The organism is Streptomyces sp. NBC_00659 (assembly GCF_036226925.1).
Lineage (GTDB): Bacteria > Actinomycetota > Actinomycetes > Streptomycetales > Streptomycetaceae > Streptomyces.
The window spans coordinates 7,461,907-8,384,652 of sequence record NZ_CP109031.1; the positions used below are offsets into that span (position 1 = coordinate 7,461,907).

The following is a 922,746-nucleotide window of genomic DNA, read 5'->3' on the forward strand; positions in this document are numbered from 1 at the left end:
GCCACGATGCCGAACTCGTCGTGGCCTCGCTGCACATGGCCGCTGCCACCCGCGGCGGCGACGTCAAGAGCGTGATCTTTCACAGCGACAGGGGCAGCGAGTACGTCTCCCGCCGGTTCAAGCGGGCCTGCCGCCGCCTCGGCGTGACCCAGTCCATGGGACGCGTCGGCTCGTCTTTCGACAATGCCGTCAGCGAGGCGTTCAACAGCGTCCTCAAGGTCGAATACGTTCACCGGCACACCTCGCCACCCGCACAGAGGCCCGGCTGAAGATCGCCACGTGGATCACCGGTTTCTACAACACCCGTCGGCTGCACAGCGTGTGCGGGCACCGCAGCCCGATCGACTACGAACACGACCACCGGGCCAGCTCCACCCTGGAGCCGGCCGCTTAGAAGATCTTCACACATGGAGGGGATTGACAACGGCGGCCTCACCGAGACCGGACCGGCCCTCACCTCGGACCACCCGAAGCCAATCCGAAAAGGTCAGTAGGAGGTGAAGACCTTCCCCGGGTTGAAGATCCCGGCCGGGTCGAACACCTTCTTGATCCCGCGGTGCAGGTCGAGCACGGCGGGGCTCAGCTCCTGGGCCAGACCTCGCATCTTGAGTAGCCCCACCCCGTGCTCTCCGGTGACGGTGCCGCCCAGCACGATCGCCTGGTCGACGATCTCCTCGAACACCCCGCGCCCCCGGGCCAAGGCTGCCGCGTCCCCCCGGGAAACGACCATCATCGGGTGCAGGTTGCCATCCCCCGCGTGGGCCAGGCTCGCGATGTGCACGTCGTGCGCCAGGGCGATCCGCTCCAGGTGGGCAAGCATCTCCGGTACGAGCATGCGCGGCACACAGATGTCCTCGCTGAGCACCAGGCCCAGCCGCTCCAGCGCCGGATAGACCAGTCGGCGCGCGGCGAAAAGGGCATCCGCCTCGGCGGCATCGGTCGAGCGGGCGCTCCAGGTCGCGCCCGCGCTCTCGAAGCAGCTCAAGACGGTGTCGGCCTCTTGGTCTCCGGCGGCTCCGGGAGCGTCACAGCGGGCCAGCAGCAACACGTTCCCGACCTCGGTGAGGCCCATGTTCGTCCAGTCGTCCACGGCGCGCAGGCAGTAGCCGTCGACGAGTTCGAGGGCGCTCGGCACCACTCCGGAAGCCACCACGCGGGCGACCGCGCGTCCCGCGCTGGGCAGGTCGTCGAAGTAGCCGACCACGGTCCGCTCCTGCGCCCGGGCGCCCCGCAGCCGCAGGGTGACCTCGGTGACCAGGCCCAGCGTGCCCTCCGAGCCCACCATCAGCCCGGCCAGCTCGTAGCCCGCGGTGCCCTTGGCGGTCTGCCGCCCCAGTCGGACGGTCTCGCCACGCCCGGTGACGGCCTCCAGCCCGAGGACATAGTCCCGGGTCACCCCGTACTTCACGCAGCACAGCCCGCCTGCGTTGGTGGCCACGTTCCCCCCGATCGTGGACCACGGGGCGCTGGCCGGGTCGGGCGGGTACCAGAGGCCCTTCTCGGCGCAGGCCGCGCGCAGATGGTCGTTGACCACCCCGGGCTGCACGACGGCAAGCCGCTCGTCGGGGTCGATGCGCACGATCGCGTCCATCGCGGTGAACGAGACGACCACGCAGCCCTCGATGGCGTTGGCTCCGCCGGACAGCCCGGTGCCCGCGCCGCGCGCGACCAGCGGGACACCCCGCTCGGCGCAGTACGCGACCACTGCGGCGACCTCGGCGGTGTCGTGGGGGCGTACGACGGCGACGGGCATGCCGAAGGGGGCGCCCGCTGCCTCGTCGTGCGCGAAGGAGGCCCGGGTGTCCCGGTCGACGATCACCCGCCCTGCGGGGAGGAGCCGTACCAGCTCGGAAGAAGTCGTGGTGGCCGAAGGAGTCGTGGTGCCCATTTTCGCGACGCTTTCACTGGCCCCGATAAGGGTCAATTGGCCTTTGGTACAGCCAGATCCGTACGTGTACGAAAGGCCAATTGCCGCGCCTCGGAAGATTGCGCGAGGGTAGTTGGACGCCAGGTCAGACAGTGGATGGCGGTCATCAGGGGGGAAATTCACATGGCGGTGGTGCTTTCGGGTATCGGGGGTTTTCTCCCTCCCAGGGTGGTTACGAACGACGACCTTTCCGCCACACTCGACACGAACGACGAGTGGATCAGGACGCGGACCGGAATCAGTGAACGCAGGGTCGTCTCGGACGGCCTGTCGACCGGCACCCTGGCCGTGGAGGCCGGTGCCCGGGCGCTGCGGTCCGCCGGAGTGAGCGGGGTGGACACGGTGGTCGTGGCGACCACCTCCCCCGACCGGCTCTGCCCGGCGGTGGCGCCGGAGGTCGCGTCCCGGCTCGGCATGGGCCCGGTGGCGGCCTTCGACCTCACCTCGGCGTGCAGCGGGTTCCTCTACGGACTCGCCACCTCCGCCGGGCTGATCGCCTCGGGGACCGCCGACAGCGTGCTGTTCATCGGCTCGGAGGCTTTCACCACGCTGGTCAACCAGCGGGACCGCGGGACGGCGCCGATCTTCGGCGACGGAGCGGGCGCGGTGGTACTGCGCCGCGGCGAGGACTACGAGCCCGGCGCGCTGGGCCCCTTCGACCTCGGCAGTGACGGCTCGCTCGCCGATCTGCTGGCCATCCCGGCCGGCGGTTCGCGCCAGCGGTCTGCGGACGCGGGCCTCGGCCACGACTCGGTGCCCACCAAGGACTGGTACCTGCGGATGGAGGGCCGCCCCCTTTACACGCAGGCAGTCGAGCGCATGACGCAGTCGGCGCAGGCGGTGCTCAAACGCACCGCCTGGTCCGTGGCGGACGTCGACTGGTTCGTCGGCCACCAGGCCAACGTCCGGATCGTGCGGGCGGTGGCGGAGGAACTCGAAGTCCCCATGGAACGCGTCGCGGTCAACATCGACCGGGTCGGGAACACTCTGTCGGCCTCGGTCCCCCTGCTGCTGAACGACATCGCCGCCAGTGGCGACCTCAAGCCCGGCGACCGGGTGCTGCTGTCGGCGTTCGGAGCCGGTCTCTCGTGGGGCTCGACGGCCCTGGTCTGGCCCGACATCCGTGCCGAGCACGTGATCTGACACATCATCAACAACTCATTCGAACCAGGAGACACACCATGAGCACCGTTCAGGAATCCGTCGTCGAGGTCTTCGTCTCCCGCTTCGGTCTCGACGCCGAAAGCGTTGTCCCGGAAGCGACCTTCGACGACCTCGGTCTCGACTCACTGTCCCAGATCGAGCTGGCGACCGCGCTGAAGAAGCGCCTCGGCGTCGTCATCACCGACGACGAGCTGACCGAGATCGCCGCCGTCTCGGACATCATCGCCCTCATCGAGCAGAAGGCCGCCGCCGTCTGATGAGCGGCTTCGCGGCTTCCATCACCGGCATCGGACTGATCACCCCCGCGGGCATCGGGGTCAAGGAGAACTGGGAACGCGTGGTCGACGGACGGTCGACCGCCGCCCACCACGACGACCTGGCCGGCCTGCCGGTGACCATGGCCTGCCGGGTGCCCGACTTCTCGCCCCAGCAGCTCGGGCTGCGCGGCGCCTGGCAGTGGGACCGCTACTCCCAGTTCGCCATCGCCGCGACGCGCGAGGCCCTCGCCCAGGCAGGTCTCGTGGCCGGGGAGTGGGCGGACAGCGCACGAGTGGCCGTCATCATCGGTTCGGGTGCCGGTGGCACCGCGACGCTGGAGGAGCAGCACCGGATCCTGATCGAGGAAGGACCCGGTGAGGTCTCCCCGATGACCCTGCCGATGGGGCTGCTGAACATGGCGGCCGGGCAGGTGGCCATCGACATCGGGGCCAACGGCCCCTGCCTGGCGCCGTGCACCGCGTGCGCCGCCGGGGCCAGCGCGATCGGCCTCGGCCGGGAGCTGATCCGGTCCGGACTGGCCGACATCGTGATCGCGGGCGGCGCCGAGGCGCCGATCACCCCGCTGTACGTGTCCTCCTTCGCCCGGATGCGGGCACTCTCCCGGCGTCTGGACGACCCGGCGACGGCCTCCCGCCCCTTCGACGCGACCCGCGACGGGTTCGTACTCGGCGAGGGCGCGGGGATCGTGGTCCTGGAGTCCGATGAGCACGCCCGGGCCCGCGGCGCCCAGACCCTGGCCCGCGTGATCGGGTACGGCGCTTCAGCCGACGCCCACCACGTGACCTCCCCGCATCCGGAGGGCAAGGGCGCAGAGCTGGCGGTCCGGGCGGCGCTCGCCGACGCGGGCCTGACCGGCCGCGACGTGGGCTACGTCAACGCCCACGGCACCTCCACCCCCCTCAACGACGTGATCGAGGCCGGGGTGATCCGCCGGGTGATCGGCTCGGATGCCAAGGTCAGCTCCACCAAGGGGGTCACCGGGCACCCGCTCGGCGCGGCCGGTTCCATCGAAGCGGCGTACGCGGCGCTCGCGGTGCACCACGGCGTGATCCCTCCGACGGCTTCGCTCACCGAGGTCGACCCGCGGGTGGACGTCGACGTCGTGCACGGCGCGCCACGGCTCGGCCCGGTGCACATCGCCCTGAGCAACTCCTTCGGGTTCGGAGGCCAGAACGCCGCCCTGCTGATCTCCTCCTGAACCGCACCACCAGAACCGTGAAAGGACCCCTCAGATGAACCCGGTCGCCACCGCCGACCTGGCCAGGCTGCTCTTCGACGGCAGGTACGAGCAGGCGCACAAGGACATCGGCGAGCTGTTGCTGGACCCGATCTTCGATCCCCGTGAGGGCCTCACGATGAACGAGGCCGGGAAGCTCGCCTACGAACGGTCCCGGGTGGTGCACGCCGGACTGGAGCGCCCCGTGGAGATCCTGCGGGACCCGTGGCGGCTGTTCGCCCTGGCCGAGTGGCCGTCGCTGGTCGACGTGTCCACGTTCTCGCTGCTGATGGTCCACTACAACCTCAGCTTCGGCACGGTCGTCGAGCACGGTGACCGGCCCGAACTCAAGGACCTCGTCGACGAGTTGGACCGGTTGGACTCGTTCAGCCCGTACATGGCCACCGAGCTGGGCTACGGCAACAACGTGGCCGCTATGCGCACCGAGGCCGTCTACGACGCCGCTTCCGAGACCTTCGTCCTGAACACCCCGGACGCACTGGCCCAGAAGCACATGTCCTACAGCGGGTTCCAGGACGTCCCGAAGCTCGCCGTCGTCATGGCGCGGCTGAAGGCGGACGGCAAGGACCACGGTGTCTACCCTTTCCTCGTCCCGATCAGCGACGGCACCCGACTGCATGAGGGAGTCCACGCGGCCCCTTGCCCGGAGAAGCCGGTGCAGGGCCTGGACAACGGCGTCACCTGGTTCGACCACGTCCGCGTCCCGCGCCGCAACCTGCTTCACGGAGACATGGGCGGCTTCGACGAGAACGGCACCTTCCGCCCCTCCTCCGGCAACCAGCGCAAGCGGTTCCTGCGCGCCATGAGCCGGATCCTGCCCGGGCGCCTGTGTGTCTCCAGCTCGGCGGTCGGCGCGGGCCGGGCCAGTGTGTACATCGCGCTGCGCTTCGCGGCGCAGCGGCTCACGAACGCCCCCGGCCGCAACGACCTTCCGGTCATCGAATACCGCAGCCACCAGCTGGCCCTGTTCACCGCACTGTCCAAGGTCTACGCGATGACCCTGCTGCTCAACCACGCCAAGCGGGAGTTCGTGGCGGCCCCGGACGCCGTACCGGCCGAACTGAACCACCTGATCTCGATCACCAAGGCTCTCTCCACCTGGGAGATGACCGAGGTCATCGCGACCTGCCGGGAGCGCTGCGGGGCCCAAGGCATCTTCAGCGTCAACCGGATCGCGGACTACGGCTCGCTGCTCCAGGGCCTGGTGACCGCGGAGGGCGACAACCAGGTGCTGCTCGCCACTACGGCCGGCCAGATCATCGCCCAGGGCCAGGCCGAGGGAGAGGCACCGTCCGAGGCCCCCGACCCCACCGGCCGCGACCTGCGCGACACCGCGTTCCTGCTGGCGGCCCTGCGCCACCGGGAGCAGGAGCTGCTCCGGGCCGCCCGCGCCTCCATGGCGGACGAGACCCGTGAGCGGACCTACCTCGATGCCTGGAACGACACGATGAACACCGGGCTGGCCATGGCCCGGGTGCGGGGCGTGCGTACAGCCCTGGAGTGCTTCACCGAAGCGGCCGAGGAGGCCGAGACCGAGCCGGCGCGGACCGCGCTCGGCCTGCTCGCCTCGCTGTACGCGCTCACCGAGGTGCAGCGGGACGCGGGCTGGTACCTGGCCCGCGGGGTGTTCACGGCCGACCAGGTCGAGGAGCTGCCGCAGGCCCTGGACGCCCTGTGCGTCCTGATCCAGCCGCACGCCGAAATCCTGATCAGCGGTTTCAACCTGTCGCCGGAGCTGCTGCGCGCCCCGATCGCCGCGGACGACTACGTGGCCGCCTTCCAGCGGCGGACCGGAGCGTTCGGTCCCGCAGGTGCCCAGATCACCACCGAAAGCTGACTACCATGCCACGGCACACCTATCCCTGCCCGATCCGCTGGTCGGACATGGACATCTACGGGATCGTCAACAACGTCTCCTTCGTGCGCTACCTGGAGGAGGCCCGGGTCGACTTCATCTTCCGGATGGCCCCGACCGAGGGCGACGCGTTCTTCCGGGACGGCTCGGTGGTCGTCTCCCACCAGATCCGCTACCGGCGCCAGCTCGTCCACCGCCATGAGCCGGTCGACATCGAAATGTGGGTCTCGGACCTCCAGTCGGCGACGGTGACCGTCGACTACGAGGTCCGGGACGGCGACCTCGTCTACGCCACCGCCTCGACCACGATGGCCCCGTTCGACTACCGGGCGGGCCGCCCTCGTCGGCTCACGGACGCGGAGACCGGCTTCTTCGAGAAGTACCTCGACGAGACCGCGTCGGCCCGCTGACATGCGCCTGCTTCGGATCGGCCCGCAGAGCGGGGAACGGCCGTGCGCGGTCGGCCCCGATGGAGTCGTCCGCGACCTGTCGTCCTGGGTCGCGGACTGGACGGGCGAGAGCCTGGACCCGGACGTACTGCGCGAGCTGGCCGCCCGGCTGGCCCGGGAAGCCGGCACGCTGCCGGTGGCCGACCCGACCGCCGAGCGGGTCGGCCCGCCCGTCCGGCCGGGCGGGCACCTGCTGTCGATCGGCCTCAACTACCGTGCGCACGCGGCTGAGGCCGGTCTCACGCTGCCGGACGAGCCGATCGTCTCCAGCAAGGCCCCGATGACACTGGTCGGTCCCCACGACGATCTGCTGCTGCCCCCGGGCGGCGAGAAGACCGACTGGGAGGTCGAACTGGCGGTCGTCATCGGACGGCGTGCCCAGTACCTGCCCGACCGGGCGGCCGCCCCGGCCCATGTCGCGGGCTTCGCCACGGGCAACGACGTTTCCGAGCGGCGCTGGCTGCTGGAGCGCGGCGGCCAGTGGGTCAAGGGCAAGTCCTTCGAGTCCTTCAGCCCGCTGGGCCCCTTCCTGGTCACACCCGACGAGGTGCCCGACCCGCAGGACCTGCGGTTGAGCTGCACGGTCAACGGGCGGGTCATGCAGAAAGCCTCCACCGCCGACATGGTCTTCGACGTGAGCCATCTGGTTTGGTACCTCAGCCAGTTCATGGTGCTGCACCCCGGGGACGTGATCCTCACCGGAACCCCGGGCGGGGTCGCGCTCGGCCGCCCCGACCAGCCCTACCTGCGCCCCGGCGACCTGGTCGAAGCCGAGGTCGCGGGTCTGGGCGCGCACCGCCAGCGCTGTCGCCCGGCTGTGCGACCCGGTGCCTCTGCCGACCGCCCCCGGGAGGGGGTGTGATCCAGGAACTCGTCCCCGGCCGGGTCGCGGGCTGGGACTCCTTCGAGGACCAGCCGCGGTTCACCCCACACCCGGCCGAGGCGGCGTCGCTGCGCAGCACGGCCCCGGCCCGGCGCCAGGAGTTCGCCAACGGCCGGTACTGCGCCCATCGGGCGCTGCGCCGCCTGGGCACCCCCGCCGTCGCGATCCCGGCCGGTGACCGGGGCGCGCCGCAGTGGCCGGACCAGGTGGTCGGCAGCATCACGCACTGCCCCGGCTACACCGCCGCCGTGGTCGCCCGCCGTACGCGGATCAGCGCGCTCGGCATCGACGCCGAACCTCATCTGCCGCTGCCCGAAGACGTGCTGGAGTTCGTGGCCCGCCCCGAGGAGCACGCCCGGGTCCGGCGGCTCCTCGCGGAGCGGCCCGGCATGCGCTGGGACCGGCTGCTCTTCAGCGCGAAGGAGAGCGTCTACAAGACCTGGTTCCCGGTGACCGGCCGCTTCCTGGGCTTCCACGAGGCCGGGATCCGCATCGACCCGGAGGCGGGCACCTTCAGTGCGCGGATCCCGGACCCCGGCGGGACCGGGCCGGGGCTCCCCGAGGAGCTGACCGGCCGCTGGCGGGTCAGTGGCGATCTGGTCGTCACCGCAATTGCCGTACCGGCTCCGGAAGGGGAGCGATAAAAGATGTCCGCCCCAGAGAAGACCGCCCCGCCGAAGGCCCCGACCCTCGACTCCCACGGGCGGGTGGCCGAGCTGTACGCCACCAAGGAGCTGGCCCGCCGCGGGCCCAGCGAGCGGGCCACCGCGGCCCAGCGCGCCAAGGGCAAGCTGACCGCACGGGAACGGATCGATCTGCTCCTGGACCCCGACTCGTTCAACGAGGTCGAGCAGCTGCGCCGGCACCGGTCGGTCGGCTTCGGCATGGAGGACCGCAGGCCGCACACGGACGGGGTGATCACCGGCTGGGGCATGGTCGAGGGCCGCACCGTCTTCGTCTACGCGCACGACTTCCGGATCTTCGGCGGGGCGCTCGGCGAGGCCCACGCCAGCAAGATCCACAAGATAATGGACATGGCCATCGCGGCCGGTGCCCCGCTGGTCTCTCTGAACGACGGCGCGGGCGCCCGTATCCAGGAAGGCGTCTCGGCGCTGGCCGGATACGGCGGGATCTTCCAGCGCAACGTACGGGCCTCAGGCGTCATCCCGCAGATCTCTGTGATGCTCGGCCCGTGCGCGGGCGGCGCCGCCTACTCGCCCGCCCTGACCGACTTCGTGTTCATGGTCCGGGGCACCTCCCAGATGTTCATCACAGGCCCGGACGTGGTCAGGGCGGTCACCGGCGAAGAGGTCAGCCAGGACGGTCTCGGCGGCGCGGACGTCCACGCGGAACTGTCCGGCGTGGCCCACTTCGTCTACGACGACGAGCCGAGCTGCCTGGCCGAGGTCCGCTACCTGATCTCGTTGCTCCCTTCCAACAACAACGAACTGCCGCCCGCCGCCCCGGAGTCCGACCCGACGGACCGGCGCAGCGAAGCCCTGCTGACGCTCGTACCGGCCGAGGGCAAGCTCCCGTACGACATGCGTCACGTGATCGAGGAACTCGTCGACCACGGGGATTTCCTGGAGGTCCACGAGCGCTGGGCGCCCAACATCCAGTGCGGGCTGGCCCGGCTCGGAGGGCAGGTAGTGGGCATCGTCGCCAACCAGCCGATCGCCCTGGCCGGTGTCCTGGACATCCACGCGAGCGAGAAGGCCGCCCGCTTCGTCCGGATGTGCGACGCCTTCAACATCTCGCTGCTGACACTGGTCGACGTACCCGGCTTCCTGCCCGGCGTGGGCCAGGAGCACGGCGGGGTCATCCGGCACGGCGCCAAACTGCTGTACGCCTACTGCGAGGCCACGGTCCCCCGGGTCCAAGTGATCCTGCGCAAGGCCTACGGGGGCGCGTACATCGTCATGGACTCCCGCTCCATCGGCTGCGATCTCTCCTACGCCTGGCCCACCAACGAGATCGCCGTGATGGGCGCCGAAGGCGCCGCCAACGTCATCTTCCGGCGGCAGATCGCCGAGGCCGACGATCCGCAGGCCACGCGCGCCGCGATGGTCAAGGACTACAAGGCCGAGCTGATGCACCCCTACTACGCGGCCGAACGCGGCCTCGTCGACGACGTGATCGACCCCGCCAGAACCCGGGCGACGCTCATCCGCGCCTTCCGGATGCTGCGGACCAAGAATTCCGAGCAGCCGTCCCGCAAGCACGCCAACACACCCCTGTGACCGGCCACTTCCACAGTCCCGGAGCGTTCTGATGCCCATCACCTTCACTACCGAACCGGCCGAGCGGCTCTCTATCGCGGAGCGCGCCCGAGTGCTTGAGGCACCCGCGTTCGGCGACGTGTTCAGCGACCATATGATCAGCGTCGACTGGGACCGGGAGCGCGGCTGGTACGACGCCCGGATCACGCCGTACGGACCGCTCGTCCTCGACCCCTCCACCCAGGTGTTCCACTACGGCCAGGAGGTCTTCGAGGGCCTCAAGGCCTATCGCCGCCCCGACGGATCGGTGGTCACCTTCCGTCCGTACGCCAACGCCGCCCGCCTCAACCGCTCCTGCGAGCGCATGGCCATGCCACCACTGCCCGAGGCGACCTTCGTCGAGGCCCTGGAACTCCTGGTCACCACCGACCGGGACTGGGTGCCGGAGCAGCCGGGCCACAGCCTCTACCTACGCCCCTTCATGATCGCCACGCAGCGCACGATCGGCTTCTACGGCCCGTCCAGCGCCTACCGGTTCATGGTGATCGCCTCCCCGGCCGCTGCGTACTTCAAGGCCGGGGCCAAGCCGTTGACGGTCTGGCTCTCCGAGGACTACACCCGCGCCGCCCCCGGCGGCACCGGCGAGGCCAAGTGCGGCGGCAACTACGCCGGCACCCTGGTGGCCCAGGCGCAGGCCCAGGAGATGGGCTGTGACCAGGTGGTCTGGCTGGACTCCGCCGAGCGTCGCTGGGTCGACGAGATGGGCACCAGCAACATGTTCTTCGTCTACGGCGACCGGCTGGTCACCCCGGAGCTGTCCGGCTCCCTGCTGTCCGGCATCACCCGGGACTCCGTCCTCACCCTGGCCGCCGAACTGGGCTACACGGCCGAGGAGGGGCGGATCGGCGTGGCGGACTGGCGGGCCGACGCCGAGTCGGGCCGCCTCACCGAGGTGTTCTCCTGCGGCACCTCCTCCATGATCACCTCGGTCGGCGAGGTCAAGAGCAAGGACGGCGGCTGGACGATCGGCGGCGGCAAGCCCGGCCCGGTCACCGCCCGGCTGCGTGCGGAACTGTCCGGGATCCAGTCCGGCGAGCGGCCCGACCCGTTCGGCTGGGTCCACAAGATTGCCTGATCCACGGTCCCCCAGACACATCAGAGATGATCCGAGCAAAGGTGCGCTGAACCGATGAGCCGTTCCGTCCTGGTCACCGGAGGAAACCGGGGCATTGGCCTCGCCGTTGCCCTCGCCTTCGCCGAAGCCGGCGACAAGGTCGCGCTGACCTACCGCTCCGGCGAGCCGCCGGAGGCCGCGCTCCGGCTCGGCTGCCTCGCCGTGCGGTGCGACGTCACCGACTCCGCGCAGGTCGAGAAGGCCTACCACGAGGTCGAGGAAGCGCACGGCCCGGTCGAGGTGCTCGTGGCCAACGCGGGTATCACGCGGGACCAGCTGGTCCTGCGTATGGCCGAGGAGGACTTCGCCGCGGTCCTGGACACCAACGTGATGGGGGCGTTCCGGATCGTCAAGCACGCCGCCACCGGCATGGTGGAGGCCCGTCGGGGCCGGATCGTCCTGATCTCCTCCGTGGTGGGCCTGCTCGGTGCGGCGGGGCAGGCCAACTACGCGGCCTCCAAGGCCGGTCTGGTCGGCTTCGCCCGCTCGGTCGCCCGCGAACTGGGCTCGCGCGGGATCACCTGCAATCTGGTGGCGCCCGGTTTCGTCGAGACCGACATGACGAGGGCACTGAGCGAAAAGCAGCGCGCCGCGTTCCTGGGCAAAGTGCCGCTGGCGCGCAGCGCGGAGCCGGAGGAGATCGCCGCCGCCGTGCGCTTCCTCGCCTCCGAGGAAGCCGGGTACATCACCGGAGCCGTCATCCCTGTGGACGGCGGCCTCGGCATGGGGCACTGAGCCCGTCGTGTGTCCCCGGCCCGAGGGCCGAAGTCAGAGGTGCTCGGAGACCAGCACCGCAGTGGTGCCGGTCTCCAGCGCCTGGAAGACGTGCGGGACGTCGGCCGGGTAGCCGATGTAGTCGCCCGGCAGAAGTTCCACCGGTTCCTGCGCGGTCCCGACCAGCGCCCGGCCCGTACCGATCACCACGTGTTCCACCACGCCCGGCATGTGCGGGGCGGACGAACGCTGCGGACCGGGTTCGGCGGCGATGCTGTAGACGTCTCGCCGGGCCCCGGGCGGGGACGCGGCCAGCAGGGTGGCCCGGTAGTCGGCCTCGGCCGAGACCACGGCCGGCCCCTGGCCCGCCCGGATCACCTGGACCGCGGGTCGGGAGGCGGCCAGCAGCCGGGAGAACGGGATCTCCAGGACCACGCAGAGCGCCCAGAGGGTCTCCAGGCTGGGGTTCCCGGCACCCGATTCGAGCTGGGAGAGCGTGGACTTGGCCAGTCCGGCGCGGCGGGCCACCTCGGTGAGGGAGAGCCCGGCCCGGACACGCTCCGCGCGCAGGGAGGCGGCGATCGCTTCGAGCGGCGGCTTGAGCGGGAGGTCGGCTTCGGACACGAGATGTTCGCTCCAATGGTCAATCGTTCGCCTTGACGAACACTTCCTTACCGTTCACTATAAACGCCATGCGTTCGTTATGGAAAACTCTCAGTCGTGCCCAATGGCGTGACATCGCGCTCGTCTGCCTCGCGGTGGGCGTCATCGGCCTGTCGTACGGCGCCATCGCGGTCACCTCGGGCTTCGCCTGGTGGTTCCCGGTCCTCATGGGCGCGCTCGTCCTCGCCGCCTCCTCCGAGTTCCTGTTCGTCGGGATCATCGCCGCCGGAGGCAGTCCGATTGCCGCCCTGCTGGCCGGACTCCTGGTCAACGCCCGGCACGTGCCGTTCGGCCTGGCCGTCCCCGACGTCCTCGGCCGCGGCTGGAAGGGCCTGCTCGGCACACACCTGATGAACGACGAGACCGTCGTCTTCGCCATCGCCCAGGACGGACTCCCGCGCAAGCGGGCCGCATACTGGGCCTGCGGGCTCGGCATCCTGATCTGCTGGCCGACCGGGGCCGCGCTGGGCGCCCTGCTGGGCAGCGTCGTCCACGACACCGACGCCCTCGGCCTGGACGCCATGTTCCCCGCAGTGATCCTGGCGCTGATCCTGCCCGCCCTGAAACAGCGCGAGTTGCGGCGGACCTCCCTGGCCGGAGTGGTCCTGGCGCTGGCCTCCACCGCCTTCCTCCCCGCCGGACTCCCGGTGCTGGTCGCCCTGGTCGCCCTGGCCGCCCTGCCGCTCTTCACCGTCGCCGCGGCGACGGGGGAAGCCGACCAAGGAGCCGGCCGATGAAGAACGCCGTCCCGACGCTCATCGCGATGCTGGCCCTCGCGGGGGGCACCTTCCTGCTCCGGCTCGCCGGACCGGCCCTGCGGGCCCGGATCACCTTCCCGGAGCGGGCGGAGGAACTGCTGGAGGCCTCCGCCGTCGTCCTGCTCGCGGCCCTGACGGCCACGGCCGCGCTCGCCGAAGGACACGGGTTCGCGGGCCTGGCCCGCCCGATCGGCGTGGCGGTGGGCGGCGTACTCGCCTGGCGCAAGGCCCCGTTCCTCCTCGTCGTACTCGCCGCCGCCGGTGCGGCCGCCCTGCTCCGGCTCGCCGGAGTGCGCTGACCGGCGGCCGTCCAGGCGGAATATTCCGCACCGAACCCATAACGCGGAAAACGATTTTCCGCAGATCTTTACAGCGAATTCAAGCCACTCTCATCTCACATGGTGGATTACGGGTTGTCCGCCAATATCGGCCGTCAGTACGCTGCGGACGAACCATGATCCAAACCGTGAGCCACGCTCATCACCGCAGGTGAATCGGTTCAGGCGGGCTGCATCGCGGCCATGACCCCTGTCGGGATCACCTCGTGCACGGTTCCGGTAAACATACCCCACGTTTCGCTTTGCCGACGCTTAGGCAGTCGGCTGAATTTCGGCCGTCGGCAGACAAAAGAAGTCCTGCCGGTTTCCATGGGTAACCTGAAATACTTTTCTCCGGATTTCGCCAAGCCTCGACTGGCCGACCGCTGCGGTCTCATTCCACCCCCGTACTTAAAGCAGGAGTACCCGAACACGATGAGCATTACCGACACCCTCGGCTCACCCGTCCGGAAGACCCATGTCCCTCCGGACCGCCCAGTCCTCACCCGCGACCACGCCTGGGACACGGTGATGCGCCGGGTCCCGCTGCTCTCCGAGCGTGAACTGGACGTGTTCCACCTGCTGGCGAAGGGGGCGTCGAACCGGACCATCTCGACACGGCTCGCCATCACCGAACGCACCGCCAAGGCCCATGTTGCGCAGATCCTGGCCAAGCTCGACGTGGAGTCCCGGTTACAGGCGGGGATCGTCGCCTTCGCCTGGGAGACCTTCAGCCGGGGCGGCGGAACCTCGGCCTGCCTCTCCCCGTACCTGCTGCTTCCCGCCTGACCGGCCGCGTGCGGGTCCGGAGGTCCGCACGCGGGGCCGGGGGCCAGCCCTCCTCCCGCTCCACCGGAAGCCACAGCTCGGCGCCGACCTCGCCCTCCGGCCTTGCCCGCCGCCGGACGGACGCTGAGGATCTCGGGCCCTGCCCGGCTGCGGTACGGGTTGGACGGGAACCACTGGGTGAACACGTCCCGCCACAGGTGCTGGATGGTTTCCGGCGCCGGACCGGAGGTGGCGAAGAACGCCCAGGTGTCGGCCGGGACGGGCAAGGTCGTCACAGCGGACGGCTGGTGGGCGAAGTGGCAGGCCGGTGGGCGTGAGGCGCTGACCGCGCGTCCGCGGGGGCGGCGCGTGGGTGAACATCAGGTGCTGCCCGGGGTCGAGCAGACGGCGGTGCGGCAGGCGACCCGGCGGGGGCGGTTTTGGTGTTGGAGGCGCCGCTGCCGGATGGGAACGCTTCCTGGGATCCGACCATGCAGAGGTACAGAACGCCCGCCTATGGATTGCTCATTGACGCCCGGTTCGTGGAGATCTGCCGACTCGGCGATTGGCGGAGGGTTCATCCTCCACACCGAGCGCCCGAAGCCGCAGCCCGCCCGATGTCTCCAGCTCACCCTGGAAGAAGGAGACCGAGCCGGATAGGCTACGAAAACAACGTTTGGCCTGCGAACAGGGCCATAGAGGCTCTGCCCCGACATCCGGGGCGGAGTCTTTGCGCGTTGGAAGGGGAATCCGCTGCGCGCGAGTTCGAGACCCCTTTCTACGCTGGCGAGATCGCCCCCATGTCTTCGATCTGCTGCCTTGTGGCCTTGTTGAGGACGCGTTGGGGACGCAAGGATAGGAACAGGCTGACAAGAGCCGAGAAGCACCAACACAGATGATGGCGTCTGACCTGCTGAAACGTCATGGATGAGCGTTGATCGGCAAGGGTCGCCAAGATCCTCAAAGGACACCGAACTCGCCGGGCGCGGGGTTCGGGACCAGCCCGGCTCACCGTGGTCGTCGATGTCAGCGGAACAGCTTTGGCACCGGGCAGACCTGGAGCGGCTCGTCCGGCCGGCCCCCGGACATGCCGTCCGGCACATTTCCCCAGTGACCGGCAGGTCCGGCGGCTTCGTTCTCCCGCTCGGAGAGGACGAAGCCGCCGGACGTCATGAGCCGGCAATCCTTGCCCGGGGCGGCGTCAGTTCTTGCTGTTGTCCACGATCACCGGAGTGCCGTTCGAGTCCGTGCCACACGGCACCGCGTACACCGGGTTGGCCTTCGCGGCTTCCTTGTATGCCTCGAGGCACTGGTTGTACAGCACCTTGTCGCTCAGCGACCGCTCGATGATCTTGTTGGCACTGGCGATGCCCTCCGCCTCGATCCGCTTGCGCTCCGCCTCCGCTTTGGCCGTACGCGCCGCCTCGGTGGCCCGCTCGGTGGCCTGCTCCTGCTGGATCTTCTTGTCGATCTGGTCCTGCAGCTTCTCCGACGGCCTCACATTGCGCAGGTTGACGGAAGTGACGTCGATGCCGCGCGGTGCCAGTCGCTCGTTGACGAGGTCGGCGATCTCCGTGCTGATCTGCTCGCGGGCGGATGCGTAACCTTCCTCGCTGGTGTGCTTCGCGAAGACGTTGCGGATGATCTCGCGGCTGTCCGGCAGCACCAGCCGCTCCTCGACGGCTTCCTCGCTGCCCGCCAGCTGGTACAGCGCGACCGCCTTGGCCGGCACCACGGCCCACTTGATGGTGACGTCCGCGTAGAGCACGCCGCCCTGCGAGGAGCGGACCTCCACCACGTCCTTGTCCTTGAGGTCGAGGTCCACCGGGCGGGTCGAGAAGGACGTGACGTCGGTGAACGGTGACTTGAAGTGCATGCCCGAGGTCAGCGGTGTGCCGAGCTTGCCGAAGGTGACCGGCACGCCGACCTCGTAGGCACTCACGACATGGATGCAGGCGAAGGCGCCTGCCAGCACACCCGCAAGGGCGCTGAGCGCCGCCCCGAGCTTCCAGTGGCCCGCGGGAGTGCGGCCGCGGCCGACGAGAAGAAGTACTACCGCAACTATGAGCAGCAGGATGGACAGCACGAACACAGGTATCCCCCTCCGGAAACGTGACTGCGCCTCCTGGGGCGCGGCACCGGCGCATCGTAGCGATCTCGGGTGTCGGGCAAGCACAGGGCCCGAGCCAGGCAAGAACCGCCGGCTCCGGTGCCGATCTCCTCTATGGAGTCAGGGGCAACGACAAGCGGTGGCGAGGATCGGAGCAACGAGAAATCAGGACCGGCCGGGGCGGGAGTGAGCGCACACGCCGGCACCTCACCCGGACGACCGGAACTCTTTGCTCCGCTTCCCGCGTTCTCACGGCGTGACTCTTCAGCAAGAAATCGTCGGCAACGCCATGCAGATGGCGGTCGTCAACCTGCGCCTCGGCCAGACCGTGTACTGCGAAGCGGGAAAGTTCCTGTTCAAGACCACCAACGTGACCATGGAGACGCGGCTCTCCGGACCGTCGGGCGGCGGCGGTGGGGGCGGGCAGCAGGGCGGCAGGGGCGGCATGCTGCGCCAGGCCGTGGGCACGGCCATGCAGGCAGGTCAGCGCGCGCTCGCGGGTGAGTCGCTGGCGTTCCAGTACTTCACGTCCACGGGCGGCGAGGGGACCGTCGGTTTCGCGGGCGTGCTGCCCGGCGAGATGCGCGCCCTGGAGCTCGACGGCACGCGCGCGTGGTTCGCCGAGAAGGACGCCTTCGTGGCGGCGGAGTCGACCGTGCAGTTCGGCATCGCCTTCCAGGGCGGGCGGACCGGGCGCAGCGGCGGCGAGGGATTCGTTCTGGAGAAGTTCACCGGCCACGGCACGGTGATCATCGCGGGCGCCGGCAACTTCATCGACCTGAACCCGGCCGACTTCGGCGGCCGCGTCGAGGTCGACACGGGCTGCGTGGTCGCCTTCGAGGAGGGCATCCAGTACGGCGTCCAGCGGATCGGCGGGCTCAACCGACAGGGTCTGATGAACGCGGTCTTCGGAGGCGAGGGCCTGTCGCTGGCCACGCTGGAGGGCAACGGACGGGTGATCCTTCAGTCCCTCACCATCGAGAGCCTCGCCAACGCCCTGAGAAAGGCCCAGGGCGGCGACAAGCAGGGTCCGACGGGCGGACTGTTCTCGACCGGCGCGGGGTGAGCCCCGGCCCGCACGGGGTACGCCGTCGACCGGAACCGGGTGCGAGCCCCGTGCGGGGCACGGGACCGGTGGAAGGACGCGGGGCGTTTTCGTCGCGGACCGATGAGTTGCGGGCGCCGGTGGGGTCTGTCCTGATGGCAGCAGACCCCACCGCAAGGAAGCAGGCACCGTCATGGGCAAGCTCACCCTCACCGCGTTCGTCAGTATCGACGGAGTCCACCAGGCGCCGGGCGGTCCCGAGGAGGACTCCAGCGGCGGCTTCGGCCAGGGCGGCTGGAGCGTTCCCTTCGGCGACGACGACTTCGGGCGCTTCGTCGTCGACAACTTCTCCCACGTCGACGCGTTCCTGCTGGGCAGGCGTACGTACGAGATCTTCGCGGGCTACTGGCCGAAGATGACCGACCCGGCCGACCCGATCGCCTCCAAGCTGAACGCGCTGCCCAAGTACGTCGTCTCCTCGACGATCACCGAGCCCGCCTGGGAGGGCACGACCGTGATCACCGGCGACCTCGGCAAAGAGGTCACCGCCCTCAAGGAGCGCACCGAGGGCGAGCTCCAGATCCACGGCAGCGCGGTCCTCGCCCAGTCCCTCCTCGCGCTCGGTCTGATCGACACCCTGCACCTGATGACCTTCCCCGTGCTGCTCGGCGAGGGCCGCCGCCTCTTCGCCGAGGGTGCCGCCCCCACCGCGTTCCGCCGCACCGGCGGGACGATCACCGGTTCCGGCGTCGCGATCAACACGTACGAGCGCGAAGGCCGGCCGACGTACGGCAGCTACTAGGAGTGCGGGCGGCTCGCTGTCGCCCTTCGTCGGACGGGGGGCGACAGTCGGCCGCCGAGGGCCGGCAGTCGGCTGTCCTCCGACGAAGGTCGACAGTCGACCCCTGTGCGACACATCAACTCCCAGAAAATTCCCCGGAGTTCACCAAAGAAATCAACGCGCTTGACATTGACATGTCATCTACGCGCATCATCCTGGGTTCATGAGATTCCCCCCACGAACCACCCGTATCGGCGCCCTCGTGGCCCTCATGTCCGCTCTGCTCATCGGCGGCACCGCCGTGGCTCCGGCCGACGCGGCGGCGGCCTCCGTCGGCAGTATCTGTTACAGCGCGCTGCCGTCCCAGGCGTACGACACGCTGGACCTGATCGACTCGGGCGGCCCCTTCCCGTACTCGCAGGACGGGGCCGTCTTCCAGAACAGGGAGGGCGTGCTGCCCGCCCAGTCCACCGGCTACTACCACGAGTACACGGTCAAGACGCCCGGCTCCTCGACACGGGGCGCCCGTCGCATCGTGACCGGCAAGAAGACCCTGGAGGACTACTACACCGCGGACCACTACGTCACGTTCAAGCTGATCAACTTCGGTTGCTGATCCAGGCTGCCGGACACCTGATCGCTGTTCACCCGGGCTCGAGTCCCGACCCTGCAGCCGACCGGTGACCTCCTGGACCAGACCGAGGACGCCCTGAACGAGGGCGACGAGACCGCATCTCCAGCACCTGTTTCATGGGACGACCCTCGCCCCGCGGACCCCCCATGCGCATCGGCCGCGGGGCGAGGCATGTCCGGCCGAAGCCGCAGGGCGCCGTTCCCCCGTCGGACGAAGGTCTGAAGCGTGCCGATTCCGGCCGCCGGAGAGGCTCGCGGAGAGGTGGCCGCGAGTTCGGCTGCGTAGATTTGTCGACCGTGAGTGGTGACAGTCCGACACCCGAGCCGCGTGACGTTCCAGCGCCGGTCCTGGCCGCCCGGCGCTGGCTGCTGCCGTCGGCCGTGGCCGCGGACCTCGACCCCGACGCCCGGCACGCCGGACCCTCCGGACGGCCCCGGCGCACCGTGCGCGACTGGGTCGTCGACTTCGGCTGCTTCCTGCTGGCCGTCGCCATCGGCCTCGCGGCCGCGAACACCCTCACCGACGACCCGAACGTCCCGCACGCGCTCGCCGTCGCCGACCAGCTCATCGGCGCGCTCGCCTGCGCGGCGGTCTGGCTGCGCCGGCGCTGGCCGCTGGGCCTGGCCGTCGCCATGATCCCCGTCGGCCTGGTCTCGAACACGGCGGGCGGCGCGGGACTCGTGGCCCTCTTCACCCTCGCCGTGCACCGGCCCTTCCGGTACGTGGCCTGGGTCGCGGGCGTCCAGCTCGTGCTGCTCCCGGCGTTCTTCTGGCTGCGGCCCGACCCCGAGTTGCCGTACCTCGCCGCCCTCGCCGTCACCGCGCTGCTCACCTCCGCCGTGGTCGGCTGGGGCATGGTCGTACGGTCCAAGCGCCAGCTCATGCTGAGTCTGCGGGACCGCGCGCGGCGGGCCGAGACCGAGGCGGCGCTGCGGGCCGAGCAGGCGCAGCGGCTCGCGCGCGAGGCGATCGCGCGCGAGATGCACGACGTGCTCGCGCACCGGCTCACGCTGCTGAGCGTGCACGCGGGAGCACTGGAATTCCGGCCCGACGCGCCGCGGGAGGAGGTCGCCCGGGCCGCGGGGGTGATCCGGGAGAGCGCGCACGAGGCTCTTCAGGACCTGCGCGAGATCATCGGGGTGCTGCGGGCCGGTGACTCCGACGAGGCGGGGCGGCCGCAGCCGACGCTGGCGGCGCTCGACGCGCTGGTCGCCGAGTCGCGCTCCGCCGGCGCGAAGATCGTCCTCGACAACCGGGTCGTCGACCCCGCCGCCGTGCCCGCGTCCGTGGGCCGCACCGCGTACCGCATCGCCCAGGAGGGACTGACGAACGCACGCAAGCACGCGCCGGGTGCGGAGGTCACGGTGACGGTACGGGGGTCCGCCGGTGCCGGGCTGACCGTGACCGTCGCCAACCCCGCGCCGCCGGGTCCGGTACCGAAGGTCCCGGGGTCCGGGCAGGGGCTGATCGGGCTGACGGAGCGGGCGACGCTGGCGGGAGGGCGGCTTGAGCACGGGGTACCGGGGGGTGGGGGGTTCCGGGTTCGGGCGTGGTTGCCGTGGGGGGTGTAGGTGGCTTGGGCCGGCGTTTGCCGTGCGGGTTCGCTGCGCTGGCGTCTGCGGTGTGGGTTGGGTGTGCTGCCCCTTGCGGTGCGGCTCCGGTGGGGGGTCGGGGCCGTGCCGGTACATCCGCCCGTCGCCGTTGGATCAGACGTGAGTTTTCCGGGGAGCCGCTGCTCGATCCGGGCGTAAGCGACGGGCATCCGATGTACCGGCACGGCCCCTCACGCCGGATCCCGGCTGCGGGTGTGCGGTGGCCTGGGCGCAGCCCCTCACGGGCGTGATTTTCAGCCCCTCCGGCGTTTGAGGAGCGGGGTCCGGGGCGGAGCCCCAGGTTTGGGTCGGGTAGGGGCGGAGGGGGCGAAGAGCCGGTTGCAGAGCCCGCTGGACCGGGGGTGGGGCGAGATCCGGCCGATCCGGCGTTCGAGGAGCGGGGGCGGGCACTGGCGAGGGCGCTCGTGCGTTGGGCGGGTCAACGGGAGGGAGAGTCGTGATCGATCTGGGGGAGTACGGAGCGCGGTTCACCGAGGATCCGCATCCGGTCTACGCCGAGTTACGCGCGCTCGGTCCTGTGCACCGGGTGCGGCTGCCGTCGCCGGACGCGACCCATGAGACGTGGCTCGTCGTGGGGTACGAGGAGGCGCGGGCCGCGCTCGCCGACCCGCGACTGGCCAAGAACCCGGACACGACGGGGTTCTTTTTCGCCGGAGAGGAACTGATCGGCCGGCACATGCTGTTCGCCGACCCGCCGCAGCACACCCGGCTCCGGACACTGATCGCGGGCGAGTTCACCGGCCGGCGGGTCGCGGCACTGCGCCCGCGGATCCAGGAGATCACCGACGAGCTGCTCGACGCGATGCTTCCCCGCGGGCGGGCCGACCTCGTCGAGTCCTTCGCCTATCCGCTCCCGCTGACGGTCATCTGCGAGCTGCTCGGGGTGCCGGAGCCGGACCGGGCGGCGTTCCGCGCGCTGTCCACGGAGACGGTGGCTCCCACCAGCGCCGAGAGCGAGCAGAAGGCTTTCGTCCAACTCGCGGACTATCTGGGCGATCTCATCGAGGACAAGCGGCGCGCGGGTCCCACCGACGACCTGCTCAGCGGTCTCATCCGCACCACCGCCGAGGACGGTGACCGGCTCTCCGCGCAGGAGTTGCGCGGTATGGCGTTCCTGCTCCTCGTGGCCGGACACGAGACGACGGTCAACCTGATCTCCGGCACCGTCCGGGCGCTGCTCGGCCATCCCGGTCAACTCGCCGCCCTGCGGGCCGACATGACGCTCCTCGACGGCACCATCGAAGAGACCCTGCGCCACGACGGACCGGTGGAGAACGCGACCTTCCGCTATGCCGCCGAGCCGCTCGACATCGGCGGCACGGCGATCGCGGCAGGGGAAGAGGTGATGATAGGCCTCACCGCGGCCGACCGTGACGCAGCGCGCTATCCGGCGCCCGACCGCTTCGACCTCCGGCGCGAGCCCCGCGGACATCTCGCCTTCGGTCACGGCATCCATTACTGTCTGGGCGCGCCGCTGGCCCGGCTCGAAGCCCATGTGGCTCTTCGCTCGCTGCTGGAGCGGTGCCCGGACCTGGCGCTCGACGGACCGCCGAGCGGCTGGCTGCCCGGCATGCTGATGCGAGGGGTGCGCCGTATGCCGGTGCGCTGGTGAGCGGCCCGGTGCCGTGGGAGGAGCGTTGCCCGTGCTGCGTACGGCGGAGATCACCGCGGAGCTGACCGGCCTTGAGAACACCCGCCATCAGCTCTACTGGCGTTCCCGGCTGGAGTTCACCCTCGACTGCTTCATCTGCGAGCGGACCGGGCGGACGACGGTGTTCGAGCGCGGCGCCGAGCAGGCCCAGTGCTCCGGCAGCCGCAGTGGATTCCAGAGCCACCGCACCGCGGGCAGGATCGCCGGGTTCGACACGACGAGCGGCGGGGACCGGCTCGCGGTCCGTGCCCTGGTCGACTTCTGGTGGGCGCCCTTCACCGACACCCGGGACGACCGGAAGGCCGCCGCGCCCACCAGTCACCCCTGGGTTCGGCTGCACCTCGCCTATCACTGCCCGGAGGCGAACGAGTCGGGGACCGGCAGCATCCAGACCAACCTGGTGCGGCCGTACCACCTGAGGTGCAAGCACTGCGACGGGCTGCTCGCGGTCGACCGCGAGACCCCGGCGGTCCGGCTCCTCGACGGCCAGCGATGACGCACTCACTCCCCGTTCTTGCCCGCCCCTCGCGGCGGAGGGAGAGAGCCGGGGGAAAGGGGTCCAGTGGGGGCGCGGTGTGCGCCCCGGCTCAGAGCCTGCCGCCCGGGATCTCCGCCGGGGAGACCGCGCGTCGCTCGCGCCGCGACAGTTCGCAGGCCTCGGCGATGCGCAGCGCCTCCAGTGCCTCGCGGCCGTCGCAGGGGTTGGCGCGCTCGCCGCGGACCACCTCCACGAACGCGGCGAGCTCCGCCTCGTACGCGGGGCCGAAGCGTTCCAGGAAGCCCGTCCACGGTTTGTCCGCGGGCGGCGGTCCGGCAGGTTCGGTCGAGGCGATCGGCGTACGGTCGTCCAGGCCGACGGCGATCTGGTCCAGCTCGCCGGAGAGCTCCATGCGGACGTCGTAGCCCGCGCCGTTCATGCGGGTGGCCGTCGCCGTCGCGAGCATGCCGTCGTCGAAGGTGAGGACGGCCGCCCCGGTGTCGATGTCGTTCGCCTCGCGGAACATCGAGGGCCCGGCGTCGGAGCCGGTCGCGTACACCTGGACGACCTCACGGCCGCTGACCCAGCGCAGCATGTCGAAGTCGTGGATCAGACAGTCGCGGTAGAGCCCTCCGGAGAGCGGGAGGTAGTCGGCCGGGGGCGGCGACTGGTCCGACGTCATCGCGCGTACGGTGTGTAGCCGGCCGAGCCGGCCCGAGCGCACCGCCTCGCGGGCGGCCGTGTAGCCCACGTCGAAGCGGCGCTGGAATCCCATCTGCAGAACCGTTCCGGCGGCATCCACCTCGGCGAGCGCGGACAGTGTCCCCGCCAGATCGAGGGCTATGGGCTTCTCGCAGAAGACCGGGAGCCCGGAGCGCGCCGCCCGGCCGATCAGTTCGGCGTGGGCCGAGGTGGCGGCCGTGATGACCACCGCGTCCACGCCCCAGGTGAAGATCTCGTTCACGGTGGGCGCCGCCGTCGCGCCCAGCCGGTCCGCCAGCCGCTGAGCCCGTGCGGGATCCGCGTCCGTGACGATGAGAGAGCCGCCGACCTCACGGTGGCGGCTGAGAGTGGCCGCATGAAATGTACCGATACGGCCCGCTCCGATGAGTCCGATGCGCATGGGAACAAACTGAGGGGCGACCCGTCACGCTGTCAATGGTTTGTCCGGACAATCGAACTTCACAACTTCCCGTCAACATCTCCCGGAGCTACGCTCGATCCGTGGCCAAACCAGTTGTGGATCCGACCGTGTCGCTCCAGCTCAGCGTCGACCGCACCAGTCCGGTCCCGCTGTACTTCCAGCTGTCGCAGCAGCTCGAGGCCGCCATCGAACACGGAGTCCTGACCCCGGGAAGCCTGCTCGGCAACGAGATCGAGCTCGCCGCGCGGCTCGGGCTGTCCCGCCCCACGGTCCGCCAGGCCATCCAGTCCCTCGTCGACAAGGGGCTCCTCGTGCGGCGCCGAGGCGTCGGCACCCAGGTCGTGCACAGCCAGGTCAAGCGCCCCCTGGAACTCAGCAGCCTCTACGACGACCTGGAGTCGGCCGGCCAGTGCCCCGCGACCCAGGTGGTCGTCAACACCGTCGAACCGGCGTCCACCGAGGTCGCGGCCGCCCTCGGGGTGACCGAGGGCAGCGAGGTCCACCGTGTCGAACGACTGCGTCTCGCGCACGGTGAGCCGATGGCGTACCTGTGCAACTTCCTGCCCCCCGAGCTGCTGGAACTCGACAACGAGCGCATGGAGGCCACCGGCCTGTACCGGCTGATGCGCGGCGCCGGCATCACCCTCCACAGCGCCCGCCAGTCCGTCGGCGCCCGCGCGGCCAGCGCGGACGAGGGCGAGCGGCTCGGCGAGCCGGCCGGGGCCCCCGTCCTCACCATGCAGCGCACCACCTTCGACGACACCGGCCGCGCCGTCGAGTTCGGCTCCCACATCTACCGCGCCTCGCGCTACTCCTTCGAGTTCCAGCTCCTCGTACGCCCCTGACCCGACGGTCCGTCTTCCGCGCGGCCGTCGAGCGTCGTCGAGGCCTGTCCTGCCGCGCGCGGGAGCCGTGATTTGGGCGGATGATCCCGATGATCGATACTTGGCCGTTTGGGCCGGTACGAAACCGGCCCTCAAGGGCCCGCGGGAGGGCCCCCGGGCCGGTCCTCACGGCCCGGCACACCAAGAGCACGGCAAGAAGGGCACGGCCTCGTGGCACGGACACGGACCTGGGTGGGCATCGCGCTGGCGGGGGCGCTGACAGCGTCCCTCGCGGGGTGCAGCAGCACCGGGGGGAAGCGAGCCGAGGATGCCCGCAAGGCGGCGGCGGCCCAGGGCAGGGCCGCGGTGAACACGCCCCGGTGGACCTTCGCGATGATCACCCACTCGGGAGACGGCGACACCTTCTGGGACATCGTCCAGAACGGCGCCAAGCAGGCCGCCGTCAAGGACAACATCAACTTCCTGTACTCGCACGACGACGAGGCCCAGCAGCAGGCGCAGCTCGTGGACGCCGCCGTCGACAAGAAGGTCGACGGCATCATCGTCACGCTGGCCAAGCCCGACGCCATGAAGGCCGCCGTCGCGCGCGCCCGCAAGGCCGGCATCCCGGTGATCACGGTGAACTCCGGCTCCGCGGAGTCCAAGGCCTTCGGCGCGCTCACCCACATCGGCCAGGACGAGACGATCGCCGGTGAGGCCGTCGGTGACGAGCTGAACAAGCGGGGCCGCAAGAAGGCCCTGTGCGTCCTGCACGAGCAGGGCAACGTCGGGCACGAGCAGCGCTGCGCGGGCATGAAGAAGACGTTCGACGGGACCGTGGAGAACCTCTACGTCACCGGCACCAACATGCCCGACGTCCAGTCCTCCATCGGCGCCAAGCTCCAGGCCGACACGTCGATCGACGCGGTCGTCACGCTCGGCGCGCCCTTCGCGGACACCGCGGTCAAGGCCAGGCAGGACGCGGGCAGCAAGGCCGAGGTCGACACCTTCGACCTGAACGCCAAGGTCGCCGCCGAGCTCAAGGACGGCACCCTCGGTTTCGCCGTCGACCAGCAGCCCTGGCTCCAGGGCTACGAGGCCGTGGACCTGCTCTGGCTCCACAGGTACAACGCCGACGTCCTCGGAGGCGGCAAGCCCGTCCTGACCGGACCGCAGATCATCACCAAGGACCAGGCCGCCGAGCTGCAGCGGTACGCGGACCGGGGGACCCGATGACCGCCACGGCACCCGCGCCGGCGCCCGGCCCCGAGACCGACGAGCGCCTCCTGAAGACCTCGCCGCTGCGCAAGCTGCTGAGCCGCCCCGAGCTGGGCTCCGTGGTCGGCGCCGTCGCGGTCTTCCTCTTCTTCGCGGTCTTCGCGGACAGCTTCGTACGGGCCGCGAGCCTCAGCACCGTCCTGTACTCGGCCTCGACCATCGGCATCATGGCCGTCCCGGTCGCGCTGCTGATGATCGGCGGCGAGTTCGACCTCTCCGCGGGCGTCATGGTGACCAGCTCCGCGCTGATCTCGTCGATGTTCAGCTACCAGATGACGGCGAACGTCTGGGTCGGTGTGGTCGTCTCGCTGTTCGCCACCCTCGCGATCGGCGTCTTCAACGGCGTCATGCTGACCCGTACCGACCCGCCGAGCTTCATCATCACGCTCGGCACCTTCCTGATGCTGACCGGCATGAACCTCGGCTTCACCAAGCTGATCAGCGGCACGGTCTCCACCAAGTCGATCTCCGACATGGAGGGCTTCTCCTCCGCCAAGGACGTCTTCGCCTCGACGATCACCATCGGCGGTGTCGACTTCAAGATCACCATCCTGTGGTGGCTGGTCCTGGTCGCCGTGGCCACCTGGATCCTGCTGCGCACCCGCGTCGGCAACTGGATCTACGCCGTCGGCGGCGGCGAGGAGGCGGCCCGCGCGGTCGGCGTCCCGGTAGGCAAGACCAAGATCGGCCTCTACATGGGCGTCGCCTTCGGCGCCTGGATCTCCGGCCAGCATCTGCTGTTCTCGTTCGACGTCGTGCAGTCCGGCGAGGGCGTCGGCAACGAACTGATCTACATCATCGCGGCCGTCATCGGCGGCTGTCTGATCACCGGCGGCTACGGCTCCGCGATCGGCGCCGCCGTGGGCGCGCTGATCTTCGGAATGGTCAGCAAGGGCATCGTCTTCGCCGAATGGAACCCGGACTGGTTCACGTTCTTCCTGGGCGTGATGCTGCTCCTCGCGACCCTGCTCAACCACTGGGTCCGCAAGCGCGCGGAGGCGACGAAGTGACGACGGAGAGCGACATGACCGGGGAACTCGCCGCCGTGGAGCGTCCGGCGCTCGTCGAGCTCGATGACGTCAGCAAGTACTACGGCAACATCCGCGCCCTCGAAGGTGTCTCGCTGGAGGTCCACGCGGGCGACATCACCTGTGTGCTCGGCGACAACGGCGCGGGCAAGTCCACCCTCATCAAGATCATCGCGGGTCGTCATCAGCACGACGGGGGCATCCTGCGCGTCGAGGGCGAGGAGACCCGGCTGTCGTCCCCGCGTCAGGCCCTGGACCGCGGTATCGCCACCGTCTACCAGGACCTCGCCGTCGTCCCGTTGATGCCGGTCTGGCGGAACTTCTTCCTCGGCTCCGAGCCCCGGAAGGGCTTCGGCCCGTTCAAGCACCTCGACGTCGACCACATGCGGCGCACGACCCACGCGGAACTCCTGCGGATGGGCATCGACCTGCGCGACGTCGACCAGCCGATCGGCACCCTCTCCGGAGGTGAGCGCCAGTGTGTGGCCATCGCCCGCGCCGTCCATTTCGGCGCCAAGGTCCTCGTGCTCGACGAGCCCACCGCCGCCCTTGGTGTGAAGCAGTCCGGTGTGGTCCTCAAATATGTGGCCGCCGCACGAGACGCCGGACTGGGTGTTGTGTTCATCACCCACAATCCGCATCACGCTTATCTCGTGGGTGATCGTTTCGTCCTGCTGAAGCGCGGCACCATGTCGGGCAGCTACGCCCGGGACGGGATCACGCTGGACGAGCTGACGCGCCAGATGGCGGGCGGAAGCGAGCTGGACGACCTGCGGCACGAGCTGGAGAACCGGGCCCTGTGACGGGCGCGGGACCGTGACCCGGCCGGCCGCGCGGGTCGGCCGGGACACGTCACAGACGACCCACACGTCACATGTGTCACCGCGCTTCCACGGTGCGGCCCCGGTGCGGCGTAAGGCAGAATCGGCGCGATGAGCACCTACCGCGACCTCGCGCTGCCCCGAGCTCTCGGCTCCGCTCGCGCGGGGGGCACCCCCATCGGCTCCGCGCGGGCCACCGTCCTGCGGACCGTGGGCACACGCGAGCGCCGTTCCCATCTGACGGCACCCCGCGTCCCCACCGTCGGCATCGACATCGGTGGCACGAAGGTGATGGCGGGTGTGGTGGACGCCGACGGCAACATCCTGGAGAAGGTCCGCGCCGAGACGCCGGACAAGTCCAAGAGCCCCAAGGTCGTCGAGGACACCATCGTCGAGCTGGTGCTGGACCTCTCCGACCGGCACGACGTGCACGCCGTCGGCATCGGCGCGGCCGGCTGGGTCGACGCCGAGCGCAGCCGCATCCTGTTCGCCCCCCACCTGTCCTGGCGCAACGAACCGCTGCGCGATCGCCTCGCCGGGCGGCTCGCGGTGCCGGTCCTGGTCGACAACGACGCCAACGCCGCCGCCTGGGCCGAGTGGCGCTTCGGCGCCGGACGCGGCGAGGACCACCTCGTGATGATCACGCTCGGCACCGGCATCGGGGGCGCGATCCTGGAGGACGGCCAGGTCAAGCGTGGCAAGTTCGGGGTCGCCGGAGAGTTCGGCCACATGCAGGTCGTGCCTGGCGGCCACCGCTGCCCGTGCGGCAACCGCGGCTGCTGGGAGCAGTACAGCTCCGGCAACGCACTCGTCCGCGAGGCCCGTGAACTCGCCGCGGCCGACTCCCCGGTGGCCTTCGGGATCATCGAGCACGTCAAGGGCAACATCGGGGACATCACCGGCCCGATGATCACCGAGCTGGCACGCGAGGGCGACGCCATGTGCGTCGAACTCCTCCAGGACATCGGTCAGTGGCTCGGCGTCGGCATCGCCAACCTGGCCGCCGCCCTGGACCCCTCCTGCTTCGTCATCGGCGGCGGCGTGAGCGCGGCCGACGACCTGCTGATCGGCCCCGCCCGCGACGCCTTCCGCAGGCACCTCACGGGCCGCGGCTACCGCCCCGAGGCACGGATCGCGCGCGCCCAGCTCGGCCCCGAGGCCGGCATGGTCGGGGCCGCCGACCTCGCGCGGCTCGTCGCCCGCCGGTTCCGGCGCGCCAAGCGGCGCCGAGTGGAGCGCTACGAACGGTACGAGCGCTACGCCGAGACCCGCCGCACGACGCAGCAGGAGTCCCGGTGACCGCCTCGCTCCCTCGTCAGGCGACATCCCCGGACGAGCCCCGGCGGCCGCCCGAGGACCCGCGCCACAAGTTCCGCCGCCGCGCGCTGACCCTGCTGATCATCGTGCTGCTCATCGGCGTCCCGGCCGGCTACCTGGTGATCTCCGCCGACCAGAGCCGCAACAGCGGCAAGGACAAGGAGGAGAAGTACTCGGCGACCGGCCTCACCTCGGGCTGGCCCTCGCGCGTCCAGCGCCGTCTCTACCAGGTGCCCATCCCCGGCAAATCGACCGACGTCGCGTACTACGAGACGAACAACTGGAAGACCAGCCGGCTGTACGTCCAGTTCGGCACCACCCAGGCGGGTCTCGACGCCTTCCTCAAGGGCGTCGGCACGAGCCGTTCCGCCCTGAAGAAGGACCACATCACCATCAGCGACCGCAATCAGAAGGTCGTCGGGTGGGACTTCACGGGCCCCGGCCCCTGGTGGGGACTCGTGCACAAGCAGAAGGACCCCGCACCCACCCAGGACATCGTCGTGAACGGTTCCCGGACGGACCATCCCATGGTGTACATCGTCTCGCGCACGATTCCGTAGCCCGTCCCGCTCACGATCCCGTACTTCGGTTCTGGCGCGGCCCGGTCCGGCCTGCCCGGACGGGTCCGACGCCGCCCGCCGCGGTCGTGGGAGCCGGTTGTCAGACCCCGCCCGTAGAGTCGAAGACAACTGATTCGACCGACGGGCGGGAGGTGACCGGGCGTATGCGGGACAGGGCGGAAGTGGTGACCGCGCGGGTGCCTTCCGCGGGCGCGCCTTCGGCATGGGCATCCTCCGTGTCCACGGCGGATCCCGGGCCGCGGGACCTCACGCGGCCGCCCGCCGACCAGCCGCCCCCCGCGCGGCTCGCCGCCGTCTTCCTGCCCGCGCCGCTGCCCCGCGAAGGACGCGTCGCGTTCTGGGACCCGCGGGGCGAACCCCTGCCCGCCGAGGACGACGGGGACGGCCCGCGGCCGGGGGAACACCCCGACGGAGCGACGTCGCCCGGCACGCGAACGTCCGCGCGCGAGCACACCGAACTGCGCGAGCACACCGAACTGACGGTCGTACGGCCGCACGGCACAGGCATCCGCAGGAGCACCGTCCCCGCCCTGATCCTCTCCCTCGGCGAAGCCCTGCCCGTGCTCGCGGGGGCGCGGCACGACCCCGGAGCCCATCCCGCCACCGTGTGCTGGGGCGCCGCCGCGCTGCACGCGCTGCGCCTCGTCGCCCGCGGCCGCCTGCTGCCCGGGCTCACCCCCGACGGCTTCGACGCCTGGCGCGCGGGTCCCCTGAACCCGGACGACATCGCCCACCTGCGGTCCGTCGCCGCGGCCCTCCCGTACGAGGGACACGCCGTCCCCCTGCCCGGCAGGGGACCGGTCCGGCTGCCCGAACCGGAAGCCCTGGTGCGGTCCTTCCTGGACGCGGTCGCCGACACCCTGCCCCGCACCCCCGCCGCGCCCTACACCTGCGGCAAACCCTTCGCGGCCCGCGAGCCGCAGCGGCTCACCGGCGCCCACGACTGGGCCGCCGAGGTCGCCGCCGGCATGGACGCGGGCGTACGGATCTCGCTGCGCCTGGACCTCTCCGCCCACCAGCTCTTCGACGACGGCGAGGGAGCGCGGCGCGCGGGCGCCGCCGTCGTCCAGGTGCACAGCCTCGCCGACCCCACCCTCGTCGTCGACGCGGCCGCCCTGTGGGCCGGGGACGCGGACACGGTGTTCGGACCCCGCGCCCGCGTCGACGCCGCCCTCGCCGTCCGTCGCGCCGCCCGGGTCTGGCCACCCCTCGACCGACTGTCCGAACAGGACGTGCCCGATGTGCTCGCCCTCTCCGAGGACGAGCTGTCGGACCTGCTCGGGGTCGTGGCGACCCGGCTCGGCGCCGCCGGTGTCGCCGTGCACTGGCCCCGGGACCTGGCGTACGACCTGAGCGCCGCCGCGGTGGTGCGTCCCGCGCCCGGTTCGGCGACCGACGGGACCGGATTCTTCGAGAGCGAGGAACTCCTCGAGTTCCGCTGGCAGTTGGCCCTCGGCGGAGATCCGCTCAGCGAGGCGGAGATGGACGCGCTGGCCGAGGCCCACCGGCCGGTCGTGCGACTGCGTGACCAGTGGGTCCTGGTCGACCCCGCCCTCGTCCGCAAGGCCCGCAAGCGTGAACTGGGCCTGCTCGACCCGGTGGACGCCCTGTCCGTCGCGCTCACCGGAACCGCGGAGGTCGACGGGGAGACCGTCGAGGCGGTCCCGGTCGGGGCCCTCGCCACCCTGCGCGACCGCCTCACGGCGGGCGTGACCCCCGTCGAGCCCCCGCCCGGCCTGGACGCCCGCCTGCGGGACTACCAACTCCGCGGGCTCGCCTGGCTGGACCTCATGACCTCCCTCGGCCTCGGCGGCTGCCTCGCCGACGACATGGGCCTCGGCAAGACCGTCACACTTATCGCGCTCCACCTGAAGCGGGCCCGCAGCGAACCGACGCTGGTGGTCTGCCCCGCGTCGCTCCTCGGCAACTGGCAGCGGGAGATCACCCGTTTCGCGCCCGGCGTCCCCGTGCGCCGGTTCCACGGCCCCGACCGCACCCTCGACGGTCTCGACGGCGGCTTCGTCCTCACCACGTACGGCACGATGCGTTCGGCCGCCACCCACCTCGCCGAACAGCGCTGGGGCATGGTCGTCGCGGACGAGGCGCAGCACGTCAAGAACCCGTACTCGGCGACGGCGAAGGCCCTGCGCACGATCCCGTCCCCCGCGCGCGTCGCGCTCACCGGCACACCCGTGGAGAACAACCTCTCCGAACTGTGGGCTCTGCTGGACTGGACGACCCCGGGTCTGCTCGGCCCCCTCAAGTCCTTCCGCGCCCGGCACGCGCGCGCCGTGGAGAACGGCGAGGACGAGGAGGCCGTGGCCCGGCTCGCCCGGCTGATCCGCCCGTTCCTGCTCCGCCGCAAGAAGTCCGACCCCGGCATCGTCCCCGAACTCCCGCCGAAGACGGAGACGGACCACCCCGTCCCGCTCACCCGCGAACAGGCCTCCCTGTACGAGGCGGTGGTCCGCGAGTCCCTGCTGGCGATCGAGACCACCGACGGCATCGCCCGCCGGGGACTGGTCCTCAAGCTGCTGACCTCCCTCAAACAGATCTGCGACCACCCGGCCCTGTTCCTGAAGGAGGACGCGCGGGCGGCCGCACAGGGGACCCCCTCCCGTTCGGGCAAACTGGCCCTGCTCGACGAGCTGTTGGACACCCTGCTCGCCGAGGACGGCTCGGCGATCGTCTTCACCCAGTACGTCGGCATGGCCCGCCTCATCACGGCCCATCTGACCGCCCGCGCCGTCCCGGTCGAACTCCTGCACGGCGGTACGCCGGTCGCCGACCGCGAACACATGGTGGACCGCTTCCAGAGCGGGGAGACCCCCGTCCTGGTGCTGTCGCTCAAGGCCGCCGGCACCGGTCTGAACCTCACCCGCGCCGGTCATGTCGTCCACTTCGACCGCTGGTGGAACCCCGCCGTCGAGGAGCAGGCCACCGACCGCGCCTACCGCATCGGCCAGACCCAGCCCGTCCAGGTGCACCGGCTCATCACCGAGGGCACGGTCGAGGACCGGATCGCCGAGATGCTCGAAGCGAAGCGGGCCCTCGCCGAAGCGATCCTCGGCTCCGGCGAGGCGTCCCTGACGGAGCTCACCGACCGCGAACTGTCGGACCTCGTCTCGCTCCGGAGGCCGTCATGAGCGGGACCGAGGCGGAGGAGCCCGGCGTGCCCGGGACCGAGGCCGGCGAACAGGCCGAGGGCGCCGGACCGGGACTGCCCCGTCCCGTCACCGGAGACCGCCCCGCCGACGAGGCCCGTCGGGCATTGCGCGCCGCACGGCTGGCCGCGGCGGCCGACGATCATGCGGGTGCGGGTGCGGGTGCGGGTGCGGGTGCGGGTGCGGGTGCGGGTGCGGGTGCGGGTGCGGGCCTGGGCACGGGTGCTGGTGCCGGTGCCGGTGCCGGTGTTGATCGTGAGGCAGCGGCTGGCACGGGGTCCGTGTCGTCCACGCCCTCCGATCTGCCGATGCCGTCTGCGCCATCTGTGCCGTCTGGGCCACCCGTGACGTCCACGGTGGTCCCTGCGGCCCAGGCGTCCGGGGTGCTCCCGAGGGCGTCCGCTCCGGGGGCGAGGCCGGGCGACGTGGCGCGCGAGGCTCTGCGAAGGGCGGCGGCCAACGACGCGGCGCTTCCGGCGTACGAGGATGCCGCCGAGGCCGGCCCGGGGAAGAGCTCCGACGGGACGCCGACAGGGCATCCGGCGTCCGGGGAGCCCGCCACGACCGGTCGTTCCGGTGCGCGGCCCCAGGGAGGCGCCCGCCCCGGCGACATCGCGCGTGAGGCGCTGCGTGCCGCACGGGACGAGGCGAGGCGGCTTCGGTCCGAGGGGACGGACGGCAGCGGGGAGGGAACCACCGACGGCAAGGGAGCCGGCCCGAGGCGTCGGCCGGACAGGACATCCGGCGCCGGTGCACGGGGGCGACACGATCCCGTGCGCTCCGTCTCCAGGGAACGGGCGTCCCAGGAGCGTGACCTTCGCGATCTGCTCGCGAACGCCTTCCGGCTGCCCCCGGACGTCACCGCCGACACCGGCGAGCAGCCGTCGGACCCCGCCCGGCCCGGACAGCCGTCCCACCCCGCCGACGGCACCGGCGAGGCGACGCGCGACCGGAACCCCGGCCGGTTCGCGCACCCCGTACACCCGGGCGACGCCGTGCGTCCCGAGCACCTCGCGGACGCCGTGCACGCCGCGAACCCCGCGCCCGAGAACGAGGCGCGGGCGGCCACCGAGCCCGTCACCGCAGGGTCTCCCGGCCGTGAGCCCTTCACCTCCGAGGTCCCCACCCCCGAGCTCTTCCCCGAGTCCTTCACCGAGCCCTTCGCGTCGTCGAACACCGGGGCGCGAGACCCGGAGCCGGCCGTCCCCGCCGAGCGGCGTCCTCGTTCCATGGCATCCCCGGGCCGTGACGGTGACATGCGCCGGACCTTCCCCGCCTTCGCCGCGCGGGCCCGGGAGGAGGGCGGCCGGTTCGCGGAGACATGGTGGGGCAACGAGTGGGTCACGGCGTTGGAGGAAGGGGCGCTCGACGCGGCACGGCTGGCGCGCGGGCGGACGTACGCCGGGCACGGCCACGTCGACGCCGTCACCGTCACACCGGGTCTGGTGCTCGCCTATGTGCACGGGAGCCGGCCGCGGCCGTACCGCGTCCAGGTCAGGGTGCGGACACTGACCGACGGCGACTGGGACCGTTTCCTCGACGCCGCCGCCGAGAGGCCCGGACACATCGCGGCGCTGCTCGACAAGGAGATGCCCAAGTCGCTCGCGGACTGCGGTGTCGAACTGCTTCCCGGCCCCGGCGAGCTCGAACCGCACTGCAGCTGCCCGGACTTCGGCCACCCCTGCAAGCACGCGGCCGCACTCTGCTACCAGACGGCGCGGCTGCTGGACCAGGACCCGTTCGTCCTGTTCCTGTTGCGCGGCCGCGGCGAGCGCGAGCTGCTCGACGCGCTGTCCCGGCGCAACGCCACCCGTGCGGCCCGCGCGGCCCAGGACCGGGAACCGGCACAGCCGGCCGGCGTACGCGCCCGTGACGCCCTCGCACGACGCGTGCTGCCGCCCCTGCCCGCTCCGCTGCCGCCGCCCGCGCATCCCGAGCAGCCGCCGGCCTACCCGGGCGTGCCGGGCGGCCCGGACGCCTTCGCGCTGGACCAGTTGGCCACGGACGCCGCCGCTCGCGCGTACGCGCTGCTGACCTCGGGCCGCGATCCGGTCGCGGAACTGACGCTCTGGCAGGACGCGGTGCGCATCGCGGCGGCCCGCCCCGGCTCGGGGCTCACGGCCGCCACCCGCGCCCTCTACTCATCACTAGCCTCCGCGACCGGCCGTACTTCGGTCGATCTGGCACGGGCGGTCGCCGCCTGGCGCCAGGGCGGATTCGAGGCGCTCGCCGTGCTCGAGGACCCCTGGGACCCCCCGGCGGGCCGGTTCGACCGGGCCCGGCCGCTGCTGATGGCCGCCGACTTCCCGGCCTTCCGCCCCTGGCGCAACCACCTCACCCACCCGCGCGGCCACGCCCAGCTCCGCCTCGGCCGCAACGGGCTGTGGTACGCCTACGAGTCCGAGCCGGGCCATGACGACTGGTGGCCCCGCGGCACCCCGGACCTCGACCCGGTCGGCGCCCTGACGGGCCTCGGCGCACCGGACGAGCTCTGACCCACACGAGACACCCCGGACCGGCGCGTCGGCCCCGACACCGGCCCGCACCGGCACTGGCATGGCCACCGGTCCCGGCACGACCACCGGACACCGGCCCCGGACACCGGCACCGGTCCCGTCCACCTGGACGGGCACCGGCCGCTCCGAGTCGTTCCTGTGCGTGCCGAGCGGTTTCTGGACGGTCCGTTCCCAGTCGTTGTCAGCCGTTTGCCAGCAGTCCCTGGCTGTTCCTTTCCGAAGTCGATTCGTTCATTCATGATCCGGTTCGGTCGGGTCCAGCCCCTTTCCGGCTTCTTTCCGGTCCAGTGGGCCCATCGACGGAGGTCCTGCCATGGTGTGTACACATGTGGCGGCCTGGTGGGGGCACCGTGGACGAACGGCCCCCATTTCCGTCCGAACGGGCCCGGAAGCTAGCGTGGGGCGGTGAGTGAGACGAAGACCCCTGCCCTCCAGTACCGCCTCGACGGCCCGGAAGATGCTCCGGTCCTCATACTCGGACCCTCGCTCGGCACCACCTGGCACATGTGGGACAGGCAGGTCCCGGAGCTCGCGAAGAGTTGGCGGATCTTCCGGTTCGATCTGCCGGGACACGGCGGAGCGCCCGCGTATCCGGCCGGATCGGTGGCCGAGCTCGCCGGGCGGCTGCTGGCCACCCTCGACCGGCTCGGCATCCAGCATTTCGGGTACGCGGGCTGCGCGTTCGGCGGGGCCATCGGGCTCGAACTGGCGCTGCGCCGCCCCGAGCGCGTGGCCTCCCTCGCGCTGATCGCGGCCTCGCCCCGTTTCGGTACGGCCGACGAGTTCCGTCAGCGTGGGGTGGTCGTGAGGTCGAACGGCCTGGACCCGATCGCCCGCACCGCGCCCGAACGCTGGTTCACGAGCGGTTTCGCGGCGGCCCAGCCCGCGATCACCGAGTGGGCCGTGCAGATGGTGCGCACCACCGACCCCGGCTGCTACATCGCGGCCTGTGAGGCGCTCGCCGCCTTCGACGTGCGGGGCGAACTGGGCATGGTGGGTGTTCCCACCCTCGTCCTGGCCGGCTCCGACGACCAGGTCACCGGGCCGGCGGAGGCGCGCACGCTGGTCGCCGGAATACCGGATGCCCGCCTCGCGGTCGTCCCCGGTGCCTCGCACCTGGTTCCCGTGGAGCAGCCCGCCGCCGTCACGGATCTGCTCGTACGGCACTTCTCCAGCGCCTGGCTGCCCGCCTTCGACTCGTCCACCGGACAGATGGCGGTCCCGGCCGCGCCGGCATACCCCGTGCAGGCGGCCCCGCCACCCGTCGGGCCCTTCGCCGAGATCGCCCCGGCCCCCGTCGAGCCCGAGCCCATGGGGTGGCAGGATCCCTACGACGTCGGGATCAAGGTGCGCCGCGAGGTGCTGGGGGACGCGCACGTGGACGGGGCGCTGGCCTCGGCGGACGAGTTCTCCGGGGACTTCCAGGAGTTCGTCACCCGGTACGCGTGGGGCGAGATCTGGGACCGGCCCGGACTCGACCGGCGTTCGCGCAGCTGTGTGACGCTGACCGCCCTGGTCGCGGGCGGCCATCTCGACGAGCTGGCCGTCCATACCCGCGCCGCCCTGCGCAACGGTCTCACCCCGGTGGAGATCAAGGAGGTGCTGCTCCAGACGGCTGTCTACTGCGGTGTGCCGGCGGCGAACAGCGCCTTCAAGGTGGCGCAGCAGGTCATCCGGGAGGAGACCACACCTCAGGAGTGATCTTGAGCCTGGTAGTGGGAGCACCCTTCTCGGCAGCCCTCCCCGGTGCCGAGAAGGGGGAGGATGGACCCATGAAGCTCACGAAGAAGTCGCATGCCTGCATTCGACTCGAGAAGGACGGGCGTGTGCTCGTCATCGACCCGGGGACCTTCACGGAGGAGGACGCGGCCGTCGGAGCGGACGCGATCCTGGTCACGCACGAGCACCTCGACCACTTCAACGAGGACCGCCTCCGGGCCGGCATGGAGGCCAACCCGGCGGCGGAGATCTGGACGCTCCGGTCGGTGGCGGAGCAGGTCTCCGCCGCCTTCCCCGGCCGGGTGCACACCGTCGGCCACGGCGACACGTTCACCGCCGCCGGGTTCGACGTCCAGGTGCACGGCGAACTGCACGCCGTGATCCACCCGGACATCCCGCGCATCACCAACGTCGGCTATCTCGTCGACGGCGGCCGCGTCTTCCACCCCGGGGACGCCCTGACCGTCCCCGACCAGCCGGTCGAGACGCTGATGCTCCCCGTGATGGCTCCATGGAACAAGATCTCCGAGGTCATCGAGTACGTCCGCGAGGTCAAGCCGCAACGCGCGTACGACATCCACGACGCCCTGCTCACGGACCTCGCCCGGCCGATCTACGACCACCAGATCGGCGCTCTCGGCGGCTCCGAGCATCTGCGGCTCACGCCGGGAGCGTCGGCGGAGATCTGAGCCGGCCGTGCGTGAACCCGTGCTGCTCCCGCCCCGCCCCGGCTGCGAAGGGGCGGGCGGAGTGTCGCGGAGTGTCTTCGGCGGACCCGTTGTCGTACCCGCCCGGTAGGTTGTGAGGCATGCGCATCGCCACCTGGAACGTGAACTCGATCACCGCCCGTCTCCCGAGGCTGCTGGCCTGGCTGGAGAGCAGCGGCACGGACGTGCTGTGCCTCCAGGAGGCCAAGGTCGCCGCCGAGCAGTTCCCGGTCGAACAACTGCGTGAGCTGGGATACGAGGCGGCCGTGCACGCCACGGGACGGTGGAACGGCGTGGCGGTGATCTCCCGAGTCGGCCTGGAGGACGTGGTCAGGGGCCTGCCCGGCGGTCCCGTGTACGAGGGCGTGGAGGAACCCCGGGCCGTCTCCGCGACCTGCGGCCCGGTCCGCGTCTGGTCGGTGTACGTGCCGAACGGCCGCGAGGTGGACCACGCTCACTACGCGTACAAACTCCAGTGGTTCGAGGCCCTGGGAGCGGCGGTGGCGGGCGACGCGGCGGGCGGCCGCCCCTTCGCGGTGCTGGGCGACTACAACGTGGCGCCCACGGACGACGACGTCTACGACGTGGCCGCGTTCGAGGGCCTGACCCATGTCACCCCGGCCGAGCGTGCCGCACTGGCCGCCCTGCGCGAGGAGGGCCTGACGGACGTGGTCCCGCGCCCGCTCAAGTACGAGCACCCGTACACGTACTGGGACTACCGCCAGCTCTGCTTCCCGAAGAACCGCGGCATGCGCATCGACCTCGTCTACGGCAACGAGGCGTTCTCGACGGCGGTCAAGGACGCCTACGTCGACCGCGAGGAGCGCAAGGGCAAGGGCGCCTCGGACCACGCGCCGGTCGTGGTGGACCTGGACGTCTAGGGCCTGTCGTTTGGATCATGCGGCGGGACGCGGGGCAGGGCACGCACTCCCCCAAGCTCTGCGAGCAGGGGGGACCCCCAGCGGCGTTGTCGTCGGTTGCCGACGCTCCGCGTCGTCGCCCTCCTCCGCCTTGCAGCTGCACGCACCCTGCCCCGCTCGGCCCAGCCGACAAGGCACCGCTCCTCGACGCCACCTGATCCAAACGACAGACCCTAGGCGGGCGCGTCCCGGCGGGTGACGGCCGAGCGGCCGGCACAGGCATTCGGCCTTGCGATTGCGGGCATCCTTCTCCATGGACGACTCGGGAAACCGGTGGAGACCCGAGGCGTGTTCCTCAGGGCGTCATGATTTGCCTGATTCCGTGATGAAATGCCGCGAGCTACATTTTGTTCACATACCGGGAACACGGAGCTTCGACGATCGCACCCCACGGAGAGGCCGGTCATGAACATCCCCTTCTTGGACAAGCTGCTCAAACGGCAGCCGGTGCGGCGGGACCGTCCCCTCGCCAGGGCTTTCGAGGACGACCCGGTGGGTGTGGCCGAGCTGTTCTCGGAGTGCGAACTGCTCCGCTCCCAGGCCGCGGCCGTCGGTCTCGAACTGGACGACACGCCGGACTCGTTGGTGGCCCTGGACCAGCTTCTGCCGCTGTGGCGCGACGACCCCGAGTCGCTGCCCTGGCTCGGGAACGACGCCGGTCTCTATCTCGGCACCGTCGTGGTGCGCACGGTGCCGGGCGCCTCCTGGCACGTCTGGCCCGGCGGCAGTCCGGCCGTCCGGCTCCCCTCGGGCCGTGAGATCCCGGTCGTCGAGGCCGGCCTCGACTGGGCCGTACAGGGCGTTCCCGAGCTGTCCCAGATGTACGCCGAGGCCACGGAAGCCTGACCCGAGGGCCCGGCGGAGCGTTCCGGTGGCAGCCCGCGGTGTCGTGATCCGTTCAGCGTCCGGCCTCGCATTGCCCGTCGGACGGATCCTCAACTGCCGCGTGACACGAAGGAATCCGTACCCGTACCCGTACCCGAACCCGCCAGCCTGTCGGTGGGTGCGCGAGCCCGTGCGCCTCGCCGCCGGAGGCAAGGCGGCCCGGCCGTACGGCGATCACGTGCAGTCCGGGGGAGACGCGCCGGGCGCCACCGTGCGCGAGTTGCCGCCGATGCCCGCACCGGCGGCGATCCCGCCGGCGACGGGCACGCGGCAGAGGACCGCGCTCCGCGCCCGCGAGGACTTCCTCGGGCCCGGGAGGCTGATCGCGGCGATCCTCGACTACGATTTGCCGTTCATCCCCGTGGTGACGGCGAGCCCGCCGATCCGCATCGGGATGTGTGCGCCGCTCTCCTGGTCCGCCCCACGGGCGTACGGGCGGGAGTGGCGCAGTCCCGAGACCGAGGCCGTGGACGTGGCTCCGGCCGAACCAGGGACGCTGCTGCCGGGTGGGGTACCCCCCCACAGCCCCGACATGGTAGGGGGAGCAGCAGCTCACAGGGCCAGGCCCGGCCGGCGCCAGCCGGAGATCACTGCTCGCGCAGGGGTACCGACACGAAGGACGGGTCGTGCTCCGGCGAGGAGAAGGTCAGCTGCGCGCCGGACGGGTTGTGCTCGATGTACAGCGGGTCGACCGTGTCGACGACCACGGCGAGACGATGTCCGGCCGGGACGTCGTAGGCCGTGGAGAACAGGTCCAGGTCCACGCCGAACGGCTCGCCGGGCGTCCGCCCGTGGAAGGTGTACGGCGCGTTGCTGACCAGCTTGCCGATGCCGAGCGGGCCCACGTCGTAGAGATAGGCGATGAACGTGCCGCTCTCCTTGGTGCCGGTGACCGTGGTGTGGAGTTTGACGGTGCCTCGTACGCGCTGGACGCCCGTGGACTTCTCCGACTGCCACACCGCGGTCCAGTAACGGGGCAGCAGCGGGATCGAGGCCATCGGCGGGATCCGGGTGAGCTGGTCGAGGATGCTGGACAGGAAGATGACCCCGCCGTCCGCGCCCGAGTCGACGTTCGCGCGGATCCTGGTGGAGCCCTCCAGGGCGATCTTCCGCGAGGCCGCGCCGACCGACTTCCAGTCCGGGTAGCCCTCGTAGCCGCCCGTGGAACGGGACTTGAGCTGCACCGGCTGTTCGCCGTCGATGCCGTTGTCCTTGCCCGCCAGATAGTGGTCGAACCAGCGGCCGGTGTCGGTCCACACGTCGTTGGGGAGCCCGAACAGGCCGGTGATCTCGGCGGTGGCGTGGTCGCCGGGGCGGAACTCCAGCCGCTTGGGCCCGGTCAGTTTCTCGTAGAACTTGGCGTACTGGTTCGCCGAGAAGATCGTGTCGCCCCAGGTGTTGGCCATGAAGACGGCGGGGCCGTTCTTGTCGAGCTGGTCGACGTATGTCTCGGGGGAACGTTTCTTCCCCCAGTCGATCAGGTCCTGCTCCTTCGACAGATTCGAGCCGAAGAAGTCCTTGAACACCTGCTGGGTCTCGGCGCTGGGGTGGCCCGTGATGTGCCCGACGCCGTCCAGCAGCGCGGCCGCCTGGACGTGTTCGGTGCGGCCGGAGTAGATCGACGTGGTCAGATCGGCCCAGCCGCTCAGGGCGGCGACCGCCTTGATGCGCTTGTCGTGCGCGGCGGCCAGCAGACTGATCCCGGCGCCGTACGAGACGCCCGCCACGCCCACCTTCCTCGCGTCGGCCGGAGTGTTGGCGAGAGCCCAGTCGATCACCTTGGACACGTCGGCGGTGTCACGGGGACCGGCGACGTCGATCTCGCCGCCCGACTGCCAGAAGCCGCGGACGTTGTAACTGACGACCACATAGCCGGAGTTCGCCAGCTTCTGGGCCTGTGCGAGGTACTCGACCTGGGGCAGGCCCCAGCTCGTGGGCAGCACGATGAGCGGATAGGCGCGGGTGCCGTCCGCTCCCGCGGGGGTGACGACGTTGGCCTTGAGGGTGGTGCCGCCGTCGCCGGAGATGTCGACGAAGCGGACACCGCCCGAGCTGTCGGCGGCCTGGGCGGCGGGTGCCAGGCCCAGGCCCGCGGCGGCGATCAGCGTCGCCGAGACGGCGCCGACGGCGGAAGTGCGCAGGGGGTTGCGACCGTTTCCCAACGGGTCACTCCTCACTTGGTCAGTGCAAGGTGACCCGACGGTAACCGCGGCTGCTTACTCGAAGTAACCCGTCGGTAAGTTACGTGCGAGTAACGATTGTTGAAGTGTTCATTTCCATCCGTTCAAACCTCGCCGGAGTGGGTCGCAGGGAACGGCCGGAAAGCGCCCACGTCTCGGTCGTGGCGGCGAACCGGGCGTCACGTGCGCCGGCGTGCCCGAGGCGTGGTCGGCTTCGGCGAGGCCTCCCCGTCCTGGCCGGAGTCGGACGCCGGGTCCGGCGCCGGGTCCAGGGCCGGCGGCGTCGGCAGCGGGGCCTGGGCGGCACGGGTGACGTCGGCGACGACCTCGACGACATCGGGGCCGTACGCCTGGGAGTTCACGACCTTCAGGAGCAGGACGAAGCTGTTGCCGCCGTGCTTGCGGGCGAGGCGTGCGTGGTTGCGGGCGAGATAGCGGCTCGCGGCCTGGTTGGTGATCGCGCGCTGGCCGCAGAAGAGGAAGACCGGTCTCGCGTCCCGGCTCTGGCCCGCGGTGAGCCGGGCGAGGATCACGTACTCGGCCTGGCCCGACTCCAGGCGGTAGCGCTCGCTGCCGATCTGGAAGGCGCCCCGGTCGGGTCCCCGTCCGGAGTCCACGTTGACCTGTACGCCGGGCAGCAGGGACTGCAGATGCGCGGCCATGCGCCGGTTCGACGCCGGTCCGCCCACGCAGAACTCCGTGCGTTCGCCGAAGCCCTGCTGGGTCGCGTCGTGCGCGATCACCTGGGCGTGCGCGCCGCAGTCCTTGATCAGGGCGGACAGTTCGAGAAGCGCGAACACGTCGTGACGCATCACCGTGAGCTCGGTACCGCCCGCCTCACGGTTCACCACGAGCAGCGACTCGGAGTTGTCGGGCAGCCCGAAGAACGCCTGCTTGCGACGGAGCTTGCGCTTCCACAGGTAGGTGCGGGCGAGCCAGCCGAGCGAGGCACTGATGCCTGCGGCCAGGAGGCCGAGGACGATGTTGCGCACGTCGTCATTCATGTGCGCGCATGCTAGCGGGCCCACGGAATCGTGTTCGAGGGGGCCTGACGTGGTCACCGTGGTGAAGTTACGCTGCGCAGACGGCTGTTGACTGGAGGTATTGATGCGACGCCCTCTTGCACGGAATCTGACGGTCCTGGCTGTTTCGGCCGCGACGGCATTGGTGGGTGCGGCGGCTCCGCCCGGGGCTCCGGCGGCGGGCACGGCCGCGCCCGCCGCGAAGGTGCCCGTCGCGGTCGGGTACGGAGGTGCCGTGGCGAGTGTGGACGCCGACGCCTCCGCCGCGGGCATCGAGGTGCTGAAGAAGGGCGGCAACGCCGTCGACGCGGCCGTCGCCACGGCGGCGGCCCTCGGCGTCACCGAGCCCTACTCGTCCGGCATCGGCGGGGGCGGCTACTTCGTCTACTACGACGCCAAGTCCCGTACGGTGCATACGATCGACGGGCGCGAGACGGCACCCCTGACCGCCGACTCCGGGCTGTTCCTGGAGAACGGCAAGCCGCTCGCCTTCGCGGACGCCGTCACCAGCGGGCTGAGCGTGGGCACACCGGGCACGCCCGCCACCTGGCAGACGGCTCTGGACTCATGGGGCAGCAGACGTCTGGGCAGCGTCCTGGAGCCGGCCGAGCGCATCGCCCGCTCCGGGTTCACGGTCGATTCGACCTTCCGCGCACAGACGGAGTCGAACCAGGCCCGCTTCGCGAACTTCCCCGACACGGCGAAGCTCTTCCTGCCCGGCGGCTCGCTGCCGGTCGTCGGATCGACCTTCAAGAACCCCGATCTGGCCCGCACGTACGAGGAGTTGGGCAGGAAGGGCACACGTGAGCTCTACACCGGCGATCTCGGCCGGGAGATCGTCGGCACCGTGAACAAGCCGCCCGTGGACCCGGCGTCCGGCTACGACGCCCGGCCCGGCAAGCTGTCCCTGAGGGACCTCGCGGCCTACGGGGCGAAGCGCCAGGCGCCCACCAGGACTTCGTACCGCGGTCTGGACGTCTACTCGATCGCTCCCTCCTCCTCCGGCGGCACCACCGTCGGCGAGGCGCTCAACATCCTGGAGGGGACGGACCTTTCGAAGGCGAGCGAGACGCAGTACCTGCACCACTACATCGAGGCGAGCAGGATCGCCTTCGCCGACCGGGGCCGCTGGGTGGGCGACCCGGCGTTCGAGGACGTACCGGCAAAGGGGCTTCTCTCGCAGAAGTACGCGGACGGCCGGGCCTGCCTCATCAAGGACGACGCGGTGCTGTCGAGCCCGCTCGCGCCGGGCGACCCGAGCAGTCCCGCCGCCTGCGGCAGTGCCGGCACGGCCGCCCCGACGACGTACGAGGGCGAGAACACGACCCATCTGACGGTGGCCGACAAGTGGGGCAACGTCGTCGCCTACACCCTGACCATCGAACAGACCGGCGGCAGCGGGATCACCGTCCCGGGACGCGGCTTCCTCCTCAACAACGAGCTGACGGACTTCTCCTTCGCGCCGGCCAACCCGGCCGTGCACGACCCCAATCTGCCCGGTCCCGGCAAGCGGCCGCGCTCGTCGATCTCGCCGACCATCGTCCTCGACCGGCACAACAGGCCTGTTGTGGCGCTCGGTTCACCCGGGGGCGCGAGCATCATCACGACCGTGCTCCAGACACTGACCGAGTTCGTCGACCGCGGACTCCCGCTGGCCGACGCGATCGCCGCGCCGCGCGCCAGCCAGCGCAACGCCGCCCAGACCGAGCTCGAACCGGGCCTGTACGACAGTCCGTCGAGGGCCGGGCTCGAAGCCATCGGCCACTCCTTCAAGGTCAACCCGGAGATCGGCGCGGCCACGGGCGTCCAGCGACTCGCGAACGGCACGTGGCTGGCCGCGGCGGAGAAGGTCCGGCGGGGCGGAGGCTCGGCCATGGTCGTGCGGCCCGCGTCCTAGGGGCCGTGTGGCCAGGGTCCGCGTGGCCCGCGTGGCCCGCGCGGCCCGCGTGGCGCGCGTCCCGGAGTCCGATGGCCAGGCCTCGGCGGTCCTGAACCTGGGACCGGCGTCGGTACGCGGCACTCGTGCCGCGGGGCAGGAATCGTCTCCTGCCCCGCGGCCGACGGGGACCCGAGCGGTCAGCGCGCCGTCAGGATGCGCGGACCCGAGTCCGTGATGGCCACCGTGTGCTCCGCGTGCGCCGCACGGGAGCCGTCGTTCGTGCGCAGCGTCCAGCCGTCGGGGGCCGCGTGGTAACCGTCCGTGCCGCCGCCGATGAGCATCGGCTCGATGGCGAGGACCATGCCGCGCCGCAGCGGCAGCCCGCGTCCCGGGCGGCCCTCGTTCGGGACGCCCGGGTCCTCGTGCATCCGGCGCCCGATGCCGTGGCCGCCGAACCCGTCCGGGATCCCGTACCCGGCCGTCCGGCACACCGTGCCGATGGCGTGCGCGATGTCCCCGATGCGGTTGCCCACGACGGCAGCCTCGATCCCCGCGGCCAGGGCACGCTCCGCGGTCTCCACGAGCCGCGCGTCGGCGGCGCGCGGCTTGCCCACGATGAAGCTGATCGCCGAGTCGCCCACCCAGCCGCCCAGTTCGGCGCCGAAGTCGATGGAGACCAGGTCTCCGTCGCGCAGCCGGTAGCCCGTCGGGATGCCGTGCACGATCGCCTCGTTCACGGAGGCGCAGACGACCGCGGGGAAGGGCGTGGGCGCGAAGGAGGGGTGATAGCCGAGGAAGGGCGACGTCGCGCCCGCGTCGCGCAGGACCTGATGCGCCACCTCGTCCAGCTCCAGCAGGGAGACGCCCACGTCGGCGGCCTCGCGCACCGCGGTGAGTGCCCTGCCCACGACCTGGCCGGCCGCGTACATCTCGTCGATCGATGTGTCGGTCTTCAGTTCCACCATGCCAATTACTATACCGGTATTAGAATGGTGTCATGGTGCGAACCCCACTGACCCCCGAAGAGCACGAACGCGGCGAGCGGCTCGGGCGGCTGCTGCGCGAAGCCCGCGCCGGCCGCAGCATGGCGGACATCGCGGGGGTGGCGGGAATCTCCGCGGAGACCCTGCGAAAGATCGAGACCGGACGCGCGCCCACCCCGGCCTTCTTCACGGTCGCCGCCCTGGCGCGGGCCCTCGGGCTCTCGATGGACGAGATCGTCGTGCGGTGCGCGCTGGTGCCGGCGGCCTGAGAAGCCCGCGGGACCGGTTCTCCCGCAATGTGCTTCACGGCATCCCCGAAGAGTTTCCCCACTGCACTCCGTCTGTTGGCCGTGGCTGGCTATCTTCGCCTCGCCTGGTTCCGGCAGCAGGAGAGGTAGTGTCCATGAGCACCCCGGTCCACCGCACCCCGACACGGCAGTCCGCAGCCGTCCCGACGTCGGCCCGGCAGCGTCGGGGAGGGAGTCCGTCCGGAAACTCGGGGGAGCACGCCTTCCTCCAGATGCAGTCCAGCGCCGGCAACCGGGCCACGACCGCGGCGGTGCAGCGTGCCAGGGGCGCGGACAAGGGGAAGGGGAAGGCGCCGGAGTCCGGCGGCGCGTCCGCCGGAGCGAAGAAGAACTATCGTGACCAGATCGCCGGGCTCCTGGACAGGTTCAAGAAGAACCTCGAGCCCATCGACACCTTCATCAAGGGTGTCCAGACCCCCACCAACGCGGGCTTCACCCAGCAGGCCGCCGCCACGGCCAACGAGGGTCTCAAGCACTCCGCCGCCGCCTCGGGGACCTCCGCCGCGTCGGGGAATCTCCTCACGGAGGTCGCCGGCACCGTGGTCAATGGCATGGACGCGTACAAGAACATGCAGGACGCCAAGAAGCACGAGACCGGGGCCGGCCACCACACGGCGAAGAAGAAGGCCAAGACCAAGGGGACCGACGCGGTCATCGGAGCCGCCGGTTCGGCAAGCTACAGCGCCGGAATCGCCAAGGAGGTGACCAAGCTCCAGAAGGCGGCGGACGCCGCGGTGGCGTCCGAGGCGAGCGGTATCGCCAGCGCCTCCGTCGGCGCGATCAAGGGAATACGGGCAGCCTTCCGCGTCGGGGGAGCGGCCCGCAAGTACCAGAAGGTGAAGGCGCTCGGAGATCCCCGTCTCGTCCAAGCGGGGTCACTGGCCCGGCTGAACGAGTCACGGGAGCAGGCCGACTGGGCCGCGGCGGAGGCGTACGTCGCGCTGGATGCCTACTGGGACCACGAGGGTGAGGGACGGCTGGAGCTCGTTTCCGAGGCCATCGACGCCGCCTGGGAGGCGATGGGTGAAGCCCGTGACGCCGCCGAGAGCCTCCAGCGCGCAGAGAGAGACGTGGAAAAGCTGAGCGCGGTGCAGGAATACGCGAAGAAGAAGCAACTCACCAAGATCGGCAAGGAGACGGTCGGCGGCGCGCTGGGCGAATCCACCAAGGCCGCGGCCGGCGTCGTGACGGCGGTCGCGGCGGGAACAGCCGGGCTGGCGAGCAACCCGGTCGGATGGGGCCTCGCCGGAGCCGGGGCCGGCCTCGTCCTCGGCGTCACCCTGTACAAGGCGCTCCGCGCCGCCACGAAGCGCTACGAAGAGGTCCGCCACCCTGAGCACTGGGCGCCGGAGGGCGAGACCCCGGCGGAGGCCGCATCCCGCAATGATTCGCTGAAGCATGCCCTGAAGTTCTGGCAGAAGGTGTCGAAGGGCGAACGCCAGGCCATGGCGCGCGAGATCTACGCCTTGGCGGCGGGTCCCGACATCCGAGGCAGCGGCAGCACGACGGCCGAGATGAGGGAATCCGCAAGGGCCCTCCTCATCGCCCTCAAATCAGGCCCCACCAACCACAAGCTGGAACCGGACGCGTGGGCGGACACCCTCAATGACCCGGCGAAGACCGCCGGTTGGATCAAGGAGATAGCGGAACAGCTGGCGTCGGGCTGACCGTAGTCGTGGGTGCGGCGCTCGGGCATGCCCGGCATCTTCGGCAGCACGGGTGCCGCCCGAGAGCCGGTCGCACCAGCCTTTTGCCTGAGCTGTACTGAGGTCTGAGGTCTGAGCCTGAAGTCCGAGCCTTCTGTGCGCGGCCGGGCTTGCCGCCGCTGTCGAGAACGCCCACGAGGACATCCTGCGCGCCGCCGACATCGTGCTGCCCAGCAACGACGACGAAGGCGTCGCCGCCCTCGTCCGGCTCGTGCTGCCCCGTGCGGCGGCGGTGGAGGCGTGTCGCATCTGAGAGCGGGCCGGGGTCCGCTGTTTCGGCCTGGGGCCGGGCGGGCGGTCGGGGGGCGGGCCCGGTAGGCCGTGCGGGGACCGTCGTCCGGAGTGTTCCGGAGTGTTCCGGAGCGCCGGTGGCGGTCCTCGGGCGCGTTCCGGAGTGCGGGTGGACGGTTTTTGGGCGTGCTCCGGGGCGCGGATGGATCGTCCTCGGGCGTGCTTCGGAACGCGTGGCGCATCCTCCTCCGGCGCGTACCGGGCCGCTCTGTGCGTACGAGCCCGGGCGGGACGGGGGAGAGGCGCGGGCGGTCTCGGTCTTCGGTTCGCGCGGATGCTCGTCCGGTTGCCCGTTGATCTGCTCCTCGATCTGCCCGTCCATCTGCCCGTCCGGGGCGCGCCCGTGCGCACGTCGGGCGCGCCCGTGCGCCCCTCGCGGAAGGCTCTGCGTTCCCGCCGAAAACTCCCCGTAGTCGATCCGTAACACGACTGGTGTTCGCTGTCGGGTCGAAGTGCTCACGTCGGGCGGGGAGTTGAGTGATGACTGTAGGACAACTCCCGGAACAGGTACTGGAGTTCGCGCGGTATCTCAACGGGCTTGTGGAGCGGCTCGACCGGAGCGGCGGCTGGTGCGGAGTCTTCTGGCAACGCGACCCCGAGGGCATGCGAGCGTGCCTCGAAGGCCAGGAGGTGCCGCCCTGGGATGTCGTCGCGGCACTGCTCCAGGACGTCCTCGCACAGTACGGCGAGCGTGCCGCCGCCCAGGAGACGGCGCGGGCTCACCCGCTGTACGAGGCCTCGCTGGCCGCGTACGACGTCCGTCCGGGCGCCCGGGAGGCTCTCGGCGACCGCCTGGACGTCATGCTCCGCGAACAGCGCTACGCCGCCGAACGCCAGGCCGAACTGAGCGGACGGCTCCCCTCGGTCGTTTCCCGGGGGGAGGCCGAGGCGATCCGCCTGGACCTCGCCTGGGCTCAGGACGATCATGAACGGGCCACCGCCCGCTGCGCCGAACTGCGCCACCGCATGGACAACGTCGACCGCCACGCCCTGCGGGCCCGTGCGCGGAGCGCGCCGGGTTTCCCGGCTCCGGCCGCCGGGGGCGGCGTGTGGACGCCGCAGCCGGAGAACCGGGCGGACCCGTCGGAGGGGCACCTGCCCGAACGGCATCCGTCGGGAGGCAACCGGTTCGACGGGGACCTGCCCGCGGGGGATCCGTACGGAGCGGGAGGTGTCCGGCCCGGCCGGGAGACGGGCGCGCCGGGCGGCGAGGCGGAACCCAGGTCCCCGCTGACGAACCGCGTGTCGAACCACGCACCGGGCCACGACGCACAGCCCCGGTTCCGGCCCGCGGCGCACATGCCGGGCCACGACGCGCGGCCCCTGTCCCCGCCGACGGACTACTCGCCGGGCCGCGACGCCCAGCCTCGGCCCCCGGCTGCGGACCACTCGCCGGGCTACGACGCCGAGCCCGAGCCCCGGCCCACCGGCCACGTGCCGGGTCACCACGCGCAGCCCCTGTCCCCGGCTGCGGACCACTCGCCCGGATATGACGCGCAGCCCGGGTCCCCAGCGGCAGAGCCCCCCTCGAGCGGTCAGCGGGCCCACGACCGGGGGGCCGTGTCCGCTCCGACGCATGACAGGACCCCGCCCGGCGCCGACGAGTATCCGGTGAAGCGCTCCAAGCGCCGCCGCAGAGGGGGCGCGCGCTTCGCCGGGATGGCGGAGCCGGACGTGCAGGCGGTGGTGCCGGAGTCGGGTCCCGTGCTGCCCGCCCCGCCCGCGCAGAGCCGGCGTACGCCCCGCGGCGCGCGTTTCGCGGGAGCCGCCGAGGAGTCCGCGCCCCCGCGCGCGGGGGCGGGCACCGAGACGGTGGCCGGGGCGGAGCCGCGGGACGAGGACGCGCGGCGGCTCACCGCCGAGGCCGTCGCGACGCTCACGCGGCTGCGGAGCGAAGGCCGCAGCGGCGAGGCGCACGCCGTGCTCGTCGAAGCCGCGTACTGGCCTCCCGCACGCTTCCCCCTGCTCGCCGCCGAACTGCACCGCGCCGGCCTCGACGCGGACTGGGCCACCCTGCTCTGGGAGGCGGCCTCGCTGCCCGCCGACCGGCTGGTCGCCGCCGCCGACGCGCTCGCCGCCGCCGACCGCACCGCCGACGGCAGGCAGATGCTGCGCCAGGGCGTCACCCGGCCCGCGCCGGAGATCGGGGCCGCCGTCCTCGGCCTCGCCGACGAGGGCCGCGGCCGCGAGATCAGTGCTCTCCTCGACGCGTACGTCCGCGTACGGACCCCGGAGGAGGCCGCCCGCAGCGCCGAGACGGACCCGCAGCGCCTCGTACCGCTTCTCCTGCGGGCGGCCCGGGGCGTGTCCGACGAATGCCAGTGGGACCTGGTCCACGCCCTGCGCGTGGCCGGCTTCACGGCGTGACGGCCGCCGCCCCGGAGCGTCGGCCGTCACACCCGTCCGGGGCGGAGGCCCGTCACGCCCGTCACACGGGCGCGCCAGGGGCGCACCATTCGGCCGACTGGCTCGCTCCACATGGCGTTCCGCCTGGCTTTCCGCCCGGTCCTCTGCCCGGTCCTCCGATCGGCCGTACCTCCCGCTCCACCGGCCACGTCACTCACCCGTGAGGGTCAGAAACGTGATCGACTCAGCGGGTTAACGACGATGGTCTTGGCAAGGCTGTCCGGGGGGCTTACTTTCGAGCCTCTACAGCCTTTGTCTACGGGCGTAGAGGCTCTCTGACGTCCCGTCGAAGGAGCAGCTCATGGGCAACGTCGTACGTGCCGCCCTGGTCCAGGCCACCTGGACCGGCGACACCGAATCCATGGTCGCCAAACATGTGGAGCACGCCCACGAGGCGGCCCGGCAGGGTGCCAAGGTCATCGGGTTCCAGGAAGTCTTCAACGCCCCCTACTTCTGCCAGGTCCAGGAGCCGGAGCACTACGGCTGGGCGGAGCCGGTTCCCGACGGGCCCACCGTCACCCGTATGCGGGAGCTCGCGCGCGAGACCGGCATGGTGATCGTCGTGCCCGTGTTCGAGGTCGAGCAGTCCGGGTTCTACTACAACACCGCGGCCGTGATCGACTCCGACGGCACCTACCTCGGCAAGTACCGCAAGCACCACATCCCGCAGGTGAAGGGGTTCTGGGAGAAGTACTACTTCAAGCCCGGCAACCTCGGCTGGCCCGTCTTCGACACGGCCGTCGGCAGGATCGGCGTCTACATCTGCTACGACCGGCACTTCCCCGAAGGCTGGCGGCAGCTCGGTCTGAACGGCGCCCAGCTCGTGTACAACCCCTCCGCCACCTCCCGCGGCCTCTCCGCCCATCTCTGGCAGCTGGAACAGCCCGCGGCGGCCGTCGCCAACGAGTACTTCATCGCCGCGATCAACCGGGTCGGGCAGGAGGAGTACGGCGACAACGACTTCTACGGAACCTCGTACTTCGTCGACCCGCGCGGACAGTTCGTCGGCGAGAGGGCGAGCGACAAGGCCGAGGAACTCATCGTCCGCGACCTGGACTTCGGCCTCATCGAGGAAGTACGCCAACAGTGGGCGTTCTACCGCGACCGGCGCCCCGACGCCTACGAAGGGCTGGTGCAGCCATGACCGACCTGTACACCCGCCACCAGGCCGTCCTGCCCGAGTGGCTCGCCCTGTACTACGAGGACCCGATCGAGATCACCCACGGCGAGGGCCGCCACGTCTGGGACGCCGACGGCAACAGGTACCTCGACTTCTTCGGCGGCATCCTCACCACGATGACCGCGCACGCCCTGCCCGAGGTGACGAAGGCCGTCAGCGAGCAGGCCGGCCGGATCATCCACTCCTCGACGCTCTACCTCAACCGGCCGATGGTCGAACTCGCCGAGCGCGTCGCCCAGTTGTCCGGGATCCCGGACGCCCGTGTCTTCTTCACCACCTCCGGCACCGAGGCGAACGACACGGCCCTGCTGCTCGCCACCGCCTACCGGCAGAGCAACCAGATCCTCGCCATGCGCAACAGCTACCACGGCCGGTCGTTCAGCGCGGTCGGGATCACCGGCAACAAGGGCTGGTCACCCACCTCCCTGTCGCCGCTCCAGACGCTGTACGTGCACGGCGGCGTCCGCACCCGCGGCCCCTACGCCGACCTCGACGACGCCGCGTTCATCGACGCCTGCGTCGAGGACCTCAAGGACCTGCTCGGCCATGTCCGCCCGCCCGCCGCCCTGATCGCCGAACCGATCCAGGGCGTCGGCGGCTTCACCGCTCCGCCCGACGGCCTGTACGCAGCCTTCCGCGACGTGCTCCAGGAGCACGGCATCCTCTGGATCGCCGACGAGGTGCAGACGGGCTGGGGCCGCACCGGCGAGCACTTCTGGGGCTGGCAGGCCCACGCCGCCTCCGGCCCGCCCGACATGCTCACCTTCGCCAAGGGCATCGGCAACGGCATGTCCGTCGGCGGGGTCGTCGCCCGCGCCGAGATCATGAACTGCCTGGACTCCAACTCCATCTCGACCTTCGGCGGTTCACCGGTCACGATGGCGGCGGGGCTCGCGAATCTCACCTACCTCCTCGAACACGACCTCCAGGGCAACGCCCGGCGCGTCGGCGGCCTGCTGATCGAACGGCTCCGCGCGGTCGCCGCGCAGTTCGGCGGTGTCCGCGAGGTGCGCGGGCGCGGACTGATGATCGGCATCGAACTGGTGCGGCCCGGTACCGACCGCGCGAACCCCGAAGGGGCCGCGGCGGTACTCGAAGCGGCCCGCGAGGATGGCCTGTTGATCGGCAAGGGCGGCGGTCACGACACCAGCGTGCTGCGCATCGCCCCGCCGCTCTCCCTCACCGTCGCGGAGGCGGAGGAGGGCGCGTCGATCCTGGAACGCGCCCTGAGGCGGGCCCAGTAACGGATCGTGAGCAAGGGCGGGTGAGCCGAAGGGGCGGGCGGTGTCGAAGACCCCGGCGCGCGAAGACCCGAAGGACCGGGTGCGCGTCGGGTCCTCGACACCGGCCGCAGCGCTCCGGAGGCGAACCGAGCCAAAGACAAAGGGGAACGCCGCCATGACCACCGCCCTGGAACCCGCCCTGTCGGTACGCCAGGTCCTCGCCCTGGACCGGGTGCTCGCCGGAGAGCCCGAGGTGGTGGCCGGTGCCGGCCACCTGGACCGGTCCGTCCGTTGGGTGCACGTCGCCGAGGCCGCCGATGTGGGCGTCATGCTCAGCGGCGGCGAAATGGTGCTCACGACCGGGGTGCTGCTCGCGGGTGACCCCGACGCCCAGGCCGAGTACATCCGTTCGCTGCACCGGGCCGAGGCCGCGGCCGTCGTCCTCGGTCTCGGCCGGGCCTTCCCGGCGCCCCCGGACGTGATGCGCCGGGCCGCCGAACGCTGCGGGCTGCCGATGGTGGTACTCCACCGCCCGTTCCCCTTCGCCGAGTTGACGGAGGAGGTCCAGTCCCGGCTGGTACGGCACAAGTTCGCGGCCGTGAGCCTCTCCGAGTCCGTACGCACCGCGCTGACCGGGCTGATCACCACAGGCGCCCCGCTCCAGCGCATGCTCGACGAGATCGCCGTGCACGCCGCCTGCCCCGTCGTCGTCACCAACCTCGCCCACCGGGTCCTCGCCACCGCCGGTGAACGCTCCGCCGTCGACGACGTCCTGCGCGACTGGGACCGTATCGCCCGGCAGGCGGGCGGCATCGAGGTCGACGGATGGATCCGCGCCGAACTGGGCGGACGGGGGGAGAGATGGGGCCGCCTGGTGCTGTGCGGCCACCGGGGCGACGCGGCGACCGGGCGGCTCCTCGCCGACCGTGCCGCCGAGGCCCTGGTCCTGCACCGCATGCTCGGCGGCCCCGCCCACTCCTGGGAGGAGGAGTCCGCGCAGGGGCTGCTGACCGACCTGGTGAGCGGTGTCGTACCGGCCCGCCAGCTCCTGCCGCGCGCGCGGGCCGCCGGACTGCCCGTGAACCGCCGCACCTTCGTGCCGCTGGTCGTACGCGACGGCGACCCGGCCCAACTCGGCCGTGTGCTCAGGCTGCTGGGACTGCCGGGGCTCGTCGCCGAACTGTCCGACGGAGCCACCGCCGTGCTGCTCAGCCTCCCGCGCGACCAGGACGCGGAGGCACTGGCCGAGCACTTCGCCGTACGGCTGCGGGACGAGACCGGGGTCCCCGCGGTCGTGTCCGCCGCCGGAGCTCGTACCGTCTGGGACGACGTGCCCGTCGGACTGCGGGAAGCCCTGCACGTCGCCGAGGCCGCCGCCGGCACACCCGCCGACCAGGACCGGCCCGCGCTGGTCCGGCTGCGTGACGTGCATCTGCGCGGTCTCGTCCGGCTGCTCCGGGACGATCCGCACGTCCAGTCCTTCGCGGAACGCGAACTCGACGGGCTGCTGTGCGGACCGCGGGCGGATCCCCGGCTGCTGCCCGTCCTGCGGACCTACCTCGCCACCGGGCGCAACAAGTCGCGCACGGCGCAGCTCCACCACGTCAGCCGGCCCGCGCTCTACCGCCGCCTCGAGGCCATACAGGCCCGCCTCGGCGTCGACCTCGACGACTTCGAACAGGCCGCGTCCGTCCACATCGCCCTGCTCGCGCACGACGCACAGCAGCGGTGAGGGCCCGAGCGGCGGCGACAGCCCTGAGAACCCGAACCCGACGCGAACCCGAACGCGAACCCGAACCCGAACGCGACCGTGACAGCGGTGAGGACCCGGCGGGCAACAGCGGTGAAACACAGAACCACTCGGCTGAAACACGGGAGAACGCGGAGGTGACACCGTGGAACGGCACAGCACTTCGGACGTGACACGGTGCAACTCAAAGAAGGGGCCGGGGCTTTCTAGTCTCCTCGCACACCGAGCGACCGGAGGTCCCGATGAGCAGAGTGATCCGCGCCGCCGTCTTCCAGACCGCATGGACCGGCGACAAGGAATCGATGATCCAGGTCCACGAGCAGGCGGCCCGCGACGCGGCCGCGCAGGGCGCACAGGTCCTGTGCTTCCAGGAGCTGTTCTACGGACCGTACTTCTGCCAGGTCCAGGACAAGGAGTTCTACGCGTACGCCGAGCAGATCCCCGAGGGCCCGATCATCCGGCGCTTCCAGGCGCTGGCGAAGGAACTGGGCCTCGTCCTCGTGCTGCCGATGTACGAGGAGGAGCAGCCCGGCGTCCTGTACAACACGGCGGCCGTGATCGACGCCGACGGCTCCTACCTGGGCAAGTACCGCAAGACGCACATTCCCCAAGTTCCCGGATTCTGGGAGAAGTTCTACTTCCGGCCCGGGAACTCCGGCTGGCCCGTCTTCGACACGGCCGTGGGCCGGATCGGCGTCTACATCTGCTACGACCGGCACTTCCCGGAAGGCTGGCGGGCTCTCGGACTCGCGGGTGCCGAGATCGTCTTCAACCCCTCGGCCACCTCACGCGGTCTGTCCGGCTACCTCTGGCAGCTGGAGCAGCCGGCCGCGGCCGTGGCCAACGAGTACTTCGTGGGCGCGATCAACCGGGTCGGGCAGGAGGAGTACGGCGACAACGACTTCTACGGGACCTCGTACTTCGTGGACCCCGAGGCCCAGTTCGTCGGCGAGGTGGCGAGCGACAAGGAGAGCGAACTCGTCGTCCGCGACCTGGACATGGCCAAGCTCCGCGAGGTCCGCGACCGGTGGCAGTTCTACCGCGACCGCGCCCCGGGGGCCTACGGGCCGCTGACCGCGCCCTAGTGCCGCGACAGGCAACGTTCGCCCCGTCGCGACTCCCGGCACGCTCCCCCAAGCTCTTCGAGCAGGGGGCACCCCCACTCGCCGCACCGGCCGAAAGCCCAAGTACATCCAGTACGAGGACTTCCGGCCGGCACACCGAGAGCACGCACCGGGCGCCGCTCCTTGACGGGCAAACATTGCCTGCCGCGGCACTAGTGACGCCCCGTGCCGCGGGTCCGGGCATCGGGCCGCCGGACCCGCGGCGCGGTGGTCCGCACGGGTCGTCCCGCGAACCGCCCCACGAGCTTCCTCGCGAGGAAACAGTGCCGACCTCAGTCCCTGACAGCCTCACAACCCCCTCAGCGCACGCCCGACCGGAAGGAGAGGGAGCATGAGCCGTACCGTCATCCGGGGTGGTCTCGTCATCACCGCGTCCGACGAGATCCACGCCGACGTCCTGATCGAGGACGGCCGGATCGCCGCCCTCGCCGCGTCGGGCACGCCCGCGGCCGAGTCGTGGACGGCCGAGCGCGCCATAGACGCCACCGGCAAGTACGTGATCCCGGGCGGCGTCGACGCCCACACCCACATGGAACTGCCCTTCGGCGGCACCTTCGCCTCCGACACGTTCGAGACCGGCACCCGGGCCGCCGCCTGGGGCGGTACCACCACCATCATCGACTTCGCCGTCCAGAGCGTCGGCCGCTCCCTGCGCGAGGGCCTCGACGCGTGGAACGCCAAGGCGGACGGCAACTGCGCCATCGACTACGGCTTCCACATGATCGTCTCCGACGTGAACCAGGAGACGCTCAAGGAGATGGACCTGCTGGTCGAGGAGGGCGTCACCTCCTTCAAGCAGTTCATGGCCTATCCGGGCGTCTTCTACAGCGACGACGGCCAGATCCTGCGCGCCATGCAGCGCTCCGCCGAGAACGGCGGCCTGATCATGATGCACGCCGAGAACGGCATCGCGATCGACGTGCTCGTCGAACAGGCGCTGGCCCGCGGCGAGACCGACCCGCGCTTCCACGGGGAGGTGCGCAAGGCACTGCTGGAGGCCGAGGCCACCCACCGCGCCATCAAGCTCGCCCAGGTCGCGGGCGCCCCGCTCTACGTCGTGCACGTCTCGGCGACCGAGGCCGTCGCCGAACTGGCCCGCGCGCGCGACGAGGGTCTGAACGTCTTCGGCGAGACCTGCCCCCAGTACCTGTTCCTGTCGACCGACAACCTCGCGGAACCGGACTTCGAGGGTGCGAAGTACGTGTGCAGTACGCCGCTCCGCCCCAAGGAGCACCAGGCGGCCCTGTGGCGGGGCCTGCGCACCAACGACCTCCAGGTCGTGTCGACGGACCACTGCCCGTTCTGCTTCGTCGGCCAGAAGGAACTCGGCCGCGGCGACTTCTCGAAGATCCCCAACGGCCTCCCCGGCGTCGAGAACCGCATGGACCTGCTCCACCAGGCCGTCGTCGACGGGCACATCTCCCGCCGCCGCTGGATCGAGATCGCCTGTGCCACACCGGCCCGGATGTTCGGCCTGTACCCGAAGAAGGGCACCATCGCCCCGGGCGCCGACGCCGACGTCGTCATCTACGACCCGCACGCCGAACAGATCATGTCGGTCGAGACCCACCACATGAACGTCGACTACTCGGCGTACGAAGGAAAGCGCGTCACCGGACGGGTCGAGACCGTGCTGTCGCGCGGCGAAATGGTCATCACCGACCGGGAGTTCACCGGGCGCGCGGGCCACGGCGTCTACACCCCCCGTTCCACCTGTCAGTACCTTCTCTGAGCGACCAGGAGTGGCGCCAATGGACTTCGGACTCGTCCTACAGACAGACCCTCCGGCCTCCCGTGTCATCGAGCTGATGAAGCGGGCCGAGGCCAACGGCTTCACGTACGGCTGGACCTTCGACTCGGCCGTGCTGTGGCAGGAACCCTTCGTGATCTACAGTCAGATCCTCGCCAACACCGAGAAGCTGACGGTCGGCCCGATGGTCACCAACCCGGGCACCCGCACCTGGGAGGTCACCGCCTCCACGTTCGCAACGCTCAACGACATGTACGGCAACCGCACGGTGTGCGGCATCGGGCGCGGCGACTCGGCGATGCGCGTCGCCGGACGCAAGCCCAACACGCTCGCCCGCATAAGCGGTGCGATGAAGGTCATCCGCGCCCTCGGCCGGGGCGACGAGGCCGACCTCGGCGGCACCGTCATCAGGTTCCCGTGGGTCAGGCCGGGTGCCGAACTGCCGGTCTGGATGGCCGCGTACGGCCCGAAGGCGCTGAAGATGACCGGCGAGGAGGCCGACGGCTTCATCCTCCAGCTCGCCGACCTCTACCTCACCGAGTACATGGTCAAGGCCGTGAAGGACGCGGCGGCCGAGGCCGGGCGTGACCCCGCCGAGGTGAAGATCTGCGTGGCGGCGCCCGCGTACATCACCGAGGACGACTCGCCCGAGGCGCTCGCCCACGCACGCGAGCAGTGCCGCTGGTTCGGCGGCATGGTGGGCAACCACGTGGCCGACCTGGTCTCCAAGTACGGCGAGCACTCGGCCGCGGTTCCCGACGAACTCACCGAGTACATCAAGGCCCGCGAGGGCTACGACTACTCGCACCACGGACGGGCCGACAACCCCGACACCGCGTTCGTGCCCGACGAGATCGTCGACCGGTTCTGTCTGATCGGGACGGCCGAGCGGCACATCGAGAAGCTGAACGCGCTGCGCGAGCTGGGCGTCGACCAGTTCGCCGTGTACGACATGCACGACGCCCAGGAGGCCACGATCGACGCGTACGGAACGCGGGTCATCCCCGGCGTCAACGGGCAGTAACCGAAGGCCGACCCCCTCATTCTCCCCTTCCCGCCGTCCCGGGAAGGGGATCAGGGCGCCCCCCGCGCACCCCCCGAGTTCGTCCCCGCACGGCCTTTCCCGTCACTCCTCTTTGATTGGCCTGCTCATGACAGAAATCGTCTCCCCAGGCGGCCCGCCTGCCGGACAAGTCACGCTCCCCGACGGCCGGGTGGAGATCGCCCCCGACGCTCCCGCGCCCACCGGCCCCTACGCCAACGACGACCTGCTGCCGGTTCCGGTCGAGAAGCGCACCTGGACCACGTACAACTTTTCGGCCCTGTGGGTCGGCATGGCCCACAACACCGCTTCCTGGACGCTGGCTTCGGGTCTCATAGCCGTCGGCATGGACTGGAAGCAGGCCGTCCTCACCATCGCGCTCGCCAACCTGATCGTACTGGTCCCGATGCTGCTCACCGGGCACGCGGGTCCGAAGTACGGCATCCCCTTCCCCGTCTTCGCCCGTGCCTCCTTCGGGATTCGCGGGGCCAACCTCCCCGCTGTCGTACGGGCGTTGGTGGCTTGCGGCTGGTTCGGTATCCAGACCTGGATCGGCGGCGAGGCGATCTACTTCCTCGCGGGCAAGCTCTTCGGCGACGGCTGGGCCAACGCCTCCGAGATCGGCGGTCATGCCTGGACCATGTGGCTGTCGTTCGCGATCTTCTGGGCGCTCCAAGTCGCCATCATCTACCGGGGAATGGAGACGATCCGCCGGTTCGAGAACTGGGCCGCGCCGTTCGTGCTCGTCGGTGCCGGCGTGATGCTGTGGTGGATGAGCGACAAGGCGGGCGGCTTCGGCCCCCTGCTCGACCAGCCGTCGAAGCTCGGCTGGGGCGGTGACTTCTGGAAGCTGTTCTGGCCCTCGCTGATGGGCATGATCGGCTTCTGGTCCACCCTGTCGCTGAACATCCCGGACTTCACCCGGTACGGCAGGAGCCAGAAGGCGCAGACCTGGGGGCAGGCGCTCGGGCTTCCCACCACCATGACGCTCTTCGCGTTCCTGTCCGTCATGGTCACCTCGGGTTCGCAGGCCGTCTACGGCAAGGCGATCTGGGACCCGGTCCAGCTGGCCGCCAAGACGGACAACGTCGTCGGCATCCTCTTCGCGCTGGTCACCGTGCTGGTCGCGACGCTGTCCGTGAACATCGCGGCCAACCTGGTCTCCCCGGCCTTCGACTTCTCCAACATCGCACCCCGGAAGATCAATTTCCGTGCCGGCGCGCTCGCCACCTGTGTCCTGGGTGTGCTGATCTTCCCGTGGAAGCTGTACTCGGACCCCCAGGGCTACATCTTCACCTGGCTCGGGCTGGTCGGCGGTCTGCTGGGGACGGTCGCCGGCATCCTCATCGCCGACTACTGGATCCTGCGCCGCACCAAGCTCGACCTCGCCGACCTGTATCGCACGGGCGGCCGCTACTGGTACGACGGCGGCTGGAACTGGCGGGCCGTGGCCGCCTTCGTCACCGGCGGCGTCCTGGCCGTCGGCGGCGCGGACTTCCACCCGTTGATCGACGGGCGGCCCGTCCCGGTACTGGAACCGCTCGCCGACTACGGATGGGCGGTCGGCCTCGGCACGTCGATGGCGCTGTACGTGGTTCTGATGCTGCTGCGCGGAAAGGACAGAACCACGGTCTGACGGCGGCGACCGGAGGACGGTCAGTTCTTCTGGCCGTCCTTCAGCTCTTCTGGGCGCCCTTCAGGGCCGCCGTCGCCTCCTTGGCCGCCTTGATGGCACCCTTGTTGATCTCGTCGGTGGCGGGCGCCTTCTTGGTCTCGAAGTCGCTGCCGTTGTAGGTGACGACCACCAGGGCGTTGGACGCCCGGACGATCACCACGCCCTCACGGGTCTCCTGCTTGTCCTCGGTGCTGAGATTGACCACGGAGTAGGCGGAGTCGCCAACACCCGGCACCGCCCCGCCTCCGCTCTTGTCGGCGACGCGGTCCTTGTAGGCCTTCTCCGCCGCGGCGTCCGAGTCCTTGATCTCGTACGAGACGTCGAGCCAGCGGTAGTCGAAGCCCTTCAAGGCGTTCCACGAGCAGGTGCGACGCACCGCCTTGTCGGTCGACGCGATCTCCTGGCCGGCCGTCTTGGCGCCGGGGACCAGGGACTTGATCGTGGCGACCTGGATGCCGCCGCAAGGGGCGGGGGAGGCGGCGAACGTCTTGACGGCAGCCGACGCCGAAGGAGCCGACGAAGCGTCGGATGTCTGTTTCTGCGTCGATTTGTCCTCGGCGTTGGGGGTCGCTGCGGACGGGCCCGCGGCCAGGGCCCAGCCCGCGGAGGCGAGCAGAGCGACCGGCAACAGGCGCGCGGCGAGCGCGAGCGGCAGAGGAAGAGAACCCAAAGCGCACTTCTCGTGGGGGATGGTGCGGAGGAGTCCGCACTGCGGACGGGACGCCAGTGTCACACGAGACGCTGTGGTGCGGAAGGGCCGACAGGCGTCATGCCCGTGTGATGACAGCGACTCACCTTGGCGGCGATTGACTGATGCTGTAGCAAGATGTCTGCTTTATTCGCCTCGATGATCGCTGAGCATTCCGTCATTCCGCCACATCGCGGTCACGGCTACCGCTTCGAGGCACGGACCGGGAGAGCCTGCTCCACGCGGTCGACGGCCGCGAACGCGCCGTAGGCCACGAGACGCACCAGGTGGCGATCGGAATGACCGGGTTCGCGCCAGGCTGTCACGTCCTCGTCCGTGATGCGGTACGGGGCGAGGGCGGCCAGCAGCGCCAGCCGCGCGCCGGGACGCGAACGGTCCGGGAGTTCCTCCCACGCGAGCGACGGATGCGCGCCGTCCCATCCCCGGAGCGTCTCCCGTACGAGGGCACGGTCCGCCTCGTCGAGCAGTCCTCCGCCCGCGCCGGCGGCGTCGCGCAGGGCGGCGTACGCGGGGCCGACGGTGGTGCCCCGCGCCCAGTCGGGACCCGGACCCGGGGCGTCGAGCAGCGTGAGACCCGCACCGGGTACGGGCCGGCGGCGCACGGTCCTGGCCAGCGATCGCCCACCCAGACTCCGTACCGCCCGGAACCGCTGCGCGTTGCCCGGAAGCAGGTTCTCGGTCAGCAGCGCCGACGCGATCCGGTTGATGAAGTGGAAGGTGAGCATGGTGCCGATGTACGCCGGAGCGTGCGCGGCGGCGAACGGATACGGCGTCAACTCCGGTGCTCCCGGCCTCCGGCTCGCCCGGCCCCAGGCCAGCACACGTGCGTGCTCCCCGTCCGAAGGTGTCTCCCCGCGCGCGATCGCCTCGGCGAGGGAATGGTCCCCGGTGGCGTGCAGCAGCATCGTGTGCGCGTCCACGCAGAAGGGGCACCGGTTGGCCAACGACACCCCGAGCGCGGCGAGTTCCTTCCCGGTCCTGTCGCCTTCGCCCGCGATCAGCGACTCCCGCATCAACGCCCATGTGGCGGTGAGCAGTTCGGGCTCGGAGGAGAGGACGACGAAGGTGGCCGGACGCTCCATGCCGAAGTCCGAGGCGAGCTGGGCGTAGACGTCGGCGGTCGCGCCGGTGGCGGACTTCCGTGGCGGCGGGGTGGTGTAACGGAAGGGAGTGGAGAGGGACATGGCCATGGGTGCCTCCTGAGTGGACCGGGCGGTCGCCGGGTGACCGGCGACCACGGTCGACGATGGCCGGGAGGAGGTGCCGCGGGCGTCGTACGGCCGAGGGTGATCCCGGCTGCCGCCGTGGGCGCGGTGCCCCGTGCCGGCTACTCCGACGGGAGTAGCCGGAGATCCGTCCCCAGGGCTGACGCGGTGGCCGGTACGCCCGCATAGAGTGCCGGACATGCAGTTCGACCAGGTCGTCCGCACACGTCCGGCCGACGTGACCCTCGCGGCCGTGGTCGGCGCCCTCGTGGTGACCGCGGCCGCGTCCGGCGACGGCACCACCCCCCTCGACTACACCCTGATCGGCGTCGGTTCGCTGACGCTGGCGGCCTACCGCGATGCCCCGCGCGCCGTACTGGCGATCACCACCGCCACCACCACGGGGTACGTCGTGCACGCCCACCCCGGCACCCTGTCCGCCCTTCCCGTCCTGAGCGCGGTGCACACGGCCGCCAGAGCCGGCCACCGGGGCGTCGCGGCGCTCGCGGGCGCCGTGTTCCTGGCCGGATTCGTGGCGACGGGGCCGGGGACGAGGGAAGCGGTGGAGCGGACGCTGCTGCTCGCCGGCTGGTTCCTGTGCGCCCTGGTCACAGGCCTCGCCGACCGCAACTGGCGGGCCTACCTGCGCCAGACCGAACAGCGCGCCCTGGAGGCCGAACGGACTCGCGAGGAAGCGGCATTGCGTCGTGCCGGCGAGGAACGACTGCGCATTGCAAGGGAGTTGCACGACTCGCTGACCCACAGCATCTCGATCGTCAAACTCCAGGCGGGAGTCGCCGTCCATCTGGCGCGCAAGCGGGGCGAGGAGGTGCCGCCCGCACTGCTCGCCATCCAGGAGGCCGGCGGTGAGGCGATGCGTGAACTGCGCGCCACACTGGAGGTGTTGCGTACCGATGAGCCGACCGGCACACCGGCGCTGCTGGTCGAGCGGGCCCGTGCCGCGGGGCTCGCCGTCGATCTGCGGGTGACCGGAGAGGAGCGCCCCCTCGCGGCGACCGTGGACCGGGCCGCGTACCGCATCGTCCAGGAGGCCCTGACGAACGCCGCCCGGCACGCGGGCCCCGCCAAAGTGACGGTCGAAATGGCCTATTCCTCAAGTGAGTTGACGATCGGTGTGCACGACGACGGGACGGCCCGGCTGTCCAGGCCGCCCACCCCGGGCATCGGCCTCACGGGCATGCGTGAACGCGTCACCGCCCTCGGCGGCACCCTGCGGGCCGCCCCGCGCGCGGAGGGCGGCTTCTCGGTCCGGGCCGAACTGCCCCTGGAGACACCGGAGGAAGCGCGATGAGCGACCCGGACGCGCCGATCGGGACGGACCGCCTGATCAGGGTCGCCCTGGTCGACGACCAGGCCCTGATGCGTGCCGGTTTCCGCGCTCTGCTGGACGCGGAGGAGGGGATCGAGGTGGTCGGCGAGGCGGCCGACGGGGCACAGGGGCTCGCCCTGGTCCGCGCCGAGCTGCCGGATGTCGCCCTGGTCGACGTGCAGATGCCCGTGATGACGGGCATCGAGGCCACCCGTCGTATCGCCGCCGACCCGGCGCTCGCCGGGGTACGCGTCGTCATCCTCACCAACTACGGCCTGGACGAGTACGTCTTCGAGGCGCTGCGGGCCGGGGCGAGCGGATTTCTGCTCAAGGACACCGAGCCCGCCGATCTGCTCCAGGCCATCGAAGTCGTCGCACACGGCGAGGCGTTGCTGTCGCCCTCGGTGACCCGCACCCTCATCGGGGAGTTCGTGGCCAGGCCTCCCGACCGGGCCACGGCGCCGGGCCTCGAAGGCCTCACCCGCCGCGAACGCGAGGTCACGGCGCTCGCCGCGCGTGGTCTGAGCAACGAGGAGATCGCCGCACACATGGTCATCAGCCCCCTGACGGCCAAGACCCACATCAGCCGCGCGATGACGAAGCTGGCCGCCCGCGACCGGGCCCAACTCGTCGTATTCGCCTACGAGTCGGGCCTGGTGACGGCGCGAGGGCGGGTGCGGTGACGCCCTCCGCCGGGCTTCCGTGCCATGATCGGCCCGTGATCGCGACAAGCCCGAAACGGGTCGGCGCGGCAGCCGCCGCCGAGCGTCCGAGGCGCGCCGGTGCCTCCACCGTCGCCGTACCCCCGCGCGGTGACCGTTCCCGCGCCGTCGGCATCCGGGCGAAGTGGGTCCGTCCGGTCGTCCTCGCCTGTCTGGTCGCGACAGCCACCAGTGGGTGTGGCCTGTCCGCCGAGCTCGACCGCGAGCGCGACCCCGGGCGGACACACGTCCCCGACCGGGCCTCCAGTCCGGACCCCCTCGTCATCGAAGTGCCCGAGCCCTCGAAGTCGGTACCGGTGCAACAGGGCCGCGGCTGTCCGCCGTCGGGCCTGCGCCTCGACACCGGACCCGTCGACGCGGCCATGGGCCTGCGCGGTACGACCCTGACCCTCGTCAACTGCGGCAAGCGGCCGTACAAGGTGAACGGCTACCCGGCCATCGCCCAGGTCCTCGACGAGGAGGGCGCCCCGATCACCGGAGTGCGCAGCGTGGCGGGAACGGACAAGGTGCCCATGGCGCCCGCCGACCCCGGCCCTGAGCCCTTCACGCTGAACCCGGGCGACAACGCGCATGCGGCCCTCTACTGGCGGATGGCGGTCCAGCACGGCGTGTATCTGCGCGTCGCACCGCAGAAGGGCCAGGACGCCGTCACCCTGCGGCTGGCGGACTACCTCGACATCGGCCCGGAGAACACGCTGGGGACCACGGCCTGGGTGCCCGCGCCCTGAACACCGGTCGGTTCGGCCCGCTCCGAGCCCAGGCCACCGCGTGCGGTGGCCTGGACCCCCGGGGATCACTTCCCTCAGCGGTCGGCGCGCATCGCCTCGAGCATGCTTCGCGCCGCCGTCACGACGGCCGGCCACCGCTGCGACGCCAGATAGACCTCGTCGCCCACGTCGCCGAGTTCGTCGATGAGCCTCCCCAGTACCTCGGCCAGTTCCCGGGCGGCGCGCACCTCGCGCGCGGACGCCAGTACCTCCCCGACCGGCGGCTCCGGGTCGTCCAGGACCCGTGAGTCGTCGAAGAGCACATGCACGACCAGGTCGAGGTTGTCCACCCCGTCGTCCGCCCTGGGCATACGGTCCCGCCAGACCCGCTGTTGGTGGCCCTGGTCGGCAAGGGACTCCAACGCCGCCACTACGTTGATCCGTACGTCCGGGAACTCCACGTCGCTCGTCATCCAGTAGGGTCTCCTCGCGTTCGGTCAGGACCTGGAAGAGGAGTTCGGCGCAGTGGCGGCCGAGTTCCCCACCTGGTGCATACGAGGACGTGGGCGTGGCCTGCTTGACCGGCCGGGCCACCCCCTGCAGGGTCGGGATGCGGCGTCACGAGTGCGCTGCCTGACTCTGCCGACCGCCCGCCCGTCCACAGGCGGTAGACGGTCCTGATCTCCAGGAGCGGCTGATCCGATGGTCCTCGACCTGCTCGTGATCGGTACGGCCATCACCCTGGGGCCTTTGCACAACAGCGCCTTCATCCTGCTGCTCTCCTCGCGGCGCGGCGTTCGCCAGGGCCTGGCGTTCCTGCTGTCGTGGCTGGCCAACCTGATCGCGGTGATCGCCTGTGTGGTGCTGCTGACGGGCGGTCAGCCTCCGGCCCGTCACAGCGTGCCCTCGACCGCGACGATCGCCGCGAAACTCGCCATCGGCCTCGTGCTGGTGCTGTACGCCGCGCACCGGCACCGCCGGCCGCCCCACCCGCACGGCCCTCCACGCTGGACCACCCGGATCGACAACGCCTCCCCGACCACGGCAGCCGGCCTGGCATGGCTGCTGCAGCCCTGGGCCATGGTCGGCGCCGGAGCCGCGACCGCCGTCGACGCAGACCTCTCCACCCTCACCGACTGGCTCGCGCTGACCGGCTACTGCCTGCTGGCCACGCTCAGCCTCATCATCATGGAGATGTACACGGTCTGGGCGCCCACGGCCGCCAACGCCCGGTTGGACGCCCTGCGTAGCCGGCTGGAGCAGCACCAGGAGCAGTTGATCGTCACGCTCTCACTGCTCCTCGGTCTGTACCTGATGGCCCGGAGCATCTACCAACTGGTCGCCTGATGGCAACCGGGTGATTGTGCCGCTCGGCGCGTACCGCTGACATCGGATCACCATGGCCCGGCCGTCCGGATGACGCCCGAAGACGTCAGCACCTACTCGACCACGGAAGGCAGGGGACGGAAGCCGCCGGGCCGGATCACGATGTGGCGCCTGGCGGCCGGGAGCGTTCCATGCCCCGTGCCCGGCGTCACGCTCGGGGCCCGATGAAGTGCCTGAGCGTGTCCAGGGCCAGCTTGTCCGTCACGGCACTTCGACCGGACAGACGGTGAACAAGAACCCAGCCCTGCGGTGAGGCTCCCGCGAAAACCGACGCGCCGCCTGTCGCGCCGTTGTGCCACAGAAGGCTCCCCGCCTTCTGCCAGGCCGGTGCCGGTTCACCCAGCCTGCGGTCGACAAGCAGGTCGGTGAGGAGGCGGGCGGCGGCCCGGGGAGTGGCCCACAGCCCGCCGGCGGGAAGAATCGCGCCGTCCATGGTCCATTCCTGCCGAGACCGGCCGAACAGCCCCCTGCGGCACAGTCGTCTGCCGGACGGCGGATCGGTGGCGACGTCGGCGATACCCAGGGGATCGAGGAGGTGACGGTGCAACAACTCCTCGTACGGGGTTCGGGTGGCCGATACCAGTGCGGCGCCCAGGAGCGCGTATCCGAGGTTGGAGTATTCCTCGGCCGTCCCCGCGGGAGCCGTGACCAGGGTGTCGAGGTGCCGTACGACCGAGTCCAGGGCGTCGGCGTCGAAAGCCACGTAGGGATCGCGCCCGCTGATGCCGGGAGGCAGTCGAGGAAGACCCGAGGTGTGCTCGGCAAGCCGGCGCAGGGTGATTCCCGTGCCGCTGGGCACCGGCAGGAACAGCTCCAGCGGGTCGTCGAGGCTCAGGACTCCGTCGTCGGCCAAGGCGGTCAGGACGGTCGCGGTGAGCGGCTTGGTCAGCGAACCGATCTGCACGAACAGGTCGGGGTTGTGGCCGTGTGAGATCTGGGGTGCCCGAAAGCTGCTGAGTATGCAGGTGGGAACTCGACTCATGATGACCTCCTGTCCTGTGTTCGGGGCACCGCGCTTGCTGCCTCAAAGACGTCACCAGGTGTGACGGTTGACGGTGCGGGAGGGGTCTGGACCCGACGGATGCGGGGCGGCGGCCTGCGTGGCATCACGCTTGCCGCCGCTCGGCGAGCGGACACGCGGGGCGCCCGCTCAGGCCGACGCGAGCCAGAGTTCGAGGAGGGCCTCCCGCTCCCGTGACCGGAGGATTCTGGCCGGCCGGGTCTGTTCCCACCACTCGGTCATGACGGTCGGAGTGGCGGTGCCCCGTGTGAAGCGGCTGATCAACTGGCGGGAGAGATCGACCTCGTGCCCGGAGTAGGCGACGGCGGCGCTGGAGTAGACAGGCGTCAGGACTGTGCCGTCGGGTGAGGTGATGGATACGGTCATCTCGGTGGGACTGCTCGGCACCCAGGCGTCCAGGGCCGCCGCGGCGAAGCTCGCGGCGTGGGTCGCCCAGCGCTGCAGAGTGGAGCGGACCGGGACTTCGGTGACGTCGAGGCCCTCTACGTCGGACCACGCCCAGTCACGTTCGTGTGGACCGGTGACGCGGGGCCCTGAGGTCTTGAGCACCACGCAAGGAGCCGGTGCCGTCGTCGGGGCGCCCACGTATACGCCGTCCGCTGAGACCCAGAACAGTCCCACCGTGGTGCCGTCGTCGTGGGATCGGAGGGGCGGGGTTGCTTCCATTGCCTGACTGTCTCTCCTTGGTGGACTGCTGCGACCGCGAGCCTGCACGGCGCCCGGTATCGAAGTGCGCCCTTCCGGTCGAAGGCGCCGGGAAGGCTACACCGACTCCTCCGCGAGCGTGACTTCGACTGCGCGGGCGCCTGGCTCCTTCTCGTTCCGGGCTCTCCGGATCGGCCGGACGGCCAGATTCGCCACGGTGGATGCGGCCTTGCCGAGTGCCTTGTCGAGAAAGACGAGGTCACAGGCGATCATCGTCAAAGCGAAACCGGTCAGGCCCATGCACAGGCCAATGGCAACGTGGAAGCTGATCGACATGGCGGCGGCCCAGGGCCGGAGTGCGGGGACCAGAACTCCGAGGGGGAAGTAGACGAGGAAGAGGACGGTCATGTACGTCCCGGCCACAACCAGGAAATCGTTGTGATAGATGAGGTCCGAGACGCCGGGGAACGCGAACTCCGGAACTCGGAGCACATAGAACAGGGCGGTTCCGTCCTGCCACATCTGTCCCTGCACCTTGTACAGACCGCTGACGACATACACCAGGCACATCTGCGACGCGATCGCCACAACGCCGAGATTGTGCAGAGGCGTTGCCAACGAACGCACATGCGTCGGCAGGCGTCGGCCGAGCCTTTTCGCGCGGCCTGTGGAAAAGGAGAACCGGTCGTAGCAGCGGGTGGCCAGGAGCATCGGGAGCACCAGGTAGGCGAGGTTGTCGCCACCGTCGAGCAGGACCGGCTGACGTTCGTAGAGGGACCACAGGAACACCCAGTGGCAGGCGAGTCCGGCCCTGCCGCCGATGCCCAGGGTGACCATCAGAGCGGTGATCAGGCCCAGATGGAAGACCAGTTGGAACCATGCCTGCGACGAACTCCACGCATACAGGCTGAAGGAGCCGTTGCTGTGGACCTGCGCAACGAATTCCCGCCATGGAAGAACGGCGTCAGGACCGAAGAGGTAGTCCCGGTCGGCGTACTGGCTGACATAGAACATCAGGCCGACGAACCCCAGGAGGGCACGAGTTCCGGAGACGCCGACGACACCGAAGGGTACCGAACTCCACCTGTCGACCGTGGAGATGAACTTCCTCATCCGAGGTCCTCCGTATTCCGCCAGTTCAGATCCTCGAACCGGGTCGTGCCCCTGGCGGAGGAATCCTTGCGCCGCGACCACGAAGGCAGCTCGTGTACGTACATGCGCACCTGCACGGCGGAAGGCGAGCCGTCACACACCTTCGGCAGCTGGGACAGCGAGTAGCGCGCCAGGAAGGTCTCCGCCTCCTTCCGTGAAGTCTTCTCGTAAGGAAGGAGAGGAACCGGTCTCTTCTTCTTCTCCACTTCCTTGTTTCGAAGCCGCGCCAGAACCGGATCGGGACTGTCCATCTGCGTGATGGTCCCGCTGACGAGCCGGTTGATGCGAGGCGGAAAGAAGCGGTCATGCTGAACTGTGGCCACGTAAGGGCGGGAGACGTCATAGAAACCGGTGGCCCTGCCGTTCGCGCACTTGGCCCGCGCGAGAATGCCACGGTCGTCCGACAGGGGGTCCGGGGCGAAAAGCATCCAGTTCTGCGACAGATAGGGTTCCGTCAGCGCGTTGATCTCGTCGTAGTAGCGCAGCTTGACGGGATTCAGGGGCGTCTGGGTCAACGCGGCGACGGACAGGTAGGCGCCCAGGAGGGCGGCCCCGGCAATGAGGACCGCCCTCCTGAGGACAACGTGCTCGGTCACTTGTCGAAGACCGTGTCGACCGCCTCGACCCCGTCGACACCCTTGGCAGGCGCCACATGAGTCCCGAAGAAGTCGTTGGCCACCTGACCGGCCGCCTTCGCCACATGCGGGCAGGCCGCACGACCGTGGACCACGGCCTTGCCCGCGACCTTGCCCAGAAGACTGCCCAAGCCCGCGGGCGCCCTCTCGACGCCCGGCCGGACAACCGCCGGAGCGGAATCCGCCTGCGGCGCGGCGGCTTGCGCGGTCCCCTGCATGCTGAGCACAGCCGCGACGCCACCCATGGTGATGCCGGCCACGGCGAACAGCTTCTTCTTCATCTTCTCTCCTTGCGCCTGTCGAATTCCGATCAGGCTTTCCCGATGCTCGGCGCATGCCGAGCCATAGAAGAAGGAAGGAATGTTGACAGCACAGAACAGTGCCGCCGATGCCGGTGCTTCGCACACATCAAAAGCACCCGGCTCCCCCTACTGGCACGGGGTCGCTGCGGCATGTGGTCAGCATGCCGCAGTGCCGGTACCGGATATCCGGTACCCCAGCGCCGTCCCCGTTGGCTCGAATACTGGCACAACTCGAATTTATGTTTCTCGCCGGTAACACCCCGGGGTGACTGAAAACGATCAATGAAACCGGCCGATGGCGCCCGAAATGATCCAAAATTCAATATTTACTTCTACTCAAAACTGGACATGCCCGAAGCTCTTCTGTTGATCATGGACCGGCGCCCCTCCGATCCCTGCCGGGAACGGCTTGGCCGAAAGTGCACCCTCCCGCTGGAGCCCGTACGCCCTGATGCCCCCTCAAGGTCCGGTGCCGGCGTCCGGGCCGTGTACTCAGGGCCGGAGGATGGAAATACGGCCCCACGGCCACTTTGATGTCCGATGGGCCGACCGGCGCACACGAACACCGAGGTTGCAGATGCTCTTCACGACTCGTCCGACCCTCCAGGGCACCTTCGGCATGGTGTCCTCCACACACTGGCTCGCCTCGCAGTCCGCGATGGCCGTTCTGGAGGACGGCGGCAACGCCTACGACGCCGCCGTCGCGGCCGGTTTCGTCCTGCACGTCGTGGAACCCCATCTCAACGGGCCCGCGGGCGAGGTCCCGATCATCCTGGCCCCCGCGGACGGCCCCGTGCGGGTGCTCTGCGGGCAGGGCGTCGCGCCCGCCGGAGCGACCGTCGCCCACTACAGGAGCCTCGGCCTGGAGCTCGTACCCGGTACGGGCCCGCTCGCCGCCGCCGTGCCGGGCGCGTTCGACGCCTGGATGCTGCTGCTGCGCGACCACGGCACCAAACCGCTCGCCGACGTCCTGAAGTACGCCATCGGATACGCCGAGGACGGGCACACGCCGGTGGAGCGCGTCGGCGAGACGGTGGAGGCGGTACGCGCGCTGTTCGAGGCGGAGTGGATCTCGTCGGCCGAGGTGTATCTGCCGGGCGGCAGGTCGCCGCGCCCCGGTGAGCTGTTCCGCAATCCGGCCCTCGCCGCGACCTGGCGGAGGCTGCTCGACGAGGTCTCCGGCGCCGGGGACCGGGTCGCCGAGATCGACGCGGCACGGGAGGTGTGGCGCTGCGGCTTCATCGCCGAGGCCCTGGTCCGGCAGGCCCGGCGGCCCACCATGGACACCAGCGGCGAGCGCCACACCGGCACCCTGACAGCCGCCGACCTGGCCGGCTGGTCCGCGGCCTACGAGGCCCCGGCGACGTACGACTGGCGGGGCTGGACCCTGTGCAAGGCGGGCCCCTGGAGCCAGGGCCCTGTCCTCCTCCAGCAACTGGCGCTGCTTCCGCCCGAACTGCCCCGCTACGGTTCGGCCGAGTACGTCCATCTGCTCGTCGAGGGCTGCAAGCTCGCCATGGCCGACCGGGAGGCCTGGTACGGCGACGCGGCCGAGGTACCGCTCGGCGACCTGCTGTCGGAGCCCTACAACGCCGCCCGGCGGTCACTCGTCGGCGACAAGGCGTCGTACGAACTGCGCCCCGGCAGTCCCGGCGGCCGGGAGCCGCAGCTGAGCGGGCACGCGCGCGTGGTGGCCGCCGAGGAGTCCGGCTTCGACGCGCTCGCGGTGCCCGGCGCCGGTGAGCCCACCATGGGCCGCGCGGCCGCGGACCCCGTGGTGGCGCCCGACGGAGGCACCCGGGGCGACACCTGCCACCTGGATGTCGTCGACCGCTGGGGCAACATGGTCGCCGCCACGCCCAGCGGCGGCTGGCTCCAGTCCAACCCGGTCGTCCCCGAACTGGGTTTCCCGCTCGGCACGCGGCTCCAGATGGCCTGGCTGGAGGAGGGGCTGCCCAACTCCCTGACCCCGGGCCGCCGGCCCCGCACCACGCTGACGCCCTCCGTGGCGCTGCGCGACGGCGTGCCCGTCATGGCGTTCGGTACCCCCGGCGGCGATCAGCAGGACCAGTGGCAGACGCACTTCTTCCTGTCCGTGGCGCTGCGCCCGCAGGTGCGCGGCGGACTCGACCTCCAGGGCGCGATCGACGCCCCGAACTGGCACAACGACAGCTTTCCGGGCTCCTTCTATCCGCGCGGTATGCGTCCGGGCAGCCTCACCGTCGAGTCCCGCACGGACGAGGGGGTCGTCGAGGAACTGCGCCGCCGGGGCCACGACGTCACGGTCGTCGAAGGCTGGTCCGAGGGGCGGCTGTGCGCGGTGGCCCGCGATCCCGGGACCGGCATCCTGTCGGCGGGGGCCAACGCGCGCGGGATGCAGGGGTACGCGGTCGGCCGCTGAGGCCCGTCGGGGCACCGGCGCCTGTTCCGCCACCGATGGCCGTCTCGTCACCGACGGCTGTCCCGCCACCCGCGCCCGTAACGGGCATCCCCCGCACCCGTGCCGGGCATCCCCCGACGCCGGGATCCCGGGTCGGTGCCAGTGATCGTCTGGCCCCGGGAATTCATGGTGATTCCACCCGGAGTACCCCGGAGGGGTGAGGATTGTCAGTGACACGTGCTGTCATGGAGCCATGATCGAAGACATCATCGAAACCATCGACGAGTTTCTCGCCCACCGCGCGTCCGACGTGGAACACGCCGTCCGCCAGGCCGCCGCCGCCGAGATCATGCCCCGGTTCCGGCAGCTCTCCGCGGACGAGATCGACCAGAAGTCCGGCCCGCACGACCTCGTGACGGACGCCGACCGCCTGGCCGAGAAGTACCTCACCGAGGCCCTCACCGCGCTGCTGCCCGGTTCGGTCGTCGTCGGCGAGGAGGCGGTGCACGCCGACCCGGCGACCTACGAGGCGATCCAGGGCACGGCCCCCGTCTGGATCGTCGACCCCGTCGACGGCACCAGGCAGTTCGTGCACGGCGACTCCGGGTTCTGCACGCTGGTCGCGCTCGTGCTGGACGGCGTGGTGCTGGCCTCGTGGACGTACGCGCCCGCGCGCGACGAATTCGCCACCGCGATACGGGGGCGCGGGGCCGTGCTCGACGGCGTGCCGCTGCGCTGCGGTTCGCCGGAGCCCGGCCGTGACCTCGACATCGCGACCTCCCACCCGGACTACACCACGGACGAGCAGAAGCGAGCACTCCTCGGACTGCGCGTCGAGGGCGTCGTCCCGCGGCCGTGCGGTTCGGCCGGCCTGGAGTATCTGGCCATAGCCCGCGGCGAGTTGGACGCCACCGCGTTCAGCTGGGAGGCGGCCTGGGATCACGCGGCGGGACTCCTGCTCGTCGAGGAGGCGGGCGGCGCCCACCTGACGCTCGGCGGCGAGCCGTTCCGTGTCACCGGGGGCAACGCCCTGCCGTTCACGGCGGCCCGGGACGAGGCCACGGCCCGCCGGGTGACCGCCCTGCTGGCGGCACCGTCCGAGCAGGTGGCTGTCGGCGCCTGAGCGGGAGATCCCCGGCCCCGCGCGGGCCGGGGATCCGGTGCGGCGGCCGTCGCACGGTACGGGGCGATTCCCTCCAACGCCCCGTACCGTCAAGGCTGTCAGTCCTCCGGCATATCCTGATGCTCAGTGGCCGTCGGCTGACAAAGGAGTCCGAAGGTGCCGTCGATGCTCGATGCGGTCGTGGTGGGTGCGGGGCCGAACGGACTGACGGCTGCCGTGGAGCTGGCCCGCCGGGGCTTCTCCGTGGCCGTGTTCGAGGCCCGCGACACGGTGGGCGGGGGATCGCGCACCGAAGAGCTGACCCTGCCCGGTTTCCGGCACGATCCGTGCGCGGCGGCGCATCCGCTCGGCGTCAACTCGCCCGCCTTCCGGGCGATGCCCCTGGAGCGCTACGGCCTGGAGTGGCTGCACGCCGAGCTCCCCATGGCCCACCCGTTCCCGGACGGTTCGGCGGCGGTGCTCGCGCGGTCGGTGGCCGAGACGGCGGCCTCCTTCGGGCCGCGCGACGCGGGCGCGTACCGCAGGCTCGTCGCGCCGTTCCTGAGCAAGTGGGACACCCTGGCGCACGACTTCATGTCACTGCCGCTGACCGCGCTGCCCCGGGACCCCGTCACCCTCGCCCGCTTCGGTCTGGCCGGGCTGCCGCCGTCGACCTGGCTGATGCGCCGCTTCCGCGACGAGCGGGCCAGAGCCCTGTTCGCCGGTCTGGTGGCGCACGTCATGGCCCCACTGGAAGGAATCGCCACGGGCGCCGTCGGCCTGGTCTTCGCGCTGGCCGCGCACGCCCGGGGGTGGCCCGTCGCACGCGGCGGCTCCCAGTCCATCTCGGACGCGCTGACCGCGTATCTCCAGGACCTCGGCGGCACCGTCCACACCGACTACGAGGTCAAGCGCCTGGACGATCTGCCCCCCGCGCGGGCCTACGTCTTCGACACCTCGCCCAAGGCGCTGGCCCGTATCGCGGGTTTCGGGCGGTACTACGAGGGCTATCGGTACGGGGCGGGCGCCTTCAAGATCGACTACGCGCTGGACGGGCCCGTGCCCTGGACCGCCGAGCAGGCCCGTGTCGCCGGGACCGTCCAGGTCGGGGCGAGCCGGGCGGAGATCGGCACCGCGCTGCGCGCGGCCTCGCGCGAGGGCCGGGCACCCGACGCGCCGTTCCTGATCACGGTGCAGCCGAGCGTCGTGGACCCGTCGCGTGCCCCCGAGGGCAAACAGGTCTTCTGGGCCTACGGCCATGTCCCGAACGGCTGGACCGGAGACCTCACGGACGCGATCGAGCGCCAGCTGGAGCGGTTCGCGCCGGGCTTCCGCGACCGGGTCCTGGCCCGCGCGACCGCCGGACCGCCCCTGCTCGCGGCCCGCAACGCCAACTACGTGGGCGGCGACATCGCCTGCGGCGCAGCCTCCGGACTCCAGCTCATGCTCCGCCCCAGACTGTCCCTGTCCCCGTACAGCACCCCGCACCCCGCCGTCTTCCTGTGCTCCTCGGCCACCCCGCCCGGTCCCGGAGTGCACGGGATGTCGGGGCACAACGCGGCGAAGGCCGTCTGGAGGAGGCTGAGAGAGTCATGACCACGATCACGCTGGTGCAGGGCGACATCACCCGGCAGAGCGTCGACGCCGTAGTCAACGCGGCGAACTCCTCGCTGCTCGGCGGCGGGGGTGTGGACGGAGCCATTCACCGCCGCGGCGGCCCGGCCGTTCTCGCCGCGTGCCGCGAACTACGGGCCGGTCACTACGGCAAGGGCCTGGCGACCGGCCGGGCCGTCGCCACGACCGCGGGCGACCTCGACGCCCGCTGGGTGATCCACACCGTGGGTCCCCGCTACGCCCGGGAGGACGACCGGTCGGAGCTGCTGGCCTCCTGCTACCGGGAGTCGCTGCGGGTCGCCGACGAGCTCGGAGCCCGTACGGTCGCCTTCCCCGCCGTCTCCGCGGGCATCTACGGCTGGCCGATGGACGACGCGGCGCGCATCGCGGTGGAGACCGTCCGGGCCGCCGAGACCGACGTCGAGGAGATCCGCTTCGTACTCTTCGACGAACGCGCGTACGACGCGTTCGCCGGGCAGCTGTGACGAGCAGCCGGACACCCGGCGCCGCGTTCTGAGCGAACCGGGGTGCGCGGCCCGGGCCGCCGAGTCCGGCTCGGGGGTGCTGGGTCCTGCGGCGGTCGGGCGTCCCGCCCCTCGCTCGTGCGGCCCGGTCACTCCCGCGGGCCGTAGAGGCGCGCGGATTGCTGATGCCCGCGGAGTGGCGGTGGCGTGCGGAGGGGGTTGGGGCCTGCGGATCGCCGAGGCGCGTGCCTGGCCGGTCAAAGGGGCAGTTCGACCACCAGAGGCCGGTGGTCCGAGACGGGGGTGCTCGGCGCGTGCGCGCCGACGGCCGCGCCCGCCTCGATGCCCGTGGCCAGCACATGGTCGAGCTGGACGAGGGGGCGGTGCGAGGGGTAGGTGGGCGTACGGGCCAGATCCCGCCAGCCGCGCGACACCGGCGGGGTGCCGGCGGACCGGGTCCGGCCGCCGCCGATCGTCCCGGCCGGACCGAGGACCGTCCTCGGAAGCGCGCCGGGCAGGTTGAAGTCGCCGAGAAGCACGCGGGGCCCGGGCAGGTCGGCGATCCAGGCGCGGACGGCGAGCAACTGACGGACGTTCCAGCCGGGCACGAACGACAGGTGCAGAGCCACCACGGTGAACGGGCCGCGGCTTCCCTCCAGGACGGCGGCCAGCGCGGCCCGCGGATGGTCCCTGGACAACGTGAGTCCACGGCGTCCGGGTGTCCGCAGCGGCATGGGAACCGGTGCCGGGGCCAGCCGAAGGGCTCTCCAGTGCCGGACGGGCAGCCGGGACAGCAGCGCGATGCCGTGCGAGGGGACACCGTCACCCGCCTCGGCCTCGCGCGGCCCGTACACCCGCAGACCGGGTTCGGACGGTTCCGGGACCCAGCCGCCGCCCGCCTTCGCCATGCCGTGGAACGCGGACGCGTAACGCCAGTGCGGCGCGCCGGACCCCTCGGCCGCGGCGGACGCCTGGTCGACTCCGCCGGAGCGTTCCTGCAGCCGGTCCACCTCCTGTAGCGCCACCACATCGGCGTCCAGCGACGCGACGGCCCGCACGAGCGGCACCTCGGGGCCGCCCGCGGCCCGGACGGACACGGGTCTGCCGTCCACCAGCGTCCGGCCGTGCAGCACGTTGAACGTCGCGAACCGCACCCGCCCGGAGCGCGAGGAGCCGGGACGAGCCGTCTCGGAAGGTGTCATGGCCGCGACCGTACCCGGCGCGACGGACAAGCGGGGGCCGGTCTTCCGTGGTGGCCGGCTTCCGGCAGGCAGGGAGGTGCCGGAGCCCGGTGGGGTCACCGGCGGGGCGGTGTTGCCGGGTGGGCGAGGTCACCGAAGGGCGGTGTCATGCGCCGGACCGGTTCGCCCGGCGTGGCGGTGCCGTACACGGGGGAGGGGGCGAGGATCGGCGCCGGTGCGAGCGGAACGTGGACATCGATCCTCACGGCCCGTTCCCTCCCAGGAGGTCGCGCAGGGCTTCCTCCTCCTGGCGGCTGAGCCCGGTCACGAACTGCCGGAGGGCCGCGATCGGGTCGGGCCCGCGGTCGAGTGCCTCGTGCATGGCCTCGGCGGTCAGCTGGGCCGCGTCCTTGGCGGGGCGGTACGCGCCGCGTCGGCCGTCAACGTCCCGGAGCACAAGACCCTTGTCGTACAGACGTTTGAGGATGGTGTGCACCGTGTTGTAGGCGAGTCCGCCGCCGATCTCGGCCTGGATCTCGGCGGGTGTCATCGCGTCGTCCGTGGCCCACAGGGCGGCGAGGACCGTGCTCTCCAGTTCGCCCGCGCTGCGCCGTTCCGCCCTTCCGTGGGGACCTGTGCCAGCCATGCCCGTCACCTTACAGTGCGTAGCCAAGCCGGTAACGGGGCCGGTCCGGGGTGTGTGCCCGGGGGTGCGCGGGGGCGCAGGCCGCCTCGGGTGCCTCCCCGCATGCCTGTCCCGTACGGCGCCTTCTTCCGGTGAACGGTAGTTTGTCCATGATTCCCCGGCTCTCGGCCTCACCCTACGTCTTGTAGGGTGAGGAAACCCTACAGTGTGTAGGGTTGAAGGGTGGACGATGGCCAAGACCCTGAACGTCCCGCTCATCGGCGACCGGCGGTCCGGACCGCCGGTCGGGACGGCCCGGGCGTCCCGGCGCCCCGGTGAGTCCGGCGCGCTCGCTCTGGTCGCTGTCGCCTTCGTCCTGGCCCAGTTGATCCTCGTGCACCCCGGGACGGGACTCGGCTGGGACGAGACCGTGTACGTCAGCCAGGTCTCCCCGCACGCCCCGGCGGCGTTCTTCAGCGCACCGCGGGCCCGCGGGGTCTCCCTGCTCGTCGCGCCGGTGGCCTCCTGGTCGTCCTCCACCGCCTTGCTGCGGATCTACCTCGCCCTGCTCTCCGGACTCGGCCTGTTCGTGGCCCTGCGCGTGTGGCGCGGACTGTTCCCGGTGCGGGTCCTCGCCCTGGCGGGCGCCCTGTTCGCGACGCTGTGGGTGACCCTCTTCTACGGCCCGCAGGCCATGCCCAACTACTGGGTCGCGATCGGCGCCCTGGTCTGCGTCGGCTGCTTTCTGCGGGCCCGGGCCGGCGGCCGCGACCGGGCGGTGCTGTGGGGGACCGGGCTGAGCGCGGCGCTCATGGCGTGGATGCGGCCCCCCGACGCGGTCTGGGTGACGCTGCCGCTCCTGGTCCTCACCGTCGCGGCCCCTCGGTGGCGGCGGGTTCGGCCGCTGCTCGCGCTCGTCGCGGGCCTGTCGGCCGGAGCGGCCGAGTGGATCATCGAGGCGTACGTGAGCTACGGCGGCCCGGGGCAACGGCTCGCCGACGGTTCGCGCATCCAGGGCGGCCTCGGCTGGAACATCGCGGTCGGCGACCAGCTGCGCAGCCTCGGCGGACGCGTGCTGTGCCGGCCCTGCACCGGCGGGATGCCGGACCCCGCGGTGATGGCGTGGTGGTTCGTCCTGCCGCTGACCGCCGCCCTCGGCCTGGTGACCGCCGTCAGGTCCCGTCGCCCGGCACCCACCCTGCTGCTCCTGGCCTGTGCCACGACAGCGGGGTTCCCGTACCTCTTCATGATCGGATACGCGGCCCCGCGCTTCCTGCTGCCCCTCTACGCCCTCGTCGCGATCCCCGTCGCCGACGCACTCGTCCACCTGGTCACCGCCGGGGGCCGGTGGCGGCCGGTGACCGTGACACTGGTGGCCCTCGGTCTCGCCGGACACCTGGCCGTGCAGTTCGCGGTGCTTCAGGCCACGGTGCGGCGCACCGCCGACAGCCACCACGGCTGGGCGGTGACGGCGGCGGAACTGCACAGGCTCGGGGTGCGGCCGCCCTGTGTGCTGACCGGCCGTCAGTCCGTGCCCATCGCGTTCTACGCCGGCTGTTCCTCCGCGGCGACCGGCGGACACAACGCCAACACCACCGCGGCGGCTATCGAGCGTTCCGTCCGGCACATGCCGGTCGCCGTCGTCACGACACCGGGAGGCGCGCCGCCCGGCTACGCCCGCGCCTGGTCACCCCACCGCGCGGGTGACGTCGACGTCTACGTCTCTCCGGGCGCGGGGAGCCGTACGCCGTGACCCCTCCGCCGAAGACGCCTTCACCGGCGGACAGGGCGCGGGCGGCCGGCGGTGGCGGCGCCGCCGGCGCGGGCCGGCTTTCCCGCGGCGAACCGGTGGGCGCCCCGCCGCCGGGCCCGGCCGGGAGCGGACCGCCCGGCGCTGCACCCGTGTCCCTCGCCGGGCCCGGGCCGAAGGCCGACGGCCCGGGGACCTCTCCGCCCGAGCCGGTGTGCGGCCCGAACGGACCGTCCTTCCCCTCGCCGGCCGACGGCGGGCGGACGGCCGCCGTCGGCCGGCGGCGCCTGTCCGCGCGGGACGGGCGGATGGGCCGGCACGCCGTGCTCTCGCTGCTCGTGCTGGTGGCCGCCGGGTTTCTCGCCCACCACCACTGGCCCGTGATCGAGTCGGGAGCGGGCATGCTCGCGCACGCCGACCGGGGCTGGCTGCTGGTGGCGGCCGTCGCCACCCTGGCGACCTGGGTGTGCTCCGCCCTCGCCCAGCAGGGCGCGGTGGCGGAGCCATTGCCCGCCGGGCGACTGGTGGCGGTGCAGTTCGCGGCCGCGTCCGCCAACCACGTACTGCCCTCGGGCCTCGGCGCGGGCGCCGTCAATCTGCGCTTCCTGACCCGGTGCGGACTGCCCTTCGCCCGTTCCGCGACCGCCCTCGTGGTCAAGGCGTGCGCCGGAACCGTCGTACGCGGCTGTCTGATCGGCGGACTGGCCCTGGCCTGTCCCGGCGCGCTGCGCCTTCCCCGGCTGACGGCGAGTGCCTGGACCGTGGCCGCCTGGACGGCCGGCGTCGTCGTGGCCGCCGTCGCCGCGGCGCTCTTCGCCGGACCGCTGCGGCGCGCGCTGCGCCGTGTGCTCCTGGACGTCCGCGCCGTGCACGAAGTCCCCGCGCGGGCCGCCGCGCTGTGGGGCGGCTCGCTCGCCTTCGCGGCGCTGCACGCCACCGTGGTCATCGCCGTCGCCCAGGCCATCGGCCTGTCCCTGTCCCCGGCCCGGGTGGCCCTCGTCTACTTCGCCGCGAGCAGCGCCGCCGTCCTGCTGCCCACCCCGGGCGGCCTCGGCTCCCTGGACGCCGCCCTCGCGCTGGCCCTCACGTTCGCGGGGGCGTCCGGCGAGGCGGCGGCCTCCACGGTGCTCGGCTACCGGCTGCTCACCGTGTGGCTTCCCCTGCTCCCGGGGCTGGTGGCGCTGGGCGTGCTGATCCGGCGCCGGGTGCTGTGAACGAGGGGCGGGCCCGGGGCCGTACGGCGGTCAGGATCTGTTCAGACTTCCGCTGACACTCTCGGGCCTCATGACCTACGAGACAACAGAGACGTCCGGGACTTCCGAGGCGTACGGCCGCCCCGGAGCACCGGACCCCGCCGGGCACCGCCCGCGCTGGAACAAGGTGCCCGAAGTCACCGCGTACTTCTGGATCATCAAGGTGCTGTGCACGACCGTCGGCGAGACCGCCGCCGACCTCCTGAACGAGAAGCTGGGGCTCGGCCTGACCGGTGTCTCGCTGCTGATGAGCGGGCTGCTGGCGGCCGTCCTGGTGGTCCAGTTCCGTACGAAGAGGTACCGGGCGGGCGTGTACTGGCTCGCGGTGGCGCTGATCAGCGTCGTGGGGACGCTGATCAGCGACAACCTCACCGACAGCCTGGGCGTGCCGCTGGAGACCAGTACCGCCGTGTTCGCCGTCGCCCTCGCCGTGACGTTCCTCGTCTGGTACCGCCAGGATCATTCCTGGGCCTCCCCGCCCGCCGCGCCCTGCCGGCGCGAGCGGTACAGCTCGGCGGCGAGCGGGGCCAGGGACACGAGGACGATGACCGCGATGACCGGGAGCAGATAGCGGTCGACGTTCGGGATGGAGGAACCCAGCGCGTACCCGCCGAGGGTGAGGCCGATGCTCCAGACGAGGCCGCCGGCCACCTGCCACACGGTGAAGGTCCGCAGCGGCACGCCCAGGGCGCCCGCCATCGGGTTCAGCACCGTACGCACGACGGGCACGAAGCGGGCCAGCACGATCGCCTTGGCGTGGCCGTACCGCTCCAGGAGCTCCTCGGCGCGGTGCGCGCCCGATTTCAGGCGGGGGGAGGAATCGCGGGCGAGCAGGGCACCGCCCGCCTTCCGTCCGATCAGATAGCCGGTCTGGGCGCCGACGAGCGCGCCCACGGCCGCGGCGATCAGCAGCGGGGCGAGCGACAGCTTCACGCCGTCGTGCCCCGATCCCGTGCAGAGCAGTCCCGCTGTGAACAGCAGTGAGTCACCGGGCAGGAAGAAGCCGATCAGCAGACCGGTCTCCGCGAACATCACCACGCCCACCCCCAGCACGCCGAAGGCGGCGAGCAGGGACTGCGCGCTGAGAATATTCACGGCGAGGTCGGACGCTGTGAACATCGGTGCGGTCGTCATCGCGGACCCTCTCATACTGGAAGGGGCGGGCGCGGTCGAAACCCGCGCCCGGCTGACTACAATTCTGTAGACGGTCTACTGAACTGTAGACGATGGTGGGGTGAGGATCGTTCCGATGAGCAGTGACAAGGACGAACGCCGGCCGGCGGGCGAGCTGGAGGCCAGCGTGATGGCGGCTCTCTGGGCCGCGGGGGTGCCGCTCACGCCCGGACGCGTGCAGACCGAGCTGGGCTCCGGTCTGGCCCGCACGACAGTGACGACGATCCTGTCCCGGCTGCACGAGAAGGGCATCGTCGGCCGCGAGCGGCTGGGCCGGGGCTACGCGTACTTCCCCGTCCAGGACCCGCACGGCCTCACCGCGCGCCGTATGCACACCGAGCTCGACCGCGACGACGACAGGGAGACCGCGCTGGCCCGCTTCGTCGCCCAGCTCAGCCCCGACGACGAGCGGCTCCTGCGGGATCTCCTGGAACCGGATCTCGGCACGCGCCCGGAACCGGGCGACGAATGATCCTTCTCCTGATGGTCCCCCTGCTCGTCCCCTTCGCGCTGGGACCGCTGGCCCGCCGCTGCCTGGACCGGCTCACCCCGGTCGCCGCGCTGTGGTCGGTGACCCTCGCGCTCGTCGTGCTGGCCGGGGCCTCCGTGGCCTCGCTCGGCGCGCTCGTCCTGACGGGCCTGCTCAAGATGCCCCTGTTCGCGGGCCTCGGCGACCTCGTCCACCCGCTGCGCACGGCCTCGGACCTCGTCGTCCTGCCCGCGGCGGCCGCCGCGACGGGGCTGCTCACCGTCGGCGCCTGGACCGTCGTCCGCTCGGCCCTGCGCCAGCTGCGTGCCTTCCGCACCGCGCGCAGCCAGGCCGACCGCCGTCCCGCCGCCGGCGACCTGTGCGTCATCGAGTCGCCGCACCCCGACGCCTACGCGCTCCCCGGCCGGCCGCACCGCATCGTCGTCACCACCGCCATGCTCCGCAGCCTCGGCGCCGACGAGCGCGAGGCCCTCTTCGCCCACGAGCGGGCCCACAACGCGGGCGGCCACCACCGCTTCCTCGTCGTGGCCGAACTCGCGGCCCACTGCCACCCGGGCCTGCGCACGGTCCGCGCCACCGTCGCGCTCGCGGCGGAGCGCGCCGCGGACGAGGCCGCGGCCGTCACCGTGGGGGACCGGAGGCTGATCGCCCGGGCCATCGCCCGCGCCGCCCTGGCCGTCGGCGAGGCCCGCACCGGGCGCCCCGACTTCGCCCCCGCGGCCACCACGGGGCCCGTCCCCCAGCGGGTCGCCGCCCTGCTCTCCGTCCCCCGGCGCCGCCCTCGCGCCGCCGCCTGGATCGCCGTCCTCCTCGCCGCCTGCGCCGCCGTCTCGGCCGGCGCGTCGGGGGCCGGTGTCATCGCCTTCCACCACGAGGTCGAGGTCGCGCAGGGCGAGGAGACTCGCTGACGCGATTCCGGCCGGGAGCAGGCGAGGGGCCGGCCGAGGGTCACCGGCCGGGCGAGGTCGATGTCGGATTCTCGCCAGCCTCGGCCTCCGGGGTGCCCGATGCTTGAGGCATGCAGAACGGGATGCACACGGACACGGAGCGCTGCGTGCGTGCCGTCCAGTCGAAGGACGCGCGTTTCGACGGATGGTTCTTCACCGCGGTGACGACGACGAGGATCTACTGCCGGCCGAGTTGCCCGGTCGTGCCGCCGAAGCCCCGGAACATGACCTTCTACCCGAGCGCCGCCGCCTGCCAGCAGGCCGGATTCCGGGCCTGCAAACGCTGCCGCCCGGACACCAGCCCCGGCTCTCCCGAATGGAACCACCGTGCCGACCTGGTCGCCCGGGCGATGCGGCTGATCGGCGACGGGGTCGTCGACCGCGACGGGGTACCGGGCCTGGCCGCCCGGCTCGGTTACAGCACCCGCCAGATCGAACGGCAGCTCCTGGCCGAGCTGGGCGCGGGACCCCTCGCGCTCGCCCGCGCCCAGCGCGCCCAGACGGCCCGGCTGCTCATCGAGACGACACTGCTCCCCATGGCCGAGATCGCCTTCGCCGCCGGCTTCTCCTCCATCCGCACCTTCAACGACACGGTCCGTGAGGTCTTCGCGCTGTCCCCGAGCGAGCTGCGCGCCCGCCTGCCCAGGAACCGGGCCGGAGCCGTGGCCGGGACCCCGAGCGTGCCGGGCGTGCTGAATCTCCGGCTCCCTTTCCGCGCCCCGCTCAACCCCGACAACCTCTTCGGACACCTCGCGGCGACCGCCGTACCGGGGGTGGAGGAGTGGCGCGACGGCGCGTACCGGCGGACGCTGCGGCTGCCGTACGGGCACGGTGTCGCCGGTCTGACGCCGATGCCGGACCACATCGCGTGCCGGCTGGCCCTGAGCGACCTGCGCGACCTGTCCGTCGCGATCAGCCGCTGCCGCCGCATGCTGGACCTGGACGCCGATCCGGTGGCGGTCGACGACCAGCTGCGCACGGATCCGCTGCTGGCGCCACTGGTCGACAAGGCCCCCGGCCGCCGGGTGCCGCGTACGGTGGACGAGGCCGAGTTCGCCGTACGGGCGGTGCTGGGGCAGCAGGTCTCCACGGCCGCCGCGCGGACCCACGCAGCCCGCCTGGTCACCGCGTACGGAGATCCGGTCGACGACCCCGGAGGCGGTCTCACCCACCTCTTCCCTACGCCGGAGGCGCTCGCAGCGCTGGACCCCGAGTCGCTCGCGATGCCCCGCACCCGGCGCACCACGTTCGCCACGCTGGTGGGTCAACTCGCCGAAGGAACCCTGCACTTGGGCGTGGAGAGCGACTGGGAGCAGGCACGGGCCAGGCTTCTGGCGCTTCCCGGCTTCGGCCCCTGGACCGCCGACGTGATCGCGATGCGTGCCCTCGGCGACCCGGACGCCTTCCTCCCCACCGACCTCGGAATCCGGCGAGCCGCACAGGAGCTGGGGCTCCCCTCCACCCCTGCCGCCCTGACGGCCCGTGCCGCGGCCTGGCGCCCCTGGCGGGCCTACGCGGTCCAGTACCTGTGGGCGACGGACAGCCACCCGATCAACTTCCTGCCGGAGCAGGCACGCACCTCACGCACCAAGGACGCCCAGTGAAACGGCACACGGTCATCGACAGTCCCTACGACCCCCTCACGCTCGTCGCCGACGACGACGGCGTCCTGTGCGGTCTCCACATGGTCGGTCAGCGCCACCGTCCGCCGGAGGAGAGCTTCGGCGACCGCGACGACACCCTCTTCGATGAGGTGACAGAGCAACTGAACACCTACTTCGATGGCGAGTTGAAGGAGTTCACCGTCGAACTGCGCATGAACGGGACGCCGTTCCAGCGCAGTGTGTGGGACCAGCTCCGGCGGATCCCCTACGGCGAGACCCGGTCGTACGGCGAACTCGCCGAAGCACTGGGCAACATGGGCGCCTCCCGCGCGGTCGGCCTCGCCAACGGCAAGAACCCGATCGGGATCATCGTGCCCTGCCATCGCGTGATCGGCGCGAGCGGCGGCCTCACCGGCTACGGCGGCGGCCTGGACCGCAAGCGGCAACTTCTGGACTTCGAGAGTGGATCGGCGCTCTTCTGATCAGAACGGGTTGATAACAGACGACAACCGTTCCGGAGTCGGCGCTGTCTGACCCCCTATGAAGATCTCCTTTCTGCTCCACAACGCCTACGGGATCGGGGGCACGATCAGCACCACCTTCAATCTGGCCCGCGCGCTTGCCGCGCGGAACGAGGTGGAGATCGTCTCCGTGCTGCGGCACCGCGAGCGGCCGACTCTGTCCCTGGATCCCGGAGTCTCGTTACGGTCGCTGGTGGATCTGCGGCAGGAGAAGGACCACCCGTCGCATCTGAGACCGGCGCGGGTGTTTCCCCGCGCCGAGTACCGGTACCGGCAGTACAGCGAGTTGACCGACCGACGGATCGGCGAGTGCCTCGCGGCGACCGACGCCGACGTGGTGATAGGGACCAGGCCCGGGCTCAACGTGCATCTGGCGCTCCAGGCTCCGCAGCACGTCGCGCGCGTCGGACAGGAACACCTCACCCTGGACGGCCATTCACCCCGGCTGCGTTCCGCCCTGCGCCGGGCCTATCGCCGGCTCGACACGCTCACCACGGTGACCGAGGCGGACGCCACCGCCTACCGGCGCAAGATGCGGATGCCCGGAGTCCGGGTGGCGGCACTGCCGAACAGCGTGCCGGAAGCCGTGCTGCCGCCTGCCGACGGCACCGCCAAGGTGATCATCGCCGCCGGCCGTCTCGTTCCCGTCAAACGGTACGACCTGCTCATCGAGGCCTTCGCGCCGGTCGCCGCCGAACACCCCGACTGGCGCTTGCGCATCTACGGCAAGGGCGAGGAGCACGAGAGGCTGCGGCGGCTCATCGCGGACCTCGGCCTGTACGACAGCGTCCTCCTGATGGGTGCGGCGACCCCCATGGAGGCGGAGTGGGTCAAGGGCTCGATCGCGGTGGCGTCCTCCGACTACGAGGCGTTCGGCATGACCATCATCGAGGCGATGAGCTGCGGTCTGCCGGTGGTGAGCACCGACTGTCCCCACGGACCGGGCGAAATCATCGAGGACGGCGTCGACGGCCGACTCGTGCCGGTCGGAGACCGCGACGCGCTGGGCGAGGCGCTGCGGGGACTGGTCCGCGACGACGAGTGGCGCCTGCGCGCGGGCCGTGCGGCCCGGAAGAACGCGCGGAGATTCGCTCCGGGCCCCGTCGTCACACAGGCGGAACGCCTGTTCGCCGAGGCCGTGTCGGCGAGAAGAGCGGGCCGGCCGGTTCAGCGCGAACGCTCCGGCGCGCAGCGCGTCCTGGTCAGCCAGGGCTTCGCCCTGCGCGACACCGCCCACGGCACGGCCGACGGTGTGCTGCGCACCCTGAGGAGGAAGCGATGAGCACGGACACGGACACGGAGACGCAGGTACACGTCGGCTGTGTGACCGGTGACGACGGCCGGATCACCTTCGACCTGCCGCCCGGGTCGCCCGAAGGGCAGCAACTGCTGCTGCGACTGCGCCCGAAGAAGGGACAGCCCGAAAAGACGGTCCACGTCCTCGGCTTCGAGTCCGCCGGCGAACGCCAGTGCGCCGTCCTGAACGCGCGGCCCGTTCTCACGGAGGGCCGCTGGGACGTCTACCTGCTCCAGGAACCTGGATCCGAGCGGCAGCGTCCGCGCGCCGGTCTGCGCGATCTCCGCGCACTCGTCGACGGACACCGTCGCCCTCGGCCGTCCCCGCTCGCCGTCCGGATCCCGTACGTCACCGTGGACGGCCACCTCGCGGTGCGCGCCTGGCTGCGCGACGCCCACGCGGAGGCCGAGGGCATCGACGCCGGCGCCCGCTCGATGACGGTCAGGGCACGCCTGCACGGCGCCTCGCTCCAGGAGGGATCCGTCGTGAGCCTGCGTCTGCGGGGTGCCGGCGCCACCGCTGTCACCGTGGAGCCGCGTGCCGGGGACGACGGACGGAGCCTCTCCTTCACCGTCGACTACGCGGAGCTGGCTGCCGGGGCACCGCCGGGGGGAGGCGTCTGGGACGTCTTCGTCCGTCCCGCGGCTCAGGCGCCCTCGATGCGCGTCGGCCGTCTTCTCGACGACCTGGCGGACCGCAGGAAGATCGTCGTCTACCCGGCGGCCGACGTCGGTGGTACCGGCCTGCGCCCCTACTACACCGTCGACAACGACCTCTCCGTGGAGGTGACGGGGAAGCCATGACCTGTATGGCGCACCGCGGTCTTCCTGTCGGGTGACCCCGGTGGCGTGAGCCGCCCGATCACTGGTGTCTGTACGAAGGGAGAGCAGCCAGAGAGCGGGAGACCATGGAGCGGAAGTACAAGAGCCTCGCGACAGCCCGGGCCGCAGGGGTGGCCGGGGTGGCGTTCGCGATCCTGATGGCCGCGGCGATCGTGCTGGTGCGGATCGCCCTGCCCGACAGCGGGGACGAGACGACCCTCGACTCCGGACAGCGCGGTGGCGTTCGGACGGCGCTGGAGCTGGTGCCGTTCGCCGGGATCGCGTTCCTGTGGTTCATGGGCGCTCTGCGCGAGCAGGCCGGCCGGGCCGAGGACCGGTTCGTCGCCACCGTGTTCCTCGGCAGCGGCGTGGTCTTCGTCGCCACCCTGTTCGCCGCCGCCGCGGCGGCCGGGACCGTGCTCGGCGAAAGCCCGCAGAGCCCTTCCTTCGGCAGCCACTTCGCCTACGCCCTGCTGACCACGTACGCCATGCGCATGGCCGCGGTGTTCATCATCGCGACCTCGACCATCGGCCGTCGGCTCGGCGCCCTCCCGCGCCCGCTCGTCGTCGTCGGCTATCTGGCGGGCCTGACGCTGCTCGTGGCGGGAAGCAGCGTGCCCTGGTCCGAGCTGGTCTTCCCGGCCTGGGCGCTGCTCCTGAGCCTGAACATCCTGCGAGGCCGCCCTCCCGCCGCGGCCCGGCCCGCCGCCCCGGCCTGACCGGGCCGCCCCGCCCCGCTCACCCGAACGGTCCACCCCTCGTCGCAGGCTCCCGCCCGGCCACCGAGAGTGGTGCGCAGGAGGGTCGAACGGGCCAGTGGAGAGGACCGATCCCGTGGTAAGGATTGCCGTCGATCTGAACCGCTGTCAGGGGTACGCGCAGTGCGCGTTCCTCGCGCCCGAGATCTTCGCCATGCACGGCGAGGAGGCACTGCTGTACGACCCGGACGCCGACGCGGCACAGCGCGAGAAGCTGGCCCAGGCCGCCGCGGCCTGCCCGGTCCAGGCGATCCTCGTCGACGCCGTGGAATCCGACGCCGTGGACGTATCGGCCGAGGCGGTGTCCGGTGGACGGTGACGGATCCCTGGAACGGCTCAAGCGTGACGGCCGTATCGTCGTCGTCGGTGCCTCGCTGGCCGGCCTGCGGGCAGCCGAAACCCTGCGGGACAAGGGCTTCGCCGGGTCACTGACCCTGATCGGCGACGAGGCCTGCGAACCGTACGACCGGCCCCCGCTGTCCAAGCAGGTGCTGCTGGGCAGGGCGAGCGCCGAACGTACCGCCCTGCCCAGGCTCAGGGCCCTCGACGCGACCTGGCGGCTCGGCAGAGCGGCCACCGGCCTGGACATGGCCGCCCGGCGGGTGCGGCTGGCCGACGGCGACGAGGTGCCGTACGACCGGCTGCTCATCGCCACCGGCGTCCGGGCGCGACCGTGGCCGAACGAGGCCGAGGCGGACCTCGACGGCGTCTTCGTGCTGCGGACCCGGGACGACAGCGCCGCCCTCGCGCGGCGGCTCGACGCGGGCCCCGAGCGGGTCCTGGTCATCGGCGCCGGATTCACCGGCTCGGAGATCGCCTCCGCCTGCCGCGAACGCGGCCTGCCCGTCACCGTCGCCGAACGCGGCGCCGCGCCCCTGGTCGGCGCGCTCGGCGGGGTCGTCGGCGCGGTCGCCGCCGAGATGCATCGCGAGCACGGTGTCGACCTGCGGTGCGGGGTCATGGTGACCGCGCTGGAGGGCGACGCCTCGGGAAGGGTGCGTGCCGCGCAGCTGTCCGACGGCTCCACCGTGGAGACCGACGTGGTGATCGTCTCGCTCGGCGCCCTCCGCAACACCGAATGGCTCGCCGGGTCCGGACTCGGCGCGGGTCCCCGGGGCATCGCCTGTGACGCAGGCTGCCGCGCCTTCGACATCCGCGGCATCGTCACCGACGACATCTACGCCGCCGGCGACGTCGCCCGCAGCCCGCACGCCCTGTTCGGCTACCAGTTCCTGTCCCTGGAGCACTGGGGCAACGCCGTGTCGCAAGCCAGGATCGCGGCGCACAACATGCTCAGCGAGAGCACCGACCGCCTGCCCCACATGGAGGTTCCGGCGTTCTGGTCCTCGCAGTTCGGGGTCAACATCAAGTCCGTCGGGATCCCCTCGATGGGGACGGAGATCCTCGTCTCCCAGGGCTCACTGGCGGATCACCGGTTCCTCGGCGTGTACGGGTACCAGGGGCGCGTCATCGGCGCCGTCGCCTTCGACCACGGCCGGTGGCTGCCGTTCTACCAGGAGCTGATCGAGACCACCGCGCCGTTCCCGCCGCCGTTCGCGACGGTCGACCGGCGCCCGGAGGGACAGCGGCCGCTCGACGCGGACTTCCCCGACCCCTCAATCCCCACCCACGGCCCCACCGTGACCCTCAGCGGATACTCGCCGGCCGACCGCCGGATGACGTTCACCCCGGCGCACTGACCGCACGGCCCGCACGGCCACGAGGACGCTAGGACTCGCCATGACGCAATCCCTGCTGCACCAGATCCTGGACTACGCCAACCGGGCCGACCCGTACCCGATCTACGAGGAGCTGCGGAAGTCGCCGGTCCACCACGAGGCCGACGGGCCGTACGTGATCAGCACGTACTACGAGATCCGCAGCCTTCTGCACGATCCCCGGATCAGTTCCGACGCCCGTAACCTGGCCTCGAACGCGGCCGAACCGCCGGCCGGGGCGCCCTCGGAGGAGAGCACCCTGCCGCCGGGCTTCCTGAAGCTCGACCCGCCGGAGCACGACCGGCTGCGCCGCATGACGAACCGCCCTTTCGGGCCGCCGCACTCCCCGCACCGGGTCGACGGGATGCGCGGAGAGCTCCACGACATCGTCACCGGCCTCATCGACGGCATCGGGGACCCGGACCGGATCGACCTGGTGGAACAGTTCTCGTACCCCTTCCCGGTGACGGTGATCTGCCGGCTGCTCGGGGTGCCGCGCGAGGACGAGACACGCTTCCACGTCTGGGCGGACACCCTCGCCGCGAACCTGGACCCCGACCCGGACGCCGATCCCGCCGAGCGGGACAAGGGCGCACAGGACGCCCGGATGCAGCTGGGCATGTACCTGGCCGGCCTGATCGAGGAGCGCCGCAAGAACCCCGGCGAGGACATGCTCTCCCAGCTGGCGACCGCCAAGGGCGACGACGGTCCGATGACCACGATGGAACTGCTCAGCACGGCCGCGCTGTTGCTGATCGCCGGGCACGAGACCACGGTCAACCTGATCACCAACGGCATGCTCACCCTGCTGCGCAATCCCGACGTCCTCCAGCGGCTGCGTGCCGATCCGCGGCTGGCCGTGCCCATCGTCGAGGAGCTGCTGCGGTTCGAGCCGCCGGTGCAACTGGTGCCGCAGCGCACCACCCTCGCCGACATCGAGGTCCGCGGGGTCACCATCCCCAAGGGCGCCTCCGTGTGGCTGGTCCTGGCGTCGGGCAACCGCGACCCCCGGCGCTTCGAGGACCCGGACCGCTTCGACCCGGACCGCCCCGACATCCAGCACCTCGGCCTGGGCAGCGGCATCCACAGCTGCTTCGGCGCACCGCTCGCCCGGCTGGAGACGCAGTTCGCCCTGGCGGAACTGGCCAGGAGGCTGGAGAACCCACGTCTGCTGGAGGACCCGCCCCCGTACCGGCAGAACGCCGTACTGCGCGGCCCGCGGCGCCTGCACCTCACCTGCGACGGAATCCGCCCCTAGGACCTGTCCGGCGGTCGGAGCCGTCTCCCTGCCGGTCGCGCGGACAAGCGCCTCAGGTCGGTCAGCGCACTTGCCCGCTGTCCTCCGTACGGAGCCGGCGCAGCAGCTCCGGCAACGCGGTGCCGATGGGCTCGCGTACGACGTCGTCGGCGAGTTCGTCGTACGGGGTCGGCTCCGCGTTGACGATGACGAGCCGGGCCCCGTGGTCGGCGGCCACGCCCGCGAGGCCCGCCGCCGGCTGGACCTGGAGGCTGCTGCCGACGGCGATGAACACCTGGCAGGCCTTGGCGATGGCGGCGGCCTGGCCGAGGACGACGGGGTCGAGTCGTTCACCGAACATGACGGTCGCCGGTTTGAGGATCCCGCCGCACTCGAGACAGGCCGGATCGTCCTCACCGGCGTCGACCCGGGCGAGGGCGTCGTCCATGGGCCCGCGTGCGTGGCATTTGGTGCACACGAAACTCCGTGCGGTGCCGTGCAGTTCGAGGACCTTGCGGGCGGGCATCCCGGCGAGTTGGTGCAGTCCGTCGACGTTCTGCGTGATGACCCGCACGGGCACGCCGGAACGCTCCAGCTCGGCCACCGCCCGGTGCGCGGTGTTGGGCTCGGCCCGCAGCGCACCGCTCTCCCGCCGCATCAGCCACGCCCGGCGCCTGATCTCGGGATCGCCCATGTAGTACTCGTACGTGACGAGCTTCTCGGCTTCGGGATCCTTCCGCCAGAGCCCGTTGGGACCGCGGTAGTCCGGGATCCCGGAGTCGGTGGAGATGCCTGCCCCGCTGAGGACGGCGACGAGTGGCCTGTTCACGGACATGAAGGTACGGGGCTCGCCTGCTCGGAGCGACCGGATATTGGGCGCGGCTGGTTCCGCCGCTTCGCTCGGATCCACATCCGCTGTCCGCCGCTTGCGAAGCGGAGCAAGCTCACCTCGGAGCCCTGCCGGCGCACGCATATGGTCCCGGCCCCGGGCTTGAGGCCCGGGGCCGGGACCATCTATCGGCCGGTGACTCCGCGTCGGCCGGGACTTCAGAAGGCGCTGTTGTTGCAGCCCGCGCTGGAGCCGATGTCGGTGACCTGGGCACCGGGGTTGCCCTCGCCGCCCAGCAGGTTGCCGCCCAGGCCGTTGAGCAGGCCGACCTGGCCGAGGACGTCCACGTTCAGGTCGTGCGACTTGCAGGAGGAGTGCTGCTTGACGGTGAACCCGTCGCCGTGGTCACCGGCGTGGGCCGTGCCGCCCACGAGTCCGATGCTGCCGATCGCGGCGATCAGGACGGCAACGTTGCGAAGCTTGCGCATGTCATCTCCGATGGAGTGAGTGGGTGCGATCTGGGGAAGATCGACTTTTACAATTCCGGGAGATTAGTTCGGAATATGCCGAAACGGGCGTGGGCGCGCCGGGTCTCATGATCGCGCAGCAAGAGCACCCGAAAGCCGTAGCGCATGCGAACGGGCCCGTCCGTGGCCACCGGTCCGGCAGGCGGTGGCGGCCGCACCGACCCGCCCTGTGAGGCCCCCCGCGGACGCCGCCCTCGACGCGGACACGCGGACGACCCGCTACGTGTCTGCCGGCCTGGTCGGCGACCGCGCGGCCACCCGATGAACACCACCGGCGTCATGCGGTCGATTGATAGGCTCGGCGAATGACCAGTCGCAGCCGCGACCGCGTCGCGGACGTCCGCAGCGTCGTGGCCACGCACGTGCCCGACTACCGGATCGAGTCCGTCGTGCCGCTCGGCGGGGGCCTGGACAACCTGGCGTACGAGGTCAACGGTGAGCTGGTCGTGCGCTTCAGCAAAGAGCCCGACCTGGCGCGGCGGGCCGCCCTGGTGTGCCACGAGGCCCGCGTGCTTGCCGCCGTCGCCGACATCTCGCCGCTGCCCGTCCCCGAACCGGCGTTCACTGTCGCGGAGCAGGGATGTCTGGCTTACCGCAAGCTCCCCGGCATGCCACTGCTGGATGTGCCGCGGCACCGGCGATCGGCCCACGGCACGTCGATCGCCGCCACGCTCGGCGAGCTGCTCACTGCGCTGCATGCCGTTCCGGTCGATCGGCTGGCCGGTCTGGTGGACACGGACCATCAGCCGCCGGCCGAGTGGCGACATGAGGCCGCGGAGAACTACGCGACGGTGGCCGGGCAGGTACCGGCGGTGCACCGCCGGTCCGTCGAGGCGTTCTTGGATGCCGCACCACCGAACGATGGATGCACCCCGACGTTCTCCCACAACGATCTGGGGATCGAACACGTTCTCATCGACCCGGACACATGGACGGTGACCGGCATCATCGACTGGAGCGATGCGGCCGTCGTCGACCCGGCCTGCGACTTCGGGCTGCTCCACCGCGATCTCGGCCCCGCCGCTACCCGCGCCGCCATCCGCAGCTATCGAACCGACGCCCACGACCTCGCGGCCCTCGGTGAGCGTGCCGTGTTCTATGCCAGGTGCAGTGTCTTCGAGGACCTCGCACACGGCATCGGGACCGGACAGGACAAGTACGTCGACAAGAGCCTTGCCGCGATGGAATGGCTGTTTTGACCGCGATGGAATGGCTGTTCCGGCCTGGGGCATCAAGCCGCGTTCACAGTCTCTTCCGTTCTGCGGGCGGCCACCGTTCGGATCACCCGAGGGGGCTCTTCAGGTGATTGCCGGACGCCTCATGAGCCAGGCAGGCCGGCGCAGGGGTAAGACGTCTCAGGAGAAGGCGAACCCAGAACGCCGTGAGGAGCTTGGCGATGTACGCAGCAGTCCGGCGGTATGAAGGGGTGACCGATTCGGCCGAGGCGGCACGTCTCGTGAACGAGGGGTTCGTGGCGCTCATGCGCCAGGTCTCCGGCTTCGTCGCCTACTACTGGATCGATGCCGGGGACGGAGTGATGGTCTCGACCAGCGTCTTCCAGGACCAGGCCGGTGCCGAGGAATCGATCGCGAGGGCTGCGGACTTCGTACGGGACAACCTTGCGTCACTGCTCCCCAACCCTCCCCAGGTCATGGCCGGCGAGGTGGTGGCTTCCGCGTGAGACGGCCTCCCGCGTCCGCACGTACCACCCGGACCGTCTCGTCGGTCGCCGACCGTCAGCAGCAGCTTGCCGATGAGGCGGTCGACTCGTCCGGCGTGTCCTGGCTCGGGGCTGTGCAGCAGGTGCTGCCCTGCTGCTTGGCCAGGGAGTCGGCGTCGGCCTTCACGACGTAGACCTCCCAGGGTTCCTGTCCCGGGCCGTGGACCCAGACCTTGTCCTGGAGGGCGTAGCAACAGGTGGTGTCGTTCTCCTCGGCGGTGGCCAGCCCGGCCTCGGCCAGCCGGGCAGTGGCCGTGTGTACGGCCTCGGCCGTCTCGACCTCGACGCCGAGGTGGTCCATGCGCGTTGCCTCACCTGCGACGCCTTCGATCAGGACGAGTTTGAGCGGGGGCTCGGTGATGGCGAAGTTGGCGTAGCCGTCGCGGAGTTTGGCGGGCTCGGTGCCGAAGAGCCTGGTGTAGAAGGCGATGGACGCGGCGAGGTCGGGGACCCGGAGGGCGAGCTGTACGCGGGACATGGCGAGCCTCCTGCTGGGTGATTGGGTGGGGTGGCGGTTCTGGAGCCGTGGGTCAGCAGCCGCCGGACGGGGCCGGGGCGCCGACGCCGATCTGGAGGGTGGCCGGGGTCGCGCAGCAGCCTCCGCCGGCGCTGTCCTGGGCCGCGTTGGGGTCGTCGAAGAGGCCGGCGCCGCCGCAGACCCCGGTCTCCGGCAGGGTCAGCTCGACCCGCTCGGCGGCCTCCTGGTCGCCCGCGAGGGCGGCGGCGATGGAGCGGACCTGCTCGTAGCCGGTCATGGCCAGGAAGGTGGGGGCGCGGCCGTAGGACTTCATGCCGACGAGGTAGACGTCCTTCTCCGGGTGGGACAGCTCGTTGACGCCGTGCGGGTAGACGGTGCCGCAGGAGTGCTGGTTGGGGTCGATGAGCGGGGCCAGTTCGGTGGGTGCCTGGAGGCGCTCGTCGAGGCCGAGGCGGAGCTCGGACAGGAAGGACAGGTCGGGGCGGAAGCCGGTGAGGACGATGACCTCGTCGACCGGGTCGAGGCGGCGGCCGTCCTCGCCGACGAGGACCAGACGGCCGTCGGTGGCGCGCTCGATGGCGTCGGTGCGGAAGCCGGTGACCGCGTCGGCGTGAGCCTCGTCGACGGCGGCCTTGGCGGCGAGACCGAGGGCTCCTCGGGCGGGGAGCTGGTCGGCTTCGCCGCCGCCGAAGGTGGAGCCGGAGATGCCCCGGCGCAGGATCCAGACGCCCTTGGTGCCGGTGCCGTCGTCGGACCTGGCGAGGTCGGCGAGGTGGGCGAGGGCGGTGAAGGCGGAGGCGCCGGAGCCGATGACCGCGGTGCGCCTGCCCGCGTACCGGGCGCGGACGGCCGGGTCCTTGAGGTCGGGCACGCGGTAGGTGATCCGGTCGGACGCGGCCTTTTCGCCGAGGGCGGGCAGGCCGCTGCCGCCGGCCGGGCCGGGGGCGGTCCAGGTGCCCGACGCGTCGATCACCGCGCGGGCGAACAGCCGCTCCTCGCGGCCGTCGGCGTGGGTGACATGGACGACGAACGGCTGGGCCTCGCGGTCGGCGTCCACGATCCGGTCCCGGCCCGAACGGGACACGCCGGTGACGGTGGCGCCGAAGCGCACCCGCTCACCGAGGACGTCGGCGAGCGGCTGGAGGTACTGCTCGGCCCAGTCTCCGCCCGACGGATAGGTCGTCGCGTCCGGCTTCACCCATCCCGTCGGGGCCAGCAGCTTCTCGGCGGCCGGATCGGTGACCTCGCCCCAGGTGGAGAACAGCCGGACGTGCGCCCACTCACGCACCGCCGTACCGGCTACCGGCCCGGCTTCCAGTACCAGCGGCGTGAGACCACGGTCGACCAGGTGGGCGGCGGCGGCGAGTCCGGCGGGGCCGGCTCCGATCACGACGACGGGCAGATCGGTGGTGACAGGCGCGTTCACGGTCGACTCCTCGGTATTTCGACATCCGTCGATGGCTTGCGAGATCAGCGTGGCACTTGATTCGACGAGTGTCAACATAGACAGTTATCTAATTCAGGAGCTCGCCGAGGAGTGGTCGGATGATCGGTTCAGCCCTGGCCAGGCTGGTTCGACGTATGTCAACATAGATGTATGTCGAATACGAAGCTGCTGCCGTTGCTGGAGCCCGCCGGCCAGGCCGTGGAGCCGTGCTGCCCGCCGCTCACCGAACGCCCGTTCACCGCCGAGGAGGCGGAGACGGCCGCGCGGATGTTCAAGGCCCTCGGTGACCCGGTGCGGCTTCGGCTCTTCTCCGCCGTGGCCTCGCACGAGGGCGGCGAGGCCTGCGTGTGCGACATCTCCGACGTCGGTGTCTCCCAGCCGACCGTCTCCCACCACCTGAAGAAGCTCAAGGAGGCCGGCCTGCTCACCTCGGAGCGGCGCGGTACATGGGTCTACTACCGGGTCGAGCCGTCCGTGCTCGCCTCGATGGGCCGGCTGCTGGTCATCTCCCCGGCCGCGGCCTGACCGTGGCCGGAGAGACGAGGAACGCCACCGCGCCCGGCCTGGCCGTCGAGTCGAGTGCGACCGTCATCCGGCGGGCTGCTCGGCCTTTTTCCGGCCGGGCGTGAAGACGAGCGCCACCAGCGCCAGCCCCGCCACGGCGCCGATCAGCTGCATGCCGATGAACCCCGGAACCGAGCCGGGCGCGATGCCCGCGAAGGTGTCGGTGAAGGCGCGGCCGATCGTCACCGCAGGGTTGGCGAAGGACGTCGACGACGTGAACCAGTAAGCCGCGCCGATGTACGAGGCGACCGCGACGGGGGCGAAGCGCAGCCGGTCGGTGCGGGCCAGCCCGAAGATCAGCAGGATCAGTCCGGTCGTCGCGACGATCTCGCCCAGCAGCAGATGCCCCGCCGAGCGATCGTGCGTGGACCACTTGACCAGCGGCTCGCCGAACATGGCGTCGGCCAGGACGGCGCCCGCGATCGCACCGACGATCTGAGCGGGGATGTAGGCGGCCGCGTCACGCAGGGGGACTCCGGCGCCGCCGCGGCGGGCGGTCCACCACTCGGCCAGGGTGACGGCCGGGTTGAAGTGCGCGCCGGACACCGGGCCCAGCAGAAGGATCAGGACCCCGAGGCCGAAGACGGTGGCGGTGGAGTTGGCGAGCAGTTGCAGGCCGACGTCCCTGGTCAGTCCGGTGGCCTGGATACCGGAGCCGACCACGATCGCGACCAGGGCCGCGGTGCCGACCAGCTCGGCCGCCGCCTTGGCGATCAGCGGGGGCGCCTGGGCTGGAGTGGCACCCGGGGCGGGCTCCGGGGCGACGGCGGAAGGGGTGGCGACAGTGGAGGGGGTTGTGGCGGATGCCGTGGCGCCGTCGCGCTCGGTGGCCTCGGTGGCGGTCAACAGGACTCCTCGTTGCATGCGGGTCCCCGCGTGGGCGGGGATCAGGGGCAGGACCGCTTGACGTTGTTCTCGACGGTGGCGCGCGCGGTCTCCGCCAGGCCGGCGAACTGGCCCGCGAGGGAGGCGATGACATCGGGCCTGAGCCGGTAGTAGGTGAACCGGCCGCACGGCTCCGTGTCGACGACACCGGCCTCGCGCAGCACCTTCAGATGGTTGGAGAGGTTGGTCTGCCTGGCTCCCGTCTCCTCGATCAGGTGCGTGCTGCAGAGCGTTTCCCCGGCGAGCAGGGTGACGATCCGGAGCCGGAGCGGGTCGGCCAGAACCCGCATCAGATCAATGTCGACCGACGTCATCATGGGCTGATAGTTTCACATCACTCCAGCCTGATACCAGTGTGGAGTGATTCCTGGGTCCTGTATCCCCGCACAGGCGGGGACCCGCGCCTTCTTGTGAGGGAAGAACCGATGTCCTCCAGCCCGCTCGCCTCCGTGCTCTTCGTCTGTGTCCACAACGCCGGGCGCTCGCAGATGGCCGCCGGATTCCTGAACCACCTAGCCGGCGACCGGGTCGAGGTCCGCTCCGCCGGATCGATCCCGGGCGACCGCGTCAACCCGGCCGCGGTCGAGGCCATGAAGGAAGTCGGCGTCGACATCGCCGACGCCGAGCCGAAGATCCTCACCACCGAGGCCGTCCAGGCGTCCGACTACGTCATCACCATGGGCTGCGGTGACGCCTGCCCGGTCTTCCCCGGCAAGAAGTATCTCGACTGGGCCCTCGAAGACCCGGCCGGCAAGGGCGTCGAGTCCGTCCGCCCCATCCGCGACGAGATCAGGACCCGTATCGAGGCACTGATCGCCGAGATCGACGGGAAGCGGCGGGCGTGACGTCCGTGGCCCGCGTCCGGCCACGAGGGTGCGGATCGCGCGTCCACCCGGAGGGATTTCGGGGCCAGGTGCGCGGGCCGCGCGGGATCGGCGGATCCCGTGGGTACGCTCGCGCCCCGACGGCAGCGTCACACGGCCGCTCCAGGGCGGTGTTCCTCCGAGCGGACGTAGGAGAAGACCCATCACCGAGCCGAAGTCCGAGGAGAGCGGGCCCGCTCCCGGTGAGCGGTCCGCAGGGGCCGAGGCCCCGCCGGGCAAGCAGCCCACGGAGGCCGAGCAGCTGAGAAACATGCTGGCCCAGCCCGCCTACCGGCGGGTGCTGGTGTTCTGCGCCCTGATCGGTGTCCCGGTCTCGCTGGCCGCGTTCTGGTTCCTGGTGCTCCTCCACGAGCTGGAACATCTGATGTGGGAACAGTGGCCGCACGATCTCGGGTGGTCGCAACCGCCGTGGTGGTGGCCGCTTCCCCCGATGCTCCTGGCCGGGGTGCTGGTGGGCCTGATCGTGGCGTGGCTTCCGGGCCGGGGCGGACACATCCCCGCCTCGGGCCTGCACGCCGGCGGGGTGGCGGCCTCCGCTCTGCCGGGCGTCGCGCTCGCCGCCCTGGCCGGCCTTCCGCTGGGAGCCGTGCTCGGCCCGGAGTCGCCGCTGATCGCCCTCGGCGGAGGTCTGGCCCTGCTCTTCCGGGATCTCGTACGGGTCCCCGCGACCCCGGCGAGCACGGCGCTGCTCGGTGCCGCGGGCGCCGCCGCGGCCATCTCGGCGATCTTCGGCAGCCCCTTGGTCGCCGCCGTGCTGCTGATGGAGGTCGCCGGCGTGGGCGGGCCGCAGCTGTTCGCGGTGATGCTGCCCGCGCTGCTCTCCAGCGGAGTCGGAGCCATCGTCTTCACCGGTTTCGGCGACTGGACCGGCCTGCAGACCGGCAGCCTGAAGATCGGACTGCCCGCGCCCTCGACCCTCGACATCGGGGACGTGGTCTGGTCGGTGCTCATGGCGCTGGTCATCGGGGTCGGCGTCCACTGGATCATCGTGGGCGGCCGGTACGCGGCCCGTTCGGTGTCCGCGCACACGCTGCGGACCACGGTGCTGTGCGCGCTCGGCGCGGGCGGCTGCGCGGCCCTCTACGCGGCCGTCACCGGGCGCTCGCCGGCCGAGGTGGCCCTGTCCGGCCAGACCGCCCTCGCCCAGCTCGCCGCCCACCCGCACGCGTGGTCGGCCGGCAGCCTGGTGGCCGTGGTCCTGCTCAAGTCCGTCGCGTACGCACTGTGCCTGGGCAGCCTGAGGGGCGGCCCGGTGTTCCCCTCGCTGTTCCTCGGCGGTGCGACGGGCGCCCTGCTGGCACCGCTCCCGGGGTTCGGTGTCGTGCCGGCCATGGCGGCGGGCATGGCCGCCGCTTCCGCCGCCGCGCTCAGGCTGCCGGTCAGCTCCGTGGTTCTGGTCGTGCTTCTCGTGGGCAACTCGGGAACGGTCCCGGTGGTCGTGCTCGCCGCCGTGGTGTCCTTCGTGACCGTGGAACTGCTTCCGCAGGGCCCGGACATCCCGCCGTTCAGGGCCGCAGCCGGTCGAGCGCCTCGTCCAGCGTCGTCGCGGCCATGATGAGGGACAGATGGGTGAAGGCCTGCGGGAAGTTGCCCAGTTGCTCCCCGCTGGGGCCGATCTCCTCGGCGAACAGACCGACATGGTTGGCGTACGTCTGCATCTTCTCGAAGGTGTAGCGGGCCTGGGGAAGCCGTCCCGCCCGGGCGAGCGCGTCGACGTACAGGAACGTGCAGAGGCTGAACGTCCCTTCGGAGCCGCGCAGCCCGTCCGGGGAGGCCCCCGGGTCGTAGCGGTAGACGAGACTGTCGGAGACGAGTACGCGCTCCATGGCGTCCAGCGTGGTCAGCCAGCCGGGACTGCGCGGGGAGACGAAGCCGACACGGGGGGCCAGCAGCAGGGAGGCGTCCAGGACGTCGCCGTCGTAGTGCTGGACGATCGCCTGCTGCTTCTCGCTCCAGCCGCGCGCCATGACCTGTTCGAGAATCTCGTCCCGCGCCTTCGTCCAGCGGACGGTGTCGGCCGGTCTGCTGAACTCCGCGGCCAGCTTCAGACCCCGGTCGAAGGCGGCCCAGCACATGACGCGGCTGTAGGTGAAGTCCTTGCGCCCGCCCCGGGTCTCCCAGATGCCCTCGTCCGGGCGGTCCCAGGAGTCCGCGAGCCAGTCGAGGATGCCGCTCAGCGCCTTCCAGCCGTGGTAGCCGCCCTGTTCGCCCACCGCGCGGCCCTCGGTCAGCGCGTAGAGGGCCTCGCCGTAGATGTCGAGCTGCAACTGGCCGGCGGCTCCGTTGCCGGCCCGTACCGGGTACGAGCCCCGGTAGCCCTCGAAGTGCTCCAGGATCTCCTCCGTCAGATGCGGGTCGCCGTCGACCCGGTACATGATCTGGAGGGGCTCGTCGTCCGGCCCTTCGCGCTCCTGCAGCCGGTCGCCCAGCCAGCGGGTGAAGTGGGTCGCCTCCTCCACGAAACCGAGGTCGAGCAGCGCCCGCACCGAGAGCGAGCCGTCCCGCACCCACGTGTACCGGTAGTCCCAGTTGCGCTCACCGCCGATCTGCTCGGGCAGCCCCATGGTGGCGGCGGCGACCGGTGCTCCGGTCGGGGCGTAGGTCAGGAGCTTGAGAGTGATCGCGGAGCGGTGCACCATCTCCGTCCAGCGGCCCCGGTAGTTCGAGGTGCGGACCCACTTCTGCCAGAAGTCGACGTTGCTCCACAGGTCCTCGGTGAGCCGGTCGACCGTGAGGGGCGGCGGGGCTTCGCCGTCCGGACCGCACACCGTGAACACGACCGCGGCCGACTCGCCGTTCTCCAGGGTGATGCCGCCCCGGACGTCCTGGCCGTCGCGTTCGAGCGGGATGCTGCCCTGGAGATGGGCGGTCGCCACCGGGGACCTGAACGTCGCCGTACGGGACGTGAGTTCGAGTTCGTGGCTCGCCCGCGCGTAGTCGAACCGCGGCCGGCACTCCAGGGCGAAGTGCACGGTGCCGCGCACCGAACGGACGATGCGCACCAGGCTGTGCCGGTCGGTCGGTGTCGGACCGGTGAGGACCGGCATGTGGTCGATGACCTCGCCCACGCCGTCCGGGGACATGAACCGGGTCACGACGACGGCCGTGTCCGGGTAGTACAGCTGCCGCCAGGTTCCCTCGGGGTGATCGGGCGCGAGGCGGAGGTAGCCGCCGCCGTCGTGGTCCAGCAGCGCGGCGAAGACACTGGGGGAGTCGAAGCGCGGTGCCGCGAACCAGTCGACGACGCCCCGGGACGACACCAGGGCCGCGGTCTGAAGGTCCCCGACGAGACCGTGGTCGGCGATGGGCGGATAGCGGTCCATGCTGGCCTCCATGTCAGGCGGCTTCGGCCTTGACGCGTCCCGAGCGGACGGCGTCGACGAGCGCCCGGTGGTCCTTCTCGTTCTGGTCCGCGTACGCCTCGGCGAACGGCACGAGCGCCCGGTCGAAGACGTCGCCCCCGCCCAGATAGGAGGCGATGGCGATCCGGTCGCCCGACCTCGCGTGCGCGCGGGCCAGCGTGGCACCGCACAGCTCGCCGAAGGCGCGCATACCGGACGGCACCATGAGCTCGGGTTCGGCGATCCCCTTCCAGTCCCTCAACTGCCGTACGTAGAAGTCCCGTCGGCGGCCGTCGATGCCGTCGGCCCGCTCCCAGCCCAGGAAGATGTCACTGGTGGCCTGCATGAGCCGCTGGCCCGCGACCACCCGCTCGCCCTGGGTCCGGTACTCGCTCGCGCCGGCGTAGGGCGCCAGCACCGACTCGTCCGCCTCCTTGGCCTGGAGCAGCAGCGGATCCGAGCCGTCCCGGCCGAGCAGGAGGATGATCCAGCACCGGGTGCCCACGCTGCCGACCCCGACCACCTTGCGGGCCACGTCGGCGAACCGGTACTGATCCAGCAGGAACCGCCGGTCCGAGTTCAGACTCCGGCCGTAGCGCCCGATCAGCCCGCGGAGTTGCTTCTCCAGGGCGCCGCGCTCCATGTCGGGAAGCAGATCCTGCAGCGGTACGACGAGCGGCGGGTCCGCGGCGATCAGGGCCTGGCCGTCGACCATGTGCGTGAGCTTGTTGAACGCCTGGAGGCTGTCCCGGCTGCGCGCCTTGTCGGTCGTCCTCTTCCAGCGGTCGCGGCTCCGCGCGCTCAGATCCCCGGCGATATGGGTGCGTACCCAGTCCTCGTCGAAATGCGTGTACCACACGGGGAGATTGCCGAGCCCGGCGAAGCGTCTCATCCACTCGCGGTACGACCGCACCGTCGTACGGACGATGTCGGCGCGCTCCTTGCCGCTGAAGCCGTTCGCCCGGCCCGCGATGACGAAGCTGGCGGACAGCCGCTTGACGTCCCACTCCCAGGGGCCGGGCAGCGTCTCGTCGAAGTCGTTGATGTCGAACATCATGCGCCGCTCCGGGGAGGCCAGCAGCCCGAAGTTCAACAGATGCGCGTCACCGCACAGTTGTGCCCTGATCCCGGACCGGGGTGTGCCGGCGAGGTCCGCGGCCATGACGGCGGCGGCCCCGCGGTAGAAACGGAACGGCGACTCGGTCATCCTGCCGTAGCGGATCGGCACGAGCTCGGGCACCCGGGTCGCGGACTGCGCCTCCACGATGTCCACCGGGCCGGGCCGCTTCGGCGCCGGGGCGAAGTCGGAGTGACTGGAGCGCGGCACGGCGGACCGGGCGGCCTTGCCGAGCGCGGCGCGCTCCGCCGGGGTGTGGTGCGGGGGATGGCTGCCGGCCGGGTGCTTGGGGGTCATCGCAGACGCTCCGCGAGGTGGTACACCGAAGCGCGCGGCGCCGGTGCGGGCGGTGGCGGTTCGGCGGGGGATGCACCGCGCCGATACCCGGGAGGAAGGCTCTGGTCGAGGAAGTGCGGAGGGCGGGCGACGCGCGGCTCGCCGACCACAGGCTTCGGCGGCGTACGGGCGGTCGCCGGCATGCGGGTCGTGGTGGGAGGGGCCCGGTCCGGTCACCAAGGTAGCTCCGGGCCATGTGTCCGGCGAGTTGGGCCGATCGGGCGAGCGCGGGCCGGGAGGCCGCGACGGGATGCCGTGCGGGCCGGGCACAGAGCCAGCGCCGCCCCGCTGCACGGGGAGGGCGCCGTCGGGCCGTACGGGGAGGGTGCCGGAGTTCGCCGTGGCGGGCGTGACACCGGATTTGTGGACGTGCGCGGGGGAGGTGACCATGAGGGCATGCGCGCTACCGCGGCTCCGGGCCACGCGAGACCACGCGGGGTCGGCCATGGTCCTTGACCTGCTGCTCATCGGTCTGGCGATCGCCCTGGACCCGCTGCCGGTCACGGGATTCGTGCTGGTGCTGTCGTCGCGCAAGGGGATCTGGAAAGGCCTCGCCTTCATCCTGACCTGGCTGGCCTCCTTCGTCGCCATCATCGCCGCCGTGCTGGCCATGACCGGCGGCGAGCCGCCGCCCCCGAGATCCGCGCCGTCCACGGCGGCGCTGGCCGCCAAGCTGGCCATCGGTGTCGGACTCGTCCTCTACGCGGAACGCACCCGGCGCAACATCGGCAAGCGGCCGAAGTCCTCCGGTTTCATGGCGCGGACCGAACAGATCTCCTCCTGGACGGCGGCCGGGCTCGCGCTGCTGCTCCAGCCGTGGGGGATGGTCGCGGCCGGCGCCGCCACCGTCGTGGACGCCCAGCTCGGTCACGCCGCGTCGTACGCGGCCCTGATGGGCTACGTCCTGCTGGCCACTTCCAGCCTTCTGACGATGGAGCTCTACGCGACGTTCGCCCCCCGAACCGCCCATGTGCGGCTCGGGAAGCTGCGCGCCTGGATGGAGCGGCACCAGGACAAGGCGCTGGTGTCGCTGTTCCTCTTCCTGGGGCTGTGGCTGGTCGGCAAGAGCATCTACCAGCTGACCGCGTGAACCACCCGAACGGCCCGAACTGCACCGTTCCCGGCGGCCGGAGAAGGCGTCGTACCGAAATGCGGCGGCTTCCGTCCGGTGCTGCAATGGCATTGACCGGGGGCAGGGGAAAACCATGACCGTACAGGGGTGAAGCCGTGAGCGAAGATGAATTCGTCGAGATGGGACCGATCGACTATATCGTCGTGGAGTTTCCCGGTAACCGAATGACGGGTGAGGGACTTCCGATCCTGGTCGATCTGGTGGATCGCGGCCTCATTCGGATTCTCGACCTTTTGTTCGTGAGAAAGGATGCCGACGGATCCGTGGCCGGCATGGAGGTCGCCGACTTCGACGGCGACGGAGCCCTCGACCTCGCCGTGTTCGAGGGCGTGTCCTCCGGTCTGCTGGGCGAGGACGACATCGAAGAGGCCGGGAAGGCGCTGGAGCCCGGCAACTCCGCCGGAATCCTGGTCTACGAGAACGTGTGGGCGGCGCCCTTCGCCACCGCGCTGCGGCGCGGCGGCGCCCAGATGGTCGCCTCCGGGCGCATCCCGGTGCCGGCCGTGCTGGCCGCGCTGGAGGAGACGGACGCCGGATAGACACGCCGGACAGACAGCCGGCACACGCACGAGACCGGCAGCGGCCCCGCACCTCGCTCGGTGCGGGGCCGCTGCCGGCCGGAGACTCCGGGGAGATCGCGGGCGGCTACGCGGTACGGGCGTCCCGGTCCGATCCGACGCACAGCGCCCAGATGACGAAGGCGTCGATGGCGATCAGGACGCTGGCCCACACCGGGGAGTGCGGCAGCCACATGAAGTTGGCGACCATGGACAGCCCCGCCAGGGTGATGCCGACGATCCGGGCCCACAGCATGCCGCGGAACACGGCGACGCCGGCGAGGACGACCAGGACGCCGAGGGTGAGATGGATCCATCCCCAGCTCGTGAGGTTGAAGGTGTAGACGTAGTTGCGGGTGGTGACGAACACGTCGTCCTGGGCGATGGCGGCGATGCCCTGGAATATCGCCATCGCCCCTCCGAAGATCATCATGACTCCGGCGAAGGCCGTCCAGCCGGACACCCACGCCCCCGAACTGCCGGCGGTTCCCTGCCGGTGCATACCCGTCGTAGCCATTGCGAGCTCCTCCCGCTTAGATCTCACCACTGACCGGGCGACGGCCGGTGGCCCACATTTCAGCTTGCCATGGGAATGACAGACCGGCAGATCGTCGGAAATCGCGACCGATGGGGGAGCGATCGAGGTGCGGGGGAATCCGTTCGGTGCTCCAATGGTTCTGCCCGATGCGCCGGGACGAATTCGGCGCACCTAGGGGATCGAATCCCTGTCGGACTCGTTCCGTATGTCTCGTGCCGGAAAGGAAACCACCGTGCCAGGTCTCCTCCGCGGGGTCGCCCGCACCGCCGTGGTGGCCGGTACGGCCACCGCCGTCTCGGGCCGTGTGTCCCGTCGTCAGCAGGGACGATGGGCACAGCAGGAAGCCCAGCAGCAGTACCAGGAGCAGCCGCCCCCGCCTCCGCCCCCCGCTCCGGCCGACGAGATGACCAGCAAGATCGATCAGCTCAAGCAGCTCGGGGACCTCAAGGCCCAGGGCGTGCTCACCGAAGCCGAGTTCGAGACACAGAAGGCCCGCATCCTCGGCTGACTCGCGTCCTTCGCCGGACGGTGGGCGGACTCCCTGTCAGCCCACCCGGTGGCCGTTCTCCAGTTCCGCCGTGCCCGACCCCTCCGCCAGGACGTCGAGCGCGGCGAGGACGCGACGGCCCGAGGCGCCCGACAGATGAGCGGGCACTTCCTCGCGCGGCACCAGCCGCCAGGACAGCAGCTCCTCCTCCTGGAGCCGGATCGCCTTGAGTTCCCGCTCGCCGAGCACCCCGCCGTCGTACAGATAGGCCACGATCGGTGGGCGCTCCGGCCCCAGGACCCAGTCGACCGCCAGCAGCCGCCCGAGCTCCACGTCGAGGCCGATCTCCTCGGCCGTCTCGCGGCGCGCACCCCGTCGAGGGCTCTCGCCGGCGTCCGATTCCACCGTTCCGCCCGGCAGGGTCCAGCCCTCGCGGTAGTTCGGTTCGACGATCAGTACCCGCCCTTCGGCGTCGCGGAGGAGGGCGGCGGCCCCGACGAGGACACGGGGCAGGCCGGCGATATATACGGCGAAGTCCGAAGTGGTCACCCCACGAAGGGTAGCGAGAAGACCCGTACGCTCGCGGCCAGCGGCCAGCGGCCAGCGGCCAGCGGGCAGCGGGCAGCGGGCAGCGGCCCGGGGCTCAGGCTTCGGCCAGCGCGACCGTGCGTGACGCGAGCTCGCTGATCCGTACCCCGTCGAAGCCGAACACCGCGCTGCGGACCGTGTCCTCCAGCGGGTCCTTCCACTGCGGGGGGATCGCCTCCGCACCGCACAGGACGCCCGCGACGGAGCCCGCGGTCGCGCCGTTCGAGTCGGTGTCCAGGCCGCCGCGGACCGTCAGCGTGATGGTGCGGGTGAAGTCCCCGTCGCCGTACAGCAGCCCGGCGGTCAGCACCGCCGCGTTCGGGACCGCGTGGATCCAGCCCATCCCCGCCGTCTCCTCGGACACGGCGGTGAGCGTGTCCTCCCAGGTCATCCGGGTCTCGTGGAGCGCGAGCACCCGGCGCACGGTGCGGGACAGGCGACTGCTCGCGGGGATCACGGTGAGCGCCGTGTCCAGCGCGTCCCGGACGGAGGGGGCGGTGAAGGCCGCGGAGATCAGCGCCGCCGCCCACATCGCGCCGTACACGCCGTTGCCCGTGTGGGACAGGACGGCGTCACGGCGGGCCAGGGAGGCCGCGCGCTGCGGCTGCCCCGGAGACGTCCAGCCGTAGACGTCCGCGCGGATCAGCGCCCCGATCCATTCCTGGTACGGGTTCTCGTACGTCGCCGTCACCGGCGGTTTCAGACCCTTGGCGAGGTTGCGGTAGGCGGCGCGCTCCGCCGTGAACGTCTGGAGATACGGAAGCCGCGTCAGCCACAGGTCACCGACCTGCTCGGTGCTGAACGAGAAGCCGTGCGTCTCCAGCAGGTCGAGCCCGAGGATCGCGTAGTCCACGTCGTCGTCACGGCAACTGCCGTGGATGCGGCCGCGCACACAGTCGCGCCACTCGGGCCGCAGCTCGAACTCGCCCGCGTCGTCGTCGGCGGGCCCGGGGAGATAGTCGGTCAGGGGCAGGGCGGCGGCCTGCCGCAGGTAGCGGTCGATCCGGTCCCGCGTCCAGTGGTCGCCCTGCTCGACCGGCTTGCCGAGCATGTTGCCCGCGATCCGGCCGAGCCAGCCCCCGAGGACGCGGTCGGCGAAGTCGGTTCCCACAGGGGTCATGGCTCCGGTCTACCCAATTCCGGGCGGGCGTGCTCGCCGGGGAGGCAGGGAATCGGGTGTTCCGGGAGCCGCCGGGCCCGCAGACGTCCACGCCGGACGGATCGACGGCCGCCGGTCCCGGGCCGGCCCAGGGCCGGTCCCGCAGGCTGGGCAGGGGCATGACGGCGGGCGTCCGCTCCGGCTATGGTCGCAGCGGCGCGACTGCCTTGACATGTGCAAGGCCCGGAAGCAAGGGGAATGCAAGGTGGCGGACGCAGCTGTGGATCGGACCCCGCGTGTGCTCATCGCGGCGGACAAGTTCAAGGGATCTCTGACGGCCGTACAGGTCGCGGAGCGGGTGACCGCGGGACTGCGCCGGGTCGCGCCGCACGCCGAGATCGAGTCGCTGCCCGTGGCCGACGGCGGCGACGGCACCGTCGACGCGGCGGTCGCGGCCGGATTCGAGCGCCGCGAGGTGCGCGTCGCCGGACCGCTGGGCCACGAGGTGACGGCCGCGTTCGCGCTGCGCGGGCGGACGGCGGTCGTGGAGATGGCCGAGGCGAGCGGGCTCCAGCGGCTGCCCAGGGGCGTCTTCGCGCCGCTCTCGTCCTCGACGTACGGCACCGGGGAACTGTTGCGCGCCGCGCTGGACGCCGGTGTCGACACCGTCGTCTTCGGCGTGGGTGGCAGCGCGACGACGGACGGCGGGGCGGGCATGCTCTCCGCGCTCGGCGCGCGTTTCCTCGACGCGGAGGGTGAGCCGGTGGCTCCCGGAGGCGCCGCGCTGGGCGATGTGGAGAGCGCCGATCTGTCCGGCCTCGACGACCGGTTCGCGGCGGTCGACCTCGTCCTCGCCAGCGACGTGGACAACCCGTTGACCGGACCGACGGGCGCGCCCGCCGTCTACGGCCCCCAGAAGGGCGCCGGTCCCGACGACGTGGCGGTGCTGGACAGCGCACTCGCCCATTTCGCCGGTGTCCTGGAGAAGGAGATTGGACCGAAGGCCGCCGGGTACGCCTCCGCGCCCGGCGCCGGTGCCGCGGGCGGAGTCGGATACGGGGCCCTGGTCCTGGGCGCACGCTTCCGGCCCGGTATCGAGGTGATGCTCGACGTGCTCGGCTTCGCGCCCGCGCTGGAGCGCGCCACGCTGGTGATCACCGGTGAGGGGTCGCTGGACGAGCAGACCCTGCACGGCAAGGCGCCCGCCGGGGTCGCGGCGGCCGCCCGGGCAGGGGGCAAGGAGGTCGTCGCGGTCTGCGGCCGCCTCGCGCTCCGGCCCGAGGCGCTCGGCAGGGCCGGCATCCGGCGGGCCTACCCCCTCACCGAGGCCGAGCCCGACATCGCGCGGTGCATCGCCGACGCCGGCCCGATCCTGGAGCGGGTGGCGGAGAACATCGGGCGGGACTTCCTGGTCTGAGGGCCGATCGGCCTGGCCTGAGGCCCGATCCGCCCGCGCGGACCCGCCACCCGAGGCGTTCGCCGTTCTCGGACCGGCCGCCCGAGGCGTTCGCCGTTCTCGGACCGCGGTCCGGGGAGTTCACCCTCCTCGGACCGCGGCCCGAGGACGGTCCGTCGTCGTCCTCGCCGTCCTCGGCGTCGTGGGCCGTGCCGCGGACCGGCCACTCCCCGGTTCACCGTCCCGGCCCAGGCCCCGGCCCCGGCCCCGGTCCCGCCCCCGGTCCCGCCCCCGGTCCCGCCCCCGTGACCGGCGCGGCGCCCGCCAGCCGGTAGGCGTCCAGGGCCAGGGTCATCTCGATCAGGTCGCGGGGGCGGGCCAGTGAGCGGGAGGTGAGCTGTTCCAGCCGGCGCAGGCGGTTGAACACGGTGTTCCGGTGGCAGTACAGACGTCCGGCCGCGCGTCCCGCGGAACCCTCGCAGGCCAGCCACATGTCCAGCGTCTCGATCAGCACGGCCCGGTCCCCGGGTTCGAGCTCGAGCAGCGTGCCGAACACGTCGGACACCAGCCGGGCCGCCAGCTCCGGCTGGCTCACGACGAGCGCCGTCGGCATCCGCTGATCCAGGCGTACGACACCCGTCGCGTCCGGCGGACAGGTGCGCAGCGCCAGTTCGGCCCACCGCCGGGCCCGCCCCAGCTCGCCCAGACCCGAGACGACGGGACTGATGCCGCCCGGACCCGAGCGCCGTCCGTCCAGCAGCCGGGCCACCCCGTCCAGGCCCTGTCCGGCGTCCAGCGCCACCACCGCGATCTCGCAGTCGGCCCGCATCCGCCAGATGAACCGCAGCCCCGCGCCCACCATCGGCCGGACGCAGACGTCCCGTCCGTCGTGACGTTCCGTCCGCAGCACGACGACGGCATACGGTCCGTGTTCGGGCAGATCGAGTCCGGCCGCCGCCCGCGCCGCGAGCCCCGGCGCCTCCTGGCCCTCAAGGAGCGCGTCGAGCAGGGCCTGCAACTGCTCGTCCGTGCGCCGCCGCAGCTCCCGTTCCGTGGCGAGGTAGGACTCCGACGCGGTCGTGGCCTGCGCGTCCACGGCCGACCACACCATCGTGGCGCAGCGCATGAGCACCGCGAGCCGTTCGGGCTCCCGGCTCGCCGCGCTCTCCATCAGCGCGTCCCACACCAGATAGCCCGCGGCACGGTAGGCGTGCACCAGGAGTTCGAGCGGCAGCCCCTGGTGGGCCCGCCGCCGACCCGCCTCCTCGGCGTGCTCCAGATCGCGGCGCGGTGAGTCCCGCGGCGCGGAGATCGCCTTGATGCCGATGCGCATCGCGGTCTCCGCCTCCCGCCACTGCTGGTCGTACGGCAGCACCTGTCCGTAGACGGGGGAGTACTCGGTGAGCTGCCTGACGTGCTCGTCGACGAGCTCGGGCAGCCGTTCCAGCAGAGCCGTACACGACTCCGCGAGCAGCTTCCAGTCATGACCGGTCCGCGGTCTGCGCCCTCCCATGGCCGGAGGATGCCACCGGAACACGGGGTCGCACAGGCCCCTGACACGCGGTGTTGTGCGCGTGCACAACGGGCGGGCGCCACCGGTGGGCTCCCGCCGCGTTTCGGCCGCAGCCCGTGGACGGGGGTCTCCGCCGGTGCTGAGGTGAGCGCCACACCGAGCGAGGACAAGGGAGATGCCATGGGCGGTTCCGCTCTGCTCGTGCGGGAACTGTCGGTCGGATACGGCCCCGTACGCGCACTGCGTCATGTGTCGTTGGAGGTGCCCGAGGCATCCGTGGTGACGGTCCTCGGCGGCAACGGCGCGGGCAAGACGACGCTGCTGCGGGCGGTGTGCCGGACCCTCTCCTTCCACGGGGGAGCGGTCACCGGTGGCACGGTCACTCTCGGCGGACGCCCGCTGGACCGGCTGCCGCCGGACCGGGTGGTGGCCGCCGGGGTGTCCCAGGTCCCGGAAGGGCGGCGGGTGTTCAGCCGGATGACGGTCGCGGACAATCTGCGCGCCGGCGCCCTCGGCGGCACCGGCGGCCGCGTCGGCAGGGCGCGCGCCCTGCGGCGGGTGCACGAGCTGTTCCCCGTCCTCGCCGACCGTGCCGACCAGCGGGCGGGGCTGCTGTCCGGCGGGGAACAGCAGATGCTCGCGGTCGGCCGGGCGCTCATGGGCGCTCCCAGGGTGCTGCTGCTCGACGAGCCCTCCCTCGGGCTCGCTCCGCTGATGGCCGCGCGGATCGCCGACACCGTGCGGGAGATCAACGAACAGGGCACCTCCGTCCTGCTCGTCGAACAGAACGCCGCCCTGGCCCTGCGCCTCGCGTCCCGTGCCTACGTCCTGGAGGTCGGCGAGGTCACGCTGTCCGGTCCCGCGGACGAACTCGCCGCCTCCGACGAGGTGCGCCGCCGCTATCTCGGCGTGGTCGACGAGGACGCCGCGGCCGACGGGGCGGCCACGCCCGACGGCCTTCCGTCCCTGACCCGCTGGAAGGGGTGAACCCACCATGGAAGAACGCGACAACGCGCCAACCCGCCCGGCCGTTCCGGCAACCGCGCCAACCCGCCCGGCCGTTCCGGCAACCGCGTCGGCCCGCCCGGCCGCTCCGCAGGCCGCGAAGGCCCGACCGGAGGCTCCGGAGTCAGTGCCCTCCGGCATCCCGCCGCTCGACGTCCGGGACGTGACCGTCCGCTTCGCCGGGCTGACGGCGCTCGACGCGGTGAGCTTCACCGTGCGGCCGGGCACCGTGCACGCCCTCATCGGCCCGAACGGGGCCGGGAAGTCCACCTGCTTCAACGTGCTGTCCGGTGTGTGCCGGCCCGCCGCCGGAAGCGTCCGCCTCGGGGAGCAGGAGCTCACCGGCCTGCCGCCCCACCAGATCGCCGGGCTCGGCGTGGCCCGGATCTTCCAGAACCTCGCCCTGCCCGCGCACGCCACGGTCGAGGACTGCCTGATGCTCGGCCGGCACCGGCTGACCCGCGCCGGATTCCTCGCCGCAGGTCTGCGGCTGCCCTCGGCGGTCCGCGAGGACCGGCGCCACCGCGAACGCGTCCGCGAGATCGCCGCGTTCGTGGGCCTTCAGCGACAGCTCGGCCGGCCCGCCGGTTCGCTCCCGTACGGGCAGCAGAAGCTCGCCGAGCTCGCCCGGGCCCTGTGCATGGAACCCCGGGTCCTGCTCCTGGACGAACCCGTCGCCGGCATGACCGCCGACGAACGGCGCCGGACCGCCGCGGTCGTGGCGGGGGTCCGCGACAGCCTCGGCATCTCGATCGTGCTCGTGGAACACGACATGGGGGTGGTGATGCGGCTCGCGGACGCGGTGACCGTACTCGACTTCGGGCGCCGGATCGCCGACGGCGCCCCCGCAGACGTACAGAACGATCCGGCGGTGGTGCGTGCCTATCTGGGCGAGCGCGCCGAGCCAGAGGAGACCGCGTCATGAGCACCTTCGTCGAACTCCTGCTCAACGGCCTGTCCATGGGCTCCGTCTACGCCCTCATCGCCCTGGGCTTCGTCGTCATCTTCCGGGCCACCGAGGTCGTCAACTTCGCGCACGCCTCCCTGCTGCTCGCGGGCGGCTATGTCACCGCGACCCTCCACGACGACATCGGCTTCTGGCCCGCCCTGCTCGCCGGGGTCGCGGGCGCCGCGCTGGTGGGGGCCGCCGTGGAGTTCCTGGTGATGCGCCGCTACCGGGGCTCCGACCAGAGCGTCCTCGCCATCGTCACCATCGGCGTCGACATCCTGCTCACCACCGAACTGACCCGGCGGATCGGCACGGACGTGCTGGCGCTGGGCGACCCCTGGGGCAACGCCGTCCTCACCGTCGGCCCTGTCTCCATCGCCCACACCCGGATCGCGGCGTTCGTCGCGGCGGCCCTGCTCATCACGGCCTTCCTGCTGGCCTTCCGCTACACGTCCTGGGGCGTGGCGATGCGCGCCGCCGCGGAGAGCCCGGAGACCGCCGCCCTGATGGGGGTCCGGCTCGGCCGGGTGTCGCTGGGGGCCTGGGCGGTGGCCGGCGGCCTCGCGGCCGTCGCCGCGCTGTTCCTGACCGTCTTCCCGACACCCGGGCTGGAACGTGCCACCTCGCTGGCCGCGCTCAAGGCGTTCCCCGCGGCGATCCTCGGCGGCCTCGACTCGACCACCGGCGCGCTGGTCGGCGGACTCCTCGTCGGCGTCACCGAGTCCCTGGCCACCGGCTACCAGAGCGACCTCACCTTCCTCGGGCGCGGCCTCGGCGACCTCGCGCCCTACGTGGTCATGGTCGCGATCCTGCTCATCCGGCCCGCCGGGCTGTTCGGCACGAAGGAGCTCGCCCGTGTCTGAGGTCCTCACCCACGACGAGGCGGGCAGCGCCTCCCGCCCCGCCCGCCGGCGCACGATCCGGCTCCCCGCGGCCCGGACCGCCGCCGGGACGGCCGGCGCCGTCCTGCTGCTCGCGCTGCCCTTCTACGTCGACCGCTTCTGGCTGCAGGCCGGACTGTTCGCGATGGCCGCCGCGATCGGCGCCATCGGCCTGAACCTCCTGACCGGCGCGACCGGACAGCTCTCCATGGGGCACGCCTTCTTCCTCGCGGTCGGCGCCTACGGGTACTGCGTGTTCGCCGCCGACGGGGGCGACGGGCTGACCGGGCTCGGACTGCCCGCCTGGCTCGCGGCCGTGCTCGCCGTGGCCGTCTCCGGGATCGCCGGGGGCCTGTTCAGCCCGATCGCGGGACGGCTGCGCGGCGCCTACCTCGGCATCGCCACGCTCGCCCTGATCTTCATCGGCCAGCACGTCCTGTTCAACGCCCGGGATCTGACGGGCGGCTTCAACGGCCGCGACGTACCGCCGCTCAGCCTCTTCGGGCTCACCTTCGACGACCGCGAGCTGGTCGTCGCGAACGTGCCCTTCGGCTCGGCCGAGAAGCTCTGGTACGTGGGTCTGCTGCTGCTCCTCGGCTGCGGGCTCTTCGCCCGAGGGGTGCTGCGCGGCCGGCCCGGCCGGGCGATGAACGCGATCCGCGACCACCGGATCGCGGCCGGGGTGATCGGCGTGCCCGTCGCCCGGTACCGCGCCGGTGTCTTCGTCCTGTCCTCGATGTACGCGGGCCTGGCCGGGGTGCTGCTCGCCCTGGTCTTCCAGCGCACGGTGCCCGACTACTTCGGGATCACTCTCTCGCTCGACTATCTCGCCATGATCGTCATCGGCGGGCTCGGCTCGGTGGCCGGGGCGGTCGCCGGGGCCGTGTTCGTCTCGCTGCTGCCCCAGCTGCTGACCCGCTACAGCGACACCCTTCCCCTGGTCTCCGACCCGGGCATGGGCGGGATCGCGCCGGGTGAGGCGGCCCGGTACCTGTACGGCGCCGCCGTCGTGGCGGTGGTGCTCTTTCTTCCGGGCGGCCTGGTCAGGGTGGCCGCCCGGCTTCGCGTCAAGCCCCGTCCCGGGGCCACTCCAGGGGAGGAACGATGAGAACGACACACACCGCGCGGCTGGCCGCCGGGGCGCTGGCCGCCCTGCTCGTGCTGGCCGGATGCAGCTCCAAGGCCAAGGACGACGGCGGCGACAAGCAGTCGGCCGGCGGCGTGAAGACCGGTGAGGGGATCTCCGGGAAGACGATCAGCCTCGGAGTGCTCACCGACATGAGCGGTGTCTACGCGACGCTCGGCAAGAGCGTCACCCAGGCCCAGCAGCTCTATGTGAAGCAGACCAACGCCGCCGGCGGCGTCTGCGGCTACAAGCTGGCGCTCACGGTCCGCGACCACGGCTACGACCCGCAGAAGGCCGTCTCCGGCTACACGGAGCTGGCACCGAAGGTGCTGGGCTTCACCCAGTTCATCGGCTCGCCGTTCGTCGCGGCCGTCAAGCAGCGCATCGACGGCCAGGACAAGGCCCTGGTCCTGCCGCAGGCCTGGTCGGCCACCCTGCTGGGCAGCCCGTACATCCGGCCCATCGGCTCCACGTACGACATCGAGACGATCAACGCGATCGACTTCCTGATGAAGGAGAAGGGCCTGAAGAAGGGCGACAGCATCGGCCATGTGTACTTCGAGGGCGACTACGGAGAGAACGCTCTGACGGGCTCCCGGTACATGGCGAAGCAGTCGGGGCTCAAGGTCGTCGAGCAGAAGATCAAACCCACGGACAACGACATGACCGGTCAGGTCGTCGCGCTGAAGAAGGCCGGGGTGAAGGCCGTCGTGATCAGCGCGGGACCGCGGCAGGCGGCCTCGCTCGTCGGGGTCGCGGCGGCCGGCAAGTTCAATGTGCCGATCATCGGCAACAACTCGGCGTTCGCCCCGCAGCTCCTGGCCACCGCGGCGGCCCCGGCGCTGGAGGCGAACTACTACGTCGCGAACCCCTCGCTGCCGATCGGAGCGGACACCCCGAAGGCGAAGAAGCTGGTCGCGGACTACAAGGCCGCCTATCCGAAGGACTCCCTGGACAACGGCGTGGTGGCCGGCTGGACGGCCGCGACGGCGTTCGGCGAGGCGCTGAAGAAGGCCTGCGCGGCCAAGGACCTCACCCGTGAGGGCGTCGACAAGGCCCTGCTGACCATCGACGCCCTCGACACGGGGTTCGGCATCCCGCAGGACTTCACCGACCCGAAGTCGGCGTCGTCGAAGGAGAGCGTCATCCTCCAGCCCGACAAGAACGCCGTGGGCGGGATGAAGGTCGTCCGTGAGGCGGAGGCCTCGTCCGTCGCCCAGGGGTACACACCCGGCGCCTGACTCCGGCGCACGCCCGGCGCATGACCCACTGCGCTCCCGCGCGGGAGCGCAGTGGGTCCGCACAGCGGAAGGGCCCCGAACCGTGTGGTTCGGGGCCCTTCGGCGTCGTACGGGGTGTTACGGGAGCTGTGCGGCTCGCGCCTCACGTCGGTTGCCCCGGAAGTTGTTCACCCGGCGGGCCGTGGCGAACAGCGGGATCACCGCGCCCATGACCAGCTGGAGCGCGCAACCGGTCTGGAGGAGCAGCTGGCCGCCGGGGGCGTCGAACGCCCAGGCCGCCAGGAGCGCCATCGAGAGCACGATCCAGGAGAGCATCGCCACCGCGAGGCGGCCACGCGGCTTGGGGTACTCGACCCGGCTCACCATCAGCCACGCGGTGCCCATGATCGCCATGAGCGTGGCGACGAAGGGGAGCTCCAGCAGGATGATCGAGACCACCGTCAGCGCGCCGAACGGGCTCGGCATGCCCTGGAACGTGCCGTCCTTCACCGTGACGCAGGAGAATCTCGCGAGCCTCAGCACCACGGCCAGGAGCACCACGATCGCTCCGACCGCCGCCACCTTCTGGTAGGCGTCGTCCGCGACCATGCCGTAGACCAGCACGAAGTACGCCGGTGCGAGACCGAAGCTGATCAGGTCGGACAGGTTGTCCAGCTCGGCGCCCATGGGGGAGGAGCGCAGCTTGCGGGCCACCAGGCCGTCGAACAGGTCGAAGATCGCGGCGCAGAGCATGAGGATCACGGCCGTCGCGGCGGAGTGACGGGCCATGCCCGACTCGTCGCTGCCCGTGAGGTGCGGGATCAGGATGCCGGTGGTGGTGTAGTACACCGCCATGAAGCCGCAGGTCGCGTTGCCCAGCGTGAGCGTGTCCGCTATCGAGAGGCGGAGCGAGAGAGGCATCTCCTCGTCGTCGTCCACCTCATCGGCCTCCGGAACCCAGCCGGCCTGTGTCTCGGGATCAATCACGGTCAATTCGAGTCACCCCAGCCACGGTCTTCTGACCGACCTCCACGTCGACCTCGACACCCTCGGGGAGGTAGATGTCCACGCGAGAGCCGAAGCGGATCAGGCCGATCCGCTCACCCTGCTCGACCTTCGTCCCCTGCGGGATGTAGGGCACGATGCGACGGGCGACGGCGCCGGCGATCTGGATCATCTCGATGTCACCGAGCTCGGTGTCGAAGTGCCAGACGACGCGCTCGTTGTTCTCGCTCTCCTTGTTGAACGCCGGGACGAACCCACCGGGGATGTGCTCGACCGACGTCACCGTGCCGGAGAGTGGCGCGCGGTTGACGTGGACGTTGAGCGGGCTCATGAAGATCGCGACGCGGGTGCGCCCGTCCTTCCACGGCATGATGCTCTGCACCACTCCGTCGGCGGGCGAGATGACCCGGCCCTGCGTGATCTCACGCTCGGGGTCGCGGAAGAACCACAGCATCCCGGCCGCGAGCGCGGTGGCGGGTACGGCCACGGCCTTGGCCGCGCCGGAACGGCGCGAACGGGCCAGGCTGAGTGCTGCGGTGGCAACGGTCGGGAGAAGCCACGGCGATGCTCCGCGCGCGAGGCGGACCCGGCCGCGAGGTGCAGAGGTTTGGCTGTGGGGCATGGATGACCTTCGTAGCGGATGATGCCGCGCTCGAACGGGGGACGGCGGCTTTCACGCGATCGTACCGGTCGCAGACCGCAACTGGGCAAGCCAAGATGCGGAGTCGACGGCTGAAGAGAGCTGACGGGGTGTGATCTTTTTCGCGAAGAAAACACCCCGAACCCGGACATCTAGCCCTGGAGTCGATACTCTTCGAGCAGTCGGCGCCCGATGATCATTTTCTGGATCTCGGCGGTACCCTCGCCGATCAGCAGCATCGGCGCCTCACGGTAGAGGCGTTCGATCTCGTACTCCTTGGAGAAGCCGTAGCCGCCATGGATCCGGAAAGCATCTTCCACGACCTCTTTGCAGTACTCGGAGGCGAGGTACTTCGCCATCCCTGCTTCGAGGTCGTTTCGTTCCCCGGAGTCCTTTTTGCGAGCCGCGTTCACCATCATTGCATGGGCGGCCTCGACCTTGGTAGCCATCTCGGCCAACTTGAACTGGATCGCCTGGTGCTGAGCGATGGCCTTGCCGAAAGTGTGACGTTGCTGGGCGTATGAGACGCCGAGCTCAAATGCACGCTGTGCGACGCCGCAGCCACGAGCCGCGACATTGACGCGGCCGACCTCGACTCCGTCCATCATTTGGTAAAACCCTCGGCCGGTGGTGCCGCCGAGGACCCGATTGGCCGGAATGCGCAGTCCGTCCATGATGAGTTCGGTCGTGTCGACGCCCTTGTAACCCATCTTGTCGATCTTCCCGGGGATGGTGAGGCCGGGGCGGACCTCTCCGAAGCCGGGCTCCTTCTCCACGAGGAAGGTCGTCATCGACTTGTGGGGCGCCGTGCCCTCGGGGTGTCCTTCGTCACTCCGGACGAGAACGGCCACCAGATTCGATGATCCACCGTTCGTCAGCCACATCTTCTGGCCGTTCAGGACGTACTCGTCGCCGTCCTTGACCGCCTTGGATGTGATCGCCGACACATCCGAGCCGAGCGCCGGCTCCGACATCGAGAAGGCGCCGCGCGTCTCACCGAGCGCCATGCGGGGCAGGAAGTAGTCCTTCTGCTCCTGCGTCCCGTGCTGCTTGAGCATGTACGCCACGATGAAGTGGGTGTTGATGATGCCGGAGACCGACATCCAGCCGCGGGCGATCTCCTCGACGCACAGCGCGTACGTGAGGAGGGACTCGCCGAGACCGCCGTACTCCTCGGGGATCATCAGCCCGAAGAGGCCCAGCTCCTTGAGGCCGTCGACGATCGCTTGCGGGTACTCGTCGCGGTGCTCCAGCTCGTTCGCGACCGGGATGATCTCCTTGTCCACGAAATCGCGGACGGTGGAGAGGATCTCCTGCTGGACGTCGGTCAGACCGGCGGTCTGGGCGAGTCGCGCCATGACTACTTCTCCGTCTTCTTTTCCGCGGGTGCGGTGAGTTCGGGCCGGCCGGGCTGCTCGCCGCCGCGCTCCTTGATGTACGTCTCGGTGGGGACCATGACCTTGCGGCGGAACACGCAGACCAGCGTGCCGTCCTGCTTGTAGCCCTTGGTCTCCACGTAGACGATCCCGCGGTCCGACTTGGACCGGGAGGGCGTCTTGTCGAGGACCGTGGTCTCGCCGTAGATCGTGTCGCCGTGGAAGGTCGGCGCCACGTGCTTCAGTGACTCGACCTCCAGGTTGGCGATCGCCTTGCCCGAGACGTCCGGCACGGACATGCCGAGGAGCAGCGAGTAGATGTAGTTGCCCACGACGACGTTCTTGCCGAAATCGGTCGTCTTCTCCGCATAGTTGCTGTCCATGTGGAGGGGGTGGTGGTTCATGGTCAGCAGACAGAAGAGGTGGTCGTCGTACTCCGTGACCGTCTTCCCGGGCCAGTGCTTGTAGACCGCCCCGACCTCGAACTCTTCGTAGGTGCGTCCGAACTGCATGGTGCTCAGGCCTCCGGGGCTTCGAACGAGGTGGTGCGCTGCATGCCGGCGGCCCGGCCCTTGCCCGAGATGACGAGCGCCATCTTGCGGCTGGCCTCGTCGATCATCTCGTCACCGAGCATCGCGGAGCCCTTCTTGCCGCCCGCCTCGGACGTGTAGTAGTCGTACGCGTCCAGGATCAGCTCGGCGTGGTCGAAGTCCTCCTGCGAGGGGGAGAAGATCTCGTTCGAGGCCTCCACCTGACCCGGGTGCAGCACCCACTTGCCGTCGAAGCCGAGGGCGGCGGCGCGCTGGGCGACCGCGCGGTAGCCGTCGATGTTGCGGATCTGGAGGTAGGGACCGTCGATCGCCTGGAGGTTGTTGGCGCGCGCGGCCATCAGGATCTTCATCAGGATGTAGTGGTAGGCGTCCGCCGGGTAGCCGGGCGGCTGCTCACCCACGACGAGCGACTTCATGTTGATCGACGCCATGAAGTCGGCCGGGCCGAAGATGATCGTCTCCACGCGCTGCGAGGCCGTGGCGATCTCGTTGACGTTGTTCAGGCCCTGGGCGTTCTCGATCTGCGCCTCGATGCCGATCTTGCCGACCTCGAAGCCCATCGTCTTCTCGATCTGCGTCAGCAGCAGATCCAGCGCCACGACCTGCTGGGCCGTCTGGACCTTCGGCAGCATGATGCAGTCGAGGTTCTGGCCGGCGCCCTCGACGACCGTGACGACATCGCGGTACGTCCACTCGGTGGTCCAGTCGTTGACGCGCACGACCCGCGTCTTGCCGGTCCAGTCACCCTCGTTGAGGAACTTGACGATGGTGTGCCGGGCGTCGGGCTTGGCCAGCGGCGCGCACGCGTCCTCCAGGTCCAGGAAGACCTGGTCCGCGGGGAGCCCCTGGGCCTTCTCCAGGAAGCGGGGGTTGCTGCCCGGCACCGCCAGGCAGGAACGTCGCGGACGCAGACGGTTGACGGGCGTGGTCATGCGGGGACCTCCAGGGGGTCGAGCTTGTTCGCTTTCCGGATCTCGTCGACGATACGGCCGATGATTCCGGTGATGTCGAAGTCCTTCGGTGTGAAGACCGCGGCCACTCCTGCGGCCCGCAGCTGTTCGGCGTCGGCGTTCGGGATGATCCCGCCCGCGATCACCGGAATGTCGCCCGCGCCGGCCGCGCGCATCTTCTCCAGGACGTCCGGCACCAGCTGGGCGTGCGAGCCGGACAGGATGGACAGGCCGACAGCGTGCACGTCCTCGGCCACGGCCGCGTCCACGATCTGCTCCGGGGTGAGCCGGATGCCCTGGTAGACCACCTCGAACCCGGCGTCGCGGGCCCGCACGGCGATCTGCTCGGCGCCGTTGGAGTGCCCGTCCAGGCCCGGCTTGCCCACCAGGAACCGGAGGTTGCCGACGTTCATGTCCTTGGCGGTCAGCTCCACCTTGCGGCGCACCAGGGCGAGCGCGGTGCCCTCCTCGGCGGTGACCGCGACGGGCGCCGACGAGACACCGGTCGGGGCACGGAACTCGCCGAACACCTCGCGCAGGGCCCCGGCCCACTCGCCGGTGGTGACACCGGCGCGGGCGCACTCCAGGGTGGCCTCCATGAGGTTGGCGGTGCCCTTCGCGGCCTCCTTCAGCCGCTCCAGCGCCTTGCACGGGCGCGGGTGGTTGAAGGGCGGCTGGTAGCGCGTGTCGCGCCAGGTCCCCAGCGCGGAGATCACCCGGGCCTCGACCGCCGGGTCGACCGTCATGATCGCCGCGTCCAGGTCGGCGGTGAGCGGGTTCGGCTCGGTCGACTGGAAGATGTTGACGCCGACGATCTTGTCGGTGCCGCCCTCGATACGGCCCCGGCGCTCGGCGTGCGAGGAGACGAGCTGCGACTTGAGGTAGCCGGACTCGACGGCGGCCATCGCGCCGCCCATCGCCTCGATCCGGTCGATCTCGGCCAGCGACTCCTCGACGAGGGCCGTCACCTTGGCCTCGATGACGTGCGAGCCCTCGAAGATGTCCTCGTACTCCAGCAGGTCGCTCTCGTGCGCCAGCACCTGCTGGATGCGCAGCGACCACTGCTGGTCCCACGGGCGGGGCAGGCCCAGCGCCTCGTTCCAGGCGGGCAGTTGGACGGCACGCGCGCGGGCGTCCTTGGACAGGGTGACGGCCAGCATCTCCAGCACGATCCGCTGGACGTTGTTCTCCGGCTGCGCCTCGGTCAGGCCGAGGGAGTTGACCTGGACGCCGTACCGGAAGCGCCGCTGCTTGGGGTCCTCGATGCCGTACCGCTCGCGCGTGATCTTGTCCCAGATCCGCCCGAACGCCCGCATCTTGCACATCTCCTCGATGAAGCGGACACCCGCGTTCACGAAGAAGGAGATACGGGCCACGACCTCGCCCTTGCGGTCCTCGGCGATCTGCCCGGACGCGAACACCGCGTCCAGGACGGCGATCGCGGTGGACATCGCGTACGCGATCTCCTGGACCGGCGTGGCGCCCGCCTCCTGCAGGTGGTAGCTGCAGATGTTGATCGGGTTCCACTTGGGGATGTGGTTGACCGTGTACGTGATCATGTCCGTCGTGAGACGGAGGGAGGGCACCGGCGGGAAGACGTGCGTCCCCCGCGAGAGGTACTCCTTCACGATGTCGTTCTGGGTCGTCCCCTGGAGCTTGGTGATGTCGGCGCCCTGCTCCTCGGCGACGACCTGATAGAGCGCCAGCAGCCACATGGCGGTGGCGTTGATCGTCATCGAGGTGTTCATCTGCTCCAGGGGGATGTCCTGGAACAGCCGGCGCATGTCACCGAGGTGGGAGACCGGCACGCCGACCCGGCCGACCTCGCCGCGGGCGAGGATGTGGTCGGGGTCGTAGCCGGTCTGCGTCGGCAGGTCGAAGGCCACGGAGAGCCCTGTCTGCCCCTTGGCGAGGTTGCGCCGGTACAACTCGTTGGACGCCTCGGCCGTGGAGTGGCCGGCGTACGTCCGCATGAGCCACGGCCGGTCCTTGACCTTCTGCCCGTCGGCTGTCTGACGCTCTGTCATGGATGGACCTCAGACGTTCCGGAAGCGGTTGATGGCGTCGATGTGCTGGGCGCGCTTCTCCTGGTCGCGCACGCCCAGGCCCTCCTCGGGCGCCAGCGCGAGCACGCCGACCTTGCCCTGGTGGAGGTTGCGGTGCACGTCGTAGGCGGCCTGCCCGGTGTCCTCCAGGGAGTAGACCTTGGAGAGCGTCGGGTGGATCTTGCCCTTGGCGACGAGCCGGTTGGCCTCCCAGGCCTCGCGGTAGTTCGCGAAGTGCGAGCCGATGATCCGCTTCAGCGACATCCACAGGTAGCGGTTGTCGTACTCGTGCATGTAGCCCGAGGTCGAGGCGCAGGTGGTGATGGTGCCGCCCTTGCGGGTGACGTAGACCGAGGCGCCGAAGGTCTCACGGCCCGGGTGCTCGAAGACGATGTCGATGTCCTCGCCGCCGGTGAACTCGCGGATGCGCTTGCCGAAGCGCTTCCACTCCTTCGGGTCCTGGGTGTGCTCGTCCTTCCAGAACTTGTAGCCCTCGGCGTTGCGGTCGATGATCGCCTCGGCGCCCATCGAGCGGCAGATGTCCGCCTTCTGCTCGCTGGAGACGACGCAGATCGGGTTGGCACCGCCGGCGAGCGCGAACTGCGTGGCGTACGAGCCGAGTCCGCCGCTCGCGCCCCAGATCAGGACGTTGTCGCCCTGCTTCATGCCGGCGCCGTTGCGGGAGACGAGCTGCCGGTAGGCGGTGGAGTTCACCAGCCCGGGGGCGGCGGCCTCCTCCCAGCTCAGGTGGTCCGGCTTGGGCATCAGCTGGTTGGACTTGACGAGCGCGATCTCGGCGAGGCCGCCGAAGTTGGTCTCGAAGCCCCAGATGCGCTGCTCGGGGTCGAGCATCGTGTCGTTGTGGCCGTCGGAGGACTCCAGCTCGACGGACAGACAGTGCGCGACGACCTCGTCGCCGGGCTTCCAGGAGTTGACTCCCGGGCCGGTGCGCAGGACGACGCCCGCGAGGTCCGAACCGATGATGTGGTACGGCAGGTCGTGGCGCTTGCTGAGGTCGCTGAGCCGCCCGTAGCGCTCCAGGAAGTTGAAGGTCGACACCGGCTCGAAGATCGACGTCCAGACCGAGTTGTAGTTCACGGAGGAGGCCATCACCGCGACCAGGGCCTCGCCCGGGCCGAGTTCCGGCACCGGAACGTCGTCCAGGTGGATCGACTTGCGGGGGTCCTTGTCGCGGCTGCTGAGCCCGGCGAACATCTCCGTCTCGTCCTTGTGCACGGTGATCGCGCGGTAGGACTCGGGGAGCGGAATTGCGGCGAAGTCGGCGGCCGTGGCCGTCTGCGACTGAATCGCGTCCAGGATTTCCTTCACGGTGTTGCCTCCGGCGATGCGCGTTCTGAGGGGGAACGCTGAGGGTTACGTCGGTGCTGCTGAGGGGTGTGCCGTCGGTTCGGCGGAGGTGGTGCTGTGGCGGCGCTGTGGTTGGCGCGGGAGGTTGCCTGTGACGCAGGCGTCCGGGCGCGCAGGCCCATGGGGCTTGCGGGGACAGCCGGCGTACGTATGGTCTCTGCACGCCGGCCGCCCGGACTCCTTCAACGTATGGCACGCCGTGTCACCTGACAAGGCACGGAGTGCCAGAAGTTGCGCTCAGGTGAAATCTTTACGTAACAAGTGAGCGATGATCGATCGGATCGGGGTGCAAAGCACTCAAAGCGGGGCACAAAAAACGCCGGACGCGCTCGAAGTGAGCGTGTCCGGCGCGCGGTCGGAGAAGTGGGCCGTCGATGTGCGGCGGGTCGCTACGACCGTTCCTTGAGAGCCTGCTCGATGGTGCGCATCACCTGGTCCAGCGGTGCGTCGACTCGGGCGACGGTCACCAGGACGTCCCCTTCGGTGAAGGACGACGCCGGCGCCTGTCGCGGCGCGGTCTCCCGTCCCGCGCCGATCCCGGTGCCGAAGGTCTTGCGGACGATCGCGAAGGCGTGGTCCAGCTGGGACTCCACGTCGCCCTGGCCGCCGGCCCGAAGCCACCGCCGCAGGACGTGGTTGTGGGCCGTGACCACGGCCGACGCGGCGACCTCGGCGAGCAGCGGATCGTCGTTGGCGTCGTCGTCGTGCGCGTGCTCGTCGAAATGGCCCAGCAGATAGCGCGTGAAGAGCCGCTCGTAGCGGGCCACCGAGGCGATCTCGGCCTCGCGCAGCGTCGGCACCTCGCGCGTCAGCTTGTAGCGGGAGACGGAGATCTCCGGCTGGGCCGCGTACATCTTCATGACTTCCTTGATGCCGCGGCACACGGTGTCGAGCGGATGCTCGTGCGGGGGCGCCGCGTTCAGCACCGCCTCGGCCCGGATCAGGGTGTCGTCGTGATCGGGGAAGATCGCCTCTTCCTTGGAGCGGAAGTGGCGGAAGAACGTCCGGCGGGCCACTCCGGCCTGGGCCGCGATCTCGTCGACGGTGGTCGCCTCGTACCCCTTGGCGGCGAACAGCTCCATGGCCGCGGCCGCCAGTTCCCGGCGCATCTTGAGGCGTTGGGCCGCCGCGCGACTGCCCGCGGCGCTCTCCGGCGCGTCGGGCGTGGCTGGTGTACGTGAGGACTTGGCGGGCTGGGGCATGCCCCGAACGTACTGCATGTGCGCAGGGGAGCGCGCATGTCCGGGGATCCCCCCGCCCTGGAAGGGCGGGGGGTGTCCGGCGGGGCCCAGCAGTCCGCCCCAGTCGGCGTCGTCCGCGAACCAGTCGCCCGGACGCTCAGCGGCGGGCATATTCGCGGAAGCCGCGGCCCGTCTTGCGGCCGAGGCAGCCCGCGGCCACCAGGTGCTCCAGAAGCGGAGCGGGGGCGAGTCCCGGGTCCCGGAACTCGCGGTGCAGGACCTTCTCGATGGCCAGCGAGACATCGAGCCCGACCACGTCGAGCAGTTCGAAGGGCCCCATCGGGTAGCCGCCGCCCAGCTTCATCGCCGCGTCGATGTCGTCCAGCGAGGCGTAGTGCTCCTGCACCATCTTGATCGCGTTGTTCAGGTACGGGAACAGCAGCGCGTTCACGATGAAGCCGGCCCGGTCACCGCAGTCCACCGGGTGCTTGCGGATCTTCGCGCAGACCTCGCGCACCGTGGCGTGCACGTCGTCCGCGGTCAGCACGGTCCGCACGACCTCGACGAGCTTCATCGCCGGGGCCGGGTTGAAGAAGTGCATGCCGATGACGTCCTGCGGGCGCGAGGTGGCGCGGGCGCAGGCGACGACGGGCAGCGAGGAGGTGGTGGTGGCGAGGATCGCGCCGGGCTTGCAGACCTTGTCGAACGTGCCGAACAGCTGCTGCTTGACCTCCAGGTCCTCGGCGACCGCCTCCAGCGCCAGGTCCACGTCGGCGAAGTCGTCGTAGCTGCCGGTCGGCGTGATCAGCTCCAGGGTCCGCGCCGCCGCCTCGGCCGTCATCCGGCCCTTGTCGACAGAGCGGTTGAGTGACTTGCCGATACGGGCCTTCGCGGTCTGCGCCTTCTCCTCCGTACGGGCGGCGAGGACGACCTCGTACCCGGCCTTGGCGAAGACCTCGGCGATCCCGGAGGCCATCGTGCCGGAGCCGGCCACACCCACCGAGCGGACCGTGCGCCCCTCCGCCAGGACGGCACCCTCCAGCGGCGTCAGCGCGTCCCGCACGACGGCGTCGCTGCCGGGGGCCTCGTACGAGTAGAAGCCGCGGCCGGACTTGCGCCCGGTCAGGCCCGCCTCGCTGAGCTGCTTGAGGATGGGCGCGGGGGCGTGCAGCCGGTCGTGCGACTCGGAGTACATCGCTTCCAGGACGGTCCGCGCGGTGTCCACGCCGATCAGGTCGAGCAGCGCGAGCGGGCCCATGGGCAGTCCGCAGCCGAGCTTCATCGCCGCGTCGATGTCCTCGCGGGAGGCGTACTTCGCCTCGTACATCGCGGCCGCCTGGTTGAGGTAGCCGAAGAGCAGCCCGTCGGCGACGAAACCGGGGCGGTCGCCCACCGCGACGGGCTCCTTCCCGAGCTCCAGCGCCAGGTCGGTGACCGCGGCCACGGCCGTCGGCGCGGTCAGCACCGAGGAGACGACCTCGACGAGCTTCATCGCGGGCGCCGGGTTGAAGAAGTGCAGGCCGAGCACGCGCTCGGGGTGCGCCGAGTCGGCGGCCAGACGCGTCACGGACAGCGCGTTGGTGCCCGTCGCGAGGATCGCCTCGCGGCGCACGATGCCGTCGAGCGCCCGGAAGACCTGCTGCTTGATCTCGTACGACTCCGGGGTCACCTCGATGACGAGGTCGGCGTCGGCGGCGGCCGCGAGGTCGGTGAAGGTACGGAAGCGGGCGAGGGCGTCGGTGCGCTCCGCGTCGCTCATGTGCTCGCGTCGCACGGCGCGGGCGGTGGAGGCTTCGAGGGTTGCCACGGCCTGGGCGGCCGCGGCCTCGCTGATGTCGATGCCGATCACGTCACGGCCGGCCCGGGCCAGGACTTCGGCGATGCCGGTGCCCATGGTGCCGAGGCCGACGACGGCGACGGTCTTCAGCGGGGACAGAGGGGTGTCGGACAGGGGAGTGGCCATCGCGGGACTCCAGAAAGTGGTGACGACTGAGGAGCGCACGCGGGTACGCCGACAGGCGCACACCGTGCGGAGGTTGCGGGTGTTTCCGGGCTGACGAGCGCACACGCCCGGTGCCGTCCCGAAGCGCCGAGGAACGGGCGCCCATGGGCGGTGAAAGCCGACCGGCCCTGTCCCGGAGCCATGTCGTACTGAGGTACCTGAAGTACCGAACCGACTGCTCTCACGGTGGCTGCGTCACCAGGCCACCGAGAGGTGAGACACGAGTGGGTAACTCGCTCGTCTGAGCTTAACCCGTCGGTAACGAGCGCGCCAGTCCCCGACTTTGTGATGTACGTCCCCGCACCTCATGGGCTTGCCTAAGCTCGGCCCATGGACGAAGCGTTGCGATCACTCACGGAGCGTCTACGCGCCGAGGCCGGGGCCTCGGCCTCGGCGGCCTACGAACGTCTGGCGCGGACGGCGGACCCCGACGTGCTGGCCGCGGCGCTGACCGAGCCCGGACAGCCGCTCTGGGCGAGGGAGTTGGTCGCCTTCCGGCTCGGTACGGCAGGGGACCGGCGGGCCTTCGAAGCGCTCGTCCTGCTGCTCAACCACCGTGATCCGCAACGCTGCGCGTCCGCCGCCCACGCCCTGGCCCGGCTCGGTGACCCGCGCACGGCCCGTGCCGCCGCGGCGCTCGCCACCAACGAGCTGCGGGTCGCGTACGCGCTCCAGCCCGTACGGCTCCTGGTCGAACTGCGCGCGCCCGAGGCCGTACCCGCGCTGATCACCACCCTGGAGCGCAGACTGCGCCCGCACGACCCCTACCGCAAGGTCGCCCTCGCGTGCGCGGAAGGTCTGGGCGTCCTGGGCGACGCCCGCGCCAGAAGGGTCCTGAACGAGGCGCTGGCCCACCCGGCGCTCGCGGAGGCGGCTGTACGCGCGCTGACCCGGCTGCCCGAGGATCAGGTCTAGGGTTCGCGCCTGTGCCTGTTGCCTGCGCGTGCGCCTGTGCCTGCGCGTGCGCCTGTGCGTGGGTTCGGGTGGGCCGGCGCGGGTGCCTGCGTCGCTGCCGGCGCACGCGGTCCGGCCCGCCTGCGTCAGTCCCGGCCGGCGCCGGTCAGTGTGCGGGTGTAGCGCACCTCGGGCACCGCGACCCCGGCCGCCTCGAAGGGCTCCTCGGTGCCGTCGGGGCCGAAGCCGGCTCTCTCGTAGAAACGGCGGGCCGCGGTGTTCTCCTTGAGGACCCACAGCAGCATGCGTTCGTGCCCGGCCGCCGCGCAGCGGTCCGTGGACTCCCGCAGCAGGGCGTGGCCGACCCCCTGGCCCAGCACATCGGGGTGTACGTAGATGGCGTACAACTCGGCTTCCCCGGGGCCCGCTTCGCTGTCCCGGTGCGGTCCGTGGCAGGCCCAGCCGACCACGGATCCGCCGCGCTCCGCGACCAGGTTCACGACGCTGCCGTCGCCCTGTCCGAGGTGGCGGCGCCGACGCGCCGCGTCCTCGGCCACACTGAGCCCGTCCAGGTACGACTGCGGTATAAGGCCCTTGTACGCGACCTGCCAGCCGCGCACCCGGATCTCCGCCACGCGCGGACAGTCGTCGAGGGTCATCTCACGGACCCGCAGCCCGCCGGGGGTGGAGACGAGAGTCGGATCGTCCATGGGGCCATGATGGACCATGGGTCCGACAACGCCCCCGACGGGCGTCCGCGCGGGCGAGGTTCAGCCTCGGCGGCCGAGGAGTCCGTGCAGCGTCGCGCCCCGTGACGAGGAGGACGCGGCCTTCGCGGTCAGCGGCTTCGGGTCGGGCAGCGTCTCGCACACCGCGTCGGCCTCGCCGCTGCCGTGCGGCACCTTGCCGTCGGCCAGATAGGCCGACAGGTACTTGTCCAGGCAGGCGTTGCCGCTCAGCGTGATGCCGTGGTTGCCTCCGCCCTGCTCGACCACCAGGCTGGAACCGCGCAGCTGGTGATGGACGGTCACCCCTCCCTCGTAGGGAGTGGCCGCGTCGTCGGTCGCCTGGAAGAGCAGCGTCGGCGGCAGACGGCGGTTGGAGATGTCCACCGGCCGGAGCGAGTCCGTGGGCCAGAACGCGCACGGCGCGTTGTACCAGGCGTTGTTCCAGGCCATGAACGGCGCCTTGTCGTACACCGCCCAGTTGTCCCGGCGCCACTGACGCCAGTCGCGCGGCCAGGACGCGTCACGGCACTGGACCGCCGTGTAGACGCTGTAGCCGTTGTCGCCCGCGGCGTCCACGGCCCCGAAGTTCTCGTACGCCTCCACGAGCGCGTCCGAGTCCTTGCTGTTCACATAGGACGCGAACGCCTCGGCGAGGTAGGGCCAGTAGCCGTTGTAGTAGCCGCCCGGGATGAAGGTGTCCTCCAGTTCGGAGGCGCCCACCTTCTTCTGCGCGGGGTCCTTGGCGAGCGCCGCGCGCATCGCGTACCACTTGGCCTCGACCGCGGCCGGGTCGGTGCCGAGCTTGTAGGCCGCGTCGTTCTTGGCGACCCACGCCAGGAACGCCAGGTGGCGGTCGTTGAAGGCGTAGTCCTGGCTGAGGTTGTCGTCGTACCAGACCCCGGTGGGGTCGACGATGGAGTCGAGGACCAGCCGGCGGACCCGCTGCGGATACAGCTTGGCGTACACGGCTCCCAGGTAGGTGCCGTACGAGTAGCCGAAGTAGTTGATCTTCTTGGCGCCCAGGGCCGCGCGGATCGCGTCCATGTCGCGGACCGCGCTCACCGTGTCGAGGTACGGCACCAGCTTCGCGTACTTCGTGCCGCACGCCTCGGCGAAGGTCCTGGCGCGGGCGAGGTTGGCCTTCTCGAGGGCCCTGGTGCTCGGCACGGTGTCGGGGCGGACGGGCTTGAAGTGCCCCGGCTCGCAGTCGATCGCGGGCTTGCTCCTGCCGACGCCGCGCGGGTCGAAGCCGATGACGTCGTACTGCGCCGCCACGGCCTTGGGCAGCGCGGAGGCGACGAACCCTGCCAGCGTCAGTCCGCTGCCGCCGGGACCGCCCGGGTTCACCAGCAGTGGTCCCTGGTACGTCTTCGCGGTGTGCGGGACGCGGGACAGAGCGAGGGTGATCCGCTCGCTGTAGGGGTTCGTATGGTCCAGCGGTACCTTCACGGACGCGCACTGGAGCGTCGGATAGTCGCTGGTGCCGCACTTCTTCCAGACGGGTTTCGCGGTCCGGGCGGTGCGCGGTGCGGCGGCGGAGCCGGTGCTCGCCTCGGCGGGGATCGACGTGATCATCCCGGCCAGCACGACGGCCGCCCCGCACAGAGCGGCTGCGCGTTTTTTCACAAGGCCTCCCAGGACGGAGGATTCTGAGCCGTGCACGCCACGGCCTTCGCCGTATCGTGCCGGACAGGGGTCCTGGAAGAACGTGTTCCGGTGAGACTCGACCCGATTGGATCGCGGGATGCGCTCGGATGCCGCCACGAACCGCATCCCGGGCCCTCGGCGAGGCGGTCTCGCGGAAGCGCGGGACGAGCCGTTGTGACGGGTCGTCATCGGCCTTCAGAGCAGCGTCAGCTGCGTCGGTCCCGGCGCGGTGGGTGCCGAGCCGGTGGGTGCCGGGGCGGCCGCGGGCTCGGGAAGGGCGATCCGGCGCGGCATGCCCGCGCGCGCGGGGCCGATGCCGTACTCCTGTGCCAGCTCGTGCACCTGACGGGTGATCCGGCGCTGATACCACTTCGGGGCGTAGGCGCCCTCCGCGTACAGCCGCTCGTAGCGCCGTACGAGGTACGGGTGGTGGTGTTCCAGCCAGGCCATGAACCACTCCCGGGCGCCGGGCCGCAGATGCAGCACCAGAGGGGTCACCGAGGTGGCCCCGGACGCCGCGACGGCCTGGACGGTGGCGCGCAGCTGGGCGGGGTGGTCGCCGAGGAAGGGGATCACGGGGGCCATGAGGACGCCGCAGCCGATGCCGTGGTCCGTCAGGGTGCGGACGACGTCCAGACGGCGCTCGGGGGCCGGTGTGCCCGGCTCCACGGTGCGCCACAGCTCGGTGTCGGTGAAACCCACGGAGACCGAGATCCCGACGTCGGTGACCTCCGAGGCCTGCTTCAGCAGGTCGAGGTCGCGCAGGATGAGCGTGCCCTTCGTCAGGATCGAGAAGGGGTTCGCGTGATCGCGCAGGGCCGCGATGATGCCCGGCATGAGCCGGTAGCGGCCCTCCGCGCGCTGATAGCAGTCGACGTTGGTGCCCATGGCGATGTGTTCGCCGTGCCAGCGGCGCGAGGCGAGGTGTCGGCGCAGCAGCTCCGGCGCGTTGACCTTCACCACGATCTGGGAGTCGAACCCGAGTCCGGTGTCGAGGTCCAGATAGCTGTGCGTCTTGCGGGCGAAACAGTAGACACAGGCGTGTGAGCAGCCGCGATAGGGGTTGACCGTCCACTCGAACGGCATGCGGGAGGCTCCCGGCACCCGGTTCACGATCGAGCGCGCCCGGACCTCGTGGAACGTGATCCCTCTGAACTCGGGCGTGTCGAACGTCCTTGTCGTGACCGCGTCCGCGCCGAACAGAGCGGCGTCCAGGGCGGGGCCCCCGGTGGGGTCCGCTGTCAGGTTCTCCCAGCGCATGGCGCCTCCTAGGTAGCACTGGACAGAGAATAGAACACATGTTCCCTTGATCGTGCGACCTGATTCCCGTGTCGCCCCTTCGGCGCCGCCCGCGTCCACGGGCACCCCGATTTGGGGGGCCGGGGCGCCGGGTGGTTGGCTGGCCGCACACCCCGAGGAACCAAGTGCTGGAGGAAGTGCCATGGCGCAGGTCGAGGCGACGACGGAGCGGGTCATCGCGGCGGACGCGGAGGCGGTGTTCGACGCCCTGGCCGACTACAACGGCGCGCGGCCCAAGCTGCTGCCCGAGCACTTCAGCGAGTACGAGGTGCGCGAGGGCGGCGACGGCGAGGGCACCCTCGTCCACTGGAAGCTCCAGGCCACCAGCAAGCGCGTCCGTGACTGCCTGCTCGAGGTGAGCGAGCCCACCGACGGCGAGCTCGTCGAGAAGGACCGCAACTCCTCCATGGTCACCACCTGGCGGGTCACCCCGGCCGGTGAGGGGAAGTCGCGCGTGGTGGTCACCAGCGTCTGGAACGGCGCGGGCGGCATCGGCGGCTTCTTCGAGCGGACCTTCGCGCCCAAGGGCCTCGGCCGCATCTACGACGCCGTGCTCGCCAACCTGGCGACGCAGACCGAGAAGTGACCCCGCCCTCCGGGACGCGCACGGCTCCCGGAGGCCCAGGTACGGCCGCCGGTCGGTGACTTGACGGCCGCTGCCGTCAAGAGGCCGTCCCCGAAAGCGTGTTGTGCCCTCACCGTTTCGGGTGGAAGTCCCTCCCGCTCGGCGATATGCCGTAACTCGTCATGCTTGCCGGAAGTTGTCGCGATTGGCGGCAATTGTGCGGCGGGTGTGACGAGGGGAGCGGATACGTGGGCGGGATCACTCAGGTGCGGGACGAACCGGCCGTCGCACCCGCGCGAAACCCCGTTCCGAAGGCCGCCGAACCCGTCGGGCCGACCCCGCGACAGGTGCGGCTGATCTTCTGCGGACTGATCCCCGCCCTGCTCCTCGCCGCTCTCGAGCAGATGATCGTGGCCACCGCGCTCCCGAGGATCGTCGGAGAACTGCACGGCCTCGACCGGATGTCCTGGGCGATCACCGCCTACCTGCTCACCTCCACCGTCGGACTCCCCGTCTACGGCAAGCTCGGCGACCTCTACGGCCGCAAGGGCGTCTTCCAGTTCGCCATCGCCGTCTTCGTCATCGGCTCCGCGCTCGCCGGACGGGCGGGGACCATGGACCAGCTGATCGCCTTCCGCGCGGTCCAGGGCGTCGGCGCCGGAGGCCTCATGATCGGCGTGCAGGCGATCATCGCGGACATCGTGCCGCCCCGCCGACGCGGCCGGTTCATGGGGCTGATCGGCGCCGCGTTCGGTCTCGCCTCGGTCGCGGGTCCCCTGCTGGGCGGCTACTTCACCGACCATCTGTCCTGGCGGTGGTGCTTCTACGTCAACGTGCCCTTCGGACTGCTCACCCTGGCCGTCGTCACCGTCGTCCTGAAGCTGCCGAAGCCCGCCGTCCGGGGATGCGTCGACGTCCTCGGGGTGCTGCTCCTCGCCACCGCCTCGACCTGCCTGGTCCTGCTGACCAGTTGGGGCGGCACCGAGTACGCCTGGAGCTCACGGGTCGTCCTCGCCCTCGCGGCGGGCGCGGTCGTCACGACGGCGCTCTTCCTCGTCGTCGAGCGCTTCGCGGTCGACCCCCTCATCCCGCTGCGGCTGTTCAGGGATCCCGTCTTCAACGTCACCGCGCTCGTCGGTCTGGTCGTCGGGGCCGCGCTCTTCGGGGCCGCCGGCTACCTCCCCACCTTCCTGCAGATGGCGGCCGGCGCCGGCGCCACGGAGTCCGGACTCCTGATGCTCCCGATGATGGGCGGCATCGTCGTCGCCTCCGTCGTCTCCGGGCAGCTCGTCAGCCGTACCGGCCGCTACAAGGTCTTCCCGGTCCTCGGCTGCGCCCTGTCCGCAGCAGGCATGTGGCTGCTCTCCCGCCTCGACGCCGGAACCCCCCGGCTGCACTACAGCGTCTGGATGGCGGTCCTCGGCGCCGGTATCGGCATGGTGATGCCGGTGCTGGTGGTCGCCGTGCAGAACTCCGTACGCCCCGCCGACCTCGGCGCCGCGACCAGCGCCGGCACCTTCTTCCGCCAGATCGGCGGCAGCGTCGGCGCCGCCGTCTTCGGCACCCTCTTCGCCGGCCGGCTCGCCGACGCGCTCGCCGACCGCCTTCCCGCGCGCGCGGGCGAGGAGGCCCCGGACCCCGAGTCCATCACCCCGCAGCTCGTCCACGCGATGCCCGCGGCCCTGCGCGACCGGTACATCGGCGCCTACGCGGACGCCATGCCGCGGATCTTCCTCTACCTCGTGCCGGTACTCGTCCTCGGCCTGCTCATCGCCTTCTTCCTCAAGGAGAAACCGCTGGTGACCCACAACGCATCCACCGCCGACCCGGAATCCGCGCGGACGAACGACCGTATTCCGCGGGCCCGTTCGGGGTACGCCGCCGGGATCCCCGTCTGCGGCACGGTGCAGCACCCCGACGGCACCGCCGTGGCGCGCGCCGCGCTCACCCTCATCGACATCGGCGGACAGCAGATCGGGCGGGGCGCCAGCGGGGACGACGGCCGCTACGCGCTGTCCACGCCCGGGGAGGGCTCGTACGTACTGATCGCCGCCGCCGGGGGCCACCAGCCGCAGGCCGTCTCGGTGACGGTCGGCGAACGGCCGGTGGAACTCGATGTCGTGCTGGGCGGCGCGGGACGGCTCACCGGCAGCGTGCTGACCGCCGACGGCACCCCCGTGCGGGAGGCCGCCGTCACCCTCACCAACGCGCACGGCGAGGTGGTCGCCACCACGCGCAGCGGACGCGAGGGCGGCTACGTCATCACGGAACTGGTGGCCGGCGAGTACACCCTCGCCGCCGGCGCGCCCGCGTTCCGCCCCGCCGCGCTCCCGGTGACCGTCCAGGCGGCCCGGGAGACCCGCCAGGACGTCGAACTCGCCGGTGGCGCCGTGCTGCGCGGCACCGTCCGGGCGGGCGGCGGACGGCCCGTGGAGGACGCGCGCGTGACGCTGCTGGACGCGGCGGGCAACGTGGTCGACACCCTCACCACCGGCCCCGACGGGACGTTCCGGTTCATCGATCTGTCGTCCGGCGAGTACACCGTCATCGCGGCGGGCTATCCGCCCGTGGCCACCGTGCTCCAGGTCTCCGGAGGCGGCCGCACGGAACGCGACCTGCAGGTGGGCCACGAAGACTGACGCGCACGCCCGCGCGGACCGGGCCCGACGGGCGCCCCGGGAGGCGCGCTGCGCGCCGGAGCCGCCCCGGCCGGGGTCAATTCCCGCATTGCCACACATCGCGACAGACCGCCGCCGTACGGTAGTGGAGGCGGCACAGATCTTGCGGAGCCGTGGGGAGAGAGGGTCTGGGCCATGGACCATGGCACCGAAGCCGGCACAGCTCCGAGCCCTGGGACCGGGGGCGGCGCGACGGGCCACGGGGAAGCCGGTCGCATCCCGCTGGCCGTGGTGGTCGTGGACCGCGACGGGCTGGTCTCGCACTGGAGCAGCGGCGCACGGCGCATGTTCGGCGTCCCCAAGGAAGAAGCTCTGGGCCGCCACGCGGTGGACCTGCTCCCGGTCTCCGGCGCGCTCCCCGAGGACGCGGGCGCGCCCCCCTTCGGCAGCCGTGCCACGTACGACGGACTCGGGCCCGGCCTGGAGTCCTCCCTGGACGGGCATCTCTCCTATCCCGCCGCCGGACGCGCCCGGCTCACCGCTGCCGGTCCCGAGCGGATCGACGTCCTGTGGTGGGCCTACCCGCTGGTGGGCCCCGGCCCGGAGCGGCTGCTCGTGCTCGCCGCCGACGCGGCCGCGACGCGGCACGAGGACGACGACGTCTCCTTCGAGCGCATCGCGCCCGGCTTCGCGCTGCACACCGACTTCCCCGGCGCCGAGGAACTGGCCCGCCGGCTTCCCGACATCCTGCCCAGCATGAGCGTCGGCGACAGCGCCCGCATCGTCTCGCAGGTTCTGGAACTGGGATATCCCGTCCTGGAGTTCAGCCAGAACGACCGGGTGCCCGTCACCCCCGACTGGGGCGTGCCCAGGCGCGCGGAACGCACGGCACGCCGTGAGCGGGCGGCCCGGGCCGAGGCCCGCGGAGCGCTCCTGCCGGGGGACCTCACGGACGACGAGGGAGAGGACCTCGAGTACGTCGCCGTCCGGGAGCGCCTGGAATTCCTGAACGAGGTCAGCGGGCGCATCGGAACCTCCCTCGACCTGTCGCGCACCATCGTGGAGGTCAGCCGGGCCGTCGTGCCGCGCTTCACGGACGTGGCGGGCACCTATCTGCGTGAGCAGGTCGTCGCCGGTGAGGGCTTCCCCGACGGTGTGCCCGACACGACCACCCTGTGGCACCGGGTCGCCCTGGAGCACACGGACGAGCCGGGCCGCTGGGACGACGTCGTGCCGGTCGGCGAGGCCATGCCCTTCCCGGCGCACACCCCGTTCTTCCAGTGCATGACCACCGGTGAGCCGGTCCTCGTGCCGCGTATCAGCGAGCAGATGGGGCACATGATCGCCGCGCAGTTCGACAAGCGCGACATCAGGCCGCTCATCACCAACCGCTCCATGCTGGTCGTGCCCCTCAAGGCCCGTAACGTGGTGCTCGGGTTCATGATCCTGCTGCGTCATCCGGAGCGCGTCGAGTTCAACGACATGGACCGGGTCACCGGCGCCGAACTGGCCGCCCGGGCCGGTCTGGTGCTGGACAACGCGCGCATGTACACGTACCAGGAGAGCGTCGCCGAGATGCTCCAGGACAGCATGCTGCCGACCATCGCGCCCCGCATGGCCGGCTGCGACATCGCCACCCGCTATCTGCCGGGAACGCTCCTCGGACGCGTCGGCGGCGACTGGTTCGACTCGGTGAAGCTGCCCGGCTCGCGCACCGCCCTGGTCGTCGGGGACGTCATGGGCCACGGTCTCAACTCCGCCGCGATGATGGGCCAGTTGCGCACCGCCGTACAGACCATGGCCGCCCTCGACCTGCCGCCCGCCCAGCTCCTGCGCAACCTGGACGACCTCGCCCAGCGCCTCGGCGACACCTATCTCGCGACCTGCCTGTACGCCGTCTACGACCCGATCGCCGGCCTGCTGCACCTCGCCAACGCCGGCCATATCCCGCCGGTCCTGGTCCGCGCCGCGGACGGCCGCAGCGAGCTGCTCGACCTGCCGACCGGAGCGCCCATCGGGGTCGGCGGAGTGCCCTTCGAGGCGGTCCGCGTGCGGGTGCGGCCCGGCGACCGGCTCGTGATGTGCACCGACGGGCTGGTCGAGGTCCGCGGCGAGGACATCGGCGTCGGCCTGGCCACCCTCTGCGAGTCCGCCGCCCACCCGGCCGCCTCCATGGACCACGCCTGCGACACCATCATCCGCGCGCTCAACACCCGCGGCGGGCGCAAGGACGACGTCGCCCTGCTGATGGCCCGGCTCAACGGGATCGCGCCCGAGGACATCGCCGAATGGCGCCTGGCGCTCGACCCGGTGGAGGTCGCCAGAGCGCGCGCCGTGGTCCGCGAACAGCTTCACGCGTGGGGCCTGGCGGGCCTCGCCGACAACGCCGAGCTGATGGTCGGCGAGCTCGTCACCAACGCCGTACGGCATGCGCAGAGCCGCCGGATCGAGCTGCGGCTCGTTCGCGGCGACACCCTGCTCTGCGAGGTGGACGACGACGACCACACGCTCCCGGCCCTGCTCAGCGCGGGGCCCGCGGACGAGTTCGGACGCGGCCTCAGGCTCGTCAGCGCGCTGTCCCGCGAGTGGGGCGCCAGCCGCACCGGCGCCGGCAAGACCGCGTGGTTCGAACTGACGCTTCCCCGCGGCTGATCCGTCCGTGCGGCGCCCCGCACGCCCGGGCGGCTCCCGGCGCGCGAGGGCGTACGGGGGCGTATGGGGCGTACGGGGTTCGAATGAGAGGTGAAGGAATGCGCCGGCGGCTTGTCGCCGCAGGCCGGGCGCGATAGACCGATCAGGCCCGCCGGGTCCCGGCGGGCGCGGTCGCGACCCCGGGAGCGGGCATGAGCGTGAGCAGTCGGTACCGAGGGGCCTGGGAGGGCTTCTGGAGCGAGGCCCCCGGCGGACAGGGCGGGGTCCTGTGGGACGCCGAGCCCGCGCTCACGGCCGCGGTCCACCTCGCCCACTTCGAGCCGTACCTGACGGCACCCGACCTGCCCCTGGTGGACCTCGGTTGCGGCAACGGCACCCAGACCCGCTTCCTGTCCGACCGGTTCCCGCAGGTCGTCGGCACCGACCTCGTGTCCGCGGCGCTCGACCACGCCCGTGCCGCCGATCCGGCGGGCCGGGCCCGGTACCGCCTGCTCGACGCGGCGGACAAGGCCGAGACCGAGGCGCTGCACGCGGAGCTCGGCGACGCCAACGTCTACATGCGCGGTGTGCTCCACCAGTCCGAGCCGGACGACCGGCAGCCCCTCGCGGACGGCCTGGCCACCCTCGCGGGCGACCGGGGCCGGGTCTTCCTGGTCGAGCTCGCCCAGGCCGCCGGTCCGATCCTGCGCGCCCTGGCGCAGAGCCCGGACGGCCCTCCGGCCAAGCTGGCCCCGGTGTTCCGGCACGGCATAGCCCCGGGCGAGGTCGCGGACGCCGCGGTCCCCGAGTACCTGCGCCAGGCCGGCCTCACCGTCCTCGCGAGCGGTGAACTCCCGCTCTTCACGACCGAGCACACGTCCGACGGCGTCCTCATCGACCTTCCGTCGCGGTGGGTGGTGGCCGGACGTCCCGGGTGACACCGGTGGCCCGGACCGGGGAGAGTTGTCCACAGGCTCTGCCGGGTCCGGGCCGAAGCGCGTACGGTTTCGGCATGAAGATCCTCATCAGCGCCGACATGGAAGGCGCCACGGGCGTGACCTGGCCGGCCGACGTGTTGCCGGGGACTCCCCAGTGGGAGCGGTGCCGCGCGCTGTTCACCTCGGACGTGAACGCCGCGGTGCTGGGTTTCCTCGACGGCGGTGCCGACGAGGTGCTGATCAACGAAGCCCACTGGACCATGCGGAACCTGCTGCTCGAGCGGCTCGACGAGAGAGCGGAGATGCTCACCGGACGACACAAGTCGCTGTCCATGGTCGAGGGCGTGCAGCACGGGGACGTGGACGGCATCGCGTTCGTCGGTTACCACGCGGGAGCGGGCATGGAGGGCGTCCTCGCCCACACCTATCTGGCGAACTCCATCACCGGCGTCTGGATCGACGACGTACGGGCCAGCGAGGGGCTGCTCAACGCGCGCGTCGTCGCCGAGTACGGCGTGCCGGTCGTGCTGGTCACCGGGGACGACGTGGCCTGCGAGGACGCACTCGGGTACGCGCCCGAGGCGCTGAAGGTCGCCGTGAAGGACCATGTCTCGCGGTACGCGGCCGTGTGCCGCACACCGGCCAGGACCGCCGCGGACATCCGGGCCGCGGCCAAGGAGGCGGCCGCGCTGGCGGTGCGGTACGAGCCGGTCGCCGGCGGGCCGTTCACCATCGCCGTGGAGTTCGACGCCGAGCACCTGGCCATGGCCGCCACCGTCGTACCGGGCGTCGGCCGCGTCGGCGAGCGGAAGATCGCGTACACCAGCGACACGATGTACGAGGGGATCCGGACTTTCAAGGCGGTCACCACGATCGCCTCGGCCGCGGTGGAGGAGCAGTATGGCTGACGAACTGGCACTCGACGAGGTCGTCCGGTTCACCTCCGACCTCATCCGGATCGACACGACCAACCGGGGCGGCGGGGACTGCCAGGAACGCCCGGCCGCCGAGTACGCCGCCGCGCGGCTGGCGGAAGCGGGCCTGGAGCCCACACTCCTGGAGCGCACCAAGGGGCGGACGAACGTCGTGGCCCGGCTGGAGGGCACCGACCCGTCCGCGGACGCGCTGCTCGTCCACGGTCATCTGGACGTGGTGCCCGCCGAGGCCGAGGACTGGAGCGTCCACCCGTTCTCCGGCGAGATCCGGGACGGTGTCGTCTGGGGACGCGGCGCGGTCGACATGAAGAACATGGACGCGATGATCCTCTCGGTCGTCCGGTCCTGGGCGCGCGAAGGGGTACGGCCCCGCCGTGACCTGGTCATCGCCTTCACCGCCGACGAGGAGGCGAGCGCCGAGGACGGCTCGGGCTTCCTGGCCGACGAGTACCCCGGACTCTTCGAGGGCTGCACCGAGGGCGTCAGCGAGTCGGGGGCGTTCACCTTCCACGACGGCAGCGGACGGCAGCTGTATCCGATCGCCGCGGGGGAGCGCGGCACCGCCTGGCTCAAACTCACCGCGCGAGGACGGGCGGGACACGGCTCCAAGGTGAACCGGAGCAACGCGGTGACCCGCCTCGCCGCCGCGGTCACCCGCATCGGCGCCCACGAGTGGCCGCTGCGCATCACCCCGACCGTGCGGGCCGCCCTGACCGAACTCGCGGTCCTGTACGGCCTGGACGAAGGCCTGGACGACGTGGACGCCCTCCTCGGCAAACTCGGTCCGGCCGCCGCGCTCGTCGAGGCGACCGTCCGGGGCAGCGCCAACCCGACGATGCTGAGCGCCGGTTACAAGATCAACGTGATTCCGGGGGAGGCCGTCGCCTACGTGGACGGCCGCTATCTGCCCGGCGGCGAGGACGAGTTCCGCACGACCATGGACCGGCTCACCGGACCGGACGTCGAGTGGGAGTTCCACCACCACGAGGTGGCCCTCCAGGCGCCGCTGGACTCGCCGACATACGCGAGGATGCGCGCGGCCGTCGAGGAGTTCGCACCCGAGGGCCATGTCGTGCCGTACTGCATGTCGGGCGGCACGGACGCCAAGCAGTTCTCCCGTCTCGGCATCACCGGCTACGGCTTCGCGCCGCTCAAGCTCCCGGAGGGCTTCGACTACCAGGCGCTGTTCCACGGCGTCGACGAGCGCGTCCCGGTCGAGGCGCTCCACTTCGGCGTCCGCGTTCTCGACCGCTTTCTGCGTACGGCCTAGGGGGACGAGATGCAGACCACGCCATACGGTTCATGGCCCTCGCCGATCGACGCGGGGCTGGCAGCCGCGCACGACGGTCATCCCGAGTTCGTCGGTTTCGTCGGCGACGAGGCCTGGTGGACCGAGCCCCGGCCGGCCGAGGGCGGGCGGCGCACGCTGGTGCGGCGGAAGGCGGACGGCACCGAGGAGACGGTCCTTCCGGCCCCCTGGAACGTGCGCAGCCGCGTCATCGAGTACGGCGGCAGCCCCTGGACCGGGATCACGCGCCCCGAAGGCCCGCTTGTCGTGTTCGTCGACTTCGCCGACCAGCGCCTCTACCGCTGCGAACCCGGAAGCGAACCGAGCCCGTTGACCCCCCTCTCGCCGGTGGGAGGCGGACTGCGCTGGGTGGATCCGCAGTTGCGGCCGGAGCGCGGCGAGGTCTGGTGCGTCATGGAGGAGTTCACCGGCGACGGACCCACCGACGTGCGCCGGGCCGTCGTCGCGGTGCCGCTGGACGGATCGGCGGCGCAGGACCGCGCCGCCGTGCGCGAGCTGTCCGACGGGCGGCACCGGTTCGTCACCGGGCCCCGGCTCTCGCCGGACGGCCGGGAGGCGGTCTGGCTGGCCTGGGACCACCCGCGGATGCCGTGGGACGGCACCGAGGTGATCCTCGCGGACGTGTCCGCGGACGGCACGCTGTCCGCCCCGCGGTCCGTCGCGGGGGGCCCGGAGGAGTCCGTCGTCCAGGCCGACTGGGCGGTCGACGGCACGCTCCTGTACGTCAGTGACCGCAGCGGCTGGTGGAACCTCCACCGCCTCGGCGCGGACGGTGAGGCGATCGCCCTCTGCCCGCGCGAGGAGGAGTTCGGCGGCCCTCTGTGGAAGGTCGGACTCCGGTGGTTCGCGCCGCTGGACAGCGGCCTGGTCGCCGTCGTGCACGGACGGGGTGCCACCGGGCTCGGGATACTGGACCCCGAGACCGGAGAACTCGTCGACACGGCCGGCCCCTGGACCGAGTTCGCGTCGACGCTCGCGGTGCACGGCAGCAGGGTCCTCGCCGTCGGGGCCAGCCCCCGCAGCGCCCACGAGGTCGTCGAACTGGACGCCCGCACCGGGCGGACCCGGGTGATCGGCGCCGCCCACGACGACCCGGTCGACCCCGCGTACTACCCGGAACCCCAGATCCGCACCTTCGCCGGCCCCGCCGGACGTGAGGTCCACGCGCACATCTACCCGCCTCACCACCCCGGCCACGTGGGCCGCACCGACGAACTCCCGCCGTATGTCGTATGGGTCCACGGCGGCCCCACCGGCAGGTCGGCCCTCGTGCTGGACCTGGAGATCGCCTACTTCACCTCCCGGGGAATCGGAGTGGCCGAGGTCAACTACGGCGGATCGACCGGCCACGGCCGGGAGTACCGCAACCTGCTGCGGGAGCAGTGGGGTGTCGTCGACGTCGAGGACTGCGCGGCCGTCGCGCTCGCGCTCGCCGACGAGGGCACCGCCGACCGGCGGCGGCTCGCGATCCGCGGCGGCAGCGCGGGAGGCTGGACCACGGCCGCCTCGCTGGCCACCACCGACGTCTACGCCTGCGGCACGATCATCTATCCCGTGATCGACCTCACCGAATGGGCCTCTGGCGAGACCCACGACTTCGAGTCGCAGTACCTGGAATCGCTGGTCGGTCCGCTCGCCGAGGTGCCGGCCCGGTACACGGAGCGGTCGCCGTCCACGCACGCCGACAGGATCACCGCGCCCTTCCTGCTGCTCCAGGGGCTCGACGACGCCATCTGCCCGCCCGTGCAGTGCGAACGCTTCCTGGCCCGCGTCGAGGAGCAGGGCCGCCGGGTCCCGCACGCCTACATCGCCTTCGAGGGAGAGGGACACGGTTTCCGGCGCGCCGAGACGATGGTGCGCGCCCTGGAGTCCGAACTCTCCCTGTACGCGCAGGTCCTCGGACTGAACCCGCCCGGCATCCCCACCCTGGAGCTGTCCAAGTGAGGCGGCGGGCAGTCATCGGCACATGAACCGGCAGCACCCGAACACCGGCAGACGACCGTCGGCACGTGAACGCCCAGCACATGAGCACCAGCACGTGAACGCCCAGCACTTGAACCCTCAGCAACCGGAGCATCACGAATGACCCGAGCGACCGCACCGATCGCCGAACCGACCAGGCCCGCACGGCTCGCCGCCGGGGCCAGGGTCGCGGTGGTCGCGCCCAGCGGGCCCGTCCCCGAGGAGCGGATCGAAGCCGGCCTCGACATCCTGCGCGGCTGGGGCCTGGACCCTGTGGTGGCACCCCATGTCCTGGACCGGCACACCGAGTTCGCCTATCTGGCGGGGACGGACGCGGACCGGGCCGCCGACTTCCAGGCGGCCTGGTGCGACCCGGACGTGGCCGCGGTCCTGTGCGCCCGCGGTGGCTACGGCGCTCAGCGGATGATCGACCTGCTCGACTGGGACGCCATCCGGGAGGCGGGACCCAAGGTCTTCGTCGGCTTCAGCGACATCACCGCACTGCACGAGGCGTTCGCCACGCGGGTGGGGCTCGCGACCCTGCACGGGCCGATGGTGGCGGCCGTCGACTTCCTGAAGAACACGCGGTCGCAGGAACACCTGCGGACGACTCTCTTCGAACCCGAGTCGGTGCGCACCATCGCCTCCGGCGAGGCCGCCGCGCTCGTGCCCGGGAAGGCCCGCGGGGTCACGCTCGGCGGCTGCGTCAGTCTGCTGGCGGCGGAACTCGGCACACCGCACGCCCGTGCCGGTGCCCGGGGCGGGCTGCTCCTGATCGAGGACATCGGCGAGGAGGCCTACCGGCTGGACCGGATCCTGACGCAACTGCTGCGCAGCGGCTGGCTCGACGGAGTGGCCGGGGTCGCGCTCGGCTCCTGGGTGGACTGCGGACCCTACGAACGAGTCCGCGCGGTGTTCGCCGACCGGCTCGGCGCACTCGGCGTTCCGGTCGTCGAGCACTTCGGGTTCGGGCACGCGGAGGGGACGCTGACGATGCCGTTCGGCGTCCGCGCCGAGCTCGACGCGGACGCCGGGACACTGACACTGGAGGAGCCCGCGCTGTGCTGACCTCTGTGTGAAGCTGCCGCCGAACCGGGGCTCGCGTAGGGTGACCTGATGCCTGAGAACGCCGGCTGTCTCGCCGAGGGCCCCCGTGTGGGCATCCGTCACTTCACCCTGGAGGACGGCGCGGAGTTCACCGCACGGGCCAGGGAGAGCAGGAGCCTGCACCGCCCCTGGCTCTTCCCGCCCGCCGACACCGACGCCTATGCCGCCTACGCGGGGCGGCTCATCGAGGATCCGACCAAGGCCGGGTTCCTCGTCTGCGAGCGGGACGGCGGGGGGATCGCCGGGTTCATCAACATCAACAACATCGTCCGGGGCGGCTTCCTGTGTGGTGCCCTCGGCTACGGCGCCTTCGCGCACGCGGCGGGGCGTGGGCTGATGACCGAGGCACTCGGCCTCGTCGTGCGGTACGCGTTCGGGCAGATGGGCCTGCACCGGCTGGAGATCAACGCGCAGCCCGGCAACGCGGGGTCGATCGCGCTCGCCCGGACCTGCGGCTTCCGGCTCGAAGGCTTCTCGCCGGCCTTCATCCACATCGACGGTGCCTGGCGGGACCACGAACGGTGGGCGATCACCGCGGAGATGGTCAAGCCCGGCTGACGCCTTTGCGGAATCCTGACCAGATTCTGATGAGCGGACACCCTGGTCAGCAGGCCGATGACCATGTTCCATGGTCATCGTGACGACGATCCGACGTGACGTACTGGCCCTCCCGGCCGCGGAACTGGGCCCGAGCAACCCGCTGCCGCCGCTGCGGACCCTCGACGAGATGCACCGTATCGACGACCGCGACCGTGTCGGCCTGCCGGGCGACATGGCCCGGCAGATCGGGTACGAGCCGCTGCGCAGCGTGCTGCCGGAACGCATACGGGACGGGTACGAGCGAGAACGGGCGGCGCGCGAACTCGACACGATAGTGATCGAGAACGACCGGCTGCGTGCCACCGTGCTGCCCGGCTACGGGGGCCGTATCGTCTCGCTCTTCCACAAGCCCACCGCGACGGAACTGCTCTACACCAACCCGGTGCTCCAGCCGGCCTGCTTCGCCCTCAACGGCGCCTGGTTCTCCGGCGGCATCGAGTGGAACATCGGAGCCACCGGGCACACCACCCTGTCGTGCTCACCCGTCCACGCGGCCCGCGTCCCCGCCCCGGGCGGCGGCGAGATGCTGCGCCTGTGGGAGTGGGAACGCCTGCGTGACCTCCCCTTCCAGGTCGATCTGTGGCTGCCGGACGGCTCGGACTTCCTGTATGTCGGCGTCCGCGTCCGCAACCCGCACGAGAAGCCCGCCCCGCTGTACTGGTGGTCCAACATCGCGGTCCCCGAGGAGCGCAGGGTCCTCGCCCCGGCCGAGGAGGCCTATCACTTCGGGTACGAGCGACGGCTGCGCCGGGTGCCCGTGCCGGCGTACGACGGGACCGACCGGACGTACCCGCTCAACAGCACCTTCCCCGCCGACTACTTCTACGAGGTGCCCGACGGGCGGCGCCGCTGGATCGCCGCGGTCGACGAGGCGGGCGAGGGGCTGGTCCAGACGTCCACCGATGTCCTGCGGGGCCGCAAGCTCTTCGTCTGGGGATCGGGGCCCGGCGGGCGGCGTTGGCAGGAGTGGCTCACCGAGCCGGGGACCGGCGGGTACTGCGAGATCCAGGCCGGACTCGCCCGCACCCAGCTCGAACACGTCAGGCTGGAGGCCGAGAGCGATGTCTCCTGGCTGGAGGCGTACGGGCCGCTGTCCGTGAGCCCCGAGCCGGCGCACGGGGCCGACTGGGAGGCCGCGCGGGCGGAGGCCGAGGGCCGTCTGGAGAGCGCCCTGCCCCGGGACACGGTCGAGGCCGCGTACGCCGCCTGGCTGCCGCACGCCGACACCGCGCCCGGCGAGGTCCTCGCCGTCGGCTCCGGCTGGGGCGCGCTCGAAGTGCTGCGCGCCGAGCACAAGTTGCCCGGGACGCCCTTCGAGGAGAGCACGCTCGGCGAGAACCAGGAGCCGTGGCGGGAACTGCTGGGCTCCGGCGCGTTCCCCGAGCTCCGGCGGGTCGGACCGCCCGGCGAGACACTGGTGGCCTCGCACTGGCGCGACCTGCTGGAGACGGCACCCGCCACCCCGGCCGCCGAGTACCACCTCGGAGTCGCCCAGTGGCATGCCGGAGATGTGGCGCAGGCCGTGCGGAGCTGGGAGCGGGCGCTCGAACTCGCCCCGTCGCAGTGGCCGTTGTTGCGCTGCCTCGCCGTCGCGGACCAGGAGGCGGGCAACGACGAGCGTGCCGCGGACCGTTATGCCGAGGCCTTCGACGACCTGTGCCGGGAGCGGCGCGACGACGGAGAGCGGTGGACCGCGGCGACCGCCGCGCTCGGACGCGAGGCCATCGAGGCGCTGCTGAAGGCCCGCCGTCCCGCGCAGGCACGTGCCGTTTGGGCGCGGCTGCACCCCGGAACCCGCGACCGTGGCCGGTTCCGCCTCGTCGAGGCGGAACTGCTGCTCGCTGAGGGCCGCCGCGAGGACGCTCTGGCGGTCTTCGACGCGGGCTTCGAGGTCGCCGACCTGCGCGAGGGGGCGGAGACCGTCGACCGGCTGTGGTCCCGGCTGAGCGACGAGCCCCTGCCGGCGCGCTACGACTTCCGCATGCGCCCGCCGTCCACGCCCTGAACCTGTCGCGGTCATCGCTTCCGGGAGCAGGGCCCCGTGATCACGCCGCGGGTGCTCCCCCGCCGGGTGGAGCACCCGCGTCGTGCCTCGTCGCGTCGTGGGGACCGCAGTCTCCAGGTCGTCGACGCAGACGCGCAGCGTGGCTCCCGGAATCTCCATGAGGGCGAGCCTGGTTGGGCGCGCGCGGCGGGGGAGATCGATTCGGACGATCGCCCTCGGCGCCCGGGCGCGCACGTTATGTGCCCGGCCGTCCGCGCCCCGGCCGGCCACCGGGGACCTGGACGCGCTCACCCCGCCCGGCCGGGTCATCGGCGCCCCCGCGCCCGCCGCCCCGCCCGGCGGCCTGGCGCGACAGAAACCGCCCGGGCTGCCGGCGGCGTGAAACACCGGGCGTGCCCGCGTTTGGGCCCCCGTCTCAGGGGGACGCGTAAAGCCCGTATGGCGGGCGGAAACCGGCCCCGCACAGCGCTCACGACCGGGGCCGGGGCACCGAGCTGTCCGGAAGCCGCTGTCCAGAGGCCACCGGCCCCGGGGGAGACGTAGGAAGGAGCATCATGAACACACGCCGGCTCATCGACCTGGCCCAGCAACTGCGCGTCGACAGCGTCCGGGCCGCCGACGCCGCGGGCTCGGGACACCCGACGTCGTCCATGTCCGCCGCCGACCTGATGGCGGTCCTGCTGGCCGAGCACACGCGCTACGACTTCGAACGCCCCCAGCATCCCGGCAACGACCGCTTCGTCCTCTCCAAGGGACACGCCTCACCCCTCCTGTACTCCGCGTACAAGGCCGCGGGCGCCCTGAACGAGGCCGAACTGCTCACCTTCCGCAAGGCGGGCAGTCGGCTCGAAGGGCATCCCACACCCCGGCGGCTCCCGTGGGTCGAGACCGCCACCGGATCGCTCGGCCAGGGGCTGCCCGTCGGAGTCGGCATCGCGCTCGCCGGAAAGCGGCTCGACCGCACCGGATACCGCGTCCGGGTGCTGTGCGGTGACAGCGAACTCGCCGAGGGCTCCGTGTGGGAGGCCGCCGAGCACGCGGGGTACGAGCACCTCGACAACCTCACTGTGATCGTCGACGTCAACCGCCTGGGCCAGCGCGGGCCGACCCGGCACGGACACGACCTCGACGCGTACGCGCGCCGTTTCGGGGCCTTCGGCTGGCACACCGTCCAGATCGACGGACACGACGTGGAGGAGATCGACCGGGCCTTCACGGAGGCGGACTCCACGACCGGACAGCCGACCGTCATCCTCGCCCGCACCCTCAAGGGCAAGGGCGTGGCATCGGTCCAGGACCGCGAGGGACTGCACGGCAAACCGCTGCCGGACGCCGACGGGGCGATCGCCGAACTCGGCGGAGTGCACGACCGCCGGGTGGTCGTGCAGCAGCCGCCCGCCGCCCGGATGCTGCACGCCGTACGGTCCGGACACCTCGACCTGCCGCGGTACGAGACGGGTGACGAGGTCGCCACCCGCGACGCCTTCGGGAAGGCACTCGCCGCGCTCGGCGACGCCCGTGACGATGTCGTCGCCCTGGACGGCGAGGTCGGCGATTCGACCCGTGCCGAGTTCTTCGCCAAGGACCACCCCGAGCGCTACTTCGAGTGCTACATCGCCGAGCAGCAACTGGTCGCCACCGCCGTGGGCATGGCCACGCGCGGCTGGGTGCCGTACGCCTCGACGTTCGCGGCCTTCCTCACCCGGGCCCACGACTTCGTCCGCATGGCCTCCATCAGCGGTGCCGGCATCAACCTCGTCGGCTCCCACGCGGGCGTCTCCATCGGCCAGGACGGGCCTTCGCAGATGGGCCTCGAGGACCTGGCGATGTTCCGGTCCGTGTACGGCTCGACCGTGCTGTACCCGTGCGACGCCAACCAGACGGGGAAGCTCGTCGCCACGATGGCGGGCCTGGAGGGCGTCCGCTATCTGCGCACCTCACGCGGTGACAGCCCCGTCATCTACAGCGCCACCGAGGAGTTCCCGGTCGGCGGCAGCAAGGTGCTCCGTGCCTCCGCCGACGACCGGCTCACGCTCGTCGCCGCGGGTGTCACCGTCCACGAGGCGCTGGCCGCCGCGGAAGCACTCGACCGCGAGGGCATCCAGGCCCGTGTGATCGACCTCTACTCGGTCAAGCCCGTGGACCGCGCGACCCTGCGCGAGGCCGCCGAGGAGACCGGCTGCCTGGTCACGGTGGAGGACCACCGTGAGGAGGGCGGCCTCGGGGACGCGGTCCTCGACGCCTTCACCGACGGCCGGCCCGTGCCCCGTCTGGTGCGCCTCGCCGTCCGTACGATGCCGGGCTCCGCGAGTCCCGGGGAGCAGCTCCACGCCGCGGGCATCGACGCCGAGTCGATCGCGGCGGCGGGCCGTCTCCTGGTCGAGACGGCCATGGTGCGCTGACCGGTCCTGAGCCCGGGACCGGGACGAGCCCGGGACCGGGAGAAACGCCATGGTGCGCCTACCGGCCCGGGGCCCGGGCCGGGATAAGCGCCGTGGTGCGCCGACCGCGGCGGCGGGTCGCCGTGGTGCGCCGACCGGACTCCGGAGGGCACCATGGTCAGTACGCCGCGGGGGTGCGAGGGGAAGCGCGGGAGGAGACTCATGAGCGCTCTGCGCTATGTCTACGCGATCTGCCGCCCCTTCCCGGCGGCGTTGTCGGTCGAGCTGGCCGGGGTCGGGGGCGTCCCGCCCAGACTGCTGCGCCACGACGGCCTGATCGCCGTGGTCGGCTCGGTCCCGGAGCGGGATTTCGACGCGGAGCCGCTGCGCCGCCGGCTGGAGGACGTCCACTGGCTGGAGGCGACGGCCCGCGCCCACCAGGGCGTCATCGACGCGCTCACCGCCGTCACCAGCCCGCTGCCGCTCCGGCTCGCCACCGTTCTCCGGGACGACAGCGGCGTACGCGTGATGATGGACGAACGCCGGGAGGATTTCGAGAGGACGCTCGACCGGCTCGACGGACGCGTGGAATGGGACGTGAAGGTGTATGCCGAAACGGCCGATGTCTCCGGGGAGTCCGGAGAATTCACGCGCCGGCTGCACGGCACCCTTTCCGAGTGCGCCGAGGAGAGCAGGCTGCTGACCCCGCGGAATCCGGAAGACGGTTCTCAAATCCTTGACGCGGCCTATCTGGTGCCGCGCGCGGACTCGGGAGAATTCCTGGAACGGGTGAACGGAAGCGCGGGCGGCGAGCCGGGGATGCGGGTGGAGCTGACGGGACCGTGGGCGGCGTACTCCTTCACGGGATCCACGGCGGGCCTCACCGGGTTCGCCGGCCTCACGGACTGTACGGGCTGTACGGGCTGAGTGGCGCGGAGCTGCGGCCCGGGGTCCAGGACCGTCCTGGACCCCGGGCCGAGGCTCCGCGCCAAGCTGTTTCTCCCCGAGCTCTTCCCGAAGAGGGAAGAGCTACCACCTGTACCAGCGGCCCCGGCTTCCGGAAGCGCTCGTGCCGCGCACCAGGAATCCGAGCAGCCACAGGACAATGACCACCAGCGCTATCCACCACAGAATCTTCAGTGCGAATCCGGCACCGAAGAGAATCAGCGCGAGCAACAGAACGAGCAGGATGGGAACCATAGTGTGAGACCTCCTGCTTTCCGGATTTCCGGATATCGCGGAATCAGGCTTCCTTTCGGCAGAGAATTTCTCCGTGCAGGACGGAGAACCAGCCGTCCTCCTGCCGTCCCCACTGCCGCCAGGCGTCCGACACCGCCCGCAGTCCGCCCGTGTCCGCGTGGCCCCCTTCCGTCGCCCGCTCCGCGTACGCCGAGGCGAGCGTGCGGTCGGCCCACAGCCCGCTCCACCACTCCCGCTCGTCCTCGGTGGCGAAGGTCCAGGTGCTCGACGTGGCCGTGATGTCCCGGATCCCGGCTGACAGCGCCCAGGACTTGAGACGGCGGCCGGCGTCGGGCTCGCCCCCGTTGGCGCGGGCGACGCGCAGGTACAGGTCCAGCCACGCGTCCATGCCCGGGGTGGACGGGTACCAGGTCATGGACGAGAAGTCCGCGTCGCGGACCGCGATGAGCCCGCCGGGCTTGGTGACCCGGTGCATCTCGCGCAGCGCCTGCACCGGATCACCCACGTGCTGGAGCACCTGGTGGGCGTGGACCACGCAGAACGTGTCGTCCGGGTACTCCAGCGCGTGGACGTCGGCGACGGCGAACTCGACGTTGTCCAGGCCGCGTTCGGCCGTCGTCCGGCGTGCCTGGTCGAGGATGCCGGGAGCGTGGTCGACGCCGGTGACGTGGCCGTCCGGCACCCGTTCGGCCAGGTCCGCGGTGATGGTGCCCGGTCCGCAGCCGATGTCGAGGATCTTCATGTGCGGCTTCAGCGAGTCGAGCAGGTAGGCCGCCGAGTTGGCGGCTGTACGCCAGGTGTGGGAGCGCAGCACCGACTCGTGATGGCCGTGGGTGTAGACGGCGGTCTCCTGCGGTTTCGACTGCGACTGCGACTGCGACATGACCGATCCCCTTCTCGTACGGGCCTCGTGGAGGTGTACGCACTCCCTGAGGCGATGTCATCACCGTACGCGGTCATGCCGAATAATGAGACCCGTATCTTGCGATGTGGACACTGTGTGGGCGGCGGCAGCCGGCGCGGGTGAGCGCGGACGGTTGCGAGGGGACGACGTACGGGCCCGGCCGGCGGGGGGCGACGCGCGGGAACGGGTCAGTGCGCGGGAAACGGGCGGTAGACGGTCAGCGCCTCGCGGCTCTTGCTCAGGGTCACCTCGCCGCTCACCTCGGTGACTTCACCGTCGTAGGCCAGCAGCGTGCCGGGAGCCACGCCCTCGATGCGCAGGCGGCCCACCCGTACGGCCGCGTGCGCGGGCGAGCGGGTGAGGGGACCCGCGAAGGCCGCGGCCAGCAGCCGCACCGCGGGGTGACGGCCGCCGTGCACGACCCTTACGTCGAGGCGGCCGTCCGCGAGGTCGAAGCGGCGGGCGGGTGCCAGGCCCATCCTGTGGTACGTGCCGTTGCCGGCGAACAGCAGCCACAACGGGTGCGTACGGCCGCCGAGTTCGGCCCGCAGCGGGTGATGGTCGGCGCGCAGCACACGCAGGGCGCCCAGCACTCCCGCCGGCCAGCTGCCGATCACCCTGGACCAGTTCTCCCGCTCGCGCACCAGCTCCGGATAGATGCCCAGGCTGCACGTGTTGAGGAAGATGCCGGTCGTGCCGCCCGAGGCGAACCGGCCCACGTCCACCTGGACCGCCTCGCCCTCCTGGAGCGCGCGGACCAGATCGCGTTCGCCCTCCACGCCGAGATCGTGGGCGAAGTGGTTGAGCGTGCCGCCCGGCAGCACGGCGAGGGGGATCCCGTGGCGCACGGCGACCTCGGCCGCGGTGTTCACCGTGCCGTCGCCGCCGCACACGCCCAGCACCCGGGCGCGGGCCGCCGCCTTCTCCAGCTCCTCCCGCAGGTCGCAGGGCTCGCACTCCACGATCTCGGCCCCCGGCAGCGCGCCGGCCAGCGCGCCGACCCGCTCCGAGGTGCCCGAGCCCGTGTTGGCCACCATGACCAGGCCCTCGCCCTCACCGTCGGCCAGCGCGGGCGCGTCGGCGCGCGGACGGCCGGGTGGGGTCAGCCGGCCGCGGGTGGGCACCAGCGCCCGCACGGCGTACGCGGCGCCGACACCGAGGGCCGCACCGGCCAGGACATCGCTCGGGAAGTGGACGCCGGTGTAGACGCGGGACAGTGCCACCGCCGCGGCCAGCGGTGCGACGGCCGCGCCCCAGCCGCGGGACTCCAGTGCCATCCCCGTGGCGAAGGCGGCGGCGGAGGCGGCGTGCCCCGACGGGAACGATGTGGTGATCGGCTGCCGCTTGAGCTGCCGGACGGCGGGGACCGGGCCGAGACCGGGGCGGGTGCGGCGCACCGAGCGCTTGCCGAGGGTGTTGATCGCGGCGGAGGCCAGGGCGAGCGAGGCGACACCGCGTGCGGCGGCCCGGCGGGCCCGCGGGGTGCGGCTCGCCGCCACGGCGGCGGCCGTCGCGAACCACAGGACACCGTGGTTCGCGCTCCGGCTCAGCCGCGGCAGCACGGGGTCGCCGCCCGGCCAGTGCCGCGCCGCGACCGCCTCGAAGAGCCGGCAGTCCAGGCCGAGCAGGCGGTCCCGAAGGGCGTGGCGGCCCGGTACGAGGGCGGTCAGGTCGACATCCGGGATCGTGGTCATGCGGGTCCGTCTACCCCGGATCAGGCGGTTCCCGCCTCCGCCCCCGGCCCTTCGTCGCATACGCGTTTGCCCCGCACCCCCGCTCCCCGGAGAATGCCTGCCCATGGGACATCTCGAAGCCGCGCACCTTGAGTACTACCTTCCCGACGGGAGGGCGCTGCTCGGCGATGTGTCGTTCCGGGTCGGGGAAGGCGCCGTCGTGGCTCTGGTGGGGCCCAACGGTGCCGGGAAGACGACGCTGCTGCGGCTGATCTCGGGGGAGCTGAAGTCCCATGGAGGAACCGTCAACGTGGGCGGCGGGCTCGGGGTGATGCGCCAGTTCGTGGGGTCCGTACGCGACGAGACGACCGTGCGCGAGCTGCTCGTCTCCGTGGCCCCGCCCCGTATCCGTCAGGCCGCCGAGGCTGTGGACGCCGCCGAGCACGCCATGATGACCGTGGACGACGAGGCGGCACAGCTCCGCTACGCGCAGGCGCTCTCCGACTGGGCCGAGGTCCGCGGATACGAGTCCGAGACCGTGTGGGACATGTGCACGATGGCCGCCCTCGGTGTCCCCTACGAGAAGGCGCAGTGGCGGCAGGTGAGGACCCTGTCCGGAGGCGAGCAGAAGCGCCTGGTGCTCGAGGCGCTGCTGCGCGGCACCGACGAGGTGCTGCTCCTGGACGAGCCGGACAACTATCTCGACGTGCCCGGCAAGCGCTGGCTGGAGGAGCGGCTCAAGGAGACCCGCAAGACCGTCCTGTTCGTCTCCCACGACCGCGAACTCCTCGCCCGCGCCGCCCAGAAGATCATCAGCGTCGAGCCCGGCCCGGCCGGCGCGGACGCCTGGGTGCACGGTGCCGGATTCGCGACCTACCACGAGGCCAGGCGGGAGCGGTTCGCGCGCTTCGAGGAGCTGCGCAGGCGCTGGGACGAGAAGCACGCGCAGCTCAAGAAGCTGGTCCTGAACCTCCGTCAGGCGGCCGCCGTCAGCCATGAGATGGCGTCCCGCTACGCGGCGGCGCAGACCCGGCTGCGCAAGTTCGAGGAGGCCGGACCGCCTCCGGAGCCGCCGCGCGAGCAGGACATCAAGATGCGGCTGCACGGCGGACGGACCGGGGTGAGGGCCGTGACCTGCAAGGGACTCGAGCTCACCGGTCTGATGAAACCGTTCGACCTGGAGATCTACTACGGCGAACGCGTCGCCGTCCTCGGCTCCAACGGCTCGGGAAAGTCGCACTTCCTGCGGCTGCTCGCGGGCGGCGACGTCGCGCACACCGGAGAGTGGAAGCTCGGCGCCCGCGTGGTCGCCGGCCACTTCGCGCAGACGCACGCCCACCCGGAACTGGAGGGCCGCACGCTCCTGGACATCCTGTGGACCGAGCACTCGCAGGACCGCGGAGCGGCGATGTCCCGGCTGCGCCGCTACGAGCTGACCGCGCAGGCCGAGCAGCGCTTCGAGAAGCTGTCGGGCGGCCAGCAGGCACGTTTCCAGATCCTTCTCCTGGAGCTGGAGGGCTCGACGGCCCTGCTGCTGGACGAGCCGACCGACAACCTCGACCTGGAGTCCGCGGAGGCACTTCAGGAGGGCCTGGAGGCGTACGAGGGGACGGTCCTGTCGGTCACCCACGACCGCTGGTTCGCCCGCTCCTTCGACCGCTACCTGGTCTTCGGCTCGGACGGCCGGGTACGGGAGACACGGGAGCCCGTGTGGGACGAGCGCCGCGTGGAGCGCGAGCGGTAGGACCTGTCCGGTCGGTCACGGTGGGGACGCCGGACGCCGGGCCCGTCCCGGGGAGGCCCGGCACCCCGGATGTTCGTAGAGTGGAGGGAGTGGGTCTCGACCCACGGCTCCCTCCCGGAGGCCGCTCGGGGCAGTGTCTGCCCGGGGTGGACGTCCGGACCGCACCGACGGCCACGACGAGCGGGGTAGCACCATGACCGGAGTCGACCCGGACCGGCTGGACGATCAGCAGCTCATGAAAGAGCTGGAGGCCATCCACCGCACCCGCCACGACACGCTGTTGCACGGCTCGAACGACGCGCTGCACACCCATAACGTGCGTATGGCCCAGCTCGAGGGCGAGTACCTGCGCCGCCACCCGCGGCGGCCCGTCACGGCGGGCCGCACGCGCGACGGTGCCCGGGAACGCGGAGCGGCGGGGGTGCCGCCGGAATGAGCGAGCCGCATTCGGTCCTGGTCCGGCAGGCGGAGGCCCTGGAGCTCTTCGGCCGCCGGGTCCACGCGATCCACGACGACCAGTGGGAGGCCCCCACGCCCTGCACCGCCTGGACCGTGCGCGATCTCGTGGGTCACCTCGTCTCCGAGCAGGCCTGGGTGCCCGCGCTGGTCCGTGACGGCGCCACCGTCGACGCGGTCGGCGACAGCCTGGCCGGCGACCTGCTCGGTCCCGACCCGGTCGCCGCCTGGGAGGCCGTGGCCGATGCCTCCCGCGCGGTGTTCGCCGAGCCGGGCGCGCTCGACCGCACGGTCCACCTCTCCTTCGGGGACCTGCCGGCGGACGACTACTGCGCGCAGCTCGTCACCGACCTGACGGTCCACACCTGGGACCTGTCCCGCGCCATCGGCGCCGACGAACAACTTCCCGAGGATCTCTTGTCCTTCGCGGTCCGGGAGGTCACCCCGCACGCGGCGGAGCTGGAGAAGAGCGGACTCTTCGCGGCCCCGGAGGAGCCACCGCCCGGCGCCGACGTCCAGACGAAACTGCTCTGCCTGGTCGGGCGCCGGCCCTGACCCTGCCCTGACCCCGGGTGCCACCACCACGGGGAAGCCGGAGAGGGGCCCCGGGGAGGACGGGCGGGCAGGCGTCAGGGAGAATCGGAGGGTGTTTGCTCCGCATGGCGCGGGGCAGACGCAGTTGCAGTGCTTCGGACAGGAGGCACGTCCGTGGGAGCGGCTATCCGCGCCATGGGTGTACTCGTCCGGCGCACGGGTGCGTTCCCACGATGACTGTCCATCACATGGCACCATCAAGGGAGTTGCGACGCACCATGCGAACTCAAGCGAGCGCGACGCACCATCCGCACCACGACGCCCCCGACACCGGGGAGGCATTCCGCAGGCTCGCGGCCCTCCCCCCGGGACAGCGGCGCGACGCACTCCGTGCCGAGATCGTCGAGTCCTGGCTGCCGATGGCCGAACGGCTCGCGGGCCGCTTCCGCAACCGCGGCGAGAGTGCCGAGGACCTGCGCCAGGTCGCGGCGCTCGGACTGGTCAAGGCCGTCGACCGCTACGACCCCGAGCTCGGCAACGCCTTCGAGAGTTACGCGGTGCCGACGATCACCGGCGAGATCAAGCGCCACTTCCGTGACCACATGTGGACTCTGCACGTGCCGCGCCGGGTCCAGGACCTGCGCAACCGGGTCCGGTTCGCCGCCCAGGACCTGTCGCAGACCATCCCGGGCCGCCGGCCGACGGTCGCCGAGCTGGCCGAGCACGCCCGCATGAGTGAGGAGGACGTCCTCACGGGTCTGGAGGCCCTGGAGAGCTTCACCGCGCTCTCCCTGGACGCCGAACTGCCGGGCAGCGAGGACGGCTACTCCCTCAGCGACGCCCTCGGCTCGCCGGATCCGGCACTCGACACCGTCATCGACCGCGAGGCCGTCAAACCCCGGCTCCAGGCCCTGCCCGAACGGGAACGGGCCATCCTCTACATGCGGTTCTTCAGCGACATGACCCAGAGCCGCATCGCCGACGAACTGGGCATCTCCCAGATGCATGTCTCCCGCCTCATCAGCCGCTGCTGCACGCGAATGCGCGACCAGATCATGCGCGACGCGGCCTAGCGACGTAGCAGGCAACGTTCGCCCTGTCGTGATGTGACGCGCCGCCCGGTGCCGTGCCGGGCGGCGCGTGGCCGTCACCCTGCACGGACGCGTTCGGGCCGCTCGACCTGGTGCCCCACCCGGGCCGGCAGGGGGCCGAGCGCGCCGGAAAGCACAAGGACCCCGACCGCGAACCACGCCGCGGGCGGCGGGTCGGCTACAACAGGGCAGCATGATCCTTCGCTACCTCGTCCGGCGAAACCGCCACGCCGACGACCGGCGCCCACGCGCCGTCGCCGACAGGGCCAACGTCGCCCGACCGTGCAAGAAGGCAGGGAAGATGACCACACAGACCGATCATGTCGACCACGAACTGATCCGGGCAGCGGCGCACGTCGCGGCCACACGCTGCCGGGGCGACAACCACACCATGGCGGCCGCGGCCCGCGCCCGCGACGGCAGGATCGTCACCGCGGTGAACGCCTATCACTTCACCGGAGGCCCCTGCGCGGAGCTGGTCCTGATCGGCACCGCTGCCGCCCAGGGCGCCTATGACCTGGACACCATCGTCGCCGTGGGTGACCGTGACCGAGGCGTCGTGCCCCCGTGCGGCCGCTGCCGCCAGGTCCTTCTCGACTACTTCCCGGCCCTCGAGGTCATCGTCGGGACGAACGACAGCCTCCGGACGGTGCCCGTCACCGACCTGCTTCCCGAGAGCTACGTCTGGGCGGACCATCAGCTCGACGCCGAGGAGAGCGCACCACTCGGTACGAGCTGACGCCCCAGGCGGATACAGGGCGAACGTTGCCCGCTACGGCACCACCTGCCGCCCGCGTCGATCCGGTCGGGGCTCCGGCCATGGGTGCGGTGGGGGCTCCGGCCGTGGGTGTCGTGCGGGCTCCGGGTGGGGCGGGTTTCCGGGGGCGGGCGGCATCGCACGGTGGGTACGGGGGACCGGTCGCGGCCCGGCCGCGATGTCACCCGCTCGGGCCCCCGCTTTCCCGCGAATGGTGCCCGGCCGTTCGCGCCCGGCGGTGCGACGGGCTCTGATGGGCCCGAGGGACACGACGGCCGTGGCTCTCGGACCGCAGCCCGCCGAAGGAGCCCCGCTCATGCGCCGTACCGCCCGTGTCCTGTACGCCACCGCCCTGGCCGGCGCCGCTCTCGGCGCCGCCGCGTCGGGCGCGGCCGCGGATCCGGCCGCGGAGGTCAGTCCGGGCTCAGTCGAACCCGGTGGCACCGTCACCGTCACGGTCAGCTGCGACGCGATCGGGGGGACCCTGCCCGACTCCATCGACGCCAGCTCCCAGGGCTTCCAGGAGGGCAAGGTCCAGCTTCACCGCGTCGAGGGCGCCGGCCCGGGCGCCGCGGGCGCCGCCTCCTACAGCGGCACCGCCCACATCGGGTCCGGCGAACCCGATCCGGCCGCAGGTTCCGCCACGGAGGAGTCCGGGCGCGGCTTCGACGAGGTGAGCCCCGGTACGAACGGTTCCGGCGCGGCGGCGAACTCCGACGCGAAGAACTCCGCCGACGTGCCCGCGGGCGCGCGAGCTGGAGCGGTGAGTTCCGCTCCCGAGGGCTGGGCCACCGTCGTGCCCGATGCCCAGGTCCCCGCTCCCGGCGCCGGTGACCCCGTGGTCCCCGACTTGCTGATCCCCGACACCGACAGCCCGGACACGGTGGGCCCGGATTCGGTGGCCCCGGAGACGGTCGGTCCGGATTCGGTGGCCCCCGACGACCTGGGCCCGGACACGGTGGGGCCCGACACGGTTCCCGAACCGCTGAGCCCGGACGCCGTGGGTTCCGGCACCGCCGCTCCCGGCACGGTGGAACCGGACATCGCGGGCCCCGACATCGCGGGCCCCGACACCGGGGGCGCCGACGGACGGTGGAACGTCGGCGGGGTCTGTCCCGCGCCCCCGGGTGGTCACGGGAAGCAGTGGACCGCCTCGTACGCCGTGGCCCGCGGCGCCACGGCGACCCATGGTCCCGACAGCGGGACCGGCTCCGACACCGGCGTGGGTGAACGTCCGCCCACGATCCAGCGAGGTGTACACGCCGGCGAGGGCGGGGTGTTCACCGACTCCGTGCCGGCCCTGGTCGCCGGCGGACTGCTGATCGCCGGGGCCCTGGGCGCGGCCGCGCAACGGGTGCACAGACTGCGCCGACGGCGGAGGTGACAGGCGGAGGCCACGGTGGCGGTGGACGGCACGGCGGCTGACGATGTGACAGACACACGCGAGAGGACACACGGGACGGCATGCCTCCGGGCGCTGAGCGGTTCACCCCGCAGGCCGGCGAGCGGCGCCCGGTGAGCCGTACGAGAGGACGAAGGCACCCGGAACCGTACGGCGGGCGGGCTCCGGAACAGGGAACGGCGGCATCCACGGTGCGGAGGCAGGTATGCGGCGGACGGACCCTGAAGGCCACGGACCGCTCCGGTACGGTCCGCCCCTGCCCGACCAGGGCCTGCCCGTGCTCCCGGAACTCCGCTCCGTTCTGGCCGCCGCCGCGAACCGCTCCGCCGCCGAACCCTGCGGCGGCGGCCCCGTGCTCCTCGACGCCGCCAGCGGCTACTGGACCCGGCGCGGACTGCGTGCCGCACCCGACCGGGTGGCGGCCGCCCCCGGAGCCCCCGCGCTGCTGCTGGCCCTGACCGGCGCGCTCGGCGGCGACATCCTCATGCCCCGCCCGTGCGCCGCCTGGTGGGCGCCGCAGGCACGCCTGCTGGGCAGATCCGTGTTCCACGTGGCGACGCCCGCGGAGTGCGGCGGCGTCCCCGATCCCTACGCCCTCCTGGAGACCGTCCGCAGGGTCCGCGCGGAGGGCGGCGACCCGCGGCTGCTCCTGCTGTCCGTCGCCGACGACCCGACCGCCACCGTCGCACCGCCCGAGGTGGTGCACGAGGCCGTGGAGGCCGCGGCGGGCGAGGGACTGCACATCGTCAGCGACGAGACCTGGCGCGACACCCTGCACGAGCCGCGGGACACCGTGCTGCTCAGCCCCGCCGAGATGCTCCCCGACGACGTCTCCGTGATCGCCGACCTCGCGGGTGCCTTCCTGCCGCAGGGCTGGCCCGCCGCCGTCGCCCGCTTCCCCGACAACGCGGCGGGCGCGTCCCTGCGTTCCCGCGTCCTCGACGTGCTCACCGTGCTCGGCGCGCGCGTCGCCGAACCGGTCGCCGCCGCGGCCGCGTACGCGCTCGGCGAGCCCGCCGCGGTCACCGAACGGCTCACCGCCGCCGTACGCCTGCACGCCTGCGTGGCCGACGCCGTCCACCGCGCGGTGGGTGCCGCCGGAGCCGTCGCGCGCCCCCCGCAGGCCGGCCGGCACCTGTACGTCGACCTCGGCGCGTTCCGGTCCGCCCTCGGCGCGCGCGGCGTCGGTGACGCGCAGGACCTGGAGGACCACCTCTCCGCCCGGCTCGGCATGCCCGCGCCGGGCGGACACCGCTTCGGCGACGACCTCGCCGCCCTCCGGGTCCGCCTCGGCACCGGACCACTGCTCGGCTCCACGGACGAGGAGCGGGAGGAAGCGCTCGTCTCCCCCGCACCGCTGGAACTGCCGCATGTGCAGCGCGCGTTGACCATCGTGGGGTCGGCCTTCGGCGATCTCCGCGACGACGCCGAGCGACGGGAGTCTCCTCGATGACGCAGCAGTCCGAGTCGACCACGAGCACGACGGCCCAGGCCACCGGCGATCCCGCGCCCCCGGCCGCCCCGGCGCCCGGACGCCCCGTCGTCCTCCCTCCCGCGCCCCTCGCCGAGCCCCGCCCGCTCGGCGAGCGGCGCCTGTGGCCCCGGTCCTTCGCGAACCGGCTGACCGCCCCGCTGCCCGGCCTGCGGGCCTTCGCGCGGCTCGTCCGTGAGGGCGCGCTCCGGCCGCGTGCCGAAGGGCTCGCCGAGATCCCGCTGCTGCCCTTCGAGCCGGAACCGCTGCCCGCCGTGAACGCCCGGACGGTCGCCGTCTCCTGGGCGGGGCACGCGAGCTGGGTGATCCGGATCGGCGGGCTCACCGTGCTCACCGACCCGGTCTGGTCCCGCCGCATCGTGGGAACCCCGGCCCGGATCACCCCGGTCGGCGTGGCTTGGAGCACACTGCCGCGCGTCGACGCGGTCGTCGTCAGCCACAACCACTACGACCATCTGGACGCACCGACCCTGCGCCGACTCCCGCGCGACACACCGGTGTTCGTACCGGCCGGCCTCGGACGTTGGTTCAGGCGGCGCCGGTTCACCCGGATCACCGAGCTCGACTGGTGGGAAGCGGCCCGACTCGACGGCGTCCGCTTCGATTTCGTCCCCGCCCACCACTGGTCCAAGCGCACCCTCACCGACACCTGCCGTTCCCTGTGGGGCGGCTGGGTGCTCACGGCACCCGAGGGCCGACGCGTCTACTTCGCGGGCGACACCGGATACGGCCACTGGTTCACCCGCATCGGGCAGCGCCACCCGGGGATCGACCTCGCCCTCCTGCCCATCGGCGCGTACGACCCCCGCTGGTGGCTGAGCGACGTGCACTGCGACCCGGAAGAGGCCGTGCAGGCAGCCGTCGACCTGAGCGCGCGGAGGATGGCCCCGATGCACTGGGGCACCTTCGTGCTCTCGGCCGAACCGGTGCTGGAACCGCTGCGGCGGGTACGGGCGGCGTGGGAGCGGGCGGGCCTGGCCCGGGAGAACCTGTGGGATCTGGCGGTGGGAGGTTCCCGGGTGCTGGAGTGACGGTGCTTCGCCGCCCTACGAGGGTTTCGTGCCGCGGAACCTGCGCCACACACCCGGCGTCAGGCTGATCGCCACGGTCAGCGCCACCGCCGCCACCACGCCCTGCCACGGCTCGGGGAAGAGCGAGCCGCCGAGGATGCCGATGATCTGGTAGGTGGCCGCCCAGGCGAGACAGGCAGGGATGTCCCCGCGGGCGAAGACGCGCAGCGGCATCTTCGCGATCAGGCAGGCCAGCATCACCGGAATCCGGCCCGCAGGTACGAGGCGGGACAGGACGAGGACGGCGATGCCGTGGTCGGCGAGCTTCTGCTGCGCCCGGGCGAGCCGGTCCTCGGGGGCGCGTTCCCGGATCGCCTCCAGCCAGCGCGATCCGTTCCTCGAACCCATGCCGCGCCGGCCGAGCCAGTAGAGCGACATGTCACCGAGGAACGCGGCGACCGAGGAGACCAGGAACACCATGAGCAGCGCGAAGGGTGACGTCTGGTGGAAGGCCACGACCGCCGCCGAACTCACCAGCGCCCCCGTCGGCACCACCGGCACCAGAGCGCCGATCAGCACCAGCAGGAACAGCGACGGATAGCCGATCGCCTGCTGAGTGGACTCCGGCGGGACGGTAGGAGCCGGGGCGGACAGGAGCATCAGCGGTGCGGTGCCCTTGAGTGACACGAGGGTCGTGCCCTTGAGCGACAGAAGAGCCCCGCTCTTGACCGACTGAAGGGCCGGGGGAGCCATCGCCCCGGCGGACCAGGACATCACCGAGCGGCTTCCGGACGCACGCTCTCGCCCTGCCTCAGCAGATGAACCGCCACCTGGGGCGTGCGCTCGGCGGCCAGGCGCACGAACTCCTCACCCGGCGCGTGGAATTCATGGGGGCGCACGGCATCCATCCCGATGGGCCAGAACGTGCCGTAGTGCACCGGCACAGCGCTGCGCGGACGCAACGCGACGAGCGCCTCGGCGGCACGCCCCGCGTCGAGATGCCCCTCCCCGAGATACGGGCCCCAGCCGCCCACCGGCAGCAGGGCCACGTCGACCGGTCCGACCTCCTCGGCCATCGACGCGAACAGCCCCGTGTCCCCGGCGAAGTACGTCCGCGCCTCGCCCTCGATCACGTACCCCACGGCGGGGGAGCGGTGTGGTCCGATCGGCAGCCGGCGTCCGTCGTGCCGTGCCGGAACCGTACGGACGGCCAGGTCACCGACGCGGGTGCGGTCACCGGGCGCGACCTCCGTGAGCCGCAGATGGTCCAGCTTGCGCAGTCCGGGCACCGAACGCGGCGCACCGCGCGGCACGAGCAGCCGGGTACCCGGGGCCAGTCGCGCCAGCGAGGGAAGATGCAGATGGTCGGCGTGCAGGTGGGAGACCAGCGCGACGTCGGCGACCGCAGCCGGGGGAGGGGGCGGCGCCCCGCGCCTGCGCCGCAGGTGTGCGAGCCGGCGCGCGAAGAGGGGATCGGTGAGCACGCGTGTCCCGGAGTCCTCCAGCGTGCAGGTGGCGTGCCCCCACCAGGTGATCTCCACCGGCACCTCTTTGCCTCCTTCGCACGACTCCCCCCGAGCCTACGGGCAGGAGTAGGGTCTGCGGCGAAACCATGAGGTGAGGGGGACACCATGGGAGACGCACGCGGTGCCTCCGGCACGCACGCCCTCAAACGCTCGCACGAGCGCGGCGGCCCCGTACCGCGCTCCCCGTCGCTTCGCGTCACGGCGATCGCGAGCCTGACACCTCTGGAAGAGCTCGACGAGGACCCCTTTCTCGTCGACTCCCGCAGCCAGCACGCGATGTGCGCCCGCTGGGCCGCCGAGCACGGCTACGTCGTCACCCGGGAACTTCTCGTACGCGGGCTGCGCCCGGACCACCGCAGCCTGTGGGCGGATGTCGAGGCCGGTCTCGTGGACCTGTTCGTCGCGCCCAGCCGCCGGGTGCTGGAGCGCGCGCTCGCCTCGGTGGAGGAGTTCACCGCCGAGTGCGCGCGCCGCGGTGTCCGCGTCGAGACCGTGGGCACCGCCGAACCGTCGTACGACGCCCAGATGAAGGCCAGGGTCCACCGCCGTCTGTCGATGCCGACGGCGGGCTACGACGGCCGTTGATCTCCCACCCGCGGTGAGTCCCGGCAAAGGGGCATCCGGGGAAGCCTCCTGAGGGACTTCGCGCGGCTTGTGGGGACTTCTGGGGATCTCCGGCCGTTGTGACAGGGTGGGAGCGGGCCGCGCGGACCGGGCGGGCCGGGACGTGAGGTGGACTGGGCGTGGACAAAGGACGTTGGCGGCGCCTCGCCAGCGCGGCGGGGCGCAGCATCACGGTGTGGGCCGTGTCCACGCTCACCATGCTCGTCCTCGCCGGTGCGCTGCCCGACTTCCGGCTCCAGTCGGAGAGCGGGGACAGCGCGACACGGATCGCCGTCACCGCGGCGGCCGGCGCGGGCGTCTTCGGTCTTCTGTCGGCGCTGGTGTGGCCCCTGCTCGTGCGCGCCCTGCTGCTCGTCCCCGCCCTGGTGCTGGGCCTGCTCGTCTTCTTCCTGAACGGCTCGCTGCTGCTGATCGCCCTGCGGCTCAACCCCTCCGGGCACGGCGAGGCGGCCCCCGAGACCGCCGTGGTCGTCGCCGCCGTCATGTCGGCCGTCGCCTCGGCCACCGGTGCCGCCCTCGCCGTACGGGACGACGACGCGTACCGGCGCCGCCTCTACCGGCTCGCCGACCGGCGCCGCAGACGCGCCACCGGACGCCCCGGCCCCTCGACTCACGGCGTGGTCTTCCTCCAGCTCGACGGCGTCGGACACGACGTGCTGCGCGAGGCGATCGGCAAGGGTCTGATGCCCACCGCCGCCCGATGGCTCGACGGGAAGCGCCCCACCCACCGGCTCACCCCGTGGAGAACCGACTGGTCCAGCCAGACCGGCGCCAGCCAGCTCGGCATCCTGCACGGCAGCAACCACGACGTCCCCGCCTTCCGCTGGTACGAGAAAGACACCCAGGAGGTCATGGTCTGCAACCGGCCGACCAGCGCCGCCGAGCTCCAGCGGCGGGCCGTCGCGCACACCGGCGACGGCGGCCTGCTCACCGCCGGCGGCGCGAGCCGGGGCAACCTCTTCAGCGGTGGCGCCGACGAGCTGGCCCTCGTGCTGTCCGTCGCCGCGCGCAGGGGACGGGACAACCGCTCGCGGGCCGGCTACTTCGCCTACTTCTCCGACCCGGCCAATGCCGTCCGTACGGCGATGTCGTTCGTGGCCGAGGTCTTCAGGGAGACGGGCCAGTCCACCCGGGCCCGCCTCCAGCGGCGACGCCCCCGCGTCAAACGCGGCGGGCTGTACCCGTTCGTCCGCGCCTTCGCGACCGTCGTCGAGCGGGACGTCGTGGTCGCCGCGGTGATCGGCGACATGCTCGCCGGGCGCAACGCGGTCTACGCGGACCTGGTGGCCTACGACGAGGTGGCGCACCACTCCGGGCCGCGCAGCCGGGACACGGAGAGGATCCTGGAGCGGCTCGACCGGTCGCTCGCGCTCATCGAGAAGGTCGCCGAGCACGCCCCGCGGCCGTACCGGATCGTCGTGCTCTCCGACCACGGCCAGAGCCCCGGCGAGACCTTCCTGACCAGGTACGGCCTCAGCCTCGGCAATCTGGTCCGGGCCGGCTGCGGGCTGCCCGTGCCCCGCAGGGCCCGCGGGACCCACAGCGGTGCCGAGGCCCGCACCGCCGTCCGGGCCGCGCTGCGCAGACCGGTCGAGGAGCGCGAGGAGCGGCGCGGACCGGCGAGGCGCCGCTCCGAGCCGCTGGTCCTGGCCTCGGGCAACCTCGGCCTCGTCTCCTTCCCCGACGTCACGCACCGGATGAGCCGGGAGGAGATCGACCGGCGCCACCCCGCGCTGCTGTCCACGCTCGCCAACCACCCGGGCATCGGCTTCCTCCTGGTGCGCAGCGAGGAGCACGGCGGCCTCGTGCTCGGGGCGCACGGCGCCGAGGTGCCGGTGGGCCGGCTCGACGACGAACACCCGGGCCCACTGGCCGACTTCGGTCCCGGCGCCGCCGACGCGGTGCGGCGCACGCACACGTTCCCGCACACCGCCGACATCATGGTCAACTCCTGGTACGACCCCGTCGAGGGCGAAGTCCTCGCCTTCGAGGAGCAGATCGGCTCGCACGGCGGGCTCGGCGGCGCCCAGGGGCACCCGTTCCTGCTCTCTCCGCTCACCCTGTCCGCACCGGCCAGCGCGGACAGGGACCCCGCCCGCCCGGACACCGGACTCGTCGGCGCGGCCACGGGACCCACCGGCCCGGACACCGGACTCGTCGGCGCGGAGCGGGTGCACGACGTGCTGCGGCGCTGGCTGCGCGAGTGCGACGGCGCCCAAGTACCGCTGCCGTCCCACCCGGACGAGCAGGCCGCCTGAGCGGCGGCTCCGCCGCGGGGCGGAGAACAGCCGGCCCGTTCACCGGCCGACCCGGTCGCCGGCACCGGAAAAAATGGGAGGCGGCGGACATCGTGCGGCGCCCACACTGTGGGCATCGCACGCCGCGCTTTCGCGCGCGTCCCTCACACATCGCTCGTCTCTCACCCCTCTCTCAACACCCTTCAAGGAGCTCGCCTGTGCAGGCAGCCGTCACCGTCACGCCCTCCCGTGTCCCGGAGCTGCTTCTCGGTCTCGCCACCGTGCGGCCGGTCTTCCTCTGGGGTGCCCCCGGCATCGGAAAGTCCTCCCTGGTCAGGGAGTTCGCCGAATCGCTCGGGCTGGAGTGCGTGAGCCTGCTGGGTACGCAGCTCGCGCCCGAGGACCTGATCGGCGTGCCGCAGATCCGTGACGGGCGTTCCGTCTTCTGCCCGCCGCAGGCCATCGCCCGCGACGAGCCGTACTGCCTGTTCCTGGACGAGCTGAACGCGGCGACGCCCGATGTGCAGAAGGCCTTCTACTCGCTGATCCTGGACCGCCGCATCGGTGACTACGAGCTGCCGAAGGGCTCCATCGTGATCGGCGCGGGCAACCGGGCGACGGACAACGCGCTCGCCCGCCCGATCGCCTCGGCGCTGATCAACCGGCTCACCCACGTCCATCTGGAGGCCTCTCCGAAGGACTGGCTCGTCTGGGCCGCCAAGAACGACATCCATCCCTGGGTGCTCGACCACCTCACCGACCGCCCCGACCACCTGTGGTCCAAGCCGCCGAAGACCGAGGAGCCCTTCTCCACCCCGCGCTCCTGGCACATGCTCTCCGACGCGCTGGGCTCCTTCGGCGACGCGCTCGACGAGGAGACCCTGAAGGTGATCGCCCACGGCACGCTGACGCCCGCGCACGCCGTCGCGTTCTGCGGCTACGTCAAGATCGTGCGCAGTCGCTTCGGCATCGAGGCCATCCTCAAGGGTGACGCCCGCTGGCCCTCCCGTACCGAGGACCGCGATCTCCTCTACTACCTCGCGGAGTCCTTCCGCGGCCGCCTCGTCAAGGAACTCCCGGCCGGCCGGGACCACATCTCGGCGAACGCCCGGCAGACCGCGTACCGGGCGAAGTCCCTGCTCATCCAGCTCGCCGAGATATCCGTCGAGGTCGCCCAGAGCGTCATCGCCTCGGACGCCGACGGCAATCCGGTTCTGCCCGCGTGGTTCCTGGTGGAGGCGGCCCGGGACATGCCGCGCCTGGTGGAGGCGCGCCGGTGAGCCGTTCCCGCAAGGCCGGGGCGAAGGCCAAGGCCAAGCCCGATCCCGCCGCCGAGGCGTTCGCCGAGGGGCTGCGGCTGGTCCGGGCCAATCCGGCGCTGGGCGCGGTCGGCTTCCGCGTCTGCCGGGAGGACACGTGCGCCCGGGCTCCCCGGGACGGGCTGGTGGTCGTCGACTCCAACGGGACCGTGCACGTCAACCCGACCCGTCGCGCCGAACCCGTCGCCTGGGCCTGGGCCCTGGCGCACGCCGTCATCCATCTGGGCTTCGGCCATGTCCCGGCCGCGGCCGGGACGCGCGAGCAGCCGGACCGTTTCGACCTCGCCGCCCGCTGCGTGGTGGTGAACCGCTTCCTGCTCGGCTTCTCGGTGGGGCTGACGCCCGAGGACCTTCCGGACTCCTACCCCGAAGGTGACGAGGAACGGCTCGCCGCGATCTGGCGCCGCGACGGCATCCCGCCCCGGTACGAGCACTGCGGCACGGCGGGCGGTGACCCGGACCAGGCCCTCGTGTCCTGGAACGCCTGGCACGGCAGCACTCCGGCCGACTGGCAGGTGTCCTTCGCGCACGCGCTGATCGGCACCATGTCCGCCGCGATGGACGTGGCGGGCGGGAGACGCGCCTCCATGAGCGAAGGACCCACTCCGCTCCGGCCCTGGGAGCGGGCGCTGAGCTGGTTCGTCTCCTCCTACCCGCTGCTCGGCGGCCTCGCGGCGGGCATCACCCTCGTCGCCGACGCCGAACTCGCCCGCGCCCACGACATCTCCGTCGCCGCCGTGGACACCCAGGCGGCCGAGATCTACATCAACCCGCTGTGCGCGTTCAGCGACGAGGAATGGCGGTTCGTCCTCGCCCACGAGATGCTGCACGCCGCCCTGCGCCACGGCGACCGCTGCGGCACCCGGGACCCGTACCTCTTCAACGTGGCCGCCGACTATGTGATCAACGGGTGGCTGTGCGAGATGCAGATCGGCACGATGCCCGAGGGGCTGCTGCACGACCCGGATCTGAAGGACCTGTCGGCCGAGGAGGTGTACGACCGGATCGCCGGCGATCTGCGCCGGATGCGCCGCCTCGCCACGCTGCGCGGCAGGGGAACGGGCGACATCCTGGGCGGACCGCTCGGCTCGGCGCGCGACTACGTCGACCTCGACGAGTTCTACCGCCGCGGCCTGGCCCGGGGCCTCGATCTGCACCAGCAGCAGGAGCGCGGTTTCCTGCCCGGTGGTCTGGTCGAGGAGATCCGCGCGCTCAGCCATCCGCCGCTGCCCTGGGACGCCCGGCTCGCCCGCTGGTTCGACGAGTTCGTGCCCCGGCCCGAGCCGCTGCGGTCGTACGCGCGTCCCTCCCGCCGGCAGGCGGCCACCCCGGACATCCCCCGTGCGGGCCGCTGGTTCCCGCCCGAGGAGATCGCCCGCTGCACCTTCGGCGTCGTGCTCGACACCTCCGCCTCCATGGACCGCACCCTGCTCGGCAAGGCGCTGGGCGCCATCGCCTCGTACGCCGGGTCCCGCGACGTACCGGCCGCCCGCGTCGTGTTCTGCGACGCCGCCCCGCACGACGCGGGCTATCTGCCCGTCACGGAGATCGCCGGACGCGTACGGGTGCACGGGCGCGGCGGCACCGTGCTGCAGCCGGGCGTCGATCTGCTGCACCGCGCCGACGACTTCCCGCCGGGCGCTCCCGTCCTGGTGATCACGGACGGATACTGCGACGTGCTGCGGGTGCGGCGCGAGCACGCCTATCTGGTGCCGCACGCCGCACGGCTCCCCTTCACCGCGCGCGGGCCGGTCTTCCGGGTGACCTGAGCCCCCGCTGCCCCCGTCCGGCGAAATCCCGGACACGCACCGGCAGGTCGCCGCCCGAACCGCGGGGTGCGCCGGGCCCAGGTGTGATCGGATGGGAGACACGGACCCCGGCAACGGGACCACACCCGAAAGGAATCATCGTGGCAACCACGCGCACCGCACACACCGTGTGGGAAGGCAACCTGCTCGAGGGCAACGGCGTCGTCACCTTCGACTCCTCCGGCATCGGCCAGCAGCCGGTGACGTGGGCGTCGCGGGCCCAGGACGCGAACGGCAAGACCAGCCCCGAGGAGCTGATCGCGGCCGCCCACTCCAGCTGCTTCTCCATGGCGCTGTCGCACGCCCTCGCGGGTGCAGGGACGCCGCCCACCAAGCTCCTCACCAACGCCGACGTCACCTTCCAGCCCGGCGAGGGCATCACCGGCATCCACCTCACGGTCGAGGGCACGGTGCCGGGCCTGGACAACGACGGCTTCGTCGCGGCGGCCGAGGACGCCAAGAAGAACTGCCCGGTCAGCCAGGCCCTGACCGGTACGACGATCACGCTGTCGGCGAAGCTCGCCTGACGCTCGTACGCCGATGCCGCGTCCTCCCCGCGAGGGCGCGGCATCGGCGTGTCCGCCCGCGTACGCCGTCCGCGCCATTGACAAGCGAGAACACAGGCTATGCGCTTGGGGGCGGGCAGAGCCGTGGCGGAAGGGGACGGACATGGCACGTGCGGTCGGGATCGATCTGGGGACGACGAACTCGGTGGTGGCCGTCCTGGAGGGCGGTGAGGCGACGGTCGTCGCCAACGCCGAGGGAGCACGCACCACACCCTCGGTGGTGGCCTTCGCCAAGAACGGCGAGGTGCTGGTCGGCGAGGTCGCCAAACGGCAGGCCGTGACGAACGTGGAGCGCACCGCGCGGTCCGTGAAGCGGTACATGGGCGACGTGAACTGGCGGTTTCCCGGGAAGGGCAGCATCGACGGCACCCGCTACCGCGCCCAGGAGCTGTCCGCGCGGGTGCTGCAGAAGCTGAAGCGGGACGCCGAGGCCTATCTGGGCCAGGACGTCACGGACGCCGTCATCACCGTACCCGCCTACTTCGACGACGCGCAGCGCCAGGCCACCAAGGAGGCGGGCGAGATCGCGGGGCTGAAGGTCCTACGGATCATCAACGAGCCGACCGCCGCGGCCCTGGCGTACGGGCTCGACCGCGGGGAGGAGCAGACCGTCCTCGTCTTCGACCTGGGCGGCGGCACCTTCGACGTCTCGCTCCTGGAGATCGGTGACGGGGTCATCGAGGTCAAGGCGACCAACGGTGACACCCGGCTGGGCGGTGACGACTGGGACCAGCGGATCGTCGAGCACCTCGCCCAGCGCTTCAAGGCCGCGCACGGCATCGATCTCGGACACGACAAGATGGCTCTGCAACGGCTGCGCGAGGGCGCGGAGAAGGCCAAGATCGAGCTGTCCTCGTCCACCGAGACCACCGTCAACCTGCCCTACATCACCGCCACCGCCCAAGGCCCCCTGCACCTCGACGAGAAACTGACGCGTGCTCAGTTCCAGGAGCTGACGGCCGACTTGCTCGACCGTTGCAAGACCCCCTTCCACCAGGCCGTCAAGGACGCCGGTGTGAAACTGTCCGCCGTCGACCACGTCATCCTGGTCGGCGGATCCACCCGGATGCCCGCCGTCACCGACCTGGTGAAGGAACTCACCGGCAGGGACCCGCACAAGGGCGTCAACCCGGACGAGGTCGTGGCTCTCGGCGCCGGACTCCAGGCCGGTGTGATCCGCGGAGACGTGAAGGACGTCCTGCTCCTCGACGTCACCCCGCTGTCCCTCGGCATCGAGACCAAGGGCGGCATCATGACCACGCTCATCGAGCGCAACACCACGATTCCCACGCGGCGTTCGGAGATCTTCACGACGGCCGCCGACAACCAGCCCTCGGTCGGCATCCAGGTCTACCAGGGCGAGCGCGAGATCGCCGCCTACAACAAGAAGCTCGGCGTCTTCGACCTCACCGGGCTGCCGCCCGCGCCGCGCGGTGTCCCGCAGATCGAGGTGGCCTTCGACATCGACGCCAACGGGATCACCCACGTCTCCGCGAAGGACCTGGCCACCGGGCGCGAGCAGAAGATGACCGTGACCGGCGGCTCCGCGCTGCCCAAGGACGACATCGACCGCCTGGTGCGCGAGGCCGAGCAGTACGCCGAGGAGGACCGGCGCAACCGGGAGGCGGCCGAGACCCGTAACCACGGCGAGCAACTCGTGTACCAGACCGAGAAGTTCGTCCGCGAGAACGACGAACGCATCCCCGCCGACACCAAGGACGCGGTCGCCTCGTCGGCCGCCGAACTGAAAGAGCTTCTGGAGGACTCCTCCACCGACACCGCCGCTCTGCGCGGCGCCATCGAGAAACTGGCCACCGTCAGCCAGCAGATGGGCCAGGCCATGTACGCCCAGGCCCAGCAGAGGCCGGCCCCGCAGGACCAGCCGCCCACCGAGCAGGTGCCGACCGAGCAGGCGCAGGACGACGAGGACGTGGTGGACGCGGAGATCGTGGACGAGGACCGCGCAAGGGACACAGAGGCCGCAGGGGACGGAGGGGGCGGCCGGGACAGGTCCCCCGGGCCGGGGCCCGCTCAGTAGCGCTCGCGGAACTCCCGGAGGATCTCCTTGGTGCGTTCGGCGGAGGCGGAGTGGGCCGACATGTGGTCCAGCACCTCCAGATGCAGGGCCACCTCCTCGCGCGCGTCGAGATAGAGAGCGCCGGTCACGTACTCGCTGTAGACGATGTCCGGCAGCTCTCGCTCGGCGAAGCGGAACAGCGCGAAGGACGTGTACGTCCCCGGGTGCGGGCCGGCCGCGAACTCCGCGACCTGAAGCGTGACGTGATCGAGCTCGACCCATTCGAGGAGCCGGTCCATCTGGTCGCGCATGACCTCACCCCGGATGCTCACCGGACGCAGCAACGCCGTCTCGTCCATGATCACCCAGAGGTGGGGAGGGTTCTCGCGGGTGAGCAGCGCCTGCCGTTTCATGCGCAGCGCCACATGCCGGTCGATGGCCTCGGTACCCGTCTGCCCGACGGTCCCGGCCTCCAGCACGGCCCGCGCGTACTCCTCGGTCTGCAGCAGCCCTGGCACGAAGTGCGGTTCGTAACTGCGGATCAGCCGGGCCGCGCCCTCCAGGCTGACGTGCATGCTGAACCAGTCAGGCAGCACGTCGTGGTAGCGCTGCCACCAGCCCGGTTCGTTCGCCTCCTCGGCCAGTGCCACGAAGGTGTCCGTCTCGTCCTCGGAGACACCGTACGTCGTCAGCAGAACCTGCACGTAAGGGATCTTGAGGGCGACCTCGGCCATCTCCATCCGCCGCACGGTCGCCGGCGCGACCCTCAGGACACGCGCGGCTTCCTCCCGTTTCAGGCCGGCGGCCTCGCGCAGCTCCTGGAGCCGTCGCCCCAGAACCACCTGCCCCACCGTGGGTGCCGGCCGCCGCTCACTCACGCCACGCCTCCCCACGCGCCGAAGTATGCGTGCAGTGTGCCATGTCCGTGCGGAACCATCATCGATTGGCCTCAACATGCTTACAGCCAGCGCGATCTGACGCACCGTAGGCATCATGCCGCTCATGCCTCACCACCGTCACCGGCGCCCTCTCCGCCGTTGTTGACAGAAGATCACGCGTGCAGCGAGTGAAGGTACTTGCCCGTTGCGGGGTCCGCCGGGAGGAACGTCTCGATGGCCAGCTCGGCGACCGTCACGTCCATCGGGGTGTTGAACGTCGAGATGGACGAGATGAACGACAGCACCCGCCCCTCGTGCTCGATCCGCATCGGGAGCGCGAAGTGGGGCGCGGGACCGAGCGGCTCGTCGTCGTCCACCTCCGCGTCCCGGTCCGGGACCGGATACGCCGCCACCTCCTCGTACAGCGCGCGCAGCGGCTCCGAACGGCGCAACGCGATCTGCCGGTCCATCTGGGCGAGCAGATGATCCCGCCACGTGCGCAGATTGCGGATGCGCGGCGCCAGGCCCTCCGGATGCAGGGTCAGCCGCATCGCGTTCAGTGGCGGCACGAGGAGCCGGTCCGTGACACCGTCCAGCAGCAGGGCGACCCCGCGGTTCGCGGCCAGGACGTCGTACCTCGCGTCGAGCACCAGCGCCGGATACGGCTCGTAGCCCTGGATCAGCCGTTCCATGCCCTCGCGCAGCGCGTCCATCGACGGGTCGTCGATCGGGGTCTCCGCGTAGCGCGGCGCGTAACCCGCCGCGAGCAGCAGCGCGTTGCGCTCGCGGACCGGCACATCGAGGTGCTCGGCGAGCCGCAGCACCATTTCCTCGCTGGGGCGGGAACGGCCCGTCTCGATGAAACTGATGTGCCGGGCCGAGGACTCCGCCCGCAGGGCGAGCTCCAGTTGGCTCACCCGGCGCTGCTCCCGCCAGGCGCGCAGCAGCGGCCCGACACCGCCGTCGGTGGAGATACGCGGGACGGCGGCGGAACCGGACGGGACAGGGCTCATAGGAGGACGGTAGCCGAGGAGCGGCGCGTGAACGTTCGCCCGGGGCGGTGACCGGCGGGCACCCGTCCGGCCGCCGTGGGGAGCCGCCGCGCCCCGGGTGCCCTGCCGAGGGGGGACGGCTGTGGCACGCTGGGCGAAGGGCCCGCTCCGCTGCCTCTCGGGGCCGGTCCGCCCCCTGAGCCACCTCGGACTCACCGCCCCGCACGCCTCACCCGCCGTACGAAGGGATCACGTCCATGGCCGTCGAACCGCTGGAGCCCAAGGAGATCGAGGAGCGGCTGGCGGAGCTGCCCGGCTGGTCGCTGGACGGCGACCGGCTCGCCCGTACCTACCGGCTCGGCACACACTTCGCGGCGACCGCGATGGTCGTGCACATCGCCCAGGTGCAGGAGGAGCTCGACCACCACTCCGACCTCACCCTCGGCTACAACACGATCGCCCTCACCGTGAACACGCACAGCGTCGGCGGCGCCGTCACCGTGCTCGACTTCGATCTCGCCCGCAGGGTGGAGGAACTCGCGCCGGGACACGGGGCGAGCTGACCTCCGTGCTGGACCACGACAAGGAAGCGGACCGCTACGACGCGACGCGCGGCGGCGAACCACGTGCCGCCGCCGCGGCCGCCGTGCTCGCCCTGGTCCCCGACGATGCGCGGGGCCCTTCGCAGGAACTGAACTCGTGCGAACCGAACCGAACCGGACCGGGCCAGGGCCCGGGGTCAGAGGGGCTTCCTCCGGGTGAAGTCCATGGTCCAGTTCGTCAGCCAGGTGTTCTCCCCGTCCACGGAGAAGGCCTGTTCCCAGCGAGCCGTCGTCTCCGAGATCCCCGACCACACGAACCGCACCCGCACGTCCTTCCCGTCATGGGTGTCGTCGCCGTGGAACTCCCCGCGTCCGTCCGGTCCGAACCGCCCGAGCACCGGCGGGAACAGCCGGCCGCTGCGGCTGGACGACCAGTTCAGCGACCACCGCCCGGTCTCCACGTCGAAGAGCCGCAGCGTCAGGCCCGTCCATCCCTGGCTCGGCACGTCGATCTCGTCGATGTTCGCGGCGCCGCGGAACAGGTCCCAGCAGCGGCTGACCGCGGAGAACTCCTCCCAGTCGCTCTCCGGGTCGAGAAAGTCCGTACGACGGCGGTTGACGACGTCCCAGTCGCCGTGGAGGAAGTCGAAGTCGTTCAGGGCCGGCACGTTGTCCCGGACGTCGTTCATGCGCGGTCTCCTGTGGTTCCTTCAGGCAGGGAGTCGGTCAAGTAGGCGGCCAGGTCGGGTACTTCGGAGGCGAGCAGATGCCGTACCCAGGCGTCCCGCTCGTGCAGGACCGGCGGCAGCTCCCAGACGCAGCCGATCCAGGGGAGGTCCGTGATGACGAAGTGCGCCGGGTCGCGGTCGGGGCAGCCCAGCACCTGCTGGCCCGCGGCGGCCCCCCGGAAGTGCAGGACGTTGTCCCACACCCAGCTGTACGCGTTGAGATAGGCGCCGTCGTCTGCGCCCCGGTGCAGGACGACGAACGTGGCCGGCGGGGTGCCGTCCGGCTCGGGAAGCAGCCGCGGCAGGATCGCGTAGGCCGCCCTTTCGACCTCCGGCTCGATACCGGCGGGGTCCGCGGTCACGTGATACCGCTTGATCCGCCGCCCCGCCATCTCGATGGGCGGCGGCACGGTCAGGAACTTCTCCCTGAAGGGCGCACGGGCGGGGGACGCGTCCGAGGCTGTGGAAGCCCCGGAGCCGCCGGAACCGTCGGAAGCCCCGGAAGCCCCGGAAGCCCCGGACGTATCGGATGCCCCGGAGGGCGCTGAGGCCGACACCACCGCCGGAGCGGTGGACGGCGTGGAGGTAGCTGAAGCCATGGCAGGGACGCTAGGCCCGCTTCACTGACACCATGTGTCAGTGAAGTCCAGCCGTCTCATCTCGATCCTGCTGCTGCTCCAGACCCGGGGCAGACTCACCGCCGCCCAGCTCGCCGCGGAACTGGAGGTGTCGGTACGGACGGTGTACCGGGACGTCGAGGCACTGAGCGCGGCGGGCGTCCCGCTCTACGGCGACGCGGGGCACGAAGGCGGCTACCGCCTCCTCGACGGCTACCGCACCCGCCTCACCGGCCTCACCACCGAGGAAGCCGAGGCCCTGTTCCTCGCCGGGATACCCGGGCCCGCCGCCGAACTCGGACTCGGCGCGGTGCTCGCCGCGGCCCAGCTCAAGGTGCGTGCCGCCCTGCCGCACGAACTGCGCGAGCACGCGGACCGGGTGAGCGGCCGCTTCCACCTGGACGCGCCGGGCTGGTACGCGGACGCCGACAAGACCCCGTACCTCACCGCGGTCGCCGACGCCGTCTGGAACGGCCGGGTCCTCGACGTCCGCTACCGCCGCTGGCGCGAACCCACCGACGTGGACCGCCGCCTGGAACCGTACGGTCTCGTCCTGAAGGCGGGGCGCTGGTACGTCGTCGCGGGTCCGGGTCCGCGCACCTACCGGGTGGACCAGATTCTCGAACTGCGCACCTCGGAAGCGGAGTTCACCCGGCCCGAGGGATTCGATCTGGCGGAGTACTGGACCGCCTACCAACGGGACTTCCACGAGCGGCTGCACCGGGCGGAGGCGGTCGTGCGGATCGCGCCCGGAACCGTCCTGAGCGGTCTCGCCGGCCGGGCGGTGGCGGTCGACGGGCGTACGGACAAGCAGGGTTGGACGTGCGCCACCGTCCCCGTCGAGTCCCTGGAGCAGGCCCACGACGACTTCCTGCGGCTCGGCACGGCCGTCGAGGTCCTGGAGCCGCCCGAGCTGCGCGCCCGCATCGCCGAGACGGTCGCCGAGCTGGCCCGCAGATACGCGTAGAGAGCGCTTGCTGCGAGGCGGCAACTCCCCTGCGCGCAGCGGCGACTGGGAAGGCAGAAGCAGTCTGTCCTCCCAGGAGGTATCACCGTGCAGCACCCGCAACGGCAGCACCGCAGACGTGCGATCGGCTCGGCCCTGGCGGCCGCGGCGCTCATCACCGCCGGACTCACCGGTCTCGGCGCCGCTCCGGCCCGGGCGGCCACGGCGCGACAGGTCGAAGCCCTCGACCGAGGCGTCGTCAGCGTCCACACCGACAGCGGCAACCTGGTCACCTGGCGCTGGCTCGGCACCGATCCGAACGACGTGTCGTTCAACGTCTACCGCGCCGGGACCCTGGTCAACTCCACCCCGGTCAGCGGATCCACGAACTACTTCCACTCGGGCGCGCCCGCGCAGGCCGACTACACGGTCCGCGCGATCGTGAACGGCGTGGAGCAGGCGGACTCCGTCCACGCCGTCCAGTTCAGGGCGGGCTACAAGGACGTTCCCATCACCCCGCCCGCGGGCGGCACCGCCCCCGACGGTGTCGCGTACACCTACGAGGCCAACGACGTCTCCGTCGGCGACCTCGACGGCGACGGCGCGCTCGACTTCGTCCTCAAGTGGCAGCCGACCAACGCCAAGGACAACTCCCAGTCCGGTTACACCGGCAACACGATCGTCGACGGCGTCAAGCTTGATGGCACCCGCCTGTGGCGCGTCGACCTCGGCCGGAACATCCGCTCCGGCGCCCACTACACACAGTTCCAGGTGTACGACTACGACGGTGACGGCAAGGCCGAGGTCGCCATGAAGACCGCGGACGGCACGACGGACGGCCGGGGCACGGTGATCGGCAGTTCCTCCGCCGACTACCGCAACTCCAGCGGATACGTCCTCTCCGGGCCCGAGTACCTGACCATGTTCAACGGTCAGACCGGGGCGGCCATGGGCACCGTCGACTATGTCCCGGCGCGCGGCACGGTCTCCTCCTGGGGTGACTCCTACGGCAACCGCGTCGACCGATTCCTGGCGGGTACCGCCTACTTGGACGGTTCCCGGCCCTCCCTGATCATGGCGCGCGGCTACTACACGCGTACGGTCGTCGCGGCCTGGGACTGGCGGGGCGGCGCGTTCACCCGGCGGTGGACCTTCGACACCAACTCCTCGACCAACAGCGGCAAGGGGTACGACGGGCAGGGCAACCACCAGCTGTCCGTGGCCGATGTCGACGGCGACGGCAAGGACGAGATCGTGTACGGCTCGATGGCCGTCGACGACAACGGCGCCGGACTGTGGACCACCGGGAACGGCCACGGCGACGCCCTGCACGTCGGTGATCTCGACCCGTCCCGGGCCGGCCTGGAGGAGTTCAAGGTGGACGAGGACTCCACCAAGCCGTCCTCGTGGATGGCGGACGCCAGGACCGGCGCGATCCTCTGGTCGACGGCCGCCAACGGCGACAACGGCCGGGGTGTGTCCGGGGATGTCTGGGCGGGCAGCGCGGGGGCCGAGTCCTGGTCCTCGCGCGCCGACGGGGTCCGGGGTCCGCAGGGCACGGTGGTGGCCACCCGCAAGCCGGGCAGCATCAACTTCCTGTCCTGGTGGGACGGGGACACCGTCCGCGAACTCCTCGACGACACCCACATCGACAAGTACGGCACATCCGCCGACACCCGCCTGCTGACCGGCTCGGGTGTCCATTCCGACAACGGCACCAAGGCGACTCCGTCCCTGTCCGGCGACATTCTCGGCGACTGGCGCGAGGAAGTCGTCTGGCCCACGACGGACAACACGGCCCTGAGGATCTACTCCACCCCCTACGAGACCACCACGAAGATCACCACCCTGCTCCACGACACCCAGTACCGCACAGCCCTGGCCTGGCAGAACACCGCGTACAACCAGCCCCCGCACCCGAGCTTCTTCCTCGGCAACGGCATGGCGACGGCTCCGCGACCGTCGGTGTACACGCCGTGAGCCGCTGAGTCCCTGTGGCCGAGCACAGGTCGCGGCGGCCCTCCGAACCCGTCGGAGAGCCGCCGCGACCTGTATCTGTCGGGGGGTCCGTGCCTTCCGGGTCCAGGCGGCCGGTGCGGGCCCGTCCTCGGCGGCGGCGCCTTGTAGGCTCGTAGGTGCCGGAGCCCGGCCCGACTGTGACGCGGGCCGGTCTCCGGTATCGCGCCCCGTACCCCCGTACCCCCGTACGCCGGCGCTCGGCCCGGTGTCCGGCTTCGCGACCAGGCTTGGGCCCTGCCTTCGGCCCGCCTTGAGCCGGGCCGCGTGTCCGGTCGCCGTCGATGGCCCTCGTGCTCGCGGCGGGTCGGCAGCAACTTCCGGCCATGGTCTATCCGGGTGGCCGATTGTGGTGCATCGTTGGGCGTGCGGGTTCCACAGCTCCCGGGCGTCGGCCTCCGCACGGGTCCTGCCTGAACCGCGGTTCCGACCGGCCCGCCGCTCCTCCCGGCTCCCCACGGGAGGTTTCGCGGCTGCCCTCGACCAGCCCGGGCCGTCCGTCGCGCCGTCTCGCGCACGACGGGAGCCGGCCTGACGGCCGCCAGGGCGGGCCCTGGTGCCGGGTGTCTATTGATCGGCGAGGCGGTACGTGGCGCTGTCCGGGTCGGTCTTCACGAGGAGGCCGGCCGTAGCGAGGTCGCGGAGTGCCTGCCGGGCCCGCTTCTCCTGCTGGATCCGGTCCCCGTCGCCGACCCCGGCGTCCCGGAGCGCGGTGACCGCCCGCTGGGTGTCCCAGGTGCCCCCGAGTGTGCGAACGGACTGCGCGAGAACCTGCTGATGCGTCATGGGGCTCCATTGCCTCTACTGTTCGGAGGGGTACGTGCGCTGGTGGACGGCGATGCCGGCAGGCGGGCCGGGCTGTTGTCGGTGCCGCCGGTTACGGTAGTCGCACAGGCATCCGTTCCGAGCAAGTCGGGGATGCTGCTGAGGCCCCGCCCGGAGTGATGCCCGGTGCGGGGCCTGCTGCTGTCCCGGGCCGCCGGTGCTTCGCGCGGTCCGGTCGGGCGGCTGTCAGCTATAGGTCCAGCGCCACGCGTTGGAGCGGTACGAGCAGGTGATCCTCGTGCCGCTCGCGGTGGTCGTGCCGGCGCCGTGGTCGCTGTTGCGGCAGTACTGGCCCGCCGAATAGCAGTTGCCGGCGTTCGACTTGATCGAGCAGGTGCTGACGCCGGTTCCGCCGCCGCTGCTTCCGCTGCCGCCGGAGCCGCTGCCCGAGGCGGCGCGCGCGGTGACGGTGACCTTCACCTTGACCGTCTTCGTCTCGGTCACGGTCGGAGCCGGTTCCGGCTCCGCGGTCACCGTCGCCGTGACAGTGACGGTGGGCTGCACCTTGGCGGCCGCGACCTTCGTGGTGCCGCTCTTGTCCTCGCCACTGCCACTGCCGCAGGCGCCGACGCCGAGGAGGAGTGCGACGGCGATCACCGGCAGCAGGTGGCGCTTTCGTGCCCTGCGGGCTCTCGCGGGCTCCGGCGCGGATCCGAGCGCTACGGGCGGCCGCTCGTACTCGTGCGGCGGCTTGCTGTGCGACATGGTCCCCCCAGGGATGGTTCGTGGTGGGGTGACGATATCGGGGGATGTGAAGAACATGTGATGCATACGTGAAGGAGGTGACGTAGTTGTGATCATCGCGGGAGTCCGGGCCGCTCGGGGGCACCTGTCCGACCGGGTGGGTCCGGTGGACAGGTACCCCCGACGGAGGCAGGCCGAGGACTCAACTCACCGCACAGGCCTGATCCCCCAGCTTGAACGCCGCCGGTTTCGTGTTCGCCCCCGTCCAGCTCCCCGTGAAGCCGAAGGCGACGCTCGAACCCGGTGCCACGTTCGCGTTCCAGCCGACGTTCTTCGCCGTCACCGTCACGCCCGACTGGGTGTAGTCGGCGTTCCACAGCTGCGTGATCTTCTGGCCGTCGGAGAAGGACCAGCCCAGGTTCCAGCCGCTCCATGCGGTGGAGCCGGTGTTGGTGAGGGACACGTCGGCCTGGAAGCCGCCCTGCCACTGGTTCGTGATCTTGTACGTCACCGTGCAGGCCCCCGTCGACGGTGGTGTCGGGTCCGTACCGCCGCCCCCGTCACCACCCCCGGCGTCCGAGGTGTCGCCGTAGACGATCCCGCGCCCGTTCGTCGCGACGTACACGCGTCCGTAGACCCGTGGGTCCCCGGTGACGGCCGCGCCGGTCCAACCCCACTGGTGGGCGTCGTCGTTGATGCGCGTCCAGCTCGCGCCCTTGTCCGTGGAGCGGAAGATCCCGCGTACGCCCCCGATCTTCGCGCTGGTGTAGAGCGTCTGGTACGAGGCTCCCGTCGCCGCCTTGCCGAAACCGATCGTGTCGGCCTGCTCGACGCCTGACAGTCTGGTGAAGGCCGCGCCGCCGTCCGTCGAGTGCCACAGCCCGTACGCCCCGTCGCTCGCGCCGCCCGCCAGCCATACATCGCCCTTGGCGCCGGGCAGCGCCTTGAAGCGCACACTGTCACCGCTGGGCAGACTGGCGGCCGAAGACGCCGTGAAGGTCGCGCCGCCGTCCGAACTGACGTAGAACTTGCCGGACTTGAAGCCGTAGAACGTCTTCGGGTCGACCCGGTCCGACTCGACGACCGCGCCCGCGGGGATACCGCTCGACGCGGACCACGACGTACCGAACCCGGTGGTGTACTGCACCCCGGTGCCCGCCGGACTCCACACGAAGCGGCTGCCGTCCGAGGCCGCGGCGACCGTTCCGCCGCCGGTGACGCCCGAAGGGTCGCTGCCCGCGAACCAGTTGGCGCCGTTGTCCGTCGAAAAGCCGATGTGCGGCCCGGAGTCGAGGTTGCCGACGCGCACCACCGTGTTCGGGTTCGTCTCGGCGTAGTCGAGGCTGGTCGTGCTGGTGAGGTTCGGCGAGGTGTACATCATCGAGGGGACCTTGGTGAGATCCGTGTGCCGGAAGCCGCCGATGTCACCGAGCGCGCTGAGCAGCGGAGCGCCCGACGGGGGAGAGGCGAGGTCGTTGACGGCCGTCTCCTCCAGTCCCTGGACCATGGGTTTGACGGTGAACTGGCTTCCGGTGTCCCAGTTGGTGAGGTTCTCGGTGCCGTAGATCGTGGCGCCGGTTCCGTACATCATCCGGGCGGAGTCGAACGGGTCGATCTCCAGCCCCTCGGTCATCCAGCCGAGTTTGGGCGTCTGTTCGGGCGGCGAGGGATTCGCGCCGAAGGTGAGCCAGGGCACGGACGAGACGTCCATCGTGTAGCGGTTGGAGCGGTTCGGGTACGACGTGTAGTCCCACGCCTTGGTCCACGTCCCGCCGCTGTCGGTGGACCGGAAGATCTGGGTGTCCGGCCACCAGGAGCTGTACGCCGTCGCCATCACGGTGCCCGGGTGCTGCCGGTCGACACTCAGCCCGCCGAAGCCGTAGTAGGTGTCGGCCTCCGCCACCGGGCTGATGTTCGTCCACGTTCCGGTCTTGGTCGCGTACCGCCACAACTGGCCCTTGCCGCCGTCGTACGGGCCGCCCTTGTCGCTGTAGGCGAGATAGAGATAGCCGTTCGCCGCGTCGAGGACACCCTTGTGGGCGAGGTAGCCGGTCGGCTGGCCGGCGAGCCTGGACCAGGTCGCACCGCCGTCCGTCGAGCGGTAGACCGCGTTGTCCTTGTCGGCGACCCCCACGTAGATCGTCTGCGTGGCGCTGCCCGCGGTGCCGGTCGACTCGTCGAAGGTGACCCAGACGACGCCCTGGTTGTCGGAGGCGTAGCCGCTGGTGTCCGTCGCGTCCTGGACGTAGTTGCCGGGGTTGGGGAAGCTGGTGACCTGCGACCAGGTCACTCCGGAGTCCGTGGACCGCCACAGCCCCTTGCCGCTGGGCGCGCCGAGATACAGCACGCTGTTCTTGCGGGGGTCGACGGCCAGCCGCTCGCCCATGCCACGTCCGGGCATGTTCCCGCCCAGCTTGAAGGGCAGGTCGGTCTTCTGCCAGCTCGCGCCCCGGTCCGCGGAACGCAGTACGGCCCCGTCGGTCGGGTCCCAGCCGTTGGTGTACGTGCCGACCGCCGCGTACACCTTGTCCGGGGCGACGGAGTCGGAGGCGAGGCTGACGACTCCCGAGTGGCCCCACTCGTTCCAGCCGACCGAGTCGAGCAGCGGCGTCCAGCTCTTCGTCGCCTGCACCCACCGGTAGGCGCCGCCGATGTCCGTACGGGCGTAGGCGAGGTTCTTCTCGGAGCGGTTGAAGACGATGCCGGGCACGAAACCGCCGCCGTCGACACGGGCGTTCTTCCAGGTGTACGTGTCGGCCGCGACCGTCGTCGTGGGGGTGCTCGCGGCCAGTGCGGGCGGGGTGCCGGCCAAGAGCCCGGCGGCGAGGGCGAGTACGGCCGTGAGGATGCGTGTTCTTCGCACGGGGGAGTCCTCTCCGGTGCGCAGGAGGAGTCGGGAAGGGGCAGATGGATGGCCGGGCGGCCCTCAGTGCGGTGAGGGACCGCCCGGCCGGTGGCCCTGCCGTCAGGGACAGGACCGCGTACCCGGAGCCACAGCGGGGACTATTCGAGAAGCTCCGCGTACGAACCCATGGCGAGGGCGATGTCCGCCTGCGCCCAGAACCGGTGGTAGGTGAAGGAGGGCGCGGCGCCGCCCGCCAGATAGCTCTGGATCTTCGACCAGGCCGGGTCGTTCTTGTAGAAGGACCGCAGCGAGGCGAAGGTCGAGGCGGAGTTGACCGCGTCGCCGTTCGGCATCGTGCCGGTGAAGGTGCTCGGCACGTACACGCTGTCGTCGAAGCGGTTGTAGTCGGCGCGGGTCTCCGGGACGGCGATGCCCAGTCCGTCCTGATAGTTGTTCCACATGCCGTCCAGGAGCGCCTTGGCCGTCGTCTTCGCCTGGGTGTTGCCGGACTTGGCGGCGTAGTACGACAGGGTCTTGGCGTACGCGGCGGCCACGCCTACGTCGTTCGTGTAGTCGGCGACGGTGACGTGAAGTCCGCTGTTGGCGCCGGGACTCGACGCGTTCCAGGTGTCCGGTGCGCCGGACCACTGGAGGGTGGAGGGGATCTGGTAGGTGCCGTCCGGGTTGATCGTGGTCTTGGACAGCGCCCAGGTGACCCACTTGTCGAGGACCGCCTTGGCGCTCGCGTTCCCCGTCTGCTGGTAGTACTCGGCGACCCGCTCCATGGACCACGCCTGGAAGCCGAACCACTGGTTGGACGGCGGGTCGTGGTACACCGGCTGCTGGTCGTAGTACATGCCGTAGAAGGTCGGCGTCCCCGTGGGAGGCGTCGCGTAGCGGCCGGCCCAGCTGTTGGTCGCGCCGCCCGCGATGGCGCCCTCGCTCGACTGGAGCCAGCGGTAGAACTCCAGTTGCCGGGTCAGCGAGGTGGCCCAGTCCGAGGCGCCGGTCGCCGACTTGGGCTTCAGGTCGACGTTGCTGCTGAGCGCGTAGGCGGCCAGCGGGTTCTGGTAGCCGCCGTGGGTGTGGCTGGAGCCGATGCGCCAGGCCCAGCCCGCCGAGGTGTCGTTCGCGCCGCCCCAGGCGTAGTACCAGGAGAGCAGGTAGTGCGAGGCGTCCTTGCCGGTACCCGCGGCGCAGGCCGTCGGGCCGACGCAGTTGCCTATTTTCTTGAAGTACTTGTCGTACATGGCGTAGCGCAGATAGTCGCCCATCTTCGCGGCCTTGCCGACGGTCGCCGACACATCGGCGCTCTTGCCCTGGGCCTTGGCCCACACGTCGGCCCAGTACGCGGCCTGCACCGCACGCGCGTCGGCGTCCGGAGCGTCCGTGTACTTCCACTGCTTCGCGTACGAGGAGTCCCCGGTGAAGAGGTCCAAATAGCCGTTCGTTCCGCCGTACTTGAAGGCGTCACAGGTCGGCTGCGGCACCGTCTCCCACACCGACTCCTGCGCGCCGCGCTGGAAGGTGTTGATGTACGACGGACCCGTGGCGGTCGGACCGGCCTCGCACTTGCCGGGCTCGTTGCCGTAGCCGTAGGTGTTGTCCACGTCCTGCAGCCAGTGCATGCCGTACACGTCGTCCGTGCCGTACGCGCTCTTCAGCTCGCCGGCGATCGGGTCGGAGCCGACCGAGACACCGGTGTCGAGCTTGGCCGGGTACTCGTTCGGGGTGTCCAGCTCGGGCGCGTAGGTGGCCGGCTTGGAGGCGTTGTAGAAGGAGTTCGTCGGCTGGTCGGCATGCGTGGGGATCATGTACGTCTCCATGGTCGTCCACGCGGCGTTGAACTTCGACCAGTCGCCGGTGACCTTCCCGTACATCGCCTGGAGCCAGATCAGATAGCTGTACGCCTCCGACGTCGTCTCGTGTCCCTGGTCCGGGGCCTCGACGATCAGCGTCTCCACCGAGTGGTACGGGACGCCCTCGGGGGAGAAGTAGCCGTTCGCCGGGTTGGTGATCTTGCCGTAGAGGTCCAGGAAGCGCGCGTCGTACGCCTTCGACGCGGCCAGTTCCGTCACGGTGACCGTGGCCTTGGCCTGACCGGTCGCCGAGGCCGTGAAGGTCGCGGCTCCGGTGCCCGAGGCGTCGGCGGTGATCGTCACCGTCTGGGCGGTGCTCCAGTTGGACGGGGTGAACGTCAGACTCGAACCGCCGGTGACGGACAGTCCGGTGTTCCCGTCCGTGCGGGCCACCGCCACCGTCACGTTGGCGCTCGGCTGGGTGGAGAGCTTGACCGTGAACGTCCCCGACTTGCCCTGCTGGACGCCGAGTTGGGTCGGTGAGGCGACGATCGCCGGACCCGCGGCGACCGTGATGCCGGCCGGTACGGAATCCGCCGAGGCGCCCAGACTGTCGTACGCCTTCGCGAGGACGGAATGACTTCCCACGGCCAGTCCGGACGCCGACAGCGTGTACGGCGAGCTGGTGTCGGTGCCGAGCAGGGTCGTGTCGTCGTAGAACTCGACCTTGGAGATGGTCGCTCCGTCGGCCGCCGCCGCGGTCGCGGCCATCGGGACGGCGTCGCCCTGGGTGTAGACGGCGCCCGCCGCGGGGCTGGTCAGCACGGTGATCGGCGGTTGGTGCGCGCCGGTGCACGTGGTGCCGTTGACGGCGTAGGACGCGGGGGCGGTGTTGGTGCCGCTGTAGGTGAACTGAGCGCCGGTGGTCACGGCGGTCCCGGCGCCGATCGTCCCGTTCCAGGAGGCGTTCTTCACGGTGACCGTCTTGCCGGACTGGGACCAGGTGCCGTTCCAGCCGTTGGTGAGGGTCTGGTTGCCCGTGTAGGCGTAGGTCAGGGTCCAGCCGTTGATGGCGTCGGTGCCCCGGTTGGTGATCGTCAGATCAGCGGTGAAGCCGGAACCCCAGTCGTTGGTCTTGTAGTCGACACTGCACTGAACCGTGGCCGCGTGTGCGGGAGTCGTACCGGTCGCCAGCGTCGTGAGCGGGAGGGCGAGTGCCGCCACTACGGCGGTCCAAAGCCGTCGTGACCTGCGACGACGTCTCCATCGAGGGCTCGGATCCATGGTGCTGGTTCCTCCTTGCGGCTCGGAGAATGGGGGGAGGAGCAACAAGCCTTGAACCAGTGGGAGCGCTCCCATACTGGAGAGAGCGGTGTGAGGGGTCAAGGTGCTTGAAGAGTCGAAATGATTCGACAGATCAACTGCGCAACCCCTCTGGGCAACGCGGGCACTTGGCGCTAGCTTCATCCGCACCAGTGGGAGCGGTTCCATCAGTCGACGCGTCCGTAACGGCGCGCCAGAGCTGCAAGGAGTCGCTTCATGCGTCACCCCCCGCGTTTGTCTCTCTTAGTGATCGGCGCCGCCGTCGCCCTCGTGGGCACGGCTGTCGCGCCGGTCGTCACGGCCTCGGGAGCAACTCCCGCGTGCACGGTGGAGTACTCGGTCACCGGCCAGTGGGACACCGGCTTCCAGGGCGCCGTGAAAATCACCAACAACATGGCCGCGCTGAGCAGTTGGAGCCTCGGCTTCGACTTCCCCGCCGGTCAGAAGGTCACCCAGGGCTGGAACGCCAAGTGGTCCCAGTCCGCTGCGACGGTGACCGCGTCCAACGAGAGCTGGAACGGCTCGCTGGCCACCGGCGCGAGCGTCAGCGCCGGGTTCCTCGCCTCCTGGTCGGGAAGCAACGCGGTGCCGACGGCCTTCAAGCTCAACGGCACCACCTGCAACGTGGACGCCCAGCCGACGCCCACGCCCACACCGACCCCGACCGACCCGCCGCCGGCCGGCGGTGAGGCACCGAAGCTGCACGTCTCGGGCAACAAACTGGTCGACTCCGCGGGAGCCACCCGCAGGATGCTCGGTGTCAACCGCTCCGGCGGCGAGTTCATGTGCGTGCAGGGCTACGGCTTCTTCGACGGTCCCGTCGACGACGCCGCGGTCAAGGCGATCGCCGACTGGAAGGTCAACACGGTCCGCATCCCCCTCAACGAGGAGTGCTGGCTGGGCCTGTCCAACATCAAACCGGAGTACGCCGGCGCCAACTACATCGCCGCGGTCAAGGACCTGGTGGCCAAGGTCGAGGCGCACGGCATGACCCCGCTCGTCGAACTGCACTGGACGTACGGCCAGTACACCGGTAACTCGGCGGGCTGCTCCGACGTGCACGCCACCTGCCAGAAGCCGATGCCCGACGCGCAGTACACCCCGTCCTTCTGGGCCTCGGTGGCGAACACCTTCAAGGACGACCCGGCCGTCGCGTTCGACCTGTTCAACGAGCCCTACCCGGACCGCGCGACCTCCACGACCACCCAGGCGTGGACCTGCTGGCGCGACGGCGGCACCTGCCCCGGCATCTCCTACGAGGTCGCCGGAATGCAGGACCTGGTCGACGCCGTTCGCGGCACCGGAGCCAAGAACCTGATCCTGGCCGGCGGGCTCGCGTACTCCAACGACCTGAGCCAGTGGCTGACGTACAAGCCCAGCGATCCGACAGACAATCTCGTCGCCGCGTACCACGTCTACAACTTCAACACCTGCGCGAGTGAGACCTGCTGGAACTCGACCCTCGCCCCGGTCGCCGCCCAAGTACCCCTGGTGGCGGGCGAGATCGGGGAGAACACCTGCTCCCACTCCTTCGTCGACACCGTCATGAAGTGGTTCGACGACCGGGGGCTCTCCTACCTCGGCTGGACCTGGAACACCTGGGACTGTTCCTCGGGTCCGTCGCTGATCTCGAACTACGACGGAACTCCGACCTCCTACGGCATCGGGCTGCGCGACCACCTGCGCGCCCTCAACGGATAAGGAACCCGCACATGAGCCGTGCAAGAACAGCCGTTCTCGGGGCACTCGCCCTGATCGCCGCGGGGTCGGGCGGAGCCGCCGCGGCCGTCCCCGCCGACGTCGGCACCAACGCCGTCGCCGCCATCCCCTGCACCGTCGACTACAAGGTGCAGAACCAGTGGGACACCGGCTTCACCGCCGCCGTCACCGTCACCAACAACGGCGCCGCCAAGTCCTCCTGGGCGGTCAAGTGGTCGTACGCCGGGAACCAGAAGGTCACCTCCGGCTGGAACGCGAAGATCACCCAGAGCGGGACGGCCGTCACCGCGGCCAATGAGACGTACAACGGGACACTGGCGACCGGGAGTTCGGTGAGCTTCGGCTTCAACGGCTCCTACAGCGGCACCAACGCCCTGCCCACCGCCTTCACGCTCGACGGCGTCACCTGCAACGTCGATGACGGAGGCGGCGGCGGAGGCGGCGGGGGAGGCGGCGGCACCGGAACCCGCGTCGACAACCCGTACTCCGGCGCCAAGGTGTACGTGAACCCGGAATGGTCGACGAAGGCCGCCGCCGAGACCGGCGGCAGCCGGATCTCCAACCAGCCCACCGGCGTCTGGCTCGACCGCATCGCCGCGATCAACGGCTCGTCCACCAGCATGGGCCTGCGCGCCCACCTCGACGCGGCACTCGCCCAGAAGGGCACCGGCGAAGAGGTCGTCCAGCTCGTCGTCTACGACCTGCCCGGACGTGACTGCGCCGCCCTCGCCTCCAACGGCGAAATCGGCGCCACGGAGATCGACAAGTACAAGACACAGTTCATCGACCCGATCGCGGCGATCCTCGCCGACAGCAAGTACGCCTCGCTGCGCATCGTCACGACCATCGAGATCGACTCGCTGCCGAACCTCGTCACCAACACCGGCAGCCGCGCCACCGCCACGCCCGCGTGCGACACGATGCTCGCCAACGGCAACTACGTGAAGGGCGTCGGCTACGCGCTCGCCAAGCTCGGCGCGATCCCGAACGTCTACAACTACCTCGACGCCGGCCACCACGGATGGCTCGGCTGGGACGACAACTTCGCCCCCGCCGCCACCATCTTCAAGCAGGCGGCGACGGCCGAGGGCGCGACGGTCGACGACGTGGCGGGCTTCATCACCAACACGGCGAACTACAGCGCCCTCAAGGAGAACAACTTCACCATCAACGACACGGTGAACGGCACCTCGGTGCGCCAGTCCAAGTGGGTGGACTGGAACCGCTATGTCGACGAGCTGTCCTTCGCGCAGGCCTTCCGCACCCAGCTCGTCTCGGTCGGCTTCAACTCCGGCATCGGCATGCTGATCGACACCTCCAGGAACGGCTGGGGCGGAACCGGGCGCCCCAGCGGCCCCGGCGCGACGACCAGCGTCGACACGTACGTCGACGGAGGGCGCTACGACCGCCGTATCCACATCGGCAACTGGTGCAACCAGTCGGGCGCGGGCCTCGGCGAGCGGCCGCAGGCGGCACCGGCGACCGGCATCGACGCCTACGTGTGGATGAAGCCTCCGGGCGAGTCCGACGGCTCCAGCTCGGCGATCGCGAACGACGAGGGCAAGGGCTTCGACCGGATGTGCGACCCGACGTACACGGGCAACGCCCGCAACGGGAACAGCCTCTCCGGCGCGCTGCCGAACGCCCCGCTCTCCGGGCACTGGTTCTCCGCGCAGTTCCAGGAGCTCATGAAGAACGCGTACCCGGCACTGTGACCGGCTGACCGCGTGCGGTCCGCCAGGGGCAGTTCCCCTTCCCCGGCCCCTGGCGGACCGCGAACCCCGCGCTCGCCCCCTCTCTTTTGCTGTTAGAGCAACACGACTGGCCGTTTCCGGGAGTGGCGGAGCAGGCTGTCCCCATCCCGAGAGAGAGGCTTGTCCCATGGCGCAGGACCACGACCACGACCACGGCAGCGGGCACGGCCCCGCGCACCACCAGGGCGGGGCGCACGATCACGGCCCGCACCACGGCTCCGCGCAGAGCCACGGGCACGGCGGCTCCCACGACCACACCCACATGGACTTCGGCCAGATGCTGCCCATGCTGGTGCAGGAGGCGGAGCTGTTCACCCCGGCCTACCTCCAGGCGGCCGAGTGGCTGCGGGAGCAGCGGCCCGATCCCGGGCTGATCGTGGACGCGGGCAGCGGCCCCGGGGTCATCTCCGGCCTGCTCGCCGAGAAGTTCCCCGGTGCGCGGGTCGTCGCCGTGGACGGTGCCGAGCCCCTGCTGGCGGAGGCCCGCGCCCGCGCGGAGCGGCTGGGCTTCGCCGACCGGTTCAGCACGATCGAGGCCGAACTCTCCGAGGGCGTCGGTGACCTGGAGTACCCCGCGGACCTGTTGTGGGCCAGCAGGTCGCTGCACCATGTCGGCGACCAGCGGGCCGCCCTCACCGGCTTCGTCCGGAGCCTGGCCCCCGGCGGCACCCTCGCCCTGCTGGAGGGCGGTCTGCCGACGCGTTTCCTCCCGCGCGACACCGGCATCGGCCGACCCGGCCTGGAGGCCCGCATCGACGCGGTGCACGACGAGTGGTTCACCCGCATGCGGGCCGAGCTGCCCGGATCGGTGGCGGAGACGGAGGACTGGCCCGCCCTGCTCAACGCCGTCGGGCTGCGCCACACGGCGACCCGCACCTTCCTGCTCGATCTTCCCGCCCCGGTCTCGGACGAGGCCCGCGCCTTCGTCGTCACCGCTCTCACCCGCAGGCGGGAGGGTCTCGCCGAGGCGCTCGGCGCCGAGGACCTCGCGGCGCTCGACCGGCTCCTCGACCCGGACGACAAGGCGAGCGTGCACCACCGCTCGGACGTGTTCATCCTGACGGCGATGACGGTGTACGTGGGGGTCAAGCCGGAGTAGTCCTCGGCGGTGTCCGTCGGGGCGGGCCGACGCGGTCCCGGCGACCGTCGGCCGCCGTGAGGGCGGTCGGCGGACCTTGACATCGAGCGCGCTCCAAGTGATGAACTCCCGGAGTCCGACGCACAGTCGGCCCGCGCAGGGCCGGACACTCCTGGGGGTACACCATGACCGATTCGCCTGTCGCGCTCATCACCGGAGGCGGAAGCGGCATCGGAGCCGCGGTCGCCCGCCGGCTGCTCGACGCCGGGCACCGGGTGGCCGTCACCGGTCGCGGAGAGGAGCGGCTGAACGCCTTCGCCGAGGAACTCGACCGCCCCGAAGGGCTGTTGACGCTCGTCGGGCACGCGGCGGAGTACGACCAGGTGAGGGCCGCGGTCGAGGCGACGCTCAAGGAGTTCGGGCGGATCGACACCGTCGTCGCCAACGCCGGTTTCGCCACCCACGACACGGTCGCGGACGGCGACCCCGCCGGCTGGTCCGAGATGGTGCTGACCAATGTGCTGGGGCCCGCGCTGCTCATCAGGGCGTCCATCGACGCGCTGAAGGAGTCCCGTGGTCGCATCGTCCTGATCGGCAGTGTCGCCGGGCACGTGAACACGCCCGGCAACATCTACGGCGCGACCAAGTGGGCGGTGACCGGGCTCGCCGAGAACACCAGGCGCCAGGTCACCGAGTACGGCGTGGGCGTGACCCTGGTCTCGCCCGGCCGCGTGGAGACCCCGTTCTGGGACAGCTACGGCAGCCTCCCGCCGGGGCAGCTCCTGACGGCGGACCAGCTCGCCGAGTCGATCGTCTGGGCGGTCGGGCAGCCGGCGGGCGTCGACGTGAACACGGTCGTCGTCCGCCCGATCGGCCAGCCCGTCTGAGCCGTGCCCGGCGGGGGGCGCCGCGCTCCCCCCCGCCGGGCAGGTCCTCAGTTGTTCTGCAGGAACTGCCTGGCCAGCGAGTCCCCGAGCGACACGGCCGCGCTGTGGCTCTCGATGGGGGACACCTGCGAGTTCTTGAACAGGATGTACGTCACGCCCGAGTCGGTCCCGCCCGTCTCCGGGTCGGGGTCGATACCGAGCGCGCTCGCGGTGGCGTACGACGCCTCACCGATGATCTGCGTCGGACCGGTGTCGCCGACCACCGCGTACTCGACCTTGCCGTTGTAGATCACGGCGACCACGCCGCCACCCTTGATGCCCGAACTCGTGTACTTCCAGATGCTGCTGGTGCTCGGCACGACGACGTAGGGCAGCGAGTCGGCGCGCAGAGCCTGGCCGTTGGACTGGTGGAACGCGGTGTCGTCCTGGAACCAGGGGTCGGTGGAGCCGTTGCACTTGGCGGTGACCTGGCCGTCGCAGTCGATGTCCATGTCGGCCTTCCAGAACACGGCGCCGTTCTTGCCGCAGACGGGGACGGTGGCCGAAGTCTCCTCGTCGGTCCTGTACTTGCCGCTCGATATCTGCGAGCAGGACGTCACCTTGGCGAGGAGAGCGGCCGCGCTGACCGAACCCTCCTGCGCCGAGCGAGGGTTGGTGGTACCGGACGCGCCGGCTGCCGGGAGCGCGGCGGTGGCGAGCAGCGCCGCGCAGGCGGCCGCGGACAGGGTCAGTGTTCGAGTGCGCACTGTGGGGGACCCTTCTGTTAGGAAACTTTCCTTACCGGGTTGCCGTACAAAGTGGCCCCGCTTGCATGACCGCGTCAAGACCTGTTCCCGGATTGGTCCGGTCCAAGGGCACGAAAAAGCCGCCGGCCCGGATGCGGTGAGCATCCGGGCCGACGGCGTGCTGCGGGTCGGACCGGTCGGTCGGGCCGGTCGGCCGGCTCCGAAGCGGGCGGGCCGGTCAGCCGATGTCGAACGTGGCCGGGTCGGGACCCAGCCGGCGGTCCTCGTTCAGTGCCGAGATCGCCGCGATGTCCTCGGTGTCCAGGGAGAAGTCGAAGACGGCGATGTTCTCCTTGATCCGGGTCGGTGTCACGGACTTCGGAATCACGACGTTGCCGAGCTGGAGGTGCCAGCGCAGGACGATCTGGGCCGGGGTGCGGCCGTGCTTCTGGGCGATGGCGACGATCGCCGGGACCTCCAGGAGGCCCTTGCCCTGGCCGAGCGGCGACCAGGCCTCGGTCGCGATGCCCTGCTCGGCGTGGAACTCGCGGGCCGCGCGCTGCTGGAGGTGCGGGTGCAGCTCGATCTGGTTGACGGCCGGGATGACGGACGTCTCCTCGATCAGCTTCGCCAGGTGCTCCGGCAGGAAGTTCGAGGTGCCGATGGCCTTGGCGCGACCGTCGGCGTAGATCTTCTCGAAGGCCTTGAACGTGTCGACGTACGTGCCCTTGGACGGCGTCGGCCAGTGGATCAGATACAGGTCGACGTAGTCCAGGCCGAGCTTGTCCAGCGAGGTGTCGAAGGCGCGCAGGGTGGAGTCGTAACCCTGGTCGCTGTTCCAGAGCTTGGTGGTGACGAAGAGCTCCTCGCGGGCGATGCCGGAGGTGTTGACGGCCTTGCCGGTGCCCTCTTCGTTGCCGTAGATCGCCGCAGTGTCGATGCTGCGGTACCCGGACTCCAGTGCGGTGGCGACCGCCCGCTCCGCCTCGTCGTCCGGCACCTGCCAGACGCCGAAGCCCAGCTGCGGCATCTCGACGCCGTTGTTCAGGATGATCGGGGGGACCTTGCTCACGAGCTCTCGATCCTTCAGTCGTCGGGTGGTGTTCGTATGGTCAACGATCACGGGCCGTGATGCATTCCTGACCGGGCTCCGGGCACGGAGAATCGAAGATTGGCTGAAATAGTCCGATCAATCATGCCGACGCTTGCGCCGGAGACCGATGCGGGTCTCCGCGCGCCCGCCCCGCGGTCCACCCGGGGTCACGTCCGGTAGAGCGCCTCGACCTCGGCCGAGTACGCCTTCTCGATCGCCTTGCGCTTCAGCTTCAGGGACGGCGTCAGCAGGCCGTGTTCCTCGGTGAACTGGTTGGCCAGTATCCGGAACGTGCGGATCGACTCGGCCTGTGAGACCAGCGTGTTCGCGGCGACCACGGCGCGCCGCACCTCGGTCTCCAGATCCGGGTCGCGCACCAGATCGCCGGCGGACAGCGGAGGCTTGCCGCGCATGTGGAGCCAGTGCTCGACGGCCTCGGAGTCGAGGGTGACGAGCGCGGCGATGTAGGGCCGGTCGTTGCCGACCACTATGCATTGCGCGACCAGCGGATGGTCCCGCACCCGCTCCTCCAGCACGCCCGGCGAGACGCTCTTGCCGCCGGAGGTCACCAGGATCTCCTTCTTGCGACCGGTGATCGTGAGGTAGCCGTCCTCGTCCAGGGACCCGAGATCCCCGGTGGCCAGCCAGCCGTCGTGCAGGGTGGCGTCGGTGGCCTTGTCGTTGTTCAGGTAGCCCTGGAACACGTTGCCGCCGCTCAGCCAGATCTCGCCGTCGTCCGCGATGTGCACGGTGGTGCCGGGGATCGCCTGCCCGACGGTGCCGAACCGGGTGAGCTCGGGCGGGTTGGCGGTGGCGGCGGCCGTGGACTCGGTGAGCCCGTACCCCTCGTAGATGGTGACACCGGCGCCCGCGAAGAACAGCCCGAGCCGCCGGTCCATCGCCGAACCGCCCGACATCGCGTGCCTGACCCGGCCGCCCATCGCGGCCCGCACCTTGGCGTAGACGAGCTTGTCGAAGACCTGGTGCTGCATGCGCAGGCCCGCCGAGGGGCCCGGACCGGTGCCCCACGCCTTGGACTCGACGGCGTCCGCGTAGCGCACGGCAATGTCCACGGCCTTCTCGAAGGGGGCGGACCTGCCCTCCTTCTCGGCCTTGCGGCGCGCGGCGTTGAAGACCTTCTCGAAGATGTACGGCACGGCCAGGAAGAAGGTGGGCCGGAAGGCGGCGAGGTCCGGCAGCAGCGCGGACGCGTTGAGCTGGGGCTGGTGCCCGAACTTGACCCGCCCGCGGAACGCGGCGATCTGCACCATCCGTCCGAAGACGTGCGCGAGCGGCAGGAACAGCAGGGTGGTCGCCTCGTCGCCGCGCTTGGAGTGGAACACGGGTTCCCAGCGCTCGATGACGGTGTCCGCCTCGAACATGAAGTTCGCGTGCGAGATGACGCAGCCCTTGGGGCGTCCTGTCGTGCCGGAGGTGTAGATGATCGTCGCGATGGATTCGGGGGTGACCGCGCGGCGGTGCCGGTGGACGACCTCGTCGTCTATGTGCGCACCCGCCTCGTACAGCTCGTGCACCGCGCCCACGTCGAGCTGCCACAGCTTGTGCAGCTGGGGCAGCCGGTCGACGACCGTGGCGACGGTCATCGCGTGGTCCTCGTGCTCCACCATGACCGCCGACACCTGCGCGTCGTGCAGCATCCAGAAGACCTGCTCGGCCGAGGAGGTGGGGTAGATGGGCACGACCTGGGCGCCGATCGTCCACAGGGCGAAGTCGAAGAGGGTCCACTCGTAGCGGGTGGGGCACATGATGGCGACCCGGTCGCCGAAGCGGATGCCCTGGGACAGCATGCCCTTGGCCAGCGCCAGGACCTCGTCCCGGAACTCGGCCGAGGTGACGTCGCGCCACTGTCCCTGCTCGTCCTTGCGGCCGAGGGCGACGTGGAGCGGGTCCACCTGGGCATACTCGAACACGACGTCGGCCAGGCCGCCCACCGGCGGCGCCGACGCCAACGGGGGGTTGGTGAACTCGCGCAATACCGCTCCTCGTGGCCTCCGCACAGCGCCGTGAAAGCTACCCCACCACGCGAGCGGACGGGAGGGGCCTCGAACCGCCGACGGGTGCGGCGTCCGCACAGGTCAGCCACGGAAATGCCGCACAAGGGGAAGGGTCGGACAGAATCCCTTACGGTTCCGTAGGTTTCGAGTCCGTAATCTCCACGGAATCGCTACGTCCGGGAACAGGGATCCGGCGTCACGGAGCATCGATTCGGAATGTCTGATTCCGGGCTGTCGGGCCGCCTGGATCGGGTGATCGGGGCTGCCCGGACCGGGCGATCCGGGCCGTCGGAACGGGGTGATCCGACCTCCGGGACCGGGCGATCCGCCCGGCTACGCGGGACCGGGCGACCGGTGCTCCTGGGGCCTGTGTCGAATGTGCTGGTCACGGCCACTCGTCGATGGCCCTGAAGAGGACGTTGCCTCGTAGCGGGATCGCAAGCCTGTGCAGATGGCCGGTTCCCGAGGGCACGGTCAGGACTGGTCCGCCACGGCGGCGGTGAAACGCGCCACGACCGCCGCGACCGCGGCACGCAGTTCCTCCCCGCCTTCGACGCGGAAGGCGAACGGCACCCTCGCCAGCCATTCCTGCGCGTACATGTCCGGGTTGCGGGTGCTGCCAACCAGCACGCATCCGTCCCCCAAGGGCTCGAGCCGCCCCATGGGCGGCAGGATCCACGGGGCCACCTCGGTCAGGGGAGCGTCGAACACCACGCGGGTGGCGAACTCCCATCCGATGCCCAGGTTCTCCTCGAGCACCGCGACCGGGTCGAGGCCCTTGGGCGGCTCGAAACCGTGCTCGGTCGGCCGGACCGCGTGGACCCGGTCGACCCGGTAGGTGCGGATCGCGTCCACACGATGGGAATGGCACAGCAAGTACCAGCGCCCGTAGCGGACGACGATGGACCAGGGATCCACCTCCGCCTCCCACTCGTTGCCGGCCTCGCTGCGGTACGTGACCGACACGCGGCGCCGAGTCGCGACGGCGTCGACGAGTTCGCTGGTGATGGCCGGATCGGGGCGGGCCGAGTACGGGTCCGCTGCGGCCGACGCGTACTCCCGCAGCATTGCCGCCTGTTGGCCGACATTCTCCGGAAGCGCCTTGACGACCTTGCCCAGGGCGGTGCCGACCAGGTCGTCGGTGTCGGCCGCGGTCGGCTGGCCGCTGAGTACCGCCATCACCAGGCCGAGGGCCTCGGACTGCGTGAAGTGCACAGGGGGCAGCCTCGTCCCGCGCCCCAGCCGGTACCCGCCATGCGGCCCCCGGGCCGACTCCACGGGGATGCCGGCCTCTCGGAGGATCCCGATGTACCGGCGCGCGGCTCGCTCCGTGACACCCAGCCGCACGGCGAGTTCGCCGGCTGTCGTACCGGGGCGGGTCTGGAGGATCTCCAGGGCGCGCAGCGCACGCGCGGTGGGGCTGAGATCGTTCGACACGGGAGCAGGCTAATCCGCTCCGCCGAGCTCCACGGCCAAAAGGAGTCCGAGGCTTCGCCCGTGACCCGTGGGGCGAGGGCGACCGGGTCTGGTTTCCCTACGTGGACCGCCACCGGACTTCGCCCAGGACGCTCGGGTGATCGCCGGATAAACCGGCAGCAGATTGTCCGGATCTCCTCCTACGGTGACATCCATGAAGCTGGAGAAGGGGAACTGACCATGGACATCCTGCTCATCGGCGGCCTGTGGCTGAACGGATCCGTGTGGGACCGCGTCGCGTCCGCGCTGGAGCCGCTCGGCCATCGCCCCGTGCCGCTCACCCTCCCGGGCCAGGGGGACGGCTCCGTATCCGCCACGCTCGACGACCAGGTGGAGGCGGTGCTCGCCGCTGTGGACGCGGCGTCCGGCAAGCCCATGGTGGTGGGGCATTCCGCCGCCTGCACGCTGGCCTGGCTGGCCGCCGATCTGCGGCCGGAGCGGCTGGCCAAGGTCGCCCTCATCGGCGGTTTCCCGACCGCCGACGGCCAGCCGTACGCCGACTTTTTCGAGGTGCGAGACGACGTCATGCCCTTCCCTGGCTGGGGCCCGTTCGAGGGGCCCGACGCCGCCGACCTCGACGAGGGGGCCAGGCGAGAGTTGGCGGCTGCCGCGATCCCCGTGCCCGCAGGCGTGGCCAAAGGAGTGGTACGGCTGACAGACGAACGGAGGTTCGACATCCCGGTCGTGGTCGTATGTCCGGAGTTCACGCCCGCGCAAGCGCAGGAGTCGATCAATGCCGGCGACGTCCCGGAGCTCGCCCGGGCCAAGCACGTCGACTTCGCCGACATCGACTCCGGCCACTGGCCCATGATCACCCAGCCTGCCGAGCTGGCCCGGATTCTGGCTGCGGCAGCCAACGCGGCCTGACGGGGGAATTACCGGGCACGAGCAAGACCCTGGGTGTGCTGGTCACAGCCACTCGTTGACGGCCGCCACCGGAACCGTCGCCTCGTAGCGCACCGCGAGCTTGCCGCATCTGGTGGCCACGGCGCGGTGACGCTTGAGGCGATTGATACCGCATTCGACGGCGTGGCGCTCGCGGCAGTCGGCCTTGTCGAACGTCGGTGGCCGACCGCCGCGGGAGCCGAGCCTGCGGCGGTCGGCCAGTTGGTCGACCTTGTTCGCAATGGTGCAGCGGATCCCGCGTCTGTGCAGGTAGGCGCGGTTCTTCCGGGACGAGTACGCCCTGTCGGCGCGGACGCGGCAAAGCCCTAGGGCTGCTGTCCCCGATGCAGCCGGTCCCCGCCCGCGAGGATCGCCGTGGCGAGCGCGTCCGCGGCGTCCTGCGCGGACGGCCGCCGTCGGCCGTGCACCAGTACGAAGTCGACCTCGCCGAGCTCCGGGAGTCCCGCCCGCTCCGGCACCCGGACCAGGCCGGGCGGCACCAGCCCCCGCGAGTGGGCCATCACGCCGAGGCCCGCGCGGGCCGCCGCGATCAGGCCGTTCAGGCTGCCGCTGGTGCAGGCGACGCGCCACGGCCGGCCCTGGCGCTCCAGCGCCTCGAGGGCGAGCGCCCGGGTGATGCCCGGGGGCGGGTAGACGATCAGCGGGACCGGGCGGTCCGGGTCGAGCCGGAGCCGCTGGGCGCCGATCCACACGAGACGGTCGTGCCAGACGAGCTCGCCGCGCGGGTCCTCGGGCCGCCGCTTCGCCAGCACCAGATCGAGATGCCCGGCGGCGAGCTGTTCGTGGAGGGTGCCGGACAGCTCGACCGTCAGCTCCAGGTCCACCTCGGGGTGGTCGGTCCTGAACCCCTCCAGAATCTCCGGCAGCCGGGTCAGCACGAAGTCCTCGGACGCGCCGAAGCGCAGCCGGCCCCGCAGCCGGGTCCCGGCGAAGAACGCCGTCGCCTGTTCCTGCACCTCCAGGATCCGCCGCGCGAACCCGAGCATCGCCTCACCGTCCTCCGTGAGCTCGACGGAGTGGGTGTCGCGGGAGAAGAACTGCCGTCCGGCGGCGTCCTCCAGCCGGCGCACGTGCTGGCTGACCGTGGACTGGCGCACCCCCAGCCGCCTGGCGGCCTGGGTGAAGCTCAGCGTCTGGGCCACCGCCAGGAACGTACGCAGCTGGGAAGGGTCGTACACGCCCCCACGTTATCGCGATACGTGATGACAGTCAGAGCGGTATGACGGATTCCCGATCACGCCCCGGAAGGGGACGATGGAGAGGGCACGATCCGCCGATGACGATCACCCGCACCGAACCGAGCAACCGAGCAGTGGAGCACCGTGAAACGCCTGAAGTGGCCGAGCTGGATACCGGTCGACCCCTACATCCTGCTGCTGCTCGGGACCGTCGGTCTCGCCGCCCTGTTCCCGGCGAGCGGCGGGGCGGCGGATGTCGCCTCGGGCGCGTCCACGGCGGCCATCGCCTTCCTCTTCTTCCTGTACGGCGCACGCCTGTCCACCCGTGAGGCGATGGACGGCCTCAAACACTGGCGGCTGCACGGTACGGTCCTGATCTGCACCTTCGTGGTGTTCCCACTGCTCGGGCTCGCCGCCCGCGGCCTGGAGCCGGTGTTCCTGACCCACGACCTCTACACCGGCCTCCTCTTCCTCACGCTCGTCCCCTCGACCATCCAGTCCTCCATCGCCTTCACCTCGATCGCCCGTGGCAACGTGCCCGCCGCCATCTGCGCGGGGTCCTTCTCGTCGCTCGCGGGCATCGTCATCACCCCGCTGCTCGCCGCCCTCCTCCTCGGCAACAGCGGCGGCGGCTTCTCCACGGACTCGGTCGTCAGGATCGTGCTGCAACTGCTGGTGCCGTTCCTGGCCGGACAACTGCTGCGCCCCTGGGTCGGCCCCTTCATCACCCGCCACAAGAAGGTCCTCGGCTATGTCGACCGCGGTTCGATCCTGCTCGTCGTCTACACCGCGTTCAGCGAGGGCATGGTGCAGGGCATCTGGAGCCAGGTCAGCGTCGCCCGGCTGGCGGGGCTCCTCGTCGTGGAGGCGCTGCTGCTCGGCGTGATGCTCCTGCTGACCTGGTACGGCGCGAAGGCCCTGCGCTTCAACCGGGAGGACCGGATCGCCATCCAGTTCGCCGGGTCCAAGAAGTCGCTGGCCTCGGGGCTGCCCATGGCCGGGGTCCTGTTCGGCGCCCACGCCTCCCTCGCCGTGCTCCCGTTGATGCTCTTCCACCAGATGCAGCTCATGGTGTGCGCGGTGATCGCCAAACGCCGGGCCCGTGATCCCGAGGTGAGCGGCCGGCCCGGCCCGGACGAGCCGTCCGGTACCGGGGGCGCGACGGGTACCGGAGGCACGGCCGGAGGAGCGGGCCGAGCCCCCGGCCCGGCCCGCTCCTCCGGGTCCCTGCTCTCCCCGGTCGCGACGACGGGACGTTAGTGCCCCGGCAGCGGGTGGGCGGGGGCCGGGTGGGCAGAGGGCCTAGTGGTCCCCGCTCACCCGGTCCAGGGGGAGCCACAGGACGGTGTCCCGGGTCACCTTCCGCGAGGGCGGCGCCGACAGTTCCTCATCGCTCAACGCGCGGTCGTAGACCCGCACCTCGTCGATCGCCCCGGTGAAGTAGGCCCGGCTGTCCATCCGTTGGCCGATGTGCACGCCGAACGGCGAGTTCCGGCTCACCGATCCGGGCACGTCCGCCGTACCGACGGTCGTCCCGTCGATGAACAGGCTGAGCTGTCCCCCGCCGCGGCGCAGCGCCAGATGGTGCCACCCGCCGTCGTTGAAGGCGCCCGCGGTGCGGACGAACGCCGTGGCCGGGGGCGACGCGCCGTTCCTGGTCGTGATGAGTCCGGTGATCCGGCCGGACGCGGGCTCCCCGCGCAGCCAGACCTGGGGCTGGCTCGTACCGATCCCGCCCATCCACAGCAGGGGCTGTTCACCGCTGGTGGCCGTGTACCGGAACCACAGGGACGCGGTGAAGTCCTTCGTCCCCAGCGGCAGCCGGTCCTGATACGGCAGTCGTACGGCGTCGTCGGTGCCGTCGAACTCCAGCCCGCCCCCGAGCACGCCCGCGGTCTCGCTCGCGCCGCCGAGGACCGCCGCCCGCCGGGTGAGCGGAGCGAGGTCGGCCGTCGTCGGGTCGGGGCCCCGGCGCGGCCGGAGCCAGTCCTCGGTGAAGCGGGCGAAGCGGATCTCGTCGCGCGCGTCGACCGCGCCGCCCTCGTACATCAGGCCCACGGTGTCGCCGTCGATACCCACCAGGTCGGAGTAGCCGGACCAGTCGGTGGTGACGACCGTTCCGCGGTCCACGCTGTCCCAGGTCCGTCCGCCGTCGTAGGAGGAGCGGATCGCCATGGTGCGGCGGCGGTCCGGGTCGGCGGGGCAGGAGAGCAGGATCCGGTCACCGAAGCGCAGTGTCGAGCCCTGCACCTGGGGCGCGTAGAGGTCCGGGACGTCACGGAAGGGGGACACGAAGCTGTCGCCGCCGTCCCGGCTGACCGCCTGGGTACGGTGGCCGAGGTCGGTCCCGTCCTGCTCGCGGCCGCTGATCAGGAGCGATCCGTCGGTGCGCTCGGTGAGGGTCATCTCGGACGGCTTCTGCCGGAAGGTGCCGTCGGCCGCGATCGGCCAGGTGTCGCTCGCCCCGATGTCCCAGTGGCCGCCGCCGTCGTCGCTGGTGATGAGGGCGGCGTTGTTGGCGGTGACCCGTCCGCCCTCCCAGGTCTCGGTGTTGACGGCGAACACGAGCCGTCCCGCGTGCCGGCCGCGGGTGAGCTGGACGCCGTGCACCGGACCGGTGGCGTACCAGGAGTTCCAGTTCGCGGGCAGGATCTCGGAGCTGAGATCGCGCGGCTGCGACCAGCTCAGACCGTCGTCGTCGCTGTACTGGAGATGCGGGGTGCGGTCGCAGGGCACCGAGCAGCCCGCGCTGTCCGTGCGGCCCGTGTTGTAGGTCTCCGCCAGCACGATCCGGCCGGTTTCGTGGTCCACGATCGGTGTGGGGTTGCCGTGGGTGTCCCCGTTCCCTTCGTTGACGACCTGGAGCGGGCTCCAGGTACGGCCGCCGTCGGTGGAGCGCTTCACGACGATGTCGATGTCGGCCGCGTCACCGCAGTTCAGGACGCGTCCCTCGGCGAAGGCCAGCAGCGTTCCCGCGGTCGTCCGGACGACCGCGGGGATACGGAAGCAGGCGTAGCCCGGATCCTGGGAGGCCTTGAACAGCACCTGCTGCTCGAACTCGCCCCCTGCCGCGGCTGGTTCGGCCCGCGCCGTGCCCGGGAGCATGACCAGGGCGGCGATGCTGAAGGCGGAGGTCAGGGCGGCTGTGAGGCGGGCCCGGGAACGGGGTCCGCCCCCGGCGCTCAAGGAGGGTCCGGTGCGGGTGCGGGTGCGGGTGCGGGTGCGGTTACGCGGGCCGGGGCCCGGCCGGGCGGAGGGGGCGGGGCGTGGACGCGTACGGGAGCGGCGTCCGGGGAGGGCTGCGAGGACGGATCTCAGACGGGTGGCGAGGCGTGACGGCATGGTGCGACCTGCCCTTCGTACGGCGGCTGGGCAATCCGGATTCTCCGGACATCCCACGTCCAACGTTCGCGCCGCAGAGGCTACTTGGGCCCTCACGCACCCCACAAGGAGCAGGTACCGGTCGTGTTCACGCCAGAATTTGCGTGCCTGTGCGTCAGCTCGGCGAGGAGTAGTTCACGGGCTTGTCGACCCGGATTTCCGGTACGGACGGCTGATGCGGGCTAACGTTCCGTCATGACCGTACCCGAAACCGAACCCCGCCTCGCCCTCGACCCGGCGCGCACCGCACTCGTGCTCGTCGATCTGATGGAGCGCATCGTGGCGTTGCCCCTGGAGCCGCACAAGGGGACCGAAGTTCTCGCCACCGCCGAGGAGTTGGCGGAAACCTCCCGGAAGGCGGGAGCGCTCGTCGTGCTCATCCGGGTCGAGCGGTCCGGAGTCGCGGAGCAGCCGCCCGGGAGCGGACTGGTCGCCGGACTCGTCGCGGAGGGTGACCTGGAGATCGTGAAGCGGACCATCGGCGGGTTCCAGGGCACCGGCCTCGACGAGCGTCTGCGCGAACACGGCGTCTCCACACTGGTGTTCGGCGGAATCGCCACCAACCTCGGGGTCGAGTCGACCGCTCGCGCCGCCGGAGATCTCGGCTACGACCTCGTCTTCGTCGAGGACGCGATGGCCGCGTTCACCGCCGCCGAGCACGACGCCTCCGTCCGTCTGGACTTCCCGCGCCTCGGCACGGTCGTGACCGCCGGTGAGGTGCGCTTCTCGGTCCGGTGAACCCCGGGCGCGGGTGAAACCCGTCGCGTACGGCGGCGGTGGTGGTCCGGGCCGAGGCGGGGCCCCTCCGGCGCAGGGGGCGCTCCCCGCCGTTCGGGGCCCCGCCGCCGTGCCGCGGGGAGCCGGGGGTCAGCCCTGGTCGGCCGTGGCCCGCAGGGCGACGCGGTGCTCGCCCGCGTACACGTTCATGTTGGCGCCGCGCAGGAAGCCGATCAGCGTCAGGCCGGTCTCCGCCGCCAGGTCGACGGCCAGGGACGACGGAGCGGAGACGGCCGCCAACACCGGGATACCCGCCATCACCGCCTTCTGCGCCAGCTCGAAGGACGCCCGGCCGGAGACCAGCAGGACCGTCCGGGCGAGCGGGAGCGTGCCGTTCTGCAGGGCGCGGCCGACCAGCTTGTCGACCGCGTTGTGCCGGCCCACGTCCTCGCGGATGTCGACCAGCTCGCCGTCCTCGGTGAACAGCGCCGCCGCGTGCAGGCCCCCGGTCCGGTCGAAGACCCGCTGGGCCGCGCGCAGCCGGTCGGGGAGGCTCGCGAGCAGCTCGGGCTCCAGCCGCACCGGGGGAGTCGTGCCGCCCGCCGTGTCGTCGATGGTCCAGCGGGCTGTCGTACGGACCGCGTCCAGGCTCGCCTTGCCGCACAGGCCGCACGACGACGTCGTGTACACATTGCGTTCGAGGGTGATGTCGGGGACGACGACACCGGGTGCCGTCCGCACGTCGACGATGTTGTACGTGTTGGAGCCGTCCTCCGTGGCTCCCGCGCAGTACACGATGTTCTGGAGCTCGTCGGCCCGGCCGAGCACCCCTTCGCTCACCAGGAAGCCCGCTGCCAGCGCGAAGTCGTCGCCCGGAGTGCGCATGGTGATCGCCAGAGGCTTTCCGTTGAGCCGGATCTCCAGCGGCTCCTCCGCGACGAGCGTGTCCGGGCGGGAGCTCACGGCTCCGTTCCGGACGCGGATCACCTTGCGTCGTTCCGTGACTCGTCCCATGTCCTGATCAGTCCCGCTTCCGTACGTGCGGCCGGCCGGATCGGCTGTTGCGATCGCCGGGTGGCGTTCGGGTCGTCCGGGGGCGTGCCGTGAGGGCGACCTTCACGTTCTCATTGTCCTGCACCCGCGGAGCGGGCCGCGGGGTGCCTTGCCGGGCGGGTGGCCCGCTCCGCGCTCATGCCGCGGTCCGCAGCGCGAGCAGGTCCGAGATGGCGTGCACGGTGCGCAGGGTCGGGACCGGCACCCCGGTGATCTCCGCCAGTTCCACGACGGCCGCGAGCAGCACGTCGAGTTCCAGCGGCTTTCCGCGCTCCAGGTCCTGGAGTGTGGAGGTGCGGTGGTCGCCGACCCGCTCGGCACCCGCGAGGCGCCGCTCGATGGACACCCCCACCTCGCAGCCGAGCGCCCGGGCGACGGTCAGCGTCTCGGTCATCATGATCTCGATGACCCTGCGTGTCCCGCCGTGCAGGCACATCTGCCGCATCGTGGCGCGGGCCAGCGCGCTGATCGGGTTGAAGGAGATATTGCCGAGCAGTTTGAGCCAGATGTCGTTGCGCAGGTCCGGTTCGACCGGGCATTTCAGCCCGCCCTCGCGCATGGCGTCGCTGAACGACCGGCAGCGCGCCGAGACGGACCGGTCCGGTTCCCCGAGGGAGAACCGGGTGCCTTCGAGGTGGCGGACGACGCCCGGTCCCTCCAGTTCGGTCGCGGCGTACACGACGCACCCGACAGCCCGTTCCGGGGCCAGCACCGCGCTGACCGCGCCGCCCGGGTCCACGCTCTCCACCCGGTGACCGTCGTAGGGTCCGCCGTGCCGGTGGAAGTACCACCAGGGAATGCCGTTCTGGGCGGCGACGACCGCCGTGGTGTCGTGCAGCAGGGGCTCGATCAGCGGCCCGCACGCCGCGTACGAGTTGGCCTTCAGGCCGAGGAAGACGTAGTCGACCGGACCGATCTCGGCCGGGTCGTCGGTGGCGTGGGCGTGCGCGGTGAAGTCACCGCGTGGACTGAGGACTTGGACGCCGTGCTGCCTCATGGCCGCGAGATGCGGTCCACGGGCGACGAGATGCACGTCGGCGCCCGCGCGGTGCAGAGCGGCGCCGACGTAGGCGCCGATCGCACCGGCGCCGAGAACTGCGACTCTCACTGTGTGGCGCTCCGTTCGGTCGAGGGTACCGAGGAACTGCCGAACTCTGTCGACGAAATATTGTCTACAGGATGGAATGAGGGGCGACAAGGGTCCGCACAGCACCGGACCGGTCCCCGTGGCCGCCGCCGCGGCGGGCGGAACGGCGGGGCCGAGCGAGCGGGCAGCCGGGGCGCGGGCGGTCCGGCAGGGCGGCGCGGGCGGAACGCCGGGCGATGCGGGCCGGGCGCGCGAGGCGGTACGGGCGGCCGACCGGTGGGGCGGTACGGGCGGACCGACGGGGTGGCCGCTGCCGGACGGGACGGGCCGGAGTGGCAGCCGGCGCCCGGTCGAGTGACCGTTCGTCGTGTCAGGGATACCGCTCATCGCATACGGTCGACGGGTTTTGGTCAGGCCGCTTCACAGCCGGGCGACCGCTTTCTATCGTCCCGGATCATGAGCCCTCCTGTCGCACCCCCGGGTTGGAGCCGCTGGCTCGTCCCGCCGGCCGCCCTGTCGGTCCATCTCTCCATAGGCCAGGCCTACGCCTGGAGCGTCTTCAAGCCGCCGCTCGAATCCGCGCTCGGTCTCAGCGGAACCCAGAGCGCCCTGCCCTTCCAGCTCGCCATCGTGATGCTCGGCCTGTCGGCCGCGTTCGGCGGCACCCTCGTCGAGCGCAACGGTCCGCGCTGGGCCATGACCGTCGCCCTCGTCTGCTTCTCCTCCGGCTTCCTCATCTCCGCGCTCGGCGCGGCCACCGAGCAGTACTGGCTGATCGTCCTCGGCTACGGCTTCGTCGGCGGCACCGGCCTCGGCATCGGCTACATCTCACCCGTCTCCACCCTGATCAAGTGGTTCCCGGACCGGCCCGGAATGGCCACCGGCATCGCGATCATGGGCTTCGGCGGCGGCGCGCTGATCGCCTCGCCCTGGTCCGCCCAGATGCTGAAGTCGTTCGGCTCCGACTCCTCCGGGATCGCGGTCGCCTTCCTCGTCCACGGGCTGACGTATGCCGTGTTCATGACCCTCGGTGTGCTGCTGGTGCGCGTGCCGCGCGGCGAGAAGCCGTCCGAGTCCGGTCCGAGCGCGCTCGACGGAGTCCAGGTCTCAGCCCGCAACGCCGTCCGCACCCCGCAGTTCTGGTGCCTGTGGGTCGTCCTGTGCATGAACGTCACCGCCGGCATCGGCATCCTGGAGAAGGCCGCCCCGATGATCACGGACTTCTTCGCGGACACCTCCACCCCGGTCACCGTCTCCGCCGCCGCCGGGTTCGTCGCCCTGCTCTCCGCCGCCAACATGGCCGGCCGGATCGGCTGGTCCTCGACCTCCGACCTGATCGGACGCAAGAACATCTACCGGGTCTACCTCGGGGTCGGCGCCCTGATGTACGCGCTCATCGCCTGGTTCGGAGACTCCTCGAAACCGCTGTTCATCCTGAGCGCGCTGGTGATCCTCTCCTTCTACGGCGGAGGCTTCGCCACGGTCCCCGCGTATCTGAAGGACCTGTTCGGCACCTACCAGGTCGGCGCCATCCACGGCAGGCTGCTCACCGCCTGGTCCACCGCCGGGGTCCTCGGACCGCTGATCGTGAACCGGATCGCCGACCACCAGGAGGCGGCGGGCAGGCACGGATCGTCCCTGTACGGAATGTCGTTCCTGATCATGATCGGGCTGCTCGCCGTCGGCTTCGTCGCCAACGAGCTCGTACGCCCCGTGGACGCCCGCCATCACATCCCCGCACCGAGGGAGGCCGCCGATGTCGCACGACAGCAGCCCGAGTCCGCCTGACCGGCGGGCCCTGACCGCCTTCGCCTGGCTGTGGGTGGGCGCGCCCCTGTGCTACGGCGTCTACGAGCTCGTACAGAAGGCCACCCAACTGTTCTCGGGGTAGGTGTTCGGACGTCCCAAGGTCTGACAGAAGCCGACAAGCCTGGCGCCGCAATCCTGTGGCTTCACCTGCCGTCGTACTCGTGAGTCATTGATCAGACTGGTGGATCCCGCTACACGAAGCACGAGGGGGACCACTCATGAACGGCTCACGGATCGCCGCCGTCGGTCATTATCAGCCCGCCAAGGTACTCACCAACGAGGATCTGGCGGGCATGGTCGACACCAGTGACGAGTGGATCCGGAGCCGTGTCGGCATCCGGACCCGCCATGTCGCCGGGCCCGAGGAACCGGTCGACGAGCTGGCCGCGCACGCCGCCGCCAAGGCGCTCGCCTCCGCCGGTCTGACGCCCGGCGACATCGACCTCGTCCTCGTCGCCACCTCCACGGCCGTCGACCGCTCCCCGAACATGGCCGCGCGCGTCGCCGCCCGCCTCGGTATCCCCTCGCCGGCCGCGATGGACGTCAACGTGGTCTGCGCCGGGTTCACCCACGCCCTCGCCACCGCCGACCACGCCGTGCGCGCCGGTGCCGCGACCCGGGCGCTCGTCATCGGCGCCGACAAGATGACCGACGTGGCGGACTGGACCGACCGCACCACGTGCGTCCTCGTCGGGGACGGCGCGGGGGCCGCCGTGGTCGAGGCCTGTCCCGCGGGCGAGGAGCCCGGCATCGGGCCGGTGCTCTGGGGTTCGGTGCCCGAGATGGGGCACGCGGTGCGCATCGAGGGCACTCCCTCGCGGTTCGCGCAGGAGGGGCAGAGCGTCTACCGCTGGGCCACCACACAGCTCCCGCCGCTCGCCCGCAAGGCCTGCGAGCGCGCCGGCCTCGTGCCCGAGGATCTCGCCGGGGTCGTCCTGCACCAGGCCAACCTGCGCATCATCGAGCCGCTCGCCCTGAAGATCGGCGCGGTCAACGCCGTCGTCGCGCGCGATGTCGTCGACTCCGGGAACACCTCCGCCGCGAGCATCCCGCTCGCCTTCTCCAAGCTCGTCGAGCGCGGAGAGATCTCCACCGGCGCCCCGGTCCTGCTGTTCGGCTTCGGCGGCAACCTCTCCTACGCGGGGCAGGTCGTCCGCTGCCCGTGAGGCGGCCCGAGCTGTCCGTGAGGCGGCCCGAGTCGTCCGTGAGGTGGCCCGAGCTGTCCGTCCGGCCCCCGCTTCCCCGGGTGTGACAAGCCCAACTCCCGTGCCTGTGACGGGTTTGTGCGCCGTAGACTGTAGGCGAAAGACAATTGATAATCGACTTTCCTATCGCGGCGACGACGCTGCCCAGGGAGGGACCGTGATGTTGTCGACAGGCCTGCCTCAGGGAGCGGTACCCAGGCTCGAGCGGCCCGGCCCGCTCCGTGACCGCGTCTACGAGGCGCTGCTCGAACTCATCACCACCCGCGCCCTCCAGCCGGGCCAGCACCTGGTCGAGAGCGAACTCGCCGGTCATCTCGGAGTCTCCCGGCAGCCGGTGCGGGAGGCTCTGCAGCGGCTGAGCACCGAGGGCTGGGTCGATCTGCGGCCCGCCCAGGGCGCGTTCGTGCACGAGCCGACCGAGGCGGAGGCCGACCAGCTCCTCACGGTCCGTACGCTCCTGGAGGCCGAGGCGGCCCGTCTCGCCGCCGCCAACGCGGATCCCGCCGCCATCAGCGCGCTCGAAGACCTGTGCACCGAGGGCGAACGGGCGGTCGCCGAGGACGACGTCGACGCCGCGGTCGCGACGAACGCGCGGCTGCACGCCAAGGTCATGGAACTCGCCGGCAACACCGTCCTCGCCGAGCTCGCCGCGCAGGTCGACCGCAGGGTCCGCTGGTACTACACACCCGTGGCCCGCCAGCGCGGGCGGCAGTCCTGGATCGAGCACCGCGAACTGATCGCCGCGATGGCGGAGCGCGACGGACAGCGGGCCACCGCGGTCATGCGGGCGCACACGGAGCACACGCGGCAGATGTACCACGACCGCGAGAAGTAGCAGGCCGGCGGCCGCCGCCGGCTCCGCCGGTCGGTCGGTGGATGCCGTCTCCCACCGTCAGGCGGCGGGCGCCGTCACCGTGCGGGGGCCGGTGCCCGAGGGCGACCAGCGGGCCTCCGCGCCGAGCATCACCACCAGCACCCCCACCAGCGCCAGCAGTTCGACGACCGCCGAGAACCGGATGCCGAGCAGCGCCGTGGCCGCCGCGACGGGTACCGCGACCGCGCGGAACGTCACCGGCCACAGCCGCAGCACCGAACGGAACGCCACGTCCCCGGCGAGGAACAGCGCGACCCCGCCCGCGAGCGTCAGCGCGGGCCCGGTGGCGGACTGTTCGGTGAGATGGCCGAGCGTCTTCTTCACACCGGCCGCGCAGTAGGCGATGCCGAGCAGCATGGGAAGGAAGGCGTAGTAGTACGCGTTCATCGCCAGGCGCCAGCGACGGTCCGGCGGTGTCGCCGTGAACACGGCCTCCGCCGCGTGTTCGTCGCGTACGAAGTACGTCCACCACAGGGCACCGGCCAGCGCGAGCGCGAGGAAGGCACCGACGAACAGATCCACGGTGAGCGGCCGGCTCCCGATCCCGATGCCGATCGCGATGACGGACTCGCCGAACGCGACGATGAGCAGCAGCCCGTGCCGCTCGACGAAGTGGGCCGGGTCGAGCGCCCCCAACTGCGTGCGCAGCACCACGGCGTCACGCCCGCCCCGGCGCCTGGCCCCGTGTTCGGCGAGGAACGGTGTGACGAACTGCAGGACCAGAGCCAGCAGCCACAGACCGTCGGCGCGCGGGCCGTCGAACAGCCCCGCCGCCGTGACGGCCAGCGCGGCGAGCGCGTTCGGCACCGCGTACCAGACGACATCACGGCCGTGGCTGCGGGTGTAGAGCGCGCTGTGCACGAGGACGACGGCCAGGAAGCCCAGGCCGAAGACCACACCGCCGTCGTCGAAGGCGCGCGGGATGGCCAGCGCGCACACCAGGAACGTACCCATGCCCAGCATCAGCAGGATCCGCCGTGAAGGCCGGTCGGGCGGAACCTGGTTGGTGAGATACGCGTACGCGCCGTACATCCAGAACAGCACCACGAAGATCAGCGCGACGCGGGCCGCCGTCGCGAACGACAGATCGGCGGCGAGCAGCACGGTGAGCTGGGTGAGGGTGAAGACGAAGACGAGGTCGAAGAAGAGCTCCAGCGTACTGACGCGCCGCCCCGCCTCGTCGCCCGCCGACTGGGCGGTCCCGCCCGCCGACCGCGTGGTTCCCTGTGCCGCCGAACGCTCCGCCTCGGCCACCGGTGTGTGCCCCGGACCGTCCCCTGCCCTGTTCATGTGTCCCCCCGCGACAGATGGTCTGCGGAGATCGTATGCGGCTGTCTCGCCGCGAGGCGGGGTCCTTCGCCCTCCGATCTCTCTTTGTCCTGCGAGTGGAGAAAGTCTGCTGCAATCCCTGCACTACTTCTTCCCACTCCCGGCAGCCACTGCTACGTTCCCCTCGAAAGCGCGACCGGTGACGGTGGCCGGAACCTGTCGACGCAGGTGCCGGCCGAGGCGGGGAGGGGTTCGTGAGACGTATGACGGCGCGACCCGCGAACGCCCATCAGGCCCGGCTGCTGAGGCTGTTGCGTGACGGCGGCCCCAACTCCCGTGCCCAGCTGGGCGATCACATCGACCTCTCCCGGTCGAAGCTGGCCGTCGAGGTGGACCGGCTGCTGGAGACCGGCCTCGTGGTGGCCGACGGACTCGCCGCCTCGCGGGGCGGCCGCCGCTCCCACAACATCCGGCTCGCACCGGCGCTGCGGTTCCTGGGCGTCGACATCGGCGCCACCTCGGTCGACGTGGCCGTCACCAACGCCGAGCTGGAGATCCTCGGACACATCAACCAGCCCATGGACGTACGCGAGGGCCCGGTCGCGGTGTCGGAGCAAGTGCTGTCCATGGCGGCCAAGTTGAGGGCTTCGGGGATCGCGGAGGGATTCGACGGGGCGGGGATCGGCGTTCCCGGTCCCGTCCGCTTCCCCGAGGGTGTCCCGGTCGCCCCGCCGATCATGCCGGGCTGGGACGGCTTCCCGGTCCGCGAGGCGCTCAGCCAGGAACTCGGCTGTCCGGTCATGGTCGACAACGACGTGAACCTGATGGCCATGGGGGAGCAGCACGCGGGCGTCGCCCGCTCCGTGGGCGACTTCCTCTGCGTCAAGATCGGCACCGGCATCGGCTGCGGCATCGTCGTCGGCGGAGAGGTCCACCGTGGTGCGACGGGCAGCGCCGGCGACATCGGGCACATCCAGGCCGTGCCCGACGGGCGTCCGTGTGCCTGCGGCAACCGGGGCTGCCTGGAGGCCCACTTCAGCGGTGCCGCGCTCGCGCGCGACGCCGTCGAGGCGGCCCAGCAGGGCCGCTCGGCCGAACTCGCCACGCGACTGGCGGCGAACGGCGCGCTGAGCGCCGTCGACGTGGCCGCGGCCGCTGCGGCGGGCGACGCCACCGCGCTCGATCTGATCCGCGAGGGCGGCAACCGCACCGGCCAGGTCATCGCGGCGCTCGTCAGCTTCTTCAATCCCGCCCTGGTGGTGATCGGCGGCGGGGTGACCGGGCTCGGCCACACCCTGCTCGCCGCGATCCGCACCCAGGTCTACCGCCAGTCGCTCCCGCTCGCGACCGGCAACCTGCCCATCGTCCTCGGGGAACTGGGCCCGACCGCCGGAGTCATCGGCGGGGCCCGGCTGATCAGCGACCACCTGTTCTCGACCGCGTAGACCACCTCCAGGAATCGGACCACCGGCGCCGGGTCGCGCTCCGCCGTACCCGAAATCCCCTGCTCCGCACCCGAAATCCCCGCTCCGTACCCGAAACACCCCGCCCGTACGCGCACCACCCGGCAACCGGCCCGCACGCCTGTCCGAGGGAACCGTCATGGCACCAGAACCACCGCTGCTCACCATGTCCGGCATCACCAAGTCGTTCCCCGGAGTCCGGGCCCTCGACGGCGTCGACCTCGGCGTCCAGGCCGGCGAGGTGCACTGTCTGCTCGGCCAGAACGGCGCCGGGAAGTCCACGCTCATCAAGGTCCTCTCCGGCGCCCACCAGCCCGACACCGGCACCATCGCCTGGCGCGGCGAGCCCGTCACCCTCAGGTCCCCGATCGCCGCCATGCGCCTGGGCATCGCCACCATCTACCAGGAACTCGACCTGGTGGAGGGGCTGTCGGTCGCCGAGAACGTCCACCTCGGACACGAACCCACCACCGTGGGGTTCGTCGTCAGGGGCAAAGCCGCCAGGACGGCGACCGCCCTGCTGCTCAAGCGGCTCGGACACCCCGAGATCGACCCGGCCCGCCTTGTCGGTGAACTCTCCGCCGCCCAGCGGCAGATCGTCTCCATGGCGCGGGCGCTCTCGCACGACGTACGGCTCATCGTCATGGACGAGCCGTCCGCCGCACTCGACCCCGACGAGGTCGGCAATCTCTTCCGGATCGTCGGCGATCTCACCGCGGAAGGCGTTGCCGTCGTCTACATCTCGCACCGCCTGGAGGAGATCCGCCGCATCGGCGACCGCGTCACCGTGCTGAAGGACGGGCGCGCGGTGGCGGGCGGACTGCCCGCCAGGTCGACCCCGACGCGTGACGTGGTGGCGCTCATGACGGGGCGCAGCGTCGAGTACGTCTTCCCGGACCGGCCCCGCGCACGGCCATCGGGCGCACCGGTGCTCTCGGTCCAAGGACTGTCCCGCCAGGGGGAGTTCGCCCCGCTCGACCTCGACGTGCACCCGGGTGAAATCGTCGGCCTGGCCGGACTGGTGGGCTCCGGCCGTTCCGAGATCCTGGAGACGATCTACGGGGCCCGGGGACCGACCACCGGCCGGGTCAGCGTGAACGGGAAGCTGCTGCGCACCGGCAGCGTACGCGCCGCGGTGCGCGCCGGACTCGGACTGGCCCCCGAGGAGCGCAAGGCGCAGGCGCTGCTGATGCTGGAGTCGGTCACGCGCAACGTCTCCCTCTCCTCCATGTCCCGCTACGCGCACGGGGGCTGGATCGACCGGCGGGCCGAACGCGGGGCGGCCCGGGCGGCCACCCGCGAACTCTCCCTGCGCCCCGACGATCCGGACCGCCCGGTCAGGACCCTGTCCGGCGGCAACCAGCAGAAGGCCGTGCTGGCGCGCTGGCTGCTGCGCGGCTGCCGTGTCCTGCTCCTCGACGAACCGACGCGCGGTGTCGACGTCGGGGCGCGCGCCGAGTTGTACGCGGTGATCCGCCGGCTCGCCGACGAGGGTCTGGCCGTCCTGCTGGTCTCCAGCGAGGTCCCCGAGGTGCTCGGGCTCGCCGACCGTGTCCTGGTGCTCCGCGAAGGGCGGGTCGTGCACACGGCGTCCGCCCACGACCTCGACGAACACCGCGTCCTCGACCTCGTGCTGGAAGGAGGCCCCGTGGCCAGTGAAGGGAGTCCGGCGTCATGACGCAGCACGTGTCCCCGCCCCGGGACGGCACCGGCAAGGTGCCCGTCACGGGTGAACTCCCCGCGTGGCGAGCCGTGGTGGCCCGCGCCGACGTCCGCACGCTCTCGCTCCTCGGCGTCCTGGCCGTCCTCGTCGTCATCGGCGGCGTCACCCGGCCCGACGAATTCCTCGACACCCGCAACCTCCAACTCGTCCTCACCCAGGCCTCGGTGATCGGCGTCGTGACCGTCGGCATGACGTTCGTCATCACCTCAGGAGGAATCGATCTGTCGGTGGGCGCGATCGTCGCCCTCTCCTCGGTCTGGGCGACCACGGTCGCGACCCAGGAGTACGGCTTCACCGGCATCCTCGTCACCGCGGTGCTCGTCGGTCTCGGCTGTGGCCTGGTCAACGGACTGCTCGTCGCGTACGGCGGGCTGGTCCCCTTCATCGCGACGCTCGCCATGCTCGCCTCGGCCCGCGGCCTGGCCCTCCAGATCACCGACGGCCGGACCCAGATCGTCACCGTGGACGGCATCCTGAGGCTCGGCGAACGCGACTCCTACGTCCTCGGCGTCCCCCCGCTCGTCCTGGTCCTCGCCGTCGTGACCCTCATCGGCTGGCTGGTGCTGAACCGCACCACCTTCGGCCGGCGCACGGTCGCCGTCGGAGGCAACGCGGAAGCGGCCCGGCTCGCCGGCATCGACGTACGGCGTCAGCGGCTCTACCTCTATCTGCTCTCCGGACTGTGCTGCGGCATCGCCGCGTTCCTGCTGGTCATCCTGTCCGGCTCCGGCCAGAACACCAACGGCAACCTCTACGAACTCGACGCCATCGCGGCGGCGATCATCGGCGGCACCCTGCTCAGCGGGGGCCGCGGCACCATCACCGGCTCGGTGCTCGGCGTACTGATCTTCACGACGATCACCGACATCTTCGCGCTGAACAACCTCCAGAGCGACGTCCAGCAGATCGCCAAGGGCGCGATCATCGTCGCCGCGGTCCTGGTCCAGCGGCGCACAGCCAGTACGACCTGACACGGGAAGGGTCCACCGCCATGCCAGAACCCATGAGCCTGACCAGTCGCAGAGGACTGCTCCTCGGGACCGCCGCCGTCTCGGCCGGCGCCCTCCTCACCGGCTGCACCAGCAACGACACCAAGGACGCGAACCCCGCCGCGAACTCCGGGCCGGCCGCCGACGGCAAGCCCGGCAAGCACGTCACGATCGGCTTCGCCGGCCCCCAGGCCGACCACGGCTGGCTCAACGCCATCAACGACAACGCCAAGAGCCGGGCCGGGACGTACAAGGACGTCACCCTGGAGATCACCGAGGGCTCCAACGACACGGCCGCGCAGATCGGCCAGATCGAGACCCTGATCAACAAGAAGGTCGACGTCCTGGTCGTGCTGCCGGCCGACGGCAAGGCACTGACCCAGGTCGGTCTCAAGGCGATGCGCGCGGGCATCCCCGTCATCAACCTCGACCGCGTCTTCAACTCGCCCCAGGCGTACCGGTGCTGGATCGGCGGCGACAACTACGGCATGGGCCTCAGCGCCGGTCACTACATCGGCGAGAAACTCAAGGGCAGGAAGAACGCCAAGGTCATCGAGCTCGCGGGGCTCGACAACCTGGAACTCACCAAACAGCGCACCCAGGGCTTCGACGCCGCTCTGAAGAACTACCCGAACATCACGAAGGTCGCCCGCCAGGCGGCCGAGTTCACCGTCGAGACCGGCCAGGCCAAGATGTCCCAGCTGCTCCAGGCCCAGCCGAGGTTCGACGCGCTGTGGAACCACGACGACGACCAGGGCGTAGGAGCGCTGCGGGCCATCGAGCAGGCCGGCCGCGACGACTTCCTCATGGTCGGCGGGGCCGGAGCGCTCTCCGCCTTCCAGGCCATCGACGCCGACGACAGCGTCCTGAAAGCCACCGTCCTGTATCCGCCGACCATGGCCGCGTCCGCGATCGACCTCGCCCGCACCCTCGGCCAGGGCAAGGGAATCAGCGGGCTCGCCGAGTTCGAGATCCCCGCGTCGCTCACCCTCTACTCGGCCGTCGTCGACAAGGACAACGTCCAGCAGTACATGGCCACCGGCTTCAAGTGATGCGCGCCGCCGACACCGGGGCCCGGTCCGGCGGGACCGGGCCCCACCCCCACCGCGCCACGACGACGAGGAGGACCCCCGTATGGGACAGCCGGACCAGGGCGACGAGGCCGCGAAACCGCCCTTGGGCGTGGGCATGGTCGGTTACGCGTTCATGGGCGCCGCCCACTCACAGGGCTGGCGCACCGTGGGCCGTGTCTTCGACCTGCCGCGCCGCCCGGTCCTCGCCGCCGTGTGCGGCCGCGACGAACCGGCCCTGCGCGCGATGGCCGGCCGGCACGGCTGGGAAGCCGCCGAGACCGACTGGCGCGCGCTGATCGCCCGGGACGACGTCGATGTCGTCGACATCTGCACCCCCGGCGACAGCCACGCCGAGATCGCCGTCGCCGCGCTGGCCGCGGGCAAGCACGTGCTGTGCGAGAAGCCGCTCGCGAACACCGTCGAGGAGGCCGAGGCGATGGCGGAGGCCGCGTCCGAAGCCGCCGCACGCGGCCAGATCTCCATGGTGGGCTTCAACTACCGCCGCCTCCCCGCCGCGGCGCTCGCCCGCTCGATGGTGGCCGAGGGCCGCCTCGGAACCCTGCGGCACGTGCGGGTGACGTACCTTCAGGACTGGCTGACCGACCCGGAGTTCCCGCTCACCTGGAGACTCCGCAAGGAGAAGGCGGGCTCCGGCGCCCTCGGCGATCTCGGGGCCCACATCGTCGACCTCGCGCAGCACCTGGCGGGCGAGCCGCTCGACGGGGTCTCCGCGCTCACCGAGACGTTCGTCCGCCGACGGCCCCTGCCCGCGCGGGCGTCCGGCGGGCTGTCCGCCTCCGGGCCCGGACCGGGCTCCCCTTCGGGCGCCGTCACCGTCGACGACGCCGCCCTGTTCACCGCCCGCTTCGCCTCCGGAGCCCTCGCCTCCTTCGAGGCCTCCCGCTTCGCCGCCGGGCGCAAGAATTCCCTGCGCATCGAACTCAACGGCGAGCGCGGCTCGTTGGCCTTCGACCTGGAGCGGCTCAACGAACTCGCGTACCACGACCACACCGAGCCGGCCGCCCACGCGGGTTTCCGGCGCATCCTCGTCACCGAACCCGACCACCCCTATCTCGACGCCTGGTGGCCGCCGGGACACGGTCTCGGCTACGAGCACACCTTCGTGCACCAGGCCCGCGACCTCGTCCAGGCCATCGCCGAAGGGCGGCCTCCCGCCCCGTCCTTCGCCGACGGACTCCAGATCCAGCGCGTCCTCGCTGCGGTCGAGGAGAGCGCCGGGAAGAACTCCACGTACACCCCCGTAGCGGTCTGAGGAGGCCCGGAAATGCCGCGCGAATTCACTCTCTTCACCGGCCAGTGGGCCGACCTGCCGCTCGAAGAGGTCTGCCGACTCGCCCGCGACTTCGGCTACGACGGCCTCGAACTCGCCTGCTGGGGCGACCACTTCGAGGTCGACAAGGTGCTCGGGGACCCCGCCTACGTGGAGTCCCGGCGCGCGCTGCTCGACAAGTACGGGCTCAAGTGCCGGGCCGTCTCCAACCATCTGGTCGGCCAGGCCGTCTGCGACGCCATCATCGACGAACGCCACAAGGCGATCCTGCCAGCCCGCATCTGGGGCGACGGCGAGGCGGAGGGCGTGCGGAGGCGGGCCGCCACCGAGATGGCCGACACCGCCCGCGCGGCGGCCGCCCTCGGAGTCGACACCGTCGTCGGCTTCACCGGCTCGGCGATCTGGCACCTCGTCGCCATGTTCCCGCCCGTCCCCGAAGCGATGATCGAGCGCGGCTACGAGGACTTCGCCACCCGCTGGAACCCGGTCCTCGACGTCTTCGACGCCGAGGGCGTCAGGTTCGCGCACGAGGTCCATCCGAGCGAGATCGCCTACGACTACTGGACAACGCACAAGGCCCTGGAGGCAGTCGGCCACCGGCCCGCCTTCGGCCTCAACTTCGACCCCTCCCACTTCGTCTGGCAGGACCTCGACCCCGTCGGATTCCTCTACGACTTCCGCGACCGCATCTACCACGTCGACTGCAAGGAGGCCCGCAAACGCCTCGACGGACGCAACGGCCGGCTCGGCTCCCACCTGCCCTGGGGAGACCCGCGCCGCGGCTGGGACTTCGTCTCCGCGGGCCACGGCGATGTCCCCTGGGAGGACGTCTTCCGCATGCTGCGCTCCATCGGCTACGCCGGGCCCGTCTCGGTCGAGTGGGAGGACGCCGGAATGGACCGGCTCCAGGGCGCGCCCGAGGCCCTGACCCGCCTCAAGGCCTACGACTTCGAGCCGCCGTCCGCGTCGTTCGACGCGGCGTTCTCGGGCAACGGGTAGCCGGGGTCGGGGGACGGCGGACGGGGGCGGGGCCCGGGACGGGGGGCCGGGCCCCGTACACGGAAGCGGCCCTCCTCGCCGTGCCGCGAGGAGGGCCGCTTCCACCGGTGCCCGCGGGCGCTCAGCCGACGGGCTGTGGCCGGGGCGCCGAGCTGTCCGCGGTGCCGCGCCCCGGCTGCCGCAGCAGCAGGGCGACCGCGGCCGCCACCATGGAGATGCCGCCGGCCGTCGCGTACGCGCCGTCGTAGCCCCAGGCGGCGACCACCATCGAGCCGAGCCCGCCGCCGAACAGACCGCTGATCAGCTTTCCGCCGTACGCGCGCCCCCGGGCGCCGGGATCGTCCGGCGAGTCCCGCGCCGCGACGGGTTCCGCCGTCATGACGCCATCTCCTCTCCGAGCGGCTGCGGATTGGGGACGACACGGGACTTGGGCCGGTCCGGTGACTTGAGGAACAGGGCCAGCACGGCGGACGCCAGACCGATGGACCCAGCGAGCACGAAGGCGCCTTGGTAGTCCCACGCGCCGACGACGACCGCGCCCATGCCGGATCCCACGAGGCCCGAGATCAGCTTCGAGCTGTACACCATCCCGTAGTTGGAGGCGTTGTTGTTCTCGCCGAAGTAGTCCGCCGTCATGGCCGCGAACAGCGGGAAGATCGCGCCGCCGCCGAAGCCGGAGACCATGGAACAGAAGAGGAAGAACGGCATGCTGCCCATCTGGCCGGAGACCAGCACACCGAACTGGGCGGAACCCAGCACCAGACACACGATGATCAGCGTGTGGCGCCGTCCGACGCGGTCGGAGATCCAGCCGATGATCCCGCGCCCGGTGCCGTTGACGATGGCCTTCAGCGACATCGCCGTGGCCACGATCCCGCCCGCGAAGCCCATGTCCTTGCCGAACGGGACCTGGAAGGCGATGCCGAAGATGTTGATCCCGGCCGTGCACAGCAGACAGAACCACATCATCCACAGAACAGGGGTACGCGCGGCCTCCCTCGGGGTGTACTGCTTCACGGCCGGCGGGTTCTTCTCCAGCGCCCGCCGGATCTTCGGGTCGTCCGAGACCTTCAGCGGGTCCACGTCCGGCGGCCACCAGCCCTTCGGCGGGTCCTTGAAGAACCAGCCGGCCGCCGCGACCACCGCGCAGCAGAGCAGACCGACACCCACCAGGACACCCCGGTAGTTGCCCAGATCCATGTACGAGGTGAACAGGAAGACGAAGGGCACGGACCCGTAGGCGAAACCGCCGTTGACGAAGCCCGTCTTGCCGCCCTTGCGCTCCGGGTACCACTTGCCGACCATGTTCACGCAGGTCGCGTAGACGAGACCCGCTCCGATGCCGCTGCACATGCCGAAGCCGAGATAGGCGACCACCACATGCGGCGCGAAGGCCAGGGCCACGTAGCCGAGCAGGGTGCCCAGCGCGCCCAGCAGCATCGCCGTACGGGCGGGGAGCCTGCCGCTCTCGCGCAGTTGCCCGGCTGGGAAGGCCACGGCCGCCTGGAAGAAGATCCAGACGCCCATCAGCCAGAAGATGTGTCCGCTGCTCCACAGATGAGCCTCGTGCAGTGTGTCCTCCGCCGACGTGAACGCGTACTCGGCGGAGCTGATGCCCATCATGCCCGCCCAGGGCAGGAAGACCATCCAGGCGCGTTTTCGGCCCATGATGTCGATGTCGGTCTCACCGACGCGGTACACGCGTCCGTTCCGGTCCCTCACCTCTTGATGTGGCACCGATGTCGAATAGCCGGTGGTTGTCATGTCGATCGAGATCCCCTTGCGTCGAAAGATCTGGTCAGCGCCCCCTGCCACATGCCTTTCGTGCGCTCACGGGTCCCGGGGGCGGCCGACGCGCACCGTCGGCCGGCCCCCTGCGTCCTCATGTCATGAACGACCCCCCAACAGGCCCGCCGCGCGCGCCCAGCGGTACTTCGCGCCGAGGACGGCCACCGGCATCTCGGTCGTGTACGGGTAGGCCACGACCCCTCGCTCGTACAGGTACCGGCACGCCTCCTCGACCTCGACGTCACCCGCGAGCGACGCCACCACGGGCTTCTCGATGCCGCGTTCGCGGAACTCGGCCACCACGCGCGCGGTGAGCTCGGCGAAGACCATGGGAGGGGTCACGACGGTGTGCCAGTAGCCGAGGACGAGCGCGTGGACGCGCGGGTCCTCCAGTCCGAGCCGGATCGTCGCCTCGTACGTCGACGGCGGTTCGCCGCCCGTGATGTCCACCGGGTTGCCCGCGGCCCCGAAGGGCGGGATGAACTCCCGGAAGGAGGCGTCCAGGTCCGGCGGGATCTCCATCAGGGACAGCCCGTTGTCGGTGACCGCGTCCGACAGCAGGACGCCGCTGCCGCCCGCGCCGGTGATGATCACGACGTTGTCGCCCCGGGGAGCGGGCAGCACCGGCAGGGCCCGCGCGTACTCCAGCATGTCGATCAGCCCGGGAGCCCGGATGACACCGGCCTGCCTGAGGATGTCGTCGTACACGGCGTCGTCGCCCGCGAGGGCCCCGGTGTGCGAGCCCGCGGCCCGCGCGCCGGCGGCGGTCCGCCCGGCCTTGAGGACGACGACGGGCTTCTTCGGGACGGTGGCGCGGGCCGCCTCCACGAAGGCGCGCCCGTCCTTGAGGTCCTCCAGATGCATCGCCACGCACCGGGTGTTCGGGTCCTCGCCGAACCAGGTGAGCAGGTCGTCCTCGTCCAGGTCCGCCTTGTTGCCGAGCCCCACGATCGCCGAGACCCCTGTCTTCGTGGTCCGGGCGAACCCCAGCACGGCCATGCCGATCCCACCGGACTGCGAGGAGAGCGCGACCCCGCCCTTCACGTCGTACGGCGTGCAGAACGTGGCGCACACGTCCTGCCAGGTCGAGTAGTAGCCGTAGATGTTCGGGCCGAGCAGCCGGATGCCGTACCGCTCGCCGATGGCCGTGATCTCGTCCTGGAGCGCCTGTTCGCCGGTCTCCGCGAAGCCGGAGGGGATCAGGACCGCGTTGGGGATGTTCTTGCGTCCGGCCTCCTCCAGGACCCGGGCCACCGCCCGCGCCGGGACGGCGAAGACCGCGACGTCCACCTCGCCGGGAATGTCCGCGACACTCGCGTAGGCCTTGCGTCCCTGGATGTCGTCGGCCCGGGGGTTCACCGGATGGATCTCGCCCGCGAAGCCCCCGTCGACGAGGTTCTTCAGCACCGCGTGGCCGATCTTGCCCGGGACGTCCGAGGCGCCGATCACGGCGATCGACCGCGGCCGCATCAGCCGGTCCATGGAGGCGAGGATCTCGTCCCGGGTGTACCGGCGCCGGCCGGCCGGAGGGCCCGCGCCGAGAATCACGCGGATGTCCGCCGCGATCGCCCCCCGCGGGCCGGCGATCACCGGGTTGAGGTCCACCTCGGCGATCTCGGGGAAGTCCGTGACGAGTTCGGAGACGCGGCGGATCTGCTCGGCGAGGGCCGTCCGGTCCACCGCGGGCCCGCCGCGCACCCCGTGCAGGACCTGCGCGCAGCGGATCGATTCGAGCATCGACAGCGCCTCGTCGGCGTCCACCGGCGCCAGCCGGAAGGTGACGTCCCCCAGCACCTCGACCAGCACCCCGCCGAGACCGAAGGCGACGACCTTCCCGAACGTCGGGTCGGTCACCGCGCCGACGATGACCTCCTGTCCGGGCGGGATCAGCTCCTGCACCTGGACGCCGTCGATCCGGGCGCGGGCGTCGTACGCGCGGGCGTTCTCGACGATCGCCCGGAAGGCAGCCCGTACCTCGGCTTCTCCCTCGACACCGACCAGCACCCCGCCCGCGTCGGTCTTGTGCAGGATGTCGGGGGAGACGATCTTCATCACCACGGGGCCGCCGAGGCGTTCCGCGTGCGTGACCGCCTCGTCCTCGTCGCGGGCCAGTTCCTCGCCGGGCACGGTGATCCCGTAGGCGTCGGCGATCTGCTTGCCCTCCGGTGCCGTCAGCGCGGTACGTCCCTGGCGCCGCACGCCGTCGAGGAGCGCCCGCACCCGGGCCACCCGGTCCTGATCCGCCATCTCAGATCACCCCGCCCGACTTGAGAAGCCGCAATTCCTCGTCGCCGAGGCCGAGTTCGCCGATGTAGATCTCCTCGTTGTGCTCACCGAGCAGCGGAGAGGCGGTGATGTCGACGGGGGAGTCGGAGAGCTTGAGCGGGCTGCCGACGGTGACGTAGGAGCCGCGCTCGGGGTGCTCGACCTCGACGACCATGTCGTTGGCGGCGAGCGAGGAGTCCTCGATGATCTCCTTGGTCGACAGGATCGGCCCGCAGGGGATGCTCTCGGCGTTGAGTTTCTCCAGCACCTGCCATTTGGGCAATGTCGTGGTCCATTCCTCGATGAGCTGGAACATCTTGGCGAGCTTCGGCAGCCGGGCCCCCGGGGTGGCCCAGCCGGGGTCCTCGGCCAGCTCGGGCCGGCCGATCAGCCGGGTGATGGGTTTCCAGCCGGCGGGCTGGACGATGACGTAGACGTAGTCGTTGGGGCCGCCGGGCGCGCACTTGACGGCCCAGCCGGGCTGGCCGCCCCCGGAGGCGTTGCCCGAGCGGGGGACCTCGTCGCCGAAGTCCTCGTTGGGGTACTCGGCGAGCGGCCCGTGGGCCAGGCGCTGCTGGTCGCGCAGCTTGACCCGGCAGAGGTTGAGGACGGCGTGCTGCATGGCCACGTTGACGCGCTGCCCGCGTCCGGTGCGGGTGCGCTGGAGGAGGGCAGCGAGGACGGCGGCGACGGCGTGGACGCCGGTGCCCGAATCGCCGATCTGGGCGCCGGTGGCCATCGGCGGGCCGTCCTCGAATCCGGTGGTGGCCATGGAACCGCCCATGGCCTGCGCGACCACCTCGTACGCCTTGAAGTCGGTGTACGGGCCGTCCCCGAAGCCCTTGATGGAGGCGTAGACGATCCGCGGGTTGATCTCGCGGATGCGGTCCCAGGTGAAGCCCATGCGGTCGATCGCGCCGGGGCCGAAGTTCTCCACCATGACATCGGAGCGGCGGATCAGCTCGGTCAGAAGCTGTTTGCCGCGCTCGGTCTTGGTGTTGAGGGTGATGCTGCGCTTGTTGCTGTTGAGCATGGTGAAGTAGAGGGAGTCGGCGTCCGGGATGTCCCGCAGCTGGGCGCGGGTGATGTCACCGGTCGGCGCCTCGAGTTTGACCACGTCGGCGCCGAGCCATGCCATCAACTGGGTCGCCGAGGGACCGGACTGAACGTGCGTCATGTCCAGGACCCGGATGCCTTCGAGAGCCTTGGTCGTCACAGGTCACCTCACTTGTCCGTTGCCTTGAGCCGCCCCGGTGCGGCGGCGGTGGGCCAGGTTCGGCACATTGCATACAGTCGACGAATACTGTATGAAGATTGTTATCCCGCATCCGATGGGTGATGTCCAGGGGTCGTGCACCACTTTCAGGACGGAGCCGAAACGTGGACCTGTACGAGCATCAGGCGCGGCAACTCTTCGAAGAACACGGCATCTTGGTGCCGCGCGCCGAGGTCACCGACTCGCCCGGCCGGGCCCGCGACATCGCCCGACGGCTCGGCGGCCGGGTCGTGGTCAAGGCCCAGGTGAGGACGGGCGGGCGCGGCAAGGCGGGGGGAGTGCGGCTCGCCGAGGACCCGGAAGCCGCCGAACGCACGGCGCGCGAGATCCTCGGCATGAACATCAAGGGCCACCAGGTCCGCACGGTGATGCTGGCCCAACCCGTCGACATCGAGAGCGAGTTCTACGTCTCGTACGTCCTCGACCGCGCCGCCGGACGCTTCCTCGCGATCGCCTCCGCCGAGGGCGGCACCGAGATCGAGGAGGTGGCCGCGCTCCGGCCGGAGGCGGTGGCGCGTGTCCCCGTGGACCCCGCGGAGGGCGTCACCCCTCAGAAGGCCGCCGAGATCGTCCGGGCGGCCGGACTGCCACCGCGCTCCGCCGACGTCCTCGTCCGGCTCTGGCAGGTGCTCATCCGTGAGGACGCCCTCCTCGTCGAGGTGAACCCCCTCGTCCGCACCGCCCAGGGCCGGCTCATGGCCCTGGACGGCAAGGTCACGCTCGACGGCAACGCCCGCTACCGCCAGGCGCGTTGGGACGGACAGGAGACCTCGCACGACGACCCGCTGGAGGCCGCGGCCGCCGCCAAGGGACTCAACTACGTGAAGCTGGAAGGAGAGGTCGGTGTCATCGGCAACGGCGCGGGCCTCGTGATGTCGACGCTCGACGTCGTCGCCGGCAGTGGCGCCCGCCCCGCCAACTTCCTCGACATCGGCGGCGGGGCCTCCGCGCGGATCATGTCCGACGGACTGTCCGTCGTCCTGTCCGACCCCGCCGTCAGGTCCGTCCTCGTCAACGTCTTCGGCGGCATCACCGCGTGCGACGCCGTCGCCGACGGCATTGTCCGGGCGCTGGACGCCGTACGGCCGACCAAACCGCTCGTGGTCCGGCTCGACGGCAACAACGCGGCCCGGGGCCGCGCCGTTCTCGCGGAGCGGGCGCACCCCCTGGTGCACCAGGCCGCCACCATGGACGACGCCGCCCGCCTCGCCGCCCGACTGGCCCACATCAGCTGAAGGAGCGGGACATGGCCGTCTTTCTCACCGAGGAGTCCAGGATCCTCGTCCAGGGCATGACCGGCGCCGAGGGCATACGGCACACCCGGCGCATGCTCGCCGCCGGCACGAACGTCGTCGGCGGCGTCAATCCGCGCAAGGCCGGCCTCGCCGTGGCGTTCGACATCCCTGGCACCGAGGGCCGGGGCAGTACCCCGCGGACCGTCCCCGTCTTCGGGTCGGTGCGTGAGGGGATCGAGGCGACGGGAGCCGATGTGAGCGTGGTGTTCGTGCCGCCGGCCTTCGCCCGTGCGGCCGTGCTGGAGGCCGCCGACGCCGGGATCGGGCTCGCCGTCGTCATCACCGAGGGCATCCCCGTCCACGACTCCGTCGCCTTCTGCGCGCACGCCGCCGACCGGGGCACCCGTGTCATCGGCCCGAACTGCCCCGGCCTCATCTCCCCCGGACGGTCGAACGCGGGCATCGTCCCCGCCGACATCACCGGGCCCGGGAGCATCGGCCTGGTCTCCAAGTCCGGCACCCTCACCTACCAACTCATGCACGAACTGAGGGACATCGGCTTCTCGACCTGCGTGGGCATCGGCGGGGACCCCGTCGTCGGCACCTCGCACATCGACTGCCTCGCGGCCTTCGAGAAGGACCCCGACACCGAGCTGATCGTGCTCATCGGGGAGATCGGCGGCGACGCCGAGGAGCGGGCGGCAGCGTACGTACGCGATCACGTCACCAAGCCCGTCGTCGGCTACATCGCCGGATTCACCGCCCCCGAGGGCCGGACCATGGGACACGCCGGGGCCATCGTCTCCGGCTCCTCGGGTACCGCCCAGGCCAAGAAGAAGGCCCTGGAGGCGGCCGGCGTGCAGGTCGGCGACACCCCGACCGACACGGCACGGCTGGTCCTGGCGCGGCTGGCGGAGCGAGCGACCCCGAGTGACGTCACTCATAGTTGACGTGAGGTGACTGCCGGAAACCGTCGGACCTCAATACCTTCCCTGACGTACGCGACGACTGTTCGCGCCGGCCCGCGCGGCCTTCCGTTCCGGCCGGACCCGGGCCCCCGCCCCCGACTGTGCACCGAGAGCGGAGACACCCATGACAACCCACGACCCCACACCTCCCACCCCCACGCCGCCCACCTCCACGCCGAGCCATCGCAGCCCCCTCGCTCCCGCCCGCCTCGTCCTCAAGTCCGGCACGTCCTGGACCGACGCCTGGCGGCGGTCCCTCGCCATGGCCCCCGAGGCGTTCCGCGACGACCGGGTGCTCAACCTCTGGAACTCCGGCTGGCAGGCGGACGGCCGTGCGCTGCCCGCCACCAGCCCCGTCGACGGCGGCCCCATCGCGGGACCGCCACGGCTCGACGGCGCCACCGCCCACGCGGCCGTCCGCGCCTCGCTCGACCAGCACCGCGCCTGGCGCCATGTGCCCCTCGCCGAACGCCGGGCCCGCGTGGCGGCGACCCTCGACGCCCTCACCGAACACCGTGAACTGCTCGCCCTCCTGCTGGTCTGGGAGATCGGCAAGCCCTGGCGGCTGGCCCAGGCCGACGTGGACCGCGCGATCGACGGCGTGCGCTGGTACGTCGACGGCATCGAGCCCATGGTGGAGGGCCGGGCCCCGCTCGACGGGCCCGTCTCCAACATCGCGAGCTGGAACTACCCGATGAGCGTTCTCGTCCACGCGATGCTGGTGCAGGCACTGGCGGGCAACGCGGTCATCGCCAAGGCCCCGACCGACGGCGGTGTCGCGTGCCTGACGCTGGCCTGCGCGCTCGCCGTGCGCGAAGGCATCCCCCTCACCCTGGTCAGCGGCAGCGGGCGTGAGCTGTCGGAGGCGCTCGTGCGCGCGCCCGAGATCGGCTGCGTCTCCTTCGTCGGCGGCCGGGACACCGGCGCGGCGGTGGCCACCGCCGTCGCCGACCTCGGCAAGCGCCATGTCCTCGAACAGGAGGGGCTCAACACCTGGGGCGTCTGGAACTTCAGCGACTGGGACGCGCTGACGGCGGTCGTCCCCAAGCTCTTCGACTACGGCAAGCAGCGCTGCACCGCCTACCCGCGCTTCGTCGTCCAGCGCGCGCTGTTCGACGACTTCCTCGCGGCGTACCTCCCGGCCGTCCACACCCTGCGCACCGGCCACCCGCTCGCCGTCGAGCACCCCGACGACCCCCACCCCTCGCTGGACTTCGGCCCGCTCATCAACGCGGCCAAGGCCAAGGAACTGAACGACCAGGTCACCGAGGCCATCGACCGGGGTGCCGTCCCGCTCCACCGCGGCAAGCCGTCCGACGCCCGCTTCCTGCCCGGCCAGGACACGGCGGCGTACGTCCAGCCCGTCACGCTCCTCAACCCGCCGCCCTCCTCACCGCTGCATCACGCGGAACCCTTCGGACCGGTCGACACCATCGTCCTGGTCGACACCGAGGCCGAACTGCTCGCGGCGATGAACGCGTCGAACGGCGCGCTGGTCGCCACGCTGTCCACGGACGACGAGGCGACGTACACCCGGCTGGCCCCCCAGGTCCGCGCGTTCAAGGTCGGTCACGGCAGGCCCCGCTCCCGTGGCGACCGCGACGAACTCTTCGGCGGCTTCGGCGCCTCGTGGCGCGGCGCGTTCGTGGGCGGGGAACTCCTGGTGCGAGCGGTGACCCGGGGCCCGGCGGGGGAGCGGCTGCCGGGGAACTTCCCGGAGTACCACTTGATGCCGTGAGCTCGGCCGGGTGGCCGGGTGACCGGGGAGTCAGGTGACCGGGTGACCGGGTGACGCGGTGACCTGGCGTGAGTCCCGTAAGCCGGGCGTGGTCCTGGGGTGAGCGGGGCGGCGTCCGCACCGGGGTGCCGCCCCCGCGCGGTTCGGTGCGCCGGGGCGGCTACCCGATGCCCTGCCGGTCCGGGCGCAGCGCGAAGGCGCGGTCCGAGGGCTCGGCGACCGAGCGCTCCACGGCCTCGACGAGCAGGGCGCGGTGCCGGAGCAGGGGCTCACGGCGGTCCGCGGGAGCGATCGCGGCGAGATCGTCGAGTCCGGCGACGATGCGCCGGGTGACCTGGGGAGAGCCCACCGCACAGCCGCGGATCTCCGTGAACCCCAGATCGACCAGCTCCGTCCAGCCCGGCACGGACTGCACCAGCCGTACGTTCCCGTGCCGGTCCCGGTGGAGCGCCGCGTCGAGGGGCCGGCCGGCGACCGCGGCCAGGAACTGGACGATGCGGTCGATCGCCTGGACGGCCGTGGTCGGGTCGTTCACCGCGGCCGACAGTGCCCGCAGCCCGATGTCGGCCAGCTGACGCATCCCGAACGCGAAGTCCTGATGGAAGGTGCGCTCCACCCCGACCGACACGGTGTGGCTCAGGGGCCGCCGGCCCGCGGGGGCGGGACCTCCGTGCACGGCGAACAGCGGGGTGCCCGGTACGACGAAGTCCCCGATCCGGGGGATCAGCCTCAGGACGACACCTTCCCGCCGGGCCGCCCGCACCAGCCGGGCGATGTTCACGTCCCGAATGACGCCGGCCCGCCCGTGGTGGGCTACCTGGGCGGTCTCGGGCCCGAGCGCGTCCTCTTCGCCGGTCGAGCGGGCGACGGGCATGTGCGCGACGACCTTGAACGCCTCGTGGGTGATGCGGTCGATGACATGGCTGATGCGCATGAGCCGCAGGGTCTGGTTCACGTACAGCACGAAGAGAAGCAGGCTCAGCCCCAGCATCGCCAGCGTCAGAACCGACTGGATCAGCGGGATCGAGGTCACGTACCGCGCGTCGGCCTGCCCCTCGTACGAGGTCAGCACGAGGAGCGACAGCAGGAACGTGGCCAGGAACACGGCGAAGGTGGCCTTGGTGATCCGGCTCCGTACGAAGATCCGCACCACGCGCGGACTGAACTGCCCGCTCGCCATCTGCACGGCGACCAGCGAGATGCTGAAGACCACACCGATGAACGTCATCATCGCCGAGCTGACCACGGTCACCACGGCCTTCGCGTCGTCGGCCAGACGCAGCAGGTCGTCGAGGGTGTCGTAGTCGCGCGCGTCGTGCAGCGAGCCGACGATCGCGGTGTCGGCCGCGGTCGCCGCCGCCCACACCACGAAGACCAGCAGCATGGCCGCGGTGGGCGCGAACCAGAACGTGTCCCGCAGGTGTTCCCGCAACGGCGACAGCGTTCTCGGCCGCCGCCCTTCCCGCAGACCCCCGGTAGTCATCCAGTCACCCATGGTGCGACTGTAGGCGCACCCTCACCTGGCTCCGTGGACCCGCTCCGGGGCCCGGATATGCAGGTGAAAGGCGCTCCGAAAGCTTGGTATTGTTATCCATGTCGCCGCGGGGAACACCCCCGCCCAGGCGGCAGACACCTTGTCCGGGTGGCGGAATGGCAGACGCGCTAGCTTGAGGTGCTAGTGCCCTTTATCGGGCGTGGGGGTTCAAGTCCCCCCTCGGACACTCTTTGTGGCGATACACGAATGAGGACCTCGACCTGACGGTCGTGGTCCTCGTTGCGTTTTCCCGGCTCGAGGACTCCCCGGGGTACCCGGGGTGAGGGCCGTCCGGGTGTCCTCGGCACCGCGGGCGGCGGCCGTGATGTGCCGGCCGCCGCCTGGCGGAAGGATTCAGGTTCGCGTGCGTGAGTGACGCGGCGTCAGTTCGACGCGCTGCCCGAGACCCACTCGCTCCACGGCATGTTCCAGTCGCTGAGGCCGTTGTCCGGGGACACTGTGGCCTTGTCCGCGGAGTTCTTGACGATCACGACGTCACCGGTCAACGAGTTGTCGAAGAACCACGCGGCGGGCTGCTTGCCGTCGCCGGCGTTCCTGACGTCCTTCAGGCCGACGCAGCCGTGGCTGGTGTTGACCTTGCCGAAGACCGAGTCGCCGCCCCAGTAGTTGCCGTGGATGAACGTGCCCGAGGCGGTCAGGCGCATGGCGTGCGGTACGGCCTTGATGTCGTACGAGGGCTTGCCGTTCTTCTCCGTGAGGCCGACGGTCGCACCGTTCATGTGGATCTGCCGGTACTTCTCGGAGATGACCATCCGGCCGTTGTACGTCGGGTGCTCGGCGCTGCCGGACGAGATCGGGATGGTCTTGATCGTCTTGCCGTCCCGTACGACGGACATCTGCTTCGTCTTGGCGTCGACGGTGCTGATCTGGCTCCGGCCGATCTTGAACGTGACCGTCTCCTGGACGCCGTCGAGGCTCATCTTGACGGTGACGGTGGAGCCGGGCTTCCAGTAGTGCTCGGGGCGGAAGTCCAGTCGGCTGCTGTTGAGCCAGTGACCGACGACCTGCTCGCCGCTGCTGGAGCCGACCTGGATCTTCGACTCCACGGCGGCCTTGTCGCCGATCGCCTTGTCGAAGGTGAAGCTCACCGGCATGCCCACACCGACGGTCGAGCCGTTCTCGGGGGAGAGGTGTCCGAGGAAGTCGTTGGCCGGGGAGACCGTGGAGATCGCGGCGTTCTCGGTGGCGGAGCGGCCCTTCGCGTCCTCGGCCTCCGCGGCGACCTGATAGCGGGTGGCCTGCTTCAGCGGGCCGTCCGGCTTCCAGGACGTGCCGTCCGCGGACAGAGTGCCCGGAACCTCGGTGCCGGTCGCGACGGCGGTCATGGTCACCTTGGTGAGGGTGCCGTCGCTGACGGTGACGTTCACGGGGTCGTTGATCCCGACGCCGTGGGCTTGCCCGGGCGTGATCTTTATTCGGGCGTCGGAGGCGTCCTGGGTGTCCGCCTGATTCGCCTGTGCCTGCGTTTCCGGCTGAGCGCCGGAGTCGTTGGTGGCGGCGTAGCTGGTACCGCCCAGCGCCGTGAGTGCGAGTGCGCCGGCCGTAGCCATCAGCCCGATGCGTCGCTTGCGTGCGGTGATCAAACCGTTCTCCCATGCCGCTGGTCGTTGAATCCGGGGCTGACTGTCAGGTGGGCCATCCGCCCCAAAGAAGCATTTTTGCTCATTAGTCCGTTTTGATGGGTGGATTGTGGCGGGTTTCACGCGTTGCGCGTGCGTCGCTGAGGTTCCGCTCGACGGCGTGACGGCCGGACGGCGCGTGATCGATCCGCTCTCGCCGATCGGCGCGGGCTCTACGGCGGCAGGGAGGCGAGGGGTCCGGTGTGACCGGCGCCCGGCCCCGGTCCGGCGTGACCGGCGCCCGGCCCGCCGTCAGGCCGCCGGTCTCGTCCTCGGGCCGCCCGGCCGTGGCCTCACCTGTCGGAGATCTCGGAGAGCCATGCCGTGTCCTCCGGGCCAGGCGCTTCGAGGTCGGGTGCGGGCAGCCGGCGGACCTCGCCCGTGCGCAGGGCGATCGTGGCCCGTGGCTGCATCGGCCCGTGCCCCCTGCGCGAGAGCAGGACGAGTTCCCAGACTGTCGCCGCCATGGCGTCGAGCCGGGTGGCGCAGTCGGCGCCGACTCGCCGCGGATCCCGGGTCCGGCCCAGGGACAGATGCGGAGTGAAGTTCTTGGCGGGCCCGTGGCAGAGCGGGAATCGCTGCCGCAGTGCGTGGTACAGGTCCGCCCACGGTGCCTTGCCCGCCGCTGCCGGATCGAGCCACACGGTGGAGTACGCCCTGTGCCGGAAGGTCCGTACCCCGTCCAGCCGGGCGGTGAAGACCGGCGCCTCGGCCGTCGCCGCGGCGAGCAGCGAGACGGCCCGGTCGAAGTCGGACTCGGGCACGAAGGGGAAAAGCACATTGACGTGCGGCGGCCAGCGGTGGATCTGCGGATCGTATTCCCGGCGGATGTCCTGGATCGGCCGCCACAGCTCCGCCGGCGGGATCCAGGCCACCGCCGAGTGACGCATTTCGTCGCTGGTTCGCATCACGCGTCCACTCCCGCCGTCACACTTCCTCCTCCAGGGTGCCGCGCATCCGGTCCGCCCGTCCTCGGCGCCACCGGCCGACCTCCCCGGGGGTGAGCCGGCCCGGCTCACCCCCGGACCTCCGCCGTCGAACGGCGGGCCGGACCCGGTCGGCCGCTTCGCCCGGGAACCCGGGATCGGCCTGTCCTGAGCCGCGCCCTCCGGGCAGGTCACTGATACTGAGAAAATGGGCAAACTTGGGCGAAACGTCCCAGCGAGCCGACGGGGCGACCGTGTTCCGCCGAAGGCCGGGGCGCCGGAAGCCGGCTCGGAAGCCCGTCGCCATTCGGGCGGCCGACGTCTGCTGCCGTTTCGGAAGCCGCGCAGCGTCGCCGGTCAGGTCTTCCTGCTGCAACTGGTGGTCGTCCTGCTGCTCATCGCCACGGCCGTGGTGGTGCTCGTCATCCAGGACCGCAACCGCGCGATCCAGGAAGCCGGCGACCGGTCACTGGTGGCGGCCGAGTCGTTCGCGAACGCCCCGGGCACCGCGGACGCGATGAAGAGCGACGACCCGACGGCGGAACTCCAGCCTCATGCCGAGGTGGTGCGCAAGAAGACCGGCGTCGACTACGTCGTGTGCCTGAGCCCCTACGGCTTCCGGTGGACCCACCCGGACCCGGACCAGATCGGGAAGCACGTCTCCACCTCCTACGGCCAGGCGCTCGGAGGCGAGCCCCACCAGACCACGTTCGACAGCAGTCTGGGCAAGGCGGTCGACTCGACGGTGGCTGTCTTCGACGAGAAGGGGAACGCGGTCGGCCTCGTCACCGTGGGGGTCACGGTGGACAAGGTGACCAGTGTGGTGCAGCGCCAACTGCCGGTGATCTTCGTCTCCGGGGGTGTCGCGCTGCTGCTGGCCGCGGGTGGGTCGGCACTGGTCAGCGGGCGTCTGCGGCGCCAGACCCGGGGCCTGGGACCGGTGGAGATGACCCGCATGTACGAGCACCACGACGCGGTGCTGCACGCGGTCCGTGAAGGCGTGATCATTCTGGACGGTGACGGAAGGCTGCTGCTGGTCAACGACGAGGCGCGCCGGCTGCTCGCCCTGCCGCCGGAGGCCGAGGGCAAGCCGGTCACCGGACTCGGGCTGAGCCCGGCCCTGGCCGCACTGCTGGGATCGGGCCGGGCGGCCACGGACAAGGTCTTCCTGGCCGGGGACACCCTGCTCGCGGTCAACGTGCGGCTGGTGGGCGCGAAGGGGGGCAGTGTGGCCACCCTGCGGGACACCACGGAGCTGCGCGCCCTCGCGGGCCGGGCGGACGTGGCGGGCGGACGCCTGCAACTGCTCTACGAGGCCAGCACGCGGATCGGTACCACCCTCGACATCAAGCGCACCACCGAGGAGCTGACCGAGGTGGCGGTCCCGCGCTTCGCCGACTTCGCCACCGTCGAGCTGTTGGAGCCCGTTCTGCAAGGTGGTGAGCCGACGGGTGCGGACATGGGAATACGCCGCATCGCGTTCGCGGGCATCCGGGAGGACGCGCCCCTTCACTCTGTCGGGACGTTGATGCGCTATGTGCCCGGCAACCCCGTGGCCATCGGCATGACCACCGGCCGGCCGGTCCTGGTGGAGCACCTCGCCCTGGCCGACGGATGGCGGGCCCAGGACCCGGAGCGGGCCCAGAAGGTCATCGAATTCGGTATCCACTCCATGATCTCGGTACCGCTCCGGGCCCGGGGCCAGTTGCTCGGGGTCGTGGAGTTCTGGCGTTCGGAGCAGGAGCCCTTCGAGGCGGACGACCTGTCCCCCGCCGAGGAACTCGCCGCCCGGGCGGCCGTGTGCATCGACAACGCGCGCCGCTACACCCGCGAGCACACCACGGCCGTCACCCTCCAGCGCAGCCTGCTGCCCGGCATACTCCCCGAGCTGTCCGCCCTGGAGGTCGGGCACCGTTACCTGCCCGCCCAGGCGGGGGTGGGCGGCGACTGGTACGACGTCATCCCGCTGCCGGGCGCCCGGGTGGCCCTGGTGGTCGGCGACGTCGTCGGACATGGTCTGCACGCCGCGGCGACGATGGGCCGCCTGAGGACCGCGGTGCACAACTTCGCCGCCCTGGACCTGCCGCCGGACGAGCTTCTCGCGCACCTGGACGACCTGATCACCCGGATCGACCAGGACGCGGCGGCAGAGGGCAACACCGAGGCCGTCACCGGTGCCACCTGCCTGTACGCGGTCTACGATCCGGTGACCGGGCGGTGTGTTCTCGCCCGCGCCGGTCACCCCGGTCCGGCGCTGGTCTCGCCCGACGGCTCCGTGACCTTCCCCGACATCCCCGTCGCCCCGCCACTCGGCGTGGGAGGCGGCCTGCCGGTCGAGACGGCCGTACTCCGGCTGGCCGCCGACAGCCAGCTCGTCCTTTACACCGACGGCCTGGTCGAGGCCCGCGGCCGCGACATCGACGTCGGGCTCGGCATGCTGAGGGAGGCGCTCGCGCAGACGGACGGCGACAGCCCGGACGAAACCTGCCGGGCGGTGCTCGACGCGATGCTGCGTACCAGGGCGAGCGACGATGTCGCCCTGCTCGTCGCGCGCACACGGCTGCTCGACCCGGAGCAGATCGCGGAGTGGGAGGTGCCCGACGACCCCGCGGCCGTCCCCCGGATCCGCGCCGAGGCCACCCGCAGGCTGGAATCCTGGGGGCTCGGCGAGGCCGTCTTCACGACCGAGCTGATCCTCAGCGAACTGGTGACGAACGCCATCCGGTACGGAGGGAGCCCCATCAGTCTGCGGCTGCTGCGCGACCGCGACAGCCTGATCTGTGAGGTCGCCGACGGCACCAGTACCTCCCCGCACCTGCGCCGCGCGGCCTTCACCGACGAGGGGGGCCGTGGTCTGTTCCTCGTCGCGCAGATGTCCCGCCGCTGGGGGACCCGGTACACCGACCGAGGCAAGATCATCTGGGCAGAGCAGGCGCTCGACGCCGGAGGTGTAGGGGACCTGAGCGGTCTCCTGATGGCGGACCTGTGAGGCGGGACGGAGGGACGGGAACCGGACCGCCGCCCCGGGACATGCGCACGCCCGGAGCGTTCAGGAGCCGTCGTTGACCGTGAAGTACGGGATCTTGGCCGGGTCCTGTCCGAAAGCGGCCCCGAGATAGACGGCCGACAGTTTGGTGAGCGTCCCGTCGTCGATCAGCTGCTTGATGATCCGGTCCAGCTCGTCCTTGTTGGCCGACCCCTTCGGATACAGGGCGCCGTAACCCTGGTCGGTCCTGTACTGGCCCACGAGGCGCACCTTGCCCTCCCGTTTCTGGGGATACGCCAGCAGGATCGTCGTGTCGTGGACGACCGCGTCGATCCGTCCCTCCTCCAGCGCCGTGACCATGTCCGGGTCGTTGGGGAAGGAGGTGACGGGCTTGGTCGGCTTGAGGCGCTTCTTGACGAACTCCTCGCCCGTGGTGCCTTCGGCCACTCCGATGCGGACGTCGCGGACGTTGTCCTCGTTGATCTTCTCGCCGTCCCTGATCAGCACTCCCAGGGTCGAGGAGAGGTAGGGCGGGGAGAACTCGGCGACCTTGCTCCGTTCCGGGGTGATCGTGATCTGCGCCAGGGCCAGGTCGAAGTCCTTGGTCTTTCCGGACACGACCTCCGGGAAGGGAGCGTTCTTCACCTTCACCCGGTCGAGTCCGGACCGGTACGCGATGTTGGCGGCCATGCAGTACTCGTAGCCGCTCTTGATGGAGTCCGGCGTGTCGCCGTTCCACCAGCCGGGTGCGGGCAGGGTCGTTTTGACCGTGAGGGCGCCCGCCGTCATGGGTGACAGGTGAAACTCCCCGTAACGTCCCGAGATCTCGCAGTCGCCGTAGTGGGTCTTCGGTGACTCCGACCCGCCCTGGTCACAAGCCGATGTCGCGACGATGAGCGCCACGCTGACAGCCAGAGAGACGGTCGCTGCCGCGGCGCGCATCATTGCACCTCCGGTAGGGGCATACTCCTTGATTCACCATAAATCACCCCGAACCATACGACTGCCGGAGCCACGTGGGAGGACTCCGGGGCGCGGGTCGGGTTCCCCTCTTCCGGCGGTGTCGTCGCGGCCGGCCGCAGGAGCGAGCCGTCGCCCTGCCGGGCCGGCCGCTTCCCGGTTGTGCCGCCCCGGTGTGATCGGCCGGGCCGCTTCCCGTGCCTCTCTGCCGTGAAACGTGACGTTAACCCTGGAAACAGTTTTGACATGAACACTTCCTTCGGGTGGTTGCCTGTTGTACCAAATGAGGGCCAGCTTTCCCGCTCTGGGAGGTCTCGTGAGACGCGTCAAACTGCTGTCTGCCCTTGCCACGTTCGGCCTCGCGATGATGTTCAGCCTGGCGCTGACCGGTCCGGCACATGCTGCCGGGCCGGCCTATGTCGCGCTGGGTGACTCGTACTCGGCAGGCAACGGCGCAGGAAACTACGACAGTTCGAGTGGAGACTGCCACCGCAGTCTCAGCGCCTACCCCTATCTGTGGAAAAACGCCCACGCACCGTCCTCGTTCGCCGACACATCCTGCTCCGGCGCGGTCACCACGGACGTGACGAACAGCCAGCTCGGCCCGCTGAGCTCCGCCACCGGGCTCGTCTCCCTCACCATCGGTGGGAACGACGCCGGCTTCTCGGACGTCATGACCACCTGCGTGACCGGCTCCGACGCCACCTGCGTCAACCGGGTGAGTCAGGCCGAGACGTACGCCCGGAACACGCTCCCCGCCCGCCTCGACGCCACCTACGACGCCATCCGTGCCAAGGCACCGAACGCCAAGGTGGTCGTTCTCGGCTACCCGCGCATGTATACGCTCGACGTCTTCTGCGTCGGCCTCAGCAGCACCAAGCACAGCAAGATCGACGAGGCCGCGGACGTCCTCGACAGTGTCATCGCCGCCCGTGCCGCCGCCCACGGCTTCGTCTTCGGTGACGTCCGCACCACCTTCGGCGGCCATGAACTGTGCTCCAGCGACGACTGGCTGCACTCCCTGGTGATCTCCCCGGGCTGGGAGTCGTACCACCCCACCGCCACCGGCCACGCCAACGGCTACTACCCCGTCCTCAACGCCAACAGCTGACCTCCCCCGCGGACGCGCCGCCCTGCCCTGACCCCAGGGCAGGGCGGCGCGTCCGTTTCACCGGTGAGCGGTAGTGCGACTCGGCACGGTGGGATCCGATCCTGGGCGAGTAGGCGTTGTCCCGCGTAACAGGAAACTCTATTTGCGTGATAAGAGCAGCCTGTCAAATACATAAGCAAATTCCGTGAATTCGCGCCGTTCTGTGTGTGGCTCAAGAATCTCCCGTCAATCTGATGGCGCGTTGAGATTTCGGTGAGATCGTCGATATTGTTGTCAACAATCGCGCAGGGGTGAACGAATGCCTCTTGCGCGTCCCGCTCCTGCCCCCAGCCGCCGCCAAGCGGCCTACAGGTGTGGGCAGTTGTCCGGTACTTCGTGCAGATGCAGTGATCTCGAAGTCGGCCGATGGGCGCTGCCCGTGCGGCCGGGACGTCATTCCAGGTTCAAAGGAGTGGTTCGTGAGCAGAGAAAGAACCCGGCGAGTTCGCACGCAGCGGACTTGGCGAGGTATAGGCGGCGCCGTTGCTGCAATTGTGCTGGTCGGCGGCGGTTTTGCCGTGGCAAATGCCTCGACGGATGTGCGGGCCGGTAATTCGGCCGCAGGTGTCAAGCGCCCGGTCGACCAGCATGCCACCGGTGCGAAAGCCGTGGTCAGCGCCGCCAACGCGTTCCTGAACACGCTGGACGCCGACCAGCAGTCGGAGGTGCTGCTGGACTTCTCCGAGGCGAACGCGACGGCTTGGTCGAACCTTCCGTGCGGCTCGTCCTGCCGGCCCGGCATCCGGCTCGGTTCGCTGACGGACACTCAACTGGCCGCGGCCATGAAGGTGTTGAAGGTGGCCACGGGCAGCGGCAAGGGCACCGGGTACGACCAGATCACGCAGGTCGTCAAGGCCGACGACGTACTCGAAGCGGCGCAGAACTCCGGCTCCGCCTCCGCGCCTACGAGCAGCGCGTCCAGTACGGCCTCGGCGGACCCGTCCGCCTCGGCGGACCCGAGCTCGTCGCCCACCGACGCTCCGTCGGCCACGGACGCGCCGACAGGCACCCCGCCGTCCGGTGGTCCCGGCGGTCCTGGCGGTGGAGCCGGCGCGTTCGGGTACGGCAGCGGTGTCTATTTCATGGCGTTCCTCGGCACGCCCTCGGCGGACGGCGCCTGGCAGTTGCACTTCGGCGGCCACCACCTCGCGGTGAACCTCACCTACCGGGACGGCAAGCCGGTGAGCGGCAGCCCGTTCTTCATCGGGGTCGAGCCGAGCACATGGACCGCGGACGACGGCACCACGTACACGCCGCTGGCGAAGCAGCGCAACGGCCTGCTCGCCCTGACCGGCAGCCTGAACACGGAACAGTCGATGAAGGCGAAACTGTCCGAGTCGTTCAGCGATGTGCTCCTCGGTCCGGGCAAGGACGGGAAGTTCCCTGAGGCCAAGGAAGGCATCCCGGTCAGCTCGCTCACACCCAAGCAGAAGCAACTCGTCCTGAAGGCGATCCACCCCTGGGTCGCCAACGTGGACGACGCCACCGCGAAGCGGCTCATGAAGACGTACGAGCACGAGCTGAACCAGACCTACGTCGGCTACTCCGGCGGCACGGGCCTGGACGCCCAGGGCGACTACGTGCGGATCGACGGCCCCGGCGTCTGGATCGAGTTCGTCTGCCAGGGCGGCGTCGTCTTCCGGGACCAGATCCACTACCACACGGTGTACCGGGACCACACCCGAGACTACGGAAGCGAGTTCACCTTCTCATGACCCGATCGCGGAACTGGCTGACCACAGCACTACGCCTGGTGGCCGGGATCGCGATCGCGGTACCGGCGGCGCTCCTGCTCGGGGCGCCGCCGGCCGCCGCGCACCCGATGCCGCACTCGGTGGTCCGGCTCGACGTGTACAAGGCATCGGTCACCGCGCGCCTGGAACTGCCCGTCGACGACTTCTCCCGGGCGAGCGGGATCGATCTGACCAGTATCGAACCGGCCGCCCTGCCCGCCAGGGCGACGGCCGTCCGCGCCTACCTCGCCCGGCACGTCCGCCCGACCACCCTCCAGGGAAAGGCGTGGCAGGTCGGTATCGGCGCGCTGAGTCTCAGCCGCACCGAGCAGACCTCCACCGGCCCCTACCGCGAGCTGGTCGCCGAAGCGGTGCTCACCCCTCCGAACGGCGGGGACGTGCGGCACTTCACCCTGGACTACGACGTGATCGTCCATCAGGTCGTCACCCACGTAACGCTGGTGACGGTACGACAGGACTGGGCCGCCGGCCGGATCGACGGCGGAGGAGCCACCCAGGTCGGCACGGTCGGTCTCGACATCCGGCACATGAAGGTCCCGCCCCTGACTGTCGACCTCGGGAACGGCAGTACCTGGCGCGGCTTTCTCGCCATGACCGAACTCGGCGGCGAGCACATTCTCACCGGTACCGACCACCTGTTGTTCCTGCTCATCCTGCTCCTGCCCGCACCGCTGCGGGCCACCGGGCGACGCTGGCGCGGCCTGGTCGGCGCCCGTGCCGCGCTCGGACGCGTCGGCCGCATCACGATCGCCTTCACCGCCGGTCATTCCGTCGCCCTGGCCGCCACCGCCCTCGGGCGCCTGGAGATCCCCGGCCGACCGGTCGAGGCCTTCATCGCCGCAAGCATCCTCGTCGGTGCCGTCCACGCGATCCGGCCACTGTTCCCGGGCCGGGAAGCGGTGGTGGCGGGCGTCTTCGGCCTCGGCCACGGCATGGCGTTCTCCTTCGTGCTCGCCGAGATGCATCTGTCCACCGGACAGCTGGTGTTCAGCCTCTTCGGCTTCAACCTGGGCATCGAACTGGTCCAGCTCCTGCTGGTCTGCCTGGCCCTGCCCGCGCTGCTGGTCGTCGCGCGGCTGCGGGTACAGCCCGCACTCCGGGTGGGCGGCGCGCTGCTGACCGCCACGGCGGCGGTCGGCTGGCTGCTCGACCGGCTCGGCGTGCCCAACCCGGTCGCCCGGACGGCCGACAGCGCCGGATCGCACACCACGCTGATGCCGGCCGCCCTCGCGCTGACCGCGGTCGCCGCCGTCGGCTGGGCGCTGTCCACGCGCCGGCGCGCCTCGGCCGGTCCGGGCGGTGACCTTCGCCCCGGACCACTGTCACGGCCTCGGTCACGACTGCGGTCACGGTCGGACGCGGTCGGTGCCGAGACTCTGGACAGGTAGCGACCCCGGTCCGAGAATATCGAACACTCCATACCGTATGGACTATGCACTCGGGTGCCCCTCCGTGGTTCGCTCCGGCCTCGCCGCCTTGATCCGCGGCACGTGCCTGATGGGGCGGCGTCTGGGAATGCTCATTGACGCGGCCGGGTCCACGGCGTTCTCCCGTGGTCGCGAACGTGCGTCCGTGAGCATGTGGTCGGGGGTCGGTGTCCGGGTGCTTGTTCTCGGGCGTCCTCGGCAGTCCTCGGGCGTTCCTGTCCGTGTTCACGGCTGATGAGTGGTCTTTTCGATACCGACCGGAGTGAGGTAGCCCGCCATGTCGACTCCAGCACCCCGATCCGCCCGGTCCGCCGACCGCCTTCCGGGTGGCGGGACGGTCATAGACCGGCTCGTGACGGCCAACCGTGCGTACGCGGCCGAGTTCGTGGATACCGGCAGGGACGCCCGCCCTGTCCAACGCGTCGCCGTCGTGGCCTGTATGGACGCCCGGATCGACCTCCATGCCGCGCTCGGACTCCAGTTGGGCGACTGTCACACCGTGCGCAACGCGGGCGGTGTCGTCACCGACGACGCCATCCGTTCCCTGACGATCAGTCAGCGTGCTCTCGGGACCCGCAGCGTCATACTCATCCATCACACGGGCTGCGGGCTGCAGAGCATCACCGAGGAGTTCCGGCACGAGCTGGAGATGGAGGTCGGGCAGCGGCCGGCCTGGGCGGTCGAGGCGTTCCGTGATGTCGACCAGGACGTACGGCAGTCGATGCAGCGGGTCCGTACGTCGCCGTTCCTTCCCCATACCGACGACGTCCGCGGCTTCGTCTTCGACGTCGCGACCGGGCTGCTGAGGGAGATCGACCCGCGCGTCTGAGCCGCGTTCTTCTCTTGTTGCCGGTTGCCGGTTGCCGTGCGCTCGTCGCCGGGTGTCCGGTCGTCGTCCGGCGGCGAGAGTGCGGTCCTTCAGGATCCGTCCCCGCATCTCCCTGGTGCGCTTCGATGACTGGCTGCATACTGTATGCAGTCTCATGGGGGCTGTTCGCGAAGAGGGGGCTTCCCTTGTCCTATCGCACTTCTCTCTCGGTCGTCCTGGCCGAAGTCGTCGCGCCCGGAGCCGAACTGGCTGCCAGGGAAGGCAGGTTCCCCCGGGATGCCGTGGCGGCGTTGGGCCGTGCCGGGCTCCTCGGTCTCACCGTCGCCCCGGAGTCCGGAGGCGGTGGGCTCGGGCTGTCCGAGGCCGTCGACGTGGTCGCGCGGACCGCCCGTGTCTGCCCGGCGACCGCTGCCGTGCTCACGTCCCATTTCGCCGCGGTCGCCGCCGTCGAGTCCTGTGGTGGTTCCTGGGTGCGGGAGGAGATCGCCGCCGGACGGCACCTCGTCGGACTCGCCCTGTCCGAGGGCGGATCCGGCGAGCAGGAGGAGGACGAGCCGTACGGGACGGAGTTCGGGGGGTCCCGCTCGGGCGCCGCCCGTTTCGCGGACGTGGTCGCCCTGCGGGGACGTAAGCGGCAGGTGGTCGCGGCGGGTGAGGCCGACAGCTACCTCTGGTCCTCGCGACCGCTCGCGGGGCGGGACGGTCTGACGCTGTGGGTCGTTCCGGCGCAGGCCGCGGATCTGTTCGTCCCGGCCAGGCTCGCCGGGGCGGGGCCCAACGGCAGTGGCACCTCCACCCTGTACGCGGATCCCGTGCTCGTTCCCGCCGACGTGATGCTCGGACGGGACGGTGGGGGGCTCGATGTCCTGATGGGCAGCGTGCGGCCGTGGCTGCTGGAACTGAAGGCCGCCGCCGAAGGCGCACTGCCCGGACCTGGCCACGGCGCCGACACCTTCCGGCCGGGCGTCGAGGCTCCGCTGCCGGGCGCCGTTGCTCTCCGGTCCGGCGGCGGCGACCTCCGGTCCGGCGTCGACACGCTCCGGCCCGGGGGCGAAGGCCTCCGGCCGGCGCCCGCGGCGTGACCCGGCGGGAGGCGTGGGTGATGCGTCCCGTGCGAGGGACCCTTCGGTCAGTCCTGGTTCGCCCCGGCGGCGAGCTGCTTGCGATAGAAGCCGGTGGTGCGCTCGGTGTGCTTGCGCATGACCTCGCCGGCGCGGTCGGAGTCGCCCTTGGCGATGGCCCTGATCAGCTGGGCGTGTTCGTTCCAGGCCTCCTTGCCGCGGGGCCGCGCGATCGGCGTGTAGTACCAGCGCACCTTCTGGCTCACGCCCGCGATCAGTTCGGCCAGGACGGCGTTGTCGGCGATCGAGGTGATGAAGGTGTGCAGCGCGGTGTTGGCCGCGACCAGCCGCTCGATGTCGCTCGCGGTGAGCGCGTCGACACCCTCCTGGTGCAACGCCCAGAGTCGCTCGACGTCCTCGGGTTTCGCGTGCTGGGCGGCGAGTTGTGCCGAGTAGGTCTCCAGAACCGTGCGGACACCGAGGAGTTGGGCGGCCTCTTCTTCGGTGGGGGAGTGGACGAAGGCTCCCTGGGCGGGGCGCAGGTCGACCCAGCCGTCGGTCTGGAGCCGCTGGAGCGCCTCCCGCACGGGCTGGCGGCTGACCCCGAGGTGCTCGGCGAGCTCAGCCTCGACGAGATGCTGGCCGGGCTTGAGGGAGCCACTGACGATCAGCTCGGTCAGGGCGTCGTACACCGCTTGCCGGAGCGGTGCCGGGCGGGTGACGCGCCGGGCCGCGGCGGCCGTGAGTGCCTCGCGCATGGGAGCCCCGTTCCGCCACCGGCCCCCGCGGGGCCGACGGCTCTGCCAAGAGGTGGCCGCCGAGAGGGTCGCCGACGGCTGCGTCAGCATACAGGTTTTCGTATGCAGGATGGGGGTTGCCGGGAGGCGATCCCAGGTCGGCCGGGGTGTCACCTGGGGCCGGGGAGCCCTCGGGCGACGTGGCGTCGGCATGCGGGGCGCCCGCCGGTGGGTGTCGTCCGCCGCCCGCGGCGTCCGTCGCCGTCACCCCGCGCGGTCAATTGCGGCTCGGAGTAAGAGGGTTGATTCGGATTGAGTTCTGTATACAGAAGCCTGTATGGGGTAGTGTTCAAGTCTCCCGCACGCATCGCCGGGGACCCGCACGACGGAAGGCGGAGCGATCATGACGGCAAGCGTGAGTGACGTGACGGTCGAGAGCGTGGTCCGGACGGCGGCGGCCGTTCACCGGGATCAGCGCGGCGCGCTCCTGCCCGTACTGCATTCCGTACAGGCCGAGTTGGGGTGTGTGCCCAAGGAGGCGATTCCCGTGCTGGCCGACGAGTTCAACCTCTCCCGGGCTGACGTCCACGGAGTGGTGACCTTCTATCACGACTTCCGCGCGGAACCGGCCGGACGCACCGCCGTGCGCATCTGCCGGGCCGAGGCCTGCCAGGCGCTCGGCGCCGACGGCCTGGTGACCTACGTCCGTGAGGCCGGACTGGTCCTCGGGGAGACGAGCGCGGACGGCGCCGTCACCGTCGAGCAGGTCTTCTGCCTCGGCAACTGCGCCCTGGGCCCGTCGGTCGAGGTGAACGGCCGGCTGTACGGCCGCGTCGGACCTGCCCGGCTGGGCTCGATGCTGAACGGGGAGGTCTCGTCATGAGGGGCGAGGCCGGCATTCCCGTCGTGAGCGACGAGGCCGACGACACGACGCACCCCACGGCCACCGTCTACGTACCCCGCGACTCGGCGGCCCGGTCCGTCGGCGCGGACGACATCGCGGACGCCCTGCGACAGGCCGCCGTACGAGGCGACTTCGCCCTCGACGTCGTACGCAACGGATCACGTGGCATGCTCTGGCTGGAACCCCTCGTCGAGGTGGTGACCCCGCACGGACGCGTCGGATACGGACCCGTGGCCCCGGCCGACATCGAGGACCTGCTCGCCTCCGGCATGCTCGACGGCGCCGACCATCCGCTGCGGCTCGGTGTCGTGGACCGACTCCCCTGGCTGGCCCGGCAGAACCGGGTCACCTTCGCCCGGGTCGGTGTCACCGACCCGCTGTCCACGGACGACTACGTGGCGCACGGTGGCCTCGCCGGGCTGCGTGCCGCGCTGGAACGCCCGCCCTCGGACGTGGTCGCCGAGATCACCGCGTCCGGCCTGCGCGGCCGCGGAGGCGCGGGCTTCCCGGCCGGCGTCAAATGGAAGACCGTCCTCGACTGCGCGGACGAGCTGAAGTTCGTCTGCTGCAACGCCGACGAGGGCGACAGCGGCACCTTCGCCGACCGGATGGTCATGGAGGGCGACCCCTTCATGCTCATCGAAGGCATGATCATCGCCGCGTACGCGGTCGGCGCGAGCGAGGGCTACCTCTACATCCGCTCGGAATACCCGGACGCGGTGGCCACCATGCGGGCCGCGATCGGCATCGCACAGGAACACGGCTGGCTCGGCAAGGGCATTCTCGGCTCCGCGCTCGACTTCGAGCTGCACGTCCGCGTCGGCGGCGGCGCGTACATCTGCGGCGAGGAGACCTCCATGCTGGAGAGCCTGGAGGGCAAGCGCGGCATGGTCCGCGCCAAACCCCCGATCCCGGCGATCGAGGGCCTGTTCGGCAGACCGACCGTGGTGAACAACGTGCTCACCCTCGCGACCGTCCCCGTCGTGCTCGCGGACGGCGCGCGGGCCTACGAGGAACTCGGTGTCGAACGCTCGCGCGGCACCCAGGTCTTCCAGCTCGGGGGCAACATCGCGCACGGCGGCATCGTCGAGACCGCGTTCGGCGTCACCCTGCGCGAACTGGTCGATGACTACGGCGGCGGCACGTTCTCCGGGCGTCCGGTGCGCACGGTGCAGGTCGGCGGACCGCTCGGCGCCTATCTGCCGACGTCGATGTTCGATCTGCCGATGGACTACGAGGCCTTCGCGGAGGCAGGCGCGATGGTCGGCCACGGAGGTGTCGTCGTCTTCGACGACACCGTCGACCTGGCCGCCCAGGCCCGCTTCGCGATGGAGTTCTGCGCCGCGGAGTCCTGCGGCAAGTGCACACCGTGCAGGGTCGGTTCGGTACGCGGCGTGGAGGTCATCGACAAGATCGTGGCCGGCCGGCACCCGGACGAGAATCTGGCGCTCCTGGAAGACCTGTGCGACCTGATGACCGACGGCTCGCTGTGCGCGATGGGCGGGCTGACACCGATGCCCGTACGGAGCGCCCTCACCCACTTCCCTGACGACTTCCTCGCCCGCGAGGCCGGCCGGGAGGCCAACTCCCGCCCGCCGAGCGGCGCGAGGAGGGAGGCCACGTCATGACACTGCTCAAGGAACCCGACTTCGGAACCCCGGAACGGCCCGGCGAGGCCACGGTGGTGGTGGAGGTCGACGGGCTGGCGGTGACCGTCCCCGAGGGCACCTCGGTGATGCGCGCCGCCGCGCTCGCCGGGGTCGACATACCCAAACTGTGCGCCACCGACAGCCTGGAGCCGTTCGGCTCCTGCCGGCTGTGCGTGGTGGAGATCGACGGCCGGCGCGGCACCCCGGCCTCCTGCACCACTCCGGTGGCGGACGGGATGACGGTGCGGACCCAGACACCGAAGGTGGAGAAGCTCCGCCAGGGCGTCATGGAGCTGTACATCTCCGACCATCCGCTCGACTGTCTCACCTGCCCCGCCAACGGCGACTGCGAACTCCAGGACATGGCGGGCGTGGTGGGTCTGCGGCAGGTGCGGTACGGCTACGAGGGCGAGAACCACCTCGACGCCGAGAAGGACACCTCCAACCCGTACTTCGACTTCGACCCCGCCAAGTGCATCGCCTGCTCCCGCTGCGTGCGCGCCTGCGGCGAGGTCCAGGGCACCTTCGCGCTCACCATCGAGGGACGCGGCTTCGACTCCAAGGTCTCGCCCGGCGCCGCGGAGACGTTCATGGACTCTGAGTGCGTCTCCTGCGGGGCCTGCGTCCAGGCCTGCCCGACCTCCACACTCCAGGAGAAGTCGGTGGTCGAACTCGGCATGCCGACCCGGTCGGTGGTCACCACCTGCGCCTACTGCGGTGTCGGCTGCTCCTTCAAGGCCGAACTGCGCGGCGACGAACTCGTCCGCATGGTGCCGTACAAGGACGGCGGCGCCAACGAGGGCCACTCCTGCGTGAAGGGCCGCTTCGCCTTCGGCTACGCCACCCACCCCGACCGGGTGTTCAAGCCCATGGTCCGTGACAGGATCACCGACCCCTGGCGCGAGGTCGAGTGGGACGAGGCCATCGGCACGGTCGCCCGGCGGATGCGGGACATCCAGCGCCGGCACGGGTCGGGTTCGATCGGCGCGATCTCCTCGTCGCGGTGCACCAACGAGGAGGTGTACGTCGTCCAGAAGATGGTCCGCGCCGCGTTCGGCAACAACAACGTGGACACATGCGCCCGCGTCTGCCACTCCCCGACCGGATACGGACTCAAGCAGACCTTCGGCGAATCGGCCGGAACCCAGGACTTCCGCTCCGTGGCGGAGGCCGACGTCATCATGGTGATCGGGGCCAACCCCACCGACGGACACCCGGTGTTCGCCTCCCGCATGAAGCGACGCCTGCGCGAGGGCGCACAGTTGATCGTCGTCGACCCCCGTCGCATCGACCTGGTGCGCTCACCGCACATCGAGGCCGCGCACCACCTCCAGCTCAGGCCCAGCACCAATGTCGCCGTCGTCAACGCCATGGCCCATGTGGTCGTCACCGAGGGGCTGGTCGACCGGTCCTTCGTGGACGCCCGGTGCGAAGGGTTCGACGCCTGGGCGGAGTTCGTCGCCCGGCCCGAGAACAGCCCGGAGGCCACCGAGGAGATCAGTGGCATCCCCGCCGGTCAACTACGCGCCGCCGCACGCCTGTACGCGACTGCACCCAACGGCGCGATCTACTACGGGCTCGGCGTCACCGAGCACAGCCAGGGCTCGACCATGGTCATGGGAATGGCCAACCTCGCGATGGCGTGCGGCAACATCGGCCGCGACGGCGTCGGGGTCAACCCCCTGCGCGGCCAGAACAACGTCCAGGGCTCCTGTGACATGGGCTCCTTCCCGCACGAACTGCCCGGCTACCGTCATGTGTCCGACGACGCCGTCCGCGAGGTGTTCGAGAACCTGTGGGGCGGCACGCTCCTCGCCGAACCCGGGCTGCGCATCCCCAACATGTTCGACGCCGCGATCGACGGGACCTTCCGCGGCCTGTTCGTGCACGGCGAGGACATCGCGCAGTCCGACCCCAACCTCCAGCACGTCACCGCCGCCCTAGAGGCGATGGAACTCGTCGTCGTGCAGGACCTGTTCCTGAACGAGACGGCCAAATTCGCCCACGTCTTCCTGCCCGGAGCGTCCTTCCTGGAGAAGGACGGCACGTTCACCAACGCCGAGCGCCGGATCAACCGGGTGCGCGCGGTGATGAAGCCGAGGACGGGCAGGCACGAGTGGCAGATCGTGTGCGAGATCGCCACCGCCATGGGCTACCCGATGGCGTACGAGCATCCGGGCCGGATCATGGACGAGATCGCCGCGGTCACGCCGACGTTCACGGGAGTGTCCTTCGACCTGCTCGACAAACTGGGCAGCGTGCAGTGGCCGTGCAACGCCTCCGCGCCCGAGGGGACACCGGTCATGCACGTCGACGAATTCGTCCGCGGCAAGGGCCGGTTCGTCGTCACCGCCTACGTGCCGACCAACGAGCGCAGTACCCGGCGCTTCCCGCTGGTGCTCACCACCGGGCGCATCCTCAGCCAGTACAACGTCGGCGCGCAGACCCGGCGTACCGGCAACGTCGCCTGGCATCCCGAGGACATCCTGGAGCTGCACCCGCACGACGCCGAGGTCCGCGGCATCACCGACGGAGCGCTGGTGACACTGGCCAGCCGGGTCGGACGGACGACACTGCGCGCGGAGATCTCCGACCGGATGCCGGCCGGCGTCGTCTACACCACGTTCCACCACCCCGTGACCGGCGCCAACGTGGTGACCACCGAGAACTCGGACTGGGCGACCAACTGCCCCGAGTACAAGGTGACCGCGGTCCAGGTCGGGCTCGCCCATCCGCTCGGGCACGGCGACGGGACACCGCGGCGGGCTCAGGGCGAGGGTTCCGTACGCACTGGGGACGAGACGCCGCGGCCGGCCGCCGACGACGTACTCACGGTGGTGGACTGAGATGACGGCGACCGTGCCTCCCGAGCGCCGGATGGCGAACGACATCGCCGCGAACCTCGGTCACCTGCCGCAGGAGTCGGCCGCCGAGGCCATCGCGGGTCACATCGGCCGCTTCTGGGACCCACGCATACGCTCCCGGCTCCTCGCGTACGCCGACGCCGGAGCCGACGGCCTGCATCCGCTGGTGATCGCGGCGGTGCGGCTCATGCGCTGAACGAAGGCCCGCAGGAAGCAGGAGGCAGGAAGCGGAAGAGGGGGTGTGCATGCTGTTCCGGCAGTTGGAGTACTTCGTCGCGGTCGCCAGGGAGCGGCACTTCGCGCGGGCGGCGGAGACCTGTTACGTCTCGCAGCCCGCGCTGTCGGCGGCCATCGCCAAACTGGAGCGGGAGTTGAACGTCACGCTCATCAACCGCGGGCACACCTACCAGGGACTCACCCCCGAAGGGGAACGGCTCGTCGTGTGGGCCAAGCGGATCCTCGCCGAACAGGACGCGTTCAAGGCCGAGGTGGCCGCCGTGCAGTCGGGCATCACCGGGACGCTCCGCCTCGGGACGGACCCCACGGCCTCGACGACCCTGGCGATGCCCGTGGCCGCGTTCTGCGCGGCGCACCCGCTCGCCAAGGTCCAGGTCCGCTCCCGTCTGTCGACGAACGAACTCCATCGCCAGATACGGGACTTCGAGCTCGACGTGGCCATCGCCCACTTCGATCCCGGCGACCGGGAAGGCCTTCAGGTCGTCCCCCTGTACCAGGAGAGGTACATGCTCCTGGTCGCCGACGACCAGCTCATGTCCCAGACCAGCACCATGACATGGGCGGAGGCGGCCCAGCTTCCGCTGGCGCTGCTGACGCCCGACATGCGCATCCGCCGGCTCATCGACGATGTCTTCGCGGAGAAGGGATGTGTGGTGACACCACAGGTGGAGACGGACTCCATCGCCGCGCTCTACGCCCATGTCGGCGGTGGCACATGGGCCAGCATCGTTCCGCACACCTGGCTGCGCGCCATGCCGGTGATCGGCAGGACGCGCGCGCTGCCCCTGGTCGACCCGGAGGCGGGCGCCCAGGTCTCGGTGGCGATCCACGCGGGGACCCCCGGTTCGGTCGCCGCGCGTGCCTTCGTGAACGCTGCCACCGGCCTCGCGCTGGACGAGGTCTTCGGACAGCCCCTGCCGCACGAGCACCGGGTGCGCTGAGCCCCGCCGGACCCACCGACCTGCCAGTCCCGCCCCACCCACCCACCGACCTGCCATACCTGCCGAACCGGCCCGGTGTGCGGACCCGTACGCCGGATACACCGGATGCGCCGGACGCATGGCCGACAGCCCCTCCCGGCAACGGAGTCCGAGGCCCCCACCTGCCCTTGATAGACGCTGTTTATCGGCTGGTCGCCGATGGGTCTTGGACGCGGGGGAGCGGGTTGACGATGGTGGGAGGAGCAGCCGTACCGACCGGACCTGCCCAAGGAGGACCTCGGACCATGACCGCTCCCTCGACACCGGAGACCACGGCGAACGCCGACGTGCACACCGAGCTCACCGACGGGTATCACCTGGTCGTCGACGCGCTGAGGATGAACGACGTCGACACCGTCTACGGCGTCGTCGGCATCCCGATCACCGACCTGGCCCGCCTCGCACAGGCGCGGGGCATCCGCTACATCGGCTTCCGGCACGAGAGCAACGCGGGTCACGCCGCGGCGGCCGCCGGCTTTCTCACCAAGAAGCCCGGCATCTGTCTGACCGTGTCCGCGCCGGGATTCCTCAACGGTCTGGTCGCCCTGGCCAACGCCACCACCAACTGCTTCCCCATGGTGCAGATCTCCGGCTCCAGCGAACGGCACCTGGTCGACCTCAGGCAGGGCGACTACGAGGAGATGGACCAGCTCGCCGCCGCGCAGCCGTTCTGCAAGGCCGCCTACCGGGTGAGCCGTGCGGAGGACATCGGCCGGGGCATCGCCCGCGCCCTGCGCACCGCGGTCTCGGGACGTCCGGGCGGTGTGTATCTCGACATCCCCGCCGCGGTCCTCGGCTCCGTCATGGACGCGGAGGCGGGCGCGAGGACACTGAGCCGGCTCGTCGACCCCGCGCCGCGCCAGCTCCCGGGGCCCGAGGCGGTGGACCGGGCCGTCGAACTGCTGGCGGGCGCCGAACGGCCGTTGCTCGTGCTCGGCAAGGGTGCCGCTTACGCGCAGGCCGACGAACGCATCCGCGAGTTCGTGGAGTCCACCGGCATCCCGTTCATCCCGATGTCGATGGCCAAGGGCCTGCTGCCCGACGACCATCCGCAGTCGGCGGCCACCGCCCGTTCGCTGGCCCTGAAGAAGGCCGATGTCGTGATGCTCGTCGGCGCCCGCCTCAACTGGCTGCTGAACCACGGCCGGGCACCGCAGTGGAACCCCGGTGCCCGGTTCATCCATGTCGACATCGAGGCCAGGGAGATGGACAGCAACCAGCCCATCGCGGCCCCGCTCGTCGGCGACATCGATTCGGTGCTGGAAGCGATAGCCGAGCGCGCCAAGCCCGGCCGGATCGCGGCCCCCGCCGCCTGGCGCGCCGAACTGGGCGCACGGTCGGCGCAGAACGTCGCGAAGATGGCGGAGCGGCTGAAGGCGGATCCGCACCCCATGCAGTTCATGGGCGCTCTGAAGGCCGTACGCGACGTCGTGCGCGAGCGCCCGGAGACGTACATCGTCAACGAGGGCGCGAACGCGCTGGACATCGCGCGCAACGTCATCGACATGCACGTACCGCGGCACCGTCTCGACAGCGGAACCTGGGGTGTCATGGGCATCGGCATGGGCTACGCGATCGCCGCCGCCGTCGAGAGCGGCGGTGCCCCGGTCGTCGCCGTGGAGGGCGACAGCGCCTTCGGGTTCAGCGGCATGGAACTGGAGACGATCTGCCGGTACGGGCTGCCGGTCGTCACGGTCGTCATGAACAACGGCGGGGTGTACCGCGGCGACGACGTCAATCCCCTCGGCGACGCGCCCTCACCGACCACCCTGATGCCCGCGGCCCGCCACGACCGGATGATCGAGGCGTTCGGCGGCAAGGGCTACCGCGCGACCACACCGGCCGAGGTCACCGCGGCCCTCACCGAGGCACTGGCCTCCGGCGGCCCGGCGCTCATCGACTGCGTCATCGACCCCTCCGCCGGGACCGAGAGCGGCCACATCGCCCACCTGAACCCGAAGGGCATCACGGGCGGCACGATCGCGTCGGCCGCGAGGTGAGCCGCGAGCTCCCTTCCTCGCGATCGAGCCCGTCCGGTGACCGGGAGTCCGGCGCGGTCAGCCGCTCGCGCCGAAGTGGCTGCCGGTGATCTCGCCGTCGTCCGTGACCGCCGCGGCGACGCAGCGGAACACCCGTAGCCCCTCGGCCCACTGGGGGGCGGTCGGCGGGAGGACGTCCACGTTCCAGCGGGTGCCGTCCGAACGGCTCGTGGACGTCAGGGAGTCACGCATGACCTGCTGGGAGCACAGCGCCCTGACGTCGGGATGCTTGACGAGGTCCCTCGCGTTGTACGTCGTCCCGTCCTTGGGCAGCGGGGCGATGGCGAAGGTCTGCCACACGTGAGCGATGTGGCAGTCGGCGCGGCTGACGGTGATCGTTCCCGAGATGTCGGTGATGCCGCTCCAGCACTCGGGGGTCGTGACACAGCGGCCGCCCACCCCTTCGACGTCGGCGGCCGCGCAGCCGCTTCGGGTGGTCCGGGCGCCGCCGAAGGCCGCGCCGGCGTCCGGCGGGGCCTTGGCCGAGGTGCTGGGGGTGGGGGATCCGCCCGCGGAGGAGCCGGGGCCGCCCGGCGACCCGTACTCGTTGACCACCCAGGTGACGGACACACTCACCGAGACCACGGCCGCCACCACGCCGATCAGGCCGGGACGCCACCGTGAGGACCCGCGCGTCGCCGGTTCGGCCACCGTGCTCGCGTCTCCACCGGCGGCGGGCCGGCCGTGGCCGTCCTCCGTCCGGCCGCCGTCGGCCTGAGGCCCGCCGTTCCCGCCCGCCCTGCCGGGTCGGCCGTCCGGCCGCGCCGGGCCCGGAGCCCGCGGGTCGGAGGGCGGTGGGGGAAGGGTGTAGGACGTGGAGGGCGTGTCCCGATGGGCGGGACGGGTGGTGGCCGTACGGGGTACCGGCCCGAACCCACCCTGTACGGCGCTGCCGACGTCGACGGCGGCCAGGGCGTCCCGCAGTGTCGACGCGTCCGGCATCCGGGAGGCCGGATCCGTCTCCAGGGCCTGTCTGAGCACCGCGTTGAGGGCGCTCGGCACTCCCGGCAGGTCGGCGTAGGGCCAGGTGTGCCGGACGATGAGCTCCGCGAGGCTGAGCTGGGTGCCGTCGTCGGGGTGGTGCGGCGGGCGGCCCCGCAGGAGGGCGTAGAGCGTCGCGGCGAGCGAGTAGACGTCGCCCGTCGTCGTGGGTTCGGCCAGATGGAAGGCCTCGGGCGGCGCGTACGCCGGGGTCAGCGCCTCGCGCGTCACCGACAGGTCCCGGCCGGGCCTGGGCATGGCGGCCAGTCCGAAGTCGGTGAGGGCGGCGGCGCCGTACCGGTTGACCATGATGTTGCCCGGCTTGATGTCACGGTGCAGCACCCCGGCGGCGTGCGCCGCGGCCAGCGCGTCGGCGATGCCGAGCCCGATGTCCCGGGCCTCCTTGACGGCGAGCGGTCCATGGCGGTGCAGGCGCTCGCCGAGCGAGCCGCCCGGACACAACTCCATGACCATGTACGGGCGGTCGTCGCCGAGGACGCCCGCGTCGTAGACCGGGACCACGTGCGGATGCCCGGACAACCGGCCCGCGGCCGTGACCTCGCGCAGGAAGCGCTGCCGGTCGCGATCCGAGGCCAGCACCCTGCTGTCGACCTTCAGCGCGACTTCCCGGCCCACCGCCGCCTGGTGCGCCCGGTAGACCGTGGCGAAGCCGCCCCGGCCGAGGACCTCCTGGATCTCGTACCCGGAGAGTTCCACGTGCTCGTACCGCATGGTGCCGTCATCCCCCAACGCACAGCCCACCCACGGCAGAGGGTCCGGCCGGGGACCGCGCCGACTCTAGCCCAGCCGTACGGGCTCCCACGCGTCGCCCGTGATTTCGGCGAACCCGTCCAGCAGGGCCGCGGCCACGGTCACGTCGTCGGTGAGGGGACGGTCCCGCATGTCCGGGTCCAGTGCCGCTGCCGCGCGTGCGTAGGCGCGGCCCGCCGGGGTGCCGGGCGCGGGCGGGGTGCCCCGCAGCCGCAACGCCCGTACGGCGGCGACGAGTTCGCAGGCCAGGACGAGCCGGTACGCCTGCGCCGCCCGCAGCGCCTTGCGGGCGGCCTGGGGCGCGAAGGTCGCCGCCTCCTCCATGCCCTGGGACAGCACGACATGCCCGAGCGAGGCCGGGGTGGCGCACCCCTGTATCTCGGCGAGGGCCGAGGCGGCGCTGTACTCCAGGATCATCATCCCGGACCCGGCTGAGGATGAGTCGGCCAAATAGGAGCGCAGTCCCGTCAGTTCGGGGCGGCCCAGGGCGGACAGCCGGGCCACCGAGAGCCGGGCCGTGCCGAGCACGGCGAGGGCGAGCTGGTCGAGCGCGAGAGTGAGCGGCGCGGTGAAGAAGCCGCCGTGATGCCGGGCGACGGGACGGTCCGTGATGTCGTCCCAGCCGATGAGGGGGTTCTCGGCGGCGGAGTTGAGGTCGATGGACAGCACCCGGTCCAGGCCGGACCACGCCTCCATCGCGGGGCCGTGAGCCTGCGGGAAGCACCGGAAGCCGAAGGGGTCCTGGACCCGTGCCGGCATTCCGTCCGGCAGCCCCGGTGCACCCGTGTCCCTGCCGGTCGTCGCGCCCAGCAGCCACCGGACGCGTGCCGCCACCTGCGCGATCGCCGGGTGCGCGTGGGCTTCGTGGACCTCCGGCGCGTACGGTTCGAGGGAGCCGTCCACCGCGTGCAGGGCCAGTGCGGCCACGAGGTGTGCGGCACGCAGCGGGACCCCGAGGTCGTGCCAGGCGAGAGCGGACTCCCCGAGGGTGAGGGCGTTGCTGCTCAACAGGGCCAGCGCGTCCCCGCGTCGCAGCGCAAGAGGCTCGGGGACCGGATGGTCCGCCAACGGGCCCTCACGCAGCGGACTTTCGAGCGACCACGTGTCATGGCCGAAGAGCGCGAGCCCCAGCCGGGCCAGCGCGGTCAGATCACCGGTGCCCACGGACCCGTACTCGAGCACCCGGGGACGCACCCCCGCTCGCAGTGCCTGCGCGACGGCCGCGGCGATCTCGGGGCCCAGCCCCGAACCACCGACCAGGAGTTGATTCGCGCGGACCACCATCATCGCGCGGACCCTGCGGGCCGGCAGGGCTTCGCCCACACCGCCCGCGTGGCTCAGCAGCAGCCGCAGATCGTGGCCCGCGCCGTCGTGTTCCTCGACGGCGAGTCCCCGGTGCGCTCCCACGCCGGTGCTGCGCCCGTAGACGCGGGCACCCTCGGCGGCCAGCCGCTGGGCCGCCCGGCGTGTGCGTTCCATCGCCTCAAGTGCCTTCGGGCACAGGGAGAGCGGCGTCGCCCCATCGGCGATCCGGGCCACCGTGGCGGCGTCGAGACCCCGGCCGTCGAGGACGACACCCGGCGGCGTGCTCCCGGTGGCCGGGCGGTCGGCGGCCGGGGCGCCGATGGCCGTGTCGGCCGTGCGCTCGAGCATGACGGACGTTCACTCCTCAGCCGTACGCGGTCGCCGTCGGGAGGCCGGGCCGGGAGGACACCCTCCCGGCCCTGGGCACTCGTCAGGCTGCCGGTGCCGGTGCCGACGTCAGCTCAGTCCCGCCGAGGCCAGCCAGTTCTTGGCCACGTCCAGCGGATCCTTGCTGCCGTCCTGCACCTCGCTGTTGAGCTTCACCAGGGTCTCGGTGTCGAGCTTCGCCGAGACGTCGTTGAGAACCGCGACTCCGGCCGCGGGCAGAGCGCTCTTGTATGTCAGGGGAGTGACATTCTCGAACCCGAAGAGATTCTTGGGATCCTGGAGCACGACGAACTTGTTCTTGCTGATTCCGGGGTCCGTCGTGAAGATGTCCGCGGCCTGGATGCTGTTCCCCTTCAGTGCCGCCACGGTCAGCGGGCCGCCCGCGTCCAGCGCCTTGAAACTCTTGAAATCGAGACCGTATACGGACTTCAGGCCCTTCAGGCCCTGCTGCCGGGTCTGGAACTCGGGCGAGCCGCCGACGACCAGGTTCTTCGCCACGTCGGCGAGGTCGCTGATGGTCGACTTGTCCGTGAGGTTGTACTTCTTGGCCGTCGCCTCGTTCAGGGCGACCGCGTCCTTGTCCTGGGCCTGGGACGGGATCAGCAGCGAGAGCTTGGGATCGAGCTTGGCCGAGATGGCCTGGCTGGTCTCCTCGACGGACGTCGGAGCGGCCTTGGCGTCCAGATAGGCGAGCAGCGCACCGTTGTACTCCGGAAGGACCGTGATCGTACCGTTCTTGATCAGACCGTACGTGGTCTCACGGCTGCCGATGTTCAGCTTGTAACTGACCTTTATGCCCTTGGACTTGAGGGCCTCGCCGTAGATGTCGGCGAGCAGGATGCTCTCGGGGAAGTTGTTGGAACCGACAACGACCGTACCGGCCTTGGCGGCGTCGCCCTTCAACGGGTCTTTGCCGTCCGTGTCGTTGGAGGAGCCGCAGCCCGTCAGCGCGGCAGCGGCCACAACCAGCAGGGAGACAGCGGAGGTTGCGGAGGTTCGAGTGCTTCTGGCGATGGTCACTTGGTCATCCAGACTTGGCAATCGGTGGGGCGTTGGTGGCTGGTGGGCACGGGGTGACGGTCCTGACGATCCAATCGAGCCGCCTCAAGTACCGTCAAGACACGAATAGATCACTGATGGGGACCGTACAGCTTCAGCCTGTAGGCGCAACGTGACCGAAACAGGAGCGAACCAGGCGTCTTCGCGTGCCACTTTTCGGTTGATCATGGCCGTACTCTGACGGCAGCCGCTAGTGTTGGCCGCGTCGAGGGCCCCCTTCCACTTGTCGGCCCGATCGCGCTGCTCGTGACCATGTGATCCATGCAGGCGGCCTGCTACGAGGCTTCCAACGGGGAATGAAGTCAAGGAGGTTGGGTGCCCGCGCACAGAAAAGCCGCCTCGGGGCAGCCGTCCAATGCTCTGAGGGCCGGCCGGACACCGTCTCTGCTGGACCGCTGGCCCTTCCGCCGGAAACTCAATGTTCTGGTGATCGTGCCGCTCGCGGTCATCTCCGTGATGCTCGCCTATGTCGTCTCCGGCGAGATCGGCCGGGCCCGGTCCGCCGCCGACACCGCCCAACTCGTCCGCGACAGCGCACAGGTGACGAAACTCATCGACGCCGTGCAGACCGAGCACCGGCAGGCCCTCCTGGTCTCGCTGCGCTACGAGGCCGCGCCCTCGGCGAAGAGCGCGCCGGACACCGCCGCCTACCTGGCCGCGCAGACGCATGTCGGCACCCGCATCGAAGCGGTCCGGGCCGCCTACGGCGACCGGCTGCCCGACGGCGAGGCCCAGGCGCTGAAGGAGCTCGAAGGCCTGGACAGCCTCCGCAAGACCGTCGAGCAGGGGCCGATCCCCGCCGACAACATCGACCCCGCCTACGGATCGGTGATCGAGGGGCTCATCGACGGCCTCGGTCTCGGCCGGTCGGGCAGCGAGTCCTCCGCGTCCGCGGGCAATCTGCTCGACGCGCTGCTGCGCGCCGACACCGCCCACGCGTCCTTCGAGACCAGCGTCTTCGCCGCCCGCACCCGTGACTCCAACGCGCTCATCGAGTTCACCGGCGCCGTCGGCGACTACGACCAGTACACCTACCAGGCCGAGCGGTTCACGCGGTTCGCCGGTACGGAACAGGGCAGCGACCTCGCTGAGATCGAGCACAGCCCGTACCAGAGCGTCATCACCCAGCACTGGGCCGCGCTCCAGGTCGACACCGGAGCGCTGGTCGCCGAGAACGCGACACAGCTGCGGGCCGCGCTCGACGAGGCGCTGCGCGCCGGTCCCACCTATGAGCGGCAGGCCGAGAACCGGCTGAAGATCGTCCAGTCGCTGATCGGCGGCATCGCGGGGAACGCCCAGTCCGCGTCGAACTCCGCCTGGTGGCGGGTGGTCTGGCTGATCGCCGGCATCCTGGCCGCCTTCGCGGCCTGGCTGCTGTTCTCCGTGCTGACCCGGCGTTCCGTGGTGCGCACCGTACGGACCCTCACGGCGGCGGCCCAGCATGTGGCCGGTGCCGCGGGGAGCGAGCTCGCCCGCGTCGCGGACGACGACGCCGACGACGCGAGCCCGCCGCGGCTGGAGGCCGTTCCCGTGCTGGTGCGCGACGAGATCGGTGAACTGGCCGAAGCCTTCAACCAGGTTCAGGTGACGGCGAGCGCACTGCTGGAACGCCAGGTCGTCAGCCGGCGCAACATCGCCGAGATGTTCGGCAACGTCGGCCGCCGGGTCAGCAATCTGACGGCCCGCCAACTCGCCCTGATCGACTCGGTGGAGCGCGGCGAGACCGACCCCGAGGTGCTGGACCGGCTCTACCGCATCGACCACATCGCCGTCCGTCTCCAGCGCAACGCCGACAGCCTCATGCTGCTCGCGGGGATCAGCGAGACCGGTCTGAACACCGAACCGATGCGGCTCAGCAACATCGTCCGTGCCTCGCTCGGCCAGATCGAGGGCTTCCAGCGGGTGACTCCGCACGCCGAGGGCGACGTCACCGTCGTCCCCGACATCGTCGGCGATCTGACCCTCATGCTCGCCGAACTCCTGGAGAACGCCGTGATGTTCTCCCCGGCGACCAGCGGCGTCGAGGTCGTCCTGCGGCCCCGGCACCAAGGGGGCGGAGCCCTCGTCGAGATCATCGACCACGGACTCGGCATGAGCCCCGAGCGGCTGGCGCAGGAGAACGCCCGGCTGATCCGGCGCGAGCGCCTCGACCTGGCGCCGACGGAGGTGCTCGGTCTGTTCGTGGTCGGCGGTCTGTCCCGGCGCTGGGGCATCGAGGTCGCCCTGTCCCGTACCCCGGGCGGCGGTGTCACCGCCACCGTCGCGGTGCCCGCGGCCCACCTCGTTCCCGGCGACCAGGCCGCCGCCGCGGTACGGGCCCCGCGGATGCAGCCGGCCGCGCGCCGTCCCGGCCCCGGTGAGCCGCGCAAGGCGCGGCTCGAGGCGCCGGCCGGACCCGCGGGCCTGCCCCGCAGGGTGCCCTCGCGGCCCCGTGGCGCCGAGCCCCCCAACCACGCCCGCCGTTCGGAGGCGGCGGACACCGGCGCCGAGCGCGCGACGACGCACGGCGGTGCCCGGCCCGGCACCGCAGCCGACCCGGCACCCACCGGCCCGGCGCGGTCCGGCGATACCGGTCCGCTGCGCCGCAGGGTGCGCGGGGCGACCCTGTCGGCCGGCACCGCCGCGAGCCGGCTCCCCAGACCCACCGAACCACCCACCCACCGCAGGCCGCCCTCCTGGCAGCCCACGGACGCCGAGGCCGCGCGCTCCGAACTCGACGAGTTCGAGGCCGCCGTGCTGCGGGCCGAACGCGAGAGCGCGACCGAGGACCACTCGACAGCGGTGACCCGGCCGGGTGGCAGAACCGGCGGTCCCACCGGGACCGGCACCCAGAACAGAAGACCCTCTTCCCCGGAAGGCATGAGCACGTGACGATGTGGACAGGCGGGCCCGAGTCCCGGACAGCGGAACCCGCGGCGGACGTGAAGGCCGCCGCTGCCGACTTCAACTGGCTGCTCAACCGATTCGCCACCGAGACGGCCGGGGTCGTGGACGTGATCGGTGTCTCCTCCGACGGGCTGCTCATCGCGGTGTCCCAACTGCGCGGCCAGGCCGACTCCGAGCGGCTCGCGGCGATCGTCTCCGGAATCACCAGCCTCGCCATGGGGGCCTCGGGCAACTACGGCCTCGGCAGCCTCAACAAGGTCATCATCGACCTGGAGGAAGGGCATGTGCTGGTGTCCGCGCTCGGCGCCGGGGCGGTGCTCGGCGTGGTCACCTCGAAGGAGGCGAAACTCGGCAACATCGCCTACGAGATGACCCTCTTCGCCAACCGGGCCGGTGCCGTGCTGAGTCCGCAACTGGTGATGGAGCTGAAGAGAACCGTGGGCGTCGCACCGGCCGGCTGATGTCCGACGGCGCGTCACATGACCGGTGACGCGCGCACAGGTGAAGGGGGAGGACGTGATGACGTCCGGCGAGCCATTGGCCGGCGGCGGCGCCGAACGGGGAGCGGAACGCCCCGCCTCGGTCGTCCGGCCGTTCCTGTTGACCGCGGGACGGATCGCCGGCGGCGACAGTCTCGTACCGCCGATCCCGATCGAGACACAGGTGGTGGCAACGAATGTGGGACTGGCGACGCTGGACCGCTTCGTCTTCGACCAGCACCGCGACATCATCATGGTCTGCCGTGAGCCGCAGTCGCTCGCGGAGATCGCGGCGAGGCTCCGGATGCACTTGAATGTGGTCCGGGTTCTCGCCGACGACCTGCGCGCCGACGGTCAACTGGCCCTGTACGCGCCGCAGGCCCGCTCCAACCGCGATGTCACTGTTCTGCGAAGGGTGATCGATGGTCTCCGAGCTGTCCCCGACTCCCGGGGCTCGATCCGTGAGGGATGACGACGGGCGTCCCCGGCCGCCGCTGCCGGTCAAGATGGTGATCGCGGGCGGCTTCGGCGTGGGCAAGACCACGACGGTGGGGGCCATTTCGGAGATCGAGCCGCTGACCACCGAGGCGTCCATCACCTCGGTCGCCGCCGGTGTCGACGACCTCTCCCACACCCCGGAGAAGGTGACGACGACCGTCGCCATGGACTTCGGCTGCGTCACCCTCGATCCGACCCTGAAGCTCTACCTGTTCGGGACCCCCGGCCAGGAACGGTTCGGGTTCATGTGGGACGACCTCGTCGAGGGCGCGCTCGGCGGACTAGTCATCGTCGACACCCGGCGGCTCGACGACTGCTACGCGGCCGTGGACTACTTCGAGCACCGGGACATCCCCTTCGCGGTGGCCGTCAACGCCTTCGACGGTCGGGTCGAACACGATCTGAACGACGTACGGTGGGCCCTCGACGTCGCCGACCATGTGCCGCTGACCGTGTTCGACGCCCGCGACCGGGGGTCCGTACGCGACGCCCTGCTCATCGTCCTCGAACACGCCCTGGCCAGGGCCGAGAGAGCGGCGCACACTCCGGGAGAGCGTCCCTGAGCGAGGGCACGTGCCGCCCGCAGGTTCCGGCCGGGACGAGGACGGGGACGGCCCGAAGGCCGTCCCCGTTGTGGTGGTACCGCTACCGGGTGGTGTCGCTACGCGGCGCGGCGCCTGCGTACGCCGGGTGAGACCGTCACCCGGCCCACGGCCCAGAACAGCACGAGGACGAGCAGTGCGAGAACGGCCGTGAGGGCGGCTCCGCCGGCCACCTTCTCGTAGTTGTGCTGGTACAGGCCGTCCAGGATGTAGCGGCCGACCCCGCCGAGGGACACGTAGGCCGCGATCGTGGCCGTCGAGACGATCTGGACCGTCGCCGAGCGCAGCCCGCTGAGGATCAATGGCAGCGCCGCCGGGACCTCGACCTGGAAGAGGATCCGTGCCTCCGGCATGCCCATGCCGCGGGCGGCGTCGACAGGGGAGGGATCCACGGTGCGGACCGCCTCGTAGGTGGTGATGAGGACCGGCGGGATCGCCAGTACCACGAGCGGGATCATCACCGGCACGATGCCGAGGCCCAGCCAGACGAACATCAGGACCAGGAGCCCGAAGGTCGGCAGTGCGCGCGCCCCGGCGGACACGAAGGCCAGGGCGTTGCCGCCGCGCCCGGTGTGCCCGGTGACCAGGCCGATCGGCAGACCGATGGCCGAGGCGATCGCGAGGGCCGCGGCCGTGTACTGGACGTGCTCCCACAGGCGCTGCGGGATGCCGTCGTAGCCGTGCCAGTGCGAGCCGTCGCTGAAGAAGGCCTGCATGAAGTTCAGTACGTTCACGAGGCGCCCTCCGTGAGGTCGGCGCCGGCGTCCGCGGTCGTGGCCCCGGAGCGTCCGGCGGCGCCGCCGGACGGCGGCTGCCAGGGGGTGAGGACCCGCCGCAGCAGGACCAGCAGGGCGTCGATCACGACCGCGAGGACGGCGATGGTGACCACCGCGGTCACGGCGAGCCGGGGGAGACCGTACAGCTGCGCGTAGGTCAGCAGATTCCCGAACGCGCCTTGGTTGCCGATCAGCGCGCCGACGCTCACCAGGCTGATGCTCGAGGCGACGGCCACACGCAGACCCGCCATGATCGCCGGTACGGCGATGGGCAGTTGGACCTGGAAGTAGCGGCGCACGACACCGATGCCCATGGCCGAGGCGGCGGCGTTCGTCTCCTCGGGGACCGAGCGCACCCCGTCGACCACCGCCGGGACGAGCACGACGAGGCTGTACAGGCACAGCGGGATCATCACGGTCAGCAGGCTCAGCCCGGTGTAGTCGATGAGCACCACGAAGAAGGCGATGGAGGGGATCGCGTAGAGCACCGTCGAGGTCCACAGCACCGGCGCGTAGAGCCAGTCGTAGTGGACGCACAGCAGTCCGATCGGCACGGCCAGCAGCAACCCGGCCAGCACGGGGACGAGGGCCTCCTCCATATGGAGGGCGATCAGGCCGGCATAGCTGTGCTGGATGGCGCTCGGAATGTGGAAGAACCCGTTCATCGCGCGGCCTTCGCCGTCGCCGTCTCCTGCGGGGCGTCCGCCGCCCGGCGCTTCCGGGCCGCCCGGATCGCCGCGGCGACCGTCTCCTGCCCGGCGACCCCGAGGACCTTCCCGGAGCCGTCGACGCCGACGGCCTGGCCGGTCGGCGACAGCACGGCACGGTCCAGCGCGACCCGCAGCGAGTCGCGGCCCACCTCGAAGCTCGGGCCGTACGGTTCGAGGTCCGCGACGTCTCCGCCCCAGGTGCCGGGGTCGGCCCAGCCGAGCGGCCTGCCGTCGGCGTCGGTCACCAGCACGGGCGTCCCTTCCGGGTCGCGTCCGGCGATCTCCCGCCAGTCGGAGCCGACGGGGAAGACCCGGGAGCGGTCGAGTCCGAGATCGCGGGTGGAGAGGAACGACAGACCGCGGATGCCCCGGTCCGCGCCGAGGAACCGTTCGACGAACGGATCGGCCGGCGCCGAGAGGATCTCGTCGGGGGCCGCGAACTGGGCGAGCTTGCCGCCGGTGCGCAGCACGGCGATGCGGTCGCCGATGGTGATGGCCTCGTCCATGTCGTGGGTGACGAACACGATGGCCTTGCCCAGTTCGCCCTGGATGCGCAGCAACTCCTCCTGGAGTCCCCGGCGTACGACCGGGTCGACCGCGGAGAACGGCTCGTCCATGAGCAGGATGGGCGGGTCGGCCGCCAACGCGCGGGCGACGCCGACCCGTTGCTGCTGACCGCCGGAGAGCTGGTACGGATAGCGGCGGGCCAGGGCCGGGTCGAGGCCGACCCGTTCCATCAGTTCCGCGGCGCGCTCCCGGGCGCGCTGCTTGGACCAGCCGAGCAGCCGGGGCACCGTGGCGATGTTGTCGACGATGGTCCGGTGCTGGAAGAGGCCGGCGTTCTGGATGACGTAACCCATGGAGCGGCGCAGGGTGTTGACCGGGCGGGTGCGGATGTCCTCGCCGTCGACCCGGATGGTGCCGCTGCTCGGCTCGATCATGCGGTTGATCATGCGGAGCGTGGTGGTCTTGCCGCAGCCCGAAGGTCCGACGAGAACGGTGATGGAGTGATCCGGTATCTGGAGGGACAGGCGATCGACGGCCACCGTGCCGTCGGAGTATCGCTTGCTGACATCTTCGATGGCTATCAAGCGTCGAAACCCTTCGGGAACGGCCTAGCCCGCGCGTGGCGCGATCACGTGCACGAGGGTGCGTAGTCTAGTCAGACGATGTTCGTTCCCGGCCATGACAGATCGTGAATGTCGTGCGTACGTCCGCTTTTCCCGGGCGCGCCCGGCCTCCCGGCCTCGCGGGATCCCGGTCAACTCCGCCTCGGGCCCGTACCGTTCGGTGATCAGCCCTCGGAACCCACGGGAGCCGAGCCCGCGGTGACCAGTTCCCGCGGGCGCTCGTTCTCCCGGAGCTGCGGGCTCCGCTCCGCGGGCCCGCGGCCACCCTGCCGCCACAGCCACGCGATGTCGCGGCCGAACGACCACACGAGCAGCGCGAGCGCGGTCAGCACGGCGGCCATCTCCGCGTCGTACGGCAGGAGTCCGGAGCCCGCGACCAGCAGGATGACGCCCTGGAGGGCCGCCACCGTCTTGCGCGCCATGCTCGGCGGCAGCTCGCCGTTCAGCCACGGCATCACCCGGGCGGCGGCGACGAACGCGTACCGCATCGTGCCGATCAGCAGCACCCACGGACCGAGGGACATCCCGACGTACACGCTCAGCACGAGGATCAGGAACGCGTCCACCTCCATGTCGAAGCGGGCGCCCAGGGCCGAGGACGTGCCGGTCCGCCGGGCCACCTTGCCGTCGACGCCGTCGAGGATCAGCGCGACCGCCGTCAGACCGACCAGCAGGCTGACCGGCGGCGAGCTCTCGAAGGAGTCCGCGACCAGCGCGGTGACTCCGCCCACCAGGATCGCGCGGCCGAGCGTGACCCGGTTGGCGGGTCCGAAGGAACGGGGCTGTGTGCGCCGCAGCGCGCGGGTGAGCACCGCCCAGGTGGCGAACGCGAACACCAGGCCGGTCAGCCAGCCCGCGGGCCCCATCCCGATCGCCGTGCCCAGCAGGGCCAGGACCAGGAGCTGCACGCCGGCTCCCACCATGGTCTCCTGCTGGGGAAGCCTTGCGCCGTACATGTTGTTCAGGGCCACCGCAGATCCTCCGGCCGAATGACAGATTCGATCAACGCCGCGTACCGTGTGCGCGACTTGTCACTGCTCCGTACGTGAAGATCTGCGGAATCGTTCAGGGGGACGCTCATGGAACTCACAGCTCGCGCCTTCTGGCTCGCATCTCCGGGCCACGGCGAGATCCGTGACATCACCCTCAACGCGCCCGCGCAGGACGAGGTACTGGTCCGTACGCTCTACTCCGGAGTCAGCAGGGGCACCGAGACCCTCGTGTTCCGCGGGGGAGTCCCGGAGAACCAGCACGCCTCGATGCGCGCGCCGTTCCAGGACGGGGATTTCCCCGCACCCGTGAAATACGGCTATCTGAGCGTCGGCCAAGTGGAGGAAGGACCCGCGCATCTGCTCGGGCGGACGGTCTTCTGCCTCTACCCGCACCAGACGCGGTACGTCGTCCCGGTGAGCGCCGTGACCGTCGTACCCGAGTCGGTGCCCGCCTCCCGCGCCATCCTCGCCGGCACCGTCGAGACCGCGGTGAACGCCCTGTGGGACGCGGCCCCGCTCATCGGCGACCGGATCGCCGTGGTCGGCGGCGGCATGGTCGGCTGCTCGGTCGCCGCGCTGCTCGCCCGTTTCCCCGGGGTGCGCGTCCAGCTCGTCGACGCCGACCCGGCACGCGGTGCCGTCGCCCGCGCGCTCGGCGTCGATTTCGCGCTCCCCGAGGAGGCCGGGGGCGAACTCGACCTCGTCGTGCACGCCAGTGCCACCGAGGCCGGACTCAACCTCGCCCTCGGCCTGCTCGCCCACGAGGGGACCGTCATCGAACTGAGCTGGTACGGGGACCGCCGGGTCGCCCTGCCGCTTGGCGAGGCCTTCCATTCGCGTCGGCTGACCCTGCGCAGCAGCCAGGTGGGTTCCGTCTCCCCCTCCGGCCGGGCCGGAAGGACGTACGCGGACCGTCTGGCGCTCGCCCTCGAACTTCTCGCCGAACCGGCCTTCGACGCCCTGATCACCGGCGAGTGCTCCTTCGGAGAACTCCCGGACGTGATGGGGAAACTGGCCTCCGGATCGATACCCGCCCTGTGCCACCGAGTCGCCTACGAAGAGGTTTGAGCCGACGAGAACCGGCCTGACCTCTACGGACTCCGAAGAAAGGGCGACACGCGGCTGAACAAGGTGAACCGGGCAGCCGTACTACACGACGTGATCCCGGCAGGGGATCAGACGCACCGCACCTGGAGGGTCGTCCGTTGTTCAGCATCACCGTCCGCGATCACCTGATGATCGCCCACAGCTTCCGTGGCGAGGTCTTCGGACCCGCGCAGCGCCTCCACGGGGCGACGTTCCTGGTGGACGCCACCTTCCGTCGCCCCGAGCTGGACGACGACAACATCGTCGTCGACATCGGACTGGCCACGCAGGAGCTCGGCGCCGTCGTGAGCGAGTTGAACTACCGCAACCTCGACAGCGAGCCGGACTTCAAGGACACCAACACCTCGACCGAGTTCCTGGCGAAGGTCATCGCCGACCGGCTCGCCGACCGCGTGCACGCCGGAGCCCTGGGCGCGGGCGCCCACGGCCTCGCCGGCATCACCGTCACCCTCCACGAGTCGCACATCGCCTGGGCGAGTTACGAGCGTGCCCTGTGACCGACGTGACCCTCGACAAGGCGTCCGTGCCGTCCGGGCGTGCCGCCACGGTCACCGGACCCGGCGCCCTGAACTACGTGCCCGTGCAGAACGCGGCTCTCAAGAACGCCGAGATCATCCCCATGTCCCTGCGCACCGTGCACTTCGTGATGCCGGGCGGCGTCGACGACCCGGCCACGCCGAGCGGCGGCAACGCCTACGACCGCCGGCTCTGCCTCGACCTGCCCGGCTTCGGCTGGCAGGTCGAGCGGCGCATCGTCGCCGGCGAGTGGCCCCGCCCCGGTGCCGCCGCCCGTACGGAACTGACCCGGACCCTGGCGGACCTGCCCGACGGCACGGTCGTCCTGCTCGACGGGATCGTCGCCTGCGGAGTCCCCGAGATCGTCGCTCCCGAGGCGGACCGGCTGCGTCTCGTCGTCCTCGTCCACCTGCCGCTCGGCGACGAGACGGGACTCGAGCCCGCCGTGGCCGCCGAGCTGGACGCCCTGGAGCGTACGACCCTGCGGGCCGTGTCCGCCGTCGTCGCCACCAGCGAATGGGCCGTCCGCCGGCTCGTCGCCCATCACGGCCTCGCCCCCGACCGGGTCCACGCCGCGGCCCCCGGCGCCGACATCGCACCGCTCGCCTCCGGCACCGACGGTGTCTCGCGGCTGCTGTGCGTGGCCGCGGTGACCCCGCGCAAGGGCCAGCACCGGCTCATCGAGGCCCTGGCCACCGTCACCGACCTGCCCTGGAGCTGCGTCTGCGTCGGCGGTCTGGCCCAGGACCCGGCCTACGTCGACCATCTGCGCGCCCTGATCGCCCAGCACGGCCTCGGCGACCGGCTGCACCTCGCCGGACCGCAGGCCGGCGCCGAACTCGACGCCAGCTACGCCGCGGCCGACCTCATGGTCCTCACCTCGTACGCGGAGACCTACGGCATGGCCGTCACCGAGGCCCTGGCCCGCGGCATCCCCGTGCTCGCCACGGACGTCGGCGGTGTGCCCGAGGCCGTCGGACGCGCCCCCGACGGCGGGGTGCCCGGCATCCTCGTCCCCCCGGAGGACCCGGCGGCCCTGGCCGCCGAGCTGCGCGGCTGGTTCGGCGAAGCCGACGTGCGGCGCCGGCTGAAGGCCGCCGCCCGCGGACGCCGTGCCGCGCTCGACGGCTGGGCCACCACCGCGCGCAGCCTGGCCGGTGTGCTCGGCCGGCTGCCCCAGGAACCCCGGAGGGCGGCGTGAGTACCGCGACGACCCCCGCGAGCGGGCCGGACTCCGGCATCCCCGAGGAGAAGGTGAGGACGGGCGTGCCCGGTCAGCGAGTCGGGGACCCTGACGCCGAAGAGGTGCGCTACGCGCCCCAGTGGCTCCAGCTGCGCGAGCCCGCCGACGCCGCCGCGCGGGCGGTCGACCTCCTCGACCCGCTGCGCATCCGGCTGGCCAACCGGCCCGGGCGCGGCGACCTGGCCATCCACGACCTCGGCTGCGGCACCGGCTCCATGGGCCGCTGGCTGGCGCCCCGGCTCGACGGCGCCCAGCACTGGATCCTGCACGACCGCGACCCGTACCTGCTGCACTTCGCCACCGTCGGGGCACCCAAGGCGGCGGCCGACGGCAGCCACGTCGGCGTCACCACCCAGCGTGGCGACATCGGGCGGCTGACGACGGACGCCCTGGCCGGCGCCTCCCTGGTGACCGCGTCGGCGCTGCTCGACGTACTCACCGCCGAGGAGATCGACCGGCTCGCGGCCGCCTGCGCCGGCGCGGGAGTGCCCGCCCTGCTGACGCTGTCCGTCGCCGGCCGGGTCGAATTCACCCCGGCCGACCCGCTGGACGCCGAGATCACCGAGGCGTTCAACGCCCACCAGCGGCGCGGCGACCTGCTCGGCCCGGACGCCGTCACCGCCACCTGCGAGGCGTTCGCCCGCTACGACGTCACCGTGCGGGTGCATCCGAGCCCCTGGCGGCTCGGCCCCGACGAGGCCGCCCTCACCGCGGAGTGGCTGCGCGGCTGGGTCGCCGCGGCGGTGGAGGAACGCCCCGAGCTGGCCGGACCGGCGGAGACGTATCTGGAGTCGCGCCTGGCGGCGTGCGCCGCGGGCGAGCTGCGGGTCGTCGTCCACCACAGCGATGTGCTGGCGCTGCCCCACCCGGTCGGGGGTGCGGCGTGAGCGCGGGCCTGGAGACACTGGGACCGGCCGCCGCGGCGGCCGTGACCCCGGACCTCGACGGCCCGCACCTGAACATCCCCGCGGAGTCCGGCGCCTCGAGGGCGCCGGGCCCCACGGGTACGGGACCGGGGTACGTCCCGGCCGAGGGCTCCGGGAGTCCGGCGGCCGAGGAAACCCCCCGGGTCCGGCGCGTGTCCGGACGTGTGCGCAAGCACTTCGGTGCCACGGCCGGCGTCCTCATCCTCGGAGTGCTGCTCTGGCGGCTGGGTACCGGGGTGTTCGTGGACGGGCTGCGGCGCATCGACGGGACCACCCTGACGGTGGCGATGGCGATCGGGCTGCTCACCACGGTGTTCAGCGCCTGGCGGTGGTGCCTGGTCGCGCGCGAGCTGCGCATCGAACTCCCGCTGGGCGCGGCCGTCGCGGACTACTACCGCGCGCTGTTCCTGAACGCCGCGCTGCCCGGCGGGGTCCTCGGGGACGTGCACCGGGCGGTACGGCACGGACAGAGCGCCGGCGACATCGGCCGGGGCGTGCGCTCGGTGGTGCTGGAACGCACCGCGGGACAGGCCGTGCTGGTGGCCGTCGGCGCGGTGGTGCTGCTCACCCAGCCGTCACCCGTGCTCGCGCAGGCCCGCGAGGCCGCGCTGATCCTCGCGCTCGTCTCGGTGGTCGGCGCGGTGGCCTTCGGCGTCGTCCGCAGGCGTCGGACCTCTTCGGCCACCGGACGGTACGGAGCCGTCCGCGGCGCGCTCGTCGAGGCCCGGGGTGCCCTGCTGGCCCGGCGCAGTTGGCCCGGCGTGACGCTCGCGTCGGTCCTGGTGCTCGCCGGTCATCTGGCGATGTTCGTGCTCGCCGCCCGGGCCGCCGGATCCGGCGCGTCCGTCGCCCGGCTGACGCCGCTGGCCCTGCTGGCCCTGCTGGCCATGGGGCTGCCGCTGAACGTCGGCGGCTGGGGCCCCCGCGAGGGCGCCACCGCCTGGGCGTTCGGCGCCGCCGGGCTCGGCGCCGGCATGGGTCTGACCGTCGCGGTGATCTACGGCGTGCTCAGCCTCGCGGCGAGCCTGCCCGGCGCCGTGGTCCTGGTCGTCCGGTGGGGTGCCGCGCTCCGGCGCCCCCGGGAGGAGAGCGCGGGAGGGCCTGATCAGTGCAGCGTCTCGGACGTCACCAAGGAGAAGTACGCCCCGAAGGCTTCGGCCAGCCCGGCGAGGAGTTCCTTCCCCTTCTCGGCGCCGGCCATCGAGGGACGGCCGATGACCCCGGACTCGGTATAGCCCGACATGCCGAGAGTGAGCAGATGCCGACGGTCGTCGGCCACGAAATCGGAGGTCTCATAACCGTCTTTGACGCATTCCGGATGGGCGTGCAGGAGAATGGACGTCTCGATTTCTCCCGCGTGCATATCCGTGAGCAACGACGTCTGCACACCGGCTCGTTCACACGCGCCTTCCCAGTCCTCCATGGCGGGGAAAAGCGCCATGCGTGTACCGGTGCCCTCGGATTCCTGGACCACATTGCCCAGAACGTAATTCCCCCCGTGCCCGTTGACCACGACCAGGGTGTCGACGCCCGATCGCCGCAACGAAGCGGCGATGTCCCGGACGACGGCGTACAGGGTGACGGCGGAAATGCTGACGGTGCCCGGCCAGGCCGCGTGCTCGTGCGAGCACGAGATGGTCACCGGAGGAAGAAGATGCACCGGATAGGCGGCCGCGATCTCCCGCGCGATGGCGCACGCCACCAGTGTGTCGGTCGTCAGGGGCAGGTAGGCGCCGTGCTGTTCGAGGCTCCCGACGGGAAGGACGGCGACCTGGCGGGCGACACCGGCCCCCCGCTCGCGGACATCCTCCGTGGTGTCCAGTGACAGCACACCGGACTCCATCACGCGCGTTCCCGAACTACTCATCTTTCACGGCCCTTTCGACTCTGCTTAGGAACCAGATCATGACAGATAACTTTGGCGTACTCGGCGGGAATGCCCACCTCACAGGTGTCGAACGAGTCGTGATTGCCCCGCTGCCCACCGTGTACGGCGATTTCCACGCCGTCGGCTTCCTCGACCACGACCGCGGCGAGGAACAAGTCGTCCTCGTGTACGGCGACCTGGACACCCTTGGAAAGGGGGACGTACTGACCCGGCTGCATTCCGAATGCCTCACCGGCGACTCCTTCGGATCGCAGCACTGCGAGTGCGGCCCCCAGCTCACCGCCTCGCTGCAGGCCATCGCGACCGAGGGCCGCGGCGTCCTCGTCTACCTGCGCGGCCACGAGGGCCGGGGCATCGGCCTGCTCGCCAAGCTCAAGGCGATGAAGCTCCAGGCGGAGGGGCTCGACACCGTCGAGGCGAACGTCGCCCTCGGCCTGCCGGTGGACGCCCGCGACTACCGGGTGGCGGCGGAGATGCTGCACGACCTCGGCGTACGGTCCGTGCGGCTCCTGTCGAACAACCCACGCAAGCGTGAGTCGCTGCTGCGCCACGGCATCAAGGTCGCCGAGCAGGTGCCGCTCCTGATACCGCCGTGCGAGGACAACCTCACCTATCTGCTGACCAAGCGGGAACGCCTCGACCACTACCTGCCCCACCTGGACGGCGAGGAGTGGGCCAAGGCGATCTTCGCCGGGTCGGCGAAGACGGTCATCACCGAGGAATGACCGAAGACGGGCGTGCGGTCACGGGGCGGTCCGGATCAGGGCCCCGGACCGCCCCCGCCTCGGACGACTCCGCGGTGATCAGGGCCGTACCGCCTCGTGCACCAGCCGCTTGAGGTCGGGGAAGACCGAGTGTGAACCCTTCGGGCGCAGTTGGCTCAGGAACTGCACGGTCAGGTCGTGCCGCGGGTCGACCCAGAAGGTCGTGGTGGCCACCCCGCTCCAGCCGAACGCGCCCTCGGCGGCAGGCGCCCGGGTGACGGCCGGGTCCACGACGACCGAGAGGCCCAGGCCGAAGCCGAGGCCGGCGTTGCCGGGTTCCTGGTGGACCGGGCTGCCGAAGGAGCGCCGGTCGGCGTTGCCGGGCAGCTGGTTGGCCGCCATCAGGTCCACGGTCCCGGGGCGCAGCAGACGCGTTCCGTCGAGTTCGCCGCGGCGCCGGAGCATCTCCATGAAGCGGTGGTAGTCGCGGGCCGTGGCGACCATCCCCCCGCTGCCGGACAGGAAGCGGGGCCGGCCGCGCAGCGGGAGACCGGAGATCGGGGTGAGTTCTCCGTCGTCGTCCTCGCCGTACAACTCGGCCAGTCTGCCCGCCTGTTCGTCCGTGACCTGGAAGCCGGCGTCAGTCATCCCGAGCGGCCCGAGGATACGCCGGTGCAGGAAGACGTCGAGGTCCTGGCCGGACACCACCTCGATGACACGGCCGAGGACATTGGTGGCCACCGAGTAGTTCCACTGTGCGCCCGGCTCGAACTGGAGCGGCAGCCCGGCGTACACCTCACAGGTCTCGGCCAGGTCGGCGTCCGGGGCCACCGAGGACTCCACACCCGCGTCGCGGTAGAGCCCGTCGACGGGGTGCGCGTGATAGAAGCCGAAGGTCAGGCCCGCGGTGTGGGTGAGCAGGTGGCGGATCAGGATGGGCTGTCGGGCAGGCCGGGTCGTCGTGTCCGGTCCGGACCCGCCGACGTACACCCGTGGTTCGGCGAAGGCGGGAAGGAAGTCGGCCACCGGGTCGTCGAGTCCGAGGCGGCCCTCTTCGAGCAGCATGAGCGCGGCGACCGAGGTGACCGGCTTGGTCATGGAGTAGATCCGCCACAAGGTGTCGCTCTCCACCGGGAGTTCCGCCGCACGGTCGCGCCGGCCGTACGTGGTGAGGTGGGCGACCTGCCCGTGCCGGGAGACGGCGACCAGGAAGCCGGGGAGCCTGCCGTCGTCGACCAGAGCGGCGAAGTGCCGGTCGAGCCGGTCCAGCGCCTCGGGGTCGAGGCCGACGGATCCCGGCTCGACTTCCTGTCGCAGATGTCCCATGGCTCTCCCTCGGACCGTGGCTCGTGTCCCTCATCGTCCCAAACGGGCTGGTGACGCGTCGCGCGGGCTTGCCCGGACGGTCCCCACGGTGTCCTTGTGCCCCGGAAGCCTCAGGGCGAGCAGGGTTCCCGCCGCGGAGAACAGCGCGAGCGCGGTCAGCGGGGGGCCGACGGCGGCACCGGGCGTCAGAGACATCAGCGTGGCCGCCACCGCGATCCCCAGCGTGGGGCCGATGTTCATCGCCGTCTGCTGCAGTCCGCCCGCCACACCGGCCGACGCCGCGGGGGCGTACCGCACCGCGACCGCCGTCGTCGTCACCATCACCGTCACGAAACCGGCACCCAGCAGCAGGAAGCCGCAGGCGACGGGCAGGGCGGTGGACGCCGGTCCGAGCCGGCCCAGGAGCAGGACGCCGAGCGTGAGGACGAGCGTTCCGGCCACGGCGGTCAGCCGCGGGCCGATCCTGCGCATGAGGACGGCGGCGAGGGGAGCCCCGAGCACCATCATCACTCCGGCGGGCAGCGCCCGCAGGCCGGTCTCCTGCGGGTCGAGACCCAGGGTGCGCTGGAGGAAGTAGCTGGCGACGAACAGGGTGCCGAGCAGCGCGGCGGACACGGCCACCAGGGTGCCGAGCGCCGCGCCGATGGCCGCCGAGCCGAGGATCTCCGGCGGTACCAAGGGGTTCGCGGCCCGGCGCTGCCAGCGTACGAACGCGGTGCCGGCGGCGGCCACCAGGGCCGCTCCGGCCACCCTCGCCGCCGTCCAGCCGGTTTCGGGTACGGCGACCAGGGTGTGCACCAGGGCCACCAGGGCGACGGTGAGCAGACAGGCTCCCGGCACGTCGAGGCCGTCGGCCGCCGACGGGCGGACCGTTCTCCTCCCCGGGTCGGCGGGCGCCCGGACACCGAGCGCGGCCGCGCCCATCGCCAGCGCGGGCGGTACGTTGAGGAAGAAGACGGACCGCCATCCGAAGTGGCCGACCAGCGCGCCGCCGAGCAGCGGACCCGCGGCCGCGGCGATCCCGATGGCGCTCGCCCGCAGCGCTATGGGCGTCCCGAGCCGGTCGGGCGGGTACGCGGCGCGCAGCATGCCGAGCGTGGCCGGTTGCAGCAGCGCGCCGAAGACACCCTGGGCGACCCGCAGCGCGATCACCCAGCCGATCCCGGGCGCGAGACCGATTCCGGCGGACGCCGCCCCGAATCCCAGGATGCCGAGGGCGAAGATCCGCTGGTGCCCGTAGCGGTCGCCGAGGCGTCCCGCGAACACCAACAGGCCCGCCACCGCGATGAGATACCCGGTGCTGGTCCACTGGACCTGCGCGAACGAGGCGTGCAGGTCGCCCTGGAGCGCGGGCTGCGCGACGGTGAGGACCGTGCCGTCGAGGGCGACGATCACGGCGCCGACGACGCTGCTCGCGAGGGTGATCCGGCGGTGTGCCGCCCCTGGACGGGCCGGGCGCGCGGCCGCCGTGGGGGTGACGCTGTCGGAGCCGGGGGAGCCGGGGGCAGTCATCGTTCCTCCGGTCCGAGGTGCGCGTCGAGTGCCGCGTGCAGGAGGGGTACGAAGTCGTCGGCGCCCGTGGTGAGTTTCAGGCTTCCCCAGCCCCACAACTGGGCGATGCCGTGCAGGTTCGCCCACAGGGCACCCGCGAGGACGCGGGCGTCGGCCTCCGGACGCACCCGGCCGACAAGGTCGACCAGCGCCCCGAACAGCGGCAGGCTCGTCTCGCGGAGCCCCAACTCGTTGCTCTCCAGGAGATCGTGACGGAACATCAGCTCGTACATGCCACGCTGGGACAGCGCGAAGTCCAGGTAGATCTTCGCCAGGGTCGTGAGCCGGGCACGGGGGTCGCCCCCGCCGTCACCATCAGCCTCCGTCGTCCGGGCCCGGAGGTCGGCGAAGCCGCGGCGCGCGATGGCGGACAGCAGCTCCAGGTGGGTCGGGAAGTAGCGGCGCGGGGCGCCGTGCGAGACCCCCGCCCGGCGGGCGATCTCCCGCAGCGTCAGCGCCTGCGAGCCCTCCCTCGTCACGAGATCGACTCCGACGTCGATCAGACGCGTCCTCAGCCCGATGGTCTCCCGTTCACTCATAGACGCTGTCTACCAGGAACGAGTAGACACTGTCTACTCGTGTGCGCGATGAGGGACGGGCCCGGAAGGAGGTCGGCGCGGAATGACGTGCCGGATCCCGAGCGTTGAAACACGCATGACTGAGGAAGAGACCCAGGACGCACTGCTCAAGCTGCTCTCCGAGTACAAGGGCGGGGTGCTCGTCACCCTCAAGAAGGACGGCCGGCCCCAGCTGTCGAACGTCAGCCACTTCTATTACCCCGACGAGGGGGTCATCCGCGTCTCGCTCACCGACGACCGCGCCAAGACCCGCAATCTGCGCCGGGACCCGCGGGCCTCGTACCACGTGACCAGCGCGGACCGGTGGGCCTACACGGTCGTCGAGGGCACGGCCGAGCTGACGCCCGTCGCTGCGGATCCGCACGACGAGACCGTGGAGGAGCTGATCAGGGTCTACCGGGACGTCCTCGGCGAACACCCCGACTGGGACGAATACCGTGCCGCCATGGTCCGCGACGGCCGGCTCGTCCTGCGGCTGCGCGTGGAGCGGGCCTACGGGATTCCCGGACGCTGAGACGTTCCCCGGCGCCCAGGCCCTGACGCACCGAGTCGGCCCGCCGGCCGGCATGCCCGGTGCTCCGACGGCCGCGGTCGACGAGGGTTCCGCGCACCCCGGCCGTCCCTGAATCCGGCCGGGGCGCGCGGAACCACGACCCAAGGGTGCCGCAGACGTGCGGTCTTCGGGCTGGACAGGCCCCGTCCCGGGAGTGGCCTGCTGTTCGGGCAGCCGGTCGTCCGGGGCGCCCGCACCACCGGCGGGCCTCAGCCGGTCAGGGACTTCCACAGCGTGATCGAGCGGTCCTCGACCGTAACCTGGTCGTTGTGCCCGTGGCCGTCGGCGATGCAGATGATCCGGTATTTCTGCTGGTGGAACACCCAGAACAGGCTCAGCCCGTTGATGCGCTGCATGTCCGGCACGGCGAGGAACTCGTCCACGCGGGAGACGCCGGCCAGCGACTGCCACAGACCGAGCGAACGGTCGCCGCGCTCGATGACGTCGGTGTGCGCGGAGCCGTCGGCGATCGAGATCAGCCGGTAGACCTGCTGCCCCAGGGAGGAGTGGAAGAGCCAGTAGTGGCTCTTCCCGTTCTGGCGCTGCATGTCGGGCACCGGCAGGAAAGCGTCCACCTGCTCGATTCCGTTGAACGAGGCCCAGGCCGAGATCGGCCGGTCGGGCCGGTCGACGGAGCCTGCCGCCTCGGGGTCGAGTCCGGACTCCGCTCCGTCCGCGATCGAGATCAGCCGGTAGACCTGGCGGCCTTCGACGGTGTGGAACAGCCAGTACCGGCTCCGGCCGTTGAGGCGCTGCTCGTCCGGCACCGGCAGGATCGCGTCCACCTTTGACACGCCGATGTAGCACGGCCAGGTGGCCAGGGGCCGGTCGGGGCGCTCGACGACGTCCTTGTGCTCGTCGCCGTCGGCGATGGAGATGGTGCGGCAGACCGGTCCGTCGCCACCGGTCCCGTAGGCCCAGTACCAGCTCTTGCCGTTGTCCCGCTGGCGGTCGGGAATCGGGAGGAAGGCGTCGGTCGGCCGGACGGTCTCCGGGAGCTTGTCGGTGAGGCGGCCGTCGCCCAGCAGTCGCAGTGTGGTGAGCGAGGGGACGAAGGCGTAGACCGAGCCCTCGGTGGTGACGAACTGATGGAAGCTCAGCTCGGTCGTCGCGGCGGGGCTCTCGAAGCTGACCTTGCCGGTGGGGCCGACCATCGGGTCGGGGCCGGGCTTCGCAGGGCGGTTCGGCGGGAAGTCGACGTTGTCGATCCACATCTTCTGGATGAACTCGAACTGCTCGACGAGGTCGGACTGGTAGCAGACGAAGAGCAGACCGCGCGGGTGGTCGGGGCCGCCAGGGCCGTCCGAGGCCGGGTCGAAGGGCGCACCGTAGGGGGCGCCGCGGCGGATGATCCGGCGTCGGTCCATGACCGGTTTCTCGGGGAACGGGTCCGTGCCGGGCTTCTCCTGCAGGCCGTCCCGGGGGTTGGTCTTGCGCAGGTGGGAGAAGAGCGGGGTGGTGAACCCCTCCGGGTCGTTGCGGTAGCCGAAGTCGTTGTCCTGGCCCGCGAGGGCGTTGTCGGGCATGTCGGCGTGCGGGCACTTGGCGACGGGAGTGCCCGAGCGCCAACGGCCCACCATCCGGGCGGCCAGCCATTCGGCGGTCGCCTCGTCCGGCACCACTTTGGCCTTCCTCAGAACCTTCAGCTGCGCGGCGACCTGCGCCCACCAGCCCGGGACGTCCTGAGCGAGCCGGCGCACCACCTGGAAGCTGCCGTTGTCGGCCCACTCCGGCATCTCGTCGTACGGAATCCCGCCGACCCGGTCGTGCCCGACGACGAACTCACCGGGCGGGATCAGCCGGGTGCCCGGGTGGTCCTTGACATACTCCGGCCGCTCCGGGTCGGGCTCGTCGAAACCGATCACCCCCGGCTCGCTGACCCCGTCCTTGAAACCGAAGTGTTCCTTTCCGCGGCGGGTGCCCGGCAGCGTGGCGCCGTTCTGCTGGAAGACGATCACGATCTTGGCCTGCGCGGCTGCCTCGCGCTGGGCGGTCAACGCGTCCTGGAGCCCGTCGGCGGTGTCGGAGGCGACGGTGATCACGGCGTGCACGGTCTGGCCCTTGCCGTCCCCGAACAGCCAGTTCTCGGGTGAGCTGTCGCCGGTGTCGCCCAGTGAGCGCTTGTGGGACCCCTCCTTGAACGCCTCCAGAGTGCCGCCCTTCCGTACCGAGGGCAGGGGGTCCTTGCCGCCGATGAGGACCTTGAGGCCCTCGTAGGTGAAGCTGACGTTCGTCCAGGTGGCCTTCAGCGCCTTCGGGTCGTCGCCGCCGGTGGCCTGCCTGGCCATGCGGAACGCCGCGTTGAAGGTGGCCACCTGCCTGGTGGTGGAGATCTGGGATGCGAGCCGCTTCACCCAGGTACGAGCCCGCGCGGGGTCCTCGAACTTGAGGAAGAGCAGTGTCATGCGGTCCTTCTTGAAGCCCGCGATCACATCGCCCTGGATGTCGTCGCTCTCACGAAGTCTGGGCTCTTCTCTCACGTTTTCTCCTTGACTGACGCATATGCCATGAAATGATCACAGTAATCGAGACGCTACGTCATGTGATCGACGAAGGCGTGAGGGCGTCGCCGGACGGGCCCGTCGGCAGGCATGCGCCGTGACGCAAAATCCCAGCCCTGCACGGGTTCTGACTCGTTCGGCCGCCGGAAGATCACCCGCCCGCCCGGCATCGCGCGACAGCGGACGATCAAGGTGTGAACACTGTGCGTAGTCATGTGCTCGCGTCATGTGCCCGCCATCAGATCGGTGACACGGCGCGGCCGCGACGCCACCGCTGCGTGCCCTTCCCCTCTCTCGCAAGGAGTCCCATGTCCCGTAGGAACCTGACCGGGCCGTCGTCCAGAAGGACGCTGGCTGCGGCGATCTCCGCGTGTGCCGTCTCCGCGCTGACACTCGCCGTGCTGTCCTCCGGCCCGGCCGCCGCCCATGAGCACGGTGGTGACGGCACCTCGGCCGACCGGGCGCAGGCCGACCCGGACGAGGCGAAAGTCATCGGCAAGGAGCACGCCGAGGAACACGCCATGACCAGGAAGGCCATCAAGGCCGTCGGCGAGTACCCGCAGTCCACCCGCACCGAGCGGCTCAAGGCGCTCGGTGCCTCCCAGGCCAAGGTCAACGCGGACTTCGACGCGATGGACTCCGGCCGGTTCCGGGAGTACTTCCAGTCCCCGGACTTCGCCGCCCACATCGCCATGCTGCCCACCGGCAAGGTGCTGCTGTTCTCCTTCGAGCGCATCGAGAGCAACCCTCAGAAGGAACCCGCCCCGACCGACACCATCGGCAAGGAGAACGCGGGCCGCGCATACCTGTGGGACCCGGCCAAGGGCACCGGTCCGGACTCGTACACCAAAGTCACGCCCCCCGTGATCAACATGCCGGACGGGCTCAACCAGCCCCGACCCGCGCCGTTCTTCTGTGCCGGTCATTCCTTCCTGCCCAACGGAATGCTCGGCGTCTTCGGCGGCAACCTCGGCGGCAACGGCGGTTCCGGCGCCAAGCTCTCCCTCGTCTTCGACCCGTGGGAGGAGAAGTGGTACCAGAACCAGGACATGGTGGTCGGCCGGTGGTACCCGTCGGTGGTGACCGGCGCGGACGGGCGGCAGCTGATCATGTCCGGCCAGTCGGAGCTCGGCTGGGGCACGCCCACCTCGATCGTCGAGCGCTTCCCCGCCCTGAACAAGCCCGTGCCCACGGCCAAGACGGACAAGCCGGAGGGCTGGGCGCCGGAACTGTTCAAGGCCGACGCCCCGTTCAAGCGCGACTACCCGCACCTCTTCTCGCTGCGTGACGGCAAGATCTACGGCCTGGGCCGGAACCCCGACCAGCAGTGGAGGTTCGACCCCGCCGCCGAGACCCGGACCGACCTGGCACCTCGCCCGGACAACATGCCGCGCAACTACGGGTCCGCCGTGCCGCTGCCCGCCGGCTTCAAGGGCCCGGACTCGGTGCTGGTGCTCGGCGGGGACCGGGACGACCCGAACACCTATCAGCTGGTCGGCGGCCAGTGGAGCAAGGAGAAGGCGAGAGCCTTCGGCCGTACCCAGGACGACACCCTGCTCATGCCGGACGCGACCCTGATGACCGTCAACGGCGCCTTCGACATCCGCGACTACGGCAACGGCCCGTACAACCCCAACGCGGATCTGAAGTACCGCCAGATCGAACTGCGCGACGAGAACGGCAACTGGAAGCTCGGCCCGGCCCAGCGGCTGCCGCGCGGCTACCACTCCAACGCCGTGGTGCTTCCGGACGGCCGGGTGATGGTCACCGGTGACGAGCTCCAGCAGCTCGCCAACGACCCCGACGTCAGCGACGACATGAACGGCAGTATCGAGATCTACGAGCCGGCCTACCTCCAGCAGGGCAGCCGCCCCCACCTCGGCACCGTGTTCAACCCGTCCGTCGGATACAACGAGAAGATCACGGTGAGCAGCAACACCGCCGCCGACGTCACCCGCGCAGTCCTGCTGGCACCGACCACCGCGACCCACTCGGTCAACACCAGCCAGCGCCACCTCGACCTGCGGATCAAGAGCCGCAGCGGCAGCTTCCTCGAACTGCAGGCACCCCCGTCCGCCAATGCGGCCCCGCCCGGCTACTACATGCTCTTCCTCCTCAACGAGGAGGGCGTACCCAGCACCGCCGGCTGGGTCCAGGTCAAGCCGGCCTCCGGCGGCCAGACCCGGGGGTCGAGCCTCCGTCCGCAGTAACCGCCCGGCTTTGAGGACCTCCGCTCTTCGGAGGTCCTCAAAGGGCTTCGGCTCCGTCACCGCTCAGAACCCCGGCGAGGCGTGGAAGGGGATCCGATCGGCGATGGGTGCGGCTCGTTTCGAGTGAGGCCGCTGCTCAGGCGGTCACGGCCTCACGCCGAACCGCGTCGCCCGCAGCGTCCTCGCCGAGCCGCTCTGTCGGCACCTTGTGGGTCTCGCGGGCGGTGAGCGCGGCGAGTACCGGCGGCACGCACAGCGCCGCGGTGAACAGCGCGACCGAGGACCAGTCGTCGCCGTCGGGACCGGCGATCTGCGCGGCGAAGGTGACGGCGAACCCGGCCACGGCGAAGCCGATCTGGGTGCCTATCGCCGTGCCGGAGAGCCGGACGCGCGTGGAGAACATCTCTCCGTAGAAGGAGGGCCAGACACCGTTCGCGGCGCTGTAGACGACGCCGAAGGCGAGGATGCCGAAGAGCAGGACCAGGGGGTAGGAGCCGGTGGAGATGGCCCACAGGTAGGCGAACATCAAGCCCGCGCTGCCCGCGGCGCCGATCAGATACACCGGGCGGCGGCCGATGCGGTCGGAGAGCATGGCCCAGGCGGGAATCGCGCCGAGGGCGACCAGGTTGGCCAGCGCGCCGACCCACAGCATCTGTGTCCGGGAGAGGCCGACCGCGTCACTGGTGCCGTAGGCCAGCGCCCACACCGTGAAGATCGTGCTGACCGAGGCGATGAGCGCACCCGCGACCACGCGCAGCACGTCCGCCCAGTGCTCGCGGAACAGCACGGCGAGGGGCAGTCCGACGACTCCTTCGGTCTCGGCCTGCCGGGTGAAGGCCGGAGTCTCCTGGAGGGTGCGGCGGATGACATAGCCGACCCCGGCGACGGCGACGCTCGCCCAGAAGGGCACACGCCAGCCCCAGGAGAGCAGCTGGTCCTCGGGCATCGTGGCGACCGCCAGGAAGACCAGGGTCGCGATGAGCTGGCCGCCCTGGGTGCCGCTGAGGGTGAAACTGGTGAAGAAGCCGCGCCGTTCCGGCGGTGCGTGCTCCAGCGTCATCGAGTTGGCTCCGGCCTGTTCGCCGGCCGCGGAGATGCCCTGAAGGACGCGGCACAGGACGAGCAGGACCGGGGCGATGCCGCCGACCTGGGCGCGGGTCGGCAGACAGCCGATGAGGAACGTCGACAGGCCCATGAGGATCAGCGTGAAGACCATGATCTTCTTGCGGCCGAGCCGGTCGCCGAAGTGGCCGAGGAAGAGAGCGCCGACCGGGCGGGCCGCGTAGGCGACGCCGAAGGTGGCGAGCGACTGGAGTGTCGCGGTGGCCGGGTCGGACTCGTCGAAGAAGACCTTCGGGAAGATGAGGGCCGCGGCGCTGCCGTAGATGAAGAAGTCGTAGTACTCCAGGGCGCTGCCGATCCAGGCGGCCATGGCGGCCTTCCTGGGCTGGCCGGGTGGCGCGTCGAGCGGGGCTGCGGGTTCGGACACGGCTTGCTCCTTCGGGTGACTCCGGGGACGGGAGTGCGGCGGGGCGCGGGCCGGTGCCGTGACCCCGAGGGGGCGGGCCGCGGCACCACCGCCGTACCGGAGAGAGCCCGGACGGCGGTGCGACGGTGGCCGGCCCCAGGCCGGCCTCCTCGCTAATTAACCCACTGGATAGTTAGTAGCGGATGGCTACGGATGCTGCGCCCAGGTCACCCGGGTGTCAAGGGGTCGCGCCGAAGGATGTTCCCGTGCTCAGTCCGCCGCGCGGTCCGCGGTCAGGTAGGCGATGACCATGTCGCCGAGCATCGAGCGGTAGTGCTCCCGCTGGTCGGGGGCGGTCAGGTCGCGGCCGAACAGGGCACCGAACGTGTGCCGGTTGGAGACGCGGAAGAAGCAGAAGGCGCTGATCATCGCGTGCAGGTCCACGGCGTCGACGTCGGCGGTGAACAGGCCCGACTTCCTCCCGGTCGCCAGGATCCGGCGGATCACGTCGAGCGCGGGCGAGCCGATCCTGCCCAGCGCCTCGGAGTCCGCGATGTGTTCGGCCTCGTGGATGTTCTCGATGCTCACCAGGCGGATGAAGTCGGGGTGCGCCTCATGGTGGTCGAAGGTCAGCTCGGCGAGCCGGCGGATGGCCGCGACCGGGTCCAGGTGCTCGACGTCCAGCTCCTGTTCGGCCTGCCGGATCACCGAGTAGGCGCGCTCCAGGACCGCCGTGAAGAGCTGCTCCTTGCCGCCGAAGTAGTAGTAGATCATCCGCTTCGTGGTGCTGGTGCGGGCGGCGATCTCGTCGACCCGGGCGCCCGCGAAACCGGCGCGGGAGAACTCCTGGGTCGCCACGTCGAGAATCTCGGCCTTGGTGCGGGCGGCGTCGCGGATGCGCCCGCCAGGTCGTGCCGGTTCTTCGACGCTGGTCATCGGGTTCCTTCGGGCGAGACGGTCGGTGTCCGCGATTCTAGAAGCAGGGCGGGCCCGGGGGAGATCGCGAGGGCGTCCTCGCGTGCCTTCGCCGGGGCGGCTCTTCCCTTCGGAGAGGCGGCTTGATATGACTAACGAACCAGTTCGTACATTAGTGACGGCCGATCGGTCACCGCTCGCCCGCCGACCCACGCCTCCGGAGGCCCGCCGTGTCCCAGACCTCGTACCTCGTCGGCCTCATCGGCTCCGGAATCGGTCCCTCCCTCAGCCCCGCCCTGCACCAGCGGGAGGCCGACCGGCAGGGGCTGCGCTGTCTGTACCGGCTGATCGACATCGACACCCTCGGCGTTCCGCCGGAGGCCGTCGGTGATCTCGTACGGGCCGCACGCGACGTCGGCTTCGACGGGCTGAACATCACCCACCCCTGCAAACAGCTCGTCATCCCGCATCTCGACGATCTCGCTCCGCAGGCCGCCGCACTCGGCGCGGTCAACACCGTCGTCTTCGAGGACGGCCGCGCGACGGGACACAACACGGACGTCACCGGTTTCGCGGCCTCCTTCGCGCGCGGACTGCCCGACGTCCCCCTGGAACGGGTCGTCCAGCTCGGCGCGGGCGGCGCGGGGGCGGCCGTCGCCCACGCCGTGCTCACCCTGGGCGCGGGACACGTCACCGTCGTCGACGCCGTGCCCGACCGCGCCGCCTCCCTCGCCGCCGCGCTGAACGGCCACTTCGGCGAGGGCCGGGCCGCCGCGGCGGCACCGGACACACTCGCGCCCCTGCTCGCCGGCGCCGACGGCGTCGTGCACGCCACCCCCATCGGCATGGCCGCACACCCGGGCCTCCCCTTCCCCGCCGCGCTGCTGCGTCCCGGACTGTGGGTGGCCGAAGTGGTCTACCGGCCACTGGAGACCGAACTGCTGCGCACCGCCCGCGCGGTCGGGTGCGCCACGCTCGACGGCGGCGGAATGGCCGCCTTCCAGGCCGCGGCCGCCTTCCGGCTGTTCACGGGGCGCGAGCCCGACACGGCACGGATGCTCGCGGACATCACCGAGCTGGCCGGCGCCGCGGGCGCCCGGAACTGAGGGCGTCGAGCGGGGGAGGCCCTGGGGCCTGTCCGGCCGGACAGGTCCTGGACGAACAGACCGAAGGAGCACCGCCATGCGTACGTCCATCGCCACCGTGTCCCTCAGCGGCTCCCTGACCGAGAAGCTCACCGCCGCCGCCCGGGCGGGCTTCGACGGAGTGGAGATCTTCGAGAACGACCTGCTCGCCAGCCCTCTCACCCCCGAGGAGATCCGGGCGCGCACCGCCGACCTCGGCCTGCGCATCGACCTCTACCAGCCGATGCGCGACATCGAGGCCGTCGCGGAGGAGGAGTTCACCCGCTCTCTGCGCCGGGCACGCCACAAGTTCGAGCTCATGCGCCGTCTCGGTGCCGACACCGTGCTCGTGTGCTCCAGCGTCTCTCCGCACGCCGTGGACGACGACGCGCTCGCGGCGGAGCAACTGCGCCGGCTGGCCGTCCTCGCCGAGGACTTCGGCGTCAAGGTCGCGTACGAGGCGCTCGCCTGGGGCCGGCACGTGAGCACGTACGACCATGCCTGGAGCATCGTCGAGGCGGCCGGACACCCCGCTCTCGGCACCTGCCTGGACAGCTTCCACATCCTCGCCCGCGGATCGGACCCCAAGGGGATCGAGGACATCCCCGGGGACAAGATCTTCTTCCTGCAACTGGCCGACGCCCCGCTGATGGCGATGGACGTGCTCCAGTGGAGCCGTCACTACCGCTGCTTTCCCGGCCAGGGCGGCTTCGACCTCGCGGGACTGCTCGTCCACGTCCTGCGCGCCGGATACCACGGGCCCCTGTCCCTCGAGGTCTTCAACGACGTCTTCCGGCAGGCCGAGGCCGGCCCGACCGCCGTCGACGCCCGCCGTTCCCTGCTCGTCCTGCAGGAGACGGTCCGGCCTCTGCTGCGCGAGGCGGCCGGGCTCGCGGCACCGCCCGCTCCCGTCGTGCCGACCGGCGTCGCCTTCGCCGAACTCGTCACACCCGATGTCGTCCCCGTCGCCACGCTCCTCGGAGCCCTCGGTTTCGCCCGTACGTCCCGGCACCGCAGCAAGCCCGTCGACCTCTGGGAACAGGGCGAGGCCCGCATCCTCGTCAACACCGGGCCGGCCGCCCGGCACGGCGGCACCGCTCTCGCCGCGATCGGCCTGGAGTCGCCCGACCCCGCCGCCGCGGCCCGGCGCGCCGAATCCCTCCTCGCTCCCGTCCTGCCGCGCCGCCGCGCCCTGGAGGACGCGCCCCTCGACGCGGTCGCCGCGCCCGACGGCACCGAACTCTTCTTCTGCGCCTCTCCCCGGCCCTCGGCGCCACCGGAAGGCAGAGTTTCCCCCGCCCGCGGCGAACTCCCGGTCTGGACGGACGACTTCGAGCCTGGGGAACGGGTGCCCCACGACGAATCCGAGGGGGAGCCGGGCGCCTCACGCGTGACCCGGATCGACCATCTGGCACTCACCCAGCCCTGGCACCAGTTCGACGAGGCCGCCCTGTTCCACCGCGCCGTCCTCGGACTGGGTGCCCAGGAGAGCGTCGACGTCGCCGACCCCTACGGGCTGCACCGCAGCCGCGCGGTCACCAACGACGACGGAAGCGTCCGGATCGCCCTCGGCGTCGGCCCCGCGCCCACGGACGACGGCGATCGTCCCCAGCACATCGCCCTCGCCACCCATGACGTGATCCAGGCCGCCCGGCGTTTTCGCGCGGCCGGCGGCCTGTTGCTGGCGGTACCCGCCAACTACTACGACGACCTGGCCGCCCGGTACGGGCTCGGCGACGAGGAGCTGGCGGTGTACCGCGAGCTCGGCATTCTCTACGACCGCGACGGGGAAGGGGAGTTCCGGCACTGCTACACGCGGACCGTCGGCCGTGTCTTCTTCGAACTCGTCCAGCGGGACGGCGGATACCGGGGGTACGGAGCGCAGAACGCCCCGGTGCGCCTCGCCGCGCAGCGCGCGGAGGGGCGGCCGGGGCGCTGAGGCGACCGGGCCCGGAGGGCAGGGCTTCCTACAGGTCGAACTCGTGCGGCGGCAGGTCCAGCGTGAAGCACGCCTCGCGCACGACGGCCTGCTCGGTCTTGTCGAAGTCGCCGTCGGCGCCGCCGATGACGATGCCGATCTGGATGACCGCGCGCGCCTCGGCGGGCTTCTTCTTCGCCTTGGCGATCTCCTGGAGGACGCTGACCTTGCCGAAGGCGAAGTCGGCCGTCAGCTTGTTCAGGTTGTCGTCGAAACGGCGCTGCAGGTCCGTGGCGTCGAAGTTCTGAAGGACCTCGTTCGTGGCGATGAGCTGGGCCACGCGCCGGCGCTCGGACGGGTCGATCGTGCCGTCCGCCGCCGCGACCAGTGCGCACATCGCCATGCTCGCGTCGCGGAAGGCGCCGCTCTTGAGGTCGTTCTTCTTCGCCACGAGCTGGGTCTGCATCGTCGACGCGGACTCCTTGATGCGGTCCCACAGGGCCATGAGAACTCCATAGGTGGTCAAGAGCCCGGTCCGCCCGAGCGGGCGGACCGGAGGACTCTTCGGTTTCTACAGCGGCACCGTGGAAACTAGTGGACCGTGACGGGAGTTCCCGGTTGATTCCAGGCGGCGATCACGGGGTCGCCGTGCTCGGTGGAGAGCCGGCTGACGGTCCCGGTCGAGAGCTGGAACAGCCGTCCCGACTCGGGCGGCAGCCCCAGGCGTCGGGCCGTGAGCACCCGCAGGAAGTGCGCGTGCGCCACCAGCACCACGTCACCGGGGTGGTTGCAGAGCGCGGCGTCCACCCGGGAGAGCACCCGGTCGGCTCGCACGCCCACCTCGCGAGGCGATTCGCCGGGGTGGCCGTCCGGGCCGGGCGGCACCCCGTCGTTCCACAGCACCCAGCCGGGCCGGGCCCGGTGGATGGCGATGGTGGTGATCCCCTCGTAGCCGCCGTAGTCCCACTCGTGCAGATCGGGGTCGGTCCGCGCGCCGGACAGCCCCGCGAGCTCGGCTGTCCGGACCGCGCGGCCGAGGGGACTGGTGAGGACCTGGGCGAAGGACCGCCCGGCGAAGAACGGTGCGAGGGACTTGGCCTGCTCCTCGCCGTGCGGAGTGAGCGGAAGGTCGGTCCAGCTGGTGTGCTGTCCCGTCAGCGTCCACTCGGTCTCTCCGTGGCGGACCAGGATGAGATCGCCCATGGTCCGGCCTACTTCGCCGACTCGACGGCGTGGCCGCCGAACTGGTTGCGCAGCGCCGCGATCATCTTCATCTGCGGCGAGTCGTCCTGGCGGGACGCGAAGCGGGCGAAGAGGGACGCCGTGATGGCGGGCAGCGGAACGGCGTTGTCGATGGCCGCCTCGACGGTCCAGCGGCCCTCGCCCGAGTCCTCCGCGTGGCCGCGCAGCTTGTCCAGGTGCTCGTCCCCGTCCAGGGCGTTGACCGCGAGGTCGAGCAGCCAGGAACGGATGACCGTGCCCTCCTGCCAGGAGCGGAACACCTCCCGTACGTCGGTGACCGAGTCGACCTTCTCCAGGAGCTCCCAGCCCTCGGCGTACGCCTGCATCATGGCGTACTCGATGCCGTTGTGGACCATCTTGGAGAAGTGGCCCGCGCCCACCTTGCCGGCGTGCACGAAGCCGAAGTCGCCCTCCGGCTTGAGCGCGTCGAAGACCGGCCGCACCTTCTCGATGTTCTCGGCGTCGCCGCCGACCATCAGCGCGTAGCCGTTCTCCAGGCCCCACACACCGCCCGAGACGCCCGCGTCGACGAAGCCGATGCCCTTGGCCGCCAGCTCCTCGGCGTGCTTCTCGTCGTCGGTCCAGCGAGAGTTGCCGCCGTCCACGACCGTGTCGCCGGCTTCCAGCAGGCCGCCGAGTTCATCGATGACGGACTGGGTGGGAGCGCCCGCCGGCACCATCACCCAGACCACGCGGGGCCCTTCGAGCTTGCCGACGAGTTCGGCGAGGCTGTGCACGTCGGCGAGGTCCGGATTGCGGTCGTAGCCGATGACGGTGTGTCCCGCGCGGCGTATCCGCTCGCGCATGTTGCCACCCATCTTGCCGAGACCGATGAGTCCGAGCTGCATGTCAGTTCACTTCTTTCGCAGGGTGCGGTAAGCGGCCACCAGGGCGGCCGTGGAGGGGTCGAGACCGGGGACGTCGGCGCCTTCGGTGAGGGCGGGCTCGACGCGCTTGGCGAGCACCTTGCCGAGTTCGACGCCCCACTGGTCGAAGGAGTCGATGTTCCAGATCGCGCCCTGGACGAACACCTTGTGCTCGTAGAGGGCGATCAACTGGCCCAGGACCGAGGGGGTGAGTTCGGCGGCGAGGATCGTGGTGGTGGGGTGGTTGCCCTCGAACGTCTTGTGCGGCACCAGCTCCTCGGGCACACCCTCGGCGCGGACCTCGTCCGGCGTCTTGCCGAAGGCCAGCGCCTGCGTCTGCGCGAAGAAGTTCGCCATCAACAGGTCGTGCTGGGCCGCGAGTTCGTCGCTCAGTTCACCGACCGGGTTGACGAAGCCGATGAAGTCGGCGGGGATCAGCTTCGTGCCCTGGTGGATCAACTGGTAGTAGGCGTGCTGGCCGTTGGTGCCGGGCGTGCCCCACACCACCGGTCCGGTCTGCCACTCCACCGGGTTGCCGTCACGGTCCACGGACTTGCCGTTGGACTCCATGTCGAGCTGCTGGAGGTAGGCCGTGAACTTCGACAGGTAGTGCGAGTACGGCAGTACGGCGTGCGACTGCGCGTCGTGGAAGTTGCCGTACCAGATGCCCAGCAGGCCCAGCAGCAGCGGGGCGTTGGCCTCCGCCGGAGCTGTGCGGAAGTGCTCGTCGACCAGGTGGAACCCGTCGAGCATCTCGCGGAAGCGGTCCGGACCGATCGCGATCATCAGCGACAGGCCGATCGCCGAGTCGTACGAGTAACGCCCGCCGACCCAGTCCCAGAACTCGAACATGTTCGCCGTGTCGATGCCGAAGTCCGACACCTTCTCCGCGTTCGTCGACAGCGCCACGAAGTGCTTCGCCACCGCCTCCTGACCGGCCTTCAGACCGCTCAGGAGCCAGTCACGCGCCGAGGTGGCGTTGGTGATCGTCTCGATCGTGGTGAACGTCTTCGAGGCGATGACGAACAGCGTCTCGGCCGGGTCCAGGTCCCGCACGGCCTCGTGCAGGTCCGCGCCGTCCACGTTCGACACGAACCGCACGCTCAGCGAACGGTCGGTGAAGGAGCGCAGCACCTCGTAGGCCATCGCCGGACCGAGGTCGGAGCCGCCGATGCCGATGTTGACGACGTTCTTGATGCGCCTGCCGGTGTGCCCGGTCCACTCGCCCGAGCGGACCCGCCCGGCGAAGTCCGCCATCTTGTCCAGGACCGCGTGCACGGCCGGCACGACGTTCTCCCCGTCGACCTCGACCACCGCGTCCCGCGGCGCCCGCAGCGCGGTGTGCAGCACCGCCCGGTCCTCGGTCACGTTGATCTTCTCGCCCCGGAACATCGCGTCCCGCAGCCCGAACACGTCCGTGGCGGCGGCGAGTTCCTGGAGCAGGGCCAGGGTCTCGTCGGTGATCAGGTGCTTGGAGTAGTCGATGCGCAGGTCGCCGACCTGGACGACATAGCGCTCGGCGCGCGCGGGGTCGGCGGCGAACAGGTCACGCAGCCGCGGGTGGAGCAGCGCGGTCGCGCGGTGGTCCTCCAGGGCCACCCACTCAGGACGCAGGGTGGGCTTGGGGTAGTCAGACACGAGGGCTCTCCTTGGGGGCCTCGCCGCGCAGGGCGATGGCGTACATCTCGTCCGCGTCGAGGCGGCGCAGTTCCTCGGCGATCAACTGGGAGGTCGTACGCACCTTGAGCGCCAGGGTGCGGGAGGGCTGACCGGGCAGGGACAGGGTCGCGAGCGGGCCCTCGGGGCGGTCGATGACGATCTCGCCGTTCGCGGTGCCCAGCCGGACGGCGGTCACCACGGGGCCCGCGGTCTCGACACGCTCGGTCCTGACCTGGAGGCGGGCCTCCAGCCAGCGGGCGAGCAGTTCGGCGCTCGGGTTCTGCGCCTCGCTCTCGACGGTCGCCGAGATCACCTTCGTGCGGGCCTGGTCGAGGGCCGCCGCCAGCATGGAGCGCCACGGCGTGAGCCGGGTCCACGCCAGGTCGGTGTCGCCCGGCGCGTACGAGGCGGCGCGGGCGTCCAGCGCCTGGAGCGGTGTCTCGACGGCGTACATGTCGGTGATCCTGCGCTGGGCGAGGGCGCCCAGCGGGTCCTTGACCGGGATCTCGGGCGCGTCCACCGGCCACCAGACGACGACCGGGGCGTCCGGCAGCAGCAGCGGCAGGACCACCGAGTCGGCGTGGTCGGAGACGTCGCCGTACGTCCGCAGGACGACCGTCTCGCCGGTACCCGCGTCGGAGCCGACGCGCACCTCGGCGTCCAGACGGGAGTTGGTGCGGTCGCGCGGGGTGCGGGCGACGCGCTTGATGACGACCAGGGTGCGCGAGGGGTGCTCCCGGGAGGCCTCCTCGGCCGCCTTGATGGAGTCGTACGCGTTCTCCTCGTCGGTGACGATGACCATCGTCAGGACCATGCCCACGGCGGGGGTGCCGATGGCCCGGCGCCCCCGTACGAGCGCCTTGTTGATCTTGCTTGCCGTGGTGTCGGTCAGGTCGATCTTCATGGCCTGCGCCAGCTCCGTCCGTCTCGTGCGAGCATCTCGTCGGCTTCCTCCGGACCCCAGCTGCCCGAGGGGTACTGCGCGGGCGTGCCGTGGCTCTCCCAGTACCCCTCGATCGGGTCGAGGATCTTCCAGGACTCTTCCACCTCCTGGTGACGGGGGAAGAGATTGGCGTCGCCGAGCAGAACATCCAGGATCAGCCGTTCGTACGCCTCCGGGCTGGACTCGGTGAACGACTCGCCGTACGCGAAGTCCATGGTGACGTCGCGGATCTCCATGGACGTACCCGGCACCTTCGATCCGAAGCGCACGGTCATGCCCTCGTCGGGCTGGACGCGGACGACGATCGCGTTGGCGCCGAGTTCCTCGGTGGCCGTGGAGTCGAACGGTGAGTGCGGGGCGCGCTGGAAGACCACCGCGATCTCCGTGACGCGCCGGCCGAGACGCTTGCCGGTCCTGAGGTAGAACGGGACGCCCGCCCAACGGCGGTTGTCCACCTGGAGCTTGACGGCAGCGTAGGTGTCGGTCGTCGACCGGGGGTCGATGCCGTCCTCCTGGAGGTAGCCGCGCACCCTTTCGCCGCCCTGCCAGCTCGCCGCGTACTGGCCGCGCACGGTGTGCTCGCCCAGGTCCTGAGGCAGCTTCACGGCCCTGAGGACCTTGAGCTTCTCGGCGAGCAGCGACTCGGCGTCGAAGGCGGCGGGTTCCTCCATGGCGGTCAGCGCCATGAGCTGGAGCAGGTGATTCTGGATCACGTCCCGGGCGGAGCCGATGCCGTCGTAGTAGCCGGCCCGGCCGCCGATGCCGATGTCCTCGGCCATCGTGATCTGGACGTGGTCGACGTACGACCGGTTCCAGACGGGCTCGTACATCTGGTTGGCGAAGCGGAGCGCCAGGATGTTCTGGACGGTCTCCTTGCCGAGGTAGTGGTCGATCCGGAACACCTGGTCCGGGTCGAACACCTCGTGCACGATCCGGTTCAGCTCGCGGGCGCTCACCAGGTCGCGGCCGAACGGCTTCTCGATGACCGCGCGCCGCCAGGACCCCTCGGGAGCGCTCGCCAGCCCGTGCTTCTTGAGCTGCTGGACCACCTTCGGGAAGAACTTCGGCGGTACGGAGAGGTAGAACGCGTAGTTGCCGCTGGTGCCCCGGGAGGCGTCCAGCTCGTCGACGGCCGCGCGCAGCTGCTTGAACGCCGTGTCGTCGTCGAAGTCGCCGGGGATGAACCGCATGCCCTCGGCGAGCTGCTGCCAGACCTCCTCGCGGAACTCGGTCCGCGCGTGCTCGCGCACCGAGTCGTGCACCACCTGCGCGAAGTCCTGGTCCTCCCACTCACGGCGGGCGAACCCGAGGAGCGAGAAGCCCGGCGGCAGCAGACCCCGGTTGGCGAGGTCGTACACGGCCGGCATCAGCTTCTTGCGGGACAGGTCGCCGGTGACGCCGAAGATGACCAGACCGGAGGGGCCCGCGATCCGGGGGAGCCGGCGGTCGCGCGGATCGCGCAGCGGGTTGTCCCAGTCGGCCGCCGGGACGCCGAGCGCCTCGGCGAGAGCCTCGGCCGCCGGGACGGCCGGCGCGTCGGCGAGGGCCTCGGGCGTCAGGCCGCCCTGTTCCACGGCGGGCGTCAGGCCGTCCTGTTCCACGGCCGCGTCACCGGATCCCTGCGACGCGGTGGCCGCATCCTGCGGCTCGCTGTCGGAAAGTGCCTCACCCTTGGTCATTCCCCTTCAACTCCCTTGCCCCGCAGGGAGGCCGCCACGGCGTCGAGAAGGTCCTCCCAGGCCGCCTCGAACTTCGCGACACCCTCGTCCTCCAGCTGTCCGACGACCTCGTCGTAGGAGATGCCGAGCGCCTCGACCGCGGCCAGGTCGGCGCGGGCCCGGTCGTAGCCGCCGGTCACCGTGTCGCCGTGGATGTCGCCGTGGTCGGCGGTGGCGTTCAGCGTGCCTTCCGGCATGGTGTTGACCGTGCCGGGCGCCACCAGTTCGTCGACGTACAGGGTGTCCTTGTACGCGGGGTCCTTGACGCCGGTGGAGGCCCACAGCGGACGCTGCTTCTGCGCGCCGGAGGCGGCGAGCGCCGTCCAGCGGGCGCCGCCCTGCGCCGAGCCGCCGACGGAGCCGAACACCGTCTCGTACGCCTCGTAGGCCAGACGGGCGTTGGCGAGCGCCGCCCTGCCCTTGAGCGCGAGCGCCTCGTCCGTGCCGTTCTTCGCGAGCCGCTTGTCGATCTCGTTGTCGACGCGGGAGACGAAGAAGGAGGCGACGGAGTGGATTCCGGCGAGGTCGATGCCCGCGGCCTTCGCCCGCTCCAGGCCGGCGAGGTAGGCGTCCATGACCTCGCGGTAGCGCTCCAGCGAGAAGATCAGCGTGACGTTGACGCTGATGCCGAGACCGATGACCTCGGTGATCGCCGGGAGCCCGGCCTTCGTCGCCGGGATCTTGATCATCACGTTCGGGCGGTCGACCAGCCAGGAGAGCTGCCGGGCCTCGGCGACGGTCGCGGCGGTGTTGTGCGCCAGCCGGGGGTCGACCTCGATGGAGACCCGGCCGTCACGGCCCTCGGTCGCCTCGAACACAGGGCGCAGGATGTCAGCTGCGGCGCGCACGTCCGCGGTCGTCATCATGCGGACGGCCTCGTCGACCGTCACCCCGCGTACGGCGAGGTCGGCGAGCTGCTGCTCGTACCCCTCGCCGGAGCCGATGGCCGCCTGGAAGATGGACGGGTTGGTGGTCACGCCCACCACGTGCCGTGTGGCGACGAGTTCGGCCAGGTTGCCGGATTCGATGCGCTTGCGGGAGAGGTCGTCGAGCCAGATGGAGACGCCTTCGCCGGAGAGGAGCTCAAGAGGTACCGCGGTCGCGGTCGTTTCGGTCACAGTGATCATCTTCCTTCGTGCGAACGGATCAACCGCGGACTGCGGCAAGAGATTCCCGCGCGGCGGCGGCCACGTTCTCGGGGGTGAAGCCGAACTCGGCGAACAGCGTCCCGGCGTCGGCCGAGGCGCCGAAGTGCTCCAGCGAGACAATGCGTCCGGCGTCACCGACGTACCGGTACCAGGTCAGACCGATTCCGGCCTCGACCGCCACGCGGGCCTTCACGGACGGCGGAAGGACACGGGCGCGGTACTCGGGGGACTGCTCCTCGAACCACTCGACGGACGGCATCGACACCACGCGGGTGCCGACCCCCTCGGCCTCCAGCAGCTCGCGCGCCGCGACGGCGAGCCGCACCTCGGAGCCGGTCGCGACGATGACGAGGTCCGGGGTCTCGGTGGAGGAGTCCCGCAGGACGTAACCGCCGCGCGCGGCGTCGGCGTTGGCCGGGTAGGTCGGCACGCCCTGACGGGTGAGGGCCAGACCGTGCGGGGCCGGGTTCGTGGCGTGCCGCTTGAGGATCTCGGCCCAGGCGATCGCGGTCTCGTTGGCGTCGGCCGGGCGGACGATGTTCAGGCCGGGGACGGCGCGCAGCGAGGCGAGGTGCTCGACCGGCTGGTGGGTGGGACCGTCCTCGCCGAGGCCGATCGAGTCGTGCGTCCACACGTACGTCACCGGGAGCTGCATCAGCGCGGACAGCCGGACGGCGTTGCGCATGTAGTCGGAGAACACCAGGAAGGTGCCGCCGTAGATACGGGTGTTGCCGTGCAGCGCGATGCCGTTCATCTCGGCGGCCATCGAGTGCTCACGGATGCCGAAGTGGATCGTGCGGCCGTAGGGGTCCGCCTCCGGCAGCGGGTTGCCCTTCGGGAGGAAGGAGGACGTCTTGTCGATGGTGGTGTTGTTCGAGCCGGCCAGGTCGGCGGAGCCGCCCCACAGTTCGGGGAGTACGGCGCCGAGCGCCTGGAGGACCGTGCCGGAGGCTGCGCGGGTGGCGACACTCCCGCCCTCCTCGAACACCGGCAGCGCGCTCTCCCAGCCCTCGGGAAGCTGTCCGGCGACGATCCGGTCGAAGAGCTTCGCGTTCTCGGGCCGCTCGGTGCGCCACGCGCCGATCCGCTTGTCCCAGGCGGCGTGCGCCTCGGCACCCCGGTCCAGGGCCTGGCGGGCGTGGGCCAGCACGTCGGCGTCCACCTGGAAGGTCTGTTCCGGGTCGAAGCCCAGGATCCGCTTGGTGGCGGCGATCTCCTCGGCGCCCAGCGCCGAGCCGTGCGAGGCCTCGGTGTTCCGCGCGTTCGGGGCGGGCCAGGCGATGACCGTGCGCATCGCGATGATGGACGGGCGTCCTGTCTCGGCCCGCGCGTCCTTGAGCGCCGTGTACAGGGCGCGCACGTCGATGTCGCCGTCGGGGGCGGGCTCGATGCGCTGCACGTGCCAGCCGTACGACTCGTAGCGCTTCAGCACGTCCTCGGAGAAGGCGGTCGCCGTGTCGCCCTCGATGGAGATGTGGTTGTCGTCGTAGAGGAAGACGAGGTTGCCGAGCTTCTGGTGGCCGGCGAGCGAGGAGGCCTCCGCCGAGATGCCCTCCTCCAGGTCGCCGTCGGAGACGATCGCCCAGATGGTGTGGTCGAACGGGGACTCGCCCTCGGGGGCCTCCGGGTCGAACAGACCGCGCTCGTAGCGGGCGGCCATCGCCATGCCCACCGCGTTGGCGGCACCCTGGCCGAGCGGACCGGTCGTGGTCTCCACGCCCGCGGTGTGCCCGTACTCGGGGTGGCCGGGCGTCTTGGACCCGTGGGTGCGGAACGCCTTCAGATCGTCGAGGCCGAGTTCATAACCTGACAGGAAGAGCTGGGTGTAGAGGGTCAGCGAGGTGTGGCCGGGGGACAGGACGAAGCGGTCGCGGCCGGTCCACTCCGGGTCGGCCGGGTCGTGACGCATCACCTTCTGAAAGAGCGTGTACGCCGCCGGGGCCAGGCTCATCGCGGTTCCGGGGTGGCCGTTGCCGACCTTCTGCACGGCGTCGGCGGCCAGAAGGCGGGCGGTGTCGACGGCTCGGCGGTCGAGCCCGGTCCAGGTGAAGCCGTCGGAGCTCTGCGTGCTCATCTTCAAGAAGTCCTTACGACATGGGCTGCAACGCGGTCTGTGCGTTCAAACCTAAAAGTCAGACTTTTGCTGGGGAAGGTGCCCGCGTGTCAGCCTTCGGTGAAAATGGGACACGTGGAGCCGTGGCGAGCCGACGCGAGAAGGACATGAACGACAGAACCACCCAAGGCGGCACCGGCGGTGCAGCCGGCCGGGACGGCATCAGGACCTTTCCCTTTCCGGCCGATCTGAGCCTGTCCGGCGTGGGCATGCAGGTCGGCGCGATGGGGGCCGGACGCACCTGGCACGCGGACGCCCCGCTGGAACGCGTCCACCGCATCGACTTCCACGTCGTGATGCTCTTCCACGAGGGACCGGTGCGGCACATGATCGACTTCGCGGAGTACGAGGCCCGCGCGGGCGACATCCTGTGGATCAGGCCCGGCCAGGTGCACCGCTTCTCCAGCACCGACCCGTACCGCGGCACCGTCCTGACCATGCAGCCCGGATTCCTGCCCCGCGCGACCGTCGAGGCGACCGGCCTCTACCGCTACGACCTGCCCCCGCTGCTGCGCCCCGACGCCGCCCGGCTGGCCGCACTGGAACACGCGCTCACCCAGCTGGAGCGCGAGTACGTCGACACGACCACGCTGCCGCTCAGCCTGCGCACCGCGGTGCTGCGGCACTCGCTCACCGCGTTCCTGCTGCGCCTCGCCCACCTCGCGGCGAGTTCCGCCGAGGCCGCCCACGAGCACACGGACACCACGTTCACCCGCTTCCGGGACGCGGTCGAGAAGGACTTCGCCGTCAACCACAGCGTCAGCGCCTACGCCGACGCCCTCGGGTACTCACGCCGGACCCTGGTGCGCGCGGTGCGGGCCGCCACCGGCGAGACGCCCAAGGGGTTCATCGACAAGCGGGTCGTCCTGGAGGCCAAACGGCTCCTCGCCCACACGGACATGCCGATCGGGCGCATCGGGGCCGCCGTCGGCTTTCCCGACGCGGCCAACTTCTCGAAGTTCTTCCATCAGCACACCGGGGCGACCCCGGTGGCCTTCCGGACCGAACTGCGCTGAGCGGGACGGACCTGGTGGGTCCGCCCCGCTCGTCGGGCTGTTCTACGGGTGACTACCCGTCAGTTCACCTTGCCGGTCCCACCGGTCAGTGACCGAAGTCGAACCAGTTGACGTTCACGAAGTCCGCGGGCTGGCCGCTGGTGAAGGTCAGATAGACGTCATGGGTTCCGGTCACGGAGCTCATGTTCGCGGGCACGGTCCTCCAGGACTGCCAGCCCCCGGTGTTGGCCAGCGCGAAGCTGGCGACCGGTGTGCTCGTACGGCTGTCGAGGCGCACCTCGACCAGGCCGCTGACGCCGCCCGCCGCGCCGCTCGCGACCCGGCCGAAGAACTGGGTGGCCGCCGAGGAGCCGAAGTTGACACCCTTGTAGACCGCGTAGTCGCCGTTCGCGATCGTGCCGATGTCCTGGCCGCCGCCGGTGTCCGTGGTGGTCTCGCTGACGACGCCGCTCTGGCTGTCGTAGGACTCGGCCTGGATGGCGCTGTAGGCGTCACGGTTGCCGGTGGGCGGCGGAGTGGTGCCGCCACCGCCGCTGCCGGCCGCCTGGAGCACCTGGACGTAGTCGACGACGAGCGGGTGACCGGGCTCCGTGCCGCTGTCGGGGCCGCCGCCGAAGGCGTCGGGGAAGCCGCCGCCCATCGCGACGTTCAGGATGATGAAGTAGCCGTGGTTGGTGGCGTTCGCCCAGGTGGTCGCGTCGACCTGGTTCGCCTTCACCGTGTGGAAGTTGACGCCGTCGAGGTAGAAGCGGACCTCCTCGGGGCTCGTCGACCTGTCCCACTCCATCGCGTACGTGTGGAAGCCGGCCTGGCAGGTCGTCCCGGTACAGGGCGTGTTGTTGCCGATGCCGCTGGTCTCGTTGCACGGGCCGCCCGGGCTGGTGCCGCAGTGCATCGTGGCCCACTCGGTGTTGAGGCCCTGGACGTTCTCCATGATGTCCAGTTCGCCGACGCCCGGCCAGTTCTGGTAGTTGCCGCGGTAGGGCGCGCCCAGCGCCCAGAAGGCGGGCCAGTAGCCCTTGGCGGCGGCGCCGGTCACGTTCGGCATCTGCAGCCGTGACTCGACGCGCAGCTTGCCCCCGGCCGGGGGCTGGAAGTCGGTGCGCTTGGTCTCGATCCGGCCCGAGGTCCAGTTGCCCGAGGCGTCACGGCGCGGGGTGATCAGCAGGTTGCCGCTGCCGTCCAGGGCCACGTTGCTGGTGCTGGAGGTCATCGTCTCGACCTCGCCGGTACCGAAGTTGGCCGGCCCGCCGGGGTAGCTGGTGCCCGTCGTGTACTGCCAGTTGGTGGTGTTGACGCCGCTCCCGGCGGTGCCGGTGAAGTCGTCGACGAAGACCTGGGACCAGCCGGTGGGGGGTGTGGGCGCGGACGCGTTGGCGGGGAGGGTGGCCGCGGTCGCGGCGGCCGCCGCCAGGCTCAGCGTGCCGAGCACGGCGATGAGCACGCGCCGGACGGAGCCGCGTCTGGGTGTGCCGGAAGTTTCACTCATGGGTGCCTCTTCGCGTACGGAGTGTGGGGTGCGCGGGTGGGGGGGAGCGCTCCCATGGCTGCTTGAGAGCGCTCTCACAAAAGCTGCGCGGCCAATGTGCTCTCTGTCACTCCGGTCGTCAAGAGGTGAAGCCGAGAAAGTCCTTTCGCTGCAAGGGAGTTCACGCCGTGAAGGAAGCCGGAAGGCCCGATGGACGTGCCACGAAGGGCAGTTGAAGCCTGTCCATCGGGTTCGGCCCTCAAAGAGCGCTGCCGGCCTTCCAGTCGGCCCAGGACAGGTTCCAGCCGTTCAGGCCGTTCGACGCTTCGACGGTCCGCTCGCCCGAGTTCTCGACGACCACCACGTCGCCGAGCATCGAGCTCTCGTAGAACCGGTAGCCCGGCACGGAGTTGTCGTTCGCGCCCTTCGTGTCATGGAGGCCGACGCAGCCGTGGCTGGTGTTGCTGCCGCCGAATACCGAGGCCGCGGCCCAGTAGTTGCCGTGGATGAAGGTGCCCGAGGTGGTCAGGCGCTGGGCGTGCGGAACGTCCGCGATGTCGTACTCGTCGCCGAGCCCGACCGTCGAGGACTCCATCCGGGTCTCCTTGAACCGCTCGCTGATCACCATGATCCCGGACCACGTGGTGTGGTCCGCGGCGCCGCCGCTGACCGGGTAGCCGGCGAGGGTGCTCCCGTCCCGTTCGACCGTCATGGTCTTCTTCGCGAGGTCGACGGTGCTCACCTGGCGGCGGCCGATGTGGAAGGTGACGTCCTTGGACTGGACGCCGTAGACGCCGTCCGTGCCCTCTACGTCCTTGAGGCGCAGACTCAGCGTGATCTTCGTGCCCGCCGCCCAGTACCCCGCGGGACGGAAGTCGAGCCGGGTGTTCCCGAACCAGTGACCGACCACCTCGACCGCGGGCTCCGCCGTCACCGTGATGGCCTTTTCCACGGCGGCCCGGTCCTTCACCGCCTGGGTGAAGTTGATCGACACGGGCATGCCGACGCCGGACGTCGAATTCGCCTCGGGCGTGAAATAGCCGGCGAACGTCTCGCCCGGGGACTTCGTGACGAACGTCGCGGTGTGCTCCGCGGCACCCACCGCTTTCGCCGTGACCGTGTATTTGGTGCCCGAGTACGGATTCCTGGCGGAGGTCCAGCGCGTACGGTCGTCGTTGAAGGATCCGGCCAGAGTGGAACCGTCGTTGCCGGAGACCTCGACCGCCGACAGCGTGCCGTCCGTCACGGAGACCACGACCGGAGCGGTGAAGCCGGCCCTCTTCGTGCCGTCGGCGGGGGAGACGGTGACCGTCGGCGTCTTCACCTGCGTCTTCGCCTTCGCCCCGGCCCCGGTGGCACCCGTCGCCGTCGTGTCCTTCCCGTCGGCGGCGCCCGCCGTACCTCCGCACCCGCTCAGCGCGAGGGCCGGTACGGCGGCACCGAAGGCCGCGAGAATTCCACGCCGTGACCAGGCCGGACGTCCCGGACGCCGGCGCACCGGCCCCGGGTCCCGCGGTGCGGACTCGGGCCGGTTCGATATCTCAGGGACGCCCACGGAACGCCTTTCCTCGGTTCTCTCGCTCACCACCACTGCGGGTGCATCCTGCGGGACTTTCCTGGGTTGATTCTTTGAATCCGGCTGCCCCAGCCTGAGATTCCCGTGAAGACGCGCGGAGAGACGGCCTGAATCCACGGTTGCCGGGCCACCCCGCATTGTGAACAGAGTATGAAGTGCCCTACCCGATCCTGAGTTCTCCATGAGATCCCCCTTCCGGGAGTTCTTCCAGGAGTTCACTCGGGAGTCCTTCCGGGAGCCCTTTCGGGACTCCGCGGACACAGGAGTGAAGGAGAAGTCCCGCTTGCCGGACCCGCGACAACCCACGCCGGAGGCATCCGTGAACCCAGCCCGTGAGCGGCACGCCGTGGCCATCGTCGGAGTGGGCGCCGCGGGCACCCTCACCGCCGTGCAGCTGTGCGAGACGGCGACCCGCCGCCGTACCCCGCTCGACCTCTTCCTGGTCGACCCCGCCCCCGAAGCCGGGCGGGGCAGCGCCTACGCCACCACCGATCCCCGGCACCGGCTGAACGTGCCCGCGGGCGGAATGAGCTGCTATCCCGACGACCCCGGCCACTTCACCCGATGGCTGTGCCGGCACGGCGAACCCACCGTCAGGGGAACCGACTTCGCCACCCGCTACCGGTACGGCGCCTATCTCGCCGACACCCTGGCCCGGGCGATCGTGCACGCCCACGGCACGGTCGCCGTGCACCGGCTGCGGACCAGGGCCGAGGCCTGCGCCCCCGCTCCGGACGGGGGCCTGGAGCTCCGGCTCGCCGACGGGCACGGCCTGGCGGCCGACAGCGTGGTCCTCGCCACCGGACCGGCCGCCACGACGGGTGCCTGGGCCCCGCCACGGCTCCGTACCTCCGAACGGTTCATCGGCTCGCCCTGGGCGCCCGGCGCCCTCGACGGACCGCTCGCCGAACCGGCCGCCCGCGGGCGGGAGGGCGCGAGCGACGACGTCCTGCTCGTGGGCACCGGACTCACGGCGGTCGACCTCGCGCTCAGCCTCGACCGTCCCGGACGCACCGTGCACGCCCTCTCCCGCACCGGTCTGCTGCCACAGGCGCACGCGCTGAGCCCCGCACCGGCGATGGCCGCGCCCGAAGGGCTCGACGCGCCGACCCTGCGCACGCTGCGCCGGGCCGTCTACCGTCACATCGGCCGCGCCGTGCGCGCCCACGGCGACTGGCGCCCCGCGCTCGACAGCCTGCGCCCGCACACCGCGCGCCTGTGGCGCAGCCTCACACCCGAGGAACGCGCCGCCTTCCTGCGGAGCGAGGGCGCGCTCTGGAACACCCACCGGCACCGGACGGCACCGGCGACGGCCGAGTCGCTGGACCGTGCCCGCACGGCCCGGCGCCTGCGTGTGCACACCGGCGGGATCGCCGACGCCGTCCCCCGGCCGGACGGCTCCGAGCTGCTCACCCTCTCCAACGGGCGGCGCGTCACGGCGGGTTGGGTGATCGACTGCACCGGGCCGGGGCCGCGCCCCGAAGACCCCCTGTGGCGCTCGCTGTTCGACACGGGCGCCGCCGTGCCCGGCCCGCTCGGCCTGGGCGTCGCGACCCGCGACGGCCGGCTCCTCGACACCGCGGGCAGGACCCAGCTCGCGGTGTTCACCCTCGGCGCTCCGCGCCGCGGTGAACTGTGGGAGACCACCGCCGTCCCCGAGATCCGCGTCCAGGCCGCGGAGTTGGCCGAGCAGGTGCTCGCCCCACTGGCTCCCCGGCGCCGCCCCGCCCGCCGTCGGCCCCTCGACGCGCACGGGCTCCCGCTGTCCACCCACGCCGAGGCGGCCGCCGCCCACCGCACCGGCCTCGAACGGGTCCTCAAGGTCAGGGCCGGCGCCGAGGACGCCTTCGCGCGCGCCGTCGCCCTCGACCCCGGCTTCGCGCTCGGGCACGCGGCCCTCGCCCTGCTCGGCCATGAGTGCGGCGCCGACGTCGACGTACAGCGGGCACTGGCCGACGCGCGGCGCTGCGCGCGGGAACGGGCCGATGCGCGGGAACGCTCCTTCGTCGACGTGGTGACCCACCGCGTGCACGGCGACAGCCCGGACACCGCCGCGCGCGCCCTGCTGGGCCACCTGGCCGCCTACCCCGCCGACGCGCTCGCGCTCGCCGCGGCCGTGCCCACCATCGCCTTCTCCGGCATCAACGACCTCGACAGCTCATACGCGTTGAGCCTGGTCGAGCGCGCCTCGCCGGCCTACGACGGCCACTGGTTCCCCGCCTCGCTCCTCGCCTTCCTGCGCCAGGGTCAGGGCCGCTACGACGAAGCGGCCGAACTGGCCGGGCACGCGCTGGCCGCCGAGCCCGCCTCCGGACACGCCGTGCACGCCCTCGCCCACGTCCACTACGAGTCAGGGGCCCACGAGAGCGGCCGCGACTGGCTGGACGCCTGGGTGTCCGGGCACGGACGGGGCGCCGTCCACCGGGCCCACTTCTCCTGGCACATCGCCCTGCACGAACTGGCCCTGGACGATCCCGCCGCCGTCCGCAGACGCTGGTACGCCCAGCTCGCTCCGGGGCGGGTGACAGGCGTACGCGCTCTGGTCGACTCGGGGTCGCTGCTGTGGCGGGCCCGGCTCAGCGACAGCTGGCGCGGGCGGGTACCGGCGGCGGACGTCCTCGACAGTGTCGCCCGCGAGATCGTGGAACGGCCCGCGACCGCCTTCACCGCGCTGCACGCGGCTGTCGCCCTCACCGCCGCCGGTGACCTCGCGGCACTGCGCCGGCTGCGCGACCACGCCGCGGGGGCCGACCCCGTGCAGCGCGAGGTCGTCGTCCCCCTCTGCGAAGCCTTCGCCGCCCTCGTCGAGGAACGCTTCCACGAAGCCGCCCGGGGGTTGGACGCGCTGCTCCCCTTTCTCGGCCGGGTCGGCGGCAGCGCGGCCCAGCGCGAGGTCGTCGAGGAGACCCTGCTGTACGCCCTGGTCGCGGCGGGCCGCTGCGAGGCGGCCCGCCGCCTCCTGGACACCCGCCTCGACCGCAGCCATTCACCCCGGGACCGCCGTTTGCTGGCCGCGCTGCCTGATTGAGGCAGGGCACGCGTGGTCGGCCCGGCGGGGTTGCGGTCGCCCGGTCGCGGGACGGCAACGGTGCCGGGCCGGTCGAAGCGGGCCGGCACCGCCATCGGCGACGGGCGCCGGACCGCCTCGGTTTCGCTCCTGCCGCCGGGGTGGGGTGGCCAGGCGCGGGCCCGCGGCCTTGCCCGCGCCCGCGTCAGACGTGTGGCTCCGTCCGGGCCGTCGGCCGCCAGCCGAGGGCCCGGGAGATTCCGCGGGCCGCCAGCCGTACCGCCGGGATCAACACCGGTACCTGCGCGTCGGCCCGGGGCACGACGAGCGACACGGCCGCGACGACGGTGCCGTCCGTGCCGCGCACCGGCGCGGCCACCGACAGGGCGTCCTCGGTCACCTGACGTGCGCTCACCACCACACCCGTACGCCGGACTTCGGCCAGAGTGCGCCGCAGGCGGGCCGGATCGGTGATGGTGTACGCCGTGTAGGCGGCCAACGGCCCGGCGCAGTAGGCGTCCTGGACCGCGGGCTGCGCGTGCGCGAGCAGCGCGAGCCCGACACCCGTCGCGTGCAGCGGCCAGCGGGCGCCCACCTGGATGCGTACACCGACCGACGAACGCCCGGCGATCCACTCGATGTAGACGACCTCGACGCCGTCGCGGACCGCCAACTGGACGTTCTCGTGCGTCGCTTCGTACAGGTCCTCCAGGTACGGCAGGGCGATCTGCCGCAGCGCGAGCCCGCGCGGAGCGAGGGCCGCGACCTCCCAGAGGCGCAGGCCGACGTGGTAGAGCCCGTCCGTGTCCCGTTCCAGCGCGCCCCACTCGGCGAGCGCGGCCACCAGCCGGTGGGCGGTCGTGAGGCTGAGGCCGGCCCGGCGGCTGATGTCCGTCAGGGACAGCGCCGTGTGCTCGTGGTCGAAGGCGGCGAGTACGGCGAGAAGGCGGCCGGGAGCGGACAGGGTGGTCATGGGTTCGGTTCGGTGTCCGCGATCCGTCGCAGCGGCGTGTGCCGGGTCTCCGCGTGCAGGCCGCGCATGCGGGGCTCCTCGGCGTCGGTACGGACGAGGCCTCGCAGGTGTTCTGCGGCGCGCTGCTGACCTGCCATGACGGGCTCCCTGGGGCCTGGCCCCGGCCGGGGCGGTCCGGACGTACGGACCCAGCATGCCGTATGGGTCAGGACGTGCCGGGCGGAGTGCGGACCGCCGTCGAGGGCACGGTGGAGACCGACGGCGGCGGGAAGCCCGCCGCCGTCCCGCGGAGCGTGTCGCGGTTTTACGAGTGGGACTCGGGGGCCCGGCGGTGCTCCAGGCCCCTCCGCATCGGCCTCCTACCCGAGCCGGTACGCGTACACGGAGGTCGCGACGCTGCACGCACCGGGCTGGACCACCTCGGCGCGCAGCGTCCCGCTCGCCGTGTCGTAGTCGACGCCCTCCGCCTCGTACGTCCCGTCCGTGCACAGGCTGCGCTGCGGCAGGGCGAAGAGGCTGGTGACATGTCCCGTGACCGGCCGGCCGTCCACCTTCCTCTCCAGGTCGACCTGGAGCAGCGGCCGGTCCTCGGGGAAGTGCGCGCGCGAGCTGTCGTCAGAGGCGCAGAGCAGCCGGGTGTCGTCGACGAAGTCGCAGCCCTGGATGTCGGCGACGGGCCTGTCGAGGGTGATCTGCCCGGCCCCCGGCAGGGATCCGCCGGTGGGCGGGGTCGACGGGTTGAGCAGCGGGGCGGGGAAGACCTGGAGCCGGTTCTGGTCGCCCCACTCGCCGGAGACCAGCCACTGCCCGTCGGGCGACACGGTCGCGAAGGAGTTGTTCAGCTTCTCGCCCGGGTCGAGCCGGTGGACGTACTCGAACCGCTTGCCCGCGGGTGTGGTGACGGCGAACATCTTCGAGGTCGCCGTGTCGGGCCCCTGGTAGGCGTCGAACACGGAACCCCGGGCGATGTCCGGGTCGCCCACATGGTTCCAGCCCTTGATGCGCAGGACGAGCGGGATGGAGGCGAGCCCGCGGTGCAGCAGCGAGCCGTCCGCACGGCTCGCCAGGCCCTGTCCACCGCTCAGCGAGTCGACGTACGACGTGCCGGTCTCGGTCCACACGGGTTCGCCGGCCATCGCGGCCGACGTACTCATGCCGACGGTGAAAGCTCCCAACAGGCAGGCAGTGGACATTAAGTGACGCTTCATCGGCAGCCTTCCACATCGACGAACAGCGGGTTGGAATAGAACCATGTGTCGACCCACGGGTCACCGTTTCCGGGTACGTGCGGAATCGGGCCGTGCGGGTCGATCGCCGCACCGAGGTATCCGGCGCCGTTCCTGTTGCCGTCGCTGCCGCGCAGCCGGACGTAGAAGGACTCGTCCCCGGCGGTCAGCGGAACGCGCAGGGTGTACGTCCCCTTGCGGCCGCTCACGTCCACGGTCCGGACGACCTTGGTGTCGGGGGCCCGCCAGACATCGCGGTCGGCCGCCGGGCCGCGCACCGCGCCGCGGATCACGTCGACATGCGCCAACTCCGGCAGGATTCCATGGGCGTTGGGGCGTGAGGCCGTCGTCACGGCGACCGACAGGGTGAGCCGGTCGCCCTTGCGGACGCGGATCCGGCCGCCCAGGGTGACGCCCGCCCCGTGGTCGTGGTCCCGCTTCAGGCGGACGTCGAGTCCGTCCAGCAGATGGCCGTGGTCCAGCCAGACCCGGCCCGCGCGCAGGCCCGCCATCACCGCGCGGTGGCCGTAGCGGGTCACGCCGACATGGGTGCGGCTGAACTGGCCGGGCCAGAAGTCGCCGCCCGGCTGCTGGGAGTCGGTGTTCACCGGGTCGGGGACGTGCCCGGTGTTGTCGAAGTTCTGTCCGGGCGCCCAGTCGCCGTTCTTCCAGGTGTCGAAGACGACGCGGTGCACATCGGAGTTGGTGGTGATGGTGAACAGCCGGCCCTCGGCGAGCATCGCGTCCCACATGCCGCCGACCGTGGCCGTCATCCAGTCGAAGCCGCCGTACAGGACGTACGCGTCCCCCGGATAGCCGGCGAAGGAGTTCTCCGAGGGCTTGTTGACGTACTCGCCGCGCTGCTGCCCCGAGCCCACCCAGCCGGGGATGCCGCCGCCCTGGGCGCCGGGCGCGCCCTCCATGCCGATCATGATCTCGGGGGCCGCGTCGCGCCAGTTGCGCATCTCGTGCGGGGAGTCGATACCCAGGCGCAACGGGTGGTTGGCGAGGACCAGCACGTCGTCGACGTATCCGGTGCGGCGCTGCTCGGCCAGCCACTGGATGGCCTTGACCGCGTGCGCCTCGTTGCGGGCGGTGTCGGGGTTGGTCGGCGAACCCGCCGTGTAGCCCAGCAGCTTTCCGTCGTAGGCGAGTTCGAACCGGGTGAGCAGGTCCACCTCGTGCGGGCCCGGGGCGGCGAAGACGGTGGCGTGCTCGGCGGCCGGGATGTACCACTCCAGGCCCTGGAAGATCAGCTGGCGCGGGTTCGCGGCGCGCGCCTTCAGGATCTCCTGGTGCTCCAGCCGGGCGCCGTAGGAGGCGTGCCCGAAGTTGGAGTGCTCGTTGAAGACCATCCAGTCGAGACCGTACTCGGCTCCGGCGCGGGCGAGTTGAGAGAACGTGTACTTCGCGTCGTGGCTGTAGACGGAGTGGATGTGATGGTCGCCCACGAGATAGGCGAGGCGCGGGTCGCTGCCGCCGGGGCCTCTCTGGGACGCCGCCGCGGGCGCGGCGAGCGAGCCGACCGCGAAGGCCGCCCCGAACAGGCCCGCGCCGCGCAGCAGCCCGCGCCGCGATATGCCCTGCGGGTCCAGCGCGGCGGGGGAGACGGACGGATCGGCCCAGGCGGGCAGTTGCTGCTCGGTCATGGTCGTGTGGTCCCTAGGTCAGAGGGTCATGGACGACGGGACGGGGAAGGCGTGTTCGACGCGAGGGCGGCGGTGGCCGCATCCGTCGCGCGGTCGCCGTCGTACGCCCGGCGGTGGGGCCGCGCCGTGCCACCGTTGTCGTACGGTCCCGCGCCACCGTGCCCGGCCGATCTTCCGTCGTTCACGCGTTGGAGAATGGCGCGGTCCCAGGGCCCCCGGATGAAACCGTCCTGAAGCCCCGGGGTCGGCTCGATGGCGCCCAGTGGTCGGCGGGTCCACCCTCGCCGCTGCCCGTCGGGTGCGAGGGGTCGAGTCCGCGGGACGAGGACTCGACGCGGCGGTGACGCCCGAGGTCTCGACGTGGCGGTGACGGACGAGCCCGTGGACGCGGTGGCACGCTGATTCCTGGAAGACGTGGGTGAAACAGGCGGTCGTGGCGTGCTCCCTCGCCGTGCGGCCTGCGTCCCCGCACGAACTGCGAAGGTGGTACTTGCGTGAGGCTGACCATTCTGGGCGGCGGTGGATTCCGTGTCCCGCTCGTGTACGGGGCACTCCTCGGGGACCGGGCCGAGGGCCGCGTGACCCGGGTCGTGCTGCACGACCTGGACGGGGGACGGCTCTCCGCCGTGGCCCGCGTCCTCGCCGAGCAGGCGGCCGGGGACCCGGACGCACCGGAGGTGACCGTCACCACCGACCTCGACGAGGCCCTGCGCGGCGCCGACTTCGTCTTCTCCGCGATCCGCGTCGGGGGTCTGGAGGGCCGGGCCGAGGACGAGCGTGTCGCCCTCGCCCAGGGCGTCCTCGGCCAGGAGACGGTCGGCGCCGGCGGCATCGCGTACGGCCTGCGCACGGTGCCCGTCGCCGTGGACATCGCGCGGCGGGTGGCCCGGCTCGCGCCCGACGCCTGGGTCATCAACTTCACCAACCCGGCCGGACTGGTCACCGAAGCCATGTCCCGCCACCTCGGCGACCGCGTGATCGGCATCTGCGACTCCCCGGTCGGCCTCGGGCGCCGGATCGCCAGGGTCCTCGGCGCGCACCCGGGCGAGGCGTGGATCGACTACGTCGGGCTCAACCACCTCGGCTGGGTGCGCGGTCTGCGCGTCGGCGGCCGCGACGAACTCCCGCGTCTGCTCGCCGACCCCGACCTGCTCGGCTCCTTCGAGGAGGGCCGGCTCTTCGGCCCGCAGTGGCTCCAGTCCCTCGGCGCGGTCCCCAACGAATACCTGCACTACTACTACTTCAACCGGGAGACCGTCCGCGCCTATCAGCGGGCCGAGAAGACACGCGGCGCGTTCCTGCGCGACCAACAGGCCGGTTTCTACGAGGAGATGAGGCGCCCCGACGCGGCGGCCCTGACCGCCTGGGACCGCACCCGGGCGGAGCGCGAGGCGACGTACATGGCCGAGAACCGGGACGCCGCCGGTGCCGGGGAACGCGAGGACGACGACCTCTCCGGCGGCTACGAGAAGGTGGCGCTCGCGCTGATGCGGGCCATCGCCCGCGACGAACGGACGACCCTGATCCTCAACGTCCGCAACCGCGGCACGCTGGGCGTCCTCGACGCCGAGGCCGTCATCGAGGTTCCGTGTCTGGTCGACGCCAACGGCGCGCACCCCGTCACCGTCGACCCGTTGCCGGGCCACGCCACCGGACTGGTGTGCGCGGTCAAGGCGGTCGAGCGGGAGGTGCTCTCCGCGGCCGAGTCGGGTTCCCGTACGACCGCGGTGAAGGCCTTCGCCCTGCACCCGCTCGTCGACTCCGTGAACGTGGCGCACGCCCTGCTCGACGGCTACACGGCTGTACACCCCGGCCTGGCCTACCTGACGTAGGGATCGACGGAGAGGGCCGTACGGCCGTGAAGGAGAAGCGAGCGCCCGACCCGGGCGACGTCCGCGGGCGTTGCCCGGGTCCGTCTCGATGACACCCGCTTTGCGCACCGGACTTGCCGACGCCTTGACGATCCGTTCCCTGCGTGTTCAACCCGCTGTCTGTGCCCGCGTTGTGTAGCGTCCCTAAGGTCCCTGAGTGCTTCGAGTGCGTCGAGTGCTTCGAAGGAAGGGACTCAAGGGACTCATGGACAGACCCCTCGCCGTCCGGGCTCGCGGGATCACCAAGTGCTTCGGCGACGTCGTCGCACTCGACGGCGTCGATCTGGATGTGGCACGGGGCCGGATCCACGGACTGGTCGGACCGAACGGCGCAGGCAAGACGACCCTGCTCGGTCTCCTGCTGGGCCTGGCCGTCGCGGACGAAGGCCGCCTGGAGATCCTCGGCACCCCCCTGCGGCGGGCGCTCGCCGCCCCCGACGGTGTCGCCGGCTTCGTGGACGGGCCCGGCCTCTACCCCTCGCTCACCGCCCGGCAGAACCTCGCCGCCCTGGCCGCACTCCGCGGCCAGGGTGCGCGGGCGGCCGGGGTCGACGACGTGCTCGACCAGGTCGGGCTCACCGATGTCGCCGACGACCCGGCCCGCGGCTACTCCCTCGGCATGCGTCAGCGGCTCGGCCTGGCCGCCGCCCTGCTCACCGAGCCCCGGCTGCTGGTGCTCGACGAACCGTCCAACGGCCTCGACCCGGCCGGCAAACGCCATGTGCACGGTGTCCTCGACCGGCTCGCGGCGAACGGAACCGCGGTGGTTCTCTCCAGCCACCGCATGGACGACCTCCAGGCACTGTGCTCCGAAGCCACCATCCTCGCGACCGGACGGGTCGTCTTCACCGGCCCGTTGAGCAAGCTGGCCTCCGAGAACCGTGAACTCGACTACCGGGTCCTCACCTCCGACCCCGGGGCCGCCCGTCTGCTGGCCCTCGACACGGCCGGGATCCGTGTCGTCGACGACGCCACACCACGGCACGACGCCGAGGCGCTCGTCGTGCGCGCGCTGGTTCCCGCCGTCGACGAACTGGTCGTGGGGCTCGTGCGCGCGGGCATCGCGCTGCGCGAGCTCGCCCCCGTGGTGTCGCCTCTCGAAGCCGCGTTCCTCGCCCTCACCGAGCAGAAGGAGACCGGCAGATGACAGCGACCGTCGCCGAGGACGGTGACCTCGGAGCACAGAGCCCGGAGGAAGCGGTCGCCGCCTCCCCCCGTGTCCCGGTCGCGCGTGTGTACCGCTTCGAGCTGGTCAAACTCGTCTCACAGTGGCGGATCCGGCTGCTGCTCCTCGCCTGCTGGATCGTGCCGGCCCTCTTCGTCGCCGCGGTGAGCCGGCAGAGCACGCTCCCCGTCGACACCCTCTTCGGCCGCTGGATGCACGCCACCGGGTGGGCCGGAGCGCTGGTGATGCTCGGCTTCGCGGGAACCTGGGCGCTCCCCCTGCTGACCTCGGTCGTGGCCGGCGACGTGTTCGCCTCCGAGGACCGGCTCGGCACCTGGCGCCATCTGCTCGTGGCGGTCAGGTCGCCGCGCCGGATCTTCGCCGCGAAGGCACTGGCCGGTCTCACCGTCATCCTGCTGCTCGTGGCCGGACTGGTCGCCTCCAGCTCGGCCGGCGGCCTCGTCGCGGTGGGCGACCAGCCGCTGGTCGGCCTCGACGGACACCTCCTGACACCGGCGGACGCCGCCGGCAAGGTCCTGCTCGCCTGGGTCTGTGTCCTCGCCCCGACCCTGGCCCTCGCCGCGATCGGCCTGCTCGGGTCCATCACTCTGGGACGGTCCCCGATGGGGCTCCTGCTGCCCGCGCTCGTCGCGCTCGCGATGCAGCTCGCCCAGATGATGCCGCTCCCCGTCGCCGTGCGCCTCGCGTTGCCCGGTTACGCCTTCATCGCCTGGAACGGTCTGTTCACCAGCCCCGCACAGCCCGGCCCGCTCCTCATCGGCATCGTCGTCAGCCTGCTGTGGGCCGTGACCGCGACCGCGCCGGCCTACGTGCTCTTCATGCGGCGCGACTTCACCGACGTGGCGCACGACGGCTCGGGCCGCGGCGCGGTCATCACCGGAGTCCTGCCGCTCGTCGCGCTGGCCGCCGTGACGGTCGCGGTCGTCGGCGCCGCCACGGGGGCCACGGGCTCCGGGATCGAGCAGGACAAGGTGCAGCGTTCGGCCGCCACGGCGTTCGCCCACCTCTACCGGCTCCAGACCGCTCAGCTCAACCGCCCCGCCGTCACGGAGGCTCAGCTGAAGGTCACGGCCAGCTGCGACAAGGGCAGCGTCAAGGTCGCGGCCGAGGGGCCGGGCAACGACTGGCGCTGTGTCATCTCCTGGCACCTTCCCGGCGTCGACGCCGTGGGGACGGCCGTCTACCAGCTCGATGTCACCCCGGACGGGCGATACATGGCCGACGGCGACGGACCGAAGGAGGTGAACGGCTACTTCCTCGTCCGCACACCGACCGGGGACGCACCGAACCCGCTGTGGCAGTTCGACGGCAACGTCGACCTGCTCGCCACCTCGAAGGGATGACTCCATGCAGGTAACGCGCCGCCGCCGGAGTGACGAGAAGGGGCGCAAGGGCCTTCTCGGCAGACCCACCGGCAGACGGATACCTCTGGTGACGGTGGGCACCACCGTCCTCGCCCTCGTCGCCGCCGGGGCCGCGTTCGCCCAGACGCGCCAGTTCGGCACCGACCAGGTCGGCCAGGTCACCGACCGGGGCCAGGTCGTCTCCAGCGACCAGTACATCGCCCCGTACGGCGACCGGCTCGTCGTGAACAACGGGAAGATCATGTCGTCCTCGGTCAGCCCGGACGGCACGCACCTCGCGGCCTCGGTCACCGACGGCGGGAGCGCCCTGTCGATCGTCGACCTGAAGAACTGGAAGGTGCAGCAGCTTGTCAGCAGCGCCGCGTCGTCGGTGCCGCGCATCAGCGGCAACAGCGTGGGCCAGGAAGGCCCGACGTACTCTCCCGACGGTTCGCAGCTCTGGCTGGGCCAGACCGACGGCTACACCCGGTTCACCGTGAACCCGGACGGCGGCGTCACCGCCCCGGTGTTCGTCCCGGTCGCGGCGGACGGGCCCAAGCACGCGCTGGTGGGTGAGGCGGTGTTCTCGTCCGACGGCTCCACCGTGTACTCCGCGGTCAACGGACAGAACCGGGTGGTCGCGATCGACGCGGCGACCGGGACCGTCCGGCAGAGCTGGAACGTGGGCAACGCCCCGCGTGACATGGCCGAGGTGGGAACCAAGCTCTACGTGAGCAACGAGGGCGGGCGTCCGGCGCAGGCCGGCGACACCACGCTCAACTCCTACAACACCCAGGTGCCGGCCGACCCGGTCACGGCTGCCACCACCACCGGCACCGTCAGCGTCATCGACCTGGCGGACCCGGCCGCGCCCGTCGCGAGCATCCCCGTCGGTCTGCACCCGACCGCCCTGTACGCCAAGGGCAAGGCGCTGTTCGTCACCAACACCGCGACCAACGACGTGTCCGTCATCGACACCGCCAAGGACAAGGTCGTCCAGACCATCGCGACCCAGCCGTGGCCGGAGGCGTCGGTCGGCTACGAGCCCGACGCGGTGACGCTCACCGACGACGGCCATCTGCTGGTGACGCTCGGCCGTGCCAACGCCGTGGCCGTCTACCGGTACCGGTCCCCGCAGGATCCGGTCCGTTACATCGGCCTGCTCCCGACGGACTACTTCCCCGCCGAGATCGCCGCCGTCGGCAAGGACGTGGTGGTCTCCAACACCCGTGGCATCGACGCCCGTCGGCCCACCACGAGTGCCGGGCACGGCACCCACGACACGACGTCGAGCGTGCAGCGGTTCACGCTGCCGGACGACAGCGTGATCAGGGCCCGGACGGCCAAGGTCTTCCGGCAGAACGGCTGGACCCGCGGCTCCGTCATCCAGTCCAAGGGCAGGAGCCACGCGAAGCCGGTGCCCGTCCCGCTGCGGCTCGGCGACCCCTCGACGATCAAGCACGTCTTCCTGCTCGTCAAGGAGAACCGGACCTACGACCAGGTCTTCGGGGATGTCCCGGAGGGCAACGGCGACCCGTCGCTGGCGCAGTTCGGCGAGAACGTGACGCCCAACCAGCATGCCCTGGCACGGCAGTTCGGGCTGTACGACAACACGTACGACATCGGCACGAACTCTGCCGAGGGCCACAACTGGCTCATGCAGGCGGACGATCCGGAGTACACCGAGTCCTCCGCCGGTGAGTACCAGCGCAGTTACGACACCGAGGACGACGCCCTCGGCCACCAGCGGACCGGGTTCCTGTGGACCGGCACGCAGGCGACGGGGAAGTCGGCCCGGGACTTCGGCGAGTTCCAGCAGTTCCTGACCAAGCCGGCGGGCGCGAGCTGGCAGAACCTGTACTGCGACTCCAAGAACATGGCGTCGACCGGGCAGGACACCGCGTACACGCTGAACTCGTCCTCGCCGATCCCGTCGCTCAACGACGTTTCCGTGCACGGCTTCCCGAAGTTCGACACCAGCGTCCCGGACATCTACCGGGAGGAGATCTGGAAGCGTGACTTCGAGAAGAACGGGCCGGCGAACCTGAACATGTTCTGGCTCTCCAGCGACCACACCGGCGGTCCGGCGAACGCGGCCGCCCAGGTCGCGGACAACGACCTCGCGACCGGCCGGATCGTCGACGAGATCTCGCACAGCAAGTACTGGAAGGACTCGGCGATCTTCGTCGTCGAGGACGACTCCCAGGCCGGTCTCGACCACGTCGACGGCCACCGTGCCCCGGTCCAGATCATCAGCCCCTGGGCCCGGCGCGGCGTCGTCGACAGCCACTACTACACGCAGATCACGCTGATCCGGACCATCGAGCAGATCCTCGGGGTCCACCCGATGAACCAGAAGGACAGCGCCGCCACCCCGATGAGCGCGGCGTTCACCCGGCACGCGGACTACACGCCGTTCACCGCGCTGCCCAACCGGACCTCGCTGACCGACGGGCTCAAGACCCCGCCCTCCTGCGGCCTGGACACCCCCGCGCCGCAGGACCCCGCCGCGGCGCCGGTGCCGTCGGCGAAGGTTCCGGCGGACAAACGGGCCCTGGCGGCGAAGTGGGACACCTGGAAGTCGCACCAGCGGCTGACCGGGCCCAACGCCGTTCCCGACTTCGCCAACCCCGCGCAGATGAACCACTTCACCTGGTACCAGACGCACGGGTGGACCAAGCCGTACCCCGGTGAGCACCGGATCTTCGCGCCGCAGGACGTGCCGGGCGCCTACCTCCCGTCGTCGGAGTCCGACGGCTGACGGGCGACGGCTGACGGCTGACGGCTGAGACTGACGGCCGACAACTGACGTACGAGCATGACGAGATGGGCCGCCCGGATGTCCCGGGCGGCCCACCGCGCTTCCCGTGTTCCGTCGTCGTCAGCCTGTGAAGCCGGCTGTGATCGACGTGAACTGCCAGGTGCTCTGGCTGATGCCGGAGCAGTTGCTCACCACGCCGCCCCCGGGGCAGGACCGGTCGCGGTTGACCGACCAGTAGGCGAGCCGGGCGATGTGATGGGAGTTGGCCCAGTCGCGGATCGAGGTCCAGATCGCCGGGGTCGTGTTCTCCTGCTGGTCGGACAGACCGTTCATGCCGGAGATGCCGATGTGGGAGTAGGCCGTGGCGTCGTCCCAGCCGAAGGCCGACTTCAGCTTGGTCTTCAGCCCCTCGGTGGCGTTGACCGTGTTGCCGTACATGTCGGAGCCGCCGCCGAAGTCGAACGGCATGATGGTGAAGACGTCGATGTTCGCGTTCAGGGACTGAGCCTGCTCGATGAGCCGGTTGCCGTAGTAGGTCGGGCCGGTCGTCGAGGTGCCGAAGGTGATGATCGTCTTCAGGCCGGGGTTGTTGGCCTTGACGGTCTTCAGCGCGGTCAGGATCTTCGCCTGGACGGCCTCGTTCTCGAACTCGTCGGTGTTCTCGATGTCCATGTCGATGGCCTTGAGGCCGTAGGCGTCGATCACCTTCTGCAGAGCGCCGGCGAGCGCGCTCGCCGAGGAGCAGTTGGCGCCGAGCTTGCTGCCCTGCCAGCCGCCGAACGACGGGACGATGTCACCGCCCGCGGAACGGATCTGGTTGATCGCCGTCTGGTCGACACCGCCGGTCAGCGCACGGCTGCCGTCCCAGGCCGGGTTGCAGCCACCGGAGTCGAGCACGAACGCCATCGTGAACCACTTGATCCCGGTCGCGCTCATCACCGTGGTCGGGTTCGGGGGATCGCCCCAGCCCTCGTACAGATAGGGAGCGGCCTGCTTGAAGCCGGTGCCGCCACCGCCGCCCGCGTCCGTGGTGACGCTCACGGAGTTGGAGGCCGGGGAGGTGTTCCCGGCCGCGTCACGCGCCTTGACGGTGAACGAGTACGCGGTGCTCGCGGACAGTCCGCTGACCGTGGCACTCGTACCCGGGGCGCTGAGCAGCCTGTTGGAGCCGCTGTAGATGTCGTACGCCGTGACGCCGACGTTGTCGCTCGACGCGGTCCACGACAGGGACACACTGGAGGACGTCTTGCCCGTGGACTTCAGGCCGGTGGGCGTGGTCGGCGCCTGGGTGTCGCTGCCGCCACCGCCGCCGGGACCGTCGAGGCTGACGTCGTCGGCGTAGTAGGTGCCCTGCGCGTACCAGCCGTGGAGGTAGATCTTGGCGCTGGTCTGCGAGGCGCCGGTGGTGAAGGACACGGTGAGCCGGCTGTACGCCGACGGGGATGTCGTCCAGGTCGAGGCACCGCCGTCCACACCGAGGTAGACATAGCTGCCGCGCACCCAGCCGGAGAGGCTGTACGTCGTGTTCGGCTGGACCGGGACGGTCTGGGTGCACTGTGCGGTGTCGCTCGAACTCGCCGCCCCCGCGAGGGCCTTGGAGCCACCGTGCACGGGGCTGGAGACGATCGACCCCAGGTTGCCGGAGCAGGACCAGGGGGAGAGGCTGCCGGTCTCGAATCCGGGGTTGGACAGGATGTTGGCCGCCTCGGCCGTACCCGGAAGGGCGACCGCGCCGGCGAGGGCCAGCGCGGCCGTGCCCAGCAGGGCGAGGAATCGATGTCTGGAACGTCTGAGCATGGTCATGCGCACGCGATCTCCCTGGGGATATGGGGGTGTTCGGGAGTGCAGAGAGGTGCGCAACCAAGTTGGTATGGACCAATCCCGCTGTCAAGACACTGCGCGGGAATTGGTCCAGACCGGTAAAGGGGGGGAGGGGGGAAGCCAGGGGCTGTGGGTGCTGACCCTAGGCAGGCGCGATCGCGGCCGTGGCGGCCTGGGCGGGAACGGCGGAGGCGGTCGCCTCGACCGGGGCGGACTGCGCGGACGCCGGCTCCATGGCCTGCGCCGGCATCGCGGACAGGGTGGGCGCGCCCGAGTCGGGCCGCTGCGCGGGCAGCGGCACCGGACGCACCGGACGCGGCCCCGCGACCACCGTGTAGTCCGCTCCGAGGAACGGCGGGACCAGCTCGCCCGGCTCCTCGCCCAGCGCCAACTGCACAGCGGCCCAAGGGGCGTTGACCCCGCACTGGGCGGTCTGGTGCAGCCCGCCCGCCGGACGGGTGTTCACGTCCATCAGCACCGGCTCGTCGCCGTACATGCGGAACTGGATGTTGGACAGGTAGTGCAGCCCGAACGCCTCGGCGAGCAGCCGGGCGGGACCGGTCCACGCGTCGTCGAGTGTGAATCCGCGGCGCCGGCCGTTCTTCGTGCGCCCGATGGCCATACGGACCCGGCCGTCCGGCCCGGTGAGGCAGTCCACCGACACCTCCGGCTGCCCGAGGTGCGGCATCACCAGCCAGTCGACGGGCTCCTCGGCCGTGCGCAGCGCCTCCACCACCAGGTCCAGAGGCACGTACGGGCTCGGGAAGCCGTTGAGGTGCATGAGCGAGAACGGGGAACGGGTGATCACCCGGAAGCCCACCCCGCCCGCGCCCGCCGCCGGCTTGAAGCAGGCCCGCTCGCCCGCGGCCTCCAACTCCTCGACCGCCGCGACCAGTTCCTCCGCCGTACGGACCCGCCACCACGGGGGAACGGGAATACCCACGGCCTCCACGGCCTGGTACGCGACGACCTTGTCGTGGAAGACCGCGACCGCCTCCGCGGGCGGGGCCAGCAGCGCCGTACCGAGCGCCGCGAACTCGGCGCGCTGCGCCACGATCGCGTCCTGGTGCAGGACCGGCACGAACACGTCGATGGAACGGCGTGCGCACATGTCGAGGGCGTACTCGACGTAGGCGCGCGGCGACAGGCCCTCGGGCTCCGGCTCGGCGGTGTCGGCGGCGGCCAGGACGGGCGAGTCGGCGTCGCCGTGGGTGGCATGGATCTCGACCGCGCGGTGCTGCGGATTATTTCGCAGCTGGTCCATGAAGAACACGTTCTCCGCGTACGTGCGGTTGAGCCAGACGCGTACGCGAGAGCCCATGCAAGCCACCATTCAGGGTTTGCGGGCACGGCGGAGCGGGCCGGGCCCGGCCAGGGGTAGGGGAGGTACACCGAGCCGTCGCACGCCAAAGCAGATTCGAGCGGTGGTGTTGGGGCGATCATAAGGGGCGCGGGACCATGATGCTGCTACGGGCGTGTTACGGATTCGGCTGCCTGCCCGACCGGGCCTCCTTGTCCCTCGGCGGGAGCGTGTGCTGTTGTGTTGGCATTCGCTTTCTACGGGGGTGGCGCGTGCGGCCGACAGACGGCGATGCAGGAAACCTGCTGGCCATCAGCGACCTGCACATCGGCTACGCCGAGAACCGCGCCCTGGTCGAGAACATGCGTCCCGAGACGGACCGGGACTGGCTCCTGGTGGCCGGTGACATCGGGGAGATCGTCGAAGACATCCGGTGGGCCCTCCGGACGCTCGCCGACCGCTTCCGCAAGGTCGTCTGGGTGCCGGGCAACCATGAGCTGTGGACCCATCCCAAGGATCCGGTCCAGCTCCGCGGAGTGGCCCGCTACGAGCATCTGGTCGCCCTGTGCCGGGAGTTGGGCGTCATCACCCCCGAGGACCCCTACCCCGTCTGGAACGGGCCGGGCGGCCCCGCGGTCGTCGCGCCGCTCTTCCTGCTCTACGACTACTCCTTCCTGCCGCAGGGCTGTGCCACCAAGGCGGAGGGGCTCGCGTACGCCCAGGGGACCGGCATCGTGTGCACGGACGAGTACCTGCTGCACCCCGACCCGTATCCGAGCCGCGAGGAGTGGTGCCGGGCCCGGGTGGCCGAGACCGGGCGCAGACTCGCCGAGATCCCCGAGGGCCTGCCGGTCGTCCCGGTCAACCACTACCCCCTGGACCGTCACCCGATGGACGTCCTGTGGCACCCCGAGTTCGCCATGTGGTGCGGCACGGCGGCGACCGCCGACTGGCACCGCAGGTTCCGGGTCGAGACCATGGTCTACGGACATCTGCACATCCCCCGGACCACCTGGCACGAGGGTGTCCGGTTCGAAGAGGTGTCGGTGGGCTATCCGCGAGAATGGCGTAAGCGACCGGGACCGCCGGGCACGCTGCGCCGCATTCTGCCGATGGAGGTCAAAGCCGGTGATGGAGGAGCTGCTTCCGGAGTCGGTGGTGGCCGTGGAGAGCCACGGTGACGATCCGGCCGGGGACGCGAGCCTTTACCCCGAGGAACTGGCGCTCCTGACCCGGGCCGTGGGCAAGCGGCGCCGCGAGTTCGCCACCGTGCGCGTCTGTGCCCGGCGCGCCATGGAGAAGCTGGGTGTGGCCCCGGGACCCGTGCTGCCGGGCGAGCGCGGGGCCCCGCGGTGGCCGGCGGGCGTCATCGGCAGCATGACCCACTGCGAGGGCTACGGCGCGGCCGCGCTCGCCCACGCCGGCGATCTCGTCTCTCTCGGCATCGACGCCGAACCCCATCTGGCACTCCCCGAGGACGTCCTGGACGCCGTCGCCCTCCCCGGTGAGTCCGACCGTCTGATCCGGCTCGGCGCCCGGGTGCCCGCAGTCCACTGGGACCGGCTGCTGTTCAGCGCCAAGGAGTCGGTCTACAAGGCGTGGTTCCCGCTCACCGGCAAGTGGCTCGACTTCTCCGAGGCGGACATCGACATCTCCCTCGACCGGGCTCCCGTCACGGACGGCCTCTCGGGCGATCTGAGCGCCCGGCTCCTCGTCCCCGGGCCCGTGGTGGACGGCCTTGCCGTCCAGACCTTCACCGGCCGCTGGACGGTCCGGGGCGGCCTGGTCGCGACGGCGGTCACGGTCCCGCACACCGGGCCGGGCCCGGTGCCGGGGTCCGGCGCCTGACCGTACGCCGCCACCCCGGCGCGGTCCCGGCGCCGACTGCGCGCGGTCAGCCCGGTTCCGGGCACCAGGCGTGCAACAGTTCGAAGAACGCGTCCTCGTTGCCCGCGAGGCCCGCCGCCTTCAGCGCCCGTTCCGTCTCGGCGAGCACGGCGGGCGGGACCATGGGTGGCCTGCTTCCGTCCGGCGGGCCGTCGAAAGCTGCCCGCACCGTCTGGAGGAGACGGAGGTAGGCCTGCACGGCGGCGCGTTCGTGGTCGGTCAGTACGGCGGTCGGCATCGGACGGCACTCCCTGGTCGGCTTGTCGTGACACTGGTCCTGAACCCAGCTTGCCGTCCGCCACTGACAATCCGGTTTCGGTCCCTGGAGGTTCGCCCGCTTAGCGGAGGCGAAACCTCACGGAAACCCCTGGTGGAACAGGGCCCCTACGCTGGGGGGAGAGCAGGGGCCGCCCACCGGACGGCCTCGCAAGCCGCCGGCCGGCGGCTCGGGAGCCGCCTTCGCGGCGGCCTGGGAACGGGAGGTTCGCCCGTGGTCGACGTACAGCCCCGGCAGCCGCGGCGCACCGCGCGGCTGCGTTCGGTCGGTGACGGAGAACTGCGTCTGCGACACCGCCTCGTGCACGGCTACCGGCGCGCCTACCGGATGGCGGGGCAGGGCCCGGCGCTCGTCCTGATCCACGGCATAGGCGACTCCTCGGCGACCTGGGCGGAGCTGATCCCCGACCTCGCCCGCACCCACACCGTGATCGCGCCCGACCTGCTCGGCCACGGCGCGTCCGACAAACCGCGCGCCGACTACTCGGTGGCCGCCTACGCCAACGGCGTACGTGATCTGCTCGCCACGCTCGACATCGAGTCCGCCACCCTGGTCGGGCATTCGCTGGGCGGGGGAGTGGCGATGCAGTTCGCCTACCAGTTCCCCGAGCGCACCGAGCGGCTGATCCTGGTCAGCGCGGGCGGTGTCGGCGGCGAGGTCAACCCCGTCCTGCGTGCCGTGTCGCTGCCCGGAGCCCATCTGCTGCTCGCCACGCTGCGGCTGCCCGGCATGCGGCTGAACGTGGGTCTGTTCCTGCGTCTGATGCGTCTGCTCGACACCGATCTGGCCCAGGACGCCCCGTCGTTGCTGAACCTCGTGGACGCGCTGCCCGACGCGACCTCCCGCAGCGCGTTCATCCGGACCCTGCGGGCCGTCGTCGACTGGCGCGGCCAGGCGGTCACCATGCTCGACCGCTGCTATCTCACCGAGGGCATGCCCACCATGCTGCTCTGGGGAGACCGGGACAGCGTGGTACCGGTGCGGCACGCCCACGGAGCGCACGCGGCCATGCCGGGCAGCCGCCTGGAGATCTTCGAGGGAGCGGGCCACTTCCCGTTCCACAGCGATCCGGCGCGCTTCCTCGCCCTGGTCGAGGAGTTCACGGCCACCACCGGTCCGGCCGACTGGAGCCGCGAGCACTGGCGCGAGCTGCTGCGTGCCGGGCGCCCGGGTACGGCGGCGGGGCAGCCGGACACCGTCCGCAACCGCGAGGTGGAGCGGGACCTGCGCGAGGCGAGCGAACGCAGCGCGACCTGAGGGCCGGACGGGGGACCGTGGGCGCCGTCAGCCGGTTCGTTCGCGGGTGTCGTGCTCGGGCCCGGTCGCCGTCCGTCCCCGGACGGCCGCGACGACCGGCGAGTGGCGCAGCGCGTTCGACATGCGCACGAGATCGCGCCGGCCGTCGGTGTGCGCGGACGTGGATCCGGTCGCGGGCGGCGCTTCCGCCGTCTCGGCCGAGCTGATGACACGGCCTTCCGGGTCCGCGGCCCTGGCCCGCACCGCCACGGTCACCATCGCCGCGTCCGCCTCCGCGTGCGCCTCGGCGGCGGAGGAGCCCGCCGCGACCGCGGCTCCGTACGCCCGGGAGCGCACCTCGGAGTCGAAGTAGGGGTAGAGGCTGAGCATGCCGTCGTGGATGTCGGACTCCCGCTGGGTGACCTGGAGTTCGGCGGGCGACCACCAGGACATCCGCACCGCGCGGTCCTCCGGAACGGAGACCGGCTTCAGTTCGCGCCACAACGGGCCGAGCCGGCGATAGGCCGACCAGGTGTTCCAGCTGTCCTCGATACGCCGCCAGGCGAGGGGGAGGCAGAAGCCGACGGCGGTGATCTGGGCCCCGGCGGAGGCGAGCAGGGGGGCCAGATTGGTGCTGAGGCCGTCCAGGTCCGTGTCGTTCCAGCGGGCGACCACCGCGGTGAACTTGGCCGCGGAGTAAGGGATGTTGCACAGCGACCCGAAGGCGATGATCACCAGCCCGGCGCGCAGCCGGCCGCGGACCTGGATCGCCCAGCGCCAGCACATGATGTTCATCGCGACACCGGCGACCGTGAGCGACGCCAGATACAGGACGATCATCTCGCGGATGAAGGGGGTGTTGGCGTAGTACGTGTCGAGGTCGCGCAGCCGTTCGACGGAGGCATCCCCGAGGGCGAACAGGACGATCAGTGCCAGGCCGACCACGGTGTACCCGAGGGTCCAGCGCCGGGAGAGCCGCCGGGTCACCTCGGGCGGTCCGCCGCGCCAGTTGATGATCAGCACCAGGCACGAGGCGCTGTAGGCGCTCAGCAGGCAGTAGACGAGGGGGGCCGAGATGTTGGGTATCCCGGTGACGTCGTTGACCGCGGCGATGGTCGGCGGGGCCGCGAAGAGGAACACCAGCCCCGCGAGGGCGAGGAGTACGCCGACGGAACGCAGCAGCGGGTCGCGCCAGCCGCGCAGCAGTGAGGGCCCTTTGAACGCGATCGCCGCGCCCATGGCGACGGCCGGGATGTAGTAGCTCGATCCGTCCATGCTCCCGGGACCTTCAGCCTCGCGGCCCGCGACAGCCCAGGGAGGCCTCGATGCGGCCGGCCAGACCGTGCCGCTGCACGGGGCCGCGCAGTGAGGAACCGGCCAGCCAGGTACGGCACTTGCTGGCGAGCAGAAGACCGAAGCTCTCGGCCTCCTGTTCGTCGGCGAGATCGAAGCGGGTGCGCGCCGCCACTTTCAGGACGGTGGCCTGGAGGTCGGCCCCGTCGCCGAGTAAGCGCGCCGCGACGGCCGCGCCGTCGACGTGATGGCTGCAGTGTCCGGCCTTCATGTGCCACAGCTCGTGGCCGAGGATGACCAACTGGTGGTCGGGCGCCGTGCGTTCCTCGATGACGACCAGGTCCTGTTCGGCCATGTCGAGCCACAGTCCGCTGGCGGTGCCGGGCGGGAACGCGGCCGTACGGAACTGGACGGGACGGCCGCGGCGTCGGCTCATCGCGCCGCAGAGCGCTGTGTAGAGGTCGGCGGGGGCCGCCGGCGCGGGGAGCGAGAGCTCCGAGACCAGCTCGCCGCACAGGCGGCGCATTTCCCTTCCGATGCCCACTGATCTCCCCCGGCTCACGACTCTGGCCGTTTGACGCTCTCCAGAAGCATGTCCAGCCATTCCGCGACCTTGTCCCGGTGCTGGTCGGTGGGCAACTGCGCGGCCCGCCAGGCGATTCCGCGGACGCCGTGGTCCAGGAGCAGCCGTTCGAGCGGATCGTGGGCGACGGAGACCGCGGCGCGTTCGCGGTCGGCGAGCCGTTGCAGGAGCTCCTGTTCCGACCGCTGGAGGGCGCCCACGAGCGCTTCGGAGTCCTCGGCCGTGAGGAATCCGGCGTGCACCCGGAAGAAGCGCTGGATCGCGTCGCAGTGCTCCATGGTGGGGCGCCGGTCGCCGTTGATGAGGGCGCCCGCCTGCTGGCGCGACATACCGGCGCCGTCCGCTATCTCCTGCTGCGTGTAGCGGCGGCCGTTGGGCTTGAGCCGGGTGCGGCGCAGCAGGTCGAGGCGTTGCAGGAAGCGTGCCTGAAGGTCGGGTTCGCCGGCGGGGCGGCCGCTCAGCAGTGCCTTCGCCACGGGTTCGGGGACACCGGACTCGGCCGACAGTCGCCGGATGTCGAAGACTTCGGCGTGCGGCACGCCGAGCCGGTCGGCGAGTGCGGTGACCCTGGCCACGACGGCCTGCAGCAGAACCGTCGCCGTGGCGCACGGAACCTCGAAGCCATCCGTCACCGACAGATCTCCTACGTCTCTCTCAGGTGGCTCTCACGAAGTTCGGGAACCATGTGGACACGAGGGTCAGGAACCATCCCGACGGCAAAGCCGGGGACCAACCGGAGCCTAGCCGCTCGCTCGAACTCACATCCAGGTCTCGCCACAACTGTGGCGAGATTCAGCCGTCAACAAGCGCCAAATGCCACGATAGTTGACACGCCCGTCCCCGGGGCAGCAGGATCGGGGCGCCGCGTGAAGGCCGCAGAGGCAAGAGGGGTGACCTCCCGATGGCGTACCAGGCAGGAAGGCAGCGGTCCCAGCCGCGACCTGTCCCCGAGAGTCTCGAAGCGCAGGCGTACCTCCAGGACTACGCCACGCTCCTCGAGGCCGTGCCCTTCCCCTCCTTCGTCTTCGACGACCGCTGGGACGTCGTGCTGTCCAACGTCGCCTTCGAGACACTTTTCGACGGCGTCGGCGCGCATCCGACCGCCATGCCGGGCGACAACTTCCTGCGCTTCGTCCTTTTTCATCCGGACGCGGGATCGATTCTCGGTGAGCACGAGTCGAGTTGGTGTCTGCCGATGCTCGCGCACTTCGCCGCGGCGGTGGAGCGCAACGGCCAGGACCGCGGACTCCAGGCGATCCGCCGGGACATCGCGCAGGACCCGATCATGGACGCCGCCTACCGGCACGGCCTGCCGCACTGGATCGAGGCGGTCGGCCCGCGCGGGGTCGAGCACGACGGAGCCGTGCGCCCGCTGGTCCACCCCGATCCCCGCTGGGGCAGCACGGACTGCCGGATCGTCGACGAGACCCCCAAAGCCCTTCAGGGCATGGGCTATTCGCGGATCACCCTGGTGCTGCGCGAGGCGGTCCGGCCGGTCACGGGCGGACCGCGCAGAGCACGCAAGACGCGCAACGGCGCGGCGGAGCTTCGCGCGGTGTGACGCGCGTAGCCGCAGCGTATCCGCGTCGGCGCACGTGCCCGGTTGATGCACGTGCAGGGCGCGCGGGTGGCTCGGGGGCGGCGCCCGTTCAGCCGGCCGGCGTCACGAGGACGAGGGGCACGCTGTCGCAGGGCACGAGCCGCAGGTCCCCGTGGCGCGTGCTCCGGGCCGCCGCCAGCACCGCCGCGAAGTCCGGTCCCCTGGTGAGCGATCCGGCCAGATGGGCGGGGTCCGCGGACGCGGCCACCCGGCCCCGCGCGTTCACCAGGTAGGCGGCCCCGGGCAGCCGTTGCAGGAGCGGGACGACCTCGGCCTCGAAGTGCCGCAGATACACGTCGGCCGCGGCGACCCCCACGAACCGGCCCTCCACGTGGACCGGCGCGGACAGGGTCAGGCTGTACTCGTCGGAGCAGAGGTAGTCGACGTAGGGCCCGGCGACCGCGCGCCGTCCCGTGTCGCGGGGGAGGGCGAACCAGTCCCAGTGCGTGTAGTCCGAGTACGCGGAGCGCGCCGGATCGAGGTCGAGCAGCAGCGGCCTTACGCCACCGTCGGAGTCCTGCTGCCACCATTCCAGCCACGCCGGTACGTCACCGAGCAGCCCCGGTGCCGCCACGAAACCGGCACCGGACACCAACTCCTGGCGGGTGAGCCGCAGATGCAGTCCCGGGCGCAGGGCCGCCAGATGCACCGTCGCGGGGCGGCGGCCCTCGGCGGCGAGGCGGGTGAGCAGCGCGGCCGTCTGGTCCCGGGTCTCGGCGACCGCGTCGAAGACGGCCTCCAGAGTGCCGCGGACCCGAGCGGCGACGGCCGCCTCGGGAGCCTCAAGCGTCGCCGTCGCGCCGGCCCGGCCGGGGCTCCTGCTCATGGGTGCCCTCCAGGGGACGCCTGCCTGAAGCGGCACGCGGCATCGAGAGGCGCAGGGTGATGAGCCGCGCCGTCGAGTCCACCACGCACCGCTCGGCCAGTGCTCTGGCCGCATCGTGGGCCCCATCTTGCACGGCCGAGATTACGGAGCGGTGACGGTCTGCGACTTCTTCACGATATTCGTCGTCCCCGAGCACGAGGCACAGCAGCGCGCCCACTTCCGTCTGCAGCACGACCTGTTCACGGGTCAGCCGGGCGGACTGCGCCGCCGCGGCGAGCTCGACGTGGAAGCGGCCGTAGACGCGGCTGCGGGCGGCGGCGTCCTCGGCGGACGACAGGTCGTCCAGGGTGCGCCACAGCGCCTTGAGGTCGTCCGGTTCCGTGCGCTGCGCCGCGAGCCGGGCAGCCGCTCCGGACACAGCCGCCCAGTGGTCGCCCAGGTCCCGCAGTTCCTCGGTGCTCCATTCGGCGAGCCTGGCCAACAGCCTTTCCTCGCCCGGTACTTCGGGCAGCGAGACGAAGCTGCCGCCACCGCGCCCGCGCCGCGTGGTGACCAGTCCCTGCTGGCGCAGGGCCATCAGGGCCTCGCGCAGGGTGACCGTGGACACGCCGAGCTGTCCGGCCAGCTCCATCTCTCCCGGCAGCTGCTCGCCGTCGGCGAGCAGCCCGAGCTCGATGGCGTCGCCGATCCGGTGTACGACCGTCTCGACGCGCGCGCGGTTGTCCACGGGAGTGAAGACGGCTCTGCGGACGCCGTCGCCCCTGTGTTGCTTCACGGTCACCACCTTGTGCGTTGACTCAACCTTTACTCTAAAGGGGTCTTGAAGTTTGAACTATGGCTTCATATCTTTCCGGTCAGTGTTGAAACGTACCTCTGCACCAGAAAGGTTCCCCGCCCATGGAGGCAAAGGCGATCCGGCTCCAGGGCCTGCGAAAGGCGTTCGGTGACACGACCGCCGTGTCCGGAGTCGATCTGGAGATAGCCGACGGCGAGTTCTTCTCGATGCTCGGTCCGTCCGGCTCGGGCAAGACGACCGTGCTGCGGATGATCGCCGGATTCGAGAGCCCGACCGAGGGCCGGATCGAACTGGCGGGCCAGGAGGTCACGGGCCTCGCCCCCTTCGAACGGGACGTGCACACCGTCTTCCAGGACTACGCCCTGTTCCCGCACATGACCGTCGAGGAGAACGTCGCCTACGGCCTCAAGGTCCGCAAGGTGCCCAAGGCGGAGCGCCTGGTCCGGGCGCGCAAGGCGCTCGCCGACGTGCGCCTGGAAGGGTTCGGCAGGCGCCGCCCCGCCCAGCTCTCCGGGGGCCAGCGCCAGCGCGTCGCCCTCGCCAGGGCGCTGGTCGGCCGTCCCCGTGTCCTGCTGCTCGACGAACCGCTCGGCGCCCTCGACCTCAAGCTGCGCGAGCAGATGCAGGTCGAACTCAAGGCGATCCAGCGCGAGGTCGGCATCACCTTCGTGTTCGTCACCCACGACCAGGAGGAGGCCCTGACGATGAGCGACCGCGTCGCCGTCTTCAACCAGGGCCGCGTCGAACAGGTCGGCACCCCCGCCGAGATCTACGAACGCCCCGCCACCGCGTTCGTCGCGGGCTTCGTCGGCACCTCCAACCTGCTCGACGGCCAGTCGGCACAGCAGGTCGTCGGTGCCCCGGGCACGTACAGCATCCGGCCGGAGAAGATCCGGGTCCTCGAGGAGTCGGCCGAGACCGGCACGGTCGCGGAACCGGAGCACTCCACGGCCACCGGAACCGTCGCCGAGGTCGTCTATCTGGGCGACTCCACCCGCTTCCTGGTGGACCTCGACGCGGGCGGCCGCCTCACCGCGCTCCAGCAGAACCTGGAGACCTCCTCCGAGGACGTCGCCGCCCTGCGCGGCACCCGGGTCCGGCTCCAGTGGCACCGCCGCCACGCCTTCCAGGTCCCCGACCCCAGCTGACTTCCCCGCCCAGTCCCCCGTCACGTATGGAGTACGCCGTGCGCCTCACCCCAACCCTCAAGGCCGCCGCCGCTGTCGCGGTGCTCCTCGCGGCCACCGCCTGCGGATCGTCCGGTACGGGCTCCTCCGCGTCCACCGGCTTCAATCCGCCCGACCTCAAGGCACAGTCCAAGCTCGGCAAGACCGAGAGCCAGGTCAACCTGATCGCCTGGGCCGGCTATGTCGAGGACGGTTCCAACGACCCTAAGGTCGACTGGGTCGGCGACTTCGAGAAGCAGACCGGCTGCCAGGTCAACTCCAAGGTGGCCGCCAGCTCCGACGAGATGGTCAAGCTGATGAAGACCGGGCAGTACGACGCGGTCTCCGCATCCGGGGACGCCTCCCTGCGCCTCATCGCCTCGGGCGACGCGGCCCCGGTCAACACCGGCCTCGTACCGAACTACAAGGACGTCTTCAGCGGCCTGAAGAAGGGCGCCTGGAACTCCGTCGACGGCCGGATGTACGGCATCCCGCACGGCCGGGGCGCCAACCTCCTGATGTACAACACCGAGAAGGTCACACCCGCTCCCACCTCATGGTCCGCGGTCTTCGACGACGCCTCGGCGAACAAGGGCCACGTCACCGCGTACGACTCGCCCATCTACATAGCCGACGCGGCCCTGTATCTGAAGGCGACCAAGCCCGAGTTGAAGATCAAGGACCCCTACGCCCTCGACCAGAAGCAGTTCGACGCGGCCGTCGCCCTGCTGAAGAAGCAGAACGCGAACGTGGGGGAGTACTGGAGCGACTACCTCAAGGAGATCTCCGCCTTCAAGAGTGGCGACTCCGTGGTCGGCACCACCTGGCAGGTCATCGCCAACCTCGCGGCCGGCGAGGGCGCCAAGGTCAAGGCCGTCGTGCCCGAGGAGGGTTCCACGGGCTGGTCCGACACCTGGATGGTCTCCGCCAAGGCCAAGCACCCCAACTGCGCCTACAAGTGGATGGACTGGATCATCTCGCCGAAGGTGAACGCCCAGGTCGCCGAGTACTTCGGTGAGGCGCCCGCCAACGCCCGGGCGTGCGGGTACACCAGCGACAAGTCCTTCTGCGACACCTTCCACGCCACGGACGAGAGCTACTGGAAGAACATCGCGTTCTGGAACACGCCCATCGAGCAGTGCCTCGACGGACGCACCGACGTCAAGTGCGTCCCGTACGCGAAGTGGGTCCAGGCCTGGACCGAGATCAAGGGCTGACCGGACGATGACCACCACCGCGCAGGCCGCCGGACGCTCCCCCGTCCGGCGGCTCGCCGGGACCCTGCACCGGCGCCCCCGGCTGCGGCTGTCCCTGCTGCTGACCGCACCCCTGCTCTGGCTGGCGGTGCTCTATCTCGGCTCGCTGGCCGTGCTGTTCGTCTCGGCGTTCTGGACGACCAACTCCTTCACCTCCGAGGTCGTGAAGGTCTGGTCGGCCGACAACTTCCATCAGCTCTTCACCCTGCCCGTGTACCGGCAGGTGATCCTGCGCAGCATCGGCGTCGCCCTCGCGGTCACCGTCCTGTGCGCGGTGATCGCCTTCCCGGTCGCCTTCTACACCGCGCGCATCGCCAAGCCCGCCCGGCGCCCGCTGCTCGTCGTCGCCATCCTGACGCCGCTGTGGGCCAGTTACCTCGTCAAGGTGTACGCCTGGCGGCTGATCCTCTCCCAAGACGGCCTCGCCGACTGGATGGTGAAGCCCCTCGGGCTGAGCGGACCCGGGTACGGCCCGGTCGCGGCGATCATCGCGCTCACCTACCTCTGGCTGCCGTACATGATCCTGCCGATCCACACCGCGCTGGAGCAGCTCCCCGCCAACCTGCTCGACGCGTCGGCGGACCTGGGCGCCGGGGCCGCCCGCACCTTCCGGTCGGTGGTGCTGCCGATGGTCCTGCCGTCCGTGGCCGCCGGCTCGGTCTTCACCTTCTCGCTCAGTCTCGGCGACTACATCACCGTGCAGATCGTCGGCGGCAAGACCCAGCTCATCGGCAACGTCGTCTACTCCAACATCGAACTGAACCTGCCCATGGCCGCCGCGCTCGGCACGGTCCCCGTCGTCGTCATCGTGGTGTACCTCCTTGCGATGCGCCGCACGGGCGCCCTGAGCAGTCTCTGAGGAGCCCGCTGTGCAACTCTCCCGTCCCGCGCGCATCGCGCTGCGCGCCGCCGCCGGGCTCGGCTTCGCGTTCATCTACGTGCCCCTCGCGCTCGTTCTCGTCAACTCCTTCAACCGGGACCGCAGCGCGAGCTGGCCGCCGTCCGGGCTCACCTTCCACTGGTGGTCGGTCGCCTGGGAGAACGAGGGGGCCCGCTCGGCGCTGTGGGTCTCGGTCAAGGCGGGCCTCGGGGCCACGGCCATCGCGCTGGTCCTGGGCACGCTGATCGCCTTCGCGGTCGCCCGGCACCGCTTCTTCGGCCGGGACGCGATCTCCTTCGTGGTCGTCCTGCCGATCGCGCTGCCCGGCATCGTCACGGGTATCGCCCTCAACTCGGCGTTCAGCACGGTGCTCGAACCGCTCGGCGTCGGACTCGGCATGTTCACCGTGATCGTCGGTCACGCGACCTTCTGCATCGTCGTCGTCTTCAACAACGTGGTCGCGCGACTGCGCCGTACGTCCGGCTCGTACGAGGAGGCCGCGATGGACCTGGGAGCGGACACCTTCCGGGCCTTCGTGGACGTGACCTTCCCGCTGGTGCGCTCGGCGCTGCTGGCCGGCGGACTGCTCGCCTTCGCGCTGTCCTTCGACGAGATCGTCGTGACGACGTTCACGGCCGGGCCCGGCATCGAGACCCTGCCGATCTGGATCTTCAACAACATGACCCGGCCCCAGCAGGCCCCGGTCGTGAACGTCGTGGCGGCCGTGCTCGTCCTGCTCTCCGTGATCCCGATCTACGCGGCCCAGCGGCTGTCCGCGGACACGGCCACCGAGAGCCGGATCTGACCGGGCCGATGAACTGCCTTCGCCGGTCTCCTGGTTGACGCCGGTGAGGGGCGGCCGGGATCCGCCGCGCACGGATCCCGGCCGCCCCTCACCGGCCGGTCGACAAGCGGGTTCTCAGCGCTTGGTCGTGCTGTTGAACAGCGAGCGCGACCAGACGTAGCCGACCAGGCTGATGCCGACGCACCAGGCCAGCGAGATCCAGCCGTTGTCCCCGATCGCCGACCCGGAGAGCAGACCGCGCAGCGTCTCGGTCATCGGTGTGAAGGGCTGGTTCTCGGCGAACCAGCGAAGGCCCGGGGACATCGAGTCGGCCGGCACGAACGCGGAGCCGAGGAACGGCAGGAACTGGACCAGCAGCGGCTTGTTGCTCGCGGACTCGACGGTCTTGGAGATCAGGCCGAGCGCCGCCGACAGCCAGGTCACCGCGAACGCGACGGCCGCGAGGAGACCGGCGGCGGCGAGCCATTCGAGGGGGCTCGCGTCCGAACGGAAGCCGATGGCGAGGGCGAAGCCCACGACCAGGATCATGCTCACCATCGTCTGGAGGACGCTGCCGACGACATGGCCCGTCATGAACGACGAACGAGTGATGTTCATGGTGCGGAAGCGGTTGATGATGCCTTCCGTCATGTCCGAGCAGACCGCGATCGAGGTCGACATCGCCCCGGCCGCCACACCCATGATGATGATGCCGGGCGTCAGGTATTCCAGGTAGGCGTCCCGGCCGCCGCCCATTCCGGCGCCGATCGAGTCGCCGAAGGCGTACACGAACAGCAGCAGCATCAGGATCGGCATCATGGCGGCGCCGAGCGACACGCTCGGATAGCGGATCGCGTGCTTGAGGTTGCGCCGCAGCATCGTCATCGAGTCGTGCACGGCGTAGGTGAGGGTGCTCATCGCAGGGTCTCCTTGACGTGAAGCGGGGTGCCGGTGCCGGTCCTGGTGGCGCCGTCGCCGGTCAGGGCGAGGAACACGTCGTCCAGGTCGGGGGTGTGCACGGAGAGGTCGGCGGCCCTGACACCGGCGGTGTCCAGCCGGTCGAGCAGGGCGCGCAGCGCGTCGAGCCCGCCGTCGCCCGCGACGCGCAGGGCGAGGTCCTCGTCGTCGCGGGCCGCGCCGGGGAAAGCCTCGGCCGCGCGCTCGTACTCGCCGGGCCGGGTGAAGCGCAGCCGTACGTGGCTGCCGGGGATCTGCGCCTTGAGTTCGCCGGCGGTGCCCTCGGCGACGATCCGGCCGCCGTCGAGCACGGCGATCCGGTCAGCCAACTGGTCGGCCTCTTCAAGGTATTGGGTGGTGAGGAACACGGTGGTGCCGCCCGCGACCAGGGAGCGCACCGTGTCCCACATCGTGCGGCGGCTGCGCGGGTCGAGACCGGTCGTGGGCTCGTCCAGGAAGATCACCTGAGGGTCGCCGACCAGCGTCATGGCGAGGTCGAGCCGGCGCCGCATGCCGCCGGAGAAGGTCGCGGCCCGCTTGCCGGCGACGTCCGCGATGTCGAAGCGCTGGAGCAACTCCTTGGCGCGGAGCCGTCCTTCGCGCCTGCCGAGACGCAACAGGTCGGCCATGAGGAGCAGGTTCTCCTCGGCGGTGAGCAGATCGTCGAGCGCGGAGAACTGCCCGGTGACACCGATCGCGGCGCGGACACCGTCGGGTGAGGCGGCGATGTCGTGGCCCGCGACCTGGGCCTGCCCGCCGTCGGCGGCGACGAGCGTGGACAGGATCTGCACGGTGGTGGTCTTTCCGGCGCCGTTCGGTCCGAGCAGCGCGAAGACGGAACCGGCCGGGATCCGCAGATCGATGCCGTCGAGCACGGTCTTGTCGCCGTACGACTTGCGCAGACCGACGGCGGAGACGGCGGCGGGCGGCTGCGGACCGACGTCTCGCCCGGGGTCGGGAATAGGCATGGGCATGACAGAAAAAGGCATGGAGCTCTCCGTTCGGAGGCCGGGTGACATCAGGCGCTGGAAGGGGAAGAGGCCGGGGCCGAGGCAGGGGTGGGGGAGTTCAGGACTTGGCGCGCAGGATGTCGATGTTGCCCCAGTTGGTCCGCGCGCGGACCGTGACCGTGCCCTCGGTCTCCTCCGGGGCCTCGGACGAGGCGAGCATGTTGCGTACCTGGCCACGGTTGGAACTCACGTCGAGCCACGCGGCGACGCCCCGCCGGATGCCGACCTCGATGGAGCCGTTGGAGGTCTCCAACTTGATCTCACCGCCCATGACTTCGGCGACACGCAGGTGTCCGTTGGTCGTGGTGCCGGCGACGGACGCCTCGGCGCGCGCGATGTCGATGCCACCGTTGGTGCCGCTCGCCCGCAGCTCGCCGGTCACGGTGCCGACGGTCGTGGTGCCGTGCGCGTTCTTCAGGACGGCGGGTCCGACGATCGTGCCGACGCGCACGTTGCCGGTGCTGCTGGTGATCTCGGCCGTGCCCTCGACGCGGTCCACGGTGATCAGGCCGTGCGACGCCGTCAGGCTCAGCGGGCCGGTGGTGTCGAGGCGCACGTCTCCGGCCGAGGTCTTCACGCGGACCTCGCCGAACCGGCCCTCGGCGAGCACCTGGGTCCAGGAACAGGTCAGGTCGAGCTGTGAGCCCGTGGGCAGGCCGACCGTCACGGCGACGGCGCCGCTGGAGCCGATCAGATGGCGCTGCTTGGTCCTGACCGTCAGGGCGCCGCCCGCGTACACGACCTCGGTCTGCTCGGCGGCCCGTACGTCCCTGTCCTTCTTCGGGTCGAGGGGCCGCACCTCGACGACCGTGTCGGGACGGTCGGCGGCGGTGAGGCGGATGGCACCGGCGGTCACGTCGGCGGTGACCGAGATGGGTTCGGGGGTGTCGAAAGAAGGCATGGCTGTACCGTCCTCGTGGGTCCTCGAGTCGTCCCCGCAGGTGGGACGTGGTGTGTGGGTGAAGTGGTGCGGGCGCGGGCGCGGCTAGCGCACCCAGCCCGTGAAGCTCTGTCCGATGGTGCGGTTCCTGCCCGTCGCGCGCGGCCGGGTTCCGCCGTCGACCGCGGCCGACACGGCCCGCACCAGCCACGCGTTGACCGACAGGCCCTCATGGCTCGCGGCGTCCTCGGCGCGCGCCTTGAGATGGGCGGGCAGGCGCAGATTGACGCGGGCGGTGCCGCCTTCGTCGCCGTCGGCGGGCAGCGGTGCCCTGAACGGTTCGGCGGGCGCCTCCGCCGCTTCCGTGGTGTCACCGTAGGAAGGCGGCGGTGTCACCACGAAGTCGGGGTCCAGTCCTCGCAGTCGTACGTCGACCGAGCCGGGAGCGAGCTCGCGGGTGATCTCGTCCATCGCGGCGGAGAGCACGTTGAGCATGGTCAGGCGCGTCGCCGACTCCAGCGGAGCGGTGAGGCGCTCGGCCAGCTGGCGGGCTTCTTCCCCGCCGGCCTCGGCGGCCACCGCGAGTTCTCGGCGCAAGGTGTCGACATACGGAGTGAGGTCCATGACGACATCGTGGCACCACTATGGCGCCATGCGCAAGCGTGAATGGCTCCCCGTGTCGGTTCACTCTGAGAATTGCGCCTCTGAGCTGCGGAGACATGGAGATGATTGTCCGGCGCGTGGTGGTGCCACGGGTGCCTGTGTGTCAGATGGGGGTGTGTGGTGGCGCCGGGTGGCGTCATATGACGCTCGGGTGGCACCAGGTGGTGTCGAGTGACGCCAGGTGGTGCCCCGTAGAGCTGCAGCCCGGACCGCTGAAGCCCCGCTCCCCCCTCGGATCGGGCTCGCTCCTCGTGTCGGACTCCGGGCCTCGGGCGGCGATATGTGACATAGTACTGATGTGAGTCAGCCTGTTACCTGCGATGTCGTGATCGTCGGAGCCGGAATGGTGGGCGCCGCCTGTGCCTTGTACGCGGCTCGCGAGGGCCTCGACGTCGCCGTGGTGGACCGTGGCCCGGTGGCCGGCGGCACGACCGGCGCGGGTGAGGGGAATCTGCTCGTCTCCGACAAGGAACCCGGACCCGAACTCGACCTCGCCCTGCTCTCCGGGCGGCTGTGGGCCGACCTCGCCGGGGAACACGCGAAGGCGATCGAGTACGAGGCCAAGGGGGGCGTCGTCGTGGCGTCCACGCCCGAGGGCCTGGCCGCGCTGGAGACGTTCGCGGCGGGTCAGCGAACGGCCGGTGTGCTGGCCGAACCGGTCGCCGCCGGTCAACTGCACGATCTGGAGCCGTACTTGGCCCCGGGGCTCGCGGGCGCCGTGCGCTATCCCCAGGACACCCAGGTGATGCCCGCCCTCGCGGCCGCGCATCTCCTCCGGGCGTCGGGGGCGCGGCTGCTGACCGGGCGCACCGTGACCGGGGTGCTGCGCGCGAGGGACGGCTCGGTCCGCGGAGTGCGTACCGACCGGGGCGATGTGCACGCGCCCGCCGTCGTCAACGCGGCCGGCACCTGGGGCGCCGAGGTGGCCTCGCTCGCGGGCGTCACGCTCCCCGTCCTGCCCCGCAGGGGATTCGTCCTCGTCACCGAGCCCCTGCCGCGCCGGGTGCGCCACAAGGTGTACGCCGCGGACTACGTCGCCGACGTCGCCAGTGACTCGGCCGCTCTGCAGACCTCGCCGGTCGTGGAGGGGACGGCGGCCGGCCCGATCCTGATCGGGGCGAGCCGGGAACGGGTCGGCTTCGACCGGTCGTTCTCGCTGCCGGTGGTCCGGGAACTGGCCGCCGGTGCCGTTCGGCTCTTCCCGTTCCTCTCGCAGGTGCGCGCCCTGCGGACCTACCTCGGATTCCGGCCCTACCTGCCCGACCATCTGCCCGCCATCGGCCCCGACCCCCGGGCCCCCGGTCTCTTCCACGCCTGCGGTCACGAAGGGGCCGGCATCGGCCTGTCCACGGGGACCGGGCAGCTCGTCGCGCGGGTCCTGGCGGGCAAGGCACCCGGCCTCGACCTCACGCCGTTCCGGCCCGACCGCTTTCCCGAGGAGGCCGTGTGAACCCCCTTTCCCGAGGACGCCGTGTGAACCCCCTGGACCTCGTACGGGCCGAACCCGGCCCCGCCTTCACCGTCACCCTGGACGGCCGGGAGGTCGACGTGCTGCCCGGCCGGACCGTCGCCGCCGCGCTGTGGGCCGAAGGCATCACCGCGTGGCGCAGCACCCGTGACGCGGGCCGGCCCCGCGGGGTCTTCTGCGGCATCGGCGTCTGCTTCGACTGCCTCGTCACCGTCAACGACCGCCCCAACCAACGGGCTTGTCTGGTCACGTTGGCGCCCGGCGACACGATCCGCACACAGGAAGGCACCGGCCACGATGACTGACGGACCCCACCGCCTCGCGGTGATCGGCGCGGGCCCGGCCGGTCTCGCCGCCTCCCTGGCCGCGGCGGCACGCGGCATCCACGTGACGCTGATCGACGCGGCCACGGCGGTGGGCGGACAGTTCTACCGCCGGCCCGCGAGCGGCCTGGGTGCCCGGCGGCCCAGCGCGCTGCACCATCGGTGGCGCACCTGGCGGCGGCTGGAACAGGGGCTCGCCGGACACCTGGAAGCGGGCACGGTCGAATGCCTGACGGACCATCATGTATGGCTGGTCGAAAGGACCGGGGCGAGCACCGGCGCTCCGCCGGAATTCACCGTCCACGCCCTCGTCGGCCCGCTCCAGGAGCGCTCCGTCGGTGTGCGTGCCGACGCCGTGCTCCTCGCCACCGGTGGATACGAGAAGGTGCTGCCCTTCCCCGGCTGGACCCTGCCCGGAGTGGTGACCGCGGGCGGGGCCCAGGCCATGCTCAAGGGCGGTCTCGTCGTGCCGGGCGCACGAGCCGTCATCGCGGGAAGCGGGCCGCTGCTGCTGCCCGTGGCGACCGGACTGGCCGCCGCGGGGGTGGAGGTCGCCGCGCTCGTGGAGTCCCTCGATCCGAGAAGGCTGCCGCGCGGTGCCGGGGCGCTGGCGGCCGAACCGGGCAAGGTCGCGGAGGCGGTCCTGTACGCGGCCCGCCTCCTGCGCCACCGTGTCCCGTTCATCCCGCTGCACACCGTCGTGGAAGCCCATGGCGAGGCCCGGCTCGAAGCCGTCACCGTCGCCGCGCTCGGCCCCGACGGGCGCGTACGGCCCAAAACCGGGCGCCGCATCCCGTGCGACACGCTCGCCGTCGGCCACGGGATGGTCCCGCACACCGATCTCGCCGAAGCGCTCGGCTGCCGTATCGACGGGACGAAGGTCGGCGTGGACGCCGAGCAGCGCACCGACGTGCCCGGCGTCTGGGCCGCCGGCGAGACCACGGGGATCGGCGGTGCCGTGCTCTCCCTGGCCGAGGGGCATCTCGCGGGCCGGTCGGTGGCCGCCCGGCTGCGCGGCACCGGACCCGATCCGCGCTCGGCCGCCCGGGCCGTCAGGGTCCGCGCGAGGGCGCGCTCGTTCTCCGCCGCCCTCGAAACCCTGTACGCGCCGCCCGCCCACTGGACGGACCAGGTCACCGACGACACCGTCGTGTGCCGCTGCGAGGAGGTCACCGCCGGCCGCGTCCGCGAGGCCGCCGCCGACCTCGGCGCGGGTGACGTACGGACGGTCAAGCTGTTGACCCGCGCCGGAATGGGATGGTGCCAGGGCCGGATCTGCGAACCCGCCGTCGCCGGCCTCCTCGGCTGCGAACAGACGCCCGCACGAAGGCTGTTGGCCCGCCCGGTACCGCTCGGCGTACTCGCCCGAGCCGGTTCGGACGACGACGGCCGGTCACCCGCCGCGGGCTCGCCCCCGGAACCCGGCCTCACCCCACCGCGCCTCGACCGACAGTGAAATGTCACACCCCATGGAGAGGGATGAGCACCTCATGACCGACACCCCCGACAGCCGACGCCCCTGGCGTGGTGTCCTCGTCGCCACCGCGCTCCCGCTGGACGACGACCTCGGCGTGGACCACGGCCGGTACGCCGAACACTGTGTCTGGCTCGTCGAGAACGGCTGCGACGGCGTCGTGCCGAACGGTTCGCTCGGCGAGTACCAGGTGCTCACACCCGAGGAGCGCGCCAAGGTCGTCGAGACCGCCGTCGCCGCGATCGGCGGGTCCCGGGTGATGCCCGGCGTCGCCGCGTACGGCTCCGCGGAGGCGCGCCGCTGGGCCGAGCAGGCCAGGGACGCGGGCTGCGGCGCCGTGATGCTGCTGCCGCCCAACGCCTATCGCGCGGACGACCGTTCGGTCCTCGCCCACTACGAGGAGGTCTCCCGGGCGGGCATCCCGGTCGTCGCGTACAACAATCCGATCGACACCAAGGTCGACCTGGTTCCCGAACTCCTCGCGAAGCTGCACGCCGCGGGGTTCGTCCAGGCGGTCAAGGAGTTCTCCGGTGATGTGCGTCGCGCCTACCGCATCGCCGAACTCGCCCCGGAACTGGATCTGTTGATCGGCGCCGACGACGTCCTGCTGGAACTCGCCGTGGCCGGGGCCAAGGGCTGGGTGGCCGGCTACCCGAACGCGCTGCCCCGGGCGGGCGTCGAGCTCTACCGCGCGGCCGTGGCCGGTGACCTCGACACGGCGGGCAAGCTCTACCGGCAGCTCCACCCGCTGCTGCGCTGGGACTCCCAGGTCGAGTTCGTCCAGGCCATCAAGCTGTCGATGGACATCGTCGGCCGGTACGGCGGTCCGGTCCGGCCGCCCCGCGTCCCGCTGCTGCCCGAGCAGGAGGCCGCCGTGCGCCTGGCCACGGAGCGGGCCGTGGCCGCCGGTCTCGCCTGAGCCGGCAAGGGCCTGTCTGACAATTCGCGTCGTCGCCCGGCAGACGGGAATTGTCAGACAGGCCCCAGGCCCTCGCCGCCACCGTCCAGCCGCCCCGCCGTCACCACTCAGGAGTCCCATGCGCAGCAAACTCGTCCTGCACGCCGTCGACTCGCACACCGAGGGCATGCCGACCCGGGTGATCACCGGCGGGATCGGCACGGTCCCGGGCGCGACCATGAACGAGCGGCGGCTGTACTTCCGTCAGCACCGCGACGACATCAAGCAGCTTCTGATGAACGAGCCGCGCGGCCACGCGGCGATGAGCGGGGCCGTCCTCCAGCCGTCCACCCGCCCGGACTGCGACTACGGCGTGATCTACATCGAGGTGTCGGGCTATCTGCCGATGTGCGGACACGGCACGATCGGTGTGGCGACCGTGCTGGTGGAGACGGGCATGGTCGAGGTCGTCGAGCCCGTCACCACGATCCGGCTCGACACCCCCGCGGGTCTCGTCGTCGCCGAGGTCGCCGTGGAGGACGGCGCGGCCAAGGAGGTCACGCTCAGGAACGTGCCGTCGTTCGCCGTCGGTCTCGACCGCAAGGCCACGCTCGCCGACGGGCGCACGGTGACGTACGACCTGGCCTACGGCGGGAACTTCTACGCGATCCTGCCGCTGGAGCAGTTCGGCCTGCCCTTCGACCGGTCCCGCAAGGACGAGATCCTCGCGGCGGGACTGGCGCTGATGGACGCCGTCAACGCCGAGGGCGAGCCCGTGCACCCCGAGGACCCGTCCATCCGCGGCTGCCACCACGTCCACCTGTACGCCCCCGGGGCGACGGCCCGCTTCTCGCGGCACGCGATGGCCATCCACCCCGGCTGGTTCGACCGTTCGCCCTGCGGTACGGGCACCAGCGCGCGCATGGCCCAGCTGCACGCCCGTGGCGAACTCCCGCTGCACACCGAGTTCGTGAACGAGTCCTTCATCGGGACGCGGTTCACCGGCCGGCTGCTCGGCACCACCGAGGTCGCCGGAACGCCCGCCGTGCTGCCCAGCTTCACGGGCCGCGCGTGGATCACGGGGACGGCCCAGTACCTGCTCGACCCCACGGACCCGTTCCCGGCCGGGTTCGTCCTGTGAGCGACTCCGCGCCGGGGCGTAGATACTGAAGCTCCGAGTAGGACGTGACATGGCACAGGGCCGGTGCGGCAGGACGACGGCGCGCCGGCTCGTACGAGGAGACCCCGATGGCCGACCGGCGCAGCAGCGCACCCTCAGCCGCTCCCGACCTGCCCGCGCTGGGCGGCAGGCGGAGCAGCTACCGCGAGCGCGTGGCCGACGCGCTGCGCGCCGCGCTGATCGCGGGCGAGCTGCGGCCCGGCGAGGTGTACTCGGCGCCGACGCTGGCGGCCCGTTTCGGCGTCTCGGCGACGCCGGTCCGCGAGGCCATGCTGGACCTGGCCAAGGAGGGCCTGGTCGACACGGTCCCCAACAAGGGGTTCCGGGTCACCGAGGTCTCGGAGAAGCAGCTCGACGAGTACACCCACATCCGCTCGCTCATCGAGATCCCCACCGTCGTGCGGCTGGCCACCACGGCGGACCCCGTCTCGCTGGAGGCGCTGCGTCCGGCGGCCCGGGAGATCGTGACGGCCGCCGCCGAGGGCGACCTCATCGCTTACGTGGAGGCGGACATCCGCTTCCACCTGGGCCTGCTGGCCCTCGCGGGCAACTCCCATCTGGTCGAGGTGGTCGGGGACCTGCGCAAGCGCTCACGCCTGTACGGACTCGACGCCCTGGTCCGGGCGGGCCGTCTGGAGGCCTCGGCCCGCGAGCACCTGGAACTCCTCGACGCCCTCCTGGAACGCGACGAGCGCGCCGTGCACGCGGTGATGACGCGCCATCTGGGCCATGTCCGCGGACTGTGGGCGGCGCCCTGACGGGTCCGCCTCCGCGGGTGTGACGCCGCGGGTCCGTCGCCGCGGGTCCGCCACCGGGGGTGCGGAGCCGCCGTTCCCGTCCCGCTGGACAGGAACCGGTCGAACTTTTACGCAAGCAGCTTGCATTTCTTGCGCTATTCTTGCGCTCATGACGCGACGACTTGCTCAGGTGGCGAAGAAGGTCGGGGTCAGCGAGGCCACGGTCAGCCGGGTGCTCAACGGCAAGCCGGGTGTCTCCGACTCCACTCGGCAGGCGGTCCTGTCCGCCCTGGACGTCCTCGGCTACGAGCGGCCGACCCAGTTGCGCGGCGAACGCGCGCGGCTCGTCGGGCTCGTTCTGCCCGAGCTCCAGAACCCGATCTTCCCGGCCTTCGCCGAGGTGATCGGCGGGGCGCTCGCCCAGCTCGGCCTCACCCCGGTGCTGTGCACGCAGACCAAGGGCGGGGTCTCCGAGGCCGACTACGTGGAACTCCTGCTCCAGCAGCAGGTCTCCGGGGTGGTGTTCGCCGGCGGTCTGTACGCGCAGGCCGACGCGCCGCACGACCACTACCGCCAGCTCGCGGACCGCAACATTCCGGTGGTGCTGGTCAACGCGGCCATCGAGCACCTCGGCTTCCCGTGCGTCTCCTGCGACGACGCCGTCGCCGTCGAGCAGGCGTGGCGTCATCTCGACTCGCTCGGCCACGAGCGGATCGGACTCGTCCTCGGCCCCGGCGACCACATGCCCTCGGGCCGCAAGCTCGCGGCGGCGCGCGCCCTCGCGCCGGATCTGCCGGACGCGTACGTGGCACGGGCGATGTTCTCGCTGGAGGGCGGCCAGGCCGCGGCCACGAGACTGCTCGACCAGGGGGTCACCGGCATCATCTGCGCCAGCGACCCGCTCGCGCTCGGCGCGGTACGGGCGGCCCGCCGCAAGGGGCTCGGTGTCCCCGGCGAGATCTCCGTCGTCGGGTACGACGACTCGGCGTTCATGAACTGCACCGAACCCCCGCTGACCACGGTCCGCCAGCCCATCGAGGCCATGGGGCGCGCCGCGGTGGAACTGCTGAACGCGCAGATCGGCGGCAGCAGTGTGACCGCCGAGGAGCTGCTGTTCGAGCCGGAGCTGGTGGTGCGCGGGTCGACCGCGCAGGCACCGCGCCGCTGAGAGGCGCGGCCGGGTCGCCGTACCGGGGTCGGTGACTCCGGTACGCAACCACCTGCAACGGAGACCCCCAACCACTGTCAAATAATTACAGATTCTGCGCGACATCTTGCGGACTGATGTTGTCGGTGCTTGAGTGTGCGGCGCCAGAACACGGCGGCACGCCCGCCGTGGGCCTTCCTCGCTCCAGCCCGAAGGGGTCCACCAATGAGAAGTACCGGGTTCCGCCGTAGCTTCGTCATGCTCATGGCGTCCTCTGTCGCGCTCACCGCCACCGCGTGCGGTTCGAGCGGCGACGACGATGCGGCCAACGGAAAGACCCGCATCACCGTCAACTGCGAGCCGCCGAAGAGCGCCAAGGTCGACCGCTCGTTCTTCGACGCCGACACCAAGGCGTTCGAGAAGGCCAACCCGGGCATCGACGTCGCCATGCACGACGCGTTCCCGTGTCAGGACCCCAAGACCTTCGACGCCAAGCTGGCCGGAGGCCAGATGGAGGACGTGTTCTACACGTACTTCACCGACGCCAAGCACGTCGTCGACGTCAACCAGGCCGCCGACATCACGAGTTACGTCAAGGACCTCAAGAGCTACAGCACCATCCAGCAGCAACTGCGCGACATCTACACCGTGGACGGCAAGATCTACGGCATCCCCCGCACCGGCTACTCGATGGGCCTCATCTACAACAAGGCGCTCTTCGAGAAGGCCGGCCTCGACCCCGACAAGCCCCCGGCCACCTGGGAGGAGCTGCGCGCCGACGCCAAGAAGATCGCGGCGCTCGGCAAGGGCACGGTCGGTTACGCCGACTACAGCGCCCAGAACCAGGGCGGCTGGCACTTCACCGCCGAGCTCTACTCGCAGGGCGGGAACGTCGTCGCCGAGGACGGAAAGACGGCGACCGTCGACACCCCCGAGGGCAAGGCGGTCCTGCAGAACCTGAAGGACATGCGCTGGAGCGACAACTCCATGGGCAGCAAGCAGCTGCTGGTCATCAACGACGTCCAGCAGATGATGGGCTCCGGAAAGCTCGGCATGTACCTCTCCGCGCCCGACAACATCCCGATCCTCGTCAAGGAGAAGGGCGGCAACTACAACGACCTCGCCCTGGCTCCGATGCCCGGCGGCAAGGGCACGCTCATCGGCGGCGACGGCTACATGTTCAACAAGAAGGACTCCCCGGCCCAGATCAAGGCCGGCCTCAAGTGGCTGGAGCACATGTTCCTGAGCCCCGGCAAGGGCTTCCTCGGCGACTACGCCCGCGCCAAGCAGAACAAGGCGCCCGTCGGCCTGCCCGAGCCGCGCCTGTTCACCGGCGCCGCCGACGACAAGGACCAGCAGGTCAAGAAGGCCAACGCCAACGTGCCCGTGGAGAACTACCAGGCCTTCCTCGACGGCAACCAGAGCCTCCAGATGAAGATCGAGCCCCCGCAGGCCCAGCAGATCTACTCCGTCCTCGACGCCGCCGTGTCCTCGGTCCTCACCAAGAAGGACGCCGACGTCGACCAGCTCCTCAAGGACGCCTCCGGCAAGATCGACTCCATTCTGGCCCGAGGCTGACACCGTTCATGAAGACCGCATCGAAGCCCCCCGCAGCGCTCCCTCCGGCCGCCCTCGGCGTGCCGGAGGCGCCGCGGTCGGCCGGGCGCCGGACCGGGGGACCATCGCGCCGGCGCCTGGCCGACCAGTTCCGCGCCTACGCCTTCCTGGCCGGCGGCCTGCTCTGCTTCGCCCTGTTCTCCTGGTACCCGGCGATCCGCGCTGTCGTGATCGCCTTCCAGAAGTACACGCCGGGCAGCGGCGGCGAGTGGGTCGGCACCGCCAACTTCACCCGGGTCTTCCACGACCCGGAGTTCACCGCCGCCTGGCGCAACACCCTCACCTTCACCGTCCTCGCCCTGCTCATCGGCTTCGCCGTCCCCTTCGTGATGGCGCTCGTCCTCAATGAACTGCGGCACGCGAAGGCGTTCTTCAGAGTCGTGGTCTACCTGCCGGTGATGATCCCGCCGGTGGTCAGCGCACTGCTGTGGAAGTGGTTCTACGACCCCGGAGCCGGCCTCGCCAACGAGACGCTGCGCGCGCTGCACCTGCCGACCTCGAACTGGTCCAACGGCGCCGACACCGCGCTCGTCTCGCTGGTCATCGTCGCGACCTGGGCCAACCTCGGAGGCACCGTCCTCATCTACCTCGCCGCCCTCCAGAGCATCCCCGGCGAGCTGTACGAGGCGGCCGAGCTGGACGGCGCGAACCTGCTCCAGCGCATCCGGCACGTGACGATCCCTCAGACGCGCTTCATCATCCTGATGCTGATGCTGCTTCAGATCATCGCCACCATGCAGGTGTTCACCGAACCGTTCGTGATCACCGGCGGCGGTCCCGAGGACAAGACCGTCACCGTGCTCTACTTGATCTACAAGTACGCCTTCCTCTACAACGACTTCGGCGGAGCCTGCGCGCTGAGCGTCATGCTGCTCGTCCTGCTCAGCACCTTCTCCGCCCTCTACCTGCGGCTGACCCGCTCCGAAGGGGAGGACGCGTGAGCACCCGCACCCTGATCTCTCCGCTCGTCCTGGCCCGCCCACGCGGCAGAGCCGTCTACTGGACCGTCTTCGGCGGCGTCGTCCTGCTCTTCGCGCTGGCCTTCCTCTTCCCCGTCTACTGGATGGTCACCGGCGCCATGAAGTCGCCGGACGAGGTCACGCGCACCCCGCCCACCCTCGTACCGGACCGCTGGCACCTCAGCGGCTACACCGATGCGTGGGACCTGATGGACCTGCCCACCCACCTGTGGAACACCGTCGTCCAGGCGACGGGCGCCTGGCTGCTCCAGCTCGTCTTCTGCACGGCCGCCGCCTACGCCCTGTCCAAGCTGAAGCCGGCCTTCGGCAAGGTGATCCTCGGCGGCATCCTCGCCACCCTGATGGTCCCCGCACAGGCCCTGGTGGTCCCCAAGTACCTGACCGCAGCCGACCTGCCCGTCCTGCACACCAGCCTGCTCAACTCGCCGCTGGGCATCTGGCTGCCCGCCGTCGCCAACGCCTTCAACCTCTATCTCCTCAAGCGCTTCTTCGACCAGATCCCGCGCGACGTCCTGGAGGCCGCGGAAATCGACGGCGCCGGACGGCTGCGCACCCTGTGGTCGATCGTGCTGCCGATGTCCCGGCCCGTCCTCGGAGTCGTGTCGATCTTCGCCCTGGTCGCCGTCTGGCAGGACTTCCTCTGGCCGCTGATGGTCTTCTCCGACACCGACAAGCAGCCCATCAGCGTGGCGCTCGTCCAGCTGTCGCAGAACATCCAGCTCACCGTGCTCATCGCCGCGATGGTGATCGCCAGCATCCCCATGGTCGTGATGTTCCTGGTGTTCCAGCGGCACATCATCGCCGGCATCAGCGCGGGCAGCACCAAGGGCTGACGCCCCTCACCGACCACCCCGAACGAAAGGCAACGCACCGTGGGACAGCCCCGCCCTGCCCGAAATCAGTCCGCGTGGTGGCGTTCCGCCGTCATCTACCAGGTGTACGTCCGCAGCTTCGCGGACGGCGACGGCGACGGCACCGGTGACCTCGCGGGCGTCCGCGCCAGACTCCCGTACCTCGCCGAACTCGGCGTGGACGCCCTGTGGTTCAACCCCTGGTATCTCTCGCCCATGGCCGACGGCGGCTACGACGTGGCCGACTACCGCACGATCGACCCGGCCTTCGGGACCCTCGCCGAGGCCGAGAAACTCATCGCCGAGGCCCGCGAACTGGGCATCCGCACGCTCGTCGACATCGTGCCGAACCATGTCTCGGACCAGCACCCCTGGTTCCGGGCGGCGCTGGCGGGCGGTCCGGAGCGGGACCTCTTCCACTTCCGCCCCGGACGCGGCGAGCACGGTGAACTCCCGCCCAACGACTGGCCGTCCCAGTTCGCCGGCTCCACCGAACCGGTGTGGACCCGGCTGCCCGACGGCGACTGGTACCTCCACCTGTTCACCCCCGAGCAGCCCGACCTCAACTGGGCGCACCCGGCCGTCCGCCGGGAGCACGAGGAGATCCTGCGCTTCTGGTTCGAGCGGGGAGTGGCGGGCGTACGCATCGACTCGGCCGCCCTGCTGGCCAAGGACCCGGACCTGCCCGACTTCGTCGAGGGCCGCGACCCGAACCCGTACGTCGACCGCGACGAACTCCACGACATCTACCGCTCCTGGCGAGCGGTCGCCGACACCTACGACGCCGTCTTCGTCGGCGAGGTCTGGCTCCCCGACTCCGAGCGCTTCGCCCGCTATCTGCGCCCCGACGAACTGCACACCGCCTTCAACTTCTCCTTCCTGTCCTGCCCCTGGGACGCCGGACGGCTGCGCACCTCCATCGACGAGACCCTCGCCGAACACGCCCCCGTCGGAGCGCCGGCCACCTGGGTGCTGTGCAACCACGACGTGACCCGCACGGTCACCCGCTACGGCCGTACGGAGACCGGGTTCGACTTCACCACCAAGGCCTTCGGCACCCCCACCGACCTGGCTCTCGGCACCCGCCGGGCCCGCGCCGCGGCGCTGCTCTCGCTCGCCCTGCCCGGCTCCGTGTACCTCTACCAGGGCGAGGAACTCGGGCTGCCCGAGGTGGAGTTGCCGCTCGACAGCATCCAGGACCCGATGCATTCGCGCTCCGGGGGCACGGACCCGGGCCGCGACGGCTGCCGGGTCCCGCTGCCCTGGACGGCCGGGGAGCCGTACGCCGGGTTCGGCGGTGAGCCCTGGCTGCCGCAGCCCGCCGACTGGCCCGCGTACGCCGCCGACCGCCAGGCGGACGATCCCGGGTCCATGCTGAGCCTCTACCGTGCCGCGCTCCGCGTCCGCCGCGGCGAACCGGGCTTCGGCGACGGCGAGTTCGGCTGGCTGCCCGCACCGGAGGGCGTCCTCGCCTTCACCCGCGCGGACGGTCTGCTCTGCGTGGTCAATCTGACCGACGGCCCGGTCGGGCTCCCCGAGCACTCCCGGCTCCTGCTCCACAGCGACCCGTTGACGGCCGACGGGCTCCTTCCGCCGGACACGGCGGTCTGGCTGCGCGCCTGAGCGGCCCGCACCGCACAGCGCAGACCCCGAGGGCCGTTTCAGTTCGGAGGGGGTGAGTCCCTGGGCGCATCCTTCTTCATGACCGGCCCCCCGCGCTTCGCCGCCTGGATCTGCTCGTACACATGGGTCCGCAACTCGGCGAAGCGCGGGGAGACCCGTGTACGCAACTGGTCGCGGTCCTCGGGAAGATCGACCTTCAACTGCTCCTGCACGACGGTGGGGGAGGCCGAGAGGACCAGGACCCGCTCACCCAGATAGACGGCCTCGTCGATGTCGTGGGTCACGAACAGGATGGTGATCCCGCGCTGCCGCCACAGCCGGCGCACCAGATCCTCCAGATCGGCGCGGGTCTGCGCGTCGACCGCCGCGAACGGCTCGTCCATGAGCAGGACTTCGGGCTCGTACGCCAGAGCCCGCGCGATGGCGACCCGCTGCTGCATCCCCCCGGACAGCTGCCACGGATAGGCCCCCGCGGCATCGGCCAGGCCCACGGACTCCAGCGCGTCGGCGACCAGTTCCCGGCGCCGCGCCCTGCCCAGGTTCTTCTGCCGCAGCGGGAGTTCGACGTTCTCGCCGACCCTCATCCAGGGGAACAGGCTGCGCCCGTACTCCTGGAACACGAACGCCATGCCCGGCGGCGGGCCGCTCACCCGTCGGCCGCCGAGCAGCACCTCGCCCGACGTCGGGGTCAGCAGGCCGCCCATGCACTTCAGCAGGGTGGTCTTGCCGCAGCCCGACGGCCCGACCAGGCAGACGAGTTCACCCGCGTCCACCGTGAAGGTGAGATCGCGGACCGCCTCCACCCTGCGGCCCGACCCCTCGTAGACCTTCCGCAGGCCGGATACGACCAAAGACGCGTGCATGGACCGCCCTTTCGCGAGCGTCACGGGGACCGCCTGGAGGAGTCGCGCAGACCGTGGTACCAACCGAGGACCCGGCGCTCGACCAACTGGAAGACGACCGAGAGGAGAAAGCCGAGCAGGCCGAGGACGAGGATCCCGGTCCACATGTCGGGGATCGCGAAGCCGCGCTGGAACTGCACGATGGTGAAGCCGAGTCCGTTGCTCGCCGCGAACATCTCGCTGATGACCATCAGGATGATGCCGATGGACAGCGCCTGGCGCAGGCCCGCGAAGATCTGCGGGCTCGCGGAGGGCAGGACGACGGACCGTATCCGGGCCGGGCCCGTGATGCCGTACGAGCGGGCCGTCTCGGACATCACGGAGTCGACGGCGCGCACCCCCTCGATCGTGTTGAGCAGGATCGGCCACACACAGCCGCTGGCGATCACGACGATCTTCATCGTGTCCCCGATGCCCGCGAACAGCATGATGACCGGAACGAGGACGGGCGGAGGCACCGCCCGCAGGAACTCCAGCACCGGTTCGCACACCGCCCGCACCTTCCGGTACGAGCCGATGACCGTGCCGACACCGACTCCCACCACGGCCGCCGCCGTGTAGCCGGCCAGCAGCCGCAGCAGGCTGGGCACCAGGTCGGCGCGGAGCCGGTCACGCGTCCAGACGTCGGGGAACGTCTTCAGGATCGTGCGCAGCGGAGGCCAGTAGACATTGGTGCTGCCGTCCGACGCGAGCCACCAGAGGGCGAACAGCAGCGCGGGGAGCGCCACGACGAACAGCACCCGCAGCGGGAGAGCTCCCCACCGGTTCGGCCTCGTCGGAGGTTCGGGCGGGATGCCCGTCACACCGTCACCTCCCCGCGCACCGACTGGTGCCAGGCCAGCGCGTACCGCTCCACCGACCGGGCACCCACGTTGATGAGCAGCCCGAGCAGACCCGTGACCACGATCAGCGCGTACATCTCGGGCACCGCCTGCGAGGTCTGGGCGACCGCGATGCGCGCACCCAACCCCGGGGCCCCGATGACGAGTTCGGCGGTCACCGTGAGAATGAGCGCGACGGCCGCGGCGAGCCGGACCCCCGTCATGACGTACGGCAGCGCGGTCGGCCACAGCACATGACGGACCCGGGCCCAGGTTCCGAGCCCGTACGACCGCGCCGTCTCCTCCGCCACCGGGTCCACGTCCCGCACGCCGTACATGACCTGGACGAGGACCTGCCAGAAGGACGCGTAGACGACCAGCAGGAGCACCGACCTCAGCTCGGTCCCGTAGAGCAGCACGGCGAGCGGGATCAGGGCCACGGAGGGGATGGGGCGCAGGAACTCGATCGTCGACGCGGTCGTCTCGCGCAGATACGGCACGACCGAGACGACCACCCCCACCACGATCCCCGCGCCGACCGCGATCGCCAGGCCCAGCGCCCAGCCCGTGAGCGTGTCGCCGAGGTCCGTCCAGAAGGTGCCCTCGGTGAACTGGTCACCGAGGGCCCGCGCGATCCGGCTGGTCGGCGGGAAGTACCGCTCCTTGACGATGCCGAGCCGCGGCACCGCCTCGCCGAGGGCGAGGAAGGCCGCGAGCCCGGCCGCGCCCAGTCCGGCGTTCACGGCCCGTCCGGTGGAGCCGCCGCCGCGCACTCGCTTCCGTGTCACGGCAGCAGCTTGTCCAGGTCGGGCGCCGACTTGAAGAGCCCGTCCTGTTTGCCGAGCTTCTCCAGCGCCTCGATCGAGGTCCGGTTCTCCTCCGCCGGCCACTTGGGCAGGGTCACCTCGGCCAGCACGGCCGCGGGGATCTTCGTGTACGTGGTGACGATCTGCCGGACCTCGTCCGGGTGCGCGTCGGCGTACGCGAGGGACTCCGCGGTGGCCTCCTGGAACTTCTTGACCACGTCGGGGTGCTGTGCCGCGTATTGGTTCGAGGTGAAGTACATGGCGACGGTGAGGTCCTTCGCCACATCGACCAGGGCCGAGGCGATCTCGGTCGCGCCCTGGCTCTTGACGGTGGCGAGCGCGGGCTCGACCACCATCGCGGCGTCGATCTGGCCGCTGTCGAGGGCCGCGGGCATCTGGTCGAAGGCGAGCTCGACGAACTTCACCTCGGAGGGATCACCGCCCGCCTTGCGCACCGACTCGCGTACGGCCGTCTCGTTGATGTTCTTCAGCGTGTTGACGGCGACCTTCTTGCCCTCCAGATCCTTCGCCGACGCGATGGCGCTGCCCTTCTTGACCGTGATGGCGCCGAAGTCCGCGCCCGCCACGCCCGTCGAGGCGACACCGTTCGCGATGGCCTTCACGGGAACGCTGTTGGACTGGGCGATCATCAGCGAGGTCACGTTGGAGAACCCGAACTGGAACTGGCCCGAGACGACCCCCGGGACGATGGCCGCGCCGCCCTGGGCGGCCGTCATCGACAGGGTCAGTCCGTGCTTCTTGTAGAAGCCCTTCTTCTGGCCCAGATAGACGGGGGCGACATCGACGATGGGGATGATCCCCAGCTTGACGGTGGTGGTGCCGCCGGACGAAGAGTTCTTGTCCGAGGCGCCACCGCCGTCGGACGAACCGCAGGCCGACGCGGTGACCAGCAAGGCTCCGACCGCGATACCGGCGAGCAGACGACGCATGGCTCCTCCTGTGCAGACGAGAGTGTTCCGACAGGGCGTGCGCACACCGCACAATGGTGCTCAGCGCGAAGGTAGAACCCTGTCCGTGCCGGGTCAATGGCCTTGGCTGACAATATTGTTGACAGTTATCGAAGTGTGCTCCCGTTCCATGTGCTCCCGTTCGATGCGAGAGCACTCCGTGTGTCCCTCTGGAGGCGACGATGCCTGCAGCAGACCGAGCGCCCCATTTCGTCCGGTCCTTCGAACGCGGACTCGCCGTGATCCGCGTCTTCGGCGCCGACCGGCCCGAACTGACACTCAGTGAGGTCGCGCGCGGCTGCGACCTGACCCGCGCGGCGGCACGCCGCTTCCTGCTGACCCTGGTCGATCTCGGATACGTCCACACGGACGGCCGGGTCTTCCGGCTCACCCCGCGCGTGCTGGAACTCGGCTACGCCTATCTCTCCGGCTTCACGCTCCCGGAGATCGCCCAGTCCCATCTGAAGCAACTCGCCGAACAGGTGGGGGAGTCGAGCTCGCTCTGTGTCCTCGACGGCGACGACATCGTGTACGTGGCGCGGGTCCCGACCCGGCGGATCATGACGGCGACGATCACCGTCGGCACCCGCTTCCCGGCCCATGCCACCTCCGTGGGCCGGGTGATCCTCGCGCATCTCACGGACGACGAGATCGACGCCCGGCTGGAGCGGGCCGATCTGTGCGCCCTGACCGCGCGCACGACCGTCTCGCCGGACCTGCTGAGAGCCGAGCTGGCCCGGGTGCGGCGCCAGGGATACGCCATCGTCGACCAGGAGTTGGAGGAGGGACTCCGCTCGGTCGCCGCCCCGGTGCGGGACGGGGGCGGCGCCGTGGTGGCGGCCGCGAACATCCCCGTCCACGCCAGCCGCAACAGCCTCGAATCGGTCCGCCGCGACCTGCTTCCCCACCTGCTGGACACGGTCGCCCGGATCGAGCGGGATCTGGCGGTCACAGGTCCAGTACGAGCCGTCTCCCGAGGCAGCGGGACACACAGATGAGCATGGTTCCGCCCGCCTCCCGCTCCTCGTCCGTGAGCACCGAGTCCCGGTGGTCCGGGGTCCCTTCGAGCACCTCCGTCTCGCAGGTCCCGCAGGTGCCCTCGGTGCAGGAGTAGAGCACCTCGACACCGGCGGCGCGCACGGTGTCGAGGACGGAGACACCGGGAGCGACGGTGACCGTCCGGCCCGACCGCTCCAGGACGACCTCGAACTCCCCCTCCCCGTCCGTCTCCCCGCCCGTCTCCCGGTCCTTCGGCCGGAAGCGCTCGATGTGCAGGAGGCCGTCCGGACAGCGCTCCTCGATCGCGTCGAGCAGCGGCCCGGGACCGCAGCAGTAGACGAGGGTGTCCCCGGGGAGCCCGCCGAGCACGGAGGGCAGATCGAGCGGTCCCGTCTCGTCCTGGGGAGCGAGGGTGACCCGGTCCCCGTACCGCCCCAGTTCCTCGGTGAACGCCATGGAGCCGCGGGTCCGTCCGCCGTACAGCAGGGTCCACTCGGCGCCCGCCGCCTCGGCCGCGGCGAGCATCGGCAGGATCGGGGTGATGCCGATGCCGCCCGCCACGAAGCGGTAGCGCGGAGCGGGCGCGAGGGCGAAGTGATTGCGCGGGCCCCGGACACGGACCGTGTCGCCCTCGCCCAACCGCCCGTGCACATAAGCCGATCCGCCGCGCCCGTCCGGTTCGAGCAGCACCGCGATCCGCCACGTCCCGCGGTCCGCCGGGTCACCGCACAGGGAGTACTGCCGCTCGAGTTCCGGCCCGAGCCGGACATCGATATGGGCCCCGGGCTCCCAGCGCGGGAGTTCGGCGCCGAGCGGATGCCGCAGGCTCAGGGCGAGTACACCGTCGGAGACCAACTCACGCCGTACGACGACGAGTTCGACCTCGTACGAGCTGTCCCCGGCAAGGCCGGTCACCGCACCCTCTCCACCGGCTTGTCGCCCTCCTCGACCAGGCGGGCCAGGATGCGCCGGGCCGCGAGACCGCCGGTGTCGATGCCGATGCTCAGCTCCTGGTAACCGGCGGGCTCCGAGGCGAGGGTGCGCTGGAGGAGGTTGAGCGCGTCGACGTCCTGCATCACGACGGTGTGGTTCAAGTCCCGCATGAAGGTGCTGACTTCGTCGTCCGACCGGGCGAAGTCGCGCGAGACCGCCCAGAAGTCGTACACCTTGCCCGGGCCGGACGGCGTGATGGCGTACGTGATCTCGGTGTGGAAGGCGTTCGGGTCACTGCCGTCCGCCTCCGGCAGCACACCGGCCGGCGCGATCCTGCTGTGTAGCAGATAGAGGCAGGGCGCGTGGTACTCGATGTCCTGCCAGCGGGTGATGCGCCCCTCGACGCCGGTCGACCGCGCGTAGAAGGGCGGACACTCGGCGTCGGCCATGCGCCGGGAGACGCGGACGATCCCGGCCTCCTCGTCCACCTCGGTGGCGATCGGCGTCTCGGCGACCTCGGGCGTGCCGATGTAGCCGCCGTGCAGATACGTCTCGTGCGAGAGGTCGAGGAGGTTGTCGACGAGGAGTCCGTAGTCCGCGTCGATGGGCTCCATGCCGCTGACCGTCGTCCAGCCGGGCGAGTCCATGTGCGGCGCGCGCGGCACCGATCCCGGGTCGGCGAGCGCGGGGTCGCCGATCCAGACCCAGACGAACAGGTCCTGCTCGACGACCGGGTAGGAGGCGACCCGGGCGGTGCGCGGTATCCGCTTCTGCCCCGGCACGTGCACACACGCGCCGGTCGTGTCGTAGGTGAACCCGTGGTAGCCGCACACGATCCGGTCACCGTCGAGCCGGCTCTCCGAGAGCGGGAACCGCCGGTGCACACACCGGTCGGACAGCGCGACGGCGGCCCCGTCCTCCTCGGTGCGGTAGAGCACCAGCGGCTCACCGAGGACGGTCCGTCCGACGAGCTCGCGTCCGATCTCGTAGGTGTAGGCGACGACGTACCACTGGTTCCTGGCGAAGGAGGTCATGTGCGGCATGGGGGCCGGCTCCCGTCTCTGATGGTGGTGGCATCGTTCGGGCAGACATCACCGGGCCGCAATACGACTTCCGTCTCACGGAAGATGTCCAATGAAATGCCACGTCAGCGGGCTGATGTGTGAGTGCCCTCCCCGGTGGCAGTTGCGATGCTCGTCCACTGGGTCGCCGCGCCGACCTCGATCTCCCGTGGCTGTTTGAGCCACGTTTCCGCTCGTAAGTTATGCACGTATGACTGTTTTCAGGGTTCTGTGGCGAATCTGATGCCGGATCCTGGTGGTACAGGAGCAGAAATTGCATCGCCGCAGATCAAGTATGTCCGTTGGTGCGTGTACCGGCTTTGGGGGCGAATCCGGGTCGATTCTGCCTCTCTTTCGGCTCTTCAGTGTGTTGTCGCAGGTCGGGCAGGTAGCGCGAAGGGTTGGGGGTAGGAATCGCGAGCAGATTGATGGCCTGAAGGACGCGCGGAGACGGTCATCGACCAGCCGTTCGTCACGCGGTGACACACGCGGGATGCCTGCTTGGGCTTGCGTAAACGGGGCTGCTGTCGGGTGGTGACTCAGCCCAGGAGTGGCCCGGTTGGTTTCGGGCGGTGGGTACCAGCCCTATGGCTGGGACTGGGAAGTCAGCGGGGAGCGAATTCGTCGTAGCGCAGAGCAGCGGACTCATCATCCGTCGGCCGTGGGTTCGAGTCCCACCCGCCCCACTTCGGAAGGCCTCTGACCTGCGGAAACGTTCATTTCGGGTGTCGGGGCGTCAACTTTGCCTGAATGGACTGAATCCGCTGCTCGTGGGTTTGGCGCCATGCTGGTCCATGTCGGCTGATGCCCTTCTGACCCGCATGAATGCGTAGCCGCTGAGACCTGTTCTGCTCGGCTCTCCTGCGGCAGGGCCAAGGTTGAGGCCATCCTGAGGCCGGAGGTACTGGGGGAGTGCCCGGAAGGCGCTCTCCAGTGCGTCGTCTGCATATCTGGCGAGTCCGGGAAGCCAAGGAAACGGCCCCAACAGAAAACTGCCCCAAACGTGCAGCGGCCCCTGAAGGGCATCGGCTTCTGCAGCTGGGCCAGGGCCTGTCCGATCGGCGGGGAGGAACACCGGACAGGCCCTGGCGGACATGGGCGCGACTGGGCGCGCGGGAGGTGGGCCGGGGCGATGCCCGGTCTCGTTCGTTCGTCAGTACCGGTGCAGCAGGACCGTGGCGTCGGAGGGGCAGCAGCCCGTCCTTGGTCAGCGGTCCTGAGGCGATGAGGGGGCTGGTGGCGGCGGGGAGCGGGGTCGGCTGGTCGGTGAGGTTGACCGCGCACGGTAGGCCGTTGCCGCGTTCGAAGAGGAGCGTGCCGGCCGGGCTGTCGAGCCAGCGGAAGTCCTCGCCGCACAGGCCCGGGTTGGTGCGGTGCAGGCGTAGGGCGGAGCGGTAGAGCCGGAGCATGGAGGTGCGGTCGGCCTGGTTGGCCTCGGCGGTGTAGAACTTCCAGTCGTGGGGCTGGGGGAGCCAGGGCGTGGCGGAGACGGTCGTGCTGAAGCCGAAGGGCGGGGTGTCGCCGGTCCAGGGGAGGGGGACGCGGCAGCCGTCGCGGCCTCGGACGGTGTGGCCGGAGCGTTCCCAGGTGAGGTCCTGGAGCGCCGCGTCGGGGAGGCCTTCGACCTCGTACAGGCCGAGTTCCTCGCTTTGGTAGATGTACGCGCTTCCCGGCAGGGCGAGCATCAGCAGGGCCGCCGCCCGTGCTCGGCGGGTGCCCAGGGCGAGGTCGGCGGGGTGGTGACGCCGGTGTGGGCGCGGCCGTAGCGGGTGACGTGGCGGGTCTCGTCGTGGTTGGAGAGGACCCAACCTGACCACACGCTTGACGAAGAACATAGAGGCACCCCCGTGTGTTGAGGCAGGATCGGCCGGTGAGTGGCTGGGTTGGGTGTGCTTGGGGCACGGGATCATCCGATTCGGCAGGCAGAGAGCTGGCCTTTTGGTAGCTTCGTGCCCTGTGTGAGAGGGGCCGGTCATGTGCCGGTTCGGGGGCAAGGGGCACCAATGGAGAGCAAGCTGAAACCCAAGCTCGTGTTCGTACACGGCATCGGCGGGCCGCGGGATCCGGACGAACAACTGATGGAGTGGAAGCGGGCGTTGGCTGGCGGCGCGCGGGCCGCGAAGCTCGCCTCCGACATCTCCGCACTGACCATGGACTGGCTGGCGGACTGCTCCTTCGCCTACTACGGCGACCTGTTCGCCGACGATGAGCCGCAGAGCGTGGGCGGCCCGGACGACCTCGACGACGAGGAAGCGGCCATTGTCCTTGGACTCCTCGCCGAGTTCCTCGAAGAGGAGGCTGCTCGGCCGGAGAACCAGGGCGACAGGGCGCTGGCCCGCGTACGCGCCCAGTTGAGCCCCGACGGCCAGCCGCAGGGTGTCGTCGGAGCCGGGCGTCACCTCTGGGCGGTGGCGACCGCGGTGGTCGCGGTGCCGGGAGTGGCCCATGCGGCTCGTTGGGCGACGGCCAGTGACGTACTCCGCACGTGGTCCCAGCCCGCGCGCTACCTGCGACGCAAGGACAAGGACGCTCAGAAGACGACGCTCGACGAGCGGATCAGGGCCCGGGTCCTGGCGTGTCTGGACCCCGCACGGCCCACCGTCGTGGTCGGCCACTCCCTGGGCAGCGTCGTCGCCTTCGAGACGCTGGCGTCCTACGAGGGTCCTGTGCCGCTGCTGGTCACCATCGGTTCACCGATCGCGACCAGCGGACTCGTCTGGCCGCGGCTCAGGCCGCGGCCGCCTGCCACCCCCGACTGTGTCGATCGCTGGCTGGACTTCTGGGACGGCGACGACCTGATCGTGCCGCGGCGCAAACTCGCCAATCGCGTCCAGCCGAACGAACGAGGGGTCAAACCGACGCCGCGGCAATTTGAATCCCGTATGTGGTGGGCCCATGGGGCGACCACATACCTGGGGCGCGCCGAGGTCGCGGAGCCGGTGATGCGGATGCTCTCCGCCGTGTCCGCCGCTACGGACGCCTCCGCCGGGACGAACTCCCCTGCCGGTACGGACGCTTCTGCCGGAACAGCCGCCCCCGCGGCCGGTTCATGACCGCAGCCCGGCCGACGACGACGGTCCGGCACGCCCTGGTTGTCGCCACCCAGTGCCCGGCCGCGCGGCAGCATCTCAGCAACCTCGTCACCAGGGCCGAGGAGTTGCACGAACTCCTCACCGATCCGGAGATCGGTGCCTGCGTGCCCAGCGACCCCGACGGCGGCCCCGTACTGCGGTCCGGCAAGGTCTCCGGACGGCAGATCGAGGACGCGGTCCGGGCGGCGGCGCGCCGGGCGCATGAAGCGGGCGCCGAACTGGTCCTCGCCTTCCTCGGTCACGGTCAGACGCCGATGGGCGACGCGACGCTCTACTACATGGCGGACGACACCCTGGCGGGGGACGCGGCCAGTTCCGTCCAGGTCGGAAAGCTCGTCGCCGACGCCGGGGACCTGCCCGGCGTCAAAGGGGTGATCACGCTCATCGACACGTGCCACGCCGGCGCCGGCGTCCCGGACGCGAAAGCACTGGCAGGGGGCTTCGGCCTCGGGAACAACAGACACTCGCTGCTCATGGCGGCGTCGGCTCACCAGAAGGCGTACGACCTCGACTTCAGCCGCGAACTCGCGTCCCTGCTGCGCCACGGCATCCCGGACGGCGGTGAGCTGCTGCGAGCGGGCGCCCTCAAAATGGCACTGACGAACCGAATCCTGAAGCAGAACTGCGAGACGTCCGGCCGGGACGGGGACCCGGACGCAGTCGAGGAACTGTGGGTGGCGCTGAACGTACAACGGCCGAGTTGGAGACCCAGCCGCCACATCGGCGTCCTCGGCAGCCAGGACCTCGGCGAGGCACTGGCCGCATGGCCGGACCACCCGGCCCCGGCCGGGGGCTGGAACCCGCCGGCACTGCGCGGGCTCCGCGAGCAGGCGGCGGCCTCCGAAGCACCCGGAGCCCTGCGGGTACGGCAGGTGGCCGACGGGCTGCTGGACGCGGGTACCACGGTGGACATGGTCCACTCGTGGGCCGGCCGGGCTGTCACCACCCCGGCTCTGCGGAGCGTGGCCGCCGACCTGACCGCCGCCTACGACGCGGCCGATCCGTCATTCGATCCGCTGCGTCCGCCGAAGTGGATCGAGGGCACGGACCTGTTGCGGTACATACTCGAACACGCGGCGCTACGCGTATCCGTCACCGGCACTCCCGTGGTGCGCCTGGCGCAGGCAGTGGCCGCCATCGCCGACCGGTGTGACCTCGACTCCGAAGACCAACTGGTCGACGCCTGGGCGAAGCGCGTGCACGGAGTCGTCGAACTCAGTGATGCCGTGGCGCGACAGGCCGCACTGCGTCTGGACCGGACCTGGCGGCTGGTCATCAGCCTGCACACCGCGCGGATCGACTGGCCGGAATCGCTGTCGGTGTGGCTGCACGACGGGGAGCGCGGCGAGCACCATGAGGAGTTCCCTTGCGAACCCACCCGGGCCGGAGTCGAGGCCCGGCTCCCGGAGATCATCGGCTGGGCGTGGAAGAAGGTCCCGGAAGGCGCCGGGATCAAGAACATCGACGTGGTGGTCCCCGCTCCGCTCCTGCTGACCTGGGAGCCCGAGAAGGCGTCCGCCGGCCGATCCCCGCTGGGCGCCGAGCACACGGTGGTGCTGCGCTGGGCAGGACGACTCGCCGTCCCGGGCTACCTCGCCGGTATGAACGAGAGGGACCGGGACCGGCTGAAGAAGCTGGACGAACAACATCTCGGTGACGGCCACGCACCGGTCGACTGGCTGGCCGACGGCGACATCCGGGACACGGCGCTGCTGGCAGAGCGCCTGGGCTGGAGGGTCTACGACCGGGCCATCGGCCTCGACCACCGTCCGCGGCACCTTGCGGAGCTGGTGGAGACCCTGCTGGCCCACACCCCCATCCTGCTGTGGCCGCGCACGGACGCCGATGTGGACGGCCGGGGATACGACTGCCTGGACGCGTACTGGGAGCAGCTGCCCGAACAGTTCATCGAGGCGTACCGGCGTCGTTGGCGTGCCGAGGTGGGCGGACCCGCGCGTCCGGCGCGACCGGGCGACGAGCACCTCGCGGACCTGGCCGGAATCCGGGCCGCCTGGCACGACCTGGACTGGCTCGACTTCTGCCGCTGGTTCGAGCAGCACCCCCCGACCAATCAGTGGAGCGCGTGATGTCCTGGAACACGTACTACGTCGGAGACGGCGAACCTCGTGATGTCACCCTTGCCGATCCTCCCCCGTGGCGTACCTTCCCCCGCACCTCCGACCAGCGCGCGTTCCAGCCGCCGGAGGGGCTGACCGACGCTGTCAACGCCGCCCTCTACCTCCACCGGCCCCTCCTGATCACCGGATCCGCGGGTACGGGGAAGTCCACCGTCATCGAGCAGGTCGCCGAGGAACTGAAGCTCAGGCGGGTGCTGCGCTGGCCCATCACGTCGCGCAGCACGCTGACGGACGCGCTGTACCAGTACGACGCGCTCGGCCACATCCATTCCCTGCGCCTGCGCCAAACGCCCTACGAGGGGCGGAGCAAGGGACGGAACGGCGGCCGTGGCCCCGCCAGGACCGAGCGCCCCCAAGCCGTCGACGACATCGCGCCGTTCCTCAAACTCGGGCCTCTGGGCACCGCGCTGCTGCCAGGGGACCGGCCCCGGGCGTTGCTCATCGACGAGATCGACAAGAGTGATCTCGACCTGCCGAGCGATCTCCTCGATGTGCTGGAGCGCGGGGAGTTCGAGATTCCCGAACTCGTACGCCACCGCCTGCGGCAGGTGCCGGTCCGCGAGTGGGGCGAGAGGGAGCGGACCTACCTGGTGCGGGACGGCCACGTGCAGTGCACGCGCTTTCCGTTCATCGTGATGACCAGCAACGGCGAACGCGACTTCCCCGCGCCCTTCCTGCGCCGGTGCATCCGCTACACCATGCCCGCGCCGACCGCCGACATGCTCCGCGACGCGGTGGCCGCCCACCTGCGGCGTGAGCTGCCCGACTCCGGCCCGGTGCCGGATCTCATCAAGGAATTCGCCGACCGTGTCGCAAGGGGCGATTCCCTGGCGGTCGACCAACTCCTCAACGCGGTACGACTGATCAGCGACGCACAAGCGCCCAGTGGCGCGCAGCGCGACCGGATCCTCGACCTGCTCCTCCGTGACCTCTCCGGTGGCTGAGGCTCTCGCATCGCTGGTCCGCGTGCTGGCCGGGGCCATGGGTGAAGACGCGGACGCCACAGCGATCGCCGATGCCCTGTGGCTGGCCGCGGCCTCCGCCACCACCCCGGCAGCACTGGGCGCCGGCCTGCCCGAACCAGCGCCCTCCGAAGCCGCGGAGGTGTGCCCCGAGCCACCGTCGGCCCCCGAAGCCGACGCGCCTGCCCCGCCGCACCGGGCGGAGGACACGGACACGGCCGTTCTCTACGAGAGGCTGCCGTACGCCCCACCCGCGCCGGGCACCTCGATCACGGTTCCGGGGGGCCGGGATCTGCCCCGTGCCATGGAACTGCGCAGAGCGCTGCGCCCCTTCAAGCGCCGCTTCCCCCAGGGTCGACGCTCGGAACTGGACCTGGACGCGACCGTCCGCGACTACCGCCGCACCGGCGAGCTCACCCCGGTGCTGGGCCCCAGCCCCGAGCCCTGGTTCGAACTGCTGCTCGTCGTCGACGCATCGCCCACCATGGCCGTCTGGCAGAACACCAACTCGGAGTTCGCCACCCTCCTGGCCGGACTGGGCGCGTTCCGACGCGTCCGGACGTGGAGCCTGAGGCCGGGCACTGATCCAGTGGTCACCGACCACCAGGACAGGCGGGTCGCCCCCGGGCAGGCCGTTTCCGCCGACGGCAGACGCCTGGTGTTGGTGCTCTCCGACTGCGTGGCGCCCGGCTGGAGGCGACCGGAAACATGGCAGTTGCTACGCCGTTGGGGAACGAAAGGCCCCGTCGCGCTGCTCAACCCGCTCCCCGGGCGCCTGTGGCACCGCACCGGCCTCGACCTCCCCGCGATCCGCGTCGGACAGCGACGGCCCGCCCTTAGGAACGCCGACCTGACCTTTCACGTCCCCCTGCTGCTCCGTACTCTGCCCGGCGCCGAGGACGCGGACTGGCAGGCGTTGCCCACGCTCACGTTCTCGCCGCATTCCCTCGCCCGCTGGGCGGACACCTTCATGCGCGGATCGCCCCACGGGCACGACGCGGTCCTGGTCCCCAGCACCGGCATCGTGCCCAGCCCCTTTCCGACGCCGAACGCCGCGCGACACACGGGCCCCGACCCCACGGAGATGTTCCTGCGCACGGGGTCGCCCTCGGCCGTACGGCTAGCCGCCCTGTGCAGCCCGTTTCGCAGGCTGAGCCTGCCGCTCATGCACCTGGTCCGTCAGCAGCTCCTTCCCGAGGCGTGCGTCGGCGATCTGGCCGAGCTGCTGACGATCCCCGGCGTGACCGTCGAGGCGCACGAGGACGGGCCACCGGTCATCGTCTTCGACGATGCGACACGCGAGCGGCTCGCCTCCCGCCTCAGCCGCCGGGACGCCTGGCGCACGTATGACGCTCTCAGCAGGCACATCGCCGCCAGGGCACCCGGCGGCGTGGAGGACATCCAGGCGACCGCGACGTTCGAGCCGGACTCGGTCCCGCCCGCGCTGTACCCCTTCGCGCGTGCGTCCAACGAGTTGCTGACATTGCTGCGGGAAGGCGGACCGGTGCGGCCCGCACTGGTGCCGGGAATTTCGGAGTTCCCCGTGTTACAGCCCGACCCGGACCCGGGTCAGCGCCTGCCCGACCCGGCACAGAGCACCGCGCTGCTTATCGGCGTTTCCCGTTATCCGAGAGGCGACTCGTTGCCTGGCGTGAACGCCGATCTTGAGGAGATGCGGTCCTATCTCACCTCGCCGGAAGGCTGGAACCTGCCGGCCGACCGCTGCGTCTCGCTTGTCGACCCCCGCAGGGCGAGCGAGGTCCTCGAAGAGATCATGCGGGCGGGCGACACGGCCGACACCGTGCTGCTCTACTTCGGCGGGCACGGGTCGGTTGACCTCAGGGGCCAGGCCACGTGGCGTCTCTCGGGAGAAGGAGTCGATGAGTGGCATACCTCCGGGAGGCTGGAGTTCCTCGACGTCGCACGGGTCCTCGATGAGTCGAGGGCTCGTCACGCCATGCTGATCCTCGACCACGACGGGGGCGCGGAGGCTACCCGGGCCATGCGTCGTGACCTGTATGAAGGGGTCGGGCAAGTAGTCTCGAGAGCACAGGTGTTGTCCGTAGGAAGTGCACGGGGCGCCTTGAACAGGGGACCGCTGACGCAACAGCTCCTGAGGGTCACGAGCCAGGGAGTGCCAAGAGGTCCCGAGTTCCTGGACCTGTCCGCCATGGTCAGGGCCTTGAGCGGGCTCGATACATGGTCGCGCTCCCAGTTCGTTCTCTTCGGTGGGGGTCGTTCAGCCCCAGCCTTCGCGCGCAATCGGGCCTGGAAACCCCAGGTGTCCTCGACCGGGCTCCACGAAGACGAGGGCGTCGGCGCCACCGAGCCGGTCGACCCCATGTACGAGTCGGTCCAGCAACAACTTCAGGCGGCTCTTCCTCGTACCTACCAAGGCGTGTACCGGAGAGAGGCGAACCGTCTTCTGCGCGCGCTACTCGCCTTCGCGGAGAGTTTCATCGACGGAGGCCAGCAGGCCGACAGCGAGATGACACTGGTCGACGCGGCTCAGGACTTCCTCGCCGATCGGGGGATCATCACCGAACGCGAGGTGCCTCGCGACGATCAACGTGTGGATGTCGTCTGGTCTTCAGAAGCCGGCCTGTTCGAAATCCACACAACGCGGGACGGAGCCGCTCGCCATTGGAACGTCGAACCCTCGGTCAGCTTCGAACTCGTGCTGGATCGAGAGGGGCGGGCCTGGATGTCCGATCTCGTCGACTGTGTCACCGCGGATACCTCAGAGACCTTCCCCGGTAATGAGAAATCGTGTCTCGTGATCATGCACCTGCCTGTCACGCTGCACCGCGTCCACGACCCCGAGGCAGCCGTCGACGAGGCTGAGCCCGAGACGGCGGATGCGCCCTGGGGCCTGAGGTGGTTCACCCGCAACGCCCTGTCGGACGCGGTGGATTCGGCCTGTGAGCGACTCCTTGGTGAAGCCGTCGCGGACGAGTTCGCCGACGACGTCATGGACGGCGTCTGGCCGCTGAACGGGGTGGCGCTACCACCCGGTCTCACGGACGTGACGATCCAGGACGTCACTCCGGACACCCAGTCGATCGTCTGGGACACCGTGGAGGAGTACGAGGAAGGCCTGGTTCTCGGGCAGGTGACGGTGGACGTCCGACTCATTCTCGAAGGCCTCATGCACAACCGCGACTATGACCTCGCCCTGCCCGAAGTGTCGCTGCTGAACAGGGTCAACGATCATATGGTGGAGGTGCATGTGGAGCGGAGCGCACAACTGGTCTTCGACGCCCGGCGGGAATCGGAGGATGTCGAGCTGGAGTTCCGCGGCACGAACGCTCCCGAGCCCAACCCGCACGACCTCAGGTGACGTTCGAGCCCGGCCCGGACGGCCGGCATGTCGGATGACGCTTCTCACATGCCTGCCCACTGATCGGACGGCAGCTCCGCGGTTCAGTGTGCCCGGCGCGGCACTCCACACGGCGTGCTCTCCGCACGAGCAGGGGCGATCCAGCCGCTGAGCGGGGCGGCACCCTCGCGGTCCAGTGCTCTCCGCGCGAGCGGATGTCGGCGACGGGTGAACCGTCGACCGGCACTCTGGCGGCTACAACCGTCCCTGTTCGCCGCGGAGCGGAGGTGTAGCTGTACTGGGGAAACAAATTCACGGGTGGAAGGAGTGCTCACCGTTGAAAGCCTCGTCCTAATAGCGCGGGGTGCCCTTGAAGGGCGGTCAGCCGAAGGCTGGCTGTGCTCTGTGTTGACGTCTTGGCCAACGACATCGGCCATAGAGGCCCCCGGCCACCGGGGCGGAGCTTCTGCGCGTTGGAAGGGTAATCCGCCGCAGATGAGTTCGAGCCCCTTCCCGAGCTGGCGTGATCCGCCCGCAAGTCCTTCGGGTCTGGCCCTTGTGGCCCTATTGAGGCCGCGTTGAGGCCGCAAGGACGGGAACAGACTGACAAAGGCTGAAGAGTACCCGCATGGATAACCCCATCTGATCTGCGAAAACGTCACGGATGAGCATGGATCGGCAAGGACCGCCAAGATCCTCAAAGGACTCATAATCCGTCGGCCGTGGGTTCGAGTCCCACCCGCCCCACCTTAGCCGTGTCCTGACCTGCGGAAACGCCTCATCGGGCGTTCGGATTTAGGACTTTGGGCCAACGGCGTGAATCCGCTGCGCGTGAGCTCAACAGCGTTGCCGCCAATGGTAGTTCGAACTGTTCTGGCCTGCACGGATGTCTTGGCTCATAGCGGGGGAAGCCGCCGCATGTGGCCTCTGTGAGTGGCTGGGCGCCGAATTCGGGACGTTGGCAGGACGCAGGGAATCGGAAGGGGCTACCGCGGCGCCATCCTGCCCGACGCTGCTGGGGTGGGCGGCGGAGCGGCAGCAGGCGATCAGGGTGCTGCGTGACACTTGGATCACTGGGCTGCCACCAGACTGCGGTGCGGGAGAAACGGCCCGTACTGAAAACGGCCCAGGAACCTTCTCACGTCGGCGTCTGTTCCGATGGAGGTATGCCATCTACGAGGGGCACAGGGAGTGGAGGCCGGGCAGGTCGGTTGAGGCTCCCACCGTTGGTAGAGGTGTATGGCAACGAGATCATCGTGCTGCCACCGTTCTGCTTGCGCGGAGAGAACGTGCCTGGCCCGCGGACAGGAACAGCGAAGGGAGGATCACCTTCGCTCGCGTGGAGAGCACCGAGGACGGCCGTGCCGCGGCCTGTGGCGTGGCGGTGCTCTCCCGACGCGGTCAGGGGAGTGCCACCTGCGGGTTCACCCCCATACCGAAGAGCGGCAATGCCGGCCGATCTCGACAGCCTGCCTGGCCGTGCAGTTCGGCGCCAACTCCAGGTCACAGTTCCTGCAACGCAGCGACAGGGAGTTCGCCCGAGCCTCGGACGACCAGGTGGGTGGGGACGGTGATGGTGCGGGCGCGGGTGCGGTCGCCGTCGAGTCGGGTCAGCGCGGTGGTCGCGGCCGCCCTGCCGAGTTCTTCCGCGTCCTGGGCGACGACGGTCAGGGCCGGCTCGAGTGCCTCGGCGAGCGAGACGTCGTCGAAGGCGACGACGGCGACGTCCTTGCGCTTGCTGCGGGCCAGTTCGGCGACGATGCCCAGCGCCATGATGTTGTTGCCGGCGAACAGCGCTGTGGGGGGATCGGCCAGGCCGAGGAGTTGGGCGGTCGCGGCCTTGGCTCCTTGCTGGTTGTGGGCGTTGGCGAGGAGCGAGCGGTCGTCGGGGATGTCGGCTTCCTGGAGTGCCGAGCGGTAGCCGGCCAGACGTTCACGGCGGGTGTACAGCTTCACGGGCAGGTCGGCGACGAAGCCGATGCGCCGGTGTCCGTGGGCGATGAGGTGGGCGACGCCGTCGTGGGCGCCGGCCCGGTTGGAACTGACGATGCTGTCGGTGGCGAGGCCGACTCCGGGTCGGTCCAGGAAGATCACGGGCAGCCCCGCCGTACGGTGGGACTTGAGGTGGGAGTGGTCGGCGCCGACGGACGGTACGACGATCAGGATGCTGACGCGGCGGGCGAGGAACTTGTCCGTCAGGGCGCGTTCGCGCTCGGGGTCGTCCGCGGAGGAGCCCATGAGGAGGGTCAGTCCGCGTTCGCGGACGGTGTCCTCGATGGCGCGGGCCACGGCTCCGAAGAAGGGGTTGGCGAGGTCGGGAATGACCAGGCCGATGGTGGTGTCCGGGCCGCCGATGCGGATGTTGCGGGCCATGAGGTTCGGCTGGAAGCCGAGCTTGGCCACTGCGGCGAGTACCTGTTCCCTGGTCTGCGCGGAGGCGGGTCCGTCCTCGTTGAGGACTCGGGAGACCGTCTTGGCGCTGACGCCGACTTCTCGGGCGACGTCGGCCAGGGTGGGGCGGCGGTTCGCTGCCATGGAGGAAACCGTCTCCTGAGGGCTCTCGCTTCCGGCCGCGGCCTCGGCCGGAAGATGCGAGAGCTGGGTAGTGCTGTCAGGTGGCCCGGACTCCGGCGGCCTTCGCGGCCTCCGAATCCGCTACGACAGTATCTCCGGTTTCGTCGACGGTGAGGGCGCCGGTCATGATGGCGACGACCTCGGCCATGGAGTAGTCGGAGGGCTTGATCACGGCAGCGCGCCGGCCGAGGCGGTGGACGTGGATCCGGTCGGCGATCTCGAAGACGTGGGGCATGTTGTGACTGATCAGGACGACCGGCATGCCCTTGTCGCGGACCCGGCGGATGAGGTCGAGGACCTGGCCGGACTCCTTGACGCCGAGGGCTGCGGTGGGTTCGTCCATGACGACGACGGAGCGGGCCCAGGCGACGGAACGGGCGACCGCGACGGCCTGCCGCTGTCCGCCGGAGAGCGTCTCCACCGACTGCGTCAGCGAGCGCAGGCCGATCTTCAGGTCGGCCATGTGCTCGGCGGCCTCCTGGCGCATGCGCTTCTTGTCCAGCATGCGGAAGACACTGCCGAGGACGCCGGGGCGGCGCAGCTCGCGCCCGAGGAACATGTTCGAGGCGATGTCCATGGAGGCGGCCACGGCGAGGTCCTGATAGACCGTCTCGATGCCGTGGGCGCGTGCGCTCTGCGGGCCGGAGAAGGTGATGGGCTCGCCGTTGAGTCGTATCTCGCCCGCATCGGGGGTCACCGCGCCGGTGAGGGCCTTGATCAGGCTGGTCTTGCCGGCGCCGTTGTCGCCGATGACGGCGAGGACCTCACCGGGGAGCAGGTCGAAGTCGGCGCCGTCGATGGCGGTGACCTGGCCGTACCGCTTGACCAGACCACGGGCCTGCAGTACGGGCGTGGGGGAGGAGGTGACGGTCATCAGGCCTTCTTCCGGGAGAGCTGGTCGACGGTCACCGCGAGGATCACCAGGACTCCGGTGATCAGGGTCTGGTAGATGGAGGCGACGCCCATCAGCTGGAGGCCGTTGCGGAACACGCCGACGATGAGGACGCCGATGAAGGTGCCCAGGACCGAGCCGCGTCCGCCGAAGAGGCTGGTGCCGCCGAGGACCACAGCGGTGATGCTGTCGAGGTTGTCGGTCTGCCCGGCCTGCGGGTCGCCGACTCCGGTGCGGGAGATGAGCAGCAGGGCGGCGATGCCGTACAGCAGGCCGGCCACGGTGTAGATGCCGATGGTCAGGCGGGAGGTGCGGATGCCGTTGAGCCGGGCGGCCTCGGCGCTGTTGCCCAGGGCGTAGACGTGCCGCCCCCAGCCGGTGCTGCTCAGCGCGTAGGCGAGGAGCAGGAACAGGGCGATGGTGACCAGGGAGCCGTAGGTGATGTCGGTGTGGCCGAGCGGGAAGGTCTCGCCGAGGGCCGTCAGCGGGCCGGGCAGGTTGGTGACCGTCTGCTCCGCGGAGTAGATGTGGGTCAGCGCGAACGCCACGTTGAGCATGCCAAGGGTGACGATGAATGGCGGCAGCGGGATCTTCTGCACCAGCAACCCGTTGAGCAGACCGAACCCGCCGCAGACCACCAGGCCCAGGGCGACGGCGAGGAGCGGGGGCAGGGAGCCCTCGGCGGCCATCTTGGCGATCACGATGCTGCCGAACGCCATCACGGCCCCGCACGACAGGTCGATCCCCGCCGTGAGGATGATCAGGGTCTGCCCGATGGCGAGGGTGCCCACGACCATGACCTGCTGCACGATCAGCGAGAAGTTCCCGCCGGTCAGGAACTGGTCGGTCGAGAAGGAGAAGAAGGCGCAGGCCAGGAGGAGGGCGGCCAGGGGTCCGGTGGTCGGCGCCGTGAGCAGTCTGCGGGCTGTGGTCGGTGCTTTGAGCTCCGAGTAGGGCGTTGGCGTGGCTGTCATGCGAAGTCCTTGGTGGAAGACAGATGTCCTTGTGGCCGGCAGCGAGGGCGAAACCCTCGCTGCCGGGACAGGGGGCGGTCGGCCTGGGCGGGGAGTGGGGCCGACCGCCCCGCTGAGGGGAGTGGCGTGGGTGGGGCGGCTCAGCCCCAGCAGTTCTCCAGGCCGTAGCCGGTGTCCTTCGACGTGGCCCCGTCCTGCGCCTTGTCGGTGATCAGCGTGACGCCGGTGTCGGTGTAACCGGATGCCTTCTTGCCGTCCTTGGCGTACGTCACGACGGCCTTGACGCCCTCGGCGGCCATCTTCAGGGGGTACTGCTGGGACGTGGCGGCGATCTTGCCGTCCTTGACGGCCTGGGTCCCAGTGCAGCCGCCGTCGACGGACACGATCAGGACGTCCTTCTCCCGGCCCTTCGCCTTGAGCGCGGTGTAGGCGCCCAGGGCAGCCGGTTCGTTGATGGTGTAGACGACGTTGATGCCGGGTGCCTTCTGCAGGCAGTTCTCCATCGCGGTCTGTCCCTTGGCCTGGTCGCCACCGGTGTCCTGGGAACAGACAACGGCCGGGTTCTTCTCGCCGATGCCGAAGCCCGTCAGGAAGCCGTTGTGCCGCTGGACTCCGACGGAGACACCCGGCGCCAGGTCGAGGGTGGCTATCTTCGCCGTCTTGCCCTTCATGGCGGCCTTGGCGTACTCGCCGATCAGTTCGCCGGCCTTGAGGTTGTCGGTGGCGAAGAGCGCGTCGACCGCGTTTTGCGGGTCGGTCGGGGTGTCGAGGGCGATCACCAGGACGCCCTTGGCGCGGGCCTTCTGGATGGCGGGCACGATCGCCTTGGAGTCGCTCGGGGTGATCAGGATGCCCTTCACGCCGGAGGCGACCATGTTCTCGATGGCTGTGACCTGACCGGCGTTGTCCCCGTCGAACTTGCCTGCCGCGGTGGACAACTGGGCGCCGTTCTCCTTGGCGGCCTTCTCCGCACCCTCCTTCATCTTCACGAAGAACGGGTTGGTGTCGGTCTTGGTGATCAGGCCGACCTTAACGCTGCCCGAGCCGGAGCTCGTGGAGCCGGAGCCGGACCCGCAGGCCGCCAGGGTGAGGGCCGCAACGCCGGTGACCGCGGCGGCTCTGAGGAGGGAGGAAGACAGACGAGTGGTGCGAGACACGATCGACTCCAGTGGGATAGCGAGAGGCACGGGGATGGGATCAGAGCAGGCCGCCTGGGTGTCATCGTTGACTTATGTCATCGTTGACACTGCCTGGCGAGGATGATGGACTGCGGATCCCGGCAACGTCAATGCCTTCCGCTCGTCATAATTCGGCAACGTCCGCGCCTGTCGCCTCCGCGCAGTCGGTCGGCCGCCGTGCCGCCGCACGGCCCCCTTCCCGGTCTTGAACCGTTCCGAGAGAGAGCAGCAGCCCATGAGCCCGCGTCAGATCACCGTTCTGGGAGAGTGCGTCGCGGACGCCTTCGCCGAACCGGCAAACGCCTCGAACGAGCTCGCCCTGCGGGTGCTGCCTGGCGGCGGACCCGCGAATACGGCGGTGGCCCTGGCCCGGCTGGACACGCCGGCCCGCTTCCTCGCACGCCTGTCCGGCGATGTGTTCGGCCGCCTGTTCCGCGCCCACCTGGAGGCGTCCGGCGTCGACCTGTCGTACGCCGTCGCCGCCGCCGAGCCCAGCACGCTGGCCGTGGCGGAGCTGGACGCCACCGGGCAGGCCGCGTTCTCGTTCCACGCGCAGAACACGGCCGACTGGCAGTGGACTCCAGGGGAACTGGCAAGGGTGGATCTGTCCGAAACAGCCTGTGTGCACACCGGGTCGCTGGCGCTGGTCCGTGAGCCCGGCGGAGCGGCGGTGGAGGAGTTCCTGGCGGCTGCTGTTCCGCGGGCCACCATCAGCATCGATCCCAACGTCCGGCCGCTGCTGGTGCGCCCCGAGGTCTACCGCGCCCGGCTGGCGCATTGGTGCGCTCTCGCCGACATCCTGCGGCTGAGCGAGGACGACCTGGAACTCCTCCTGCCGGGCACTCCGCCTGAGCAGGCGTGCGACATCTGGCATGCGGCGGGGGTACGGCTCGTCGTGATCACGCTCGGCGCCGACGGCGCCTTGGCCTCGCTCGACGGTGAACGGCTGCGGGTGCCCGCGGTGGCCACGCGGGTCGTCGACACGGTCGGCGCGGGGGACTCCTTCACCGCCGGCCTGCTGCACCACCTCGGCGCCCGCGGACTCCTCGGTGGCCGGCTGGCCGATCTCGGTCTCGACGAGGTCGCGGAAGCCTGCCGGTTCGGCACCCGGGTCGCGGCCCTGACCTGCTCGGTCGCCGGTCCCAATCCCCCGTGGCGGAACCAGTTGGCGCAGCTTGCGGCCGCCGGCGGCGCCTGACGGGCGGGCGGGCCGCGCCGGGCAGTTCCGCCCCAACCCTTGACGCGTCTGCCGGATTCCGTACATCATCGGGCCACTTGATGTCAACGATGACACAAGTCAACGATGACACCCCCGGTTCGGCCGCCTGGACGACGACGCCGACCAGGGCGTCACGTTTCGGTCGGTCCACGCACGAGCCGCAGGCTCCGCCCAGTGGACGGCCACAGCACAGGAGACACCATGAGCTCTGGACGTGTATCCCGGCACGCTCTCGGGCACCCAGGCCCAGCTCGTCTCCCAGGAGACGTCCGTCAACTTGATCGTCGACGGCAAGGTCGTCCGCAGCGCCACCAGCTCCAACAGCGAGACCTGGACCGGGCCTCCTTCGACATGCGCTCCTACGCCGGCAAGGAGGCGCAGATCCAGATCGTCGACATGAACACCGCCGGCTGGGGCCACCTCCTCGCCGACCGGTTCACCGCCACCGACACGGCCGCGAAGTCCGTCGTGCAGCGCGCCGACTGGGCCAACTACGGCAAGGACTACTACACGGCGGTGTCCTGGGAGAACGCGCCGGGCGGCAAGCGGTACATGATCGGCTGGATGAACAACTGGGACTACAGCGGGGTCATCCCCACGTCACCTTGGCGCGGCGCGCAGAGCATCCTCGGGGAGATGGCCCTGCGTACGGTCGACGGCAGCATCCTGTTGACCAGCCGGCCCGTGAACAGGGTGTGGTCCCTGTGGCAGCCGCACGCGGTGACCGCGTCCGGCGTCACCGTCAAGAGTGCCTCCAAGACCCTGATCGGCCCCGCGGCGCAGGGCAAGGCTCTCGACATCGAGGCGACCCTCTCCCTCAAGGACGCCGAACGCTTCGGCCTGAAGGTGCGCACCGGCGCGAATGGCGAGGAGACCGTCATCGGCTACGACATCACGACTCAGGAGCTGTGTACGTCGACCGCACCCACTCCGGCGCCGTGGACTTCAGCAGCACCTTCCCCGGTGTCCGGACCGCGCTGAAGGCCGAGAACGGCTCGGTGAAGCTGGACAAGGCCGTCGTCTGGCACCTCGACTCCGCACACAAGTGACGCCCACGACTGACAAGGACACGAGACCGTGAAGAAAACCCTGCTCGCCGAGTTCACCGCCCGCGAGGGAGCACAGGACGAGGTCGCCCGTCTGATCGGCGACTACACCCTGAAGGTGCGCGAGGAAGAAGGCAACCTCGCCTTCGACGTCTACACCAAGGCAGCCGCCCCGCGCGCCTTCTGGATCTTCGAGGTGTACCGGGACGAGGACGCCTTCCAGGCGCACCTGAACGCCCCGTACGGCGGCCCTTTCAACGCCGCCCTCGTTCGGCTGATCGAAGAGGACGCCTCCGCGCTGACGTTCCTGAACCCGCTGGCCACGAATCCGTAACGAACCGTCGACAAAGGCCTCCACCGGGGCGTGGTCTCATCCCGTACTCACTTGCCGAAACGATTGGGCACCACTTGGGCAGGCGGACCCGCTGCTGCTCATGCTGAACACCGGCGGAGACCCGGAGCTGGAGCGCAAGGAGATCGAACTCCTGTTCCAGCGCCAGGTCGACGGGGTGCTGCACACGTCCATGTACCACCGGGTCGTGGAGTACCACCGGATCGTGGAGGTGCCGGAGCAGTTGCGCTCGGTCCCCACGGTGCTGCTCGATGCACGCGCGGACGACCTGTCCGTACCGTCGGTGGGACCCGACGAGGTGCAGGGTGGGGCGACGGCGGTGCGTGAACTGCTCCGCCACGGTTACCGCCGGATCGGCTTCATCAACAACGTCGACGACATCCCGGCCATCCACGGACGCCTGGAGGGATACCGGCAGGCCCTCGCGGAAGCCGGCGTCACCTTCGGTCCCCGGCTGGTGGCGGCCGAGACCGCCTCGACTGCCAGCGCGTACCGGGCGGCGCTCACGCTGCTCCGGGCGGCGGAACGACGCACTGCGTTGTTCTGCTTCGCCGACCGGATGGCGATGGGCGTCCACCACGCCGCCGCCGAACCGGGGCTGTCGATCCCTGCCGACCTGTCGTTCATCGGGTTCGACAACCAGGAACTGATTTTCGACGGCATGTTCCCCGGGCTGACCACCGTCGCCCTGCCGCACTACGAGATGGGGGCGCGGGATGTCGCACAGGTGCTCGCGCTCACGGGCACACCGGACCGGGAACCCGGTCCGGCCGCTCAGGAAATGCTGCCCTGCCCGCTGGTGGCCCGGGCATCGGTCGCTTCGCCGCCCCGACTCGTGCAGTCGCCGGTGTTGTGGGCGTGCCGCGTGATCGTTTCCTCTGGTGACGGGGTGTGCGGGCGTGTAGCGTCTGCGTCAGCTGTCGTGGTTCGGATTTCCCCTTTGCCCACGCCTTCGGCGTGGGCGTTTTGCTGTGCTGTGCCGCAGGGACCAGGGCGATCACCTCCGCTTTCCGCATGGTGTGGGAGGCGTTCATCGACTGGAAGGCATGAGACATGGCCACGGGAACTGTGAAGTGGTTCAACGCGGAGAAGGGCTTCGGATTCATCGCCCAGGACGGCGGCGGCCCGGATGTCTTCGCGCACTACTCGGCGATCAACTCCTCGGGCTTTCGTGAGCTTCAGGAGGGCCAGATCGTGACGTTCGACGTCACCCAGGGCCAGAAGGGTCCGCAGGCCGAGAACATCAACCCGGCCTGACCCTCCCCACCCTCGGCCGAGGGCTCCGTGCTTTGCGTGCAGGGCACGCCATGTAGCCCGTACGCCAACCCAGAACAGCGGATGCCTGGACTTGTCCGGCGCGTCGGCGGGATCTGTGATGCACGGGTCAGGGTCGCACAGCAGCTGCGCGGCCCTGACCTGTGTCGAGAGCGGTGTACCCGTGCCGATGGGCTGGCGTGCAGGGCAGCGCGTCCCGCCTCGACAGCAGTGGCGTGTGTGAGGGCTTCTGCGCGAGGAGTTCATCGGGCCGCCCGGCGGGGTGCCTCCGGTTGAGCTGGCCTGGCTGTGCGGTCACCGGGGTGGGTGTCCCCTTCCAGGTGGCGCCGGCGCACGGTGCTTTCTGTCTCGTGCGTCAGGCGTTCGGGAGAGGCCAGATGCTGCCACAGAGGGTCGGGGCAGGGGACGGTGGCGCCGCGGGCTGCCCATTCCTTGGCGAGCTGTGTGCACAGGGGTGTGCCCCGGTCCGGGGCTTTCTCGGGGGCTGGCGGGCGTGTGCGGGGTGCCTTCGGCGCGCTTGTCCGGGAGGAGGGCATCGGCTCTGCGTTTGCCGCTGCCCGCCTCTGCGCCGCGGCTGGAGGTCATCCAATGATCATCCGTCACATTCGTCAAAACGATTCGTCCACCCTCTGGGACACTTTTTCTCGTCTGCTGCGACGACCTCGGCCACTGTCTTCCCTCGGCGAGGTGCGACACCGCTGGGATGCCCGGCCGTAAACCGGTTGGTCTGTCTGGGGGATTGGGTGGTCTGGGAGGCACTCTCGCCCCGGGGTATTTTCCCAAGCACCCGCGGTCTGGCACCTGACCCTGCTCCGCCCGCGTCGTCGCGCCCAGCGGGATTGGGGGCGGAGGAGCAGGAGGCCAGTGCCCGCCGCACGCGGTTTTCGTAGGCGCGTCTGTGCAGGTCGGCGAAACGGATCTGGGGTTCCTCGAACAGGCAGGGCCGGGCGGGAAGGTAGGGGCCAGACTGTCCAGCAGCATGGGGAAGGCCTGGCCCTCCTGACGGTAGTACGGCTGTTCGCTGCCGGCCCCGGCCGGGCCGAGACGGAAAGCGTCGACGAAGGCCGCGACGAGCCGGGGCTCGGGAAGGAGGCCGGCACCGGGCCACCGGACGCCGGACAGGTACCGGTCCTCCTTGTCGGCGGTGTAGAGACACCAGCCGGACGTGCCCGCCCAGTGGAGCCCGCAGGCACCCCCGCCATGCTGATCCTGGAATGCCGGCGTGAACGAGATGCCGGCCTCCACATCGAGGTACTCACCGTCCGTGTCGCGTCAGGGACCGCAACTCTGAATCCCGGTCACCGGCAGACCTGCTTCCAGGAGGCGTTAGGCGACAGCAGCGGCATGGTGGGCCGCCCGCCTCGAGAGCTCAGCTGACACCTGGGGACTGGTTTCGCAAGCCACGGCTCGTCTCCGCTGTCGGTATCGGACGGTGACGCCGCCGTAGATTCCGCCGGGCCGGACAGGCGTCCGGCGCAGCGGGCGCGCGGCAGCCCGTACAGGCCTCGCGTCCACGGGGTACCGCGGCTGGTGATGGTACCGACCTGAACTCGGCGTGGCTCACACTGCTCTCCCTGTGCTGCCCCTCGGCGGAGCCCGGGGAGTGTCGTGGCGCTTAGAGCTCGATTACCTCCTCGCCGACCACACGGAAATCTATGCTGGCTGGAGTAGACATTGGGAGATCGTCTGGCTATGGTTTCTCTCGTAGCCGAGATCGGCAGGGCCCGGCAGACACGAACTGCCAGGTAGCAGTACATGTAGTTGCAGTGTGCAGGGCGGTGCGGTGGTGGAGTTTCGGAGCCAGGGTTGTTGCAGGACGGCGACGGGGCTGGCGACCGGACCGGGTGGCTCGCAGTGATCAGGGGCCGCCGTGAGCAGGACCGCAGTTGAAGTTGCAGTACCCGTTAGTGCAGTTAGCGGTATCCAGCAGTGAAGGTATGTGAGTGGTTCCTCGGTGAAGGCGTCGGCTGCGGGCGCGCGCGCCGGGAGGTTCGGCAGTGGGGTTCTAAGCCAGAGCAGACGCAGGACGGGCGACGGGGCTGGCTGCCGGAGAGTGGCGCTGTGACAGGTCACCGAGCAGGTCGCATCACCAGCAGTACGCGGTAGAGCAGTACCGGCAGTTAGTTGATCCCAGAGGGAAAGAACGGAGGGGCCGAGCGCCATCAGGATCGCCCGGGCGGAATGGCTGAGCCCGGGTACCGCAGGACATCGATAGTGAGGTGGTCTCCGGTCGAGCAACCGCGATCCCCGCGTCCCCGACAGCAATCTTGGTCGGGTCTGCGGAAACAGTAGGCCGGCGCAGTATCAGGGCCGGCAGATGGTGTAGCAGTTCCTTCGGGGCCCTGGCGCGAATAGCGCCGGGGCCCCTCCACGCGTTCCATGAGAGGTGCAAGTGACAGCAGACGACTCGTTCGGCCGGCTCGATGACGACGACTACCCCGCCTACACCATGGGCCGGGCCGCAGCGTTGCTCGGCACCACCCAGGGCTTTCTCCGCGCCCTCGGCGAAGCCCGCCTCATCACCCCGCTCCGCTCAGCGGGCGGCCATCGACGCTACTCCCGCTACCAACTGCGCATCGCCGCCCGCGCCCGCGAACTCGTCGACAACGGCACCCCCATCGAGGCCGCCTGCCGCATCATCATCCTCGAAGACCAACTCGAAGAAGCCCAGCGCATCAACGCCGAACACCGCCGGACGGCCGGACCGTCCGGTCCGCCCGTGTCCTGAGACGGTGCGTCCGGGTTCCGGCGGATCCCGCACACACATGTCAGGGTGTGACGCGCGGGTCGTTCTGTCCGGCGGCAGGGCGTTCGGACGGGCGGCAATCGCGAGCTCTACAGCGATGACGCTCTGCTTCGGCGACATCTTCCCGGTGACTCATCATGTGGAGTGTGTTGCCACCTCGGCCTCCCGAGGCGGCTGCTGACTCCCGTGCCCGACCTCGATACCCCAGGGACCGGAACCGGGGGCCGCGCTGCCGTGCTGTGGCTCAGGCGTCGATGATGATGGGGATGATGAGGGCCGCGTTTCGCCTTGACGGAAACGGAGATCGCGGCGGTGGCCGCTGCGGGCGGGTGGTGAGGTTCCTCCGGGAACCCGATCGGCCTGGGAACGGACTCCCGTCACCCGAATGGAGGACCTCCCGGCGTACATTTGGAGTAGATGAGGGCCTTTTTGCGTGTAATCGGAAAGGCAAGGCCATGACGGAGACGACGGACCGCATCACCCAATTGACGGATCGGGCGAAGCACGCACAAGAGCAGGTGCAGAGTGCCATCACCAAGAACCGGGAGCAGTTGTCAGCTGCGGTCGAACAGGCTCAACAGGAGGCGGAACAGCGGGCACAGGAACTCCGCGGTGAGGCAGCCGAACAGAAGGCCGCTGCCGCTGAGTCACTGGAAGAGGCAAGGAACAAATGGCAGGAGCATGTGGCGACGGCCAAGATCCGTTTCCAGGAGCGCAAGGCCGAGCATGACGTGAAGCGCGCCGAGCACAACGCGGAGGATGCTGAGGGCTATGCGTCGTTCGCGATCGACTACGCTGCCTCAGCGATCCTGGAGGCAGAATCCGCTTCATTGGAAGCGTTGCTGGCCCGTGCGGAGGCCGAAGCCCTGGCCAGCAGATAGGAACAACGGGGTGTGGCCTCGGGCCTCTTCCTGCTGAACGAGCCTGCTGTGCCCCTGTCTGCGCGCACCCGCAGATAGCCAGGATCCTGTGCGCACCGGCATGTACTGCGTGACCTCCGAGAGCGGCCGGGCCCCGCAGGCGGTGCGTGACCTGCAGGCTGCGGCCGACAGCGGACGGCATCCGCAACCCGGTCTCCTCACTGAGCGCCCTGATCGATGGCGTACCCACCCGTGTGGACCTCGGCTCGGTAGCCCGCAGGTCTTCGTCAATAACGTCTCATTCGGCCTGTACGCCGACGCTCTGCTGGGGTCTGGGTACCGGGAGGACAAGGCACGTACCCTCGCTGCGGTCGCACCCCCTTATTTCAAAGGAAGGCAATGCGTCGAGGCCGACGTGGACACCCCGCGGGGAGCCGTCCGACTCCTGCAAGTTGTGTTGGTCTCCAACAACCCGCACCACATCGCCACTCCGCGCTATCAGGGGCGCCGCTTCACGCTCACCTCAGGACTGCTCGGCGGCATCGTGCTCAAGCGCCCGACCGACACGCCGCCGGACCTCTTCCGGCACCTTCGCGGTGAGCGGCTGTGGCGGCAGTCCGATCCAGGTATGCCGGGTGATGCAGCCAGAACTCACACACCAGTCCCATGACCGGGGCGCCGTTGCCACGTAACCTCGACGCCCTGCGGAAGGCTGCGCGACCCGTGCGGAAGCGCCGTCGGCCCCGGCCCGCATGATCGGGGTCGGCGCTCTCGACACCCCGCTGGCCTTCTCCGCCAAGTGCCCTCGCACCTGCGTGAATGCTGTCCTGCCCGGGATGCGGGCGCTCGGCCGAGGCACGTTGCTGTTCGTCAACGGTGGCAGCGCCGTTCGCCCGCACCCTGAGTGGGTGGGGACCTCGGTCGCCTACGCGCACATGCTCCACGCCGCGCTCGCCGGGGAGAACATTCACGCAGCCCAGCTGATCATCCCGGGAGCGATCCGCCCCGGCGCCGAGCGCAGCAGCCCTGAGGTCCTGGCCCAGCGCTTGTACGCCATCCACACCGAGCGGACCGGGTTCCGGCACTACGCCGAGCCCATGCCCGACTGACCCCATGAACGCGGCCGCCCTCCGTTTCCTTGTCCGCGCCGTCCCGGCCACCGCTCTCCTGTTGACCGTAGTGGCATGCACCGACAAGCCAACCTCCCCGGCTGCGGCATCCTCCAGCCAGCAGGAGACGCCGACGGCCAAGGCACAGACCGCACCGTCCGACAGGAACACCGCCATGAACACCCAGCTCATCGACGGCCGCCCCGTCGACGCCACCTTGAACGACAGCGCGGCTGCCCGCGACTTCGCCGCCCTCCTCTCGCTCACCTCGACGTGGAGGACTTCCACCAGACGGAGCGGATCGCCTACCTGCCGCGCAAGCTGGATACCTCCGGCGCTCCGGACGCGGCCAAGCCCCGGACCGGTGACCTGCCCTACTACGCGCCCTGGGGCAACCTGGCCCTCTTCTACCGCGACGGCGACTCCCCCTCCACCGGCCTGGTCGTCCTCGGCCACGTCGACGACGGCGACAGCGACCGGCTCGCCACGGCCGACCGCATCACCATCGAGGCCGCCTCCTGACCCATCAGCCGCTTGCAAGGAGAGAAGCACACGTATGCCCTCTGCAGTCGGGTCCGCCCCCGGCAGACTGCCCTTCGTCGTCTGGGTGCTCGCCGCCGGTACGTTCCTCATGGGGACCACTGAGTTCGTCATCGCGGGCCTGTAGCGCAGGATGGCCGTGTAACCGTCCGTCACGTCACGGTCGCCGGGATCTCGGTGAAGCCCGCGTCGCCCAGGGGCGCGGCCCTCAGCAACAGCGCACCGGCCGTCATCTCGAAACCGTTCTCGGCACCCTGTCCCAAGCCTTCCCGGGCGCTGGTGGCCAGCAGCGCCCGGGAAGGCTGACCACTGGCGCGGTCGACAACAGCAGCGTTTGCACGCGTCCTTCGGCCAGCGCGTCGGACATCGCGGGAATCGATTCGATTCCCGTCTCCTGCCCACTCGCAGCGATGTACTGCTCGAAGGCGCGGACATGGGCGCACGCGTGCGCCGGGCAGTGGAACCACGCAGTGCGACCGCTACGTCGTCGGGAGGCATCGGCGTTCCCGGCAAGCGAAGAGGGTGCGGGATCTGTCAGCCTGGTCCTACGGCTTCCATCTGTCGGCCGAAGGCCGGCATCAGCGGTGAGAGTGGGTGCGGTGATGGCCGAAGCTCGGACGCGTGCCCGGGTGGTGATCGTGACGAATCCACGCTCGGGCGGCGGTAAGCCTGCTCGTTACGGTCTGGTCCAGCGGGCCGAGGACATGGGGGCTCAGGTCTGGATGACCAGCGCGGAGGAGGACGCGGCGTCGGTTGCGAGGTGCGCCGTCGAGGAGGGGGCACAGGTGCTGGGAGTCGCGGGCGGCGACGGCACTGTATCCGCGGTCGCCGCGGTGGCTGCGGACGCGGGCCGGTCGCTGATGGTGGTCCCGGCGGGCACCCGCAACCATTTCGCCCGGGACCTGGGCCTCGACGTTCGCGATCCGGCGCAGGCGCTGGGCGCCCTGGTCGACGGTGAGCCCGCACGGGTGGACCTGGGGGTGCTCGGCCCGCGCGTCTTCGTCAACAACGTCTCTTTCGGCATGTACGCCGACGCCCTGCTGGAGCCCGGGTACCGGGAGGACAAGACGCGCGCGTTCGCTGCGGTGGCACCCGATTATCTCAAGGGCAAGCAGTGGGTCGAGGCCTGCGTGGACACCCCGTGGGGGACCGTCGAGTTCCCGCAGATGGTGCTGGTCTCCAACAACCCCTACCATCTGGCCACACCGCGCTGGCTGGGGCGTCGCTTCTCGCTCACCACGGGACTGCTGGGCGGCATCGTCCTCAAGCGTCCGGCACAGACGCCCCCGGACCTCCTCCGGCACCTGCGCAGCGAACTGCGACGCTCGATGCCCGGTCCTGGCCCGGCAAGCGAGGGTGTTGTCGTCTGGTCGGCGTCCGGCGTCACGCTGCGCGGTGACGTGCGGTACCTGGATGCGGGGATCGACGGCGAAGCGGTGACGCTTCCGCTCCCCGTCATATGCGGAATTCGGCCAGGTGCCCTGCGTGTGCTGCTGCCGAGGGACCGGCCGGGAATCCCACCGGAGCCCGCTCCCGGGCGCCCGGGAGCGCTGCGAGCGGGTGGCAACGGTTGAAGGAGCGACCGGAGCCAGGACGCGGTTCTTGGTTCGGAGAACGCCGCGCGGACACGGGCGATGCACGCTTGTGCGTTCGCGGCGACCGGGCCCGGGAATCACCTCCGGTCGATGTGCTCGACGGCCGGGGCGGCCGGGCCGGTGCGGTTGAAGTCCTCGCGGCTGGTCGACCGCGTTCATTCTGAGCAGCGACACCACCCGTTTCCAGGTCAACCCTGCCGTGCTGTTCGAAGCGCGTACGGCCAGGCTGCTGTTCCGCCGGCCCGTCTGTGCCGGCGGCCCTCGCCTTCACCGGGTGAGGTCCCGGGCTTGAGGACCCGGAGGACAGGGCCCTTCGAGGGAGGCGGCCGCTGATGCGGACCGGGTGATGGCTGTCAGCTCGGCGCTGACCGGGCGCACTGGAAGCATACGAAGCGGCGGTGGTCAGAGAGAAGCTGATCGAGTTTTGTCGGCTCATCACCGGCACCGGCGGCAGCCGCTCCGTCACTCCTCCTCTCGGGCTCGTGCGGGATGGCTTTCCACGCCAGCGATCGCGGCGTCCAGCGCACAGCTGTACATCGTGTCGATCACGTCCTTCGAGGGTGCGGGCGCATCTTCCCCGTCGGGACGGGCCGGTGTCGGAGGGAGGGTGGTCCACCGTTGCAGTGCTCCGGTCAGCTCGTTGGCCAGCAGTCCCGTGAAGACCGCGCACAGGGTGGCAGCGACCCGGGGGATCTCCGAGGCGGGCAGTTTCGCGGCGGCGAGTGTGCCGGTGAGTCCTTGCCAGAACGGATCGTCCGGCTGGATGAAGTCGGCACGCCCGAAGGAGTACCCCATCAGTTCGGGGTGACGGAGGGTCAGTTGGCGGAAGTCAAGGGCGAGTTGGCGCAGGCGGTCCTGCCAGGGAGCGTCCTCCCGCTCCGGTGTGCGGAACCGCGAGCCGACGCGCTCGGTCACGCCGCGCAGCACGGCGTCCTTGTTCGGCACGTGGTGGTACAGCGACATCGGGTTCGCGTCCAGCGCGGTCGCGAGTTTGCGCATGGTCAGTGCCTCGACCCCGTCGGCGTCGATGAGCTGCAGCGCCATGGAGTAGATGCCGTCCTCGGTGAGCGGTACGTCCCTCTTCCTCGTCCCCCGGGGGGCCTTCCTTGGAGTTTCCATACGCCGTATGGTACCACTGAAGGCAGTTCCATACGGCGTATGGAAATCGGGGTCGGGGTGCCCATCTGCGGCTTCCCCTTCGTTGTACAGCGCCCTTGCCCTCGCCTCTCTCCGCACAAAGGAGCAAGTTCATGACCACGCAGCCCGTGACCGACCTGCGCCCCATCCGGTCCCCGCGCGGGATCCCCCTCCTCGGCCACACGCCGCAGATCCCCCACACCAATCCGGTCGCGTACTTCGGCGAGCTGTCCAAGCAGTTCCCCGAGGGCATCTACGGCATGGACATCGCCGGCATCGAGCAGGTCTTCGTCTACGACCCTGACCTGGTGGCCGAGATATGCGACGAGACGCGGTTCTACAAGCAGATCGAGAAGACACCGCTGAACCATGTCCGGGACTTCGCGGGTGCGGGCCTGTTCACGGCACACCAGCACGAAGAGGAATGGGGCATGGCGCACCGGATCCTCATGCCGGCCTTCAGCCAGCGGGCCATGAAGAACTACTACGGACAGATGCTGGAGATTGCCCAGAACCTGGCGGGCAAGTGGGAGCGTGAGGAGGGCCAGCCGGTCAACATCACCGACGACTACACCCGGCTGACCCTGGACACCATCGCTGTGTCGGGGTTCGGCTACCGGTTCGACTCCTTCGCCAAGGAGGAGCTGCACCCCTTCCTCCAGGCGCTGCTGGGTGCGCTCGTGGAGTCGCTGCGGCGCTCGCAGGAGCTGCCGATGATGACCAAGCTCCGCAGGGCGGACGACAAGAAGTACCGCGAGAACATCCAGGTGATGCGCGAGCTGGTCGAGCGTGTGATCAAGGAGCGCCGTCAGGGGGAGAGCAGCGGTGAGGACGACCTGCTGGGTCTGATGCTGCAGGCGACCGACCCGGAGACCGGCAAGCTGCTGGACGACGACAACGTCCGGGACCAGGTGCTGACGTTCCTGATCGCCGGTCACGAGACCACCAGTGGTCTGCTGTCGTTCGCCACGTACTCGTTGATGCGCAATCCGCACGTGCTGGCCCAGGCCTACGCCGAGGTGGACCGGCTGCTGCCCGGCGACACGGTCCCGGACTACGACACGATCATGAAGCTGGACGTGATCCCGCGGATCCTGGAAGAGACCCTGCGCTTGTGGGCTCCCATCCCGGCTTTCGGCAAGGCCCCGATCGAGGACACCGTCATCGGCGGCTGCTACGAGCTGAAGAAGGGGACGCGGGTCAACATCCTCGAGGGCCCGCTGCACACCCACCCCAAGGCGTGGGGCCGGCCGGAGGAGTTCGACATCGACCGGTGGCTGCCGGAGAACCGCGCCCAGCAGCACCCGCACGCCTACAAGCCGTTCGGCAACGGCGTGCGTGCCTGTATCGGCCGGCAGTTCGCCCTCACCGAGGCCCGGCTGGCCCTCGCTCTGGTGCTGCAGAAGTTCAAGTTCGCCGACCCGAACGACTACAGGATGGACGTGCGGGAAGCGCTCACGCGCAAGCCCGGCGACTTCGAGCTGGTCGTCCGTACCCGCCAGGAGCACGAGCGGACCGTCTTCGGTGCCTTGGACCTGCAGAGCGACGACGAGCAGCAGCAGGCCGCGGTCAGCGGCGTCGGGGTGAACCTGACCGTCGCCTACGGCTCCAGCCTGGGCTCGTGCGAGGACCTGGCGCGCACCGTCGCCGACCGCGGTGAGCGCTCCGGGTTCGGCACCACGCTGACGAGCCTGGACGAACTGGGCGACAACCTGCCCACCGAGGGCCTGCTCGTCGTCGCCGCCAGCTACAACGGCAAGGCCCCAGACAACGCCCAGCGTTTCGACGACCTGATCGCCGCCGGACTGCCCGAAGGCTCACTGTCCGACGTGCGGTTCGCGCTGCTCGGCGCCGGCAACACCCAGTGGGTCGCGACCTACCAGGCCTTCCCCAAGCGGATCGAGGAAAGCCTGCTGGCCGCCGGCGCCACCCCCGTCATCGATCGCGGCATCGCCGACGCCGCAGGTGACTTCGACGGCATGGCCACCCGCTGGACGGACACCCTGTGGGCCACCCTGGCCGAGGAGTACGCCGCCGACACCTCCGACGACGGCGCGCCGCGCTACGAGGTGCACCTGCTCACCGAGGCGGATGTACGCCCCGCGATCGTCTCCGAGCAGGCCTACCCCCTCACCGTGGTCGCCAACGAGGAACTTGTCAGCGACGCGACCGGGCTGTGGGACTTCAGCATCGAACCCCCGCGCCCGTCCGCGAAGTCCATCACCATCGAGCTGCCCGAGGGCGTCACCTACGACACCGGCAACCACCTGGCCGTCTTCGCCAAGAACGAGCCCGCGCTGGTCGACCGCGCGCTCGCGCGGCTCGGCGTCGACCGCGACCAGGTGCTCCGGCTCGACCAGCCCGCGGGCGGCCGGACCCACCTGCCGGTCGGCACGCCCGTCACCGCCGGCCTGCTGCTCACCGAGTTCCTGGAACTGCAGGACCTGGCCACCCGCTCCCAGATACAGACCCTGGCCGAGAACACCCCGTGCCCCTGGACCAGGCCTCAGCTGGAGGCGTACACGGCCGACACCGAAGAGGCCCAGCAGCTCTACCAGAAGGAGATCCTGGGCAAGCGGGTTTCGGTGCTGGGCCTTCTGGAGCGCTTCCCCGCCGTCGAACTGCCGCTGGCCGTCTTCCTGGACCTCATGGGCCCGATCCGTCCCCGCTTCTACTCCATCTCCTCCTCCCCGCTGGCCGACCCGCGCCAGGTGCGCCTGACCGTCGGCCTCCTCGAAGGACCCGCCCTGTCCGGCGACGGCCAGTACCGCGGCACCTGCTCCTCCTACATCGCACGCCTTGAGCCCGGCGATGTCGTCTACGGCTACGTGCGCGTCCCCTCCCCGACCTTCGCCCCGCCGGCCGACCCGGCCACGCCGCTGATCCTCATCGGCCCCGGCACCGGCATCGCGCCGCTGCGAGGCTTCCTGGAGGAGCGAGCCCGGCAGTACGGGAACGGCACGAAGGTGGGCCTGTCCGAGGTCTTCGTCGGCTGCCGCCACCCGGAGCACGACTACTTCTACCGCGACGAGATGGAGACGTGGGAGCTGTCCGGCATCGCCCAGGTCCACACCGCCTTCTCCGCGGTGACCAGCCACCGCGCCCGGTTCGTCCAGGACGCCCTCACCGCCGCCTCCGACAGCGTCTGGCAGGCACTCCAGGACGGCGCGTACGTCTACGTCTGCGGTGACGGCCGCCGCATGGCACCCGCGGTGCGTGAAGCCCTCGCCGCCATCCACCGCCGCCACACCGGCAGCGACGACGCGACTGCCCAGCAGTGGCTCGCCCAGCTGGAAGCCGACGAGCGCTACCAGCAGGACGTCTTCGCCTGACCCCCGCACGCCGGGGAGGCGTCCGGCACCCCTCCCCGGCCCCACGCCTCCCGGTCTCCCCATGCCCACCAGGCAACACCCGGCACCCATCGGCGCGAACCGCCGGACAGTGCCGCTCACAGAAAGCAGATCCTCATGGACACCATGCTCGCCGGACGCTTCCACCTGGACAGCAAGAAGTTCGTCGTGGAAGAGGTCCCCGTCCCCGTACCCGGCCCGGGCGAGGTCCTCGTCGAGGTCAAGGCCGCCGGCGTCTGCCTCTCGGACGTCCACCTGATCGACGGCTCTCTCGTCCCGCTGTTCGCCACCTCCGACACGGTCACCGTCGGCCACGAGGTCTCCGGTGTGATCCACACCCTTGGCCCCGACCTCAAGCGGGGCCTGACCGCCGGCACCCGCGTCACCCTGGAGGCCGGCAAGACCTGCGGCCAGTGTGCCGGCTGCGTGCGCCGCCGCCCCTGCACCCAGATGCTCACCGCCGGCATCGACTACGACGGCGGCTGGGCCCAGTACACCGTTGCCCGCGAGGACACCCTCATCCCCATCCCCGACAGCCTCCCCTTCGACCAGGCCGCGATCATCCCCGACGCGGTCTCCACCCCCTACGCCGCCGTCGTCGCCACCGCCGGCGTACGCCCCGCCCAGGCGGTCGGCGTCTGGGGCGTGGGCGGAGTGGGCGCCCACAACGTGCTCCTCGCCCGCCTGGTCGGCGCCGCGCCGGTCATCGCCGTCGACCCGTTGCCCAGCGCCCGGGAGCGCGCCCTGGCCTTCGGCGCGGACGTCGCCCTCGACCCGAGCGCCCCCGACTTCGCCGACCAGGTCCGCGCGGCCACCGGCGGACGGGGTCTGGACTTCGCCTTCGACTGCGCCGGCGTGCCCGCCGTCCGCGAGCAGGCCGCGTCCGCGCTCGGTCTGGGCGGCGCCCTGATCCTGGTGGGCATCACACCGAAGCCGCTCACCATCACCGAGGGCCTGACCTTCAACTATCTGGGCAAGCAGGTGCGCGGACACTACGGCGGCACCCCGGAGTCCGTCACCGAGCTGGTGCGGCTGGCCGCGGGCGGCCGTCTCGACCTGGCTCCCTCCATTACGGACCACATTCCGCTGGCCGACGCCGCCGACGCGGTCAACCGGCTGGAGAACAAGATCGGCGACCCGATCCGTCTCATCCTCGTCCCCTGACATCGGAACAGAACGTTCCGCCAAGCCACCTCGGGCAGGGGTGAGTGGGCGCCGGTGTTTGAGGGAGCACCGGCGCCCACGGCTTACCCGGGGTCAGGTGAGGTCGGGCAGGGGGCGCCGGGTGACCTCGTGGGCATCGTCCGCGGGGACGCCGAGCATGCGCAGGACCATCTCGGCCAGGTCGGAGGCGGCCACGTCGCCGTCGAGGTCGGGGCGGGCCAGTCGCAATGCGACAAGGGACATCAGGGTCCCGCCCACGGCGGACAGGGCGGTGGTCGCGCTGGTGCAGGTGAAGCGGCCCGAGGCGATGCCGATCTCCAGGTCGCGCAGCGCTCGTGGGGCGAGGCCCCGGTCGGAGTGAATGTGGGCCAGACCGCGATCGCGCAGGATCCGCAGGAGTTCCGGGTGGGAGTCGGCCATCCGGGCGGTCAGCCGGAAGCCCGCCGCGACGAGCTCGGCCGGGTCCTCGATCCCTCGTACCCGCTCGTCGATGACCTGCCCGAACTCCTCCAGGGCGTCCGCCACCGCGGCGTCGAACAGCTCCGTCTTCGACTCGAAGTGGTTGTAGAAGGAGCCGAAACCCACGTCCGCGCGCTCGGCGATCGCCTGGATGCTGGCACTGGTGTCCCCGGTCTCCGCGAGGACCTGCCGGGCCGCGCGGACGAGCGCCTGACGGGTCTCGGCGCGGCGCCGCTCGAAGCGGTTCCTGGGCGGGGCTGACGTCGGCATACGGCGAGTCTAGCAACCGTGACGATGAGTCCCCCATGACTGATGGATTTATCAAGTCACTGGCCTCAAGCTATTGACGCCGAGATGCGTCAAAGTTGATGATTTCCTCATTACGGCAGTGTTGCTTGGAGGAAACCATGCCCCCCACCCCCGTTGACAGGGCCGATCCCCAGACGCCCCACCAGGACCTCCACAGCGAGCAGGGCGCCCTGCGTGGCGAGCACCCCGGGCGCGCTCGCAATCCCGTGATCAAGGTGGCCGACCTGGCCTGGCTGGAGTTCGAGAAGCCTGATCTGGACCGGGCCGAGGTGTTCGCGCGTGACTTCGGGTTCGCGATCGCCGCCCGCACCGAGCGGGAGCTGTGGCTGCGCGGCACGTTCGCAGGCTCACCCTGCATGGTCATCCGGCGCGGGCACACGTCCCGTTTCATCGGGCCGGCGTTCCGCGCGGCCGAGCGGAGTGACCTGGACCGGCTGGCCCGCGCCACCGGCAGTGCCGTCCGGGACATCGGCGTACCCGGAGGCGGACAGTCCATCGCCCTGCTCGATCCCTCGGGCTTCCCGGTCCGGGTCGTCCACGGTGTCGAACAGCTGCCCGCGCTGCCCGAGCAGCAGCCCCTGCTCCTCAACTCCGGCACGGAGCACCGCCGTACGAACGCCACCCAGCGCCCGCCCCGTGAGCCCTCCCGTATCCAGCGGCTGGGCCACGTGGTGCTGGAGACACGGCTGTTCGCCCGCGCCCTGGACTGGTACCTGGACACCCTTGGGATGATCGTCAGCGACTTCCTGTTCCTGGACGGGCAGCGCGAGCGCGGGCCGACGATGGCGTTCATCCGCTGTGACCAGGACGGCCTGGCCGTGGACCACCACACGCTGGCCATGCACCTGGGGCCCGGCAACGGCTACGTCCACTCCGCCTACCAGGTCACCGACCTCGACTCGATCGCCGCCGGTGGCGAGTACCTCGCCGAGCGTGGCTACCAGCGCAGCTGGGGGATCGGCCGGCACATCCAGGGCAGCCAGCTCTTCGACTACTGGCGCGACCCCGACCGCTTCATGCTGGAGCACTTCGCCGACGGCGACCTGTTCTCCTGCGACATGGAGCCCGGCTGGGCGCCGATGTCGGCGAGCGGCCTGGCCCAGTGGGGCCCGCCGGTCACCCGTGACTTCCTGGGCACGAATCCGTCCCCCGCCAAGCTCCGCGAGGTCATGACGGCCCTGCGCGGTGACAACGAACTCGACCCCGCACGCCTGCTGGGCCTGATGAAAGCGATGAGCTCATGAGCACCAACGTTCTGCGCACCACTGGGGGCACCTCCCGCTCGAGCGGAGCCGAGAGTGGGGGAGGCTGGTGGGTCGTCCGGGACGAGCGCGCCGTCCGCATCGAGACCAAGGCGGTCACCACCGCCGAACTGCTCGCCGACCGCGACGCGGTCCGCGAGGCCGCCGCATCCGCCGAGAGCGGCACACCCGTCGCCGACCTGGTGGCCCTGCCCCCGGTCACCACCCCGTGCCGGGTGGTCGCCCAGATGGTCAACTACCGCAGCCACGCCCGCGATTCGGGATTCACCGGCGAGATCCCGCCGACCTTCTTCCGCAAGGCGTCCGGCTCGGTCAGCGGCCCGCACGAGGCGATCGTCCGCCCCGCGCACGTGAAGTTCCTCGACTACGAGGTCGAACTCGGCCTCGTCATGGGCGCAACCCTGCCCGTGGGCACCGTCGTCCAGGAGCAGGACCTGCCGCGCTACGTCGCCGGACTCGTCCTGACCAACGACGTCAGCGCCCGCGACGTCCAGCTGACCAAGACCCAGTTCTACGAGAGCAAGTCCTACCCGACCTTCACACCGACCGGACCGTATCTGGCCCTGCTGGAGCCCGAGGACTTCGCCCATCTGCTCAACCTGCGGCTGCGGCTGTCGGTCAACGGCGAACCGCGCCAGGACCGCACGCTCGCCGACATGATCGTACGGCCCGCGCAGGCGCTCACCCTGCTCGCCCGCTTCCAGACCCTGGATCCGGGCGACCTGCTGCTGACCGGCACCCCCGGCGGCACGGCCCTGAAGGCCCCGCCCAAGCCGGTCGAGAAGATCGGCGCACTGCTGCCGCCCGCACTGAAGTGGAAGGCGTTCTTCAACAGCCAGGCCAAGAACCCCCATTACCTGCGCGACGGCGACCTCATCACCGCCACGATCGCCACGCCTGACGGGCGGGTCAACCTCGGCGAGCAGCAGACTCCTGTGACGGACGCGTCATGAATGCCGCACCCCGGATACCGGTGGTCATCATCGGTGCGGGACCTGTGGGCGTCACGGCCGCCCTCCTGCTCGCCCGCCACGGAGTGCGCAGCATCGTCCTGGAACGCCACCGGGACGTCTACCCCCTGCCGCGCGCCGTCGCCATGGACGACGAAGTCCGCCGGATCCTGCAGAGTGTCGGCGTCCACGAGGAGTTCGCCGCCCTCGCGCGCCCGGCGCGCGGGCTGCGGCTACTGGATCCCCGGCACCGCTTGATCGCCGAGTTCCCGCGCTCCCCGCACGGACACCACGGCTTCCCGCAGACCAGCATGTTCGATCAGCCCGAGCTGGAACGCCTGCTCCGCGAGGCCCTGGCGCGCCGCCCGGAGTGCGAGCTGCGGGGCGGCGTGGAGGTCGTGTCCGTCACCCAGGACACCGACGGAGCACACGGCTCGACGGGTCCGGCCCGGGTCGCCTTCCGCCGCGACGGCAGCGACGAGGTGGAGCACGTGTGGGCCGACGCCGTCCTCGGCTGCGACGGCGCGGGCAGTCTCACCCGCGACGCCATCGGCGCCGTATGGGAGGACCTGCACTTCGAGGAGAGCTGGAGAGTCATCGACGTGCGCACCAGCCGCCGGGTGCGCACCTGGGAAGGCGCAGAGCAGATCTGCTGCCCCACCCGGCCGGCCACCTTCATGCGTGTCGGCGAGGACCGCTACCGCTGGGAGTTCCGGCTGGCCGACGACGAGCCCCTGGACGGCCCGGAGGGGCTGGACCGCCTGCGCGAGCTGGTCGCCCCCTGGGTGGACCTGCCGCGTGACGCCCCGCCTGGCGACGACTTCGAGGTGATCCGGCAGGCGCAGTACACCTTCCGGGCCCGCCTGGCCGACCGGTGGCGCCGGGGCCGTGTCTTCCTGCTGGGCGACGCGGCCCACCTCACCCCACCCTTCATCGGGCAGGGTCTGTGCGCGGGACTGCGCGACGCCCACAACCTCACCTGGAAACTGGCCCGCGTTCTCCAACAGGGCGCGGACGACGCACTGCTGGACACTTACGAGCGCGAACGCAAGCCGCACGCCCGCCACCTGATCCGCGTCGCGGTCGCCGTCGGCTGGGCCATGACCGGCGGACAGGACCGCGGCGCGGCGATCCGCCGGGCCGTCGTGGGCACGGCCTGCCGCATCCCCGGCGTGACAGCGGCAGTGGGCCGCGATCTCAGCCCTGCCCTGGCCGCCGGTCCACTGGTACGGCGCCGCCCCCGGCTGGTCGGCCGCGTGCTGGCCGGCACTTTGTGCCCGCAGCCGTGGGTGATCGTCGACGGCAGGCGAGTGCGCCTGGACGAGGTCCTCGGGGATTCCTTCGCCGTCCTGACCACCGTGCCGCCCACCCCGCAGGTGACGGCCGTGGCCACGGCATTCGGCGCACCCACGATCCGCGTGGACGACCTGGGCGACGACGGCACCCTCACCGCCTGGCTGGCACGCGGCCGGGCGGATGCCGTCCTGCTGCGTCCCGATCGCGTCGTGCTGGACACGGTCCCCGCCGGCACCGGCGACTTCACCGACACCGCCGCCTGGGCGCCGCTGCTGCACACGGCCCGCCGCCCCGCCGAGGGCCGGCCGGCCCCTCTGCCGAGGAGCACCACACGATGAACACCCCGCACGCCACGCCGTATCCGGAACCCTTCCTCACTCCCGACCCGCAGGCGGCCGCAGGCAGCCGCATCGCGGACTTCGCCCGATGGGCAGCCCGGCACCAAGGCGCCGAAGGCGTCCAGGACCCCACCGATTACCAGGCCCTGCACCGCTGGTCGGTCACCGACCTGGAGGGCTTCTGGGCCGCGGTATGGGAGTACTTCGCCATCGACGCGGCGACGCCGTACGAGCGGGTACTGGACGAGGAGACCATGCCGGGCGCCCGCTGGTTCCCCGGCGCCACCCTGAACTACGCCCACCACGCACTGCGCAACCTTCAGCCGGACTCTCCCGCGATCACAGCGCTGGACGAGACCGGCTCCGGCTACGAGATCACGGGCCGGCAACTGCGCGCCCAGGTCGCCTCCGTCGCCGCCACCCTGCGCGACCTGGGCGTCGGACAGGGCGACCGGGTAGTCGGCTACCTGCCCAACACCCCCCACGCCGTCATCGCCTTCCTCGCCACCGCCGGCCTTGGCGCGGTGTGGTCGGTGTGCGGCCAGGACTATGCCCCCAAGGCCGCCGCCGACCGCTTCGCCCAGCTCGAACCCACGGTCCTCATCACCGCGGACGGCTACCTCTTCAACGGCACCAGGCACGACCGCCGTGCCGCCTCGCTCGAACTGGCCGACGCGCTGCCGACGCTGAAGGCCACGATTCTCGTGGACCACCTGGGCCTCGCCCGGCCCGAGACCCGGCACCCGGGGCTGACGGTTCCTGGGAGGACGCCGCCGCCCGCAGCGAGTACCTCGCCTTCACCCCGGTGCCGTTCGACCACCCGCTGTGGGTCGTGTTCTCCTCCGGCACCACCGGCCTGCCCAAGGGCATCGTCCACGGCCACGGCGGCGTCCTGCTCGAACACCTCAAGATCCTCGGCCTGCACACCGATCTGGGCCTCGGGGACCGCCTGTTGTGGTACACCACCACCCACTGGATGATGTGGAACCTGGTCGTCTCCACCCTGCTGACCGGCGCCACCACCTGCACCTACGACGGCAGCCCGGCACCGCTTGCGCAACCGGACATCCTGTGGGAGCTGGCGGCCCGCCACAAGGTCACCGTCTTCGGCACCAGTCCCCAGTACCTGCTGGCCATGTCCAAGCTGGGCATCGAACCCTCCGCCCACGACCTGTCGGCCATCCGCGTCATCGGCTCCACCGGATCGGCTCTGCCCGCCTCCGCCTACCCCTGGGTCCGCGACCACGTGGGCGCCGACGTACAGCCGGCCTCCACCAGCGGCGGCACGGACATCGTCTCCGGCTTCGCCGGCTCCGCCCCCACGACCCCCGTCTGGGCGGGGGAGCTGTCCGCCCCCAACCTGGGCGTGGCGCTGGCCGCCTACGACGCCCACGGCACCCCGGTCCTCGACCGGGTCGGCGAGCTGGTCGTCACCCGGCCCATGCCGTCCATGCCGCTGCACTTCTGGAACGACCCCGACGGCAGTCGCTACCGCGACGCCTACTTCGGCGCCTACCCCGGCGTGTGGCGGCACGGCGACTGGATCACCCTCACCTCCCACGGCTCAGTGATCGTCCACGGCCGCTCCGACGCCACCCTCAACCGCAACGGCGTGCGCCTGGGCAGCGCTGACATCCACGAGATCGTCGAACGCTTTCCCGAGATCACCGAGGCCCTCGTCATCGGAGCGGAGGAGCCGGACGGCGGCTACTGGATGCCTCTGTTCGTCGTCCCCGCGCCCGGCGTCACCCTGGACGACGCCCTGCGCGACCGGATCCGCGACGCGATCCGCGCCGGCGCCTCACCCCGCCACGTCCCCGACGAGATCCTCTCCGTGCCGGCCATCCCGCACACGAGGACCGGCAAGAAACTCGAAGTTCCGGTCAAGCGCCTGCTCCAAGGCGTCCCTGCCGAGCAGATCCTCACCCCCGCGGCGGTCGACAACCCCGAACTCATCGACTTCTACGCCCAGCTGGGTGCGGAGCGGAGCAAGCGGGCAGCACGCCGCACATGACCGTCGGCCAGGGGCGGCCAGGCCTGGGTGACAGCACCGGGATGTGCGCCCCGCCCGGCTCCGCAAACCCCGTCCCGCCGACTGGTACCGGGCGGAGAGCCCGCCCCAACACCACACCATCCGCACACCGAAGCAAGAGAGAAACCGTGACCATAACCGACCGCGAACCGCAGGCCCTCGATGTCCTGGACGACGCCGGGCGAAAGCTGCTGTTCACAGAGGCCCGCACCGCGAACACCTTCGCCGCAACGGCCGTCACCGACGGCGAACTCGCCATGATCTGGGAACTCGCCCGCTGGTCGCCGAGCGCCGCCAACAGCCAGCCTCTGCGTGTGCTCTTCGTGCGCACCCGCGAGGGCAAGGAGCGCTTGGTCCGGCACCTGGACGAGGGCAACAGAGCCAAGACGCTCAGTGCGCCGGCCGTGGCGGTCCTGGCGTACGACACCGACTTCCACGAGCAGATGCCGACAGTCTTTCCGGCCCGCGGCGACATGCTGCGAGCGGCGTTCGCCGACCAGACCGAGAAGCGCGAGAGCATCGCTGCCTACAACTCGGCACTGCAGACCGGGGTCTTCCTGCTCGCGGTGCGCGCGGCGGGGCTCGCGGCCGGTCCCATGGCGGGCTTCGACGAGGCCGGCGTGAACAAGGAGTTCTTCGCCGGGACCAGCTGGCGTTCCCATCTGGTGGTCAACATCGGTCACCCCGGTGCCGACCCATGGTTCCCGCGGCTGCCCCGCGTGCCCGTCGAGGGCGCCGTCGCCTGGGTCTGACGGCATTGCTGGCGCATGGTCGCGCGGGACGCGGTCACCTCTTCAGATGGTCAATGGTCCCGCCGATACGGGCCACATGACAGGCGATGGCCGCGGTGATCCGGTGCCCGTGCTCGGCCGTGCCCTGGTGATCGGTGCGCAGCGCCACGGTCCGCCTGTCGGAGGCGAGCCTGCTGCAACTACCGTCGGCGTAGCGGCCGGTGAGGTTTCCGAGGAGGACGAGATCGGCTGCCGCCGAGGGCAGGTGTGAGAGGACCGATGGGCCGGACGGGTGAGAGTGCCGCTGCTGGAGGTTCGTCTGATAGGCGCTGTGTGGCACGGTGGAGTCGTCTCGCAAAGACGTGGACGCCACCCAGGCCCGCTAAAACCACGGGCCGTTCGGTGATCAAGTGGATCTTCGATTCGTACTTGCCGCGATCCCCAGGATTCGGACCCGTCAGGTTCCCCTTTTCAGGGCCCGCACGTTCACCGGGTCGATCGCGCGGCGAGACCAGTCCAGTTCCCCGCGGGAGCCAAGTTCGTCGAGGACCGGCGATCCGACCCGACGACCTTCAGGTCAAACTCACGTCCGACAGCGGGACTCTCGGCCGCTCCGGTGCCGGCATGTCCCGGACGCTGCCGAGCAGGCCGGGGAGCACTGTCGCACAGCCAGTCGGTGCGATCTCTCGATGCGAGGGCCTGCCGCCGATGCCCGCGGGGCATCGTGCAGTCGCGTTTCGCGCTCGTACGAGCAGACGGTCCCAGCGGACGGTGCTGAAGAAGCAGCATGCCTCATACGGGAGCGCGGTGTGCTGGTCCTGACAGTGAGGGGACGGTCCCGGGTCTTCAGCACAGAACGCCCGTGGCGGGCTCAAACGGATCCGGCGGTGTTCCCCACCGTGCAGGTGGGGAACACCGCCGGATCCGTTTTCTGGGATGGTCAGTTGGTGGCGAGCATGCCTGTCCGCAGCTTGGCGAGGGTGCGGTTGAGGAGGCGGGAGACGTGCATCTGGGAGACGCCGAGGTGTTCGCCGATCTGGGCCTGGGTGAGCTCGTCGACGAACCGCATGTGGATGATGCGGCGTTCACGGTCGTCGAGCTGGGAGATCAGAGGGGCGAGAGCGTTGAAGTCCTCGACGAGTTCGAGGGCGGTGTCGTCCACGCCGATGAAGTCGGCGAGGGCGGCTTCGCCGTCTTCGCTGGAGGTGATGGCGGCGTCGAGGGAGGCCGAGGTGTAGCCGTTGGAGGCCTTGCGAGCCTCGATGACCTCTTCCTCCGACAATGACATCAGCTCGGACAGTTCACGCGTGCTCGGGGTGCGGCCGAGGCGGCTGCGGAGCTCCTCGGTGGCCTTGGCGAGCGCCACGCGTGCTTCCTGCAGGCGGCGCGGGACGTGGACGGCCCACGTGGTGTCGCGGAAGAAGCGCTTGATCTCGCCGACGATGTAGGGGACGGCGAAGGAGGTGAACTCGACCTCGCGGGACAGCTCGAAGCGGTCGATGGCCTTGATGAGGCCGATGGTGCCGACCTGGACGATGTCCTCCATCTCGTCCTGGCCGCGGCTGCGGAAACGCGAGGCCGCGAACTGGACGAGGGTGATGTTCATTTCGATGAGGGTGTTGCGCGCGTACTGGTACTCGGGCGTGCCCTCTTCCAGGACGGCGAGCTGGTCGAAGAACAGCCTCGACAGCTCGCGGGCGTCCTTCGGAGCGACCTGCGACGGGTCACTGATCTCCGGCAGCACAACGGTCCGCGCCCCTGCCGTCTCGGTCACTGTCATGCTCGTCCCCTCCTGCGTGATCCATCCTCATACGCCGCCTGCTCCTGAGCGGCCAGAGACGGCGTACCCGCAGTTGAGGCATCCATGCCAGGCAATTCCGCAGTGCATCTGCTGCTCGGCCATCCGGCCTCAGGAGTCAAAGCGGAAGCGAGGTTAACCCATTCGGCATCCGGGGTTTCGGCGTAGGGCCGGCCGCCCTCGCCGAGATGCCGTCCCGGCGAGCCCCTGGTGCCGGCACGACGGGCAACGCGACGTCAGGACTTTGCCACTGCGGTCACCTTCCCCAGCAACGGCCAGGAGCGCCGCCCGACGCTTACGCCGAGTCGCTACCGCGGCAGGAGGACGCTCACGGTCTTGCTCCCCAACGGGTGGCGGGTGACCGCGGTGGCGTGGGCGAGGTGGTTGACCATGGGCCGGCCGAAGCCTCCGGTGCTGTTCAGAGCGGGGATGCGCATGGGGGGCGCCTGGGAGCAGTGGTCGTGCACGGCCACCTCGATACTGTCCGGGGTGCGACCAGGTCCAGGGTGTAGGCGCCGCCGCCGTGGCGCAGGGCGTTGGTGACGAGTTCGGAGGCGGCCAGGACCACGGTGTCGGCGGCGTCCTGCGCGATCGGGCCGAGACCCTTAAAAAAAGGGCCCGGGCGCTCTCGCGTACGTCGGCGATGGATGCCACAGAACGGTCGGGTGCGACGTCCTGCGCTCATCGTGACCATCAGTTCCCCCAAGCCCCTGTGGAGTCCAATGTCCGGTGTGTGCGCTGCGCTTGTGCCCTGTCGCGCAGCCGGCCAACCCGGCCGGGGCCTTCCACCGTCGTTGTTCGAGGCTGACTAACTCTCCGCAAGACACGCGAAAATCTATGCTGGCTGGAGTAGACATTGGGAGATCGTCTGGCTATGGTTTCTCTCGTAGCCGAGATCAGCAGGGCCCGGCAGACACGAACTGCCAGGTAGCAGTACATGTAGTTGCAGTGTGCAGGACGGTGCGGTGGTGGAGCTTCGGAGCCAGGGTTGTTGCAGGACGGCGACGGGGCTGACGACCGGACCGGGTGGCTCGCAGTGATCAGGGGCCGCCGTGAGCAGGACCGCAGTTGATGCAGTGGCAATACCGGTAAGTGCAGTTCGCAAGACTCAGCAGTGAAGGTATGTGAGTGGTTCCTCGGTGAAGGCGTCGGCTGCGGGCGCGCGCACCGGGAGGTTCGGCAGTGGGGTTCTAAGCCAGAGCAGACGCAGGACGGGCGACGGGGCTGGCTGCCGGAGAGTGGCGCTGTGACAGGTCACCGAGCAGGTCGCATCACCAGCAGTACGCGGTAGAGCAGTACCGGCAGTGAGTTGATCCCAGAGGGAAAGAACGGAGGGGCCGAGCGCCATCAGGATCGCCCGGGCGGAATGGCTGAGCCCGGGTACCGCAGGACATCGATAGTGAGGTGGTCTCCGGTCGAGCAACCGCGATCCCCGCGTCCCCGACAGCAATCTTGGTCGGGTCTGCGGAAACAGTAGGCCGGCGCAGTATCAGGGCCGGCAGATGGTGTAGCAGTTCCTTCGGGGCCCTGGCGCGAATAGCGCCGGGGCCCCTCCACGCGTTCCATGAGAGGTGCAAGTGACAGCAGACGACTCGTTCGGCCGGCTCGATGACGACGACTACCCCGCCTACACCATGGGCCGGGCCGCAGCGTTGCTCGGCACCACCCAGGGCTTCCTCCGCGCCCTCGGCGAAGCCCGCCTCATCACCCCGCTCCGCTCCGCGGGCGGCCACCGCCGCTACTCCCGCTACCAACTGCGCATCGCCGCCCGCGCCCGCGAACTCGTCGACAACGGCACCCCCATCGACGCCGCCTGCCGCATCATCATCCTCGAAGACCAGCTCGAAGAAGCCCAGCGCATCAACGCCGAACACCGCCGCGCCTCCCCGCCTGCGGATCCAACGGCCGCAGCCTGAGGAGCCTGGACCCCTGGACTTCCCGCGCCTGCCGCCCCCTTCGCATGCGCACGGGTGCTGACGTCAGATGCTGAGCTGGTTCTGGTAGTAGCTGCCGACTTGCTCGTGGTAGCCGACGTTGTCGAACTGGGGAGTCCTTGATCTCGTTTTGGGTGAGCGCGACGTAGACCTCCGCTTGTTGGTCGACTTGCTGAAGGTTCCGGCCGGCAGCAGAACGTGCTTGCCGAAGATCCACACGCCGGTGACGAGGTGGGAGGAGTCGATGTCGTCCGAGTGCTTGTCGACCTTGCCGACGTCACCGTCGGCGGCCTCGACCTTGTATCCGATCAGGTCGGTGCCCGCGGTCTAGCCGGTGGCCAGCTGGCAGCCCCAGATGTTGTCACTCATAAAGTACGGCTGCCTCATCAAAGAATGCTTTGCCACCCGCAGTTGAACTGCAGACTTGCCGAGATTGAGCGTCATTGGTGACGTTCCCTCAGAGATTCGGGTTCCCGGCTTCTTGCGCCTATTCATACGCCCTGCGGAAAGAGCGGACAGCCGGAGGCGTCGTGCTGGAGGGCCATGGTTCCTGACGTCACGGCCGCCTCCGGCCATGGCCTCCAGCTACCCCGAACCGGAAGAACTAGCCTTTTCATCCTTCGGTCACTGGGACAGGACATGGGTGGGGCCCGACGCCGAAGCGTCGGGCCCCACCCGTGATGATGCGCTGATCAGGCCGTCTACCAGCGGTACCAGCGACCGCGCTTGCCGCCGCTTGCTGTCGGGCGGATCACGAAGCCGAGGACCCACACGATCAGGACGATCACGGCGATCCACCAGAGCGCCTTCAGTGCGAAACCGGCACCGAAGAGGATCAGGGCGAGCAGTAGAACAAGAAGAATAGGAACCATAGTTATCAACCTCCGGACCGTCGTGTGCCCTGCGGATCGATCTCCATTCCTGTGGATCTTATGTATTCCTTAGACGGTCCACGGCTGCGAAAGCGTGGCGGTCATCGAGCTGGTTTGAGGATGCGATCCGGGGTGACACGGAGGGCATACGTGAGTTCCGATTGAGGCAGGGGTGAGTGGTTGTGGCTGCGGACGAGAAGGCTCAGGCCAAGGGCGAGCAGGTCGAGGGCAAGGTCAAGAAGGTCGTCGGCGGTGCGGTGGGTAACGAGTCGCTGGAGGTTGAGGGGCGCGTCGAGGAGTCCAAGGGCGACCTGCGTGCGGCCAAGGAGAAGGCCAAGGACGCCGTCCGGCCCAAGTAGGCGCTCAGCACCCCTGATCCCGGCAGCCCGTTGGCTGCCGGGATCTTTGCTGCCGGTCCCGGGCTGGGGAGTCAGGCGGCCCGGACGAGCTGGGCACGTCCGAACAGCAGGGCGTAGCCGTCGGGGAGCTGTCCGATGATCCGGGTGGTCAGGTCGTCTCCGGCGAGGCGGGCGACGACGCCCAGGACTGATCCGACGTCCCAGCGGGTCGTCGCCGGCGTACCCCCGGTTCGCTCAGCGAGGTCCTTCACGAAGCCCCAGCCCGTCAGGGCCTCACCCGCAGGGATCTGCGAAGCGAAGGTGTGGGCGGCTTCCTGGGGGAGACGAGCGGCGAGTTCCGTCCGCTCGATGTCTGTCAGCTGGCGGCCGAGGCCTTCGAGGACGCGGCGTACGACGCATTCTGTCTGGGCGCGGGTGGGGTAGGCGCCTTCGTAGCGGACCTTCTCCAGCATGTGCTCGAAGGTGACGGTTGCCGTCGGGGCAGGGGGCGCGGGGGGAGAGAGAAGAGTCATGAGGCGTGTCGACTTTCCTTGCGTGACCGTCTTCCTGCGGTGGACCGGCTGTTCCGCGTGAACCGTGTTCTTCGCGGGGCCGGTTGTCCGGCGTGGAGTGGAGAGTCAGTGCCGCCGGGGCCCAGGCGGGATTGCAGGCAGACCGCCCGGGGCCCCGGGTGGATGGGGCACGTTCACCGGATCAGCTGTCGAGTTCCTTGCGGTTGCCGGTGCTGTTGACGCTGATCTTGCGGGGCTTGGCCCGCTCCGCGATCGGGATGTGGAGCGTCAGGACGCCGGCCTCGTAGTCGGCGGAGATGCGTTCGGTGTCGAGGGTGTCGGCCAGGACGAGCTGGCGGGAGAAGGCACCAAGAGGCCGTTCGGAGAGTTCCGTCTGGGCGCTCTCGGACCGCGGCAGGGGCCGGCGTTCCGCCTTCACGGTGAGCATGTTCCGCTCGACGTCGATGTCGAGGGCGTCGGGGTCGATACCCGGCAGGTCGAAGGCGATGACGTACTGGTCGCCGTCCCGGTAGGCGTCCATCGGCATCGCGGAAGGGCGGGACCATGTTCCCGGACCCATCAGGTGCTGGGCCAGCCGGTCGAGTTCACGGAACGGGTCGGTGCGCATCAACACGGGATACACCTCCAGATGAGTTCAGCAGTTGCTGTGCGCTTCACCTGACACCGTTGTAGCATGTCATCCGAACGACGACAACTCATGAGTCATCCGAACGACGACGCATCGAGTGGTGGGCCACAACCTGCGAAGGAGAAGACGATGAGTGACGACCCCATCCCGGCACCGGCTTCCTTCGCGGCAACGGCCACCGCACTGCAGGCCATCGCCCAGGCCATGCGGACTGCGCGAACCGAGGAGAACGCCTCCACCGACGATCCTGAGCAGGCCATGGCGGCCCTGCTGCTCCTGCGCGAGGTACGTGAACAACTGGCCGGCTGGGAGCCCGGGCTGATCGAGACGGCCCGGGAAGCCGGTGCCAGTTGGGCCGACCTGGCCCACCCCCTCGGCGTCTCCAGCCGCCAGGCCGCCGAGCGGCGCTACCTGCGTGTGCGTCCCGGTGAAGCGGGTGCCACCAAGGAACAGCGTGTGCAGGCCACCCGCGGCCGGCGCGCCGCGAACCGCTCCGTAGCTGCTTGGGCTCACGACCACGCCGCCGCGCTGCGCCAGCTCGCCGGGACCATTACTGCCTTGCCGGACCTTCCCGCCACCGCAACGGACGCGATCAGGTCCCTCCACACCGCACTTGGTGACAGTGACCCCTCCCAACTCCTCGGCCCTCTCTCCGATACAGGCCCCCACCTGCGGCCTGCTCATCCCGACCTCGCGGACCGCGTCACCGACATCGACCGCCACGCCCACGAGAGACGCGAGAGCGAGCAGCGTCAGCGCTCTTCGAGCGGGCAGTAACAGCCGTCGGGTGAAATGGACGTCGCGAAAGAATCCGTCCCGGTTGACGATCCACCCGACTCGACCCCTGCGACAAGATCTTCGGCCATCGCCGGTGCCGCAAGCAGGAGGCCTCATCGGGAGGGCAGCGGGGGGGGGGAGGGGGGGAGAGGTGCCGCGCGTCCCGGTGGCAGCCCTGCCCTCGCCGCGTGCCGGTGCTGATGTCCGCCCATCGCTCCTGAGCCCATCTGTGCGCCCGCCAGCTGAGTTGAGGCCTCTCGAGGAGCTGCCTCGGGTGCCAGCCACGGCCGGCCATGCCTTCCTCGTCCGCCCTCAATCACTGCACCCCTCGTGCTGCGGGTGCGGCCACGGGGACGCGCCTGCACCGTTCGGGTGTGGTGGTTGAGGCTGCTTCCCGCAGCAGAGCGAGCCTGCGGCGTTCCATGAGCGCCGGGCCTGCCTCGACTCCCGTAGAGGCCGACAGGCCCGGTGCGTCCCTGGCGGGCAGCTTCGATACCCGGGTTTCATGCTTCCGGGTCCTGCCTGCGGGGGAGTGCTCGATGCGGACGGTACGGGGGCCACGTCACGCGAGGCACACGGCCGCCGGCCGACTGGCGCCCGTCAGGCAGACGGCGAACGAACACCAAAGTTTCAGCCCGCTGTCAGCTGCCATGTCCGGGTGAAGCCGAGCTTTGAGCGCACGGCACTTCCGGAGGGCGCAGTTTGCCCGACACGATCCACGGTGGCGTCCCCTCACCGGATCGAACGCTCGACCACTGCTCCGGACGCGGCGATCAGCGCAGGTCCGCCCATGTTGGTGGCTGCTCTTGGCCGCTGTTCAATGCGATCCTGTGGACAGCCGCACACGCCAAATGCTCCAGCTGTAGATCGTGATCTTGATTTCTACTTCAGAGCTGTTCAGCGGTAAGGGTTGACCCGGGGACGATCCTGATGGCGACGTTGCCAGTTGGACCAGCCGAGTCGGCGGGCCAGATTGTCCACGGGGCGGACGGCGAACGCCGTGAACAGTCGTCAGACGTGGTGCCGGTGGCCGGCGCGAGGGATCGACCCGTTCGAGGCGGTCTGTGTGTCACCATCGAGGCGTGAGCACCACTCCGGCCTTGACGCACGATGCCCAGCTCTCGCAGTTGCGGCGGCTACGTCTCGCCAAGGACGCCATGGACCGTGATTGGGCCGAGCCCATAGACCTGGACATGGTCGCCGCGCACGCTGGGTACTCGCGCTACCACTTCGTCCGCGTCTTCCGGGCCGCGTACGGGCAGACACCCGGGCAGTATCTGAGCCACCGCCGCATCGAGCGCGCGGAGGAGCTGCTGCGCACTGCCGACCTGTCGGTCACCGAGATCTGCACGCTGGTCGGCTTCACCAGCCTGGGAACTTTCTCCTCCAGCTTCAAGAAGCACACCGGCCTCACGCCGAGTGAGTACCGCGCCCGGCACGTCGGGCAGGGGTCGGCGCTGATCCCCGGGTGCTATGCGCTGCTCTGGCACGGGAGTTTCAAGGGACTGCTGAAGCGCAGCGCCGAAGAGCGCAATTTTAGAGAAGCCGGGTGAGGCAGCGGTAACTACGGTGGGCTGCAGGGCGTGGGCGAGCAGCGCCCCGTCGAGCACAGGGAGTCAGCCGTGATCAAGGGATTGTCCATCGCCAACGTCTGGGTCCTCGACCACGAGCGGGCCAAGGCGTTCTACACCGAGCAACTGGGGCTCGAGATTCGTACCGACATGACGATGGGCGAGGCGGGGATGCGCTGGCTCACCGTCGGCGCCAAGGACCAGCCGGATCTTGAGATCACATTGATGGTCCCAGGGCCACCTGCGCTCGATCCAGAGTCCGCCGAAGAGTTGAAGAAGCTGATCGCCAAGGGTGTGCTGGGGGCGGGTGTATTCGCCACCGACGACATCCATGCCGATTACCAGGCGATGAAGGCGCGCGGTGTGGAGTTTCTGCAGGCACCGCAGGAGCGGCCGTACGGGACTGAGGCCATCTTCCACGATGATTCCGGCAACTGGTTCTCCTTCACCCAGCGTCGTGAGCAGCTCGATCTCGACAAGGACTGGAGCTGCTGATAGCTGAGCCGTAGACCGTGATCTTCACGTCTGTGATGCGGCTTGTCGCCGGTAATGACCGGCTCGTGATCGTGACTGGTGGCGGCGTCGCCAGGTGGACCAGCTGAGCCGGTGAGCGGGGCCGTGACCGGGGCGGACAGCAACAGTGATGAACAGGCGCTGGATCTCGTTACAGGTCAGCGGGAGCAGGTCATCCGGTCCCGGACGGCGGGTGTGTTCGTCGGCACGGACAACGGCGAGAAAGGCATGGGCGAGCATGGCGAGGGTGACCCATCGGACCCAGGAGGGGTAGCGGCGGACCTGATGCTCATCGAGCCCGGCCAGCCCTTTCTCGCTTTGGAAGGTTTCCTCCACCCGCCATCTGGAACCTGCGACCTTGACCAGGGTGGCCAGGGATGTCGGCGTGGTGCAGTGGCAGTGGTAGTAGGCGAGCACGCCGGTGGTGCGGTTGCGGCGGATCAACAGCTGGTGGTGGCCCGGTGCCGCTTCGGTAAGGTCGATGACGGCCCAGTCGTAGAACCGCTGCCCCTTCGCACCGCGTCCGGCCGAGAGCTTCTGCCAGGCCCGCCTGGGCACCTTCTTCACCAGGGCATCAGCACGGAACGTGCCCGCGCCGGTCGGCACTTCAGTCGAGCAGGCCACCGCGAGGACGTAGCCGATGCCGCGTTCCTCCAGCGCCGCCCGCGGTTTCGGATTGCCGCCGTAGACCTCGTCCCCCGTGACCCAGCCGATGCGGTGTCCGGCGTTCAGGAACCGTTCGATCATCACCCGGGCCAGTTCCGGCTTGGTCGCGAAAATGGTGTCCTCGCCAAGCCCTGCTGCCCGGCAGCGATCTGGGTCGCACGTCCACGAACGCGGGATGGACAGTTCTCGGTCCACCGCCGCGTGCCCCCGGGCGCCCGCGTAAACGAGGTAGACCGCGACCTGGGAGTTCTCGATCCTCCCGGCCGTACCGGTGTACTGGCGCTGGACGCCGACAGTGTGCGTCCCCTTCTTCACGTCCCCGGTCTCGTCGACGACCAGCACCGCGGCGTCGTCGCGGAGGTGCTCGACCACGTATGCGCGCATGTCGTCACGGACGGCGTCGGCGTCCCAGGCTGCCCGGCACAGCAGGTGTTGCATGCCGTGCGGGCTGGCCTTTCCAGCCCACTCCGCGATCGTCCAGCAGTTCTTCCGCGGCAGGTCCGACAGCAGCCCGAGCACCAGCCGCCCGACCCGGCGCCGGGGTTCAACCCGCTTGAACCGGACCGCGATCCGCCCCAACAGGCCATCGAATGCCTCGCGCCAACGCGCGGGATCCATGTTGTGACCTGCGGCCACCGCCTCTTCGTAAGTCCACACAACTCACGATGATCAACGGAGGCCGCACCTGTCTCCACACCGGCCCAACCAGCAAGATCACGATCTACAGCTGGAGTAAAAGCGCCCCGACAACCCTGGTTGCGGCTGGCGACTCCGCTTTTCTGGAACGTTGCACTGCGAGTGGGTCAATATCTGTGCTCGTGAGGTGAGAGTTTGCCGGACCGTGTAGTGAGAGTTTTTGCCACAATGAGCGGAGTAGAATTACTTAACCGACGCGGGCCGTTGCGGCGTGCTACTGTCCATCTCAGTTGCAGTTGTGGTTCCCGAACTTCAAGTGCTCCCACTCGGCTTCTGCCGGGGAGAGCGCTTTTGTATTTCCGGTCATTTTCCGGCGGGGTAATCATCGCGGCGACACGGTGTTCGCACAGTGCGGATGCCGGTGTACTGCCCCAAAGGAGATATGACATGGCTGCTGGTACCGTGAAGTGGTTCAACGCGGACAAGGGTTTCGGCTTCATCGAGCAGGACGGTGGCGGCGCTGACGTGTTCGCCCACTTCTCGAACATTGCCGCCCAGGGCTTCCGTGAGCTTCAGGAAGGCCAGAAGGTGACCTTCGACATCGCGCAGGGCCAGAAGGGCCCGACGGCCGAGAACATCGTTCCGGCCTGACGCTGACGCGCACTGTGTAGCTGGGGCCCGCATCCCTCGGGGTGCGGGCCCCAGCTACACGCATTTTCCCGCAGTGGTTTCACCTGCGGGACGGCTCGGAGAAATCCGCGGTCTCACCACACGCGGCTCCTCCTCCAGGATGCAGGCGCATTCTGAAGAGTCACACTGCACCCGGCGCCCGGGACTTTACGTCCTCGCTGCGTCGCCTATTTCAGTATTTACGCCCGCCGCGGATTTCCGTCGGCCGGATTTGCTTTGACATCGGTCCATACTTGTAATTCCGTGCTGCTCACCGCTTGCGGGAATTCCTTGATATGTGCCGCATCGAGGAAGGTTCCGCATGAACCGCACACGTACGAACGACCGCTCGCCCCGCGCCCGTAATGGCAGTGCCGACGCAGGAAGGGGCGGCAGCCGCTTCGGCTCGCCGGCACCGCGCCGTTCCGGCGGTCCTGCCCGTTCCGGAAGTTACGGCCGTCGGCCCGCCCCCGTGCAGGGTGAATTCGCGCTCCCCACGACGATCACCCCCGCGCTGCCCGCCGTGGAGAGCTTCGCCGATCTCTCCATGCCCGAGCAGCTGCTGGCCGAACTCGGCAGGCAGGGTGTGAGCGCGCCGTTCCCGATCCAGGGCGCGACACTGCCGAACTCCCTGGCAGGCCGTGACGTCCTGGGCCGCGGGCGCACCGGTTCCGGCAAGACCCTCGCTTTCGGTCTCGCTCTGCTGGCCCGTACCGCGGGACAGCGTGCTGAGCCCCGCCAGCCGCTGGGGCTGATCCTCGTACCGACGCGTGAGCTGGCGCAGCAGGTGACCGACGCGCTCACTCCGTATGCCCGGTCTGTCAGGCTGCGGCTGGCCACGGTGGTGGGCGGGATGTCGATCGGCAGGCAGGCCGGCGCGCTGCGAGGCGGGGCTGAGGTCGTGGTGGCGACTCCGGGGCGGCTCAAGGACCTCATCGACCGGGGCGACTGCCGGCTGAACCAGGTGGGCATCACGGTGCTGGACGAGGCCGACCAGATGGCCGACATGGGTTTCATGCCGCAGGTCACCGCGCTGCTCGACCAGGTGCGTCCGGAGGGGCAGCGGATGCTGTTCTCCGCCACCTTGGACCGCAACGTCGACCTGCTGGTGCGCCGCTATCTGACGGACCCCGTCGTGCATTCGGTCGACCCCTCGGCCGGTGCGGTCACGACGATGGAGCACCACGTCCTGCACGTCCACGGCGCCGACAAGCACGCTGCCACGACGGAGATCGCCGCCCGCGAGGGCCGGGTGATCATGTTCCTGGACACCAAGCATGCCGTCGACCGGCTGACCCAGGACCTCCTCAACAGTGGGGTTCGGGCCGCCGCGCTGCACGGCGGCAAGTCGCAGCCGCAGCGCACTCGCACGCTGGCGCAGTTCAAGACGGGGCACGTCAGCGTGCTGGTAGCGACCAACGTCGCGGCGCGCGGCATCCACGTCGACAACCTCGACCTCGTCGTGAACGTCGATCCGCCGACCGACCACAAGGACTACCTCCACCGCGGAGGCCGTACGGCCCGAGCCGGCGAGTCCGGCAGTGTCGTCACCCTGGTCACACCGAGCCAGCGTCGCGGCATGGTGCGCCTCATGTCGGACGCCGGAATCCGGCCGCAGACCACCCAGATCCGCTCGGGCGACGAGGCCCTGCACCGGATCACCGGCGCCCAGACCCCGTCCGGCATCCCGGTCGTCATCACCGCACCGGTGACCGAACGCTCCAAGCGCAGCACCTCGCGAGGCCGGCGCCGCCCCTCTTCGACGACCCGGCGCACGCCCGTACGCCAGACCGCCTTCGGCACGGCGGCCTAGAACCTTCGTGATCAGGAAGCTACCCATCTCTGCAGGAGGCACCTTGTGACGCTGGTTCAGATGCAGCCCCGCCCGGCGAGCGCCAACCTCGGGCACAAGACGGTGGCTGAGGTCATGGACGCGGCCGGACCGCAGGTCTGTGACGACATGAGTGTCGAGGTGGCGCTGTCGGTCATGGCCGCCGCGCGCACGGGTCGGCTGGTCGTCTGTGACCAGGACGGCCAGCGCGCCGGCCTGGTCACCCGGACCGAACTCACCGCCGTCCGCGACAGCTCTGCCTACACGGACCGCGTCCGCCTGCGCGAGATCCTCGGCGACCGCGGGTCGTTCACTACATCCGTGGCCACGACGGCCGAAGCCGAGCACGCGATGCGCTCCCGCCGGCTCGGTGCCCTGCAGGTGGTCGACGGGCAAGGCAGCGCTCTGGGCGTCCTCGCCCTCTCCCGCTGAGCCGTCTCACCCTGGTCGGCCCGTTCTCCCTTTTCTCTCTGTGAGGTCACATGCGCTGTGTCATCGCCCGCTTCCCCTTCGAGCTCACCAAGAGCGGCGTGCTGGAATCGATGAAGGGCATCAAGCCCGAACTGGGTACCGGCGAATCCGTGATCATCGGCCGCCGCCACTACCCCGTCAAGCAGGTCGGCCAGGTCATCACCCGCCAGGACCGTCGTGATTTCAGCGCCGGCGAAGTCCTGCGGGCCATGACGCAGCTCGGCTTCACCTGCCGTACTCTCCCCGAGGCCGCACCCGTACGCATCCTCAGCCCGCTCCAGCACGCTTCCGCGATGCTCGGCACTCCCGTGTCCGTCTGACCGAGGGAAACAGGCACGAAGCCGACACCTGAACAGCAGTGTGGGCCCGGCCGGCATGCGCCGGCCGGGCCCACACTGCTTGCAACGGGTTCCCGTCGCAGTGGTTGCTCAGTGGTCGGAATAGCTGAAGTCGCCCACGGTCCAGGCGCCGACGTCGGCGATCGCCACGCGGTACATCCCGCCCGTCTCCGGGATCCCCACCGTGCCCTGCAGGATCCGGGCGACATGGAAGTGCAGATGCGTGGGCGGCCCGTTCTTCGCGGGGGTGTCGAAGACGGCTGAGAATTCTCCCAGGCGGGCGGAATCCGTCAGCACGTCCGACACCCTCTGCCGCCACACTGCTTCGGGAGCAAGCCGGCCGGTGATGACAGCACCACCGGTGACCACGGTCAGGGACATCTGGTTGCTCTGCCCGGACTCCACCAGGGCGGCGACGTCAACGAGCAGCTCGTCAGGCTTCGACATGTGCCGATTATATTTACTGGCCACCCTGAGGTTCCCCCGGTGTGCGGGAGGTGCTGACCGGACGGATCCGCAGCCAGATGGGCAAAGGAGCCAGGGCGGTGGCCACGGTCAGCGCCTCGCAGGCAGGCAAAGCGGCTTCGACCGTGGGAAGACTCTCACGGCTCCGACCTGGCAAAAAGGGAGCAACGGCCGCCACCACGGTCGAGTGGTCGACACTCACGGCCTGCCACTGATGGTGATGAAACCGAATTCCCTGCGATGTTCCCAGCTGGGCAACATCGAAGAACGGAGCAGATGGTGAACGAACAGACTGCGAAGTGGAGCTTCCTCACCAACCACAACCGTGTGCTGATCGTCATCGCCCGCGCCCCTGCCACCCGTCTTCGCTACATCGCCGCGGCTTGCCACGTCACCGGGCGGACCGCCCAGAACATCGTCACGATCTTGAACAGGCCGGCTACCTGCGCCGGGAGCACGCTGGACGGCGCACGCGCTACATCCTCTGCCTGGACGGCACCCTCCGCCATCCTGCAGACGCACACGTGCCCGTCCGGGCACTGCTGGAACTGTTCACCCATCACGACAGCAAGCGCTGAAGCTCAGACCCTGCTCCAGGCATCGAGGAATGCTTTGCGTCCTGTCGGATCGTCGGACCTGCGGTCTGCGTGCAGGACGCGCCAGGCGGTGAGTTCGAGGTCACGGAGCCACAGTTCTCCGATGACCTGTGTCTTGAGGTCGGGAAAATGGTCGGACTCGGCGAGGGCCTGACCGATCACCTCCCCGGCTGCGACGCGCTGGGGCGGGGTCATCTCATCGACAGCCGACAGGATCTGTCGGGCCAGCACGATTCCTTCTCCCGCCAGGGAACGCAGTACCGCAGCCTTGATGTTGGCAGGCAGCAGGTACGCGGTGCCCGAAGACCTCCACAGCTCCGACCAGAAGCGTTCTCCTGCCTTGGTGGGGGCAGGCAGCGCGGCCAGCAGCCCCAGGAGGTGACCGGTGGCCGCATACCCATCGGAGTGGGCGGCCGCGACGACGGCGATGCCGGCGACGCGCTGCACATCGAGATCGCCGGCTTCCCGTTGCGGAACCAGACCCAGTTGGTGTTCCAACTGGTCGGCGAGGGGGCCGGACAGGTGGGGGCGGACCTCAGGAAGCATCGGCGATCCTTGCGCGCAGGGAGCGGAGATACCCGCTCGGGAGCTCTGATCGTTCCCATGAGCAGCTGATCTATTCCGCTTCGAGCCCAATGGGCGGCAGCAGCAACGGGCCGGAGTTCACACGGCGGCGAAGTGACCCAGTGACCCATTTCCGGCGACGCGGCCTGGCTGTTTCGAGACCGGCCTTGCAGAAAACTGTCTGGGCGAGGTCTTTTAGCATGGCTGCATGATCACCGGTGATGCCCAGGAGTCCGAGGGAGGACGAGAAGCCGTGTCGCACGACGCCGCTGAAGCCGAATACACGTACGCCGCCGCAGCGCGTGGAGAAGACCATGAAGACGGGCTGCCCTGCGGATCACAAGGTGGGGAGAGCGGGCACTCGGTTGCCGCGCTGGTGGAGCGGGCGGCCCATCTGGCCGAACCGATCAAGCCGAGGCTGCGTGGCTGGCTGCATGCCGGGATGGTCCCCGCCGCACTGATCGCGGGCATCGTGCTCATCTGTCTGGCCCGCACCCCGCAGGCAGCCGTGGCCTGCGCCGTGTACTCGGTCACCGCCTGGCTGCTGTTCGCAACGAGCGCCATCTACCACCGCGGCACCTGGGGGCCGCGCGGCGAGGCGGTCCTGCGGCGTCTCGACCACGCCAACATCTTCCTGATCATCGCCGGCACCTGCACGCCCCTTGCGGTGCTCCTTCTCCCGCCGGGCCAGCGGTCCGTGCTGCTGTGGATCGTGTGGGCGGGCGCACTGGTCGGCATCGCCTTCCGGGTCCTGTGGGTGGGAGCTCCGCGCTGGCTGTACACCCCGTGCTACCTGGCGCTGGGGTGGGCACCGGTGCGCTACCTGCCCGACTTCCTGCACGCCGGCGGAGCGGCCGTACTCACCCTGGTCGTGGCCGGCGGTCTTCTTTACAGCGCGGGCGCGGTCGTCTACGCCCTCCAGCGCCCCGATCCCTCACCGCGCTGGTTCGGCTTCCACGAGGTGTTCCACGCTCTGACCGTGGCGGCCTTCACGGCGCACTACATCGCCATCTCCCTGGCCGTCTACTGACCGCGACAACGTTTTGGCCAGGGCCGCTGGTCACGCACGTTGCCGCGTGCCGGGCCGCGACGGGCAGGGCGGCCGTCGAGGCATCGCGCCGCGCGCGAAAGCCGTCCGCTCCTCCGCACCGCGGTCCAAGGGCCGCCCGAAGCGGGGGAGCGGAACACTCCCAAGGTCATCGCCCGGGAGTGGTCCGCCCCGTTGGCGACGGGGCGGAGGCGTCGGCGAGGTTGGCGCCGGTGTCGGCGTCCCGATGGGAGTGGCCGATGCCGTGCCAGTCGAGGCACATGACGGTCGCGTCGTCCTGCAGGTGACCGTGGTTGGCCTCGACGACCGCGGCGATGAGGGTGCGGGCGGCCTCGCGGGGATGCAGCGCGCGGGTGCGGACGATCAGGTCCGGCAGATCAAGGCTGTTGGCGTTGCGCTCCAGCATGCCGTCGGTCAGCATCACCAGCCGGTCGCCCGGCCGCAGGTCCAGCGACTGGACCCGGTAGCTGTGCGGTGCGTGGAAGCCGAACGGCATATCGATCTTCGGAGTGATCTCCCGCACCTGCCCGTCCCGCATCCTCAGTGGCCAGGGGTGCCCGGCGTTGATGAACTCGGCGGTGCCGTCGAGCAGGCTGATGCGCAGGAGCTGCCCGGTGACGTAGCCGTGGCGGCCGTGCTCGCGCACGGCCTGATCGGCCTGATCGCCCTGTTCGGCGAGGCCGGCGCCGGCCCGCCGTGCCCGGCGCAGGGCGCCCACCAGGAGAGTTGCGAGCAGAGCGGCATCGACATCGTGGCCCATGGCGTCGGTGACGGAGAGCTGGACCGTGTCCCGGTCGATCACGTAGTCGAAGGTGTCACCCCCGACGTGATCGGCCGGCTCCAGTGCCCCGGCGACCGCGAACTGGGCCGCCTCACATGCCAGTGATGCCGGGAGCAGCCTGTGCTGGATCTCGGCGGCCAGGCTCAGCGGGGCGGTGCGGCGGCCCCACTGGTACACGTCGGTGAAGGACCGGTTCGCGATGACGATGTACGCCAGGGCGTGCGCGGTCTCGCTGACCTCTTGCATCACCTCCGCGTCAGGCGCGACGGGCAAGAACAGTTCCAGGAGCCCGATGGCGTCCCCGCGGTTGGTCACCGGGGCGACGAGCCGCACCAGACCGCCCTCGCCCTTGTCCTCCACACTCGGCCGCTGGGTGCGGATCACGTCGTCGTACAGGGTGCCCCGCAACGTGATGCGCCGCGCGGGCTCGTCGGTCTCGACGCTGCCCGCCGCCCCCAGCCGTACAACCGAGCCGCCGCTGAAGTCGGTGATCAGGAACGACACCGCCGCGGCCCCGAGTCGCTCTTTGAGCATGCGCGCGACCACGTCGAGCGACTCCACGGGCGCCGCGGCCTCCGCAGCCGCCAGCGTCCCCGCCAAGGTCATAGCCCCGCCCCGGCTGCCGTCGCGGTCAGGAAGACGAGTGGTCGGCCTGCCTTCTTCGCCAGGCCCGCATACGGTCACGGTGACTCCTCGCTCTTTGCTGCCCGCCAGCGCAGTGCCCCCTGCCGAGTGGGCCGAGGGGGCGGCGCCAGGGCCCGGTGCCGGGCAGTGTCATTGCACCACAGAGCCCCTGAACGGATGCCAACGTCCGCCCCGGACTCGGCGGCCGTACGCCTTGTCCGTGCGACACACCAAGCCCGCATGCCGAGGTCCTCGCCGGCCAGCGGGTGAGCGGGCGGTTGTGGCGTTGACGCTCTTCGTTGGGGTCCCAGGGTTTTTGGATCGCGCGACGACGCTCTTCTGCCCGCTGCACATGCCCCGGACCTTTCGCCCTCTCGCCCTGGCAGTGACGGGTGCCAGTCTCCGTCGCCGTCGAGGTCGCTTACCTCCCCGCCGAACGCACAAAAATCTATGCTGGCTGGAGTAGACATTGGGAGATCGTCTGGCTATGGTTTCTCTCGTAGCCGAGATCGGCAGGGCCCGGCAGACACGAACTGCCAGGTAGCAGTACATGTAGTTGCAGTGTGCAGGGCGGTGCGGTGGTGGAGCTTCGGAGCCAGGGTTGTTGCAGGACGGCGACGGGGCTGACGACCGGACCGGGTGGCTCGCAGTGATCAGGGGCCGCCGTGAGCAGGACCGCAGTTGATGCAGTGGCAATACCGGTAAGTGCAGTTCGCAAGACTCAGCAGTGAAGGTATGTGAGTGGTTCCTCGGTGAAGGCGTCGGCTGCGGGCGCGCGCACCGGGAGGTTCGGCAGTGGGGTTCTAAGCCAGAGCAGACGCAGGACGGGCGACGGGGCTGGCTGCCGGAGAGTGGCGCTGTGACAGGTCACCGAGCAGGTCGCATCACCAGCAGTACGCGGTAGAGCAGTACCGGCAGTGAGTTGATCCCAGAGGGAAAGAACGGAGGGGCCGAGCGCCATCAGGATCGCCCGGGCGGAATGGCTGAGCCCGGGTACCGCAGGACATCGATAGTGAGGTGGTCTCCGGTCGAGCAACCGCGATCCCCGCGTCCCCGACAGCAATCTTGGTCGGGTCTGCGGAAACAGTAGGCCGGCGCAGTATCAGGGCCGGCAGATGGTGTAGCAGTTCCTTCGGGGCCCTGGCGCGAATAGCGCCGGGGCCCCTCCACGCGTTCCATGAGAGGTGCAAGTGACAGCAGACGACTCGTTCGGCCGGCTCGATGACGACGACTACCCCGCCTACACCATGGGCCGGGCCGCCGCGTTGCTCGGCACGACCCAGGGCTTCCTCCGCGCCCTCGGCGAAGCCCGCCTCATCACCCCGCTCCGCTCCGCGGGCGGACACCGCCGCTACTCCCGCTACCAACTGCGCATCGCCGCCCGCGCCCGCGAACTCGTCGACCAGGGCACCCCCATCGACGCCGCCTGCCGCATCATCATCCTCGAAGACCAACTCGAAGAAGCCCAGCGCATCAACGCCGAACACCGCCGGACGGCCGGACCGTCCGGTCCGCCCGTGTCCTGAGACGGTGCGTCCGGGTTCCGGCGGATCCCGCACACACATGTCAGGGTGTGACGCGCGGGTCGTTCTGTCCGGCGGCAGGGCGTTCGGACGGGCGGCGTCTGCGTCAGCCCTGGCTATTCACCGGAATTGACGGGCTGACGCCCCGACAGTAGAAAGGTGCCGTTGACCTGCAAGGATGCGTTTGGTAAGGGCGTATCGGGCAGAAGATCAAGGCATTTTTCTGGTGACCGAGCGTACAGGGTGGGGCCAGCGGCCGACCGTGCGGGCCGACGGCAGGGACTGGTCGGACACGCCGGGGAGGCACTGCTGCGGCGGTGTGCGGACAGGGTCGGGCTGGCCGAGGTGTTGGCGAGAGTATTGCCGGTGGGTGGGCCTGGCCAGCGGAACCGGCCCGCGCTGCTGGTGCAGCTCGCGGTGTCGATCATGCTGGGGCGACGAACCTGCTGGAGGCCGAGCGGCTCCAGCTCCGTCACCGGCCGTTGTTCGGTCCGCCCGCCTCGGACTCCACCGCCCGCCGGACCCTGGCCGCACTCGACGAGACGACGCTGGGGCAGGTGGCGAAGGCCCGCCGTCGGGTGCGCCGGCATGTGTGGTCCCGGCTGCACCTGCGGCCCGGGGACGTTCCCTGGCTGACGGTTGCCGGGCCGGCGTCTGACGGGCTGGATCGTCATCGACCTCGACGCCACGATCATCACCGCCGCCTCGAAGAAGGAGCTCGCGGCGGTCACGTTCAAGAAGACCTTCAGGTTCCATCCGTTGGTGGCCTGGTGCGCGAACACCGGAGAGTCCCTGGCCATGGAGCTGCGGCCGGGCGATGCCGGCGCGAACACGGTCGCCGATCACGTCCGCTTCCTGGTGTCCGCACTGGAACAGATACCTGACTCCTCCCACGCCGAAATCCTCGTCCGGGTCGACGGCGCGGGCGCCACCCACGGCCTGCTGAAGCACCTCGAAGCCCTCAACACCGCACGTCGGAAGGTGCGTTACGCGGTGGGCTGGAAGATGACCGATGCCGACGGGACAGCGATCGCCAGGTTCCCGGAGCGGGCATGGGAGACCTCGCTGAAGCAGAACGGCGAGACGCAGGAGGGCTACTTCGTCGCGGAGCTGACCGGCCTGAACATCCACGATGGATGGCCGCAGGGGATGCGGCTGATCGTCCGCCGGGTGCAGCCCTCAAGGCGGCAGTTCGCGAAGCTGACCGCCTCGTCGCCCTCCACGACGTCGATCACCTCGCCGCCGCCGAGCCGGACACCATGCGCTTCCGGCTCTACCACCCGCCTGCCTGACGAAACCCGCCCGCGGCCGATGGCTGCGGATCGAGTCCACCTGGCCCTGGGCCACCGCGTTCACCACCGCCCGGACCCGCCTCTCCATCTCCCGGCTGCCACCTGGCGGCGCCAAAATACCGCCCCGACGAAGACCAGGAAGAAGGACGACCAGTAGCGCCCCGGGCCCGTGGAAGCCGGCGCACCCGCAGCGTCACGCGAAGGCCCGCCTCGAAGGCCAGAGATCATTACGGGCGCACCTCGATCGGGCCGAGTTCACGCCACTCGTGAAGAATCGAGGTCAGCTGTGGACTAATAGCTACGACAGCGAGGTGAGGGTTTAACGCCCCGTGCCGAGAGTGTTTTTACCGCAGCGAGCAGAATGGAATTCTGTAGCACACACAGGCCAGTATGGCATGCTACTGTCGATCTCAGTTGCAGTCTTGGTTCCCAAATTTCAAGCGCCTCCAACGGTACTTTCAGCCGGTGGAGCGTTTTTGTATTTCCGGTCATTCCGGGAGGGTGTCATCGCGGCGACCCGGTATCCGCACATTGCGGGTCCCGGCGTACTGCCCAAAGGAGATATGACATGGCGTCTGGCACCGTGAAGTGGTTCAACGCGGCGAAGGGTTTCGGATTCATCGAACAGGACGACGGAGGCGCCGACGTGTTCGCCCACTTCTCGAACATCGCCTCCCAGGGCTTCCGTGAATTGCTCGAAGGTCAGAAGGTCACCTTCGACATCGCGCCGAGCCAGAAGGGCCCGACGGCTGAGAACATCGTTCCCGTCTGACGCCGACGCGCACTCTGCAGCGGGGGCCCGCACCTTTCGGGGTGCGCGCACCCCGCTGCGGGCATTTACCGTAGTGCCCGCGTCCTTGGATAATGCCTGCGGGCGATGGGTCCCCAAAGCTGCACCCGTCTGAAGCCCTGGATTTTGCGTCCATATGATGCCACTTTTTTCATCGCCTGCATATGTACCAGATTCACTGCAGGCCAGATTTTCTTTCGCATTCCATTCGGCCCGTTCTTGTTGTTCCCACACTGTTCTTGCGCTGCGGGAATTCCTTGATACGCGCCTATCAAGGAAGGTTCGGAATGAATCCTGCACCTACGGACGACCACTCCTCTCGCAGCCGGACCGGCGCCCCCGCTATTGGCTCCGGCGCAGGTTCGGGCCGGGGCAGTCGCTTCGGCTCGCTCGCCCCGAGTAATGGGAAACTGATGAGCATGGATATTCGTCGCAGGAACAACGTCACCGTCACCGGCCGTGCGGACGGGCCGGTGCTCCTGCTGGCGCACGGGTTCGGCTGTGACCAGAACATGTGGCGTCTGGTGGTCCCCATGCTGGCCGTGGACTTCCGGGTGGTGCTGTTCGACTACGTGGGCTCCGGCCGCTCGGACCCTTCGGCCTGGAGCGAGCGTCGCTACAGCTCGTTGGAGGGCTATGCCCTTGATGTGCTGGAGGTCTGTGAGGAGTTGGACCTGAGGGATGTGATCTTCGTGGGGCATTCGGTCAGTGCCATGGTCGGGGTGCTCGCGGCGGCGAAGGCGCCGCAGCGGTTCTCCCATCTGGTGATGGTGGCTCCCTCGCCCCGCTACATCGACGAGGACGGGTACCGGGGCGGTTTCAGCGCGGACGACATCGATGAGCTGCTGGATTCGCTGGAGTCGAACTATCTGGGTTGGTCCGCTGCGATGGCTCCAGTGATCATGGGGAACGCGGACCGGCCGGAACTCGGCCAGGAGCTGACCACCTCGTTCTGCGCGACCGACCCGGACATGGCCCGGGTCTTCGCGCGCACGACGTTCCTGTCCGACAGCCGCGCCGACCTCAAGACGGTCGCGATGCCGACGCTGGTGCTGGAATGCAGGCAGGACGTGATCGCCCCCCGCGAGGTCGGTGCCTTCGTCAACGACGCGATCCCGGGCAGCCGCCTGGTCACGCTGGAAGCGACGGGGCACTGCCCGCAGCTGAGCGCACCGCAGGCCACCGCTCAAGCGATAACCGACTTCATCGGTGCTGCCGGATGATGTGCCGCACCGGCCATGACCCGGGTGAGGAGCCGGACGTGGGTGCCACGGACGCGGCGTTCATCTCGCTGCTGGAGGACAGTGCCGAGGAGCTGTACGAGCAGGCGCCGTGCGGCTACCTGTCGACACTGATGGACGGCACCATCGCGAAGATCAACACCACGTTGCTTGACTGGCTCGGCCTGTCCGGGACCGAGGTGGTGGGCCGGATGCGGTTCGCCGATCTGCTCACAGTGGGCGGGAAGCTCTACCACGAGACGCACTTCGCCCCGTTGTTGCAGATGAAGGGCGAGGTCAGCGGTATCGCCCTGGACATCAAAGCCGCCGGAAAACAGCGGATGCCGGTGCTGGTCACATCGAAGGTGAAGACCAGCGACGACGGCGAGCCGCTGCTGATCCGCACCACCGTCTTCGACGCCCGCGACCGCCGCGCCTACGAGACCGAGCTGCTGCGCGGCCGCCAGGCGGCGGAGGAAGCACGCCGGCAGGCGGAGGCCGACCGCGAACGGCTCCAGGAAGCCCTCGCCGTCCTCCAGCAGAACCTGCTGCCCGCCGAACTGCCCAAGGTCCCGGGCCTGGAAGCCGCCTCCTACTACCACACCGCCTCCCCGGACCTGCTCGGCGGAGACTTCTACGACCTGTTCCCCCTCGACACGGACCGGTGGGCGTTCTTCCTCGGCGACGTCTGCGGCAAAGGCCCCCAGGCCGCCGCGGTCACCTCACTGACCCGCTACACACTGCGGGCCGCCGCCCTGCACGACCCCGACCCCGTCACCGTCCTGAGCACCCTGAACACCGTGCTGCACGAGCGGTACACCAGCGGCGACACCCGCTACTGCACCGCCATATTCGGCGTCCTCAACCCCGCCGACGACCACGTCAGCGTGCACCTGGCCTCCGGCGGCCACCCCTCCGCACTGATCCAGCACGCGGATGGCACCGCGGACTATCTGCCCACCCCCGGCGGCATGCTCGTCGGCGTCCTGCCCGGCGCACAGTTCGAAACCGCGCGCACCCAGCTCTTTCCCGGCGACACCCTGCTGCTCTACACCGACGGCCTGACCGAGGCCCGCACCGGGCCCGATCGCGAGCTGTACGGCGAGGACGCCCTGCGCGCCTTCACCACCGCCCAGCCCGCTGCGGGACCGCAGGCCCTGATCACCGCCCTGACCGGGCTCCTCACCGGGTTCGGTGACGGCCTCGACGACGACACCGCGCTGCTCGCCCTCGGCGTGCCCGCCCCGCTGCCCACCCCCGCGAGTGAAGACCTGAGATGAGCCCGCTGACGATCACCTCCCGAGACGCCGCCACCGGTCCCGTACTGGAGATCACCGGTGACCTCGACTACGAGAGCGCCCCAGATCTCCGCAAGACCCTCGACAGTCTCACCCTGACCGGCGGCCAACTGCTGGTCCTGGATCTGGCCGGCCTGGAATTCTGCGACTCCAGCGGAATCACCACTCTGTTGGCCGCCCGCAACCTGGCCACCGAACTGGGCGGCGGCATGGCCCTGGCCGCGGTCCCCGCCAACACCGCCCGCATCCTGTCCATCATCGGTCTCGACCGGGTCTTCACCATCCACCCAGACACATCAACAGCCACCAACCCCAGTTCCACAGCCCGTTGATCAACAGGACCGCGCCGCCAGGGACTGAATCGCGCCCGTAAAAATGGAGCAACCCCGATCACCGCCCATTGCGGAGACCTCTCCGCTCCCCTGGGCACAGGCAAAGGAGCCCCATGCGCCCCGAGGGTTCCCACCAAGACGTGAACCCTCCGAGTCCGTATTGTCATTCTCGAGACAGTCTGTGGGATGCCACGGCGCGAGGACACTTCCGAACACACCGGCTACGCCTGTCTGAGCCGCCTGTCGACTGACCGGCTGCATGACCCCCTTCCGCCGCAGCCGGAAAGTAATGACCGACCGGTGCTTCCGCGCATCTGTCGCTTCCTTCTGCCTTTGGGGTGCGGAGTTGCCGTAGACACCAGTCGAGCGGAAACCGACCCGTCGCGGACGTGACGCTCGTTTGACACTCCGGACGAATGGAAGCGGCTCCTCGGTGCCCATAAACCATGTCTGACCTGCTGGTTCTCGCAGGGTGGGCTTCGGCGATATCTTCCCGATGACCTCATCATGTGGAGTGTGTTGCCACACCGGCCTCCCGAGGCGGCTGCTGACTCCCGTGCCAGACCTCGATACCCCAGGGACCGGAACCGGGGACCGTGCTGCCGTGCTGTGGCTCAGGCGTCGATGGCACGACGCCTGACCGCGGAATCCACCCCGAGCTGGCGCGGCACCTGAACCAACCCCAACCAGGCAATCCGGGATGAAACAACAGGAGAAAGCGTCCTCTCAACTACCTTTCACCTGCCGAGTTCGAACGGCAGTACCAGCAAGAACGTGGACTTGCCCTCGCGGCATTGGGATCACCTCACCCGTCCGGGACACCGTCAGTAGGCACCGTGCCGACGCAGGGAGCGCGGTCGGCCGTCGGGATCGGCGATGACCCGGTAGAGCGGGTCGGTCAGGGCGCGCGTGATGCGGGACAGGCGCGGCGGGTGGTAGGTGCGCAGCCGTCCCGACGGTCGCGGACCGTGGCGGCCGTCGTCGTGCCACGCGTCCAGAGCGGCGGCCGAGTCGGCGTAGGCCGCAAAGGCGTGGCCCGGTTCGCAGAGTGCAGCCGCTTCCCCGTCCCCGTCGCGGTCAAGGTGTTCGAGATTCAACGACAACCGCAGCTCGCGCGCGAAGACGCGGGCGCCGTCACCCAGGCCGCCGGGGTCCATCGGTTCACGGGAGTCACGGGTCTCGTCGAGGACAGCGCAGCTGAGTTCCGAATCGTGCGTCCAGGAGCGCCGGTTGACGTTGTCGGACCCGACCGAGGCCCAGGCATCGTCGATGACACAGACCTTGGCATGGACGTACACGGGTGTCCCGGCGTGATTCTCCAGGCTGTAGACGGCCACCCGGTCGCCGCCGGCCCGTCGCAGGACTTCCAGGGCGCGGATCCGGCCCAGCAGGTTCATCGGTGTGCTGATCCGCCCCTCCTGGTCCGGCAGTGGCGGCAGGACGGCGATCATCCGCAGTCCCGGATGATCCGCGAGAGCCTGGGCGAATGGCTGGACGGCACTCTCCGACCACAAGTACTGGTCCTCTAGGTAGATCAGCCGGCGTGCCCGCCGCAGGGACTTCGTGTAGGCGCGGGCGATGCTGCGTTCACCGTCGGGAGCGAACGGATAGCCCCTGAGGCGGTTCGGGTAGGTGCGCAAGATCTGGACCGTGTGGGAACCGCGCGGGCCCGGGTCGGGTTGCTGCACCGGGAGCGGATCCGCCCGCGTGTCCTCGTCCCGGAGTGCCGCCCGCAGCCGGCTGCGCGGGCTGCGACTGAGCGGAGCCGGGTCCGTCCACCGCTCACGGAACGTGGCCTCGACATCGCCGACGGCGGGCCCGCGCACCGCCAGCTGGATGTCGTGCCAGGGCGGACGGGAACCGTAGGCGTCGGCGATGGGTTGCGCCAGCGGGTCACCCTGATGAGCGGCGTCGTCCCGACGGCTGTGGCACAGATCGATCCCGCCGACGAAGGCGACGTCCCGCTCGGGCCGACCCGGGTGGCGCAGCACCACGAACTTTTGATGGTGCGAGCCGCCCGGCCGCACCCGCATGTCGAGCAGGCACTCGCCTCCCGCCTCCTCGATCTCCTCCCCCAGGTGGTAGTTCTCCTGTTCGCTGAACTGGAACCGATCCAGGTGTGAGCGCCACACCAGCCCCTTGACGACGACACCGCGGCGTGCGGCGTCGCACAACACATCGCCGATAGCGCTCTCCGGACCGTCCAGCAGCTCGTCAGGGTCACCCCGCCAGTCCGTGAACATCAACATGTCGCCGGCCCGCTGCGCCCGCACGGCCGCGAGCAGCTCGGCGAAGTACACCGCCCCGTGCACCAGGGGGCGGACGTCGTTGCCCGTGGACCACGCCGCACCGTCGGCATGACGGCGGTCCACCCGCGACGCAGGATTCCCCCGCTGAGCCGAGGTGAGCAGCCAGTCGGCGCGTTCCACGTGACAGTCCTTCCAGTCAACGGCCCTTCCGGGATCTCCTGATAGATCCGTTACCCCATGACCGCGTGACCACGCGATTCCTGCTCCGCCGGCCCTGCGAAGACCCAGCAACCAGCGGACCCACCCGACCCAGACCCGTAACGCAACGGCATTGCCTCTAAGCGCTGAGCACTTCTGATCCCGGCAGCCCGTCGGCTGCCGGGATTTGCGCTGCCGGTGCCGGCTCCGCTTTCGCGACGGATGAACAGAGGGGCTACGTCATCAGCCCGCGGCGGCACAGCGACCAAGAGAGTGCATGTCTGGGGTTCGAAGTGCTCCCCCCTGCGGCCGAACAGTGGCAACTGCGGTCACGACGCGGCGCACCGCGGACATGTGCGCTGCGTTCTGGGTGCCGGCACCGGCACCGGGCGGTCAGGCGGCCCGGATGAGCTGGGCCCGTCCGAACAGCAGGGCGTAGCCGTCGGGGAGCTGTCCGATGATCCGGGCGGACAGGTCGTCACCGGCGATGCGACCCACGGCGCCGAGGACCGATCCGGTGTCCCAACGGGTCGTCGCCGGGGTGCTGCCGGTTCGCTCAGCGAGGTCCTTCACGAAGCCCCACCCGGTCAGCGGACTGCTCGTGGTGGGCTGCGAGGAGAAGTGGCAGGCCGCTTCCTGAGGGAGGCGAGCGGCGAGTTCCATCCGCTCGGTGCCTGTCAACTGGCGGCCGAGGGCTTCGAGTACTCGGCGTACGACGCCTTCTGCGTGGCGGCGGGTGGGGTAGGCGCCGTCGTAGCGCACCTTTTCCAGCAGCTGGTCGAAGGTGACGGTTGCTGTTGGGGGAGGGGGCATGGGGGGAGAGGGAAGAGTCATGAGGGCTTCGGCTTTCCTTGCGTAACCGCCTTCTGCGGGAGAGCGGCTGTTCCGTGTGAACCCTGTTCTTCGCGGGCGTCGGTTGTCCTGCGTGGAGTGAGGGGGCCGGTGCCGCCGGGGCCCAGGCGGGATGGTGGGTGAACCGCCTGGGCCCCGGCGGCGGACGGGCGACCGGCAGATCAGCTGTCGAGTTCCTTGCGGTCGCCGGTGCTGCGGACGCTGATCTTGCGGGGCCTGGCTCGCTCGTCGATCGGGATGCGCAGCGTCAGGACGCCTGCCTCGTAGTCCGCGGCGATGCGCTCGGTGTCCAGGGTGTCGGCCAGGACGACCTGGCGGGAGAAGACACCCAGAGGCCGTTCGGACAGTTCCGTCTGGGTGCTCTCGGACCGCGGCAGGGGGCGTCGCTCCGCCTTCACGGTGAGCATGTTCCGCTCGACGTCGATGTCGAGCGCGTCGGGGTCGATGCCCGGCAGGTCGAAAGCGATGACGTACTGGTCGCCGTCTCGGTAGGCGTCCATCGGCATGGCGGAGGGGCGGGACCACGTTCCCGGACCCATCAGATGTTGGGCCAGGCGGTCGAGTTCGCGGAACGGGTCGGTGCGCATCAACACGGTAGACACCTCCAGATGAGTTCAGGCAGTTGCTGCCAATGCGCTTCACCTGACTCCGTTGTAGCATGTCATCCAAGCGACGACAAGTGAAACGTCATCCAGGGGATGACGATGGTGAAGGGGAGGGGAGAGTGAGCGACAAACTTCCGGCGCCGGACTCGTTCGCGGTGCCGGCCACGGCGCTCGAGGCCCTCGCGCAGGCCTTGCAGACCGCACAGTCCGCAAGGACCGCCACCCCCGACGATCCCCAGGGCGCCCTCGCCGCGCTGCTCCTCCTGCGGCAGGTTCGTGAGCAGCTGGCCGGCTGGGAGCCGGGACTGATCGAAGCGGCGCGGCAGGCGGGCGCGAGCTGGGCCGATCTGGCCCATCCGCTCGGCGTCTCCAGCCGCCAGGCCGCCGAACGCCGCTACCTGCGCGTGCGCCCCGGTGAAGCGGGCACCACCAAGGAACAGCGGGTGCAGGCCACCCGCGGCCGGCGCGCCGCAGACCGTTCCGTAGCTGCCTGGGCCCACGACCACGCCGCCGCACTCCGCCAGCTCGCCGGGACCATCACCGCCCTGACAGACCTACCCGACACCGCGACGAGCGCCATCACCGCTCTCCACGCCGCCCTCGGCGACAGCGACCCGGCCCAACTCCTTGGCCCCCTCTCCGATGCAGGCCCACACCTGCGCGCCGATCACCCGGCCCTGGCCGACCGCGTCACCGACATAGGCCGCCACACACACGAAACGCGCGAGAACGAACAGCGACAACGCTCGTCCCTCGAGTCGTGACCGCGTTGGGTGTCCCTCTGGACGTCTCGCAGCGGTGGATCCGGCGCCTCGGCCGGTAGGCACAAGCTGGTCCCGGACCCGCCGCCATAAGACGGCGGGGGCGGATCCGCGCAGTCGGCTGTGATCGCAACGCCTGCCGAGCGATATGCGTATTTCCGTTCTAGTTTGTCACTGTCACTGATTTTCCTATGCAAGGAGCAGGGCATGGCTGGCAAGGGCGGCATGGACAAGGCCAAAGGCAAGATGAAGGAAACGGTCGGTAAGGCCACCGGCAACGACCGGATGAAAGCCGAGGGAAAGATGGACCAGGCGGAGGGCGAGGCGAAGGAAGCCCTGGACGACGCCAAGGACTCCATGCGCGGCAAGCACGGCAAGCGCTGAAGCACGGACCGGCTCCGGTGAAAGGGCCCGCCCTCTCGGAGGGCGGGCCCTTTCACCGGAGCCGGTCCGGCATCCGGGCGCTGCGTGGTGACACTGTCGGCCTGCGGAGTCCCCGCCCGGCCTGAGAAGTCGGAGGCCTTGGCGTGAAGACGCGCGCGTAGCGGGCGGGCAGCCCTTCGGGGCTGGAGCTCGCCGAGTCGGGTGGACCGCCGACACCCGACCGGACGGAAGGCCCGATTTGGTGCGCCTTCCGGCAGCCCGCTCCCAGCCTGGGGCGGCGTCCGGACCGTTCGCTGGTCATGGGTGTACCGGGTGGGCTTGGACGAGGTCGGTCGAACTGCCGGTTATCGAGTTGTGAGAGCGTCGCGACGAGCTCGCAGTGTGCCGACTCACGCGCAAGTGAACATTTATGACTAATGGTGTGAATAGGGCGAGGTGGTCCGGGTAGTCCGTCAAAGGACTAGTGAACGGAGCGCATCGTGATCATCAAGAAGATGCATGACATGGGTATCCGCAGCGAACATGCGTACCTGGCCGCCATGGCGTCCATAGGCCTCACCGTCGTCGCCTGGGCAGGCTCCTTGAAGATAGAACCCGGCGTCGACATCGCCCGGGCCGACCGCTGGGGAATCTACATCGGCGAATGGGCCCCCACCTTCTTCGGGCTTGGCCTGGCACTCGCCCAGTACGAGCAGCAAGAGGACGCCATCGCCAGCGAGTTGTTGGCGCATCAGAGCGTCAGCTGACTCGCGGGGCGCCCAACTGCCCGGGGTGAACGGCGTTCGGTCGAACACCCACGCAGGGAAGCGGCATGCCTGCGAGCGGACCACTTTGTGCTGATCGGGGTCGAGTTCGTCTCGAAACGGTCACCGTCCAGCTCGCCGCCGAGGGAATGCGCAGGTTGGGGGAGGTTCGGCAGGTCGCCGAGTTGCAGGAGCAGTTGCGCGGGGAAGTGCTGGAAGCGGGCCGCAAGGCTATAAGCGCCGCAGCCGACCGAGGCATGAGCGCGCTGGCCGACACCCTCAGCGACCGTAGGACACGTTCAGCAACTCCTTCCACCCCAACGTCGGGAAGTCCGCGGTCCGGGTCCTGGAGGACGCCGGATTCCACATCACCATTCCGATCCGCGCCGTGTGCTGCGGCCTCACCTGGATCTCCACCGGTCAACGCGGCACCGCTGAGAGGGTGTTGCGTCGCATGCTCGACGTCATGGGGCCATGGCTGGAGGCTGGCACACCCGTCGTCGGGCTTGAACCGTCCTGCACGGCCGTCTTTCGCGCCGATGCCCCCGAGTTGATGCCCGACGACCAGGATGTGCGGCGCCTGGACGCGCGGTTCAGGACGTTCGCCGAGCAACTACTCAACCACGCACCCGAAGGCTGGCAGCCCCCGCCCCTCACCCGGGCGGCCACGGTGCAGACCCACTGCCACCAGCACGCGGTGACGAAGGACGACGCCGACCGTGAACTGATGCGGCGCGCCGGGATCGACGCGAGCGTCCTGGACGCCGGCTGCTGCGGTCTGGCCGGCAACTTCGGCTTCGAACAGGGCCATGACGACCTGTCCATGACGGTGGCGGAGCAAGGGGTGCTGCCCGCCGTACGGGACACCGCCCCCGGCGCACTGGTCCTCGCGGACGGCTTCAGCTGCCGTACCCAGATCGAACAGGACGACACCGGCAGGCGCGCCCTACATCTGGCCGAGGCACTCGCACTTGCCATGGACGGACAACACCTGCCCGCCGACCACCCCGAGAAGCTCGCCGACCGGCCCGAGGGCTCTGCCCGTGACGGCCGCCTGCTGGCCGCGGGCGCCGCAGCCTCCGCCCTTGGAGCGGCAGCGGCCGCGACCTGCTGGTTCCGCAGCCGGCCATCAGCGCGATGAGAGGAAATCCTGTGTCCATCAAGGTGTCCGACTACGTTTTCCGGCGGCTCCGCGATTGGGACGTCGACCACGTCTTCGCCTACGCCGGCGACGGCATCAACGGCCTCCTCGCGGCCTGGGGCCGATCCGACAACAAGCCGAAGTTCGTCCAGTCGCGGCACGAGGAGATGTCCGCGCTCGAGGTCGTCGGCTACGCCAAGTTCTCTGGCAAAGTCGGTGTCTGCGCGGCGACTTCGGGCCCCGGGGCGATCCATCTCCTCAACGGTCTCTACGACGCGAAGCTCGACCACGTTCCGGTCGTCGCCATCGTCGGACAGACCAACCGCAGTGCCATGGGCGGAAGTTACCAGCAGGAGGTCGACCTGCTGAGCCTCTACAAGGACGTCGCTTCCGAGTACTGCGAGATGGTGACCGTCCCCGAGCAACTGCCCAACGCCATCGACCGGGCCATGCGCACCGCATACGCCAAGCGCACCGTGACAGCAGTGATCATCCCCGCCGACGTACAGGAGTTGCCCTACTCGGAGCCGACCCACGCCTTCAAGATGGTGCCGTCCAGCCTCGGACTGACGCACTCCGCGCCGGTCCCGGCCACGTCGGACCTCGCCCGCGCCGTAGAGGTGCTGGACGCGAGCGAGAAGGTCGCGATCCTGATCGGTCAGGGCGCGCGCAGTGCCAGGGCCGAGGTGGAGGAGATCGCCGACGTGCTCGGTGCCGGGGTGGCCAAGGCACTGCTCGGCAAGGACGCGCTGCCGGACGATCTGCCGTATGTGACCGGATCGATCGGGCTGCTCGGCACCCGTCCTTCCTACGAGTTGATGCGGGACTGCGACACCCTGCTCGTCATCGGCTCCAGCTTCCCGTACACGCAGTTCCTGCCCGAGTTCGGCCAGGCCCGTGCCGTGCAGATCGACATCGACCCGTTCATGATCGGGCTGCGCTACCCCTTCGAGGTCAACCTCGTCGGTGACGCGAAGCAGACGCTCAAGGCCCTGCTGCCGCAGCTGAAGCGGAAGCAGCACGGCAAGTGGCGCAAGAAGATCGAGAAGGACACGGCCCGCTGGTGGGAGGTCATGGAGCGGCGTGCGGCCGTGGACGCGGACCCCATCAACCCCGAGTACGTGGTGCACGCGCTCGACGCACTCCTGCCGGACGACGTGATCCTGGCCGCCGACTCCGGCTCCGCCGCCAACTGGTACGCACGGCACCTGCGGATGCGCGGCGCCATGCGTGGTTCCCTGTCCGGCACGCTCGCGACCATGGGGCCGGGGGTGCCGTACGTCATCGGCGCGAAGTTCGCCCATCCCGAGCGTCCGGCGCTGGCGATCGTGGGCGACGGAGCCATGCAGATGAACGGCATGGCCGAACTCATCACCGCCGCCAAGTACTGGCCCGAGTGGCAGGACCCGCGGCTGATCATCGCCGTCCTCAACAACCAGGACCTCAACCAGGTCACCTGGGAGATGCGCGCCATGTCCGGCGCCCCGCAGTTCCTGCCCTCGCAGTCGCTCCCGGACGTGCCGTACGCCGACTTCGCCCGCTCGATCGGCCTCGGCGGGCTACGGGTGGAGAAGCCGGGAGACGTGGAGGACGCCTGGCAGCGGGCACTCGGCGCCGACCGGCCGTTCGTCATCGACTTCCGCACCGACCCCGCCGTACCGCCGATCCCGCCGCACGCCGGCCTCGACCAGATCGAGGCCGCGGCCTCCGCCGTCATCAAGGGCGACAGCGACCGGACCGGCATGATCCGGCAGGGGCTGAAGGCGAAGGTGCAGGAAATGCTCCCCGGCGGCAAGCAGCGCCAGGACAAGCCGGAGGAATGATGACCCCGCGCGCCGCCGACCACCCCTTGGGCGCCGCTGGAGACGGTGAGTTGCTGCACACCGCCGTCGACGGCGAACCGTTCGTGGACCGGGTCGAGACCGCCGTGTACACCGTCCCCACCTACACCCCGGAGGGGGACGGCACGCTGGCCTGGGACTCGACCACGATGATCGTGGTCCAGGTCAGCGGCGGCGCCACAGGACTCGGATACACCTACGGCGCGGCGGCGGCCGCCCAGGTCGTCGAGCGGTAACTCGCCGACGTCGTGACCGGCCGGTGTGTCTGGGATGTCCCCGCCGGGGCTGCCGATGTCGAGGAAAGGGGAGGCCGTGCCCTCGCCGTGCCCACCGACATGGCCGACCCCGCCCGGGTCGCGGCCGTGACCGCCGAGGAGGCGTTCGGTCCGATCGACACGCCAGCTACATCACCGCGGAAATCGTCAACGCCACAGGTGGAACACCGCTGCCCTGAACGGCCAAGGGATCCACCGGCCCGGCCCACCGCACCACCCCGACTCCCGGCGGCCCGGCCTCGCCCACCGAGGGCCGGGCAGGCCGGCTGTGATCTTGAGCATCAGCGCAGGGTGATGGAGCACCCGCCGATGACGCGTAGAGGCCGTCGTGGTGACGAGTCGCGGTCGCTCGCAGACCAGGAGCGGCACCGGGGCGATCCACAGAACCGGGCGGCGCGGACTTGCCGATCACGGGCCCGGCCACGACGACGGCGGGTGATCGGCAAGTCCGAAGATTCCGCTGATCCGTCGGTGCGCGGCTGTTTTGCGTGGGGGCAGGCGGGGACTCGGACGGTACGCCGCCGGAGCACCGAGCCTCCGCCTGGTGGTCCGGGCGTTACCGAGCCGGTGAACGGCTTTCAGAGACCGGAGCCACGGGCCCCGTCGTATCAACCGCAGGCGTCAGGCTTCGCATCCTCTCCATCACCGCAGTGCTGCGGTCATGCCGCGGCGCCTAAGGAAGCATCATGAAAGCAGCGGTATATGAAGGTCCGCGAACGGTCACGGTGAAGGACGTACCGGACGCGAAGATCGAGCATCCTTGCGACATCATCGTCAAGATCACCACCACCAACATCTGCGGTTCGGACCTGCACATGTACGAGGGCCGCACCTCGTTCGAGGCCGGCCGCACCCTGGGACACGAGAACATGGGTCAGGTCGTGGAGGTCGGCCCGGCCGTCCGCAAGGTCCAGGTCGGCGAATATGTGGTCCTGCCCTTCAACATCGCCTGCGGCTTCTGCAAGCAGTGCGAGCAGGGTCTGACCAGCTACTGCCTGACCATGCAGCCGGAACCGGCCCTCGCCGGAGCCGCCTACGGATTCGCCGAAATGGGCCCCTACCAGGGAGGCCAGGCGGAACTGCTGCGCGTGCCCTACGGCGACTTCAACGCGCTGCGTCTGGGTGAGGACGCCGCCGAGCGGCAGACCGACTATGTGATGCTCGCCGACATCTTCCCCACCGGCTATCACGCCACTGAGATGGCCCACGTCAAACCGGGCGACCAGACGATCGTCTTCGGGGCCGGTCCCGTCGGGCTGATGGCGGCCTACTCCGCCCTCCTCAAGGGCGCCGGCCGCGTGTGGGTAGCTGACCACCAGCCCGACCGGCTGCGCAAGGCCGAGGAGATCGGGGCCATCGCGATCAACACCGCCGAGCAGAATCCGGCGGAGGTCGTCAAGGAGGCCACCCTCGGCCTGGGGGCCGACAACGGCTGTGAGTGCGTCGGCTACCAGGCACACGACCCCGAGGGACATGAGGACGCCAGCCTCACGCTCAACGCACTGATCGACTCGGTCAGGTTCACGGGCCATATCGGCGTGGTGGGCGTGTTCCTGCCCGAGGACCCCGGCGGCGCGGAGGCCCAGGGGGAGTTGGAGGCGCGGGGCAAGGTCCCGATCGACTTCGGCATGATGTGGTTCAAGGGCCAGCACATGGGCACCGGGCAGGCGCCCGTGAAGAGGTACAACCGGGCGCTGCGGGATCTGATCGCCGGTGGGAAGGCAACGCCGAGCTTCGTGGTCTCCCACGAACTCCGTCTGGACGAGGCCCCCGCCGCCTACGAGCACTTCGACGCCCGTGACGAGGGCTGGATCAAGGTCGTCCTGCACCCGAACGGACACGGGAACGGCCACAACCGATAAGGAATCCGAAGGGCCACCGTCCCGCCCCGCCTGGGGAGGCCGGCCCAGCGCCGGCCGATGTCGTGCGCGGCGCGAGCGGGGGGCTCCAGCCGCGAGCCGCGTTTCCTCGACCGTGAGCCCGGATCGGGCGATCTCCCCGAAGGCCCACGCCCGAGCATGCGAGGCCACATCGAACGGACCCCGACGGGCACCCGCACGCCCCGCAACCAGCCAGCCGCTTCTCACGACAGGCCGCACAGAAGTACCAGAAATTCGCGGAGGCGGTGATCAGCGTGGCCACGACGCGCCGTGAGACGTCCATGCAACGCAATGCCCGCGCCAGCGACAGGAAAAACGACACGAAAGTGGTGAGCGCTCTACTAAAGCGGCAAGAAAGGACCTACGCGGCGCAGGCCGGAATCCGGTTGCGTGACACCCCGGCTTCGCTCTACCGGATGCTCGTGCTGGCGAATTTGCTCAGTGCCCGTATCAAGGCGGACATCGCGGTCTCGGCAGCCAGAGCACTGTTCGAAGCCGGGATGCGCGACAGCCGGTCGATGGCGCGGGCGACCTGGCAGGAACGTGTCGACGCGCTCGGCAAAGGCGGATACCGGCGCTATGACGAGCGCACCTCCACCATGCTCGGTGAGGGAGCGGAACTGCTGCTCGACCAGTACGACGGTGATCTGCGGCGGCTGCGCGAGGAGTCCGACCCCACCAAAGCCCTGCAGCGCTTTCCGGGCATCGGTCCGACGGGGACCGACATCTTCCTCCGCGGAGTACAGGCCATCTGGCCGGAGTTCCACCCGTACGTGGATCGCAAGGCCCTGGACGGCGCCCGACGGCTCGGACTCCCCGCCGCGCCGGAGAAGCTGGCCGGCCTCGTGACCCGTCGCGAGGTGCCTTTTCCGGCGGACGGCCTGGTACACGCGGCCCTCGACAACCCCATGGCCGCCGCGGTGCTCGCCGCCGCGGACCGAGCATGACGGGTGGATGGCCGGCTCTCGCCGCGCATCGGTGCGCGATCAGAGGCCGAGACCCTTGCGCCGGGCTGCCGCCCGGGCACGAGCCCACGCCTCGGGGAGCTGCCGTTCCCGAACCCCCGCCGCGGTCCTCTCCTGACCGTGCAGCAGGCCCCAGGTGAAGCCGGGTTCCCCCGCCGCGTGCGCGGCGATCGCAAGACCGCGCAGGGTGTCACGGGCCACGACACTGTCGTGCTGGGCACCGCTCACCTGCTGTACGACCTTGACGCGCTTGCCGAGGCGTCGAACAGGCTTGCCCAGGGCGGGGCGGGCCGCCTCCGCGGCATAGCGAAGCCTCTTGGCGGCCTTGCGGGCGTGGTGGATCCGGGCATCACGTTCCGGTCCGGACGGCGTTTCGAGCGCACGGTCCATTCGCTGACCAAGTCGCCCGTACTCCTTCCCAAGCGCCTTGACCAGGACCTTCTCCGGTTTTCCAGCCGCCTTCGCGCGCAGCGGCGGCGCCTCGGCCAACCTGTTCAACTGCTCAAGCAGGTTCAGGTAGCGGGGCGCGGCGAGCGCGTCCAGGGTGCGTCGACGGCCCTCGGCCTGCCGCGCCGCGTCCCAGGCCTGCAGCCGTGCGCCAACCGGGCCCAGGACCAGTTCACCGGGAAGTTCCCGCACGCCGGAGGCCAGCCGCTCCCGGAGCACCTCATGGTCGCGCTCCACACCGAGCTCGGCGCCGAGCCACCTCAGATCCTGCCGAACGGGATCGGTGACCTCACGGTCGAGGACGGATCGGTAGGAGCGCAGGCAACTGCGCAGACGGCGGGCCGTGGTGCGCATCCGGTGCACGGCGTCGGGCAGGTCGCGACGCACAGCGGGGTCGAGGTCAGTGAGGGCGTCCACCAACCGGCGAACGTACGTGAGCACGTGATCGCCGGCCGGCCCTGGGGCGGCCCCGGCGCGCGCATCCTCCGTGCCTTCGAGGAGGGGCGTCGTCGCGGACAGGGCACGGACGACTTTCGAGGGGCCCTGCGCGCGGTCGACACCGTTCTTCCGGAGTACCTTTTCGATGGCGTCCAGGAGCGCAGGATCACCGTCGTCGGCGAGTTCGACCTCCATCTCCGTCCACTTCGTGTGCGCGTCCTCGTCCAGCAGCGAGTCGGCGCGCACCGCATCCGTACTCAGCTCGGCCAGGGCGTCGCCCCCGGCGTCGAGAAGATGGCGCAGGGATCGGGTGGAGCGGATCCGCATGACCGGCCGCAGCTCTGCGCCGCGGGTGCGCGAGAGAGCCAGGGCCCGCAGGTCCTCCGGGACCTCTTCTGATGACAGGGGGAGCCGGATCTCCTCCCGGGTGTCTCCCTCCAGGGGCAGCTTCAGGTGCCAGCCGGCGTCGGTGCCGCCCCTTCGGCGCCGCAGGGACGCCCTGGTGCGTGCCAGTCGCAGGTCCTCGGTGTCGTAGTAGACGGCATCCAGCTCCTGCGTCGCATGTTCTGCGAGCGAGGTGACCCGGTCCACTTCCGTCAGCTCGGGCAGCCATGAGATGTCGTTTCCCGGCGGCGCCGCATATTTGCGTTCTGTCTCTCGTGTCGAATGGACCATACAGATCGCGTTGACACATTCCGTGGTCTCAAACTCGACGTACGCCACTTCGCGGTTTCACCTTTGTGCGCGTGGTGGATCGGAGGCGGACGGAGATCCGTAGCGTTCCGGCAGCCAGGTGAAGGCGCTGTGGTCCAGGAGCCCCGAGGACGCGCACCGAGCCGATGCCGGCGAGGCGATTCGTACCGTGGAGATGGCCTTCGCGGGTGGGGTACCGGCGGGCCACGGCGAGATTGACGGCCCACGGTCCGCCTGGGTCTGCCGTAGAGGACTGTCGTCGTTGCGCTGCTCAGGACATTTGTGAGGCTCCTTATGTGACACCTGTACTACGGTGTTCGTGCCTCTTGACTGCACCACGCCTGTCGACCTTCGTAGGCTTGCGGCATGTTCATGCCGCTGCGCTGCAGAACAGGCTGAGCGCCCGCCAGATGATGCGTGTGGGGCAGCGCGGACGGCCGTCGACGCCTGATGTTCCTCAGCGGGGACATTTCTGCCGTGCCGTAAAAGGCCCGGTCTCGTAGAAACATCCGCCGCCTGGCGTGAGGACGGCGGGGATTTTGGCGTCGAGGGGGTACCCGGCGTCCATGGACACCGGAAAGGAGACCGTGCTGGCTGCCGCTTCCTATAGCGGCGCACTGTGGCTGATGGCGGCGGGCATCACTGTCGTCGTCATCCTGGTCGTCGCGTTTTTCATCGGTACCCGGCGTTCTGCCCGGCGCCGTTCAATCAATCCATCCCAGGCCGCACAAGCGCGTCGTGACCTCGTGGACCCCGCACGCCGCGGCGACGGCTGGAGCACTCCCGACGACGACCCGGAGCAGGGGCATCCCCACCGCTGACGGCAATTCACGCCGTGCCGCACAGTCCAGTAGTCCTCCCCCGCCCCTCTTCCGTGATGTGCGCCGAACTGGCCCGGCAGATTTCCGTACGGCCAACCCTGACGGGAGCACCCGCATCCGCCGTCACAGCGGCCGTCTTCCAGCAGCGCCCGCCTGAGGCGAGAGAAGCCCGGGCAATCCGACGCTGCCGGGATGCCGGCGTGCTGGACGAGAGCGATGAACTTCCGGACTGTGCTGGCGGATGTGGTCGAGACCCGTCCCAGGCAGTTGCTTTGACCGGCGATCGGGATCGGCTGCTGTTGAGGCTCATGAGGGTGATGGGAAACTGGCGGTATGGATATCCGTCGGAACAACGTCTCCGTCACTGGCCGTGCTGATGGACCGGTTGTGCTGTTGGCGCAGGGGTTCGGCTGCGACCAGAACATGTGGCGGCTGGTGATGCCCCTGCTACCGGTAGTTCGTTAAATCCGGCGGTAGAGGTTTGCTCAGGCCGGTTAGTCCAATGGGTGACGACGCCGGGACGGGCTGTGGCCCGGATCAGACCGCTAGGTTTCTGACCAAAAGGGGCGGCTCCGTCCTCCCGTGAATGGGAGGACGGAGCGGTTTCGCCGGGGAGCGGAGGCGGGGTCAGGCGTGGCGGCGGTTTCCGGTGATGACCCGGTACAGGGCCAGGAGGATGAGGGAGCCGACGATGGCGGCGATCCAGGTGGAGAGGTCGAAGAAGCCGTCGATGGAGTCGACGCCGAAGATGACCTTGCCGAGCCAGCCGCCGAGGAGGCCTCCCGCGATGCCGATGAGCATCGTGATGATGATGCCGCCCGGGTCCTTGCCGGGCATGAGCGCCTTGGCGATGATGCCGGCGAGCAGACCGATGAGTATCCAGGCGATGATGCCCATGATGTGTGTCTCCTAGCTGGTGGAATAAAGTCTCTGTCAGGAGAACCGTGTGTTCCGCGTCGGCGATTTCAAACCCGGCGGGCGGGTTCGCGAAACCTTGGAGACGAGGTTCCGTGAATCCGTAAGCCAACGGTGAGCACCAGGAGTTGGCAGTCGGGCGTCCGTCGCATGTCCGGTTCAAGGGCCGGATCTGCGGCACAGAGCGCAGGAGTATCCCGGCCTGCTCTTCCAGGGCCGCCGTGAGGAGTTTCGCCGTCTACTGGCCTGTACTGCTGAAGTGCGTCTTCGTGGACTTGGCTTCCGGTGTCTGTGAGGGAGGCCGGGCGGGCTGGGAGGTCGGCGACCGCCCGCAGCCGCCACGAGTTCACCGCGGACAGCAGCCGGCCGATGCCGGGCGGGACACGGCCGGCCGCTGTGTCAGCCGCCGATCTGCTTTGCGGACATCCGCTATCAGTTTCATGAGCGGCAGGTATCCCCGGGCGTCGGGTGCACACCCGGTTGCATATCGCTGGTAGGCCAGGATTTTTCAGGCCCTGCTGTTTTCGCTTGTGAAGAAGGGGCACTCAGGGCGCAGGCCGGTCAGGTGGCCTTCACCTTTAAGGGACTGGCCGACTGTAGGTTCCCTCGGTTCGGCCACGTGTGCTGGGGGAGCCGCCCTTTTTTCAGGGAGCGGACAGCGCCGGGGTGCGCGGGTCGGGGCAGAGAACAGGGCCTTGCGCATCCTGAGCCGGGTATTCGTACGGATGGACGATCCGCGGCGGCCGGAGGGCACTGGAAGCCTCATGCTGCCGCACTCGTTGGAGGACGGTGTGCTGGCCCTGAGGGCGGACACTGCTCCACGGACCGAAGGGGAAAGCACTCTGGCGGCGCTGATCGGCGACGCTCTGGGTGCGACGCTGCAGGAATACCAGCCGCAGAAGGAGGTGCGGGTTCTTCGGGACCCGTACGGCCATCCGTTCTGCCTCTTCACTCCGGGTGCCTGAATGCCAGGGCTTGCACCGGGTCAGCGACACGCAACCGAGACCTCAGCCGGCGGACTGCCGGGCACTGGTCGGTCCGGCCGCTCGCTCCGCCCGAGTACGTCCGGCACTGTCTGCCTTGCCGGACCGATATCAGGCGGCAGCAGAGCACCGCGGTGTGCTTCTCCCGCTCCCCACCCAGGGGTCAGGCGTGGGAGAGGGCGAAGGAGACGAGGAAGCCGCTGACCGTGATCAGTCCGATGGCCGGATGGGCGTCGTCAAACGCTTCGGGGACCATCGTGTCGGCGATCAGGGGAGGATCGCCCCGGCCGCCACCGCGGTCACCGCGGCGATCACGGCGGGTGAGATGCGGCGGCCGGGAGGCTGGCTGATCATGAGCTCATGCCTGGGTTTCGTGTGGTCGTCTCTCCGCCGTCCCCGACCGGGGGCCGGCGGGTCCGGGTGGATGGGGAGATCCTCGGGCTGGCGTACTCGGTGCGGGACCTGGTGGAGTTCCTGCGCCGGGTGGGGCTGGAAATGGAGCCGGCCGAGGTGATCGAGTCTCCGGTCATCGACTGGCACGGCGTCGGGCCGGACCGGTGGGGTCCCGATCCGTCGTAAGTGACGTCAGGCGGTCTTGATGTACTCGGCGAGCCGGTCCTCGAGCAGGAGGGTGGTTGCGCAACCGAAACCGACGCCGACGACGCCGCAGCCCCCGCAAGACCCGACTGCTCGTACTTGCGTACCCAGGAGTGCATCGACTGCCTCGACACCGCATACCGGGCCGCGACTTGAGTGACCGCGACCCTTGCGGCCACGCTCAACTCCACCAGCACTGCAGAGTGCCCTGTCCGCAGGCGGCGGATGTCGTCTGAGATCGCGTACAGGTGCCGAGCGTGGGTCACCGGCGGCGCAGCAGCATGACGACAGCGATGATGACGATGATGAGAACGACGGTACCCAGGCCTATGTACACGGGTTTCTCTTTCTCTCGGGTGAGCGACGCCCATTGGCGCCGTCTAGAGCGAGTGCCCCGGCCTGGGCTTTTCAGTCGGGAGCGACCAAGTCAGTGTCTCCGGGCTGTGTCCGGCCGTCGCTGTTCTGCCCGGTGCCTGCGGCTCGAAGGGCCGGGCGCCGTCCGCCAGTGCGGGGCGGCGAGGGCTGGAACTTGCGCGCTCCGATCTTCGGGAAGCCGATGGGGCAGTGTTCGGCAGCCGGGCCATGACCAGGGGGCGAAGGTGCGGGGAGCTCCTGGACAGGCTGCGTGCTTGTGGTCGATGAACGACGATGGAGGTTACAGGGGCTGGCCGGTTGCGGTATCCGCTCCTCAGGGCGCATACCGCCGTGGTGCGCCGAGGACTGCGCGCGGAGGGAGTTCGCCGTGGACTCGTCTGCCGCCCCTGGCCCGCCAGAGCATGGCAGGCACAAGCTGCACGGCCCTTCGGGCCATGTCGAACGAGCGGAGGACGAGCGGCTGCAGCGCCCTCTGGGGGTGCGAAGCCGTCGCCTGCGCCTTTGCGGAGCGTCCCTGCTCCTCCTCTTGGCTGTTCTGATGGCGCCCATCAGCGTCGTCGCCACCTGGGTAAATTCCGAGGTCACCGACATAGATCGGTATGAGCAGACGGTCTCACCCCTCGCCCGAGACCCCGCTGTCCAGGACCTGATCATCGAGCGTGCTACCGATGGTCTGGTCCACAAGATTGACGTTCGCAAGATCACCGACACCCTCGCTGACACTCTGGCCGACCAGAATGCGCCCCGTTTCCTGGTCGACGCGGCCAGGTCGCTGGATGAAGAGCTCAAGGGCGGGCTGAGGGCCGGCGTGCGCTACACAGTCGCCAAAGTGGTGACGAGCGATGCATTTGCCAAGGCGTGGAACAGCATCCACCGCGGCGCGCACACCGCCGCGACGAACGTCCTCACAGGGGAGGCAGGCGGAGCGCTCGAGGTCAAGGGCGACACCATCACGCTGAACGTCGGCGCTGTCATCGAGGAACTTCAGAAGCAGCTGATCGGCGTGACCCTTGTCGGGGCGGAAGACATTCCCGGGGCGGACAAGTCGATCGTGCTGGTGCACAACGACCATCTGAGTGAGGCCCGTGATGCTGCCCGCTGGCTCAGCGTCGTCGCCCCGTGGTTGCCCTGGGCGGTGGTTGTGCTCGCCGGGCTGGGCATCTGGGCGGCGCCCTCACACCGGCTTGCGCTGATGGCCGCAGGCATCGGTATCGGCGCCATGATGTGCGTGCTGCTCATCGCACTCGCCGTGATCCGCCAGATCTGTCTGGACGCGGTGCCTCCGGCAGCCCAGTCGCAGGACGCAGCAGCAGCCCTCTACGACACCCTGGTGAGGTTCCTCCGGCAAACCATTCTCACCGTGCTCCTCACCGCCCTGCTCACCGTGATCGCCGGGTATCTGTACGGACATGGCCGCGGTGCAGCCGCCGTGCGCACAGCCGCCGTCCGAAGCACCCGGACTGCCGGACACGCCCTCGCCCAAACGGGACTGAAGCCAGGTGCCGTCGGACAGTGGCTGCGCAGGCACAGGCCCCTGACCACGGTCGTCGTCATCGCGGCCGGCGCCCTGGCCCTCGTCCTGTGGCACTACCCCACGCCCGCCTCCGTGGCCCTTGTGCTCCTGGTCGTCGTGGTTGTCCTCGCGACCCTGGGCGTCCTGGCCGCTGCTGACGCTGCGGAGCAACGCTTATCCGGCGAGGGCGGCCCTGGCTTGCCACTGAGAGTCGCAGGGCCCCGAACCGGCCGATTGCCGCCCCTGATGAAGCACGAGCAACTTCTCTGTCAGTTAAGCGTGTTGAACGAACTTGGCCTTGGATCCCGAGCCCGCCAGGGGAACCCAGAGACGCCGTGGGCCCTCTGGCGGCCGATGTTTGCTGACGTGACGGCGGGGCATACGCGAATCAGTGCTTCGGACCGGAGGCGCACGCCGAGCAGGGGATCACCCCGCCTGCTGCGATTTCCTCCGGCCATGCAGATCCCCCACACAGCGAACCCTGGCAGCCGTTCTCGCCATGCTCGGGCGATCCGCTCAGCGCACGGCAGGAGCCCGGCTATCGGCCCAGATCAACGAGGAGGCGAGTCGGATGCGGGAGCTGTTGGCCTCCGGCCACGACCGAAAGGGTGACCCGGACTCCGAGCAGTCGACCACCACGACCATCCCGCGCACCGCAGCCACCACACAGGAGGCGGGGGCGCCGCAAGAGCGACCGAGCATGCCGCAAAACCCCGGCGCGAACACGGTAAGAGAGCAGGCAGTGGGCATTGTGATGGCACTCGGACGCCTGCCCGCCGACCAGGCGCGGACCGTACTGACGGAAGTCTCCCAGCGCACTGGCGTCACGCTGCTCCGCATCGCCGGACTCCTCACCGCCTGGGTGTCCTGCGGCGAACTCAACCTTGGTATCCGCATCGCCCTGGAGGAAGCGATCCGGGCCCAGCGCCGCACTGCCCAGCCGGCCGGTCCAGCGACCGACTGAGCACCCTGGAACACCGGACGTAGGCGCGCCGGCCGACCGCTGTCCGAACCTGTGCCCGCGCAGCGCGGTGAAGCAGGAACCCAGCTGCGGTGCGGCGCTGCGTCAGATGACCAGCAGGCGGTTGAAGAACGAAATGGAGAACTGCGGCCAGTGCCCGATCAAGTCCAGTTGCACCCGCAGCGACCGGCGGACACCAGCCTTCCTGCCGCAGCAGACCAGTCCCTGGAGGCGAACTACGCGATGCGGGGCTGGCATCGAGAGTAGTGCGTATCGGGCGGATGGAAGCGGTACTTGAATGCTCACCCTGACGGTGAATCCCAGCCCAATGTGCCCTGCTCCGCAGGAGTCCGTTTCCTCCCCGGCCTGAAGGCCGGAGTACCCACGGAGGGGTTCCGACGCGGCTTCTTGCCGTCGGCTCCCGGCGCCCTGACGGGCGCTCCGTCGGCTTCGTTGCTTCGGCGGCGCGGCGGTGTTCGTCGTTGATGCGCTGGGCTTCTTCGAGTTGGTCTTCGAGGACGACGATGCGGCAGGCGGCTTCGATCGGGGTGCCGTTGTCGACGAGTTCCCGGGCGCGGGCGGCGATGCGCAGTTGGTAGCGGGAGTAGCGGCGGTGGCCGCTCGCGGAGCGCAGCGGGGTGATCAGGCGGGCGTCGCCGAGGGCGCGGAGGAAGCCCCGGGTGGTGCCAGGAGTTCAGCGGCCCGGCCCATCGTGTATGCGGGCGGGGTAGTCGTCATCGTCGAGTCGGCCGAACGCGTCGTCTGCTGTCATTGCACCTCTTCGTGGAACGCGTCGAGGAGCCCTGGTGTTGTACGGCACCAGGGCCCCGAAGGAACTGCACACGATCTGCCGACCCGAGAACTTGGCAGAGTGAACACGACGACAAGCCTTCCGACCTTGCAGGGGTTGGCGGGTCATTCGGCCCCGAACTCGAACCCATCGACATCGCGGCCACCCCTCCGCCAGCTCGAACAAACGCCCAAACCAACGCGACGGCAACGCGGGTAACGTCCTCCGCCACCGCTGACCAGCCACGGGAGTCGCACGGCGACCCCCGGAATCAACGTCGGCCGGAGGGGTACTCGCGCGTCAAGTGAGGACGCGAGGAAGCGAGAACGCCGTGAACGATCGCCGCCCGGAAGGCCCTGGGAAAGGCGGAGGGCCGACACCGAAGCCGATACCGAGGGACCTGCCCGATCAACAGGCCGCAGCCGATGAGGCCCCTTGGGACGTAGTGGGCGGGGAGATGCAGTCGACCTTCGTCGAGCGGGCCGAGCTGGAGGGCCTGGATCCGGAGGTTCCCGCTACGGACGAGGCCGGCACCGGGCGGAGGGGTGCCCCGCAGTCCGGCAGTCCGCATCCGGAGCATCCCGTGCCCGACGAACCGTCCGCCTGACGCATCTCCGCGCGCCGCGGGGGCCGAGACACGTCACGCTGGGAGGCGCGCCCGCGGATTCCAGCTACGCGAAAAGGACAGGTGATGGGTGTGCGCACGTGGGTCGGCGAACGGCCCGTCTATGGCCGGCTGACCGGATCCGACCCACTGCTCAGCGCGTACGACCCGCTGCCGGTGCGGCCGCCCTCGGCGCCGTCACGGGGAGGCTGCCCCGCGTCGGCGCCATCGCGACAGTGGGAGCCGCGCTGCACGGACCAGCGCTGGCCTCGTATAGCGCCGTCCTCGCCGTTCCCGCCCGGCACAGTCGCCCGCCCGCGGCTAGGACCGAAGTACGCAGTCGTACCCCAGCGGAAAGGAGAGCGATCCGATGGGCACCGTGTCTCTCACTGGAGGGTCCAAGGAGGACGTCGCCACCGTGTTCGGCGTTCTGCGGACGGCGTTCCCGACCGACCGGCCCGCCGACGACATCCCTCACGAGCAGGCGGGCGACCGCCCTCCCGTGTGGAGCGCGGACTTCGACCCGACCGAGGAACGCATACCGACCGGCCCCACCCCGCTGGAGGGATCGATCAGCGCCACGTTGCAGGGCGGCTACGTCGCCCTGGACAGGCTCCTTGAGGCCCTGAGCGGCTCGTTCGCGGTCCAGGAGCAGGGGACGGCGTCGGGAGACCAGGAGAAGGAGGTCGACCTGCGACTGATGACGCAGCCGTAAGGAGAGGCGGCGGTCGCGCGGCAGACGCCCGCGCGGTACCGGCCCCACGTGGGTTCCGGTCCGTCGACCCGGCAGGAGACGACCCCTGGCCGCCCCAGCGGCGCCGGGCACGAGGAGGAGGGCGACATGGTGCGGATCGGGTACACGATGATGACGGAACAGGCCGGTCCGCGTGAACTCGTCGGCCATGTGGCTGGAGCCGAGCGCGCCGGCTTCGACTTCTCCGTCACGTCCGACCACTACTTCCCCTGGCTGGACTCCCAGGGACACGCACCGTACGCCTGGAGTGTCCTCGGCGCCGCCGCGCAGGCCACCGAGCGCATTCCCCTGATGACGTACGTGACGTGCCCGACCACCCGCTACCACCCCGCGGTCGTCGCCCAGAAGGCCGCCACCCTGCAACTGCTTTCCCAGGGACGCTTCCGCCTGGGTCTCGGCTCCGGCGAGAACCTCAACGAGCATGTGGTGGGCGGCGGATGGCCCGCCGCACACGTCCGGCTGGACATGCTCGAAGAGGCCGTGGAGATCATCCGCTCGCTCTTCGCGGGCGGGAGCGTCAACCACCACGGTGCCCACTTCGACGTCGAGAACGCCCGACTGTGGGATCTGCCCGACACGCCCCCGCCGATCGGAGTCGCCGTCTCCGGTGAGCGCTCGTGCGAAGTCGCCGGACACCTCGCCGACTTGCTGATCGCCACCGAACCCAAGGCCGACCTGATCTCCGCGTTCGACCGGCACGGCGGCGCCGGCAAGCCCAAGGTGGGCCAGCTGCCCATCTGTTACGACACGGACCGGGACGCGGCCATCGCCCGCGCCCATGACCAGTTCCGCTGGTTCGGCGGCGGATGGCCGGTCAACGCCGAACTGCCCGGCCCCGAAGGATTCGTCGGCGCGACCCAGTTCGTACGTCCCGAGGACGTGGCCGAGTCCATTCCGTGCGGAGACGACGTGGACTCCGTCGTCGACGCGGTACGGTCCTTCGTCGAAGCGGGGTTCACCGAGGTCGCGCTCATCCAGATCGGCGGTGACCACCAGGAGCCGTACCTGGAATGGGCCGAGCGGAAGCTGCTTCCCGCCCTGCGCGAACTGTGAGAGGGCGAGGACACCCGCGATGACCACGAAGCGCGCCGCCATCTTCGATGTCGACGGAACACTCGTCGACACCAACCACCTGCATGTCGTCACCTGGTGGGAGGCCTTCCGCCAGGCCGGCCACCGCGTCCCCATGCGTGACATCCACCGGGCCGTGGGCCTTGGCAGCGACGACCTGATCGAGCACCTGCTCGGCAAGGACCGCGACCCCGGGGACGACGAACAATTGGTCGCGGCCCACCACGCGCTCTACGCAACGTACTTCGACCGGTTGCCGCCACTGGACGCGGCCGGCGAACTGCTGCGCACCCTCGCCGGCCGGGGCTGGGAGATCGTCCTGGCGACCTCGGCGAGCGGCGCGGAACTCTCCGCGCTCCGCCGTGCCATCGACGCGGACGACGTCATCCTCGGGGCGGCCAGCGCTGACGACGTCGCCGAGGGCAAACCCGCCCCCGACCCTGTCGAGCAGGCCAGAAAGCTCGCCGGAGTACCGAGCGAAGGAGCGGTGTTTGTCGGCGACACGGTCTGGGACATGAAGGCCGCAGTGCGGGACGGTGTGACACCCCTGGCGGTTCTGTCCGGCGGCATCCCGCGGACGGATCTGGTGTCGGCGGGCGCCCACGCGGTGTACCAAGATCCCGCCGACCTCCTCGACCGCCTGGACACCAGCGTCTTCGCGGACCGGGAATGACGCAAGCTGCCCTGGATGGCCGGGTTCGGGTTACCTGCTCCCTCGCCAGTGACGGCGAGAGCCCCCGTCCCGGGCAGGCCATATGGCCCAGGACAGGGGCGAACGTACGTCCCATCGGCCCCGCGTTCAGATGGTCGCGCGACCGAACTCGTGCACCAGGGCCTCGCAGAACGCCTTCAGGTCGTCCGACTTGCGGCTGGTGACAAGGGTGTTGGGGCCGCCGTGGCAGACCTTGACCTGTTCGTCCACCCAATTCCAGGCCCGGTTGCGGATGTCGGTACGCAGGCTCGGCCACGGAGTGAGGTTGCGCACCGACATCCGCAACCTGGCCTGGACGAGAATCCACGAGGCGTGACAAATAGCGGCCGCTGGCTTGCCCCGCGTCGAAGAGCACCTTCACGAAGGCCACCGCCCGCTCGTCCAGGCGCAGTTGGTCGGGAATGGCGACTCCACCAGGCAGTACCGGACCGTCGAACTCGTCCACGGACGCGTCCCGCACTACCTGGTCAACAGGGAAGGTGCCTCCCTTGCCGAGAAGTCGGAAGGCTTGCACCTCTCCCGACTTCGTGGACACGAGTACGGGAGTACCGGCGCTGGGCGCCACGGTGGCCAGCGGCTCGATCAGTGCGATCTGCTCCACGCGGTCCGGCGCCACGAGGAATGATGCGCATTTGCGGGGGATCCCATCAGTGCCGATGTCGTGGGGGATGGTCGCGTTGATGCACCGCCGGCTCGGCGGCCTTCGATCCACGAAGCGGCTGCGGCCCCTTCCGCCGAGTCCCGGATCGAACCCCCAGGCTCCTTGAGGTGCCGGTACGGCCTACCGTTCGGCGCCGGGAACGGCGAGGGGCTCGCTCGGAGCCTCCTTCTTGGCCGATTCCATCTGTTCGCCCAGTTCGGTGAGCCGGTGCGGCCCATGGTCTTGCGTACGTCGGGGAACCATTCCTGCTCCTCTTCCTCGACGTGGTGGCGGACGTTCTCCATGAGGACAGTCATCTTGGCGTCGAACCGTTCGTCCGTCGCATCGAGACCCTTCAGCTCGGAGAGCATCCACAGCACTACGTGATGTTCCTCGACGCTCTCCAGGACGTGGTCCTTGGTGTCGGGGGCGGCCGCCTGACGGTGGCCGACCTCAGGTTTGTCCGTCATGGCGGACCAGCGTCCCGGGCGGCGTGCCCTGCCCGGCACCGACATCAGGCATCAGTACCTCGCTTCGACAGGCCTGCTGCGGCGTCGTCCCGGGGGGCTGTAGTGGACCCGCACAAACGTGTCCGATAAGAGCAATTAGTCCATATAGGCAGGTTTTCATGTCTTTCTGCGGGTTACGCGAAAGAGGGCCAGGGGGCAGGAGGCCAAGATGATCACCCAAGGGCGGATTGCCACTGTGTCGGACCACCCGGTGTACGACGTCGACAGAGACCAGATCGGCGACATCAAGCATGTCTTCCTCGACGATGTGACCGGCGAGCCCGAGTGGGTCAGCGTCATGATCGGGCTCTTCGGTACCAGTGAGTCTTTGGTTCCCACGCACGAGGCCACCTTGGTGGATGACCACCTCGAGGTTCCCTACGCCAAGGCCACCGTCAAAGACGCCCCCAAAGTCGACGTCGATGCCGGGGGCTTCCTCTCGGTGGACGAGGAACACCGCCTCTACGAGCACTACGGCATCGCGTGGGACGAAGATCGAGGCTGGCAGCAGGTCGTCAACCAGCCTGACCAGGGCGGAGGAGCCAGCACCGACTCCCGGACCGTCATCGATGCCACCGAAAGTGCCTTTCGCCCTACGACAACACCACCGCTTCGGGCATCGCCCGCGGCGGCAAAGAGAATTCCGACACCGAGTCTGCACGCTCCGACAGTTCCGAAGTCGGCGCCGCGATGACGCGGTCCCAGGAACAGGGGCGCGTCGGCAGGGAAAGCCCCGAAGCGGGGCGGGCACGGCTGCGTTTGTACGTGGCGCCCGAAGAGCGGCGATAGGGACACCGCCGGGTGCACGACACCACAAGATTTCGATGGGCGCCACTCAGGTGTCCCACACTGATCGAGGCGACCACCATGACAGACAACATCACCAGCGTCGGCGGAGGCAGCCGGCCTGACACAGGCGTCAGCCCGCTCAAGGGCCGCACCGGGCCCGGAGCTCCGGCCGGGACTCGAGGGAAGACCACCATCGCGGACAGCGTGGTGGCCAAGATCGCGGGCACGGCCGCCCGTGAGGTACTGGGCATCCACGGCCTGGGAGCGGGGATGGCCCGCGCCTTCGGCGCCGTGCGCGAACGCGTCCCCGGCGGGAGCGGAGGCGGAGCCACGCGCGGGGTGAAGGTCGAGGTCGGCGAACGCCAGGCCGCCGTCGACCTGGACGTCGTCGTCGAGTACGGCGCCTCCATCGTCGACGTCGCCGGCGAGGTGCGCACCAACGTAATCAGCGCCGTGGAACGGATGACGGGACTGGAGGTCGTCGAGGTGAACATCGCCGTCGACGACGTCCACCTCCCGGACGACGAGGAAGAGACCGAATCGGACGAGGGCCGCGTGAGGTGATCGACGGCCGTGACCCACGGCCATGCCTAGTGCATGGGCGGGTGATCATACGGACGATCGCGCTCGCGAGACGGGTGAGTGCATGATGAACGCAGCAACGACGGGCCTCGCGGCCGGCATGGCCCTGGGCTTCGCCGGCTACTTCGGCGGCTTCTGGGCATTCCTACTGGTTCTGGTCCTGGGTACAGCGGGGCTGATCGGCGGCCTCGCCTTGCAGGGTGACCTCGACCTCCGTACGCGGAGGCAGCGGTGACTACTACCCGAGTCGGATCCCTATCCCTCGGCGATGCGTCTGGTCCCCCGGCACAGGTCGCCGGCCTGCCGCCCCCGGCAGTGCGGGGCGCCACCGTCATCCCGGACAGGGTGGTCGCCCGTGTCGCCGCCCAGGCCGCACGCACGGCCCAGTCCCGGCGTGCCGCCATACCGCCCGACCGGAGCCGACCGGCGCCACCCAGCGTATCCGCCGCCATCCGTGCCGGATCGGTGCGCCTGCACCTGTCCATGGACCTGCCCTACCCCACCGACCTCCCCCATGTCTGCGAACGGATCCAGGTCGACGTCGCCGAGCGGGTGGCTCAGCTGACCGGCCTGGAGGTGGGAGAGGTCATCCTCACGGTCCGGCGGCTGGTGACCGCCGTCGGCGTGAACCGGGGACGGGTCCGGTGAGCCGCCATGGCCCGGGGCGCCGGGCCCGCCACGCATGAAGGAGGCCGGAATGACACCCGACCCGAGCCCTCCCGCCCGCAACGCCGCGCACCGTGCCACAGTGCCGCTGACGAAGACGTCCGAGGAACCGCGGGAGCCGGCGGAGCCCAGTCTGCCCGAACACGACGCACCCCCACCGAATCTGACGGCCGGTGAGGACGGCGGCAGGCACCGGATGCACCGCCCGTGGTCCGCGCGCCGCCTTCCAGCCGCGGTGGTCGCCTCGTTCGTTCTCGTGGCGGCGGGCGCGGTGCTGGTGGATGTGGTCGCTGTACGGGCGGGACGCCCTGCGGCAGCCTGGCGACGGCGCCTGGCCGACGAACTGGCCACCCGCCCCGTGGACGACGTGTGGATGCTCACGGGAGCCGCCGTGGCCGCCGCCGTCGGTCTCTGGTTGATCGTCCTGGCGCTCACCCCCGGCCTGCGTCACTGGCTGCCGATGCGCTCTCCCGCGCCCGGACTGCGAGCCTCTCTGGACCGCGACGGCGCTGCCGACCTGCTGCGCGACGCCGCCATGCAGGTACCCGGAGTCGGCAAGGCTCACATCCGGGTGCGCCGCCACCACGTCAAAGCCCGCGCGGACGTCCGCTTCCGTGACCTCCAGCAGGTGAAAGACGATCTCACCGCCGTCCTCGACGAGGAGCGCGACCGGCTCGCCCTCGCCAGCCCTCCCCGCATCGGCATACGGGTGCGGCGACACACCGACTGACAGAGAAACCCAGCACCGGAGCCCACACCATGACGCCGCGCCCCGCACTCAACCGCAGTCTGCTGGCCCTCGCAGGACTGATACTGCTCTGCGGCGGTCTGCTGATCCTCTTCGCCGGGCTCGACATCTACCGGCGACACGATCTGGTCCCGCCAGTCGGCTGGCCCCTGACCACCCCGAACGACGTCCTGCTCGGTGCCGCCGACCGGGCCCGCTGGAGCAGCCAGGGATGGTGGTGGTGGCCTGCGGTCATCGCCGTCCTCGCCCTCGTCGCCCTCGTCGCCCTGTGGTGGCTGCTCGCCCAACTACGCCGAGGCCGCCCAGGGACGCTGCCCGTCGGCGGTACACCCCCGCAGGAAGGCGTCGAACTGCGCGACCGGGCGCTGAGCGACGCGATCACCGCTGAAGCGGGCGCCTTGCCGGGGGTTGAGGAGGCGGCCGTACGCATCACTGGCGGCCCTGCCCAGCCCCGCGCTCGCGTCATGCTCGCTCTCACACCTCAGGGGGAACCTGGCGTCGTCCTCGATGCACTCTTCGCAGGCCCGCTCCGCACCGCCAGCCGGTCCACCGGCTCCCCTCCGCTACCCACCGAGGTACGCCTACAGGTCGCCCACCACAAACCGCACCGCGCCCAGTAAGAAGGCAACCGACCACACCCGTGTCCGCTCCCTTCCGCTCGGGGCCGGGCACCGTGGCATCGCGTTGGCGGTCTGGTCGGCGTCCGGGTATGTGACGGCGTTCATCCGTGCCGCGAATGCCGTTTGCGACGGGATCGAGGGCCGCCCGGCGTGGAAGATCCCGCCGGTATGCGTCGGCACCTCTGTGAGTGTGAGCCTCGCCCAGTGCGGTCCTGGCCCGCCGAGCCGACGCCAGCGCAGACAACCATGATGCCGGGAACGAACACCAGATTGGCCGCTCAAGATGCGTCGAACCGGATACGGCCCAGACTTGAACTCATGGCAGAAGAGCGTCGGCCGCGCCCCGGAAAGTCCTCGACGACCACCGCTCGACGCACACCCCCCGTGCGTGGAGCGGAACATGCCGCGCGTGCTGCCTGCCGGGCCCTTGAGGGTCTGATCGGTCATCCCACGGAGGGTGTATCAGCGGTGGGGCGTGAGGACGACGGCTGGTGTGTCGTCGTGGACGTCCTTGAGCTGCCGCGGATTCCGGACACGACGAGCCTTCTCGCTTCGTACGAGGTGCGGATCGACCAGGACGGCGAACTCATGGGGTACCGCAGGGTCCGCCGCTATCGGCGGGGGTCCGCCGATGAGTGACCAGTGACTCAGGTTTGCCCGACGACCGGAAGGATCCCCCATGCCCGCGACCACCTACTCCGATGAGGTAGTGGCGTGCCCGCCGCGCGCCGGCACGTTGTACGACGTGCTCGAACTCATCCTGGACCGGGGCATGGTGATCGACGTGTTCGTCCGGGTGTCCCTGGTCGGCATCGAGATCCTCAAGATAGATGCGCGCATCGTGGTGGCGAGTGTCGACACGTACCTGCGCTTCGCGGAGGCGTGCAACCGGCTGGACCTGGAGCGTGACTCCGGCAGCACCACCGTTCCTGAGCTGATCGGCGGCGGTGCCGCCAAGTCCATCGGCAAACGCAAGGTTCGCAAGGCCGCGGAAACCGTGGGGGACACCGTTCGCAAGGCGGTCGGGGGCGGCCGTGACGACGACTCCGACGAGCACGACGAGGACGAGGAAGAGCGGCAGGAACGACCGAGGAAGCGGCGTGCTCCGGCCCGGAGCGGCAGCAGTCGACGACGACCCGTGGAGGCGTGAGCCGTGACCGGCGATGGTGTGTACGTCTACGCGATCATCACGGCGGGAGGGCCGCTGCCGGTGCCCGGATACGAAGCGAGCCTGCGACTGGGGGAGGCCGTCTCGGCCGCTCTGGAGGGCAGGGCCGCCGAAGCCGGGCGGCGCATTCTGCGTGAACTGACGCCCAGGGCCCGTGCGGTGGTCTCGGGTCCCGAAGTCCAGGGATGCGTGCTCAACGCGTCGTTCCTCGTCGATCGCGGCGACAGTGACGCCTTCCGAAGCGTGGCAGAGCGCTTCGCCCACACACATCGCGACCGGGTGGAGCTGCGGCTCACGGGTCCGCTGCCCTGCTACAGCTTCGTCTCCGCCGAAGGCACTCCCGTCCGAACCGCTGGAGTCTGAGATGGGACTGATCACCGGACTGCTCACCCTCCCCATCGCGCCGGTCCGCGGCGTCGTCTGGGTGGCGGAGAAGCTCAACGACGCCGCCGAACGGGAGTTGCACGACCCAGGGGTGCTCCGTGCCCAACTGGCCCTGCTGAACCGGGAGCTTGAGGACGGAGACATCGGCCTGGAGGAGTTCGAACGAGAAGAGGAACGGCTGCTCGACCGGCTGCACGCCGCGCAGACCTGTTCCACGCCGAGCGATCGAAGGTGACGAGATCATGGATGACAAGGAAAAGGTGGCTCTCGCGGCTGCGGTAGTGGGCGGCTATGCGCTGGGCCGTACCAAGAAGGGCCGACTCGCTCTGTCCATTGCGACCTATCTGGCGGGCCGGCGCTTCGGCCTTGAGCCTCGCCAGCTTGCCGCCGAAGGGATGCGGCGACTGGGGGAGATCCCGCAGATCGCCGAGTTGCAGGAGCAGTTGCGAGGGGAAGTGCTGGAGGCGGGCCGCAAGGCGATGACCGCCGCCGCTGAGCGAGGCATGAGCACCCTTGCCGGCAGCCTCAGCGAGCGTACGGCCCGGCTCCTGGAGAAGCCGGACGAAGAGGAGGAGTACGAGGAGGAGTACCCGCCGCAGGACGAGGACGCGGAGTACGAGGAGGAGGAAGAGCCAGAGGGCGAGTACGAAGAGGATCAGACCGAGGAGGAAGAGGAGGAGGAACAGCCGGAAGCCGAATACGAGGACGAGGGCGAGGAGGAACCCGAAGAGGGACCAGAAGAGGAAGAAGAACCAGAAGAGGAAGAAGAACCAGAAGAGGAAGAGGAACCGGAAGCGAAGCCGAGGGAGGGCCGCGGTTCGCGACCCGACCGGTCCCGCAAGGCACCCGCACCTGCGGCACGCAAGAAGGCTGCTCCCTCCGGCGGAGAGAAGCCCCGGGCGGCCAAGAAGACTGCGCCGGCGAAGAAGACGGCGGCCAGCAAGAAGACCGCAGCCAGCAGGACGGCGAAGAAGTCGGCGGCGAAGAAGACAGCTCCGGCCAAGAAGTCCGCAGCGAAGAAGACCACAGCCAAGAAGACCGCTCCGGCCAAGAAGTCCGCTGCCTCGAAGACGACGTCATCGAAGCGAGCAGCGTCCAAGCGCGCCGGTCGTGGGAGGTAGGCAGCCATGGCCGAGAAGGAAACGGACGAGTCGGCAGAGGGTACGTCGGGCATGGACAAGCTCCGTGAGGAGCTGTCCAAGTTCGTGTCCGCGCAGGTGGAGAACCTTGCCGAGAAAGCCGGCGACAAACTGACGGACGTCGCCGGGCAGCTCAGCGATTCGGCCGAGAGCGGCTCGCTTCCCGCCATCGGGTCCCGCATCCTCCAGGGCGACTCACCGCTGAAGGCCTTCGTGTCGGAGAAGGCCAAGGGCGTCAAGGACAACGTCGTGGAGAAGGCCAAGAGCGCCTTCGGAGGCGGTAAAGGTAAGCGGAAGGCCAGCGGCGGCAAGGTCATGAACATCATCGAGGTTCTCGATGTCGGAGTGCCGCTCCGGGACACCTACGACTACTGGACGCAGTACGACAAGTTCAGCAGCTTCGCCAAGGGTGTTCGCGACGTCTCCAAGGACGATGAGGGCGGGAGCGACTGGAAGGTCAAAGTCGGCCCTTCGTCGCGCAGCTTCAAGGCGACCGTCCAGGAACAGATTCCTGACGACCGCATCGTGTGGACCTCGGAGGGAGCCAAGGGGAGCACTCGCGGCGCGGTCAGCTTCCACGAGCTGGCGCCCACCCTGACCCGAGTCGTCCTCGTGGTGGAGTACTACCCGTCCGGATTTTTCGAGAAGACGGGCAACCTCTGGCGTGTGCAAGGGCGCCGCCTGCGGCTGGACTTCAAGAACTTCCAGCGATACGTGACCCTCACCAATGAAGAACCCGAGGGCTGGCGCGGCGAAATCCGTGACGGAGAAGTCGTCGTGTCCCACGATGACGCCGTCGAAGAGGAAGAGGCCGAGCAGGAGCAGTCGGAGGGCGAAGAGCCCGAGGGTGAGAGCGAAGGCGATGCCGAGGAAGGCACCGACTCCGCAGGCGACGGCGAGGGAGAAGAGGGGGCGGAGGACGCGTACGCGGACGAAGACGAAGAGGACGCGTACGAGGACGAGGACGGGGCCGACGACGAGGCCGAGGACACATACGAGGACGAGGACGAGGAGGGAACGGAGGGCGAAGAGGGGGCCGAAGACGAAGACGAGGCAGAGGCCGAGGAAGAGGAAGAAGCTCCCAAGAAGAAGCGAGGACAGAGGCGACGCCGTGAGTGACTGGACGTCCGGCAGGGCTCGTACCCCGTCTCCGGCCCTCAGGCCACCAACCTCGCCGACCAAGCGCATTGCGCACCATGCCGAATAGGGTGTGGAGGTCTACGCGCTGCCCTGCCCGCTGGACGACGCGGCGCACACGCCGATCCGGCAGGTCACGCCGGCTGAGCGCTCCCGCCCAGCGGCTGGAGCCGACCTCACCTAGCTGAATCGCAAGCGGGGCGCGCAGGAGCGCCGCGAGCGGATCCAGGACGAGCCCCTGAGGACGGCGGCTGATGTTGCTCGGCCGGCGGATGGCGGAATTCTGCGAGCAGCACGGAGTGCGTCCGGAAGATCTCCATCTGGACCTCGGCCCGCTGGGAACCCTTTTGCCCAGGAGCTGAAGATGTTGATCCAGCACTGCCGGATCCGCAGCAACCCTGGGCGGCGCCGAAAGACTGCGATGCGTTCCGTCCGGTCGGGGTATCGGCCACGAATCATTGCCGTTGATGGTCAGGCGAAGGCCCGGACTAGAGCGGTCACTACCAGTAGTGCCGTCGTCCGCCGACCTCGCGTCCCATCGCTCCCAGAACCCACAGCACAATTCCGATCGCGACCAGAATGACCCCGATGGTCCAAAGGATTCCAATGCCCGCGACGAGGCCGACAACGAGCAGAATGACTCCGAGGATGATCATGGTTTCCTCCGATGACGGGACGTCGTCTGCGGGCGTCCCCATCCTTTGGCACGGGTCCCCGTCTGCCCGTGCGGCAAACGAGGCTTCGGGCGCTCCCGAGGGAACAAGTCGTCGCCGGTGGTCGTCATGGCCGTGTACGTCCGGCTGATCGCGGAGTTGGTCAAGGATGGGCGGGATCGGAGACGAGGCGTCGGCTGACACGGTCTGCCTATGCAGCGGGATTCGCCCCTACGGCCTGCCCATAAGCCACGTGGCCGCCCAGCGCACCGCTCACAGCGACGGCAGTCAAGCCGCCCAACGACCACAGCCTGCCCTTCGTCGAGTGACGGCGGAGCCGCGCGGTCGGGGATGCGGCGTAGAACGCCACCGCGGCCACGTTCGAGATCGCATGAGCCAGTCCGGCCCGGGCCTGATCGGGCGGCAGGTCCGCCCAGTCGGCCCAGCCCGCGACCGCTGCCGGGGCGACCCCGGCCAAACCGACAGTCAGCAACCGATGGGTACCTGTATCAGAAGGGGACGGACAGGGTGGCCCAGCGGACGGCCGCGCAGTTCGCGCGCCTCACCCAGTGGGAGTGAGCGGATTCCGCGTTGGAGAACTCGGATTGCCGTATCCGCGACTGTCGACCGTTCCATGCGGTCCAGGGTTGTCAGCCACCATGTCGACGCCGTGTCCAGGGGGAGGGATTCTTGATTTGCGTGGCGGTGTCGAAGACGGGGGCCGTGCCCAGGTGCGTCCGCGATCCCCAGGGACTGCTGCGCATGATGCCGGGACGGAAGGGTACTCGTCGATATCGACCTATCCGTCACTATTTCAGGGGTTTGTCGTGGCGATTCGACACCAAGTGATCGAGCAGCCCCCTGACGCCGTCTGGGCGGTTCTGGAGGATCCCGAGCTCTACGCCGACTGGGTCGTGGGGACCTCCGCGTCCTGGCCACTGGACACTCGGTGGCCGCAGGTCGACGCGGCGCTGGCGTATCGCGTGGACCTGGGGCCATGGACGCTCGAAGGGCGGACGGTGGTCCGCCGGGTGGAACCGCCCCGCTGGCTGGAGCTCGAGGTCGACAGCGGGCGCCTGGGTACCGCGCGCATCGCCATTGAGGTACGCCCCTGGGGCGGACAGGCCCTGGTCCTCGTGGATGAGCACCCGCTGCGCGGACCGGGAGGAGTTCTGCACGCAGCACCCCTCGATCTCCTGATCCAGCTGCGGCACCGGAGCATGCTGCCCCGCCTTGCCCGAACCGTGGAGCGCGTCGCCGCGGCGGCACCGGGCAGCACATCCAGGGCCATGGCGGGAGAGCCGACGACCAGTGGCCGGGCTTGAGAGGCCGAAGCCCACAACACCTCCGGCGCGGGGTCGGCCCCGGCGACAGCCAGCTCAGGGCACGCTCCTGCCACAAAACCGTCATCGACCTATGTATCTGGGGCGGAGGGAGAGAGCGCCATGAGCAGGCGCATAGCCGTGGACGACAGGTGTATCAGCGCACTTTGGGAGCTCAAGGGGAAGCGGGAAGTCAACACGGTGATCTGCCGGCTGAGTGACGCCCTGGATACCTGCGTCGTCGAACGCCAAGGCAATCTGACGCACGACGAGCTCCTGTCGGCCCTGCCCGCGCACGAGCCCAGACTCGTCGTCCACGACCTGGCCTTCGCAACGGCGGACGGAGCACGTCGGAACAGGATTCTGCTGATCTCCTGGCTGCCGCGAGGAATCACTCCCCAGCATGAGGCTGCCAACGGTGACGCCCATGCCGCTCTGCTCGAGAGGCTGGACGGAAGCCCGTTGCCCGTGCGGGCCACGGACTTGGCGGACCTGGACTACCGCAGCCTCGTTTCCCAGGCCCGCACAGGAGCGCTACGCCGGGGCGTCCCGGGAAGCGTGAGCGGATTCACCGTCTCCATGGGACAGACCAGTGCCCCGGCCGATGGTGCGCAGCCCGCGTCATCGAAGCGATCCGTGTGACCTATCGCCGACAGGAGGAGTCCCGCCCGCACCGCCCACTCTCAGGGTCGGCACGCCGGACGGGCGTGCCGACCGGCGTGCCCTACCTTCTGGAGGCCTGGCATGACCTTTTCCACCGCGTCCGATCCGCTCGCCGAACTGTCCGCCGCCGGAGTGTCGGTCTGGCTGGACGACCTGTCCCGTGAGCTGCTGGCCCGGGGTGAGCTGAAGGAGCTGATCGCGGACAAGCATGTCGTAGGAGTCACGACGAATCCCACGATCTTCGCCTCCGCGCTGTCCAGGGGGGACCGTTACAGCGAGCAACTGCGCCGGCTGGCACGTGAGGGTGTGAGCGTGGACGATGCCGTCCTCGCCCTGACCTCCGACGACGTACGGGCAGCCTGCCAGGCGCTCGGCCCGGTCTACCTGCAGACCGGCGGGAGCGACGGGCGGGTCTCCATCGAGGTCGACCCCCGGCTGGCGCGGGACACCGACGCCACGATCGACCAGACACGGAAGTTGTGGGAGACCGTCGACCGGCCGAACCTTCTCGTCAAGATCCCGGCCACCAGCGAGGGCTTGGCCGCGGTCACCCGCGTCATTGCCGAGGGCATCAGCGTCAACGTCACGCTGGTCTTCTCCCTGGAGCGCTATCGCGCGGTGATGGACGCCTACCTGACCGGACTGGAGCGGGCCAAGGCCGCCGGACGGGACCTGGCGGACATCCACTCCGTCGCCTCGTTCTTCGTCTCCCGCGTCGACACCGAGGTCGACCGGCGCCTCGACGCCCTCGATACCCCCGAGGCCCAGGCGCTCAAGGGCAAGGCCGCGATCGCCAACGCCCGGCTCGCGCACCAGGCGTACCAGCAGTTGACCGACGGGTCCCGCTGGCAGGCCCTCGTCGTGGCCGGCGCCCGCCGGCAGCGGCCTCTGTGGGCATCCACCGGGGTCAAGAACCCTGCCTACCCCGACACGATGTACGTCAGCGAACTCGTCATTGCGGGCACCGTGAACACCATGCCCGGCGCCACTCTGGCGGCGTTCGCCGACCACGGCGCTCTGCCCGCCCGCCGGCCAGCCGCCGATGTCTACGCCGGCGCGGCAGCCCATTTCGAGGCGCTGGAGCGTGTCGGCGTCGACTTCACGGATGTCACCGACACCCTCGAACGCGAAGGGCTCGCCAAGTTCGAGCACAGTTGGACCGAACTCACCATCTCGGTGGACCGAGAAATGCGCGCCGCCGCCACCAGCGACGAGTCGGGAACCTTCCGAGGGTCCCCGAAGAAATCCTCGGGCGTCGCCGACCTTCTGGCGATCTACCTCAACGACCACCTCTCCGGCGCGACCGCCGGCCTGGAACTCTTCCGGCGGGCCGCACAGACTCAGCAATACCGGGAACAGGGCACCATGTTGGCCGAATTGGCCCATGAGGTCGAGCAGGACCGTGATTCGCTGACGCAGATCATGGCCGACCTCGCGGTGCCGACCGCCTACACGAAAGTCGCCCTCGGCTGGCTGGCCGAAAAGGCGGGCCGCGCCAAGCCCAACGGCCATCTCTTTTCCCGCTCCCCCCTCAGCGACGTCCTGAAACTGGAATCCATGCTGCTGAGTGTCCAGGGCAAGGCGGCCTGCTGGCGCAGCTTGCGAGCCCTGGCGGAGACCGACGGGCGGCTCTTCCCTGAACACCTGGACGTACTGCTGGAGCGCGCCGACCGTCAGTCCGTCGTACTGGAGCGGCTGCGTCTCGCTGCTGTCGCCTCCGCCTTCCGCTGTACCCAGCCCTCCGAGTGACGGTTGCGGTCCCTCCCGGCTCCCATGTCTCCGGGACAGGAAGGAACGCCCTACCCGTGTGCCCGTTATGCATCAATTGCGCATATGGGGTACTCGGTGGGGCGCGACTCCCGGCTTTGGCCATCGCCACCCGGGCGGAGGTTCGCGCTGGATGCGGGACCGTGCTCGGTCCGAGGCGGCGCAGTGACTGAGGAGGATACGTGAAGGCGTTGGCGTGGCACGGCAAGAGGGACGTACGAGTGGACACGGTCCCCGATCCCGAGATCCAGGATCCGACCGACGTGATCATCAAGGTGACGACGAGCGGGCTGTGCGGGTCCGATCTGCACCTGTACGAAGTCCTGGGACCGTTCCTCGACGCCGGCGACATCCTGGGTCACGAACCGATGGGGATCGTCGAAGAGGCCGGCTCCGAGGTGGTGAACGTACGCGAGGGTGACCGGGTAGTGGTCCCGTTCAACATCTCCTGCGGTACGTGCTTCATGTGCAAGCAGGGCCTGCACTCGCAGTGCGAGACCACCCAGGTCCACACGCAGGGAAGCGGCGCATCCCTGTTCGGGTACACCAAGCTCTACGGCCAGGTCCCCGGTGGGCAGGCCGAGTACCTGCGCGTACCGTTCGGCAACACCCTGCCCATCGCCGTCCCTCCGGGACCTCCGGACGACCGGTTCGTGTATCTGTCCGATGTCCTGCCGACCGCGTGGCAGGCCGTCGACTACGCGGCCGTCCCTCCCGGTGGCAGCGTCGCGGTGCTGGGCCTGGGACCGATCGGGGACATGTGCACCCGCATCGCCGCCCATCGCGGAGCCGGGACGGTCATCGGGATCGACCTGGTACCCGAGCGGCTGGATCGGGTGAAGGCGCGCGGAGCGCACACCCTGAACCTTGAGGAACACGGAGACGGCATCGTGGAAGCCGTCCGTGACCTCACCGCCGGACGCGGCCCCGACGCTGTCATCGACGCCGTCGGAATGGAGGCCCATGGCGCCGCGGTCACCCAGGCCGCCCAGCAGATGACCACTCTGTTGCCCAGCAGGCTGGCTGCCAAGTTGATGCAACGCGTGGGGGTGGACCGCCTGTCCGCCTTGTACCTGGCCATCGAGCTCGTCCGCCGGGGCGGCACGATCTCCCTGTCCGGTGTCTACGGAGGGATGGCCGACCCCCTGCCTCTGCTGACCATGTTCGACAAGCAGATCCAGCTACGGATGGGCCAGGCCAACGTCTGGCGCTGGGTGGACGACCTCCTGCCCCTGCTCACCGACGCCGACTTGCTCGGTGTCGAATCCTTCGCGACCCATCGCCTGCCGCTGGAGCAGGCGCCTGACGCCTACGAGATGTTCCAGAAGAAGCAGGACGGCGCGGTGAAGATCCTCTTCAACCCCTGACAGGCTGCCCCGAGTTCATGTCCGGCAGCGGGCAACGACCGTGCGCGCGGCGGCTCACGCGTGCTGCTGTCGGCCACGGTCGCCCGGCGGCTCGCAACCAGGCGACAGTGCAGCCAGTCCCGCGACCTGGCCGGCTCAGGCGGGCGAGCCGTTCCGCAAACAACTTACGAGAAGTGGGGCCGACCGGAGACGCTCCGGTCGGCCCCACTTGTGGGCTGGTGCTGAGGTCAGAAACCTCGGTGGGTCTGGTAGTAGCCGCCGACCTGCTCGTGGTAGCCGGCGTCGCCGACGTGCTTGTCCTTGTCGAACTCGGGGGAGTCCTTGATCTGGTCCTTGGTGAGGGCGACGTAGATCTTGCGTTCGGCCTGGTCGACCGTCTTCACGGTTCCGGCCGGCAGCAGGACGTGCTTGCCGAAGATCCATACGCCGGTGTCGACGACGAGGTAGGCGGAGTTGACGTCGTCCGAGTGCTTGTCGACCTTCCCGATACTGCCGTCGGTCGCCTCGACCTTGTACCCGGTCAGGTCGGTGCCTGCGATGTGGCCGGTGGTCGCCTGGTAGCCCCAGATGTTGTCACTCATAAAGAACGGCTCCCTTGTTGAGATTCTTTGCAGCCCCGCAGTCGAACTGCGGAGTCGTACAGAGGTCATCGAATTCGGTGACGCTTTCTCAGAAAGCCGGGTGCCCTGCCTCCCGGACCCCACACATCCTCATCGGGAAGAGGAATGGATGGCTGGATTTGGCGTGCTGGAGGCATGGTTCCTGGAGGTACGGCCGTCCTCCGGGCAGTCCTCCAATGAGGTGGATACCGCGGCAGCCGGGAGCAGGCGACCGCTCCTGGGGATCGCAGGATCTGGTTCATACAGCGCCCCTGCATATATGCCTGATCCTTCACCCAGGACCCGGTCATCCGCTCCGTCAAGCCCTCGTACGGGAAGAGGGCGAGGGCTCGAGCCCGGGGCGCGCGTCGGCCCTCGGACCGCGTTCATCCGAGGAGCGAAGTCGGGGCTTTGCGCATGAAGGAACGTTCTGTAATCGTGCATCCGCCCGTGAAGCATGAAGGCCGGAAGGTGGAAGTGCACGGGGTGCTGGTGGGCAGAGCGCGCGGTCTGCGGGATGTCATTGAGGTGCTGCGGGGTGTGCGCGTTGGGAAGGGCTGGGATGAGGGCGACGTGGCCGGCTTGCCGGCGACCTTGAAGTGTGGTCAACGTGCGGCTGATCTCCGGCCCAGGGGCGCCCTGTGCAGGAGGGTCGACGGGCCGGTGAGGGTGCGCCCCGACGGGATTATGCACCGGCTTGCGGGCTGCGCGAGCTGCTGGACCAGTTCCGTGCGGATGTCGCGCACAGCGTTCCGGTGCGCGACATCCGATCCTTCTGGGCACTCTGACGGTGGCCTGCGGATGCTTGAGGGGTGGTGGTCGTTGCCGCGGCCGCACTGGACCGAAGGCCGGTGGATGGATCGCGGCGTTCTTCTCTTACGGGGGGACGGGAGTCTCCGCCCGGAAATCGCTCCGGCGCCTGGCGTCGTCCAGGGTCCAGTGGGTCTTGCCGTCAGGGAGATTGCCGATCGAGGCGAAGCGCTCCGCGTCGTCGTTGATGCGGGCCAGCAGCTGGTGGACCGTGAACGATCCGCTTTCCGGCGTCGGCCGGCCGGCCAGCGCGATGCCGTCCAACGGGCCTGCCTGACTGCTGTCACCGGTAGGCCGATGTCCTTGGCCAGCCGGGTCAGGGACTGCTCCACCGGCCGGGCGGTGTCCGCGACCGGGCCGCTGCGGGGACCTATCGGCTCGATCTCCAGGGCTCGGTCCCCGATCGTGAACTGGGCCTGCGTCAGCTGTTCGGCCGCACTCCGCAACTCGGCAACGATCTGCTCGTAGCGCGGCTGACTGACTGCTCCGACCTTCGCAAACTCCTCGGACATGGTCTCTACCCAAGCGCGGTCTGGGACAAGGCACTTCGGCCGTGAACGGAGCAGACTTTGCATCCGTCACCAAGAGTCACACCAGTAGCTCTATTGTTGCAACGAATGATTGCAAATGGCCGACATTTGCTTGGAGTTGGGATTGTGATGCTTTCAGTGAACGCTCCTTGTGACCGGTCCGCGAACGGTCTCTTCTGGCGCTTCCAGGCTGCTGGCACGTCTCATGCCTCGTTTTGCGGGGGCTGTGTGTACTGTGCGAGCTGCCGCTCCAGCTCCGTGCGGACGTCGGTGCAGAGTTTCCCGGTGCGGGCCCAGTCGATGATCAGTTCCGACACGTGACGGAGTTTGATGTTCGTCCGCTGGGAGATCTCGCGCAGGACGTCCCATCCCTGTTCTGGTGTCAGGTGTCCTATGGCGAGGACGACTCCGATGGCCTGGTCGACCACGGCGTGCGAGCGCATCGCTTCGTGAAGCTGGGCATTCTCGCCCTGCAGTTCCTCCATGAGTCCTTCGACACGTTCCTCCACGTGTTCCTCCAGCGAGTCCTGAGCAGCTGGATCCGATTCGTCGGCGGGGGCTACCGCCGCGCTTTCGCAGTTGCTCCCTGACCGGTCACCAGTTCTTGGCATTCTCTGCCCCGAACGTGCCGGAAACACCCCTGCGCAGGACCGTTCAGAGACCCAGATCACCGTGTCAGAGCAGCGGGAACGACCAGAAGGCAGCCGGCGTCAGGGCCTGGCCCGTGTCCGGGCGCGCGCGGGCGCGTGCTGAGCTGCGTGCTGCGGTGTGCCTGTCTTTTGAACGGCAGGGGTGAGAACCCGGTTCGGCTACGCGGCGGCGGTGCTGAGGAGGACGTCGGCGGTGATGCGCTTGCCGCCGGGCGTCTGCTCCACGGTGACGGTGCGGGCGAGGGCTGTGACGATCTCCAGGCCGTGCTGGCCGATGCGTTCGGGATCCGGGTCCTTGGCGGCCGGCAGGACGGGGTTGCTGTCCCAGAGTTCGACCTGCAGGACGGGGCCGGTGATCCGCAGGTGCAGAAGGGCCGGTCCGGGGGCGTACTTGCGGGCGTTCGTGACGAGTTCGCTGACGATCAGCTGGACGATCTCCACCGCGGGGCTTGCCACCGGGATGCCGTAGTCGTCGCGTACCTTCGTCAGGAAGGCGGCTGCGAGGTGGCGGGCCTGGGCAATGCGGGAGGCGTCGCTGTCCAAGGCGAACGAGGCTTCCAGCGGTGGGGCAGCGTCGGGCCGTTCACCGTCGCCGTTCCTAGGTGGTTCGTCCATTTCCGCCCGCTTCCGTCGCCCTGCCGGTTACCCCTACAGGCACTGCGTATGCCAGGTCGGCACGTTACTTGTGGCACGGCCACGTGGGTGCAGCGCCCGTAGGATGTGGTGCTTCGGGGCTTCCGTATGGAGGCGCTGGCCTGTTACCGCAGAGGATTTTGAAAAACACGTGGCAGACATGCATGAGACAGCTGAGCAGTCCGGCCGCTTGTCGATCCACCGGAGCATCACCGCGGACATCCGTGTCCTGGTCCTGAGCGGCGAGATCGACGCAGACAACGTCGGCCTCCTGGCCGAGGCCCTTCAGATAGACGGCAACGGCCCGGTCCAGCTGGTCCTCGACTTCAGTGCGGTCACCTTCATGGACTCCAGCGCCATCAGCGCCCTGGCCGCCGCACGCCGCGACGCCACGTCGGCCGGCGGCTGGATCCGGATGGCGGCCCTGACAGCGCCGGTGCAGCGAGTCGTCGAAATCGTCGGCCTCGACACGATCATCCCTTGCTACCCCACGCTCTCCCAGGCCCTCCTTCCTTGAGCTGGGGGCATCGTGCACCGACAGGACACGGAGCGACTGCTGTCCGTGCATTCCGTGCGAATGCCCCCAGGCAGGCATGACGGCGGCGCAGTACGCCCGAAAGTCGCCCCGCGTCGTGCGAGAGGGCGTTGAAGGCGTCGGGCGGAAGAGACGGCGAGCGCCTGGGCTGATGCTGGGGTGGACGCTGAACATGCCAGTCGTGCCGGTAGGTCCAGGCGCCGCTGGAACGAAGAGCTGATCGGGCCTCCAAGGGGGACGTCGTGAGCGCTGCGGGTGTTGACCAGCAGGCCCAGCGGGAATCAGCTTCCGGGGGCCGCGGGGGAGCGCCCTCGGCGGCCATCGAGCCTCCGGAGGGAGGCCTTCTCTTGGCCGCCACCATCGCCGGCGGCCTGTCAGCCGTCGGCGCCGTGGCCTGGCCCAGATGCCTCGGTGGCCTTGGCGAGATGGATCCGCGCTTCCTGCAGCCGCCTGGGGACATGGACGACCGCAGGTGCGTGTACCCAGGCTTTCCGACGCTCCGTCCGCGCCTGGCCAGCCGGCCACCGGGCTGGTCCTCTCCCCGCACTACCCTCAAGCGCAGGCGATTTCTAAGCACGGTGCCCGACCTGTGTGCGCTCGTTCGACCACGAGGGCGGCTGCATGGGTGCTGTCCGACCAGCCGCGGATCGAAACCCTTCACGGGACGGAACTCGGCCGACGGAGGGCAGGACTGTTCGCAGCCGACGCAGCAAGCCCGGCGTCGCCGCCGTTGGGCTCCCGGGTGGGGAGCCCGAGTCAGCCCGCGTACTTGCCGTGCTGGTTGACCTACCTGACCGGCGGCCGTTCGCATCCTCCCTCAGCGGCTTCCGTCTCCGGCAGGCGAATCGTCGGGGTTGACGCCGGTGTAGGCGGAGGCGTCCTTTGTGCCTGTCGGCGTACACGTGAACGTCCCCAGCCTCGTACGGATGAACGTCCCCAGCTATGTCGCGGGAAGCAGCACGGCTGAGATCTTGGTTGAGATCGTCAGGCTGGCCGGAGACACTCGCACGATGAGTCGTAGCGCATCGCCCGGATCGGTCGAACGAGGTTGGGACGGGCCGTGGTACCGGGTTCGCGCGGACGACTTCGAGGCGTCGTTCCTGCCTGGCCCGGACGAGGAGTTGGAGGCGGTGTGCAACGTCGATGTCTTCGTGGACCTCAAAGACGGCTCCCGGTGGAGCGCGACTGTCTTCACGGTCGCCGAAGTCGAACGCTTGATGGAGACCTGGGCAGGAAGCGGCGAGGCTCTCGGCGGCCGTTACTTCTGGGTCTCGGACGGCCTGATCGTCCGGGATCCCGGCATCGACAGCATGACCGATGTGATCGCCGGACTGATCGAGACCGACGAGTTCTCCACGGTCTTCCAGCGACTCGAAGACGACTGATCGTGCCCCGGCCGCCGAGTCGACGCGGCCTGTCAGGCCACGTCTGTGTCCCGTTCGATGGCCTTGAGCCGGTTTTTGAGCCGGTAGCTGGGTCCGTTGATGGAGATCACGTCGCAGTGGTGGAGGAGGCGGTCGAGGATGGCGGTGGCGAGGACTTCGTCGCCGAACACCTGTCCCCATTCGCTGAAGGTCTTGTTCGAGGTCAGGATGATCGAACCTTTTTCATACCGCTTTGAGATGACCTGGAAGACCAGGTTCGCTTCCCCGCGTTCGAGGATCTCGTAGCCCACCTCGTCGACAACGAGGACGCCCGGCCGGAGGTAGGTGCCGAGCTTGTTGGCCAGGCGCCCGGCGGCTTCGGCGGCTTTGAGGTTGCGGACCATGTCGTCGAGGCTGGTGAAGTAGACCGAGTAGCCGGCCCGGCAAGCGGCAACGGCGAGAGCGACGGCGATGTGTGTCTTGCCCACCCCCGGCGGGCCCAGGAGAGCCGCGTTGGCCTTGGCCTCGACGAACGAGAGGGTGGCAAGGTCCTTGACCTTGCGCGGGTCGAGGTCGGGCTGGAACGAGAAGTCGTACTCGTCGAGCGTCTTGTGGTGCGGCAGCCGGGAGAGCCGCAGTCCCTGGCGGAATCGACGGTCGTCACGGACGGCCAGTTCCTCGGAGAGGACCAGGTCGAGGAAGTCGAGGTAGCCCATCTTCGCTTCGTCAGCCCGGCGGGTGAACTCGTTGATGGTTTCCGCGAGGTGGGGCAGGCCGAGCTTGCCGGCCGTAGTGCGGATGCGGTTGCCGGTCAGCTCGCTCAAGACGACTCCTTCGTCGGGGAGTTGGTGGTGAAGGGCCGGGTGCCGGTCAGCTCGTCATAGACCGACAACGGTCGGCGCCCGACCTCGATCCGGGTGGCCGCGGCCCTGTTCAGCAGGGCCTGCAAGGGTCCGGTCTCCTCGCCCCGCGGCTGTTCTTGACGAGGCCGGACCGGGATGTCGCCGGTGGTGGTCCGGCGTCCCTGACCGGTGGGCAGGCCGTCCCAGTGGGACTCGTCGACGACACGGGCACCGCGGCCGATCGCCCGGGGATGAGCCGCCAGCAGCGTGCTTCCGTGGACACCGGCGAGGGTGGCATGCAGCATGACCTGGGATTTTGTTGCCCGGATCTCGACCAGCTGCCGCGGGCGGACCCTGCGGGCCGGCACCGAGTAGAGGTTGCCGTCGAAGGCGACCAGACAGTCCTTGCCGACGTGCCGCAGCTGCCGTTCGGCCACCAGATACGGAGTCGGCGGCAGCGCTTTGAGGGCCGCGTGATCCCGCGCCGCCCGTTCCGCAATGACCTCCCGGTGCGTCTTGTGGATCTGGGCCCGCCGCACGGGCACCCAGGAGGTGAACGCGGCGTCCATCTCCTCGACGGAGGAGAAGGACCGGCCGGACAGGACGTGGTCGCGGACGATCAGGACTTGTCGTTCGACCCGGCCCTTGCCCTGTGGGCGGTAGGCGGCCAGGACGTCGATGTCGAAGTCGTAGTGGCCGGCGAAGCCGACCGCTTCCGGATGCAGCGGGACCGCCTCACCGGGGGCGACGTGTCGGCGGACCACAGTCTTGGTCCGGTCGTAGACGATCGTCATCGGCGCCCCGCCGAAGTGCGCGAATGCCCGGCGGTGGCAGTCGAAGAACGTCTGCAGGTCCTGGCTGGTGGTGAAGCAGCAGAACGGATCCCGCGAGTACGAGAGCGTCATGTGGAAGGAGTAGACCTTCGCGACGCCCATGTGGGCGAGGATCTTGCCCTCATCTCCCCAGTCCACTTGCGCTTGGGCCCCTGGGATCACCTCGAACCGGCGGTGCATCCCCGCCAGTTCCTTGGGCGTGATCCCGAGTTCGTCGGCGATCCTCGGCCGGGCCGTCTGAACGTAGAGCTTGACCCGCTGATAGTTCCCGGTGAAGCCGTACTCCTGGGCCAGCCGCTCGTGGATGACCGCGGCCTTCATCAGGATCTCGGCCCGGAGCATCGAATCGATCAGCGGTCCGAACTCGTCGATCACCCTTGCCCGCGACCGCCCGCTCGGCGATCGCCGCGGAGGGGTTGCCGGCCCCGGTGCGGAGAGGTACTTGCGGACCGTCTTGCGGTCCAGACCGGTCTCCCTGGAGATCTCCGACAGGCTCATCGCCCCGGACTCCAGCAGGCCGCGAAAGCGCCGAAGCTCCAGCCATCGCTGCGGATCCAAGACCACTGCCAGCCCCCTCCGCCGCCCGTATCGACCCAGCAGCAGAGTGCCGAGCAGCAGGTCTCACCGCATCAGCAACTGTCCCTTTTCATCCGTACGAGGCTGGGGACGTTCACGTGTACGCCGACAGTGCCGCTGGGGCGGCGGGATTCTCCGCGGCGTCCGGTGCCGTGCATGCCTTCGGACTTTCCTCGGTCTTCGCCACTCGCGGTCAAGCTGTCTGAGGGTGTGCCCACTCCCGATGCCGCTTTCTCTGCCTTCGTAGGCACCTTGCGGGGCTTGTCGGGCTCCGGGGCGTACTTGTCGGGGTGGAAGCTACGGTGGGCGCTGGGGTTCGGTTGCTGTGACTCGTCGTCCACGGACGGGCCCCAGCGCAGCTGACGCTCTCCCTCGGATTTGCGCGATCCTGCTTCATCTGCAGGCTGCCTCGATGTCTTCGCCATTGCGGGACCTCTCGTCGTTGCACGTTGTGTGGTGGCTCTCCTCGCGATGCGGACTGAGCGCCGCATGCGCGGACAGCACAAGCGCCGAGTGTCCCGTCACGTGTGCGCAAAACGTGACATAGCGGTCCCGCCGGTCCTCCATGCCGTGCCGGTTTGCGGGGACGGGGCGTACTGCAGGAACAGCTGGTCCAGATCCCAGCCGATGTCGGTCGAAAGGGAGGTCATCGCCACCGGGTTCGGCAACGTGACGGGCCTCGACGTCGGTCCGCTGTCAGGCCACTCTGTTGCCGGTCCGGAAGGTGGTGTCGGTCTTGCTTGGGTTGCAGTGCTGGCGTGGGGGCCGGACTCCGCGTCCTGCCGGCCCCCACGCTGTTTGTCAGCCGGGCCAGGTTCCGGTCAGGCTGCGCGTAGTGGCGGCGCCGGCGCGGTCGACGGCGGCCTTGACCGCAGCGAAGATGGCGCCCTGGAGCGTCGCGGCCAGGAGAACCTCGCTCCACGTGCGGTCCTCGTCGGTGGCGTCGGGGGCGTCTTTGTCGTGACCGAGTACCTTCCATGCCTGTTTGAAAGCGGCCCCGGCGATCAGGCCGCTGACAGCGCCCAAGGCGAGCCCGACCGGTTTGTAGGCGATCTTCGAGGCTTTCATCTGCTCAGCCCTTCTTGCGGCGGCCGGCCAGCCACAGCACGGTGACGCCCGCGGCGGCAGCGACCAGCAGCACGGTTCGGTTGTCCCGCGCCAGCTGCGCGGACTGTGCCGCCTTCTGCCGCAGAGGTGCGGGTGCCTTCTCCTCCCACACCCGTCCGGCCCGAGCTGCCGTGGCGCGGACCTGCCCCGCCGCCTGGGCGGCCTTGTCCTTGACCGAGTCGGGCAGCATGTCCTGGACCTGGGAGGTGGCCTTCACCGCCTGGGCCTTGAGCTCATCGGCTTTGACGACGGCCTGCTCCTTCAGCTTGCCGGCCTTCTGCTGGGCGCGGGCCTTGACGTCGGTCTTGTCGGCGAGGGCCTGGACAGTCTGCCCGAGCTCGTGGCGGGTCCGCTCGACCTGCTCGCGGAGCTGTTCGGGGCTGGGGGCGCTCTGCGGGTCGGCGGGCGTGTGGGTCATCGGTGTGCGCTCCTCTTGATCTCTGCCACGTCGGCCTTGACGTTCTCGATCGTGCTCTGGGGTGTCGGTGGGGCGGCCTTGCCGATCTGCTTCTTGCCGCTGAGGGCCAGGACCGCGGCGATCACACCGAGAACGGCGGTGACGATCAGGGCCGCGGCCCACACCGGCAGCAGCAGTGCCATCGCTGCGATCACGGTGGCCACCAGTGCCTGGAGCATCAGGAAGCCGACCAGTGAGGCACCGCCGAACAGCGACCCGCTCTTGCCGTAGCGCTTGCCCTTCTCCGTCATCTCCGCCTGCGCCAGCTTCATCTCGCCGCGCACCAGCTCGGTCAGCTGCTGCGAGGCCTGCTGCACCAGCTCACCCACCGGCTCGTGTCCCACGTCGTGCGTCTCTCGGCCCGGCCCGAAGCCGCGCGGTTGTGTACTCGACACGCGATCACCTCCTGTTCTGTTTCGTTCCTGTCGGTCCGGTCACGCCACGGTGCCCCGGCTGTCCGATGAGTTGGCGAGTACCCCAAACCGTGGAGTTCAGGAGAAAAGCGATCTGCCGCGAACAGGGATGCGCTGCGGGGTTGGTGCGTGGCTGCTACAGCCAATGCCGCAGCAGCGGGGAAAATGACGGGTGAGCCAGGCGCTGGAGAGGCCGATCAGGGCGCCGGCCAGCGGCAACGTGGGGTGACGGCGGCGGTGAAGGCCACGACAGCCGGGGTGTGGCCGGAGGGGGGGGAGGAGTCGGGCCGGTCCTCGGCCTCATCGTGCTCAATCCACTTCTTGGACGGGGGCTGGTCGACCAACTGCTTGCACACACCGTTGGAGACCCACTCCGCGACGGCGAGCGCTCCCGATCCGGAGCTGCGGACCCTTGTCCGCGCCGTCCGCCGAGCGCGTCCATCAGCCGCCGCACCGCAGCGGCCGACCGAGCGCCGCTACCTGCGCTGCGCCCCGGTGAAGCGGCACCACCAAGGAACAGCGCGTGCGTACCACCCGCGACCAGCGCGCTGCGGACCGTTCCGTAACGTCCTGGGCCTACAACCGCGCCGCCACACTGCGCCAGCTCGCCGGGACCATTACCGCCCTGCCGGATCTTCCCACCACCGCGACGAACGCACTTGCGGCTCTCCACGCCGCACTCGGGCACAGCGACCCGGCCCAGCTTCATGGCCCCCTGTCCGAGGCAGGTCCTCACCCGCGTCCGGCTCATCCCGACCTCGCGGACCGCGTCACCGACATCGGCCGCCATACCCACGTGGTGCGCGAGAACGAGCACCGTCAGAGTTCCAACGGGCCGTGACAAGAGTTGCGGGAATCGACAGGTCGGGCGGCATCGCATGTTCGACTGCGTGATGCCGACTGGCACCCAGGACTGACTGGCGAGGTAGCTGCGCGGTCGCAGGTAGCGGATCACCGAGGCACTCTTGAAGCGTTCGCCATTGACGTCGAACCCGGGCGCGTCCGAGGCGAAGGAACCATCACCGGTGACGTGAGCGACACCGGCGCCACAGCGATGTGGCGCCAATCGCCGGGTACAGGGCCCGCGCAGCCAGGTCCGAGCTGTGCGCCGCAGCTGCTGAATCAGCCGTGTTGCGTGTTTTGAGGATGAGCCTGCGGATACTCAGACGCCTGCTGGCGCCCTCGACGACGATGTATGCAGGAGGTCCGTGTGACTGACCACCTCCGTACCCCGGAGCGGCGTACTGCGGACCTGTTCGCCGACTTCGTCAAGCGCGACGCCCCTGGCGTGCCGCTGCCGGGCCGGTCGACGGCGCGCCGTCTTGCTGCCCTCACCGCTCTGGGACGGCAAGACCTGTCCCTGGCACGGCTCGCCGAGGGGCACCTGGACGCTGCGGCTATCCTGCACGAACTGGACCATCCCCTGCCCGCTGCAGGGGAGCGGTGGGGAGTCTGGGCCGCACGCCCACCGGGCCCTGGCGTGCACGCGACACGCACGGACCAGGGATGGAGGGTCACCGGCGTCAAGCCCTACTGCTCCGGTGCCCGCACCTGTACCCATGCGCTGGTCACCGCAGACGCCGATGACGGCTACCGTATGTTCGCCGTCGCACTCGAGCACCCGGGCGCGGCGCCGGTGGAGGGGACGTGGCCGGCGATCGGTATGGCCGGCAGCGACAGCCTGGACATGTCGTTCACGGACGTGCCCGCGCGAGCCGTCGGTGGGGTGGAGGGCTATTTGACGCGGCCCGGTTTCCAGCACGGGGGAATCGGCGTGGCGGCATGCTGGCTCGGCGGGGCCCACGCCGTTGCTGCGCCGCTGTACGAGCGAGCTGTGGCAGGGCGGTTGAACGAGCACGCAGCAGCTCACCTCGGAGCGGTCGACCTTCTGTTGCACACGGCCGACACCGTGCTGCACCAAGCGGGCCAGGACATCGACGCCGACCCCCTCGACAAACGCGAGGAAGCACGGGTGCGCAGCCTGCGCGTGCGGGCCCTGGCCGAAAAGGTGTGCACCGAGGTCGTGGACCATGTAGGGCGTGCCACGGGTGCCGGGCCGTTGTGTCACGACGAACGGCACGCCCGCGCCGTGGCAGATCTGACGGTCTACGTGCGCCAGCACCATGCCGAGGCGAATCTGGCCGAACTTGGCCGCCTGGCGACCACGGGCCCGGCAGAGGCGGCACGATGAGCACGCCACAGACCGCTGGCACGGCGAGGCAGGCCGCCGCCGCAGCGATTGACGCGCAGGGCACCGACGAGGCCGAGTGGCAGCAGGCGCTACTGCCAGACCACCTGCCACACCTGATCCTCCCGACAGGTCCCGTCGTCGTGGTGGCTGCCCACCCCGACGACGAGGTCTTGGGATTCGGCGGCACCATCGCCGCCCTTCTCCACGCCGGTGCGGCGGTCCACACGGTGTGCTTGAGCGACGGGGAAGCCTCCCACGGTCCCGCGACGCCGTCGGCCCAGGCGCAGCTGGCTGCCCGGCGCCGCAGCGAACTGACCGCAGCGCTGGGCGAGCTCGGCGATCTGCCTGCCCCTGTGCATGCCGGTCTGCCCGATACGGCCCTCAACGAGCACGAGCACCACGCGCAAGCCGTGATCGGCGAACTTCTCGATACCGTCGGGGCCGCCGTGTGCGTGGCGCCGTGGGAGGGCGACCTGCACAGCGACCACGAGGCCGCCGGTCGAGCCGCCAAGCGCGCCGGCCGCAACCGCTCCACGCCGGTGTGGTCCTACCCGGTGTGGATGTGGCACTGGGCCCGACCCGGCGACCCCCGCGTGCCATGGCACCGGGCCTCTGTTCTCCCTCTGTCTGAAGCCGCGATCGACCGCAAGAAGGCAGCCCTGGCACGGTTCACCAGCCAACTGGAGCCACGCGGCTCCGGCACCGCGCCGGTGCTGCCGGCGCAGGAGATCGCCCACCACACCCGCACCTTCGAGACGGTGATCCGGTGAACACCCCCGCAAGCTACTTCGACAGCCAGTACGCCCACGCCGCCGACCCCTGGCACCTCGGAGAGCGGTGGTACGACCGCCGCAAGTACACCCTGACCGTCGCGGCTCTGCCCCGCCCCCGCTACCTGCAGGCCTTCGAGCCCGGCTGCTCGATAGGCGTGCTGACCGAACTCCTTGCCGCCCGATGCGACCACCTGCTCTCCACCGACCGCGTCGCCTCGGCCGTCGAAGCCACCGCTCGGCGCACCACCGGCCTGGACCACGTCACGGTGCGGCGGATGACGGTGCCCGACCAGTGGCCCGAGGACTCCTTCGACCTGGTCGTGCTGTCGGAACTCCTCTACTACTTCGACACCAGCACCCGTACACGACTGCTCCACCAGAGCATGGAGATTTTGAGGGAGGCCGGCCATATGGTCACGGTGCACTGGAACCACCCGGTGGCCGAGCACACCTGCACGGGCCGCGACGTCGCCGACCACCTCGACACCCTGACGGGCCTGATCCGAATGGCCCGCTACGACGATCCCGACTTCACCCTCACCGTCCACGAACACAGTCCAGGTCCGGGCCCGGTGCTCTCTCCTGCCCGCGCCGAGGGTCTCGCGTGACGCCCTCAGCTGTGGCCGTCGTCGTCCCCGCGCACAACGAAGAACACCGCATCGCTGCCTGTCTGCGGAGTCTGCACGCGGCCGCCGCGCAAGCGGCGCCGACGCCCGTCGTGATCGTGGTGGCAGCGGACGCCTGCACGGACGCCACAGCGACTCTGGCCACCCGCGGGGGAGCCCACGTCGTGAAGACCCGTAGCCGCAGTGTCGGAGCTGCGCGGGCTGCCGGCATCGAGTACGCGCTGGAGCTGCTGGCAGACGCCGGCCCGGAGGTGTGGCTTGCCATGACGGATGCCGACACCACCGTGCCCGCAGCATGGCTCACCCACCAGGCCACCTGGGCGCGGCGAGGCTACGACGCCGTCCTGGGCACCATCCGCCTCGCACCGACCGCGGCCAACGCCCTCCTCGTGGCCCGGCACGACGCCGGCTACTTCCGCACCCGTCGGCTCAGCGGCGCACAGAGGGAGTGGGAGCACCCGCACGTTCACGGTGCGAACCTGGGCGTGTCCGCTGCGGTCTACCTGCGGGTGGGCGGCTTCGCCGCCTTGCCCACCGGCGAAGACCGTGACCTCGCAGTCCGGCTGTCCGCGGCGGGCCATCGCATCGCCCGCACCGACCAGCACCCCGTGCAGACCGCCGCCCGCCTGCGCGGGCGGGCCCCCGGTGGCCTCGCGGACCTCCTCGCCTGCCGCACGGTGTCCGCCCGTCACAGCGGTCCCACACCACTGGACCTCGTGCGACTGGCTTGACGCCCGGCATTGGGAGACGCGCAGTTCGTGAGGCTGAGCGCGGCCAGTGTGGTTGTGTCCTCCCATCACGGGTACCAGGAGGGGGCAAACCGTATGAGATCAGGACCGTATGAGATCAGGAGAGATAGCCATGCCTTCCGAAGCTACCCCCCGCTACACCGTCCCGGGCCTCACGGTGCAGGACGCCGGCTCGCTCATCGAGGTGCTTCAGCAGCGCCTGCACGCCCTCAATGATCTCCACCTGACGCTCAAGCATGTGCACTGGAATGTGGTGGGCCCGCACTTCATCTCCGTGCACGAAATGCTCGACCCGCAGGTCGACCGTGTCCGCGACATGGCCGATGACGTCGCCGAGCGTCTCGCTGCCCTGGGGGGCGTCGCCCACGGCACTCCGGGCGTGCTGGTCGAAGAGCGCTCCTGGAAGGACTACAGCGTAGGCCGTGCCGACGCCATCGCCCATCTTGGCGCGCTCGACCTCGTGTACACCGGAGTGATCGAGGATCTGCGCGCCGCGATCAAGACAGTGGGGGACATCGACCCGGCCACCGAAGACCTCCTGATCGAGCAACTGCGTGACCTGGAGCAGTTCCAGTGGTTCGTACGGGCGCACTTGGAGACCGCGGGCGGGGCCCTCGCCACGGCCGGCGCCACCACCGAGAAGCAAGCCGCCAAGCAGGCCATTGACCGGTGACATCGACAGCAGGGGCGGTGTGGATGGGTAGCGACCGGATCAGCTCGTCACGGCCCTCACACGAGCGCCTCCCCACGCGCGATCGCGCTCCGCGGACACCCCTACAGGCGCAGGCCGGGTTCCAGGAGCGTCAGGACGCCATGAGCGATGTGGCGCGCGACAACTGAGCCACGCCACGCGGACTTCGGGACAAGGGAAAGGCGCACGATCATGTCCGACAAGCCGCTCAACGGTCACCGGGTGTTGGTACTCGTCACCAACTACGGAGTCGAGCAGGACGAGTTGCTGGTACCGGTCCGCCGACTACGGGAGGACGGCGCGGACGTCACCATCGCAGCCGTGACCCCAGACCCCATCCAGACACTGGTGGGCGACCGGGACCCCGGCGAGACGGTGGAGCCCACCACCACGCTCGAGACACTCGATCCTGGCGCACACCAGCTGCTGCTGGTCCCTGGCGGCACGATCAACGCCGACCAACTCCGCCTGCAGCCCAAGGTCCTCGAGACGATCAGGGCGTTTGCGGCGTCGGGTCGCCCGATCGCTGCGATCTGCCACGGACCCTGGGCACTGGTGGAAGCCGACGTTTTGAGCGGCAAGACGCTGACCTCCTATCCCTCAGTGCGTACCGATGCCCGCAACGCAGGTGCCAAGGCCTGGGTCGACGAAGCTGTCGTGAGCGACAGCGCGAACGGCTACACCCTGGTCACGTCGCGGACGCCGAAGGATCTCGACGATTTCCTTGGCGCCGTCAACAAGGCTCTGGTCGGTTCCTGAGGGCAGGGGCATTGAAGTGCCATTGATAGGATGGTTTATGGCGATTCGGGGTACACGGCACTCATGATCGACGAAGCGCAAACCATGTTGGCCGTTTCCTCCGCCGGTGCTCTTTGGCTAACGGCGGCGGGTGTCGCTGTGGTCGCCGTCCTCATCGCGGCGTTTGTCGTCGGAGGTCGGCGTGCTGCCCAGCGCAAGGTATCCACCCCCGGGCCGGGGGCCGAACAGGCCCGCCGAGTCTTGGCCGATCCCGCACAGCGCGGCGAAGGATGGAGCACTCCCGACGACGACCCCGAGCAGGGTCACCCCCGCCGCTGACCATCTTCTGCCCAGTACCGGCCGTGCCGTGCGCGGCCATGCCTTCCTTCGTCCACCCCATGAGGAGCTGTGGCGCCTTCTCGGAGCTGCTGAGGTCGTGGCTACGTCGGCGGTGAAGAAGCGGACGAGTGCGGCGGCCGCGGGCTTGTCCGCGTCGCAATCCCTGTACAGCTCCGGCAGGCTCGGCAGCCCGCCAGTGTCCTTCTTCAGTATTTCGCCGTGGCGAGGAGGCGGTCACCGACGCAGCGTGAGCAGAGTCGCAGCTCCTGGTCGCCCACGAAGAAGCGCGAAGGCTGGCCGGTCCAAGTGGACGGGGTCCTTGTGAGTTCGGCTTGTAGCCTACGTGCTCTGTTTCTGTTGCGTCCGTTTGATCCTTCTTCCCCGTGCCGAAGCCGTGACTGGCCTTGGAGACGGTCTCGGTGCCCTTGACGGACTGCGCCCCCTGGCGGCGATCACCCGCCAACCATCGTTGACGTGTCTCCCTGCGCCCAACCCTTCGGCCATCACGCTGTTTCCGCTGTTGCTGGCACTGCCCGACCGGGCGGGTAGCGAGCCGGCTACGGGGAACAAGGGCGCCATCACCACGGTCGGCAACGCCGCCCCGGTGGTCGTGACACTTCCGGTGGGGCCGCATACTCGTTGCTCGCCTGTCCGTGCCGTGAACCGGGACGGGTGTACCGAGGGCACGAACTGGAAGGACTGATGGGGGACATGAAGGTCGCGAACGAACCGGTCATACCGGCAGAGGTGGAAAGTCCCGCTCTACGGGCCCAGCCGACCGGACGCTTTGCGCAATGGCTGCTGCATCACCGGGTGCAACCGATCGGACCAGCGGCAGGCGAGGGACACACCGAGCACCACGCCTGGTGGAAGGTGATGTGCCTGACCGGGGTCGACTACTTCTCCAGCCTGGCCTACGTCCCGGCGATCGCCGCCCTCGCGGCAGGAGCGGTCTCGCCCTTGGCGACGCTGTTGATCGTGGCGCTGACCCTGGTGGGGATGCTGCCGATGTACCGGCGGGTGACTCGTGAGAGCCCCCACGGAGCAGGGTCGGTGGCGATGCTGGAGGATCTGCTGCCGTTCTGGCGGGGCAAACTGTTCGTCCTGGTCCTGCTCGGTTTCGTCGCCACTTCGTGGATCATCACGATCACCTTGTCAACGGCGGACGCTTCCGTGCATGTGGTGGAGAACCCCTACTTCCCGCATGCGCTGCACGGCCACGAGGTCGCTCTCACCGTGGCGCTGCTGGTGGTACTCGGCGGGGTGTTCCTGCTCGGGTTCAGCGAAGCGGTCAAGGTGGCCATCCCCCTGGTCGTGGCCTTCCTGGCGCTCAACGCGGCTGTCATCGGCGTCGGTCTGGTGGACGTCTTCACCACGCCGGGCGCGTTCTCGGCGTGGACGGACGCCCTCGGCGACGGCGGAGGCGGTCTCGGAGATCTGGCAGGGCCCGCACTCCTGGCGTTTCCCCTGCTGGTGCTGGGCCTTTCCGGTTTCGAGACGGGCGTGAGCATGATGCCTCTCATATCCGCGGAAGGCAGCGATCCCGAGCAGCAGAAGCAGTCACGGATCCGCAACACCCGGCGGCTGTTGACCACCGCCGCGCTCGTCATGAGCGTCTACCTGTTGGCCGCGAGTTTCGTGACCACTGTCCTCATCCCGCACAAGGAGTTCGAGTCCGGTGGCCAGGCGAACGGCCGGGCGCTGGCCTGGCTGGCGCACGAGAAGGTCGGCGAAGTGTTCGGCACCGCCTACGACATCAGCACCATCCTGATCCTGTGGTTCGCGGGAGCGTCCGCGATGGCAGGGCTGATCAACATCGTGCCCAGATATCTGCCCGACTACGGCATGGCCCCGGAATGGGGACGCGCGGTACGCCCTGTCGTCATCGTCTACACCGCTCTCTGCATCATTATCACCATCGCGTTCGATGCCGATGTCGACGCACAGGCCGGCGCCTACGCCACCGGCATCCTGGCCATGATGGTCTCCGGAGCGTTCGCCGTCACGGTCTCGGTCGTCCGCAGCCGTCGGCGCGTGGCCGGTACAGGATTCGCGCTCCTCACCGCCGTCCTGTCCTACGCGCTGATGGCCAACATCGTCGACAAGCCCGACGGCATCACCATCTCGGGCATGTTCATCGCCGGCATCATCGCCGTGTCGCTGATCTCCCGGGTCTCACGCACCACCGAACTGCGCGCTGACCGGCTCGTGTTCGACGACGAAGCCCGCAGGTTCATCACCGACACCCTCGCGCACGACAACGCCATCAACATCATCGCCAACCGACGACAGACCGGCGACAGCGCCGAGTACGCCCATAAAGAGCGGGAGCAGCGCGGCACCAACCCCGTACCCGGCCTTGCCGACGTGCTGTTCCTGGAAATCGACGTGGTCGATCCGTCCGACTTCAGCGAAACCCTCAGCGTCCGGGGCGTCGAGGTGGACGGTCACCGAATCCTGCGGGCCGAGGCCCCGGCCGCTCCGAACGCCATTGCGGCGATCCTGCTCGCCCTGCGCAACGCCACCGGGGTTCAGCCGCACTGCTACTTCGCGTGGGCCGAAGGAAGTCCCTTGCTGCACATGTTCCGTTACTTCCTCCTGGGCCGCGGCGACACCGCTCCCGTCACCCGCGAAATCATCCGCAGCAACGAACCCGACCCTGACCGCCGCCCAGGCATCCACGTCGGCGGCTGAACTCGCGGCCGTACTTCGTGATTCGAGCTGGCCAGACCTGTTCCCGCTCTCGCGCCGGAGAGCGTCAGCCCGCTGTTCATTGTGAGTGGGCCTGCAGATCACGGTGCCAGGAGGGCATGTGCTCGGCTACCAGGGCAGCGTGATCGAAGCCGATACAGGGGATGAGCCCACGGCGTCGCTGTCCTCGGGCGCGTGCGCGACTGGTCGGCAGTTCTTTCGGCCGTAAGGCCAACTCCAAACGGATGGAGGACCAGTTCGCGTCGCCTGCCTACTGCGCCTCCGGCGTGGGCTGCCGCCGCTGACCCACCCGCCGTCCGGCAGAGCCAGCCGACGGCCACCATCTCGATGCTGTAGAACCGGCGCTGTTCGCCAACGTGCGAGGGGTGGCGAACGCCGCCGGTTCGCTGTGGGCGGGTGTGGTTTGTTGGGGGTGAGCATGCCTTCGCGCAGTTTGGTGACGGTGTGGTTGAGCAGGCGGGAGACGCACAGTCGGGAGGCGCCGAGGTTCGCCGATCTGGGCCTGGGCAAGTTCGTCGATGAACCGCATGGGGATGATGCGCCGCTCGCGTTCGTCGAGTTCGGCGATCATGGAGCGCTCATGAGATGCGGATATCCCAGATGATGCGATACGTATCGCCCAGCATTCAACAGTCATTCTTCTCCTTCGTCGAGGCGGCGTAGGTCGTCCTCGTCCCATTTCCGGGTGTCGCGGGGCTGGGTGTAGGGCTCGGTCCCGGGCGGGAGCCCGCCGGCGATGGCTCGCTGGCGTACTGCCTCGGCATCGAATTCCAGGCCGAGGAGGATGGCCAGGTTGCTGATCCACAGCCACACCAGGAAGACGATGACGCCCGCCATGGTGCCGTAGGTCTTGTTGTACGACGCGAAGTTGGCCACGTAGAACGCGAATCCGGCGGAGGCGATCATCCAGATCACCAGGGCCAGGAAACTGCCCGGAGTGATCCACTTGAAGCCCTTCACCTTCGCGTTCGGGCTCGCCCAGTACAGGATCGCGATCATCACAGTGACCAGCACGACCAGGACCGGCCACTTGGCGATCGACCACACCGTCAGCGCGGTGTCCCCGACCCCCAGCGCCGTGCCCACCTGGCGGGCCACGCCACCGGTGAAGACCACGATCAGCGCACTGACCACAGCCAAAACCATCAGGACAACCGTCACACCGACACGCACTGGCAGGATCTTCCACACCGGACGTCCCTCCGGCATGTCGTAGATGGCGTTCGCGGCACGGATGAACGCCGCGACATAACCGGAGGCCGACCACACCGCCACCACCAGAGCGACGATCGCCACGATGCTGCCGGTGCCTGCGTTGCCCTGCAGCTGCTCCACAGCGCGGGTGATGATGTCGCGGGCCGGGCCGGGAGTGAGCTGTCTGAGATTGTTCAGCACCTTGTCCGTGGTCGACCTGCCGGTGATGCCCAGCAGGGAGACCAGGACCAGCAGGGCCGGGAACAAGGCGAGGACCCCGTAGTACGTCAACGCCGCCGCCCGGTCGGCCAACTCGTCCTTCTTGAACTCCCGCAGGCTCCCGGTGAACACCTTGCCCCACGCCCGCCGGGGCAGCTCCGTCGGCGTGTCCGGCGCCCGCTCCTCCACCTCGGGTCCAGGTCCGGCCTCCTCAGGCGTCGGCACATCGATATCTTTTTGTTCTTTCCATCCTGATTTCGCCATGTCCCGCCGAGTACCCCAGCTCATGGCGTTGAACGACGATCCGAAGCGCCAAAAGCAGAGGCCACCCCCAGGTCATCACAGTAGACACCGGGCGAAGGTGGCAGCAGGATCGGGCAGGCCAGGCCAGCCCCTCACGCGCGATGCTCGATGCCTGCTCTGGGTGACTCAGCGAGCCGTTCGGCCGCAGAACTCTGCCTGGTCGCTGTCGGCAGGCTCCCGGCCGACGCCGTCTGATGGCGTGCTCGCCTCGACTGCGGATTCTGCTGTGCGCCGAGGTTGCCCTGACGGTGACTGTGCCGATGCCGACCGGGCTTGCCTGCGTGCAGGGGTGGGCTCCTCCTGGCAGGAGGAGCCCACTTCGGGGGATGTGTGAGGGGTTATTCCGTGCGCAGGCCTTCCGGGCGCATCATCCGCAGCAGCGGCGGCAGGCTGAGCAGCGTGACCACGCCGACCACGGCCGCGCCCACGCCGGTCATGGTCAGGACGCTCGCCCAGTCCATGGCCACCGGTGTACGGGTCATCTTCAGCAGCGCCGAGCCAAGGGTGATGCCCACCGATGTGGCCAGTACGAGGCCGAGTCCGACCGGGAGGGCCGTCTGCCACAGTACCGACAGGGTCAGCGTGCGGCGCCGGGTGCCGAAGGCGACCAGCGCGGAGAGCAGCTTCCTGCGCTCGCGCAGCTGCTCCAGCTGGGAGACCAGCAGACTCGCGCCGATCAGTGCCAGCACAAAGGCGGAGCCGACGAACAGGCCGGTGCGGATGGAGGTGTACTTGACGTCCTCCTGGGTCGCCGACCAACTGTAGGTTTGTGCCAGGGGGTCGATGCGGGCGACGACGTTGCGTATGTACTCCCGTGAGTCCGGCACCGACGGGTCCAGACGCAGGTAGACACCGTCCGAGAACACCGCGGGCGCGGCCTTTTGGGGCAGGGCGGCGGGGGTGACCAGCAGACTGGTGTAGTCCTGCAGTGAGTCCTTGCGCGCGTTCACCTCCCGAATGTTTGCCGGAACGGTCCAGGGCACCTCGAGGCGGCGTTCGGCGCCGTCGTACGACGGGTCGATGTAGAGCTGCCGACCGGGCTTCACCAGGGCGATTTCGGATGCGTTGCTGGGGTCCGAGTAACCGCTCCGCGTTCGCGTGATGAACACGTCACCGTCCTTGCAGGAGGGCAATGTGGCGAGTTCACGCAGGGTGGCGCAGTTACCCACGGTCAGGCCGTTGCTGTTCTCCGGGTTGCGACGTGCGTCCCCGTACTGGGAGCGGGCCAGGGCCACCGCGGCCCGGACCCCCTTGGTGCCGGTGAATTCGCGCTCGATGCCGGGCAGCGGCTTGGGGCCGCTGAAGTCGACCTGCATCTGGACCCGGCTGGGGTCCTTGCCGGTGCTCTTGGTGTACTGGCTCTGCGTTCCCGTGAAGAGCATCTGCAGCGCGATGGCCCCGGCCACCGCCACGGCGATGCCGTTGACCATGCGGGCGGCAGTGCCGCTGCTCAACTGCAGTCGTCGCACGGCCAACTGCCAGGACAGCGGGCCCTTGCCGAGCCGGACGACGACCGCCTCCACGACCCAGGGCAGCAGGGCGGTGATGCCGATCAGCAACATCAGGACGCCGCCGATGACGAGGTACTGGTTGAAGTTTCCGTTCTTGTGGCCTTGGCCGATCATCGGGTAGAGCATCGCGAGGCCGGCCAGAGTCGGCAGCAGCCGCCACCACAGCCGACGGCGACTCTGCTTGGCAGCACGCACGACACCGAGGGGTTCGACGACCACGCCGCGCATCGCGAGCAGCGTGACCAGCACCGCGGCGACCGGCACCGCCACCGCGACCAGCGCGGCAAGCGCGGGAGTGGGGTCGAGGTAGCTGGGCCAGACGCTCACGCCCAGCAACTCGCCGGTGCCCAGCTTCTGGCGGCCGAGCAAGAAGAAGCCGGTGCCCACGGCCAGACCGAGCAGAGCTCCTGCCAGCGCCTCGCCCGCCGCGATCCGCCGGGTCATCCCCCGGTCGGAGCCGACCAGGCGCAGCGCGGCGAGGCGGCGGTCGCGGCGTTCGCCGCCGAAGCGGACGGCGGCGGCGATGAACACGGCGACCGGCGTCAGCAGCACCACGAACACGACCAAGACCATGAGCAGCAGCACCGGGTCGCTCTTCTCGGGCGTCGCGTCCGGTTTGCCGAACTTGGCCAGCCGTGTCACCAGGGAGGAGTCCGTGAGCTTCAACCCCGAGGCGCCCGCGTAGTAAGCCAGTTCGTGCGAGCCGATCAGCCCGCTCTCGCCGATCGTGCCGGTGATCTTGTACGGCAGGCGCTCCCGCAGCAGTTTCGCGTCGTCCGAGTCCAGCAGGTCCTTGAGCGCGGGGGAGACCACCATCTCGCCCTTACCCGGGAAGCGGTCGACCCCGGGGGGCAGCGGCGCCCGCCTGCCCTCGGGTTCGACGAACCGGCCCCGGACGTCGTCGTCGTGCCAGGTGGTGTCGGCATCGGCGATCAGGAAAGTGTTGTCGGCCTTGGGCAGGACCGTCTGGGAGTACGTGTTGGTGTAGCGGGCGTCCTCCACCTTGCTGCGGGAGGTGAACACGTTGGGCATCGCGGTGCACAACAGGAGCAGAGCCACGCCGAGGCCGACGCCGACCGCTGTCAGCGTCATTCGGACCCAGCCCTCGCGGCCGCCGGTGACGGCGAACCGGGCTCCCATGGCCAGGTCTCTGGACCACTGGCGCGGACTCATATGGCGCGCTCCATGTCCCGGGACTTGCCGTCGCGTACGACGATCTCGCGGTCGGAGTAGGCGGCCACCCGTGTCTCGTGGGTGACGAGGACGACGGCGGCGTTGGTGGAGCGGGCCGCGCCGGTGAGCAGTTCCATCACGCGCTCACCGTTGTAGGAGTCGAGCGCGCCGGTCGGTTCGTCGGCGAACAGCACCCGGGGGCCGGTGACCAGCGCGCGGGCCACGGCGACGCGCTGGCCCTGGCCGCCGGAGACCTCGCCGGGCCGCTTGCCCTTCAGGTCGTCGACCTCCAGGCGTTCCATCCAGCCGAGCGCCGCCCGCTCGGCTTCCTTGCGGGAGGTGCCGTTCAGCCTGAGCGGCAGGGCGACGTTTTCCACGCAGGTCAGTTCCGGCACGAGCTGCCCGAACTGGAACACGAAGCCGAACTCGGAGCGGCGTAACGCGCTGCGCTGGGCGTCGCTCATCGTCGTCACCTCGCGCCCGTTGTAGGTGATCGACCCGGAGTCGGGCGGCAGGATGGCCGCGAGGCAGTGCAGCAGCGTCGACTTGCCGGAGCCGGAGGGGCCCATGACGGCGACGACCTCGCCGGGGTGGATGGAGAACTCGGCGCCGTCGAGGGCATGGGTGTGCCCATAGGTCTTGCGCAGGTCCTGCGCGGTGAGCAGGGAACCAGGGGGAGAAGTCGTCATCGAGCTACAGCCTCACGGAGTTTGTCGAGTCGGGCGGCGGTCAGCTCCAGCCAGCGCAGGTCCGCTTCCAGGTGGAAGAGGGCGTGGTCGCAGATCAGCTGGTCCGCCAGATCGCCCTTGCGCTTGCGGTCGGTCAGGATGCGCATGCTGCGCAGGTGTTCGGAGCGTTGGGTGTCCAGGATGTCGGCGGCGTCCCGGTGGGTGAGCAGCGCGAGGACGACTTTGGTGTAGAGGGCCGACTGGAGGTATTCCTCCGGCTTCTGCGGGGTCGCGAGCCACCGCTCTACGTCGGTGATGCCAGCGTCGGTGATCGCGTAGCGCTTGCGCTCCGGGCCGCCGCCGGCCTCGATCCCGTCGACCTCGACGAGGCCGTTCTTCAGCAGCCGGGACATCGTCGAGTAGACCTGGCCGTAGTGCAGCGGTCGGTCGTGACCGAACGTCTCATCGAAGGCCCGCTTCAGGTCGTAACCGTGTCGCGGGCCGGACTCCAGGAGCCCCAAAAGGGTGTGACCGATGGACATGAGCCGCACTATACACGCCGTGTATACGCGGTGTGTATACGCAGAGTGTGTAGCTCATGGCGAGGGTGTACGACAGCGCAGGTGAGGGAGCCGGGAATTCCGATCGTCACGGTCCGGAAACGGGCAGTCAGCTGCCTCGACTGCTCATGACCCGCTTCGAACAGCTGTAGGTCGACCGGCGAGGCGCCCGGCCGGTCGGGCAGAGAGCGGCGGTCCGAGCCCTTGCACCGTCACGGCCATCTCCTCGGAGACCATGTCAAGCCCGCCGACCAGGCCGTCCGCGACTCGGCGAGGTCGTCCGGGCTGTCGAAGGTGGGGTTGGGGCCCGGCCACGCCAACCAGGTGCGCTCGTGCGGGGGAGGCGTGGGATGTGGGTTCGTAGACGGTACTGTCGCGGAGCAGCGCGAACAGCACGCTGCTCACGTTGGTCCATGTCTTCCCCGGGCCCAGGGGCGGAGGAGCCATCGGCAGGCTGTCCGCCGGACTCGTACAATGCATTCTTCCGCCGCTGGCGCGACCACGCCCTGGTCAGGGAGTTCCACGACCGGCTGCGTGCCACGGTCCGCGAGAAGCTGGGCCGCGACGCGGAGCCGAGTGCGGGTGTGATCGACTCGCAGTCCGTCAAAGCGGACGCCGTCGTCGGCTCCGACAGCCGCGGGTTCGACGGCGGGAAGCTGGTCAACGGCCGCAAGCGGCGGTGCATGGGCAGGGCGTCGATGTCTGTGTCCGTGACCTTGATGCCGGTGTCCTAGGTGCCCGAATCGAGTTCCGCGTGGACCGTCAGCCCGGTTTCCGTAGTGGTCGCCTTGATGCTGTTCACGATGACGTCGTGGCTGGTCAGAGGCCTACCGCGCCAGTTCATGGAGATGTGGGAGAACAGCCGGTGCTCGATCTTGTTCCACTTCGAGGTGCCCGGCGGCATGTGGCAGACCGTGATCTCCAGGTCCGTCTCGGCGGCCAGGGCGGCGAGTTCGGTCTTCCAGGCGCGGGTGCGGTATCCGTTGGAGCCGCCCGCGTCCGCGGCGATCAGCAGCCGGGCGGCCTGAGGGTAGTCGTGACTGCCGCGGGCTTGCCACCAGCGACGGATCGAGGCAACAGCGAACGCGGCCGTGTCATGGTCGGTGCCGACACTGACCCAGCCGATGTTCGCGGCGACGTCGTAGATCCCGTACGGGATCGCCTTGCCCGGTCCCTGCCGGTCCAGGAAATCATGGGTCTTGACCTGGGCCGGAGCTCCCTTCGGCTCCCACTCACGACCCTCATTCTTGTATGGGCCGACCAACTCCTTCTTCTTCGTGTCCACACTGATCACCGGATTACCGGCGCCCATATGGTCCTTGGCCCGGTCGTTGATGTAACGGAACTGGGCATCACGGTCGGAGTGTTGAGCGCCCTCGATGGCCTTGACATTGGCCTGGAGGCCGAACCCCTCATCGCGGAGCAGGTCGGCGACAGTGTCCGCCGAGACGCGGTGGCCTTGCCTGGTGAGCTCGCTGGCGAGTTTGCGTGTCGACTTCGTCGTCCAGCGCAGCGGCGACATGGGATCCCCACGCACATCTGGCTCGACCAGCGCCAACAGTGCAGGTCGAAGCTCCGGATCAACCTCAGCCGCCCGTTTGCGCCCGCCACCGGGACGGCGGACCCGGCCCAGCGGCTCCGCCCCGGCCTCCAGCTCGTCCACACCTTTACGGACGGTGGTCGCGCTGACCCCGGCCGCCTGGGCGACGGCTCGGATCGCACCGTGGCCCAGGATCCGAGCCTCAGCTCCCATCAGCAGACGTCGCTGCCGCTCGTCCAGATGCGGGAACAACACCTCGAACTTCACTGCAAGTTGACCGCGGACCTCGCCAGATATGCGCATACCACACCAACGAGCTGAACTGCAGGAAGCAACACTTTGATTCTCTGCGAGCCCTTACTGCTGTGAGCGCCGGTCGGCGCCCCCGCCTCTCCTGCGGGCGGGGGCGCAACGTGGCCGAGGTGGGTAGGAGCCGAAGCTCAGGCGGCTCCCACGGCGACCTTGCCCTTGCGCAGTGTCAGCGTCCGGTCGGACCGGGCGGCGAGGGTCTGGCTGTGGGTGACCACGATGACGCACTTGTTCTGCGTGTGCGCCAGCTCCTGGAAGATGCCGATGATGCCGTCGGCGGTGTCCTCGTCGAGGTTTCCGGTCGGTTCGTCGGCGAAGAGGATGTCCACGTCGCAGGCGAGGGCCCGGGCGATGGCGACGCGTTGTTGCTGCCCGCCGGAGAGTTTGAGGACGTTGCGGTCGGCCATGTCTGGGTCGAGGCCGACTTTGGCGAGCAGTTCCAGCGCATGAGCTTTGCGCCGTCCCGTGGGCGGCTTGGCGCCGGTGATCTCCATGGCGGTGATGACGTTCTGCAGCGCCGTCATATAGGTGAGCAGGTTGTACTGCTGGAAGACGGTGGCTGCGTGCTTGTTGCGGTAGCGGCCCAGGCCGAGTTCGGCCAGGTCCTGTCCGTCGAAGCGAATGATTCCCTTGGTGGGGCTGTCCAGCCCGCTGGCCAGGCTGAGGAGCGTGGTCTTGCCACTGCCCGAGGGGCCGAGGACGGTGTAGAAGGTGCCGCGTTCGAAGGCCAGGTCGATCTGCTTGAGCACGGTGGTCCGGCGTCGCTGGTTCTGGTAGATGTGGCTGACATCCGCGAACTGCAGGGCGGGCGGCGTGACGGCGGGTGCGGTCTGGTTCATTGCGGTCACTTGCCCTTGGTGAGGATGCGGCGGGGGTTGAGGCGCAGCGCGGAGGCGGCGGGAATCGCGGTGGCCAGCAGACCGATGCCCAGACCGATACCGGCGACGGTGGCGACGTCCGACGGCTGCAGCCGGACAGCGATCTTGTCTATGGGGTCGGCGCCCTTGACCGGCGCGGAGTTCGGGTCGATGCCCTGTTCCAGTCCGGTGGAGCCGGGGGGCGGCGGCTGCCAGGCGTTGATCTTCCGCTGGGCCGAGGCGGCCTGGTCGTGCAGCAACGTGTCGCCTGCCTTCTGAGTCAAGTTCTGGGAGAACACCGAGCTCAGACCGATGGCGAGGACCACGACGACCACGGTCTCGACGCACTGCTGGGCGACCAGCTTCCACTTCGTCTCGCCCAAGGACAGCAGGATGCCGAACTCCGTGCGGCGCTGCTTGACCGCGAGAGTGGCAAGCAGACCCAGGACGAGGCCCCCGGCGATGCCGATCAGCCACATGGCCGCGGTCGCGGAGGTGGCGACACTGTCCAGGGGACCGGTCATCTGCTTCAGGGCCTTGTCGTTGATGCTGAGCTTGAATCCCTTCAGCGCGTTCCCGGCCGTACGGTCGGCCTGCGCGTGGAAGGCGTCGAACGCGGCGGCGTCCTTCAGCTGGAAGGTCGCGCCCTGCAGGGGGGTCGGGCCCTGCTTGCCGCCGGAGTTGAGCCTGCCCAGTGCGCCGGCCGGGACGATCAGCTTGTCGCCCGGGGCCTGTTGGTAGTCGGGGTCGGGCTGGTCGGAGGGGTTGTGGTAGATGCCCTTGACGGTGAAGACGGCCTTGCCCTTGCCGGTGGGGTCGTTCTCGGACAGCGTCATCCTGTCGCCGGCCTCGAGGTGGTTCTTGCTCGCCAGCCGTTCCTCGATCAGGACCTCGTTGCGGTCCTGATCGGCGGCGGTGACATGCCCGCCGGACAGCAGCTTCCAGTTGCCGCTGGCGAAGTCGGGGAGCAGGGAGGAGTCCCGGACGCCGGCGGCCAGGGTGTAGGTGGCGGGCGCGTCGGGCACGAGGGGCTTGCTGCCGGTGAGTTCGAGGCCGCCGAGCAGCGTGGTTCCGTCGTTGTACGTGTAGTTGTACTTGGCCACCAGCGGGGATCCGCCGATCCTGTCGACGACGTCCGAGCCGATCTGCGGGGCCTGGCCCGGCATGCCGCCCCCCGCGCCGGTGAGATCCATCCCAAGGGTGACGGCGGCGCCGAGGCGGCGTTCGGCGCTGTCGGCGGCGCGTCCGGTGGCGGTTCCGATGAGGAACCCGGCGAACACCATGGTGCAGATGACCAGAAAGGTGCCCAGGGTGATCAGGGTTCTGGCTTTGCGTGACCACAGGCTCAGGCCGGCGCGTTTGATGAAGTTCATGAGGGGTGGGCCTATTCGGTGTCGGTGAGGATGGAGCGCGGGTGCAGTCGGAGAATCCCGATGCCGGGGACGGCGGTGGCGACCAAGGCGATGCCCAGGCCGATGGCGGCGACCTTGCCGAGGTCGCCGATGTCCATGCGGATGTCCGACACCGTGGGGTTCTGGTCGGCGGGGTTCTGGCCGGCGGTGACGCTGTGCTGCTCGCGAACCAGCAGCATGGTGCCCGCGTGGTGGGCCAGGGACTGGCCGGCCAGGGCTGCCAGAGCGAGGGCGGGCAGCAGGACGGCCGCGACCTCCACGGTGTGCTGGCCGATGAGTTTCCACTTCTTCTCGCCCAGGGCGAGCAGCATGCCCAGTTCGTCGCGGCGGTCCCTGATCGTCATGGTCACGATCAGCGTGAGGATCACCGCTCCGGACAGGGTGATCAGCCAGACCAGGGCGGTGGTGAACGTCCCGACCCGCTGCAGTGGCAGGACCTGGTCGCGGTACGCCTTGTCGTTGATGTCGAAGCGGAAGCCGTCGGTGCCGAGCAACCGGGCGGCTTCCGTGTGCAATTGCCGGGCCTGCTCAGGAGAGCGGATCTTGAAGACGGCTTCGTCGGGCCTGGTTCCGAAGCCGAGCGCGGACAGGGCGGCGGCCGGGGCGTACACCTGGTTCGCGGACAGCTCGCTGGGCGCCACCCACTGGGGCGGGTCCTGGCGGGAGTCCTCGTACACGCCGGCGACGGTGAAGGAGTCCGTGTGCCTGCCGTCGGGGGAGGCCAGGGGGACGGTGCCGCCGACCTTCAGATGATTCTTCGCGGCCAGGCGCCGGCTGACCAGAACGACCTTGCGGGCGTTGTCCTGCGAGGTGAGCCCGCGACCGGCAACGATCGTGGAACGGCCGGTGGAGAAGTCGAGGAGCATCCCCGAGTCACGGATGCCGTTCACCGCCAGTCCGTCCTGGCCCCGGTCGCTGTCTCCTTCCGGCCGGCCGGGTTTCGGCAGGTTCGAGGTCACGAGAGGCAGCCCCGGAGGCTTGCTCACTCCGCGCAGCACCGGGTTGTACCGCTGCACCACCGGGGAGGAACCAAGCGTGTCGACCGCGTGTGAGGTCAGCTTGGCGCCGCGCACCGTGACGTCCACGCCGATACGCCGCTGGGCCTCGGCCTCCTGGCGGGTGGTCGTGTCCCGGAGCAGGAAGCCGCCCAGCAGCAGTGTGCAGACCACCAGGAGAATGCCGAGCAGAAGGCTGGTCTTTCCTCTTCTGGCCCCCAGGCTGAAGGCAGCCCGCTTGACGAAGTTCATGGACGCAGGACAACAGCCGGACCCGCACAGCGGCATAAAGGCTGTTACGGCCGCATAAAGTCTCAGCACCCGGGTCAGCCCACCGGGATGGGCTGATCGGGCGCCGGGTCCGGACGGTTCGTGGGCCGAACGCACCGGACGGCGTTTATCTCGCTGTAAACGCGGGCGTGGTCTTCTGATCGCATGAGAGTTCTGGTAGCCGAGGATCACGCGATCCTGGCGCGGACCATCGCCACCGGCCTGCGCAGGCAGTCCATGGCGGTCGACATCGCCGCATCGGGCGACGAGGCCGAACGGATGTGCCTGCTTGCCGACTACGACGTGCTGGTCCTCGACCGCGATCTGCCGGTGATGACGGGTGACGCGGTCTGTCTCCGGCTCCGCGGACGGGCGGATCCGCCGATGATCCTGATGCTGACCGCGGCCGGCACACTCGAGGACCGGGTCTACGGCCTGGAGCGCCTGGGAGCCGACGACTATCTCACCAAGCCCTTCGACTTCACCGAACTGGTCGCCCGGGTACGGGCATTGAGCCGGCGTACGCCCACGGCGTCGCCGGTCGTCCACCACTACCAGGGGATCTCTCTGGACCTGTCCCGGCACGAAGTATGCGTGGACGGCCGGGCGGTCGATCTCACGCCCAAGGAGTTCGCCGTGCTCCTGATGCTGGTCGAGGCGCGCGGCGGGGCCGTCACACATCGGGAGCTGGTGCGTTCCGTCTGGGACGAGCACCTGGACCCGCGCACGAGCGCGGTCCGCGCCACCGTCAGCCGCTTGCGGGGCAAACTCGGCCTGCCGGACGTGATCGTGGCGGACGCCGGTGAGGGGTATCGGCTGTGCCGTTGACCTGGTCGGCCCGTATGCGCCGCCGCCTGCGCAAGATGCCCTTCCGGGGCAGGATCGCCGCCGCCTTCGCCGTCTTGTTCGTACTGTCGGGGGCCGTGCTGTTGGCCTTCGTGGTGGTGCTGGCTCGCTACGGGACCACCCAGCAGGTGCGGGACATCGATGTGGTCTCCGGCGTCGGCCCGGTGGGGCCGTTCAGCGTGGCGAGTCCGGCGGGCACGACCACGCCGGTGAGCCCGACGACCCCGGGTGGGACGAGCCTCCCCCTCCCGCACGGCACCGATTCCGACGGCATCGCCATCAAGCTGGTCGACCGGACGGTGGCCGCCGTACAGGGCGCGGCGCTGCAGCAGATGCTCCTGTGGTCCGGCGTCGGGTTGGTACTGATCACCCTGCTCGCTTCTGTCGTGGGGTGGTGGATCGCCGGGCGTGCGCTGCGGCCGGTGGCGGCGGTGACGGACGCGGCGCGCAGGATCAGTGAGGAGAACCTGCACGAGCGTCTCGCTCTCACCGGACCGGACGACGAGCTCCACAAACTCGCCGACACCTTCGACATCATGCTCGAACGTCTGGAGAAGGCGTTCGCCGGCCAGCGCCGCTTCGTCACCAACGCCTCGCACGAACTGCGCACCCCGCTGGCCGTGCAGCGGACAAGCCTGCAGGTCGGACTGGCCGACCCCCTGCCCGACGGACTGGCGGATGTACGAGAGGACCTGCTGGCCGTCAACCGCGAGGCGGAGAAACTGATCGACTCACTGCTCGTTCTGGCCCGCAGCGACAGCGGCCTGCAGGAGACCGAAGAGGTCGACCTCGCCGCGATGGCACGCCAGTTGACCGGCGCACTGCAGCCCGCCGCCCGGGCGAAGGACCTCTCGCTCACCCTGACGGCGGACCAGCCGCTCCGGGTCGAGGGCGATCCCACTCTGCTGCGTCACCTGCAGACGAACCTGCTCGACAACGCCCTTCAGTACAACCGGCCCGGCGGCACCGTCACCGTCCATCTCGCCGACCGTGCCCTGACCGTCGCCAACACCGGCAGCACCATCGAACCGGACCAGGTCGCCGATCTCTTCGAGCCCTTCCGCCGCCTCGGCCAGGACCGTATCGGCACCACCGGTCACGGCCTGGGCCTGTCCATCGCCAGATCCATCGCCGACGCCCACCGCGCGAACATCACCGCCCACCCCGGCCAGGACGGAGGGCTGACCGTCCGCGTCACCTTCCGCGCCACCTGACTCACGACCACTCGACACCGCCGCCACCCCAGTGACTTGTCCGCCACACGGTAGAAGCCCGCCCGTATCGCCCGCCTGGTATCGAGTCCTCCGAACGACTCGGACGCCACCGCTGGAAGATCGAGAGATGAGTTCAACTGCGTGACTGGCGGCGTCGGTTCGAACTGTTCGGACCTGCACGGGTGCCTTGTCTCGCAGCCGGGAGCATGGCTGCAGGGTGCCTCTCTGAGCGGCTGGGTGCCGAATTCGGGACGCCGGCAGGACACAGGGAATCGGAAGGGGCTGCTCCGCCGTGGTGGGTGGCGGAGTGGCGGCGGCCGATCAGAGTGCCTTGGATCGTGCGCCGACTGCGGTGCGGGAGGAACTGCCTGTACAGAAAACGGCCCGCAGCGTTCGTGCTGCCGGAGGCAGGGCGGCCAGTGAAGACCGTCGATCCGTGGACGCCGCGGTAGCTGCGGGACAGCCACCGCTCGGTGTGTGAGCCGGGGGACTGAGCATGCCTGCCGTTCCTCGTCTGTCGCTGCGGTGTTGCTGTCGCAGCGGCGGTGAGTGCGGCGGCGACGAGCGCGAGCACGGTGAACAGGTGTGGGTATCCGCCGAGCGGTGCGGCCATGACGGCACCGGCGAAGGGGGCCAGGGCTGAGGCTGCGGTTGCCGGGGCCGTGAGGAGTCCGGACAGGTGGCCGTAGTGAGTGGTGCCCCAGCGGTCGGTGACGGCAGTGGCCTGGAGCAGGGTCCGGAGGCGGCTGTTTTGCCGACGCGCATCTCACATACCGATGATCAGTCGGCTGGCCTGCTTCGGGACAGCCGCAGTGACCTGCGAGGCGCCGCCCTCGGACTCCCATGTCCTCTCCGCGTCCCGCACCTGGTTGGGGACGGGGGAAACGTCGTGCAGGGCCTGGTCGGCGGTGATGAGCTGGCTCGCGGTCAGTGGCAGGCCGCCGTATTCGGATGCCGCCGTCATCAGACGTGCAGCTGCTTCCGGGCCGGTCTCGGGCGGGATCACCAGCAGGTCCCAGCGGCCGGTGCCGTAGGACAGGAGAAGAAGCTTGTGCGGGTCGATCTCCGGAGTGAACCAGCCGACCTTCACGACATGGCCGCGGACGGGCACCTTGTGCGGGATGACCGGCCAGTGCTCGGGGTTGACGGCGACATGGGTGATGCGGCCCCACAGGGGGTCCAACGCATCGGTCAGTGCGGGCAGTTCGCGCAGCAGGTCGCGGGAGCGCGGCCACCAGGCGCCGTCCAGGAGCCCGCGGGATCGGGCGTCGGCCTTCAGTACGAGACGGGCGGGAGGCGCCGCGACGGGTGCGAGCCGCGGCAGGGTTGCTTCGAAGGTCGCGGTCATGATGAGGACCCGTCTCCGGGCCGCCCCTGGAGTTGCGGCCCGGGTTTCGCCTTTCGCCGGGAACGACCCGGCGTGGCAGCCGGTGTGCGAAATGCCCTCGGTGCCTTCACCGTACTCCTTCAGTCTTCCTGGTCTTGCCGCGACTGTCGTACCGGCAGGAGTACGGTGAAGACGTCGAGGGCACGTCGTACGCCGGTGATCGCACAGGCCTCGTCCTCGTCGCAAGAGAGATGCGGGCCGCCCAGGTCCGGGCAGGTTCCGCCCCGTGACATCCGAAGCCGCGCACTGCCCACCCCGCTCCGAGGCCACGCACGAGCGAGCAGGGCCGGGTGGAAGCCCGTATGGTCGCCGCGGACTGTGAAGCGGTTCGGCGCGTCGCGGACGCGCTCCGGTCGCCTTCCGCCGGTGACGAGCAGCATCGCGGGCCCCTCGGGAACGGGGACGCGACTGCACCTCACAGCGGACGCCTCGCACGCAGCGGGTCCGCTCCGCTTTTGGCTCGACTTCAGCGGACTGCCCGCCGATCGCACCCACCCACCCGCCGTCGAAGAGGCGCAGCCCAAGACCCCGGCCGCACTGTCGTCACCGAGGTCAAGGACCGCCCATGTCTCTTCAGTCTCTCCGTCCCCCGTCCGCCGCTCAGCCGGAAAGTGCCCCGCCGCTCCTGGAGTACGACGGGAGGGCACCCTTCCCGTGCGGCGGAACGACTTGTGAGCGCACCGGCAACGAGCGGCTGTCCCTGACGATCACGGCGTTGATCGTCTTCCTGCCGTTCCTGGCACTAGGCCTGGCCGGCTGGTTGCTGTGGGGGCGCCTGATCCATCCTGTCGATGTCCTGCTCGCCACGGTGCTCTACACGGTCACGGGCCTCGGCGTCACCGTCGGCTTCCACCGGGGCCTGACCCACGGCGGCTACCGTGCCGTACGGCCACTGCGCATCGCGCTCGCGACGGCCGGGTCGATGAGCTTCCAGGGTGACGTGATCGGCTGGGTCGCCATCCACCGCCGCCACCACGCCTTCACCGACCGGCCGGGCGATCCGCACTCTCCGTACCGCTACGGCACTTCCGTGCGCGGTCAGTTGCGGGGGCTGGCGGACGCCCACGTCGGCTGGCTGTTCCGCAACGAGCCCACATCCGCGGCGCGTTACGCTCCCGACCTCGTCGCCGACCGCGACATCCGGGCCGTGTCCCGGGCCTTCCCGGCCCTGTGTGTGCTCACCCTCGTCCTCCCCTTCGCCGCGGGCAGGCTGATCGGCGGCACCTGGGTGTCCGCTCTGACCGCCCTGCTGTGGGCGGGACTCGTCCGCATCGCCCTGCTCCACCATGTCACCTGGAGCGTGAACTCCCTCTGCCATGTGATCGGCGAGCGTCCGTTCCGCACCCGTCGCCACGACCGCTCCACCAACCTGTGGCCTCTGGCCCTGCTCTCCTTCGGAGAGAGCTGGCACAACCTCCACCACGCCGACCCCACCAGCGCCCGGCACGGCGTCGACCGCGGCCAGCTCGACCCCTCCGCCGCCGTCATCCGCCTTTTCGAACGCCTCGGCTGGGTCAGGGACGTGCGCTGGCCCACCCCGGACCGTATCGCCGCCCGTCGCGCGTGAACCCGATCGACCGTGTCCCCTCCAGGAGTTCTCATGACACTCGCTCCCCCGCCCCCGATCTCCTCGTCGTCCGCCGTCCGCCTGCGCCTGTCGGTCCAATCGGCACAGGGCCGCATGCCCCGGCGCATCGACGGCGCCTGGTGGCCCCGCTCCACCGATCTGACGTCCGAACTGCCCCGGCTGCTGGGTGGACTGCCGCCCGCCTGGGGGCACGTCAGCAGCGTCCTGGTGGACGAGGCTGTATGGGCTCCGTTCCCCGGACGGTTGCTCGTCGACGATCAGGTGGTACGCCTGCGCCGGACGACCAGCCGGCACGCCCCCTCCACCGTCTGCCTGCTGGCACCCGGCCACGGTCGGTGGGACCTGCTGGTCGTACCGCCCGCGGCCACGGAGGCGGAGGCCGGGGGGCTCATGGACAGCATGGACACCGCCGTGAAGGACAGCCTGGGGTTGGGAACCGCTGTCCGCTGACGGTGTCTGCCGGACCGACTGTGGGCCCACACCACCCAGAGGTGCTGTGGGCCCGGGGGCGTTGTCACCGCACCGGTCGAGGGCCGCCAGTGCCTTCCGTCCCCATCAGCGCACAGGAGGTCAGCTCGGCCAGTGCCGCCCCCGCGGCGATGGGCTCCGGGTTCTTGTCGGCCGGGCGGACTCCCCGGTGAGGACGCTCTCGTCGTAGGCGAACGCCGTGCACTCCAGCAGGCGCAGGTTCGCGGGCACCACCTACCCCAGCGTCAGACGTACGACATCGCCCGGCACCAGCTCGGTCACATCGACCTCGGTGGCCGCGCTGCCCCGGACCACGACGGCCGTGTGGCGCACCCGAGAGTGCAGGGCCTGTGCCGCCTTCTCCGCCTGGTACTCGTTGACGAATCCCAGTGCCACGCTCAGCACCAGGATCCCCGCGACGACGATCGCGCCGGTCCGCTCGCCGAAGAAGTACGAGACCCCGGCCGTCACCGCCAGCAGGATCAGCAGGGCGCTGCGCAACTGCCGCCCGAGAAGTGCCAGGACGGGCGTGGTGCGTGCGTACGGCGTTCGGCCCGACGACCGCGAGCCGCTCGGCCGCCTCACCCGTCTCGCCTCCCGACAGCCCCTCGGGACTGCTCGCGAGCGTGGCCAGCACGGCCTTCGCGTCCTCGGCGGCGGCGTCCTCCACCCGCATCTCCGCCACCCGGGCGGTCACTGACCCCAGGTCCATTCGGCGACCTCGGGCAGGTCCTCCCCGTGGGCGCGGATCCAGTCGTGATGGCGATAGCGGACGTCGACCATCCGCTGCCGCAGCGCCGCGGCCCGGACCGCGAGACCGGGCACCCGGTCGATGACGTCCATGACCAGCCGGTACCGGTCGAGGTCGTTGCGTACGACCATGTCGAACGGGGTCGTGGTGGTGCCCTCCTCCTTGTAGCCGCGCACGTGCAGGTGCGGGTGGTTGGCGCGCCGGTAGGCGAGCCGGTGGATCAGCCACGGATAGCCGTGGTACGCGAAAACAACCGGTTTGTCGGGGGTGAACAGCGCGTCGTACTCGCTCTCGGGCATGCCGTGCGGGTGTTCCTCCGCGGGCAGCAGCCGGGCGATGTCGACGACGTTGACCACCCGCACCGCGAGTTCGGGCAGATGGAGACGGAGCAGCGAGGCCGCGGCCAGAACTTCGAGGGTGGGTACGTCGCCCGCGCAGGCGAGCACCACGTCCGGCTCGCCGCGCTCGGACTCGGTGCCGGCCCAGGACCAGATCCCGGCGCCGCGGGCACAGTGCGCGCGGGCGGCGTCGAGGTCGAGCCAGTCGAAGCAGGGCTGCTTGCCCGCGACGACGACATTGACGTAGTCGCGGCTGCGCAGCACGTGATCCGCCACGGACAGCAGGGTGTTGGTGTCCGGCGGGTAGTAGACGCGCACGACCTCCGGCGACTTGTTCAGTACGTGGTCGACGAAACCGGGGTCCTGGTGCGAGAAGCCGTTGTTGTCCTGGCGCCACACGTGCGAGGTGAGCAGGTAGTTGAGGGAGGCGATCGGGCGGCGCCAGGGGAGCCGGCGGGCGACGCGCAGCCACTTGATGTGCTGGTTCGCCATGGAGTCGACGATGTGGACGAAGGCCTCGTAGCAGGAGAACAGGCCATGCCGTCCGGTGAGGAGATAGCCCTCCAGCCAGCCCTGGCAGGTGTGTTCGGACAGGATCTCCATCACCCGGCCGCCGCGCTCCAGATGCTCGTCCGTCGGCAGTACCTGGGCCTCCCACGCCTTGCCGCTCGCCTCGTAGACGGCCTGGAGGCGGTTGGAAGCCGTCTCGTCCGGGCCGACCAGCCGGAAGTCCCGCCGTTCGCCCGTATCGGCCATCACCCGCGCCAGCAGGTCGCCGAGGACACGGGTCGGCTCATGCGCTGTCGCACCGGGCTTGTCGACCAGGACGGCGAACTCCTCCAGGGGCGGGAGGGGCAGGGCGTGCAGTAGCAGACCGCCGTTGGTGTGCGGGTTGGCACCCAGGCGGTGTAAGCCGTCGGGGACGCAGGCCAGAACCTGCGCCCGGGGGCGTCCGTGCTCGTCGAAGAGCTCCTCCGGCCGGTAGGAGCGCAGCCATTGCTCCAACTGCCGCAGATGGTCCGGGTTTTCGCGTACGGCCGACAACGGGACCTGGTGCGCTCGCCAGGTGCCCTCCACCGGGAGACCGTCGACCTCGGCCGGTCCGGTCCAGCCCTTGGGCGTACGCAGCACGATCACCGGCCACCGCGGGCGTTCGGTGACGGCGGAACCGGCGCCTTCGGTGCGGGCGGCGTACTGGAAGGCGGCGATGCGGTCCAGGGCCTCGTCCATGGCGCGAGCCATCGCCTGGTGGACGGCATGAGGGTCGTCCCCGGTGACATGGAGGGGCTCGTGGCCGTATCCCCTGAGCAGGGAGTCGAGTTCGGGCTCCAGTATCCGGGCCAGGACCGCCGGGTTGGCGATCTTGTAGCCGTTGAGGTGCAGGATCGGCAGGACGGCACCGTCCCGTACCGGGTCGAGGAACTTGTTCGAGTGCCAGGAGGCGGCCAGCGGGCCCGTCTCGGCCTCGCCGTCGCCGATCACGCAGGCCACCAGGAGCCCCGGGTTGTCGAACGCGGCCCCGTAGGCGTGCGAGAGGGAGTAGCCCAGTTCGCCGCCTTCGTGGATCGATCCGGGGGTCTCGGGCGCGACATGACTGGGGATGCCGCCGGGGAAGGAGAACTGCCGGAAGAGGCGGGCCATGCCGGCGGCGTCCCGCGTGATGTCCGGGTATGTCTCGGTGTAGCTGCCCTCCAGCCAGGAGTTCGCGACCACGGCGGGCCCGCCGTGACCCGGCCCCCAGACACAGATCGCGTCCAAGTCCCTTGCCTTCACGACCCTGTTGAGGTGGGTGTGGACCAGGTTCAGTCCCGGTGAGGTGCCCCAGTGACCCAGCAGCCGCGGCTTGATGTGATCGAGAGCCAGGGGCTCGGTCAGCAGCGGGTTGGACATGAGGTAGATCTGCCCGACGGCCAGGTAGTTCGCCGCCCGCCAGTGGGCGTCCAGCGCGTTCAGTTCCTCCTCGTCGATGTTGTCGATGTGTACAGGGGTGTCGAGCGAGGTCTCGCGAGGGGGGTCGAGCGGCATGACGAACCCTTCTTGAAGAGGGCTGCTCAGGAACTTCGGGAGCTGAGGCCGGGGAGGAATTCGGATTCGTCGATGAAGGCGCGGGCGACGTCCGAGAGGCGGCGGTTGTGGGAGCGGGCGTAGGCCCTCAGGGTGGTGAAGGCCTGTTCCATGTCCGTGTGGCGGCGTTCGGCGAGTTTGCCCTTGGCCTGTTCGATCAGGACGCGGCTGCTGAGGGCTGTCTGCAACTGCTCGTTGAGGAGCGTGTTGCGCTCGGCGGTGCGTTGTTGCAGCAGGCTGATGGTGGCGACGTCGGCGAGGGCCTGGGCGAAGGTGGCGGAGGCGGGGCTGATGGGCGCCGGGGTGGCGTGGAAGAGGTTGAGGGCGCCGACGACCTCGTCGCGCAGGCGCATGGGCAGCGCCTGGACGGCGGTGAATCCGCTGCGCTGGGCCTGGGCGGCGAACAGGGGCCAGCGGGCGGCCTCGTCGCGCAGATCGTGGACGGAGACCGCGATTCCGGTGTGGAAGCAGTCCAGGCAGGGGCCTTCGTGGTTCTGGAGCTGGAAGAGTTCCAGGAGGCGCACCCGTTCGTCGGAGGCGGCCATGACGCGCAGCACGCCGTCACGGTCGGCGAGCAGGACGCCCGCCGCGCTCGCGTCGAGCAGGTCGACGCAGCGGTCGGTGAGCAGGCGCAGGAAGTCCATGAGGTCGAAGTCGGCGACGAGACTGTCGGCGAGCTCGACGAACGTCCGGGCCATCAACTGTTCCTTCATCGTGCACACCTCTGTGTATGGGGCGTGAGCATCAGGACTCCTCGTCGGGGGGCCGCACATCCGGCGGTTGGATGTCGGACGGAGCCGTGTCCGGGGGGAGACGGAGCCGGTGGGCGACCACGTCGGCGGCGACCACCGAGATCCGTGTCCCCCGGGCGTACGCGTGGGCGCGCAGCCGGATGAAGGCTTCCTCGAAGCCGACGTCGAGCTGGACCATGAGGATGCCGGTGGCCTGGTCGATCTCGGCGCGGTATCCGCCCAGGTCGTCGAAGGGTGAGGCGTCCGGCCGGTCGGTGCCGGCCGCGTCGGTGTCGGGCGCCTGGGTGTCGAACGGGACACCCGTCTCACTGATCCGGGCATCGAGCAGAATCGACGTGGCAGCGTCGGCGAAGGCCATCGCGTCGGCCACCTCTTCCGCGTCCAGCTCGACCGAACTGCTGGAGTACAGGTCGAGGACGCCGGGGATGACGGGCCCTGTCTGCAGAGGGAAAGCGAAGACCGCTCTGGCACCGGCTTCCAGCGCCGCGTCGGCGAACACCGTCCAATGGCGCTGGAGTTCACCGGCCAACAGGTCGGGGCAGAGGACCGTCGAGCCGAGGACGTAGGCGTCCACGCACGGTCCCTCGCCCAGGGTGAGCTGGAGTTCTTCCAGATGCTGACTGACGGAGTCGGTACTGCACAGCGGATGACTCGCCCGGTCGCGGGACATCGCGGACATCCCGGCCCCGCCGACCGGCAGTGCCGCAACTGCCGCCGTACACACGTCGAGGACGCCGACCCGGGCGCCGCGCAGGGCCGCCTGCTCGGCCACGAGAGCCTGGATCCGCGCCGACCGGCTGCCGGGGATCACGGCGACCACCGCGTCCAGGCGCGGTGATCAAGTCCCTCCGGACTCACAGCCGTTCGCACCCCCGAGGGGAGAACCGGCGTCAGGAGCACGGCGCCGTCGGCCGCCCTGCGGCCGTCTCCGACGTGCGTCCGGTCCCAGCAGCGGAGAGCGGCCAGGATCGCCTGGTCAGGCCGGTCCGCCAAGGTGACACCGAGTGGTGCCCGGTGCTCGGTGAGCGGCCGTTCCCCCAGCCGCCGGGCCTCGTCCCGGCCCCGCGCGTGCGGACGAACCAGGATCCCGGCGAAGGCGAAGGCGAAGGCGAAGGCGAAGGTCAAGGCCCGGCCGGAACTGGTGAGCCGACCCTGACTCAGGGGCGTCGTGCGTGTGGTGAACGGCTGGTGGTCCGGGCGCCCCCGCGATCGGATCGGACCGGCCAGGGCCGTCGCAGCACACCGCCCGGGAGAGCAGCAGGCGCCGGGGCGAGCCGGTGCGTGGCCCGGTGCACGGGAGAGGGCCGCCACGGCGGTCGGCTCCCGGCGAAGGCATGTGGAAGGGCGAGGATGAGGGAGTCCGAGGCGGTGACGGTGGCGAGGCGTTCCAACGCCGTTCTGGACCGGTGCAGTTGCAGGGGATCCTTCGGTCGTGGCGCTGTGCTGCAAGGCGTGGAGGAAGGCGTTGATGCCGCTGAAGTCGCAGGAGGCCACGGCGGTGACATCGACATCGATGGTGTGGATGCCGTCGTGCGGGTACCGCTCCGCCGACGGGTGCACCAAGGGCGCCGATCGCAGGTCGATCTCGCCGGTCAGGGTGACCAGCGCCCGGTTGTCCGTGTCGTGCCGGCAGACGTTCAGGATCGGTGGGATGCCCATGGGCAGGGTGCCTCGGTTCACGAGACCGTACCGGGTACGCGGTACGGTCGTACGGTCGTGCAGGCAGGTGAATGACCGATCCAGCAGCCGCTGTTCCGGAGCGTAGGACCCAGCCGGTTACCTCGGGGATGCGCGGGGCGGGCGGACGGGTGATCCGCTCTCCGCAGGCATGCGGGCCAAGCAGTGGTGGCCCGCCGGGGTCTGGGACGTCCGTACGCAGCATAGTCCCGAGGCCGGTCTCCTGGTTGGTCCGGAGAGGGGCACCACGATGTATGGACGGCGGTGATCGGGCGGCTCCCATGCCGTGCCGGGGTGCTGGTCGCAGGTGAGACACCGTCAGCCGGGCAGTCGTCCCGTTGTACCGTCCGCTCCGCCGAAGAAGCCTCACCTGCCTCCGCGCTTCAGCGGGAGAGATCTCCCGGTACTGCCTGAACGCGAGCCGTGGTTCCTCGGTCTGCGTGTTGGTGTCCGGGTCCTGCCGGGCGGTAGGTATCCACAGGATCGGTGCCGGTCCTCCGGATCGCGGGAAATTCCTGACTTCCGCGGGGTCGGGCCAAGCGGAAGGCGGAATGAGTCGTCCGGGTGATCCGGAGCGGCATGGCCTACGCCGTGCTGTCGGTCAACGCCCGACTGCCTCCCTTGTCAACGCATTCTCGACAAGCGGGAGTTCCGCGAGCTGGGCAGGGGCCGCCGGGGCGGACGGAGCCTCGGCGGGAGCGTTCACCGGCTCGGCCGATGGTGCCGGCAGGATGCGGTCCTCCCACCAGGACAGGCCCATCACGGCGGCGAGCAGGACGAAGGGGGTAGAAGCCGGAACGATCAGCGCGTACATGTGTACCGCCTGCGGTGGTATGCGTGCGACGCGGCGGACGGCACGAGGGTGCCCGCCTGGGGCGCATCGAAGCTGCGTCAGGGTCCAGTGGCGACGGCGGGTGCGGGAGCGGCCCGTTGGCGACAGGAAGGAGTCCGGCGCTGATGCGTGAGGTGCGCCCCCGAGGGAGCGCGAGAGGCGATCGACGCTGCCGGGGGCTCGGGCCGTACCACGCACGTTAGCCCTCGCCGTACTCCCCGGACAGACGTCAAGCGGCCATCCGCTTCCGACCACTTCCGACCGCTTCCGTCGGACGCCGCGGACACGGTGTGCTATCCGCAACCTCTTGGAAGGGCTACGCTGTGTGAACAGCCCTGGCCCCCGGCAGTGATGGTTTGTTCCGCTCCGGGGAGGCTCGCCGTGTTCGTTCTGTTTCTCGTGCCGATCGTCGTCCTGTTCGGCCTCGGCTTTCTCCATCCCCTCTGGTGGGTGGCCGCGGCCGCGTTGCTCTTCGGTGCCACCCGGTACGGCCGAGATCGCGGGGGAGGCTGGATCCGTGGCGACGGTTCCGACCGCAAGGGCTACCGGGACTATCAGGAGCGCCGGGACCGGCAGGACCGCTGGGACCGCCGCTACAGCCGACAGAACCGGGCGCGCTGGAGGCGCGAGGACCGTCGGGACCACGAACGTCGCGGGTGACCGGTAGACCGCCCCGTCGCACAGCCGACGGCCCGTGTCGGGGGGGGGTGCCACTCGCGGATCTCGGCTGCCCGGATCATGCGCTGTCCCTCTTGAGCGGGACGCCCATCGATGCGCGCCGCGCCCTTTGGAAGGTCGCGGCCTGGCCGGAACCGCCAGTTCGGCTGTGCCAACGACTCCGGCGCAAACACGCCGGAGTCGCCCTTCCGGGCGGCTGCACGTGAGAGTGAGCCAACCCGACATCCATGCTACTGCGGGTGGCGCGGCTCGTACTTTTCCCGGGCGTCGCATCAACCGCGCTCTCCTATGGCTTACGTGATCCATCCGGCACCGAGGACATGGCCCACGGGTGACGTCGGCTTACACCCACCGCATCCCGCCGTCCTGCAGCCGCTGACCGAGCAGTGACGGCCGCGTCCCGGCACACGGCCGGCACCTGACCCGCGGTCCGCGGCGACGCACCGGATCGCACTCTTCCGCCGATTTCAAGAATATGAGCGCATGATCGCCGAAGACGCTCAGCCGCCGGCACACGGACGACACTCCCGCCCCGCCCCGCCCCGCCCCCGGCACCGGCACCACGCCCGACGTCCTGCGCACTCCGGTGGTTGATGCGCCTGCCGGCGCAGCCGGCCGACCGACTGCCGGGCAGGCGGCGGCAGGGATGGAAGGCGGGGTGGAGTGTGCGGCGGTTGTGCTGGAGCCGAGGATGCGCGGCTGGCTGCACGCCGGGGTGTTCCCGCTCTCGCTGGCCGGCGGCATCGTCCTGATCGCCGTTTCGCGCTCGGCTGCGGCAGTGGCGGCCTGCTCGGTGTACGCGGTGTCGGCCTGCCTGCTGTTCGGTACCAGCGCGGTCTACCACTGCGGAACGTGGGGTCCACGCGGGGAGGCGGCCCTGCGTCGGCTGGACCACGCGAACATCTTCCTGATCATCGCCGGCACCTGCACCCCCCTGGCCGTGCTCCTCATCCCGTCGGACCAGCGGTCCGTGCTGCTGTGGATCGTCTGGACAGGCGCGCTGGCCGACATCGCGTTCCGGGTCCTGTGGGTCACAGCTCCGCGCTGGCTGTACACCCCGTGTTACCTGGCCCTGGGATGGGCACCGGTGCGCTACCTGCCCGGCTTCCTGCACACCGGCGGAGCGGCCGTACTCGCCCTGATCGTGGCCGGCGGGCTGCTCTACAGCGCGGGCGCGGTCGTCTACGCCCTCAAGCGCCCCGATCCTTCACCGGACTGGTTCGGCTTCCACGAGATCTTCCACGCCCTGACCGTCGCCGCCTTCACCGCGCACTACACAGCCATCGTCCTGGCAGCCGCGTGACTGCGTTCGGGGCATGTCGAAGCGCAGGATTTGAGGGACGGGCCCTGGTCGCACATGGTCCGGGAGAGGCTGGTGGGCGGGGCGGAACCCGGGTTCCGTGATGCAATATGACCTGTCCGATGCTGGATTTTACACAGGTCTTTCGCGCCTGCGGGGCGGAGTCCTGAGCGTCGTCGAGCAGTGAGGAGCCGCTGTGACCGCAAGAGTGCCGGACAGCGGGCGAGCCTCTCATCCTGCGAAGGGCGGGGGTGGCCGGGGCGGGGCGATGACCTTGGCGGGGACGCTGGAGGCGGCGGAGTCTGCGGCGCCGGTGGAGTCGCTCGACGTGGTCGCGCGGATGCTCAAGGAACATCTCGGGGCCGTGTCGGTGTCGTTCCTCATCACCGACTTCACCGGTAGCTCCGTCGTACGGCTGGGGGCGGCGGGCAGCGTCGATACCGACGAACCCGCACGGCGCATCACGCTGCGGGGCACCCTGTACGACAACGTGATCCGCACCCAGCGGCCGAGCGTGGAGGACAAGGGCGAGGGCGCGCTGGTGCGGATCGTCGCCCCGGTGACCAATCGTGGGGACGCCATCGGGCTCCTCGAACTGTTCCTGCCCGCGACTCCGGACGCGGAGGTGATGCAAGAGGTCAGCGAGACCGCGCACGCCCTGGCGTACATCGTCATCGCGAACCGCTCCTTCACCGACGTCTACCAGTGGGCCCGTCGCACCACCCCGCTGAGCCTGGCCGCCGAGATCCAGCACCGGCTGCTCCCGGCGTCGCTGGCGTGCGAGGCGGCGCAGTTCGCGGTCGCCGGGGTGCTGGAGCCCGCCGACCATGTCGGAGGTGACACCTTCGACTACGTGATCGACCGGGACACCGTCCAGCTCTCCATCACCGACGCCATGGGGCACGACGTCGACGCCGCACTCCTGGCCACCCTCGTGGTCGGGGCCCTGCGCCGGGCACGGCGGGCCGGTGCGAGCCTTGAGGAGCAGGCCCACGAAGCCGACCGTGCTGTGCGGGAACACGGCCGCGAGGGTTATGTCACCGGCCAGCTGCTGCGGATCAGTCTGCTCGACGGCGGTACCGAGTTCGTCAACGCCGGCCACCCCTGGCCGCTGCGCATGCGGGACGGCCAGGTACGGGAGATCGTTCCGAAGGTCGATAGGCCGTTCGGCTTCCACGCCCCTCACACCTACCGGGTGCAGTCGCTGGACCTGCGGCCCGGGGATCGGCTGGTGATGCTGACGGACGGCATGCTGGAGCGCAATGCCAAGACCCTGGATCTGTCGGACCTGATCGTCCGCAGCCGCGCCCTGCATCCCCGCGAAGCCGCCCGCGCCCTCATCGCCGCGATTGTCGACGCCGGCCATGGTCACCTGGAAGACGACGCGACCGTCATGTGCCTGGACTGGCACGGCACCGGCCACTCCCAGCGGGACGCCGCTACCGGCGCCGACCTCAGCGACGCCTCCGCACCGTCACGGACGGGACGGACCAGTCCCGGGCGATGACTCTGGGCGGATGGTGAGGAAGGCGGCGACGCGGTCGCTGTGCTGCGAGTTGAGCAGGCGGACGAGGGGCACCACGGGACCGGCCATCGCCAGGATCACGAACGTCTGCATGATCCTCACCTCCCCAGCGGCTGACACGGCAGCGTGGCGGTGGCGAGCGGGATTCGTGGACGTGCGGGAGGTGCGGCCGGACCGCGGACCTCATGTCCTCCTTCGGAGTCCCGGACCGCCTCCACGGCCCGGTCGCTCTCGGACACTGTCCGCAGGCGAGCCGCCTCCTCCATCAGTCGGCTCGCGGTCGACGTGCCCAGGGGGTCGCTCGCGGCGGCCATCAGCCAGGCGGCTGAGACGGGGTCCGTCCGCGGCGGGATCACCAGGAGGTTCCAGCGGCCCATGTGGTAGGAGAGCAGCAGTAGTTCATGTGGGTCCTGCTCGGCCAGGAAGCAACCCACGTTCACCACATGCCCGGCGACGGGCACCTTGCGCGGGACGACCGGCCAGTGTGTGGGATTCACCGTCACCCGGGTGATCCGCCCCCACAGCGGATCCAGTACGGCTGTCAGGGCGGGGAGTTCCGCCCCGAGAACGCGGGCGCGGGGCCACCATGCGCCGTCCAGCAGGGCCGGAGCAGGACCGATGGGAGCGAGCGAGAGACGGACAGAGGACGAGGAGGACCGGTCTTCGACTTCGGGTGTCGGCGAGAGGGAAACGGCCGCAGTCATGACGCGAACCCTGCCCCGGGCCGCTTGTTGACCGGCCCGGCATATTGAATCGCCGAAAACGACACGAGCGTGGAAGCCGGTGCGCAAGAAATCCTCGGTGATTTCACCGTACTCCTCGGACCAGCCGAACGGACCGTACGCTCGACCCGTCCCGTGTCGAAGTGTCTTGTCCACGGCGTGCATCGCAGGGCGGCGAATCGGGCGGGCCGCCGCAGGTGACCACGACCGAGGCGCTGACGGAGGAACGGATCTCCGAACCGGCCCGTCCGTCGGTCGGTGTCAGGCGTGGCGTGGTCTGTCCGTCGGCGCCGTCATGATCGATTCCGCTGCTGGTTGTGTGGACTCCGGAGGGACGACTGCCCGATCCCAGCGGCCCCTGCCAGGTGTGAGCGGGACGACCGTGTGCATACGTCCACCACACCGATCCGGGCACCATGCAGGGCTGCCGGCTCGGCGACCAGCACCTGGATGCGGGCCGACCGGCTGTGGGGCCTCACCCAGGCCACCGCGTCCAGGCATCGTGCGCAAGTCCCCCCGGCCTCAGGGAGGTTGGTTTGCCGACGGGAAGGATCAGCACCCGGAGCCGCGTGGCGCCGGTCGGCTTCCAGAACGTTCCCACGTCCAGCCATCCCCAGGAACGGAGCGTGTTGAAGGTGGGGTGATCGGCCCGGTCCACCAGGGTGGCGCCGAATGACGCCTGGTGGTCGGCCAGCAGCCGCTCCTGCAACCGGAGAGCCACGTGCGCGTCCTGCGGGTGAGGGGGGATCAGAATGTCGGTGATCACGAAGATGCCGTCGGCCGCTGCGAGTTGTTCGACGCCGCGCGGTAGGGCTCGGTCGAACCCGATCCGCCCGAAGACGTTGCTGAGCATCGGGAATCCGAAAGCACATCCCACCAGTCCGTCCGTCTCCGCGATCACCATCGCGAAGCCCGGTTGCCGGATGTCGGCTGTGAGACGGTTCAGAAACTGCCGACGGCTGGGACGGCAGTACGCATCAGGGCGCGATGATGTCTCGTGGGAGTCCACATACAGATCCGTCAGCTTCCCGCTCAGGTCCTGTGCCAGCCCGCGGTTCACCCGACGTAACCGGACCGCTTCCACAGTGGATTCGCAGCCACGGGGCTTTCGTGGCTGCCCCCGCCCCGCCCAGGCCGTCACGGCGCATCACCCGAGAGCACAGAGGCAAGCGGAACAGCCCGGCGCCGCGGGGTCTGGGCGGCTGGGGCCGGGACATCCCCGAGCGGAGGTGACAGATGCCCGAGCGGATCGTCGAGGAGCAGGAACCCGGAGCCGGTGAGGTCGAGGATCAGGCCCAGTGTCGGCGGCGGGTGGTGCAGTCGCAGGGTCCCGCCGGCCTCGGTGGTCTGCTGCGCGGCGTGGAGGAAGACGTTGAGGCCGGTGCAGTCGCAGAAGGTGACAGGGGTGAGGTCGATGTCGATGGTGCGGATGCCGTCGCTCAGACATCGCGCCAGTGCCGTGCGTACCAGCGGGGCCGATTCCAGGTCGATCTCACCGGCCAGGGTGATCAGTGCCCGCTTCCCTCGGTCACGGCGGTAGACGGCGAGCTGCGGTCGGGGCATGATGCCTCGATTCGGTGGACCATCCGGCAGCGGACGGGGTGACGCCGGGGATCCCGGCCCCCATGGCGCGCTGCCGGCAGGGCGTACGGTCGGCGGAGCAACGGCCGGTCCGACAGCACACCGGACCCGCCCGGTTCCTCCAGGGATGCGCCGGGTCACAGACGAAGAGTCCGCTCCCTGCAGCCATCTGTGTCGAGCAACGACAAGCCGCCAGGGTCTGGGACGCCCGGACAGCAGCATAGTCCTCGACCCGGTCCGGCGGACGCCCGGCAGCCGTCCGTTCCTCGTACCAGGGCGACGCCTGGACATGATGCCGCGCGAGTACATCCGTGCCCTGCGTGATCCTTGGGCAGGCAGCGCGAAACACGGTGACCACCGCGGGCCGGGGTGACGGACCGTGCACCACACAAGGAGGCGGCCAGGGGATCCACTGCCCCCGACGCTTGGCGCCGCCTGGTCGGCCACCTGCTCCGCGCCTTCGCCACCCCCGACACCGAAGCCCCGCCCCTGTCGCCAGCTCCGGCACCCACCGTCATGTACCGCGCGATGATCCGCCTCGCCCGCCCCGGAGCCGGCACCTCCTGAATCACGCGGCACCGGCCCCGGTGCTGGTCACGCGGCCTGGGGCGAGCCGTCCTGGCCGGGGTCGAGATTGGTGAAGTCGACATCCAGGTGCGGCTGGTACGACGGCACGTAGTCGCACCCCATCAGTCCTCGCTGGGTGCGGCCGGCAGCTTCGCCTGGATCAGGTCCATCACCGTGGAGTCGGTGAGTGTGGTGACGTCACCGAGTTCGCGGTTCTCGGCCACGTCGCGCAGCAGGCGGCGCATGATCTTCCCGGACCGGGTCTTGGGCAGTTCGGCCACCGGCAGGACCCGCTTGGGCTTGGCGATCGGGCCGAGGGTGGTGCCGACGTGGTTGCGCAGGTCGGCGACCAGTCCGGGGTCCTCGGCGGAGGCGGTGCCGCGCAGGATGACGAAGGCGACGATCGCCTGTCCGGTGGTCTCGTCCGCGGCGCCCACGACGGCCGCCTCGGCGACCGACGGGTGGGAGACGAGGGCGGATTCGACCTCGGTGGTGGAGATGTTGTGCCCGGACACGAGCATCACGTCGTCGACGCGGCCGAGCAGCCAGATGTCGCCGTCGTCGTCCTTCTTGGCGCCGTCCCCGGCGAAGTACTTGCCCTCGAAGCGTGACCAGTACGTGTCGAGGAACCGCTGGTCGTCACCCCAGATCGTGCGCAGCATGGAGGGCCACGGCTCGGTGAGGACGAGGTAGCCGCCACCGCCGTCGGGGACCTCGTTCGCGTCGTCGTCGACGACCGTGGCCGAGATGCCGGGCAGTGCCCGCTGTGCCGAGCCCGGTTTGGTCTCGGTGACCCCGGGCAGCGGGCTGATCATCATCGCGCCGGTCTCGGTCTGCCACCAGGTGTCGACGATCGGCGTGCGGTCCTGGCCGATGTGCTTGCGGTACCAGATCCAGGCCTCGGGGTTGATCGGCTCGCCGACCGACCCGAGCACCCGCAGCGAGGACAGGTCGAACTTCGCGGGGATGTCGTCGCCCCACTTCATGAAGGTGCGGATGGCCGTGGGCGCGGTGTAGAGGATCGTCACCCCGTACTTCTGCACGATCTCCCAGAACCGGCCCTGGTGCGGCGTGTCCGGGGTTCCCTCGTACATGACCTGGGTCGCGCCGTTGGAGAGCGGTCCGTAGGTGATGTACGAGTGCCCGGTGACCCAGCCGACGTCGGCCGTGCACCAGTACACGTCGGTCTCCGGCTTGAGGTCGAAGACGGCGTGGTGGGTGTACGAGGCCTGGGTGAGGTAGCCGCCCGAGGTGTGCAGGATGCCCTTGGGCTTACCCGTGGTCCCGGAGGTGTAGAGGATGAACAGCGGCTGCTCGGCGTCGAAGGCCTGCGGCGTGTGCTCGGCCGACTGCCGCCCGACGATGTCGTGCCACCACACGTCGCGGCCCTCGGTCCAGGCGACGTCCTCGCCGGTACGGCGCACCACCAGCACCTTGTCGACCCCGTCGACCCGGCTCACCGCGTCGTCGACGGCCGGCTTGAGCGCGGAGGGCTTGCCGCGCCGGTAGCCGCCGTCGGAGGTGATGACCAGCTTGGCGTCGGCGTCCTGGATGCGGGTGGCGATCGCGTCCGCGGAGAATCCGCCGAACACCACCGAGTGCGCGGCGCCGATACGGGCGCAGGCCAGCATCGCGACGACGGCCTCGGGGATCATCGGCAGGTAGACGGCGACCCGGTCGCCCTGTTCGATGCCCAGCTCGGTCAGGGCGTTCGCGGCCCTCGACACCTCGTCCTTGAGCTCGGCGTAGGTGATGGCCCGGCTGTCGCCCGGCTCGCCCTCGAAGTGGATGGCGACGCGGTCGCCGTTCCCGGCCTCGACATGCCGGTCCACGCAGTTGTACGCGACGTTCAGCTTTCCGTCGGCGAACCACTTCGCGAACGGCGGATTGGACCAGTCCAGTGTCTCGGTCGGCTCGGTGGCCCAGGTCAGCCGGCGGGCCTGCTCGGCCCAGAAGCCGAGCCTGTCAGCCTTGGCCTGCTCATACGCCTCCGCGGTGACATTGGCGTTCGCCGCCAGGTCGGCGGGCGGCGCGAACCTGCGCTCTTCCTTCTGGAGACCGGCGATCGAAGCGCCGCCTTCGACTGGTTCACGGTCGCGTGCTGCAGACATGTCCACTCTCTTTCTCCGGCCGTGACCCAGGGCTGACCTCCTGGGACCGGGTACCGCTCATTGTCAGGAGGTCACGAGTTCGGGGTGCGAGATGTCGGCTGTCTCGGAGCCGGTCGTGGCTTTGGACCCGGGCGCCGTGGTGCGCCTGCCCTGTCGGTCGGCGAGGAGCACGAAGGTGACCCCGATGACGACCCAGGCCGTGAGGACCATGGCGGGGAGGCCTGCGCCCGTCCCGCCGAAGAAGGCGTTGGTGCGCAGCAGGCTGCCGGAGGCGCCCGGCGGGAGCAGTTGGCCGATGGTGGCCCATCCGTCGGGGAGCCAGTGGGGGCCGGTGGTCAGGCCGGACAGGGGGTTGCCGAGCAGCATCATGAGGGCGCCGCCGAGGGCGAAGCCGGCCATGCCGAGGAAGGCCTGGAGGCCGAGCAGGGTCGTGGACATGGCTGCCATACCGAGGACGACGCCCAGGGCGGTGAGTCCGTAGTTGCCGTCGATCGAATGCGTGCCGAACTGGAGGACGGCGGCTACGGCGGCGCCCGCGACGACCGAGAACAGCAGGGCTCCCGTCAGCCGGATCCGCAGCCCGCGGTGGCCGGGGAAGACGCCGCTGAGGATCAGGGCGGGGAAGATCCCGCCGAAGATCATGGGCATGAGTGCCGCGGTCAGGCCCGCGCCCCGAGGGTCGTCGTCGGTGAACGGCACCAGGTCGTGGACGGTGGCCTGTGTCTTGTTCTGCTCGGCGACGCCGTTGCCGAGTGCCGTGAGGGCGCCGGTGGCTGAGGGGCCACCGGCGGTGGCGGTGTAGACGTCGACTCCGTGAGCGGTGACCGCGAGGCCGCCCGCGATGTCCTTGTTCTTGACGGCCGTCTTGACGGCGTCAGAGGTCTTGTAGAGGCGGACGTCCCATGCCGGTCCGTCGACGTTCTCCTGGATCGCCTCGGCTGCCTGCCGGGGCCCGGTGACGCCGATGGGCACGTGGTGCGGACCGCTGTGGAGCGAGGGCAGCGCGAAGGCGCACAGCATCGCGGCGATCAGGGCGGCCAGTCCGAGGACGACCAGGGTCAGCTTGCGTCCCGTACCGGGCGGGGTGGCGTGGTGCGACATGGTGGGAACTTTCTTTGCTGGGTACCGCCCGCCGCAGGGGTTGGCCCCTTGCCGGCTGGGGTGGTGGAGACAGTCGGCCGGGCGTCGAGAGCCGGGAGCGTTTGCGCCGGAGCTCGGATGCGAGTCGCTCTGGGGCGCCGGGCGGCCGGGGCCTGCTTCAGAGGGCGGTCCTATGGCCTCGATGAGTGCCGAGCTGCCCGACGTCCGGCCGATGACGTGGGTTCGCCGACGGCCGATGTCAGCCGGCGGCGAGCGTCACCCGCGTCTGTCAGGCCTGGGCTGCGGCCGCGGCGACGATCCAGTTCCTGAACTCCACGGCGTAGTGGCGCAGGTGGTGGTCGAGGACGTCCTGCGGGCAGGACGTGGGGAAGTAGACCGTGAGGTTCGCGGTGAACCCGTCGGCGGTGTCGCCGAACTGGATCAGCGCCCGCCCGACGACGGTGCCGTCCTCCAGGAACAGGTTCGAGGACATCTTGCGCGGATACTCCGACTCCGGAAGGAGCTCGTCCGCCTCGGCGGCCCACGCCATCGCGTCCGTCCCCCAGCCGCCCATGTAGAACGAGCAGACGTGCGGGCCGATGTTCTCCACCACGCGCGCGCCGATGGCGTCCGTGCCCATCGCGTAGTGCTCGGGGTGCGCGGCGAGCAGCGGCCGGTCGTCGTCGGCCGCGAAGGCGGCGTCCATCCATGTCAGGAACTCGGCCGAGGTCAGACCACGCGCCGAGAGCACAGTCGTACCCGCGTTGAAGGCGCCGTCGGAGGTGCGCGCGCACTCGCGCAGGAAGGCGTTCCCTTCCTCGATGTCCGCGGCCAGGAGATCGAGCAGACCCTGTCGGCCCAGTCGCGTCCTGAAGCGGTCCAGAGCGCGGCGCGCGTAGAACAGCTCGAAGTCGTCGATGCTCCCGGAGCCGGTGGGCCCCGACTCGAGCGTCACGGTCACAGCCGGGAAAGTCCGGTCGTCGGTCATGGTCGTACCTCCAGAATAATGCGAATGTGAATTCACATTCGCATCACGAGGGTACGCGGGGAGGTGCACCACTTGTCAAGAGCCGCGATGGAGACCGCCGCCGATACGATGCGGGGCATGACCGACGAGCACGACCGCCCGACGCCTTACAGGGAGCCCCGGCAGGCGCGCAGCGCGGCGACGCTGGCTCGCGTGCTGCAGGCGGCCGAGGACGTGGTCGGCTCGTCCGGCCTGGACGAGATGACGATCTCCGGCGTCGCGGAACGAGCCGGCGTCTCGGTCGGCACGATCTACCGCCGCTTCGAGGACAAAGAGCAGCTGATCAACGCGCTGACGGAGCGGATGCTGGACCGGCGCGAGGAGTACGTGGCCGAGCGGCTCCGCACGGCCGAACCGTCACTCTCCGGCGTCCTGGACGCCTACGCGCACGCCCTGCTGCAGTCCTTCGCCGACAGCACCAGTCTGTTCCCCGAGCTGCTGCGCGTACGCGGGACGAAGTCCCTGGAGCGCGGCGCCCGCACCATCACCGCGGTCCACCGTCTTCTGCTCGAAGGGGCGGCTCCCTACACGGACCAGATCCGCCGCTCCGACCCGCAGGCGGCGCTCGACACTGCCGCCCGCGCCATCCTCGGCGCCTGCTTCCACAACTCCGTACGGCCCGACCCGGCGACCGGCGAAGTGGCCCAACGCCGCTACGCGGACGAACTCAGCGACATGGCGATCGCCTACCTCCTCACACCCGGCCGCCGGGACACCACTCACGCCTGAGCCGCCCGTTTTCTGCCGAGCCAGGTCTCAAGGGGCCAGGGTGAGGTCACCATGGTTGGACTTGGCGAGCGACCGCCCGATGACCATGCGCTGAATCTGGTTCGTGCCTTCGAAGATCTGAGTCAATTTGGCCTCACGCATGTACCGTTCGACCGGGAACTCGCGCGTGTAGCCGACCCCGCCGAGGACCTGCACCGCATCAGTGGTGACACGCATCGCGTTGTCGGTCGCGACGAGCTTCGCGACCGACGCCTCACGGCTGAACGGCAGTCCCGCGTCCTTCAGCCGGGCGGCATGGAGGGTCGCAGTACGCGCTGAGAAGACCGCGGCCTCCATGTCGGCGAGCAGGAACGCGACTCCCTGGTGGTCGATGATGCGTGATCCGAACGTCTCCCGATCGCGTGCATAGGCGATCGCGTGGTCGAGAGCGCCCTGGGCGAGACCGACCGCGACGGCCGCGATACCGAGACGGCCGGAATCCAGGCTCGCGAGAGCGATGCGCAGGCCGCCGCCCTCGGCACCGATACGCCGCTCGACCGGGACACGGACGTCCCGGAGGACCATGGTCGCCGTCGTGGACCCGGTCAGGCCCATCTTCCGTTCGGGTACATCAGCGGTGAGGCCCTCGGTGCCGGCGGGGATCATGAAGCACGAGATACCCGTGCGGTCCTCCGAGGTGCGGGCCATGACCTTGTAGTAGTCCGCGTGGCCGCCGTGGGTCGTCCAGGCTTTCGCACCGTTCAGGACGTAGTGATCGCCGTCCAGACGGGCCCGGGTCCGCAGCGCTGCCGGGTCCGAGCCGGCGTGCGGCTCCGAGAGGCAGTAGGCACCCAGCAACTCGCCACCGAGCATCGCGGGCAGCCACTCCTGCTTCTGCTCCTCGGTGCCCATCGTCGCCAGACCGAAACACGACAGCACGTGCACGGAGACACCTACGCCGACCGAAGCCCACACGGACGCGATCTCTTCGACAACCTGGAGGTACACCTCGTAGGACAGGCCGCTGCCGCCGTACGCCTCGGAGTACGGCAAACCGAGCAGGCCGACGCGTCCGAGGAGCCTGAACACGTCACGAGGGAATGCCTCGTTCGCCTCATCGGCATCCGCTCGCGACGCGAGTTCATCGGCCGCCAGCTTCCGGACCAGTCTGATGAGGTCAAGGGACTCATCGTTCGGTAGCAGACGACGCGCGCTCATGGCACCTTCCAGCTGTCGGGGCGAAGGTCTTCTTTCTTGCGTGGTCAGGCAGATCAGCCCGGCCGACGAGGAGAACACCGTCCTCTTGCCGCACGTTCACCCGCTCGCCGTGACCGTGCCACGCGTCACGGTGAACAACCCGCCCGGAGTCCGCACCGTCGGCTTCGCCGCAACGGCCTTCTTCGAACGGTCTCGGATCACTTCCATCCGGCGGGGCACCACCTTCGGACCAAGCCCCTCCACCGCCTGTCGGCAGCACACCGGACCGGCGTACCAGGCCAGTACCGCAAGCAGATGTTCCAGAGCCTGGGGGTCCGGCGGATGTCCACCCCGGCGCGGGGCCGGGGACCATGGCGGTGGAGTCGGTAGGGGGTACCGGCACCGGCTCGATTCGCGGCAGTTCACCGACGACTTCGCGCGCCGTCGAGATACGGGCCGGCTCCTGCTCGCACATCACCGGCCGGACTGTGATCCGCTCAGCCTCGGCCCCGAGCCGTTCCGCTTCGCTGTGACAGGCGGCCTCCCGCTCCCGAAGCAGCCGCAGCACCTCATCACAGCTCATCCGACCCACCTCCCGCGCCAGCTGATCAACCAGCTATCGCAACGAGACGGGCATCACACCGGACACGGGCGACCTCGCTAACCTCACCCAACGGGGACACGCACCCGAGGTGAAGAACGTCCCAGGTCGGTCCGGGGTGGCCACGCAGGCTCGCTGACGCGCGCGTCGAAGGAGTCCCGGCGGTGTCGAACTCGTGGTGCGCGGCTGAGGTGGCTCGATCCACCGTGTCCGGAGACGACGTTCGCCGAGCGGGTCGAGGGGCCGACGGCCCGCAGCATCCGGTGGTACTTGATCGTCAAGGTCGTGGAGGCTCACACCGACGCCGTTCGAGTGGTTCTGTATGCCGAGCGGTGGCTCAAGGCGCGCTGCAACTGCCCGGCGGCACCTTGCGGGAGCGGGATCGGGGACTCCTCAAGGGTCCGCTGCCTCGCCGGTACCGGCAAACATGTTCGCGCGCTACGCGTTCGGTACCTGGTTGGACCGGGCGTTCCCCACCGCCCGGTTCGAGCGCTGTACCGATGACGTGGTGGCGCACTGCGCCAGTGAGCGGCAGGCCGGACAAGGGCCGGCCGCGCTGGGAGACAGGCATGATCGTCGGCCTTTGCGCCGGTCGGCGCGAGGGTGGCGGGCAGGCCGCGCAGGGTGCAGAGCAGGTGCAGGTGCAGGCCGCGGAAGTGCATAGAGTGCGGTGTGGAGGGAGTCCAGGTCAGGCGTCACAGCCGACTTTTGGACTCCCTCGTCTCATCTCATGCGGGCCGGCAGGCCCTTGGCATCATTCATCCAGTCGGACCGGGAGTTGACACGTGAAACCTCAGACCACCGACGTGCGCCAGATCGCCGAACCGCGTCGGACGGCCGACCATGGCAGAACCGGCCATCGCGCCCCCACCATGCCGGCCACCGTCCACGCATCCACCGCGTCCCTCCCCGACCGGCACGACCACCCCGCCCTGCGTGCCGCGCTCGCCGCCGCCATCGAGGACACCATCATCTACGACCTGGACGGCATCGGCCGCCAGTACGCCGCCCTGTGCGCCGAACTGCCCGGCGTCGCCGTCCGGTTCGCGATGAAGGCCTGTCCGGTGGACGAGGTGCTCGGCCACCTCGCCCGGCTCGGCTCCGGCTTCGACGCGGCGAGCCCGCAGGAGATCGCCCAGGCGCTGCGCACCGGGGTGGCCCCCCGGCTGGTCCACTACGGCAACACCGTCAAGTCCGACCGCAACATCGCCGAGGCCTACCAGCTGGGTGTACGCGACTACGCCACCGACTGCCTGGAGGACGTCGGCGCGATCGCCGAACACGCCCCTGGCTCCCGGGTGTTCTGCCGACTGGCGACCACCGGCGAGGGCGCGCTGTGGGGCCTCAGCCGCAAGTTCGGCTGCTCGCCCGAGGACGCCCTGCGGGTGCTCGGCGCCGCCCGGAGCGCCGGGCTGGTGCCCTCCGGCCTGTCGGTGCACGTCGGCTCCCAGCAGATGACCACCGAGGCCTGGGTCGCGGCGGTCGACTCGCTGGCGGCGGTCCTGGAGGCGCTCAACCGGCGCGGCATCACCCCGGACCGGATCAACCTCGGCGGCGGACTGCCCGCCCTCGGCGTCCTCGACCGGCGCGGCCGGCCGTTGGAACCGCCGCTGGACAAGATGTTCGTGGTGATCCGCGAGGGCATGGAACGGCTGCGTGCCGTCAACGCCGCCCCGCTGGACTTCCTGCTGGAGCCCGGTCGCCACCTGGTCGCCGACCACGGAGCGATCCGCGCCCACGTCGCCCGGCTCTCTTCCCGGCATCGGCTCGACGGCACCCGCGAGGACTGGCTCTACCTGAGCTGCGGCAAGTTCAACGGCCTCTACGAGATGGACCAGTTGCAGTACCGCCTGGAGTTCCCCACCCGTTCCGGCGGGCAGTTCGTCGACGCCATGGTGGCCGGCCCGACCTGCGACAGCGACGACGCGTACGCCCAGGAGGACGGCCTGGTACGGGTCCCGCGCGCGGTCACCTCCGGCGACCCGGTGTGGGTCCACTCCTGCGGCGCGTACGCCGCCGCCTACGTCACCCGGGGGTTCAACGGCTTCGCGCCGCTGCCGTACACCTGCGTCGGAGGCCCGGCTCCGGACGGAGGAGGCGCATGACCGACACCCGGATCCGGCTGTTTCGGGAGGAGGACTGGGACGAGGTGGTCGCGCTGGAGGAACGCGCCTACGCCGCGAGCGGCCTGTCCGAAGGGCGGGAGGCGCTCCGTTCCCGGCACCGAGCCTCGCCCTCGACCTGCTTCGTACTGGAGCACGCGGGTGGCTTCGGAGGCTATCTGCTCGCATTGCCGTACCCGCTGTTCCGCTGCCCGGACCTGAGCCTGGCCGAGGAAGGCGCGGCACAGGAGAGCAACGGGGGAAGCAACCTGCACACCCACGACCTGGCGATCGTCGAGCGGGCGCGCGGCCGGGGTCTGGCCCGCCGGATGCAGCGGCATCTGGAGGAGACCGGGCGGGCGGCCCGCTACCGGACCCTTTCTCTGGTCGCCGTGCGCGGCTCCGAGGCGCTGTGGTCCCGGCTGGGTTACCGTGCCCGGCCCGAGACCGGGCTGCCCGCGAGCTACGGTGCCGAGGCGGTCTACATGGCGAAGCCGCTGGAACCCGCTGTTACCGGTTCGACCCTCGGATCCTCTCCCGGAGCCGAAGTGGGCTGATGCGGACGTCCTCCGTGTCCGACGAGTTCCGCCGCTCTCAACTGGCGGTCAAGGCACTGTCCTTCGTCCTCGGGTTCCAGCACGCCACCTGGGTTTTTGGACACTTGCCGAGTCGCGAACGCGTTCATCCTGCCCGGACGGGCCGGCCGCAGCAGCACAACTGATCAAAATGCCGGGGTAATCGCCGGTCTCGGCAGCGGTACCGCCGACGCCACCGCGACCATCAAGCTCGCGCAGGTCCCCCGCGGCCTGTGCCGGCAGGTGTGGCGCTCGACGGCAACGGCGCCTGGCCCGCCCCCCTCACCTCGGACGACGTCGTGCCTGCGACCGCTTCGGCCACAGGCACGGGCGCGGTCAAGGATCCGCTCTGCGCCCCGGAGGAGCAGAGGCCGTGCTCGTCAGTAGCGCCAGCGGACGGCCTCGATGACGTCCGTATCCGTGTGCATCGCGAACAGCTCCGCCTCCGCCCGCCGGACGGCCAGCACGGCCTCGTACAACTCGGGACCGAGGGCCTGCCGCAGCAGTGCGGACTTCTCGTAGGCGTCGATCGCCTCCGGCAGGCTCGCCGGGAGGCGCTCGGCCGCGCCGAGGGAGGCGGGGTCGCTCGGGGTCTCGGGCGGGAGGGGCAGGCCGGCGTCCAGGCCGGCGAGTCCGGCGGCCAGCACGCCGCCGATCTCCAGGTACGGGTTGGCGGCGGCGTCGAAGCACTTGAACTCGGCATTGGCCTGTCCGGCGGCGGAGCCGGTGATCAGGCGCAGCGCCGCCTCACGGTTCTCCAGACCCCAGCAGCGGTAGGCCCCGGCAAAGCGGGAGGGGACCAGCCGCAGGTAGGAGGCGACGCTGGGCGCGCCGAGGGTGAGCAGGGCGGGCAGCTCGGCCAGTACGCCCGCGAAGAACTGCTCGGCGTCGGGGTGCAGCCCGTGGCGGCCGGGGCCGCCGTGCCCGAGGTTCCGGCCCTCTCGCCAGAGGCTGAGATGCAGGTGGCCGCCGTTGCCGACCGAGCCCTCGGTGAAGACGGGCGCGTACGAGACCCGCAGGCCGTGCCGGGCGGAGACGGCCCGGATGGTGTGGCGCACCAGCATCGTGGTGTCGGCCGCCTCGACCGGTCCCTCGGCGGCGACCGAGACCTCGAACTGCCCGGCGGCGTACTCGGGGTGGAGCTGGAGTACGGCCAACCCCTGGGCGGTGAGGGCGCGCAGCACCTCCCGCAGGTAGTCGGAGTGCTCGATGAAACGGGTCATCCCGTACGCGGGCCCGACCGTCGCGGGGGCCTCGGACGGGTCGGCCACCACCCACTCGACCTCGATCCCGGCTCGCACCGACAGCCCGCGCCGCTCGACGGCCTCGGTGACCTGGCGGGCGAACCGGCGCTGGCAGCCGGGGTGCGGGGTGCCGTCCTGGGTGTAGCGGTCGGCCGGGGCCCAGGCCCAGCCGGGCTGGGCGGCGAGCGGCGTGAGCCGGTCGAGGTCGGGGACGAGCCGCAGGTCGCCCACCGGGCCGGTACCGGAAGGCGCAGTGGTGATGGAGTCGTCGACCAGGGCGACGTCGAAGCAGGGTACGGCGCCGACGCCGTACTCGGCGGCGTGTTCGAGCTGGGCGAGCGGGACGGACTTCACCCGGGTCAGCCCGGCGTTGTCGACCCAGCCGAACACCACCCCGTCGATTCCGTCGGCGGCGAGCTGGGCTTCGGCCGCCCGGGCCTGGGCGGCCCGCTCAGCTCGGGGGTACGTGGTGGCCATGCCGATCATGCTGGCGTTCGCGGCAGCCGGTGCGCCAGTGGCCGGCCGGGAGTTCACTCGTCCGTGAACGGTCGGACCTGCGACGTGACTCAGGACGCGTGCGCGGGAAGTCTCTCCGGTCACTGAGCTTTTCAGGGCGGGCTCGGTGAGGTGAGTCGAGGGGCAGGGCGGTGGCGGTGAGGCAACCGCCGACAGGTGGGGCCGGAGCTGGATCCTGCGTGACGCGCGGCGGAGTGTGCGGTCGAGGCCGCCGGGTGTGTCGGAGGCGGTGTGGGTCATTGCTCTGCGCGCGAGTGACCGGACGGCGGCCTCGACCGGGTTCAGGCCGGGCGCGTACGGCGGCGGCCGGACCGCGGTGAGTGCCGGGTCCGGGACGTGCGGGCCTTCCGCGAAGCGGTGCCGGGAGGAGTCGCGCTGTCATTTCCCGCTCGGCGCCGGAGGGTGGCGCGCGAACTCGGAAGTCACCATGAAGCAGATCACCGGTAATAGGTAAATGAGAAAAGAACTTCGCTCGGTGAGTTCGCCTACTGCAATTCGTAGCGGTCGGAACAGGGATGGCACTCGCATGAGTGAAACCCGCCGAGACCGTTTGGCCTCGACAGTCATGACTGGGCTACGGTGATCGACGAGCGGACGGTTTACCTCATCGACAAGGAATTCAACCCGGCGGGGAGCCCGGCACGGGATATCGAGAATTCCGGAAATGGGTGCTTCCGCCTTCCCCACTGTGTGTGTTCCGGAGTACGCAATGCTCTGGGTCCCCTGTCATACATCTGCGTAGAGAAGTTGGAGCATCATGCCGCCCGTCGTTCCGCCGTTCCTGATCGGTCTCATCGTCGCGCCACTGGCCAAGCGTGTCCTCAAGCCACTGATGCGCGGTGTCGTCACGACGTCCGTCGGTCTTGTCATGGAGGTGAGGAAAGCGGCCCAAGAGGCCGGAGAGAACATCCACGACCTCGCGGTCGAGGTGGCTGCCGAGATGGTGGCGGCGCAGATCGCCTCCGGCGACGACCAACGGCCTGCCGAGGGTGCAGCCTCGAACGCCGAGAAGGACGAGGCCAGGACTCCGAAGATCCGCGCGACCGCCGGTGCCGCGAAGGCGTAGTGACGCCCTGATGCCCGCCCGCCGCCTGGGCGCGTCTTCCTGCCGACCTCGGAAGACGGGTCCTCGCGGCGGTCGGCCGCAGGCCTTTCGGCCGTGCTTCTTCCTCCCTCTCGGACTTTCCGCTCCGTCGCAGTGATCCGCCGTGCGCCGAATTCCGTCGCGCCCGTCGACGGATTACCCGTGACCTCCGCAAACAGGTGATTGTACGCATGTCATCGCTACTGGGTGCCGCAGCCGGATTCCGGTCCGCGGAATCGGACGTGAACCCGCGCTCGGTCACTCCGGGCCGTCAGCGTTGGGACGTCAAGCTGGTACTCGGACGGCCACGGACGGCCGAGTTCCTCGCCGCCGCGCTGCGCCGCATTCCCGGGATCACCGAGGCCCGGGCCAACCCGGTCACCGGCGGGGTGCTCGTCCGGCACGATGCACGGCTGCGCGCCGCGGACGTCGGCCGGATCGTCCGCAGAGCTGTCACCCTGGTCGCGGAGGATCCGACCGGAGCGGGACGTCCGGCACCGGCCCGACCCGTCGCCGCACCGGCCCCGCAGGTGGACCGCGGCCTGGTCGTGCGACCGGTGCTTGCCGTCGGCGGCGGGGTCGCGGCCGGGGTCGCGCTGGTCAAGGGGTCGGCGCTGAGCAGGCAACTGGTGGCAGTGGGCGGGGTGGCCGCGTTGACCACGGCCGTCCTCCGGAAGGCCTGGCGCGGAACGGTCGACGTGCCCCAGGAAGCGGCCGGGCCCGGCGTCGAACGTCATCCCCTGCTGGAGATCGTCGGACCGCACCGACGCCGTCTCTACGGGGCCGTTGCCCTGTCCGTCGCCTGCCAGGTCTCGGAGATGGCGCTCGGTACCTTTCTCGGCTGGACCGGACTGGTCCTCATCAAGGGTGAGGCGGCTCCACTGGCTCGCCTCGGCCTGACCACCGCGTCCGCTCAACTCTTCGGTCTGGCTGGGCTGATGGCCGTCGCCTGTGCCGCAGTGGCGGGCCTCTCGTACTCCTCGAACCTCCAGTGGCGCAGGCTCGGCCAGGACATCGAGCACGACTGGCGCAACCGGACGTACGCCCACGTCCAGCACCTCGAACTACGGCACCTGGAAGGCGAGCGGACCACCCGGATCGCCGGCGCGCTCACCGACGACGTCCGTCAGCTGGGCACCTTCTTCGCCACCTCGGCGGGCGACCTGCTGCACCTCGGCACCAGCCTGGCCCTCCTGGTGCCACTGTTCCTGTTGCTGGCGCCACAGATCGCCTGGATCGCGTTCCTGCCCATCCCGGTCATCGCCTGGCTGTCGTTCCACTACCAGGACAAAGTCGCGGCCGACTACGCAGTCTCCGGCGAGCACCGGGCCAAGCTGCACAGCCAGCTGGTGAACACGCTGGACGCCGGTGCCACCGTCAAGAGCTTCTGCACCGAGGACTACGAGGCCGAGCGCATCGACCGGCTGAGCGGGGAGGTCCAGGACAGCAGCCGGCGGACCGACCGGAGCACGATCCGCCACGCCGAGATCGTCCGGGTCTGCACGACCAGCTCGATGGCCGGGACCCTGCTGATCGGCGGCCGGGCGGTACTCGACGGCAGCCTGCCGTTCGAGGTGTTCAGCCCGCTCATCGGGCTGCCCCAGATGGTGTTGCTGCGGATGAACCGGCTCGGCGGCATCGTCGACCAGTACCAGCGCACGCTTGTCGCCTACGACCGGGTCCGGCGGCTGCAAGCCCTCCCCCTCGAGGCCGACGGCGACGGCGGACCGCTCGACGCCCGGAAGGTGCGCGGCGAGATCGTCCTCGACGACGTGACCTTCGCCTATCCCGACCGGCCGCCGGTGCTGGAGGGGCTCTCGCTGGCCATTCCCGCCGGGCAGGTCACCGCCCTCGTCGGTTGCACCGGCTCCGGCAAGACGACCGTCGCCAAGCTGCTGATGCGCTTCCTGGAAACGGAGTCGGGCAGCGTGCTGCTCGACGGGCGGGACGTCCGCGACCTGCCGAGGCAGGATCTGCGCCACGCGATCGGGTTCGTCGCGCAGGACCCCTTCCTCTTCGACGGCACCATCGCCGACAACATCCGCTACGGCAGCTTCGGCGCCTCGGACGAGGCCGTGGCCGAGGCGGCCAGGATGGCCGAGGCCCACACCTTCGTCGCGATGCTGCCGGACGGCTACGACACGGTGATCGGCGAACGCGGCGCAGCCCTCTCGGGCGGCCAGCGGCAGCGGATCGCGCTGGCGCGCGCGATCCTCAAGGACGCGCCGGTGGTGATCCTCGACGAAGCCACCTCCGCCGTGGACAACGAGACCGAGGCCGCCATCCAGCGCACGCTCCGTGTCTTCGCGGCCGACCGGACGATGGTGATCATCGCCCACCGGCTCTCCACGGTCCGCCACGCCGACCGGATCTACGTCATGGACACGGGCGGCGTCGTGGCCGAGCAGGGCACCCACGACGAACTCCTCGCCCTGCACGGACTCTACGCATCCCTCTGGCAGCTCCAGGCCGGAGAACTCGTCGCCTGACCCCACCAGCCGTACCACCGGCCGCCCGCCACGTGACGTCACCGCGGCCGGTGCTTCCTGGCGCGCCCTCCCCCCACCCTCCCCCCACGTCTGTCCCACTCCCGGAGGTATCCCCCCATGCCCCGTCCCGACGGCGACTCCCTTCCCCTGACAGCGGCCCAGCGCGAGATCTGGCTTGCCGAGCAGAGTTCCCGGACGCCGATCCCGGGCTACCGCGTCGGCGAGTGCCTGGAGATCCACGGGCCGGTGGACCGGGAGCTGTTCGAGACCGCGCTGCGCCGGGTGGTCGGCGAGGTCGACGCCCTGCACGTGACCTTCGTCGACGGCGGCGAGGGCCCGCGCCAGGTCCTCAGGGAGAGCTGGGACTGGGCTCCGGCCCACCTCGACCTCAGCGGGGAGCCCGACCCCCGGGCGGCGGCCGTGGAATGGATGGAGCGGGACCTGCTGCGCCCGCTGGACCTCGCCCGTGACCCGCTGTTCGGCCACGCGCTGATCAAGGCGTCGCCGACGGAGTACCTCTGGTACCTGAACTACCACCACGTGGTGCTGGACGCGATCAGCAGCTCCATGCTCCGGCAGCGGGTCGGCGAGGTGTACTCGGCACTGGCCGAGGGCGGCGCCGTGCCGCCCTGCCCGTTCGGCTCGCTGCGGGACCTGGTCGACAGCGACGCCGCCTACCGCGCCTCCACCGACTTCGCCGCCGACCGCGCCTACTGGACCGAGCGCTTCGCCGACCTGCCCGCCCCGACCCGGCTCACCGACGCCTCCGCGACCGACCCGCACCGCGCCCTCCGGCTGGCCGAGGAGCGGGAACTGCGCCGCCCGGACGCCCTGCGGGCGGCGGCCGGACGTTCCGGCGTCCGGTGGTCCCGGCTGGTGGTCGCGGCGACGGCGCTCTACGCCCACCGGCTGACCGGCAACCAGGACGTGGTGCTCGCCCTGCCCGTCACCGCCCGTCGGGGCGCCGACCGCGACCTGACGGCGGTGCCGGGCACGACGTCCAACGTGGTGCCGCTGCGGCTGACGGTGCGGCCGGACATGCCGTGGCGCGAACTCGTCGCCCAGGCGGCGCGGGAGGTCGAGACGGCCGTCGCGCACGAGCGCTACCGCAGCGAGGACCTGCTGCGGGACCTCGGCGCCCCCGGCAGCATCGGGACGGCGTTCCCGCTGATCGTCAACATCATGGCCTTCAACTCCAGGCCGAGCTTCGCCGGGCACCCGGCCTCCGTGCACCACTTCGTGTCCGGGTCGACCACCGACCTCGCCGTCTGGGTCTTCGACTACCGGGACGGCAACCCGCCGCTGCTCCGGCTGCACGGCTCGCCGGAAGCGTACGGCGACGACGACCTCGCCGCGCACCAGCAGCGGCTGCTCGCCCTGTTCGACGCCGTCGCGGACTGCGACCCGGACGAGCCGGTGGGGCGGATCGAACTGCTCACCGCCGAGGAGCGCCGCGAGCTGGCGGCGCTCGGCGCCGGGCCGGTGGCGCCGGCCCCGGCCGAGAGCCTGCCGGAGCTGTTCCGGGAGCACGTCCGGGCGACTCCGGAGCTGGTCGCGCTGGTGTGCGGTGACGCCTCGCTGACCTACGCGGAACTGGACGCGCGGGCGAACCGGCTGGCGCACGCCCTGATCGCGCGGGGTGCGGGGCCGGAGCGGCTGGTGGCGGTGGCGCTGCCGCGCTCGGCGGAGCTGGTGGTGGCGATCCTCGCGGTGCTGAAGACCGGCGCGGCGTACGTTCCGGTCGACCCCGAGTACCCGGCCGCCCGGATCGCGTACCTGCTCGACGACGCGCGGCCGACGCTGGTGGTCACCGACTCCCGCAGCGGGGACCGCCTGCCGGACAGCGGTCCTGCCGACCGGCTGGTGCTCGACGCCCCTGAGACGGCCGCCCTGGTGGCGGACTGCCCGGCGGCCGACCCGATGGTGGCCGTCGACCCGGGTCACCCGGCGTACGTCATCTACACCTCCGGTTCCACCGGCAGGCCCAAGGGCGTGCTGCCGACCCACGGCGGCCTGCTCGACCTGCTCGCCGACCTCCGGCAGGTGCACTTCGCGCCGGTGCTGAAGGCACGGCAGCGGCTGCGGGTGGCGCTGACCACCTCGGTGTCCTTCGACGCCTCCTGGAACCAGTTGCTCGCCCTGTTCGGGGGCCACGAGCTGCACGTCCTGGAGCACGCGACCTGGACCGACCCCGACGCCTTCGTCGGTTACGCGGCGCGGTGCGGACTGGACTACATCGAAGCCACCCCGTCCTATCTCCAAGTGCTCGTCTCCCACGGGCTGTTGAGCGACCCGCAGTGGCGCCCGGCACTGGTCGCGGTGGGCGGCGAGGCCGTCCCGGAGCGGCTGTGGGAGCAGCTGCGGGCGGCGGAGGGGACATCCTGCCTCAACCTCTACGGGCCGTCCGAATGCACCGTCAACTCGGTGGTCGCGAAGCTGGGTCCGAACGCACGCCCGGTGATCGGCCGGCCCGTCACCAACGCCCGGCTGTACGTGCTCGACAGTGCCCTGCGGCCGCTGCCGACCGGTGCGGCGGGTGAGCTGTACATCGCGGGCGCGGGGCTGGCCCGCGGCTACCTCGACCGGCCGGGGCTGACCGCCGGGCGGTTCGTCGCCGACCCGTCCGGGCCGAGCGGGTCGAGGATGTACCGCACCGGGGACCTGGTGCGCTGGGACGAGGCCGGGAACCTGGAGTTCCTCGGCCGCACCGACGACCAGGTCAAGATCCGCGGCTTCCGGGTCGAGCTCGGCGAGATCGAGGCCGTCCTCGCCGAGCACCCGCAGGTCGCCCGGGCCGCCGTGACGGTGCGCACCGAGGGGGAATCCCGGCTGGTCGCCTACGCGGTGCCCGAGCCCGGCGCCACCGTGACCGACACCGCCCTGCGCGACCACCTGCGGGACCGGCTGCCCCGGCAGCTGGTGCCGGCCGCGTACGTGCTGCTGGACGCGCTGCCGCTGACCCCGAACGGCAAGCTCGACCGGCGGGCCCTCCCGGCGCCCGAGCGAGCGCCCGCCGCGCCGGGCCGGGCACCGCGCACCGCGACCGAACACCTGCTCGTCGGGCTGTTCGCCGAGGTGCTCGGGGTGTCCGAGCCCGGGCTGGACGACAGCTTCTTCGACCTCGGCGGGCACTCCCTGCTGGCCACCCGACTGGTCGCCCGGGTCCGCTCGATCCTCGGCGTGGAGCTGCGGCTCGGCGACCTGTTCGACGCGCCGACGGTCGCGGAACTGGCGGCGGCGGTGGACGTCGCGGGCCGGGCGCGGCCGGCTCTGCGGCGGTGCGAGCGGCCCGAGGCGGTTCCGCTGTCCTTCGCGCAGCGCCGGCTGTGGTTCCTGCACCGCATGGAGGGCCCGAGCGCCACGTACAACATCCCGCTGGCGCTGCGGCTGTCCGGGAACCTGGACCAGCGGGCCCTGGAAGCCGCCCTGGCGGACGTGGTCGAACGGCACGAGAGCCTGCGCACCGTCTTCCCGGTGCTCGACGGCGTGCCCTGCCAGCGGGTGCTGGACCCGGGCGCGGCACGGCCGCGGCTGCGGGTGACCGAAGTGGGCGAGCGTGACCTGCCGGAGCGGCTGGCGGAGGCGGCCCGGCACGGCTTCGAGCTCTCCGAGGAGTCGCCGCTGCGCGCCGAACTGTTCCGGCTCGGCGCCGAGGAGCACGTGCTGCTGCTGGTGGTGCACCACATCGCCGGTGACGGCTGGTCGACGGGGCCGCTCCTGCGGGATCTGACGAGCGCCTACGCGGCCCGTGCCGAGGGGGCGAAGCCGGAGTGGTCGCCGCTGCCGGTCCAGTACGCCGACTACACCCTCTGGCAGCGGGAACTGCTGGGCGACGGCGCGGACCCGGGCAGTCTGCTGAACAGTCAACTCGTCTACTGGCGGGATCAGTTGGCGGATCTTCCTGAGCAGGTCGAGCTGCCGTTCGACCGGCCCCGGCCGGCGGCGATGTCCTATCGGGGCGCCCACCTGCCGGTGCGGATCGACGCCGAGCTGCACCAGGGCCTGCGCGTGCTCGCCCGGGACGGCGGGGCCAGCCTCTTCATGGTGCTCCAGGCCGGGCTGGCCGCCCTGCTGGGCAAGCTGGGCGCGGGCACCGACGTACCCGTGGGCACGCCGATCGCCGGACGCACCGACGAGGCCGCGGACGGCCTGGTCGGCTTCTTCGTCAACACCCTGGTGCTGCGCACCGACCTCTCCGGCGACCCGTCGTTCACCGAACTGCTGGGCAGGGTGCGGGCCGGCGCGCTGGCCGCGTACGCGCACCAGGATGTGCCCTTCGAGCACCTGGTGGAGGCGCTCAACCCGACCCGGACGCTGGCGCACCACCCGCTGTTCCAGACCATGCTCGCCCTGCAGAACGCGCCGCTCGGCACGTTCGACCTACCGGGATTGCGGGTGGCGACCGACCTGGTCCACACCGGGACGGCCAAGTGCGACCTGACCTTCATCCTGGCCGAACAGCCGGGTGAGGACGGCCTGTCGGGCGTGGTGGAGTACAGCACCGACCTGTTCGACGAGGCCACCGTGACCGGGATCGTCGAGCGGTGGCTGCGGCTGCTGTGCGCCGTCGTCGCCGACCCCGGCCGGCGGATCGGCCAGGTGGACGTGCTGTCCGCCGACGAGCTCCGCGCGCTGTTCCCGGCGCGTACCGACCGGAGCGAGGGGTCGTCGGAGAGCAGCCTGACCGCGCTGTTCGAGCGACAGGTACGGGCGAACCCGGCCGCCGTCGCCCTCACCGACGGCGAAGTCACCCTGACGTACGGCGAGTTGAACGCCCGCGCGAACCGGCTCGCGCACGCCCTGATCGACCGGGGGGTGGGGCCGGAGCAGCGCGTGGCACTGGCCCTGCCGCGCTCGGCGGAGCAGGTCGTGGCGGTGCTCGCCGTGCTGAAGGCGGGCGGCGCCTACCTGCCGGTGGACCCGCAGTACCCGGCCGCCCGGATCGCCTACCTGCTCCAGGACGCCCGGCCCGCGCTCCTCGTGACCACGAGCCGGACCGGCGACCTGCCGGGCGCGGACCCGGTGGACCGGCTGCTGCTGGACACCGCCGACCTGGACGGGCTGCCGGACACCGACCCGGAGGTCTCCCTCGACCCGGGCCACCCCGCCTATGTCATCTACACCTCCGGGTCCACCGGCAACCCCAAGGGCGTGGTGGTCACGCACCGGAACGTGGTGCGGCTGTTCGGCACGACCGAGAAGCTGTTCGGCTTCTCCGCCCAGGACGTCTGGACGCTCTTCCACTCCTACGCCTTCGACTTCTCGGTGTGGGAGTTGTGGGGCCCGCTGCTGTACGGCGGCCGTCTGGTGGTCGTGGACCACGAGACCAGCCGCTCGCCCGGCCGCTTCCTGGAGCTCCTCGCCCGCGAGCGGGTGACCGTGCTCAACCAGACGCCGTCCGCGTTCTACCAGCTGATGCAGGCGGACGCGGAGGCCCCGGAGACCGGCCGCCCGCTCGCGCTGCGCACGGTGGTGTTCGGCGGTGAGTCGCTGGAGCACGCCCGGCTGGCGAGCTGGTACGAGCGGCACCCGGACGACGCGCCGCTGCTGGTCAACATGTACGGCATCACCGAGACCACGGTGCACGTCACGTACGCGGCGCTCGACCGGTCCGGCGGCGCCGTCGGCGGGATCGGCACGGCCCTTCCGGACCTGCGGACGTACGTGCTGGACGCCCACCTGCGGCCGGTGGCCCCGGGTGTGCCCGGCGAGCTGTACGTCGCGGGTTCAGGGCCGGCGCGCGGTTACCTGAACCGGCCCGGCCTGACCGCCGGGCGCTTCGTGGCCGACCCGTTCGGACCGCCGGGATCGCGGATGTACCGCAGTGGCGACGTGGTGCGCCGCGCGGCGGACCACAGCCTGCACTACGTCGGCCGGGCCGACCAGCAGGTGAAGGTGCGCGGCTTCCGGATCGAGCTCGGCGAGATCGAGGCGGCGCTGGCCGAGCACCCCGGCGTCGCCCAGGTCGCCGTCCTGGCCCGGCAGGACCGGGCCGACGACACCCGGCTGGTCGCGTACCTGGTGCAGGCCGCGGGCGCCGTACCGAGTCCGGCCGACCTGCGTGGGCACCTGTGCGAGCGGTTGCCGGAACACATGGTGCCGTCGGCGTTCGTCGTGCTGGACACGCTGCCGCTGACCGCCAACGGCAAGCTGGACCAGCGGGCCCTGCCCGCCCCCGACCTCGCCCCGACGGCAACCGCCCGCGCGCCGCGCACCCCGCAGGAGCAGGTCCTCTGCGAGCTGTTCGCCGAGGTCCTGGGCGTGGTGTCGGCCGGCGTCGAGGACGGCTTCTTCGACCTGGGCGGGCACTCGCTGCTGGCCACCCGCCTGGCCGCCCGGATCCGCGCGACGCTCGGCGTGGAAATGCCGCTGCGCACCCTGTTCGAGGCGCCGACCCCGGTCGGCCTGGCCGCCGCCCTGGTGGCGGCCGGACCGGCGCAGACCGCCCTGGCACGGCGCGAACGCCCCGAGGCGATCCCGCTGTCGTTCGCGCAGCGGCGGCTGTGGTTCCTGCACCAGCTGGAGGGCGCCGGCGCGAACTACCACATCTCCCTGGCCTGGCGGCTGTCCGGGGATCTGGACCGGCGCGCCCTGGAGTCCGCCGTGGCGGATGTGGTCGAGCGGCACGAGAGCCTGCGCACCGTCTTCCCGGCGGTCGACGGAGTGCCGTACCAGCAGGTGCTGGAGGTCGAGGCATCCCGCCCGCGGCTGCTCGTCAGCCGGACCACCGAGTCCGAGCTGCCGAACGCCATGGCGGAAGCGAAGGCCCGTCGGTTCGACCTGGCGGCCGATGTGCCCCTGCGTGCCGGGCTGTTCGAGCTGGCGGCGGACGAGCACGTGTTCCAGGTGGTCCTCCACCACATCGCGGGTGACGGCTGGTCGCTGGGCTCGCTCGCGCAGGGCCTGACCACCGCCTACGCGGCGCGCCGCCGCGGCGAGGAGCCGCAGTGGGAGGAGCTGCCGGTCCAGTACGCCGACTACACCCTGTGGCAGCACGAGCTGCTCGGCGACGCGGCCGACGGGGACAGCCTGTTCGCCCGCCAGGCGGCCTACTGGACCCGGCAGCTGGCCGATCTGCCCGAGCAGCTCCGGCTGCCCGGCGACCGGCCCCGCCCGGCGGTCGCCTCGCACCGGGGCGGTTCCGTGCGTGCCGGGCTGGACGCCGAGCTGCACCGCGGGCTGCGCGAACTCGCCCGCGCCCACGGCACCAGTCTGTTCATGGTGCTCCAGGCCGGTCTTGCAGTGCTGCTGAGCAAGCTCGGCGCGGGCGACGACATCCCGGTCGGCAGCCCGGTCGCGGGCCGTACCGACCAGGCGCAGGACGAGCTGGTCGGCTACTTCGTCAACACCCTGGTGTTCCGTACCGACACCTCGGGCGATCCGACGTTCGCCGAACTGCTGGGCCGGGTCCGGGAGACCGCGCTGGCCGGGTACGCGCACCAGGACCTTCCGTTCGAGTACCTGGTCGAGGCCCTCAACCCGGTCCGGTCGCTGGCGCACCACCCGCTGTTCCAGGTCATGCTGGTGCTGCAGAACGCGCCCCGGGCCGACTTCGCGCCGTCCGGGCTGCGCGTCGGCGACATGCCGTCGACGTCGACCACCGCCAAGCTCGACCTGATCTTCACCATGTCCGAGCGGCACGCGCAGGACGGCTCCCCGGAGGGGATCGACGGGTCTGTCGAGTACACCGGCGACCTGTACGACCCGGCCACCGTCGAGACGATGATCGAGCGGTGGGAGCGGCTGCTCCGCGCCGTGGTCGCCGACCCGCAGCGGCGGCTCAGCCGGTTCGGCCTGCTCACCGCCGAGGAGCACGGTGAGTTGACGGCGCTGGGTACCGGCCCGGCGGCCCAGGCCTTCACCGAGAGCCTGCCGGAGCTCTTCCGGGCTCAGGTGCGTGCGACTCCGGACGCCGTCGCGCTGGTGGGGCCGGAAGCATCGCTGACCTACGGGGAGTTGGACGCGCGGGCGAACCGGCTGGCGCACGCCCTGATCGCGCGGGGTGCGGGGCCGGAGCGGCTGGTGGCGGTGGCGCTGCCGCGCTCGGCCCAGCTGGTGGTGACGATCCTCGCGGTGCTGAAGACCGGCGCCGCGTACGTTCCGGTCGATCCGGAGTACCCGGCCGCGCGGATCGCGTACATGCTCGACGACACCCGACCGGTCCTGGTGGTGACCGACACCCGCACCCGGGGCCGGCTGCCGGACACCGGTCCCGCCGGATGGCTGGTGGCCGACGACCCGGAGACGACCGCGCTGGTGGTGGGGTGCCCGTCGACGGACCCTGCGGTCGCCATCGACCCGGGCCATCCGGCCTACGTCATCTACACCTCCGGTTCCACCGGCAGGCCCAAGGGCGTGGTGGCGACACACGGTGGCCTGTCCAACCTGTTCGCCAACCAGTGTCCGCTGGTCTTCCGGACGGGGGAGCGGGTACGGATGGGGCTGACCACGTCGGTGTCGTTCGACGCCTCCTGCGACCAGATGTTCGCCCTGTACGCCGGCCACGAGCTGCACGTCCTGGACGAGGCGACCTGGACCGACCCGGACGCCTACCTCGAGTACGCGGCGCGGGCCGGGCTGGACACGGTCGGCGGTACCCCGTCCTACCTGCAAGTCCTCGTCGACCACGGCCTGTTGGACAACCCGCGGTGGCGTCCGTCGCTGGTCGGGCTGGGCGGGGAGACCGTTCCGGAGCAACTGTGGGAACGGTTGCGGGCGGCCGACGGGGTGTTCGCCCTGAACTACTACGGGCCGGCCGAGTGCACGGTGGACTCGACCGTCGCACCGCTGGAGTCGAGCCCGCGCCAGGTGATCGGCCGCCCGCTCGGCGGTGTCCGGTTGCACGTGCTCGACGCCGCGTTGCAGCCGGTTCCCGCAGGTGTGCCGGGTGAGCTGTACATCGCCGGTGCGGGGCTGGCGCGCGGCTACCTGAACCGGCCGGGCCTGACCGCGGGACGGTTCGTGGCGGACCCGTTCGGTCCCGGCGGTTCGCGGATGTACCGCACCGGTGACCTGGTGCGGTGGGGACCGGACGGGAACCTGGAGTTCCTCGGCCGCATCGACGACCAGGTGAAGCTCCGGGGATTCCGGATCGAGCTCGGCGAGATCGAGGCGGCACTGGCGGAACACCCGCAGGTCGCGCAGGCCGCCGTGACCGTCCGGCAGGACCGGGCGGGGGACACCCGCCTGGTCGCCTACCTGGTGCCCGCCACCGGGGCGGAGCTTCGGCCGGAAGACCTGCGGGCGCACCTGCGCGAGCGGCTGCCCGACTACATGGTGCCGGCCGCGTTCGTCGCCCTCGACGTACTGCCGCTGAACGCCAGCGGCAAGCTGGACCGGCGCGCCCTGCCCGAGCCGGAGTACGCGGCGTCGCGGGGCGGCCGGGCCCCGCACACTCCTCAGGAACACGTGCTGGCAGGGCTGTTCGCAGAGGTGCTGGGCCTGCCTCAGGTCGGTGTCGACGACGACTTCTTCGACCTCGGCGGGCACTCCCTGCTGGCCACCCGGTTGGTGGCCCGGGTCCGTGCGGCCCTGGGCGTGGAACTGGCGCTGCGCACCCTGTTCCAGACCCCGACGGTGGCCGGGCTGGCCGCCGGGTTGGGCGGCGCGGACCGGGCCCGGCTCGCCCTGGGGCGGGCGGAGCGGCCCGTGGGGGCACCCCCGGCCGAAGGCCGGGGGATGGTGCCGCTGTCGTCCGCTCAACGGAGGCTGTGGTTCCTGCGCCAGCTGGAGGGCGCCGACTCGGTCTACAACATGCCGCTCGCGTGGCGGCTCTCGGGGCCACTGGACCTGGCGGCCCTGGAGGCGGCGCTGGGCGACGTCGTCGACCGGCACGAAACCCTGCGCACGGTCTTCCCGGCCGTGGACGGAGTGCCCCACCAGCAGGTGCTGGCCACCGCGGAGGCGTGCCCGAGGCTGTCGGTCACCACGGCCGACGAGACGGTCCTGCCGGAACTGCTGGCGGGGGCCGCGGCGCGCGGATTCGACATTGCGGCCGAACCGCCGCTGCGCGCCGAGGTGTTCGAGGTTTCGGCGGACGAGCACGTGCTGCTCCTGGTGATGCACCACATCGCCGGTGACGGCTGGTCGCTGGGCCCGCTGGCCGCCGACCTGGCCACCGCGTACGCGGCACGCCGCCAGGGCGAGGAACCGGGGTGGGCACCGCTGCCGGTGCAGTACGCCGACTACACCCTGTGGCAGCAGGAGCTGCTCGGCGACCCGGCCGACCAGGACAGCCTCTTCGCCCGCCAGCAGGCCTACTGGACCGAGCAGTTGGCAAACCTGCCGGAGCAGATCCGGCTCCCCGCCGACCGCCCTCGCCCCGCGACCCCCTCCTGCTCCGGCGGCCACCTCGCAATCGAACTGGACGCCGAACTGCACGCCGGGCTGATCCGGCTGGGCCGGGAGCACGGCGCCAGCGTGTACATGGTGCTGCAGGCCGCCCTGGCATCGCTGCTGGACAAGCTCGGCGCGGGAACGGACATCCCGGTCGGCAGCCTGATCGCGGGCCGGACCGACGAGGCCCTGGACGACCTCGTCGGATTCTTCGTCAACACCCTGGTGCTCCGCACGGACACCGGTGGCGATCCGACGTTCGCCGAGCTCCTCGGCCGGGTCCGCGAGGGCGCGCTGGCCGCGTACGCGCACCAGGACCTGCCGTTCGAGCACGTCGTCGAGGCCCTCAACCCGTCCCGGTCGCTCGCCCGTCAGCCGCTGTTCCAGGTGCTGCTCGCGCTGCAGAACGTGCCCCGCACCGAGTTCGCGCTGGACGGTCTGGCCGCCGAGATCGTCCTGGTGCGGACGCCGACGGCGATGTTCGACCTCGGCTTCCACCTGCTGGAGCGCGACGGCACCGGCGGGCCGGCCGAGGGCATCGTCGGGCGGGTCGAGTACAGCACCGACCTCTTCGACCCCGCCACGGTGGAGGCATTGGTCGCCCGGTGGCTGCGTCTGCTGGCGTCGGTGGTCGCCGAGCCGGACCGGCCGCTGAGCCGGATCGACGTCCTCACCGCCGAGGAACGGCACGAGCTGCTGGTCGTACGCAACGACACCGCCTGCCCGGCTCCCGATGCCGGCCTGCCCGCTCTGTTCGAGGCGCAGGTGCGTGCGACCCCCGAGGCCCAGGCGGTGGTGTTCGAGGACACCGTGCTGACCTACCGGGAGCTGAACCGCAGGGCCAACCGCCTGGCGCACGCGCTGATCGCGCGCGGGGTGGGGCCGGAGCAGGTCGTCGCCCTGCGGCTGCCGAGGTCGACCGAGCTGGTGGTCGCCGTCCTCGCGGTCCTCAAGACGGGTGCGGCGTACCTGCCGGTCGATCCGGACTATCCGGCCGCCCGCATCGCGTACATGCTGGACGACGCCCGGCCTGCCGTGGTGCTCGACGACCTCGCGGCCGTCACACCGGACGGGGACCTGCCGGAGCACGATCCAGCAGTCGCCGTGGACCCGCGGCACCCGGCCTACGTCATCTACACCTCGGGCTCCACCGGCAGGCCCAAGGCCGTGGTGATGCCCGCCGCCGGGCTGCTGAACCTGCTGGCGTGGCACCACAGGTCCATCGGTGGCGAACTCGGCACGCGTACCGCGCAGTTCACCGCGATCAGCTTCGACGTCTCGGTGCAGGAGACGCTCTCCGCGCTGCTGTACGGCAAGACCCTCGTGGTGCCGACCGAGGAGCAGCGCCGCAGCGCCGAGCTGTTCGCCCGCTGGCTGGACCGGCACGGGGTCGAGGAGCTGTTCGCGCCCAACCTGGTGGTCGAGGCGCTGGCCGAGGCCGCCGAGGAGGCCGGGCTGGAACTGCCCGGCCTGCGGCTGGTCGCTCAGGCCGGTGAGGCGATGCGTCTGGGCAGTGCCGTGCGCCGCTTCCAGACCCGCCGGCCGGGCCGGGAGCTGCACAACCACTACGGGCCCGCCGAGACCCATGTGATCACCGCCTACCTGCTGCCGGCCGACCCCGCCGACTGCCCGCTGCCGGTGCCGATCGGCCGCCCGATCGCCAACTGCCAGGCATACGTGCTGGATTCGGCGCTGCGACCGGTCGCCCCCGGCGTGCTGGGTGAGCTGTACCTCGCCGGGGCGGGACTCGCCCGCGGCTACCTGAACCGGCCCGGGCTCACCGCCACGCGGTTCGTCGCCAGCCCGTACGGTCCGGCCGGCGCGCTGATGTACCGCACCGGTGACCTGGTCCGCTGGCGCGCCGACGGAGAGCTGGAGTTCGCGGGCCGGGTGGACCACCAGGTGAAGATCCGCGGGTTCCGGGTCGAGCCGGGCGAGATCGAGGCCGAGCTGGCCGCGCACCCGGGTGTGGCCCAGGTCGCGGTGCTCGCCAGGGAGGACCGGATCGTCGCGTACGTCGTCCCGTCGGCCGGGGCCGGGGCTACCCCGGCGACGCTGTCGCCGTATCTGCGCGAGCGGCTGCCGGACTACATGGTCCCGTCCGCGTTCGTACTGCTCGACGCGCTGCCGCTGACGCCGAACGGGAAGCTGGACCGGGCGGCGCTGCCCGCGCCCGAGCCGGGCCCGGCCGCCGGCGGCCGGGCGCCGCGCACGCCGCAGGAGCAGATCCTGTGCGAGCTGTTCGCCGAGGTGCTGGGCGTGCCGCGGGTCGGGGTCGACGACGGCTTCTTCGACCTGGGCGGGCACTCCCTGCTCGCCACCCGGCTGGTCTCGCGGGTCCGGGCGACCCTCGGGGTCGAGCTGGAACTACGCAGCCTGTTCCGGGCGCCGACGCCCGCCGGGCTCGCGGCCGGGCTGCACGACGCCGGCACCGCGCGGCAGGCCCTGGTACCCCGGCCCCGCCGCGATCCGATGCCGCTGTCGTTCGCCCAGCGACGGCTCTGGTTCCTCCAGCAGTTCGGGGCGCCGAGCGCGACCTACCACATGCCGCTCGCCCTGCGGCTGTCCGGCGACCTCGACCGGGCCGCGCTGAGCGCCGCGCTCGCGGACGTGGTGACCCGGCACGAGACCCTGCGCACGGTCTTCCCGCACACCGCCGGAGTCCCGTACCAGCGGGTGCTGGACGCCGGCGAGGCCGCCGTCCCGCTGACCGTACGCGCGGCCGGCGAGGCGGAGGTGCCCGGCCTGCTGCGCGAGGCGGCGGTACGGGCGTTCGACCTGACCTCGGAAGTACCGCTGCGGGCGGAGCTGTTCGCCATCGCGCCGCAGGAGCACGTACTGCTGCTGGTGATGCACCACATCGTCGGGGACGGCTGGTCCATGGGCCCGCTGGCCCGTGACCTGGCCACCGCCTACACCACCCGGCAGGGTGGCGGGGCTCCGGCATGGCCGCCGCTGCCGGTCACCTACGGCGACTACACCCTGTGGCAGCACGAGATCCTCGGCGACGAGCACGACACGGACAGCGTGTTCGCCCGCCAGGTCACCTACTGGACCGAGGCGCTGGCCGGGCTGCCCGAGCAGCTGCAGCTGCCTGCCGACCGACCGCGCCCGGCCACCATGTCGTACGGCGGCGACCTGCTGGAACTCCGGATCGACGCCGAACTGCACGCGGCACTGGTGGAGTTGGCCCGAAGGTCGGGTGCCACCCTGTTCATGGTGCTGCAGGCCGCGCTCGCCGCGCTGTACACGCGGCTGGGCGCGGGCACGGACATCCCGATCGGGTCTCCGATCGCGGGGCGTACCGACGAGGCGCTGGACGAGCTGGTCGGGTTCTTCATCAACACGCTGGTGCTGCGCACCGACACGAGCGGTGATCCGAGTTTCGCCGAGCTGCTGGGCCGGGTGCGGGAGACGGCGCTGTCGGCGTACGCGCACCAGGACGTGCCCTTCGAGCACCTGGTGGAGGCGCTGAACCCGTCCCGATCGCTGTCGCACCATCCGCTGTTCCAGACCGGTCTTGTCGTGCAGAACGCGCCGGGCGGCGACTTCGAGCTGCCGGGTCTCCAGGTCTCCGGGGTGACCGTGCTCACCGGGACCGCGCGGCTCGACCTGACCTTCGGGTTCGCGGAGGAGCACGGGCCCGACGGCGCGCCGACCGGGATCGGCGGTGCGGTCGAGTACAGCACCGACCTGTTCGACCGCTCGACGGTCGAGGCCCTGGTCGCCCGGTGGACCAGGCTGCTGGCCGCGGTCGCCGCCGCGCCCGACCGGCCGATCGGCGGGATCGACCTGCTGTCCGCCGAGGAGCGCCGCGAGCTGCTGCCCGCCGTCCAGGACGGGGCGGCCGGGGGGAGCCTGCCGGAGCTGTTCGCGGCGCAGGTGACGGCGACGCCGGACGCGGTCGCGCTCGTCTGCGGTGATGTCGAGATGACGTACCGTCAACTCGACGCCCGGGCGAACCGGTTCGCGCACACGCTGATCGCCCGGGGCGTCGGTCCGGAGCAGGTCGTGGCGGTGGCGTTGCCGCGGTCGGTGGAATCGGTGGTGGCGGTCCTGGGCGTGCTGAAGGCCGGGTCCGCGTACCTGCCTGTGGATCCGGCGTACCCGCAGGCGCGGATCGCGTTCATGCTGGACGACGCGCGGCCGGTCGTGGTGATCGACGATCCGGCACTGGTGACCGAGGCTTCCGGTCGGCCGGAGACCGATCCGGATGTCGTGGTGGACGCCCGGCACCCGGCCTACGTGATCTACACCTCGGGCTCGACCGGCCGCCCCAAGGGCGTCATGGTGAGCCACACCGGCGTGTCGGGCCTGGTGGCGACACAGGTCGAGAGGCTCGGCGTGGCGCCGGGCAGCCGGGTGCTCCAGTTCGCCTCACCCAGCTTCGACGCGTCGTTCTGGGACCTGTGCAGCGCCCTGCTCACCGGCGCCGCCCTCGTCCTGGCCCCGTCCGAGGCTCCGCTGGAGGCCCTGACGGACCGCCGGCTCGACGTCACCCACGTGACGCTTCCGCCCTCGGCGCTGGCCGCGCTGGAGAGCTCCGACCTCACGGCCGCCACCCTGGTGGTGGCCGGTGAGGCCTGCACGCCGGAGCTGGTGGCCCGGTGGGCGCCGGGCCGGCGGATGATCAACGCGTACGGTCCGACGGAGACGACGGTGTGCGCGACCATGAGCGACCCGCTGTCCCCGGGGCGCGGTGTACCGCCGATCGGCCGATCGGTCGCGGGCTTCCGGGCGTACGTCCTCGACGAGCGACTGCGCATCGTGCCGCCGGGGGTGGCGGGGGAGTTGTACGTCGCCGGCCCCGGTCTGGCGCGCGGGTACCTGAACCGGCCCGGGCTGACGGCCGGGCGGTTCGTCGCCTGCCCGTTCGGGGCCGGTGAACGCATGTACCGCACCGGGGACGTGGTGCGCCGCCGGACCTGGGGGTCCCCCCGGCCGGTGGGGGCACCTCCCAGCCTCCCCCAGACTTCGTCCGGGGGGACCCCCATGGCTGGGGGCGCTGGGGGAGAGCTGGAGTACGTCGGCCGTGCCGACGACCAGGTGAAGGTGCGCGGCTTCCGCATCGAGCCCGGCGAGGTCGAGGCGGCGCTGGCCGAGCACCCCGCCGTCGCCCAGGCCGCCGTCCTCGCCCAGGACGACCGGCTCATCGGCTACGTCGCGGCCCGTCCCGGCACGGTCGTACGTCCGGCGGAGCTGGCGGCGTACCTGCGTGGCAGGCTGCCCGACTACCTGGTACCGGCTGTCTTCGTCGTGCTGGACATGCTGCCGCTGACGCCGAACGGGAAGCTGGACCGGGCGGCGCTGCCCGCGCCCGAGCGGGGCCCGGCCGCCGGCGGCCGGGCGCCGCGCACGCCGCAGGAGCAGATCCTGTGCGAGCTGTTCGCCGAGGTGCTGGGCGTGCCGCGGGTCGGGGTCGACGACGGCTTCTTCGACCTGGGCGGGCACTCCCTGCTCGCCACCCGGCTGGCCGCGCGGGTGCGCTCGGTGCTCGGAGTGGAGGTGGCGCTGCGCGAGCTGTTCCAGGCGCCCACCGTGGCAGGCCTGGCCGAGGCGCTGGGCGGGGCCGGCCACGCCCGCCCGGCGCTGACCACGCACGAGCGGCCGGAGGCGGTGCCGCTGTCCTTCGCCCAGCGCCGACTCTGGTTCCTGCACCGCATGGACGGCACCGCCGCGACGTACCACATCCCGCTGGCGCTCCGGCTGACCGGGACGCTCGACCACGCGGCGCTGGACGAGGCGCTGGCCGACGTGGTGGCCCGGCACGAGAGCCTGCGGACGGTCTTCCCGGAGGTCGACGGCGTACCCTGCCAGCTCGTCCTCGACCCGGCCGAGGCCCGGCCCCGGGCGCGGCTGACCGAGGTGTCGGAGGCCGGACTGTTCGAGCGGCTCGCCGAGTTCGCACGACAGCCCTTCGACCTGGAGGCCGAAGCGCCACTGCGGGCGGAGCTGTTCGTCCTCGCGCCGGACGAGCACGTGCTGCTGCTGGTGATGCACCACATCGCCGGGGACGGCTGGTCCACCGGCCCGCTGGCCCGCGACCTGGCCGAGGCGTACGCCGCCCGGTGCGAGGGGCGCGCGCCGCAGTGGCCGGTCATGCCGGTGCAGTACGCGGACTACACGCTGTGGCAGCGCGACCTGCTCGGCGACGCCGCCGACCCTCAGAGCCGGTTCGCCGAGCAGCTCGACTACTGGAAGCGTCAGCTGTCCGACCTGCCGGAGCTGCTCCGGCTGCCCGTCGACCGGCCGAGGCCGGCCGTCGCGGGCTGGCGCGGGGACCATGTCGGCCTGGAGCTGAGCCCCGAACTGCACGCGGCACTGGTGGAGTTGGCCCGAAAGTCGGGCGCGAGCCTGTTCATGGTGCTGCAGGCGGCGTTGGCGGCGCTGTACACGCGGCTGGGTGCGGGCACGGACATCCCGATCGGGTCTCCGATCGCGGGGCGTACCGACGAGGCGCTGGACGAGCTGGTCGGGTTCTTCGTGAACACGCTGGTGCTGCGCACCGACACGAGCGGTGATCCGAGTTTCGCCGAGCTGCTGGGTCGGGTGCGGGAGACGGCGCTGTCGGCGTACGCGCACCAGGACGTGCCCTTCGAGCACCTGGTGGAGGTGCTCAACCCGTCCCGCTCGCTGTCCCATCACCCGCTGTTCCAGACCGTCCTGGCGGTGCAGAACGCTCCGATGGGCCGGTTCTCCCTGCCCGGCCTGGACGTCGCCACCTACGCGGTGGCCACCGGGACCGCCAAGTTCGACCTCGGTGTGAGCCTCGTCGAACAGTTCGGTCCGGACGGCAGTCCGGCGGGGATCGTCGGCGCGGTGGAGTACGCCACCGACCTGTTCGACCGCTCGACGGTCGCGGCGCTCGCCAGGCGCTGGACGCGTCTCCTGGAGGCGGTCACCGCCGACCCGGACCGGTCGATCGGACGGATCGAGCTCCTCGACGCCGACGAGCGGCACCGTTTGCTGGAGCAGGGCAACGCGACCGCCCGCGAGGTGGCGGCCGTCCCGGTGCCGCAGGCGTTCGCGGCACAGGTCGCGACGACACCGGACGCCCTCGCGCTGGTGTGCGGCGACACCGAGTTGACGTACCGTCAACTCAACGCCCGGGCTAACCGGTTCGCGCACGCGCTGATCGCCCGGGGCGTCGGGCCGGAGCAGACCGTGGCCGTGGCCCTGCCGCGCTCGGTGGAGTCCGTGGTGGCCGTCCTGGGTGTGCTGAAGGCCGGGGCCGCGTACCTGCCCGTGGATCCGGCGTACCCGCCGGCGCGGATCGCTTACATGCTGGACGACGCCCGGCCGGCCCTGATGGTCGACGACCCGGCGCTGGTGACCGAGGTGTCCGCCTGGCCGGACACCGATCCCGTGGTCGCGCTCGACGTCCGGCACCCGGCCTACGTGATCTACACCTCGGGCTCGACCGGCCGCCCCAAGGGCGTCGTGGTCGGCCACGGCGGAGTCGCGAGCCTGGTCGCCGCACAGATCGAGCGGTTCGCGATCGAACCCGACAGCCGGGTGCTCCAGTTCGCCTCGCCCAGCTTCGACGCCTCGGTGTCGGAGATCTGCACCGCCCTGCTGCGCGGCGCGGCCCTGGTGCTGCCCCCGACGGCGGACCCGGTGGCCGCGCTGGCCGACCGGGACCTCGCGGTCACCCACGTGACCGTGCCCCCGTCCGTCCTCGCCGCCGTGCCGGAGGGCTCGGTGCAGATGTCGACGCTGGTGGTGGCGGGTGAGGCGTGCCCGCCGGAACTGGTGGACCGCTGGGCGCCCGGGCGCCGGATGATCAACGCGTACGGTCCGACCGAGACCACGGTGTGCGCGACCATGAGTGCCCCGCTGTCCCCGGGGACGGGCGTCCCGCCGATCGGCCGTCCGATCGCCAACACCCGGGTGTACGTGCTGGACGAGCGGCTGCGGCCGGTGCCGACGGGTGTGGCGGGGGAGCTGTACGTCGCGGGTGCGGGACTGGCGCGCGGCTACCTGAACCGGCCGGACCTGACGGCCGGACGGTTCGTCGCCTGCCCGTTCGGGTCCGGTGAGCGCATGTACCGCACCGGAGACCTGGTGCGCCGGCGCAACGACGGCGAGCTGGAGTACGTCGGCCGTGCCGACGACCAGGTGAAGGTGCGCGGCTTCCGCATCGAGCCCGGCGAGGTCGAGGCGGCGCTGGCCGAGCACCCCGCCGTCGCCCGGGCCGCCGTCCTCGCCCAGGACGACCGGCTCGTCGGCTACGTCGTCCCGCACCAGGACGACGCCCGCGACAGTGGCCTGGAAGCGGACCACGTGGGCGAGTGGCAGGACATCTACGACGCCCTGCCCATCACCCCCGAGGAAGCCGGCTTCGGCCAGAACTTCGTCGGCTGGAACAGCAGTTACGACGCGAGCCCGATCCCGGTCGAGCAGATGCGGGAGTGGCGGGACGCCACCGTGGCCCGCATCCTGGCCCTGCGCCCCCGCCGGGTGCTGGAGGTCGGCGTCGGCACCGGACTGTTGCTCTCGCAGATCGCGCCGCACTGCGAGACCTACTGGGCGACGGACTTCTCCGCCACGGCGGTCGGCGCGCTGACCGCGCAGGTCGACCGGCAGGACGACCTGGCCGAGCGTGTGGTGCTGCAGACCCGCCCGGCGCACGACACCGAGGGCCTGCCGGCCGGGTGGTTCGACACCGTCGTGATCAACTCGGTGGTGCAGTACTTCCCGTCCGCCGACTACCTCGCGGACGTGATCGGGAAGCTGATGCGGCTGCTCGCCCCCGGCGGCACGCTCTTCGTCGGCGACGTCCGCAACCTGCGGCTGCTGCGCCCGCTGGCCACCGCGGTCCAGCTGCACCGCACCGGTGCCGACGGTGACCTCGCGGCGGTGCGCCGCGCGGTGGAGCAGGCCGTCAGGGTGGAGAAGGAACTCCTGGTCGACCCGGACTTCTTCACCGTCCTGCGGGAGCGCGGCACGGACATCGGCGCGGTGGCCGTGGAGGTCAAGCGCGGCCGTCACCACAACGAACTGACCCGCTACCGCTACGACGTGACGCTGCACAAGGCCCCGGTCGTTCCGGCGGCCCCGGGCCGGACGGTCGAGCTGGAGTGGGGACACCGGCTCGCGGGACCGGCCGAGCTGCGCGAACTCCTCGCCCAGGCCCCCGCCGACGTGCTGCGGATCACCGGAGTGCCGAACCGTCGGGTGCTGCGCGAGGCCGCCCTTTCCCGGGCACTGCAGAACGGCGACGGCTCGCTCGCCGAACTGCTGGAGCGGCTGCACGGGCCGGAGGAGAGCGAACTCCCGGACCCGGAGGACTTCCGGGCCATCGGGCTGGAGTTCGACCGCTGGGTGGGCGTCACCTGGTCGGCCACCGTGGCCGACGCCTTGGACGTCGTCTTCGCCGGCCCGCGGGCGCATCACGGCTCCCCGGCCGAGCCGTACCGGTCGGCCCGGACCGCCGGCACGCCGCTGTCGTCGCTGACCAACCGCCCGACCGGCAGCCGGGGCACCGGCGCCCTCATCGGCGAACTCCGCGAATGGCTGCGCGGGCGACTGCCCGACTACCTGATCCCGTCGGCGTTCGTGGCGCTGGAGACGTTGCCGCTGACAGCCAGCGGTAAGCTCGACCGCCGCGCGCTGCCCGCGCCCGACCTGGGCCCGGCCGGAGCCGGGCGGGCGCCGCGGACCCCGCAGGAACAGCTCCTGGCCGAGCTGTTCGCCGAGGTGCTCGGCCTGGCCCAGGTCGGTGTCGAGGACAGCTTCTTCGACCTGGGCGGACACTCGCTGCTGGCGACCCGCCTGGCCTCCCGCGTCCGGGCGACCCTCGGCGCGGAGCTCGAGGTCCGGACGCTGTTCGAGACGCCGACCGTGGCCGGACTGGCGGCCCGCCTCGACGGCTCCGGCACGGCGCGGCCCGCGCTGACCGCCCGGCCGCGACCCATGGGGGCACCCCCGGCCGAAGGCTGGGGGAAGGTCCCGCTGTCCTTCGCCCAACGCCGTCTGTGGTTCCTGCACCGGATGGACGGCCCGAGCGCCACCTACAACATGCCGCTCGCGCTGAGTCTGACCGGCGAGCTCGACCGCCCGGCCCTGCACGCCGCGCTCGCGGACGTGACCGCCCGGCACGAGAGCCTGCGGACGGTCTTCCGCGAGACGGACGGTGTGCCGTACCAGGTCGTGCTGAGCGCCTCACAGGCACACCCGGAGCTGCCGGTGGTCGAGCTCGACGAGAGCCGGCTGGCCGGGCGGCTGGCGCAGACGGCCCGGCGAGGCTTCGACCTGGCGGCGGAGCCGCCGGTCCGGGCGGAGCTGTACGTGCTCGCGCCCGACCGGCACGTGCTGCTGGTCGTGGTGCACCACATCGCCGCCGACGGCTGGTCGATGGGGCCGCTCTCCGGCGACCTCGCGGCCGCCTACACGGCGCGCTGCCGTGGCGAGGAGCCGCAGTGGTCCCCGCTGCCGGTGCAGTACGCCGACTACACCTGCTGGCAACGCGACCTGCTCGGCGACACCGCCGACCCGGACAGCCTGTTCGCCCGGCAACTGGCCTACTGGAAGGACGAACTGGCGGGCATTCCGCAGCAGGTGCAGCTGCCCGCCGACCGGCCCCGGCCGCCGGTGGCCTCCCAGCTGGGCGGCCGGGTCGTGGTCCGGCTGGACCCCGAACTGCACCAGGCACTGCGGGACCTGGCCGCCGAGCGCGGCGCCAGCATGTTCATGGTGCTCCAGGCCGGCCTCGCCGCGCTGCTCACCCGGCTCGGTGCCGGTACGGACATCCCCGTGGGCAGCCCGATCGCCGGTCGTACCGACCAGGCGCTGGACGACCTCGTCGGCTTCTTCGTCAACACCCTGGTGCTGCGCACCGACACGAGCGGCGATCCCGGCTTCGCCGAACTGCTCGGCCGGGTGCGGCAGAAGGCGCTCGCCGCCTACGACCACCAGGACGTGCCGTTCGAGTACCTGGTCGAGGTGGTCAACCCGGCCCGTTCGCTGTCGCACCACCCGCTGTTCCAGATCATGCTGGCCCTGCAGAACGCGCCGGTGGGCGAGTTCGCCCTGCCGGGCCTGGAGACCGGCCACCTGGAGGCGTCGACCGGGACCTCGCGGGTCGACCTGACGTTCAGCCTGGCCGAGCAGTTCCGCCCCGACGGCGGCCCCGGCGGCCTGGTCGGCGCGGTGGAGTACGCCACCGACCTGTTCGACCCGGCCACCGTGGAGCTGCTGTTCGAGCGCTGGGCGCGGCTGCTGCGCGCGGCGGTCGCCGACCCCGGCCGGCCGATCAGCCGGATCGACATCATGTCGGGCGAGGAACGCCGCCGGCTGCTGTCCCGGTCCACCGGCGCCGCGGTCGAGCTGCCCGAGGCCGCGCTGCCGGAGCTGTTCGCCCGCCAGGTGCGCGCCACCCCGGACGCGGTGGCCGTCGTGGCGGGCGCCACCGAGCTGACCTACCGGGAACTCGACCAGCGGTCCAACCGCCTCGCGCGGTCACTGATCCGCCAGGGCGTACGACCGGAGACACCGGTCGCGGTGCTGCTGGACCGCTCGGCGGACCTCGTCGTGGCGCTCCTGGCGATCATCAAGGCGGGCGGCGCCTACGCGCCCCTCGACTCGCGCTTCCCGCAGTCCCGGATCGACCTGATCCTCCAGGAGGCCGGGGCCGCCCTGGTGCTCACCGAGGACGTGCTGACCGCGTCGATCGAGGGCGAGCCCGACGCGTCTGACATCGAAGTACGCTGCGACCAGCGGCAGTTGGCGTACGTGATGTACACCTCCGGCTCGACCGGCCGGCCCAAGGGCGTGGCCGTCACCCACCGCGACGTGGTGGGCCTCGCGCTCACCCCCGAGTACCACGGCGGCGGACACGAGCGGGTGCTGATGCACTCCCCGACCGCCTTCGACCTCTCGACCTACGAGCTCTGGGTGCCGCTGCTCAACGGTGGCCGGGTCGTGGTCGCACCGCCCGAGCGGCTCGACCTCGACCTGCTCCAGCACACGATCAGCACGTACGGGGTGACCGGACTGTGGCTGACGGCCGGCCTGTTCCGGCTGGTCGCCGAGGAACGGCCGGGCCTGCTCGCAGGGGTCCGCGAGGTGTGGACCGGCGGTGACGTGGTCTCCCCGGCCGCCGTCGCCCGGGTGCTGGAGGTCTGCCCCGGCATCGAGGTGGTCAACGGCTACGGGCCCACCGAGGCCACGACCCTGGCCACCCGCCACCCGGTGCACAGCCTCCCCGAGCACGCCGCGACCGTGCCGATCGGCGGGCCGATGGCGAACATGCGCGCCTACGTGCTCGACGACCGCCTGCGGCCGGTGCCCACCGGCCTGGTCGGCGAGCTGTACCTCGCGGGGACGGGCGTGGCCCGCGGCTACCTCGGCCGACCCGGCCTGACGGCGGAGCGCTTCACCGCCGACCCGTACGGGCCGCCCGGGAGCCGGATGTACCGCACCGGCGACCTGGCGTGGTGGCCGGCCGAGGGCACACTGGAGTTCGCCGGACGGACCGACCACCAGGTCAAGCTCCGCGGCCTGCGGATCGAGCCCGGCGAGATCGAGGCGATCCTCGCGAGCTGCCCGGGCGTCGCCCAGGCGGCCGTCGTCGCCCGCGAGGACCGGTCCGGCGACAAGCGGCTCGTCGCCTACCTGGTGCCCGGCCCCGAGAGCATGCCCGAGACGGGCGAGCTCTCCGGGCGACTGCGCCGTGAACTGCCCGACTACATGGTGCCGTCGGCGTTCGTCACCCTGGACAGGCTGCCGTTGACCGCCAACGGCAAGCTGGACCGGGCCGCCCTGCCCGCCCCCGAGTACGGGGCGCAGGGCACCGGACGCGGCCCCCGGACGCCGCGGGAGCAGCTGCTGTGCGGCCTCTTCGCCGAGGTCCTCGGCCGGGAACAGGTGCACATCGACGACAACTTCTTCGATCTGGGCGGGCACTCGCTGCTGGCCGCCCGCCTGGCCTCCCGCGTCCGCGAGACCCTCGGCCTGGAGCTCGGCCTGCGCATGCTGTTCGAGGCGCCGACCGTGGCCGGTCTCACCGAGCGCCTGGTCATGGACGACCCCGCCGACGCCTTGGACGTGGTGCTGCCGCTGCGTTCGACCGGGACCGGCACGCCGCTGTTCTGCATCCACCCCGGCGGCGGCATCAGCTGGTCGTACAGCGGGCTCCTGAACCACATCGGTCCCCAGCACCCGGTCTACGCGATCCAGGCGCGCGGCCTGGGCCGGCCCGAACCCCTGCCGGCGTCCTTCGAGGAGATGGCGGCCGACTACGCCGACCAGATCCGCAAGATCCAGCCCGAGGGCCCGTACCTGCTGCTCGGCTGGTCGGCCGGCGGGCTGATCGCCCACGCGGTCGCCTGTGAGCTGCAGGCGCGCGGCGAGCGGACCGCGCTGCTGGCCATCCTCGACGCCTATCCGGTGAAGGACGTGCAGTTCGAGGAGATGCCCGTGCCCACCGAGCGGGACGTGCTCGTCGGTGTGCTCGACGTCGACCCGGACGAGCTGGGCGACCGGGAGCTGACCTACGCCGAGGTCGCCGAGGTCCTGAACCGGCGGGGCAGCGCGCTGCAGGGCCTGACGGAGCAGCAGATCGAGGTCATCGTCCACATCATGATCAACAACGCGAGGCTGGCGGTCGACTTCGTCCCCGCCGGGTTCGACGGCGACCTGCTGCTGTTCAACTCGACGATCGACCGCGACGGGGACGACGCCGGGCCCGCGACCTGGCGCCCGTACATCGCGGGCCGGATCGAATCGCACGAGATCACCACCCGGCACAACCGGATGACCGAAGCCGGCTCACTGGCCCAGATCGGACCGATCCTGGCCGCCCGCCTCGCCGAGGCCACCGGTGACACCCCGACCCACCACCAGGAGGACTGATTCCCATGACCAACCCGTTCGACGACGAGGACGGCACCTTCCTCGTGCTCACCAACGACGAGAACCAGCACTCGCTGTGGCCGCAGTTCGCGGACGTCCCCGACGGCTGGAACGTCGCCCACGGACCCGACACCCACGCCGCCTGCCTGGAGTACGTCGAGCAGGCCTGGACCGACATGCGGCCCAAGAGCCTCGCCGACGCCATGAACGCCCAGCGATAGCGCGGCTCGCAGTGAACCTGACCGAAACCACCGACGAGGCCCGCGACAGCGCGGGCCTCGCCCGGTCCGACGACCTCGCCGCGGCCCTGCTCACGCCCGAGGCTCGCCGGGACCCGTACCCGTTCTACGCCCGCATGCGCCGCGAGGACCCGGTCCACCGCAGCGCCCAGGGCATCTGGTACCTCACCCGGTACGCCGACGTCGAGGCGGCCCTGAGCGACCTGCGGCTGTCCAACGACCGGGACCGGATGACCCGCGCCTACAGTGCGCTCGGCGGCGACCTCAAGGCCTTCAGCCGGCTCACCGACCGGCTCGGCCGGGTGATGAGCAACACCGACCCGCCGGACCACGCCCGGCTGCGCAGGCTGGCCAACCGTGCCTTCACCGCCCGGCGCGTCGAAGCCCTGCGCGACGGCATCCAGCGGATCGTCGACCGGCTCATCGACGAGGCGGTCGCGGCCGGGCCGGCCATGGACCTGATCGAGGCGGTCGCCTCCCCGCTGCCGCTGTCCGTCGTCTGCGAGCTCTTCGGCATCCCGCCCGAGGACCTCCCGCAGGTCAAGACCTGGTTCCACCGCTTCGGCCGGCTGAGCGAGGACATCGACAAGTCCGAGGCGGCGATCGAGCAGTACGAGGAGTACCTCGCCCGGCTCGTCCGCCGCCGCCGGGCCGACCCCGGCGACGACCTCATCAGCGCCCTGGTCGCCACCCAGGCGCAGGACGACCGGCTCACCGACTCCGAGCTGCTGTCCACCTGCTTCGTCCTGATCACCGCCGGCGACGAGACCACCACCCACCTGGTCGGCAACGGCATGCTCGCCCTGCTGCGCCACCCCGACCAGCTGGCCCGGCTGCGCGAGGACCCGATGCTGATCCGCACGGCCGTCGAGGAACTCGCCCGCTACGACACGCCGACCCAGGCGATCGTCCGGGTCGCCGCCGAGGACATCGCGATCGGCGGGCGGACGCTGCGCGAGGGCGAGCTGGCCTACCTGTTCCTCGCCGCGACCAACCGGGACCCCGAGCGCTTCGAGGACCCCGACCGGCTCGACCTGACCCGCCCGGGCAACCGGCACCTCAGCTTCGGCAACGGCCCGCACTTCTGCCTCGGCGGCCCGCTGGCCAAGCTCCAGGCGGAGGTGGCCGTCGGCACGCTGGTCCGCCGGCTCCCGCACCTGGGGCTGGCCGACGACGCGGTACTCGACTGGCGGCCCAACCCGCTGCAACGGCGGCTCACCGCGCTTCCGCTCACCTACTGACCCATGAACGACGAAGGAGAAGTGACCATGGCCCGAGAGCTCGAGGTCCGCCGGGAACAGGACCTGCCCGCCACGCCCGAACAGGTCTGGGACGCGGTCGCCACCGGCGCCGGCAACCTCGGCTGGCTCTACCCGATGGAGGTCGAGCCGCGCGTCGGCGGAAAGGCCACGCGCGGCGACAGCACCGTCGTGGCGTGGGAGCCGCCGCACCACTTCGCGGTTCGGGCCACCCAGGACGGCGGGTTCTCCAACACGCTCACCTACCGCATCGAGCCGGCCGACGGCGGCGCGAGCCACCTGCGGATGGGAATCCACTGGGTGCACACGGGCGTCGTCGACGACACCTGGAACTGGGACACGAAGGCGGACGCGGCCGAGAAGCACGTCGACTTCTACCAGCACTCCCTCCCCGAGTACCTGAGGCACTTCGCCGGCCGCCCCGCCGTCTACGTCAGGGCCGCCCGTGGCGAGTCCACCGAAGACCCCGCCGACTTCGCCGCCCTGTGCCGACGCCTCGGCCTCGACGACGACGCGGCCGTCGGCGACCGGTTGTCGCTCGACCTCCCGGGTACGGACGGCGGTTCGACGGAGGTGGTCGTGGACTGGCTGAGCCCTGACTTCGTCGGCCTGCGAGGCCCGGACGCGCTGTACCGGTTCTTCAACGGCAGCTCCTGGAACTGGCCGATCTGGCTGGGCCACCACCTGTTCGCCGAGGACGCGGACGAAGAGCTGGCCGCCAAGGCCTGGAACGCCTGGCTCAACGGCGCCTGACCCCGCCGCACGACACGACCGAAGGACCCCTGGTGGAAACACTGCTCTACGCCGCCGAACTCGTCGAGGAAGACGGCACCTACAAACTCGTGGTGCAGGACGTGGTGCGGGACACGGTCCAGGTCACCCCGGTTCCCGAATCCGCGGTGGCCAGGCTCCCGGTACTCCTGTCGGTGCTGAGTTCCAAGCTCGGCTCGGCGTCGGCACGCGGCCGCTGGTAGACCGCTTCCGGATCAATGAGGCCGGTGCCGTCCCGCACATCGACTGCCGGACGGCACCGGCTTTGTCCGCCCGACGCGCGGTCATGGTCCTGTTGCTGACGCTGCGTCACCTCAAGCCGCACACTGGCGCCATGGTCATCAATCCAGGAGGCTCCCCGGACGACTCCATGGCGCGAGAGGTCGACCGACTCGCGACCTCGTACTGGGACTTCCTGCTCGCACGCGAGCCGTCGCTGCGCACGCGCCGCGGGCTGCCGGTCGAGTCGCTGCCGGGGGTGTCCGCCGCGGAGGCCGACGAGCGCGCCGGGTTCGCTGCCGGGGTGCTGAACCGGCTGAGTGCGCTGCGACCGGCGGAGCTGTCCGGTCCAGCCGCCGACACGGCGGGCTTTCTCCGGGCACTGGCCGAGCAGGAAGCGGAGGCGGGGCGCTCCCACTGGCTCACCCCCACCGCCACGCCGTACCAGCTCTTCCGTCTCCAGCAGTACGGTGACACCGTCTTCCGCCCGTTCCGCTTCGAGCACCGAGCCGACGCGGACCGGTACGCGACCCTCGTACGGGACCTGGCCCGTTGCGTCGCGACGATCGGCGACAAAGCCGCCGGGCAGGCGGAGCGGGGCTTTCACATCCCCGCTCCGGCCCTGACCGGTGTCCACACCACACTCACCCGCCTGCGGGAGTCGGCGGCACAGTGCGTCCGGGTGGACGCCGAGCGGCTCACCCGGCTCGACGCGGCGAGCCGGGGGCACCTGCGCGACACGGTCGAGCGGCTCGTGGCCACCGAACTGGAGCCGGCGTTCGACCGCCTCGTCGCCCTCGTGGACGACCCGTACTACCTCCGGCGGGCACCGCAGGCCGTCGGCTGGGCCCGCTACCCGGAAGGCGAGGCGGCGTACCGCGCCTTCGTCAGGACGTACACCTCCGGCGACACACCACCCGAACGCCTCCACGAACTCGGCCGGGAGCACTGCCGCGAACTCGGTGAGCGGATGCGGGAGATGCGCGACACGCTCGGCTTCGCCGGGACGGAGGCGGAGTTCAACGAACGGCTCGCCACCGAGCCGCGCCTGTACGCCGCCACCCCGGAGGAGGTCGAAGCCCGCTACCGCGGACACCTCGACCGCCTCACGCCGCTGCTGCCGCGCTGGTTCGCGGTCCTGCCCCGCGCCCCCTACGGCGTGGCCCGCCTCGATCCGGCGCTGGAGGGGTCGATGACGTTCGGCTACTACGAACCGCCGACCGCCGCGCAACCGGTGGGACGCTACCGCTACAACGCCTCGGACCTGGCACACCGGTCACTGCTCGGCGCGGCCGCGCTCATCTACCACGAGCTGTCGCCCGGACATCACTTCCACCTCGCCCGCCAGGCCGAGAACACCGCGCTGCCCGACCTGCGGCGCGAGCTGGCGGCCTTCAGCGGGTTCGAGGAGGGCTGGGCGGAGTACGCGGCGGGACTCGCCTGGGAGATGGGGCTGTACGACGACCCGTGGGACGCGTACGGACGACTGGCCCATGAACGGTTCACCGCGCAGCGCCTCGTCGTCGACACCGGCCTCAATCTCGGGACGATGACACTGGAGGAGGCGCGCACCTTCATGCGGGCCCACGCGGCAGCCGAGTCCGAACGGCAGATCACGACCGAGCTGTTGCGCTACGCGACCGATCTGCCGGGGCAGGCGCTGACGTACCGGGCGGGTCACGCGGAGTTCACGGCATTGCGGGCGGCGTGCGAACGCGGCGCCGGCGCCGCGTTCGACGTGCGCGCCTTTCACGAGACCGTGCTGGCCGGCGGCACACTGCCGTTTCCCGCCCTGCGCCGACGGGTGGAGAGAGAACTGCACGGGGCATACGGCCGAACAGGCTTCCAGGGAAAGCCGCTCTACTCGAATGAGTGAAGGCCACAGGGAATTGGTAGCCGCTTACCCGCCCTTGGATACTCTCTGTGATGGAGGGTGCGGGTCCGCTGAAGCGGAGTGCGTCCATCCAATCATCATCTCCTCGACAGAAGAGAAGGATGTTGTGCCATGCCGCCTGTAGTACCTCCTTTCCTGATCGGTCTGATCGCCGTATCCCTGGTGAAGAGGCTGGGAAAGCCCTTGGTGCGAGGGGTCGTCAAAGCGTCGGTGGGCCTGGGAATCGAGGTCAAGAGGGCCGTCCATGAAGCCGGCGAGGGAATCCATGATCTCGCTGCCGAGGCGACTGCCGAGGTGCTCGCAGCCCAGACGACACCGGGAGCCGGACACGGTGTCGGTGCCCCGGAGGACGGCACCGCGGGCGGGGCCGGAGCGGCCGCCAAGCCGGCGCGCGTAGCGGCAAAGGCCCACGAGGGACGGACCGGCCGTCAGGCCAAGCCCGCAGGCAAGGCCCGTAGCGCCGGTTCGGTCGCCGCCAAGGCGCACTGAGTCTGCCCACCGACTCTCCGTGTGATTCTGGCTCGTCCCGATGTCACGGCCACGTTTTCGTCTGCGTAACCGGTCGAGACTGCCAAGTCCCGGCCGGAGCAATCCCGTTCCTTACCGCTCAAGTCCCTCCGTGGAAAAGTTGACTTTGTTCCATGGAGTCTTCGGCGGACACAGCGGCCGTTCGTCGTCCCGGCCTCTCGCATGCGACCGCCGCGCCACCGGCGACATGGTGGGCTGCGCCGTATCGGCCATCACGACACCCTGATGGAGGCAGGTCAGATGTCTGCGACCGACGCGAAGAAGTGGTTCCGTGTTCACCGGCGTGCGGCGGACCCCAGGCTCCGACTGGTGTGTTTCCCTCACGCAGGCGGCACGGCACAGCTGTTCCACAGCTGGCCCGCGTTGCTGCCGACGGACGTCGAGGTGCTCGCCGTGCGGTACCCCGGCCGCCAGGACCGGCTTGCGGAGGCCTGCATCGAGGACATGGCCACCCTGGCCGACACGATCGAGGACGCACTGCGGCCCTGGCTCGACCGGCCGCTGGCGCTCTTCGGGCACAGCATGGGCGCCTGCGTCGCCTACGAGGTGGCCCTGCGGCTGGAGACCCGCGGCATCGTCCCCGAGCACCTGCTGGTCTCCGCACACGAAGCCCCCGGGTGGGCCGAACGCGTCGCGCTGCACGACGCCGACGACGAAACCCTGATCACCCACGTCCGGCACCTCGGAGACCTGCACTCGCAGGCCTACGACATCCCGGAGCTGCGTGACCTGCTGCTGCCCGCCCTCCGTTCGGACTACCGGCTGATCGAGGGCTACCACCCCTCGGATCCGGCTCCGGTCAAGGCGCCGATCACCGCGTACGTCGGCCAGGACGATCCGAGTTGCGCGCTCGACGGGGTCCTCGCCTGGTCCGGCCTCGCCGCCCCGGGCTCCTTCGAGCTGTGCCCGTTCCCCGGGGATCACTTCTACCTCGCAGCCCGGGAGGCCGAAGTGGTCGCCGACGTGGCAGCACGCCTCGCGCGCGCGTGAGGCGCCGGTCGGGCCCGATGGCGAATGCCCGTATCGAGAACCTGGAAGTCCACGGCGCCCACCCACAGCTCCCGGACCGTGCGAGGTCGGTTCCTGGCAGGGTCCGTACGGTGTCGGCGGCTGCCCGGCTGTGACGGAAGGCGGGGTCCCGGCACCGCGCATGGCGCCCGCGGGGTTCCCAGGGGACGATGGTCGTACCGGTCGCTGAGACGTGCGGTGTCCCCGGCAGCGGCCGCGAAGGCTGGGACGGAGAAGGGACCATGCGACCGGGAAGACGTGCCGCCGACGCGATACTCCGGCTGCTCAGCCGCGACTGGGCCGGGCTGGGCATCGCTCTGCTGCCGGCGGCCGTGGGTGCGCGGTGTGTATCCAGGGGCACCGGCCGGCGGATTCTCGGCGGTGTGCTGTGGGCCGTGGCCCTCGCACTCGGCCTCGGGTCGTTCCGCCATTTGGTGCATGTGGGCCGGATACGCGGGCGGTATCCGCCACCCGGGCGAATGGTCGACGTGGGCGGCTACCGCATGCACGTCCTGGCCGAGGGAGACGCCGGACCGAGGCCCACCGTGGTCTGGATGCCGGGCGGACATGCCGGCGGATACGCCATGTACCGACTGCACGCGCTGGCGCGGGAACAGATGCGTTCGGTCCTGGTGGACCGTCCGGGGTCCGGCTGGAGCGACCCGGGCCCGTTCCCGCGCACGACGGCGGCAGAAGCCGTCGAACTGCTCACGGCGCTGGAACGGGCCGGTGAAAAGGGGCCCTATGTCTTCGTGGGGCACTCGTTCGGGGGGCTGCTCATGGCCAACGCCGCCAGGCGCCGCCCTGACCTGGTGGCCGGTCTGGTGCTGCTCGATCCCACCCCGCCCGATGCCGTCGCCTTCGGCCCGGCGCTTCCGGCCCTGCGACGTGCCCCGAGGGACCAGACCGTCTTCGCGCTGCGTCACCTCTTCGGCCTTCACCCTCTCGCGGGCAAGCAGGAGACAGACACCTCCGACGACCCGGCGCAGGTTCTCGCCATGATCGAGCTCAGGACCAAGGCGAGCTGTGCCGCGGCATCGATCCTGCGAGAGCTGTCGCCGGACGGCATCACCAGAGACGGCTGGCAGACGGCCGTGCACGACGGCGAGCTCGGCTCGCTGCCCCTCCTCCTTGTGGCGCCACGCGATCTGACGGGCGGTGGCGAGATCTTCGACGCGGTCGACGATCCGGAGGAGAGCGCCCGGGTCCGGCACTTCTTCCTCACCGTGAGAGAACGGTTCCTCGCGGCCTCCAGCAGGGGGCGGAGGGTTTACACCCCAGAGGGGACCGGCCACGACTTCCCGGATCGCGTACCGGAATTCGTTGTGCAGGTGGTGGACTCGCTGCTGGACCAGTGCGGGCCGGGGGCGCCGAAGCCGTTCTGATCCCGTTGCGCAGCCACGGTCCGCTCCGGCGAGCTTCCGCCCGACCGGATGAACAGCGCCGGCGTCTACGGGCGCATCGGCCGAGGTCCGACTATCGTGTTTTTGGTGGGGGTGACATTCCTGCCCAGCTTTGTCGGCCGGACGGTATCGGCTCGTGCGGCGTCGGCAGTCGTGCTGTGCACACAAGAAGAGGGTTCACACATGCTCCCTGTTGTTCCTCCCTTCCTCGTCGGCGTGATTGCGGCCCCTCTGGCCAAAAGAGTGGCGAAACCGCTGGTGCGAGGCGTCATCAAGACGTCGGTCGGCCTGACCCTTGAAGTCAAGCGTGCAGTCATCGAGGCCGGGGAGGAGATCCAGGGCCTCACCGCCCTGGCTGCTGCCGAGAAGATGGCGAGTTCGGCTCGCACAGGTCGTGTGGAGTCGGCGGCGAGGTGACGGCGCACGGTGCCACGGCCGGCTGAAGTCCGTCGACCTCGGCCTCGCCGAGGAACTGCAACGCGGGCCGATCTGGTCAAGGAACGGACGCGGAAGGCCAACCGTCTGCATGCGCAGGTCTGAGCATCTTCCCAGCCTTGGAGCATGCCCTGGAACCGACAAGCATCGGACCGCTGGTGCTGCTGTCGGGCCACCAGACGTCGGCTGCGCTACGGCGATTCGGCCGCAGGCGGCTGCCGGCGTGGCTGCGCAACCGCAGGACCCGCAGCGCGGAAAACCTGGCTACCACCGCTGTCGATGCCACGGAACGACAACACACTCAACTTCCCGGCGAGTCCGCGATCGCCCGCGTGGTCCGCGACCTGGCGCTGGAGTTGCTCGCTCTCCACGAGAAGATCCACGAGCTGGACAAACTCATCGAGGCCCGATTTCGCGAGCACGAGCTCGCGCCAGTGATCTCCAGCATGCCCGCCGTCGGACCGCTGCCGGGCGCCGAGTTCCTCGCCGCCACCGGTGTCAACGGTAAAGAAATTCCCCGCTTTCGGCCGGTCCCGCGTCACGGAATTCCCCACCTTCGCGGTCACGGTTCCCCAGGGGGACGGCGGTCGCGGACCTGGGCGCCATGCAGCCGTCGGGGCGGGCAGCCGTCTCCTGCCGGCGATCGGACCGACCACACCGGCGGAGGGCACCCGAAGCACCCCTGTTGGTGTGCGGGCGGTGCTCTCACGGGTGCTGTGGCGTGGCACGCAGTCCTTCGAGGAGTGCGGCCAAGTAGCGGTGTGCGGTGTCGAGCCGGTCGGCAGGTGTGCCGCCATGGACGTTGACGGAGTAGGCGATGCCGCACATGAGCGGGACGAGGTCGGTGGCGGCCAGGTCACGTCGAACCGCCCCGGCGTCGCGCGCCCGGTCGAGGAGTGCGGTGCCGACCGACTGAAGCGCCTCTTTGAGTTCCGTGGTGCGCGGCAAGGTGTCGGTGGCTGCGGCGGCGACCGGAGCCAGGGACGCGTCCGTGACCTGCGCTTCGAGGGTGCGCAACAAGAAGGCTTCGAGCGCGCGCCGGGGATCGGTGTCGGCCAGCGCCTGCCGGCCGTGGGCGGCCAGGGCTTCCAGGCAGGGAGTCGCGACGGTCTCCAGCAGCGCCTCGGGGGTGGCGAAGTGGCGGTAGACAGTGCCGACTCCGAGTCCGGCGCGGCCGGCGACGTCGTTCAGTTGCAGGGGTGTGCCCTGGTCGACGAGGGCACGGGCGACAGCGACGATCCGGTCCCAATTGCGGGCCGCGTCCTTGCGAAGGGGCGTCGTCATGGGGACATGCTAATCGGATGACCCATCCGGATGATGCCGCCGCCGGTACCCGTGCCGCTTGGCGGGTCAGGTTGTCGTGAGAGGCGCGTGCCGTTCGCTGAGCCGGCGCACGTCCTGGGCGACGCGGGGGTCTGTGGCTGCGCGCAGAGGTTTGACCGGGTGGGTCTGGGCTCCGATGACGATCCCGGTCCGGCCCGTAAGGGTGGCGTCGGTGGCGGCGACGATCGAGGGCCGGGCAGCCAGGGACGCCGGACCCGAAGTAGAGCGTTCGAACTTGCGGCGTACCAGCGGCCACAGCAGCCGCAGGGCTGGTGAGACGATCTTCGGATCGGTCATGGTGCCGTCGGTCATGTCGGTCGCGGCGCCTCCGGGGTCGGCGGCGAAGACAGAGACGGCCGTGCCTTGGAGCCGGGTGGCAAGGTCGAGCGTGTAGGCGAGGTTGGCGAGCTTGGCGCGGCCGTACCAGTGGAAGCCGTAGTAGCCGCCGGGCGGCTCAACGGTGTCGAAGGACCGCTTCGCTAGCCCGACTGCACCCGATGTCACGTTCACGATCCTGCTGGGCGCGTCGGCCGTCAGCGTGGGCAGTAGCAGTTCCGTCAGCAGGTACGGCGAGAGGTGGTTGACGAGGAACGACGCTTCGATCCCGTCCAGGGTCCGTGGCTCCGGGAACATCGCGCCGACGTTGTTGACCAGCACGGTCAGGGGGTCGCCAGAGGTGGCATGTTCGGCGGCGATCCGGTCGGCGAGCGCGCGCACCTGGTCGAGCGAGCCGAGGTCGGCGGGCAGGAACCGCGCGGGATGGGACGGGTTCATCGCGTTGATTCGGTCGACCGCCTGGGCACCCCTGTCGGCGTTGCGTCCGACCACCGTGACGAAGAACCCGGCGTCGGCCAGCCCCAGGGCTGTCTCCAGTCCGATACCGGCTGTCCCCGCCGTGACCACAGCTGTTTTCTTCATGCGCTCCTCCACCCGGTTATGCGGATAGTTCATCCGTTTACCGGGACCGTAGCACACAATCGGATGACCTATCCGCTTACGGTTGCCGGGCCGCGGATCAGGCGCTGCCGGACGGCATGAAGCCGCTCCGATCCGAGCGCGCCGGACGACCTGGGCGCTCATCGGTCAATGTCCCCACCGGACATCTGGGGAATTGCGTGACGTTTGCCCTGGGGAATTACGTGGCTCCCGTGTCTGGGTCGTGGCGTCATCGTCGGGAAGGGCTTCGCGGGGGCGCGATACCGCTTCCGTCTCACGGAAGGACCGATGTGGAGCGCCTGTTCGGAGGGTTGAGCGAGACGCGTACTCGGAGCGCGACCGAGCTGAGAGGGCAGACTCCTCCGCCACCGCTGACGCACGGCCCTCAAGGGACCGGCCGCCTGGTGTGAGGGGTGGATCACGCCAGGTGGTGCGGTCTTGGCCAGGTCCGCTCCACGCGGTACGGTCGGGTCCGAGATTGATGACGTCAAGACGGAAGCCGGTGGAAATCCGGCACGGTCGCGCCACTGTGAACGAGACGCTCCAGCCATGCTGGGCGCCCGTGAGTCAGACCCGTAGGCGTCATCCTGTGCACCACCGAGATGGGACGCGAACTCCCGAGGAGGTCCTGCCATGGCGCAGACCGTCGCTCCGCCGACAGCCACCACCCCCGCCCTTCCCGCCAAGCTGCCGATCGGTGCGATCGCCCCCTGGGCGGCCTTCTTCGGCATCCTGATGCTGGTCCTGCTGTACTTCGTCGGCGCCGAACAGGGCGCCACCTCCGTCATCTCCGGCGAGAACGTCCACGAGTGGGTGCACGACGCCCGTCACCTGCTCGGTTTCCCCTGCCACTGACGCGAGAGACGACACACACTCATGAACTCCGCAACGGTAAGAAACCTGCTCGTGCGAGGCATGCTCGCCGGCCTCGCGGCCGGTGTACTCGCCCTGGTCGTCGCCTACTTGCTCGGTGAACCGAGCGTCGACAGCGCGATCGGCTTCGAGGAGGCGCACGCCCACGAGCACGGACACGAGGTCGAACTCGTCTCGCGCAGCCTGCAGTCCACCGCCGGTCTTGCCACCGGCGTCCTGATCTACGGCGTCGCCTTCGGCGGAATCGCCGCACTCGCCTACTGCTTCGCGCTCGGCCGCGTGGGCCGCTTCAGCGCCCGCGCGACCGCGCTTCTGCTGTCCGGGACCGCGCTGCTCGCCGTGTACGTCGTGCCGTTCCTGAAGTACCCGGCCAACCCGCCGTCGGTCGGCGACCCCGACACCATCGGCAAGCGGACCACCCTGTACTTCCTGATGATGGTTCTCAGCGTGCTCCTGGCGGTCGGTGCCACCATCCTCGGCAAGCGCCTCGCACCCAGCCTGGGCACCTGGTACGCCACCCTGGTCGCGGTGGCCGCCTTCGCTGTGGTGATCGGTCTGGCCTACGAGTTCCTGCCCGTGATCAACGAGGTGCCGGGGGAATTCCCCGCCACCCTGCTGTGGCGGTTCAGGCTGTCCGCGCTGGCCATCCAGACCGTCCTGTGGGGCGGATTCGGCCTCGTCTTCGGCGAGTTGGCCGAGCGTCTGCTCAACCCCAAGCCCGCGGCGGTCGCCTCCGGGCGGGCGGTTCCGGCCGCGAACTGAAACCTTCAGTACACAAGAGGGCCCTTCGGAACCATCCGGAGGGCCTCTCGTGTTTTTACGGACACCGACACCACCCGGGCGCGGACACGCGCCCTTCGCAGACAGCGAGGGAGAGCGCGGGCTCCTCGATGGGGAGTGTCCGACAGGTCGTAGCGAGATGCAGGGCGTTCCCTGCCCGGTCAAGTCGAGTCCGGCCTTCCTCCGGTCCGGACCGTGAGCACGAACAGCCCGCGGTCCGTCGGCTGTTGTGCCCTCCGTGCGGCCGAAGCGCACATCCTGCACAGCATCTACTGGCACAACATGACCGGCGACGGGGGTGGCGAGCCCCTCGCGGCGGACGGTGCCGGCGACCTCGCGGACGCCGTCACCGAGTCCTTCGGCTCGTTCGCCGGCTTCAAGACCCAGCTCACCAAGGCCGCCGCCACCACCCAGGGCTCCGGCTGGGGCGTCCTCGCCCACGAGCCTCTCAGCGGCCGCCTGATCGTCGAGCAGGTCTACGACCACCAGGGCAACGTCGGCCAGGGCTCGACGCCGATCCTGGTCTTCGACGCCTGGGAGCACGCCTTCTACCTTCGGTACAAGAACCAGAAGGCCGACTTCATCGAGGCCATGTGGGCGGTCGTCAACTGGCAGGACGTGGCCCGGCGTCACTCCGCCGCCAAGGGACGCGGCGACAGTCTGCTGCTCGCGCCGTGAGGCCATAGGCACCGACAGATGTCCTGCTCGTGATCGTCTTCTCAACCTTCACGTGGCAGGCTGCAAGGAGAAGGGCTCCCGCAAGGACGTGACGTGCGGGAGCCCTTTCGCCCGCGGAGGCCCCTGGACGACTCGACCGGGACCGCTCCCGTGGTTCAGCCGCCCGCCGGGGGCCGGGGCGCGCGGTGGCGCCCCGGCCGCTCGAAGGCAGGGTTCAGGAGGCGGGCAGTTCGCCGCGCACCGCGTGGGCGGCGGCGACCAGGTTCTCCAGGGAGGCTCGGGTCTCGGGCCAGCCGCGGGTCTTCAGGCCGCAGTCGGGGTTCACCCACAGCCGTTCGGCGGGGATGGCCTTCAGCCCGGCCCGCAGCAGTTCGGCTGCCTCCTGCGTGCTGGGGACGCGCGGGGAGTGGATGTCGTACACACCGGGTCCCGCCTCGCGCGGGTAGCCGTGCGAGGCGAGTTCGCGGGCCACCTGCATGTGGGAGCGTGCGGCCTCCAGGCTGATGACGTCGGCGTCCAGGTCGTCGATGGCCTGGACGATGTCCCCGAACTCGGCGTAGCACATGTGCGTGTGGATCTGCGTGTCCGGGCGCACCCCGCTGGTGCTGAGCCGGAACGCCTCCGTGGCCCATGCCAGGTAGGCCGGCCGGTCGGCAGTGCGCAGCGGCAGGGTCTCGCGCAGGGCCGGCTCGTCGACCTGGATCACCGAACTGCCCGCCGCCTCCAGGTCGTTGACCTCGTCGCGCAGGGCGAGGGCGACCTGGCGGGCGGTGTCGCCGAGAGGCTGGTCGTCGCGGACGAAGGACCAGGCGAGCATGGTGACCGGCCCGGTGAGCATGCCCTTGACCGGCCGATCGGTCAGGGACTGCGCGTACGTCGTCCAGCGCACCGTCATCGGTTCGGGCCGCGTGATGTCGCCGGCCAGGATCGGCGGGCGGACGTAGCGGGTGCCGTAGGACTGCACCCAGCCGTGCTGCGTGGCCAGGTACCCGGTGAGCTGCTCGGCGAAGTACTGCACCATGTCGTTGCGTTCGGCCTCACCGTGCACGAGGACGTCGAGACCGGTCTTCTCCTGGAAGGAGATGACCTCCTGGATCTCGGCCTTGATGCGCTCCTCGTAACCGGCCGTGTCGATGCGGCCGGTGCGCAGGTCGGCGCGGGCGGTGCGCAGTTCGGCGGTCTGCGGGAAGGAGCCGATGGTGGTGGTCGGCAGCAGGGGCAGGCCGAGGTGGGCGCGCTGGGCCGCGGCCCGCTCGGGGTAGGGCTGGGACCGGCGGGCGTCGGCGTCCGTGACGGCGGCGGCGCGGGCCCGTACCGCGGGGTCGTGCGTGATCGGCGAGTTCGCGCGGGAGGCCAGGGCGGCACGGTTGGAGGCGAGTTCGCCCGCGATCGTGCCGGTGCCCTGGGTGAGGCCCTTGGCGAGGGTGACGATCTCCGCCGTCTTCTGGCGGGCGAAGGCGAGCCAGCGCAGGATCTGCGGTTCGATGTCCCGCTCCAGGGCCGCGTCGATCGGGACGTGGAGCAGGGAGCTGGAGGCCGACACGTCGACCCGGTCGGCCAGGCCGAGCAGGGTGCCGAGGGTGGACAGCGACGTGGCCAGGTCGTTCACCCAGATGTTGCGGCCGTCGACCACACCGGCGACCAGGCGTTTGCCGGGCAGTCCGCCGACAGCGGCGAGGTCGTCGAGGTTGGCGGCGGCGGCTTCGGTGAAGTCCAGGGCGAGACCTTCGATCGGAGCCTTGGCCAGTACCGGCAGGGCGTCGCCGAGCCGGTCGAAGTACGAGGCGACCAGGAGCTTCGGCCGGTCGGTGAGCGCGCCGAGCCCGCGGTAGGTGCGCGCCGCGGCGTCCAGCTCGGCCGGGGTCCGGTCCTGGGCGAGGGCGGGCTCGTCCAGCTGGACCCACTCCGCGCCCGCCGCGCGCAGGTCGGCGAGGACCTCGGCGTACACCGGCAGCAGCCGGTCGAGGAGGGTGAGCGGGTCGAAGTCCGCCGGTACGCCAGGGGCGGGCTTGGACAGGAGGAGGTAGGTGACCGGGCCGACCAGCACCGGGCGGGCGCTCAGCCCGAGGGCGAGTGCCTCCTTCAGCTCGGTGACCTGCTGGGTGGAGTCGGCCGTGAAGACGGTGTCCGGGCCCAGTTCGGGCACCAGGTAGTGGTAGTTGGTGTCGAACCACTTCGTCATCTCGAGCGGCGCCACGTCCTGGGTGCCGCGCGCCATGGCGAAGTAGCCGTCCAGGGCGTCCGAGTCGGCCGTGGCGCGGTGGCGGGCGGGGATCGCACCGACCATGACGGTGGTGTCGAGGACGTGGTCGTAGTACGAGAAGTCACCGGTCGGCACCTCGTCGATGCCGGCGTCGGCCAGCTCGCGCCAGTTCGCGCGACGCAGTTCGGCGGCGGTGGCGCGGAGGGCGTCGGCGGTGACGCGGCCCTTCCAGTAGCCCTCGATCGCCTTCTTCAGTTCCCGGTTCGGACCCTGGCGCGGGTAGCCGTACACGGTGGCCCGTGCTGTCGCGGCTGCGTGCTTGGTGGTCACGGAGATCTCCTTCGCGAGATGAATCCCTGAGATCCCGGCAACGGGACGCGAGTGCGAAGGGGTGACGAACCGGACGGAAGCGACACGGCTCGGAACAGCGCGGTCGTCCGCCGATATGTACGCCGACCCGCCCACGAGGTCACCGGGATGTCCGCGCACGAGTGGTTCGTGCGCGGGCAACGGGCAGGTCTTCGGACTTGCGGGCACGTCTTCCTGGCGGAGGACACCTACTGGCCGTCGCTTCCCGGACCCTGTTCGTCGGGTCCAGTGCGTATGACGGCGGTCGTTCCCGCTCACCGCTGCGGGGCAGTCCCGGATTCCCACCGGGTTCCCTCTTACGACGCATCCCGACTGGCGGACGGGGCGAACCAGCTGCACCGGCCACCCTACGGGGTGACGTGCCGAAGAGGGCGGCACATCCATCACCTTCGTCCCCTACCCCGTGGCCGGATCCTCGGAATGACGGAAGCCGCCGTGGGCCGGGGCGGGACACTTCGCCTCCCGCCGCAGCCTGATGAAGCGTCAGGACACGCTGTCCACCGGGCAGTCGAAACGGTCATCGGGGCCCCAGTGGGTGGCGTCCCTCGCTCCTTGCGAGAGCATCCCGCAGGTCAGGTCCGTGAGCTTGTCTCCGGCGGGGGTGATCTCGCGAATGTGGATCTCCTTGTTCGGCGGGTAGTGGTGATCGCTGTCCAGGGTGATGACCCCGGATTCCCCCACGTAGTTGTGGATGCCGGGATCCTGCAGACGGGTGACGAGCGCCCTGGGTGAGAAGCCCGGGTCCGTCGAGATGATGGCGTTCATGGCCTCGGAGAGGATCTTGACGGCGTCGTATCCGAGCGCGGCGTCGTTCTCGGCGGACAGGTGGAAGGCCTGGCCGAACTTCTCGCCGAAGGGCCCGTCGGGCAGCGGGAGGCTGAACTGGTTGTAGAAGAGCTTCAGCGCGCCGTATTCCTTGCGCATCAGGCTCGGATGCAGGATCACGTCCGGCGCCGGGCTCTCCGCCAGCACCGGTACCGGGGCGACGCGGGCGCGGCAGGCCTGGTCGGTCTGCATGTGCTCGAAGAGATCCTCCATGACGCTGGAGCGGCCCGCGTACAGGACGAAACCGCCTGTGCTGTGGACGAGTGCGCAGACGGTGCCGGCGATGGCCCGTGTGGTGCGGCCGTTCTCCATCTCGCCGTACTTCACGAAGTGCACCGGCCCGGTCGAGCGGTAGGCGGTGTCGAACCGGTGGGCGAGGTCGGCGCTGAAGTACTCGTCCTTGGGGTCGTAGACCACGACGGCGGCCGGACCGGAGTCGCTGGGAGCGGGGTCCGTCAGAGCGTGCAGCTGAGGCGAGTGGCGGGCGAAGGACGCCATGACCTCGGCGATGCGTGCGTCGGGCGGTGAGAGCTGGAAGTACGACACGGGCGAGTCGCCGTCGACCATGCGCTGGCCCGAGACGCCGGTCCCCAGGACGGTGATGCCCTGGGCTCCCAGTTCGATCGCGGCCTGCTGGGACTCCGGACGGCTCTGGTGGAGACCCATGACGGCCGCGATGTGGTCCCGGCCCGCCCGGTCGACGATCATCTTCGCGACGTCCACAGTGCTTTTGTTGCTCTGGTTCAGGCCGCCGCGCGAGCCGTAGTGGAAGGACTCGCCGGCGTTGGCGACGAGCAGGCGTACGGGCACCTGAGCCTTGAGGCGGCGGCTGTTGACGTTCTTCTGGGCGAGCAGCGCGCCGCGCAGTGTCTGGAAGCCGATGGGCGCGGTGCGCTTGGACGTCGAGCCGACGCTCAGCGGCGCGAAGAAGACGACCGTGCGGTAGGGCCGGTCCGTGTCCACCTTCGCGTTCTGGTGGCCGAGGATCTTCTCCAGCTTTCTCAAGTCCTCGGCGTATTCGCCGTGGGCCAGGTCGCAGCCGTCGTTGCCGTCGGTCAGGCCGACGACCTCTCCGGTACCCACGTGCCGGCAGGAGGCCGCGAGACTTCCGTCGGGGAGGAGTTCCACCAGTTCCCGGGACAGGACGAGGCCGCCCGCGCCCAGCATCACCGCGGCGGTCGCGGCGGCCACCGGACGCCACCAGTCGCGGACAAGGGGAGGACGGAAGTCCACCGTGGCGGGCAGGGGCACCTCCGCCGCCGGGGCGCCGTCGTCCGGGGTTCGCGGCAGCGCCAGCACCCGCACCGTGTCGGTGGCGTGGCCGGCGACCGCGGCCGAGAACGGCGCGGTCGCGTCATGACCTGTCGGGCGTGTGCCGAGGGCACCTCTCTGCGCGGGCAGCGCCCGAAGCGGCGGACTCGCGGCGTACGGGGGGAGCTCGTCCGTGGCCGCGCCCAGCACCAGCAGCGGACTGCTCTCGAGGTCGTGGGCGACAGCGGCGTATGTGTCCAGGAACTCCCGGCAGGCGGATCCCGCGCCGCCCACGGCCGGCAGGAGCACCACGAAGGGCCATGCGCGCCGGGGGCGGAGACGGCTCCACGCGCGGGGCCGGGCCGCCTTCGCCAGGTCGCGGATCAACGCGGTGAGCAGGATCTCGCGGACCAGCTCCTCCTCGCGCGACTCCACCGCATGCGCGGGCTGCGCCGCCTCGTGGGCCAGGGCGAGCCGGTGCGTCACCCGCAGGTGCACCGCCGCCTTGAGGAAACTGCGGCCGGGCAGGTCCAGCATGCGGCTCACCCACGGGTGGCGCCTGTCGACACGCATGCCGTACCACCGGCGCCACAGCCAGCCGGCCACGACGCTCAGCAGGCGAAACGGAGCGCCCCACCATCCGTCCATGGCCTCGCCGAGCTGCGCGACGGGGAAGGCCTCGTGAAACCTCGCGGCGTACGCGTCGCACAGCAGCTTCCGCAGGGCGCGTCGCTGGCCCGCCGCGTCGACTTCCTGGACGGTGGCGCGCAGGACCGAGAGACAGGTGTCGAACTCGGGCAGCCGCAGCGCCCCGGCACCCTGCGGCACGGTCTCCCTCAGCTGCTCCGCAACGTCCTCCAGCAGGAGCAGGTGCGGCCCGTCCTCCCGCACGCGGGGCAGGTCCGGTCCTACGTCGCCGACAACCGCGTACGGGGCGAAGTGGGTGCCGTCGCGGTGGGCCCCGTCGCCAGAGGACTTGAGGCGCTCCATGTAGTCCAGCACAAGGCGGGTGAGCCCCGGATCCGGCTCCGGGGTGTCCGTGACCGCGCCACCGTCCGCCACCCGGGCCAGAAGCAGGGCCGGGAGCCCGTGCTCGCGGGACCGATGCCGGCGCGACGCGCCGGCCCGGCGGTCGATGAGGTACGGGTCGAGCACCCGGACGATCCGGTGGAGGTCGGCGGACACGGTCCGGTGTCGCTCGTCGCCGAGGGGTGGACGCGGCAAGGGGGAACCTCCAAATGGCATATGTCGAGGGAGTGTTGCGTGAGTCTATGGACGGAATGTGCGGTACGGCGGGTTTGTCGCTGGTTGACCGCTAATGAAGTACCGCGTGCGCAGTGCGCTCGCATTGCGACCATCCGCACGCCGCCTCCCTCGCCCTCGCCCTGGCCCGTGGCACCGACGGCGCCGCCACGGACGCACCCGCTCCTTGATGCCGGCTCTCGTCATGCCCGCCTCGGGCGGCGTGACATCCGTCGACTCTGCGGTGGTTCCGATGGAACGCGAGTGGCCCGGCGTCCGTCTTGACGTGCAGGGGATCCATGTGACCCGCTCTCACGGCTGAGGCGGGTGGTGGTCTCCGGGCCGGCCGGCCGAGCCCCGGGCGCGTTGTCGCGGGCCGGGTGAACCCGCCCTGGCCGGTACGGCGTTCCGGTGGAACGCCCGGCTTCCCTTGGATGCACGTCCTCTGACGTGCCCTCAGTACCCCATGCTGGAAAGGAACTTGGAATGATCTTCGTCGTCCTTGTCTTTGTCGCGCTCGTGTCCGTCATCGTGATCGCCCCGGTCGCCGCGGGCGTGATGGCGGTCAGGAAGGTCCGTCGGCGGACACGGGCGCAACGGCACGGGCTGCGCACCGAGGGCAGATGCATACGGGTCGAAACCGTGCGGCGCTCGGGCGGGGGGTACGCCACCTCGACACGGCGCTACTACCTCTTCGAGTACGTCACCCACGACGGCCGGCAGTTCCGGTTCGAGGACTCCGCCCCGAACACCACGATGCCCGGTGACCTCCTCACCGTCTCGTATCTCCCCGAGGACCCGGAAGGGGCCACGGTCGCGCTGCCCGGCGACCGGACGGCCCAGCGGGAACTCGGCTGTTTCCTGGTGTTCCTCGGCGTGGCACTGGCCATCGCGCTGACCGTCGCCGGTGTCGGGATCGGCGTGCTCTCCCTGTTCGCGGCCGATGCCTAGGGTTTGTCCGGAACCGTTCGTCTCGCGTACCGCCGACCTTCACACGGGGGACAGGGTGCCCTTTCCTGACGTTCGGTGCGCTTGGAAAGCTTCCTTCACGCACCTTCCGTCAGCCTCCGGCCCATGGGCCCGTCAGGACAAGAGGTCACCACTCATGCCTCAAGTGAATCGGCGCCGATTCTTCCAACTCGCCGGTGGTACAGCGGCGTTCACCGCGCTCTCCGGCAGTGTCCAGCGCGCGGCCGCCGTGCCGGCGCATCGACGCTCGGGCACGATCGAGGATGTCGAGCACATCGTCGTCCTGATGCAGGAAAACCGCTCGTTCGACCACTACTTCGGCTCGATGAGAGGCGTCCGCGGCTTCGGCGACCCGCGTCCGGCGAGCCCGGCCGGCACCAAGCCGGTCTGGCACCAGTCGGACGGCACCAAGGACGTGCTCCCCTTCCGCCCGGAGCTGGACGACCTCGGTCTCGCGTTCATCAAGGACCTTCCGCACGGATGGAGCGACGGGCACGCCGCGTTCAACAAGGGCAGGTACGACAAGTGGGTGCCCGCCAAGTCGGCCACGACGATGGCGTATCTGACGCGTGAGGACATCCCGTTCCACTACGCGCTGGCCGACTCGTTCACCGTCTGCGACGCCTACCACTGCTCGTTCATCGGCTCGACGGACCCCAACCGCTACTACATGTGGACCGGTTACACGGGCAACGACGGCAAGGGCGGCGGACCGGTCCTCGGCAACGACGAGGCGGGGTACCGCTGGACCACGTACCCGGAGCGGCTGGAAGCGGCCGGGATCTCCTGGAAGGTGTACCAGGACATCGGCGACGGGCTGGACGCCAACGGCTCCTGGGGCTGGATCCCCGACGCCTACCGGGGCAACTACGGCGACAACTCACTGCTGTACTTCGACCAGTACCGCAACGCCCAGCCGGGAGACCCGCTGTACGACAAGGCCCGCACCGGCACCGACGCCCGCAAGGGCGAGGGGTTCTTCGACGGGCTCAGGGCCGACGTGCAGGCTGGCAAGCTGCCGCAGATCTCCTGGATCGCCGCTCCCGAGGCGTTCACCGAGCACCCCAACTGGCCCGCCAACTACGGCGCCTGGTACATCTCCCAGGTGCTGGACGCGCTCACCTCCGACCCCGAGGTGTGGAGCAGGACGGCCCTGTTCGTCACGTACGACGAGAACGACGGCTTCTTCGACCACCTGGTGCCGCCCTTCCCGCCGCAGTCCGCGGCGCAGGGCAAGTCCACGGTCGACGTCGGCCCGGACCTGTACGCGGGCGACGCGAGCCGTGCGGCCGGACCCTACGGACTGGGGCAGCGGGTGCCGATGCTCGTCGTCTCGCCCTGGAGCAAGGGCGGCTACGTCTGCTCCGAAACCCTCGACCACACCTCGATCATCCGGTTCATGGAAGCCCGGTTCGGGGTGCGCGAGCCCAACATCTCGCCCTGGCGACGCGCTGTCTGCGGCGACCTCACGGCCGCCTTCGACTTCGCGCGGAAGGACGCCGGGCCGGTCACGCTGCCCCGCACCGACGGCTACCGGCCGCCGGACGGCGACCGCCACCCGGACTACGTGCCGACCCCTCCCGCGAACCCCGCCCTGCCCCGGCAGGAGCGCGGCTCGCGCCCGACGCGCCCGCTCAAGTACGCCCCGCTCGTGGACGGTTCGGCGGACACCGCGGCCGGCAGGTTCACGCTGACCTTCGGCTCCGGGCCCAAGGCGGGCGCGGCCTTCCTGGTCACCTCCGGCAACCGCGCCGACGGCCCCTGGACGTACACCACGGCAGCGGGCAAGACCATCTCTGACACCTGGAACTCGGCCTATTCCGGAGGCTCGTACGACCTCACGGTGCACGGTCCGAACGGCTTCCTGCGCACCTTCAAGGGCTCCAACGGGACGGCGGGACCGGAGATAACGGCCCGCCACACCGGCTGCGACGTCGAGCTCACCTTCGTGAACAAGGGCGCGTCCACGGCGACGCTCAGGCTCACGAACGGCTACGGCGGACCGTCCCAGGTCTTCCGGGTCCGGGCGGGCGCGACCGTGAAGCACACGGTGGACCTGCGGGCGAGCGAGTGCTGGTACGACCTGAGCGTCGTCGCCGACGGCCAGGCGGGCTTCCTGCGGCGATTCGCCGGACATGTCGAGAATGGCCGGCCCGGTGTGAGCGACCCTGCCCTTATTACGGTCTGATGGGTCCACAACTGACCGTTGTTTTCCGGCCAGGCCACGGTAGGGTGCCCCGGTGACCACGCAATCGAACACTCCTGCAGGTTGGTACCCGGACCCGAACGGGAAGTCCCAGACACAGCGTTACTGGGACGGCTCGCAGTGGACCGACCAGGAGGCCCCGGCCGGACAGGTGCCGCACCAGGGCACCCCGCCCCAGCAGCCCTTCCCTCAGCAGGCCACCGCCCCCGACCCGCGCGTCCAGCGCCAGGTGCAGCAGCAGGCCGGGGTGGCCCCGAGCGGTGTCGGCGGCGGCACGCTGTTCACCGAGCCGGTCCTGGTGGTGAACCAGAAGGCCAAGCTGATCGAGCTGACCAACGAGTACAAGGTCATGGACCAGCAGGGCAACCCGGTCGGCTCGGTCACCGAGGTCGGTCAGGGCGTGCTGCGGAAGATCCTGCGGCTCGTCTCCAGCCTCGACCAGTTCCTCACCCACCGGATGGAGATCCGCGACGCCCAGGGCCAGCCGCAGTTGCTGCTGACCCGGCCGGCGAAGATATTCAAGTCCCGCGTGATCGTGACGCGTCCGGACGGTTCCGCCGTCGGTGAGATCGTCCAGAAGAACATGATCGGCAAGATCAACTTCGCGATCAACGTGGACGGCCGTCAGGTCGGCGCGATCAAGGCGGAGAACTGGCGTGCCTGGAACTTCGCGATCGTCGACGAGTCGGAGAAAGAGGTGGCCCGGATCACGAAGACCTGGGAAGGCCTCGCCAAGACGATGTTCACGAGCGCGGACAACTACGTCCTGCAGATCCACTTCCAGCTCCCCGAGCCGCTGCTGAGCCTCGTCGTCGCGACGGCGCTGACCGTCGACACGGCGCTCAAGCAGGACTCCCGCGGACTGGGCTGACAGGTCACGGTAGTAAGGGAAGGGTGGCCGCGGATCTCTCCGCGGCCACCCTTCCGGCATGTCCCGCCCGTCGCACCGACCGCGGTCTCCCGCGGCGACGCCCCGCTAGAGGGACGTCAGATGGCCCGAGTCGGTCTGCCGGGGCACCAACGAGGGTTCGTACGCCGCGCCGTTCGGCCCCAGCGCCAGCACCGCGGCGACCGGATGGTCGTCGTCCGCCGGGCCGTCCAGGTGGGCGTCCCCCGTCGCGGCGGGCTCGGGCGCCGAACGCGAGAGCGTCACCACGCCCCACGCGGCGACCGATGCCCCCGCGAGCGCGAGCAGCAGGCCCGCCGCGCCGCCCTGGAGGCGCTCACCGAGCAGGGACAGTCCGATCGCCGCCGCTGCCAGCGGGTTGGCGAGCGTCACGACGGCCAGCGGGGCGCCGAGCCCGCCCTGATAGGCGGTCTGCGACAGCAGCAGCCCGCCCGCCGCGAAGGCCGCCACGAGCAGTGCCACCACGGCCACCTGCGCGCTGAGCGGCGAGTCCGAACGGTCCGTCGCGGCGACCGTCACGGTCTGGGTGAGGGCCGAGGCCACGCCCGAGGCGAACCCGGCGGCCGTCGCGTGCCGCAGCCCCGGCCGGGCACCACGTGCCAGCGCGCCGATGACCGCGGCGGTCGTTCCCGCGACGGCGAGCGCCTGCGGCAGGCTCAGTACCTCGTCCGGCGCGGCCCCGGACGCCGTGACGAGCAGCGCGGCGAGGCCGGTCAGGGTGAGCGCCGTGCCGCGCCACTCGACCGCGCTGACGCGCCGTCCGGCGACCCGCGCGCCCAGCGGCACGGCGGCCACGAGGGTGAGCGCCCCGAGCGGCTGGACCAGGGTGAGGGTTCCGTACTTGAGGGCCGCCACGTGCAGCAGTGCGGCCGAGGCGTTCAGTGTCACCGACCACCACCAGGCGCCCTCGGCCAGCAGGCGCAGCGTGCCCGAGCCGGCGGACCGGGCGGCGAGCCGCTCCTGCGCGACGGCGGCGGCGGCGTAGGCGACGGCGGAGAACAGGGACAGGACGACAGCGACGAGCGTCGGGTTCATCGCCCGGCTCCCACGAGTTCGGGCAGATCACGTACGGGGATCGCGGCGGGCTCGTGGCCGAGGTGCCGTCCCGGGGCCGTCGCCGTCCGGTGCGGCGGGTGGACCACGGCGAGGGCGACGCAGAGCAGCGCGGTCGCCACGATCGCGTCGAGCCAGTAGTGGTTCGCGGTGCCGACGATCACCAGCAGGGTGAGCAGGGGATGCAGCAGCCACAGCGCGCGCAGCCGCGACCGGGTCGCGGTGATCAGGCCGATCGCGACCATCAGCGCCCAGCCGAAGTGCAGCGACGGCATCGCCGCGAACTGGTTCGCCAGGGCGTCGGCCGCCGGGTGCGCGCCGTACACGGTGGGCCCGTACACCTGGCCGGTGTCGACGAGGCCCGTCTCGGCGAGCAGCCGCGGCGGCGCGAGCGGGAAGGCGAGGTGCCCGGCCAGGGCGGCCGCGGTGACCAGGGCGAGGATCCGGCGGGCCCACACGTAGTGCGCCGGGCGCCGCAGATACAGCCAGACCAGGAAGGCGGCGGTGGCCGGGAAGTGGACGGTCGCGTAATAGGTGTTCGCGAGGTGCACGAGGGTGTCGCTGTGCAGCAGCGCGGTCTGGACGGAGCCCTCGTCCGGCAGGCGCAGGGACCGCTCCCAGCCCCAGACGCTGTGCGCGTCGGCGAAGGCCTCGTCGGTGCGGCCGGTGGCCGTCAGACGGCCGGCCTTGTAGACGACGAAGAGCCCGACGACGAGCAGCAGCTCCCGCAGAAGCGGCGGGCGTGCCGCGGTGTCGTCGGGGCGTGTGTCCGGACGGGCGTGCGCGTGAGGGCGTCGGCGCGTGCGGGCGGCCGCGTCGTGTGACGCGGCCGATGGTGTCGCCGCGTCGGGCGGCTCCGGTTCTGACGTGGACTCGGATGCGGAATCCGCAGGCTCGGTTCGGGAATCCATCCCCCGGCCCCCTTGCTGACGGCTTGATGTCGTGAAGTGCGCGGTGAGCCCAGGGCAGGATCCACTCGGCCTTCCCTGTGCGGGAGGAGTGGGTCCTGTCCGAGGCTCATCGATACGGCAGTGTACCGATACGGCAGTGTACCGATACGAGCATGTACCGATACGCAGGTGTACCGATACGGATGCGTACCGGTACCCTTGCGTATCGATTACACTGGGCGCAAGACCGCACCGGCATCGCCCGGATCGAGCGAGGAGAAGCCTCATGACGTCGCAGGCCGCGGACGGACCGGAGACGGTCGTCGCCTCGCGCCGCTCCAAAATCACGCCCGAGCGTGAGCGGGAGTTCTACGACGCCGTGCTCGAGCAGATCAGGGAATGCGGGTACGAGGCGCTCACGATGGAGGGAGTCGCCGCCAGCACCCGGTGCAGCAAGTCGACCCTCTACCGGCAGTGGAAGTCCAAGCCCCAGTTCGTGGCCGCCGCGCTGCGCAACAACCGTTGTCCCCGGTTCACGGGGATCGACACCGGGTCGCTCGCCGGTGACCTCCGCGCCGCGGCCGGGGCCGCGGGTGATTGGTCGGCCCGGGACAATACACAGCTGTTGCAGGGCCTCGGCAATGCCGTGATGCAGGACAAGGAGCTCCAGCAGGCGCTGCGCGACGCGCTCGTAGAGCCCGAGGTCGCCGAGCTGCGGCAGATGATCAGCCGCGGCGTCGAGCGCGGCGAGGTCGACGCCGGTCACCCGGCGCTGGAGTTCATCCCGGCCCAGATGCTCGGCGTCCTGAGGGTGCGGCCCCTTCTGGACGGCCAGTACGCGGACGCGGCGTATCTCACACGGTTCGTGGAGGCCGTCGTGCTGCCGACGCTGGGTCTCACCTGAATCTCAGGCCGCTGTCCGTGGGATGACCGGACGCCGGCCTGTATCGCGCCGCACCGTGGGGACGGGGGCGGCGCGCACCCCCCGGCCGGGTGGGGTTCCCCTTGAGCGGAGGGGCGCTCCACCCGGCCGATCCATGTCCGCGGTGTCCCGGCGCCGGGACGGGCGTACCCGGTTTTGGCGGGTCTCAGATCAGACGTTCTGGCCGTCTCCGCCGGTTCCGGCCGCCACCTTGATGCCCTTGGTGATGGTGTCGATGATCGACTGCTCGGGGGCCTTGGAGCTGATGTCGACGCCGAAGCGGACGACGACCAGCGAGGCGGGGTCGGCGGGGGACGGGAACACGAGCGATTCGACGTATCCGTCGTCGCCCTTGCTCGTCACGACCTTCCAGCGCACCAGATAGCCCTTCTCGCCGGCCACCGTGACGGCCTTCGAGGCGAGCTGGGTGTGCGAGGTGATCGAGCCGTAGCCCTTGCCGTACGACTCGGTGGCGTTCTTGGAGATGTCCTCCTTGGCCGCCGCCTCCGCCGTCGTGGACTTCAGCTTCTGCGCCTTCGCCGGGGCCGAGTAGGCGCCGCCGCGCTGACAGTTCTGCGAGGTGTCGCCGGGGCATTTGTACGTGTCCTTGGTGGACACCGCGGCGGTGCCCGCGCCGCTCTGGCCGGCCCAGCCGTCCGGCACCGGGATGCTGATGCCGTTGTAGACGTCCGTGGCGTACCCGGGGTCGGTCCCCGGCTGCCCCGACTCGCCGGGCGCCGGAGTCTGCCCGTCGGAGCCGCCCGGGCCGCCGGGCGCTCCGTTCGGGCCGCCTTCCTGGCCGCCGCCCGGTCCCTGCGGTCCGCCCTGGCCGTCCGACCCGGCGGGGCCGCGGGACGCAGCGCTGCCGCCGGATCCGTCATCGCTGGTCAGCGCGTACACGCCGCCGCCGATACCGGCGAGGACGGCGACCGCCGCCGCGACGGCTATGCCCGTGCGCAGCCCGCGCCGCGGGCCGCTCGGGGCGTACGCCGGATAGGGCCCGGCCCCCGCCGGGTGTGCCGGGGGACCCCATGCGGCCGCCGAGCCGACCGGGCGGACCTGGTCCGTCCATGTCCTACCGTCCCACCAGCGTTCGGTGGCGGGAGCGTCATTTGTCTGCCCGGGGTCGGGATACCAGCCGGGTGGAGTCGCCTGCGTCATGGGTCCACCGTAAGAGCACAGGGTGAAAGGCGGATGAGAGGGTTCCCCGAAGCCCGCTGGGGAGCTGACGCGGGCATGCCGACGGGAAGGCGGCCCACCGGACGGATGAAGAACGCCAGTGCCAAGGGTGCGTGTACCTCACGTGCGTCCCGGGCCGGCCGTCGCCTCCCGGGAGGCGGGGGCGAGGACCGGGGGTGAGGGGCGTCGGCCGGACTCGAAGGGCCCGACGCGACGTCCGCGGAGCCCCCGCGCACGCCTCCGCGGGAGCGCGGGAGCGGAGGGCGTGCAGGTCACAGTCGCGCGCGGGGGCGCTCGTGCCGGTCCTTCCCGGGGAGCTCGGGGGTCCCGCCGAGCGCGGTCGGCGCCGCGAACGTAGGAGGAAAATTACCTTCATTTTTCCAGCAGTTGACTGTCCGTCACTTCCCTTCGGAACCACCCGGTGTTCGGCGGCGTCGCCTTCGTGGGATCACCGTCGCCTGTCCCGGAGACTGGTGCCGGGTCCCGCCTCCGCCGTGGCTTCCAGGAGGCTAGGCTCGTTGCAGTTACGTCGTTTGGGTGACCTGGGGAGGTAGCGGGATGACGGAGGGACGACCCGGAGCGGTCGCCTCGGCTTCCCTGTGGGAGCGCGAAGAGGAGGTCGCCACTCTCGAAGAGGCGATCACCGCACTGCGTGCGGACTCCTCGACCTCGGGCACCCTGCTGGTGCTCAGCGGAGACGCGGGTCTCGGCAAGACCGCACTCCTGGCCGAGGTACGCAGGATCGCGGAGAGCAAGGGTTGTGCCGTGTGGTCGGCGCGCGGCGGCGAGACCGTCACGTCCGTCCCCTTCAATGTCGTACGGCAGTTGCTCCAGCCGGCCCTCGTCTCGCTGCTCCCGGAAGAGGCGCGCGAGTACCTGGGGGACTGGTACGACATCGCGGGACCCGCTCTCGGTATAGCCGAACCCGGTGACCGGCAGCCCGACCCGCAGGGCGTCTGCGACGGTCTGGTCGCCGCGGTACGACGCCTCGCGAAGCGGGACTGGCCGCTCGTGCTGCTCATCGACGACGCGCACTGGGCCGACCAGGAGACCCTGCGCTGGCTCGCCGCGTTCGCCGAGCGGCTGGACGACCTGTCCGTCCTCGTCGTGGTGGCCCGCAGGCCCGGCGGGGTCAGCGGCGAGAGCGCCCGGCTGCTCGACGCCGTGGCCGCCGCGGGCCGTCCGGTCTCCACCCTGACAGCGCTGACCCCGGCCGCCACCGAGGGCCTCACCCGCGCCACCCTCGGCGAACACGCCGACGCGCCCTTCTGCCGCGAGGTGTGGGCGGTCACCGGCGGCAACCCGTACGAGACCGTCGAACTGCTCGCCAAGGTCCAGGACAGCGAACTGGAGCCGGTCGAGGGCTCGGCCGCCGAACTGCGCGACCTGAACCGCTCGGCCCGCGGCCGCGGACTCGTCGCCCGCCTCGAAGGACTCGGCATCGACGCCACCCGGTTCGCCTGGGCGGCCGCCATCCTCGGCACCGGGATCTCCCTCGACCTCGCCGCCCAACTCGCCGGAATGCCGGACGAGGAGGCCTCCCGCTGTGCCGAACTGCTGGGCGCCGCCCGCATCCTGACCACGGCCGGATCCGCGGGCGGCCAACCGCCGCACGACGAGCTGGAGTTCGTGCACCCGCTGATCGCGACAGCGGTGTACCGCTCGATCCCGGACGCCCTGCGCACGGCGATGCACGGTCAGGCGGCCTGGGCGGTCACCGAGTCCGGACGCGGTGCGGCGGCGGCCTCCCGCCATCTCCTCGAAGTGCATCCGGACGACGATCCCGAACTCGTCGAGCAGATGCGCGAAGCCGCCCGCGAGCACCTCGCCGTCGGCGCCCCGGACGCGGCCCGGCGCTGCCTGGAGCGGGCGCTCGAGGAACCACCGCTGCCCGAGGTCCACGCGCGGGTGCTCTACGAACTGGGCTGCGCCACGCTCCTGACCGCGCCCTCCACGACCATCGGTCATCTCCGGGCCGCGCTCGAACGGCCCGGACTCGAGGACACGGCACGGGTCGACGCCGTCTTCCGGCTCTCCCAGGCACTGGTCCACAACAACCAGTTGGACGAGGCCGTCCGCACGGTCGACGCCGAGGCCGAGCGGCTGGAACCGGGGCCCGCCCGGATGCGGCTCCAGGCCGTGCACTACATGTGGGAGGGCATCCACGCGGGCGAGGAGCGCGCCGGACACTCCAGCGGTCTCGCCGAACTCGTCACGACCTGCACGGGGCGCGACAACTCCGAGCGCGCCCTGCTCATACTGCGCGGCTTCGACGCGATGACCCGCGGCGAGAACGCCGAGGAGGTCGTGGAACTCTGCGACCGGGCCCTCGTCAACGGCCGCCTCGCGCCGGGACTCGCCTGGACCGACGCCGAGTGGGGTGTCGAACTCCTGCTGATGCTGGGCAGCGCGTACGCCTACACGGACCGGCTGGACCGCGCCGAGAGCCTGTTCAGCGAGGCCCTGCACGCCTATGTGAAGGCGGGCTGGAGCGGCGGTCACCTCTCCCTGGCCAACGCCTACCTCGGCCTCGCCCACCGCAGGCGGGGCCGCCTCGCCGACGCGGAGCACTACCAGCGCGAATCGCTGCGCCTCGCGGAGCGGGTCGGACGCGGGCTGCCCCTGTACTGGTCGGCGACCTGCGGGCTCATCGACACCCTGCTGGCGCGCGGGCACGTCCAGCAGGCGGCGGAGATCGCCGAGCGCTACGGCTTCACGCCCCCGTACCCCTCCACGATCGTCCTTCCCGACACCCGCTCGGTGCGCGGCCGGCTGCTGCTCGCCGTCGGCCGCACCAAGGAGGGCATCAACGAACTGGAGGCGGCGGAGAAGGCCGCCGCCGCCCGCGGCCACCACAACACGGTGCTCGCACCCTGGGCCGTCGACCTCGCGAAGGCACTCGCCAACGAGGACCCGTCACGCGCCGCCGCCCTGGCCGCCGACGCCCGACGCCAGGCCGAACGGTTCGGCACCGACACGGCGATCGGTGAAGCCCTGCGGTGCGCCGCCGCACTCGAAACCGGTCAGCGCGCGGTCCGGCTGGCAGCCCAGGCGGTCACCTACCTGGAAGCCTCTCCCTGCCAGTACGAACACGCGGCGGCCCGCATCGAGTACGGCATCGTGTCCCGCTCGGTGATGGAACTGAACAAGGGCCTGACCCTGGCGCGCACCTGCGGAGCGGACGGTCTGGCGGCGAAGGCGGAGGCGGCGCTGGCGGGTCTGTGACGAACGGCCGGCCGCCGTCGGCCGCCCGCGGCGACATGCGGTCGGCGGTCCGCCGCCCGAGCCGGGCGGCGCGGTCGGCGGTCGCCGCCTGTGGCGCACGGTCAGGGGACAGCCCACGGGTGTCCTTGGCCGGGTTCAGTCCGGGGGTGCCCCCGGGCCGGGGCCGATCCGTGGGTCCGTGGCGGGGTGGTCTGAGGGTGCCCTCCTGGCCTGGGTAGCCCGCGGGTGTCCGTGGCCGGGCCGCGGGTTCCCTGACCGCGGTCAGTTCGCAGGTGACCCCAGCGGGGTCCAGTCCGCCCTGTGACCCTGACCGGGGTCAGTCCGACGAGTCCGACGGGGAGGCGTCGGCCTCCTCCGCCAGCACCCGCTGGGCCACCGCGAACGCCGAGTTGGCGGCCGGGACACCGCAGTAGACCGCCGTCTGCAGCAGCACCGCGCCGATCTCCTCGGGGGAGAGCCCGTTGCGCCGTGCCGCGCGGACATGCATCGCCAGCTCGTCGTAGTGGCCGTGCGCCACCAGCGCGGTCAGCGTGATCATGCTGCGCTCGCGGCGCGTCAGCGTCGTGTCGGTCCAGATCTCGCCCCAGGCGTACCGCGCGATGAAGTCCTGGAACCGGGCCGTGAACGGGCTCTGGCGCGCCTGCGCGCGGTCCACGTGCTCGTCACCGAGGACCTGGCGGCGTACCTCCATGCCGCGCCGCGCGCCCCCGCCGGAGAAGTGCGCCCGCAGAGCCGTCAGCACGGCCTCGGGGCACTGTGCGGGCGCCAGGTGCGAGGCGCCCGGGATCTCCACGAGCGCCGCACCCGGCACCGCGTCCGCGATCTCCCGCAGATGCGCGGGCGGCGTCGCGGGGTCCTCGCGCCCGGCGATCAGCAGCGTCGGTACGGTGACCGACGCCAGCCGGTCGCGGATGTCGAACGCGGCCAGGGCGTCACAACAGGCGGCGTACGCCTCCGGGTCGGCGTCGCGGTGGTCCTGGACCAGCTCCGGCACGGTGAAACCGGCGGTGAACCATCGGGCGTCGGCGGTCGCCGCGACGGGAGCGAGGCCCTCGCGGCGCACCAGTTCGGCCCGTTCCTCCCACGGCTTGGACCCGTTGAAGTGGGCCGAGGAGCAGATGACCGCGAGGGACGAGAGCCGGTCGGGATGGTGGACCGCCAGGTGCAGCCCCACCGCGCCGCCCAGCGACACACCGGCGTACGCGAAACGCCCGATGCCCAGCGAGTCGGCCAACTCCAGGACGAGCGCGGCCAGATCGGCGACCGTCGCTCCCGGCCCGATCGCATCGGCGGGTGAACCGCCGTGCCCGGGAAGGTTCCAGCGCACCACCCGGTGGGCGGCGGACAGTTCGGGCGCGATCTTGTCCCACAGGGCGTACGACGTCCCGAGCGAGGGCCCGAGAAGCAGCGGGGGAGCGGTGACGGATCCCTCGGCGCGGTGGGTGAGCGGGTTCGCGGTCAAGGTCGCTCCAGAGCACGGTCGGTGAGGACTCCGGCGGAGCCCGTGTAGTGGGTCGGGTCGGTGAGCTCCGCGAGGTCGACGCCCGGGAGGTCCTTGAGGCCGGGCTCTTCGCCGAGCACGTCCGCGAGGGGCCGCCGCTCACCGACGGCGCGCTCGGCGGCTCGCGTCAGCAGCTCCTTGGCGCGCGCCCGGCCGAGCACCGGGGCGAGTTCGGCGGCCAGCCGCTCGGAGACGACCAACCCGTGGGTGAGGCCCAGGTGTTCGCGCATGGCGTCGGCGTTCACCCGGAGATCCGCGGTCAGTTCGGCCGTGTCACGGGCCGCCCCGCCGACCAGCCGCAGCAGATCGCGCAGCGGCTCCCACTCGGCGTGCCAGGCCCCGGCCGGCCGCTCGTCCTCGGCGGGCAGCGCCCCGTACAGGGTGGCCGCGAGCAGGGGGGCGCGCCGGGCGGCCGCGGCCACGAGGGTGGCCCGCACCGGGTTCGCCTTGTGCGGCATCGCGGACGAACCGCCGCCGGATCCCTCGGCCAGCTCGGAGATCTCCGTGCGGGAGAGCGTCAGCACGTCGACGGCCGTCTTGCCGAGTGCTCCGGCCGTGAACGCCAGCGCTCCGGCCAGGTCCGCGATCGGGGTGCGCAGCGTGTGCCAGGGCAACACGGGCTCGGCGAGGCCCAGTTCGCGTGCGTACGCGGCGGTCAGGGCCCGGGTGTCGTCCGCGCCGAAGGCGGTGAAGGCGGCCAAGGTGCCTGCGGCTCCGCCCAGTTGGGCGGGCAGGGAGGTCAGTACGGCGTGCAGCCGGTCCCTGGCGTCGAGCACCAGGGACCGCCATCCGGCCGCCTTCAGCCCGAAGGTCGTCGGCACCGCGTGCTGGGTGAGCGTGCGGCCGGGCATGACGGTGTCCCGGTGCTCCGCCGCGAGCCGGGCGAGGTGGTGCCCGGTCCGTTCCAGGTCGTTCAGGACGAGATCCAGGGTGCGGGCCGCGACGAGCATCGTGGCCGAGTCCAGGATGTCCTGGCTCGTCGCGCCCCGGTGGACGTACGGGCCGAACTCGGCGCCGACGGCGGCCGTCAGGTCCGCGGCCAGCGGGATCACCGGATTGCCGCCGCTCCGGGCGCGGAGCGCGATCGACGCGATGTCGAAGTCCGTGTCGCCGGCGGCGAGGGTCACCGCCGTCGCGGCCCCGGCCGGGGCCAGGCCCAGGGACGCCTGGGCCCGCGTCAGCGCGGCCTCCGCGTCGAGCAGGGCCCGCAGATACGCGGTGTCGCTCGTCGCGGTGGACGCCGGGGAGCCCGCCCGGCCGGGAGCGAGCAGCCCGGTGTCGTCCACGACGGGGTCGGCAGGTGTCACTGGAACTCCAGGAAGACCGTCTCGCCCTCGCCCTGAAGGCGGATGTCGAAACGGTACGTCCGCATCGCTCCCTCGGCCGCGATCAGCGTGGCGCGCCGCTCGTCCGGCAGTGCGTCGAGCAGCGGGTCGCTGCCGTCGGCCAGATAGGCGCGGGTGAACAGGTGGTGTGTCAGACCCCGCGCGAACACGCACACCCCGATGTACGGCAGTCCGGTGTTTCCCGGCGGCAGTGTGCGCAGCGCGTAGCGGCCGTCGGCGTCGGTGGCGACCCGGCCGAAGCCGGTGAAGTCGACGCCGTTGCGGCCGAGGAAGCCGCCCGTGGACGGGTCGCGGCGCAGCGAGCCGGGGGCGCCGGTGAGGGAGCCGTCGGGCGCGGCCTGCCAGAAGTCGAGCAGGGCGTCGGGGACCGGCGTGCCCGCCCCGTCGAACACGTGGCCGTGCAGGGTGATCGTGTCGGGGTGGCCCGGGGGCGCGATGTCGCCGCCGCCCGGGAACGGCAGCGCGTGGCCGTAGAAGGGGCCGATGGTGTGCGCGGGGGTGGGGAGCAGCCGTTCGGTCATGCTCATCGGCCTTCCTCGATCCAGGTGGCGGAGGGACCGTCGAGGACGATGTCCCACTCGTAGCCCATGGAGAACTCGGGCCGCGAGAGATCGTGGTTGTACGCGGCGATCAGCCGGTCGCGGGCCGCCGGGTCCGTCACGGACCGCAGGATCGGGTCGTAGGGGAACAGCGGGTCGCCCGGGAAGTACATCTGGGTCACCAGCCGCTGGGTGAACGCGCTGCCGAAGACGGAGAAGTGGATGTGCGCGGGCCGCCAGGCGTTGGTGTGATTGCCCCACGGGTACGGTCCCGGTCTGACCGTGGTGAACGCGTACTGTCCCTGATCGTCCGTCAGGGTCCGTCCCACGCCGGTGAAGTTGGGGTCGAGCGGGGCCGGGTGCTGCTCGCGCAGATGGGCGTACCGTCCCGCGGCGTTGGCCTGCCAGATCTCGATGAGCTGGCCGCGCACCGGACGTCCCTCGCGGTCCAGCAGCCGGCCCGAGACGGTGATCCGCTCGCCGATCGGCTCGCCCCGGTGCCGGCGGGTGAGGTCGTTGTCGATCTCGGTGATGTCGGTGACGCCGAAGACCGGGCCCGACAGCTCGACCGTCTCCGGGTCGCCGCCGCTCACGGCGACCAGCGGCTGTTCGGGGTGGCGCAGCCGCGAGCTGCGGTACGGGGCGTAGTCGCGCGCGGGGTGGTGGCGCACGGGCGCGCCGCCGGCCACCGCCTTGTCGTACGCGTCCTGGTGATCCTTGATCTCGGCGTCGATGTCCGACTGAGTGAGAGCCATGGTCGACTTCCTAGCGTTCGAGGACGAGGGCGAGGCCCTGGCCCACGCCGATGCAGAGGGTGGCAACTCCAACTCCGGTGCCCTTGCGGGCGAGTTGGTGGGCAACGGTTCCGGCGAGCCGGGCACCGGAGGCGCCGAGGGGGTGGCCGAGGGCGATGGCGCCGCCCTGCGGGTTGAGGATCGCGGGGTCGAACTCGGGCCACTCGGCGAGGCAGCCGAGTACCTGCGCGGCGAAGGCCTCGTTGAGCTCCAGGACCGACAGGTCGTCAAATCCCTTGCCCGCCTTGGCCAGAGCGCGGTTCACGGCCTCGACGGGGGCGAGTCCGAAGTACTGCGGGTCGGTCGCGGACACGCCCGTCGCGGACACCCGGGCGAGGGGTTCGCGTCCGGTGGCCCGAAGCCCCTCCGCGTCGGTCAGCAGCAGGGCGGCGGCCCCGTCGTTCAGGGGTGAGGCGTTGGCGGCGGTCACCGTGCCCCCTTCCGCGCGGAAGGACGGCTTGAGCCGGGCCATGGCGTCGAGGGACGCGTCGGCGCGGACGCATTCGTCGGCGCCGAACACGACCGGACCGCCCTTGCGGCCGGGCAGGGACAGGGGAGCGATCTCGGCGTCGAACAGGCCCTCCGTCTGGGCCCGGGCCGCCTTCCGGTGGCCGGCGAGGGCGAACTCGTCCTGCCGCTCGCGGGTGATCCCGTGCTTGTCGGCGATGAGTTCGGCGGACTCGCCGAGGGGGATGGTCCACTGCGGGTCCATGCGCGGGTTGACCATGCGCCAGCCGAGCGTGGTGGAGTACAGCTCGGCGTGCCCGGCCGGGAACGGCCGATCGCTCTTGGGCAGGACGTAGGGCGCGCGGGTCATCGACTCGACGCCACCGGCCAGGGCGATGGAGGCGTCGCCGAGGGCGATGGCGCGGGCCGCCTGGATGACGGCTTCGAGGCCGGAGGCACACAGCCGGTTGACGGTCACGCCCGGCACCGAGGTGGGCAGTCCGGCCAGGAGGGCGGCCATCCGGCCCACGTTCCGGTTCTCCTCGCCCGCGCCGTTGGCGTTGCCGAAGTACACGTCGTCGATCCGCGCCGGGTCCAGGTCCGGGGTCCGGGCGAGGAGTTCGCGGACGGTGTGGGCCGCCAGGTCGTCCGGGCGGACGGCGGCCAGCGAGCCGCCGTACCTGCCGAAGGGCGTCCGTACGGCGTCGACGATGTAGACGTCCTTCATGACCCGATCCCCTCCGCGACGACGACCTCGGCGGCGGTCTTCGCCGCGATCTCACCGGCCGTGACACCCGGAGCGGTCTCGACCAGCAGCAGCCCGGCGGGTGTGATGTCGAGGACGCCCAGGTCGGTGATGACGCGGTTGACGCACGCCTTCCCGGTGAGCGGCAGCTCGCACTCACGGAGGATCTTGGGCGAGCCGTCCTTGGCGGTGTGTGTCATCACGACGATGACCGTCCGGGCTCCGTGGACGAGGTCCATCGCCCCGCCGATGCCGGTGATCATCTTGCCGGGGACGGCCCAGTTGGCGAGGTCGCCGCCGGCCGACACCTGCATCGCGCCCAGCACCGCGACGTCGATGTGCCCGCCCCGGATCATCCCGAAGGACAGCGCGGAGTCGAAGTACGAGGCACCCGGCAGGACCGTGACGGTCTCCTTGCCCGCGTTGATGAGGTCGGGGTCGACCTGGTCCTCGGCGGGGTAGGGGCCGGTGCCCAGAATGCCGTTCTCCGACTCCAGGATCACCTCGACACCGGCGGGGAGGTGGTTGGGGATCAAGGTCGGCAGGCCGATGCCGAGGTTGACGTACTGGCCGTCCTTCAGTTCACGCGCGGCGCGGGCCGCCATCTCTTCCCTGCTCCAGGCCATCACTCGCTCACCGTCCCGTCCGCCGCGGACGCCGAGACCGTCCGCTTCTCGATCATCTTGGCGTCCGCCTGCTCGCGGGTCAGGGCCACGACGCGCTGCACGAAGATGCCGGGCAGGTGCACGGCGTCCGGATCGATCCCGCCCGGCTCCACGAGCTCCTCGACCTCGGCGATCGTCACCCGGCCGGCCATCGCGGCGAGCGGATTGAAGTTCCGGGAGGACTTGTTGAAGACGAGGTTGCCGTGCCGGTCGCCCTTCGCGGCCCGTACCAGCGCGAAGTCGGTGCGGATGCCGTGCTCCAGTACGTACGGGGTGCCGTCGAACTCGCGTACCTCCTTCGGCGGCGAGGCCTTCGTGACGCCGCCGTGGCCGTCGTACCGCCAGGGCAGTCCGCCGTCGGCGACCTGGGTGCCGACCCCGGCGGGCGTGTAGAAGGCGGGGATGCCGGCACCGCCCGCGCGCAGCCGCTCGGCCAGCGTCCCCTGCGGGATCATCTCGACCTCCAGCTCGCCGGCCAGATACTGCCGGGCGAACTCCTTGTTGCCGCCGATGTACGAGCCGGTGACCCGGGCGATGCGTCCGGCGGCGAGCAGGGTCGCGAGCCCGGAGTCCATGGCCCCGCAGTTGTTGGAGACGACCCCGAGTCCTTGGACGCCACGCTCGTGGAGGGCCTCGATCAGCACGTTCGGAACGCCGCTGAGGCCGAATCCGCCGACCGCGAGGGTCGCGCCGTCCGGTACATCGGCCACCGCCTCCAGTGCCGTGGCGACCACCTTGTCCATCCGTGAAGCCTCATCTCTCCCGAGTGTCCGGCGCCAAATTAATCAGGGCACTGAGTAATTCTGCGAGGTGTTCAACACGCTGCCATCCGGACTTCGGTCCGTCAAGACTTCGGATCGATGCAGCAAAACGAAGGGTCGACAAGGTCGACAGGGGTGGGACAGCCGCCAGGGAGGGCAGGTATCGTTCAGTGCACCAACGAATTCAGGGCATCGATGAACGCGGAGCGCCCCCGAGACGCGGGGCATCGACGCACACCACCCCGGTGCGGCGCGTTCACCGGCGCGTACCGGACCCGAGGAGCGCACATGGCCGCGGTGGACCTCTCCACCCACCCCGGGCACCTTGCCCGGCGACTCCAGCAGGCGCACTACCTGCTGTGGAACACGATGGTCTCCGAGGAGATCACCTCGCCCCAGTTCGCGGTCCTGAACGCGCTGGTCGCCGAGCCCGGCCTCGACCAGCGCACGGTGGGGGAGCGGGTGGGACTCGACCGGTCCACGATCGCCGAGGTCATCAGCCGGCTCGGGCGCCGCGCGCTGCTGGACAAGGTGCGCGACCCGCAGGACGGACGGCGCTTCCTGCTGCGCCTCACGGACGAGGGGCTGCGTGTCCACCGGAAGCTGACCGTGCGCACCGCGCGCATGAACCAGGTCTTCCTGGCTCCCCTCTCCACCGAGGAACAGGATCTCTTCTTCGACCTCATCCAACGCGTCTCGGACGCCGCCGAGGGGCTCCGCAACCCAGGGGAACCCCTCCGTGCGCAGCACTGAGGGCTGACGTCCGCCCGAGCGGGGGCCGGAGCCGGAGCGGCGGCTCGATCGGCCCGTCCGCCCCAGGGTGCCCACGCCCGGGCGCCCGGGGCTCACGCCTTGGCGAGGACCACCCACACCTGCCCCGGGGCGAAGTTCATCGGCGTACCGTCCGGACTGGTGAACCGGGTGCCGTCGGCCGCCTCGGGACGCGTCCAGTTCGCGTCGAAGGCGCGGCCGTCGCGCAGTACCCGGGCCGTGCCCGAGCCCACCGACTCCGTGAACGGAGTGTTGTTGCCGAGGAAGTCGTGGTACCTCGACGCGCGCACCTTCACGTACTGGATGACCACCGTCGCCGGAGCCACCGAGGTGCCGTCGGTCGTCACCGTCGGCGTGCCGTCCATCGCCACCAGCCAGCGCTCGCGGTCGGCGGACCAGGTGAAGGTGAAGCGGGCCGACGGGAAGCGGACCGTGCGGGAGGTCTCGGGGGTGCCGCCCTTGGGTGCCGCGCCGAAACGGAAGCCCGTGGTCAGCGCGGCGTCGCCGGGCGCGGAGTCCATCAGCCGCCGCGGGCGCAGATACAGATTGTGCGGCGCGGCCTTGCCCGTGCCCCGGTACCAGGCGTCGGGCACCTTCCCCGCCGGCTCGGGATCCAGCGGAGCGTCGTCGATCAGCGGCAGCAGCTTGTGCTGGGCCCCGGAGAAGGCGAGCGTCGGCTCGTGGAACTGTCCCAGCAGTTCGAGATCCGACTCGCGGGCACTGCGCACGGGCCCGACGCTGTCGGGCAGGGTGGTCGCGAAGACCGCCATCAGCCGGCTCAGACCGCCCTCGACCTGCTCCGCGTAGACCACGTCCGCCGCGTCGAGCCCCGTCTGGGGACGGGCGTCGGGCGCGTTGTCGATCTTCACGGCGAGTACCGGGCCGGTGTTCGCGATGCCGGTCCCGCTGTCGCTCGGGCTCTGGCTCGGGGACCGGCTCTCGTCGGCAGCTCCGCCGCCCGAGGTGCAGCCCGTCATCAGTGAGCCCGTGACCGTGACGGCCAGCAGTCCCGCCGTCCATGCGCCACGCCGCGTCCGAACCGACTCTCGTATGCCCACCGTGCCACCTGTCCCGTGCCATCGATTGTGCGTCCATCAGTTCATCGGTGGCCATACCCGATCGTTTCTGATTGCGCGCGGCGACTGAGTTGATCGGCTCAGCGGGACGATCCGTGCAGGGTCGAAAAGGGTCGAAGAGGGCCGAAGAGGGTCGCGGAGGAAGCGGCTCCGTGTGCGGTGCGTCAGCTCCGCGGCCCCAGGATCTCCGCCAGGTCGTAGCCGACCGGCTCCTCCAGCTGCCCGTACGTGCAGCTCTCGGCGGTGCGGTCGGGGCGCCATCGGCGGAAGCGGGCCGTGTGGCGGAACCGTACGCCGTTCTCCATGTGGTCGTAGGCCACCTCGGCCACCCGCTCGGGCCGGACCGGGATCCAGGACAGGTCCTTCTTCGCCGACCATCTGCTCGGCGCCCCCGGCAGCCGGGCCGTCTCGTGCGCCGACTCCTGGGCCCAGGCCGCCCACGGATGCCCGGCCGCGTCCTCCAGCCGCAAGGGCTCCAGCTCCTCCACCAGTTCCGCCCGCCGCTTCATGGTGAACGCGGCGCTCACACCCACGTGCTGGAGCGTGCCCCCCGTGTCGTACAGGCCGAGCAGCAGCGACCCGACGACCGGTCCGCTCTTGTGGAAGCGGTACCCCGCGACGACGACGTCCGCCGTCCGCTCGTGCTTGATCTTGTACATGGCACGCTCGTCCCGCAGATACGGCAGCGTGAGCGGTTTCGCCACGACCCCGTCGAGCCCCGCCCCCTCGTACTGCCCGAACCACCGCTGCGCCACCTCGCGGTCCGTGGTCGCGGGCGCCACGTGCACCGGTGCCGTCACCCCGGACAACGCCTTCACCAGCAGCGCGCGCCGCTCGCTCAGCGGCACCTCGAGCAGCGAGGCGTCGGCCAGTGCCAGCATGTCGAAGGCCACGAAGGAGGCGGGGGTCTTCTCGGCCAGCATGCGCACCCGTGAGTCCGCCGGGTGGATCCGCTCCGAGAGCGCGTCGAAGTCGAGCCGTCCGTCCCTGGCGATCAGGATCTCCCCGTCCATCACACAGCGCTCCGGCAACCGCTCCCGCAGCGCCTCGACGAGCTCCGGAAAATACCTGGTCAGCGGCTTTCCGGTGCGGCTGCCGATCTCCATCTCGTCGCCGTCGCGGAACACGATGGCCCGGAACCCGTCCCACTTCGCCTCGTAATGCATGTCCGGCGGGATCTTCGCCACCGACTTGGCGAGCATCGGCTTCACGGGGGGCATCACCGGCAGATCCATACTTCGACTCTAAGAGCCGTCCATGGTGTCCGCCTGTTGCGTCTTCGGTCCGGCAGGAGGCGGCTGTCCTGCGGTTTTGCGGCCGTTTCGCGGCCGCACCGGAGCCGGGGGTCCCGCCGGAGGCCGAGGCGTCCGGCGGGACGGACGGGGCAGACCTGTCCCGCTTCCTTGCGACGGGACGGCCGACCGGGGTCAGTCGAAGTAGTCCGGCTGGGTCTGGACGTTCAGCTCGTCCAGCCGCACCCGCTTGGCGGGGTCCGTGCGCCGGTCGCTGATCTTCAGCACGTCGAAGCCCTTGGTGATGTCGTTGGAGTAGATGTGGCCGTTGTAGTAGTACGCCGACCAGGCACCGCCGATGGTCAGTCCGGTGGTGGACAGCGGTCCGCGCTCGAAGAAGGCGATCTCCTTCGGGTTCGAGGAGTCGGTGAAGTCCCAGACCGAGACGCCGCCCTGGTACCAGGCCTGGACCATCAGGTCCTTGCCCTTGACCGGGATCAGCGAGCCGTTGTGGGCGACGCAGTTCTCGGTGGCCGCCTGGTGGCGGGGGATCTTGTAGTAGCTGCGGAAGATCAGCTTGCGCTGGTCGCCCTTGCCGACGATGTCGTAGATGCCGTCCGCGCCGCGGTTCGGGCCGATCTCGGCGTTGCAGGTGGCCGCGCCGCCGCCACCCAGCTCGTCGGTGAAGACGACCTTGTTCGCCTTCTGGTTGAAGGTCGCCGAGTGCCAGAACGCGAAGTTGACGTTGTCCTGGACCCGGTCGATGACCCTCGGGTTCGCCGGGTCCTCGATGGAGAACAGGATGCCGTCACCCATGCAGGCACCGGCGGCCAGGTCCTTCTCCGGCAGCACGGTGATGTCGTGGCAGCCGGTGGTCTTGGACACGCCCGGGTTGGTGGGCGAGCCCGGGTTGCCGCCGCCGTCCGGGCCCTCGCCCGGGAAGAGCACGGGGAAGTTCACGACCGCCGCCCGCTCGGGGGCCTTGCGCGGCACCTTGATGACGGAGATGCCGTCGTGCGGGGGCTGGCAGTCGGGGTAGGTGGCGTTCGGCGAGTACGAGGAGACGTACACGTAGACGTTCCTGCGCTCGGGTACCAGGGTGTGGGTGTGCGAGCCGCAGGCGGTCTCGACGGCGGCGACGTACTTCGGGTTCCTCTTGTCGCTGATGTCGAAGATCTTCATGCCCTCCCAGGAGGACTTCTCGGTCGCGGGCTGCGTGGTGCTGTTGCAACTGCTGTCGCTGCGCGAGGAGTCGGTGGAGAGGAAGAGCAGGTCGCCGGAGACGGAGATGTCGTTCTGCGAGCCCGGGCAGAGCACCTGCGCGACGGTCTTCGGCGCCCTGGGGTCGGTGATGTCGAAGATGCGGAAACCGTCGTAGTTGCCGGCGAAGGCGTACCGGCCCTGGAAGGCCAGGTCCGAGTTGAAGCCCGGAAGTACGTCCTTGGGGATGTTGGCGAGGTGTTCGATGTTGTCGGAGTGGACGATCTCGTCCTGTCCGGGTATCTCGCCGTCGGCGATCGCATCGGCCGCCCGGGCCCGCGCCTCCTGCGACACCTGGCGTTCCGCGGCCGGGCCGTCCCCGGGGTCGGGGGTGGCGGCCGCGGGGACGGCCGTCAGGAGTGCCGCGAGGAGTCCGGCACAGGCCGCGACGACACCCAGTCGTCTGTGCCGCGTTCGGGGATGGTTTAACAGGGTCACTGCAACCTCCATTGTCGCCGTTCACGGGGGAACGGTTCACGGTCCTCCGAAGTATCGCCTTCATCATGCACAGATCAAAGATGGGTAATGCGTTCGTCATGAATCCCGCCGGTGATCGATGCGAGGATCCATGAGTGTCAGTCAGGTTCGTCAACTCCCCCGCACCAGGAGGTCGTTGTGTTCAGAAGCCGGGCGCCCCTCGCTACCGCGCTGCTCGTGATCGCCCTCGCCGGCTGTGACGCGGACACCGGCAACAGGTCCGCTGACGGCGGCGGACCTTCGGTGATCGTCCCCGGCGCGCCGGGCGAGGAGAACCGCACGCTCTCCGCCGGCGAGGCGGCCGCTCAGCGCGCCGACGACGACACCCCCAACTCGGCCGACGTGTCGTACGCCCGGATGATGATCCAGCATCACACCCAGGCCCTGGAGATGACCGGGCTCGTCCCGGACCGCGCCCGGTCGGGGGACCTCAAACGCCTCGCCCTGCGTATCTCCGCGGCCCAAGGCCCCGAGATCGAGGCCATGCGGGGCTGGCTGAAGACACACGGCGAGACGGAGGCCGGGGATGCCGGGGGCCACCAGCACACCGGGATGCCGGGAATGGCGACCGAGGCCCGGTTGAAGGAGTTGCGGGCGGCCCGCGGCGCGGACTTCGACGCCCTCTTCCTCACCCTGATGATCACTCACCACGAGGGAGCCATCACCATGGCCACCGACGTCAAGGCGCAGGGCAACAACCTGCTGATCGAGGAGATGGCCGATGACGTGGTGGCCCAGCAGACCAGCGAGATCACCCGCATGCGCGCGATGCGATAGGGCCTGTCGTCTTTTGGATCCTGTCGTTCGGATCATGTGGCGGGACGCGGGGCAGGGCACCGATCGGCATCTTCCCCCCGAGTGTCCACCGCTCGTCGATTCCGTGCGGCGCGGGCATCCGCCCGGTGTGCGGGGCCCGCGAGCTGCGCCTACCGTGGCTCGCATGGGCGATGCGGTGGAACTCGAAGTGGCCGGCAGGAGTGTTCGTCTGTCCAGCCCGGACAAGATCTTCTTCCCGGAGCGCGGGTTCACGAAGCTGGACCTCGCCCAGTACTACCTCGCGGTCGGCGACGGCATCCTGCGTGCCCTCCGCGACCGTCCCACCACGCTGGAGCGCTACCCGGACGGGGTGACCGGCGAGTCCTTCTTCCAGAAGCGGGCGCCCAAGAACATGCCCGACTGGATCCCGACCGCCCGCATCACCTTCCCCAGCGGCCGCAGCGCCGACGAGATGTGCCCCACCGAGCCCGCCGCCGTGCTGTGGGCCGCGCAGTTCGGCACGCTCACCTTCCATCCGTGGCCGGTCCGCCGTGACGACGTCGACCGCCCCGACGAACTGCGCATCGACCTCGACCCGCAGCCCGGCACGGACTACGCGGACGCGGTACGCGCCGCCCACGAACTGCGCGAGGTCCTGCACGAGTACGGCGGTCTGCGGGGCTGGCCCAAGACCTCCGGGGGCCGCGGACTGCATGTCTTCGTGCCGATCCAGCCGCGCTGGACCTTCACCCAGGTGCGCCGGGCCGCCATCGCCGTCGGGCGCGAGCTCGAACGCCGTATGCCCGATCAGGTCACCACCGCCTGGTGGAAGGAGGAGCGAGGCGAGAAGATCTTCGTGGACTACAACCAGACCGCTCGCGACCGCACCATGGCCTCCGCCTATTCGGTACGGCCCCGCCCGCACGCCCCGGTCTCCGCGCCGCTGCGCTGGGACGAGGTGCAGGACGCCAGGCCCCGGGACTTCGACCTGGCGACCATGCCGGGCCGCTTCGCCGAACTCGGCGATGTGCACGCCGACATGGACGACCACGCCTTCTCCCTGGAGGCACTGCTGGAACTCGCCGACCGCGACGAGCACGACCACGGCCTCGGCGACCTCCCGTACCCGCCCGATTACCCGAAGATGCCGGACGAGCCCAAGCGGGTGCAGCCGAGCCGCGCGAAGCACGAGGACGCAGCGTCGCAGGACAGGTGATTCCCCGGGCGGCCCCCGTCCGGGCGGCCGCACCCGGCTGTCCGGGACCCTTTCCCGTCCGGGCCGGACGGCGCCGACTCCCGTGACGGCGGGGCGACTTCGGCCGCTGCGCACGCGAACCCGTCCGGGCGCCCGCGCCATCGGCCCGCGCGTCGGCGGCCGCGGGGCGGATTCGGCGGTAGACCGGTCGCACGGGGCCCCGACTCCCGCCCCGACTCCCGCCCCGGGTCAGGGAACGGGCCGGCACTCTCGCCGCCGAGGCGCCCTTCGGCGGGGTCGGTTCGAGCCGTTCTCGGTGATCGGGGAGCACTTCCACAGAGCGAGCGGCCACGCGGCTATCCTGATCCGCATCCGCCGAGGAGGTGCCCTGAGGTGACCGAGACAGTGTCGCGCCCCACGCTGGAGGCTGTGGCAGCGCGGGCCGGGGTCTCCCGGGCCACCGTGTCACGGGTCGTGAACGGTGGGGACGGGGTCCGTGAACCGCTCGTCGAGCGCGTGCGCCGGGCCGTCGAGGAACTCGGGTACGTTCCGAACCAGGCCGCCCGCAGCCTCGTCACCCGGCGCCACGACGCGGTCGCCGTCGTGATCGCCGAGCCGGAGACCAGGGTCTTCGCCGACCCCTTCTTCGCACTCCAGCTCCGCGGCATCAGCAAGGAACTGACAGCCAACGACTCCCAGCTCGTCCTGCTGCTCACGGAAGGTCGCGACGACCACGCCCGCGTCGCCCGCTACCTCGCCGGCGGCCACGTCGACGGCGCGCTCGTCTTCTCGCTGCACCTCGACGACCCGCTGCCGGGCCTGATCCACGGCGCGGGTGTGCCGACCGTGTTCGGCGGACGGCCCGGCTGGGGCGACGGCGTCCGCGAAGCCGTCTACGTCGACTGCGACAACCGCGGCGGAGCCCGCCAGGCCGTTCGCCACCTGATCGGACTCGGGCGGACGCGCATCGCCCACATCACCGGGGCCCTCGACCAGACGTCCGCGGTCGACCGGCTCGACGGCTTCCGGGACGTCATGGCCGACGCCGATCCGGCGTTCGTCGCGCAGGGCGACTTCACCCCCGCCGGCGGCGAACGCGCGATGCGGGAACTGCTGGAGCGCCGCCCGGACCTGGACGCGGTGTTCGTGGCGAACGACCTGTCGGCGCTCGGCGCGCTGCGCGTGCTGCGTGAGCACGGCCGACGGGTGCCCGAGGACGTGGCCGTGATCGGCTTCGACGACATGCTGCCGATCGCCGAACAGTCGGATCCGCCCCTGACGACGGTGCGTCAGGACATAGAGGAGATGGGCCGGTTGATGGCCCGGCTGCTGATCCGCGGGCTGGAGGGCAGGGCGGGGGCCGAGGACACGGCGCCCGAGGCCTCCGGAGTGGTCCTGCCGACGACGGTGGTGCGACGGGCCTCGGCCTAGGGCTTCTCGGACAATTCCCGTCCGCCCTTCGGGCGACGACGCGAATTGTCCGACAGCTCTGGGACCGAAGCCCCCTCGGCACGGGGCTGACGGGCTGCGGTCCCACGCAGGTCCGCCGGCCGGGGCGTCAGCTCTGCTGCGGTGCGCTCTTGATCACCGCGAGGCGTGCCCCGTACGGATCGGCGAGCTTGGCGATACGGCCGACGCCCTCCATGTCCGTGGCGGGCATCCGGACCGTACCGCCGAGTTCCTGGGTCTTGGCGACCACGGCGTCCGTGTCGGGGACCTCGATGTACGGCAGCCAGTACGCGCCGGTTTTCGCCTCGACCGGATCGTCGGCGAGCGGGACGAGGCCGCCGAACATGCCCTCCTCCTCGGTTCCCGCGGGGTTGACACAGGTGTACGTCCCGCCAGGGAACTCGGCCGCCGAAGTGTTCCACCCGAAGACCGAGTCGTAGAACGCGGCGGCCGCAGCGATGTCCGGGGTGCAGAGCTCGACCCAGCACAGGGAACCCGGGTCGCCGGCCAGGCCCAGGCCCTCGGTCCGGCCGGGCTGCCAGACGCCGAAGGTCACGCCCGCCTGATCGGCGAACATGGCCACGTGCCCCTCGCCCATCACGTCCATGGGCGGCATGAGCACCGTGCCCTTGGCGTGCTCGACCGCCTTGGCGGTGGCCTCGGCGTCCGTGGTCCGGAAGTAGACGTTCCAGGACGGCGGACCCTGCTCGGCGGTGATCTGCATGGCCCCGGCCACGGTCTTGCCGTCGACCTGGAGGAAGCCGTAGCCACCGGCGTCGGGCCCCGCCGACCGGAACTGCCAGCCGAAGAGGCCTCCGTAGAAGGCGATGGCACCCTCGATGTCGGCCGTGGCGACATCCAGCCAGTTCGGGGAGCCGTTGACGAAGCGGGTGGTGAGCATGATTGCCCTCCTTTGAGGGGTCCCGTTGCCTTTGGTGCCGAGTCTTCCACCGCCTACTGACAATCGCCGTGGAGAAGTGCAAACCGCCCGGATCGACGGCGCCCGTCACTTAAGGTGTCCACAGCGCTTCGTATTGTCGCAGGGTCCTCCCGCGCGCCGCCGTGCCCGAGGCCTCCCCGCGGGGCCATCATCGAGGCCGCCGGGAGCCTTGGTACGTCGCGTTGATCCTGCGTTGATCGAACGTTTTTCGCCGTCGGGCAGGCTCTTGGCCATGTACTCGGTAACCATCACTCCGTCCGACCTCGCCTGGCAGGAGCAGGCGTTGTGCGCGCAGACGGGGGCGGACTTCTTCTTTCCCGATCCGGGCAGCTCGGTGCGCGAGGCGAAGCGCATCTGCGGGATGTGCGAGATGCGTCCCGCGTGCCTCGACTACGCGCTGAGCAACGACGAACGTTTCGGCGTGTGGGGCGGACTCTCCGAGAAGGAGCGTCTCGGCCTGCGACGCGCCCTGGAGTGACACGAGCCCCCGCGCGGCGTCGGCCGCGCGGGGGCTCGGAGACCGGGTCCCGGGGCGCCCGTGGGCGCACCGGGGAGAGCGGCGCCCCGAAGGCCGGGGCGGCCGTTCTCGTGGGAGGGGCTACGCCGTGGCGCGGGCCGCCATCCGCGCCTTGCGGGCGGCGAGCTTCTCGTCGAACTTCGAGGCTTCGGAGTCGAGGCCGCCCATGAAGTAGCCGAGCTCCTCCTGCGCCTTGAGGCCCTCGGGGCCGAGGCCGCCGATCTCCAGGACCTTGAGGTGACGCAGCACCGGCTGGAGCACGTCGTCGTGGTGGATGCGCAGGTTGTAGATCTCGCCGATGGCCATCTGCGCGGCCATGCGCTCGAAGCCGGGCATGCCGTGACCGGGCATCCGGAAGTTGACGACGACGTCGCGGCAGGCCTGCATGGTCAGGTCGGGGGCGAGCTCGAACGACGCCTTCAGGAGGTTGCGGTAGAAGACCATGTGCAGGTTCTCGTCGGTCGCGATGCGCGCCAGCATGCGGTCGCAGACCGGGTCGCCCGACTGGTGACCGGTGTTGCGGTGCGAGACGCGGGTCGCCAGCTCCTGGAACGCGACGTACGCGACCGAGTGCAGCATCGAGTGGCGGTTGTCCGACTCGAAGCCCTCGCTCATGTGCTGCATCCGGAACGCTTCGAGCTTGTCCGGGTCCACCGCGCGCGAGGCGAGCAGGTAGTCGCGCATCACGATGCCGTGCCGGCCCTCCTCCGCCGTCCAGCGGTGCACCCAGGTGCCCCAGGCGCCGTCACGGCCGAAGAGGGACGCGATCTCGTGGTGGTAGCTCGGGAGGTTGTCCTCGGTGAGCAGGTTCACGACGAGCGCGATCCGGCCGATCTCGGTGACCTTGGACTGCTCCTTGTCCCAGGCCTCGCCGTCCTCGAAGAGCCCGGGGAAGTTGCGGGCGTCGCTGAAGGGCACGTACTCGTGCGGCATCCAGTCCTTGGCCACCTTCAGGTGACGGTTCAGCTCGGTCTCGACGACTTCCTCCAGCGCGTACAGCAGACGAGCGTCGGTCCAGGCTGCTGCCGGGCTGCCGAGGTCGGGGGAAGTGATCGTCACGGGTGCTCCAGGGAGGGACGGGACAACGAGCGGAAAACCAAACCTACGGCATCGTAGGCTACGTCTCCGTAGGTTACGTCTCCGTAGGTTAAGAAGCCTGTAAAGGTCTCTGATCAGCGGTGTTACAGGCGCGGGCACCCCGCTTTCCGGCGCATCCCGGAGGGGCCCGGGGGCGTCGAGGGCCCGGGGCCGTACCGATGGTTGGCTCACTCGGTCAGACGTACAGCTCCCGTAGCCGCACCGAGAGGCATGTCACACAGCCCTCGAGCTTCTCGAACTCGCCGATGTCCACCACGACCGGTTCGTGGCCCAGGCCGGCGAGCAACTCGGCGGTCTTCGGGGCGGACGACGCCATCAGCAGCTTGCCGCCGCCCAGGAGCACCACGTGCGCCCCGGACTCCTCCGGCACCGCCAGGAAGCGGGGGAAGAGCGAGGGGGTGTCCACGAGCGGCTCGTGCCCGATCACCGTCCCGTCCGGCAGCGCGGTGACCGCCGACTTCAGATGCAGCACCTTGCTGACGGGAACGGCGACGACCCGCGCCCCGAGCGGTTCGAAGACCGCGCGCAACTGCTGGACCCCGGCCGCGTTCGTCCGGCCTCCGCGGCCCACATAGATGGTGTCGCCCACCTTCAGGATGTCGCCCCCGTCGAGGGTGCCCGGATCCCAGATCCAGTTCACCGAGCAGCCGAGGCGCGCCACGGCCTCCTCCACCCCCGGGGTCTCGGCGCGGCGGGACTCGGCGCCCGGGCGGGCGATGAGGGCGACGTTGCGGAAGACGACGACGGCGTCCTCGACGAACACCGAGTCCGGACAGTCCTCGGCCGGGTCCACCTCCACGGTCTCCCAGCCATGGGTGCGCAGTGCCTCGGTGTACGCCTCCCACTGCTCGACCGCGAGACCGACATCCACCGCCGTGCGTTCCACGTGCGTCACCAGCCCCTCGGCGAGGCGGGGGCCGGGCCTGCGTACGAGCGCTTTCTGACTGGGCACGGGCGGGTCTCCGAATCGGCTGGGGGTGTCGGCGCAACATCATGCAGCGCGGGTCGCGCGCGCAAAAGCCCCCCGGCCTGACGCCGGGCACCGCCCACCCCCGACGCTAGGCCGCCCCCGCCCATCGCACTATGAGGAATACCCGACAGTTTCCGGAGCGATTTCTTTCAGTTCTCCTCCTTCCAGCAACAGTCGTCGCGTGATGCCGATCGACTCCAGGAACGGCAGGTCGTGGCTGGCGACGATCAGGGCCCCTTCGTACGACTCCAGGGCCGTGGTGAGCCGGCGGACGCTCGCCATGTCGAGGTTGTTCGTCGGCTCGTCGAGCAACAGGAGCTGCGGGGCGGGGTCGGCCAGCATCAGGGCCGCGAGCGCCGCGCGGAAGCGTTCGCCGCCGGAGAGCGTCGCCGCCTGCTGGTCGGCCTTCGCCCCCTTGAACAGGAAGCGGGCGAGGCGGGCCCGGATCCGGTTGTCGGTGGCGGCCGGCGCGTAGCGGGCCACGTTCTCGGCCACGCTCAGATCGTCGTCCAGGACGTCGAGCCGCTGCGGCAGGAAGCGCAGGGGCACATGGGCGTACGCCTCGCCGGACACGGGGTCCAGCTCCCCGGCGATCGTGCGCAGGAGTGTCGTCTTGCCCGCTCCGTTGCGCCCGACGATCGCGACGCGTTCGGGTCCGCGAAGATCGAACACGCCGTTCACCCGCGAGCCGTGCTGCAGTTCCAGCCGGTCGAGGGTGAGGACGGTGCGCCCCGGCGGCACGGCCGTGTACGGCAGGTCGATCCGGATCAGATCGTCGTCGCGTACGGCCTCCACCGCCTCGTCGAGACGCTCCTTCGCCTCGCCGAGCCTGCCCTCGTGCAGGAGCCGGTGCTTGCCCGCGGACTCCTGGGCCGACCGCTTGCGCGCGCCCATGACGATCTTCGGCTCGCGCTTCTGCTCGGCCATCTTCTGCCCGTACCGCCTGCGCCGGGCCAACTTGACCTGAGCGTCGATCAGTTCGCGTTTCTGCTTCTTCAGATCGGACTCGGCGACGCGCACCATGCGCTCCGCCGCCTCCTGTTCGGCGGCGAGCGCCTCCTCGTACGCGGAGAAGTTCCCGCCGTACCAGCTGACCTCGCCGGAGTGCAGATCGGCGATCTGGTCGGCCAGGTCGAGGAGTTCGCGGTCGTGGCTGACCACGACCATGACCCCGGACCAGGCCTCCACGGCCGCGTACAGCCGTCGTCGCGCGTACAGGTCGAGGTTGTTGGTGGGCTCGTCGAGCAGGAGCACGTCGGGCCGGCGCAGCAGGAGCGCGGCCAGCCGCAGCAGCACCGACTCGCCACCGGACACCTCACCGACCGTGCGGTCGAGGTCGATGTGTCCGAGGCCGAGTTCGCCGAGGGTCGCGCGGGCCCGCTCCTCGACGTCCCAGTCGTCGCCGACGACGTCGAAGTGCTCCTCGGACACGTCACCCGCCTCGATCGCGTGCAGGGCGGCGCGGACCGCGCGGATGCCGAGTGCCTCGTCGACCCGCAGCGCGGTGTCGAGGGTGACGTTCTGTGGCAGATGACCGACCTCGCCCGCGACCCGGACGGAGCCGTCCGCCGGGGTGAGTTCTCCGGCGATCAGCTTCAACAGGGTTGATTTACCGGATCCGTTGACGCCGACGAGTCCGGTGACGCCCGGTCCGAAGGCGACCTGGAGACCGTCGAAGACATCGGTGCCGTCGGGCCAGGCGAAGGACAGGGAGGAGCAGGTGATGGAGGTGGGGAACGTTGACATGAGGGCCTCGCGATTGCTGGATGCGGTCGGGGGTACGCGTACGGGACACCGCGAGGCGACGACGATCCAGTTCGGAGGAGAGCGAGAAGAAGGCTCCGCACCCAAGGACGGCTCGAACGCCGAGGTCGCACGCTGCGCACACACGGGTCCGACAGGACCGGACGGGTGTGACGCGGTGTCTCAGACCTCAGACGAGCAACGTCCTTCTCCATTCGACGGCAACAGAACCGCTAAACACCGTAGGGGCGGTCCTGAGGGCTGTCAAAGGATTAACGCGCCCCACCGACGAACCGAGGAGACCTCGTGCCGAACGGCCCGCTCTCGTTGCCCGCCCGGCTCTACCTCCTGGCGTGGGACACCACGAAACGGAGCATCACCGGATCCACCCACCTCCACCACCTGGTGCGCGCCGGCGCCCTCACCGAACTCGCCCAGCGCGGCCTCCTCGTCGACGACGACGGCATCGTCACCCCCGTCGACGCCGACTCCCGGACCGGGGACGTCGTACTCGACGGACTCCTGGAACTCGTGTCGGAGTCCCGGCCCCGCGGGTGGAAGCCGTGGGTCACCTCACGGGCCCGGGTCACCCTGGACGCCGTCCGCGCCCAGCTCGCCGCCGACGGATATCTGCGCGCGGAGCGCAAGCGGGTGCTCGGGATCTTCCCGTCCGTCGAGTACGAGCTGGACCGGGTGCCCGTGGTGGAGGCCCTGCGCGGGCAGGCGCGCGAGGTGCTGGAGGGACCGGTGCCCGTCGCCGACGTCGGTGACCGCGACGCGGCACTCGTCGCCCTGGCCACCGCGGCCGAGCTCCGCACCTTCGCCTCGCCCAAGGAGCGGGCGCTTCACAGGGCCCGCATCGACGAGCTCACCGAACGCGGCGGAGCGGCGGCCCCCGCCCTGAGGAAGGTCATCCAGGACGTCCGTACGGCGGTGGTCGTGGCGGCCGCGACGGCCTCCGCCAAGGCGGCCACGGCGACCACCACGGCGAACTGAGCCGACGGGGCCGAGGTATGCCCCGGGAAGCACGGGTTCCCGGGGCGTCGTGCCGCCCGGCAAGGAGTCCCCGTCGAGAGGCGGCCGGACGCCCCGCGACGGGGACCCCTTGAGGCACGTCCCCGCGACGAGGACCCGTTCGGGCGCGCCGCCCGGCAACGGGATCCGGAGGCGTTGCGCCGCCCGGCGGGAGGTCCCGGGACGGTGGCGCGCCCTCACGTACATGTCGGTTTCCTGCCAGCTCCCTCCGGGCCGGCCGTGCTTGGGTTGCCCCATGACCCGTACCGAGCGACTCCGTGACTCCGCCCTCGCCTTCCGCGCCCTGCACGTGCCCGGCCGCCCCCTCGTCCTGGCGAACGCCTGGGACGCGGTGAGCGCGCGGATCGTCGAGGAGGAAGGCGCCGCGGCGGTGGCGACGACCAGCGCGGGCCTCGCCTGGGCCCTGGGCGTGGCGGACGGCGACCGGCTGGACAGGGACGACTCGCTCGCGGCCGTCGCGCGGATCGCCGCCGTGGTCCGGGTACCGGTCAGCGCGGACATCGAGAGCGGGTACGCGTCCGACGTCCGGGGCGTGGGGGACACCGTCCGCGCGGTGCTCGCGGCGGGCGCGGTGGGCGTGAACATCGAGGACGCCCTCTACGGGGAGGGAGCCGGGCCACTGCGTCCGCGGGCGGAGCAGGCGGAGCGCATCGCGGCGGTCCGCGCGGCCGCCGACGCGGCGGAGGTGCCCCTTTTCGTCAACGCCCGCGTCGACACCTTCCTGCGCGGCGCGGGCGGGGTGGAGGAGACCCTGGAGAGGGCTGCCGCCTTCCTGGCCGCGGGCGCCGACGGCGTCTTCGTGCCGGGAACCGTCGATCCGGCGACCGTGAAGGCGCTCGTCGAGGGCATCGAAGGCCCGGTGAACATCCTGGTGGGCCCCGGGGCGCCGTCCGTGGACGAGCTGGCCGCACTCGGCGTGGCCCGGATCAGCGCGGGGTCGAGCATCGCGGCGGCCGCGCACGCCCTGGTCCGGCGCGCCGCGCGGGAGCTGCTGGGCAAGGGGACCTGCGAGACCCTGATCGGAGGGTTCGACTACGCCGGCCTCAACGCCCTGATGGGACGCGCGGATTCAACGTCCTGATGGGACGCGCGGCCTCAACGCCCTGATGGACGCGCCGGCCGACCGCACCCGCGCCGCTTCAGCAGGTGCCCCGCATGAGCTCCTCCAGATCGCGGTCCAGGTCCACCTGGAGGTGCTCCAGACCGACCGGCACCAGCTCGGTGGTCTGCTGGAGGAAGTTCCGCACCTCACCCGAGCGCACATGGATCACGGCGGTGCCCTCGGGAGCGTGGAACTCCAGCACGGTGCGGTCGAAGCCGTACGGCCGCACCCGCACGTCGCCGTGCCCCACCGGGTCCTCGAGGCCCGACACGAGCAGTTCGCGGGCGAAGGTCCAGCAGACCTCGATGCCTTCGAGCGTGGCGGGGGCCGGGAAGGTCATGCGGACGGCGAACGGGTCGGTCCGGTCGTAGTGGAGCGTGGCCGGAATGCTCGGCATCCGCGGCGCGGCGGCGACGAGGCGGGCCTCTACGGGCTGCTCGATGACGGTGGACAACGCCTTGCTCCCTTGTGACGGCTGGACGAACTCCGGGCGGATGAAGCCGGTCAATTGAAGAGACGGAAGAATGACCCGGCGCGTGCACCTCTGACCCGAGTGACCTCTGTCACCGAGGTGATGCACCGAGAGATCCACTTTCTCCGATCCAGGTGATCCTTTCCGTTTCGCACTCACCCGACACCGAAGAGGACACCCCGGCGGCCCCCGAGGTTCCCGCCGGAGGCCATCTGGACGCGATCGGGGGAGTGCACTAGCTTCCCCCGCCATGAGGGCCTTGGGGAAGACGCGACGCACGAGGCGAACGGCAGGCATGGGACCGGCGGTGGCCGCACTCGCCGCGGCGCTCGTGGTGGCGGCACCGGCGGTGGCGGCGCCGGCACCGCCGCACGACACGGCACGGACCCCGCACTGGGCGTTCAAGGACAGCGGCACGGACGCGCGCCTGCGGGGGCTGTCGGCCGTCAGCAGGGACACCGCGTGGGTGGCCGGTTCGAAGGGCACCGTGCTGCGCACCACCGACGGCGGCGCGCTCTGGCGGAACGTATCGCCGCCCGGCGCCGCGGACCTGGAGTTCCGCGACATCGAGGCGTTCGACGCGCGGCGTGCCGTGGTCCTGGCCATCGGCGAGGGCGAGGCCTCCCGCGTCTACCGGACCGAGGACGGCGGTGCCACCTGGACCGAGTCCTTCCGCAACACCGACGCCAAGGCCTTCTACGACTGCCTCACCTTCCTCGACCGGCGGCACGGCCTGGCGATGAGCGACCCGGTGGACGGCAGGTTCCGCATCCTGTCGACCGGCGACGGAGGCCGCACCTGGAAGGTGCTGCCGAGCGACGGGATGCCCGCCGCGCTGGACGGCGAGGCGGGCTTCGCCGCGAGTGGCCAGTGTCTGGTCGGTTCGGGGCCCCACGATGTGTGGCTGGCCACGGGAGGGGGCGCACGCGCGCGTGTGCTGCACTCCGCGGACCGCGGACTGACCTGGACCGCCACCGACACCCCGGTCCCCGCGGGCGACCCGGCGCGCGGCGTCTTCGCCCTCGCCTTCCGTGACCGCGTCCACGGACTCGCGGTGGGCGGCGACTACCGCGCCGACCAGGCCTCACCGAGGGCCGCGGCGCTGACCCCCGACGGCGGACGTAGCTGGACCGGCGCGGACCGGCCCCCGCCCGCCTACCGCTCCGGCGTCACCTGGCTGCCGCACAGCCGCACCGCCGCCCTCGCGGTCGGCCCCACCGGAACCGACCTGACCACCGACGGCGGCCGCACCTGGCGCACCCTCGGCACCGGCTCGTACGACACCGTGGACTGCACCCCGGACCTGGGCTGCTGGGCCTCCGGCGAGAAGGGACGGGTCGCGCGGCTGGAGCGCTGAGGCGTCCCGTGCCGTCCCGTGCGGTCTCCTGCCGTCCTGTGCCGTCTCTTGCGGTCTTCTCCCTTCCTGTGCCGTGCCGTTGGGGCATGTGCACCGCGAGCGGGCGGCGACGATCAGCCCCGGCGAGCCGTGTTCACGGCCGTTTCCCGCGAGGGGCGTTCGGCCAGGTAACCCGTGGTCGTCCGTCCTTCGACGAGAGGGCTGATCAGCCACGCCGCTGCCACCGGCGACGCTTCGGCTCGCGCGGCTGGGCACGCCGGTGCGGGTGACCTCACCGAGGACGACAGCCTGATCGCGTGCGGGCAGCTTCCCGGTACCGACGTCGTGGCCCGGCAGATAGGCCGTGACCGGGTTCGGACCGAGGCGCGCGATGTCCTCCAGCCCGGCTGCGATGCCGTCGGTGATCTCGTCGGTCGTCCAGATGTCCTAGGGTGCCGTCGGCATCGTGACGTGCCGCCTGACGAGTTCGTACGACCTCAAGCGGTCGGCCAACGCGTGGACGGGCGTCACCAGCATGAGCTCGTCCGCACCCGTCAGGTCGACCAGATCCGTCAGGTGCCGGGCGACCGTCTCGGGTGCGCCGTGTGCCTGGTGCGCACGGAAGCCCGCCAGCGCCTGCGCCTCTTCCGCGGTGAAGGAGTGAGCCGCTGCTTCCGCGGGTGTGGGGAAGGGGATGTCACCTCGGCCCTTGAGGAGTCCGGCCTTGACGACGTCCATGGGGCCGGCGAGCCAGGAAGCCTCCTTCTCCGTCTCGGCGCACACCGTCTCCACGCAGATCAGCACGCGCGGGCGCGCGCACCAGCGGGAGGGGGAGAAACACCCGCGGTAGTGGCTGAGCGCGGCCAGGGTGTTGTCCGGGCGAATGTGATGGGCGAAGGCGATCGGCAGTCCGAGTTCCCCGGCGAGCGCGGCACCGGCTGTGCTCGAAGCCAGCAGCCACGGCTCCGGGAGCGGACCGAGCGCGACCTCGTCCACCAAGTGGCGCAGCGTCGAGGAGACATCGTCGCGGTACTCGTCGTCGGTCGTCGGCCCGGCCCCACGACGCAGGGCCCGCGCCGTGGACTCGTCGAAGGTTCCCGGGCCACGGCCGATGCCCAGGTCGATCCGTCCCTCGTGCAGCGCGGACAGCGTGCCGAACTGCTCGGCCAGCATGATCGGGGCGTGGTTGGGGGCGAGGACACCCCCGGAGCCGAGCCGTATGGACGACGTCAACGCGGCTGCGTGGGCGGTCAGAACGACGGGCGGGAACGCTCCGATGGCCGGAGAGTGATGGTGTTCGGCGTACCAGAGACGCAGATATCCGAGGTCCTCGATGCGCCGGGCGAACGCGGCGGTGTCGCGCAGCGTGTCTGCGGCCCGGGTGCCTGTCTGGACCATGGCCACTTCGAGCGCGCTGAGCGGAACAGTGATCATTCGGTCAGTATAGGAATCGCCCGTCAGTATCAAATGCCTTTGCTTGCAAGGAAGTTTCGGGACCGGCCGGCTTGTCGGAGCGCGCACACCCGCAGGTGTCTTCAGGCGGCCCGTAGAGCTGCCGGGCTGGTTCAGGCCCAGCCGGAACGGCTTGAGTCGGCCCCGGACGGCTCGTCCGCATGCCCGCGGAGAAGGAGGGCCACGGACCCTGTCGCCGTGGACGTCGATCAGTCATTAGGCTCGTCCGCATCATGACGATCGTGAGGATTCCCGCGGGCTGGCCCGTCACCGAGGAACAAGCCCGCGCCGTGCAGGACGAGTTGCGCGAGCGCGTGGTGCTCGACGAGCCGGGCCCGCCGCCCGGCACCGGCCGGGTGACGGGTGTCGACGTCGCCTATGACGACGAGCGGGACGTGGTGGTCGCGGCGGCCGTCGTCCTCGACGCGGCGACCCTCGACGTCGTGGCGGAGGCCACCGCCGTGGGCCGCGTCTCCTTCCCGTACGTCCCCGGACTGCTCGCCTTCCGCGAGATCCCGACCGTCCTGGCCGCGCTGGAGGCCCTGCCCTGCCCGCCCGGCCTGGTCGTCTGCGACGGATACGGACGCGCCCACCCGCGCCGTTTCGGCCTCGCCAGTCACCTCGGCGTCCTCACCGGGCTCCCCACGATCGGGGTCGCCAAGAACCCGTTCACCTTCTCCTACGAGGAGCCGGGCGCCCGGCGCGGCAGCGCCTCACCGCTGCTCGCGGGTACCGAGGAGGTGGGTCGCGCCGTGCGCACCCAGGACGGGATCAAGCCCGTGTTCGTGTCCGTCGGCCACCGTGTGGACCTCGGCAACGCCTGCGCCCACACCCTCGCGCTCACCCCGAAGTACCGCCTGCCGGAGTCCACCCGCCGGGCGGACTCCCTGTGCCGGCGGGCACTCCGGCAGGCGACTTCCTGACTCCGCCCACCCCCCACCCGCCGGCCCACCGGCGTACCTGAGTACGGATTCTGAGTACCCGTACGGATGTACGGCCGCGCCGCGACCGGCAGGCTGATCCGCATGACGACACATCAGGACCCGAAGCCCTCCGCCGAACCCGCGCGGCCCGTCGGGCGGGCGGTGACGGCCGCGCTGGCCCTCGCCGTCCCGGCCGGCCTGGCCTGGACGGCCGGGATGATCTACACGGTGATCGTCTGGGCGTCGTGAGGATCGAGCGATCCTCACGATCACGACAAGCCCTGCGGACGTCGACGACAAGCCCTAGCGCACCGCCGCCACCCGGAAGGTGATCCCCGCCGCGACGAGCCGTTCCAGCAGCGCGTCGCCCATGGCCACCACGGGCGTGACCTGACCGGACGTCTTCGGCAGCTCGTCGAGGGCCAGGGAAAGGGCGGACTCGGCGAGCATCTTCGCGGTCTCCCCGTAGCCGGGGTCACCTCCCGACACCTCGGTGAACACACGCCGGCCGCCGCCCTCGCCCACGAACCGCACCGAGAACCAGCTCTCGGCACGGCGTGCGGCGTTCGGTCCCTCGCCGGGCTTGAGCCGGTCGGACAGCCAGCGCCGCGCCGGCGGAAGCTGGGCGGCGGCGAAGAGCGCGCTCACCCCGGCGACTCCGCCGAGAGCGATGGGCAGCCGCTCGACGGCCGCGTAGTGGCGGTAGCGGAAGTCCGGCCCGTACCGTGCCAGGGCCCGCGCCGAGCGCTGCACCACCTGGGCGTCGATCGTGGGCAGCGGCAGGGCCCACGCCCCGACCTCCGGGGCGAACCGCGGCGCTCCCAGCGGGGCCTCGACCCGCCGGCCCATCAGGCGCGGCTCGTGGTGCCTGCGCTCCCGCGCCGCGGCGAGCATGTGCCGGCCGCGAGCGAACTGGTTGAGTGCCGAGGCGAACGTGCCGCCCGAGAACATCGCCTGGGTGCGGACGAATCCCTCCACCCTCAGCGGCACGTCCTCCGGGAGCTGCCGCACGGTGAACCAGGCGCCCAGGTCGTGCGGGACCGAGTCGAAGCCGCAGGCGTGCACGAGCCGGGCGCCCGTCTCCCGCGCGCGTGCGTCGTGCCGCACGTACATCAGGTCCACGAACTCGGGCTCGCCGGTCAGGTCCAGGTAGTCGGTGCCGGCGTCCGCGCAGGCGGCCACCAGCTCCTCCCCGTAGGTGATGTACGGCCCCACGGTCGAGGCCACCACGCGCGCCTGCCGGGCGAGTTCGCCCACCGAGTCCGGGTCCGTCACATCCGCCCGCAGCACACCGGGCGCGCCGCCGAGCCGCTCCCGCAGCCGTTCCAGTTTCTCGGCACTGCGTCCGGCGATCGCCCACCGCAGTCCCTCGGGCGCGTGAGCGGCCAGATATTCCGCGGTGAGCTCCCCGACGAACCCCGTGGCTCCGAAGAGCACGATGTCGTACGCGCGGTCCGGCTTGTTCACCCTGCTCATGACACCCTCCACCCCTGTGGGCTGCGCTCGAACGTGCGGTCCGCGCCACGTCGTGCGCGAAGCGCCGTTGTCGGTGGCTGAGGCTAGCGTGAGGTACGAACAGTCGGACGACGAGGTCGCACGAACAGGCCGGAGGCAGCCGTGGCCGTGTCGAAAAACGCGCTGAAAAAGTGGCAGAAGGTGCGCGGGTTCGCGCTCGGTCTGCCCGGTGCGTCGGAGGAGTTCCCCTGGGGCGAGACGGTCGTGAAGGTCAACAAGAAGGTCTTCGTCTTCCTCGGTCTCGACGACGGCAGTTACCCGCTCGGCGTCACGGTCAAGCTCAAGGACGAGGCGGCGCACGCCCACGCGCTCACCTCGCCGGGTGCGGCGCCCGCCGGATACGGCCTGGGCAAGGCCGGCTGGGTGCGCGTGCCCCTGGAGGAGCAGGGAGCCCCGGCGGCGGAGCTGCTGTGCGACTGGGTCGAGGAGAGCTATCGCGTCATAGCACCCAAAAGGCTGATCGCAGAGCTGGACGGGAGCTGATCGCGATGCCCGGGCCGGCGGGGACGGCGACACGGGTCCCGGTCCGGTCCCGAAGCCCGAGCCGCTCCCGATCCCGGAATTTAACTAAGCGCTTGCTCGCCAAGGGCTTGCCCGGAGTGGAACACGTTCTTAACATCACTGATGTCACATCATTGGTGTCACAGTGCTGGGGGCTTGATGACAGCGGCAGGAACGCCGGGGCACGGTCCCCTCGCCGGGGTGCGCGTGGTCGAGCTGGCGGGCATCGGGCCCGGCCCGTTCGCCGCCATGCTGCTGGCCGACCTCGGAGCGGACGTCGTCCGGGTGGACCGGCCCGGCGGCCCCGGGCTCGGGGTCGACCCGGCCCACGACATCACCAACCGCAACAAGCGGTCCGTGATCATCGACCTCAAGGCCGAGGACGGCGCGTCCCGCGTCCTCGACCTGGCCGAACGGGCCGACATCCTGATCGAGGGCTACCGCCCGGGCGTGGCCGAGCGGCTCGGCGTGGGCCCCGAGGACTGCCGTGCCCGCAACCCGGCGCTCGTCTACGGCCGGATGACGGGATGGGGCCAGGAAGGCCCGCTCGCCCAGCGCGCCGGGCACGACATCGCCTACATCGCGCTCACCGGCACCCTCGGGATGATCGGCGACCCGGACAGGCCGCCGGCGGTCCCCGCGAACCTCCTCGGCGACTACGCGGGCGGCTCGCTCTACCTCGTCGTCGGCCTCCTCGCCGCCCTGCACCACGCGCGGGCGACCGGCACCGGCCAGATCGTGGACGCCGCCATCGTCGACGGCACCGCGCACCTCTCGACGATGATCCACGGCATGATCGCCGCGGGCGGCTGGCAGGACCGGCGCGCCGCCAACCTCCTCGACGGCGGCTGCCCCTACTACGGCACCTACGAGACCGCCGACGGCCGGCACATGGCCGTCGGCCCCCTGGAGCAGCGGTTCTACGACCAGTTCGTCGACCTGCTCGGCATTCCCGAACTCGGTCCCGCCCACAAGGACCCGGCGCGCTGGGAGGAACTGCGCACGGCGGTCGCCGACCGCTTCAGGACCCGTACGAGAGACGAGTGGACCGCCGTCTTCGAGGGCACCGACGCGTGTGTGGCACCGGTCCTGTCCCTGCGCGAGGCGCCCGGACATCCGCATCTCGCAGCCCGGGGCACGTTCGTGGACCACGAAGGCATCACCCAGCCCGCCCCCGCCCCGCGCTTCTCGGCCACCCCCACCTCGGTCCGCGGCGGACCGGCCCTGCCGGGCGCGGGCACGGCGGACGTGGCCCGTGACTGGGACGTACCCCGGCTGACGAAGGACGGCGGCTGATGGGATCGCGCCGGGCGCCGGCTCCCGGCCGGGGCGCTGCGCCCGCACGCGCCGGCGCGAGCCCCGGCACCGGCCTCCACGAAGGTTTCCGTACGCACTCCAGGAAGGTGCTTCCCGCATGAAGCGGCAGATCTTCACCGCCGAGCACGACGCGTTCCGCGAGACCGTGCGCACCTTCCTCGCCAAGGAGGTGCTGCCCCACTACGAGCAGTGGGAGAAGGACGGCATCGTCTCCCGCGACGCCTGGCGGGCGGCCGGGAAGCAGGGACTGCTCGGACTCGCCGTGCCCGAGGAGTACGGAGGCGGCGGGAACACCGACTTCCGCTACAGTGCCGTGCTCGCCGAGGAGTTCACGCGCGCGGGAGCGGCCGGTCTCGCCCTCGGACTGCACAACGACATTATCGGGCCGTATCTCACGGACCTCGCCACCGAGGAGCAGAAGCGGCGCTGGCTGCCCGGCTTCTGCGACGGCTCGATCGTCACGGCGATCGCCATGACCGAGCCCGGCGCCGGCTCCGACCTCCAGGGCATCACCACCCGCGCCGAGGACAAGGGCGACCACTTCCTGCTCAACGGCTCCAAGACCTTCATCTCCAACGGCATCCTCGCCGACCTGGTGATCGTGGTCGCGAAGACCACCCCCGAGGGCGGCGCGCGCGGGCTGTCGCTGCTCGTCGTCGAGCGGGGCATGGAAGGCTTCGAACGCGGCCGCAACCTCGACAAGATCGGCCAGAAGTCGCAGGACACCGCCGAGTTGTTCTTCAACGACGTACGCGTGCCCAAGGAGAACCTCCTCGGCGAGCCGAACGGCGCGTTCGTCCACCTGATGACGAACCTCGCGCAGGAGCGCATGGGCATCGCCGTCGCCGCCATCGCCGGGGCCGAACACCTGCTGGAGATCACCACCCGGTACGTGAAGGAGCGCGAGGCGTTCGGACGGCCGCTCGCGAAGCTCCAGCACATCCGCTTCGAGATAGCCGAGATGGCCACCGAGTGCGCCGTCACCCGCAGCTTCCTCGACCGCTGCATCGTCGACCACTCGGACGGCGAACTCGACGCGGTGCACGCCTCGATGGCGAAGTGGTGGGCCACCGAACTGCAGAAGCGGGTCGCCGACCGTTGCCTGCAACTGCACGGCGGATACGGCTACATGACGGAGTACCGGGTCGCACGGGCCTTCACCGACGGACGCATCCAGACCATCTACGGCGGGACGACCGAGATCATGAAGGAGATCATCGGCCGCTCCCTGCTCGGCTAACCCTCCCCGAAAGGCTTACCAGTGAGCACCGAAGCGTACGTGTACGACGCGATCCGCACCCCGCGCGGACGCGGCAAGCAGAACGGCTCCCTGCACGGAACCAAGCCCATCGACCTCGTCGTCGGGCTCATCCACGAGGTGCAGCGACGGTTCCCGGGCCTCGACCCGGCCGCCATCGACGACATCGTCCTCGGCGTCGTGGGCCCGGTCGGCGACCAGGGCTCCGACATCGCCCGTATCTCCGCGATCGCCGCCGGCCTGCCCGACACGGTGGCCGGCGTCCAGGAGAACCGCTTCTGCGCATCGGGCCTCGAAGCCGTCAACCTGGCCGCGATGAAGATCCGTTCGGGCTGGGAGGACCTGGTCCTCGCGGGCGGCGTCGAGTCGATGTCGCGCGTGCCGATGGCCTCGGACGGCGGCGCGTGGTTCGCCGACCCGATGACCAACCTGGCCACCAACTTCGTGCCGCAGGGCATCGGCGCCGACCTCATCGCCACCATCGAGGGCTTCTCCCGCCGTGACGTCGACGAGTACGCGGCCCTCTCCCAGGAGCGCGCGGCCGCGGCCGTGAAGGACGGCCGCTTCGAGAGGTCCGTCGTCCCGGTCAAGGACCGCGGCGGTCTCACCGTCCTCGACCACGACGAGTTCCTGCGCCCCGGCACCACCGCCGACTCGCTGGCGAAGCTGAAACCGTCGTTCGCGGACATCGGTGAGCTGGGCGGCTTCGACGCGGTGGCGCTGCAGAAGTACCACTGGGTCGAGAAGATCGACCACGTCCACCACGCGGGCAACTCCTCCGGCATCGTGGACGGCGCCTCACTGGTCGCCATCGGCTCCAAGGAGGTCGGCGAGCGCTACGGCCTGACCCCGCGCGCGCGGATCGTCTCCGCCGCCGTGTCCGGCTCCGAGCCGACCATCATGCTCACCGGCCCCGCTCCCGCCGCCCGCAAGGCGCTCGCCAAGGCCGGCCTGACCATCGACGACATCGACCTCGTCGAGATCAACGAGGCCTTCGCGGCCGTCGTCCTGCGCTTCGTGAAGGACATGGGCCTGTCGCTGGACAAGGTCAACGTCAACGGCGGCGCCATCGCGCTGGGCCACCCCCTCGGCGCCACCGGCGCGATGATCCTCGGCACCCTCGTCGACGAACTGGAGCGCCAGGACAAGCGGTACGGCCTCGCCACCCTGTGCGTGGGCGGCGGCATGGGCATCGCCACGATCGTCGAGCGCGTCTGACCTTCCCAACGGATCAAGGATCTACGGAGCATCCCCTGATGAGCACTGAGCCCACCACCATCCGCTGGGAACAGGACGAGACCGGCGTCGTCACCCTCGTCCTCGACGACCCCAACCAGTCCGCCAACACCATGAACGCGGCGTTCCGCGCCTCCCTCGCCGCGATCACCGACCGCCTGGAGGCCGAGAAGGACTCGATCCGGGGCGTCATCTTCACCTCCGCCAAGAAGACCTTCTTCGCGGGCGGCGACCTGCGCGACCTCATCCGGGTCACCCCCGAGACCGCCCAGGACCTCTTCGACGGCGGCCTCGCCATCAAGCGGAACCTGCGCCGCATCGAGACCCTGGGCAAGCCGGTCGTCGCCGCCATCAACGGCGCGGCCCTGGGCGGCGGCTTCGAGCTCGCCCTCGCCTGCCACCACCGCGTCGCCCTCGACACCTCCGGCACCAAGATCGGCTGCCCCGAGGTCACTCTCGGCCTGCTCCCCGGAGGCGGCGGAATCGTCCGCACCGTGCGCCTGCTGGGCATCGCCGACGCCCTGCTGAAGGTCCTCCTCCAGGGCACGCAGTACAACGCGACGCGCGCCCGGGACAACGGCCTCGTCCACGAGGTGGCCGCCACCCCCGAGGAACTCCTCGTCAAGGCCCGCGCCTTCATCGACGCCAACCCCGAGTCGCAGCAGCCCTGGGACGTCCCCGGCTACCGCATCCCCGGCGGCACCCCGGCGAACCCCAAGTTCGCGGCCAACCTGCCCGCCTTCCCCGCCAGCCTGCGCAAGCAGACCAACGGCGCCCCCTACCCGGCCCCGCGCAACATCCTCGCGGCCGCCGTCGAGGGTTCCCAGGTCGACTTCGAGACGGCCCAGGTCATCGAGGCCCGCTACTTCGTCGAGCTGGCCGCGGGCCAGACCTCGAAGAACATGATCCAGGCGTTCTTCTTCGACCTCCAGGCCGTCAACTCCGGCGCCAACCGCCCCAAGGGCATCGAGCCGCGCCCGGTCCGCAGGGTCGCCGTCCTCGGCGCCGGGATGATGGGCGCGGGCATCGCCTACTCGTGCGCGCTCGCCGGCATGGACGTCGTCCTCAAGGACGTCTCGGCCGACGCGGCGGCCAAGGGCAAGGCGTACTCCGAGAAGCTCTGCGCCAAGGCGGTCTCCCGGGGCCGTACGACCCAGGAGAAGGCCGACGCGCTGCTCGCCCGGATCACGCCCACCGCCGACCCGAACGACCTCGCGGGCTGCGACGCGGTCATCGAGGCGGTCTTCGAGGACACCTCGCTCAAGCACAAGGTGTTCCAGGAGATCCAGCACATCGTCGAGCCCGACGCCCTGCTCTGCTCCAACACCTCCACCCTGCCGATCACCGCCCTCGCCGAAGGCGTCGAGCGGCAGGAGGACTTCATCGGGCTGCACTTCTTCTCGCCCGTCGACAAGATGCCGCTGGTGGAGATCATCAAGGGCGAGCGCACCGGCGACGAGGCACTGGCCCGCGCCTTCGACCTGGTCCGCCAGATCAAGAAGACCCCGATCGTCGTCAACGACTCGCGGGGCTTCTTCACCTCCCGGGTCATCGGCCACTTCATCAACGAGGGCGTGGCGATGGTCGGCGAGGGCGTCGAGCCCGCCTCCGTAGAGCAGGCCGCCGCCCAGGCCGGCTACCCGGCCAAGGTCCTCTCCCTCATGGACGAGCTCACCCTCACCCTGCCGCGCAAGATCCGCAAGGAGTCGAAGCAGGCCGTCGAGGAGGCGGGCGGCACCTGGGAGACCCACCCAGCCGAGGCCGTCATCGACCGCATGGTGGACGAGTTCGAGCGCCCCGGACGCAGCGGGGGAGCGGGCTTCTACGAGTACGGCGAGGACGGCAGGCGCGGTCTTCTCTGGCCCGGTCTGCGCGAGCACTTCACCAAGGCGGGGTACGAGATCCCGTTCGAGGACATGAAGGAGCGCATGCTCTTCTCCGAGGCGCTGGACACCGTCCGGCTCCTCGAGGAGGGCGTCCTGACGTCCGTCGCCGACGCCAACATCGGGTCCATCCTCGGCATCGGCTTCCCCGGCTGGACCGGCGGCGTCCTGCAGTACATCAACGGCTACGAGGGCGGGACCGGTACCGGACCGGCCGCGTTCGTGGCCCGCGCGCGGGAACTCGCCGAGCGCTACGGCGACCGTTTCCTCCCGCCGGCGCTGCTCGTCGAGAAGGCGGAGAAGGGCGAGCGTTTCACCGACGCGGCCTGATCCGGGCGGCCCGGGCCGGGGTGCGGCCCGGGCTGTACCCCGGCTGAGGCCGCACCCGGGCTGAGGCCGCACCCGGGCTGACGGGACCTGGGGACACCGCGCCCCGGCCGAGGCCGCACCCGGGCCGAGGCCGCACCCGGGCCGAGGCCGCACCCCGGCACACACGGGACCCGGGGACACACCGCACCACCGCCCGTGGCACATCCCGGCACACGTCGCCCGGCACACGTCGCCTCCGGGCACCCGCCCCGAGGCGACGTGTCGCTGAGTGGTACGGGGGACTTGCTCCACGCGGGCGGGCACCGGACGCTGACCGGCGAACCGGTACCCGCCGACGCCGAGGAGCCCCCATGGGCCGCCGCCCCGCCCTCGCCCTGCTGGACATCCTGCGCGGCGAGGGCGTGGACCGTGTCTTCGGCAACCCCGGCACCACCGAACTGCCCTTCCTGGCCGCCCTCGCGGAGGCCGAGGACGCACCGGAGTACGTCCTCGGCGTCCACGAGGGCGCCGTCGTCTCCATGGCCGACGGCTACGCCCGCGCGACCCGGCGGCCCGCCTTCGTCAGCCTGCACATCGCCGCGGGACTCGCCAACGGGCTCATCGGCCTGCTCAACGCCCGCCGCTCCCGCACCCCGCTGGTGGTGATGGCGGGCCAGCAGGACCGCCGCCACCTCCAGCAGGACCCGATGCTGTCGGGCGACCTCGTCGGGCTGGCCCGCCCCGCCGTCAAGGCGGCCATCGACGTCCAGCACGCCCGCGATCTGCCGCTCGCGGTGCGCCGGGCTTTCGCTCTCGCGGTTCGGCCGCCCGCCGGACCGGTGTTCCTGTCCGTGCCGATGGACCTGCTCGCGGAGGACACCGAGGTCGAGATCCCGCGGCGCACACCCGTGCCCCGCGCCGGTCCGGCCGTCGGTCTGGACCGTGCCGCCGTTCTGCTCGCCCGAGCGGCCCGCCCCGTCGTCGTGGCCGGTGACGGCGTGGGCCGCGACGACGCCCTCGCGGCGCTCGTGCGCGTCGCCGAGACCTGCGGCGCGCCCGTTTACCACCAGCCGATGGCCGACTGCCTCGACTTCCCGACGACCCACCCGCTGTACGCGGGCATGCTGCCCCCGCGTCACGAGGCCATCAGGGAGGCGCTCGCGTCGTACGACACCGTTCTGATCGCCGGCGCGCACGCGTTCACCCCGCACCACTACACCGTGGGACCCCCGCTGCCCCCGGGCCTCACCGTCGTCCAGCTCGACACCGATCCGGACGAGATCGGCCGCAACTTCGCCGCCGACCTCGGCCTGGTCGGCGCCCTCGCCCCCTCTCTCGACCGGCTGGCCGACCGGCTGCGCGACCAGGTGCCCGCCCACACGGCCAAGGCCCGGGTGCTGCGCGCCGGCGAGCGGCACGCGGCCGAACGAAGCCGTACAGAGGCCGCCGCCCGCGCCGCGTACTCAAGGGCGCCGCTCGCACCCTGGGCCGCCGCCCACGCCGTGGCGTACGGACTGCCGCCCGGCGCCGTGGTGGTCGAAGAGGCCATCACCGTCGGCCTGTTGCTGCGCCGGCTGATCCGCCTGGACCGTCCCGGAAGCTACACCCACACCGTCGGTGGCGGACTCGGCTGGGGGACCGGGGCCGCCGTCGGCCGGGCCCTGGCCGAGCCGGGGCGGCCCGTGGTCGCCGTAGTCGGGGACGGCTGCGCCCTGTTCGGCCTGCAAGCCCTGTGGAGCGCGGAACGCTCCGCGGTACCCGTGCTGTTCGTCGTGATGAGCAACGGCGCCTACCGCACCCTTCAGGACACCTACGAGGCCATGGGCGGCCGGGGTCCCTGTCCCGGGACGGACCTCGGCGCGCTCGACTTCACCCGGGCGGCCGGGTTCTTCGGGATCGACGCCGTCCGGGCCGACAGCGCCGACCATCTGCGCGACCTCGTCGCGGGGGCGGGCGATCTGGCCCGCCCGATGCTCGTCGACGTACCGCTGAGATGACCGACGGCAGGCCCGAACATCTCCGCCGGGAAGCCGAGTTGACTGCCGCCTGCCGCCTGCCGCCTGCCGCCTGCTGAATGCGGGGGCGATCGGGGTACCGCTTGCGTCACGGTCGGCGACGCACGGTGACACGTCCCTTGTCATCCGGCGCCGCGCGCCCGACCATCGGTCCATGACCAAGGCCGCGGTCCCGAAGTCGGTGCTCGCGCGCGGTGCGGCGTTGCTACGCGCCTGCGGGGAGTCCGCGGAGGCGCTGAGCCTCGCCGAACTGGCGCAGCGCACCGGGCTGCCCAAGCCGAGCGCGCACCGGCTGAGCGGCGAACTGGTCAGACTGGGACTCCTGGAACGCACCGGCGAGGGCCGCTACCGCATCGGACTCGCCCTCTTCGTCCTCGGTCAGTCGGCGCCCTCCGCACGGGAGTTGCGCGATGTGGCCCTGCCCTACCTCGGCGATCTGCACGAGGAGACCCGCGAGAACGTGCACCTCGCCGTGCCGGACGGGTCCGACACCCTCTTCCTGGAGAAGATCACCGGCCGACGGGCCACCTCGATCGTCTCGCGCACCGGTGGCCGACTGCCCGCACACTGCACGGCGACCGGCAAGATCTTCCTCGCGCACGACCCCCGGCCGACGCACCGGACGCTGCCCCGCCTGACCCCGCGCACCCTCGTCCTGCCGGGCCAGCTCGCCCGCGACCTCGCCGCGACACGGGCCCGCGGCTACGGCGTCAACCTGGAGGAGGCCGAGATCGGTGTCTCCGCCGTCGCGGCCCCCGTCTACGAACAGGGCCCCGGGGGACCGCGTCCGATCGCCGCGCTCTCGGTCACCGGCGGCACCCGCCGCCTGGACATGGACCGGGTCGGCGCACGGGTCTGCGCCGCGGCCCGCGCCCTGACACGTGCCCTGTCCGCGTGACCGCCCCGGCGCCGCGTCCGGCGGGCGCTACCGGCCGTACGGCCCGGCGTCCCGGTCAGCCGGCCCGGCGCCGCACCGCGCGGACCGTGCTCAATGCCGCGCGGTCCGCGTCACCCCCGACTGCATCGCCACCGCCAGCGCGTGTTCCGTGAGCTGTCCGCCGTGGACCTCGCCCACGAGCCGCCCCCGGACGAACACCAGCACCCGGTCGCACAGCTCGGCCAGTTCCGCCGGGTCGGTGGAGGCCGTCAGCACGGCCGCCCCCGACGCCGCCAACTCGCCGATGATCCGGTGCATCTCGGCGCGTACGCCGATGTCCACACCCCGGGTCGGATCGTCGAGGACGACGATCCGCGGCTCGATGGCGAGCCACTTGGCGAAGACGACCTTCTGCTGGTTGCCGCCGGACAGCCGGGCCACGATGTCGTCCGGGGCGCCCCGCAGCCGCAACCGGTCGGTCAGAGCCGACGTGCTCCGGATCAGCCGGGCGCGCGAGGGCAGCATTCCACCGCGCCCCAGGCTCAGCCGGCTCACCGCGGTGACGTTCTCCCAGACCGTACGCCCGGTCATCAGCCCGTAGCGCTTACGGTCGCTGGGCACGAAGGCCACGCCCGCGCGCACCGCCGCCCGCAGGGACCGCGGCAGCCCCCGCCCGCCCACATCGACGCGCCCGGCGGAGATCCCCGTACGGCCGCACACCACCTCCAGCGCGGTCAGATGGCCCGCTCCCTGGAGCCCGGCCACCCCCACCACCTCGCCGTCCCGGACGGTGAACGTGACGTCGGTGAGCCGCCCCGGCACGCTCACCCCGGACAGCACCACCGACGGGGGCCCGTCCCCGGCCACGCGTGAACGCCGTACGGGCCCCGGCGGGGCGCCACCGAGCATGGCCGTCACCAGTTCCGGCACGTCGACGTCGGCCCGGTGGACCCCGGCCAGCGCGACCCGCCCGTCCCGCAGCACCGTGACGCGCTGCGCGAAGCGCATGACCTCCTCCAGGAAGTGGGTGACGTACAGGACGGCGATGCCCCGTGCCGTCAGCGCACGCAGGACGTGTTCCAGGCGGTCCACCGCGGCGGCGGGCAGCGCCGAGGTCGGTTCGTCGAGCACCAGCACCTGGGGGCGCCGCAGCAGTGCTCGGGCGATCTCGGTCAACTGCCGGTCGGCCAGCGTGAGTTCGGCGAGCGGTGTGCCGGGGTCGATGTCGAGGCCGAGTTCGGCGAGCACCGGCCGGGCCGCGCGGTCCATCGCGCGCCGGTCGAGCAGGCCGAACCGGCGCGGGGGAAGGTGGGGGTAGAGGTTCTCGCGGACGGTGAGGTCGGGGAAGAGGCTCAACTCCTGGGACACGACGGCGATTCCGCCCGAGCGTGTCTCGCGCGCCGCGCGTACCGTGCCCTCGTCCGGTGTCGACGTGCCGGACAGGATGCCAACCAGCGTCGACTTGCCGGCGCCGTTCTCGCCGACCAGTGCGTGCACCTCGCCGCCGCGCAGGCTGATGCCCACGCCGTCCAGGGCTCTGACCCCGCCGTAGGACTTGACCAGGCCGCACGCCGTCAGCAGTTCGCCGTCCCCCATGTCAGCGCGCGTCCTTCAGCGGTTTCAGCTGGGCCTTCTGATCGTCCAGCAGTTTGTCGATGGTCGGCTTGTACCAGTCGTAGGCGGCCTTCGCGGACTTCTGGCGCGCGATGATCTCGTCCACGTCGGACCGGTCGACCACTCCGCCGGGGGACAGGAACCAGCCCTCGGGGAGGTCGCCGTCGTGGTCGCGTACCGCTTCGATCAGCATCGACGTGGACAGATAGCCCTTGAGGAAGTGCTGGGGGTCGATGGTGACGAAGTTCGAGCCGTCCTTGACCGCTTCGAGGGTCTTCGGGTCGACGTCGAAGCCCGCGGTGAGCCAGCCGCCGTGCCCGGCCTTCTTGATCTTCGCGAGGTTGTAGCTGTCGGCGTCGCCGACACCGAGGAAGGCGAGCGCCTTCGGGTGCGCGTTGACCTGCGCCGACCAGGCGCTGTAGTTCTGCCCCGGATCGCTGTACGTCTGGAACGGGCCGAGGATCTCGACGCCGGGGGCCCGCTTCCTGAAGGTGTCCGCGATGCCCTTCGCCCGGTTGTCCAGCACCGGCGTGCCGGGGTTGGGCACGCCGATCACGATCTGGCCCGTGGGATCCTTGCCCAGCCGTTTCAGAGCCTCCGTCGCCATCAACTCGCCCAGCGCGTAGTTGTCGTTGCCCACGTAGAAGCCGATCTTGCTGCCATCGGTCGGCGAGGTGTCCAGAGCGACGATCGGGATGCCCTGGTCGACGGCCCGCGCGGCGGGGCGGGTGAAGATCGGCGGGTCCAGGTTCTCCAGGACGATGCCGTCCTTGGCCCGCGCGGTCAGGTTCTGGAAGAGCTGCACCTCGGCGGGTCCGTCCGTGTTGGGCGGCCCGACAGCCTTGAAGTTCACGCCGCCTTGGTGGCTCGCGGCGCTCTGGGCGCCGAGGACCATCTCGTGGGCGAAGTTCAGGCTGATGTTGGCCACGGCGATGCCCATGTCGAGGCGGCCGCCGCTGCCGTCGGAGCCGCTGCCGGCGCCGCATCCCGCGGCGGCGAGCAGGGCCAGCGCGGCGGGCACGGCGAGCAACGTACGCGATCGGGGGTGCATCACGGCCTCCAAGCGGATCCGGACGGGCTCTGAAGTCCGGAAGGGGAACCTCCGGACGGGTACGGGGGTACTGCGCTCGGGACCGCTCGGGACCTCAGCGTCGGCGGCGGCCGGTTCTGCGCAGCGTGCTGTCCGCCGCGACCGCGACGAGAATCACGCCGCCGGTCGCGAACGACGTCCAGTTGATGGGTACTTCGAAGAAGACGAGTCCGGAGGCCACCACGGCCAGGATCATCGCCCCGGCGACCGCGCCGACCACCGAACCGCGCCCGCCGGCCAGCGGAGTGCCGCCGATGATGCAGGCGGCGATGGCCTGCAGTTCGTAGCCCTGGCCGAGTGTCGGGTCGCCGGCCCCGTAGAACGCGAGCGCGAGTGCCGCCGCGCAGGCCGTGGTCAGTCCTGACAGGGCGAGCGCCTGCACCCGGGTGCGGACCACCGGGATCCCGCTGAACTCGGCTGCCTCGGGGTTGGATCCGATCGCCCGCACCCGGGCCCCGTAACGCGTCCGGGTCAGCACGACCGTCAGGACGACGACCACGCCGAGCAGGACCCACAGTGCGAACGGCACCCCCGCCGCGTCACCGCCCGCCAGGGTGAAGAAGGAGTCGCCGAGCGGCAGATCGGTGATCTGCTTCCCGTCGGCGAGCGCGAGTCCGACACCGCGGTAGAGCATCAGCGTGCCGAGCGTCACGATGAACGAGGGCAGCGCGAGCAGCGTGGTGACCAGCGCGTTGAAGACGCCGAGGGCGACGCCTGCGGCCAGCATCACGGGGACCGCCAGCCAGGGCGGCGTACCGTCGCGCACCAGCAGCGCTCCGACGACCAGGCACAACGCGTAGGTGCCGCCCACCGACAGATCGACCTCCCGCATGGCCAGCGCGAAGACCATCCCGCAGGCCATCAGCGAGATGTAGACGCAGTTGTGCGCGGTGGTGAGCAGGTTGTCGGCGGCGAGGAAGTCCGGGTAGGGGATGCCGATCGCCGCGACCAGCAGCGCGAGCACGACGAGCACCCCCAGCTCGTCGCGCACCAGCCGACGCGACAGCCCGGCCGACCACCTTCGCCCGCCGTCCTGTTCGCGGGCGTGCTCGGCGTCGTCCACGGCATGCTCGGTCTTGGCCATCGGGCACGGCTCCCGTACGTACGGCTGACGCTGGGCGGGTCGCCCCGCAGCGTGGGCCCGGCGAACGCCCGCGGCAACAGGGCCGTTCCGGCGAGTGGAATGTGCTCTTGCCGGGCACCGGACGGCTGGCCACACTCGGCGCATGGAGACACGTACCGCCCTGGTGACCGGAGCGGCGCAGGGCCTCGGACAGGAGTTCGCCGTCGCGCTCGCCGGGCGCGGCTACCGGGTCGCGGGCCTCGACCTGATCCCGCAGCCCGAGACGGCGAAACGCGTACTGGACTATGTGGAGTTGATCGCCGACGTCACCGACGAGGCGCAGATCGCGTCGGCGCTGGAGCGCGTCATCGACCGGTTCGGCACCCTGCACGTGCTGGTCAACAACGCCGGTGTGTACCCGGAGTCGGCCTTCGAGGACACCACCCCCGAGGAGTGGCGGCGGGTCATGCGCGTCAACCTGGAGGCGCCGTTCCTGATGGCCCGTGCCGTACTGCCGCATCTGAAGGCGGCAGGCTGGGGCCGGATCGTGAACATCACGTCCGCGGCCGTGCTCACGGCACCGCCCACGATGGTCGCGTACGTCTCCTCGAAGGCCGGACTGATCGGCCTCACCCGGACGTTGGCGTCCGCGCTCGGACCGTACGACATCACCGTCAACGCGATAGCGCCGAGCATGGTGCGGACCGCCACCGCCGAACGGACCGTGGGCGCGGACGGCGGCTTCGAGCGTGTCCTCGTCCAGCAGGCCGTCCCGCGCACCCAGCAGCCGTGCGACCTCGTCTCGACCCTCCTGTACGTGGTCGACGAGGGCAGCGGCTTCCTCACCGGCCAGACCCTCAACGTGGCAGGCGGATCGGCCTACTTGTGAGCGCCGGTACGGTCGGGCGGGCCCGGCCGGGCCCCGGCCCCACTCGGGAGAGCCGGCCCCGGATCAGGATTCCTTGAGCCATTCCCGCAACTCGTCCTTCAGGGAACGCTGGAACGCGGTCAGCAGTGCCTGCACCACCAGCGGCTGCATGTGCGCCGACAGCGACTTCACGGCCGCCACGGACTCCTGTTCGCCCACGGCGTTGCGCAGCAGGCCGGACAGCGCGTGGGCCGCCGCGCGCGAGTGCTCCAGCAGGACGGTCCGCGCGGCGAGGATCGTCTCGTCCGCGATCGGTACGTCCAGGAGCTCCAGGCCGAGCTTCAGCAGCCCGGGGTCCAGCCGGACCGGATCCCCCGTCCCCTCGACGACGCCCATCGCGGCGAGCCGCTCCAGGTCCGCGTCACGAAGCGGCCGCCCGGCCCGCCGGTCCAGTTCCTCCCGGGTGACGTCCTCCATCGCGTCGGGCGCCCAGGAGGCCACCACGGCACGGTGGATGGCGAGGTCGTGCGCGCTCAGACCGGGCGGCAACTGCGTCAGATGCCGTTCGATCGCGGCCAGTGTCATGCCCTGGTGCTGCAACTCCTCGATGAGCGCGAGCCGGGCCAGATGCTCCCGGCTGTAGTGGCCCACCCGGCGGGGGCCGATCACGGGCGGCGGCAGCAGGCCCCTGGCGCTGTAGAAGCGGACCGTGCGGACCGTCACGCCCGCCCGCGCGGCCAGTTCGTCGACCGTGAGCGCCGGCTCCTCGGTGTCCGTCGTCATGGCAGGTCCTCGCCTCTCGCGTCGTGCGGCGCGCGCCCGTGGTGACGGGTGACGGCGCGGTGCAACAGTATTGCTGTCCCACCAGTGTTGTGAAAGCGCCTGTCCAGGAGCGACGCGGGTCGCGGTCCGCGAGGTCCGTGAGGTCCGCGCGGTCCTTCGGGCCGACCGTGCCGGAAGCGGCCGTGACCACGGGTGCCAGGACGGCGCCGCCGACGGGGCGCCCACCTGGCTCACGAGCCCGCCCGCCCCGAGTGGCCGCGACCGCCGAGCCGCGTTCCCCGGTCCTTCTCGGTGGCGACGGCGGAGGCGGAGGCGAGCGTCGCTGCGGCGAGGGTGCCCCAGAGGGCGGCCGGGCCGTGGGGTGCGAGAGCGGTGATGACCGCCGGGGAGACGGCGAGGCCGAAGCCCGTGGAGAGCTGGAAGCGGGCGAGGGCGCGGCCCAGGAGCCGCGCCGGGGCGAGGCCGGTGACGAGCGCGGTGGTGCTGCCGGCGTAGATGATCTCGCCGATCGTGCAGACCACGGTTCAAGGGGGTACCGGCCGTACATACGTTCCTCCTGGCGGTGGGTGGTGCTCGTTCGTACGATCGCCGCATGCAGCTTCGGTACGCCTTCAGGCTGTACCCGGAGCCTGGCCAACGCATCGCGCTGGCCAGGGCGTTCGGGTGCGCTCGCGTCGTGTACAACGATGCCGTGCGCGCCCGCGAGGACGCCCGTGCGTCGGGCGGGCCGTTCCCGAAGGCCGCTGAACTGTCCCAGAAGTTGATCACCGAGGCCAAGCGGACACCGGGGCGGTCCTGGCTGGGTGAGGTCTCTGCGGTCGTCCTCCAGCAGTCCCTGCGCGGCGCGGAATCCGCGTACCGGAACTTCTTCGCCTCCCTCAAAGGTCAGCGCAAGGGGGCGAAGAGCGGTGCGCCCCGGTTCAAGTCCCGCAAGGACAGCCGTCAGTCGATCCGGTTCACGGCCAATGCCCGCTGGTCGATCACCGGTTCCGGGAAACTGAACCTCCCGAAGATCGGTGCGGTGAAGGTGAAGTGGTCCCGCGCCCTGCCCGCACGGCCGTCCTCGGTCACCGTGATCAAGGATGCGGCCGGACGGTACTTCGCCTCGTTCGTCATCGACACCGACCCGGCCGCGGACGCCGCCCGCATGCCCGACACCGGCCGGACGGTCGGCATCGACCTGGGCCTGACCTCCTTCGCCGTCCTCTCCGACGGTACGAAGATCGATTCGCCGCGGTTTCTGCGCCGCGCGGAGAAGAAACTAAAACGAACCCAGCGGGAGCTGTCCCGCAAGCAGAAGGGATCCAGGAACCGGGAGAAGGTCCGCCTCAAGGTCGCCCGCGCCCACGCGAAAGTGGCCGACGCCCGCCACGAGTTCCACCACCAGCTCTCCACGAGGCTGATCCGCGAGAACCAAGCGATCGGTGTGGAGGACCTGGCGGTCAAAGGACTGGCGCGCACGAGGCCGGCCAAGAGCGTGCACGACGCGGGCTGGGCACGGTTCGTGCACATGCTGGAGTACAAGGCCGCCCGGTACGGGCGCACCCTGGTCAAGATCGGCAGGTTCGAGCCGACCTCACAGACCTGCTCCACCTGCGGTGTCAAGGACGGCCTCAAACCCCTGCACATCCGGGAATGGACCTGCATCGCCTGCGGCACCCTCCACGACCGGGACCACAACGCCGCGATCAACATCAGAACGGCCGCCGGACTGGCGGTGACAGCCTGCGGAGCGCCGGTAGGACCAGGACTCGTCCCGGCACAGCGCGAAGAAACAGGAAGCCACGGAAGCCCGCCCGACACCCGTGCCGCATAGCGGCACAGAGGCCGAGCGAGCAGACCAGAATCTCCCTCCTTCAGGAGGGAGAGCAAGTCAAACCCTGAACCTGTCCGATCTGACAGCGCTGGGCACCGACCTGCTGGCGGCCGTACTGCGCTGATCACCACTGTCAGTGGCGGCCTCTACGGTGATGTCATGTCGGAGATCATGTACGTCCGGGGTGATGCCACCGTTCCGTCGGTCAAGGGCGTCAAGCTGATCGCCCACGTCTGCAACGACATAGGGGGCTGGGGGAAGGGCTTCGTGCTGGCGCTCTCCCGCCGCTGGCCGGAACCCGAGGCCGCGTACCGCGCCTGGCACCGCGACCGCGCGGGCAACGACTTCGGCCTGGGCGCGGCCCAGTTCGTCCAGGTCGAGCCGTACGTGTGGGTGGCGAACCTGGTGGGCCAGCGGGGGATACGCACCGGCAGCAAGGGCGTGCCCGTGCGCTACGAGGCCATCGACGCCTCGCTCGGACTGCTGGCCGACAAGGCGGTCGAGCTCGGGGCCTCCGTGCACATGCCGCGTATCGGGTGCGGCCTGGCCGGCGGCCGGTGGGCGCGTGTGGAACCGCTGGTCACCGAACGGCTCGTGCGTCGCGGCCTGGCGGTGACTGTGTACGACCACGGTGGCTGACCGGCGCCGGGATGCGGGCGGGCGACGGGGGACAGATCCCGGTCCCGAGCCCGGCGGGGCTCGTGAAAGCGGGTTGCGGAAGTTTCTGCAATTTCTTGCGGTGATCGTCGGGGGCCTGGTTGACTTGCTGCTCGCGTCCGAGAGGGAGAGCCATGAGCCGCGAGACCGACGTCCTCGTCCTGGGCGGTGCGGGTGTGGACACCATCGTCCACGTCCCCGAACTGCCGTTGCCCTACGCCGACAGCTACATGATCCGTCCAGGCATCGAGACCCGCGCCGGGCAGACCGGCGACTTCGTCGCACTGGGCCTGCACGCCCTCGGCCTGCGCACGCACCACCTCGACCTGCTCGGCGACGACCCCGAGGGCGACCTCGTGCGAGCACTGCACCGGGACCGGGGCATCGCGCTCACCGAGATCGCCCAGCCCGCGGGCACCAAACGCGCGGTCAATCTCGTCGGCCCCGACGGGCGCAGGCTGTCCCTGTACGACGACAGCCGGTCGAGCGAGGCGGACAGGCTGCCCGAGAAGACGGTACGGGACCTGGCCGCGGCGAGCCGGCACGCCCATGTCTCCATCACCTACCCCTGCGCCTTCGCCCTGCCGGTCCTGCGGGAAACCGGGGTGACCGTCTCGACCGACCTGCACAACTGGGACGGCGAGAACCCGTACCACGAGGCCTTCGCCTACGCCGCCGACATCGTGTTCGTCTCCACGACCGCCCTCGCCGACCCCGAGACCACCATGCGGAAGATCGTGGAGCGGGGCCGGGCCGAGGTGGTCGTCGCCACCGCCGGTGCCGAGGGCGCGTACATGCTGGTCGACGACGAGGTGACGCACATCCCCGCGATCCCGCCCCGCACACCGGTCGTCGACTCGAACGGCGCCGGGGACTCCTTCGCCGCGGGCTTCCTCTACGGCCGTCTGTCCGGCGAACCTCTCGGGCGCTGCGCCCTGTACGGCGCGCTGGCCGGCGCCTACGCCTGCACGGTGCCCGCGACCCGGGCCGACGCCATCAGCCGCGCGGAACTCCTCGACCAGGTCGCGGAGTTCGACCGCCGGGAGGCCGAACCCGAGGCCGAACCCGCGCGCCCCTGACGGACAACCCGATGCCGGCGACGGTAGGGCCGCCGATGACGTTCTCCGGCGCGGCCGCGGCCCTTGGCCGAGCGCTGTGGACGTGCGACAGGTCCGCGCCCCCGATTCGGCGGGACGCGGACCCGTGCCGCAGCCTGTGGGAGCGTGCCTCAGCCCGAGTGCACCGTGTCCGTCGCGGCGATCTTCTTCCACGACTTCGGCGGGACGACGGCGCCCTTCGCCGCGGCGGCCGAGGCCACGCCCGCGCTCCGCGCCGCGGGCGCCGCCGGCTTCGACGACTGGAACAGCCAGGTGTCGAAGAGCGCCGCGAGTGACGTGCCGGACACCTGCTCCGCGTACTTCTGGAAGTCGGCGACCGACGCGTTCCCGTACGCGTGTTCCTTCGGCCAGCCCTTCAGGATGGCGAAGAAGGCGTCGTCCCCGACCTCGTTGCGCAGCGCCTGCACCGCCAGCGCGCCCCGGTCGTAGACCGCGATGTCGAACTGGTTGTCGGGCCCCGGGTCGCCGGGAGCGACCGACCAGAAGGCGTCGTCCGCCGGATGCGAGGCGTACACGTAGTCCGCGAGCTCCTGTGTGGTGCCCTCGCCCTCGTGCTCCGACCACAGCCACTGCGCGTAGCGCGCGAAACCCTCGTTGATCCAGATGTCCTTCCAGCCCTTCAGCGACACGTCGTCGCCGTACCACTGGTGCGCCAACTCGTGCACGACCACAGAGGTGTTGGAGCCGTTCGCGAACTGCCGGGGGCTGTAGAACACGCGGGTCTGGGTCTCCAGCGCGTATCCGGTGGTGGTGTTGGGGACGTAGCCGCCGGCGCTGCTGAAGGGATACGGCCCGAAGTAGCCGCTCAGCCAGTCGACCAGCTCGCCCGTGCGCTCGACACTGGCGCGCGCGGACCCGTCGTTGTCGCCGAGATCCTTGCTGTAGGCGTTGACCACCGGGACGCCGCCCTCGGAGGTGCCGGTCGTGATGTCGAACTTCCCGACCGCGAGCGTGGTCAGATACGTGGCCTGCGGCTTGTTGGACCGCCAGTTGTAGCGGGTCCAGCCGAGCCGCGAACTCGTCGACTGGAGCGTGCCGTTGGAGATGGCCTGGGTGCCGTCCGGCACGGCCACCGACACGTCGTAGGTCGCCTTGTCGAGCGGGTGGTCGTTGCTCGGGTACCACCACCAGGCCGACTCGGGCTCGTCCGCCGCGACCGCCCCGTCCGGGGTGCGGTGCCAGGTCGAGAAGCCGTACGCGCTCTTCGTGGACGGCACTCCGCTGTAGCGGACGACGACCGTGACGGATGTGCCCTTGGCGAGCGGCTTCGCCGGGGTGATCTGCAGCTCGTGCTCACCGGAGGCCGCGAACGACGCCTTCACGCCGTTGACCCGGACCTCGCTGACATCCAGCAGAAAGTCCAGATCGAACCGGGACAGGTCCTGCGTGGTGGTCGCCAGGAGGGTGGCCGTGCCCTCCAGTTCGTCCGTCCCCGGCTGGTACGTGAGCCTCAGGTCGTAGTGCGAGACGTCGTATCCGCCGTTGCCGTAGGCCGGGTAGTAGGCGTCGCCGATGCCCGGCGTTCCCGGTGTGTAACTTGCCGCCGATGCCGGGATCGCCAGCAGCAGGGAGGCGGCGAGGGCGCCCGGGGCGATGAGTCTGCGGTGCACGTCGAGCTCCAAGTCGTGGGGGCGTGAAGTCGGTCCGGAGCCTATTCAGTCCCTGGGGCCCCGGTCATGTCCACGGCCACCCCTGTCACACGATCGCCATTCGGCCGACATGAGCCATCCGGCCCCGATGGCCTGTCACCGACCCTCTGTCGCACAGGAGTCGACCCGGGGTACGTTCCGCGCATGCCGATACCAGTGAGCCGCATGCGCTTCATGACCTGGAGAACGCTCGCGACGGCGGCCGTCGCCGCCCTGATGGCCGCCTTACTCGTCCCGGTCGCCGCACACGGCGCCCCGAGAGAGAGCGCCCCGGTCTACTCGTACGAGAACGCGATCCGTGAGTCCGTCTGGGTCGACACCGGCCTCGACGGCGACGGCGACGGACGGCACGACCGCGTCGCCGTCGACATCGTCCGGCCCCGCGAACTCGCCCGCCAGGGACGCAAGATCCCCGTCATCATGGACGCCAGCCCGTACTACTCCTGCTGCGGGCGCGGCAACGAGAGCCAGAAGAAGACGTACGACGCGAACGGTCACGTCGTGCAGATGCCACTGTTCTACGACAACTACTTCGTGCCGCGCGGCTACGCCTTCGTCGGTGTCGACCTCGCCGGCACCAACCGCTCCGACGGCTGCGTCGACGTGGGCGGCCGCTCCGACATCCTGTCCGCCAAGGCGGTCGTCGACTGGCTGAACGGCCGGGCCAAGGGCTACACCACGCGCACCGGCACCGCCACGGCCGGAGCCGGCTGGACCAACGGCAGGACCGGGATGATCGGCAAGAGCTGGGACGGCACCATCGCCAACGGCGTCGCCGCCACCGGCGTCAAGGGCCTGAAGACCATCGTGCCGATCAGCGCCATCTCCTCCTGGTACGACTACTACTTCGCCAAGGGCGCCCCGCTCTACGACTCCGGCCCGGACTGGCTGTCCGGCTACGTCGACAGTCCCGACGCCCGCGCCAAGTGCGCGGCCGTGCAGCGGAAGCTGGTCGACGAGGCGCCGCGCACCGGCGACTGGACATCGCTGTGGACCGAGCGCGACTACGTCAAGGACGCCTCGAAGGTGAGGGCCAGCGTCTTCCTCGTGCACGGTATGCAGGACCTCAACGTCCGTACCAAGAACTTCGGCCAGTGGTGGGACGCCCTCGCCAGGAACGGGGTCGAGCGCAAGATCTGGCTCTCCCAGACCGGCCATGTCGACCCCTTCGACTTCCGCCGCTCCGCCTGGGTCGACACCCTGCACCGCTGGTTCGACCATGAACTCCTCGGCTACGACAACGGCATCGACCGCGAGCCCATGGCCGACATCGAACGCCACCCCGACCAGTGGGCCACCTCCGCCGTCTGGCCGCCCCGCACCACGGGTGCCACGACCCTGCGACCGGGTACGGGCGCGCAGCCGGGTGTCGGCACCCTCGGGCTCCGCCGCGCATCCGGCACCGAGACCTTCACCGACGACCCGGGGCAGAGCGAGACCGACTGGGCCGCGCACATCGACCGGCCGACCGCCGACAAGGCCGGCTTCACCACCCGGCCGCTCACCCGGGACCTACGGCTCTCCGGCTCCTCCAAGGTGACCGTCACCGCCACACCCACCACCTCGACGGCCCACCTCTCGGCGGTCCTCGTCGACCTCGGCCCGGACACCGTCCGCGACTACACAGGCTCGGGCGAGGGCGTCAACACCCTCACCGACCGCACCTGCTGGGGCGCGAGCACGGTCGGCGACAGCTCCTGCTACAAGGTGACCGAGGCGGCCAGGACCGACGTCGAGCAGACGGTCCTCAGCCGCGGCTGGGCCGACCTCGGCAACTACGCCTCGGACCGAGGCGTTCCGCTCACCCCGGGGAAGGCGTACACCATCACGCTGGACCTGGCGGCCACGGACCACGTGGTCCCGAAGGGGCACCGGCTCGCGCTGATCGTCGCGGGCACCGACAAGGACCTCATCGACCCTCCCACCGGTACACCGACCCTCACTCTCGACCTGGCCCGCACCTCGGCCCGCGTGCCCCTGGTGGGCGGCGCGGACGCGTTCGAGCGCGCGACGGCGGGCTCCGCGGCGACACCGGCCGCGTCCGTCCTCGACGGCGTACGCGCGCCGCGCACCGCGTCCCAGGGGAGGAACACTGACCCCGTACCCCATTTACCCCTGACCCCCATTTACCCCTGACCCCCATATACCCCTGACCCCCTGACCTTCTGGTCCTCGGGCCCGCCGATCGGCCGGTCCGACGACCCTTGGGCCCGCCGACCCTCCGGCCCGCCGCGGACGGAGTTCACACGGAGGCGGTCGGACCGACGAGTCCGGCCGCCTCTCGCGCGCACCCCCACGCCACGGTGACCCCGGCGCCCCCGTGCCCGTAGTTGTGCACCAGCACCCGTCCGTCAGGCCGGACCTCGCGTTCCAGCCGGACGGTTCCGCGCACCGGCCGCAGCCCCACCCGGTGACCGAGAACACGGGCTCCGGCGACCTCGGGACGCAGTGCCGCGCACCGCTCGACGATCCGCGCCGCCACCTCCGGGTCGGGAACCCGGGACCAGTCGTCCTCGTCCGTGGTGCCGCCGAGGATCACCCGGTCCGGCTGCGGAAAGACGTACGTCGTCGTCCCGGCCGCAGGGTCCGTCGAGACGAGCCACTCACGGATCCCGGGATTCTCGACGATCACGAGCTGCCCGCGCACGGGCCGTACGGCCGGGTCGGGTACGAGTTCGCGAGCGCCGAGGCCCGCGCAGTTCACGACGACCGGCGCGTCCGGCTCCGCGAGGTCCGTCACCGTCCGTTCCTCGACCGTCCCGCCCGCCCGCAGGAACCGCTCCCGCAGATGGCGCAGATGCACGGGCATGTCGATCAACGGCAGCCGCGCCCGCAGCGCGGTGCCCGGATACTCCTCGGCCGTCGCCGCGCGCAGTCCGGGTACCCGGGCCGCCCACGACCCCAGCTCGTCCAGCCGCGTCTCGCCCATGACCCCCTCGACCAGGCGTACGCCACTCTCCTCGGGCCGCGCGGCCAACTCCTCGTACACGGAGAGGGACACGAGGGCCCACGTGCGGGCGAGCGCCTCCGGCGCGATGCGGTACGGCCACCACAGGGCCCCCGCAACAGCCGAGGTGGTCCGCTCGGCGGGCTCCCGTGCCCACACCCGGACCCGCCTGCCGGCCTCGGCCAGCACCAGGGCCGTCGTCAGGCCGACGACGCCGCCGCCGACCACGATCACATCACCGTTCCCGGGCTTCTCCATGCCGGGACGTTAGCGGAGCATGCCATGCAGTGGTCACGTCACTCTCCGCAAGGGGATACTCGCCGTATGTCCTCCGAGTACGCCACCTTCGGCCTGGCCCCGGCGATGCGTGCCGGTGGAGTCGTCACGGGCGGTGACCACCGAGTACGCCGGGACCTCGTCGATTTCATCGTCGACGGACTCCCGCTGCTGTGCCGGCTCTCCGGCCTCGACGCGGTCTCCCCGCTCGCCTCCGACGTACCGCCCGCGATCTTCACCGCGCAGGTGCGCAACCTGCTCCTGGAGGCGGGCGCCCCGCTCGACGGGGGCAGGTACGTCATCTACGGCTGTCCCGAGTGCGAGACCGTCGAATGCGGTGCCGTCACCGCGGTCATCGAGAAGGACGGCGACGACTACGTCTGGCGGGACTTCGCCTGGCAGACCGGCGCCCGGGCCGATCTGGAACGCAACGGCTACCACGGCATGGGGCCGTTCCGCTTCCACGGTCCCGGGTATCGCGCCACGCTGAACTCCCTGCTCGACGGTGGCCCGGGTTCCCGCCGCCGCGTTCTGGAGCGTGCCGGCGGAACCTGTGGCCCGTCTGCGGCCCCCGACCGGGCCGGACGGTGACCGGTGGCGCCCGGGGGAGCCGGGGGCCGTGGAGATCGACGGTGAGGGGGGCCGCGGCGGGCCGTTAAAATCGGCTCCCTGATGACTGCCACTCTCGTCGCCAAGAATCTCACCGCCGGACACGGCGACCGCGCGCTCTTCGCCGGACTCGACCTCGTCGTCGCGCCCGGCGACGTGATCGGACTCGTCGGTGCCAACGGCGCGGGCAAGTCCACGCTGCTGCGGCTGCTCGCCGGCCTCCTCACCCCGGAGCAGGGTGAGCTGCGGCTCTCCCCGCCCTCCGCGACCGTCGGGCACCTGCCCCAGGAGCCGGAGCGCCGGGAGGGTGAGACCGTACGGGACTTCCTCGCGCGCCGGACGGGTGTCGACGAGGCCCAGCGGGTGATGGACGCGGCGACACAGGCGCTCGTCGACGGGGCGCCCGGCGCGGACGACGCGTACTCGACGAGTCTGGAGCGCTGGCTCGATCTCGGCGGCGCCGACCTGGACGAACGTGCCGAGGAGGTCGCCGACTCGCTGGGGCTCGGCGTCGGTCTCGACCAGCTGATGACGTCCCTGTCCGGAGGCCAGGCGGCCCGGGCCGGACTCGCCTCCCTGCTGCTCTCCCGCTACGACGTCTTCCTCCTCGACGAGCCCACCAACGACCTCGACCTGGACGGTCTGGAGCGCCTGGAGCGCTTCGTCTCCGGCCTGCGCGCCGGGACCGTCGTCGTCAGCCACGACCGCGAGTTCCTCACCCGCACGGTCACCAAGGTCCTCGAACTCGACCTGGTTCAGCAGCAGATCACGCTGTACGGCGGTGGCTACGAGGCGTATCTCGAAGAGCGCGACACCGCCCGCCGGCACGCCCGCGACGACTTCGAGGAGTACGCCGACAAGCGCTCCGCCCTCGAAGGCCGGGCCCAGATGCAGCGCGGCTGGATGGACAAGGGCGTCAAGAACGCGCGGCGCAAGGCGAACAACGACAACGACAAGATCGGCCGCAAGTTCCGCAGCGAGGCCAGCGAGAAGCAGGCCGCGAAGGCCCGGCAGACCCAGCGCATGATCGAGCGGCTGGACGTCGTCGAGGAGCCCCGCAAGGAGTGGGAGCTGCGGATGGAGATCGCGGCGGCCCCGCGATCGGGTGCGGTGGTCGCCACCCTGCGCGACGCCGAGGTGCGGCGCGGGGACTTCACCTTCGGTCCGGCGACCCTCCAGATCGACTGGGCGGACCGGGTGGCCGTCACCGGCGCGAACGGCGCCGGCAAGTCCACCCTGCTGGGCGCGCTGCTCGGCCGGGTGCCGCTGTCCGCCGGCCACGCCACGCTCGGCTCCGGTGTGGTCGTCGGCGAGGTGGACCAGGCCCGCAAGCTCTTCCACGGTCCCGAGTCACTGATGGACGCGTTCGGCGCGGCGGTCCCCGACACGGAGCCCGCCGAAGTCCGCACCCTGCTGGCCAAGTTCGGCCTGAAGGCGGACCACGTCCTGCGCCCGGCGGCCACGCTGTCCCCGGGTGAACGCACGCGCTCGGCGCTGGCACTCCTCCAGGGCCGGGGCGTCAACCTGCTCGTCCTGGACGAGCCGACGAACCACCTCGACCTGCCGGCCATCGAGCAGCTGGAATCGGCCCTGGACTCCTACGAGGGCACGCTCCTGCTGGTCACCCACGACCGCCGCATGCTCGACGCGGTCCGTACGACCCGCCGCCTGGAGGTGGCGGACGGCAAGGTGACGGAACACTGAGCCCCCGGGCCGGAAGCGGACACTGAGCCTTCGAGCTGGAAGCTGAGCCGAGACCTCCGGCCGGAAGCGGAGCCGAGCCCTCGGGCCGCAAGGGAAGCTGAGCCCTCGGGCCGGAAAACGGAAAGGGGGGCGGCCACCGAACGGTGGCCGCCCCCTTTCCGTGTGTCAGCTCCGTCCCCGCTCGGGGCCGGTCAGGCCCGCACGCCGCAGGGCGTCGGCCATGGCGCTGTTCGCCGGCGGAGGAGCCTGCCGGGAGCCACCCCCGGCACCGCCCGCCGCACCGCCGCCGCGGCCCTGGCGCTGCTGCTGACCACGCGGCTGCTGGCCGCGCTGCTGGGGCGGCCGTCCGCCCCGCTGGGACCGGCCGCCGCCGCCCTCGGCCTCCGGAGCCGCCGCCTCGTCGTCCAGCCGGAGCGTCAGCGAGATCCGCTTGCGCGGGATGTCGATGTCCAGGACCTTCACCTTGACGATGTCGCCGGGCTTCACGACGTCCCGCGGGTCCTTCACGAACGTCTTCGACAGCGCGGAGACGTGCGCCAGGCCGTCCTGGTGGACGCCGATGTCGATGAACGCCCCGAAGGCCGCGACGTTCGTGACGACCCCCTCCAGGACCATCCCGGAGGACAGGTCGGAGATCTTCTCCACACCGTCCTTGAAGGTGGCCGTCTTGAAGGCGGGCCGCGGGTCGCGTCCCGGCTTCTCCAGCTCCTTCAGGATGTCCGTGACGGTCGGCAGACCGAACTTCTCGTCGACGAAGTCGGCCGGCTTCAGCGAGCGCAGCACACCCGTGTTGCCGACCAGGGACGCGACCTCACTGCCCACCGTCTTCACCATCCGCCGCACCACGGGGTACGCCTCGGGGTGCACGCTGGACGCGTCCAGCGGGTCGCTCCCGCCCCGGATCCGCAGGAAGCCCGCGCACTGCTCGTAGGCCTTGGGACCGAGCCTGGCCACGCCCTTGAGGGCCGTACGCGAGGTGAAGGGTCCGTTGGCGTCGCGGTGCGCCACGATGTTCTCCGCGAGGCCGGAGGTGATGCCGGAGACCCGGGCCAGCAGCGGGGCGGAAGCGGTGTTCACGTCCACGCCCACGCCGTTCACACAGTCCTCGACCACCGCGTCCAGCGAGCGGGACAGCTTCACCTCGGACAGGTCGTGCTGGTACTGCCCGACACCGATCGACTTCGGGTCGATCTTCACCAGCTCGGCCAGCGGGTCCTGGAGCCGGCGCGCGATGGAGACGGCGCCGCGCAGCGACACGTCCATGTCGGGCAGCTCCTGCGAGGCGAACGCGGACGCAGAGTACACCGACGCGCCCGCCTCGGACACCATGACCTTGGTGAGCTTCAGCTCCGGGTGCTTCGTGATCAGCTCACCGGCGAGTTTGTCGGTCTCGCGGGAGGCCGTGCCGTTGCCGATCGCGATCAGGTCGACCGCGTGCTCTTTGGAGAGCCGGGCGAGCTTGGCGATGGCCTCGTCCCACTTGTTGGCCGGGACGTGCGGGTAGATCACGTCCGTGGCGACGACCTTGCCGGTCGCGTCGACGACGGCGACCTTCACGCCCGTACGGAAACCCGGGTCCAGGCCCAGCGTCGCGCGCGTGCCCGCCGGGGCGGCGAGCAGCAGGTCCCGCAGGTTCGCCGCGAAGACGTTCACCGCCTCGTCCTCGGCGGCGGTGCGCAGCCGCAGGCGCATGTCGATGCCGAGGTGCACGAGGATGCGCGTGCGCCAGGCCCAGCGGGCGGTGTCCGTCAGCCACTTGTCGCCGGGACGGCCGCGGTCGGCGATCCCGAAGCGGTGGGCGACGATCCCCTCGTACGAGGAAGGCCCCTCGGCGGGCTCCTCCGGCTCCAGGACGAGATCGAGGACGTCCTCCTTCTCGCCGCGCAGCATGGCGAGGATCCGGTGCGAGGGCAGCGCCTTGAAGGGCTCGGCGAAGTCGAAGTAGTCGGCGAACTTGGCGCCCGCCTCCTCCTTGCCCTCGCGCACCTTGGCGGCGAGCCGTCCGCGCACCCACATGCGCTCGCGCAGCTCGCCGATCAGGTCGGCGTCCTCGGAGAACCGCTCGGTGAGGATCGACCGGGCGCCGTCCAGGGCGGCCTGCGGGTCGGCGACGCCCTTGTCGGCGTCGACGAAGGCCGCCGCCGCGGCGAACGGGTCGACCGACGGGTCGCCGAGCAGGCCCTCGGCCAGCGGTTCGAGACCCGCCTCGCGCGCGATCTGCGCCTTGGTGCGCCGCTTGGGCTTGAACGGCAGATAGATGTCCTCGAGACGCGCCTTGGTCTCGGCGGCCCTGATCTGCGCCTCCAGCTCGGTACTGAGCTTGCCCTGCTCGCGTACCGAGTCGAGGATCGCGGCCCGCCGGTCCTCCAGCTCCCGCAGATAGCGCAGCCGCTCCTCGAGGGTGCGCAGCTGCGCATCGTCGAGCATCTCGGTCGCTTCCTTGCGGTAGCGGGCGATGAAGGGCACCGTCGAACCGCCGTCGAGCAAGTCGACGGCGGCCTTGACCTGCCGCTCCCGTACGCCGAGTTCTTCGGCGATCCTGCCTTCGATGGACCCTACGAGGGGTGTCGTCACGATCCCGTACCGCCTTCTCCACTGAGGTTGCGCGGCAATTGTGGCAGGTGACACCGACATCGGGGGCTCAGGGCGGCACTCGGGGGACCGCGCGCCGCGCCAGGACCCGGTCCGGACGCGGCACACCGCTCCGGCCCGGCCCCTCAGCCCTTGCCGGTCATTCCCTCCGGGAACGCGCCGGCGGCGAAGGCGGTCATCAGCAGGCCCTTCGCGATCTCGGTGAGCCGTTCGACCCCGGCGGCGCCCAGGTGCTCGTAGGGAGCCCGGTCGAGGCGGTCCGTCCTGGCCTCGATGTCCCGGCGCAGCTCCGCACCGGCCGGCGTCAGCTCGCCGTCCGCGTCGAGCAGCCCGCGCTCGCGCAGCCGCCCGGACGCCGCCTCCCAGTCCTGCCGGGACCAGCCGCGTGTGCCCAGCACCCACCGGGGCGCCATGCCCTTGCCGGTCGCGGTGTGGCTCACCAGGGCCTCCACCGGGTCGAGCTCGGCGTCGAGCAGCGCCGCGAGGTGACCGTCGCCCCGGTGCTCGCGCAGCAGGGTGGCCGCGTGCCAGAGCGCCAGGTGCGGCGCCTCGGGCACGGGCAGGTCCGCGTGAGCGGCGTACAGCGGGCGGAAGGCGCGGGTGCAGGCCTCGGCCGCGCGCAGGGCGAGCTTCGCCGCCTCGGCCACCTCCTCGGACGCGACGACGTCCTCGCCGAGCAACCGCCTGAGCGTCGCGTCCACGGCGCGCAGACGTGCCGCGAGCACCGTCTCCGGTGAGGCGGCCCGCCACACCGCGGGCACATGTCCGGCGACGAGTTCGTGCCGGAAGTTGAAGAACGTGGCCGTCACCGTGCCCGCGCCGACCGCGCCCATCGCGGCGGCCCGCACCGCGAAGTACGCGGTCCGCTCGTTCTCGATGCCGACCGCGGCCAGCTCACGGCCCAGATCGGGCGAGAAGTAGTGCGTCGAGTGCAGCGGGTTGAGGACGTTGTGGCAGCGCCGGCCGGCGCGCTCCGGCAGTGGAGGGGTCATGCCGTGCAGATTACCGACTGGTTGGTATGTCGGGAACTCCCGGCCCCGCCATGGCAGGAAAGGTGGGATCTTCGTCATTGCGGCCATGAGCCCACCGGTCGAGAATCGAGACATGCGAACGGTCCTGATCGTCCTCTTCGACGGCGTGCAGAGCCTCGATGTCACCGGCCCCCTGGAGGTGTTCGCGGGCGCCGAGACCTACCGCGGCGGCTCGTACCGCATCCGCACGGCCTCCCTGGACGGCTCCCCGGTCCGCTCCTCCAGCGGCCTCGTCCTGGTCCCGGACCAGGCGCTCGCCGACACGGCGGCCCCGCACACCCTGCTGGTTCCCGGCGGCAGCGGAACCCGGCGTCCGGATCCCCGTCTGACCGGCTGGCTCGGCGCCCACGGCCCGCGCGCCGAGCGCCTGGTCTCGGTGTGCACGGGCGCCGCCCTGCTCGCGGCGGCGGGCCTGCTCGACGGCCGTCGCGCGACGACCCACTGGGCCTACTGCGACAGCCTCGCCCGCGACCACCCGGCGGTCACGGTCGACCCCGACCCCATCTACGTACGCGACGGGAACGTGTCCACCTCCGCGGGCGTCACCTCCGGCATCGACCTGGCCCTCGCCCTCGTGGAGGAGGACCTGGACCGTGACGCCGCCCTCACCGTCGCCCGCCATCTCGTCGTCTTCCTCCGGCGGCCGGGCAACCAGGCCCAGTTCAGCGCCCAGCTCGCCGCCCAGACGGCGCGCCGCGAACCGCTGCGCGAGGTCCAGCACTGGATCTCCGAGCATCCGGGCGACGACCTGAGCGTCGAGTCGCTCGCGGTCCGCGCCCGCCTCTCGCCCCGCCACTTCGCTCGTGCCTTCCGGACGGAGACGGGCACGACGCCCGGCCGCTACGTCGAGCGGGTACGGCTCGAACACGCCCGCCGTCTCCTGGAGGACACCACCGACGGCATCGAGGAGGTCTCCCGGGCCTGCGGCTACGGCACGCCCGAAGCCATGCGCCGCGCCTTCGTGAAGTTCCTCGGCTCGGCACCCGCCGAATACCGGCGCCGTTTCCGGCCGGCTCCCACCGGCTGACGTCCCCGCCACCCCGCGCGGGCCGACACCCTGCCCTCGGTACCTGCCCCCTTCTTCGGCCCTGCCCCGCTCCTCGCCGCGCCCCGTGTCCGGGCGGCTCCCTGACCTCGTTCGCACCCCGCAGACCCGCGGTACGCCCCTCAGCTCCCCGTGTGTGCCGGGCGGCTCCCCGATGCCGCCGGCACCCCACACACCCGCAGCACACCCCTTCACCGAAAGGCCCCCGATGCAGCTCGCCATCGTCCTCTTCGACCGCTTCACCGCCCTGGACGCCGTGGGCCCGTACGAGATGCTCGGCCGGCTGCCGGAAGCGGACACCGTGTTCGTCGCCGAGCGCCCCGGCCCGGTCCGTTCCGACACCGGCCGGCTCGCGCTGACCGCGGACAAGAGTCTCGCGGAGGTTCCGCGCCCGGACATCGTGCTCGTACCGGGAGGGCCCGGCCAGAGTGCCCAGATGGACAACCAGGTCCTGCTCGACTGGCTGCGGGCGGCCGACGCCACCAGCCTCTGGACGACCTCGGTGTGCACCGGGTCCCTGCTGCTCGCCGCGGCGGGGCTCCTGGAGGGCCGCCGGGCCACCTCCCACTGGCTGGCCCTCGACCAACTGAAGCGGTTCGGCGCCGAGCCGACGGGGGAGCGGGTCGTGTTCGACGGCAAGTACGTGACCGCGGCCGGAGTCTCCTCCGGCATCGACATGGGCCTCACCCTGCTCGGCCGTATCGCCGGGGACGAACACGCCCAGGGGGTCCAGTTGCTGACCGAGTACGACCCGCAGCCGCCCTACGACGCCGGGTCCCCGGACAAGGCGCCCGCGCACCTCGTCGAGGAGTTCCGGAGCAAGAGCCGTTTCCTCCTGACGTAGCCGCGGGGGACTCCCGCTGCCGCCCGAGGCGCTGCCCAAGGAGTCCGGCGAGCCCTCAGGGAGCCCACGTGAAGTGCGGCTGCCTGCGTTCGAGGAAGGCGGCGACCCCCTCCGCGGTGTCGCCGCCGGCCCGCGCCTGCTGTGTCCAGTGGGCGTCACGGTCCGTGCGCCCGTTCACGAACTCCTTCGCGGCCGCCTGGGTCATGAGGGAGCGCGCGGCCAGGACGCGGGTGAACTCCGCGACCCGCTTGTCGAGTTCGCCCTCGGGCAGCACCTCGTCCACGAAACCGGTGCGCAGCGCGCGCCCGGTGTCGATCAACTCGCCCGAGAAGAGCAGGTACTTGGCGGCGGAGGGCCCCACCAGGGCCGCCAGTCTCCGCGTGGAGGAAGCCGGATAGACGATGCCGAGCTTCGCCGGAGTCACCCCGAACAGCGAGCCCTCCTGGGCGAACCGCAGATCGCAGGCGGCCGCGAGCTGGGACCCGCCGCCCACGCAGTAGCCGCGGATCGCGGCGAGAGTCGGCTTCGGGAACGCGGCGAGCGCCTCCTCGGCGAGGACGGCGAGGCCCTGAGCCTCGTCCGGCGACTCCCGCAGTGTCGAGATGTCGGCCCCGGCGCAGAAGGTGCCGCCCTCGCCGGTGAGTACGAGCGCGTGTACGTCGGCGCGCGTGCTCAGCGTGTCCAGCAGCGGCGGCAGCGCTCGCCACATCGGCGTCGTCATGGCGTTCCGCTTGGCGGGGTGGTGGATGACGACGGTGGCGACCCCGTCGCCGACGTGGTGCAACAGCTGCGGCTCCATACGCCGGATGCTATCCGGAGCGGCCGGCCGCACTCCGATCATGGTCGCGGACCGCCGTGCGGGCGACGGAGCCGCGGGGAACGAATCGTGCCAGTCCCAGGACAAACCCGTACAACCCGAAGAGTTTCGAAAGGCGGCACGAAAGCGACAAGAGTTGTCATAGAACTGGCTTTGTCTTGCATTCGCGATCAAAAATCGGCGATAACTGCTGACTTCTGTTCAGTCAACCGGTACGGACCGGCGCATTACCAACACTCGACGTGTGGTGACAATCGAGCGCAAGGGTGGCGACCGGACGATGGACAACCTCGGGCGGGGGTCCGACCCTAGCCCCGAAGGCGGAGTTGCGACTCCCGACGTCAGATCGCCCGGACCGCTGCCGTACGAGGGGGTGTGGCGGTTCACCGCCGCCGCAGTCGACGCCTCGGTGCCGCAGGCGCGGCACGCCGTCCGCGACCTGCTGGCCCGCCAGGGGGTGCCGGTCTCGGACGATGTCGTTCAGGGACTGTTGTTGATCGTCTCCGAACTGGTCACGAACGCCGTCAAGCACGCGGCACTTCTGTCGCCCATGCTCGCGGTGGAGGTCGCGGTCGGCGCCGACTGGGTGCGGGTGTCCGTCGAGGACGACCACCCCTACCGTCCGACCGCTCTGGAGGCCGACCACGGCCAGACCGGAGGCCGGGGCCTGCTGCTGGTGCGCGAGGTGACCAGGGAGTACGGCGGAGGGTGCGACGTCGAGTACACCGCGGGCGGCGGCAAGGTGATCTGGGCCGCCCTGCCGCTCGCTCCGAGCGTCTGAGCGTCCGCCGGACCGGCTACCAGCCCGCGGACGGACCCGTCAGCTCCCGCATCGCCGGACGGGCCGCGTCCAGCACCGTCATGAACCACGCCGAGAAGGGGTCCTTCGCGTGCCGCTCCGCCAGCTCGACGGCGGTCACGAAGGCCGTCGAACCGACCTCCTCCGGGTCGGGCCGCGGCGCCGACTGCACCATTCCGACGAACAGATGGTTGTACTCCTGCTCCACCAGGCCCGAGTCCGGGTCCGGGTGGTTGTAGCGGACCGTGCCCGCCTCGGCCAGCAGCGTCGGTGACACCCCGAGCTCCTCGTACGTCCGCCGGGCCGCCGCCGCGAAGGGTGCCTCGCCCGGGTAGGGGTGGCCGCAGCAGGTGTTCGACCAGACGCCGGGGGAGTGGTACTTGCCGAGCGCGCGCTGCTGGAGCAGCAGCCGGCCCTGTTCGTCGAAGAGGAACACCGAGAACGCCCGGTGCAGCTGTCCCGGGGCCTGATGGGCCGCGAGCTTCTCCGCCGTACCGATCGTGTTGCCGTCCTCGTCGACCAGTTCCAGCAAGATCGCTTCAGCGGTGCCGTTCGACGAACTGTGCGTCGCGGTGGCAGGTGTGATCGGCATACCCATCCTTCGCATCGGTTTTCCAGCACCAAGTCTGCCGTACGAAACCGGCACTCCCGGCACTTCGCGACTCTCCGCATGTCCCGCCCCGGGGTCCCGTGGCGGGACACACGGCCCCGGGCGCCGAATGCCGCCGGATACCTGATCGTGCCCGGTGCCACCGGCACGGAATCGTCGAGGACGAGAGCCGTCGGATGTTCGGACGGCACCTCCTTCGGCGCCCGGCCGCGCAGGCCGTGCCCGTCGGGCGCCGCCTGCGGATGTCCCGGTGCCGCCCTGCCCCGCGAAGGGCGCCGCCGTCCGGCCGCGCGTCAGTGGCAGAGCTTCGCCTCGTGCTCGGCGTGGCCGCTCGGCTCCAGCTGGAACGTGCAGTGCTCGACATCGAAGTGGACACCCAGACAGCCCTGGAGCTCGTGCAGCATCTTCTCGTGGCCGATCGCGTTCAGGACGTCGGAGCTGACGACCACGTGCGCGGAGAGCACCGGCATGCCGGAGGTGATGGTCCAGGCGTGCAGGTCGTGGATGTCCTCGACACCGTCGAGGGCCAGGATGTGGGCACGTACGTCCGCCATGTCGACCCCCTTGGGCGCCGCCTCCAGGAGCACGTCGAGCGTCTCCTGGAGCAGCTTCCAGGTGCGCGGGACGATCATCAGGGCGATGGCGATCGAGGCGATCGGGTCCGCCGCCTGCCAGCCGGTGGTCATGATCACCACGGCGGCGACGATGACCGCCACCGAGCCCAGCGCGTCCGCCGCGACCTCCAGGAAGGCGCCCCGTACGTTCAGGCTGTCCTTCTGCCCGCGCATCAGCAGCGTCAGCGAGACCGTGTTGGCGACCAGGCCGAACACGCCGAACGCGATCGTCAGTCCGCCGTGGGTGTCCGCGGGCGTGATGAAGCGCTGGACCGCCTCGACGAGCACATAGCCGCCGACGACGAGCAGCAGCAGACAGTTGGCGAGCGCGGCGAGGATCTCGGCCCGCGCGTAGCCGAACGTGCGTTTCTCGCTCGGCGGGCGGGCCGCGAAGTGGATCGCGAGCAGGGCCATGCCGAGACCCAGCGCGTCCGTCGCCATGTGCGCAGCGTCCGCGACGAGCGCGAGCGAATCGGCGAGGATGCCGCCGAAGATCTCGACGACCATGACGGTGAGGGTGATCGCCAGCGCGACACGCAGCCTCCCGCGGTACGCGGCCGTCGCCGTACCGGACCGGGGAGCGCCGTGCGCGTGCCCGTGGTCGTGCCCAGCCCCCATGGAAGCCGCCTCCTGTTTTCCGCTCGGTCGTGACAGTCAACTACGGGCGGGGGGTATCGGGCAACGCGGCACTGAACACCGTTGTCATATGCTCTGACCTGCGGAAACGATCCGCAGGTCAGAGCATTGACGCGGTCATGCGCCGGTGATCTCCGGGTGGTGCAGCAGCCAGCCCCGCCAGGCCGACTCCACCATCTCGCGCACCTCGCGCCGCGCGCCCCAGCCCAGTTCCTCGGCGGCCAGGGCGGCCGAGGCGACCGCGCGGGGGGCGTCGCCGGGGCGGCGCGGTTCGACGAGGGGCCGCGCGGGGTTCCCGGTGACCTCGGCGACGAGCGCCACGAGCTCCCGTACGGAGACACCCTCGCCCCGGCCGATGTTCACCGTCAGATCACCACTCGCCCCGTCCGTCAGCCGCCGGACCGCCGCGAGATGCGCCTCGGCGAGGTCGGCGACATGGATGTAGTCGCGTACGCAGGTGCCGTCCGGCGTCGGGTAGTCGTCGCCGAAGATCCGCGGGGCCTCGCCGCGGGTGAGGCGGTCGAACAGCATCGGGACGATGTTGAAGATCCCGGTGTCGGCGAGCTCCGGCGCGCCCGCTCCCGCCACGTTGAAGTAGCGCAGGCACACCGTGGCGATACCGTGCGCCCGGCCCGCCGCACGGACCAGCCACTCGCCCGCGAGCTTCGTCTCGCCGTAGGGGCTCATCGGGGCACAGGGGGTGCCCTCCGTGATGAGGTCCACATCGGGGTTGCCGTAGACGGCCGCCGAGGAGGAGAACACGAACCGCTCGACGCCCGCCCCGGCCACCGCGTCCAGAAGCGTCGCGAGGCCGCCCACGTTCTCCCGGTAGTAGCGCGTCGGCTCGGCCACGGACTCGCCGACCTGCTTGCGGGCGGCGAGGTGCACGACACCCGTGATCCCGTGCTCCGCCAGGACCCGCTTGAGCAGATCACCGTCCAGCGACGACCCCTGGACGAGGGGGATGCTCTCCGGAAGCCGTTTCGGTGCCCCGGTCGACAGGTCGTCGAGGGCGACGACGCGCTCCCCGGCCTCCGCCATCGCCCGCGCCACGTGTGCCCCGATGTATCCGGCCCCGCCTGTGATCAGCCATGTCATGGACGACCACCCTATGCGGGTCCGGCGCCGTGTCCGGGGCGCCCCGGTTTCGGCGAGGCCGGGTGCCGTACGTCATGCCGGGAATGTGCCGGTCCGTGAAGCCGCGCTTGTGACCCGGGCCCGCGATCCCTGATGATGATCGCGGCGCCTGCCGGACAAAACCGGTTGATCGGGCCGTGAACAGGCGGTGAACGGCTGCTTCCGTTCATCCGATAGCCTCTGCCGACATGCCGCCGGGGCCGCCGCCATGCCGGGGGCGCCATCCCATCACGCACACGCCGGCGCCAGGTCGCGCCGGCACCCAGGGAGTGAGTTCGCTGCCGACCGCCATCCTCACCGGCCAGCCGGTCCCCGGATCGTCGCTCGAGGGCGATCTGCGGTCGCTCGGCTTCGACGTGCGTCCCGCGTCCGACGCGGGCGAGACCGAGACCCTGCTCGCCACCGTGCATGCGAACGAGCGGGTCGCCGTCGTGGACGCCCGCTTCGTCGGGCATGTGCACGCCCTGCGTCTCGGCCTGACCGACCCCCGCTTCGCGGCCTCCGCCATACCCGGCGCCGTCTCCGTGCAGCCCGAGGCCCGGCGGGCCCTGACCCGCGCCGTGACCCGGGAGAGCGTGGCCGCCGGCAACGCCGCCGTGGCCCCCGAGAACCTCGTCGAGCGCCTCGGCGAGGCACTCGAAGCGGACGGCCTCTCCGTGCACCGCCCGGAACTCGGCACCCTCGTCGCCGCGGTCCCCGCCGACCCGCAGGAGCGCAACGGCGTCCGGCAGGCCGTCCTGGCCGTCGACGACGAGGCCGTACGGCTGCGCAGTGCCGTCAAGGCCCGCGACGGGTTCTTCACCACGTACTGCATCAGCCCGTACTCGCGCTACATCGCCCGCTGGTGCGCCCGCCGCGGCCTGACCCCGAACCAGGTCACCACCGCGTCGCTGATCACCGCGCTGATCGCCGCGGGCTGCGCCGCCACCGGCACCCGCGCCGGCTTCGTCGCGGCCGGGCTGCTGCTGATGTTCTCCTTCGTCCTGGACTGCACGGACGGACAGCTCGCCCGCTACTCCCTGCAGTACTCCACGCTCGGCGCCTGGCTGGACGCGACCTTCGACCGCGCCAAGGAGTACGCCTACTACGCGGGACTCGCGCTCGGCGCGGCCCGCGGCGGCGACGACGTGTGGGCGCTCGCCCTCGGCGCGATGATCCTCCAGACCTGCCGGCACGTCGTGGACTTCTCCTTCAACGAGGCGAACCACGACGCCACGGCCAACACCAGCCCCACCGCGGCCCTCTCGGGCAAGCTCGACAGCGTCGGCTGGACGGTCTGGGTGCGCCGGATGATAGTCCTGCCCATCGGCGAACGATGGGCGATGATCGCCGTCCTCACGGCGCTGACGACCCCCCGCATCACCTTCTACGCGCTGCTCGTCGGCTGCGCCTTCGCGGCCACCTACACCACGGCGGGCCGGGTCCTGCGCTCGCTCACCCGCAAGGCGCGCCGCACGGACCGCGCCGCCCGCGCGCTGGCGGACCTCACCGACTCCGGCGCGCTCGCCGAGTACCTGACCCGCTACGCGGGCCGCCTCACGCGCGTCGCCCCGGCCGTGGTCGCCCTCGTCGCCGGGGCGGTCGTCGTGACATCCGCCGCACTCGCCCCGTACGGCAGCTGGCTGCCCGTGCTCGGTGCCCTCGTCTACGTCCTGCTGTCGCCCGCCGCCCTGCTCAGACCCCTCAAGGGCGCCCTCGACTGGCTGGTCCCGCCGTTCTTCCGCGCGGCCGAGTACCTCACCGTTCTGGCGCTGGCGGTCAACGCCGACGTGAACGGAGCGCTTCCGGCAGCTTTCGGCCTGGTGGCCGCGGTCGCCTACCATCACTACGACACGGTGTACCGCATTCGCGGAGACGCCGGAGCCCCCCCGCACTGGCTGGTGCGGGCGATCGGCGGGCACGAAGGCAGGACGCTGCTGGTCACCGTCCTGGCCGCGCTGCTCACCGCCGCACAGTTCAAGGTCGCGCTCACGGCACTCGCCGTGGCCGTGGCACTGCTGGTGCTCGTCGAGAGCATCCGCTTCTGGGTGTCCTCCGGGGCGCCCGCCGTACACGATGAAGGAGAACCCGCATGATCGGCCTCGTGCTGGCGGCCGGCGCCGGAAGGCGTCTGCGCCCCTACACCGACAGCCTCCCCAAGGCTCTCGTGCCGGTTGGCCCCGCGGGCATAGAGGACTCCATCACGGTCCTGGACCTGACCCTCGGCAACTTCGCCGAGATCGGCCTGACCGAGGTCGGCATCATCGTCGGCTACCGCAAGGAAGCCGTCTACGACCGCAAGGCCGCTCTCGAGGAGAAGTACGGCCTCAAGATCACCCTCATCGACAACGACAAGGCCGAGGAGTGGAACAACGCCTACTCCCTGTGGTGCGGACGTGACGCCCTCAAGGACGGCGTGATCCTCGCCAACGGCGACACCGTGCACCCGGTCTCCGTCGAGCGGACGCTGCTCGCCGCCCGCGGCGACGGCAAGAGGATCATCCTCGCCCTCGACACGGTGAAGAAGCTCGCCGACGAGGAGATGAAGGTCGTCGTGGACCCCGACAAGGGCGTCCAGAAGATCACCAAGCTCATGGAGCCGTCCGAGGCCACCGGCGAGTACATCGGTGTGACCCTCATCGAGGGCGTCGCCGCCGCCGAGCTGGCCGACGCCCTGAAGACGGTGTGGGAGACCGACCCGCAGCAGTTCTACGAGCACGGCTACCAGGAGCTCGTCAACCGCGGCTTCCGGATCGACGTCGCGCCGATCGGGGAGGTCAAGTGGGTCGAGATCGACAACCACGACGACCTCGCCAAGGGACGTGAGATCGCGTGCCAGTACTGACGAGGCTCATCCCCTCGCCGGTCGTCGTCGACATCCGTCCCGGTGCCCTGGACGACCTGGCGAGCGTGCTCAGCGACGAGCGCATCTCGCACTCGGGCAAGCTGGCCATCGCGGTCAGCAACGGCTCGGGCGCCCGGCTGCGCGACCGGATCGCCCCGGCCCTGCCCGGTGCCACCTGGTACGAGGTCGGCGGCGGCACGCTCGACGACGCGATCAAGCTGGCCGGCGCCATAAGGGCCGGGCACTACGACGCCGTCGTGGGCCTGGGCGGCGGCAAGATCATCGACTGTGCCAAGTTCGCCGCCGCGCGGGTCGGACTGCCGCTGGTCGCCGTGCCCACCAACCTCGCGCACGACGGCCTGTGCTCGCCGGTCGCCACCCTCGACAACGACGCGGGCCGCGGCTCCTACGGCGTGCCGAACCCGATCGCCGTGGTCATCGACCTCGACGTCATCCGTGACGCGCCGGTCCGGTTCGTCCGGGCGGGCATCGGGGACGCCGTCTCCAACATCAACGCGATCGCGGACTGGGAACTGTCCAACCGCGTCAAGGGCGAGAAGATCGACGGACTGGCCGCCGCCATGGCGCGCCAGGCGGGCGAGGCCGTGCTCAGGCACCCCGGGGGCGTCGGCGACAACGCCTTCCTCCAGGTCCTCGCCGAGGCGCTCGTCCTCACCGGCATCGCGATGTCGATCTCGGGCGACTCCCGGCCCGCCTCCGGCTCCTGCCACGAGATCAACCACGCCTTCGACCTCCTCTTCCCCAAGCGCGCCGCGAGCCACGGCGAGCAGTGCGGCCTGGGGGCGGCCTTCGCGATGTATCTGCGCGGCGCCCACGACGACGCCGTGTTCATGGCCCAGGTGCTGCGCCGGCACGGACTGCCGGTGCTGCCCGAGGAGATCGGCTTCACCGTGGACGAGTTCGTCCAGGTCGTGGAGTTCGCTCCGCAGACCCGGCCCGGCCGCTACACGATCCTCGAACATCTCGACCTGAACACCCACCAGATCAAGGACATCTACTCCGACTATGCCAAGGCCATCGGTAGCTGAACTCCGCCCCGTCGTTCATCCCCCGGGGGTGAAGGACCGGCGCAGCGGTGAGCACTGGGCGGGACGCCTGTACATGCGGGAGATCTCGCTGCGCTGCGACCGCTACCTGGTGAACACCAGGATCACGCCCAACCAGCTCACGTACCTGATGACCCTCTGCGGCGTGCTCGCGGCCCCCGCCCTGCTGGTGCCCGGGATCACGGGCGCGGTGCTGGGCGTGGTGATGGTCCAGCTCTATCTGCTGCTCGACTGCGTCGACGGCGAGATCGCGCGCTGGAAGAAGCAGTACTCGCTCGGCGGGGTCTATCTCGACCGCGTCGGCGCCTATCTCACCGACGCGGCCGTCCTCGTCGGCCTCGGCCTGCGCGCCGCGGACCTGTGGGGAGAGGGACGTATCGACTGGCTGTGGGCCTTCCTCGGCACGCTGGCCGCCCTCGGCGCGATCCTGATCAAGGCGGAGACCGACCTCGTCGGTGTCGCCCGCCACCAGGGCGGGCTGCCGCCGGTCCAGGAGTCCGCCGCCGAGCCCCGCTCCTCGGGCGTGGCGCTGGCCCGCAGGGCCGCCGCCGCGCTCAAGTTCCACCGGCTGATCCTCGGCATCGAGGCGTCCCTGCTGATCCTGCTCCTCGCGATCGTGGACCAGATCAACGGCGACCTGTTCTTCACCCGGCTCGGCACCGCCGTGCTCGCCGGTATCGCGCTCCTGCAGACCGTGCTGCACCTGGTGTCCATCCTCGCTTCGAGCAGGCTCAAGTGAGTACGGCGACGAAGGTCGGCGCGGTGATCATCACCATGGGCAACCGCCCCGACGAGCTCAGGGCCCTTCTCGACTCCGTCGCCAAGCAGGACGGCGACCGCGTCGAGGTGGTCGTGGTCGGCAACGGCTCACCCGTCCCGGACGTCCCCGCGGGGGTCCGGACCGTCGAGCTGCCCGAGAACCTCGGCATCCCCGGCGGCCGCAACGTCGGCATCGAGGCCTTCGGCCCCGGCGGCACCGACGTGGACGTCCTCCTCTTCCTGGACGACGACGGCCTGCTGGCCCACCACGACACGGCCGAACTGTGCCGCCGGGCCTTCGCCGACGACCCGGAGCTCGGCATCATCAGCTTCCGGATCGCCGACCCCGAGTCCGGTGAGACCCAGCGCCGCCACGTGCCGCGGCTGCGCGCCGCCGACCCGATGCGCTCCTCACGCGTCACCACGTTCCTCGGCGGCGCCAACGCGGTCCGTACGAAGGTCCTCGCCGAGGTCGGCGGACTCCCGGACGCGTTCTTCTACGCCCATGAGGAGACCGACCTGGCCTGGCGGGCCCTCGACGCCGGCTGGATGATCGACTACCGCTCCGACATGGTGCTGTACCACCCGACGACCGCCCCCTCGCGGCACGCGGTGTACCACCGGATGGTGGCCCGCAACCGCGTCTGGCTCGCGCGCCGCAACCTTCCCGCACCACTCGTCCCGGTCTACCTCGGCGTCTGGATGCTCCTGACGCTGCTGCGCCGCCCCTCGCGGGCCGCGCTGCGGGCCTGGTTCGGTGGATTCAGGGAAGGCTGGAGGAGTCCCTGCGGACCGAGGCGTCCCATGAGGTGGCGCACGGTGTGGCGGCTGACCCGACTGGGCCGGCCTCCGGTCATCTGACAAGCTCGACCCTGAGAGCACTCGGGCCCTACCCGGTTCCCGGCTCATGCCCACGTTCCAACCGGCTGTGCGCATCTTGAAGACGAAAGTTCCCCTTGTGAGTGAGACCACGCATGACGGCGGAGTCGCGGTGAGCGACCGGCCGTCGCCCGATGACGGGCTTTCCGCGGCCGAACTGGCCGCCAAGTACGGCCTCGCGGTCAGCGGCGCCCGGCCCGGGCTGGGCCAGTACGTGCGTCAGCTGTGGGGCCGGCGGCACTTCATCCTCGCCTTCTCGCAGGCGAAGCTCACCGCCCAGTACAGCCAGGCCAAGCTGGGCCAGCTCTGGCAGGTGGTGACGCCGCTGCTCAACGCGTTCGTCTACTTCCTGATCTTCGGGCTGATCTTGAAGGCCAACCGCGGCGTTCCACACGACGTGTACATCCCGTTCCTGGTGACCGGCGTCTTCGTGTTCACCTTCACGCAGAACTCGGTCATGGCGGGTGTGCGGGCGATCTCGGGCAACCTGGGACTGGTGCGCGCGCTGCACTTCCCGCGTGCCTCGCTGCCGATCTCGTTCGCCCTCCAGCAGCTCCAGCAGCTGCTCTTCTCGATGATCGTGCTGTTCATCGTGGCGATCGGCTTCGGCAGCTACCCGGGCCTGTCCTGGCTGCTGATCGTCCCGGTGCTGTTCCTGCAATTCCTGTTCAACACCGGCCTCGCGCTGATCGTGGCGCGGATGGGCGCGAAGACGCCCGACCTCGCCCAGCTCATGCCGTTCATCCTGCGCACCTGGATGTACGCCTCCGGTGTCATGTTCTCCATCAGCGCCATGCTGGCCAGCCGCCCCGAATGGATCGCCCGCGTGCTGCAGGCGAACCCGGCCGCCGTCTACATGGAGCTGATGCGCTTCGCGCTCATCGACGGCTACGGCTCCTCCAACCTGCCGCCGCACGTGTGGGCCCTCGCCGTCTTCTGGGCCGTGGGCACGGCCGTCGGCGGGTTCGTCTACTTCTGGAAGGCTGAAGAGAGGTACGGCCGTGGCTGAGCTCGAGCAGAGGTCGCACATCCCGACCGTCATCGCGGACGAACTGCACATCGTGTACCGCGTGAACGGCGCCAAGACCGGCAAGGGCAGCGCCACATCCGCCCTCAGCCGCATCATCAAGCGCGGCGAGGAGCGCGGTGTCCGCAAGGTGCACGCCGTCAGAGGTGTCTCCTTCACCGCGTACCGGGGCGAGGCCATCGGACTGATCGGCTCGAACGGCTCCGGCAAGTCCACGCTGCTGCGGGCCATCGCCGGTCTGCTTCCCGCGGAGAAGGGCAAGGTCTTCACCGACGGCCAGCCCTCGCTGCTCGGCGTGAACGCGGCCCTGATGAACGACCTCACCGGCGAGCGGAACGTCATCCTGGGCGGTCTCGCCATGGGCATGTCCCGTGATCAGGTCAGGGAGCGCTACCAGGAGATCGTCGACTTCTCGGGCATCAACGAGAAGGGCGACTTCATCACCCTGCCGATGCGGACGTACTCCTCCGGCATGGCGGCCCGGCTGCGCTTCTCGATCGCGGCGGCCAAGGACCACGACGTGCTGATGATCGACGAGGCCCTCGCGACCGGAGACCGCTCCTTCCAGAAGCGGTCCGAGGCGCGCATCCGCGAGCTGCGCAAGAGCGCGGGCACGGTGTTCCTGGTGAGCCACAACAACAAGTCGATCCGCGACACCTGCGACCGCGTGCTGTGGCTGGAGCACGGCGAGCTGCGCATGGACGGCCCGACCGCGGACGTCCTCAAGGAGTACGAGAAGTTCACGGGCAAGTAGCCCGATTCGCCCAGGACAGGATCAGGGCCCCGCCGGAACTCTCCGGCGGGGCCCTGCGTCTGCAAAGGAAACGTCAACTCCCGTCGGCGCGAGGAATCTTGACGCCAATCGGTGTGTTGTTGTGATGTGCAGGACACCCCGGCGGAGTGTGCCGCGTTGTACAACGTAAGCTGTACCGGTGCTGAAACGCGTCAAGTAGGGCGATAATACGCGACACCTGGCACCGTCACGCCGAGCGGATCTTCGGGCGGCGTGTCCGAAATGGGCAGTGTTGGGTCGGCAGTGTAGAACGGGAGATGTGACGGCAATGGCTACGGTGACCCTCCAGCTCCGCGATGCGTGTGCCGTCCTCGCGCCGGGCGGCGAGCGGTGACCCAAGCCGGGACGGCCCGCACCGGCGATCCGGAGCGCGGCACCCTCGACAAAGCCGCGGACGAGAACTTCCCCGTGGCCCCGTTCTTCCTGCCCAGGGCCTGGCGCGACGACCTGATGGCCGTCTACGGCTTCGCCCGCCTCGTGGACGACATCGGTGACGGCGATCTCGCCCCCGGCGGCGCCGACGCCCGTCTCCTCGGCGTGCCGGCCGCGGACGCCGACGACCGTCTGGTCCTGCTCGACGCACTCGAAGCCGATCTTCACCGCGTGTTCGACTCGACCCCGAGCCACCCCCTGCTGCGCCGGCTGCGCCCCACGGTCCACCGCGCGGGTCTGACCCCCGAGCCCTTCCTCGGCCTGATCGCGGCCAACCGCCAGGACCAGCTCGTCAAGCGGTACGAGACCTACGACGATCTGCTCGCCTACTGTGAACTCTCCGCGAACCCCGTCGGCCGTCTGGTCCTCTCCGTCACCGGAACGTCCACGCCCGAGCGGATCCGCCGCTCCGACGCGGTGTGCACGGCGCTCCAGATCGTCGAGCACCTCCAGGACGTGGCCGAGGACCTCGGCCGCGACCGCGTCTACCTGCCCGCCGAGGACATGAAGCGCTTTCACGTCGTCGAAGCGGATCTCGCCGTCCCCACAGCAGGCGCATCGGTGCGAGCACTGGTTGCATACGAAGCAGAACGCGCCTTGAACCTCCTGAATGAAGGCACCCCCCTCGTGGGTAGCGTCCACGGCAGGCTGAAACTGCTGCTCGCGGGGTTCGTCGCGGGGGGGAAGGCGGCGATCGGCGCGATCGCCGCCGCCGAATACGACGTACTTCCCGGCCCGCCCAAGCCCGGCAAGCTCCAGCTGCTGCGCGAGGTGGGAGTGACTCTGCGAGGAGAGGGGTGATCCGGACCGTGGAGTCGGAACAGCGCGTGTCCGCACCGGTACTCGCCGCGTACAGCTACTGCGAGGCGGTGACCGGTCAGCAGGCTCGTAATTTCGCGTACGGCATCAGGCTTCTGCCGACGTCCAAGCGCCGCGCGATGTCGGCGCTCTACGCGTTCTCCCGGCGCGTCGACGACATCGGCGACGGCACGCTGGCACCGGACGTGAAGGCGTCGCGCCTGGAGGAGACCCGGGCGCTGCTCGCCCGCGTCCGGGCGGGCGACGTCGCCGAGGACGACACCGACCCGGTCGCGGTCGCCCTCAGCCACACCGCCGGGTACTTCCCGGTGCCCCTCGGGGGCCTGGACGAGCTCATCGACGGCGTGCTGATGGACGTGCGCGGTGAGACGTACGAGACCTGGGACGACCTGAAGGTCTACTGCCGGTGCGTGGCCGGAGCGATCGGGCGGCTCTCGCTCGGGGTCTTCGGCACCGAGCCGGGGGCGCGTGGCGCGGAGCGCGCGCCGGAGTACGCCGACACGCTCGGGCTCGCGCTCCAGCTCACGAACATCCTGCGGGACGTCCGCGAGGACGCCGAGGGCGGGCGCACCTATCTGCCCGCCGACGACCTGGCCAAGTTCGGCTGCTCGGCCGGGTTCGCCGGGCCGACTCCACCGCCGGGCTCGGACTTCGCGGGTCTCGTGCACTTCGAGGTACGGCGGGCGCGTGCCCTCTTCGCGGAGGGCTACCGACTGCTGCCCATGCTGGACCGGCGCAGCGGCGCCTGTGTCGCGGCCATGGCGGGCATCTACCGGCGTCTTCTCGACCGCATCGAGCGCGAGCCGGAGGCCGTGCTGCGCGGCCGGGTGTCCCTGCCGGGACGCGAGAAGGCGTACGTCGCCGTGCGCGGCCTCTCCGGCCTCGATGCCCGGCACGTCTCCCGCCGTACGGTCCGGAGGCGTGTCTGATGGGCACCAGGGGCCGCGGTGACGCGGCCGGCGAAAAGCGGCAGGCAACCCTCCGGAGCCGGGTGGCGTCCCTGACTGCAACGGCCTGCCGTGGAGCGTTCGACGACCCCGGCGCGGTCGCAGGGGAGGGTGCGTCATGAGCGAGGTCGAGTCCACGGACGACTCCGGCCGGACCACCGCCGTGGTGATCGGCGGAGGGCTCGCCGGGATCACCGCCGCGCTCGCGCTGGCCGACGCCGGGCTCCGGGTGACCCTGCTCGAAGGCAGGCCGCGCCTCGGCGGTCTCGCGTTCTCCTTCCAGCGCGGCGAACTCACCGTGGACAACGGACAGCATGTCTTCCTGCGCTGCTGCACCGCCTACCGCTGGTTCCTCGACCGCGTCGACGGGACCGCGCTCGCGCCTCTGCAGGATCGTCTCGACGTGCCCGTTCTCGACGCGGAGGCACCGCCGGGACGACGGCTCGGCAGAATCGGCCGGAGCGCGCTGCCCGTACCGCTGCACCTCGCGCGCAGCCTCGCGACCTATCAGCACCTCTCGCTCGCCGAGCGTGCCAAGGTCGGCCGTGCCGCGCTCGCGCTCAAGGGGCTGGACCTCAAGGATCCGGCGCTCGACGCGCAGAACTTCGGCGACTGGCTCGCCGGGCACGGTCAGTCGCGACGTGCCGTCGAAGCACTGTGGGACCTCGTGGGGGTCGCCACCCTCAACGCGGTGGCCCAGGACTCCTCGCTCGGGCTCGCCGCGATGGTGTTCAAGACGGGTCTGCTGTCCGACCCGGGCGCGGCCGACATCGGCTGGGCGCGCGTCCCGCTGGGCGAACTGCATGACACCCTGGCCCGCAAGGCGCTCGACTCCGCGGGCGTACGTACCGAGATCCGTACACGCGTCACCTCCGTCTCCCCTTACGAGAACGGCCGTTGGAGCGTTCAGGTTCCCGGCGAGCGCATCGATGCCGACACCGTCGTCCTCGCCGTACCCCAGCGCGAGGCCCACGAGCTCCTGCCCGAGGGAGCGCTCGACGCCCCCGAGCGCCTTCTGGACATCGGCACCGCGCCGATCCTCAACGTCCACGTCGTCTACGACCGCAAGGTCCTCACCGCGCCCTTCTTCGCGGCCCTGGGCTCCCCGGTGCAGTGGGTCTTCGACCGCACCGAGGCCTCCGGGCTCCGGGAGGGGCAGTACCTGGCGCTGTCGCAGTCGGCCGCCCAGGACGAGATCGACGAGCCCGTCGCCGTGCTCCGGGAGCGGTATCTGCCGGAGCTGGAGCGGCTGCTGCCCGGTGCGCGCGGCGCCGGGGTGAAGGACTTCTTCGTGACCCGGGAGCGCACCGCGACGTTCGCTCCCGCCCCGGGCGTCGGGCTGCTGCGGCCCGGTGCCCGTACCAAGGCTCCCGGCCTGTACCTGGCCGGAGCGTGGACCGCCACAGGGTGGCCCGCGACCATGGAGAGTGCGGTTCGCAGTGGAGTCGGTGCGGCTGAGGCCGCGCTGGGCGCCCTGGGCCGGCCCCGCGACCACCTCCTCGGACTCTTCGAGGAGGCGGCATGACGCTCGACCGGAGCATGGCAGGTCCCCGCACCCCCGGTTCCGCAACAAGAGGAGAGATTGTGCCCACTGTGCCCACGGCCGAAACGGCTGCCGACGCGGTGGACGTGACCGCGCTCCTGGAGCGCGGCCGGACCCTGGCCACACCGGTGCTCAAGGCGGCTGTCGGCCGGCTGGCACCGCCCATGGACACCGTCGCCGCCTACCACTTCGGCTGGATCGACGCCGAGGGCAACCCCGCGGACGGCGACGGCGGCAAGGCGGTGCGCCCCGCGCTCGCCGTGCTCTCCGCGCAGGCCGCCGGCGCGGCCCCCGAGGTGGGCGTCCCCGGCGCGGTCGCCGTCGAGCTGGTGCACAACTTCTCGCTGCTGCACGACGACCTGATGGACGGCGACGAACAGCGCCGCCACCGCGACACGGTCTGGAAGGTGCACGGCCCCGCCCAGGCGATCCTGGTCGGCGACGCCCTGTTCGCGCTGGCCAACGAGGTCCTGCTGGAGCTCGGCACCGTCGAGGCCGGCCGGGCCACCCGGCGTCTGACCACCGCCACCCGGGCCCTGATCGACGGCCAGGCCCAGGACATCTCCTACGAGCACCGCGACCGCGTCAGCGTCGAGGAGTGCCTGGAGATGGAGGGCAACAAGACGGGCGCCCTGCTCGCCTGTGCCTGTTCCATCGGCGCGGTCCTCGGCGGCGCCGACGACCTCACCGCCGACACGCTGGAGCGCTACGGCTACCACCTCGGCCTGGCCTTCCAGGCCGTCGACGACCTCCTCGGCATCTGGGGCGACCCGGAGGCCACCGGAAAGCAGACCTGGAGCGATCTGCGCCAGCGCAAGAAGTCCCTGCCGGTCGTGGCCGCGCTCGCGGCGAGCGGCCCCGCCTCCGAGCGGCTCGGCGAGCTGCTCGCCGAGGACGCCAAGGCCAGTGACTTCGAGAACTTCTCCGAGGAGGAGTTCGCCGTGCGCGCCGCGCTCATCGAGGAGGCGGGCGGCCGCGAGTGGACCGCCCAGGAGGCACGCCGCCAGCACGCGATCGCCATCGAGGCGCTGGACGCCGTACCGATGCCCGAGCAGGTACGCGCCCAGCTCGTGGCGCTGGCCGACTTCGTCGTCGTGCGGAAGAGATGATCGTTATCGGTCGAATAAACCTCGCGTAGTCGCCGGCCGGTGCCTTCCCCAAGCTTCGAACCTCGTTCGAGCGGGGGGATATCGATCCGAACGAACGCACCGGCCGACGGCGGACCCACAGCAGAGACACACCACTGCACGAAGGGGAAGCCATGACAGCGACGACCGACGGAAGCACCGGGGCCCTGCCGCCCCGCGCTGCCTCGGCCAGCGAAACCCGGTATCGGACCATTCCCGAGGCGGCCGGGACAGTCGAGACCCGAGACGCCGCCACGCGCGCCATGGAGCGCGCCACGGACTTCCTGCTCGCGCGGCAGGACGCCCAGGGCTGGTGGAAGGGCGACCTCGAGACGAACGTCACCATGGACGCCGAGGACCTGCTGCTCCGTCAGTTCCTGGGAATCCGCGACGAGGCGATCACCCGCGGCGCGGCGCTGTTCATCCGCGGCGAGCAGCGCGAGGACGGCACGTGGGCCTCGTTCTACGGCGGTCCGGGCGAGATCTCCACCACCATCGAGGCGTACGTCGCCCTGCGGCTGGCCGGGGACGCCCCGGACGACCCGCACATGGCGAAGGCGTCCGCGTGGATCCGCGAGCGCGGCGGGATCGCCGCGGCCCGTGTCTTCACCCGGATCTGGCTCGCCCTCTTCGGCTGGTGGAAGTGGGACGACCTGCCCGAACTCCCGCCGGAGCTCATCTACTTCCCGAAGTGGATGCCGCTGAACATCTACGACTTCGGGTGCTGGGCGCGGCAGACCATCGTGCCGCTCACCGTCGTCTCGGCGACGCGTCCGGTGCGCCCCGCGCCGTTCCCGCTGGACGAACTGCACACCGACGCGCGCAACCCCAACCCGGTCGGACCGCTCGCCCCCGTGACCAGTTGGGACGGCGCCTTCCAGCGTCTGGACAAGGCGCTGCACCAGTACCGCAGGGTCGCGCCGCGCGCCCTGCGCAGAGCGGCGATGAACACGGCCGGCCGCTGGATCATCGAGCGCCAGGAGAACGACGGCTGCTGGGGAGGCATCCAGCCGCCCGCCGTCTACTCGGTCATCGCGCTGCATCTGCTCGGCTACGACCTCGAACACCCGGTGATGCGCGCGGGGTTGGCCTCGCTGGACCGTTTCGCCGTGTGGCGCGACGACGGCGCGCGGATGATCGAGGCGTGTCAGTCGCCGGTGTGGGACACCTGCCTGGCCACCATCGCGCTGGCCGACGCGGGAGTGCCCGCCGACCACCCGCAGCTCGTCAAGGCCGTGGACTGGATGCTCGGGGAGGAGATCGTCCGGCCCGGCGACTGGTCGGTCAAGCGGCCCCAACTGCCGCCGGGCGGGTGGGCGTTCGAGTTCCACAACGACAACTACCCCGACATCGACGACACCGCGGAGGTCGTCCTCGCACTGCGCCGCGTCCGGCACCACGACCCGGACCGCGTCGAGAACGCCATCGGACGCGGGGTCCGCTGGAATCTCGGCATGCAGTCCAAGGACGGCGGCTGGGGCGCGTTCGACGTCGACAACACCAGTGCCTTTCCCAACCGGCTGCCGTTCTGCGACTTCGGGGAGGTGATCGACCCGCCCTCCGCGGACGTGACGGCGCACGTGGTGGAGATGCTGGCGGTCGAGGGGCTCACCCATGACCCGCGTACCCGCCGGGGCATCGAGTGGCTGCTCTCCCATCAGGAGCCGAACGGCTCCTGGTTCGGGCGCTGGGGCGTCAACTACGTCTACGGCACAGGGTCCGTGGTCCCGGCGCTCGCGGCGGCGGGACTGCCCGGCTCGCACCCGGCGATCCGCCGGGCGGTGGCCTGGCTGGAGTCCGTGCAGAACGAGGACGGAGGCTGGGGCGAGGACATGCGCTCCTACGACGACATCGCCGGATGGAGCGGACGCGGCGCCTCGACCGCCTCGCAGACCGGCTGGGCCCTGCTCGCCCTGCTCGCCGCGGGGGAGCACGACTCCAAGGCCGCCGAGCGCGGGGTGGTCTGGCTCGCGGAGACGCAGCTGCCCGACGGCACCTGGGACGAGCCGTACTTCACGGGGACCGGCTTCCCGTGGGACTTCTCGATCAACTACCACCTCTACCGCCACGTCTTCCCGCTCACCGCGCTCGGCCGCTACGTCCACGGAGAGCCCTTCTCCGCGGCCGAGGGGGGCTGATATGGACAGGACGCCCGCCCCGGCCCCGCTTCTGATCGCCTGCGCGCTCGGCATCGAGCACCTCGCCCTGCGCAGTGGCGACCGGAGCGGCGCTGGCGGGCCGGTCACCGTGCTGCGTACCGGCATGGGACCCAGGGCCGCCGACCGGTCGGTCACCCGGGTGCTGGCCGACCCGGCGCTGGCCACGGCGTCCGTGCTCGCCACCGGCTTCTGCGCGGGGCTCGCCCCGGGCATGCACCCCGGTGACCTGGTCGTCGCCGAGGAGACCCGCGACCCGGGCGGCACCACACCGTGTGTGGGCACCGATCTGCTGGTCAAGGAACTCGCCCGCACCGTGCCGGGCCGCACCGTCCACACGGGGCCGCTCACCGGCTCCGATCACGTGGTCCGCGGTCACGAGCGCTCCGGTCTGCTCGCGACCGGAGCCATCGCCGTCGACATGGAGTCGGCGGCCACATTGCTCGGCGCGGTCCGCTCGGGAACCCGTCCCGTTGCGGCCGTCCGGGTGGTCGTGGATGCTCCAGAACATGAACTCGTCCGAATCGGCACGTTTCGCGGTGGAATATCAGCCTTCCGCGTTCTTCGTTCCGTTCTTCCCGCTTTTTTCGAATGGCACCGTTCTTTGTCGCTCCCTCGGAGGTGAGCCGTATGGCCATGCCGCTTCGGCAGTCCATGAAGGTCGCTGCATACCTGTTTGAACAGAAGCTAAGGAAGCGGGACAAGTTCGCCCTGCTCGTCGAGCTGGAACCGCTCTTCGCCTGCAACCTCGCGTGCGAGGGCTGCGGCAAGATCCAGCACCCCGCCGGTGTGCTCAAGCAGCGCATGCCGGTCGCCCAGGCGGTGGGCGCGGTCCTCGAATCCGGTGCGCCGATGGTGTCCATCGCCGGCGGTGAGCCGCTGATGCACCCTCAGATCGACGAGATCGTGCGGCAGTTGGTGGCGAAGAAGAAGTTCGTCTTCCTCTGCACCAACGCGATGCTGCTGCGCAAGAAGATGGACAAGTTCAAGCCCTCGCCGTACTTCGCCTGGGCCGTCCACATCGACGGGCTGCGCGAACGGCACGACGAGTCCGTCGCGAAGGAAGGTGTCTTCGACGAGGCGGTCGCGGCCATCAAGGAGGCCAAGCGCCGCGGCTTCCGCGTCACCACGAACTCGACCTTCTTCAACACCGACACCCCGCAGACCATCATCGAGGTGCTGAACTACCTCAACGACGACCTGAAGGTCGACGAGATGATGCTCTCGCCCGCCTACGCCTACGAGAAGGCCCCCGACCAGGAGCACTTCCTCGGCGTCCAGCAGACCCGGGAACTGTTCAAGAAGGCCTTCGCGGGCGGCAACCGGCGCCGCTGGAGGCTCAACCAGAGCCCGCTCTTCCTGGACTTCCTGGAGGGCAAGGTCGACTTCCCGTGCACCGCGTGGGCGATCCCGAGCTACTCGCTCTTCGGCTGGCAGAAGCCCTGCTACCTGATGAGCGACGGCTACGTGCAGACGTACAAGCAGCTCCTGGAGGAGACCGACTGGGACTCCTACGGCCGCGGCAAGGACGACCGGTGCGCCAACTGCATGGCGCACTGCGGCTACGAGCCGACGGCGGTCCTGGCCACCATGGGCTCCCTCAAGGAATCCATCCGGGCCGCCCGCGAGACCTTCACGGAAAGCCGCGGGTGACGTCATGACCGCCGTTTCCCTGGGCCTCCCAGAGGTACCGCTCCGGCCGATCGCGGAGCGCCGTGTGTCGCGGCGGATCCAGGTCGGACCGGTGGCGGTCGGCGGCGGGGCGCCCGTGTCCGTCCAGTCGATGACCACGACCCGTACGTCGGACATCGGCGCCACACTCCAGCAGATCGCCGAACTGACCGCGTCCGGCTGCCAGATCGTCCGTGTCGCCTGCCCCACGCAGGACGACGCGGACGCGCTCGCGACCATCGCCGAGAAGTCGCAGATCCCGGTGATCGCGGACATCCACTTCCAGCCGAAGTACGTGTTCGCGGCGATCGACGCGGGCTGCGCGGCGGTACGCGTGAACCCCGGCAACATCAAACAGTTCGACGACAAGGTGAAGGAGATCGCGCGGGCCGCGAGGGACGCGGGGATCCCGATCCGTATCGGGGTGAACGCGGGCTCGCTCGACAGGCGGCTGCTGGAGAAATACGGCAAGGCGACGCCCGAGGCGCTCGTCGAGTCGGCGCTGTGGGAGGCGTCGCTCTTCGAGGAGCACGGGTTCCGGGACATCAAGATCTCGGTGAAGCACAACGACCCGGTGGTCATGGTCAACGCCTACCGGCAGCTGGCCGCCCAGTGCGACTACCCGCTGCACCTCGGGGTGACCGAGGCGGGTCCGGCGTTCCAGGGGACCATCAAGTCGGCCGTGGCGTTCGGGGCGCTGCTCAGTGAGGGCATCGGGGACACCATCAGGGTCTCCCTGAGCGCGCCGCCCGCCGAGGAGTGCAAGGTCGGCATCCAGATCCTGGAGTCGCTCGGACTGCGGCAGCGACGGCTGGAGATCGTCTCCTGCCCGTCCTGCGGGCGGGCCCAGGTCGATGTGTACAAGCTGGCCGACGAGGTCACGGCCGGCCTGGAGGGCATGGAGGTCCCGTTGCGCGTCGCCGTCATGGGCTGCGTCGTCAACGGTCCCGGCGAGGCACGGGAGGCGGACCTGGGGGTCGCCTCCGGCAATGGCAAGGGGCAGATCTTCGTCAAGGGCGAGGTCATCAAGACCGTCCCCGAGTCGAAGATCGTCGAGACGCTCATCGATGAGGCGATGAAGATCGCCGAGCAGATGGAGAACGACGGCGTCGCGTCCGGGGAACCGGCCGTCACCGTGAGCTGATCAGCACGGACCGAGAGGGGGCCCGACGTGACGATTCTGGAGAACATCCGGGGACCACGCGACCTGAAGGCGCTGTCCGAGGCGGAAATCGGTGAACTGGCCGAAGAGGTGAGGGAGTTCCTGGTGCACGCGGTCGCCAGGACCGGCGGTCACCTCGGACCCAACCTGGGAGTGGTGGAGCTGTCCATCGCCCTCCACCGGGTCTTCGAGTCGCCCTTCGACCGCATCCTGTGGGACACCGGCCATCAGAGCTACGTACACAAACTGCTGACAGGGCGTCAGGACTTCTCCAAGCTGCGCGGCAAGGGCGGCCTCTCCGGCTATCCCTCCCGCGAGGAGTCCGAGCACGACGTCATCGAGAACAGCCACGCCTCGACGGCGCTCGGCTGGGCCGACGGGCTCGCCAAGGCCCGCCAGGTGCAAGGCGAGAAGGGCCACGTCGTCGCGGTCATCGGCGACGGCGCCCTGACCGGGGGCATGGCGTGGGAGGCGCTGAACAACATCGCCGCGGCCAAGGACCGGCCCCTGATCATCGTCGTCAACGACAATGAACGCTCGTACGCCCCCACCATCGGCGGCCTCGCCAACCACCTCGCGACCCTGCGGACCACCGACAGCTACGAGCGGGTCCTCGCCTGGGGCAAGGACGTCCTGCTGCGCACCCCCCTCGTCGGCAACACGATCTACGAGTCGCTGCACGGCGCGAAGAAGGGCTTCAAGGACGCGTTCGCGCCGCAGGGCATGTTCGAGGACCTCGGGCTCAAGTACGTCGGTCCCATCGACGGTCACGACGTGGGAGCCGTGGAGTCCGCGTTGCGCCGGGCGAAACGCTTCCACGGGCCCGTGCTCGTCCACTGCCTGACGGAGAAGGGGCGCGGCTACGAACCCGCGCTCGCGCACGAGGAGGACCACTTCCACACGGTCGGCGTGATGGACCCGCTCACCTGCGAGCCCCTCGCACCGTCCAACGGCCCTTCCTGGACCTCCGTGTTCGGCGACGAGATCGTCAGGATCGGCGAGGAGCGGGCGGACGTCGTGGCCATCACGGCGGCCATGCTGCATCCGGTCGGGCTCGGGAAGTTCGCCGAGCGGTTCCCCGACCGGGTGTGGGACGTCGGCATCGCCGAGCAGCATGCCACGGTGTCCGCGGCCGGACTCGCGACCGGCGGTCTGCATCCCGTCGTCGCCGTGTACGCGACCTTCCTCAACCGGGCCTTCGACCAGCTCCTCATGGACGTCGCGCTGCACCGCTGCGGTGTGACCTTCGTCCTCGACCGGGCCGGGGTCACCGGTGTCGACGGCGCCTCGCACAACGGCATGTGGGACATGTCGATCCTCCAGGTCGTGCCCGGCCTCAGGATCGCCGCTCCGCGCGACGCCGACCAGTTGAGGGCCCAGCTCCGGGAGGCGGTCGCCGTGGACGACGCGCCGACCCTGATCCGCTTCCCGAAGGAGTCCGTCGGTCCGGTGATCCCCGCGGTGGACCATGTGGGCGGGCTCGACGTCCTGCACCGGGGCGAGCGCCCGGAGGTCCTGCTCGTCGCGGTCGGCGTCATGGCCCAGGTCTGCCTCCAGACCGCCGACCTGCTTCAGGCCCGCGGCATCGGCTGCACGGTCGTCGACCCGCGCTGGGTCAAGCCCGTCGACCCGGCGCTGCCCCACCTCGCCGCCGAACACCGGCTCGTCGCCGTCGTCGAGGACAACAGCAGGGCCTCGGGTGTCGGCGCCGCCGTCTCGCTGGCCCTCGGGGACGCCGAAGTCGACGTGCCCGTAAGACGGTTCGGCATCCCCGAGCAGTTCCTCGCGCACGCCAAGCGGTCCGAGGTGCTCGCCGACATCGGGCTCACGCCCGTGGAGATCGCCGGACGGATCAGCGCCGGGCTGGCCATCAGGGACGAGCGGGCCAAGGCCGCGTACGAGCCGATCGAGGCCGCCGACCGGCCGGCCGAGAAAGCGTCGTCCAAGGAGAAACAGGAATGACCGACCCTGCCCAGAAGGGGGAGTTCGACCTCGGCGCGCTCCTCGCCGAGCGCGGAGCCGAGCGCTACGAACTGCACACGAAGTACCTGAACCACCAGCTCCCGCGCATGCTGCACACCATCGGCTTCGACAAGGTCTACGAGCGTGCCGAGGGCGCGCACTTCTGGGACGCCGACGGCAACGACTACCTGGACATGCTCGCCGGGTTCGGGGTGATGGGCCTCGGCCGCCATCACCCCGTCGTCCGGCGGGCGTTGCACGACGTCCTGGACGCCTCGCTCGCCGACCTCACCCGCTTCGACTGCCAGCCGCTGCCGGGCCTGCTCGCGGAGCGGCTGCTCACCCACAGCCCGCACCTGGACCGGGTGTTCTTCGGCAACAGCGGCACGGAGGCGGTCGAGACCGCGCTGAAGTTCGCCCGGTACGCCACCGGCCGACCGCGGATCCTGTACTGCGCGCACGCCTTCCACGGGCTGACCACCGGTTCCCTGTCCGTGAACGGCGAGGACGGCTTCCGCGACGGCTTCGCACCGCTGCTCCCCGACACGGCGGTCCCGCTCGGTGATCTGGACGCCCTGGCAAGGGAGTTGAAGAAAGGCGACGTCGCCGCGCTCATCGTGGAGCCGATCCAGGGGAAGGGCGTCCACGAGTCCCCGCCCGGATATCTGCGCGCCGCCCAGGAGCTGCTGCACCGGCACAAGGCACTGCTCATCGCGGACGAGGTGCAGACCGGGCTCGGCCGGACCGGGGACTTCTACGCCTACCAGCACGAGGAGGGCGTCGAACCGGACCTGGTGTGCGTGGCCAAGGCGCTCTCCGGCGGCTATGTGCCGGTGGGCGCGACCCTCGGAAAGGACTGGATCTTCAAGAAGGTCTACTCCTCCATGGACCGGGTCCTCGTGCACTCGGCGAGCTTCGGTTCCAACGCGCAGGCCATGGCGGCGGGGCTCGCGGTGCTCTCCGTGATGGAGAACGAGCAGATCGTCGCCAACGCCCGGATCACCGGAGAACGGCTGAAGTCCCGGTTGGCGGCCCTGGTCGACCGCTACGAGCTGCTCAGCGACGTACGCGGCCGGGGTCTGATGATCGGCATCGAGTTCGGCCGGCCCACGTCGCTCAAGCTGCGCGGCCGCTGGACGATGCTGCAGGCCGCGCGCAAGGGTCTGTTCGCGCAGATGGTCGTCGTGCCGCTGCTCCAGCGGCACCGCATCCTCACCCAGGTCTCCGGCGACCACCTGGAGGTGATCAAGCTGATCCCGCCGCTGGTCATCGACGAGCGGGACGTCGACCGGTTCGTGGAGGCCTTCACCGCGGTGATGGAGGACGCGCACAACGGCGGCGGGCTGATGTGGGACTTCGGGAAGACGCTGGTGAAGCAGGCGGTGGCGAACCGCTGAGACCCGGCCGGACCGGCGGCCGCCGCGAGGCCTCGCGGGTGTGATCGGCGAGGCGGCCCGGTGCGGTCGGCGAAGCCGCGTGGGTGCGTTGGACCGTGTCCGGCGAGGTTCTTTGCCTCTGGGGCAAGAAAATTGCCCCAGAGGTAATTGTTTGGCTCAATGGTCCTATGAGCCCTGCCGACACAGGGGCGGCCGACGAGCCGTCCGCCGAGCTGCACGCCGTGGCGCCGCGGCTCCGCGCCCTGCGCCGCAGCGCCTCCCTCACGCTGGAGGCAGCCGCCCGCGCGGCCGGACTCTCGCCCGCCCATCTCTCCCGGCTGGAGACCGGACAGCGCCAGCCCTCGCTGCCGATGCTGCTCACGCTGGCCCGTGTCTACGGTACGACGGTCTCGGAGCTGCTCGGCGAGGCGGTCCCCGACCGTGACGCGATCGTACGGGCCGCCGCCATGGAACCGGCCCCGGCCGGGGGCTGGACCTACTGGCAGGCGGGCTCCGCGGGCCGCGGCATGCAGGCACTGCGCGTGCACGTCCCCTACGGTTCGCAGGGCGACATCGTGCGCGTCCACCCGGGCGAGGAGTGGCTGTACGTCCTCCGGGGGCGGCTCAGTCTGCGCCTCGGGGACACCGCGCACGTCCTCGCTCCGGGAGACAGCGCCCACTTCGACTCGCTGACCCCGCACCGCATCGCCGCCGCCGAACGCGACGGAGCCGAGCTCCTCTTCGTACACACCCTGCTGCAGAGCCCCGTCGCCGCGCTGTGCCTCGGCCCGGCGACGGGCCACCCCACCTCGGGAGAGACGTCATGACCGAACCCACAGAACGCCGCCGCTCCATGGAGGACAGGTTCCCGCGCGCCCTGTGGGTGCGGCTGATCATCTACGTCGCCGTCGGCCACCTGTTCGCGGCCTTCATCTATCTGCTCTTCACGCTGGGCGCGCAGAACCAGTAGAGAGCCCGGTCCCGGCGGGCGGCTCAGTCCAGGAGCCGCCCGCGCAGGCGCTCCCGCAGCTCCGGCGTCAGTCCCAGCCCCTGCTCCAGATAGACCTCGACGCTGCCCCAGGTCTCCTCGATCGTCTCGAAGGCGGCTGTCAGGTACACGGGCCGCGCGTCGAACAGCGGGCTGAGCAGTTCCATCACCTCGGGGGAGTACGCGCCGGCCGAGGAGTTGTTGCGGTGCACCTTGTAACGGCGGTGCGCGGCGTTCGACTCCAGGTAGTCGGCCACGATCGCCTCGCGCTCGACGCCGAGGGCGAGCAGGGTGATCGCGATGGACAACCCGGCGCGGTCCTTGCCCGCCGCGCAGTGCATCAGCGCGGGCACGCTGTCGTCGGCCAGGGCGTGCAGTACCCGGGAGTGCTCGGCCGTGCGCTCCTTGATGATCGTGCGGTAGGAGTTGATCATCCGGTTCTCGGCCTTGCCGTCGCCGAGGATCGCGCGCAGCTGGTCGAGATCGCCGTCGCGGACCATCTTCCAGAACTCGCTGCCGTCCGCCGGGTCGCTCAGCGGGAGGTTCACGTTCCGCACGCCCGGAAGTTCGACGTCCGGGCCCTCCAGTTTCTGGTCCGCGGCATTACGGAAGTCGAAGACCGTGTGGAGCCCCAGAGAGGCGAGGAACGCGGCGTCCTCCTCCGTGGCGTGGGCGAGGTGGCCGCTGCGGAACAGGTGCCCATAACGCACTCGCCGGCCGTCCGCGGTGGGCAGTCCGCCCACGTCGCGGAAGTTGCGCACTCCGCCGAGTTCGGGCTCGGTCGACGGGACCTGCTGCGTCACGGGGGCTCCTCCCATTCGGCCGCCGGCGTCGCCGTGCTGGACTCGGCGCCGCTCGTCGGCAGTTGTACCGGCTCGCGCTCTCGACGATACGACATGGGTTCCTCGGGCAATGAGTTGTCCACAGCCGAAGCCTTCCGGGCGGAACGCCCTGGAAGCGGCGCATTGCGGCATCTGATGTCGAATGAGTGTTCGAATCCTGTACTGGATCAACCGCGCGCCTCCGGCCGCATCGGCCCCATGGGGCAATTGAGGCGAAACGAGGCATTTAGAAGTGTTGTTTTGTGCTCCATTCCGACCAGAGGGTCGAATGGGCTGGATATCCGCCCGTGCAGCTTCTGTCTGTTCTGTCCGAATAGGCACCTTCATGGCAACTGGCCCTGGAATAGGGCGCCCTGGGGTGAGTCGCGTGAGGAGCGTCATATTCGTGACGATGCGTTGCCGTCCTCATTTCTCAACCCGCCCGGATTTTCAGGTGGGTTGAGAAGTCGGGAAGATCGTCACTCCACGGAGGGTGACGGCGGTTTCCGCATGGATCAAGAAAGGCGAGCGCACAGAAACCGCACATAGTTGTCGACGCGCTCTCATGTCGCTTACGTTCTGCCTCAATCCGGACGGACGCCCAATCCTGCCGCCGCCCGGAATCCGCACACTCACCCGTACACGGCAGGAGCGGGGGACCCACAGGTTCCGCGCCTGGACCGGTTCTTTTTCCGGAACAGGCTAGGGGTACAGCCGCGCAGCAGCGTGGCCGGGCATCTCCAGCCCGCACCCGACAGCTCACCCCGCAGGCGCCGGAGAGGAATTCGTCATGCCCGCGAAGGGTAAGCACCGCCGTCCCAAGTCCTTGCGTTTCACCCGCTCGATCGCCGTGGCCGGAACCGGTGGCGCCGCACTCGCGCTGCCCCTGATGGGAGCCACCGGCGCCCACGCCGCGACCCCGGCCACCGCCGTCGCGCACCAGGTCGAGAAGGCCGCGACCGCCGCTCCCGCGAAGAAGGCCGCCAAGGCCGCCGGGACGAAGACGTACGCGGTGAGGTCCGGCGACTACCTCTCGAAGATCGCCGACGAGCAGAACGTCAGCGGCGGCTGGAAGAAGATCTACGCCGACAACCGCTCCTCCATCGGCGGCGACCCGTCGCTGATCCACCCCGGTCTGAAGCTGTCGCTCGGCAAGAAGGCCGCCGCCCACTCGGCCACGCACTCGGCCACCCGGACGACCACCTCGGCGAAGTCCGGCCAGGCGACCCCGGCCGCCGACCCGGCCCCCTCAGGCACCGCTTCCACCGACGCCCCTTCCACCGACGCCCCTTCCACCGGCACCTCTTCCGGCACCTCGTCCGGCTACACCCTGCCGGTCGCGAGCAGCTCCGTCGGCACCGGTTACAAGGTGGCGGGCAGCATGTGGTCCAGCGGCTACCACACGGGCGTGGACTTCGTGATCCCGACCGGCACCACGCTCAAGTCCATCGCCGCGGGCACGGTCGTCTCCGCGGGCTGGGGCGGCGCCTACGGCAACCAGGTCGTCATCCAGCACGCCGACGGCAAGTACTCCCAGTACGCCCACATGTCGTCGCTGTCCGTCTCGGCGGGGCAGACCGTCACCGAGGGGCAGCAGATAGGTCTCTCCGGCGCCACGGGCAACGTGACCGGACCGCACCTGCACTTCGAGATCCGCACCACGCCGGACTACGGCTCCGACATCGACCCGGTCGCGTACCTGCGCTCGCACGGTGTCGCCGTGGGCTGACCCCCCCGCCTCCTGCTCCTGACGGCAGGAAGATCTCCGAAGGCCGGACCCCATGATCCCCTGGGTCCGGCCTTCGGTGTGCCCGCGGCGACGGCCTCTGGGCGATCGCTGCCTCAACGTCCTTGACGCGAGCCTTATTCCAGAGTTGACCAATGCTTGGCGAGTGGCTTATCTCACCGGCCGTCAACCCTTCCCTACGGTCGCGTAGCTCACATCAAAAGGTGAATCATGCTCCATGTGGCAGACGATTCGAAGAGTGACAACAGATCAGTGATCGGGTCGTACGTGGCGGTGGGGGACAGCTTCACCGAGGGCGTCGGCGACCCTGGGCCCGACGGAGCGTTCGTCGGCTGGGCGGACCGGTTTGCGGTACTTCTCGCGGACCGCAGGCCCGAAGGCGATTTCGACTACACCAACCTCGCCGTGCGCGGCAAACTGCTCGACCAGATCGTCGAGTCCCAGCTCCAGAGGGCCAAGGAACTCGGCCCGGACCTGGTCTCGTTCTGCGCCGGCGGCAACGACATCATCCGCCCCGGCACCGACCCCGACGAGGTCGCGGAGCGCTTCGAGCGCGCGATCGTCGACCTCACCTCCGCCGTCGGCGCCGTCATGGTGACCACCGGCTTCGACACGCGTGGCGTCCCCGTGCTCAAGCACCTGCGCGGCAAGATCGCCACCTACAACGGACATGTGCGTGCCATCGCGGACCGCTACGGCTGTCCCGTCCTCGACCTCTGGTCCCTGAAGACGATCCAGGACCGCCGGGCCTGGGACGGCGACCGGCTGCACCTCTCGCCCGAGGGGCACACCCGGGTGGCGCTCCGTGCCGGACAGGTACTCGGCCTGGAGGTGCCGGCCGACCCGGACCAGCCCTGGCCGCCCCTCCCGCCGCGCGGCACGCTGGAGATGCGCCGCGACAACATCCAGTGGGCGCGCGAGTACCTCGTTCCGTGGATCGGACGGCGGCTGCGCGGGGAGTCCTCGGGCGATCACGTCGCGGCCAAGGGCGCCCTCTCCCCGGACGACATCAAGATGCGCATCGAGTCGGTCGCCTGAGACCTGCACCGGCCCGGCCGGCAAGGCCGGCCCGGCCGGTCGGGACCGGTACCCGGGCGGCCGACCGGCCGGGCCCGGTCCCGTCGGCTGCGGCGCCCCGGGCCGGGTACGGATCAGGAGTACCGGTCGCTCCCGGCGGAATCCGGGACGACCGCCCGCACGGCGGTCCACGACGGGGAGCGGACGAGGCGCGGTACGGGGTCAGTACGGGACCGGGACCGGCGCCGTGCCCGCTAGCGCACCGCCGCCATCAACGCCTCGCGCTCCAGGCCCAGTTCGCGGGCGAGTGCCTCGTCCGCCCATTCCTGGGTCCGCGCCCGTGACACCGCTCCGGAGTACGCCGTCATCTGGACCGCCAGTCCGTCCAGCAGCGCCGTGAGCCTGAGGGCCGCGCTCGTGGGGTCCGGGCAGCGGAACTCGCCGGCGGCCACGCCCTCCGCGATCACCTCGGTCATCGCGGCCTTCCACTGCCGGTCGAGATCACGGGTGACCTCGCGCAGCGCGGGCTCCCGCAGGGAGACCGCCCAGCCCTCGATCCACAGGCGCCAGCCCTTGGCCTGCCCCGTCGGGGCGTACCAGCGCACGGCGGCCCGAAGGCGTCGCAGCGCCGTCGTACGGCGGCCGAGCAGCTTGCGCAGATGGGCGAGGTCGTCCTCGGCGGCGTAGGTGAACGCGGCGGCGACCAGCTTCTCCTTCGTCGAGAAGTGGTACAGCACCAGCGCGTTGCTCACGCCGAGGGCCGAGGCCACGTCGGCGATCCGTACCGCCGCGACGCCTCGCGCCTCGATCTGTTCCACGGCGGCCCGCAGCAACTCCTCACGCCGCTCCGCCACGCTCAACCGGACTCTCGCCACGCGGCAACCCTACACAGCACTTTCGGCGGAAGCCCCGACAGGAGCGGGGGCCGCCCGGGCCGGCTCCGGCCGGCCCGCCCGGCGTCGGTCGACGAACTCTCCTCCCGGCAGGGAGTCGCCGCCCCCGGCCCGGCGCCGCGATCCTCAGCGGTACCAGCCGAACCGCTCCGCGATGACCGGCAGCCGGTCGGTGACGATGGCGTGGGCGGCGAGCCGCGGGGTCGTGCCGTCGGCCTCCGCGCGCGCGAGCGTCCGGTCGATCAGGGCGCGCATGGAGCGCCGTGTGTGGGCGAACGCCTCGTCCGCGTCGGCGCCGATGTCGCCGAACAGGGTCCACCACCACCAGGCGTTCGTACCGGAGTTGACCACGACGTCGGGCAGGACGGTGATTCCGCGCGCGGCGAGCGACCGCTCCGCGTCCTCCAGGACGGGCATGTTGGCCGCCTCGACGATCCAGCGGGCCTTGATCCTCCGCTGGTTCGTCATGTCGATCGCGTACGAGACCGCGGCGGGCACCAGGACCTCGACATCGGCGGACAGCCAGGCGTCACCGGGGAGTTCGCGGTCGGCCGGGCGCAGGACCGCGCGGTCGACCGTTCCGTACGCGTCCCGTCCCGCGAGCAGTGCCTCGACGTCGAGGCCGTCCGGGTTCGCGACGGTTCCCTTGATGTCGGCGACGGCCACGATCCTGAGTCCCGCGCGAGCGAGGAAGCGCGCGGTGGCCCCGCCCATGGTGCCGAGCCCCTGCACGGCGACCCGTGTGCCCGCGTACGGTGTCCCGGCCCGGTCCAGCGCGGCGAGCACCGACTCGGCGACACCGCAGCCGCCGACCAGTTCGTCGAGGCCGATGCCGTCCACCTCGACCGCGAAGGCGTCCGCGAGCCGCTTCCGGGCCGCCGTCTCGTCGTCGAGCAGCGGGTACACGGCCTGGATGGACGAGACGAGGCCGGCCTCCGCGGCGGCCCGGTCGACCAGGTCCTGGGTGAGCCCGAGATCCTCACCGGTGGTCCAGAAGGCCTCGATGTAGGGACGCATGCCGCGCAGATAGCGCACCAGCAGGCCGTACGCCGCCGGGTCCTGGGGATCGCAGTCGATCCCGCCCTTGGCGCCGCCCAGCGGGATGTACCGGCCCTCGGGGTTGTAGTGCAGGGCCTCTTTCATGGTCATGCCGCGGGCGAGCCCGGTGACCTCCTCCAGCGTGCAGCCGGGCCGCATCCGCAGACCGCCGCTGGAGACGCCCCGCACGAGCCGGTCGACGACGAGGAACCCCTGACGGCCGGTGACATGGTCCGTCCAGGTGAGCGTCATCAGGGGGGCGGCGGTCATGGGGTCTCCTCGGGGACGGCGATCAGGGTGGGGCCGGGGGTGCGCAGGGCCTCGGCGAGCGCGGTGCTCAGCTCGTCCGGGCCGTACGCGTGCGTGCCCTGCCCTCCGTAGGCGCGGGCCAGGGCGGGCAGGTCGACCGGAGCGAGGTCGACGGCCGTGGGCGTGTCGCCCCGGGCGGCCATCTCGTCGCGGATCTCCCCGTAGCCGCCGTTGTCGAACACCACGACGGGCAGCGGGAGACGGAGCTGCACCGCGGTCGCCAGTTCCTGCACGGTGAACTGGAGGCCGCCGTCCCCGCTGAGTGCCACGACCTCGCGGCCGGGGCACGCCGTCTTGGCTCCGATCGCCGCGGGCAGAGCGTAGCCGAGCGTGCCGTAGCCGGTCGGGTGAAGATAGCGGCCCGCGGGGCCGAGCGGGAGGTGGGGGAGCGCTCCGTAGTAGCAGCACCGGGCGCTGTCCGAGGTGATCACGGCGTCGTCGGCGAGGACGGAACGGAGGGCCCGCAGGTAGGGGAGCCAGCGGGCGTCGCGCCCGGCGGTCTCGGCGTTCCGCGCTGCCCGTAGGGCCGCTGCCCGCCGTACGGGGTCCTCACCGGGCACGCGCGTGTGCCCGGCGGTGCCGCCGGGCCTCTCGACGGCGGCGAGCAGGGCCGTCAGGGAGAGCCGCGCGTCACCGACGACGGCGAAGTCCGCGGCGAGCCCCGCGTACATCTGGTCCGGGTCCAGGTCCACGCGGATCAGCGCGCCGTTCAGGGCGGGCGGCGCGGACCAGAAGTCGGACTCGGCGAGTTCGGTGCCCACGGCGAGCACGGTGTCGCGTTCCGCGAGCCAGTTCCGGACCGAGGGGCTGTGCAGCGACACGCCGACGGCCAGCGGATGGGTCTCCGGGACGATCCCCTTGCCGTTGGCCGTGGTCAGGACGGGAGCGCCGAGTCTCTCGGCGAGGGCCAGGCCCGGGACGGCCGCCCCGCGCGCTCCGCCGCCGAGCACGAGCGCCGGACGGCGGGCCTCGCGCAGGGCCTCGGCGGCCCGCTCCACGGCGAGGGGCGCCGGGGCGAGGGGAACGACGGGAGGGGTGACGCGTACGGGGCCGGTCGCCTCGGCGGTCTCCAGCAGATCGAGGGGGATCTCGATGTGCGCGGGGCGCGGCCGCCCGGTGCGGAACAGGGTGAAGGCGCGGGCCACCGCCGCGTCGATCTCGGCGACCGAGGACACGCGGTGGCTGAACGCGGCCACGCCCCGCAGGGCCTCCGTCTGACTGCGGGTCTCGTGCAGCAGGCCGGTCGCGAGCCGGGGGTGGCGCAGGGGCATCCCGGGGGAGACGACGAGCAGCGGCACGCTGTCCGAGTAGGCCTGGCCGACGGCCGCCGCCGCGTTCAGCAGGGCGGGTCCGCTCGTGGTGATCACGACACCGGGGCGCCCGGTCGCGCGCGCGTAGCCGTCGGCGGCGTATCCGGCGCCCTGTTCGTGGCGCGTCAGGACGTGCCGGACGCCGTACGCGGACAGGTGGCGGTAGATCTCCAGGTTGTGCGTGCCGGGAATACCGAAGGCCCGGGTCACGGCGTGTGCGGACAGGGCCCGGACGAGGGCTTCGCCGCCGGTGAGCGTCTCACCCATCACAGGCTCCGCACGACGTACGGGGCGCCCTCGGCCGTGGCCGCTTCGGCGGGGAGGTCGGACACGGTGTCTCCAGACGTGGACGGGTCGGCGCGGTCCTCGCGCCCTGGGTACGAGGACCGGTCTACTGAATCGTGAGTCAGTATCGAAACGAGTGCCGGGTCATGTCAACGCACGGGATCGAAGGCGCCGGGAGACACCGCGACGACCCGCGTGCGAGGGGCCGGGCCGACGCCGGGGGGCGGCGGCGCCGGGAAAGGCCCCGCCGGAGCGGAAGAAGTGGGGGTGCGGCGGGGTTGAGCACATACGGACCCAGGGCCACGGACGACTCGTTGTGACCGGGGTGACCCGGCGCTGTCAGAGGCGACGACCATAATGAAAGCCTGACCGACTCCATCTGGAGGTATCCGTGACCGGTTTCCGTACCCTGAGCTCCGGGCTCCGCGCGCTGCGGCCCGCCGCCTTCGGCGCGGATCCGGCTGGTGCGCGCATGCGCCGCATCCGCAATTCGCCGAACTTCGCGGACGGGGTCTTCCAGAACCCGGAGACCGCCCGAACCCGCCCCGACGGCTCGATGGTGGAGTTCGCGAAGGTCTACTTCCGCAGCGAGGAGCGCGCCCACCGCTCCCCGGTCGGGACCGTGCCGGTGCACGCGACGACGCTCGCCGACCTGGCCAGGCCCGCCGCGACCGGGCTGCGGCTCACCTGGATGGGGCACTCCAGCGTCCTCGCCGAGATCGACGGCCACCGCGTGCTGTTCGACCCGGTCTGGGGAGAGCGCTGTTCCCCGTTCGCCTTCGCCGGCCCCAAGCGGCTGCACCCGGTTCCCCTGCCGCTCGCCGCGCTCGGCCCGGTCGACGTCGTGGTGATCTCGCACGACCACTACGACCACCTGGACATGCCCACGATCAAGGAGCTGGGCGGCACGGACACGGTGTTCGCCGTGCCGCTCGGCGTCGGTGCCCATCTGGAGCACTGGGGCGTCCCGGCCGACCGGATCCGCGAGCTGGACTGGCACGAGTCGACCAGGGTCGGCGGGATCACCCTGACGGCGACGCCGGCGCGCCATTTCTGCGGGCGCGGCCTGCGCAACACCCAGCACACCCTCTGGGCGTCCTGGGTCGCCGAGGGCGACGAGCACCGGATCTACCACAGCGGCGACACCGGTTACTTCCAGGGCTTCAAGGAGATCGGCGCCGCCCACGGCCCGTTCGACGCCACGATGATCCAGATCGGCGCGTACAGCGACTTCTGGCCCGACATCCACATGACGCCCCAGGAGGGGATGCGCTCGCACCTGGACCTCCAGGGCGGGCGGCCCTCCGGAGTGATGCTGCCGATCCACTGGGGGACGTTCAACCTCTCCACCCACGCCTGGAGCGATCCGGGCGAGGGCACGCTGGCGGCCGCGCGCGCGGCCGGGGCGAGCGTCGCGCTGCCCCGCCCCGGAGAGCCCTTCGAGCCGACCGCCGAGACCGTCCCCTCCGAGCCGTGGTGGCGCGGTGTGGCGCGTGCGCCGAAGGGCGGCTGGCCGGTCGTCGAGGAGACCGTCGCCGATACACCGGGTGACATCGCCGATGGCTCGGCGGAGGGCACCGGAGAGCCCGAAACGGTGTCCGCGGGCTGATCCACCGATCTGCGGCGAGGGCCGGGGAGCACCATGCTCCCCGGCCCTCGCCGTTTTGCTTGCGACCGCTTCTGACCAGCTCTGATCGGATCCGGGGCCCGGTGCGAACGCGTGTCCGACAGGGTTATCGGTCAGCCGTGCGACGCCTCATACCAGAGCGGGACGCTACCCAGGGGACTTTGTCAACAGCCCACCGCACCTGATGCGTTGGCGACTACTGTCAGTTGCCGACGGGCGACGCAGGGCCGATTTTTGCGGCTCTCTCGACCGGCACCGCGATGGGGCACGCCCGAGTCGCGGAACCGCGGGAGCTCCACGCCCCCGACGCATCCAGTACGAGGACGCCGATGTCTCACCTTCGCGCACCGGCCACACGCGCAGACCGCCGTGAGGGCGGCCGGCACGGCCGACCGGCCGCCCGCGCCACCCTCGCGCCGCCCGAGACGCACCTGCGGCCCCAGCTGCTGCGCCTCGCGGTCCTGCCGCCGACCGCCGTGGCATTGAGTGCGTGCGCCGCCGTCCTGTTCACCGTCCGCTCCACCGGCGCCCGCCCCGGCCCCGTCCTGTGGGCCGTCCTCGCCGGAGCGGTCGGCGTGGCCCTGGCCGCCGTCCTGATCGCCGCCGTGGCCGCCGACCGCGCCGCCGCCTCCGTACGGGAACGCATAGGAGCCCTGCGCCGCACGAGCGCCCGCACCGAGACGGAACTGCGCGACGTCGTCGAGGGACTGCGCCGCGGCGAGGACCCGCCCGCGCGCAGGAAGCGCCGCCGCCCGCCCGCGGACGCCGACGACTTCGAGCTGCTCGCCGCCGACCTCTCCCGTGCCCATGAGGGCGCCGTCGCGGCCGTCGTGCAGGCCGCACAGCTCTCCAGCCGGACGGGCGACGACCAGAAGGTCGAGGTGTTCGTCAATCTGGCCCGGCGCCTCCAGTCCCTCGTGCACCGCGAGATCTCCATTCTCGACGAGCTGGAGAACGAGATCGAGGACCCGGACCTCCTCAAAGGGCTCTTCCACGTCGACCACCTGGCCACCCGCATCCGGCGTCACGCCGAGAACCTGGCCGTGCTCGGCGGCGCCGTCTCGCGCCGGCAGTGGAGCAACCCCGTCTCCATGACCGAGGTGCTGCGCTCCGCGATCGCCGAGGTCGAGCAGTACTCGCGGGTCAAGCTGGTGCCCCCGATCGACGGCACCCTGCGCGGCCACGCGGTCGCCGACGTCATCCACCTGCTCGCCGAACTCGTCGAGAACGCCACCCTGTTCTCCGCCCCGCACACCCAGGTGCTGCTGCGCGTCGACCTCGTCACCTCGGGACTGGCCATCGAGGTGGAGGACCGCGGACTCGGCATGCAGGCGGCCGAACAGGACCGGATGAACGCCCTGCTCGCCGACCCCGACCAGGTCAATGTCGCCGGCCTGCTCCAGGACGGGCGCATCGGCCTGTTCGTGGTCTCGCAGCTCGCCCGCCGGCACGGCATCCACGTACGGCTCCAGAACAACATCTACGGCGGTGTCCAGGCCGTACTCGTGGTCCCGCAGGGCCTGTTGGGCTCGGTGCCGGACGCCGTCGAGGACGCGGGCGCGGTGCAGGCGCCGCCGAACGGGACGAACGGGGGGCACCGGCCGGCCCTCGGCCCGGGGTCCGCGCACACGCCGCCGGCCCAGGTCCCGGTGCTTCCCGCCGGCCGCGCGGCGGCCCCCGTGGTGCCACGGCAGTCGTCACGTGAGCCGTCACGTGAGCCGGCACCCGGATCCTTGCCCGAGCCCGTACGGGGGGAACGGACACCGCCGCGTGACGCGGACGCGCCGGCCGGGGGGCGCGGTGCCAAGCCGCTCCCGGTGCGCGGCGCCCGTGCGGAGCGGCCCAACCCGGCCGAGGCCGTACCCGGCATCCGCCCCGAGGACCGGCTCACCGCCGCGGAGAACGCGGCCGGGCCGCCCACACCGCGCACCGGCGTCGTCCGCGGCACCATGGGCAAGCCCAGCCTGCCCAAGCGTCGCGCCCAGGAGCACCTCGCTCCGCAACTGCGCGAAGGGCAGGCGCCCCGCCCGGACACGGACCACCTCGTCGGGCACGACCCGGGTCTCATGGCGGCGTTCCAGCGCGGGATCGGGCTCGCGGAGGCCGCCCACGTGGAGCCGACGGGCCGGGAACGGCCGGAAGCGTCCCGGATCCCGTCACCGACGTGGCCGGCCGCCCCGGCCGCCTTCCCGGACCGGGCGCGCCTGGAGGAACAGGCCGGGGACGGCGCGGTCCGCGCCCGCGGGGACCTGCCCCCCGGCGCCACCGCCGACGGCCGCGGCCCCCTGGACGTACCCCCGGAGGACGGCACACCGGCGGCTCACCCCGGCAGGGCGCGCGCGACGCACGCGCCGGCACCGCAAGGAGCCCACGACCTCGCGTCCGGACACGACCGCACCACCCGCGACCGCACCACCCGGCACGACGGGAGCGCACCGGCCGGATGACCACCCCCACCGCCACAGCACCCACTCCCACCGCTCCCTCACACCTTCGTACCTCAAGGAGTCGATCCCCCATGGCGAGCGATGCGCCGACCGGTCACGTATCCGATCTCGACTGGCTGATGAGCGGCCTTGTCCAGCGCGTACCCCACACCACGAGCGCGGTACTGCTCTCCAGCGACGGGCTCGTGAAGTCCGTCCACGGCCTCGACCCGGACAGCGCCGACCACATGGCGGCGCTCGCCTGCGGCCTCTACGCCCTCGGACGCAGCGCGGGTGTGCGGTTCGGGGACGGCGGCGAGGTGCGCCAGGTCGTGGTCGAACTCGACTCGACCCTGCTGTTCGTCTCCACGGCCGGCTCCGGCACCTGTCTCGCCGTGCTCGCGGGCCGCGAGGCCGACGCGGCCGTTCTGGGCTACGAGATGGCGATGCTCGTCAAGAGCGTGCGCCCCTATCTGGTCACCGCGCCCCGGCAGCACGCCGTCGAACCCTCCGCGATGAGGTCTTGAGCGTGGCCGCGGCCGGCGACGGGCCCTGGCTCGATGACGCGGCGGGACGCCTGGTGCGCCCCTACACCGTCAGCGACGGCCGGACCCGGCCGAGCACCGCGCTCGACCTCCTCTCCCAGGTCATGGCCACCGGAGCCACACCTCTCGGCTACCTCGGCCCCGAGCACTGCCAGGCGCTCGAACGCTGCCGGGCACCCGTCTCGGTCGCGGAGGTCGCCGCCCATCTGAAGCTGCCGGCGGCGGTCACCAAGGTGCTGCTGTCGGACCTCGTCGACTGCGGGGCGCTGACCACCAAGCCCCCTCAGTTCCACCACAACCCCACTGACCGGTCCCTTCTGGAGGCAGTGCTCGATGGACTACGACGACAGCTCTGACCTGTTCCCCACCGCGCTGAAGATCTTGGTGGCGGGAGGGTTCGGGGTCGGCAAGACGACGTTCGTCGGCGCGGTGAGCGAGATCGCGCCGCTCAGTACGGAGGAGCTGCTGACCACGGTCAGCGCCTCGACCGACCGGCTCGACGGGATCGAGAACAAGGTCGAGACGACCGTCGCGATGGACTTCGGCCGCATAACCCTGGATCCGGAACATGTGCTCTATCTGTTCGGCACACCCGGGCAGGAGCGGTTCTGGTTCATGTGGGACGAGCTCTCCGACGGCGCGCTCGGGGCGGTGATCCTCGCCGACACCCGGCGCCTGGAGGACTGCTTCGCGGCCGTCGACTTTTTCGAACAGCGCGGTCTCGCGTTCATCGTCGCCGTCAACGAGTTCGACGGCTCGTACCGCTACGACCCGGCCGAGGTGCGTGCGGCCATCGACCTCGACCCCGAGATCCCCGTCGTCTGCTGCGACGCCCGGATCTCCAGCTCCGGGGTGCAGACCCTGCTCACCCTGGTCCGGCACCTCCTGGCCCACGCGCCCGCCCACACCCCGAGCCATGGAGCCCGTACATGAGTCACGACCCGCCCCGGCCGGCCGGTCGTCTGCTGCTGACACCGCAGGACAAGGACGCCCCGGCCCGAGTGCGGCGGCTGCGCAGGCTGGGCCTCGGGGAGCGCTCCGAGCCCGCCTTCGACGCCTTCGCGGACCATCTTGCGCGGGTCGCCGCGGCGCCGTACTCGATGGTCAACTTCATCGACGAGCGACAGCAGTTCTTCGCGGGTCTGCACACCCCGGACGGTGGCGCCAGGGGCGCCCGGCTCATGGCCGGCGTGGACGGGAACGAGCTCGAACCGGGCCGCTACATGGCCCGGGACCACGGCTTCTGCCCTCATGTGGTGGTGCGCCGCAAGGCGCTCGTCCTGGAGGACGTCTGCGACTACCCGCGCTTCGCCGGGAACCCGGTCGTCGACGAGTTCGGTGTCCGTTCCTACCTCGGTGCCCCGCTGCTCGACCGCAGCGGCATCGCCCTCGGCACCATCTGTGTCGTGGACATCGAGCCGCGCCCCTGGGGAAGGGCGGGCCTGGAGACGATCAAGGCGATGGCGGCCGAGCTGGCCGGGCAGCTCGAACGGCGGGACGAGGTTCACGGGATCTGACGACGCGCCGGGGCACGGGTGCGGCCTTGTCGGCCGCCCGGGACCCATCCTGTGACGTATGCCGGGACCCCTCCCTGATGTATGTGATGAGCCCCCATGGAACGGGGGTGACGCATGTCCACGTAGTCATGCCTGATGTCACCGTCCTGCCTGATGTCACCGTCATGCCTGTGTCACCGTCCCCCCACGACGCCTCCTCGCCGCACCGGTCCGCTCCCGGCGGCCGGGAGACAGGCCCCGGGACGGGCCGGGAGAACGCGGGCGTGAAGGAAAGCTGGGGCCGCGCTTAAGAAATCCTCGATGGACCCAGGGTGCCGTCGTACGGCAGATTCCTGGGTGAATTCACCCCTCTCCCCGGTGCGGGTCCGCTTCGGCGTGCCCTTTCCCGGGACCTCACGCACAGGAGCCGCACGAGTGAAGGCGCTGGTCAAGGAGAAGGCGGAGCCCGGACTCTGGCTCAAGGACGTCCCGGAGCCGCAGGCCGGCCCCGGTGACGTACTGATCAAGGTTCTCAGGACCGGGATCTGCGGCACCGACCTGCACATCCGCAACTGGGACGGCTGGGCGCAGCAGACCATCACGACGCCCCTCGTGCTCGGCCACGAGTTCGTCGGCGAGGTCGTCGAGACCGGCCGCGACGTCAGCGACATCAACGTCGGCGACCGCGTCAGCGGGGAGGGCCACCTGGTCTGCGGCAAGTGCCGCAACTGTCTCGCCGGACGCCGTCACCTCTGCCGTGCCACCGTCGGCCTGGGCGTCGGCCGTGACGGCGCGTTCGCCGAGTACGTCGTGCTGCCCGCCACCAACGTGTGGGTCCACCGCGTCCCGGTCGACCTGGACGTCGCCGCGATCTTCGACCCGTTCGGCAACGCCGTGCACACCGCGCTGTCCTTCCCGCTGGTCGGCGAGGACGTCCTGATCACCGGCGCCGGGCCGATCGGCCTGATGGCCGCCGCCGTGGCCCGTCACGCGGGCGCCCGCAACGTCGTCATCACCGACGTCAGCGAGGAGCGCCTGGAACTGGCCCGCAAGATCGGTGTCAGCCTCGCCCTCAACGTCGCGGGCTCGACCATCGCCGACGGACAGCGCACGCTCGGTCTGCGCGAGGGCTTCGACATCGGCCTGGAGATGTCCGGCCGCCCCGAGGCCATGCGCGAGATGATCGCCAACATGACCCACGGCGGTCGGATCGCGATGCTGGGCCTGCCGTCCGAGGAGTTCCCGGTCGACTGGTCCCGGATCGTCACCTCCATGATCACGATCAAGGGCATCTACGGCCGCGAGATGTTCGAGACGTGGTACTCGATGTCGGTCCTCCTGGAGAGCGGCCTCGACCTCTCGCCCGTGATCACCGGCCGTTACGGATTCCGGGACTACGAGGCGGCGTTCGACGACGCGGCCGGCGGCCGCGGCGGCAAGGTCATTCTCGACTGGACCCTCTGAGGACTCTAAGGAACTGATGATGTTCGACTCCGTCCGTGACGACCTGCGCACCACCCTTGACGAGATCCGCGCCGCCGGGCTGCACAAGCCCGAGCGGGTCATCGGCACCCCGCAGTCCGCGACCGTGAACGTCACCGCGGGCGGCCGCCCCGGTGAGGTCCTCAACTTCTGCGCGAACAACTACCTCGGCCTCGCCGACCACCCCGAGGTCGTCGCCGCCGCCCACGCGGCGCTCGACCGCTGGGGCTACGGCATGGCCTCCGTGCGCTTCATCTGCGGTACGCAGGAGGTGCACAAGGAGCTGGAGGCGCGGCTGTCCGCGTTCCTCGGCCAGGAGGACACGATCCTCTACTCCTCCTGCTTCGACGCCAACGGCGGTGTCTTCGAGACCCTCCTCGGCGCCGAGGACGCGGTCATCTCCGACGCCCTCAATCACGCCTCGATCATCGACGGCATCCGGCTGTCCAAGGCCCGCCGCTTCCGGTACGCCAACCGCGACATGGCCGACCTGGAGGCCCAGCTCAAGGAGGCCTCCGGCGCGCGCCGCCGACTGATCGTCACCGACGGCGTCTTCTCGATGGACGGCTATCTCGCCCCGCTCCAGGACATCTGCGACCTCGCCGACCGCTACGACGCGATGGTCATGGTCGACGACTCGCACGCCGTGGGCTTCGTCGGCCCCGGCGGCCGCGGCACCCCCGAGCTGCACGGGGTCATGGACCGCGTCGACATCATCACCGGCACCCTGGGCAAGGCCCTCGGCGGCGCCTCCGGCGGTTATGTCGCGGCCCGCGCCGAGATCGTCGCCCTGCTGCGCCAGCGTTCCCGCCCGTACCTCTTCTCGAACACGCTCGCCCCGGTGATCGCCGCGGCCTCCCTGAAGGTCCTCGACCTGCTGGAGTCCGCCGACGACCTGCGCGTCCGGCTCGCGGAGAACACCGCGCTGTTCCGCTCCCGGATGACCGAGGAGGGCTTCGACATCCTCCCCGGCGACCACGCGATCGCCCCCGTCATGATCGGTGACGCCTCCGTCGCCGGCCGGATGGCGGAACTGCTCCTGGAGCGTGGCGTGTACGTGATCGGCTTCTCGTACCCGGTCGTCCCGCAGGACAAGGCCCGTATCCGTGTCCAGCTGTCCGCGGGGCACTCCACCGAGGACGTGAACCGGGCCGTGGACGCCTTCGTGGCGGCGCGGGCCGAACTCGACGCCTGACGGCGTCCGCGCCCCCCGTGTCCGGGGCGCACACCGGTCCGATGGCCGGAAAGGGCGTGTGACCTGAGAGAATCGGTCGCATGATCGAAGCGCGGCGGCTCCACATCCTCCGTGCGGTGGCCGACCACCGCACGGTGACGGCGGCGGCCGCCGCGCTGTATCTCACGCCCTCGGCGGTCTCGCAGCAGCTGACCGCCCTGGAGCAGGAGACGGGCCACCGGCTGGTCGAGCGCGGCGCCAAGGGCGTACGGCTGACCCCCGCAGGCGAGATCCTGCTCGGCCACACCAACGCCGTGCTGGCTCAACTGGAGCGCGCCGAGGCCGAGTTGGCGGCGTACAGCTCGGGCTCCGCCGGTACGGTCACCGTGGCCTCCTTCGCGACCGGCATCGGCCTGGTCGTGGCCCCCGCCCTGGCCCGCCTCGCCGTCACCTCGCCCGGCATCCTCGTCCGTGTCCAGGACGCCGAGGGTGACGCCAGCCTTCCGATGGTGCTCGACCGGCAGGTCGACATCGCGGTGGCCGTCGAGTACCGCGGCGCCCCGGACGCCGACGACCCGCGCCTGACGCACGTCCCGCTCTACGCCGAACCCTTCGACGCGGTCGTCCCCGTCACCCACCGGCTGGCCGACGCCGAGGAAGTGCCCCTCGCCGAGCTGGCCAAGGACCCCTGGATCGGCCCGTACCCCGGCAACCCCTGCCACGACGTGGTCGTCCTGGCCTGCGAGAACGCCGGGTTCCAGCCGCGGCTCGAACACTCCTCCGACGACTTCCGCGCCGTCGTCGCCCTGGCCTCCGCCGACGCGGGCGTGGCCCTCGTTCCCCGCTCCGCCCTGCGCGGCATGGAGCTCACGGGCGTCGTCGTGCGCCCCGTGGACGGGGTCGCCCCCACCCGCCGCGTCTTCGCCGCCGTACGCCGTGGCGCCGAGGGGCATCCGCTGATCCGCCCCGTCCTGGAGGCGCTGACGCGAGCGGCGACGGTCGACTGATCCCGTCGTCCCGTCGCCCGGTTCCCGCATGTGGGATAGCATCCCGGATATGGGAAACGAGGACGATGCCGCCGTCGATGTCCGGCTCGGGGCGCGACTGGCCGAGCTGAGGGCCGAACGGGGCTGGACCCTGGGCGAGCTGGCGGAGCGCAGCGGGATCAGCAGATCGACCCTCTCCCGTGCGGAGCGCGCCGAGATCAGCCCCACGGCCTCCCTCCTGAACCGCCTCTGCCATGTGTACGGGCGGACCATGTCGCACCTGCTGAGCGAGGTCGAACGGGAATCGGCGCTCCTGGTCCGCGCCGCCGACCAGACGGTCTGGACGGACCAGGCCTCCGGATTCGTCCGGCGCTCGGTGTCGCCACCGCACGCGGGACTGCGCGGCGAACTGGTCGAGGGACGGCTCACCGCCGGCGCGGACATCGCGTACGACAGGCCTCCCGTGCCCGGCCTGGAGCAGCACATCTGGGTCCTCGACGGACGGCTCGACGTGACCGCGCAGGACACCGAGCACCGCCTCGGCGCCGGTGACTGCCTCCGGCTGCGCGTCTGGGGGCCGACGCGCTTTCGCTGCCCCGGCCCCGAGGACGCGCGGTACGCGCTGGCGGTGGTGCTGCCGTGATCACCGTCGGGCGCCTCACCGCGGCCGAACTCCTTGACGAAGCCGATGAGTTGGCGGGCCTGCTCACCGACACCGTGGACGGCGGCGCCTCGGTCGGATTCCTCGCGCCGCTCGCCCGCGCGGAGGCCGTCGCCTGGTGGCGCGAGCGCGCGGACGCGGTCTCGGCCGGGCACCACGCGGTCTGGGTGGCCCACGTCGGCGGCCGGCTGCTCGGCACCGTCGCCCTCGCCTTCCCGGGCAAGCCCAACAGCCGCCATCGCGCCGAACTCGTCAAGCTGATGGTCCACCGGGACGGCCGCGGACAGGGCGTGGGCCGGACGCTCCTGGCGACCGCGGAGACGGCGGCGGTGGCCGAGGGCATCACCCTGCTCCATCTCGACACCGAGACCGGAAGCCCCGCCGAGTCGCTGTACCTGTCGGCGGGCTGGACCCGGATCGGGGCGATACCGGACTACGCGGCGACGCCGTCGGGCGAACTCCACCCGACGACCATCTTCTACAAGCGGCTGGGAGCGCTCGCCGACGGCACCTGACGGATTCTGAGACCCGTCGGGGGCACCGGCCCGTCACCTCGTGGAGCGGGACCGCCGGTTCCCGGTGGCGCCGTCCGTTCCACCGCTGACGTCGTGCTTCACCGCGTCGATGTCAGTGGCATTGACTACCGTGCGTCTCATGCCGGATGCAGACGACGTACGCCGTATCGCCCTTTCCCTGCCGGACACGACGGAGAAGACCGCCTGGAGCATGCCCACGTTCCGGGTCGCGGGAAAGATGTTCGCCACCCTGCCCGAGGAGGAGACCTCCATCGCGGTGCGCTGTCCGAAGGAGGAGCGCGACGAACTGGTCCTGGCCGAGCCGGGCAAGTTCTGGATCGCCGACCACGAGGCCGGCTTCGCCTGGGTCCGGGTCCGGCTCGCCGCCCTGGAGGACGACGACGAACTCCACGCCATCCTCGCCGACTCCTGGCGCCAGGCGGCCCCGCCCCGACTCATCGACGCCCACCCCGAGTTGGGCCTGCCGTCCGCCGACTGAAACGGCCTCTGCGCCTGCGGTGCCCCGTGGCATGATCCGCACCGGGAGTGATCCGCCGACGGACGCGATCCGGAATCGGGAACGAAGTGCGGGACGGGCGGCTTCGTGGGGGAGCCGTCGGGCCAGGGGGAGGGGCACGAGCGGGATGGCCATGACGTCGTCGGGCGGGGAGCCACGGGACGGGAAGCGGTCCGGAGCGACGGACTCGGGCTCGGGCTCGGTCCGGTCCCGGGCCGGCCTCCTCGACGACCGGCGGCCCCGGCCCGTCTGGTCGCGGGACTTCGCCCTGTTCTTCGTCGCGCGGGCCCTCGCCCGGCTCGGCGAGACCATGCTGCCGGTCGCGCTCGCCGCGGGACTGCTGCGGTACGGATACGGAGTCGGCGCCGTCGGCCTCGCCATGGCCGCCTCGGCCGCCCCCTTCGCCGGACTGGTGATCTTCGGCGGAGTGATCGCCGACCGGTTCAGCACCCGAAGGCTGATGATCGGCGCCGACCTCGTGCGGCTCGTGGCCCAGTCGATCGCCGCCGCCCTCTTCTTCGCCGGCCATGTGGTCCTCTGGCAGGTCTGTCTGATCGGCGCGGTCAACGGCGCGGCCGGCGCCGTCTTCCAGCCCGGCGTCGCCAGCACCGTTCCGCGTCTGGCCTCCGACATCCAGGCAGCCAACGGCGCCATCCGGATCGCGGAGTCCGCCGCCCAGCTCGCCGGCCCCGCCCTGGCGGGTCTGCTGGTCGCGTTCGCCTCCGCCGGAGGGGTCTTCGTGGCCCACGCCGGCACCTACGCGCTGAGCGCCCTGTGCCTGCTGCTGCTCCGCCTGCCCGCGGCCGCCCCCGCGAGCAGGACCCACGGCGGCGGCTTCCGGGCCGACCTCGCCGAAGGGTGGCGGGAGTTCAGATCCCGTACGTGGATGTGGGCCGTCATCGTCATCTGGTGCGTCTACATGATCTCCGTCTGGGGCCCGACCGTCCCCCTGGTGGCCACCGAGATGGTGCGGGCGCACGGCCCGCGCGCCTACGGCCTGATCAACTCCGCCCTCGGCGCGGGCACGGTCGTCGGCGGGCTCGTCGCCCTGCGCCTGCGTCCGCGCCGCATGCTGCGCGCCGGTTCCCTCGCCCTCCTGGCCTTCGCCTGCTTCCCCGCGTCCGTAGGGGTGGGGTTCGGCGTGGCGGCCGTCTCGGCGTGCGCGATGATCGCCGGAGCGGGTACCTCGTTCTGGGGCGTGATGTGGGCGACCAGTGTGCAGACACAGGTCGCCCCCGACGTCCTCAACCGCATCCACGCCTACGACGTCGCGGGCTCCCTGGCGATGATGCCCGTCGGCCAGGCACTCGCGGGGCCCGCCGCCGCGGCCCTCGGCGCCGACAACGTCCTGCTCGTGGCGGGCGTCATGTCCCTCGTCGTCTGCGCGGCCCTGCTCTCGGTGCCCGCGGTACGCGACCTGGTACGGGTCGACGGCCCCGCGCCCCGGTCACCGGACACCACTGCCGCACCGCGCGAAGGGGCCCTCCGGCCGCCGGGCCCGCACAAAACGGGTGCGCGACCACCGGTGTGAGTGCGGTATTGTTTCCGTGCGCGTCCAACCAGGGGAAATCCCAGGTCAGACGGGTATCGGGACGTGGCGCAGCTTGGTAGCGCACTTGACTGGGGGTCAAGGGGTCGCAGGTTCAAATCCTGTCGTCCCGACTTTACGAAGTCGCAGGTCAAGGGGCCGTTTCAGAGGAGATCTGAAACGGCCCTTTGATCATTTTGGGGACCACTTGGGACCAGCGCACTCGACGAGGCTGAAGCGCATCTTGACCCGGTCAAGGCACGCCATGTAACCCGTTGGTTTGCCTGCTTTCCACCCTCAGTGACACGCTGCATCTCCACCACGACCGCACCCGAGAGCCAGCCGCCTGCACCGCCCAGAACTCTCGTTCCCGATGCCCGCCAGTCGACCTGCCAACCCTAGGCAGGCTTGCGCGGCGATCTGAGACGCCTGGTTGGGGACACCGCCCAACCGACACAAGCGGGCAGGTCACCGCTATGAATCTCAGTCTCCGGCCAGTGCTGCTTCCCTGTCTAGCGAGTCCCTGCACAGCGCCGCCTGTACGTCCGTGTACGCAAGGAGGTATACGACGCGGATGCGCGAGCTCTTGTGGGAGTGGAAGTAGTCGACCGTCGCCGAGACAAGCCTCGTCACTGTGGCTTCCAAATCACTGTTGCCTCCGCCGGTTCCCAGGAGGGGCAGGACGACGGAGCGGAGCGCCGGGCCGTCAGTGGACACACGGTCGACCTCGGTGAGAACGTTGCGGACGCATCGTTCCAGGTCCATCACCTGACGGAAACCGGAGCCCGGTTCACCTTCGACGGCGGCCACGTGCACGATGCGCCGTACCTGGTGGGTCTCCTCCAATTCTCCGGGGCCGGTGACCAGGACCTGGCCGGCAGCGACATGGGTGCCGTCGGTCATTTGCTTCGCTAGTTCCAGGCCGATGGTGTCATGCGTCAGGTGCCCGGCGCTGTCGCGAACACCACCGTGGTAGCGGATCGTGGCGGAGACTGTGGGTTCGTCGACGCGCGACATCTCCATGCGGGTGTTCTCCGGGTTGACCCAGACGTCCGTCCCGAGAATGTTGGCGAGGTTGCCGGTGACCATACCGACCCGGTGCTTTCGGCTGCCGCGCAAGGGGAGTTCGTACCTCGTGCACTCGCTCAGGACGCGCGGCGGGCCGCCGCCGTCCCGGCCAGCCGACACCGGGCGGTGCAATGCGGCGTTCTCGAGCAGTAACTTCTGTACCTGTCCGGCCAGTTCGTCCTGTCGGCGGGTCCTGCTCAGCCAGGTGAAGCTCGCCAGCATGAAGAAGGCGGCGAAGCCTGCCGCGCCCCCAATCCCGAATCCGAGTGCCCGCCCTTCGGTCATGGAGTCGGGGAAGACGGAGAAGAGGAAGAGCGCGGCCGCCAGGGAGTAAAGAAGGATTGCGGGTAGCTGCAACGCGTGCTGCTGCCCGGCCCGTTTGGGCTGCGACGACCAGATCTGCAACGTTATGCCGGAGATGGTGAACACCGTCATGACGCCCAAGTGCAGAGGTGTCATCCCAACCTTGCCCCTCCGTGTGCCGACATGGGTGTGGCGCGGGCCTCCTGGACGGAAGCGACCTACTGATCGTGGCAGAGCAAAGTACTTTATGTGCTGCCGGTCGTGTCGGATGGCCAATCGCCCTTTGGGGCCCAAGGGCGGTCCCAAGAGCCGTAACCCTGACTGTCCGTGTGGTTTCATCTGCTCCATGCATCCTATCGACATCGGAGATGTGGACGATCTCAGGATTCGCCTCGAAGTGATGGCACAGGAGGCTGACCGTCGTCTCATCACGGTGTTCGGCTCGGGGATTAGCAGCGCCGTGCTGCCAGGTGTTCCGGAACTCACGATGATGTTCCGCGAGCAGGTCCCGCTGCGCGGGCGGGCCCGCTTCGACGAGACGCTCGCCCGGGAGCCCAATCCCGGCCTCAAGTACCAGAACGCCGCAGCGATGCTGACGAGGATGGTCGGCGAGCACGCCGTGATGCGCGCGATCCGAGCGGCCGTACTGCGGGCCTGCGAGGACGTGCGGCCGGAGGACGTGGCCGCGGTTGCGAACGACAGGGAGAAGTGCCAGGACCTCGAGCGGGACGGAATCTGGCGGGTGCCACCCGGATACGAGCGGTTCGCTCGCTTCTTCTCCGGCTTGAACGGTCGGGTCCGCGGTCCTGTCATCACGACGAATTTCGATCCCCTGATCGAGATCGCCCTGCGCGGGGCGGGTATCGAGTCGATGGCCTACCCGGTGCCCACGGACGCTGCGCCGACGATCGAGCAGTTGAACCAGTTCGTTTTCCAGCCGGTCCTGCACATTCACGGCCACTGGACCGGCGCGGCGACTAGCAACGCCCCGACGCGTATCACTGCGCCGCGCCCTAGGCTGGACCAGCTCTTGCAGCGGCTACTGATCGATTCCGTGGTGCTGGTTGTTGGATACAGCGGGTGGCTGGATGGTTTCATGAAGAGCCTGCGGAGCAGGGTCATCCATGACGCCGATTCCCTTCAGGCCCAGGTGCTTTGGGCAGCGTACGAGTCGGACGTGGCGGTCGTCGTCGGCGACGGTCCGCTGAAGGGTCTGGTGGAGGCCCCGGGTTTCAGCCTCTATCTCGGGGTCGACGGGCACGCCCTCTTCTCAGAAGACCTTGCCGACAGCGGGGAGGCGGAATCGGAGGAGGCCGCACCGTTCGGCTACTCGCGGGTGCCACGTCAGCCCCGTGGTACCTCCTCGTACCAGCCCTCGGCGTTCGTTGACGGCCGTCAGCCGGAGTGGGCGGACGCGGAGCCAGGGCGGTGGCCGCTCCTCAGCGCCACGGTGCGGCTCAGGGAGGAAATGGACCGGGCGCTCGACGCCGGTGGCGGCGGCGGGGTGGTGGCAATCGGCCCGCTCGGTGAGGGCAAGTCGCTTGCTGTACGTCAGGTCGCCGTCGTCGTGGCGGAGGCGCGGCCCGAGTGGCAGGTGCTGTGGCGGGAACCGGGCGCGCCCGCCATTACGGAGGAGTGGCTGAAGGAGGCCGGTTCCTCGGGGAGCACACTGATCTGTGTCGACGAGGCGGACCTGATCATGGACGATCTCGTCGCCACGAAGGAAGTCTGGGCCCGCGAGGGGTCAGGGATCGCCTTCCTGCTCGCCAGCCACGACCGCCTATGGTGGCAGGGGGCTGCGCATTTGCGTCCGTCGTTTGAAGACGTTCTCTTCCACGGCATCACCCGCGAGGACGCCCAGAATCTCGCCGAGGCGTGGGAGCGAAACGGGCTGCTGCCCGCCCACGCCTCCGACGTCGACGAAACTAGGGACCGGCTGATTGACTCGGCGGGTGTGATGGCCGAGCAGGGGAATACCCTGATCGGCGCGGTGCTGGATGTCCGCTATGGATCGGGCCTCAGCGACCGGGTGGAGGACCTCCTGCGCAAACTCCGCCAGGTGAGGCTAACGGACTCCCTAGATCTAGGCGATGTGTTCGCGGGGATCTGCCTGATGCAGCATGTGCTCGACAAGGACGGCAATCGGGGCAGGGGGGCCAGCAGAGCGGTCATCGCCGCCATGGTCGGGCTCGACACGGTCTTCGCCGACGGGAAGATCCTCAAGACTCTCGGCAGGGAGGCGGCGGTGACGATCGCCGGAAACCGTGTGTACTGCCGACACCCGTCCATCGCCGCCATTGTCGTCAGGGCGCTGGAGAAGGAGGGGCACGCCCAGAAGGTCTACGAGCTGGTGGGGCAGGCGGGTGGAAGTCTGTTCGTGGCTGGCGCCACCGACGAGGAGGGCTACCGCGACGCCTATCTGCTGTCTCGCAACCTCCGCGGCCCCGAGGCGGTCTGGGCGGCCAAGGGTGCGGTTGTAGGCACTGGGAACGACGTCCTGGAGTCGAGGGTCTCGCTCCTGCGGGCGATTCGGATAGAGGACAGGACCAAGGCTCTCACCTACGGGCGAGAACTGGCCCCGCATCTGAGCGAGTATCGGGACTACCGTCGCCACATCAGAGGGTTCCTCGTGGAGTACTCCGTCTGCCTGCGGGGCGACGGTCAGGCCCAGACGTCCGCGGGTCTAGCGGCCTTGGCGCTGGACGACCGAGTGGGTTTCAACCTCGACGCCTCCCGTGCGGGATACGCGCTGGTGAGCCTCGCCAAGTCGATGGTCGACGTAAACAGACAGACTCATGTGGTGGATACAGCGGAGGCCCCGGAGATCTGTTACGTCCTTCTTGAACGCGTCCGGGGCACGGAGGAGGCGACGAAGTACCTGCGGGGGCTCCAGCTCCCGCGGATCAGGGAGATCCGGGAGTTGCCGCCGGGCAAACTATGCGGGCGGCTCGCCCAGATGCTCGACAAGGCGGCCACGGCGGCGAAGGGGGAGACGGGACTGCCGCTGCCGTCGGGACTCCAGGACCTGCTTTCGTTCGACGACCTGCGCAGGCTGGCCGAGCGCAGGGAAGGCGGGTGGTGAGGTCGCTCTCCCCGTCGGCCGACCGGACATAGGAGCACTGCCAACGGGTCTCGTTCTTCCGTACATTGCCCACCCGTGCGGCCCGCCCGGCAATGGCACCCGGCGGGTTCAGCTGCGCTTGAGCAGACCGTGTTCCATGCATGCGATGGGAAGAACCATCCGACGCCTCTCGTCGGCACGTCCCTGCGGGCGGACCTGGGGCGGAGGGCCTGTGTAACGCTCGTTCGTGGGAAGCAGCCTTTGTCGTACCCGGCCACCGTCGTACGAAGTAGTACGAGGTCGGACAAGCCCGCACGACGCCGTACCCGGTTGCCCGCAGTCGCAGGCTCCCGTCCGGCCGAGGGTGTACAGCTGTCCGAGACGGGCCGGTGGCCGGGAAAAACCCTTGGACCGTGTGGCCGTCGTCACGGGATCATGCAACTTCTTGCCTGCCCATATCCGGACATCGACACCTTGGGGAACCGGGGTGGAGTGAACCACGGACGGCGCGGCGGGCAGCCGTACGACGACACAGGGCTGTGATGGCATCTCCTGAATCGCGCAAGGCCTTACCGGGCAAGGGCCCGGTCCTCCTCGCACTTCGCTACTACGGAAGGGAACTTCGCAGGCTCCGGCGGCTGACCGTGCCGGGCATGCTGCTGCCGGCGCTGGGCAACATCGGCATCAGCTACGTCGCGCCGCTCATCGTCGCGAAACTCGTCGGCCGTATCGCCGAGGGCGACAGCGGCGTCTCCGCCCGTGACGCCCTGCCGTACGTCCTCGCCTTCGGCGGCGTCCTGCTCCTCGCGGAAGCGTTCTGGCGCCTCGGTCTGCACTGCCTGAACCGCCTGGACGCTCTCGGCATCGAGCAGCTGTACGTGATCGGCATGGACGAACTGTTCGCCAAGGACGCCTCGTTCTTCCACGACAACTTTGCCGGCTCGCTGACCAAGCGGGTACTGAGCTTCGCCTCCCGCTTCGAGGAGTTCGTCGACACGATGACGTTCCAGGTCGTCGGCAGCCTCGTGCCGCTCCTCTTCGGATCGGTGGTGCTGTGGCGCTACGAACCGCTGCTCGTCGTCGGACTTCTGGTGATGATCGCCGTGACCGGGGCGTGCGCGGTGCCGCTAATCCGCCGCCGTCAGGCACTCGTCGACGAGCGCGAGGAGGCGATCGCCCGGGTCTCGGGCCATGTCGCCGACAGCCTGATGAACATGGACACCGTGCGGGCCTTCGCCGCCGAGGAGCGCGAGGCGGCGGAGCACCGCTCCCGGGTCGCGGTGTCGCGGCGGCTCACCCTCCAGTCATGGGACTACGGCAACCTGCGCATCGACACGTTCGTCGCGCCGATGTCCGTCCTGACCAACGCCCTCGGACTGCTGCTCGCGATCACGCTCGGCGGGGGAGGACACGGCGTGGAGGCGGTGGTCGTCGCCTTCACGTACTACGCGAACGCGACCCGGATCATGTTCGAGTTCAACCAGATCTACCGGCGGCTGGAGAGCTCGATGACGGAGGCCGCCCAGTTCACCGAACTGCTGATGTCACCGCCGACCGTGCTCGACCCGGTCGCTCCGGAACCGCTACGGGCCGGCGAGGCCGATGTCCGCTTCGAACAGGTGACGTTCACCCACGGCGGCGCCGAGCCGCTGTTCACCGGTCTCGAACTGGCCGTACCCAGCGGAGCGAAGATCGGTCTGGTCGGCAGGTCGGGCGGCGGCAAGACCACGCTCACCCGGCTGCTGCTGCGGATGACGGACATCGAGGGCGGCCGCATCCTGATCGGAGGCCAGGACATCAGCAAGCTGCGTCAGACCGACCTGCGCAGCCTGATCGCGTACGTGCCGCAGGACCCGGCGATGTTCCACCGCTCGCTGCGGGACAACATCGCCTTCGCCCGTCCGGACGCGACCGAGGAGGAGATCCGCCGCGCGGCCGAGGCGGCACACGTCACGGAGTTCGCCGACGCCCTGCCGGACGGTTTCGCGACCATGGTCGGAGAGCGTGGCATCAAGCTGTCGGGCGGCCAGCGCCAGCGGGTCGCCCTCGCCCGCGCGATCCTGCGTGACGCCCCGATCCTGCTGCTCGACGAGGCGACCAGCGCCCTGGACTCCGAGAGCGAGATCCTCGTCCAGTCGGCGCTGTGGCGGCTCATGGAGAGGCGGACGGCGCTGGTGGTGGCGCACCGGCTGAGCACGGTCGCCACCATGGACCGGCTCGTCGTCCTCGACCGAGGGAAGATCGTCGAACAGGGCACCCACCGGGAACTGCTCGCGTCGGAAGGCGCCTACGCGAAGCTGTGGCGCCATCAGTCCGGCGGCTTCATCGACGACAGCCCCGCCTCGGCCGATCAGCGCTGAACGCGTGCCGGACCGGGGTGGCGCGCGTCAGGCGGGGTCGTCGTGGTGCAGCGGTACCGTCCACTCCAGGACGGTGCCGCTCGGCTCGTTGGCCGTCAGGGTGCAACGGCCGCCCAGCTGCTCGGCGCGGGTGCCGATGTTGCCGAGACCGCTGCGGCGGGTGTCGCCGGGGCCGATGCCGCGGCCGTCGTCCGCCACCCGCAACCGCAGTGTCGTGGCGGTGGCCTCGGCGGTGACCTCCACGGCGGTGGCCCCGGCGTGCCGGGCCACGTTGGACAGGGCCTCGCGCAGCACCGCGACCACGTGCTCCCGCTGCTCGTCGGGCACGTCGGTGTCGAGCAGGCCGCTCATGCGCAGGGCGGGGGCGAAGCCCAGTGTCTCGGCCGCGCGGCCCACCTCGGTGACGAGCCGGGTGCGCAGACCGGCGGTGGCGCCGGACCGGTCGCTCTCCCGCAGGGCGTAGATCGTGGAGCGTACGACCTTGATCGTGTCGTCGAGATCGTCCACCACCCGCTGGACGCGTTCGGCCACCTCGGGCCGGTCGGCGAGGCGGTTGAGAACCGACTGGAGGCTGAGCCCGCCGGCGAAGAGCCGCTGGATGGCCAGGTCGTGCAGGTCGCGCGCGATGCGGTCACGGTCGTTGAGGATGAGGAGCTGTTCCGCGTCGCGGCGGTGCTCGGCGATCTCCAGGGCCAGCGCGGCGTGGCCCGCGAACCCGGCGATCATCTCGACGGTGGCATCGGGGAACACGGTGCCGCCCTGCCGGTTCGCGACCTGGAGAACGCCCCGCACCCGCTCCTGGGTGCCGAGCGGAATCACGAACGCCGGGCCGAGATCGAGGACCGACGCACTGCCCGTCCCGGTGCGCGGGTCCTCGCTGAGCGACGCACTGACGATTCGCTCGCCGGAGGCGAACACCTTGGCTGCCAGACTCGTCCCGTCCGGCAGGGCCAACCCCCGTACCAGTTCGGCGTCGTGTCCCTCGGCGGACTCGATGACCAGGTCCGTGGTGCCGGTCACCGGCACCGCCAGGGTCACCAGATCCGCGTCGGACAGCTCCCGGACCGTCGCGGTGAACGTGTGCAGGACCTCGACCGGATCGGCGCCCGACAGCAGGGTGCGGGTCAGATCGCTGCTCGCGGCCAGCCAGCGCTCACGGCGCCGGGCGTCGTCGTACAGCCGGGCGTTGTCGATGGCCACACCGGCCGCCGCGCCGAGTGTGCGCAGCACCGCCTCGTCCTCGGCGTCGAACTCGGCCCCGCCGTGCTTCTCGGTGAGGTACAGGTTGCCGAAGATCTTGTCGCGGACCTGCACGGGCGTGCCGAGGAACGTGGTCATCGGAGGGTGGCCGGGCGGGAAGCCGACGGAGTCCGGGTGGTCGCTCAGCACGGGCAGCCGCAGCGCGTGCGGCTCGCGGATCAGCAGGCCGAGGATGCCTTCTCCCCGGGGGTAGTGACCGATGCGGGCGATGGTCTCCTCGTCGATGCCCACGGTGATGAACTGCTTGATGCCGCCCTCGTCACCGAGGACGCCGAGCGCCCCGTAGCGGCAGTCGACGAGCTGCACCGCGGATTCCACGATCTGCTGCAGGACCACGTCGAGATCGAGATCGCTGCCGATCGCGAGCACCGCTTCGAGGAGCGTGTGCACCCGGTTCTGGGTGCCGCGCACACGCTGCACCTGCTCCTGGAGGTCCTCCAGCAGGGCGTCCAACCGGAACTGCGGGGCCGGCGGCTCCTCCGGAAGGTGTGCGCTCTGGTCCATATGAGATCCCCTCAGTTACCACCCGTCGAAGCCATGATGCCCGACCGCCCGTGCCCGTGGTCGGGCACCTGTGCGGATCGCGTCGACGGCTTCGGGGGGCGAAGGGGGAGGAATGCCCGCGAAGGGTTCGCAAGGCGGACGTGGACGGCCCGCGGCGGTGATCAGGAGGACGGTCGCCGGATCCGGACGGACAGGGGCTCGTGGCCCCCGGCCCCGCCGCCCCGGACCCGGCACCTGTTGTCCGCAAGGGGGTTCACCGGCAACGCCGACCGGGCGGGCGCCGCCGGTGACGAGCGGGTTCCCGGGCGTCCGTCCGCCGACCGCCCGCGCGTCTCTCAGTGTCCGGGCGTCCGTCCGCCGACCGCCCGCGCGTCTCTCAGTGCCCGGGCATCCGCTCGTGGTCGATCCGCTGCGCGGGCTGCCGCACGGCCGGGCGGGTGTCGTCGGCGCGGAAGGCCAGACGGTTCATGACCCCGACGACACCGTCGACCCGCCACGTCAGCCGGACGGCCTCGAAGATCTCGTCGCGGTGCTCCAGCCGCCCCTCCAGCGTCACCACTCCGTCGCCGACCGAGACGGCCACGGAGTGCGGCGGCAGCGACAGCGCGCGCCCCAGCACCTCGTCGGCGACCTCCCGGCGGATCTCCTCGTCCGTCCGCAGGAAGACCCGCAGCAGGTCGCGCCGGGTCGCGATCCCGATCAGCCGGTCCTCCTCGTCCACCACCGGAAGCCGCTCGACGTGATGACGCTCCATGACCCGGGCGGCATCGGCCACGCGCTGCTCGGGATGCACGGTGATCGCGGGCGTCGACATCAGCTGTTCCACGGTCGTGGCGCGGACGGGCCCGGCTGCGGCGGTCGGCACGCGGCGCGCGGTCCGCTCAGGACGGGGCGACCACGGCAGCACGCGGCGCAGCGACGGCAGACGCCGGCGCCGTTCCCGGCCGGACCGGGCCGCCTGCAGGCGCAGCAGATCCGTCTCCGAGATCACGCCCACCACCTTGTCGTCGTCGTCCACGACCGGCAGCCCGCTGATCCGGTACCGGTCCAGCAGCCGGGCCACGTCCTTGAAGGACATCTTCCGATGCGCTCCGACGACCTCGCTGGTCATCACCTGCCCGACGATGAGGGTCATCTCGCCATCTCGCTTCCTGCTCGGACGGCTTCCCAGCCTGCCCTCCCGGCACGCACGGGGGCAGGGGCCGACCGTCCCCGGCCGGGGGCCGGACCGCCCCGGCCGGCAGGTCCAAGGACCCGGCCCACCCCTTCGTCCCGGCGCTCCCTAGCGCTTCAGGCCGACCCCGCCGTACAGGGACACCGGCTCGTCGCCGATCGGGGTCTCGCCCTCCGCGAGCTCGGGACGCCAGTCCTTCACCGAGACGACACCGGGCTCGACCAGGTCCAGACCCCCGAAGAAGCGGCTCACGCCGGCGTGCGAGCGGCCCACCAGGGTGACACCGCCGCGCGCGTACGCCTCGATGCCCTGCCGGACCTCCTCCGGCTCGAAGTCGGCGGTCATCGCGGACAGCGACAGGTAGCTGCCCGGCGCCAGCGCGTCGACCAGGGTCCCGACCAGCTCGTACGCGCCGTCGTCGTCGGCGATGAAGTGCATCAGCGCTATCAGCGACAGGGCCACGGGACGGTCGAGGTCGAGCACGCGTGCGGCCTCGTCGAGGATCTTCAGCGGCTCGCGCACGTCCGCCTGGACGTACTCCGTCATGCCCTCCGGAGTGCCGCGCAGCAGCGCCTCGGCGTGGGCGAGGACGATCGGGTCGTTGTCGACGTACACCACCCGTGCGTCCGGAGCGGAACTCTGCGCGATCTGGTGGAGGTTGGGCTCGGTGGGTATGCCGGTGCCGATGTCCAGGAACTGGCGGATTCCCGCCGTGCGGACGAGGTGCCGGGTGGCCCGTTGCATGAACCAGCGGTTGCTGCGCGCGGCCCGCTTGGCTCCGGGATCACGCGCCGTGATCTGCTGTCCGAGCCGCTCGTCGACCGGATAGTTGTCCTTGCCGCCCAGATACCAGTCGTACACCCGTGCCGGATGAGGCCTGCTGGTGTCGATCCCGTCCGCGGTGGACTCCGTCCCCGTCATACGACAACTCCCCGCTCTCCTGGGCCTGTTCACCTCCGCGGCCTGGGTTCGGCGGGGTGCGCGAGCAGTCTGCCATCCATGCGAGGGGCGGAGCGGGCGGCCGACGATCCCCGGCCACCGCACCGGCCGCCACGACCGCGGAACGATCCCGCACGGGTCGGGTGTTCGGGACGGACGGGCGGATACCGGCGGCCGGGCGGATCTTCCCAAGGATCCGGCGCGGGGATATAGTCCAAAACTAGCAGTGCTAATTAATGGTTGTGCTCATCAACGTCCGGTGCCCGTCCGCCGGTGTCCGTCAGGAGTCCTGTCGTGCGTCCCGTCCACTTCGCGGCCGCTCGCCGCACGCCCATCGGCAAGCTGCGCGGTGCCCTGTCCTCCGTACGGCCCGACGACCTCGCCGCGGGCGTCGTCCGCGCTCTGGTCGCCGAGGTGCCCACACTGGATCCGGCCCGCGTCGACGACGTCTACTGGGGCGCCGCCAACCAGGCCGGCGAGGACAACCGCAACGTCGCCCGGATGGCCGCGCTGCTCGCCGGACTGCCCGACAGTGTGCCCGGCGCCACCGTCAACCGGCTCTGCGCCTCCGGCCTCGAAGCCGTCACGACGGCGGCCCGCGCCATCGCCTCCGGCGAGGCCGACATCGTGCTCGCCGGAGGCTCCGAGTCGATGAGCCGGGCCCCCTTCGTGCTGCCCCGCCCGGACGAGGCGCTGCCGCACCGCATCGAGACCGTCGACACCCGGCTCGGCTGGCGGCTGGTCAATCCGGCGATGAAGGACCTGCACGGCGTCCTGTCCATGGGGGAGACCGCGGAGGAGGTCGCCGCGCGGTACGGCGTCTCGCGTGAGCGGCAGGACGCTTTCGCGCTCCGCAGCCACCAGCGTGCCGCGGACGCCCGCAAGAACGGGTACTTCGACGCCGAGCTGCTCACCGTCGAGCGCCCCGACGGTGTGGTCGTCGACAGCGACGAATGCGTGCGGGAGGACACCTCGCTCGACAAGCTGGCCCGCCTCAAGCCGGTGTTCCGCGCCGGCGGCACGGTCACCGCGGGCAACGCCTCGCCGATGAACGACGGCGCCGCGGGTGTGCTGCTCGTCAGCGAGGAGGTCCTGAACGAGCTGGGACTCGAATCGCTCGGACGGTATGTCGCGGGAGCCTCGGCCGGCGTCGGTCCCGACGTCATGGGCATCGGCCCGGTGCCCGCGACCCGCAAGGCGCTCGGACGCGTCGGCTGGAGTGTCGCCGACATCCAGGAGGCCGAGTTCAACGAGGCGTTCGCCGCCCAGGCCCTGGCCTGCGTGGACGCCCTCGGTATCGACCCGGACCTCGTCAACCCGACCGGCGGCGCCATCGCCCTCGGCCACCCGCTCGGCGCCTCGGGAGCCCGCATCCTCACCACCCTGCTGCACCGTATGCGCCGCACGGGCGCCGAGCGCGGCCTGGCCACGATGTGCGTCGGCGTCGGGCAGGGCACCGCGGTCCTGGTGGAGCGCCCCTGACGCCCCGCACCCGGCCGTAGGAAGCCCTAGGGGCGTCACGGGTCGCCGTACGTCCTCGCGCGCTTGCGGCAGCCGGCCGGTTCCGGTTCGCCGGTACACCGGTCGGCGGCCCCGGCACCCCGTCGACCCGAAAGAGCACGGCGAGCCCGGCGGGACCCCCGTCACCTGGGCGGGCACCGTGGGCATAGCATCGATCCCCGCATGAACACGATGACGCTCTGGCACATATCCACGGGGGAGTTCGCCGCTCTCGCCGCCGCGGCTCTGCTCGTCGGCTTCTCCAAGACCGCCGTCAGCGGCGCCAACACGGTCAGCCTGGCCGTCTTCGCCGCCGTACTGCCCGCCCGCGCCTCGACGGGCGTCCTGCTGCCCCTCCTGATCGTCGGCGATGTGCTGGCCGTCGCCACCTACCGGCGCCACGCCCACTGGCCGACGCTGTGGCGGCTCTTCCCGGCGGTCGCCGCCGGTGTCGTCCTCGGCACGCTGTTCCTGGTGTGGGCCGACGACGGGGTCGTACGGGCCTCGATCGGCGCGACCCTGCTGCTGATGACCGGGATCACGCTGTGGCGCCGCCGGGCCGCCGTCCAGGACGAGGAACCCGACGCGGTCGTGACCCGCGCGGGCCGCGTCAAGGCGCGTTCCTACGGAGTCCTCGGCGGCTTCACCACCATGGTCGCGAACGCGGGCGGCCCGGTCATGTCGATGTATCTCCTCTCGGCGGGCTTCCGCAAGCTCGGCTTCCTCGGCACCTCCGCCTTCTTCTTCCTGATCGTCAACGTCTCCAAGCTGCCGTTCAGCGCGGGCCTCGGTCTGATCAACGGGCGTTCGCTGCTGCTGGACGCGGCCCTGGCGGTGTTCGTGGTGCCGGGGGCGTTCGTCGGAAAGTGGGCGGTGAAGCGCATCAACCAACTGCTCTTCGAACGCCTGGTGATCGGGGCGACGGTGGTGGGCGGAGTGCAGCTGCTGCTCCGCTGAGCCCGCCTCGCGGATCCGGTCGGTCCGGTCAGCTCCTGGTGGCCGGTGTCAGTTCCCGCTGGCCGGTGTCAGTTCCGGCGTGCGGCCCGGCAGACCCTGCGTCAGGTCCTCGACCAGCAGCCGCTTGGCGATGGTGTCGACGGCGGCGCGCAGTTCCGTGCCGGACGGACGGCCGATGTCCTGCTCGACGCGCCCGGCGAGCCATCGGCCCCAGGCCTCGCTGATCACCCGCGCCTCGCGCTCGCCCGCCGCGGTGTGCGAGAACAGCGAGCCGTGCCGGGTCAGATAGCCCTCGTCGACCATGCGCTGGAAGACCGGGACGAGCACCTCGGGGGGCAGATGGCGCCGGGCGGCGATCAGCGCGAGGTTGGCGTGGCCGACCATCCGGGTGAACAGTTCCACCTGCATCACGGCCCAGGCACCCGCCACGTCCAGCCGGGTGTCGGACTCGAAGACGATCCGGCGCGCGGTGTCCATCTCCGTGGTGCCGATGATCTTCGCGACGGAGAACTCCAGCAGCCGCTGGGAGTCCGCGGTGGACGGTGACGCGAAACCCTCGCCCATGTCCGTCGACCCCATGCGCGCGCTGTCGCGCAGCTCCACCTGCTTGAGGAAGAGCGCCACGACGAAGCCGAGGAGCGCGACCGGGACCGTCCACAGGAACACCGTGTGGATGGTGTCGGCGTACGCGTCGACGATGGGCGCGGCCGCCTCGGGCGGAAGTCTGTGCAGTCCTTCCGGGCTCTGCGCCGCCCTGGCGATGACGGCCGGTCCGGCCGTGCCCGTCTCGGCGGCCGCCCTGACCCCGTCGGCCAGGTTGGGCTTGAGCGCGTTGGTGTAGATCGTGCCGAAGACGGCCGTACCGAACGAACTCCCCAGCGTACGGAAGAAGGTGACCCCGGACGTCGCGGTGCCGAGGTCGGTGTACTCGACGGTGTTCTGCACGGCGATCGTCAGCACCTGCATGCACAGCCCGATCCCGGTGCCGAGCACGAACATGTACAGGGACTCCAGCCAGGCCCCCGTATCCGGTCCCATCCGCGACATCAGATACAGCCCGACCGCCATCACCAGGGAGCCGACGATGGGGAAGATCCGGTACTGCCCGGTCTTGCTGACCACGTTGCCGCTGAAGACGGACGCGATGAGCAGCCCCAGGACCATCGGCAGCGTGCGCACGCCGGAGATCGTGGCCGAGTCCCCGTCGACGTACTGCAGATACGTCGGCAGGAACGTCATCGCGCCGAGCATCGCGAACCCCACGATGAAGCTGAGGATCGAGCAGACCGTGAAGACCGGGTTGGAGAACAGCCGCATCGGCAGCATCGGTTCGGCCGCGCGCGTCTCCACCACGCAGAACAGGCCGAGCGCGATCAGACCGCCCACGAAGAGGCCGATGATGGCCGGTGATGTCCAGGCGTACTCGTTTCCGCCCCAACTCGTCGCCAGGATCAGGGCGCTGGCCCCGACCGCGACGAGCGCGATGCCCAGATAGTCGATGACCGGCCGGGTCGCCGACTTCACCACGGGGATGGTGCGGGCCGCCGCGATCACCACGACGATCGCGAGGGGCACGTTGATGTAGAACGCCCACCGCCACGACAGATGGTCCGTGAACAGTCCCCCGAGCAGCGGCCCGATGACCGTGGCCACACCGAACACGGCACCGATCGCGCCCTGGTACTTGCCCCGCTCGCGCAGCGGGATGACGTCCGCGATCAGCGCCATGGACGTCACCATCAGACCGCCCGCGCCGATGCCCTGCAACGCCCGCCAGGCGATCAGCAGCGTCATGTTCGTGGCGAGCCCGCACAGGAAGGAACCCGTGATGAAGATGATCGCCGACACCTGGAAGACCACCTTGCGGCCGAACAGGTCGCCGAACTTGCCGACCAGCACGGTCGCCACGGTCTCGGCCAGCAGATACGCGGTCACCACCCACGACATGTGCGCGGCGCCGCCCAGATCCGACACGATCGTCGGCAGCGCGGTGCCCACGATCGTCTGGTCGAGCGCGGCGAGCAGCATGCCCAGCACGATCGTCGCGAAGACGATGTTGCGGCGGCGGTTGTCCAGCACCGGCGGTCCGGGTGGCGCCGCCGGGGCCGGCGCGGTGTCCTCCGTGATCGTCACAATCGCCACCCTCACACCGGTGGGCTCCCCGTGCATGCGGGGCGACCCGCCCGGTGTACGGGCCGGCCGGACGCTCTACCCTCCCGGGTTCCTGCGCAGCAGATAGGTGTCCATGATCCATCCCTTGCGCTCCCGGGCCTCGGCGCGCAACCGCTCGATATGGGGAGCCGCCTCGGCGATCGGACCCGAGGCGAGGATCTCGTCGGGCGTGCCGATGTAGGCGCCCCAGTAGATGTCGATGTCCTCGTCCGTGTACTGCCGGAACGTCTGATGGGCGTCGAGCATCACGACCACGTCGTCCACCCCCTCCGGGAAGCCCTCGGCGAGGCGCCGCCCGGTGGTGATCTGCACCGGCCGGGCGACCCGGTTCAGCCCCGTGCGGTGCCGGGCGACGAGCGCCGAGACACTGCTGATCCCGGGCACCACGTCGTACGAGAACGCCACCACGCCCCGGTCCAGGATCTCCTCCAGGATGCCGAGTGTGCTGTCGTACAGAGCGGGATCGCCCCACACCAGGAACGCGCCGCTCTCGTCCTCGCCCAGCTCCTCGGCGATGAGCTGTTCGTAGATCGCGGCGCGGGCGCTGCGCCAGTCCCCGACGGCCGGCGAGTACGCCGAGCCGCCCGCCGTCCGGTCCCGGTCCGGGTCACGGGCCTCGACCAGGCGGTACGCCCCCTCGGGTATGTGCGCGTCGAGGATGTCGCGGCGCAACTGGACGAGGTCCGACTTCACCTCGCCCTTGTCCAGGATGAAGAACACGTCCGTGCTCCTCAGCGCCTTGACCGCCTGAAGCGTGAGCTGATCGGGGTCGCCCGCTCCGATGCCGATGACATGAATCTTTCGCACACCGAGAGTCTGCCCCACGCCACTGACAGTGGACGCACCGGCCGGACCCCGGCCCCATGGGCAGGGCGCGCCTTCGTCAGGTCGCCCGGCCGCGCAGCCGTGGCGACACCCGTGCCGGGTCGACCGGTCGGCCGTCGCGCTCCACGACGGCCGCCAACTCCCGTGCCCAGCCGGTGATGTCCGCGAGGTCCAGGCCGTGGGGCCGCGGCCGTCCCGTCGCCGACGTCCACTCCTCGACCGCTCCGGCCCCGCGCCGCAGCAGCCGTGCGCCGCCCGCCACGTTCCCCCGGGCCGCGTGGGTGAGCCCCACGGCGAGCTGGGCCATCCCCCGCCAGAGGCCGCGCTCGTCCGCGGGCCCGGACTTCCAGGCGTCCTCGAAGACCTCGTGCGCGTGGAACGGCCTGCCCGCGTCCAGCAGCGCCTGCGCCTCCGCGACCGTGTCCTCGGGGCGGCGTACGACACCCTCCGGCGCTCGCTCGACACCGGCCGCGCCGTACGGCAGCGGGCGCCCCAGTCCGTCACGGGGCCGGGCGTTCCGCGCCCGTCCCTCGGCGTCCCGGTCGCGTCCGCCGGCCCGCCGCGTCTCAGATGTCCCGGTCATACGCCGATTGTCGCGCGCCCCGCTCCCCCTGCGGAGCAGCCCCCGGCGTGGGGTAAAGTTCTGTTCGCACGATCACGCGGGTCACCGTGGGTGAAGGCACCGGGACGTGGCGCAGCTTGGTAGCGCACTTGACTGGGGGTCAAGGGGTCGCAGGTTCAAATCCTGTCGTCCCGACTTGCTGAAGGGCAGGTCGCAGGCCGTTTCCGCCGACGCGGGAACGGCCTTTCCGTTGTTCCGGGGTCCGGCTGTCGCCGGATGCAGCCGATTGCCGCCCATCGGGCCCGGGATTCGACCCCAGGCCACCGATGTGATGCGGGTCACTCTCCTGATGCTCCGAGCCGGGTCTGCGCGATCATGACGTGATGGACGCTCGCTTCCTCGGCATCGCCGAACTGGCCGAAACCCCGTCCGTGGCGGTCGTGGTCGATGTCATGCGTGCCTACACGGTGGCCGCCTGGGCCTTCGGCCGCGGGGCGGAAAAGATCGTTCTCGCGGAGTCGCTCGCCGAGGCCCTGGCGCTCAAGGCCCGCCACCCGGACTGGGTGACGCTCAAGGACGGCCCGCCCGCCCCCGGCTTCGACCTCGTCAACTCGCCGGGCCTGCTGCGGTCCGTCGACCTCGGCGGACGGACCGTCGTGCAGAAGACCACGGCGGGGACGGTCGGCGCCCTCGCGGTCAAGGACGCGTCGCTGGTGCTGTGCGCCGGCTTCGTGGTGGCGGAGGCGACCGCGCGGATCCTGCGGGCCCACCGGTGCGACGGCGTCACGTTCGTGGTCACCGGCGAGGACGGCCGCGCCGATGAGGATCTGGCGTGCGCTCAGTACATCGCCGGCAGGGCTGTCGGGGCCGGTACCGACGCGGCCGGGTTCCTCCGCCGTGCCGGTGAGTCCCGCGCCGCCGACGAGTTGGCGACGGGTGTGCGTCAGGGCGTTCATCCCGATGACGTCGCACTCTGCCTCGAGCTCGACCGGTTCCCCTTCGCCATGGTGGCGACCTCGGAGGATCCGCTCATGGTCCTGCGTCCGTGCGCTGTGCCCTTCCCGGTCGAGGACGCGCGGATCTGAGCGCCGACGAGGTCCGGCTCCCGTCGGGCCGTACCCGGCCGGTGAAGGGCGCGTCCGGCTCCCGTTGAGCAGCCGTACCCGCCCGAGGAGGGGCGCGGCACGCCGCCACCGCCCCCGAGGCGAGCGGATGACCACGGGCGGAGCGGTGCCGCTGCTGGACGCCGGGCGCCGGATGCCGGATGTCGGGAGCCGGATGCCGTACGCCGGAAGCCGGTGCGCCAAGTGCCGGACGCCAGGCGCAGGGTGCGCCCGGTCCGCATCGGGCGCCGCCCGGACTCACTTCTGACGGTGTGCCACCTCGGCTGCCCCGGTGCGCGGGATCCTCCCGTCCGGGCCCGCCGCCGTATGCCCAGTCCCCGCTTGGCCTCTCTTGCCCCCGGGGTGGATCTCCTCCGCGCGGGTGCCGGTGCCCCCGGCCTTCGGTCCGCCGCTGGTCCCTGGCGCCCCGAGCCGGTGTCCAGCTCGCGAGATTGCACACAATCGGTCGTGTCTATTCGAGCGAGATGGGGCTATGGTGCCTGCATAGAGGCAACGAGGCCTCGATCGGCAGCCAAAGTTGTGTACAAGTCGGCGACGGTTGCTCGATGTGCGTGATGTGGGCGAGAGGTGGACATCCCATGGCTGACGACCAGCAGAGCGACCGCCGGCAGGCGGCTGCCCAAGGGCCATTGGCGGGGGTACGGGTCGTCGAGACGGGCTCGCTCATCGCGGGGCCGTTCTGCGGACAGCTGCTCGGCGACTTCGGGGCCGAAGTGATCAAGGCGGAGGATCCCGGCAACGGCGACCCGATGCGCCAGTGGGGGAGCAACCTCCCGCAGGGCCTCTCCCTGACCTGGCCGATCATCGCCCGCAACAAGAAGTCGATCACCTGCGACCTCCGCAGGCCCGAAGGGCAGCAGTTGCTGCGGGACCTGCTCGCGACGGCCGACGTGTTCATCGAGAACTTCCGGCCGGGCACCCTGGAGCGATGGGGACTCGGACCCGCGGAACTCGCCGAGCTCAACCCCCGGCTCGTGGTCACCCGGGTCACCGGCTACGGCCAGGACGGGCCCTACTCCCGGCGCGCCGGATTCGGTTCCATCGGCGAGGCGATGGGCGGCCTGCGCCACATCACCGGGGAGCCCGACCGCGCACCCAGCCGCACCGGCATCTCGATCGGCGACTCGCTCGCCGGCACGTTCGCCGCGCTCGGCACCGTGATGGCCCTGTTCTCCCGTGAGCACACCGGGCGGGGCCAGGTCGTCGACTCCGCGATCTACGAGGCCGTACTGGCGATGATGGAGTCGATCCTTCCGGAATGGGAGATCGGCGGATCGCGGCGCGAGCGCACCGGGTCGGTGCTGCCGGGCGTCTCGCCCAGCAACGTGTATCCGACCCGCGACGGCTCGGCCGTCCTCATCGCCGCCAACAGGGACACGGTCTTCAACCGGCTGGCCGAGCTGATGGGCAAGCCGGAGTGGGGGACCGACGAGCGGTTCGGGACGCACGCCGCCCGCGGTGAGCACCAGGCCGAGCTCGACAAGCTGGTGGCCGAGTGGACCCAGGGGCAGGACTCCGAAGCGTTGCTCGACCTGCTGCACGAGAGCGGGGTGCCGGCCGGACTGACCTACACCGCCCAGGACATGTTCGCCGACCCGCACTTCGAGGCCAGGAAGACGATCGTCCGGCTGATGCACGACAAGCTGGGCTCGTTCCCGATGCAGAACGTCGCCCCCAGGCTGTCCGGGACGCCCGGCTCGGTGCAGACGCTCGGGCCGGAACTGGGACAGCACAACGACGAGGTGTACGGCGGAATCCTCGGCCTCGACATCGCGGCCCGTGCCCTCCTGCGCGACCAGGGCGTCATCTAGTGCCGCGACAGGCAACGTTCGCCCCGTCGCGACTCCCGGCACGCTCCCCCAAGCTCTTCGAGCAGGGGGCACCCCCACTCGCCGCACCGGCCGAAAGCCCAAGTACATCCAGTACGAGGACTTCCGGCCGGCACACCGAGAGCACGCTCCCCCAAGCTCTCGGCTTCGCTCGAGCAGGGGGGACCCCCATGGCGCCGCTCCTTGACGGGCAAACATTGCCTGCCGCGGCACTAGCGGTTCGGCCGCAGTTCCCGGGCAACGAAGAGGAGACACCCCGTGAGCGTCAGAATCTGTGAAGTGGGTCCGCGTGACGGACTCCAGAACGAACCCGAACACCTGAGCCCGCGACAGCGCGCGGACTTCGTCGACCGGCTGTCCGCCACCGGCGTCGACCGCATCGAGATCGCCAGCTTCGTCAACCCCGCCCGCGTGCCGCAGATGGCCGGGGCGGAAGAGGTCTGCGCCGCGGTGGAACCCGTCGACGGCGTCGGTCTCGCGGCGCTGGTACTCAACAAGCGCGGGTACACGCGACTGGCGGAGACCCGGTGCGTAGAGGCGCGTATGGCCTTCTGCGTCACCGAGACCTTCAACGAGCGCAACCAGGGCCGCAGTGTCGAGCAGTCGATCGCGGAGGCGGCCGACATCGTCGCGGCGGCCCACGCGGACGGCCGCAGGGCCGGCGTCACGCTGGCCGCGTCGTTCGGCTGCCCGTTCGAGGGAGCCGTCGATCCCGGCCGGGTGCTGGCCATCGCCGAGCGGGTCGCCGCCACCGGCGCCGACGAGCTCGTCTTCGCCGACACCATCGGCGTCGGGGTTCCCCGGCAGGTGACCCGGCTGCTCACCGGCGCGGCAGGGCTCGGCATCCCGCTCGGCCTGCATCTGCACAACACGCGCAACACCGGATACGCCAACGCCTACGCGGGCATGGAGGCCGGCGTGTCGGTCCTGGACAGTTCCGTCGCGGGCATCGGCGGCTGCCCCTTCGCGCCGAAGGCGACCGGTAACATCGCCACCGAGGACCTCGTCTACCTGCTCGAAGGGCAGGGCGTGGACACCGGCATCGATCTCGACGCGCTGTTGTCCACCGCAGCGTGGATCACGGAGGTCCTCGGCAGGCCGCTGCCGGGACAGCTGCTGCGTGCCGGACGGTTCCCCGCGCCCGCGCGATGACCCTGCGGGACGGTCGGGCGGCGGTGCCCGGTCGCGCCCTGGTTCATGGCGCCGTACCAGGAGCGGAAACGATGACGAAGCCGTCGGTGAGGGTCTACGAGGACCTGCGCAGGAGCATCCTGACCGGATCCCACCCGTCCGGCGCGTGGCTGCGTGAGGAGAACATCGCGACCACCTACGAGGTGAGCCGCACTCCCGTACGCGAGGCGCTGCGCCGGCTGGAGGCCGACGGGCTCATCACGCTGCACCCCAACCGCGGCGCGCAGGTCACCGGATTCGACGCCGCCGATCTCGACGACGTCTTCAGCCTGCGGGCGCTGCTGGAGGGCTACGCCGCGCGACGTGCGGCGGAACGCGACGCCTCGGAGGCCGAGCGCGAGGAACTGCGCGCGCTGTGCGACGCCATGGACGAGGCGGCGCGCGTCGGGGGCGACGACGCCGACGACCGCATCACCGAACTCAACATGCGCTTCCATCGCACGCTGCACCGGGCGGCCGGCAACGCGCTGCTGCCCGGGATCCTGTCCGGGGTCATCGAGATCTCCCTCGTGCGGCACACGTTCCACAACTACTCCCCGGAGGAGATGGAGCGCAGTCTGCGCCAGCACCGTGAGCTGGTCGACGCGCTCACCGCCCGGGACGGGATGTGGGCGCAGTCGGTCATGACGGCGCACGTGCTGTCCGCGCGGGCGTCCCTGAGCCGGCACAAGGACGGCCGGTAGTCCGAGGAGCGACCGGGAACGCGTGTCGTTCCCCGGGCCGGCGGGGCGCGCGGCAGTGCCACCCGCCGGGCGCGACCGCCCGACGGTGAGCGACGGGCCCGATGCGCCTCGGGAGAGTGCCGGGGCCTGCTCCGGCGTACCGCCCCAAGATGCCCCCAGGGGTGCCGGGGCCTGCTTCGGCATGCCGTCCGACGGGGGAGTCGAGGGCCCGGTCCCACGCGCTGTCCGCAGCCGTGCCGATGGCCCGTACGGGCCGTGGACCAGCGGATTCATCCGCCATGGCCCACTCGGGACGAAGCCGTGAGGCGCCTTCCGCAGCAGTAGTGATTCAGGTCTGTACGAACCGGAGGGCGCTGTGTTTACATGCCTGTACCGACCGGACGGTACAACGAGGTGCGACGACTGGAGGTGGTCATGAGCGGGCCTCTCGACGGGGTTCGGGTGGTGGAGATCGCCGGGGTCGGCCCCGCTCCGTTCGCCGCGATGCTGCTGGCGGACATGGGCGCCGAGGTGATCCGGGTCGACCGGGTGGACGCCATTGAGCAGTCGCCCGGGATGGACGACCCCCGGTTCCGCATCCCCGAGCGCAGCCGCCTCTCCGTGGCCGTGGACCTGAAGTCCCCCGAGGGTGCGGAGATCGTGCTCCGCCTCGCCGGGACCGCCGACGCGATGGTCGAGGGCTTCCGTCCGGGCGTCGCCGAACGGCTCGGCATCGGGCCGGACGAGTGCCGGGCCCGCAACCCGCGCCTGGTGTACGGGCGGATGACCGGCTGGGGGCAGCAGGGCCCGCTCTCGGGCCGTGCCGGCCACGACATCAACTTCATCTCGGTCGCGGGAGCGCTGCACCCCGTCGGTCTCGCCGGGCAGCCGCCCGTACCGCCGGTGAACCTGGTCGGCGAGGGCGGCGGCGGGATGCTGCTGGCCTACGGGATCGTCTGCGCGCTGCTGGAGGCCCGCCTGTCGGGCGCCGGGCAGGTCGTGGACGCGGGCATCGTCGACGGAGCGGCCGTGCTGCTGTCGACGATGCTCGGGATGCGGGCCGCCGGCACCTGGAACACGGAACGCGGCACCAACACGCTCGACTCGGGTGCTCCCTTCTACGGCACCTACCGCTGTGCCGACGGGGAGTACGTGGCCGTCGGAGCCGCCGAGCGGCACTTCTTCGACCGCCTCCTCGAGACGCTCGGCGTCGCCGACGACCCGAGGGCGGCCGGAAACCGGCTGGACCCCGGGCGCTGGGATGCGATGAAGGAGTGCATCGCCGAGGCGTTCGCCGCCAGGTCACGTGCCGAATGGATGGCGGTGTTCGACGATGTGGACGCCTGCGTCACCCCGGTCCTCTCGCTCGACGAGGTCGCCGGCCACCCGCACAACCGTGCGCGCGGCACGTTCCTGGACATCGAGGGGGTGGTGCATCCCGCCGCTGCCCCCCGCTTCAGCCGCACCCGGACCGCGGCACCGCGTCCCCCCGCCGCACCGGGCCGGGACTCCGCCGACGTGCTGCGCGCGGCGGGCTACACCCACCAGCAGATCACCGGATTCGTCGAGAGGCGCGTGGTCGTGTGCCAGGACCGCACCGCCGGCCCGGTCATCGACCGCACAGGAGGAAGAACGCCATGCTGATCAGTGACGTGCTGCGTCGCAACGCGATGCGGACACCGGACAAGAACGCGCTCGTCATGGCGGACGGTTCGGGCTCCCGCACCTATGCCGAGCTGTACGAGCGGGCGATGCGCCTCGCGAACGCGCTCCTCGGCATCGCCTCGCGGGGCGACCGGATCGCGATCCTGTCCGAGAACAACCCCGAGTACGTCGAGGCCTACTACGGCGTTCCCGCCGTGGGCATGACGCTGACCATGCTCAACTACCGTCTGCACCCGAAGGAATGGGTGTGGATCCTCAACAACTCCGGTGCCCGGGTCGTCCTGGTCGAGCAGCGCTACCTGGAGGCGCTCGAAGAGCACCGCGGTGATCTGGAGACGGTCGAGCACTTCATCGTGATCGGCGAGTCCCGGCCGGACGCGCGCAGTTACGAGGACCTCGTCGCCGAGGGGCGGCCGACCGAACCCGAGGTGCGGGTCGGCGACGACGAGGTCGCCTGGCTGCTCTACACCAGCGGCACCACCGGATTCCCCAAGGGGGCCCAGCTCACCCACCGCAACATCAACACCGCGCTGATCCAGTCGGTGCTCGCCTACGAGCCCACGCCGGACACCAGCTATCTGAACGCGATGCCGCTGTGCCACGTCGCCGGCTACCTCACGCCGATGCACCAGTTCAACGGCGGCTCCGTGCTGATGATGTCCGGATGGGACCCGGAGCAGTGGATGCGGCTCGTCCAGGAGCACCGGGTCACCAGTGGCGGCTTCGCCCCGACGATGATGTCGATGCTGCTCGCCCACCCCAAGATCGACGAGTACGACCTCAGCAGTCTGGAGTGGATGGGCTACGGCGCCTCCAAGATCCCCGTCGACGTGCTGCGGCGGACGATCGAGCGGTTCGGCCCGATCGTGTACGCGGGTATGGGCATGACCGAGCTGGCCGGGAACATGCTGACCCTCGACAAGGCGGCCCACATCCGGGCCGCCAACGGCGAGGAGCACCTGCTCGACGCGGTCGGCAAGCCGATGGCCCTGGTGGACGTGCGCGTCGTGCGGCCCGACGGCGAGGACTGCGAGGTCGGCGAGGTGGGCGAGATCGTCGTCCAGGGCGACCAGGTCACCATCGGGTACCACGGCAGTCCCAAGGCGACCGAGGAAGCCTGGGCCGGCGGCTGGTTCCACACCGGCGACCTCGCCCGCAAGGACGAGGAGGGCTTCCTCTACATCGTCGACCGGGCCAAGGACATGATCATCTCCGGTGGCGAGAACGTCTACTCCAGCGAGGTCGAGAACGCCCTCTACGAGCACCCGGCGGTCGCCGAGGCCGCGGTCATCGGCCTTCCGGACCCGGTCTGGGGCGAGAAGGTGGCCGCCGTCGTGGTCCGCAGGGAGGGCCAGGAGGTCTCGGAGGACGACATCGTGGCGCAGTGCCGTAGCCGGCTCGCCTCGTACAAGCAGCCGCGCGCGGTGTTCTTCGCGGACAACCTGCCGAAGACGGTCAGCGGCAAGATCCGCAAGAACGACCTGCGGGACCGGTTCGCCACCGGGGAGTGACTTCCGTGGCGGGGAGCCACTCCACAGGGGTGATCCCCGCTCCGGGAACGGCCCGAGGGCACGGTCCTCGGGCCGGACGGCCAGACCAGCAACGCGTTCACCAGGAGCTGTACCGAAAGGACGGTTGGCCATGGAAAGAACCGAAGAGTCCGCGGTGCCCGGCCAGGACATACGCCCGCCGCGGCGGGCCCTCTCGCGCCGGTCGCTGATCGGACGGATGACGGCGGTGACCGCGGGTGCCTCGGGCGCCGCGGTGCTCGGCCCGGCGGGTGTGGCGGCGGCCGCCGGCCCGGCCCGGCGCCGGAAGCCGAAGGTGACCGTCCTCGCGACCGGGCTGAGGTTCCCCGAGGGGCCCGTCGCGCTCCCGAACGGTGACGTACTCGTCGTCGAGGTACTGCGCGGGACGCTGACCCGGGTCACCCCGGACGGCACCACCTCGGTGGTGGCCGAGCTGGGCGGCGGCCCCAACGGCGCGGCCCTGGGCCCCGACGGCCGGGTCTACGTCACCAACAACGGTGGCCTGAACGGCTTCGAGGTCGGTGGGTTCACCTTCGCCGGCGGCACACCCGCCGGTTACGTCACCGGCAGCATCCAGGTGGTCGACCTCGCCGACGGGTCGGTGCGGACGCTCTACACCGAGGCCGACGGGCAGCGGCTGCGCGGCCCGAACGACCTGGTCTTCGACGCCCACGGCGGCTTCTACTTCACCGACTACGGCAAGACCGGCACGACCACCGTCGACCGGGGGCGGCTCTTCTACGCCACCGCCGACGGCACGTCGATCCGCAAGGTGGCCGACGGGATGGACGGCCCCAACGGCATCGGGCTCTCGCCGGACGGCAAGCGGCTCTACGTCTCCGAGACGTACACCGCGCGGGTCTGGTGGTGGGAGGTCACGGCCCCCGGAGTCATCAGGGGCGGGCTGTCGCTGGCCGGTTCCGGCGGCGGCAACTTCCTGTACACGGCGCCGGACTACACGAACTTCGACTCGCTCGGCGTCGAGGCCGGGGGGAACGTCTGCGTGGCGTCGATGATCCACGCGGGCATCTCCGTGGTGAGCCCGAAGGGCCACCTCGTGGAATTCGTCGACATCAATGTCGGCGACGATCCCGGAATCACCAATATCTGCTGGGGAGGAAAGCACCTGAGCACCGCGTTCATCACCGCATCCAGCACCGGAAAACTACTGAAGGTGGGATGGCCGCGGCCGGGCCTGGCACTGCGCTGAAGGCCCGACGGAAAAAAGAGACGACATCTGCCGGACAGAACATCCCGCGAAAGGAAAGCACATGAATGTCACCACTCTCGCCACCGGACTGAAGTTCCCCGAGGGGCCCGTCGCGCTCCCGAACGGTGACGTGCTCGTCGTCGAGGTCCTCGGCGGAAAGCTGACCCGGGTCACCCCGGACGGCACCACCTCGGTGGTGGCCGAGCTGGGCGGCGGCCCCAACGGCGCGGCCCTGGGCCCCGACGGCCGGGTCTACGTCACCAACAACGGCGGCATGATGGGCTTCGAGGTCGCCGGCTTCACCTGGGCCGTCGGCATAGCCCCGGACTACGTCACCGGCAGCGTCCAGGCGGTCGACCTCACGGACGGTTCCGTGGAGACGCTCTACACCGAGTGCGACGGACAGCAGCTGCGCAGCGCCAGCGACCTGGTCTTCGACGCCCACGGCGGCTTCTACTTCACCGACTACGGCAAGAGCGACGGGGTCACGGGCGACAAGGGACGGCTGTTCTACGCGACCGCCGACGGGACCTCGATCAAGCTGCTCACCGGCGGGATGGACGGCCCGAACGGCATCGGCCTCTCGCCCGACGGCACGCGGCTGTACGTCAACGAGACCTTCACCGCGCGCGTGTGGTGGTGGGAGATCACCGCGCCGGGCGAGATCAAGGGCGGTCTGTCCATGGGCGGCTCCGGCGGCGGCAACTTCCTGTACACCGCGCCCGACCACACGAACTTCGACGGGCTCGGCATCGAGGCCGGCGGCAACCTCTGCGTGGCGTCGATGGTCCACACCGGCATCTCCGTGGTCAGCCCGGAGGGCGAACTGGTGGAGTTCGTCGACATCGACGTCGACAACGACCCGGGCCTGACCAACATCTGCTGGGGCGGCGAGGGCCTGCGGACCGCCTACATCACCATGGCCAGCACCGGACAGCTGGTCAAGGTGGACTGGCCGCGACCGGGCCTGTCCCTCAACTACGGCCCCACCGGCGAGCCGGAGGGCGAGCAGGCATGAGCGCGGGCGTCTCCGCCCTCGCCGACCGGTTCTTCGCCGCGGTCTCCCGTGGGGATCTCGCGGAACTGGACGAGCTGTACAGCCCGGACGTGGCCGTCTGGCACAACTACGACGACGTGGAACAGACGCGCGCGGAAAGCCTGCGGCTGCTCTCCTGGCTCGCCGCCAAGGCCGGCCCGCTGCGTTACGTGGACGTGCGGCGGACGGTTCTGGACGACGGATTCGTACAGCAGCACGTCATCGAACTCGGCGGCCGGTGCGAGGGAATTCGTATGCCCGCCATGCTCCGGGTCTTCTGCGACGACCGGCGCATTCGCCGGATCGAGGAATACGTCGACCCGGGCCCGCTGAACGCGCGCCTGGCGGCCTCGGGCCATTGACGAGAAGGCCGGTCCGTATCCGCCCGAGGAGCGGCCGGCGGTGACCCAGCACACCATTGACGGGAACACCTGACCAGATTACTGTACCGATCAGTCGGTACGGCGGATCAGTACCGGGGCGCCGGATGCCAGAACATCCGGCGCCCCGGACCAAGACGGGAGCGGTAAGTGGAGTCATTCACCCATCTGCGGAAAGGCACGACGCCCCGCAGGATCCACGCGGACCTCGAAGGTCTCAAGGACGACGAGCTCGGCCGTGGCGGGTTCGAGGGCCGCACGGCGCACCTCTACCGACGTCACGACCCCACCCAGTACCGCAGCGTGGGACCGCTGACCGGCGTCGACATCGCCGCGAGCGCGCTGACCCCCACCGACAAGAACGACCCGAGCGGCGCGCCACTGCTGATGTTCAGCAACGCCGACTGCCGGATCTCGCTGAGCATGCGCTCCGAGCCCATGCCGTTCTACGTACGCAACGTCGACGGCGACGAACTGCACTTCGTGCACCAGGGCACCGGAACCTTCGTCACCGAGTTCGGCTCGCTCGCCTACCGGCCCGGCGACTACGTGTACCTCCCCAAGGCGACCACCTACCGCCAGGTCCCCGACGAGGGCGGCAGCTGCGTCCTGGTCGTCGAGGCGGTGGACGAGTTCCGCGTCCCGCCGGCGGGCGTCCTCGGCCGGCACTTCCCCTTCGACAGCGCGCTCGTCGTGATTCCTGAGGCCGCCGTGGTCGAGGACGACGGGCGCGACGAGTACGAGGTACGGCTGTACCACTCCGGTCAGCAGACCTCGATCTTCTACCCGCACGACCCGTGCGACGCCGAAGGCTGGCGGGGCGACAACTTCCCCTTCACCTTCAACATCGACGACTACAACGTGATCACCTCCGAGAGCGTGCACCTGCCGCCCACCGTGCACCTGTTCATGCAGGCCACCGGCGTGTACGTGATGAACTTCCTGCCCAGGGCCGCCGAGAGCGTGCCGGGGACCGAGCGCTACCCGTGGTACCACCGCAACGTCGACTTCGACGAGATCGCCTTCTTCCACGGAGGCAACGTCTTCGGGATCGACCTGCCGCCCGGCATCGTCTCGCACGCCCCCCAGGGCACGCACCACGGGGCCCCGGAAAAGGCCCGCGAACGCTCCCGGCGCCGCTTCGACAGGGACACCCGGGTGGGATGGAAGATCATCGCCGTCGACACCCGGCGGCGGCTGGTGCCCAGCGAGGCGGTCCTCACCGCGGCGGCCGAAGCGGGCCCCGCAGACCCGGAGATCCAGATATGAGCACGGAAGCCAAGAAGCACGCCTACGACCGCATCCCCTACCTGGTGATGTTCGAGGACACCTCGGCCTACCGCGACACCTACGGCGGACCGAGCGAGATGGTCGCCCTGGAGAGCTACCTCCTGAAGCCGAAGGAGGTCGAGTCCGACACCGTCATCGTGTTCATGCACCCGATCGGCGGCGGCGCCTACCTGCCGATGATGAACGGCCTCGCCCGCGCCGGCCACCACGTCATCTACTGCGGCAGCCGCTACCGGGGCGTCGACAACGCCCTGATCATGGAGAAGGTGGTGCAGGACCTCGGGGCGTGCGTCCGCGACGCCCGCGAGCGGCTCGGCTACGCCAAGGTCGTGCTGGCCGGCTGGAGCGGTGGCGGCTCGCTGTCGCTGTACTACCAGCAGCAGGCGCAGAACCCGACCGTCACGGCCACCCCGGCCGGCGACGGACCGGACCTGACCCGCTGTGACCTGACCCCGGCCGACGGCATCATGCTGCTCGCGGCCCACGTCAGCAGGCACGGCACCATGACCGAGTGGCTGGACGCCTCCGTCCTGGACGAGACCGACCCCGACGTCCGCGACCCCGAACTCGACCTGTACGACCCGAAGAACCCGAACCAGCCGCCGTACACCGCGGAGTTCGTCGAGCGCTACCGGGCCGCGCAGATCGCCCGCAACCGCAGGATCACCGCCTGGGTCAAGACGCAGCTCGCCGAACTGCGCGAATCCGGCCGCGAGTTGGAAGAGCGCGGCTTCGTGGTGCACGGCACGATGGCCGACCCGCGCTGGCTCGACCCCGCCGTCGACCCCAGCGACCGCGCCCCGGGCTGCTACCTGGGCGACCCCAAGGTCGTCAACAACGGCCCGGTCGGCCTGGCCCGGTTCAACACCCTGCGCGGCTGGCTCTCCCAGTGGAGCTACGACGACGCCAACGGCGACGGCGTGAAGTGCGCCGCTGACCTGGAGATCCCCACCCTGGTGATCGGCAACAGCGCCGACGACGCGTGCACCCCGAGCCACACTCAGCGTCTCTTCGACGCGGTCGGCCACCCGGACAAGACCCTGCACATCGTCAAGGGCGCCACGCACTACTACGCCGGAGCGGACCAGCGTCCCCAGCTGGCCGAAGCCATCGGCGTCATCACCGGCTGGATGGCCGAGCGCGGCTTCGCCCCGTCCGCCTGACCCCCGTCAGCCGTGACCGCCGCCATCAGCCCCGTCACCCGTGACCCCCGGCGCCGTCAGCCCCGTACCCCACCGACCGCACACCCCGCGTGTCCCGGTCGTCCCCGAAAAGGTCTCCCATGCCCGAAGCAGTAATCGTCGAGGCGGTCCGCACCGCCTCGGGCAAGCGCCACGGCTCCCTGTCCGGCTGGCACCCCGCGGAGCTCGCCGCGCAGACCCTGATCGCGCTCCAGGAGCGCAGCGGCATCGACCCCGCCATCATCGATGACGTGATCATGGGCTGCGTCACCCAGAACGGTCCCCAGAGCACCAACGTCGGCCGGACCGCCGTCCTGGCCGCGGGCTGGCCCGAGACCGTGCCCGCCACGACCATCGACCGGCAGTGCGGCTCCTCCCAGCAGGCCGTCCACTTCGCCGCCCAGGCGATCATGGCCGGCACCTGCGACGTGGTCGTCGCGGCCGGCCTGGAGTGCATGTCCACCGTGCCGATGTTCTCCAACGCCCCCGGCGGCGACATCCGCGCCGTCTACGGAGAGGCCGCGCACCAGCGCTACGCCGACCGCGAGGCGTACGGAGCCAGCGGTCTCGTCCCGCAGGGCATCTCCGCCGAGCTCGTGGTCGACCGGTGGAAGCTGACCCGCGAGGAACTGGACGCCTACGGGCTGCAGAGTCACCAGCGCGCCGCCGCCGCCCGCGACGAAGGCCGCTTCGACCGGGAGATCGTCCCGGTGCAGCGCAGGGTGCGCGACCGCGAGACCGGCGAGGTCACCGAGCCCGGCGACACCCTGCTCGCCGACGAGTGCATCCGCGACACCTCCGCCGAGGCACTGGCCGGCCTCAAGCCCTCCTTCGTCCCCGAGGGGCGCGTGACCGCGGGCAACTCCTCGCAGATCGTCGACGGCGCGGCCGCCGTCCTGATCATGAGCGCGGACAAGGCACGCGAGCTGGGCCTGCGCCCCCGCGCGGTCATCCGCCACATGACCGTGACCGGCTCGGACCCGGTGGAGATGCTGACCGGCCCGATCCCGGCGACCCAGCGGGTCCTCGCGCGGTCCGGTATGAGCCTGGACGACATCGACCTCTTCGAGGTCAACGAGGCCTTCGCCTCCGTCGTCCTCGCCTGGCAGCGAGAACTGGGCGCCGACCCGGCCAAGGTCAACGTCAACGGCGGCGGCATCTCGCTGGGTCACCCCCTCGGTGCCTCCGGCGCCAAGCTGATGGTCACCATGCTGCACGAACTGGAGCGCACCGGCGGCCGGTTCGGCCTCCAGACCATGTGCGAGGGCGGCGGCATGGCCAACGCCACCGTCATCGAGAGGCTGTCGTGACCCCGGGGGCCCACGTCATCGACCTGAGCGGCAAGGTCGCCGTCGTGACCGGGGCCTCCAGCGGACTCGGACGCCGGTTCGCCCTGACACTGGCTGCGGCCGGAGCGACCGTGGTCGCGGCGGCCCGCCGCACCGACCTCCTGGAGTCGCTGGCCGCCGAGGACGACCGGATCGTGGCCCACCGGTGCGACATCACCGACGAGGACGACTGCGCGGCCCTGATCGCCCGCGCCGAGCAGCTCGGCGGCGTGGACATCCTGGTCAACAACGCCGGCTGGGCCGACGCGCTGCCCGCACTGGAGCAGCCCGTCGCCTCGTTCCGCAAGACCCTCGACATCGATGTGACCGCGCTGTTCCAGCTCAGCGTGCTCGCCGCGAAGTCCATGACGGAGCGCGGCGGCGGGGCGATCGTCAACATCGCCTCCGTCCTCGGGCTCGTCGCCTCGGCCCCCGTCCCCCAGTCGGCCTACGGCGCCGCGAAGGGGGCCGTCATCAGCCTCACCCGGCATCTGGCCGCCGAATGGGCCCCTTCCGGGGTACGCGTCAACGCCATCGCGCCGGGCTGGTTCCCCAGCGAACTGACCGCCGAGATGCTGGCCGACGAGTCGGCGAGCCGCTGGATCAGGCGCAACACCCCCATGGGCCGCCCCGGGCGGCCCGAAGAGCTCGACGGAGCACTGCTGCTTCTCGCCGGCCCCGGCGGAAGCTTCATCACCGGACAGACCCTCGCGGTCGACGGCGGATGGACCGCACGATGAGAGAGGAGGCACGCGATGGCTGTGCACCGTGATCTGTTCGACGACACCCACGAGGACTTCCGCAGCAGTTTCCGGGCCTTCGTCAAGGCCGAGATCGTCCCGAACCACGAGAAGTGGGAGGCGGCCGGCCGCGTCGACAAGTCCATGTTCCTGGCCGCCGGAGCCCAGGGCTTCCTGGGCATGGCCGTGCCGGAGGAGTACGGCGGCCTCGGCGTCGACGACTTCCGCTACAACGTGATCATCTCCGAGGAGCTGCAACGGGCCAACGTCATCGGCTCGGGCATGTGCATCACGCTCCACAACGACATCGTGCTGCCGTACCTGCTCGGCGCGACCAACGAGGAGCAGCGGGCCCGCTGGCTGCCCGGCTTCGTCACCGGCGAGATCATGGGCGCGATCTCCATGACCGAGCCCGGCACCGGATCGGACCTGGCCTCCGTCCGTACGACCGCGATCCGCGAGGGTGACACCTACGTCGTCAACGGCTCCAAGACGTTCGTCACCAACGGCCTCAACTGCGACCTGGTCATCGTGGCCGCCAAGACGAACCCCGAGGAACGCCACCGTGGCCTCAGCCTGATCGTCGTGGAGGACGGCACCCCCGGCTTCGCCCGGGGACGCCATCTGAAGAAGATCGGACTGCGCAGCCAGGACACCGCGGAGCTGTTCTTCGACGACGCCCGGGTGCCGGCCGCGAACCTGCTCGGCGAGCCGGGGTCGGGCTTCCCCACCCTGATGGCGAACCTGGCCCAGGAGCGCATGGCGCTGTCGGTCTCGGCGATCACCGGCGCCCGTGCCGTCCTGGACTGGACGATGGACTACTGCCGGGAGCGGGAGGCCTTCGGACAGCGGCTGTCCTCCTTCCAGAACACCAAGTTCGAGCTGGCCGAGATGCTCACCGCCACCGAGGTCGCCCAGGTCTACGTGGACTACCTCGTCCGCCGTCACCTGGACGGGGTGCTGGACGCCGAGGACGCCGCCAAGGCCAAGTGGTGGACGACCGAACTCCAGCAGGACGTGGTCAACCGCTGTCTCCAACTGCACGGCGGTTACGGCTTCATGGAGGAGTACCCGGTCGCCAGGGCGTTCCTGGACGCACGGGTGCAGACCATCTACGCCGGCACGAACGAGATCATGAAGGAGATCATCGGCCGGTCCATCGACGCACCCGCGAAGCGGGCCGCCCGATGAGCGTCGACTGCGAGACGCGGGACGGCGTCGCCACGATCACCCTGAACCGGCCGGGCAAGCTCAACGCCATGACCGACACGATGTGGAGCGCGCTGGAGGCGCTGCTCGCCGAGCTGTCGGCCGATCCCGCCACCCGCGCGGTGGTGGTCACCGGAGCCGACGGGGCGTTCTGCGGCGGCTCGGACGTCGAGGGACTGCTCGACGACCTCGACGTCCTGCCCGACCGGATCCGGGTCTCGAACCGCTGTGTCCTCGCCCTGCACGAGGCGCCGTTCCCGACGATCGCCATGGTCGACGGGATCGCCGCGGGCGCGGGCGTCAACCTCGCGCTGGCCTGCGACTTCGTGGTGGCCAGCGACCGGTCCCGCTTCCTCCAGCTGTTCATCCGGCGCGGGCTGTCCCTGGACAGCGGCGGCAGCTGGCTGCTTCCCCGTCTGGTGGGGGAGCGCCGGGCGCGCCAACTGGCCTTCCTCGGCGACTCGTTGGACGCGGCCACCGCGCTGGACTGGGGAATGATCACCTCCGTGGCGCCGCCGGAGGAACTGGCCGCAGAGGTGGACGCCCTCACCGGCCGTCTTCGCAAGCTGTCGCCCTCGGCTCTGGCCGGCACCAAGTCGCTGCTCAACAACGCCTGGGGGACCACTCTCGCCGAGGCACTCGAAGCCGAGATCGCCAACCAGGTCGCGGTGATCGCCTCTCCCGAGGCACAGGCGGCGATCGCCGCGTTCGTCCGCAGACCCTGACCGGACACCGGCCCGGCACGAGCCCGGCCGCACCCCCGCACCGCACACGAACCAAGGAGTCAACGATGGAACTGGCAGGCAGCTCGGCGATCGTCACCGGCGGAGGCTCCGGACTGGGAGAGGCCACCAGCCGCCTCCTCGCCGCCAAGGGCCTCAAGGTGACCGTCCTCGACCTCGATGAGGTCGGCGGCAAGCGGGTCGCCGACGACATCGGCGGCCGGTTCATCGCCGCGAACGTCACCGACCCCGACCAGGTCATCGCCGCCGTCGACGCCGCCGCGGCCGACGCCCCGCTGCGCGTCGTCGTCAACTGCGCGGGCATCCCGAGCCTCGCCCGCACCGTCGGCAAGGACGGCTCGTACGGCTCCGCCCACGACCTCGACGCCTTCCGCAAGGTCGTCGAGGTCAACCTGATCGGCACCTTCAACGTCGTGCGCCTCGCCGCGACCGCGATGTCCCGCAACGAGCCCGACGCCGACGGCGCGCGCGGCGCGATCGTCAACACGACCTCGGTCGCCGCGTTCGACGGCCAGATCGGCCAGGTCGCCTACAGCGCCTCCAAGGGCGGCGTCGTCGGACTCACCCTGCCGCTCGCCCGTGACCTCGGTGTCGTCGGCGTCCGGGTGAACACCATCGCGCCCGGACTGATCGAGACGCCGATCTACGAGACGGTCCCGAACCCGGCCGAGTTCAAGGCCAAGCTCGCCAAGGACGTCGTCTTCCCGCGCCGGCTCGGCCAGGCCGACGAATTCGCCAGCCTCGCTTGGGAGTTGCTCTCCAACAGCTACATGAACGGTGAAGTGATCCGGATCGACGGAGGTGTCCGCCTTCCCCCCAGGTGAACGACGCACCGCCCTGCCCGTCCGCTGCTGTCAGGAATGAAGCCCATGAGTATGTCAGGATCACAACTTCGCGCCGCCATGCGGGAGTTCGTCGACGGTGAGGTCATCCCCGCCGAACGGGCCCTGGACGCGGGCGGCGACACCGCCGCCGTCGCGCTGAAGCGACTGCAGGCGAGCGCCAAGGAAAAGGGCCTGTGGGCGCTGGGCCACCCCGCCGAGATCGGCGGCGGCGGTCTCCCGTTCTACGAGTTCGCCCTCGTCAACGAGATCATCGGCCGTTCCAAGTACGGACAGCTCGCGGCGGGCACCCTGTCGATGCAGGACGCCATCATGCTGCACCGCTTCGCCAGTGAGGAGCAGAAGCAGCGCTGGCTGCTTCCGCTGGTGGCCGGTGACATCACCCCGAGCACCGGAATGACCGAGCCGGAGGTCGCCGGATCGGACCCGACGCTCATCCAGGCCACCGCCCGGCTCGACGGCGACGAGTGGGTCATCGACGCCCACAAGTGGTTCACCACCGGCGGCTCCAACGCGGCGTTCACCACGGTCTACGCCCGCACCGAGCCGGACGACGTCAAGGCCCACCAGGCCCTGTCCGCGATCGTCGTGCCCGCCGGCACACCCGGCTTCGAGGTCGTCCGCGTCCTCAAGACCATGGGCTCCACCGGCGGAGACCACTGCGAGATCCGCCTCACCGGGGTCCGCGTCCCCTACGAGAACCTGCTCGGCGAGCGCGGCGGCGGATTCGCCGTCGGCCAGATCCGCCTCGGCCCCGGCCGGATCTTCCACGCCATGCGCTGGCTCGGCCAGGCGCAGCGCGCCTTCGAGCTCATGGTCGAACGCGCCAACACGCGCTACGCGCACGGCTCGCTGCTCTCGCAGAAGGGCGAGATCCAGCGCTACGTCGCGGAGTCCGCCGCCGAGATTTACGCGGCGCGGCTGATGGTCCTGGACGCGGCGAAGCAGTTCGACCAGGACGGACAGGCCCGCATCCAGATCAGCATCGTCAAGTTCTGGGCCGCCCAGATGCTCCACAACGTCATCGACCGGGCGATCCAGGTCCACGGGGCACTCGGCGTCACCGACGACACGCCCCTCGAGGGCATGTACCGCGAGGCGCGTTTCGCCCGTATCTACGACGGCCCGGACGAGGTCCACCGGATGGTCGTCGCGCGACGGCTGCTGGCCGACCCCTCCCGCGCCCCCTGGCTCCAGGGAGATCTCGATGACTGACCGGGAAGAGATCGAGGCACGACTGAGCGCCGTCTGGGGCGCGCCGGTGACGGCCACCGTCCCCAGCGCCCTGCCCGGCGGCGCCAGCCGGCAGACCATGCGCTTCACCGCCGAGGTCACGGGCCGCTCCCGCGACCTGGTCCTGCGGCGCGACCTGTCGGGCCAGGCCGGAGCCGAGACGATGGACCTGGAGGCCAAGGTCATGGCCGCGGCCGCCGCGGCCGGGGTACCGGTCCCGGAGCTGGTGGACAGCGGGCCGTCGCTCGGCGGCAACCCCTACATCGTGATGAGCCATGTGGAGGGCGAGGTGATCCCCCGCCGCCTGCTGCGCGACGACGCTTACGCCACGGCGCGGGAGACCCTCGCGGCACAGTTCGGCGCCGTCGCCGCGCGGATCCACACGATGTCCCCCGACACCCTCGGCGGACTCGGACGGCAGGACCCGATCGCCGCCCTGCGCGCCCTGGCCGAACGCTGGGACACGCCCCGGCCGTCGGTCGAACTCGGCATCCGCTGGCTGGAGGACCACCCCGTACCCTCCGTCACCGACACCGTCGTCCACGGAGACCTGCGCAACGGCAACGCCATCGTCGGCCCCGAGGGCATCCGGGCCGTCCTGGACTGGGAACTGGTCCACCGCGGGGACCCGGTCGAGGACCTCGGATGGCTGTGCGTGAAGGCCTGGCGCTTCGGTTCGGCGCTGCCGGTCGGCGGGTTCGGCACCCGCGCACAGCTCCTCGACGGGTACGAGCAGGTGGCGGGCTGGCGCCCGACCGACGCGCAACTGCACTGGTGGGAGGTCTACAGCACGCTGCGCTGGGTGCTGATCTGCCGTCAGCAGGCCGCCGTACACCTCGAAGGCGAACAGGACTCGCTCGAACACGCCGTGATCGGCCGCAGGGTGTGCGAGGCGGAGTTCGACCTGCTGCTCGCGCTCGGGCTGACGCGGACCGAGAAGGCCGAGGACGTACTGACCGCCGTGGACGCGGCGGAGTCCGAAACGGTCGGCACGGGCGCCGCGCCCCACGACGCACCGGACGCCGACCATCTGCTCGCCGTGGTCGAGCGCACCCTCGCCCGCGGTGAGCTCGGTTCGCAGGGCAGCGGCCGCTACCTCGCCAGGGTCGCGGCCAACGCCCTGCGGATCGTACGGCGGGAGCTCCTGCTCTCGGCCGAGGTCACCGAGCGGCACCGCGGGCGGCTGGACGGCCTCGGGTTCGCGACGGAGCGGGACCTCGCCGAAGCCCTGCGCTCCGGCGCCGTGACACCTGTGAACCCCCGCGTCGTGGAAGCCGTCGTCGGGACGGTGCGGGACAAACTGCTCGTGGCCAACCCGGCGTATCTCGGCCGGCCGGACGCCCCGGAAGAGGGCTGACAGCGCGGGCCACCGGCGCGCGCGAGCGCGTGCGACGACCCTCGGTAGTCTCTACCTCCCCCGGCACCCTTCTCGAGAATGGCAGGTCAATGGCCCCCAAGTCACCTCAGAAAGCTCGGATCCTGCATGCCGCGGCGGAGCTGTTCGCCGAACACGGCTACCACGGCACCGGGATGGCCCAACTCGAGGCGGCGGTCGGGCTCCAGAGAGGCGCGCTGTACCACCACATCGGGAACAAGGAAGCCCTGCTCTTCGAGATCAGCGCCTCCCAGCTGCGTGTCATGGTCGAGATCGCGCTCGACATCGAGAAGCGCGTCGAGGACCCCGAGGAGCGCTTCAGGGAACTGGCCCGGACGCTGATGGAGAACATCGCCGACCACGTCCTCGAATGGACCGTGCACTACCGGGACTTCACCGCGCTCACGGGCCCGCTCATGGAGTCGGTGCTCGATCTGCGCAAGCAGTACGAGCAGGTGTGGCAGCGCACGCTCAACGCGGGCATCGACGCGGGGGACTTCAAGGCGATGCCCGAGTCCGTCGCGCTGAAGGGAATCCTCGGAATGTTCAACTACTCGTACGTGTGGCTGAAGAAGGACGCCGGACTCCCGCCGCGCGAGATCGCGGACCTCTTCTGCGACACATTCCTGTCCGGCATCCTGCGCTCCGCGCCGCCGGCCGGCTGAACACCACGTCGTCCGAGCGATCGAGCCGGTACGACCGCACCACAAGGAGAACGACATGTCGGACGAAGTCCTGGTCGAACGCCGTGACGGCGTGCAGATCATCACCATCAACCGGCCGCAGGCGAAGAACGCCCTGAACCTGGCCGTCGCCCGTGCCGTCGCGGACGCCGTCGACGAGCTGGACGCCTCCGACGACCTCCGGGTCGGCGTCCTGACCGGAGCCGGCGGGACGTTCTCGGCCGGGATGGACCTCAAGGCCTTCCTCAGGGGCGAGAGCCCGGCGATCGAGGGCCGGGGGCTGGCCGGCATCACCGTCACCCCGCCGAAGAAGCCGCTCATCGGCGCCGTCGAGGGCTGGGCGCTGGCCGGAGGGTTCGAGCTCGTGCTGGCCTGCGACCTGGTGGTCGCCGGCGACACGGCCAGGTTCGGCGTCCCGGAGGTGACCCGCTCCCTGGTGGCGGCCGTCGGCGGCGCACTGCTGCTGCCGCGCCGTATCCCGTACGCGATCGCCATGGAGATGCTGCTCACCGGCGATCCGATCACCGCGCAGCGTGGCGCGGAGATCGGCCTCGTCAACCGCCTGGTGCCCGAAGGCAAGGCGCTGGAGGGCGCGCTGGAGCTGGCCGCGCGGGTGGCGGCGGCCGGACCCCTGGCCGTCGCGGCCACGAAGCGGATCGCCCGCTCCAGCGCGGACTGGACGCTCGCCGAGGGCTGGGAGGAGCAGGAGCGGATCATCGCGCCGGTGTTCGTCTCCGAGGACGCGCGCGAGGGCGCCACCGCGTTCGCGGAGAAGCGCAGTCCAGTGTGGAGCGGCCGTTGAAGCGGCGGTGACTGTCGCCCGTCCGGACCCGCCCCGGCGTGTCGTGGCCGGTCGCGGGCCGTCCGGCGGCGGGCAGGTCGACGGCCCGGCCGCCGCTCCGGACGGGATCACGCCCGTCCCCGATGCCCGCGGGGCGCCGGCGCCGGCGTCAGGCGATACGTCCGACGTACGCCAGCGCCTGCCGCAGCAGAACGCCGTGACCGCCCGGCATGTCGTCCGTGACCACGTGCGACGCGGCCTCCTCCGGACTGAACCAGACCAGGTCCAGCGCGTCCTGCCGGGGGCGGCAGTCGCCGGTGACCGGCACGATGTACGCCAGGGACACGGCGTGCTGGCGCGGGTCGTGGAACGGTGTGACGCCGAGGGTCGGGAAGTACTCCGCGACGGTGAAGGGCTGCAGGGAGGCCGGGATCCGGGGCAGGGCCACCGGGCCGAGGTCCTTCTCCAGGTGGCGCAGCAGGGCGTCCCGGACCCGCTCGTGGTGCAGCACCCGGCCGGAGACGAGGGAGCGGGTGACCGTTCCGTCCGGACCGATGCCGAGCAGGAGCCCGATGTGGGTGACTTCGCCGTTGTCGTCGACACGCACGGGTACGGCCTCGACGTACAGGATCGGCATGCGGGCGCGGGCCGATTCCAGTTCGTCACGGGACAGCCAGCCGGGCGTGGTTTCGGTCAAGTCAGACATTGCTTGATCATACTTTCCGTGCGTCCGGTGCGGGCGTGATCCTCCAGGTCAACGATGCCCCACGGAAAGGGTCATCGCGCGTACCTCGGCGTCGGCAACGGTGTTTCGGCCCGGTGGCCCGGTGGCCCGGTGGCCCGGTGGCCCGGTGGCCCGGTGGCCCGGTGGCCCGGTGGCCCGGTGGCCCGGTGGCCCGGTGGCCCGGTGGCCCCTGGCCCGGACACGGCGTGGAGGTTCGTCGGCCCGGGGCGGTGCGTGCCGTCCGGTCTCGTAGCCTGGGCACGCTCGGCAGGACGACGACCGGCTGGACCACGGGAGCGGCATGGCCAGGGAACGCACCACGAGGATCACGGACGCTGTCGTCGACAGTTTCGCGGGCACGGCCGATCCGAGGCTGCGTGAGCTGCTCGGCGCGCTCACCCGCCATCTGCACGCCTTCGTCCGCGAGAGCCGGCCGACGACCGCGGAGTGGGAGAGCGCCGTGGCCTTCCTCGCGGCGACCGGACACATGTGCACGGACACCCGGCAGGAGTTCGTCCTCCTGTCGGACGTGCTCGGTGTCTCCATGCTGGTGGAGACCCTGAACGGCCACGGCGACCCGGGTGCGACGGAGTCGACCGTGCTCGGACCCTTCCACATGACGCAATCGCCCGCACGGGAACTCGGCGCGACCATCGACCTGGTGGGCACCGGCGAGCCGTGCGTGGTCAGCGGCCGGGTACTGTCCCGGGACGGCACTCCGCTGCCGGGCGCCGTCCTCGACGTGTGGCAGGCGGACGACCAGGGCTTCTACGACGTCCAGCGGCCGGACGTGCAACCGCCCGGCAACGGCCGCGGGCTCTTCACCGCGGACGCCGAGGGCCGCTTCCGGTTCCGCACCTGTGTACCGAGTCCGTACCCGATCCCCACCGACGGCCCGGTCGGCGCCCTGCTCGGGGCCACCGGCCGCCACTCCTGGCGCCCCGCCCACATCCACTTCATTGCCTCGGCCGAGGGCCACGCCCCCGTCACCACGCACATCTTCGTGGCGGGCAGCCCCTATCTGGACTCGGACGCAGTCTTCGCCGTGAAAAGGAGTCTCGTCCAGGACTTCGCCGAGACCGACGACCCCGCGCTGGCACGGGAGTTCGGCGTCGCGAACCCCTTCCGCCACGCCCGCTTCGACCTCGTCCTGGAGACGGCATGACCACCCCGCCGAGCGCCCGGCTCGACTTCACCTACGAGACCCGGCCCGCCCGGGTCGTCTTCCGGCCCGGCGCCTCGGTGACCGCGACACCGAAAGAGGCCGCGCGGCTCGCGCTGCACCGGGTCCTCGTGGTGTGCGGCGGCCGGGGCGCCGACGCCGCGCACGCGGTGGCGGACGCGCTCGGCGACAGCTGCGTGGGGGTGCACGCCGGCGCCCGGATGCACGTACCCGTGGAGGTCGCCGACGAGGCCGTCGAGGTGGCGCGGGCGGCGGGCGCCGACGGGTGTGTCGCCGTCGGCGGCGGATCCGCGATCGGCCTCGGCAAGGCGATCGCGCTGCGCACCGGCCTGCCGCTGATCGCCGTGCCCTCCACCTACTCGGGCTCCGAGATGACCTCCGTGTGGGGCCTGACCGAGCAGGGGGTCAAACGCACCGGACGCGACCCCCGGGTACAGCCGCGTTGCGTCGTCTACGACCCCGATCTCACCCTCGGCCTCCCGGTCCCGCTCTCGGTGACCAGCGGTGTCAACGCCCTCGCGCACGCGGTCGAGGCGCTGTACGCCCCCGACGCCTCCCCGCTGGTCTCCCTGATGGCGGAGGAGGGCGTACGGGCGATGGCCGGCGCCCTTCCCGGCGTGGCCGCGGACCCCGCCGATCCGCAGGCCCGCGCGCGGGCCCTCTACGGCGCCTGGCTCTGCGGTTCCTGCCTCGGCGCGACGACCATGGGGCTGCACCACAAGCTGGCCCACGTCCTCGGCGGCACCTTCGGCCTGCCGCACGCCGAGACCCACACCGTGCTCCTCCCGTACACCCTCGCCCACAACGCGGCCGCCGCGCCGGAAGCGGTCGCCGTTCTCGCGCGGGCCATGGACACCGACGACGTCCCCCGCGCCCTCCGGGAGCTCGCGGGAGGCCTCGGCGCTCCCCGTACGCTGGCCGAACTCGGCTTGAGGGAAGCCGACTTGGCGCGCGCGGCGACCCAGGTCGCCGCGGAGTCGTACCCCAACCCCCGCGAGGTCACCGCGCATGGCGTCCTGGGGCTGCTGACGGCCGCGTACGAGGGTTGGGAACCGCGGAGCTAGGAGCTGTTGTCCGGACCGGATTGCGGATTGCGGATTGCGGATTGCGGGTTTCGGGTTGGAGGGGCGGACGGTGGCATGTCGGAGCGCGTGCCCGACTCGCCGTCCCCGACCAGTGGCTGTGACCGGCGGTTTCGCCAAAGGCCCTAGCCCGTCATCTCCTTCTGTCCGCGGGCGGCCGGCCGCTCGCGTCCCCAGGCGGCCAGCGGCTGGAGTGCGTCGTTGAGGCGCGCGCCGTCCTTGGTGAGCGAGTACTCGACGCGGGGCGGCACCTCGTCGTAGGAGACGCGGTGCACGACACCGTCCGCTTCCATCTCGCGCAGGTGCGAGGCAAGCACCTTCTCGGTGATCCCCGGAAGCAGTCGGCGCAACTCGCCGAAGCGGCTGCAGGAGTGCTCGTGGAGTGCCCAGAGGATCAGCACCTTCCACTTGCCTCCGATCACCTCCATCGCGGTGTCGATCCCGCAGGCGTGTCCGTCCGGTGCGCCCGGCCGGTTCAGCGTCGTCATGACCCCACCCTTCCGACGTGCTCGCTCACCCCGGGGTAACCACCCACTCCGAAGTGCGTACTTGATCACCTCCGGGTCTGTGGCCAGCCTAATCGGCATGACACAGAACCCTGTTGAGAAGACCTCCGTCACGATGCTGGGCCTCGGCGCGATGGGCACCGCGCTGGCCCGTACCTGGCTTGCCGCCGGCCACCCGCTCACCGTCTGGAACCGCACCCCGGCCCGCGCCGCGGCGCTCGCCGCCGAGGGGGCGAAGGTCGCGGACAGTGCCGCCGCGGCGGTCGCGGCGAACACCCTGGTCGTCGTCTGCCTGTTGGACGATGCCTCGGTCGACGAGGCACTGGCCGGCGCCGACCTGGCCGGCAGGGACCTGGTCAACCTGACCACCAGCACCCCTGCCCAGGCCCGTGCCCGCGCCGAGTGGGCCCGCGAGCTCGGTGCCCGCTACCTGGACGGCGGGATCATGGCCGTCCCGCCGATGATCGGTGTCCCGGAAGCCGGCGGCTACGTCTTCTACAGCGGCTCGCGGGAGCTGTTCGAGCGGCACCAGGAGGTGCTGCGCGTCCCGGCCGGTACCACCTACGTCGGCGAGGACGCCGGCTTCGCGGCCCTGCACGACGTGGCCCTGCTGAGCGCCATGTACGGGATGTTCGCCGGGGCCGCGCACGCCTTCGCCCTGATCCGCAAGGAGGACATCGACCCCGCGTCGCTCGCCCCGCTGCTCGCCGACTGGCTCGTAGCCATGGCGCCGGCCGTTCACCAGACCGCCGACCGGCTGCGAAGCGGGGACTACACCAAGGGCGTCGTCTCCGACCTCGCCATGCAGGTGGCCGGCACCCCGACCTTCCTGAGCACCGCCGAGCAGCAGGGTGTCAGCTCTGAACTGCTCAGTCCCTACTTCGCGTTGATGCGCCGCCGCTTGGCCGAGGGCGGTGGCGAGGAGGACCTGACCGGCGTGATCGACCTGCTGGTGCGCTGACCGGCCGCTTGCCGCCCCGGGGGAGACCCCGCCTCCGGGGCGTTCCGATCCCGTCGTGGTGAACCTCGAACAGGCAGTCTTTCCCGGCTGCTTCAGCGGGTGTCGGGAGTGCCCGGCGGCAACAGGGCTGCTGCGCAAGGGAGTCGGGCCACGATCGGGTCCGGCGTCTCCCAACAGGCCTTCTCAACCTCCCCATTGGTAGATCCTTCATCGCTCCGACACCCGCGACCTCTGGTGTTTTTCGCGCCCACCCGGAAGGCTGATCTGGGCATGCCAAGACGACCGCCTGGTCTGCCCTGCCCCCACGCCGCGGTCGATCTGGAGGAAGCAGTGACAAGAAGCTCGCGTACCCGCAGGGTCTCGCTCGTCCTCGGCAGCGCCGTCGCTATGGTCGTCGCCTTCGCGGGCAGCGCCCTCGCCGACCCGCCCACGGCCTTGCCCGGGAACGCGGACGCGCTGGAGTCGACGTTCCAGCCGGCCTTCGACTACGACACCGACGGCTGCTACCCCACGCCCGCCATCGGCCCCGACGGCACGATCAACCCGGGCCTCAACCCCTCCGGGGCCCTGAACGGCCACTGCCGCGACTCCTGGGACCTGGACAACACCAACGGGTACTCCCGCGAGAAGTGCAACAACGGCTGGTGCGCCATCATCTACGGCCTCTACATGGAGAAGGACCAGGCCGTCGTCGGCAGCGGCCTCGGCGGGCACCGCAACGACTGGGAGCACGTCGTGGTGTGGGTCCAGGACAACGAGGCCAAGTACGTCTCCACGTCGGCCCACGGCAACTTCAACATCTACACCCGTGACCAGATCCGCTGGGACGGAACACACCCCAAGGTCGTCTACCACAAGGACGGCATCGGCACGCACTGCTTCCGGCCCGCGAACACCAACGACGAGCCGCCGGAGAACCACTACCACACCTGGCAGTTCCCGACCCTGGTCGGCTGGAACGGCTACCCCGCCGGGCTCCGCGACAAGCTGAGCGCGTACAACTTCGGCAGCGCCTCGTTCGGCCTCAAGGACGCCAACTTCAACTCCCACCTGTCCAAGGCCAAGCCGGCCGGCATCGCGTTCGACCCCAACGCCTGACCGGTGGCCCGGTGGTGGGTGACGCGTTCCCGGCGTCACCCACCACCGGCCGGTTCGCGCACGGTTCCTACGAGTTGAGAAGCTGCTCCTGGTGGCGCGGCGGCCGGCCCGCGTGCCACGGCAGCACCTCCCCGAACCGCACCAGTTCGCCGTACTGCGCCGGATCGGCCTTCTCGCGCAGCAGCAGATCGAGGATCGCGACGGCGGCCTGCGCCGGGGTCTGTGCCTGGCTGAAGTCGGTGAACCACGGGCGTGACAGCGGGGTGTCCACGAGCCCCGGGCAGACGGCCGCGACCAGGGTGCCGCGCGCCAGGTCGGCGTCCCGGCGCTCGGCCGCGACCGCCCGCACGGCGGCGACCTGGGCCACCTTGGACGGAACGTTGATCCACTGGGGCCAGCCGAGTTCCCGCTCGGTACCCGCGTGCACGGCGGCCCGCCAGGACTCGACCGCCGCCTCCACCTCGTCGAGCGAGGAGCCGTCGAACAGCGCATGCAGTCGGGCGTCGAGATGACCCAGCGTGCCCAGCGAACTGGCCACGACGATCAGCCGCCCACCGGGGCGCAGTACGGGGCCGAAGGAGCGCAGCACCGCGTGCGCGCCCCCGTTGGCGACATCGATGAAGGCGTCGGCCTGCTCGGACTGCGACCGGTCCGGCGTCAGCATGGCGCTCGCGTTGGACACCACGATGTCCACCCCGCCGTGGCGCGCGCCGAGTTCGGCAGCCAGTTCCCGAACGGCCCGGGCGTCGGTGACGTCGAGGACGCGGCCCTCGACCCGGCTCACGGTGGCCGCGGACGCGTCGACCCGCGCGACGGCCTCGGCGACCCGGTGGGCGTCGCGCCCGGTGAGCAGGACCAGGTCGTCGCGGGCCATCCGGGCGGCGAGCCCTTCGACGAGCGCGAAGCCGAGCCCCTGATTGGCTCCGGTGACAAGAGCGATGCGTGCGTTGGCGGCGATGCGTGCGTTGGTCATGCCCACCACGCTAGGAACACCTCGGGCATGCGTCCAACGAAACCTGCTCAGGTCTGGTATGCGTAACCGTCATGGACTTCACCGACGTCTCGCTGGTCGCCCTGCGTGTCTTCCGAGAGGTGGCCGAGCGGGGCACGCTCACCGCGGCGGCCGGCGCGCTCGGCTACACCCAGTCCGCCGTGTCCCGGCAGATCGCCTCGCTCGAACGGGCCGCACGGGCACCGCTGTTGGAGCGGCGCAGGGACGGAGTGCGGCTGACCGCGGCCGGACACGTCGTCCTGCGGCGGGCCGTGACGGTTCTCGACCAGATCGACGCGACGGCACGGGAACTCGCCGGGCTGCCCGCCGAGGCCGGAACGGTCCGCCTCGGCTGGTTCGCGAGCGCGGGCGCCGTCCTGCTGCCCCGTGCCGTCGCCGCACTGCGCCGCAGCCACCCGGCGATCACCGTGACCACCCGGGAGGGCAGCACCCCCGCGCTGGTCCGTGCGCTGCGGGCCGGCACTCTGGACCTGGCCCTGCTCGCCTCGGCGCCGCCCTTCCGTCCCCTGGACAACGAGTCGCCCGCGCTGACCGTGCGGACGCTCGGCGAACGCAGTCTGCGGCTCGCGGTGCCGGCCGCCCATCCGCTCGCCGCCGCCGACTCCGTCGACATCGCCGACCTGCGGGGGCAGCGCTGGATCGCCGGTTCGTCCGTCGGCGACGAGCGGTTGATGGGCGTCTGGCCGGGACTGGACGAGCGTCCGGTGATCGCCCACACCGCCCGTGACTGGCTGGCCAAACTGCACCTGGTGGCCGCGGGCTGCGGACTGACCACCGTTCCCGCCTCACTGGCCCCCGCGGCGCCGGCCGGTGTACGGATCCTGTCCGTGCGCGGTGGCCCCGAGGAGCGGCGCCGCCTCGTCCTCGCCCGCCTTCCGCACCCCCTGCCGGAGCCCGCCGCCCGGCTGGCCGACGCACTCCGGGCGGCCGCGGCCGACTTGGACAGGCAGGCCTGACGCCGATCCCTTCCGCCTCGCAGGGCGCCCCATCCCGCCCCCTACGGCGACCCCGCCCGCATACGGAGACCCCGCCTGCGCTGCGACGATGACAATGCGTGCGCGGTCATCCACCGACGTGCGGTAAGGTTCGGATGCGCGAACACGCGGGACACCGCGCGGAAGACGCATCGGGACGTGGCGCAGCTTGGTAGCGCACTTGACTGGGGGTCAAGGGGTCGCAGGTTCAAATCCTGTCGTCCCGACTCGAGAGAGTCGTCGGCAAGGGCCGGTTTCGGAGGTATCCGAAACCGGCCCTTGGTCGTTCGTGGGGACCACGTCGACCGGCTCAGGCCGCCGGGCGTTCGTCACGGTGAACGACCGTGACGAGGCGTTCGGGGCCGGCGGTCTCGAGTTCGTCCACGACGGCGACGGCCAGGTCCTCGGCACTGATCCACGATCGCCTGTCGGCGCCGGTGAGCAAGGTGTCGGTGCCGCGCCGGTAGCGGCCGGTTCGTTCACCGGGTTCGAGCAGGGCGGGCGGGCTCAGGTAGACCCAATCGGCACCGGCATGAGCCTGGCAGGTCCGCAACTGGGCCACCCCGGCAGCGGCGACGGTGTTCCATTCGGCGGGCACGTACGCGGGGTTGTCGGCGACCGGCAGATCGCTGCCGTCGGGGCTGCGCAATGCGCCGGCGCCACCGACGACCAGGACGCGGATCCCGAGCTGTGCGGCGATGTCCAGCACCGCACGGGTAGCACCGACCAGGAACTCCTGGTCGACCGGAACGGTCCGCACGGTCAGCACGACGGCGTCCGCGGCGCCGTTCGTGGCAGAGCCTGCAAGCACCTCGCGTACGGCGGGCGAGTCGGTCACACCGACCGCGATCGGCGTCACGTTCGGACCCTCACGCCCGGGCCTCCGGGACAGGGCAAGCACCTGATGTCCGCGTGCCCCGGCCTCGGTGGCCACCCGGCTGCCGACCATCCCGGTGGCGCCGACCACGGCGATCCTCATTCCCGTCCTCATCGAACCGGTCTTCACCGAACCCGGCTGCATCAAATCCGTCCTCCTCGAAGTCGGTCTTCTCGTATGTGATCTCCGGCCCGCCCGCCGCGTGCGATGCCGCCGAACAGGCTCGGTGCATTGAGCTGCGCGGCAAGCAAGGCGGTCAGGGCGAGGACAAGACCAAGGCTCTGCGGCAGGCTCAGTGACTCGCCCATCGCGATGCCGATGACGGTCGCGACCAGCGGAGACAGCAGCACCAGCGGTGCGGACGCGCCGACCGGCAGTTTTCCGATCCCGCGGAACCACAGCGTGTACGCGATCAGCCCGCCCATGCTGCCGAGCCACAGGTAGCCGCCGACAGCTCCGGCGTCGATCCGCTGCGGTACCCCGTCGAACGCGAGAGTGAGCGGGAGCAACAGCAGGCCGCCGACCGTCAGTTGCCAGCCGGCCAGGGTCAGGGGACCGACACCCGCCGGACGGCCCCAGCGCTTGGTGAGGACGACGCCGCCGGCCATGGTGGCCGTATGGCCGAGGCCGGCGAGTACCCCGACGGCGTCCAGCCGAGCCCGCGGACCGAGCACGACGAGTCCGACGCCGATCACGCCGATCACGCCCCACGTCAGTCGCCAGGCCGTCGGCCGGTCGCGGAGCACCGCGACGGCCAGGCCGGCGACCAGCAGCGGTTGGGCGGCGCCCATGGTGGCGGCGACACCGCCGGGGAGTCGTTCGGCCGCCAGGAACAACAGAGGCATCCCGCCGATGTTGAGCAGGCCGAGGACGACGGCCTTCCACCACCATCCCCCGCGCGGGAGCACCCGGGTGATCGCCAGCGCGAGCAGCCCGGCGGGCAAGGCGCGCATCAGGCCGGCGAACAGCGGATGCCCGGGCGGCAACAGCTCCGTGGTCACGACGTACGTGGTGCCCCAGGACGCGGGAGCGAGTGCGGTCAGCGCGACGACTGCAACCTGCTGCGCGTACGAGGTCCCTGGCGGGCCCGATGATCGCTCGGTCAAGGAACGCATGTGATGAAGTCTCAGCACATCCGGTCATGGGTCCAACGCATGGTTGTCATCTCAGCTATGAACCAGAACGATGGTGGTGTGGATCTCCAGCAGATGCGTTACGTCGTCGCCGTCGCCGAAACCCGCAACTTCACCCGTGCCGCGGAGCGCTGTCTCGTGGTGCAGTCCTCGCTCAGTCACCGGATCGCCGGGCTGGAGCGGGAGCTCGGGGTCAAGCTGTTCGCCCGGTCCAGCCGTCGCGTCGAGCTGACCAGTGCCGGAGCGGCGTTTCTCCCGGGCGCGCGCGAATGCCTGGCCGCTGCCGACCGCGCGGCTGCCGACGCCGCCGCCGCGACGGGCGTGGTACGGGGCCGACTCGCCGTCGGCGTGATCGTGACCACGGCTGCCGTCGACGTACCCGAGTTGCTGCAGCGGTACCGCGCCCGGCATCCGGATGTCCACGTCGCCCTCCGTTCCGGACGCAGCGACGATCTGGCGGCGGCGATCCGGAGCAGCGACCTGGACATCGCCTTTCTCGGCCTGCCGGAGGGCGACCGGCCACTCGGTGTGGAAAGCGTCGTGCTCGATCACGACGCGCACGTACTGGTGGTACCGGCCGGGCACCGGCTCGCGGGCGTTTCCCGGGTCACGCTGCGGGAGATCGCCGAGGAGACGTTCGTGGACTTCGTGGCCGGGACGCCCGCCCGGGCCCAGTCCGATCAGGCTTTCGCCGCCGCGGGCCTGGTGCGCGATGTCGCGTACGAGGCCGCCGTCGTCGAGCTGATCACCGGGCTGATCGCGCGCGGACTCGGCATTGCGCTGCTGCCGTCGGCGTTCATCCGGCCTCTCGCCGCCGCCGACCCCGAACTGGCGCTGGTCCCGGTGGTCGACGGACCGCACCGCATCGAGTACCTGGCATGGAGCCGCTTCAACCCGAGCCCGGCCGCCAGGGCGATGCTCGACGTCCTCGGGGTCCGACCGCCCGCACCGGCGCCCTGACCGCGACAGCGCCGGCGGTGTGGTCCTCGTGTCCCCGCCCGCCGGAGGGCGGCAACAGCCGTGCCGGCCCAGGTCTTGAAGGCCATGCGGCACCGCTGGTGAAGCGCCAGGAAGGATCAAGAGGCCGTATCGGCGTCGCTGCGATACGGCCTCTGATCCACGACTCGGTCGAGTCGGGAAAGGGCGGGTCAGGCGTCAGGCCTGGTCCAGCAGTGCCACCAGGGCCTTCCGCAGGGTCGTCCGGGGGTCCTTGGACGAGCCCTCCGACCGCCAGGCGACGAAGCCGTCGGGGCGGACCAGCACCGCGCCGTCCGCCCCGACACCGTGGGCCTCCGCCCAGGTGGTGTCGCCCGCGGGGACCAGGTCCGCCTCGGGCCCGCCGCCGATCCGGTACGAGTCGAGGGGGACGGAGAGCTGCCGGGCCGTGTCCTTCGCCGCCGCGTGCCAGCCGCCGGAGCCCTCCGCCGAGCTCAGCAGCACCATGGAACGCTCGTACAGATCGAGCGTGGAGATCCGGGTGCCCGCGCGGGTCAGCCACATGTGCGGCGCCCTGCTCCCCGGCTCGCCCGTCAGCCGTACGCCCTCGGGCACGACGGGAGCGGCCGGATCGGCACCCAGAACCGCGCCCCTCGGGTAGCGGTAGGCGAGCGCCACATTGAGAATCCCGCCCTTCCTGCCGCCGGGGCCGCCCGGCCCGCCCTGCCCGCCCGCTCCGGGCTCGGGGGTGTACCCGGGGTGGCTGTGCTCCACCGAACGCGACGAGGCGCGCGCGCTCGTCGCCTCCGCGACCGGCCGGCGCTCGGCGTCGTAGGACTTCAGCAGCCCCGGGCCGGCCCACCCGGCCAGCACGGCGGACAGCTTCCAGGCGAGGTTGTGGGCGTCCTGGATACCGGTGTTGGAGCCGAACGCCCCGGTCGGGGACATCTCGTGGGCCGAGTCACCGGCGAGGAACACCCGTCCCTGCGCGTACCGTTCGGCGACCCGCTCGGCCGCGTGCCAGGCCGCACGGCCTGTGATCTCCACGTCGAGATCCGGCACGCCGACGGCCCGCCGGATGTGTTCCACACAGCGCTCGTCGGTGAACTCCTCCAGCGTTTCCCCGTGTTCGGGGTGCCAGGGAGCGTGGAAGACCCAGTGCTCCTTGTTGTCGACGGGCAGCAGAGCACCGTCGGCCGCCGGATCGGTCAGATAGCAGACGATGAACCGGCGCTCGCCGACCACTCCCGCGAGGCCGCGCGAGGTGAACGTGAGGCTCACGTTGTGGAACAGGTCGCCCGGCCCGGTCCGGCCGATGCGCAGCGTGTCGCGGATGGGGCTGCGCGGACCGTCCGCCGCGACGAGATAGTCCGCGCGGATCGTCGTGTGCTCGCCGGTCTCCCGGCTCTTGACCTTCGCCGTCACTCCTTCGGAGTCCTGCTCGAACGACATCAGCTCCGTCGAGAACCGCAGGTCGCCGCCCAGCTCCCGGGCACTGTTCAGCAGCACCGGTTCGAGATCGTTCTGGCTGCACAGGCACCACGCGCCCGGGCTGAAGCGGGCCAGCCCGCCGCCGGGGTCGATCTCCTTGAACAGCCACTCCCCGGCGTCGCCCACCAGGGTCGGCGTCTGGAGGATGCCGTGGTTGTCAGCGAGGACCGACGCCGCCTCCTCGATGCGCCGCTGCACCCCGGCCACCCGGAAGATCTCCATGGTGCGCACGTTGTTGCCGCGCCCCCGCGGGTGCATCGACGTACCCGCGTGACGCTCGACCAGGATGTGCGGCACCCCGAGGCGCCCCAGGAACAGCGAGGTCGAGAGGCCCACCAGCGAGCCGCCCACGATGAGAACGGGCGTATGGAGACCGTTCTCGCCGGCCTCTTCGAATCGGTTCATCGATTGCCTCCAGCGCCGCCTGGGACGCGAGTCAGGAATGGGGATGCAGATTCCATGCCCGGTGCGGGCCGGTTCGCACGGCAGGGGCACCCGGATGGCGCGCGGTTCACTCGCCTGACCCGCGGGGCTCGCGGAGTACCGGGCACGCGGCAACGATCAGCTCATGGCGGCCCCGGCGTTTCGGCTACCGCGGTCGTTCGTGACTTCCGTGACGAAAAGGAGAGGTGTGCCGCAATGTCAAACTCCGGACGGATCTCGCAGTCGGCGTTCGACGGATCGAGGCTTCGGGTGATCCTGCTGCTCGACCTGTACGAAGGCGCCCAGCAGCAGTTCCTCGACGCGTACGAACTCATGCGCAACCAGGTCGCCTCGGTCCCCGGGCACATCAGCGACCAGCTCTGCCAGTCGATCGAGAACCCCTCGCAGTGGCTCATCACCAGCGAGTGGGAGAGCGCCCCGCCCTTCCTCGCCTGGGTGAACAGCGAGGAGCACGTCGAGACCGTCCGGCCGATGCACAGCTGCGTCCGGGACACCCGGTCGATGCGCTACAGCATCCTCCGCGAGACCAGCCCCACCGAACCGCTCACCCCCGAGTCGGCCAGGTCGGCCCGGCAGGTCGAGGCCCGCGAGGGCAACGGGGTCGCGCGCCACGCCCTCACCTTCACCGTCAAGCCCGGATCCGAGTCGAAGGTCGCCGAGATCCTCGCCGGGTACCAGTCGCCCCAGGCCCAGGTCGACGACAACACCCGGCTGCGCCGCACCTCGCTCTTCATGCACGGAAACCGCGTCGTGCGGGCCGTGGAGGTGGAGGGCGACCTCCTCGCGGCCCTGCGCCACGTGGCGCGCCAGCCCGAGGTACGGGCGGTCGAGGAGGCCATCAACCCCTACCTGGAGCAGGACCGGGACCTGAGCGACCCCGAATCGGCGCGGGTCTTCTTCACCCGGGCGGCGCTCCCGGCCGTGCACCACGTGGTCTCCGGCCGCAAGGAACCCGCGAAGCTGAGCCGGCACGCGCTGTACTACCCGGCCCGGACGGGCTGCGGAATGGAGCTGGCCCGGCTCCTCGCCCACCAGGACGAGGCCGCGGCCGACGACAAGAACAGCCCGGTGTACAGCAGCACCGTCTTCCAGCGCGACGACATCGTCGTACGGCTCATCGACATCACCGGCGACCTCGACCTCGACCCCGTCGCCTCCCTGGGCCTCAAGGGTGCCAAGAAGGCCGCCGAACTGGAGCGCCTCCTCGACGGCCCCGCGATCGGCGTCGAAGGCTCCCTGGAGACGGAACGCAACATCAACCGCCTCCTGTCGCACGCCGACATGCTGCCCGTCACCGACCGGAGCTCGGCGGGCTCCTGACGGACCGCCGCCACCCGCGTTCCCGGACGTCCCATCCGACGTCCTCGCCACACCCGGAGGTTCAAGCATGATCAAGCACCATCCACGCATCGTGGACCTGAGCGAGACGGAACCCAACCGCAGGCGCGGAGGAGACATCCGGGCCCTGCTCACGCCCGCCACGGCGGGGTCCACCAGCGGCTTCATGGGCCTGGCGATCATCCAGCCCGGCGAGCGCATCGGCGAGCACTACCACCCGTACTCCGAGGAGTTCGTGTACGTGGTCAGCGGCGCCCTCGAGGTGGACCTGGACGGTGAGGCGTTCGCGCTCAGGCCCGACCAGGGCCTGCTGATCCCGATCGACATGCGGCACCGCTTCCGCAACGTCGGCGACGAGGAGGCCCGCATGGTCTTCCACCTCGGCCCGCTCGCGCCGCGACCGAGCCTCGGCCATGTCGACACGGAGGCCACCGACGACACCGTGCCGAGCCCCGAGTTCATGACCGCCGTGCCCGACCTGTCCGCGCCGGACCACGGACAGCCGTCCGAACGAAGCGGGGCCATAAAGTGACCCGCCGGGTGGCCGTCACCGGCATAGGTGTGGTCGCTCCGGGAGGCACCGGGACAAAGGCGTTCTGGGACCTCCTCGAAGGTGGCCGCACCGCGACCCGTGGCATAACGCTCTTCGACCCGGTGGGCCTGCGCTCGCGCATAGCCGCCGAATGCGACTTCGACCCGCTCGCGCACGGCCTGGACCCCGATCTGGTCGAACACACCGACCGGTACATCCAGTTCGCCGTGGTCGCGGCCCACGAGGCCGTCCGCGACTCCGGCCTCGACACGGACCGGGAAGACCCCTGGCGCGTCGGAGTCTCCCTGGGCAGCGCCGTCGGCGGCACCACCCGTCTGGAACACGACTACGTCCAGGTCAGCGAGCGAGGCCGGCGGTGGGACGTGGACCACCGGGCGGCCGACCCGAAACTGCACCTCGCGTTCGCGCCCAGCACCCTCGCCTCGGTCGTCGCCGAACAGTTCGGGGCACAGGGACCGGTGCAGACCGTCTCCACCGGCTGCACCTCCGGACTCGACGCCGTCGGATACGCCTTCCACACCATCGAGGAAGGCCGGGCCGACGTCCTGATAGCCGGGGCGTCCGACTCGCCGATATCCCCGATCACGATGGCCTGCTTCGACGCCATCAAGGCCACGTCGCCCGACAACGACGACGCCGCGCACGCCTCCCGGCCCTTCGACGCCAACCGCAACGGCTTCGTCATGGGCGAGGGCGCGGCCGTACTGGTCCTGGAGGAGTACGAGCACGCCAGGGCGCGCGGCGCGCACATCTACTGCGAGATCGGCGGCTACGCCACCTACGGCAACGCCTACCACATGACCGGTCTGACCAGCGAGGGCCTGGAGATGTCCCGGGCCATCGACAGCACGCTCGACCAGGCCCGCCTCGACCCCACCCTCATCGACTACGTCAACGCGCACGGCTCCGGCACCCGGCAGAACGACCGGCACGAGACCGCCGCGGTCAAACGGTCCCTGGGCGAACACGCCCACCGGACACCGATGAGCTCCATCAAATCCATGGTGGGCCACTCGCTGGGCGCGATCGGCGCGATCGAGGTCGTCGCCTGCGTCCTCGCACTGAAGCACCAGGTGGTACCGCCCACGGCGAACTACGAAACCCCCGACCCCGAGTGCGACCTGGACTACGTGCCGCGCACCGCACGCCCGCGGAAGCTCAGGAATGTGCTCTCCGTCGGCAGCGGGTTCGGCGGTTTCCAGTCCGCGGTGCTCCTGACCGGGCCGGATGGGAGGACACGATGAGCACTCAGCGCCCCCGGCACGCGGCCGTCACCGGCATCGGTGTCATCGCCCCCAACGGACTGCGCGCCGACGCCTACTGGAAGTCCGTCAGGGAAGGTCTCGGCTTCCTGGACCGGATCACCCGCGAGGGATGCGGACACCTGCCGCTGCGCGTCGCGGGTGAGGTCCGGGCCTTCGACGCCGCGGACCTCATCGAGGAACGCTTCCTCGTCCAGACCGACCGCTTCAGTCACTTCGCGCTGGCCGCGACCGTCCTCGCCCTCGACGACGCGGGCCTCGGAGCGGTCGGCCCCGAGGACGCGTACGACGTCGGCGTGGTCACCGCCGCCGGATCGGGCGGCGGCGAGTTCGGCCAGCGTGAACTGCAGAAACTGTGGGGCCAGGGCTCCAAGTTCGTCGGCCCCTACCAGTCCATCGCCTGGTTCTACGCGGCCAGCACCGGCCAGATCTCCATCCGCGGCGGATTCAAGGGGCCGTGCGGAGTCGTCGCGAGCGACGAGGCCGGGGGACTGGACGCCATCGCGCACGCCGCCCGCGGTGTACGGCGCGGCACGGGCGCGATGGTCGTCGGCGCCGCGGAGGCGCCGCTCGCCCCGTACTCGATGGTCTGCCAGCTCGGCTACCCCGAGCTCAGTACCGTCGAGGACCCCGCTCGCGCCTACCGCCCCTTCACCGAGGGAGCCTGCGGCTTCGTGCCCGCGGAAGGCGGCGCCATGCTCGTCGTGGAGGACGAGCGGCGTGCGCGCGAGCGGGGAGCGGAGGTCCGGGCCCTGGTGGCCGGACACGCGGCCACGTTCACCGGGGCCTCCCAGTGGGAGAAGTCCCGCGAGGGGCTCGCCCACGCGATCCGGGGCGCCCTCACCGAGGCCGGCATCGCCCCGGAGGAGATCGACGTCGTCTTCGCCGACGCTCTCGGTGTCCCGGCGGCCGACCGCGCCGAAGCCCTGGCCATCGCCGACGCCCTGGGGGCGCACGGCACCCGGGTACCCGTCACGGCGCCCAAGACGGGAATCGGACGGGCCTACTGCGGGGCGCCCCTGCTGGACACCGCGGCCGCGGTCCTCGCGATGGAGCACGGCCAGATCCCTCCCACCCCCAACGTGTTCGACATCTGCCACGACCTCGACCTGGTGACGTCGAACGCCCGACCCGCCGAACTGCGTACGGCCCTGGTCCTCAGCAGGGGACTCATGGGGTCCAACTCGGCCCTGGTCGTACGACGCGGCGGCGACCACGCCCGGTAGCCCGGGCCGCACGTGAGGAGAACCACCGAATGATCACCACCGAAGTGACCGTCGACGAACTGGCCGCTCTCATGAAGAAGGCCGCCGGGATCACCGTCGACCCCCGCGAACTCGCGCAGTCCCTCGACGCGCCGTTCGGCACGCTCGGACTCGACTCGCTCGCCCTGCTCGGCATCGTCGGCGAACTGGAGAACCGGTACAGCCGGCCCCTGCCCCCCGACGCGGAGCGCTGCAAGACCCCGCGGGCGTTCCTCGCTCTCATCAACGACACCCTCAAGGCTGGAGCCTGAAGTGGCCGGACACACCGACAACAGCGTCGTCATCGACGCTCCCCTCGACCTCGTGTGGGACATCACGAACGACATCGAGAACTGGCCGCGGCTCTTCAGCGAGTACGCGTCCCTCGAGATCCTGACCCGGGACGGCGACACGACCACCTTCCGCCTCACCATGCACCCGGACGACAACGGCAAGGTGTGGAGCTGGGTCTCGCAGAGAACCGTCGACCGGGCGGGGCGGACCGTCCGGGCACGCCGCGTCGAGACGGGACCGTTCGCGCACATGAACATCCGGTGGGAGTACGAGGAGACCCCGGCCGGTACGCACATGCGCTGGGTGCAGGACTTCGCGATGAAGCCCGACGCCCCGGTCGACGACGCCTGGATGACAGACAACATCAACCGCAACTCCGTCACGCAGATGGCCCTCATCCGGGACCGGATCGAGCAGGTCGCCCGTGAGCGCCGCAGCCCCGCGGCCATGCCCCGCTGACCGCCGGAACCGGCACAGGAAGGACACCCGATGCACCACGCCCTGATCGTCGCCCGTATGGCACCCGACTCGGCTCCGGCGATCTCCGACGTGTTCGCCGCCTCCGACCGGGGTGAGCTCCCGCACCTCATCGGGGTCAGCCGGCGCAGCCTCTTCCAGTTCGGTGACGTGTACCTGCACCTCATCGAATCCGAACGGGACCCGGGACCCGCCATCGCGAAGGTGGCCGGGCACCCGGAGTTCCGGAGCGTCAGCGAGGAACTGTCGGCGTACGTCAGCGCGTACGACCCGCAGACCTGGCGCAGCCCCAAGGACGCGATGGCGCGCTGCTTCTACCGCTGGGAGCGCGACACCGCCTCCTGATCGGCACCGTGACACAACCCGAGGCCGCCGGCTCCGCGACGAAGCGGAACCGGCGGCCTCGGGTTTTCCTCGCGTCGCCCGGTCAGCCCGGGACGGTGCACTCGAAGGCGTGCAGATACGGGTTCACCGGGCGGATCTCGCCGATGACCAGGCCCGCGGCCGTGAGCCGGTCGACCATGCTCTGCCGGGTGTGCTTGGCACCGCCGACGTTGAGGAGCAGCAGCAGGTCCATGGCCGTCGTGAACCGCATCGACGGGGTGTCGTCCACGAGGTTCTCGATGACGACGACGCGGGCGCCGGGCCGGGCGGCCGCGCGGACGTTCGCGAGCGCCCTGCGGGTGCTCTCGTCGTCCCACTCCAGGATGTTCTTGATGATGTACACGTCCGCCTGGACCGGGATGGCCTCGCGGCAGTCCCCGGCCACGATCCGCACCCGGTCGGACAGCGCCCCGCCGCTCCGCAGGCGCGGGTCGGCGTTCTCCACCACGCCCGGCAGGTCGAGCAGGGTGCCGTGCATCCCGGGGTGCTTCTCCAGCAGACTGGCCACGACGTGACCCTGGCCGCCTCCGATGTCGGCGACCGACTTCACGCCCCGCAGGTCCAGGAGCTTCGCCACGTCCTGGGCGGACTGCGAACTGGACGTCGTCATGGCCCGGTTGAAGACGTACGCGGATTCCGGGGCGTCCTCGTTGAGGTACTGGAAGAACTCCTTGTCGTACACGTCCTCGAAGACGTTGCGGCCGGAGCGGACCGCCTCGTCGAGCTGCGGCCAGACGTTCCACGTCCACGGCTCGGTGCACCACAGGGCGATGTACCGCAGGCTGTTCGGGTCGTCCTCGCGCAGGAGCCGGGACATCTCGGTGTGCGCGAACGTGCCGTCGGGGCGCTCCGTGAAGACGCCCTGGCAGGACAGGGCGCGCAGCAGCCGGCGCAGGGTCCCCGGCTGGGTCTTCACCGCGGCGGCCAGATCCTCCGCGCTCATGGGCGTGTCGTCCAGGGCGTCCGCCACACCCAGCCGCGCCGCTGCGCGTACGGCGGCGGCGCGGGCCGCTCCGAAGACGAGTTCCCGCAGCTGCATGGACGGCGGGGGACTCTGATCCACAGTTGTCATTCGTGCCTCGTTTCTGTGTCGTGCCCCACTCAGCACATTCCGGCGGGCTCGGAGACCTTGCAGGTGTTGCTCCGGAACGTGTTGCCCTTGCCGGTGGTGTCGCGGTTGGCGAGGTCGGAGGGACCGTTGCGCAGGACCACGTTGTCGCGCACCTCGTTGCGCTCGCTGAGCGCGCCCACGAAGCTCTTGAACAGGACGATGCCGCCCGACAGCGGGGAGGTGCCCACGTTGTCCTCGACCCGGTTGTGCGTCACCCGGATGTCCTCGGCGCCGGTGAGGACGATCCCCGAGCCCTGGAGTGCGGGCAGCCGCGGGGTCTTGGGGCAGGATTTGTTGTTGGCGTGGATGTAGTTCCCGGTGACGCTCAGGTCGCCGACGCGCGGCTTGTTCTCGTCGCCGACGACGAACACCGCGGCGCAGTTTCCGGTGGCCTCGTTGCGGGCGACGGTCAGGTTCCGCACCCGCCGGACCGTGATGCCGATCCGGTTGCCGCTCATCAGGTTGTGGGCGACCACCGTTCCCTTGGTGTCGCGGGCGCCCTCCTCGGTGGTGACCGTGTTGGAGACGAAGAGACCGGCGTCGCCGTTGTCCCTGGCGATGTTGCGGACGAATCTGGTCCGCACGGACCGCTCCTCGGCGATACCCCACTGGCCGTTCTTCTCGGCGGTGACCCGGCGTACCGTCAACCCGTCGGTGCCGGTCGCCCACAGACCCTGCTTCGAGAAGCCCCTGATGGTCAGTGACGCGATGGTGACGCCGCGGACGCGCTTGCTGTCGGTCCCGGTCACACAGATGCCGTTGCCCGCCTTGGCGCAGGCGTCGGTGGCGGCGGTGTTCGGCACGATGACGGTGGACCTGGCGCTCGCGCCGCGCAGGGTCACGTCCCGCGCGGTGATGGTGACGCTCTCGTGATAAGTGCCGGGGGCGACGACGACGGTGTCGCCCGCTCGCGCCGAGTTCACGGCCTTCTGGATGGATTCACCCTGGCGTACCAGGTGCACCGAGGGGTGGTCGGCGGGCAGGGCTGCGCCCACTCCCGATGCCACGACCACAGCCGTGCACGCGAGGTAGGCCATCTGTTGTCTGGTCATGGGCCGAAGCTATGAAGGGGCGTTCCGGCCCGCCACCGGTGATCGCCCAGGTGGCCTTCTCCGTCACCGTGACGCGCCGGGAGACCTCATGGCGCCGCCCCGGCCGGAGGATCCGGCCGGGGCGGCGGGTGCGGAGCCGAGCCCGCGAGGTGGTGCGTGGGTGACGCGGTGGATCAGGCGAAGTTCGCCAGCGTCTCGTTCCAGGTGGCGGACGGGCGCATGATCTTCGCGGCCTTGGCGGGGTCGGGCTGGTAGTAGCCGCCGATGTCGGCCGGGTTGCCCTGGACCGCGTTCAGCTCGCCGACGATCGTCTGCTCCTGCGCGGCCAGCGTCTCGGCGAGCTGGGCGAACGCCTTGGCGAGGTCCGCGTCGTCGCTCTGGCGCGCCAGCTCCTGCGCCCAGTACAGGGACAGGAAGAAGTGGCTGCCGCGGTTGTCGATGCCGCCGACGCGACGGGTCGGGGACTTGTCCTCTTCGAGGAAGGTCGCCGTGGCGCGGTCGAGGGTGTCGGCGAGGACCTGGGCACGGGCGTTGCCGGTGGTCTTCGCGAACTGCTCGAGGGACGGTACGAGGGCGAAGAACTCGCCGAGGGAGTCCCAGCGCAGGTAGTCCTCCTTGACGAGCTGCTGGACGTGCTTCGGCGCGGAGCCGCCGGCGCCCGTCTCGAACAGGCCGCCGCCCGCCATCAGCGGGACGACCGACAGCATCTTGGCGCTGGTGCCCAGCTCCAGGATCGGGAACAGGTCGGTCAGATAGTCACGCAGCACGTTGCCGGTCACCGAGATGGTGTCCTCGCCGCGGCGGATGCGCTCCACCGACAGCTTGGTGGCCTCGACCGGGGCCAGGACGCGGATGTCCAGACCCTCGGTGTCGTGCTCCGTCAGGTACTCGTCGACCTTGGCGATCAGGTTGGCGTCGTGGGCGCGGGTCTCGTCCAGCCAGAACACGGCCGGGTCGCCGGTGGCGCGGGCGCGGGTGACGGCGAGCTTCACCCAGTCCCTGATCGGCGCGTCCTTGGTCTGGCAGGCGCGGAAGATGTCGCCGGCGGAGACCGTCTGCTCCAGCACCGCGTTGCCGGCCGTGTCGACGAGGCGGACCGTGCCGGTGACCGGGATCTCGAAGGTCTTGTCGTGGCTGCCGTACTCCTCGGCCTTCTGCGCCATGAGGCCGACGTTCGGGACGGAGCCCATGGTCGACGGGTCGTAGGCGCCGTTGGCGCGGCAGTCCTCGATCACGGCCTGGTAGACGCCGGAGTAGGAGGAGTCCGGCAGGACCGCGAGGGTGTCGGCCTCCTGGCCGTCCGGGCCCCACATGTGGCCGGAGGTGCGGATCATGGCCGGCATCGAGGCGTCGACGATGACGTCGGACGGCACGTGCAGGTTGGTGATGCCCTTGTCGGAGTCGACCATCGCGAGGGTCGGGCCCTCGGCGAGCTCGGCGTCGAAGGACGCCTTGATCTCGGCACCCTCCGGGAGCGCCTCGAGGCCCTTGTAGATGCCGCCGAGACCGTCGTTCGGGGTCAGACCGGCGGCGGCGAGCGTCTCGCCGTGCGCCGCGAACGTCTTCGGGAAGAAGGCGCGCACGACGTGACCGAAGACGATGGGGTCGGAGACCTTCATCATCGTGGCCTTGAGGTGCACCGAGAACAGGACGCCCTCGGCCTTGGCGCGGGCGATCTGCTCGGTGAGGAACTCACGCAGCGGCGCGACGTGCATGACGGACGCGTCCACGACCTCGCCGGCCTGCACGGGCACGGACTCGCGGAGCACGGTGGTGGAGCCGTCGTCGCCGACCAGCTCGATGCGCAGCGCGCCGGCCTCGGAGATCACCACGGACTTCTCGGTGGAGCGGAAGTCGTCGACGCCCATGGTGGCGACGTTCGTCTTCGACTCGGACGACCACGCGCCCATGCGGTGCGGGTGGGCCTTGGCGTAGTTCTTGACCGACGCGGGGGCGCGGCGGTCGGAGTTGCCCTCGCGCAGCACCGGGTTCACGGCGCTGCCCTTGACCTTGTCGTACCGGGCGCGGATGTCGCGCTCCTCGTCCGACTTCGGGTCGTCCGGGTAGTCCGGAAGCGCGTAGCCCTGCGCCTGAAGCTCGGCGACCGCGGCCTTGAGCTGGGGGATCGACGCCGAGATGTTCGGCAGCTTGATGATGTTCGCGCCGGGCGTCTTGGCCAGCTCACCGAGCTCGGACAGGGCGTCCGCGATGCGCTGGTCCTCCTGGAGGAACTCCGGGAAGAGGGCGATGATGCGCCCGGCCAGCGAGATGTCACGGGTCTCCACAGTGACACCCGCCTGAGAGGCGTACGCCTGGACCACCGGCAGGAACGAATACGTCGCCAGGGCCGGGGCCTCGTCAGTGTGCGTGTAAATGATGGTCGAGTCAGTCACCGGGTGCTCCGCTCCACGTCTGCAACATTGCTCGACATCAAGATATCTCGTGAGCGCCCCCGGCTCGACAGCGGTCCGTCCCGCGTCGGACCGGTGCGGTGGAAATCCGCCGTCCGGACCCGGCCGGTCCGCCCGTGTGACGACCACGGGCATCCACCCCCTCCCGGTGCCGCGGCCGTGAACGCCCGGTGCGAAGTGAACGCGGGAATCGGCGTTCGAAGGCAACCGAACGGCCCGCCCGTGCGTACTGGTGTGTGATCGGTAATTGATCTTGCGGCGGACACCTTTGGGCCTTCTGCCGCCCGAACGAAAGCGAACCATGAGATATCGCACCAGAGTGACGGCCCCCGCGGCCGCGCTGCTCGGTACGGCGGCCGCGCTCGCCGCCGCCCCCACCGCCTCGGCGCGGCCCCTGGCCTTAAGGCCGGACCAGGGCACCCCGGGTGCCGAGACCCTCGGTGACTCCGTCTACCCGGCCCTCGGCAACGACGGCTACCGCGTCGAGGCGTACCACCTCGACTTCTCGTACGACGCCACGACCCGCCTGGTCGACGCCAAGGCGACCCTGAGGATCAAGGCGACCCAGGACCTCTCGCGCTTCTCGCTCGACGCGCTCGGCCTGGACGTGCGCGCGGTGAAGGTCGGAGGCGTGGCCGCCGGCTTCGAGCAGGTGGACGAGAAGCTGCGGATCACTCCGGTGCGGACCCTGCCGAAGTCCTGCGCCGTCGCGGTCTGTGTCGAGTACGGCGCCGACCCGGCCAGGACGCTGGCGTACACCGCCTGGGTTCCCACCCCCGACGGCTTCGCCATCTGCCCCCAGCCCAACGCGGCGCACACGGTCTTCCCGTGCAACGACCACCCGACGGACAAGGCGGACTTCAGCTTCCGCATCACCGTGCCGAACACCCTGCGCGGTGTCGCGAACGGCTCGCTGACCGGCACGGAGCAGCTCGACGGCGACCGGACCGCGTACACGTACCGTTCGGCCGACCCGATAGCCACCGAGCTGGTGCAGATCACCGTCGGCGACTACGTCGTCAAGGAGCGGCAGGGCCCGCACGGGCTGGGGCTGCGGGACGTCGTCCCGACGGCGCGCGCCGCCGCGCTGGAGCCGGCGCTCGCGCTCACCCCGGGCCTCGTGGAATGGCTGGAACAGCGCCTCGGCGCCTACCCGTTCGAGACGTACGGGCTGCTGCCCTGCAACAACGACGCCGCGAACGCCTTCGACTTCACGGGCCTGGAGACCCAGACCCTGACGCTCTACAAGCCGAACTTCCTGCTCCAGGAGGAGAAGAAGATCGGCTCGCACATGATGCACGAGCTGGTGCACTCCTACTTCGGCAACAGCGTCAGCCCCGCCAACTGGGCCGACCTGTGGCTGAACGAGGGTCACGCGGACTTCTACGGGCTGCTCTACCGCTACGAGCGCGGCTGGGCGGACTCGCTCGGCCTGACCACCATGGAAGCCCGGATGAAGGACACGTACGCCAGGGGCGACCAGTGGCGTCAGTCCTCCGGCCCGGTCGCCGCGCCGAACGCCGTCAACCTCTTCGACAGCCAGCGCTACCTGGGCGGAGTCCTGGTCCTGTACGCGCTGCGCGAGCTGGTCGGCGAGGACGTCTTCAACCGCGTCGAGCGCACGTTCCTCGATCGGTACCGCAACCGCGCGGCGACCACCGCCGACTACGTCGCGGTCGCCACCGAGATCTCCGGAACGGACCAGTCCGGCTTCCTGAACGACTGGCTGTACGGGACGAAGACGCCGCGCATGCCGAACCACCCGGACTGGACGGTCACCCCGGTCGTGTCGAGCCTGGTCGCGCCGCGCAACCGCGCGCCCGGCCACTACCCGGACTCGACCGCCACGCTCTGACCGGGCGGGCGAACGGCCGGGGGCCGGGCGGAAGTCTCCGCCCGGCCCCCGGCCCCGTCTCAAGGCCGCTTCGAGGCGGCCTCGCGCTGATGCGGTATGGCGGTCTCCAGGAAGCCCGTCCCGCCGGACTGGAGCGCGACCGTGCGGGCGGGCGACGGAATCCGGATGCCCTCGTCCCGGTAGCGCTTGTGCAGGGCCTTGATGAACTCGTGCTTGATCCGGTACTGGTCACTGAACTCGCCCACGGCCAGGATCACGGTGAGACCGATGCGCGAGTCGCCGAAGGTGTGGAAACGCACGGCGGGTTCGTGCTCCGGGACGGCGCCGTCGATCCCGGTCATCACCTCGGCGACGACCTCGTTCGTGACCCGCTCGACGTGGTCGAGGTCGCTGTCGTAGCCGACGCCGACCTGCACCAGGAGTGTCATCTGCTGCTCGGGCCGGGTGAAGTTGGTCATGTTGGTGCCCGAGAGCTGGGCGTTGGGGATGATGACCAGGTTGTTGGAGAGCTGACGGACCGTGGTGTTGCGCCAGTTGATGTCGACGACGTACCCCTCCTCCCCGCTGCTCAGCCGGATGTAGTCGCCCGGCTGGATCGTCTTCGAGGCGAGGATGTGCACGCCCGCGAAGAGGTTGGCGAGGGTGTCCTGGAGCGCGAGGGCGACCGCCAGACCGCCCACACCCAGGGCCGTCAGCAGGGGAGCGATCGAGATCCCCAGGGTCTGGAGGACGATCAGGAAGCCGATCGCCAGCACCACGACCCGGGTGATGTTGACGAAGATCGTGGCCGAACCGGCGACGCCCGAGCGGGACTGCGTCACCGACCGGACCAGGCCGGTGATCAGCCGGGCCGCGGTGATCGTCGTGACGAGGATGAGCAGCACGGTCAGCGACCGGTTGACGGTGCGGCCCACCGGCGCGGTCAGCGGAAGCACCGCGGCCGCGGCGGCGACACCTCCGGCCACCGCCGACCACGGTACGACGGTGCGCAGGGCGTCGACCATGACGTCGTCGCCGCTCCAGCGGGTGCGCTCGGCGTGCTTGCCCAGCCAGCGCAGCAGCATCCGCAGCAGGAACGCCGCCAGCAGCCCGGCTGCCACGGCTATTCCGGCGATCATCAGGTCGTCCAGGGTGACGGAGCGCTTCATCGGTGACCTCCTCGGAGACCGTGACCGGGGTGAGGGCCCGCGGGCCGAATGTGCTGTGTAGTCACTTGCCACCTGCTCGAATCCGGGAACGCGCGATCATGCCCGGACGTCTGTTCGTCCTCGTCCGGGGAGACCGCTCATCCTGCCGCATCCGGCTGCCCCTCCGTCACCAGCCCTGTGAGGGACCGCCCTTGACGCCGTCCGGTCCCACCTCGGCCAACGGCCCGACCGCCCACGACAGAGCATGGCTCCGCCCCGGCTGCGGGCGCCCGACGCACCGGCGCCCGCACCGGCGCCCCGCCGGGTGTCACAGGTCGCCGAACGCGCCGTGCCGCCCCGCGCCGGACGCGAAACGGGCCGCGCCCTCCATGCTCTCCTCCAGTACGCCCATGCCGTGACGCAGTTCGGTCCGCATGGCCTCCTTCTCGATGAGGCCCTCCTGGTCGAGGACCGAGGCCCGGTCGCTGCGCAGACAGGACTGCGGGAAGCCGGCGATCTCGGCGGCCAGCCGCTCGGCCTCGGCGCGGGCCCGGCCGACCGGGACGAGACGGTTGGCGAGCCCCGTCTCGTACGCCTCCCGGGCGCCGACCGGACGGCCGGTGAGGATCATGTCCATCGCACGGCTCATGCCGATGAGCCGCGGCAGCCGTACCGTACCCCCGTCGATCAGGGGCACGCCCCAGCGGCGGCAGAACACCCCGAAGACGGCGTCCTCCTCGGCCACCCGCAGATCGCACCAGAGCGCCAGCTCCAGACCGCCGGCCACGGCGTGCCCGGCGACCGCCGCGATCACCGGCTTGGTCAGGCGCAGCCGGGTGGGGCCCATCGGCCCGTCACCGTCCTCGGCGACCTCGTTCCCCTGCGCGGTGCCGATGGCCTTGAGGTCCGCGCCCGCGCAGAACGTGCCGCCCTCGCCCCAGAGCACGGCCACGCGCGCCGTCTCGTCGGCCTCGAACTTTCGGAAGGCGTCCGCGAGTTCGGCGGCGGTCGGCCCGTCCACCGCGTTGCGGGCCGCGGGCCGGGAGAGGACGACGGTGGTGACGTGACCCTGACGTTCGCTACGGACCGGCATCGCGCCGTCCCCTTTCGGCGGCCGGCGCGCCACACCGCGCGCCGTGGTTACTCCTCGGTATCACAGCACGCGGCACACCGCACGGCCCGGGGCGGAAAGGCGCTCGTCCCCTCGCGTCCCCTCGCGTCAGATCACCTTCCAGCGGACCAGCGCCCCGAGCGTGAGCGCCCCCGGCAGCAGCGGCACCCACACCGTGATGATCCGGTACGCCAGCACTACCGCGGTCGCCACGGCCACCGGACCGCCCGCCGCGACCAGGGTCACGACCAGCGCGGCCTCCACCGAACCGAGCCCTCCGGGCGTCGGCACCATCGCGACCGCGATCGTCGCCGCCAGGTAGGCGATCATCATGTGCGTGGGTGACACCGGGAGGTCCAGCGCCCGTCCCACCGAGGCCAGCCCGGCGGCCTGGAGCAGCGGGAACGCGAGCGAGCCGCCCCACAGGGCGAAGGCGCGCGAGGGCCGGGTGTGCACCGAGCGGGCCTCTCCGAGAGCGGTGCGCAGGAAGGAGAGGACGGCCGTGCGCAGCCGTCGTACGAGAGCGAGCACCGCCAGCGCGGCGCACAGGGCCACGACGACGCCGAGCAGCAGCGGTCCGATCGCAGCCTCCGGTATCAGACCGTCGACCCGGAGCGCACCGGGGAACGCGATCAGCAGGCCGAGCAGCAGGGCCAGCCGGGCGATCGCCTCGGCCAGCAGATACAGCGCGAGCGCGGCCGAGGAGCGGGCGAGCGGCACCCCGCACACCGTCATGAACCGCAGATTGACCGCCCCGGCGCCCAGCCCCGTCGGCAGCAGATGGTTCGCGGCACCCGCGGCGAACTGCGTGGCGAGCAGCCGGCGAGCGGGCAGCCGTTCCATGACCGCGCCCTGCCGGGTCACGGCCGCGGCCACCCAGGTCAGACAGGTCGCGGCGGCCGCGGCGACGAGCCAGGGCCACTCGGCCGACCGCAGATGGCCGAAACCCTCGACGAGCACGGCCCGGTGGCGCACGGCCACCACGAGGACCAGCGCGAGCGGGAGCAGGCACAGGAGCGGCCGGACGGCGGGCCGCAGGGTGAGGCGGCGGGGGAGCCGGGGCAGCGCCCGGGGAAGTCGTACGGCTGTCACATTCGGAGAGGTTTTCCCCGCCGCACCAACGTGAGGTTGCGGGCGCGGGGACGGTGGCTGACGCGCCGGGCAAGCCGCGGGAGGGGTGGCCCCCGGGTGCCCGGTGCCGACCCCGCTGTTCACCTCGACGCCCACCGCGGCACCGATTCCGGTACCCCGCACGGTGCTCCGCAGGGTGTCCACCGCGGTGTCCGCCCTGGTCCCGAGCGCGGAGCCGCCCTCGGCGTCCGCGGAGCCGCCCTCGGGAGCCCATCCGAGCGAGTGGGCCCGCCCGGATCCGTTGACCTCAACAAAGCTTGAGGTCCTACTGTCTCTCTTATGAGCATGGAGACCACAGCCTGGACACAGTTGCACAGTGTCATGAACGCCCAACAAGAGCGTCGTCCCTTCGACCGCGCGACCCTGCGCCGCATCGCCGCCTTCGCCCGCCCGCACCGCCGTCGTATCGCGCAGTTCGTCCTCCTCAGTGTGGTGACCGCGCTGCTGGCCGTCGCGACGCCGGTGCTCGCGGGGCATGTCGTGGACACCATCGTGGCCCACGGGGACGAGAGCACCGTCGTCCGTCTTTCCGTGCTCATCGCCGTCATCGCGCTCGCCGAGGCGGCCTTCGGGATTCTGGGCCGCTGGCTCTCGTCGACGCTCGGCGAGGGACTCATCCTCGATCTGCGGACGGCTGTCTTCGATCATGTGCAGCGCATGCCGGTCGCGTTCTTCACACGTACACGTACGGGCGCGCTCGTCAGTCGACTCAACAACGACGTGATCGGCGCCCAGCGCGCCTTCAGCAACACCTTGTCCGGCGTCGTCGGCAATCTGGTGACCCTGCTGCTCACCCTGGTCGTGATGCTCACCCTGTCCTGGCAGATCACCCTGCTCGCCCTGTTGCTGCTGCCGGTGTTCGTGCTCCCCGCCCGCCGGATGGGCAGCCGGATGGCCAAGCTCCAGCGGGAGGCGGCCGACCTCAACGCCTCCATGGGCACCCGGATGACCGAGCGCTTCTCCGCGCCCGGCGCCACCCTCGTCAAGCTCTTCGGGCGGCCCGGGGAGGAGTCCGCCGAGTTCGCGGCGCGCGCGTCGCGGGTGCGGGACATCGGGGTGCGTACGGCGATGGCCCAGTCCGCCTTCATCACCGCCCTGACCCTGGTGTCCGCTCTGGCGCTCGCCCTCGTCTACGGGCTCGGCGGCTGGTTCGCCCTGCGGGGCACCCTGGAGCCGGGCGCCGTCGTCTCACTGGCACTGCTGCTCACCCGGTTGTACGCGCCGCTCACCTCGCTGGCCGGGGCGCGCGTCGAGGTCATGAGCGCCCTGGTCAGCTTCGAGCGCGTCTTCGAGGTGCTCGACCTGAAGCCGCTCATCGAGGAGAAGCCGGAGCCCCGCACGCTCCCGGACGAGCCCGCCGCCGTCGAGTTCGAGGACGTCCGGTTCGCCTACCCCTCCGCCGACAAGGTCTCCCTCGCCTCCCTGGAGGAGGTCGCGGCCCTCGACACCCGGGGCGGCGACGAGGTCCTGCACGGCATCTCCTTCCGCGCCGAACCCGGCCAGACCGTCGCGCTCGTCGGCTCCTCGGGCGCCGGCAAGTCGACGATCGCGCAACTGCTGCCGCGCCTGTACGACACCGACGCCGGCACCGTACGCATCGGCGGGGTCGACGTCCGTGAGCTCAGCGCAGCGTCGATGCGCGCCACCCTCGGCATGGTCACCCAGGACGGGCACCTCTTCCACGACTCGGTCCGCGAGAACCTGCTCCTCGCCCGGCCGGCCGCGACCGAGGACGAGCTGTGGGACGTGCTGCGTCGGGCCCGTCTCGAGGAGCTCGTACGGTCGCTGCCCGACGGCCTCGACACCGTGGTCGGCGAGCGCGGCTACCGGCTCTCCGGCGGCGAGCGCCAGCGCATGACCATCGCCCGGCTGCTGCTCGCCCGCCAGCGCGTCGTCATCCTGGACGAGGCCACCGCGCATCTCGACAACACCTCGGAGGCGGCCGTCCAGGAGGCGCTCACCGAGGCACTGGAGGGCCGCACGGCCGTCGTGATCGCGCACCGGCTGTCGACGGTACGGGCCGCCGACCTGATCCTGGTCGTCGAGGCGGGCCGGATCGTCGAGCGGGGCACCCATGAGGCCCTGCTCGCGGCGGACGGGCGCTACGCGGAGCTGTACCGGACACAGTTCAGGACAGGCAGGCACGACGAGCCGCGGATCCCGGTCACGGCGGACGCGACGCCCTAGAGGCGAACGGGCGACGCGAACGCCGTGGCCACCTGATCCCTTCGGCCCCTTGGGGCACCGGTCAGGTGGTGAACCGGTGGCTGCCGGAGCCGACGCGGTACACCGCGCAGCCGTCCTCCGTGCGCAGGAAGGCCGCGCCGGTGTGCGCGACCGCGTCCGGGCCGCTCGCCGGGATCCACACCTCGGCCGTGGTGTTGGCGGGCACGGCGCAGGTGAGGTCGAAGCCGTCGGAGCGCTGCCGCCACCGGGTGGAGACCGGGCCGTACAAGGAGGTGAACGTGGCGCGGGCGGAGGTGACGTCGCCGCCCGGCCGGGGGCGGACGACGGTCTCCCGGTAGCCGGGCCGGCCCGGGGAGATGCCGGCGATGTTGGCGTACATCCACTCACCCACCGAGCCGTAGGCGTAGTGGTTGAAGGAGTTCATGTCCGGGGTCTGGAAGCTGCCGTCGGGCCGGATGGAGTCCCAGCGTTCCCACATCGTGGTGGAGCCCTTGTCGATCTGGTAGCCCCAGCTCGGGAAGGAGCGCTGCCGGAGCAGCCGGTAGGCGACGTCGGTGTGACCGGTGTCCGTGAGGACCGGGAGCAGCCGGGGCGTTCCGAGGAATCCGGTCGACAGATGCCAGTCCTTCGCGCGGATCAGGTCGACGAGCCGCCCGGCCGCCGCAGTGCGCAGGGCGTCCGGCAGCAGGTTCATCGACAGGGCGAGCACGTACGCCGTCTGCGTGTCGCCCTTCACCTTTCCGTCGGCGCCGACATAGGCGTGCCGGAACGCCTCGCGGACGCGCTCGAAGAGGGCGGCCCAGGGCGCGGCGTCCTCGCCGAGCGCCGTGGCCATCCGGGCCGCGAGGTCGGCGCTGTGCGCGAAGTACGCGGTGGCGACGACGTCCTTGGGTGTCTCGTCCGAGACGTTCAGCCAGTCGCCGTATCCGTCCGCGGGCCGCAGCAGGCCGGCGCTGTGGCGCTCCAGGTACGCCAGCCATGCCTGGACGGACGGCCAGGCATCGGCCAGGACCTGCCGGTCCCCGTAGGCCTCGTACAGCGACCAGGGGACGGTGACCCCCGCGTCGCCCCAGCCCGCGACTCCGTTGCCGACCGTTCCGACCATGGGCGCCACGTCCGTGAACGCGCCCTCGGCGGTCTGGCCGTCGCGCAGGTCCACGAGCCACTTGGCCAGGAAGCGCGCCGACTCCATCGTGTAGGCGGCGGTGGGGGCGAAGACGTTGATGTCACCGGTCCAGCCCAGCCGCTCGTCGCGGGCGGGCGTGTCCGTCGGGACGGAGAGGAAGTTGCCCCGCTGGCCCCAGGTGATGTTGCTGTGCAGCTGGTTGAGCATCGGGACGTCGGTCTCGAAGTCGAGGGTGAAGGGTGCCGACGTATGCATGACGCGGCCGGTCACGGCCGCGGCGGAGGGAGTGCCGGGGAAGCCGGTGACCTCGACATAGCGGAACCCGTGGAAGGTGAAGCGCGGTTCGTACGTCTCCTCGCCGCCGCCCTTGAGGGTGTACGTGTCGGTCGCCGCCGCCGAGCGCAGATTCGCGGTGTAGAGGGTGCCGTCCGGGTTGAGGACCTCGGCGTGACGCATCCGCACGGTCGTCCCGGCCTCGCCCGAGACGCGCAGCCGGACCGAGCCGACCATGTTCTGGCCCAGGTCGAAGACATACACGCCCGGGGCCGGTTCGGTCACCTTCTCGGTCGGCCGTTCGCCGGCCACGCGCACCGGGCCGTCGAGCTGCGCGACGATCCGGCGGGGCGCGCCGTCGCCCGCGGCACGGACGGCGAGCCAGGTCCGGTCGTCGAAACCGGGTGAGGTCCAGCCGTCGGTCTCCTCGCGCGCGTCGTACGTCTCACCGCTCAGCAGGTCGGCCGCGACGATCGGTCCGGCTGCGGCCCGCCAGTCGGTGCCCGACGTGACACGCTCGCTCGTCCCGTCCGCGTACTCGATCTCCAGCTGCGCCAGCAGCGCGGGGCGTTCACCGTACTGGTGGGGTCCGAACATGCCGACGTTCCCGGCGTACCAGCCCGGTGCCACGAAGGCGCCCAGGGCATTGGGCCCGGGCCGCAGCAGGGAGGTGACGTCGTAGGTCTGGTACTGGACGCGTTCGCGGTAGTCGGTCCAGCCGGGGGCGAGCTGGTCGCGGCCCACCCGGCGGCCGTTGAGGTGGGCCTCGTACAGGCCGAGGGCCGTGGCGTACAGGCGCGCGCGGGCCACCCGCCTGCCGGGCAGCGTGAACTCGTGGCGCAGCTGGTTCGCGGCGAAGCGCGTCGGAACGACCCTGCCCCAGGGGCCCGCGCCCCACGCGGCGGCCACCCGGGCCGCGGACCAGCCACTGTCGTCGAAGCCGTCGCCGCGCCAGTCGTCGGAGGGCTTCGCGTCCGTGGTCCTCCAGGACGCGTCGGTGACGGTCCGCCGCTCACCGGAGGCGGTGCTCACGGTGAGAACGGCGACCAGACCGGCGGGCCCCACCGTCGCGTTGGCCGCCTCGACCGCGAGGACGTTCCGTCCTGGACGCAGCCGTCCGAGGACGTCGACGACGGCCGGACGGCGCCAGTCCTCGTGCTCGGTCGCCAGGTCGGTGCGGGCCACCTCGGCACCGTTGACCGAGAGCGAGAAAACGTTGTCAGCGCTGATGGCGATCCGCGCGGCCGTGACGTCGTCGGGGAGTTCGACGACCCGCCGGAACCACCGGGTGGCCGCCGGAGCGCTGCTCGCCGGATCCCCCTCGGGGAACCAGATCCAGGCACTGCTCTCGAGGGAGGGAGCGTCGGTGAGGGCGGGGGGAGCCGAGACCCACTCCGCCGACCACGGCGTGTCCATGAGACCGGTCTCCCACCAGGACGGCGCGCTCCAGCCGGAGGCCGCGCCGTCGGTGTCCCAGACCCGCACGGACCAGAAGTAGCGCGTGCGCGGGGCGAGCCGAGGACCGGCGTACGGAACGAGGACGGACTGTTCGGACGTCACCTTTCCGCTGTCCCAGACATCGGGAGAGGACAGGCCCGACGCGCTGGAGGCGACCCGGATCCGGTACGCGCTCTGCCGCGTCCCCGGCTCGTCCGAGACCATCGGCCAGCTCAGCCGGGGGTGCTGTGTGTCGAGCCCCAAGGGGTGCTGGACGTACTCGACGGTCGGTGCGGTGATGCGCGGAGCCCCGCGGCGTCCGCGCGAGCCGGCCGGCGCGGGCGCCGCCGCGGCCGGCCCCGCTCCGGCGACCGTCGCGGCGACGACTCCCGCCGCACCCGCCGCGCTCGCCAGGATGTTCCTCCTGCTGATCAACTGCGGCCCCTCACCTAGGAGTTGTGAATCGATTCACCGCGGTGAAGGTAGGGGTGGGGGAGGCAGAGGTCAACAAGTGCGACGGTATTTTCCGGAATTCGGCCCTGCTGATTCGTGTCATCACGTGATTCGGCCGGTTCGCGTCCTCGAACATTGAACGGTTTCAATCGGCAGGGGAGGACGATTGGCGGCCCGGGCAAACGGGGGCCTGCCGGGTGACGGGCGGTTCTCCGGGTGGCGATGGTCACGCCCGTCCGGCGGAGCCCGCCGACCCCGCGCTGTTATAGTTATTTCCGATCGATCTCGATCGCAGGATTGTTACTCCCTACGGACACCACCGTCATCGCCCCAGGCGATGTCGCGGCGGCGTCCCACTCGACGGGAGGCAAGGCCTGGGTGGCGCCCCGTGCGCTACCCAGGCCTTTTTTGTTGCCACGGTCCGGGCGTGAGAGATCGCGGACCGATGCAGGATCGCGACAACCAGGGATGCAGTGACGCAGCATGAACACACCAACATCCGAAATGCTGGCGGAGAAGATCCTCCGCGGCGTCGGCGGACCCGAGAACATCGAGAGCCTCACGCACTGCGCGACGCGGCTGCGCTTCCAGCTCCATGACGGCACGAAGGCCGACCAGGCCGCGCTCGACGCCCTCGACGGCGTCATGGGCACCGTGCCGCAGTCCGGCGACCGCTTCCAGATCGTGATCGGCGGAGCCGTCGCGGGCGTCTACTCCGACATCATGAACCTGCCGTCGATGACCGGCGGCGGCACGCCCCGCGCGCAGTCCGACGCCGAGGTCAAGGCCGAGATCCGCGCCAAGGGCCGCGGCCGCTTCGCCTGGCTCGACAACTTCTTCGAGTACCTCTCGGACTCGTTCCGCCCGCTCCTGGGCGTGCTGCTCGGCGCCTCGCTGATCATCGCGATCGCCTCCATGCTCGACGCCTTCGGCATCGTCGACTTCCGGTCCGCGGACAAGTCCGCGACCTGGGTCTTCGTCGACTCGATGTGGCGCTCGGTGCTGTACTTCCTGCCGATCATGGTCGCCTACAACGCGGCCAAGAAGCTGAAGATCGACCCGTGGGTGGGCGCCACCGTGATGGCCGCGGTGATGACCCCGAACTTCACGGGCATGATCGGGTCCAAGACCCCCGGCGTCACCACCACGACCAACGCGACCCTGGGCACCTCGGAGTCCGTGGCGCACGTCTTCGGGCTGCCGATGCAGCTCAACGACTACGGCGGCCAGGTGTTCGTGCCGCTGCTGATGGTCGCCCTGCTCGCCCTGGTCTACAAGGGCCTGAAGCGCGTCTTCCCCGAGAACGTGCAGATGGTCTTCGTACCGTTCTTCAGCATGCTGATCATGATCCCGATGACCGCCTTCCTCATCGGTCCCATGGGAATCTGGGCCGGCAACGGCCTCGGCACGGGTCTGTCCTGGCTGAACGGCAACGCCCCGATCGTCTTCGCGATCGTCATCCCGCTGCTGTACCCCTTCCTGGTGCCGCTGGGTCTGCACTGGCCGCTGAACGCGCTCATGCTCGTGAACATCAACACCCTCGGGTACGACTTCATCCAGGGCCCCATGGGCGCGTGGAACTTCGCCTGCTTCGGCGCGACCGCCGGTGTCCTGCTGCTCTCGATCCGTCACCGTGAGAGCGACATGCGCCAGACCGCCACCGGCGCCCTGGCCGCGGGTCTGCTCGGCGGTATCTCCGAGCCGTCGCTGTACGGCATCCACCTGCGCTTCAAGAGGATCTACCCGCGCATGCTCGTCGGGTGCCTCGTGGGCGGCCTGATCGTGGGCATCCTGGGCGGCGTGGACACCAAGGCCTTCGCCTTCACCTCCCTGCTGACCATCCCGGTCTTCGACCCGATGATCAAGTACATCATCGCGATCTCGGCGGCCTTCTTCACCTCGATGGCGCTCGTGTACTTCTCCGACTACCGCACCAAGGAGGAGCGCGCCCAGGTCAACGACGAGCGCGACGCGGCCGCGGCCGCCGCCAAGGGCGAGGTTGCCGTCCCCGCCCAGACCGTGCCGGCCGAGGACCGCGAGCTCGTCGCCGTCGGCGCCGCGCCCGCCACCGCCACCGGTGGTTCGGCTTCCGCGGACTCCGGCGCGGCCGACGTTCCCGCCGCGCGCAAGGGCCTCGAACTCGCGGCGCCCGTCGCGGGCCGTGTGATCGGCCTCGGCGAGGTCGAGGACCCGGTCTTCGCCTCCCGCGCGCTCGGCGAGGGCGTGGGCATCGAACCGGCCGACGGCCACGTCGTCGCCCCGGTCGACGGCGAGCTGGTCACCGTCGCCGAGACAGGCCACGCCTTCGGCATCCGCACCACCGACGGCACCGAGGTCCTCGTCCACATCGGCATCGACACGGTGAAGATGAACGGGAAGGGCTTCGACGTGCGCGTCGAGGCGGGCCGGAAGGTCTCCGCCGGCGACCTCCTCGCCGAGGTCGACCTCGGCGCCGTGCGCGCCGCGGGGTATCCGACCGTCACTCTGATGACCGTCCTCAACACCGCGGACATGGCCTCGGTCGAGCCGCACACAGGGCAGGACGTCACCGCGGGCACCCCTGTGGTGACCGTGCGACGGTGATCATCCGCCACTGATCCGGTCCGGCGCGTGCACGCTCCCCGAGAGGGGAGGCGTGCACGCGCCGCGTCGGTTCGGGAGAGGATGGACAACGGACGGAAAGGAGGGCCGACGGTGAAGGCTCTGCGTGTCCTGAACAACAACGTGGTCCTCGCGAGCGACGAGAAGGACCAGCCGGTCATCCTCACCGGGCGCGGCATCGGCTTCAGCTCCCACCAGGGCAAGCCCGTCGACCCCGCGCTGATCGAGCGTGTCTTCGTCCCGGCCGACGACCGCGGCTCCGGTCCCGCCGCCGATCCCCACCATCTGGCCGAGGCCCTCGCCCTCATCAGCGAGGAGGTCCTGGAGGCCGTCGTGACCGCCCTGGGCGATGTCGGCATCGAGGGGCGCGAGTCCACTCGTCCCACTCTCGCCATCGCCGTCGCCGACCACATCGCCGGCGCGCTGGACCGGGCCGCGCAGGGCATCGTCATCGAGTACCCGCTGCGCGCCGAGGTGCAGACCCTGTACGCCACCGAGTACGCCCAGGCACAGCTTCTGCTCCAGGCCGTCAACGAGCACGTGAGCCCGCGGCTGGAGGCCTCCGAGGCGACGCCGCTCGCGTTGCACCTGGTCAACGCGGGCTTCGTCTCGGGCGATCTGTCCTTCACGTACACGATGACCGGGGTCATCCAGCAGATGCTCGCCGTCATACGGGAGCGGTACGGGATCGACGTCTCCCACGAGGCCATGAGCGTGGCGCGGTTCATCACCCACGTGCGCTACCTCTTCGTACGGATCCAGCAGCACCGGCAGCTCACGGGCCACGAGTCCACGATCGGGAAGGGCATCCGCCAGTACTACCCCGAGGCGACCCGTACCGCGCAGCAGCTGGCGACGATCGTCGAGCTGCGTCTGGGACGGCGTCTGAGCGAGGACGAGGTCTCCTACCTGGCGCTCCACGTGGCCCGCATGACGATGGAGGCCGACGCCACCGCCGCGTGAGACCGCGAGGCGGAGGGGACGTGCGGTCCCGCGTACCTCCGCCGCTCGGCGGGGGAGCCCCGACGCCCTCGGGGCCTCCAGCGCGGTCCCGTCGTCGATCCGGTGCCTCAGCCGGTCGAGGGGCGCGGCTCCGTGGCGCAGCGTGCGCGCTCGACCGAGCGGCGCACGCCCGTGTCGGGTTTCCTGCGCGCGAGTTCTTCCCTCCGCCTGTTGCTCTCCGCGGCATCTTGTATCGCATGTTTGACACAAGATTTCTTCTGCGGCATCTTGTACTCGCCGCTTGGTACAAGATGATCCGAGGAGATCTCTCCATGCTCGACGCCGCCCCGCTCCAGAGCCGCTTCCTCGATCACGCGGACCACTACGCCCGCTGGTCCGGCCTGGCCATCGGCATCATCGCCGCACAGGGGCTGTCCACGCTGGGGGACATCGAGTTCGAGCAGCGCGTCGTGTTCTGCATCACGGCCTTCGGCCTGTGCGCGGTGGCGGGCGTCCTTCTCGCCGACGCGCTGACCCTGGTCCCCCAGGACGCGGTACGCACCGCGAGTCTCGCCCCACGCATGGTCAGAGACCATGTGCCACCGCGCATGGGCCCCCTGATCGCCCTTCAGGGGCTCTCGCTCACCGTGCTGCTGGCGATCGCGGCCGTCACGGCCTCCGTGGACTCCGACCGCATTTTCACCACGGGGAAGGTCGTCGCCGTCACCTGCAACGGGATGCGGACGTCCCTGGGCCCCTGGCCCGGCCTGTACTACAGCCTTCCGATCTTCGGCGCACTCGCCATAGCCACTCCCACCTGCGTGTGGGCCCTGCGCCGCATCGCCCACGGACCGGGCCTGGAGCAGCAGCGTCGCGACCGCGCGTGGGCGGTGACCGGGGCCTGGGGCCTGCTGGTGTCGAGCCAGCAGCTGTACGCCGTGCTGATGCTCTCCGTCTCGCTGACGGAGACGGGCTGCGCCGGGGTGATGGGCGTACTCACCTTCTGGGTGTTCTACCCGCTGGCCCTGCTGAACCTGTTCACCGTCGTCTGGTCCCTGGTCACCTTGGTGGCACCCCGGGCCGTCAACGACCACGCGGCGGAGGAGTCACCCGACCATGCATGAGCCCGTCGTCCGCGTCGACACCACCAGCCAGGTGCCGCCGTACGCGCAGATCCGCGCCCAGCTCGGCGCGCTGATCCTCACCGGACGGCTGGCCGAGGGCGACCGGCTGCCGACCGTGCGCCAGCTGGCCACGGACCTCGGCCTCGCACCGGGCACCGTGGCCCGCGCCTACCGCGAGCTGGAGGCCGCCGAGCTGATCCGCACCCGCCGCGGGGCGGGCTCCCGGGTCGCGGCGCCCCCGGCCGGCCCGGCCCGCCCCGACGCCTCCCGACTTACGACCCTCGCCCGCGACTTCATCTCCTCCGCCCGCGCGCTGGGAGCCGACACCGAGGCCATCCTGGCCGCAGTCCGCGACGCCTTGGGCCCGGATCGTCCCTGACGGCCTTGTGCGCGGTCGGCTGTGGGCACGCAGGGGTGTGGGTACGTCGAGGCGTGGACGCCGGGAGCCTGTGTGCCCCGTCAGGCGCCCAGCGGTATTTCTATGTCCGCTCCCCGTCGGCATCACCGGTGTTCTGCGCTTCGGCTCCGGCTCGGCGGGCGGCTCCGGCCAGCGCCTCCAGGGCGGCCAGGTGCGCGGCGAGCGCCTTTCGGCCGGTCGAGGTGAGAGCTACCCAGGTGCGAGGCCGCTTGCCGAAGTAGCCCTTCCGGACGCTCACATAGCCGGCCTTCTCCAGCGCGGCGACCGTTTTGCTCAGTACGGAATCGGTGACCCCGCAGTAGTCCCGCACCGTGCTGAACTCGGCCTCGGCGCAACCGGAGAGGAACGCGGCCACCGTCAGCCGCGTGGGGTGGTGGATCTCCTTGTCCAGGCCGGGCGGACCCGCGGCGGTCACGACGCCTCCCGGGTACCGGCACGCGCACGGTCGGCCTGCAACCAGGACACCGCGCCCGCCACCACGCCGAATCCGGTGAACGCTCCGGCGCCACCGAACAGGAGGGCCCCCGCCAGGCCCGCGGCGAAGGGGATCACGGGCAGGACCCACGCATGCCACGCGGTCCCGCGCTCGCGCCGGGCGAACCACGGTGCGACTCCCGAGGCGCGCTGAACCCTCCAGGTCACCACGAGGAACGCGCCCGCACAGAGCAGTGCGACCGCGAGGATCCAGCCCTGCCACCGGGGCCACACCCGCGCCAGGCCGAAGCCGCTCATGGCCGCGGCGAGCAGCAGGCCGTGGACGGCGGGATACCAGGCCGGCACCGACCGCCCCGACTGCCGTGCCGCGTTCTCGGCGGCCCGCGCGGTGCGCAGCGCCGCGGCGGACTCGGCGCCGGGCCGTATCGATCCTGAGGTGTCCATGGGTTCTCCGGCTTCCGTACGACGGGGTGCGCTTACACATGCCAGACTGGCATCTACTTTCCAGTGTGGCAAGTAGTTTCCGTCTCGGCCTGTCCAGGCGTACGAGAGCCCCGCCGGAACGGATCCGACGGGGCTCTCGTCAGCGCGAGTGCGCAGGTGAACACCGCCCCGCCGGGTCGGCGACCGCGCGCTGACGGTCTCAGTGGGCCGCCCGGGGACGGCTGCCCGGCGGTTCCACGCCGGGCTCCGGGCGCGTGATGACCGACCCTCCCGCCTGTCCGCCCAAGGCTTTCGGAGCCGTGCACGGGGTCAGTCCCGGCGGGCCACCAGGCGGTAGGCGTTGGACACGCCGAGCCGGTGCGCGAGCGGGCGGACCGCGAACCGGTCCAGCAGCGTGGCCAGGACCAGGGCCGGGATCCCCGCGACGAGCAGGGCCGTACGCCCGGCCCGCCGCAGTGCGCCCGGCGGCCTCGGCAGCCAGGGCGCGTCCTCGCGCGGAGCGGCGTGGTCCAGCGCCAGCCAGACGGCGGCGAGCAGGTCCACCGGATCGTGCGGCTCGGCATGCTGCTGCGCCACCACCGTGAACCCCAGCTCCGCCAGCCGGTGGCGCAGATTGGCGACCGGCACGAAGTGCAGGTGCTGCGGCTGGAGCCAGGGCAGCCACCAGCGGCCCAGCAGCCGGGCGTAGCGGCTCTGTGGGTCCGGGACCTCGATGAGCAGATGGCCGCCGGGCCGCACCGCCTGCCACGCGGCCCTCAGTTCCCGGTCGGGGTCGGTGCTGTGCTCCAGGTAGTGGAACATGCTCACCACGTCGTAGCGGGCGGCGAGTTCCGGTGCCAGGTCGGGGAAGGCGCCGCGGTAGCCGTGCTCCACCCGGCCCTCGCGGGCGGCGAGTTCGACGCCGTCCGTGAAGTCGAGACCGTCGAAGGCCGTGCCGGGCAGCACCTCGCGGGCGGTCGCGCAGAAGTGGCCGTGCCCGGTGCCGACGTCGAGCCAGTTCTTCGGGACGGAGTCGTACGGCAGTATCGACTCGGCGCGGTCGCGGTACATACCGGCGCGGCCGCCGAAGGTGTCGCCGAGTCTCTTCTCGCCGAGCCCGTCGTAGAAGTCGCGGTAGTAGAACTCCAGCCCGGCCTCGCTCAGCCGGGGGTTCTGGAAGACGTGCCCGCAGGCGTCGCACCGGTCGAGGACGAACCGGCCCGGCTTGTGCTGGAGCAGGTCGGTGGTGCGCAGACGGGTGGTCAGCCGACCGGAGCCGCACCAGGGGCAGGTGGTGCGCGGCGGCTCGAAGAAGCGGCCCGTGCCCTCGGCCAGATCGGCCAGGTAGCCGGGGCGCAGCCCGGCCACTCGCTCGGCACGGCCGGGCTCCCTGACCGGTTCCCGGACGTCCTGACCAGCCGGACAGGACTCGGGGGCCTGTCCGGCCGGTTCCCTGGAGTCCTGTCCGTCCGGCTCCCCGGTGTTGTGCCGGGGCGGCTGCTCGGCGTCCTGTCCGGCCGGCTCGCCCGAGTCCGGCCCGGGCGGCTGTTCGGCGGCTTGCGCGGTCGGTCGGTCCGTCTGCTCACTCATCGGTACTCCCAGGCGAGTTGTTCGAGGCTGTCCGCAGCCGCCGTCGCACCGCCGGCGGCGCGGAACGTCGTACCGATCCGCTCGGCGGCCGCGCGGTGCCCGGGTTCGTGCAGTACGGCGTCGAGCGCGGCGCCCAGCTTGGCGGCGGTCACCCGGCCGAACCTGACCCGGACGCCCGCCCCCGCGTCCACCACCTGCCCGGCCACCACCGGCTGGTCGTCGCGGATGGGCGCCACCACGAGCGGAACCCCGTGCCACAGCGCCTCGCACACGGTGTTGTGACCGGCATGGCAGACCACGGCGTCGACCCTTTCGAGGAGGGCGAGTTGGGGTACGGAGGGCAGGACCAGCAGGTCCTTGTCGTGGTGGCCGGGCGAGGGGTGATCGCCGTACGGAGCCCTGGTGCCGTACGGAGCACCGGTGCCGTACGGAGCACCGGTGCCGTCCGGGGACGGGATGTCGGCCCGTGACGAGGCGGCGTCCGCGCCCAGGGTGTTTCCCGGGTCGACGACAACCCCCTGTGCCCGGTCGGCCCGTGCGCGCAGGGCCTCTCGGCAGACGGCGAGGAAGCGCCCGCCGACGTCCGCGTTCGCGGTGCCGAGGGTCACCAGCACCGTGGCCCGGCCGGGGTCGAGCCAGTCCCAGGGGAAGCCGTCCGCGGCCGGTCTGGCCGTGATCGAGGGGCCGACCCAGCGGATCGGGCCGCCCCGCGCGGCGGCCGCCGGACCGGCCAGCTCCACCGTGCTGAACGCCAGCACCAGATGCGGCGAGAACCGCGGATCGGTGTCGCCCGCCGGATCCCCGACGGACCCGCGCAGGCCCGCCAGGCGCTCCGCCAGCCACTCCGTGACCCTCGGCAGTCCGGCCAGCGGGTCGGCGAACTCGGCCGAGGTGGTCGCCGAGGTGGCCCACGGCAGCCCTGCCCGCTCGGCGACCAGTCCACCCGAGAACGCCTGCTGGTCGGAGACGACCACGTCCGGACGGAACGTTTCGACCGCCGCCCGCACCCCCGGCGCCATGGCCTCGGCCAGCGGCAGCAGATACCACTCCCACAGGAACTTCAGCGCCTCCGGCCCCCGCAGGTCGGGAGGCCGCCGCGCCTCGCCCACCCCCGGTACCGGCCCGGCGCACGGGAACACCGGGGCCCGGTCACCCGCGAGGCGTCCCACGAGACCGGGGTCGGCGCAGGCCCACGCCACCCGGTGCCCGCGCGCGAGCAGCAGGTCGGCGACCCCGACGGCCGGGTTGATGTGCCCGACCAACGGCGGTACCACGAACAGGAATCCGCTCACCGGGCCTCGGCCCCCACGCTCCGGGCCGCCGAAGTCCCCTGCATCAAGGCCGCCGAAGTCTCCTGGATCAGTGCCAGGATGTGACCGCCCACGGTCCCGGCCGCCTCCACCAGAACCGAGTGCTCGTGCCCCGGGATCACCACCGTCCGGCAGTCCGGCAGCAACGACCCCAGCCAGGGCGCGAGTTCGGCGAGGTCGGAGTCACCCCCGTACACGCCGAGCACGGGACGGCGCATGGCGGTGATCTGATCGTCCGTCAGGACACCGCTGGCCGGGATGTCCTGTCCGAGGGTGGTGTCCCGGGCGAGCCGGGCCGCGCCGCGGGCCAGCCGGGCCGTGTTGTGGCCGCGGTTCGCCGTGATCCACGCGAGGGCTTCGGGCTCGTTGTGCGCCAGTTGGGCCATCACCCGGTCGAGGATGCCGCCGAGCTTCGACGCCCAGGCGGCGGTGGCCGGTTCGGACTCGATCAGGGACACGCTGGCCACACGCTCCGGGTGGCGGGCGGCGAAGCCGAAGGCGATCGTCCCGCCGTAGGAGTTGCCGACCAGGTGCACCGGTCCGGTCACCGCCAGCCGGTCCAGCAGAGCCCGGAGATCGTCGATGTTGTGGTCCAGGGTGTAGCCGTCGGGCGGGCGTTCGCTGCGGCCGTGGCCCCGCAGGTCGTACATGACGACGTCGAGGCCGGCCGCCGCGAAGGCGGGCGCCACGGTGAAGTAGTAGCTGGCCAGGCTGTCGGTGAGCAGACCGTGGACCAGTACCGCGGTCGCGGTGGCCGCCCGGCCGTCCCGGGGGCCGATCCGCTGTACGTGCAACCGGAGTCCACCGGTGTCGACCATCGCCATGCGTCAGCTCGCCTCCGCCGCCTTCAGGCTGGTCACGACGTATTCGACCAGCTGTCCCACGGTGAGCCCGATGATCTCGTCGAACTCCATCCCGGCCAGGAACTCGGCGAAGTTGACCCGCCCGCCGTACCGCTCCTCCAGCAGCCCCGACAGCGTCACCAGGTCGATGCTCTCCAGCTCCAGATCGCGGTTGAACGTGGTCGCCATGCCGATCTCGACGTCGTCCAGGCCGTATTCGTCCTCCAGGAGCCGGGCGAGCAGTCCGGCGATGTCGGCGAGGACCAGGTCCGCGTCGGCGGGGCGGGGGGTGGCGTCCGCGGGGTGGGGGGTGGCTTTCATGGGGAGTACTCCTCCTCGTGGGGGTGTCCCGTCGGTCCGATCGGTCCTGTGGTCCAGGCCACGACATAGGCCCGTTCGGTCAGTCCGGGCGGGTTCGCGGCGGGCGCGCACCGCACCGCGTAGGCGCGTTCGAGGCGCCCCGAGACGATCAGCTCGTCCCCGGCCGGTGCCGCGTCCAGCACGGCGAAGTCGCGCGGCCGGCCGCCGAAGCCGGTGCCCTCCGCCTTGGCGACCGCCTCCTTGGCGGCCCAGAACCGGGTGAACCACAGTGCCTCGGTACCGGTGCCGGTGGCGCACAGCGTGCGCAGCAGCCGCTGTTCGTCCGCGCCGAGTGCCGTCGCCATGGTCTGCGGGTCGCGGGCCGTGACCTCCTCGATGTCGATGCCAGGACCGGGAGCGGGCGTGTGCGGCCGTACGATCGCCACGCCCGCCTCGGCGCGGTGGGCGAGAGAGATGTCCAGCGGGGGCAGTTCCCGGCCGTGTATCCCGGTGACGTACGGGCGGCCCATGCTGTCGTTGCGCACCCGCAGCTCCGCGGGAAACACCGGGCCCTCGCCGTGGTCCCACAGCCATTGCCGTACGGCGTCCTTGACCGCGATCCGGCCCAGCAGCCACTGCCGCCGGCCGCGCGGCGCGTGCCCGGCGTACTCCGAACGCTCCTGTCCGCCCAGCGAGTTGCGCATGATCAGGTCGCGCGACGCCAGATCCGGCCACCGTTCGTGCACCAGTGACCAGCCGCCCGGGCGGGCCTCGGACAGGGTGTTGCGCTCGGGAAAGCGCTCCACCGGCCGGGTGTGCGGATCGTTGTCGAACCGGCGGTCCTGCCAGCCGCGCAACTCCGCCCACACCGCGCCCGCCACCGAGAGCTGTACGTCGGCCTCCAGCACGGTGTCGGTGAGCGAGGTGATCCGCACCAGACACGCCACCTTCGTCCCCGGGGCAGGGTGCGGGCCGTGGAAGCGCATCTCCCGCATCCCGACCGGGAACACGACCGTCCGCTCGGAGCGGGTCGCCATGATCCAGTAGCCGAGGATCTGGCCGACGCTGTCCAGCAGGGCGCCGGGCGCCGCCGGGGTGGTGATGATCCCGCGGATGTGCCGCTCGCCGAGCGCGGTGAGTTCGGTGACTCCCTGGAACGCCGGGCCGTGGAACATCCAGCGCTCGCCGTACAGTTGCGCCGCGGTGTGGAGGGGCGCGCGTTCGCTCGCGGGGTCGGTCCGCCAACGGGCGGGCGGCGGGGCCGGGTAGCCGGTGGCGAGTTCGACGGTGGCGCGGGCCCGGGGACCGAAGGACACGGCCAGGCGGTCCGGTGCCACGGACTCCGCCGCGACCTGTACGTCGACGGCGGGGGTGGCCGTCAGCCACTCCTCGAACCGGGCGCCGTGCACGGCGACCGGCACCTTGCCCGGCGCCGCCCGCCGGGCCGCGTCCATCAGGTGGTGCACGATCGTGGTCGCCGGGACGACCGGCCAGCGGTCGGCCACGTCCGGCCAGCCGGGCCGCTGGGGGAAGAAGCAGTGGTCGAGCAGGTACGGCATGGTCTCCGGAGAGACGCGGACGACGGAGGTTCGTACGAGGATGCCCGTCGCCGCGTCGCCGACCGCCGCCGTTCGCGTCCCGTCCCCGGGTCTGGAAGCCGGCACGGGGACTGAGACGGGGACGGGGGCAGAAGCGGGCACGGGGACAGAGGCGGGGTCGGGGGGAAGGGGCGTGGCGGCCGGCCGGCGGGCGGGCCGTGCGGTGATCAGCGCTGCCGCCGTGTCCGCGGTGTCCCGCAGCAGGGCGTCCAGTTCGGCGGCGCCGGGGAACCGGTCGCTGAGCCCACGCAACGCACCCGGCGCGTACCGGGCGGGGGCGCCCGGAGCGGGGAAGGCCGCTCCCAACTCGGCGCGCAGCTGCGCCAGTTCCGCTCCTTCGAGCGAGATCAGCGCGCCGTCCAGGTCGAGTCGTACGGGGGGCCGCGCCGACAGCGTGCCGCCGTCGGCGGATCCGGATCCGGCTCCTGAAGCGGTGTCCGTACGGGGCCCGGTGGGCAGGGCGGGGGCGACGGCCGCTCCCGCCGTCCACAGCGCGGCCGCCACCCGGCGCAACTGGGCGAGGCCGGTACGGCGGGGGGAGTTGGCGGCCACGGTCAGATGGTCGCGGTCGCCGAGGGTGTCGCCCACGAGCGATCCGAGCTGCCCGGGGCCCACCTGGACGAAGGCCCGGTGCCCCGCCGCGTACAGGGCCTCGGTCAACTGCCGGAAGCGCACGGGTTCCAGCAGGTGCCGGACGAACAGATCACGTACCTCCGTCTCCCGTTCGGGGAACGGCGCCGCGGTCGTCCCCGACCACACCGGGACCGTCGCCGGATGCAGCCGGAACCGCTGCGCCGCCTGTCTGATCGGCCCGAGGTAGGGCGCCAGCATCGGCGTGTGGAAGCCGGACCGGAACGGCAGCACCTGGCCGAGCACACCGCGGGCCCGGAACGACCGGACGAAGTCCTCGACCGCGCCGTCCGGCCCGCACACCATCGACTGGCCCGGCGCGTTGTCGTGGGAGAGCACCAGGCCGGCGCCCGTGAACTCCTTTTCCAGGGCGGCCAGTACACGTTCCGCGGGCGCGCCGACGGCACCGAACGCGAGACCCGGCACCGTCACCGTGTCCGGATCGAAGCCCGCCATGAAGGCGTCGACCTCGTCCCCGGAGTACAGCCCGGCCACCGTCATCGCGGTCCACTCGCCGACGCTGTGCCCGGCGACCGCGTCCGGTACGACACCCAGGCGACGCAGCGCCGCGTCGAGCAGGCGCCCGACGGTCACCACGCCGAGGCCGTGCCGGCCCACGTCGCCGACGGGGTCGCCGACGGGGTCGCCCTCGGGCACCGCCCGGGGCAGTCCGAAGTGCGTGGCCACGTCGTCGACGCGCGCGGAGAACTCGCTCTCCAGACCGGGGAAGACGAAGACGAGCTTGCCGTGCCCGGGACCGAGCAGGGGGCAGGGCCGGAACCAGACGTCGCCCCGGCCGTGCCAGGCGCGGCCCCGGCCGACCGCCCGGCGGGCCAGGGCCAGCCGTTTCGCGGTCGGGTCGATGATGCCCAGCCGGGCCCGGCCCGCGGCCGGATGGGGAAGCGCGGGGTCGAGTCCGGCGGCGCGTACCGCGGCGTCGTCGGTGTCCAGCAGGACGGCGAGCGGCTCCGGACCGTCCGCGGCGAGCAGCAGGACCCGTTCGGGCTCGGCGACCCGCACGGCCGGGCGCCCGGTTGCCGGAGCGGGCGCCGTCGTGACGGGCGCCGGTGCCTCCTCCAGCACCACGTGCGCGTTGATCCCGCCGAAACCGAAGGCGTTCACGGCGGCCCGACGCACCGGCTGACCGGGCGAGACCTCCCAGGGGACGGCCTTCTCCAGCGTACGGAAGCGGGTCGCGGCCAGCGCCGGATGCGGGTCGTCGCAGTGCAGGGTCGGCAGCAGCGTCGCGTGGTGCACCGCGAGGGCGGCCTTGACCAGTCCGGCCACCCCGGCGGCGGGCATGGTGTGCCCGATCATCGACTTCACCGAGCCGATCACCGCGCGCTCTCCGCCGGATCTTTCGGCCGGGCCGAACACCGCGCCGAGCGTGGCCAGTTCGGCCGCGTCGCCGGCCGGGGTCGCGGTGCCGTGTGCCTCCAGCAGGCCGACCGAGCCGGGCGCGGCCGGGTCGAGTCCGGCGGCGAGCCATGCCTGTCGCACGGCACTCGCCTGACCGCCGGGATCGGGGTTGACCAGGCCGGCGGCCCGGCCGTCGCTCGCCACCCCGGTGCCCCGGATCACCGCGTAGATCCGGTCGCCGTCGCGCCGGGCGTCGGCCAGCCGCTTCAGTACGACGACCCCGGTGCCCTCGCCGACGAGGAGTCCGTCGGCGTCCCGGTGGAAGGGGCGGATGCGCTCGCTGGGGGAGAGGGCGCGCAGTTGGGAGAAGACGCTCCACAGGGTGATGTCGTGGCAGTGGTGGACGCCGCCGGCGAGCATCAGGTCGCAGCGCTCCGAGGCGAGTTCGCCCACCGCCTGGTCGACCGCGACCAGCGAGGAGGCGCAGGCGGCGTCCACGGTGTAGGCGGGGCCGCGCAGGTCGAGCCGGTTGGCCACCCGGGAGGCGGCCAGGTTGGGCACCAGGCCGATCGCCGACTCGGGGCTGTCGGGGCCGAGACGGTCGGTGAACGCCGTTCGTACACGGTGCAGTTGACTGTCCGTCAATTCCGGTAACAACTCGCCCAGGGTGCGCACCAGTTGCCCGGCCGTGCGCACCCGCTGGTCGAGCCGGACCAGGCCCGGGGTGAGGTAGCCGCCCCGGCCGAGAACGACACCGACGCGCCGCCGGTCGGGAAGCCGGTCCGGACCGCCCGCGTCCGCGAGGGCCGCGGCGGCCACGTGCAGCGCGATGAGCTGGTCGGGCTCGGTACCGGCCACCGAGTTCGGCATGATCCCGAACCGGGTCACCTCCACCTCGGCCAGCGCGTCCACGAACCCGCCCCTGCGGCAGTACACCTGGTCGGCGACGGCCGGTGCGGACGCGGTGCCGGGGCGGTAGTACCCGGCGTCCCAACGCCCCTGCGGCACCTCTCCGATCGCGTCCACGCCGTCCCGCAGGTTCTGCCAGTACGCCTCCAGATCCCGGGCCCCCGGCATCAGCACCGCCATGCCGACGATGGCGACCGGAACCTGCCGCCGCGTCACCGGCTCTCCCGCCGCACCCGCCGTCCGGTCCTGCTCCTGGCCCGTCCCGGAGACCTTCGCCCGGTGTGTCTCCGGACCCGCCGAGGGATCCGTCAGCGAACCCGCCGAGGGATCCGTCACCGAACCCGCCGAGGGATCCGTCACCGAACCCGTCACCAGCCCGAGGCGGTGTAGACGACGGCGGTGGCCGACGGGTCGCCCCAGGCGAGTTCACGCAGCAGGGCCGCGGTGCCTTCCTCGGGGTCGATCAGGCCGATGCCCCGGCGGCCGTAGGCGCGGGCCAGCTCCGGTCCGACCATGCCGCCGTGCCGGGCGGCGGGCGCCCAGGGTCCCCAGTGCACGGTCAGTGCCCGGTGCCCGGTGCGGGCGGCCCAGGCCGAGCCGAGGGTCTGGAGCGCGTCGTTGGCCGCCGCGTAGTCCGCCTGGCCCCGGTTGCCGAGGACGCCGGAGATGCTGCCGAACAGCACACTGAACGCCGGTCCGTCGGGGAGTTCCTCCAGCGCGGTGAGCAGGGCGCCGGCGCCGGTCGCCTTCGTGCCGTAGACCCGCTGGAAGGACTCGGGGGTCTTCTCGGCGATGATCCGGTCCTCGATCACCCCGGCCGCGTAGACGACACCGTCGAGGCGGCCGTGCTCGGCGTGGATGTCCTTCACCGCCTGGAGCACCGCCTCCGGCTCCCGGAAGTCGACGCAGCGGTAGCGGACTTCACTTCCGAGCGCCCTGAGCTCCGTCAGCGTCGTGGTGATCTCCCGCTGGGCGAGGAGGAGTTCGGCGGCCTGGTTGATCGCCGCCGGTCTCGTCCCGCCGCGGGCGGCGAGCGCCGCGCGCAGTTCGGCCGGGGTACGGGCGGCGGCCGTGTCCGGGTCCTCCGGGCCGTCCGGCGCGGGTGTCCTGCCGAGCAGTTCGAGCCGGCACCGGCCGGCGGCGGCGATGGCCGCGGCGCACTGCGCGGTGATGCCGCGTGCCCCGCCGGCCAGCAGGACCACCGCGTCCCGGTCCAGGCCGAGCGCGGCGGCTTCGGCCGCACCGGCACCGGCCGGGCCCGCGCCGGTGTTGCCGAGGATCCCCAGCGGTGACTCGACGAGCTCCAGGCCGAACCGGCCCTCCGGCCGGCGCAGGACGACCGGGACGAGGCCGGGCGCGCACAGCTCGTCGACCAGCGCGTCCGCGAGCAGCAGCGCGTCCGCGACGGTCGGCGTGTTCGCGACGGTCACCGTGTCCGCGACGGCCGACGTGGTCACCACCTCCACCGTCCGCGCGACCGTCGACGGGTACTCGCGCGCCACGGTGCGGAAGAAGCCGCGCAGCCCCGCAGCCGCCGTGTTCGGCGTGTCCCCGCCCACGGCCCGCAGGGCCAGCAGCCGGTGCGGTCCCACGGCGAGGGCGGCCTTCAGGACGGGGAACGCGTCCGGAAGCACCGGCGCGCCACCCGCGACGAGGTAAACGACCCCGTCCACCCGGCCGTCCTCCCGGGTGAGCAGATGCTCCCGGTCTCGTACGACGACGTCGGCGCCGTACGAGGCGAGCCGGGCGCCGATCTCGGGGGCGTCGCCGAGGACGGCCCACCGCGTCCCGGACAGTACGGCCGCCGGATCCGCCGCACCACCCTGTTGCCCGAGGGGCACCGACCGCAGCAGGTACCGCTTGGGCGCCTCGCCGCCCACCGTCGCGGCGTCCACCGCATCGCCGTTCACCGCTTGGCCGTTCACACGTTCGCTGTTCGCCGCGCGCACGGTCTCGACCGTCCCGGACGCCTCCGATGCCTCGAACACCTCGAACGCCTCAGCCGACTCGGTAGCCGTAGAGGCCTCCGCCGTGTCGGCCGCCGGGATCGTCTCGGCGTCCTCGGCGGGAAGCGTGGTCGGCTCGGCGGGGCCGGAGAGCCGCGCGGTCAGCCAGTCGGTCACCGCGGCGGCCGTCCGTGCCTTCGCGAGGTCCTCCAACTCGGCGTCGTCGAGACCGGTGAGGTCGGCGCCGTCCCCGGCGCCGAGGCGCCGGGCCAGTTCGCCGGCTATCTCGGCCCGCTTGATGGAGTCGATGCTGAGGTCGGCCTCCAGGTCGAGATCGGGCTCGATCATGTCGAGGGGATAGCCGGTCCGCTCGCTGATGATCTCCAGGACCACCTGCTGGACGTCGACGTCCTGATCCGATGCCGACCCGGTGCCGGGTGCCTGGTCGGCCGACGGCGCTGTGGCCCGGAGCGGTGGTGACATCGGCGGCTCCGCCTGGGGCGCGGCGGCCGTCGTGTCCCGCGGTGCCGACGGGGCGATGGGCGCGGCCGCCCGTTCCCCGGCCACCGCGCCGAGGTAGGTCATCAGCACGTCACGCTGGGCGGCGACCATCTCGCGGCTGGTGCGCAGGAATTCGGTGATCAGGGCGTCCTGGGCGTCCTGGCGGTCCTGGTAGTACATGCCGTTGCTGCCGTTGCTGCCGTTGCTGCCGTTGCTGCCGTGGCGGCCGTCCCGGTCGGACGGGGCCGCGTGCGGGGGGTTCGTCGGCACAGTCGTCTCCACGACTCGTCGGGCCGGTGCGAGCGCACCGGGAAGGAGGTCTCCGGCGGCGGTGCGTACCAACTGTCCGTCGACCGTCCAGCCGGGCCGCTTCGGCACCGGCGTACGCACCGCGTCGACGGCGTCGCGGCCCCGCAGCAGCCAGCCGGTGCGCACCGGCAGCCCGGCGACGGCCAGCCGGGCCAGGGCGTCCAGCCAGCCGCGCAGGCCGCTGTCCGGGCGCGGCTCACAGGCGACCGTCCGGTGCGGCCGGTCGCCGAGGATCTGTCCGACCAGCCCGGTCAGCACGGATCCGGCGCCGGCCTCGACGAAGATCCGCGCGCCCGCCTCGTACATCGCCTCGATCTGCTCGACGAACCCGACCGGGGCGCCGATCTGCGCGGCGAGTCCGGCCCGTACCGCGTCCGGGTCGGCGGCGTACGGCGTCGCGGTGCGGTTGGCCCATACCGGGAACTCCGGCGCGCGCACCGGACGGGCCGCGAGCGCCTCGGCGAACCGGGCGCCCGCACCGGCGACCAGAGGGCTGTGGAAGGCGCAGGCCACGGGGATGCGCCGGGCGTCGTACCCGGCCTCGCGCAGCAGACGCACGGCGTCGGTGACGTCGTCGGACGGGCCGGATATCACCGTCTGACGGGGCGCGTTGCGGTTGGCGACGACCACGGCGGCCGGGGCCTCCACAGCCCGAAGGGCCGAAGCGACCTCCGCGGCGCCGGCCGTGACCGCGGCCATGGTCCCCGGGTCCGCTCCGCGGTCCGCCCCGGCGGCCGCGAGGATGGCCGCCGCCCGTTCGGAACTGAGCGCGAGCAGCGTCTCGGGGCTCAGGGCGCCCGCCGCGCTCAGGGCGACCAGTTCGCCGTAACTGTGCCCGGCGGCCATGTCGGGCCGTACCCCGGCCGTGGTGAGCAGGGCGTGGGCGGCAAGTCCGGTGATGCCGAGCGCGGGCTGTGCGGCCCGGGTGTCGGTGAGCGCCGCCCGCTGCCGGTCGCGTACGCCGTCGTCGAAGGCGGCGGGCGGGTACAGCCGGCCGGCGTGGTCGGCGCCGAGCTCGAGGTAGTGGCGCAGCTCGGGGAAGGCGACGAACACGTCGGCGAGCATTCCGGGGCGCTGGCTGCCCTGACCGGGAAAGAGGAAGGCGACCTTGCCCTCGGCCGGGCCCCGGACGAGATGGACGCCGTGCGCGGGATCGTGCTCCCCGGCCAGCGCCCGCCGCAGCCGCCCGGTCAGCTCGTCCACATGAGCGGCCACGACCGCCACCCGCGCCGGATCCGGACAGACATCGGCCCGGCGGACCGCGCTCAGGGCCAGGTCGCGCAGCCGCCACGGCCGACCGTCGGCCTCGGCGGCCCCGAGCAGTTCCTCGACGGCCCGGAGTGCCGCCGCCGTGTCCCGGCCCCGGAACACGAACAGTTCGGCGGGCCATTCGTCCAGCGCCTGCGCCGGCGCCGCGCCGTCCGCGTACGCGCCGAGCACCACATGGAAGTTGGTGCCGCCGAAGCCGAACGCACTGACACCGGCGAGCCGTTGCGGGGGCGGAGCCGCCCAGGGCCGGGCCCGGGTGTGGAAGACGAACGGGCTGCTCTCCTCGTCCCAGGCGGCGTTGGGGTGCTCCAGATGCAAGGTGGGCGGCCGGACGCCCGTGTACAGCGCCAAGGTCGCCTTGATCAACCCGGCCAGCCCGGCGGCACACTTGGTGTGCCCGATCTGCGACTTGACCGAACCGAGCACACAACTCCCCGGCTTGGCCCCGGCCCTGCCGAACACCTCGCCCAGGACCGTCAGTTCGGTGCGGTCGCCGACCACGGTCCCGGTGCCGTGCGCCTCGACGAGACCGACGTCGGCCGGTGACACCCCCGCGTTGCGGTAGGCCCGCTCCAGCGCCGAGCGCTGTCCCTCGGGGCGGGGCGCGGTCAGGCCCAGTGAACGGCCGTCGCTGGAACTGCCGAGGCCCTTGATCACGCCGTAGATCCGGTCGCCGTCCCGCTCGGCGTCCGCGAGCCGCTTCAGGACGACGCAGGCGACGCCCTCGCCGAGCGCGATGCCGTCCGCCGAGCCGTCGAAGGAGCGGGAGCGCCCGGTGGGGGAGAGCGCGTGCACCGAGGAGAACAGGACGTAGTCGTTGATGCCGTTGTGCAGGTCGGCGCCGCCGCACAGCACCACATCGCTGGTGCCGCCGACGAGTTCCTTGCAGGCGACGTCCACCGCGGCCAACGAGGAGGCGCAGGCGGCGTCGACGGTGAAGTTGGCGCCGCCGAGGTCCAGCCGGTTGGCGATCCGGCCGGAGATCACATTGGCGAGCATGCCGGGGAAGGAGTCCTCGGTCAGCCGGGGTAACTGGCCGTCGAGGCCCTCGGGGACGCGCCCGTGGTACGACGGGAGCACGGCGCGCAGCGTGGCCGCGTTGGACAGGTCGCTGCCCGCCTCCGCGCCGAACACCACCGAGGTACGGGAACGGTCGAACTCCCTTCCCCCGTCGCCGTATCCGGCGTCCTCCAGGGCGCGCCGGGCGGCCTCCAGGGACAGCAGCTGGACCGGCTCGATACTGCCGAGCGACGCCGGCGGGATGCCGTAGCGCAGCGGGTCGAAGGGGATACGGGGCAGGAAGCCGCCCCACTTGGAGGGGACTGAACCGCTGGAGGGGGCGGAACCGCTGGAGGGGGCGGCCCCGTCGTCGTCCTGCCCGTAGTGCACGGCCGGGTCCCAGCGTTCGGGCGGGACCTCACCGACCGCGTCCCGGCCGCCGACGACGTTCGCCCAGAAGGCGGGGAGGTCGGGCGCCTGCGGGAACATACAGGCCATCCCGACGACCGCGATGTCCAACGGAGGGGGTACCACCGGCTCCCGGGTCGCGGACCCGCCCGGCCGCTCGCCCAGCCGGTCGCGCAGCCCCGCCGCCCGCCGCGTGAGGAAGCCGGCGGCCCCGGAGGTCACCGACTCGTGCAGCGCCGCGACGGTGGTGGTGGCCGAGCGCAGCACGGCCACCTCCCCGGCCATGAACATGCCGTCGGTGAGCTGGCGCGCCTCGCCGACCGGCCTGAGCTCCCCGCCGCCGTCCCGTTCCATGCCCTTGCTCGCGAGGCGCAGCCGCCCGATGTTGAGCTGCTCCAGTTCCTCCCAGATCCGCCGGTCGGCCACGCCCGCGGACCGCAGCCGGACTTCGTGCTCCCGGTACCCCTCGGTGAACGAGCTCGGCACACAGCGGGTGGCGTGGCCGGGGGCGGTCTCCAGGAGCGTGGTCCGCTCGGCGGCCCGGACCTGGCGCTGGAAGAGCGGCTGGATCGCGCCGCGCGCGACCGCCTCCTCGGTGAACAGGTACGCGGTGCCCATGAGGACCCCGACGGCGGCCCCGCGCGAGGTCAGCGGGGCCGCGAGCGCGGCGACCATCGCCGCCGAGCGCTCGTCGTGGACACCGCCCGCGAAGAACACCTCCAGCGCCTCCGCCGTGTTCCCGCCGTTCCCGTCGCCCGCAACCTCGCCACCGCCCTTGCCGCCCGTGTTCTTCCTGTTCCTGCCGCTCTTGTCGTCCGCGTCGTCCAGGAAGTCCTCCAGGACCGCGAGTTGCGCCTCCCAGAGCGGGAAACTGCCGCGCGGACCGACGTGCCCGCCGCACTCGGAACCCTCGAACACGAACCGCCGGGCCCCGGCTTCCAGGAACTGCCGTAACAGCCCCGGCGAGGGCACGTGCAGGAAGGTGCGGATCCCGTCCCGCTCCAGCGCCTGCGCCTGGGAAGGCCGCCCGCCCGCGATGACGGCGTGCGTCGGCCGCAGCTCCCGTACCGCCTCCAACTGGGCGGCACGCACCTCCTCCGGCGCGAAGCCGAGCACGCCGACGCCCCAGGGCCGCCCGGCCACGGTGGCCCGGGTCTCGGTCAGCATCGCCCGGGTGCGCGCGCCGTCCGCCAGCGCCAGCGCGAGAAACGGCAGCGCGCCGTCCTCGGCGACCGCCGCCGCGAACTCGGCGCGGTCGCTGACCCGGGTCATCGGTCCCTGCGCGACGGGCAGCCGGGTGCCGAGCGCCCGGCTCATCGGGGAGCCCGTGCCCAGTGCTCCGGCGGCCGTGTCGTCGCGTACGACGTCGCGCACCGCGTCCGTCAGAGCACGCACCGTCCGACGTACATCCCCCCAGCGCCGCGCGAACCTGGCGGCGAGGAAGCTGTCCTGACCCACCGGCAGCAACTGGGTACGAGGATCCTGTGCGCCCAGTGCCGCCGCCACCGTCTCCGGGTCGGTCCCGGCGATGCGCGGCGCGTCCGGGCCCCGCCGGAGCAGCACCCGGTGACCCGCCAGCACCGTCGTCTCCGAACCGTCCAGGGGCCGCAGTTGCGCCGCGGCCGCCTCCGGCAGGGAGGACTCGGCCAGCAGCGCGAGCTGGCTGTCCAGCACCACCCCGGCCGCCCCGCCGGCCATCGCTGCCGCCGCCGTCCGGGGGCCGATTCCGCCACAGGCCCAGACCGGGAGCGGCATGTCGGGCGCGGCGAGCAGCCGCTGGAGCAGGACGAAGGTGCTCAACTCCCCGACCCGGCCGCCGCATTCGCTGCCGCGGGCGATCAGCCCGTACGCCCCGGCGAGCACCGCGGCCCGCGCCTCGTCGAGGTCCGTGACCTCGACCAGCACACGGTGGTCGGCGGTCAGGTGGCCGGCCTGCCACGGCGCGTCGACCGCGAGGACCACCGTGTCCGGCCGGCCGGCGTCACCGGTCCCCGGCGCGAGGTCGGCGGGGTCCAGCCGGCAGCGGGCGCCGATCCGCACCCCGAACGGGCCCGGTGCCAGCCGGTGCAGGCGTTCCAGCGCGTCACGGGATCTTCGGTCCCCGTCGCCCAGGTCGAGAACGCCGAGCCCGCCGGCCCGGCACACCGCCGCGGCGAGCCGGGCGTCGGGTTCGCCGAACGGGGTGATGCCGATGATCATGTCCTCGGAACGCACAGCAGACGTCATGATTCTCCGAATCAAGCTGAGACTGCATGGTGGGGGATGCGGTACGACAACGATGGCGGCGCGTCGGATTCCAGCGGGACCTGCGGCGACCCGGGAACACCGATTCATAAAAGCCTGCTCGAAACGCGTTGAAAGGTAGCCCTGTTGTTACTGACTGGTCAATGTTGAACCAGTGGGACGGTGTACGGGCGCATTGATTCGGTCAACCGTGGACGCCGGAGGAGATGCCGGGATTCGGGGCAATTCCTTGATGGTGGTGTCTCGTTCACTCCCCTCACACATCATCGAAACGCCAATAGGTGAATGACGGACTTTCTCGGTGCGGCATGTCCGAATCGGGGCGCACTTTCCCTTCGGGCGGCGGACACGGAAAATTCCATGTGTCGATCTTGAAGTGACCGGGAAGGGTGCGTGCAGGGTTCTGCGGGCGCCGTACGGGTTTCGCGCGGCCACTTACGGACGCCGGACGCGCGGAGGCCGGGCGCACGGCGGGGTCTCGGCCCGGCGGCGCGCACCGGCTGCCGGGGGTTTCCGCAGGCCCAGCCGCTCACACGCTGTGCCGCCCGCCTGATCGACTCCGGGGAACTCGACAAGCAGCGTGGCGATGGCCTTCATCACACGGTCCAGGCCGTCGCGCACATGCACAACCTCGCCCTGGCCGGAGGTCGGAGACGTCTGGAAGTGCGGGGCCCCTATGCCTTTGGCCAAGCTGCTCGGGTGGTTCCGGGGCATCCGGAACGATGTGTCCGTGCATGCTGATGATCAGGTTGGTGAGGGCGTCCCCGCGGAGCTCGCAGCGTTCCTGCGGGGTGTGGTCGACGGCCGTCCGGTGAAGATCGCTCCTTCCGTGTGTGGGTGCGGCGGCCGCGTGTTCTTCGTGTTGGTCAATGCGTCCGGAGCGGAACGGGAGTGCTCTGGCTGCAGCAGCCGCGCGTTCATCGCGGACAGCGAGGAGTACTGGAAGGAGGAGTCCTGGGAGGACGAGGAGCCCGGTGCGGCCGGCTGCCCCTGCGGGAGCGAGGAGTTCGAGGCCGCGGTCGCGTTCTCACTCGGCGGCGACGGATCGGTCCGCTGGGTGACCGTGGGCCTGCGGTGCATCAAGGACGGATTCTGCGGGACCTATGCCGACTGGAAGATCGACTACAGCCCCACGGAACACCTCTTGGCCATGGTCCAGGTCTGCGGAGTGACGGCTCGGACCGGGCTGCGGTTCGTAGAAGGTGCCGTCGCGGAGCATCGCGAAGAGAGCCCCTTTGCAGCAAGCACTTGTCGCTGATCGGCAACAGGCCCGGTTGCTCGCGAGCCAGTTCGGCATCGGAAGGGATTGCTTTCAGCCTTCAGCGTTCAGCGTTCGCGAGGGCGCCGGGAGATCATCTGGGGGAGGCCGCCGGTCTTCCAGTAGCCATCGAGGATCCTGAGCAGGCGTTCCGGGTCGCGGAAGACCTCGGCGATCCTGTCACCGTATTCGTCGAGGAGCGGGTCGCTTTCGACCGTCTTGCGGCCGGTTCCTGTGAAGGACGACGAGTAGGCGTGGCAATTGCCGCACCAAAGGTAGTTGATCCATGAGGGTTCGGTCCGGCCGTACTTCTCGTGGTGGTAGTTGCGCAGGCCGGCATGGCTGCAAACCGGGCAGATCCGCTCGGTCACCGGAAGCTGCAGCTGCGCGAAGAGCGCCTCACGATGGTGTTCGTCGTAGGGGCGGACCACGGGTGGGACCTTTCTCGGGTGTGCGGGGCATGCCCCGGTCGGCCGCAGCGGGACAGCCTTCCCCTGCGGCCGACCGGTGGAGGGCCAGGGACTGGCATGGCGCCGGGTCGGCCGACTGGTCAAGGCGTCATTCGCGTCCGGATATCCCGCGCCACATCATCCGGCTGAAGTCCTCGGCGTCGTCCTCGGTTCCGGTGTCCCGAAGTCGGCCATACGGTTCTGGTGACGGGTCTCGTGGAGAACGTCACCACGGCTTCCTCGATGCTTCGCAGGCCCTTGTTCGACGTCTCGGCCTCCGTGCGGCCTCAGTCCAGCACCCTCAGGGCGCCGGACACAGCGCCCTCGAGGAACTCCCGGTCCGCGTGGGCCTTGCCCATCACACGCATGCCCTGGATGAACGTCGTCAGAAAGCGGGCCAGCTCGGCCGGACGCTTCTCGGCGGCCAGCTCACCCCGAACCTGGGCGCGCTGCAACGCTCCGGTCAGGGCGGACTCGACGGTGGCCATGGTCGACTTCACCCGTTCGGCTGTGTCCTCGTGCGCCGCGCGCTCCGTAGCCGCGTTGACCAGCAGGCAGCCGCGCTCGGGGTCCGCGAGGTCCGCTTCGGCCATGGCGAGCAGCGTCTCCCGAAGTGCCGCACGGATGTCGGAGGCGGAATCGAGCCGCTCCACGAGCGAGGCGGCCTGGCCGTCGCAATAGCGTTTCAGGGCTTGGGCGTACAGGCCCTCCTTGGACCCGAACGCGCCGTACAGACTGCCGCTGCCGATGCCCAGTTCCCTCGTCAGTTGCGGCAGTGACGTCGCGTTGTAGCCCTGGCGCCAGAAGAGGTCCATGGCCCGCTCCAGTACCTGGTCTGTGTCGAACTCCCGAGGTCGTGCCATGAAACGACCCTAACATTTCTGGAATGTTTATTCCAATATCGGGAAGTCGATCACTGCTCCAGGGGCAACCGTGTCCCGGGCCGGCGGCCTCGACGGCCGGAGCGGAACGAGGAGCCGAGGTGTGCCCAGGTGCTGCGCCCGCTCAGTTCTGAGCGGCCGTGGCGCCGATCGCGGCGTCCCCCGGGGACAAGAACTCCGCGCGCGTGATGCTGGTCCGGGCTGGTCTCGACCCGGTTGGTGTCGAGGGCGTAAGACCTCCGGGAGCGCCGCTCCCGGAGGGAGCCTGAGCCAGGAATCCCCTTCGCTTTCAGGGAGGGGAGGATTCAAAGGGTCTTGACGAGTCCGCCGTCGATGGTGAAGTCGGCGCCGGTGACGTTGCCGGTGCGGTGGCTGGCCAGCAGCAGGGCGAGGTCGGCGACCTCGTCGGGGCGGGTGAAGCGGCCGGTGGCCAGGCCGCCGAGGCCCGCGACGATGGCCTCGCGTGCCGCGTCGCGTCCGACACCCATGGCGTTGGCGACGGTGTCGGCCATGCCGCCGTCGGCCAGCCAGATGTCGGTCTCGACCGGTCCCGGGCTGATGGTGTTGACGCGGACGCCCTGGGGGCCGACCTCCTTGGAGAGCGACTTGGCGAAGCTGGCCAGGGCGGCCTTGGACGCCGCGTAGTCGACGATGCTCGGGTCGGGCAGGACCGCGTTCACGGAGCCGATGTTGATGATTGTTCCGCGGCTCTCCAAGAGGTGGGGGAGGGCTGCCCGGCTGGCCCGCACGGCGCTGAACAGGTTGGTGTTGAAGGTCTGCGTCCAGTCGTCGTCGCTGACGGACGAGAACCCGCCCAGCCGCGGAGCGACCGAGCCGACATTGTTGACGAGTACGTCGACGGTTCCGAAGTGGGTGACGGCCGCGTCGATGAGGGCGGCGGCGCCGTCGGCCGTGCTCAGGTCCACCGCCAGCGGGACGAGACCGTGCCGCTCGCTCAGCTCGGCGAGTTCCTTGCCCGGGGTGCGTGCGCCTGCGACCACGTGAGCGCCCTCGTGAGCGAAGGCGCGGGCGACGGCCAGGCCGATGCCCCTGCTGGCACCGGTGACGACGACGACCTTGTTGCCGAGTTCGAGATCCATGACCTCACACCTTTTCTGGATTGATCAATACGTAACCTGTGTGCGGAAGGGGGTTTCCTTGCCGCAGTGATGCCACCGTAGCAATAATGGATAGTTCAATCAAGAACTATTTTGGGGGTGGGTATGGACCTGGACCGCCGACCTCCATCGGCGGGACCCGCCGGCCGGGGACGGGCAACGCGCGCCGAAGCTGCGGGAGATGGAGAACGCGGCGCGCCGGCACCGCGGCGTCTGACACCGCGCACAGCGGACGAGTCACCCGCCCGGTCCGGCCGGCAGGGCCCGTTGATGCAGTCGGTCGAATCAAGCGCGGCGCCCCGGAGGGGCTCAGTCTGAGGGAGCAGACGGACCTACAGTGAGGAGTACGGCAATGGCACAGGAGTTGCGGGGGAGAACGGCCGTGGTGGCCGGGGCGAGCAGGGGCATCGGGCCGGCCGTGGCCGGCTCCCCGTCCGGGCGAGGTGCTGGTCGAAGTGCGCGCGGCATCGATCACGTCGGGGGAGCTGGGACGCGACCTGGACCGACAGGGGCGACGGCAGCGGCAGCCTCCGCGTGCCGATCGTTCCCTCCAAGGAGGCCGGCGTCGTGGCCGAACTCGGAGAGGGAGTAACGGACTTCGCCCCCGGGGAGGAGGTCTACGGTCTCATCCCGTTCGTCAGGGACGGGGCCACGGCCGAGTACGTCACCGTCCCCGCGGCGGTGCTCGCGGCGAAGCCGCGTTCGCACGACCACGAGCACACGGCCGCCCTGCCGCTGGCGGGCCTGACGGTATGGCAGGGGCTTGTCACCCATGCCGGCCTGACCGCGGCACCGTCCGCGACCTCATCGACGCCCAGGCCGCCTCCCGCCACCGGTCCGCCGCCGACCTCGAAACGTCGGCCGACGCCGCGCCCACGACGAGTTCAGCCTTGAGGACCTCCGGGACCGGCTCACCGGCGCGGACCGGTACGAGGACGAGGACTACGCGGCGTACGGGCTCACCTCCCGGCAGATCGAAGAGCTCAAGACGTGGGCGCTGGAGTGGGCGGAGGACCTGGGAGCGCGGATTCACGACGAGAACGCCTGGCAAGAGGCCATGCCCCTCTCCCGTCGGCGTGATCACGCGCTGGTCGTGATGTTGAGGAGTTCGGCCCGGACGGTCTTTCCGCTGGGCCGGTAGGGGACCGTGTCCCAGTGGTCGGCGAAGGCGGTGACCAGAGGCAGGCCGCGACCGCCCGGTCGGAGTGGATCGGGTTCGGCGTCTGTCGGAGGGATGTGTGGGAGGACGTCTCCGCGGGGGTCGGTGACTTCGACACGGAGGCGGCCGGCCGACGGGGCGAGGACGAGCGTCAGCCGGAAGCAGCGACCGGGCAGGCGGCCGTGGAGTACGGCGTTGGCGGCAAGCTCCGCGACGACGCTTTCGGCACGCTCGGTGAGATTCTGCGAGGCGCCCCAGAGACGCAACTCGGTCACGGTGAGGAGGCGGGCGAGCCGGGCGCCGCGCCGGGTGGACGAGAGGAGTTGCGTGAAGGTGCGGATGGGGGCGCCGACTCGGGGCGTCGCGTGGTCCATGGCGCCAGAGTGACGGTCGGATGCCAGGGGCGGGGAGCGCCGCACCCCGTACACAAAGTGAGCGTACGGACGCGAAGGGTGGACGGTACGCCGGATTCTCCGTCACGCTGGGTGGTGAGCGCGGGACGGCTTGAGGGGCCGTCGTGTGCGGTACGGAGAGGGGCGGCGGATGGACATCGTCGAAGGGGAGGCGTCCGGACACGCCCGCGAGCGGGCGGTTCCGGCGGGGGAGTGGGAGCGGGAGCCTCACCCCTCCGACAGTCTGCGCACGTTCGGCGCCGTCGTCCAGGCGTTGCGCGAGCACGCGGGGCTCAGCCGGGGCGACCTCGGTACGTTGGTGCGGTACTCCAAACACACCGTGGAATCGGTGGAGTTGGGACGCCGCATGCCGGACGAGGCGTTCGTGGAGCGCGCGGAGGAGGCGCTCGGCAACACCGGTGCGCTGCGCAGGTCCGCCCGCCATCTCACCCGGGGTGAAGCGGGGCTCGCCGCGTGGTTCCGGCGGTGGGCGCGGCTGGAGCGCGAGGCGGTGAGCCTGTGCACGTACGAATGCCGGCTGGTGCCGGGGTTGTTGCAGTCGCAGACGTATGCGCGGGCGGTGTTCGAGGGCACGATCCCACTGCGCACGGACGCGGAACTGGAGGCCCAGCTCGCCGCACGGATGGAACGGCAGGCGATCATGCGGGACCGGCCCACCGTGCCGTTCAGCTTCATCGTCGAAGAGCACGTGTTCCGGCGGCGGTTCGGGGACGCGGAGGCGATGCGGGAGCTGTACGACCACGTGCTGGAGCGGAGCGCGCCGCGCAACGTGACGTTTCAGGTGGTACCGCTGGAGGCTGGGCTGCACGCGTGTCTGGATGGGCCGGTGCGGATCCTGGAGACTCCTGCGGGGCAGCGGCTCGGGTACTCGGAGGGGCAGAAGAACGGGCGGTTGATCTCCGACCCGAAAGAGGTGAGTGCGCTCTGTCAGCGCTATGAAACACTGCGCTCGCAGGCCCTGAGCCCCAATGAATCCCGGGTCTTGCTGGAGCGACTGCGAGGAGAGCTATGAGCAGCGGTGCGACGGAACTCGCCTGGTTCAAGTCCAGCTACAGCGGCAGTGAGGGTGACGACTGCGTAGAGATCGCGATCGCCGAACAGGCCGTCCACGTAAGGGACTCCAAGGATGTGAGCCGCCCGGCCTTCTCGGTGGAGCGGGAGCAGTGGTCACGGTTCGTCGGGTTCGTGGCGGACGCCTGAGCGGAGGCGCGGCGCGCGAACCCGATCAGAAGATCTTGCAGAGCGTCATCGCGCGCATGTCGACATCGCCCGGTGATCCGAGTACAGAGCTGCGGCCCACATAGATGGTGTCCCACCGCGAGGTTCCGACCGGGCAGGACCCGGAGCTGATGAGCAGGTTTTGGGCGGTTGATCAGGCACTGTGCCAGCGGTTGCGGCCGTCGGACCCGGGACCGCAGACCATGGGGGTCCCTGCCCGGCTGACGCCGGTCGCTCCGGGAGGGGAGCAGAACGAGCCGGGGTGGACCGTGCCCACGCTCGTGCCGCCGCCGGTCGAGCCGCCGGAGGAGGACGAGGAGTCGCGGTGCGGGGCGCTGCTGTCGCGGTCCGTGCCGCTGTCGCTGTTGCCGCCGTGGTCGGGGTCGTTGGCCGGGATCTTGTAGGTCGCGTCCTTCTCCGACGGGCAATGCCGCACGAGGTCGGCGTCGGTCCACCGGCCCAGATCGAGGCGGACGGTGGTGGCGGAGTCGACCTTGGTTCCCTTGTCCGGGGATTGGAAACACACTCGCCAGTCGTCGCCGTCCTCCGCGGCTTCTGTGGCGGTCGGAGTGTCGACGTCGAGGTAGACGTCGTCGAGCGTGACGCGGTCGAGGTCGACACCGGCCTGCTTCAGTTCCTCGACGGCCTTGTCGTAGGTGGCGCCGACGACATCTGGCATCTTCGGCCAGGGGAGCGGGCCGCCGTCCTTCTCGGGGCACGGCTCCGAGCTCCTGACGGCCGCGAAGTCGATGGTGTTCGCGGCCGTGGCGGTCTTCTGGAAGCACACCATCCATCCGGACCGCAGGATGATCGTGCGACTCTCGTCAGCCGCGTCATGGTGGGTGGCGGTGTAGCCGGCGGAGCGCGCGTCCTCCTCCGCCTCGTCCAGCGGCCGGCCGGTGTAGTCAGCGGCCTTGGCGGGCCTGGACGCGCTCGGTGACGCGGAGACGGCCGTGCCGCTCGCGCGGACCTCGTCGCCCGTCTTGGCATCGGCCTTGCCTGTCCCGCTGTCGTCGAGCTGTCCACCCAGGCCCGCGCCGACCGTCAGGAGCAGCAGGGCGCCGAACGTCGCGCCGGTCCTCACGAACCAGCGCCACGGTGACAGCACCCACACGGCCACCACGGCGGCGATCATCACGAGGAAGCCCAGGGCGACACTGAACGCACTGAGCAGGGCGACCGGCGCGAGCAGGCCGAGCATGGCGGGGGTGGTCTTCCACCAGGGGCGGGACGGGGCTGGGGTCGGGGTGTTGTACGGGTTCATGTGACGCCTAACTCCTGAAGTGCGGGCCCAGGCACGGTGGCTGGGCCCGCTGAGTCCCTTGCAGGGGCCAGGTTCCGACTGTCAGGCGCTGTGTCCGGGGCCGTGGCCAGGGGTGGCGTGAGGGTGGAGCGGTAGGTACCGGACTCGCCCTCGACGAATGGGTTCTCCAGGGTCAGGCCGACGGCGGCCATGCGGTCGTACTCGGCGAGGATCAGGTTCTTGGTGCGGTACTCGCCGTGTGCCGTGTGCCGTGTGCCGTGTGCCGTGCGCCTTGGTGTCGTTGTCGCGGGTCCGGTGGACGCGGGGATACCGGGCGCCGAGCCGGCCCGGCTGGTGCGGACAGACTCGGCGCCGCGGTGGGTCCGCACCCTGGGGGCGAACCGACGAGTCGGACGCCGTGTGTGCCACAGGGGATGGAGAGCTGCTCCTGGCGGGCTACTTCTTGTAGCCGGTGACCTTGGCGACCCACTTGACGAAGTCGCCGGGATCGACGTTGGTGGCGTGGCCCTGGTCCCAGTAGAAGGAGTGGTTGAGGTCGTCGCCGAGGTTGTCCACGGCTGCGGCGAGGTTGGCGGAGATGACGTGCGAGGTGTCGGTGTCGTTGGTGCCCAGGCGGATCCACCAGTGCTTCGACCGGTTCGGGTTGTGCTTCTCCAGCAGGTGGTACATCGGGTTCATGAGTTTCAGCAGTTCGGGAATGTCACTCGCGACCCGCTTGGCGCCGAGGCCCGTGCTGTCGTTCTTCGTGCTGTACGCGGTGAAGTGGCGGGACTCGGTCGTACCGGTGCCGAACTCGTTGTTCTCGCCCGCGGACAGGTCGAAGGCGTCGAAGGCCGGGGTGGTCTTCTTCCGGGCGCCGACATGGGCGAGGTAGTCCTCCCAGGTGAAGGTCGCCTTGCCGCCGGACCACGTGATGAAGGTGTTCTTGGCCAGGTACGTCTCGCGGTCCGCGTCCGACAGCGCGGCGAGGTACGTGGTGGCGGACGCCTGGAGGTAGGTCTTGAGCAGGTAGTCGTCGTAGTTGCGGGCGGTGAGGGCGCCGTACCCGTTGAGGCCGCGCAGCTTCAATCCGGCCTGGTACTCGGCGAACTGGGACTGCAGCTCCTTGGACACCGCCTGGTCGACGGCCTTGCCGGTGGACTGGGTGACGTTGGTGCCCCAGTTCCACTCGTAGGCGCCGTCGGCGTGCTCCAGGTCCGTGATCGGGCACCAGGCGCCGGTCGCGAAGACCGCGTCGGAGGCGTCGGCCGCGCCGGCCTCCTTCAGGTACTTGTCGTAGATTTCGCTGTCGCCGGACGCGCCCAACAGGGCGGAGACGGCGCCGCCGGCGCTGGTGCCGGTGGAGACGATCCGGTCGGTGTCGCCCGGGATGCGGCCCTTGTTGGACTTCACGTATCGCACCGCGGCCTTCAGGTCCACGATGACCGCCGGGGCGGTGCCGTAGTAGGTACCGTCGGAGTTCGTGAGGCTGCGGCCACGCGTGCCGGGTTCCACGGCGACGTAGCCCGCCACCAGGGCCAGCTTCGCGAGGTTGACCATTCCGTTGACGGCACCCGTGCCGCCGGCACCCGGCCCCGGGCCGCCTGGCGCCGAACCGCCGGGCATCCCGGACGGCATTCCGGACGGCATCCCGGACGGCATTCCGCCGGCGCCGCCGCCCAGGGAGCCCATCTCCAGCGCGGCCTGGCCCACGCCCGTGGCCGTCGCGACGCTGGACGGCATGTAGGCGCCCACCGCGTTCGCCAGCACGATCGGAGCCCTGGAGGCGTCGACCGCCGTGCCGTCGATCTTGACGGGGACGCTGACGACCAGGCTCTGGTGCTTGTCGTCGCTCGGGTTGGTGACGTAGTCGCGCGGCTTGTAGAAGTGGTAGGTCACCGAGTGCTCGGTGCCGGCCGCGTCAGCGATCGTCTCCGTCACCTCGGTGTAGTCGTCCTTGTCGAAGACGAGGGCGCCGGAGGACGTTGCGGAGTCCTTCTTGTCGCCGGACGCCTGAGCCGTCAGCGCGATGCCACCGGCCGCCGCGACGCCCGCGGCCGCGCCGATCCCGATGACGACGGTCCTTCGTTTGACTGCCCTGCGCTCCATGGTCGCTCTCCTCATCACGTGACTCATCGCTTGCCTGTTGTGTAGGCATTCGCGAAGCTAGTGATGTTTCGCATGGATCGTCAACAATTTCGTCGACTTCTCAGGGAACCCTCAGGTATATTTTTCAACCTGTGAAAAATATAGTTCAACGCTACCAGACGGGTCGGGGACAATCGGCTGTGTGACCAGCCCAGCCGACTCCGCGGACGTGCGCCGCACCAACCTGTCCCTCGTGCTCCGCCACATCGAGGCGTACGGCCCCTGCGCGCGCACCGAGATCGCCGCCGCCACGGGGCTGGTACACGCCTCGGTGACGGCGCTGGTCGCGGATCTCCTCGAGCGGGGGCTGGTGGAGGAGGCGGGCGCCGCGGCCTCGGGCGGGCGGGGACGGCCGAGACGGTTGCTGCGGCTGGTCCCCGGGCGGGTGTGGACGGTGGCCGTCCAGGTGTCGTGGGAGTACGTCGATGTGTGGGCCGCGGATCTTGCGGGTGCGGTCGTGCACGCGGAGCGGGTGGCGCATGACGTGCCGCTGGGGGCTCCGGGGCGGGAACGGGGTGCGGCGGGGATTCCCGGGCCGGCGGATGGCCCGCCGGGCGAACCGGGCGTCGGGCCGCGAACCGGGCCGGCCGGTGGGCCGATGCCCGGGTGGAAGGCCGGGCGGAAGCCCGGACCCGTGGCCGAGACGATCGCCCGCGCCGTCGGGCGTGCTGTCGCCCGGGCCCAGGGTGCCTACGTGGGGAGGGTCGTCGTCGCTGTGCCCGGACCGGTGATCGCGGGTGTGGTCGGGGCGGCCATCGGCTTCGGGTGGGGCGTGACAGATCTGGCGGGACTTGTCGCCGGGCACCTGCCCGACCTGGGCTGTCCGGTCGAGGTCGTCAACGAGGCGAACGTGGCCGCGCTGGCCGAGTACCACGCCTTGGCCGCCGCCGGCGTCAGCCGGCCCGACACCGTCGTCTACGTCAAGGGCGAGATCGGAGTCAGCGGCGGACTGCTCATAGGGGGCCGGGTCCATCAGGGCAGCCATGGCATGGCCGGCGAGATCGGCCATGTCCCGGTGTCCTTCGAAGGCCGGTATTGCCTGTGCGGTTCACGCGGTTGCCTGGACACCTATCTCAGCCTCAGGGCCCTGATCACTGCTGCGGGTATGGGGCCCCTGGCCCCGGGACAGCGGCCCGGCGACGACCGCGCCGAACTCGGCCGCCGCCTCCGGGCCGGGGATCCTCGGGCGCTCGCGGCGCTCGATCACGCCGGCCACGCCCTGGGCGCCGCACTCCTGGCCGTCGCCGGCGCCACAGACGCCGGCGAGGCCGTCCTCGGCGGCTATCTCGCCGAATGGGCGCCCTGGCTGACCCCCGGCATCGACGCCCGCCTCACCGGACGCCGCACCGGGATCCCCGGAGTGGGGCTCACCGTGTCCGTCGGTGTCCTCGGCGCCGACGCCACACTCCACGGAGCCGTCCAGGCAGGTCGGGACCGGATCCTCGACGACCCGACCATCGTGCCGACCGGGGGTGTGCACTGCCTGTGAACCTCGCGAACGGTCACCAGCCTGAAAGCCGCGCATTCCTCATCGGTCTCGGGTCGCCTCGCACGCAGACACCTATGGGCAGGAATCCGCTGTTCGAAGGGAGTTCAGGCGTAGGCGTCCTCGACGGCGACGCGGCGCACTGTGCGCAGTGTCGACCGGAGGCTGTCCAGGTCGGTCGAGCCCAGAGCGAGGCGAATCGCCTGGGGTGTGTGCATCGAGGTGGTGAACGGTTCGGCTGTGGATACCGAGATGTGCTGACGCGCGAGGGTGGCGGTCAGGCGGTCGGCGCGTGCGTCGTCGGGCAGCGGCAGCCAGGTGAAGTAGGACGAGGGGTGGCTGACGAACGGTAGGCCTGCCAACTCCTGTCCGGCGATTGCCTGGCGGGCCTTGGCGTCGTCTCGCTTCTGCGCTTCCAGGCGGTCCACCGTGCCGTCGTCGAGCCAGCGGCAGGCGATGGCGGTGGTGAGGGCGGGGGTGTTCCAGGTGGTCGCCCGGATCGCGCGTTCGAGCGAGGGCACCGCGGACGGCGGGGCGGCGGCGAAGCCGACCCGGAGGCCGGTGGCGACGCTCTTGGACAGGCCCGAGACGTAGACGGTGATGTCCGGCGCGGTTGCTGCCAGAGGCGGTGGCGGGTCCTCGGCCAGGTAGGCGTAGGAGGCGTCTTCGATGATGAGCGCACCGTGCCGTCGGGCGATCTTGACCAGACGGGTTCGGCCGGTTGCCGGCATGACCCAGCCCAGCGGGTTGTGCAGGGTGGGCATGGTGTAGATCGCGCGCACCGGGCGGGTCGCGCACAGCTTCTCCAGGACGTCGAGATCCGGCCCGTCGGGGGTTGCGGGGATGGGTGCCAGGTCGAGATGAAAGGCATGTGCGAGCACCTTGAAGCCCGGGTAGGTGAGGGCATCGACCGCGACGACGTCGCCGGCGTTGAGCGTGGCCATGACGGTGACGGCCAGGCCGTGCTGCGCACCGTTGGTGATGAGGATCCGATCCGCGTCCGTGGTGATGCCTCGACGCCTCAGGTGCCGTGCGATCGAGGCTCTGTCCTGGGGACGCCCTCGATGCGGTTGGTAGCGCAGCAGCGTGTCGAGATCGCCGGAGGTGGCCACCTCTCGCAGAGCCTGCCGGAGGAGATCGGCCTGCCCGGGCAGCGACGGGTAGTTGAAGTTGAGGTCGACCGCGTCCGTGGCGACGACCTGCTGATCGATGCCGTGACCGGCGGGAACCGCGATGTCGCGCACGAACGTGCCGCGGCCCTGTTCCCGGCTGACCAGCCCCATCGTTTCGAGCTCGGCGTACACCCGGGTCGCGGTCACCACGGCGATGCCCTCACGGGCGGCGAGTCCGCGGTGGGTCGGCAGCCGCACTCCCGCGGCGAGTCGCCCGGTCCGGATGTCGGATGCGAGCGCGTCGACCAGCGTTTTGTACCGCGAGGCTGCCATGCACCGAATTGTATGCATGACAATTCTTTGACTGTCCTGTTCGTGGGTCCTTACCGTCAAGACCCGCCCACCGACCCGGAAGGACAGCCGCCGTGCCGCACATCGCCATCCTCACCTTCGAGGGCTACAACGAGCTCGACTCCCTGATCGCGCTCGGTGTGCTCAACCGCGTCAAGACCGACGACTGGCGCGTCACCATCGCCACCCCCAGCCCCAAGGTGACATCGATGAATGGGGTGGTCATCGAGCGGATGTCCACCCTTGAGGAGGCGTGCGCCGCTGACGCCGTCATCGTCGGGAGCAGTATCGCCACCCGCGAGGTCGTCGAAGACCCGGCGATCATGAACATCCTGCGCCGACTGGACCCCTCGCGCCAGCTCGTCGCGGCCCAGTGCTCCGGCGCGCTCGTGCTGGCCAGACTCGGCCTGCTGGGCGACATCCCCGCCTGCACCGACCTGATCACCAAACCCTGGGTCGTCGCCGCCGGCGTCGAGGTGCTCAATCAGCCCTTCTACGCCAAGGACAACATCGCCACCGCCGGCGGCTGCCTGGCCTCGCACTACCTCGCCGCCTGGATCATCGCCCGCCTTGACGGCCACGACGCCGCCGAAAGCGCGCTGCACTACGTCGCCCCGGTCGGCGAGAAGGAGGAGTACATCGAGCGCGCCTGGCGCAACATCACCCCCTACCTGCCCGCTCCCACACCGGCGCTCGTCTGATCAACGGCGGATCTGAAGATCAAGGAGACGCGTCTGATGACGGACACCGCCGTGGAGAACGAGCAGGCCGAGCAGGTGGTCCAGGTGCTGATCGAGCCGGTGCCGGCCGCCTGGCGGGCCGAGCGGTGGCGTCACGCCCTGAACATCGGGCGGCCGCCCGGGCGCGACCTGCGCGAGATCATGGACGATTTTCTACGTGGACCGGACCGGGGTGCAATGGCGCTGCCTCCCGTACGACTTCCCGCCCTGGGAAAGGGGCTACGGCTACTTCGCGAAGCGGCAGAAGGGCGAGGTGTTCACCCAGCTGACCGACACCCTCGGCCTGCTGCTCGCGGTGTCGGTCACCCGCGCCCCCGACGACGCAGCGGGCCAGACGCGGGCGTCCTGTCTCCGTCAAGGGTGCATACGGCGGGGCACGAGGGCCTTTCGGCCGGTGTAGACATCGTCATCCACGCCGAACTCGAAAGGCCCTCACCTGTTCAAGAACCTTCGACCGAGACCTGCCTCACCCGTCCACAACCTTCCGGCGGCAGGGGCGTTCGGCAGTCAGGGATTGCCGCGGTGCGATCGTGCGGCAGACCTGGGGTAGTGGTCGGCATCACCTTGCCCCGGCGAGCGCCGTTGCCCCGCCGGCCGCGAGGGTCGAGCCGAGGATGGTGACCACGGCCGCGGAGACGATCGGAAGCCACTTGACGAGGGGGCTCTCGCCGGAACGCTGGAAGCGCTCCAGCTTGGTTCGGGCGCTCACCAGGATCAGCCCCAGTCCGACAAGGACACCGGCCAAACCCACGCTGAAGCAGACGATCATGGTCAGGCCCAGGGCTGTGCGGCCCAGGCCGATGGCCAGCAGAAGGACGCTCAACGCCTCGGGACACGGGATGACTCCGCCGGAAACACCCATGGTTGCGATGCCGCGAACGGTCGCGGGCATGATGGGGGTCGCGGGCGGGTGATGGTGGTGGGTCGCGCGGTCACCGCCACCCCCATGACTGTGGCTACCGCTACCGCTACCGCTACCGCTACCGCTACCGCTACCGCTGTGGCTGTGGTGGCCGGCGCGGGCGTCGCCTGTACGCAGCCGCCACCGGCGCTGCAGCAGTCGTATCCCAAGGATCAGCACCACTGTCCCGCTGATCACTTCGAGTACCGGCACCAGTACCTCCGGTACGACGAATCGTCCTGCGAACAGGACCGCCGTTCCGAGTGCGATGACGGAAGCCGTGTGCGTGAAGGTGATGACCGCTCCGAGGATCAGCGCCTGACGTGGGGTGCTGTCGGCACCGACCAGATAGGACGCGAGGAGTGCCTTGCCGTGGCCGGGGGTGAGGGCGTGGAAGGCTCCGAGCAGGGCGCAGGTGCCGAGCAGGGCGAACAGGGCCCAGGGCGATGACAGGGGAGAGCGCAGGGCGCTGAGCATCGTGCCCCCGCCGGAGTCCGCCACCTTGGCCGGACCGGCCGGGACCGGCGACTCGGCCGGCCCGGACAGCGTCATCGTGATCATGCGTCCCCCGTTCCCGTGCTCGATGCCCGAGGGCCGTACCGGACGGTGTGCCGCGATCAGCACGTTTTCCTGCACGGTCGTACGGGTGCCGGGGTCGTAGGCGTCTGTGAAGGTGACCGTTCGGGTGCCGGACGGCAGGTCGGCCACCGCCTCGACGCTCACTGTGCCTCCGCCGGCCGCGAGCAGCTCGTAGGGCGGATAGGTACTTCCCGTCACCTCCAACGCGATGGCCTGTCCGTCCGCGCGGACCACGAGGGCCCGGGTCACATGGCGCAAGTGGGCGGCCGTCTCGGCCGGGCCGAGTACGCCGTCGCCATCCGTGTCGGCGGCTTTGGCGAAAGAAGGAGCCACCAACACACCCGGTGTGAGGTCGAGTTGTACCTCAAGACGTGAGACGGTCGGCGTCAGGTAGGCCTGTTGAAGCACTTCGTCGGTGGGGTGGGCCGCGGCGGGCGCGGCGGCGAGGCCGGACCCGGCGGCGGCCAGCAGAGCTGCGGCCGTCCACCGGGCCAGGCGGCGTGCAAGAGCCATCCGTCAGTCCTCGGCCCCGTAGTCGTTGCCGTTCTCGCGGTAGATCGAGTGGATGTGGGTGATGCCGCCCGCGGCTGCGCCCGAGCCCTGCTGGTGGGCGAACTCGATGGTGAAGGCGGGGCTCTGGACGCGGTAGTAGATCGGCTGGTCGGCGGCCGTGGACCCGGACCAGGCGAAGTACGTCTGGTCGAGACCGGCCTGCGCCTCCGTCAGCTTCGCGGCCGCCTGTTCGTCGTTGAGCGGGGTGATCCACTCGCTGATGAGGCCGAGCAGCAGAGTCTTCTGGGCGGCGGTGAAGGTGGAAGCCTTGACGCCGTCGTAGGCGAGGGTCTTCCCGTCCTGGCCGGCGCCGAGGACGATCTCCTTCACCGGTGTGTCCAGGACGGCGGCGGCCAACTGGGTGGAGTTCAGGGACTGCAGGACCGTGTATGCCTTGTCGGTCTCGCCCACCAGCGGTTCGACGGTCGCGCCGGTCTTCGTGTAGTAGGCGGGCTGCGCTCCCCACAGGGTCGGGCCCAGTGTCATGGTGCCGCCCGACAGTGTGATGTTGACGGCGAGGTGGTGGCCGCCGTACTGGATCGTCCACTTGCCGGTGGCTGACGGTGTGCCGAGGATGCGGATCCAGTAGTGGTCCGCGCCGAAGTCGAGGTCGATGCCGCCTTGCGCCTTCAGGACGCCGTCGCCGTAGGTGATGCCGGTGACCTGCTCGAAGCCTGTGGGACTGAGCGCGGCCCGCAGGATGTTCAGGACCGCGGTCTGCTGGGAGGACGTCAACGCGTCCATCCGCAGGCCCGCGCGCTTGTACAGGGCGTCGGGCAGGTTGGACCACTTCGACAGGTTGGCCTGGGTCCGGGTCGCCTGGACCGTCGTCTTCTGCGACGAACTCAGGGTTCCCAGGAAGGCGTTGACCGCGGTGAGTACTTGCGGGGCCGTTGCGGCGGTCACCGTGCTGTGCGTGCCGGCCGGCGCGGTCTGCGCAGCGGCCGGCGGTCCGGCGGCCGCACCGGAGACGCAGGTCGTCACCACGACGGCGGCGAGTGCGCTCGCAGTGAGGTACCGGCGCCGGGTGGACCGGCGCGGGGCAGGGCTGATCTGGCGCAGTGACAACGTGAACTCCAATGTGGGGGCGACGCGGGTGCGTGGGGCAGGACCGCGTCGGATTGAGTCGTGCATGTCAACAGCGGTTGGGAGTATGTCAGAGATTTCGTCAACGATTCTGTCGCCCAAAACAATGGCCAGGAGTGGTCGGCCGCGACCGGCACATCGGTTCCCGGTGCCCGTGGACTGTCGCCGCGCCCGATGGGCACTCCTCGACGACTCCGGCCGAGCCGTTCGGCGCGGAGCTCCCAGGTGGGCGCTGTCCGGGACGGGCGGGCCCGCCGCCCGCCGGGCCGGTGGCGGTCGCGCCGGACGCAGTCGGCCGACCGGGAACTGCCCGAAGCTGGCGGGAGGGCAAGTGTCAGCAAAATTGTCCGATAGATCGCTAGGTATATTGTCAACGATCTCGTAGCGTCCGCCACGCCTTGGCTGCGAGGCGTCAGCGGGGCGCTCGGTGCCCAATGAGGGGAGCCCCCGATGCGGCGGCTCTCTGTGTCCTTCGGGTGCGATGCACGGCTTCGGGAGTTTCTTCATGTTTCGGACCATGTTCAAGTCCAACAGCTAGCGTTGGAGATCCTCGCAGGTCAGGGCCGTGTCATCGGGGTCCAGGTCGGCAACTGGTCAGCATCGGTCGCGAGCGCGCTGAGGGCCGGGACGTCTTCCGCCACCCGACGGTCGCCCCCCGGCCGCCCGCCTCGCCGAGGCGGCCACCGCTTCCCCTGCCTCGTAGCCGACCAGAATGCTGCGCCTGGCGCGGGGTTGAGCGATGGCCCGGACGGGGCTGCCGGCCGGCGCCGGAAGCGGTGGTGCGGTGGCTACGGGGCGACCGGCAGGTCCGGCGTCATCAGTGTCGGGATGCTCCAGCGCTGCGCCGGGGTGCCGTTGCAAGCCCAGATCATGAACTTCTGGCCCCAGTCGCGGTTCGCCCGCGGCAGGTCGAAGCAGGCGTCCGACTGCGGGTTGTAGATGCTGCCGTCGGCGCGCGGCAGCCACTGCTGGCCGCCCTCACCCAGACACTGCCAGAAGATCAGGTCGGTGCCATGGGCGGTCTGGTTGCCGCGAGCCGCCACACACTGCCCCTTCTGGGTGAGGGTGCCGTTGGCGTTGACGCTGAACCCCTGCGGGTCGGAGCCGTTGCAGTCCCACAGCTGCGGCTGGTTGCCGTTGCCGTTGGCGCCCTGAGGCGTGTCCACACAAAAGTCGGGCGACGGGGCGTACCGAATCGGCAGGTCCGTGGTCGTCGCCGGCGGCACGTAGCCCTGGTAGACGGACAGGCCCGCGATGGCGCCCTTGAGGTAGTTGCTGGGCTTGCTGACGTACTTGTACCGGCCCAGGACCAGGGACCCGCTCGGGGCGGGGCTGGTGCTCGCCTTGTGGTACCCGCTCGAGGCCAGGGTGCCGTTCACGTACAGGCTCATGGCGCCCGTGGTGGCGTTGTACGTGGCCGTCAACTGGGTCCAGACGCCCTGCTTGAAGGTGTTGGCCGGGGTGACGGTGGAGTTGTAGTCGTACGGCCAGCCGTCGTCGTCACCGCGCGCGATGGCGAAGCGCCAGTGGCCCGAGTCGGCCCACAGCATGAACGCGCTGGCGTGGGCGGTGTCCTGGCTGACGATCACGCCGTCGGGCGCGGTCATCTTCGCCCACGTGGAGATGGTGAAGGACTGCCGGGTGTCGACGGGCTTGGCCGGGCCGGTGACGACCGACTTCGCAAGGTCGTCGAAGACCGCGACCTTGCGGGACCGGCCGTCCACGGTCTCGGTGGCGTAGGTGACGGCCGTGGCGGTGGCGTCGTTGCTGACGCCGCTGCCGTTCTTGGCCGGGATGGCCTTGGCGTCGCCCTCCAGGCGCCACTGGACCGTCGGGGCCCGGGCGTCACCCCGGACGTGGTAGCCGCCGAGGCTGTTCACCGCGCCGGCGGTGGCGCTGCCCGCCCAGGCGTGCAGGGTGCCGTCGGTGCCCACGGCCCAGAAGTCCGGGATGTCGTCGCCGGTCACATCGCCTTCGGAACCCACCCGCGGGTAGTCCGTGCCCTTGATCCCGTAGCCGATGCGGGTCGTCGGCTGTGCCGCCAGGCCCGTGACCACCACGTACTGGTCCATCGCCCGGGTGGCGGTGGTCAGCTTGTACTGGAAGATGTCGCCGCTGGTCCGGTTCCGCACCCACAGCGCGGGCGCGGTGTCGGTGCCGATGTTCAGGGCATTGCCCGGGACCATCAGGTCCTTGTCGTCCCAGGTGCCGGACGCGTCCACCAGGGTGGGCGGGGCCAGGGTCTGGTTGGTCTTGACCGGGTAGAACCAGAGGTTGCCGGACTCCACGGCCAGCATGCCGGTGGCGTCCGTCACCTGCCGGCTGGGCGTCCGCGTGGTGCGGGCCGGGCCGGTCGGGGTGATCTGGCTGGAGTGCTGCCAGGTCGCCTCGTCGTGGTAGCCGCTGCACGAGGTGGTGTACGCCGTGTCGCACTTGGGCTTGTCGAGCGTGTCCTTCGTGCCGAGCGTGAAGCGGCCCGGGTCGGAGAGGGTGTTGTCGTAGACGAAGAGCTGGGATCCGGCGAGGGCGCCGGGCGTGGCCGACTCCTGGTGGACGAACAGGTCGTCCACATTCCGGCCCGGGTCGAGCGAGCCGCGGTGGACGGTGCGGTAGTCCTTCCAGGTCCGGCCGGAGGAGACCTCCGGGGCCTGGAGCGCGGTGGCGCCGGTGCCGCTGGGGATCATGCTGCGGGCGGTGCCGTCGGTGGCGCGGCCGTGCGTGACGAGGTTGCCCGCGGTGTCGGGGAGCAGGATGTCGGAGCGGGCGTCGCCGGTGGTGTCACCGAAGGCGACCGCGCCGTCCTTCCACGGGACGTAGAAGGCGTACGACTGGGTCTGCGAGGAGTTGCCCGCCTCGTCCAGGACCCGGGCGTAGACGATGTTGGTGCCCCAGTGGGTGGGCTTGACGCTCAGCGAGCTGACGCTGAGCGCGCTGCCGGCCGGCGCGCACTGCTTCTGGGCACCGGTGAGCTGCGGGTCGAAGCCCCACTCGACGCAGGCCAGTCCGGAGCTGCGCAGGCCCGTGCCCGGGCTCGGGTCGGAGGCGGTGATCGGGAGGGAGCCCGTGTCGCCGAGGTGCAGCTCGGTGATCTGGCCGTTGCCGGCCGGCGGGAACTGGGTGGCCGGGTCGGTGAAGCGGCCGAACTCCAGCACCGGCGGGGTCAGGTCGACCGCGAAGTGGCACGAGGTGGTGGAGGGGCCGCGCAGCAGGCCGTCGTCGCCGTGGACCGCCCAGCCGTAGTTGTGACCGTCCTCGATCGCGCCGAGCGGCACGGTGTACGTGGCGTCGGTGCCGGTGGCCACGAAGCCGGACCAGCCCGTGTTCACCGTGGCGCCCGTGTTGTGCTCCCACATGTTCAGCCACTGGGTGAGCTGGCCCTGGTTCGGGCTGGAGACCTTGGACGCGATCGTGACCGTCGGGTTGGTGATCCAGCCGAACTGCTCGCCGGGCACGTCGCCGCAGGCCTGGGTGTCGCCCGCGACCACCCGGCGCGGGGCGGGAACGGTGCGCTGGTTCTCGGGGACACGCGGCGGGAAGTCGTACTCGGCACTGAGCACCGCGGTGTACGCGAACCGCTTGAACGCTATCTTGTCGCCCGTGCCCTCCTGCCCGGTCAGGGCGAAGGCGAGCGGGGTGCCGGTGTCGCGGATGCCGTCGCGCAGGGCCTTGGTGACGTCGAACTCGACGGGGATGTTGGCGTAGCAGTCACCGCTGTTGCCGTTGCCGCCGACGTCCTGGTTCTGGATCCACTCACGGATCTGGTGGTTGCTCCACTTGACCGTGGAACCGAAGGCTCCGGCGCGGTAGAGGTGCACGGGGTACTTGGTGGTGCACGACCAGTCGGCGGAGAGGTACTGCTCCAGGCGCAGCTTCGCGTAGTTGACCGTCGCGCCCGCGTAGCCGTTCAGGTCGAACTCGTAGAGAGCGCGCTCGATGCCCTTGTCGGTCTCCCAGCCCTGGTAGCCCACTCCGGGCTTGTCCCGGTCGGAGGAGCCCGTGCGGTCGTAGTTGCCCGTGTCGTACGCCTGCTGGACCCAGGCGTGGTGCGACTTGCCGCGGCTGTCCACCGACCACGAGGGGTCGACGTAGATCGGGTACGCGGTGTCGGCGCCGTCGAGCAGCTCGGCACCGGGCGCCAGGGCGATCTCACCCGTGGCGGCCTTGCCGGGACCGGAGACCTTCGCGCCGGTCACCGGGATGCGGGCCACGGTGGCTCCGGCCCCGGGGCCGTCGGGGCTGCTCAGGTCGGCCCTGCCGCCGGTGGAGCCCACCGCGCCGGGGGCGGCGAGGGCGGCGTGGCGCGAGCGCTTGGCGGCGGGCTTGCGGGCCTCGCCGGCGGACCACATCAGCGGGGCCGGGGCGCGGAAGACCGTGTTCTTGCCGGCTGCGGCGGTGAGGCTGCCGTCCTTGCCCTTCGCCAGGGTCAGGCCGTCCGTGACGGTGGGGAACGCCAGGTTCCGCACGGCCGGGTCGGCGGCCGCGGCCGGGGTGCGCAGGACCACGACGGTCGTGTAGCCGCCGTACTTGGTGGCGCTCACCTGGAGGTCCGTGTCCGGTGCCACGTTCTCGAAGAGCGCGTCGTTGCCCCTCAGCACGGGCTTGGGGAGCGGCCCCGGGAACGGCGAGGAGACGGCCAGCCGCTTGCCGTCCTCGGTGGTCATGGTGGCCAGCGGGCCGCTGCCGCCGCCGGAGATGACCAGGCCGGAGCTGGCGGCCCCGGGCGCGACGGTGCCGTCGGCACGGACGGCCAGGGTGTCGTCCAGGGCCTTCCAGCGGCCCTTGTCGTCCTTGGTGCGCTGCGGCAACACGTGGCTGTCGGTGCGCAGTCTGCGCTCGGGGGTGGCGACCGTCGTCGCGAACTCCGTCGTCAGCTCGGTGACCGGAACGTCCTTGCCGGTCTTCGCCGCCAGCGCCCAGGCCTTCTCGATCACCGTACGCGCGGGCACGTTTGACGGAGCGGCAGGCCTGCCGCCCGTGGTGGACGCCGCGGGCGCGGCCGACGGTCGCGGCGTCGTGGGAGCGTCCGGCACGGGCAACGGCGCGGCCTCCGCCGCATACGGAGTCGCCAGTAGCAGAACCGCCGAAACCCCTGCGGCCAGCCTGGCCGGAGCTCGCCGTCTCGAGCCGGCTCTTCGTGCGTTGGACATGCGAGTGCCCACTCCCCCCATACAGGTACGACCGGGGCCGTCCGGTCCCGGATCGGGGCACTGTGGCAGGAACCCGCATCATGATCAAAGTCCGGAGCGGTCGATTCCGCCCCTCCTGCCAGAAGTCGTCAGCAATTGGTCACGGGGTGACTTTTCCCACCTGCCTCCAAAAGCGACCGCACAATGACTTGACCCTCAATTGGCTGATACGTTCACGCGCTTGAGCCGGTGATCATCCGGATCAACGGCGTCCAGTTCAGCGGGGGGATGAGCGATGCCGCACACCGGCATGCACAATTCTCGGCGACACCACTGGAGACGGGTGACCGTCCCGATGGTGCTCGCTTTGGCCACATCACTTCTGGCGATACCGCCGGCGGGCGCGGCGACGCCCGACTTCGACACGGTCTGGCGGCCGCCCAAGACACCGCTGCCGCGCACGGCGTCCGTACCGCTCAAGCGGAAGGCCCCGGCCAAGCCGGCCAAGCCGCCGCGCCCGGTGCCCGGACGGGCGGCCATCGCGCCCGTCGCTCCGGTGACCCGGCTCGTCGGGACGGCCCGGACGACTACGAAGGGCCAGGCCCGGGCCGGGGCCCTGCCGGTCTGGGTCTCCCTCGCCGGCAAGGGCGCCAAGGGCGCGCCGCCCGCCGTCACCGTCGTCCGCAACGACGCGGCGACCGCCCGCAAGGCGGGCGTCGACGGACTGCTCTTCACCCTGACCGCCGACCGCGCCGCCCAGGGCACCGGCACCCGCACGCCGATGACGGTCGGGCTCGACATGGCCGCCCTCCAGAAGGCGACCGCCGGCCGGTTCGCCTCGCGGGGCCGCCTGGTGACCCTGCCCGCCTGCGCGGCGACCACGCCCCAGATAGCGGCCTGCCGAGTCCACACCCCGCTCGTCATGCGCGTCGACAAGGCGACCGGACGGCTCGCGGCCGACGTGGCCGTACCGGCGGCAAGAACACCCGTCGCGGCCGGCAAGCGGTCGGCCGCCCCGTCCGGGTTCGCCGCCTCCGCCGGGACGGCGGCCCCGCTGCTGCTCGCCGCCGACACCGAGGCGAAGGGCGGTGGCGGTGACTACACCGCCACCGCGCTCACCCCCTCCTCGGCGTGGGCGTCCGGCAACGCCTCGGGCTCGCTGACGTACGACTACGCGCTGCAGGTGCCCACCGCGCTCGGCGGCGCGGCACCGGACCTCACGCTGAAGTACGACTCGTCCTCGGTGGACGGCCGTACCTCGGCCACCAACGCCCAGGCCTCGTGGATCGGCGACGGCTGGGACCTCAACCCCGGCTTCATCGAGCGCACGTACAAGGTCTGCGACAAGGCCGGCATCAAGGACTCCGGCGACCTGTGCTGGTCCGGGTACAACGCCTCGCTCTCTCTCGGCGTGCACTCCGGACCGCTGGTCCGGGTGGCGACCTCCGCTGCGGCGACGGACGCCGCGACCGGCGTCTGGCGCCTGAAGAACGACGACGGCACCCGGGTCGAGTTCGGCTCGGGCGCGGCCAACGGCGTGCGCGACGGCGCCTACGCCAAAGTCACCGATCCGACCGGCACCATCTACTACTTCGGCATCAACCACCTGCCCGGCGGCGACAAGACGGACCCGGCGACCAACTCGGTCTCCAGCGTGCCCGTCTACTCGCCCAAGAGCGGCGACCCCTGCTACGACTCCGCCAAGGGCAACACTTCCCAGTGCCTGATGTGGCAGCGTCTCTCCCTCGACCACGTCGTGGACCCGAACGGGAATCTCACCACCTATACCTGGGCGCCCGAGACGAACTGGTACAAGCGCGGCGCCGGCCAGAACAGCGGCAACGGCACGCTGACCGCGTACACCCGCGCCACCACCCTCGCCTCGGTGAAGTACGGCCAGAAGCTCGACGAGCAGGTGGCCGCCAAGGGCACGCTGCAGCCCGCCTCCCGGGTGACCTTCACGGTCCTGGAGCGCTGCGAGAACGCCGCGACCTGCGATCCCTCGCAGCGCACCTCGGCGAACAGCACCAACTGGCCCGACGTGCCCATCGACCAGGAGTGCAAGTCCAGCGGCACCTGCAACCGGTACGCGCCCACCTACTTCACCACGAAGCGGCTGGCCTCCGTGCTGACCGAGGTGCGGGTCGGCGGCGTCTGGAAGAGCGTCGACTCGTACGACCTGAAGCACTCCTTCCCGAACCCCCTGGACGCCACCAGCCAGAAGGTCCTGTGGCTGGACTCGATCCTGCGCACCGGCCTGACCGAGACGCCCAGCGCGCCGCTGCCGCCGGTGAAGTTCACCCCCATCATGCTGGCCAACCGAGTCGACGGCACCAACGTGGTCCCCGCGCCGCCGATCATGAACCGGCCGCGCATCCAGCAGATCGCCAACGAGACCGGCGGCGTCCTCAACGTCGACTACAACCTGCCCGCGTGCTCCCGCGTCAACAACGTGATGCCGACGGCGGAGGACGACAACACGCTCGCCTGCTACCCGGTGCGCTGGCTGCCGCCGGGCTCGGCCTCCGGCGCGACCCCGGTCCTCGACTGGTTCAACCACCACACGGTCAAGTCCCTGACCGAGAACGACGCGGCGACCGACGCCCCGCAGAAGATCACCGCCTTCACGTACGGCCCGGCCGGCTGGCACCGCGACGACAGCCAGTTCACCGAGTCCGACGCCCGTACCTGGGGCGAGTTCCGCGGCTTCGCGACGGTCACCGTCACCACGGGCAGCGGCAACGACGGCCCCAAGGCCCAGGTGCGGACCACGTACCGGCAGGGCATGAGCGGCGACACCCGCAAGAACGGGACCAGCCGCACCGCCACCTTCAGCGACGCCCTCGGCCGTTCGGTCACCGACCACGAATGGCTCTCGGGCCAGGTCCTGCAGACGGAGACCTTCGACCAGGCGGGCGGCTCGGTCGCCGCCCACACCGTCACCGCCGTCAGCGGTGAGGACGACACGGCCACACAGTCCCGCGGCACGGGTCTGCCCGACCTGGTCGCCCGGGTGCCCTTCACCACCAGGACGGACACCACCAGCTCCAAGAAGGCCGACGGCACCTGGTCCACGGCCACCAAGACCACGGTCACGGACGCCGCGAACGGCAACCGGCCGCTGACCGAACTCGACCAGGCCGACGGCACCGAGGACATCTGCACCCGCTCGTCGTACGCCGCCGGACCCGACGCGCAGCGCACCAACCTCGTCTCCGAGACCCTGAAGGTCTCCGGGGCGAAGGCGTGCACCGCCGCCGCCACGGCCGCGAACACCGTCGAGCACAAGCGTGTCCTGTTCGACGGCAAGCCCTTCGGGCAGGCCGGCACCGCGGGCAACCCGACCTCCACCGAGGAGCTGGCGCAGTACGAGGGTGACGGTTCCGCCCAGTTCACCACCGGCAAGGTCAGCACCTACGACGGTTACGGCCGGGTCCTGTCGGTCACCGACCCGACGCGTACGGACGCCCAGCACACCGGCGGTTCGGTGACCCGCACCACCTTCAGCCCCGCCACCGGCGAGCTGCCGTCCTCGTCGACCTCGTCGGCCTCGGCCCCCGGCCAGCCGTCCACGGTCACGTGGGACACCGTCAGGACCCTGGACCCGCGCCGCGGGCTCCCGCTGACGGAGACCGACCCCAATGGCAAGGTCACGACCCTGCGGTACGACGGGCTCGGCCGGCTGACCGCCGTCTGGCGTCCCGGGCGCGTCCCGGCCACCGAGCCGAACGCCGACATGACGTTCGGCTACGCGATCTCCCAGAAGGCCGGCACCCCGTCGGCGGTGACCACCTCCTCCCTGAAGAAGGACGGCACCACTCCGGTCTACCTGAAGAGCATCAACATCCTCGACGGGTTCGGCCGCGACCGGCAGACCCAGGACTCCCCGAAGAACCCCGCGTACTCGGGCCGTCTGATCAGCGACAACCTCTACGACTCCCAGGGCCGCGTCCGGGTGGAGAACTCCCCCTGGTACAACAACGACTCGGGCCCGTCCGGCACCCTCGTGAGCGCGGCGGAGTCCTCGATCCCCTCCCAGTCCCGCACGGCCTACGACGGCCGGGGCCGCGCCACCGTGGTGTCCGCCTGGTCCCTGGGCACCGAGCAGAGCCGCACCACCACCGCCTACCCAGGCGTCGACCGTACCGACACCGTGCCGCCGGCCGGCTCCTGGCCGAGCAGCGTGCTGCTCGACGCCCGCGGTCGCACCACGGCCCGCTGGCAGTACCGCACCCCGACCGTGACGGGCAGCGCCGCCGACGCGACCGTGTCGACGTACACGTACACGGCTGATGGCAAGCCCGCCACGCGCAAGGACGCCGCGGGCAACACCTGGTCCTACGGGTACGACGTCCGCGGGCGGCAGGTGGAGGCCACCGAGCCGGACACAGGCAGCACCACGCAGACGTACGACGCCGCCGGGCGCCTGGCCACGTCCAAGGACGGCCGCGGTAGGACCCTGGTCCGCACGTACGACCTGGCGGACCGGCAGACCGGCCTGTACGACGGCACGGTGAGCGGCGTCAAGCAGCTCGTCGGCTGGACGTACGACTCGGTGACCAACGGCAAGGGCAGGCCTGCCTCGTCCACCCGCTACGTCGGCGGCACCGGAGGCCAGGCCTACACCAACGCCGTCACCGGGTACGACAACGCCTACCGCGCGACCGGCATGCGGATCAGCATCCCCGGCAGCGAGATCGGCCAGACCGGCACCTTCACGTACACGGCGGCCAGCACGTTCGACAAGCTGACCGGCGAGCGCAAGACCGCGCTGCTGCCGGCCGTCGGCGGCCTCCCGGTCGACGACATGAACTACTGGCACAACGACCACGGCCAGCTGTACAAGTACGCCGGCGCGACCACGTACGACGTGCAGACGGAGTACGACGCCTTCGGCCGGGTGATCCGCTCGACGGTCAACCCGTTCGAGAAGCAGGTCGTCACCACCCTGGACTACGACCAGGGCAGCGGGCGGCTGAAGGGCCAACTGCTGGACAAGCAGACCTCCGTCACCGGGGCCGTCCAGCAGACCTCGTACACCTACGACAAGTCCGGCCGCATCACCTCGGTCACCAACACGCCGGACAACATCCCGGCCGCGCGCGACCGGGAGTGCTTCACGCTGGACCACCTCGGCCGGATGACGGCGGCCTGGACCGACAAGGGCGGCCTGACCGCTCCCGGCGCGGGCCAGACCTCCGACCAGGGCGCCTGCGCCAACACCACCCCGTCGGCCGCCACGGTCGGCGGAGGCAACCCCTACTGGCACGAGTTCTCGTACGACGTGACGGGCAACCGCACGGTGTTCGTCAGCAAGGACCTGACCGGGGACACCACCAAGGACGTCACCACCACGCAGGGCTACCCGGCCGCCGACACCGTCAACAACGGTGCGGGCAAAGGCGGTCCGCACGCGCTGACCTCCAGCACCACCAAGACCGGCAGCACGGTCAACAAGGCGGGCAGCAATCGCTACGACGGCTCCGGCAACCCGGTCGACCAGTACACGTCGAAGACCGGCACCACCGGCATCACGTGGACCCCGGACAACCGGATGGACACCCTCACGCAGGCCATCGCCATCACCGGCGTCGGCGGCAAGTGCCTCGACGTCCAGGGCGCGAGCTCCGCGAACGGGCAGCCGATCCAGATCTACACCTGCAACTCGGGCGGCGGCCAGCGGTACTCGCTCACCGGCGACGTGCTCAAGGTGTTCAACAAGTGCGTGACCGCGATGGGCACCACGGCCGGCTCGGCGATCCAGAACCAGCCCTGTGACGGCTCGGCCGCGCAGACCTGGAACCGGCGCGCCGACGGCACCCTGTACAACCCGGCGTCGGGGCGTTGCATCGGGGTTCCCGGTGACGTCGCCACCAACAGCGTGGACGTACTCCTCGCCGACTGCGGCAGCCCGGTCCCGGCCGGCCAGAAGTGGACGGCCTCGGACCGCACGACCTCGTACGTGTACGACGCGAACGGGGACCCGATCGTCCGCCGCAGCCCGGGGAAGACCACGGTCACCCTCGGCGAGGACGAGCTGACGTACGACACGGTCGCCAGGACCCTGACCGGCACCCGCTACTACCCGATCCCCGGCGGTCTCACCATGGTCCGCGTGGGCGCGGGCGGCCTGACCATCCAGCAGGCCGACCACCACGGCTCGGGCGTCCTGACCATCGACGGGGACACCCTCGCGGTCACCCGCCGGGCGATGGACACCTTCGGCAACCCGCGCGGCACCCAGCCGGCGGCGGGCGTCTGGGGCGGCCAGAAGGGCTTCGTCGGCGGCACCAAGGACGACAACACCGGACTGACGTTCCTCGGCGCCCGTCAGTACGACCCGGCGTCGGGCCGCTTCCTCAACCCGGACCCGGTCATCGACCCGGACGACCCGCAGCAGTGGAACGGCTACGCATACAGCGGCAGCAACCCGGTGAACGCCAAGGACGACACCGGCATGTTCTGCGACGGCTGCAGCGCCAACGCCGACAACTCGGCGTGGGACCCCTCCCACGGCCCGGGCTGCACCGTCGACACCTGCTACGACACGGACGGCAACGAGCTGTACAGCACCGTCAGGCGCCGTCACGACGACGGCAGACTGGTGCCGTGGCGCAGCGGGAACGGAGGCTGGGGCAACGGCGCTCGCTGGCGGCAGCAGTCGAAGGCGGACCACGACGCGGTGATCCAGCTGCGGCAGTTCATCGTCCTGGCCAAGGGGTCGAACCTGCCGGTGTTCGCCAGGACGCTCGAGCACTACCTCGGCAACTCGGGTGAGGACTTCCGGATCAGCCCGGACGAGGTGGACTCCCTGATGGACGCGGCGGGTGTCGCGGAGAGCCTCGACGGCACCCTGTTCCAGGCGTTCAAGGCCGCCGAGAACTCCGCCGCCGGAATGGCGGAGCGGCACGACTTCGACTCCGGCTGGCAGAACGCCGCGGCGGGTCCGGCCTCGCCCGACTGGTACCTGGCCGTCCGCGGTCTGCAGTACCGGGTGACCGGTTCGGTCGAGAAGGGCAACGTCTCGTACCAGGTCCAGGTCTTCAAGGACTGGAACTTCGACTACGACGAGGAGATCAAGATCCCGACCGTGGGGAAGGTGGACTTCGGTCCGTACGCCTCCCTGCACGCGATGGGAATGGCCCAGGAGTACGAGGTGCGCGGGCGCGGCAACGTCCACAGCGTCAACGGGTACACCGACGGGCTCGGCTGGGGTCGTCGCTGACGCCACCCGGAAGGCCCCGACCACATCCAGTGGTCGGGGCCTTCCCCCTTTTCCCGCCGCTCCCGCACGAGGTGCCGCCGGCCGCCGAACCTGCCTGCCGCACTGCCGGTCCGGCGGGTTCCGCGTTCCTGGCCTGGGCGCAGCGAGGGCCGTGGTGGCCTCTTCGCCCACCCCGTCCGGAGGAACTGCGATGCCCTCGGCCGACGTACTGGACGACGGGGCCGCCATGCACCCGGCGCCTCTGGTGTGCTGATGCGCATGGAGCTCACCTCCGGCCTGGCCAAGCGGCCTACGATCTCAGGCACGCCGGCACCTGGTTCTGGCTGTACTTCGGTGTGGACCCGGCCGAATGTGCTCGCCGGATGATCCAGCGGTGTCGGCGGTTGTCGTGTCCGCGCGACGTTCGGCCCGCCATGAGCGCACTGCGGTTGGCGGACATGGCAGGGGAGGCGGGGGCGCAGTGAAGCCGTCACCCAAGGGCCTGATGATGCATTCGGCGGGAGGTCGGTACGAGTCCTGAAAGACCCTGGGAAAGCTGACCGGACATGCGAATCGTTGTAGTCTCCGGAGACCGCCCTTGACCTGCGTGAAGCAGGCAGGGAGCAGACATTTCGGGAGTTCCTTCATGTTTCGCACCATGTTCAAGTCCAAGATCCACCGTGCCACGGTCACCCAGGCCGACCTGCACTACGTCGGATCCGTCACCATCGACGCCGATCTGCTCGACGCCGCCGATCTGCTGCCCGGCGAGCTCGTTCACATCGTCGACATCACGAACGGCTCCCGCCTGGAGACGTACGTCATCGAGGGGGAGCGCGGCTCCGGTGTCGTCGGGATCAACGGAGCGGCGGCCCATCTCGTGCACCCCGGTGACCTGGTGATCATCATCAGTTACGCTCAGGTCGATGACGCCGAGGCGCGGGCACTGCGGCCCGCGGTCGTGCATGTGGACCGCGACAACCGGATCGTGTCCCTCGGCGCCGACCCGTCCGAGCCGGTACCGGGCTCGGACCAGCAGCGCAGCCCGCAGGCCGTCACCGCCTGAGCGACGGCGCGGCGGTATCGCAGGACCCGAGGACCCAGGACCCGAGGAGTGCCCGTGAGCGACATCGAGATCCGCGACGACCGGCAGGCCGGCCGCCTTGAGGCGTTCGCCGACGGCCAAGTGGTCGGCCACATCGAGTACTTCGTCCTGGAGGAGCCCGCGCGGGCCCTCGTTCCGGTGCACACCATCGTGGAACCGGAGCACGAGGGCCAGGGCATCGCCGGCTCCCTCGCCCGCGAGCTGTACGGCATCGCCGCGCGCGAGGGCGTCGTCGTCGCGCCGCTCTGCCCGTACGTCGTGAAGTGGGCCGCGCGGCACCCCGAGGAGGCTCCGGCGGCCGACCCGGAACTGCTGACGGCCGCGATGGAGTGGCTCGGGGCGCATCCGGAACGCTTCTGATGGCGCAGGCGCAGGCCCCGCCCCAGGGTCCCGCTCCGGCCAGGACCCCCGTGCCGGCACAGCTCCCGCCCGGGTACGGGCCGCTCGCCCTGCTGCACACCTCGGCGACGCACATCCCCGTCTTCGACGCGCTGCGCGACGCGGACCATCCCGGCCTGGAACTGCGCCACCTCGTCGACGAGGAACTGCTCGCGAGGGCCCGGCGCGAAGGGCCCGAAGCGGTGGCCGACGAGGTTCGGGCGCGGCTGGCCGTCGCCGTCGCCGGCGGTGCCCGGGTCGTCCTGTGCACCTGCTCGACCATCGGCGCGATCGCCGAAGGGACCGACGTCGGCGTTCCCGTGCTCCGCGTGGACCGTCCGATGGCCGCCGCCGCGGTGGCCACGGGCTCCCGGGTCGTCGTCCTGGCGACAGTGGCGAGCACCCTCGAACCGACCGTCGCCCTGGTCGAGGAGGAGGCCCGCCGCGCCGGCCGTCCCGTCGAGGCCCGTACGGCCTTGGTCGACGACGCGTGGGCGCTGTTCGAGGCGGGTGACACGGACGGCTGCGCCCGCGCGGTGGCGGTCGCCGCCGACGCGGTCACCGACGCCGACGTGATCGTCCTGGCCCAGGCGTCCATGACCGCGGCCGAGGGACTCACCACCACCTCGGTGCCGGTGCTGTCGAGCCCCCGCCCCGGACTCGCCGCCGCGGCGGACGCGGCCCGCGGACTGCACGCCGGGTAGCGCGGCGGGGCACGAGGTGACGCGGCCTGAGCGTGGCCTGAGCGGTGTCTCGACCGTCCCTCGACCGGTGGTGTGCCGCGATCCGGTGGTGTGCCGGCGCTGGGCCGTTCAGGGGCCGTTCCCCGCGCGACGGGGTGAGTGGGGGCTCGGGCGCTGGGTACGCGGGAGACAAGTCCAGAGGGCCGATGTACCGACTGGCTGGAGGACCGCCATGACGCACCCGTATCCCGACCCCGTGCCGCCGGGACCCACCCCCGGACCGAGCCCCGAGCCCCCGGGGCCGTCCCCCTTCCCGGACCCGGTGCCGACTCCGGGCGGCCCCGACCCCACGCCGGGACCGAAACCCGGACCGCCTCCCGTGCCGAAACCCGGCCCCACCCCGGTACCGAACCCGGATGGGCCCGATCCCGTACCGTCCCCGATCCCGAAGCCGCCTGGCCCCGATCCGGTGCCCCAGCCCCAGCCCCGGCCGGAGCCGCTGACCTGACGCCTCCAGCGGGCAGACCGGCCCCGGTCGTCGGGGTCTCAAGTGATGTCAATACACTCCCGCGCGTGAACGACATACGGTGCACGCAGTGCGGTGTTGTGGGGCTGGAGCCTGGCTTCGTCGAGGACTCCGGACAGGGTGCTCGCGGGTTCGCGCGGTGGGTCGAGGGCGCGCTCCAGCGAGGGCCGCTGGGCGGCGCCAGACTGATGGGCCGGCCACGCTGGCAGATAGACGCCTTCCGCTGTCCCAACTGCGCACACCTGGAACTCTTCGCCGGCCAGCGCAGCTAGCCTCGCCAGGCACGCAGGCACGCAGGCACGCACCTTGTGCGCGCCGAAGCCGTCACGAGCCCGTTTCCGGGCTCGTGACGGCTTCGGCGCGGTGGCGTGTCCGGGCTGCCTGGTGGCAGCCCTGCGGGGCGACCGCTACGCCTCGACCTCCGACCGGTCGCCGCCCCACAGCGTGTGGAACGACCCCTCGCGGTCCGTCCGGCGGTAGGTGTGCGCTCCGAAGAAGTCCCGCTGCCCCTGGGTGAGAGCAGCCGGCAGGCGCTCGGCGCGCAGGGCGTCGTAGTACGCGAGGGCCGCCGAGAAGCCGGGCGTGGGCACGCCCTGGCGGGTCGCGGCGACGAGGACCTCGCGCCAGTCGTCCTGGGCCGCCGCGATCTCCTGGGCGAACGTCGCGTCCGACAGCAGACTGGGCAGGTCGGGGCGGGTGTCGTAGGCGGCGCGGATACGGTCGAGGAAGGCCGCCCGGATGATGCAGCCGCCGCGCCAGATCGAGGCGACGGAACCGAGGTCGATGTTCCAGTCGTACTCGTCGCTGCCCGCGGTGATCTCGTGGAACCCCTGCGTGTACGAGACGATCTTCGACGCGTACAGGGCCTGCTCGACCCGGTCCGCGAACGCCGCCGCCTCGGACTCGTCGAGCCGCTGAGCCGTCGGACCGGCGAGTCCGCGCGAGGCCTCGCGCAGGCCGGCGTGCCCGGAGAGCGAGCGGGCGAAGACCGCCTCGGCGATACCCGACACCGGCACGCCCAGGTCCAGCGCGATCTGCACGGTCCAGCGGCCCGTGCCCTTCTGCTCGGCCCGGTCCTGGACCACGTCCACGAACGGCTTGCCCGTCGCCGCGTCCACGTGCGACAGCACCTCGGCGGTGATCTCGATCAGATACGAGTCGAGCCGGCCGGTGTTCCACGTGCGGAAGATGTCGGCGATCTGCGCGGGGGAGTACCCGGCCACGTCGCGGAGCAGTTGGTAGGCCTCGCCGATGAGCTGCATGTCGGCGTACTCGATGCCGTTGTGGACCATCTTCACGAAGTGCCCGGCGCCGTCCGGACCCACATGCGTGACGCACGGCGACCCGTCCACGGCCTTCGCGGAGATCTTCTCCAGCATCGGGCCGAGCGAGGCGTACGACTCGACCGAGCCGCCCGGCATGATGCTCGGCCCGTTCAGCGCGCCTTCCTCGCCGCCGGACACGCCCGTGCCGACGAAGTGGATGCCCTGCTCGCGCAGCGCGCGCTCACGGCGCCGGGTGTCCGCGAAATGCGCGTTGCCCCCATCGATGATCATGTCGCCGGGCTCCAGGAGCGGGGCGAACTCCTGGATCACCGCGTCCGTCGGCTCGCCCGCCTTCACCATGATCACCAGGCGTCGGGGCCGTTCCAGCGCCGCCACGAACTCCTTCGCTGTCTCGGCCGCCACGAACGTGCCCTCGTGGCCGAACTCCTCCACCAGCGCGTTCGTCTTCGCCACGGTGCGGTTGTGCACGGCGACCGCGTACCCGTTGCGCGCGAAGTTGCGGGCGAGGTTGCGTCCCATGACCGCGAGACCCGTGACGCCGATCTGGGCTGAAGTGCTCATTCGGTTGGCTCCTAAGAAGTGCGGTAAGTCCGTCGGCCGCTACGGGAAACATTCCGGCACCGATGCCGCCGGTCGTGCTGGTCCGTGCTGCTCGCCAGTATTGCCCCAGGCCATCCTGACGTGTCGCAGGTGTCCACGCAGGGGAACATCCCGGCACGGCGAGGGCGGATTTCGGACAGTCCGCGCGGCGCGGGCCGCCGTCCGCGGGCGTGTCCGGCGGTCCGGACGCGATCCCCGTTCCCGCGCGGCCGGGTCCGGTGAACGGGCCGGACGCCCGTCGCCGGACACGGGAACCCGACGTCGGCGGGCCGGTGCGCGGTGCGCGACGCATCCCCGTGCCGCGTCGGCCCGGTCGCCCACCGCGCCGGGGGCGCCCGGTCCGGCGGCGGCCCGGGATCCGGTCAACCGCCTTCTCGGAGCGACCGGTTGCCGCCTTGTCCCGGCCTGTTCCCAGCGCTTACTTTTGCCGCTCCTGACGCATGTCTAGGGGGGCTCCCTCATGGCCGTACGCGGCCGGCACCGCCGGTATCAGCCGAACAGGATCAACCGCGCCTCACTCACCGTCACGGCGGGCGGCGCCGGGATCGCGCTCCCTCTGGTGGGGGCCGGAGTCGCCCAGGCGGCGGACGTCGGGACCTGGAACAAGGTCGCCGCCTGCGAGTCCAGCGGCAACTGGAGCATCAACACCGGCAACGGCTACTACGGCGGACTTCAGTTCACCCGGTCCACCTGGGAGGCGTACGGCGGCAAGGCCTACGCCGGGCGCGCGGACCAGGCCACGAAGGACCAGCAGATAGCCGTGGCCGAGAAGGTGCTGAAGGGCCAGGGGCCCGGCGCGTGGCCGGTGTGCTCCGTCCGCGCGGGTCTGACCCGAGGGGGCACTGCCCCCGACATCAGCCCGGCGGGGACCGCGCCGCAGACGGCGAAGCAGCGGTCGGTGCGGGACGTGAAGCCGCAGACCACGCCGCAGTCGCAGGCAGGGACCGCCGAGATGTACACCGTCGTGCACGGCGACACGCTCTCGGGCATCGCCGGCTCCCGGCATGTCCAGGGCGGCTGGGAGGGGCTGTACGCCGCGAACCGTACGACCGTCGGCTCCGACCCGGACCTGATCCTGCCGGGCCAGCGGCTCACCCTGAGCGGCCGGACCCAGGCCCCCGCGCACACCCGGCCCGCTCCGGCGAAGAGCCCGTCGAAGACGCACACCGGGACGCCCGCGAAGAAGGCGCCGACCAAGAAGGCGCCGGCGAAGAAGACCTCGGCGGACAGGACGTCCCCGCACACGACGACCCCCGTCAGGTCCGGGACGCACGGGCTCGTCGCCCCGGTGCACGCGGCGACCGGCACGGCCTACCACGCCACCGGCTCGCACTGGTCGAAGGGCTACCACACGGGCGTCGACTTCCCCGTGCCGACCGGCACCTCCGTCGCGGCGGTCGCCGCCGGCCATGTGGTCAGCTCGGGCTGGGGCGGATCGTTCGGCTACCAGGTGGTGATCCGGCACGCCGACGGCCGCTACACGCAGTACGCCCACCTCTCGGCGATCTCCGTGAAGAGCGGGCAGAGCGTGGTGGCCGGGCAGCGCATCGGCCGCTCGGGGTCCACGGGCAACAGCACGGGCCCGCATCTGCACTTCGAGGTGCGGACCGGGCCCGGCTTCGGTTCGGACATCGACCCGTTGGCGTATCTCCGGGCCGGAGGCGTCAGGATCTGACTCGGGTGCGGTGGTGGCTGACGAACGGGATCGGCACGTACGGCACACCGAGCAGGACGGTCAGGTAGGGCAACTCGTCCCGGGCCTCCGGGTGGCCCGCCGCGACGACCTCCATCGTCGGCACGGCGGCCTTGACCGGAGCCGGTACGAGCGCGCTCGCCCCCGCGGGCCGCAGAGCCGGCGGGAACACGCCGTCGCCGCCCGCCCCCGCAGCCTGCGGCACGCTTCCGGCACCCGCTCGCGCGGTGTGTGCGTGTGCCACGCTCCCGGGACCCGGCCGCCTCCCGGCACCCGGCTGCGCAGCCGGTACGAACCCGTCCGCGCCCTCGGGGGGATCGGTGGGCTCGGGCAGGCCGGCCAGCAGTTCCGCCACGGCCGCCTCGGCGGGCGTGAGAGCGCCGAGGTCGGCGACGGCGGGGACTGCGGGCTCCGCGAGGCGCGGCCGCGATACGGCCGGCCCGGGGAGCCGCGGCCCGGACGCGGCCGTGAGGGCCACCGGAGCCGGGACGGAGGTGGGCGCGTGCGGCGCGTCGGCCCGCTGCCCGGCGTCCGCCTCCGGCACACCCGCGGCCACGGGCTGCGTGACGACTACGGGCGGTGGAACGGTTACGGGCTCCATGACAGCCGTGGGTTCCGGGACAGCCGGGGGTTCCATGACGGCCGTGGGTTCCGCGAGAGCAGCGACCTCCGAGACGGAGGGCGCGGTTCGCTCGCCGCTGCCGATCCGCTCGATCGTGAGCAGGATCAGACCGCCCGCCGCGACGACGCCGCAGCCCAGGGCGAGCACGGTGCCGGCGGTGCCGTACCGGAAGGTCTCGCCGAACATCGTGATGCCGACCGCGGCAGCCACGACGGGGTTCACCACCGTCAGCGTGGCCAGCGGCGCCTCCAGGCCCGCACCTCGGTAGGAGGCCTGCGAGATCAGCATGCCCGCCGTCGCGAAGGCACCGATGGCCGCGAGGCTCGACAGGTCGGCGAGCGACACGTGCTGCGACCAGTCGACCGCGACGGTCTTGGTGAACACGGAGGACATGCTGAAGGCGATGCCCGCCGCGACCGCCAGCACCACACTGCGTACCGCGGGGTGCCGGTGCGCCGCGCGCCCCGCCACCATCAGGGCCGCGACCGCGCCGCCCGACACAACGCCCAGTGCCACGCGCTGGGCGTTGCTCAGGGACTGCGCGTCGGACGCGCCGACCAGGGACAGCAGGCCCGCGAGACCCACGGTGGCCATGATCGCGCCGCGCCAGGCGGCGGCTCCGGCCCTGCGGCCGACGAACAGGGCCGCCATCGGAAGCGCGAAGACGATGGTCAGCGCGCCCAGCGGCTGTACGAGGCTCAGCGGGCCGAAGGCGAGGGCGACCACGTGCAGCAGCCCGCCCAGGCCGGTCAGCGCCACGGCCGCCCACCAGCCCGGCCTGCGCAACGGAGCGTAGGTCTGGCCGGGAGAGGTCACCGCGACCCGCTCCTGAATGATCGCGCCGCCCGCGTACGCGACGGCTGAGACGAACGAGAGCACCACGGACAAAGCGAGGGCACTCATGAGTCCCTCCTCTGCGAACGGCGCGGAGCTGCGGCCCGGCGCGACGAACGGTCGGCTTCCATGCAAACAACGATGCCGTGCGATTTAGTTCTCGTCGTCGTCCCTGAGCAGTCATTGGGTCCTACTGCCGATGGAGTACGAATCGCCCGGTGTCCTCCCCAGGGTGGGCGACACCCCGGCCCGATCCACTGGTGGTTACCCCTAGGGGGCTTGGTACTACTGCTCTTCGTGGACCTCGACCCCGAACTCAAGGCGCTCGACGCGCTCGGCGGATTCTTCGTACTACGCACCGGCGTACCGCCGCGTGGCACCCTTCCCACCCTCGCGAGCGCCTGGGCGAACCCGCGATCCGGAACGGCCGGGAAGGTTTACGGAGATCCTGTAACTTTTCGCGTCCGGAAAGTCGCACAGAGTATCCGGGCGCCCGAACCGCGGGTCGCGGTCTCGGTGGCGCAGCAGGGTCTCGCGGCCCGCTTCTGGTCCATCGCCCTCGGCGCGGCCGCGCTCGGCGGCCGGGTGCCCGACCTCGACCCGGAACTCCTGAGCTGGGACCCGGACGCCAGTGCTCCCGACGACCTCTGGCTTCGCGAGGTCCGTTTCCGGCCCGTGGCCGACCTCGACGCGGTCGTGCGCGCCGGGCTCCTCGTACCGCTGAGCGCGGCCCTGCGCGCACGCCATCGCGTCTCGCCGGCCCTGCTGTGGGGCAACGCGGGCTCGGCCCTGGCCGGAACCGTCCGCCAGCTGGACCGCTGGGCACGCGCCCACGGACGCCCGGACGTGGGCGAGCGGGCGAGGACGCTGGCCGGCGGGCTCTTCGCGCACCCCGACCTCTCCGGCACCCTCGACCCGGAGACGCTGCGCCGCCGCAGCTGCTGTCTGTACTACCGGGTGCCCGGCGGCGGAGTCTGCGGGGACTGCTGCTTCGAGCGCCCACCGCGCCCCGCGCCCGGCCACACCTGACGAGGACGCCCGGCCGGACCTGACACGGGCGCCCGGCGGGCCCTGACGCGGGCATCCCGAAGGACCCGACACGGACGCCCGGCCGACCCCGACACGGGTGCCCGGCCGACCCCGACACGGGTGCCCGGCCGACCCCGGCGCGGGCGCCCCGGCCGGACCTGGCGCGAGCCTGCGTCTCGCGGTCTTCCGTATCGGCTTCAACTGAGTGACCATGAGGGGCACCAGCCGGCTAGGACGGGAGTTCTGTGTGCGCGTGGGACTGCTGACCCGGGAGTTTCCGCCGGACGTGTACGGCGGTGCGGGCGTCCATGTCGAGTTCCTCGCAAGGGAGTTACGCGCCCTCACCGAACTCGACGTGCACTGCTGGGGCGAGGGCGGCACCGGCGGAGTCGTCCGTCACCGGCCCTGGTCCGCGCTCGACGGCGCCAACGACGCCCTGCGCACCTTCTCCGTGGACCTCTCCATCGCCGCCGCGCTCGAAGGCCGCGATCTCGTCCACTCCCACACCTGGTACGCCAACCTCGCGGGACACTTCGGAAAGCTCCTGCACGGCATTCCGCACGTGATGACCGCCCACTCCCTCGAACCGCTGCGCCCCTGGAAGGCCGAGCAGCTCGGCGGCGGCTACGCCCTCTCCAGCTGGGCCGAGCGCACCGCCATCGAGGCCGCCGACGCCGTGATCGCGGTCTCCGGTGCCATGCGCGACGACATCCTCGGCTGTTACCCGGGCCTGGACCCGGCGAGGGTGCGCGTCGTGCACAACGGCATCGACACCGCCCTCTATCGGCCCGACCACGGCACCGACGTCCTGGAGCGGATCGGCCTGGACACCGCTCGCCCGTACGTCCTGTTCGTCGGCCGTATCACCCGGCAGAAGGGCGTGCCCCATCTGCTGCGCGCGGTACGGGACATCGACCCGGCCGCCCAGGTGGTGCTGTGCGCGGGCGCCCCCGACACCCCGGAGATCGACCGCGAATTCCGCGATCTGTACCGGGAGTTGAGCGCCGTACGGGACGGCGTGCACTGGATCCCGCAGATGCTTCCGCGGCCCGATGTCATCCAACTCCTCACCCACGCGGCCGTGTTCGTCTGTCCTTCGGTGTACGAGCCGCTCGGCATCGTCAACCTGGAGGCGATGGCCTGCGGGACGGCGGTGGTGGCCTCGCGGGTCGGCGGCATTCCCGAGGTGGTCGAGCACGGCGAGACGGGCCTTCTCGTGCCGTTCCAGGGCGACTTCGAGGCGGGACTCGCGGCGGCCCTGGACTCCGTGCTCGCCGACCCCGGCACGGCCCGGCGGATGGGCGAGGCCGGACGGCGCCGCGCGGTGGGCGAGTTCGGCTGGGACGCGGTGGCCCGCAGGACCGTCCGGTTGTACGAGGAAGTCCTCAAAGCGGGGTAACCGTTCGGACAGGCGAACTTCAGGAACGCGGGGCGGGTCCGGACGGCCGGGCACGGCCCGATCGGGCGTAAGCGTAGAGGGGCGGCGGCATGCGGCGCGGTGGGCCTTCGGTGCTGGGAATCGTACTGGCGGGCGGTGAGGGCAAGCGGCTGATGCCGCTCACCGCGGACCGGGCGAAACCGGCGGTGACCTTCGGCGGCACGTACCGCCTCGTGGACTTCGTCCTCTCCAATCTCGTGAACGCCGACATCCTGCGCATCTGCGTGCTCACGCAGTACAAGTCGCACTCGCTGGACCGGCACATCACCACCACGTGGCGGATGTCGAGCCTGCTCGGCAACTATGTGACCCCCGTCCCGGCCCAGCAGCGGCTCGGGCCCCGCTGGTATCTCGGCAGCGCGGACGCGATCCTCCAGTCGCTCAACCTGATCCACGACGAACAGCCCGAGTACGTCGCGGTGTTCGGCGCCGACCACGTCTACCGGATGGATCCCCGGCAGATGCTCGCCCAGCACATCGAGGGCGGCGCGGGGGTGACGGTGGCCGGAATACGGGTGCCGCGCTCGGAGTCGTCGTCCTTCGGCGTCATCACCCCCGGTTCCGACGGCCAGAGCGTGCGGGGCTTCCTGGAGAAGCCGGCCGACCCGCCGGGCCTCACGGACGACCCCGGGTGCGTCTTCGCCTCGATGGGCAACTACATCTTCACCACCAAGGCCTTGATCGAGGCGCTCCGGCGGGACGCCGAGGACGACAGCTCCGTGCACGACATGGGCGGTTCGATCCTGCCCGCGCTCACCGGCCGGGGCGAGGCGCAGCTCTACGACTTCAGCGACAACCACGTGCCCGGCGAGACCACCCGCGACCAGGGCTACTGGCGCGACGTGGGCACCCTCGACGCCTACTACGACGCCCACATGGACCTGATCGCCGAGCGTCCCGCGTTCAATCTGTTCAACCGGAGCTGGCCCCTCTACACCAGCTCGGGGCAGCTCTCGCCGGCGCGTTTCAATGCCGGCGGCATCGCCAGCGAGTCCATCATCAGCGCGGGGTGCCTGATCCGCGGGCAGGTGACGCGGTCGGTGCTGTCGCCGGGTGTGGTCGTCGATCCCGGAGCGGTGGTGCAGGGATCGGTCCTGCACGACAACGTCAAGGTCGGGCGGGGCGCCGTGGTGCGCGGCGCGGTGCTCGACAAGAACGTCGAGGTGCCGCCGGGCGCGACGATCGGCGTCAACCCGGAGCGCGACTCCGACCTCTACACGGTCTCCAAGGCCGGCGTGATCGCCCTGGGCAAGGGCCAGCGCGTGCCCTGACCGGCCCGCGCGGTGCACCGCGGGCTTCCAGGAAGGCCGGGCTCCGTCGCCGTGCCCCCGGGCACGGCGACTTCCGGCCGTTGTCAGCCCTCGCTTGTCATGTCCCTGGACTGGGTTCGGAATCCCGTGCTGTCATGCCAACTGCCGTCGATGACAACGTTGTACAGCGTCGGTAACGACTCTGACAACGATGTCATCGCGTGGGGCGGCCAAGGACGTACCGCGCCCCGGCGCGACGCGTCACGCCGGATCCCTCCGGTTGCCCGGAAAGCGGGTCCCCCGCCCCGACCATGCATGAGGACAACGATGTCGATCACCCACCGGAGGTCTCCCGCATGAGATGGACCCGGCGCCTGCGCCTGTGCACGGCGGGACTGGTGACAGCCTCCGCGCTGTTCGCCCTGCCCACCGCACAGGCCGCCGAGCCGCGCGACGGCCAACTCACCGACCTGGTCAATCCGTTCATCGGCACCCAGAACGAGGGCAACACCTATCCCGGCGCCGCCGTGCCCTTCGGCATGGTGCAGTTCTCCCCGGACACCGGCCACAACACCGGCTACGACCACTCCCAGAACCACATCCGCGGCTTCTCCCTCGTCCACCTCTCGGGTGTCGGCTGCGGCCTCGGCGGCGACCTGCCCGTCCTGCCCACGACGGGGGACATCACCCGGACGGACGACGCGCAGTACGCGGCGGAGTTCGGCCACGACACCGAGGAGGCGCACCCCGGCTTCTACCGGGCGGACCTGAAGTCCGGGATCGGGGCCGAGCTGACGGCCACCGCGCGCACCGGCGTGCAGCGCTACACCTTCCCGGCCACCGACAAGGCCAACGTGCTGCTGAACGCGGGCCAGTCGCTGCACCGGACGGTCGCGACCAAGGTCGAGATCCTGGACAACCGGACCGTCCGCACGGCGATCACCGGCAGCGGCTTCTGCCAGGGGACCGGGCCGTACACGGTGTACACGATCACCCGCTTCGACCGGCCGTTCACCACCTCGGGCACCTGGAACGGCGACACCGTCACCGAGGGCTCCAAGGAGACGGCCGGCACGACCGGGCGCACCGGGGCCTTCGTGCGCTTCGACACCACCGGGGACCGCACGGTCGAGGCGACCACCGCGCTGTCGTACGTGGACGCCCGCGGTGCGGCCGTCAACCTCCGTTCCGAGGGCGGCCGTTCCTTCGACACGGTCCGCGCGGCCGCCCGCCGCGCCTGGGAGGACCGGCTCGACGACGTCCGGGCCGAGGGCGGCGCCGACACCCTGCGCCGCACCTTCTACTCGTCCCTCTACCGTTCGTTCCTCGCGCCCAACATCGGCAGTGACGCCGACGGCCGCTACACCGGCTGGGACCAGCGGATCCACCGGGCCAAGGGTTTCACGTACTACCAGAACTGGTCGCTGTGGGACACCTACCGCACCCAGTCGCAGCTGCTCGCCCTGCTGGCGCCGCGCGAGGCGCGGGACATGGCGATCTCCGTCCTCAGGATCGACGAGGAGAGCGGCTGGCTGCCCAAGTGGGGCTACGGCACGGTCGAGACGAACATCATGACCGGCGACCCGGTCACCCCGTTCCTCACCAACGCCTATCAGCAGGGCCTGCTCAAGGGGTACGAGGAGCGGACGTACCGCGCGCTGAGGAAGAACGCCGACGGTGTGCCGCCCGCCGACTCGCCGGCCGTGGGCCGCGAGGCCAACAGGGAGTACATCGCGAACGGCTTCGCCCCCTACGTCAAGGGCCGCCCGCACGCCAAGCCCGGCGACTCGGACTACGACCACGGCGCCTCCACGACCCTGGAGTACGCCCTGTCGGACGCCGTGCTCGGCGCGATGGCACGGGACCTGGGCCATGACGAGGACGCGGCGCGCTACCTGGCGCGCTCCCAGAACTACCGCACGATCCACGACCCTTCGACCGGCTTCTTCCGCGCCAGGGACGCCTCCGGGGCCTTCACCGGACCCGCCGACCCGGCCCAGAGCGTCGGCTTCCACGAGGGCACGTCCTGGCAGTACCAGTGGCTCGTGCCGCAGGACCTGCCGGGCATGGTCGACCTGATCGGCGGCAAGCAGGCCGCCAACGACCGGCTCGACGCGTTCTTCGCCTACGGGCAGTTGCTGAAGGACCCCGCGAAGACCGCCCGCGAGGTCTGGGTCAACGGCCCGTACGCCTACTACAACGCCGACAAGTACAACCCGCAGAACGAGCCCGACCTGATCGCCCCGTACACCTACCTGTCCACCGGTCAGCCGTGGAAGACGACCGACGTCGTGCACGCGGCGCTGACCCTGTTCACCGACGCGCCGACCGGCATGACCGGCAACGACGACCTCGGCACGATGTCCGCCTGGAACGTCCTGTCGTCCATCGGGATCTTCCCGGTGCAGCCCGGCTACGACACCTGGGGTCTGTCCACGCCCGTCTTCGAGCGGGTCGACCTCACCCTCGACCGGCGCTACTACCCGCGCGGTGCCCTGACGGTCACGGCGCCGGGCACGTCGGACACCAACCGGTACATCCGGTCGGCCCGCCTCGACGGCTCGTCGTACGGTCGTACGTATCTGACGACCGGCACGCTGAAGAGCATCCGGTCCCTCGGCTTCACGGTCGGTCCGGAACCGTCCGAGTGGGGAACGGCCGCCTCGGCGGCACCTCCGGTCCTGAAATGACGTCCCACCCGTCCTGAGGCGGGCCGGTCCCGTCCCTCGTCCGAGGGGCGGGACTTAATCCGCTGTTAACTGTGCGTAACTTGATCGTACTTGACCGTAATCACCAGTCCGGGTTTGACTGCAAGTTCACCCGTCGTCGACGCGAGAGCAAGCCTTTGATCTCCGACCTCCTCGCACCACTCGACCTGGCGTTCTGGAACATCGAGTCCGACCGGCACCCGATGCACCTCGGAGCCCTCGGTGTCTTCGCCGCGCACTCGCCCACCGCCGGCGCCCACGCGGCGGACCTGCTCGCGGCCCGCGCCGCCGCCGTCCCCGGGCTGCGCATGCGCATCCGCGACGTGTGGCAGCCCACCGCACCCCTCGCCTTCGGCGGCGCGGCCCGCGAGCCCGCGCCCGACTTCGAGCCGCTGGACCACGTCCTGCTCCACAAACCGACCGCCGACTTCCACGCCGAGGCCGGCCGGCTCATGGAACGCCCGCTGGAGCGCGGCCGTCCCCCCTGGGAGGCGCACGTGCTGCCCGGCGAGGACGGCACGTCCTTCGCGGTGCTCTTCAAATTCCATCACGCGCTCGCCGACGGGCTCAGGGCGCTGATGCTGGCCGCCGCCATCATGGACCCGATGGACCTGCCGGAACCCCGCCCGCGCCCCGCCGAACCGCCCCGAGGGCTCTTCCCGGACGTCCGCAAGCTGCCGGGTCTGGTCCGCGGCACCCTGTCCGACGTGGGCCGCGCCCTCGACATCGGGACCTCGGTGGCCCGCGCCACACTCGGCGCGCAGTCCTCGCCCGCCCTCACCTCGTCGCCCACCGGCACCCGGCGCACCGCCGGGGTGGTGATCGACCTCGACGACGTGCACATCGTCCGCAAGACCGTCGGCGGCACCGTCAACGACGTCCTGATCGCCGTCGTCGCGGGTGCCCTGCGCCGCTGGCTCGACGAGCGCGGCGACGGCAGCGAGGGCGTCTCCCCGCGCGCCCTGATCCCCGTCTCCCGGCGCCGGCCGCGCACCGCGCAGCCGCAGGGCAACCGGCTCTCGGGCTATCTGATACGGCTTCCCGTCGACGACCCGGACCCGCTCGGCCGGCTGCGTGCCGTACGGACGGCGATGGACCGGAACAAGGACGCAGGGCCCAACAGGGGCGCGGGAGCCGTCGCGCTGCTCGCCGACCACGTCCCGCCGCTCGGGCACCGGCTCGGCGGCCCGGTCGTGGGCCAGGCCGCGCGGCTGCTGTTCGACATCCTCGTCACCAGCGTGCCGCTGCCCAGCCTCGGGCTGAAGCTCGGCGGCTGCCCGCTCACCGAGGTCTATCCGTTCGCCCCGCTGGCCCGCGGCCAGGCCCTCGCGGTGGCCGTCTCGACCTACCGGGGGAAGGTCCACTACGGGCTGGTGGCCGACGCCGAGGCCGTTCCCGACCTCGATCTGCTGGCCCGTTCCCTGGCCGAGGAGGTGCGCGTACTGATCACCGCTTGCACGCCATGATCACAACGGGTTTGGTGCCGCGCGCGATTGGTCCGTAAAATTCCGCCTTCGAAAGCGAGCGCGGTTTCGAACGCGGCGCACAACCCGAGGAACGGCAGCGATGACGGTGACAGAGGACGGCCGGGCGACCCCCGCCGTGGACACGACAGATGTGGCGGACATCGCGTTCGGTCCCGGCATCGACCCCGAGCGGCTGGCCGTCTGTCTCGGCGTGCTCGACGAACTCGAGAAGATCGACGTCGACCACCCCGACGCCATCGCCGTGCGCCGCGCCACCGCCGGCGTCTACCGGACCGTGAAGCAGCGCCGCCGCCAGGAGCGCCGCGCCGCCAAGACGGCCCACGACAAGCAGGTCACCGAGTCCACCGCGACCGGCTCCGCCCAGCGCATCGACGACGAGACCGAGGGCATCCTGCCGTCGTCGGTGACGGAGGAGGGCAGGATCGCGGGGATACTCCAGCGCCCGCGCTCCTGCTACACCTGCAAGACGCGGTACGTCGAGGTCGACTACTTCTACCACCAGCTCTGCCAGGACTGCGCCACCCTGAACCGCTCGCGCCGCGACGCCCGCACCGACCTCACCGGCAAGCGGGCGCTGCTCACCGGCGGCCGCGCCAAGATCGGCATGTACATCGCGCTGCGCCTGCTGCGTGACGGCGCGCACACCACGATCACCACGCGCTTCCCGAACGACGCGATCCGCCGCTTCAAGGCCATGGACGACTCGGCGGACTGGATCCACCGCCTGGAGGTCGTCGGCATCGACCTGCGCGACCCGGCCCAGGCCGTCGCCCTGGCCGACCGCGTCGCCGAGCAGGGCCCGCTCGACATCCTGATCAACAACGCCACGCAGACCGTGCGCCGGCTGCCGTCCGCCTACGCCGCGCTCGTCGAGGGCGAGAGCGCGCCGCTGCCGGCCGGTGAACTGCCCGCCCGCGAGATCATCGGCGCCTTCAACTCCGGAGCGGTCGACGGACTGGCCGCGCTGCCCGTCGGCGTCTCCGGTCTCGACGCGCAGAAGGTGGCCGACCTCGCCCTGGTCGCCGGCAACGCCAGTGTGGTCCGCCACCGTGAGGGCACCGCCATCGACGCGGGCGGTCTGCTCCCCGACGTCGTCGACAGCAACACCTGGGTGCAGACCATCGAGCAGATCTCCCCGGTCGAACTGCTCGAGACCCAGCTCTGCAACTACACGGCGCCGTTCATCCTGATCAGCAAGCTGCGGCCGCAGATGGCCGAAGCCGCCCGCACGGCCGCCGCGGGGCGCGCCTACGTCGTCAACGTCTCCGCGATGGAGGGCGTGTTCGGCCGCGGCTACAAGGGCGCGGGACACCCGAACACGAACGCCGCGAAGGCCGCCATGAACATGGTGACCCGCACCAGCGCCCAGGAGATGTTCCAGACCGACGGCATCCTGATGACCTCGGTCGACACCGGCTGGATCACCGACGAGCGCCCGCACTACGACAAGCTGCGCCTGGCCGACGAGGGCTTCCACGCCCCGCTCGACCTCGTCGACGGCGCGGCCCGCGTGTACGACCCGATCGTCCGCGGCGAGCTGGGCGAGGACCTGTACGGCGTCTTCCTGAAGGACTACGCGCCCGGCAAGTGGTAGGACCGCCGGTCACGGCGCGGACCCTCGCCCGTCGGGGGTCCGCGCGCGCAGCCGTTCGTGGACGGCGTGGGCGGGGGAGCCCGGGTAGGCCGCTCTCACCCGCGTTCCCCCGTCGACCAGCAGATCGGCACCGGTGATCCAGCCGGCCGCGTCGGAGGCCAGCCAGGTCACGGCGCGGGCGACGTCCTCGGGCTGTCCGATGCGGCCGAGCGGGAGCCCGGCGCCCAGTTCGTCCTCGGAGTCCTCCCAGACGAAGCGGGCCATCTCGGTACGGACGAGGCCGGGGGAGACCGAGTTGACCCGCACCTTCGGGGCCAGCTCGCCGGCCAGCTGCCCGGTCAGATGGAGCAGGGCGGCCTTGCTGGTGCCGTACGCGCCGACCTGGGGGCCGACGTGTCCGGCGCCCTCCGTGCAGACATTGACCACGGCCCCGCCGTGCTCGCCCATCCAGGCCCGCCAGGCGCACTGCACCAGTCGCAGCGGTGCCTCGACGTTCACGGCGAACGCGTCGCGCCAGCGACCGGGGTCGGCGTCCATGAGCGGGCCGTAGGGCTGGTTGGTCGCCGCGTTGTTGACCACGATGTCCAGGCGTCCGAAGGCTCGCAGGGTCACCGCGGTCAGTTCCGTCAGATGCGCTCCGTCGGTGACGGAACCGGCGAGGCCGATGCCGCCGACCTGTCCGGCCGCGTGCCGCACCGCGTCCGGGTCCCGCGCGCTCACGCACACGCGCACCCCCGACGCGGCGAGCGCCTCGGCGACGGCGAGACCGATGCCGCGTGAGGCGCCGGTGACGATGGCGGCCCTGCCGTCCAGACCGTACGGCGACGTCATCCGCGTACCGTCTCATGACGGGCCGTCAGCCGACAGGCCCTGGCGGCGACCGCTTCCGCCGACCGCTTCCGGCGGGTGGGCGCGGCGGGCGTGGGCCGCGCGCCGGCACCTGTCAGTCTGTGGCTCCCAGCCGCGCGGAACGTTCCGCCACCAGCTCCAGCAGGGTGCGCCAGTCCTCCAGTTCCCCGGCGTACAGGCCGGGGACCTTGCCGGCGTCGTCCGCCTGCCGCAGGGTCACCGCGTCCTCGGCCAGCGGGTCGTGCTCGAACGCGGCCGCCTCGTGCCGGGTCATCGCGCAGCCCGCGGCATCCGGGTGGAGCGTGTTGCGCGGGGACGGCCCGGGGCCCGGTGAGGCGGCCGCCAGATAGCGCCCCGCCGTGACGTGCAGCCGGACGAGACCGGAGACGCGCTCGCCGAGGAGCGGCCGTATCGCGTCGGCGGCGAGGTCGGCGTGCCCGGCGTCGTCACCCGGCCCGAGCAGATGCCCGATGTCGTGCACCAGGCCCGCGACCTGGAGTTCCTTGTCGCTGGGGTGGCCCCGGCGCAGCAGTGCGGCGGTCTGCAGGGCGTGGTCGTGCAGGTCGACGGGGTCGCCCGCGGGCGTTCCCCCGCCCGGGTGAGGCCGGGAGTGGGTGAGCTCGGGGATGTCGTGGACGCCCCGGCAGGCGTGCAGCAGGTTCATCAGCTCCTCGACGCTGCGCAGCTCCATGCGTCAGTCCTCCCGCGAGAAAGGCCGTTGCCGTGCGACAGCACAGCATGGCCTCCTTGCGAACCGGCCAACGGGAACTGAACTGCGTGGCGCCTTCGAGCAGGATGCGCGCGACGGCCGTCGGCCGATGGTGACTCACGCGTGCCGTGACATGTCCTGACACCCCCCTTCAGGGGCGATATTGAGCCGAATGGGTGGTCGCGAAGAGGGCATCATGTTTCAAATCGCTGCAGATCGTGGCCTGATGGGCTCTGGATGACGTGTGACAGTAACCTCACGTTTTCAGCCCCATAGAGCGGGGGGCCGCTCATTTGGTTAGGCTGTAGCCGACGGACAGACTTACTGGGGTCCACCCACACCCACGGTCCGTCCCGGGACAAGCCGGTCACCACGGCCTGCTCTCACACGAGTTACCGGCGCCACCGCGTCCCTAACTGCTTCGACTCATACCCGAGCGGCCGTCAGGCGACCCGAGAGCACCGGGCCCTAACGTCCCGAGGGTGACCCGACACATAAGGAGTGCGCGGTGACACCAGAGAAGACGAATCTCGATCAGGGCCCCAAGGAACACAGGGAGCACCTCGGCGGTGGGTCCGACACCAAGCTCGGAAGCCTGGACGTGTGGGCCAGGTCCGCCCCGATCCGCCTCGCGGGCTACGAGGACGACCTCGCGGAGCCCCACATCCTGCCCAGCGTCGACTGACCGACGCCAGGAGTCGGCGCGACCGGACACGGCACGGGAGTGCCGGACCCGCGCGCATGCCGAACAGGAGAAGCCGCGGCCGACGACCGGCCGCGGCTTCGGCGTGTGACGCCACCTCCCGGCCGGACGGCAACGCCTCCGGCCGGACGACACCACCTTCCGGCCCGGCGACAACGCCCTCCGGCCGGACACCACTTCCTAGCCGAGCGGAGCCGTACGCCGCCACGGGTGCAGTACCTCGAGCTGCCCGGCCACATCGAGCAGAGCCGCCTCGGAGCCGGGCAGTCCGACGAGCTGGACGGCACAGGGGGCGCCGCCCGGCAGCCTTCCGAACGGAACCGACATCGCGGGCCAGCCGGTGAGGTTCCACGGCGGGGTCATCGGCGAGTAGTTGGTGTTGGCCAGGACATTGCGCAGCCAGCCCCGCCTGTGCCAGTCGGCGGAGGCGGGCGAGCGCCGGGCGAGTGCCGGGGTGAGCAGCACGTCGTACTCCGCGAAGAACGCCGCCAGACGTCCGCGCAACTGCTCGCGGCGCTCCCCCTTGCGGGCACCCGTCACGAAGCGGCGGCCGACCGCGGCATGCACGCGGGTGCGCCGGGCCAGCCTGCGCGGGTCGAGGTCCTCGGCATCCACGGCGGTGCCCGCCGTCCAGTGCGCGAGCGAGGTCGTGCTCAGCCAGAGCGGGTACGGCGGGTTCGCGGTCCGCACCCGGTGACCCGCCTCGGCCAGCAGGGCGGCGGCCTCCCGGGCCGCGTTCGTATACGGCCGGGTGACGTGAATTCCGGCCAGCGGGCTGCGCACCGAGACGGCGATCCTGCGGGTGGCGGGCTCGGCCGGCACGGCCGGCTCGATGTCCGCGAGGACGGCGAACATCAGCCGCGCGTCCTCCACCGTCGTGGCCAGCGGGCCGTTCTCCGACATGCCGAACCAGTCGCCGTGACCGATCCCTGCCGGGATCACCCCGTGGCCCGGCTTCAGGGTGACCAGACCGCAGTTGGCGGCCGGGATGCGCAGCGAGCCCATGCCGTCGTTGCCGAGCGCGATCGGCACCAACGCGGCGGCGACCGCCGCGGCGCTGCCGCCCGAGGAGCCGCCCGCCGTGCGGGACAGGTCCCAGGGGTTGCGGGCGTTGCCGTACACGCCCTCCGTGGTGCCGAAGACGCAGAGTTCGGGCACGTTCGTCAGGCCCACCACGACGGCGCCCGCCGCCCGCAGCCGGGCCACGGTGGCGTGATCCTCGTCGGCGGGCGTGTCCGGGGTCGCGGCGGAGCCGTTGCGGGTCTGCTCGCCGCGCACCGCGAGGTTGTCCTTCACCGCCACCGGCACACCCGCCAAGGGGAGCCGACCCAGGTCCCTGCCGGCCAGCTCGTCGGCCTCCGCGAGCGCGGCCCCGGCGCGGACCGTACGGAAGGCGCCGACGCGCCCGTCGAGGCGTTCGATCCGCGCGAGGTGTTCGGCCACCACCTCGCGGGGGGTGACCCTCTTCTCGCGTACGGCTGCGGCGATCTCGGTGGCCGTCCGGCCGGGCCAGGTGGTCACGGGCGCTCCTCACTCGGTTCGTACTGGTGAGTAGTTACGGGAGCACTCTGCCCGCAGTCCGGGCGCCGCGTCGAGGGTCCGGGCCCCGGCCTTCGGGCCGAAGCGTGTCCGACGCTGTACGCGGACGGGTATCGGGGGAGATCCTCAGGACCGAGCATTCCTCCGCACCCGGCCATGGACCCCTGTCGCCGACGGAAAGGCACGCCGTGCCCCCGACCTCCGCCCGTGTCGTCGCGGTCGACACCCACGACATCCGCTTCCCCACCTCGCGCGCGTTCGACGGCTCGGACGCGATGAACCCGGACCCCGACTACTCGGCCGCGTACGTCGTGCTGCGCACCGACGCCCCTGACGGAGCCGAGGGTCACGGCTTCGCCTTCACCATCGGGCGGGGCAACGACGTCCAGGTCGCCGCGATCGACGCGCTGCGAGGGCACGTCATCGGACGGTCCCTCGACGAGCTGTGCGCCGACCCCGGCTCCCTCTCCCGGGACCTGGTCGGCGACAGCCAGCTGCGCTGGCTCGGACCAGAGAAGGGCGTGATGCACATGGCGATCGGCGCCGTCGTCAACGCCGTGTGGGATCTGGCCGCACGACGCGCGCGCCGACCGCTGTGGCAACTGCTCGCGGAGGCCGATCCCGAATGGCTCGTCGGCCAGGTCGACTTCCGCTACATCACGGACGCGCTGACGCCCGAGGAAGCGCTGGAACTGCTGCGCCGGGGCAGGGAAGGCGCCGGGGAGCGCGCCGCGACCCTGCGCGCACACGGCTTCCCCGCCTACACCACCTCACCCGGCTGGCTCGGCTACAGCGACGAGAAGCTGACCCGCCTGGCCGTCGAGGCCGTCGCCGGGGGCTTCCGGCAGATCAAACTGAAGGTGGGCGCGGACCTGGAGGACGACCTGCGCCGCTGCCGCGCCGCCCGTGCCGCGGTGGGCCCGGACATCCGTATCGCCGTCGACGCCAACCAGCGCTGGAACGTGGACGAGGCGATCACCTGGACCAAGGCGCTCGCCGAGTGCGGGCCCTACTGGATAGAGGAGCCGACCAGCCCCGACGACATCCTCGGCCATGCCGCCGTGCGCGCGGCGGTGGCCCCCGTCAAGGTCGCCACCGGCGAACACGCGCACAACCGCGTCGTCTTCAAGCAGCTCCTCCAGGCGGGTTCCCTCGACATCCTCCAGATCGACGCCGCCCGGGTCGGCGGAGTCAACGAGAACCTCGCCATCCTGCTCCTCGCCGCCAAGTTCGGCGTCCCGGTCTGCCCGCACGCCGGAGGTGTGGGCCTGTGCGAACTCGTCCAGCACCTCGCGATGTTCGACTTCGTCGCCCTGTCCGGCACCACCGAGGACCGCGTCATCGAGTACGTCGGCCATCTGCACGAGCACTTCACCGAACCGGTGGTGATCCGCGACGGCCACTACACCGCGCCCACCGCGCCGGGCTTCTCCGCCGCGATGCGGCCCGGGTCCGTCGCGGAGTTCACCTATCCCGGCGGTACCTTCTGGGCCGCCGACCTCGCCCGGCGGACCGCCGACGACCCGAAGGGAAACGCCGTATGACGGACTCTCAGGACTTCGACGGACTCAAGGCGCTGGTGACCGGGGGCGCTTCGGGGATCGGCCGGGCGGCCGCCGGTCTCCTCGCGGCCCGCGGCGCCCGGGTCGCCGTCCTGGATCTCGATCCATCGGCCGTCGAAAAGCCCCTGACCGGCTACCGCGCCGACGTCACCGACGACGCCTCCGTGCGCGCGGCCGTCGCCGCCGCGGTCGCGGACCTGGGCGGGCTCGACATCCTGGTCAACAACGCGGGCATCGGCGCCCGCGGCACCGTCGAGGACAACGACGACGGGGAATGGCACCGGGTCCTGGACGTCAATCTCCTCGGCATCGTGCGGACGACCCGCGCCGCCCTTCCCCACCTGCGGGAGTCCGCGCACGCGGCCGTCGTGAACACCTGCTCGGTCGTGGCCACGGCGGGACTGCCCCAGCGGGCGCTGTACTCGGCGTCCAAGGGCGCCGTCCTCGCTCTGACCCTGGCCATGGCGGCCGACCACGTCGGCGAAGGCATCCGCGTCAACTGCGTCAACCCCGGCACGGTGGACACCCCTTGGGTCGGCCGGCTCCTGGACGCCGCTGCCGACCCGGCCGCCGAGCGCGCCGCGCTGGAGGCCCGCCATCCGACCGGCCGCCTGGTGTCGGCACCGGAAGCCGCGGGCGCCATCGCCTACTTGGCGAGCCCGCTGTCCGGCTCCACCACCGGCACCGCGCTCGCGGTGGACGGCGGGATGCAGGGCCTGCGGCCGCGCCAGGCGGTCCGGTGAACTCCCTCGGCGCCGACGGCGTCCCCGTCAGCGCGCTGTCCTTCGGCGCCGCCGGTATCGGCAACCTGTACACCGAGGTCACCGACGAGCAGGCGTACGACGCGGTCGACGCCGCCTGGACGAGCGGCATCCGCTACTTCGACACCGCCCCGCACTACGGCCTCGGCCTCTCCGAACGGCGCCTGGGCACGGCCCTGCGCGACCGGCCCCGCGCCGAGTACACCGTCTCGACGAAGGTGGGCCGCCTCCTGGAGTCCGTGGACACCGGCGGCGACGATCTGGCCGACGGCTTCGCGGTGCCCGCCACGCACCGCCGCGTATGGGACTTCAGCGCCGACGGCGTACGACGGAGCCTGGACGCCAGCCTCGGACGGCTCGGCCTGGACCGCGTGGACGTCGTCTACCTCCACGACCCCGACGACCACGCCGAGCAGGCGTTCCGCGAGGGCTTTCCCGCTCTGGCGGAGCTGCGTTCGCAGGGCGTGGTGCGCGCGATCGGCGTGGGCATGAACCAGACGCGGATGCTGACCCGCTTCGTCCGCGAGACCGATGTCGACGTGGTGCTGTGCGCGGGCCGCTACACCCTCCTGGACCACGGCGCGCTCACCGAACTGCTGCCCGCAGCCCAGGACCGCGGCACCTCCGTCGTCATCGGCGGCGCCTTCAACTCCGGCCTGCTGGCGGACCCGCGCCCGGGAGCGACGTACAACTACACCGACGCTCCGGGCGAGTTGCTGGACCGTGCCCTGCGCCTGAAGGTGATCGCCGAGCGGCACGGTACGACCCTGCGCGCCGCGGCCCTGGCCTTCCCGGCCGCCCACCCCGCGGTGGCGAGCGTCCTGGCAGGCGCCCGTTCGGCGGCCGAAGTCCGCGACTGCGCCGAGCAGTTCACGACGCCCGTGCCCCCGGACTTCTGGCGCGAGCTGCACAAGGAGGGCCTGCTGCCCGCCGACGCCCCCCTCCCCGAACGGGAGACCCGCGTCCACCGCGCCTGATCCCGGTCCCTCGGCGGCGTCAGCCAAGGGCAGCGCCGCCGAGGTCGAGCACCAAGGGCCCGGGCCACATCGACCGGTCCTCCGGCACGAAAGGGAATCGGCTGCCCGGCATCCGGGTGGTAAGCCCCCGGACCCTCGACATGGAGCTCCAGGCCCGTGTCGTCCGGCCGGTACAGCCCGTCGCGGAGCGCCGGCCACCGGCTCACTCACCGCCTATGATCACCGATCACTTCGGAACCGTATGCCTGTCGCGGCACTAGTACGGAACACGTCGCTCGTCGGCGCCCTCCAGCCTCGTCGGCGGGAGGAAGTCGCGCGCGTATGTCCGGTGCCAGCACGCTCCCGTCTCGCGGAACTCGTGCCACGTCGTGTACCGGTAGCGGAAGAGGCGGGCGCGAATGTAGCGGGGCGGGGCGTCGGCGGGGAACGGGGAGCGGCGGAGGAGTCGCAGGGTGTCACGGTCGTTCTCCAGCAGCCGCTCCACGAGAGCCGAGAACCAGGTGCCGGCGTAGCCGGGAGAGAGCGCCACGAACCACATCAGCCAGTCGAGCCGCAGATGGTACGGAGCGAACTGGCGCGGCCAGTACCGCGGATCGCCAGGCTTGCCCTTGAACTCGTACTCCCGCCAGTCCGCGTCCTCGCGCGGCGCCTCGTCCGTGGTGCCCTCGACGACCACCTCGTGACGCACCCGGCTGACGCTGCCGAACGCCCCGTAGGTGTTCACCAGGTGGAGCGGGTCGAAGGAGCGGTTCATGACCTGCCGCCGGGAGACCATGTTGCGTGCCGGACGGTAGCCGAGGGCCAGCAGGCCGGCGGCCACCACGAGGACGACCACCTCGTACCAGAGCGGCGGGGCGGCGACGTGCGGCGCGGTGGTGGGCAGTTCGGTCACGCTCAGGGCGAGCACGATCGTCGTCCAGTTCAGCCAGGCGAAGTTGCCGGACAGGACCAGCCACAACTGGGTCAGGATCATCAGCGAGGCCGCCGCCGTCGCGACCGGCTGCGGAGTGAACAGCAGCACGGGGAGAACCAGTTGGGTGAAGTGGTTCGCGGCCACCTCGATCCGGTGGAACGGCCTGGGCAGATGGTGGAAGAACCAGCTCAGCGGACCCGGCATCGGCTGGGTCTCGTGGTGGTAGTAGAGGCAGGTCAGGTTCCGCCAGCAGGCGTCGCCCCGCATCTTGATCAGCCCCGCGCCGAACTCCACCCGGAACAGCACCCAGCGCATGAGGAACAGCACGACGACCGGTGGCGCCACCTCGTCGTTGCCCAGGAACACCGCGAGGAAGCCCACCTCCAGCAGCAGCGACTCCCAGCCGAACGAGTACCAGGTCTGGCCGACGTTGACGACCGACAGGTACAGGGCCCACGGGAGAAGCCACAGCAGCATCGCCCCCCAGAGCGGCAGATACCCGTCGAGCCCGGCGGCCAGCGCCACCGACACCGCGCAGCCCGTCCAGCACCAGGCGGCGAAGAAGCGGTCCGAGTAGCGCCAGTGGAAGACACTCGGCGCGTCCCGGAACGCGACGTGCCGCACGAAGCGCGGCACCGGGAGCATCCCGCGCTCCCCGGTCAGCGCACGGAACTGCAGGGCCGCGCCCAGGAACGCGACCAGATACAGCACGGCCAGCCCCCGCTGGAACACCAGTCGGCTCAGCCAGTAGTCGGGTGCGACGAACCACTCCATGGCGGGTGCTCCTCTCCCCTCCATTGTGACGCTGGGTGACCGATTTCCGCTTGCGTGCGCCAAGAGAGTGACGCAGACAATGAGGCACCAACTGCCCGGGACGGACAGGAGAGACGTGGTGCACATACCCACCAGGACCTTTGTCGCGACCTGCGCGTTCGCGGCGGCACTCCTTGTCGTCGCGGGCTGTGGCGGCGGTGGCGGGGGCACGGCGCCGAACGGATCCACCGGCGACGAGGTGCTCCTCCAGCCCCTCGCGGTCCAGGGGCCCGACCCCTTCACGGCGCCCACCGACACCACCCCCGGGCCCCCGCCGCCCGTCACCCGAACGCCGCAACCGTCGCCCACCGGCACCCGGGGCGCGCGCACCGTCTCGGGCGCCACCCCGGGCCTGTACGGCGGCACCCGCAACGCCGGCAGCTGCGACGTCGCCCGGCAGATCAGGTTCCTCGCCGCCGACGGGGCCAGGGCCCGCGTCTTCGCCGAACTCTCCGGGATCTCCCCGGAGTCCGTCCCGGACTATCTGCGCCGGCTCACCCCGGTCGTGCTCCGCGCCGACACCGGCGTCACGGACCACGGATTCGCCGCAGGGCAGGCCACCGGCTTCCAGGCCGTCCTCCAGGCCGGCACGGCCGTCCTCGTCGACGACCGGGGCGTACCCCGGGTCCGCTGCGCCTGCGGCAACCCGCTGGGCCGGCCCGCCAAGGCCGACGGGAACCCGGACACCCGGGGCAGGCCCTGGAGCGGGTACCGGCCCGCCCAGGTCGTGACGGTGACACCGGCGCCCGCCGTCATCACCGACATCACGATCGTCGACGTCGCCGACCACACCTGGATCGAGCGGCCGGTCGGGTACGAGGGCCACCGGCACGACCACGCCGTACCGCCGCCCGAGAGCCCGGACCCGCTGCCGCACGACTCCGCCACCGCGCGCGAGCCCTCCGCCGGCACCTCGCAGGGCGGCCGGAGCCCGTCCCCCGACGCCTCCGCGTCCGACTGCCCCACGCCGACAGCGACAGCGACCGCGACGGTGACGCCGACACCGGGGACCGGGGAGGGCACCCCGGACGAGAGCACCGGGCCGGGCACCGCGCCCACCGCCGTGCCGACGGACGGCGCCGCCATGGACGTGGCCGGGCCGGGCCGCTCCGCGCGCCCGAGCGCCGAGCCCTCGCACTGCCCCTCGGCCACCGTCACCGCGGCGCCGACGACGGCGCCCGCGGCCCCCTCGGGCGACACCACGGCTCCGCCGACCGGCCCGGCCGACCCCGGCCGCTCCGCCTCACCGGAGCCCCCGGCACTGCGGGAACCGTCCGACGAGCCGGGCACCCCCACCGAGGACACGGGCCCGGACAGCCCCGAGGCACCCGACGGCGAGTTGATCCCCGACGGGCCGACCGGTCCGGACAGCGTCTTCGACGTCTCGGCCGACACCCCCGGCAGGTGAACACCCTCGCGTCCGGGGGGCCTGGAACCAGGCCCCCCAGAAGTCGAACAATCGGGCAAATACTGGCATGGTGGCCCCATGGTTGATCGGGGAGCGAGCGCCCTGTCACTCCCGGACGACTGGCCCGCCCACCCGGATCCGATCCTGGCGCTCAACCGCATGGGCAGCTTCGACTGGGACCTGGACACCGGTCTGATGCAGATGGACGCCCAGGCCCACGAGATCTTCGACATGCGCCCGGACGAATACGACGGGCAGCCCGCCACCCTGGGCATCCGTGTCCCGCCGGCCGAGTCGCGGCGGCTCGACACGATGGTCTCCCACGCCCTGAAGGACGGCAGCGAGAACTACGGCGCCTACTTCCGTATCCGCCGCCGCGACGGAGCCGTGCGCTGGACCCACACCCAGGGCTACATCCGCCGCGACGACAACGGCCGGCCGCGCCGCATCATCGGCATCGTCCGTGACGCCACGGCCGAGCTCGACGAGAGCGCGGCGCGCCGCGAACAGGCCGCCCAGAACGAGGTACGGCGCCAGCAGACCAGCGTCGTCCAGCTCACCACGGCCGCGCTGGCCCACGCCGTCACCGTGCAGGACGTCATCGACGTGCTCCAGGACACCCACGGCCTCACCCACCTCGGGGCGGCCAGCCTGGTCATGGGCCTGGTGGAGTCCGGCCGTATCCGCATGGTCGCCACCGGCCCCGAGCACAGCTACGTCCCCGGCACCCGGGTCACGCGCCTGGACGCGCAGTACCCGATGAACGAGGTCGTACGGACCCTCGCACCGCACTTCATCGAGTCGCCCGAGGAGTTCGCCGAGTCGTATCCGCTCCTGTGGCCGAACATCACCGGTCTGAAGATCACCTCGGCCGCCTATCTGCCGCTCATCGTGCAGGCGCGCCCCATCGGCGCGATCGGCCTGCTCTACAACGACCGGCACGGGTTCTCGGAGGACGAGCGCAACGTCCTCGTCGCGCTCGGCAGCAGCATCGCCCAGAGCCTCCAGCGGGCCATGTTCTTCGAGCAGGAGAAGGACCTCGCCCAGGGCCTCCAGCAGGCCATGCTGCCGCGCTCCATCCCCAGCGTGAGCGGCGCCGACATCGCCGTCCGCTACCGTTCCGCCTCCCTCGGCCGCGACATCGGCGGCGACTGGTACGACCTGATCCCGCTGCCCGGCGGACGCGTCGGCGCCGTCATCGGCGACGTCCAGGGCCACGACACGCACGCCGCCGCCGTCATGGGCCAGCTCCGCATCGTCCTGCGCGCCTACGCCGCCGAGGGCCACACCCCGGCCACCGTGATGGCCCGTGCCTCGGTCTTCCTCCACGAACTCGACACCGACCGCTTCGCGACCTGCCTGTACGCCGAGATCGACCTGTCCACCGGAGTGACCCAGCTCGTCCGGGCCGGCCACATCGACCCGCTCGTCCGCTCCACCGACCGGACCTGCCGGCGGCTGCCCCTCGAAGGCGGCCTGCCGCTCGGCCTGTCCGCCGAGTTCGGACGCCTCGAGTACCCGGTCGCCACCGTCGAGCTCGACCCCGGCCACACCCTGCTGCTGTGCACCGACGGACTCGTCGAGGAGCCGGGTGTCGACCTCGACGACGGGATGCGCATCCTCGGCGACGTCATCCGCAGCGGCCCGGAGGACGTCAGTGACCTCGCCGACCGGCTCATCGACATGGCCGAGGAGCGCGGCGGCGACGACGACGTCGCCCTGCTGCTCCTGCGCCGCCACGGTCTGATCGACCAGCGCTCGGGCGGACGCCTCCAGCAGCATGTGGCGCCCGGCGACCCGGAGGCGCTCAGCGAGGCCCGCCACATGATCCGGGCCGCCGTCCGCGCGTGGGGAGCCCGGGACCGGGCCGACGAGATCGAGCTGGTCGCCGACGAACTGATCACCAACACCCTCATGCACACCGAGGGCTCGGCCATCGTCACCCTGCGCGTCCTGGCCGGATCCGACCGCAGACTGCGCGTCGAGGTCGAGGACTCCTCCAGCGCGCTGCCGCGCCGCCGCGAGGCGGGCGAGTCCGGTGTCTCGGGCCGCGGACTGCTGCTCGTCGACCGCCTCACCGATGTGTGGGGTGTCGAGGCGCGCGGCGGCGGCAAGGTCGTGTGGTGCGAGTTCATGGTCCGGGAGCGCACCTGACGCCCGGCGTCGTCCGGTCCCTGGCGTCGTCGGCGCCGGATGGCACTCTGGACGTATGCCGGAGCTGCCCGAGGTCGAAGCGCTCAAGGATTTCCTGGCCGAACGTCTCGTCGGACGCCGTGTCGTGCGCGTGCTGCCCGTCGCCGTCAGCGTCCTGAAGACGTACGACCCTCCCGTCTCCGCCCTGGAGGGACGCGAGGTCACGGCCGTCCGCCGGTTCGGCAAGTTTCTGGACATCGGTACGGACGGCCCGCACCTCGTCACGCATCTGGCCCGTGCGGGCTGGCTGCACTGGAAGGACACGCTCCCCGACGGCCCGCCCCGGCCCGGCAAGGGGCCGCTCGCGCTGCGCCTCGCGCTGGAGACCGGCGAGGGCTTCGACCTCACCGAGGCGGGCACCCGGAAGCGGCTCGCCGTGTACGTCGTCGAGGACCCGGAGCGGATTCCCGGCGTGGCCCGGCTCGGCCCGGACCCGCTCGCCGACGACTTCGACGAGAAGCGGTTCGCCGGGCTGCTCCAGGGCGAGCGGCGCCGGCTCAAGGGCGCGCTCCGCGACCAGAGCCTGATCGCGGGTGTGGGCAACGCCTACAGCGACGAGATCCTGCACGCCGCCCGGATGTCCCCCTTCAAGATCGCCTCCTCGCTGACCCCCGAGGAGACCCGGCGGCTGTACGAGGCGCTGCGCGGCACGCTCGCCGAGGCGGTGGAGCGCTCCCACGGGCTGGCCGCCGGGCGGTTGAAGTCGGAGAAGAAGAGCGGTCTGAGCGTGCACGGGCGGACGGGGGAGCCCTGTCCTGTGTGCGGTGACACCATCCGCGAGGTCTCCTTCAGCGATTCCTCGTTGCAGTACTGCCCGACCTGCCAGACGGGCGGCAGGCCGCTGGCGGACCGGCGGATGTCCCGGCTGCTCAAGTAGACGGACCGTGCGGGCGGTCCCTCGGTGCCCCGGGCGGTGAAAAGGGTTTCGCTCAGGGGGAGTTGAGCGTCACGAGGTGCTCGCCGTCCGCCGTGCGCACCTCGAACCGGCGGATCTCGTCGGACCGCATCGACGAGCCGCCCTGCATCGTGAGGGGCGCCTCGTTGTCCGCGGGCTCCATCCAGCTCGTCACCGACTGCTCCGAGCCGTCCTTGCCGATGGCCACGAGCTCGCAGGAGCGGGGACCCTTGGCGTCCTTGACCTCGACCTCGATGTCGCTGCCCCAGAGCCGCTCACGGGTCGTCACCTGGGCCCAGACACCGGTCTCCGCGTCGGTCCTGGCCATCTGGCTCGACGGGGGGTCGGCCACGACGGCCGTGCCCGAGGGGGAGTCGTGGCCGACGACGAGCGCGAGCGCGGGTCCGCCCGTCGCGAGGACCACGGAGGCGGCCAGGGCGAACAGGAGGCGCCGGCGCCGGGCCCGGTTGCGCGTGGCCACCTCGCCGAGCAGCCGGTCGAGCAGCCGCGGCCCGGGGGCGGCGAAGGGGTGGACGCTGCGCGGCGTCGACTGCCGGTACAGCATCAACTGCCGTGTGGCGGGGCGGTACTCGCTGACGAACGCCGTGCACTGAGCGCACTCCACGAGGTGGTCCTCGAAGCGGAAGGCTTCCGCCTCGCCGAGCACGCCGAGCGCATAGGCGCCGACGTCGCGATGCCGTTCCAGGGACCTCATACCGAATACCGAATCCTCGTGGCGTTGGTGCGGACTGTGAGTGGTGTTGCTGTTGCCCACGGGTACGCATCAGACCGTCGAATCACTCAAGACTCGTCAGGAATCGGGGTCAAGACGTTCGGAGCGGGGGCGCTCGCGGATTGGTGCGAGCGCCGGGGAATTGTTCCCGGCGCGGTCGCGGCCGCCACCGGAAGTGATTCCGGCGCGGTCACGGCCGCCCTCAGAAGAGGTGGATGGCCAGATGCCCGAGCGGCAGCCCCAGCCGCCAGGCCGCCGTCCACACCTTGGGGCCGTCGTCCTCACCAGGCACGGAGCCACCGCCGGGCACCGCGTCCAGGTCCGGAGCGAGCAGTTCCGTCTCCTCCAGCCACCGCCAGGCCGCGGCCGCCAGCTCCAGATCGGGATCGGGCCCGGCGCATCCGGTGGACTCGGCCGCGCGCAGCGCCAGGTGCTCGCGCACCCAGGTGTGCCAGGGCTGGTCGTACGCCGTGAGCGAAAGCCAGGTCTCCAGCTGGGTGATGACCCGGATCCCGGAGAGTTCGCCGCCGCTGTCGGACAGGAAGATCGTCAGTGCGAGGGCGTCGCGCCCGGCGCGGAACTCGAAGGAGGTGGGCGGCATCAGGTCGCCCGTCCGCAGCAGTTCGTCGGCGATGTACTCGGCGTACAACCAGGCCATGGGGACGGTGAGTTCGCCCCCACCGGTGCCGTCCGTGCTCTCTTGCCCTCTGTGCAGCATCCCTTCCTGCCTTCCTCCGGTGCGTGCGCGTCGCCCGACCCCGGGCCCCAGTCCGGAAAACGGATGAGGCAAGCTGATTGCTCAACCATGGTCCTCGGCAAGGCGCTTTACAGAGGTTTGACCAAGTCTTCGGTTTCACCGCAGGTCGGCCGCGTATCCCGGAAGAACCCGGCGCAGGGCGCGCAGCGCGTAGTACGCGCGGGACTTCACCGTACCGGGCGGAATCCCGAGCGCCGCGGCGGCCTCCGCCACACTGGCCCCCTGGAAGTACACCAGCACCAGGACTTCACGGTGTTCGGGAGTGAGTGTCTTCACAGCCTCTCGCACATCGAGTGCCGCCGCCGAGCGTTCGGCGTGATCGGCACAGACCCGCGCGTTGTCGAGGATCGCGTCACCGACCTCCGGAGGCCGTGCCTGCCGGGCCCGCCGCGCGTCGATGGCCAGCCTCCGCCCGACGGTCAGCAGCCAGGGCCGTACGGAGTCGAAGTCGTCGGCGCGCAGGGCCTCGGGATGCTGCCAGGCGCGGACGAACGTCTCCTGCACCAGGTCCTCGGCGCGCTGGCGGTCGCCGTCGGACAGGCGCAGCAGCAGGGCGAACAGGGGGCGGCCGTGCTCGCGTTGCAGCGCGGCCAGCTCGTGCTCGGCGGTCGTCCTGGGGGTGATGGTGGTGGTTCCGGCCGTCATGGCGTGTATGCCAGCGTCCCGGGCCCCGCGCGGACAGACCGGGGACACGGTTGTGCGGTGGGCGGTCGAAGCGGTCGGCGAACGGTGCGCCGAACGGTCGGCCGAGGTGGAGCCGCGGATTCCGGGACTGCCGCGTCCGTACCGCCGTTCGCCCCGGCGGGCCTGCCCGTGAACGCCGAACGGGTGAGCCGCGGCGGTGTCTCCTTGACTGCGGGCGGCCCGTGTACGTGGATGCGTATCTATTAGTAGGGAAATGCGACCGCATGGGGCCCGGCATGATCACACGCGCGCGACAGATCCATCTGGCCCTCGCGGCCGCCCTCATCGCGGCCGCGGTGACCAGTCAGGCCCACGACACGGCCGCGCGGCACCCCGGCGGGCGGCCCGGACCCCCCGCCGCCCGCGGCTTCACCCTCGTCGCCGCAGGCGACGTCCTGCCGGACAGCTCGGTCCTCGAACGGGCCGGCTCCGACGCGGGAGGCACCGGATACGACTTCCGGCCCATGCTCGCCGGCGTCCAACCCCTCGTCTCCCGGGCCGACCTGGCGATCTGTCACCTGCGGACCGTGTACGACACCGAAGGCGACCCCACCGGCTCGTCCGTCTTCAAGACCCCTCCCCAGGTGGCCGAGGGGCTCGCCGCCACGGGGTACGACTCCTGTTCCACCGCCTCCAGCCACACGCTGGACGACGGAGCCGACGGCGTCCGGCGCACCCTGGACGCGCTGGACCGGGCGGGCGTGCGGCACGCGGGATCGGCCCGCGGCGAGCGGGAGGCGACCGCCGTGACCCTGATGCGGGCGGGCGGGGCCCGCGTCGCGCATCTCGCGTACACCGACGACACCGGCGGGCATCCGCTGCCGCAGGGCCGGCCCTGGGCGGTCGGCCTGACCGACCCCGCCCGGATCCTCGCGGACGCCCGAGCCGCCCGCAGAGCCGGCGCCGACGTGGTCGTCGTCTCCCTCGGCTGGGGAACCGAATGGCAGGACGGGCCCGACGAGCGCCAACTGCGGTTGAGCAGACAGCTCACCGCCTCCCGCACCGGCGGCCGGCCCGACATCGACCTGATCCTCGGCACCCGCTCCCATGTCCCGCAGGCGTACGAGAAGGTCAACGGCACCTGGGTCGTCTACGGCACGGGCGACCAGATCGCCGGTGAGATGTACAACGACCGGGGCGTCCAGGACCCGCGCGGCAACGAGAGCACCCTCGGCCGCTTCACCTTCTCCCCGCCCGCGCGGCGCTCACAGCGGTGGGAGGTGACGAAGGCCGAGTTCGTCCCGCTGGCCTTCGACCTCGACGCCGGCCGGGTCGTCGACCTGGACGCGGCGCTGGAGCGGGGCGCCACCGTCGGTGCCGTCCGCGACCGGATCCGCGACGTCGTCCTCGGCAGGGGCGCGGTCCGGTCCGGCCTCCTCATGGCCGAATGACGCGGGACCGCACCGACCGGCACGGCGCCCCCACGGCGACCCTCCACGGCACTCCCGCCGCACCGCCTACGGCACGACCGTGACCGGCCAGCGGCCCGCCTTCACCAGCCGGACCGCCACCGAACCGACGATCCGGTGCCCGGACTGCTCGGAGGCCCCGACCACCACGGCGTCCGCCTTCAGCTCGTCCGCGGCGGTGACCAGGCCGTTGTAGGGGTCGCCGCGGAACGTGTGGAACTCCCAGCGCACATCGAATATGTCCTTCACCCGCTCGGCGGCGTCGCGGATGTACTGCACCAGATCCTCGGCGATCTCGTCCGTCGTCTCCGCGACCGGCACCCCGAGCGCCGCTCCCGCCGCCATCACCGGCTTGACGTAGACCACCGCCAGCAGCGCCCGCTGCCGCCGCGCCAGACCACCGGCGTACGCCGCGGCGCGCAACGAGGAGTCGGAGCCGTCCACACCGACGACGATGACCTTGGGACCGTCCGTCCCGCGCTCGAACCGATGCGCGTGCTGCTCTTCCGTCACGGCTGCGAGGCTATCGGAACCCGCGGATCCGCCTGCCCCGGGGGGAGCCTCCGAGATCGGCTCGACGGGCGGGTCGCCGCCGCTCTTCCTACAGTCGGATCCATGAGTGCCACCGTGGAGGCCCGCCCGCCGAAGACCGCCAGCGGCCCGGCACGGCCGCCCGGGACCGGCTTCCTCAGCAAGGTGCCCGAGGGCTTCGCCGCCTTCTTCGTCGCCATCGGTCTGCTCTGCACCCTGCTCGCCTTCATACCCCCGCTGCGCGCACTGCTGCGCCCGGTCGTGCGCTTCCTCGACCTTCTGATCATCCCGGTCAGCGCCAACCTCGCGTACGCCGTCTTCCTCTTCCTGCTCTCCGCCGCGACGGCCGCCCGCAAGAAGATCGCCTGGTGGCTCGTGGTCGTCTACCTCGGCCTGCTCGTCCTGACCGACATCCTCGGGATCGCCGCCGGCCTGTACGCCGCCTCGATCCCCTCGCTGATCGTCTGCGGACTCCTGCTCGCCCTGCTGATCGTGGCCCGACGGGAGTTCTACGCCGACTCGCGGCGCGCCGCCGTACGACGGGCCCTGCTCGTCCTGGTCACCGGACTCGTCCTCGCGATCCTGCTCGGCTGGGGCCTGGTCGAACTGTTCCCCGGCACCCTGGCGGAGGGCCAGCGGCTGCTGTGGGCCGCCAACCGGGTCTGCGGCGGGCTCGTCTCCGGGCGCTCGTTCGACGGCCGTCCGCCGCGCTGGCTGTTCTTCGTGCTCGGCCTGTTCGGCGCTCTGGCCCTGCTCAACGCGGCCGCCACGCTCTTCCGCTCCCAGCGTCTGGTCGCGGCCCTGCACGGCGACGAGGAGTCCCGGATCCGCGCCCTGCTCCAGGCCTACGGAGGCGGCGACTCCCTCGGCTACTTCGCCACCCGCCGCGACAAGGCCGTCGTCTTCTCGCCCAGCGGCAAGGCGGCCGTCACCTACCGCGTCGAGGCCGGAGTGTGCCTCGCCAGCGGTGACCCCGTCGGCGACCGGGAGGCCTGGCCGCACGCGATCGCCGCCTGGCTGGACATCGCCCGCCGCTACGCGTGGGCCCCCGCCGCGATGGGCGCGTCCGAGGAGGGCGCCAAGGCGTTCGCGCGCTCCGGGCTCGGTGCCCTCCAGCTCGGTGACGAGGCGATCCTGCACGTCGCCGGCTTCGACCTGTCCGGCCGCGACATGCGCGTCACCCGGCAGGCCGTCAACCGCGTCAAACGCACCGGCGCCACCTGCCGGGTCCGCCGGCACTCCACCCTGACCGACAGCGAGATGGAGGAGATCGTCAGCCGGGCGGACGCCTGGCGCGACACCGAGACCGAGCGCGGCTTCTCGATGGCCCTCGACCGGCTCGGCGACCCCGAGGACGGCGACTGTCTGCTCGTCGAGGCGATGGGGTCCGACGGCAAGCTCCTCGCGCTGCTCTCCTTCGTGCCCTGGGGCCGCGACGGCATCTCCCTCGACCTCATGCGCCGCGACCGCAGCGCGCCCAACGGAGTCATGGAGTTCATGGTCGCGGAGGTGTGCGCGGTCGCCGGCAAGTTCGGGGTCCGGCGCATCTCCCTCAACTTCGCCGTGTTCCGCTCCGTGTTCGAGGAGGGCGCCCGCATCGGCGCCGGCCCGGTGCTCAGACTCTGGCGCAGACTGCTGCTGTTCTTCTCCCGCTGGTGGCAGCTCGAGGCCCTGTACCGCTCCAACGCCAAGTACCACCCGGAGTGGTACCCGCGCTTCATCTGCTACGGCGACACCGGCGCCCTCGCCCGCATCGGCATGGCCTCCGCCATCGCCGAGGGCTTCGTCTCCGTGCCCTCGCTGCGCAGTCTGTGGGGCAAGGGGCATCCGAAGGGCGGACCCGCACCCGCCACGACCGCGGGACTGCCGTCGCTGGCGGCCCTCGGCCTCGACGCGGACGGCGGGGCCGGGAGCGAGGACCCCACCACCGGGCTGCCCGACCAGGTCCGCGTGCGGTACCGCAAACTCGACCGGCTGCGCGCCGAGGGCACCGACCCCTACCCGGTCGGCATCCCGCCGCGCACCCATGTCCTGGCCGACGTCCGCGGCGGCGAGGACGTGACCGTCGCCGGACGGGTGATGCTCGTACGCGACTTCGGCGGCCTCCTGTTCGCCGTGCTGCGCGACTGGTCGGGTGACCTCCAGATCGCCCTCACCCGCACGGAGTCGGGCTCGGCGCTCGACCGCTTCCGGCAGGTGATCGACATCGGCGACCACATCAGCGCCGACGGTCTCGCGGGAGCCAGCGACTCCGGCCAGCCCACGGTCTTCGTCACCTCCTGGCAGCTCACCGCCAAGTGCCTGCACCCGCTGCCCGACAAGCGCAAGGGCCTCGCCGACCCCGAGGCGAAGGTGCGCCGCCGCTATCTCGACCTGGTGTCCAGCCCCGCGGCCCGCGACGTCGTCCGTGCCCGCTCCACCGCCGTCCAGGCGCTGCGCCAGGGGCTGCTCGACCGCGGCTACCTGGAGGTCGAGACCCCGATGCTCCAGCAGATCCACGGCGGAGCCAACGCCCGGCCCTTCACCACCCACATCAACGCCTACGACCTGAACCTCTATCTGCGCATCGCGCCCGAGCTCTACCTCAAACGGCTGTGCGTCGGCGGCATGGAGAAGGTGTTCGAGATGGGCCGCACCTTCCGCAACGAGGGTGTCTCCTACAAGCACAACCCCGAGTTCACGATGCTGGAGGCGTACCAGGCCTTCGCCGACTACGACGTGATGCTCGACCTCGTCCGCGAGCTGATCCAGGGCGCCGCCACCGCCGCGTTCGGCACACCGGTCGCCCGCAAGGACGGTGTCGAGTACGACATCTCGGGGGACTGGCCCGTCAAGACGGTGTACGGAGCGGTCTCCGAGGCGCTGGGGGACGAGATCGACGCCGACACGAGCCTGGAGAGGCTGCTGCGGCTGTGCGACCGCGCGGGCGTGCCGTACACGGCGGACGACGGACGCGGTGACGTCGTCCTGGAGATGTACGAACGTCTCGTCGAGGAGAAGACCGAGCTCCCCACCTTCTACAAGGACTTCCCGACCGACGTCTCCCCGCTCACCCGGCAGCACCGCACCGACCCGCGGCTCGCGGAACGCTGGGACCTCGTCGCGTTCGGCACGGAACTGGGCACCGCCTACTCGGAGTTGACCGACCCTGTCGAGCAGCGCCGCCGGCTCACCGAGCAGTCGCTGCTGGCCGCCGGGGGAGATCCCGAGGCGATGGAGCTCGACGAGGACTTCCTGGACGCGCTGGAGTACGCCATGCCGCCCACCGGCGGGCTCGGCATCGGCGTCGACCGGCTGGTCATGTTCCTGACCGGCCTGACGATCCGTGAAACGCTGCCGTTCCCGCTGGTGCGCCGCCGCTGAATGGTCCAGGCGGGTGCATTCACGAGGCCCTACGGGTGTTGTCCGGCGTGGCGAGCCCTCCGCCGGGTGACTGATTGGTCATGAAAAAGGATCAGCTGATTACCCGGCGCCGGGCGTTGATCGCCGGCGCCGCCGTCCTGGGGGCGGCCGGAGCGGCGGGCACGGCCCGTGTCCTGACCGCCGGTCAGGCCACGGATCCGGCGCAGGGTCTGCCGCTCTCCGGCCCGCAGGCGAACCGGGCCCTCAAGCCCTCCGCCTACCGCCTCCAGCCCCTCGCCGGGTACGGCGCCCCGCCGCACGGCACGCAGCTGCGGACCCTCGTCCGGCACGAGCCCTTCATCCGCGTGTCCGGGCGCGGCCGCTCCATGGTGCTGACCTTCGACGACGGCCCCGACCCGCACTACACCCCCGAGATCCTGCGGACCCTGCGTGAGTACGACGTGCACGCCATGTTCTTCGTGTGCGGGCGGACGGCCGCCGAGAACAAGGACCTGCTGGGCGAGATGGCCGACGACGGTCACCTCGTCGGCAACCACACGTGGAGCCATCCGCTGCTCACCAAGCTCTCGCGCTCCGCGATCCGCTCCGAGATCGAGCGCACCAGCGAGGTCATCGACGAGGCCTACGGCGAGCCGCCGTCCTGGTTCCGCGCGCCCTACGGGGAGTGGAACCGGGCGACCTACCAGATCGGGGCCGAACTCGGCATGGAGCCGATGTCCTGGACGATCGACACGAACGACTGGGCGAGGCCCGGGACCCGTGCGATCGTCGGCACGGTCCAGAAGGAGGCCGCCCCGGGTGTCGTCGTCCTCTCGCACGACGCGGGCGGCGACCGCTCACAGAGCGTGCAGGCGCTGCGCACCTACCTCCCGCGCCTGCTGGACGCCGGCTACCACATGACGGTGCCGCGCCGTAAGTACGCCTAGAACCGAAAAGGGCCCCGCGCACCGTGTGTCGCGGGGCTTTCGGCCGGGCGGCCGGCGGGAAGCGCAACGCCTCGCCGACCGGCTTTCGCACGCCCGGTCCGGGAACGCTCAGCGCACCTCGGAAAGGCGCGCGAAGACGACCACGTTCCCGTCGTATCCGTGCTGCTTGGAGAAACCGCCGCCGCACGTGATGACGCGCAATTCGGGGGTTCCCTTGCTGTTGTACACGCGGTCGCCGGGGAAATTGCTCTTCGCGAAGACCTCGATGCCGTAGATCTCGAACACCGCGGTCTTCCCGTCCTTGCGCAGGACCTCGACCTTGTTCCCCTTCTTGAGCGCCCCGAGCCCGTAGAAGACGGCGGGGCCCCGCGTGTTGTCGACATGGCCCACGACCACGGCCGTGCCCTTCTCGCCGGGCGAGACCGCTCCGGTGAACCATCCGGCGAGATTCGCGTCGTCGGGCGGTGGCGCGTCGACCCAGCCGTCCACGTCCAGGCCCACCGGCATCACCGGGGCGTCGACGCGGATGGCGGGGATCCGTACCCGGTCGGCCACGGAGTACGGCAGCGCGTCGGGCGTCTTCGAGAACGTGCCGCCCGGCGTGCGGCTGTCCGCCGCTGCCGCCGAGGCCGGCTGCGGGGGGCCCACGTCGAACTCGCCGGAACCGTTCCGGATGAGTGCGAGGCCGGTCAGCAGAACAAGCGCTATGACGCCCCAAGGAGCGCGCTTCCTCTGCCGCTCCTCCTCTTCGGCCAACTCGGACGCAGACATTCGCAATCCCCTCTCGACGCGGCCGTCGCCTCGTCATCCGCGCATATGAGCACGCTAATGGCAGCAAGGTCGCCCGGCGACGGGGAGCGGGCGAACGGGTGGCCGAAGGAAAGCCCCGTGCGCCATCCGAGTTGCCGTGACCAGGAATTTTCTGACGGTCCGTGACCTGCGGCAATATCCGATTGTGTGGAATTCCTTCGGCGTGTCCTCTCACCAGGACGGACCATTCCCGAAATGCGGCCGCGTGCACGGCATCTGAGGGTCTGACTGGGAGGCGCTTTCTCGCCGATCCACCGGGGACGGTTCCCGGGGCGCCCCCGCGGAGGATCACATGCGTACTACTCGTGCCCTGGCGGTGTCCGCCGCCGCGGTCGCCGCCGTGGGGCTCGCCGCCCCGATGGCCGCGGCGTGGAACACGCCCAGCAACATTGTCGCGATGCCCAGTGTCATCGCCCGTGGCGGCCAGCTCACCGTGACCGTCGACGGGTGCCCGAGGGGAGGCACGATGACCTCTCCCGCTTTCCGTCAGGCGAGACTCTCGCCGCTCCTGGGCAGCCGCAACGAGTCGTCCAGCGGTACGGCCACCATCAACCAGGACGCCGCTCCCGGCTCGTACGACATCACCGTCAACTGCGACGGGACGGGCCCGCTGACCCGCCCGGCCGCCTTCACCGTCATCGGCGGTGTGCGCGGCGGCCTCGGCGGCAGCAGCACCACCGGTGCCACGCCCACCGACATGGCGATCGGCGGCGGTCTGGTGGCCGCGGCGGCCGTCGGCGGCGGGGTGTTCTGGATGCGGCGCAGGTCGGAGCGGCACATCTGACCGTTCCGCCGGCGAGCGGCCGGTCCCGCCCCCTTCGGAGGCCGGCCGTCCGCCACGCGGGCCGCACGTGACAGCCCTTCGCTCCGGGCCCGCCCGACCGGGTCCGGGGTGAAGGGCTGTGCCGTTGCGTCAGGTCTCGTCGGAGGGAGTGCGCCGACGGGACAGGTACCAGGCGGCGCCGACCGAACCGGCGATGAGCGCCGTGCCCATCCCGATCTGCTTCAGGTCGAAACCGCCGGCACTGCCGCCGACACCGGCCCGGACGCCCCGCTGCAGGGGTACCGGGGTCGGAGTGACCGGCGACCGGCCGCCGGTGATCGTGAGACCGGTGCTGCCGCTCGCTCCGCCGCACGAGAACGTCACGTCGTACACGGCCCCGGGTCTGGCGTCCCAGTCGACCATGGCGGTGGCCGAGGACTGCCCCGGCGGGATGGTGACGGTGTCGAAGACCCCGGAGGTGACCGTGGCGGTTCCCCTGCACCCGCCGTCCCGCTTCAGGAGCAGCGACACCTGGCCGCCGGCGGCGACGGTCGACGGCTGCACGCTGAAGGCGAACGGGGTGATCGGGGTGAGTCCGTGGTCCCCGTCGCCGGCGGACGCGACGGGTGCGGCGAAGGTCAGGGCTGTCATGCCCAGCAGTGCGGCCGAAGCGACGCGTATCGCGCGCATGGTGAGCCTCCAGGTCCCCGAGGAGCCTTGCTGCGGACCTATTCCGCTTGCGCCGGAAATGCACCTCGATGATCGGAACGCTAGGAAAGGGCGAACAGGGGCGCGATCCCAGTAGCGCGAACGGGGCAATTGTGTGGGCCGTTCGGGGGACGCCGTGCGTGCGGACGGGGGACGCGCACGGCGTGGCGCCCGCCCCCCCGCCCACGGAAGGTCCCCGGGGGGCGCGTCACCCGGGAAGTTGTGGGAACAGCGCCGTGAAGGGCTCCGTCGACGCCGTGATCCCGCGGCTGTAGGGCGCGTCGAAGTCCCAGATCAGGAACAGCAGGAACGCGATCAGGGCGGAGAACAGCCCGGCCAGGATCAGTTCCCGGGCGGTGCGCCGGATCTGGAGCGCGAAGATCATCCCGACCGTGACCACGGCGCCGGTGATCAGCCCGAACCACACCACCCCCGGCATGGTCGCCCCCGTGGAGTCGGCGCGGGCGCTGCGCGCGGTGTCGGCCGCCGTCACCTGGTCGAGGAGCGGCTGGTAGGCCTGCGCCTCGAAGTCCGACTTCGGCTGATAGTCGGTGACGTCGTGCCGGACCCGGTCGAGGAGCCGGCCGCCCTCCGAGGTCACCCGGCCCTGCTCGGCCATGGCCTTCCACTCGGTGGTGACCACGTGGTGGACGTACGCGTCGACGTCACCGCGGATCCGGTCGCGGACGTCGGGCGGGTAGACCCGGACCCGTTCGGAGATCTCGTGCAGGGCCTGCGCCTCGCTCTGCACCTGGTTCTGGGCGCCGCCGCGGGCCTCCCAGACACCGGCGATGGCCAGTCCGAGGACGATGGCGTACACCACGCCGATCATCATCGTCATGTACTCGATGACGTCCGGCGTCTCGGTGGGGTCCTCGTCCTCACTGGCCCTGCGATGGCGTACGAGGGTCACGACGAGGACCACCAGGCACGCGGCCGCCATCGCGAGGGTGAGAACAAGCCAATCCGACAAAGTGTGCCTCCAGGGGTCAGCGCGGGCGCAGCGCGGCGACGGCGAGCACCGCGGGCGCGGTGATGAGCAGGGTGAACGAGACCAGTGACGGACCGCCGCGGGGCGCGTGCTTGTGCGGCGGGGTGCGGTACGCCGGATAACTGACCGGAACCGGCGCCGGAGCGGGACGCGCGCTCGGTGTCGGTGCGGGCTTCGGCGTGGGTCTCGGTGCCACGACCGGAGCGGGCCGCGGCGGCACGGGCCTCGGCGCCGGTGGAGGCGGCGGTGGGGGCGGAGGCGGAGGCGGTGGTGGTGGAGGCGCGGGCTTCGGTGCGTGGGTGGGCGGAGGCGGTGGGGCCGGCTTCGGTGTCGGCTCGGGCTTCGGTGTCGGCTCGGGCTTCGGCGGCGGAGGGGGCTCGGGGGCCGGCGGGGTCGGCGTGGGCGTCGGCGGGCAGGGCGGGGTCGGGGCAGGGGTCGGGGCCGGACACCGGACGGTGTGTCCGACGACGGCGACCGCCCCGTCGCCCGCCACGGCCACCGCGGTGATCCCGTCGCCGTCCGGGCCCGTCGAGGCGTACGCGCAGGCGTCGGCCGTGGCCGTTCCGCTCGGTGCGCCGACGAGGAGCCAGGTGAGCGCCGTCAGCGCCAGTACCCGTATGACGAGGGCGGATCGATTCCGCTGGGGTGCGTGCACGACCAAGATCATGGGGCGCGAGGGGCCGGGTCACGCCGAAGTGTCCTGGATTGGCCACGAATTGGGTACCTCCGGCCCTCGGTGGCTGACGCGTGAGGCCGGGAACCGTGGGCATTGATCGAACATGTGGGCGATCCGCGTCGACCGCCGCACAGTCTTCCGAAAGAAATTTGAGGCCCGTTTGAACACTCCTGCACCTCCCGCCCGTACCTAGGGCCATGCGCGGCGCTGCAGGGCGCTGCAAAACTTATGCGAACAGCGGGAGTTACCAATGAAGACCTCCTGGCGGAGCGCCTCACTCGTAGCGTCAGCTGCGGCCGTGCTGGCGCTCACGACGGCGTGTGGTCAGGAAAACGCAACTTCGACGGGTGCCCAGAACGTGGGCGCCACCTCGGCGGCGGGCGGTTACGGGACCAGCACCACCGCCGGTGCCGGTGCCGATGCCGGCAACGGCTACGGAGCCGATTCCAAGGAGAGTGCGGCCGCGAAGCCGGGGGTCGCGGGCGCGCTGGCCGTGACCGAGAGCGTCAAGCTCGGCAAGGTGCTGACCGACGGCTCCGGGTTCACTCTCTACCGCTTCGACAAGGACACCGCCGAGCCGCCGAAGTCGAGTTGTGACGGTGCCTGCGCGACCGCCTGGCCGCCCGTGCCCGCCGAGGGCGCGGAAGCCGCCACCGGTGTGGACAAGGCACTGCTCGGCGAGGTCACCCGGACCGACGGCACGAAGCAGCTGACCATAGGCGGCTGGCCCATGTACCGGTACGCCAAGGACACCAAGGCCGGTGACACCAACGGCCAGAACGTGGGCGGCACTTGGTTCGCCTCGGCGCCCGACGGCAAGAAGGCCACCCTGGCCTCCCTCCCCGGTCTGTCGGTCCGCAAGGACCCGAAGCTCGGCGACATCGTCGTCGACAAGAACGGCATGACCGTCTACCGCTTCATGAAGGACCAGGCCTGGCCCGTCTCGAAGTCGGCCTGCGTCGGTGCCTGCCTGGAGAAGTGGCCCGCGGTCGCCCCGGTCTCCGAGGACGACACCAAGGGCGTCAAGAAGAAGGGTCTGATGCCCTTCACGCGCCCCGACGGCGTGAAGCAGATGTCGGTCAACTGCTGGCCGATCTACACCTTCTCCGGTGACAGTGCTCCCGGCGACACCAACGGTCAGGGAGTCGGCGGCACCTGGTACGCCGTCTCGCCCGACGGAAAGCCGGTCGGCGCGGCCGAGTAGGGCGTCAACACCCCACGGTTGACCGGCTCGCCCGAACGAACGCGCCGCCCAGGGTCCGCCCCCTCCACCGGAGGGGGCGGACCCTTGTGCTCCCCGGGTGCGGGCGAAGGATTCCGGCCGTCGCCGGAACGTGAAAGATCCGGTCGGCGGCCCGGATGTGAAAGAACGCCGCTGCGCGACAGGGGACTTGGCCACGCTTCGTGACCCCGCCGAGCTTTTTGGAATGCTTCGGAACGATTTCGCGGGGGCGGTGAGTGGCGTTCGCGGTATACGTTCGCAGATGCCAATTCGGCACGTGCCTGAGGCAGTGACCGGGAACGGACGGTCAATTTCCGGTTTGACTCGCTCCTTTGGCGGGCGATCAGTAGCCTCTGCTCGAACACCGGATCGTCCGTGCCGTCGCCTACGCCTTGGAGAGATAGATGGAGCGTCCCGCCTGGGCCCCTCGCAGCATTGACATCTCAGTGCCGAGCGTGTCCCGGATATACGACTACTACCTGGGCGGTTCGCACAACTTCGAGGTCGACCGGGAAGCGGCGCGCAAGGCGATGGAGTTCATGCCGGGCCTCCCCAAGGTCATGCAGGCGAACCGGGCGTTCATGCGCCGGGCGGTCCGCTACGCGGCCGGCGAGGGCATCGACCAGTTCCTCGACATCGGCTCCGGCATCCCCACGTTCGGCAACGTCCACGAGATCGCCCAGGCCGCCCGCCCCGGCGCACGGGTCGTCTACGTCGACCACGACCCGGTTGCCGTCGCACACAGCCAGGCCGTGCTGCGGGGCAACGAGGACGCGGACGTCGTCGCAGCGGACCTCCTCAAGCCCCAGGAAATCCTGGTGAGTCACCCGGTTCAGCGGCTGATCGACCTGAACCGGCCGGTCGCGTTGCTTCTCGTTGCCATACTTCACTTCGTGGAAGACGCGGACGACCCGTACCGGGCGGTGGCCGAACTGCGCGACGCCCTCGCGCCGGGAAGCATGCTCGTCGTCACGCATGCCTCGTTCGAGGGCATTCCGCTCTCACGGGAGCAGGCCGAGGGCACGGTCGACGTGTACAAGGACATCCGCAACCCGCTGATCATGCGCACGCGCGAGGAGATCGCGCGGTTCTTCGAGGGGTACGACATGGTGGAACCCGGACTGGTGCCGATGCCGGACTGGCGGCCCGACACGGCATCCGAGGACGAGGATCCCTATTCCTTCTCCGGGTTCGGCGGCGTGGGACGCACGGCGTGAGCGCCGAGCCGGACGGGCCGGAGGACAGACTGCGCCGTTTCGCGACGATCTGGAGCCGGGCGGTCTTCCCCGTCACCTCCACCTCGCTGACCCGGCCGGAGTTCGAGGAACAACTGCTGCCGCTCGCGAGACGTCTGAGCGAGGCCCTGCGGGCCAGGACCTTCGAAGCGGCCGAGGGGCGCGGCGTCGGCGCCGCACTCGTCGCCGCACACTGCACCGACCCCGAGGCTCTCAGCCGGGCCCTCGACTGCGTCGACGCCTACCTGGTGCTCTACTGCGGTGAGGACGGGCCCAAGGAAGCGCTGCGCACCCGCTCCGCACGGCTCCAGCACGCCATCGCCGCCGGGTACGCCGAGGCGCTTCGGGAGCGGACCCTCGCCGAGCAACAGGCCATCTCGCAGGCGGCGTTGACCGCGCGCAGCGCCGTCGCCGAGGCGCTGCACTACAGTGAGGCCCGCTTCCGCGCGGTGTTCGAGGGCGCGGCCATAGGCATCGGCATCGCTGACCTCGAAGGCAACATCCTCCAGGTCAACGGAGCCCTGCTGCGCATGTTCGGCGGCTCGGAACAGACCATGCGGGGGCGCCGGGTCTTCGAATGGACACACGCCGAGGACGGCCCTCAGGTGTGGCGGCTGTACGAGGAGCTGGTGCGCGGTGAACGCGAGCACTACCACGTGGAGAAGGCGTTCTACCGCCCCGACGGCACCGCCCTGTGGACCAACCTGACGGTCTCGCTCCTGCGCGACGCGGACGGCGAACCCCAGTACCAGCTCGCGCTGATGGAGGACACCACCGAGCGGCGGCTGCTCAATCTGCGGCTGCGCTACGAGGCCACCCACGACGCGCTGACCGGACTGCCCAACCGGACCCTGTTCTTCGAGCGGCTGGAGAAGGCGCTGGCCGCGGGGGAGGGACAGCGCTTCGGGCTCTGCTACCTCGACCTCGACGGCTTCAAGACCATCAACGACAGCCTCGGGCACGCGGCCGGCGACCGGCTGCTCGTCGAGGTCGCCGACCGCCTCCAGTCCTGCGCGACGGCCCCCGGCGAGATGGTCGCCAGGCTGGGCGGCGACGAGTTCGTGGCCCTCACCACCGGTCCGGACACCGAGCGCGAGGTCGACGAACTGGCCGGACGCATCATGAACGCGCTCGTCACCCCGATCAGCGTCGACGGCCGTGACCTGACCGTGCGGGGCAGCGTCGGCGTCGTCGAGGGCCCCGCCGGGGAGCGCGGCGCCGCCGAGGTGCTGCGCAGCGCCGACATCACGATGTACCGGGCCAAGTCCGCGGGCGGCAACCGCTTCGAGCTGGCCGACCCCGAGGCCGACGCCCGCGCCATCACCCGCAACGGACTCACCACCGCGCTCCCGGCCGCCCTGGACCGGGGCGAGTTCTTCATCGAGTACCAGCCGCTGGTGCACCTCGGCGACGGCAGTGTGCAGGGCGCGGAGGCGCTGGTGCGCTGGCTGCACCCGCAGCACGGTGTCCTCGGACCGGACCGCTTCATCCCCCTCGCCGAGCACACCGGACTGATCGTGCCGCTCGGCCGCTGGGTCCTGGAGCAGTCGGTGCGCCAGGCCCGCAGCTGGCAGGAACGGCACTCCGCCGCCGGCCCGCTGCGCGTCAACGTCAATCTCTCGCCGTGCCAGCTGACCCATCCCGGCCTGGTCCAGGACACGGTCGACATCCTGGAGCGTGAGGGTCTCGACGCCCGGGCGCTGTGCCTGGAGGTCACCGAGTCCGCGCTGATCGGCGCGGACGACGATCTGCTCAAGCCGTTGCGCAGGCTCGCCGAGATGGGCGTCGACATCGCGCTCGACGACTTCGGCACCGGTTACTCGAACCTGGCCAACCTCCGTCGTCTGCCGGTCAGCATCCTCAAGCTGGACCGGTCCTTCACCCAGGGGATGCAGCAGTTCCCGGCGGATCCGGTCGACCTGAAGATCGTCGAGGGCATCGTGTCCCTCGCCCACAGTCTCGACCTGGCGGTCACGGTCGAGGGCGTGGAGACCGGCGCGCAGGCCGAACAGCTGCGGATACTGGGCTGTGACACGGCCCAGGGCTGGTACTACGCCCGTCCGGGGCCGCCGGAGCGGCTGCACGAGCTGGCGCTGGTCGACGCGGTCGGCTGAGCGCCTTGGCGCGGCCTCCCGGAACGGGGACGCGCCGCGCACCGCCGCCGGAATCCGGGACGCACCGCGTCCCGGATCCGTCGGCGTCCTCCGCCTCACCGGGCCCCGGCGGCCCACGGGACGCCTCGCGCCTCCGGCAGTCCCTGTGCCTCACTGGCAGGAGGTACCTCTTACCGATGGAGCTGAGGCGGATGAGCACCGAACTTCAGGGCAGGACGGCCGTCGTCACCGGAGCCAGCAAGGGCATCGGACTCGCGGTCACGGAGGCGCTGGCCGGAGCGGGCGCGACGGTGATCGCCGGCTCCCGTGGCACCTCGGCGGGCCTGGACACCCTGGCCGGGAAGGGGAACGTGACCTGGGTGCCGGTCGACCTCGCCGAACCCGACGCCGCCGGGAGGCTCGTCGAGGCGGCGGGCGGGCGCATCGACGTCCTGGTCAACAACGTGGGTACGGCCCCCGCCCATACCGGTGGCTTCCTGTCGGTCACCGACGAGGACTGGCGGCGCACCGTCGACCTGAACCTGCTCACGGCCGTACGGGTCACCCGTGCGGCCCTGCCGTCGATGCTGGCCGCCGGACAGGGCTCGGTCGTGACGATCGCCTCGGTGAACGCCACGCTGCCCGACCCCCTGGTCATCGACTACAGCGCGGGCAAGGCCGCCCTGGTCGCGTTCTCCAAGGCCCTGTCCAAGGAGGTCGGCCCGAAGGGCATCCGCGTCAACACGGTGAGCCCCGGTCCGGTGAAGACCGACCTGTGGCTCGGCGGCGGGGGAGTGGCCGCCACCGTCTCGGCCGCCGCCGGGCTCACCCCTGACGACGTGGTCGCCCAGGCCTCCGGCCAGAGCGTCACCGGCCGCTTCTCGGAGCCGTCGGAGGTGGCCGACCTCGTTCTCTTCCTCGCCGGGGACCGCGCGCGCAACATCACCGGCAGCGACTTCGTCATCGACGGCGGCCTCATCCCGACCTGGTGAGCCCGGGGCGGCCCGCCCTCAGCGTTCCAGCAGCATCCGCTGGAGTTCCCGGGCCGCCCGGGGCGGTGCCACATCGCTGCGGTGCGCCAGCGCGATGGTCCGCTCGAGTCCGGGCGGGGCCAACGGAGTCACCCGCAGCCCCGGCCCGGACCGCGCGGCCACCATGCGCGGTACGACGGCCACGCCGAGGCCCGCCCGGACGAAGCCGAGAACCGCGTCCATCTCACCGCCCTCGACCGCGAAGTCGGGCTCGAAGCCCTCGGCGCGACAGGCGGCGACGGTCAGTTCCCGCAGGTCGTAGCCGTGCCGGAACATCACAAGACGCTCGCCCTCCAGATCGGCGACACGCACCGTGCCCCGGCCGCCGCCACCGCCGGGCGCCGGGGCCTCCGGTGACGACACCACCACCAGGTCCTCGCGCAGCAGCTCCACCGTGGTCAGCGCGGGGGACGGGGTGGGCAGCGGCAGGACGACCAGGGCGAGGTCGAGGGCGCCGCGCGCGAGTTCCCGTACGAGATCGTGCGAGCCGCCCTCCTCGATCAGCAGCCGGATGCCCGGATAGCGGTCGTGGAAGGCGCGCAGCACGTCGGGAAGCAGACCGGTGCACAGACTCGGGGTCGCGCCGAGCCGCACCCGGCCGCTGCGCAGCTGTGCCAGCTCCTGCACCTCGTGCCGGGCCGTGTCCGTGTCGGCGAGGATGCGCCGGGCGAGCGGCAGAAGTGCCTCGCCCGCGTCGGTCAGCGTGATGTTCCCGCGCGCCCGCAGGAACAGATCGGCCCCCAACTCCCGCTCCAGCGACTTGATCTGCTGCGACAGCGAGGGCTGCGCGACATGCACCAGTTCGGCGGCCCGGGTGAAGTGCCGGGTCTCCGCGACGGCCACGAAGTACTGGAGCTGGTGGAACTGCACCCTTCGACGATAGCTCAGGTCTATGGAAACCAGCCGCTTCATGTCTTGGACCGATCAGTTCACCGCGGCCTACCGTCTCTTCCCATGGCTCTGGCAACGCGGACGGACCGACGGCCGTCCATGGCGCGCACCGTGTGGGACAGCTCCGTCGGCAAGAAGACCGTGATGGCCGTCAGCGGCCTGATCATGCTGCTCTACCTGGTCGCCCACATGATCGGGAACCTGAAGATCTACTTCGGCGCGGGCGAGTTCGACCACTACGCCCACTGGCTGCGCACCGTCGGCGAACCCTTCATGCACTACGAGTGGACGCTGTGGCTGATCCGCGTGGTGCTGGTCGTCGCCGTGGTCGCGCACGCCACGTCCGCGTACCAGCTCAGCCGCCGTGACATCCGGGCCCGGCCGAGCAAGTACGTGCACAGGAAGCGCGGCGCGAGTTACGCCACCCGCACGATGCGCTGGGGCGGGATCATCCTCGGCCTGTTCATCGTCTGGCACCTCCTCGACCTGACCACCGGCACCGTGCACTCCGGCGGCTTCCAGGAGGGCCACCCCTACCAGAACGTCGTGGACACCTTCTCCACCTGGTACGGCAATGCCGTCTACATCGTCGCGATGCTCGCGCTCGGCCTGCACATCCGGCACGGCTTCTGGAGCGCCGCCCAGACCCTCGGGGCAGGCAGCCGCACCCGCGACCGCGCCCTGAAGACCATCGCGAACGTCCTCGCGCTGCTGCTCACGGCGGGCTTCATCGCCGTACCCGTGGGCGTCATGACCGGAGTGGTGAGCTGAAATGACCGCTGAATACGCCCACTTCACGACCGGGGAGCCGGTCGCCGACACCAAGGCTCCGGCCGGCCCGGTCGAAGAGCGCTGGGACAGGCGCCGGTTCGAGGCCAAGCTGGTCAACCCGGCCAACCGCCGCAAGCACACCGTGATCGTCGTCGGCACCGGCCTCGCGGGCGGCTCCGCGGGCGCCACCCTCGCCGAACAGGGCTACCACGTCGTCCAGTTCTGCTACCAGGACTCCCCGCGCCGGGCCCACTCGATCGCCGCGCAGGGCGGCATCAACGCCGCGAAGAACTACCGCAACGACGGCGACTCCGTGCACCGGCTCTTCTACGACACCGTCAAGGGCGGCGACTTCAGGGCGCGCGAGTCCAACGTCCGCCGCCTGGCGCAGATCTCGGTCGAGATCATCGACCAGTGCGTGGCCCAGGGGGTGCCGTTCGCGCGCGAGTACGGCGGCCTGCTCGACACCCGCTCCTTCGGCGGCGTCCAGGTCTCCCGCACCTTCTACGCCCGCGGCCAGACCGGCCAGCAGCTCCTGCTCGGCGCCTACCAGGCGCTGTCCCGGCAGATCGCCGCCGGGAACGTCGAGATGCATCCGCGCACCGAGATGCTGGACCTGATCGTGGTCGACGGGAAGGCCCGTGGCATCGTCGCCCGCGACCTGGTCAGCGGCCGGATCGACACCTACTTCGCGGACGCCGTCGTCCTGGCGAGCGGCGGCTACGGCAACGTCTTCTACCTCTCGACGAACGCCATGAACTCCAACGCCACCGCGATCTGGCGGGCCCACCGGCGCGGCGCGTACTTCGCCAACCCCTGCTTCACCCAGATCCACCCCACCTGCATCCCGCGCACCGGCGACCACCAGTCCAAGCTCACACTGATGAGCGAGTCGCTGCGCAACGACGGCCGTATCTGGGTTCCCGAGGCGCACGGCGACACCCGCCCGCCGAACGAGATCCCCGAGGACGAGCGCGACTACTACCTGGAGCGCGTCTACCCCTCCTTCGGCAACCTCGTGCCCCGCGACATCGCCTCCCGCGCCGCCAAGAACGTCTGCGACGAGGGCAGGGGAGTGGGCCCCGGCGGCCAGGGCGTCTACCTCGACTTCGCCGACGCCGTCCGGCGGATGGGCCGCAACGCGGTCGAGGAGAAGTACGGCAACCTCTTCGACATGTACGCCCGGATCACCGCCGAGGACCCGTACACCGTGCCCATGCGGATCTACCCCGCCGTGCACTACACGATGGGCGGACTGTGGGTCGACTACGACCTCCAGACCACCGTCCCCGGCCTGTTCGCCATCGGCGAGGCCAACTTCTCCGACCACGGCGCGAACCGGCTCGGCGCCTCCGCCCTCATGCAGGGACTCGCCGACGGCTACTTCGTCCTGCCGTCGACCATCAACGACTACCTCGCCCGCAACCCGCACCGCACCACCGACGACGAGCTGAACGACGAACACCCCGCTGTCCAGGAGGTGCTGGCCGACACCGAGGACCGGCTGCGGCTCCTGCTCGCCGTCGACGGCGACCGCACACCCGACTCCTTCCACCGCGAACTCGGCGAACTCATGTGGGAGTTCTGCGGGATGGCCCGCACGGAGAGCGGCCTGCGCAAGGCCCTGGAGCGCATCCCCCAGATCCGCGAGGAGTTCTGGCGGCGCATCAAGGTGCCCGGCACCGGCGAGGAGTTCAACCAGTCTCTGGAGAAGGCCAACCGGATCGTCGACTACCTGGAACTCGCCGAGCTGATGTGCCTCGACGCGCTGCACCGCGCCGAGTCCTGCGGCGGCCACTTCCGTGAGGAGTCCCAGACCCCCGACGGCGAGGCGGCCCGCCGGGACGAGGAGTTCTCGTACGCGGCCGCCTGGGAGTTCACCGACACCGGCGCCGCGCCCGTCCTGCACAAGGAAGACCTGGTCTTCGAGTACGTCCACCCCACCCAGCGGAGCTACGCATGAAGCTCACCCTGCGCGTCTGGCGGCAGAAGAACGCCGACGCCGACGGAGCGATGTCCACGTACGAGGTGGACGGCATCTCCTCCGACATGTCCTTCCTGGAGATGCTCGACACCCTCAACGAGGACCTCATCCTCGCGGGCGACGACCCCGTCGCCTTCGACCACGACTGCCGCGAGGGCATCTGCGGCGCGTGCAGCCTCGTCATCAACGGCGACGCCCACGGACCCGAGCGCACCACCACCTGCCAGCTCCACATGCGCTCCTTCCGCGACGGCGACACCATCGACGTCGAGCCGTGGCGGGCCGCCGCCTTCCCGGTCGTCAAGGACCTCGTCGTCGACCGCTCCGCCTTCGACCGGATCATCCAGGCCGGCGGCTACATCACCGCCCCGACCGGCGCCGCGCCCGAGGCGCACGCCACTCCCGTCCCCAAGCCCGACGCCGACTTCGCCTTCGAGCACGCGGAGTGCATCGGCTGCGGCGCCTGCGTGGCGGCCTGCCCGAACGGCGCCGCGATGCTGTTCACCTCGGCCAAGATCAACCACCTGAACGTGCTGCCGCAGGGCGCCCCCGAGCGGGAGACCCGGGTGCTCGACATGGTGGGGCAGATGGACGGGGAGGGCTTCGGCGGGTGCACCCTCACCGGGGAGTGCGCCACCGCCTGCCCGAAGGGCATCCCGCTGTTCTCCATCACCGGCATGAACAAGGAGTGGCTGCGCGCCACCCGCAAGGCGGGCAAGCGTTAGGCATAAAGTCGTTCGCCGTACGGTGCGGACGGGCGGGACCGGGTGTGGTGCTCATACCCGGTCCCGTCTTGCTTTTCAGGGCACCCCTGTCATTCAACATCCTCACATCCGCCCTCCTGGCAGTGGTCACGCGTACGCCAACCGGCGTCGGAAGAACAGGAGCGCGCAGACCGTTCGGATCCGGCCTGCCTCCCCCAAGCTCTCAATTCCGTTCGAGCAGGGGGGTACCCCCTCCGCCGAACCGGCCCGTGACCAGGAGAGTGCCATGACCGGCGTTTCCACCCTCGACAGCCCGACCCAGCCCGTCGCCCCCACCCGCTACACCGTCACCCTGGCCCGCGACGAGGCCGATGTCCGGGCCGCGCAGCGCCTGCGACACGACGTCTTCGCCGGGGAGATGGGCGCCCTCCTGAACACCCCGCAGCCCGGCCTCGACATCGATGCCTTCGACGCGTACTGCGACCACCTGCTGGTCCGCGACACGGAGACGGACCAGGTCGTCGGCACCTACCGGCTGCTGCCGCCCGAGCGCGCCGCGATCGCCGGACGGCTCTACTCGGAGAGCGAGTTCGACCTCGGACCGCTGGCCGGAATCCGCTCCGGGCTGGTCGAGGTCGGCCGCTCCTGCGTCCACCCCGACCACCGCGACGGCGCGGTCATCGGCCTGATCTGGGCCGGGATAGCCCGCTACATGATCGACGGCGGCCACGAATGGCTCGCCGGCTGCTGCTCCATACCGCTCGCCGACGGTGGCGCGCTCGCCGCGGGCACCTGGGACCGGGTGGTGGCCAAGCACCTGGCGCCCGAGGAGTTCCGGGTCCGCCCGCTGCTGCCCTGGAGCGCGGAGGGCGTCGCCCGGCCCGCGCGCACCGAACTGCCCCCGCTGCTGCGCGGCTATCTGCGCCTCGGCGCCTGGGTGTGCGGCGAGCCCGCGCACGACACGGACTTCGGCGTCGCCGACATGTACGTGCTGCTGTCAATGAGCCGGGTCAACCCGCGCTACCTCCGCCACTTCCTCTCGCTCGTCCCCGCCTGATGAGCACGGCCCGCACCGGAGCGCCGCGTCTCCCTGCCCTCCGCCGTCCCCGGTTCGGCGGAGGGCAGGGAACGGGGCTGCTCCCCGGAACCGCCCCGGCGCCGCGGCCGGCCGCCGGTACCGTCCCCGCGCCGCGGCGGCCCGCCGCCGGCCCCGTCCGGGCGGCCAGTGCCTGGCTGCCCACCGCACCCTGCTCGCCGCGCGACTGCGTGGAGTCCGGGCGGCCCTGGACAGGCGTACCGCGCGCTGTCCTGCGGCTGGCCACGCTGCTGGCCGTGGTCGTCCTCGGGGTCGCCCTGATCCCGCTGATCGCACGGCTGCGGGCGGAGCGACGGGACCGGTGCATCCGCCGCTGGTGCCTGGCCCTGGTGCGCACGGCCGGGGTCCGCACGCGGATCACCGGAACCGCCCGGCCCGTCGGCGGGATGCTGATCGTGTCCAACCACATCTCGTGGTTGGACATCCCGCTGTTGGCCGCCGTCCGCCCGGCACGGATGGTCGCCAAGACCGAGGTGCGCGACTGGCCCGTGGCGGGCGCGCTGGCGGCCGGCGGCGGCACGCTCTTCATCGACCGCGACCGGCTGCGGGCCCTGCCCGGCACGGTGGAGCGGATCGCCGCGACCCTGCGCGGCGGCTCGGCCGTCGCCGCGTTCCCCGAGGGCAGCACCTGGTGCGGCCGTGCCCACGGTCGCTACCGCAGGGCCCTGTTCCAGGCCGCGCTGGACGCCGGTGTGCCGGTCCAGCCGGTGCGGATCCGGTACCGGTTCGCCGACGGGGCGGCGAGCACCGCGCCCGCGTTCGTCGGCGAGGACTCGCTGCTCGCCTCGCTGTGGCGTGTGGTGTCGGCGCGCGGCCTGGTGGCCGAGGTGAGCCTGCGGCCCCCGTTCCCGGCGGGCAGCCACCCCGACCGCCGGTCCCTCGCCGAGGCGGCACAGGCCTCCGCGGGCGATCCCGGCTCAGGCCCCGGGGCGCATCTCTGAGAGCCGGTTCGTGTTCCGGGGCGGGCCCCTGAGATCCAGGGGTTCCGCCACCGGAGCCGCCCGAGCACACGGGCGGGGCGGAACGAGACCGCCGGAGGGCATCGGTGCCGCGCCGGGGAGCGCGTGGCTCAGCCGTCCCGCATCCGACGGCGGTACGTGGTGATCGCGGTCAGCGCGAAGACCAGCGGCAGGCCGAGACCCAGCACCACGAGCGGCTGCAGTACCGACTCCAGCCAACCGGGCATGTCCACGAAGAGCGGCAGCAGCATCAGCACCGTCAGCGGGACGAAGGCCAGCATCGTGATGGCGAAGCCGTTCAGCATCGCGCCGCGGCGGGCGTCGTGCCGTTCGACGCGGGCGGTGGCCTCGGGGACGGGCGCCCAGTCCTCGCCGCGGAGTTCCTCCCAGGCCTCCAGCAGTACCGCGACCTCGCGCTCCACGTTCACGTGCACGTCGTCGAGGAAGGGCAGCAGCACCTTCTTGCCGTCCCGGCCGAAGGCATGGACCAGCACATCGGGCGCGTTCTCCTGCAACGCCGCGCCAGGATTCGGCTCGGCCCTGATGCCCTGGATGTCCTCCCAGGCCAGCCGGCGCCGCCTGACCATGGCGCGTACGTGGATCGCCTTGAGGTCCGCCGTGGTGGAACAGCGCAGGGTGGCGTAGAAGAGCCAGCCCATGAGCGCCACCCACGCGACGAGGAAGGGGTACGTGAACGAGGTGGGCAGATCGTCCGCGCTCAGCAGCGTCAGCGCCACGCTCACCGTGCCCACAGCGATCACCCAGAGGAACAGATGCATCCGGGACCGCTTCAACCGGTACTCGCGAGGCAGCCTTTCGTACCCCATGCCCACCGCTCCGCCCCCCTGTCCCGGTCTTTCCCCGATACCATGGTGCAGCCCCAACTCCCTTGTTTCGAGGGCTATTTGGGGCATCGCGACACGGTCCGAGCCGGCCTAGCGGCGCCCGCCGAGTGCCCGGGCGAGGTAGGGCGCCGTCCGGCCGGTCGCCGTGGCCACCCGCTCGGGGGGACCGGCGGCCACGATCCGGCCTCCCTCGTCACCCCCGCCCGGGCCCAGGTCGATCACCCAGTCGGCGCCCGCCACCACCGTCATGTCGTGCTCCACCACCACGACGGTGTGGCCGGCGTCCACGAGCCCGTGCAACTGGCCCGTCAGCACCTCGACATCGGCAGGGTGCAGTCCCGTCGTCGGCTCGTCGAGGAGATAGAAGGTGTGCCCCCGGCGGATCCGCTGCAACTCGCTCGCCAGCTTGATGCGCTGGGCCTCGCCGCCCGACAACTCCGTGGCGGGCTGGCCGAGCCGCACATAGCCGAGGCCCACGTCGAGCAGGGTGCCGAGGCTGCGGGTGACGGCCGGGGCGTCCGTGTCGGCGAAGAACCGCGCCGCCGCCTCGACCGTGAGATCCAGGACCTGCGCGATGTTCCGTCCCCGGTACGTCACTTCGAGGGTCTCGGGGTTGTAGCGCGCGCCGCCGCAGTCCGGGCACGGGGCGTAGGTGCTGGGCAGGAACAGCAGCTCCACACTGACGAAGCCCTCGCCCTGACAGGTCTCGCAGCGCCCTCCGGCCACGTTGAAGGAGAAGCGCCCCGCGCCGTAGCCGCGGGCCGTGGCCTCCTTCGTCCCGGCGAACACCTTGCGCACGACGTCGAACAGCCCGGTGTAGGTGGCGAGATTGGAGCGGGGCGTACGGCCGATGGGTTTCTGGTCGACACCGACCAGCCGTCCGACGCCCGCCAGGTCCTCGGTCAACTCGCCGATCAGCGTGGACTTCCCGGAGCCGGAGACCCCGGTGACCGCGGTGAACACACCGAGCGGGAACTCGGCGGTGACCCCGCGCAGATTGTGCCGGGTCACCGGACCGACCGACACCCGTCCCCGGGGCGTGCGCACCGGGCGCGCCGGTGCGGGGGAGCGGTCGAAGAGGAACCGTGCCGTCGCGGACTCCGGCACACCCTCCAGCGCGGCGACCGGCCCGCTGTGCAGGACCTGCCCGCCGTGCTCCCCCGCCAGCGGTCCCACGTCGACCAGCCAGTCCGCGCCGCGCACGACATCGAAGTGGTGCTCCACGACGAACACCGAGTTGCCCGCCGCCTTCAGCCGCTCCAGCACCGTGAGCAGGGCCTCCGTGTCCGCCGGGTGCAGTCCGGCGGACGGCTCGTCGAGGACGTACACCACGCCGAACAGCCCGGAGCGCAACTGCGTCGCCAGGCGCAGCCGTTGCAGTTCGCCCGCCGAGAGGGTGGGAGTGGCCCGGTCGAGGCTGAGGTAGCCGAGTCCGAGCTCCATGACCGGCGCGATACGGGCGGCGAGGTCCTCGGTGAGGACGCGGGCGGTCTCGGAGTCGGCCGTGAGGGACTTCGCGAGATCGACCAGCGGCAGCGCGGCCAGCTCGGCGATGGTGCGCCCCGCGAACGTCACCGCCAGTGCCTCGGGCCGCAGCCTGGCGCCGCCGCACACCCGGCAGGGAGCGGCGGCGAGGAATCGCTCCGCCTTGGCCCGCAGGGTGGCGCTCTTCGTGTCGGAGAAGGTCTTCATGACATAGCGCCGGGCGCTCATGTACGTGCCCTGGTAGGGGCGCTGGATCCGTTCGGCCTCGCGTACCGGATGCACGGTGACCACCGGCTGCTCGTCCGTGAACAGGATCCACTCCCGCTCCCCGGCGGGCAGTTCGCGCCAGGGCCGGTCCACGTCGTGGCCGAGCGTGTCGAGGATGTCCCGCAGGTTCTTGCCCTGCCAGGCCCCCGGCCAGGCGGCGATCGCGCCCTCGCGGATCGACAGCTCCGGATCGGGGACCAGCAACTCCTCCGTCGTACGGTGGACCTGGCCGAGGCCGTGGCACTCGGGGCACGCCCCCGCGGCCGTGTTCGGCGAGAACGCGTCCGAGTCGAGCCGCTCGGCGCCCGCCGGATACCGGCCCGCGCGCGAGAACAGCATCCGCAGCGAGTTGGACAGATTGGTGACCGTGCCCACGGAGGACCGGGAGGTCGGCGCCGACCTGCGCTGCTGGAGGGACACCGCCGGCGGCAGCCCGGTGATCTCACCGACCCTCGGCGCCCCCACCTGATGGATCAGCCGCCGCGCGTAGGGGGCGACCGACTCGAAGTACCGCCGCTGCGCCTCCGCGTAGATCGTGCCGAAGGCCAGCGACGACTTCCCGGACCCCGACACCCCGGTGAACACCACGAGGAGGTCCCGCGGGATGTCGACGTCGACACCCCGCAGATTGTGCTCCCGGGCGCCGCGGACGCGGACGTACGAGTCGTGGGGGCGGCCGTCGGGGCTGGGCATCGGCGGGACTCCTGGGGCGGCCCGGGTCGCGGTCCGGTGGGCCGCGGCCCGGCCGTCGGGGGCAGGGGGCAGGGCAAACCCCACGATTCTAGGCCGTGCCCGGTCCCGCTACCCGGGCGCGACGGGCGGGACCCGGAAGGCCGTCCGGGTCGATGCCCGGACGACCGGCAGGTACGCGCCCACGCCGGTCAGGACGGCGTGCGGGGACGTGCCCGCGCCGGTCAGGACGGCACGTCCTCCAGGTCCAGGAGCTGTCGCTTGCGCTCCAGGCCCCCGGCGTAGCCGGTGAGCGCCCCGCTCGCGCCGATCACGCGGTGGCAGGGGCGGACGATCAGCAGCGGGTTCGCCCCGATCGCCGTACCGACGGCACGGACCGCGGCCCTGGACGCGCCGATCCGCGCGGCGACCTCCCCGTAGCTGACCGTGGTGCCGTACGGGATGGTCTCCAGGGCCTTCCAGACGCGCCGCTGGAAGTCGCTGCCGCTCGTCACGTACTCGATGTCGAAGGCGGTCAGCCGGCCGTCGAAGTACGAGCTCAGCTGGGCGACGATCTCCCGGAAGGCGTCCGCGTCCTCCCGCCAGCCGGTCTGGACGACCGCGCCGTACTTCTGGTCCGGCACGGACAGCGCGGCGAGCGCGGTGCCGCCCTTGGCGGTGGTCGACTCCTCACCCACCAGCAGCAGTCGGCCGAGCGGGCTGTCCATGGTCGTGTAGACCGTCATCGGTCGGTCCTTTCCGAGTTCTCACAGCGTGTTCACCCTCGACAGTGCGCCCTGCGCGGCCTCGCGTCCGGCGGGATTCGGACAGAGCGCTGAGCGGGTGCCCCGGCGACGCCGTACGGGCGGGTTCTCCCGCCCGCTGGGGTCGCGCCGGGGCCCGTACGGGCACACGATCGAAGTCGACCACTCCGTACGGCCCAGGAGTCCCCATGGTCTGGATCCCGCAGATCCCCGACCTCGTCGACCGGCTCGGCGCCGCCGAGCTCGCCGACGCCCTGCGCGACCCGGCGACGGCCACCGTACCCGTCGCCCTCGACGACCCGGAGGCCGGCCGGATCAGCGGTGTCGCCGTCCTGGCGGCCTGGCTGGCCGTACAGGACACCTGGAGGGCGGAACGGAAGGCGGAGATCGAGGAGGTCGCCACCACGCTCGGCGAGCGGCGGGCCGTGGGGGAGTGGGTCGTCCATCTGGAGAGTGACGAGGGCGAGCGCGTCGGACTGCCCGTGGCCGCCGTGGTGGACCTCGCCTCCGCGCTGCCGGTGCGGATCCACCACTCCCGGCTGCCGCTGCTCGGCCGGCACGTCGTGCGCCGACCGATGACGCCGCCCGACCCGTCGGCGCACGCCTCCGACGTGGTGGGCGCCTACCTGGCCGCCCTCGGCGCGGGGGACACCGCGGCCGTCGTCGCCGCGTTCGGGCCGGACGGGTCCTTCCGGGGGCCGGCCGCCGACGCGCGCCGGTACACGGGGACCAAGGAGCTGACCGAACTCCACGACGCCTTCTTCTCCGCGGGCGGCGGCATCCCGCTCACCCTGTGCACCGTGACCGAGGACGGCACCCGCACCGCGTTCGAGTACGTCGTCGACCGCTGGGGCGGCGCCGCTCTGCCCCCGCAGCCGGGCCTCGCGGTCTGCGCCCGGGGCGGCGATGGCCTGATCGCGTCGGCGCGGGTGTACGACGACGTAGAAGCGCCTGTGGAGTAGGGCTGTCGGGTGCCCCCGGCGGGCAGGGATGGGTCCTCGGATCTCCCCGCCCCACCCCCACCGGCAGCGAGAGCAGGAGTGAGCATGCGGTACGTGAAGCTCGGTTCGACGGGTCTGGACGTGTCCCGGATCTGCCTTGGCTGCATGAGCTTCGGCCTGCCCGACCGGGGCGTCCACGAGTGGACCCTCGACGAGGAGGCCTCGCGCCCCTTGATCCGCCAGGCCCTGGAGGCCGGGATCACCTTCTTCGACACGGCGAACGTGTACTCGGACGGCACCAGCGAGGAGATCGTCGGACGGGCGCTCGGCGAGTTCGCGCGCCGCGACGAGATCGTCATCGCCAGCAAGGTCAACGGCGCGATGCACGAGGGCCCCAACGGCCGTGGACTGTCCCGCAAGGCGATCATGACGGAGGTCGACAACAGTCTGCGCCGCCTCGGCACCGACTACATCGACCTCTACCAGATCCACCGATTCGACCGCCGCACCCCCGTCGAGGAGACGATGGAGGCGCTGCACGACGTGGTCAAGGCGGGCAAGGCCCGTTACCTCGGGGCGAGTTCGATGTACGCGTGGGAGTTCTCCAAGGCCCAGTACACGGCCACGCTGCACGGCTGGACTCGTTTCGTCTCCATGCAGAACCACTACAACCTCCTCTACCGCGAGGAGGAGCGCGAGATGCTGCCGCTCTGCGCCGACCAGGGTGTCGGCGTCCTGCCGTGGAGCCCGCTGGCCCGCGGCCGGCTCACCCGTGACTGGGACACGTCCACCGAACGCAGCCGGGGCGACCGGTTCGGCCGGAACCTGTACCAGGACGGCGACCGCGGGATCGTCGACGCGGTCACGCGCGTCGCCGCCGGGCGGGGGGTGCCGCGCGCCACGGTCGCGCTCGCCTGGCTGTTGACGCGCCCCACCGTGACCGCGCCCATCGTGGGCGCCGGCAGGGCGGCGCACATCGAGGACGCGGTCGCCGCGCTCGACCTGGAGCTCTCGGACAAGGAGACCGAGGAGCTGGAACAGCCGTACACGCCCCGGGCGATCAGCGGTCACTGACGCGTACGAGCGGCCGCGGCGCCGACGGCCCCGAGCGGGCGACGCCCCGGCCACCGCGACCGGGCCGCCCGTCGCCGTGGTCCGGCGTGCTCACGACGGCCGGCTCCGGGCGGACCAGGAATTCCGTGCGGAAAGGTGCTCGGATGAGCGCATGAGAGCGCTCCCATTGTGGAGACTTCGGGACGGAAGGTCGGGTCGCCGGGTTTCCGAATTTCTTTTGGCGCGGGCTCGCTGACATTTGGTCAATATTCGCGGCCGTGCCGCATTAGGGGAAAATCCGGGATCGCTTGTTCCCGCTCGCCGCCCTGTGCAAAGGTGGGCGTTGTCGGCGTGCAGACAATATTGGGTTCGTTCTGCACGCGTGTGGCGCGCCCGCTTCCCCTCGCCCGAACGGGCTGTCAGGGGCGGTCGTTCCCGACGTCACCATCACCCTTTGGGTGGGCCCTCCTGTTCCGGCGGGCGGTCTACATACCCATTGGTATGGACAATTGCTGTGCTGCCTTTGGAAGGAAAGCGGACGTGAATGACGGAACGCTGTCTCATTCGTCTGACCCCGACCGCTTGTTCGAGGCGTCGGATGAACGGCTCGCGGCCGAGCTGAAGAGGCAGGGTGGCGCGCCCGCGAACTATCCCGTCGGGGAACTCCTGGACCGGCACTGGGAGGCGGTGTTCTCTTACGCCCGGCTGTGCACCGGCGGCGTACGGCCCGCGGGAATGCTCACCACCGCCTCATTCACGCGGTTGTTCGGGGATTCGCTGCACCAGGCCGGGCCGAGCGCCGCATGGCGACCCCAACTGCTCGTCACCGTCCGCCGCATAGCGGCCGAGTGGCTCATGGACCAGCGGCGTGAACTGCTCGCTCCGGAACTTCTGGCCGAAGCGGACCGGGAGGACCGCGTGGACCGCGCGGCGGCGCGACTGCTTCCGCCGGAGGACAGGCGGCTCATCTCCCGCGCGTTCCAGCGACTGCCCGAGCCGGCCCGCTGCCTGTTGTGGCACGGGGAGGTGGAGGCGGAACAACCGGAGGTACCCGCGGCTCTGTTGGGGATCTTCCCCGAGGACGCGGTCACCGAACTGGAGCGGGCCAGAGAACGCCTGCGCCAGGGCTGTCTGGAGATCCACCACGAACTCGCCCCCAGCGAGGAGTGCCGTCGCTACCACCGCATGCTCGACGTCTCCTTCCGGCGCGGCGGTACCGACCTCGACCCCGACCTGCGGAACCACATGGGCGAATGCGGCCACTGCCGGTACGCGGCCGACCAGTTGAGCGCGTTCAACGGAGAACTCGCCGTCCCGCTCGCCGAGGCGGTGCTCGGCTGGGGCGCGCGCGCCTATCTGGCCTCCCGGCAGGCGCGGGCCGCGGCGGCCGCGGAGGCGGTCCAGGAACAGAGGGGCGACAGCAGCGGCCAGTTCTACGCGGATGGAACGACCGTCGCCGCAAGCGGCCAGGCCTTCACCGACAGAGCCACGGGTGCCACCGGCGGCCCGGCCGCCGGGACCGCCGAGATCATCGAGTTCCGGCCCGACGCCGACGACGTGCGCCCTCCGGGTCTTCCCCCGCGCACCCCGCCGGACGCCCGTCGGTACGGCGGCACCCCGCCCGCGGCCCACGAGAGGGCCACGCCGCGGCCGGCCACCCCGTCCGGAGCGGACGCCCCCGAACCCGGCGAGGGCAGGCGCCCCTCCCGCCGCCGGGGCGCAACCCGTACCGGCGACGGAACCCGCACCTCCCGCCGGGCCGCGGGGCGCAAGGCCTCCCGGCGCGCGCCGGGCCGCCGCAACGTCGCCGTCGCCGTGCTGACCCTCGGCGCGCTCATCGCGGTTCCCCTGGTCCTGTGGGCGTCCGACGCGGACCCGTACGGCCGGCACGACACGACCGACGGCGGCCGCACGTCGGCGGCACCAAGCCGGGAAAACCCGTCGTGGGCCCGGAACGGCGAGAAGAAGGACGGGACCGTGCGCGGCCGGCTGCGCAACACCGCGACCGGCCGGTGCGTCGGCTTCGCCGGAACGACGCCCGCGAGCGGTGCCGAGGCCCGGCTCGTCCCGTGCTCCTCGGAGTCGGCGACGGAGTGGTCGTACGCGGCGGACGGGCTGCTGCGCGACGCGGCCCACCCGGACCTGTGTCTCGACTCCCACCTCGCCTACTCCGTCCAACTGGCCCCCTGTACGGGCGCGTCGCAGCCCGGCGGCAAGAACATCCGCTACGACTTCACCCTCCAGGGCATGCTCGTGCCGCGCTGGAACCAGGACCTGGCCCTCGTTCCCGCGTCGGCAGAGGGGGAGTCCGACCTCGTCCTCAAACTCCGCAAGGACGAACCGATCCAGCGCTGGACGCTCGACACCTCCTCGCCCTCGCTCCAGCTGGAGGTCGTCAACTGGGACCCCGCGAAGGGTGACGCGAAGGGCCCCGCCACCGGCAGGCCCTCCACGTCCGCGACGGCACCCGTCGGTCCCCGGACGCCCACCGCGACGGCCGCGACCCCGGGTCACGCCACTCCGTCCGCGGAGCCGTCCGGCAGCACCTGCGCCTCCGCCCTCTGCCCGGGGGACAGTCCGGACGGCTCGTCCCGGGACGGCGGATACGGCACGGGCTCCGGTTCCGGCGGCTTCGGATCGTTCGACGGCGGGGGTGAGGGAGGCCGCCGGTGACGTGACGGGCTCCGTCGGATGAGTCAGGCCCTGACAGCCCCGTCCACTCTGACCAGAACCCGCTGGATCGCGGCGGGGCTGTGAGTGTCGTCCGGACTCAGTTCATGCTTCGTCGCGGTGGGCGAGGTGGCCGTCCGTGAGTCGCCAGTAGTGCTGATGGGGAGTCAGTCGCCAGGTCTCGTCGGCGGCGAGCGCCCGCGTGACCCATTCGTGGAGTTGCGGGAGCGCATGCGCCCGTAGAACAGCGCGGGTCGCAGCACGTTCAGCGGCATCGACCGGGTGGACGTCTATGCGGAAGCCGACCATGTCCGGGTGCATGCTGCGGCCATAGTTACGGAGGACCGGAGCGATCCATTCTGCTCCCAGAACGATGGTCCCGCTGTCATGTCCGGTGAGGAACCGCAGGTCCGTGACTTGGGCCATGCAGGGGCCGAGGCACTCGTTGATGTCGGTGGTGGTCAGCGGCCAGGCACGATGCCGGGGCAGTCTTCGATTTCGTGCGGACATGGAAAGCAGAATGACAGAAGGTCACTGTCGGCCCTCACAGGATTTCCGTTCGGCGACCGCTCCCGGAAGCCGGCTTTCATGGTGAGGTCGTCGAGTGAGGGGACGCGTCCGGCGACGGTCGGCCGTCGGTTGCCGAGGTCGATGTCGTGCCACCGGCCTCGGCGCGGCCGTCGTGGGACTTCGGTCAGGGGGCGGTTCCGGGGCTGAGGACGGTCAGGCGGACCGATGACGCGGTTCCGGACACGGGCACCTTGCCCTGCGTCCACGCCACCGTGAGCGAGTCCAGCTCGTCGGGCGGCGTGACGATCAGTGAGGCGGGAGTCGCCGTGGCCGCCCCGCTGATCTCCGGGTTGGAGAAGGTCAGGCCCGACCACGCGCTGTGTCCGGGCGCGAGCACGACGGTCGTCGGCGTGCCCGGGGACCGCTGGGGGTCGGGTCCGAGCTGCTTGCCGGAGGCGTCCACGAAAGCCGCGCCGGGGTAGCCGCGCACCGTGCAGGTGCGCCCGGACTTGTTGGTCAGGACGACCGGGAAGTTCTGCTGCCCCGCTCCGGGGTCGTTGCGGCCGACGGAGGCGCGCAGCTCCGAGGTGTGGCACCGCCCGCCGCCACCGGCGCTCCCCGAGGTGGCCGTAGCCGAGGCGGACCCGCTCCCCGTCCCGGTTCCCGCCTTCTTCGACGGCGAACTCGCGGCCGGGCTGGCCGCCGGTGTGGAACCCGCCTTCGTGCTCGTGCCGCCGGAAGCGGGTCCGGCCGTACCGGGAAGGGTCTTCGGGGAACTCTGCGGGGAGCCGTTGTTGCAGGCGGTCAGCAGGCTCAGCAGGGCGGCACCCGCGAGCAGCGCCGCCCGCCGGGCGGTGGGTGAAACGCGGTGCGCGGACACCGTGCCGGGCCGGTCCGGGGCCGCCACCGTGCGCGGGAAGGTCGACATGTCACCACTCCTTGCGAATCTCCGTACGAGGCCATCGCACCTGTGCGGGGCGCGTCGCACCCCTTCACTCCTCTTGGATGCGCCCGGGGACCGAAAAGTTCGCGGGATCGCCGACGGGTTCCGGCGGGACCGCCCGTCCAGGATCAGGCCTTGAGGCGTACGGAGGCGATGACGCCGTCGGCCGTGTCGTCGTCGCCGCTCTCCTGGCGGATCTGGACGTACACCTGGGGCCGTCCGCCGCCGGGCGAGGTCAGCGCGGCCTCGGTGAGACGACCGTCCTTGCCGGGACATCCGTCCCAGGTCCGTATCAGCCCGTGCCAGCGCGCGCCGGAATAGGCGTGGCTTCCGGCGTAGTGGCATCCCGGGTGCGCGATGGCGCGGACCTCGCCGGTCACGTCGCCGTGCGCGCTGAGTCCGACGAAGGCTCCGTCGACGCCGGCGCGGAGGTCCGGCCAGCGCGCCAGGCGGTTCGCGACGACGAGGCCGGGTTCCGTGCCGTCCTCGAGACCCAGCGACCGCGGATTCCACCCGGATCCGCGTACCTGCCCGCCCCAGCCGGCCGGCACCTCCACCGTGATCCGGCCCGTGCCGTCCTCGACCGCGAGGGTGCTCGCCGCCGACTCGTTCGTCAGCAGTACGGCGGTGACGCCGACGGCGCAGGCCACGGCGGCACCGGCCAGCGCGAAGAGCGTGGTGCGCCGGTTTCGCCGGGACGCGGGGGCACCTCCGGCCGCGACCTCCCCGGCCAGCCGTTCGAGCTCCGCCGCGAAGACGGCGGCGCTCGGCCAGCGCCGCTCCCGGTCCGGTTCCATGGCGCGCAGCAGTGCCCGTCCGACATCCGGGCCGAGGCCCGTACGGAGCCGGTCGGGGCGTTCGACCTTGCCGGGCGGGCCCGGAACCGAACCGGTGACGAGGTGGTGGCCGAGGGCGCCCAGGCTGTACACGTCGGCCCGCGCGTCGATCCCGGATCCGGGCCGGGCCTGCTCGGGCGGGGTGTAGCCGGCCGAGCCCGCGGCGAGGGTGAGTCCGGAGGCCTGGGCCAGGCTCTTGGCGAGCCCGAGGTCGGCCAGCAGCACCCGGTCGGCTCCGCCGGGTGTGGTGCGCAGCAGCACGTTGGAGGGCTTGATGTCGCGGTGCACGATGCCGGCCGCGTGCAGCGCGGCAGCGCCCCGCGCCGCGAGCGCCGTCAGGCGCAGCGCCTCGGCGACCGGCAGCGGCCCGGCCTCGATCCGCTCGGCGAGGGTGCCCCCGTCGGCGTACTCCATGACGAAGTATGGCCTGCCGTCCGGGAGTTCACCGATGTCGTAGACCTGGACGACCCGGCTGGAGTCGGCCTTGCGCAACAGCCGGGCCTCGGTGAGGAAGCGCTCCCTGATGTCCAGGCGGTCGACCCAGTTCTCGGTGAGAACCTTGACCGCGACGGCCGCGTCGAGAACGTCGTCATGGGCGAGCCAGACCACGCCGAAACCACCGGCGCCCAGGCGCCGTTCGAGGCGGTAACGGCCGATCCGCTCCAGCGAGGGCATACGACTATCATGCCTGGCCTCTGACCGGCACCGAGGGGAGCGCCAGGTGGGCGAGGCGGCGGAGACCGAGGAGCTCGCGCTGCGGGCGGCGGCCGGAGACCGGGCGGCACTCGACGTCCTGTTGCGGCAGGTCCGGCCCGAGGTCGTGCGGCGCTGCGGGCGCTTTCTGCCGTGCCGCGAGGACGCCGAGGAGGCGGCCCAGGACGTCCTGCTCCAAGTCGCCCGGAACATCACGGCGTTCGAGGGCCGCAGCCGGTTCGGCACCTGGCTGCATACGGTCGTCGCCAACTGCGCCCGGCAGAAGTACCGCGAGCTGAAGCGGCGTGCCGCCGAGCGGCCGGAGGCCATCGACACCGCGCGGTACGTCGATCCGCGGACGACGAGTGTCATCGCGGGTTCCCGGGTCGACCTCCTGGAGGCGCTGGAGCGCCTGGAGCGCGAACACCCGCATCTGGTGCAGCCGTTGGTCTACCGGGACATCTGTCAGCTCGAGTACGCGGAGGCCGCCGAGCGCGTCGGCATTCCGCTCGGCACGCTCAAGTCCCGTCTGTACGAGGCACGCAGAAGGATCAGGCCCTGGCTGTCGGACGCTTCCTGACGGGGCGACGGGGCGACGGGGCGGTCCGGGTAACCGGGTGACGGGGTGGTTCCGGTGGCCGGATGGCCGGCGGCCGGTGGCGCCGGGTTCCCGCCGGGTCCGGAACCCGGCGGGAACGACCTGGTCCTGCCGTCCGGTCAGCGCTGCGTGTAGACGAAGCCGATCTTGTCGACCTCGTCCCCGGCGCGGCCGTGGAAGCCGGCGATCTGCCAGCCGCTCGGCGCGGTGCGGGTCACGCAGTCCGATGTCGTCGTGCCTCCGGACAGGGTGCGGCCGAGGCTGGTGGTGAACTTCGCCGAGAATATGCGGGTATGACTGTCCTTCACTCCCTCGCAGAGCTGCGCGGAAGTGACGTACTCTCCGCTGCCGAGGGTCAGTGAGGCGGTGGTACCGCCCGTGCCGCCGTGCGTGAGCGTGGTGCCGTCGCTCAGTGTCAGTCCCATCCGGTCGATCCGCGCGCCGCTGCCGAGGGACACGACGGACGCGCGGGCGCCGGCCGGCACCCGGGCGATGTCGTTGAAGTAGTCGCCGTGCGGCCCGCCGAACTGGTCGCTGAGCTGGAAGCCGCTGGTGCGTGACCAGGTGAACGACGCGGTGATCGGGTCGTGGTCGGAGAGCATCAGGCCGTCGGAGGTCAGGAAGCGCGTGTGCTCGTTGTGGTAGTTCGTGGCGGCGAGCGTGACGAGCTTGCTGCCGCGGTAGAGGATCTTGTCGACGACTTCGCAGGTGTCGGGCACGGTGGTGCCGCTCTGGTCGCAGACGAGGGCGTCGCTTCCCTTGGCCGGCGGGGTGCCGCCGCGGACGAGCTGGACCCAGGCGTCCGTCAGCCCGTTGGCGGCGGCGAACTCCGCGATGGTGTCGCCGGAGCGGGTGTAGCGGGTGTTCGTGTCGCCCATGACGACGACGGCGTTGCCCGCGGAATGGGAGCCGATGAAGGCGGTGAGTTGCTTGAGATTGTCGGCACGGGAGGCGAGATCGCCGTCACTGGTGCCCGCGTTGGTGTGCACGTTGTAGAAGTCGACGTAGACGCCCTCGGCCAGGCGCTCCCGCATGAACGTGAAGCCCTTGGGCGTGAGGCAGTCGCCGGAGTCGATCTGGCAGGAGTTCCAGCCGACCCGCTCGAAGTCGTCGGTGTCGTACGAGATCTTCGAGAGGGTGTTGAGACCGCTGCCGATGCCCGCGCCGCCGCTGGTCGGGGTGCGGTAGGCGTGCGCGGTGTCGGACGCGTACAGCGCCGCGTGGTAGTTGAAGTCCTCCTCGACATGGACGATGTCGTAGGGGGCGACGAGACCGCCGATCGCCGTGGTGGCGGCCTGGCGGGGTGTCGGCGCGCTGGAGATGCCGTCGGGGAGCCCGGCGACGTTGTAGTTGAGCACACTGAACGTGCCCGAGTCGGCGGCCGTGGCGGGGGACGCGGCCAACGTGAGCCCGCCGAGCGCGGCGGCTGCCGCCGCCGCACCGGCGAGAAGTCTGCGGAGAGGGGACATCGGGGGTTGTCTCCTGGGGGTGAGGGGGCGTCAAGAACCGACCGAGAAGGTGGCGTCGGCCTTGTCGGTGGAGGTGGAGATCGGATCGATGCGCAGCACGTAGTCTGCGTGCCTGAGGTAACGGTCCGGGTGGTTGTAGGAGCGGAAGGATGACCACGACGTGTCGGCCAGGCCCGCCGTCCGGTAGAACGTGGCGTCCTGCGCGAACGCCGTGGTCCCGTCGCTGACGGCGAGCGCCATCTGGTAGTTGCTGTGCCGCAGATAGCGCGTCGGGTAGTTGACCGAGCGGAACGAGACGCCCGCCGTGTCGGCGAGTCCGGGAACGAGCGTCCACTGCGAGTCCGTGTACGGGTCGAAGGGGTACTCGTCGATCCGGCCGACGTAGTTGGAGTGCCGGACGTAACGCGCCGGATAGTTGTAGGACTTGAGCCGGTTCCAGGCGGGGGCACCCCACTTGGCGAGGAGGTTGTCGTACTCCGTCGTGGTGATCGGCTGGATGCTCGCGTGCTTGGAGTTCAGCGGCTGTGTGTAGAGCCGCTGGTCGACCGCCGACCAGGTGCCGCTCGCGAGATCGGCCGACTGCCAGGCGTAGAAGACCCCGTTGGGCGTGTAGGTGTCTCCCCAGAGAGTCCAGATCCCCAGTGCCTGGGGCTTGATGAGGATCGGGGCCTCGGTGCCGCCGTGGGCGACCGGAGTGCTGAACACGGTGAAACTGCCGGGGTTCAGGGACGTCGACCTGGCGCCCACCAGCGTCTGGTCCTTCTTGAAATAGAGGTAGTTCACACCGCCGACGCCCACGGCCAGATCGCCGTCGATCACGTCGTAGCCGGGGTCGAAGAAGACCTGCGCGGCCGACGCCGTGACGAAGTCGGACGTGTAGTTGACCATGATGACGTTGTGGCCGCTGGAGTCGACCGCGGAGTAGATGATCCCGTACTGCCCCCGCCCCGCGTCCCAGTACGCCTCCGGCGCCCAGCTGTGGGTGGCCATGTCGTGCAGTTTCAGGCGCCGGTAGCCGCTGAAGGACCGCAGATCGGCGGAGTCCCAGACATGGATGTACTGGCTCTGCAGACTCCAGTCGGTGCCCTTGAGGTCGGTGGCGAGCACCACGAACGTGCCGTCCTGTCTGCGCAGGACGAACGGATCGCGCAGACCGCCGGTGCCGCCGGACGGGGTGACGACGGGCTTGTTCTGGTTCAGCGGTGTCCACTGGAGCGAGTCGGCGCTGACGGCCAGATGCAGGCCGTAGTCCGCTCCGTCGCCGTTCGGGGACTCGGTGAAGTACCCCATCACATAGGCGGTCCCGGCCGCGGCGCGGGCCGGGGCGCCGAGGGCGAAAGTGGCGGTGAGGCCGGCCATCGCCCCGAGGGCGACCCGCCGGGAGGGCTGAAGGGGCCTGTCGTTCATGCCGGTCTCCTCGGTGTTCGTGCGAGGCGCCGCGACACACCCGGGCCGAGGGCCCGGTGGCTCGGTGGTGTGTACGCGGACGCCGTCAGCAGGCGGAAGCCGGTCACGCCGTCCGGCTCGGGACGTCGACGGAACCGACTCGGTTCGAGATACCGAATGCTGTGCGACATGCTGTGCGAGGCATTACGGTAAGGGCTTGCCGCGTGATGTGAACAGGGTCTGGAGAGACGGAAGTTGAGCGTGTTCACGCCGCTTCGCGGTCCCGGGGCGGGGTGTTGTGGCCGGCTCGTTGTCGGAGTCGCTGTCTAGGCTGGTCCGTGTGAAGGATCAGAGCAGCAGACCACTCGCCGTGTTCGACCTCGACGGCACCCTCGCGGACACCGCGCACCGGCAGCGGTTCCTGGAGCGCTCGCCGCGGGACTGGGCGGGGTTCTTCGCGGCGGCGTCCGAGGATCCGCCGCTCGCGGAGGGCGTCGAGCTCGCGCTGAGCAGTGCGCGGGAGTGCGAGGTGGTCTATCTGACCGGCCGTCCCGAGCGGTGCCGGCGGGCGACCGTGGAGTGGCTGGCGGAGCACGGCCTGCCGGAGGGGCGCATCTGGATGCGGCGCAACGACGACCGCAGGCCCGCCCGCCGCACCAAGCTGGAGATCCTTCGCCGGCTGGCCCGTGACCGGGCGGTCCGCGTCCTCGTCGACGACGACGAGTTCGTGTGCGAGGAGGCGGAGCGGGCCGGCTTCACGGTCGTACGGGCACGGTGGGCCGCCGCGTCGGCGGCACTGAAGGACGCGCAGGAGCGGGAGGGGCGGACCTGAGGGTTCTCGGCGGGTCCGGTGGACCCGTGGGACGCGGGTCGGGTCAGTCGGCGTCCTCCAGCCGGAAACCGAGCTTCAGACCGACCTGGTAGTGCTCGATCCGCCCGTTCTCGATCTGGCCCCTGACCTGCGTTACCTCGAACCAGTCGAGGTTGCGCAGGGTCTGCGAGGCCCGGGTGACCCCATTGCGAATGGCCTGGTCGACGCCTTCGTGGGAGGTCCCGACGATCTCGGTGACCCGGTAGGTGTGCTCGGACATGCGGCTGCTCCTCTCCGCCGTGGCGGGAGTGCCAGGCGTGATTCCACGGTGCCCCACCGGGTGGCGCTCCGCGAGACGGCGGGGTGTCTCGGGTGACGGGGGACCGCCGGAGGACGGTGAGGCTCGGGTCGGCGTGAGGGCCCGCGCCCTGTGCCCGCGTGAGAGCACGTGCCCGGGTGAAGGCTCGTGCCCGCGTGAGAGCCCGTCGCGGCCCGAGTGTCCGTGCCGGCATGAGTGCCCCTGCCGGCGTGCCCGTACCGGCCGGAGCCGAGCCGCGGCCACCGCCGGTGACGGGCCTGGCCGCAGGCCGGTGTGCTTGAGTGAGCGCTGCGACGGCCCAGGCCTCGCCGTTCTTGTCCCACGCTCCCTCTCCGGAAAGGACCCGGACCTCGTGCACGTACTGATTCTGGGTGGTACGACCGAGGCCCGACGTCTCGCCGAGAGCCTGGCGGCGGGGACGCGTGCGGACCTCAGGGTGACGAGCTCGCTGGCCGGACGCGTGGGCGCGCCCCGGCTGCCGCCCGGCGAGGTGCGCGTCGGCGGCTTCGGCGGCGCGGAGGGGCTGGCGCGATGGCTGGGCGAGCACGCGGTGGACGCGGTCGTGGACGCCACGCACCCCTTCGCCGGAACGATCAGCTCCAACGCGGCATCGGCCGCGGCCACCACGGGTGTTCCCCTGCTCGTCCTGAGGCGCCCCGGCTGGGCGCCGGTCGCGGGCGACGTCTGGCACGAGACCGGTTCCCTGGAGGAGGCCGCCGGACTCCTGCCCTCACTGGGCCGCAGGGTGTTCCTCACCACGGGCCGGTTGGGTCTGGCGGCCTTCGCGGCTCTGGAGGACCTGTGGTTCCTCGTACGCTCCGTGGACGCGCCGCAGGCTCCGGCTCCGGCCCGCATGGAGGTGCTGCTGGACCGAGGCCCCTTCACACTCGAGGGAGAACGGGAACTGCTCCGGCGCCACGCCATCGACGTGGTGGTGACGAAGGACAGCGGCGGACAGGCCACCGCACCGAAATTGACCGCGGCCCGTGAGGCCGGACTGCCCGTGGTCGTGGTCCGCCGACCACAGGTGCCCACCGGGGTCCCGGTCGTGCCCGACCCGGAGGCGGCCGCCGCCTGGATCTCGGCCCGGCTCCACCGAGGCGGCACGCCCCCGGATCCCGACTGACCTCCACGGATCGCTGAGATCACCGTCCTGCGCCCGAGTTCGGTCAAGTCTTGTTCATACGGTGATGGCTTCGCCGGTCAAGGAGCTGAATGGAGTCGCCCCGTACACCCCGGGAGTGGAAATCTCTGCACCCGCCGCAATGGTCACCGCGGCAAGCGACGTTCCCCACGGCAGGTCTCGTACAAGCCGACGTGAACACGTGAGCGGTGATGGACGACGTCCCGCGCTCGGTGGCGGTGCTCGCTGCCGGGTCCAGGATGCGCACGCCGCTCGGCGCATTGCGCTCGCACCGGTCCCCATCGAACTCGAGGTCCACGAGCCGGTTGAGTCGCAGCCGTCGGGAGGTGTGGGGACGGAGCGAACCGCCCCGGGCAGACCGGAACATCCGGCTTGCCCAGGGCGGCTCAGTCAGCGGTCGGTCGTGGCAACTGCAGAGGTTCGCTGATGGAGAATCCCGTCAGCGGAGGAGCCTCTTACGCGCCCAAAGAAACCCGATCGCCCCGCCGACAACGACCAGGTACACGGTCAGTGGTCCGTCGTTCAGGATGAGTCCGGGCATGGCGATGACGGCCACGATCAGAAGCCATCCGCATCCGGCCATCCCGATGTCCGCTGAATCAGGGCGGCGCCCTTCGTTGTCCACCCGTTCCCCATTCGTTGTGGTCTCCCCAGTAACCGTTGCCGTTGCGCAGCGTGGCGTCGCCTATGTTGTTGCGGTATTCCCAACCGCTCGTGGTGAGCCTGGAGCACTCGAAGCGCAGGACGACCGAGAACGTCTCGCTCAGACCTCCGAGCCGTCAGTGGCAAGGTGACCTCGACGGTGCCTGGGCCTCTCGGTCACTCCACCTCGCTCGCGATCGCGTTGACCGCCGCGGCGGCGATGGCGCTGCCCCCGCGGCGGCCTCGTACGACCAAGTGATCGAGGCCGGAGGGGTGTTCGGCGAGGGCGTCCTTCGATTCGGCTGCGCCGACGAAGCCGACGGGCACGCCGATGACCGCGGCGGGGCGCGGCGCGCCCTCCTCGATCATCTCCAGGAGGCGGAACAGCGCGGTGGGAGCGTTGCCGACGGCCACCACGGCTCCGTCCAGGCGGTCGCGCCACAGTTCCAGGGCGGCCGCGCTGCGCGTGGTGCCCAGTTCCGCCGCCAGGTCCGGCACCGAAGGGTCGGAGAGCGTGCAGATCACCTCGTTGTCCGCGGGGAGCCGTTTGCGCGTGATCCCGCTCGCGACCATGGAGACGTCACACAGGACGGGCGCGCCCGAACGCAGGGCTTCGCGGGCGCGGGCCACCACGTGGGGCGTGTAGGCGAGGTCGCGGACGAGGTCCACCATCCCGCAGGCGTGGATCATCCGGACCGCGACCTGGCTGACATCGGCGGGCAGGGCCGCGAGATCCGCTTCCGCGCGGATGGTGGCAAAGGACTCGCGGTAGATGGCCGCGCCGTCCTTCTCGTACTCGAACACTGTCTTCTCGCTCATCCGTCGACGTCGTTCCGGGCGCGTGCCCGGGCCGGACCGGCCGGCCGGAGGGCGCGGGCATGGGCGCGAGCATACCGATCACGACTCGAACAGCGATTCCGCCGAGGCTGGTCAGGTCGGAACGGGCGGCCGGTTCGTGGTCGGAGGACGAGTCGTGGGCCGGGGCCGGCGGCCCCGGCCCAGGCTCAGTTGTGCAGCCTGGGCCGGGCGGTCCCACGGGACCTGCCGACCGGGGATCCGGGCTCGGCCGTGGTCGACGTGGGAGCCGGTCCCCTTTCCGGGAAGGCGCGGGAAGGCGCAGCCTTACGGCGCGTTCTCCACCGCCTCGCTCAGCGACAGCGCGAACCGGCCCTCCGCGTCCGTCCACCAGTGAGACAGACCGAAACCCGCCGCGGCCAGTTCACCGCGGACACCGTCCTCGCGGAACTTCGCCGAGATCTCGGTGCGGATCTCCTCGCCTTCCGTGAGGTGGACCGCCAGATCCAGTGCCGGGACCTTCACGGTCTGCGTGACGCGCGACCGCAGCCGCATCTCGATCCATTCGTTCTCGGGGTCCCAGAGCGCCACGTGCTCGAACGCGTCGAGGTCGAAGTCGGCACCGAGTTCGCGGTTGACGACGCTCAGCACGTTCTTGTTGAACTCGGCCGTGACACCGGCCGCGTCGTCGTAGGCGGTGACGAGCACCGATGCGTCCTTGACCAGGTCGGTGCCGAGCAGCAGGGTGTCGCCGGGCGACAGCAGTGACCGTACGGACGCCAGGAACGTCGCGCGCTCGGCGGGGAGCAGATTGCCGATGGTGCCGCCGAGAAAGGCCACGAGCCGCTGCCCGGGGGTGTCCGGGAGCGTGAGACCGCTGGTGAAGTCGGCGATCATCGCGTGGACGTTGAGGCCGGGCCGCTCGGCGATCAGCGCGTGACCGGCCTGGGTGAGCGCGCTCTCGCTGACGTCCACGGGCACGTACGTGTGCAGGTCCGGCATCGCGTCGAGCAGATGGCGGGTCTTCTCCGAAGATCCCGAACCCAGCTCGACGAGCGTGCGCGCACCGCTCGCCGCGGCGATCTCGGCGGACCGCGCCAGCAGGATCTCGCGTTCCGCGCGGGTCGGGTAGTACTCGGGGAGTTCGGTGATCTTCTCGAACAACGCGCTGCCGTGGGCGTCGTAGAACCACTTCGGCGGCAGGGTCTTGGGCAGGTGTCCGAGGCCGAGCAGGACATCGGCGCGCAGTGCCGCGTCCGTGGCGTCCTCGGGAAGGGTGCGGGTCAACAGGAACGGACTCACGTACGGGGCTCCTTGTGCTGTGCGGATGCCATGTCGTCGCTCATGTCCTTGAGCGGGGTGAGCAGTACCTCGGTGCGGTTCGCGGTGAGAAGGGTGCGGTCGGGGACCTCCCGCCACAGCGGGTCGTCGTCGTACGGCTCGGAGGCCACGACAGCGCGGCGGCCGGTCTCGGTCAGGTACCAGAGGGTGTCGCCCCAGGCGGTCGCGGTGATCGTCTCGCCGTTGGTGAGCAGCAGGTTGAGCCGGGACCCGGGGGCCGCCTCGGCGACCTCCAGGACGGTGTCGGCCAGCGCCTGGCCCTCCTCGTCGCCGGCGAGCAGCCGGCGCAGAACCAGGGCCCACACGAACGCCGAGTCGCACCGGGCCTCCAGCGACAGCAACTCGGCCGGAGGCAGGCCCGCCACGAGCGGGGCGAGCGTGTCGGGCCAGCCGCGGACGGCGCCGTTGTGGCTGAACAGCCAGGGGCCCGCGGTGTACGGCGCCGCCGCGGCCTCCCCGTCCGCGCCCGCCACGGTCGCGTCCCGCACCGCGGCGAGCAGCGCCCGCGTCCCGATCACCCGGGCCAGGTCCGCGAACGACTGGTCGCCCCAGATCGGACCGGCGCGCCGGTAGCGGGCCGGCGCCGGGTCCCCCTCGGCGTACCAACCCACCCCGAAACCATCGGCGTTGACGGTCCCGTAGCGCTGGCGCCGGGGTGCCCACGACTGCCGGTACAGGCTGTGCTCCGGTGTCACGAGGAGCGCGCCGAGCCTCTCCTCGCTTCCCAGGAACGCCAGATGACGGCACATCAGGCGTCCTCGTCGCGAGCCGTGCGGAACCCGCAGAAGATCTGCCGCCGGATCGGATGGTCCCAGTTGCGGAACGTGCCCCGGCAGGCCACCTTGTCCACGGCGAAGGAGCCGCCGCGCAGCACCTTGTACTCAGGGCCGAAGAACACCTCCGAGTACTCCCGGTAGGGGAACGCGACGAACCCGGGGTAGGGCTCCAGATCGCTCGACGTCCACTCCCACACATCGCCGATCAACTGCCGTACGCCGAGCGGCGAGGCGCCCGCCGGATAGCTGCCCGCCGGGGCCGGGCGCAGATGACGCTGGCCCAGATTGGCGTGGACCGGCGAGGGGTCCTGGTCGCCCCACGGGTAGCGCGTGGAGCGGCCGGACACCGGGTCGTGGCGGGCCGCCTTCTCCCACTCGGACTCGGTGGGCAGCCGCCGCCCCGCCCAGCGCGCGTACGCGTCGGCCTCGTACCAGCACACGTGCAGCACCGGCTCCTGTGGCGGCACGACCTCCGTCACCCCGAAACGGCGTCGCAGCCACTGGCCTCCCTCGCGCCGCCAGAACAGCGGCGCCTCGATGCCGTGCGCGCGGATGTGGTCCCAGCCCGCGGGAGTCCACCAGCGCTCCTCGCCGTAGCCGCCGTCCTCGATGAAGGCCTGGTAGGCGGCGTTGGTGACCGGAGTGGTGTCGATGAAGAACGACGGGACCGTGCGCCGGTGCGCGGGGCGCTCGTTGTCGAGCGCCCACGGTTCGGTGGAGGTGCCCATCACGAACGGGCCCCCGGGCACCAGGACTTCGGCGGGCCCGGTGAACGGCGCGGCGGGCTCGGGGTCGGGTGCCGTGAGGGCGGTGGGCCCCCGGCGGAGCTGATGGGTGATCAGCATGGTCTCGTCGTGCTGCTGTTCGTGCTGCGCGATCATGCCGAACGCGAAGCCCGCCTCGGTCAGCCGGGTGCCTTCGAACGGGGCGCTCTCCAGGACGTCCAGCGCCCGGCCACGCACCTCGGCCGCGTACGTACGGGCTTCGGCGGGCGGCAGCAGCGGCAGCGAGGGCCGTTCGGAGCGCGCGTGCTCGAACGCGTCGTAGAGCCCGTCTATCTCGGGCCGCATCGCCTCGCGCCCGGCGACCGCCCGCAGCAGCCAGAGTTCCTCCTGGTTGCCGATGTGCGCGAGGTCCCAGACGAGCGGGGACATCAACGGCGAGTGCTGCGCGGTCAGATCGGGGTCCTCCACGCAGGAGGTGAGCAGGGAGGTGCGGTCACGGGCGGTGATGAGCGCGTCCAGCGCGCGGTGCCGGAGCGACTCCGGATCCGTGCGCGGACCGGGAGCGGTCGTGTCGGAAGCGGTCGTGCCGGTCATGTGTTCATGTCCTTCCCGTCGGACAGGCCCTGGCGGGGGCCGGCCGGGCGCCGCCCGGACCGGCCGTCGTGGTGTGACGCGGCCGCGCCGACCAGGTCGTCGGCGGGGCATCGGCCCCGGGCCACGTAGCGTTCGGTGAACTCGGCCACCGCGTCGAGCACTTCGGTGGTGGCGCCGAGCCGGGGCAGCGCTTCCAGCGCCGCCGCGAAACAGACCGCCGCGGCCTCGCGCAGCTCCGGATCGGCGAGGCCGAACCGCGCCGCGTCCTGCCACAGCGGGTTGCGCGGCGCCGGTGCCGGTCCGGCCCGCTCCGCGAGGGGTTTGACGGTCCGGTAGGCGACCTCGGCGGCGTCCCGGTCGTCGAACAGCGCCGCCGTCACCGCGAGCGGCACGATCCAGCCGTCCTCGCCCGGCTGCGCGTCGATCATGCGGAGCTCCAGATGACCGCGAGGCCGGACCGGCGGGAACAGCGTGGTCATGTGGTAGGCGAGGTCCTCCCGGTCCGGTGGCGCGGCGGACCGCGTCCAGTCCCGGAAACTGAGCGCCTCCGGAACCTCCCAGGGACCCTCGGGCGCCCGTACGCACATCACCGGCGCGTCCAGCACACGCCGTGCCCACGCCGCGCGGGGATCGCCGTCCAGGGGCGGTGCGTCGGTGCGTCCGGGGTCCATCGACGCCCACAGCGACTGGCGGGTGGACCGCCAGCCCGTGTGCCGTCCGCGGGCCATCGGCGAGTGGGCGAACGCGGCGACCAGGACCGCGCCGAGCTGATGGGCCAGCCACCAGCGGCGCCCGTGCCCGAGCGGGCCCGGCTCCTCGTACCCGGCGTCCACGCACACCTGGACCGAGGCCGACGTGCACATCATGGCGCGGCCCTCGGGACCCGCGCGGTCGAGATACCGCTCCATGGCGTCGTACCTGGGCTCATGGAGATAGCGGCTCGGGGGGTTCCAGGGATCCTGGCCGAAACCACTGAGGCCGAGGCCCGCCTCGCGCAAGCTGGCGCGTACGGCGTCGAGGTCGGCCGAGACGGATCCCACGCACTCCATCAGGGAGCCGGCGGGGGCGGAGCTGAGCTCCAGCTGTCCACCGGGTTCGACGGTGAGCGCCGAACGCAGGGGCAGGGTCCGCAGCGCGGCATAGGCCGCTTCTAGTCGTTCGGGTGTCACGCGGAGCCGGGGCCCGCGCAGCTCGTGGACGAGCCATTCCACCTCTACACCGAGGAGGCGGGGCGGACCGGTCTTGAAGCAGATGCCACGGACCAGTGCCTCCACCTCGGCCTCGGTGACATGGGAGCGTCGTCGCTCCGTACAGTCACTCACCGAATCGGACATGTCGGGATCCTCCTGAGATTCCACCATGCCGCCGGCCCGGGGTCTGGTGGGCCGGACCGACAATGACCGTTCCACCCAAGACCCTCTCGGCGGTTCGCACAAGGGTGCAAATCATTTCTTTGGGGACTGGGGAGCACTCTTGTGCGGGGCCGTGAAACTCTGTTGCGCCGCACGACCAGCATCGCTCACGATGCGTTCATGGGCACGACGGGGGAACGTAAGCAGGCCGCGCCCGTGGCGCGTACGGGGGTGGCGCCATGAGCGCGCGCCTGCGTGCGATCGCCCGGGAGACCGAGGAGATCGTGGCGGCGGGCGGCTACCGCAGTCCTTCCGGGGACGCGGTGTCCGTCGCCGCCGCGGTCGAGGCGGCGCGGGCCGGGACACGGATGCACGGCCCGGAGCCGGTGGAGATACCGTCGGTGACGCCGGTCGTGACCTCCTTCGAGGTCACCGGCGAGAGCAGCCTGGAAGCGGCCCGCCGGCTGGTCTCCGGGGGCGGGGACCCGGTCGCCGTGCTGAACTTCTCCTCGGCGCGCAATCCCGGCGGCGGCTATCTGAACGGCGCTCAGGCCCAGGAAGAGGCCCTGTGCCGGGCCTCCGCGCTGTACACCTGTCTGCTGCGGGCCCGGGGTTTCTACGAACATCACCGCGCCCACCGTGACGCGTTCTACACGGACCGTGTCATTCACTCTCCCGGCGTACCGGTGTTCCGGGACGACCGCGGCCTGCTCCTCGACGAGCCGTTCCCGGCCGGTTTCCTGACCGCGGCGGCCCCGAACGCCGGAGTCGTCCTGCGGACCGCCCCGGAGCGGGCGGCCGACCTGCCGGGCGCGCTGGCGATCCGTGCCGAACGCGTCCTGGAGACGGCCGCCGCCCACGGCTACCGCCGCCTGGTCCTCGGAGCCTGGGGCTGCGGGGTCTTCCGGAACGATCCCGAGCAGGTGGCGCGGGCCTTCCGTGGAGTGCTGGCCGGAGGCCGCCTGGAGGGGTACTTCGACCAGGTGGTGTTCGGCATCCTGGACCGCACACCGGGCCGGACCACACGCCAGGCGTTCGACCGGGTGTTCGCATCCGAGCTCCTGGGGGCGTGAAGGCCCGCCCTCACCCCCGCCCGGGCGCCCCGGGGCCCGCGCCTCGGACCCCGCGGCCCGGCTCCGGCTGAGGCCCGAGAGCGGTGCCCGCGACGGCTGCGCGGCTGCCCGCTGCCCGGCACCCCGGCCTGAGGGCCCGAGCCTCGCGCCGCCCGGCGCCGTCCGGGCGCCCCGAGCCCGGCGGCCCGTGTCGCCCGGCGGTCGGGGCTGCTCGCTCGGCGTCCCCTCGCGGCCCGTGCCTCGCCGCCCGGCGGAGGCGCCACCCCCGGCACCCGGTGGAGGTGTCACCCGGCAGTCGGCGGAGTGGGAACCCCGGCTCCCGGCGGCCCGAGCCGCCGTCAACGGGCGGGGCTCAGCGCCAGCCGTACCGCTCCCGCAGTCGGTGGACCACGGAATTGAAACGCATCCGGTCCAGCGCGCACGCCTCCCGCCGCATCCCGTCCTCGTGCAGTCGCAGCACGCGGTCCACGTTCACCCAGGAGTCCCGCCCGGTCCGGTCCCACGGACCGCTGCCGATCGCCACCCACTCGCGGTCGCCGTTGTGCGCCTTGCTGGAGAGCTGGACGGCGAGCAGCGTGCCCGCGACCTCCCGGGCCACGACCAGTACCGGGCGGTCCTTGCCCCGGCCGTCGTTCTCCTCGAAGGGCACCCACGTCCAGACGATCTCACCGGGATCGGGGTCGCCGTCGTGGGCGGGGGAGTACTCGGTCTTCACGGGGCCGACCTTGCGGGGCTCGGCCTCGGTGGTCGCGGTCGGGCCGTAGCGGCCGGGGACGTCTTCTTCGGTGTCATCGGTAAAGGCAGTCACGCGGGCCACCGTAGAACGTGCGTGCCAGGTCGCGGTGGGCGGGTCCGGAGCCGGACGGCTTGGCGCGCACCGGAGGGCGTGGGCCGACTCCGCATAAGTCTCCTGCCGTACGGCCACCGGCGCGCCGGTGGAGCGGAGCCGGGCGTACGGGGCTCTGGTCCAACTCCCGTACGTCCGGACCCTGCTGACCGGAACCGCTGGTGCCTGGGCGCCTCAGCGCGCCGGCCTCACCCCTCGTCCTTCTCCACGGGCACCTTCTCGCCGACCGGAGCCGCGACCCCGTTGAGTTCCGCCGTCGGGTTCTTGGCCGGGCTCCCCTCCGGGTTCATCGAGGAGAGCAACTGGCGTGCCAGGCCCAGGCCGGTGCCGCCCATGGTGAGTGCCTTGGCGAACAGGTCCGACATGCCGTCGGCGCCGTTGAGCAGCACCATGTGATCCACGTTGCCGAACGCGCTCGCGCCCGCCTGGACGATCTCCGGCCAGTTCTCGGCGAGTTGCTGGGCGACGACCGCCTCCTGGTTCTCGGCGAGCGCGGCGGCGCGGGCCTTGATGGCCTCCGCCTCCGCGAGACCCTGGGCCCGGGTCGCCTCGGCTGCCGCGAGGCCCTTGGCCTGCGCGGCCGCGGCCTCGGCCTCACCGGTGGCGCGGGTCGCCGTCGCGGCGGCCGCACCCCGTGCCTTGGTCGCCTCGGCCTCGGCGTTGGCGGCCGTCTTGACCCGGGTCGCCTCCGCCGCGGCGGCGAGTTCGGTCTCCCTGGCCTTGGCCTGCGCCGCCGAGATCCGCGCGTCACGCTCGGCCTCGGCCCGCGCCCGGATCTCGTACGCCCTGGCGTCCGCCGGCTTGCGGACGTCCGCCTGGAGCTGTTGCTCGCGGCGGTGCGCCTCCAGTTCGGCGACGCGTGTCTCCTGGACGACGACGTCCTGCTGGGCGGCGGCCGCCGAGAGCGGTCCGGCCATCTGGGCCGTCGCCGCCGCCTTGTCCCGCTCGGCCTGGTAACCGGCCTGCTGGATCTCGCTGTCCCGGGTCGCCTCCGACATCCGGGCCGCGGCCTTCTGCTCGGCCTCGGTGGCGAGACGGTTCGCCTCCGCCTGCGCGATGCGCGCGTCCCGCTGCACGGCGGCGGCGTGCGGCATCGCGAGGTTCTTGATGTATCCGGTCGGGTCCTCGATCTCGTGGATCTGCAGCGAGTCGACGATCAGGCCGAGCTTCTCCATCTCCGTGCCGCACGCGGCCCGGGTCTGGCCGGTCAGCTTCTCCCGGTCGCGGATCATTTCCTCGACCGTCAACCCGCCGACGATGGACCGCAGATGACCGGCGAACACGTTGTGCACCCGCTCGGCCATCATCTTCTGCTGGTCGAGGAAGCGGCGGCCCGCGTTGGCGATCGACACGAAGTCGTCGCCCACCTTGAAGATGACCACGCCCCGCACCTTCAGCGGAATGCCCTGGGTGGTCACGCAGTCCACGTGCAGCTCGGTCTCGTTGAGGTCGAGCGAGATCTTCCGCACCGCCTGCACACCGGGGAGCACCAGCGTGCCGCGCCCCGTCACGATGCGGAATCCCATGCCTTCCTCGAGTCCTTCGGTCCGATGCTTCGAACCGGAGATGATCAGCGCTTCGTTGGGCTCCGCGACACGCCACATAAGCTTGAAGATCACCACGATGAAGATCAGTGCGAGGACAACCGCCCCCGCCACGACGCCGACAACCATCGGCATTCGCCCCCTTTTGATGGTGCCCTTTCGGCACCGAACGAACGGGAGTGTGCTCCTCGCCGACACCGGAGGACAGAGGTGCGCGAATCCTTGTTGCGTTCTTGACGCATACGGTTCTCACCTGGGACGAGTGCAGCTCAACTGTCGTTCGGAGGAAGCGAGTTCGCCCGGCCGTTCGAGCGCCGTTCGACAGACTCCGCGGGGTCGCCGGTGGCGCAGCGGGCCGGAGCGGAGTGCTCTCAGCCGTCGTACGCGGCCGAGACGTACACCGTGCGCGGCGGCAGGTACTCCACCACCATCACCACCGTGCCCCGCTCGATACGGTCCTGCGGCGCGGCCGGGTACGCGAGGAAGTGCTCGGCGCCGCCGCGCACCTTGACGATCACCTCACCGACGAGCCCGGGTCCGACCGTGCCGGTGACCCGTCCCATCAAACCGACCATCGAGGCATCGTCCATGGGCACAGGGTAAAGCCGGAACTCGCCTACGCGGCCGGGGAGTCCGCGACGGCTTCGTACGGAGGCCACCGTTCGTGCCAGCGTAGGTCCGCCTCCAGTTGCGCGGCCAGCGACACCAGCAGCGGCTCGCTGTCCGCAGGGCCGAGCAACTGCGCGCCGACCGGGAGACCTTCGCCCACGAAGCCCGCGGGGACGTTGACGCCCGGCCAGCCGAGGATGTTCCACGGCCAGGCGTAGGGACAGGCCGCGATCATGGCGCGGTCGGTGCGCAGACCGCTCAGGCCGAGCATCGAGCCGACGGGCGGCGGGGGAGCGGCGGTCGTCGGCGCGAGCACCACGTCGTAGGTGTCGAACAGCGCGCCGACGCGCCGTTGCAGCGTGGCCTCGGCCCGGCGGGCCGCCCGCAGCGGCGTGCCGCCGAGCAGCCGGCCGAGGCGTGCCGCGCCGTGGGTGCGCCGGTCGAGCAGCTCGGGGAACGGCACGTCGCGCACGTGTTCGGCGATGCCGGCCGTGGCGCGCGGGATGAAGGTGAGCCCGATCTGTCCGTAGCGCGGATCGGCCTCCTCCACCGTGTGCCCGAGCGCGGCGAGCCGCTCCGCGAGGGCGAGGACCTTCGCCCGTACGGCGGGGTCGAGCCGTGCGGGCAGCGCGGTGAAGGGCGGTTTCAGCGACAGCGCGATACGCAGCCGGCCCGGGTCGCGGCCCACGGCGTCGTGGACGCGCAGCGCGGCGGGCCGGTGCAGATCGCCCGCGTGGCTGCCGCTCGCCGCGTCCAGCAGCAGGGCCGCGTCCGCGACCGTGCGGGCGAGCGTGCCGTTGACCGTGATGCCGTGGAAGGACTCCGGGCGCGGCCAGGTCGAGATCCGGCCGCGCTGCGGCTTGATGCCGACCAGATGGGTCCAGGCGGCCGGGATGCGCACCGAGCCCGCCCCGTCCGAGCCCAGCGCCGCGGGCACCAGGCCCGCGGCCACGGCGGCAGCGGAGCCCCCGGACGAGCCGCCCGGGGTGTGCCCGTGGTGCCAGGGATTGCGGGTCGCGCCGAAGGCGGGGCCCTCCGTGAACGGCCACTGGCCCAGCTCGCAGGTGTTGGTCTTGCCGACCACGACGGCCCCGGCCATGCGCAGCCGGCGGACCGCCTCGCCGTCCTCGGACACCGGCGGGAACTCCCCCGGGCAGCCGAACGCGGTCGGCTGGCCCGCCACGTCCATGTCGTCCTTGACCGCGACCGGCACTCCGAGCAGCGGCCTCCGCCCGCCCGCGGCCAGCTCCGCGTCCGCCGCGTCGGCCTCCGCGAGCGCGGCCTCGGCGCGCACCAGCCGGAAGGCGTTCACGGTGGACCGGGCCGCCTCGATCCGGGCGAGCGCCCGCTCGACCAGCTCGCGCGAACTCACCTCGCCCGCGGCCAGCGCACGCGCGCTCTCCGTCAGTCCTGGGGCACGGTCGGGAGTCATCCCGGTCACCTCCGAAGCGTTGTCTACCGAACGGTAACCTCTGTCTCGGTGTGGCGGTACCGGGCGGTCAACCTCCTTTACGGAGGCGGGAGTTCCGTAAAACGAGAGGCCGATCGGGGCCCCGGCGCGAGGCGGTGTCCGAGCCCTCTGCAAGGATGCGTCGCGTCATGGTGCAATTACCGAAGCAGCCCGCCGTCCAGCCGGCGCCCGCACGACGACCCGTACCGACCAGTGCCGACGTGGCACGCCTCGCCGGTGTCTCGCGCGCGACCGTCTCGTACGTCCTGAACAACACCAGCGCCGTCCGGATCAGCGAACCCACCCGCCGCCGGGTCCGCGAGGCCGCGGAGGAACTCGGGTACGTTCCGCACGCGGCCGCCCGCAGTCTGCGCGCCGGACACAGCCGTATGGTCCTGATGCCCGCCCCGACCGCCCCGGTGGGCCCGCTCTACCACCGGTTCTTCGCCGAACTCCAGTCCGCGCTCGGCCGGCTCGACTACACCGTCGTGCAGTACGGCAGCGTCGGGCTGCACGGTGACGAGGCCGCCCGCGCCTGGGCCGAGCTGCGCCCGGTCGCCGTCCTGGTGCCCGGCAGCGACCTCGGTCCGCCGGGTGTCGCGGTCCTCAAGCGGGCCGGCGCCCGCGCCGTGGTCACCCTGGGCCCCGAACGGGTCGAGGGCGCCCACGCGCTGCTCATGAACCACGACCGGGTCGGCCACTGCGCGGGGGTCCATCTGCTGTCCGGCGGCCGCCGCCGCATCGGCGTCGTGATGCCCGAGGAGAGCGGCCTGGAGATCTTCTCCAGGCCCCGCCTCGACGGTGTCCGGCGGGCCGTGAGCGGCACGGACGCGACGGTCACCGAGCTGCCGCTGGCCTACGAGGAGGAGGCCGCGGCCCGCCTCGCGGCGCGCTGGCGTTCCCTCGGCCTCGACGCGGTCTTCGGGTACAACGACGAGTACGCGATGCTCCTGATGCGCGCCCTTCAGGACGAGGGCGTCGCCGTGCCGGACGAGACCGCCGTCGTCGGCGCCGACGACCTCATGCTCGGCCGGCTGCTCCGGCCCCGGCTGAGCACCGTGCACCTCGACCTGCCCTCCGGCCGCGACCTCGCCGAACTGGTCGACCGCGCGGTCCGTGAACCGGGTGCCGAGCCGGAGACGCACGAGGTGCTGGGCGCACGAGTGGTGCACCGCGCGTCGAGCTGAGAGAGGCTGGTGCCGCAGCAGGCGCGTTCGCCGTCTCGTGACACCGAGCCTGTTCGCCCGGGCCCGTGCGTGACGGGGCCGGTCCCCGCGCCGGAGCCCGGCCCCGGCGGCATCGGACACCGGAGGCGCGTCATGCGGACCACGGTCGGCGTCATCGGCGCGGGCCCGGCGGGACTTCTGCTGGCCCGGCTGCTGCACCGGACGGGGATCGACTGTGTCGTCCTGGAGAGCAGGACGCGCGCGTACGTCGAGCGGCGCCAGCGGGCCGGCATGCTGGAGCAGGGCACGGTCGACGCCCTGCGCGCGTGCGGGGCGGGCGGGCGGCTGGACGCCGAGGGTCTGGTCCACCACGGGATCGAGCTGCGCTTCGAGGGCGAGCGTCATCACATCGACTTCCCCGGGCTCACGGGCGGCCGGACCGTCACGATCTACGCCCAGACGGAGATCGTGAAGGATCTTGTCGCTCTCCAACTCGCTGACGGGCCACCCCTGTTGTTCGAGGCGGAGGTGCTCGCCGTGGAGGGGCCGGAGAGCGCCTCGCCCGTCGTGCGGTTCGTGCGGGAGGGGCGCGAGCGGACCCTGCGCTGCGACTGGGTGGTGGGCTGCGACGGCGGCCACGGCGTCGCGCGCGCCGCGTTCCCGGCCGGTACGGGCCGTACGTACGCGCACGACTACCCGTACTCCTGGCTCGGCATCCTCGCCGATGTGCCGCCCTCCTGCGAGGAGTTGGTCTACGCCCGGGGCGCCACCGGCTTCGCCCTGCACAGCATGCGCTCCCCGTCGGTGTCCCGGCTGTACCTCCAGGTACCGAACGGGACCGACGCCGACGACTGGCCCGACGAGCGCGTCTGGGACGAACTGGCCGCGCGCTTCGCGGTCGAGGGGGACTGGCGGCTCGAACGCGGTCCCGTCACCGCCAAGTCGGTCACTCCCATGCGCAGTTGGGTCCACGAGCCGATGCGCCACGGACGGCTGTTCCTGGCCGGGGACGCCGCCCACATCGTGCCGCCGACCGGCGCCAAGGGGCTCAACCTCGCGGTGGCGGACGTACGGGTCCTGGCGCGCGCGTTCGCCGCGCTGCACCGCACGGGATCGACGGAACTCCTGGACCGGTACTCGCGGATGGCCCTCGAACGTGTGTGGCAGGCCACGCGCTTCTCGTACGACATGACTACGATGTTGCATGCTCAACCAAATGGGGACGCCTTCGACGACCGGATGCAGCTCGCGCGACTGCGCCGGATCACGGCATCCCGTTCAGCCGCCGCCGAACTGGCCGCGAACTACACGGGACTTCCGCTCGGCCCCCGGCCGCAGGAGTCCGCCGAGTCCCGCTGGTGATCAGTGAACGATCGGAGAGCCGACATGCCACTGCTCGACCCCACGACCTGGCAGTCCCGCCCGCTCTCGGGCGATGAGCACACCGTCACCGAACCCGCCACCGGCGAGAGCCTCGCCGCCGTCACGCTCGCCGGCGCCGAGGACGTCGCGACCGCCGCGCGGACCGCCCGCGCCGCCCAGACCGAGTGGGCCAAGGCCCCGCACTTCGTCCGCGCCGCCGTACTGCGCCGTGCGGGCGACCTCTTCGCGGCGCACGCCGACGAGCTGCGCGACTGGATCGTGCGGGAGTCCGGCTCCATCCCGGGCAAGGCGGACTTCGAGCTGCACGTCGCCGCCCAGGAGTGCTACGAGGCGGCCGCACTCGCCTCGCGCCCGACGGGCCAGATCCTGCCCTCGGAGGCGCCGCGCCTGTCGTACACGCGCCGCGTCCCGGCCGGCGTCGTGGGCGTGATCGCGCCCTTCAACGCACCGCTGATCCTCTCGATCCGCTCGGTGGCTCCGGCGCTCGCGCTCGGCAACGGCGTCGTCCTGAAGCCGGACCCGCGCACGGCCGTGTGCGGCGGCCTCGCGCTCGGAGCCGTCTTCGCCGAGGCGGGACTGCCGGACGGGCTGCTCCAGGTCCTTCCCGGCGGCCCCGAGACCGGCCGCGCCCTGGTCGCCGACCCCCTGGTCCCGGTCATCTCCTTCACCGGCTCGACCGCCGCGGGACGCGCGGTCGGTGAGGCGGCGGGACGTCATCTCAAGCGCGCGCACCTGGAGTTGGGCGGGAACTCCGCCCTGGTCGTCCTGGCGGACGCCGACATCGAGGCGGTCATCTCCACGGCGGCCTGGGGCTCGTTCTTCCACCAGGGCCAGATCTGCATGACGACCGGCCGCCACCTGGTCCACGCCTCGCTCTACGAGGAGTACGTCGAACGGCTCGCCGCGAAGGCCGACTCGCTGGCCGTCGGCGACCCGCACCGCGAACAGGTCCACCTCGGACCGATCATCGACGACGCCCAACTCACCAAGATCCACGGGCTGGTGGAGTCCAGCACGGCCAACGGCGCGAAGCTCGCGGCGGGCGGCACGTACGACCGGCTCTTCTACCGGCCCACCGTGCTCGCCGGAGTCGACGACACGACCCCGGCGTACGCGGAGGAGGTCTTCGGCCCGGTCGCGCCGGTCCGCTCCTTCACCACCCTCGACGAGGCGGCGGCCCTGGCCTCCGCCGGACCGTACGGCCTCTCCCTGGGCATCGTCACCCGGGACACCGCACGCGGCCTGGACCTCGCCGAGCGCATCCCGACGGGCATCGCCCACATCAACGACCAGACCGTCAACGACGAGGCCGTCGCGCCCTTCGGCGGAACCGCCGCGTCCGGCACCGGCGCCCGCTTCGGCGGCGAGGCCAACCTGGACGCCTTCACCGACCTGCGATGGACGACGGTGCGCGGGGACGTGGCGGGATATCCCTTCTAGGGCTGCGGGAGCTGCGGCGGCCGAGGGCAGCGGCCGGGCGCGCGCACCTGCTCCCCGGACCGTCGCACCCGGTCCCCGGCCCGCCGGGGGCCTGCCTACTCGGTGTCCCCGGCAGGCCCGGCGTTCTCGGCCTGCCCGGCCTGTTGGGCCGCGACCGACTTTCGTACCTCGTCCATGTCCAGCTTCCGGGCCTGCCCGATGACGTCGTCCAGAGCGGCGGCGGGCAGTGCCCCGGGCTGGGCGAAGATCGCGACCTGGTCCCGCACGATCATCAGGGTCGGAATCGACTGGATGTCGAAGGCGGCGGCCAGCTCAGGCTGCGCCTCCGTGTCGACCTTGGCGAAGACCAGGTCGGGGTTGGCCTCGGCGGCCTTCTCGTAGACCGGGGCGAACTGACGGCACGGCCCGCACCAGGACGCCCAGAAGTCGATCAGGACGAACTCGTTGTCCGTGACCGTCTGGTCGAAGTTCTCCTTGGTGAGCTCAACGGTGCTGCTCATTCCATTTCCCTCTTCCTCACGTCCGGGTCATGCCGGTCAGCACAACGCAACCCACCAGGGGCCTATTCCGGGCCCGTACCCGTGTGGCCACGGCGCACACCAGCAACCAGACTGGCCCCATGACGGAAACGGAATCCATCGCGTACGACGTCGTGGTGCTCGGTGCCGGACCCGTGGGGGAGAACGTCGCCGACCGCGCACGCGCCGCCGGCCTCTCCACCGCGGTCGTGGAGAGCGAACTGGTCGGCGGCGAGTGCTCGTACTGGGCGTGCATGCCCAGCAAGGCTCTCCTGCGCCCGGTGATCGCCCGCGCCGACGCCCGCCGCGTACCCGGCCTCGCCGCCGCCGTACAAGGCCCCCTCGACGCCTCCGCGGTGCTCGCCCACCGCGACTGGTTCACCTCCGACTGGAAGGACGACGGCCAGCTCTCCTGGCTGGACGGCATCGGAGCCGACTTCCACCGCGGACACGGCCGGCTCGCCGGACCGCGCACCGTGACGGTCGACGGACCCGACGGCGAACGGCGCCTGCTGACCGCCCGCCACGCGGTCGCGGTCTGCACCGGCACCCGCGCCCAGCTCCCCGACCTGCCGGGCCTCGCCCAGGTCAAACCATGGACGAGCCGCGAGGCCACCAGCGCGCACACCGTGCCCGGACGGCTGATCGTGGTGGGCGGCGGTGTCGTCGCCGCCGAGATGGCCACGGCCTGGCAGGCGCTCGGCTCCCAGGTCACCCTCCTGGTGCGCGGCAAGGGCCTGCTGCCCCGCATGGAGCCCTTCGCCGGGGAACTGGTCGCCGAGGCACTGACCGAGGCGGGCGCGGACGTGCGCACCGGTACCTCGGTGACCGCCGTCTCGCGCGAGGGCTCGACGGTGGTCGCCCTCACGGACACCGGCGACCGTATCGAGGCCGACGAGATCCTCTTCGCGACCGGCCGCGCGCCCCGCACCGACGACATCGGCCTCGACACCGTCGGCCTGGAGCCGGGCAAGTGGATCGAGGTCGACGACAGTCTCCGGGTCATCGGCAGCGCATGGCTGTACGCGGTCGGTGACGTCAACCACCGCGCGCTGCTCACCCATCAGGGCAAGTACCAGGCCCGGATCGCCGGTGCCGCCATCGCCGCCCGTGCCGCGGGAGTGCCTCTGCTGGAGACGGACCCCTGGGGCGCGCACTCCGCCACCGCCGACCACGCGTCCGTCCCGCAGTGCGTCTTCACCGACCCGGAGGCCGCGGCCGTGGGCCTCTCCCTGGCCGAGGCGGAGCAGGCCGGTCACCGGGTCCGGGCCGTGGACGTCGACATGGCTTCGGTGGCCGGCGCCGGACTGTACGCGGACGGCTACCGGGGCAAGGCCCGCATGGTCGTCGACCTCGACCGCGAGATCGTCCTCGGTCTCACCCTGGTCGGCCCTGGCGTCGGCGAGCTCATCCACTCCGCGACCATCGCCGTCGTCGGCCAGGTCCCGGTCGAGCGCCTGTGGCACGCCGTCCCGTCCTACCCGACGGTCAGCGAGGTCTGGCTGAGGCTCCTGGAGGCGTACCGGGACGCGTGAGCCGGGCCTGGCACACAGGCGGCCGCGCCGTGCGGCGTGCCGCCTGTGTGCCGTCGTACGGCCGGCGCGTCAGGCCAGGGACACCAGTTCCCGGTACTCCTCGCTCCACAGGTCCTCGTTCGCGTCCGGGAGCAGCAGCACCCGGTCCGGGCGCAGGGCGTCGACGGCTCCCTCGTCGTGGGTGACCATGACGAGCGCGCCCGGACAGGTGGCCACCGCCGCCAGGACCTCGGCGCGGGAGGCGGGGTCCAGGTTGTTGGTGGGTTCGTCCAGGAGGAGCACGTTCGCGCCCGAGTGGACGAGCCCCGCCAGGGCGAGCCTGGTCTTCTCTCCGCCGGAGAGGACGCCGACCCGTTTGCCGGCGTCGTCGCCCGTGAACAGGAACGAGCCGAGCACCCCTCGTACCTCCCCGTCGCCGAGGTGCGGCGCGGCGGTGGCGAGATGGTCCCGGACCGTTCCGGCGGGGTCCAGCGTGTCGTGCTCCTGCGCGAAGTAGCCGAGACGCAGCCCGTGTCCGCGCACGACCCGCCCGCTGTCCGGGCTCTCGTGCCCGGCGAGCAGCCGCAGCAGCGTCGTCTTGCCCGAGCCGTTCGGGCCGAGGATCACCAGCCGGCTGCCCCGGTCGACGGCGAGGTCGACGCCGCCGAGGACGCGCAGATCGCCGTACGACTTGGTCAGCGCGACCGCCCCGAGCGGCACGCGTCCGCACGGGGCCGGTTCGGGCAGCCGGATCCTGGCGACCTTCTCCGCCCGCCGGACCGGTTCCAGTCCTGCGAGCAGGCGGTCGGCGCGGCGGTCCATGTTCCTGGCGGCCACGGCCGTCGCCACATGCGCGCGCATCTTGTCGGCCTGCGCGTGCAGCGCCGCCGCCTTGCGTTCGGCGTTGGCGCGCTCCCGGGACCGGCGTCGCTCGTCGGCGTCGCGCCGGGTGAGGTAGGCCGCCCAGCCGGTGTTGTGGACGTCGAGCGTGGCGCGGTGCGGGTCCAGGTGGAAGACGCGGTTGACCACGTCGGCCAGCAGGGAGGTGTCGTGACTGATGAGAACGAGCCCTGCCTGACGGCTTGCCAGGAACCCGCGGAGCCAGGCGATCGAGTCCGCGTCCAGGTGGTTCGTCGGCTCGTCGAGGAGCAGGGTGCCGTCGTCCGCGAACAGGATGCGGGCGAGCTCGACCCGTCGTCGCTGCCCGCCGGACAGGGTGCCGATGCACTGGTCCATCACCCGGGCCGGCAGACCGAGTCCGGCGGCGACCCGGGCCGCCTCGGCCTCGGCCGCGTACCCGCCGCGCGCCTGGAACTCGGCCTCGGCGCGCGCGTAGGCGTTCATCGCACGGTCGGATCCGTCGGCCATCGCGGTCTCTGCCGCCCGCAGGGCCCGTACGGCACGGTCGAGGCCCCGGGCCGACAGGATCCGCGCGGTGACCGTGACCGCGGGGTCCGCGGCGGCCGGGTCCTGGGCGAGGTGACCGACCGCCCCGGTACGGGAGACGGAACCGGCGGCGGGACGCCGCAGCCCCGCGAGGGTGCTCAGAAGGGTGGTCTTGCCGGAGCCGTTACGGCCGACCAGGCCGATGCGGTCGCCGGGGGAGACGGTGAAGGAGATGCCGGAAAGCAGCAGACGCGCGCCGACGCGCACATCGACACCGCGAACGGTGATCATGGGAGAACGCTCCAGAAGTCAATCGGCTCAAGGACACACGGGTGGCGTGGAAGCGGGTCCTGGAGCTAAGAGACGCGGGGCGTAGACATGCCCGCAGGCTAGCCGAGCCGGAGTCGGGGCGCCTGCGATTTTCCGCCGGGAGCCCCGGCGCGGGACCGATGGGCGCGGTGCGGTGCGGTGCGGCGAGCGTCTGCCGGGGGATCCCGGCCGTCGGCTCGGCAGGGCGAAGCGGCGGTCTGATGGTGGTGCCCGAAGCCGGACGTGGAACCGAGGGCTGGGCCCGGACCCCGAGGGCGGGCCGTGATGCCCAGAACCGCAGGGGCCGTGCCGGCATCAGTCCGGCAGGGTGAAGCCCAGAACGTCGGCCGCGCGTTCCGGCGTCGGCTGGGACCAGAGTTCCGCCGCCGCCTGGTTCGAGGACAGCGAGCGCAGCTCCGCGCGGTCGAGGTACAGCATGCCGTCCAAGTGGTCCGTCTCGTGCTGGACGATGCGTGCGGGCCAGCCGCCGAACACCTCGTCGACCGCTCGCCCGTGTTCGTCGAGCGCCGTCAGCCGCACCTCGGTGTGCCGGGCCACCACGGCCTGCCAGCCCGGCACGCTCAGACAGCCCTCGAAGAACGCCACCCGGCCCGGACCGATCCCCTCGTACGAGGGATTGACCAGCACCCGGAACGGCTGCGGCTCCCGCCCCCGGACGAGGCGCACCTCGTCCGAGACCGGCGCCGGGTCCTCGATGACGGCGATCCGCAGCGGCACGCCGACCTGCGGCGCGGCGAGTCCGACACCCGGTGCCGCGTGCATCGTGGCGCGCAGGGCGGCCACGAACCGGGCCAGCAGTGCCGGGTCCAGCTGCCCGTCGAACGGCTCCGTGCCCCGGCGCAGCACGGGGTCACCGGCCGCGACGATCGGCAACGGACCCTCGTGGCCGAGGAGTTCCTCGACCATGTCGCTCAGGGTGATGCGCGGGGCGCTGCGGTCTCGCTCGGATGCCATCACGCCAGGATGCCAAGCCGGACCGGGGCGATCGAGGCGGCACGGGGGGAGCCCAGCGACTTTCCTCGTGTGGCTCCGGTCACGTGCCGGCCCGGCCGCTCGCCCGAGCGCTCGTCCGTCCTCCCGCGCGGCACGCGGAGGGGCCGCGCGGCACGCGGAGGGGAGTGCCGGCCCGGCCGTCCGCCCGCACAGCACGCGGGAAGGCCGGTCACCGAGGCGACCGGCCTTCCCGTGCGGAACCCCGAACCCGCGACCGCCGGGCCGGATCGGATCCGCGCCGGATCCGATCCGGATCAGGCTTGTCCGAAGTCGCCTCCGAGCGCGGACGCGATCCGCAGGTGCGACGCGGCCTCGTCGGGGCGGCCGAGGCGCTGGAGTGTGCGCCCCAGCATCAGCCGGGCGTAGTGCTCGACCGGATCGAGCTCCACGAGGGTGCGCAACTCGGCTTCGGCGCGGCGCAGTTGGGCCGAGTGGTAGTAGGAACGCGCCAGCAGCAGCCGGGGTCCTGTCTGCTCCGGCACCTCCTCGACCAGTCCGTCCAGCACGCGTGCCGCCGCGGAGTAGTCCTTGGCCTCGAAGAACATCCGCGCCCGCTCCCAGCGCTCCGCGGCCGTCCCGTGGTCGTAGTACGTCGTGTCCACCACTGACCTCCTTCGAAGGCCCACAACCGTGGCAGTTGGTTGAATATTCCACGAGCTTGCGGGGGTCCGAGGCGCTTCGAGGTGGCGGCTCCGGGTTGGGGTCCCGGCAGTGGTCCGGGCCGTTACGCGTCGGCGAGTTCCGCGTTGGCCCGCTCCGTCACGAGGGCCAGTACGCGCCCGGCGGTGGCCAGGTCCTCGGCCGGGATCCCGGCGTACACCCGGGCCGCGATCGCGTCGCCCGCGCTGCGGATCGACGCGGACAGTTCCCGGCCGCCGTCCGTCAGGGATACCTGTCCGGGAGCCGGCTCCTCCAGGAGCCCCAGCGCCGTCAGTTCCTCGACGGTCCGCCGGGCCGCCGACTCCTCGATCTTCAGGCCGTCGGTGAGCCGGCCCACGACCCGTGCCCGCTCGACGGACCCGCCGTTGTCGGGCGCGGCGCGCAGGGCCACCGACTGCTCGAAGGTGGTGCCGCTGCGGGCCAGCACCCGCTCCAGGGCGGCCCGGCCCGCGTAGTGGGCGAGGCCGATGACCTGGCCGTTGACAGGGGGAACAGAGGTGGTCATGACTACTCCTCGGGTGAGAACTCTTCGGAGGACGGTGGAGCCACGCCGGAACGCGGCCCGGCTCCGGTGTGCGGATCGAGCGGTACGTCGAGCAGGACGGCCAGCTCGCGGCTGAACGCCCGCGTGCGGTCGCCGCCGAGGCCGCCCAGTGGTTCGAGAAGCTGCTCCAGAAGGCCCTGGACCACGGTGATGGCGTGGAGGGCGATCTCGCGCCCGTCGTCGGTGAGGGTCAGCCGCACCGCCCGGGGGTCCGCCGGATCCCGGGTGCGGTCGAGACGGCCGGCCGTCTCCAGGGCACGGGCCAGCTTCGAGACGTAGAGCGGTTCGAGTCCGGTGTGGTCGGCGAGCTCGCGCTGACTGGGCCGCCGCCCGCCCCGGTTGAGGCTGTACAGCGAGGCGATCAGCGCGTACTGCGCGTGTGTCAGGCCCAGCGGGCCCACCGCCCGGTCCACGGCGACGCGCCACTTCATCGACAGGCGCCAGACGAGGAAACCGGGGGTCGCGTTCTCGGAGGCCGACTTCGCTGTACTCATGCAAGAAACAGTACATGGCTACTATGTTCATGGCTACTATATGTACGGACCTCGTCTTCGGCCCCCGAACGGCCCGGTCGCGGCGTACGGACCCGGGGGCCGGACTCCCGGGGCGCCGCGCCGGTTCTGAGCCAAGTGCCCCTCGATGGACGTATCGATGACCTGACGAGCGGCCACCGACGGGTCTAGGTTGTGGGCCATGAGCAATCTTGATCGGGAGGCGGTTCCCGCCGCCTGCGGCGGCCGCGGGTTCGTGGTGGCCGAGCCGGTGCGCGAACTTCTCAGCCCCCGCCGGGTCAAGCTCGGCGAGTCGACCGAGGTCCGCCGTCTGCTGCCCAATCTGGGCCGGCGCATGGTCGGCGCGTGGTGCTTCGTCGATCACTACGGGCCGGACGACATCGCCGACGAGCCCGGCATGCAGGTCCCGCCGCACCCGCACATGGGCCTGCAGACCGTCAGCTGGCTGCACGAGGGCGAGGTGCTGCACCGCGACTCCACGGGCAGCCTCCAGACGATCCGCCCGCGCGAACTCGGCCTCATGACCTCGGGCCGCGCCATCAGCCATTCCGAGGAGAGCCCCCGCGCGCACTCCCGTCTGCTGCACGGCGCGCAGCTCTGGGTCGCGCTGCCGGACAGCCACCGGCACACCGACCCGCACTTCGAGCACCACGCCGAGCTGCCCGTCGTCACCGCCCCCGGCCTGCGGGCCACACTCCTGCTGGGCACGCTCGACGGCACGGCCTCGCCCGGTACGACGTACACGCCGATCGTCGGCGCCGACCTGGCCCTCGCGAGCGGCGCGGACGTCCGCCTGCCGCTAGAGCCCGACTTCGAGTACGCCGTTCTCGTGATGTCCGGCGAGGCCCGGGTCGACGGCGTGCCGGTGGTCCCGGGCTCCATGCTCTACCTCGGCTGCGGACGTACGGAACTTCCGCTGCGCGCCACGACGGACGCGGGCCTCATGCTCCTGGGCGGCGAGCCGTTCGAGGAGGAGCTGATCATGTGGTGGAACTTCATCGGGCGCACCCAGGCCGACATCGAACAGGCCCGCGAGGACTGGGCCAAGGGTGCACGCTTCGGTGAGGTGAAGGGGTACGACGGCGCGCCGCTGTCCGCCCCGGAACTTCCCCCGCTGCCGCTGAAGCCGCGGGGACGCTTGCGCTGAGCCGCGATGGTGGGACCACGGTGCGGAGCGACGACGGTGGCGGCACCTCCCACTCGCCGACGTCCTCCGCGCGCCAGGTCTCCGCGCCAGGTCTCCGCCCGCCCGGTCTCCGGGCGGGCGGAAGGGTTCGTCGGCCTACGGGTTCGTCGGACTCGCGGAGTCGTCGGACGCACAGAGTCGTCAGACCCACGGATTCGTCAGACCCGCGGATTCGTCAGTCCTTGATCTCGCAGATGGGGGCGCCGGAGGTGACGGAGGCGCCGACCTCGGCGCTCAGGCCCTTGACGGTGCCGGAGCGGTGGGCGTTCAGCGGCTGTTCCATCTTCATGGCCTCGAGGACGACGATGAGGTCGCCCTCCTTGACCTCCTGGCCCTCCTCGACGGCCACCTTGACGATGGTGCCCTGCATCGGGGAGGCGAGGGTGTCGCCGGAGGCGGCCGGGCCGGACTTCTTGGCGGCCCGGCGCTTGGGCTTGGCGCCGGCGGCCAGACCGGTGCGGGCCAGCGACATGCCCAGCGAGACGGGCAGCGAGACCTCCAGGCGCTTGCCGCCGACCTCGACGACCACCGTCTCGCGGCCGGGCTCGTCGTCGTTCTCGGTGTCGGCCGGGGCGGCGAACGGCTTGATCTCGTTGACGAACTCGGTCTCGATCCACCGGGTGTGGACCGTGAACGGGTCCTGCGAGCCGGTCAGCTCGGGGGCGAACGCCGGGTCGGTGACCACCGCGCGGTGGAAGGGGATCGCGGTGGCCATGCCCTCGACCTGGAACTCCGCCAGCGCGCGGGCGGCCCGCTGCAGGGCCTGCTCGCGGGTGGCACCGGTGACGATCAGCTTGGCGAGCAGCGAGTCCCAGGCCGGGCCGATCACGGAGCCGGACTCGACGCCCGCGTCCAGCCGCACCCCGGGGCCGGACGGCGCCGCGAAGGCGGTGACGGTGCCGGGAGCGGGCAAAAAGCCCCGGCCCGGGTCCTCGCCGTTGATACGGAACTCGATGGAGTGCCCGCGCAGTTCGGGATCGCCGTAGCCCAGGGCCTCACCGTCGGCGATACGGAACATCTCCCGGACCAGGTCGATGCCGGCGACCTCCTCGGTGACCGGGTGCTCGACCTGCAGACGGGTGTTGACCTCCAGGAAGGAGATCGTGCCGTCCTGGCCGACCAGGAACTCCACGGTTCCCGCACCGACGTAGCCGGCCTCCTTCAGGATCGCCTTGGACGACGCGTACAGCTCGTCCACCTGCGCCGGGGTCAGGAACGGCGCGGGGGCCTCCTCGACCAGCTTCTGGTGGCGGCGCTGCAGCGAACAGTCACGGGTGGAGACGACGACCACGTTGCCGTGGCTGTCGGCCAGACACTGCGTCTCCACATGGCGGGGCTTGTCCAGGTAGCGCTCCACGAAGCACTCACCGCGCCCGAAGGCCGCGACCGCCTCCCGCACCGCCGACTCGTACAGCTCCGGCACCTCCTGCAGCGTCCGGGCCACCTTCAGACCCCGCCCGCCGCCACCGAAGGCGGCCTTGATCGCGATCGGCAGACCGTGCTGCTCGGCGAACGCGACGACCTCCTCGGCACCCGCAACCGGGTCCGGGGTGCCGGCCACCAGCGGCGCGCCGGCGCGCTGCGCGATGTGCCGGGCGGCGACCTTGTCGCCCAGGTCGCGGATCGCCTGCGGCGGCGGGCCGATCCAGATCAGCCCGGCGTCCAGGACGGCCTGGGCGAAGTCCGCGTTCTCCGAAAGGAAGCCGTAACCCGGATGGATGGCATCCGCGCCCGAGTCCTTGGCGGCCTGCAGCACCTTGGCGAAGTCCAGGTAACTGGAGGCCGGAGTGTCACCGCCCAGCGCGAACGCCTCGTCCGCCGCACGGACATGCAGAGCGTCCCGGTCCGGTTCCGCATACACGGCAACGCTCGCGATCCCGGCATCCCGACATGCTCGGGCCACGCGGACAGCGATTTCGCCACGGTTGGCGATGAGGATCTTCCTCAGCATGCGGGCTCCAGGGTGTTCTGCTCGTGCTGATGCGGGGTGGTCATGGTGTCTCCGTCGGGATGGTCAGCGATGACGCGCCGAGGCGCGCCAGCCGTCGGGTCCGGGGGAATGCGCAGTGCGCAGTCGATGCTCCGGTGAGGCCCAGCCGTCGGGGCGGCGGGCGACGGGGGCGGCGGCCGCCGGGCGGCTGACGGCCAGGGCCGCGACCAGGGCGGCCAGCTCCTCGGGCGTGGGAGCGCCGGCCCTGATCACCAGTCGCGGGCTCGCCAGGGGTGTGGCCGTCGTGGCGGGGGCGCGGTCCACGGCCGAACGCGTCGTGGCCGTCACAGCGGGATGTTGCCGTGCTTCTTGGGGGGCAGTGATGCCCGCTTGGTGCGGAGCTGGCGCAGGCCGCGGACGAGGTGGGCGCGGGTCTGGGAGGGCATGACGACGGCGTCGATGTAGCCGCGTTCGGCGGCGGTGTAGGGGTTGAGGAGGGTGTCCTCGTACTCCTGGATGAGGCGGGCGCGGGTGGCGTCCTGGTCCTCGGCGGCCGCGATGGTGCGGCGGTGCAGGATGTTGACCGCGCCCTGGGCGCCCATGACGGCGATCTGGGCGGTGGGCCAGGCGAGGTTGAGGTCGGCGCCCAGGTGCTTGGAGCCCATGACGTCGTAGGCGCCGCCGAAGGCCTTGCGGGTGATGATGGTGATCAGCGGGACGGTGGCCTCGGCGTAGGCGTAGATCAGTTTGGCGCCGCGGCGGATGATGCCGGTGTGTTCCTGGTCGACGCCGGGCAGGAAGCCGGGCACGTCGACGAAGGTCAGCACGGGCACGTTGAAGGCGTCGCAGGTGCGCACGAAGCGGGCGGCCTTCTCGCTGGCGTCGATGTCCAGGCAGCCGGCGAACTGCATCGGCTGGTTGGCGACGATGCCCACCGGGTGGCCCTCGACGCGGCCGAAGCCGGTGAGGATGTTGGGGGCGAACAGGGCCTGGGTCTCGAAGAACTCGGCGTCGTCCAGGGCGTGTTCGATGACGGTGTGCATGTCGTAGGGCTGGTTCGCGCTGTCCGGCACGATGGTGTCCAGCTCGCGGTCCTCGTCGGTGGGGGTGAGGTCCGCCTCCTCGGGGAAGACCGGGGGTTCGCTGAGGTTGTTGGACGGCAGGTAGGACAGCAGCTGTTTGACGTACTCGATGGCGTCTTTTTCGTCGCCGGCCATGTGGTGGGCCACGCCGGAGACGGCGTTGTGGGTGCGGGCGCCGCCCAGTTCCTCGAAGCCGACGTCCTCGCCGGTGACGGTCTTGATGACGTCGGGGCCGGTGATGAACATGTGCGAGGTCTGGTCGACCATGACCGTGAAGTCGGTGATGGCGGGGGAGTAGACCGCGCCGCCCGCGCACGGGCCGACGACCAGGCTGATCTGCGGGATGACACCGGAGGCGTGGGTGTTGCGGCGGAAGATCTCGCCGTACATGCCCAGGGCGCTGACGCCCTCCTGGATCCGGGCGCCGCCGGAGTCGTTGATGCCGATGACCGGGCAGCCGGTCTTGAGCGCGAAGTCCATCACCTTCATGATCTTCTGGCCGAAGACCTCGCCGAGGGCGCCGCCGAACACGGTGAAGTCCTGGGAGAACACCGCGACGGGGCGGCCGTCGACGGTGCCGTAGCCGGTGACCACACCGTCGCCGTAGGGGCGGTTGTGCTCCAGGCCGAAGTCGGTCGAGCGGTGCCGCGCGAACTCGTCGAACTCGACGAAGGAGGCGTCGTCCATCAGCAGTTCGATGCGCTCACGAGCCGTCAGCTTGCCCTTGGCGTGCTGCTTTTCGACGGCGCGCTCCGAGCCGGCGTGCGTCGCTTCCTGGATGCGGCGCTGCAGATCCGCGAGCTTGCCCGCGGTGGTGTGGATGTCGATGTCGTTCATGACGCGTGATGTTTCCCGTTCGTCAGAAGGTTCGAGGGCCACTGCACCTCCTCGGTACTCAATCTCTGATCGACGGTACGCAGTACCATTCAGGAAGGCAAGTGGCCTCCGAAGGCCGAGACGGGGAAAGATGGGCGATCATGAGCAAGCCATCCGCGCGGTCCCGACTCGCAGACTCCGCCTTCGCGCTCTTCGACGAGCGCGGATACGAGCAGACGACCGTCGACGACATCGCCGAACGCGCCGGGCTGGGACGTACGACGTTCTTCCGGCACTACCGGTCCAAGGAAGACGTGATCTTCCCCGACCACGACCGGCTCCTCGACCTGATCAGGGACAGGCTGGCGACCTCGAGCCACAGCACCGCCCTGGTCGCCGTCTCCGACGCGGTCCGCCTGGTGCTGCTGCACTACCTCGACGAAGGCGATCTCGCGCGCCGGCGGTACATGCTCACCAGCAAGGTGGCCGCCCTCCGCGACCGCGAGATCGCCAGTGTGGCGCGCTACCAGCGACTGTTCCGTGAGTTCATCGGGGACTGGATGGGCGACGAGGCCAAGTCGGCGTCACTCAGGGCCGAGCTGATGTCGGCCGCGGTGGTCGCGGCCCACAACCACGTGCTCCGCCGCTGGCTCCGTGGGGAGACCACGGATCCGGTCGGTGAGGTGGACGAGGCGATGCGTGATGTGCTCGCGCTCTTCCCGACGGGCGGCTCGCCGACGAGCGGAGCCGGCACCACGGTCGTCGCCTTCCGCACCGGGCAGGACATCGACGCCCTGCTGCCCTCGCTGCGGCGACTTGTCGAGGGCGGGGCCGAATACTGAGGGCCGCCCTGTTGGGGGAGGCGCGATGAGTCGCCGCGTGCCAGGTGCCTTGCGGTGCGGACGGCTGCACCGTCGACGACGAGGTCTGTCGCTGTTCGGTCGACAGCTTCATGCGTGACTGGGCGCCTGCACGTCTGCGACGGCAATTGCGGAGCCCCTCGCAGCGCGACAAGCCGCGGAACTCCGCTATACAGCGCGGTTCGATTCACGGGCCCGACCCGATGCCGCACGAACCGGCCTGGCCCGCTGTACGAGGGACGTAGCAGCGCTCTCCCAGTCGGGATACGCGAAAGCGAACCCGGCTGCGCGCAGCCGCCCCGGCACCACCCGACGGCTCTTGAACAGCAACTCCGTGTCCGAGCGCAGCGCGAACGCCCCCAACTCGGCCATCCAGCGCGTCGCCGGCAGCCCCACCGGGACGCCCCAGGCCGTTCGCAGCGCCTCCATGAAGTCGCGGTGCGGAAGGGGCCCGGGCGAGGCGAGATTCACCGGCCCATCGAGGTCGTCCCGGGCGATCAGGAACTCCACCGCTCGCACGAAGTCCTTGTCGTGGATCCAGGAGACGTACTGCGCGCCGCCGGCCACCGGACCGCCCAGCCCGAAGCGCGCCAGCCGCGAGAGTACGTCGAACACACCGCCCCGATCGGGGCTCATGACCATCGCCGAGCGCAGTGCCACCTTGCGGGTCGTGGGAGTCGGCGCCTCGGCCTGCGCCCGCTCCCAGTTCCTTGCGATCTCGACGCTGTACGCCCAGTAGTCCGGCACCCCGGCCTCCGAGCCGCCGATCACCCCGGTCGCCTCGTCGTGTGCCGCGTCGAAGCTGTGGGCGTAGACCGTCGCCGTACTCATCTGCAGCCAGACGCGCGGTGGCCGCGCGGCGGCGGCGATCGCCTCGCCGACCACCCGCGCCGAATCCACGCGGGAGTCCATCATGGCTTGCAGGTTCTCGGCGGTGTAGCGGCAGGAGACGCTGCGTCCGGCCAGGTTGATCACGACATCGCAGCCGTCGATCGCCGCGGCCCAGCGGCCGAGCGTGGCCCCGTCCCATCCGATGTCGCGCGCCCGCACGGGACGCCGGGTCACTACCGTGACCTCGTGTCCGGCCGCCGTCAGCGCGCGGTCGAGAATCGTGCCCACCTGTCCGGTTCCCCCGGGCAGCACTACCTTCATCGAACCCCCTCGGCTTCGCTCGGCATCAGCGTAGTCCCTTATTTTGAACGTGTTCAACTTGAGGGTCCGGTGTACGTCAGGGCGAGGCGGCCGACACGGGCGGGCGGCCCCGGACGGCTACGGCAACGTCCGTCGGTACGTCAGCTTCGTCCTTCGCGGCAAGTCCCAGCCGGTCGGACCTCGACCGCCATCGGCCCGCGCTGTCACTCGCTGGATCCTCACCCCCACGTCCCGTCCGAGGGTGACCGGCTCCAGCTCGAATCCGGTACCGACCAACTGCCCCGAGCCGGAAGCCCTCACATGGGACGTGCGTTCCTTCGGCCGCATGCTCCCCACCTGCCGGCGACCAACCGCAGGAGTGGACCGAAGCGGACATCGCCACCTGCCTGCCCAGCCTCCAGCGGGCCGCCCGGCACCTCGACCACGACCCCGACCACCTCACCCGAACCCTCCGCCGGGGACCCGCCCGCGTCCAGCGCCATCCCGAACTCATCGACGGCTGCCTCACCGAGACCGGACCGACCCTCACCCCAGACCACCCGAAGCCAATCCGAAAAGGTCAGTGATAGGACTTGTCCGGCCGGTCAAGTGGCAGAGGCAGATGGAGACGGCGGTCCTGTTTTGTCTGCCGAGGGTTACAGAGGTGCCAACTCCACCCTGCCGGTGAACCGGCCACCCACTTGATCGGCGAGCCAATGGGCGCGGGCGGTCTGGTCGCCGTTCCGGTCCCGGACGTGCGACGGCTCGTCCTGGTAGAGGTCCCGGGAATTCACGGTGAGCGTGAGGTACGCGTACTTCTGCGAGATCGCTTCCAGTCCCGCTTCGGGAACCGCGGGCCATGCGTCCAGATCCCACCGAACAGCCGCGGGATCGGCCCCCAGAGCGGCGATGAAGGGCTCGGCACGGTCCAGCGGACGACACCAGTCGAAAACTCGGATCGGCAGACAGCCCGCAGGGTTGTCGCCGGCCTCCGACGAACCGTGCTCCTCTCCGGCCGCCGCCCACCATGTGAGGCCGGGCAGTACGTGCCGTACTTGCGTCAGGACTTCCGGCGACCTGATCACGGCTTCGAAGTCGACCTCTGCCTGACCGATGTCTGCGATGCCCGGCAGCCCCTGCCACAGGGGTCTTTGCCATGGCTCGGACGCTTCCGGAGCAGGACTTGCCAGGCGCCACGGCGAGCCTGAACACAACCTGAACGGCCCGACGGAATGCCTGGTCAGCCCCGTGATCCCGGTGATACGAAAGGAGGTCGCGAGGGGTTCGCCGTGCTGCGGCGCGGCTCGTCCGTCACACTTCCCCGACCAGCACCACCTCCAGGGTGCGCGGACCGTGCACCCCCTCCACCCGGTCCAGTTCGATGTCACTGGTGGCGGACGGGCCCGAGATCCAGGTCAACGGGCGTGTCGGGTCCAGGCGTTCCATGGCCTGGGGGACGGAGGCCACCACCTGGCCGGGGACCCGGACGACGCAGATGTGGTGGTCCGGGATCAGGGTGATCCGGCGGCGGCCCTGGTCCGGGCCGCCGTCGAGGACGATCGTGCCGGTCTCGGCGATGGCGAGGGCGCAGCCGGTCACCACGCTCGTCACCTTGTCGAGCTCGCCGGGCGTGCTCACGGCACGGTCGTGGACCCGCGTGGGATCCGCCGCCGACATCCACTCCGGCGGTAGTCCCGGCGGAACGAGCACGTACTGGGGCCCGCGTTCGGCGAGCAACCGCATGACGACGTACGGCAGTTCCTCCTCGGTGGCGCGGTGCACGACCGCCCGGTAGTCCGCGAGGTTCTCCGCGAGGAGGTCCACCGTCTCCGCGAGGCTCCGCGCACCGTGCTCGCGCAGATAACTCCGGTCGACGGCCTGCTCGTACCGGAGGTCCCTCCCAGACTGTTCGGGCACGGGGGGAGTGCCGTCCCGGGGGACGTCCGCGAGGGCCCGGCGCACCCGGCCGAGGATCAGATCCCTGCTGCTCACTTCGTCGTGTCCTTTCCGCCGCGCGTACGCTGCCACCACTCGCGGAACGGCTCCGCCGGGACCGTGGGCAGATCACGGGTCCCGCTCCACGCCCGGCCGGGGCCCGGCAGGGTCCGCGGGTGGAAGCGGCGGGTCCGGGACGCCAGCCGCTGCCCGGCGCCCAGTGCGCCGGGGTGGCTGAACGCCCAGCGCGCCGCCCTCATCGCCGCCCGCTCGGCGGCGTGTCCCTTGGCCGGCTTCAGTACGACCGTGTTGCCGTCCCGGGTCGCCCGCCCGCCCTGCGCGATCCTCTCCCGCAGATGGACGAGGACTTCGGGGATGTCGATCGCGACCGGACAGACCTCGTAGCAGGCGCCGCACAGCGAGGAGGCGTACGGCAGGGAGGCGTCGATCTCGGACGCGGTGCCCCGGAGCTGGGGGCTGAGGATCGCGCCGATCGGGCCCGGGTAGACCGAGCCGTAGGCGTGGCCGCCCGCCCGCTCGTACACCGGGCAGACGTTGAGACACGCCGAGCAGCGGATGCAGCGCAGCGCCTGGCGTCCGACCTCGTCGGCGAGCGTGTCGGTGCGGCCGTTGTCCAGCAGGACCAGATGGAAGGCCCGCGGACCGTCCCCGTCCGTCGTGCCCGTCCACATCGAGGTGTACGGGTTCATGCGCTCGGCCGTCGAGGAGCGGGGGAGCGTCTGCAGGAACACCTCCAGGTCCCGCCAGGTCGGAACGATCTTCTCGATGCCCACGACCGAGATCAGGGTCTCGGGGAGCGTCAGGCACATCCGGCCGTTGCCCTCCGATTCCACGACGACCAGGGTGCCGGTCTCGGCGACCATGAAGTTGGCGCCGGAGATGCCGACCTTGGCGCGCAGGAACTTCTCGCGCAGATGCAGGCGCGCCGCCTCGGCCAGTTCGGCGGGGGAGTCGGTGAGTCCCTCGGGCGCGGCCCGGCCCCAGGCGCCCATCTCGCGGACGAAGATGTCCCGGATCTCGCCCCGATTGCGGTGGATCGCCGGGACGAGGATGTGCGACGGCCGGTCCTTGCCCAACTGCACGATGAGTTCGGCGAGATCGGTCTCGTACGCGTGGATGCCCGCGGCCTCCAGCGCCTCGTTGAGCCCGATCTCCTGCGTGGCCATCGATTTGACCTTGACGACCTCGCGCTCGCCGGTGGCCCTGACCAGTTCCGTGACGATCCGGTTGGCCTCCTCGGCGTCGGCGGCCCAGTGCACGACTCCACCGGCCGCGGTCACCGACTCCTCCAACCGCACCAGATAGCCGTCGAGATGGCGGAGCGTGTGATCCTTGATCCGCTTGCCGGCCTCGCGCAGTTCCGCCCAGTCGGAGACCTCGGCGACGGCCTTGGCGCGCTTGGTGCGGATGGTGTGGGTGGCGTGGCGCAGATTGCCGCGCAGGGTCGGGTTGTTGACGGCCTCGTGCGCCGCCTTCGGGAAGGCCGGCATGCCCACGAACGTTCCGCTCATGCGCTCGGCTCCTCTGCCGTCCTCGTGTTCTCGCGGGCTTCCGGGCCCGCGTCCTCGACCGTGCCCGATCCTGCTTCCGTGCCTGCCTCGCTGCCCGCTTCCGTGCTCGCCAGGATCTCCGCGATGTGCACGGGCCGCATCCCCGTCCTCAGGCGGCTCATCGTGCCGCCGATGTGCATCAGACACGAGTTGTCCGCGGCACACAGCACCTCGGCGCCCGTCGACTCGGCGTTGCGTACCTTGTCGGCGCCCATGGCCGCGGAGACGTCGGAGTTCTTGAGGGCGAAGGTGCCGCCGAAGCCGCAGCACTCCTCGGCGCCGGGCAGCTCCCGCAGCTCAAGTCCCCTGACGGCCCTGAGCAGTCGGAGCGGCCGGTCGCCGAGCCCCAGACCGCGCAGCCCGTGACAGGTGGGGTGATAGGTCACGGTGTGCGGGTAGTACGCGCCGACGTCCGTCACACCGAGGACGTCGACCAGGAACTCGGTCAGCTCGTACGTCCTCGGCACGACCGGCGCCAGTGTCCTGGCCAGGGTGTCGCCGCGTCCTTCCGCGCGGGCCCGTTCACCCATCCGCGGATAGAGCTCCCGCACCATCGCCCCGCACGATCCGGACGGCGTCACGATCGCCTCGTACTCCCCGAACACCTCGGCGAACCGCCGGGCGAGCGGCTCGGCCTCATGGCGGTAGCCGGTGTTGTAGTGCGCCTGGCCGCAACAGGTCTGCCCCATCGGGAAATCGACGTCGACACCCAGCCGGGTCAGCAGGTCCACCACGGCGCGGCCGGTGTCCGGATACAGCGTGTCGTTGACACAGGTCAGGAACAGGGCGACACGCATCGCGGCTCCTCGGGGTCGGTCGTGGACGGTTGCAGGGTACGCGGCGGTGTCCGCTTCATGGGCGTTTCATCCTCGGTGCCTCACGGTGTGCCGAGCCTCGCCTCGGCCGCGCGCCACGCCGCAGTGTCGCCCCGCGGCTCGTAGCGGCGCAGCGGCTGGGTGCGCGCCACCAGCTCGCGCATCTCGGCACGGTCGCCCACCAGTCCGTGCGCCCGCGCCTGGACGAGGACGTTGCCGAGCGCGGCCGCCTCCGCCGGGCCCGCCACGACCGGCAGCCCGCAGGCGTCGGCGGTGAGCCGGCACAGCAGCTCGTTGCGGGTGCCGCCGCCGACGATGTGCACGACGTCGACCGGATGTCCGGCGAGGGACTGCGCCCGCTCGATCGCCCGGCGGTGCGCGAGCGCGAGGGAGTCGAGGATGCAGCGGGTGATCTCGGCGCGGGACCCGGGCACCGGCTGCCCCGAGGCCCGGCAGGCCTCCGCGATCCGCGACGGCATCCGGCCCGGCGCGAGGAACGCCGCGTCGCCCGCGTCCACGACGGACCGCAGCGGCGTCACCCGGGCGGCGGCCGCGAGGAGTTCACCCAGATCGGGGTCGCCCCACTCCCGTACGCACTCCTGGAGCAGCCACAGACCCATGATGTTGCGCAGATAGCGGACCGTGCCGTCCAGGCCGAGTTCGTTGGTGAAGTTGGCGGCCCGGCTCGCCTCGGTGAGGACGGGGGCGTCCAGCTCCAGGCCGGCCAGGGACCAGGTGCCCGTGCAGATGTAGGCGAACCGCTCCCCGGTCGCGGGAACGGCGGCCACCGCCGAGGCCGTGTCGTGCGAACCGACCGTCGTCACCGGCACCGGGCCGGCCATTCCGGTCTCCTCCAGCACGCGCGGCAGCAGGGTCCCCGCCGGGTCGCCGGGACGGCGCAGCGGCGGGAACAGCCCCAGGTCGATGCCGAGTCGTTCCGCCAGGCCGTACGACCAGTCGCGGGTCCTCGGATCGATCAACTGCGTGGTGGAGGCGTTGGTGAGCTCGGTGCCCATCTCACCCGTGAGCCAGTACGCCAGCAGGTCGGGTACGAGCAACAGGTGCTCCGCCGAGGCGAGTTGGGCGGAAGAGCGGGCCGCCGTGAGCTGGTACAGGGTGTTGAAGGGCGCGTACTGGAGCCCCGTGGCCGCGTACAGGTCGGCGGCGGGCACGCTCGCCCACACCTTCTCCGCGACACCCTCGGTGCGGGCGTCGCGGTAGTGCACCGGGTTGCCGAGCAGTGCTCCGTCGGCGTCCAGCAGGCCGTAGTCCACCGCCCAGCTGTCGATGCCGACGGAGTCGACCTGCCCGGCCGCGCGCAGTCCGTCGAGGACACCCGCGTACAGCCCGAGGATGTCCCAGCGCAGCCCCTCGGGGACGCGGACGGGCCGGTTCGGGAAGCGGTGCGCCTCGGTCAGTTCGAGGGTGTCCGGGCCGACGCGGCCGACCATGACGCGCCCGCTGGACGCGCCGAGGTCGACGGCGGCGTAGGCACGCGCCGGGGCGGTGCGCGCGGTGGAGGCGCGCGGTGCGGAGGTGTGCGGGGCGTTCATCGACGTCACCGCAGGAAAGCGGCGGCGACGCCGGCGTCGACCGGGATGTGGAGCCCCGTGGTGTGCGTCAGGTCCCCGCCCGTCAGGGCGAACACGGCGGCCGCGACATGCTCCGGCAGCACCTCCCGCTTGAGGATGGTCCGCTGGGCGTAGAACTCGCCGAGCTTCTCCTCCTCGATGCCGTACGTCGCCGCCCGCTGTGCGCCCCAGCCGCCCGCGAAGATGCCCGAGCCGCGCACGACACCGTCCGGGTTGACACCGTTGACCTTGATGCCGTGTGCGCCCAACTCGGCTGCCAGCAGCCGCACTTGGTGGGCCTGGTCGGCCTTGGTGGCGGAGTAGGCGATGTTGTTCGGGCCGGCGAAGACCGCGTTCTTGGAGGCGATGTAGACGATGTCGCCGCCCAGCTTCTGCGCGATCATCACCCGGGCCGCCTCGCGCGAGACGAGGAAGGAGCCGCGCGCCATGATGTCGTGCTGGAGGTCCCAGTCCTTGGCGGTGGTCTCCAGGAGCGGCTTGGAGATGGAGATGCCCGCGTTGTTCACCACCAGGTCGACACCGCCGAAGGCCAGCACCGCGGCCTGGAAGGCCTCGGCGATCCGCTCCTCGGAGGTGACGTCCACGGCGACGGCGACGGCCTTGTCGGGACCGCCCAGTTCGGCGGCGACCCGCTCGGCGCCCTCGGCGTTCAGGTCGGCGACCACGACACACGCGCCCTCGGCCACCAGCCGCTCGGCGATGGCCCTGCCGATCCCGCTGCCCGCGCCCGTCACCAGGGCGACGCGGGTGGCGAGCGGCTTGGGCTTCGGCATCCGCTGGAGCTTGGCCTCCTCAAGGGCCCAGTACTCGATGCGGAACTTCTCCGACTCCTCGATGGGCGCGTACGACGAGACGGCCTCGGCACCGCGCATCACGTTGATCGCGTTGACGTAGAACTCGCCCGCCACCCGCGCCGTCTGCTTGTCCTTGCCGAAGGAGAACATGCCGACCCCGGGGACCAGCACGATCGCCGGGTCCGCGCCGCGCATCGCGGGGGAGTCGGGCAGCGCGTGCCGCTCGTAGTAGGCGGCGTACTCCACGCGGTACTCGGCGTGCAGTTCGGCGAGCCGGGCGACCGCTTCGTCGAGGGAGGCGGCCGGCGGAAGGTCGAGCACGAGCGGCCTGACCTTGGTGCGGAGGAAGTGGTCCGGGCACGAGGTTCCGAGGGCCGCGAGCCGTGAGTGCTCGGCGCGGGCGAGGAAGTCGAGCACCTCTTCGGAGTCGGTGAAGTGGCCGACCTGCGGGCGGTCCTGGGAGGCGATGGCCCGGATGTGCGGCGCGAGCGCGGCGGCCCGCTCGCGGCGGTCCCGCGCGTCGAGCGCCTCGTACCCCTCGACGGCGGGCCCGAACGGCTCCGCCTTCCCCCGCTCGGCCAGGAAGGCCTCGGCGGTGCGGATGATGTGCAGCGAGTTGCGCTCGCACTCCTCGGCGGTGGCGCCCCACGCGGTGATGCCGTGGCCGCCCAGGACACAGCCGACGGCCCCCGGGTTGGCCTCCTTGACCGCCGCGATGTCCAGCCCGAGCTGGAAGCCGGGCCGGCGCCACGGAACCCACACCACACGGTCGCCGAAGCACTCGGCGGTCAGCTTCTCCCCGTCGGCCGCGCAGGCGAGCGCGATCCCCGAGTCGGGGTGCAGATGGTCGACGTGCGGGGAGTCGACGAGTCCGTGCATCGCCGTGTCGATGGACGGCGCGGCGCCGCCCTTGCCGTGCAGGCAGTAGTCGAACGCGGCCACCATCTCGTCCTCGCGGTCGACGCCCGGGTACACCTCGGTCATCGCGCGCAGCCGGTCGAGGCGCAGCACCGCGAGTCCGGACTCGGTGAGGGTGCCGAGGTCGCCGCCGGACCCCTTCACCCACATCAGTTCCACGTCACCGCCGGTCACGGGGTCGGTGTCGGTGCCCTTCGCGGAGGCGTTGCCGCCCGCGTAGTTGGTGTTGCGGGGATCGGCGCCGAGCCGGTGCGACCGGGCGAGCAGAGCGGCGGCTTCGGGATGGGGTGCCATGTTCCAGGTCCTTAAGGAGAGGGTGTGGGTGCACTGGTGGACGAACCGAGGAGGAGCGCCCCGCCAGGGGCGCGGGGAACCGCGCGATCAGCCCAGGACGACCCGAGGCCCGCGACGGGCCTCGCGGGGCAGACGCGATACGGGGCTGGACCCTGGCCCGCGTGACAGACAGGGCGGGGCGTCGACCTTCAGGTCCCGTGCCCCGTGCCCCGTGGGCCGGAGGGCGGCGCCGGAGCCGACGTTCCGGCCCCGCAGGGGCGGCCCCCGGCGAGGGAGGAGGTGCCGGAATGGGGCCAGGGCCCCCCTAGGCCCCCCACCCCGCCTGGGTCCCCCCGACCCGCTCGGCGGCGATCCGCTCCGCCCACCCGGAGCGGCGGTACGCGGCCACCGGGTCGGGGTCGAGCCCCAGCTCCGCGCGGACCTCGGCGAGCAGCGGACGTACGTCCGTGTTGTACGCGTCCATCAGCACAGCGTTCGCGGCCAGCACGTCACCGGTCCGCTGAGCCTCGGCGAGCGCGGCACCGTCGACGAGGAGCGCCTTGGCCGTGGCCTCCTGCACGTTCATCACGGACCGGATGATCGCCGGGATCTTCGCCTCGATGTTGTGGCACTGGTCGAGCATGAAGGCGACGTCCGGGGTGAAGCCGCCGCCGCGGATCACCTCGTACATGATCCGGAAGAGCTGGAAGGGGTCGGCGGCGCCCACCATCAGGTCGTCGTCGGCGTAGAAGCGGGAGTTGAAGTCGAAGGCGCCGAGCTTGTTCTCGCGCAGCAGCGTGGCGACGATGAACTCGATGTTGGTGCCGGGGGCGTGGTGCCCGGTGTCGACCACGACCTGCGCCTTGGGGCCGAGCTTGAGGCAGTGCGCGTACGCGGTGCCCCAGTCGGGGACGTCCGTCGCGTAGAAGGCGGGCTCGAAGAACTTGTACTCCAGCAGCATCCGCTGGTGGTCGCCGAGTCGCGCGTAGACCTGCGCCAGAGCCTCCGCCAGCCGGTCCTGGCGTGCGCGGAGGTCGTCCTGGCCGGGGTAGTTCGTCCCGTCGGCGAACCACAGCTTCAGGTCCTTCGAACCCGTGGCGTCCATGATGTCGACGCATTCGAGCAGGTGTCCGACGGCCTTGCGGCGCACCGCCGCGTCCGGGTGGCAGACGGAGCCGAGCCGGTAGTCGTCGTCCTGGAAGGTGTTGGAGTTGATCGCGCCGAGCTTCAGGCCGCGCTCCTCGGCGTGCTTGGCGAGCGCCGCGTAGTCGTCGGTCCTGTCCCAGGGGATGTGCAGGGCGACGGTCGGGGCGGCGCCGGTGAACTCGTGCACCTTGGCGGCGTCGTCCAGCTTCTCCTGGGGGGTCCGGGGCACGCCCGGTTGCGCGAACACCTTGAACCGGGTCCCCGAGTTCCCGTACGCCCACGACGGCGTCTCGACGGCCTGGGTCTTGAGAGCGGCCTTCACCGCGGCGAACTCGGTCACTTCGGGACTCCTACGACTTCGAGGGGGACGGCTTGTCCGACGGCTTCCTGGACCGTTCGAGGCGGTGTCCCGGGGCGCTTCCCGAAGGACGCTCGGCGGGACGTCCGCCCATGCTGTTCAGCGGACTTCTGAACACATCCTCTGAAACGATTCAGTAGCTGAAGCTATGAGCACCCCGAAGGGCTGTCAACCCCTCCTGCGTGGAGCGATTGCCGTGACCCTGTTGTGACACAAGGCAGTCGAAGAATTTCGACACCAACCCATTGACGTGACCTGCGTCGCATGTCTAACGTCCCGGCAACCCAATTGAAACCTTTCACGACGCTGTGGGGGCCGTCCCGCCGGCGTCGTCGAGGAGCCCCTCATGACCCACCCGTCCGACACGGGACCGACCCCGGTGCTGGCGCTGAAGGACATCTCGAAGTCCTTCGGCGCCGTGCGCGCCCTGCGGGACGTGTCCCTGGAACTGTTCCCCGGCGAGGTGCACGCGCTCGCCGGAGAGAACGGCGCGGGCAAGTCGACCCTCATCAAGACGCTCGCCGGCGTGCACCGACCGGAGGCCGGCCAGGTGCTGCTGGACGGCGAACCCACCGTCTTCCACGGCCCCGCCGACGCCCGCGACGCGGGCATCGCGGTGATCTACCAGGAGCCCACGCTCTTCCCCGACCTCTCCATCGCCGAGAACATCTTCATGGGCCGTCAGCCCCGGCGGGCCCTCGGCCGCATCGACCACAGGGCCACCCACGCGGCGACCGCGGCCCTCATGAAGCGCCTCGGCGTCGAACTCGACCCCGAGCGCCCGGCGCGCGGACTGTCCATCGCCGACCAGCAGATCGTCGAGATCGCCAAGGCGCTCTCCTTCGACGCCCGCGTCCTGATCATGGACGAGCCGACCGCCGCCCTCACCGGCAGCGAGGTGGCCCGCCTGTTCGGCGTGGTCCGGGCGCTGCGCGAGCAGGGCTCCGCGGTGCTGTTCATCTCGCACCGGCTGGAGGAGATCTTCCAGATCTGCGGGCGCGTCACGACCCTGCGCGACGGAGCCCTGATCTCCAGCGAGCCGCTGGAGGGCATGACGGAGGACGACCTGGTCCGCCGGATGGTCGGCCGTGACCTCGACGAGCTCTACCCCAAGCAGGACGTCGAGGCGGGCGAAGTCGCCCTGAGCGTGCGCCGGCTGACCCGGGAAGGCGTCTTCACCGATGTCTCCTTCGACGTCCGGCGCGGCGAGATCGTCGGACTCGCCGGCCTCGTCGGCGCGGGCCGCACCGAGGTCGCGCGCTCCGTGTTCGGCGTGGACCGCTGGGACGCCGGGGAGGTGGAGGTGGACGGCCGCGCGCTGACGAACGGCGCCCCCTCCACCGCCATGGCCGCCGGGCTCGCCCTCGTCCCCGAGGACCGGCGCGCCCAGGGCCTGGTGATGGACATGTCCATCGAGCGCAACATCGGGCTCACCGGGCTGCGTACGACGGTCAGGGCGGGCCTGATGGACCGCGGGGCCGAGCGCAGCCGCTCCCTCGACTGGGCGGTCAGGCTCCAGGTGAAGTACGCCCGGATCGCCGACACCGTCGCCACGCTCTCCGGCGGCAACCAGCAGAAGGTCGTCCTCGCCAAGTGGCTGGCCACCGGCCCCAAGGTGCTGATCGTCGACGAGCCCACCCGCGGCATCGACGTCGGCACCAAGGCCGAAGTGCACCGCCTGCTCAGCGAGTTGGCCGCCGACGGGGTGGCCGTCCTGATGATCTCCTCCGATCTGCCCGAGATTCTCGGCATGGCCGACCGCGTCCTCGTGATGCACGAGGGCCGGATCACCGCCGAGATCCCCCGCTCCGAAGCCACCGAGGAATCCGTGATGGCCGCCGCCACCGGGAGGGCCGCCGCATGACAGCCATCGAGAGGGCTGCCCGAATGACCCCGATCATCCCCCGGAGGGCCGCCGTATGACGGTGACCGCGCCCACGCCCGCCCCCGCCACCGAGGTGCCCAGGTCGAGCGGCGCCCGGCTGGTGGACCGCGTCTTCAAGATGCGCGAACTCGCCATCCTGGCCGTCTTCCTGGTGATGATCGCCGTCACCCAGATGGGCAACAGCGAGTTCCTCTCCGAGCAGGGCGTCAAGGACCTGCTGCTGAACGCGACCATCCTCGTCCTGGTCGCCACCGGCCAGTCCCTGGTCGTCGTCACCCGCAACGTCGACCTGTCGGTCGGCTCGACCCTCGGCATCAGCGCCTTCGCGGCCGGCACCTGTCTGCAGGGCGGCGGCAACCCCGTCGTCGCGGTGTCGCTCGCGGTGCTGCTCGGCGTCGGCTGCGGACTGGTCAACGGCCTGCTCGTCAGCCTCGGCCAGGTGCCCGCCCTCGTCGTCACCCTCGGCACCCTCTACATCATCCGCGGCATCGACTCCATCTGGGTCGGCTCCCGTCAGATCACGGCGGCCGATCTCCCCGGCGGCTTCGTCGACTTCGGCTCCGGCGGCATCTCGGCGGTCCCGTATCTCGCCCTGATCGCCCTGGCCGTCCTGGTGGTCGCCGCGTACTACCTCAAGCACTTCGGCAGCGGCCGCGAGCTCTACGCGCTCGGCTCCAACCCCGAGGCCGCGCGGCTGGCCGGCATCCCGGTCCGGAAGCGCATCCTGACCGCGTACGTCGTCTGCGGCGGACTTGCCGGACTCGCCGGCGCCCTGTACCTCGCCCGGTTCGGCAACGTCGACTCCGGCACCGGCACCGGATACGAACTGACCGTCGTCAGCGCGGTCGTGGTCGGCGGCGTCGTCTTCACCGGCGGCTCCGGCAGCGTCTACGGAGCCGCACTCGGTGCCCTGCTGCTGACCTCCATCAACAGCGTGCTGCCCGCCCTCGGCGTCAGCTCCGTCTGGGTGCTCGCCATCAACGGCGTCCTGCTCATCCTCGCCATCGCGGTCGACCGGATCGTCGCGCTGCGCGTGGCCTCCGCCCTGAAGAAGAGGAACGCCCGCCATGGCTGACTCCGCTCTCGCGCGCGCCGTCCGCTGGGACACGGTCGTCGGCGCCCTCCTCATCGTCCTGCTGCTCTTCTCCTTCTCCTTCGTGGACGGCTTCGGCAACGCCCTCAACCTGTCGTTCCTGATCGGCAACACCCTGCCGATCGCGCTGATCGCCCTGCCCATGACCCTGCTCGTGGTGGCCGGCGAGATCGACCTGTCCGTCGCCTCCACGGCCGGGCTCTCCGGCTCGGTGATGGGCGCCCTGTGGAACCAGGGCATGGCGATCGAGACGATCATCCCGCTCTGTCTGGTGCTCGGTGTGGTGTGCGGGCTCGTCAACGGCCTGCTCGTGACCCGGCTCGGACTGCCCTCGCTCGCCGTCACCATCGGCACGCTCGCCGCCTACCGGGGCATCGCGCAGATCGTCCTCGGCTCCGACGCGGTCACCGACTTCCCCACCCAGTACCAGGACTTCGCGGCCGGACGGATCGGGGACACCTTCGTCCCGCAGGCGCTCCCACTCTTCCTGGTGCTGCTCGCCGTCGCCGTGGTCGTGCTGCACGCCACCCCCTTCGGCCGCTCCGCGTTCGCGACCGGTGCCAACGAGGAGGCCGCCCGGTTCGCCGGCATCCGGGTCAAGCGGCAGAAACTGCTGCTGTTCGTCGCGACCGGCTTCATGGCCTCCCTGACCGGCGTGTTCTGGGCCCTGCACTACGCCAGCGCCCGCTACGACAACGCCACCGGGCTCGAACTGTCCGTCGTGGCCGCCGTCCTGCTCGGCGGTATCGACTTCGACGGCGGCAGGGGCACGCTCGGCGGCGCCATAGCGGGAGTCTTCCTGCTCGGCTCGCTGCAGAACGTGATGAGCCTCCTCAACGTCTCCGCGCAGTCGCAGATCGTCGTCACCGGCGTCCTGCTCGTCGTCTCCGTGCTCGGCCCCCGGGTCGGGCGCCAGATCTCCGTGGCGAGGGCGGGCCGCAGAGCCGCCGCCCCGACTCCGATTCCGTAACCCCGCTCCGCTCACCCTCGTAAAGGAACCCTCACCCATGCGCAAGTCATCGATCCGCCGCACCTGCGCGGCGCTCGCCGCCGTCACCTCCCTCGCCCTGGCCGTCACCGCGTGCGGTGGCACCACCAAGAACGACGTCAAGGACTCGGGCGGCTCCAACGCCGCCGCCGGTGCCAAGGCGGACCCGAACGCGGCCACCAAGAAGGGGCTCACGGTCGGCTTCCTGCCCAAGGCGGTCAACAACCCGTACTTCACCTCCGCGGACAAGGGCGGCGAGAAGGCGCTGACCGAACTGGGCTCGAAGTACAAGGAGGTCGGCACCAGCAGCGCCACCGACACCAGCGGCCAGGTGAGTTACGTCAACACCCTCACCCAGCAGCAGGTCGACGCGATGGCGGTCTCCGCGCAGGACCCGGGCGCCCTGTGCACCGCGCTCAAGCAGGCCATGACGAACAAGATCAAGGTCGTCACCTACGACTCCGACACCAAGGCCGACTGCCGCAACGCCTTCGTCTCGCAGGCGAGCGCCGAGGACCTGGGCCGCACCGAGGTGCAGCTGCTCGCGGAGCAGATCGGCTACAAGGGCGAGATCGCGATCCTGTCCGCCGGGCAGACCGCGACGAACCAGAACACCTGGATCGACTTCATGAAGGAGGAGCTGAAGGACCCCAAGTACAAGGACGTGAAGCTGGTCAAGGTCGCCTACGGCAACGACGAGGCCCAGCTGTCCTTCCAGCAGACCCAGGGCCTGCTCCAGGAGCACCCCAAGCTCGCCGGGATCATCTCCCCGACCACCGTCGGCATCAAGGCGGCCGCCCAGTACCTGTCCGGCTCCAAGTACAAGGGCAAGGTCAAGCTGACCGGCCTCGGCACCCCCAACGACATGCGCAAGTACGTCAAGAACGGCACCGTCGAGGGCTTCGAGCTGTGGGACCCGGCCAAGCTCGGCGAGCTGGCCGCCCGTACAGCTGTGGCGCTGTCCTCGGGTCAGATCACCGGCAAGGAGGGCGAGACCTTCAAGGCCGGCGACATGGGCTCGTTCACCATCGGCAAGGACGGCGTGATCAGCCTCGGCAAGCCGACCGTCTTCGACGCGAAGAACATCGACCAGTTCAACTTCTGACGGTCCGGCCGCCGGTCCGCCGACGTCCTCACGCTCCGGCGTCGTGACGGTCCGCCCGGTCCGCCCGGTCCGGCTCGCAGGCCCCGGAGGGTCATCGATGCAACGTGTGTGCTTTCTGCTGAAGGTCCGTGCGGACCGCCTCGACGAGTACCGCGAGCGGCACGCCGCCGTGTGGCCCGAGATGCTCGACGCCCTCTCGGCCACCGGGTGGCACAACTACTCGCTCTTCCTGCGCGAGGACGGCCTGCTGGTCGGCTACCTGGAGACCGAGGACTTCGCGGCCGCGCAGGCCGCCATGGAAGCCACCGACGTCAATGCCCGCTGGCAGACGGAGATGGCGCCGTTCTTCACCGCGCTGGACGGCGCCAGACCCGACGAGGCCATGAAGCCCCTCACCGAGGTGTTCCACCTCGCGTGAACGCCCGAGGTGTTCCGCCTCGGGTGAACGTCCGGGGTGTTCCGCCTCGCCCGGAACAGCCTGACCGACTTGCTCGAACAGCCCCGACCCACCCGCCCGCAGTCCGATCGAGGAGCCCGTACATGAGACGACGCACCGTACTGACGACGGCCCTGCTGGGCGCCGTGGCAGGCCCCGCCCTCACCGCGCAGACGGCGAGGGCGGCCGTTCCCGGCCCCTCCGTCACCCAGTCCGGCACTTCCCAACTCGATTCCCAGGCAATCTACTTCGTCTCCTACGACGGACTGGTCAACAACAACTCGTTCCAGAAGAACGGCCTGTTGACCTACCGTGGCTACCAGTACGCGGCCTGGTACACCGCCGACCGCAGTGCGGTCGTCGCCCGCCGTGCGCTCGGCGCCACCACCTGGTCCAGGATCACGCTCGGCCACAAGCTCAAGAGCAACGACTCCCACAACGTCATCTCCATGGGAGTCTCCCGGACCGACGGCCGGCTGCACCTGAACATGGACTCGCACAGCGACGGCTTCTTCTACGTCAGATCGGTGGCCGGGCTGCTCGACAGTCCCGCCTCGACGGCCTGGACCTCAGCCGTCCTCGGGGCCGTCCAGACCTCCCTGGACGGCCTCGCGCTCACCACGCAGTTCACCTATCCGCAGTTCGTCGCGACCCCGGAGGGCCGCCTCCAGCTCAGCTACCGCGTCGGCGTCTCCGGGAACGGGCGCAACGCCCTCGCGGAGTACGACGGTTCGTCCTGGACCGCGCTCGGCGAATGGTCCGCCTCCACCGGGACCTACACCAGCGCGCACGGGTCGAGCACCGCCCGCAACATGTACCTGCACGGGATCGACTACGACGTGAACGGCCGGCTGCACTCCTTCTTCACCTGGCGCGAGCAGAACGCCGCCGTGATGTGCAACGCCGGCGGCATCACCAACCACGACACCGGCTACGTCTACTCCACCGACCGGGGCCGCAACTGGCGCAACGACGCGGGCACTCTCGTCGGCACCACCGGAACCTCGGGCACCGTCGCCGTCACCGACGCCGGACTCGTCGTCGACTCCCTCGACCCCGACCACTCCCTGATGAACCAGGAGAGCCAGGCCACCGACTCGGCAGGGCTGCCGCACGCGATCATCAGCTATGTGCCCGGACGCTTCGGCCAGTGCACCACCAACTACGTGACGGACCGCACCGCCAACGGCCGGGCCTTCCACCTGCGCAAGAACTCCTCGGGCGGCTGGACCAAGACCGAGATCCCGGTCGCCCTGAACTCCAGCCAGCGCACCAGACTGGTCCTGGACCGGTACGACAACGCCTACGCGATCCTGCCGTTCGGGCGGATCGCGGGCGCCTCGAAGGCCTCCGGGCACACCGACTGGAAACTCCTGTTCGACGGCGCCGGCCTGAACGCCTTCGGCGAGGTCGTCATCGACGAGACACGCGTCCCACAGGACGGAACGCTGTCCGTGATGTACCAGGAGAAGGCCGGCGGGACCACGCCCTCGGCCCTGCACGTCATCGATTTCCGGCTGCCCTCATGACCGCTGTCCGCGGCCCGCTCGCGGGTAATGTGAGGGCCTGCCCGCCGCTGTTCGCTCTTCTCCCGGAGGTTCCCGCCTGATGGCCCAGTCGGTGGGTATCAAGGACGTCGCCCGTGCCGCCGGAGTCTCCGTCGGCACGGTCTCGAACGTGATCAACCGCCCCGACTCGGTGGCCTCCGAGACGAGGGCACGCGTCCTGTCCGCCATCGACCGGCTCGGCTATGTACGCAGCGAGTCCGCACGCCAGCTCCGGGCCGGGCGCAGCCGGATCATGGGGCTCCTCGTCCTCGACATGGGCAACCCGTTCTTCGTGGACGTCGCGCGGGGCGCCGAGCGCGCCGCGCGGGAGGCCGGACTCGGGGTGATGGTCTGCAACAGCGCCCAGTCCCCGAGCGAGGAGGCCGACTACCTGTCGCTCTTCGCCGAGCAGCGGGTGCGCGGGGTGCTGCTGACGCCGTCCGACGCGAGCGGACGCAACATCGAGGCCTTCCGCCGCAACGGCATCCCCTTCGTCCTGGTCGACCGGGTCGCCGAGGGCACCACCGAGTGCTCGGTCTCGGTCGACGACGTGGCGGGGGGCGCGCTGGCTGTCCGGCACCTCGTGGACGCCGGACACCGCTCGATCGCGTACGTCAGCGGACCGCCCGGACTCAGCCAGGTGAGGGACCGCCGTACGGGCGCTCTGCACGCCCTGCGCGAGGCGGGCCTCGGCCCGGAGAACCTGCGCGAGCTGCCCACCGAGCGTCTCGACGTGGCAGCGGGGCGCGACGCCGGCGCCCGGCTCCTCGGCCTCGCCGAACGGCCCACCGCCGTCTTCTGCGCCAACGACCTGCTCGCCCTCGGTCTCCTGCAGGCCATGTACGCGGCCGGGGTCGGTGTGCCCGACGACCTCGCGATCGTCGGCTACGACGACATCGAGTTCGCGGCCGCCGCCGCCGTCCCGCTCACCTCCGTGCGCCAGCCGGCCGTGACCATGGGCGCCCTCGCGGCCGAGCTGCTCCTGGAGGAGATCGACGCGGAGGCCACGTCCGCGCCGCACGAGCACCGCCGGGTCGTGCTCCAGCCGGAACTGGTGGTGCGTCACTCCAGCCTGGCGGCGCGCTGATCAGCGGTTCAGTTCCCCGTCACCGGACTGCTGAGTCACTGTTCAGTTCATTTTCCCGATCCCCGGCCGCGGAGCCCGGGCGAGATGTGCTCAACTGGGACGCAGCCTGGAATCCGTACGTCTCGGGAGACCTGTTGACCGTCAGCTACCGCCAGCCCGGTGTCGTCCTCACCGACCACCGCTTCACCGTGCCTCTCGACCACGACCGACCTGCGGGCGAGACCATCGAACTGTTCGCCCGCGAGGTCGTCGCGAGCGACAAGACGCACCAGAATCTGCCGTGGATGGTTTACCTCCAGGGCGGCCCCGGCTTCGGGGCGAATCGTTTCGTCGGCCGTCAGGCCTGGCTCGACCGGGCCCTGAAGGACTTCCGTGTCCTGCTGCTCGACCAGCGCGGCACCGGACACTCCACGCCCGCCAACCGGCAGACGCTGCCGCTGCGCGGCGGCCCCCGCGAGCAGGCCGACCACCTCGCGCTCTTCCGCGCCGACTCCATCGTCCGGGACTGCGAGGCCATCCGGCCCGGACTCACCGGTGGAGCGCCCTGGACGGTCCTCGGCCAGAGCTTCGGCGGCTTCTGCAGCGTGCGCTACCTCTCCAGCGCCCCCGAGGGCCTGAGCGCGGCCGTGATCACCGGCGGCCTGCCCTCCCTCGACGGGCACGCCGACGACGTCTACCGCGCCGCCTACCCGCGCATCGAGCGCAAGGTCGCCGCGCACTACGCGCGCTACCCGCAGGACGTCGAGCGCGCCCGCCGAATCGCGGAGTACCTGCTCCAGCACGAGCCGGTGCTGAGCGGCGGCTACCGCCTGACCGCCGAGGCCTTCCAGTCGCTCGGCATCCTCCTCGGCGGCAGCGACGGCAGCCACCGCCTGCACTACCTCCTGGAGGACGCCTTCGTCCGCACCCCGCAGGGTCCGGCGCTCTCCGACGCCTTCCAGGAGGACGTCCAGGGGCTGCTCTCGTACGCGGGCCACCCCCTGTACGCGCTGGTCCACGAGGCCTGCTACGCCCAGGGCGGCCGCCCCACCGCCTGGTCCGCCGAGCGGGTGCGCGCCGAGTTCCCCCAGTTCGACGCGGCCAAGACGCTCGCGGACGACGGACCGCTGCTGTTCACCGGTGAGTCCGTGCACCCCTGGATGTTCGAGAACGACCCCGCGCTGCGCCCACTGCGCGACACCGCCGAGGAACTGGCCACCCGTACCGACTGGGCGCCGCTGTACGACCCGGCCCGCCTCGCCGTGAACGAGGTACCGGTCGCGGCGGCGGTCTACCACGACGACATGTACGTCGACACCGGCCATTCCCTGCGTACCGCCCGCGCCGTCCGGGGTCTGCGCACCTGGGTGACCGACGAGTTCGAGCACGACGGAGTACGGGCAGGCGGCCCGCGCGTCCTGGACCGACTGCTGGCGCTCACGCGCGACGAGGTCTGACAGGTCCGCACCCCGCGCCGTCCGGCCTCCTCGACGGGATCCGCCGGACGGCGCAGCCGTGTCCGTCACCGGTCGCAGACGACCGGACGCGGACATGGCGTCGCAGACGGCATGAAGTCGTCTGCGGATCGAGGGACCGGCATGACTGTTCTGGTGCAGAACCAGAGTGCGGCGTGGAACCAGCAGCTCTACGACACCATTTTCGAGCGGGTGATCCCGGACCGCGCGAAACCGCCCGCCGGGCTCGTCGCCCACTACGGCGCGCCCCTCGCGTCGGGCGGCTTTCAGGTCGTCGACGTATGGGAGTCGGAGGACGCCTACCGGCGGTTCGAGGCGGAGGTCATCGCGCCCGCCGCGCAGGACCTCGGCCTGCCCCCGTTCGACACGACCGTGGTCGAGATCCACAACTCCCTCGTCGTGTAACGGCGTTCCTCGACCCCTTCATCCGGCAGGCGGCGCCTCCTAGGATTCTGACGGACCGTCAGAGTCTTGAGGGGGCAGGCATGATCGACACCACCCGCACGGACATCCCGGTGGGCGAGGAACAGCTCCGGCTCGACGTCGAGGGCGGGATCGGCGTCCTCACCCTGTGCAGGCCGGCGAAACTCAACGCGTGGAGCTGGGAGTCCACACGCCAACTCGGCCTGGTCGCCGAACGGATCCGCTTCGACCCGTCGGTCCGGGCGGTCCTCCTGCGGGCCGAGGGGCGTGCCTTCTGCGCGGGGATCGACGTGAGTGCCCCCGGCGGCGCGATCACCGGCCGCTCGGGTGCCGAGCGCGCCCGCGCCTACTACGAGGGGATCCGCTGGGCCCATGAGCGCTTCGCGGCGTTCGCGCGGCTGCCGCAGCCCGTCGTCGCGGCCGTCCAGGGCTACTGCCTCGGCTTCGGGTTCGAGCTCGCGCTGATGGCGGACATCAGGATCGCCTCCCACGACGCCGTGTTCGCCCTGCCCGAGGCGCAGTTGGGTCTCGCCGTGGACGCCGGCGGGGACCTGCGGATCGCCCGCGAGGCGGGTGCCGGGTGGGCGAAGTTCCTCGCGCTGACAGGCAGACGGCTGGACGCGACGACGGCCGAACGCCTGCACCTCGTCCAACTCGTGACGGAAGAAGCCGCGTTGGACGAGACGGCCCGAGCCGTCGCCGCGGAGATCGCGGCGAACGCGCCGCTCGCCGTGCAGGCCGTCAAGCACGACATCGACGCCTACGCCGAGGCCCCGCTGACCGCCGCTCTCGACCGCGCCGCCCTGTCGGCCGCGCTCACCCTCACCTCCGACGACGCGGGAGAGGGGTACGCGGCCAAGGGCGCCCGCCGCGCGCCCCGCTTCGAGGGAAAGTGACCCACGTGTTTTGATCGAACCCTGTTGCGTACGACGAGGCAGGGGGGACCGATGCACGACAGTGAACTTCTCGCGGACAGGTTCGAGGAGCACCGGGGCCGGCTGCGAGCGGTGGCCTACCGGATGCTGGGATCGCTGAGCGAGGCGGAGGACGCCGTCCAGGAGACGTGGCTGAAGCTCGGCCGCACCGACCCGGACGAGATCAGGAACCTGGGCGGCTGGCTGACCACCGTGACCGGCCGGGTGTGCCTGGACATGCTGCGCTCCCGCGCCGCGCGCCGCGAGGACCCGCTCGAACCGTCCGGCACCTTCGTCCCCGACCCGGTCGTCAGCACCCTGGACCGGATCGACCCCGAACAGGAGGTGCTGCTGGCCGATTCGGTCGGGCTCGCCCTCCTGGTCGTCCTGGAGACCCTGGAGCCCGCCGAGCGGCTCGCGTTCGTGCTGCACGACATGTTCGCGGTGCCCTTCGACGACATCGCGCCCATCGTGGGCCGGAACCCGGCCGCGACCCGTCAGCTCGCCAGCCGGGCACGCCGTCGCGTCAAGGGAGCCGCTCCCGAGCCCGAGCGGGACGTCATCCGGCAGCGGGAGGTCCTGGACGCCTTCCTCGCGGCGTCACGCGGCGGGGACTTCGAGGCGCTCGTCGCCGTCCTCGATCCCGATGTCGTGCTGCGCGCCGACGCCGGCGCGCTGGTCGGCGGTGTGACCGTGTCCAAGCTGGTGCGCGGCGCCGAGGCGGTGGCAGGGCAGGCGCTGGCCTTCCGCCGGTTCGCGGCGAGTTCGCGGCTCGTCCAGGTCAACGGGGAGGCGGGTGTCGTCGCGATCGTGGACGGCCGGCCGCAGTCGGTCATGGGTGTCACCGTCGCCGACGGCCGGATCGTCGCGATGTACATCCTGGCCGACCCCGAGCGGCTCGCCCGTCTCGATCTCGGTGGGGCGAAGCCGGGGGAGTGACGGTCAGCCGGTGAAGGGACCACGCCCCAGCTGGTCCCGCACCGGCGTGACCGGCGGGGCGACCAGATCTCTGCGCTGCCAGTTGGCGCCGTCGACCACCAGGGTGTGACCGGTGATGAAGCGGGCGTAGGGAGACGCGAGGAAGGTGGCGGCCCAGCCGAGTTCACGGGGTGCGCCGACACGCAGGGCCGGCTGCCGCCGGCCGAGCGCGTCGGACACCTCGTCCCGGGCGTGACTGTCCCCGTCCGGGCCGTCGCCGTCGTCCTCGGCGTTCGCGCCGACCGTGCCGGCCGCGGCCCGGGCCAGGTTGCCGCGGATGTCCTCCGTCATGTCCTCGTGCGGCATCAGTCCCGGTACCAGACCGTTGACCTGGATGCCGTACGGTCCCCACTCGACGGCCAGGGTCCGCACGAGGCTCTCCACGCCGGCCTTGGCCGCCGCGCTGTGCGCGAAACCGGGGCCGCCGGTCCAGGCGTAGGACGCGCCGACGTCGATGACCGACCCGGGCGTGCCCGCCGCCAGATGCCGCCGCCCGAACTCACGGGTCATCAGAAACGTTCCCGTGAGGGTGATGTCGACGACGGCCTGCCAGGCGTTCGGAGACATGTCCTCGGTGGGGACGGGGAAGTTGGCGGCCGCGTTGTTGACCAGGACGTCGGGCAGCGCGCATCCGTCGAACACCTCGGAGACGCGCTTCGGATCCCGGATGTCACAGACCGCGGACCTGACCCGGGTGCCCAGCTTCGCCAACTCCGCGCGGGCAGGGGCGAGATGCCGCTCACGGCGGCTGACGATCAGAAGATCGGCGCCCAGCCGGGCGAACTCCGCCGCGATCGCCCACCCGAGTCCGGTGCCGCCACCGGTGACCAGCACGAGCGAGCCGTCGTACGTCCCGGCGGGCAGGGCGCTCGCGCCCAGCGGGGGAGGGGCGGGGAGGCCGGGGAGCGCTGTGGAGTCCATGGCGGTCTCGATACCCGGTGCCGCCGCGGAACATCCGGACGGGGCGGGCGCGGAACATCCGGACGGGGAGGGCGAGGAACACGCGGCGCCGGGTCGGGGACGTCAAGTCGGCTCGGTTCAGGGCACGTCCGGGCTGAGTAGGCTGGAGATCATGCACGAGTACGGCAGCACCTCCCCCGACCCACGATCCGAACTGCGAGCCGACTGTGACCGGTGTTTCGGGCTGTGCTGCGTCGCCCTGCCCTTCGCCCGCTCGGCCGACTTCGCGATCGACAAGGGCGCGGGCGAGCCCTGCCCGAATCTGCGGAGCGACTCCCGGTGCGGCATCCACACCCGGCTGCGGCGGACGGGCTTCACGGGCTGCACGGTCTACGACTGCTTCGGCGCCGGGCAGCACGTCTCCCAGGTGATCTTCGGCGGCGAGGACTGGCGCTCGGGGTCCGAGGAGCGTGCCCGGCTGATGTTCGACGTGTTCCCCGTCGTGCGCCACCTCCACGAACTGCTCCGGTACCTGAGCGAGGCCTTGACGCTCCCCGCGGCGCGTCCGGTGCACGACGACATCCGGCGCCTGATCTCCACGACCGAGCGCCTCACCCGGCAGACCCCGGAGGAACTGGCCGCGCTGGATGTGGGCCCGCACCGGCAGAAGGCCGGCGAACTGCTTCTGCGGGCCAGCGAACTCATGCGCGCGAGCGCCGGCGGGGGCAGGAGGAAGGACCGGCGTGGCGCGGATCTGATGGGCGCTCGCCTCAAGGGCGCCGACCTGCGCGGTGTGAGCCTGCGCGGGGCGCTGCTCATCGCCGCCGATCTGACCGGGGCGGATCTGCGCGGCGCCGATCTGATCGGCGCCGACCTCCGGGACGCCGACCTCACCGACGCCGATCTGACCGGGGCCCTCTTCCTCACCCAGCCGCAGCTCGACGCGGCCCGCGGCAGCGCCGGCACCCGGCTCCCGGAATCGGTCGGCCGCCCCGGCCACTGGACCGGGACCGCTCACAGCTGAGGGGGACTTTCCGAGCCGGGGGACCTCCCGGCCGGGAGCCGGGACACACCCTCGGGACGTACCCCCGGGCCGAGAGCCCGGACGTACCCCCGGGCCGGGAGCCCGGACGTACCCCCGGGCCGGGAGCCGGGACACACCCCCGGGACACACCCCCGGGCCGGGAGCGGGACACACTCCCGGGCCGGGAGCGCGGGCCTCACTCGGCCGTCCCGGCCAGGGTCGCCGCCCGCCCCGGCACGACCGGCGCGCGCCGTTCGAGGTGCAGGCGCAGCCCCTCCGGCATCAGGGTCAGCCGCTCGGCCACCCGCAGCCGGTAGCCGGGGTCGGACCGCAGGTCGTAGCGGCGCAGCAGCAGTCCGAGGACCAGCGTCGCCTCGTGCAGCGCGAACTGGCGGCCGATGCAGGCGCGCGCCCCGGTGCCGAACGGCTTGAAGGTGTGCGCGGGCCGGGCCCGTACCGCCTTCGCGTCGAAGCGGTCCGGGTCGAACCTCTCCGCGTCCGCGCCCCACACCTGCGGGTCGCGGTGCAGCATCGCGGTCAGGACCAGCGCCCACGCCCCCCGCCGCATCGGGTGGACACCGCCGAGCAGGGTGTCGTCCCGGGCCTCGCGGGCGAACGCCGGAGCCGTCGGCCACAGGCGCAGCGACTCGTCGAGGACCCGGCGGACGTAGCGGAGCTTGGCGACCTGCTCGTAGCCCGGCCGGTCCGTGCCGCCCCAGACGCGTTCGACCTCGGCACGCGCGCGGGCGGCGGCCTCCGGGTGCCGGGAGAGGTAGTGCAGGGCGAAGGACAGGGCGCCCGAGGTGGTCTCGTGCCCGGCGATCAGGAAGGTGATGACCTGGCGGCGGATGTTCTCGGGGGTGAGCCGCTCCCCGGTCTCGGGGTGTGCCGTCTCCAGCATGCGGTCGAGCAGGTCGCCCTCGCCGCCGGCCCGGCGGGAGGCCACCACGGCGTCGACCGTCCGGTTGAGGTAGGCCATGTCGGCCGCGTTGCGCCGGGAGGCGCCCCGCAGCAGGAGCGGTGCCAGCGGGACCGGGACGACGTTGAGGCGCTGCGCGTAGGTCAGCGTGCCCACCATCGCGTTCACGAAGGGGTGCGGGCGGGAGCGCTCGAAGGAGGCGAAGTCATGGCCGAAGCCTGTCCTGGCGATCGTCTCCAGGGTCAGCTTCGTCATGTCACCGGGCACGTCCACCGCGCGGCCCGCGGCCTGCTCCCGGTCCCAGTGGTCAGTCAGCCGCTCGGTCACGGCCAGCATCATCGGGTGGTAGCCCTCCATGGCCTCGCGGCTGAAACCGGGGGCGAGGACGTCGTGCGCGAGCTGCCAGTTGGGCTCGTGGTTGTAGGCGGTGAACAGTCCGTCGCCGGCGACCGGACGGAGGTTGGCGACTCCCAGGCCCACGTGTTTCGCGAACCGTGCCTCGTCGGCCAGTTCGGCGGCGAGGTCCGCGCCCCAGACGAAGACGATCTCGTTGCGGAAGGCCCGGCGCCGGAAGATCGGTCCGAGCCGCTTCCCGAACTTCATGGAGTCCTGGAGCGGGGAACGGACGCCGGCGCCGAGCACATCGCCGACCAGGGGGACGCGGCGCGGCGGGTGCGGGATGCGGTGCAGCTCCGGCCAGCCCAGTTCCGCGCTGCGGAACCCCCTGGGCCGCGCCGCCTCCATCGTCTCCGCCATGACGCCATCTCCCTTGTGACTCGGGCAGGTTGAGTCTGTTGTACGTGAGTTCAATAGCGGTGTTCAGTCTGATCCCGTTGTTGAACCGGCGTCAAGTAAGGTGCGGGCATGACGGGGAAGCAGGGGGAGCGCGGGCGCCGTCGGCTCAGTACCGAGGCGCGCCGGGAGCAGTTGCTGTCGGTCGGCGCCGGCCTGTTCTCGGAGAGCCCGTACGACGACGTCTGGATCGAGCAGGTCGCCGAGATCGCCGGAGTCTCGCGCGGACTCCTTTACCACTACTTCCCGACGAAGCGGGACTTCTTCGCCGCCGTGGTCGAGCGCGAGAGCGGGCGGATGCTGCGGATGACCGCGGCGGTGCCCGGTGTCCCGGTGCGTGAGCAGCTCGGCGCGGGGCTGGACACCTTCCTCGGGTACGTGGAGGAGCACGCGCACGGGTTCCGTGCCTTCCACCGTGCCGACGCGGCCGGTGACCAGGCGGTGCGCAGGGTCTACCAGCAGGCGCTGGCCGCGCAGGAGGCGCAGATCCTCTCGGCCCTCGCCGCGGATCCCGAGCTCGGCCGGTCCTGCGAGGACCGGCCCGAACTGCGGATCGCCGTCCGCGGGTGGCTGGCCTTCACCACGGCCGTGTGCCTTGAATGGCTCCGGGGCGCGGACCTGACGCGTGAGCAGGTGCGGGACCTGTGCGCGCGGGCGCTGCTCGGCACGATCACGCCCTGAGACCCGGTCGGCCCGGTGACCGCGACTCCCCTTTCGGCGGGCGTGGATCCATGGCCGGCCGTTCGGCCGACGAGGAGTGGTTGGCGTACGCCCCGATCTTCGATAGGTTAGGCAAGCCTTACCTAAGGAGGAAGCTGATGGGTGACCGTGACACCTGGACGGCCGCGCCCGCCGCGGCGGAGTATGCCCGTTCGGTGCTGGCCGCGGCCTGGTCCTGCGCGGTGAGCGCCGAGGGCGGCCGGGAGGAGTTCTTCGGCTCGCACTCCGTCACCGCGGACGGCCGGGTGCTCCTGCGGGTGCCCGAGGACAGCGCGCTGCTCGCCGCGGCCATCTGCTCCCCGCGCGGAGAACCGTCCGCCGTCCTGGAGTTCGCCGATGTCGCACCGGTTCCCGTACGGAACCGGGTCCGCGCCCGGCTCTGGCTCGCCGGCTGGTTCGTCCCCGAGGACGGGCAGCTCTCGTTCCGCACCACCCGCGCCGTGCTGCGCCGGCCTGGCGGGACGGTCGTGGTCGACCTGGACGAACTGGCCGAGGCCCGGCCCGACCCGCTGGCCTTCGCCGAGGCCCAGCTCCTCACCCATCTCGCCGACGCCCACCCGGACGCCGTCGAGCGGCTCACCCGCCTCGTCGAACCGGACAGTCTGCACGGCGCCGTGCGCGTCCAGCCCCTTGCCGTCGACCGCCACGGACTCACCCTGCGCATCGAACGCGCGCGCGGAAACGGTGATGTGCGCCTGCCGTTCCACGCACCCGCCGACGACGTCTCCCAGCTCACCGAGCGCATGCACGTCCTGCTCACCCAGGCGAGTCTCGCCTCCTGCCCCCGTCCCCTACAGCGGCAGCGCACAGACCGCGAGGGGTGAGACGAACGGCTCGCCCGCGCGCCGGAGTTCACCGCTCTCCTGGTCGACCCGGAACACCGTGACCGTGCTCGACCGCTGGTTCGCCGCGAACAGCAGCCGTCCGTCGGGCGAGAACGCGATGTGACGCGGGAAGTCGCCGTCCACGGGCACCGTGTCCAGCAGCCGCAGCCGGGCGCCGTCCGCCTCGATCGCGTACCGCGTCAGGCTGTTGTGGCCCCGGTTGGCGAGAAACGCGTACGAACCGTTCGACGTCACTAGGAGCTGGGCCGGGTAACTCGTCCCGCTTCCCGTGCCCGTGGACTGCGGTTCGCCCACCGAGAGGCGGCCGGTCGCGGGGTCGTAGCCGCAGACCGTCACCGTGTTGTCGACCTCGTTGGCGAGATAGGCGTACCCGCCGCCGGGGTGGAACGTGAGATGGCGCGGGCCCGCGCCCTGCCTCGTCCGCGCCCGGGAGACCTCGGTGAGCGTGCCCCGGGTGTCGTCGAGACGGTAGCTGTACACCGTGTCGGTGCCCAGGTCGACGGCGAGCAGGTGCCCGCCGTCCGGAGCGGTGACGAACTGGTGCGCGTGCGGGCCCTGTTGGCCGGGACCGGGTGCCGGGGACGTGTGCGCGGCCAGATCGGTGCGCTCGCCGAGCGCGCCGGACGCGTCGATGGGATGCACCGCGACGCTGCCCGAGGCGTAGTTCGCGCTCAGCAGCCAGCGGCCGTTCGGATGCACCGACAGATGACAGGGGCCCGAGCCCCCGGTGGAGCGGCTGCCCAGCACCTCGTTCCCCGGGAG

Annotated in this window: 766 protein-coding genes, 4 tRNA genes, 28 pseudogenes and 2 riboswitches (2 of these 800 cut by a window edge); of the genes and pseudogenes, 478 read left to right on the top strand and 320 right to left on the bottom strand. The window is 70.9% G+C overall.

Annotated elements, in window-relative coordinates:
* A protein-coding gene (locus OG410_RS32585; protein ID WP_329302382.1) for an IS3 family transposase crosses the window boundary here: on the top strand, positions 1 to 269 show its 3' portion. 289 nt of this gene lie to the left of the window's left edge; 269 of the gene's 558 nt are visible here — the last part of the coding sequence; the start codon falls outside the window, past its left edge; its stop codon occupies positions 267 to 269.
* Between the two features lie 218 nt (positions 270 to 487).
* Here the strand turns inward: OG410_RS32585 and OG410_RS32590 are convergent, their stop codons facing one another.
* On the bottom strand, positions 488 to 1,888 hold the full coding sequence (locus OG410_RS32590; protein ID WP_329302383.1) for an FAD-binding oxidoreductase: 1,401 nt from the start codon (positions 1,886 to 1,888) through the stop codon (positions 488 to 490).
* Between the two features lie 162 nt (positions 1,889 to 2,050).
* Here OG410_RS32590 and OG410_RS32595 point away from each other — a divergent pair, with 162 nt between their 5' ends.
* The 10 genes from OG410_RS32595 to fabG are packed head-to-tail and all read left to right on the top strand — an operon-like array spanning position 2,051 to position 11,922.
* Positions 2,051 to 3,070: a beta-ketoacyl-ACP synthase III gene (locus tag OG410_RS32595; RefSeq protein WP_443063823.1), complete on the top strand. Its 1,020-nt coding sequence runs from the start codon at positions 2,051 to 2,053 to the stop codon at positions 3,068 to 3,070.
* Between the two features lie 38 nt (positions 3,071 to 3,108).
* Complete coding sequence (locus tag OG410_RS32600; protein WP_328672333.1) at positions 3,109 to 3,348, top strand: acyl carrier protein; 240 nt, start codon at positions 3,109 to 3,111, stop codon at positions 3,346 to 3,348.
* A complete protein-coding gene (locus tag OG410_RS32605; RefSeq protein ID WP_329302385.1) occupies positions 3,348 to 4,568 on the top strand; it encodes a beta-ketoacyl-[acyl-carrier-protein] synthase family protein in 1,221 nt (406 codons plus the stop codon). The genes OG410_RS32600 and OG410_RS32605 overlap by 1 nt, the downstream gene beginning before the upstream one ends.
* Before the next feature lie 34 nt (positions 4,569 to 4,602).
* On the top strand, positions 4,603 to 6,444 hold the full coding sequence (locus OG410_RS32610) for an acyl-CoA dehydrogenase family protein (protein ID WP_328672335.1): 1,842 nt from the start codon (positions 4,603 to 4,605) through the stop codon (positions 6,442 to 6,444).
* Positions 6,445 to 6,449: 5 nt separating this feature from the next.
* On the top strand, positions 6,450 to 6,872 hold the full coding sequence (locus OG410_RS32615; RefSeq protein WP_328672336.1) for an acyl-CoA thioesterase: 423 nt from the start codon (positions 6,450 to 6,452) through the stop codon (positions 6,870 to 6,872).
* 1 nt (position 6,873) lies between these two features.
* The gene (locus OG410_RS32620; protein WP_329302386.1) at positions 6,874 to 7,773 is read left to right on the top strand and encodes a fumarylacetoacetate hydrolase family protein; all 900 of its coding nucleotides are present in this window, start codon (positions 6,874 to 6,876) and stop codon (positions 7,771 to 7,773) included.
* Positions 7,770 to 8,438 (top strand): 4'-phosphopantetheinyl transferase family protein, encoded by a 669-nt coding sequence (locus tag OG410_RS32625; RefSeq protein WP_329302387.1) that lies wholly within the window; start codon positions 7,770 to 7,772, stop codon positions 8,436 to 8,438. Before OG410_RS32620 ends, OG410_RS32625 begins: the two co-directional genes overlap by 4 nt.
* Before the next feature lie 3 nt (positions 8,439 to 8,441).
* Positions 8,442 to 10,034 (top strand): acyl-CoA carboxylase subunit beta, encoded by a 1,593-nt coding sequence (locus tag OG410_RS32630; protein ID WP_329302388.1) that lies wholly within the window; start codon positions 8,442 to 8,444, stop codon positions 10,032 to 10,034.
* 31 nt (positions 10,035 to 10,065) lie between these two features.
* The gene (locus OG410_RS32635; protein WP_329302389.1) at positions 10,066 to 11,148 is read left to right on the top strand and encodes a branched-chain amino acid aminotransferase; all 1,083 of its coding nucleotides are present in this window, start codon (positions 10,066 to 10,068) and stop codon (positions 11,146 to 11,148) included.
* A 54-nt stretch (positions 11,149 to 11,202) separates the two neighbouring features.
* Positions 11,203 to 11,922: a 3-oxoacyl-[acyl-carrier-protein] reductase gene (gene fabG / locus OG410_RS32640; RefSeq protein WP_328672341.1), complete on the top strand. Its 720-nt coding sequence runs from the start codon at positions 11,203 to 11,205 to the stop codon at positions 11,920 to 11,922.
* 33 nt (positions 11,923 to 11,955) lie between these two features.
* Here the strand turns inward: fabG and OG410_RS32645 are convergent, their stop codons facing one another.
* Positions 11,956 to 12,525, bottom strand: coding sequence for a helix-turn-helix domain-containing protein (locus OG410_RS32645; RefSeq protein WP_328672342.1), 570 nt, complete (start codon positions 12,523 to 12,525; stop codon positions 11,956 to 11,958).
* A gap of 68 nt (positions 12,526 to 12,593) precedes the next feature.
* On the opposite strand from OG410_RS32645, the gene OG410_RS32650 reads away from it, so the two are divergent.
* From OG410_RS32650 to OG410_RS32660, 3 genes are all read left to right on the top strand, one after another.
* Positions 12,594 to 13,301, top strand: coding sequence for an AzlC family ABC transporter permease (locus tag OG410_RS32650; protein ID WP_329302390.1), 708 nt, complete (start codon positions 12,594 to 12,596; stop codon positions 13,299 to 13,301).
* Complete coding sequence (locus tag OG410_RS32655; RefSeq protein WP_329302391.1) at positions 13,298 to 13,621, top strand: AzlD domain-containing protein; 324 nt, start codon at positions 13,298 to 13,300, stop codon at positions 13,619 to 13,621. Before OG410_RS32650 ends, OG410_RS32655 begins: the two co-directional genes overlap by 4 nt.
* A gap of 453 nt (positions 13,622 to 14,074) precedes the next feature.
* Positions 14,075 to 14,428 carry a LuxR C-terminal-related transcriptional regulator gene (locus OG410_RS32660; RefSeq protein ID WP_328672345.1) on the top strand — a complete coding sequence of 118 codons (354 nt, stop codon included), beginning with the start codon at positions 14,075 to 14,077 and terminating at the stop codon, positions 14,426 to 14,428.
* Positions 14,429 to 14,616: 188 nt separating this feature from the next.
* Here OG410_RS32660 and OG410_RS32665 read toward each other — a convergent pair.
* The 3 genes and pseudogenes from OG410_RS32665 to OG410_RS32675 form a co-directional block, all read right to left on the bottom strand.
* Positions 14,617 to 14,703 (bottom strand): annotated as a pseudogene (locus tag OG410_RS32665) (AraC family transcriptional regulator); the annotation flags it as partial.
* A 730-nt stretch (positions 14,704 to 15,433) separates the two neighbouring features.
* Complete coding sequence (locus tag OG410_RS32670) at positions 15,434 to 15,580, bottom strand: hypothetical protein (RefSeq protein WP_329302392.1); 147 nt, start codon at positions 15,578 to 15,580, stop codon at positions 15,434 to 15,436.
* Positions 15,581 to 15,608: 28 nt separating this feature from the next.
* Positions 15,609 to 16,499 (bottom strand): prohibitin family protein, encoded by an 891-nt coding sequence (locus tag OG410_RS32675; protein WP_329302393.1) that lies wholly within the window; start codon positions 16,497 to 16,499, stop codon positions 15,609 to 15,611.
* Between the two features lie 274 nt (positions 16,500 to 16,773).
* Here OG410_RS32675 and OG410_RS32680 point away from each other — a divergent pair, with 274 nt between their 5' ends.
* The 6 genes from OG410_RS32680 (at position 16,774) to OG410_RS32705 (ending at position 22,737) form a co-directional block, all read left to right on the top strand.
* Positions 16,774 to 17,583 carry an AIM24 family protein gene (locus OG410_RS32680; RefSeq protein WP_329302394.1) on the top strand — a complete coding sequence of 270 codons (810 nt, stop codon included), beginning with the start codon at positions 16,774 to 16,776 and terminating at the stop codon, positions 17,581 to 17,583.
* Between the two features lie 172 nt (positions 17,584 to 17,755).
* Positions 17,756 to 18,364 (top strand): dihydrofolate reductase family protein, encoded by a 609-nt coding sequence (locus OG410_RS32685; RefSeq protein WP_329302395.1) that lies wholly within the window; start codon positions 17,756 to 17,758, stop codon positions 18,362 to 18,364.
* Positions 18,365 to 18,566: 202 nt separating this feature from the next.
* Positions 18,567 to 18,959 (top strand): ribonuclease, encoded by a 393-nt coding sequence (locus OG410_RS32690; protein WP_329302396.1) that lies wholly within the window; start codon positions 18,567 to 18,569, stop codon positions 18,957 to 18,959.
* A 314-nt stretch (positions 18,960 to 19,273) separates the two neighbouring features.
* Positions 19,274 to 20,548: a sensor histidine kinase gene (locus OG410_RS32695; RefSeq protein ID WP_329302397.1), complete on the top strand. Its 1,275-nt coding sequence runs from the start codon at positions 19,274 to 19,276 to the stop codon at positions 20,546 to 20,548.
* 478 nt (positions 20,549 to 21,026) lie between these two features.
* Positions 21,027 to 22,202, top strand: coding sequence for a cytochrome P450 family protein (locus OG410_RS32700; RefSeq protein ID WP_329302398.1), 1,176 nt, complete (start codon positions 21,027 to 21,029; stop codon positions 22,200 to 22,202).
* Between the two features lie 31 nt (positions 22,203 to 22,233).
* Complete coding sequence (locus OG410_RS32705) at positions 22,234 to 22,737, top strand: hypothetical protein (protein ID WP_329302399.1); 504 nt, start codon at positions 22,234 to 22,236, stop codon at positions 22,735 to 22,737.
* Between the two features lie 91 nt (positions 22,738 to 22,828).
* On the opposite strand, the gene OG410_RS32710 is transcribed toward OG410_RS32705, so the two are convergent.
* On the bottom strand, positions 22,829 to 23,842 hold the full coding sequence (locus OG410_RS32710; RefSeq protein WP_329302400.1) for a Gfo/Idh/MocA family protein: 1,014 nt from the start codon (positions 23,840 to 23,842) through the stop codon (positions 22,829 to 22,831).
* A gap of 128 nt (positions 23,843 to 23,970) precedes the next feature.
* On the opposite strand from OG410_RS32710, the gene OG410_RS32715 reads away from it, so the two are divergent.
* From OG410_RS32715 to OG410_RS32775, 13 genes and pseudogenes are all read left to right on the top strand, one after another.
* The gene (locus tag OG410_RS32715; protein ID WP_329304314.1) at positions 23,971 to 24,708 is read left to right on the top strand and encodes a GntR family transcriptional regulator; all 738 of its coding nucleotides are present in this window, start codon (positions 23,971 to 23,973) and stop codon (positions 24,706 to 24,708) included.
* A 210-nt stretch (positions 24,709 to 24,918) separates the two neighbouring features.
* Positions 24,919 to 25,923, top strand: a complete 1,005-nt coding sequence (locus OG410_RS32720) for a sugar ABC transporter substrate-binding protein (RefSeq protein WP_329302401.1) — start codon at positions 24,919 to 24,921, stop codon at positions 25,921 to 25,923.
* The gene (locus OG410_RS32725) at positions 25,920 to 26,975 is read left to right on the top strand and encodes an ABC transporter permease (RefSeq protein ID WP_329302402.1); all 1,056 of its coding nucleotides are present in this window, start codon (positions 25,920 to 25,922) and stop codon (positions 26,973 to 26,975) included. The genes OG410_RS32720 and OG410_RS32725 overlap by 4 nt, the downstream gene beginning before the upstream one ends.
* Positions 26,976 to 26,989: 14 nt before the next feature.
* Positions 26,990 to 27,796: an ATP-binding cassette domain-containing protein gene (locus OG410_RS32730; RefSeq protein ID WP_329304315.1), complete on the top strand. Its 807-nt coding sequence runs from the start codon at positions 26,990 to 26,992 to the stop codon at positions 27,794 to 27,796.
* A 129-nt stretch (positions 27,797 to 27,925) separates the two neighbouring features.
* The gene (locus OG410_RS32735; protein ID WP_328446601.1) at positions 27,926 to 29,113 is read left to right on the top strand and encodes an ROK family glucokinase; all 1,188 of its coding nucleotides are present in this window, start codon (positions 27,926 to 27,928) and stop codon (positions 29,111 to 29,113) included.
* The gene (locus tag OG410_RS32740; RefSeq protein ID WP_329302403.1) at positions 29,110 to 29,691 is read left to right on the top strand and encodes a sugar kinase; all 582 of its coding nucleotides are present in this window, start codon (positions 29,110 to 29,112) and stop codon (positions 29,689 to 29,691) included. The genes OG410_RS32735 and OG410_RS32740 overlap by 4 nt, the downstream gene beginning before the upstream one ends.
* A gap of 152 nt (positions 29,692 to 29,843) precedes the next feature.
* Positions 29,844 to 32,858, top strand: a complete 3,015-nt coding sequence (locus OG410_RS32745) for an SNF2-related protein (RefSeq protein ID WP_443063824.1) — start codon at positions 29,844 to 29,846, stop codon at positions 32,856 to 32,858.
* Between the two features lie 326 nt (positions 32,859 to 33,184).
* Positions 33,185 to 35,371 carry an SWIM zinc finger family protein gene (locus OG410_RS32750; protein WP_443063923.1) on the top strand — a complete coding sequence of 729 codons (2,187 nt, stop codon included), beginning with the start codon at positions 33,185 to 33,187 and terminating at the stop codon, positions 35,369 to 35,371.
* Between the two features lie 426 nt (positions 35,372 to 35,797).
* Entirely contained in the window at positions 35,798 to 37,093 is a 1,296-nt protein-coding gene (gene pcaDC, locus OG410_RS32755) for a bifunctional 3-oxoadipate enol-lactonase/4-carboxymuconolactone decarboxylase PcaDC (RefSeq protein ID WP_329302406.1), read from the top strand.
* Between the two features lie 71 nt (positions 37,094 to 37,164).
* Positions 37,165 to 37,800, top strand: coding sequence for an MBL fold metallo-hydrolase (locus OG410_RS32760; RefSeq protein ID WP_329302407.1), 636 nt, complete (start codon positions 37,165 to 37,167; stop codon positions 37,798 to 37,800).
* Positions 37,801 to 37,919: 119 nt separating this feature from the next.
* On the top strand, positions 37,920 to 38,699 hold the full coding sequence (locus OG410_RS32765) for an exodeoxyribonuclease III (RefSeq protein WP_329302408.1): 780 nt from the start codon (positions 37,920 to 37,922) through the stop codon (positions 38,697 to 38,699).
* Positions 38,700 to 39,143: 444 nt separating this feature from the next.
* The gene (locus OG410_RS32770; protein WP_329302409.1) at positions 39,144 to 39,584 is read left to right on the top strand and encodes a DUF6278 family protein; all 441 of its coding nucleotides are present in this window, start codon (positions 39,144 to 39,146) and stop codon (positions 39,582 to 39,584) included.
* 334 nt (positions 39,585 to 39,918) lie between these two features.
* Positions 39,919 to 40,134: pseudogene (locus tag OG410_RS32775) on the top strand (amino acid ABC transporter permease); the annotation flags it as partial.
* A 76-nt stretch (positions 40,135 to 40,210) separates the two neighbouring features.
* Here OG410_RS32775 and OG410_RS32780 read toward each other — a convergent pair.
* On the bottom strand, positions 40,211 to 41,785 hold the full coding sequence (locus OG410_RS32780; protein ID WP_329302410.1) for an alpha/beta fold hydrolase: 1,575 nt from the start codon (positions 41,783 to 41,785) through the stop codon (positions 40,211 to 40,213).
* Between the two features lie 197 nt (positions 41,786 to 41,982).
* The gene (locus OG410_RS32785) at positions 41,983 to 42,807 is read right to left on the bottom strand and encodes a hypothetical protein (protein ID WP_329302411.1); all 825 of its coding nucleotides are present in this window, start codon (positions 42,805 to 42,807) and stop codon (positions 41,983 to 41,985) included.
* Positions 42,808 to 42,910: 103 nt separating this feature from the next.
* On the opposite strand from OG410_RS32785, the gene ggt reads away from it, so the two are divergent.
* Complete coding sequence (gene ggt, locus OG410_RS32790; RefSeq protein ID WP_329302412.1) at positions 42,911 to 44,722, top strand: gamma-glutamyltransferase; 1,812 nt, start codon at positions 42,911 to 42,913, stop codon at positions 44,720 to 44,722.
* A 179-nt stretch (positions 44,723 to 44,901) separates the two neighbouring features.
* Here the strand turns inward: ggt and map are convergent, their stop codons facing one another.
* Positions 44,902 to 45,669 carry a type I methionyl aminopeptidase gene (gene map, locus OG410_RS32795; protein WP_329302413.1) on the bottom strand — a complete coding sequence of 256 codons (768 nt, stop codon included), beginning with the start codon at positions 45,667 to 45,669 and terminating at the stop codon, positions 44,902 to 44,904.
* A 32-nt stretch (positions 45,670 to 45,701) separates the two neighbouring features.
* Between map and OG410_RS32800 the strand changes: the two genes are divergently transcribed.
* The 11 genes from OG410_RS32800 to OG410_RS32845 all read left to right on the top strand — a co-directional run bounded on the left by OG410_RS32800 (position 45,702) and on the right by OG410_RS32845 (position 60,103).
* Entirely contained in the window at positions 45,702 to 45,956 is a 255-nt protein-coding gene (locus OG410_RS32800; protein WP_328446574.1) for a helix-turn-helix domain-containing protein, read from the top strand.
* Between the two features lie 134 nt (positions 45,957 to 46,090).
* Positions 46,091 to 47,662, top strand: a complete 1,572-nt coding sequence (locus OG410_RS32805; RefSeq protein ID WP_329302414.1) for a hypothetical protein — start codon at positions 46,091 to 46,093, stop codon at positions 47,660 to 47,662.
* Between the two features lie 133 nt (positions 47,663 to 47,795).
* Positions 47,796 to 47,954, top strand: a complete 159-nt coding sequence (locus tag OG410_RS42675) for an HAD hydrolase family protein (RefSeq protein WP_443063924.1) — start codon at positions 47,796 to 47,798, stop codon at positions 47,952 to 47,954.
* 518 nt (positions 47,955 to 48,472) lie between these two features.
* Positions 48,473 to 50,359 carry a hypothetical protein gene (locus tag OG410_RS32810; protein ID WP_329302415.1) on the top strand — a complete coding sequence of 629 codons (1,887 nt, stop codon included), beginning with the start codon at positions 48,473 to 48,475 and terminating at the stop codon, positions 50,357 to 50,359.
* A gap of 340 nt (positions 50,360 to 50,699) precedes the next feature.
* Positions 50,700 to 51,542, top strand: a complete 843-nt coding sequence (locus OG410_RS32815; RefSeq protein WP_329302416.1) for a nitrilase-related carbon-nitrogen hydrolase — start codon at positions 50,700 to 50,702, stop codon at positions 51,540 to 51,542.
* A complete protein-coding gene (locus OG410_RS32820; protein ID WP_329302417.1) occupies positions 51,539 to 52,822 on the top strand; it encodes an aspartate aminotransferase family protein in 1,284 nt (427 codons plus the stop codon). Before OG410_RS32815 ends, OG410_RS32820 begins: the two co-directional genes overlap by 4 nt.
* Positions 52,823 to 52,976: 154 nt before the next feature.
* Positions 52,977 to 54,533, top strand: a complete 1,557-nt coding sequence (locus OG410_RS32825; RefSeq protein WP_329302418.1) for a PucR family transcriptional regulator — start codon at positions 52,977 to 52,979, stop codon at positions 54,531 to 54,533.
* A gap of 260 nt (positions 54,534 to 54,793) precedes the next feature.
* A complete protein-coding gene (locus OG410_RS32830; protein ID WP_329302419.1) occupies positions 54,794 to 55,636 on the top strand; it encodes a nitrilase-related carbon-nitrogen hydrolase in 843 nt (280 codons plus the stop codon).
* 370 nt (positions 55,637 to 56,006) lie between these two features.
* Positions 56,007 to 57,407 carry a dihydropyrimidinase gene (gene hydA, locus OG410_RS32835; protein WP_329302420.1) on the top strand — a complete coding sequence of 467 codons (1,401 nt, stop codon included), beginning with the start codon at positions 56,007 to 56,009 and terminating at the stop codon, positions 57,405 to 57,407.
* Between the two features lie 19 nt (positions 57,408 to 57,426).
* Positions 57,427 to 58,449: a TIGR03842 family LLM class F420-dependent oxidoreductase gene (locus OG410_RS32840; protein ID WP_329302421.1), complete on the top strand. Its 1,023-nt coding sequence runs from the start codon at positions 57,427 to 57,429 to the stop codon at positions 58,447 to 58,449.
* A gap of 127 nt (positions 58,450 to 58,576) precedes the next feature.
* A complete protein-coding gene (locus OG410_RS32845; protein WP_329302422.1) occupies positions 58,577 to 60,103 on the top strand; it encodes an NCS1 family nucleobase:cation symporter-1 in 1,527 nt (508 codons plus the stop codon).
* 40 nt (positions 60,104 to 60,143) lie between these two features.
* Here OG410_RS32845 and OG410_RS32850 read toward each other — a convergent pair whose 3' ends face one another.
* Together OG410_RS32850 and OG410_RS32855 are read right to left on the bottom strand one after the other, a co-directional pair.
* Positions 60,144 to 60,812 (bottom strand): hypothetical protein, encoded by a 669-nt coding sequence (locus OG410_RS32850; protein WP_329302423.1) that lies wholly within the window; start codon positions 60,810 to 60,812, stop codon positions 60,144 to 60,146.
* 221 nt (positions 60,813 to 61,033) lie between these two features.
* Positions 61,034 to 62,041 (bottom strand): carboxymuconolactone decarboxylase family protein, encoded by a 1,008-nt coding sequence (locus OG410_RS32855; protein WP_329302424.1) that lies wholly within the window; start codon positions 62,039 to 62,041, stop codon positions 61,034 to 61,036.
* A gap of 214 nt (positions 62,042 to 62,255) precedes the next feature.
* Here OG410_RS32855 and OG410_RS32860 point away from each other — a divergent pair, with 214 nt between their 5' ends.
* From OG410_RS32860 to OG410_RS32870, 3 genes are read left to right on the top strand one after another with little or no spacing between them, the layout of a single operon-like run.
* A complete protein-coding gene (locus OG410_RS32860) occupies positions 62,256 to 63,368 on the top strand; it encodes a sensor histidine kinase (protein WP_329302425.1) in 1,113 nt (370 codons plus the stop codon).
* Positions 63,365 to 64,069 carry a response regulator transcription factor gene (locus tag OG410_RS32865; RefSeq protein WP_329302426.1) on the top strand — a complete coding sequence of 235 codons (705 nt, stop codon included), beginning with the start codon at positions 63,365 to 63,367 and terminating at the stop codon, positions 64,067 to 64,069. Before OG410_RS32860 ends, OG410_RS32865 begins: the two co-directional genes overlap by 4 nt.
* A 35-nt stretch (positions 64,070 to 64,104) precedes the next feature.
* Positions 64,105 to 64,836: a DUF4232 domain-containing protein gene (locus OG410_RS32870; protein WP_329302427.1), complete on the top strand. Its 732-nt coding sequence runs from the start codon at positions 64,105 to 64,107 to the stop codon at positions 64,834 to 64,836.
* A 74-nt stretch (positions 64,837 to 64,910) separates the two neighbouring features.
* Here the strand turns inward: OG410_RS32870 and OG410_RS32875 are convergent, their stop codons facing one another.
* The gene (locus OG410_RS32875) at positions 64,911 to 65,288 is read right to left on the bottom strand and encodes an SCO4402 family protein (RefSeq protein ID WP_329302428.1); all 378 of its coding nucleotides are present in this window, start codon (positions 65,286 to 65,288) and stop codon (positions 64,911 to 64,913) included.
* 229 nt (positions 65,289 to 65,517) lie between these two features.
* On the opposite strand from OG410_RS32875, the gene OG410_RS32880 reads away from it, so the two are divergent.
* Positions 65,518 to 66,162: a GAP family protein gene (locus tag OG410_RS32880; protein WP_329302429.1), complete on the top strand. Its 645-nt coding sequence runs from the start codon at positions 65,518 to 65,520 to the stop codon at positions 66,160 to 66,162.
* 187 nt (positions 66,163 to 66,349) lie between these two features.
* On the opposite strand, the gene OG410_RS32885 is transcribed toward OG410_RS32880, so the two are convergent.
* The 5 genes from OG410_RS32885 to OG410_RS32905 all read right to left on the bottom strand — a co-directional run bounded on the left by OG410_RS32885 (position 66,350) and on the right by OG410_RS32905 (position 69,935).
* A complete protein-coding gene (locus OG410_RS32885; protein ID WP_329302430.1) occupies positions 66,350 to 67,183 on the bottom strand; it encodes a serine hydrolase domain-containing protein in 834 nt (277 codons plus the stop codon).
* Positions 67,184 to 67,351: 168 nt separating this feature from the next.
* Positions 67,352 to 67,888: a hypothetical protein gene (locus tag OG410_RS32890; RefSeq protein WP_329302431.1), complete on the bottom strand. Its 537-nt coding sequence runs from the start codon at positions 67,886 to 67,888 to the stop codon at positions 67,352 to 67,354.
* 96 nt (positions 67,889 to 67,984) lie between these two features.
* Positions 67,985 to 68,980 carry an HTTM domain-containing protein gene (locus OG410_RS32895; protein ID WP_329302432.1) on the bottom strand — a complete coding sequence of 332 codons (996 nt, stop codon included), beginning with the start codon at positions 68,978 to 68,980 and terminating at the stop codon, positions 67,985 to 67,987.
* The gene (locus OG410_RS32900) at positions 68,977 to 69,615 is read right to left on the bottom strand and encodes a DUF5819 family protein (protein WP_329302433.1); all 639 of its coding nucleotides are present in this window, start codon (positions 69,613 to 69,615) and stop codon (positions 68,977 to 68,979) included. Before OG410_RS32900 ends, OG410_RS32895 begins: the two co-directional genes overlap by 4 nt.
* Positions 69,612 to 69,935 carry a hypothetical protein gene (locus OG410_RS32905; RefSeq protein ID WP_329302434.1) on the bottom strand — a complete coding sequence of 108 codons (324 nt, stop codon included), beginning with the start codon at positions 69,933 to 69,935 and terminating at the stop codon, positions 69,612 to 69,614. The genes OG410_RS32900 and OG410_RS32905 overlap by 4 nt, the downstream gene beginning before the upstream one ends.
* 598 nt (positions 69,936 to 70,533) lie before the next feature.
* Between OG410_RS32905 and OG410_RS32910 the strand changes: the two genes are divergently transcribed.
* The 4 genes from OG410_RS32910 to OG410_RS32925 all read left to right on the top strand — a co-directional run bounded on the left by OG410_RS32910 (position 70,534) and on the right by OG410_RS32925 (position 75,537).
* Positions 70,534 to 72,357, top strand: coding sequence for a gamma-glutamyltransferase family protein (locus OG410_RS32910; protein WP_329302435.1), 1,824 nt, complete (start codon positions 70,534 to 70,536; stop codon positions 72,355 to 72,357).
* A gap of 232 nt (positions 72,358 to 72,589) precedes the next feature.
* Complete coding sequence (locus OG410_RS32915) at positions 72,590 to 73,459, top strand: inositol monophosphatase family protein (protein WP_329302436.1); 870 nt, start codon at positions 72,590 to 72,592, stop codon at positions 73,457 to 73,459.
* Positions 73,460 to 73,624: 165 nt separating this feature from the next.
* Positions 73,625 to 75,034, top strand: a complete 1,410-nt coding sequence (locus OG410_RS32920) for a phytoene desaturase family protein (protein WP_329302437.1) — start codon at positions 73,625 to 73,627, stop codon at positions 75,032 to 75,034.
* Entirely contained in the window at positions 75,031 to 75,537 is a 507-nt protein-coding gene (locus OG410_RS32925) for an O-acetyl-ADP-ribose deacetylase (protein ID WP_326784678.1), read from the top strand. Before OG410_RS32920 ends, OG410_RS32925 begins: the two co-directional genes overlap by 4 nt.
* A 236-nt stretch (positions 75,538 to 75,773) precedes the next feature.
* On the opposite strand, the gene OG410_RS32930 is transcribed toward OG410_RS32925, so the two are convergent.
* The 3 genes from OG410_RS32930 to OG410_RS32940 form a co-directional block, all read right to left on the bottom strand.
* Positions 75,774 to 76,718 (bottom strand): endonuclease/exonuclease/phosphatase family protein, encoded by a 945-nt coding sequence (locus OG410_RS32930; RefSeq protein WP_329302438.1) that lies wholly within the window; start codon positions 76,716 to 76,718, stop codon positions 75,774 to 75,776.
* 95 nt (positions 76,719 to 76,813) lie between these two features.
* On the bottom strand, positions 76,814 to 76,963 hold the full coding sequence (locus tag OG410_RS32935) for a hypothetical protein (RefSeq protein WP_329302439.1): 150 nt from the start codon (positions 76,961 to 76,963) through the stop codon (positions 76,814 to 76,816).
* Positions 76,960 to 77,343, bottom strand: coding sequence for a BlaI/MecI/CopY family transcriptional regulator (locus OG410_RS32940; protein WP_326784676.1), 384 nt, complete (start codon positions 77,341 to 77,343; stop codon positions 76,960 to 76,962). Before OG410_RS32940 ends, OG410_RS32935 begins: the two co-directional genes overlap by 4 nt.
* A 229-nt stretch (positions 77,344 to 77,572) precedes the next feature.
* Between OG410_RS32940 and OG410_RS32945 the strand changes: the two genes are divergently transcribed.
* The 3 genes and pseudogenes from OG410_RS32945 to OG410_RS32955 form a co-directional block, all read left to right on the top strand.
* Complete coding sequence (locus tag OG410_RS32945; RefSeq protein WP_329302440.1) at positions 77,573 to 79,075, top strand: hypothetical protein; 1,503 nt, start codon at positions 77,573 to 77,575, stop codon at positions 79,073 to 79,075.
* Positions 79,076 to 79,380: 305 nt separating this feature from the next.
* Positions 79,381 to 80,286, top strand: a complete 906-nt coding sequence (locus tag OG410_RS32950) for a lysylphosphatidylglycerol synthase transmembrane domain-containing protein (protein ID WP_329304316.1) — start codon at positions 79,381 to 79,383, stop codon at positions 80,284 to 80,286.
* Positions 80,287 to 80,356: 70 nt separating this feature from the next.
* A pseudogene (locus tag OG410_RS32955) lies at positions 80,357 to 80,791 on the top strand (hypothetical protein); the annotation flags it as partial.
* On the opposite strand, the gene OG410_RS32960 reads toward OG410_RS32955, so the two are convergent.
* Positions 80,785 to 81,459, bottom strand: a complete 675-nt coding sequence (locus OG410_RS32960; RefSeq protein ID WP_329302441.1) for a DedA family protein — start codon at positions 81,457 to 81,459, stop codon at positions 80,785 to 80,787. The pseudogene OG410_RS32955 and the gene OG410_RS32960 overlap by 7 nt on opposite strands.
* A 115-nt stretch (positions 81,460 to 81,574) precedes the next feature.
* On the opposite strand from OG410_RS32960, the gene OG410_RS32965 reads away from it, so the two are divergent.
* From OG410_RS32965 to OG410_RS33010, 10 genes are all read left to right on the top strand, one after another.
* On the top strand, positions 81,575 to 81,970 hold the full coding sequence (locus tag OG410_RS32965; RefSeq protein ID WP_329302442.1) for a BlaI/MecI/CopY family transcriptional regulator: 396 nt from the start codon (positions 81,575 to 81,577) through the stop codon (positions 81,968 to 81,970).
* Complete coding sequence (locus OG410_RS32970; RefSeq protein ID WP_329302443.1) at positions 81,967 to 82,896, top strand: M48 family metalloprotease; 930 nt, start codon at positions 81,967 to 81,969, stop codon at positions 82,894 to 82,896. The genes OG410_RS32965 and OG410_RS32970 overlap by 4 nt, the downstream gene beginning before the upstream one ends.
* 110 nt (positions 82,897 to 83,006) lie before the next feature.
* Positions 83,007 to 84,539, top strand: coding sequence for an AlkA N-terminal domain-containing protein (locus tag OG410_RS32975; protein ID WP_329302444.1), 1,533 nt, complete (start codon positions 83,007 to 83,009; stop codon positions 84,537 to 84,539).
* Complete coding sequence (locus OG410_RS32980) at positions 84,536 to 85,021, top strand: methylated-DNA--[protein]-cysteine S-methyltransferase (protein ID WP_329302445.1); 486 nt, start codon at positions 84,536 to 84,538, stop codon at positions 85,019 to 85,021. Before OG410_RS32975 ends, OG410_RS32980 begins: the two co-directional genes overlap by 4 nt.
* Before the next feature lie 58 nt (positions 85,022 to 85,079).
* Positions 85,080 to 86,342, top strand: a complete 1,263-nt coding sequence (locus tag OG410_RS32985; protein ID WP_329302446.1) for a glycosyltransferase family 4 protein — start codon at positions 85,080 to 85,082, stop codon at positions 86,340 to 86,342.
* Positions 86,339 to 87,160, top strand: a complete 822-nt coding sequence (locus OG410_RS32990; protein WP_329302447.1) for a transferase — start codon at positions 86,339 to 86,341, stop codon at positions 87,158 to 87,160. The genes OG410_RS32985 and OG410_RS32990 overlap by 4 nt, the downstream gene beginning before the upstream one ends.
* A 104-nt stretch (positions 87,161 to 87,264) precedes the next feature.
* Positions 87,265 to 87,897 carry a hypothetical protein gene (locus OG410_RS32995; protein WP_329302448.1) on the top strand — a complete coding sequence of 211 codons (633 nt, stop codon included), beginning with the start codon at positions 87,265 to 87,267 and terminating at the stop codon, positions 87,895 to 87,897.
* Between the two features lie 115 nt (positions 87,898 to 88,012).
* Positions 88,013 to 88,255 carry a ferredoxin gene (locus tag OG410_RS33000; protein WP_329302449.1) on the top strand — a complete coding sequence of 81 codons (243 nt, stop codon included), beginning with the start codon at positions 88,013 to 88,015 and terminating at the stop codon, positions 88,253 to 88,255.
* A complete protein-coding gene (locus tag OG410_RS33005) occupies positions 88,245 to 89,636 on the top strand; it encodes an NAD(P)/FAD-dependent oxidoreductase (RefSeq protein ID WP_329302450.1) in 1,392 nt (463 codons plus the stop codon). Before OG410_RS33000 ends, OG410_RS33005 begins: the two co-directional genes overlap by 11 nt.
* A 40-nt stretch (positions 89,637 to 89,676) precedes the next feature.
* Positions 89,677 to 90,912, top strand: a complete 1,236-nt coding sequence (locus OG410_RS33010; protein WP_329302451.1) for a cytochrome P450 — start codon at positions 89,677 to 89,679, stop codon at positions 90,910 to 90,912.
* 61 nt (positions 90,913 to 90,973) lie between these two features.
* Here OG410_RS33010 and OG410_RS33015 read toward each other — a convergent pair whose 3' ends face one another.
* Positions 90,974 to 91,720 (bottom strand): SIR2 family NAD-dependent protein deacylase, encoded by a 747-nt coding sequence (locus OG410_RS33015; protein WP_329302452.1) that lies wholly within the window; start codon positions 91,718 to 91,720, stop codon positions 90,974 to 90,976.
* Between the two features lie 218 nt (positions 91,721 to 91,938).
* The gene (locus tag OG410_RS33020; RefSeq protein WP_326784659.1) at positions 91,939 to 92,208 is read right to left on the bottom strand and encodes a hypothetical protein; all 270 of its coding nucleotides are present in this window, start codon (positions 92,206 to 92,208) and stop codon (positions 91,939 to 91,941) included.
* A gap of 344 nt (positions 92,209 to 92,552) precedes the next feature.
* Between OG410_RS33020 and OG410_RS33025 the strand changes: the two genes are divergently transcribed.
* Positions 92,553 to 93,446: a phosphotransferase family protein gene (locus OG410_RS33025; protein WP_329302453.1), complete on the top strand. Its 894-nt coding sequence runs from the start codon at positions 92,553 to 92,555 to the stop codon at positions 93,444 to 93,446.
* Positions 93,447 to 93,643: 197 nt separating this feature from the next.
* Entirely contained in the window at positions 93,644 to 93,928 is a 285-nt protein-coding gene (locus OG410_RS33030) for a hypothetical protein (protein ID WP_326784657.1), read from the top strand.
* A 55-nt stretch (positions 93,929 to 93,983) separates the two neighbouring features.
* Here the strand turns inward: OG410_RS33030 and OG410_RS33035 are convergent, their stop codons facing one another.
* Both OG410_RS33035 and OG410_RS33040 read right to left on the bottom strand, forming a co-directional pair.
* Positions 93,984 to 94,445, bottom strand: a complete 462-nt coding sequence (locus OG410_RS33035) for an ArsI/CadI family heavy metal resistance metalloenzyme (RefSeq protein ID WP_329302454.1) — start codon at positions 94,443 to 94,445, stop codon at positions 93,984 to 93,986.
* A 52-nt stretch (positions 94,446 to 94,497) separates the two neighbouring features.
* Positions 94,498 to 95,871: an NAD(P)-binding domain-containing protein gene (locus OG410_RS33040; protein WP_329302455.1), complete on the bottom strand. Its 1,374-nt coding sequence runs from the start codon at positions 95,869 to 95,871 to the stop codon at positions 94,498 to 94,500.
* Positions 95,872 to 96,042: 171 nt separating this feature from the next.
* On the opposite strand from OG410_RS33040, the gene OG410_RS33045 reads away from it, so the two are divergent.
* On the top strand, positions 96,043 to 96,417 hold the full coding sequence (locus OG410_RS33045) for an ArsR/SmtB family transcription factor (protein WP_329302456.1): 375 nt from the start codon (positions 96,043 to 96,045) through the stop codon (positions 96,415 to 96,417).
* A 63-nt stretch (positions 96,418 to 96,480) separates the two neighbouring features.
* Here OG410_RS33045 and OG410_RS33050 read toward each other — a convergent pair whose 3' ends face one another.
* A complete protein-coding gene (locus OG410_RS33050; protein WP_329302457.1) occupies positions 96,481 to 97,302 on the bottom strand; it encodes an aquaporin in 822 nt (273 codons plus the stop codon).
* 41 nt (positions 97,303 to 97,343) lie between these two features.
* Entirely contained in the window at positions 97,344 to 97,658 is a 315-nt protein-coding gene (locus tag OG410_RS33055) for an ArsR/SmtB family transcription factor (RefSeq protein ID WP_329302458.1), read from the bottom strand.
* 108 nt (positions 97,659 to 97,766) lie between these two features.
* Here OG410_RS33055 and OG410_RS33060 point away from each other — a divergent pair, with 108 nt between their 5' ends.
* Both OG410_RS33060 and OG410_RS33065 read left to right on the top strand, forming a co-directional pair.
* Positions 97,767 to 98,186 carry an arsenate reductase ArsC gene (locus OG410_RS33060; RefSeq protein ID WP_329302459.1) on the top strand — a complete coding sequence of 140 codons (420 nt, stop codon included), beginning with the start codon at positions 97,767 to 97,769 and terminating at the stop codon, positions 98,184 to 98,186.
* Between the two features lie 289 nt (positions 98,187 to 98,475).
* Positions 98,476 to 99,780 carry a chloride channel protein gene (locus OG410_RS33065; protein WP_329302460.1) on the top strand — a complete coding sequence of 435 codons (1,305 nt, stop codon included), beginning with the start codon at positions 98,476 to 98,478 and terminating at the stop codon, positions 99,778 to 99,780.
* On the opposite strand, the gene OG410_RS33070 is transcribed toward OG410_RS33065, so the two are convergent.
* Together OG410_RS33070 and OG410_RS33075 are read right to left on the bottom strand one after the other, a co-directional pair.
* Positions 99,731 to 101,548 (bottom strand): glycoside hydrolase family 15 protein, encoded by a 1,818-nt coding sequence (locus OG410_RS33070; RefSeq protein ID WP_329302461.1) that lies wholly within the window; start codon positions 101,546 to 101,548, stop codon positions 99,731 to 99,733. The two genes, OG410_RS33065 and OG410_RS33070, sit on opposite strands and share 50 nt — an antisense overlap.
* A gap of 13 nt (positions 101,549 to 101,561) precedes the next feature.
* Positions 101,562 to 102,980, bottom strand: a complete 1,419-nt coding sequence (locus OG410_RS33075; RefSeq protein WP_329302462.1) for a DUF2252 domain-containing protein — start codon at positions 102,978 to 102,980, stop codon at positions 101,562 to 101,564.
* Between the two features lie 484 nt (positions 102,981 to 103,464).
* Here OG410_RS33075 and OG410_RS33080 point away from each other — a divergent pair, with 484 nt between their 5' ends.
* Together OG410_RS33080 and OG410_RS33085 are read left to right on the top strand one after the other, a co-directional pair.
* Positions 103,465 to 104,109, top strand: a complete 645-nt coding sequence (locus tag OG410_RS33080) for a GAP family protein (RefSeq protein ID WP_329302463.1) — start codon at positions 103,465 to 103,467, stop codon at positions 104,107 to 104,109.
* Between the two features lie 161 nt (positions 104,110 to 104,270).
* A complete protein-coding gene (locus OG410_RS33085; RefSeq protein ID WP_329304317.1) occupies positions 104,271 to 104,690 on the top strand; it encodes a DUF6325 family protein in 420 nt (139 codons plus the stop codon).
* A 106-nt stretch (positions 104,691 to 104,796) separates the two neighbouring features.
* On the opposite strand, the gene OG410_RS33090 is transcribed toward OG410_RS33085, so the two are convergent.
* Positions 104,797 to 105,225, bottom strand: coding sequence for a DUF7144 family membrane protein (locus OG410_RS33090; protein ID WP_329302464.1), 429 nt, complete (start codon positions 105,223 to 105,225; stop codon positions 104,797 to 104,799).
* A 253-nt stretch (positions 105,226 to 105,478) separates the two neighbouring features.
* On the opposite strand from OG410_RS33090, the gene OG410_RS33095 reads away from it, so the two are divergent.
* Positions 105,479 to 105,754, top strand: a complete 276-nt coding sequence (locus OG410_RS33095) for an SHOCT domain-containing protein (protein WP_328672423.1) — start codon at positions 105,479 to 105,481, stop codon at positions 105,752 to 105,754.
* A gap of 36 nt (positions 105,755 to 105,790) precedes the next feature.
* On the opposite strand, the gene OG410_RS33100 is transcribed toward OG410_RS33095, so the two are convergent.
* Entirely contained in the window at positions 105,791 to 106,282 is a 492-nt protein-coding gene (locus tag OG410_RS33100) for an NUDIX hydrolase (RefSeq protein WP_329302465.1), read from the bottom strand.
* 94 nt (positions 106,283 to 106,376) lie between these two features.
* Positions 106,377 to 107,441 carry an ADP-ribosylglycohydrolase family protein gene (locus OG410_RS33105; protein WP_329302466.1) on the bottom strand — a complete coding sequence of 355 codons (1,065 nt, stop codon included), beginning with the start codon at positions 107,439 to 107,441 and terminating at the stop codon, positions 106,377 to 106,379.
* A gap of 277 nt (positions 107,442 to 107,718) precedes the next feature.
* Between OG410_RS33105 and OG410_RS33110 the strand changes: the two genes are divergently transcribed.
* Positions 107,719 to 108,837: a glycerate kinase gene (locus OG410_RS33110; RefSeq protein WP_329304318.1), complete on the top strand. Its 1,119-nt coding sequence runs from the start codon at positions 107,719 to 107,721 to the stop codon at positions 108,835 to 108,837.
* Positions 108,838 to 109,051: 214 nt separating this feature from the next.
* Here the strand turns inward: OG410_RS33110 and OG410_RS33115 are convergent, their stop codons facing one another.
* Positions 109,052 to 110,329 (bottom strand): PucR family transcriptional regulator, encoded by a 1,278-nt coding sequence (locus OG410_RS33115; RefSeq protein WP_329302467.1) that lies wholly within the window; start codon positions 110,327 to 110,329, stop codon positions 109,052 to 109,054.
* Between the two features lie 180 nt (positions 110,330 to 110,509).
* On the opposite strand from OG410_RS33115, the gene OG410_RS33120 reads away from it, so the two are divergent.
* The 5 genes from OG410_RS33120 (at position 110,510) to OG410_RS33140 (ending at position 115,531) form a co-directional block, all read left to right on the top strand.
* Positions 110,510 to 111,316 (top strand): ABC transporter ATP-binding protein, encoded by an 807-nt coding sequence (locus OG410_RS33120; RefSeq protein WP_329302468.1) that lies wholly within the window; start codon positions 110,510 to 110,512, stop codon positions 111,314 to 111,316.
* A 157-nt stretch (positions 111,317 to 111,473) separates the two neighbouring features.
* Positions 111,474 to 112,259, top strand: a complete 786-nt coding sequence (locus OG410_RS33125) for an ABC transporter ATP-binding protein (RefSeq protein ID WP_443063925.1) — start codon at positions 111,474 to 111,476, stop codon at positions 112,257 to 112,259.
* Entirely contained in the window at positions 112,256 to 113,146 is an 891-nt protein-coding gene (locus OG410_RS33130) for a branched-chain amino acid ABC transporter permease (RefSeq protein ID WP_266763814.1), read from the top strand. Before OG410_RS33125 ends, OG410_RS33130 begins: the two co-directional genes overlap by 4 nt.
* Positions 113,139 to 114,272 carry a branched-chain amino acid ABC transporter permease gene (locus OG410_RS33135; RefSeq protein WP_443063825.1) on the top strand — a complete coding sequence of 378 codons (1,134 nt, stop codon included), beginning with the start codon at positions 113,139 to 113,141 and terminating at the stop codon, positions 114,270 to 114,272. Before OG410_RS33130 ends, OG410_RS33135 begins: the two co-directional genes overlap by 8 nt.
* Positions 114,269 to 115,531, top strand: coding sequence for an ABC transporter substrate-binding protein (locus tag OG410_RS33140; protein ID WP_329302470.1), 1,263 nt, complete (start codon positions 114,269 to 114,271; stop codon positions 115,529 to 115,531). The genes OG410_RS33135 and OG410_RS33140 overlap by 4 nt, the downstream gene beginning before the upstream one ends.
* Before the next feature lie 117 nt (positions 115,532 to 115,648).
* Here OG410_RS33140 and pssA read toward each other — a convergent pair whose 3' ends face one another.
* The 9 genes from pssA to OG410_RS33185 form a co-directional block, all read right to left on the bottom strand.
* The gene (gene pssA / locus OG410_RS33145; RefSeq protein ID WP_329304320.1) at positions 115,649 to 116,431 is read right to left on the bottom strand and encodes a CDP-diacylglycerol--serine O-phosphatidyltransferase; all 783 of its coding nucleotides are present in this window, start codon (positions 116,429 to 116,431) and stop codon (positions 115,649 to 115,651) included.
* Positions 116,432 to 116,489: 58 nt separating this feature from the next.
* Positions 116,490 to 117,137: a phosphatidylserine decarboxylase gene (locus OG410_RS33150; protein ID WP_329302471.1), complete on the bottom strand. Its 648-nt coding sequence runs from the start codon at positions 117,135 to 117,137 to the stop codon at positions 116,490 to 116,492.
* 170 nt (positions 117,138 to 117,307) lie between these two features.
* Positions 117,308 to 118,513, bottom strand: coding sequence for an acyl-CoA dehydrogenase family protein (locus OG410_RS33155; RefSeq protein WP_329302472.1), 1,206 nt, complete (start codon positions 118,511 to 118,513; stop codon positions 117,308 to 117,310).
* A gap of 2 nt (positions 118,514 to 118,515) precedes the next feature.
* A complete protein-coding gene (locus OG410_RS33160; protein WP_261705053.1) occupies positions 118,516 to 119,043 on the bottom strand; it encodes a MaoC family dehydratase in 528 nt (175 codons plus the stop codon).
* Positions 119,044 to 119,048: 5 nt separating this feature from the next.
* Positions 119,049 to 120,014, bottom strand: coding sequence for an HpcH/HpaI aldolase/citrate lyase family protein (locus tag OG410_RS33165; protein ID WP_326784643.1), 966 nt, complete (start codon positions 120,012 to 120,014; stop codon positions 119,049 to 119,051).
* Positions 120,011 to 122,059 carry a protein meaA gene (locus OG410_RS33170; protein WP_329302473.1) on the bottom strand — a complete coding sequence of 683 codons (2,049 nt, stop codon included), beginning with the start codon at positions 122,057 to 122,059 and terminating at the stop codon, positions 120,011 to 120,013. Before OG410_RS33170 ends, OG410_RS33165 begins: the two co-directional genes overlap by 4 nt.
* A 9-nt stretch (positions 122,060 to 122,068) precedes the next feature.
* Complete coding sequence (gene ccrA, locus OG410_RS33175; protein WP_329302474.1) at positions 122,069 to 123,406, bottom strand: crotonyl-CoA carboxylase/reductase; 1,338 nt, start codon at positions 123,404 to 123,406, stop codon at positions 122,069 to 122,071.
* A 428-nt stretch (positions 123,407 to 123,834) separates the two neighbouring features.
* A complete protein-coding gene (locus OG410_RS33180) occupies positions 123,835 to 124,647 on the bottom strand; it encodes a TetR family transcriptional regulator (RefSeq protein ID WP_328446423.1) in 813 nt (270 codons plus the stop codon).
* Between the two features lie 136 nt (positions 124,648 to 124,783).
* Complete coding sequence (locus OG410_RS33185; protein WP_329302475.1) at positions 124,784 to 126,589, bottom strand: 3-hydroxyacyl-CoA dehydrogenase family protein; 1,806 nt, start codon at positions 126,587 to 126,589, stop codon at positions 124,784 to 124,786.
* A 369-nt stretch (positions 126,590 to 126,958) separates the two neighbouring features.
* Between OG410_RS33185 and OG410_RS33190 the strand changes: the two genes are divergently transcribed.
* Positions 126,959 to 127,543: an adenylosuccinate lyase gene (locus OG410_RS33190; RefSeq protein WP_329302476.1), complete on the top strand. Its 585-nt coding sequence runs from the start codon at positions 126,959 to 126,961 to the stop codon at positions 127,541 to 127,543.
* 125 nt (positions 127,544 to 127,668) lie between these two features.
* Here the strand turns inward: OG410_RS33190 and OG410_RS33195 are convergent, their stop codons facing one another.
* The 3 genes from OG410_RS33195 to OG410_RS33205 all read right to left on the bottom strand — a co-directional run bounded on the left by OG410_RS33195 (position 127,669) and on the right by OG410_RS33205 (position 131,157).
* Positions 127,669 to 128,232, bottom strand: coding sequence for a GNAT family N-acetyltransferase (locus tag OG410_RS33195; RefSeq protein ID WP_329302477.1), 564 nt, complete (start codon positions 128,230 to 128,232; stop codon positions 127,669 to 127,671).
* A gap of 60 nt (positions 128,233 to 128,292) precedes the next feature.
* Positions 128,293 to 129,876 carry an alpha/beta hydrolase gene (locus OG410_RS33200; RefSeq protein WP_329302478.1) on the bottom strand — a complete coding sequence of 528 codons (1,584 nt, stop codon included), beginning with the start codon at positions 129,874 to 129,876 and terminating at the stop codon, positions 128,293 to 128,295.
* A 216-nt stretch (positions 129,877 to 130,092) separates the two neighbouring features.
* Entirely contained in the window at positions 130,093 to 131,157 is a 1,065-nt protein-coding gene (locus OG410_RS33205; RefSeq protein WP_329302479.1) for an Rv2578c family radical SAM protein, read from the bottom strand.
* A 181-nt stretch (positions 131,158 to 131,338) separates the two neighbouring features.
* Between OG410_RS33205 and OG410_RS33210 the strand changes: the two genes are divergently transcribed.
* The 12 genes from OG410_RS33210 (at position 131,339) to OG410_RS33265 (ending at position 149,174) form a co-directional block, all read left to right on the top strand.
* Positions 131,339 to 131,782: an SRPBCC family protein gene (locus OG410_RS33210; RefSeq protein ID WP_329302480.1), complete on the top strand. Its 444-nt coding sequence runs from the start codon at positions 131,339 to 131,341 to the stop codon at positions 131,780 to 131,782.
* Positions 131,783 to 132,009: 227 nt separating this feature from the next.
* Positions 132,010 to 134,400 carry an MFS transporter gene (locus OG410_RS33215; protein ID WP_329302481.1) on the top strand — a complete coding sequence of 797 codons (2,391 nt, stop codon included), beginning with the start codon at positions 132,010 to 132,012 and terminating at the stop codon, positions 134,398 to 134,400.
* A gap of 174 nt (positions 134,401 to 134,574) precedes the next feature.
* Entirely contained in the window at positions 134,575 to 137,031 is a 2,457-nt protein-coding gene (locus tag OG410_RS33220; RefSeq protein ID WP_329302482.1) for a SpoIIE family protein phosphatase, read from the top strand.
* A gap of 191 nt (positions 137,032 to 137,222) precedes the next feature.
* The gene (locus tag OG410_RS33225) at positions 137,223 to 137,948 is read left to right on the top strand and encodes a class I SAM-dependent methyltransferase (protein WP_329302483.1); all 726 of its coding nucleotides are present in this window, start codon (positions 137,223 to 137,225) and stop codon (positions 137,946 to 137,948) included.
* Positions 137,949 to 138,022: 74 nt separating this feature from the next.
* Positions 138,023 to 138,856 (top strand): M55 family metallopeptidase, encoded by an 834-nt coding sequence (locus tag OG410_RS33230; RefSeq protein WP_329302484.1) that lies wholly within the window; start codon positions 138,023 to 138,025, stop codon positions 138,854 to 138,856.
* Positions 138,849 to 140,153 (top strand): M20/M25/M40 family metallo-hydrolase, encoded by a 1,305-nt coding sequence (locus OG410_RS33235; RefSeq protein ID WP_329302485.1) that lies wholly within the window; start codon positions 138,849 to 138,851, stop codon positions 140,151 to 140,153. Before OG410_RS33230 ends, OG410_RS33235 begins: the two co-directional genes overlap by 8 nt.
* Positions 140,154 to 140,162: 9 nt before the next feature.
* Positions 140,163 to 142,136 carry an LpqB family beta-propeller domain-containing protein gene (locus OG410_RS33240; RefSeq protein WP_329302486.1) on the top strand — a complete coding sequence of 658 codons (1,974 nt, stop codon included), beginning with the start codon at positions 140,163 to 140,165 and terminating at the stop codon, positions 142,134 to 142,136.
* Positions 142,137 to 142,274: 138 nt separating this feature from the next.
* Positions 142,275 to 143,222, top strand: a complete 948-nt coding sequence (locus OG410_RS33245) for a S66 peptidase family protein (protein WP_329302487.1) — start codon at positions 142,275 to 142,277, stop codon at positions 143,220 to 143,222.
* A 48-nt stretch (positions 143,223 to 143,270) separates the two neighbouring features.
* On the top strand, positions 143,271 to 143,819 hold the full coding sequence (locus OG410_RS33250) for a GNAT family N-acetyltransferase (RefSeq protein ID WP_329302488.1): 549 nt from the start codon (positions 143,271 to 143,273) through the stop codon (positions 143,817 to 143,819).
* A gap of 70 nt (positions 143,820 to 143,889) precedes the next feature.
* Positions 143,890 to 145,866 (top strand): DUF5107 domain-containing protein, encoded by a 1,977-nt coding sequence (locus tag OG410_RS33255; protein ID WP_329302489.1) that lies wholly within the window; start codon positions 143,890 to 143,892, stop codon positions 145,864 to 145,866.
* A 554-nt stretch (positions 145,867 to 146,420) separates the two neighbouring features.
* Positions 146,421 to 148,268: a transketolase gene (locus OG410_RS33260; protein WP_329302490.1), complete on the top strand. Its 1,848-nt coding sequence runs from the start codon at positions 146,421 to 146,423 to the stop codon at positions 148,266 to 148,268.
* A 201-nt stretch (positions 148,269 to 148,469) separates the two neighbouring features.
* Positions 148,470 to 149,174 carry a GvpL/GvpF family gas vesicle protein gene (locus tag OG410_RS33265; RefSeq protein WP_329302491.1) on the top strand — a complete coding sequence of 235 codons (705 nt, stop codon included), beginning with the start codon at positions 148,470 to 148,472 and terminating at the stop codon, positions 149,172 to 149,174.
* A 102-nt stretch (positions 149,175 to 149,276) separates the two neighbouring features.
* Here OG410_RS33265 and OG410_RS33270 read toward each other — a convergent pair whose 3' ends face one another.
* The 3 genes from OG410_RS33270 to OG410_RS33280 form a co-directional block, all read right to left on the bottom strand.
* Positions 149,277 to 149,447 carry a hydrophobic protein gene (locus tag OG410_RS33270; RefSeq protein ID WP_326784621.1) on the bottom strand — a complete coding sequence of 57 codons (171 nt, stop codon included), beginning with the start codon at positions 149,445 to 149,447 and terminating at the stop codon, positions 149,277 to 149,279.
* A gap of 43 nt (positions 149,448 to 149,490) precedes the next feature.
* Positions 149,491 to 150,330 (bottom strand): class I SAM-dependent methyltransferase, encoded by an 840-nt coding sequence (locus tag OG410_RS33275; protein ID WP_329302492.1) that lies wholly within the window; start codon positions 150,328 to 150,330, stop codon positions 149,491 to 149,493.
* Positions 150,331 to 150,539: 209 nt separating this feature from the next.
* Positions 150,540 to 152,045, bottom strand: coding sequence for a bifunctional phosphatase PAP2/diacylglycerol kinase family protein (locus OG410_RS33280; protein ID WP_329302493.1), 1,506 nt, complete (start codon positions 152,043 to 152,045; stop codon positions 150,540 to 150,542).
* A 103-nt stretch (positions 152,046 to 152,148) separates the two neighbouring features.
* On the opposite strand from OG410_RS33280, the gene OG410_RS33285 reads away from it, so the two are divergent.
* The 9 genes and pseudogenes from OG410_RS33285 to OG410_RS33325 all read left to right on the top strand — a co-directional run bounded on the left by OG410_RS33285 (position 152,149) and on the right by OG410_RS33325 (position 160,531).
* Positions 152,149 to 153,768 (top strand): ABC-F family ATP-binding cassette domain-containing protein, encoded by a 1,620-nt coding sequence (locus tag OG410_RS33285; RefSeq protein ID WP_329302494.1) that lies wholly within the window; start codon positions 152,149 to 152,151, stop codon positions 153,766 to 153,768.
* A 193-nt stretch (positions 153,769 to 153,961) separates the two neighbouring features.
* A complete protein-coding gene (locus OG410_RS33290) occupies positions 153,962 to 154,204 on the top strand; it encodes a DUF6158 family protein (RefSeq protein WP_329302495.1) in 243 nt (80 codons plus the stop codon).
* Entirely contained in the window at positions 154,201 to 154,779 is a 579-nt protein-coding gene (locus OG410_RS33295) for a TIGR03086 family metal-binding protein (protein WP_329302496.1), read from the top strand. The genes OG410_RS33290 and OG410_RS33295 overlap by 4 nt, the downstream gene beginning before the upstream one ends.
* A gap of 257 nt (positions 154,780 to 155,036) precedes the next feature.
* Positions 155,037 to 155,831, top strand: a complete 795-nt coding sequence (locus tag OG410_RS33300) for an RNA polymerase sigma factor SigF (protein WP_329302497.1) — start codon at positions 155,037 to 155,039, stop codon at positions 155,829 to 155,831.
* Between the two features lie 80 nt (positions 155,832 to 155,911).
* Positions 155,912 to 156,037, top strand: a pseudogene (locus OG410_RS33305) (IS630 family transposase); the annotation flags it as partial.
* A 113-nt stretch (positions 156,038 to 156,150) separates the two neighbouring features.
* Positions 156,151 to 156,588, top strand: coding sequence for a cytidine deaminase (locus OG410_RS33310; RefSeq protein WP_329302498.1), 438 nt, complete (start codon positions 156,151 to 156,153; stop codon positions 156,586 to 156,588).
* A gap of 334 nt (positions 156,589 to 156,922) precedes the next feature.
* Positions 156,923 to 157,990, top strand: coding sequence for a hypothetical protein (locus OG410_RS33315; protein WP_329302499.1), 1,068 nt, complete (start codon positions 156,923 to 156,925; stop codon positions 157,988 to 157,990).
* A gap of 223 nt (positions 157,991 to 158,213) precedes the next feature.
* Complete coding sequence (locus OG410_RS33320) at positions 158,214 to 159,461, top strand: aminotransferase class I/II-fold pyridoxal phosphate-dependent enzyme (RefSeq protein WP_329302500.1); 1,248 nt, start codon at positions 158,214 to 158,216, stop codon at positions 159,459 to 159,461.
* Positions 159,458 to 160,531, top strand: coding sequence for an MBL fold metallo-hydrolase (locus OG410_RS33325; protein WP_329302501.1), 1,074 nt, complete (start codon positions 159,458 to 159,460; stop codon positions 160,529 to 160,531). Before OG410_RS33320 ends, OG410_RS33325 begins: the two co-directional genes overlap by 4 nt.
* 15 nt (positions 160,532 to 160,546) lie before the next feature.
* On the opposite strand, the gene OG410_RS33330 is transcribed toward OG410_RS33325, so the two are convergent.
* Together OG410_RS33330 and OG410_RS33335 are read right to left on the bottom strand one after the other, a co-directional pair.
* Entirely contained in the window at positions 160,547 to 161,170 is a 624-nt protein-coding gene (locus OG410_RS33330) for a DedA family protein (RefSeq protein ID WP_329304321.1), read from the bottom strand.
* Positions 161,171 to 161,283: 113 nt separating this feature from the next.
* Positions 161,284 to 162,057, bottom strand: coding sequence for an MBL fold metallo-hydrolase (locus OG410_RS33335; protein WP_329302502.1), 774 nt, complete (start codon positions 162,055 to 162,057; stop codon positions 161,284 to 161,286).
* Between the two features lie 84 nt (positions 162,058 to 162,141).
* Between OG410_RS33335 and OG410_RS33340 the strand changes: the two genes are divergently transcribed.
* The 6 genes from OG410_RS33340 (at position 162,142) to dnaK (ending at position 170,628) form a co-directional block, all read left to right on the top strand.
* On the top strand, positions 162,142 to 162,621 hold the full coding sequence (locus tag OG410_RS33340) for a hypothetical protein (protein WP_329302503.1): 480 nt from the start codon (positions 162,142 to 162,144) through the stop codon (positions 162,619 to 162,621).
* 236 nt (positions 162,622 to 162,857) lie between these two features.
* On the top strand, positions 162,858 to 164,918 hold the full coding sequence (locus OG410_RS33345) for an alkaline phosphatase family protein (protein ID WP_443063926.1): 2,061 nt from the start codon (positions 162,858 to 162,860) through the stop codon (positions 164,916 to 164,918).
* Between the two features lie 197 nt (positions 164,919 to 165,115).
* The gene (locus OG410_RS33350) at positions 165,116 to 166,177 is read left to right on the top strand and encodes an ATP-binding protein (protein ID WP_328446361.1); all 1,062 of its coding nucleotides are present in this window, start codon (positions 165,116 to 165,118) and stop codon (positions 166,175 to 166,177) included.
* Positions 166,174 to 167,985, top strand: coding sequence for a vWA domain-containing protein (locus tag OG410_RS33355; protein WP_329302505.1), 1,812 nt, complete (start codon positions 166,174 to 166,176; stop codon positions 167,983 to 167,985). The genes OG410_RS33350 and OG410_RS33355 overlap by 4 nt, the downstream gene beginning before the upstream one ends.
* A gap of 140 nt (positions 167,986 to 168,125) precedes the next feature.
* Entirely contained in the window at positions 168,126 to 168,551 is a 426-nt protein-coding gene (locus OG410_RS33360; protein ID WP_261705012.1) for an OsmC family protein, read from the top strand.
* Positions 168,552 to 168,693: 142 nt separating this feature from the next.
* Positions 168,694 to 170,628, top strand: a complete 1,935-nt coding sequence (gene dnaK / locus OG410_RS33365; protein WP_329302506.1) for a molecular chaperone DnaK — start codon at positions 168,694 to 168,696, stop codon at positions 170,626 to 170,628.
* On the opposite strand, the gene OG410_RS33370 is transcribed toward dnaK, so the two are convergent.
* Both OG410_RS33370 and OG410_RS33375 read right to left on the bottom strand, forming a co-directional pair.
* Positions 170,622 to 171,485: a helix-turn-helix domain-containing protein gene (locus OG410_RS33370; RefSeq protein WP_328446345.1), complete on the bottom strand. Its 864-nt coding sequence runs from the start codon at positions 171,483 to 171,485 to the stop codon at positions 170,622 to 170,624. The genes dnaK and OG410_RS33370 overlap by 7 nt on opposite strands.
* Before the next feature lie 173 nt (positions 171,486 to 171,658).
* Positions 171,659 to 172,498, bottom strand: a complete 840-nt coding sequence (locus tag OG410_RS33375; protein ID WP_329302507.1) for a helix-turn-helix domain-containing protein — start codon at positions 172,496 to 172,498, stop codon at positions 171,659 to 171,661.
* Between the two features lie 236 nt (positions 172,499 to 172,734).
* Between OG410_RS33375 and OG410_RS33380 the strand changes: the two genes are divergently transcribed.
* On the top strand, positions 172,735 to 173,040 hold the full coding sequence (locus OG410_RS33380; protein WP_329302508.1) for a 4a-hydroxytetrahydrobiopterin dehydratase: 306 nt from the start codon (positions 172,735 to 172,737) through the stop codon (positions 173,038 to 173,040).
* A 5-nt stretch (positions 173,041 to 173,045) separates the two neighbouring features.
* Positions 173,046 to 173,153: pseudogene (locus OG410_RS33385) on the top strand (SAM-dependent methyltransferase); the annotation flags it as partial.
* 63 nt (positions 173,154 to 173,216) lie between these two features.
* Here OG410_RS33385 and OG410_RS33390 read toward each other — a convergent pair.
* Together OG410_RS33390 and OG410_RS33395 are read right to left on the bottom strand one after the other, a co-directional pair.
* On the bottom strand, positions 173,217 to 173,708 hold the full coding sequence (locus OG410_RS33390) for a hypothetical protein (RefSeq protein ID WP_443063826.1): 492 nt from the start codon (positions 173,706 to 173,708) through the stop codon (positions 173,217 to 173,219).
* Complete coding sequence (locus OG410_RS33395) at positions 173,705 to 174,139, bottom strand: hypothetical protein (protein ID WP_329304323.1); 435 nt, start codon at positions 174,137 to 174,139, stop codon at positions 173,705 to 173,707. Before OG410_RS33395 ends, OG410_RS33390 begins: the two co-directional genes overlap by 4 nt.
* 247 nt (positions 174,140 to 174,386) lie before the next feature.
* Here OG410_RS33395 and OG410_RS33400 point away from each other — a divergent pair, with 247 nt between their 5' ends.
* The gene (locus tag OG410_RS33400; protein WP_329302509.1) at positions 174,387 to 175,331 is read left to right on the top strand and encodes a helix-turn-helix transcriptional regulator; all 945 of its coding nucleotides are present in this window, start codon (positions 174,387 to 174,389) and stop codon (positions 175,329 to 175,331) included.
* An 81-nt stretch (positions 175,332 to 175,412) separates the two neighbouring features.
* Positions 175,413 to 177,290: a rhamnogalacturonan lyase gene (locus OG410_RS33405; protein WP_443063927.1), complete on the top strand. Its 1,878-nt coding sequence runs from the start codon at positions 175,413 to 175,415 to the stop codon at positions 177,288 to 177,290.
* A 603-nt stretch (positions 177,291 to 177,893) separates the two neighbouring features.
* On the opposite strand, the gene OG410_RS33410 is transcribed toward OG410_RS33405, so the two are convergent.
* The 4 genes from OG410_RS33410 to OG410_RS33425 all read right to left on the bottom strand — a co-directional run bounded on the left by OG410_RS33410 (position 177,894) and on the right by OG410_RS33425 (position 184,763).
* Entirely contained in the window at positions 177,894 to 178,112 is a 219-nt protein-coding gene (locus OG410_RS33410) for a hypothetical protein (RefSeq protein WP_326784600.1), read from the bottom strand.
* 225 nt (positions 178,113 to 178,337) lie between these two features.
* Entirely contained in the window at positions 178,338 to 178,856 is a 519-nt protein-coding gene (locus tag OG410_RS33415; protein WP_329302511.1) for a hypothetical protein, read from the bottom strand.
* 181 nt (positions 178,857 to 179,037) lie between these two features.
* Complete coding sequence (locus OG410_RS33420) at positions 179,038 to 181,698, bottom strand: cellulose binding domain-containing protein (protein WP_329302512.1); 2,661 nt, start codon at positions 181,696 to 181,698, stop codon at positions 179,038 to 179,040.
* Positions 181,699 to 181,838: 140 nt separating this feature from the next.
* Complete coding sequence (locus tag OG410_RS33425; protein WP_329302513.1) at positions 181,839 to 184,763, bottom strand: glycoside hydrolase family 48 protein; 2,925 nt, start codon at positions 184,761 to 184,763, stop codon at positions 181,839 to 181,841.
* A gap of 255 nt (positions 184,764 to 185,018) precedes the next feature.
* Between OG410_RS33425 and OG410_RS33430 the strand changes: the two genes are divergently transcribed.
* From OG410_RS33430 to OG410_RS33445, 4 genes are all read left to right on the top strand, one after another.
* Complete coding sequence (locus OG410_RS33430; protein ID WP_329302514.1) at positions 185,019 to 186,503, top strand: cellulase family glycosylhydrolase; 1,485 nt, start codon at positions 185,019 to 185,021, stop codon at positions 186,501 to 186,503.
* 11 nt (positions 186,504 to 186,514) lie between these two features.
* On the top strand, positions 186,515 to 188,236 hold the full coding sequence (locus OG410_RS33435) for a glycoside hydrolase family 6 protein (protein ID WP_329302515.1): 1,722 nt from the start codon (positions 186,515 to 186,517) through the stop codon (positions 188,234 to 188,236).
* 166 nt (positions 188,237 to 188,402) lie between these two features.
* Complete coding sequence (locus OG410_RS33440) at positions 188,403 to 189,374, top strand: methyltransferase domain-containing protein (RefSeq protein WP_329302516.1); 972 nt, start codon at positions 188,403 to 188,405, stop codon at positions 189,372 to 189,374.
* Positions 189,375 to 189,538: 164 nt separating this feature from the next.
* Positions 189,539 to 190,240, top strand: coding sequence for an SDR family oxidoreductase (locus OG410_RS33445; protein ID WP_329302517.1), 702 nt, complete (start codon positions 189,539 to 189,541; stop codon positions 190,238 to 190,240).
* Between the two features lie 47 nt (positions 190,241 to 190,287).
* On the opposite strand, the gene OG410_RS33450 is transcribed toward OG410_RS33445, so the two are convergent.
* The 4 genes from OG410_RS33450 to OG410_RS33465 all read right to left on the bottom strand — a co-directional run bounded on the left by OG410_RS33450 (position 190,288) and on the right by OG410_RS33465 (position 195,510).
* Complete coding sequence (locus OG410_RS33450) at positions 190,288 to 190,986, bottom strand: glycoside hydrolase family 75 protein (RefSeq protein WP_329302518.1); 699 nt, start codon at positions 190,984 to 190,986, stop codon at positions 190,288 to 190,290.
* 217 nt (positions 190,987 to 191,203) lie between these two features.
* Complete coding sequence (locus OG410_RS33455; protein WP_329304325.1) at positions 191,204 to 191,995, bottom strand: aldo/keto reductase; 792 nt, start codon at positions 191,993 to 191,995, stop codon at positions 191,204 to 191,206.
* Positions 191,996 to 192,225: 230 nt separating this feature from the next.
* Complete coding sequence (locus OG410_RS33460; protein ID WP_329302519.1) at positions 192,226 to 194,052, bottom strand: AMP-dependent synthetase/ligase; 1,827 nt, start codon at positions 194,050 to 194,052, stop codon at positions 192,226 to 192,228.
* 495 nt (positions 194,053 to 194,547) lie between these two features.
* The gene (locus tag OG410_RS33465) at positions 194,548 to 195,510 is read right to left on the bottom strand and encodes a helix-turn-helix transcriptional regulator (protein WP_329302520.1); all 963 of its coding nucleotides are present in this window, start codon (positions 195,508 to 195,510) and stop codon (positions 194,548 to 194,550) included.
* A gap of 219 nt (positions 195,511 to 195,729) precedes the next feature.
* On the opposite strand from OG410_RS33465, the gene OG410_RS33470 reads away from it, so the two are divergent.
* On the top strand, positions 195,730 to 196,416 hold the full coding sequence (locus OG410_RS33470) for an alpha/beta fold hydrolase (protein ID WP_329302521.1): 687 nt from the start codon (positions 195,730 to 195,732) through the stop codon (positions 196,414 to 196,416).
* Between the two features lie 344 nt (positions 196,417 to 196,760).
* Here the strand turns inward: OG410_RS33470 and OG410_RS33480 are convergent, their stop codons facing one another.
* Entirely contained in the window at positions 196,761 to 197,633 is an 873-nt protein-coding gene (locus OG410_RS33480; protein ID WP_329302522.1) for a LysR substrate-binding domain-containing protein, read from the bottom strand.
* 144 nt (positions 197,634 to 197,777) lie between these two features.
* Here OG410_RS33480 and OG410_RS33485 point away from each other — a divergent pair, with 144 nt between their 5' ends.
* The gene (locus OG410_RS33485) at positions 197,778 to 198,893 is read left to right on the top strand and encodes a bile acid:sodium symporter family protein (protein WP_329302523.1); all 1,116 of its coding nucleotides are present in this window, start codon (positions 197,778 to 197,780) and stop codon (positions 198,891 to 198,893) included.
* A 42-nt stretch (positions 198,894 to 198,935) separates the two neighbouring features.
* On the opposite strand, the gene OG410_RS33490 is transcribed toward OG410_RS33485, so the two are convergent.
* Positions 198,936 to 200,819, bottom strand: coding sequence for an exo-alpha-sialidase (locus tag OG410_RS33490; RefSeq protein ID WP_443063827.1), 1,884 nt, complete (start codon positions 200,817 to 200,819; stop codon positions 198,936 to 198,938).
* Between the two features lie 390 nt (positions 200,820 to 201,209).
* Here OG410_RS33490 and OG410_RS33495 point away from each other — a divergent pair, with 390 nt between their 5' ends.
* Positions 201,210 to 201,752 carry an isochorismatase family protein gene (locus OG410_RS33495; protein ID WP_329302524.1) on the top strand — a complete coding sequence of 181 codons (543 nt, stop codon included), beginning with the start codon at positions 201,210 to 201,212 and terminating at the stop codon, positions 201,750 to 201,752.
* 129 nt (positions 201,753 to 201,881) lie between these two features.
* Here OG410_RS33495 and fdhD read toward each other — a convergent pair whose 3' ends face one another.
* Both fdhD and OG410_RS33505 read right to left on the bottom strand, forming a co-directional pair.
* Positions 201,882 to 202,745, bottom strand: coding sequence for a formate dehydrogenase accessory sulfurtransferase FdhD (gene fdhD / locus OG410_RS33500; RefSeq protein ID WP_329302525.1), 864 nt, complete (start codon positions 202,743 to 202,745; stop codon positions 201,882 to 201,884).
* A 175-nt stretch (positions 202,746 to 202,920) separates the two neighbouring features.
* Complete coding sequence (locus OG410_RS33505; protein WP_329302526.1) at positions 202,921 to 203,892, bottom strand: 2-dehydropantoate 2-reductase; 972 nt, start codon at positions 203,890 to 203,892, stop codon at positions 202,921 to 202,923.
* A gap of 76 nt (positions 203,893 to 203,968) precedes the next feature.
* Between OG410_RS33505 and OG410_RS33510 the strand changes: the two genes are divergently transcribed.
* The 5 genes from OG410_RS33510 (at position 203,969) to OG410_RS33530 (ending at position 207,720) form a co-directional block, all read left to right on the top strand.
* Complete coding sequence (locus OG410_RS33510; protein ID WP_329302527.1) at positions 203,969 to 204,229, top strand: hypothetical protein; 261 nt, start codon at positions 203,969 to 203,971, stop codon at positions 204,227 to 204,229.
* A 98-nt stretch (positions 204,230 to 204,327) separates the two neighbouring features.
* Positions 204,328 to 205,659, top strand: a complete 1,332-nt coding sequence (locus OG410_RS33515) for an OFA family MFS transporter (protein WP_329302528.1) — start codon at positions 204,328 to 204,330, stop codon at positions 205,657 to 205,659.
* The gene (locus OG410_RS33520; protein ID WP_326784583.1) at positions 205,628 to 205,762 is read left to right on the top strand and encodes an MFS transporter small subunit; all 135 of its coding nucleotides are present in this window, start codon (positions 205,628 to 205,630) and stop codon (positions 205,760 to 205,762) included. Before OG410_RS33515 ends, OG410_RS33520 begins: the two co-directional genes overlap by 32 nt.
* A 136-nt stretch (positions 205,763 to 205,898) precedes the next feature.
* Positions 205,899 to 206,846 (top strand): beta-ketoacyl-ACP synthase III, encoded by a 948-nt coding sequence (locus OG410_RS33525; protein ID WP_329302529.1) that lies wholly within the window; start codon positions 205,899 to 205,901, stop codon positions 206,844 to 206,846.
* A 199-nt stretch (positions 206,847 to 207,045) separates the two neighbouring features.
* Positions 207,046 to 207,720 (top strand): GntR family transcriptional regulator, encoded by a 675-nt coding sequence (locus OG410_RS33530; RefSeq protein WP_329302530.1) that lies wholly within the window; start codon positions 207,046 to 207,048, stop codon positions 207,718 to 207,720.
* A gap of 57 nt (positions 207,721 to 207,777) precedes the next feature.
* On the opposite strand, the gene OG410_RS33535 is transcribed toward OG410_RS33530, so the two are convergent.
* Positions 207,778 to 209,049, bottom strand: a complete 1,272-nt coding sequence (locus OG410_RS33535) for a low temperature requirement protein A (protein WP_329302531.1) — start codon at positions 209,047 to 209,049, stop codon at positions 207,778 to 207,780.
* A gap of 242 nt (positions 209,050 to 209,291) precedes the next feature.
* Between OG410_RS33535 and OG410_RS33540 the strand changes: the two genes are divergently transcribed.
* From OG410_RS33540 to OG410_RS33565, 6 genes are all read left to right on the top strand, one after another.
* Complete coding sequence (locus OG410_RS33540) at positions 209,292 to 210,473, top strand: ROK family transcriptional regulator (RefSeq protein WP_329304329.1); 1,182 nt, start codon at positions 209,292 to 209,294, stop codon at positions 210,471 to 210,473.
* A 157-nt stretch (positions 210,474 to 210,630) separates the two neighbouring features.
* The gene (locus tag OG410_RS33545) at positions 210,631 to 212,169 is read left to right on the top strand and encodes a sugar ABC transporter ATP-binding protein (protein WP_329302532.1); all 1,539 of its coding nucleotides are present in this window, start codon (positions 210,631 to 210,633) and stop codon (positions 212,167 to 212,169) included.
* Positions 212,166 to 213,185 carry an ABC transporter permease gene (locus OG410_RS33550; protein ID WP_329302533.1) on the top strand — a complete coding sequence of 340 codons (1,020 nt, stop codon included), beginning with the start codon at positions 212,166 to 212,168 and terminating at the stop codon, positions 213,183 to 213,185. The genes OG410_RS33545 and OG410_RS33550 overlap by 4 nt, the downstream gene beginning before the upstream one ends.
* A gap of 20 nt (positions 213,186 to 213,205) precedes the next feature.
* Positions 213,206 to 214,255: a substrate-binding domain-containing protein gene (locus OG410_RS33555; protein ID WP_329302534.1), complete on the top strand. Its 1,050-nt coding sequence runs from the start codon at positions 213,206 to 213,208 to the stop codon at positions 214,253 to 214,255.
* 82 nt (positions 214,256 to 214,337) lie between these two features.
* Positions 214,338 to 215,549: a Gfo/Idh/MocA family protein gene (locus OG410_RS33560; protein WP_329302535.1), complete on the top strand. Its 1,212-nt coding sequence runs from the start codon at positions 214,338 to 214,340 to the stop codon at positions 215,547 to 215,549.
* Positions 215,550 to 215,561: 12 nt separating this feature from the next.
* Entirely contained in the window at positions 215,562 to 216,566 is a 1,005-nt protein-coding gene (locus tag OG410_RS33565) for a sugar phosphate isomerase/epimerase family protein (protein WP_329302536.1), read from the top strand.
* 121 nt (positions 216,567 to 216,687) lie between these two features.
* Here the strand turns inward: OG410_RS33565 and OG410_RS33570 are convergent, their stop codons facing one another.
* The 4 genes from OG410_RS33570 to frc form a co-directional block, all read right to left on the bottom strand.
* Complete coding sequence (locus OG410_RS33570) at positions 216,688 to 216,945, bottom strand: hypothetical protein (protein WP_443063828.1); 258 nt, start codon at positions 216,943 to 216,945, stop codon at positions 216,688 to 216,690.
* Positions 216,942 to 218,330: an OFA family MFS transporter gene (locus tag OG410_RS33575; RefSeq protein WP_329302537.1), complete on the bottom strand. Its 1,389-nt coding sequence runs from the start codon at positions 218,328 to 218,330 to the stop codon at positions 216,942 to 216,944. Before OG410_RS33575 ends, OG410_RS33570 begins: the two co-directional genes overlap by 4 nt.
* A gap of 123 nt (positions 218,331 to 218,453) precedes the next feature.
* Positions 218,454 to 220,601 carry an acetate--CoA ligase family protein gene (locus tag OG410_RS33580; RefSeq protein WP_329302538.1) on the bottom strand — a complete coding sequence of 716 codons (2,148 nt, stop codon included), beginning with the start codon at positions 220,599 to 220,601 and terminating at the stop codon, positions 218,454 to 218,456.
* Between the two features lies 1 nt (position 220,602).
* Complete coding sequence (gene frc / locus OG410_RS33585; protein ID WP_329302539.1) at positions 220,603 to 221,835, bottom strand: formyl-CoA transferase; 1,233 nt, start codon at positions 221,833 to 221,835, stop codon at positions 220,603 to 220,605.
* A gap of 164 nt (positions 221,836 to 221,999) precedes the next feature.
* Between frc and sucC the strand changes: the two genes are divergently transcribed.
* The 3 genes from sucC to OG410_RS33600 all read left to right on the top strand — a co-directional run bounded on the left by sucC (position 222,000) and on the right by OG410_RS33600 (position 225,836).
* A complete protein-coding gene (sucC, locus tag OG410_RS33590; RefSeq protein ID WP_329302540.1) occupies positions 222,000 to 223,130 on the top strand; it encodes an ADP-forming succinate--CoA ligase subunit beta in 1,131 nt (376 codons plus the stop codon).
* An 11-nt stretch (positions 223,131 to 223,141) separates the two neighbouring features.
* Positions 223,142 to 224,080 (top strand): succinate--CoA ligase subunit alpha, encoded by a 939-nt coding sequence (gene sucD, locus OG410_RS33595; protein ID WP_329302541.1) that lies wholly within the window; start codon positions 223,142 to 223,144, stop codon positions 224,078 to 224,080.
* Between the two features lie 142 nt (positions 224,081 to 224,222).
* Positions 224,223 to 225,836, top strand: coding sequence for an aldehyde dehydrogenase family protein (locus OG410_RS33600; RefSeq protein ID WP_329302542.1), 1,614 nt, complete (start codon positions 224,223 to 224,225; stop codon positions 225,834 to 225,836).
* Positions 225,837 to 225,996: 160 nt separating this feature from the next.
* Here OG410_RS33600 and OG410_RS33605 read toward each other — a convergent pair whose 3' ends face one another.
* On the bottom strand, positions 225,997 to 227,331 hold the full coding sequence (locus OG410_RS33605; RefSeq protein WP_329302543.1) for a DUF2254 domain-containing protein: 1,335 nt from the start codon (positions 227,329 to 227,331) through the stop codon (positions 225,997 to 225,999).
* A 141-nt stretch (positions 227,332 to 227,472) separates the two neighbouring features.
* On the opposite strand from OG410_RS33605, the gene OG410_RS33610 reads away from it, so the two are divergent.
* A tRNA-Leu gene (locus tag OG410_RS33610) sits at positions 227,473 to 227,557 on the top strand.
* A gap of 196 nt (positions 227,558 to 227,753) precedes the next feature.
* Here OG410_RS33610 and OG410_RS33615 read toward each other — a convergent pair.
* The gene (locus OG410_RS33615) at positions 227,754 to 228,974 is read right to left on the bottom strand and encodes a L,D-transpeptidase (RefSeq protein WP_329302544.1); all 1,221 of its coding nucleotides are present in this window, start codon (positions 228,972 to 228,974) and stop codon (positions 227,754 to 227,756) included.
* A gap of 329 nt (positions 228,975 to 229,303) precedes the next feature.
* Positions 229,304 to 229,918 carry a 2'-5' RNA ligase family protein gene (locus OG410_RS33620; RefSeq protein ID WP_329302545.1) on the bottom strand — a complete coding sequence of 205 codons (615 nt, stop codon included), beginning with the start codon at positions 229,916 to 229,918 and terminating at the stop codon, positions 229,304 to 229,306.
* A gap of 226 nt (positions 229,919 to 230,144) precedes the next feature.
* On the opposite strand from OG410_RS33620, the gene OG410_RS33625 reads away from it, so the two are divergent.
* Positions 230,145 to 232,925: a SpoIIE family protein phosphatase gene (locus OG410_RS33625; RefSeq protein ID WP_329302546.1), complete on the top strand. Its 2,781-nt coding sequence runs from the start codon at positions 230,145 to 230,147 to the stop codon at positions 232,923 to 232,925.
* 60 nt (positions 232,926 to 232,985) lie between these two features.
* Here the strand turns inward: OG410_RS33625 and OG410_RS33630 are convergent, their stop codons facing one another.
* Positions 232,986 to 233,711 (bottom strand): ABC transporter substrate-binding protein, encoded by a 726-nt coding sequence (locus tag OG410_RS33630; protein ID WP_329302547.1) that lies wholly within the window; start codon positions 233,709 to 233,711, stop codon positions 232,986 to 232,988.
* A gap of 487 nt (positions 233,712 to 234,198) precedes the next feature.
* Between OG410_RS33630 and OG410_RS33635 the strand changes: the two genes are divergently transcribed.
* The 5 genes from OG410_RS33635 to OG410_RS33655 all read left to right on the top strand — a co-directional run bounded on the left by OG410_RS33635 (position 234,199) and on the right by OG410_RS33655 (position 240,124).
* Entirely contained in the window at positions 234,199 to 234,993 is a 795-nt protein-coding gene (locus tag OG410_RS33635) for an SGNH/GDSL hydrolase family protein (protein ID WP_329302548.1), read from the top strand.
* Positions 234,994 to 235,550: 557 nt separating this feature from the next.
* Entirely contained in the window at positions 235,551 to 236,747 is a 1,197-nt protein-coding gene (locus OG410_RS33640) for a DUF3500 domain-containing protein (protein WP_329302549.1), read from the top strand.
* Positions 236,744 to 238,174 (top strand): HupE/UreJ family protein, encoded by a 1,431-nt coding sequence (locus OG410_RS33645; RefSeq protein ID WP_329302550.1) that lies wholly within the window; start codon positions 236,744 to 236,746, stop codon positions 238,172 to 238,174. Before OG410_RS33640 ends, OG410_RS33645 begins: the two co-directional genes overlap by 4 nt.
* Before the next feature lie 316 nt (positions 238,175 to 238,490).
* A complete protein-coding gene (locus tag OG410_RS33650) occupies positions 238,491 to 239,042 on the top strand; it encodes a beta-class carbonic anhydrase (RefSeq protein ID WP_329302551.1) in 552 nt (183 codons plus the stop codon).
* A gap of 185 nt (positions 239,043 to 239,227) precedes the next feature.
* Positions 239,228 to 240,124: an acyl-CoA dehydrogenase family protein gene (locus OG410_RS33655; protein ID WP_329302552.1), complete on the top strand. Its 897-nt coding sequence runs from the start codon at positions 239,228 to 239,230 to the stop codon at positions 240,122 to 240,124.
* A 47-nt stretch (positions 240,125 to 240,171) separates the two neighbouring features.
* Here the strand turns inward: OG410_RS33655 and OG410_RS33660 are convergent, their stop codons facing one another.
* Complete coding sequence (locus OG410_RS33660) at positions 240,172 to 240,861, bottom strand: GntR family transcriptional regulator (protein ID WP_329302553.1); 690 nt, start codon at positions 240,859 to 240,861, stop codon at positions 240,172 to 240,174.
* 382 nt (positions 240,862 to 241,243) lie between these two features.
* Between OG410_RS33660 and OG410_RS33665 the strand changes: the two genes are divergently transcribed.
* The 6 genes from OG410_RS33665 to oxc all read left to right on the top strand — a co-directional run bounded on the left by OG410_RS33665 (position 241,244) and on the right by oxc (position 249,474).
* On the top strand, positions 241,244 to 241,723 hold the full coding sequence (locus tag OG410_RS33665; protein ID WP_329302554.1) for an NAD(P)H-dependent oxidoreductase subunit E: 480 nt from the start codon (positions 241,244 to 241,246) through the stop codon (positions 241,721 to 241,723).
* Positions 241,720 to 243,372, top strand: a complete 1,653-nt coding sequence (locus tag OG410_RS33670) for a formate dehydrogenase beta subunit (protein ID WP_329302555.1) — start codon at positions 241,720 to 241,722, stop codon at positions 243,370 to 243,372. The genes OG410_RS33665 and OG410_RS33670 overlap by 4 nt, the downstream gene beginning before the upstream one ends.
* The gene (gene fdhF / locus OG410_RS33675) at positions 243,369 to 246,239 is read left to right on the top strand and encodes a formate dehydrogenase subunit alpha (protein WP_329302556.1); all 2,871 of its coding nucleotides are present in this window, start codon (positions 243,369 to 243,371) and stop codon (positions 246,237 to 246,239) included. The genes OG410_RS33670 and fdhF overlap by 4 nt, the downstream gene beginning before the upstream one ends.
* Position 246,240: 1 nt before the next feature.
* Positions 246,241 to 246,453, top strand: a complete 213-nt coding sequence (locus OG410_RS33680) for a formate dehydrogenase subunit delta (RefSeq protein WP_329302557.1) — start codon at positions 246,241 to 246,243, stop codon at positions 246,451 to 246,453.
* Positions 246,454 to 246,502: 49 nt separating this feature from the next.
* Entirely contained in the window at positions 246,503 to 247,435 is a 933-nt protein-coding gene (locus OG410_RS33685; RefSeq protein ID WP_328446249.1) for a LysR family transcriptional regulator, read from the top strand.
* A gap of 284 nt (positions 247,436 to 247,719) precedes the next feature.
* A complete protein-coding gene (oxc, locus tag OG410_RS33690) occupies positions 247,720 to 249,474 on the top strand; it encodes an oxalyl-CoA decarboxylase (protein WP_329302558.1) in 1,755 nt (584 codons plus the stop codon).
* Between the two features lie 57 nt (positions 249,475 to 249,531).
* Here oxc and OG410_RS33695 read toward each other — a convergent pair whose 3' ends face one another.
* From OG410_RS33695 to OG410_RS33705, 3 genes are all read right to left on the bottom strand, one after another.
* Complete coding sequence (locus OG410_RS33695; RefSeq protein WP_329302559.1) at positions 249,532 to 251,226, bottom strand: serine/threonine-protein kinase; 1,695 nt, start codon at positions 251,224 to 251,226, stop codon at positions 249,532 to 249,534.
* Between the two features lie 66 nt (positions 251,227 to 251,292).
* Complete coding sequence (locus tag OG410_RS33700) at positions 251,293 to 252,918, bottom strand: aromatic amino acid lyase (RefSeq protein ID WP_329302560.1); 1,626 nt, start codon at positions 252,916 to 252,918, stop codon at positions 251,293 to 251,295.
* 108 nt (positions 252,919 to 253,026) lie between these two features.
* Positions 253,027 to 253,971: a glycine betaine ABC transporter substrate-binding protein gene (locus tag OG410_RS33705; RefSeq protein WP_443063928.1), complete on the bottom strand. Its 945-nt coding sequence runs from the start codon at positions 253,969 to 253,971 to the stop codon at positions 253,027 to 253,029.
* Between the two features lie 360 nt (positions 253,972 to 254,331).
* On the opposite strand from OG410_RS33705, the gene OG410_RS33710 reads away from it, so the two are divergent.
* The 4 genes from OG410_RS33710 to OG410_RS33725 are packed head-to-tail and all read left to right on the top strand — an operon-like array spanning position 254,332 to position 258,442.
* Positions 254,332 to 256,887, top strand: a complete 2,556-nt coding sequence (locus OG410_RS33710; RefSeq protein ID WP_329302562.1) for an ATP-binding protein — start codon at positions 254,332 to 254,334, stop codon at positions 256,885 to 256,887.
* A gap of 2 nt (positions 256,888 to 256,889) precedes the next feature.
* Entirely contained in the window at positions 256,890 to 257,363 is a 474-nt protein-coding gene (locus OG410_RS33715) for a roadblock/LC7 domain-containing protein (protein WP_326790727.1), read from the top strand.
* 58 nt (positions 257,364 to 257,421) lie between these two features.
* Positions 257,422 to 257,853: a DUF742 domain-containing protein gene (locus OG410_RS33720; protein ID WP_329302563.1), complete on the top strand. Its 432-nt coding sequence runs from the start codon at positions 257,422 to 257,424 to the stop codon at positions 257,851 to 257,853.
* The gene (locus tag OG410_RS33725; RefSeq protein ID WP_442813977.1) at positions 257,804 to 258,442 is read left to right on the top strand and encodes a GTP-binding protein; all 639 of its coding nucleotides are present in this window, start codon (positions 257,804 to 257,806) and stop codon (positions 258,440 to 258,442) included. The genes OG410_RS33720 and OG410_RS33725 overlap by 50 nt, the downstream gene beginning before the upstream one ends.
* Positions 258,443 to 258,540: 98 nt before the next feature.
* On the opposite strand, the gene OG410_RS33730 is transcribed toward OG410_RS33725, so the two are convergent.
* From OG410_RS33730 to OG410_RS33745, 4 genes are all read right to left on the bottom strand, one after another.
* A complete protein-coding gene (locus OG410_RS33730; protein ID WP_329302564.1) occupies positions 258,541 to 259,215 on the bottom strand; it encodes an ABC transporter permease in 675 nt (224 codons plus the stop codon).
* Entirely contained in the window at positions 259,212 to 259,922 is a 711-nt protein-coding gene (locus OG410_RS33735; protein ID WP_329302565.1) for an ABC transporter permease, read from the bottom strand. The genes OG410_RS33730 and OG410_RS33735 overlap by 4 nt, the downstream gene beginning before the upstream one ends.
* A complete protein-coding gene (locus OG410_RS33740; protein WP_329302566.1) occupies positions 259,919 to 261,058 on the bottom strand; it encodes an ABC transporter ATP-binding protein in 1,140 nt (379 codons plus the stop codon). The genes OG410_RS33735 and OG410_RS33740 overlap by 4 nt, the downstream gene beginning before the upstream one ends.
* Before the next feature lie 203 nt (positions 261,059 to 261,261).
* Positions 261,262 to 262,068, bottom strand: a complete 807-nt coding sequence (locus OG410_RS33745) for a CDP-alcohol phosphatidyltransferase family protein (protein ID WP_329302567.1) — start codon at positions 262,066 to 262,068, stop codon at positions 261,262 to 261,264.
* Positions 262,069 to 262,176: 108 nt separating this feature from the next.
* Here OG410_RS33745 and OG410_RS33750 point away from each other — a divergent pair, with 108 nt between their 5' ends.
* From OG410_RS33750 to OG410_RS33770, 5 genes and pseudogenes are all read left to right on the top strand, one after another.
* On the top strand, positions 262,177 to 263,157 hold the full coding sequence (locus OG410_RS33750) for a zinc-dependent alcohol dehydrogenase (protein WP_329302568.1): 981 nt from the start codon (positions 262,177 to 262,179) through the stop codon (positions 263,155 to 263,157).
* Between the two features lie 137 nt (positions 263,158 to 263,294).
* Positions 263,295 to 263,693: a 6-pyruvoyl trahydropterin synthase family protein gene (locus OG410_RS33755; protein ID WP_328672536.1), complete on the top strand. Its 399-nt coding sequence runs from the start codon at positions 263,295 to 263,297 to the stop codon at positions 263,691 to 263,693.
* Positions 263,690 to 264,913 carry a glycosyltransferase family 4 protein gene (locus tag OG410_RS33760; protein WP_329302569.1) on the top strand — a complete coding sequence of 408 codons (1,224 nt, stop codon included), beginning with the start codon at positions 263,690 to 263,692 and terminating at the stop codon, positions 264,911 to 264,913. The genes OG410_RS33755 and OG410_RS33760 overlap by 4 nt, the downstream gene beginning before the upstream one ends.
* Positions 264,910 to 265,842 (top strand): class I SAM-dependent methyltransferase, encoded by a 933-nt coding sequence (locus OG410_RS33765; protein WP_443063829.1) that lies wholly within the window; start codon positions 264,910 to 264,912, stop codon positions 265,840 to 265,842. The genes OG410_RS33760 and OG410_RS33765 overlap by 4 nt, the downstream gene beginning before the upstream one ends.
* A 281-nt stretch (positions 265,843 to 266,123) precedes the next feature.
* Positions 266,124 to 266,849: pseudogene (locus OG410_RS33770) on the top strand (lysylphosphatidylglycerol synthase domain-containing protein); the annotation flags it as partial.
* Positions 266,850 to 266,986: 137 nt separating this feature from the next.
* Here OG410_RS33770 and OG410_RS33775 read toward each other — a convergent pair.
* Complete coding sequence (locus tag OG410_RS33775) at positions 266,987 to 267,748, bottom strand: creatininase family protein (protein ID WP_329302570.1); 762 nt, start codon at positions 267,746 to 267,748, stop codon at positions 266,987 to 266,989.
* 38 nt (positions 267,749 to 267,786) lie between these two features.
* Between OG410_RS33775 and ribA the strand changes: the two genes are divergently transcribed.
* A complete protein-coding gene (ribA, locus tag OG410_RS33780; protein ID WP_329302571.1) occupies positions 267,787 to 268,494 on the top strand; it encodes a GTP cyclohydrolase II in 708 nt (235 codons plus the stop codon).
* 78 nt (positions 268,495 to 268,572) lie between these two features.
* Here ribA and OG410_RS33785 read toward each other — a convergent pair whose 3' ends face one another.
* From OG410_RS33785 to OG410_RS33795, 3 genes are read right to left on the bottom strand one after another with little or no spacing between them, the layout of a single operon-like run.
* On the bottom strand, positions 268,573 to 269,799 hold the full coding sequence (locus OG410_RS33785) for a serine hydrolase domain-containing protein (protein WP_329302572.1): 1,227 nt from the start codon (positions 269,797 to 269,799) through the stop codon (positions 268,573 to 268,575).
* A gap of 30 nt (positions 269,800 to 269,829) precedes the next feature.
* The gene (locus OG410_RS33790; protein ID WP_329302573.1) at positions 269,830 to 271,311 is read right to left on the bottom strand and encodes an MFS transporter; all 1,482 of its coding nucleotides are present in this window, start codon (positions 271,309 to 271,311) and stop codon (positions 269,830 to 269,832) included.
* Complete coding sequence (locus OG410_RS33795) at positions 271,308 to 271,889, bottom strand: TetR/AcrR family transcriptional regulator (RefSeq protein WP_329302574.1); 582 nt, start codon at positions 271,887 to 271,889, stop codon at positions 271,308 to 271,310. Before OG410_RS33795 ends, OG410_RS33790 begins: the two co-directional genes overlap by 4 nt.
* Before the next feature lie 115 nt (positions 271,890 to 272,004).
* Here OG410_RS33795 and OG410_RS33800 point away from each other — a divergent pair, with 115 nt between their 5' ends.
* Positions 272,005 to 272,442, top strand: coding sequence for a PPOX class F420-dependent oxidoreductase (locus OG410_RS33800; RefSeq protein ID WP_329302575.1), 438 nt, complete (start codon positions 272,005 to 272,007; stop codon positions 272,440 to 272,442).
* Positions 272,443 to 272,690: 248 nt separating this feature from the next.
* On the opposite strand, the gene OG410_RS33805 is transcribed toward OG410_RS33800, so the two are convergent.
* Complete coding sequence (locus OG410_RS33805) at positions 272,691 to 274,961, bottom strand: Dyp-type peroxidase (RefSeq protein ID WP_329302576.1); 2,271 nt, start codon at positions 274,959 to 274,961, stop codon at positions 272,691 to 272,693.
* 329 nt (positions 274,962 to 275,290) lie between these two features.
* Here OG410_RS33805 and OG410_RS33810 point away from each other — a divergent pair, with 329 nt between their 5' ends.
* Positions 275,291 to 277,192 carry a galactose oxidase early set domain-containing protein gene (locus OG410_RS33810; protein ID WP_329302577.1) on the top strand — a complete coding sequence of 634 codons (1,902 nt, stop codon included), beginning with the start codon at positions 275,291 to 275,293 and terminating at the stop codon, positions 277,190 to 277,192.
* A 136-nt stretch (positions 277,193 to 277,328) separates the two neighbouring features.
* On the opposite strand, the gene OG410_RS33815 is transcribed toward OG410_RS33810, so the two are convergent.
* Both OG410_RS33815 and OG410_RS33820 read right to left on the bottom strand, forming a co-directional pair.
* Positions 277,329 to 278,681, bottom strand: a complete 1,353-nt coding sequence (locus tag OG410_RS33815; protein ID WP_443063830.1) for an MFS transporter — start codon at positions 278,679 to 278,681, stop codon at positions 277,329 to 277,331.
* A gap of 249 nt (positions 278,682 to 278,930) precedes the next feature.
* On the bottom strand, positions 278,931 to 279,596 hold the full coding sequence (locus OG410_RS33820) for a TetR family transcriptional regulator (protein ID WP_328446205.1): 666 nt from the start codon (positions 279,594 to 279,596) through the stop codon (positions 278,931 to 278,933).
* Between the two features lie 209 nt (positions 279,597 to 279,805).
* Here OG410_RS33820 and OG410_RS33825 point away from each other — a divergent pair, with 209 nt between their 5' ends.
* The gene (locus tag OG410_RS33825) at positions 279,806 to 280,681 is read left to right on the top strand and encodes a shikimate dehydrogenase (RefSeq protein WP_329302578.1); all 876 of its coding nucleotides are present in this window, start codon (positions 279,806 to 279,808) and stop codon (positions 280,679 to 280,681) included.
* A 76-nt stretch (positions 280,682 to 280,757) separates the two neighbouring features.
* Positions 280,758 to 282,638 (top strand): bifunctional sugar phosphate isomerase/epimerase/4-hydroxyphenylpyruvate dioxygenase family protein, encoded by a 1,881-nt coding sequence (locus OG410_RS33830; protein ID WP_329302579.1) that lies wholly within the window; start codon positions 280,758 to 280,760, stop codon positions 282,636 to 282,638.
* Between the two features lie 28 nt (positions 282,639 to 282,666).
* Here OG410_RS33830 and OG410_RS33835 read toward each other — a convergent pair whose 3' ends face one another.
* From OG410_RS33835 to tkt, 8 genes are all read right to left on the bottom strand, one after another.
* A complete protein-coding gene (locus OG410_RS33835; protein ID WP_329302580.1) occupies positions 282,667 to 283,122 on the bottom strand; it encodes a tellurite resistance TerB family protein in 456 nt (151 codons plus the stop codon).
* A gap of 86 nt (positions 283,123 to 283,208) precedes the next feature.
* Positions 283,209 to 283,820, bottom strand: coding sequence for a histidine phosphatase family protein (locus OG410_RS33840; protein ID WP_329302581.1), 612 nt, complete (start codon positions 283,818 to 283,820; stop codon positions 283,209 to 283,211).
* An 8-nt stretch (positions 283,821 to 283,828) separates the two neighbouring features.
* Positions 283,829 to 284,707, bottom strand: coding sequence for a phosphogluconate dehydrogenase (NAD(+)-dependent, decarboxylating) (gnd, locus tag OG410_RS33845; protein ID WP_326784527.1), 879 nt, complete (start codon positions 284,705 to 284,707; stop codon positions 283,829 to 283,831).
* A gap of 6 nt (positions 284,708 to 284,713) precedes the next feature.
* Entirely contained in the window at positions 284,714 to 286,363 is a 1,650-nt protein-coding gene (gene pgi / locus OG410_RS33850) for a glucose-6-phosphate isomerase (RefSeq protein ID WP_443063831.1), read from the bottom strand.
* A complete protein-coding gene (gene opcA / locus OG410_RS33855) occupies positions 286,356 to 287,288 on the bottom strand; it encodes a glucose-6-phosphate dehydrogenase assembly protein OpcA (RefSeq protein WP_329302582.1) in 933 nt (310 codons plus the stop codon). Before opcA ends, pgi begins: the two co-directional genes overlap by 8 nt.
* The gene (zwf, locus tag OG410_RS33860; protein ID WP_329302583.1) at positions 287,285 to 289,006 is read right to left on the bottom strand and encodes a glucose-6-phosphate dehydrogenase; all 1,722 of its coding nucleotides are present in this window, start codon (positions 289,004 to 289,006) and stop codon (positions 287,285 to 287,287) included. Before zwf ends, opcA begins: the two co-directional genes overlap by 4 nt.
* A complete protein-coding gene (gene tal, locus OG410_RS33865) occupies positions 289,003 to 290,172 on the bottom strand; it encodes a transaldolase (RefSeq protein ID WP_329302584.1) in 1,170 nt (389 codons plus the stop codon). The genes zwf and tal (OG410_RS33865) overlap by 4 nt, the downstream gene beginning before the upstream one ends.
* 19 nt (positions 290,173 to 290,191) lie before the next feature.
* Positions 290,192 to 292,267, bottom strand: a complete 2,076-nt coding sequence (tkt, locus tag OG410_RS33870; RefSeq protein ID WP_329302585.1) for a transketolase — start codon at positions 292,265 to 292,267, stop codon at positions 290,192 to 290,194.
* A 146-nt stretch (positions 292,268 to 292,413) separates the two neighbouring features.
* Between tkt and OG410_RS33875 the strand changes: the two genes are divergently transcribed.
* A complete protein-coding gene (locus tag OG410_RS33875) occupies positions 292,414 to 293,322 on the top strand; it encodes a helix-turn-helix transcriptional regulator (RefSeq protein WP_329302586.1) in 909 nt (302 codons plus the stop codon).
* An 85-nt stretch (positions 293,323 to 293,407) separates the two neighbouring features.
* On the opposite strand, the gene OG410_RS33880 is transcribed toward OG410_RS33875, so the two are convergent.
* Complete coding sequence (locus OG410_RS33880; RefSeq protein WP_329302587.1) at positions 293,408 to 294,811, bottom strand: glycoside hydrolase family 16 protein; 1,404 nt, start codon at positions 294,809 to 294,811, stop codon at positions 293,408 to 293,410.
* Between the two features lie 238 nt (positions 294,812 to 295,049).
* The gene (locus OG410_RS33885; protein WP_443063832.1) at positions 295,050 to 296,345 is read right to left on the bottom strand and encodes a L,D-transpeptidase; all 1,296 of its coding nucleotides are present in this window, start codon (positions 296,343 to 296,345) and stop codon (positions 295,050 to 295,052) included.
* Positions 296,346 to 296,685: 340 nt separating this feature from the next.
* Here OG410_RS33885 and OG410_RS33890 point away from each other — a divergent pair, with 340 nt between their 5' ends.
* Positions 296,686 to 299,394, top strand: coding sequence for an FAD/NAD(P)-binding protein (locus OG410_RS33890; RefSeq protein ID WP_329302588.1), 2,709 nt, complete (start codon positions 296,686 to 296,688; stop codon positions 299,392 to 299,394).
* Positions 299,395 to 299,578: 184 nt separating this feature from the next.
* On the opposite strand, the gene OG410_RS33895 is transcribed toward OG410_RS33890, so the two are convergent.
* From OG410_RS33895 to OG410_RS33910, 4 genes are all read right to left on the bottom strand, one after another.
* The gene (locus OG410_RS33895; protein ID WP_329302589.1) at positions 299,579 to 300,346 is read right to left on the bottom strand and encodes an IclR family transcriptional regulator; all 768 of its coding nucleotides are present in this window, start codon (positions 300,344 to 300,346) and stop codon (positions 299,579 to 299,581) included.
* Positions 300,343 to 300,483, bottom strand: a complete 141-nt coding sequence (locus tag OG410_RS33900) for a hypothetical protein (protein ID WP_329302590.1) — start codon at positions 300,481 to 300,483, stop codon at positions 300,343 to 300,345. The genes OG410_RS33895 and OG410_RS33900 overlap by 4 nt, the downstream gene beginning before the upstream one ends.
* Positions 300,484 to 300,705: 222 nt before the next feature.
* Positions 300,706 to 301,554, bottom strand: coding sequence for a hypothetical protein (locus OG410_RS33905; RefSeq protein ID WP_329302591.1), 849 nt, complete (start codon positions 301,552 to 301,554; stop codon positions 300,706 to 300,708).
* Positions 301,551 to 303,221 (bottom strand): histidinol-phosphatase, encoded by a 1,671-nt coding sequence (locus OG410_RS33910; RefSeq protein WP_329302592.1) that lies wholly within the window; start codon positions 303,219 to 303,221, stop codon positions 301,551 to 301,553. Before OG410_RS33910 ends, OG410_RS33905 begins: the two co-directional genes overlap by 4 nt.
* A 494-nt stretch (positions 303,222 to 303,715) precedes the next feature.
* On the opposite strand from OG410_RS33910, the gene OG410_RS33915 reads away from it, so the two are divergent.
* The 4 genes from OG410_RS33915 (at position 303,716) to OG410_RS33930 (ending at position 310,382) form a co-directional block, all read left to right on the top strand.
* Positions 303,716 to 305,053, top strand: coding sequence for a 6-phospho-beta-glucosidase (locus OG410_RS33915; RefSeq protein WP_329302593.1), 1,338 nt, complete (start codon positions 303,716 to 303,718; stop codon positions 305,051 to 305,053).
* Between the two features lie 244 nt (positions 305,054 to 305,297).
* On the top strand, positions 305,298 to 306,239 hold the full coding sequence (locus tag OG410_RS33920) for an ABC transporter ATP-binding protein (RefSeq protein WP_329302594.1): 942 nt from the start codon (positions 305,298 to 305,300) through the stop codon (positions 306,237 to 306,239).
* Positions 306,236 to 307,621: an ABC transporter permease gene (locus tag OG410_RS33925; RefSeq protein WP_329302595.1), complete on the top strand. Its 1,386-nt coding sequence runs from the start codon at positions 306,236 to 306,238 to the stop codon at positions 307,619 to 307,621. Before OG410_RS33920 ends, OG410_RS33925 begins: the two co-directional genes overlap by 4 nt.
* Before the next feature lie 4 nt (positions 307,622 to 307,625).
* Positions 307,626 to 310,382: a bifunctional YncE family protein/alkaline phosphatase family protein gene (locus OG410_RS33930; RefSeq protein ID WP_329302596.1), complete on the top strand. Its 2,757-nt coding sequence runs from the start codon at positions 307,626 to 307,628 to the stop codon at positions 310,380 to 310,382.
* 120 nt (positions 310,383 to 310,502) lie between these two features.
* Here the strand turns inward: OG410_RS33930 and OG410_RS33935 are convergent, their stop codons facing one another.
* Positions 310,503 to 312,185, bottom strand: coding sequence for a carbohydrate binding domain-containing protein (locus OG410_RS33935; protein ID WP_329302597.1), 1,683 nt, complete (start codon positions 312,183 to 312,185; stop codon positions 310,503 to 310,505).
* Positions 312,186 to 312,345: 160 nt separating this feature from the next.
* On the bottom strand, positions 312,346 to 313,524 hold the full coding sequence (locus OG410_RS33940; RefSeq protein WP_329302598.1) for an ATP-grasp domain-containing protein: 1,179 nt from the start codon (positions 313,522 to 313,524) through the stop codon (positions 312,346 to 312,348).
* A 251-nt stretch (positions 313,525 to 313,775) separates the two neighbouring features.
* On the opposite strand from OG410_RS33940, the gene OG410_RS33945 reads away from it, so the two are divergent.
* Both OG410_RS33945 and OG410_RS33950 read left to right on the top strand, forming a co-directional pair.
* Positions 313,776 to 314,684 (top strand): metallophosphoesterase family protein, encoded by a 909-nt coding sequence (locus OG410_RS33945; protein WP_329302599.1) that lies wholly within the window; start codon positions 313,776 to 313,778, stop codon positions 314,682 to 314,684.
* Complete coding sequence (locus OG410_RS33950; protein ID WP_329302600.1) at positions 314,632 to 315,351, top strand: 4'-phosphopantetheinyl transferase family protein; 720 nt, start codon at positions 314,632 to 314,634, stop codon at positions 315,349 to 315,351. Before OG410_RS33945 ends, OG410_RS33950 begins: the two co-directional genes overlap by 53 nt.
* Before the next feature lie 46 nt (positions 315,352 to 315,397).
* On the opposite strand, the gene OG410_RS33955 is transcribed toward OG410_RS33950, so the two are convergent.
* Positions 315,398 to 315,628, bottom strand: a complete 231-nt coding sequence (locus OG410_RS33955) for a hypothetical protein (protein ID WP_328446158.1) — start codon at positions 315,626 to 315,628, stop codon at positions 315,398 to 315,400.
* A 252-nt stretch (positions 315,629 to 315,880) separates the two neighbouring features.
* Between OG410_RS33955 and OG410_RS33960 the strand changes: the two genes are divergently transcribed.
* Positions 315,881 to 316,924, top strand: coding sequence for an alpha/beta fold hydrolase (locus tag OG410_RS33960; RefSeq protein ID WP_329302601.1), 1,044 nt, complete (start codon positions 315,881 to 315,883; stop codon positions 316,922 to 316,924).
* A gap of 27 nt (positions 316,925 to 316,951) precedes the next feature.
* On the opposite strand, the gene OG410_RS33965 is transcribed toward OG410_RS33960, so the two are convergent.
* The 3 genes from OG410_RS33965 to OG410_RS33975 are packed head-to-tail and all read right to left on the bottom strand — an operon-like array spanning position 316,952 to position 319,411.
* Positions 316,952 to 318,178: an MAB_1171c family putative transporter gene (locus OG410_RS33965; RefSeq protein ID WP_329302602.1), complete on the bottom strand. Its 1,227-nt coding sequence runs from the start codon at positions 318,176 to 318,178 to the stop codon at positions 316,952 to 316,954.
* Positions 318,179 to 318,191: 13 nt separating this feature from the next.
* Positions 318,192 to 318,722, bottom strand: coding sequence for a toxin-antitoxin system, toxin component (locus tag OG410_RS33970; protein WP_326790721.1), 531 nt, complete (start codon positions 318,720 to 318,722; stop codon positions 318,192 to 318,194).
* Positions 318,723 to 318,754: 32 nt separating this feature from the next.
* The gene (locus OG410_RS33975; RefSeq protein WP_328672567.1) at positions 318,755 to 319,411 is read right to left on the bottom strand and encodes a helix-turn-helix domain-containing protein; all 657 of its coding nucleotides are present in this window, start codon (positions 319,409 to 319,411) and stop codon (positions 318,755 to 318,757) included.
* A gap of 269 nt (positions 319,412 to 319,680) precedes the next feature.
* Between OG410_RS33975 and OG410_RS33980 the strand changes: the two genes are divergently transcribed.
* Positions 319,681 to 320,340: an MmyB family transcriptional regulator gene (locus tag OG410_RS33980; RefSeq protein WP_329302603.1), complete on the top strand. Its 660-nt coding sequence runs from the start codon at positions 319,681 to 319,683 to the stop codon at positions 320,338 to 320,340.
* An 88-nt stretch (positions 320,341 to 320,428) separates the two neighbouring features.
* Here OG410_RS33980 and OG410_RS33985 read toward each other — a convergent pair whose 3' ends face one another.
* Both OG410_RS33985 and OG410_RS33990 read right to left on the bottom strand, forming a co-directional pair.
* On the bottom strand, positions 320,429 to 321,205 hold the full coding sequence (locus OG410_RS33985; protein ID WP_329302604.1) for a cache domain-containing protein: 777 nt from the start codon (positions 321,203 to 321,205) through the stop codon (positions 320,429 to 320,431).
* Entirely contained in the window at positions 321,162 to 321,980 is an 819-nt protein-coding gene (locus tag OG410_RS33990) for a FadR/GntR family transcriptional regulator (RefSeq protein ID WP_329302605.1), read from the bottom strand. Before OG410_RS33990 ends, OG410_RS33985 begins: the two co-directional genes overlap by 44 nt.
* A 122-nt stretch (positions 321,981 to 322,102) precedes the next feature.
* Here OG410_RS33990 and OG410_RS33995 point away from each other — a divergent pair, with 122 nt between their 5' ends.
* The 4 genes from OG410_RS33995 to OG410_RS34010 are packed head-to-tail and all read left to right on the top strand — an operon-like array spanning position 322,103 to position 326,108.
* Entirely contained in the window at positions 322,103 to 323,149 is a 1,047-nt protein-coding gene (locus tag OG410_RS33995) for an ABC transporter ATP-binding protein (protein WP_329302606.1), read from the top strand.
* Between the two features lie 26 nt (positions 323,150 to 323,175).
* Positions 323,176 to 324,384, top strand: coding sequence for an ABC transporter substrate-binding protein (locus tag OG410_RS34000; RefSeq protein ID WP_443063833.1), 1,209 nt, complete (start codon positions 323,176 to 323,178; stop codon positions 324,382 to 324,384).
* 7 nt (positions 324,385 to 324,391) lie between these two features.
* Entirely contained in the window at positions 324,392 to 325,282 is an 891-nt protein-coding gene (locus tag OG410_RS34005) for an ABC transporter permease (protein ID WP_329302608.1), read from the top strand.
* A 10-nt stretch (positions 325,283 to 325,292) separates the two neighbouring features.
* Positions 325,293 to 326,108 (top strand): ABC transporter permease, encoded by an 816-nt coding sequence (locus OG410_RS34010; protein WP_329302609.1) that lies wholly within the window; start codon positions 325,293 to 325,295, stop codon positions 326,106 to 326,108.
* A gap of 114 nt (positions 326,109 to 326,222) precedes the next feature.
* Here the strand turns inward: OG410_RS34010 and OG410_RS34015 are convergent, their stop codons facing one another.
* The 4 genes from OG410_RS34015 to OG410_RS34030 all read right to left on the bottom strand — a co-directional run bounded on the left by OG410_RS34015 (position 326,223) and on the right by OG410_RS34030 (position 329,558).
* On the bottom strand, positions 326,223 to 327,005 hold the full coding sequence (locus OG410_RS34015) for an ABC transporter permease (protein WP_329302610.1): 783 nt from the start codon (positions 327,003 to 327,005) through the stop codon (positions 326,223 to 326,225).
* Positions 327,002 to 328,012: an ATP-binding cassette domain-containing protein gene (locus OG410_RS34020; RefSeq protein ID WP_329302611.1), complete on the bottom strand. Its 1,011-nt coding sequence runs from the start codon at positions 328,010 to 328,012 to the stop codon at positions 327,002 to 327,004. Before OG410_RS34020 ends, OG410_RS34015 begins: the two co-directional genes overlap by 4 nt.
* Before the next feature lie 100 nt (positions 328,013 to 328,112).
* Complete coding sequence (locus OG410_RS34025; protein WP_329302612.1) at positions 328,113 to 328,955, bottom strand: DUF4097 family beta strand repeat-containing protein; 843 nt, start codon at positions 328,953 to 328,955, stop codon at positions 328,113 to 328,115.
* Between the two features lie 84 nt (positions 328,956 to 329,039).
* The gene (locus tag OG410_RS34030) at positions 329,040 to 329,558 is read right to left on the bottom strand and encodes a hypothetical protein (protein ID WP_329302613.1); all 519 of its coding nucleotides are present in this window, start codon (positions 329,556 to 329,558) and stop codon (positions 329,040 to 329,042) included.
* A gap of 337 nt (positions 329,559 to 329,895) precedes the next feature.
* Between OG410_RS34030 and OG410_RS34035 the strand changes: the two genes are divergently transcribed.
* From OG410_RS34035 to OG410_RS34085, 11 genes are all read left to right on the top strand, one after another.
* A complete protein-coding gene (locus OG410_RS34035) occupies positions 329,896 to 331,047 on the top strand; it encodes an NAD(P)/FAD-dependent oxidoreductase (RefSeq protein WP_329302614.1) in 1,152 nt (383 codons plus the stop codon).
* A 23-nt stretch (positions 331,048 to 331,070) separates the two neighbouring features.
* A complete protein-coding gene (locus OG410_RS34040; RefSeq protein ID WP_329302615.1) occupies positions 331,071 to 331,370 on the top strand; it encodes a (2Fe-2S)-binding protein in 300 nt (99 codons plus the stop codon).
* A complete protein-coding gene (locus tag OG410_RS34045; protein WP_329302616.1) occupies positions 331,363 to 332,844 on the top strand; it encodes an FAD/NAD(P)-dependent oxidoreductase in 1,482 nt (493 codons plus the stop codon). Before OG410_RS34040 ends, OG410_RS34045 begins: the two co-directional genes overlap by 8 nt.
* A 34-nt stretch (positions 332,845 to 332,878) precedes the next feature.
* Positions 332,879 to 333,781, top strand: a complete 903-nt coding sequence (locus OG410_RS34050; RefSeq protein WP_329302617.1) for a dihydrodipicolinate synthase family protein — start codon at positions 332,879 to 332,881, stop codon at positions 333,779 to 333,781.
* A gap of 118 nt (positions 333,782 to 333,899) precedes the next feature.
* Positions 333,900 to 334,901, top strand: a complete 1,002-nt coding sequence (locus OG410_RS34055; protein WP_329302618.1) for a proline racemase family protein — start codon at positions 333,900 to 333,902, stop codon at positions 334,899 to 334,901.
* Positions 334,902 to 335,008: 107 nt separating this feature from the next.
* Positions 335,009 to 335,698 (top strand): GntR family transcriptional regulator, encoded by a 690-nt coding sequence (locus OG410_RS34060; protein WP_329302619.1) that lies wholly within the window; start codon positions 335,009 to 335,011, stop codon positions 335,696 to 335,698.
* Between the two features lie 148 nt (positions 335,699 to 335,846).
* On the top strand, positions 335,847 to 336,845 hold the full coding sequence (locus OG410_RS34065) for a LacI family DNA-binding transcriptional regulator (protein WP_328446121.1): 999 nt from the start codon (positions 335,847 to 335,849) through the stop codon (positions 336,843 to 336,845).
* Between the two features lie 204 nt (positions 336,846 to 337,049).
* Positions 337,050 to 338,402 carry an ABC transporter substrate-binding protein gene (locus OG410_RS34070; protein ID WP_329302620.1) on the top strand — a complete coding sequence of 451 codons (1,353 nt, stop codon included), beginning with the start codon at positions 337,050 to 337,052 and terminating at the stop codon, positions 338,400 to 338,402.
* An 8-nt stretch (positions 338,403 to 338,410) separates the two neighbouring features.
* Positions 338,411 to 339,382, top strand: a complete 972-nt coding sequence (locus OG410_RS34075) for a carbohydrate ABC transporter permease (protein ID WP_329302621.1) — start codon at positions 338,411 to 338,413, stop codon at positions 339,380 to 339,382.
* Positions 339,379 to 340,254 (top strand): carbohydrate ABC transporter permease, encoded by an 876-nt coding sequence (locus tag OG410_RS34080; RefSeq protein WP_329302622.1) that lies wholly within the window; start codon positions 339,379 to 339,381, stop codon positions 340,252 to 340,254. The genes OG410_RS34075 and OG410_RS34080 overlap by 4 nt, the downstream gene beginning before the upstream one ends.
* 39 nt (positions 340,255 to 340,293) lie before the next feature.
* Positions 340,294 to 341,895 (top strand): glycoside hydrolase family 13 protein, encoded by a 1,602-nt coding sequence (locus OG410_RS34085; RefSeq protein WP_329302623.1) that lies wholly within the window; start codon positions 340,294 to 340,296, stop codon positions 341,893 to 341,895.
* A 38-nt stretch (positions 341,896 to 341,933) separates the two neighbouring features.
* Here OG410_RS34085 and OG410_RS34090 read toward each other — a convergent pair whose 3' ends face one another.
* From OG410_RS34090 to OG410_RS34105, 4 genes are read right to left on the bottom strand one after another with little or no spacing between them, the layout of a single operon-like run.
* Positions 341,934 to 342,758, bottom strand: coding sequence for an ABC transporter ATP-binding protein (locus OG410_RS34090; RefSeq protein ID WP_329302624.1), 825 nt, complete (start codon positions 342,756 to 342,758; stop codon positions 341,934 to 341,936).
* Between the two features lie 20 nt (positions 342,759 to 342,778).
* Positions 342,779 to 343,591: an ABC transporter permease gene (locus tag OG410_RS34095; protein WP_443063929.1), complete on the bottom strand. Its 813-nt coding sequence runs from the start codon at positions 343,589 to 343,591 to the stop codon at positions 342,779 to 342,781.
* A gap of 5 nt (positions 343,592 to 343,596) precedes the next feature.
* Complete coding sequence (locus OG410_RS34100) at positions 343,597 to 344,406, bottom strand: ABC transporter permease (RefSeq protein WP_329302626.1); 810 nt, start codon at positions 344,404 to 344,406, stop codon at positions 343,597 to 343,599.
* A complete protein-coding gene (locus OG410_RS34105; RefSeq protein WP_329302627.1) occupies positions 344,403 to 345,374 on the bottom strand; it encodes an ABC transporter substrate-binding protein in 972 nt (323 codons plus the stop codon). Before OG410_RS34105 ends, OG410_RS34100 begins: the two co-directional genes overlap by 4 nt.
* 200 nt (positions 345,375 to 345,574) lie before the next feature.
* Between OG410_RS34105 and OG410_RS34110 the strand changes: the two genes are divergently transcribed.
* A complete protein-coding gene (locus tag OG410_RS34110) occupies positions 345,575 to 346,390 on the top strand; it encodes an IclR family transcriptional regulator domain-containing protein (RefSeq protein WP_329302628.1) in 816 nt (271 codons plus the stop codon).
* Here OG410_RS34110 and OG410_RS34115 read toward each other — a convergent pair.
* The 3 genes from OG410_RS34115 to OG410_RS42680 form a co-directional block, all read right to left on the bottom strand.
* On the bottom strand, positions 346,341 to 347,306 hold the full coding sequence (locus tag OG410_RS34115) for a PDR/VanB family oxidoreductase (RefSeq protein ID WP_329302629.1): 966 nt from the start codon (positions 347,304 to 347,306) through the stop codon (positions 346,341 to 346,343). The two genes, OG410_RS34110 and OG410_RS34115, sit on opposite strands and share 50 nt — an antisense overlap.
* The gene (locus OG410_RS34120) at positions 347,303 to 348,367 is read right to left on the bottom strand and encodes an aromatic ring-hydroxylating dioxygenase subunit alpha (protein WP_329302630.1); all 1,065 of its coding nucleotides are present in this window, start codon (positions 348,365 to 348,367) and stop codon (positions 347,303 to 347,305) included. Before OG410_RS34120 ends, OG410_RS34115 begins: the two co-directional genes overlap by 4 nt.
* 734 nt (positions 348,368 to 349,101) lie before the next feature.
* Complete coding sequence (locus OG410_RS42680; RefSeq protein WP_443063930.1) at positions 349,102 to 350,043, bottom strand: alpha-amylase family glycosyl hydrolase; 942 nt, start codon at positions 350,041 to 350,043, stop codon at positions 349,102 to 349,104.
* On the opposite strand from OG410_RS42680, the gene OG410_RS42685 reads away from it, so the two are divergent.
* From OG410_RS42685 to OG410_RS34145, 5 genes are all read left to right on the top strand, one after another.
* On the top strand, positions 349,954 to 350,151 hold the full coding sequence (locus OG410_RS42685) for a hypothetical protein (protein WP_443063942.1): 198 nt from the start codon (positions 349,954 to 349,956) through the stop codon (positions 350,149 to 350,151). The two genes, OG410_RS42680 and OG410_RS42685, sit on opposite strands and share 90 nt — an antisense overlap.
* Positions 350,152 to 350,388: 237 nt before the next feature.
* On the top strand, positions 350,389 to 351,438 hold the full coding sequence (locus OG410_RS34130; protein ID WP_329302631.1) for an alpha/beta hydrolase: 1,050 nt from the start codon (positions 350,389 to 350,391) through the stop codon (positions 351,436 to 351,438).
* Positions 351,435 to 353,564, top strand: coding sequence for a VMAP-C domain-containing protein (locus tag OG410_RS34135; protein ID WP_329302632.1), 2,130 nt, complete (start codon positions 351,435 to 351,437; stop codon positions 353,562 to 353,564). The genes OG410_RS34130 and OG410_RS34135 overlap by 4 nt, the downstream gene beginning before the upstream one ends.
* Positions 353,564 to 354,559 (top strand): AAA family ATPase, encoded by a 996-nt coding sequence (locus OG410_RS34140; RefSeq protein ID WP_329302633.1) that lies wholly within the window; start codon positions 353,564 to 353,566, stop codon positions 354,557 to 354,559. Before OG410_RS34135 ends, OG410_RS34140 begins: the two co-directional genes overlap by 1 nt.
* Positions 354,552 to 357,917, top strand: coding sequence for an SAV_2336 N-terminal domain-related protein (locus tag OG410_RS34145; protein ID WP_329302634.1), 3,366 nt, complete (start codon positions 354,552 to 354,554; stop codon positions 357,915 to 357,917). Before OG410_RS34140 ends, OG410_RS34145 begins: the two co-directional genes overlap by 8 nt.
* Before the next feature lie 1,482 nt (positions 357,918 to 359,399).
* Here OG410_RS34145 and OG410_RS34150 read toward each other — a convergent pair.
* The 4 genes from OG410_RS34150 to OG410_RS34165 form a co-directional block, all read right to left on the bottom strand.
* Positions 359,400 to 360,431: a LacI family DNA-binding transcriptional regulator gene (locus OG410_RS34150; RefSeq protein ID WP_329302635.1), complete on the bottom strand. Its 1,032-nt coding sequence runs from the start codon at positions 360,429 to 360,431 to the stop codon at positions 359,400 to 359,402.
* Between the two features lie 76 nt (positions 360,432 to 360,507).
* The gene (locus tag OG410_RS34155; protein WP_266765073.1) at positions 360,508 to 361,344 is read right to left on the bottom strand and encodes an ATP-binding cassette domain-containing protein; all 837 of its coding nucleotides are present in this window, start codon (positions 361,342 to 361,344) and stop codon (positions 360,508 to 360,510) included.
* Positions 361,344 to 362,336 carry an ABC transporter permease gene (locus OG410_RS34160; protein ID WP_329302636.1) on the bottom strand — a complete coding sequence of 331 codons (993 nt, stop codon included), beginning with the start codon at positions 362,334 to 362,336 and terminating at the stop codon, positions 361,344 to 361,346. Before OG410_RS34160 ends, OG410_RS34155 begins: the two co-directional genes overlap by 1 nt.
* A 140-nt stretch (positions 362,337 to 362,476) precedes the next feature.
* The gene (locus tag OG410_RS34165) at positions 362,477 to 363,493 is read right to left on the bottom strand and encodes a sugar ABC transporter substrate-binding protein (RefSeq protein WP_329302637.1); all 1,017 of its coding nucleotides are present in this window, start codon (positions 363,491 to 363,493) and stop codon (positions 362,477 to 362,479) included.
* Between the two features lie 256 nt (positions 363,494 to 363,749).
* Between OG410_RS34165 and OG410_RS34170 the strand changes: the two genes are divergently transcribed.
* The 10 genes and pseudogenes from OG410_RS34170 (at position 363,750) to OG410_RS34215 (ending at position 374,235) form a co-directional block, all read left to right on the top strand.
* Positions 363,750 to 364,712, top strand: a complete 963-nt coding sequence (locus OG410_RS34170) for a carbohydrate kinase family protein (RefSeq protein ID WP_329302638.1) — start codon at positions 363,750 to 363,752, stop codon at positions 364,710 to 364,712.
* Between the two features lie 250 nt (positions 364,713 to 364,962).
* A pseudogene (locus OG410_RS34175) lies at positions 364,963 to 365,782 on the top strand (GH32 C-terminal domain-containing protein); the annotation flags it as partial.
* A gap of 28 nt (positions 365,783 to 365,810) precedes the next feature.
* Positions 365,811 to 366,113, top strand: a complete 303-nt coding sequence (locus tag OG410_RS34180) for a putative quinol monooxygenase (protein ID WP_326784476.1) — start codon at positions 365,811 to 365,813, stop codon at positions 366,111 to 366,113.
* 100 nt (positions 366,114 to 366,213) lie between these two features.
* Entirely contained in the window at positions 366,214 to 367,203 is a 990-nt protein-coding gene (locus OG410_RS34185) for a substrate-binding domain-containing protein (RefSeq protein WP_329302639.1), read from the top strand.
* Entirely contained in the window at positions 367,185 to 367,388 is a 204-nt protein-coding gene (locus OG410_RS34190; RefSeq protein WP_008734837.1) for a cold-shock protein, read from the top strand. The genes OG410_RS34185 and OG410_RS34190 overlap by 19 nt, the downstream gene beginning before the upstream one ends.
* Positions 367,389 to 369,798: 2,410 nt before the next feature.
* Complete coding sequence (locus OG410_RS34195) at positions 369,799 to 370,134, top strand: helix-turn-helix domain-containing protein (protein ID WP_266764008.1); 336 nt, start codon at positions 369,799 to 369,801, stop codon at positions 370,132 to 370,134.
* A gap of 473 nt (positions 370,135 to 370,607) precedes the next feature.
* The gene (locus OG410_RS34200) at positions 370,608 to 371,033 is read left to right on the top strand and encodes a hypothetical protein (protein ID WP_329302640.1); all 426 of its coding nucleotides are present in this window, start codon (positions 370,608 to 370,610) and stop codon (positions 371,031 to 371,033) included.
* 749 nt (positions 371,034 to 371,782) lie between these two features.
* Positions 371,783 to 372,121: pseudogene (locus tag OG410_RS34205) on the top strand (SDR family NAD(P)-dependent oxidoreductase); the annotation flags it as partial.
* 273 nt (positions 372,122 to 372,394) lie between these two features.
* A complete protein-coding gene (locus tag OG410_RS34210; protein WP_329302641.1) occupies positions 372,395 to 372,643 on the top strand; it encodes a cyclophilin-like fold protein in 249 nt (82 codons plus the stop codon).
* A gap of 656 nt (positions 372,644 to 373,299) precedes the next feature.
* Positions 373,300 to 374,235 (top strand): diacylglycerol/lipid kinase family protein, encoded by a 936-nt coding sequence (locus OG410_RS34215; protein ID WP_329302642.1) that lies wholly within the window; start codon positions 373,300 to 373,302, stop codon positions 374,233 to 374,235.
* A 483-nt stretch (positions 374,236 to 374,718) separates the two neighbouring features.
* Here the strand turns inward: OG410_RS34215 and OG410_RS34220 are convergent, their stop codons facing one another.
* Positions 374,719 to 375,375: a TetR/AcrR family transcriptional regulator gene (locus tag OG410_RS34220; RefSeq protein ID WP_329302643.1), complete on the bottom strand. Its 657-nt coding sequence runs from the start codon at positions 375,373 to 375,375 to the stop codon at positions 374,719 to 374,721.
* A gap of 131 nt (positions 375,376 to 375,506) precedes the next feature.
* On the opposite strand from OG410_RS34220, the gene OG410_RS34225 reads away from it, so the two are divergent.
* Complete coding sequence (locus OG410_RS34225; protein ID WP_329302644.1) at positions 375,507 to 378,725, top strand: bifunctional cytochrome P450/NADPH--P450 reductase; 3,219 nt, start codon at positions 375,507 to 375,509, stop codon at positions 378,723 to 378,725.
* A gap of 135 nt (positions 378,726 to 378,860) precedes the next feature.
* Positions 378,861 to 379,907, top strand: coding sequence for a zinc-binding dehydrogenase (locus OG410_RS34230; protein ID WP_261707922.1), 1,047 nt, complete (start codon positions 378,861 to 378,863; stop codon positions 379,905 to 379,907).
* Positions 379,908 to 380,000: 93 nt separating this feature from the next.
* On the opposite strand, the gene OG410_RS34235 is transcribed toward OG410_RS34230, so the two are convergent.
* The gene (locus OG410_RS34235) at positions 380,001 to 380,636 is read right to left on the bottom strand and encodes a TetR/AcrR family transcriptional regulator (RefSeq protein WP_261707923.1); all 636 of its coding nucleotides are present in this window, start codon (positions 380,634 to 380,636) and stop codon (positions 380,001 to 380,003) included.
* A 137-nt stretch (positions 380,637 to 380,773) separates the two neighbouring features.
* On the opposite strand from OG410_RS34235, the gene OG410_RS34240 reads away from it, so the two are divergent.
* From OG410_RS34240 to OG410_RS34260, 5 genes and pseudogenes are all read left to right on the top strand, one after another.
* The gene (locus OG410_RS34240) at positions 380,774 to 381,919 is read left to right on the top strand and encodes a VOC family protein (RefSeq protein WP_329302645.1); all 1,146 of its coding nucleotides are present in this window, start codon (positions 380,774 to 380,776) and stop codon (positions 381,917 to 381,919) included.
* Positions 381,916 to 382,890 (top strand): fumarylacetoacetate hydrolase family protein, encoded by a 975-nt coding sequence (locus OG410_RS34245; RefSeq protein WP_329302646.1) that lies wholly within the window; start codon positions 381,916 to 381,918, stop codon positions 382,888 to 382,890. Before OG410_RS34240 ends, OG410_RS34245 begins: the two co-directional genes overlap by 4 nt.
* Entirely contained in the window at positions 382,887 to 384,521 is a 1,635-nt protein-coding gene (mhpA, locus tag OG410_RS34250; protein ID WP_329302647.1) for a bifunctional 3-(3-hydroxy-phenyl)propionate/3-hydroxycinnamic acid hydroxylase MhpA, read from the top strand. The genes OG410_RS34245 and mhpA overlap by 4 nt, the downstream gene beginning before the upstream one ends.
* Positions 384,518 to 386,535, top strand: a pseudogene (locus OG410_RS34255) (acetoacetate--CoA ligase). The gene mhpA and the pseudogene OG410_RS34255 overlap by 4 nt, the downstream one beginning before the upstream one ends.
* Positions 386,536 to 386,687: 152 nt before the next feature.
* Positions 386,688 to 387,305 carry a malonic semialdehyde reductase gene (locus tag OG410_RS34260; protein WP_329304340.1) on the top strand — a complete coding sequence of 206 codons (618 nt, stop codon included), beginning with the start codon at positions 386,688 to 386,690 and terminating at the stop codon, positions 387,303 to 387,305.
* 34 nt (positions 387,306 to 387,339) lie between these two features.
* On the opposite strand, the gene OG410_RS34265 is transcribed toward OG410_RS34260, so the two are convergent.
* The 4 genes and pseudogenes from OG410_RS34265 to OG410_RS34280 all read right to left on the bottom strand — a co-directional run bounded on the left by OG410_RS34265 (position 387,340) and on the right by OG410_RS34280 (position 389,555).
* Complete coding sequence (locus tag OG410_RS34265) at positions 387,340 to 387,624, bottom strand: hypothetical protein (RefSeq protein WP_329302648.1); 285 nt, start codon at positions 387,622 to 387,624, stop codon at positions 387,340 to 387,342.
* A gap of 58 nt (positions 387,625 to 387,682) precedes the next feature.
* Positions 387,683 to 387,834, bottom strand: a pseudogene (locus tag OG410_RS34270) (IS5/IS1182 family transposase); the annotation flags it as partial.
* Positions 387,835 to 388,224: 390 nt separating this feature from the next.
* Positions 388,225 to 389,064 carry an RNA polymerase sigma factor SigF gene (locus OG410_RS34275; protein ID WP_329302649.1) on the bottom strand — a complete coding sequence of 280 codons (840 nt, stop codon included), beginning with the start codon at positions 389,062 to 389,064 and terminating at the stop codon, positions 388,225 to 388,227.
* A 326-nt stretch (positions 389,065 to 389,390) separates the two neighbouring features.
* Positions 389,391 to 389,555, bottom strand: coding sequence for a hypothetical protein (locus OG410_RS34280; protein ID WP_329302650.1), 165 nt, complete (start codon positions 389,553 to 389,555; stop codon positions 389,391 to 389,393).
* A gap of 1,104 nt (positions 389,556 to 390,659) precedes the next feature.
* Between OG410_RS34280 and OG410_RS34285 the strand changes: the two genes are divergently transcribed.
* On the top strand, positions 390,660 to 390,998 hold the full coding sequence (locus tag OG410_RS34285) for a helix-turn-helix domain-containing protein (RefSeq protein WP_328672606.1): 339 nt from the start codon (positions 390,660 to 390,662) through the stop codon (positions 390,996 to 390,998).
* Positions 390,999 to 391,061: 63 nt separating this feature from the next.
* On the opposite strand, the pseudogene OG410_RS34290 reads toward OG410_RS34285, so the two are convergent.
* Together OG410_RS34290 and OG410_RS34295 are read right to left on the bottom strand one after the other, a co-directional pair.
* A pseudogene (locus tag OG410_RS34290) lies at positions 391,062 to 391,328 on the bottom strand (PRC-barrel domain containing protein).
* Positions 391,329 to 391,717: 389 nt separating this feature from the next.
* The gene (locus OG410_RS34295) at positions 391,718 to 391,888 is read right to left on the bottom strand and encodes a hydrophobic protein (RefSeq protein WP_067385923.1); all 171 of its coding nucleotides are present in this window, start codon (positions 391,886 to 391,888) and stop codon (positions 391,718 to 391,720) included.
* 182 nt (positions 391,889 to 392,070) lie between these two features.
* On the opposite strand from OG410_RS34295, the gene OG410_RS34300 reads away from it, so the two are divergent.
* A complete protein-coding gene (locus OG410_RS34300; RefSeq protein ID WP_329302651.1) occupies positions 392,071 to 392,247 on the top strand; it encodes a CsbD family protein in 177 nt (58 codons plus the stop codon).
* Positions 392,248 to 392,318: 71 nt separating this feature from the next.
* Here the strand turns inward: OG410_RS34300 and OG410_RS34305 are convergent, their stop codons facing one another.
* Both OG410_RS34305 and OG410_RS34310 read right to left on the bottom strand, forming a co-directional pair.
* A complete protein-coding gene (locus OG410_RS34305) occupies positions 392,319 to 392,759 on the bottom strand; it encodes a DUF2267 domain-containing protein (RefSeq protein ID WP_329302652.1) in 441 nt (146 codons plus the stop codon).
* 181 nt (positions 392,760 to 392,940) lie between these two features.
* Positions 392,941 to 393,372 carry an Hsp20/alpha crystallin family protein gene (locus OG410_RS34310; protein ID WP_326784470.1) on the bottom strand — a complete coding sequence of 144 codons (432 nt, stop codon included), beginning with the start codon at positions 393,370 to 393,372 and terminating at the stop codon, positions 392,941 to 392,943.
* A gap of 144 nt (positions 393,373 to 393,516) precedes the next feature.
* Between OG410_RS34310 and OG410_RS34315 the strand changes: the two genes are divergently transcribed.
* The 3 genes from OG410_RS34315 (at position 393,517) to OG410_RS34325 (ending at position 396,230) form a co-directional block, all read left to right on the top strand.
* On the top strand, positions 393,517 to 394,164 hold the full coding sequence (locus tag OG410_RS34315; RefSeq protein ID WP_329302653.1) for a type III effector protein: 648 nt from the start codon (positions 393,517 to 393,519) through the stop codon (positions 394,162 to 394,164).
* Between the two features lie 1,157 nt (positions 394,165 to 395,321).
* Positions 395,322 to 395,717 carry a helix-turn-helix transcriptional regulator gene (locus tag OG410_RS34320; protein WP_329304342.1) on the top strand — a complete coding sequence of 132 codons (396 nt, stop codon included), beginning with the start codon at positions 395,322 to 395,324 and terminating at the stop codon, positions 395,715 to 395,717.
* 69 nt (positions 395,718 to 395,786) lie between these two features.
* Positions 395,787 to 396,230: a VOC family protein gene (locus OG410_RS34325; protein WP_328674777.1), complete on the top strand. Its 444-nt coding sequence runs from the start codon at positions 395,787 to 395,789 to the stop codon at positions 396,228 to 396,230.
* 24 nt (positions 396,231 to 396,254) lie between these two features.
* Here OG410_RS34325 and OG410_RS34330 read toward each other — a convergent pair whose 3' ends face one another.
* Entirely contained in the window at positions 396,255 to 397,532 is a 1,278-nt protein-coding gene (locus OG410_RS34330) for an IS701 family transposase (RefSeq protein ID WP_443063931.1), read from the bottom strand.
* A gap of 465 nt (positions 397,533 to 397,997) precedes the next feature.
* On the opposite strand from OG410_RS34330, the gene OG410_RS34335 reads away from it, so the two are divergent.
* The 4 genes from OG410_RS34335 (at position 397,998) to OG410_RS34350 (ending at position 400,841) form a co-directional block, all read left to right on the top strand.
* Positions 397,998 to 398,201, top strand: a complete 204-nt coding sequence (locus OG410_RS34335) for a cold-shock protein (RefSeq protein ID WP_326784468.1) — start codon at positions 397,998 to 398,000, stop codon at positions 398,199 to 398,201.
* Between the two features lie 340 nt (positions 398,202 to 398,541).
* Positions 398,542 to 400,032, top strand: coding sequence for a DEAD/DEAH box helicase (locus tag OG410_RS34340; protein ID WP_329302654.1), 1,491 nt, complete (start codon positions 398,542 to 398,544; stop codon positions 400,030 to 400,032).
* 45 nt (positions 400,033 to 400,077) lie between these two features.
* Positions 400,078 to 400,482, top strand: coding sequence for a CBS domain-containing protein (locus OG410_RS34345; protein WP_329302655.1), 405 nt, complete (start codon positions 400,078 to 400,080; stop codon positions 400,480 to 400,482).
* Between the two features lie 50 nt (positions 400,483 to 400,532).
* The gene (locus tag OG410_RS34350; RefSeq protein ID WP_326784465.1) at positions 400,533 to 400,841 is read left to right on the top strand and encodes an SCO5918 family protein; all 309 of its coding nucleotides are present in this window, start codon (positions 400,533 to 400,535) and stop codon (positions 400,839 to 400,841) included.
* 108 nt (positions 400,842 to 400,949) lie between these two features.
* Here OG410_RS34350 and OG410_RS34355 read toward each other — a convergent pair whose 3' ends face one another.
* Positions 400,950 to 401,306: a hypothetical protein gene (locus OG410_RS34355; protein WP_328446067.1), complete on the bottom strand. Its 357-nt coding sequence runs from the start codon at positions 401,304 to 401,306 to the stop codon at positions 400,950 to 400,952.
* Positions 401,307 to 401,359: 53 nt separating this feature from the next.
* Between OG410_RS34355 and OG410_RS34360 the strand changes: the two are divergent.
* Positions 401,360 to 401,547: pseudogene (locus OG410_RS34360) on the top strand (IS5-like element IS4811 family transposase); the annotation flags it as partial.
* A 358-nt stretch (positions 401,548 to 401,905) separates the two neighbouring features.
* Here OG410_RS34360 and OG410_RS34365 read toward each other — a convergent pair.
* A complete protein-coding gene (locus tag OG410_RS34365) occupies positions 401,906 to 402,466 on the bottom strand; it encodes a hypothetical protein (protein ID WP_326784463.1) in 561 nt (186 codons plus the stop codon).
* Positions 402,467 to 402,692: 226 nt separating this feature from the next.
* Here OG410_RS34365 and trhA (OG410_RS34370) point away from each other — a divergent pair, with 226 nt between their 5' ends.
* Positions 402,693 to 403,514, top strand: a complete 822-nt coding sequence (gene trhA, locus OG410_RS34370; protein ID WP_326784462.1) for a PAQR family membrane homeostasis protein TrhA — start codon at positions 402,693 to 402,695, stop codon at positions 403,512 to 403,514.
* A 166-nt stretch (positions 403,515 to 403,680) separates the two neighbouring features.
* On the opposite strand, the gene OG410_RS34375 is transcribed toward trhA (OG410_RS34370), so the two are convergent.
* Positions 403,681 to 404,919 (bottom strand): PP2C family protein-serine/threonine phosphatase, encoded by a 1,239-nt coding sequence (locus OG410_RS34375; protein WP_329302656.1) that lies wholly within the window; start codon positions 404,917 to 404,919, stop codon positions 403,681 to 403,683.
* Positions 404,920 to 406,127: 1,208 nt separating this feature from the next.
* Here OG410_RS34375 and OG410_RS34380 point away from each other — a divergent pair.
* The 6 genes from OG410_RS34380 (at position 406,128) to OG410_RS34405 (ending at position 411,392) form a co-directional block, all read left to right on the top strand.
* On the top strand, positions 406,128 to 406,463 hold the full coding sequence (locus OG410_RS34380) for a helix-turn-helix domain-containing protein (RefSeq protein WP_329302657.1): 336 nt from the start codon (positions 406,128 to 406,130) through the stop codon (positions 406,461 to 406,463).
* 636 nt (positions 406,464 to 407,099) lie between these two features.
* Entirely contained in the window at positions 407,100 to 407,909 is an 810-nt protein-coding gene (locus OG410_RS34385; RefSeq protein ID WP_329302658.1) for a transposase, read from the top strand.
* Positions 407,910 to 408,320: 411 nt separating this feature from the next.
* A complete protein-coding gene (locus OG410_RS34390) occupies positions 408,321 to 408,524 on the top strand; it encodes a cold-shock protein (protein ID WP_329302659.1) in 204 nt (67 codons plus the stop codon).
* A gap of 437 nt (positions 408,525 to 408,961) precedes the next feature.
* Complete coding sequence (locus tag OG410_RS34395) at positions 408,962 to 409,765, top strand: alpha/beta fold hydrolase (RefSeq protein ID WP_329304346.1); 804 nt, start codon at positions 408,962 to 408,964, stop codon at positions 409,763 to 409,765.
* The gene (locus OG410_RS34400) at positions 409,762 to 411,042 is read left to right on the top strand and encodes a PP2C family protein-serine/threonine phosphatase (RefSeq protein ID WP_329302660.1); all 1,281 of its coding nucleotides are present in this window, start codon (positions 409,762 to 409,764) and stop codon (positions 411,040 to 411,042) included. The genes OG410_RS34395 and OG410_RS34400 overlap by 4 nt, the downstream gene beginning before the upstream one ends.
* Positions 411,039 to 411,392 carry an STAS domain-containing protein gene (locus OG410_RS34405; protein ID WP_329302661.1) on the top strand — a complete coding sequence of 118 codons (354 nt, stop codon included), beginning with the start codon at positions 411,039 to 411,041 and terminating at the stop codon, positions 411,390 to 411,392. Before OG410_RS34400 ends, OG410_RS34405 begins: the two co-directional genes overlap by 4 nt.
* 824 nt (positions 411,393 to 412,216) lie before the next feature.
* Here the strand turns inward: OG410_RS34405 and OG410_RS34410 are convergent.
* From OG410_RS34410 to OG410_RS34420, 3 genes are all read right to left on the bottom strand, one after another.
* Positions 412,217 to 413,821 (bottom strand): phospholipase D family protein, encoded by a 1,605-nt coding sequence (locus OG410_RS34410; protein ID WP_328446041.1) that lies wholly within the window; start codon positions 413,819 to 413,821, stop codon positions 412,217 to 412,219.
* Positions 413,822 to 414,232: 411 nt separating this feature from the next.
* Entirely contained in the window at positions 414,233 to 414,652 is a 420-nt protein-coding gene (locus OG410_RS34415; RefSeq protein WP_329302662.1) for a DUF2267 domain-containing protein, read from the bottom strand.
* A gap of 200 nt (positions 414,653 to 414,852) precedes the next feature.
* Positions 414,853 to 415,284, bottom strand: a complete 432-nt coding sequence (locus OG410_RS34420) for an Hsp20/alpha crystallin family protein (protein WP_329302663.1) — start codon at positions 415,282 to 415,284, stop codon at positions 414,853 to 414,855.
* Positions 415,285 to 415,415: 131 nt separating this feature from the next.
* On the opposite strand from OG410_RS34420, the gene OG410_RS34425 reads away from it, so the two are divergent.
* The 8 genes and pseudogenes from OG410_RS34425 to OG410_RS34465 all read left to right on the top strand — a co-directional run bounded on the left by OG410_RS34425 (position 415,416) and on the right by OG410_RS34465 (position 423,268).
* Positions 415,416 to 416,060, top strand: a complete 645-nt coding sequence (locus tag OG410_RS34425; RefSeq protein ID WP_329302664.1) for a type III effector protein — start codon at positions 415,416 to 415,418, stop codon at positions 416,058 to 416,060.
* 204 nt (positions 416,061 to 416,264) lie between these two features.
* Entirely contained in the window at positions 416,265 to 416,441 is a 177-nt protein-coding gene (locus tag OG410_RS34430) for a CsbD family protein (RefSeq protein ID WP_261710061.1), read from the top strand.
* A 479-nt stretch (positions 416,442 to 416,920) separates the two neighbouring features.
* Entirely contained in the window at positions 416,921 to 417,187 is a 267-nt protein-coding gene (locus OG410_RS34435; RefSeq protein ID WP_329302665.1) for a hypothetical protein, read from the top strand.
* 289 nt (positions 417,188 to 417,476) lie between these two features.
* Positions 417,477 to 418,325, top strand: a pseudogene (locus tag OG410_RS34445) ((Fe-S)-binding protein); the annotation flags it as partial.
* Entirely contained in the window at positions 418,322 to 420,148 is a 1,827-nt protein-coding gene (locus tag OG410_RS34450; protein ID WP_329302666.1) for a thiamine pyrophosphate-requiring protein, read from the top strand. The pseudogene OG410_RS34445 and the gene OG410_RS34450, both read left to right, overlap by 4 nt.
* The gene (locus OG410_RS34455) at positions 420,145 to 420,402 is read left to right on the top strand and encodes a hypothetical protein (RefSeq protein ID WP_329302667.1); all 258 of its coding nucleotides are present in this window, start codon (positions 420,145 to 420,147) and stop codon (positions 420,400 to 420,402) included. The genes OG410_RS34450 and OG410_RS34455 overlap by 4 nt, the downstream gene beginning before the upstream one ends.
* Before the next feature lie 725 nt (positions 420,403 to 421,127).
* A complete protein-coding gene (locus OG410_RS34460; protein WP_329302668.1) occupies positions 421,128 to 422,303 on the top strand; it encodes a glutathione-independent formaldehyde dehydrogenase in 1,176 nt (391 codons plus the stop codon).
* Positions 422,304 to 422,602: 299 nt separating this feature from the next.
* On the top strand, positions 422,603 to 423,268 hold the full coding sequence (locus tag OG410_RS34465) for an endonuclease (RefSeq protein WP_329304348.1): 666 nt from the start codon (positions 422,603 to 422,605) through the stop codon (positions 423,266 to 423,268).
* Positions 423,269 to 423,307: 39 nt separating this feature from the next.
* Here the strand turns inward: OG410_RS34465 and OG410_RS34470 are convergent, their stop codons facing one another.
* Positions 423,308 to 424,846, bottom strand: coding sequence for a CYTH and CHAD domain-containing protein (locus OG410_RS34470; protein ID WP_329302669.1), 1,539 nt, complete (start codon positions 424,844 to 424,846; stop codon positions 423,308 to 423,310).
* A gap of 584 nt (positions 424,847 to 425,430) precedes the next feature.
* Here OG410_RS34470 and OG410_RS34475 point away from each other — a divergent pair.
* Together OG410_RS34475 and OG410_RS34480 are read left to right on the top strand one after the other, a co-directional pair.
* Positions 425,431 to 425,685 (top strand): DUF6479 family protein, encoded by a 255-nt coding sequence (locus OG410_RS34475; protein WP_328446025.1) that lies wholly within the window; start codon positions 425,431 to 425,433, stop codon positions 425,683 to 425,685.
* A gap of 333 nt (positions 425,686 to 426,018) precedes the next feature.
* Positions 426,019 to 426,135: pseudogene (locus OG410_RS34480) on the top strand (alpha/beta fold hydrolase); the annotation flags it as partial.
* A gap of 177 nt (positions 426,136 to 426,312) precedes the next feature.
* Here the strand turns inward: OG410_RS34480 and OG410_RS34485 are convergent.
* Positions 426,313 to 426,582, bottom strand: coding sequence for a GlsB/YeaQ/YmgE family stress response membrane protein (locus OG410_RS34485; RefSeq protein ID WP_328446023.1), 270 nt, complete (start codon positions 426,580 to 426,582; stop codon positions 426,313 to 426,315).
* A 713-nt stretch (positions 426,583 to 427,295) separates the two neighbouring features.
* Between OG410_RS34485 and OG410_RS34490 the strand changes: the two genes are divergently transcribed.
* Positions 427,296 to 427,565 carry a VOC family protein gene (locus OG410_RS34490; protein ID WP_329302670.1) on the top strand — a complete coding sequence of 90 codons (270 nt, stop codon included), beginning with the start codon at positions 427,296 to 427,298 and terminating at the stop codon, positions 427,563 to 427,565.
* A gap of 181 nt (positions 427,566 to 427,746) precedes the next feature.
* Here OG410_RS34490 and OG410_RS34495 read toward each other — a convergent pair.
* Positions 427,747 to 427,907 (bottom strand): annotated as a pseudogene (locus OG410_RS34495) (ZIP family zinc transporter); the annotation flags it as partial.
* 36 nt (positions 427,908 to 427,943) lie between these two features.
* On the opposite strand from OG410_RS34495, the gene OG410_RS42690 reads away from it, so the two are divergent.
* Positions 427,944 to 428,162, top strand: a complete 219-nt coding sequence (locus OG410_RS42690) for a hypothetical protein (RefSeq protein WP_328446021.1) — start codon at positions 427,944 to 427,946, stop codon at positions 428,160 to 428,162.
* Positions 428,163 to 428,206: 44 nt separating this feature from the next.
* On the opposite strand, the pseudogene OG410_RS42695 reads toward OG410_RS42690, so the two are convergent.
* Positions 428,207 to 428,398 (bottom strand): annotated as a pseudogene (locus OG410_RS42695) (hypothetical protein); the annotation flags it as partial.
* Positions 428,399 to 429,093: 695 nt separating this feature from the next.
* On the opposite strand from OG410_RS42695, the gene OG410_RS34505 reads away from it, so the two are divergent.
* Together OG410_RS34505 and OG410_RS34510 are read left to right on the top strand one after the other, a co-directional pair.
* On the top strand, positions 429,094 to 430,680 hold the full coding sequence (locus OG410_RS34505; protein ID WP_329302672.1) for a hypothetical protein: 1,587 nt from the start codon (positions 429,094 to 429,096) through the stop codon (positions 430,678 to 430,680).
* On the top strand, positions 430,640 to 431,032 hold the full coding sequence (locus OG410_RS34510; RefSeq protein WP_329302673.1) for an ANTAR domain-containing protein: 393 nt from the start codon (positions 430,640 to 430,642) through the stop codon (positions 431,030 to 431,032). Before OG410_RS34505 ends, OG410_RS34510 begins: the two co-directional genes overlap by 41 nt.
* A gap of 442 nt (positions 431,033 to 431,474) precedes the next feature.
* Here the strand turns inward: OG410_RS34510 and OG410_RS34515 are convergent.
* A pseudogene (locus OG410_RS34515) lies at positions 431,475 to 431,801 on the bottom strand (helix-turn-helix domain-containing protein); the annotation flags it as partial.
* 475 nt (positions 431,802 to 432,276) lie between these two features.
* Between OG410_RS34515 and OG410_RS34520 the strand changes: the two are divergent.
* From OG410_RS34520 to OG410_RS34535, 4 genes are all read left to right on the top strand, one after another.
* Positions 432,277 to 432,426 (top strand): hypothetical protein, encoded by a 150-nt coding sequence (locus OG410_RS34520; RefSeq protein WP_328446015.1) that lies wholly within the window; start codon positions 432,277 to 432,279, stop codon positions 432,424 to 432,426.
* 367 nt (positions 432,427 to 432,793) lie between these two features.
* Complete coding sequence (locus tag OG410_RS34525) at positions 432,794 to 433,138, top strand: hypothetical protein (RefSeq protein ID WP_329302674.1); 345 nt, start codon at positions 432,794 to 432,796, stop codon at positions 433,136 to 433,138.
* A 126-nt stretch (positions 433,139 to 433,264) separates the two neighbouring features.
* Complete coding sequence (locus tag OG410_RS34530) at positions 433,265 to 434,230, top strand: LLM class F420-dependent oxidoreductase (RefSeq protein WP_329302675.1); 966 nt, start codon at positions 433,265 to 433,267, stop codon at positions 434,228 to 434,230.
* 19 nt (positions 434,231 to 434,249) lie between these two features.
* Positions 434,250 to 434,921 (top strand): HAD family hydrolase, encoded by a 672-nt coding sequence (locus tag OG410_RS34535; protein WP_329302676.1) that lies wholly within the window; start codon positions 434,250 to 434,252, stop codon positions 434,919 to 434,921.
* Positions 434,922 to 435,047: 126 nt separating this feature from the next.
* Here the strand turns inward: OG410_RS34535 and OG410_RS34540 are convergent.
* From OG410_RS34540 to OG410_RS34550, 3 genes and pseudogenes are all read right to left on the bottom strand, one after another.
* Positions 435,048 to 435,603 (bottom strand): annotated as a pseudogene (locus OG410_RS34540) (DJ-1/PfpI family protein).
* Between the two features lie 138 nt (positions 435,604 to 435,741).
* Positions 435,742 to 435,864 (bottom strand): hypothetical protein, encoded by a 123-nt coding sequence (locus tag OG410_RS34545; RefSeq protein ID WP_329304498.1) that lies wholly within the window; start codon positions 435,862 to 435,864, stop codon positions 435,742 to 435,744.
* Between the two features lie 50 nt (positions 435,865 to 435,914).
* Positions 435,915 to 436,115 (bottom strand): annotated as a pseudogene (locus OG410_RS34550) (hypothetical protein); the annotation flags it as partial.
* A 163-nt stretch (positions 436,116 to 436,278) separates the two neighbouring features.
* Between OG410_RS34550 and OG410_RS34555 the strand changes: the two are divergent.
* The 14 genes and pseudogenes from OG410_RS34555 to gvpK form a co-directional block, all read left to right on the top strand.
* The gene (locus tag OG410_RS34555; RefSeq protein ID WP_329302677.1) at positions 436,279 to 436,803 is read left to right on the top strand and encodes a PRC-barrel domain-containing protein; all 525 of its coding nucleotides are present in this window, start codon (positions 436,279 to 436,281) and stop codon (positions 436,801 to 436,803) included.
* 173 nt (positions 436,804 to 436,976) lie between these two features.
* Positions 436,977 to 437,462, top strand: coding sequence for an Asp23/Gls24 family envelope stress response protein (locus OG410_RS34560; protein WP_329302678.1), 486 nt, complete (start codon positions 436,977 to 436,979; stop codon positions 437,460 to 437,462).
* An 82-nt stretch (positions 437,463 to 437,544) separates the two neighbouring features.
* Positions 437,545 to 437,715: a hypothetical protein gene (locus OG410_RS34565; RefSeq protein ID WP_261709101.1), complete on the top strand. Its 171-nt coding sequence runs from the start codon at positions 437,545 to 437,547 to the stop codon at positions 437,713 to 437,715.
* Between the two features lie 230 nt (positions 437,716 to 437,945).
* Positions 437,946 to 438,128 (top strand): hypothetical protein, encoded by a 183-nt coding sequence (locus OG410_RS34570; RefSeq protein ID WP_329302679.1) that lies wholly within the window; start codon positions 437,946 to 437,948, stop codon positions 438,126 to 438,128.
* Positions 438,129 to 438,177: 49 nt separating this feature from the next.
* Positions 438,178 to 438,876: a DUF6286 domain-containing protein gene (locus OG410_RS34575; protein WP_329302680.1), complete on the top strand. Its 699-nt coding sequence runs from the start codon at positions 438,178 to 438,180 to the stop codon at positions 438,874 to 438,876.
* 29 nt (positions 438,877 to 438,905) lie between these two features.
* A complete protein-coding gene (locus OG410_RS34580) occupies positions 438,906 to 439,514 on the top strand; it encodes an alkaline shock response membrane anchor protein AmaP (protein ID WP_329302681.1) in 609 nt (202 codons plus the stop codon).
* Positions 439,515 to 439,569: 55 nt separating this feature from the next.
* A pseudogene (locus tag OG410_RS34585) lies at positions 439,570 to 439,701 on the top strand (ribonuclease BN); the annotation flags it as partial.
* Positions 439,702 to 439,832: 131 nt separating this feature from the next.
* Positions 439,833 to 440,153, top strand: a complete 321-nt coding sequence (locus OG410_RS34590) for a gas vesicle protein GvpO (RefSeq protein ID WP_329302682.1) — start codon at positions 439,833 to 439,835, stop codon at positions 440,151 to 440,153.
* Positions 440,154 to 440,193: 40 nt separating this feature from the next.
* A complete protein-coding gene (gene gvpJ, locus OG410_RS34595) occupies positions 440,194 to 440,664 on the top strand; it encodes a gas vesicle protein GvpJ (protein ID WP_329302683.1) in 471 nt (156 codons plus the stop codon).
* 63 nt (positions 440,665 to 440,727) lie between these two features.
* A pseudogene (locus OG410_RS34600) lies at positions 440,728 to 441,045 on the top strand (GvpL/GvpF family gas vesicle protein); the annotation flags it as partial.
* A gap of 1 nt (position 441,046) precedes the next feature.
* Positions 441,047 to 441,301, top strand: coding sequence for a gas vesicle protein GvpG (locus tag OG410_RS34605; RefSeq protein WP_326783996.1), 255 nt, complete (start codon positions 441,047 to 441,049; stop codon positions 441,299 to 441,301).
* Positions 441,302 to 441,308: 7 nt separating this feature from the next.
* Complete coding sequence (locus OG410_RS34610; protein WP_329302684.1) at positions 441,309 to 442,187, top strand: histone protein; 879 nt, start codon at positions 441,309 to 441,311, stop codon at positions 442,185 to 442,187.
* Positions 442,188 to 442,193: 6 nt separating this feature from the next.
* Positions 442,194 to 443,324, top strand: a complete 1,131-nt coding sequence (locus OG410_RS34615; protein WP_329302685.1) for an SRPBCC family protein — start codon at positions 442,194 to 442,196, stop codon at positions 443,322 to 443,324.
* Between the two features lie 260 nt (positions 443,325 to 443,584).
* Positions 443,585 to 443,704, top strand: a pseudogene (gene gvpK / locus OG410_RS34620) (gas vesicle protein GvpK); the annotation flags it as partial.
* 138 nt (positions 443,705 to 443,842) lie between these two features.
* Here gvpK and OG410_RS34625 read toward each other — a convergent pair.
* Both OG410_RS34625 and OG410_RS34630 read right to left on the bottom strand, forming a co-directional pair.
* A complete protein-coding gene (locus tag OG410_RS34625; RefSeq protein ID WP_326784445.1) occupies positions 443,843 to 443,998 on the bottom strand; it encodes a DUF6131 family protein in 156 nt (51 codons plus the stop codon).
* 208 nt (positions 443,999 to 444,206) lie between these two features.
* On the bottom strand, positions 444,207 to 444,488 hold the full coding sequence (locus tag OG410_RS34630; RefSeq protein WP_329302686.1) for a DUF2231 domain-containing protein: 282 nt from the start codon (positions 444,486 to 444,488) through the stop codon (positions 444,207 to 444,209).
* 334 nt (positions 444,489 to 444,822) lie between these two features.
* Here OG410_RS34630 and OG410_RS34635 point away from each other — a divergent pair, with 334 nt between their 5' ends.
* From OG410_RS34635 to OG410_RS34650, 4 genes are all read left to right on the top strand, one after another.
* Complete coding sequence (locus OG410_RS34635; protein ID WP_329302687.1) at positions 444,823 to 445,320, top strand: SRPBCC family protein; 498 nt, start codon at positions 444,823 to 444,825, stop codon at positions 445,318 to 445,320.
* A gap of 120 nt (positions 445,321 to 445,440) precedes the next feature.
* A complete protein-coding gene (locus tag OG410_RS34640) occupies positions 445,441 to 445,959 on the top strand; it encodes a hypothetical protein (protein WP_329302688.1) in 519 nt (172 codons plus the stop codon).
* A 102-nt stretch (positions 445,960 to 446,061) separates the two neighbouring features.
* On the top strand, positions 446,062 to 447,729 hold the full coding sequence (gene tal, locus OG410_RS34645) for a transaldolase (protein WP_329302689.1): 1,668 nt from the start codon (positions 446,062 to 446,064) through the stop codon (positions 447,727 to 447,729).
* A gap of 200 nt (positions 447,730 to 447,929) precedes the next feature.
* Positions 447,930 to 449,114 (top strand): zinc-dependent alcohol dehydrogenase, encoded by a 1,185-nt coding sequence (locus OG410_RS34650; protein ID WP_326784440.1) that lies wholly within the window; start codon positions 447,930 to 447,932, stop codon positions 449,112 to 449,114.
* A gap of 227 nt (positions 449,115 to 449,341) precedes the next feature.
* Here OG410_RS34650 and OG410_RS34655 read toward each other — a convergent pair whose 3' ends face one another.
* The 4 genes from OG410_RS34655 to OG410_RS34670 all read right to left on the bottom strand — a co-directional run bounded on the left by OG410_RS34655 (position 449,342) and on the right by OG410_RS34670 (position 452,318).
* A complete protein-coding gene (locus OG410_RS34655) occupies positions 449,342 to 449,695 on the bottom strand; it encodes a PRC-barrel domain-containing protein (protein WP_326784439.1) in 354 nt (117 codons plus the stop codon).
* A gap of 894 nt (positions 449,696 to 450,589) precedes the next feature.
* Complete coding sequence (locus OG410_RS34660; protein ID WP_329302690.1) at positions 450,590 to 450,787, bottom strand: DUF6192 family protein; 198 nt, start codon at positions 450,785 to 450,787, stop codon at positions 450,590 to 450,592.
* A gap of 469 nt (positions 450,788 to 451,256) precedes the next feature.
* Positions 451,257 to 451,562 carry an ANTAR domain-containing protein gene (locus OG410_RS34665; protein ID WP_329302691.1) on the bottom strand — a complete coding sequence of 102 codons (306 nt, stop codon included), beginning with the start codon at positions 451,560 to 451,562 and terminating at the stop codon, positions 451,257 to 451,259.
* A gap of 300 nt (positions 451,563 to 451,862) precedes the next feature.
* Positions 451,863 to 452,318 (bottom strand): ATP-binding protein, encoded by a 456-nt coding sequence (locus OG410_RS34670; protein WP_326784436.1) that lies wholly within the window; start codon positions 452,316 to 452,318, stop codon positions 451,863 to 451,865.
* 178 nt (positions 452,319 to 452,496) lie between these two features.
* On the opposite strand from OG410_RS34670, the gene OG410_RS34675 reads away from it, so the two are divergent.
* Both OG410_RS34675 and OG410_RS34680 read left to right on the top strand, forming a co-directional pair.
* Positions 452,497 to 452,853 (top strand): STAS domain-containing protein, encoded by a 357-nt coding sequence (locus OG410_RS34675; RefSeq protein ID WP_326784435.1) that lies wholly within the window; start codon positions 452,497 to 452,499, stop codon positions 452,851 to 452,853.
* 1,028 nt (positions 452,854 to 453,881) lie between these two features.
* Positions 453,882 to 454,256, top strand: a complete 375-nt coding sequence (locus OG410_RS34680) for a hypothetical protein (protein ID WP_329304350.1) — start codon at positions 453,882 to 453,884, stop codon at positions 454,254 to 454,256.
* A gap of 32 nt (positions 454,257 to 454,288) precedes the next feature.
* On the opposite strand, the gene istB is transcribed toward OG410_RS34680, so the two are convergent.
* From istB to OG410_RS34705, 5 genes are all read right to left on the bottom strand, one after another.
* Entirely contained in the window at positions 454,289 to 455,059 is a 771-nt protein-coding gene (gene istB / locus OG410_RS34685; RefSeq protein ID WP_138359593.1) for an IS21-like element helper ATPase IstB, read from the bottom strand.
* Positions 455,056 to 456,474 carry an IS21 family transposase gene (gene istA / locus OG410_RS34690; RefSeq protein WP_329302692.1) on the bottom strand — a complete coding sequence of 473 codons (1,419 nt, stop codon included), beginning with the start codon at positions 456,472 to 456,474 and terminating at the stop codon, positions 455,056 to 455,058. The genes istB and istA overlap by 4 nt, the downstream gene beginning before the upstream one ends.
* Before the next feature lie 813 nt (positions 456,475 to 457,287).
* On the bottom strand, positions 457,288 to 457,554 hold the full coding sequence (locus tag OG410_RS34695; RefSeq protein WP_261709080.1) for a DUF4235 domain-containing protein: 267 nt from the start codon (positions 457,552 to 457,554) through the stop codon (positions 457,288 to 457,290).
* A gap of 4 nt (positions 457,555 to 457,558) precedes the next feature.
* On the bottom strand, positions 457,559 to 458,011 hold the full coding sequence (locus OG410_RS34700) for a DUF3618 domain-containing protein (RefSeq protein ID WP_326784434.1): 453 nt from the start codon (positions 458,009 to 458,011) through the stop codon (positions 457,559 to 457,561).
* Positions 458,008 to 458,379: a phage holin family protein gene (locus tag OG410_RS34705; protein ID WP_326790714.1), complete on the bottom strand. Its 372-nt coding sequence runs from the start codon at positions 458,377 to 458,379 to the stop codon at positions 458,008 to 458,010. The genes OG410_RS34700 and OG410_RS34705 overlap by 4 nt, the downstream gene beginning before the upstream one ends.
* Before the next feature lie 607 nt (positions 458,380 to 458,986).
* On the opposite strand from OG410_RS34705, the gene OG410_RS34710 reads away from it, so the two are divergent.
* The 9 genes from OG410_RS34710 to OG410_RS34745 all read left to right on the top strand — a co-directional run bounded on the left by OG410_RS34710 (position 458,987) and on the right by OG410_RS34745 (position 467,264).
* Complete coding sequence (locus OG410_RS34710; RefSeq protein ID WP_329302693.1) at positions 458,987 to 459,304, top strand: hypothetical protein; 318 nt, start codon at positions 458,987 to 458,989, stop codon at positions 459,302 to 459,304.
* A 354-nt stretch (positions 459,305 to 459,658) separates the two neighbouring features.
* Positions 459,659 to 460,654 carry an acyl-CoA dehydrogenase gene (locus tag OG410_RS34715; RefSeq protein WP_443062120.1) on the top strand — a complete coding sequence of 332 codons (996 nt, stop codon included), beginning with the start codon at positions 459,659 to 459,661 and terminating at the stop codon, positions 460,652 to 460,654.
* Complete coding sequence (locus tag OG410_RS34720) at positions 460,651 to 461,424, top strand: PIG-L deacetylase family protein (protein ID WP_329302694.1); 774 nt, start codon at positions 460,651 to 460,653, stop codon at positions 461,422 to 461,424. Before OG410_RS34715 ends, OG410_RS34720 begins: the two co-directional genes overlap by 4 nt.
* Positions 461,421 to 462,035 carry an SAM-dependent methyltransferase gene (locus OG410_RS34725; protein WP_329302695.1) on the top strand — a complete coding sequence of 205 codons (615 nt, stop codon included), beginning with the start codon at positions 461,421 to 461,423 and terminating at the stop codon, positions 462,033 to 462,035. Before OG410_RS34720 ends, OG410_RS34725 begins: the two co-directional genes overlap by 4 nt.
* Positions 462,032 to 462,784: a glycosyltransferase gene (locus tag OG410_RS34730; RefSeq protein ID WP_329302696.1), complete on the top strand. Its 753-nt coding sequence runs from the start codon at positions 462,032 to 462,034 to the stop codon at positions 462,782 to 462,784. Before OG410_RS34725 ends, OG410_RS34730 begins: the two co-directional genes overlap by 4 nt.
* Before the next feature lie 130 nt (positions 462,785 to 462,914).
* The gene (gene dps, locus OG410_RS34735) at positions 462,915 to 463,475 is read left to right on the top strand and encodes a DNA starvation/stationary phase protection protein Dps (protein ID WP_329302697.1); all 561 of its coding nucleotides are present in this window, start codon (positions 462,915 to 462,917) and stop codon (positions 463,473 to 463,475) included.
* A 210-nt stretch (positions 463,476 to 463,685) separates the two neighbouring features.
* A complete protein-coding gene (locus OG410_RS34740) occupies positions 463,686 to 464,252 on the top strand; it encodes a DJ-1/PfpI/YhbO family deglycase/protease (RefSeq protein WP_326784427.1) in 567 nt (188 codons plus the stop codon).
* Between the two features lie 63 nt (positions 464,253 to 464,315).
* Complete coding sequence (locus tag OG410_RS42700; RefSeq protein ID WP_443063834.1) at positions 464,316 to 464,570, top strand: DUF6479 family protein; 255 nt, start codon at positions 464,316 to 464,318, stop codon at positions 464,568 to 464,570.
* Between the two features lie 711 nt (positions 464,571 to 465,281).
* Positions 465,282 to 467,264, top strand: coding sequence for an amino acid transporter (locus OG410_RS34745; RefSeq protein WP_443063835.1), 1,983 nt, complete (start codon positions 465,282 to 465,284; stop codon positions 467,262 to 467,264).
* Positions 467,265 to 467,915: 651 nt separating this feature from the next.
* On the opposite strand, the gene OG410_RS34750 is transcribed toward OG410_RS34745, so the two are convergent.
* From OG410_RS34750 to OG410_RS34765, 4 genes are all read right to left on the bottom strand, one after another.
* Complete coding sequence (locus OG410_RS34750) at positions 467,916 to 468,959, bottom strand: YihY/virulence factor BrkB family protein (protein WP_329302699.1); 1,044 nt, start codon at positions 468,957 to 468,959, stop codon at positions 467,916 to 467,918.
* Between the two features lie 377 nt (positions 468,960 to 469,336).
* Entirely contained in the window at positions 469,337 to 471,682 is a 2,346-nt protein-coding gene (locus tag OG410_RS34755) for an ABC transporter permease (RefSeq protein ID WP_329302700.1), read from the bottom strand.
* Positions 471,679 to 472,371, bottom strand: coding sequence for an ABC transporter ATP-binding protein (locus tag OG410_RS34760; protein ID WP_329302701.1), 693 nt, complete (start codon positions 472,369 to 472,371; stop codon positions 471,679 to 471,681). The genes OG410_RS34755 and OG410_RS34760 overlap by 4 nt, the downstream gene beginning before the upstream one ends.
* Positions 472,368 to 472,892, bottom strand: a complete 525-nt coding sequence (locus tag OG410_RS34765) for a PadR family transcriptional regulator (RefSeq protein ID WP_099938965.1) — start codon at positions 472,890 to 472,892, stop codon at positions 472,368 to 472,370. The genes OG410_RS34760 and OG410_RS34765 overlap by 4 nt, the downstream gene beginning before the upstream one ends.
* Before the next feature lie 431 nt (positions 472,893 to 473,323).
* On the opposite strand from OG410_RS34765, the gene OG410_RS42705 reads away from it, so the two are divergent.
* Positions 473,324 to 473,644: a hypothetical protein gene (locus OG410_RS42705; RefSeq protein ID WP_443063836.1), complete on the top strand. Its 321-nt coding sequence runs from the start codon at positions 473,324 to 473,326 to the stop codon at positions 473,642 to 473,644.
* On the opposite strand, the pseudogene OG410_RS34775 reads toward OG410_RS42705, so the two are convergent.
* The 4 genes and pseudogenes from OG410_RS34775 to OG410_RS34790 all read right to left on the bottom strand — a co-directional run.
* Positions 473,644 to 474,753: pseudogene (locus tag OG410_RS34775) on the bottom strand (ISAzo13 family transposase); the annotation flags it as partial. The gene OG410_RS42705 and the pseudogene OG410_RS34775 sit on opposite strands and share 1 nt — an antisense overlap.
* Positions 474,754 to 474,890: 137 nt before the next feature.
* On the bottom strand, positions 474,891 to 475,598 hold the full coding sequence (locus OG410_RS34780) for an ABC transporter ATP-binding protein (RefSeq protein WP_329304352.1): 708 nt from the start codon (positions 475,596 to 475,598) through the stop codon (positions 474,891 to 474,893).
* A gap of 5 nt (positions 475,599 to 475,603) precedes the next feature.
* Positions 475,604 to 476,989, bottom strand: coding sequence for an ABC transporter permease (locus tag OG410_RS34785; protein WP_329302702.1), 1,386 nt, complete (start codon positions 476,987 to 476,989; stop codon positions 475,604 to 475,606).
* A gap of 11 nt (positions 476,990 to 477,000) precedes the next feature.
* Positions 477,001 to 478,275, bottom strand: a complete 1,275-nt coding sequence (locus tag OG410_RS34790) for an ABC transporter permease (protein WP_329302703.1) — start codon at positions 478,273 to 478,275, stop codon at positions 477,001 to 477,003.
* Between the two features lie 183 nt (positions 478,276 to 478,458).
* Here OG410_RS34790 and OG410_RS34795 point away from each other — a divergent pair, with 183 nt between their 5' ends.
* On the top strand, positions 478,459 to 479,121 hold the full coding sequence (locus OG410_RS34795; protein ID WP_329302704.1) for a response regulator transcription factor: 663 nt from the start codon (positions 478,459 to 478,461) through the stop codon (positions 479,119 to 479,121).
* Complete coding sequence (locus OG410_RS34800; protein ID WP_329302705.1) at positions 479,112 to 480,353, top strand: sensor histidine kinase; 1,242 nt, start codon at positions 479,112 to 479,114, stop codon at positions 480,351 to 480,353. The genes OG410_RS34795 and OG410_RS34800 overlap by 10 nt, the downstream gene beginning before the upstream one ends.
* 526 nt (positions 480,354 to 480,879) lie before the next feature.
* On the opposite strand, the pseudogene OG410_RS34805 reads toward OG410_RS34800, so the two are convergent.
* Together OG410_RS34805 and OG410_RS34810 are read right to left on the bottom strand one after the other, a co-directional pair.
* A pseudogene (locus tag OG410_RS34805) lies at positions 480,880 to 481,089 on the bottom strand (MFS transporter); the annotation flags it as partial.
* A 30-nt stretch (positions 481,090 to 481,119) separates the two neighbouring features.
* Positions 481,120 to 481,701, bottom strand: a complete 582-nt coding sequence (locus OG410_RS34810; RefSeq protein ID WP_329302706.1) for a DUF5994 family protein — start codon at positions 481,699 to 481,701, stop codon at positions 481,120 to 481,122.
* Between the two features lie 604 nt (positions 481,702 to 482,305).
* Between OG410_RS34810 and OG410_RS34815 the strand changes: the two genes are divergently transcribed.
* Together OG410_RS34815 and OG410_RS34820 are read left to right on the top strand one after the other, a co-directional pair.
* Entirely contained in the window at positions 482,306 to 483,307 is a 1,002-nt protein-coding gene (locus OG410_RS34815; RefSeq protein WP_329302707.1) for an acyl-CoA desaturase, read from the top strand.
* Between the two features lie 33 nt (positions 483,308 to 483,340).
* Positions 483,341 to 483,778 carry a DUF5994 family protein gene (locus OG410_RS34820; RefSeq protein ID WP_329302708.1) on the top strand — a complete coding sequence of 146 codons (438 nt, stop codon included), beginning with the start codon at positions 483,341 to 483,343 and terminating at the stop codon, positions 483,776 to 483,778.
* A 252-nt stretch (positions 483,779 to 484,030) separates the two neighbouring features.
* Here OG410_RS34820 and OG410_RS34825 read toward each other — a convergent pair whose 3' ends face one another.
* The 5 genes from OG410_RS34825 to OG410_RS34845 all read right to left on the bottom strand — a co-directional run bounded on the left by OG410_RS34825 (position 484,031) and on the right by OG410_RS34845 (position 490,192).
* Positions 484,031 to 484,381: a hypothetical protein gene (locus tag OG410_RS34825; protein ID WP_329302709.1), complete on the bottom strand. Its 351-nt coding sequence runs from the start codon at positions 484,379 to 484,381 to the stop codon at positions 484,031 to 484,033.
* Between the two features lie 108 nt (positions 484,382 to 484,489).
* Complete coding sequence (locus tag OG410_RS34830) at positions 484,490 to 486,910, bottom strand: phosphoketolase family protein (RefSeq protein WP_329302710.1); 2,421 nt, start codon at positions 486,908 to 486,910, stop codon at positions 484,490 to 484,492.
* Positions 486,911 to 486,936: 26 nt separating this feature from the next.
* Positions 486,937 to 487,662, bottom strand: a complete 726-nt coding sequence (locus OG410_RS34835) for a GAF and ANTAR domain-containing protein (RefSeq protein ID WP_329302711.1) — start codon at positions 487,660 to 487,662, stop codon at positions 486,937 to 486,939.
* A 31-nt stretch (positions 487,663 to 487,693) separates the two neighbouring features.
* Positions 487,694 to 488,512 carry a GAF and ANTAR domain-containing protein gene (locus tag OG410_RS34840; RefSeq protein ID WP_329302712.1) on the bottom strand — a complete coding sequence of 273 codons (819 nt, stop codon included), beginning with the start codon at positions 488,510 to 488,512 and terminating at the stop codon, positions 487,694 to 487,696.
* A gap of 1,467 nt (positions 488,513 to 489,979) precedes the next feature.
* Positions 489,980 to 490,192 carry a hypothetical protein gene (locus OG410_RS34845; RefSeq protein WP_329302713.1) on the bottom strand — a complete coding sequence of 71 codons (213 nt, stop codon included), beginning with the start codon at positions 490,190 to 490,192 and terminating at the stop codon, positions 489,980 to 489,982.
* Positions 490,193 to 490,591: 399 nt separating this feature from the next.
* On the opposite strand from OG410_RS34845, the gene OG410_RS34850 reads away from it, so the two are divergent.
* The 3 genes from OG410_RS34850 (at position 490,592) to OG410_RS34860 (ending at position 493,695) form a co-directional block, all read left to right on the top strand.
* Positions 490,592 to 490,870, top strand: a complete 279-nt coding sequence (locus OG410_RS34850; protein WP_329302714.1) for a hypothetical protein — start codon at positions 490,592 to 490,594, stop codon at positions 490,868 to 490,870.
* A 664-nt stretch (positions 490,871 to 491,534) separates the two neighbouring features.
* The gene (gene trhA, locus OG410_RS34855) at positions 491,535 to 492,191 is read left to right on the top strand and encodes a PAQR family membrane homeostasis protein TrhA (protein ID WP_329302715.1); all 657 of its coding nucleotides are present in this window, start codon (positions 491,535 to 491,537) and stop codon (positions 492,189 to 492,191) included.
* Between the two features lie 265 nt (positions 492,192 to 492,456).
* The gene (locus tag OG410_RS34860; protein WP_329302716.1) at positions 492,457 to 493,695 is read left to right on the top strand and encodes a PP2C family protein-serine/threonine phosphatase; all 1,239 of its coding nucleotides are present in this window, start codon (positions 492,457 to 492,459) and stop codon (positions 493,693 to 493,695) included.
* Here OG410_RS34860 and OG410_RS34865 read toward each other — a convergent pair.
* From OG410_RS34865 to OG410_RS34895, 7 genes are all read right to left on the bottom strand, one after another.
* Positions 493,663 to 493,806, bottom strand: a complete 144-nt coding sequence (locus OG410_RS34865; protein WP_329302717.1) for a hypothetical protein — start codon at positions 493,804 to 493,806, stop codon at positions 493,663 to 493,665. The genes OG410_RS34860 and OG410_RS34865 overlap by 33 nt on opposite strands.
* 5 nt (positions 493,807 to 493,811) lie before the next feature.
* A complete protein-coding gene (locus OG410_RS34870; protein WP_329302718.1) occupies positions 493,812 to 494,417 on the bottom strand; it encodes a DUF5994 family protein in 606 nt (201 codons plus the stop codon).
* A gap of 493 nt (positions 494,418 to 494,910) precedes the next feature.
* A complete protein-coding gene (locus tag OG410_RS34875; protein ID WP_329302719.1) occupies positions 494,911 to 495,495 on the bottom strand; it encodes a hypothetical protein in 585 nt (194 codons plus the stop codon).
* Between the two features lie 77 nt (positions 495,496 to 495,572).
* Positions 495,573 to 495,998: an STAS domain-containing protein gene (locus OG410_RS34880; protein ID WP_329302720.1), complete on the bottom strand. Its 426-nt coding sequence runs from the start codon at positions 495,996 to 495,998 to the stop codon at positions 495,573 to 495,575.
* A 707-nt stretch (positions 495,999 to 496,705) separates the two neighbouring features.
* Positions 496,706 to 498,694 (bottom strand): acetate--CoA ligase, encoded by a 1,989-nt coding sequence (gene acs, locus OG410_RS34885; RefSeq protein ID WP_329302721.1) that lies wholly within the window; start codon positions 498,692 to 498,694, stop codon positions 496,706 to 496,708.
* Positions 498,695 to 498,757: 63 nt separating this feature from the next.
* Positions 498,758 to 499,795, bottom strand: a complete 1,038-nt coding sequence (locus OG410_RS34890) for a hypothetical protein (RefSeq protein ID WP_329302722.1) — start codon at positions 499,793 to 499,795, stop codon at positions 498,758 to 498,760.
* A 268-nt stretch (positions 499,796 to 500,063) separates the two neighbouring features.
* On the bottom strand, positions 500,064 to 500,762 hold the full coding sequence (locus OG410_RS34895; RefSeq protein ID WP_329302723.1) for a hypothetical protein: 699 nt from the start codon (positions 500,760 to 500,762) through the stop codon (positions 500,064 to 500,066).
* Between the two features lie 117 nt (positions 500,763 to 500,879).
* Between OG410_RS34895 and OG410_RS34900 the strand changes: the two genes are divergently transcribed.
* Positions 500,880 to 501,530, top strand: coding sequence for a TetR/AcrR family transcriptional regulator (locus OG410_RS34900; RefSeq protein WP_329302724.1), 651 nt, complete (start codon positions 500,880 to 500,882; stop codon positions 501,528 to 501,530).
* 27 nt (positions 501,531 to 501,557) lie between these two features.
* Here OG410_RS34900 and OG410_RS34905 read toward each other — a convergent pair whose 3' ends face one another.
* Positions 501,558 to 502,727, bottom strand: coding sequence for an acyl-CoA dehydrogenase family protein (locus OG410_RS34905; protein ID WP_329302725.1), 1,170 nt, complete (start codon positions 502,725 to 502,727; stop codon positions 501,558 to 501,560).
* A 1,452-nt stretch (positions 502,728 to 504,179) separates the two neighbouring features.
* Between OG410_RS34905 and OG410_RS34910 the strand changes: the two genes are divergently transcribed.
* Both OG410_RS34910 and OG410_RS34915 read left to right on the top strand, forming a co-directional pair.
* Entirely contained in the window at positions 504,180 to 505,412 is a 1,233-nt protein-coding gene (locus tag OG410_RS34910; protein WP_329304354.1) for a type III PLP-dependent enzyme, read from the top strand.
* Positions 505,409 to 505,966 carry a GNAT family N-acetyltransferase gene (locus OG410_RS34915; protein ID WP_329302726.1) on the top strand — a complete coding sequence of 186 codons (558 nt, stop codon included), beginning with the start codon at positions 505,409 to 505,411 and terminating at the stop codon, positions 505,964 to 505,966. The genes OG410_RS34910 and OG410_RS34915 overlap by 4 nt, the downstream gene beginning before the upstream one ends.
* Positions 505,967 to 506,364: 398 nt before the next feature.
* On the opposite strand, the gene OG410_RS34920 is transcribed toward OG410_RS34915, so the two are convergent.
* Positions 506,365 to 507,705, bottom strand: coding sequence for a glutamine synthetase family protein (locus OG410_RS34920; RefSeq protein WP_329302727.1), 1,341 nt, complete (start codon positions 507,703 to 507,705; stop codon positions 506,365 to 506,367).
* Between the two features lie 796 nt (positions 507,706 to 508,501).
* On the opposite strand from OG410_RS34920, the gene OG410_RS34925 reads away from it, so the two are divergent.
* From OG410_RS34925 to OG410_RS34980, 12 genes are all read left to right on the top strand, one after another.
* Entirely contained in the window at positions 508,502 to 508,810 is a 309-nt protein-coding gene (locus tag OG410_RS34925) for a DUF5132 domain-containing protein (protein WP_329302728.1), read from the top strand.
* A gap of 209 nt (positions 508,811 to 509,019) precedes the next feature.
* Positions 509,020 to 511,317 (top strand): ABC transporter ATP-binding protein/permease, encoded by a 2,298-nt coding sequence (locus OG410_RS34930; RefSeq protein WP_329302730.1) that lies wholly within the window; start codon positions 509,020 to 509,022, stop codon positions 511,315 to 511,317.
* A gap of 117 nt (positions 511,318 to 511,434) precedes the next feature.
* Positions 511,435 to 535,506, top strand: coding sequence for a non-ribosomal peptide synthase/polyketide synthase (locus OG410_RS34935; protein ID WP_329302732.1), 24,072 nt, complete (start codon positions 511,435 to 511,437; stop codon positions 535,504 to 535,506).
* Positions 535,507 to 535,511: 5 nt separating this feature from the next.
* A complete protein-coding gene (locus OG410_RS34940) occupies positions 535,512 to 535,727 on the top strand; it encodes an MbtH family protein (protein WP_329302734.1) in 216 nt (71 codons plus the stop codon).
* A gap of 11 nt (positions 535,728 to 535,738) precedes the next feature.
* Positions 535,739 to 536,986, top strand: a complete 1,248-nt coding sequence (locus OG410_RS34945; RefSeq protein ID WP_329302735.1) for a cytochrome P450 — start codon at positions 535,739 to 535,741, stop codon at positions 536,984 to 536,986.
* Between the two features lie 27 nt (positions 536,987 to 537,013).
* The gene (locus OG410_RS34950; RefSeq protein WP_329302738.1) at positions 537,014 to 537,757 is read left to right on the top strand and encodes an SRPBCC family protein; all 744 of its coding nucleotides are present in this window, start codon (positions 537,014 to 537,016) and stop codon (positions 537,755 to 537,757) included.
* Between the two features lie 32 nt (positions 537,758 to 537,789).
* A complete protein-coding gene (locus tag OG410_RS34955) occupies positions 537,790 to 537,978 on the top strand; it encodes a hypothetical protein (protein ID WP_329302740.1) in 189 nt (62 codons plus the stop codon).
* A 131-nt stretch (positions 537,979 to 538,109) separates the two neighbouring features.
* Positions 538,110 to 539,870, top strand: a complete 1,761-nt coding sequence (locus OG410_RS34960) for a DUF885 domain-containing protein (RefSeq protein ID WP_329302741.1) — start codon at positions 538,110 to 538,112, stop codon at positions 539,868 to 539,870.
* A 129-nt stretch (positions 539,871 to 539,999) separates the two neighbouring features.
* A complete protein-coding gene (locus OG410_RS34965; protein WP_329302743.1) occupies positions 540,000 to 540,377 on the top strand; it encodes a DUF5132 domain-containing protein in 378 nt (125 codons plus the stop codon).
* Positions 540,378 to 540,656: 279 nt separating this feature from the next.
* Positions 540,657 to 541,406, top strand: coding sequence for a thioesterase II family protein (locus tag OG410_RS34970; protein WP_329302745.1), 750 nt, complete (start codon positions 540,657 to 540,659; stop codon positions 541,404 to 541,406).
* Positions 541,407 to 541,666: 260 nt separating this feature from the next.
* Positions 541,667 to 542,809, top strand: coding sequence for an alpha/beta hydrolase (locus tag OG410_RS34975; RefSeq protein ID WP_329302746.1), 1,143 nt, complete (start codon positions 541,667 to 541,669; stop codon positions 542,807 to 542,809).
* Positions 542,810 to 542,857: 48 nt separating this feature from the next.
* A complete protein-coding gene (locus tag OG410_RS34980; protein ID WP_329302747.1) occupies positions 542,858 to 543,244 on the top strand; it encodes a DUF5132 domain-containing protein in 387 nt (128 codons plus the stop codon).
* A 209-nt stretch (positions 543,245 to 543,453) separates the two neighbouring features.
* Here the strand turns inward: OG410_RS34980 and OG410_RS34985 are convergent, their stop codons facing one another.
* From OG410_RS34985 to OG410_RS34995, 3 genes are all read right to left on the bottom strand, one after another.
* Positions 543,454 to 543,828, bottom strand: a complete 375-nt coding sequence (locus tag OG410_RS34985; protein WP_329302748.1) for a hypothetical protein — start codon at positions 543,826 to 543,828, stop codon at positions 543,454 to 543,456.
* A gap of 139 nt (positions 543,829 to 543,967) precedes the next feature.
* Positions 543,968 to 544,546, bottom strand: a complete 579-nt coding sequence (locus OG410_RS34990) for a TetR/AcrR family transcriptional regulator (protein ID WP_329302749.1) — start codon at positions 544,544 to 544,546, stop codon at positions 543,968 to 543,970.
* Positions 544,547 to 544,612: 66 nt separating this feature from the next.
* Complete coding sequence (locus OG410_RS34995; protein ID WP_329302750.1) at positions 544,613 to 545,503, bottom strand: SDR family NAD(P)-dependent oxidoreductase; 891 nt, start codon at positions 545,501 to 545,503, stop codon at positions 544,613 to 544,615.
* A 651-nt stretch (positions 545,504 to 546,154) separates the two neighbouring features.
* Here OG410_RS34995 and OG410_RS35000 point away from each other — a divergent pair.
* The 3 genes and pseudogenes from OG410_RS35000 to OG410_RS35010 all read left to right on the top strand — a co-directional run.
* Positions 546,155 to 546,376, top strand: coding sequence for a CbtB domain-containing protein (locus OG410_RS35000; protein ID WP_329297658.1), 222 nt, complete (start codon positions 546,155 to 546,157; stop codon positions 546,374 to 546,376).
* A 21-nt stretch (positions 546,377 to 546,397) separates the two neighbouring features.
* On the top strand, positions 546,398 to 547,156 hold the full coding sequence (locus tag OG410_RS35005) for a CbtA family protein (RefSeq protein ID WP_329302752.1): 759 nt from the start codon (positions 546,398 to 546,400) through the stop codon (positions 547,154 to 547,156).
* A gap of 270 nt (positions 547,157 to 547,426) precedes the next feature.
* A pseudogene (locus OG410_RS35010) lies at positions 547,427 to 547,852 on the top strand (superoxide dismutase); the annotation flags it as partial.
* Positions 547,853 to 548,066: 214 nt separating this feature from the next.
* Here the strand turns inward: OG410_RS35010 and metE are convergent.
* Positions 548,067 to 550,385 (bottom strand): 5-methyltetrahydropteroyltriglutamate--homocysteine S-methyltransferase, encoded by a 2,319-nt coding sequence (gene metE, locus OG410_RS35015; RefSeq protein WP_329302754.1) that lies wholly within the window; start codon positions 550,383 to 550,385, stop codon positions 548,067 to 548,069.
* A 165-nt stretch (positions 550,386 to 550,550) separates the two neighbouring features.
* Positions 550,551 to 550,773: riboswitch (cobalamin riboswitch) on the bottom strand.
* Between the two features lie 134 nt (positions 550,774 to 550,907).
* Positions 550,908 to 553,724: a hypothetical protein gene (locus OG410_RS35020; protein ID WP_329302756.1), complete on the bottom strand. Its 2,817-nt coding sequence runs from the start codon at positions 553,722 to 553,724 to the stop codon at positions 550,908 to 550,910.
* Positions 553,725 to 554,228: 504 nt separating this feature from the next.
* On the opposite strand from OG410_RS35020, the gene OG410_RS35025 reads away from it, so the two are divergent.
* The 3 genes from OG410_RS35025 to OG410_RS35035 all read left to right on the top strand — a co-directional run bounded on the left by OG410_RS35025 (position 554,229) and on the right by OG410_RS35035 (position 557,788).
* Entirely contained in the window at positions 554,229 to 554,693 is a 465-nt protein-coding gene (locus tag OG410_RS35025; protein WP_329302758.1) for a DUF3592 domain-containing protein, read from the top strand.
* A gap of 154 nt (positions 554,694 to 554,847) precedes the next feature.
* The gene (locus tag OG410_RS35030) at positions 554,848 to 556,899 is read left to right on the top strand and encodes a phosphocholine-specific phospholipase C (protein ID WP_329302760.1); all 2,052 of its coding nucleotides are present in this window, start codon (positions 554,848 to 554,850) and stop codon (positions 556,897 to 556,899) included.
* 52 nt (positions 556,900 to 556,951) lie between these two features.
* Positions 556,952 to 557,788 carry a phospholipid scramblase-related protein gene (locus OG410_RS35035; RefSeq protein ID WP_329302762.1) on the top strand — a complete coding sequence of 279 codons (837 nt, stop codon included), beginning with the start codon at positions 556,952 to 556,954 and terminating at the stop codon, positions 557,786 to 557,788.
* Positions 557,789 to 557,893: 105 nt separating this feature from the next.
* Here OG410_RS35035 and OG410_RS35040 read toward each other — a convergent pair whose 3' ends face one another.
* Both OG410_RS35040 and OG410_RS35045 read right to left on the bottom strand, forming a co-directional pair.
* Entirely contained in the window at positions 557,894 to 558,859 is a 966-nt protein-coding gene (locus OG410_RS35040; RefSeq protein WP_329302764.1) for a hypothetical protein, read from the bottom strand.
* Entirely contained in the window at positions 558,856 to 559,788 is a 933-nt protein-coding gene (locus OG410_RS35045) for a phosphatase PAP2 family protein (protein ID WP_329302766.1), read from the bottom strand. Before OG410_RS35045 ends, OG410_RS35040 begins: the two co-directional genes overlap by 4 nt.
* A 265-nt stretch (positions 559,789 to 560,053) precedes the next feature.
* Between OG410_RS35045 and OG410_RS35050 the strand changes: the two genes are divergently transcribed.
* Entirely contained in the window at positions 560,054 to 560,671 is a 618-nt protein-coding gene (locus OG410_RS35050) for a TetR/AcrR family transcriptional regulator (RefSeq protein ID WP_329302768.1), read from the top strand.
* Between the two features lie 189 nt (positions 560,672 to 560,860).
* On the opposite strand, the gene OG410_RS35055 is transcribed toward OG410_RS35050, so the two are convergent.
* Entirely contained in the window at positions 560,861 to 561,850 is a 990-nt protein-coding gene (locus OG410_RS35055) for a DUF2510 domain-containing protein (protein ID WP_329302770.1), read from the bottom strand.
* A gap of 576 nt (positions 561,851 to 562,426) precedes the next feature.
* Between OG410_RS35055 and OG410_RS35060 the strand changes: the two genes are divergently transcribed.
* The gene (locus OG410_RS35060) at positions 562,427 to 565,093 is read left to right on the top strand and encodes an ATP-binding protein (protein ID WP_329302771.1); all 2,667 of its coding nucleotides are present in this window, start codon (positions 562,427 to 562,429) and stop codon (positions 565,091 to 565,093) included.
* 316 nt (positions 565,094 to 565,409) lie between these two features.
* On the opposite strand, the gene pcaDC (OG410_RS35065) is transcribed toward OG410_RS35060, so the two are convergent.
* Genes pcaDC (OG410_RS35065) through OG410_RS35095 form a run of 7 tightly spaced genes read right to left on the bottom strand, consistent with a single transcriptional unit; the run spans position 565,410 to position 571,873 of the window.
* Entirely contained in the window at positions 565,410 to 566,555 is a 1,146-nt protein-coding gene (gene pcaDC, locus OG410_RS35065) for a bifunctional 3-oxoadipate enol-lactonase/4-carboxymuconolactone decarboxylase PcaDC (RefSeq protein WP_329302773.1), read from the bottom strand.
* Complete coding sequence (gene pcaB, locus OG410_RS35070; RefSeq protein ID WP_329302775.1) at positions 566,552 to 567,901, bottom strand: 3-carboxy-cis,cis-muconate cycloisomerase; 1,350 nt, start codon at positions 567,899 to 567,901, stop codon at positions 566,552 to 566,554. Before pcaB ends, pcaDC (OG410_RS35065) begins: the two co-directional genes overlap by 4 nt.
* The gene (gene pcaG, locus OG410_RS35075) at positions 567,898 to 568,461 is read right to left on the bottom strand and encodes a protocatechuate 3,4-dioxygenase subunit alpha (protein ID WP_443063932.1); all 564 of its coding nucleotides are present in this window, start codon (positions 568,459 to 568,461) and stop codon (positions 567,898 to 567,900) included. The genes pcaB and pcaG overlap by 4 nt, the downstream gene beginning before the upstream one ends.
* 2 nt (positions 568,462 to 568,463) lie before the next feature.
* The gene (gene pcaH, locus OG410_RS35080) at positions 568,464 to 569,234 is read right to left on the bottom strand and encodes a protocatechuate 3,4-dioxygenase subunit beta (RefSeq protein ID WP_329302779.1); all 771 of its coding nucleotides are present in this window, start codon (positions 569,232 to 569,234) and stop codon (positions 568,464 to 568,466) included.
* Between the two features lie 10 nt (positions 569,235 to 569,244).
* On the bottom strand, positions 569,245 to 570,447 hold the full coding sequence (locus OG410_RS35085) for a thiolase family protein (protein ID WP_329302781.1): 1,203 nt from the start codon (positions 570,445 to 570,447) through the stop codon (positions 569,245 to 569,247).
* The gene (locus OG410_RS35090; RefSeq protein ID WP_329302783.1) at positions 570,444 to 571,091 is read right to left on the bottom strand and encodes a CoA transferase subunit B; all 648 of its coding nucleotides are present in this window, start codon (positions 571,089 to 571,091) and stop codon (positions 570,444 to 570,446) included. Before OG410_RS35090 ends, OG410_RS35085 begins: the two co-directional genes overlap by 4 nt.
* Positions 571,091 to 571,873 carry a CoA transferase subunit A gene (locus OG410_RS35095; protein WP_329302785.1) on the bottom strand — a complete coding sequence of 261 codons (783 nt, stop codon included), beginning with the start codon at positions 571,871 to 571,873 and terminating at the stop codon, positions 571,091 to 571,093. Before OG410_RS35095 ends, OG410_RS35090 begins: the two co-directional genes overlap by 1 nt.
* Before the next feature lie 306 nt (positions 571,874 to 572,179).
* On the opposite strand from OG410_RS35095, the gene OG410_RS35100 reads away from it, so the two are divergent.
* Positions 572,180 to 572,644: a MarR family winged helix-turn-helix transcriptional regulator gene (locus OG410_RS35100; RefSeq protein WP_329302787.1), complete on the top strand. Its 465-nt coding sequence runs from the start codon at positions 572,180 to 572,182 to the stop codon at positions 572,642 to 572,644.
* 92 nt (positions 572,645 to 572,736) lie between these two features.
* On the opposite strand, the gene OG410_RS35105 is transcribed toward OG410_RS35100, so the two are convergent.
* The 3 genes from OG410_RS35105 to OG410_RS35115 form a co-directional block, all read right to left on the bottom strand.
* Positions 572,737 to 573,720 carry a DUF3048 domain-containing protein gene (locus OG410_RS35105; RefSeq protein ID WP_329302789.1) on the bottom strand — a complete coding sequence of 328 codons (984 nt, stop codon included), beginning with the start codon at positions 573,718 to 573,720 and terminating at the stop codon, positions 572,737 to 572,739.
* A 182-nt stretch (positions 573,721 to 573,902) separates the two neighbouring features.
* Entirely contained in the window at positions 573,903 to 574,973 is a 1,071-nt protein-coding gene (locus tag OG410_RS35110; protein ID WP_329302791.1) for an ATP-dependent DNA ligase, read from the bottom strand.
* A gap of 192 nt (positions 574,974 to 575,165) precedes the next feature.
* Positions 575,166 to 576,668, bottom strand: coding sequence for an LVIVD repeat-containing protein (locus OG410_RS35115; protein ID WP_329302793.1), 1,503 nt, complete (start codon positions 576,666 to 576,668; stop codon positions 575,166 to 575,168).
* A 177-nt stretch (positions 576,669 to 576,845) separates the two neighbouring features.
* On the opposite strand from OG410_RS35115, the gene OG410_RS35120 reads away from it, so the two are divergent.
* The 3 genes from OG410_RS35120 to OG410_RS35130 all read left to right on the top strand — a co-directional run bounded on the left by OG410_RS35120 (position 576,846) and on the right by OG410_RS35130 (position 580,089).
* Positions 576,846 to 577,484: a DUF305 domain-containing protein gene (locus tag OG410_RS35120; protein WP_329302795.1), complete on the top strand. Its 639-nt coding sequence runs from the start codon at positions 576,846 to 576,848 to the stop codon at positions 577,482 to 577,484.
* Positions 577,485 to 577,647: 163 nt separating this feature from the next.
* Entirely contained in the window at positions 577,648 to 578,679 is a 1,032-nt protein-coding gene (gene ligD, locus OG410_RS35125; RefSeq protein WP_329302797.1) for a non-homologous end-joining DNA ligase, read from the top strand.
* Between the two features lie 372 nt (positions 578,680 to 579,051).
* Positions 579,052 to 580,089, top strand: coding sequence for a LacI family DNA-binding transcriptional regulator (locus tag OG410_RS35130; protein WP_329302799.1), 1,038 nt, complete (start codon positions 579,052 to 579,054; stop codon positions 580,087 to 580,089).
* Positions 580,090 to 580,216: 127 nt separating this feature from the next.
* On the opposite strand, the gene OG410_RS35135 is transcribed toward OG410_RS35130, so the two are convergent.
* Positions 580,217 to 581,008 (bottom strand): VOC family protein, encoded by a 792-nt coding sequence (locus OG410_RS35135; RefSeq protein WP_329302801.1) that lies wholly within the window; start codon positions 581,006 to 581,008, stop codon positions 580,217 to 580,219.
* Between the two features lie 271 nt (positions 581,009 to 581,279).
* Between OG410_RS35135 and OG410_RS35140 the strand changes: the two genes are divergently transcribed.
* Positions 581,280 to 581,525, top strand: coding sequence for a WhiB family transcriptional regulator (locus OG410_RS35140; RefSeq protein ID WP_326784358.1), 246 nt, complete (start codon positions 581,280 to 581,282; stop codon positions 581,523 to 581,525).
* A 120-nt stretch (positions 581,526 to 581,645) separates the two neighbouring features.
* Here OG410_RS35140 and OG410_RS35145 read toward each other — a convergent pair whose 3' ends face one another.
* From OG410_RS35145 to OG410_RS35155, 3 genes are all read right to left on the bottom strand, one after another.
* On the bottom strand, positions 581,646 to 582,623 hold the full coding sequence (locus OG410_RS35145; RefSeq protein ID WP_329302803.1) for an acyl-ACP desaturase: 978 nt from the start codon (positions 582,621 to 582,623) through the stop codon (positions 581,646 to 581,648).
* A 214-nt stretch (positions 582,624 to 582,837) separates the two neighbouring features.
* Positions 582,838 to 583,614, bottom strand: a complete 777-nt coding sequence (ddaH, locus tag OG410_RS35150) for a dimethylargininase (RefSeq protein WP_329302805.1) — start codon at positions 583,612 to 583,614, stop codon at positions 582,838 to 582,840.
* 129 nt (positions 583,615 to 583,743) lie between these two features.
* Positions 583,744 to 585,378 carry an ABC-F family ATP-binding cassette domain-containing protein gene (locus OG410_RS35155; protein ID WP_329302807.1) on the bottom strand — a complete coding sequence of 545 codons (1,635 nt, stop codon included), beginning with the start codon at positions 585,376 to 585,378 and terminating at the stop codon, positions 583,744 to 583,746.
* 303 nt (positions 585,379 to 585,681) lie between these two features.
* Between OG410_RS35155 and OG410_RS35160 the strand changes: the two genes are divergently transcribed.
* A complete protein-coding gene (locus OG410_RS35160; RefSeq protein WP_329302809.1) occupies positions 585,682 to 586,371 on the top strand; it encodes a GOLPH3/VPS74 family protein in 690 nt (229 codons plus the stop codon).
* Between the two features lie 274 nt (positions 586,372 to 586,645).
* A complete protein-coding gene (locus OG410_RS35165; RefSeq protein ID WP_329302811.1) occupies positions 586,646 to 587,491 on the top strand; it encodes an isocitrate lyase/PEP mutase family protein in 846 nt (281 codons plus the stop codon).
* Between the two features lie 58 nt (positions 587,492 to 587,549).
* Here OG410_RS35165 and OG410_RS35170 read toward each other — a convergent pair whose 3' ends face one another.
* Positions 587,550 to 587,966, bottom strand: coding sequence for an SsgA family sporulation/cell division regulator (locus tag OG410_RS35170; protein WP_328674781.1), 417 nt, complete (start codon positions 587,964 to 587,966; stop codon positions 587,550 to 587,552).
* 313 nt (positions 587,967 to 588,279) lie between these two features.
* Here OG410_RS35170 and OG410_RS35175 point away from each other — a divergent pair, with 313 nt between their 5' ends.
* Positions 588,280 to 589,341: an oxidoreductase gene (locus OG410_RS35175; RefSeq protein WP_329302813.1), complete on the top strand. Its 1,062-nt coding sequence runs from the start codon at positions 588,280 to 588,282 to the stop codon at positions 589,339 to 589,341.
* A 426-nt stretch (positions 589,342 to 589,767) separates the two neighbouring features.
* Here the strand turns inward: OG410_RS35175 and OG410_RS35180 are convergent, their stop codons facing one another.
* A complete protein-coding gene (locus OG410_RS35180) occupies positions 589,768 to 590,754 on the bottom strand; it encodes an LLM class flavin-dependent oxidoreductase (protein ID WP_329302815.1) in 987 nt (328 codons plus the stop codon).
* A 251-nt stretch (positions 590,755 to 591,005) separates the two neighbouring features.
* On the opposite strand from OG410_RS35180, the gene OG410_RS35185 reads away from it, so the two are divergent.
* Positions 591,006 to 591,695 carry an endonuclease V gene (locus tag OG410_RS35185; RefSeq protein ID WP_329302817.1) on the top strand — a complete coding sequence of 230 codons (690 nt, stop codon included), beginning with the start codon at positions 591,006 to 591,008 and terminating at the stop codon, positions 591,693 to 591,695.
* Positions 591,696 to 591,797: 102 nt separating this feature from the next.
* Positions 591,798 to 591,944 (top strand): morphogenic membrane protein MmpA, encoded by a 147-nt coding sequence (mmpA, locus tag OG410_RS35190; RefSeq protein WP_329302819.1) that lies wholly within the window; start codon positions 591,798 to 591,800, stop codon positions 591,942 to 591,944.
* Positions 591,945 to 591,998: 54 nt separating this feature from the next.
* Here mmpA and OG410_RS35195 read toward each other — a convergent pair whose 3' ends face one another.
* Positions 591,999 to 593,171 carry a saccharopine dehydrogenase family protein gene (locus tag OG410_RS35195; RefSeq protein ID WP_329302821.1) on the bottom strand — a complete coding sequence of 391 codons (1,173 nt, stop codon included), beginning with the start codon at positions 593,169 to 593,171 and terminating at the stop codon, positions 591,999 to 592,001.
* Between the two features lie 141 nt (positions 593,172 to 593,312).
* Between OG410_RS35195 and OG410_RS35200 the strand changes: the two genes are divergently transcribed.
* The 7 genes from OG410_RS35200 to OG410_RS35230 all read left to right on the top strand — a co-directional run bounded on the left by OG410_RS35200 (position 593,313) and on the right by OG410_RS35230 (position 602,627).
* Positions 593,313 to 593,693: an MmcQ/YjbR family DNA-binding protein gene (locus tag OG410_RS35200; protein ID WP_329302823.1), complete on the top strand. Its 381-nt coding sequence runs from the start codon at positions 593,313 to 593,315 to the stop codon at positions 593,691 to 593,693.
* 177 nt (positions 593,694 to 593,870) lie between these two features.
* Complete coding sequence (locus tag OG410_RS35205) at positions 593,871 to 595,007, top strand: CaiB/BaiF CoA transferase family protein (RefSeq protein ID WP_329302825.1); 1,137 nt, start codon at positions 593,871 to 593,873, stop codon at positions 595,005 to 595,007.
* A gap of 118 nt (positions 595,008 to 595,125) precedes the next feature.
* Positions 595,126 to 596,268: an acyl-CoA dehydrogenase family protein gene (locus OG410_RS35210; protein ID WP_329302826.1), complete on the top strand. Its 1,143-nt coding sequence runs from the start codon at positions 595,126 to 595,128 to the stop codon at positions 596,266 to 596,268.
* 21 nt (positions 596,269 to 596,289) lie between these two features.
* Positions 596,290 to 597,504, top strand: coding sequence for an acetyl-CoA C-acetyltransferase (locus OG410_RS35215; RefSeq protein WP_329302828.1), 1,215 nt, complete (start codon positions 596,290 to 596,292; stop codon positions 597,502 to 597,504).
* A 38-nt stretch (positions 597,505 to 597,542) separates the two neighbouring features.
* On the top strand, positions 597,543 to 599,735 hold the full coding sequence (locus OG410_RS35220) for a 3-hydroxyacyl-CoA dehydrogenase NAD-binding domain-containing protein (RefSeq protein WP_329302830.1): 2,193 nt from the start codon (positions 597,543 to 597,545) through the stop codon (positions 599,733 to 599,735).
* A 350-nt stretch (positions 599,736 to 600,085) separates the two neighbouring features.
* Positions 600,086 to 601,711, top strand: a complete 1,626-nt coding sequence (locus OG410_RS35225) for a thiamine pyrophosphate-binding protein (RefSeq protein ID WP_329302832.1) — start codon at positions 600,086 to 600,088, stop codon at positions 601,709 to 601,711.
* Positions 601,712 to 601,883: 172 nt separating this feature from the next.
* Entirely contained in the window at positions 601,884 to 602,627 is a 744-nt protein-coding gene (locus tag OG410_RS35230; RefSeq protein WP_329302834.1) for an IclR family transcriptional regulator, read from the top strand.
* A gap of 90 nt (positions 602,628 to 602,717) precedes the next feature.
* Here OG410_RS35230 and OG410_RS35235 read toward each other — a convergent pair whose 3' ends face one another.
* The 3 genes from OG410_RS35235 to OG410_RS35245 all read right to left on the bottom strand — a co-directional run bounded on the left by OG410_RS35235 (position 602,718) and on the right by OG410_RS35245 (position 606,394).
* Positions 602,718 to 604,202 (bottom strand): sugar ABC transporter ATP-binding protein, encoded by a 1,485-nt coding sequence (locus OG410_RS35235; RefSeq protein WP_329302836.1) that lies wholly within the window; start codon positions 604,200 to 604,202, stop codon positions 602,718 to 602,720.
* A gap of 1 nt (position 604,203) precedes the next feature.
* Positions 604,204 to 605,271, bottom strand: a complete 1,068-nt coding sequence (locus OG410_RS35240; protein ID WP_329302838.1) for a sugar ABC transporter substrate-binding protein — start codon at positions 605,269 to 605,271, stop codon at positions 604,204 to 604,206.
* Positions 605,272 to 605,365: 94 nt separating this feature from the next.
* The gene (locus tag OG410_RS35245; protein ID WP_329302840.1) at positions 605,366 to 606,394 is read right to left on the bottom strand and encodes an ABC transporter permease; all 1,029 of its coding nucleotides are present in this window, start codon (positions 606,392 to 606,394) and stop codon (positions 605,366 to 605,368) included.
* Positions 606,395 to 606,536: 142 nt separating this feature from the next.
* Here OG410_RS35245 and OG410_RS35250 point away from each other — a divergent pair, with 142 nt between their 5' ends.
* Positions 606,537 to 607,262, top strand: a complete 726-nt coding sequence (locus OG410_RS35250; protein WP_329302842.1) for an SDR family NAD(P)-dependent oxidoreductase — start codon at positions 606,537 to 606,539, stop codon at positions 607,260 to 607,262.
* 63 nt (positions 607,263 to 607,325) lie between these two features.
* Here OG410_RS35250 and OG410_RS35255 read toward each other — a convergent pair whose 3' ends face one another.
* Both OG410_RS35255 and OG410_RS35260 read right to left on the bottom strand, forming a co-directional pair.
* Positions 607,326 to 608,024, bottom strand: coding sequence for a MerR family transcriptional regulator (locus OG410_RS35255; RefSeq protein WP_329302844.1), 699 nt, complete (start codon positions 608,022 to 608,024; stop codon positions 607,326 to 607,328).
* 230 nt (positions 608,025 to 608,254) lie between these two features.
* Positions 608,255 to 608,548: pseudogene (locus tag OG410_RS35260) on the bottom strand (MFS transporter); the annotation flags it as partial.
* 68 nt (positions 608,549 to 608,616) lie between these two features.
* Between OG410_RS35260 and OG410_RS35265 the strand changes: the two are divergent.
* From OG410_RS35265 to OG410_RS35275, 3 genes are all read left to right on the top strand, one after another.
* Entirely contained in the window at positions 608,617 to 609,840 is a 1,224-nt protein-coding gene (locus OG410_RS35265) for an RNA-guided endonuclease InsQ/TnpB family protein (RefSeq protein WP_329302846.1), read from the top strand.
* A gap of 159 nt (positions 609,841 to 609,999) precedes the next feature.
* Positions 610,000 to 610,479 (top strand): macro domain-containing protein, encoded by a 480-nt coding sequence (locus tag OG410_RS35270; protein WP_328445843.1) that lies wholly within the window; start codon positions 610,000 to 610,002, stop codon positions 610,477 to 610,479.
* A 152-nt stretch (positions 610,480 to 610,631) separates the two neighbouring features.
* Entirely contained in the window at positions 610,632 to 611,576 is a 945-nt protein-coding gene (locus OG410_RS35275; protein WP_329302849.1) for an adenosine kinase, read from the top strand.
* A 149-nt stretch (positions 611,577 to 611,725) separates the two neighbouring features.
* Here the strand turns inward: OG410_RS35275 and OG410_RS35280 are convergent, their stop codons facing one another.
* Complete coding sequence (locus tag OG410_RS35280; RefSeq protein WP_329302850.1) at positions 611,726 to 613,225, bottom strand: M1 family metallopeptidase; 1,500 nt, start codon at positions 613,223 to 613,225, stop codon at positions 611,726 to 611,728.
* Between the two features lie 183 nt (positions 613,226 to 613,408).
* Between OG410_RS35280 and OG410_RS35285 the strand changes: the two genes are divergently transcribed.
* Positions 613,409 to 615,400 (top strand): Xaa-Pro dipeptidyl-peptidase, encoded by a 1,992-nt coding sequence (locus tag OG410_RS35285; protein ID WP_329302852.1) that lies wholly within the window; start codon positions 613,409 to 613,411, stop codon positions 615,398 to 615,400.
* 106 nt (positions 615,401 to 615,506) lie between these two features.
* Here OG410_RS35285 and OG410_RS35290 read toward each other — a convergent pair whose 3' ends face one another.
* Positions 615,507 to 616,469 carry an FAD-dependent oxidoreductase gene (locus OG410_RS35290; RefSeq protein WP_329302854.1) on the bottom strand — a complete coding sequence of 321 codons (963 nt, stop codon included), beginning with the start codon at positions 616,467 to 616,469 and terminating at the stop codon, positions 615,507 to 615,509.
* On the opposite strand from OG410_RS35290, the pseudogene OG410_RS35295 reads away from it, so the two are divergent.
* Both OG410_RS35295 and OG410_RS35300 read left to right on the top strand, forming a co-directional pair.
* Positions 616,446 to 617,021 (top strand): annotated as a pseudogene (locus OG410_RS35295) (oxidoreductase); the annotation flags it as partial. The gene OG410_RS35290 and the pseudogene OG410_RS35295 overlap by 24 nt on opposite strands.
* A 138-nt stretch (positions 617,022 to 617,159) precedes the next feature.
* A complete protein-coding gene (locus OG410_RS35300; protein ID WP_328672742.1) occupies positions 617,160 to 618,800 on the top strand; it encodes an ABC-F family ATP-binding cassette domain-containing protein in 1,641 nt (546 codons plus the stop codon).
* Between the two features lie 165 nt (positions 618,801 to 618,965).
* Here OG410_RS35300 and OG410_RS35305 read toward each other — a convergent pair whose 3' ends face one another.
* A complete protein-coding gene (locus OG410_RS35305; protein WP_329302855.1) occupies positions 618,966 to 621,374 on the bottom strand; it encodes a Tex family protein in 2,409 nt (802 codons plus the stop codon).
* A 143-nt stretch (positions 621,375 to 621,517) separates the two neighbouring features.
* The gene (locus tag OG410_RS35310; RefSeq protein WP_329302856.1) at positions 621,518 to 622,384 is read right to left on the bottom strand and encodes an SCO6745 family protein; all 867 of its coding nucleotides are present in this window, start codon (positions 622,382 to 622,384) and stop codon (positions 621,518 to 621,520) included.
* Positions 622,385 to 622,496: 112 nt separating this feature from the next.
* On the opposite strand from OG410_RS35310, the gene OG410_RS35315 reads away from it, so the two are divergent.
* Complete coding sequence (locus OG410_RS35315; RefSeq protein WP_329302857.1) at positions 622,497 to 623,450, top strand: GlxA family transcriptional regulator; 954 nt, start codon at positions 622,497 to 622,499, stop codon at positions 623,448 to 623,450.
* Positions 623,451 to 623,676: 226 nt separating this feature from the next.
* Entirely contained in the window at positions 623,677 to 624,312 is a 636-nt protein-coding gene (locus OG410_RS35320) for a DJ-1/PfpI family protein (RefSeq protein ID WP_329302858.1), read from the top strand.
* A gap of 55 nt (positions 624,313 to 624,367) precedes the next feature.
* On the opposite strand, the gene OG410_RS35325 is transcribed toward OG410_RS35320, so the two are convergent.
* Positions 624,368 to 625,111, bottom strand: a complete 744-nt coding sequence (locus tag OG410_RS35325; protein WP_329302859.1) for an enoyl-CoA hydratase/isomerase family protein — start codon at positions 625,109 to 625,111, stop codon at positions 624,368 to 624,370.
* 298 nt (positions 625,112 to 625,409) lie between these two features.
* On the opposite strand from OG410_RS35325, the gene OG410_RS35330 reads away from it, so the two are divergent.
* The gene (locus OG410_RS35330) at positions 625,410 to 625,910 is read left to right on the top strand and encodes an ATP-binding protein (protein ID WP_326790709.1); all 501 of its coding nucleotides are present in this window, start codon (positions 625,410 to 625,412) and stop codon (positions 625,908 to 625,910) included.
* Positions 625,911 to 625,926: 16 nt separating this feature from the next.
* Here the strand turns inward: OG410_RS35330 and idi are convergent, their stop codons facing one another.
* From idi to galE, 3 genes are all read right to left on the bottom strand, one after another.
* Positions 625,927 to 626,520 carry an isopentenyl-diphosphate Delta-isomerase gene (gene idi, locus OG410_RS35335; protein ID WP_329302860.1) on the bottom strand — a complete coding sequence of 198 codons (594 nt, stop codon included), beginning with the start codon at positions 626,518 to 626,520 and terminating at the stop codon, positions 625,927 to 625,929.
* A gap of 311 nt (positions 626,521 to 626,831) precedes the next feature.
* Entirely contained in the window at positions 626,832 to 627,770 is a 939-nt protein-coding gene (locus OG410_RS35340; protein ID WP_329302861.1) for a cation diffusion facilitator family transporter, read from the bottom strand.
* Positions 627,771 to 627,905: 135 nt separating this feature from the next.
* The gene (gene galE / locus OG410_RS35345) at positions 627,906 to 628,886 is read right to left on the bottom strand and encodes a UDP-glucose 4-epimerase GalE (protein ID WP_329302862.1); all 981 of its coding nucleotides are present in this window, start codon (positions 628,884 to 628,886) and stop codon (positions 627,906 to 627,908) included.
* Between the two features lie 317 nt (positions 628,887 to 629,203).
* Between galE and OG410_RS35350 the strand changes: the two genes are divergently transcribed.
* The 20 genes from OG410_RS35350 (at position 629,204) to OG410_RS35440 (ending at position 650,439) form a co-directional block, all read left to right on the top strand.
* Entirely contained in the window at positions 629,204 to 631,000 is a 1,797-nt protein-coding gene (locus tag OG410_RS35350; protein WP_329304357.1) for a DUF5941 domain-containing protein, read from the top strand.
* Positions 630,997 to 631,749, top strand: a complete 753-nt coding sequence (locus tag OG410_RS35355; RefSeq protein WP_329302863.1) for a phosphocholine cytidylyltransferase family protein — start codon at positions 630,997 to 630,999, stop codon at positions 631,747 to 631,749. The genes OG410_RS35350 and OG410_RS35355 overlap by 4 nt, the downstream gene beginning before the upstream one ends.
* Positions 631,737 to 632,798 carry an iron-containing alcohol dehydrogenase family protein gene (locus OG410_RS35360; RefSeq protein ID WP_329302864.1) on the top strand — a complete coding sequence of 354 codons (1,062 nt, stop codon included), beginning with the start codon at positions 631,737 to 631,739 and terminating at the stop codon, positions 632,796 to 632,798. The genes OG410_RS35355 and OG410_RS35360 overlap by 13 nt, the downstream gene beginning before the upstream one ends.
* The gene (locus OG410_RS35365) at positions 632,776 to 633,555 is read left to right on the top strand and encodes a CDP-alcohol phosphatidyltransferase family protein (RefSeq protein ID WP_329302865.1); all 780 of its coding nucleotides are present in this window, start codon (positions 632,776 to 632,778) and stop codon (positions 633,553 to 633,555) included. The genes OG410_RS35360 and OG410_RS35365 overlap by 23 nt, the downstream gene beginning before the upstream one ends.
* A 35-nt stretch (positions 633,556 to 633,590) precedes the next feature.
* Positions 633,591 to 634,436, top strand: a complete 846-nt coding sequence (locus OG410_RS35370) for a glycosyltransferase family 2 protein (RefSeq protein ID WP_387301319.1) — start codon at positions 633,591 to 633,593, stop codon at positions 634,434 to 634,436.
* Positions 634,437 to 634,533: 97 nt separating this feature from the next.
* Positions 634,534 to 635,463 (top strand): ABC transporter permease, encoded by a 930-nt coding sequence (locus tag OG410_RS35375; protein WP_329302867.1) that lies wholly within the window; start codon positions 634,534 to 634,536, stop codon positions 635,461 to 635,463.
* Positions 635,438 to 636,235, top strand: coding sequence for an ABC transporter ATP-binding protein (locus tag OG410_RS35380; protein WP_443063933.1), 798 nt, complete (start codon positions 635,438 to 635,440; stop codon positions 636,233 to 636,235). Before OG410_RS35375 ends, OG410_RS35380 begins: the two co-directional genes overlap by 26 nt.
* A 369-nt stretch (positions 636,236 to 636,604) precedes the next feature.
* On the top strand, positions 636,605 to 637,507 hold the full coding sequence (gene hpnC / locus OG410_RS35385) for a squalene synthase HpnC (protein WP_329302869.1): 903 nt from the start codon (positions 636,605 to 636,607) through the stop codon (positions 637,505 to 637,507).
* Positions 637,504 to 638,454, top strand: coding sequence for a presqualene diphosphate synthase HpnD (gene hpnD / locus OG410_RS35390; RefSeq protein WP_329302870.1), 951 nt, complete (start codon positions 637,504 to 637,506; stop codon positions 638,452 to 638,454). Before hpnC ends, hpnD begins: the two co-directional genes overlap by 4 nt.
* Positions 638,454 to 638,594 (top strand): DUF6380 family protein, encoded by a 141-nt coding sequence (locus OG410_RS42710; RefSeq protein WP_443063837.1) that lies wholly within the window; start codon positions 638,454 to 638,456, stop codon positions 638,592 to 638,594. Before hpnD ends, OG410_RS42710 begins: the two co-directional genes overlap by 1 nt.
* A complete protein-coding gene (gene hpnE / locus OG410_RS35395) occupies positions 638,591 to 639,997 on the top strand; it encodes a hydroxysqualene dehydroxylase HpnE (protein WP_329302871.1) in 1,407 nt (468 codons plus the stop codon). The genes OG410_RS42710 and hpnE overlap by 4 nt, the downstream gene beginning before the upstream one ends.
* On the top strand, positions 639,994 to 641,124 hold the full coding sequence (locus OG410_RS35400; protein ID WP_329302872.1) for a polyprenyl synthetase family protein: 1,131 nt from the start codon (positions 639,994 to 639,996) through the stop codon (positions 641,122 to 641,124). The genes hpnE and OG410_RS35400 overlap by 4 nt, the downstream gene beginning before the upstream one ends.
* 152 nt (positions 641,125 to 641,276) lie before the next feature.
* Positions 641,277 to 643,280, top strand: a complete 2,004-nt coding sequence (shc, locus tag OG410_RS35405) for a squalene--hopene cyclase (protein ID WP_329302873.1) — start codon at positions 641,277 to 641,279, stop codon at positions 643,278 to 643,280.
* Position 643,281: 1 nt separating this feature from the next.
* The gene (locus OG410_RS35410; RefSeq protein ID WP_329302874.1) at positions 643,282 to 643,923 is read left to right on the top strand and encodes a phosphorylase family protein; all 642 of its coding nucleotides are present in this window, start codon (positions 643,282 to 643,284) and stop codon (positions 643,921 to 643,923) included.
* 5 nt (positions 643,924 to 643,928) lie between these two features.
* A complete protein-coding gene (gene hpnH, locus OG410_RS35415; RefSeq protein WP_261706226.1) occupies positions 643,929 to 644,951 on the top strand; it encodes an adenosyl-hopene transferase HpnH in 1,023 nt (340 codons plus the stop codon).
* 4 nt (positions 644,952 to 644,955) lie between these two features.
* The gene (ispG, locus tag OG410_RS35420; RefSeq protein ID WP_329302875.1) at positions 644,956 to 646,113 is read left to right on the top strand and encodes a flavodoxin-dependent (E)-4-hydroxy-3-methylbut-2-enyl-diphosphate synthase; all 1,158 of its coding nucleotides are present in this window, start codon (positions 644,956 to 644,958) and stop codon (positions 646,111 to 646,113) included.
* A gap of 27 nt (positions 646,114 to 646,140) precedes the next feature.
* Positions 646,141 to 648,093 carry a 1-deoxy-D-xylulose-5-phosphate synthase gene (dxs, locus tag OG410_RS35425; protein ID WP_329302876.1) on the top strand — a complete coding sequence of 651 codons (1,953 nt, stop codon included), beginning with the start codon at positions 646,141 to 646,143 and terminating at the stop codon, positions 648,091 to 648,093.
* Positions 648,090 to 649,490, top strand: coding sequence for an aspartate aminotransferase family protein (locus OG410_RS35430; protein ID WP_329302877.1), 1,401 nt, complete (start codon positions 648,090 to 648,092; stop codon positions 649,488 to 649,490). Before dxs ends, OG410_RS35430 begins: the two co-directional genes overlap by 4 nt.
* A 167-nt stretch (positions 649,491 to 649,657) precedes the next feature.
* Entirely contained in the window at positions 649,658 to 650,296 is a 639-nt protein-coding gene (locus OG410_RS35435) for a helix-turn-helix domain-containing protein (RefSeq protein WP_328672765.1), read from the top strand.
* Between the two features lie 26 nt (positions 650,297 to 650,322).
* The gene (locus OG410_RS35440) at positions 650,323 to 650,439 is read left to right on the top strand and encodes a DUF6126 family protein (protein WP_037618597.1); all 117 of its coding nucleotides are present in this window, start codon (positions 650,323 to 650,325) and stop codon (positions 650,437 to 650,439) included.
* A gap of 23 nt (positions 650,440 to 650,462) precedes the next feature.
* Here the strand turns inward: OG410_RS35440 and OG410_RS35445 are convergent, their stop codons facing one another.
* Complete coding sequence (locus OG410_RS35445; protein ID WP_329302878.1) at positions 650,463 to 651,260, bottom strand: tyrosine-protein phosphatase; 798 nt, start codon at positions 651,258 to 651,260, stop codon at positions 650,463 to 650,465.
* Positions 651,261 to 651,901: 641 nt separating this feature from the next.
* Positions 651,902 to 652,064: riboswitch (cyclic di-AMP (ydaO/yuaA leader) on the top strand.
* Between the two features lie 4 nt (positions 652,065 to 652,068).
* Between OG410_RS35445 and OG410_RS35450 the strand changes: the two genes are divergently transcribed.
* Both OG410_RS35450 and OG410_RS35455 read left to right on the top strand, forming a co-directional pair.
* A complete protein-coding gene (locus tag OG410_RS35450; protein ID WP_329302879.1) occupies positions 652,069 to 653,007 on the top strand; it encodes a M23 family metallopeptidase in 939 nt (312 codons plus the stop codon).
* A gap of 270 nt (positions 653,008 to 653,277) precedes the next feature.
* Positions 653,278 to 654,063: an SGNH/GDSL hydrolase family protein gene (locus tag OG410_RS35455; RefSeq protein ID WP_329304359.1), complete on the top strand. Its 786-nt coding sequence runs from the start codon at positions 653,278 to 653,280 to the stop codon at positions 654,061 to 654,063.
* Positions 654,064 to 654,296: 233 nt separating this feature from the next.
* Here the strand turns inward: OG410_RS35455 and OG410_RS35460 are convergent, their stop codons facing one another.
* The 3 genes from OG410_RS35460 to OG410_RS35470 form a co-directional block, all read right to left on the bottom strand.
* Complete coding sequence (locus tag OG410_RS35460) at positions 654,297 to 654,917, bottom strand: TetR/AcrR family transcriptional regulator (protein ID WP_329302880.1); 621 nt, start codon at positions 654,915 to 654,917, stop codon at positions 654,297 to 654,299.
* Between the two features lie 144 nt (positions 654,918 to 655,061).
* Positions 655,062 to 656,243, bottom strand: a complete 1,182-nt coding sequence (locus OG410_RS35465) for a glutamate dehydrogenase (protein ID WP_329302881.1) — start codon at positions 656,241 to 656,243, stop codon at positions 655,062 to 655,064.
* The gene (locus tag OG410_RS35470) at positions 656,240 to 657,859 is read right to left on the bottom strand and encodes a thiamine pyrophosphate-binding protein (protein ID WP_329302882.1); all 1,620 of its coding nucleotides are present in this window, start codon (positions 657,857 to 657,859) and stop codon (positions 656,240 to 656,242) included. The genes OG410_RS35465 and OG410_RS35470 overlap by 4 nt, the downstream gene beginning before the upstream one ends.
* A 409-nt stretch (positions 657,860 to 658,268) precedes the next feature.
* Here OG410_RS35470 and OG410_RS35475 point away from each other — a divergent pair, with 409 nt between their 5' ends.
* The 14 genes from OG410_RS35475 (at position 658,269) to OG410_RS35540 (ending at position 670,968) form a co-directional block, all read left to right on the top strand.
* A complete protein-coding gene (locus OG410_RS35475) occupies positions 658,269 to 659,486 on the top strand; it encodes an MBL fold metallo-hydrolase (protein ID WP_329302883.1) in 1,218 nt (405 codons plus the stop codon).
* A 347-nt stretch (positions 659,487 to 659,833) separates the two neighbouring features.
* Complete coding sequence (locus tag OG410_RS35480) at positions 659,834 to 661,951, top strand: sensor histidine kinase (protein WP_329302884.1); 2,118 nt, start codon at positions 659,834 to 659,836, stop codon at positions 661,949 to 661,951.
* A gap of 71 nt (positions 661,952 to 662,022) precedes the next feature.
* Positions 662,023 to 662,457 carry a roadblock/LC7 domain-containing protein gene (locus OG410_RS35485; RefSeq protein WP_328445767.1) on the top strand — a complete coding sequence of 145 codons (435 nt, stop codon included), beginning with the start codon at positions 662,023 to 662,025 and terminating at the stop codon, positions 662,455 to 662,457.
* 2 nt (positions 662,458 to 662,459) lie between these two features.
* Positions 662,460 to 662,831 carry a DUF742 domain-containing protein gene (locus OG410_RS35490; RefSeq protein ID WP_328445765.1) on the top strand — a complete coding sequence of 124 codons (372 nt, stop codon included), beginning with the start codon at positions 662,460 to 662,462 and terminating at the stop codon, positions 662,829 to 662,831.
* Positions 662,809 to 663,408, top strand: a complete 600-nt coding sequence (locus OG410_RS35495; RefSeq protein WP_328672773.1) for a GTP-binding protein — start codon at positions 662,809 to 662,811, stop codon at positions 663,406 to 663,408. The genes OG410_RS35490 and OG410_RS35495 overlap by 23 nt, the downstream gene beginning before the upstream one ends.
* Entirely contained in the window at positions 663,405 to 663,992 is a 588-nt protein-coding gene (locus OG410_RS35500; RefSeq protein WP_329302885.1) for a GAF domain-containing protein, read from the top strand. Before OG410_RS35495 ends, OG410_RS35500 begins: the two co-directional genes overlap by 4 nt.
* A gap of 414 nt (positions 663,993 to 664,406) precedes the next feature.
* Positions 664,407 to 665,435: an L-threonine 3-dehydrogenase gene (tdh, locus tag OG410_RS35505; RefSeq protein ID WP_329302886.1), complete on the top strand. Its 1,029-nt coding sequence runs from the start codon at positions 664,407 to 664,409 to the stop codon at positions 665,433 to 665,435.
* A gap of 19 nt (positions 665,436 to 665,454) precedes the next feature.
* Complete coding sequence (locus OG410_RS35510) at positions 665,455 to 666,648, top strand: glycine C-acetyltransferase (protein ID WP_329304361.1); 1,194 nt, start codon at positions 665,455 to 665,457, stop codon at positions 666,646 to 666,648.
* Positions 666,649 to 666,728: 80 nt separating this feature from the next.
* Positions 666,729 to 667,634 (top strand): LysR family transcriptional regulator, encoded by a 906-nt coding sequence (locus tag OG410_RS35515; RefSeq protein WP_328672776.1) that lies wholly within the window; start codon positions 666,729 to 666,731, stop codon positions 667,632 to 667,634.
* A gap of 49 nt (positions 667,635 to 667,683) precedes the next feature.
* Complete coding sequence (locus OG410_RS35520; RefSeq protein WP_329302887.1) at positions 667,684 to 668,256, top strand: helix-turn-helix domain-containing protein; 573 nt, start codon at positions 667,684 to 667,686, stop codon at positions 668,254 to 668,256.
* On the top strand, positions 668,256 to 668,789 hold the full coding sequence (locus OG410_RS35525) for a GNAT family N-acetyltransferase (RefSeq protein ID WP_329304363.1): 534 nt from the start codon (positions 668,256 to 668,258) through the stop codon (positions 668,787 to 668,789). The genes OG410_RS35520 and OG410_RS35525 overlap by 1 nt, the downstream gene beginning before the upstream one ends.
* A 139-nt stretch (positions 668,790 to 668,928) precedes the next feature.
* The gene (locus tag OG410_RS35530) at positions 668,929 to 669,288 is read left to right on the top strand and encodes an MmcQ/YjbR family DNA-binding protein (protein ID WP_329302888.1); all 360 of its coding nucleotides are present in this window, start codon (positions 668,929 to 668,931) and stop codon (positions 669,286 to 669,288) included.
* Between the two features lie 145 nt (positions 669,289 to 669,433).
* A complete protein-coding gene (locus tag OG410_RS35535; protein ID WP_329302889.1) occupies positions 669,434 to 670,837 on the top strand; it encodes an MFS transporter in 1,404 nt (467 codons plus the stop codon).
* A 57-nt stretch (positions 670,838 to 670,894) separates the two neighbouring features.
* A tRNA-Pro gene (locus OG410_RS35540) sits at positions 670,895 to 670,968 on the top strand.
* A gap of 349 nt (positions 670,969 to 671,317) precedes the next feature.
* Here OG410_RS35540 and OG410_RS35545 read toward each other — a convergent pair.
* Entirely contained in the window at positions 671,318 to 672,361 is a 1,044-nt protein-coding gene (locus OG410_RS35545; RefSeq protein WP_329302890.1) for a macro domain-containing protein, read from the bottom strand.
* A gap of 190 nt (positions 672,362 to 672,551) precedes the next feature.
* Here OG410_RS35545 and OG410_RS35550 point away from each other — a divergent pair, with 190 nt between their 5' ends.
* Together OG410_RS35550 and OG410_RS35555 are read left to right on the top strand one after the other, a co-directional pair.
* Positions 672,552 to 675,287 carry a P-loop NTPase gene (locus OG410_RS35550; protein WP_329302891.1) on the top strand — a complete coding sequence of 912 codons (2,736 nt, stop codon included), beginning with the start codon at positions 672,552 to 672,554 and terminating at the stop codon, positions 675,285 to 675,287.
* 521 nt (positions 675,288 to 675,808) lie between these two features.
* On the top strand, positions 675,809 to 677,626 hold the full coding sequence (locus OG410_RS35555; protein WP_329302892.1) for an ABC transporter ATP-binding protein: 1,818 nt from the start codon (positions 675,809 to 675,811) through the stop codon (positions 677,624 to 677,626).
* A 27-nt stretch (positions 677,627 to 677,653) separates the two neighbouring features.
* On the opposite strand, the gene OG410_RS35560 is transcribed toward OG410_RS35555, so the two are convergent.
* From OG410_RS35560 to OG410_RS35570, 3 genes are all read right to left on the bottom strand, one after another.
* The gene (locus OG410_RS35560; protein ID WP_329302893.1) at positions 677,654 to 679,390 is read right to left on the bottom strand and encodes a GAF domain-containing sensor histidine kinase; all 1,737 of its coding nucleotides are present in this window, start codon (positions 679,388 to 679,390) and stop codon (positions 677,654 to 677,656) included.
* A 376-nt stretch (positions 679,391 to 679,766) separates the two neighbouring features.
* Positions 679,767 to 680,525, bottom strand: coding sequence for a CBS domain-containing protein (locus OG410_RS35565; protein WP_329302894.1), 759 nt, complete (start codon positions 680,523 to 680,525; stop codon positions 679,767 to 679,769).
* 147 nt (positions 680,526 to 680,672) lie between these two features.
* Entirely contained in the window at positions 680,673 to 681,485 is an 813-nt protein-coding gene (locus tag OG410_RS35570) for an SAM-dependent methyltransferase (protein WP_329302895.1), read from the bottom strand.
* A 312-nt stretch (positions 681,486 to 681,797) separates the two neighbouring features.
* Here OG410_RS35570 and OG410_RS35575 point away from each other — a divergent pair, with 312 nt between their 5' ends.
* Both OG410_RS35575 and OG410_RS35580 read left to right on the top strand, forming a co-directional pair.
* A complete protein-coding gene (locus OG410_RS35575; RefSeq protein WP_329302896.1) occupies positions 681,798 to 682,985 on the top strand; it encodes a thiolase family protein in 1,188 nt (395 codons plus the stop codon).
* Between the two features lie 201 nt (positions 682,986 to 683,186).
* Positions 683,187 to 683,960, top strand: a complete 774-nt coding sequence (locus tag OG410_RS35580; RefSeq protein WP_328445738.1) for a sulfite exporter TauE/SafE family protein — start codon at positions 683,187 to 683,189, stop codon at positions 683,958 to 683,960.
* Between the two features lie 48 nt (positions 683,961 to 684,008).
* On the opposite strand, the gene OG410_RS35585 is transcribed toward OG410_RS35580, so the two are convergent.
* From OG410_RS35585 to OG410_RS35595, 3 genes are all read right to left on the bottom strand, one after another.
* Complete coding sequence (locus tag OG410_RS35585; protein WP_329302897.1) at positions 684,009 to 686,093, bottom strand: MDR family MFS transporter; 2,085 nt, start codon at positions 686,091 to 686,093, stop codon at positions 684,009 to 684,011.
* Positions 686,094 to 686,168: 75 nt separating this feature from the next.
* Complete coding sequence (gene cobF / locus OG410_RS35590) at positions 686,169 to 686,939, bottom strand: precorrin-6A synthase (deacetylating) (RefSeq protein WP_329302898.1); 771 nt, start codon at positions 686,937 to 686,939, stop codon at positions 686,169 to 686,171.
* 76 nt (positions 686,940 to 687,015) lie between these two features.
* The gene (locus OG410_RS35595) at positions 687,016 to 687,540 is read right to left on the bottom strand and encodes a DUF309 domain-containing protein (RefSeq protein WP_329302899.1); all 525 of its coding nucleotides are present in this window, start codon (positions 687,538 to 687,540) and stop codon (positions 687,016 to 687,018) included.
* Positions 687,541 to 687,640: 100 nt separating this feature from the next.
* On the opposite strand from OG410_RS35595, the gene OG410_RS35600 reads away from it, so the two are divergent.
* The 21 genes from OG410_RS35600 (at position 687,641) to OG410_RS35700 (ending at position 709,571) form a co-directional block, all read left to right on the top strand.
* Positions 687,641 to 687,714 (top strand) — tRNA-Pro (locus OG410_RS35600).
* A 188-nt stretch (positions 687,715 to 687,902) separates the two neighbouring features.
* A complete protein-coding gene (locus OG410_RS35605; protein ID WP_329302900.1) occupies positions 687,903 to 688,604 on the top strand; it encodes a 2-phosphosulfolactate phosphatase in 702 nt (233 codons plus the stop codon).
* Between the two features lie 617 nt (positions 688,605 to 689,221).
* Positions 689,222 to 690,454 (top strand): CaiB/BaiF CoA transferase family protein, encoded by a 1,233-nt coding sequence (locus tag OG410_RS35610; protein ID WP_329302901.1) that lies wholly within the window; start codon positions 689,222 to 689,224, stop codon positions 690,452 to 690,454.
* A gap of 276 nt (positions 690,455 to 690,730) precedes the next feature.
* Entirely contained in the window at positions 690,731 to 691,624 is an 894-nt protein-coding gene (locus OG410_RS35615; RefSeq protein WP_329302902.1) for a hydroxymethylglutaryl-CoA lyase, read from the top strand.
* Between the two features lie 71 nt (positions 691,625 to 691,695).
* Positions 691,696 to 692,346, top strand: coding sequence for a GntR family transcriptional regulator (locus tag OG410_RS35620; RefSeq protein WP_329302903.1), 651 nt, complete (start codon positions 691,696 to 691,698; stop codon positions 692,344 to 692,346).
* Between the two features lie 414 nt (positions 692,347 to 692,760).
* The gene (locus OG410_RS35625; RefSeq protein WP_329302904.1) at positions 692,761 to 693,969 is read left to right on the top strand and encodes a CaiB/BaiF CoA transferase family protein; all 1,209 of its coding nucleotides are present in this window, start codon (positions 692,761 to 692,763) and stop codon (positions 693,967 to 693,969) included.
* Complete coding sequence (locus OG410_RS35630) at positions 693,963 to 695,501, top strand: class I adenylate-forming enzyme family protein (RefSeq protein WP_329302905.1); 1,539 nt, start codon at positions 693,963 to 693,965, stop codon at positions 695,499 to 695,501. The genes OG410_RS35625 and OG410_RS35630 overlap by 7 nt, the downstream gene beginning before the upstream one ends.
* A gap of 130 nt (positions 695,502 to 695,631) precedes the next feature.
* Positions 695,632 to 696,729 (top strand): SMP-30/gluconolactonase/LRE family protein, encoded by a 1,098-nt coding sequence (locus OG410_RS35635; RefSeq protein ID WP_329302906.1) that lies wholly within the window; start codon positions 695,632 to 695,634, stop codon positions 696,727 to 696,729.
* Between the two features lie 61 nt (positions 696,730 to 696,790).
* On the top strand, positions 696,791 to 697,747 hold the full coding sequence (locus tag OG410_RS35640; protein WP_329302907.1) for an SMP-30/gluconolactonase/LRE family protein: 957 nt from the start codon (positions 696,791 to 696,793) through the stop codon (positions 697,745 to 697,747).
* The gene (locus tag OG410_RS35645) at positions 697,744 to 698,127 is read left to right on the top strand and encodes a nuclear transport factor 2 family protein (RefSeq protein ID WP_329302908.1); all 384 of its coding nucleotides are present in this window, start codon (positions 697,744 to 697,746) and stop codon (positions 698,125 to 698,127) included. The genes OG410_RS35640 and OG410_RS35645 overlap by 4 nt, the downstream gene beginning before the upstream one ends.
* Positions 698,128 to 698,295: 168 nt before the next feature.
* Positions 698,296 to 699,414 carry a homogentisate 1,2-dioxygenase gene (locus OG410_RS35650; protein ID WP_329302909.1) on the top strand — a complete coding sequence of 373 codons (1,119 nt, stop codon included), beginning with the start codon at positions 698,296 to 698,298 and terminating at the stop codon, positions 699,412 to 699,414.
* The gene (locus OG410_RS35655; RefSeq protein ID WP_329302910.1) at positions 699,411 to 700,598 is read left to right on the top strand and encodes an alpha/beta hydrolase; all 1,188 of its coding nucleotides are present in this window, start codon (positions 699,411 to 699,413) and stop codon (positions 700,596 to 700,598) included. The genes OG410_RS35650 and OG410_RS35655 overlap by 4 nt, the downstream gene beginning before the upstream one ends.
* Before the next feature lie 119 nt (positions 700,599 to 700,717).
* Positions 700,718 to 701,926 (top strand): thiolase family protein, encoded by a 1,209-nt coding sequence (locus OG410_RS35660; RefSeq protein WP_329302911.1) that lies wholly within the window; start codon positions 700,718 to 700,720, stop codon positions 701,924 to 701,926.
* Positions 701,923 to 702,684 carry an SDR family NAD(P)-dependent oxidoreductase gene (locus OG410_RS35665; protein ID WP_328445706.1) on the top strand — a complete coding sequence of 254 codons (762 nt, stop codon included), beginning with the start codon at positions 701,923 to 701,925 and terminating at the stop codon, positions 702,682 to 702,684. Before OG410_RS35660 ends, OG410_RS35665 begins: the two co-directional genes overlap by 4 nt.
* A gap of 21 nt (positions 702,685 to 702,705) precedes the next feature.
* A complete protein-coding gene (locus OG410_RS35670) occupies positions 702,706 to 703,875 on the top strand; it encodes an acyl-CoA dehydrogenase family protein (RefSeq protein WP_329304365.1) in 1,170 nt (389 codons plus the stop codon).
* Positions 703,872 to 704,618: an enoyl-CoA hydratase/isomerase family protein gene (locus OG410_RS35675; protein ID WP_329302912.1), complete on the top strand. Its 747-nt coding sequence runs from the start codon at positions 703,872 to 703,874 to the stop codon at positions 704,616 to 704,618. The genes OG410_RS35670 and OG410_RS35675 overlap by 4 nt, the downstream gene beginning before the upstream one ends.
* A 65-nt stretch (positions 704,619 to 704,683) precedes the next feature.
* Positions 704,684 to 705,460 (top strand): SDR family NAD(P)-dependent oxidoreductase, encoded by a 777-nt coding sequence (locus OG410_RS35680; RefSeq protein ID WP_329302913.1) that lies wholly within the window; start codon positions 704,684 to 704,686, stop codon positions 705,458 to 705,460.
* A gap of 45 nt (positions 705,461 to 705,505) precedes the next feature.
* Positions 705,506 to 706,693 (top strand): acyl-CoA dehydrogenase family protein, encoded by a 1,188-nt coding sequence (locus OG410_RS35685; RefSeq protein WP_329302914.1) that lies wholly within the window; start codon positions 705,506 to 705,508, stop codon positions 706,691 to 706,693.
* Positions 706,686 to 708,068: a phosphotransferase family protein gene (locus OG410_RS35690; RefSeq protein ID WP_329302915.1), complete on the top strand. Its 1,383-nt coding sequence runs from the start codon at positions 706,686 to 706,688 to the stop codon at positions 708,066 to 708,068. The genes OG410_RS35685 and OG410_RS35690 overlap by 8 nt, the downstream gene beginning before the upstream one ends.
* Positions 708,069 to 708,157: 89 nt before the next feature.
* Complete coding sequence (locus OG410_RS35695) at positions 708,158 to 708,751, top strand: TetR/AcrR family transcriptional regulator (protein WP_329302916.1); 594 nt, start codon at positions 708,158 to 708,160, stop codon at positions 708,749 to 708,751.
* Between the two features lie 55 nt (positions 708,752 to 708,806).
* A complete protein-coding gene (locus OG410_RS35700) occupies positions 708,807 to 709,571 on the top strand; it encodes a crotonase/enoyl-CoA hydratase family protein (protein ID WP_329302917.1) in 765 nt (254 codons plus the stop codon).
* 148 nt (positions 709,572 to 709,719) lie between these two features.
* On the opposite strand, the gene OG410_RS35705 is transcribed toward OG410_RS35700, so the two are convergent.
* Complete coding sequence (locus OG410_RS35705) at positions 709,720 to 710,256, bottom strand: NUDIX hydrolase family protein (protein ID WP_329302918.1); 537 nt, start codon at positions 710,254 to 710,256, stop codon at positions 709,720 to 709,722.
* 319 nt (positions 710,257 to 710,575) lie between these two features.
* On the opposite strand from OG410_RS35705, the gene OG410_RS35710 reads away from it, so the two are divergent.
* The gene (locus OG410_RS35710; RefSeq protein WP_329302919.1) at positions 710,576 to 711,439 is read left to right on the top strand and encodes a dioxygenase family protein; all 864 of its coding nucleotides are present in this window, start codon (positions 710,576 to 710,578) and stop codon (positions 711,437 to 711,439) included.
* Positions 711,436 to 712,521, top strand: a complete 1,086-nt coding sequence (locus OG410_RS35715; RefSeq protein ID WP_329302920.1) for a maleylacetate reductase — start codon at positions 711,436 to 711,438, stop codon at positions 712,519 to 712,521. Before OG410_RS35710 ends, OG410_RS35715 begins: the two co-directional genes overlap by 4 nt.
* A gap of 143 nt (positions 712,522 to 712,664) precedes the next feature.
* Here the strand turns inward: OG410_RS35715 and OG410_RS35720 are convergent, their stop codons facing one another.
* On the bottom strand, positions 712,665 to 713,027 hold the full coding sequence (locus tag OG410_RS35720) for a winged helix-turn-helix transcriptional regulator (protein WP_329302921.1): 363 nt from the start codon (positions 713,025 to 713,027) through the stop codon (positions 712,665 to 712,667).
* Positions 713,028 to 713,124: 97 nt separating this feature from the next.
* Here OG410_RS35720 and OG410_RS35725 point away from each other — a divergent pair, with 97 nt between their 5' ends.
* Positions 713,125 to 714,006 (top strand): NAD(P)-dependent oxidoreductase, encoded by an 882-nt coding sequence (locus OG410_RS35725; RefSeq protein WP_329302922.1) that lies wholly within the window; start codon positions 713,125 to 713,127, stop codon positions 714,004 to 714,006.
* A 330-nt stretch (positions 714,007 to 714,336) separates the two neighbouring features.
* The gene (locus OG410_RS35730; RefSeq protein ID WP_329302923.1) at positions 714,337 to 715,104 is read left to right on the top strand and encodes an NPP1 family protein; all 768 of its coding nucleotides are present in this window, start codon (positions 714,337 to 714,339) and stop codon (positions 715,102 to 715,104) included.
* Between the two features lie 67 nt (positions 715,105 to 715,171).
* On the opposite strand, the gene OG410_RS35735 is transcribed toward OG410_RS35730, so the two are convergent.
* A complete protein-coding gene (locus tag OG410_RS35735; protein WP_329302924.1) occupies positions 715,172 to 716,077 on the bottom strand; it encodes an SDR family NAD(P)-dependent oxidoreductase in 906 nt (301 codons plus the stop codon).
* Between the two features lie 71 nt (positions 716,078 to 716,148).
* Here OG410_RS35735 and OG410_RS35740 point away from each other — a divergent pair, with 71 nt between their 5' ends.
* Together OG410_RS35740 and OG410_RS35745 are read left to right on the top strand one after the other, a co-directional pair.
* Positions 716,149 to 717,072, top strand: a complete 924-nt coding sequence (locus OG410_RS35740; protein WP_329302925.1) for a LysR family transcriptional regulator — start codon at positions 716,149 to 716,151, stop codon at positions 717,070 to 717,072.
* A 171-nt stretch (positions 717,073 to 717,243) separates the two neighbouring features.
* Positions 717,244 to 717,317: transfer RNA gene (locus OG410_RS35745), tRNA-Pro, on the top strand.
* Between the two features lie 83 nt (positions 717,318 to 717,400).
* On the opposite strand, the gene OG410_RS35750 is transcribed toward OG410_RS35745, so the two are convergent.
* Both OG410_RS35750 and OG410_RS35755 read right to left on the bottom strand, forming a co-directional pair.
* Positions 717,401 to 718,069: an NAD(P)-dependent oxidoreductase gene (locus OG410_RS35750; protein WP_329302926.1), complete on the bottom strand. Its 669-nt coding sequence runs from the start codon at positions 718,067 to 718,069 to the stop codon at positions 717,401 to 717,403.
* A 41-nt stretch (positions 718,070 to 718,110) separates the two neighbouring features.
* Positions 718,111 to 719,082: an EamA family transporter gene (locus tag OG410_RS35755; protein ID WP_329302927.1), complete on the bottom strand. Its 972-nt coding sequence runs from the start codon at positions 719,080 to 719,082 to the stop codon at positions 718,111 to 718,113.
* A 78-nt stretch (positions 719,083 to 719,160) separates the two neighbouring features.
* Between OG410_RS35755 and OG410_RS35760 the strand changes: the two genes are divergently transcribed.
* Positions 719,161 to 720,060 carry a LysR family transcriptional regulator gene (locus tag OG410_RS35760; protein WP_329304367.1) on the top strand — a complete coding sequence of 300 codons (900 nt, stop codon included), beginning with the start codon at positions 719,161 to 719,163 and terminating at the stop codon, positions 720,058 to 720,060.
* Between the two features lie 195 nt (positions 720,061 to 720,255).
* Here OG410_RS35760 and OG410_RS35765 read toward each other — a convergent pair whose 3' ends face one another.
* On the bottom strand, positions 720,256 to 721,932 hold the full coding sequence (locus OG410_RS35765) for an FAD-dependent oxidoreductase (protein ID WP_329302928.1): 1,677 nt from the start codon (positions 721,930 to 721,932) through the stop codon (positions 720,256 to 720,258).
* 234 nt (positions 721,933 to 722,166) lie between these two features.
* Here OG410_RS35765 and OG410_RS35770 point away from each other — a divergent pair, with 234 nt between their 5' ends.
* The 7 genes from OG410_RS35770 (at position 722,167) to OG410_RS35800 (ending at position 727,484) form a co-directional block, all read left to right on the top strand.
* Positions 722,167 to 723,291 carry a SchA/CurD-like domain-containing protein gene (locus OG410_RS35770; protein ID WP_329302929.1) on the top strand — a complete coding sequence of 375 codons (1,125 nt, stop codon included), beginning with the start codon at positions 722,167 to 722,169 and terminating at the stop codon, positions 723,289 to 723,291.
* A gap of 67 nt (positions 723,292 to 723,358) precedes the next feature.
* Complete coding sequence (locus tag OG410_RS35775) at positions 723,359 to 723,841, top strand: cupin domain-containing protein (protein ID WP_328672847.1); 483 nt, start codon at positions 723,359 to 723,361, stop codon at positions 723,839 to 723,841.
* Entirely contained in the window at positions 723,838 to 725,106 is a 1,269-nt protein-coding gene (locus tag OG410_RS35780; protein WP_329302930.1) for a beta-ketoacyl-[acyl-carrier-protein] synthase family protein, read from the top strand. The genes OG410_RS35775 and OG410_RS35780 overlap by 4 nt, the downstream gene beginning before the upstream one ends.
* Positions 725,103 to 726,350: a ketosynthase chain-length factor gene (locus tag OG410_RS35785; RefSeq protein WP_329302931.1), complete on the top strand. Its 1,248-nt coding sequence runs from the start codon at positions 725,103 to 725,105 to the stop codon at positions 726,348 to 726,350. Before OG410_RS35780 ends, OG410_RS35785 begins: the two co-directional genes overlap by 4 nt.
* 29 nt (positions 726,351 to 726,379) lie before the next feature.
* Complete coding sequence (locus OG410_RS35790) at positions 726,380 to 726,640, top strand: acyl carrier protein (protein ID WP_329302932.1); 261 nt, start codon at positions 726,380 to 726,382, stop codon at positions 726,638 to 726,640.
* Between the two features lies 1 nt (position 726,641).
* Positions 726,642 to 727,121, top strand: a complete 480-nt coding sequence (locus OG410_RS35795; RefSeq protein ID WP_326784245.1) for an SRPBCC family protein — start codon at positions 726,642 to 726,644, stop codon at positions 727,119 to 727,121.
* A gap of 30 nt (positions 727,122 to 727,151) precedes the next feature.
* Entirely contained in the window at positions 727,152 to 727,484 is a 333-nt protein-coding gene (locus tag OG410_RS35800) for a TcmI family type II polyketide cyclase (protein ID WP_329302933.1), read from the top strand.
* Positions 727,485 to 727,566: 82 nt separating this feature from the next.
* On the opposite strand, the gene OG410_RS35805 is transcribed toward OG410_RS35800, so the two are convergent.
* The 3 genes from OG410_RS35805 to OG410_RS35815 all read right to left on the bottom strand — a co-directional run bounded on the left by OG410_RS35805 (position 727,567) and on the right by OG410_RS35815 (position 732,079).
* The gene (locus OG410_RS35805; RefSeq protein ID WP_329302934.1) at positions 727,567 to 728,595 is read right to left on the bottom strand and encodes a methyltransferase; all 1,029 of its coding nucleotides are present in this window, start codon (positions 728,593 to 728,595) and stop codon (positions 727,567 to 727,569) included.
* A 29-nt stretch (positions 728,596 to 728,624) separates the two neighbouring features.
* Positions 728,625 to 729,686, bottom strand: a complete 1,062-nt coding sequence (locus tag OG410_RS35810) for a right-handed parallel beta-helix repeat-containing protein (RefSeq protein WP_329302935.1) — start codon at positions 729,684 to 729,686, stop codon at positions 728,625 to 728,627.
* 173 nt (positions 729,687 to 729,859) lie between these two features.
* On the bottom strand, positions 729,860 to 732,079 hold the full coding sequence (locus tag OG410_RS35815) for an NADP-dependent isocitrate dehydrogenase (RefSeq protein WP_329302936.1): 2,220 nt from the start codon (positions 732,077 to 732,079) through the stop codon (positions 729,860 to 729,862).
* A gap of 319 nt (positions 732,080 to 732,398) precedes the next feature.
* Between OG410_RS35815 and OG410_RS35820 the strand changes: the two genes are divergently transcribed.
* Positions 732,399 to 733,952 carry a M1 family metallopeptidase gene (locus OG410_RS35820; RefSeq protein WP_329302937.1) on the top strand — a complete coding sequence of 518 codons (1,554 nt, stop codon included), beginning with the start codon at positions 732,399 to 732,401 and terminating at the stop codon, positions 733,950 to 733,952.
* 59 nt (positions 733,953 to 734,011) lie between these two features.
* Here OG410_RS35820 and OG410_RS35825 read toward each other — a convergent pair whose 3' ends face one another.
* The 3 genes from OG410_RS35825 to OG410_RS35835 all read right to left on the bottom strand — a co-directional run bounded on the left by OG410_RS35825 (position 734,012) and on the right by OG410_RS35835 (position 737,282).
* Positions 734,012 to 735,100 carry a mechanosensitive ion channel family protein gene (locus OG410_RS35825; RefSeq protein WP_326784240.1) on the bottom strand — a complete coding sequence of 363 codons (1,089 nt, stop codon included), beginning with the start codon at positions 735,098 to 735,100 and terminating at the stop codon, positions 734,012 to 734,014.
* Positions 735,101 to 735,407: 307 nt separating this feature from the next.
* On the bottom strand, positions 735,408 to 736,172 hold the full coding sequence (locus OG410_RS35830; RefSeq protein WP_329302938.1) for a crotonase/enoyl-CoA hydratase family protein: 765 nt from the start codon (positions 736,170 to 736,172) through the stop codon (positions 735,408 to 735,410).
* Between the two features lie 126 nt (positions 736,173 to 736,298).
* Positions 736,299 to 737,282 (bottom strand): lysylphosphatidylglycerol synthase transmembrane domain-containing protein, encoded by a 984-nt coding sequence (locus OG410_RS35835; protein WP_443063838.1) that lies wholly within the window; start codon positions 737,280 to 737,282, stop codon positions 736,299 to 736,301.
* A gap of 324 nt (positions 737,283 to 737,606) precedes the next feature.
* Between OG410_RS35835 and OG410_RS35840 the strand changes: the two genes are divergently transcribed.
* Positions 737,607 to 739,508, top strand: coding sequence for an ABC transporter ATP-binding protein (locus OG410_RS35840; RefSeq protein ID WP_329304371.1), 1,902 nt, complete (start codon positions 737,607 to 737,609; stop codon positions 739,506 to 739,508).
* 61 nt (positions 739,509 to 739,569) lie between these two features.
* Here the strand turns inward: OG410_RS35840 and OG410_RS35845 are convergent, their stop codons facing one another.
* Positions 739,570 to 742,779, bottom strand: a complete 3,210-nt coding sequence (locus OG410_RS35845; protein ID WP_329302939.1) for an alpha-L-rhamnosidase — start codon at positions 742,777 to 742,779, stop codon at positions 739,570 to 739,572.
* A 501-nt stretch (positions 742,780 to 743,280) separates the two neighbouring features.
* On the opposite strand from OG410_RS35845, the gene OG410_RS35850 reads away from it, so the two are divergent.
* The 4 genes from OG410_RS35850 (at position 743,281) to OG410_RS35865 (ending at position 747,843) form a co-directional block, all read left to right on the top strand.
* Complete coding sequence (locus tag OG410_RS35850) at positions 743,281 to 745,380, top strand: glucose PTS transporter subunit IIA (protein ID WP_329302940.1); 2,100 nt, start codon at positions 743,281 to 743,283, stop codon at positions 745,378 to 745,380.
* Positions 745,381 to 745,491: 111 nt separating this feature from the next.
* Positions 745,492 to 746,361, top strand: a complete 870-nt coding sequence (locus OG410_RS35855; RefSeq protein WP_329302941.1) for a PRD domain-containing protein — start codon at positions 745,492 to 745,494, stop codon at positions 746,359 to 746,361.
* A 311-nt stretch (positions 746,362 to 746,672) separates the two neighbouring features.
* Positions 746,673 to 747,464, top strand: a complete 792-nt coding sequence (locus OG410_RS35860) for a hypothetical protein (protein WP_329302942.1) — start codon at positions 746,673 to 746,675, stop codon at positions 747,462 to 747,464.
* A complete protein-coding gene (locus OG410_RS35865; RefSeq protein ID WP_329302943.1) occupies positions 747,457 to 747,843 on the top strand; it encodes a GntR family transcriptional regulator in 387 nt (128 codons plus the stop codon). Before OG410_RS35860 ends, OG410_RS35865 begins: the two co-directional genes overlap by 8 nt.
* Positions 747,844 to 747,943: 100 nt before the next feature.
* On the opposite strand, the gene OG410_RS35870 is transcribed toward OG410_RS35865, so the two are convergent.
* The 8 genes from OG410_RS35870 to OG410_RS35905 form a co-directional block, all read right to left on the bottom strand.
* Positions 747,944 to 748,297, bottom strand: a complete 354-nt coding sequence (locus tag OG410_RS35870; RefSeq protein WP_329302944.1) for a transcriptional regulator — start codon at positions 748,295 to 748,297, stop codon at positions 747,944 to 747,946.
* A complete protein-coding gene (locus OG410_RS35875) occupies positions 748,294 to 748,761 on the bottom strand; it encodes a hypothetical protein (protein ID WP_329302945.1) in 468 nt (155 codons plus the stop codon). Before OG410_RS35875 ends, OG410_RS35870 begins: the two co-directional genes overlap by 4 nt.
* Positions 748,762 to 749,070: 309 nt before the next feature.
* Positions 749,071 to 750,108 carry a class I SAM-dependent methyltransferase gene (locus OG410_RS35880; protein ID WP_329304372.1) on the bottom strand — a complete coding sequence of 346 codons (1,038 nt, stop codon included), beginning with the start codon at positions 750,106 to 750,108 and terminating at the stop codon, positions 749,071 to 749,073.
* A gap of 218 nt (positions 750,109 to 750,326) precedes the next feature.
* Complete coding sequence (locus OG410_RS35885; protein ID WP_329302946.1) at positions 750,327 to 751,622, bottom strand: glycosyltransferase; 1,296 nt, start codon at positions 751,620 to 751,622, stop codon at positions 750,327 to 750,329.
* Positions 751,619 to 752,464, bottom strand: a complete 846-nt coding sequence (locus OG410_RS35890; protein ID WP_329302947.1) for an alpha/beta fold hydrolase — start codon at positions 752,462 to 752,464, stop codon at positions 751,619 to 751,621. Before OG410_RS35890 ends, OG410_RS35885 begins: the two co-directional genes overlap by 4 nt.
* Positions 752,465 to 752,467: 3 nt before the next feature.
* Positions 752,468 to 752,803: an acyl carrier protein gene (locus OG410_RS35895; protein ID WP_329302948.1), complete on the bottom strand. Its 336-nt coding sequence runs from the start codon at positions 752,801 to 752,803 to the stop codon at positions 752,468 to 752,470.
* A complete protein-coding gene (locus OG410_RS35900; protein WP_443063934.1) occupies positions 752,800 to 757,458 on the bottom strand; it encodes a beta-ketoacyl synthase N-terminal-like domain-containing protein in 4,659 nt (1,552 codons plus the stop codon). Before OG410_RS35900 ends, OG410_RS35895 begins: the two co-directional genes overlap by 4 nt.
* A gap of 188 nt (positions 757,459 to 757,646) precedes the next feature.
* Positions 757,647 to 764,936, bottom strand: a complete 7,290-nt coding sequence (locus OG410_RS35905) for an SDR family oxidoreductase (protein ID WP_329302949.1) — start codon at positions 764,934 to 764,936, stop codon at positions 757,647 to 757,649.
* A gap of 700 nt (positions 764,937 to 765,636) precedes the next feature.
* On the opposite strand from OG410_RS35905, the gene OG410_RS35910 reads away from it, so the two are divergent.
* Positions 765,637 to 766,212, top strand: a complete 576-nt coding sequence (locus OG410_RS35910) for a hypothetical protein (protein ID WP_329302950.1) — start codon at positions 765,637 to 765,639, stop codon at positions 766,210 to 766,212.
* 68 nt (positions 766,213 to 766,280) lie between these two features.
* Here OG410_RS35910 and OG410_RS35915 read toward each other — a convergent pair whose 3' ends face one another.
* Complete coding sequence (locus OG410_RS35915; RefSeq protein ID WP_329302951.1) at positions 766,281 to 766,643, bottom strand: hypothetical protein; 363 nt, start codon at positions 766,641 to 766,643, stop codon at positions 766,281 to 766,283.
* 305 nt (positions 766,644 to 766,948) lie between these two features.
* Entirely contained in the window at positions 766,949 to 767,524 is a 576-nt protein-coding gene (locus OG410_RS35920; protein WP_329302952.1) for a TetR/AcrR family transcriptional regulator, read from the bottom strand.
* Between the two features lie 176 nt (positions 767,525 to 767,700).
* On the opposite strand from OG410_RS35920, the pseudogene OG410_RS35925 reads away from it, so the two are divergent.
* A pseudogene (locus tag OG410_RS35925) lies at positions 767,701 to 767,811 on the top strand (RNA-guided endonuclease TnpB family protein); the annotation flags it as partial.
* 36 nt (positions 767,812 to 767,847) lie between these two features.
* Here OG410_RS35925 and OG410_RS35930 read toward each other — a convergent pair.
* The gene (locus tag OG410_RS35930) at positions 767,848 to 768,642 is read right to left on the bottom strand and encodes an oxidoreductase (RefSeq protein WP_329302953.1); all 795 of its coding nucleotides are present in this window, start codon (positions 768,640 to 768,642) and stop codon (positions 767,848 to 767,850) included.
* A 585-nt stretch (positions 768,643 to 769,227) separates the two neighbouring features.
* Here OG410_RS35930 and OG410_RS35935 point away from each other — a divergent pair.
* Positions 769,228 to 769,554, top strand: coding sequence for a hypothetical protein (locus OG410_RS35935; protein ID WP_329302954.1), 327 nt, complete (start codon positions 769,228 to 769,230; stop codon positions 769,552 to 769,554).
* A gap of 186 nt (positions 769,555 to 769,740) precedes the next feature.
* Here the strand turns inward: OG410_RS35935 and OG410_RS35940 are convergent, their stop codons facing one another.
* Positions 769,741 to 770,193 carry an ATP-binding protein gene (locus OG410_RS35940; RefSeq protein ID WP_329302955.1) on the bottom strand — a complete coding sequence of 151 codons (453 nt, stop codon included), beginning with the start codon at positions 770,191 to 770,193 and terminating at the stop codon, positions 769,741 to 769,743.
* Positions 770,194 to 770,362: 169 nt separating this feature from the next.
* Between OG410_RS35940 and OG410_RS35945 the strand changes: the two genes are divergently transcribed.
* Both OG410_RS35945 and OG410_RS35950 read left to right on the top strand, forming a co-directional pair.
* On the top strand, positions 770,363 to 771,244 hold the full coding sequence (locus OG410_RS35945; RefSeq protein ID WP_329302956.1) for a helix-turn-helix domain-containing protein: 882 nt from the start codon (positions 770,363 to 770,365) through the stop codon (positions 771,242 to 771,244).
* Positions 771,241 to 771,432, top strand: a complete 192-nt coding sequence (locus OG410_RS35950) for a DUF397 domain-containing protein (protein WP_329302957.1) — start codon at positions 771,241 to 771,243, stop codon at positions 771,430 to 771,432. Before OG410_RS35945 ends, OG410_RS35950 begins: the two co-directional genes overlap by 4 nt.
* Positions 771,433 to 771,604: 172 nt before the next feature.
* Here the strand turns inward: OG410_RS35950 and OG410_RS35955 are convergent, their stop codons facing one another.
* Positions 771,605 to 772,714, bottom strand: coding sequence for a Stk1 family PASTA domain-containing Ser/Thr kinase (locus OG410_RS35955; RefSeq protein WP_329302958.1), 1,110 nt, complete (start codon positions 772,712 to 772,714; stop codon positions 771,605 to 771,607).
* A gap of 435 nt (positions 772,715 to 773,149) precedes the next feature.
* Positions 773,150 to 774,802, bottom strand: a complete 1,653-nt coding sequence (locus tag OG410_RS35960; protein ID WP_329302959.1) for a subtype B tannase — start codon at positions 774,800 to 774,802, stop codon at positions 773,150 to 773,152.
* Positions 774,803 to 774,983: 181 nt separating this feature from the next.
* On the opposite strand from OG410_RS35960, the gene OG410_RS35965 reads away from it, so the two are divergent.
* A complete protein-coding gene (locus OG410_RS35965; protein ID WP_329302960.1) occupies positions 774,984 to 776,330 on the top strand; it encodes an ROK family transcriptional regulator in 1,347 nt (448 codons plus the stop codon).
* A 104-nt stretch (positions 776,331 to 776,434) separates the two neighbouring features.
* Here OG410_RS35965 and OG410_RS35970 read toward each other — a convergent pair whose 3' ends face one another.
* A complete protein-coding gene (locus OG410_RS35970) occupies positions 776,435 to 777,772 on the bottom strand; it encodes an aminotransferase-like domain-containing protein (RefSeq protein ID WP_329302961.1) in 1,338 nt (445 codons plus the stop codon).
* A gap of 92 nt (positions 777,773 to 777,864) precedes the next feature.
* Here OG410_RS35970 and OG410_RS35975 point away from each other — a divergent pair, with 92 nt between their 5' ends.
* Positions 777,865 to 778,491, top strand: coding sequence for a DJ-1/PfpI family protein (locus OG410_RS35975; RefSeq protein WP_329302962.1), 627 nt, complete (start codon positions 777,865 to 777,867; stop codon positions 778,489 to 778,491).
* 196 nt (positions 778,492 to 778,687) lie between these two features.
* Complete coding sequence (locus OG410_RS42715) at positions 778,688 to 778,930, top strand: hypothetical protein (protein WP_443063839.1); 243 nt, start codon at positions 778,688 to 778,690, stop codon at positions 778,928 to 778,930.
* A 159-nt stretch (positions 778,931 to 779,089) separates the two neighbouring features.
* On the opposite strand, the gene OG410_RS35985 is transcribed toward OG410_RS42715, so the two are convergent.
* The 3 genes from OG410_RS35985 to OG410_RS35995 all read right to left on the bottom strand — a co-directional run bounded on the left by OG410_RS35985 (position 779,090) and on the right by OG410_RS35995 (position 786,594).
* Positions 779,090 to 780,523 (bottom strand): nickel/cobalt transporter, encoded by a 1,434-nt coding sequence (locus OG410_RS35985; protein ID WP_329302963.1) that lies wholly within the window; start codon positions 780,521 to 780,523, stop codon positions 779,090 to 779,092.
* 3 nt (positions 780,524 to 780,526) lie between these two features.
* A complete protein-coding gene (locus OG410_RS35990) occupies positions 780,527 to 781,630 on the bottom strand; it encodes a DUF3500 domain-containing protein (RefSeq protein ID WP_329302964.1) in 1,104 nt (367 codons plus the stop codon).
* An 806-nt stretch (positions 781,631 to 782,436) separates the two neighbouring features.
* Positions 782,437 to 786,594, bottom strand: a complete 4,158-nt coding sequence (locus OG410_RS35995) for a ricin-type beta-trefoil lectin domain protein (protein WP_329302965.1) — start codon at positions 786,592 to 786,594, stop codon at positions 782,437 to 782,439.
* 547 nt (positions 786,595 to 787,141) lie between these two features.
* Here OG410_RS35995 and OG410_RS36000 point away from each other — a divergent pair.
* The 5 genes from OG410_RS36000 (at position 787,142) to OG410_RS36020 (ending at position 796,942) form a co-directional block, all read left to right on the top strand.
* The gene (locus OG410_RS36000) at positions 787,142 to 793,999 is read left to right on the top strand and encodes a ricin-type beta-trefoil lectin domain protein (protein ID WP_329302966.1); all 6,858 of its coding nucleotides are present in this window, start codon (positions 787,142 to 787,144) and stop codon (positions 793,997 to 793,999) included.
* 625 nt (positions 794,000 to 794,624) lie between these two features.
* A complete protein-coding gene (gene panD / locus OG410_RS36005; RefSeq protein WP_329302967.1) occupies positions 794,625 to 795,044 on the top strand; it encodes an aspartate 1-decarboxylase in 420 nt (139 codons plus the stop codon).
* Between the two features lie 54 nt (positions 795,045 to 795,098).
* Positions 795,099 to 795,443 (top strand): GNAT family N-acetyltransferase, encoded by a 345-nt coding sequence (locus tag OG410_RS36010; RefSeq protein WP_329302968.1) that lies wholly within the window; start codon positions 795,099 to 795,101, stop codon positions 795,441 to 795,443.
* A complete protein-coding gene (locus OG410_RS36015; protein ID WP_329302969.1) occupies positions 795,443 to 796,165 on the top strand; it encodes an arylsulfatase in 723 nt (240 codons plus the stop codon). Before OG410_RS36010 ends, OG410_RS36015 begins: the two co-directional genes overlap by 1 nt.
* A 552-nt stretch (positions 796,166 to 796,717) precedes the next feature.
* Entirely contained in the window at positions 796,718 to 796,942 is a 225-nt protein-coding gene (locus OG410_RS36020; protein ID WP_329302970.1) for a hypothetical protein, read from the top strand.
* Positions 796,943 to 797,077: 135 nt separating this feature from the next.
* Here the strand turns inward: OG410_RS36020 and gndA are convergent, their stop codons facing one another.
* Positions 797,078 to 798,517: an NADP-dependent phosphogluconate dehydrogenase gene (gndA, locus tag OG410_RS36025; RefSeq protein ID WP_329302971.1), complete on the bottom strand. Its 1,440-nt coding sequence runs from the start codon at positions 798,515 to 798,517 to the stop codon at positions 797,078 to 797,080.
* Positions 798,518 to 799,016: 499 nt separating this feature from the next.
* Here gndA and OG410_RS36030 point away from each other — a divergent pair, with 499 nt between their 5' ends.
* A complete protein-coding gene (locus tag OG410_RS36030) occupies positions 799,017 to 800,231 on the top strand; it encodes a transglycosylase family protein (protein ID WP_329302972.1) in 1,215 nt (404 codons plus the stop codon).
* On the opposite strand, the gene OG410_RS36035 is transcribed toward OG410_RS36030, so the two are convergent.
* Entirely contained in the window at positions 800,221 to 801,774 is a 1,554-nt protein-coding gene (locus OG410_RS36035; protein ID WP_329302973.1) for a DMT family transporter, read from the bottom strand. The genes OG410_RS36030 and OG410_RS36035 overlap by 11 nt on opposite strands.
* Positions 801,775 to 801,984: 210 nt before the next feature.
* On the opposite strand from OG410_RS36035, the gene OG410_RS36040 reads away from it, so the two are divergent.
* The 6 genes from OG410_RS36040 to OG410_RS36065 all read left to right on the top strand — a co-directional run bounded on the left by OG410_RS36040 (position 801,985) and on the right by OG410_RS36065 (position 811,211).
* A complete protein-coding gene (locus OG410_RS36040) occupies positions 801,985 to 802,734 on the top strand; it encodes a (2Fe-2S)-binding protein (protein ID WP_329302974.1) in 750 nt (249 codons plus the stop codon).
* 247 nt (positions 802,735 to 802,981) lie between these two features.
* The gene (gene glgA, locus OG410_RS36045) at positions 802,982 to 804,133 is read left to right on the top strand and encodes a glycogen synthase (RefSeq protein ID WP_329304375.1); all 1,152 of its coding nucleotides are present in this window, start codon (positions 802,982 to 802,984) and stop codon (positions 804,131 to 804,133) included.
* Between the two features lie 89 nt (positions 804,134 to 804,222).
* Positions 804,223 to 805,443 carry a glucose-1-phosphate adenylyltransferase gene (gene glgC / locus OG410_RS36050; protein WP_329302975.1) on the top strand — a complete coding sequence of 407 codons (1,221 nt, stop codon included), beginning with the start codon at positions 804,223 to 804,225 and terminating at the stop codon, positions 805,441 to 805,443.
* A gap of 335 nt (positions 805,444 to 805,778) precedes the next feature.
* Positions 805,779 to 808,112 (top strand): GH92 family glycosyl hydrolase, encoded by a 2,334-nt coding sequence (locus tag OG410_RS36055; RefSeq protein WP_329302976.1) that lies wholly within the window; start codon positions 805,779 to 805,781, stop codon positions 808,110 to 808,112.
* 155 nt (positions 808,113 to 808,267) lie between these two features.
* Positions 808,268 to 809,596 (top strand): wax ester/triacylglycerol synthase family O-acyltransferase, encoded by a 1,329-nt coding sequence (locus tag OG410_RS36060; protein ID WP_329302977.1) that lies wholly within the window; start codon positions 808,268 to 808,270, stop codon positions 809,594 to 809,596.
* Positions 809,597 to 809,696: 100 nt separating this feature from the next.
* Positions 809,697 to 811,211: an SDR family NAD(P)-dependent oxidoreductase gene (locus tag OG410_RS36065; protein WP_329302978.1), complete on the top strand. Its 1,515-nt coding sequence runs from the start codon at positions 809,697 to 809,699 to the stop codon at positions 811,209 to 811,211.
* Positions 811,212 to 811,220: 9 nt separating this feature from the next.
* On the opposite strand, the gene OG410_RS36070 is transcribed toward OG410_RS36065, so the two are convergent.
* Entirely contained in the window at positions 811,221 to 812,042 is an 822-nt protein-coding gene (locus tag OG410_RS36070) for an SDR family oxidoreductase (protein WP_329302979.1), read from the bottom strand.
* 112 nt (positions 812,043 to 812,154) lie between these two features.
* Positions 812,155 to 812,751: an HD domain-containing protein gene (locus OG410_RS36075; RefSeq protein ID WP_329302980.1), complete on the bottom strand. Its 597-nt coding sequence runs from the start codon at positions 812,749 to 812,751 to the stop codon at positions 812,155 to 812,157.
* 526 nt (positions 812,752 to 813,277) lie between these two features.
* Between OG410_RS36075 and OG410_RS36080 the strand changes: the two genes are divergently transcribed.
* Positions 813,278 to 813,454 carry a hypothetical protein gene (locus OG410_RS36080; RefSeq protein ID WP_328672913.1) on the top strand — a complete coding sequence of 59 codons (177 nt, stop codon included), beginning with the start codon at positions 813,278 to 813,280 and terminating at the stop codon, positions 813,452 to 813,454.
* Positions 813,455 to 813,652: 198 nt separating this feature from the next.
* Here OG410_RS36080 and OG410_RS36085 read toward each other — a convergent pair whose 3' ends face one another.
* The gene (locus tag OG410_RS36085; RefSeq protein WP_329302981.1) at positions 813,653 to 814,993 is read right to left on the bottom strand and encodes an amidase; all 1,341 of its coding nucleotides are present in this window, start codon (positions 814,991 to 814,993) and stop codon (positions 813,653 to 813,655) included.
* A gap of 206 nt (positions 814,994 to 815,199) precedes the next feature.
* On the opposite strand from OG410_RS36085, the gene OG410_RS36090 reads away from it, so the two are divergent.
* From OG410_RS36090 to OG410_RS36100, 3 genes are read left to right on the top strand one after another with little or no spacing between them, the layout of a single operon-like run.
* Positions 815,200 to 816,555 (top strand): enolase C-terminal domain-like protein, encoded by a 1,356-nt coding sequence (locus tag OG410_RS36090; protein WP_329302982.1) that lies wholly within the window; start codon positions 815,200 to 815,202, stop codon positions 816,553 to 816,555.
* Positions 816,552 to 817,316 carry an SDR family NAD(P)-dependent oxidoreductase gene (locus tag OG410_RS36095; protein ID WP_329302983.1) on the top strand — a complete coding sequence of 255 codons (765 nt, stop codon included), beginning with the start codon at positions 816,552 to 816,554 and terminating at the stop codon, positions 817,314 to 817,316. The genes OG410_RS36090 and OG410_RS36095 overlap by 4 nt, the downstream gene beginning before the upstream one ends.
* Positions 817,313 to 818,311: an aldo/keto reductase gene (locus tag OG410_RS36100; RefSeq protein WP_329302984.1), complete on the top strand. Its 999-nt coding sequence runs from the start codon at positions 817,313 to 817,315 to the stop codon at positions 818,309 to 818,311. The genes OG410_RS36095 and OG410_RS36100 overlap by 4 nt, the downstream gene beginning before the upstream one ends.
* 256 nt (positions 818,312 to 818,567) lie before the next feature.
* Here OG410_RS36100 and OG410_RS36105 read toward each other — a convergent pair whose 3' ends face one another.
* Positions 818,568 to 819,998, bottom strand: a complete 1,431-nt coding sequence (locus tag OG410_RS36105) for a lipase maturation factor family protein (protein WP_329302985.1) — start codon at positions 819,996 to 819,998, stop codon at positions 818,568 to 818,570.
* Positions 819,999 to 820,113: 115 nt separating this feature from the next.
* On the opposite strand from OG410_RS36105, the gene OG410_RS36110 reads away from it, so the two are divergent.
* The 3 genes from OG410_RS36110 (at position 820,114) to OG410_RS36120 (ending at position 824,515) form a co-directional block, all read left to right on the top strand.
* Positions 820,114 to 821,445, top strand: a complete 1,332-nt coding sequence (locus tag OG410_RS36110) for a DUF6777 domain-containing protein (RefSeq protein WP_329302986.1) — start codon at positions 820,114 to 820,116, stop codon at positions 821,443 to 821,445.
* A 78-nt stretch (positions 821,446 to 821,523) separates the two neighbouring features.
* Positions 821,524 to 823,599 carry a SpoIIE family protein phosphatase gene (locus OG410_RS36115; RefSeq protein WP_329302987.1) on the top strand — a complete coding sequence of 692 codons (2,076 nt, stop codon included), beginning with the start codon at positions 821,524 to 821,526 and terminating at the stop codon, positions 823,597 to 823,599.
* Positions 823,600 to 823,654: 55 nt separating this feature from the next.
* Positions 823,655 to 824,515: an Fpg/Nei family DNA glycosylase gene (locus OG410_RS36120; protein ID WP_329302988.1), complete on the top strand. Its 861-nt coding sequence runs from the start codon at positions 823,655 to 823,657 to the stop codon at positions 824,513 to 824,515.
* 52 nt (positions 824,516 to 824,567) lie between these two features.
* On the opposite strand, the gene OG410_RS36125 is transcribed toward OG410_RS36120, so the two are convergent.
* From OG410_RS36125 to OG410_RS36135, 3 genes are all read right to left on the bottom strand, one after another.
* Positions 824,568 to 825,248 (bottom strand): zf-HC2 domain-containing protein, encoded by a 681-nt coding sequence (locus OG410_RS36125; protein WP_329302989.1) that lies wholly within the window; start codon positions 825,246 to 825,248, stop codon positions 824,568 to 824,570.
* 220 nt (positions 825,249 to 825,468) lie between these two features.
* Positions 825,469 to 825,984, bottom strand: a complete 516-nt coding sequence (locus tag OG410_RS36130; RefSeq protein ID WP_329302990.1) for a hypothetical protein — start codon at positions 825,982 to 825,984, stop codon at positions 825,469 to 825,471.
* A 135-nt stretch (positions 825,985 to 826,119) separates the two neighbouring features.
* Positions 826,120 to 826,668 carry a sigma-70 family RNA polymerase sigma factor gene (locus OG410_RS36135; protein WP_329302991.1) on the bottom strand — a complete coding sequence of 183 codons (549 nt, stop codon included), beginning with the start codon at positions 826,666 to 826,668 and terminating at the stop codon, positions 826,120 to 826,122.
* A 275-nt stretch (positions 826,669 to 826,943) separates the two neighbouring features.
* On the opposite strand from OG410_RS36135, the gene OG410_RS36140 reads away from it, so the two are divergent.
* Positions 826,944 to 828,098 (top strand): CapA family protein, encoded by a 1,155-nt coding sequence (locus tag OG410_RS36140; protein WP_329302992.1) that lies wholly within the window; start codon positions 826,944 to 826,946, stop codon positions 828,096 to 828,098.
* Between the two features lie 66 nt (positions 828,099 to 828,164).
* Here OG410_RS36140 and OG410_RS36145 read toward each other — a convergent pair whose 3' ends face one another.
* Positions 828,165 to 828,629, bottom strand: coding sequence for a universal stress protein (locus tag OG410_RS36145; protein WP_328445506.1), 465 nt, complete (start codon positions 828,627 to 828,629; stop codon positions 828,165 to 828,167).
* Positions 828,630 to 828,731: 102 nt separating this feature from the next.
* Here OG410_RS36145 and lysX point away from each other — a divergent pair, with 102 nt between their 5' ends.
* On the top strand, positions 828,732 to 832,010 hold the full coding sequence (gene lysX / locus OG410_RS36150; RefSeq protein ID WP_329302993.1) for a bifunctional lysylphosphatidylglycerol synthetase/lysine--tRNA ligase LysX: 3,279 nt from the start codon (positions 828,732 to 828,734) through the stop codon (positions 832,008 to 832,010).
* A gap of 80 nt (positions 832,011 to 832,090) precedes the next feature.
* Positions 832,091 to 832,936 carry a polysaccharide deacetylase family protein gene (locus OG410_RS36155; protein WP_329302994.1) on the top strand — a complete coding sequence of 282 codons (846 nt, stop codon included), beginning with the start codon at positions 832,091 to 832,093 and terminating at the stop codon, positions 832,934 to 832,936.
* A gap of 108 nt (positions 832,937 to 833,044) precedes the next feature.
* Here OG410_RS36155 and OG410_RS36160 read toward each other — a convergent pair whose 3' ends face one another.
* On the bottom strand, positions 833,045 to 833,707 hold the full coding sequence (locus OG410_RS36160; RefSeq protein ID WP_329302995.1) for a class F sortase: 663 nt from the start codon (positions 833,705 to 833,707) through the stop codon (positions 833,045 to 833,047).
* 331 nt (positions 833,708 to 834,038) lie between these two features.
* Here OG410_RS36160 and OG410_RS36165 point away from each other — a divergent pair, with 331 nt between their 5' ends.
* Entirely contained in the window at positions 834,039 to 834,530 is a 492-nt protein-coding gene (locus tag OG410_RS36165; protein WP_326784185.1) for a hypothetical protein, read from the top strand.
* A 129-nt stretch (positions 834,531 to 834,659) separates the two neighbouring features.
* On the opposite strand, the gene OG410_RS36170 is transcribed toward OG410_RS36165, so the two are convergent.
* From OG410_RS36170 to OG410_RS36180, 3 genes are all read right to left on the bottom strand, one after another.
* The gene (locus OG410_RS36170) at positions 834,660 to 835,199 is read right to left on the bottom strand and encodes a hypothetical protein (RefSeq protein WP_329302996.1); all 540 of its coding nucleotides are present in this window, start codon (positions 835,197 to 835,199) and stop codon (positions 834,660 to 834,662) included.
* A 226-nt stretch (positions 835,200 to 835,425) separates the two neighbouring features.
* Entirely contained in the window at positions 835,426 to 836,190 is a 765-nt protein-coding gene (locus OG410_RS36175; RefSeq protein WP_329302997.1) for a bestrophin-like domain, read from the bottom strand.
* Between the two features lie 16 nt (positions 836,191 to 836,206).
* Positions 836,207 to 836,404 carry a hypothetical protein gene (locus tag OG410_RS36180; RefSeq protein WP_329302998.1) on the bottom strand — a complete coding sequence of 66 codons (198 nt, stop codon included), beginning with the start codon at positions 836,402 to 836,404 and terminating at the stop codon, positions 836,207 to 836,209.
* 730 nt (positions 836,405 to 837,134) lie between these two features.
* On the opposite strand from OG410_RS36180, the gene OG410_RS36185 reads away from it, so the two are divergent.
* The 4 genes from OG410_RS36185 (at position 837,135) to OG410_RS36200 (ending at position 842,426) form a co-directional block, all read left to right on the top strand.
* Complete coding sequence (locus tag OG410_RS36185; protein WP_329302999.1) at positions 837,135 to 838,088, top strand: SCO0930 family lipoprotein; 954 nt, start codon at positions 837,135 to 837,137, stop codon at positions 838,086 to 838,088.
* Between the two features lie 422 nt (positions 838,089 to 838,510).
* A complete protein-coding gene (locus OG410_RS36190) occupies positions 838,511 to 839,323 on the top strand; it encodes an SAM-dependent methyltransferase (RefSeq protein WP_329303000.1) in 813 nt (270 codons plus the stop codon).
* Positions 839,320 to 841,455, top strand: coding sequence for a putative bifunctional diguanylate cyclase/phosphodiesterase (locus OG410_RS36195; protein WP_329303001.1), 2,136 nt, complete (start codon positions 839,320 to 839,322; stop codon positions 841,453 to 841,455). The genes OG410_RS36190 and OG410_RS36195 overlap by 4 nt, the downstream gene beginning before the upstream one ends.
* A 191-nt stretch (positions 841,456 to 841,646) precedes the next feature.
* Positions 841,647 to 842,426: an oxidoreductase gene (locus tag OG410_RS36200; protein ID WP_329303002.1), complete on the top strand. Its 780-nt coding sequence runs from the start codon at positions 841,647 to 841,649 to the stop codon at positions 842,424 to 842,426.
* A gap of 18 nt (positions 842,427 to 842,444) precedes the next feature.
* On the opposite strand, the gene OG410_RS36205 is transcribed toward OG410_RS36200, so the two are convergent.
* Positions 842,445 to 843,335 carry a LysR family transcriptional regulator gene (locus OG410_RS36205; RefSeq protein ID WP_329303003.1) on the bottom strand — a complete coding sequence of 297 codons (891 nt, stop codon included), beginning with the start codon at positions 843,333 to 843,335 and terminating at the stop codon, positions 842,445 to 842,447.
* Between the two features lie 120 nt (positions 843,336 to 843,455).
* Between OG410_RS36205 and OG410_RS36210 the strand changes: the two genes are divergently transcribed.
* The 5 genes from OG410_RS36210 to OG410_RS36230 all read left to right on the top strand — a co-directional run bounded on the left by OG410_RS36210 (position 843,456) and on the right by OG410_RS36230 (position 848,852).
* On the top strand, positions 843,456 to 844,127 hold the full coding sequence (locus OG410_RS36210) for a succinate dehydrogenase (RefSeq protein ID WP_329304378.1): 672 nt from the start codon (positions 843,456 to 843,458) through the stop codon (positions 844,125 to 844,127).
* Position 844,128: 1 nt separating this feature from the next.
* The gene (locus OG410_RS36215; protein WP_329303004.1) at positions 844,129 to 846,090 is read left to right on the top strand and encodes a fumarate reductase/succinate dehydrogenase flavoprotein subunit; all 1,962 of its coding nucleotides are present in this window, start codon (positions 844,129 to 844,131) and stop codon (positions 846,088 to 846,090) included.
* Positions 846,087 to 846,836 (top strand): succinate dehydrogenase/fumarate reductase iron-sulfur subunit, encoded by a 750-nt coding sequence (locus OG410_RS36220; protein WP_329303005.1) that lies wholly within the window; start codon positions 846,087 to 846,089, stop codon positions 846,834 to 846,836. Before OG410_RS36215 ends, OG410_RS36220 begins: the two co-directional genes overlap by 4 nt.
* 265 nt (positions 846,837 to 847,101) lie before the next feature.
* Positions 847,102 to 847,872, top strand: a complete 771-nt coding sequence (locus OG410_RS36225; RefSeq protein ID WP_329303006.1) for a GNAT family N-acetyltransferase — start codon at positions 847,102 to 847,104, stop codon at positions 847,870 to 847,872.
* Complete coding sequence (locus tag OG410_RS36230) at positions 847,872 to 848,852, top strand: lysophospholipid acyltransferase family protein (protein WP_329303007.1); 981 nt, start codon at positions 847,872 to 847,874, stop codon at positions 848,850 to 848,852. The genes OG410_RS36225 and OG410_RS36230 overlap by 1 nt, the downstream gene beginning before the upstream one ends.
* Positions 848,853 to 848,980: 128 nt before the next feature.
* Here OG410_RS36230 and OG410_RS36235 read toward each other — a convergent pair whose 3' ends face one another.
* From OG410_RS36235 to OG410_RS36245, 3 genes are all read right to left on the bottom strand, one after another.
* Complete coding sequence (locus OG410_RS36235) at positions 848,981 to 849,697, bottom strand: PH domain-containing protein (RefSeq protein WP_329303008.1); 717 nt, start codon at positions 849,695 to 849,697, stop codon at positions 848,981 to 848,983.
* 108 nt (positions 849,698 to 849,805) lie between these two features.
* The gene (locus tag OG410_RS36240) at positions 849,806 to 852,160 is read right to left on the bottom strand and encodes an excinuclease ABC subunit UvrA (RefSeq protein WP_329303009.1); all 2,355 of its coding nucleotides are present in this window, start codon (positions 852,158 to 852,160) and stop codon (positions 849,806 to 849,808) included.
* 221 nt (positions 852,161 to 852,381) lie between these two features.
* Positions 852,382 to 852,882 carry a methylated-DNA--[protein]-cysteine S-methyltransferase gene (locus tag OG410_RS36245; protein ID WP_329303010.1) on the bottom strand — a complete coding sequence of 167 codons (501 nt, stop codon included), beginning with the start codon at positions 852,880 to 852,882 and terminating at the stop codon, positions 852,382 to 852,384.
* Between the two features lie 206 nt (positions 852,883 to 853,088).
* On the opposite strand from OG410_RS36245, the gene OG410_RS36250 reads away from it, so the two are divergent.
* The 3 genes from OG410_RS36250 to OG410_RS36260 all read left to right on the top strand — a co-directional run bounded on the left by OG410_RS36250 (position 853,089) and on the right by OG410_RS36260 (position 857,567).
* Entirely contained in the window at positions 853,089 to 853,862 is a 774-nt protein-coding gene (locus tag OG410_RS36250; RefSeq protein ID WP_329303011.1) for a nuclear transport factor 2 family protein, read from the top strand.
* A gap of 84 nt (positions 853,863 to 853,946) precedes the next feature.
* Positions 853,947 to 854,915, top strand: a complete 969-nt coding sequence (locus OG410_RS36255; RefSeq protein ID WP_329303012.1) for an aldo/keto reductase — start codon at positions 853,947 to 853,949, stop codon at positions 854,913 to 854,915.
* Positions 854,916 to 855,476: 561 nt separating this feature from the next.
* Complete coding sequence (locus tag OG410_RS36260; RefSeq protein ID WP_443063840.1) at positions 855,477 to 857,567, top strand: ricin-type beta-trefoil lectin domain protein; 2,091 nt, start codon at positions 855,477 to 855,479, stop codon at positions 857,565 to 857,567.
* Between the two features lie 102 nt (positions 857,568 to 857,669).
* On the opposite strand, the gene OG410_RS36265 is transcribed toward OG410_RS36260, so the two are convergent.
* The 3 genes from OG410_RS36265 to OG410_RS36275 form a co-directional block, all read right to left on the bottom strand.
* A complete protein-coding gene (locus OG410_RS36265; protein ID WP_329303014.1) occupies positions 857,670 to 858,074 on the bottom strand; it encodes a hypothetical protein in 405 nt (134 codons plus the stop codon).
* Positions 858,075 to 858,258: 184 nt separating this feature from the next.
* Entirely contained in the window at positions 858,259 to 859,002 is a 744-nt protein-coding gene (locus tag OG410_RS36270) for a DUF4232 domain-containing protein (RefSeq protein ID WP_329303015.1), read from the bottom strand.
* A 143-nt stretch (positions 859,003 to 859,145) separates the two neighbouring features.
* A complete protein-coding gene (locus OG410_RS36275; protein ID WP_329303016.1) occupies positions 859,146 to 860,528 on the bottom strand; it encodes a serine/threonine-protein kinase in 1,383 nt (460 codons plus the stop codon).
* 46 nt (positions 860,529 to 860,574) lie between these two features.
* Here OG410_RS36275 and OG410_RS36280 point away from each other — a divergent pair, with 46 nt between their 5' ends.
* Entirely contained in the window at positions 860,575 to 861,126 is a 552-nt protein-coding gene (locus OG410_RS36280; protein ID WP_329303017.1) for an RNA polymerase sigma factor, read from the top strand.
* A gap of 137 nt (positions 861,127 to 861,263) precedes the next feature.
* Here the strand turns inward: OG410_RS36280 and OG410_RS36285 are convergent, their stop codons facing one another.
* Together OG410_RS36285 and OG410_RS36290 are read right to left on the bottom strand one after the other, a co-directional pair.
* Entirely contained in the window at positions 861,264 to 862,613 is a 1,350-nt protein-coding gene (locus OG410_RS36285; protein ID WP_329303018.1) for a jacalin-like lectin, read from the bottom strand.
* Positions 862,614 to 862,643: 30 nt separating this feature from the next.
* Entirely contained in the window at positions 862,644 to 864,020 is a 1,377-nt protein-coding gene (locus tag OG410_RS36290) for a glycoside hydrolase family 43 protein (RefSeq protein WP_329303019.1), read from the bottom strand.
* 319 nt (positions 864,021 to 864,339) lie between these two features.
* Here OG410_RS36290 and OG410_RS36295 point away from each other — a divergent pair, with 319 nt between their 5' ends.
* Complete coding sequence (locus OG410_RS36295) at positions 864,340 to 864,831, top strand: phosphatase domain-containing protein (protein ID WP_329303020.1); 492 nt, start codon at positions 864,340 to 864,342, stop codon at positions 864,829 to 864,831.
* Positions 864,832 to 864,874: 43 nt separating this feature from the next.
* Here the strand turns inward: OG410_RS36295 and OG410_RS36300 are convergent, their stop codons facing one another.
* Complete coding sequence (locus tag OG410_RS36300) at positions 864,875 to 865,090, bottom strand: dodecin (protein ID WP_103547697.1); 216 nt, start codon at positions 865,088 to 865,090, stop codon at positions 864,875 to 864,877.
* Between the two features lie 391 nt (positions 865,091 to 865,481).
* On the opposite strand from OG410_RS36300, the gene OG410_RS36305 reads away from it, so the two are divergent.
* Complete coding sequence (locus OG410_RS36305; protein WP_329303021.1) at positions 865,482 to 866,255, top strand: cobalt-precorrin-6A reductase; 774 nt, start codon at positions 865,482 to 865,484, stop codon at positions 866,253 to 866,255.
* An 837-nt stretch (positions 866,256 to 867,092) separates the two neighbouring features.
* Here the strand turns inward: OG410_RS36305 and OG410_RS36310 are convergent.
* The 5 genes from OG410_RS36310 to egtA form a co-directional block, all read right to left on the bottom strand.
* Complete coding sequence (locus OG410_RS36310) at positions 867,093 to 867,719, bottom strand: precorrin-8X methylmutase (protein ID WP_329304380.1); 627 nt, start codon at positions 867,717 to 867,719, stop codon at positions 867,093 to 867,095.
* A gap of 318 nt (positions 867,720 to 868,037) precedes the next feature.
* Positions 868,038 to 869,012 carry an L-histidine N(alpha)-methyltransferase gene (egtD, locus tag OG410_RS36315; protein ID WP_329303022.1) on the bottom strand — a complete coding sequence of 325 codons (975 nt, stop codon included), beginning with the start codon at positions 869,010 to 869,012 and terminating at the stop codon, positions 868,038 to 868,040.
* Positions 869,009 to 869,800 (bottom strand): ergothioneine biosynthesis protein EgtC, encoded by a 792-nt coding sequence (gene egtC, locus OG410_RS36320; protein WP_329303023.1) that lies wholly within the window; start codon positions 869,798 to 869,800, stop codon positions 869,009 to 869,011. Before egtC ends, egtD begins: the two co-directional genes overlap by 4 nt.
* Complete coding sequence (gene egtB / locus OG410_RS36325; protein WP_329303024.1) at positions 869,800 to 871,146, bottom strand: ergothioneine biosynthesis protein EgtB; 1,347 nt, start codon at positions 871,144 to 871,146, stop codon at positions 869,800 to 869,802. Before egtB ends, egtC begins: the two co-directional genes overlap by 1 nt.
* Positions 871,143 to 872,480: an ergothioneine biosynthesis glutamate--cysteine ligase EgtA gene (gene egtA / locus OG410_RS36330; RefSeq protein ID WP_329303025.1), complete on the bottom strand. Its 1,338-nt coding sequence runs from the start codon at positions 872,478 to 872,480 to the stop codon at positions 871,143 to 871,145. The genes egtB and egtA overlap by 4 nt, the downstream gene beginning before the upstream one ends.
* 257 nt (positions 872,481 to 872,737) lie before the next feature.
* On the opposite strand from egtA, the gene OG410_RS36335 reads away from it, so the two are divergent.
* On the top strand, positions 872,738 to 873,571 hold the full coding sequence (locus OG410_RS36335; RefSeq protein ID WP_329303026.1) for a TIGR02452 family protein: 834 nt from the start codon (positions 872,738 to 872,740) through the stop codon (positions 873,569 to 873,571).
* Between the two features lie 352 nt (positions 873,572 to 873,923).
* On the opposite strand, the gene OG410_RS36340 is transcribed toward OG410_RS36335, so the two are convergent.
* From OG410_RS36340 to OG410_RS36355, 4 genes are all read right to left on the bottom strand, one after another.
* Positions 873,924 to 874,379 (bottom strand): type II toxin-antitoxin system PemK/MazF family toxin, encoded by a 456-nt coding sequence (locus OG410_RS36340; protein WP_329303027.1) that lies wholly within the window; start codon positions 874,377 to 874,379, stop codon positions 873,924 to 873,926.
* A gap of 227 nt (positions 874,380 to 874,606) precedes the next feature.
* Entirely contained in the window at positions 874,607 to 876,097 is a 1,491-nt protein-coding gene (locus OG410_RS36345) for an SPFH domain-containing protein (RefSeq protein ID WP_329303028.1), read from the bottom strand.
* A 236-nt stretch (positions 876,098 to 876,333) separates the two neighbouring features.
* Positions 876,334 to 876,552 carry a hypothetical protein gene (locus OG410_RS36350; RefSeq protein WP_326784142.1) on the bottom strand — a complete coding sequence of 73 codons (219 nt, stop codon included), beginning with the start codon at positions 876,550 to 876,552 and terminating at the stop codon, positions 876,334 to 876,336.
* Between the two features lie 26 nt (positions 876,553 to 876,578).
* Positions 876,579 to 878,003 (bottom strand): amidase, encoded by a 1,425-nt coding sequence (locus tag OG410_RS36355; RefSeq protein WP_329303029.1) that lies wholly within the window; start codon positions 878,001 to 878,003, stop codon positions 876,579 to 876,581.
* 167 nt (positions 878,004 to 878,170) lie between these two features.
* Between OG410_RS36355 and OG410_RS36360 the strand changes: the two genes are divergently transcribed.
* The 3 genes from OG410_RS36360 to OG410_RS36370 all read left to right on the top strand — a co-directional run bounded on the left by OG410_RS36360 (position 878,171) and on the right by OG410_RS36370 (position 882,010).
* Positions 878,171 to 879,208: a LacI family DNA-binding transcriptional regulator gene (locus OG410_RS36360; RefSeq protein WP_329303030.1), complete on the top strand. Its 1,038-nt coding sequence runs from the start codon at positions 878,171 to 878,173 to the stop codon at positions 879,206 to 879,208.
* A 132-nt stretch (positions 879,209 to 879,340) separates the two neighbouring features.
* Positions 879,341 to 880,549: a 4-hydroxybenzoate 3-monooxygenase gene (locus OG410_RS36365; protein WP_329303031.1), complete on the top strand. Its 1,209-nt coding sequence runs from the start codon at positions 879,341 to 879,343 to the stop codon at positions 880,547 to 880,549.
* Positions 880,550 to 880,573: 24 nt separating this feature from the next.
* Positions 880,574 to 882,010: a benzaldehyde dehydrogenase gene (locus tag OG410_RS36370; RefSeq protein ID WP_329303032.1), complete on the top strand. Its 1,437-nt coding sequence runs from the start codon at positions 880,574 to 880,576 to the stop codon at positions 882,008 to 882,010.
* 95 nt (positions 882,011 to 882,105) lie between these two features.
* Here the strand turns inward: OG410_RS36370 and trxA are convergent, their stop codons facing one another.
* Complete coding sequence (gene trxA / locus OG410_RS36375; protein WP_329303033.1) at positions 882,106 to 882,510, bottom strand: thioredoxin; 405 nt, start codon at positions 882,508 to 882,510, stop codon at positions 882,106 to 882,108.
* A gap of 119 nt (positions 882,511 to 882,629) precedes the next feature.
* Here trxA and OG410_RS36380 point away from each other — a divergent pair, with 119 nt between their 5' ends.
* Positions 882,630 to 884,063 carry a dihydrolipoyl dehydrogenase family protein gene (locus tag OG410_RS36380; RefSeq protein ID WP_329303034.1) on the top strand — a complete coding sequence of 478 codons (1,434 nt, stop codon included), beginning with the start codon at positions 882,630 to 882,632 and terminating at the stop codon, positions 884,061 to 884,063.
* A gap of 69 nt (positions 884,064 to 884,132) precedes the next feature.
* Here OG410_RS36380 and OG410_RS36385 read toward each other — a convergent pair whose 3' ends face one another.
* The 5 genes from OG410_RS36385 to OG410_RS36405 all read right to left on the bottom strand — a co-directional run bounded on the left by OG410_RS36385 (position 884,133) and on the right by OG410_RS36405 (position 888,449).
* Positions 884,133 to 885,719 (bottom strand): ABC-F family ATP-binding cassette domain-containing protein, encoded by a 1,587-nt coding sequence (locus tag OG410_RS36385; protein WP_329303035.1) that lies wholly within the window; start codon positions 885,717 to 885,719, stop codon positions 884,133 to 884,135.
* Positions 885,720 to 886,052: 333 nt separating this feature from the next.
* Positions 886,053 to 886,712, bottom strand: a complete 660-nt coding sequence (locus tag OG410_RS36390) for a peptide deformylase (RefSeq protein ID WP_329303036.1) — start codon at positions 886,710 to 886,712, stop codon at positions 886,053 to 886,055.
* A gap of 293 nt (positions 886,713 to 887,005) precedes the next feature.
* Positions 887,006 to 887,353, bottom strand: a complete 348-nt coding sequence (locus tag OG410_RS36395) for a tetratricopeptide repeat protein (RefSeq protein WP_328445410.1) — start codon at positions 887,351 to 887,353, stop codon at positions 887,006 to 887,008.
* Between the two features lie 122 nt (positions 887,354 to 887,475).
* Positions 887,476 to 887,916 carry a MarR family transcriptional regulator gene (locus OG410_RS36400; RefSeq protein ID WP_329303037.1) on the bottom strand — a complete coding sequence of 147 codons (441 nt, stop codon included), beginning with the start codon at positions 887,914 to 887,916 and terminating at the stop codon, positions 887,476 to 887,478.
* Between the two features lie 2 nt (positions 887,917 to 887,918).
* The gene (locus OG410_RS36405; protein ID WP_329303038.1) at positions 887,919 to 888,449 is read right to left on the bottom strand and encodes a MarR family winged helix-turn-helix transcriptional regulator; all 531 of its coding nucleotides are present in this window, start codon (positions 888,447 to 888,449) and stop codon (positions 887,919 to 887,921) included.
* 199 nt (positions 888,450 to 888,648) lie between these two features.
* On the opposite strand from OG410_RS36405, the gene OG410_RS36410 reads away from it, so the two are divergent.
* Positions 888,649 to 889,614 carry a pirin family protein gene (locus OG410_RS36410; RefSeq protein ID WP_329303039.1) on the top strand — a complete coding sequence of 322 codons (966 nt, stop codon included), beginning with the start codon at positions 888,649 to 888,651 and terminating at the stop codon, positions 889,612 to 889,614.
* A 214-nt stretch (positions 889,615 to 889,828) separates the two neighbouring features.
* Here OG410_RS36410 and OG410_RS36415 read toward each other — a convergent pair whose 3' ends face one another.
* From OG410_RS36415 to OG410_RS36425, 3 genes are all read right to left on the bottom strand, one after another.
* Positions 889,829 to 891,601, bottom strand: coding sequence for an acetyl/propionyl/methylcrotonyl-CoA carboxylase subunit alpha (locus OG410_RS36415; protein WP_329304382.1), 1,773 nt, complete (start codon positions 891,599 to 891,601; stop codon positions 889,829 to 889,831).
* Positions 891,602 to 891,667: 66 nt separating this feature from the next.
* The gene (locus tag OG410_RS36420) at positions 891,668 to 891,931 is read right to left on the bottom strand and encodes an acyl-CoA carboxylase epsilon subunit (RefSeq protein WP_329303040.1); all 264 of its coding nucleotides are present in this window, start codon (positions 891,929 to 891,931) and stop codon (positions 891,668 to 891,670) included.
* Positions 891,928 to 893,502, bottom strand: coding sequence for an acyl-CoA carboxylase subunit beta (locus tag OG410_RS36425; RefSeq protein WP_329303041.1), 1,575 nt, complete (start codon positions 893,500 to 893,502; stop codon positions 891,928 to 891,930). The genes OG410_RS36420 and OG410_RS36425 overlap by 4 nt, the downstream gene beginning before the upstream one ends.
* Positions 893,503 to 893,642: 140 nt before the next feature.
* Between OG410_RS36425 and OG410_RS36430 the strand changes: the two genes are divergently transcribed.
* The gene (locus OG410_RS36430) at positions 893,643 to 894,323 is read left to right on the top strand and encodes a TetR/AcrR family transcriptional regulator (RefSeq protein ID WP_329303042.1); all 681 of its coding nucleotides are present in this window, start codon (positions 893,643 to 893,645) and stop codon (positions 894,321 to 894,323) included.
* 186 nt (positions 894,324 to 894,509) lie between these two features.
* Here OG410_RS36430 and OG410_RS36435 read toward each other — a convergent pair whose 3' ends face one another.
* The 8 genes from OG410_RS36435 to rhaI form a co-directional block, all read right to left on the bottom strand.
* The gene (locus tag OG410_RS36435) at positions 894,510 to 895,493 is read right to left on the bottom strand and encodes a TIGR01777 family oxidoreductase (protein ID WP_329303043.1); all 984 of its coding nucleotides are present in this window, start codon (positions 895,491 to 895,493) and stop codon (positions 894,510 to 894,512) included.
* Positions 895,494 to 896,128: 635 nt separating this feature from the next.
* Positions 896,129 to 896,557, bottom strand: coding sequence for a hypothetical protein (locus OG410_RS36440; RefSeq protein WP_329303044.1), 429 nt, complete (start codon positions 896,555 to 896,557; stop codon positions 896,129 to 896,131).
* Positions 896,558 to 896,783: 226 nt separating this feature from the next.
* Entirely contained in the window at positions 896,784 to 897,464 is a 681-nt protein-coding gene (locus OG410_RS36445) for a LutC/YkgG family protein (RefSeq protein WP_329303045.1), read from the bottom strand.
* Entirely contained in the window at positions 897,461 to 898,939 is a 1,479-nt protein-coding gene (locus OG410_RS36450; RefSeq protein WP_329303046.1) for a LutB/LldF family L-lactate oxidation iron-sulfur protein, read from the bottom strand. Before OG410_RS36450 ends, OG410_RS36445 begins: the two co-directional genes overlap by 4 nt.
* Positions 898,936 to 899,775, bottom strand: coding sequence for a (Fe-S)-binding protein (locus OG410_RS36455; RefSeq protein ID WP_329303047.1), 840 nt, complete (start codon positions 899,773 to 899,775; stop codon positions 898,936 to 898,938). Before OG410_RS36455 ends, OG410_RS36450 begins: the two co-directional genes overlap by 4 nt.
* A gap of 80 nt (positions 899,776 to 899,855) precedes the next feature.
* On the bottom strand, positions 899,856 to 901,346 hold the full coding sequence (locus OG410_RS36460) for a rhamnulokinase (RefSeq protein WP_329303048.1): 1,491 nt from the start codon (positions 901,344 to 901,346) through the stop codon (positions 899,856 to 899,858).
* A gap of 5 nt (positions 901,347 to 901,351) precedes the next feature.
* Complete coding sequence (locus OG410_RS36465; RefSeq protein ID WP_329303049.1) at positions 901,352 to 903,391, bottom strand: bifunctional aldolase/short-chain dehydrogenase; 2,040 nt, start codon at positions 903,389 to 903,391, stop codon at positions 901,352 to 901,354.
* A 304-nt stretch (positions 903,392 to 903,695) separates the two neighbouring features.
* Entirely contained in the window at positions 903,696 to 904,856 is a 1,161-nt protein-coding gene (rhaI, locus tag OG410_RS36470) for an L-rhamnose isomerase (protein WP_329303050.1), read from the bottom strand.
* Positions 904,857 to 905,220: 364 nt separating this feature from the next.
* Between rhaI and OG410_RS36475 the strand changes: the two genes are divergently transcribed.
* From OG410_RS36475 to sigJ, 11 genes are all read left to right on the top strand, one after another.
* Positions 905,221 to 906,738: a sugar ABC transporter ATP-binding protein gene (locus OG410_RS36475; protein WP_329303051.1), complete on the top strand. Its 1,518-nt coding sequence runs from the start codon at positions 905,221 to 905,223 to the stop codon at positions 906,736 to 906,738.
* Positions 906,739 to 906,793: 55 nt separating this feature from the next.
* Positions 906,794 to 907,834, top strand: coding sequence for an ABC transporter permease (locus OG410_RS36480; protein WP_329303052.1), 1,041 nt, complete (start codon positions 906,794 to 906,796; stop codon positions 907,832 to 907,834).
* The gene (locus OG410_RS36485) at positions 907,827 to 908,822 is read left to right on the top strand and encodes an ABC transporter permease (RefSeq protein WP_329303053.1); all 996 of its coding nucleotides are present in this window, start codon (positions 907,827 to 907,829) and stop codon (positions 908,820 to 908,822) included. Before OG410_RS36480 ends, OG410_RS36485 begins: the two co-directional genes overlap by 8 nt.
* Before the next feature lie 37 nt (positions 908,823 to 908,859).
* Positions 908,860 to 909,945 (top strand): rhamnose ABC transporter substrate-binding protein, encoded by a 1,086-nt coding sequence (rhaS, locus tag OG410_RS36490; RefSeq protein ID WP_329303054.1) that lies wholly within the window; start codon positions 908,860 to 908,862, stop codon positions 909,943 to 909,945.
* A 97-nt stretch (positions 909,946 to 910,042) separates the two neighbouring features.
* Positions 910,043 to 910,363, top strand: a complete 321-nt coding sequence (locus OG410_RS36495; RefSeq protein WP_329303055.1) for an L-rhamnose mutarotase — start codon at positions 910,043 to 910,045, stop codon at positions 910,361 to 910,363.
* Between the two features lie 122 nt (positions 910,364 to 910,485).
* A complete protein-coding gene (locus OG410_RS36500; protein WP_329303056.1) occupies positions 910,486 to 911,910 on the top strand; it encodes a BNR repeat-containing protein in 1,425 nt (474 codons plus the stop codon).
* A 79-nt stretch (positions 911,911 to 911,989) separates the two neighbouring features.
* The gene (locus OG410_RS36505; protein WP_329303057.1) at positions 911,990 to 913,015 is read left to right on the top strand and encodes a LacI family DNA-binding transcriptional regulator; all 1,026 of its coding nucleotides are present in this window, start codon (positions 911,990 to 911,992) and stop codon (positions 913,013 to 913,015) included.
* 86 nt (positions 913,016 to 913,101) lie between these two features.
* Positions 913,102 to 914,451 (top strand): alpha/beta fold hydrolase, encoded by a 1,350-nt coding sequence (locus OG410_RS36510; RefSeq protein ID WP_329303058.1) that lies wholly within the window; start codon positions 913,102 to 913,104, stop codon positions 914,449 to 914,451.
* 141 nt (positions 914,452 to 914,592) lie between these two features.
* Positions 914,593 to 914,874 (top strand): hypothetical protein, encoded by a 282-nt coding sequence (locus tag OG410_RS36515; RefSeq protein ID WP_329303059.1) that lies wholly within the window; start codon positions 914,593 to 914,595, stop codon positions 914,872 to 914,874.
* Between the two features lie 80 nt (positions 914,875 to 914,954).
* Positions 914,955 to 915,788, top strand: a complete 834-nt coding sequence (locus tag OG410_RS36520; RefSeq protein WP_329303060.1) for an enoyl-CoA hydratase/isomerase family protein — start codon at positions 914,955 to 914,957, stop codon at positions 915,786 to 915,788.
* Positions 915,789 to 915,839: 51 nt separating this feature from the next.
* Positions 915,840 to 916,745 carry an RNA polymerase sigma factor SigJ gene (gene sigJ / locus OG410_RS36525; RefSeq protein WP_329303061.1) on the top strand — a complete coding sequence of 302 codons (906 nt, stop codon included), beginning with the start codon at positions 915,840 to 915,842 and terminating at the stop codon, positions 916,743 to 916,745.
* Positions 916,746 to 916,748: 3 nt separating this feature from the next.
* On the opposite strand, the gene OG410_RS36530 is transcribed toward sigJ, so the two are convergent.
* Positions 916,749 to 917,705 (bottom strand): SDR family oxidoreductase, encoded by a 957-nt coding sequence (locus tag OG410_RS36530; RefSeq protein ID WP_329303062.1) that lies wholly within the window; start codon positions 917,703 to 917,705, stop codon positions 916,749 to 916,751.
* 151 nt (positions 917,706 to 917,856) lie between these two features.
* On the opposite strand from OG410_RS36530, the gene OG410_RS36535 reads away from it, so the two are divergent.
* Positions 917,857 to 918,708, top strand: a complete 852-nt coding sequence (locus tag OG410_RS36535) for a pentapeptide repeat-containing protein (RefSeq protein WP_329303063.1) — start codon at positions 917,857 to 917,859, stop codon at positions 918,706 to 918,708.
* 196 nt (positions 918,709 to 918,904) lie between these two features.
* Here the strand turns inward: OG410_RS36535 and OG410_RS36540 are convergent, their stop codons facing one another.
* Positions 918,905 to 920,383 carry a cytochrome P450 gene (locus OG410_RS36540; protein ID WP_329303064.1) on the bottom strand — a complete coding sequence of 493 codons (1,479 nt, stop codon included), beginning with the start codon at positions 920,381 to 920,383 and terminating at the stop codon, positions 918,905 to 918,907.
* Positions 920,384 to 920,491: 108 nt separating this feature from the next.
* Here OG410_RS36540 and OG410_RS36545 point away from each other — a divergent pair, with 108 nt between their 5' ends.
* Positions 920,492 to 921,100 carry a TetR/AcrR family transcriptional regulator gene (locus tag OG410_RS36545; protein WP_329303065.1) on the top strand — a complete coding sequence of 203 codons (609 nt, stop codon included), beginning with the start codon at positions 920,492 to 920,494 and terminating at the stop codon, positions 921,098 to 921,100.
* 137 nt (positions 921,101 to 921,237) lie between these two features.
* Positions 921,238 to 921,963, top strand: coding sequence for a DUF2470 domain-containing protein (locus OG410_RS36550; RefSeq protein WP_329303066.1), 726 nt, complete (start codon positions 921,238 to 921,240; stop codon positions 921,961 to 921,963).
* Here OG410_RS36550 and OG410_RS36555 read toward each other — a convergent pair.
* Positions 921,931 to 922,746: the 3' portion of a lactonase family protein gene (locus OG410_RS36555; RefSeq protein WP_329303067.1), read on the bottom strand. Its footprint extends 432 nt past the window's final position; 816 of the gene's 1,248 nt are visible here — the last part of the coding sequence; its start codon lies off the right edge, out of view — the gene reads right to left on this strand; it ends in the stop codon at positions 921,931 to 921,933. The two genes, OG410_RS36550 and OG410_RS36555, sit on opposite strands and share 33 nt — an antisense overlap.

Bases quoted from the DNA above. Each gene is read 5' to 3' on its own strand.
- OG410_RS34150 (WP_329302635.1), bottom strand. From the start codon at position 360,431: ATGGCAGCGAACCGCCGCCCCACCCTGGCCGACGTCGCCCGAGAAGTC.
- OG410_RS33090 (WP_329302464.1), bottom strand. From the start codon at position 105,225: ATGGCTACGACGGGTATGCACCGGCAGGGAACCGCCGGCAGTTCGGGG.
- OG410_RS35950 (WP_329302957.1), top strand. From the start codon at position 771,241: ATGAGCAGCGGTGCGACGGAACTCGCCTGGTTCAAGTCCAGCTACAGC.
- OG410_RS33715 (WP_326790727.1), top strand. From the start codon at position 256,890: ATGTGGACAGGCGGGCCCGAGTCCCGGACAGCGGAACCCGCGGCGGAC.
- OG410_RS34790 (WP_329302703.1), bottom strand. From the start codon at position 478,275: ATGAACTTCGTCAAGCGGGCTGCCTTCAGCCTGGGGGCCAGAAGAGGA.
- OG410_RS35695 (WP_329302916.1), top strand. From the start codon at position 708,158: ATGGCCCCCAAGTCACCTCAGAAAGCTCGGATCCTGCATGCCGCGGCG.
- OG410_RS35355 (WP_329302863.1), top strand. From the start codon at position 630,997: ATGATCGGCCTCGTGCTGGCGGCCGGCGCCGGAAGGCGTCTGCGCCCC.
- OG410_RS32660 (WP_328672345.1), top strand. From the start codon at position 14,075: ATGAGCATTACCGACACCCTCGGCTCACCCGTCCGGAAGACCCATGTC.
- OG410_RS34755 (WP_329302700.1), bottom strand. From the start codon at position 471,682: ATGAGTCCGCGCCAGTGGTCCAGAGACCTGGCCATGGGAGCCCGGTTC.
- OG410_RS35805 (WP_329302934.1), bottom strand. From the start codon at position 728,595: ATGACAACTGTGGATCAGAGTCCCCCGCCGTCCATGCAGCTGCGGGAA.
- OG410_RS33160 (WP_261705053.1), bottom strand. From the start codon at position 119,043: ATGCAGTTCGGACGCACCTACGAAGAGTTCGAGGTCGGGGCGGTCTAC.
- OG410_RS34750 (WP_329302699.1), bottom strand. From the start codon at position 468,959: ATGGCGAAATCAGGATGGAAAGAACAAAAAGATATCGATGTGCCGACG.
- OG410_RS32845 (WP_329302422.1), top strand. From the start codon at position 58,577: ATGACAGAAATCGTCTCCCCAGGCGGCCCGCCTGCCGGACAAGTCACG.
- OG410_RS34675 (WP_326784435.1), top strand. From the start codon at position 452,497: ATGCATGAGACAGCTGAGCAGTCCGGCCGCTTGTCGATCCACCGGAGC.
- OG410_RS42700 (WP_443063834.1), top strand. From the start codon at position 464,316: ATGATCGACGAAGCGCAAACCATGTTGGCCGTTTCCTCCGCCGGTGCT.
- OG410_RS34980 (WP_329302747.1), top strand. From the start codon at position 542,858: ATGAACAGCGCCGGCGTCTACGGGCGCATCGGCCGAGGTCCGACTATC.
- OG410_RS35625 (WP_329302904.1), top strand. From the start codon at position 692,761: ATGAGCGGGCCTCTCGACGGGGTTCGGGTGGTGGAGATCGCCGGGGTC.
- OG410_RS34545 (WP_329304498.1), bottom strand. From the start codon at position 435,864: ATGGTTCCCCGACGTACGCAAGACCATGGGCCGCACCGGCTCACCGAA.
- OG410_RS42710 (WP_443063837.1), top strand. From the start codon at position 638,454: ATGGGCACCAGGGGCCGCGGTGACGCGGCCGGCGAAAAGCGGCAGGCA.
- OG410_RS35660 (WP_329302911.1), top strand. From the start codon at position 700,718: ATGCCCGAAGCAGTAATCGTCGAGGCGGTCCGCACCGCCTCGGGCAAG.
- OG410_RS36425 (WP_329303041.1), bottom strand. From the start codon at position 893,502: ATGAACGACATCGACATCCACACCACCGCGGGCAAGCTCGCGGATCTG.
- OG410_RS34765 (WP_099938965.1), bottom strand. From the start codon at position 472,892: ATGTCCATCGGTCACACCCTTTTGGGGCTCCTGGAGTCCGGCCCGCGA.
- OG410_RS32810 (WP_329302415.1), top strand. From the start codon at position 48,473: ATGACTGTAGGACAACTCCCGGAACAGGTACTGGAGTTCGCGCGGTAT.
- OG410_RS35820 (WP_329302937.1), top strand. From the start codon at position 732,399: ATGAGATATCGCACCAGAGTGACGGCCCCCGCGGCCGCGCTGCTCGGT.
- OG410_RS36035 (WP_329302973.1), bottom strand. From the start codon at position 801,774: ATGAGTGCCCTCGCTTTGTCCGTGGTGCTCTCGTTCGTCTCAGCCGTC.
- OG410_RS35940 (WP_329302955.1), bottom strand. From the start codon at position 770,193: ATGGACCACGCGACGCCCCGAGTCGGCGCCCCCATCCGCACCTTCACG.
- OG410_RS33550 (WP_329302533.1), top strand. From the start codon at position 212,166: ATGACGCAGCACGTGTCCCCGCCCCGGGACGGCACCGGCAAGGTGCCC.
- OG410_RS33395 (WP_329304323.1), bottom strand. From the start codon at position 174,139: ATGGCGGGGCGGCGGATCAAGCGGTATCACGTGACCGCGGACCCCGCC.
- OG410_RS33575 (WP_329302537.1), bottom strand. From the start codon at position 218,330: ATGACAACCACCGGCTATTCGACATCGGTGCCACATCAAGAGGTGAGG.
- OG410_RS34155 (WP_266765073.1), bottom strand. From the start codon at position 361,344: ATGACCGTCACCTCCTCCCCCACGCCCGTACTGCAGGCCCGTGGTCTG.
- OG410_RS34560 (WP_329302678.1), top strand. From the start codon at position 436,977: ATGACAGACAACATCACCAGCGTCGGCGGAGGCAGCCGGCCTGACACA.
- hydA (WP_329302420.1), top strand. From the start codon at position 56,007: ATGAGCCGTACCGTCATCCGGGGTGGTCTCGTCATCACCGCGTCCGAC.
- OG410_RS34535 (WP_329302676.1), top strand. From the start codon at position 434,250: ATGACCACGAAGCGCGCCGCCATCTTCGATGTCGACGGAACACTCGTC.
- OG410_RS33115 (WP_329302467.1), bottom strand. From the start codon at position 110,329: ATGGGAGGGCGCAGACCGCGGACCGGTCATGACTGGAAGCTGCTCGCG.
- OG410_RS32690 (WP_329302396.1), top strand. From the start codon at position 18,567: ATGAGATTCCCCCCACGAACCACCCGTATCGGCGCCCTCGTGGCCCTC.
- trxA (WP_329303033.1), bottom strand. From the start codon at position 882,510: ATGAGCAGCACCGTTGAGCTCACCAAGGAGAACTTCGACCAGACGGTC.
- OG410_RS32630 (WP_329302388.1), top strand. From the start codon at position 8,442: ATGTCCGCCCCAGAGAAGACCGCCCCGCCGAAGGCCCCGACCCTCGAC.
- OG410_RS34200 (WP_329302640.1), top strand. From the start codon at position 370,608: ATGACGGAGACGACGGACCGCATCACCCAATTGACGGATCGGGCGAAG.
- OG410_RS34240 (WP_329302645.1), top strand. From the start codon at position 380,774: ATGCCCCCCACCCCCGTTGACAGGGCCGATCCCCAGACGCCCCACCAG.
- OG410_RS33470 (WP_329302521.1), top strand. From the start codon at position 195,730: ATGGACATCCTGCTCATCGGCGGCCTGTGGCTGAACGGATCCGTGTGG.
- OG410_RS34335 (WP_326784468.1), top strand. From the start codon at position 397,998: ATGGCTGCTGGTACCGTGAAGTGGTTCAACGCGGACAAGGGTTTCGGC.
- OG410_RS35985 (WP_329302963.1), bottom strand. From the start codon at position 780,523: ATGGCTCTTGCACGCCGCCTGGCCCGGTGGACGGCCGCAGCTCTGCTG.
- OG410_RS32920 (WP_329302437.1), top strand. From the start codon at position 73,625: ATGCTCGATGCGGTCGTGGTGGGTGCGGGGCCGAACGGACTGACGGCT.
- OG410_RS33010 (WP_329302451.1), top strand. From the start codon at position 89,677: ATGACGCAATCCCTGCTGCACCAGATCCTGGACTACGCCAACCGGGCC.
- OG410_RS36155 (WP_329302994.1), top strand. From the start codon at position 832,091: ATGAAAAAGGATCAGCTGATTACCCGGCGCCGGGCGTTGATCGCCGGC.
- OG410_RS33875 (WP_329302586.1), top strand. From the start codon at position 292,414: ATGAACGACAGAACCACCCAAGGCGGCACCGGCGGTGCAGCCGGCCGG.
- OG410_RS34680 (WP_329304350.1), top strand. From the start codon at position 453,882: ATGAGTCGTAGCGCATCGCCCGGATCGGTCGAACGAGGTTGGGACGGG.
- OG410_RS36115 (WP_329302987.1), top strand. From the start codon at position 821,524: ATGGTTGATCGGGGAGCGAGCGCCCTGTCACTCCCGGACGACTGGCCC.
- OG410_RS32890 (WP_329302431.1), bottom strand. From the start codon at position 67,888: ATGGAAGCAACCCCGCCCCTCCGATCCCACGACGACGGCACCACGGTG.
- OG410_RS32730 (WP_329304315.1), top strand. From the start codon at position 26,990: ATGACCGGGGAACTCGCCGCCGTGGAGCGTCCGGCGCTCGTCGAGCTC.
- OG410_RS34565 (WP_261709101.1), top strand. From the start codon at position 437,545: ATGATGAACGCAGCAACGACGGGCCTCGCGGCCGGCATGGCCCTGGGC.
- OG410_RS33330 (WP_329304321.1), bottom strand. From the start codon at position 161,170: ATGCTCCTGTCCGCCCCGGCTCCTACCGTCCCGCCGGAGTCCACTCAG.
- OG410_RS34395 (WP_329304346.1), top strand. From the start codon at position 408,962: ATGGATATTCGTCGCAGGAACAACGTCACCGTCACCGGCCGTGCGGAC.
- OG410_RS35515 (WP_328672776.1), top strand. From the start codon at position 666,729: ATGATCGAAGCGCGGCGGCTCCACATCCTCCGTGCGGTGGCCGACCAC.
- OG410_RS32990 (WP_329302447.1), top strand. From the start codon at position 86,339: ATGAGCACGGACACGGACACGGAGACGCAGGTACACGTCGGCTGTGTG.
- OG410_RS33255 (WP_329302489.1), top strand. From the start codon at position 143,890: ATGGTCATCGTGACGACGATCCGACGTGACGTACTGGCCCTCCCGGCC.
- OG410_RS32650 (WP_329302390.1), top strand. From the start codon at position 12,594: ATGCGTTCGTTATGGAAAACTCTCAGTCGTGCCCAATGGCGTGACATC.
- OG410_RS33820 (WP_328446205.1), bottom strand. From the start codon at position 279,596: ATGACCAGCGTCGAAGAACCGGCACGACCTGGCGGGCGCATCCGCGAC.
- OG410_RS33695 (WP_329302559.1), bottom strand. From the start codon at position 251,226: ATGCGGTACGAGCACGTGGAACTCTCCGGGTACGAGATCCAGGAGGTC.
- zwf (WP_329302583.1), bottom strand. From the start codon at position 289,006: ATGACCAAGGGTGAGGCACTTTCCGACAGCGAGCCGCAGGATGCGGCC.
- OG410_RS36065 (WP_329302978.1), top strand. From the start codon at position 809,697: ATGACGGTGACAGAGGACGGCCGGGCGACCCCCGCCGTGGACACGACA.
- OG410_RS35095 (WP_329302785.1), bottom strand. From the start codon at position 571,873: ATGGACAAGGTGGTCGCCACGGCACTGGAGGCGGTGGCCGATGTACCG.
- OG410_RS35865 (WP_329302943.1), top strand. From the start codon at position 747,457: ATGCATGAGCCCGTCGTCCGCGTCGACACCACCAGCCAGGTGCCGCCG.
- OG410_RS34245 (WP_329302646.1), top strand. From the start codon at position 381,916: ATGAGCACCAACGTTCTGCGCACCACTGGGGGCACCTCCCGCTCGAGC.
- OG410_RS35770 (WP_329302929.1), top strand. From the start codon at position 722,167: ATGTCAAACTCCGGACGGATCTCGCAGTCGGCGTTCGACGGATCGAGG.
- OG410_RS32805 (WP_329302414.1), top strand. From the start codon at position 46,091: ATGAGCACCCCGGTCCACCGCACCCCGACACGGCAGTCCGCAGCCGTC.
- OG410_RS33545 (WP_329302532.1), top strand. From the start codon at position 210,631: ATGGCACCAGAACCACCGCTGCTCACCATGTCCGGCATCACCAAGTCG.
- OG410_RS34000 (WP_443063833.1), top strand. From the start codon at position 323,176: ATGGAGTACGCCGTGCGCCTCACCCCAACCCTCAAGGCCGCCGCCGCT.
- OG410_RS34275 (WP_329302649.1), bottom strand. From the start codon at position 389,064: ATGACAGTGACCGAGACGGCAGGGGCGCGGACCGTTGTGCTGCCGGAG.
- OG410_RS35610 (WP_329302901.1), top strand. From the start codon at position 689,222: ATGGCTGACGACCAGCAGAGCGACCGCCGGCAGGCGGCTGCCCAAGGG.
- OG410_RS33085 (WP_329304317.1), top strand. From the start codon at position 104,271: ATGGGACCGATCGACTATATCGTCGTGGAGTTTCCCGGTAACCGAATG.
- OG410_RS32670 (WP_329302392.1), bottom strand. From the start codon at position 15,580: ATGACGTCCGGCGGCTTCGTCCTCTCCGAGCGGGAGAACGAAGCCGCC.
- OG410_RS35825 (WP_326784240.1), bottom strand. From the start codon at position 735,100: ATGAAGCGCTCCGTCACCCTGGACGACCTGATGATCGCCGGAATAGCC.
- OG410_RS35220 (WP_329302830.1), top strand. From the start codon at position 597,543: ATGAGCACTGAGCCCACCACCATCCGCTGGGAACAGGACGAGACCGGC.
- OG410_RS34140 (WP_329302633.1), top strand. From the start codon at position 353,564: ATGTCCTGGAACACGTACTACGTCGGAGACGGCGAACCTCGTGATGTC.
- OG410_RS34185 (WP_329302639.1), top strand. From the start codon at position 366,214: ATGCTGAACACCGGCGGAGACCCGGAGCTGGAGCGCAAGGAGATCGAA.
- trhA (WP_326784462.1), top strand. From the start codon at position 402,693: ATGATCACCGGTGATGCCCAGGAGTCCGAGGGAGGACGAGAAGCCGTG.
- OG410_RS32930 (WP_329302438.1), bottom strand. From the start codon at position 76,718: ATGACACCTTCCGAGACGGCTCGTCCCGGCTCCTCGCGCTCCGGGCGG.
- OG410_RS35520 (WP_329302887.1), top strand. From the start codon at position 667,684: ATGGGAAACGAGGACGATGCCGCCGTCGATGTCCGGCTCGGGGCGCGA.
- OG410_RS35765 (WP_329302928.1), bottom strand. From the start codon at position 721,932: ATGAACCGATTCGAAGAGGCCGGCGAGAACGGTCTCCATACGCCCGTT.
- OG410_RS34835 (WP_329302711.1), bottom strand. From the start codon at position 487,662: ATGAAGGAACAGTTGATGGCCCGGACGTTCGTCGAGCTCGCCGACAGT.
- OG410_RS34580 (WP_329302681.1), top strand. From the start codon at position 438,906: ATGACGCCGCGCCCCGCACTCAACCGCAGTCTGCTGGCCCTCGCAGGA.
- OG410_RS36275 (WP_329303016.1), bottom strand. From the start codon at position 860,528: ATGCCCTCGCTGGAGCGGATCGGCCGTTACCGCCTCGAACGGCGCCTG.
- OG410_RS33580 (WP_329302538.1), bottom strand. From the start codon at position 220,601: ATGGCGGATCAGGACCGGGTGGCCCGGGTGCGGGCGCTCCTCGACGGC.
- OG410_RS36290 (WP_329303019.1), bottom strand. From the start codon at position 864,020: ATGAACGACAGGCCCCTTCAGCCCTCCCGGCGGGTCGCCCTCGGGGCG.
- OG410_RS35175 (WP_329302813.1), top strand. From the start codon at position 588,280: ATGGGACCGGCGGTGGCCGCACTCGCCGCGGCGCTCGTGGTGGCGGCA.
- ribA (WP_329302571.1), top strand. From the start codon at position 267,787: ATGACAGATAACTTTGGCGTACTCGGCGGGAATGCCCACCTCACAGGT.
- OG410_RS33070 (WP_329302461.1), bottom strand. From the start codon at position 101,548: ATGGACCGCTATCCGCCCATCGCCGACCACGGTCTCGTCGGGGACCTT.
- OG410_RS36400 (WP_329303037.1), bottom strand. From the start codon at position 887,916: ATGACCACCTCTGTTCCCCCTGTCAACGGCCAGGTCATCGGCCTCGCC.
- OG410_RS32995 (WP_329302448.1), top strand. From the start codon at position 87,265: ATGGAGCGGAAGTACAAGAGCCTCGCGACAGCCCGGGCCGCAGGGGTG.
- OG410_RS34780 (WP_329304352.1), bottom strand. From the start codon at position 475,598: ATGAACCAGACCGCACCCGCCGTCACGCCGCCCGCCCTGCAGTTCGCG.
- OG410_RS35310 (WP_329302856.1), bottom strand. From the start codon at position 622,384: ATGACCCCTCCACTGCCGGAGCGCGCCGGCCGGCGCTGCCACAACGTC.
- OG410_RS34055 (WP_329302618.1), top strand. From the start codon at position 333,900: ATGCGCAGCAAACTCGTCCTGCACGCCGTCGACTCGCACACCGAGGGC.
- OG410_RS36475 (WP_329303051.1), top strand. From the start codon at position 905,221: ATGACCCACCCGTCCGACACGGGACCGACCCCGGTGCTGGCGCTGAAG.
- OG410_RS34120 (WP_329302630.1), bottom strand. From the start codon at position 348,367: ATGCCGCACATGACCTCCTTCGCCAGGAACCAGTGGTACGTCGTCGCC.
- OG410_RS33800 (WP_329302575.1), top strand. From the start codon at position 272,005: ATGACTGAGGAAGAGACCCAGGACGCACTGCTCAAGCTGCTCTCCGAG.
- OG410_RS36140 (WP_329302992.1), top strand. From the start codon at position 826,944: ATGATCACACGCGCGCGACAGATCCATCTGGCCCTCGCGGCCGCCCTC.
- OG410_RS35580 (WP_328445738.1), top strand. From the start codon at position 683,187: ATGAACACGATGACGCTCTGGCACATATCCACGGGGGAGTTCGCCGCT.
- OG410_RS35250 (WP_329302842.1), top strand. From the start codon at position 606,537: ATGGAGACACGTACCGCCCTGGTGACCGGAGCGGCGCAGGGCCTCGGA.
- OG410_RS34015 (WP_329302610.1), bottom strand. From the start codon at position 327,005: ATGAGCACCCTCACCTACGCCGTGCACGACTCGATGACGATGCTGCGG.
- OG410_RS34315 (WP_329302653.1), top strand. From the start codon at position 393,517: ATGAGTGACGACCCCATCCCGGCACCGGCTTCCTTCGCGGCAACGGCC.
- OG410_RS36485 (WP_329303053.1), top strand. From the start codon at position 907,827: ATGGCTGACTCCGCTCTCGCGCGCGCCGTCCGCTGGGACACGGTCGTC.
- OG410_RS36270 (WP_329303015.1), bottom strand. From the start codon at position 859,002: ATGTCGACCTTCCCGCGCACGGTGGCGGCCCCGGACCGGCCCGGCACG.
- OG410_RS33165 (WP_326784643.1), bottom strand. From the start codon at position 120,014: ATGACCACGCCCGTCAACCGTCTGCGTCCGCGACGTTCCTGCCTGGCG.
- OG410_RS33415 (WP_329302511.1), bottom strand. From the start codon at position 178,856: ATGTCGCACAGCAAGCCGCCGCACGAGTACGAGCGGCCGCCCGTAGCG.
- OG410_RS35205 (WP_329302825.1), top strand. From the start codon at position 593,871: ATGACAGCGGCAGGAACGCCGGGGCACGGTCCCCTCGCCGGGGTGCGC.
- OG410_RS36185 (WP_329302999.1), top strand. From the start codon at position 837,135: ATGAAGACCTCCTGGCGGAGCGCCTCACTCGTAGCGTCAGCTGCGGCC.
- OG410_RS33300 (WP_329302497.1), top strand. From the start codon at position 155,037: ATGCGAACTCAAGCGAGCGCGACGCACCATCCGCACCACGACGCCCCC.
- OG410_RS34930 (WP_329302730.1), top strand. From the start codon at position 509,020: ATGTCATCGCTACTGGGTGCCGCAGCCGGATTCCGGTCCGCGGAATCG.
- OG410_RS33940 (WP_329302598.1), bottom strand. From the start codon at position 313,524: ATGGGCTCTCGCGTACGCGTCTGGCTCAACCGCACGTACGCGGAGAAC.
- OG410_RS34895 (WP_329302723.1), bottom strand. From the start codon at position 500,762: ATGACCGACGACCGGACTTTCCCGGCTGTGACCGTGACGCTCGAGTCG.
- OG410_RS33060 (WP_329302459.1), top strand. From the start codon at position 97,767: ATGTCCTCCAGCCCGCTCGCCTCCGTGCTCTTCGTCTGTGTCCACAAC.
- OG410_RS32605 (WP_329302385.1), top strand. From the start codon at position 3,348: ATGAGCGGCTTCGCGGCTTCCATCACCGGCATCGGACTGATCACCCCC.
- OG410_RS36165 (WP_326784185.1), top strand. From the start codon at position 834,039: ATGCGTACTACTCGTGCCCTGGCGGTGTCCGCCGCCGCGGTCGCCGCC.
- OG410_RS34295 (WP_067385923.1), bottom strand. From the start codon at position 391,888: ATGGTTCCTATTCTTCTTGTTCTACTGCTCGCCCTGATCCTCTTCGGT.
- OG410_RS32685 (WP_329302395.1), top strand. From the start codon at position 17,756: ATGGGCAAGCTCACCCTCACCGCGTTCGTCAGTATCGACGGAGTCCAC.
- OG410_RS34355 (WP_328446067.1), bottom strand. From the start codon at position 401,306: ATGTCGAAGCCTGACGAGCTGCTCGTTGACGTCGCCGCCCTGGTGGAG.
- fdhD (WP_329302525.1), bottom strand. From the start codon at position 202,745: ATGGGACGAGTCACGGAACGACGCAAGGTGATCCGCGTCCGGAACGGA.
- gvpJ (WP_329302683.1), top strand. From the start codon at position 440,194: ATGCCCGCGACCACCTACTCCGATGAGGTAGTGGCGTGCCCGCCGCGC.
- OG410_RS36135 (WP_329302991.1), bottom strand. From the start codon at position 826,668: ATGACGGCCGGAACCACCACCATCACCCCCAGGACGACCGCCGAGCAC.
- OG410_RS33665 (WP_329302554.1), top strand. From the start codon at position 241,244: ATGACGGCAAGCGTGAGTGACGTGACGGTCGAGAGCGTGGTCCGGACG.
- OG410_RS32785 (WP_329302411.1), bottom strand. From the start codon at position 42,807: ATGAATGACGACGTGCGCAACATCGTCCTCGGCCTCCTGGCCGCAGGC.
- OG410_RS35330 (WP_326790709.1), top strand. From the start codon at position 625,410: ATGGACAACCTCGGGCGGGGGTCCGACCCTAGCCCCGAAGGCGGAGTT.
- OG410_RS36465 (WP_329303049.1), bottom strand. From the start codon at position 903,391: ATGGCACCCCATCCCGAAGCCGCCGCTCTGCTCGCCCGGTCGCACCGG.
- OG410_RS36505 (WP_329303057.1), top strand. From the start codon at position 911,990: ATGGCCCAGTCGGTGGGTATCAAGGACGTCGCCCGTGCCGCCGGAGTC.
- OG410_RS36245 (WP_329303010.1), bottom strand. From the start codon at position 852,882: ATGACGGTCTACACGACCATGGACAGCCCGCTCGGCCGACTGCTGCTG.
- OG410_RS34225 (WP_329302644.1), top strand. From the start codon at position 375,507: ATGACCACGCAGCCCGTGACCGACCTGCGCCCCATCCGGTCCCCGCGC.
- sigJ (WP_329303061.1), top strand. From the start codon at position 915,840: ATGCACGACAGTGAACTTCTCGCGGACAGGTTCGAGGAGCACCGGGGC.
- OG410_RS33345 (WP_443063926.1), top strand. From the start codon at position 162,858: ATGCTCGTCCTCGCCGGTGCGCTGCCCGACTTCCGGCTCCAGTCGGAG.
- OG410_RS34900 (WP_329302724.1), top strand. From the start codon at position 500,880: ATGACCGACGAGCACGACCGCCCGACGCCTTACAGGGAGCCCCGGCAG.
- OG410_RS35100 (WP_329302787.1), top strand. From the start codon at position 572,180: ATGGCCGCGGTGGACCTCTCCACCCACCCCGGGCACCTTGCCCGGCGA.
- OG410_RS36520 (WP_329303060.1), top strand. From the start codon at position 914,955: ATGATCGACACCACCCGCACGGACATCCCGGTGGGCGAGGAACAGCTC.
- OG410_RS34105 (WP_329302627.1), bottom strand. From the start codon at position 345,374: ATGCGTCGTCTGCTCGCCGGTATCGCGGTCGGAGCCTTGCTGGTCACC.
- OG410_RS36190 (WP_329303000.1), top strand. From the start codon at position 838,511: ATGGAGCGTCCCGCCTGGGCCCCTCGCAGCATTGACATCTCAGTGCCG.
- OG410_RS36530 (WP_329303062.1), bottom strand. From the start codon at position 917,705: ATGGACTCCACAGCGCTCCCCGGCCTCCCCGCCCCTCCCCCGCTGGGC.
- OG410_RS35710 (WP_329302919.1), top strand. From the start codon at position 710,576: ATGGCCAGGGAACGCACCACGAGGATCACGGACGCTGTCGTCGACAGT.
- OG410_RS33905 (WP_329302591.1), bottom strand. From the start codon at position 301,554: ATGAAGCGTCACTTAATGTCCACTGCCTGCCTGTTGGGAGCTTTCACC.
- OG410_RS36055 (WP_329302976.1), top strand. From the start codon at position 805,779: ATGAGATGGACCCGGCGCCTGCGCCTGTGCACGGCGGGACTGGTGACA.
- OG410_RS35565 (WP_329302894.1), bottom strand. From the start codon at position 680,525: ATGACCCTCATCGTCGGGCAGGTGATGACCAGCGAGGTCGTCGGAGCG.
- OG410_RS35645 (WP_329302908.1), top strand. From the start codon at position 697,744: ATGAGCGCGGGCGTCTCCGCCCTCGCCGACCGGTTCTTCGCCGCGGTC.
- OG410_RS33270 (WP_326784621.1), bottom strand. From the start codon at position 149,447: ATGGTTCCCATCCTGCTCGTTCTGTTGCTCGCGCTGATTCTCTTCGGT.
- OG410_RS33220 (WP_329302482.1), top strand. From the start codon at position 134,575: ATGGACCATGGCACCGAAGCCGGCACAGCTCCGAGCCCTGGGACCGGG.
- OG410_RS35410 (WP_329302874.1), top strand. From the start codon at position 643,282: ATGGACAGGACGCCCGCCCCGGCCCCGCTTCTGATCGCCTGCGCGCTC.
- OG410_RS34190 (WP_008734837.1), top strand. From the start codon at position 367,185: ATGGCCACGGGAACTGTGAAGTGGTTCAACGCGGAGAAGGGCTTCGGA.
- OG410_RS33980 (WP_329302603.1), top strand. From the start codon at position 319,681: ATGGCGTACCAGGCAGGAAGGCAGCGGTCCCAGCCGCGACCTGTCCCC.
- OG410_RS36430 (WP_329303042.1), top strand. From the start codon at position 893,643: ATGAGCAAGCCATCCGCGCGGTCCCGACTCGCAGACTCCGCCTTCGCG.
- OG410_RS34075 (WP_329302621.1), top strand. From the start codon at position 338,411: ATGAAGACCGCATCGAAGCCCCCCGCAGCGCTCCCTCCGGCCGCCCTC.
- OG410_RS34610 (WP_329302684.1), top strand. From the start codon at position 441,309: ATGGATGACAAGGAAAAGGTGGCTCTCGCGGCTGCGGTAGTGGGCGGC.
- OG410_RS33920 (WP_329302594.1), top strand. From the start codon at position 305,298: ATGGACAGACCCCTCGCCGTCCGGGCTCGCGGGATCACCAAGTGCTTC.
- OG410_RS33600 (WP_329302542.1), top strand. From the start codon at position 224,223: ATGACAACCCACGACCCCACACCTCCCACCCCCACGCCGCCCACCTCC.
- OG410_RS33410 (WP_326784600.1), bottom strand. From the start codon at position 178,112: ATGACGCATCAGCAGGTTCTCGCGCAGTCCGTTCGCACACTCGGGGGC.
- OG410_RS35945 (WP_329302956.1), top strand. From the start codon at position 770,363: ATGGACATCGTCGAAGGGGAGGCGTCCGGACACGCCCGCGAGCGGGCG.
- OG410_RS34350 (WP_326784465.1), top strand. From the start codon at position 400,533: ATGCGCTGTGTCATCGCCCGCTTCCCCTTCGAGCTCACCAAGAGCGGC.
- OG410_RS35290 (WP_329302854.1), bottom strand. From the start codon at position 616,469: ATGGAGAAGCCCGGGAACGGTGATGTGATCGTGGTCGGCGGCGGCGTC.
- OG410_RS35810 (WP_329302935.1), bottom strand. From the start codon at position 729,686: ATGACCAGACAACAGATGGCCTACCTCGCGTGCACGGCTGTGGTCGTG.
- OG410_RS33645 (WP_329302550.1), top strand. From the start codon at position 236,744: ATGACCCGATCGCGGAACTGGCTGACCACAGCACTACGCCTGGTGGCC.
- OG410_RS33970 (WP_326790721.1), bottom strand. From the start codon at position 318,722: ATGCGCCGCCTGTGCGGCGAGCTGGTCTCGGAGCTCTCGCTCCCCGCG.
- OG410_RS32620 (WP_329302386.1), top strand. From the start codon at position 6,874: ATGCGCCTGCTTCGGATCGGCCCGCAGAGCGGGGAACGGCCGTGCGCG.
- OG410_RS34160 (WP_329302636.1), bottom strand. From the start codon at position 362,336: ATGACAGCCACGCCAACGCCCTACTCGGAGCTCAAAGCACCGACCACA.
- OG410_RS33880 (WP_329302587.1), bottom strand. From the start codon at position 294,811: ATGAGTGAAACTTCCGGCACACCCAGACGCGGCTCCGTCCGGCGCGTG.
- OG410_RS35715 (WP_329302920.1), top strand. From the start codon at position 711,436: ATGACCACCCCGCCGAGCGCCCGGCTCGACTTCACCTACGAGACCCGG.
- OG410_RS33630 (WP_329302547.1), bottom strand. From the start codon at position 233,711: ATGACGGCGGGCGCCCTCACGGTCAAAACGACCCTGCCCGCACCCGGC.
- OG410_RS35920 (WP_329302952.1), bottom strand. From the start codon at position 767,524: ATGGCACGACCTCGGGAGTTCGACACAGACCAGGTACTGGAGCGGGCC.
- OG410_RS33155 (WP_329302472.1), bottom strand. From the start codon at position 118,513: ATGGCGCGACTCGCCCAGACCGCCGGTCTGACCGACGTCCAGCAGGAG.
- OG410_RS33390 (WP_443063826.1), bottom strand. From the start codon at position 173,708: ATGAACGACGTCCGGGACAACGTGCCGGCCCTGAACGACTTCGACTTC.
- OG410_RS36380 (WP_329303034.1), top strand. From the start codon at position 882,630: ATGACGGAAACGGAATCCATCGCGTACGACGTCGTGGTGCTCGGTGCC.
- OG410_RS33020 (WP_326784659.1), bottom strand. From the start codon at position 92,208: ATGCGCAAGCTTCGCAACGTTGCCGTCCTGATCGCCGCGATCGGCAGC.
- OG410_RS35725 (WP_329302922.1), top strand. From the start codon at position 713,125: ATGACACAGAACCCTGTTGAGAAGACCTCCGTCACGATGCTGGGCCTC.
- OG410_RS32725 (WP_329302402.1), top strand. From the start codon at position 25,920: ATGACCGCCACGGCACCCGCGCCGGCGCCCGGCCCCGAGACCGACGAG.
- OG410_RS33185 (WP_329302475.1), bottom strand. From the start codon at position 126,589: ATGGCCACTCCCCTGTCCGACACCCCTCTGTCCCCGCTGAAGACCGTC.
- OG410_RS33685 (WP_328446249.1), top strand. From the start codon at position 246,503: ATGCTGTTCCGGCAGTTGGAGTACTTCGTCGCGGTCGCCAGGGAGCGG.
- dps (WP_329302697.1), top strand. From the start codon at position 462,915: ATGCCTTCCGAAGCTACCCCCCGCTACACCGTCCCGGGCCTCACGGTG.
- rhaS (WP_329303054.1), top strand. From the start codon at position 908,860: ATGCGCAAGTCATCGATCCGCCGCACCTGCGCGGCGCTCGCCGCCGTC.
- OG410_RS35450 (WP_329302879.1), top strand. From the start codon at position 652,069: ATGCCCGCGAAGGGTAAGCACCGCCGTCCCAAGTCCTTGCGTTTCACC.
- OG410_RS34590 (WP_329302682.1), top strand. From the start codon at position 439,833: ATGGCAGAAGAGCGTCGGCCGCGCCCCGGAAAGTCCTCGACGACCACC.
- OG410_RS35240 (WP_329302838.1), bottom strand. From the start codon at position 605,271: ATGCACCCCCGATCGCGTACGTTGCTCGCCGTGCCCGCCGCGCTGGCC.
- OG410_RS32710 (WP_329302400.1), bottom strand. From the start codon at position 23,842: ATGCGCATCGGACTCATCGGAGCGGGCCGTATCGGTACATTTCATGCG.
- fdhF (WP_329302556.1), top strand. From the start codon at position 243,369: ATGACACTGCTCAAGGAACCCGACTTCGGAACCCCGGAACGGCCCGGC.
- OG410_RS36130 (WP_329302990.1), bottom strand. From the start codon at position 825,984: ATGCTGCACAGAGGGCAAGAGAGCACGGACGGCACCGGTGGGGGCGAA.
- OG410_RS34510 (WP_329302673.1), top strand. From the start codon at position 430,640: ATGCGGGAGCTGTTGGCCTCCGGCCACGACCGAAAGGGTGACCCGGAC.
- OG410_RS33045 (WP_329302456.1), top strand. From the start codon at position 96,043: ATGTCGAATACGAAGCTGCTGCCGTTGCTGGAGCCCGCCGGCCAGGCC.
- OG410_RS35285 (WP_329302852.1), top strand. From the start codon at position 613,409: ATGCCGATACCAGTGAGCCGCATGCGCTTCATGACCTGGAGAACGCTC.
- OG410_RS32985 (WP_329302446.1), top strand. From the start codon at position 85,080: ATGAAGATCTCCTTTCTGCTCCACAACGCCTACGGGATCGGGGGCACG.
- OG410_RS33375 (WP_329302507.1), bottom strand. From the start codon at position 172,498: ATGAGCCCTGTCCCGTCCGGTTCCGCCGCCGTCCCGCGTATCTCCACC.
- OG410_RS33260 (WP_329302490.1), top strand. From the start codon at position 146,421: ATGAACACACGCCGGCTCATCGACCTGGCCCAGCAACTGCGCGTCGAC.
- OG410_RS32765 (WP_329302408.1), top strand. From the start codon at position 37,920: ATGCGCATCGCCACCTGGAACGTGAACTCGATCACCGCCCGTCTCCCG.
- OG410_RS36230 (WP_329303007.1), top strand. From the start codon at position 847,872: ATGAGCACGGCCCGCACCGGAGCGCCGCGTCTCCCTGCCCTCCGCCGT.
- OG410_RS36170 (WP_329302996.1), bottom strand. From the start codon at position 835,199: ATGCGCGCGATACGCGTCGCTTCGGCCGCACTGCTGGGCATGACAGCC.
- OG410_RS32865 (WP_329302426.1), top strand. From the start codon at position 63,365: ATGAGCGACCCGGACGCGCCGATCGGGACGGACCGCCTGATCAGGGTC.
- OG410_RS35440 (WP_037618597.1), top strand. From the start codon at position 650,323: ATGGAGGACAGGTTCCCGCGCGCCCTGTGGGTGCGGCTGATCATCTAC.
- OG410_RS36495 (WP_329303055.1), top strand. From the start codon at position 910,043: ATGCAACGTGTGTGCTTTCTGCTGAAGGTCCGTGCGGACCGCCTCGAC.
- mhpA (WP_329302647.1), top strand. From the start codon at position 382,887: ATGAATGCCGCACCCCGGATACCGGTGGTCATCATCGGTGCGGGACCT.
- OG410_RS33835 (WP_329302580.1), bottom strand. From the start codon at position 283,122: ATGGCCCTGTGGGACCGCATCAAGGAGTCCGCGTCGACGATGCAGACC.
- pssA (WP_329304320.1), bottom strand. From the start codon at position 116,431: ATGCCTCTCTCGCTCCGCCTCTCGATAGCGGACACGCTCACGCTGGGC.
- OG410_RS34030 (WP_329302613.1), bottom strand. From the start codon at position 329,558: ATGGACCTCACTCCGTATGTCGACACCTTGCGCCGAGAACTCGCGGTG.
- OG410_RS35680 (WP_329302913.1), top strand. From the start codon at position 704,684: ATGGAACTGGCAGGCAGCTCGGCGATCGTCACCGGCGGAGGCTCCGGA.
- OG410_RS32815 (WP_329302416.1), top strand. From the start codon at position 50,700: ATGGGCAACGTCGTACGTGCCGCCCTGGTCCAGGCCACCTGGACCGGC.
- OG410_RS34135 (WP_329302632.1), top strand. From the start codon at position 351,435: ATGACCGCAGCCCGGCCGACGACGACGGTCCGGCACGCCCTGGTTGTC.
- OG410_RS35955 (WP_329302958.1), bottom strand. From the start codon at position 772,714: ATGAACCCGTACAACACCCCGACCCCAGCCCCGTCCCGCCCCTGGTGG.
- OG410_RS35470 (WP_329302882.1), bottom strand. From the start codon at position 657,859: ATGGGTGAGACGCTCACCGGCGGCGAAGCCCTCGTCCGGGCCCTGTCC.
- OG410_RS34460 (WP_329302668.1), top strand. From the start codon at position 421,128: ATGAAAGCAGCGGTATATGAAGGTCCGCGAACGGTCACGGTGAAGGAC.
- OG410_RS32880 (WP_329302429.1), top strand. From the start codon at position 65,518: ATGGTCCTCGACCTGCTCGTGATCGGTACGGCCATCACCCTGGGGCCT.
- OG410_RS35530 (WP_329302888.1), top strand. From the start codon at position 668,929: ATGCCGGATGCAGACGACGTACGCCGTATCGCCCTTTCCCTGCCGGAC.
- OG410_RS35085 (WP_329302781.1), bottom strand. From the start codon at position 570,447: ATGAAGGACGTCTACATCGTCGACGCCGTACGGACGCCCTTCGGCAGG.
- OG410_RS35720 (WP_329302921.1), bottom strand. From the start codon at position 713,027: ATGACGACGCTGAACCGGCCGGGCGCACCGGACGGACACGCCTGCGGG.
- OG410_RS34465 (WP_329304348.1), top strand. From the start codon at position 422,603: ATGCAACGCAATGCCCGCGCCAGCGACAGGAAAAACGACACGAAAGTG.
- OG410_RS36225 (WP_329303006.1), top strand. From the start codon at position 847,102: ATGACCGGCGTTTCCACCCTCGACAGCCCGACCCAGCCCGTCGCCCCC.
- OG410_RS34760 (WP_329302701.1), bottom strand. From the start codon at position 472,371: ATGACGACTTCTCCCCCTGGTTCCCTGCTCACCGCGCAGGACCTGCGC.
- OG410_RS36220 (WP_329303005.1), top strand. From the start codon at position 846,087: ATGAAGCTCACCCTGCGCGTCTGGCGGCAGAAGAACGCCGACGCCGAC.
- OG410_RS33435 (WP_329302515.1), top strand. From the start codon at position 186,515: ATGAGCCGTGCAAGAACAGCCGTTCTCGGGGCACTCGCCCTGATCGCC.
- OG410_RS35800 (WP_329302933.1), top strand. From the start codon at position 727,152: ATGCACCACGCCCTGATCGTCGCCCGTATGGCACCCGACTCGGCTCCG.
- OG410_RS36345 (WP_329303028.1), bottom strand. From the start codon at position 876,097: ATGCCGATGGTTGTCGGCGTCGTGGCGGGGGCGGTTGTCCTCGCACTG.
- OG410_RS36450 (WP_329303046.1), bottom strand. From the start codon at position 898,939: ATGAGCGGAACGTTCGTGGGCATGCCGGCCTTCCCGAAGGCGGCGCAC.
- OG410_RS34795 (WP_329302704.1), top strand. From the start codon at position 478,459: ATGAGAGTTCTGGTAGCCGAGGATCACGCGATCCTGGCGCGGACCATC.
- OG410_RS35430 (WP_329302877.1), top strand. From the start codon at position 648,090: ATGACCGACCCTGCCCAGAAGGGGGAGTTCGACCTCGGCGCGCTCCTC.
- OG410_RS34390 (WP_329302659.1), top strand. From the start codon at position 408,321: ATGGCGTCTGGCACCGTGAAGTGGTTCAACGCGGCGAAGGGTTTCGGA.
- OG410_RS34070 (WP_329302620.1), top strand. From the start codon at position 337,050: ATGAGAAGTACCGGGTTCCGCCGTAGCTTCGTCATGCTCATGGCGTCC.
- OG410_RS32960 (WP_329302441.1), bottom strand. From the start codon at position 81,459: ATGACGACCGCACCGATGTTCACAGCGTCCGACCTCGCCGTGAATATT.
- OG410_RS34925 (WP_329302728.1), top strand. From the start codon at position 508,502: ATGCCGCCCGTCGTTCCGCCGTTCCTGATCGGTCTCATCGTCGCGCCA.
- OG410_RS35040 (WP_329302764.1), bottom strand. From the start codon at position 558,859: ATGAACCCGACGCTCGTCGCTGTCGTCCTGTCCCTGTTCTCCGCCGTC.
- OG410_RS33150 (WP_329302471.1), bottom strand. From the start codon at position 117,137: ATGCCCCACAGCCAAACCTCTGCACCTCGCGGCCGGGTCCGCCTCGCG.
- OG410_RS33290 (WP_329302495.1), top strand. From the start codon at position 153,962: ATGACCGGAGTCGACCCGGACCGGCTGGACGATCAGCAGCTCATGAAA.
- OG410_RS33930 (WP_329302596.1), top strand. From the start codon at position 307,626: ATGCAGGTAACGCGCCGCCGCCGGAGTGACGAGAAGGGGCGCAAGGGC.
- OG410_RS32655 (WP_329302391.1), top strand. From the start codon at position 13,298: ATGAAGAACGCCGTCCCGACGCTCATCGCGATGCTGGCCCTCGCGGGG.
- OG410_RS36405 (WP_329303038.1), bottom strand. From the start codon at position 888,449: ATGAGTACAGCGAAGTCGGCCTCCGAGAACGCGACCCCCGGTTTCCTC.
- OG410_RS35400 (WP_329302872.1), top strand. From the start codon at position 639,994: ATGACGCTCGACCGGAGCATGGCAGGTCCCCGCACCCCCGGTTCCGCA.
- OG410_RS35500 (WP_329302885.1), top strand. From the start codon at position 663,405: ATGAGTCACGACCCGCCCCGGCCGGCCGGTCGTCTGCTGCTGACACCG.
- OG410_RS35700 (WP_329302917.1), top strand. From the start codon at position 708,807: ATGTCGGACGAAGTCCTGGTCGAACGCCGTGACGGCGTGCAGATCATC.
- OG410_RS33995 (WP_329302606.1), top strand. From the start codon at position 322,103: ATGGAGGCAAAGGCGATCCGGCTCCAGGGCCTGCGAAAGGCGTTCGGT.
- OG410_RS34910 (WP_329304354.1), top strand. From the start codon at position 504,180: ATGCCGGCCACCGTCCACGCATCCACCGCGTCCCTCCCCGACCGGCAC.
- OG410_RS34745 (WP_443063835.1), top strand. From the start codon at position 465,282: ATGAAGGTCGCGAACGAACCGGTCATACCGGCAGAGGTGGAAAGTCCC.
- OG410_RS36370 (WP_329303032.1), top strand. From the start codon at position 880,574: ATGCCACTGCTCGACCCCACGACCTGGCAGTCCCGCCCGCTCTCGGGC.
- OG410_RS33065 (WP_329302460.1), top strand. From the start codon at position 98,476: ATGCTGGCCCAGCCCGCCTACCGGCGGGTGCTGGTGTTCTGCGCCCTG.
- OG410_RS36200 (WP_329303002.1), top strand. From the start codon at position 841,647: ATGAGCACCGAACTTCAGGGCAGGACGGCCGTCGTCACCGGAGCCAGC.
- OG410_RS34060 (WP_329302619.1), top strand. From the start codon at position 335,009: ATGGCCGACCGGCGCAGCAGCGCACCCTCAGCCGCTCCCGACCTGCCC.
- OG410_RS35555 (WP_329302892.1), top strand. From the start codon at position 675,809: ATGGCATCTCCTGAATCGCGCAAGGCCTTACCGGGCAAGGGCCCGGTC.
- OG410_RS34970 (WP_329302745.1), top strand. From the start codon at position 540,657: ATGTCTGCGACCGACGCGAAGAAGTGGTTCCGTGTTCACCGGCGTGCG.
- OG410_RS33250 (WP_329302488.1), top strand. From the start codon at position 143,271: ATGCCTGAGAACGCCGGCTGTCTCGCCGAGGGCCCCCGTGTGGGCATC.
- OG410_RS33935 (WP_329302597.1), bottom strand. From the start codon at position 312,185: ATGACCATGCTCAGACGTTCCAGACATCGATTCCTCGCCCTGCTGGGC.
- OG410_RS35860 (WP_329302942.1), top strand. From the start codon at position 746,673: ATGCTCGACGCCGCCCCGCTCCAGAGCCGCTTCCTCGATCACGCGGAC.
- OG410_RS35320 (WP_329302858.1), top strand. From the start codon at position 623,677: ATGCAGCTCGCCATCGTCCTCTTCGACCGCTTCACCGCCCTGGACGCC.
- OG410_RS35675 (WP_329302912.1), top strand. From the start codon at position 703,872: ATGAGCGTCGACTGCGAGACGCGGGACGGCGTCGCCACGATCACCCTG.
- OG410_RS35570 (WP_329302895.1), bottom strand. From the start codon at position 681,485: ATGACGGGGACGGAGTCCACCGCGGACGGGATCGACACCAGCAGGCCT.
- OG410_RS34110 (WP_329302628.1), top strand. From the start codon at position 345,575: ATGCCTGCAGCAGACCGAGCGCCCCATTTCGTCCGGTCCTTCGAACGC.
- panD (WP_329302967.1), top strand. From the start codon at position 794,625: ATGTTTCGCACCATGTTCAAGTCCAAGATCCACCGTGCCACGGTCACC.
- OG410_RS36235 (WP_329303008.1), bottom strand. From the start codon at position 849,697: ATGGGGTACGAAAGGCTGCCTCGCGAGTACCGGTTGAAGCGGTCCCGG.
- OG410_RS34950 (WP_329302738.1), top strand. From the start codon at position 537,014: ATGGCCCGAGAGCTCGAGGTCCGCCGGGAACAGGACCTGCCCGCCACG.
- OG410_RS34655 (WP_326784439.1), bottom strand. From the start codon at position 449,695: ATGAGTGACAACATCTGGGGCTACCAGGCGACCACCGGCCACATCGCA.
- OG410_RS36545 (WP_329303065.1), top strand. From the start codon at position 920,492: ATGACGGGGAAGCAGGGGGAGCGCGGGCGCCGTCGGCTCAGTACCGAG.
- OG410_RS34890 (WP_329302722.1), bottom strand. From the start codon at position 499,795: ATGTCGCACCACGCCACCCCGCCCGGTACGGGACGCAAGCTGACCCTG.
- OG410_RS36390 (WP_329303036.1), bottom strand. From the start codon at position 886,712: ATGGCATCCGAGCGAGACCGCAGCGCCCCGCGCATCACCCTGAGCGAC.
- OG410_RS36285 (WP_329303018.1), bottom strand. From the start codon at position 862,613: ATGTCCCCTCTCCGCAGACTTCTCGCCGGTGCGGCGGCGGCAGCCGCC.
- OG410_RS33720 (WP_329302563.1), top strand. From the start codon at position 257,422: ATGACGTCCGGCGAGCCATTGGCCGGCGGCGGCGCCGAACGGGGAGCG.
- OG410_RS35225 (WP_329302832.1), top strand. From the start codon at position 600,086: ATGGGCCGCCGCCCCGCCCTCGCCCTGCTGGACATCCTGCGCGGCGAG.
- OG410_RS33680 (WP_329302557.1), top strand. From the start codon at position 246,241: ATGACGGCGACCGTGCCTCCCGAGCGCCGGATGGCGAACGACATCGCC.
- OG410_RS33735 (WP_329302565.1), bottom strand. From the start codon at position 259,922: ATGAACGGGTTCTTCCACATTCCGAGCGCCATCCAGCACAGCTATGCC.
- OG410_RS33340 (WP_329302503.1), top strand. From the start codon at position 162,142: ATGGGAGACGCACGCGGTGCCTCCGGCACGCACGCCCTCAAACGCTCG.
- OG410_RS33240 (WP_329302486.1), top strand. From the start codon at position 140,163: ATGCAGACCACGCCATACGGTTCATGGCCCTCGCCGATCGACGCGGGG.
- OG410_RS36410 (WP_329303039.1), top strand. From the start codon at position 888,649: ATGAGCAATCTTGATCGGGAGGCGGTTCCCGCCGCCTGCGGCGGCCGC.
- OG410_RS33140 (WP_329302470.1), top strand. From the start codon at position 114,269: ATGAGAACGACACACACCGCGCGGCTGGCCGCCGGGGCGCTGGCCGCC.
- OG410_RS35270 (WP_328445843.1), top strand. From the start codon at position 610,000: ATGTCGGAGATCATGTACGTCCGGGGTGATGCCACCGTTCCGTCGGTC.
- OG410_RS33785 (WP_329302572.1), bottom strand. From the start codon at position 269,799: ATGGGACATCTGCGACAGGAAGTCGAGCCGGGATCCGTCGGCCTCGAC.
- gnd (WP_326784527.1), bottom strand. From the start codon at position 284,707: ATGCAGCTCGGACTCATCGGTCTCGGCAAGATGGGTGGCAACATGCGC.
- OG410_RS35890 (WP_329302947.1), bottom strand. From the start codon at position 752,464: ATGGCGATGGTCGACACCGGTGGACTCCGGTTGCACGTACAGCGGATC.
- OG410_RS33535 (WP_329302531.1), bottom strand. From the start codon at position 209,049: ATGAACAGGGCAGGGGACGGTCCGGGGCACACACCGGTGGCCGAGGCG.
- glgC (WP_329302975.1), top strand. From the start codon at position 804,223: ATGCGGCGCGGTGGGCCTTCGGTGCTGGGAATCGTACTGGCGGGCGGT.
- OG410_RS34430 (WP_261710061.1), top strand. From the start codon at position 416,265: ATGGCTGGCAAGGGCGGCATGGACAAGGCCAAAGGCAAGATGAAGGAA.
- OG410_RS33795 (WP_329302574.1), bottom strand. From the start codon at position 271,889: ATGAGTGAACGGGAGACCATCGGGCTGAGGACGCGTCTGATCGACGTC.
- OG410_RS33430 (WP_329302514.1), top strand. From the start codon at position 185,019: ATGCGTCACCCCCCGCGTTTGTCTCTCTTAGTGATCGGCGCCGCCGTC.
- OG410_RS36540 (WP_329303064.1), bottom strand. From the start codon at position 920,383: ATGGCGGAGACGATGGAGGCGGCGCGGCCCAGGGGGTTCCGCAGCGCG.
- OG410_RS32770 (WP_329302409.1), top strand. From the start codon at position 39,144: ATGAACATCCCCTTCTTGGACAAGCTGCTCAAACGGCAGCCGGTGCGG.
- OG410_RS35185 (WP_329302817.1), top strand. From the start codon at position 591,006: ATGACGATCGTGAGGATTCCCGCGGGCTGGCCCGTCACCGAGGAACAA.
- OG410_RS33080 (WP_329302463.1), top strand. From the start codon at position 103,465: ATGGTCCTTGACCTGCTGCTCATCGGTCTGGCGATCGCCCTGGACCCG.
- OG410_RS34450 (WP_329302666.1), top strand. From the start codon at position 418,322: ATGAGAGGAAATCCTGTGTCCATCAAGGTGTCCGACTACGTTTTCCGG.
- OG410_RS35485 (WP_328445767.1), top strand. From the start codon at position 662,023: ATGGCGAGCGATGCGCCGACCGGTCACGTATCCGATCTCGACTGGCTG.
- OG410_RS35840 (WP_329304371.1), top strand. From the start codon at position 737,607: ATGGAGACCACAGCCTGGACACAGTTGCACAGTGTCATGAACGCCCAA.
- OG410_RS34305 (WP_329302652.1), bottom strand. From the start codon at position 392,759: ATGACTCTTCTCTCTCCCCCCGCGCCCCCTGCCCCGACGGCAACCGTC.
- OG410_RS32820 (WP_329302417.1), top strand. From the start codon at position 51,539: ATGACCGACCTGTACACCCGCCACCAGGCCGTCCTGCCCGAGTGGCTC.
- OG410_RS36550 (WP_329303066.1), top strand. From the start codon at position 921,238: ATGGGTGACCGTGACACCTGGACGGCCGCGCCCGCCGCGGCGGAGTAT.
- OG410_RS32895 (WP_329302432.1), bottom strand. From the start codon at position 68,980: ATGAGGAAGTTCATCTCCACGGTCGACAGGTGGAGTTCGGTACCCTTC.
- OG410_RS33560 (WP_329302535.1), top strand. From the start codon at position 214,338: ATGGGACAGCCGGACCAGGGCGACGAGGCCGCGAAACCGCCCTTGGGC.
- OG410_RS32860 (WP_329302425.1), top strand. From the start codon at position 62,256: ATGCAGTTCGACCAGGTCGTCCGCACACGTCCGGCCGACGTGACCCTC.
- OG410_RS34990 (WP_329302749.1), bottom strand. From the start codon at position 544,546: ATGACGACGCCCCTTCGCAAGGACGCGGCCCGCAATTGGGACCGGATC.
- OG410_RS36215 (WP_329303004.1), top strand. From the start codon at position 844,129: ATGACCGCTGAATACGCCCACTTCACGACCGGGGAGCCGGTCGCCGAC.
- OG410_RS35340 (WP_329302861.1), bottom strand. From the start codon at position 627,770: ATGGGGGCTGGGCACGACCACGGGCACGCGCACGGCGCTCCCCGGTCC.
- OG410_RS32735 (WP_328446601.1), top strand. From the start codon at position 27,926: ATGAGCACCTACCGCGACCTCGCGCTGCCCCGAGCTCTCGGCTCCGCT.
- OG410_RS34340 (WP_329302654.1), top strand. From the start codon at position 398,542: ATGAACCGCACACGTACGAACGACCGCTCGCCCCGCGCCCGTAATGGC.
- OG410_RS35045 (WP_329302766.1), bottom strand. From the start codon at position 559,788: ATGGATTCCCGAACCGAGCCTGCGGATTCCGCATCCGAGTCCACGTCA.
- OG410_RS34170 (WP_329302638.1), top strand. From the start codon at position 363,750: ATGAGCCCGCGTCAGATCACCGTTCTGGGAGAGTGCGTCGCGGACGCC.
- ggt (WP_329302412.1), top strand. From the start codon at position 42,911: ATGCGACGCCCTCTTGCACGGAATCTGACGGTCCTGGCTGTTTCGGCC.
- OG410_RS33910 (WP_329302592.1), bottom strand. From the start codon at position 303,221: ATGACCGAGCAGCAACTGCCCGCCTGGGCCGATCCGTCCGTCTCCCCC.
- OG410_RS35110 (WP_329302791.1), bottom strand. From the start codon at position 574,973: ATGGATCTGCCGGTGATGCCCCCCGTGAAGCCGATGCTCGCCAAGTCG.
- shc (WP_329302873.1), top strand. From the start codon at position 641,277: ATGACAGCGACGACCGACGGAAGCACCGGGGCCCTGCCGCCCCGCGCT.
- OG410_RS34695 (WP_261709080.1), bottom strand. From the start codon at position 457,554: ATGAAAGCCTCGAAGATCGCCTACAAACCGGTCGGGCTCGCCTTGGGC.
- OG410_RS34090 (WP_329302624.1), bottom strand. From the start codon at position 342,758: ATGCACGCGTCTTTGGTCGTATCCGGCCTGCGGAAGGTCTACGAGGGG.
- OG410_RS34670 (WP_326784436.1), bottom strand. From the start codon at position 452,318: ATGGACGAACCACCTAGGAACGGCGACGGTGAACGGCCCGACGCTGCC.
- OG410_RS35370 (WP_387301319.1), top strand. From the start codon at position 633,591: ATGGGCAACCGCCCCGACGAGCTCAGGGCCCTTCTCGACTCCGTCGCC.
- OG410_RS35025 (WP_329302758.1), top strand. From the start codon at position 554,229: ATGATCTTCGTCGTCCTTGTCTTTGTCGCGCTCGTGTCCGTCATCGTG.
- hpnH (WP_261706226.1), top strand. From the start codon at position 643,929: ATGGCCATGCCGCTTCGGCAGTCCATGAAGGTCGCTGCATACCTGTTT.
- OG410_RS32970 (WP_329302443.1), top strand. From the start codon at position 81,967: ATGATCCTTCTCCTGATGGTCCCCCTGCTCGTCCCCTTCGCGCTGGGA.
- OG410_RS34375 (WP_329302656.1), bottom strand. From the start codon at position 404,919: ATGACCTTGGCGGGGACGCTGGCGGCTGCGGAGGCCGCGGCGCCCGTG.
- OG410_RS34920 (WP_329302727.1), bottom strand. From the start codon at position 507,705: ATGGCCACCACGTACCCCCGAGCTGAGCGGGCCGCCCAGGCCCGGGCG.
- OG410_RS35655 (WP_329302910.1), top strand. From the start codon at position 699,411: ATGAGCACGGAAGCCAAGAAGCACGCCTACGACCGCATCCCCTACCTG.
- OG410_RS36300 (WP_103547697.1), bottom strand. From the start codon at position 865,090: ATGTCCGAGCACACCTACCGGGTCACCGAGATCGTCGGGACCTCCCAC.
- OG410_RS36030 (WP_329302972.1), top strand. From the start codon at position 799,017: ATGGCCGTACGCGGCCGGCACCGCCGGTATCAGCCGAACAGGATCAAC.
- OG410_RS33900 (WP_329302590.1), bottom strand. From the start codon at position 300,483: ATGGCAGGTCAGCAGCGCGCCGCAGAACACCTGCGAGGCCTCGTCCGT.
- OG410_RS36335 (WP_329303026.1), top strand. From the start codon at position 872,738: ATGAGCGCGCGCCTGCGTGCGATCGCCCGGGAGACCGAGGAGATCGTG.
- OG410_RS34470 (WP_329302669.1), bottom strand. From the start codon at position 424,846: ATGGTCCATTCGACACGAGAGACAGAACGCAAATATGCGGCGCCGCCG.
- OG410_RS33310 (WP_329302498.1), top strand. From the start codon at position 156,151: ATGACCACACAGACCGATCATGTCGACCACGAACTGATCCGGGCAGCG.
- OG410_RS34605 (WP_326783996.1), top strand. From the start codon at position 441,047: ATGGGACTGATCACCGGACTGCTCACCCTCCCCATCGCGCCGGTCCGC.
- OG410_RS36075 (WP_329302980.1), bottom strand. From the start codon at position 812,751: ATGGAGCTGCGCAGCGTCGAGGAGCTGATGAACCTGCTGCACGCCTGC.
- trhA (WP_329302715.1), top strand. From the start codon at position 491,535: ATGGAAGGCGGGGTGGAGTGTGCGGCGGTTGTGCTGGAGCCGAGGATG.
- OG410_RS34415 (WP_329302662.1), bottom strand. From the start codon at position 414,652: ATGCCCCCTCCCCCAACAGCAACCGTCACCTTCGACCAGCTGCTGGAA.
- OG410_RS36350 (WP_326784142.1), bottom strand. From the start codon at position 876,552: ATGGACGATGCCTCGATGGTCGGTTTGATGGGACGGGTCACCGGCACG.
- OG410_RS35165 (WP_329302811.1), top strand. From the start codon at position 586,646: ATGACCCGTACCGAGCGACTCCGTGACTCCGCCCTCGCCTTCCGCGCC.
- OG410_RS33275 (WP_329302492.1), bottom strand. From the start codon at position 150,330: ATGTCGCAGTCGCAGTCGCAGTCGAAACCGCAGGAGACCGCCGTCTAC.
- OG410_RS35195 (WP_329302821.1), bottom strand. From the start codon at position 593,171: ATGAGCAGGGTGAACAAGCCGGACCGCGCGTACGACATCGTGCTCTTC.
- OG410_RS35325 (WP_329302859.1), bottom strand. From the start codon at position 625,111: ATGGAGCCGCAGCTGTTGCACCACGTCGGCGACGGGGTCGCCACCGTC.
- galE (WP_329302862.1), bottom strand. From the start codon at position 628,886: ATGACATGGCTGATCACAGGCGGGGCCGGATACATCGGGGCACACGTG.
- OG410_RS34485 (WP_328446023.1), bottom strand. From the start codon at position 426,582: ATGGGCATCATCGCCTGGATACTCATCGGTCTGCTCGCCGGCATCATC.
- tal (WP_329302584.1), bottom strand. From the start codon at position 290,172: ATGATCACTGTGACCGAAACGACCGCGACCGCGGTACCTCTTGAGCTC.
- egtA (WP_329303025.1), bottom strand. From the start codon at position 872,480: ATGTCCGATTCGGTGAGTGACTGTACGGAGCGACGACGCTCCCATGTC.
- OG410_RS33530 (WP_329302530.1), top strand. From the start codon at position 207,046: ATGTTGTCGACAGGCCTGCCTCAGGGAGCGGTACCCAGGCTCGAGCGG.
- OG410_RS35465 (WP_329302881.1), bottom strand. From the start codon at position 656,243: ATGACCGCCGCCCCCCTGATGACGCTCACCTGGACGGACCATGTCACC.
- OG410_RS33495 (WP_329302524.1), top strand. From the start codon at position 201,210: ATGACCGTACCCGAAACCGAACCCCGCCTCGCCCTCGACCCGGCGCGC.
- OG410_RS36460 (WP_329303048.1), bottom strand. From the start codon at position 901,346: ATGAACGCCCCGCACACCTCCGCACCGCGCGCCTCCACCGCGCGCACC.
- OG410_RS35545 (WP_329302890.1), bottom strand. From the start codon at position 672,361: ATGACACCTCTGCACTTGGGCGTCATGACGGTGTTCACCATCTCCGGC.
- fabG (WP_328672341.1), top strand. From the start codon at position 11,203: ATGAGCCGTTCCGTCCTGGTCACCGGAGGAAACCGGGGCATTGGCCTC.
- OG410_RS33230 (WP_329302484.1), top strand. From the start codon at position 138,023: ATGAAGATCCTCATCAGCGCCGACATGGAAGGCGCCACGGGCGTGACC.
- OG410_RS34815 (WP_329302707.1), top strand. From the start codon at position 482,306: ATGTCTCTTCAGTCTCTCCGTCCCCCGTCCGCCGCTCAGCCGGAAAGT.
- OG410_RS34130 (WP_329302631.1), top strand. From the start codon at position 350,389: ATGGAGAGCAAGCTGAAACCCAAGCTCGTGTTCGTACACGGCATCGGC.
- OG410_RS32910 (WP_329302435.1), top strand. From the start codon at position 70,534: ATGCTCTTCACGACTCGTCCGACCCTCCAGGGCACCTTCGGCATGGTG.
- OG410_RS32905 (WP_329302434.1), bottom strand. From the start codon at position 69,935: ATGAAGAAGAAGCTGTTCGCCGTGGCCGGCATCACCATGGGTGGCGTC.
- OG410_RS33650 (WP_329302551.1), top strand. From the start codon at position 238,491: ATGTCGACTCCAGCACCCCGATCCGCCCGGTCCGCCGACCGCCTTCCG.
- OG410_RS34715 (WP_443062120.1), top strand. From the start codon at position 459,659: ATGCAGGAGGTCCGTGTGACTGACCACCTCCGTACCCCGGAGCGGCGT.
- OG410_RS35970 (WP_329302961.1), bottom strand. From the start codon at position 777,772: ATGGCAGCCTCGCGGTACAAAACGCTGGTCGACGCGCTCGCATCCGAC.
- OG410_RS33455 (WP_329304325.1), bottom strand. From the start codon at position 191,995: ATGCCGCAGCTGGGCTTCGGCGTCTGGCAGGTGCCGGACGACGAGGCG.
- OG410_RS36515 (WP_329303059.1), top strand. From the start codon at position 914,593: ATGACTGTTCTGGTGCAGAACCAGAGTGCGGCGTGGAACCAGCAGCTC.
- OG410_RS34830 (WP_329302710.1), bottom strand. From the start codon at position 486,910: ATGCCGCTCGACCCCCCTCGCGAGACCTCGCTCGACACCCCTGTACAC.
- OG410_RS35230 (WP_329302834.1), top strand. From the start codon at position 601,884: ATGACCAAGGCCGCGGTCCCGAAGTCGGTGCTCGCGCGCGGTGCGGCG.
- egtC (WP_329303023.1), bottom strand. From the start codon at position 869,800: ATGTGCCGTCATCTGGCGTTCCTGGGAAGCGAGGAGAGGCTCGGCGCG.
- tal (WP_329302689.1), top strand. From the start codon at position 446,062: ATGACCTTTTCCACCGCGTCCGATCCGCTCGCCGAACTGTCCGCCGCC.
- OG410_RS35595 (WP_329302899.1), bottom strand. From the start codon at position 687,540: ATGACCGGGACATCTGAGACGCGGCGGGCCGGCGGACGCGACCGGGAC.
- OG410_RS35705 (WP_329302918.1), bottom strand. From the start codon at position 710,256: ATGTCTGACTTGACCGAAACCACGCCCGGCTGGCTGTCCCGTGACGAA.
- OG410_RS33775 (WP_329302570.1), bottom strand. From the start codon at position 267,748: ATGAGTAGTTCGGGAACGCGCGTGATGGAGTCCGGTGTGCTGTCACTG.
- OG410_RS32825 (WP_329302418.1), top strand. From the start codon at position 52,977: ATGACCACCGCCCTGGAACCCGCCCTGTCGGTACGCCAGGTCCTCGCC.
- OG410_RS34475 (WP_328446025.1), top strand. From the start codon at position 425,431: ATGGACACCGGAAAGGAGACCGTGCTGGCTGCCGCTTCCTATAGCGGC.
- OG410_RS34905 (WP_329302725.1), bottom strand. From the start codon at position 502,727: ATGAGCGCGCGTCGTCTGCTACCGAACGATGAGTCCCTTGACCTCATC.
- OG410_RS35480 (WP_329302884.1), top strand. From the start codon at position 659,834: ATGTCTCACCTTCGCGCACCGGCCACACGCGCAGACCGCCGTGAGGGC.
- OG410_RS34025 (WP_329302612.1), bottom strand. From the start codon at position 328,955: ATGCCTTCTTTCGACACCCCCGAACCCATCTCGGTCACCGCCGACGTG.
- sucD (WP_329302541.1), top strand. From the start codon at position 223,142: ATGGCCGTCTTTCTCACCGAGGAGTCCAGGATCCTCGTCCAGGGCATG.
- lysX (WP_329302993.1), top strand. From the start codon at position 828,732: ATGAGTGCCACCGTGGAGGCCCGCCCGCCGAAGACCGCCAGCGGCCCG.
- OG410_RS34065 (WP_328446121.1), top strand. From the start codon at position 335,847: ATGACGCGACGACTTGCTCAGGTGGCGAAGAAGGTCGGGGTCAGCGAG.
- OG410_RS33955 (WP_328446158.1), bottom strand. From the start codon at position 315,628: ATGCCGACCGCCGTACTGACCGACCACGAACGCGCCGCCGTGCAGGCC.
- OG410_RS35630 (WP_329302905.1), top strand. From the start codon at position 693,963: ATGCTGATCAGTGACGTGCTGCGTCGCAACGCGATGCGGACACCGGAC.
- OG410_RS34525 (WP_329302674.1), top strand. From the start codon at position 432,794: ATGGGCACCGTGTCTCTCACTGGAGGGTCCAAGGAGGACGTCGCCACC.
- OG410_RS33790 (WP_329302573.1), bottom strand. From the start codon at position 271,311: ATGACTGCCCCCGGCTCCCCCGGCTCCGACAGCGTCACCCCCACGGCG.
- OG410_RS33440 (WP_329302516.1), top strand. From the start codon at position 188,403: ATGGCGCAGGACCACGACCACGACCACGGCAGCGGGCACGGCCCCGCG.
- OG410_RS36265 (WP_329303014.1), bottom strand. From the start codon at position 858,074: ATGTCCGCACGAAATCGAAGACTGCCCCGGCATCGTGCCTGGCCGCTG.
- OG410_RS34520 (WP_328446015.1), top strand. From the start codon at position 432,277: ATGCAGTCGACCTTCGTCGAGCGGGCCGAGCTGGAGGGCCTGGATCCG.
- OG410_RS34625 (WP_326784445.1), bottom strand. From the start codon at position 443,998: ATGATCATCCTCGGAGTCATTCTGCTCGTTGTCGGCCTCGTCGCGGGC.
- OG410_RS33620 (WP_329302545.1), bottom strand. From the start codon at position 229,918: ATGCGAACCAGCGACGAAATGCGTCACTCGGCGGTGGCCTGGATCCCG.
- OG410_RS33515 (WP_329302528.1), top strand. From the start codon at position 204,328: ATGAGCCCTCCTGTCGCACCCCCGGGTTGGAGCCGCTGGCTCGTCCCG.
- OG410_RS34530 (WP_329302675.1), top strand. From the start codon at position 433,265: ATGGTGCGGATCGGGTACACGATGATGACGGAACAGGCCGGTCCGCGT.
- OG410_RS35635 (WP_329302906.1), top strand. From the start codon at position 695,632: ATGGAAAGAACCGAAGAGTCCGCGGTGCCCGGCCAGGACATACGCCCG.
- OG410_RS33605 (WP_329302543.1), bottom strand. From the start codon at position 227,331: ATGGGTGACTGGATGACTACCGGGGGTCTGCGGGAAGGGCGGCGGCCG.
- OG410_RS34320 (WP_329304342.1), top strand. From the start codon at position 395,322: ATGGACCGTGATTGGGCCGAGCCCATAGACCTGGACATGGTCGCCGCG.
- OG410_RS35435 (WP_328672765.1), top strand. From the start codon at position 649,658: ATGAGCCCTGCCGACACAGGGGCGGCCGACGAGCCGTCCGCCGAGCTG.
- OG410_RS32800 (WP_328446574.1), top strand. From the start codon at position 45,702: ATGGTGCGAACCCCACTGACCCCCGAAGAGCACGAACGCGGCGAGCGG.
- OG410_RS35000 (WP_329297658.1), top strand. From the start codon at position 546,155: ATGGCGCAGACCGTCGCTCCGCCGACAGCCACCACCCCCGCCCTTCCC.
- OG410_RS32855 (WP_329302424.1), bottom strand. From the start codon at position 62,041: ATGGCCATGTCCCTCTCCACTCCCTTCCGTTACACCACCCCGCCGCCA.
- OG410_RS35090 (WP_329302783.1), bottom strand. From the start codon at position 571,091: ATGGCCTGGAGCAGGGAAGAGATGGCGGCCCGCGCCGCGCGTGAACTG.
- OG410_RS33195 (WP_329302477.1), bottom strand. From the start codon at position 128,232: ATGGACGATCCGACTCTCGTCTCCACCCCCGGCGGGCTGCGGGTCCGT.
- OG410_RS34230 (WP_261707922.1), top strand. From the start codon at position 378,861: ATGGACACCATGCTCGCCGGACGCTTCCACCTGGACAGCAAGAAGTTC.
- acs (WP_329302721.1), bottom strand. From the start codon at position 498,694: ATGTCTGCAGCACGCGACCGTGAACCAGTCGAAGGCGGCGCTTCGATC.
- OG410_RS33425 (WP_329302513.1), bottom strand. From the start codon at position 184,763: ATGGATCCGAGCCCTCGATGGAGACGTCGTCGCAGGTCACGACGGCTT.
- OG410_RS34045 (WP_329302616.1), top strand. From the start codon at position 331,363: ATGACTGACGGACCCCACCGCCTCGCGGTGATCGGCGCGGGCCCGGCC.
- OG410_RS33840 (WP_329302581.1), bottom strand. From the start codon at position 283,820: ATGGGCGATCTCATCCTGGTCCGCCACGGAGAGACCGAGTGGACGCTG.
- OG410_RS33700 (WP_329302560.1), bottom strand. From the start codon at position 252,918: ATGCTCGAGCGCACGGCCGACACGGCCATCGGCGCCCCGGCCGCCGAC.
- OG410_RS33030 (WP_326784657.1), top strand. From the start codon at position 93,644: ATGTACGCAGCAGTCCGGCGGTATGAAGGGGTGACCGATTCGGCCGAG.
- OG410_RS42705 (WP_443063836.1), top strand. From the start codon at position 473,324: ATGTCTTCCCCGGGCCCAGGGGCGGAGGAGCCATCGGCAGGCTGTCCG.
- OG410_RS33170 (WP_329302473.1), bottom strand. From the start codon at position 122,059: ATGACAGAGCGTCAGACAGCCGACGGGCAGAAGGTCAAGGACCGGCCG.
- OG410_RS33055 (WP_329302458.1), bottom strand. From the start codon at position 97,658: ATGATGACGTCGGTCGACATTGATCTGATGCGGGTTCTGGCCGACCCG.
- OG410_RS35775 (WP_328672847.1), top strand. From the start codon at position 723,359: ATGATCAAGCACCATCCACGCATCGTGGACCTGAGCGAGACGGAACCC.
- OG410_RS32915 (WP_329302436.1), top strand. From the start codon at position 72,590: ATGATCGAAGACATCATCGAAACCATCGACGAGTTTCTCGCCCACCGC.
- OG410_RS35875 (WP_329302945.1), bottom strand. From the start codon at position 748,761: ATGGACACCTCAGGATCGATACGGCCCGGCGCCGAGTCCGCCGCGGCG.
- OG410_RS33265 (WP_329302491.1), top strand. From the start codon at position 148,470: ATGAGCGCTCTGCGCTATGTCTACGCGATCTGCCGCCCCTTCCCGGCG.
- OG410_RS36240 (WP_329303009.1), bottom strand. From the start codon at position 852,160: ATGCCCAGCCCCGACGGCCGCCCCCACGACTCGTACGTCCGCGTCCGC.
- OG410_RS34235 (WP_261707923.1), bottom strand. From the start codon at position 380,636: ATGCCGACGTCAGCCCCGCCCAGGAACCGCTTCGAGCGGCGCCGCGCC.
- OG410_RS32950 (WP_329304316.1), top strand. From the start codon at position 79,381: ATGGGCCGGCACGCCGTGCTCTCGCTGCTCGTGCTGGTGGCCGCCGGG.
- OG410_RS34720 (WP_329302694.1), top strand. From the start codon at position 460,651: ATGAGCACGCCACAGACCGCTGGCACGGCGAGGCAGGCCGCCGCCGCA.
- OG410_RS35560 (WP_329302893.1), bottom strand. From the start codon at position 679,390: ATGGACCAGAGCGCACACCTTCCGGAGGAGCCGCCGGCCCCGCAGTTC.
- OG410_RS35300 (WP_328672742.1), top strand. From the start codon at position 617,160: ATGACTGCCACTCTCGTCGCCAAGAATCTCACCGCCGGACACGGCGAC.
- OG410_RS33295 (WP_329302496.1), top strand. From the start codon at position 154,201: ATGAGCGAGCCGCATTCGGTCCTGGTCCGGCAGGCGGAGGCCCTGGAG.
- OG410_RS34740 (WP_326784427.1), top strand. From the start codon at position 463,686: ATGTCCGACAAGCCGCTCAACGGTCACCGGGTGTTGGTACTCGTCACC.
- OG410_RS34860 (WP_329302716.1), top strand. From the start codon at position 492,457: ATGACCTTGGCGGGGACGCTGGAGGCGGCGGAGTCTGCGGCGCCGGTG.
- OG410_RS33180 (WP_328446423.1), bottom strand. From the start codon at position 124,647: ATGCCCCAGCCCGCCAAGTCCTCACGTACACCAGCCACGCCCGACGCG.
- dnaK (WP_329302506.1), top strand. From the start codon at position 168,694: ATGGCACGTGCGGTCGGGATCGATCTGGGGACGACGAACTCGGTGGTG.
- OG410_RS35265 (WP_329302846.1), top strand. From the start codon at position 608,617: ATGCAGCTTCGGTACGCCTTCAGGCTGTACCCGGAGCCTGGCCAACGC.
- idi (WP_329302860.1), bottom strand. From the start codon at position 626,520: ATGCCGATCACACCTGCCACCGCGACGCACAGTTCGTCGAACGGCACC.
- OG410_RS33205 (WP_329302479.1), bottom strand. From the start codon at position 131,157: ATGCGCTGGGAGAACCTGACAGCGGACCCCACCGGGGGCCCCGCCCTG.
- OG410_RS34785 (WP_329302702.1), bottom strand. From the start codon at position 476,989: ATGAACTTCATCAAACGCGCCGGCCTGAGCCTGTGGTCACGCAAAGCC.
- map (WP_329302413.1), bottom strand. From the start codon at position 45,669: ATGGTGGAACTGAAGACCGACACATCGATCGACGAGATGTACGCGGCC.
- OG410_RS34020 (WP_329302611.1), bottom strand. From the start codon at position 328,012: ATGCCTATTCCCGACCCCGGGCGAGACGTCGGTCCGCAGCCGCCCGCC.
- OG410_RS33565 (WP_329302536.1), top strand. From the start codon at position 215,562: ATGCCGCGCGAATTCACTCTCTTCACCGGCCAGTGGGCCGACCTGCCG.
- OG410_RS33895 (WP_329302589.1), bottom strand. From the start codon at position 300,346: ATGACCACCCTGTCCGCTCCCGGCCGCCTTCTCGCCGTACTCGCCGCC.
- OG410_RS36070 (WP_329302979.1), bottom strand. From the start codon at position 812,042: ATGACGTCGCCGTACGGTCTGGACGGCAGGGCCGCCATCGTCACCGGC.
- OG410_RS35210 (WP_329302826.1), top strand. From the start codon at position 595,126: ATGAAGCGGCAGATCTTCACCGCCGAGCACGACGCGTTCCGCGAGACC.
- OG410_RS35275 (WP_329302849.1), top strand. From the start codon at position 610,632: ATGAGCCGCGAGACCGACGTCCTCGTCCTGGGCGGTGCGGGTGTGGAC.
- OG410_RS35605 (WP_329302900.1), top strand. From the start codon at position 687,903: ATGGACGCTCGCTTCCTCGGCATCGCCGAACTGGCCGAAACCCCGTCC.
- OG410_RS32750 (WP_443063923.1), top strand. From the start codon at position 33,185: ATGCCGTCTGCGCCATCTGTGCCGTCTGGGCCACCCGTGACGTCCACG.
- OG410_RS34965 (WP_329302743.1), top strand. From the start codon at position 540,000: ATGCCGCCTGTAGTACCTCCTTTCCTGATCGGTCTGATCGCCGTATCC.
- OG410_RS32635 (WP_329302389.1), top strand. From the start codon at position 10,066: ATGCCCATCACCTTCACTACCGAACCGGCCGAGCGGCTCTCTATCGCG.
- hpnE (WP_329302871.1), top strand. From the start codon at position 638,591: ATGAGCGAGGTCGAGTCCACGGACGACTCCGGCCGGACCACCGCCGTG.
- OG410_RS33445 (WP_329302517.1), top strand. From the start codon at position 189,539: ATGACCGATTCGCCTGTCGCGCTCATCACCGGAGGCGGAAGCGGCATC.
- OG410_RS35900 (WP_443063934.1), bottom strand. From the start codon at position 757,458: ATGGCGGTGCTGATGCCGGGGGCCCGGGATCTGGAGGCGTACTGGCAG.
- OG410_RS35060 (WP_329302771.1), top strand. From the start codon at position 562,427: ATGACGGAGGGACGACCCGGAGCGGTCGCCTCGGCTTCCCTGTGGGAG.
- OG410_RS36120 (WP_329302988.1), top strand. From the start codon at position 823,655: ATGCCGGAGCTGCCCGAGGTCGAAGCGCTCAAGGATTTCCTGGCCGAA.
- OG410_RS32975 (WP_329302444.1), top strand. From the start codon at position 83,007: ATGCAGAACGGGATGCACACGGACACGGAGCGCTGCGTGCGTGCCGTC.
- OG410_RS35235 (WP_329302836.1), bottom strand. From the start codon at position 604,202: ATGGGGGACGGCGAACTGCTGACGGCGTGCGGCCTGGTCAAGTCCTAC.
- OG410_RS33210 (WP_329302480.1), top strand. From the start codon at position 131,339: ATGGCGCAGGTCGAGGCGACGACGGAGCGGGTCATCGCGGCGGACGCG.
- OG410_RS33075 (WP_329302462.1), bottom strand. From the start codon at position 102,980: ATGACCCCCAAGCACCCGGCCGGCAGCCATCCCCCGCACCACACCCCG.
- ispG (WP_329302875.1), top strand. From the start codon at position 644,956: ATGACCGCCGTTTCCCTGGGCCTCCCAGAGGTACCGCTCCGGCCGATC.
- OG410_RS33540 (WP_329304329.1), top strand. From the start codon at position 209,292: ATGACGGCGCGACCCGCGAACGCCCATCAGGCCCGGCTGCTGAGGCTG.
- OG410_RS36435 (WP_329303043.1), bottom strand. From the start codon at position 895,493: ATGAAGGTAGTGCTGCCCGGGGGAACCGGACAGGTGGGCACGATTCTC.
- OG410_RS32965 (WP_329302442.1), top strand. From the start codon at position 81,575: ATGAGCAGTGACAAGGACGAACGCCGGCCGGCGGGCGAGCTGGAGGCC.
- OG410_RS33280 (WP_329302493.1), bottom strand. From the start codon at position 152,045: ATGACCACGATCCCGGATGTCGACCTGACCGCCCTCGTACCGGGCCGC.
- OG410_RS33225 (WP_329302483.1), top strand. From the start codon at position 137,223: ATGAGCGTGAGCAGTCGGTACCGAGGGGCCTGGGAGGGCTTCTGGAGC.
- OG410_RS36160 (WP_329302995.1), bottom strand. From the start codon at position 833,707: ATGTCTGCGTCCGAGTTGGCCGAAGAGGAGGAGCGGCAGAGGAAGCGC.
- OG410_RS32600 (WP_328672333.1), top strand. From the start codon at position 3,109: ATGAGCACCGTTCAGGAATCCGTCGTCGAGGTCTTCGTCTCCCGCTTC.
- OG410_RS34220 (WP_329302643.1), bottom strand. From the start codon at position 375,375: ATGGAAACTCCAAGGAAGGCCCCCCGGGGGACGAGGAAGAGGGACGTA.
- OG410_RS33830 (WP_329302579.1), top strand. From the start codon at position 280,758: ATGCGTACGTCCATCGCCACCGTGTCCCTCAGCGGCTCCCTGACCGAG.
- OG410_RS34870 (WP_329302718.1), bottom strand. From the start codon at position 494,417: ATGACTGCGGCCGTTTCCCTCTCGCCGACACCCGAAGTCGAAGACCGG.
- OG410_RS33315 (WP_329302499.1), top strand. From the start codon at position 156,923: ATGCGCCGTACCGCCCGTGTCCTGTACGCCACCGCCCTGGCCGGCGCC.
- OG410_RS33810 (WP_329302577.1), top strand. From the start codon at position 275,291: ATGTCCCGTAGGAACCTGACCGGGCCGTCGTCCAGAAGGACGCTGGCT.
- OG410_RS35510 (WP_329304361.1), top strand. From the start codon at position 665,455: ATGTTCGACTCCGTCCGTGACGACCTGCGCACCACCCTTGACGAGATC.
- OG410_RS34330 (WP_443063931.1), bottom strand. From the start codon at position 397,532: ATGGATCCCGCGCGTTGGCGCGAGGCATTCGATGGCCTGTTGGGGCGG.
- OG410_RS33570 (WP_443063828.1), bottom strand. From the start codon at position 216,945: ATGACGGCGGAACCCGTCGCGGCGCGGGACTCGCCGGACGATCCCGGC.
- OG410_RS42690 (WP_328446021.1), top strand. From the start codon at position 427,944: ATGCCTGGGTTTCGTGTGGTCGTCTCTCCGCCGTCCCCGACCGGGGGC.
- OG410_RS36455 (WP_329303047.1), bottom strand. From the start codon at position 899,775: ATGCGTGTCGCCCTGTTCCTGACCTGTGTCAACGACACGCTGTATCCG.
- oxc (WP_329302558.1), top strand. From the start codon at position 247,720: ATGACCGCTCCCTCGACACCGGAGACCACGGCGAACGCCGACGTGCAC.
- OG410_RS33510 (WP_329302527.1), top strand. From the start codon at position 203,969: ATGAGGGGCGACAAGGGTCCGCACAGCACCGGACCGGTCCCCGTGGCC.
- OG410_RS33325 (WP_329302501.1), top strand. From the start codon at position 159,458: ATGACGCAGCAGTCCGAGTCGACCACGAGCACGACGGCCCAGGCCACC.
- opcA (WP_329302582.1), bottom strand. From the start codon at position 287,288: ATGAAGATCGACCTGACCGACACCACGGCAAGCAAGATCAACAAGGCG.
- OG410_RS33555 (WP_329302534.1), top strand. From the start codon at position 213,206: ATGCCAGAACCCATGAGCCTGACCAGTCGCAGAGGACTGCTCCTCGGG.
- OG410_RS34505 (WP_329302672.1), top strand. From the start codon at position 429,094: ATGGCGCCCATCAGCGTCGTCGCCACCTGGGTAAATTCCGAGGTCACC.
- OG410_RS35905 (WP_329302949.1), bottom strand. From the start codon at position 764,936: ATGACGTCTGCTGTGCGTTCCGAGGACATGATCATCGGCATCACCCCG.
- OG410_RS34880 (WP_329302720.1), bottom strand. From the start codon at position 495,998: ATGCCCCGACCGCAGCTCGCCGTCTACCGCCGTGACCGAGGGAAGCGG.
- OG410_RS34820 (WP_329302708.1), top strand. From the start codon at position 483,341: ATGACACTCGCTCCCCCGCCCCCGATCTCCTCGTCGTCCGCCGTCCGC.
- OG410_RS35180 (WP_329302815.1), bottom strand. From the start codon at position 590,754: ATGATCACTGTTCCGCTCAGCGCGCTCGAAGTGGCCATGGTCCAGACA.
- OG410_RS34400 (WP_329302660.1), top strand. From the start codon at position 409,762: ATGATGTGCCGCACCGGCCATGACCCGGGTGAGGAGCCGGACGTGGGT.
- OG410_RS35640 (WP_329302907.1), top strand. From the start codon at position 696,791: ATGAATGTCACCACTCTCGCCACCGGACTGAAGTTCCCCGAGGGGCCC.
- OG410_RS32885 (WP_329302430.1), bottom strand. From the start codon at position 67,183: ATGAGTCGAGTTCCCACCTGCATACTCAGCAGCTTTCGGGCACCCCAG.
- OG410_RS35685 (WP_329302914.1), top strand. From the start codon at position 705,506: ATGAGTATGTCAGGATCACAACTTCGCGCCGCCATGCGGGAGTTCGTC.
- OG410_RS33025 (WP_329302453.1), top strand. From the start codon at position 92,553: ATGACCAGTCGCAGCCGCGACCGCGTCGCGGACGTCCGCAGCGTCGTG.
- OG410_RS35365 (WP_329302865.1), top strand. From the start codon at position 632,776: ATGCCAAGGCCATCGGTAGCTGAACTCCGCCCCGTCGTTCATCCCCCG.
- OG410_RS33985 (WP_329302604.1), bottom strand. From the start codon at position 321,205: ATGAGCAGGAGCCCCGGCCGGGCCGGCGCGACGGCGACGCTTGAGGCT.
- OG410_RS34405 (WP_329302661.1), top strand. From the start codon at position 411,039: ATGAGCCCGCTGACGATCACCTCCCGAGACGCCGCCACCGGTCCCGTA.
- pcaG (WP_443063932.1), bottom strand. From the start codon at position 568,461: ATGACCGAACGGCTGCTCCCCACCCCCGCGCACACCATCGGCCCCTTC.
- OG410_RS32875 (WP_329302428.1), bottom strand. From the start codon at position 65,288: ATGACGAGCGACGTGGAGTTCCCGGACGTACGGATCAACGTAGTGGCG.
- OG410_RS35155 (WP_329302807.1), bottom strand. From the start codon at position 585,378: ATGTCAACGTTCCCCACCTCCATCACCTGCTCCTCCCTGTCCTTCGCC.
- OG410_RS33670 (WP_329302555.1), top strand. From the start codon at position 241,720: ATGAGGGGCGAGGCCGGCATTCCCGTCGTGAGCGACGAGGCCGACGAC.
- OG410_RS35750 (WP_329302926.1), bottom strand. From the start codon at position 718,069: ATGAGGATCGCCGTGGTCGGCGCCACCGGGATGGTCGGCAGCCGGGTG.
- OG410_RS33725 (WP_442813977.1), top strand. From the start codon at position 257,804: ATGGTCTCCGAGCTGTCCCCGACTCCCGGGGCTCGATCCGTGAGGGAT.
- OG410_RS36095 (WP_329302983.1), top strand. From the start codon at position 816,552: ATGACGGACTCTCAGGACTTCGACGGACTCAAGGCGCTGGTGACCGGG.
- OG410_RS36015 (WP_329302969.1), top strand. From the start codon at position 795,443: ATGGCGCAGGCGCAGGCCCCGCCCCAGGGTCCCGCTCCGGCCAGGACC.
- OG410_RS32940 (WP_326784676.1), bottom strand. From the start codon at position 77,343: ATGGCTGGCACAGGTCCCCACGGAAGGGCGGAACGGCGCAGCGCGGGC.
- OG410_RS35535 (WP_329302889.1), top strand. From the start codon at position 669,434: ATGGCCATGACGTCGTCGGGCGGGGAGCCACGGGACGGGAAGCGGTCC.
- OG410_RS35620 (WP_329302903.1), top strand. From the start codon at position 691,696: ATGACGAAGCCGTCGGTGAGGGTCTACGAGGACCTGCGCAGGAGCATC.
- OG410_RS36210 (WP_329304378.1), top strand. From the start codon at position 843,456: ATGGCGCGCACCGTGTGGGACAGCTCCGTCGGCAAGAAGACCGTGATG.
- ligD (WP_329302797.1), top strand. From the start codon at position 577,648: ATGGGCGATGCGGTGGAACTCGAAGTGGCCGGCAGGAGTGTTCGTCTG.
- OG410_RS35740 (WP_329302925.1), top strand. From the start codon at position 716,149: ATGGACTTCACCGACGTCTCGCTGGTCGCCCTGCGTGTCTTCCGAGAG.
- OG410_RS33235 (WP_329302485.1), top strand. From the start codon at position 138,849: ATGGCTGACGAACTGGCACTCGACGAGGTCGTCCGGTTCACCTCCGAC.
- OG410_RS35830 (WP_329302938.1), bottom strand. From the start codon at position 736,172: ATGCCGGTCCGTAGCGAACGTCAGGGTCACGTCACCACCGTCGTCCTC.
- mmpA (WP_329302819.1), top strand. From the start codon at position 591,798: ATGACGACACATCAGGACCCGAAGCCCTCCGCCGAACCCGCGCGGCCC.
- OG410_RS35140 (WP_326784358.1), top strand. From the start codon at position 581,280: ATGTACTCGGTAACCATCACTCCGTCCGACCTCGCCTGGCAGGAGCAG.
- OG410_RS35135 (WP_329302801.1), bottom strand. From the start codon at position 581,008: ATGCTCACCACCCGCTTCGTCAACGGCTCCCCGAACTGGCTGGATGTC.
- OG410_RS34365 (WP_326784463.1), bottom strand. From the start codon at position 402,466: ATGCTTCCTGAGGTCCGCCCCCACCTGTCCGGCCCCCTCGCCGACCAG.
- OG410_RS32590 (WP_329302383.1), bottom strand. From the start codon at position 1,888: ATGGGCACCACGACTCCTTCGGCCACCACGACTTCTTCCGAGCTGGTA.
- OG410_RS32925 (WP_326784678.1), top strand. From the start codon at position 75,031: ATGACCACGATCACGCTGGTGCAGGGCGACATCACCCGGCAGAGCGTC.
- OG410_RS34845 (WP_329302713.1), bottom strand. From the start codon at position 490,192: ATGTACGCGCTGATCGTTCCGGCTTCTACCCCCTTCGTCCTGCTCGCC.
- OG410_RS35055 (WP_329302770.1), bottom strand. From the start codon at position 561,850: ATGACGCAGGCGACTCCACCCGGCTGGTATCCCGACCCCGGGCAGACA.
- OG410_RS32615 (WP_328672336.1), top strand. From the start codon at position 6,450: ATGCCACGGCACACCTATCCCTGCCCGATCCGCTGGTCGGACATGGAC.
- OG410_RS35850 (WP_329302940.1), top strand. From the start codon at position 743,281: ATGAACACACCAACATCCGAAATGCTGGCGGAGAAGATCCTCCGCGGC.
- OG410_RS33105 (WP_329302466.1), bottom strand. From the start codon at position 107,441: ATGACCCCTGTGGGAACCGACTTCGCCGACCGCGTCCTCGGGGGCTGG.
- OG410_RS33525 (WP_329302529.1), top strand. From the start codon at position 205,899: ATGAACGGCTCACGGATCGCCGCCGTCGGTCATTATCAGCCCGCCAAG.
- gndA (WP_329302971.1), bottom strand. From the start codon at position 798,517: ATGAGCACTTCAGCCCAGATCGGCGTCACGGGTCTCGCGGTCATGGGA.
- OG410_RS36125 (WP_329302989.1), bottom strand. From the start codon at position 825,248: ATGAGGTCCCTGGAACGGCATCGCGACGTCGGCGCCTATGCGCTCGGC.
- OG410_RS34810 (WP_329302706.1), bottom strand. From the start codon at position 481,701: ATGACCGCGACCTTCGAAGCAACCCTGCCGCGGCTCGCACCCGTCGCG.
- OG410_RS36500 (WP_329303056.1), top strand. From the start codon at position 910,486: ATGAGACGACGCACCGTACTGACGACGGCCCTGCTGGGCGCCGTGGCA.
- OG410_RS35030 (WP_329302760.1), top strand. From the start codon at position 554,848: ATGCCTCAAGTGAATCGGCGCCGATTCTTCCAACTCGCCGGTGGTACA.
- OG410_RS36255 (WP_329303012.1), top strand. From the start codon at position 853,947: ATGCGGTACGTGAAGCTCGGTTCGACGGGTCTGGACGTGTCCCGGATC.
- OG410_RS34615 (WP_329302685.1), top strand. From the start codon at position 442,194: ATGGCCGAGAAGGAAACGGACGAGTCGGCAGAGGGTACGTCGGGCATG.
- OG410_RS33660 (WP_329302553.1), bottom strand. From the start codon at position 240,861: ATGCGCGAGGCACTCACGGCCGCCGCGGCCCGGCGCGTCACCCGCCCG.
- OG410_RS32945 (WP_329302440.1), top strand. From the start codon at position 77,573: ATGGCCAAGACCCTGAACGTCCCGCTCATCGGCGACCGGCGGTCCGGA.
- OG410_RS36105 (WP_329302985.1), bottom strand. From the start codon at position 819,998: ATGGAGTGGTTCGTCGCACCCGACTACTGGCTGAGCCGACTGGTGTTC.
- OG410_RS35790 (WP_329302932.1), top strand. From the start codon at position 726,380: ATGATCACCACCGAAGTGACCGTCGACGAACTGGCCGCTCTCATGAAG.
- OG410_RS33750 (WP_329302568.1), top strand. From the start codon at position 262,177: ATGGAACTCACAGCTCGCGCCTTCTGGCTCGCATCTCCGGGCCACGGC.
- OG410_RS33320 (WP_329302500.1), top strand. From the start codon at position 158,214: ATGCGGCGGACGGACCCTGAAGGCCACGGACCGCTCCGGTACGGTCCG.
- OG410_RS34455 (WP_329302667.1), top strand. From the start codon at position 420,145: ATGATGACCCCGCGCGCCGCCGACCACCCCTTGGGCGCCGCTGGAGAC.
- OG410_RS35005 (WP_329302752.1), top strand. From the start codon at position 546,398: ATGAACTCCGCAACGGTAAGAAACCTGCTCGTGCGAGGCATGCTCGCC.
- OG410_RS35255 (WP_329302844.1), bottom strand. From the start codon at position 608,024: ATGACGACGGACACCGAGGAGCCGGCGCTCACGGTCGACGAACTGGCC.
- OG410_RS35735 (WP_329302924.1), bottom strand. From the start codon at position 716,077: ATGACCAACGCACGCATCGCCGCCAACGCACGCATCGCTCTTGTCACC.
- OG410_RS33120 (WP_329302468.1), top strand. From the start codon at position 110,510: ATGGGCGGTTCCGCTCTGCTCGTGCGGGAACTGTCGGTCGGATACGGC.
- OG410_RS36385 (WP_329303035.1), bottom strand. From the start codon at position 885,719: ATGATCACCGTTCGCGGTGTCGATGTGCGCGTCGGCGCGCGTCTGCTG.
- OG410_RS33520 (WP_326784583.1), top strand. From the start codon at position 205,628: ATGTCGCACGACAGCAGCCCGAGTCCGCCTGACCGGCGGGCCCTGACC.
- OG410_RS34640 (WP_329302688.1), top strand. From the start codon at position 445,441: ATGAGCAGGCGCATAGCCGTGGACGACAGGTGTATCAGCGCACTTTGG.
- OG410_RS34700 (WP_326784434.1), bottom strand. From the start codon at position 458,011: ATGACCCACACGCCCGCCGACCCGCAGAGCGCCCCCAGCCCCGAACAG.
- OG410_RS36365 (WP_329303031.1), top strand. From the start codon at position 879,341: ATGCGGACCACGGTCGGCGTCATCGGCGCGGGCCCGGCGGGACTTCTG.
- OG410_RS33965 (WP_329302602.1), bottom strand. From the start codon at position 318,178: ATGGACGGATCGAGCTACTACATCCCGGCCGTCGCCATGGGCGCGGCG.
- OG410_RS35690 (WP_329302915.1), top strand. From the start codon at position 706,686: ATGACTGACCGGGAAGAGATCGAGGCACGACTGAGCGCCGTCTGGGGC.
- OG410_RS32760 (WP_329302407.1), top strand. From the start codon at position 37,165: ATGAAGCTCACGAAGAAGTCGCATGCCTGCATTCGACTCGAGAAGGAC.
- OG410_RS33035 (WP_329302454.1), bottom strand. From the start codon at position 94,445: ATGTCCCGCGTACAGCTCGCCCTCCGGGTCCCCGACCTCGCCGCGTCC.
- egtB (WP_329303024.1), bottom strand. From the start codon at position 871,146: ATGACCGGCACGACCGCTTCCGACACGACCGCTCCCGGTCCGCGCACG.
- OG410_RS36360 (WP_329303030.1), top strand. From the start codon at position 878,171: ATGGTGCAATTACCGAAGCAGCCCGCCGTCCAGCCGGCGCCCGCACGA.
- OG410_RS35245 (WP_329302840.1), bottom strand. From the start codon at position 606,394: ATGGCCAAGACCGAGCATGCCGTGGACGACGCCGAGCACGCCCGCGAA.
- OG410_RS34975 (WP_329302746.1), top strand. From the start codon at position 541,667: ATGCGACCGGGAAGACGTGCCGCCGACGCGATACTCCGGCTGCTCAGC.
- OG410_RS33380 (WP_329302508.1), top strand. From the start codon at position 172,735: ATGGCCGTCGAACCGCTGGAGCCCAAGGAGATCGAGGAGCGGCTGGCG.
- OG410_RS33285 (WP_329302494.1), top strand. From the start codon at position 152,149: ATGGGACATCTCGAAGCCGCGCACCTTGAGTACTACCTTCCCGACGGG.
- OG410_RS34865 (WP_329302717.1), bottom strand. From the start codon at position 493,806: ATGCAGACGTTCGTGATCCTGGCGATGGCCGGTCCCGTGGTGCCCCTC.
- OG410_RS34575 (WP_329302680.1), top strand. From the start codon at position 438,178: ATGACACCCGACCCGAGCCCTCCCGCCCGCAACGCCGCGCACCGTGCC.
- OG410_RS36480 (WP_329303052.1), top strand. From the start codon at position 906,794: ATGACGGTGACCGCGCCCACGCCCGCCCCCGCCACCGAGGTGCCCAGG.
- OG410_RS35495 (WP_328672773.1), top strand. From the start codon at position 662,809: ATGGACTACGACGACAGCTCTGACCTGTTCCCCACCGCGCTGAAGATC.
- tkt (WP_329302585.1), bottom strand. From the start codon at position 292,267: ATGAGCACGCAGAGCTCCGACGGCTTCACCTGGACCGGGCTCGACCGC.
- OG410_RS35785 (WP_329302931.1), top strand. From the start codon at position 725,103: ATGAGCACTCAGCGCCCCCGGCACGCGGCCGTCACCGGCATCGGTGTC.
- OG410_RS32610 (WP_328672335.1), top strand. From the start codon at position 4,603: ATGAACCCGGTCGCCACCGCCGACCTGGCCAGGCTGCTCTTCGACGGC.
- pcaH (WP_329302779.1), bottom strand. From the start codon at position 569,234: ATGGCTCTCACTCAGTCGGACATCGACGCCGAGATCAAGGATCACCAG.
- OG410_RS35895 (WP_329302948.1), bottom strand. From the start codon at position 752,803: ATGAAAGCCACCCCCCACCCCGCGGACGCCACCCCCCGCCCCGCCGAC.
- OG410_RS32595 (WP_443063823.1), top strand. From the start codon at position 2,051: ATGGCGGTGGTGCTTTCGGGTATCGGGGGTTTTCTCCCTCCCAGGGTG.
- OG410_RS33245 (WP_329302487.1), top strand. From the start codon at position 142,275: ATGACCCGAGCGACCGCACCGATCGCCGAACCGACCAGGCCCGCACGG.
- OG410_RS35050 (WP_329302768.1), top strand. From the start codon at position 560,054: ATGACGTCGCAGGCCGCGGACGGACCGGAGACGGTCGTCGCCTCGCGC.
- OG410_RS35550 (WP_329302891.1), top strand. From the start codon at position 672,552: ATGCATCCTATCGACATCGGAGATGTGGACGATCTCAGGATTCGCCTC.
- OG410_RS36535 (WP_329303063.1), top strand. From the start codon at position 917,857: ATGCACGAGTACGGCAGCACCTCCCCCGACCCACGATCCGAACTGCGA.
- OG410_RS32830 (WP_329302419.1), top strand. From the start codon at position 54,794: ATGAGCAGAGTGATCCGCGCCGCCGTCTTCCAGACCGCATGGACCGGC.
- OG410_RS33130 (WP_266763814.1), top strand. From the start codon at position 112,256: ATGAGCACCTTCGTCGAACTCCTGCTCAACGGCCTGTCCATGGGCTCC.
- OG410_RS35930 (WP_329302953.1), bottom strand. From the start codon at position 768,642: ATGGATCTCGAACTCGGCAACAAGGTCGTCGTCGTCACCGGTGCCAGC.
- OG410_RS35960 (WP_329302959.1), bottom strand. From the start codon at position 774,802: ATGGAGCGCAGGGCAGTCAAACGAAGGACCGTCGTCATCGGGATCGGC.
- OG410_RS34940 (WP_329302734.1), top strand. From the start codon at position 535,512: ATGACCAACCCGTTCGACGACGAGGACGGCACCTTCCTCGTGCTCACC.
- OG410_RS34960 (WP_329302741.1), top strand. From the start codon at position 538,110: ATGGTCATCAATCCAGGAGGCTCCCCGGACGACTCCATGGCGCGAGAG.
- OG410_RS34555 (WP_329302677.1), top strand. From the start codon at position 436,279: ATGATCACCCAAGGGCGGATTGCCACTGTGTCGGACCACCCGGTGTAC.
- OG410_RS34050 (WP_329302617.1), top strand. From the start codon at position 332,879: ATGACCGACACCCCCGACAGCCGACGCCCCTGGCGTGGTGTCCTCGTC.
- OG410_RS34915 (WP_329302726.1), top strand. From the start codon at position 505,409: ATGACCGACACCCGGATCCGGCTGTTTCGGGAGGAGGACTGGGACGAG.
- OG410_RS35315 (WP_329302857.1), top strand. From the start codon at position 622,497: ATGCGAACGGTCCTGATCGTCCTCTTCGACGGCGTGCAGAGCCTCGAT.
- OG410_RS35755 (WP_329302927.1), bottom strand. From the start codon at position 719,082: ATGCGTTCCTTGACCGAGCGATCATCGGGCCCGCCAGGGACCTCGTAC.
- OG410_RS34995 (WP_329302750.1), bottom strand. From the start codon at position 545,503: ATGAAGAAAACAGCTGTGGTCACGGCGGGGACAGCCGGTATCGGACTG.
- OG410_RS32840 (WP_329302421.1), top strand. From the start codon at position 57,427: ATGGACTTCGGACTCGTCCTACAGACAGACCCTCCGGCCTCCCGTGTC.
- OG410_RS36250 (WP_329303011.1), top strand. From the start codon at position 853,089: ATGGTCTGGATCCCGCAGATCCCCGACCTCGTCGACCGGCTCGGCGCC.
- OG410_RS34005 (WP_329302608.1), top strand. From the start codon at position 324,392: ATGACCACCACCGCGCAGGCCGCCGGACGCTCCCCCGTCCGGCGGCTC.
- OG410_RS33625 (WP_329302546.1), top strand. From the start codon at position 230,145: ATGGGCAAACTTGGGCGAAACGTCCCAGCGAGCCGACGGGGCGACCGT.
- OG410_RS34935 (WP_329302732.1), top strand. From the start codon at position 511,435: ATGCCCCGTCCCGACGGCGACTCCCTTCCCCTGACAGCGGCCCAGCGC.
- OG410_RS33190 (WP_329302476.1), top strand. From the start codon at position 126,959: ATGGACGAAGCGTTGCGATCACTCACGGAGCGTCTACGCGCCGAGGCC.
- OG410_RS33925 (WP_329302595.1), top strand. From the start codon at position 306,236: ATGACAGCGACCGTCGCCGAGGACGGTGACCTCGGAGCACAGAGCCCG.
- OG410_RS36355 (WP_329303029.1), bottom strand. From the start codon at position 878,003: ATGACTCCCGACCGTGCCCCAGGACTGACGGAGAGCGCGCGTGCGCTG.